Annotated in this window: 829 protein-coding genes, 21 tRNA genes, 3 rRNA genes, 2 other RNA genes, 10 pseudogenes and 1 riboswitch (1 of these 866 cut by a window edge); of the genes and pseudogenes, 483 read left to right on the top strand and 382 right to left on the bottom strand. The window is 66.2% G+C overall.

The window, feature by feature from the left end; all coding sequences use genetic code 11:
• Nucleotides 1–198: 198 nt before the first annotated feature.
• A complete protein-coding gene (locus tag BAMB_RS13005; protein ID WP_011657724.1) occupies nucleotides 199–777 on the bottom strand; it encodes a pseudouridine synthase in 579 nt (192 codons plus the stop codon).
• Nucleotides 778–1,051: 274 nt separating this feature from the next.
• Here BAMB_RS13005 and icd point away from each other — a divergent pair, with 274 nt between their 5' ends.
• Nucleotides 1,052–2,308 (top strand): NADP-dependent isocitrate dehydrogenase, encoded by a 1,257-nt coding sequence (gene icd, locus BAMB_RS13000; RefSeq protein ID WP_006754594.1) that lies wholly within the window; start codon nucleotides 1,052–1,054, stop codon nucleotides 2,306–2,308.
• Nucleotides 2,309–2,590: 282 nt separating this feature from the next.
• A complete protein-coding gene (locus BAMB_RS12995) occupies nucleotides 2,591–4,819 on the top strand; it encodes an NADP-dependent isocitrate dehydrogenase (RefSeq protein ID WP_011657723.1) in 2,229 nt (742 codons plus the stop codon).
• Between the two features lie 117 nt (nucleotides 4,820–4,936).
• On the opposite strand, the gene BAMB_RS12990 is transcribed toward BAMB_RS12995, so the two are convergent.
• Nucleotides 4,937–5,161, bottom strand: a complete 225-nt coding sequence (locus BAMB_RS12990) for a hypothetical protein (protein ID WP_011657722.1) — start codon at nucleotides 5,159–5,161, stop codon at nucleotides 4,937–4,939.
• A gap of 663 nt (nucleotides 5,162–5,824) precedes the next feature.
• On the opposite strand from BAMB_RS12990, the gene BAMB_RS12985 reads away from it, so the two are divergent.
• Nucleotides 5,825–7,420, top strand: a complete 1,596-nt coding sequence (locus tag BAMB_RS12985; RefSeq protein WP_011657721.1) for a multicopper oxidase family protein — start codon at nucleotides 5,825–5,827, stop codon at nucleotides 7,418–7,420.
• 176 nt (nucleotides 7,421–7,596) lie between these two features.
• Here BAMB_RS12985 and BAMB_RS12980 read toward each other — a convergent pair whose 3' ends face one another.
• Complete coding sequence (locus BAMB_RS12980; RefSeq protein WP_004196460.1) at nucleotides 7,597–7,800, bottom strand: cold-shock protein; 204 nt, start codon at nucleotides 7,798–7,800, stop codon at nucleotides 7,597–7,599.
• A gap of 548 nt (nucleotides 7,801–8,348) precedes the next feature.
• Between BAMB_RS12980 and clpS the strand changes: the two genes are divergently transcribed.
• From clpS to BAMB_RS12965, 3 genes are all read left to right on the top strand, one after another.
• Nucleotides 8,349–8,663: an ATP-dependent Clp protease adapter ClpS gene (gene clpS / locus BAMB_RS12975; RefSeq protein ID WP_006398529.1), complete on the top strand. Its 315-nt coding sequence runs from the start codon at nucleotides 8,349–8,351 to the stop codon at nucleotides 8,661–8,663.
• Nucleotides 8,660–10,960: an ATP-dependent Clp protease ATP-binding subunit ClpA gene (clpA, locus tag BAMB_RS12970; protein ID WP_011657720.1), complete on the top strand. Its 2,301-nt coding sequence runs from the start codon at nucleotides 8,660–8,662 to the stop codon at nucleotides 10,958–10,960. The genes clpS and clpA overlap by 4 nt, the downstream gene beginning before the upstream one ends.
• Nucleotides 10,961–11,062: 102 nt before the next feature.
• Nucleotides 11,063–12,442 carry an amino acid permease gene (locus BAMB_RS12965; protein WP_011657719.1) on the top strand — a complete coding sequence of 460 codons (1,380 nt, stop codon included), beginning with the start codon at nucleotides 11,063–11,065 and terminating at the stop codon, nucleotides 12,440–12,442.
• Nucleotides 12,443–12,602: 160 nt separating this feature from the next.
• Here the strand turns inward: BAMB_RS12965 and BAMB_RS34890 are convergent.
• The 6 genes from BAMB_RS34890 to BAMB_RS12930 all read right to left on the bottom strand — a co-directional run bounded on the left by BAMB_RS34890 (nucleotide 12,603) and on the right by BAMB_RS12930 (nucleotide 20,260).
• Nucleotides 12,603–13,963, bottom strand: a protein-coding gene (locus BAMB_RS34890; RefSeq protein WP_085963142.1) for an IS3 family transposase whose coding sequence is annotated in 2 segments (ribosomal slippage) — nucleotides 12,603–13,501 and nucleotides 13,501–13,963 — 1,362 coding nt in all. Because the reading frame shifts where the segments join, the coding sequence is not laid out codon by codon here.
• 80 nt (nucleotides 13,964–14,043) lie between these two features.
• A complete protein-coding gene (gene dut, locus BAMB_RS12950; protein ID WP_011657718.1) occupies nucleotides 14,044–14,490 on the bottom strand; it encodes a dUTP diphosphatase in 447 nt (148 codons plus the stop codon).
• Nucleotides 14,491–14,545: 55 nt separating this feature from the next.
• Nucleotides 14,546–15,757, bottom strand: a complete 1,212-nt coding sequence (coaBC, locus tag BAMB_RS12945) for a bifunctional phosphopantothenoylcysteine decarboxylase/phosphopantothenate--cysteine ligase CoaBC (RefSeq protein ID WP_011657717.1) — start codon at nucleotides 15,755–15,757, stop codon at nucleotides 14,546–14,548.
• Between the two features lie 67 nt (nucleotides 15,758–15,824).
• Nucleotides 15,825–16,325 (bottom strand): signal peptidase II, encoded by a 501-nt coding sequence (lspA, locus tag BAMB_RS12940; protein ID WP_011657716.1) that lies wholly within the window; start codon nucleotides 16,323–16,325, stop codon nucleotides 15,825–15,827.
• A 2-nt stretch (nucleotides 16,326–16,327) separates the two neighbouring features.
• Nucleotides 16,328–19,165 carry an isoleucine--tRNA ligase gene (ileS, locus tag BAMB_RS12935; RefSeq protein ID WP_011657715.1) on the bottom strand — a complete coding sequence of 946 codons (2,838 nt, stop codon included), beginning with the start codon at nucleotides 19,163–19,165 and terminating at the stop codon, nucleotides 16,328–16,330.
• Nucleotides 19,166–19,267: 102 nt separating this feature from the next.
• On the bottom strand, nucleotides 19,268–20,260 hold the full coding sequence (locus tag BAMB_RS12930) for a bifunctional riboflavin kinase/FAD synthetase (RefSeq protein ID WP_041491249.1): 993 nt from the start codon (nucleotides 20,258–20,260) through the stop codon (nucleotides 19,268–19,270).
• A gap of 123 nt (nucleotides 20,261–20,383) precedes the next feature.
• Between BAMB_RS12930 and purN the strand changes: the two genes are divergently transcribed.
• From purN to nadC, 6 genes are all read left to right on the top strand, one after another.
• A complete protein-coding gene (gene purN / locus BAMB_RS12925) occupies nucleotides 20,384–21,046 on the top strand; it encodes a phosphoribosylglycinamide formyltransferase (protein ID WP_011657713.1) in 663 nt (220 codons plus the stop codon).
• Nucleotides 21,043–22,305, top strand: coding sequence for an RsmB/NOP family class I SAM-dependent RNA methyltransferase (locus tag BAMB_RS12920; RefSeq protein WP_006750059.1), 1,263 nt, complete (start codon nucleotides 21,043–21,045; stop codon nucleotides 22,303–22,305). The genes purN and BAMB_RS12920 overlap by 4 nt, the downstream gene beginning before the upstream one ends.
• A gap of 18 nt (nucleotides 22,306–22,323) precedes the next feature.
• Nucleotides 22,324–23,706 carry a mechanosensitive ion channel family protein gene (locus tag BAMB_RS12915; RefSeq protein ID WP_011657712.1) on the top strand — a complete coding sequence of 461 codons (1,383 nt, stop codon included), beginning with the start codon at nucleotides 22,324–22,326 and terminating at the stop codon, nucleotides 23,704–23,706.
• A gap of 234 nt (nucleotides 23,707–23,940) precedes the next feature.
• Nucleotides 23,941–25,137, top strand: a complete 1,197-nt coding sequence (locus tag BAMB_RS12910) for a DesA family fatty acid desaturase (RefSeq protein WP_011657711.1) — start codon at nucleotides 23,941–23,943, stop codon at nucleotides 25,135–25,137.
• A 288-nt stretch (nucleotides 25,138–25,425) separates the two neighbouring features.
• On the top strand, nucleotides 25,426–26,562 hold the full coding sequence (gene nadA, locus BAMB_RS12905; RefSeq protein WP_011657710.1) for a quinolinate synthase NadA: 1,137 nt from the start codon (nucleotides 25,426–25,428) through the stop codon (nucleotides 26,560–26,562).
• A 131-nt stretch (nucleotides 26,563–26,693) separates the two neighbouring features.
• Entirely contained in the window at nucleotides 26,694–27,575 is an 882-nt protein-coding gene (gene nadC / locus BAMB_RS12900; protein ID WP_011657709.1) for a carboxylating nicotinate-nucleotide diphosphorylase, read from the top strand.
• Nucleotides 27,576–27,669: 94 nt separating this feature from the next.
• On the opposite strand, the gene nadB is transcribed toward nadC, so the two are convergent.
• The 4 genes from nadB to radC form a co-directional block, all read right to left on the bottom strand.
• A complete protein-coding gene (gene nadB, locus BAMB_RS12895; protein ID WP_011657708.1) occupies nucleotides 27,670–29,256 on the bottom strand; it encodes an L-aspartate oxidase in 1,587 nt (528 codons plus the stop codon).
• A gap of 160 nt (nucleotides 29,257–29,416) precedes the next feature.
• On the bottom strand, nucleotides 29,417–29,584 hold the full coding sequence (gene rpmG / locus BAMB_RS12890; RefSeq protein ID WP_006478046.1) for a 50S ribosomal protein L33: 168 nt from the start codon (nucleotides 29,582–29,584) through the stop codon (nucleotides 29,417–29,419).
• Nucleotides 29,585–29,601: 17 nt separating this feature from the next.
• Nucleotides 29,602–29,835: a 50S ribosomal protein L28 gene (gene rpmB, locus BAMB_RS12885; RefSeq protein ID WP_004186391.1), complete on the bottom strand. Its 234-nt coding sequence runs from the start codon at nucleotides 29,833–29,835 to the stop codon at nucleotides 29,602–29,604.
• Between the two features lie 237 nt (nucleotides 29,836–30,072).
• Nucleotides 30,073–30,849 (bottom strand): RadC family protein, encoded by a 777-nt coding sequence (radC, locus tag BAMB_RS12880; RefSeq protein ID WP_011657707.1) that lies wholly within the window; start codon nucleotides 30,847–30,849, stop codon nucleotides 30,073–30,075.
• A gap of 135 nt (nucleotides 30,850–30,984) precedes the next feature.
• On the opposite strand from radC, the gene BAMB_RS12875 reads away from it, so the two are divergent.
• From BAMB_RS12875 to BAMB_RS12840, 8 genes are all read left to right on the top strand, one after another.
• A complete protein-coding gene (locus BAMB_RS12875) occupies nucleotides 30,985–31,440 on the top strand; it encodes an FKBP-type peptidyl-prolyl cis-trans isomerase (protein ID WP_011657706.1) in 456 nt (151 codons plus the stop codon).
• A gap of 2 nt (nucleotides 31,441–31,442) precedes the next feature.
• Entirely contained in the window at nucleotides 31,443–32,423 is a 981-nt protein-coding gene (gene ispH / locus BAMB_RS12870; protein WP_006750051.1) for a 4-hydroxy-3-methylbut-2-enyl diphosphate reductase, read from the top strand.
• A gap of 271 nt (nucleotides 32,424–32,694) precedes the next feature.
• Nucleotides 32,695–33,525: a hypothetical protein gene (locus BAMB_RS12865; protein WP_011657705.1), complete on the top strand. Its 831-nt coding sequence runs from the start codon at nucleotides 32,695–32,697 to the stop codon at nucleotides 33,523–33,525.
• Between the two features lie 211 nt (nucleotides 33,526–33,736).
• Entirely contained in the window at nucleotides 33,737–34,687 is a 951-nt protein-coding gene (locus BAMB_RS12860) for a branched-chain amino acid ABC transporter permease (RefSeq protein WP_006757318.1), read from the top strand.
• 19 nt (nucleotides 34,688–34,706) lie between these two features.
• Nucleotides 34,707–35,876 (top strand): ABC transporter permease subunit, encoded by a 1,170-nt coding sequence (locus BAMB_RS12855; protein WP_011657704.1) that lies wholly within the window; start codon nucleotides 34,707–34,709, stop codon nucleotides 35,874–35,876.
• A 24-nt stretch (nucleotides 35,877–35,900) separates the two neighbouring features.
• Nucleotides 35,901–36,677 carry an ABC transporter ATP-binding protein gene (locus BAMB_RS12850; protein WP_006750047.1) on the top strand — a complete coding sequence of 259 codons (777 nt, stop codon included), beginning with the start codon at nucleotides 35,901–35,903 and terminating at the stop codon, nucleotides 36,675–36,677.
• Nucleotides 36,677–37,393: an ABC transporter ATP-binding protein gene (locus tag BAMB_RS12845; RefSeq protein WP_011657703.1), complete on the top strand. Its 717-nt coding sequence runs from the start codon at nucleotides 36,677–36,679 to the stop codon at nucleotides 37,391–37,393. The genes BAMB_RS12850 and BAMB_RS12845 overlap by 1 nt, the downstream gene beginning before the upstream one ends.
• 234 nt (nucleotides 37,394–37,627) lie before the next feature.
• Complete coding sequence (locus tag BAMB_RS12840) at nucleotides 37,628–38,299, top strand: DUF2278 family protein (protein WP_011657702.1); 672 nt, start codon at nucleotides 37,628–37,630, stop codon at nucleotides 38,297–38,299.
• 21 nt (nucleotides 38,300–38,320) lie between these two features.
• On the opposite strand, the gene BAMB_RS12835 is transcribed toward BAMB_RS12840, so the two are convergent.
• The 3 genes from BAMB_RS12835 to BAMB_RS12825 form a co-directional block, all read right to left on the bottom strand.
• Nucleotides 38,321–38,788: a GNAT family acetyltransferase gene (locus BAMB_RS12835; RefSeq protein WP_011657701.1), complete on the bottom strand. Its 468-nt coding sequence runs from the start codon at nucleotides 38,786–38,788 to the stop codon at nucleotides 38,321–38,323.
• Nucleotides 38,789–38,801: 13 nt separating this feature from the next.
• A complete protein-coding gene (locus BAMB_RS12830) occupies nucleotides 38,802–39,986 on the bottom strand; it encodes an acetylornithine transaminase (RefSeq protein WP_011657700.1) in 1,185 nt (394 codons plus the stop codon).
• Nucleotides 39,987–40,280: 294 nt separating this feature from the next.
• Nucleotides 40,281–41,312: a CDP-6-deoxy-delta-3,4-glucoseen reductase gene (locus BAMB_RS12825; protein WP_011657699.1), complete on the bottom strand. Its 1,032-nt coding sequence runs from the start codon at nucleotides 41,310–41,312 to the stop codon at nucleotides 40,281–40,283.
• A 106-nt stretch (nucleotides 41,313–41,418) separates the two neighbouring features.
• Here BAMB_RS12825 and BAMB_RS12820 point away from each other — a divergent pair, with 106 nt between their 5' ends.
• Nucleotides 41,419–42,456: an NAD-dependent epimerase/dehydratase family protein gene (locus tag BAMB_RS12820; RefSeq protein WP_011657698.1), complete on the top strand. Its 1,038-nt coding sequence runs from the start codon at nucleotides 41,419–41,421 to the stop codon at nucleotides 42,454–42,456.
• Here BAMB_RS12820 and BAMB_RS12815 read toward each other — a convergent pair.
• Together BAMB_RS12815 and BAMB_RS12810 are read right to left on the bottom strand one after the other, a co-directional pair.
• Nucleotides 42,439–42,627 carry a hypothetical protein gene (locus BAMB_RS12815; RefSeq protein WP_011657697.1) on the bottom strand — a complete coding sequence of 63 codons (189 nt, stop codon included), beginning with the start codon at nucleotides 42,625–42,627 and terminating at the stop codon, nucleotides 42,439–42,441. The two genes, BAMB_RS12820 and BAMB_RS12815, sit on opposite strands and share 18 nt — an antisense overlap.
• A gap of 108 nt (nucleotides 42,628–42,735) precedes the next feature.
• A complete protein-coding gene (locus BAMB_RS12810) occupies nucleotides 42,736–43,452 on the bottom strand; it encodes a pseudouridine synthase (RefSeq protein WP_011657696.1) in 717 nt (238 codons plus the stop codon).
• 314 nt (nucleotides 43,453–43,766) lie between these two features.
• On the opposite strand from BAMB_RS12810, the gene BAMB_RS12805 reads away from it, so the two are divergent.
• Both BAMB_RS12805 and BAMB_RS12800 read left to right on the top strand, forming a co-directional pair.
• Nucleotides 43,767–44,540, top strand: coding sequence for an SDR family oxidoreductase (locus BAMB_RS12805; RefSeq protein ID WP_011657695.1), 774 nt, complete (start codon nucleotides 43,767–43,769; stop codon nucleotides 44,538–44,540).
• A gap of 175 nt (nucleotides 44,541–44,715) precedes the next feature.
• Nucleotides 44,716–45,645 (top strand): LysR family transcriptional regulator, encoded by a 930-nt coding sequence (locus BAMB_RS12800; protein WP_011657694.1) that lies wholly within the window; start codon nucleotides 44,716–44,718, stop codon nucleotides 45,643–45,645.
• Between the two features lie 82 nt (nucleotides 45,646–45,727).
• On the opposite strand, the gene BAMB_RS12795 is transcribed toward BAMB_RS12800, so the two are convergent.
• On the bottom strand, nucleotides 45,728–46,621 hold the full coding sequence (locus BAMB_RS12795; protein WP_011657693.1) for a LysR family transcriptional regulator: 894 nt from the start codon (nucleotides 46,619–46,621) through the stop codon (nucleotides 45,728–45,730).
• Between the two features lie 104 nt (nucleotides 46,622–46,725).
• Here BAMB_RS12795 and BAMB_RS12790 point away from each other — a divergent pair, with 104 nt between their 5' ends.
• Complete coding sequence (locus BAMB_RS12790; protein WP_011657692.1) at nucleotides 46,726–47,616, top strand: alpha/beta fold hydrolase; 891 nt, start codon at nucleotides 46,726–46,728, stop codon at nucleotides 47,614–47,616.
• Between the two features lie 31 nt (nucleotides 47,617–47,647).
• On the opposite strand, the gene BAMB_RS12785 is transcribed toward BAMB_RS12790, so the two are convergent.
• Together BAMB_RS12785 and BAMB_RS12780 are read right to left on the bottom strand one after the other, a co-directional pair.
• Nucleotides 47,648–48,547, bottom strand: coding sequence for an SDR family oxidoreductase (locus BAMB_RS12785; protein ID WP_011657691.1), 900 nt, complete (start codon nucleotides 48,545–48,547; stop codon nucleotides 47,648–47,650).
• A gap of 74 nt (nucleotides 48,548–48,621) precedes the next feature.
• A complete protein-coding gene (locus BAMB_RS12780) occupies nucleotides 48,622–49,359 on the bottom strand; it encodes an SDR family oxidoreductase (protein ID WP_011657690.1) in 738 nt (245 codons plus the stop codon).
• A gap of 117 nt (nucleotides 49,360–49,476) precedes the next feature.
• Between BAMB_RS12780 and BAMB_RS12775 the strand changes: the two genes are divergently transcribed.
• Entirely contained in the window at nucleotides 49,477–50,379 is a 903-nt protein-coding gene (locus tag BAMB_RS12775; RefSeq protein WP_006750030.1) for a LysR family transcriptional regulator, read from the top strand.
• Between the two features lie 326 nt (nucleotides 50,380–50,705).
• On the opposite strand, the gene BAMB_RS12770 is transcribed toward BAMB_RS12775, so the two are convergent.
• The 3 genes from BAMB_RS12770 to BAMB_RS12760 all read right to left on the bottom strand — a co-directional run bounded on the left by BAMB_RS12770 (nucleotide 50,706) and on the right by BAMB_RS12760 (nucleotide 53,138).
• Nucleotides 50,706–50,790: transfer RNA gene (locus tag BAMB_RS12770), tRNA-Leu, on the bottom strand.
• Nucleotides 50,791–50,887: 97 nt separating this feature from the next.
• Nucleotides 50,888–52,045 (bottom strand): ABC transporter substrate-binding protein, encoded by a 1,158-nt coding sequence (locus BAMB_RS12765; protein WP_011657689.1) that lies wholly within the window; start codon nucleotides 52,043–52,045, stop codon nucleotides 50,888–50,890.
• Between the two features lie 151 nt (nucleotides 52,046–52,196).
• Complete coding sequence (locus tag BAMB_RS12760) at nucleotides 52,197–53,138, bottom strand: CysB family HTH-type transcriptional regulator (protein WP_006750027.1); 942 nt, start codon at nucleotides 53,136–53,138, stop codon at nucleotides 52,197–52,199.
• Nucleotides 53,139–53,357: 219 nt separating this feature from the next.
• Between BAMB_RS12760 and BAMB_RS12755 the strand changes: the two genes are divergently transcribed.
• The 6 genes from BAMB_RS12755 (at nucleotide 53,358) to cobA (ending at nucleotide 59,568) form a co-directional block, all read left to right on the top strand.
• Nucleotides 53,358–55,037, top strand: a complete 1,680-nt coding sequence (locus BAMB_RS12755) for a nitrite/sulfite reductase (protein ID WP_011657688.1) — start codon at nucleotides 53,358–53,360, stop codon at nucleotides 55,035–55,037.
• Between the two features lie 25 nt (nucleotides 55,038–55,062).
• Entirely contained in the window at nucleotides 55,063–55,617 is a 555-nt protein-coding gene (locus tag BAMB_RS12750; protein WP_011657687.1) for a DUF934 domain-containing protein, read from the top strand.
• Nucleotides 55,614–56,363, top strand: a complete 750-nt coding sequence (locus BAMB_RS12745) for a phosphoadenylyl-sulfate reductase (RefSeq protein ID WP_011657686.1) — start codon at nucleotides 55,614–55,616, stop codon at nucleotides 56,361–56,363. Before BAMB_RS12750 ends, BAMB_RS12745 begins: the two co-directional genes overlap by 4 nt.
• Nucleotides 56,364–56,438: 75 nt before the next feature.
• Nucleotides 56,439–57,401, top strand: coding sequence for a sulfate adenylyltransferase subunit CysD (gene cysD, locus BAMB_RS12740; protein WP_011657685.1), 963 nt, complete (start codon nucleotides 56,439–56,441; stop codon nucleotides 57,399–57,401).
• Between the two features lie 22 nt (nucleotides 57,402–57,423).
• Nucleotides 57,424–58,740 carry a sulfate adenylyltransferase subunit 1 gene (locus BAMB_RS12735; RefSeq protein ID WP_011657684.1) on the top strand — a complete coding sequence of 439 codons (1,317 nt, stop codon included), beginning with the start codon at nucleotides 57,424–57,426 and terminating at the stop codon, nucleotides 58,738–58,740.
• Between the two features lie 78 nt (nucleotides 58,741–58,818).
• A complete protein-coding gene (cobA, locus tag BAMB_RS12730) occupies nucleotides 58,819–59,568 on the top strand; it encodes a uroporphyrinogen-III C-methyltransferase (RefSeq protein WP_011657683.1) in 750 nt (249 codons plus the stop codon).
• Between the two features lie 104 nt (nucleotides 59,569–59,672).
• On the opposite strand, the gene BAMB_RS12725 is transcribed toward cobA, so the two are convergent.
• The 3 genes from BAMB_RS12725 to lptF are packed head-to-tail and all read right to left on the bottom strand — an operon-like array spanning nucleotide 59,673 to nucleotide 62,325.
• A complete protein-coding gene (locus tag BAMB_RS12725; protein WP_011657682.1) occupies nucleotides 59,673–60,056 on the bottom strand; it encodes a sirohydrochlorin chelatase in 384 nt (127 codons plus the stop codon).
• A 25-nt stretch (nucleotides 60,057–60,081) separates the two neighbouring features.
• Complete coding sequence (lptG, locus tag BAMB_RS12720) at nucleotides 60,082–61,230, bottom strand: LPS export ABC transporter permease LptG (protein WP_011657681.1); 1,149 nt, start codon at nucleotides 61,228–61,230, stop codon at nucleotides 60,082–60,084.
• Between the two features lie 3 nt (nucleotides 61,231–61,233).
• The gene (gene lptF / locus BAMB_RS12715; RefSeq protein WP_011657680.1) at nucleotides 61,234–62,325 is read right to left on the bottom strand and encodes an LPS export ABC transporter permease LptF; all 1,092 of its coding nucleotides are present in this window, start codon (nucleotides 62,323–62,325) and stop codon (nucleotides 61,234–61,236) included.
• A gap of 122 nt (nucleotides 62,326–62,447) precedes the next feature.
• Between lptF and BAMB_RS12710 the strand changes: the two genes are divergently transcribed.
• Genes BAMB_RS12710 through BAMB_RS12700 form a run of 3 tightly spaced genes read left to right on the top strand, consistent with a single transcriptional unit; the run spans nucleotide 62,448 to nucleotide 65,128 of the window.
• The gene (locus tag BAMB_RS12710) at nucleotides 62,448–63,959 is read left to right on the top strand and encodes a leucyl aminopeptidase (RefSeq protein WP_011657679.1); all 1,512 of its coding nucleotides are present in this window, start codon (nucleotides 62,448–62,450) and stop codon (nucleotides 63,957–63,959) included.
• 34 nt (nucleotides 63,960–63,993) lie between these two features.
• Nucleotides 63,994–64,410 carry a DNA polymerase III subunit chi gene (locus BAMB_RS12705; protein ID WP_011657678.1) on the top strand — a complete coding sequence of 139 codons (417 nt, stop codon included), beginning with the start codon at nucleotides 63,994–63,996 and terminating at the stop codon, nucleotides 64,408–64,410.
• A gap of 25 nt (nucleotides 64,411–64,435) precedes the next feature.
• Complete coding sequence (locus BAMB_RS12700; RefSeq protein WP_011657677.1) at nucleotides 64,436–65,128, top strand: DUF2486 family protein; 693 nt, start codon at nucleotides 64,436–64,438, stop codon at nucleotides 65,126–65,128.
• A gap of 110 nt (nucleotides 65,129–65,238) precedes the next feature.
• Here the strand turns inward: BAMB_RS12700 and BAMB_RS12695 are convergent, their stop codons facing one another.
• Nucleotides 65,239–65,568 carry a c-type cytochrome gene (locus BAMB_RS12695; protein WP_011657676.1) on the bottom strand — a complete coding sequence of 110 codons (330 nt, stop codon included), beginning with the start codon at nucleotides 65,566–65,568 and terminating at the stop codon, nucleotides 65,239–65,241.
• 125 nt (nucleotides 65,569–65,693) lie between these two features.
• A complete protein-coding gene (gene ilvD / locus BAMB_RS12690) occupies nucleotides 65,694–67,367 on the bottom strand; it encodes a dihydroxy-acid dehydratase (RefSeq protein WP_011657675.1) in 1,674 nt (557 codons plus the stop codon).
• Between the two features lie 134 nt (nucleotides 67,368–67,501).
• Between ilvD and BAMB_RS12685 the strand changes: the two genes are divergently transcribed.
• Nucleotides 67,502–68,419, top strand: a complete 918-nt coding sequence (locus BAMB_RS12685; RefSeq protein ID WP_011657674.1) for a LysR family transcriptional regulator — start codon at nucleotides 67,502–67,504, stop codon at nucleotides 68,417–68,419.
• A gap of 89 nt (nucleotides 68,420–68,508) precedes the next feature.
• Nucleotides 68,509–69,399: a prolipoprotein diacylglyceryl transferase gene (lgt, locus tag BAMB_RS12680; protein WP_011657673.1), complete on the top strand. Its 891-nt coding sequence runs from the start codon at nucleotides 68,509–68,511 to the stop codon at nucleotides 69,397–69,399.
• A gap of 168 nt (nucleotides 69,400–69,567) precedes the next feature.
• Here the strand turns inward: lgt and BAMB_RS12675 are convergent, their stop codons facing one another.
• From BAMB_RS12675 to BAMB_RS12660, 5 genes are all read right to left on the bottom strand, one after another.
• Entirely contained in the window at nucleotides 69,568–70,305 is a 738-nt protein-coding gene (locus BAMB_RS12675; protein WP_011657672.1) for an SIMPL domain-containing protein, read from the bottom strand.
• A gap of 223 nt (nucleotides 70,306–70,528) precedes the next feature.
• Nucleotides 70,529–70,990: an EVE domain-containing protein gene (locus tag BAMB_RS12670; protein ID WP_006750008.1), complete on the bottom strand. Its 462-nt coding sequence runs from the start codon at nucleotides 70,988–70,990 to the stop codon at nucleotides 70,529–70,531.
• A gap of 108 nt (nucleotides 70,991–71,098) precedes the next feature.
• Nucleotides 71,099–71,280: non-coding RNA, 6S RNA (gene ssrS, locus BAMB_RS33140), on the bottom strand.
• Nucleotides 71,281–71,360: 80 nt separating this feature from the next.
• Nucleotides 71,361–71,675, bottom strand: coding sequence for a cell division protein ZapA (locus BAMB_RS12665; RefSeq protein WP_006478091.1), 315 nt, complete (start codon nucleotides 71,673–71,675; stop codon nucleotides 71,361–71,363).
• A complete protein-coding gene (locus tag BAMB_RS12660) occupies nucleotides 71,672–72,022 on the bottom strand; it encodes a hypothetical protein (protein WP_006750007.1) in 351 nt (116 codons plus the stop codon). The genes BAMB_RS12665 and BAMB_RS12660 overlap by 4 nt, the downstream gene beginning before the upstream one ends.
• Before the next feature lie 165 nt (nucleotides 72,023–72,187).
• A riboswitch (cobalamin riboswitch) is annotated at nucleotides 72,188–72,440 on the top strand.
• Nucleotides 72,441–72,447: 7 nt separating this feature from the next.
• On the opposite strand from BAMB_RS12660, the gene BAMB_RS12655 reads away from it, so the two are divergent.
• From BAMB_RS12655 to cobC, 6 genes are all read left to right on the top strand, one after another.
• A complete protein-coding gene (locus tag BAMB_RS12655) occupies nucleotides 72,448–73,071 on the top strand; it encodes a hypothetical protein (RefSeq protein ID WP_127456312.1) in 624 nt (207 codons plus the stop codon).
• 219 nt (nucleotides 73,072–73,290) lie between these two features.
• On the top strand, nucleotides 73,291–74,289 hold the full coding sequence (locus BAMB_RS12650) for a FecCD family ABC transporter permease (protein WP_006761136.1): 999 nt from the start codon (nucleotides 73,291–73,293) through the stop codon (nucleotides 74,287–74,289).
• Nucleotides 74,286–75,098 (top strand): ABC transporter ATP-binding protein, encoded by an 813-nt coding sequence (locus BAMB_RS12645; RefSeq protein ID WP_011657670.1) that lies wholly within the window; start codon nucleotides 74,286–74,288, stop codon nucleotides 75,096–75,098. Before BAMB_RS12650 ends, BAMB_RS12645 begins: the two co-directional genes overlap by 4 nt.
• Before the next feature lie 53 nt (nucleotides 75,099–75,151).
• Nucleotides 75,152–76,207 (top strand): nicotinate-nucleotide--dimethylbenzimidazole phosphoribosyltransferase, encoded by a 1,056-nt coding sequence (gene cobT, locus BAMB_RS12640; protein WP_041491389.1) that lies wholly within the window; start codon nucleotides 75,152–75,154, stop codon nucleotides 76,205–76,207.
• On the top strand, nucleotides 76,197–76,976 hold the full coding sequence (locus BAMB_RS12635; protein WP_011657668.1) for an adenosylcobinamide-GDP ribazoletransferase: 780 nt from the start codon (nucleotides 76,197–76,199) through the stop codon (nucleotides 76,974–76,976). The genes cobT and BAMB_RS12635 overlap by 11 nt, the downstream gene beginning before the upstream one ends.
• Nucleotides 76,961–77,545 (top strand): alpha-ribazole phosphatase, encoded by a 585-nt coding sequence (gene cobC, locus BAMB_RS12630; RefSeq protein WP_011657667.1) that lies wholly within the window; start codon nucleotides 76,961–76,963, stop codon nucleotides 77,543–77,545. The genes BAMB_RS12635 and cobC overlap by 16 nt, the downstream gene beginning before the upstream one ends.
• A 54-nt stretch (nucleotides 77,546–77,599) precedes the next feature.
• Here cobC and BAMB_RS12625 read toward each other — a convergent pair whose 3' ends face one another.
• The 4 genes from BAMB_RS12625 to cobU are packed head-to-tail and all read right to left on the bottom strand — an operon-like array spanning nucleotide 77,600 to nucleotide 81,039.
• The gene (locus tag BAMB_RS12625) at nucleotides 77,600–78,532 is read right to left on the bottom strand and encodes a cobalamin-binding protein (protein WP_011657666.1); all 933 of its coding nucleotides are present in this window, start codon (nucleotides 78,530–78,532) and stop codon (nucleotides 77,600–77,602) included.
• Nucleotides 78,529–79,548, bottom strand: coding sequence for a threonine-phosphate decarboxylase CobD (gene cobD, locus BAMB_RS12620; RefSeq protein ID WP_011657665.1), 1,020 nt, complete (start codon nucleotides 79,546–79,548; stop codon nucleotides 78,529–78,531). Before cobD ends, BAMB_RS12625 begins: the two co-directional genes overlap by 4 nt.
• A complete protein-coding gene (gene cbiB / locus BAMB_RS12615) occupies nucleotides 79,541–80,485 on the bottom strand; it encodes an adenosylcobinamide-phosphate synthase CbiB (RefSeq protein WP_041491246.1) in 945 nt (314 codons plus the stop codon). The genes cobD and cbiB overlap by 8 nt, the downstream gene beginning before the upstream one ends.
• A complete protein-coding gene (gene cobU / locus BAMB_RS12610) occupies nucleotides 80,479–81,039 on the bottom strand; it encodes a bifunctional adenosylcobinamide kinase/adenosylcobinamide-phosphate guanylyltransferase (protein WP_011657663.1) in 561 nt (186 codons plus the stop codon). The genes cbiB and cobU overlap by 7 nt, the downstream gene beginning before the upstream one ends.
• 75 nt (nucleotides 81,040–81,114) lie before the next feature.
• On the opposite strand from cobU, the gene BAMB_RS12605 reads away from it, so the two are divergent.
• The 4 genes from BAMB_RS12605 (at nucleotide 81,115) to BAMB_RS12595 (ending at nucleotide 84,207) form a co-directional block, all read left to right on the top strand.
• Nucleotides 81,115–82,617 carry a cobyric acid synthase gene (locus BAMB_RS12605; protein WP_011657662.1) on the top strand — a complete coding sequence of 501 codons (1,503 nt, stop codon included), beginning with the start codon at nucleotides 81,115–81,117 and terminating at the stop codon, nucleotides 82,615–82,617.
• A gap of 87 nt (nucleotides 82,618–82,704) precedes the next feature.
• Nucleotides 82,705–82,845, top strand: a complete 141-nt coding sequence (locus BAMB_RS35325; RefSeq protein WP_166488180.1) for a hypothetical protein — start codon at nucleotides 82,705–82,707, stop codon at nucleotides 82,843–82,845.
• A 163-nt stretch (nucleotides 82,846–83,008) separates the two neighbouring features.
• Nucleotides 83,009–83,422 (top strand): DoxX family protein, encoded by a 414-nt coding sequence (locus BAMB_RS12600; protein ID WP_011657660.1) that lies wholly within the window; start codon nucleotides 83,009–83,011, stop codon nucleotides 83,420–83,422.
• Nucleotides 83,423–83,547: 125 nt separating this feature from the next.
• The gene (locus BAMB_RS12595; RefSeq protein WP_011657659.1) at nucleotides 83,548–84,207 is read left to right on the top strand and encodes a ParA family protein; all 660 of its coding nucleotides are present in this window, start codon (nucleotides 83,548–83,550) and stop codon (nucleotides 84,205–84,207) included.
• 194 nt (nucleotides 84,208–84,401) lie between these two features.
• On the opposite strand, the gene panD is transcribed toward BAMB_RS12595, so the two are convergent.
• From panD to BAMB_RS12575, 4 genes are all read right to left on the bottom strand, one after another.
• The gene (gene panD, locus BAMB_RS12590) at nucleotides 84,402–84,788 is read right to left on the bottom strand and encodes an aspartate 1-decarboxylase (protein WP_006754524.1); all 387 of its coding nucleotides are present in this window, start codon (nucleotides 84,786–84,788) and stop codon (nucleotides 84,402–84,404) included.
• 41 nt (nucleotides 84,789–84,829) lie between these two features.
• Nucleotides 84,830–85,669: a pantoate--beta-alanine ligase gene (gene panC / locus BAMB_RS12585; RefSeq protein WP_011657658.1), complete on the bottom strand. Its 840-nt coding sequence runs from the start codon at nucleotides 85,667–85,669 to the stop codon at nucleotides 84,830–84,832.
• A 269-nt stretch (nucleotides 85,670–85,938) separates the two neighbouring features.
• Nucleotides 85,939–86,811: a segregation and condensation protein A gene (locus tag BAMB_RS12580; RefSeq protein WP_011657657.1), complete on the bottom strand. Its 873-nt coding sequence runs from the start codon at nucleotides 86,809–86,811 to the stop codon at nucleotides 85,939–85,941.
• Nucleotides 86,812–86,815: 4 nt separating this feature from the next.
• Complete coding sequence (locus BAMB_RS12575) at nucleotides 86,816–87,004, bottom strand: DUF3460 family protein (RefSeq protein ID WP_006761252.1); 189 nt, start codon at nucleotides 87,002–87,004, stop codon at nucleotides 86,816–86,818.
• A 264-nt stretch (nucleotides 87,005–87,268) separates the two neighbouring features.
• Between BAMB_RS12575 and BAMB_RS12570 the strand changes: the two genes are divergently transcribed.
• The gene (locus tag BAMB_RS12570; protein WP_011657656.1) at nucleotides 87,269–89,104 is read left to right on the top strand and encodes an autotransporter assembly complex protein TamA; all 1,836 of its coding nucleotides are present in this window, start codon (nucleotides 87,269–87,271) and stop codon (nucleotides 89,102–89,104) included.
• A 28-nt stretch (nucleotides 89,105–89,132) separates the two neighbouring features.
• On the top strand, nucleotides 89,133–93,209 hold the full coding sequence (locus tag BAMB_RS12565) for a translocation/assembly module TamB domain-containing protein (RefSeq protein ID WP_011657655.1): 4,077 nt from the start codon (nucleotides 89,133–89,135) through the stop codon (nucleotides 93,207–93,209).
• A gap of 87 nt (nucleotides 93,210–93,296) precedes the next feature.
• Here the strand turns inward: BAMB_RS12565 and metG are convergent, their stop codons facing one another.
• The gene (metG, locus tag BAMB_RS12560) at nucleotides 93,297–95,459 is read right to left on the bottom strand and encodes a methionine--tRNA ligase (protein WP_011657654.1); all 2,163 of its coding nucleotides are present in this window, start codon (nucleotides 95,457–95,459) and stop codon (nucleotides 93,297–93,299) included.
• A gap of 376 nt (nucleotides 95,460–95,835) precedes the next feature.
• A complete protein-coding gene (locus BAMB_RS12555) occupies nucleotides 95,836–96,483 on the bottom strand; it encodes a YiaD family glycine zipper/OmpA-like lipoprotein (protein ID WP_012364456.1) in 648 nt (215 codons plus the stop codon).
• Nucleotides 96,484–96,838: 355 nt separating this feature from the next.
• Between BAMB_RS12555 and apbC the strand changes: the two genes are divergently transcribed.
• From apbC to BAMB_RS12530, 5 genes are all read left to right on the top strand, one after another.
• Nucleotides 96,839–97,930 carry an iron-sulfur cluster carrier protein ApbC gene (gene apbC / locus BAMB_RS12550; protein WP_011657652.1) on the top strand — a complete coding sequence of 364 codons (1,092 nt, stop codon included), beginning with the start codon at nucleotides 96,839–96,841 and terminating at the stop codon, nucleotides 97,928–97,930.
• Between the two features lie 132 nt (nucleotides 97,931–98,062).
• Entirely contained in the window at nucleotides 98,063–98,599 is a 537-nt protein-coding gene (sodC, locus tag BAMB_RS12545; RefSeq protein WP_011657651.1) for a superoxide dismutase [Cu-Zn], read from the top strand.
• A 195-nt stretch (nucleotides 98,600–98,794) separates the two neighbouring features.
• Nucleotides 98,795–99,364 (top strand): dCTP deaminase, encoded by a 570-nt coding sequence (gene dcd / locus BAMB_RS12540; protein WP_006398615.1) that lies wholly within the window; start codon nucleotides 98,795–98,797, stop codon nucleotides 99,362–99,364.
• Nucleotides 99,365–99,445: 81 nt separating this feature from the next.
• A complete protein-coding gene (locus tag BAMB_RS12535; protein WP_011657650.1) occupies nucleotides 99,446–101,725 on the top strand; it encodes an arginine/lysine/ornithine decarboxylase in 2,280 nt (759 codons plus the stop codon).
• The gene (locus BAMB_RS12530) at nucleotides 101,725–102,555 is read left to right on the top strand and encodes a lysozyme inhibitor LprI family protein (protein WP_041491245.1); all 831 of its coding nucleotides are present in this window, start codon (nucleotides 101,725–101,727) and stop codon (nucleotides 102,553–102,555) included. The genes BAMB_RS12535 and BAMB_RS12530 overlap by 1 nt, the downstream gene beginning before the upstream one ends.
• 88 nt (nucleotides 102,556–102,643) lie before the next feature.
• On the opposite strand, the gene BAMB_RS12525 is transcribed toward BAMB_RS12530, so the two are convergent.
• The 5 genes from BAMB_RS12525 to BAMB_RS12505 all read right to left on the bottom strand — a co-directional run bounded on the left by BAMB_RS12525 (nucleotide 102,644) and on the right by BAMB_RS12505 (nucleotide 108,747).
• Nucleotides 102,644–103,327 carry an HAD family hydrolase gene (locus tag BAMB_RS12525; RefSeq protein ID WP_011657648.1) on the bottom strand — a complete coding sequence of 228 codons (684 nt, stop codon included), beginning with the start codon at nucleotides 103,325–103,327 and terminating at the stop codon, nucleotides 102,644–102,646.
• A 94-nt stretch (nucleotides 103,328–103,421) separates the two neighbouring features.
• Nucleotides 103,422–104,831 (bottom strand): argininosuccinate lyase, encoded by a 1,410-nt coding sequence (gene argH, locus BAMB_RS12520; RefSeq protein WP_041491244.1) that lies wholly within the window; start codon nucleotides 104,829–104,831, stop codon nucleotides 103,422–103,424.
• Between the two features lie 99 nt (nucleotides 104,832–104,930).
• Entirely contained in the window at nucleotides 104,931–107,177 is a 2,247-nt protein-coding gene (locus tag BAMB_RS12515) for a fimbria/pilus outer membrane usher protein (protein ID WP_011657646.1), read from the bottom strand.
• A 313-nt stretch (nucleotides 107,178–107,490) separates the two neighbouring features.
• Nucleotides 107,491–108,204, bottom strand: coding sequence for a fimbrial biogenesis chaperone (locus BAMB_RS12510; RefSeq protein ID WP_011657645.1), 714 nt, complete (start codon nucleotides 108,202–108,204; stop codon nucleotides 107,491–107,493).
• A 6-nt stretch (nucleotides 108,205–108,210) separates the two neighbouring features.
• Nucleotides 108,211–108,747, bottom strand: a complete 537-nt coding sequence (locus BAMB_RS12505; RefSeq protein ID WP_011657644.1) for a Csu type fimbrial protein — start codon at nucleotides 108,745–108,747, stop codon at nucleotides 108,211–108,213.
• Nucleotides 108,748–109,042: 295 nt separating this feature from the next.
• Between BAMB_RS12505 and BAMB_RS12500 the strand changes: the two genes are divergently transcribed.
• Complete coding sequence (locus tag BAMB_RS12500) at nucleotides 109,043–110,038, top strand: Csu type fimbrial protein (protein ID WP_011657643.1); 996 nt, start codon at nucleotides 109,043–109,045, stop codon at nucleotides 110,036–110,038.
• Between the two features lie 6 nt (nucleotides 110,039–110,044).
• Here BAMB_RS12500 and BAMB_RS12495 read toward each other — a convergent pair whose 3' ends face one another.
• The gene (locus BAMB_RS12495; RefSeq protein WP_011657642.1) at nucleotides 110,045–110,854 is read right to left on the bottom strand and encodes a helix-turn-helix transcriptional regulator; all 810 of its coding nucleotides are present in this window, start codon (nucleotides 110,852–110,854) and stop codon (nucleotides 110,045–110,047) included.
• Between the two features lie 183 nt (nucleotides 110,855–111,037).
• On the opposite strand from BAMB_RS12495, the gene BAMB_RS12490 reads away from it, so the two are divergent.
• Entirely contained in the window at nucleotides 111,038–111,790 is a 753-nt protein-coding gene (locus BAMB_RS12490) for a class I SAM-dependent methyltransferase (RefSeq protein ID WP_011657641.1), read from the top strand.
• Nucleotides 111,791–111,949: 159 nt separating this feature from the next.
• Here the strand turns inward: BAMB_RS12490 and ppc are convergent, their stop codons facing one another.
• On the bottom strand, nucleotides 111,950–114,946 hold the full coding sequence (ppc, locus tag BAMB_RS12485) for a phosphoenolpyruvate carboxylase (RefSeq protein WP_011657640.1): 2,997 nt from the start codon (nucleotides 114,944–114,946) through the stop codon (nucleotides 111,950–111,952).
• A 217-nt stretch (nucleotides 114,947–115,163) separates the two neighbouring features.
• Here ppc and hemC point away from each other — a divergent pair, with 217 nt between their 5' ends.
• Genes hemC through BAMB_RS12470 form a run of 3 tightly spaced genes read left to right on the top strand, consistent with a single transcriptional unit; the run spans nucleotide 115,164 to nucleotide 119,307 of the window.
• Entirely contained in the window at nucleotides 115,164–116,150 is a 987-nt protein-coding gene (gene hemC / locus BAMB_RS12480; protein ID WP_011657639.1) for a hydroxymethylbilane synthase, read from the top strand.
• Nucleotides 116,150–118,117 (top strand): fused uroporphyrinogen-III synthase HemD/membrane protein HemX, encoded by a 1,968-nt coding sequence (gene hemDX, locus BAMB_RS12475; protein WP_011657638.1) that lies wholly within the window; start codon nucleotides 116,150–116,152, stop codon nucleotides 118,115–118,117. Before hemC ends, hemDX begins: the two co-directional genes overlap by 1 nt.
• 2 nt (nucleotides 118,118–118,119) lie before the next feature.
• Nucleotides 118,120–119,307, top strand: coding sequence for a heme biosynthesis protein HemY (locus tag BAMB_RS12470; RefSeq protein WP_011657637.1), 1,188 nt, complete (start codon nucleotides 118,120–118,122; stop codon nucleotides 119,305–119,307).
• Nucleotides 119,308–119,561: 254 nt separating this feature from the next.
• Here the strand turns inward: BAMB_RS12470 and BAMB_RS12465 are convergent, their stop codons facing one another.
• From BAMB_RS12465 to BAMB_RS12455, 3 genes are all read right to left on the bottom strand, one after another.
• Entirely contained in the window at nucleotides 119,562–120,866 is a 1,305-nt protein-coding gene (locus BAMB_RS12465) for an MFS transporter (RefSeq protein WP_011657636.1), read from the bottom strand.
• Nucleotides 120,867–121,011: 145 nt separating this feature from the next.
• Nucleotides 121,012–121,770, bottom strand: a complete 759-nt coding sequence (locus BAMB_RS12460) for an SDR family oxidoreductase (RefSeq protein ID WP_011657635.1) — start codon at nucleotides 121,768–121,770, stop codon at nucleotides 121,012–121,014.
• A 75-nt stretch (nucleotides 121,771–121,845) separates the two neighbouring features.
• Complete coding sequence (locus BAMB_RS12455; protein ID WP_011657634.1) at nucleotides 121,846–123,285, bottom strand: aldehyde dehydrogenase family protein; 1,440 nt, start codon at nucleotides 123,283–123,285, stop codon at nucleotides 121,846–121,848.
• Nucleotides 123,286–123,494: 209 nt separating this feature from the next.
• On the opposite strand from BAMB_RS12455, the gene ppa reads away from it, so the two are divergent.
• Entirely contained in the window at nucleotides 123,495–124,022 is a 528-nt protein-coding gene (ppa, locus tag BAMB_RS12450) for an inorganic diphosphatase (RefSeq protein WP_006753432.1), read from the top strand.
• Nucleotides 124,023–124,077: 55 nt separating this feature from the next.
• Here ppa and BAMB_RS12445 read toward each other — a convergent pair whose 3' ends face one another.
• Both BAMB_RS12445 and BAMB_RS12440 read right to left on the bottom strand, forming a co-directional pair.
• Nucleotides 124,078–124,968, bottom strand: coding sequence for a GIY-YIG nuclease family protein (locus BAMB_RS12445; protein WP_011657632.1), 891 nt, complete (start codon nucleotides 124,966–124,968; stop codon nucleotides 124,078–124,080).
• A 49-nt stretch (nucleotides 124,969–125,017) separates the two neighbouring features.
• Complete coding sequence (locus tag BAMB_RS12440; RefSeq protein WP_011657631.1) at nucleotides 125,018–126,052, bottom strand: helix-turn-helix transcriptional regulator; 1,035 nt, start codon at nucleotides 126,050–126,052, stop codon at nucleotides 125,018–125,020.
• A gap of 149 nt (nucleotides 126,053–126,201) precedes the next feature.
• Here BAMB_RS12440 and BAMB_RS12435 point away from each other — a divergent pair, with 149 nt between their 5' ends.
• Nucleotides 126,202–128,448 carry a glycoside hydrolase family 3 C-terminal domain-containing protein gene (locus tag BAMB_RS12435; RefSeq protein WP_041491242.1) on the top strand — a complete coding sequence of 749 codons (2,247 nt, stop codon included), beginning with the start codon at nucleotides 126,202–126,204 and terminating at the stop codon, nucleotides 128,446–128,448.
• Between the two features lie 71 nt (nucleotides 128,449–128,519).
• Here the strand turns inward: BAMB_RS12435 and BAMB_RS12430 are convergent, their stop codons facing one another.
• Nucleotides 128,520–129,698 (bottom strand): GNAT family N-acetyltransferase, encoded by a 1,179-nt coding sequence (locus tag BAMB_RS12430; protein WP_041491241.1) that lies wholly within the window; start codon nucleotides 129,696–129,698, stop codon nucleotides 128,520–128,522.
• A gap of 109 nt (nucleotides 129,699–129,807) precedes the next feature.
• Here BAMB_RS12430 and BAMB_RS12425 point away from each other — a divergent pair, with 109 nt between their 5' ends.
• Complete coding sequence (locus BAMB_RS12425; RefSeq protein WP_011657628.1) at nucleotides 129,808–131,538, top strand: NAD+ synthase; 1,731 nt, start codon at nucleotides 129,808–129,810, stop codon at nucleotides 131,536–131,538.
• Nucleotides 131,539–131,621: 83 nt separating this feature from the next.
• Nucleotides 131,622–131,960 (top strand): P-II family nitrogen regulator, encoded by a 339-nt coding sequence (locus BAMB_RS12420; RefSeq protein ID WP_006398637.1) that lies wholly within the window; start codon nucleotides 131,622–131,624, stop codon nucleotides 131,958–131,960.
• A 158-nt stretch (nucleotides 131,961–132,118) separates the two neighbouring features.
• Here BAMB_RS12420 and BAMB_RS12415 read toward each other — a convergent pair whose 3' ends face one another.
• Both BAMB_RS12415 and BAMB_RS12410 read right to left on the bottom strand, forming a co-directional pair.
• Nucleotides 132,119–133,204, bottom strand: a complete 1,086-nt coding sequence (locus BAMB_RS12415; RefSeq protein WP_011657627.1) for a porin — start codon at nucleotides 133,202–133,204, stop codon at nucleotides 132,119–132,121.
• Between the two features lie 571 nt (nucleotides 133,205–133,775).
• Nucleotides 133,776–134,702, bottom strand: a complete 927-nt coding sequence (locus tag BAMB_RS12410; protein ID WP_041491388.1) for a LysR family transcriptional regulator — start codon at nucleotides 134,700–134,702, stop codon at nucleotides 133,776–133,778.
• A gap of 139 nt (nucleotides 134,703–134,841) precedes the next feature.
• On the opposite strand from BAMB_RS12410, the gene BAMB_RS12405 reads away from it, so the two are divergent.
• A complete protein-coding gene (locus BAMB_RS12405; protein ID WP_011657625.1) occupies nucleotides 134,842–135,339 on the top strand; it encodes a GNAT family N-acetyltransferase in 498 nt (165 codons plus the stop codon).
• A gap of 55 nt (nucleotides 135,340–135,394) precedes the next feature.
• On the opposite strand, the gene BAMB_RS12400 is transcribed toward BAMB_RS12405, so the two are convergent.
• From BAMB_RS12400 to BAMB_RS12385, 4 genes are all read right to left on the bottom strand, one after another.
• Entirely contained in the window at nucleotides 135,395–136,174 is a 780-nt protein-coding gene (locus BAMB_RS12400; RefSeq protein WP_011657624.1) for an ABC transporter ATP-binding protein, read from the bottom strand.
• A 16-nt stretch (nucleotides 136,175–136,190) separates the two neighbouring features.
• Complete coding sequence (locus BAMB_RS12395) at nucleotides 136,191–136,904, bottom strand: ABC transporter permease (protein ID WP_011657623.1); 714 nt, start codon at nucleotides 136,902–136,904, stop codon at nucleotides 136,191–136,193.
• Nucleotides 136,901–137,590, bottom strand: coding sequence for an ABC transporter permease (locus tag BAMB_RS12390; protein WP_006755688.1), 690 nt, complete (start codon nucleotides 137,588–137,590; stop codon nucleotides 136,901–136,903). Before BAMB_RS12390 ends, BAMB_RS12395 begins: the two co-directional genes overlap by 4 nt.
• Before the next feature lie 229 nt (nucleotides 137,591–137,819).
• Nucleotides 137,820–138,596, bottom strand: coding sequence for an ABC transporter substrate-binding protein (locus BAMB_RS12385; protein ID WP_006755689.1), 777 nt, complete (start codon nucleotides 138,594–138,596; stop codon nucleotides 137,820–137,822).
• A gap of 363 nt (nucleotides 138,597–138,959) precedes the next feature.
• Here BAMB_RS12385 and BAMB_RS12380 point away from each other — a divergent pair, with 363 nt between their 5' ends.
• The gene (locus BAMB_RS12380; protein ID WP_011657622.1) at nucleotides 138,960–139,661 is read left to right on the top strand and encodes a pirin family protein; all 702 of its coding nucleotides are present in this window, start codon (nucleotides 138,960–138,962) and stop codon (nucleotides 139,659–139,661) included.
• 70 nt (nucleotides 139,662–139,731) lie between these two features.
• Here the strand turns inward: BAMB_RS12380 and BAMB_RS12375 are convergent, their stop codons facing one another.
• A complete protein-coding gene (locus BAMB_RS12375) occupies nucleotides 139,732–140,283 on the bottom strand; it encodes a Spy/CpxP family protein refolding chaperone (protein ID WP_006755679.1) in 552 nt (183 codons plus the stop codon).
• A 222-nt stretch (nucleotides 140,284–140,505) separates the two neighbouring features.
• Here BAMB_RS12375 and BAMB_RS12370 point away from each other — a divergent pair, with 222 nt between their 5' ends.
• Both BAMB_RS12370 and BAMB_RS12365 read left to right on the top strand, forming a co-directional pair.
• Nucleotides 140,506–141,231: a response regulator gene (locus BAMB_RS12370; protein ID WP_012364426.1), complete on the top strand. Its 726-nt coding sequence runs from the start codon at nucleotides 140,506–140,508 to the stop codon at nucleotides 141,229–141,231.
• Nucleotides 141,215–142,531, top strand: coding sequence for an ATP-binding protein (locus tag BAMB_RS12365; RefSeq protein WP_011657620.1), 1,317 nt, complete (start codon nucleotides 141,215–141,217; stop codon nucleotides 142,529–142,531). Before BAMB_RS12370 ends, BAMB_RS12365 begins: the two co-directional genes overlap by 17 nt.
• Before the next feature lie 34 nt (nucleotides 142,532–142,565).
• On the opposite strand, the gene BAMB_RS12360 is transcribed toward BAMB_RS12365, so the two are convergent.
• Nucleotides 142,566–142,832 (bottom strand): double-stranded DNA-specific endonuclease, encoded by a 267-nt coding sequence (locus BAMB_RS12360; protein ID WP_011657619.1) that lies wholly within the window; start codon nucleotides 142,830–142,832, stop codon nucleotides 142,566–142,568.
• Nucleotides 142,833–143,332: 500 nt separating this feature from the next.
• Here BAMB_RS12360 and BAMB_RS12355 point away from each other — a divergent pair, with 500 nt between their 5' ends.
• The gene (locus tag BAMB_RS12355) at nucleotides 143,333–145,090 is read left to right on the top strand and encodes an ABC transporter permease (RefSeq protein WP_011657618.1); all 1,758 of its coding nucleotides are present in this window, start codon (nucleotides 143,333–143,335) and stop codon (nucleotides 145,088–145,090) included.
• A 22-nt stretch (nucleotides 145,091–145,112) separates the two neighbouring features.
• A complete protein-coding gene (locus tag BAMB_RS12350; RefSeq protein WP_006755837.1) occupies nucleotides 145,113–146,450 on the top strand; it encodes an ABC transporter ATP-binding protein in 1,338 nt (445 codons plus the stop codon).
• 68 nt (nucleotides 146,451–146,518) lie between these two features.
• On the opposite strand, the gene BAMB_RS12345 is transcribed toward BAMB_RS12350, so the two are convergent.
• Nucleotides 146,519–147,013, bottom strand: a complete 495-nt coding sequence (locus BAMB_RS12345) for a hypothetical protein (protein WP_011657617.1) — start codon at nucleotides 147,011–147,013, stop codon at nucleotides 146,519–146,521.
• Nucleotides 147,010–147,561 carry a hypothetical protein gene (locus tag BAMB_RS12340; protein ID WP_041491240.1) on the bottom strand — a complete coding sequence of 184 codons (552 nt, stop codon included), beginning with the start codon at nucleotides 147,559–147,561 and terminating at the stop codon, nucleotides 147,010–147,012. The genes BAMB_RS12345 and BAMB_RS12340 overlap by 4 nt, the downstream gene beginning before the upstream one ends.
• 286 nt (nucleotides 147,562–147,847) lie before the next feature.
• On the opposite strand from BAMB_RS12340, the gene BAMB_RS12335 reads away from it, so the two are divergent.
• The 3 genes from BAMB_RS12335 (at nucleotide 147,848) to BAMB_RS12325 (ending at nucleotide 150,191) form a co-directional block, all read left to right on the top strand.
• On the top strand, nucleotides 147,848–148,045 hold the full coding sequence (locus tag BAMB_RS12335) for a hypothetical protein (protein ID WP_041491239.1): 198 nt from the start codon (nucleotides 147,848–147,850) through the stop codon (nucleotides 148,043–148,045).
• A 150-nt stretch (nucleotides 148,046–148,195) separates the two neighbouring features.
• On the top strand, nucleotides 148,196–149,617 hold the full coding sequence (gene otsA / locus BAMB_RS12330; protein ID WP_011657614.1) for an alpha,alpha-trehalose-phosphate synthase (UDP-forming): 1,422 nt from the start codon (nucleotides 148,196–148,198) through the stop codon (nucleotides 149,615–149,617).
• Nucleotides 149,610–150,191, top strand: coding sequence for an AAA family ATPase (locus BAMB_RS12325; protein ID WP_011657613.1), 582 nt, complete (start codon nucleotides 149,610–149,612; stop codon nucleotides 150,189–150,191). Before otsA ends, BAMB_RS12325 begins: the two co-directional genes overlap by 8 nt.
• A gap of 32 nt (nucleotides 150,192–150,223) precedes the next feature.
• On the opposite strand, the gene BAMB_RS12320 is transcribed toward BAMB_RS12325, so the two are convergent.
• On the bottom strand, nucleotides 150,224–151,591 hold the full coding sequence (locus BAMB_RS12320; RefSeq protein ID WP_011657612.1) for an MFS transporter: 1,368 nt from the start codon (nucleotides 151,589–151,591) through the stop codon (nucleotides 150,224–150,226).
• A gap of 194 nt (nucleotides 151,592–151,785) precedes the next feature.
• A complete protein-coding gene (locus BAMB_RS12315; protein ID WP_006755286.1) occupies nucleotides 151,786–152,166 on the bottom strand; it encodes a DUF5594 family protein in 381 nt (126 codons plus the stop codon).
• Between the two features lie 117 nt (nucleotides 152,167–152,283).
• Between BAMB_RS12315 and BAMB_RS12310 the strand changes: the two genes are divergently transcribed.
• On the top strand, nucleotides 152,284–152,685 hold the full coding sequence (locus BAMB_RS12310) for a hypothetical protein (RefSeq protein WP_041491238.1): 402 nt from the start codon (nucleotides 152,284–152,286) through the stop codon (nucleotides 152,683–152,685).
• A gap of 212 nt (nucleotides 152,686–152,897) precedes the next feature.
• Here the strand turns inward: BAMB_RS12310 and BAMB_RS12305 are convergent, their stop codons facing one another.
• Nucleotides 152,898–153,230 carry a hypothetical protein gene (locus tag BAMB_RS12305; protein ID WP_011657610.1) on the bottom strand — a complete coding sequence of 111 codons (333 nt, stop codon included), beginning with the start codon at nucleotides 153,228–153,230 and terminating at the stop codon, nucleotides 152,898–152,900.
• A 144-nt stretch (nucleotides 153,231–153,374) separates the two neighbouring features.
• On the opposite strand from BAMB_RS12305, the gene eco reads away from it, so the two are divergent.
• Nucleotides 153,375–153,875: a serine protease inhibitor ecotin gene (eco, locus tag BAMB_RS12300; protein WP_011657609.1), complete on the top strand. Its 501-nt coding sequence runs from the start codon at nucleotides 153,375–153,377 to the stop codon at nucleotides 153,873–153,875.
• Nucleotides 153,876–153,954: 79 nt separating this feature from the next.
• Here eco and BAMB_RS12295 read toward each other — a convergent pair whose 3' ends face one another.
• The gene (locus BAMB_RS12295; RefSeq protein WP_011657608.1) at nucleotides 153,955–154,569 is read right to left on the bottom strand and encodes a TetR/AcrR family transcriptional regulator; all 615 of its coding nucleotides are present in this window, start codon (nucleotides 154,567–154,569) and stop codon (nucleotides 153,955–153,957) included.
• A 115-nt stretch (nucleotides 154,570–154,684) separates the two neighbouring features.
• On the opposite strand from BAMB_RS12295, the gene BAMB_RS12290 reads away from it, so the two are divergent.
• Nucleotides 154,685–155,425, top strand: coding sequence for an SDR family NAD(P)-dependent oxidoreductase (locus BAMB_RS12290; RefSeq protein WP_011657607.1), 741 nt, complete (start codon nucleotides 154,685–154,687; stop codon nucleotides 155,423–155,425).
• A gap of 521 nt (nucleotides 155,426–155,946) precedes the next feature.
• On the top strand, nucleotides 155,947–157,065 hold the full coding sequence (locus tag BAMB_RS12285) for a right-handed parallel beta-helix repeat-containing protein (RefSeq protein ID WP_011657606.1): 1,119 nt from the start codon (nucleotides 155,947–155,949) through the stop codon (nucleotides 157,063–157,065).
• A gap of 75 nt (nucleotides 157,066–157,140) precedes the next feature.
• Here BAMB_RS12285 and BAMB_RS12280 read toward each other — a convergent pair.
• From BAMB_RS12280 to BAMB_RS12275, 3 genes are all read right to left on the bottom strand, one after another.
• A tRNA-Met gene (locus tag BAMB_RS12280) sits at nucleotides 157,141–157,217 on the bottom strand.
• An 858-nt stretch (nucleotides 157,218–158,075) separates the two neighbouring features.
• Entirely contained in the window at nucleotides 158,076–158,933 is an 858-nt protein-coding gene (locus BAMB_RS33765; RefSeq protein WP_011657605.1) for a DUF4393 domain-containing protein, read from the bottom strand.
• Between the two features lie 80 nt (nucleotides 158,934–159,013).
• Nucleotides 159,014–159,595 (bottom strand): recombinase family protein, encoded by a 582-nt coding sequence (locus BAMB_RS12275; RefSeq protein ID WP_011657604.1) that lies wholly within the window; start codon nucleotides 159,593–159,595, stop codon nucleotides 159,014–159,016.
• A gap of 288 nt (nucleotides 159,596–159,883) precedes the next feature.
• Here BAMB_RS12275 and BAMB_RS12270 point away from each other — a divergent pair, with 288 nt between their 5' ends.
• The 5 genes and pseudogenes from BAMB_RS12270 (at nucleotide 159,884) to BAMB_RS12255 (ending at nucleotide 164,213) form a co-directional block, all read left to right on the top strand.
• On the top strand, nucleotides 159,884–160,885 hold the full coding sequence (locus BAMB_RS12270) for a hypothetical protein (protein WP_041491237.1): 1,002 nt from the start codon (nucleotides 159,884–159,886) through the stop codon (nucleotides 160,883–160,885).
• 154 nt (nucleotides 160,886–161,039) lie between these two features.
• Entirely contained in the window at nucleotides 161,040–161,930 is an 891-nt protein-coding gene (locus tag BAMB_RS12265) for a hypothetical protein (protein ID WP_041491236.1), read from the top strand.
• Nucleotides 161,931–162,043: 113 nt separating this feature from the next.
• The gene (locus BAMB_RS33760) at nucleotides 162,044–162,307 is read left to right on the top strand and encodes a helix-turn-helix transcriptional regulator (protein WP_011657601.1); all 264 of its coding nucleotides are present in this window, start codon (nucleotides 162,044–162,046) and stop codon (nucleotides 162,305–162,307) included.
• A gap of 83 nt (nucleotides 162,308–162,390) precedes the next feature.
• Nucleotides 162,391–162,793, top strand: a pseudogene (locus BAMB_RS35010) (DUF927 domain-containing protein); the annotation flags it as partial.
• 616 nt (nucleotides 162,794–163,409) lie between these two features.
• Nucleotides 163,410–164,213: a hypothetical protein gene (locus BAMB_RS12255; RefSeq protein WP_011657599.1), complete on the top strand. Its 804-nt coding sequence runs from the start codon at nucleotides 163,410–163,412 to the stop codon at nucleotides 164,211–164,213.
• Between the two features lie 53 nt (nucleotides 164,214–164,266).
• On the opposite strand, the gene BAMB_RS12250 is transcribed toward BAMB_RS12255, so the two are convergent.
• The 3 genes from BAMB_RS12250 to BAMB_RS12240 all read right to left on the bottom strand — a co-directional run bounded on the left by BAMB_RS12250 (nucleotide 164,267) and on the right by BAMB_RS12240 (nucleotide 167,121).
• A complete protein-coding gene (locus BAMB_RS12250) occupies nucleotides 164,267–165,481 on the bottom strand; it encodes a tyrosine-type recombinase/integrase (protein WP_011657598.1) in 1,215 nt (404 codons plus the stop codon).
• Between the two features lie 307 nt (nucleotides 165,482–165,788).
• Nucleotides 165,789–166,313 (bottom strand): excisionase, encoded by a 525-nt coding sequence (locus BAMB_RS12245; RefSeq protein ID WP_011657597.1) that lies wholly within the window; start codon nucleotides 166,311–166,313, stop codon nucleotides 165,789–165,791.
• Nucleotides 166,314–166,566: 253 nt separating this feature from the next.
• Nucleotides 166,567–167,121, bottom strand: coding sequence for a hypothetical protein (locus BAMB_RS12240; protein ID WP_011657596.1), 555 nt, complete (start codon nucleotides 167,119–167,121; stop codon nucleotides 166,567–166,569).
• A 307-nt stretch (nucleotides 167,122–167,428) separates the two neighbouring features.
• On the opposite strand from BAMB_RS12240, the gene BAMB_RS33750 reads away from it, so the two are divergent.
• A complete protein-coding gene (locus BAMB_RS33750; protein WP_082089617.1) occupies nucleotides 167,429–167,707 on the top strand; it encodes a hypothetical protein in 279 nt (92 codons plus the stop codon).
• A gap of 62 nt (nucleotides 167,708–167,769) precedes the next feature.
• Here the strand turns inward: BAMB_RS33750 and BAMB_RS33745 are convergent, their stop codons facing one another.
• From BAMB_RS33745 to BAMB_RS12135, 25 genes are all read right to left on the bottom strand, one after another.
• Complete coding sequence (locus BAMB_RS33745; RefSeq protein WP_081085431.1) at nucleotides 167,770–168,060, bottom strand: STAS-like domain-containing protein; 291 nt, start codon at nucleotides 168,058–168,060, stop codon at nucleotides 167,770–167,772.
• Complete coding sequence (locus BAMB_RS12235; RefSeq protein WP_158380531.1) at nucleotides 168,054–168,926, bottom strand: STAS domain-containing protein; 873 nt, start codon at nucleotides 168,924–168,926, stop codon at nucleotides 168,054–168,056. Before BAMB_RS12235 ends, BAMB_RS33745 begins: the two co-directional genes overlap by 7 nt.
• A 274-nt stretch (nucleotides 168,927–169,200) precedes the next feature.
• Nucleotides 169,201–169,461: a pyocin activator PrtN family protein gene (locus BAMB_RS12230; RefSeq protein ID WP_011657594.1), complete on the bottom strand. Its 261-nt coding sequence runs from the start codon at nucleotides 169,459–169,461 to the stop codon at nucleotides 169,201–169,203.
• Between the two features lie 158 nt (nucleotides 169,462–169,619).
• A complete protein-coding gene (locus BAMB_RS12225; RefSeq protein WP_011657593.1) occupies nucleotides 169,620–169,880 on the bottom strand; it encodes a pyocin activator PrtN family protein in 261 nt (86 codons plus the stop codon).
• Nucleotides 169,881–170,000: 120 nt separating this feature from the next.
• A tRNA-Met gene (locus tag BAMB_RS12220) sits at nucleotides 170,001–170,077 on the bottom strand.
• Between the two features lie 39 nt (nucleotides 170,078–170,116).
• Nucleotides 170,117–170,683 (bottom strand): hypothetical protein, encoded by a 567-nt coding sequence (locus tag BAMB_RS12215; protein ID WP_011657592.1) that lies wholly within the window; start codon nucleotides 170,681–170,683, stop codon nucleotides 170,117–170,119.
• A 408-nt stretch (nucleotides 170,684–171,091) separates the two neighbouring features.
• Nucleotides 171,092–172,168, bottom strand: coding sequence for a tyrosine-type recombinase/integrase (locus BAMB_RS12210; RefSeq protein ID WP_011657591.1), 1,077 nt, complete (start codon nucleotides 172,166–172,168; stop codon nucleotides 171,092–171,094).
• Between the two features lie 45 nt (nucleotides 172,169–172,213).
• Nucleotides 172,214–173,395, bottom strand: a complete 1,182-nt coding sequence (locus BAMB_RS35320; protein ID WP_127456315.1) for a hypothetical protein — start codon at nucleotides 173,393–173,395, stop codon at nucleotides 172,214–172,216.
• Between the two features lie 8 nt (nucleotides 173,396–173,403).
• Nucleotides 173,404–175,056 carry a hypothetical protein gene (locus BAMB_RS12200; RefSeq protein ID WP_011657589.1) on the bottom strand — a complete coding sequence of 551 codons (1,653 nt, stop codon included), beginning with the start codon at nucleotides 175,054–175,056 and terminating at the stop codon, nucleotides 173,404–173,406.
• A 148-nt stretch (nucleotides 175,057–175,204) separates the two neighbouring features.
• A complete protein-coding gene (locus BAMB_RS12195; protein ID WP_011657588.1) occupies nucleotides 175,205–176,758 on the bottom strand; it encodes a phage tail tip lysozyme in 1,554 nt (517 codons plus the stop codon).
• A 119-nt stretch (nucleotides 176,759–176,877) separates the two neighbouring features.
• Nucleotides 176,878–177,831 carry a hypothetical protein gene (locus BAMB_RS12190; protein WP_011657587.1) on the bottom strand — a complete coding sequence of 318 codons (954 nt, stop codon included), beginning with the start codon at nucleotides 177,829–177,831 and terminating at the stop codon, nucleotides 176,878–176,880.
• Between the two features lie 141 nt (nucleotides 177,832–177,972).
• The gene (locus BAMB_RS12185; RefSeq protein WP_041491232.1) at nucleotides 177,973–178,659 is read right to left on the bottom strand and encodes a hypothetical protein; all 687 of its coding nucleotides are present in this window, start codon (nucleotides 178,657–178,659) and stop codon (nucleotides 177,973–177,975) included.
• 7 nt (nucleotides 178,660–178,666) lie between these two features.
• Entirely contained in the window at nucleotides 178,667–179,038 is a 372-nt protein-coding gene (locus BAMB_RS12180) for a single-stranded DNA-binding protein (RefSeq protein ID WP_041491387.1), read from the bottom strand.
• Between the two features lie 124 nt (nucleotides 179,039–179,162).
• The gene (locus BAMB_RS12175; protein WP_011657584.1) at nucleotides 179,163–179,651 is read right to left on the bottom strand and encodes a TubC N-terminal docking domain-related protein; all 489 of its coding nucleotides are present in this window, start codon (nucleotides 179,649–179,651) and stop codon (nucleotides 179,163–179,165) included.
• Entirely contained in the window at nucleotides 179,648–182,041 is a 2,394-nt protein-coding gene (locus BAMB_RS12170) for an AAA family ATPase (RefSeq protein WP_011657583.1), read from the bottom strand. The genes BAMB_RS12175 and BAMB_RS12170 overlap by 4 nt, the downstream gene beginning before the upstream one ends.
• Nucleotides 182,041–182,442: a hypothetical protein gene (locus BAMB_RS35315; RefSeq protein ID WP_127456317.1), complete on the bottom strand. Its 402-nt coding sequence runs from the start codon at nucleotides 182,440–182,442 to the stop codon at nucleotides 182,041–182,043. The genes BAMB_RS12170 and BAMB_RS35315 overlap by 1 nt, the downstream gene beginning before the upstream one ends.
• Entirely contained in the window at nucleotides 182,435–182,647 is a 213-nt protein-coding gene (locus tag BAMB_RS12165; RefSeq protein WP_011657582.1) for a hypothetical protein, read from the bottom strand. The genes BAMB_RS35315 and BAMB_RS12165 overlap by 8 nt, the downstream gene beginning before the upstream one ends.
• A complete protein-coding gene (locus tag BAMB_RS35310; RefSeq protein ID WP_127456319.1) occupies nucleotides 182,640–182,939 on the bottom strand; it encodes a hypothetical protein in 300 nt (99 codons plus the stop codon). Before BAMB_RS35310 ends, BAMB_RS12165 begins: the two co-directional genes overlap by 8 nt.
• 346 nt (nucleotides 182,940–183,285) lie before the next feature.
• The gene (locus BAMB_RS12160) at nucleotides 183,286–183,549 is read right to left on the bottom strand and encodes a hypothetical protein (protein ID WP_011657581.1); all 264 of its coding nucleotides are present in this window, start codon (nucleotides 183,547–183,549) and stop codon (nucleotides 183,286–183,288) included.
• Between the two features lie 150 nt (nucleotides 183,550–183,699).
• On the bottom strand, nucleotides 183,700–184,020 hold the full coding sequence (locus BAMB_RS12155; protein WP_011657580.1) for a transcriptional coactivator p15/PC4 family protein: 321 nt from the start codon (nucleotides 184,018–184,020) through the stop codon (nucleotides 183,700–183,702).
• Nucleotides 184,021–184,023: 3 nt separating this feature from the next.
• Complete coding sequence (locus BAMB_RS33740; protein WP_127456321.1) at nucleotides 184,024–184,248, bottom strand: helix-turn-helix transcriptional regulator; 225 nt, start codon at nucleotides 184,246–184,248, stop codon at nucleotides 184,024–184,026.
• A gap of 88 nt (nucleotides 184,249–184,336) precedes the next feature.
• The gene (locus tag BAMB_RS12150) at nucleotides 184,337–184,900 is read right to left on the bottom strand and encodes a helix-turn-helix domain-containing protein (protein ID WP_011657578.1); all 564 of its coding nucleotides are present in this window, start codon (nucleotides 184,898–184,900) and stop codon (nucleotides 184,337–184,339) included.
• Between the two features lie 47 nt (nucleotides 184,901–184,947).
• Nucleotides 184,948–186,162 carry a tyrosine-type recombinase/integrase gene (locus BAMB_RS12145; protein ID WP_011657577.1) on the bottom strand — a complete coding sequence of 405 codons (1,215 nt, stop codon included), beginning with the start codon at nucleotides 186,160–186,162 and terminating at the stop codon, nucleotides 184,948–184,950.
• A gap of 176 nt (nucleotides 186,163–186,338) precedes the next feature.
• A tRNA-Arg gene (locus BAMB_RS12140) sits at nucleotides 186,339–186,413 on the bottom strand.
• Between the two features lie 146 nt (nucleotides 186,414–186,559).
• Nucleotides 186,560–186,742 (bottom strand): rubredoxin, encoded by a 183-nt coding sequence (locus BAMB_RS12135; protein WP_041491231.1) that lies wholly within the window; start codon nucleotides 186,740–186,742, stop codon nucleotides 186,560–186,562.
• Between the two features lie 197 nt (nucleotides 186,743–186,939).
• On the opposite strand from BAMB_RS12135, the gene BAMB_RS12130 reads away from it, so the two are divergent.
• From BAMB_RS12130 to BAMB_RS12110, 5 genes are all read left to right on the top strand, one after another.
• Complete coding sequence (locus tag BAMB_RS12130) at nucleotides 186,940–187,344, top strand: DUF4399 domain-containing protein (protein WP_041491385.1); 405 nt, start codon at nucleotides 186,940–186,942, stop codon at nucleotides 187,342–187,344.
• Nucleotides 187,345–187,577: 233 nt separating this feature from the next.
• The gene (locus tag BAMB_RS12125) at nucleotides 187,578–189,527 is read left to right on the top strand and encodes an ATP-binding cassette domain-containing protein (protein ID WP_011657574.1); all 1,950 of its coding nucleotides are present in this window, start codon (nucleotides 187,578–187,580) and stop codon (nucleotides 189,525–189,527) included.
• Between the two features lie 272 nt (nucleotides 189,528–189,799).
• Complete coding sequence (locus BAMB_RS12120; RefSeq protein WP_011657573.1) at nucleotides 189,800–191,782, top strand: DNA topoisomerase IV subunit B; 1,983 nt, start codon at nucleotides 189,800–189,802, stop codon at nucleotides 191,780–191,782.
• 61 nt (nucleotides 191,783–191,843) lie between these two features.
• The gene (parC, locus tag BAMB_RS12115) at nucleotides 191,844–194,165 is read left to right on the top strand and encodes a DNA topoisomerase IV subunit A (protein WP_011657572.1); all 2,322 of its coding nucleotides are present in this window, start codon (nucleotides 191,844–191,846) and stop codon (nucleotides 194,163–194,165) included.
• Between the two features lie 245 nt (nucleotides 194,166–194,410).
• Nucleotides 194,411–194,869, top strand: coding sequence for a CopD family protein (locus BAMB_RS12110; RefSeq protein WP_006752878.1), 459 nt, complete (start codon nucleotides 194,411–194,413; stop codon nucleotides 194,867–194,869).
• Between the two features lie 55 nt (nucleotides 194,870–194,924).
• On the opposite strand, the gene BAMB_RS12105 is transcribed toward BAMB_RS12110, so the two are convergent.
• Nucleotides 194,925–195,809 (bottom strand): LysR family transcriptional regulator, encoded by an 885-nt coding sequence (locus tag BAMB_RS12105; protein WP_011657571.1) that lies wholly within the window; start codon nucleotides 195,807–195,809, stop codon nucleotides 194,925–194,927.
• 113 nt (nucleotides 195,810–195,922) lie between these two features.
• Between BAMB_RS12105 and BAMB_RS12100 the strand changes: the two genes are divergently transcribed.
• Nucleotides 195,923–196,369, top strand: coding sequence for a multidrug/biocide efflux PACE transporter (locus BAMB_RS12100; RefSeq protein WP_041491230.1), 447 nt, complete (start codon nucleotides 195,923–195,925; stop codon nucleotides 196,367–196,369).
• A gap of 40 nt (nucleotides 196,370–196,409) precedes the next feature.
• On the opposite strand, the gene BAMB_RS12095 is transcribed toward BAMB_RS12100, so the two are convergent.
• The 7 genes from BAMB_RS12095 to BAMB_RS12065 form a co-directional block, all read right to left on the bottom strand.
• Nucleotides 196,410–197,618, bottom strand: coding sequence for a chromate transporter (locus tag BAMB_RS12095; RefSeq protein WP_011657569.1), 1,209 nt, complete (start codon nucleotides 197,616–197,618; stop codon nucleotides 196,410–196,412).
• Between the two features lie 208 nt (nucleotides 197,619–197,826).
• Nucleotides 197,827–200,166, bottom strand: a complete 2,340-nt coding sequence (locus BAMB_RS12090; RefSeq protein ID WP_011657568.1) for a bifunctional diguanylate cyclase/phosphodiesterase — start codon at nucleotides 200,164–200,166, stop codon at nucleotides 197,827–197,829.
• A 221-nt stretch (nucleotides 200,167–200,387) separates the two neighbouring features.
• Nucleotides 200,388–201,269, bottom strand: coding sequence for a PhzF family phenazine biosynthesis protein (locus BAMB_RS12085; protein ID WP_011657567.1), 882 nt, complete (start codon nucleotides 201,267–201,269; stop codon nucleotides 200,388–200,390).
• A 22-nt stretch (nucleotides 201,270–201,291) separates the two neighbouring features.
• Nucleotides 201,292–201,750: a RidA family protein gene (locus BAMB_RS12080; RefSeq protein ID WP_006478174.1), complete on the bottom strand. Its 459-nt coding sequence runs from the start codon at nucleotides 201,748–201,750 to the stop codon at nucleotides 201,292–201,294.
• A 45-nt stretch (nucleotides 201,751–201,795) separates the two neighbouring features.
• On the bottom strand, nucleotides 201,796–202,977 hold the full coding sequence (locus tag BAMB_RS12075; protein ID WP_011657566.1) for an aminotransferase-like domain-containing protein: 1,182 nt from the start codon (nucleotides 202,975–202,977) through the stop codon (nucleotides 201,796–201,798).
• 151 nt (nucleotides 202,978–203,128) lie between these two features.
• Nucleotides 203,129–204,037, bottom strand: coding sequence for a DMT family transporter (locus BAMB_RS12070; protein WP_011657565.1), 909 nt, complete (start codon nucleotides 204,035–204,037; stop codon nucleotides 203,129–203,131).
• Between the two features lie 65 nt (nucleotides 204,038–204,102).
• On the bottom strand, nucleotides 204,103–204,795 hold the full coding sequence (locus BAMB_RS12065) for a VOC family protein (RefSeq protein ID WP_011657564.1): 693 nt from the start codon (nucleotides 204,793–204,795) through the stop codon (nucleotides 204,103–204,105).
• A gap of 219 nt (nucleotides 204,796–205,014) precedes the next feature.
• Here BAMB_RS12065 and BAMB_RS12060 point away from each other — a divergent pair, with 219 nt between their 5' ends.
• The 4 genes from BAMB_RS12060 to BAMB_RS12045 all read left to right on the top strand — a co-directional run bounded on the left by BAMB_RS12060 (nucleotide 205,015) and on the right by BAMB_RS12045 (nucleotide 209,596).
• A complete protein-coding gene (locus BAMB_RS12060; RefSeq protein WP_011657563.1) occupies nucleotides 205,015–206,475 on the top strand; it encodes an aminotransferase-like domain-containing protein in 1,461 nt (486 codons plus the stop codon).
• Between the two features lie 156 nt (nucleotides 206,476–206,631).
• A complete protein-coding gene (gene htpG, locus BAMB_RS12055) occupies nucleotides 206,632–208,530 on the top strand; it encodes a molecular chaperone HtpG (RefSeq protein WP_011657562.1) in 1,899 nt (632 codons plus the stop codon).
• A gap of 8 nt (nucleotides 208,531–208,538) precedes the next feature.
• Nucleotides 208,539–209,120, top strand: a complete 582-nt coding sequence (locus BAMB_RS12050) for a chorismate--pyruvate lyase family protein (RefSeq protein WP_041491384.1) — start codon at nucleotides 208,539–208,541, stop codon at nucleotides 209,118–209,120.
• Nucleotides 209,120–209,596, top strand: a complete 477-nt coding sequence (locus BAMB_RS12045; RefSeq protein ID WP_011657560.1) for a DNA-deoxyinosine glycosylase — start codon at nucleotides 209,120–209,122, stop codon at nucleotides 209,594–209,596. Before BAMB_RS12050 ends, BAMB_RS12045 begins: the two co-directional genes overlap by 1 nt.
• A 64-nt stretch (nucleotides 209,597–209,660) precedes the next feature.
• Here the strand turns inward: BAMB_RS12045 and BAMB_RS12040 are convergent, their stop codons facing one another.
• Both BAMB_RS12040 and BAMB_RS12035 read right to left on the bottom strand, forming a co-directional pair.
• Nucleotides 209,661–209,984: a helix-turn-helix domain-containing protein gene (locus tag BAMB_RS12040; RefSeq protein ID WP_011657559.1), complete on the bottom strand. Its 324-nt coding sequence runs from the start codon at nucleotides 209,982–209,984 to the stop codon at nucleotides 209,661–209,663.
• 286 nt (nucleotides 209,985–210,270) lie between these two features.
• The gene (locus tag BAMB_RS12035) at nucleotides 210,271–210,525 is read right to left on the bottom strand and encodes a hypothetical protein (protein ID WP_011657558.1); all 255 of its coding nucleotides are present in this window, start codon (nucleotides 210,523–210,525) and stop codon (nucleotides 210,271–210,273) included.
• A 145-nt stretch (nucleotides 210,526–210,670) separates the two neighbouring features.
• Between BAMB_RS12035 and BAMB_RS12030 the strand changes: the two genes are divergently transcribed.
• The 3 genes from BAMB_RS12030 to mctP all read left to right on the top strand — a co-directional run bounded on the left by BAMB_RS12030 (nucleotide 210,671) and on the right by mctP (nucleotide 213,576).
• Nucleotides 210,671–211,588, top strand: a complete 918-nt coding sequence (locus BAMB_RS12030; protein ID WP_011657557.1) for a class I SAM-dependent methyltransferase — start codon at nucleotides 210,671–210,673, stop codon at nucleotides 211,586–211,588.
• A gap of 198 nt (nucleotides 211,589–211,786) precedes the next feature.
• Nucleotides 211,787–212,029: a DUF3311 domain-containing protein gene (locus tag BAMB_RS12025; protein ID WP_011657556.1), complete on the top strand. Its 243-nt coding sequence runs from the start codon at nucleotides 211,787–211,789 to the stop codon at nucleotides 212,027–212,029.
• Nucleotides 212,026–213,576, top strand: coding sequence for a monocarboxylate uptake permease MctP (mctP, locus tag BAMB_RS12020; RefSeq protein ID WP_011657555.1), 1,551 nt, complete (start codon nucleotides 212,026–212,028; stop codon nucleotides 213,574–213,576). Before BAMB_RS12025 ends, mctP begins: the two co-directional genes overlap by 4 nt.
• 83 nt (nucleotides 213,577–213,659) lie before the next feature.
• On the opposite strand, the gene BAMB_RS12015 is transcribed toward mctP, so the two are convergent.
• The 5 genes from BAMB_RS12015 to BAMB_RS11995 all read right to left on the bottom strand — a co-directional run bounded on the left by BAMB_RS12015 (nucleotide 213,660) and on the right by BAMB_RS11995 (nucleotide 218,796).
• Complete coding sequence (locus tag BAMB_RS12015) at nucleotides 213,660–214,115, bottom strand: VOC family protein (RefSeq protein WP_011657554.1); 456 nt, start codon at nucleotides 214,113–214,115, stop codon at nucleotides 213,660–213,662.
• A gap of 245 nt (nucleotides 214,116–214,360) precedes the next feature.
• The gene (tal, locus tag BAMB_RS12010) at nucleotides 214,361–215,314 is read right to left on the bottom strand and encodes a transaldolase (protein ID WP_011657553.1); all 954 of its coding nucleotides are present in this window, start codon (nucleotides 215,312–215,314) and stop codon (nucleotides 214,361–214,363) included.
• A 171-nt stretch (nucleotides 215,315–215,485) separates the two neighbouring features.
• Entirely contained in the window at nucleotides 215,486–216,697 is a 1,212-nt protein-coding gene (locus BAMB_RS12005) for a benzoate/H(+) symporter BenE family transporter (RefSeq protein WP_011657552.1), read from the bottom strand.
• A 59-nt stretch (nucleotides 216,698–216,756) separates the two neighbouring features.
• Nucleotides 216,757–217,932: a vWA domain-containing protein gene (locus BAMB_RS12000; protein ID WP_011657551.1), complete on the bottom strand. Its 1,176-nt coding sequence runs from the start codon at nucleotides 217,930–217,932 to the stop codon at nucleotides 216,757–216,759.
• 21 nt (nucleotides 217,933–217,953) lie between these two features.
• Nucleotides 217,954–218,796, bottom strand: coding sequence for an AAA family ATPase (locus tag BAMB_RS11995; RefSeq protein WP_006754445.1), 843 nt, complete (start codon nucleotides 218,794–218,796; stop codon nucleotides 217,954–217,956).
• A 244-nt stretch (nucleotides 218,797–219,040) separates the two neighbouring features.
• On the opposite strand from BAMB_RS11995, the gene BAMB_RS11990 reads away from it, so the two are divergent.
• Nucleotides 219,041–219,400 (top strand): c-type cytochrome, encoded by a 360-nt coding sequence (locus tag BAMB_RS11990; protein ID WP_006754446.1) that lies wholly within the window; start codon nucleotides 219,041–219,043, stop codon nucleotides 219,398–219,400.
• Between the two features lie 40 nt (nucleotides 219,401–219,440).
• A complete protein-coding gene (locus BAMB_RS11985; RefSeq protein WP_006754447.1) occupies nucleotides 219,441–219,800 on the top strand; it encodes a c-type cytochrome in 360 nt (119 codons plus the stop codon).
• Between the two features lie 72 nt (nucleotides 219,801–219,872).
• On the opposite strand, the gene BAMB_RS11980 is transcribed toward BAMB_RS11985, so the two are convergent.
• On the bottom strand, nucleotides 219,873–220,340 hold the full coding sequence (locus tag BAMB_RS11980; RefSeq protein WP_408580313.1) for a DUF1841 family protein: 468 nt from the start codon (nucleotides 220,338–220,340) through the stop codon (nucleotides 219,873–219,875).
• Between the two features lie 259 nt (nucleotides 220,341–220,599).
• On the opposite strand from BAMB_RS11980, the gene BAMB_RS11975 reads away from it, so the two are divergent.
• Complete coding sequence (locus tag BAMB_RS11975; protein ID WP_011657549.1) at nucleotides 220,600–221,529, top strand: DMT family transporter; 930 nt, start codon at nucleotides 220,600–220,602, stop codon at nucleotides 221,527–221,529.
• A gap of 79 nt (nucleotides 221,530–221,608) precedes the next feature.
• On the opposite strand, the gene nth is transcribed toward BAMB_RS11975, so the two are convergent.
• Complete coding sequence (nth, locus tag BAMB_RS11970; RefSeq protein WP_011657548.1) at nucleotides 221,609–222,253, bottom strand: endonuclease III; 645 nt, start codon at nucleotides 222,251–222,253, stop codon at nucleotides 221,609–221,611.
• Nucleotides 222,250–223,269 (bottom strand): electron transport complex subunit RsxB, encoded by a 1,020-nt coding sequence (gene rsxB, locus BAMB_RS11965; RefSeq protein ID WP_011657547.1) that lies wholly within the window; start codon nucleotides 223,267–223,269, stop codon nucleotides 222,250–222,252. Before rsxB ends, nth begins: the two co-directional genes overlap by 4 nt.
• A gap of 155 nt (nucleotides 223,270–223,424) precedes the next feature.
• On the opposite strand from rsxB, the gene BAMB_RS11960 reads away from it, so the two are divergent.
• On the top strand, nucleotides 223,425–224,057 hold the full coding sequence (locus BAMB_RS11960) for a TetR/AcrR family transcriptional regulator (protein WP_011657546.1): 633 nt from the start codon (nucleotides 223,425–223,427) through the stop codon (nucleotides 224,055–224,057).
• A gap of 102 nt (nucleotides 224,058–224,159) precedes the next feature.
• Here the strand turns inward: BAMB_RS11960 and BAMB_RS11955 are convergent, their stop codons facing one another.
• A complete protein-coding gene (locus BAMB_RS11955; RefSeq protein WP_011657545.1) occupies nucleotides 224,160–225,641 on the bottom strand; it encodes a polyhydroxyalkanoate depolymerase in 1,482 nt (493 codons plus the stop codon).
• A gap of 211 nt (nucleotides 225,642–225,852) precedes the next feature.
• Nucleotides 225,853–227,688 (bottom strand): glycoside hydrolase family 15 protein, encoded by a 1,836-nt coding sequence (locus BAMB_RS11950; protein WP_011657544.1) that lies wholly within the window; start codon nucleotides 227,686–227,688, stop codon nucleotides 225,853–225,855.
• A 166-nt stretch (nucleotides 227,689–227,854) separates the two neighbouring features.
• On the opposite strand from BAMB_RS11950, the gene BAMB_RS11945 reads away from it, so the two are divergent.
• Nucleotides 227,855–229,102 carry a lactonase family protein gene (locus BAMB_RS11945; protein ID WP_011657543.1) on the top strand — a complete coding sequence of 416 codons (1,248 nt, stop codon included), beginning with the start codon at nucleotides 227,855–227,857 and terminating at the stop codon, nucleotides 229,100–229,102.
• 100 nt (nucleotides 229,103–229,202) lie between these two features.
• Here the strand turns inward: BAMB_RS11945 and BAMB_RS11940 are convergent, their stop codons facing one another.
• Both BAMB_RS11940 and BAMB_RS11935 read right to left on the bottom strand, forming a co-directional pair.
• Nucleotides 229,203–234,125, bottom strand: coding sequence for a DNA translocase FtsK (locus BAMB_RS11940; RefSeq protein ID WP_011657542.1), 4,923 nt, complete (start codon nucleotides 234,123–234,125; stop codon nucleotides 229,203–229,205).
• Nucleotides 234,126–234,305: 180 nt separating this feature from the next.
• On the bottom strand, nucleotides 234,306–234,851 hold the full coding sequence (locus tag BAMB_RS11935; RefSeq protein WP_011657541.1) for an META domain-containing protein: 546 nt from the start codon (nucleotides 234,849–234,851) through the stop codon (nucleotides 234,306–234,308).
• Between the two features lie 216 nt (nucleotides 234,852–235,067).
• Here BAMB_RS11935 and purT point away from each other — a divergent pair, with 216 nt between their 5' ends.
• The 4 genes from purT to BAMB_RS11915 all read left to right on the top strand — a co-directional run bounded on the left by purT (nucleotide 235,068) and on the right by BAMB_RS11915 (nucleotide 238,973).
• Complete coding sequence (gene purT, locus BAMB_RS11930) at nucleotides 235,068–236,282, top strand: formate-dependent phosphoribosylglycinamide formyltransferase (RefSeq protein ID WP_006753763.1); 1,215 nt, start codon at nucleotides 235,068–235,070, stop codon at nucleotides 236,280–236,282.
• 18 nt (nucleotides 236,283–236,300) lie between these two features.
• Entirely contained in the window at nucleotides 236,301–236,495 is a 195-nt protein-coding gene (locus BAMB_RS11925; RefSeq protein WP_011657540.1) for a DUF6726 family protein, read from the top strand.
• A 99-nt stretch (nucleotides 236,496–236,594) separates the two neighbouring features.
• Nucleotides 236,595–236,978: an MliC family protein gene (locus BAMB_RS11920; RefSeq protein WP_006753765.1), complete on the top strand. Its 384-nt coding sequence runs from the start codon at nucleotides 236,595–236,597 to the stop codon at nucleotides 236,976–236,978.
• 501 nt (nucleotides 236,979–237,479) lie between these two features.
• Entirely contained in the window at nucleotides 237,480–238,973 is a 1,494-nt protein-coding gene (locus BAMB_RS11915; RefSeq protein WP_011657539.1) for a DEAD/DEAH box helicase, read from the top strand.
• Between the two features lie 254 nt (nucleotides 238,974–239,227).
• Here the strand turns inward: BAMB_RS11915 and gluQRS are convergent, their stop codons facing one another.
• Together gluQRS and BAMB_RS11905 are read right to left on the bottom strand one after the other, a co-directional pair.
• Entirely contained in the window at nucleotides 239,228–240,121 is an 894-nt protein-coding gene (gene gluQRS / locus BAMB_RS11910) for a tRNA glutamyl-Q(34) synthetase GluQRS (protein WP_011657538.1), read from the bottom strand.
• 22 nt (nucleotides 240,122–240,143) lie between these two features.
• Nucleotides 240,144–240,998 carry a sulfurtransferase gene (locus BAMB_RS11905; RefSeq protein WP_011657537.1) on the bottom strand — a complete coding sequence of 285 codons (855 nt, stop codon included), beginning with the start codon at nucleotides 240,996–240,998 and terminating at the stop codon, nucleotides 240,144–240,146.
• A gap of 221 nt (nucleotides 240,999–241,219) precedes the next feature.
• On the opposite strand from BAMB_RS11905, the gene dnaE reads away from it, so the two are divergent.
• The 3 genes from dnaE (at nucleotide 241,220) to BAMB_RS11890 (ending at nucleotide 247,831) form a co-directional block, all read left to right on the top strand.
• Nucleotides 241,220–244,753 carry a DNA polymerase III subunit alpha gene (dnaE, locus tag BAMB_RS11900; RefSeq protein ID WP_011657536.1) on the top strand — a complete coding sequence of 1,178 codons (3,534 nt, stop codon included), beginning with the start codon at nucleotides 241,220–241,222 and terminating at the stop codon, nucleotides 244,751–244,753.
• A 324-nt stretch (nucleotides 244,754–245,077) separates the two neighbouring features.
• A complete protein-coding gene (locus BAMB_RS11895; RefSeq protein ID WP_011657535.1) occupies nucleotides 245,078–246,172 on the top strand; it encodes a glycosyltransferase family 9 protein in 1,095 nt (364 codons plus the stop codon).
• Nucleotides 246,173–246,652: 480 nt separating this feature from the next.
• Complete coding sequence (locus BAMB_RS11890) at nucleotides 246,653–247,831, top strand: glycosyltransferase family 9 protein (RefSeq protein WP_041491227.1); 1,179 nt, start codon at nucleotides 246,653–246,655, stop codon at nucleotides 247,829–247,831.
• Nucleotides 247,832–248,025: 194 nt separating this feature from the next.
• On the opposite strand, the gene BAMB_RS11885 is transcribed toward BAMB_RS11890, so the two are convergent.
• The 3 genes from BAMB_RS11885 to BAMB_RS11875 all read right to left on the bottom strand — a co-directional run bounded on the left by BAMB_RS11885 (nucleotide 248,026) and on the right by BAMB_RS11875 (nucleotide 251,183).
• Nucleotides 248,026–249,306 carry an O-antigen ligase family protein gene (locus BAMB_RS11885; RefSeq protein WP_011657533.1) on the bottom strand — a complete coding sequence of 427 codons (1,281 nt, stop codon included), beginning with the start codon at nucleotides 249,304–249,306 and terminating at the stop codon, nucleotides 248,026–248,028.
• Between the two features lie 136 nt (nucleotides 249,307–249,442).
• A complete protein-coding gene (locus BAMB_RS11880) occupies nucleotides 249,443–250,285 on the bottom strand; it encodes a glycosyltransferase family 2 protein (RefSeq protein ID WP_041491226.1) in 843 nt (280 codons plus the stop codon).
• Between the two features lie 145 nt (nucleotides 250,286–250,430).
• A complete protein-coding gene (locus tag BAMB_RS11875; protein ID WP_011657531.1) occupies nucleotides 250,431–251,183 on the bottom strand; it encodes a glycosyltransferase family 2 protein in 753 nt (250 codons plus the stop codon).
• 224 nt (nucleotides 251,184–251,407) lie between these two features.
• On the opposite strand from BAMB_RS11875, the gene msbA reads away from it, so the two are divergent.
• The gene (gene msbA, locus BAMB_RS11870; RefSeq protein ID WP_011657530.1) at nucleotides 251,408–253,159 is read left to right on the top strand and encodes a lipid A export permease/ATP-binding protein MsbA; all 1,752 of its coding nucleotides are present in this window, start codon (nucleotides 251,408–251,410) and stop codon (nucleotides 253,157–253,159) included.
• 96 nt (nucleotides 253,160–253,255) lie between these two features.
• Nucleotides 253,256–253,636, top strand: a complete 381-nt coding sequence (locus BAMB_RS11865; RefSeq protein WP_006752228.1) for an RcnB family protein — start codon at nucleotides 253,256–253,258, stop codon at nucleotides 253,634–253,636.
• A 52-nt stretch (nucleotides 253,637–253,688) separates the two neighbouring features.
• Here the strand turns inward: BAMB_RS11865 and BAMB_RS11860 are convergent, their stop codons facing one another.
• The 14 genes from BAMB_RS11860 to upp form a co-directional block, all read right to left on the bottom strand.
• A complete protein-coding gene (locus BAMB_RS11860) occupies nucleotides 253,689–254,255 on the bottom strand; it encodes an FUSC family protein (protein WP_011657529.1) in 567 nt (188 codons plus the stop codon).
• A 25-nt stretch (nucleotides 254,256–254,280) separates the two neighbouring features.
• Nucleotides 254,281–255,540 carry an MFS transporter gene (locus tag BAMB_RS11855; protein WP_011657528.1) on the bottom strand — a complete coding sequence of 420 codons (1,260 nt, stop codon included), beginning with the start codon at nucleotides 255,538–255,540 and terminating at the stop codon, nucleotides 254,281–254,283.
• On the bottom strand, nucleotides 255,537–256,502 hold the full coding sequence (locus BAMB_RS11850; RefSeq protein ID WP_011657527.1) for a PRC-barrel domain-containing protein: 966 nt from the start codon (nucleotides 256,500–256,502) through the stop codon (nucleotides 255,537–255,539). The genes BAMB_RS11855 and BAMB_RS11850 overlap by 4 nt, the downstream gene beginning before the upstream one ends.
• A 267-nt stretch (nucleotides 256,503–256,769) precedes the next feature.
• Complete coding sequence (locus tag BAMB_RS11845) at nucleotides 256,770–257,939, bottom strand: collagen-like triple helix repeat-containing protein (RefSeq protein ID WP_011657526.1); 1,170 nt, start codon at nucleotides 257,937–257,939, stop codon at nucleotides 256,770–256,772.
• Nucleotides 257,940–258,397: 458 nt separating this feature from the next.
• Nucleotides 258,398–258,733 (bottom strand): YggL 50S ribosome-binding family protein, encoded by a 336-nt coding sequence (locus BAMB_RS11840; protein WP_006752222.1) that lies wholly within the window; start codon nucleotides 258,731–258,733, stop codon nucleotides 258,398–258,400.
• Between the two features lie 121 nt (nucleotides 258,734–258,854).
• A complete protein-coding gene (rng, locus tag BAMB_RS11835) occupies nucleotides 258,855–260,324 on the bottom strand; it encodes a ribonuclease G (RefSeq protein WP_011657524.1) in 1,470 nt (489 codons plus the stop codon).
• Nucleotides 260,325–260,332: 8 nt separating this feature from the next.
• A complete protein-coding gene (locus BAMB_RS11830; protein WP_041491225.1) occupies nucleotides 260,333–260,965 on the bottom strand; it encodes a Maf family protein in 633 nt (210 codons plus the stop codon).
• Nucleotides 260,966–261,015: 50 nt separating this feature from the next.
• Nucleotides 261,016–261,486: a 23S rRNA (pseudouridine(1915)-N(3))-methyltransferase RlmH gene (gene rlmH / locus BAMB_RS11825; protein WP_011657522.1), complete on the bottom strand. Its 471-nt coding sequence runs from the start codon at nucleotides 261,484–261,486 to the stop codon at nucleotides 261,016–261,018.
• Between the two features lie 19 nt (nucleotides 261,487–261,505).
• Nucleotides 261,506–261,946, bottom strand: coding sequence for a ribosome silencing factor (rsfS, locus tag BAMB_RS11820; protein WP_006752218.1), 441 nt, complete (start codon nucleotides 261,944–261,946; stop codon nucleotides 261,506–261,508).
• Between the two features lie 4 nt (nucleotides 261,947–261,950).
• A complete protein-coding gene (locus tag BAMB_RS11815) occupies nucleotides 261,951–262,709 on the bottom strand; it encodes a nicotinate-nucleotide adenylyltransferase (RefSeq protein ID WP_095211901.1) in 759 nt (252 codons plus the stop codon).
• A complete protein-coding gene (gene hemF / locus BAMB_RS11810; protein WP_011657520.1) occupies nucleotides 262,706–263,626 on the bottom strand; it encodes an oxygen-dependent coproporphyrinogen oxidase in 921 nt (306 codons plus the stop codon). Before hemF ends, BAMB_RS11815 begins: the two co-directional genes overlap by 4 nt.
• Nucleotides 263,627–263,733: 107 nt before the next feature.
• Nucleotides 263,734–265,014: a phosphoribosylamine--glycine ligase gene (purD, locus tag BAMB_RS11805; protein ID WP_011657519.1), complete on the bottom strand. Its 1,281-nt coding sequence runs from the start codon at nucleotides 265,012–265,014 to the stop codon at nucleotides 263,734–263,736.
• 105 nt (nucleotides 265,015–265,119) lie between these two features.
• Nucleotides 265,120–265,848 (bottom strand): YebC/PmpR family DNA-binding transcriptional regulator, encoded by a 729-nt coding sequence (locus BAMB_RS11800; protein ID WP_011657518.1) that lies wholly within the window; start codon nucleotides 265,846–265,848, stop codon nucleotides 265,120–265,122.
• A gap of 216 nt (nucleotides 265,849–266,064) precedes the next feature.
• Nucleotides 266,065–266,715 carry a uracil phosphoribosyltransferase gene (gene upp, locus BAMB_RS11795; protein WP_011657517.1) on the bottom strand — a complete coding sequence of 217 codons (651 nt, stop codon included), beginning with the start codon at nucleotides 266,713–266,715 and terminating at the stop codon, nucleotides 266,065–266,067.
• 225 nt (nucleotides 266,716–266,940) lie between these two features.
• Here upp and BAMB_RS11790 point away from each other — a divergent pair, with 225 nt between their 5' ends.
• The 16 genes from BAMB_RS11790 (at nucleotide 266,941) to BAMB_RS11710 (ending at nucleotide 284,268) form a co-directional block, all read left to right on the top strand.
• A complete protein-coding gene (locus tag BAMB_RS11790; protein ID WP_011657516.1) occupies nucleotides 266,941–267,720 on the top strand; it encodes an SDR family oxidoreductase in 780 nt (259 codons plus the stop codon).
• Between the two features lie 55 nt (nucleotides 267,721–267,775).
• Nucleotides 267,776–268,168, top strand: a complete 393-nt coding sequence (locus tag BAMB_RS11785; protein ID WP_006752212.1) for a methylglyoxal synthase — start codon at nucleotides 267,776–267,778, stop codon at nucleotides 268,166–268,168.
• 182 nt (nucleotides 268,169–268,350) lie between these two features.
• A complete protein-coding gene (locus BAMB_RS11780) occupies nucleotides 268,351–269,325 on the top strand; it encodes a quinone oxidoreductase family protein (protein ID WP_011657515.1) in 975 nt (324 codons plus the stop codon).
• 321 nt (nucleotides 269,326–269,646) lie between these two features.
• Nucleotides 269,647–269,739, top strand: a complete 93-nt coding sequence (gene kdpF / locus BAMB_RS11770) for a K(+)-transporting ATPase subunit F (protein WP_006752209.1) — start codon at nucleotides 269,647–269,649, stop codon at nucleotides 269,737–269,739.
• A complete protein-coding gene (gene kdpA, locus BAMB_RS11765) occupies nucleotides 269,736–271,541 on the top strand; it encodes a potassium-transporting ATPase subunit KdpA (protein WP_011657514.1) in 1,806 nt (601 codons plus the stop codon). Before kdpF ends, kdpA begins: the two co-directional genes overlap by 4 nt.
• Nucleotides 271,542–271,595: 54 nt before the next feature.
• Nucleotides 271,596–273,707 carry a potassium-transporting ATPase subunit KdpB gene (gene kdpB / locus BAMB_RS11760; RefSeq protein ID WP_011657513.1) on the top strand — a complete coding sequence of 704 codons (2,112 nt, stop codon included), beginning with the start codon at nucleotides 271,596–271,598 and terminating at the stop codon, nucleotides 273,705–273,707.
• A 24-nt stretch (nucleotides 273,708–273,731) separates the two neighbouring features.
• Nucleotides 273,732–274,313, top strand: coding sequence for a potassium-transporting ATPase subunit KdpC (gene kdpC, locus BAMB_RS11755; protein WP_011657512.1), 582 nt, complete (start codon nucleotides 273,732–273,734; stop codon nucleotides 274,311–274,313).
• A 145-nt stretch (nucleotides 274,314–274,458) separates the two neighbouring features.
• Nucleotides 274,459–277,296 (top strand): DUF4118 domain-containing protein, encoded by a 2,838-nt coding sequence (locus BAMB_RS11750; protein WP_011657511.1) that lies wholly within the window; start codon nucleotides 274,459–274,461, stop codon nucleotides 277,294–277,296.
• Entirely contained in the window at nucleotides 277,289–277,987 is a 699-nt protein-coding gene (kdpE, locus tag BAMB_RS11745) for a two-component system response regulator KdpE (RefSeq protein ID WP_011657510.1), read from the top strand. Before BAMB_RS11750 ends, kdpE begins: the two co-directional genes overlap by 8 nt.
• Before the next feature lie 161 nt (nucleotides 277,988–278,148).
• Nucleotides 278,149–278,430, top strand: coding sequence for a putative hemolysin (locus BAMB_RS11740; protein WP_011657509.1), 282 nt, complete (start codon nucleotides 278,149–278,151; stop codon nucleotides 278,428–278,430).
• Between the two features lie 161 nt (nucleotides 278,431–278,591).
• Nucleotides 278,592–278,912 (top strand): quaternary ammonium compound efflux SMR transporter SugE, encoded by a 321-nt coding sequence (gene sugE / locus BAMB_RS11735; protein ID WP_011657508.1) that lies wholly within the window; start codon nucleotides 278,592–278,594, stop codon nucleotides 278,910–278,912.
• 222 nt (nucleotides 278,913–279,134) lie between these two features.
• Nucleotides 279,135–279,752, top strand: coding sequence for a DUF4126 domain-containing protein (locus tag BAMB_RS11730; RefSeq protein WP_011657507.1), 618 nt, complete (start codon nucleotides 279,135–279,137; stop codon nucleotides 279,750–279,752).
• Between the two features lie 107 nt (nucleotides 279,753–279,859).
• Nucleotides 279,860–282,364 (top strand): ABC transporter permease, encoded by a 2,505-nt coding sequence (locus BAMB_RS11725; protein ID WP_041491383.1) that lies wholly within the window; start codon nucleotides 279,860–279,862, stop codon nucleotides 282,362–282,364.
• A gap of 43 nt (nucleotides 282,365–282,407) precedes the next feature.
• The gene (locus tag BAMB_RS11720) at nucleotides 282,408–282,818 is read left to right on the top strand and encodes a group II truncated hemoglobin (protein ID WP_006754237.1); all 411 of its coding nucleotides are present in this window, start codon (nucleotides 282,408–282,410) and stop codon (nucleotides 282,816–282,818) included.
• A gap of 104 nt (nucleotides 282,819–282,922) precedes the next feature.
• Nucleotides 282,923–283,654 (top strand): alanyl-tRNA editing protein, encoded by a 732-nt coding sequence (locus BAMB_RS11715; RefSeq protein WP_011657505.1) that lies wholly within the window; start codon nucleotides 282,923–282,925, stop codon nucleotides 283,652–283,654.
• Nucleotides 283,651–284,268, top strand: a complete 618-nt coding sequence (locus tag BAMB_RS11710) for a DUF924 family protein (protein ID WP_011657504.1) — start codon at nucleotides 283,651–283,653, stop codon at nucleotides 284,266–284,268. The genes BAMB_RS11715 and BAMB_RS11710 overlap by 4 nt, the downstream gene beginning before the upstream one ends.
• Before the next feature lie 80 nt (nucleotides 284,269–284,348).
• On the opposite strand, the gene BAMB_RS11705 is transcribed toward BAMB_RS11710, so the two are convergent.
• From BAMB_RS11705 to BAMB_RS11655, 11 genes are all read right to left on the bottom strand, one after another.
• The gene (locus BAMB_RS11705) at nucleotides 284,349–286,247 is read right to left on the bottom strand and encodes an ArnT family glycosyltransferase (RefSeq protein WP_041491382.1); all 1,899 of its coding nucleotides are present in this window, start codon (nucleotides 286,245–286,247) and stop codon (nucleotides 284,349–284,351) included.
• 228 nt (nucleotides 286,248–286,475) lie between these two features.
• Entirely contained in the window at nucleotides 286,476–287,237 is a 762-nt protein-coding gene (locus BAMB_RS11700; RefSeq protein ID WP_011657502.1) for an SDR family oxidoreductase, read from the bottom strand.
• A 22-nt stretch (nucleotides 287,238–287,259) separates the two neighbouring features.
• Nucleotides 287,260–287,844, bottom strand: a complete 585-nt coding sequence (locus BAMB_RS11695; RefSeq protein WP_011657501.1) for an LOG family protein — start codon at nucleotides 287,842–287,844, stop codon at nucleotides 287,260–287,262.
• Entirely contained in the window at nucleotides 287,841–288,596 is a 756-nt protein-coding gene (locus tag BAMB_RS11690) for a TetR/AcrR family transcriptional regulator (protein WP_011657500.1), read from the bottom strand. Before BAMB_RS11690 ends, BAMB_RS11695 begins: the two co-directional genes overlap by 4 nt.
• Nucleotides 288,597–288,789: 193 nt before the next feature.
• Nucleotides 288,790–289,326: a diacylglycerol kinase gene (locus BAMB_RS11685; protein WP_011657499.1), complete on the bottom strand. Its 537-nt coding sequence runs from the start codon at nucleotides 289,324–289,326 to the stop codon at nucleotides 288,790–288,792.
• Complete coding sequence (locus BAMB_RS11680) at nucleotides 289,323–290,357, bottom strand: glycosyltransferase family 4 protein (protein ID WP_011657498.1); 1,035 nt, start codon at nucleotides 290,355–290,357, stop codon at nucleotides 289,323–289,325. The genes BAMB_RS11685 and BAMB_RS11680 overlap by 4 nt, the downstream gene beginning before the upstream one ends.
• 29 nt (nucleotides 290,358–290,386) lie before the next feature.
• Entirely contained in the window at nucleotides 290,387–291,325 is a 939-nt protein-coding gene (locus BAMB_RS11675) for a UDP-2,3-diacylglucosamine diphosphatase (protein WP_041491224.1), read from the bottom strand.
• 242 nt (nucleotides 291,326–291,567) lie between these two features.
• A complete protein-coding gene (locus tag BAMB_RS11670; RefSeq protein ID WP_011657496.1) occupies nucleotides 291,568–292,077 on the bottom strand; it encodes an RDD family protein in 510 nt (169 codons plus the stop codon).
• Nucleotides 292,078–292,083: 6 nt separating this feature from the next.
• Nucleotides 292,084–292,848 carry a DUF3106 domain-containing protein gene (locus BAMB_RS11665; RefSeq protein WP_011657495.1) on the bottom strand — a complete coding sequence of 255 codons (765 nt, stop codon included), beginning with the start codon at nucleotides 292,846–292,848 and terminating at the stop codon, nucleotides 292,084–292,086.
• 26 nt (nucleotides 292,849–292,874) lie between these two features.
• Nucleotides 292,875–293,315 (bottom strand): DUF3619 family protein, encoded by a 441-nt coding sequence (locus BAMB_RS11660; RefSeq protein ID WP_011657494.1) that lies wholly within the window; start codon nucleotides 293,313–293,315, stop codon nucleotides 292,875–292,877.
• Nucleotides 293,312–293,875: an RNA polymerase sigma factor gene (locus tag BAMB_RS11655; RefSeq protein WP_011657493.1), complete on the bottom strand. Its 564-nt coding sequence runs from the start codon at nucleotides 293,873–293,875 to the stop codon at nucleotides 293,312–293,314. The genes BAMB_RS11660 and BAMB_RS11655 overlap by 4 nt, the downstream gene beginning before the upstream one ends.
• A gap of 354 nt (nucleotides 293,876–294,229) precedes the next feature.
• Between BAMB_RS11655 and BAMB_RS11650 the strand changes: the two genes are divergently transcribed.
• The 6 genes from BAMB_RS11650 to BAMB_RS11625 all read left to right on the top strand — a co-directional run bounded on the left by BAMB_RS11650 (nucleotide 294,230) and on the right by BAMB_RS11625 (nucleotide 301,231).
• The gene (locus tag BAMB_RS11650; RefSeq protein ID WP_011657492.1) at nucleotides 294,230–295,993 is read left to right on the top strand and encodes an acetolactate synthase 3 catalytic subunit; all 1,764 of its coding nucleotides are present in this window, start codon (nucleotides 294,230–294,232) and stop codon (nucleotides 295,991–295,993) included.
• A 112-nt stretch (nucleotides 295,994–296,105) separates the two neighbouring features.
• The gene (gene ilvN / locus BAMB_RS11645; protein WP_006750445.1) at nucleotides 296,106–296,597 is read left to right on the top strand and encodes an acetolactate synthase small subunit; all 492 of its coding nucleotides are present in this window, start codon (nucleotides 296,106–296,108) and stop codon (nucleotides 296,595–296,597) included.
• A 96-nt stretch (nucleotides 296,598–296,693) separates the two neighbouring features.
• Nucleotides 296,694–297,710: a ketol-acid reductoisomerase gene (gene ilvC / locus BAMB_RS11640; RefSeq protein ID WP_006750446.1), complete on the top strand. Its 1,017-nt coding sequence runs from the start codon at nucleotides 296,694–296,696 to the stop codon at nucleotides 297,708–297,710.
• Between the two features lie 127 nt (nucleotides 297,711–297,837).
• The gene (locus tag BAMB_RS11635; RefSeq protein WP_006750447.1) at nucleotides 297,838–298,482 is read left to right on the top strand and encodes a phosphatidylserine decarboxylase; all 645 of its coding nucleotides are present in this window, start codon (nucleotides 297,838–297,840) and stop codon (nucleotides 298,480–298,482) included.
• A gap of 15 nt (nucleotides 298,483–298,497) precedes the next feature.
• Entirely contained in the window at nucleotides 298,498–299,367 is an 870-nt protein-coding gene (pssA, locus tag BAMB_RS11630) for a CDP-diacylglycerol--serine O-phosphatidyltransferase (protein WP_006750448.1), read from the top strand.
• A gap of 319 nt (nucleotides 299,368–299,686) precedes the next feature.
• Nucleotides 299,687–301,231 (top strand): 2-isopropylmalate synthase, encoded by a 1,545-nt coding sequence (locus BAMB_RS11625; protein WP_011657491.1) that lies wholly within the window; start codon nucleotides 299,687–299,689, stop codon nucleotides 301,229–301,231.
• Nucleotides 301,232–301,302: 71 nt separating this feature from the next.
• On the opposite strand, the gene BAMB_RS11620 is transcribed toward BAMB_RS11625, so the two are convergent.
• From BAMB_RS11620 to BAMB_RS11610, 3 genes are all read right to left on the bottom strand, one after another.
• Nucleotides 301,303–302,853: a SulP family inorganic anion transporter gene (locus BAMB_RS11620; RefSeq protein WP_011657490.1), complete on the bottom strand. Its 1,551-nt coding sequence runs from the start codon at nucleotides 302,851–302,853 to the stop codon at nucleotides 301,303–301,305.
• A gap of 37 nt (nucleotides 302,854–302,890) precedes the next feature.
• The gene (locus tag BAMB_RS11615) at nucleotides 302,891–303,532 is read right to left on the bottom strand and encodes a carbonic anhydrase (RefSeq protein WP_011657489.1); all 642 of its coding nucleotides are present in this window, start codon (nucleotides 303,530–303,532) and stop codon (nucleotides 302,891–302,893) included.
• Between the two features lie 393 nt (nucleotides 303,533–303,925).
• Nucleotides 303,926–304,438 (bottom strand): hypothetical protein, encoded by a 513-nt coding sequence (locus tag BAMB_RS11610; RefSeq protein ID WP_011657488.1) that lies wholly within the window; start codon nucleotides 304,436–304,438, stop codon nucleotides 303,926–303,928.
• A 188-nt stretch (nucleotides 304,439–304,626) separates the two neighbouring features.
• On the opposite strand from BAMB_RS11610, the gene BAMB_RS11605 reads away from it, so the two are divergent.
• The 28 genes from BAMB_RS11605 to BAMB_RS11470 all read left to right on the top strand — a co-directional run bounded on the left by BAMB_RS11605 (nucleotide 304,627) and on the right by BAMB_RS11470 (nucleotide 331,453).
• Nucleotides 304,627–305,886 (top strand): branched-chain amino acid ABC transporter substrate-binding protein, encoded by a 1,260-nt coding sequence (locus BAMB_RS11605; RefSeq protein ID WP_011657487.1) that lies wholly within the window; start codon nucleotides 304,627–304,629, stop codon nucleotides 305,884–305,886.
• A gap of 116 nt (nucleotides 305,887–306,002) precedes the next feature.
• A complete protein-coding gene (gene rpsO / locus BAMB_RS11600) occupies nucleotides 306,003–306,272 on the top strand; it encodes a 30S ribosomal protein S15 (protein ID WP_006398792.1) in 270 nt (89 codons plus the stop codon).
• A 291-nt stretch (nucleotides 306,273–306,563) separates the two neighbouring features.
• Nucleotides 306,564–308,708, top strand: a complete 2,145-nt coding sequence (gene pnp, locus BAMB_RS11595; RefSeq protein ID WP_011657486.1) for a polyribonucleotide nucleotidyltransferase — start codon at nucleotides 306,564–306,566, stop codon at nucleotides 308,706–308,708.
• Between the two features lie 143 nt (nucleotides 308,709–308,851).
• A complete protein-coding gene (locus BAMB_RS11590) occupies nucleotides 308,852–309,871 on the top strand; it encodes an NAD(P)H-quinone oxidoreductase (RefSeq protein ID WP_011657485.1) in 1,020 nt (339 codons plus the stop codon).
• A 141-nt stretch (nucleotides 309,872–310,012) separates the two neighbouring features.
• Entirely contained in the window at nucleotides 310,013–310,768 is a 756-nt protein-coding gene (gene tpiA, locus BAMB_RS11585) for a triose-phosphate isomerase (protein ID WP_011657484.1), read from the top strand.
• A 72-nt stretch (nucleotides 310,769–310,840) separates the two neighbouring features.
• Nucleotides 310,841–311,218 (top strand): preprotein translocase subunit SecG, encoded by a 378-nt coding sequence (gene secG / locus BAMB_RS11580; RefSeq protein WP_006750457.1) that lies wholly within the window; start codon nucleotides 310,841–310,843, stop codon nucleotides 311,216–311,218.
• Between the two features lie 110 nt (nucleotides 311,219–311,328).
• Nucleotides 311,329–311,413: transfer RNA gene (locus BAMB_RS11575), tRNA-Leu, on the top strand.
• A gap of 154 nt (nucleotides 311,414–311,567) precedes the next feature.
• Nucleotides 311,568–311,927, top strand: coding sequence for an NADH-quinone oxidoreductase subunit A (locus tag BAMB_RS11570; RefSeq protein WP_006398798.1), 360 nt, complete (start codon nucleotides 311,568–311,570; stop codon nucleotides 311,925–311,927).
• Between the two features lie 63 nt (nucleotides 311,928–311,990).
• Entirely contained in the window at nucleotides 311,991–312,470 is a 480-nt protein-coding gene (locus BAMB_RS11565; protein WP_006398799.1) for a NuoB/complex I 20 kDa subunit family protein, read from the top strand.
• Nucleotides 312,471–312,491: 21 nt separating this feature from the next.
• Entirely contained in the window at nucleotides 312,492–313,094 is a 603-nt protein-coding gene (locus tag BAMB_RS11560) for an NADH-quinone oxidoreductase subunit C (protein ID WP_011657483.1), read from the top strand.
• A 9-nt stretch (nucleotides 313,095–313,103) separates the two neighbouring features.
• Entirely contained in the window at nucleotides 313,104–314,357 is a 1,254-nt protein-coding gene (locus tag BAMB_RS11555; protein ID WP_011657482.1) for an NADH-quinone oxidoreductase subunit D, read from the top strand.
• 168 nt (nucleotides 314,358–314,525) lie between these two features.
• Nucleotides 314,526–315,011, top strand: a complete 486-nt coding sequence (nuoE, locus tag BAMB_RS11550) for an NADH-quinone oxidoreductase subunit NuoE (RefSeq protein ID WP_006756903.1) — start codon at nucleotides 314,526–314,528, stop codon at nucleotides 315,009–315,011.
• Nucleotides 315,008–316,318, top strand: a complete 1,311-nt coding sequence (nuoF, locus tag BAMB_RS11545) for an NADH-quinone oxidoreductase subunit NuoF (protein ID WP_011657481.1) — start codon at nucleotides 315,008–315,010, stop codon at nucleotides 316,316–316,318. Before nuoE ends, nuoF begins: the two co-directional genes overlap by 4 nt.
• A gap of 84 nt (nucleotides 316,319–316,402) precedes the next feature.
• A complete protein-coding gene (gene nuoG / locus BAMB_RS11540) occupies nucleotides 316,403–318,733 on the top strand; it encodes an NADH-quinone oxidoreductase subunit NuoG (RefSeq protein WP_011657480.1) in 2,331 nt (776 codons plus the stop codon).
• Complete coding sequence (gene nuoH, locus BAMB_RS11535) at nucleotides 318,734–319,801, top strand: NADH-quinone oxidoreductase subunit NuoH (RefSeq protein WP_006750463.1); 1,068 nt, start codon at nucleotides 318,734–318,736, stop codon at nucleotides 319,799–319,801. It abuts the gene before it with no gap.
• A 15-nt stretch (nucleotides 319,802–319,816) separates the two neighbouring features.
• Nucleotides 319,817–320,305 carry an NADH-quinone oxidoreductase subunit NuoI gene (gene nuoI / locus BAMB_RS11530; RefSeq protein ID WP_006398806.1) on the top strand — a complete coding sequence of 163 codons (489 nt, stop codon included), beginning with the start codon at nucleotides 319,817–319,819 and terminating at the stop codon, nucleotides 320,303–320,305.
• Nucleotides 320,306–320,419: 114 nt separating this feature from the next.
• Nucleotides 320,420–321,070, top strand: coding sequence for an NADH-quinone oxidoreductase subunit J (locus BAMB_RS11525; protein ID WP_006750464.1), 651 nt, complete (start codon nucleotides 320,420–320,422; stop codon nucleotides 321,068–321,070).
• Between the two features lie 17 nt (nucleotides 321,071–321,087).
• Entirely contained in the window at nucleotides 321,088–321,393 is a 306-nt protein-coding gene (gene nuoK, locus BAMB_RS11520) for an NADH-quinone oxidoreductase subunit NuoK (RefSeq protein ID WP_004185739.1), read from the top strand.
• A 17-nt stretch (nucleotides 321,394–321,410) separates the two neighbouring features.
• A complete protein-coding gene (gene nuoL, locus BAMB_RS11515; protein WP_011657479.1) occupies nucleotides 321,411–323,465 on the top strand; it encodes an NADH-quinone oxidoreductase subunit L in 2,055 nt (684 codons plus the stop codon).
• Between the two features lie 18 nt (nucleotides 323,466–323,483).
• Nucleotides 323,484–324,974, top strand: coding sequence for an NADH-quinone oxidoreductase subunit M (locus BAMB_RS11510; protein ID WP_011657478.1), 1,491 nt, complete (start codon nucleotides 323,484–323,486; stop codon nucleotides 324,972–324,974).
• Nucleotides 324,975–325,010: 36 nt separating this feature from the next.
• Nucleotides 325,011–326,465, top strand: a complete 1,455-nt coding sequence (gene nuoN, locus BAMB_RS11505) for an NADH-quinone oxidoreductase subunit NuoN (protein ID WP_175783437.1) — start codon at nucleotides 325,011–325,013, stop codon at nucleotides 326,463–326,465.
• Nucleotides 326,465–326,761 (top strand): DUF2818 family protein, encoded by a 297-nt coding sequence (locus BAMB_RS11500; RefSeq protein ID WP_006756909.1) that lies wholly within the window; start codon nucleotides 326,465–326,467, stop codon nucleotides 326,759–326,761. Before nuoN ends, BAMB_RS11500 begins: the two co-directional genes overlap by 1 nt.
• 167 nt (nucleotides 326,762–326,928) lie before the next feature.
• Nucleotides 326,929–327,519, top strand: coding sequence for an NUDIX domain-containing protein (locus tag BAMB_RS11495; RefSeq protein ID WP_011657476.1), 591 nt, complete (start codon nucleotides 326,929–326,931; stop codon nucleotides 327,517–327,519).
• 138 nt (nucleotides 327,520–327,657) lie between these two features.
• Entirely contained in the window at nucleotides 327,658–328,080 is a 423-nt protein-coding gene (locus tag BAMB_RS11490; protein WP_006750470.1) for a DUF1178 family protein, read from the top strand.
• Nucleotides 328,081–328,134: 54 nt separating this feature from the next.
• Complete coding sequence (locus BAMB_RS11485; RefSeq protein WP_011657475.1) at nucleotides 328,135–329,331, top strand: acyl-CoA dehydrogenase family protein; 1,197 nt, start codon at nucleotides 328,135–328,137, stop codon at nucleotides 329,329–329,331.
• A gap of 19 nt (nucleotides 329,332–329,350) precedes the next feature.
• On the top strand, nucleotides 329,351–330,484 hold the full coding sequence (locus BAMB_RS11480; RefSeq protein WP_011657474.1) for an acyl-CoA dehydrogenase family protein: 1,134 nt from the start codon (nucleotides 329,351–329,353) through the stop codon (nucleotides 330,482–330,484).
• 34 nt (nucleotides 330,485–330,518) lie between these two features.
• Nucleotides 330,519–330,980: a MaoC family dehydratase gene (locus BAMB_RS11475; protein WP_011657473.1), complete on the top strand. Its 462-nt coding sequence runs from the start codon at nucleotides 330,519–330,521 to the stop codon at nucleotides 330,978–330,980.
• Nucleotides 330,977–331,453 (top strand): MaoC family dehydratase, encoded by a 477-nt coding sequence (locus BAMB_RS11470; RefSeq protein WP_011657472.1) that lies wholly within the window; start codon nucleotides 330,977–330,979, stop codon nucleotides 331,451–331,453. The genes BAMB_RS11475 and BAMB_RS11470 overlap by 4 nt, the downstream gene beginning before the upstream one ends.
• 51 nt (nucleotides 331,454–331,504) lie before the next feature.
• Here the strand turns inward: BAMB_RS11470 and BAMB_RS11465 are convergent, their stop codons facing one another.
• Both BAMB_RS11465 and BAMB_RS11460 read right to left on the bottom strand, forming a co-directional pair.
• Nucleotides 331,505–332,197, bottom strand: coding sequence for a glutathione binding-like protein (locus BAMB_RS11465; protein ID WP_011657471.1), 693 nt, complete (start codon nucleotides 332,195–332,197; stop codon nucleotides 331,505–331,507).
• A gap of 173 nt (nucleotides 332,198–332,370) precedes the next feature.
• Nucleotides 332,371–333,162, bottom strand: a complete 792-nt coding sequence (locus BAMB_RS11460) for an oxepin-CoA hydrolase, alternative type (protein ID WP_011657470.1) — start codon at nucleotides 333,160–333,162, stop codon at nucleotides 332,371–332,373.
• A 211-nt stretch (nucleotides 333,163–333,373) separates the two neighbouring features.
• On the opposite strand from BAMB_RS11460, the gene BAMB_RS11455 reads away from it, so the two are divergent.
• Nucleotides 333,374–334,030, top strand: a complete 657-nt coding sequence (locus BAMB_RS11455; RefSeq protein ID WP_011657469.1) for a glutathione S-transferase — start codon at nucleotides 333,374–333,376, stop codon at nucleotides 334,028–334,030.
• 48 nt (nucleotides 334,031–334,078) lie between these two features.
• Here the strand turns inward: BAMB_RS11455 and BAMB_RS11450 are convergent, their stop codons facing one another.
• Nucleotides 334,079–335,251: a pyridoxal phosphate-dependent aminotransferase gene (locus BAMB_RS11450; protein WP_011657468.1), complete on the bottom strand. Its 1,173-nt coding sequence runs from the start codon at nucleotides 335,249–335,251 to the stop codon at nucleotides 334,079–334,081.
• A gap of 31 nt (nucleotides 335,252–335,282) precedes the next feature.
• A complete protein-coding gene (locus tag BAMB_RS11445; protein ID WP_011657467.1) occupies nucleotides 335,283–335,780 on the bottom strand; it encodes a putative toxin-antitoxin system toxin component, PIN family in 498 nt (165 codons plus the stop codon).
• A 57-nt stretch (nucleotides 335,781–335,837) separates the two neighbouring features.
• Here BAMB_RS11445 and yaaA point away from each other — a divergent pair, with 57 nt between their 5' ends.
• Nucleotides 335,838–336,620 carry a peroxide stress protein YaaA gene (gene yaaA / locus BAMB_RS11440; RefSeq protein WP_011657466.1) on the top strand — a complete coding sequence of 261 codons (783 nt, stop codon included), beginning with the start codon at nucleotides 335,838–335,840 and terminating at the stop codon, nucleotides 336,618–336,620.
• Between the two features lie 134 nt (nucleotides 336,621–336,754).
• A complete protein-coding gene (locus BAMB_RS11435) occupies nucleotides 336,755–337,909 on the top strand; it encodes a M14 family metallopeptidase (RefSeq protein ID WP_011657465.1) in 1,155 nt (384 codons plus the stop codon).
• A gap of 84 nt (nucleotides 337,910–337,993) precedes the next feature.
• Here BAMB_RS11435 and BAMB_RS11430 read toward each other — a convergent pair whose 3' ends face one another.
• The 4 genes from BAMB_RS11430 to BAMB_RS11415 all read right to left on the bottom strand — a co-directional run bounded on the left by BAMB_RS11430 (nucleotide 337,994) and on the right by BAMB_RS11415 (nucleotide 341,793).
• The gene (locus BAMB_RS11430) at nucleotides 337,994–338,641 is read right to left on the bottom strand and encodes a BspC domain-containing protein (protein WP_041491223.1); all 648 of its coding nucleotides are present in this window, start codon (nucleotides 338,639–338,641) and stop codon (nucleotides 337,994–337,996) included.
• 137 nt (nucleotides 338,642–338,778) lie between these two features.
• On the bottom strand, nucleotides 338,779–339,453 hold the full coding sequence (locus BAMB_RS11425; RefSeq protein ID WP_011657463.1) for an energy-coupling factor ABC transporter permease: 675 nt from the start codon (nucleotides 339,451–339,453) through the stop codon (nucleotides 338,779–338,781).
• 75 nt (nucleotides 339,454–339,528) lie between these two features.
• Nucleotides 339,529–340,359, bottom strand: coding sequence for a LuxR C-terminal-related transcriptional regulator (locus tag BAMB_RS11420; protein ID WP_011657462.1), 831 nt, complete (start codon nucleotides 340,357–340,359; stop codon nucleotides 339,529–339,531).
• Nucleotides 340,360–340,575: 216 nt separating this feature from the next.
• Nucleotides 340,576–341,793 carry a DUF2863 family protein gene (locus BAMB_RS11415; RefSeq protein ID WP_041491222.1) on the bottom strand — a complete coding sequence of 406 codons (1,218 nt, stop codon included), beginning with the start codon at nucleotides 341,791–341,793 and terminating at the stop codon, nucleotides 340,576–340,578.
• Between the two features lie 564 nt (nucleotides 341,794–342,357).
• Between BAMB_RS11415 and BAMB_RS11410 the strand changes: the two genes are divergently transcribed.
• The 7 genes from BAMB_RS11410 to BAMB_RS33690 all read left to right on the top strand — a co-directional run bounded on the left by BAMB_RS11410 (nucleotide 342,358) and on the right by BAMB_RS33690 (nucleotide 348,546).
• Nucleotides 342,358–343,890, top strand: a 16S ribosomal RNA gene (locus BAMB_RS11410).
• Between the two features lie 63 nt (nucleotides 343,891–343,953).
• Nucleotides 343,954–344,030 (top strand) — tRNA-Ile (locus BAMB_RS11405).
• A 42-nt stretch (nucleotides 344,031–344,072) separates the two neighbouring features.
• Nucleotides 344,073–344,148: transfer RNA gene (locus BAMB_RS11400), tRNA-Ala, on the top strand.
• Between the two features lie 290 nt (nucleotides 344,149–344,438).
• Nucleotides 344,439–347,320: ribosomal RNA gene (locus BAMB_RS11395) — 23S ribosomal RNA — on the top strand.
• Between the two features lie 130 nt (nucleotides 347,321–347,450).
• Nucleotides 347,451–347,563, top strand: a 5S ribosomal RNA gene (gene rrf / locus BAMB_RS11390).
• Together the 16S, 23S and 5S rRNA genes with 2 tRNA genes alongside form the textbook arrangement of a ribosomal RNA operon.
• A 217-nt stretch (nucleotides 347,564–347,780) precedes the next feature.
• Nucleotides 347,781–348,185 (top strand): Cu(I)-responsive transcriptional regulator, encoded by a 405-nt coding sequence (gene cueR / locus BAMB_RS11385; RefSeq protein ID WP_011657460.1) that lies wholly within the window; start codon nucleotides 347,781–347,783, stop codon nucleotides 348,183–348,185.
• Between the two features lie 214 nt (nucleotides 348,186–348,399).
• Nucleotides 348,400–348,546, top strand: a complete 147-nt coding sequence (locus BAMB_RS33690; protein WP_006478295.1) for a DUF3563 family protein — start codon at nucleotides 348,400–348,402, stop codon at nucleotides 348,544–348,546.
• A 96-nt stretch (nucleotides 348,547–348,642) separates the two neighbouring features.
• Here BAMB_RS33690 and BAMB_RS35865 read toward each other — a convergent pair whose 3' ends face one another.
• Nucleotides 348,643–348,858, bottom strand: a complete 216-nt coding sequence (locus BAMB_RS35865) for a hypothetical protein (protein ID WP_175783458.1) — start codon at nucleotides 348,856–348,858, stop codon at nucleotides 348,643–348,645.
• Between BAMB_RS35865 and BAMB_RS11380 the strand changes: the two genes are divergently transcribed.
• On the top strand, nucleotides 348,754–349,029 hold the full coding sequence (locus tag BAMB_RS11380) for a hypothetical protein (RefSeq protein ID WP_227739478.1): 276 nt from the start codon (nucleotides 348,754–348,756) through the stop codon (nucleotides 349,027–349,029). The genes BAMB_RS35865 and BAMB_RS11380 overlap by 105 nt on opposite strands.
• Before the next feature lie 15 nt (nucleotides 349,030–349,044).
• Here BAMB_RS11380 and BAMB_RS11375 read toward each other — a convergent pair whose 3' ends face one another.
• Complete coding sequence (locus tag BAMB_RS11375) at nucleotides 349,045–349,890, bottom strand: 23S rRNA (adenine(2030)-N(6))-methyltransferase RlmJ (protein ID WP_011657458.1); 846 nt, start codon at nucleotides 349,888–349,890, stop codon at nucleotides 349,045–349,047.
• Between the two features lie 110 nt (nucleotides 349,891–350,000).
• A complete protein-coding gene (locus BAMB_RS11370; protein WP_011657457.1) occupies nucleotides 350,001–350,972 on the bottom strand; it encodes a potassium channel beta subunit family protein in 972 nt (323 codons plus the stop codon).
• 164 nt (nucleotides 350,973–351,136) lie between these two features.
• On the opposite strand from BAMB_RS11370, the gene BAMB_RS11365 reads away from it, so the two are divergent.
• Nucleotides 351,137–351,925 (top strand): 3-hydroxybutyrate dehydrogenase, encoded by a 789-nt coding sequence (locus BAMB_RS11365; protein ID WP_011657456.1) that lies wholly within the window; start codon nucleotides 351,137–351,139, stop codon nucleotides 351,923–351,925.
• A gap of 149 nt (nucleotides 351,926–352,074) precedes the next feature.
• Here the strand turns inward: BAMB_RS11365 and BAMB_RS11360 are convergent, their stop codons facing one another.
• Complete coding sequence (locus tag BAMB_RS11360) at nucleotides 352,075–353,274, bottom strand: amino acid aminotransferase (RefSeq protein ID WP_011657455.1); 1,200 nt, start codon at nucleotides 353,272–353,274, stop codon at nucleotides 352,075–352,077.
• A 248-nt stretch (nucleotides 353,275–353,522) separates the two neighbouring features.
• On the opposite strand from BAMB_RS11360, the gene uvrB reads away from it, so the two are divergent.
• From uvrB to BAMB_RS11335, 5 genes are all read left to right on the top strand, one after another.
• Nucleotides 353,523–355,613, top strand: coding sequence for an excinuclease ABC subunit UvrB (gene uvrB, locus BAMB_RS11355; RefSeq protein WP_011657454.1), 2,091 nt, complete (start codon nucleotides 353,523–353,525; stop codon nucleotides 355,611–355,613).
• 219 nt (nucleotides 355,614–355,832) lie between these two features.
• Nucleotides 355,833–356,384 (top strand): iron transporter, encoded by a 552-nt coding sequence (locus BAMB_RS11350; RefSeq protein ID WP_011657453.1) that lies wholly within the window; start codon nucleotides 355,833–355,835, stop codon nucleotides 356,382–356,384.
• Between the two features lie 55 nt (nucleotides 356,385–356,439).
• Nucleotides 356,440–356,772 carry a cupredoxin domain-containing protein gene (locus tag BAMB_RS11345; protein ID WP_006760846.1) on the top strand — a complete coding sequence of 111 codons (333 nt, stop codon included), beginning with the start codon at nucleotides 356,440–356,442 and terminating at the stop codon, nucleotides 356,770–356,772.
• 58 nt (nucleotides 356,773–356,830) lie between these two features.
• Nucleotides 356,831–357,673, top strand: a complete 843-nt coding sequence (locus BAMB_RS11340; RefSeq protein ID WP_011657452.1) for an FTR1 family iron permease — start codon at nucleotides 356,831–356,833, stop codon at nucleotides 357,671–357,673.
• A complete protein-coding gene (locus tag BAMB_RS11335; RefSeq protein ID WP_011657451.1) occupies nucleotides 357,670–359,067 on the top strand; it encodes a 4Fe-4S binding protein in 1,398 nt (465 codons plus the stop codon). Before BAMB_RS11340 ends, BAMB_RS11335 begins: the two co-directional genes overlap by 4 nt.
• A gap of 318 nt (nucleotides 359,068–359,385) precedes the next feature.
• On the opposite strand, the gene hemP is transcribed toward BAMB_RS11335, so the two are convergent.
• The 3 genes from hemP to BAMB_RS11320 all read right to left on the bottom strand — a co-directional run bounded on the left by hemP (nucleotide 359,386) and on the right by BAMB_RS11320 (nucleotide 361,227).
• The gene (gene hemP / locus BAMB_RS11330) at nucleotides 359,386–359,631 is read right to left on the bottom strand and encodes a hemin uptake protein HemP (protein WP_006760849.1); all 246 of its coding nucleotides are present in this window, start codon (nucleotides 359,629–359,631) and stop codon (nucleotides 359,386–359,388) included.
• A gap of 138 nt (nucleotides 359,632–359,769) precedes the next feature.
• Entirely contained in the window at nucleotides 359,770–360,255 is a 486-nt protein-coding gene (locus tag BAMB_RS11325) for an SRPBCC family protein (protein WP_011657450.1), read from the bottom strand.
• Nucleotides 360,256–360,354: 99 nt separating this feature from the next.
• Nucleotides 360,355–361,227 carry a pirin family protein gene (locus BAMB_RS11320; RefSeq protein ID WP_011657449.1) on the bottom strand — a complete coding sequence of 291 codons (873 nt, stop codon included), beginning with the start codon at nucleotides 361,225–361,227 and terminating at the stop codon, nucleotides 360,355–360,357.
• A gap of 122 nt (nucleotides 361,228–361,349) precedes the next feature.
• On the opposite strand from BAMB_RS11320, the gene BAMB_RS11315 reads away from it, so the two are divergent.
• On the top strand, nucleotides 361,350–362,327 hold the full coding sequence (locus tag BAMB_RS11315; protein ID WP_011657448.1) for a LysR family transcriptional regulator: 978 nt from the start codon (nucleotides 361,350–361,352) through the stop codon (nucleotides 362,325–362,327).
• 365 nt (nucleotides 362,328–362,692) lie between these two features.
• Here the strand turns inward: BAMB_RS11315 and BAMB_RS11310 are convergent, their stop codons facing one another.
• The 9 genes from BAMB_RS11310 to BAMB_RS11270 all read right to left on the bottom strand — a co-directional run bounded on the left by BAMB_RS11310 (nucleotide 362,693) and on the right by BAMB_RS11270 (nucleotide 370,002).
• Nucleotides 362,693–363,121, bottom strand: coding sequence for an ExbD/TolR family protein (locus BAMB_RS11310; protein ID WP_041491221.1), 429 nt, complete (start codon nucleotides 363,119–363,121; stop codon nucleotides 362,693–362,695).
• 13 nt (nucleotides 363,122–363,134) lie between these two features.
• Nucleotides 363,135–363,866 (bottom strand): MotA/TolQ/ExbB proton channel family protein, encoded by a 732-nt coding sequence (locus BAMB_RS11305; protein WP_011657446.1) that lies wholly within the window; start codon nucleotides 363,864–363,866, stop codon nucleotides 363,135–363,137.
• Nucleotides 363,867–363,900: 34 nt separating this feature from the next.
• Nucleotides 363,901–364,632 carry an energy transducer TonB gene (locus BAMB_RS11300; RefSeq protein WP_011657445.1) on the bottom strand — a complete coding sequence of 244 codons (732 nt, stop codon included), beginning with the start codon at nucleotides 364,630–364,632 and terminating at the stop codon, nucleotides 363,901–363,903.
• A 217-nt stretch (nucleotides 364,633–364,849) separates the two neighbouring features.
• Nucleotides 364,850–365,086 carry a (2Fe-2S)-binding protein gene (locus tag BAMB_RS11295; RefSeq protein WP_006755389.1) on the bottom strand — a complete coding sequence of 79 codons (237 nt, stop codon included), beginning with the start codon at nucleotides 365,084–365,086 and terminating at the stop codon, nucleotides 364,850–364,852.
• A 149-nt stretch (nucleotides 365,087–365,235) separates the two neighbouring features.
• On the bottom strand, nucleotides 365,236–366,099 hold the full coding sequence (gene murI, locus BAMB_RS11290) for a glutamate racemase (protein ID WP_011657444.1): 864 nt from the start codon (nucleotides 366,097–366,099) through the stop codon (nucleotides 365,236–365,238).
• A 46-nt stretch (nucleotides 366,100–366,145) separates the two neighbouring features.
• Entirely contained in the window at nucleotides 366,146–366,622 is a 477-nt protein-coding gene (gene bfr, locus BAMB_RS11285; protein ID WP_011657443.1) for a bacterioferritin, read from the bottom strand.
• Nucleotides 366,623–366,815: 193 nt separating this feature from the next.
• Nucleotides 366,816–368,339: a fumarate hydratase gene (locus tag BAMB_RS11280; RefSeq protein WP_011657442.1), complete on the bottom strand. Its 1,524-nt coding sequence runs from the start codon at nucleotides 368,337–368,339 to the stop codon at nucleotides 366,816–366,818.
• 34 nt (nucleotides 368,340–368,373) lie between these two features.
• Nucleotides 368,374–368,979 (bottom strand): TIGR00645 family protein, encoded by a 606-nt coding sequence (locus tag BAMB_RS11275; RefSeq protein ID WP_011657441.1) that lies wholly within the window; start codon nucleotides 368,977–368,979, stop codon nucleotides 368,374–368,376.
• A 114-nt stretch (nucleotides 368,980–369,093) separates the two neighbouring features.
• Entirely contained in the window at nucleotides 369,094–370,002 is a 909-nt protein-coding gene (locus BAMB_RS11270) for a DMT family transporter (protein WP_011657440.1), read from the bottom strand.
• 322 nt (nucleotides 370,003–370,324) lie between these two features.
• Here BAMB_RS11270 and acs point away from each other — a divergent pair, with 322 nt between their 5' ends.
• The 3 genes from acs to BAMB_RS11255 all read left to right on the top strand — a co-directional run bounded on the left by acs (nucleotide 370,325) and on the right by BAMB_RS11255 (nucleotide 374,756).
• The gene (acs, locus tag BAMB_RS11265; RefSeq protein WP_011657439.1) at nucleotides 370,325–372,307 is read left to right on the top strand and encodes an acetate--CoA ligase; all 1,983 of its coding nucleotides are present in this window, start codon (nucleotides 370,325–370,327) and stop codon (nucleotides 372,305–372,307) included.
• 85 nt (nucleotides 372,308–372,392) lie between these two features.
• Nucleotides 372,393–372,737: a DUF4212 domain-containing protein gene (locus BAMB_RS11260; RefSeq protein WP_011657438.1), complete on the top strand. Its 345-nt coding sequence runs from the start codon at nucleotides 372,393–372,395 to the stop codon at nucleotides 372,735–372,737.
• A gap of 3 nt (nucleotides 372,738–372,740) precedes the next feature.
• Nucleotides 372,741–374,756, top strand: a complete 2,016-nt coding sequence (locus tag BAMB_RS11255) for a sodium:solute symporter family protein (protein WP_011657437.1) — start codon at nucleotides 372,741–372,743, stop codon at nucleotides 374,754–374,756.
• Nucleotides 374,757–374,902: 146 nt separating this feature from the next.
• Here BAMB_RS11255 and BAMB_RS11250 read toward each other — a convergent pair whose 3' ends face one another.
• The 5 genes from BAMB_RS11250 to BAMB_RS11235 all read right to left on the bottom strand — a co-directional run bounded on the left by BAMB_RS11250 (nucleotide 374,903) and on the right by BAMB_RS11235 (nucleotide 382,683).
• Entirely contained in the window at nucleotides 374,903–375,154 is a 252-nt protein-coding gene (locus BAMB_RS11250; RefSeq protein WP_011657436.1) for a PAAR domain-containing protein, read from the bottom strand.
• Nucleotides 375,155–375,314: 160 nt separating this feature from the next.
• The gene (locus tag BAMB_RS35300; RefSeq protein ID WP_127456326.1) at nucleotides 375,315–376,238 is read right to left on the bottom strand and encodes a hypothetical protein; all 924 of its coding nucleotides are present in this window, start codon (nucleotides 376,236–376,238) and stop codon (nucleotides 375,315–375,317) included.
• Nucleotides 376,235–379,204, bottom strand: coding sequence for a calcium-binding protein (locus BAMB_RS11245; protein ID WP_011657435.1), 2,970 nt, complete (start codon nucleotides 379,202–379,204; stop codon nucleotides 376,235–376,237). The genes BAMB_RS35300 and BAMB_RS11245 overlap by 4 nt, the downstream gene beginning before the upstream one ends.
• Before the next feature lie 51 nt (nucleotides 379,205–379,255).
• Nucleotides 379,256–381,763 (bottom strand): type VI secretion system Vgr family protein, encoded by a 2,508-nt coding sequence (locus tag BAMB_RS11240; protein ID WP_011657434.1) that lies wholly within the window; start codon nucleotides 381,761–381,763, stop codon nucleotides 379,256–379,258.
• Between the two features lie 829 nt (nucleotides 381,764–382,592).
• Nucleotides 382,593–382,683: transfer RNA gene (locus BAMB_RS11235), tRNA-Ser, on the bottom strand.
• A 217-nt stretch (nucleotides 382,684–382,900) separates the two neighbouring features.
• Between BAMB_RS11235 and BAMB_RS11230 the strand changes: the two genes are divergently transcribed.
• Nucleotides 382,901–383,521: an HAD family hydrolase gene (locus BAMB_RS11230; protein WP_041491220.1), complete on the top strand. Its 621-nt coding sequence runs from the start codon at nucleotides 382,901–382,903 to the stop codon at nucleotides 383,519–383,521.
• A gap of 34 nt (nucleotides 383,522–383,555) precedes the next feature.
• On the opposite strand, the gene BAMB_RS11225 is transcribed toward BAMB_RS11230, so the two are convergent.
• A complete protein-coding gene (locus BAMB_RS11225; protein ID WP_011657432.1) occupies nucleotides 383,556–384,668 on the bottom strand; it encodes a fatty acid desaturase in 1,113 nt (370 codons plus the stop codon).
• 226 nt (nucleotides 384,669–384,894) lie between these two features.
• On the opposite strand from BAMB_RS11225, the gene BAMB_RS11220 reads away from it, so the two are divergent.
• Nucleotides 384,895–385,932: an AraC family transcriptional regulator gene (locus BAMB_RS11220; RefSeq protein ID WP_011657431.1), complete on the top strand. Its 1,038-nt coding sequence runs from the start codon at nucleotides 384,895–384,897 to the stop codon at nucleotides 385,930–385,932.
• Nucleotides 385,933–386,006: 74 nt separating this feature from the next.
• Here BAMB_RS11220 and BAMB_RS11215 read toward each other — a convergent pair whose 3' ends face one another.
• Together BAMB_RS11215 and BAMB_RS11210 are read right to left on the bottom strand one after the other, a co-directional pair.
• On the bottom strand, nucleotides 386,007–387,056 hold the full coding sequence (locus BAMB_RS11215) for a lactonase family protein (RefSeq protein ID WP_011657430.1): 1,050 nt from the start codon (nucleotides 387,054–387,056) through the stop codon (nucleotides 386,007–386,009).
• Complete coding sequence (locus BAMB_RS11210; protein WP_011657429.1) at nucleotides 387,043–388,404, bottom strand: MFS transporter; 1,362 nt, start codon at nucleotides 388,402–388,404, stop codon at nucleotides 387,043–387,045. The genes BAMB_RS11215 and BAMB_RS11210 overlap by 14 nt, the downstream gene beginning before the upstream one ends.
• 311 nt (nucleotides 388,405–388,715) lie before the next feature.
• Here BAMB_RS11210 and BAMB_RS11205 point away from each other — a divergent pair, with 311 nt between their 5' ends.
• The 3 genes from BAMB_RS11205 (at nucleotide 388,716) to BAMB_RS11195 (ending at nucleotide 392,037) form a co-directional block, all read left to right on the top strand.
• Nucleotides 388,716–389,270, top strand: a complete 555-nt coding sequence (locus BAMB_RS11205) for an SDR family oxidoreductase (RefSeq protein ID WP_227739479.1) — start codon at nucleotides 388,716–388,718, stop codon at nucleotides 389,268–389,270.
• 17 nt (nucleotides 389,271–389,287) lie between these two features.
• Nucleotides 389,288–390,268 carry a hypothetical protein gene (locus BAMB_RS11200; RefSeq protein WP_011657427.1) on the top strand — a complete coding sequence of 327 codons (981 nt, stop codon included), beginning with the start codon at nucleotides 389,288–389,290 and terminating at the stop codon, nucleotides 390,266–390,268.
• Nucleotides 390,269–390,534: 266 nt separating this feature from the next.
• Nucleotides 390,535–392,037, top strand: coding sequence for a cryptochrome/photolyase family protein (locus BAMB_RS11195; protein ID WP_041491381.1), 1,503 nt, complete (start codon nucleotides 390,535–390,537; stop codon nucleotides 392,035–392,037).
• Between the two features lie 9 nt (nucleotides 392,038–392,046).
• Here BAMB_RS11195 and BAMB_RS36085 read toward each other — a convergent pair whose 3' ends face one another.
• The 3 genes from BAMB_RS36085 to BAMB_RS11180 all read right to left on the bottom strand — a co-directional run bounded on the left by BAMB_RS36085 (nucleotide 392,047) and on the right by BAMB_RS11180 (nucleotide 394,715).
• Complete coding sequence (locus BAMB_RS36085) at nucleotides 392,047–392,169, bottom strand: hypothetical protein (RefSeq protein WP_041491219.1); 123 nt, start codon at nucleotides 392,167–392,169, stop codon at nucleotides 392,047–392,049.
• The gene (locus tag BAMB_RS11185) at nucleotides 392,160–393,392 is read right to left on the bottom strand and encodes an MFS transporter (RefSeq protein WP_011657425.1); all 1,233 of its coding nucleotides are present in this window, start codon (nucleotides 393,390–393,392) and stop codon (nucleotides 392,160–392,162) included. Before BAMB_RS11185 ends, BAMB_RS36085 begins: the two co-directional genes overlap by 10 nt.
• Nucleotides 393,393–393,773: 381 nt before the next feature.
• Nucleotides 393,774–394,715, bottom strand: a complete 942-nt coding sequence (locus BAMB_RS11180; RefSeq protein WP_011657424.1) for a LysR substrate-binding domain-containing protein — start codon at nucleotides 394,713–394,715, stop codon at nucleotides 393,774–393,776.
• A 118-nt stretch (nucleotides 394,716–394,833) separates the two neighbouring features.
• Between BAMB_RS11180 and BAMB_RS11175 the strand changes: the two genes are divergently transcribed.
• Nucleotides 394,834–395,907, top strand: coding sequence for an alpha/beta hydrolase family protein (locus tag BAMB_RS11175; RefSeq protein WP_011657423.1), 1,074 nt, complete (start codon nucleotides 394,834–394,836; stop codon nucleotides 395,905–395,907).
• A gap of 142 nt (nucleotides 395,908–396,049) precedes the next feature.
• Complete coding sequence (locus BAMB_RS11170; protein WP_011657422.1) at nucleotides 396,050–396,805, top strand: 4'-phosphopantetheinyl transferase family protein; 756 nt, start codon at nucleotides 396,050–396,052, stop codon at nucleotides 396,803–396,805.
• A gap of 21 nt (nucleotides 396,806–396,826) precedes the next feature.
• Here the strand turns inward: BAMB_RS11170 and BAMB_RS11165 are convergent, their stop codons facing one another.
• On the bottom strand, nucleotides 396,827–397,747 hold the full coding sequence (locus BAMB_RS11165) for a glutamate/aspartate ABC transporter substrate-binding protein (RefSeq protein ID WP_041491218.1): 921 nt from the start codon (nucleotides 397,745–397,747) through the stop codon (nucleotides 396,827–396,829).
• Between the two features lie 226 nt (nucleotides 397,748–397,973).
• Here BAMB_RS11165 and hutH point away from each other — a divergent pair, with 226 nt between their 5' ends.
• The 10 genes from hutH to BAMB_RS11110 all read left to right on the top strand — a co-directional run bounded on the left by hutH (nucleotide 397,974) and on the right by BAMB_RS11110 (nucleotide 410,349).
• Nucleotides 397,974–399,497 (top strand): histidine ammonia-lyase, encoded by a 1,524-nt coding sequence (hutH, locus tag BAMB_RS11160; RefSeq protein ID WP_011657420.1) that lies wholly within the window; start codon nucleotides 397,974–397,976, stop codon nucleotides 399,495–399,497.
• Nucleotides 399,498–399,501: 4 nt separating this feature from the next.
• On the top strand, nucleotides 399,502–400,197 hold the full coding sequence (gene hutC, locus BAMB_RS11155) for a histidine utilization repressor (protein WP_011657419.1): 696 nt from the start codon (nucleotides 399,502–399,504) through the stop codon (nucleotides 400,195–400,197).
• A gap of 38 nt (nucleotides 400,198–400,235) precedes the next feature.
• Nucleotides 400,236–401,924 carry a urocanate hydratase gene (gene hutU / locus BAMB_RS11150; protein ID WP_011657418.1) on the top strand — a complete coding sequence of 563 codons (1,689 nt, stop codon included), beginning with the start codon at nucleotides 400,236–400,238 and terminating at the stop codon, nucleotides 401,922–401,924.
• 2 nt (nucleotides 401,925–401,926) lie between these two features.
• Nucleotides 401,927–402,565, top strand: coding sequence for a HutD/Ves family protein (locus BAMB_RS11145; protein WP_041491217.1), 639 nt, complete (start codon nucleotides 401,927–401,929; stop codon nucleotides 402,563–402,565).
• Nucleotides 402,566–402,569: 4 nt separating this feature from the next.
• A complete protein-coding gene (hutI, locus tag BAMB_RS11140; protein WP_011657416.1) occupies nucleotides 402,570–403,793 on the top strand; it encodes an imidazolonepropionase in 1,224 nt (407 codons plus the stop codon).
• A gap of 23 nt (nucleotides 403,794–403,816) precedes the next feature.
• Nucleotides 403,817–405,193 carry a formimidoylglutamate deiminase gene (locus BAMB_RS11135; RefSeq protein ID WP_011657415.1) on the top strand — a complete coding sequence of 459 codons (1,377 nt, stop codon included), beginning with the start codon at nucleotides 403,817–403,819 and terminating at the stop codon, nucleotides 405,191–405,193.
• Between the two features lie 59 nt (nucleotides 405,194–405,252).
• The gene (hutG, locus tag BAMB_RS11130; RefSeq protein WP_011657414.1) at nucleotides 405,253–406,050 is read left to right on the top strand and encodes an N-formylglutamate deformylase; all 798 of its coding nucleotides are present in this window, start codon (nucleotides 405,253–405,255) and stop codon (nucleotides 406,048–406,050) included.
• 728 nt (nucleotides 406,051–406,778) lie between these two features.
• Nucleotides 406,779–407,585 (top strand): gamma-glutamyl-gamma-aminobutyrate hydrolase family protein, encoded by an 807-nt coding sequence (locus BAMB_RS11120; RefSeq protein WP_011657411.1) that lies wholly within the window; start codon nucleotides 406,779–406,781, stop codon nucleotides 407,583–407,585.
• A 12-nt stretch (nucleotides 407,586–407,597) separates the two neighbouring features.
• Nucleotides 407,598–408,935, top strand: a complete 1,338-nt coding sequence (locus BAMB_RS11115) for a glutamine synthetase family protein (protein WP_011657410.1) — start codon at nucleotides 407,598–407,600, stop codon at nucleotides 408,933–408,935.
• A 28-nt stretch (nucleotides 408,936–408,963) separates the two neighbouring features.
• Nucleotides 408,964–410,349, top strand: a complete 1,386-nt coding sequence (locus BAMB_RS11110; RefSeq protein ID WP_011657409.1) for an aspartate aminotransferase family protein — start codon at nucleotides 408,964–408,966, stop codon at nucleotides 410,347–410,349.
• A 152-nt stretch (nucleotides 410,350–410,501) separates the two neighbouring features.
• Here BAMB_RS11110 and BAMB_RS11105 read toward each other — a convergent pair.
• Nucleotides 410,502–410,576: transfer RNA gene (locus tag BAMB_RS11105), tRNA-Val, on the bottom strand.
• A 114-nt stretch (nucleotides 410,577–410,690) separates the two neighbouring features.
• Between BAMB_RS11105 and BAMB_RS11100 the strand changes: the two are divergent.
• A pseudogene (locus BAMB_RS11100) lies at nucleotides 410,691–410,933 on the top strand (amino acid permease); the annotation flags it as partial.
• 10 nt (nucleotides 410,934–410,943) lie between these two features.
• Here the strand turns inward: BAMB_RS11100 and BAMB_RS11095 are convergent.
• Nucleotides 410,944–411,846 carry a LysR family transcriptional regulator gene (locus BAMB_RS11095; protein ID WP_011657407.1) on the bottom strand — a complete coding sequence of 301 codons (903 nt, stop codon included), beginning with the start codon at nucleotides 411,844–411,846 and terminating at the stop codon, nucleotides 410,944–410,946.
• Between the two features lie 172 nt (nucleotides 411,847–412,018).
• Here BAMB_RS11095 and BAMB_RS11090 point away from each other — a divergent pair, with 172 nt between their 5' ends.
• From BAMB_RS11090 to BAMB_RS11080, 3 genes are all read left to right on the top strand, one after another.
• Complete coding sequence (locus BAMB_RS11090) at nucleotides 412,019–413,773, top strand: acyl-CoA dehydrogenase family protein (protein ID WP_011657406.1); 1,755 nt, start codon at nucleotides 412,019–412,021, stop codon at nucleotides 413,771–413,773.
• Complete coding sequence (locus BAMB_RS11085) at nucleotides 413,770–415,074, top strand: CaiB/BaiF CoA transferase family protein (protein ID WP_011657405.1); 1,305 nt, start codon at nucleotides 413,770–413,772, stop codon at nucleotides 415,072–415,074. The genes BAMB_RS11090 and BAMB_RS11085 overlap by 4 nt, the downstream gene beginning before the upstream one ends.
• Before the next feature lie 87 nt (nucleotides 415,075–415,161).
• Nucleotides 415,162–416,607, top strand: coding sequence for an MFS transporter (locus tag BAMB_RS11080; protein ID WP_011657404.1), 1,446 nt, complete (start codon nucleotides 415,162–415,164; stop codon nucleotides 416,605–416,607).
• A gap of 157 nt (nucleotides 416,608–416,764) precedes the next feature.
• On the opposite strand, the gene BAMB_RS11075 is transcribed toward BAMB_RS11080, so the two are convergent.
• Complete coding sequence (locus tag BAMB_RS11075; protein ID WP_006755553.1) at nucleotides 416,765–417,040, bottom strand: oxidative damage protection protein; 276 nt, start codon at nucleotides 417,038–417,040, stop codon at nucleotides 416,765–416,767.
• A 49-nt stretch (nucleotides 417,041–417,089) separates the two neighbouring features.
• A complete protein-coding gene (argA, locus tag BAMB_RS11070; protein WP_011657403.1) occupies nucleotides 417,090–418,469 on the bottom strand; it encodes an amino-acid N-acetyltransferase in 1,380 nt (459 codons plus the stop codon).
• Between the two features lie 23 nt (nucleotides 418,470–418,492).
• Here argA and hrpA point away from each other — a divergent pair, with 23 nt between their 5' ends.
• From hrpA to BAMB_RS11045, 5 genes are all read left to right on the top strand, one after another.
• Complete coding sequence (hrpA, locus tag BAMB_RS11065; protein WP_041491215.1) at nucleotides 418,493–422,698, top strand: ATP-dependent RNA helicase HrpA; 4,206 nt, start codon at nucleotides 418,493–418,495, stop codon at nucleotides 422,696–422,698.
• A 180-nt stretch (nucleotides 422,699–422,878) separates the two neighbouring features.
• On the top strand, nucleotides 422,879–423,868 hold the full coding sequence (locus BAMB_RS11060) for a YVTN family beta-propeller repeat protein (protein WP_006755029.1): 990 nt from the start codon (nucleotides 422,879–422,881) through the stop codon (nucleotides 423,866–423,868).
• A gap of 16 nt (nucleotides 423,869–423,884) precedes the next feature.
• Complete coding sequence (locus BAMB_RS11055; protein ID WP_011657401.1) at nucleotides 423,885–424,859, top strand: sterol desaturase family protein; 975 nt, start codon at nucleotides 423,885–423,887, stop codon at nucleotides 424,857–424,859.
• Nucleotides 424,860–424,970: 111 nt separating this feature from the next.
• Nucleotides 424,971–425,798: an EI24 domain-containing protein gene (locus BAMB_RS11050; protein WP_011657400.1), complete on the top strand. Its 828-nt coding sequence runs from the start codon at nucleotides 424,971–424,973 to the stop codon at nucleotides 425,796–425,798.
• Nucleotides 425,795–426,610, top strand: a complete 816-nt coding sequence (locus BAMB_RS11045) for a competence/damage-inducible protein A (RefSeq protein WP_011657399.1) — start codon at nucleotides 425,795–425,797, stop codon at nucleotides 426,608–426,610. The genes BAMB_RS11050 and BAMB_RS11045 overlap by 4 nt, the downstream gene beginning before the upstream one ends.
• Before the next feature lie 127 nt (nucleotides 426,611–426,737).
• Here the strand turns inward: BAMB_RS11045 and BAMB_RS11040 are convergent, their stop codons facing one another.
• Entirely contained in the window at nucleotides 426,738–427,202 is a 465-nt protein-coding gene (locus BAMB_RS11040; protein WP_041491214.1) for a rhodanese-like domain-containing protein, read from the bottom strand.
• Between the two features lie 409 nt (nucleotides 427,203–427,611).
• Between BAMB_RS11040 and glnA the strand changes: the two genes are divergently transcribed.
• From glnA to BAMB_RS11020, 4 genes are all read left to right on the top strand, one after another.
• Nucleotides 427,612–429,027, top strand: coding sequence for a type I glutamate--ammonia ligase (gene glnA, locus BAMB_RS11035; RefSeq protein ID WP_006758924.1), 1,416 nt, complete (start codon nucleotides 427,612–427,614; stop codon nucleotides 429,025–429,027).
• A 161-nt stretch (nucleotides 429,028–429,188) separates the two neighbouring features.
• Nucleotides 429,189–430,331 (top strand): nitrogen regulation protein NR(II), encoded by a 1,143-nt coding sequence (gene glnL, locus BAMB_RS11030; protein ID WP_011657397.1) that lies wholly within the window; start codon nucleotides 429,189–429,191, stop codon nucleotides 430,329–430,331.
• A 45-nt stretch (nucleotides 430,332–430,376) separates the two neighbouring features.
• A complete protein-coding gene (ntrC, locus tag BAMB_RS11025; protein WP_011657396.1) occupies nucleotides 430,377–431,903 on the top strand; it encodes a nitrogen regulation protein NR(I) in 1,527 nt (508 codons plus the stop codon).
• 80 nt (nucleotides 431,904–431,983) lie between these two features.
• The gene (locus BAMB_RS11020) at nucleotides 431,984–434,107 is read left to right on the top strand and encodes a prolyl oligopeptidase family serine peptidase (protein WP_011657395.1); all 2,124 of its coding nucleotides are present in this window, start codon (nucleotides 431,984–431,986) and stop codon (nucleotides 434,105–434,107) included.
• A 26-nt stretch (nucleotides 434,108–434,133) separates the two neighbouring features.
• On the opposite strand, the gene xth is transcribed toward BAMB_RS11020, so the two are convergent.
• Nucleotides 434,134–434,910 (bottom strand): exodeoxyribonuclease III, encoded by a 777-nt coding sequence (gene xth / locus BAMB_RS11015; protein ID WP_193759171.1) that lies wholly within the window; start codon nucleotides 434,908–434,910, stop codon nucleotides 434,134–434,136.
• Between the two features lie 181 nt (nucleotides 434,911–435,091).
• Between xth and BAMB_RS11010 the strand changes: the two genes are divergently transcribed.
• A tRNA-Met gene (locus BAMB_RS11010) sits at nucleotides 435,092–435,168 on the top strand.
• A gap of 97 nt (nucleotides 435,169–435,265) precedes the next feature.
• Here the strand turns inward: BAMB_RS11010 and BAMB_RS11005 are convergent.
• The gene (locus BAMB_RS11005) at nucleotides 435,266–436,069 is read right to left on the bottom strand and encodes a DUF3472 domain-containing protein (RefSeq protein ID WP_011657393.1); all 804 of its coding nucleotides are present in this window, start codon (nucleotides 436,067–436,069) and stop codon (nucleotides 435,266–435,268) included.
• 327 nt (nucleotides 436,070–436,396) lie between these two features.
• On the bottom strand, nucleotides 436,397–437,089 hold the full coding sequence (locus BAMB_RS11000; RefSeq protein ID WP_011657392.1) for an aspartate/glutamate racemase family protein: 693 nt from the start codon (nucleotides 437,087–437,089) through the stop codon (nucleotides 436,397–436,399).
• 137 nt (nucleotides 437,090–437,226) lie between these two features.
• Between BAMB_RS11000 and dinB the strand changes: the two genes are divergently transcribed.
• A complete protein-coding gene (gene dinB / locus BAMB_RS10995; protein WP_011657391.1) occupies nucleotides 437,227–438,444 on the top strand; it encodes a DNA polymerase IV in 1,218 nt (405 codons plus the stop codon).
• Nucleotides 438,445–438,504: 60 nt separating this feature from the next.
• Here dinB and BAMB_RS10990 read toward each other — a convergent pair whose 3' ends face one another.
• The 4 genes from BAMB_RS10990 to fixL all read right to left on the bottom strand — a co-directional run bounded on the left by BAMB_RS10990 (nucleotide 438,505) and on the right by fixL (nucleotide 445,099).
• On the bottom strand, nucleotides 438,505–440,592 hold the full coding sequence (locus tag BAMB_RS10990) for a M3 family metallopeptidase (RefSeq protein ID WP_006755474.1): 2,088 nt from the start codon (nucleotides 440,590–440,592) through the stop codon (nucleotides 438,505–438,507).
• 256 nt (nucleotides 440,593–440,848) lie between these two features.
• Nucleotides 440,849–441,706, bottom strand: a complete 858-nt coding sequence (folD, locus tag BAMB_RS10985; protein WP_011657390.1) for a bifunctional methylenetetrahydrofolate dehydrogenase/methenyltetrahydrofolate cyclohydrolase FolD — start codon at nucleotides 441,704–441,706, stop codon at nucleotides 440,849–440,851.
• Nucleotides 441,707–441,947: 241 nt separating this feature from the next.
• The gene (fixJ, locus tag BAMB_RS10980) at nucleotides 441,948–442,586 is read right to left on the bottom strand and encodes an oxygen response regulator transcription factor FixJ (RefSeq protein ID WP_006493245.1); all 639 of its coding nucleotides are present in this window, start codon (nucleotides 442,584–442,586) and stop codon (nucleotides 441,948–441,950) included.
• Nucleotides 442,583–445,099: an oxygen sensor histidine kinase FixL gene (fixL, locus tag BAMB_RS10975; RefSeq protein WP_011657389.1), complete on the bottom strand. Its 2,517-nt coding sequence runs from the start codon at nucleotides 445,097–445,099 to the stop codon at nucleotides 442,583–442,585. The genes fixJ and fixL overlap by 4 nt, the downstream gene beginning before the upstream one ends.
• On the opposite strand from fixL, the pseudogene BAMB_RS36170 reads away from it, so the two are divergent.
• The 4 genes and pseudogenes from BAMB_RS36170 to lpdA form a co-directional block, all read left to right on the top strand.
• Nucleotides 445,019–445,236, top strand: a pseudogene (locus BAMB_RS36170) (hypothetical protein); the annotation flags it as partial. The gene fixL and the pseudogene BAMB_RS36170 sit on opposite strands and share 81 nt — an antisense overlap.
• A gap of 136 nt (nucleotides 445,237–445,372) precedes the next feature.
• Nucleotides 445,373–448,069: a pyruvate dehydrogenase (acetyl-transferring), homodimeric type gene (gene aceE, locus BAMB_RS10970; protein ID WP_011657388.1), complete on the top strand. Its 2,697-nt coding sequence runs from the start codon at nucleotides 445,373–445,375 to the stop codon at nucleotides 448,067–448,069.
• 70 nt (nucleotides 448,070–448,139) lie between these two features.
• Nucleotides 448,140–449,795 carry a dihydrolipoyllysine-residue acetyltransferase gene (aceF, locus tag BAMB_RS10965; protein WP_011657387.1) on the top strand — a complete coding sequence of 552 codons (1,656 nt, stop codon included), beginning with the start codon at nucleotides 448,140–448,142 and terminating at the stop codon, nucleotides 449,793–449,795.
• Nucleotides 449,796–450,065: 270 nt separating this feature from the next.
• On the top strand, nucleotides 450,066–451,832 hold the full coding sequence (gene lpdA, locus BAMB_RS10960) for a dihydrolipoyl dehydrogenase (protein WP_011657386.1): 1,767 nt from the start codon (nucleotides 450,066–450,068) through the stop codon (nucleotides 451,830–451,832).
• Between the two features lie 198 nt (nucleotides 451,833–452,030).
• Here lpdA and BAMB_RS10955 read toward each other — a convergent pair whose 3' ends face one another.
• Nucleotides 452,031–452,597: a phasin family protein gene (locus BAMB_RS10955; RefSeq protein WP_006755449.1), complete on the bottom strand. Its 567-nt coding sequence runs from the start codon at nucleotides 452,595–452,597 to the stop codon at nucleotides 452,031–452,033.
• Nucleotides 452,598–453,254: 657 nt separating this feature from the next.
• On the opposite strand from BAMB_RS10955, the gene pbpG reads away from it, so the two are divergent.
• Nucleotides 453,255–454,409 carry a D-alanyl-D-alanine endopeptidase gene (gene pbpG, locus BAMB_RS10950; protein WP_011657385.1) on the top strand — a complete coding sequence of 385 codons (1,155 nt, stop codon included), beginning with the start codon at nucleotides 453,255–453,257 and terminating at the stop codon, nucleotides 454,407–454,409.
• Nucleotides 454,410–454,511: 102 nt separating this feature from the next.
• Here pbpG and BAMB_RS10945 read toward each other — a convergent pair whose 3' ends face one another.
• On the bottom strand, nucleotides 454,512–455,321 hold the full coding sequence (locus tag BAMB_RS10945; RefSeq protein WP_011657384.1) for an IclR family transcriptional regulator: 810 nt from the start codon (nucleotides 455,319–455,321) through the stop codon (nucleotides 454,512–454,514).
• 182 nt (nucleotides 455,322–455,503) lie between these two features.
• Between BAMB_RS10945 and BAMB_RS10940 the strand changes: the two genes are divergently transcribed.
• The 12 genes from BAMB_RS10940 to iscX all read left to right on the top strand — a co-directional run bounded on the left by BAMB_RS10940 (nucleotide 455,504) and on the right by iscX (nucleotide 464,692).
• A complete protein-coding gene (locus tag BAMB_RS10940) occupies nucleotides 455,504–456,226 on the top strand; it encodes a (Fe-S)-binding protein (protein WP_011657383.1) in 723 nt (240 codons plus the stop codon).
• A gap of 34 nt (nucleotides 456,227–456,260) precedes the next feature.
• On the top strand, nucleotides 456,261–457,673 hold the full coding sequence (locus tag BAMB_RS10935; protein ID WP_011657382.1) for a lactate utilization protein B: 1,413 nt from the start codon (nucleotides 456,261–456,263) through the stop codon (nucleotides 457,671–457,673).
• 127 nt (nucleotides 457,674–457,800) lie between these two features.
• On the top strand, nucleotides 457,801–458,028 hold the full coding sequence (locus BAMB_RS10930; protein WP_041491213.1) for a hypothetical protein: 228 nt from the start codon (nucleotides 457,801–457,803) through the stop codon (nucleotides 458,026–458,028).
• Between the two features lie 101 nt (nucleotides 458,029–458,129).
• Entirely contained in the window at nucleotides 458,130–458,612 is a 483-nt protein-coding gene (locus BAMB_RS10925) for a low molecular weight protein-tyrosine-phosphatase (protein ID WP_011657380.1), read from the top strand.
• A 117-nt stretch (nucleotides 458,613–458,729) separates the two neighbouring features.
• Nucleotides 458,730–459,269, top strand: coding sequence for a Fe-S cluster assembly transcriptional regulator IscR (gene iscR, locus BAMB_RS10920; protein ID WP_009691731.1), 540 nt, complete (start codon nucleotides 458,730–458,732; stop codon nucleotides 459,267–459,269).
• A 73-nt stretch (nucleotides 459,270–459,342) separates the two neighbouring features.
• Nucleotides 459,343–460,566, top strand: coding sequence for an IscS subfamily cysteine desulfurase (locus tag BAMB_RS10915; protein ID WP_011657379.1), 1,224 nt, complete (start codon nucleotides 459,343–459,345; stop codon nucleotides 460,564–460,566).
• A gap of 68 nt (nucleotides 460,567–460,634) precedes the next feature.
• Nucleotides 460,635–461,042, top strand: a complete 408-nt coding sequence (gene iscU, locus BAMB_RS10910; protein WP_011657378.1) for a Fe-S cluster assembly scaffold IscU — start codon at nucleotides 460,635–460,637, stop codon at nucleotides 461,040–461,042.
• A gap of 62 nt (nucleotides 461,043–461,104) precedes the next feature.
• Nucleotides 461,105–461,428 carry an iron-sulfur cluster assembly protein IscA gene (gene iscA, locus BAMB_RS10905; RefSeq protein ID WP_006754132.1) on the top strand — a complete coding sequence of 108 codons (324 nt, stop codon included), beginning with the start codon at nucleotides 461,105–461,107 and terminating at the stop codon, nucleotides 461,426–461,428.
• A gap of 97 nt (nucleotides 461,429–461,525) precedes the next feature.
• Nucleotides 461,526–462,053, top strand: a complete 528-nt coding sequence (gene hscB, locus BAMB_RS10900) for a Fe-S protein assembly co-chaperone HscB (protein WP_041491378.1) — start codon at nucleotides 461,526–461,528, stop codon at nucleotides 462,051–462,053.
• A gap of 54 nt (nucleotides 462,054–462,107) precedes the next feature.
• Complete coding sequence (gene hscA, locus BAMB_RS10895) at nucleotides 462,108–463,976, top strand: Fe-S protein assembly chaperone HscA (protein WP_011657375.1); 1,869 nt, start codon at nucleotides 462,108–462,110, stop codon at nucleotides 463,974–463,976.
• A gap of 88 nt (nucleotides 463,977–464,064) precedes the next feature.
• Nucleotides 464,065–464,406 carry an ISC system 2Fe-2S type ferredoxin gene (gene fdx, locus BAMB_RS10890; RefSeq protein ID WP_011657374.1) on the top strand — a complete coding sequence of 114 codons (342 nt, stop codon included), beginning with the start codon at nucleotides 464,065–464,067 and terminating at the stop codon, nucleotides 464,404–464,406.
• 76 nt (nucleotides 464,407–464,482) lie between these two features.
• Nucleotides 464,483–464,692 (top strand): Fe-S cluster assembly protein IscX, encoded by a 210-nt coding sequence (gene iscX, locus BAMB_RS10885; RefSeq protein ID WP_006754136.1) that lies wholly within the window; start codon nucleotides 464,483–464,485, stop codon nucleotides 464,690–464,692.
• Nucleotides 464,693–464,824: 132 nt separating this feature from the next.
• On the opposite strand, the gene BAMB_RS10880 is transcribed toward iscX, so the two are convergent.
• The 5 genes from BAMB_RS10880 to BAMB_RS10860 all read right to left on the bottom strand — a co-directional run bounded on the left by BAMB_RS10880 (nucleotide 464,825) and on the right by BAMB_RS10860 (nucleotide 471,566).
• Nucleotides 464,825–465,580: a glycine zipper 2TM domain-containing protein gene (locus BAMB_RS10880; protein ID WP_011657373.1), complete on the bottom strand. Its 756-nt coding sequence runs from the start codon at nucleotides 465,578–465,580 to the stop codon at nucleotides 464,825–464,827.
• Nucleotides 465,581–465,923: 343 nt separating this feature from the next.
• The gene (gene lysS, locus BAMB_RS10875) at nucleotides 465,924–467,450 is read right to left on the bottom strand and encodes a lysine--tRNA ligase (protein WP_011657372.1); all 1,527 of its coding nucleotides are present in this window, start codon (nucleotides 467,448–467,450) and stop codon (nucleotides 465,924–465,926) included.
• Nucleotides 467,451–467,525: 75 nt separating this feature from the next.
• Nucleotides 467,526–468,630 (bottom strand): peptide chain release factor 2 gene (prfB, locus tag BAMB_RS33665; RefSeq protein ID WP_098143590.1). Its coding sequence is split into 2 segments (ribosomal slippage): nucleotides 467,526–468,548 and nucleotides 468,550–468,630, totalling 1,104 coding nucleotides; the frame shifts between segments, so codons are not numbered across the junction.
• A 151-nt stretch (nucleotides 468,631–468,781) separates the two neighbouring features.
• Entirely contained in the window at nucleotides 468,782–470,479 is a 1,698-nt protein-coding gene (gene recJ, locus BAMB_RS10865; protein WP_011657370.1) for a single-stranded-DNA-specific exonuclease RecJ, read from the bottom strand.
• Nucleotides 470,480–470,489: 10 nt separating this feature from the next.
• Nucleotides 470,490–471,566, bottom strand: coding sequence for a hypothetical protein (locus BAMB_RS10860; RefSeq protein WP_011657369.1), 1,077 nt, complete (start codon nucleotides 471,564–471,566; stop codon nucleotides 470,490–470,492).
• Between the two features lie 152 nt (nucleotides 471,567–471,718).
• Here BAMB_RS10860 and BAMB_RS10855 point away from each other — a divergent pair, with 152 nt between their 5' ends.
• From BAMB_RS10855 to ftsB, 9 genes are all read left to right on the top strand, one after another.
• Complete coding sequence (locus BAMB_RS10855) at nucleotides 471,719–472,972, top strand: lipoprotein-releasing ABC transporter permease subunit (RefSeq protein WP_011657368.1); 1,254 nt, start codon at nucleotides 471,719–471,721, stop codon at nucleotides 472,970–472,972.
• The gene (lolD, locus tag BAMB_RS10850; RefSeq protein ID WP_011657367.1) at nucleotides 472,965–473,723 is read left to right on the top strand and encodes a lipoprotein-releasing ABC transporter ATP-binding protein LolD; all 759 of its coding nucleotides are present in this window, start codon (nucleotides 472,965–472,967) and stop codon (nucleotides 473,721–473,723) included. The genes BAMB_RS10855 and lolD overlap by 8 nt, the downstream gene beginning before the upstream one ends.
• Nucleotides 473,724–473,787: 64 nt before the next feature.
• Nucleotides 473,788–474,576 (top strand): TatD family hydrolase, encoded by a 789-nt coding sequence (locus BAMB_RS10845; RefSeq protein ID WP_011657366.1) that lies wholly within the window; start codon nucleotides 473,788–473,790, stop codon nucleotides 474,574–474,576.
• A 57-nt stretch (nucleotides 474,577–474,633) separates the two neighbouring features.
• A complete protein-coding gene (locus tag BAMB_RS10840) occupies nucleotides 474,634–477,123 on the top strand; it encodes a DNA internalization-related competence protein ComEC/Rec2 (protein WP_011657365.1) in 2,490 nt (829 codons plus the stop codon).
• A 22-nt stretch (nucleotides 477,124–477,145) separates the two neighbouring features.
• Nucleotides 477,146–477,991, top strand: coding sequence for an alpha/beta fold hydrolase (locus tag BAMB_RS10835; protein WP_011657364.1), 846 nt, complete (start codon nucleotides 477,146–477,148; stop codon nucleotides 477,989–477,991).
• Nucleotides 477,992–478,163: 172 nt separating this feature from the next.
• Nucleotides 478,164–479,822 (top strand): CTP synthase, encoded by a 1,659-nt coding sequence (locus tag BAMB_RS10830; protein WP_011657363.1) that lies wholly within the window; start codon nucleotides 478,164–478,166, stop codon nucleotides 479,820–479,822.
• Nucleotides 479,819–480,673, top strand: coding sequence for a 3-deoxy-8-phosphooctulonate synthase (gene kdsA / locus BAMB_RS10825; RefSeq protein WP_006761902.1), 855 nt, complete (start codon nucleotides 479,819–479,821; stop codon nucleotides 480,671–480,673). The genes BAMB_RS10830 and kdsA overlap by 4 nt, the downstream gene beginning before the upstream one ends.
• Before the next feature lie 106 nt (nucleotides 480,674–480,779).
• Nucleotides 480,780–482,063, top strand: a complete 1,284-nt coding sequence (gene eno / locus BAMB_RS10820; protein ID WP_006751590.1) for a phosphopyruvate hydratase — start codon at nucleotides 480,780–480,782, stop codon at nucleotides 482,061–482,063.
• An 81-nt stretch (nucleotides 482,064–482,144) separates the two neighbouring features.
• Nucleotides 482,145–482,570: a cell division protein FtsB gene (gene ftsB, locus BAMB_RS10815; protein ID WP_006751591.1), complete on the top strand. Its 426-nt coding sequence runs from the start codon at nucleotides 482,145–482,147 to the stop codon at nucleotides 482,568–482,570.
• A 106-nt stretch (nucleotides 482,571–482,676) separates the two neighbouring features.
• Here ftsB and BAMB_RS10810 read toward each other — a convergent pair whose 3' ends face one another.
• The 3 genes from BAMB_RS10810 to BAMB_RS10800 form a co-directional block, all read right to left on the bottom strand.
• Complete coding sequence (locus BAMB_RS10810) at nucleotides 482,677–483,036, bottom strand: hypothetical protein (RefSeq protein WP_011657362.1); 360 nt, start codon at nucleotides 483,034–483,036, stop codon at nucleotides 482,677–482,679.
• A gap of 135 nt (nucleotides 483,037–483,171) precedes the next feature.
• Nucleotides 483,172–484,122, bottom strand: coding sequence for an Hsp33 family molecular chaperone HslO (gene hslO, locus BAMB_RS10805; protein ID WP_011657361.1), 951 nt, complete (start codon nucleotides 484,120–484,122; stop codon nucleotides 483,172–483,174).
• A gap of 24 nt (nucleotides 484,123–484,146) precedes the next feature.
• Entirely contained in the window at nucleotides 484,147–484,671 is a 525-nt protein-coding gene (locus BAMB_RS10800) for a gamma carbonic anhydrase family protein (RefSeq protein WP_006761906.1), read from the bottom strand.
• Nucleotides 484,672–484,827: 156 nt separating this feature from the next.
• Here BAMB_RS10800 and BAMB_RS10795 point away from each other — a divergent pair, with 156 nt between their 5' ends.
• From BAMB_RS10795 to BAMB_RS35295, 11 genes are all read left to right on the top strand, one after another.
• Nucleotides 484,828–485,679, top strand: coding sequence for a ferritin-like domain-containing protein (locus BAMB_RS10795; protein ID WP_011657360.1), 852 nt, complete (start codon nucleotides 484,828–484,830; stop codon nucleotides 485,677–485,679).
• 197 nt (nucleotides 485,680–485,876) lie between these two features.
• Nucleotides 485,877–486,767, top strand: a complete 891-nt coding sequence (locus BAMB_RS10790) for an alpha/beta fold hydrolase (protein WP_011657359.1) — start codon at nucleotides 485,877–485,879, stop codon at nucleotides 486,765–486,767.
• Nucleotides 486,768–486,849: 82 nt separating this feature from the next.
• On the top strand, nucleotides 486,850–487,680 hold the full coding sequence (locus BAMB_RS10785; RefSeq protein ID WP_011657358.1) for a 3',5'-nucleoside bisphosphate phosphatase: 831 nt from the start codon (nucleotides 486,850–486,852) through the stop codon (nucleotides 487,678–487,680).
• Nucleotides 487,681–487,753: 73 nt separating this feature from the next.
• The gene (locus tag BAMB_RS10780) at nucleotides 487,754–488,386 is read left to right on the top strand and encodes an L-threonylcarbamoyladenylate synthase (RefSeq protein WP_011657357.1); all 633 of its coding nucleotides are present in this window, start codon (nucleotides 487,754–487,756) and stop codon (nucleotides 488,384–488,386) included.
• A 49-nt stretch (nucleotides 488,387–488,435) separates the two neighbouring features.
• Nucleotides 488,436–489,098, top strand: coding sequence for a site-2 protease family protein (locus BAMB_RS10775; protein ID WP_011657356.1), 663 nt, complete (start codon nucleotides 488,436–488,438; stop codon nucleotides 489,096–489,098).
• A gap of 8 nt (nucleotides 489,099–489,106) precedes the next feature.
• Nucleotides 489,107–490,309, top strand: coding sequence for a tryptophan--tRNA ligase (locus BAMB_RS10770; RefSeq protein WP_011657355.1), 1,203 nt, complete (start codon nucleotides 489,107–489,109; stop codon nucleotides 490,307–490,309).
• A 9-nt stretch (nucleotides 490,310–490,318) separates the two neighbouring features.
• Complete coding sequence (locus BAMB_RS10765) at nucleotides 490,319–490,921, top strand: class I SAM-dependent methyltransferase (RefSeq protein WP_011657354.1); 603 nt, start codon at nucleotides 490,319–490,321, stop codon at nucleotides 490,919–490,921.
• A 46-nt stretch (nucleotides 490,922–490,967) separates the two neighbouring features.
• Nucleotides 490,968–491,873, top strand: a complete 906-nt coding sequence (dapA, locus tag BAMB_RS10760) for a 4-hydroxy-tetrahydrodipicolinate synthase (RefSeq protein ID WP_011657353.1) — start codon at nucleotides 490,968–490,970, stop codon at nucleotides 491,871–491,873.
• Between the two features lie 108 nt (nucleotides 491,874–491,981).
• On the top strand, nucleotides 491,982–493,124 hold the full coding sequence (bamC, locus tag BAMB_RS10755; protein ID WP_006751603.1) for an outer membrane protein assembly factor BamC: 1,143 nt from the start codon (nucleotides 491,982–491,984) through the stop codon (nucleotides 493,122–493,124).
• A 4-nt stretch (nucleotides 493,125–493,128) separates the two neighbouring features.
• Entirely contained in the window at nucleotides 493,129–493,905 is a 777-nt protein-coding gene (locus BAMB_RS10750; protein WP_011657352.1) for an MBL fold metallo-hydrolase, read from the top strand.
• A gap of 111 nt (nucleotides 493,906–494,016) precedes the next feature.
• On the top strand, nucleotides 494,017–494,199 hold the full coding sequence (locus tag BAMB_RS35295) for a hypothetical protein (RefSeq protein WP_011657351.1): 183 nt from the start codon (nucleotides 494,017–494,019) through the stop codon (nucleotides 494,197–494,199).
• A gap of 20 nt (nucleotides 494,200–494,219) precedes the next feature.
• On the opposite strand, the gene BAMB_RS36275 is transcribed toward BAMB_RS35295, so the two are convergent.
• Both BAMB_RS36275 and BAMB_RS10745 read right to left on the bottom strand, forming a co-directional pair.
• Nucleotides 494,220–494,465, bottom strand: a complete 246-nt coding sequence (locus tag BAMB_RS36275) for a hypothetical protein (RefSeq protein WP_011657350.1) — start codon at nucleotides 494,463–494,465, stop codon at nucleotides 494,220–494,222.
• Between the two features lie 54 nt (nucleotides 494,466–494,519).
• Entirely contained in the window at nucleotides 494,520–495,743 is a 1,224-nt protein-coding gene (locus tag BAMB_RS10745) for a cupin domain-containing protein (RefSeq protein ID WP_011657349.1), read from the bottom strand.
• A 32-nt stretch (nucleotides 495,744–495,775) separates the two neighbouring features.
• Between BAMB_RS10745 and BAMB_RS10740 the strand changes: the two genes are divergently transcribed.
• A complete protein-coding gene (locus tag BAMB_RS10740; protein WP_011657348.1) occupies nucleotides 495,776–496,318 on the top strand; it encodes an FKBP-type peptidyl-prolyl cis-trans isomerase in 543 nt (180 codons plus the stop codon).
• Between the two features lie 27 nt (nucleotides 496,319–496,345).
• On the opposite strand, the gene BAMB_RS10735 is transcribed toward BAMB_RS10740, so the two are convergent.
• Nucleotides 496,346–497,557 (bottom strand): membrane protein, encoded by a 1,212-nt coding sequence (locus tag BAMB_RS10735; RefSeq protein ID WP_011657347.1) that lies wholly within the window; start codon nucleotides 497,555–497,557, stop codon nucleotides 496,346–496,348.
• Nucleotides 497,538–500,198: a DNA mismatch repair protein MutS gene (gene mutS / locus BAMB_RS10730; protein WP_011657346.1), complete on the bottom strand. Its 2,661-nt coding sequence runs from the start codon at nucleotides 500,196–500,198 to the stop codon at nucleotides 497,538–497,540. Before mutS ends, BAMB_RS10735 begins: the two co-directional genes overlap by 20 nt.
• 694 nt (nucleotides 500,199–500,892) lie before the next feature.
• Here mutS and BAMB_RS10725 point away from each other — a divergent pair.
• Together BAMB_RS10725 and BAMB_RS10720 are read left to right on the top strand one after the other, a co-directional pair.
• Complete coding sequence (locus tag BAMB_RS10725) at nucleotides 500,893–502,014, top strand: sensor histidine kinase (protein ID WP_011657345.1); 1,122 nt, start codon at nucleotides 500,893–500,895, stop codon at nucleotides 502,012–502,014.
• Nucleotides 502,015–502,085: 71 nt separating this feature from the next.
• A complete protein-coding gene (locus BAMB_RS10720) occupies nucleotides 502,086–502,487 on the top strand; it encodes a hypothetical protein (RefSeq protein ID WP_011657344.1) in 402 nt (133 codons plus the stop codon).
• A 374-nt stretch (nucleotides 502,488–502,861) separates the two neighbouring features.
• Here BAMB_RS10720 and BAMB_RS10715 read toward each other — a convergent pair whose 3' ends face one another.
• Both BAMB_RS10715 and BAMB_RS10710 read right to left on the bottom strand, forming a co-directional pair.
• Nucleotides 502,862–504,484: an NAD(P)/FAD-dependent oxidoreductase gene (locus BAMB_RS10715; RefSeq protein ID WP_011657343.1), complete on the bottom strand. Its 1,623-nt coding sequence runs from the start codon at nucleotides 504,482–504,484 to the stop codon at nucleotides 502,862–502,864.
• Nucleotides 504,485–504,794: 310 nt separating this feature from the next.
• Nucleotides 504,795–505,598 (bottom strand): inositol monophosphatase family protein, encoded by an 804-nt coding sequence (locus BAMB_RS10710; RefSeq protein ID WP_006751612.1) that lies wholly within the window; start codon nucleotides 505,596–505,598, stop codon nucleotides 504,795–504,797.
• Between the two features lie 279 nt (nucleotides 505,599–505,877).
• Here BAMB_RS10710 and BAMB_RS10705 point away from each other — a divergent pair, with 279 nt between their 5' ends.
• A complete protein-coding gene (locus BAMB_RS10705) occupies nucleotides 505,878–506,699 on the top strand; it encodes an RNA methyltransferase (protein ID WP_011657342.1) in 822 nt (273 codons plus the stop codon).
• 295 nt (nucleotides 506,700–506,994) lie between these two features.
• Nucleotides 506,995–507,768 carry a serine O-acetyltransferase gene (gene cysE, locus BAMB_RS10700; RefSeq protein WP_006751614.1) on the top strand — a complete coding sequence of 258 codons (774 nt, stop codon included), beginning with the start codon at nucleotides 506,995–506,997 and terminating at the stop codon, nucleotides 507,766–507,768.
• Between the two features lie 57 nt (nucleotides 507,769–507,825).
• On the opposite strand, the gene BAMB_RS10695 is transcribed toward cysE, so the two are convergent.
• From BAMB_RS10695 to BAMB_RS10680, 4 genes are all read right to left on the bottom strand, one after another.
• A complete protein-coding gene (locus BAMB_RS10695) occupies nucleotides 507,826–508,626 on the bottom strand; it encodes a UDP-2,3-diacylglucosamine diphosphatase (RefSeq protein ID WP_011657341.1) in 801 nt (266 codons plus the stop codon).
• 26 nt (nucleotides 508,627–508,652) lie between these two features.
• Entirely contained in the window at nucleotides 508,653–509,144 is a 492-nt protein-coding gene (locus tag BAMB_RS10690; protein ID WP_006478428.1) for a peptidylprolyl isomerase, read from the bottom strand.
• Between the two features lie 88 nt (nucleotides 509,145–509,232).
• Entirely contained in the window at nucleotides 509,233–509,808 is a 576-nt protein-coding gene (locus BAMB_RS10685) for a peptidylprolyl isomerase (protein ID WP_011657340.1), read from the bottom strand.
• 39 nt (nucleotides 509,809–509,847) lie between these two features.
• Nucleotides 509,848–510,570 (bottom strand): tetratricopeptide repeat protein, encoded by a 723-nt coding sequence (locus tag BAMB_RS10680; protein WP_041491212.1) that lies wholly within the window; start codon nucleotides 510,568–510,570, stop codon nucleotides 509,848–509,850.
• 234 nt (nucleotides 510,571–510,804) lie between these two features.
• On the opposite strand from BAMB_RS10680, the gene cysS reads away from it, so the two are divergent.
• The 4 genes from cysS to tilS all read left to right on the top strand — a co-directional run bounded on the left by cysS (nucleotide 510,805) and on the right by tilS (nucleotide 515,645).
• Nucleotides 510,805–512,202 carry a cysteine--tRNA ligase gene (gene cysS / locus BAMB_RS10675; protein WP_011657338.1) on the top strand — a complete coding sequence of 466 codons (1,398 nt, stop codon included), beginning with the start codon at nucleotides 510,805–510,807 and terminating at the stop codon, nucleotides 512,200–512,202.
• 43 nt (nucleotides 512,203–512,245) lie between these two features.
• Complete coding sequence (locus BAMB_RS10670) at nucleotides 512,246–513,109, top strand: DNA-3-methyladenine glycosylase family protein (RefSeq protein WP_011657337.1); 864 nt, start codon at nucleotides 512,246–512,248, stop codon at nucleotides 513,107–513,109.
• 99 nt (nucleotides 513,110–513,208) lie between these two features.
• The gene (locus BAMB_RS10665; protein ID WP_006478433.1) at nucleotides 513,209–514,180 is read left to right on the top strand and encodes an acetyl-CoA carboxylase carboxyltransferase subunit alpha; all 972 of its coding nucleotides are present in this window, start codon (nucleotides 513,209–513,211) and stop codon (nucleotides 514,178–514,180) included.
• A 43-nt stretch (nucleotides 514,181–514,223) separates the two neighbouring features.
• Nucleotides 514,224–515,645, top strand: coding sequence for a tRNA lysidine(34) synthetase TilS (gene tilS, locus BAMB_RS10660; protein ID WP_011657336.1), 1,422 nt, complete (start codon nucleotides 514,224–514,226; stop codon nucleotides 515,643–515,645).
• Nucleotides 515,646–515,764: 119 nt separating this feature from the next.
• On the opposite strand, the pseudogene BAMB_RS36270 reads toward tilS, so the two are convergent.
• A pseudogene (locus BAMB_RS36270) lies at nucleotides 515,765–516,002 on the bottom strand (hypothetical protein); the annotation flags it as partial.
• Here BAMB_RS36270 and BAMB_RS10655 point away from each other — a divergent pair.
• From BAMB_RS10655 to cyoD, 7 genes are all read left to right on the top strand, one after another.
• Nucleotides 515,985–517,238, top strand: a complete 1,254-nt coding sequence (locus tag BAMB_RS10655) for an aspartate kinase (protein WP_011657335.1) — start codon at nucleotides 515,985–515,987, stop codon at nucleotides 517,236–517,238. The pseudogene BAMB_RS36270 and the gene BAMB_RS10655 overlap by 18 nt on opposite strands.
• 110 nt (nucleotides 517,239–517,348) lie before the next feature.
• A tRNA-Ser gene (locus BAMB_RS10650) sits at nucleotides 517,349–517,442 on the top strand.
• 581 nt (nucleotides 517,443–518,023) lie between these two features.
• Nucleotides 518,024–519,553 carry a complex I subunit 4 family protein gene (locus BAMB_RS10645; protein ID WP_011657334.1) on the top strand — a complete coding sequence of 510 codons (1,530 nt, stop codon included), beginning with the start codon at nucleotides 518,024–518,026 and terminating at the stop codon, nucleotides 519,551–519,553.
• Nucleotides 519,554–519,840: 287 nt separating this feature from the next.
• Nucleotides 519,841–520,728, top strand: a complete 888-nt coding sequence (gene cyoA / locus BAMB_RS10635) for a ubiquinol oxidase subunit II (RefSeq protein WP_011657333.1) — start codon at nucleotides 519,841–519,843, stop codon at nucleotides 520,726–520,728.
• 3 nt (nucleotides 520,729–520,731) lie between these two features.
• Nucleotides 520,732–522,738, top strand: coding sequence for a cytochrome o ubiquinol oxidase subunit I (gene cyoB, locus BAMB_RS10630; protein WP_011657332.1), 2,007 nt, complete (start codon nucleotides 520,732–520,734; stop codon nucleotides 522,736–522,738).
• Nucleotides 522,738–523,346 carry a cytochrome o ubiquinol oxidase subunit III gene (cyoC, locus tag BAMB_RS10625; RefSeq protein WP_011657331.1) on the top strand — a complete coding sequence of 203 codons (609 nt, stop codon included), beginning with the start codon at nucleotides 522,738–522,740 and terminating at the stop codon, nucleotides 523,344–523,346. Before cyoB ends, cyoC begins: the two co-directional genes overlap by 1 nt.
• Complete coding sequence (gene cyoD / locus BAMB_RS10620) at nucleotides 523,347–523,679, top strand: cytochrome o ubiquinol oxidase subunit IV (RefSeq protein WP_006759069.1); 333 nt, start codon at nucleotides 523,347–523,349, stop codon at nucleotides 523,677–523,679. It abuts the gene before it with no gap.
• A 100-nt stretch (nucleotides 523,680–523,779) separates the two neighbouring features.
• Here cyoD and BAMB_RS10615 read toward each other — a convergent pair whose 3' ends face one another.
• Complete coding sequence (locus BAMB_RS10615; RefSeq protein ID WP_011657330.1) at nucleotides 523,780–524,082, bottom strand: DUF4148 domain-containing protein; 303 nt, start codon at nucleotides 524,080–524,082, stop codon at nucleotides 523,780–523,782.
• A 215-nt stretch (nucleotides 524,083–524,297) separates the two neighbouring features.
• On the opposite strand from BAMB_RS10615, the gene BAMB_RS10610 reads away from it, so the two are divergent.
• Genes BAMB_RS10610 through BAMB_RS10600 form a run of 3 tightly spaced genes read left to right on the top strand, consistent with a single transcriptional unit; the run spans nucleotide 524,298 to nucleotide 527,060 of the window.
• Nucleotides 524,298–524,972, top strand: coding sequence for a response regulator transcription factor (locus BAMB_RS10610; protein ID WP_011657329.1), 675 nt, complete (start codon nucleotides 524,298–524,300; stop codon nucleotides 524,970–524,972).
• Nucleotides 524,973–524,983: 11 nt separating this feature from the next.
• Nucleotides 524,984–526,375, top strand: a complete 1,392-nt coding sequence (locus tag BAMB_RS10605; protein ID WP_011657328.1) for a sensor histidine kinase — start codon at nucleotides 524,984–524,986, stop codon at nucleotides 526,373–526,375.
• A 19-nt stretch (nucleotides 526,376–526,394) separates the two neighbouring features.
• Nucleotides 526,395–527,060, top strand: coding sequence for a response regulator transcription factor (locus tag BAMB_RS10600; protein ID WP_011657327.1), 666 nt, complete (start codon nucleotides 526,395–526,397; stop codon nucleotides 527,058–527,060).
• Between the two features lie 78 nt (nucleotides 527,061–527,138).
• Here the strand turns inward: BAMB_RS10600 and BAMB_RS10595 are convergent, their stop codons facing one another.
• From BAMB_RS10595 to BAMB_RS10580, 4 genes are all read right to left on the bottom strand, one after another.
• A complete protein-coding gene (locus BAMB_RS10595; RefSeq protein WP_006753718.1) occupies nucleotides 527,139–527,396 on the bottom strand; it encodes a DUF4148 domain-containing protein in 258 nt (85 codons plus the stop codon).
• A 110-nt stretch (nucleotides 527,397–527,506) separates the two neighbouring features.
• Nucleotides 527,507–528,922, bottom strand: a complete 1,416-nt coding sequence (locus BAMB_RS10590; RefSeq protein WP_011657325.1) for an efflux transporter outer membrane subunit — start codon at nucleotides 528,920–528,922, stop codon at nucleotides 527,507–527,509.
• Nucleotides 528,915–530,090, bottom strand: a complete 1,176-nt coding sequence (locus BAMB_RS10585) for an efflux RND transporter periplasmic adaptor subunit (protein ID WP_011657324.1) — start codon at nucleotides 530,088–530,090, stop codon at nucleotides 528,915–528,917. Before BAMB_RS10585 ends, BAMB_RS10590 begins: the two co-directional genes overlap by 8 nt.
• Nucleotides 530,080–533,298 carry an efflux RND transporter permease subunit gene (locus BAMB_RS10580; protein ID WP_011657323.1) on the bottom strand — a complete coding sequence of 1,073 codons (3,219 nt, stop codon included), beginning with the start codon at nucleotides 533,296–533,298 and terminating at the stop codon, nucleotides 530,080–530,082. Before BAMB_RS10580 ends, BAMB_RS10585 begins: the two co-directional genes overlap by 11 nt.
• Nucleotides 533,299–533,643: 345 nt before the next feature.
• Here BAMB_RS10580 and BAMB_RS10575 point away from each other — a divergent pair, with 345 nt between their 5' ends.
• The 6 genes from BAMB_RS10575 (at nucleotide 533,644) to BAMB_RS10550 (ending at nucleotide 540,780) form a co-directional block, all read left to right on the top strand.
• Complete coding sequence (locus BAMB_RS10575) at nucleotides 533,644–534,024, top strand: hypothetical protein (protein WP_011657322.1); 381 nt, start codon at nucleotides 533,644–533,646, stop codon at nucleotides 534,022–534,024.
• Between the two features lie 212 nt (nucleotides 534,025–534,236).
• A complete protein-coding gene (locus BAMB_RS10570) occupies nucleotides 534,237–536,120 on the top strand; it encodes an extracellular solute-binding protein (RefSeq protein WP_011657321.1) in 1,884 nt (627 codons plus the stop codon).
• A gap of 51 nt (nucleotides 536,121–536,171) precedes the next feature.
• Nucleotides 536,172–537,215 (top strand): microcin C ABC transporter permease YejB, encoded by a 1,044-nt coding sequence (locus BAMB_RS10565; protein WP_011657320.1) that lies wholly within the window; start codon nucleotides 536,172–536,174, stop codon nucleotides 537,213–537,215.
• Between the two features lie 48 nt (nucleotides 537,216–537,263).
• Nucleotides 537,264–538,361: an ABC transporter permease gene (locus BAMB_RS10560; RefSeq protein WP_011657319.1), complete on the top strand. Its 1,098-nt coding sequence runs from the start codon at nucleotides 537,264–537,266 to the stop codon at nucleotides 538,359–538,361.
• Nucleotides 538,358–539,980 (top strand): ABC transporter ATP-binding protein, encoded by a 1,623-nt coding sequence (locus tag BAMB_RS10555; protein WP_011657318.1) that lies wholly within the window; start codon nucleotides 538,358–538,360, stop codon nucleotides 539,978–539,980. Before BAMB_RS10560 ends, BAMB_RS10555 begins: the two co-directional genes overlap by 4 nt.
• A 128-nt stretch (nucleotides 539,981–540,108) precedes the next feature.
• Nucleotides 540,109–540,780, top strand: coding sequence for a C40 family peptidase (locus tag BAMB_RS10550; RefSeq protein WP_006754535.1), 672 nt, complete (start codon nucleotides 540,109–540,111; stop codon nucleotides 540,778–540,780).
• A gap of 127 nt (nucleotides 540,781–540,907) precedes the next feature.
• On the opposite strand, the gene BAMB_RS10545 is transcribed toward BAMB_RS10550, so the two are convergent.
• Nucleotides 540,908–541,816, bottom strand: coding sequence for a patatin-like phospholipase family protein (locus BAMB_RS10545; protein ID WP_011657317.1), 909 nt, complete (start codon nucleotides 541,814–541,816; stop codon nucleotides 540,908–540,910).
• A gap of 280 nt (nucleotides 541,817–542,096) precedes the next feature.
• Here BAMB_RS10545 and gltX point away from each other — a divergent pair, with 280 nt between their 5' ends.
• The 9 genes from gltX (at nucleotide 542,097) to BAMB_RS10500 (ending at nucleotide 545,278) form a co-directional block, all read left to right on the top strand.
• Entirely contained in the window at nucleotides 542,097–543,506 is a 1,410-nt protein-coding gene (gene gltX, locus BAMB_RS10540; RefSeq protein ID WP_011657316.1) for a glutamate--tRNA ligase, read from the top strand.
• Between the two features lie 128 nt (nucleotides 543,507–543,634).
• Nucleotides 543,635–543,710: transfer RNA gene (locus BAMB_RS10535), tRNA-Ala, on the top strand.
• Between the two features lie 139 nt (nucleotides 543,711–543,849).
• Nucleotides 543,850–543,925 (top strand) — tRNA-Glu (locus BAMB_RS10530).
• 79 nt (nucleotides 543,926–544,004) lie between these two features.
• A tRNA-Asp gene (locus tag BAMB_RS10525) sits at nucleotides 544,005–544,081 on the top strand.
• 63 nt (nucleotides 544,082–544,144) lie between these two features.
• Nucleotides 544,145–544,220 (top strand) — tRNA-Glu (locus BAMB_RS10520).
• A gap of 80 nt (nucleotides 544,221–544,300) precedes the next feature.
• Nucleotides 544,301–544,377: transfer RNA gene (locus BAMB_RS10515), tRNA-Asp, on the top strand.
• 65 nt (nucleotides 544,378–544,442) lie between these two features.
• Nucleotides 544,443–544,518 (top strand) — tRNA-Glu (locus BAMB_RS10510).
• 73 nt (nucleotides 544,519–544,591) lie between these two features.
• Nucleotides 544,592–544,668: transfer RNA gene (locus BAMB_RS10505), tRNA-Asp, on the top strand.
• A 145-nt stretch (nucleotides 544,669–544,813) separates the two neighbouring features.
• Entirely contained in the window at nucleotides 544,814–545,278 is a 465-nt protein-coding gene (locus BAMB_RS10500) for a GNAT family N-acetyltransferase (protein WP_006762691.1), read from the top strand.
• 27 nt (nucleotides 545,279–545,305) lie between these two features.
• On the opposite strand, the gene BAMB_RS10495 is transcribed toward BAMB_RS10500, so the two are convergent.
• On the bottom strand, nucleotides 545,306–546,187 hold the full coding sequence (locus tag BAMB_RS10495) for an AraC family transcriptional regulator (RefSeq protein ID WP_011657315.1): 882 nt from the start codon (nucleotides 546,185–546,187) through the stop codon (nucleotides 545,306–545,308).
• A gap of 308 nt (nucleotides 546,188–546,495) precedes the next feature.
• Here BAMB_RS10495 and BAMB_RS10490 point away from each other — a divergent pair, with 308 nt between their 5' ends.
• A complete protein-coding gene (locus tag BAMB_RS10490) occupies nucleotides 546,496–546,909 on the top strand; it encodes a gamma-glutamylcyclotransferase family protein (RefSeq protein WP_011657314.1) in 414 nt (137 codons plus the stop codon).
• 186 nt (nucleotides 546,910–547,095) lie between these two features.
• Here BAMB_RS10490 and aceB read toward each other — a convergent pair whose 3' ends face one another.
• Complete coding sequence (gene aceB, locus BAMB_RS10485) at nucleotides 547,096–548,688, bottom strand: malate synthase A (protein ID WP_011657313.1); 1,593 nt, start codon at nucleotides 548,686–548,688, stop codon at nucleotides 547,096–547,098.
• Nucleotides 548,689–548,755: 67 nt separating this feature from the next.
• Nucleotides 548,756–549,517 carry a haloacid dehalogenase type II gene (locus BAMB_RS10480; RefSeq protein WP_011657312.1) on the bottom strand — a complete coding sequence of 254 codons (762 nt, stop codon included), beginning with the start codon at nucleotides 549,515–549,517 and terminating at the stop codon, nucleotides 548,756–548,758.
• Nucleotides 549,518–549,671: 154 nt separating this feature from the next.
• Here BAMB_RS10480 and BAMB_RS10475 point away from each other — a divergent pair, with 154 nt between their 5' ends.
• Nucleotides 549,672–550,577, top strand: coding sequence for a LysR family transcriptional regulator (locus BAMB_RS10475; protein ID WP_006755352.1), 906 nt, complete (start codon nucleotides 549,672–549,674; stop codon nucleotides 550,575–550,577).
• Nucleotides 550,578–550,736: 159 nt separating this feature from the next.
• Nucleotides 550,737–551,171: a universal stress protein gene (locus BAMB_RS10470; protein ID WP_006755353.1), complete on the top strand. Its 435-nt coding sequence runs from the start codon at nucleotides 550,737–550,739 to the stop codon at nucleotides 551,169–551,171.
• 222 nt (nucleotides 551,172–551,393) lie between these two features.
• Here BAMB_RS10470 and aceA read toward each other — a convergent pair whose 3' ends face one another.
• From aceA to BAMB_RS10455, 3 genes are all read right to left on the bottom strand, one after another.
• A complete protein-coding gene (gene aceA, locus BAMB_RS10465) occupies nucleotides 551,394–552,701 on the bottom strand; it encodes an isocitrate lyase (RefSeq protein ID WP_011657311.1) in 1,308 nt (435 codons plus the stop codon).
• 388 nt (nucleotides 552,702–553,089) lie between these two features.
• Entirely contained in the window at nucleotides 553,090–554,628 is a 1,539-nt protein-coding gene (locus BAMB_RS10460) for a DEAD/DEAH box helicase (protein WP_011657310.1), read from the bottom strand.
• Between the two features lie 360 nt (nucleotides 554,629–554,988).
• Complete coding sequence (locus tag BAMB_RS10455) at nucleotides 554,989–555,258, bottom strand: acyl-CoA-binding protein (protein ID WP_011657309.1); 270 nt, start codon at nucleotides 555,256–555,258, stop codon at nucleotides 554,989–554,991.
• 147 nt (nucleotides 555,259–555,405) lie between these two features.
• Between BAMB_RS10455 and tsaB the strand changes: the two genes are divergently transcribed.
• The 4 genes from tsaB to BAMB_RS10435 are packed head-to-tail and all read left to right on the top strand — an operon-like array spanning nucleotide 555,406 to nucleotide 558,716.
• On the top strand, nucleotides 555,406–556,173 hold the full coding sequence (tsaB, locus tag BAMB_RS10450; protein ID WP_011657308.1) for a tRNA (adenosine(37)-N6)-threonylcarbamoyltransferase complex dimerization subunit type 1 TsaB: 768 nt from the start codon (nucleotides 555,406–555,408) through the stop codon (nucleotides 556,171–556,173).
• Nucleotides 556,170–556,670, top strand: a complete 501-nt coding sequence (gene rimI / locus BAMB_RS10445) for a ribosomal protein S18-alanine N-acetyltransferase (RefSeq protein WP_011657307.1) — start codon at nucleotides 556,170–556,172, stop codon at nucleotides 556,668–556,670. The genes tsaB and rimI overlap by 4 nt, the downstream gene beginning before the upstream one ends.
• Complete coding sequence (locus tag BAMB_RS10440; protein WP_011657306.1) at nucleotides 556,657–557,760, top strand: uracil-DNA glycosylase; 1,104 nt, start codon at nucleotides 556,657–556,659, stop codon at nucleotides 557,758–557,760. The genes rimI and BAMB_RS10440 overlap by 14 nt, the downstream gene beginning before the upstream one ends.
• On the top strand, nucleotides 557,757–558,716 hold the full coding sequence (locus BAMB_RS10435; RefSeq protein WP_011657305.1) for a DUF1853 family protein: 960 nt from the start codon (nucleotides 557,757–557,759) through the stop codon (nucleotides 558,714–558,716). Before BAMB_RS10440 ends, BAMB_RS10435 begins: the two co-directional genes overlap by 4 nt.
• Before the next feature lie 18 nt (nucleotides 558,717–558,734).
• Here the strand turns inward: BAMB_RS10435 and thiD are convergent, their stop codons facing one another.
• Nucleotides 558,735–559,544 (bottom strand): bifunctional hydroxymethylpyrimidine kinase/phosphomethylpyrimidine kinase, encoded by an 810-nt coding sequence (thiD, locus tag BAMB_RS10430; RefSeq protein ID WP_011657304.1) that lies wholly within the window; start codon nucleotides 559,542–559,544, stop codon nucleotides 558,735–558,737.
• A 58-nt stretch (nucleotides 559,545–559,602) separates the two neighbouring features.
• Entirely contained in the window at nucleotides 559,603–560,910 is a 1,308-nt protein-coding gene (gene lplT / locus BAMB_RS10425) for a lysophospholipid transporter LplT (RefSeq protein ID WP_011657303.1), read from the bottom strand.
• 218 nt (nucleotides 560,911–561,128) lie between these two features.
• Between lplT and alr the strand changes: the two genes are divergently transcribed.
• The 3 genes from alr (at nucleotide 561,129) to BAMB_RS10410 (ending at nucleotide 564,000) form a co-directional block, all read left to right on the top strand.
• Complete coding sequence (alr, locus tag BAMB_RS10420) at nucleotides 561,129–562,199, top strand: alanine racemase (RefSeq protein WP_011657302.1); 1,071 nt, start codon at nucleotides 561,129–561,131, stop codon at nucleotides 562,197–562,199.
• Between the two features lie 11 nt (nucleotides 562,200–562,210).
• Complete coding sequence (gene radA, locus BAMB_RS10415) at nucleotides 562,211–563,587, top strand: DNA repair protein RadA (protein WP_011657301.1); 1,377 nt, start codon at nucleotides 562,211–562,213, stop codon at nucleotides 563,585–563,587.
• A 146-nt stretch (nucleotides 563,588–563,733) separates the two neighbouring features.
• Entirely contained in the window at nucleotides 563,734–564,000 is a 267-nt protein-coding gene (locus BAMB_RS10410) for a DUF2866 domain-containing protein (protein WP_011657300.1), read from the top strand.
• Between the two features lie 180 nt (nucleotides 564,001–564,180).
• On the opposite strand, the gene BAMB_RS10405 is transcribed toward BAMB_RS10410, so the two are convergent.
• Nucleotides 564,181–566,112 (bottom strand): ATP-binding cassette domain-containing protein, encoded by a 1,932-nt coding sequence (locus BAMB_RS10405; protein WP_011657299.1) that lies wholly within the window; start codon nucleotides 566,110–566,112, stop codon nucleotides 564,181–564,183.
• Between the two features lie 136 nt (nucleotides 566,113–566,248).
• Here BAMB_RS10405 and BAMB_RS10400 point away from each other — a divergent pair, with 136 nt between their 5' ends.
• Entirely contained in the window at nucleotides 566,249–566,728 is a 480-nt protein-coding gene (locus tag BAMB_RS10400; RefSeq protein WP_011657298.1) for a glutathione peroxidase, read from the top strand.
• A gap of 120 nt (nucleotides 566,729–566,848) precedes the next feature.
• Here BAMB_RS10400 and cls read toward each other — a convergent pair whose 3' ends face one another.
• The 6 genes from cls to dapC all read right to left on the bottom strand — a co-directional run bounded on the left by cls (nucleotide 566,849) and on the right by dapC (nucleotide 573,041).
• Nucleotides 566,849–568,288 carry a cardiolipin synthase gene (gene cls / locus BAMB_RS10395; RefSeq protein ID WP_011657297.1) on the bottom strand — a complete coding sequence of 480 codons (1,440 nt, stop codon included), beginning with the start codon at nucleotides 568,286–568,288 and terminating at the stop codon, nucleotides 566,849–566,851.
• 114 nt (nucleotides 568,289–568,402) lie between these two features.
• Nucleotides 568,403–569,311 (bottom strand): 50S ribosomal protein L3 N(5)-glutamine methyltransferase, encoded by a 909-nt coding sequence (gene prmB, locus BAMB_RS10390; RefSeq protein ID WP_011657296.1) that lies wholly within the window; start codon nucleotides 569,309–569,311, stop codon nucleotides 568,403–568,405.
• Nucleotides 569,312–569,322: 11 nt separating this feature from the next.
• A complete protein-coding gene (gene dapE / locus BAMB_RS10385; RefSeq protein ID WP_011657295.1) occupies nucleotides 569,323–570,462 on the bottom strand; it encodes a succinyl-diaminopimelate desuccinylase in 1,140 nt (379 codons plus the stop codon).
• Between the two features lie 90 nt (nucleotides 570,463–570,552).
• Nucleotides 570,553–570,921: an ArsC family reductase gene (locus tag BAMB_RS10380; RefSeq protein ID WP_006755454.1), complete on the bottom strand. Its 369-nt coding sequence runs from the start codon at nucleotides 570,919–570,921 to the stop codon at nucleotides 570,553–570,555.
• The gene (dapD, locus tag BAMB_RS10375) at nucleotides 570,921–571,748 is read right to left on the bottom strand and encodes a 2,3,4,5-tetrahydropyridine-2,6-dicarboxylate N-succinyltransferase (RefSeq protein WP_011657294.1); all 828 of its coding nucleotides are present in this window, start codon (nucleotides 571,746–571,748) and stop codon (nucleotides 570,921–570,923) included. Before dapD ends, BAMB_RS10380 begins: the two co-directional genes overlap by 1 nt.
• Nucleotides 571,749–571,793: 45 nt before the next feature.
• Entirely contained in the window at nucleotides 571,794–573,041 is a 1,248-nt protein-coding gene (dapC, locus tag BAMB_RS10370) for a succinyldiaminopimelate transaminase (RefSeq protein WP_041491377.1), read from the bottom strand.
• A 175-nt stretch (nucleotides 573,042–573,216) separates the two neighbouring features.
• On the opposite strand from dapC, the gene BAMB_RS10365 reads away from it, so the two are divergent.
• From BAMB_RS10365 to def, 5 genes are all read left to right on the top strand, one after another.
• The gene (locus tag BAMB_RS10365; RefSeq protein WP_011657292.1) at nucleotides 573,217–574,158 is read left to right on the top strand and encodes a DMT family transporter; all 942 of its coding nucleotides are present in this window, start codon (nucleotides 573,217–573,219) and stop codon (nucleotides 574,156–574,158) included.
• 139 nt (nucleotides 574,159–574,297) lie between these two features.
• On the top strand, nucleotides 574,298–577,810 hold the full coding sequence (gene smc / locus BAMB_RS10360; protein WP_041491211.1) for a chromosome segregation protein SMC: 3,513 nt from the start codon (nucleotides 574,298–574,300) through the stop codon (nucleotides 577,808–577,810).
• A gap of 84 nt (nucleotides 577,811–577,894) precedes the next feature.
• Entirely contained in the window at nucleotides 577,895–579,190 is a 1,296-nt protein-coding gene (locus BAMB_RS10355) for a cell division protein ZipA C-terminal FtsZ-binding domain-containing protein (protein ID WP_011657290.1), read from the top strand.
• Between the two features lie 171 nt (nucleotides 579,191–579,361).
• Nucleotides 579,362–581,437, top strand: a complete 2,076-nt coding sequence (gene ligA / locus BAMB_RS10350; RefSeq protein ID WP_011657289.1) for an NAD-dependent DNA ligase LigA — start codon at nucleotides 579,362–579,364, stop codon at nucleotides 581,435–581,437.
• The gene (gene def / locus BAMB_RS10345; protein WP_011657288.1) at nucleotides 581,434–581,967 is read left to right on the top strand and encodes a peptide deformylase; all 534 of its coding nucleotides are present in this window, start codon (nucleotides 581,434–581,436) and stop codon (nucleotides 581,965–581,967) included. The genes ligA and def overlap by 4 nt, the downstream gene beginning before the upstream one ends.
• A 110-nt stretch (nucleotides 581,968–582,077) precedes the next feature.
• Here def and BAMB_RS33645 read toward each other — a convergent pair whose 3' ends face one another.
• The 3 genes from BAMB_RS33645 to map are packed head-to-tail and all read right to left on the bottom strand — an operon-like array spanning nucleotide 582,078 to nucleotide 587,610.
• Complete coding sequence (locus BAMB_RS33645; RefSeq protein WP_011657287.1) at nucleotides 582,078–584,150, bottom strand: pseudouridine synthase; 2,073 nt, start codon at nucleotides 584,148–584,150, stop codon at nucleotides 582,078–582,080.
• 16 nt (nucleotides 584,151–584,166) lie between these two features.
• Nucleotides 584,167–586,743, bottom strand: a complete 2,577-nt coding sequence (locus tag BAMB_RS10335; protein ID WP_011657286.1) for a [protein-PII] uridylyltransferase — start codon at nucleotides 586,741–586,743, stop codon at nucleotides 584,167–584,169.
• Nucleotides 586,744–586,794: 51 nt separating this feature from the next.
• Nucleotides 586,795–587,610 (bottom strand): type I methionyl aminopeptidase, encoded by an 816-nt coding sequence (gene map / locus BAMB_RS10330; protein WP_011657285.1) that lies wholly within the window; start codon nucleotides 587,608–587,610, stop codon nucleotides 586,795–586,797.
• Between the two features lie 382 nt (nucleotides 587,611–587,992).
• Here map and rpsB point away from each other — a divergent pair, with 382 nt between their 5' ends.
• The 16 genes from rpsB (at nucleotide 587,993) to BAMB_RS10250 (ending at nucleotide 603,968) form a co-directional block, all read left to right on the top strand.
• Nucleotides 587,993–588,733: a 30S ribosomal protein S2 gene (rpsB, locus tag BAMB_RS10325; RefSeq protein WP_006752149.1), complete on the top strand. Its 741-nt coding sequence runs from the start codon at nucleotides 587,993–587,995 to the stop codon at nucleotides 588,731–588,733.
• 162 nt (nucleotides 588,734–588,895) lie between these two features.
• Nucleotides 588,896–589,777 (top strand): translation elongation factor Ts, encoded by an 882-nt coding sequence (tsf, locus tag BAMB_RS10320; RefSeq protein ID WP_006752150.1) that lies wholly within the window; start codon nucleotides 588,896–588,898, stop codon nucleotides 589,775–589,777.
• Between the two features lie 156 nt (nucleotides 589,778–589,933).
• Complete coding sequence (gene pyrH, locus BAMB_RS10315) at nucleotides 589,934–590,647, top strand: UMP kinase (protein WP_006752151.1); 714 nt, start codon at nucleotides 589,934–589,936, stop codon at nucleotides 590,645–590,647.
• A 101-nt stretch (nucleotides 590,648–590,748) separates the two neighbouring features.
• Complete coding sequence (frr, locus tag BAMB_RS10310; RefSeq protein ID WP_006752152.1) at nucleotides 590,749–591,309, top strand: ribosome recycling factor; 561 nt, start codon at nucleotides 590,749–590,751, stop codon at nucleotides 591,307–591,309.
• Between the two features lie 49 nt (nucleotides 591,310–591,358).
• Nucleotides 591,359–592,141, top strand: coding sequence for a polyprenyl diphosphate synthase (gene uppS / locus BAMB_RS10305; RefSeq protein ID WP_006758563.1), 783 nt, complete (start codon nucleotides 591,359–591,361; stop codon nucleotides 592,139–592,141).
• Nucleotides 592,135–592,956, top strand: coding sequence for a phosphatidate cytidylyltransferase (locus BAMB_RS10300; protein ID WP_011657284.1), 822 nt, complete (start codon nucleotides 592,135–592,137; stop codon nucleotides 592,954–592,956). Before uppS ends, BAMB_RS10300 begins: the two co-directional genes overlap by 7 nt.
• Before the next feature lie 15 nt (nucleotides 592,957–592,971).
• Nucleotides 592,972–594,168: a 1-deoxy-D-xylulose-5-phosphate reductoisomerase gene (locus BAMB_RS10295; RefSeq protein ID WP_011657283.1), complete on the top strand. Its 1,197-nt coding sequence runs from the start codon at nucleotides 592,972–592,974 to the stop codon at nucleotides 594,166–594,168.
• Nucleotides 594,169–594,179: 11 nt separating this feature from the next.
• Nucleotides 594,180–595,568, top strand: a complete 1,389-nt coding sequence (rseP, locus tag BAMB_RS10290; RefSeq protein WP_011657282.1) for an RIP metalloprotease RseP — start codon at nucleotides 594,180–594,182, stop codon at nucleotides 595,566–595,568.
• Between the two features lie 64 nt (nucleotides 595,569–595,632).
• Complete coding sequence (gene bamA / locus BAMB_RS10285; RefSeq protein WP_011657281.1) at nucleotides 595,633–597,939, top strand: outer membrane protein assembly factor BamA; 2,307 nt, start codon at nucleotides 595,633–595,635, stop codon at nucleotides 597,937–597,939.
• A gap of 63 nt (nucleotides 597,940–598,002) precedes the next feature.
• The gene (locus BAMB_RS10280) at nucleotides 598,003–598,500 is read left to right on the top strand and encodes an OmpH/Skp family outer membrane protein (protein WP_041489826.1); all 498 of its coding nucleotides are present in this window, start codon (nucleotides 598,003–598,005) and stop codon (nucleotides 598,498–598,500) included.
• Nucleotides 598,501–598,516: 16 nt separating this feature from the next.
• The gene (gene lpxD, locus BAMB_RS10275; RefSeq protein ID WP_011657280.1) at nucleotides 598,517–599,611 is read left to right on the top strand and encodes a UDP-3-O-(3-hydroxymyristoyl)glucosamine N-acyltransferase; all 1,095 of its coding nucleotides are present in this window, start codon (nucleotides 598,517–598,519) and stop codon (nucleotides 599,609–599,611) included.
• A gap of 130 nt (nucleotides 599,612–599,741) precedes the next feature.
• Nucleotides 599,742–600,209 carry a 3-hydroxyacyl-ACP dehydratase FabZ gene (gene fabZ / locus BAMB_RS10270; protein WP_041491210.1) on the top strand — a complete coding sequence of 156 codons (468 nt, stop codon included), beginning with the start codon at nucleotides 599,742–599,744 and terminating at the stop codon, nucleotides 600,207–600,209.
• Between the two features lie 67 nt (nucleotides 600,210–600,276).
• The gene (lpxA, locus tag BAMB_RS10265) at nucleotides 600,277–601,065 is read left to right on the top strand and encodes an acyl-ACP--UDP-N-acetylglucosamine O-acyltransferase (RefSeq protein ID WP_011657278.1); all 789 of its coding nucleotides are present in this window, start codon (nucleotides 600,277–600,279) and stop codon (nucleotides 601,063–601,065) included.
• Between the two features lie 3 nt (nucleotides 601,066–601,068).
• On the top strand, nucleotides 601,069–602,238 hold the full coding sequence (gene lpxB, locus BAMB_RS10260) for a lipid-A-disaccharide synthase (RefSeq protein ID WP_011657277.1): 1,170 nt from the start codon (nucleotides 601,069–601,071) through the stop codon (nucleotides 602,236–602,238).
• Nucleotides 602,235–602,888, top strand: coding sequence for a ribonuclease HII (gene rnhB, locus BAMB_RS10255; RefSeq protein ID WP_011657276.1), 654 nt, complete (start codon nucleotides 602,235–602,237; stop codon nucleotides 602,886–602,888). Before lpxB ends, rnhB begins: the two co-directional genes overlap by 4 nt.
• 297 nt (nucleotides 602,889–603,185) lie before the next feature.
• Nucleotides 603,186–603,968 carry a TrmH family RNA methyltransferase gene (locus tag BAMB_RS10250; protein WP_011657275.1) on the top strand — a complete coding sequence of 261 codons (783 nt, stop codon included), beginning with the start codon at nucleotides 603,186–603,188 and terminating at the stop codon, nucleotides 603,966–603,968.
• A 116-nt stretch (nucleotides 603,969–604,084) separates the two neighbouring features.
• Here the strand turns inward: BAMB_RS10250 and ppsR are convergent, their stop codons facing one another.
• Nucleotides 604,085–604,900 carry a posphoenolpyruvate synthetase regulatory kinase/phosphorylase PpsR gene (ppsR, locus tag BAMB_RS10245; RefSeq protein ID WP_011657274.1) on the bottom strand — a complete coding sequence of 272 codons (816 nt, stop codon included), beginning with the start codon at nucleotides 604,898–604,900 and terminating at the stop codon, nucleotides 604,085–604,087.
• 387 nt (nucleotides 604,901–605,287) lie between these two features.
• On the opposite strand from ppsR, the gene ppsA reads away from it, so the two are divergent.
• From ppsA to BAMB_RS10230, 3 genes are all read left to right on the top strand, one after another.
• Complete coding sequence (gene ppsA / locus BAMB_RS10240) at nucleotides 605,288–607,687, top strand: phosphoenolpyruvate synthase (protein WP_006752165.1); 2,400 nt, start codon at nucleotides 605,288–605,290, stop codon at nucleotides 607,685–607,687.
• A gap of 165 nt (nucleotides 607,688–607,852) precedes the next feature.
• Complete coding sequence (locus BAMB_RS10235; protein WP_011657273.1) at nucleotides 607,853–608,287, top strand: NfeD family protein; 435 nt, start codon at nucleotides 607,853–607,855, stop codon at nucleotides 608,285–608,287.
• Nucleotides 608,288–608,320: 33 nt separating this feature from the next.
• Entirely contained in the window at nucleotides 608,321–609,256 is a 936-nt protein-coding gene (locus BAMB_RS10230) for an SPFH domain-containing protein (protein ID WP_011657272.1), read from the top strand.
• A 228-nt stretch (nucleotides 609,257–609,484) separates the two neighbouring features.
• Here the strand turns inward: BAMB_RS10230 and smpB are convergent, their stop codons facing one another.
• Entirely contained in the window at nucleotides 609,485–609,931 is a 447-nt protein-coding gene (smpB, locus tag BAMB_RS10225) for an SsrA-binding protein SmpB (protein WP_011657271.1), read from the bottom strand.
• A gap of 99 nt (nucleotides 609,932–610,030) precedes the next feature.
• Here smpB and BAMB_RS10220 point away from each other — a divergent pair, with 99 nt between their 5' ends.
• Together BAMB_RS10220 and BAMB_RS10215 are read left to right on the top strand one after the other, a co-directional pair.
• Nucleotides 610,031–610,468, top strand: coding sequence for a type II toxin-antitoxin system RatA family toxin (locus BAMB_RS10220; protein WP_011657270.1), 438 nt, complete (start codon nucleotides 610,031–610,033; stop codon nucleotides 610,466–610,468).
• A 4-nt stretch (nucleotides 610,469–610,472) separates the two neighbouring features.
• On the top strand, nucleotides 610,473–610,796 hold the full coding sequence (locus tag BAMB_RS10215; protein WP_006752170.1) for an RnfH family protein: 324 nt from the start codon (nucleotides 610,473–610,475) through the stop codon (nucleotides 610,794–610,796).
• Between the two features lie 63 nt (nucleotides 610,797–610,859).
• Here BAMB_RS10215 and BAMB_RS10210 read toward each other — a convergent pair whose 3' ends face one another.
• The 3 genes from BAMB_RS10210 to BAMB_RS10200 form a co-directional block, all read right to left on the bottom strand.
• Nucleotides 610,860–611,831, bottom strand: coding sequence for a DMT family transporter (locus BAMB_RS10210; protein WP_011657269.1), 972 nt, complete (start codon nucleotides 611,829–611,831; stop codon nucleotides 610,860–610,862).
• Between the two features lie 175 nt (nucleotides 611,832–612,006).
• Nucleotides 612,007–612,690, bottom strand: a complete 684-nt coding sequence (locus BAMB_RS10205; protein ID WP_011657268.1) for a Vgb family protein — start codon at nucleotides 612,688–612,690, stop codon at nucleotides 612,007–612,009.
• Nucleotides 612,691–612,720: 30 nt separating this feature from the next.
• Nucleotides 612,721–613,941, bottom strand: coding sequence for a hypothetical protein (locus BAMB_RS10200; RefSeq protein ID WP_011657267.1), 1,221 nt, complete (start codon nucleotides 613,939–613,941; stop codon nucleotides 612,721–612,723).
• Nucleotides 613,942–614,054: 113 nt separating this feature from the next.
• On the opposite strand from BAMB_RS10200, the gene BAMB_RS10195 reads away from it, so the two are divergent.
• The 8 genes from BAMB_RS10195 to BAMB_RS10165 all read left to right on the top strand — a co-directional run bounded on the left by BAMB_RS10195 (nucleotide 614,055) and on the right by BAMB_RS10165 (nucleotide 622,155).
• A complete protein-coding gene (locus tag BAMB_RS10195; RefSeq protein ID WP_011657266.1) occupies nucleotides 614,055–614,819 on the top strand; it encodes a DUF899 domain-containing protein in 765 nt (254 codons plus the stop codon).
• 30 nt (nucleotides 614,820–614,849) lie between these two features.
• Entirely contained in the window at nucleotides 614,850–615,671 is an 822-nt protein-coding gene (locus BAMB_RS10190; protein WP_011657265.1) for a DUF2182 domain-containing protein, read from the top strand.
• Nucleotides 615,672–615,936: 265 nt separating this feature from the next.
• Nucleotides 615,937–617,397: an IMP dehydrogenase gene (gene guaB, locus BAMB_RS10185; protein WP_006755813.1), complete on the top strand. Its 1,461-nt coding sequence runs from the start codon at nucleotides 615,937–615,939 to the stop codon at nucleotides 617,395–617,397.
• 6 nt (nucleotides 617,398–617,403) lie between these two features.
• Nucleotides 617,404–618,003 carry a hypothetical protein gene (locus BAMB_RS10180; protein WP_011657264.1) on the top strand — a complete coding sequence of 200 codons (600 nt, stop codon included), beginning with the start codon at nucleotides 617,404–617,406 and terminating at the stop codon, nucleotides 618,001–618,003.
• A gap of 107 nt (nucleotides 618,004–618,110) precedes the next feature.
• A complete protein-coding gene (guaA, locus tag BAMB_RS10175) occupies nucleotides 618,111–619,730 on the top strand; it encodes a glutamine-hydrolyzing GMP synthase (protein WP_011657263.1) in 1,620 nt (539 codons plus the stop codon).
• A gap of 301 nt (nucleotides 619,731–620,031) precedes the next feature.
• Complete coding sequence (locus BAMB_RS10170; protein ID WP_011657262.1) at nucleotides 620,032–621,288, top strand: tyrosine-type recombinase/integrase; 1,257 nt, start codon at nucleotides 620,032–620,034, stop codon at nucleotides 621,286–621,288.
• A gap of 63 nt (nucleotides 621,289–621,351) precedes the next feature.
• Nucleotides 621,352–621,627 carry a hypothetical protein gene (locus BAMB_RS33635; RefSeq protein WP_011657261.1) on the top strand — a complete coding sequence of 92 codons (276 nt, stop codon included), beginning with the start codon at nucleotides 621,352–621,354 and terminating at the stop codon, nucleotides 621,625–621,627.
• A gap of 3 nt (nucleotides 621,628–621,630) precedes the next feature.
• Nucleotides 621,631–622,155 carry a helix-turn-helix transcriptional regulator gene (locus BAMB_RS10165; protein ID WP_011657260.1) on the top strand — a complete coding sequence of 175 codons (525 nt, stop codon included), beginning with the start codon at nucleotides 621,631–621,633 and terminating at the stop codon, nucleotides 622,153–622,155.
• A gap of 8 nt (nucleotides 622,156–622,163) precedes the next feature.
• On the opposite strand, the gene BAMB_RS33630 is transcribed toward BAMB_RS10165, so the two are convergent.
• Nucleotides 622,164–622,550: a helix-turn-helix transcriptional regulator gene (locus BAMB_RS33630; RefSeq protein ID WP_011657259.1), complete on the bottom strand. Its 387-nt coding sequence runs from the start codon at nucleotides 622,548–622,550 to the stop codon at nucleotides 622,164–622,166.
• Nucleotides 622,551–622,569: 19 nt separating this feature from the next.
• Here BAMB_RS33630 and BAMB_RS10160 point away from each other — a divergent pair, with 19 nt between their 5' ends.
• The 3 genes from BAMB_RS10160 (at nucleotide 622,570) to BAMB_RS10150 (ending at nucleotide 624,909) form a co-directional block, all read left to right on the top strand.
• Nucleotides 622,570–623,157, top strand: coding sequence for a hypothetical protein (locus tag BAMB_RS10160; RefSeq protein WP_198488759.1), 588 nt, complete (start codon nucleotides 622,570–622,572; stop codon nucleotides 623,155–623,157).
• 49 nt (nucleotides 623,158–623,206) lie between these two features.
• Entirely contained in the window at nucleotides 623,207–624,199 is a 993-nt protein-coding gene (locus BAMB_RS10155; protein WP_011657257.1) for an IS5 family transposase, read from the top strand.
• A gap of 89 nt (nucleotides 624,200–624,288) precedes the next feature.
• Nucleotides 624,289–624,909: a hypothetical protein gene (locus BAMB_RS10150; RefSeq protein WP_011657256.1), complete on the top strand. Its 621-nt coding sequence runs from the start codon at nucleotides 624,289–624,291 to the stop codon at nucleotides 624,907–624,909.
• Here BAMB_RS10150 and BAMB_RS10145 read toward each other — a convergent pair.
• The 20 genes and pseudogenes from BAMB_RS10145 to BAMB_RS10050 form a co-directional block, all read right to left on the bottom strand.
• Nucleotides 624,898–625,152, bottom strand: a complete 255-nt coding sequence (locus BAMB_RS10145) for a DUF2274 domain-containing protein (protein ID WP_011657255.1) — start codon at nucleotides 625,150–625,152, stop codon at nucleotides 624,898–624,900. The genes BAMB_RS10150 and BAMB_RS10145 overlap by 12 nt on opposite strands.
• Nucleotides 625,149–626,432: a TraB/TrbI/VirB10 family type IV secretion system protein gene (locus BAMB_RS10140; RefSeq protein ID WP_011657254.1), complete on the bottom strand. Its 1,284-nt coding sequence runs from the start codon at nucleotides 626,430–626,432 to the stop codon at nucleotides 625,149–625,151. Before BAMB_RS10140 ends, BAMB_RS10145 begins: the two co-directional genes overlap by 4 nt.
• A 2-nt stretch (nucleotides 626,433–626,434) precedes the next feature.
• Complete coding sequence (gene trbG / locus BAMB_RS10135; RefSeq protein WP_011657253.1) at nucleotides 626,435–627,439, bottom strand: P-type conjugative transfer protein TrbG; 1,005 nt, start codon at nucleotides 627,437–627,439, stop codon at nucleotides 626,435–626,437.
• On the bottom strand, nucleotides 627,436–628,140 hold the full coding sequence (trbF, locus tag BAMB_RS10130) for a conjugal transfer protein TrbF (RefSeq protein ID WP_011657252.1): 705 nt from the start codon (nucleotides 628,138–628,140) through the stop codon (nucleotides 627,436–627,438). Before trbF ends, trbG begins: the two co-directional genes overlap by 4 nt.
• A 24-nt stretch (nucleotides 628,141–628,164) precedes the next feature.
• Nucleotides 628,165–629,559, bottom strand: coding sequence for a P-type conjugative transfer protein TrbL (trbL, locus tag BAMB_RS10125; RefSeq protein WP_011657251.1), 1,395 nt, complete (start codon nucleotides 629,557–629,559; stop codon nucleotides 628,165–628,167).
• Nucleotides 629,556–629,888, bottom strand: coding sequence for an EexN family lipoprotein (locus BAMB_RS10120; RefSeq protein ID WP_011657250.1), 333 nt, complete (start codon nucleotides 629,886–629,888; stop codon nucleotides 629,556–629,558). Before BAMB_RS10120 ends, trbL begins: the two co-directional genes overlap by 4 nt.
• 11 nt (nucleotides 629,889–629,899) lie before the next feature.
• Nucleotides 629,900–630,637, bottom strand: a complete 738-nt coding sequence (trbJ, locus tag BAMB_RS10115; protein WP_011657249.1) for a P-type conjugative transfer protein TrbJ — start codon at nucleotides 630,635–630,637, stop codon at nucleotides 629,900–629,902.
• A complete protein-coding gene (gene trbE / locus BAMB_RS10110; protein ID WP_011657248.1) occupies nucleotides 630,634–633,084 on the bottom strand; it encodes a conjugal transfer protein TrbE in 2,451 nt (816 codons plus the stop codon). Before trbE ends, trbJ begins: the two co-directional genes overlap by 4 nt.
• A 12-nt stretch (nucleotides 633,085–633,096) precedes the next feature.
• Nucleotides 633,097–633,381, bottom strand: coding sequence for a VirB3 family type IV secretion system protein (locus BAMB_RS10105; RefSeq protein ID WP_011657247.1), 285 nt, complete (start codon nucleotides 633,379–633,381; stop codon nucleotides 633,097–633,099).
• Nucleotides 633,378–633,761 (bottom strand): TrbC/VirB2 family type IV secretion system protein, encoded by a 384-nt coding sequence (locus tag BAMB_RS10100; protein ID WP_011657246.1) that lies wholly within the window; start codon nucleotides 633,759–633,761, stop codon nucleotides 633,378–633,380. Before BAMB_RS10100 ends, BAMB_RS10105 begins: the two co-directional genes overlap by 4 nt.
• Nucleotides 633,758–634,804: a P-type conjugative transfer ATPase TrbB gene (gene trbB, locus BAMB_RS10095; RefSeq protein WP_011657245.1), complete on the bottom strand. Its 1,047-nt coding sequence runs from the start codon at nucleotides 634,802–634,804 to the stop codon at nucleotides 633,758–633,760. Before trbB ends, BAMB_RS10100 begins: the two co-directional genes overlap by 4 nt.
• The gene (locus BAMB_RS10090) at nucleotides 634,801–635,277 is read right to left on the bottom strand and encodes a CopG family transcriptional regulator (RefSeq protein WP_011657244.1); all 477 of its coding nucleotides are present in this window, start codon (nucleotides 635,275–635,277) and stop codon (nucleotides 634,801–634,803) included. Before BAMB_RS10090 ends, trbB begins: the two co-directional genes overlap by 4 nt.
• Nucleotides 635,274–637,271 carry a conjugal transfer protein TraG gene (locus BAMB_RS10085; RefSeq protein WP_011657243.1) on the bottom strand — a complete coding sequence of 666 codons (1,998 nt, stop codon included), beginning with the start codon at nucleotides 637,269–637,271 and terminating at the stop codon, nucleotides 635,274–635,276. The genes BAMB_RS10090 and BAMB_RS10085 overlap by 4 nt, the downstream gene beginning before the upstream one ends.
• A 235-nt stretch (nucleotides 637,272–637,506) precedes the next feature.
• Nucleotides 637,507–637,770, bottom strand: coding sequence for an EexN family lipoprotein (locus BAMB_RS10080; RefSeq protein WP_041491375.1), 264 nt, complete (start codon nucleotides 637,768–637,770; stop codon nucleotides 637,507–637,509).
• Nucleotides 637,770–638,711, bottom strand: a complete 942-nt coding sequence (locus BAMB_RS10075; RefSeq protein ID WP_011657241.1) for a LysR family transcriptional regulator — start codon at nucleotides 638,709–638,711, stop codon at nucleotides 637,770–637,772. Before BAMB_RS10075 ends, BAMB_RS10080 begins: the two co-directional genes overlap by 1 nt.
• A gap of 8 nt (nucleotides 638,712–638,719) precedes the next feature.
• The gene (locus tag BAMB_RS10070) at nucleotides 638,720–641,005 is read right to left on the bottom strand and encodes an ATP-binding cassette domain-containing protein (protein ID WP_011657240.1); all 2,286 of its coding nucleotides are present in this window, start codon (nucleotides 641,003–641,005) and stop codon (nucleotides 638,720–638,722) included.
• Nucleotides 641,002–641,466 (bottom strand): MarR family winged helix-turn-helix transcriptional regulator, encoded by a 465-nt coding sequence (locus tag BAMB_RS10065; RefSeq protein WP_011657239.1) that lies wholly within the window; start codon nucleotides 641,464–641,466, stop codon nucleotides 641,002–641,004. The genes BAMB_RS10070 and BAMB_RS10065 overlap by 4 nt, the downstream gene beginning before the upstream one ends.
• A gap of 72 nt (nucleotides 641,467–641,538) precedes the next feature.
• A pseudogene (locus tag BAMB_RS10060) lies at nucleotides 641,539–641,806 on the bottom strand (DUF3363 domain-containing protein); the annotation flags it as partial.
• A gap of 756 nt (nucleotides 641,807–642,562) precedes the next feature.
• On the bottom strand, nucleotides 642,563–643,756 hold the full coding sequence (locus tag BAMB_RS10055) for an MFS transporter (protein WP_011657237.1): 1,194 nt from the start codon (nucleotides 643,754–643,756) through the stop codon (nucleotides 642,563–642,565).
• 3 nt (nucleotides 643,757–643,759) lie between these two features.
• Nucleotides 643,760–644,464: a type 1 glutamine amidotransferase domain-containing protein gene (locus tag BAMB_RS10050; RefSeq protein ID WP_011657236.1), complete on the bottom strand. Its 705-nt coding sequence runs from the start codon at nucleotides 644,462–644,464 to the stop codon at nucleotides 643,760–643,762.
• Nucleotides 644,465–644,619: 155 nt separating this feature from the next.
• On the opposite strand from BAMB_RS10050, the gene BAMB_RS10045 reads away from it, so the two are divergent.
• Nucleotides 644,620–645,528, top strand: coding sequence for a LysR family transcriptional regulator (locus BAMB_RS10045; RefSeq protein WP_175783426.1), 909 nt, complete (start codon nucleotides 644,620–644,622; stop codon nucleotides 645,526–645,528).
• A 45-nt stretch (nucleotides 645,529–645,573) separates the two neighbouring features.
• Here BAMB_RS10045 and BAMB_RS10040 read toward each other — a convergent pair whose 3' ends face one another.
• Genes BAMB_RS10040 through BAMB_RS10030 form a run of 3 tightly spaced genes read right to left on the bottom strand, consistent with a single transcriptional unit; the run spans nucleotide 645,574 to nucleotide 647,314 of the window.
• On the bottom strand, nucleotides 645,574–646,413 hold the full coding sequence (locus BAMB_RS10040; protein ID WP_011657234.1) for an MBL fold metallo-hydrolase: 840 nt from the start codon (nucleotides 646,411–646,413) through the stop codon (nucleotides 645,574–645,576).
• A gap of 21 nt (nucleotides 646,414–646,434) precedes the next feature.
• Nucleotides 646,435–646,761 (bottom strand): hypothetical protein, encoded by a 327-nt coding sequence (locus tag BAMB_RS10035; RefSeq protein WP_011657233.1) that lies wholly within the window; start codon nucleotides 646,759–646,761, stop codon nucleotides 646,435–646,437.
• Nucleotides 646,754–647,314, bottom strand: a complete 561-nt coding sequence (locus BAMB_RS10030; protein ID WP_011657232.1) for a hypothetical protein — start codon at nucleotides 647,312–647,314, stop codon at nucleotides 646,754–646,756. Before BAMB_RS10030 ends, BAMB_RS10035 begins: the two co-directional genes overlap by 8 nt.
• Nucleotides 647,315–647,472: 158 nt before the next feature.
• Between BAMB_RS10030 and BAMB_RS10025 the strand changes: the two genes are divergently transcribed.
• Entirely contained in the window at nucleotides 647,473–648,369 is an 897-nt protein-coding gene (locus BAMB_RS10025; protein WP_011657231.1) for a LysR substrate-binding domain-containing protein, read from the top strand.
• Nucleotides 648,370–648,399: 30 nt separating this feature from the next.
• On the opposite strand, the gene BAMB_RS10020 is transcribed toward BAMB_RS10025, so the two are convergent.
• The 9 genes from BAMB_RS10020 to BAMB_RS35860 all read right to left on the bottom strand — a co-directional run bounded on the left by BAMB_RS10020 (nucleotide 648,400) and on the right by BAMB_RS35860 (nucleotide 655,682).
• Complete coding sequence (locus tag BAMB_RS10020; RefSeq protein WP_011657230.1) at nucleotides 648,400–650,403, bottom strand: relaxase/mobilization nuclease and DUF3363 domain-containing protein; 2,004 nt, start codon at nucleotides 650,401–650,403, stop codon at nucleotides 648,400–648,402.
• Nucleotides 650,404–650,851: 448 nt separating this feature from the next.
• Nucleotides 650,852–651,439, bottom strand: coding sequence for a S26 family signal peptidase (locus tag BAMB_RS10015; protein ID WP_011657229.1), 588 nt, complete (start codon nucleotides 651,437–651,439; stop codon nucleotides 650,852–650,854).
• A complete protein-coding gene (locus BAMB_RS10010; RefSeq protein ID WP_011657228.1) occupies nucleotides 651,436–651,975 on the bottom strand; it encodes a DUF2840 domain-containing protein in 540 nt (179 codons plus the stop codon). The genes BAMB_RS10015 and BAMB_RS10010 overlap by 4 nt, the downstream gene beginning before the upstream one ends.
• Entirely contained in the window at nucleotides 651,972–652,241 is a 270-nt protein-coding gene (locus BAMB_RS10005; protein ID WP_041491373.1) for a hypothetical protein, read from the bottom strand. The genes BAMB_RS10010 and BAMB_RS10005 overlap by 4 nt, the downstream gene beginning before the upstream one ends.
• Nucleotides 652,238–652,876 carry a ParA family partition ATPase gene (parA, locus tag BAMB_RS10000; protein WP_011657227.1) on the bottom strand — a complete coding sequence of 213 codons (639 nt, stop codon included), beginning with the start codon at nucleotides 652,874–652,876 and terminating at the stop codon, nucleotides 652,238–652,240. The genes BAMB_RS10005 and parA overlap by 4 nt, the downstream gene beginning before the upstream one ends.
• 265 nt (nucleotides 652,877–653,141) lie before the next feature.
• Entirely contained in the window at nucleotides 653,142–653,975 is an 834-nt protein-coding gene (locus BAMB_RS09995) for a replication initiator protein A (protein ID WP_011657226.1), read from the bottom strand.
• Nucleotides 653,976–654,001: 26 nt separating this feature from the next.
• Nucleotides 654,002–654,286, bottom strand: coding sequence for a helix-turn-helix transcriptional regulator (locus BAMB_RS09990; protein WP_011657225.1), 285 nt, complete (start codon nucleotides 654,284–654,286; stop codon nucleotides 654,002–654,004).
• A 74-nt stretch (nucleotides 654,287–654,360) separates the two neighbouring features.
• Complete coding sequence (locus tag BAMB_RS09985) at nucleotides 654,361–655,179, bottom strand: DUF2285 domain-containing protein (protein WP_011657224.1); 819 nt, start codon at nucleotides 655,177–655,179, stop codon at nucleotides 654,361–654,363.
• 110 nt (nucleotides 655,180–655,289) lie between these two features.
• Nucleotides 655,290–655,682 carry a DUF2958 domain-containing protein gene (locus BAMB_RS35860; RefSeq protein ID WP_193759172.1) on the bottom strand — a complete coding sequence of 131 codons (393 nt, stop codon included), beginning with the start codon at nucleotides 655,680–655,682 and terminating at the stop codon, nucleotides 655,290–655,292.
• Nucleotides 655,683–656,529: 847 nt separating this feature from the next.
• Here BAMB_RS35860 and BAMB_RS09980 point away from each other — a divergent pair.
• From BAMB_RS09980 to BAMB_RS35855, 10 genes and pseudogenes are all read left to right on the top strand, one after another.
• Nucleotides 656,530–657,324 carry an SDR family NAD(P)-dependent oxidoreductase gene (locus BAMB_RS09980; protein WP_011657223.1) on the top strand — a complete coding sequence of 265 codons (795 nt, stop codon included), beginning with the start codon at nucleotides 656,530–656,532 and terminating at the stop codon, nucleotides 657,322–657,324.
• A gap of 28 nt (nucleotides 657,325–657,352) precedes the next feature.
• Nucleotides 657,353–657,694, top strand: a complete 342-nt coding sequence (locus BAMB_RS09975; protein ID WP_011657222.1) for a carboxymuconolactone decarboxylase family protein — start codon at nucleotides 657,353–657,355, stop codon at nucleotides 657,692–657,694.
• 94 nt (nucleotides 657,695–657,788) lie between these two features.
• Nucleotides 657,789–658,352 carry a TetR/AcrR family transcriptional regulator gene (locus BAMB_RS09970; RefSeq protein WP_011657221.1) on the top strand — a complete coding sequence of 188 codons (564 nt, stop codon included), beginning with the start codon at nucleotides 657,789–657,791 and terminating at the stop codon, nucleotides 658,350–658,352.
• Nucleotides 658,353–658,458: 106 nt separating this feature from the next.
• A complete protein-coding gene (locus BAMB_RS09965; protein WP_011657220.1) occupies nucleotides 658,459–659,133 on the top strand; it encodes a DsbA family oxidoreductase in 675 nt (224 codons plus the stop codon).
• 102 nt (nucleotides 659,134–659,235) lie between these two features.
• Nucleotides 659,236–659,796 (top strand): OsmC family protein, encoded by a 561-nt coding sequence (locus tag BAMB_RS09960; RefSeq protein WP_011657219.1) that lies wholly within the window; start codon nucleotides 659,236–659,238, stop codon nucleotides 659,794–659,796.
• A 77-nt stretch (nucleotides 659,797–659,873) separates the two neighbouring features.
• On the top strand, nucleotides 659,874–660,995 hold the full coding sequence (locus BAMB_RS09955; protein WP_011657218.1) for an alkene reductase: 1,122 nt from the start codon (nucleotides 659,874–659,876) through the stop codon (nucleotides 660,993–660,995).
• A 42-nt stretch (nucleotides 660,996–661,037) separates the two neighbouring features.
• Nucleotides 661,038–661,367, top strand: coding sequence for a thioredoxin (gene trxA / locus BAMB_RS09950; protein WP_011657217.1), 330 nt, complete (start codon nucleotides 661,038–661,040; stop codon nucleotides 661,365–661,367).
• A 58-nt stretch (nucleotides 661,368–661,425) separates the two neighbouring features.
• Nucleotides 661,426–661,791 carry a thioredoxin family protein gene (locus BAMB_RS33610; protein WP_198488760.1) on the top strand — a complete coding sequence of 122 codons (366 nt, stop codon included), beginning with the start codon at nucleotides 661,426–661,428 and terminating at the stop codon, nucleotides 661,789–661,791.
• Nucleotides 661,792–661,896: 105 nt separating this feature from the next.
• On the top strand, nucleotides 661,897–663,336 hold the full coding sequence (locus tag BAMB_RS09940) for a dihydrolipoyl dehydrogenase (RefSeq protein WP_011657215.1): 1,440 nt from the start codon (nucleotides 661,897–661,899) through the stop codon (nucleotides 663,334–663,336).
• Between the two features lie 38 nt (nucleotides 663,337–663,374).
• Nucleotides 663,375–663,485 (top strand): annotated as a pseudogene (locus BAMB_RS35855) (thioredoxin-disulfide reductase); the annotation flags it as partial.
• A gap of 212 nt (nucleotides 663,486–663,697) precedes the next feature.
• Here BAMB_RS35855 and BAMB_RS09935 read toward each other — a convergent pair.
• Complete coding sequence (locus BAMB_RS09935) at nucleotides 663,698–664,522, bottom strand: DUF932 domain-containing protein (RefSeq protein WP_011657214.1); 825 nt, start codon at nucleotides 664,520–664,522, stop codon at nucleotides 663,698–663,700.
• Between the two features lie 623 nt (nucleotides 664,523–665,145).
• On the opposite strand from BAMB_RS09935, the gene BAMB_RS09930 reads away from it, so the two are divergent.
• The 8 genes from BAMB_RS09930 to BAMB_RS09895 all read left to right on the top strand — a co-directional run bounded on the left by BAMB_RS09930 (nucleotide 665,146) and on the right by BAMB_RS09895 (nucleotide 673,850).
• Nucleotides 665,146–665,955: a hypothetical protein gene (locus tag BAMB_RS09930; protein ID WP_011657213.1), complete on the top strand. Its 810-nt coding sequence runs from the start codon at nucleotides 665,146–665,148 to the stop codon at nucleotides 665,953–665,955.
• Between the two features lie 410 nt (nucleotides 665,956–666,365).
• Nucleotides 666,366–667,532, top strand: a complete 1,167-nt coding sequence (locus tag BAMB_RS09925; RefSeq protein WP_127456329.1) for an AAA family ATPase — start codon at nucleotides 666,366–666,368, stop codon at nucleotides 667,530–667,532.
• Complete coding sequence (locus BAMB_RS09920; RefSeq protein WP_011657211.1) at nucleotides 667,529–669,745, top strand: S8 family peptidase; 2,217 nt, start codon at nucleotides 667,529–667,531, stop codon at nucleotides 669,743–669,745. Before BAMB_RS09925 ends, BAMB_RS09920 begins: the two co-directional genes overlap by 4 nt.
• A 68-nt stretch (nucleotides 669,746–669,813) precedes the next feature.
• A complete protein-coding gene (locus BAMB_RS09915; protein WP_011657210.1) occupies nucleotides 669,814–670,764 on the top strand; it encodes a CBASS oligonucleotide cyclase in 951 nt (316 codons plus the stop codon).
• Nucleotides 670,761–671,252: an HORMA-1 domain-containing protein gene (locus tag BAMB_RS09910; RefSeq protein ID WP_011657209.1), complete on the top strand. Its 492-nt coding sequence runs from the start codon at nucleotides 670,761–670,763 to the stop codon at nucleotides 671,250–671,252. The genes BAMB_RS09915 and BAMB_RS09910 overlap by 4 nt, the downstream gene beginning before the upstream one ends.
• Entirely contained in the window at nucleotides 671,252–672,148 is an 897-nt protein-coding gene (locus tag BAMB_RS09905; protein WP_011657208.1) for an AAA family ATPase, read from the top strand. The genes BAMB_RS09910 and BAMB_RS09905 overlap by 1 nt, the downstream gene beginning before the upstream one ends.
• Complete coding sequence (locus BAMB_RS09900; RefSeq protein ID WP_011657207.1) at nucleotides 672,148–673,311, top strand: hypothetical protein; 1,164 nt, start codon at nucleotides 672,148–672,150, stop codon at nucleotides 673,309–673,311. Before BAMB_RS09905 ends, BAMB_RS09900 begins: the two co-directional genes overlap by 1 nt.
• Nucleotides 673,308–673,850, top strand: a complete 543-nt coding sequence (locus tag BAMB_RS09895; protein WP_011657206.1) for a 3'-5' exonuclease — start codon at nucleotides 673,308–673,310, stop codon at nucleotides 673,848–673,850. The genes BAMB_RS09900 and BAMB_RS09895 overlap by 4 nt, the downstream gene beginning before the upstream one ends.
• 169 nt (nucleotides 673,851–674,019) lie before the next feature.
• On the opposite strand, the gene BAMB_RS35290 is transcribed toward BAMB_RS09895, so the two are convergent.
• From BAMB_RS35290 to BAMB_RS09870, 6 genes are all read right to left on the bottom strand, one after another.
• On the bottom strand, nucleotides 674,020–674,607 hold the full coding sequence (locus tag BAMB_RS35290; protein ID WP_011657205.1) for a hypothetical protein: 588 nt from the start codon (nucleotides 674,605–674,607) through the stop codon (nucleotides 674,020–674,022).
• Nucleotides 674,608–675,024: 417 nt separating this feature from the next.
• A complete protein-coding gene (locus BAMB_RS09890) occupies nucleotides 675,025–675,345 on the bottom strand; it encodes a gamma-butyrobetaine hydroxylase-like domain-containing protein (protein ID WP_011657204.1) in 321 nt (106 codons plus the stop codon).
• Complete coding sequence (locus BAMB_RS09885) at nucleotides 675,342–676,337, bottom strand: HEAT repeat domain-containing protein (protein WP_011657203.1); 996 nt, start codon at nucleotides 676,335–676,337, stop codon at nucleotides 675,342–675,344. The genes BAMB_RS09890 and BAMB_RS09885 overlap by 4 nt, the downstream gene beginning before the upstream one ends.
• Nucleotides 676,338–676,483: 146 nt before the next feature.
• On the bottom strand, nucleotides 676,484–676,729 hold the full coding sequence (locus tag BAMB_RS09880) for a 4Fe-4S dicluster domain-containing protein (protein WP_006755644.1): 246 nt from the start codon (nucleotides 676,727–676,729) through the stop codon (nucleotides 676,484–676,486).
• Nucleotides 676,730–676,740: 11 nt separating this feature from the next.
• Nucleotides 676,741–678,480 carry a fumarate reductase/succinate dehydrogenase flavoprotein subunit gene (locus BAMB_RS09875; protein WP_011657202.1) on the bottom strand — a complete coding sequence of 580 codons (1,740 nt, stop codon included), beginning with the start codon at nucleotides 678,478–678,480 and terminating at the stop codon, nucleotides 676,741–676,743.
• Nucleotides 678,477–679,247, bottom strand: coding sequence for a GntR family transcriptional regulator (locus BAMB_RS09870; RefSeq protein WP_011657201.1), 771 nt, complete (start codon nucleotides 679,245–679,247; stop codon nucleotides 678,477–678,479). Before BAMB_RS09870 ends, BAMB_RS09875 begins: the two co-directional genes overlap by 4 nt.
• 313 nt (nucleotides 679,248–679,560) lie before the next feature.
• On the opposite strand from BAMB_RS09870, the gene BAMB_RS09865 reads away from it, so the two are divergent.
• From BAMB_RS09865 to BAMB_RS09810, 12 genes are all read left to right on the top strand, one after another.
• A complete protein-coding gene (locus BAMB_RS09865; protein ID WP_011657200.1) occupies nucleotides 679,561–680,790 on the top strand; it encodes an MFS transporter in 1,230 nt (409 codons plus the stop codon).
• A 283-nt stretch (nucleotides 680,791–681,073) separates the two neighbouring features.
• Nucleotides 681,074–681,475 carry a DnaJ family domain-containing protein gene (locus tag BAMB_RS09860; protein ID WP_006760552.1) on the top strand — a complete coding sequence of 134 codons (402 nt, stop codon included), beginning with the start codon at nucleotides 681,074–681,076 and terminating at the stop codon, nucleotides 681,473–681,475.
• Nucleotides 681,472–682,053, top strand: a complete 582-nt coding sequence (tadA, locus tag BAMB_RS09855; RefSeq protein ID WP_011657199.1) for a tRNA adenosine(34) deaminase TadA — start codon at nucleotides 681,472–681,474, stop codon at nucleotides 682,051–682,053. The genes BAMB_RS09860 and tadA overlap by 4 nt, the downstream gene beginning before the upstream one ends.
• A gap of 109 nt (nucleotides 682,054–682,162) precedes the next feature.
• Nucleotides 682,163–683,101 carry a muramoyltetrapeptide carboxypeptidase gene (gene ldcA, locus BAMB_RS09850; RefSeq protein WP_011657198.1) on the top strand — a complete coding sequence of 313 codons (939 nt, stop codon included), beginning with the start codon at nucleotides 682,163–682,165 and terminating at the stop codon, nucleotides 683,099–683,101.
• 308 nt (nucleotides 683,102–683,409) lie between these two features.
• Nucleotides 683,410–684,114 (top strand): GntR family transcriptional regulator, encoded by a 705-nt coding sequence (locus BAMB_RS09845; RefSeq protein ID WP_011657197.1) that lies wholly within the window; start codon nucleotides 683,410–683,412, stop codon nucleotides 684,112–684,114.
• Between the two features lie 149 nt (nucleotides 684,115–684,263).
• Complete coding sequence (locus BAMB_RS09840; protein WP_011657196.1) at nucleotides 684,264–685,748, top strand: NCS1 family nucleobase:cation symporter-1; 1,485 nt, start codon at nucleotides 684,264–684,266, stop codon at nucleotides 685,746–685,748.
• Nucleotides 685,749–685,758: 10 nt separating this feature from the next.
• Complete coding sequence (locus tag BAMB_RS09835; RefSeq protein ID WP_011657195.1) at nucleotides 685,759–686,598, top strand: aspartate/glutamate racemase family protein; 840 nt, start codon at nucleotides 685,759–685,761, stop codon at nucleotides 686,596–686,598.
• 150 nt (nucleotides 686,599–686,748) lie between these two features.
• Entirely contained in the window at nucleotides 686,749–687,702 is a 954-nt protein-coding gene (gene puuE / locus BAMB_RS09830; protein ID WP_041491208.1) for an allantoinase PuuE, read from the top strand.
• Nucleotides 687,699–688,220, top strand: coding sequence for a 2-oxo-4-hydroxy-4-carboxy-5-ureidoimidazoline decarboxylase (gene uraD / locus BAMB_RS09825; protein WP_011657193.1), 522 nt, complete (start codon nucleotides 687,699–687,701; stop codon nucleotides 688,218–688,220). Before puuE ends, uraD begins: the two co-directional genes overlap by 4 nt.
• Nucleotides 688,221–688,289: 69 nt before the next feature.
• Nucleotides 688,290–689,303, top strand: coding sequence for an allantoicase (gene alc, locus BAMB_RS09820; protein WP_011657192.1), 1,014 nt, complete (start codon nucleotides 688,290–688,292; stop codon nucleotides 689,301–689,303).
• Complete coding sequence (locus BAMB_RS09815; RefSeq protein ID WP_011657191.1) at nucleotides 689,300–689,812, top strand: ureidoglycolate lyase; 513 nt, start codon at nucleotides 689,300–689,302, stop codon at nucleotides 689,810–689,812. The genes alc and BAMB_RS09815 overlap by 4 nt, the downstream gene beginning before the upstream one ends.
• A gap of 131 nt (nucleotides 689,813–689,943) precedes the next feature.
• Complete coding sequence (locus tag BAMB_RS09810) at nucleotides 689,944–690,354, top strand: ACT domain-containing protein (protein ID WP_041491207.1); 411 nt, start codon at nucleotides 689,944–689,946, stop codon at nucleotides 690,352–690,354.
• A 95-nt stretch (nucleotides 690,355–690,449) separates the two neighbouring features.
• On the opposite strand, the gene BAMB_RS09805 is transcribed toward BAMB_RS09810, so the two are convergent.
• A complete protein-coding gene (locus BAMB_RS09805) occupies nucleotides 690,450–691,643 on the bottom strand; it encodes a urate hydroxylase PuuD (protein ID WP_011657189.1) in 1,194 nt (397 codons plus the stop codon).
• Between the two features lie 53 nt (nucleotides 691,644–691,696).
• Nucleotides 691,697–692,050, bottom strand: coding sequence for a hydroxyisourate hydrolase (uraH, locus tag BAMB_RS09800; RefSeq protein ID WP_011657188.1), 354 nt, complete (start codon nucleotides 692,048–692,050; stop codon nucleotides 691,697–691,699).
• 510 nt (nucleotides 692,051–692,560) lie between these two features.
• Between uraH and BAMB_RS09790 the strand changes: the two genes are divergently transcribed.
• Nucleotides 692,561–693,973 carry an 8-oxoguanine deaminase gene (locus BAMB_RS09790; protein WP_011657186.1) on the top strand — a complete coding sequence of 471 codons (1,413 nt, stop codon included), beginning with the start codon at nucleotides 692,561–692,563 and terminating at the stop codon, nucleotides 693,971–693,973.
• Nucleotides 693,974–694,079: 106 nt separating this feature from the next.
• Here BAMB_RS09790 and BAMB_RS09785 read toward each other — a convergent pair whose 3' ends face one another.
• Nucleotides 694,080–695,009: a LysR substrate-binding domain-containing protein gene (locus BAMB_RS09785; protein ID WP_006762467.1), complete on the bottom strand. Its 930-nt coding sequence runs from the start codon at nucleotides 695,007–695,009 to the stop codon at nucleotides 694,080–694,082.
• Nucleotides 695,010–695,227: 218 nt separating this feature from the next.
• Nucleotides 695,228–695,437 (bottom strand): dodecin, encoded by a 210-nt coding sequence (locus tag BAMB_RS09780; RefSeq protein ID WP_006755984.1) that lies wholly within the window; start codon nucleotides 695,435–695,437, stop codon nucleotides 695,228–695,230.
• A gap of 141 nt (nucleotides 695,438–695,578) precedes the next feature.
• Here BAMB_RS09780 and BAMB_RS09775 point away from each other — a divergent pair, with 141 nt between their 5' ends.
• Nucleotides 695,579–696,472: an NAD(P)-dependent oxidoreductase gene (locus tag BAMB_RS09775; protein WP_011657185.1), complete on the top strand. Its 894-nt coding sequence runs from the start codon at nucleotides 695,579–695,581 to the stop codon at nucleotides 696,470–696,472.
• Nucleotides 696,473–696,549: 77 nt separating this feature from the next.
• On the opposite strand, the gene BAMB_RS09770 is transcribed toward BAMB_RS09775, so the two are convergent.
• From BAMB_RS09770 to BAMB_RS09755, 4 genes are all read right to left on the bottom strand, one after another.
• A complete protein-coding gene (locus tag BAMB_RS09770) occupies nucleotides 696,550–696,996 on the bottom strand; it encodes a hypothetical protein (protein ID WP_175656186.1) in 447 nt (148 codons plus the stop codon).
• Between the two features lie 356 nt (nucleotides 696,997–697,352).
• Nucleotides 697,353–697,784 (bottom strand): large conductance mechanosensitive channel protein MscL, encoded by a 432-nt coding sequence (mscL, locus tag BAMB_RS09765; protein ID WP_006760677.1) that lies wholly within the window; start codon nucleotides 697,782–697,784, stop codon nucleotides 697,353–697,355.
• Between the two features lie 264 nt (nucleotides 697,785–698,048).
• A complete protein-coding gene (locus BAMB_RS09760; RefSeq protein ID WP_011657183.1) occupies nucleotides 698,049–699,239 on the bottom strand; it encodes a tetratricopeptide repeat protein in 1,191 nt (396 codons plus the stop codon).
• A 78-nt stretch (nucleotides 699,240–699,317) separates the two neighbouring features.
• Nucleotides 699,318–699,998 (bottom strand): PspA/IM30 family protein, encoded by a 681-nt coding sequence (locus tag BAMB_RS09755; protein ID WP_006752024.1) that lies wholly within the window; start codon nucleotides 699,996–699,998, stop codon nucleotides 699,318–699,320.
• 440 nt (nucleotides 699,999–700,438) lie between these two features.
• On the opposite strand from BAMB_RS09755, the gene BAMB_RS09750 reads away from it, so the two are divergent.
• A complete protein-coding gene (locus tag BAMB_RS09750) occupies nucleotides 700,439–702,958 on the top strand; it encodes a penicillin-binding protein 1A (RefSeq protein ID WP_011657182.1) in 2,520 nt (839 codons plus the stop codon).
• Between the two features lie 227 nt (nucleotides 702,959–703,185).
• Here BAMB_RS09750 and BAMB_RS09745 read toward each other — a convergent pair whose 3' ends face one another.
• From BAMB_RS09745 to mfd, 3 genes are all read right to left on the bottom strand, one after another.
• The gene (locus BAMB_RS09745; protein ID WP_041491206.1) at nucleotides 703,186–704,205 is read right to left on the bottom strand and encodes a threonine/serine dehydratase family protein; all 1,020 of its coding nucleotides are present in this window, start codon (nucleotides 704,203–704,205) and stop codon (nucleotides 703,186–703,188) included.
• 62 nt (nucleotides 704,206–704,267) lie between these two features.
• The gene (gene argE / locus BAMB_RS09740; protein ID WP_011657180.1) at nucleotides 704,268–705,488 is read right to left on the bottom strand and encodes an acetylornithine deacetylase; all 1,221 of its coding nucleotides are present in this window, start codon (nucleotides 705,486–705,488) and stop codon (nucleotides 704,268–704,270) included.
• A gap of 96 nt (nucleotides 705,489–705,584) precedes the next feature.
• A complete protein-coding gene (gene mfd / locus BAMB_RS09735; protein WP_011657179.1) occupies nucleotides 705,585–709,142 on the bottom strand; it encodes a transcription-repair coupling factor in 3,558 nt (1,185 codons plus the stop codon).
• A 20-nt stretch (nucleotides 709,143–709,162) separates the two neighbouring features.
• Between mfd and ispD the strand changes: the two genes are divergently transcribed.
• Together ispD and ispF are read left to right on the top strand one after the other, a co-directional pair.
• Complete coding sequence (ispD, locus tag BAMB_RS09730; RefSeq protein WP_011657178.1) at nucleotides 709,163–709,873, top strand: 2-C-methyl-D-erythritol 4-phosphate cytidylyltransferase; 711 nt, start codon at nucleotides 709,163–709,165, stop codon at nucleotides 709,871–709,873.
• Between the two features lie 29 nt (nucleotides 709,874–709,902).
• Nucleotides 709,903–710,388: a 2-C-methyl-D-erythritol 2,4-cyclodiphosphate synthase gene (ispF, locus tag BAMB_RS09725; protein ID WP_011657177.1), complete on the top strand. Its 486-nt coding sequence runs from the start codon at nucleotides 709,903–709,905 to the stop codon at nucleotides 710,386–710,388.
• Nucleotides 710,389–710,554: 166 nt separating this feature from the next.
• Here ispF and BAMB_RS09720 read toward each other — a convergent pair whose 3' ends face one another.
• The 4 genes from BAMB_RS09720 to ompR form a co-directional block, all read right to left on the bottom strand.
• On the bottom strand, nucleotides 710,555–711,082 hold the full coding sequence (locus BAMB_RS09720; RefSeq protein WP_006752031.1) for a carboxymuconolactone decarboxylase family protein: 528 nt from the start codon (nucleotides 711,080–711,082) through the stop codon (nucleotides 710,555–710,557).
• A 76-nt stretch (nucleotides 711,083–711,158) separates the two neighbouring features.
• Nucleotides 711,159–711,707 (bottom strand): peroxiredoxin, encoded by a 549-nt coding sequence (locus BAMB_RS09715; RefSeq protein WP_006478563.1) that lies wholly within the window; start codon nucleotides 711,705–711,707, stop codon nucleotides 711,159–711,161.
• A 188-nt stretch (nucleotides 711,708–711,895) separates the two neighbouring features.
• On the bottom strand, nucleotides 711,896–713,257 hold the full coding sequence (locus BAMB_RS09710) for an ATP-binding protein (RefSeq protein ID WP_011657176.1): 1,362 nt from the start codon (nucleotides 713,255–713,257) through the stop codon (nucleotides 711,896–711,898).
• Nucleotides 713,258–713,297: 40 nt separating this feature from the next.
• Nucleotides 713,298–714,032 (bottom strand): osmolarity response regulator transcription factor OmpR, encoded by a 735-nt coding sequence (gene ompR, locus BAMB_RS09705; RefSeq protein WP_004192636.1) that lies wholly within the window; start codon nucleotides 714,030–714,032, stop codon nucleotides 713,298–713,300.
• 258 nt (nucleotides 714,033–714,290) lie between these two features.
• Between ompR and BAMB_RS09700 the strand changes: the two genes are divergently transcribed.
• The 3 genes from BAMB_RS09700 to BAMB_RS09690 all read left to right on the top strand — a co-directional run bounded on the left by BAMB_RS09700 (nucleotide 714,291) and on the right by BAMB_RS09690 (nucleotide 717,516).
• Nucleotides 714,291–714,569 (top strand): hypothetical protein, encoded by a 279-nt coding sequence (locus BAMB_RS09700; protein WP_011657175.1) that lies wholly within the window; start codon nucleotides 714,291–714,293, stop codon nucleotides 714,567–714,569.
• Nucleotides 714,570–714,689: 120 nt separating this feature from the next.
• Nucleotides 714,690–716,237 (top strand): DUF1800 domain-containing protein, encoded by a 1,548-nt coding sequence (locus BAMB_RS09695; RefSeq protein ID WP_011657174.1) that lies wholly within the window; start codon nucleotides 714,690–714,692, stop codon nucleotides 716,235–716,237.
• A gap of 67 nt (nucleotides 716,238–716,304) precedes the next feature.
• Nucleotides 716,305–717,516 carry a DUF1501 domain-containing protein gene (locus BAMB_RS09690; protein WP_011657173.1) on the top strand — a complete coding sequence of 404 codons (1,212 nt, stop codon included), beginning with the start codon at nucleotides 716,305–716,307 and terminating at the stop codon, nucleotides 717,514–717,516.
• 25 nt (nucleotides 717,517–717,541) lie between these two features.
• Here BAMB_RS09690 and hpnD read toward each other — a convergent pair whose 3' ends face one another.
• Complete coding sequence (hpnD, locus tag BAMB_RS09685) at nucleotides 717,542–718,375, bottom strand: presqualene diphosphate synthase HpnD (RefSeq protein WP_041491204.1); 834 nt, start codon at nucleotides 718,373–718,375, stop codon at nucleotides 717,542–717,544.
• 259 nt (nucleotides 718,376–718,634) lie between these two features.
• On the opposite strand from hpnD, the gene BAMB_RS09680 reads away from it, so the two are divergent.
• Both BAMB_RS09680 and BAMB_RS33600 read left to right on the top strand, forming a co-directional pair.
• Nucleotides 718,635–718,721 (top strand) — tRNA-Leu (locus BAMB_RS09680).
• Nucleotides 718,722–718,918: 197 nt separating this feature from the next.
• Entirely contained in the window at nucleotides 718,919–719,212 is a 294-nt protein-coding gene (locus tag BAMB_RS33600; protein ID WP_011657171.1) for a hypothetical protein, read from the top strand.
• 108 nt (nucleotides 719,213–719,320) lie between these two features.
• Here the strand turns inward: BAMB_RS33600 and BAMB_RS09675 are convergent, their stop codons facing one another.
• The 4 genes from BAMB_RS09675 to BAMB_RS09660 all read right to left on the bottom strand — a co-directional run bounded on the left by BAMB_RS09675 (nucleotide 719,321) and on the right by BAMB_RS09660 (nucleotide 723,065).
• The gene (locus tag BAMB_RS09675) at nucleotides 719,321–719,551 is read right to left on the bottom strand and encodes a hypothetical protein (protein WP_006752038.1); all 231 of its coding nucleotides are present in this window, start codon (nucleotides 719,549–719,551) and stop codon (nucleotides 719,321–719,323) included.
• A gap of 101 nt (nucleotides 719,552–719,652) precedes the next feature.
• Nucleotides 719,653–720,762, bottom strand: coding sequence for a class II histone deacetylase (locus BAMB_RS09670; RefSeq protein WP_011657169.1), 1,110 nt, complete (start codon nucleotides 720,760–720,762; stop codon nucleotides 719,653–719,655).
• A 16-nt stretch (nucleotides 720,763–720,778) separates the two neighbouring features.
• Complete coding sequence (locus BAMB_RS09665; protein WP_011657168.1) at nucleotides 720,779–721,999, bottom strand: MFS transporter; 1,221 nt, start codon at nucleotides 721,997–721,999, stop codon at nucleotides 720,779–720,781.
• A gap of 22 nt (nucleotides 722,000–722,021) precedes the next feature.
• Nucleotides 722,022–723,065: a porin gene (locus tag BAMB_RS09660; RefSeq protein WP_011657167.1), complete on the bottom strand. Its 1,044-nt coding sequence runs from the start codon at nucleotides 723,063–723,065 to the stop codon at nucleotides 722,022–722,024.
• A 299-nt stretch (nucleotides 723,066–723,364) separates the two neighbouring features.
• On the opposite strand from BAMB_RS09660, the gene BAMB_RS09655 reads away from it, so the two are divergent.
• Both BAMB_RS09655 and BAMB_RS09650 read left to right on the top strand, forming a co-directional pair.
• Nucleotides 723,365–724,510, top strand: coding sequence for a helix-turn-helix transcriptional regulator (locus BAMB_RS09655; protein WP_011657166.1), 1,146 nt, complete (start codon nucleotides 723,365–723,367; stop codon nucleotides 724,508–724,510).
• A 100-nt stretch (nucleotides 724,511–724,610) separates the two neighbouring features.
• Complete coding sequence (locus BAMB_RS09650; protein WP_011657165.1) at nucleotides 724,611–725,609, top strand: 2-dehydropantoate 2-reductase; 999 nt, start codon at nucleotides 724,611–724,613, stop codon at nucleotides 725,607–725,609.
• Between the two features lie 272 nt (nucleotides 725,610–725,881).
• Here BAMB_RS09650 and BAMB_RS09645 read toward each other — a convergent pair whose 3' ends face one another.
• Together BAMB_RS09645 and BAMB_RS09640 are read right to left on the bottom strand one after the other, a co-directional pair.
• Nucleotides 725,882–726,331: a MarR family winged helix-turn-helix transcriptional regulator gene (locus BAMB_RS09645; RefSeq protein ID WP_011657164.1), complete on the bottom strand. Its 450-nt coding sequence runs from the start codon at nucleotides 726,329–726,331 to the stop codon at nucleotides 725,882–725,884.
• A 62-nt stretch (nucleotides 726,332–726,393) separates the two neighbouring features.
• Nucleotides 726,394–727,539 carry a glycerate kinase gene (locus BAMB_RS09640; RefSeq protein WP_011657163.1) on the bottom strand — a complete coding sequence of 382 codons (1,146 nt, stop codon included), beginning with the start codon at nucleotides 727,537–727,539 and terminating at the stop codon, nucleotides 726,394–726,396.
• A gap of 384 nt (nucleotides 727,540–727,923) precedes the next feature.
• On the opposite strand from BAMB_RS09640, the gene tig reads away from it, so the two are divergent.
• From tig to BAMB_RS09605, 7 genes are all read left to right on the top strand, one after another.
• Complete coding sequence (gene tig, locus BAMB_RS09635; protein ID WP_011657162.1) at nucleotides 727,924–729,270, top strand: trigger factor; 1,347 nt, start codon at nucleotides 727,924–727,926, stop codon at nucleotides 729,268–729,270.
• A gap of 140 nt (nucleotides 729,271–729,410) precedes the next feature.
• The gene (gene clpP, locus BAMB_RS09630; protein ID WP_006496351.1) at nucleotides 729,411–730,064 is read left to right on the top strand and encodes an ATP-dependent Clp endopeptidase proteolytic subunit ClpP; all 654 of its coding nucleotides are present in this window, start codon (nucleotides 729,411–729,413) and stop codon (nucleotides 730,062–730,064) included.
• A 165-nt stretch (nucleotides 730,065–730,229) separates the two neighbouring features.
• Nucleotides 730,230–731,501, top strand: a complete 1,272-nt coding sequence (gene clpX, locus BAMB_RS09625) for an ATP-dependent Clp protease ATP-binding subunit ClpX (RefSeq protein ID WP_006754177.1) — start codon at nucleotides 730,230–730,232, stop codon at nucleotides 731,499–731,501.
• Nucleotides 731,502–731,698: 197 nt separating this feature from the next.
• Complete coding sequence (gene lon, locus BAMB_RS09620; RefSeq protein WP_011657161.1) at nucleotides 731,699–734,122, top strand: endopeptidase La; 2,424 nt, start codon at nucleotides 731,699–731,701, stop codon at nucleotides 734,120–734,122.
• 216 nt (nucleotides 734,123–734,338) lie between these two features.
• Nucleotides 734,339–734,414 (top strand) — tRNA-Val (locus BAMB_RS09615).
• A 23-nt stretch (nucleotides 734,415–734,437) separates the two neighbouring features.
• Nucleotides 734,438–734,514 (top strand) — tRNA-Asp (locus tag BAMB_RS09610).
• 322 nt (nucleotides 734,515–734,836) lie between these two features.
• Nucleotides 734,837–736,771 (top strand): SurA N-terminal domain-containing protein, encoded by a 1,935-nt coding sequence (locus tag BAMB_RS09605; RefSeq protein ID WP_011657160.1) that lies wholly within the window; start codon nucleotides 734,837–734,839, stop codon nucleotides 736,769–736,771.
• A gap of 90 nt (nucleotides 736,772–736,861) precedes the next feature.
• On the opposite strand, the gene BAMB_RS09600 is transcribed toward BAMB_RS09605, so the two are convergent.
• On the bottom strand, nucleotides 736,862–737,539 hold the full coding sequence (locus tag BAMB_RS09600; protein ID WP_011657159.1) for an arylesterase: 678 nt from the start codon (nucleotides 737,537–737,539) through the stop codon (nucleotides 736,862–736,864).
• On the opposite strand from BAMB_RS09600, the gene BAMB_RS09595 reads away from it, so the two are divergent.
• Nucleotides 737,538–738,239, top strand: a complete 702-nt coding sequence (locus BAMB_RS09595) for an ABC transporter ATP-binding protein (RefSeq protein WP_011657158.1) — start codon at nucleotides 737,538–737,540, stop codon at nucleotides 738,237–738,239. The two genes, BAMB_RS09600 and BAMB_RS09595, sit on opposite strands and share 2 nt — an antisense overlap.
• 75 nt (nucleotides 738,240–738,314) lie before the next feature.
• Here the strand turns inward: BAMB_RS09595 and pgi are convergent, their stop codons facing one another.
• The 3 genes from pgi to BAMB_RS09580 all read right to left on the bottom strand — a co-directional run bounded on the left by pgi (nucleotide 738,315) and on the right by BAMB_RS09580 (nucleotide 742,951).
• Nucleotides 738,315–739,937 (bottom strand): glucose-6-phosphate isomerase, encoded by a 1,623-nt coding sequence (gene pgi, locus BAMB_RS09590; protein WP_012364074.1) that lies wholly within the window; start codon nucleotides 739,935–739,937, stop codon nucleotides 738,315–738,317.
• A 111-nt stretch (nucleotides 739,938–740,048) separates the two neighbouring features.
• A complete protein-coding gene (locus BAMB_RS09585) occupies nucleotides 740,049–741,593 on the bottom strand; it encodes an NAD(P)H-hydrate dehydratase (protein WP_011657156.1) in 1,545 nt (514 codons plus the stop codon).
• 53 nt (nucleotides 741,594–741,646) lie between these two features.
• Nucleotides 741,647–742,951 carry an FAD-dependent oxidoreductase gene (locus BAMB_RS09580; protein WP_011657155.1) on the bottom strand — a complete coding sequence of 435 codons (1,305 nt, stop codon included), beginning with the start codon at nucleotides 742,949–742,951 and terminating at the stop codon, nucleotides 741,647–741,649.
• A gap of 351 nt (nucleotides 742,952–743,302) precedes the next feature.
• On the opposite strand from BAMB_RS09580, the gene purL reads away from it, so the two are divergent.
• A complete protein-coding gene (purL, locus tag BAMB_RS09575) occupies nucleotides 743,303–747,367 on the top strand; it encodes a phosphoribosylformylglycinamidine synthase (RefSeq protein ID WP_011657154.1) in 4,065 nt (1,354 codons plus the stop codon).
• Nucleotides 747,367–747,909, top strand: a complete 543-nt coding sequence (locus BAMB_RS09570) for a GNAT family N-acetyltransferase (RefSeq protein WP_011657153.1) — start codon at nucleotides 747,367–747,369, stop codon at nucleotides 747,907–747,909. The genes purL and BAMB_RS09570 overlap by 1 nt, the downstream gene beginning before the upstream one ends.
• Nucleotides 747,910–748,142: 233 nt before the next feature.
• On the opposite strand, the gene BAMB_RS09565 is transcribed toward BAMB_RS09570, so the two are convergent.
• The 5 genes from BAMB_RS09565 to BAMB_RS09545 form a co-directional block, all read right to left on the bottom strand.
• Nucleotides 748,143–748,925 (bottom strand): peptidylprolyl isomerase, encoded by a 783-nt coding sequence (locus tag BAMB_RS09565; protein WP_011657152.1) that lies wholly within the window; start codon nucleotides 748,923–748,925, stop codon nucleotides 748,143–748,145.
• An 18-nt stretch (nucleotides 748,926–748,943) separates the two neighbouring features.
• Entirely contained in the window at nucleotides 748,944–749,252 is a 309-nt protein-coding gene (locus BAMB_RS09560; protein WP_011657151.1) for a BolA family protein, read from the bottom strand.
• A 1-nt stretch (nucleotide 749,253) separates the two neighbouring features.
• Nucleotides 749,254–749,784, bottom strand: a complete 531-nt coding sequence (locus BAMB_RS09555; RefSeq protein WP_006753406.1) for a septation protein A — start codon at nucleotides 749,782–749,784, stop codon at nucleotides 749,254–749,256.
• Between the two features lie 124 nt (nucleotides 749,785–749,908).
• Complete coding sequence (gene msrB / locus BAMB_RS09550; RefSeq protein ID WP_011657150.1) at nucleotides 749,909–750,340, bottom strand: peptide-methionine (R)-S-oxide reductase MsrB; 432 nt, start codon at nucleotides 750,338–750,340, stop codon at nucleotides 749,909–749,911.
• Between the two features lie 38 nt (nucleotides 750,341–750,378).
• Entirely contained in the window at nucleotides 750,379–751,947 is a 1,569-nt protein-coding gene (locus BAMB_RS09545; RefSeq protein ID WP_011657149.1) for a protein adenylyltransferase SelO, read from the bottom strand.
• A 163-nt stretch (nucleotides 751,948–752,110) separates the two neighbouring features.
• Between BAMB_RS09545 and BAMB_RS09540 the strand changes: the two genes are divergently transcribed.
• From BAMB_RS09540 to BAMB_RS09520, 5 genes are all read left to right on the top strand, one after another.
• The gene (locus BAMB_RS09540; protein ID WP_011657148.1) at nucleotides 752,111–753,754 is read left to right on the top strand and encodes a 3-(methylthio)propionyl-CoA ligase; all 1,644 of its coding nucleotides are present in this window, start codon (nucleotides 752,111–752,113) and stop codon (nucleotides 753,752–753,754) included.
• 182 nt (nucleotides 753,755–753,936) lie between these two features.
• On the top strand, nucleotides 753,937–756,021 hold the full coding sequence (locus tag BAMB_RS09535; protein ID WP_011657147.1) for a 3-hydroxyacyl-CoA dehydrogenase NAD-binding domain-containing protein: 2,085 nt from the start codon (nucleotides 753,937–753,939) through the stop codon (nucleotides 756,019–756,021).
• A gap of 45 nt (nucleotides 756,022–756,066) precedes the next feature.
• Nucleotides 756,067–756,699 carry a bifunctional nicotinamidase/pyrazinamidase gene (gene pncA / locus BAMB_RS09530; protein ID WP_011657146.1) on the top strand — a complete coding sequence of 211 codons (633 nt, stop codon included), beginning with the start codon at nucleotides 756,067–756,069 and terminating at the stop codon, nucleotides 756,697–756,699.
• A gap of 49 nt (nucleotides 756,700–756,748) precedes the next feature.
• Entirely contained in the window at nucleotides 756,749–757,927 is a 1,179-nt protein-coding gene (locus BAMB_RS09525; RefSeq protein WP_011657145.1) for an acetyl-CoA C-acyltransferase, read from the top strand.
• A gap of 297 nt (nucleotides 757,928–758,224) precedes the next feature.
• A complete protein-coding gene (locus BAMB_RS09520; RefSeq protein ID WP_011657144.1) occupies nucleotides 758,225–759,625 on the top strand; it encodes a sensor domain-containing diguanylate cyclase in 1,401 nt (466 codons plus the stop codon).
• A 145-nt stretch (nucleotides 759,626–759,770) separates the two neighbouring features.
• Here BAMB_RS09520 and BAMB_RS09515 read toward each other — a convergent pair whose 3' ends face one another.
• On the bottom strand, nucleotides 759,771–761,912 hold the full coding sequence (locus BAMB_RS09515; RefSeq protein WP_011657143.1) for a glucosidase family protein: 2,142 nt from the start codon (nucleotides 761,910–761,912) through the stop codon (nucleotides 759,771–759,773).
• Nucleotides 761,913–762,674: 762 nt separating this feature from the next.
• On the opposite strand from BAMB_RS09515, the gene BAMB_RS09510 reads away from it, so the two are divergent.
• The gene (locus BAMB_RS09510) at nucleotides 762,675–763,205 is read left to right on the top strand and encodes an isochorismatase family protein (protein WP_011657142.1); all 531 of its coding nucleotides are present in this window, start codon (nucleotides 762,675–762,677) and stop codon (nucleotides 763,203–763,205) included.
• A gap of 104 nt (nucleotides 763,206–763,309) precedes the next feature.
• Here BAMB_RS09510 and BAMB_RS33595 read toward each other — a convergent pair.
• From BAMB_RS33595 to BAMB_RS34870, 3 genes and pseudogenes are all read right to left on the bottom strand, one after another.
• Nucleotides 763,310–763,438, bottom strand: a pseudogene (locus BAMB_RS33595) (LysR family transcriptional regulator); the annotation flags it as partial.
• Between the two features lie 211 nt (nucleotides 763,439–763,649).
• Nucleotides 763,650–764,579: a hypothetical protein gene (locus tag BAMB_RS09500; protein WP_011657141.1), complete on the bottom strand. Its 930-nt coding sequence runs from the start codon at nucleotides 764,577–764,579 to the stop codon at nucleotides 763,650–763,652.
• A gap of 145 nt (nucleotides 764,580–764,724) precedes the next feature.
• A pseudogene (locus BAMB_RS34870) lies at nucleotides 764,725–765,023 on the bottom strand (IS5/IS1182 family transposase); the annotation flags it as partial.
• 548 nt (nucleotides 765,024–765,571) lie between these two features.
• Between BAMB_RS34870 and BAMB_RS35285 the strand changes: the two are divergent.
• Together BAMB_RS35285 and BAMB_RS35280 are read left to right on the top strand one after the other, a co-directional pair.
• Nucleotides 765,572–767,086, top strand: a complete 1,515-nt coding sequence (locus BAMB_RS35285; protein WP_011657139.1) for a hypothetical protein — start codon at nucleotides 765,572–765,574, stop codon at nucleotides 767,084–767,086.
• A gap of 2 nt (nucleotides 767,087–767,088) precedes the next feature.
• Nucleotides 767,089–767,649 (top strand): hypothetical protein, encoded by a 561-nt coding sequence (locus BAMB_RS35280; RefSeq protein WP_127456330.1) that lies wholly within the window; start codon nucleotides 767,089–767,091, stop codon nucleotides 767,647–767,649.
• A gap of 392 nt (nucleotides 767,650–768,041) precedes the next feature.
• On the opposite strand, the gene BAMB_RS36265 is transcribed toward BAMB_RS35280, so the two are convergent.
• The 6 genes from BAMB_RS36265 to BAMB_RS09465 form a co-directional block, all read right to left on the bottom strand.
• Complete coding sequence (locus BAMB_RS36265) at nucleotides 768,042–768,197, bottom strand: helix-turn-helix transcriptional regulator (protein WP_414429451.1); 156 nt, start codon at nucleotides 768,195–768,197, stop codon at nucleotides 768,042–768,044.
• A gap of 298 nt (nucleotides 768,198–768,495) precedes the next feature.
• Complete coding sequence (locus BAMB_RS36165) at nucleotides 768,496–768,675, bottom strand: hypothetical protein (protein ID WP_321572864.1); 180 nt, start codon at nucleotides 768,673–768,675, stop codon at nucleotides 768,496–768,498.
• Nucleotides 768,672–770,270 (bottom strand): ParB/RepB/Spo0J family partition protein, encoded by a 1,599-nt coding sequence (locus BAMB_RS09485; protein WP_011657138.1) that lies wholly within the window; start codon nucleotides 770,268–770,270, stop codon nucleotides 768,672–768,674. Before BAMB_RS09485 ends, BAMB_RS36165 begins: the two co-directional genes overlap by 4 nt.
• On the bottom strand, nucleotides 770,270–770,632 hold the full coding sequence (locus tag BAMB_RS09480; RefSeq protein ID WP_011657137.1) for a hypothetical protein: 363 nt from the start codon (nucleotides 770,630–770,632) through the stop codon (nucleotides 770,270–770,272). Before BAMB_RS09480 ends, BAMB_RS09485 begins: the two co-directional genes overlap by 1 nt.
• Nucleotides 770,633–770,681: 49 nt before the next feature.
• A complete protein-coding gene (locus tag BAMB_RS09475) occupies nucleotides 770,682–770,900 on the bottom strand; it encodes a hypothetical protein (RefSeq protein ID WP_041491200.1) in 219 nt (72 codons plus the stop codon).
• Nucleotides 770,901–771,356: 456 nt separating this feature from the next.
• A complete protein-coding gene (locus BAMB_RS09465; protein WP_011657136.1) occupies nucleotides 771,357–771,788 on the bottom strand; it encodes a transcriptional regulator in 432 nt (143 codons plus the stop codon).
• A 388-nt stretch (nucleotides 771,789–772,176) separates the two neighbouring features.
• Between BAMB_RS09465 and BAMB_RS09460 the strand changes: the two genes are divergently transcribed.
• The 5 genes from BAMB_RS09460 (at nucleotide 772,177) to BAMB_RS09445 (ending at nucleotide 776,854) form a co-directional block, all read left to right on the top strand.
• Nucleotides 772,177–772,719 carry a phage regulatory CII family protein gene (locus BAMB_RS09460; RefSeq protein ID WP_085963129.1) on the top strand — a complete coding sequence of 181 codons (543 nt, stop codon included), beginning with the start codon at nucleotides 772,177–772,179 and terminating at the stop codon, nucleotides 772,717–772,719.
• Nucleotides 772,706–773,089 carry a hypothetical protein gene (locus tag BAMB_RS09455; RefSeq protein ID WP_011657134.1) on the top strand — a complete coding sequence of 128 codons (384 nt, stop codon included), beginning with the start codon at nucleotides 772,706–772,708 and terminating at the stop codon, nucleotides 773,087–773,089. Before BAMB_RS09460 ends, BAMB_RS09455 begins: the two co-directional genes overlap by 14 nt.
• A 12-nt stretch (nucleotides 773,090–773,101) precedes the next feature.
• The gene (locus BAMB_RS35275; RefSeq protein ID WP_166488179.1) at nucleotides 773,102–773,275 is read left to right on the top strand and encodes a hypothetical protein; all 174 of its coding nucleotides are present in this window, start codon (nucleotides 773,102–773,104) and stop codon (nucleotides 773,273–773,275) included.
• Nucleotides 773,276–773,350: 75 nt separating this feature from the next.
• Nucleotides 773,351–775,858 carry a virulence-associated E family protein gene (locus BAMB_RS09450; protein WP_011657133.1) on the top strand — a complete coding sequence of 836 codons (2,508 nt, stop codon included), beginning with the start codon at nucleotides 773,351–773,353 and terminating at the stop codon, nucleotides 775,856–775,858.
• Nucleotides 775,859–776,080: 222 nt separating this feature from the next.
• On the top strand, nucleotides 776,081–776,854 hold the full coding sequence (locus BAMB_RS09445) for a zinc finger-like domain-containing protein (RefSeq protein ID WP_041491198.1): 774 nt from the start codon (nucleotides 776,081–776,083) through the stop codon (nucleotides 776,852–776,854).
• Between the two features lie 244 nt (nucleotides 776,855–777,098).
• Here the strand turns inward: BAMB_RS09445 and BAMB_RS09440 are convergent, their stop codons facing one another.
• Entirely contained in the window at nucleotides 777,099–777,353 is a 255-nt protein-coding gene (locus BAMB_RS09440; RefSeq protein WP_041491197.1) for a hypothetical protein, read from the bottom strand.
• A gap of 316 nt (nucleotides 777,354–777,669) precedes the next feature.
• On the opposite strand from BAMB_RS09440, the gene BAMB_RS09435 reads away from it, so the two are divergent.
• The 12 genes from BAMB_RS09435 to BAMB_RS09385 all read left to right on the top strand — a co-directional run bounded on the left by BAMB_RS09435 (nucleotide 777,670) and on the right by BAMB_RS09385 (nucleotide 786,742).
• Complete coding sequence (locus tag BAMB_RS09435) at nucleotides 777,670–777,864, top strand: hypothetical protein (RefSeq protein ID WP_041491196.1); 195 nt, start codon at nucleotides 777,670–777,672, stop codon at nucleotides 777,862–777,864.
• Nucleotides 777,865–777,956: 92 nt separating this feature from the next.
• A complete protein-coding gene (locus tag BAMB_RS35850) occupies nucleotides 777,957–778,526 on the top strand; it encodes a helix-turn-helix domain-containing protein (RefSeq protein WP_175783424.1) in 570 nt (189 codons plus the stop codon).
• Complete coding sequence (locus tag BAMB_RS09430) at nucleotides 778,489–780,477, top strand: phage terminase large subunit family protein (RefSeq protein WP_011657130.1); 1,989 nt, start codon at nucleotides 778,489–778,491, stop codon at nucleotides 780,475–780,477. Before BAMB_RS35850 ends, BAMB_RS09430 begins: the two co-directional genes overlap by 38 nt.
• A 9-nt stretch (nucleotides 780,478–780,486) precedes the next feature.
• Nucleotides 780,487–780,693 carry a phage head-tail joining protein gene (locus BAMB_RS09425; RefSeq protein ID WP_011657129.1) on the top strand — a complete coding sequence of 69 codons (207 nt, stop codon included), beginning with the start codon at nucleotides 780,487–780,489 and terminating at the stop codon, nucleotides 780,691–780,693.
• The gene (locus BAMB_RS09420) at nucleotides 780,690–782,177 is read left to right on the top strand and encodes a phage portal protein (protein WP_011657128.1); all 1,488 of its coding nucleotides are present in this window, start codon (nucleotides 780,690–780,692) and stop codon (nucleotides 782,175–782,177) included. The genes BAMB_RS09425 and BAMB_RS09420 overlap by 4 nt, the downstream gene beginning before the upstream one ends.
• 1 nt (nucleotide 782,178) lies before the next feature.
• The gene (locus BAMB_RS09415; protein WP_011657127.1) at nucleotides 782,179–783,264 is read left to right on the top strand and encodes a head maturation protease, ClpP-related; all 1,086 of its coding nucleotides are present in this window, start codon (nucleotides 782,179–782,181) and stop codon (nucleotides 783,262–783,264) included.
• Between the two features lie 30 nt (nucleotides 783,265–783,294).
• Nucleotides 783,295–783,639, top strand: a complete 345-nt coding sequence (locus BAMB_RS09410) for a head decoration protein (RefSeq protein ID WP_011657126.1) — start codon at nucleotides 783,295–783,297, stop codon at nucleotides 783,637–783,639.
• An 84-nt stretch (nucleotides 783,640–783,723) separates the two neighbouring features.
• The gene (locus BAMB_RS09405) at nucleotides 783,724–784,719 is read left to right on the top strand and encodes a major capsid protein (protein WP_011657125.1); all 996 of its coding nucleotides are present in this window, start codon (nucleotides 783,724–783,726) and stop codon (nucleotides 784,717–784,719) included.
• 1 nt (nucleotide 784,720) lies between these two features.
• Nucleotides 784,721–785,011 carry a head-tail joining protein gene (locus BAMB_RS09400; RefSeq protein WP_011657124.1) on the top strand — a complete coding sequence of 97 codons (291 nt, stop codon included), beginning with the start codon at nucleotides 784,721–784,723 and terminating at the stop codon, nucleotides 785,009–785,011.
• Between the two features lie 2 nt (nucleotides 785,012–785,013).
• Nucleotides 785,014–785,544, top strand: a complete 531-nt coding sequence (locus BAMB_RS09395) for a phage tail protein (protein ID WP_011657123.1) — start codon at nucleotides 785,014–785,016, stop codon at nucleotides 785,542–785,544.
• Complete coding sequence (locus tag BAMB_RS09390) at nucleotides 785,534–786,058, top strand: hypothetical protein (RefSeq protein ID WP_011657122.1); 525 nt, start codon at nucleotides 785,534–785,536, stop codon at nucleotides 786,056–786,058. The genes BAMB_RS09395 and BAMB_RS09390 overlap by 11 nt, the downstream gene beginning before the upstream one ends.
• A gap of 3 nt (nucleotides 786,059–786,061) precedes the next feature.
• Nucleotides 786,062–786,742, top strand: a complete 681-nt coding sequence (locus tag BAMB_RS09385) for a phage baseplate assembly protein V (RefSeq protein WP_011657121.1) — start codon at nucleotides 786,062–786,064, stop codon at nucleotides 786,740–786,742.
• Here the strand turns inward: BAMB_RS09385 and BAMB_RS09380 are convergent.
• Nucleotides 786,726–787,562: a hypothetical protein gene (locus BAMB_RS09380; RefSeq protein WP_127456331.1), complete on the bottom strand. Its 837-nt coding sequence runs from the start codon at nucleotides 787,560–787,562 to the stop codon at nucleotides 786,726–786,728. The two genes, BAMB_RS09385 and BAMB_RS09380, sit on opposite strands and share 17 nt — an antisense overlap.
• Nucleotides 787,563–787,652: 90 nt before the next feature.
• Between BAMB_RS09380 and BAMB_RS09375 the strand changes: the two genes are divergently transcribed.
• The 17 genes from BAMB_RS09375 to BAMB_RS09295 all read left to right on the top strand — a co-directional run bounded on the left by BAMB_RS09375 (nucleotide 787,653) and on the right by BAMB_RS09295 (nucleotide 801,746).
• Complete coding sequence (locus BAMB_RS09375; protein WP_011657119.1) at nucleotides 787,653–787,853, top strand: hypothetical protein; 201 nt, start codon at nucleotides 787,653–787,655, stop codon at nucleotides 787,851–787,853.
• Nucleotides 787,854–787,870: 17 nt separating this feature from the next.
• The gene (locus BAMB_RS09370; RefSeq protein WP_041491366.1) at nucleotides 787,871–788,188 is read left to right on the top strand and encodes a GPW/gp25 family protein; all 318 of its coding nucleotides are present in this window, start codon (nucleotides 787,871–787,873) and stop codon (nucleotides 788,186–788,188) included.
• Complete coding sequence (locus BAMB_RS09365; protein ID WP_011657117.1) at nucleotides 788,185–789,081, top strand: baseplate assembly protein; 897 nt, start codon at nucleotides 788,185–788,187, stop codon at nucleotides 789,079–789,081. Before BAMB_RS09370 ends, BAMB_RS09365 begins: the two co-directional genes overlap by 4 nt.
• Entirely contained in the window at nucleotides 789,071–789,649 is a 579-nt protein-coding gene (locus BAMB_RS09360; RefSeq protein WP_011657116.1) for a phage tail protein I, read from the top strand. Before BAMB_RS09365 ends, BAMB_RS09360 begins: the two co-directional genes overlap by 11 nt.
• A complete protein-coding gene (locus tag BAMB_RS09355) occupies nucleotides 789,637–791,844 on the top strand; it encodes a phage tail protein (protein ID WP_011657115.1) in 2,208 nt (735 codons plus the stop codon). The genes BAMB_RS09360 and BAMB_RS09355 overlap by 13 nt, the downstream gene beginning before the upstream one ends.
• 13 nt (nucleotides 791,845–791,857) lie before the next feature.
• The gene (locus BAMB_RS09350) at nucleotides 791,858–792,619 is read left to right on the top strand and encodes a tail fiber assembly protein (protein ID WP_011657114.1); all 762 of its coding nucleotides are present in this window, start codon (nucleotides 791,858–791,860) and stop codon (nucleotides 792,617–792,619) included.
• A gap of 79 nt (nucleotides 792,620–792,698) precedes the next feature.
• On the top strand, nucleotides 792,699–793,868 hold the full coding sequence (locus BAMB_RS09345; protein ID WP_011657113.1) for a phage tail sheath subtilisin-like domain-containing protein: 1,170 nt from the start codon (nucleotides 792,699–792,701) through the stop codon (nucleotides 793,866–793,868).
• 10 nt (nucleotides 793,869–793,878) lie between these two features.
• On the top strand, nucleotides 793,879–794,382 hold the full coding sequence (locus BAMB_RS09340; RefSeq protein ID WP_011657112.1) for a phage major tail tube protein: 504 nt from the start codon (nucleotides 793,879–793,881) through the stop codon (nucleotides 794,380–794,382).
• Nucleotides 794,383–794,479: 97 nt separating this feature from the next.
• Entirely contained in the window at nucleotides 794,480–794,782 is a 303-nt protein-coding gene (locus BAMB_RS09335) for a phage tail assembly protein (RefSeq protein ID WP_011657111.1), read from the top strand.
• Nucleotides 794,783–794,862: 80 nt separating this feature from the next.
• Nucleotides 794,863–797,307 carry a phage tail tape measure protein gene (locus BAMB_RS09330; protein WP_011657110.1) on the top strand — a complete coding sequence of 815 codons (2,445 nt, stop codon included), beginning with the start codon at nucleotides 794,863–794,865 and terminating at the stop codon, nucleotides 797,305–797,307.
• Nucleotides 797,308–797,318: 11 nt separating this feature from the next.
• Complete coding sequence (locus BAMB_RS09325) at nucleotides 797,319–798,197, top strand: phage tail protein (protein ID WP_011657109.1); 879 nt, start codon at nucleotides 797,319–797,321, stop codon at nucleotides 798,195–798,197.
• Complete coding sequence (locus BAMB_RS09320; RefSeq protein ID WP_011657108.1) at nucleotides 798,172–798,378, top strand: tail protein X; 207 nt, start codon at nucleotides 798,172–798,174, stop codon at nucleotides 798,376–798,378. The genes BAMB_RS09325 and BAMB_RS09320 overlap by 26 nt, the downstream gene beginning before the upstream one ends.
• A gap of 9 nt (nucleotides 798,379–798,387) precedes the next feature.
• Nucleotides 798,388–799,437, top strand: coding sequence for a phage late control D family protein (locus tag BAMB_RS09315; RefSeq protein WP_011657107.1), 1,050 nt, complete (start codon nucleotides 798,388–798,390; stop codon nucleotides 799,435–799,437).
• Between the two features lie 78 nt (nucleotides 799,438–799,515).
• Complete coding sequence (locus BAMB_RS09310) at nucleotides 799,516–799,800, top strand: phage holin family protein (protein WP_011657106.1); 285 nt, start codon at nucleotides 799,516–799,518, stop codon at nucleotides 799,798–799,800.
• 2 nt (nucleotides 799,801–799,802) lie between these two features.
• Nucleotides 799,803–800,297, top strand: coding sequence for a glycoside hydrolase family 24 protein (locus BAMB_RS09305; protein WP_041491193.1), 495 nt, complete (start codon nucleotides 799,803–799,805; stop codon nucleotides 800,295–800,297).
• Nucleotides 800,294–800,788: a DUF2514 family protein gene (locus BAMB_RS33575; protein ID WP_082089628.1), complete on the top strand. Its 495-nt coding sequence runs from the start codon at nucleotides 800,294–800,296 to the stop codon at nucleotides 800,786–800,788. The genes BAMB_RS09305 and BAMB_RS33575 overlap by 4 nt, the downstream gene beginning before the upstream one ends.
• 169 nt (nucleotides 800,789–800,957) lie before the next feature.
• Nucleotides 800,958–801,746: a DNA adenine methylase gene (locus tag BAMB_RS09295; protein ID WP_011657103.1), complete on the top strand. Its 789-nt coding sequence runs from the start codon at nucleotides 800,958–800,960 to the stop codon at nucleotides 801,744–801,746.
• Between the two features lie 39 nt (nucleotides 801,747–801,785).
• Here the strand turns inward: BAMB_RS09295 and BAMB_RS09290 are convergent, their stop codons facing one another.
• From BAMB_RS09290 to BAMB_RS09270, 6 genes are all read right to left on the bottom strand, one after another.
• A complete protein-coding gene (locus BAMB_RS09290; protein ID WP_011657102.1) occupies nucleotides 801,786–802,520 on the bottom strand; it encodes an immunity 52 family protein in 735 nt (244 codons plus the stop codon).
• Nucleotides 802,521–802,525: 5 nt separating this feature from the next.
• Entirely contained in the window at nucleotides 802,526–803,104 is a 579-nt protein-coding gene (locus BAMB_RS09285; RefSeq protein WP_227739480.1) for a restriction endonuclease fold toxin 5 domain-containing protein, read from the bottom strand.
• The gene (locus BAMB_RS33570; RefSeq protein ID WP_011657100.1) at nucleotides 802,989–803,468 is read right to left on the bottom strand and encodes a hypothetical protein; all 480 of its coding nucleotides are present in this window, start codon (nucleotides 803,466–803,468) and stop codon (nucleotides 802,989–802,991) included. Before BAMB_RS33570 ends, BAMB_RS09285 begins: the two co-directional genes overlap by 116 nt.
• Nucleotides 803,461–803,964 carry a DUF4123 domain-containing protein gene (locus tag BAMB_RS09280; RefSeq protein WP_011657099.1) on the bottom strand — a complete coding sequence of 168 codons (504 nt, stop codon included), beginning with the start codon at nucleotides 803,962–803,964 and terminating at the stop codon, nucleotides 803,461–803,463. Before BAMB_RS09280 ends, BAMB_RS33570 begins: the two co-directional genes overlap by 8 nt.
• Nucleotides 803,965–803,968: 4 nt before the next feature.
• Nucleotides 803,969–804,376 carry a PAAR domain-containing protein gene (locus BAMB_RS09275; RefSeq protein ID WP_011657098.1) on the bottom strand — a complete coding sequence of 136 codons (408 nt, stop codon included), beginning with the start codon at nucleotides 804,374–804,376 and terminating at the stop codon, nucleotides 803,969–803,971.
• A gap of 198 nt (nucleotides 804,377–804,574) precedes the next feature.
• A complete protein-coding gene (locus tag BAMB_RS09270) occupies nucleotides 804,575–805,066 on the bottom strand; it encodes an aldose epimerase family protein (RefSeq protein ID WP_011657097.1) in 492 nt (163 codons plus the stop codon).
• Between the two features lie 53 nt (nucleotides 805,067–805,119).
• Here BAMB_RS09270 and BAMB_RS09265 point away from each other — a divergent pair, with 53 nt between their 5' ends.
• Complete coding sequence (locus BAMB_RS09265; protein ID WP_011657096.1) at nucleotides 805,120–805,824, top strand: SOS response-associated peptidase family protein; 705 nt, start codon at nucleotides 805,120–805,122, stop codon at nucleotides 805,822–805,824.
• A gap of 143 nt (nucleotides 805,825–805,967) precedes the next feature.
• Here the strand turns inward: BAMB_RS09265 and BAMB_RS33565 are convergent, their stop codons facing one another.
• The 4 genes from BAMB_RS33565 to BAMB_RS09255 form a co-directional block, all read right to left on the bottom strand.
• Nucleotides 805,968–807,134 (bottom strand): DNA adenine methylase, encoded by a 1,167-nt coding sequence (locus tag BAMB_RS33565; RefSeq protein ID WP_127456332.1) that lies wholly within the window; start codon nucleotides 807,132–807,134, stop codon nucleotides 805,968–805,970.
• Entirely contained in the window at nucleotides 807,131–808,423 is a 1,293-nt protein-coding gene (locus tag BAMB_RS35270) for a hypothetical protein (RefSeq protein ID WP_011657094.1), read from the bottom strand. The genes BAMB_RS33565 and BAMB_RS35270 overlap by 4 nt, the downstream gene beginning before the upstream one ends.
• Complete coding sequence (locus BAMB_RS33560; RefSeq protein ID WP_198488761.1) at nucleotides 808,420–809,895, bottom strand: DGQHR domain-containing protein; 1,476 nt, start codon at nucleotides 809,893–809,895, stop codon at nucleotides 808,420–808,422. The genes BAMB_RS35270 and BAMB_RS33560 overlap by 4 nt, the downstream gene beginning before the upstream one ends.
• A 258-nt stretch (nucleotides 809,896–810,153) precedes the next feature.
• Nucleotides 810,154–811,398 (bottom strand): tyrosine-type recombinase/integrase, encoded by a 1,245-nt coding sequence (locus tag BAMB_RS09255; RefSeq protein ID WP_011657092.1) that lies wholly within the window; start codon nucleotides 811,396–811,398, stop codon nucleotides 810,154–810,156.
• A 178-nt stretch (nucleotides 811,399–811,576) separates the two neighbouring features.
• Here BAMB_RS09255 and BAMB_RS09250 point away from each other — a divergent pair, with 178 nt between their 5' ends.
• The 5 genes and pseudogenes from BAMB_RS09250 (at nucleotide 811,577) to BAMB_RS09230 (ending at nucleotide 814,135) form a co-directional block, all read left to right on the top strand.
• Nucleotides 811,577–811,891, top strand: a complete 315-nt coding sequence (locus BAMB_RS09250; protein ID WP_006753419.1) for a Dabb family protein — start codon at nucleotides 811,577–811,579, stop codon at nucleotides 811,889–811,891.
• Complete coding sequence (locus BAMB_RS09245; RefSeq protein WP_011657091.1) at nucleotides 811,888–812,367, top strand: PaaI family thioesterase; 480 nt, start codon at nucleotides 811,888–811,890, stop codon at nucleotides 812,365–812,367. The genes BAMB_RS09250 and BAMB_RS09245 overlap by 4 nt, the downstream gene beginning before the upstream one ends.
• A gap of 38 nt (nucleotides 812,368–812,405) precedes the next feature.
• Nucleotides 812,406–812,639 (top strand): annotated as a pseudogene (locus BAMB_RS09240) (NADP-dependent oxidoreductase); the annotation flags it as partial.
• 61 nt (nucleotides 812,640–812,700) lie between these two features.
• Nucleotides 812,701–813,660, top strand: a complete 960-nt coding sequence (locus BAMB_RS09235) for an alpha/beta hydrolase (protein ID WP_011657089.1) — start codon at nucleotides 812,701–812,703, stop codon at nucleotides 813,658–813,660.
• A 34-nt stretch (nucleotides 813,661–813,694) separates the two neighbouring features.
• Nucleotides 813,695–814,135, top strand: coding sequence for a GNAT family N-acetyltransferase (locus BAMB_RS09230; RefSeq protein WP_011657088.1), 441 nt, complete (start codon nucleotides 813,695–813,697; stop codon nucleotides 814,133–814,135).
• Between the two features lie 46 nt (nucleotides 814,136–814,181).
• Here the strand turns inward: BAMB_RS09230 and BAMB_RS09225 are convergent, their stop codons facing one another.
• Both BAMB_RS09225 and ygfZ read right to left on the bottom strand, forming a co-directional pair.
• Entirely contained in the window at nucleotides 814,182–815,027 is an 846-nt protein-coding gene (locus BAMB_RS09225; protein ID WP_011657087.1) for an NRDE family protein, read from the bottom strand.
• Between the two features lie 75 nt (nucleotides 815,028–815,102).
• Complete coding sequence (gene ygfZ / locus BAMB_RS09220) at nucleotides 815,103–816,137, bottom strand: CAF17-like 4Fe-4S cluster assembly/insertion protein YgfZ (protein WP_011657086.1); 1,035 nt, start codon at nucleotides 816,135–816,137, stop codon at nucleotides 815,103–815,105.
• Nucleotides 816,138–816,214: 77 nt separating this feature from the next.
• Between ygfZ and mltG the strand changes: the two genes are divergently transcribed.
• The 9 genes from mltG to BAMB_RS09175 all read left to right on the top strand — a co-directional run bounded on the left by mltG (nucleotide 816,215) and on the right by BAMB_RS09175 (nucleotide 824,758).
• Complete coding sequence (gene mltG / locus BAMB_RS09215; protein WP_011657085.1) at nucleotides 816,215–817,234, top strand: endolytic transglycosylase MltG; 1,020 nt, start codon at nucleotides 816,215–816,217, stop codon at nucleotides 817,232–817,234.
• Nucleotides 817,234–817,854: a dTMP kinase gene (gene tmk / locus BAMB_RS09210; RefSeq protein ID WP_011657084.1), complete on the top strand. Its 621-nt coding sequence runs from the start codon at nucleotides 817,234–817,236 to the stop codon at nucleotides 817,852–817,854. Before mltG ends, tmk begins: the two co-directional genes overlap by 1 nt.
• 18 nt (nucleotides 817,855–817,872) lie before the next feature.
• The gene (locus BAMB_RS09205; RefSeq protein WP_011657083.1) at nucleotides 817,873–818,901 is read left to right on the top strand and encodes a DNA polymerase III subunit delta'; all 1,029 of its coding nucleotides are present in this window, start codon (nucleotides 817,873–817,875) and stop codon (nucleotides 818,899–818,901) included.
• Nucleotides 818,902–818,980: 79 nt separating this feature from the next.
• Nucleotides 818,981–819,763, top strand: coding sequence for a TatD family hydrolase (locus tag BAMB_RS09200; protein ID WP_011657082.1), 783 nt, complete (start codon nucleotides 818,981–818,983; stop codon nucleotides 819,761–819,763).
• A 40-nt stretch (nucleotides 819,764–819,803) separates the two neighbouring features.
• Entirely contained in the window at nucleotides 819,804–820,514 is a 711-nt protein-coding gene (locus BAMB_RS09195) for an ankyrin repeat domain-containing protein (protein ID WP_011657081.1), read from the top strand.
• A 119-nt stretch (nucleotides 820,515–820,633) separates the two neighbouring features.
• A complete protein-coding gene (locus BAMB_RS09190) occupies nucleotides 820,634–820,990 on the top strand; it encodes a Rap1a/Tai family immunity protein (RefSeq protein ID WP_006755340.1) in 357 nt (118 codons plus the stop codon).
• Between the two features lie 96 nt (nucleotides 820,991–821,086).
• Nucleotides 821,087–822,259 carry a mechanosensitive ion channel family protein gene (locus tag BAMB_RS09185; RefSeq protein WP_006755342.1) on the top strand — a complete coding sequence of 391 codons (1,173 nt, stop codon included), beginning with the start codon at nucleotides 821,087–821,089 and terminating at the stop codon, nucleotides 822,257–822,259.
• A gap of 22 nt (nucleotides 822,260–822,281) precedes the next feature.
• Nucleotides 822,282–823,457, top strand: a complete 1,176-nt coding sequence (locus BAMB_RS09180; RefSeq protein WP_011657080.1) for an AAA family ATPase — start codon at nucleotides 822,282–822,284, stop codon at nucleotides 823,455–823,457.
• A gap of 236 nt (nucleotides 823,458–823,693) precedes the next feature.
• On the top strand, nucleotides 823,694–824,758 hold the full coding sequence (locus tag BAMB_RS09175; protein ID WP_011657079.1) for a glycosyltransferase family 4 protein: 1,065 nt from the start codon (nucleotides 823,694–823,696) through the stop codon (nucleotides 824,756–824,758).
• A 96-nt stretch (nucleotides 824,759–824,854) separates the two neighbouring features.
• On the opposite strand, the gene BAMB_RS09170 is transcribed toward BAMB_RS09175, so the two are convergent.
• The 3 genes from BAMB_RS09170 to BAMB_RS09160 all read right to left on the bottom strand — a co-directional run bounded on the left by BAMB_RS09170 (nucleotide 824,855) and on the right by BAMB_RS09160 (nucleotide 826,742).
• The gene (locus tag BAMB_RS09170) at nucleotides 824,855–825,442 is read right to left on the bottom strand and encodes a BPSL1445 family SYLF domain-containing lipoprotein (RefSeq protein WP_011657078.1); all 588 of its coding nucleotides are present in this window, start codon (nucleotides 825,440–825,442) and stop codon (nucleotides 824,855–824,857) included.
• A gap of 231 nt (nucleotides 825,443–825,673) precedes the next feature.
• Complete coding sequence (locus BAMB_RS09165) at nucleotides 825,674–826,132, bottom strand: membrane protein (RefSeq protein WP_011657077.1); 459 nt, start codon at nucleotides 826,130–826,132, stop codon at nucleotides 825,674–825,676.
• Between the two features lie 319 nt (nucleotides 826,133–826,451).
• Entirely contained in the window at nucleotides 826,452–826,742 is a 291-nt protein-coding gene (locus BAMB_RS09160; RefSeq protein WP_012364040.1) for a PsiF family protein, read from the bottom strand.
• 274 nt (nucleotides 826,743–827,016) lie between these two features.
• Between BAMB_RS09160 and BAMB_RS09155 the strand changes: the two genes are divergently transcribed.
• The gene (locus BAMB_RS09155) at nucleotides 827,017–828,039 is read left to right on the top strand and encodes an asparaginase (protein ID WP_011657075.1); all 1,023 of its coding nucleotides are present in this window, start codon (nucleotides 827,017–827,019) and stop codon (nucleotides 828,037–828,039) included.
• A gap of 90 nt (nucleotides 828,040–828,129) precedes the next feature.
• Here BAMB_RS09155 and lysM read toward each other — a convergent pair whose 3' ends face one another.
• The 4 genes from lysM to gcl form a co-directional block, all read right to left on the bottom strand.
• Entirely contained in the window at nucleotides 828,130–828,600 is a 471-nt protein-coding gene (lysM, locus tag BAMB_RS09150; RefSeq protein WP_006755060.1) for a peptidoglycan-binding protein LysM, read from the bottom strand.
• A 500-nt stretch (nucleotides 828,601–829,100) separates the two neighbouring features.
• Complete coding sequence (locus BAMB_RS09145) at nucleotides 829,101–829,994, bottom strand: 2-hydroxy-3-oxopropionate reductase (RefSeq protein WP_011657074.1); 894 nt, start codon at nucleotides 829,992–829,994, stop codon at nucleotides 829,101–829,103.
• 41 nt (nucleotides 829,995–830,035) lie between these two features.
• On the bottom strand, nucleotides 830,036–830,845 hold the full coding sequence (gene hyi, locus BAMB_RS09140; RefSeq protein WP_011657073.1) for a hydroxypyruvate isomerase: 810 nt from the start codon (nucleotides 830,843–830,845) through the stop codon (nucleotides 830,036–830,038).
• Nucleotides 830,846–830,889: 44 nt separating this feature from the next.
• A complete protein-coding gene (gcl, locus tag BAMB_RS09135) occupies nucleotides 830,890–832,665 on the bottom strand; it encodes a glyoxylate carboligase (protein WP_011657072.1) in 1,776 nt (591 codons plus the stop codon).
• A 171-nt stretch (nucleotides 832,666–832,836) separates the two neighbouring features.
• Between gcl and BAMB_RS09130 the strand changes: the two genes are divergently transcribed.
• From BAMB_RS09130 to BAMB_RS09085, 10 genes are all read left to right on the top strand, one after another.
• A complete protein-coding gene (locus BAMB_RS09130; RefSeq protein ID WP_006761529.1) occupies nucleotides 832,837–833,748 on the top strand; it encodes a LysR family transcriptional regulator in 912 nt (303 codons plus the stop codon).
• 174 nt (nucleotides 833,749–833,922) lie between these two features.
• Nucleotides 833,923–834,564, top strand: coding sequence for an RNA polymerase sigma factor (locus BAMB_RS09125; RefSeq protein ID WP_011657071.1), 642 nt, complete (start codon nucleotides 833,923–833,925; stop codon nucleotides 834,562–834,564).
• Nucleotides 834,554–835,459: a zf-HC2 domain-containing protein gene (locus BAMB_RS09120; RefSeq protein WP_011657070.1), complete on the top strand. Its 906-nt coding sequence runs from the start codon at nucleotides 834,554–834,556 to the stop codon at nucleotides 835,457–835,459. The genes BAMB_RS09125 and BAMB_RS09120 overlap by 11 nt, the downstream gene beginning before the upstream one ends.
• A gap of 241 nt (nucleotides 835,460–835,700) precedes the next feature.
• Nucleotides 835,701–836,075, top strand: coding sequence for a 30S ribosomal protein S6 (rpsF, locus tag BAMB_RS09115; protein WP_006755436.1), 375 nt, complete (start codon nucleotides 835,701–835,703; stop codon nucleotides 836,073–836,075).
• Nucleotides 836,076–836,115: 40 nt separating this feature from the next.
• Complete coding sequence (priB, locus tag BAMB_RS09110; protein WP_011657069.1) at nucleotides 836,116–836,415, top strand: primosomal replication protein N; 300 nt, start codon at nucleotides 836,116–836,118, stop codon at nucleotides 836,413–836,415.
• 4 nt (nucleotides 836,416–836,419) lie between these two features.
• Nucleotides 836,420–836,695, top strand: coding sequence for a 30S ribosomal protein S18 (gene rpsR, locus BAMB_RS09105; RefSeq protein ID WP_011657068.1), 276 nt, complete (start codon nucleotides 836,420–836,422; stop codon nucleotides 836,693–836,695).
• A gap of 27 nt (nucleotides 836,696–836,722) precedes the next feature.
• Complete coding sequence (rplI, locus tag BAMB_RS09100) at nucleotides 836,723–837,175, top strand: 50S ribosomal protein L9 (RefSeq protein WP_006755438.1); 453 nt, start codon at nucleotides 836,723–836,725, stop codon at nucleotides 837,173–837,175.
• A 143-nt stretch (nucleotides 837,176–837,318) separates the two neighbouring features.
• Nucleotides 837,319–838,701, top strand: a complete 1,383-nt coding sequence (locus BAMB_RS09095; RefSeq protein ID WP_011657067.1) for a replicative DNA helicase — start codon at nucleotides 837,319–837,321, stop codon at nucleotides 838,699–838,701.
• A 138-nt stretch (nucleotides 838,702–838,839) separates the two neighbouring features.
• The gene (locus BAMB_RS09090) at nucleotides 838,840–839,466 is read left to right on the top strand and encodes a DUF47 domain-containing protein (RefSeq protein ID WP_006755440.1); all 627 of its coding nucleotides are present in this window, start codon (nucleotides 838,840–838,842) and stop codon (nucleotides 839,464–839,466) included.
• Nucleotides 839,467–839,476: 10 nt separating this feature from the next.
• Nucleotides 839,477–840,487 carry an inorganic phosphate transporter gene (locus BAMB_RS09085; RefSeq protein ID WP_011657066.1) on the top strand — a complete coding sequence of 337 codons (1,011 nt, stop codon included), beginning with the start codon at nucleotides 839,477–839,479 and terminating at the stop codon, nucleotides 840,485–840,487.
• Nucleotides 840,488–840,605: 118 nt separating this feature from the next.
• Here BAMB_RS09085 and BAMB_RS09080 read toward each other — a convergent pair whose 3' ends face one another.
• Both BAMB_RS09080 and BAMB_RS09075 read right to left on the bottom strand, forming a co-directional pair.
• Nucleotides 840,606–841,670, bottom strand: coding sequence for a C40 family peptidase (locus tag BAMB_RS09080; RefSeq protein ID WP_011657065.1), 1,065 nt, complete (start codon nucleotides 841,668–841,670; stop codon nucleotides 840,606–840,608).
• A gap of 236 nt (nucleotides 841,671–841,906) precedes the next feature.
• On the bottom strand, nucleotides 841,907–843,727 hold the full coding sequence (locus tag BAMB_RS09075) for a PhoH family protein (RefSeq protein ID WP_011657064.1): 1,821 nt from the start codon (nucleotides 843,725–843,727) through the stop codon (nucleotides 841,907–841,909).
• On the opposite strand from BAMB_RS09075, the pseudogene BAMB_RS36260 reads away from it, so the two are divergent.
• Nucleotides 843,623–843,867, top strand: a pseudogene (locus tag BAMB_RS36260) (hypothetical protein); the annotation flags it as partial. The gene BAMB_RS09075 and the pseudogene BAMB_RS36260 overlap by 105 nt on opposite strands.
• Nucleotides 843,868–844,059: 192 nt before the next feature.
• Here BAMB_RS36260 and BAMB_RS09070 read toward each other — a convergent pair.
• From BAMB_RS09070 to BAMB_RS09030, 9 genes are all read right to left on the bottom strand, one after another.
• Nucleotides 844,060–844,521 (bottom strand): peroxiredoxin, encoded by a 462-nt coding sequence (locus BAMB_RS09070; RefSeq protein ID WP_011657063.1) that lies wholly within the window; start codon nucleotides 844,519–844,521, stop codon nucleotides 844,060–844,062.
• Nucleotides 844,522–844,628: 107 nt separating this feature from the next.
• Nucleotides 844,629–845,525: a polysaccharide deacetylase family protein gene (locus BAMB_RS09065; RefSeq protein ID WP_011657062.1), complete on the bottom strand. Its 897-nt coding sequence runs from the start codon at nucleotides 845,523–845,525 to the stop codon at nucleotides 844,629–844,631.
• 12 nt (nucleotides 845,526–845,537) lie between these two features.
• Complete coding sequence (locus BAMB_RS09060; protein WP_011657061.1) at nucleotides 845,538–846,590, bottom strand: bifunctional UDP-4-keto-pentose/UDP-xylose synthase; 1,053 nt, start codon at nucleotides 846,588–846,590, stop codon at nucleotides 845,538–845,540.
• Nucleotides 846,587–847,534, bottom strand: a complete 948-nt coding sequence (locus tag BAMB_RS09055; RefSeq protein WP_011657060.1) for a formyltransferase — start codon at nucleotides 847,532–847,534, stop codon at nucleotides 846,587–846,589. The genes BAMB_RS09060 and BAMB_RS09055 overlap by 4 nt, the downstream gene beginning before the upstream one ends.
• Nucleotides 847,531–848,565 (bottom strand): glycosyltransferase, encoded by a 1,035-nt coding sequence (locus BAMB_RS09050; RefSeq protein WP_011657059.1) that lies wholly within the window; start codon nucleotides 848,563–848,565, stop codon nucleotides 847,531–847,533. Before BAMB_RS09050 ends, BAMB_RS09055 begins: the two co-directional genes overlap by 4 nt.
• 6 nt (nucleotides 848,566–848,571) lie before the next feature.
• Entirely contained in the window at nucleotides 848,572–849,723 is a 1,152-nt protein-coding gene (locus BAMB_RS09045; RefSeq protein WP_041491190.1) for a DegT/DnrJ/EryC1/StrS family aminotransferase, read from the bottom strand.
• A gap of 149 nt (nucleotides 849,724–849,872) precedes the next feature.
• Nucleotides 849,873–850,244 (bottom strand): SMR family transporter, encoded by a 372-nt coding sequence (locus tag BAMB_RS09040; RefSeq protein WP_011657057.1) that lies wholly within the window; start codon nucleotides 850,242–850,244, stop codon nucleotides 849,873–849,875.
• A 13-nt stretch (nucleotides 850,245–850,257) separates the two neighbouring features.
• Nucleotides 850,258–851,934, bottom strand: a complete 1,677-nt coding sequence (locus tag BAMB_RS09035) for a glycosyltransferase family 39 protein (RefSeq protein ID WP_011657056.1) — start codon at nucleotides 851,932–851,934, stop codon at nucleotides 850,258–850,260.
• A 135-nt stretch (nucleotides 851,935–852,069) separates the two neighbouring features.
• Nucleotides 852,070–852,444 carry an Mth938-like domain-containing protein gene (locus BAMB_RS09030; protein ID WP_041489817.1) on the bottom strand — a complete coding sequence of 125 codons (375 nt, stop codon included), beginning with the start codon at nucleotides 852,442–852,444 and terminating at the stop codon, nucleotides 852,070–852,072.
• Nucleotides 852,445–852,760: 316 nt separating this feature from the next.
• Here BAMB_RS09030 and BAMB_RS09025 point away from each other — a divergent pair, with 316 nt between their 5' ends.
• The 6 genes from BAMB_RS09025 to BAMB_RS09000 all read left to right on the top strand — a co-directional run bounded on the left by BAMB_RS09025 (nucleotide 852,761) and on the right by BAMB_RS09000 (nucleotide 859,111).
• Nucleotides 852,761–853,999 carry a pyridoxal phosphate-dependent aminotransferase gene (locus tag BAMB_RS09025; protein ID WP_011657054.1) on the top strand — a complete coding sequence of 413 codons (1,239 nt, stop codon included), beginning with the start codon at nucleotides 852,761–852,763 and terminating at the stop codon, nucleotides 853,997–853,999.
• Nucleotides 854,000–854,055: 56 nt separating this feature from the next.
• Nucleotides 854,056–855,384, top strand: a complete 1,329-nt coding sequence (locus BAMB_RS09020; RefSeq protein WP_011657053.1) for a homoserine dehydrogenase — start codon at nucleotides 854,056–854,058, stop codon at nucleotides 855,382–855,384.
• A gap of 14 nt (nucleotides 855,385–855,398) precedes the next feature.
• Nucleotides 855,399–856,850 (top strand): threonine synthase, encoded by a 1,452-nt coding sequence (gene thrC, locus BAMB_RS09015; RefSeq protein WP_011657052.1) that lies wholly within the window; start codon nucleotides 855,399–855,401, stop codon nucleotides 856,848–856,850.
• Nucleotides 856,851–857,100: 250 nt separating this feature from the next.
• Complete coding sequence (locus BAMB_RS09010) at nucleotides 857,101–858,348, top strand: molybdopterin molybdotransferase MoeA (RefSeq protein ID WP_011657051.1); 1,248 nt, start codon at nucleotides 857,101–857,103, stop codon at nucleotides 858,346–858,348.
• 19 nt (nucleotides 858,349–858,367) lie between these two features.
• Nucleotides 858,368–858,625 (top strand): molybdopterin converting factor subunit 1, encoded by a 258-nt coding sequence (gene moaD, locus BAMB_RS09005; RefSeq protein ID WP_006758354.1) that lies wholly within the window; start codon nucleotides 858,368–858,370, stop codon nucleotides 858,623–858,625.
• 9 nt (nucleotides 858,626–858,634) lie between these two features.
• Entirely contained in the window at nucleotides 858,635–859,111 is a 477-nt protein-coding gene (locus BAMB_RS09000) for a molybdenum cofactor biosynthesis protein MoaE (RefSeq protein WP_011657050.1), read from the top strand.
• A 77-nt stretch (nucleotides 859,112–859,188) separates the two neighbouring features.
• On the opposite strand, the gene BAMB_RS08995 is transcribed toward BAMB_RS09000, so the two are convergent.
• Nucleotides 859,189–859,749, bottom strand: a complete 561-nt coding sequence (locus tag BAMB_RS08995; RefSeq protein ID WP_011657049.1) for a group III truncated hemoglobin — start codon at nucleotides 859,747–859,749, stop codon at nucleotides 859,189–859,191.
• A 262-nt stretch (nucleotides 859,750–860,011) separates the two neighbouring features.
• Here BAMB_RS08995 and BAMB_RS08990 point away from each other — a divergent pair, with 262 nt between their 5' ends.
• Both BAMB_RS08990 and clpB read left to right on the top strand, forming a co-directional pair.
• Complete coding sequence (locus tag BAMB_RS08990) at nucleotides 860,012–860,530, top strand: Rrf2 family transcriptional regulator (RefSeq protein ID WP_006755403.1); 519 nt, start codon at nucleotides 860,012–860,014, stop codon at nucleotides 860,528–860,530.
• A gap of 145 nt (nucleotides 860,531–860,675) precedes the next feature.
• On the top strand, nucleotides 860,676–863,273 hold the full coding sequence (gene clpB, locus BAMB_RS08985) for an ATP-dependent chaperone ClpB (protein ID WP_011657048.1): 2,598 nt from the start codon (nucleotides 860,676–860,678) through the stop codon (nucleotides 863,271–863,273).
• A 135-nt stretch (nucleotides 863,274–863,408) separates the two neighbouring features.
• On the opposite strand, the gene BAMB_RS08980 is transcribed toward clpB, so the two are convergent.
• Nucleotides 863,409–863,840: a YidB family protein gene (locus tag BAMB_RS08980; protein ID WP_011657047.1), complete on the bottom strand. Its 432-nt coding sequence runs from the start codon at nucleotides 863,838–863,840 to the stop codon at nucleotides 863,409–863,411.
• 88 nt (nucleotides 863,841–863,928) lie between these two features.
• The gene (locus tag BAMB_RS08975; protein WP_011657046.1) at nucleotides 863,929–864,540 is read right to left on the bottom strand and encodes a ComEA family DNA-binding protein; all 612 of its coding nucleotides are present in this window, start codon (nucleotides 864,538–864,540) and stop codon (nucleotides 863,929–863,931) included.
• 300 nt (nucleotides 864,541–864,840) lie between these two features.
• Between BAMB_RS08975 and BAMB_RS08970 the strand changes: the two genes are divergently transcribed.
• Together BAMB_RS08970 and BAMB_RS08965 are read left to right on the top strand one after the other, a co-directional pair.
• Nucleotides 864,841–865,302 carry a MerR family transcriptional regulator gene (locus BAMB_RS08970; protein WP_011657045.1) on the top strand — a complete coding sequence of 154 codons (462 nt, stop codon included), beginning with the start codon at nucleotides 864,841–864,843 and terminating at the stop codon, nucleotides 865,300–865,302.
• Nucleotides 865,286–865,720 (top strand): carboxymuconolactone decarboxylase family protein, encoded by a 435-nt coding sequence (locus BAMB_RS08965; RefSeq protein ID WP_011657044.1) that lies wholly within the window; start codon nucleotides 865,286–865,288, stop codon nucleotides 865,718–865,720. Before BAMB_RS08970 ends, BAMB_RS08965 begins: the two co-directional genes overlap by 17 nt.
• A gap of 28 nt (nucleotides 865,721–865,748) precedes the next feature.
• On the opposite strand, the gene BAMB_RS08960 is transcribed toward BAMB_RS08965, so the two are convergent.
• On the bottom strand, nucleotides 865,749–867,680 hold the full coding sequence (locus BAMB_RS08960; protein ID WP_011657043.1) for a sigma-54-dependent Fis family transcriptional regulator: 1,932 nt from the start codon (nucleotides 867,678–867,680) through the stop codon (nucleotides 865,749–865,751).
• 523 nt (nucleotides 867,681–868,203) lie between these two features.
• On the opposite strand from BAMB_RS08960, the gene BAMB_RS08955 reads away from it, so the two are divergent.
• From BAMB_RS08955 to lipA, 5 genes are all read left to right on the top strand, one after another.
• Entirely contained in the window at nucleotides 868,204–869,262 is a 1,059-nt protein-coding gene (locus BAMB_RS08955) for an ATP-NAD kinase family protein (protein WP_011657042.1), read from the top strand.
• Nucleotides 869,263–869,360: 98 nt separating this feature from the next.
• Entirely contained in the window at nucleotides 869,361–870,344 is a 984-nt protein-coding gene (locus tag BAMB_RS08950) for a thiamine pyrophosphate-dependent dehydrogenase E1 component subunit alpha (protein WP_011657041.1), read from the top strand.
• Nucleotides 870,345–870,412: 68 nt separating this feature from the next.
• Nucleotides 870,413–871,417 carry an alpha-ketoacid dehydrogenase subunit beta gene (locus tag BAMB_RS08945; RefSeq protein ID WP_011657040.1) on the top strand — a complete coding sequence of 335 codons (1,005 nt, stop codon included), beginning with the start codon at nucleotides 870,413–870,415 and terminating at the stop codon, nucleotides 871,415–871,417.
• A 4-nt stretch (nucleotides 871,418–871,421) separates the two neighbouring features.
• A complete protein-coding gene (locus tag BAMB_RS08940; protein WP_011657039.1) occupies nucleotides 871,422–872,537 on the top strand; it encodes an acetoin dehydrogenase dihydrolipoyllysine-residue acetyltransferase subunit in 1,116 nt (371 codons plus the stop codon).
• A gap of 2 nt (nucleotides 872,538–872,539) precedes the next feature.
• Nucleotides 872,540–873,505, top strand: coding sequence for a lipoyl synthase (gene lipA, locus BAMB_RS08935; protein ID WP_011657038.1), 966 nt, complete (start codon nucleotides 872,540–872,542; stop codon nucleotides 873,503–873,505).
• 15 nt (nucleotides 873,506–873,520) lie between these two features.
• Here the strand turns inward: lipA and BAMB_RS08930 are convergent, their stop codons facing one another.
• From BAMB_RS08930 to trxA (BAMB_RS08895), 8 genes are all read right to left on the bottom strand, one after another.
• Nucleotides 873,521–874,876, bottom strand: coding sequence for an MATE family efflux transporter (locus BAMB_RS08930; RefSeq protein ID WP_011657037.1), 1,356 nt, complete (start codon nucleotides 874,874–874,876; stop codon nucleotides 873,521–873,523).
• A gap of 2 nt (nucleotides 874,877–874,878) precedes the next feature.
• Nucleotides 874,879–876,636 carry an ArnT family glycosyltransferase gene (locus tag BAMB_RS08925; RefSeq protein WP_011657036.1) on the bottom strand — a complete coding sequence of 586 codons (1,758 nt, stop codon included), beginning with the start codon at nucleotides 876,634–876,636 and terminating at the stop codon, nucleotides 874,879–874,881.
• Nucleotides 876,637–876,852: 216 nt separating this feature from the next.
• Nucleotides 876,853–877,116: a type B 50S ribosomal protein L31 gene (locus BAMB_RS08920; RefSeq protein ID WP_006761151.1), complete on the bottom strand. Its 264-nt coding sequence runs from the start codon at nucleotides 877,114–877,116 to the stop codon at nucleotides 876,853–876,855.
• Between the two features lie 158 nt (nucleotides 877,117–877,274).
• The gene (locus BAMB_RS08915; RefSeq protein ID WP_011657035.1) at nucleotides 877,275–878,105 is read right to left on the bottom strand and encodes a M90 family metallopeptidase; all 831 of its coding nucleotides are present in this window, start codon (nucleotides 878,103–878,105) and stop codon (nucleotides 877,275–877,277) included.
• Nucleotides 878,106–878,142: 37 nt separating this feature from the next.
• Nucleotides 878,143–879,699, bottom strand: a complete 1,557-nt coding sequence (locus BAMB_RS08910; RefSeq protein WP_011657034.1) for an MFS transporter — start codon at nucleotides 879,697–879,699, stop codon at nucleotides 878,143–878,145.
• Complete coding sequence (locus tag BAMB_RS08905; protein ID WP_011657033.1) at nucleotides 879,696–880,196, bottom strand: MerR family transcriptional regulator; 501 nt, start codon at nucleotides 880,194–880,196, stop codon at nucleotides 879,696–879,698. Before BAMB_RS08905 ends, BAMB_RS08910 begins: the two co-directional genes overlap by 4 nt.
• 129 nt (nucleotides 880,197–880,325) lie before the next feature.
• Nucleotides 880,326–881,588, bottom strand: coding sequence for a transcription termination factor Rho (rho, locus tag BAMB_RS08900; RefSeq protein ID WP_006753675.1), 1,263 nt, complete (start codon nucleotides 881,586–881,588; stop codon nucleotides 880,326–880,328).
• A gap of 195 nt (nucleotides 881,589–881,783) precedes the next feature.
• A complete protein-coding gene (gene trxA, locus BAMB_RS08895; protein WP_006402348.1) occupies nucleotides 881,784–882,110 on the bottom strand; it encodes a thioredoxin TrxA in 327 nt (108 codons plus the stop codon).
• 402 nt (nucleotides 882,111–882,512) lie between these two features.
• On the opposite strand from trxA (BAMB_RS08895), the gene ffs reads away from it, so the two are divergent.
• The 10 genes from ffs (at nucleotide 882,513) to BAMB_RS08850 (ending at nucleotide 892,197) form a co-directional block, all read left to right on the top strand.
• Nucleotides 882,513–882,611, top strand: an RNA gene (gene ffs, locus BAMB_RS33020) — signal recognition particle sRNA small type.
• Nucleotides 882,612–882,738: 127 nt separating this feature from the next.
• On the top strand, nucleotides 882,739–885,213 hold the full coding sequence (locus BAMB_RS08890; protein WP_011657032.1) for a DNA polymerase III subunit gamma/tau: 2,475 nt from the start codon (nucleotides 882,739–882,741) through the stop codon (nucleotides 885,211–885,213).
• A gap of 94 nt (nucleotides 885,214–885,307) precedes the next feature.
• Entirely contained in the window at nucleotides 885,308–885,634 is a 327-nt protein-coding gene (locus BAMB_RS08885) for a YbaB/EbfC family nucleoid-associated protein (RefSeq protein WP_006755698.1), read from the top strand.
• Nucleotides 885,635–885,674: 40 nt separating this feature from the next.
• Nucleotides 885,675–886,271, top strand: a complete 597-nt coding sequence (gene recR / locus BAMB_RS08880; protein ID WP_006755697.1) for a recombination mediator RecR — start codon at nucleotides 885,675–885,677, stop codon at nucleotides 886,269–886,271.
• 48 nt (nucleotides 886,272–886,319) lie between these two features.
• Nucleotides 886,320–887,525 carry a CaiB/BaiF CoA transferase family protein gene (locus tag BAMB_RS08875; RefSeq protein ID WP_011657031.1) on the top strand — a complete coding sequence of 402 codons (1,206 nt, stop codon included), beginning with the start codon at nucleotides 886,320–886,322 and terminating at the stop codon, nucleotides 887,523–887,525.
• Nucleotides 887,526–887,736: 211 nt separating this feature from the next.
• The gene (surE, locus tag BAMB_RS08870) at nucleotides 887,737–888,498 is read left to right on the top strand and encodes a 5'/3'-nucleotidase SurE (protein WP_011657030.1); all 762 of its coding nucleotides are present in this window, start codon (nucleotides 887,737–887,739) and stop codon (nucleotides 888,496–888,498) included.
• Nucleotides 888,495–889,427, top strand: a complete 933-nt coding sequence (locus tag BAMB_RS08865; protein WP_011657029.1) for a protein-L-isoaspartate(D-aspartate) O-methyltransferase — start codon at nucleotides 888,495–888,497, stop codon at nucleotides 889,425–889,427. Before surE ends, BAMB_RS08865 begins: the two co-directional genes overlap by 4 nt.
• Nucleotides 889,428–889,432: 5 nt before the next feature.
• Nucleotides 889,433–890,320 (top strand): peptidoglycan DD-metalloendopeptidase family protein, encoded by an 888-nt coding sequence (locus BAMB_RS08860; protein WP_011657028.1) that lies wholly within the window; start codon nucleotides 889,433–889,435, stop codon nucleotides 890,318–890,320.
• A gap of 11 nt (nucleotides 890,321–890,331) precedes the next feature.
• Nucleotides 890,332–891,417, top strand: a complete 1,086-nt coding sequence (gene rpoS, locus BAMB_RS08855; protein WP_011657027.1) for an RNA polymerase sigma factor RpoS — start codon at nucleotides 890,332–890,334, stop codon at nucleotides 891,415–891,417.
• Between the two features lie 3 nt (nucleotides 891,418–891,420).
• Complete coding sequence (locus BAMB_RS08850; RefSeq protein ID WP_011657026.1) at nucleotides 891,421–892,197, top strand: 3'-5' exonuclease; 777 nt, start codon at nucleotides 891,421–891,423, stop codon at nucleotides 892,195–892,197.
• A gap of 27 nt (nucleotides 892,198–892,224) precedes the next feature.
• Here the strand turns inward: BAMB_RS08850 and BAMB_RS08845 are convergent, their stop codons facing one another.
• Nucleotides 892,225–893,085: an endonuclease/exonuclease/phosphatase family protein gene (locus tag BAMB_RS08845; RefSeq protein ID WP_011657025.1), complete on the bottom strand. Its 861-nt coding sequence runs from the start codon at nucleotides 893,083–893,085 to the stop codon at nucleotides 892,225–892,227.
• A gap of 146 nt (nucleotides 893,086–893,231) precedes the next feature.
• Between BAMB_RS08845 and rlmD the strand changes: the two genes are divergently transcribed.
• Nucleotides 893,232–894,686: a 23S rRNA (uracil(1939)-C(5))-methyltransferase RlmD gene (rlmD, locus tag BAMB_RS08840; RefSeq protein WP_011657024.1), complete on the top strand. Its 1,455-nt coding sequence runs from the start codon at nucleotides 893,232–893,234 to the stop codon at nucleotides 894,684–894,686.
• Between the two features lie 65 nt (nucleotides 894,687–894,751).
• On the opposite strand, the gene BAMB_RS08835 is transcribed toward rlmD, so the two are convergent.
• A complete protein-coding gene (locus tag BAMB_RS08835) occupies nucleotides 894,752–895,450 on the bottom strand; it encodes a Bax inhibitor-1/YccA family protein (RefSeq protein WP_006755774.1) in 699 nt (232 codons plus the stop codon).
• 249 nt (nucleotides 895,451–895,699) lie between these two features.
• Here BAMB_RS08835 and ndk point away from each other — a divergent pair, with 249 nt between their 5' ends.
• The 4 genes from ndk to ispG all read left to right on the top strand — a co-directional run.
• A complete protein-coding gene (gene ndk / locus BAMB_RS08830) occupies nucleotides 895,700–896,125 on the top strand; it encodes a nucleoside-diphosphate kinase (RefSeq protein WP_006755775.1) in 426 nt (141 codons plus the stop codon).
• 55 nt (nucleotides 896,126–896,180) lie between these two features.
• Complete coding sequence (rlmN, locus tag BAMB_RS08825; protein WP_011657023.1) at nucleotides 896,181–897,320, top strand: dual-specificity RNA methyltransferase RlmN; 1,140 nt, start codon at nucleotides 896,181–896,183, stop codon at nucleotides 897,318–897,320.
• A 176-nt stretch (nucleotides 897,321–897,496) separates the two neighbouring features.
• Nucleotides 897,497–898,516: a helix-turn-helix domain-containing protein gene (locus tag BAMB_RS08820; protein ID WP_011657022.1), complete on the top strand. Its 1,020-nt coding sequence runs from the start codon at nucleotides 897,497–897,499 to the stop codon at nucleotides 898,514–898,516.
• A 106-nt stretch (nucleotides 898,517–898,622) separates the two neighbouring features.
• Nucleotides 898,623–899,139 carry the beginning of a flavodoxin-dependent (E)-4-hydroxy-3-methylbut-2-enyl-diphosphate synthase gene (ispG, locus tag BAMB_RS08815; RefSeq protein WP_012363994.1) on the top strand. The gene runs 788 nt beyond the window's last position, so 517 of the gene's 1,305 nt are visible here — the first part of the coding sequence; its start codon is at nucleotides 898,623–898,625; its stop codon lies beyond the right edge, outside the window.

Here is an 899,139-nt window from a genome sequence, read left to right as displayed (position 1 = left end):
CTTCGAGAAATTTCTCATTGCGCTGCGGGCGCCGAATCGTATTCGAAGAAAACGTCGCTTTCGTGACGCAAACACGGAAATACCGGTTCGGCTGCCAATGCCGGATAGCTCAGGATGGCATCTGCGTGATTTAACGCGCGATCTTCGCCGGCGGTTGACGAAAAAGATGACGAAAAAATCGAAAGTTGCCCGGCGCACTCATGCGTCGCGGGCAAAACCGTCCCACGGGGCGCGCGGCGGCAGCGCGATTGTTTCGCCCGGCGCAATGCCGAGCGCGAATATGTCCAGCGCGCCGATGCCCACGCGCACGAGACGCAACGTCGGGAAGCCGATCGCGGCCGTCATCCGGCGCACCTGCCGATTCTTGCCTTCGGTGATCGCCAGTTCGATCCACGTGGTCGGGATCGCGGCGCGGTAGCGGATCGGCGGGTTGCGCGGCCACAGCGCGTCGGGCGGCTCGATGAATTCGGCGCGGCACGGGCGCGTCACGTAGTCGCCGAGATCGACGCCGCGCGCGAGCGCCTTCAGGTCGGCCGGGCCCGGCGCGCCGTCGACCTGCGCCCAGTAGCGCTTGACGAGCTTGTGGCGCGGCTCCGCGATGCGCGCCTGCAGCGCGCCGTCGTCGGTGAGCAGCAGCAGGCCCTCGCTGTCCGCGTCGAGCCGGCCGGCCGGGTAGACGCCGGGCGTTTTTACCCAGTCGCCGAGCGACGGCCGCGTCTCGTGCGCGGAAAACTGGCAAATCGTGCCGAACGGCTTGTTGAGGGCGATCAGGGTCATGGCGGGGCGCCCGCGCGGCGTGCCGCGGGAAGGCGGGCCGGCGGTCTATGGCAAATGGCGGAATCTTAATGCATAATACGGAACGGCAAGTCATCTGTCTTATATAAGACATAAGGGAAGACTTGATACGCAGCGTCGCGCTTCGTGCCGCCGGCCCCGATTGGGGCGCTAGAATAGCGGCTCGCTGTTGCCGTCACGAAGGGGGCAAGGCCACCTCGCCACGCGCGCAGTTTCGACCAGCATCACCTGCTCAGCCACGTCACTGGAGTCGATCATGCCGTATCAGCACATCAAGGTTCCGGAGGGCGGTGACAAGATCACCGTCAACAAGGACTACTCGCTCAACGTTTCCGATCAGCCGATCATTCCCTATATCGAAGGCGACGGTACGGGCTTCGATATCACGCCGGTCATGATCAAGGTCGTCGACGCGGCGGTGGCCCATGCCTACAAGGGCAAGCGCAAGATCCACTGGATGGAGATCTTCGCGGGCGAGAAGGCGACGAAGGTGTACGGTCCGGACGTGTGGCTGCCGGACGAAACGCTGCAGGTGCTGAAGGAATACGTGGTGTCGATCAAGGGGCCGCTCACGACCCCGGTCGGCGGCGGCATCCGTTCGCTGAACGTCGCGCTGCGCCAGGAACTCGACCTGTACGTGTGCCTGCGCCCGGTCCAGTATTTCAAGGGCGTGCCGTCGCCGGTGCGCGAGCCGCAAAAGATCGACATGGTGATCTTCCGCGAGAACTCGGAAGACATCTACGCGGGCATCGAGTGGGCCGCGGGCTCCGAGCAGGCGAAGAAGGTGATCAAGTTCCTGCAGGACGAGATGGGCGTGAAGAAGATCCGCTTCCCGGAAACTTCGGGGATCGGCGTCAAGCCCGTGTCGACCGAAGGCACCGAGCGTCTCGTGCGCAAGGCGATCCAATACGCGATCGACAACGATCGCAAGTCGGTCACGCTGGTGCACAAGGGCAACATCATGAAGTTCACGGAAGGCCTGTTCCGTGACGCCGGCTACGCGCTCGCGCAGAAGGAATTCGGCGGCGAGCTGATCGACGGCGGCCCGTGGATGCGCGTGAAGAACCCGAAGACGGGCAACGAGATCGTCATCAAGGATTCGATCGCCGATGCATTCCTGCAGCAGATCCTGCTGCGTCCGGCCGAATACGACGTGATCGCGACGCTGAACCTGAACGGCGACTACATCTCCGACGCACTGGCCGCGCAGGTCGGCGGCATCGGGATCGCGCCGGGCGCGAACCTGTCGGATTCGGTCGCGATGTTCGAGGCGACGCACGGCACGGCGCCCAAGTACGCGGGCAAGGATTACGTGAACCCCGGTTCCGAGATCCTGTCGGCGGAAATGATGCTGCGCCACCTCGGCTGGACGGAAGCGGCCGACACGATCATCGCCGCGATGGAAAAGTCGATCCTGCAGAAGCGCGTCACGTACGACTTCGCGCGCCTGATGGAAGGCGCGACGCAGGTGTCGTGCTCCGGCTTCGGCGAAGTGCTGATCGAGAACATGTAAGACCCCTTCCGGGGTGGGCCGGCGGATCGCCGGCCGCCCCGGCGCCTACTGCCGGCGCCGGGGCGTTTCGTGGATGGCAGGTTTGTTGGCAGGGCGGTCCGGCGTGCGGGCCGCGGCGCCGCGCTGCGGCCCGCATGCCCTGCAAGGTAGAACATGACGGCCCTCGCAACACCACCGCCCGGCTGAGCCGGCGCGCTCCTTTCGTGACCCACCCGGTCGCTCCCCGCCGGTTATCGCCGGCGCTTCTCAGTCCAACATTCACGTAGCAACGCTTTGACCACCATGTCCACTTCGCCCAAGATCATCTACACCCTCACCGACGAAGCGCCCGCGCTCGCGACCTATTCGCTGCTGCCGATCGTCAAGGCCTTCACGCGCTCGTCCGGCGTCGCCGTCGAAACGCGCGACATCTCGCTTGCCGGCCGCATCATCGCGGCATTCGCCGACGTCCTGCCGCCGGAGCAGAAGGGTTCCGACGATCTGGCCGAACTGGGCCAGCTCACGCTGAAGTCGGAAGCGAACATCATCAAGCTGCCGAACATCAGCGCGTCGGTGCCGCAGCTCAAGGCCGCGATCGCCGAACTGCAGGCGCAGGGCTACAAGCTGCCGGCGTATCCGGAAGATCCGACGACCGACGAAGAAAAGGCGGTCAAGGCCCGCTACGACAAGATCAAGGGCAGCGCGGTGAACCCGGTGCTGCGCGAAGGCAACTCCGATCGCCGCGCGCCGCTGTCGGTGAAGAACTACGCCCGCAAGCACCCGCACAAGATGGGCGCATGGAAGGCCACGTCGAAGGCGCACGTCGCGCACATGAGCGAAGGCGACTTCTACGGCAGCGAAAAGTCGGCGCTGATCGCCGCGGCCGGCAGCGTGAAGATCGAACTCACGACGACCGACGGCGTGAAGAAGGTGCTGAAGGAAAAGACGGCCGTGAAGGCCGATGAAATCATCGACGCATCGGTGATGAGCCGCAAGGCGCTGCGCAGCTTCATCGAAGCGCAGATCGCCGACGCGAAGGCGCAGGACGTGCTGTTCTCGGTGCACCTGAAGGCGACCATGATGAAGGTCTCGGACCCGATCCTGTTCGGTCACTTCGTGTCGGTGTTCTACAGCGACGCGCTCACCAAGCACGCGGACGTGCTCGCGAAACTCGGCTTCAACCCGAACAACGGGATCGGCGACCTGTACGCGCGCCTGAAGGACCTGCCGGCCGACACGCGCGAAGCGATCGAAGCCGACGTCAAGGCTGAATACGCGGTGCGCCCGCGTCTCGCGATGGTCAACTCGGACAAGGGCATCACGAACCTGCACGTGCCGAGCGACGTGATCGTCGACGCATCGATGCCGGCGATGATTCGCGACTCGGGCGGCATGTGGGGCCCGGACGGCGAACTGTCCGACGCGAAGGCCGTGATTCCGGACCGCTGCTACGCGGGCGTCTACCAGGCCGTGATCGAAGACTGCAAGCAGCACGGCGCATTCGACCCGGTCACGATGGGCAGCGTGCCGAACGTCGGCCTGATGGCGCAGGCGGCCGAGGAATACGGTTCGCACGACAAGACGTTCCTGATCCCGACCGATGGCGTCGTGCGCGTCACGGACGAAGCCGGCAACGTGCTGCTCGAGCACGCGGTCGAGTCGGGCGACATCTGGCGCATGTGCCAGACGAAGGACGCACCGGTGCAGGACTGGGTCAAGCTCGCGGTGAACCGTGCCCGCGCGACCGGCGCGCCGGCCGTGTTCTGGCTCGATCCGGCCCGTGCGCACGACGCGCAGATCATCGCGAAGGTCGAACGCTATCTGAAGGATCACGACACGAACGGCCTCGACATCCGCATCATGACGCCGGTCGACGCGACGCGTTTCTCGCTCGAGCGCATCCGCGCGGGCAAGGACACGATCTCGGTCACGGGCAACGTGCTGCGCGACTACCTGACCGACCTGTTCCCGATCATGGAACTCGGCACCAGCGCGAAGATGCTGTCGATCGTGCCGCTGATGGCCGGCGGCGGGATGTTCGAAACGGGCGCGGGCGGCTCGGCACCGAAGCACGTGCAGCAGTTCGTCGAGGAAGGCTTCCTGCGCTGGGATTCGCTCGGCGAATTCCTCGCGCTGGCCGCGTCGCTCGAACACCTCGGCCACGCTTACCAGAACCCGAAGGCGCTCGTGCTCGCGAAGACGCTCGACCAGGCGACCGGCAAGTTCCTGGAGGAGAACAAGTCGCCCGCACGCAAGGTCGGCGGCCTCGACAACCGCGGCAGCCACTTCTACCTGTGCCTGTACTGGGCGCAGGCGCTGGCCGAGCAGACCGATGATGCCGCGCTGAAGGCGCAGTTCGAAGGCGTCGCGAAGTCGCTGGCCGACAGCGAAGCGCGCATCCTGGAAGAACTGTCGGCCGCGCAGGGCACCGCGCAGGCGATCGGCGGCTACTACCGTCCGAACGTCGAGCTGACGAGCCAGGCGATGCGCCCGAGCGCAACGCTGAACGCCATCGTCGACGCAGTCGCCTGACGCCGGCCGCGCCCACGCGCGCGTGACGGCAACGGCGTCGAGCTTCACGGCTCGCCGCTTCGCCGACAATAAAAACGCCCCGGTCGCCCGGGGCGTTTTTCGTTGCACGCGTGCCATTCAGACGTGCACGATCTCCCATTCGCTGATTTCGGGCGGCACTTCGAGCGTGGCCGTATCGAGTTCGGTCGGTTGCTCGCAGTCGCCGCGGGAGATGTGGTCGGCGGCGACTTCCGGGCACGAGAACGCGCCGAGCAGAGCGTTGCCGAACGTCGCTTCCCAGCCGCCGTTACCCGGCAGGATGTAGAACGACCCGAGCGCTGAACCAAAGCGAAATCCCTTCATTTCCGTTCTCCCTTTCTGATTACAAGCGATTCTGTGGTGCCGCTCGCCGGTTGGGTTTCGTATCGACCGTCGTGGCGAAGCGTCGGTGCATGGAACCCAGTCTACGTCCGCGGCCGCGACCGATGGTGCGCGTAGAACGCTTTCTCGAAACAAAAATTCCTTTTTAAAAACAGTCATTTATTTTGTCCGTTTTGTATTGCGGAACGATTTTTGGCATCGCGAAACAGCGAATTTGTGCCGTGCACCACGAATTTTTATAACGCAGGGACTTGTTCCACATCGTGAAAAATCGAGGGGGTCCGTGCATCGAAGGCGGACGGTGTGACGCTGGCGGGATGAACGGGTGGGGCGAACTGCGCGCGATGGGGCGGGGCGAACGCGGGCAGCATGTGCGATCGACTGGGCAGCTGGCACGAATGCAGTGGGGGCGTCGCGGCGTCGGCCGATGATCCAAAACGCCGCACGAACGGCGCCCGGGTCGCGAGGTCAGGGCACGCACTGCGGCGTATCGCCGCTCGCGCGGTGCCGCGGTGCTTCGGCCGCGACCCGCGGTTATGATGACGCGGGCATCAGGTTTCGCGTCGCGCATGGGCGCTTTGCGCACCGGCCGGCGCGGGTGTCGCGACGGTCGCGCGACGCAGCACGAATAACGAGGAACGATTGATGATACGGAGAACCTTCCTGTCGCATGCCATTGGCGTGGCGGCCGCATCGCTGTTTGCGCGCACCGCGTGGGCGCAGCATGCCGCACACGCGGGCATGGCCGGCATGGATCAGATGGACGACATGCCCGGCATGTCAGGGATGGCGGGCCACACGCAGCACGCGAAGCCGGCGGCCGCGCTCGCGGCGGCCGATGCGCTGCCGGCCGGCGCGCCGCTCGCGTCACTGCGCACGCTCGCCAACGAAAGTCGCGAGCCCGGCACGTTCCGCGCGACGCTGGTTGCGCAGCCGGTCGCGCGTCCGCTGCTGCACGGCGCGCGTCCGACGACGTTCTGGCAGTTCGGCATGGGCACGCAGGGCCCGGTGGTCGGCCCGCTGATCGACGTACGCGAGGGCGATACGGTCGAAATCCGCTTCGTGAACAAGCTGCCGCAACCGTCGACGATCCACTGGCATGGCCTGCCAGTTCCGCCCGACCAGGACGGCAACCCGTCCGACCCGGTCGCGCCCGGTGCGTCGCACGTGTACCGCTTCACGCTGCCGAAGGGCAGTGCGGGCACCTACTGGTATCACCCGCATCCGCACATGATGACCGCCGAGCAGGTGTTCCGCGGGCTGGCCGGCCCGTTCGTCGTGCGCGCCGCCGACGATCCGCTCGCCGGCTGGCCCGAACGCAACCTGTTCGTGTCCGACCTGAAGCTTGCGCGCGACGGCACCATTGCACCGAACGACATGATGGACTGGATGAACGGCCGCGAAGGCCAGTTCGTGCTGGTCAACGGTGCGCGCCGGCCGCGGATCGACGTTGCGAGCGACGAGCGCTGGCGCGTGTGGAACGCGTGCAGCGCACGCTACCTGCGCGTGGCGTTCGACGACGGCCGCGCGTTCGAGCATGCCGGCACGGACGGCGGGCTCTTCGATGCGCCGCGCCGCGTGACGTCGCTGCTGCTTGCACCGGGCGAGCGCGCTGAACTGCTGGTGCGCGCCGGCGACCGCGCGTCACGCGCGGTGCTGCAGGCGGCCGAATACGACCGCCGCAAGATGGCGATGTCGCACGACGACGGCCACGGCAGCCTGCCGCCCGATCCGGCGCTGCCGCTGGCCGACGTCGCGTTCGCACCGGCGGCCGCCCGTGCGGTGCCGGCGACGCTGCGCGCGGTGCCGGCGCTCGGCGAGCCGGTCGCGCACAAGGAAGTCGCGTTCGGCGAAGAGATGGACATGGACGCGATGATGAACAGCCCGATGCATGGCCGCCCGGCCGGGATGCGCTTCACGATCAACGGCGCGACCTATGCACCGCATCGCGCGACGCTGACGAGCCGCCGCGGCGACGTCGAGCGCTGGACGATCCGCAATGGCACAGACATGGATCACCCGTTCCATTTGCACGGCACGCAATTCCAGGTGATCGAGCGCGCATCGGACGGCACGCGCACGAGCGAACCGTTCCGCGCGTGGCGCGATACCGTGAACGTGCGCAGCGGCGAGACCGTGACGATTCTCGTTACGCAAGACATGCCCGGCGAGCGCATGTTCCACTGCCATATTCTCGAACACGAGGATCTCGGCATGATGGGCACGCTGAAGGTCGTGTAACGAGATCGATTATGTTTCACACGTATGACGGCATTCGATCTGCGTGTGCGACAAGACAATACGTGTTCAATAATCGGGATTGAACGTAAAGGCCGGCCAATCGAATTAACGAATGGCCGGCCTGAAAAAAAGAAACCCGGCGCAATGCCGGGTTTCTTCGTCCAATATCCGGTGCCTTACGCGGCCTGGATGTTCGACGCTTGCTTGCCCTTCGGCCCTTGAACGACCTCGAAGCTCACCTTCTGGCCTTCCTTCAGGGTCTTGAAGCCCTGCATGTTGATGGCCGAGAAGTGCGCAAACAGATCCTCACCGCCCTCGTCGGGAGTGATGAAACCGAAGCCCTTCGCGTCGTTGAACCACTTAACGATACCAGTTGCCATTTTCCTACTTCCCCTGTCACACAGTCGCTGCTACTTACCACGAGCACGCTCGAAAAGCTAAACGACCGGAAAATACAGCCGTTCCCCCCTCACAAGCTCACCTTCGGCCTCATTCATTTCGCCAACCGGCAAATGAAAAAGAGTGCCAGCTTGATTGTTGGCGCTCTTTATTTGAGTGTCAAGGGGAATTTTTAGACGGTTAGAGGGCCGTTGTAAAGAACCCATTTTCAGGGTTTTTCCGGCTTTGCTTCGGAGCATGCCGCCAAGCGCGCGGACTTGAAAAGTCGCATAATCGGCTCATATACCAGGCTCGAGTGACACGCGATCGAGTCGTCCCGGCTTGTGGGATACTGGATGCGGATGCGACGGTCCGGTGCAGTCTCCACCTGACGGTTCGTGTTCCGCGCCACGCGTGAAAGCCGGCACCGCAGCCGGCTTTCGTATGGTGCGAAGACGATCGCATGTCGTCGGGAACCAGGGAGGGCGCCGGCCGGTCGGTCGGGTAATGGCAGGATTGCGGGCCTGTCCGAGTTGTTTAGAATGGGTGTATGGCGATTATCCCGGACAAGCAGGACAGCACCGTCCTGGAACGCAAGCAGCAGAAGCTCAAGCCGCCTTCGATGTACAAGGTGGTGCTGCTCAACGACGACTTCACGCCGATGGAGTTCGTCGTGATGGTCGTACAGGAGTATTTCAAGAAGGATCGCGAGACGGCCACGCAGATCATGCTGAAGGTCCATCGTGAAGGGCGAGGGGTATGTGGGGTCTATACGCGGGACATCGCGTCGACCAAGGTTGAGCAAGTCGTTACCCATGCGCGGCAGGCCGGGCATCCGCTGCAGTGCGTGATGGAGGAAGCATGATTGCCCAGGAATTGGAAGTCAGCCTGCACATGGCGTTCATGGAAGCACGCCAGGCGCGCCATGAGTTCATTACGGTCGAGCATCTGCTGCTGGCCCTGCTGGATAATCCGACGGCAGCCGAGGTGTTGCGCGCGTGTGCGGCCAACATCGAGGACTTGCGTCAGAACCTGCGCAATTTCATCCACGACAACACACCGACCGTTCCGGGTACCGACGATGTCGATACCCAGCCGACGCTCGGTTTCCAGCGCGTGATCCAGCGCGCGATCATGCACGTCCAGTCGACATCGAACGGCAAGAAGGAAGTCACCGGCGCGAACGTGCTGGTCGCGATCTTCGGCGAGAAGGATTCGCACGCCGTCTACTACCTGCAGCAGCAGGGCGTCACGCGCCTGGACGTCGTGAACTTCATTTCGCACGGCATCGCGAAGACGAACGGCGGCGAAGCCGCGAAGTCGACCGACGCGAATGCGGAAAGCGAAGACGCGAACGCGCAGAAGGAAACGCCGCTCGCGCAGTTCACGCAGAACCTGAACCAGATGGCGAAGGACGGCCGCATCGATCCGCTGATCGGCCGCGAGCCGGAGGTCGAGCGCGTCGTGCAGGTGCTGTGCCGGCGCCGCAAGAACAATCCGCTGCTCGTGGGCGAAGCGGGCGTGGGCAAGACCGCGATCGCGGAAGGGCTCGCCTATCGCATCACGCGCGGCGAAGTGCCGGACATCCTCGCGAACGCGCAGGTGTATTCGCTCGACATGGGCGCGCTTCTCGCGGGCACCAAGTATCGCGGCGACTTCGAGCAGCGTCTGAAGACGGTGCTGAAGGAGCTGAAGGAGCGTCCGCACGCGATCCTGTTCATCGACGAGATCCACACGCTGATCGGCGCGGGCGCGGCATCGGGCGGCACGCTCGACGCGTCGAACCTGCTGAAGCCGGCGCTGTCGTCGGGCACGCTCAAGTGCATCGGCGCGACCACGTTCACCGAGTATCGCGGCATCTTCGAGAAGGACGCGGCGCTGTCGCGGCGCTTCCAGAAGGTCGACGTGACGGAGCCGACCGTCGAGCAGACGGTCGCGATCCTGCGCGGGCTGAAGTCGCGCTTCGAGGAGCATCACGGCGTCAAGTATTCGTCGGGCGCACTGTCGGCCGCGGCCGAACTGTCGGCACGCTTCATCACCGATCGCCACCTGCCGGACAAGGCGATCGACGTGATCGACGAAGCGGGCGCCGCGCAGCGCATCCTGCCGAAGTCGAAGCAGAAGAAGACGATCGGCAAGAGCGAGATCGAGGAAATCATCTCGAAGATCGCGCGCGTGCCGGCGCAAAGCGTGTCGCAGGACGATCGCAGCAAGCTGCAGACGCTCGATCGCGACCTGAAGAGCGTCGTGTTCGGTCAGGATCCGGCGATCGATGCGCTCGCCGCATCGATCAAGATGGCGCGCGCGGGCCTCGGCAAGATGGACAAGCCGATCGGCTCGTTCCTGTTCTCCGGCCCGACGGGCGTCGGCAAGACCGAAGTGGCGCGCCAGCTCGCGTTCACGCTCGGCATCGAGCTGATCCGTTTCGACATGTCGGAATACATGGAGCGTCACGCGGTGAGCCGCCTGATCGGCGCGCCGCCGGGCTACGTCGGGTTCGACCAGGGCGGCCTGCTGACCGAAGCCGTCACGAAGAAGCCGCATTGCGTGCTGTTGCTCGACGAAATCGAGAAGGCGCATCCGGACATCTTCAACGTGCTGCTGCAGGTGATGGACCACGGCACGCTGACGGACAACAACGGCCGCAAGGCGGATTTCCGCAACGTCATCATCATCATGACGACGAACGCGGGCGCCGAGTCGATGCAGAAGGCAACCATCGGCTTCACGACACGCCGCGAGACGGGCGACGAGATGACCGACATCAAGCGTCTGTTCACGCCGGAGTTCCGCAACCGCCTGGATTCGATCATCAGCTTCCGCTCGCTCGATGAGGAAATCATCATGCGCGTGGTCGACAAGTTCCTGATCCAGCTCGAGGAGCAGCTGCACGAGAAGAAGGTCGACGCGTTGTTCACCGATGCGTTGCGCAAGCATCTCGCGAAGCACGGCTTCGACCCGCTGATGGGCGCGCGGCCGATGCAGCGGCTGATCCAGGACACGATCCGTCGTGCGCTGGCCGACGAACTGCTGTTCGGCAAGCTCGTCAACGGCGGGCACGTGACGGTCGACGTCGACGAAAACGACAAGGTGCAGTTGTCGTTCGACAAGCTGGCGAATCCGCCGCACAAGCCGAACGAAGAGACGGTCGAAGTCGAGTAAGCGATAATTCGTTGTTCATGCGAACGGCGCGGGAAGTTCTCCGCGCCGTTTCGTTTTATCTGGCGCCGGTGGCGCAATGGTGGGGCAGGGAGTAGCAACGCAGTGACACAACAACAACGGTCGTTCGACAACATCGTCGCGCGCGAACAAGGATTGCGCCACGCGCTGACGTCGGGGCAGATGGCGATGATCGCGATCGGCGGCGCGATCGGCACGGGGCTGTTCCTCGGCAGCGGGTTCGCGATCGGGCTCGCCGGCCCGAGCGTGCTGATCTCGTATGCGATTGGCGCACTGATTGCGCTGCTGCTGATGGGCGCGCTCGCGGAAATGACGGTCGCGCATCCGACGGCCGGTTCGTTCGGCGCATACGCCGAGCACTACGTCGGCCCGCTCGCGGGCTTTCTCGTGCGCTATGCGTACTGGTTCGCGGTGGTGTTCGCGATCGGCACCGAGATCAGCGCGATCGCCGTGTTCATGAAGTACTGGTTCCCGGCCGTGCCCGGCTGGTACTGGGTGATCGGCTTCTCCGCGCTGCTGATCGCGGTGAACCTCGCGAGCGTCACGCTGTACGGGTCGGTCGAATACGCGTTTTCGTTGCTGAAGATCGCGGCGATCGTCGTGTTCATCGTGCTCGGCGCGTATCTCGTGTGGTCGGCGCCGGCGGCGTCGGGCATCGGCTTCGCGAACTACACCGCGCACGACGGCTTCATGCCGAAAGGGCCGTGGGGCACCTGGGTCGCGGTGATCGTCGCGATCTTCAGCTACATGAGCATCGAGGCGGTCGCGATCGCGGCCGGCGAGGCGCGCGATCCGCAGCACGCGGTCACGCGTGCGTTCCGCTCGACGGTGTTCCGGCTCGTGCTGTTCTACCTGCTGACGCTGTCGCTGATGCTCGCGATCGTGCCCTGGACGCAGGCCGGCACCGACGAAAGCCCGTTCGTGAAGGTGATGGCCGCCACGCACGTGCCGTATGCGGCCGGCGTGATCAACTTCGTGCTGCTGATCGCGGCGCTGTCGGCGATGAACAGCCAGCTCTACGTGACGACGCGGATGATGTTCAGCCTGTCGCGTGCGCGGCTCGCGCCGGCGGTGTTCGGCCGGCTCGGCAACAACGGCGTGCCGCGTGCGGCGCTGTGGATCTCGACCAGCGGCGTCGCGGTCGCGGCCGTGCTGGTCGCGCTGTCGCCCGACACCGCATTTACCGTGATGATGGCGATCGCGATGTTCGGCGCGCTGTTCACGTGGCTGATGATCTTCGTCACGCATCTGCGCTTTCGCGCGCGGTATCGCGGCCCGGCGCTCGCGTTCCGGATGTGGGGCCACCCGTTCGGCAGCCTGGTCGGTGCGGGGCTCGTCGGCGCAGTCCTGCTCACGACCGCGTTCACGCGCGAATTCCGGATGACGATGGTGGTCGGCGTCGTGTTCGTCGTGCTGCTGACGCTCGCGTACGCGATCCACTATCGGCACCAGCACGCGCGTTGACGCGTGAGCGTGCGCGGCGGGCGATGGCCTGCGCGGCGACGGTGAGGCGCGGCCGCCGGCTCGGGCCCGCGCGGATCGCACAGACGGCCGATCGGCGAATGGAAACGGAAAAAGCAAAGGGGGCCGCTGAACTGACCCCGCAAAGTTGGACAGTTGAAGGCTAGGCGCTCAAGGGCTGAGTTCTGTATTGCACGGGACTCAGCCCTTTCAATTTGAGCTTGATGCGTTCGTGGTTGTAGTAGTGGATGTAGTGATTGAGCGTGTCGCGCAAATGCTCCACGCAAGTGAAGCGATGTCCCTTGTAGCACTCGGACTTGAGCGTGCCGAAGAAGCTTTCCATCGCAGCATTATCGAGGCAGTTCCCCTTGCGGGACATGCTTTGAGTCAGTTTGCGCCGCTTCAGTTGCCGGCGAAACGCCGGCATTCGGTATTGCCAGCCTTGGTCCGAATGCAATAGCGGTCTGTCCGTGCGTTTGAGTTTGGTCAGCGCCTTCTTGAGCATGCCGCTGACCAACTCGAAGCTTGGGCGTCGATCCATCTGGTAAGCCACGATCTCGCCGTTGTACAGATCCATCACCGGCGACAGGTACAGCTTCTGACCGCCGACGTTGAATTCCGTCACATCCGTCACCCACTTCTGATTGGCCTGTGCGGCACTAAACTGACGTTGCAGCAGGTTGGGTGCGGCTTTGCCGACTTCGCCTCGCCAGGAGCGGTATTTCTTCGGGCGCAGCAGGGATTTCAACTGCAATTGCTGCATCAGCCTCTGCACGGCCTTGTGGTTGACGAGATGCCCGGTTTGCCGAATCGCAGCCGTGACGCGTCGATAGCCGTAGCGGCCCTTGTGATGGTCGAACACCGCCCGGATCTTCGCCTTGAGATCGGCACGGCGATCGTCGACGCTCAGCGTCCCAAGCTGGTAATAGAACGTGCTACGCGCCAAGCCGGCCGCCTTCAGAAGTGCCGCTACCGGATGGTGCTGCCTAAGCTCGTGCACTATTTGCGCTTTTTCTTTTGCGCTGCCTGCTTCTTCGCCAGCAGCGCATCGAGCTTTTTTAGGTAGGCCACCTCCGCACGCAAATACTCGTTTTCCTTGAGCAATTCTTCGCGCGAGCGTTCATCCGGTGTGCCGGGTTCGGTGGGTTTGGGCGGAAGTGAAGTGGCCATCTTTCGGGGGCGCCCTCGTCGGCGAGGGGACAGTGCATCGATACCGCCCTCATGATACAGGCGCTCCCAGCCGGCTACGCAGCCCGCGCCGCGAATATCGAACAAGGCCGATACCTGGCCGTATGACAACTCGTCTCGCCACATGCGCTGCAGTACCGATAGCTTGAACTCAGCGTCGTAGCAAACGTGTTTCTTGCGTAACCCCGCGCTGCCATGCTCCCGATAGCTCGCCACCCAGCGCCCCACGACCGAGCGGCCCACTCTGTACCGATGCGCCAGCGATTCGATGCCGATTCCGCCGGCCAGATACTCGTCAACGATGCGTTGCTTGAACTGCTCGTTGTACTTCGTCATGAAAAACACCCCAAAGGTTGGACGGGTGTCCAACTTTTGGGGTGCAGTTCACGCGAGGCCCCCGTTTCGCATCACGCCGTTCAGTGACGTCCGGTGCTGCCGAAGCCGCCTTCGCCGCGATCGCTTTGCGCGAAATCGTCGACGATGTTGAACTGCGCCTGCACGACCGGCACGATCACGAGTTGCGCGAGCCGCTCGAACGGGTTCAGCACGAATTCGGTCTGGCCGCGGTTCCACGTCGACACCATCAGCTGGCCCTGGTAGTCGGAATCGATCAGGCCGACGAGGTTGCCGAGCACGATCCCGTGCTTGTGGCCGAGGCCCGAGCGCGGCAGGATCAGCGCCGCATAGCCGGGATCCGCGAGATGAATCGCGAGGCCCGTCGGCACCAGCGTCGTTTCGCCCGGCTGCAGCGTGACGGGTGCGTCGAGGCACGCGCGCAGGTCGAGGCCCGCGCTGCCGGTGGTGGCGTAGGCGGGCATGTAGTCGCGCATGCGCGCGTCGAGAATCTTCAGGTCGAGTTTCATGCGGTCGTCGAATCGGTCGGGAAGGGCGCGGCGGCGCGTGCCGCCGGGCAATGGATCAGATCAGGTGATTGTCGGGCAGGCGCTTCGCGATTTCGGCGACGAGCGCGTGCGCGAGCTCGTCCTTCGGCGCGCGCGGCAGGCGCGTGAGCCCGGCTGCCTCGAACAGCACGACTTCGTTGTCGTCGCGGCCGAACGTCAGCGGGCCGAGGTTGCCGACCAGCAGCGGCACGTTCTTGCGCTTGCGCTTTTCGTCGCCGTGCACGTCGAGGTCGCCGCTTTCGGCGGCGAAACCGACGCAGAACGGCGGATCGGGCAGCGCCGCGACCGATGCGAGGATGTCGGGGTTCTCGACGAACGCGAGCGCCGGCATCTTGCGATCGGCCGTCTTCTTCATCTTGTGCTCGGCCGGCTGGTCGACGCGCCAGTCGGCGACCGCGGCCACCGCGATGAAGATGTCCGCGTCGGTTACCGCATGCATGACCGCGTCGTACATCTGCTGCGCGGTCTGCACGTCCTGGCGCGTCACGCCCCACGGCGTGTCGAGCGCGACCGGCCCCGCGACGAGATGCACGTCGGCGCCGGCCTGCTGCGCGGCGCGCGCGAGCGCGAAGCCCATCTTGCCGCTCGAGCGGTTCGTGAGGCCGCGCACCGGGTCGAGCGGCTCGAACGTCGGTCCGGCCGTGATCAGCACGCGACGATGCGCGAGCACCTTCGGTGCGAAGTGCGCGACGATCGCTTCATAGATCGCGTCGGGTTCGAGCATGCGGCCGTCGCCGACTTCGCCGCAGGCCTGCGCGCCCGAATCGGGGCCGAGCACCGACACGCCGTCGGCGCGCAGTTGCGCGGCATTGCGTTGCGTGGCCGGGTTCTGCCACATCTGGCGATTCATCGCGGGCACGACGAGCAGCGGACAGTCGCGCGCGACGCACAGCGTCGACAGCAGGTCGTCCGCGAAACCGTGCGCGAGCTTCGCGAGGAAATCCGTCGACGCGGGCGCGATCACGATCGCGTCGGCTTCGCGCGACAGGTCGATGTGCGCCATGTTGTTGTCGACGCGCGCGTCCCACTGGCTCGTATAGACGGGCCGGCCGGACAGCGCCTGCATCGTGACGGGCGTGATGAACTGCGCGGCGGCTTCGGTCATCACGACCTGCACGGTCGCACCTGCCTTCGTCAGCAGCCGGGTGAGCTCGGCGATCTTGTAGCAGGCGATGCCGCCCGTCAGGCCGAGAACGAGGTGTTTTCCAGCGAGTTCTGCGTGTGCCAACTCAGGCCTCCAAGGGTCAAACGGAACGGCCGGCGCGAAGCCGGCCGTCGACACCGAGTATGCGCGCTCAGCGCGAGCCGCGCACGCGACGCAGTTCGTCGTAGACCAGCAGCACCGCGCCGATCGTGATCGCGGAATCGGCGAGGTTGAACGCCGGGAAGTGCCAGCCGCCGACGTGGAAATCGAGAAAGTCGATCACATGGCCGTAGACCAGCCGGTCGATCACGTTGCCGAGCGCGCCGCCGAGGATCAGCGCGAGCGACAGGCTGAACAGCCGCTGCTGGCCATGGCGGCGCAGCAGGAAGCAGATCACGAGCGTCGCGCCGATGCCGAGCGCGGTGAACGCCCAGCGCTGCCAGCCGCTCGCGGTGGACAGGAAGCCGAACGCGGCGCCGCGGTTGTACACCAGCACGAGGCTGAAGAACGACGTCAGCGCATGCTGCGCGCCGTACGCGAACGTTTTCAGGATCGCGATTTTCGACAGCTGGTCGAACAGGATCACGATCAGCGAAATGCCGAGCCAGGGTGCGAGCGCGCCGCTGGCCGGTTTCGACAGGGTTTTTGCCATAGTTAAGCCGCGCTCCGGATTTCGCCGTTTTCAAACAGGTTCGAGAAGCAGCGTCCGCACAGCGTCGGATGATCGGCGTGCGCGCCGACGTCCTCGCGGTAGTGCCAGCAGCGTTCGCACTTCTGGTACTTCGACGCCGCGACGTCGACGCTTTCCTGCGCCTCGTCGTCGACCTTCACGACCGTCGCCGCCGACGTGATCAGCACGAACTTCAGATCGTCGCCGAGGCTCGTGAGCGCATCGTAGCGCGCGCCGCTCGCGTGCACGGCCACTTCGGCCTGCAGCGACGAACCGATGCGGTTCGCGGTGCGTGCTTCCTCGAGCGCCTTCGTCACGTTGCCGCGCACGTCGCGCAGCAGCGCCCACTTCTCGATCAGTGCGGCCGAGCCGGCCACTTCCGGATACGCGTAGTAGGTTTCGGTGAACACGGTGTCGCTGGCCGGCTGGAACACCTTCCACGCTTCTTCCGCGGTGAACGACAGGAACGGTGCGAGCACGCGCAGCAGCCCGTGCGTCAGGTGGTACAGCGCGGTCTGCGCGGAGCGGCGCGCGCGCGAATCGGCCGCGCTGGTGTACAGGCGGTCCTTCAGCACGTCGAGGTAGAAGCCGCCGAGATCTTCCGAGCAGTACGTCTGCAGCTTCGCGACGACCGGGTGGAACTCGTACTTCTCGTAGTGGCCGAGCAATTCCGTCTGCAGTTGCGCGGAGAACGCGACCGCATAACGGTCGATCTCGAGCCATTCGTCGACCGGCACCGCGTGCTGCGCGAAGTCGAAGTCCGACAGGTTCGCGAGCAGGAAGCGCAGCGTGTTGCGGATGCGGCGATAGCCTTCCGTCACACGCTTCAGGATTTCCTCGGAGATCGCGAGCTCGCCCGAATAGTCGGTCGACGCGATCCACAGGCGGATGATTTCCGCGCCGAGGCGGTTCGCGACTTCATGCGGGTCGACACCGTTGCCGAGCGACTTGCTCATCTTGCGGCCTTCGCCGTCGACCGTGAAGCCGTGCGTGAGCAGGCCCTTGTACGGCGCGCGGCCGTCGATCATCGACGCGGTCAGCAGCGACGAGTGGAACCAGCCGCGGTGCTGGTCCGAGCCTTCGAGGTATAGATCGGCCGGGAACTGCAGCTGATCCTTGTGCGAGCCGCGCAGCACGTGCCAGTGCGTCGTGCCCGAGTCGAACCACACGTCGAGCGTGTCGCGGTTCTTTTCGTACATGTTCGCGTCGTCGCCGATCAGCTCGCGCGGATCGAGCGACTGCCACGCCTCGATGCCCGACTGCTCGACGCGCTTGGCGACTTCCTCGAGCAGCTCGAGCGTGCGCGGGTGCAGCTCGCCGGTTTCCTTGTGCACGAAGAACGCCATCGGCACGCCCCATTGGCGCTGACGCGACAGCGTCCAGTCGGGACGGTTCGCGATCATGCTGAACAGGCGCTGCTTGCCCCACGACGGGTAGAACGCGGTCGCCTCGACGCCTTCGAGCGCCGCTTCGCGCAGCGTCTTGCCGTCGTCGCGCGGCGTCACGTCCATGCCGGCGAACCATTGCGACGTCGCGCGGTAGATGATCGGCGTCTTGTGGCGCCAGCAGTGCATGTAGCTGTGCGTGTACTTCTCGCTGCGCAGCAGCGAGCCGGCCGCGTTCAGCGCGTCGACGATCTTCGGGTTCGCGTCCCAGATCGACAGGCCGCCGAACAGCGGCAGCGATTCGATGTAGCGGCCGTCGCCCATCACCGGGTTGATGAAGTCCGAATCGGTCATCCCGTGCGCCTTGCACGACATGAAGTCTTCGATGCCGTAGGCGGGCGACGAGTGCACGACGCCGGTACCCGTGTCGGTCGTCACGTAGTCGCCGAGGTAGACGGGCGCGGTGCGCTTGTAGCCGGGATGGGCCGACGCGAGCGGATGGTGGAAGCGCAGGTTCGCGAGCTTCACGCCGGGCGCGGTCGCGACGACGCGGCCGGTCAGCTTGAAGTCGGCCATGCAGGCCGCGACGCGTTCTTCCGCGATGATCAGCAGCCCGCGCTCGGTGTCGACCAGCGCGTAGACGATTTCCGGATGGAGGTTCAGCGCCTGGTTGGCCGGGATCGTCCACGGCGTGGTGGTCCAGATCACGATGCCGCCCTCGGCGCGCGGCAGCGCCGGCAGGCCGAACGCCTGCGCGGTCTTTTCCGGCTCGGCGAACGCGAACATCACGTCGATCGTCGGGTCGGTGCGGTCCTTGTACTCGACTTCCGCCTCGGCGAGCGCCGAGCCGCAGTCGAAGCACCAGTTCACCGGCTTCAGCCCGCGGTACACGTAGCCCTTCTCGATGATCTTGCCGAGCGCGCGGATCTCTTCCGCCTCGTTGACGAAGTTCATCGTCTTGTACGGATTCGCCCAGTCGCCGAGCACGCCGAGGCGCTTGAAGCCGACCTTCTGCTTCTCGATCTGCTCGGTCGCATACGCGCGCGCCTTGCTCATCACTTCGGCCGCCGGCAGCGACTTGCCGAACTGCTTCTCGATCTGGATCTCGATCGGCATCCCGTGGCAATCCCAGCCCGGCACGTACGGTGCGTCGAAGCCGGCCATGTTGCGCGACTTGACGACGATGTCCTTCAGGATCTTGTTGACCGCGTGACCGAGGTGGATGTCACCGTTCGCATACGGCGGGCCGTCGTGCAGGATGAACTTCGGGCGGCCCTTGCTGGCCGCGCGGATCTTTTCGTAGATGCCGCGCTCTTCCCATTCCTTGACCCACTGCGGCTCACGCTTGGGCAGGTCGCCGCGCATCGGGAACGGCGTGTCGAGCAGGTTGACCGGATACTTGGCCTGCGGTTTCGAATCGGCTTTCTTGTTGCTCATGATGGGATCGCTATCTAAATCGGTGGACGCTCGTGCGTCGTGAATCGGGGATGCGCGCGTGTGGGCGGCGCGAGGGCGCGGCGCGTGGCGCCGCCGGCCGGATCAGCTAATTCGGTCGGTTGCCGACGTCGAGAAGCCGGTCGCGCGGCTGCCCGGCGCGCGCTCGCGCTCGACGAAGTACGCACGCGCATTCGCGACGTCCAAAGCGATCGCGCGCGACAGCGCCTCGAGATCGTCGAACTTCGCCTCGTCGCGCAGCTTCTTCAGGAATTCGACGCGGATCAGCTTGCCATACGCATCGCCGTGCCAGTCGAGCAGGTGGACTTCGAGCAGCACGCGGCCGGAATCGTCGACGGTCGGGCGCAGCCCGAGGCTCGCGACGCCCGGCAGCGGGGCAGGGCCCAGCCCGTGCACCTGCACGACGAAGATGCCCGCGAGCGCCGGCCGCTTGTGCGCGATCGGCAGGTTCAGGGTCGGGAAGCCGAGGTCGCGGCCGAGCTTCAGCCCGTGTGCGACGTGGCCGCTGATCGCGTAGCCGTGGCCGAGCGCCTGCGCGGCCGCGTCGAGATCGCCCGCGGCGAGCGCGGCGCGCACGCCGGAGCTGGAGATGCGCGTGCCGTCGCTGCCGGAGACCGTGCCCATCTGCTCGACTTCGAAACCGTACTGTTCGCCGGCCGCCTTCAGCGTGTCGAAGGTGCCCGCGCGCTTCGCGCCGTAGCAGAAATCGTCGCCGACCATCATCCAGCGCGTGTGCAGCCCGCCGACCAGCGTGCGTTCGACGAACGCCTGCGGCGACTGGCTCGCGAACGTGTGGTTGAAGTGCTCGACGACGACGCGGTCGACCCCGTGCTCGCGCAGCGCTTCCAGCTTGTCGCGCAGCATCGCGATGCGCGGCGGCGCGCCGGCCGGATTGAAGAATTCGCGCGGGTGCGGCTCGAACGTCATCACGCACACGGGCAGGCCGCGCGCGTCCGCTGCCGCGCGCACGCGTGCGAGCAGGGCCTGGTGCCCGCGATGGACACCGTCGAAGTTGCCGATCGTCAGCGCGCACGGCGCGCGGCTCTCGGCGTTGGGCAGGCCGCGGAAGACTTTCACGATAGCGGAAGCAGCGTCGGGGGAATGGGCGGTGGAATGCCGCAAAGCAGAAGATTATAAACGTTCGGGCGGCCCGGCGGCCGAGAAGGAGGGAAACGCGGGGGCGAATGGTAAAATTCGCGGATGAAAAAACTCGTGATCCTGATTTCCGGTCGCGGCAGCAACATGGAGGCCATCGTCCGCGCGTGCGCGCAGGAACGCTGGCCGGCCCAGGTCGCCGCCGTGATCGCCAACCGGCCTGACGCAGCCGGCCTGGTTTTTGCCGCGTCGCACGGGGTGGCGACCGCGGTGGTCGACCACCGGTCGTTCGACGGCCGCGACAGCTTCGACGCGGCGCTCGCCGCCGAGATCGACCGCTTCGCGCCCGATCTCGTCGTGCTCGCCGGCTTCATGCGCATCCTCACGCCCGATTTCGTCAGACGATACGAAGGCCGGCTGCTGAACATCCATCCGTCGCTGCTGCCGAGCTTCAAGGGCATCCACACGCACCAGCAGGCGCTGGATGCCGGCGTCGCGCTGCATGGCGCGAGCGTGCATTTCGTGATTCCCGAACTCGACAGCGGCGCCATCGTCGCGCAGGGCGCGGTGCCCGTGCGCGCGGGCGACGACGCGGCCGCGCTCGCACGGCGCGTGCTGACGGTCGAGCACGTGCTGTATCCGCGTGCGGTGCGCTGGTTCGTCGAGGGGCGCCTGCGCCTCGAGAACGGCCGGGCAGTGGTGGCGCCGGAAGAGGCGCGCTGGATTTTCGCGGATCAACCGCATACCGAAACGAGCGAGGGCGTATGAAGCTGCACGGATTCCTGATTGGCCAGACCGAGACCTTGCTGGCGGAGGTGCTGAAGTTCACCGGCCCCGCCGACGCGACGACGAGCCGGTTCTTCCGCGCGCACCCGAAGCTCGGCCACGCCGAGCGCGGCGTGATCGCCGAGGCGGTGTTCGCGGTGCTGCGCCGGAAGATGGAGTTTTCGCACCTCGCCGAGAGCGGCACGGGCAGCCCCGCACGGCGCCTCACGCTGCTGGGCCTGATGCAGACGCTCGGCCGCAATGCGCTGAAGCCGTTCGTGTCCGACACCGAGGCCGCATGGCTCGAGCACGTGTCGAAGATCGACCCGGCGAGCCTGCCGGTGCGCGTGCGCACGAACCTGCCGGACTGGATCTACCAGGCGCTGTCGGCCCGTTTCGACGCCGAGGAGCTCGCGCAGCTCGCCGCCGCGCTGAATTACCCGGCGCCGCTCGACCTGCGCGCCAACGCGCAGAAGGCGACGCGCGACCAGGTGATCGACGCGCTGCGCGCGGAGGGCATCGACGCGGGCGAGACGCCGTTCGCGCCGCAGGGCGTGCGCGTCGTCGGCAAGCCGGCGCTCACGCGCCTGCAGGTGTTCCAGGAAGGGCAGATCGAGGTGCAGGACGAGGGCAGCCAGCTGCTGTGCTCGCTGGTCGCGCCGCGCCGCGGCGAGATGATCGTCGATTTCTGCGCGGGCGCCGGCGGCAAGACGCTCGCGCTCGGCGCGATGATGCGCTCGACCGGGCGCCTTTACGCGTTCGACGTGTCGGAAAAGCGCCTGACCAAGCTCAAGCCGCGCCTCGCGCGCAGCGGGCTGTCGAACGTGAACCCGGTGCTGATCGACAGCGAGCACGATGCGAAGATCAAGCGGCTCGCCGGCAAGATCGACCGCGTGCTGGTCGACGCGCCGTGCAGCGGCCTCGGCACGCTGCGCCGCAATCCCGACCTGAAGTGGCGCCAGACGCGCACGTCGATCGAGGAACTCACGCCGAAGCAGGCGTCGATCCTCGCGAGCGCCGCGCGTCTCGTGAAGAAGGGCGGCCGGCTCGTGTACGCGACCTGCAGCGTGCTCCACGCGGAGAACGAAGCGATCGTCGAGCAGTTCCTGGCCGACCATCCGGAGTTCGTGCTGGTGCCCGCGCAGCAGGTGCTGGCCGACCAGCGCATCGCGATCGAGACCGGCGACTACCTGTCGCTGTGGCCGCACCGCCACGCGACCGACGGCTTCTTCGCCGCGGTGCTCGAGCGGCGCGCGCAGTAACGGCGGCACGGACGGACGATGGAGAGTCTGCAAAGCCGCCTGCTGTCGCGCCGGCTGGCCTTGGTGATTCGCGATTTCCACCAGCCGGTGATGATCTGGCAGGCGGCGATCCTCGTCGGCGCACTCTGTTTTGCGTGGCTGGCCGCGCGCTTCGTGCACGGCCGGATCGATGCGCGCCGCACGGCGTCCGGACGCGCGCCCGGTGCGGGCTCGGATAGCCTGAAGCGCGCGCTGTTCCCCTTGTTCGGCGGCATTTTCGTCGGCGTCGCGCAGCTCGCGTTCGAGCCGTTCATGTCGACGTCGCTGCTGTCGCTCGCCCTCGTGCCGCTGTTCGGCATCGGGCTGATCTACGTGCTGTTCTTCTGCGCGCGGCGCGTGTTCGCGCGCGACGGCCACACGCATGCGTGGCTGTCGATCGTCGAGAAGATCGTGTCGACCATCGTGTGGGCCGCGATGGTGCTGACCGTGCTCGGCATCCAGCGCGACGTGCTCGGCTGGCTCGACAGCGTGCAGTTCCGCGTGGCCAATGCGCATCTCACGCTGCTGTCGGTGATCTCCGGCGCGCTGTGGGTGTGCGTGACGCTGATGGTCGCGATGTGGCTCGGGTCGGTGCTCGAGGATCGCCTCGCACGCGCGAGCACGCTCGACGCGAACCTGAAGGTCGTGCTGTCGCGGGTCGGCCGCGCGCTGCTGGTGTTCGCGGCGGTCCTGATCGGGCTGTCGCTCGTCGGCATCGACGTGACGGTGCTCGGCGTGTTCGGTGGCGCGTTGGGCGTCGGCCTCGGCTTCGGCCTGCAGAAGGTCGCCAGCAATTACGTGTCGGGCTTCATCATCCTGCTCGATCGCTCGCTGCGGCTCGGCGACGCGATCAGCGTCGGCGGGCTGCAGGGCGTCGTCACGCAGATCCGCACGCGCTATACGGTCGTGCGCGGCCTCGACGGCAACGAGACGCTGATCCCGAACGAGAAGCTGATCACCGACGTCGTGCAGAACCAGTCGTCGTACCTGACGCGCGGCTACGCGAAGGTCGCCGTGCAGATCGCCTATACGAACGACGTCGAGCAGGCACTGGCGGTGCTGGCGGAAGCCGCGAAGGGCGTGCCGCGCGTGCTCGCGGAGCCGGCGCCGGCCCCGTACCTGGTCGGCTTCGGCGCGGACGGGATCGATCTGGAGCTCGGTTTCTGGATCGAGGATGCGGCGACGGGCACGTCGGGCGTGCGTTCGGCCGTGAACCGCAACATCTGGCGGCTGTTCGGCGAGCACGGGATTTCGATCCCGTTCCCGCAACGAGAAGTGCGCGTGGTCGGCCTGCCGGACGGTCTAGCGGCGACCGGCGTGGTGGCGAAGGGCTTGCCCGTGGCGGGCGTCGGGACGGTGGACGGGCAGGCGTCGGCGGCCTAGCTGGCCCTGGCCGCGTCGCGTCGCCCCGAATCGGGTAAATCTGACCGGCCAGAACGGGATCGCGGGGCGTTCCAGGTCCGGAGATGGACTGTCCGCCTTGCGTCAACACAAGAAAATATTCATTTTTTACAAAGACTTGGAACGGTTGAAGTAAAATTCCGGTCTACACGCGGTATGCTTTCATTTTTATGACGTCGGCCGGCGCCGGCGTCGCTCTCACCACAGGTAACTGCCTTGTTGAATTCCCTGCTCGATTTTCTTTCCCACGGGCTCCTGCGTTTTTCGTGGTGGCAGGTCGCGCTGTTCGCGCTTGCCGTCACGCACGTCACGATCATCGGCGTGACGGTCTACCTGCATCGCTGCCAGGCGCACCGCGCGCTGGAGCTGCATCCGATCGCGAGCCATTTCTTCCGCATGTGGCTGTGGATGACGACCGGCATGCTGACGGGCCAGTGGGCCGCGATCCATCGCAAGCACCACGCGAAGTGTGAAACCGAGGAAGATCCGCACAGCCCGCAGACGCGCGGGATCTGGAAGGTGTTCCTCGAGGGCGCCGAGCTGTATCGCGCGGAAGCGAAGAACGAAGAAACGATGCGCAAGTTCAGCCACGGCACGCCGAACGACTGGATCGAGCGCAATCTGTACTCGAAGTACCCGATCCTCGGCGTGAGCCTGATGATGGTGCTCGACGTCGCGCTGTTCGGCGTGCTCGGCCTGACCGTATGGGCCGTGCAGATGGTCTGGATTCCGTTCTGGGCCGCCGGTGTCGTGAACGGCTTCGGCCACTTCTGGGGCTACCGCAACTTCAACTCGGCCGATGCGAGCACGAACCTGTTCCCGTGGGGCATCGTGATCGGCGGCGAAGAGCTGCACAACAACCACCACACGTTCGCGACGTCGGCGAAGCTGTCGAACAAGTGGTACGAGTTCGACATCGGCTGGATGTACATCCGCATCATGTCGGCATTCGGTCTCGCGAAGGTGAAGAAGGTCGCACCGACGCCGCGCCTGAACAAGCCGAAGACGGTGCTCGACCAGGAAACGCTGCAGGCCGTGTTGTCGAACCGCTACGAAGTGATGGCGAGCTACGGCAAGGCCGTCAAGCGTGCATATCGCCAGGAGCTCGCGCACCTGAAGGAGCTTGGTGCGAGCGACAAGTACCAGCTGATGCGCAGCGCGCGCAAGTGGTTCCACAAGGACGCCGACGGCCTCGACGAGCCGCAGAAGAAGCTGCTGCCGGAAATCTTCGCGAACAGCCAGAAGCTGCAGACGTACTTCCAGCTGCGCCAGGATCTGGCCGCGATCTGGGATCGCTCGACCGCGTCGCGCGAACAGCTGCTCGCGCAATTGCAGGATTGGTGCCATCGCGCAGAACAAAGCGGCATCAAGGCGCTGCAGGAATTCGCGACACGTCTGCGTCGCTACGCCTGATTCGAAATCGATTAGAATCTAAGGACGTCACAAACCCCGCGTTGGCGGGGTTTTTTCATTTGGGCCGCCGGTTTTTGATGGCCGATCGGCAGGGTGGATTGGTATGAGGCTTGGGGCAGTGGATTCGATGCCCCATGGGGCCATGAGTAAGCGCTAAAGCGCCAACTCTGGTCGACCGCGAAGCATGGGACCAGAGTAAGTGCTAAAGCGCCAACTCTGGGTCGACCGCGAAGCATGGGGCCAGAGTAAGCGCTAAAGCGCCAACTCTGGCCGACAGGAGATATGGAGATGCAATCGACGATCAAACCCGTCGAGTACGACCGGCCCGTCGCAGCAGGGACCGTGTGCGGCGTGGGACAAGCATGGGCCAAGGTGCCCGACGCGCCGTCCGCCGAGGAACGCGCTGCACTGAAGGCGCGCATCAAGGCGCTGCTCGCACGTGAAAAGGCCGTGCTCGTCGCCCACTACTACGTGGATGCTGAGCTGCAGGAGCTGGCCGACGAAACAGGCGGCTGCGTCGCCGATTCGCTCGAAATGGCTCGCTTCGGCCGTGACCACGACGCGCAGACGCTCGTCGTCGCCGGCGTGCGCTTCATGGGCGAAACCGCGAAGATCCTGAGCCCCGGCAAACGCGTGCTGATGCCCGATCTCGATGCGACCTGCTCGCTCGATCTCGGCTGTCCGGCCGACGAATTCTCCGCGTTCTGCGATGCACATCCCGATCGCACGGTCGTCGTCTACGCGAACACCAGCGCCGCCGTGAAGGCGCGCGCGGACTGGATGGTCACGTCATCGATCGGCCTCGAGATCGTCGCCGACCTGCACGCGCGGGGCGAGAAGATCATCTGGGCACCCGATCGCCATCTCGGCAGCTACATCCAGAAGAAAACCGGCGCGGACATGCTGCTGTGGCAGGGTTCGTGCCTCGTCCACGACGAATTCAAGGGCATCGAGCTCGACCTGCTGCGCGCCGAATATCCGGACGCGAAGGTGCTCGTGCACCCCGAGTCGCCGGAAAACGTCGTCGCGCAGGCGGACGTCGTCGGCTCGACCACGCAACTGATCGACGCAGCCGTGAAGCTCGACGCGACGCACTTCATCGTCGCGACCGATCTCGGCATCCTTCACAAGATGCAGCTCGCGGCGCCCGGCAAGACCTTCATCGCCGCGCCGACGGCCGGCAACAGCGCGACCTGCAAGAGCTGCGCGCATTGCCCGTGGATGGCGATGAACGGCCTCGCGAACCTCGCCGACGTGCTCGAGCGCGGTCACAACGAGATCTTCGTCGATCCCGCGATCGGCGTGCGTGCGCGTCTGCCGATCGACCGGATGCTCGATTTCGCAGCGGCGCACAAGAAGCGCGTGCAGGCGAGCGGCGATCTGCAGCGCGACCAGCAACTGTTCGCGAACGTAGGGGCTGCGTAATGAGCGACTCCCGCGCCCACATTCGTTCGCTGTCACCCGAAGCTGGCGCTGCGGCGCTCACGCTGGTCCCAGGCACGGCGCCTTCCGAAGGGAAGGCCGCATTGCTTGAGAGTGGCGCGCCGGAAGGCGCCGTGACGACCGCAGTCTCCCCGCTGTTCGACGCCGTACGCGCACAATACGGCGCGGCATTCGACGAAGCGATCGCGCGCAACGTGGCCGATGCGATCGCCGAAGACGTCGGCACCGGCGACCAGACCGGGCGGCTCGTGCCGGCCGGCGAGCGGCGCCGTGCGCGCATCATCGTGCGCGAGGAAGCGGTGCTGTGCGGCGTGCCGTGGTTCGAGGCCGTCATCGCGCGGATCGATCCGTCGATCGTCGTGCAGTGGCGCTATCGCGAAGGCGACCGGATGACGCCGGATTCGACCGTCTGCGAGCTCGAAGGGCCGGCGCGTGCACTGTTGACGGCCGAGCGCAACGGGCTGAACTTCCTGCAACTGCTGTCGGGCGTCGCGAGCGCGACGCGTCGTTACGTCGATCGCGTCGAAGGCACGCGCGCGAAGATCCTCGATACGCGCAAGACGCTGCCGGGCCTGCGGCTCGCGGAGAAGTACGCGGTGCGGGTCGGCGGCGGCGAGAACCAGCGTCTCGCGCTGTACGACGGCATCCTGATCAAGGAAAACCACATCGCGGCGGCCGGCGGCGTCGGCGAAGCCCTCGATGCGGCGTTCGCGCTGGATTCGGGCGTGCCGGTGCAGATCGAAGTCGAGACGCTCGCGCAGCTCGACACGGCGCTCGCGCATGGCGCGCAATCGGTGCTGCTCGACAACTTTACGCTCGACATGATGCGCGAAGCGGTGCGCGTCGCGGCCGGCAAGGCCGTGCTCGAAGTGTCGGGCGGCGTCAATTTCGATACGGTGCGCACGTTCGCGGAAACGGGTGTCGACCGCATCTCGATCGGCGCGCTGACGAAGGACGTGCGCGCGACCGACTATTCGATGCGGATCGTCGACTGACCTCGCGGGATGTCGTCTGACGAAAAAGGCCGTTGGCGTGCAAGCGCCAACGGCCTTTTTCTGTATGGTGGCCGCCCCGGGAAGGGCGTGCCGGTCAGCGGCGCGAGCGCGGCGTGAGCACGCTCGGCAGCGCCTTCGGCAGCGTGTGCGGCCAGTCGCGGCTGTAGTGCAGGCCGCGGCTTTCGCGGCGCGAGTAGGCGCTCTTCACGATCAGCGTCGCGACGTCGACCAGATTGCGCAGTTCGAGCAGGTCGCGCGTCACGCGGAAATTCGCGTAGTACTCGTGGATCTCGTCGCGCAGCAGCGACAAGCGGTGCTTCGCGCGTTCCAGACGCTTGTCGGTACGCACGATGCCGACGTAGTTCCACATCAGCCGGCGCAGCTCGTCCCAGTTGTGCGCCACGACGACTTCCTCATCCGCATCCGACACGCGGCTTTCGTCCCATGCGGGCAGCGTGGCCGGCGTTTGGGCGTCGAAGCCGGCCGCCTCGATCGCCTCCGCCGCCGCGCGGCCGATCACGAGGCATTCGAGCAGCGAGTTGCTCGCGAGCCGGTTCGCGCCGTGCAGCCCCGTGTACGACGTTTCGCCGACCGCATACAGGCCCGCGAGATCGGTGCGCCCCGCGAGGTCGGTGACGACACCGCCGCACGTGTAGTGCGCGGCCGGCACGACCGGAATGGGCTGCCGGGCAATGTCGATGCCGAATTCGAGGCAGCGCGCGTGGATCGTCGGGAAGTGTTCGCGCAGGAACGCTTCCGGCTGATGGCTGATGTCGAGATACACGCAGTCGATCCCGCGCTTCTTGATCTCGAAGTCGATCGCGCGCGCGACGATGTCGCGCGGCGCGAGTTCCGCGCGCGGATCGTGCGCGGGCATGAAGCGCGTGCCGTCCGGCAGCTTCAGCAAGCCGCCTTCGCCGCGCACGGCTTCCGAGATCAGGAACGATTTCGCATACGGATGGAACAGGCAGGTCGGGTGGAACTGGATGAATTCCATGTTCGACACGCGGCAGCCCGCGCGCCACGCCATCGCGATGCCGTCGCCGGTCGCGGTGTCGGGGTTCGTGGTGTACAGGTAGACCTTGCCGGCGCCGCCGGTCGCAAGCACCGTGTGCGGCGCCTCGATCGTGATCGTGCGGTCGTTGTCGACGTCGAGCGCATACAGCCCGTGACAGCGGCGGCCGGGCAGGCCGAGCCGGTCCGACGTGATCAGGTCGATCGCATGGTGGTTTTCGAAGAACGTGATGTTCGGATGCTGGCGCGCGCGGTCGGACAGCGTCGCGAGCACCGCGTGGCCGGTCGCGTCGGCCGCGTGGATGATCCGGCGGTGGCTGTGGCCGCCTTCGCGCGTCAGATGGAAGCCGAGTTCGGCCGCATCGTCCTTCGTGAACGGCACGCCTTGCGAGATCAGCCATTCAATCGCTTCGCGGCCGTGCTCGACGATGTAGCGCGTCGCGCCTTCGTCGCACAGCCCGCCGCCGGCGACCAGCGTGTCGTCGACGTGGTTCTGGATGCTGTCCGCCGAGTCGAGGACGGCCGCGATGCCGCCTTGCGCGTTATCGCTCGCCCCCTCCATCATCGAACGTTTCGCGATCAGCGCGACACGTCGCGTGCTGGCCAGGTTGAGTGCGACCGACAGCCCTGCCAGGCCGCTGCCGACGATCGCCACGTCGAATTTCATGCTGCATCTCCATCGTTACGCTTTAGACTTGTGCGTTCCGTCGGCTGTGGCCGCGGAAAGGGGAGAGCATACCGCGTCGGGCCCGCGCGCGTATGCGCAAAACAAAAAGCCCCGCATGTGCGGGGCTTTTTGGTCGCCGTCAGGCTACAGAAACCGGAGATTACTTGATCTTGGTTTCTTTGTATTCCACATGCTTGCGGACGACGGGATCGAACTTCTTGATCGCCATCTTTTCCGGCATGTTGCGCTTGTTCTTCGTGGTCGTGTAGAAGTGACCCGTACCAGCGGTCGACTCGAGCTTGATCTTGTCGCGTGCGCCTTTTGCCATGATTGTGCTCCTTGGGCTTAGGCTTCGCCGCGTGCGCGCAGGTCAGCGAGCACGGAATCGATGCCGTTCTTGTCGATCAGGCGCAGGCCGGCGTTCGAGACGCGCAGGCGCACCCAGCGGTTTTCGCTCTCTACCCAGAACCGGCGGTTTTGCAGGTTCGGCAGGAAGCGACGCTTGGTCTTGTTGTTGGCGTGGGAAACGTTGTTGCCGCTCATCGGCGCTTTCCCAGTTACTTGGCATACGCGTGCCATGAGAGCACTCCTAATACGCTAAATTCGGGGTTCGATCGCCGATGAAGGTTCCATCGTACCGCCACGTGATCCATGGCTGCACTCAGAACGCCGAAGCCCTTACAGACAAGGCCCTTCGATGGCTAGAACTGGTTGGAAAAAAGACAGACGATGATTCTAGCAGAAAAAGTTCAGAAAAATCAAACCCAATTTCGCTTCATCGTCGCGGCGCCCCAGGGCGGGTCGCCGGGCCACAGTCTACAGCCAACCGGCACGCGCGAACGAAAATGTATCGGCGGTGCCGACGACCACGTGATCGAGCAGCTTCGCGTCGATGAGCGCGAGCGCCTCGTGCAGCACGCGCGTCAGGCGCCGGTCTTCGGCGCTCGGCTGCACCGCGCCGGACGGGTGGTTGTGCGCGATGATCAGCGCCGCGGCATTCAGCACGAGCGCGCGTCGCACAATCTCGCGCGGATAGACGGCCATCCGCGTGAGCGAGCCGCGGGCGCTTTCTTCCACGTCGATGAGGCCGTGACGGGCGTCGAGGTACAGCGTGACGAACACCTCGTGCGGACGCGTGCCGATCCTGAGCCGCAGATAGTCCTCGACCGCGCCCGGCGAATCGATCTGCAGCCGCTCGCGCGCTTTTTCGACCAGCGCGCGCCGCACGATCTCGGTCACGGCGATCAGCACCGCCGAGCGCGCCGTGCCGATGCCCGGGTGCGTGGCGAACACGTCCGGCTCGGCATCGAGCATGTCGCGCAGCGAGTCGCCGAACCGCGCGAGCAGCGCGCGGGCGCTGGCGAATACATCGCGGCCGCCGCCGCCGGTGCCGAGCAGCAGCGCGATCAGCTCCGCGTCGGTCAGCGCGGCCGGCCCGCGTTCCAGCAACCGCTCGCGCGGCAGATGCGGCTTCCAGTTTCGCGGGCGGCGCTTGCGCGGCCGGGCCGGGCCCGTGTGGCGGGCCGGAGCGGCCGGCGCATCGGCGGGGTCGCGACATTCGGTCGCCGGGGCGGCGAGGCAAGGTGACAGCATGAGCGAAACTCCATTGGCGGCGGGCGTGGATGCGACGTCGTCGCACTTTCAGCCTTGCGCGCTCAGGTGACTTACAATATTGGCTTTGCGCCGGGCCTTTCGGCCAGTTCGGGCGCCGACGAACACGAGTAATCCATGAGCCTCATCGATCTATCCGAAGTGAAGCCCGGTTCCCATGTCACGCTGCATTACCGGCTTGCACTTGCCGACGGCGCCGACATCGTCAACACCTTCTCCGACAAGCCCGCCACGCTGCTGCTCGGCGCGGGCCAACTGGCGCCCTCGCTGGAACAGATTCTGCTCGGGCTCCGGGTCGGCGACCATTCGACTTATCAGCTAACGCCCGAGCAGGCGTTCGGTCCCCGCAATCCCGACATGCTCCAGCGCGTGACGCTGTCGACGCTGCGCGAGAACGGGATGGTCGGCGACGATTTCACGCCGGGCGAGCTGATCGAGTTCAACGCGCCGGACGGCGGCCGCTATGCAGGGGTGCTGAAGGAAGTCAGCGAAACCTCGGCGCTGTTCGACTTCAATCATCCGCTCGCGGGCCAGGCGCTCACGTTCGAAGTGAAAATCATCGGAATCCTGTAATCATGAGTACCACCGATACGCTGTCCGGGCAGACCGTCGCCGCCGATGCCGAAATCCTGCTGGCCCAGCCGCGCGGCTTCTGCGCAGGGGTCGACCGCGCCATCGAGATCGTCGAGCGCGCGATCGCGATGCACGGCGCGCCCATCTACGTGCGTCACGAGATCGTCCACAACAAGTACGTGGTCGAGGATCTGAAGAAGAAAGGCGCGATCTTCGTCGAGGAACTCGAGGAAGTGCCGGCCGGCAACACCGTGATCTTCAGCGCGCACGGCGTGTCGAAGGCCGTGCGCGACGAGGCGGACGTGCGCGGGCTGCGCATTTACGACGCAACCTGCCCGCTCGTCACGAAGGTGCACGTCGAAGTGGCGAAGATGCGCCAGGACGGCGTCGACATCGTGATGATCGGCCACAAGGGCCATCCGGAAGTCGAGGGCACGATGGGGCAGGTCGAGCGCGGCATGCATCTCGTCGAAAGCGTGGAAGACGTCCAGAAGCTCGAGCTCGCCGATCCCGAGCGCATCGCGCTCGTCACGCAGACGACGCTGTCCGTCGACGACGCGGCCGAGATCATCGGCGCGCTGAAGTCGAAGTACCCGAAGATCCGCGAGCCGAAGAAGCAGGACATCTGCTACGCGACACAGAATCGCCAGGATGCGGTGAAGTTCATGGCGCCGCAGTGCGACGTCGTGATCGTCGTCGGCAGCCCGAACAGCTCGAATTCGAGCCGCCTGCGCGAAGTGGCCGAGAAGCGCGGCGTGGCCGCGTACATGGTCGACGCGCCCGACCAGATCGATCCCGCGTGGGTCGCCGGCAAGCGCCGCATCGGCGTGACGGCCGGCGCATCGGCGCCCGAAGTGCTCGCCCAGGCCGTGATCGCGCGGCTGCGCGAGCTCGGCGTGCGCAACGTCCGCGCACTCGACGGCATCGAGGAAAACGTGTCGTTTCCGCTGCCGCGCGGCCTGAATCTGCCGCCTGCCGTCTGATTGCCGCATCGCACCCGCGGTACTCCAAAAGCGCGCCTCCGGGCGCGCTTTTTTTGCGTCGTGAAAAACGACATCGCAACCATTATTCACATTAATAGTGCAACCCGGTTGCTATCCCCGCGCTTAACCGTCTCTCAAAATTGGTTGCAATGCAGGAAAACCCCATCGAATCAGGAATATTGGCGTCCTGTAAATGGAGTTACAATGCGCCCGTTTTCAAGCCGGAATGGCTTTGAAATCGGGTTTTGGGAAGGCGCGGGAGACCTATTCGATGCATGTGAAGTTGGCTTACGCCAAGTTCGTCGCCGCACCGGTTGCAATGCTTGCCGGTCGCAGCAAAAAGAGCGACGACAGGGCGGGTGGGGAGGCTGCGGCATACGCAGTACCGGCGGGCAGCGACGTGCACGCTGCCGGAACCGGTCGTGCGACGCCGGCGGCGTGCCGCATGGCGCAATCGGACGGTGACAAGGATAACGGGGCACGTTTGGCGATCGAGGATTTCAACGCGCAGGGCCCGAAGATCGGCATGCATTCGGCACGGCGGGCAGCATGCGCCGGTAACGCTGCGGCCAACCGGGCGACGGGCACGCGGGTCGCCCGACAACGAGCCGCCGATGCGGCAGCAGCAGGGCGCGTCATCCGACGGACGCCCGGGTCTCGGGGCAACACAGGCAGCGTGCAGATGTCGGTGATCCCCTTTCATTTCGATTCGACGAAACGGCATGTCGCCGCGACGCGCGGCGCGGCGGGCGGCGTGCTTCGTTTCACGAATTCCGATGCAGTCCTGACGAAAGTCGGACGCCACCTTCGCGATGCCCGTTCGGGCGCCGCGCGGGCGGCAGCGGACGGCTGGCTTGCCAACGAGGCGCCGGCGTCCTGCATCGGAGCGCAAATCCCTGGCGGCAATGGCATGTGCGCCGTCAAGGTGGTCGAGCACGCGGGCGACGCGGCGCGGAACCTGATCTGCCCGGACGCGGGGTTCGCCCCGACCCGGACGGAAAAAGGCGTGGACTTCGGGAAACCGGAGGCCGGCCGTTTCGGCACGCTGCCCTACGACTTCAAGGAGGCCAAGTACACCGTCCTCGATGTCGTGACGATTTAGCGACAGGACCCTCGATGGCACCGGAACAGTGCGGTGCCGTTTTTGTATCCGCTCCGGCGGCAGGTCCGGCCGTACAGGCCGGGCGGCGCGCGCCGGGACGATCCACCCTTACCGGTATCGACTAGTACCCGCAGTGTCGCCGAGAAGGCGCGATTCCTCGCTTACCCGCGGGGCGCAACGTCCTCCGGCAGCATGGGCCAAGGAGCTTTAAATGGATATTTTCGTCCAGCAGGTTCTCAACGGGCTGGTGCTCGGCAGTGTGTACGCCATCATCGCGTTGGGCTACACGATGGTGTACGGCATTCTCGGCATCATCAACTTCGCGCACGGCGACGTGCTGATGATCGGCGCGATGGTTGCGCTGTCGGCCATCACCGTGCTGCAGAACCACTTCCCCGGACTCGGCAACGTCGCGACGCTGACGATCGGCCTGGGCATTGCGGCGGTCGTATGTGCGTTCGTCGGTTTCGCGATCGAGCGCGTCGCGTACCGGCCGCTGCGTCGCGCGCCGCGCCTCGCGCCGCTGATCACCGCGATCGGCGTGTCGATCCTGCTGCAGACGGCCGCGATGATCATCTGGTCGCGCAACCCGCTGCCGTTCCCGCAATTGCTGCCGACCGATCCGATCAACGTGATCAAGGCGACCGACACGACGCCGGGCGCCGTGATCTCGGTCACTGAAATCGTGATCATCGCGGTGGCGTTCATCGTGATGGGCGGCCTGCTGCTGCTCGTGCACAAGACCAAGCTCGGCCGCGCGATGCGCGCGATCGCCGAAAGCCCGAACACGGCAAGCCTGATGGGCGTGAACCCCAACTTCGTGATTTCCGCGACGTTCATGATCGGCTCCGCTCTCGCCGCGCTGGCCGGCGTGATGATCGCGTCCGAATACGGCAACGTGCACTTCTACATGGGCTTCATCCCCGGCATGAAGGCGTTCACGGCGGCGGTGCTCGGCGGGATCGGCAACCTCGGCGGCGCGATGGTGGGCGGCGTGCTGCTCGGCCTGATCGAGCAGCTCGGTGCCGGCTACATCGGCAACCTCACGGGCGGCGTATTCGGCAGTAACTACCAGGACGTGTTCGCCTTCATCGTGCTGATCATCGTGCTGGTGTTCCGTCCGTCGGGCCTGCTGGGCGAACGTGTCGCGGATCGCGCGTAACGGAAGGGGAGCAAACAACATGACATCCATTCAACCGATCGAATCCTCGACGTCGCTCGTCGAAGAACGCAACATCACCAAGACGGTCATCATCGGCCTCCTGACCGCGGTCTTCGTGATCGCGGCGCCGATCATCATCGGCTCGGCCGGCGGCAACTACTGGGTCCGCGTGCTCGACTTCGCGATGCTGTACGTGATGCTCGCGCTGGGTCTTAACGTGGTGGTCGGCTTCGCCGGCCTGCTCGACCTCGGCTACATCGCGTTCTACGCGGTGGGCGCGTACACGGCGGCATTGCTGAGCTCGCCGCACCTCACCTCGCAGTTCGAGTGGATCGCGGCGCTCGCGCCGAACGGGCTGCACATCCCGTTCCTGCTGATCGTGCCGATCGCGATGGCGCTGGCGGCCACCTTCGGGATCCTGCTCGGTGCGCCGACGCTGCGCCTGCGCGGCGACTACCTGGCGATCGTGACGCTCGGCTTCGGTGAAATCGTCCGGATCTTCATGAACAACCTCGACCGTCCGGTGAACATCACCAACGGCCCGAAGGGGATCACGGGCATCGATCCGGTGCACGTCGCCGGCTTCAACCTGTCGCAGACGCACTCGCTGTTCGGCTTCCAGCTGCCGTCGGTGTACATGTACTACTACCTGTTCGTGCTGTGCTCGCTGCTGGTGATCTGGGTCTGTACGCGCCTGCAGCACTCGCGTATCGGCCGCGCGTGGGCGGCAATCCGCGAAGACGAGATCGCGGCGAAGGCGATGGGCATCAACACCCGTAACGTGAAACTGCTCGCGTTCGCGATGGGCGCATCGTTCGGCGGCCTGTCGGGCGCGATGTTCGGTTCGTTCCAGGGCTTCGTGTCGCCGGAATCGTTCACGTTCTGGGAATCGATCGTCGTGCTGGCCTGCGTGGTGCTCGGCGGCATGGGCCACATCCCGGGCGTGATCCTGGGCGCAGTGCTGCTCGCGATCTTCCCGGAATTCCTGCGCTCGACGATGAGCCCGCTGCAGCATGCGCTGTTCGGTCATGACATCGTCGATACGGAAGTGATCCGTCAGGCGCTGTACGGCCTCGCGATGGTGATCATCATGCTGTACCGCTCGGAAGGCCTGTGGCCCGCGCCGAAGCATGAGGACAGGATCGCGAAACTGGCGAAGCGCGCCAGCAAGAAGCCGGTGCGCGCTTAATCGACGGACACAGGGGATACACACATGAGCGACAAGCAAATCCGACTGTCCGTGCAGGGCGTGAACAAACGCTTCGGCGGGCTGCAGGCACTGTCCGACGTCGGCCTCGAGATCAAGGAAGGCGAGATCTACGGGCTGATCGGCCCGAACGGCGCCGGCAAGACGACGTTCTTCAACGTGATCACGGGCCTCTACACGCCGGACTCCGGCGAGTTCAAGCTCGATGGCACGGAATACAAGCCAACCGCGGTGCACCAGGTCGCGAAGACGGGCATCGCGCGCACGTTCCAGAACATTCGCCTGTTCGGCGGGATGACCGCACTCGAGAACGTGATGGTGGGTCGCCACGTGCGCACCAAGCACGGGCTGCTGGGCGCGGTGTTCCAGACGCCGGCCGAGCGCAAGGAAGAGCGCGAGATCAAGGAGCGTGCGATCGAGCTGCTCGAATACGTCGGCGTGCTGCAGTACGCCGACTACACGTCGCGCAACCTGTCGTACGGCCACCAGCGCCGGCTGGAAATCGCCCGCGCGCTCGCCACCGACCCGAAGCTGCTCGCGCTCGACGAGCCGGCGGCCGGAATGAACGCGACCGAGAAGGTCGAACTCACGCGCCTGCTCGACAAGATCCGCTCGGACGGTCGCACGATCCTGCTGATCGAGCACGACGTGAAGCTCGTGATGGGTCTGTGCAACCGGATGACGGTGCTCGATTACGGCAAGGTGATCGCCGAGGGTCTGCCGCAGGACGTGCAGAAGAATCCGAAGGTGATTGAGGCATATCTCGGCGCAGGGGTGCACTGATGGCAGCGGCAATGTTGAAAATCAAGGGCTTGCAGGTCAACTACGGCGGCATCCAGGCCGTCAAGGGCGTTGACATGGAAGTCCGTCAGGGTGAGCTCGTGACGCTGATCGGCGCGAACGGCGCAGGCAAGACCACGACGATGAAGGCGATCACGGGTCTGAAGCCGTATTCGGCGGGCGATATCGAGTACGACGGCAAGTCGATCAAGGGCGTGCCGTCGCACGAGTTGCTCAAGCGCGGCCTCGCGATGGTGCCGGAAGGCCGCGGGATCTTCGCGCGGATGTCGATCATCGAGAACATGCAGATGGGCGCGTACCTGCGCAACGACAACGAGCAGATCAAGAAGGACGTCGACCGGATGTTCGGCTTCTTCCCGCGTCTGAAGGAGCGTGCGACGCAGCTGGCCGGCACGCTGTCGGGCGGCGAGCAGCAGATGCTGGCGATGTCGCGCGCGATTCTCTCGAAGCCGAAGCTGCTGCTGCTCGACGAGCCGTCGATGGGGCTGTCGCCGATCATGGTCGAGAAGATCTTCGAAGTGGTGCGCGAGATCTCGAAGGAGGGCATCACGGTGCTGCTGGTCGAGCAGAACGCGCGCCTCGCGCTGCAGGCGGCCGACCGCGGCTACGTGATGGACTCGGGCACGGTCACGATGGAAGGTGATGCGAAGAAGATGCTCGACGATCCGAAGGTGCGGGCCGCGTATCTGGGTGAATGAGCGGGCCCGGGGCGGCACGCGGGCGGATGCCGGCGTGTCGCGCCAGGGCTTTCGAAAGGCTGTCACGGGGTTCCGTGACAGCCTTTTTTCATGCGGCGCGCCCGACGGCGAACTGTGCGCGCGGATGCGACTCCATTGATTCGATAGTTGCACCGGCCGTCCGCTACCGGCCCTCCGCAAACCGACTCGCGGGCTGCGTAGCATGGTCGATCCATCGGGACACGGAGAGCACGCATGAGTCTGGACTACGGTTTCGTGAAGGCGAAGGTGACGTCGGTGGCGAAGCTCAAGGGCTCGCCGCACGGCAGCGAGATCCAGTATCACATTCACCTGACGCTCGCGTTGCCGACGGGCGACTGGGACGTCGCGATCAACGTCGGCACCAACGACGCGGACGACCTTTTGAACTACAAGCTCGTCTACGATTTCCATCATCCGGTCACGGCGACGCTCGCGGCCGCGGCCGAAGGCTATACGGATCTCACCGGGCAAACGGCGCTGCCGGCGCTCGACTATCTGCGCAGCGACATCCTGAACGAGACGGGCGCATGGCGTGCCAGCGCCGTCATGGACGGCACCGAGAGCGCGGAGCCGATTCCGTCGCTGCTGCGGCTCGTCAACGCCGCGCAGTCGCAGGAGCTCGACGTCGTCGTGTTCGGCCGCACGTATGCGCAAGGCAACGGCATCCACGACACGCACATGAACCAGGGTTCGACGGGCTCGAACTACCTGCACCGCGCGGGCAACGACCACAACGATCACAACGACGTGTGGCAGGACGGCGCGTTGATCGTGCGCGTGAGCGACACGCAATGGGCCGCGTATTTCGCGGCGTTCGAGAAGCAGGCCGTGCCGACCGACGCGCTCGGCAATCCGCTGCCGGACGCGGGGCCGATCACGCGCTGAGGCGGGCGGCTGCCGGCGTCGTCAGGCGGCCGGCAGCGTCTTGCCGAACGAGATGCGTTCCTCGACGCGATAGCCGAGCGCCGCATAGAAGCGGCACGCATCGTCGTTGCCGGGCAGCACCTGCAGATTGATCTTCAGGCAGCCGCGCGCGGCGAGCGCGCGTTCCGCATGCGCGATCAGCGCGCGGCCGATGCCGAGTCGCCGCGCGTCGTTCGACACACCGAACGAGTAGAGCCAGCCGCGATGTCCGTCGAAACCCGCCATCAGCGTGCCGACCACCCGCGCGCCGCAGGTCGCGACGAAGAACAGCTCCGGCTGCGTCGCGAGCTTCAGCTCGATCGATCGCAGCGGATCGCGGTGCGGCGGCGCGCCGGCTTCGTCGTACTGCGGGAAGGCGTCGCGCCAGACGGCCAGCACGGCATCGGTGTCGGCGCGTTCGAACGGGCGGATGGCAATAGCATCGGCGACAGTATCGGCGGCGGCATCCATCGCGGCAGTCTCCTTAGAGCGTGTCGAGGATCGACCGCAGCATCGCCATCATCTGGTCGATTTCCTCGGTCGTCACGGTCAGCGCGGGCATGAAGCGCAGCAGGTTCGGGCGCGCCGCGTTCAGCAGCAGGCCGTCGGGCTGCATGTCGCGCGCCTTCTCGACGATCTGCGGGCCGATGTCCTTGCCGAGCAGCAGCGCGCGCAGCAGCCCTTCGCCGCGCTCGCCCTCGAAGCCGCGCTCCTCCGACAGTTCGAGCAGCTTGCGCTTCAGGTATTCGCCGCGCGCCCGCACGCCTTCGAGGAAGCCGGGTGCGACGAGTTGCGAGATCACCGAATAGCCGGCCGCCGTCATCAGCGGGTTGCCGTTGTACGTGCCGCCCTGATCGCCGGCCTCGAATACCGCGACGTCGGCCTTCGACAGCAGCGCCGCGAGCGGCACGCCGCTGCCGATGCCCTTGCCGAGCGTCATGATGTCCGGCTCGATGTCGGACAGCTCATACGCGAACAGCGTGCCCGCGCGGCCGCAGCCGCTCTGCACTTCGTCGACGATCAGCAGCAGGTTGTGCTGCTTCGTCAGCGCGCGCAGCTCGCGCATGAACTCGGGCGTCGCCGGAATCACGCCGCCTTCGCCCTGGATCGGCTCGAGCATCACCGCGACGGTCTTGTCGGTGATCAGCTTCTCGACCGAGTTGATGTTGTTCAGTTCGGCCTTCGGGAAGCCCGGCACCTGCGGCGCGTAGATGGTGTCCCAGCCCGGCTTGCCGCTGGCCGACATCGTCGCGAGCGTGCGGCCGTGGAAGCTGTGGTCGAACGTGATGATCTCGTACGCGCCGTTGCGGAACTTGCGGCCCCACTTGCGCGCGAGCTTGATCGCGCCTTCATTGGCCTCGGCGCCGCTGTTCGTGAAGAACACCTTGTCGAATACGCTGTGCTGCGTGAGCAGCCCCGCGAGCTTCGCCATCGGCTCGTTGTAGAACGCCGGTGACGGGTTCAGCAGCTTTTCCGCCTGGGTCTTCAGCGCTTCGACGACGCCGTCGTTGCAGTGGCCGAGGCTGTTGACGGCCCAACCCTGGATGAAGTCCAGATAGCGCTTGCCCGTGTGATCGTAGAGCCACGAACCCTTGCCGTGCGTAAACACGATGTCGGGGCGGTTCGTGATGTACATCAGCGAGTCGATCGGGTAATCGTTCAGGGGCATGGCAGCAGACTCCAGCGGGCGTTGAAAGGGAAACGGGCAATAAAAAAGCCACGGAAGGCCGTGGCTGGTGGATCGAACAGCTTGTGCGTAACCGGTGAAGCGGAGGAGGGTTACGCGCGAGTCCGTGACGAGCCGGCGGCATCCGGGCGGAGCGGCGAGCGGCGACGTCGGAGAGCGGACAGGAAGCGGTTCATGTGCGCAAGCATAAGGCATCCCGCGCCCCACTGTAAACCGCCGCGATGCCACGGATGTGACACGGCGGCGCGCAGCGGCAGGCGCGGGCGCGCCCGGTGCTCAGACCGGATGCGCGAGATCGGCGGCGCTCGTGAACGAGTCCGCGTAGAACTCGTCGGCCGGCAGCGCGTGGTGTTGCGTGAAGTCGCGCTGCGCGGATTCGACCATCACCGGCGCGCCGCATGCGTACACCTGGTAGCCCGACAGATCGGGCAGATCCTCGATCACCGCGCGGTGGACGAAGCCGGTGCGGCCGGTCCACTGGTCAGCGTCGTCCGGCTCGGACAGCACCGGCACGTACTTGAAGTTCGGGATCTCGCGCGCCCATTGCTCGGCGAGCTCGCCGAGGTAGAGATCCTTCTTGCGGCGCGCGCCCCAGTAGAGCGTCATCGGGCGCGTGATGCCCGTGTGCTTCACGTGCTCGATGATCGCCTTGATCGGCGCGAAGCCGGTGCCCGACGCGAGCAGCACGATCGGCTTGTCGGAATCCTCGCGCAGGAAGAACGTGCCGAGCGGGCCTTCGAAGCGCAGGATGTCGCGCTCTTTCATCGCGCCGAACACGTGATCGGTGAACTTCCCCCCCGGCATGTGGCGGATGTGCAGCTCGACCGGGCCTTCCTCGTGCGGCGCGTTCGCCATCGAGTAGCTGCGGCGCGAGCCGTCCTTCAGGATGAACTCGACGTACTGGCCCGCGAGGTATTGCAGGCGCTCGTTGGCGGGCAGCTGCAGCTTCACGACCATCACGTCGTCGGCGCGGCGCTCGAGCGCGGCGATCCGGCACGGCAGCTTCTTCACCTGCACGCCGTCGACGCCGGCGATCTCACGCACGTCGATCTCGAGGTCGCATTGCGCCTTCGAGCAGCACAGCAGCGCGAGGCCGCGCGTGCGCTCGTCGTTGGACAGCGCGGACGCGGCGTGCGGGCCCTGTTCGATCTGGCCCGACACGATCTGACCCTTGCAGGAGCCGCACGCGCCGTTCTTGCACCCGTACGGCAGATGGACGTTCTGGCGCAGCGCCGCCGCCAGCACGGTTTCGTCCGACTCGACCTGGAACTGCCGGCCGCTTTGCTTGAGAGTAACGTTGAATGCCATAGAACCAAATAGAACAAAATGTGGGGACCGTGCATGTCGCGCACGGCAGCTACAATGCAAACCCGTTGCGCGCCGCGCAACGGTGGCTACTGATTTCGCAACCAACATGATCGCGACTCGAATCCTGCGCCGCCCGCGCGCACTGATCGTCGGCTGCGGCGACGTCGGCCTGCGCTGCGTCGCGCAATGGCGCGCCGCGCGCCGCGACCTGCGCATCGTCGCGCTGACGAGCCATCCGGGCCGCTGCGACGAATTGCGCGCGGCAGGCGCGACGCCGATCGTCGGCGACCTCGATCGCCGGCCGACGCTCCGACGGATCGCCGGGCTCGCCCGCACGATCCTGCATCTGGCGCCGCCGCAGTCCGACGGCAGCGACGATCGCCGCACCCGTGCGCTGATCGCCGCATTGTCCGTGCCTGCGCGGCGACCCGCCGCACCGTCGGTGTCCGCGGTCGGCCGGCTTCGCACGCTGCGCGGGGCGACCCGACAGGCCGGCGCGCCCGGTCGGGCAGCGCGTATTGTACCCGACGCCCTTCGCGCGCCGACGCTCGTCTACGCCAGCACGACGGGCGTCTACGGCGATTGCGGCGGGGCGCGAATCGACGAAACGCAGCCGCTGCGCCCCGCGAATCCGCGCGCGTTCCGGCGCGTGTCGGCCGAGCGTCAGTTGCGGGCGGCGACGGTGCGCGGCGCGTTGTCCGCGCGCATCGTGCGCATTCCCGGCATCTATGCGGCGAACCGGCTGCCGCTCGCACGGCTCGAGCGCGGCACGCCGGCGCTGGATGCGGCCGACGACGTCTACACGAATCACATCCACGCGGACGATCTCGCGACGATCCTGCGCCGCGCGGCCGTGCGCGGCAAGCCGGCGCGCGCCGTGCACGCGTCGGACGACAGCGAACTGCGAATGGGAGAGTATTTCGACCGGGTCGCGCGGGTGTTCGGCCTGCCGCCGCCGCCGCGCATCAGCCGCGCGGACGCCGAGCATCAGCTCGAGCCGACGTTGCTGTCATTCATGCGCGAATCGCGGCGCCTGTCCAATGCCCGGCTCAAGACCGAATTGTGCGTGACGTTGCGCTACCCGACCGTAGACGAATTCCTTCAAACGCTCGCGCCGCGCGGCGCGTCAGGTCAGCGCCGGTAGCGCCTCGATCAGCAGGAAGCACAGCAACGCGCCGATCAGCGCGCCGATCAGGTTCGGACTGTATTTGTGCTTCCTGTGCATCATGGCCAGCAGTGCGCCGATCACGATGACGCCCATGACCGCGAACGCGATCATCACGTACGACAGTTCCAACGAATGATTGATGTTCATGATGTGTCTCCCCCTGCATCGCTGCTCATACAGCTTGTGATTTCAGTATAGCGGGGGATCGTGCGGCCGAGATGCGGCCAGACACCGAACGGTCGTGCGGATTTTCCCTTAGAGGGTTTTGACGGGATCGCGCAGCGCCGACAGCTCGCGTTCCCCGAGCCAGCGCCACGCGCCGGGCGCGAGATCCTCCGGCAGCGTGAAGCCGCCGATGCTTTCGCGGTGCAGCGCCTCGACGCGGTTGCTGGCCGCCGCGACCATGCGTTTCACCTGATGGTATTTGCCTTCGAGGACGGTCAGCGCGAGCGCGTGCGTGTCGCGCGCGTGGGCGGCGACCGCCGCGATCGGCTTCGGCTCGCCGTGGAGCTGCACGCCGGCGCGCAGCGCGTTCAGCTGGGTGTCGTCGAGCGGATGGCGCACGGTCGCGACGTAGGTCTTCGGCACCTTGCGCTTGGGCGACGTGTACGCGTGCACGAACTGGCCGTCGTCGGACAGCAGCAGCAAGCCCGTCGTGTCCTGGTCCAGACGGCCGACACACTGCACGCCGCGTGCGACGAGCGGCGCGGGCAGCAGGCTGAACACGCTCGCGTGGTGTTGCGGGTCGCGCGAACACTCGTAGCCGGCCGGCTTGTTGAGCGCCAGATACGCGCGGGCGTGGAACGGCCAGGCGGTGTCGTCGACCGTGAAGACGAGGCCGTCGGTGTCGAACGACGCGTCGGGGTCGGTCGCGCTCGCGCCCGCGACGGTGACGCGGCCCGTTTCGATCAGGCCGCGGCACTGGCGGCGCGAGCCGAAGCCCTGCGTGTAGAGAATGCTTTCGAGATCCATAGCGCGCGCATTCTATCAAGCGGCGGGGCGGCACCGGCACGAACGCGCTCGCACCGGGAAGCTCCCGGTGCTCTGTGCGCGGTCATTCTTCACGGAAAGTCATGCCATTCGATTCGCTGCTGTTGAGCCGGCAGGCCGCCGCCGCTAGCGTGTCGCGTCGGACAGATCGACCGGACGCCGTCTTTGCGGCAGCCCACCATTCCGGCCGAATGATTGGATCGTTTTTCTGGATAATTCATCCAGCCGTGCCCGGCTGACCGTCGCGTCGTGCGTGCCTACACTCCTAGCTCATTCAACGCTGAAAGGAGTCAACCGTGGCCACTCACACGCTCGCAGACAAGGTCGTCCTGATCGCAGGCGGCGCCAAGAATCTCGGTGGCCTGATCGCCCGGGACCTGGCCGGCCACGGCGCGAAGGCGGTGGCGATTCACTACAACAGCGCGGCGTCGCAGGCGCAGGCCGAAGAGACGGCTGCCGCCGTGCGGGCGGCCGGCGCGCAGGCCGCGACGTTCCAGGCCGACCTCACGACGGCCGCTGCAGTCGAGAAGCTGTTCGACGACGCGAAGCAGCGCTTCGGCAAGATCGACATCGCGATCAATACCGTCGGCAAGGTGCTGAAGAAGCCGTTCACCGACATCTCCGAGGCCGAATACGACGAGATGTTCGCGGTGAACAGCAAGTCGGCGTTCTTCTTCATCAAGGAGGCGGGGCGGCACCTCGAGGATCACGGCAAGCTCGTCACGCTCGTGACGTCGCTGCTCGGCGCGTTCACGCCGTTCTATGCGGCCTACGAAGGGTCGAAGGCGCCGGTCGAGCACTTCACGCGCGCCGCGTCGAAGGAGTACGGCGCGCGCGGCATCTCGGTGACGGCGGTCGGGCCGGGTCCGATGGACACGCCGTTCTTCTATCCGGCCGAAGGCGCCGACGCGGTCGCGTATCACAAGACGGCGGCCGCGCTGTCGCCGTTCAGCAAGACGGGCCTCACCGACATCGAGGACGTCGTGCCGTTCATCCGTCATCTCGTGACCGACGGCTGGTGGATAACCGGCCAGACGATCCTGATCAACGGCGGCTATACGACCAAGTAACGGGCCGTGCCGGCGGGCGCCGCGTGCGCGCGGCCGCCCGCAATGGACCGTTTGCATGGACAATGGACGGGCGCGCGGCCACCAAGCCGCGCGCCCTCTTTTCCTGTGCCCTCGAACTCGGCCGCGCCATGCGGCGGGTGCCGGCGACGGTCGTCCGAACCTACGTTTTGCTCCGATGGACAAGCTGGACCAGGTCAGAATCTTCCTTCAGGTTGCCGAGATGGGCAGCTTCATCAAGGCCGCGCATGCGCTCGACGTGCCGCGCGCGACCGTATCGGCCGCTGTCCAGCAACTCGAGACGGCGCTCGGCACGCGCCTGTTGCACCGCACGACGCGACAGGTTCAGCTGACCGCCGACGGCGCGCTGCTGCTCGAGCGCGGTCGGCGCCTGCTCGCGGAAGCCGACGAACTCGACCGGCTGTTCCGGCGTCGCGATCGCGACGTGGTCGGGCGGCTGAACGTCGATGCGCCGAGCCGGATCGCGCGCCGCGTGATCGCGCCGGCACTGCCGTCGCTGTTTCGCCGCCACCCGAAGCTACAGCTGTCGCTCGGCTCGACGGACCGCACGATCGATCTCGTGCAGGAGGGTGTCGACTGCGCGATCCGGGTCGGACGGCTCGCGGACAGCAGCCTCGTCGTGCGGCCGCTCGGGCAGTTCGTGCTGATCAACTGCGCGAGCCCCGACTACCTGCGCGAATGCGGCGTGCCCGAGCATCCGGATGCGCTCGCGCACGGACACTGGGCGATCGGCTATGCGTCGCCGACGACCGGGCGCGAACTCGGCTGGGAATACTGCGCGGACGGCGGGCAGCACACGCTGACGCTGCCGAGCCGCGTGATCGTCAACAACGCCGAAACCTATATCGCGAGCTGCATCGCCGGGATGGGGCTGATCCAGATTCCGCGCTTCGACGTCGCGCACCTGCTCGACAGCGGCGCGCTGGTCGAGGTGATGCCCGGCCATCGCGCCGCGCCGATGGACGTATCGGCCGTGTATCCGCATCGCCGGCACCGGTCGCGGCGGCTCAATGCGTTCATCGAGTGGTTCGGGGAGTTGATGGCGAATGCGCTGAACGACACGGGCGCGGCCGCGCGCGGCGCCTGAAAAGGGCGCCGCGTTTGCCTGCGCCGACCGAAATCGGCAGGGGCGAGCTTGTCGACGGGTGTCGCGGTCGCAGCGTGCATGTTCAGCCGGACCGCACGGCGAACTGCCGGCTGCGCCCGGTGGCCCGCACCGCGTCGATCAGCGCGGCTGCCGCACCGTCGGGCTTCGACGCGAACGCATGAAAGCGCGCGGCCGGCAGCGTCGGCAGGCCGTCGTCGGGCCCGCATGCGCGCAGCCCGTCGCGCAACTGGCTGCGCGCGAGCGCCGTGACCGCGAAGCCGGCGAGCGCGGCCGATACGCACCCGGCCATGCTGCCGCTTTCGAACAGCACGCGAAACGGCCGCAGCGCGGCGGCGAGCGCGGACACCGCGGCTTCCCGGTACACGCACGGCTCCGGAAACAGCGCGAGCGGCACGTCGCCCTCGGCATCGAGCGCCGTATCCGACGCGAACGCCCACACGAGCGGCTCTTCCCATAGCAGTTCGCCCGGTGCGTCGACCTGCCGGCATTGCTTGCCGAACACGACGTCGAGCCGGCCCAGCGCTTGCTCGCGCAGCAGCGACGCGGTGATCCCGACCTTCAGTTCGATCGACGTGCGCGGATGGTTGTCGCGGAACGTGCGCAACACCTGCGGCAGCCACGTGCCCGCGAAGTCCTCCGACGCGCCGACGCGCAGCCGGCCATGCGCGGGCGCGCCGCGCAGCCGGGCACGCACTTCGCGCTCCATGTCGACGATGTTGCGCGCGTACGCGTACAGCGTGTCGCCGGCCGGCGTGAGCGCGACGCGGCGCGTGGTGCGCGCGAGCAGCACCGTGCCGGCTGCCTGCTCGAGCCGCTTGATGTGGCCGCTGACCGCGGACGGCGTCAGCGCGAGGCGCTCAGCGGCCGGCGCGAAGCCGCGGCTGTCGACGACTTCGAGGAAGGTGCGCAACAGCGCGATGTCGAGCGCGGTCGATGCGCGATCGGTTGGTTCCATGGGTCGATTCAACGCGATATTCGAAGAATGGATCATGATACGCCGCGAATCGTGATGAGAGGCGGGTCTACCATCGACCTTCAGACGACTCACCGGAGTGCACGATGACTGCTTATCGATTCGCGACGACCGCGTCGCTCGAACTCGCCTATCTCGAATGGAATCCGCGCGGCGAACGCGTGGCCGTGTTGCTGCACGGCTGGCCGGACAGCCCGGTCGGCTGGGAGACGGTCGCGCAGGCGCTGGCTGTCCGCGGCTACCGCGTGCTCGCGCCCGCGCTGCGCGGCTTCGCGCCGACCCGTTTTCGCGATACGACGGCGCCGCGCAGCGGCCAGCTCGCGGCGCTCGGGCGCGACGTGCTGGAATTCGTCGACGTGCTCGGCCTCGAGCGGCCCGTGCTGGTCGGACACGACTGGGGCGCCCGCGCGGTCGCGAACGCATGCGGGCTGCGCGACGGCGTCGCGTCGCACCTGGTGATGCTGTCGGTCGGCTACGGCACCAACGATCCCGCGCAGCCGCTGTCGCTGCTGCAGGCGCGCAATTACTGGTATCACTGGTTCATGGCGACGCCGCGCGGCGAGCAGGCGTTGCGCGACGACCGGCGCGCGTTCGCGCGCCTGATGTGGGATACGTGGTCGCCGCCGGGCTGGTACCGCGATGCGGAATTCGACGCAGCTGCCACCGCGTTCGACGGGCCCGACTGGATCGACGTCGTGCTGCATTCGTACCGGCAGCGGTGGGGCTTCGCGCCCGGCACGCCGGCCTATGCGGAGGACGACGCGCGGCTGAACCCGGCGCCGCGGCTGTCGGTGCCGACGCTGGTGCTGCATGGCGGCGCGGATGCCTGCAATCACCCGGACAGCTCGGCCGGGCGCGAGCGGTTCTTCACGGGACGCTACGCGCGACAGGTGCTGGACGGCGTGGGGCACTTTCCACAGCGGGAGGCGCCGGCCGCGGTCGCGGAGGCAATCCTCGGATTCTGCGAGCGAGACTGATGCGCGCCGGCCGGCCCGGCGCGCGGCGCGATCAGTTGCCGACGCGGGGCGCGAGCAGGTCGGCGAGTCCGATGTTGCGGAACATCTCGCGGCGAATGCGATCGCCAATACGGAACACTTCCTCCGCGCCGTCCTGCGACGGATCGACGAATACGCGGTACGGGCGCTTGCCTGACGGCGCGGCGACGATGTCGACGATCGCCGTCGCGACGGTGGCGGCATCGGCGTCCGCGGGCTCGAGTGCGGTGAGGCCTTGCAACGCCTGCTCGGCGACCCTCGCGTAGGGGCCGTCGTCGTACGCGGCCTGCACCGCCGCATCGGCCGGCTTGCCCGCGTGGGCGAAGTGATTCGTGCCGTGGGTGAACGCGCCCGGTACGACGATCGATGTTTCGATGCCCCAGCGCGCGAGCTCGGCCGCATAGGACACCGCGAGCGAATCCATCGCGGCCTTCGCGGCGAAGTAGGGTGCGAGGAACGGCGGCGTGCCGCCGCGCGCCGACGAGGACGACACCCACACGAGCAGGCCGCGGCCCCGGCTGCGCAGGTGCGGCAGCACGGCCCGGTTCACGCGCTGCGTGGACACGACGTTGATGTCGTAGAGCCGCGCCAGCTGATCGGGCGTGAACGCTTCCGCCGGGCCGAACACCATGTGGCCGGCATTGTGGACGACGATGTCGAGGCGGCCGTTGTCCGCGATCACGCGCTCGATCGCGGCGGCGACGGATGCGTCGTCGCCGACGTCGAGTTCGACGGTGCGCAGGTCGACGCCGTGCTCGCGTGCGTAGTCGGCGATGGCGGCGACGCGCGGCGCATTGCGCCCGGCGCTCTCGCGCATCGACGCATAGACCGTATGGCCGGCGCGGGCGAGCGCCTGGGCCGTCAGCAGGCCGAAGCCGCTGGACGCGCCGGTGACGAGAATGACTTCCTTCATGATCGATCTCCTGCAAGCGGGTGGGGCGGCCCCGGCGGGCGGCCCTAGTCTGGTGTGCGCGGTTCCTGCGTCGGTCAGCACATGCCGCCGTTGGCGCGCAGGATCTGGCCGTTGACCCACGCGCCGTCGGGGCCGGCGAGGAACGCGACGACGCCGGCGATGTCCGCGGGCTGGCCCAGCCGCTCGAGCGGGTTCATCTTCGCCAGGCGATCGACCTGCTCGGGGCTCTTGCCCTCCAGGAACAGCTCGGTCGCGACCGGCCCCGGCGCGACGGCGTTCACGCTGATGCCGCGGCCGCGCATTTCCTGCGCGAGGACCTGCGTCAGTCCCTCGACGGCTGCCTTGGTCGCAACGTACACGCCGTAGGTGGGCAGACGCACGCCCACCATCGTCGACGACAGGTTGACGATGCGGCCGCCGTGGCGCACGCGCTTTGCCGCCTCGCGGCTGACGTTGAAGGTGCCTTTGAGGTTGATCGCGACGGTCTGGTCGAACGTGGTGTCGTCGTAGTCGGCGATCGCGCCGAGCTTCATCACACCCGCGCTGTTGACGACCACATCGATGTGTCCGAATGCCTGCTCGGCCGCATCGAACAGCGCGGCCACCGCCGCCGGGTCGGCGATGTCCGCCTGTACCGCGATGGCCTCGCCGCCGTTCGCGGCGATCGCGTCGACCACTTCGCGCGCCGGGCCGGCGCCGCCCGCGTAGTTCACGACGACCCGGAAGCCGTCCCGGGCGAGGCGGCGGGCGATTTCCGCGCCGATGCCGCGCGACGAGCCCGTGACGAGGGCGACCTGTTTCGATGCGTTCATGTCCTGCTCCTTGGTTCGTGAGTGCCGTGCGATCCGGCGACAGGACTAATGTAGGCTTCCTCGGTCAATAAAAATAATGAATAATGATCAGATCAAGAATGACTAAAAGTATGTCTCATGGCATTCGACAGCAGGCTCCTCAGCGGTATCGGTGTGCTCTCGGCGGTGATCGAGGCCGGTACCTTCGCGCGCGCGGGCGAGGCGATGGGGTTGACGCAGCCGGCGGTGAGCCGCGCGGTCGCGCGGCTGGAAGAGCGCGTCGGCATCCGGATCTTCAACCGGACGGCGCGCGCGATCACGTTGACCGACGAGGGGCGGCGCTTCTACGAGGCGGTCGCGCCGCTGCTGGCCGGCATCGAGGAGGCGGCGGTTGACGCCGGCCGTTCCCGGGCGCGTGTCAGGGGACGGCTGCGGGTCAACGTGGACGGCACCTTCGGCCACTACGTGCTGGCGCCGAGGATGGCCGAATTCCTCGACCGCTTCCCCGAGCTGTCCGTCGAGATCAGCGTGCGCGACCGGATGGGCGACCTCGTCGCCGACGGGTTCGACGTGGCGGTGCGTTTCGGCATTCCGGAGCCGTCGTCATACCGTGCGCGGCTGCTGCTGGAGACGCACGTGCTGACCTGCGCGTCGGCGGCCTATGTCGCGCGTCACGGCGAGCCGCGGCACCCGCGGGATCTCGCGGACGGGCACCGCTGCGTGCTGATTCGCGATCCGGTGACGGGCCGTCCGTACGGATGGGAATTCCATCGCGGCGACGAGGTGGTGCCGTTCGACGCCACCGGGCGGCTGACGGTCAACGATACGGGGGCGCTGTTGGGCGCATGCGTCGGCGGTGAGGGCGTCGCGCAGCTGCTGGAGCTCTATGCGAGGGACATCCTTGCGGAAGGGCGGCTGGTGCAACTGCTGCCGGAATGGGCGGACGAGACATTCCCGCTCTACGCGTATCACCATGCGTCGAATCTCGTTTCCGCAAAGGTGCGCGTGTTTCTCGATTTCGTGCGGGAGCTGACGGGCTGAACGTGTACCGCGCAAGGCGGCCGGTCATTCGGTGCGATGAGGGATGTTGTCGGGGAAGGGATAAGGCGCATGCGGCCCCGGTCAGTTGGGCACGGGCGGCGCGGTCAGCACGGCGCATCTGCCCAGCGCGAGGGCGAGCACCACCGCGAGCGCGCCGCGGCAGAGCGCGGATGACATCGTGCGCATCGACATGGCCTGCCTCCGTGCCGCGCGTTCATCACGATGCTTGGACCTCGGAAACGGCGGCACACGGCCGAAAAACAAAAAACCCGCGAAGCAGCGAGCTTGCGCGGGTTTCGAGTGCAGCGCATGACGCTGCGAAATGCTGGTGCCCAGGGCCGGAATCGAACCGGCACGCCTTGCGGCGGGGGATTTTGAGTCCCCTGCGTCTACCAATTTCACCACCTGGGCTTTTTGATCCTGGCCGCGCTGCAGTTGCGCGCGGCGAACTGCGGATTATGGCGGAAAACGGGGCGGGGGGCAAGCCGCGCGGCGCCCCGTTCGCGCGTTACTGGCTGAGATAGACGAACCGGCCCTGCTTGACGATTCCCATCACGCTCGCGCGCTGATCGAGCCCGACGTGATCCTTGTCGCTGGTATTGACGACGCCGTTCGGCACGACGAGCTCGTTCGCGCGTTCGAGTTCGCGTCGCAGCGCCGCGCGGAAGGCCGGCGTGCCCGGCTGCGCGGTCTTCAGCGCGCGGCCGACCGCGTCCGCCAGGCGCGGGTACACGCCGGCCGCGTCGCCCGCGAACTGCGTGACGGTGCCGGCGCCGTATTTCGCTTCATAGGCGTCGACGAACGCGAGCGCCGCCTTGCGCGCCGGATGGTCGGCGGGCAACGTGCGTGCGACGACGACCGGCTGCGTCGGGAACAGCGTCCCGTCGACGTCCTTGCCGCCGAGCTTGATGAACTCGGGCGTCGCGATCCCGTGCGTCTGATAGATCGCGCCCTTGTAGCCGCGCTCGATCAACGTGCGTTGCGGCAGCACGGCCGGCGTGCCCGAGCCGGCGACCAGGATCGCGTCGGGCTTCGCCGCGATCAGCTTCAGCGCCTGGCCGGTCACGCTCGCGTCGGTGCGGTTGAAGCGCTCGGTCGCGATCACGCGAATCTTGCGCACTTGCGCGAAGCGCGTGAATTCGTTCAGCCAGCTGTCGCCGTAGCTGTCCGCGAAGCCGATGAAGCCGACCGTCTTCACGCCGTGATTGGCCATGTAGCGCGTCATTACGTCAGCCATCGCGCTGTCGCTCTGCGCCATCTTGAACGCCCAGGTCCGCGCGCCTTCCTGCGGCTCGACGATCGCGCCGGAGCCGACCAGCGTGATCATCGGCGTCTGGGCGGCCGCCACCGCGTCGAGCGCCGCGAGCGCGGCCGGCGTGATGTTCGGCCCGACCACGACGTCGACGTGATCCTCGTCGACCAGCTTGCGGATGTTGCGCACGGCGGTGCCCGGGTCCGACGCGTCGTCGAGCACCGTCACCTGCACCGGCTGCCCGGCGATCGTCTTCGGCCACATCAGGATCGCGTTCTTGCTGGTGATGCCGATCGCGGCGGCCGGCCCGGTGGACGACAGGTCGACGCCGACCTTCAGGTCGGCATGCGCGGCCGTGCACGCGAGCACGAAGGCGGCGCCGGCGGCGCGGCGCAACAGGGCGGGAAGCGTCATGCGGGAATCTCCGTCGGGCAACGAAAAGGGGCGCGATATGCGCCCCTGTGGTTATACACGTACACGCCGCTTCGAGAAAACGCCGGCCGCCCCAAGGTGTTCTTGATCCCGCGAGGCATCTGGCGCGAAGCGACCGACCTTAGGGCGCTGGTCAAAGCTCGTACGATTCGGCTTCGCCCTTGAGCGCCTGCTCGATCAGCTTGCGGTTCAGCGTCGGCGACAGCAGCTCGACGAGCGTATACACATAGCTGCGCAGATAGGCGCCCTGCTTGAGCGCGACGCGCGTCACGTTGCTGCCGAACAGGTGGCCGACCGGAATCAGCCGGAGGTTGCGGTCGCGCTCCGGGTTGAACGCGATGTCGGCCATGATCCCGACGCCGAGGCCGAGTTCGACATAGGTCTTGATCACGTCGGCGTCGATTGCCTCGAGCACGATGTCCGGCGACAGCCCGCGCAGCGCGAACGCATGGTTGATCTTCTTGCGGCCCGCGAACGCATCGTCGTACGTGATCAGCGGGTATTGCGCGAGATCGTCCAGCGTGACGGGCTTGCGTTCGAGCAGCGGGTGGTCGGCCGGCACCACGGCCGCGTGATGCCACTGGAAGCAGGGCAGCGACACGAGTTCCTTATAGTCGGCGATCGCCTCGGTCGCGATCGCGAGATCGGCCTGGTCGTGGATCACCATCTCGGCGACCTGCGTCGGGCTGCCCTGCAGGATCGACAGGTGCACCTTCGGGAAGCGCTTCTTGAACTCGGCGATCGCGGCCGGCAGCGAGTAGCGCGCCTGCGTGTGGGTGGCGGCGATCGTCAGGTTGCCCTGATCCTGCGCCGCATAATCTTTTCCGACCCTTTTAAGGCTTTCCACTTCCTGCAGGATCCGCTCGACCGACGCGAGGATGATCCTGCCGGGCTCGGTGAGCGAGCGCACGCGCTTGCCGTGCCGCGTGAAGATTTCGACCCCGAGCTCGTCCTCGAGCTCGATGATCGCCTTCGAAACCCCCGGCTGCGACGTGTAGAGCGCCTTGGCGGCCTCGGTGAGGTTGAAATTCTGCCGGACGGCCTCGCGCACGAAGCGAAATTGGTGCAGGTTCATTTATAACCCTTCCGCATATCAACAGAATTTTTTAGTCGTTTGAAATATAAGGCGAGTTTATTACGATTCACCGGAGTTTTTCAAATATGGATATCTGTTTTCGTCATTAGCAATCCAGCCGGGCAGCGGAAGGCCGCCGGCGGTGGCGACGGAACGGAGATCCGGGCGCGACGTGGCTAGGACGTCGCGCGGTCACCACGAAAACCCTGGGGTCCCCGAATGTATCAGTACGACCAGTACGACCAGACGATCGTCGACGAACGCGTCGCACAGTACCGCGATCAGGTGCGCCGCCGCCTGTCGGGCGAGCTGAGCGAAGACGAGTTCCGTCCGCTGCGCCTGCAGAACGGCCTGTACATGCAGCGCCACGCGTACATGCACCGCATCGCGATTCCGTACGGCAACCTGCGCAGCGACCAGCTCCGCATGCTGGCGCGCATCGCCCGCGAACACGACCGCGGCTACGGCCACTTCTCGACCCGCTCGAACATCCAGTTCAACTGGGTCGAGCTGGAACAAACGCCGGAGATTCTCGCGAAGCTCGCATCGGTGCAGATGCACGCGATCCAGACGTCGGGCAACTGCATCCGCAACATCACGGCCGACCAGTTCGCCGGCGTCGCGCAGGACGAGGAGATCGATCCGCGTCCGTGGGCCGAGATCCTGCGCCAGTGGTCGACGTTCCATCCCGAATTCGCATGGCTGCCGCGCAAGTTCAAGATCGCGGTGTCCGGCTCGAAGGACGACCGCGCGGCCGTGCAGATCCACGACCTCGGCGTGTACCTGAAGAAGAACGCGCAGGGCGAAGTGGTCGCGAGCATCCTCGCGGGCGGCGGCCTCGGCCGCACGCCGATCGTTGGTGCGGTGATCAAGGAAGACCTGCCGTGGCAGCACCTGCTCACCTACTGCGAAGCCGTGCTGCGCGTATACAACCGCTACGGCCGCCGCGACAACCTGTACAAGGCGCGGATCAAGATCCTCGTGAAGGCGCTGTCGCCCGCGAAGTTCGCGCAGCAGGTCGAGGAAGAGTGGCAGCACCTGAAGGACGGCCCGTCGACGCTCACGCAGGCCGAGCTCGACCGCGTGTCGCAGTCCTTCTTGCCGCCCGTCTACGAGAAGCTCGCCGACACCGACGCATCGTTCGAACAGCACCTGCTCGAGAACAAGGCGTTCGCACGCTGGGTCGAGCGTAACGTCGCGCCGCACAAGGTGCCGGGCTATGCCGCCGTCACGCTGTCGCTGAAGGACCACCGCGTGGCCCCGGGCGACGCGACCGATGCGCAGATGGACCTGGTGGCCGACTGGGCCGACGCGTACTCGTTCGGCGAACTGCGCGTGTCGCACGAGCAGAACCTGATTCTCGCGAACGTGAAGAAGCGCGACCTGTTCGCGCTGTGGGAAAAGGCGAAGGCGGCCGGTTTCGCGACGCCGAACGTCGGCCTGCTGACCGACATCATCGCGTGCCCGGGCGGCGACTTCTGCTCGCTCGCGAACGCGAAGTCGATCCCGATCGCGCTGGCGATCCAGCAGCGTTTCGACGATCTGGACTACGTGTACGACCTCGGCGACCTGTCGCTGAATATTTCCGGTTGCATGAACTCGTGCGGTCATCATCACGTGGGCAACATCGGCATCCTCGGCGTCGACAAGGACGGTGCCGAGTGGTACCAGGTGTCGCTCGGCGGCGAGCAGGGTACGGGCCGCAACGGCGCGCGCCTCGGCCGCGTGATCGGGCCGTCGTTCTCGGCGGAAGAAGTGCCGGGCGTGATCGCGAAGCTGATCGACACGTTCGTCGAGGCGCGCATCGACGGCGAGCGCTTCATCGACACGTACGACCGCATCGGCATCGCGCCGTTCAAGGAGCGCGTGTATGCGGCGCGCCAGGCAGTGAACGCGTAACCAACCGGCTAGAAGGAATTTGCAGATGGCTTCGATTATCAAGAACCGCGCAGTGATCGACGACGCATGGCAGGTCGTGCGCGCGGCGGAAGACGGTGCGCTGCCCGCGGTCGACGCGTTGCCGGCCGGCAAGGTGCTGGTGCCGTTCACCCTGTGGCAGGCCGAGCGCGCGGCGCTCCTCGCCGCGAAGACGAAGGACGAACTCGGCGTGTGGCTCGCGCCCGACAGCGAGCCGGCCGAGCTCGTGGCCGACTTCGGCGCGATCTCGCTGATCGCCGTCGAATTCCCGCGCTTCGCGGACGGCCGCGGCTACAGCATCGGCCGCCTGCTGCGCGAGCGCCACGGCTGGACCGGCGAGCTGCGCGCGATCGGTGACGTGCTGCGCGATCAGCTGCTGTACATGTCGCGTTGCGGCTTCGACGCGTTCGCGGTGCGTGCCGACAAGGACATCCACGACGCGCTGAACGCGTTCGGCGAATTCACGCAGCGTTACCAGGGCGCGTTCGACGAGCCGGCGCCGCTGTTCCGCCGCCGCGCCGCCGCCGACGTAGCGACGCCCGACGCGAAGGTGAGCGCATGAGCACCGCGACCGCCGCCGCACTGACGCCGGAACTCGCCGCGAAGGTCGAGCGCCTCGATGCGCTGCTCGCGCAGATCGGCGCCCGGCACGAGAAGGTGAAGTTCGCGAGCAGCCTTGCCGCGGAAGACATGCTGCTCACGCACGCGATCCTGTCGAAGGGCGCGTCGATCGGCATTTTCTCGCTGAACACCGGCCGGCTGCACGCGGAAACGCTGGGCATGATCGACCGCGTGCGCGAGCGCTACGGCTACGAGATCGAGCAGTTTCACCCGCAGCAGGACGCGGTCGACCAGTACGTCGCCGAGCACGGCCTGAACGCGTTCTACGAAAGCGTCGAGCTGCGCAAGTCGTGCTGCCACATCCGCAAGGTCGAGCCGCTGAACCGTGCGCTGGCCGACGTCGGCGCGTGGGTCACGGGCCAGCGTCGCGAGCAGTCGGTCACGCGTGCGGAGCTGCACGAGGAAGAACAGGACGAAGGGCGCGGGATCGCGAAGTACAACCCGCTCGCCGACTGGACGGAAGCCGACGTGTGGGCGTACCTGAAGGCGTTCGACGTGCCGGTCAACCCGCTGCATGCGCGCGGCTACCCGAGCATCGGCTGCGAGCCGTGTACCCGCGCGATCCGTCCCGGCGAGGACAGCCGGGCGGGCCGCTGGTGGTGGGAGTCGCGCGACACGAAGGAATGCGGGCTGCACATCACGATCACGCCGATTCCCGCGAACGCCGAAGCCGGCGCCGCGCACTGACAGCCGACCAGAAACCGAATATTGCGCCGCCTGCGACAGCGGGCGGCACGAACCCAGAAGAGAAGGACTGAAATCATGAGCACGACGCTCGAGCAATCCGCCTTTGCCCCGCCCACCGGTGCCGACAACCGCATGGGCCACCTCGACTGGCTCGAAGCCGAGTCGATCCACATCCTGCGCGAGCTGGTCGCCGAGTGCAGCAAGCCGGCGCTGTTGTTCTCGGGCGGCAAGGATTCGGTCGTCGTGCTGCACCTCGCGCTGAAGGCCTTCGGCCTCGGCGCGAACCGCAAGACGACGCTGCCGTTCCCGCTCGTGCACATCGACACGGGCCATAACTACGAGGAAGTGATCGACTTCCGCGACCGCCGTGCGCAGGAGCTCGGCGCCGAGCTGGTGGTCGGCCACGTCGAGGATTCGATCAAGCGCGGCACGGTCGTGCTGCGCCGCGAAACCGATTCGCGCAACGCCGCGCAGGCCGTCACGCTGCTCGAGACGATCGAGCAGCACGGCTACACCGCGCTGATCGGCGGCGCGCGCCGCGACGAAGAGAAGGCGCGTGCGAAGGAGCGGATCTTCTCGTTCCGCGACGAATTCGGCCAGTGGGATCCGAAGGCGCAGCGCCCGGAACTGTGGAGCCTGTACAACGCCCGCCTGCACAAGGGCGAGCACCTGCGTGTGTTCCCGATCTCCAACTGGACCGAACTCGACGTGTGGCAGTACATCGCACGCGAGAACCTCGAACTGCCGTCGATCTACTACGCGCACGAGCGCGAGATCGTGCGCCGCAACGGGCTGCTCGTGCCCGTCACGCCGCTCACGCCGATGCGTGAAGGCGAGACGAGCGAGATCGCGCAGGTGCGCTTCCGCACGGTCGGCGACATCAGCTGCACGTGCCCGGTGGCGAGCGATGCGGACGACGTCGAGAAGATCATCGCCGAGACGGCCGTGACCGAGATCACCGAACGCGGCGCGACCCGGATGGACGACCAGGCCTCCGAAGCCGCGATGGAACAGCGCAAGAAGCAAGGTTATTTCTGAAGCACACGAGGACATTCACATCATGAGCATCATCGAGAACACCGAAGACCTCGGCGTGCTGCGCTTCATCACCGCAGGCAGCGTCGACGACGGCAAGAGCACGCTGATCGGCCGCCTGCTGTACGACAGCAAGGCCGTGCTGTCCGACCAGCTGTCCGCGCTGTCGCGCGCGAAGAACAAGCGCACCGTCGGCGACGAGCTCGACCTCGCGCTGCTGACGGACGGGCTCGAGGCCGAGCGCGAGCAGGGCATCACGATCGACGTCGCGTACCGCTATTTCGCGACTGCGAAGCGCAAGTTCATCATCGCCGACACGCCGGGCCACGAGCAGTACACGCGCAACATGGTGACGGGCGCATCGACCGCGCATGCGGCGATCATCCTGGTCGACGCGACGCGCGTGACGCTCGAGAACGGCGTCGCGCAACTGCTGCCGCAAACGAAGCGCCACAGCGCGATCGTGAAGCTGCTCGCGCTGCAGCACGTGATCGTCGCGATCAACAAGATGGACCTCGTCGACTACAGCGAAGCGCGCTTCAACGAGATCCGCGACGCGTACATCACGCTCGCGAAGCAGCTCGGCCTGACCGACGTGCGCTTCGTGCCGGTGTCGGCGCTGAAGGGCGACAACATCGTCGGTGCGAGCGAACGCATGCCGTGGTACGCGGGCGAGCCGCTGCTCGACGTGCTCGAGTCGCTGCCGGTCGAGACGCAGGCGCATGACGCGCTGCGCTTCCCGGTGCAGTGGGTCGCACGCCAGGACGGCAGCTCGGCCGACGATTTCCGCGGCTACATGGGCCGGATCGAATCGGGTGAGGTGAAGGTCGGCGACGAAATCGTCGTGCTGCCGTCGAACCGCACCGCGACGGTCGCCGAGATTGTCGCGCCGGTGCCGGGCGGCACCGCGTCCGTCGCGCACGCATTCGCGGGCCAGACGGTGACGATTCGCCTCGAGCAGGATGTCGACGTATCGCGCGGCGACATGTTCGTCACGACCGCCGAGCCGGTCGAGCCGGCGAAGAAGCTCGAGGCCGACCTGTGCTGGTTCGACGAGACGCCGCTGTCGCCGCAGCGCAAGTATCTGCTGAAGCAGACCACGAGCACGGTGTTCGCGAAGATCGGCGCGGTCAAGGAAGTGCTCGACGTGCATACGCTGTCGCAAGCGACCGACCGCCAGGAACTGAAGATGAACGACATCGGCCGCGTTGCGCTGACGCTGCAGAAGCCGATCGTCTGCGACACGTACGATGCACATCCGGGCACGGGCGCATTCGTGCTGATCGACGAGGCGACGCACCACACGGTGGCCGCCGGCATGATCCGGGCGTTCTCGGCGTAACCGGCGTTGCGCGCCGCCCTCGTGGCGGCGCGGGCCGGCCGCCGTCCGCACGGGCAGAACCGAAGCGAAGCGACAAACATGGGCAAGGTGTATCTGATCGGAGCAGGGCCGGGCGCGGCGGACCTCATCACGGTGCGCGGCGCGCGGCTGCTCGAGCAAGCCGACGTCGTGCTGCACGACGCGCTCGTCGAGCAGGCGATGCTCGACTACGCGCCGAACGCGCGCAAGATCGCGGTCGGCAAGCGCTGCGGGCAGCGTTCGACCGCGCAGCACTTCATCAACAAGCAGATCGTCGACGCGGCGCGCGAGCATGCATGCGTCGTGCGGCTGAAGGGCGGCGACCCGATGCTGTTCGGTCGCGCCGAAGAGGAAATGCGTGCGCTCGAGGCGGCCGGCATCGACTTCGAGGTCGTGCCGGGCATCACCGCGGCGCTGGCCGGCGCGGCGACGCTTAAGCGCTCGCTGACGTTGCGCGGCGTGTCGCGCAGCGTCGCGTTCGCGACGCACAGCCGCGCACCCGGCAGCGACGAGATTCGCGAGGCGGCGCGCGCCGATTCGATCGTCTACTACATGGGCCGCGACAGCGCGCCGGGAATCGCGCAGGAGCTGATCGACGCGGGCCGTGCGCCCGCGACGCCGGTGGCGATCGTCGAGGCGTGCAGCACCGCGCGCGAACGCACGCTGACGCTGACGCTCGCGCAGATGGCGGCGGGCGACGCGCAGGCGTGGCTCGATCCGGCGGAGCCGAGCCTCTTGATGATCGGCGATGCATTCGCCGAACGCGTGCGACCCGCGAAAGCGGGCGATGCGTTGCGCAATGCGGCTTGAGTCGACGTAGCGGTTCCCGAGCGGCAGCCGCTCGGCTTCGCGGTGGGTGATTCGAATGAGCGCTGGCGGAAGCCGGCGCTTTTTTGTTGGTGCCGCTGATCCGGCTACGCGTTGCGGCCGAGCTGGTCGATGCAGTAGCGTGCGATGGCATCGAGCACGCCGTCGTCTTCGCCGACCGCCGTCGCGCAACGGATCTCGACATTCGGATGGGCGGCCCGGCAGGCGTCGACGAGCTGCGGCAGGTCGCGACGGACATGGCCCCCTTGGCCGAAGAACACGGGCACCACGGTGATGCGCGTGCAGCCGGCCGCGACCTGCGCGGCGACGGCCGTGTCGAGCGAAGGCGTCATCAGTTCGAGGAACGCGAGCGACACGTGCGGCGCGGGTGCGCCGCTGCCGCGCAGCCGCGCGGCCAGCCGCTCGAACGGCTCGGCCCAGCGCGGATCGCGTGCGCCGTGGCCGAACAGGACGATGCCGTGCGAACTCATGTCGAAGCCTCCGTCGTGACGGCGCTCAGTGCCGGTCGACCCACTTGAGCGCGAACAGGCCGAGCGCGAGATAGATGAGGCCCGGCGTCGCCGCGGTGAGCGGCGCGGGCCACGTGTTCAGCGTGCCGATGTGCGAGAACAGCGTGTTGAGCAGCTGGAAGCTCATGCCGAGCATGATGCCGCCGAACACCTTCACGCCGACCACGCCGGCGCGCGTATGCAGGTACGCGAACGGCAGCGACAGCACGAGCATCACGAACACCGCGAACGGGTAGAGCAGCTTGCGCCACAGCGCGATGTCGTAGCGCTGCGTGTCCTGCTGATTCTCGCGCAAGTGCTGGATGTAGCGGAACAGGTTGATGAGCGACATCCGCTCCGGCGACACGAGCAACACCGACAGGATCTGCGGGGTCAGGTCCGAGCGCAGCCGGTATTCCGGCAGCGTGACCTGCTGCGACCGGTACACGGGGTTCAGCGCGTCGGCCGGTGCGCCGCTGATCGGCTTGATCGGCGTCAGTTCGGTTTCCGTCACGCCGGTGAGCAGCCAGTGGCCGGGCGGCTCGTAGCGGCCCGTCTGCGCGATCCGCACGTTCTGCAGCTGGAATTTCGAGTCGAACTCGTAGATGCGCACGTTGCTGATCGTCGAATCGGGCGACAGGTTGCCGACGTTGACGAAGCGCGTGACCTGCTCGCCGTTCTCGCGGGCCGCGAGCGTGTCCTTCACCCACACGCCCGACTGGAAGTTCGACGACACCGACGCGCCGAGCGCCTGCAGCCGCACGCGTTCGGACAGCTGGTCGGCGTACGGGCCGACGAATTCGCCGATCAGGTAGGTGATGATCACGAGCGGAATGCCGATCTTCAGCAGCGAGCGCAGCGCCTGGTTGGTCGCAAGGCCCGACACGCGGAAGATCGTGAATTCCGAGTTCGCTGCCATTTGCGCGAACACGTAGATCGCGCTGATCAACGCGGCGACCGGGATGATCTCGTAGAAGCGCGACGGCGTTTGCAGCGCGACGCGCAGCACCGCGTAGCCGAACTTGTAGTTGCCGTGCCCGACCGAGTTCAGTTCGCTGATCAGGTCGAAGAAGAAGAACAGGCCCGAGAACGCGAACAGGATGAAGATGAACGTGACGTAGATCTGCCGCGCGAAGTATTTTTCATAGAGCCGCATCGATCATGCTCCCGAGCGGCCGAACAGCGCGCGTGTCAACAGCGGACGGTTGCGCACGCGCAACCAGAAGATGAGCGCGACGATCGCCGCGACAACCACATGCAGGCCGACCAGGCCGACGCCGAACGACATCTTGCCCTGCTCGATCTGCGCCTGCACGACGTTCAGCAGGTTCGAGTACGTGAGGTAGATCAGCACGGCCATCACGAGGTTGATCGTGCGGCTGCGGCGCGGGTTCTGGTACGACAGCGGGATGCCGAGCACCATCAGGTTGATCGCGATCAGCGGCAAGCCCGCGCGCCACGCGAATTCCGCGAGGTTGTCGCGCGTCGGGTTGCGCAGCAGGTCCGGCGTGGGCGTGCTGTTGGTGGTCGGCACGTTGGTGACCGGGGTGCTCGTGATCTTCACGCCGTAGCGCTGGAACTCCATGATCTTGAAGTTCGGCTGGCCGGGCGTGCCGTCGTAGCGGCGGCCATCTTCCAGCACGACGAAACGATCGCCGTCCTTCGTTTCTGTGTGGCCCGTGTGCGATACGACGATATTGACCTTGCCGTTCTCGGTCGACGTGACGAACACGTTCTGCACCTTGCTCTGGTCAGGCGACATCTTCTCGATGAAGAACACGCGATGGTTCGACGCCGATTCGCGGAACTGGCCGGGCGCGAGCAGCGAGATCTCGTCGCGCTGCTGGAAGCGCGCCTTGATCATCTTGCTCTGCTGGTTCGACCACGGCCAGCCGACGAACGCGAAGAACGCGATCAGCAGGATGAGCGGCGTGGCGAACACGCCGATCGGCTTGATCAGGCGCGTGAGGCTGACGCCGGACGCGAGCCAGACGACCATTTCGGAGTCCCGGTACCACCGGGTCAGCACGAACAGGATCGACACGAACAGCGTGACGACGAGCATCACGGCGAGATAGCCGATCACGGTCAGGCCGATCAGCACGAGCACGTCCCGCGGATCGATTTCGCCGGACGCGGCATAGCCGACGATGCGGATCATCATCGTCGTGAGCATGATCGTGAGCAGCACCATGAACACGGCGCCAGCCGTATACGCAAGCTCGCGCTGGAGGGAGCGTTCGAAGATCATTCTTGATGAGAAGAGGGCGGGAGGCTGCGCACGCGTGGTGGAGCGCTCGCGCCGCCACGGGAAAAATAGCGGATAATTGCGGCTTTCATCCTTAGCCCAGATTTTATCCGAGGACAAGCGCGATGGACTTTAGCATAAAAGGCTGTGATTGGAGCAAAGGCGAGGCCAAGGGGTTCCTGACGGGGAAGTCCGATTGCATCGTGCTGGGCATCTTCGAGGCGCAAACCCTTTCGGGCGCGGCGCTCGACATCGACACGGCCACCAAGGGGCTGATCTCGCGCGTGGTGAAGGCCGGCGACATGGACGGCAAGCGCGGCAAGACGCTGTTCCTGCATGAAGTATCGGGCATCGGTGCGTCGCGCGTGCTGCTCGTCGGCCTCGGCAAGCAGGACGCTTTCAATCAGAAAGCCTACACCGACGCGGTGACGGCCGCATGGCGCGCGCTGCTGTCGACCAAGATCGTCCAGGTCACGTTCACGCTCGCGCAGCTGCCGGTCGACGAGCGCAGCTCCGACTGGGGCGTGCGCGCGGCGATTCTCGCGCTGCGCAACGAGACCTACCGCTTCACGCAGATGAAGAGCAAGCCGGAACCGGCGTCGCACACGCTCAAGCGCGTCGTGTTCAGCGTCGATCCGGTCGATGAAAAGGCGGCGAAGCTGGCGGTCAAGCAGGCCGTCGCGCTGGCGAACGGGATGGATCTCACGCGCGACCTGGGCAACCTGCCGGGCAACGTGTGCACGCCCACCTATCTCGGCAACACCGCGAAGAAGATCGCGAAGGATTGGGGTCTGAAGGCCGAGGTGCTCGGCCTGAAGCAGATCCAGGCGCTCAACATGGGGTCGTTCCTGTCGGTCGCGCGCGCGTCGGTCGAGCCGCCGCAGTTCATCGTGCTGCACTACCAGGGCGCCGCCGCGAAGGCCGCGCCGGTCGTGCTGGTCGGCAAGGGCATCACGTTCGACACGGGCGGCATCTCGCTGAAGCCGGGCGAGGCCATGGACGAGATGAAGTACGACATGTGCGGCGCCGGTTCGGTGCTCGGCACGATGCGTGCGGTCGCCGAAATGGGCCTGAAGATCAACGTCGTCGCGATCGTGCCGACCTGCGAGAACATGCCGGGCGGCAACGCGACGAAGCCGGGCGACATCGTCACCAGCATGAAGGGGCTGACGATCGAGGTGCTGAACACCGACGCCGAGGGCCGCCTGATCCTGTGCGACGCGCTGACCTATGCAGAACGCTTCAAGCCGGCCGCGGTGATCGACGTGGCGACGCTGACAGGCGCGTGCGTGATCGCGCTCGGCACCCACAACAGCGGCCTGTTCTCGAAGGACGACGCGCTGGCGGGCGAACTGCTCGACGCATCGCGCGAAGCGAACGATCCGGCGTGGCGCATGCCGCTCGACGACGAGTACCAGGATCAGCTGAAGTCGAACTTCGCGGACATCGCGAACATCGGCGGGCGTCCGGCCGGTGCCGTGACGGCCGCGTGCTTCCTGTCGCGCTTCACCGACAGCTATCCGTGGGCGCATCTGGACATCGCCGGCACCGCCTGGAAGGGCGGCGCGGCGAAGGGCGCGACCGGCCGTCCGGTGCCGCTGCTCGCGCAGTTCCTGATCGACCGCGCCGGCCAGTGATGGCAGGTCTCACGACGATGCGGGTGCGCGGGCAATGACGCGAATCGATTTCCATTCGAACGTCGGCGATTCGCTCGCGTACGCATGCCGGCTGCTGCGCAAGGCCTATCAGGCCGGGCAGCCGGTCGTCGTGGTCGCGGAACCCGCGCGCCTGCGCGCGCTCGACGAGCGGCTCTGGACGTTCTCGCCGCTCGATTTCATTCCGCATTGCGGCGTCGACAGCGCGCACGCGGCCGGCACGCCGATCGTGCTGGCCGCCGATCTCGACCAGGCGCCGCATTATCATGTGCTGCTGAACCTCGGCGCGGCCGTGCCCGCGCAGTTCGCCCGCTTCGAGCGCTTGCTCGAGGTGGTCGGCAACGCGCCGGACGAGCTGGCCGCGGGCCGCGACCGCTATCGCTTCTACCGCGATCGCGGCTACGCGCTGAACAACTACAAGCAGGGCAGTTAGCCGCAACCGTCGACGGAGCCTTCCCGTGACACAAGCCGAATCCTCTTCGATCCCGACGCTGACCGACGTGCTGGTGCCGGGCAAGCCGGTGCCGGCGCGTTCTTCCGCGGCCGATATGCCGCCGCGCGACGATGCCGCCGTGCCGGAACACACAGGAACCGACCCCGAATTCGTGGTGGTCGAGCCGGTGCCGACGCCGCACGTCCCGACCGTCGAACTGCCGGGCGACAGCGACGCGCCGGCGCTACCGGGTGCCGCCGGGCGTGTGGTGGCCGAGGAAGCGGCCGGGATGCAGGCGCCGCTGCGCTCCGCGCTGGCCGCCGACGACGCGCAGCAGCCCGGCTTTGCCGCGGTGCCGGCGCAGGCCGGCGAAGCGATGCTGCCGCACGGGGTCGCGCCGGGTGCCGACGAGCTGGCTACCGATCATCTCGCCGCCGCGGTGGTGCAGCCGGACACGCATCCGGCCGCCGCGTTGACGCCGGAGGACGCGCAGCATATCGCCGAGCGTCTGCGCAATCGGCTGACGAATTATCTGACCGGGGAAGGCCGCGAGGCCATCGAGGCCCGCTGCCGCGACGCGCTGCACGACCATACGGCGTGGCTGGTCGGCCAGATCACGCGCGAGGTGGCGCTGGCGCTCGAAACGGAAGTGATGGAGTGGGTCCGCGACGCGGTCGACGAAGAGATCGCTCGCCGCGGGACCGGTCGTTCAGGCTGAGTGCACGATCGTTTCGTGCAGGGGAACGCGAGTGTGGTTCCGTTCCTTGTCGATGGCGATCTACGGGCCGGTCGTGTCGAAGAGAGCCGGGCGGTGCCCGTTCATCCGGCTCAATGCAGCGACATCACCCACTGCGCGAGCGTGTGCGCCTCGGCGCTCGTCAGCTGCGTATTGGCGGGCATCGGCACGCTGCCCCATACCCCGATACTGCCCTTTACGATCGATTGCGCGAGGTAATCGACCGCGTCGGCGCGCGTCGCGTACTTGCCCGCGATGTCGTGGAACGGCGGGCCCATCAGCGGCTTGCTGACTGCATGGCAGGCCACGCAGTTCTTGCGCTGCGCGAGCGCGAGCCCGTCGCCGGCCAGGTCGGCGTGCGCGGCCGCCGCGCTGCCGGTCAGCAGCGCCGCGAGCAGCGCGCGCGATATCGTTTGTTTCATGCGGTTCTCCGCCGGCGGGGACGGCCGGCTTCACGGTCCGCGCATTATAAAAGCAAAGGGGAAACGCGTTTTGCGCGTTTCCTGGGCGGCCGCGTGAAGTGGGGTCGCATGACTCGCGCGCCGCATCAACCGGTGACGGCGCCCTGGTTCGCCGGGCGGGCGAGGGCCGCATACTTGGCCAGCACGCCGCGCGTGTAGCGCGGCGCCGGCTGCTTCCACGCGGCGCGGCGGCGCGCGAGCTCCGCGTCGTCGACGTTCAGTTGCAGCACCCGCCGGTGCGCATCGATCGTGATCGAATCGCCTTCCTGCACGAGCGCGATCGTGCCGCCGACGAACGCCTCCGGCGCGACGTGGCCGACCACCATCCCCCAGGTGCCGCCCGAGAAGCGGCCGTCCGTGATGAAGCCGACCGATTCGCCGAGCCCCTTGCCGATGATCGCCGACGTCGGCGCGAGCATTTCCGGCATGCCGGGGCCGCCCTGTGGGCCGAGATAGCGCAGCACCAGCACGTCGCCCGCGCGGATCCGGTCGGCGAGGATCGCGTCCATCGCGCTTTGCTCGTCGTCGAACACGCGGGCCGGGCCCGTGATCACCGGGTTCTTCAGGCCGGTGATCTTCGCGACCGCGCCGTGTTCCGCGAGGTTGCCCTTCAGGATCGCGAGATGCCCTTCCTTGTACAGCGCGCGATCGATCGGGAAGATCACCTTCTGGTCCGCGCGCGGCACGCCCGGCACGTCCTTCAATTCCTCGGCGATCGTGCGGCCGGTGATCGTCATGCAGTCGCCGTGCAGCAGCCCCGCATCGAGCAGGATGCGCAGCACCTGCGGGATGCCGCCCGCCTGGTGAAGATCGGTCGCGACGTACTGACCCGACGGCTTCAGGTCGCAGAGCACCGGCACGCGCTTGCGGATGCGCTCGAAGTCGTCGATCGTCCAGTCGATCTCGGCCGCGTGCGCGATCGCGAGATAGTGCAGCACCGCGTTGGTCGAGCCGCCGGTGGCCATGATCAGCGACACCGCGTTCTCGATCGATGCCTTCGTGATGATGTCGCGCGGCTTAAGGTCGCGCTTCACGGCCTCGACCAGCACACGCGCCGATTCGGCGGCCGAATCGACCTTCTCCTGATCGGGGTTCGCCATCGTCGACGAGTACAGCAGCGACATGCCGAGCGCCTCGAACGACGAGCTCATCGTGTTCGCCGTGTACATCCCGCCGCACGACCCCGAGGTCGGGCACGCGTTCTTCTCGACCCCTTCGAAATCCTCCTGCGACATCCGGCCCGCGGTGAATTCGCCGACCGCCTCGAACGACGACACGATCGTCAGGTCGCGGCCCTTCCAGTGGCCGGGGCGGATCGTGCCGCCGTACACGTAGATACCCGGCACGTTCAGGCGCGCGAGCGCGATCATCCCGCCCGGCATGTTCTTGTCGCAGCCGCCGACCACCACCACGCCGTCCATCCACTGGCCCTGTACGCAGGTCTCGATGCAATCGGCGATCACTTCACGCGACACGAGCGAGTACTTCATCCCCTCGGTGCCCATCGACATGCCGTCCGAGATCGTCGGCGTGCCGAAGATCTGCGGGTTCGCGTCGGCCGCCTTGACCGCCGCGACGGCCGCGTCCGACAGCCGCTGCAGGCCCGAGTTGCACGGCGTGATCGTCGAGTGGCCGTTCGCGATGCCGATCATCGGCTTGTCGAAATCGTCCTTCTGGTAGCCGAGGGCGTAATACATCGAGCGGTTCGGCGAACGGGCCACGCCTTGCGTGATGTGCTTCGAGCGACGGTTGTACGGCATGGGGGACTCCATCGTTGTATGGTGGCGCGCGCGAACGGCGCGCCGGTTCGGATCGATCAAGAATGGAGTGTCCGGTTTGGGATGTCCAATATATTATTTGTCGCTTATTAAGTCGTTTTGCGAATGAGTGAAGCATGGCTGAGCCCACGCCCGACCTGCGCCAGTGGCGCTATTTCGTGACCGTTGCCGACGAGCGCCACTTCGGCCGCGCGGCCGAGCGCCTGTCGATGACGCAGCCGCCGCTGTCGCAGGCGATCCGGGCGCTCGAGGAGGCGCTCGGCGTCGCGCTGTTCGTGCGTACCAAGCGCTCGGTCGCGCTGACGGCGGTCGGCGCGGCGCTGCTGCCCGACGTGCGCCGGCTGCTCGCGTCGGCCGACGCGCTGCCGCCGCTTGCGCGGCGCCTCGCGCGCGGCGAAGCCGGTTCGCTGTCGCTCGCGTTCGTGTCGACCGCCGATTACGGGCTGCTGCCGTCGCTGCTGCGCGCGTTCGGCGCGCGCTATCCGCAGGTGCGGCTGCAGCTCGCGGAGGCGACGAGCGACGTGCAGATCGACGAACTCGTCGCGGGACGCATCGACGCGGGGCTCGTGATTCCGCCGGTGCCGCCGCGCCACGCGGCCGGGCTGTCGTACCTGCCGGTCGTGCGCGAGCCGCTGGTGGTCGCGATGCCGGCGGCCGCGGCGCCCGATGGGCCAGAGGACGAGCCCGTGCATCTGGCCGACCTGGCCGCGCTGCCGCTCGTGATCTTCCCGCGTCGTTTGGCGCCCGGCTTTTATGACATCATTACGGGCTGCTACGGCGCGGCGGGGGAAACCCCGCACATCGGCCAGGAGGCGATCCAGATGCAGACGATCGTCAGCCTCGTGTCGGCCGGCATGGGCGTCGCACTGGTGCCGCAATCGCTGCGTAACCTCCGGCGCACCGGCGTGGTCTACCGGCCGCTCGCCGGCGACGCGCCGGTCGTCGAGACGGGCCTCGTGTGGCGCACGGGCGATGTCAGTCCCGTGCTTGCCGGCTTCATCGACGTCGTGCGCGCGCACGGTCTCGCCACGTGATGCGAACGATGGCGTGCCGGCGCCGTCCAATGCGCGGAGCGGCGCCGGTGCGAGCGCCGTACCGCATTCGAAAACTTCATCGCTAATCCATGATCATTCACCCGAATTTCGACCCCGTAGCGATCCATCTCGGGCCGCTGGCCGTGCGCTGGTACGGCCTCATGTATCTCGTCGGCTTCATCGCGGCGATCGTCGTCGGCCGGATCCGCCTGAAGCTGCCGCATGTCGCGGCGCAGGGCTGGACCGCGAAGGACATCGACGACATGATGTTCTACGGCGTGCTCGGCACCGTGCTCGGCGGCCGGCTCGGCTACGTGCTGTTCTACAAGGCCGACTTCTACTTCTCGCATCCGCTCGACGTGTTCAAGGTGTGGGAGGGCGGGATGTCGTTCCACGGCGGCTTCCTCGGCGTGACGCTCGCGATGGTGCTGTTCGCATGGCAGCGCAAGCGCCACTGGCTGCAGGTCACCGATTTCGTCGCGCCGATGGTGCCGGCGGGGCTTGCGGCCGGGCGGCTCGGCAACTTCATCAACGGCGAGCTGTGGGGCCGCGTGACCGATCCGAATGCGCCGTGGGCGATGCTGTTCCCGGGCGCGATGCGCGACGACGCGGCGTGGCTGTCGAAGCATCCGGCGCTCGTCGAGAAGTGGCATCTCGCCGACGTGTTCATGCAGTACCAGATGCTGCCGCGCCATCCTTCGCAGCTCTATGAAATCGCGCTCGAAGGCATCGCGCTGTTCTTCGTGCTGTTCTTCTTCTCGCGCAAGCCGCGGCCGTTGGGTGCGGTGTCCGCGCTGTTCCTGATCGGCTATGGCCTCGCGCGCTTCACGGTCGAATTCGCGCGCGAACCGGACGACTTCCTCGGCCTGCTCGCGCTCGGCCTGTCGATGGGGCAGTGGCTGTCGCTGCCGATGATCCTCGCGGGCATCGCGCTGCTGGTGTGGGGCTACCGTCGACGTCCGGTGAATGCGGCTGCGTGATGGGGTTGCGTGATGTGATTGCGTCGTGCGCGTGCGGTGTGACGCATGACGCTTGATGCGATGCCGATGCAGACGATCGGCATGCGCATCGATCGCAGGAGCGCGAACGAAAAAACGCCGGCCCTCGGGCCGGCGTTTTTGCATCTGCGGAGTGCGGCGCGATGTGCGTTACTTCATCTGCACCGAGCCGTTGACCGTGACCGACACGGTCGCCTTGCCGCCTTCGACCGCGATCGGTGCGCTCATCTTCGCGTCCATCGGCGCCGCGGCCATCGCCATCATGCGCGGATACGGCTGCACGTTGCGCCCGCCGCCGACGTTCACGTCGCGGATCGAGTAGCTGCCGTAGCCGAACGCCTTCGCGGCTTCGTCCGCGCGTGCGCGGAACGACTTGATCGCTTCGGTCGTGAGCTTCTGCTCGGCCGCGCGCTGCGCTTCGGGCGACAGCGAGAACTCGACGTTCGCGATCTGCATCTGGTTCGACAACTGGCCCGCGAGCTTCGACGCCGCCGCGAAATCGCGCGATTCGAGCACGACTTCGGTACGGCCGCGCCATGCGGAAATCTTGCCGTCGCGATCGGTGCTCGGATACACGGAGAACGCACCGGTGTGCGCGGTGACGCCCGACACGCCCTTCGCCTGCGCGAGCGCGGCATCGGCGCGCTGGTTCAGCGCGGACGTGAGGCTGCCCGGGTCCTTCGCCTGCTGTTCGTAGAACAGCGTGATGTGGATGATGTCCTGCGGCACGTCGGCGCTGGCCTGCGACGACAGCGACAGCACGCCCGCCGGCTCGGGGAAGTGCGGGTTCGCGGCCTGCGCATGCGCGGCCGGCGACGCGAGCGTCAGCGCGACGGGCACGGCGGCGGCGAGGGCGAGCGACAGCGCGAGTGCGGTTTTCTTGGTCATTGTTGGACTCCTTGTGCGAGGGCGCGCACGCGGATCACGCGTGCGCGACGCGGGCGTGCCGCGCGACGAAAATACGGCCGTCGGCCAGATCGGGCGACAGCGGTTGCTTAGGCCGCGCGAACGCGCCGCGAGTTCCGTGGCGGTGGCGCGTGTTGACGGGATTTGACGTTTGGCTTGCGTGCGCCTGCTGCGCGGGCCTACTGCGTGCGCCTGCTGCGCGTGCCTACTTCATCAGCTTTTCGGTGATGAAGCGCCATTCGGCGCGCGTGACCGGCGTGATCGACAGCCGGTTGCCGCGTGCGAGCACGCGCATGTCGGCGAGTTCGTCGTGTTCGCGCAGCGCGGCGAGCGGCACGAGCGGCGACTTTTTCACGAAGCGCACGTCGACGAGCAGCCAGCGCGGTGCTTCCTGCGTCGACTTCGGATCGTAATACGGGCTTTTCGGATCGAACTGGGTGGGATCGGGGTAGGGCGTCGACGACACTTCGGCAAGGCCCGCGATGCCCGGCTCGGGGCAGCTCGAGTGATAGAACAGTACGCCGTCGCCGATCTTCATCGTGTCGCGCATGAAATTGCGCGCCTGATAGTTGCGCACGCCGGTCCATGGCAGCGAGTGCTGCGGCGCGTGGGCGAGATCGTCGATGCTTGCTTCGTCCGGTTCGGACTTCATCAGCCAGTATTGCACGGATCGTGATCGATGCAGAAAGGGCGTGACGGTCTGGCTGCATACGCGTTCGGCATGCAGACAGACCTTAAAAAGGAAACGGCATCGGGATGGCCCGATGCCGTTGAATAGGTCCCCACCTTGGCCGCTAGGCCGGCATCCTGAACCTGAGGTTCAGAATTGGTCGCAGTTAGCAGCACTTCGGGTACATCAGACAGAGTGACGCGCGCGCCCGTGCTACAAATTTCCGCAACCGTGCACATGGCATTGGTTCAAGGAATATATGACCTTGGCGAACCAGGCAGGGAAGCTGATTGAACTGTGTTTCGTTGCGCCAATTTGACCACCGTTGATCGCCGAGATCAAGGGGAATCGACACATCGATCAAACGTTACTGCGTCTCGTGCTGTGCGAGCACCGCGCCGAGCTGTTCGTTCATCTGGTGCATTGTACGACGGATTTCTTCCGCCGGAAATGCTTCACCGTGCCGCACGCTCGTTTGCAGGCGCAGCAATTCGGATGCGAGCGACAGGGCCGCCATCACCGCGATGCGATCGGTGCCGCGCACCGAGCTGTTCGAGCGGATTTTCGACATTTCGGCATCGACGCGCGCGACGGCCTCGAGCAGCGCGGCTTCGGTCTCGGCCGAGCAGGCGAGCCGATAGGGCTGACCGAGAATCGAGACTTCGATCTGCTTGGTGCTCATGCATGTTCTCCGTGGCTGGCCGCGTCGTCGCTATCCGGGCGCGCCTGCGCATCCAGCAGATCGAGCTGGTTGTCGGCCTGCTCGGCGCTCTTCGTGCGCGGCAGCTTTTCGAGAATCGCGTTCAGTTTGACCTGAGCGTCGTCGATCTTTGCCGACAGCGTGTCGCGCTCCGCCGCGAGTGCATTGCGTTCGTCGCGCAGCTGCGCGAGTTCCGCGCGGACGGTGTCCGCTTCCGCGCGCATTTGCGCGACCTGCTCCTCGAGCGCGAGCCGTTCCGAGTGATAGCGCTTGTTCAGCGAGATCAGACGGCCAATATTTTGAGATAAAGTTTCGAGTTCGTTGAGCATCTGCTGCGTCCTCTAAAGACCCAGCATTTTAGCGCGGAATAACGCGCATTCCGACATCTGTAACGTTTCCAGTCGTAACACCCCCGCTTCTTGCCGCGAATATGCGCGTCCGACGCGCTCCCGGCATGCGTCCGGGCGCTTTCTTGACGCTCGTGCGGCCCGCTCCTAAACTGGCGCCGCCTCGGTGCTCGCGCGTGCGTCGCGCGGTTAAACGGGAAGCAGGGCGCGTGCTCCGCACGGGGATCGCCAACCTGCGCTGCCCCCGCAACGGTAAGCGGCCGCGTCCCATGACGCAGGCCGGCTCGGGCGCGTTTCGCGTGCAGGTCGCACGCGGGCGCGGGCCACTGCGCGTGAAACGCGCGGGAAGGCGAGCCGGTACGCCGCCAGCCCGGATACCGGCCGAGGCGAGGAGCCTGCATGGCTTCATGACGCGCGGCCTGCGGGGAAGCGGGGCGCGCAGTGCTTCACGGGACTTGTCTTCGATGCTGACCCCAATCGTTCGCCCGCTGCCCGGTGCGCGTCGCGGTGTGCCGCTCGCCGCCGTCGCGCGGGCTGCGGCATACGCCGATCCGTCCGGAGCGGCGACGTCGCAGGTCGCGCGTCACGCGGTGCCGCGATCCGTCGCGCGGCGTGCTGACGCGTCGTTGCCGCCGCAAGTCGCCGTTGCCGAGCCGATCGTACTCGACGGTGACGCCAGCGCGACGCCGGTCGACCCGATGGGGCGGCTTCCACTATATTGCGCAGAACGTCGGCCGCGCGAACGTGCGGCTCGCCGGATCGCGGCCGTGTGCGCGGCCATCTGCGCGGTGGTGTCGCGTCGGCTCGACCGACGCGCGACCTGCCGCCACGTCGCGCGACGCGCGCGGCGAAACGCGGATTCGGGGGGCGATCGCCGCACGCGGTATCGCGCGTCGATGGCGGCGAGTCGCGCGTTCGGCTGCGCGTGGCGCCTGAGCCGTGCGCACAATGACTCGGGCGGCACGCGGCGTTGCGACGACGGTGTCGTCAATCCTGCGGCGCGCGATGACGACGCCTCGTGCACCGTATGAGCGCCGCGCGTGCCGCGTCGATCTGGGCCGCGCTCGTGGCCGTGGTCGCGCTGCTGTTCGGGATCACCGGTCGTCCGTGCACGCATCAACAACCTGCTCAACAAGGATGACGAGCTTGCGTATGCCTACAACACGCCGCGGCGCGACGCCCGCGCCGCGCACGGCCGGCAACGGCGACAAGCGACGCCATCGTGCGTCGTGCACGATGTCGTGGCCCGCATGAGCGCCGCGCGTGCCGCGTCGATCTGGGCCGCGCTCGCGGCCGTGGTCGCGCTGCTGTTCGTCGCATCGCTGTCGATCGGCAGCGTGCCGATGTCGCCGTGGCAGGCGCTCGCGTCGCTCGTGCCGCACGGCGGCGACGCGCTGTTCGCCGACATCGTGCGCACGCTGCGACTGCCGCGTGCGCTCGCGGGCTTCGCCTGCGGCGCGCTACTCGCGCTGGCCGGTGCGCTGCTGCAGGTGCTGCTGCGCAATCCGCTCGCGGAGCCGTACGTGCTCGGCGTATCCGGCGGGGCGGCCGGCTTCGCGCTCGTCGCGATGATCGCGGGCGCCGCATGGTGGCTCGTCGATGCGTCCGCGTTCGCCGGCGCGCTCGTGTCGGTCGCGCTCGTGCTCGGGCTGGCTCGCCGCGAGCTGGGGCGCGGTGATTCGCGCGATGCGTCGCCGCGGCTGCTGCTCACGGGTGTGGTGATCGCGGCCGGGTGGGGCGCGCTCGTCACGCTGCTGCTGTCGCTCGCGCCCGATGCACGGCTGCGCGGCATCATCTTCTGGCTGACGGGCGATCTGAACGGCGTGACGGCACCCTGGTTCGCGTGGGGCGCGCTGCTGCTGGCCGCATGCGTCGCGCTGCCGGCCGCGCCGCAACTCAACGTGCTGCTGCGCGGCGACGCGACCGCGCTCGCGCTCGGCGTGCCGGTCGCGCGGTTGCGCATGCGGATCTACCTCGTCGCGTCGCTGGCCGCGGCGGCCGCGGTGACGACGGCCGGCACGATCGGTTTCGTTGGCCTCGTCGTGCCGCACGCGCTGCGGCTCGCATTCGGCAACGACCAGCGCATGCTGCTGCCCGCCGCGATGCTCGCGGGCGGCGGCGGCGTGATGGCGGCCGACCTGCTCGCGCGCACCGCGATCGCACCCGCGCAATTGCCGGTCGGCGTGATGACCGCGTTGATCGGCGTGCCGGTGTTCCTGTGGATGTTGCTGAGGAGACCGATGCGATGACGCACGCCGCACCACACACCGCCGACGACATGAGCTGCGCGGCAGTCGACCTGACGCTGAAGGCCGGCGAGCGCACGCTGCTCGACGGCTTCACGCAGGCGTTCCGGCCCGGCGAGATCTGGTGCGTCGCGGGGCCGAACGGCGCCGGCAAGACGACGCTGCTCGCGACGCTCGCGGGCCTGCGGCAGCCGGCCGGCGGCCACGTCGAGATCGACCGCCTGCCACTCGCTGTGTGGCCGCCCGAACAGCTCGCACGGCGCCGCGCGCTGATGCCGCAGCAACTGCACGACGCGTTCAGCGCGACGGTATTCGACACGGTGCTGCTCAACCGCTTTCCGTATCTCGGCGGCTGGGGCTGGGAGCGCGACGGCGACCGCGCGGCCGCACGCGATGCGCTCGCGACGTTCGGGCTGAGCGCGCTCGCGTCGCGCGACGTGCTGTCGCTGTCGGGCGGCGAGCGCCAGCGCGTCGCGCTGGCCGCGACGCTGTGCCAGGATGCGCCGCTGATGCTGCTCGACGAGCCGCTCGCCCATCTCGACCTGCATCACCAGATCGATGGCCTCACCGCGCTGTGCACATGGCTCGACGCGGGCCCGCGCACGGTGCTGTTCTCGTGTCACGACCTGAATCTCGCGCGGCGTTTCGCGACGCACGCGCTGTTGCTCGACGGCCGCGGCCATGCATGGGCGGGCCCCGTGCACGACGTGCTGACGCCGACGCGAGCGAGCGACGCGTTCGGCTACCCGCTCGTGCTGATCCGCGAGAACGGCCGCGACGCGCTGCTGCCCGCGTGGCCCGAGCGGCGATGAACTCTCTTCTTTCGATGCGCGGCACCGGCCGCGCCAACGAGGCAAACCTTCCGATGACGAATCCGACCGACTTCCCGCCCGCGATCGCGCCGCTCGACGACGCGCTGCGCAAGCGCCTGCAGCATGTGATCGATCACAAGACCAAGCCGCCCGGCAGTCTCGGCCAGCTCGAGGCGATCGCGTTGCAGATCGGCCTGATCCAGCGCACCGAGCGGCCGCACGTGCAGCGTCCCGTGACGATCGTGTTCGCCGGCGACCACGGGATCGCGGCCGAGGGCGTGAGCCCGTATCCGCAGGCGGTCACCGCGCAGATGGTTGCGAACTTCCTGGCCGGCGGCGCGGCGATCAATGCGTTCTCGGGTGTCGCGCAGTGCGTGCTCGAGATCGTCGACGCGGGCGTCGCGTCGCCGCTGCCGGTATCCGACCGGCTCGTGTCGCTGCCGGTTGCGCGCGGCACGCGCAACTTCGCAGCCGAACCGGCGATGACGCGCGACGAGGCGACGACGGCGCTCGCGGCCGGTGCCGCGCGGGTGCGCCTGCACGCGTCGCTCGGCACGAACGTGATCGGCTTCGGCGAAATGGGGATCGCGAACACGTCGTCGGCCGCATGCCTGATGAGCCGTTTGCTCGACGTGCCGATCGACGCGTGCGTGGGGCGCGGCACGGGCCTCGACGACCAGGGGCTCGCGCACAAGCGCGCGGTGCTCGGCCGCGCGCTCGTCCGGCATTCGCACGCGATCGCGCCGCTCGACGTACTCGCGACGTTCGGCGGCTTCGAGATCGCGATGATGACGGGCGCGTATCTCGCGGCCGCGAGCGAGCGAATGACGATCCTCGTCGACGGCTTCATCGCGACGGCCGCGCTGCTCGTCGCCGAGCGCATCGCGCCCGGCGTGCGCGATTACTGCGTGTTCTCGCATGCGTCCCACGAGGCCGGCCACCGGCGCATGCTCGAGCATTTCGGCGCGAAGCCGCTGCTCGCGCTCGACCTGCGGCTCGGCGAAGGCACGGGCGCCGCGCTCGCGCTGCCGCTGGTGCGCGCGGCGGCCGCGTTCCTCACCGAGATGGCGAGCTTCGAATCCGCCGGCGTCGACAATCGTGACGCCTGAGCGCGCGCGCGGCGGCGTACGCGCCGAACTGCGCTACTTCTTCGTCGCGCTCGGCTATTTCACGCGCGTGCCGGTGCCGCGCGCGATCGGCTATGCGGCCGGCGATCTCGACCAGGCCGCGCGTTACTTCCCGCTGGTCGGCGCATGCGTCGGCGCGTGGGGCGCGCTCGTCTATCTCGCGGCGCTGCGCGTGCTGCCCGCGTCGATCGCGGTCGGCCTGTCGATGGCCGCGACGCTGCTCGCGACCGGCGCGTTCCATGAGGATGGCCTCGCCGACAGCTGCGATGCATTCGGCGGCGGCTATACGCGCGAAGACGTGCTGCGGATCATGCACGACTCGCGCATCGGCACGTTCGGCGCGGCCGCGCTCGTGATCACGCTCGGCCTGAAATGGCAGGCGCTCGCGGCCATGCCGCCGCTGCGCGCCGCGTGGACGATGGTCGCCGCGCATGCGGCGAGCCGGGCGGCGGCCGTGAGCCTGCTGATGTCGCTCGACTACGTTCGGCCGGAGGGCAAGGCGAAGCCGGTCGCGCAGCGCATGGGCGTGCGCGCGGCGTGGGTCGCGGCCGCATTCGGGCTGCCGTGGCTGTTGTGGCCGGACTGGCGCGCGGGCGTCGCGGCCTTCGTCGCGCTCATGCTCGTGCGGGCATGGGCGGCCCGCTATTTCGTGAAGCGGATCGGCGGTTATACCGGCGACTGTCTCGGCTTCGCGCAGCAACTGAGTGAACTCGCGATCTATCTGGTGGTGCTCGGATGGATCTCGTCCTGATTCGTCATCCGGCCGTCGATGTCGAGCCGGGCGTGTGCTACGGACGCAGCGACGTGCCGCTCGCCGCCTCGGCCGACGTGGGCGCGCGGGCCGTGCGCGAGCGCCTGGCGGCGCTCGGGGCGCCGTTGCCCGAGCAGCTCTGGACGAGCCCGCTGATACGCTGCGCGTCGGTCGCCGAACGGCTCGCGCAGGCGTTGGGCGTGCCGCTGCGGCGCGACGCGGGCTGGCAGGAAATGGACTTCGGCGTGTGGGAGCTGCAGCGTTGGGACGATATCGACCGCGCCGCGCTCGATGCGTGGGCGGCCGACCTGATGCATGCGTGCGCGCATGGCGGCGAAAGCGTTGCACGATTCGCCGCGCGTGTCGCACGGATCGCGGACGCCGTCGCGCAGACCGACGCGCCGCAATGGGTAGTCACGCATGCAGGCGTGATTCGCGTGCTCGCCGCGCACGCGTTGCGTGTGCCGCTCGATACGCTGCTGTCGCGGCCGGTGCCGACGGCCGGCGTCGTGTGGTTGCGCAGGGATGATGCCGCGCGCACGTGGGAACTCGTCCACTGGGACGCGTAGGCGACGCGCATGCTCGCCTGAAGCGCATACGCGGAAGCGCTTCGAAGCCCGAAATCAGCGCGCCGGCCGCCGCGCCCGCGCCGCGTCGAGATCCTCGCACAGCGCGGCCGCGCCTTGCGCGATCCGCGGTGACGGCCGGGTCAGCAGATCGCCGTCGATCGCGAACAGGTTGTTGCGCGCCACGGCCGTCAGCGCGGGCCATGCACGCCAGCGCGCGAGGCTCGGCAGCGGCGCGTCCGAGCGCGTCGCGCCGGCGCTCGTCGTCACGATCGCTTCCGGATTGGCCGCGAGCACGGCCTCGTCGGTGACGCTCGGCGCGAGCGGCTTCAGCGCCGCGAACACGTTGCGGCCGCCGCATAGCGCAATGACTTCGTTGAACAGGTGCGCGCCGTTGAGCGTCGTCAGCGGCCGGTCCCATACCTGGAAGAACATCGTGACGGGCGCGCGCGCCGCGTAGCGTGCGCGCAGCGCCGCGATGTCGCGCGAGAACGATGCCGCGGCCGCGTCGGCGACGGGTGCCGTGCCGAGCAGCGTACCGAGCTGGCGCAGGGACGTCGCCACGTCGTGGAGATGTTTCGGTTCGCTGAAGAACAGCGGGATGTGCAGCGCCCGCAGCGCATCGGTCTGCCGTTCGGCGTTGCCGTGCCGCCAGACGACGATCAGGTCCGGCTTCAGCGCGGCGATCCGCTCGAGGTCGAGGGCCTTGTTGTCGCCGACGCGCGGCACGGCCTGCGCGGCGGGCGGGTAGTCGCTGTACGTGACCGTGCCGACCAGCTTCGCGCCGCCGCCGGCCGCGTAGACCAGCTCGGTCGCATGCGGCGCGAGACTGATCACGCGCTGGGCCGGGGCGGGCAGCGTGACGGTATTGCCGGCATCGTCGCGGGCCGTGACGTCGGCGTGAGCGACGGGCGCGTGCGCGAGCGCGAGCGCGACCAGCATCGCGAGCGGCGGCAGCGGTCGCAACAGGCGCGACAAGCGAGCGTTCATGCGGATACCTGTTGCAGCATCGGGACGCACTCCGCGAGCGCACCGGCGAGCCGCCGCCATTCGGCTTCGCAGCCCGGCAGGCCGACGCGCACGCTCGACGGTTGCGCGAAGTACCGCGTCCAGATTCCGCGCGCGGCGAGCGCCGCATGCAACGGGCTGGCGCGCGGGTCGTCGGTCCAGCTGAAGAGCGGTGTCGCGTGCACCGCGAAGCCGTGCATGCGCAACAGCGTGGCGAGTCGTTCGCCGTCGGTCGCGAGCCGTTCGCGCGCGGCCGCCTGCCATGCGCGATCGGCGAACGCGGCGGTCACTGCATGACGCGCAGGGCCGCTGACGGTCCATGCGCCGAGCACGTCGCGCAGCGCGGCGATCAGGTCGGGATGCGCGAGCACGAAGCCCGCGCGAATGCCGGCGAGCCCGAAGAACTTGCCGACCGAGCGCAGCACGACGAGACCCTGGCGATCGGTGTACTGCGCGAGCGAGGGCGTAGCGCCCGTATCCGCGAAGGCCTCGTCGACGATCAGCGTGCCGCCGCGTGCCGACAGCTGCGCATGCCAGCCGAGCAGCCGCTCGACCGGCACGCATTCGGCGGTCGGATTATTCGGATTCCCGACGATGACGTGACGCACCGTTGCAGGCAACACGTTCGCGTCGATGTCGAGCGGCACGACGCGATGGCCGTGGCGGGCGAAGGCCGGCGCGTATTCGCCATACGCGAGCGCCGCGACGCCGGCGTCGCCGATTGGCAGCAGCGCGGGCAACGCGCGGATCGCGGCCTGGCTGCCGGCGACCGGCAGCACGTGCGCGGCATCGGGTGCGTGATAGTAGCCGGCCGCGCACGCGGCGAGCGCATCGCCGTCGTCGGGCAGCCGGCGCCAGGCGTCGGCCGGGACCGGCGGCACCGGATACCCGATCGGATTGATGCCGGTCGACAGGTCGAGCCAGTCGTCGTGCGGAATGCCGTGGCGGCGCGCGGCTTCGTGCAGGTTGCCGCCGTGCGGGATGCGTGCGTCAGACATGATGGGTAGCGAGGATGAGTGCGCCGCTCGCGACGAGCAGCGCGAGCCACAGCGCGAGCGTGCGCGTGACGAGCGACAGCGCGGCGACCACGTGCACGGCCGTCGCGCTCGCGCCGGTGCCGAGCGCGGGACGGTCTTCGATTTGGCCGTGATAGACGGCCGGGCCGCCGAGCTGCACGTTCAGGCTGCCGGCGCCCGCGGCCATCACGGGGCCCGCGTTCGGGCTGTCCCAGTGGCGTGCCTGCGTGCGCCAGCAGCGCCACGCGGCGGCCGTGTCGCCGAGCAGCGCGTAGCTCGCGGCGGTGAGGCGCGCGGGAATCCAGTTGAGCGCGTCGTCGAGGCGCGCGGCAGCCCAGCCGAAGGTCAGGAAGCGCGGCGTGCGGTAGCCCCACATCGCGTCGAGCGTGTTCGCGAGCCGGAACAGCAGCGCGCCGGGGCCGCCGGCGACCACGAACCAGAACAGCGCGCCGAAGATCGCGTCGTTGCCGTTCTCGAGCGCCGATTCGACGGCCGCGCGCGACAGCGCGCCTTCGTCGGCTTCGCTGGTGTCGCGCGACACGATGCGCGCGGTCAGCGCGCGTGCGGCGTCGAGATCGTGCCGCAGCAGCGCGGCGGCGATCGGGGCGACGTGATCGGCGAGGCTCTTCGCGCCGAGCGCGAACCACAGCAGCGCGACGTGCAGCGCGGCCGCGAGCGGCCAGGGCAGCACGGCCGCGAGCCACGCGGCGATGGCAACCGGCGGCACCACCGCCGCGACCCATGCGGCGACGCCGACCACGCGGCCGCGCCGGCCCGTGTTCAGCGCGGCTTCGATGCGGCCGGCGAGCCGGCCGAACGCGACGAGCGGATGCCAGCCGGCCGGTTCGCCGACGATGCGATCGACGATCGCGGCCGCGACCGCGAGCATCGCGACGACGGGCAGCGACAGCATCAGCATGACGGCGCTCCGGCCTTGAGCTCGAGCGGCAGCCCGGCCACCAGCAGCGTCACGCGGGTCGCGAGTGCGGCGATGCGCTGGTTCAGGCGCCCGAGCTCGTCGACGTAGCGGCGCGTGACCGACCCGAGCGGCACGACGCCGAGCCCGATTTCATTGCTGACGACGATCACCTTCGCGCGCGCGTGGCGCAACGCGTGTTCGAGCCGCTCCACCTGCGCCGCGTACTGCGCGTCGTCGAGCGGTTCGCCGTCGAGCGGGCACAGCAGGTTCGTGAGCCACAGCGTGAGGCAGTCGACGAGCAGGCACGCGCGCGGATCGTCGAGCCGCGCGAGCGTGCCGGCGAGGTCGACGGGCGCGTCGGCGAAGCCCCAGGCGGCCGGCCGGCGCGCGCGGTGATGCGCGATGCGTTGCTCGAACTCGGCATCGGCGGCGCTCGCGGTTGCGGTCGCGATATAGGTGACGGAGCGGCCGCTGTCGGCGGCGAGACGCTCGGCGTGCGCGCTCTTGCCCGAACGCGCGCCGCCGAGGACGAAGGTGAGGTCGTGCGGAATCATCGCGTGATTGTAACGGCGCGCGCGCGGCGGCGCGGGCGATAATGCGGCCTTTGCTTCGCCACCACCTTGCACACGATGAACGCACCCGAAGCGCCGCCGCGCGGCACGTTGATGATCCAGGGCACGACGTCCGACGCGGGCAAGAGCACGCTCGTCGCGGGCCTGTGCCGCCTCGCGCGCCGCGCGGGCGCGCGCGTCGCGCCGTTCAAGCCGCAGAACATGGCGCTGAACAGCGCGGTGACGGCCGACGGCGGCGAGATCGGCCGCGCGCAGGCGCTGCAGGCGCTCGCTGCGGGCGTGGCGCCCCATACTGATTTCAACCCGGTGCTGCTGAAGCCGACGAGCGATCGCGGCGCGCAGGTGATCATTCACGGCAAGGCGCGCATGAACCTCGATGCGCGTGCGTACCACGACTACAAGCCGGTCGCGTTCGATGCGGTGCTCGAATCGTACGCGCGGCTGCGCGCCGGCTACGACACGGTGCTCGTCGAAGGGGCGGGCAGCCCGGCCGAGATCAACCTGCGCGAAGGCGACATCGCGAACATGGGCTTCGCCGAACGCGTGGACTGCCCGGTCGTGCTCGTGGCCGACATCGATCGCGGCGGCGTATTCGCGCACCTGGTCGGCACGCTCGCGTGCCTGTCGGACAGCGAGCGTGCGCGCGTGCGCGGTTTCGTCATCAACCGCTTTCGCGGCGACATCAAGCTGCTCGAACCGGGCCTCGACTGGCTGCGCGCGCAGACGGGCAAGCCGGTGTTCGGCGTGCTGCCGTACCTGCACGGGCTGCTGCTCGACGCCGAGGACATGCTGCCGTCGCAGGCACGCAGCGCCGCCGCGCGCGGCGACGCCGGCGTGCTGCGGGTGGTGGTGCCCGCGCTGCCGCGGATCAGCAACCACACCGATTTCGATCCGCTGCGCGCGCATCCGCAGGTCGAGTTCACGTACTGGAAGAGCGGCCCGGTGCCGGACGCCGACCTGCTGATCCTGCCCGGCTCGAAGAGCGTGCAGCGCGATCTCGCGTGGCTGCGCGACGCGGGCTGGGACGCGGTGATCCGCCGGCACCTGCGCTATGGCGGCAAGGTGATCGGCATCTGCGGCGGGATGCAGATGCTCGGCCGCACGCTCGACGATCCGCTCGGCCTCGAGGGTGCGCCGGCCAGCGTGCCGGGGCTCGGGCTGCTCGACTTCGACACGACGCTGCAGCCGGACAAGACGCTGAAGAACGTGACCGGGCATCTCGCGCTGCCCGGCGCGGCCGCCGTGCACGGCTACGAGATCCACATGGGCGACACGCGCGGGCCGGCGCTCGCGGCGCCCGCGCTGACGCTGGCGGCGGGCGACGCATCGGGTGGCGTGCGCCCGGACGGCGCGGTGTCGGCGGACGGGCAGATCCTCGCGACCTACGTGCACGGGCTGTTCGACGCGCCTGACGCGTGCGCGGTACTGCTCGCGTGGGCGGGGCTCGACGGCGCGGAACGCATCGACTACCCGGCGCTGCGCGAAGCGTCGCTGGAGCGGCTGGCCGATTCGTTCGCCGAGCATCTCGACCTGCGCGCGCTGTACGCCGAATTCCGCTGACGCACGGCGCGGCGCCGTCGGCCTGGCATTTTGCGCAGGATCGCGTACAACTCAGGTGGGCGGAGGTCCGCCCGAAGGAGCGCGACGATGAAGGCTCGATGGTGGTTGAGCGTGCTGCTCGCGGCGCTGCTGGGCGCGTCGGCGCTTGCGCACGCGTGCGACTCGTACACACCGGGCGGCGGTTCGACCGGCTCGGGCGACGCCGCACAAGGCAAGAGCGGCGGCTGACAGGCGTATCGGAGACAGGACGTCAGGGCATGATCGGTCATGCCCTTTTTTATGGCCTGATTCGTTCTCATTGGGAATCAATTAAAGCGTTGGTGCGTGTTTATCGGCCGAATCGATTCGAATAGAGTGCATCCGTTCTCAGCCACTCACGAAGGAATTCGCCATGAACCCCAATCGCCTGAACGATCTCGGCGCGACGCTGCTGCGTGTCGCACTCGGCGTGCTGTACCTCGCGCACGTCGCGCAGAAGGTGTTCGTCTTCACGCTGCCCGGCACCGCGCAGTTCTTCGCGTCGATCGGCCTGCCGGGCTGGCTCGCCTACGTGACGACGTTCGTCGAACTGGCCGGCGGCCTCGCGCTGCTGGCGGGCTTCCGCGTGCGCGTCGTCGCGCTCGTGCTGCTGCCGTTCATGCTCGGCGCGGTGTCCGCGCATCTGCCGAACGGCTGGAGCTTTGGGTCGCCGCACGGCGGCTGGGAATACCCGGCGTTCTGGGCCGTCACGCTGGCCGTGCAGGCGCTGCTGGGCGGCGGCGCGTTCGCGCTCGGCGCACCGCGCACCGCGACGCGGACCGCATAAACGGGGCGGGCATCGGCGCGACCCGTTCCGGTGATACCCCGTTTGCCGATATCATCGCTCCCTGTATCCGCAATCGAGCGGCGCCTGCGAGGCGGCAGGCGCCGCGCGGCTTTTTGGGGGAATTCATGACGGTCATCGTGGTGGCGAATCCGAAGGGCGGCGTGGGGAAGAGCACGCTGTCCACCAATCTTGCCGGCTATTTCGCGGCGCAGGGCGCATGGGTCGCGCTCGCCGATCTCGATCGGCAGCAGTCCGCGCATGCGTGGCTCGACCTGCGGCCGGCCGGCCTGCCGGCGATCGAGGCGTGGGAACTCGATCCGGACGCGCCGTCGAAGCCGCCGCGCGGCCTCGAATATGCGGTGATCGACACGCCGGCCGGCCTGCACGGCAACCGGCTCAGCGTCGCGCTGCAGCTCGCCGACAAGGTGATCGTGCCGCTGCAGCCGTCGATGTTCGATATCCTCGCGACCCAGCAGTTTCTGGAGCGCCTCGCCGGCGAGAAGGCCGTGCGCAAGGGCAGCGTCGAGGTCGGGATCGTCGGGATGCGGGTCGACGCGCGCACGCGCTCGTCCGACCAGCTGCATCGTTTCGTCGAGGGGCTCGGGCTGCCGGTGCTCGGCTACGTGCGCGACACGCAGAACTACGTGCAGATCGCCGCGCACGGGCTGACGCTGTGGGACGTCGCGAAGAGCCGCGTCGAGAAGGATCTCGAGCAGTGGCGGCCGATCGTCGAATGGGCCGAGCGCCGCGCGCCGAAAGCGGAGAAGGTCGGCAAGGCGTCCTGACCGGGCCGGGCGAACCCGGGCGAACCGGCGGCGGCGAAGCGGCGAACCCGGTCGAATGAAGAAGGGCCTGATCCGGCATCGCGCCGGACCAGGCCCTTCGTACGTCTACGGCTGCACGACACCGGCAGCAACGGCGCGCGGGGCGCCGCGATACAACAACCCAGCGTGTCGCGACACGCCGGCGGCCGCGTGGCTCAGGTCCAGTTCTGCGTCGGCACGTGATCGCGGTGGCCCTTGATCTTGTTGCCTTCGTCGATGAACACGAGTTTCGGCTTCCAGCCGGCCTGCAGCTCGGCTTCGTCGACCATCGCGAACGCCGCGATGATCACGAGGTCGCCGAGTTGGGCGCGGCGTGCGGCCGAGCCGTTCAGCGAGATCATCCCGCTGCCGCGCTCGCCCTTGATTGCGTACGTCGAGAAGCGCTCGCCGTTGTTGATGTTCCAGATGTCGATCCGTTCGTTTTCGACGAGGTTCGCCGCTTCGAGCAGATCTTCGTCGATCGCGCACGAGCCTTCGTAATGCAGCTCGCAGTGCGTGACGGCCGCGCGGTGGATCTTCGATTTGAGCATGTGGCGCTGCATGGTATCTCCGTGATGCGTGAGAGGCGAGGGCGGGCGGCCCGTCAGATTTCCAGGTTGTCGATCAGGCGCGTCGCGCCGAGCTTCGCGGCCGCGAGCACGACGAGCGGCTCGCCGGCTTCGAGCTCGGCGGCGCTCGGCGCGATCAGGTTCGCGCGGCGGCGGATCGAGATGTAGTCGGGCGCCCAGCCGCGCTCGGCCAGGTGCGCGCGCGCGGTCTGCTCGAGCTTGCCGAGGTCGCGTTCGCCGCCGAGCACGCCGTCGCGCACGCGCTGCAGTGTTTTCGCGAGTTCGGGCGCTTCCTTGCGCTCGTCGGTCGTCAGGTAGCGGTTGCGCGACGACAGCGCGAGGCCGTCCTCGTCGCGCACGGTCTCGGCCGCGATGATGTCGACCGGCAGCGCGAGCTGCTGGCACATCCGGCGCACGATCATCAGCTGCTGGTAGTCCTTCTTGCCGAACACGGCGACGCGCGGCTGCACGCAGGACATCAGCTTCGTGACGACCGTGCACACGCCGGCGAAGAAGCCGGGGCGGAACTCGCCCTCGAGGATCCCGCCGAGGTCGTCCGGCGGCAGCACGCGGTACTCCTGCGGCTCCGGGTACATGTCGCGCTCGGTCGGCGCGAACAGCACGTAGACGTTTTCCTTCTGCAGCTTCTCGATGTCGTCCTGCAGCGTGCGCGGATATTTGTCGAAATCCTCGTTCGGGCCGAACTGCAGCCGGTTGACGAAGATGCTCGCCACGACCGGGTCGCCGTGCTGGCGCGCGAGGCGCATCAGCGACAGGTGACCTTCGTGCAGGTTGCCCATCGTCGGCACGAACGCCGTGCGGTTCTGGCCGCGCAACTGGTCGCGCAGTTCCTGGATCGAGCTGATGACTTTCATGATCGGGTAGCGGGTTCCTCGCGCATGCGCGCGTTGGCGCCGCAACAGCGGCGTCGGGGTCGAAGCGGAGAACGCCGGCGCGCGGGCGGCGCATCGGGCGTCGGCGGATTGTAGAGGATTTGGCCGCCGGGCGCATCGAAAAAAGAACGATCGTTCACTTTTTAACCGGGCATGCCGTGGGCCGGCCGCGCGGGCGGGCCCGGCGGCGCAATGCGGTGCGTAGAGGTGTATGGCGGTGTGCGGGGACGCCCCGGCCGCGGCGGCGCGCGTTATGCGGGCAGGTAGGCGAGGCGCACGTAGATCGGCGCGAACGGTTCGGCCTGCGTGATCTCGAGCAGCGATTCGCGCGCGAGCTCGAGCATCGCGATGAAGTTCACGACGACGACCGGCACGCCGCGCGACGTGTCGAACAGGTCGGCGAACTCCATGAAGCGTGCATTCTGCAGCCGGCGCAGGATCAGGCTCATGTGTTCGCGCACCGACAGCTCCTCGCGGGAGATCTTGTGGTGCTGGACGAGCTTCGCGCGCTTGAGCACGTCGGCCCACGCGGCGCGCAGGTCGTTCGAATCGACGTCCGGGAAGCGCGGCGTGGTGCTCTGCTCGATGTAGACCTCGGCGCGCAGGAAGTCGCGGCCGAGCTGCGGCAGCTGGTCGAGGCGCTGCGCGGCAAGTTTCATCTGCTCGTACTCGAGCAGGCGGCGCACGAGCTCCGCGCGCGGATCCTCGGCTTCCTCGCCGGTGTCGGCCTTCTTGACCGGCAGCAGCATCCGCGACTTGATTTCGATCAGCATCGCGGCCATCAGCAGGTATTCGGCGGCCAGCTCGAGGTTCGACGTGCGGATCTGGTCGACATAACCGAGATATTGCGCGGTGACCTGCGCCATCGGGATGTCGAGCACGTTGAAGTTCTGCTTGCGGATCAGGTACAGCAGCAGGTCGAGCGGGCCTTCGAACGTCTCGAGGAAGATCTCGAGCGCATCGGGCGGGATGTAGAGATCCTGCGGCAGCTTGAAGAGCGGCTCGCCGTACAGGCGCGCGAACGCCGCGACGCCGTCGACCGTGTCGGGCGTCGAATCGGCGCCCGCGGGCGCGGCGATCGCGTCGTCCTGCCGGGCGGCGCTGGCCTCGTCGGCGGCGCTCACGTGCTTAGAAGTTCTGGTAGTAGACGTAGGACGTTTGCTTCACGCGCGATTCCTGCTGCTCGGCGCGCTCGTCGAGGTCGATCGGCTGCTTGTCCCACAGCAGCGAGCGGCCCTTGCGTTGCTCGGCTTCGAGCGTCGGCTTCTGTTGCTTGAGCTGATTCAGGAATTGCGTGACGTCGGACTGGTACGGCATGGCTTGGCTTTCCGTTTCAGGGGGCGCACGATGCGCCGGATTCTCGATGGCGGGATTTTACCGCATCGCGGGGAACAGCCGGCGGCAATCGCGCGTCGAATCCGCTGGCCGGCGCGTGCGGCGTGACTGCCCACGCGTGACCGGCCGGTCACGCGCGTCGTTGCGCGCAAGCGTCAAAGCGGCGCCGGCGCGGGCAGGGATGCCGCCCTGTGGTCAAATACAGGGCTTTCCACGAAACCATGACAACCGAGGGCGAGGTCATATTTGGCGGGTCAGGCGAACCAGCAAGCATATCCGGCGCATGAGGCGGCGCCGCGCGAACCGTGCGCGGCCCGGCACGCGGGTGATCGCGCGCGGCGCGGCGTCGCTGGCGCGGCCCGGGCCGCCCTCGTGGGCTGTCTCGCCGCGTGCGTCGTATTGCCGGCCTACGCGAAGTACGACGTCGACATCGACGCGCCGCGCTCGATCCGCAAGCTCCTGAAGGCCCATCTCGATATTGCGCGCTTCGCGAAGCGCGACGACATCAGCGACGATCAGTTCGACTTCCTCGTGACCGCCACGCCGCAGCAGGTTCGCGACCTGGCCGCGACGGCCGGCTATTTTTCGCCGGTCGTGCGCACCGACGTGCGCACGCGCGACGGCAAGCGCGACGTGCGCGTCGCCGTCGATCCGGGGCCGCAGACCGTCGTGTCGACGGTCGACCTGACGTTCAAGGGGCCCGTCGACACCGAGGATCCGAAGCAGGAGACCGCGACCCGCTTCGCGTTCTCGCTGAAGCCCGGCGATCCGTTCACGCAGTCCGGCTGGGACACCGCAAAGGGCGAGGCGCTCAAGCAATTGCAGTCGCGCCGCTACCTGGGCGCGAAGATCACGTCGTCGGAGGCGCGCATCGACCCGCGCACGCAGCGCGCGACGCTGGCCGTCGCGTTCGACAGCGGCCCGACATTTACGATTGGCAAGGTTGATGTCGACGGCGTGCGCCGCTATCCGGAGAAGATCGTCACGAACGTCAACCCGCTGTCCGAAGGCGAGATCTACGACGCGCGGCGGATCACCGAGCTGCAGCGGCAACTGCAGAACACGCCGTACTACGCGAGCGTCGCGATCGACGTCGGCGACGATACGTCGAAGCCCGCGCTCACGCCCGTGCACGTAAAGGTCAGCGAATTCCCGTACAACAACATTCGCGGCGGCGTCGGCTACGCGACCGACACGGGCCCGCACGTGCAGGGCTCGTACACGTACCTCGACACGTTCGGCGCCGCGTGGCCGTTCACCGTGTCGGGCCGGGTCGACCAGATTCAGCAGTACGGCCAGGTGCAGCTGTCGATGCCGCCCGGCGAGAAAGGGTGGACCAACAGCGTGCTCGCGTCGTACACGAACACCAACGTGTCGGACACGCGCATCTACAGCGCGCGGATCGGCGCGCAGCGCACGCGCACGGGCCAGTTCATCGACTACGCGTACTCGCTGATGTACTACCAGGACCGGCTCGACCAGAACGGTGCTGGCCCGACCACGAGCCGCGCGCTGGTGCCGCAGTGGTCGTGGACGCGCCGCAACGTCGACGATCCGCTGTTCCCGCGCTCGGGCAACCTGATCCACGCGGAGGCCGGCTTCGCGATCAAGGGCGTGCTGACCGACCAGACCTTCATCCGCGGTTACGCGCGCGGCCAGCAGTACGTGCCGATCGGCAAGCGCGACCTGTTCGTGTTCCGCGCGGAGCTCGGCGGCGTGTTCACGAGCGGCAGCTCGACCGGCGTGCCGGCGTCGCTGCTGTTCCGCGCGGGCGGCTCGAACTCGGTGCGCGGCTACGGCTACCAGAGCATCGGCAACAGCGTCGCCGGCTCCGTGCTGCCGACCAAGTACCTGATGACGGGCACCGCCGAATACCAGCACTGGTTCAACCGCGACTGGGGCGCCGCGACGTTCTTCGACATCGGCACCGCGACCGATGCGTGGGGCGAGAAGGTGTTCTACCCGGGCGTCGGCGTCGGCGCGCGCTGGCGCAGCCCGGTCGGCCCGATCAACGTCGACGTCGCGTACGGGCTGCGTAACCACAGCGTGCGCCCGTACCTGACGCTCGGCATCGCTTTCTGACCTTATTGCCCGATCCACGACGAACCGCATGACGAAGGACCCGAACGACACGCCGCCGCCTCACGATCCGGATTCGCCCGAGCGCGCGCCCGACGGGCCGCCGCGCGCACCGCGCCGCGGGCGGGCGGTCCGGGTCGTCGCGTGGACGCTCGCGACGGTCGTGCTGCTCGTCGTGCTGGCGGTCGGGCTCGTGCTGGCCGCCGCGACGACCGAGCGCGGCACGCGGCTCGCCTGGCAGACGGCCGTGCGCGTGCTGGGCGCTCGGCTGACGGGCACGCTGGACGGCGGCGCGCTCGCGACCGGCGTGCGGCTGCGCGGCTTCGCGTGGACGAGCCCCGGCGGCGCCGGCACCGAAGTGCGGATCGACCGGCTCGAGGGCCGCTGGGCGCTGACCCGCGCGCCGTGGCGGCTGTCGGTCGCGTACCTGCGCGCGGGCACGATCGACGTGCGGATCGTGCCGGGGCCGTCGAAACCGGCCACGACACCGCAGGACCTGAGCCTGCCGCTGCAGGTGCGGATCGACGACCTGCGCGTCGATCACCTGGCGATCCACGAAGGCAGCTCGACGACGCAGCTCGACCATCTCGCGCTGAACGGCCGCAGCGACGGCCGTCACCATGAACTCGCGCTCGACGGCGTCGACACGCCGTACGGCGCGCTGACCGCGCGCGCGAAGCTCGACGGCGTGAAGCCGTTCGCGCTGACGGGCAACGCGACCTACGTGGGCAAGCTCGCCGACGAAGCGGTCAACGCGAGCGCGAACGTGTCGGGTTCGCTCGAGGCGCTGGTCGCCGACGTCGCCGCGAGCGGGATGAAGCTGCACGGGCGCGCGCACGTCGAGGCCGCGCCGTTCGGCGCGGTGCCGCTCACACGGGCGTCGATCGCGTTCGAGCACGTGAACCCGCAGGCGATTTCGCCGGGCGCGCCGGCCGCCGATCTCGCGGTGCGCGCGGAGCTGGCGCCCGTGACCGCGCCGGCCGGCGCGGCCCCGGCGAAGGGCTTCGCGGTGACGGGCCCCGTGTCGATCGTCAACGCGAAGCCCGGCTTGCTCGGCGAGCATCTGCTGCCGGTCGTCGACGCGCATGCGACCGTGAATCTCGACGCGCATGCGCAGCGGATCGACGGCCTCGCGCTGAAGCTGATCCGCGACGGCAGCGTGACCGGCGGCGGCACGCTGACGGGCGGCAAGGGCCGCTTCGACCTGCAGGTCGCGAATCTCGACCTCAATGCATTCGTCGCGCAATTGCGGCCGATGCGCCTCGGCGGCCCGCTCGGCGTGACGCTCGCGGGCGACGTGACGACCGTCGACTTCAATCTGAACGATCCGAAGCTCGCGCTCGGCGCGCGTGCGAAGGTCGCGCTGACGGCGCAGCAGACGGTGCTGACCGATGCGCGCGTGACGGCCGGCAAGGGCCGTATCGACCTGACCGGCGTGTTCCGCCACGACGCGCATTCGAGCTACGACGCGAAGGCGACGCTGACGGCGTTCGATCCGCTGCTGCTCGCCGCGATGAATGCGCCGAGTGCGGCTGGCGGCAAGCCGGGTGCAAAAACGACGGCAAAGACGGCGAACACGGCCAAAGCGACAACCAAGGCGCCGGTGAAGCACGGCGAGACGCGCGTGTCGGGCACGCTGACGGCCTCCGGCGCGTTCGCGCCGCAGGTGTCGACGAAGGCGACCTTCAAGCTCGGCGACAGCCTGTACGACGGCGTGCCGCTGACCGGCGCCGGCGTCGTGCAGCTGGCCGGCGCGCGGATCCTGCCGAGCAACGCGACCCTGTCGATCGCGGGCAACCACGTCGACCTGCGCGGCAGCTTCGGCGCGCCGGGCGACCGGCTGCGCTTCGTCGTCGATGCGCCGCAGCTCGACCGGCTCGGCTTCGGCATGCAGGGCCTGGTGCAGGCGCAGGGCGAGCTGACCGGCAGCTTCGCGCATCCGAACGTGATGGGCACCTACAAGGCTCAGCACGTCGTGGTCGGCTCGAACCGGATCGGCGCCGCGCAGGGCCGCGCCGACATCCGCGACGGCGCGCACGGCGCGCTCGTGTTCACCGCCGACGCGACCGACCTCGCGCTCGGCTCGCTGCAATTGAAATCGCTGCGCGCGAACCTCGACGGCACGCGCGCGAAGCACACGCTCGATGCGTCGGCGATGGGGATCGCCGACGGCCGCGTGATCAACCTGACGCTCGCGGCGAACGGCGGCGTGGTCGAGAACCGCGACGGGATGCGCTGGGACGGCACCGTCACGCGCCTGGCGAACCGCGGCACGCCGGCGCTCGCGCTGCAGGCGCCGCTCACCATATCGGCCGGTGCCGGCCGCGTGACGCTCGGCGCGACGCGGCTCACGCTCGAAGGCGCGTCGATCGACCTGAAGTCCTTCGTGTTCGATCGCGGCCAGATGCGCTCCGCAGGCTCCGTGCGCGATGCCTCGGTCGCGCGTTTCTTCGAAGTCCGCCAGGCGCTGACGGGCCAGCGGCCGCCGGTGCGTACCGACGTCGTGCTCGATGCCGACTGGGACTTCTCGCTCGGCGCGAATGCGACCGGCCATGTGCAGATGAAACGGCGCGGTGGCGACGTGACGATCGAGAGCGGCCGCGGCATCGCGTCGCTCGGGCTGACCGACCTGTCCGCGCGCGCGACCTTCGCACCCGGCAACCGGCTCAACGTGGTGGCGCTCGCGAAGGCGAACCGGATCGGCACGCTCGACGCGAACGTCACCGTCCCGTTCGCGCTGCGCGACGGCGTGTTCGGCGTCGTCGACGATGGTCCGCTGTCGGGCCGCATCGATGCCGACATCCCGTCGCTGAAGGCGACCGGCAACCTGTTCGGGCCGAGCTACCTGCTCGGCGGGCGCGCGGCGCTGCACCTGACGGTCGCGGGCACGCCGGTGAAGCCGAACGTGTCGGGGAGCCTGACGGGCGACGACCTGTCCGCGACGCTCGTCGACCAGGGCGTGCAGCTGAAGGACGGCATCGTGCGCGTGAAGCTCGCGGAGAACCTCGTCGAATTCCAGCAGGTCGAGTTCCACGGCGGCGACGGCACGCTGCGCGCGATCGGCCGCGTGCGTCTCGACGGCGCGGCGCCCGATCTAACCGCGAGCATCGTCGCGGACAAGCTCGAGCTGTTCGCGGCGCCCGACCGCAAGCTGTCGCTGTCGGGCAAGGCGACCGTCGCGAACGACGGGCCGCGCGGCGCGCTGGCGATCAACGGCAAGTTCGTCGTCGACCGCGCGCTGTTCGACCTGCCGGAGGACGGCGCGCCGCATCTGTCCGACGACGTCGTGATCGTGCGCCCGGACGGCACGGTGCGCGGCGACGTCCAGACGGGCACCGCGGTCGCGAAGCCGCAGAAGGTCGACGAAAAGCCGGCGCCGTCGCTCGCGCCGCGCGCCAACATCGACATCGGCCTCGGCAACAACTTCCGCTTCCGGGGCCACGGCGCGGACCTCGGGCTGCGCGGCACGATCACCGTGATGAGCGCGCCGGGCGTGCCGCTGCGCGCGGTCGGCAACGTGCGCGTGACGGAGGGGTCGACCTATACGTCGTTCGGCCGCAAGCTCGCGGTCGAGAACGGTTTCTTCACGTTCAACGGCCCGGTGTCGAATCCGGGCATCAACATCCTCGCGATGCGGCGCAACCAGGAGGTCGAGGCCGGCGTGCAGGTCATCGGCACGATCCAGTCGCCGACGGTCAAGCTCGTGTCCGAGCCGAACGTCACCGACAACGAGAAGCTGTCGTGGCTGCTGTTCGGACACGGCACCGACCAGGGCAACAACGTCGGCCAGCAGAACGCGATGACCGCCGCGCTTGCACTGCTCGGCAGCGCGACCGGCAAGCGGGTCGCGCAGAGCATCGGTCTCGACGAATTCTCGATCGGCCGCAGCGATGTCGGCCTGACCGATGCGCAGGTCGTGCAGATCTCGAAGGCGATCAACGAGCGCTTCGTGCTCGGTTACGAGCAGGGGCTGCAATCGGCGAGCAACGCGTTCAAGGCGACCATCAACCTGACGCGCTTCTGGTCGGTGTCCGCGTATGGCGGCACGTTCCAGGGCGTCGACCTGAACTACACGCGGCGCTTCGATCGCTGGTTCAGCCAGCGGTGATCAAGGGGCGCAGTCCGGCCGCGCCATAAAAAAAAGCCCCGCACATCTCGTGCGAGGCTTCCTTGCTCAGCCAGCGGCGTGTGCTGCTTACTTCACGCGCATGCCGGGCTTCGCGCCGCTGTGCGGCTCGAGGATGTAGAGGCCCGGTTCGGCCTTCTCGTCGGCCGCCGACGCGGCGAGCACCATCCCTTCGGACAGCCCGAACTTCATCTTGCGCGGCGCGAGGTTCGCGACCATCACCGTCAGCTTGCCGACGAGCTGCTCGGGCTGGTAAGCCGACTTGATGCCCGAGAACACGTTGCGGGTCTTTTCCTCGCCGATGTCGAGCGTGAGCTGCAGCAGCTTGTCCGAGCCTTCGACGGCCTGGCACGCGACGATCTTCGCGATGCGCAGGTCGACCTTCGCGAAATCGTCGATCGAGATCGGAGCGTCGTCGGCACCGTTCGCGGCAACCGCCTTCGCGTTCGCCTTGGCGTTCTTCGCATCCTTCGCGGCGTTGGCGGCGGTCGCGCCGGCGGCAGCGGCGCCCGCCGCGTCGGCCTGCAGCGAATCGCGGTTCGCGGCGAGCAGCGCGTCGATCTGCTTCGGATCGACACGCGTCATCAGGTGCTGGTACGCCTTGATCGGCTGCGCCGACGACAGCGGCTTCGCGGCATCGGCCCACGCGAGCGGCGCGACGCCGAAGAACGCCTCGACCGCTTCGGCCACGCGCGGCATCACCGGCTTCAGCGCGAGCGACAGCAGGCGGAACGCCTCGAGGCTCACGCTGCAGGTTTCGTGCAGCGCGACCGCGTTGGCCGGATCCTTCGCGAGTTCCCACGGCTTCGCACCGTCGACGTACGCGTTTACTTCGTCCGCGAGTTCCATCGTGTGGCGCAGCGCGCGGCTGTATTCGCGGCCTTCGTAGTGCGCGGCGATCGATGCAATCGCATCGCGCAGCTTCGCGACGAGCGGATGGTTCATCGCGCTGTCCTGCACGCGGCCGTCGAAACGCTTGATCAGGAAGCCGGCCGCGCGGCTCGCGATGTTCACGTACTTGCCGACAAGGTCGCTGTTCACGCGCGCCTGGAAGTCGTCGAGGTTCAGGTCGATGTCTTCCATCGTCGCGTTCAGCTTCGCGGCGAAGTAGTAGCGCAGCCATTCGGGGTTCAGGCCGGTGTCGATGTAGCTCTGCGCGGTGATGAAGGTGCCGCGCGACTTCGACATCTTCGCGCCGTCGACCGTCAGGAAGCCGTGCGCGAACACGTTGGTCGGCGTGCGATGGCCCGAGAACTCGAGCATCGCCGGCCAGAACAGCGTGTGGAAATACAGGATGTCCTTGCCGATGAAGTGATACTGCTCGGCCGTCGAACCCGCGCGGATCCACGCGTCGAAGTCGATGCCCTCGCGGTCGCACAGGTTCTTGAAGCTCGCGTAGTAGCCGACCGGCGCGTCGAGCCACACGTAGAAGTACTTGCCGGGCGCGCCCGGGATCTCGAAGCCGAAGTACGGCGCGTCGCGCGAGATGTCCCAGTCGGCGAGCTTGGCTTCACCGGCGTCGCCGAGCCATTCGCGCATCTTGTTGGTGGCTTCGGGCTGCGCGAGGCCGCTGACCCATTCGCGCAGGAACGACTCGCAGCGCGGGTCGGACAGGCGGAAGAAGTAGTGCGTCGACGTCTTGCGCACCGGCGTCGCACCCGACACCACCGAATACGGGTTCAGCAGTTCGGTCGGCAGGTAGGTCGAGCCGCACACTTCGCAGTTGTCGCCGTACTGGTCCTTCGCGTGGCACTTCGGGCACTCGCCCTTGATGAAGCGGTCCGGCAGGAACATTTCCTTGACTGGGTCGTACGCCTGCTCGATCGCGCGCTCGGCGATCAGGCCGTTTTCCTTCAGCGCGAGATAAATGCTCTCGCTCAGCACGCGGTTCTCGTCCGAGTCGGTCGAGTAGAAGTTGTCGAACGACACGCCGAAGCTGTCGAAGTCGCGCTTGTGCTCGGTCCACACGCGGTCGATCAGCTGCTTCGGCGTGAGGCCTTCCTTCTCGGCGCGCAGCATGACCGGCGTGCCGTGCGTGTCGTCGGCGCCGATGTAGTAGACCTCGTGGCCGTGCATTCGCAGCGTCCGCACCCAGATGTCGGTCTGGATGTACTCGACCAGGTGGCCGATGTGGATCTGGCCGTTGGCATAGGGCAGTGCGGACGTAACGAGGATCTGGCGGCGGCCTTGCGGCGCCGTAGCCTGCACGGAAGTCAGGTCGGATGCGGACATAGGGTCTGTAGAAGAACGGCGAAAACGACGGAAACTGCGATTCTAGCAGGGGCGCGCGCCGGTCAGCCGGGGCGGGTGTTCGACAGGGGGTGCCGCGACGGACGAGCGGGCGGGGGACGCGTGCCCGGCAGTGAAATGCTGCGGTGCAGCACACGATTTTCGGGCAAAAAAAACCGGGGCGGATACGGCCCCGGAGCAACAACGACAAGAGGAGAATGGTGACGGGCCGGCAGCGCCAGCCGCGTACCGTAAAGACAGACCGCAGGCCGCGACGGAAGTTCGAAATTTTTTTCGATTTGTTACGGACCCTGCTGGAAGCCTTGTGTGGCGGGGCTGTGCGCGTGGCGCACGGCCCCATTCCCTCTCGTGGCGATGCTTACTGATGCTGCTGCGGCGCGCGCAGGTAGATCTCGACGCGGCGGTTTTGCGCACGGCCGGCTTCGGTCGCGTTGTCCGCGATCGGGTTCGACGGGCCCATGCCCTGGGCCGACAGACGGCCGCCCGCGACGCCGCGCTGCGCCAGCGCGTTCACGACGCTTTGCGCACGGTTCTGCGACAGCGTCTGGTTCAGCTGTGCCGAACCCGTGCTGTCCGTGTAGCCGATGACCGATCCCGTCAGTTGCGGGTTCTGGTTCAGCGTCGTCGCCAGGTCGTTCAGCAGCGGCGTGAAGGCCGGCGTGATCGCGTACTGGTTCGTCGCGAAGGTCACCGAGCTCGGCACGTTCAGCTTCAGCGAGCCGTCCGGCTGCTCGGTCACTTGCGTGCCGGTCTGCGCTGCCGACGGTGCGAGCTTGTTCTTGATCGCCTGCCAGTTGTAGCCGGTCACGCCGCCGACCAGTGCGCCGACGCCTGCGCCGATCGCCGCGCCCTTGCCGCCACCGGCCAGCGCGCCGATGCCCGCACCCAGCGCCGCACCGGTGCCGGTGCCGACGGCCGCGTTGTTGCCTTGCTGCGTGGCGCAGCCTGCCAGCAATGCGCCGGCCAATGCGAAGACGGACAAGCGGGTCGCGATTTTCATGTTCATCTTGGATTCCTCTCTTTCTTGGTTGAACGAGTCGACAACGACGACAAACAACAGTGACGGCTCCCACCACGGGCGCCCGACAAAGGCGGGCGGGCCCGGGCTCGCGGCAGCCGCCGAGGCGGCTGCATGCCCTGTTCGCCAGCGTGGCTGTTCCGGACAGGTGATGCGTCAGCCTCTACAATATAGGCGGTTGGCGGCCGATTTGGCCCCATAGCATGCCGCACGCGAAGATTGCGCCGCCGCGCGCGTTCGCGCAATGGCGTGCAACAGATTCTTTCACTTTTCCCGATTTTGGCAGCGTAATTTGATATTTTTTGACGTTTGCGCGGGAGAAAAACGTTTTCACGGAGTTTCGATGAGCATTGACCGGGCACAAGTCGACGCCGCGCTGGCGGCGGTCGTCGACCCCAATACCGACCGTCCGTACGCGGCACACAAGGGCGTGCGCAACGTCGCGATCGACGGCGACGCCGTGGCGGTCGACGTGGTGCTCGGCTATCCCGCGCGCAGCCAGCACGATGACGTGCGCGCGCGCATCGCCGCTGCGCTGAAGGCGGTGCCGGGCGTGCGCGACGCCCGTGTCGCCGTGTCGCAGGAGATCGTCGCGCACACGGTGCAGCGCGGCGTGAAGCTGCTGCCGAACGTGAAGAACATCGTCGCGGTCGCGTCGGGCAAGGGCGGCGTCGGCAAGAGCACGACGGCCGTCAACCTCGCGCTCGCGCTCGCCGCGGAAGGCGCATCGGTCGGCATTCTCGACGCCGACATCTACGGTCCGTCGCTGCCGACGATGCTCGGCATTCACGGCCAGCGCCCCGAGTCGCCGGACAACCAGTCGATGAACCCGCTCATCGGCCACGGGCTGCAGGCGAACTCGATCGGCTTCCTGATCGAGGAAGACAATCCGATGGTGTGGCGCGGCCCGATGGCGACGTCGGCGCTCGAGCAACTGCTGCGCCAGACCAACTGGCGCGAGCTCGACTACCTGATCGTCGACATGCCGCCGGGCACCGGCGACATCCAGCTCACGCTCGCGCAGCGCGTGCCTGTGACGGGCGCCGTGATCGTGACGACGCCCCAGGACATCGCGCTGCTCGACGCGAAGAAGGGCCTCAAGATGTTCGAGAAGGTCGGCATTCCGATCCTCGGCATCGTCGAGAACATGAGCATCCACATCTGCTCGAACTGCGGCCACGAGGAGCACATCTTCGGTGCGGGCGGCGCCGAGCGGATGGCGCAGGAATACGGCGTGAACGTGCTCGGCAGCCTGCCGCTCGACATCGCGATCCGCGAGCGCGCCGACAGCGGCACGCCGACGGTCGCGGCCGAGCCGGACGGCGCGCTGGCGCGGCGCTACCGCGACATCGCGCGCGGCGTCGCGCTGGCGATCGCCGAGCGCGCGCGCGACATGACGTCGAAGTTCCCGTCGATCGTTGTTCAAAATACGTAAAACCCTTGCGGGGCGGGGGCTCAGGCTGTTTACGGCGCCGCGAGGCGCGGTATCATGGCGACTTTTCCCGGGTCCCTTTACCCACCCGGCACGGCGGCCGCATCAACAGCCGCCAGCCGGCATGAGGATCGAATGAACCAACGACATCACGGCGTGCGCGCCGGCCGCGCGCGGCGCGCGCTGCTGGCCGCCGCCGCGCTGGGCCTGCTGGCCGGCTGTACCTCCTTTTCCTCGTCGCACGAAAAACGCGCCGACGCGCAGTTGCAGCCGACGGTCGGCTCGCAGGCGCGCGGCGCGGTGACGTTCGTCGAACGCCCGGACGGCGTCCAGGTCACGTACAACCTGGTCGGCCTGCCGCCGAACAGCGATCACGCGCTGCAGGTGCACGAGCGCGGCGACTGCAACGCGGGCGACGGCTCGAGCGCCGGCCCGGTGTTCGCACCGGCCGCCGAGCGGCTGCGCGCGGGCGCGCGGGTCGCCGGCGATCTCGGCAATATCCATGCGGATGCGAACGGCGTCGCGGCCGGTTTCATCGTCGCGCCCGATCTGGCCCTCGATGGCGTGCGCTCCGCGATGAACCGCGCGGCGCTGGTGCACCGCGACCCGAGCGATCCGATCTTTTCGCAGCATGGCGCGGGCGCCGCGCTCGCGTGCGGCGTGATCCGTTGACGGCCGCCGCGTGCGCGAGCCGATGATCGCGTAAAATGTGCGCCTTTCCCGGCCGCCGCCTCGCGGGTACGGCCGTCACCGACTGTCACGCAGCGTTTCCAGGCGCCCCGATATGAAACGACCCCAACGCTCACTTTGTTCGCTGCCCTCCGACGGGGCGGTCAGCCTCTTTGGGACAGCCCGGCGGAGGCTCGCATGAGCATCAAGTCCGACAAGTGGATTCGGCGCATGGCCGAAGAACACAAGATGATCGAGCCGTTCGTGCCCGATCAGGTTCGCGCGTCCGAGGATGGCCGCCGGATCGTCAGCTACGGCACGTCGAGCTACGGCTACGACATCCGCTGCGCGGACGAATTCAAGATCTTCACCAACATCAATTCGACGATCGTCGATCCGAAGAACTTCGACGAGGGTTCGTTTGTCGATTTCAAGGGCGACGTGTGCATCATCCCGCCGAACTCGTTCGCGCTGGCCCGCACCGTCGAATATTTCCGCATCCCGCGCACCGTGCTGACGGTCTGCCTCGGCAAGTCGACGTACGCGCGCTGCGGGATCATCGTCAACGTGACGCCGTTCGAGCCCGAGTGGGAAGGCTACGTCACGCTGGAATTCTCGAATACCACGCCGCTGCCGGCGAAGATCTACGCGAACGAAGGCGTCGCGCAGGTGCTGTTCTTCGAAAGCGACGAGGTGTGCGACGTGTCGTACGCCGATCGCGGCGGCAAGTATCAGGGTCAGCGTGGTGTCACGCTGCCGAAAACCTGATCTGGTTGCATATCGTCTCACCGGTTTCCGGGTGACCGCTGCGCGTGACGCGCCGCGGTCGTTCTTTTTGGAGAATCGCCCATGAAGTTTCGTTTTCCCGTCGTCATCATCGACGAAGATTTCCGCTCCGAGAACATCTCGGGCTCCGGCATCCGGGCGTTGGCCGAAGCGATCGAGAAGGAGGGCGTCGAAGTCCTCGGCCTCACGAGCTACGGCGATCTGACGTCGTTCGCGCAGCAGTCGAGCCGCGCGTCGTGCTTCATCCTGTCGATCGACGACGACGAACTCATGCTCGGCGAAACGGGCGCGGACGGCGAGCTGCCCGAGCTGGCGACCGCGATCATCGAGCTGCGCGCGTTCGTCACCGAAGTGCGCCGCCGCAATGCGGACATCCCGATCTTCCTGTACGGCGAGACGCGCACGTCGCGGCATCTGCCGAACGACATCCTGCGCGAGCTGCACGGCTTCATCCACATGTTCGAGGACACGCCGGAGTTCGTCGCGCGCCACATCATTCGCGAGGCGAAGGTCTATCTCGACTCGCTCGCGCCGCCGTTCTTCAAGGAGCTGGTCAAGTACGCGGACGAAGGCTCGTACTCGTGGCACTGCCCGGGCCACTCGGGCGGTGTCGCGTTCCTGAAGAACCCGCTCGGTCAGATGTTCCACCAGTTCTTCGGCGAGAACATGCTGCGCGCGGACGTCTGCAACGCGGTCGACGAACTCGGCCAGCTGCTCGACCACACGGGCCCGGTCGCGGCATCCGAGCGCAACGCGGCGCGCATCTTCAGCGCGGATCACCTGTTCTTCGTAACCAACGGCACGTCGACGTCGAACAAGATCGTCTGGCACGCGACGGTCGCGCCCGGCGATATCGTGCTGGTCGACCGCAACTGCCACAAGTCGATCCTGCACGCGATCACGATGACGGGTGCGATTCCGGTGTTCCTCACGCCGACGCGCAACCATTTCGGGATCATCGGGCCGATTCCGCGCGACGAATTCAAGCCGGAGAACATTCGCAAGAAGATCGAGGCGAACCCGTTCGCACGCGAAGCGCTGCGCGAGAACCCTGACCTCAAGCCGCGCATCCTGACGATCACGCAGAGCACGTACGACGGCGTCGTCTACAACGTCGAGATGATCAAGGACCTGCTCGGCGACCTGCTCGACACGCTGCACTTCGACGAAGCGTGGCTGCCGCATGCGACGTTCCACGACTTCTACCGCGACATGCATGCGATCGGCGACGGCCGTCCGCGCACGGGCGCGCTTGTGTTCGCGACGCACTCGACGCACAAGCTGCTCGCGGGCATCTCGCAGGCGTCGCAGATCGTCGTGCAGGATTCCGAGAACCGCACGTTCGACAAGCACCGCTTCAACGAGGCGTACCTGATGCACACGTCGACGAGCCCGCAGTACGCGATCATCGCGTCGTGCGACGTCGCGGCCGCGATGATGGAGCCGCCGGGCGGCACCGCGCTCGTCGAGGAGTCGATCGCTGAGGCGATCGACTTCCGCCGCGCGATGCGCAAGGTCGACGCCGAATACGGCGACGACTGGTTCTTCAGCGTGTGGGGCCCGGACGACCTGTCGGAAGAAGGCATCGGTTCGCGCGAGGACTGGATGCTGAAGCCGAACGACCACTGGCACGGCTTCGGCCCGCTGGCGGAAGGCTTCAACATGCTCGACCCGATCAAGGCGACGATCATCACGCCGGGGCTCGACGTCGACGGCGAGTTCGGCGAGACGGGCATTCCGGCCGCGATCGTCACGAAGTACCTGGCCGAGCACGGGATCATCGTCGAGAAGACCGGCCTGTACTCGTTCTTCATCATGTTCACGATCGGCATCACGAAGGGCCGCTGGAACTCGATGGTGACCGAGCTGCAGCAGTTCAAGGACGACTACGACAACAACCAGCCGCTGTGGCGCGTGCTGCCGGAATTCGTCGCGCAGCATCCGCGCTACGAGCGCGTCGGCCTGCGCGACCTGTGCACGCAGATCCACGACGTGTACCGTGCGAACGACATCGCGCGCCTGACGACGGAGATGTACCTGTCGGACATGGAGCCGGCGCTGAAGCCGTCGGACGCGTTCGCGAAGCTCGCGCACCGCAAGATCGATCGCGTGCCGCTCGACGAGCTCGAAGGCCGCGTGACGAGCATCCTGCTGACGCCGTACCCGCCGGGCATTCCGCTGCTGATTCCGGGCGAGCGCTTCAACAAGACGATCGTGAACTACCTGCGGTTCGCGCGCGACTTCAACGAACGCTTCCCGGGCTTCCATACCGACATCCACGGCCTCGTCGCGGAAGAAATGAACGGTCGCGTCGAGTACTTCGTCGACTGCGTGCGCGACTGATGGCGGCGCAGGGACGAATCCGGACGATGCGCGCGGCGCTGGCCGCGCTCGTCGTCTGGGCCGCGTGGTCGGCAGGGCCGGCGGGGTTGAATGTCGCGCAGGCGGAAGTGGCGGCGGCCGACCCGATCGACGTCGCGATGCGGCAGTGTCTCGCGCGGCGCGACCGGTCGTCGACGGCCGGCCAGATCCAGTGCATGGGCGAGGCGCAGCAGCAGTGGCAGACGGTGATGGACCGCGCATACCAGCGCCTGTCGGACGATGCGCCGGCCGACGTGAAGCGCGGCTGGCAGGACAGCCAGCGCCACTGGGTCACGTGGCGCAAGGATGAAATTCAGCTGCTGAAGGCCGTGTACGACACGACGCGCGGCACCGCATACGCGATGTCGAGTGCCGACATGCAGCTGCAGCCGGTGCGCGATCGCGCGCTCGCGCTGCGCGCGGCGGCCGACCGCTATGCGCCGCCGCCCGCCGCCGTGCCTGTGGCCGCGACGAGCGGTGCGCAGGGCGGCGTGAGTGCGGCGCCGGGCGCCGCCGCGGCAGTCGGCGGCAAGCCGGCAAACGTGCCGCGCGATCCGGCGATCGGCCGCGTGCGGCCGTGCGTGCAGGATGCCGCGTGCGAGCATGCGCTGTTCGATCTGAACCGCTATTACCAGAAGCTGCGTCGCAAGATGCCCGCGCATTCGGCCGCGACGCTCGTGCGCGCGCAACGCGCATGGGTCACGTTCCGCGATGCGACGGCGCCGCTCGTCGGCGAGGACGGGCGCGTCGATCTGATCGGCGCGCGCATCGCGACGATGAAGCGGCTGTCGGAGACGGCCGGCAACAAGTAGGAGATGCCGCTCTGCCGGCATCCGGCGCGGCAACGCAAAACGGGCACCCGAGGGTGCCCGTTTGTATGTGGGGTGCCGCGTGCGGCGCTTAGGCCGATTGCTGCGTGTCGAGGCCGCCGAACCACGACGGCACGAGCGCGAGCGCATCGTCGAGCGACGTGAGCACGTGCAGGCTCAGCGCGACGATCTCGGGTGTGGGCGCCTTCAGATCGGGCACGGTGACGACCGATGCGCCGGCGCCGGCGGCCGACAGCGCGCCGAAGTCGCTGTCCTCGAATGCGACGCACGCGTGCGCCGGCACGCCGAGGCGCTCGGCCGCGAGCCGGTACACGGCCGGGTCGGGCTTGCCGCGTGCGACTTCGTCGCCGCCCGCGATCGCGTGGAAGAACGGCAGCACGCCGACCGCGTCGAGCCGTGCACGGATCACGTCGCGCGCGGACGATGACGCGACCGCGCACGGGATGCCGGCCTGTGCGAGCGCCTCGAGCAGCGCAAGCGCGCCCGCTTTCAGCGGAAACTTCGGATGCGGTTCGGGTGCGGCGAGCTGTTCGCGCACGAGCAGGCGCACGGTGTCGAACGTGTTGGTGTCGCCGATCAGCCGCGCGAGGATCACCTGGCCTTCGGCGAACGAGCGCCCGACGATCTGCAGGTAGTCGATCTCGGTCAACGTAACGCCGTGCGCGGTCGACACGTCGATCCACGTGTTCATGATGGTCCGCTCGGAATCGACGAGCAGGCCGTCCATGTCGAAGAGCGCGGCGGAGAAGGTCATCGGCGGTATCCGGGAAGCGGGGCAGGCAATGGGCGGCGCGGCGGCCGCCCGAATGAAAGACGGACGCCGGAGGCGTCCGTCCGGGACGACGGGCTTACGTGCCGAGCGCGGCGCGGGCAGCCTTGACCGCCGCACGCACCTGGTCGGGCGCGGTGCCGCCCGCGTGGTTGCGGCTTGCGACCGAACCTTCGAGCGTCAGGTAGCCGAACACGTCGTCGCCGATCAGGTGCGCGACGTTCGGCAGCTCCTGCTTCATTTCGTCGAGCGTCAGGTCGGCGAGGTCGATCCCGCGGTCGTCGCAGATCCGCACCGCGTGCGCGACCGCTTCGTGCGCGTCGCGGAACGGCAGCCCGCGCTTCACGAGGTAGTCGGCGAGGTCGGTGGCGGTCGAGAAGCCCTGCAGCGCGGCCGCGCGCATCGCGTCCGGCTTCACGGTGATGCCCGCGACCATCTCGGCGAAGATCCGCAGCGTGTCGGCGACGGTGTCGACCGTGTCGAACAGCGGTTCCTTGTCTTCCTGGTTGTCCTTGTTGTACGCGAGCGGCTGGCCCTTCATCAGCGTGAGGAGCGCCATCAGGTGGCCGTTCACGCGGCCCGTCTTGCCGCGCGCGAGCTCGGGCACGTCCGGGTTCTTCTTCTGCGGCATGATCGAGCTGCCGGTGCAGAAGCGATCGGCGATGTCGATGAAGCCGACGCGCGGGCTCATCCACAGCACGAGTTCCTCGGAGAAGCGCGACACGTGCGTCATCACGAGCGCGGATGCCGCCGCGAATTCGATCGCGAAGTCGCGATCCGACACCGCGTCGAGCGAGTTCGCGCAGATGCCGTCGAAGCCGAGCGTCTTCGCGACGGCGTGACGGTCGATCGGGTAGCTGGTGCCCGCGAGCGCGGCCGCGCCGAGCGGCAGGCGGTTCACGCGGGTGCGGCAGTCGCGCATGCGTTCCGCGTCGCGCGTGAACATCTCGACGTACGCGAGCAGGTGATGGCCGAACGTGACCGGCTGCGCGACCTGCAGGTGCGTGAAGCCCGGCATGATCGTGTCGGCGTTCTTCTCCGCGAGGTCGATCAGCGCGCCGCGCAGGTCGTTCAGCAGGCCGCCGATGCGGTCGATCTCGCCGCGCAGCCACAGACGGATGTCGGTCGCGACCTGGTCGTTGCGCGAGCGGCCCGTGTGCAGACGCTTGCCCGCATCGCCGATCAGCGCGGTCAGGCGCGCCTCGATGTTCAGGTGGACGTCCTCGAGATCCAGCTGCCATTCGAATTCGCCGCGCTCGATCTCGCCCTTGATCTGCGTCATCCCGCGTTCGATCGCGGCGAGGTCGTCGGTGCTGATGATCTTCTGCGCCGCGAGCATGCTCGCGTGCGCGAGCGAGCCGGCGATGTCGACGAGCGCGAGGCGCTTGTCGAAAAACACCGACGACGTGTAGCGCTTGACCAGCTCCGACATCGGTTCCGAGAAGCGGGCCGACCAGGCCTCGCCCTTTTTGTGCAGTTGGGACGTCATGGCGATTCTTCGAAGGGGAGTTGGGCGGCGTGCGCCGCCGAGGGAATCCTGCAATTCTAACATTCGCGGGGCTGACGGCCGGCGCGCGCCGGCCGCGGATCACCGCGGGCCGCAGGTCAGCGGGCCGATCCGCGGCAGCGTGCCGTCGTCGGGGCGCTGGTACGCGAACGCGACCGCGCAATCGCGGCCGCCGCCGGTGATTTCCAGGTGGTTGTTCGCGACGAGGCCGTCGACGAAGGTCAGGCCGTCGTAGCCGACGATCGTGCGCTGGCCGGTTTCGACGTGGCGCACCTCGAGCCCGGGCGGCAGCGGCGTGCCGTCCGGCGCGCGCAGCGCGATCGACGCGGCGCTGTAGCGTGTCACGGCGAAGTGCGCGAGCACGCCGGAGCGCGCCTGCGGCACGACATCGAGCGTCGTGTCGGCGATCCGGGCGTCGGCGGGCAGCGCGGTGCCGTCGATCGCGACGCGATTGCTCTGGTACGCATTTAGGTCTGGTACGAGCAGGTAGCCGGCCCGGTCCGTCTCGCCGATCATCCGGTTCTGGTGCAGCACGGGCACGCGCCCGGTGTCGGTCGAGACGAGCGCGAAGCCGTCGTCGACGCGGCGTGCCGTCATCAGCTGGCCGTTCATCAGCACGATCGCGCCCGTGACGTCGACCGACGCGTTGCGGTGCCCGTCGAACGACTGCGCGAGCAGCGTGACCTCGCCCGCACGGCCGAGATACTGCAGCTGCCCCTGCGCGTAGCGCATGCCTGCGTTGGCGCCCGCCTGCACGTTCCAGCCGACGCCGCCGCCATAGTCGGGCGGCCGTGTCGCGCTCAGCGTGTAGGTCGAGTCGCCGTTCTGCCGCCCGGCGTTCAACGACACGGACGTGTTGCCGCCGAGCCCGATGCTCAGGCTCACGAAGAAGCCGCGCGTGTCGCGCTGCCGGAGGTCCTGGAAGCCGCTGAACGTGATCGAGGTCAGCCCGCCGAGATTGACCAGGTAGGCGACCGAGCCGATGCGCGAGGCGGCGACGCCCGGATACTTGAGGCCGAGATAGCTGAACGACAGCGTCTGCCTGCGCAGGAACGGGAATGACACCGTGACGCGGTCGGTGGCGCGCGATACCGGCACGCCTTCGCGGCTGCCGAGGTCGCTGTAGTCGCCGAAGGCGCGCAGCGTCTGCGCATCGATGGAGAAGCGCGGCGTCACGTACTGGTAGCCGATGCCGGCCTGCACGCCGGTGCGGCCCGGCGCGCTGAGCGCCAGCGACGCGTTCGCCACGCCGCGTTCGCCCAGACGTGCAAGCGCGCCGGCGCCTGCGTTGTAGACGCCGGCCGTCGCTTCCGCATGCGCCTCGACGGTCAGGCGCTCGCTGATGCCGTAGCGCAGCGAGCCGCTCGCGGCCGGCGTGCGCGCGTAGTCGAAGGAATCGATGCCATAGGCGCGGCGCAGGAACCCGGCTTCCGCCGAATAGCTGGCGAGGCCGGGGGCGAGCAGGCGCGTGTCGACGTACAGCGGAATGGACGTCGCGATCGAGCGGCCGAGCGCGTCGCGCGTGATGACCGTTGCGTTGCCCGCGCCGGTGATGCCGGGCACGCTGTTGATCACGAACGGCCCGCTCGCCACGTTGCCGCTGAACTGGCGCACGTTGTTCACGTACAGGTCGACCGAGGTCGGCACGACCGCGCTGCCGGACAGCGCGGGTACCGGAAACGTGACCAGATCGGGACGCAGGCCGAAATTGCTGCGCCACTGCACGCCGCCGATGCGCAGCGAGCGGGTCCACGACAACGACGACGAAATCGTGTCGCCGATCTGGGTCGTCGTGAGCGTGCCGGGGTTCGAATGACTCCACGACGTGTCGTAGCGCACGTAGCGCCGGCGGTCGTCGTACAGATACGCGACGCCGGTGCTGCTGAATACGCCGTACGGGTCGAAATAGCGCGCCTCGCTCCAGACCGCGAGCGGCGCATGGGCGATGGTCTGCGCGTAGGCGTCGTAGTTCAGCACGAAGCCGCGGCCGGACGTGGCGGGCGGCGCGGCCGCGAGGGCGCGCGTATCGAACGTGTGCGGGATGCGCAGCGCATCGGGCACGCGCAGGTCGAGCGTCTGCCGGCCCGCGTCGTAGTCGTAGCGCAGCCCGGCGAGCGTGTCGAGCGCGACGAGCACGTTCGACGGCTCCTGCGTGCGGTCGTTCGTCCGGTCGTTCGTCGCGATACCCAGGTCGTTCAGGTCGGCGGAGGCCGCGTACAGGCGTCCGTCGATTTGCTGGAAGCGTGCGATCCGGTGCGTCGGTTCGCCATTGAGCGAGACGTCGAGAAACAGTGCGTCGGAGGCGGGCGCGGGCGTGGGCGTGGGCATGGGCATGGGCGCAGGCACTGGCGCAGGCACGGGCGTAGGCACCGGCACGGGCACAGGCACGGGCACAGGCGCAGGCACGGACGCAGGCACGGAAGTAGGCACGGACGCAGGCACGGGCGCAGGCACGGGCACCAGCACCGGCGCGGCTGCCACCTGCACCGGCGCCGTTTGCGCGCAGCCGGTGCCTGCATGCAGCGCCAGCGCCATTGCAAGCACCGCTGCGGCGGGCCGCGCGTATCGTGCGGGGCCGGCTGCCTGGAGGGCCATGCGCGTCGTCGGAACGGGCAACGTCGTGCGATCCTTCCGAGCCGGATCAGGGCGGTGTCAGCCGCGCTTCGACCGGCTGCGCGTTGACGGTCGCCTGGATCCTGACGAATGTCGCCGGGCCCGCATCCAGCTTGAGCGGCCAGCGCCGCGTGCTGCCCGCGAGCGCATAGCCGAGCAGGCCGCGCGTGACGTCATGCACGGTGCCGCGCGCGTCGATGAGCCGAACCGCGGAAATCTGCGCGCGCCGTCCACCGCGGTTGTCGACCGCAAGTCGTGTGCCCGCGCCGTCACGCTCGACGCGCCAGTCAAGTTTTGGCGACGCCGGTGCGCCGTCGGGCTCGACGAATACCGGGACCGAGTAGCGCAGCCGGATCGTGACGCCGTTCGCGACCGGCGTGCCGGGCGCGGGCAGTTCATCGATCAGCACGCGATAGCTTTCCTCGGCGAGCGGCGCGCCGCGGCCCGTGCGCACGAGCCGGATCAGCTGCTCGGCGTTCGCGCCGATCTGCAGCAGCGGCGGCGACGCGGCGAGCGTGTCGGTCGGCGTCATCACGTCGTCACCGTTTTGCTGCGTCCAGCGATAGGTGCGGACCTGGCCGTAGATCGGCTGTCCGCCGGGATTGCTGAGCGTCATGCTCGCGGCGGCCGCCGACGGCGCCAGCTCGATCGTCACGGGCGTGATCTGCAGCGTGGCGGCGGATGCGGCCGCGCACGCGGACGCGACGCACAGCGCGGCCAATGCGCGCGGGAGCCATGCCATGGCGCGTCAGAAGTACACGGTGGCGGTGACGGAGGCCTGGTAGGTGTCGGGCGTCGGCGTCGCTTGCGCGGGCACCTGACCGTACACGTTCAGCACTTGCGCGGAACCGGTGCCGGTGCCGCCGACCGTGTCGGTGCCCTGCGTGTTGCCCCAGATCGTCGTGTGGCCCGAGTCCTGGTAGAGCTGATAGCCGACCGTCGTGCTGGTATTGCCGGTCGTCGTGCCACCCATCAGCCGGCTGGCGACCGTCGAGCCGCTTACCGTGCCGCCGTCGAGTCCGACGTTGTACGGCGTCGAGTTCGTGCAGGTGACGGAGACCGTGGTCTGCTGGTTGACTGCCGACGCCAGCACGCCGGCCGTGCCGAACGCGAGCGGGTTCGCGGCGATCGTGCAGTTGGCCTGGATCGTGAGCGTGACGGTGAATTGCGCGGTAGCGGTGCCGTTCGAATAGACTGCCGCAATGGCGACGGGCTGCAGCGCGGGCGCGAATGCGACGCTGGCCGCGAGCATGGCCGAAAGAACACGACGTCGGGAATCGTTCATTATGATTGTCTCCTGCCGTTCAAGGGGGCGTCCGGACGCGGAGTGCCTGCCGCGTGGTCTGTTGCCGGTCGCCGTAACCGCTCTGTCGTTGTTGGAAGACTACTCCACGGATTCAGGCGCGCGCAATCGAGAAAACGCCGACCGGAACACATTGTTTTGGGTTGCGAACCGATTGGCAGCGGCCGATTTGACATGGATCAAAACAGTGCGAACGATTGATGCGCAGCCGGATACGATGGGGCGCCGAACGGGCCGCAAGCCTGGTCGAACGGACGAGCATGTTCGGGGGGAACGCATGGCGGATGACGAATTCGACACGACGCGACGCTGGATCCGCGCGCTAGCGTGCGTGCTGCTGGCCGCGCTGCTCGGCATGCCGTGGATGCCGGCTCGAGCGGACACGTGTTCCGTGACGCCGCCGGCGCCGAGCTTCGGCTCGGTCAGTCCGATCACGCTGCAGGCTTATACGACGAACAGCACGATGACGGTCAGTTGCACGTGGGACGCACTGAGTCTGAACACCGGCGTGCTCGTTTGCGTGAACCTCGGCGGCACGAGCCCGCGCTACCTGACTAACGGGACGAACCAGATGCAGTACGACCTGTATCAGGACGCCGGCTATTCGCAACCGTGGGGCGCCGTCAGTGCCGGCACGACGCCGATCTCCGTGTCGTTGACGAAACCTGTGCTCGGCACGACCGCGAGTACCAACGTGACCATCTATGGCCGCATCGCGTCGAACCAGCCGACCGTGCCGACCGTGAACAATGCCAGCACCGTCTATACGCAAAGTTTCGCCGGCAACCAGGCCGCCTACAGCTTCAGTTTTTCGCTGCTCGGCGTGCAGCCCACGCCGTGCGTGTCGCAGTCGACGGCCGGCACGATGAGCTTTGCCGCTACCGCCACCGTCATCAACAACTGCATCATCAGCGCGACCGGCGTCGCGTTTCCGGCGGCGGGCGTGCTGACGTCGGCGCTGAGCGCGAGCGGCTCGATCAGTGCGCGCTGCACGAACGGCGATGCGTTCCAGATCGCGTTGAACGGCGGGGTCAGCGGCAGTGTCGTCGCACGCACGATGCAGCGCACGGGCGGCGGCTCGGTCAGCTATCAGCTCTATCAGGACAGCGGCCACACGCAGCCGTGGGGCGACGGCACCGGCGGCACGTCGATGGCGACGGGCACCGGCAGCGGGTTCGCGCAGGCGATCACCGTGTATGGCCGCGTCCCCGCGCAGGCGACGCCGGCGCCCGGCAACTACAGCGACACCATCACCGCGACGATCAGCTTCTGAGTCGCGTCAATCGCGCACCAGCACGACGAGCTTCAGATCCTCGCGGTGCGCGGGCTTCAGCGTGATCTGCTGATACACGAGCCGGCCGTCGGCCGGATGGTCGAACTCGCGCAGGCCGCCTTCGCGCTCGAACACGTCCTGCGACGCCCAGTACTGCGCGAACGCGTCGCTGCCGGCCATCAGCGCGTCGATCAGTGCGCGCGTCGGCGCGTCGGCGAGGTGGCGGATCGAGTCGGCGCGGAATTCGGCCGCGAGCCGGCGCGCGCGGGTTTCCCAGTCGACGATCAGCGTGCGCGCGGCCGGCGCCATGAACGTGAAGCGCAGCAGGTTGCGGTCGTGCTCGCCGTCGAGCCAGCCCGTGAACAGCGCGGCGGCCGGCGCGTTCCACGCGAGGGCGTTCCATTGCCGGTCGAGCACGTAGGCGGGCGTGGCGATCGCGGCGACGGTCGCCGCGAGCGTCGGCGGCAGGTCGCCGGCCGCGACGTCGGGCTCGGCCGGATCGCGCTGCGCGGCCAGCTCGAACAGGTACGCGCGTTCGGCCTTCGACAACTGCAGCGCGACGGCGATCCGCGCGAGCGCGTCGGCCGACGCCGACACCGGGCGGCCCTGCTCGATCCACGTGTACCAGGTCGGGCTGACGCCGCACAGCTGCGCGACTTCCTCGCGCCGCAGCCCCGGCGTGCGGCGGCGCGGGCCGGGCGGCAGGCCGACGGCCTGCGGCGACAGCCGTTCGCGGTGCGCGCGGATGAATTCGCCGAGCGCGCGGGCGGGCGTCGCGTCGAGCGGCGGGGTGGGGGCGGAGGACGGCTGGTTCATGCGGAAAACGGCTGAAACGACAAAAAAGGGCGCGGGATGCGCGGCGAAGATCGGGCCGGAAATCAGGCAGGTGTAACAAATACCAGAATAACCGCTTAACTTGTACTGGTACAAGCGCGGCCCTATTGTAGCGATTCGCGCGCTGACAGGCAGCGGGCGCCCCACCCAACGAAGGAGCGAACGATGAAACACCACGACCAGGTCGCCGACGCATTCGGCACGACGGCCGCCGCCTACCTGACGAGCACGGTCCACGCGACGGGCGCCGATCTGCAGGCACTGGCGGACGCCGTGCGCGCGACGCCCGACGGCGCGGTGCTCGATCTCGGCTGCGGCGCGGGCCACGCGAGCTTCGCGGTCGCGCCGCACGTGCGCGACGTGGTCGCCTACGATCTCGCCGCGCCGATGCTCGCGACCGTCGACGCCGCCGCGCGCGAGCGCGGGCTCGTGAACATCCGAACGCAGCAGGGGCCGGCCGAGCGGCTGCCGTTCGACGCGGGCACCTTCGACTGGGTGGTCAGCCGGATGAGTGCGCACCACTGGCACGACGTGCGCGCGGCGCTCGCCGAGGTGCGCCGTGTGCTGAAGCCGGGCGGTCGCGTGCTGATGATCGACATCGCGGGCAACGACCATCCGCTGCTCGACACGTATTTGCAGGCCGCGGAAGTGCTGCGCGACGCATCCCACGTGCGCGACTACCGTGCCGACGAATGGCTCGCGATGTTCCGCGGCGCCGGTTTCGATGCACAGGTGCAGAGCCGCTGGCGCCTGCCGATCGATTTCGACACGTGGGTCGAGCGGATTCGCACGCCGGCCGACAGCGTCGCGGGCATCCGCGCGCTGTGGGCGCATGCGCCCGACGAGGTGCGCGGCTACTACGCGGTGCAGCCGGACGGATCGTTCGAGCACGACGCGTTGCTGATCGACGCGCGATGAATCGGCGGCACGGCGGCGCGTCGTCGTACGGCCGTGCCGTCGTGCCGCTGTGCCGTAGCGCCGGCCGATGAAAAAAGCCGCGATACGCGTGACGCGCGTATCGCGGCTTTCGTATCGCGATGCCGGCGCGGCTCGGGACGGACCCGTGCCGCGCGCGGATCAGCCCGTGTTGCGCAGGCCGGCCGCGATCCCGTTGATGGTCAGGTGAATCCCCCGGCGCAGCCGCGCGTTCGTGTCGCCCGCGCGGTGACGCTTGATCAGCTCGACCTGCAGGTGGTTCAGCGGATCGAGATACGGGAAGCGGTTCTTGATCGAGCGTGCGAGCAGCGGGTTGGTCGCGAGGCGGCCTTCGTGCCCGGTGATTTCCGCGAGCGCCTGCGACGTGCGCTCCCATTCCGCGACGATCCGCTCGAACACGTGCTTGCGCAGCTTGCGGTCGGCGACCAGCTGCGCATAGCGCGACGCGACCGCGAGATCGGTCTTCGCGAGCACCATGTCCATGTTCGACAGCAGGTTCGCGAAGAACGGCCAGGTCTTGTTCATCTTCTTGAGCAGCGTCAGGCGCTTGGTGCGTTCGGCCTCGTCCGGCGCGCCGTCGAGATACGCGCTCACCGCGCTGCCGAAGCCGTACCAGCCCGTCAGCAGCAGCCGGCACTGACCCCACGAGAAGCCCCACGGAATCGCGCGGAGATCCTCGATCTTGCGGTTCTTCGGATCCTGCAGCTTGCGCGAGGCCGGGCGGCTGCCGATGTTCAGCTCCGCGATCTCGGTGATCGGCGTCGACGAGAAGAAGTAGTCGGTGAAGCCGGGCGTTTCATAGACGAGCGCGCGATACGACGCCATCGCGGCGTCCGACAGCGTCTGCATCGCGGCTTCGAACGCGGGCAGTTGCGCGGGCGCGTTCGACTGCGGCAGCAGCGACGCCTCGAGCGTCGCGGCGACTACCGTCTCGAGGTTGCGCCGGCCGATTTCGGGGTTCGCGAACTTGCTCGCGATCACCTCGCCCTGTTCGGTCAGGCGGATCTGGCCGTTCACGGTACCCGGCGGCTGCGACAGGATCGCCTGGTAGGTCGGGCCGCCCCCGCGGCCGACCGTGCCGCCGCGGCCGTGGAACAGCCGCAGCGTGATCTTGCGTTCGCGGAACACGTCGACGAGCGCGAGTTCGGCGCGATACAGCTCCCAGTTCGACGTCAGGAAGCCGCCGTCCTTGTTGCTGTCCGAGTAGCCGAGCATCACCTCCTGCTCGGCGCCCTGATGCGCGATCAGCGCGTCGATGCCCGGCAGCGCGAAGTACTCGCGCATGATCCGCGCGGCGTCGCGCAGGTCGGGGATCGTCTCGAACAGCGGGATCACCATCAGGCCGTTCTTCGCATGGCTGCCGAGCGGGCCTTCGAGCAGCCCCGTTTCCTTCTGCAGCAGCAGCACCTCGACGAGGTCGCTGACGGTTTCCGTATGCGAGATGATGTAGTTGCGCACCGCACGCGCGCCGAACTGCGCGCGCACCTCGCGGGCCTTCTCGAACACGCCGAGCTCGCTCTGCGCGAGCGCCGAGTATTCGAGGTACGGCGAGCGCAGCGGGCGCGGATCGGCGAGCGCGGCCAGCAGCACGCGCAGCTTGTCTTCCTCGGCGAGCGCCGCGTAGTCGGCTTCGACGCCGGCACGCGCGAACAGCTCGGCAACCACGGCTTCGTGGATGTCGGAGCTCTGGCGCAGGTCGATGCTCGCGAGATGGAAGCCGAACACTTCGGCCGCGCGCACCAGCGGAGTCAGGCGCGGCGCGGCGAGCGACGCGCCGTGGTGTTCTTCGAGCGACGCGGTCAGCACCTTCAGGTCGGCGACGAACGCTTCGGAATCCGCATACGGAATCGCGCGCACCGGCGGCGCGCCGCGGCCCGCGCTGCGCACCGGCACCGTGCCTTCGCCAAGGCGCACGCGCGCGCTGGCGGCGAGCCGCGTGTAGATGCCGATCAGCGCACGGCGATACGGTTCGTCGACGCGGTGCGGCGACTGGTCGGGGGAGGCGGCCGCGAGCGCCTTCACCGCGTCGTTCGCGCCGACCAGCAGATTGGACACCGACAGCTCGGCGCCGAGCTTGTGCACCTGTTCCAGATAATGTTCGAGGATCACCGCGGCCTGGCGGTTGATCGCTTCGTCGAGCGTCGGGCCGGTGACGTTCGGGTTGCCGTCGCGATCGCCGCCGATCCAGCTGCCCATCTGCAAGAACGCGGGCACGCGCGCAGGCAGGCCGTGCTCGGCGAGCGCGGCTTCGATGTCGCCGTACAGCGCGGGCAGCTCGTCGAGGAACGTCGCGCGGTAGTACGACAGCGCGTTCTCGATCTCGTCGCCGACCGTCAGGCGCGAGTCGCGCAGCATGCGGGTCTGCCACAGCGCGGTCACGCGCGCGCGCAGCATCGATTCGTTGTACGAGCGTTCGCGCGCGGTGAGCGGCTGGTCGCGCTCGGCGAGCAGCCGCGCGATGTCGTGCTGCGCGTCGAGGATGCTCTTGCGCTGCACTTCGGTCGGGTGCGCGGTCAGCACCGGCACGATCAGCGCATCGTCGAAGAAGCGCTGCAGCAGGCGCTTCGACGCGTTGCCGGTCGTCTTCAGCTGTTCGAGCGCGTACGCGACGGTGCCCGGCTGCGGCGCGGAGCCGGCCAGCGCGTGGATGCGGCGGCGGCGGTTGTGGTGGCGGTCTTCCGCGATGTTCGCGAGGTGCGAGAAATAGCTGAACGCGCGCACGACGCTCACCGTCTGCTCCGGGGTCAGCTTGCGCAGCTTCTTTTCCAAAGTCTGCGCGGCTTCGCTGTCGTCTTCGCGACGGAACTTCACCGCGGTCTGGCGGATCGTTTCGACGACGTCGAACACGGTGTCGCCTTCCTGTTCGCGCACCACGTCGCCGAGCAGGCGGCCGAGGAAGCGGATGTCCTCGAACAGCGGGCCGTCCTTGTCCTCGCGCGTGCGCACGCCGGGCTTCGCGGTGCGGGCGGCCGGGCCGGAAGCCTTGATCGTGCGTTTTGTCCGAGGTATCGGGTCTTTCGGTTTCGTTGCCGTTTTCGCACGGCCGTTCGCGGCGGTAGCGATGGTACCCGTCTGGGCATCGGAGGAGGGCAGGGCAGCATTGCGGCGCGTCGTACGCGCCGATCCGGAAGACTTCACGATGGGTTTCCTTGGGAAAGCTCGAGTCAAAAGGGACTGCGGGTACTGCGGAAACTACGGGAACTGCGGTCAAGCAACCAGCTACGTGCGGCACATCCGCGCATCGGTGTCGCCGCCCGCGCCGAAGCGCGGCGGGCGTGGGCTCCGGGCCCGGGCGGGCCGAAGCGTGCGTGCTACCATTGTTCGATCTTCCATCCCGTCCTTCGATGTTCCAGCAATGAATTCCGAGACTATTTCGGCACAAGCCCCTGCGACGCTGACGATTGCTTCGCGCGAGAGTCGCCTGGCGATGTGGCAAGCCGAACATGTGCGTGATGCGCTGCGCAAATTATATCCAGCTTGCGACGTGAAAATCCTCGGGATGACGACCCGTGGCGACCAGATTCTCGATCGTACGCTGTCGAAGGTCGGCGGCAAGGGCCTGTTCGTGAAGGAGCTGGAGAACGCGCTCGCCGACGGTCGCGCCGATTTGGCCGTGCATTCGCTGAAGGACGTGCCGATGGCGCTGCCCGACGGCTTCGCGCTCACCGCGATCATGGAGCGCGAGGATCCGCGCGATGCGTTCGTGTCGAACGACTACGCGTCGCTCGACGCGCTGCCGGCCGGCGCCGTCGTCGGCACGTCGAGCCTGCGCCGCGAGGCGATGCTGCGCGCGCGCTATCCGCACCTCGACGTGCTGCCGCTGCGCGGCAACCTCGACACGCGCCTGGCGAAGCTCGATCGCGGCGACTATGCGGCGATCATTCTCGCGGCCGCGGGCCTGAAGCGCCTCGGCCTCGAAGCGCGAATCCGTACACTGATCGACGTCGAGGACAGCCCGCCCGCCGCCGGTCAGGGCGCGCTCGGCATCGAAATCGCCACGCACCGCACGGACGTCGCCGCATGGCTCGCGCCGCTGCACGACCCGCGGACCGCGCTCGCGGTCGAGGCCGAGCGGATGGTGTCGCGCGCACTCGGCGGCAGCTGCGAGGTGCCGCTCGCCGCGCACGCGGTGTGGCGCGCCGGCGAGCTGTACCTGACGGGCCGCGTGTCGACGACCGACGGCCAGCGCGTGCTGACGGCCGAGGAGTGCGGCGCGGTCATGACCGTCGCCGATGCGCTCGCGCTCGGCCGCGCGGTGTCCGACGAGCTCGAGGCGCAGGGCGCGCTCGACATCGTCAACGCACTGCTCGCCGCGTCGCAGGCCGGCAAGGGCGACGCCTGATGGCGGGCGGCGCGCGCGCGTTCACCGCCGTCCTGACGCGTCCGGACGGCCAGTCGGCCGGACTCTCGGCCCAGCTGGCCGAGGCCGGCTGCGACGTGCTCGAATTCCCGCTGATCGACATCGCGCCGGTGGACGATCCGGCGCCGCTCGACGCCGCGTTCGCGGCGCTCGACCGTTACGCGCTGGTGATCTTCGTGTCGCCGAACGCGATCGACCGCGCGCTCGCGCAGTACGACGCGATCTGGCCGAATGCGCTGCCGGTCGGCGTCGTCGGCCCGGGCAGCGTCGCGGCGCTCGAGCGCCACGGAATCGCCGCGCCCGCGCATCGCGTGATCGCGCCGCAGGCGCCCGCCGACGGCGGTGTCCCGCATTACGATTCGGAAAACCTGTTCGCGAGCATCGAGGCCGCGTTCGGCGGCGCGCAGGCGCTCGCCGGCAAGCACGTGCTGATCGTGCGCGGCGACGGCGGGCGCGAATGGCTCGCCGAGCGGCTGCGCGAAGCCGGCGCGGACGTCACGCTGGTCGCCGCGTACCGGCGCGTCGTGCCCGAGCCGCGCGTCGGCGCGTGGGAACGCGTGCATGTGCTGCTCGCCGGCGCGCCGCACGCGTGGCTCGTCACGAGCTCCGAAGGCGTGCGCAACCTGCACGAACTCGCGCGCACCCACCTGAACGACGCCGAGATCGAAGCGCTGAAGCATGCGCCGCTCGTGACGCCGCACCCGCGCATCGAGCAGACCGCCCGCGCACTGGGTTTTGATAGGATTACGCTGACCGGCGCGGGCGATGAGCGCATCGTCCGCGCGTTTCGAACGATGGCCGACGAGGCCGTCCAACCGGCGACAGCCGCACCGGTGACTAAACGCATGACAGATACCAACGATTCCAAAAGCGTCGCTTCCCAGCCGGCCGCTGCATCCGCGCCGCCGTCCAGTCCCCCTTATCTCGCGCAATCGCCTGCGCGCCGCGGCAGCAGCGCGGCGCTGTGGTTCGTCGTCGTCGTGCTCGGCTGCGCCGCGGGCGTGGGCGCCTACGCGCTGAACCGCAAGGTCGACCGGCTCGACGCGACGTTCGTCGCGCGCCAGAAGGCGCTCGACGCGCAAACGGCCGAGACGCGCATGAAGACCGAGCAGGCGCTCGCGGGCACGCACCAGGTCGATACGCAGCTCGCGCAGCTCGACGGCAAGCTCGCCGACGCGCAGAGCGCGCAGCAGGCGCTGCAGCAGCAGTACCAGGACCTGTCGCGCAACCGCGACGCGTGGATGCTGGAAGAAGTCGACCAGATGCTGTCGAGCGCGAGCCAGCAGCTGCAGCTCACGGGCAACACGCAGCTCGCGCTGATCGCGCTGCAGAATGCCGACGCGCGCCTCGCGACGTCGCAGAGCGCGCAGGCCGTCACGGTGCGCAAGGCGCTCGCGCAGGACATCGAGAAGCTGAAGGCTGCCCCGTCGGCCGACCTCACGGGCCTCGCGATCAAGCTCGACGACGCGATCGCGAAGATCGACGCGCTGCCGCTGTCGGGCGAGGCGATCGTTCCGCACGCGGCGCCGAAGGCCGCGCCGGCCGATGCCGCATCGTCGGTCGCGGCCGACACGCCGCGCTGGAAGGTGTGGTGGCATGACTTCTCGGCGGGCCTCGGCGAGCAACTGAAGGGCCTCGTGCAGGTGCGCCGGATCGACAATGCGGACGCGATGCTCGCGTCGCCCGACCAGGGCTACTTCGTGCGCGAGAACGTGAAGCTGCGCCTGCTCACCGCGCGGCTGTCGCTGCTCTCGCGCAACGACACCGCGATGAAGGCCGACCTGCATGCGGCGCAGGCGTCGCTCGGCAAGTATTTCGACCAGGCATCGAAGGACACGCAAACCGTCCAGGATCTGCTCCGGCAGGTCGACGGCGCATCGCTGACGGTCGCGGTGCCGAACCTGAACACGAGCCTGAACGCCGTTCAGCAGTTCAAGAGCCGGGGGTAACGATGACGCTTCGAGGAATCGTCTGGCTCGCGATCCTGTTCGGGATCGCCGCGGCGCTCGCCACCGTCGGCCGTTTCGACGCGGGGCAGGTGCTGCTCGTCTATCCGCCGTACCGGATCGACGTGTCGCTGAACCTGTTCGTGATCGGCATCGTCGTGCTGTTCATCGTCGTGTACGCGCTGCTGCGCATCGTGCGCAACATCTGGCGCATGCCGCAGCGGGTCGCCGCGTATCGTGCGCGTTCGCGCAACGAGAAGGCGCAGGCGTCGCTGCGCGATGCGATCGCGAACCTGTATGCGGGCCGCTTCTCGCGCGCCGAGAAGGCCGCGCGCGACGCGCTCGCGGTCGATGCGAACCAGGGCGCCGCGAGTCTCGTCGCGGCCACCGCCGCGCACCGGATGCACGAGTACACGCGCCGCGACGACTGGCTGTCGAAGGTCGACGCGCCCGAATGGCAGGACGCGAGGCTGCTCGCCGCGGCCGACATGCGCGCGGATGCACGCGATGCCGACGGCGCGCTCGCCGCGCTGGCCGACCTGCAGGCGGGCGGCAAGCGTATCCATGCGCAGCAGGTCGCGCTGCGCGCGCAGCAGCAATTGAAGAACTGGGCCGAGGTGCTGAAGCTCGCGAAGGCGCTCGAGAAGCGCGAGGCGCTGCATCCGGCCGCGGCCGTGCGGCTGCGCCAGCAGGCGGCGGAGAACCTGCTGCGCGAACGCCGGCACGATCCGGACGCGCTGCTCGAAGTGTGGCAGTCGCTGTCGCCGCTCGAGCGTCAGTCGCCGCGCCTCGCCGATCTCGCGGCCGAACTGCTGGTGCCGCTCGAGCGTCGCCCCGAAGCGCGCCGCATCGTCGAGGAAGCGCTCGCGCACAACTGGGATGCGCGGCTGCTGCGCCGCTATCCGGATACGGCAGGCGCCGATGCGCTGCCGCTGATCCAGAAGGCCGAAGGGTGGAAGAAGGATCACCCGGACGATGCCGACCTGCTGTTCGCGCTCGGCCGTCTCTGCCAGCAGCAGCAGCTGTGGGGCAAGGCGCAGTCATTCCTCGAGGCCGCGCTGAAGCAGGCCGACAACGAGGCGCTGAAAGTGCGTGCGCACCGTGCGCTCGCACGCCTGTTCGAGCATCTCGGCGAAACCGACAAGGCGGCGAAGCACTACCGCGAAAGCGCGCTCGCGATCACCGTGGTCTGACGCGGCGGCGGTCCTCTGCCGCACGTGAATATGCCCCGAACGCCGATTGGCCTTCGGGGCATTTTTTATTCGGCGCCGCGTTGCAGGCCGGTCCGGACGCCGTGGTTCGGGCGCTTTTGCGGCACGGCGCCCGCGAGCCGGCTGTCGAGCCCGCCGTTGAGCCGGTAGACGTCGTCGTGCGGCGTAGCGGCAGGGGGCGCGACCCGGTCGGCTTCATGCTCGCGTGCGAATGCGACAAGCTCCGGCCTACCGCATCACTTGTCGACGAGCCGCTTCGGCACCGACAGCGCGAGCAACCCGCCGAGCACGAGGAACCCGGCGAGCATGTACATGCCCGCGTCGTTGGCGCCCGTCGCCTGCTTGAGCCAGCCCATCAGGTACGGGCTCAGGAAACCCGCGAGGTTGCCGATCGAGTTGATCATCGCGATGCCGGCCGCGGCCGCCGCACCGCCGAGGAATGCGGTCGGCAGGCTCCAGAACAGCGGCAGCGTCGTCAGGATGCCCATCGTCGCGAGCGTGAGGCCGAGCATCGCGAGCGCCGTCTGGTGCGCCCAGACCACCGACAACACGAGCCCGAGCGCGCCGAACGCGGCCGGAATCGCCAGGTGCCAGCGTCGTTCGCGCCGCTTGTCCGCGCTGTGCGCGATCAGGATCATCGCGACCACCGCCGCCGCATACGGAATCGCCGACAGCAGGCCGATCATGAACGTGTCGACCACGCCGGTCGCCTTGATGATCGTCGGCAGCCAGAAGCCGACGCCGTACAGCCCCATCACGAACGAGAAGTAGATGAGCGCCATCAGCCACACGCGCGGGCTCGCCATCACCGCGCCGAGCGGCAGGTCCTGCTTGGTCGCTTCCTCCGCGTCGACGTTGCGCGCGAGCAGCGCCTTTTCGTCGTCGGTGAGCCATTTGGCCTTCGCGATCCGGTCGTCGAGCGCGAAGAATACGAGCACGCCGGCCAGCACCGACGGGATCCCTTCGAGCAGGAACAGCCATTGCCAGCCGTGCCAGCCGCTCACGCCATTGAACGCCTTCAGGATGAAGCCGGAGATCGGTCCGCCGATCACGCCGGACAGTGCGACCGCGGTCATGAAGAACGTCGTCATCCGGCCGCGCCGGTGCGCGGGATACCAGTAGGTGAGATACAGGATCACGCCGGGGAAGAAGCCGGCTTCCGCGACGCCGAGCAGGAAGCGCATCACGTAGAACATCGCGGGCGTCGTGACGAACATCGTCAGGATCGAGATCACGCCCCAGGTCGCCATGATCCGCGCGATCCACACGCGCGCGCCGACCTTGTGCAGGATGATGTTGCTCGGGACTTCGAACAGGAAGTAGCCGAAGAAGAAGATCCCGGCGCCGAGCCCGTAGACGGTGTCGCTGAGATTCAGGTCGCTCGCCATCTGCAGCTTCGCGAAGCCGACGTTCACGCGATCGAGATACGCGACCACGTAGCACAGCAGCAGCAACGGCGTGAGCCGCCACGACACCTTGCGGTAGGTTGCTTCCTCGAATGCGCCGGACGAGCCCGGCAGCGACTGCATCGATGTAGCCATGTTGTCTCCTGTCCTTGTCTTGTCATGTGCCGGAGCCGGCGCGTCGGCGCCCGATCCGGTGTCTTGCGAAGCAATGCCGATGCGTGGATGCACCCTGCGCGGATGCGCGCGCCGGTGCCGGCGCGGCGTAATCGCGGTCGTGCGGCTAGATGCAGCGTCCGCCGTCGACTTCGAGACAGACGCCGGTGATGAACTCGGCTTCGTCGGATGCGAGGTACAGGGCCGCGTTCGCGATGTCCTGCGGCGTCGAGAAGCGGCCGAGCGGAATCGTCGCGAGGAACCGGCGGCGATTCTCCGGCGTGTCCTCGCAGCCCATGAACTCGGTCATCAGGCCCGTCTCGCCGAGCACCGGGTTGATGCAGTTCACGCGGATGCGGTCGGCGCCGAGCTCGGCCGCGAGCGACTTGCTCGCGGTGATCATCGCGCCCTTCGTGCTGTTGTACCAGACGAGGCCCGGGCGCGGCCGCACGCCGGCCGTCGATGCGACGTTCACGAACACGCCGCCGCCCTGCGCGCGGAAATACGGCACCAGGGTCTGTACGCTCCAGAACAGGCTCTTCATGTTGACGGCGTACACGCGATCGAACTCGGCTTCCGTCACGTCGAGCACCGGCTTGTTGCGGTGCGTGGTGCCGGCGTTGTTCACGACGATCTGCACCGAATGGAAATCGTCGAGCGCGGCCTGCAGCAGCGCGCGCCAGTCGGCGTCTTGGGACACGTCGCCCGCGACCGCGATCGCCTTGCCGCCCGCCAGCGCGATCTCGCTCGCGACGCGCTCGGCCGCCGCGCCGTTCAGGTCGTTGACGACGACATTCGCGCCTTCGCGCGCATAGGTCTTCGCGATGCCCTCGCCGAAGCCCGAGCCGCCGCCGGTGACGATGGCCGTCTTGCCGCTCAACCGCATGGTGTGTCTCCTCTGTTGGATGCGTGCGTGGTGTGTCGGTGCGCGGCCGGTCGTTGCCGGCCGCGTGCTGCGGGTTCAGCCGTGCCGGATCGCGATCGTCTTCAGTGCGGTGAAGCCATACAGCGCCTCGAAGCCTTTCTCGCGGCCATGGCCCGAATGGCCGACGCCGCCGAACGGCAGTTCGACGCCGCCGCCCGCACCGTAGTTGTTGATGAACACCTGACCGGCGCGCAGGCGCCGCGCGAGGCGCAGCTGGCGCGCGCCGTCGCGGGTCCAGATGCCTGCGACGAGGCCGTACGGCGTGCCGTTCGCGAGCGCGACCGCTTCCTCCTCGTCGACGAAACGCATCGCGGCGAGCACCGGGCCGAATACTTCCTCCTGCGCGAGCCGGTGCGACGCCGGCACGTCGCGCAGCAGCGCGGGGGCCTGGTAGAAGCCGCTTTCGGGCGCGTCGGCGACGACCTGGCCGTGCCCGGCCATCGGAATGCCGTCATGCTGCGCGTCGGACAGGAAATCCCACACGCGCTGCTGCTGCTTCGCGTTGATCAGCGGGCCGCAGTCGAGATCCGCGCGGCTCGGGCCGACCCGCAGCGCGTTGAACGCGGTGGCGAGCCGATCGACGAGCGGCTCGTAGACCGCGTGCTCGATCAGCACGCGGCTGCCGGCCGAGCAGGTCTGCCCGCCGTTCTGCACGATCGCCGACACGAGCACGGGCAGCGCCGCTTCGAGATCGGCGTCGGCGAACACGATCTGCGGCGACTTGCCGCCGAGCTCGAGCGTGACGGGCACGTGGTTCTCGGCGGCCATCTGCGTGACGAGCTTGCCGGTCGCGGGCGAGCCGGTGAACGAGATGTGGTCGATGCCCGGGTGGCGCGCGAGCGCGGCGCCCGCCTCATGGCCATAGCCGGTGACGATATTGAGCGCACCGGCCGGCAGCCCGGCTTCGGCGGCCAGCTCGGCGACGCGCAGCACCGACAGGCACGCGTCCTCGGCCGGCTTCACGACGCACGCGTTGCCGGCCGCGAGCGCCGCGCCGACGCTGCGCCCGAAGATCTGCATCGGGTAGTTCCACGGCACGATGTGGCCGGTGACGCCGTGCGGCTCGCGCACGGTCAGCACCGTATAGCCGGCCTGATAGGGGAGGGTCTCGCCGTGCAGCTTGTCGGCAGCGCCCGCGTAGAACTCGAAATAGCGCACGAGCGCGGCGGCATCGGCACGCGCCTGCTTCAGCGGCTTGCCGGTGTCGCGCGCCTCGATCGTCGCGAGTTCCTCGAGATGGTCGGCGACGCGCGCCGACAGCCGCATCAGCACGCGGCCGCGCTCGGCGGCGCTCGCCGCGCCCCACGGGCCCACGAACGCTTCGCGGGCCGCGGCGACCGCGCGCTCGATGTCGGGGGCGGTGCCGCGCGCGATCGTCGCGAACGGCTGGCCGTCGGAGGGATCGACGACCGGGATTGTCTCCAGCTGCGCGGGCAACGTCCATTCGCCCGCGATGAAGTGCTTCGCTTCTTCCATGCCTGCTCCTCGGGTCCGATGCTTCGCGGCGACGGACGACGTCGCCCGTGGTTCGGTGGCCGGACATCCGGAACGATTATCGCGCCGATCGTCATCCGGACGCCACCGGTCGATTGGCTATAATGGCGCATTCCCTGCGGGGACGCCCGCGGCGGTGCAGCGCCCCGCGGCGCCCCTGTCCCGAATTCCATCGACCAACAGAGAGCGCTATGAGCTTTAATCATGTTCCGGCCGGCAAGGACCTGCCGCACGATTTCAACGTGATCATCGAGATCCCCGCGCAGAGCGATCCGGTGAAGTACGAGGCGGACAAGGAACTGGGTCTCCTCGTCGTCGACCGCTTCATCGGTACCGGCATGCGTTACCCGGTGAACTACGGCTACATCCCGCAGACGCTGTCGGGCGACGGCGATCCGGTCGACGTGCTGGTGATCACGCCGTTCCCGCTGCTGGCCGGCTCGATCGTGCGTTCGCGCGTGCTCGGCATGCTGCAGATGACCGACGAGTCGGGCGTCGACGCGAAGCTGGTCGCCGTGCCGCACGACAAGGTCTGCCCGATGACGGCGAACCTGAAGTCGATCGACGACGTGCCCGAGTACCTGAAGGATCAGATCAAGCACTTCTTCGAGCAGTACAAGGCGCTCGAGAAGGGCAAGTGGGTGAAGGTCGAAGGCTGGGCCGGCATCGACGCCGCGCACAAGGAAATCACCGACGGCGCCGCGAACTACAAGAAGTAAGCCCGTTGGTCGGCCTCGCGCCGGTTCGTTCGGAACGCAAACCGCGCGTGTCTCCTCAGGAGGCCGCGCGGTTTTGTTTTGTGCGCACGGTTTTCCGGCGGGCGGGCGCGGACGCCTGCGGGCGTGGGGTACCCGGCGCCTGCTTCGTGCGTTTCGCGCGGGGCGGGGCAGCGGGTGACGTGGGTGCCTGGGTCGCCTTGGTTGCTTCGGTCGCTCCGGCGGGTCGCGCGGTCGATGGACGGCGCCGCGTCGGTGCGCAAGCGGCGTCTTCGCGTGCGTTCGCTGCCGGTTTGCCGACGGCGGCCGATGCCTTCCTTTTTGGCGACGCGGCTAGAGGCGGGCCGGCCTTCTTTACCGGCGTACCACGCAACGACGTCTTTTTTGCGGCGGCGTGGCCGTCGGCTTTCGCCCGTTTCGCGTCCGGTGCGGCCGGGTTCGATTGCGTCGACTTCGACGCTTGTTTGCCTTTCGCAGGCTTCGCCGTCTCCACTGTCTTCACCGTCTTCGCGGCCGTTGCAGGCCCGGCGACTTTCCCCGCCTTCGCCTTTTTCCCGGCAACCGGTTCGGTATCAGCCGCGTTGGCCGCATCGTCGAGGTCTTTCGCGCGCCCCTTCTTGGGCCCGCGCGCCATCGCCTTCGGCCCGGCCGCATCGTTGCGCTCGTCGAGCGCCACCACCGCCGGCAACACCGATTCGAGCGTGCGCAAGCCGGCCGCCAACTCGCGCTTTTTCGCGGGCGTGAGCCGCTTCACCCAGTATTCGGCGCGCGACGCGCTGGACCGGTCGGGCAGAGGAAACGCCGCGAGCACCGCGCGCGGCTTGCGCGAGCGTGTATAGCGCGCGCCCTTGCCGGACGCGTGTTCGTCGAAGCGCGCTGCGACATCGGTCGTGATGCCCGTGTAGACGCTGTCGTCCGCGCATTCGATCAGATACAGAAACCAGGACATGGGAGGGCGGCGGGATGCGAAGCCGCCAGTGTCTCAGAAAAAGCGTGCGTCAACGCCACCGGTCGCCGTGCCCGTCGCGAAAGCGGCTCGGCGCCGCGCCGAGTTCGCGCGTGAAGAAGCGCGTGAATGCGCTCGTCGAACGGAAGCCGACGCGCACGCCGATCTCGCCGATCGGCAACTGCGTATTGAGCAGCAGGTCGCGCGCCTCGCCGAGCCGCGCCTGCGCGACGAGCGCATGGAAACCGACCGCTTCGCGATGCAGCCGCCGGCGCAGCGTCCAGCGCGACATCGCGAAGCGCGTGCACACGTGCTGCATCAGCGTATCGGTCGGCACGTCGGTATCGTCGGAGGTACGCAGCCAGTCGCGCACGCATTGTTCGACCGACGCGCCGAACGTCGAGCGTGCGCGCACGCGCTCGCGCGCGGCGTCGGCCGCATGACGCTGGATGCCGGCGAGCGGCGCGTTGTAGCGCTCGAACGGCGTGTCGAGGTGCGCGGAGCGCAGCACGATGCGGTTGTGCGCGGCCTCGAACGCCACCGGTGCGCCGAGCATGTCGCGCAGCGCGGCAACGGGCGCGAACGCGCGGCCGGCGAATTCGGCGTCGTCGATGCGCACGTGCGGATCGTACAGGCCCGCAAGCGCCGCGAGGATCGCGAGATTGACGAACGCGCTGCCCGCGTTCCGGCCTTCTCCTTCGTTCACGTACTCGAGCGCGATCGCGTCGCCTCTCTCGTGTGCGAAGACCCAGTCGACGTTGCCGATCAGCTCGCGATAGCGCAGGTAGCCGTGCAGCGCGCCGCGCAGCGTCGCCGCGTTGCACGTGACGCCCGCGAGCTCGGGAAACGGCACGAGCCACGGCACGACCTGCGGCGGCGGGCGATGCCACGACAGCGGCCAGCCGCTCGTCAGCTGCATCGCGGCCACGTGCCGGTCGCCGGCGATGCGGCGCGTGTCGTCGGCGAGCTCGGCCGGCCCGATGCCGAGCGTCTCGTAAAGCGCGGCGGGATCGATGCCGTTTGTGCGCGCGTCCTCGCACAGCCAGCGGTAGATCCGCACGGATACCGATTTCTGTCTCAACTCCATGTCTGCCCCCTGTCGTCATGCCGTTCGGGTTTGTCCCCGCTGCGAGAGGTCAACGCATGCTCCTGCCGGTCAAGCGTGGTGACCGGTCGATTTTTAGACTCGACGCTGGAGTTTGGCGACCAGTACAACAGATCGATTCTGGAGGATCAATGAAAACTTCGCTGTTCCGGTGTTCGACGATTGCGTCCGCATGTGCGCTCACGATGCTGCTCGCGTCGTGCGGCGGCGACGACATCCATGCGCCGGCCGACCCCGACGCGGCGGCCGACCTGCGCGCGGCCGCCCTCGTCGCGCAACTGACGACCGACGAGAAACTGCAGCTCGTGCACGGGACCGGCATGCCCGCGCTCAACTTCGGCGGCCCGTTTCCGGCCGACGCGCTGAACGGCGCAAGCTACATCCCGGGCGTGCCGCGGCTCGGCATTCCGGCGCTCAGCAGCGCCGATTCGGCGGGCGGCGTGAACGTGAAGAATGCGCGCGTGACCGCGCTGCCCGCGCCGGTCGCGCTCGCGGCGACGTGGGATCCGGCGCTCGCGGGCACCTACGGCACGCGCATCGCGCTCGAATTGCGCGCGCTCGGGTTCGCGGAAGGGCTCGGCGGCGGCGTGAACCTCGCGCGCGAGCCGCGCAACGGCCGCACCTTCGAATACATGGGCGAGGATCCGGTGCTCGCGGGCACGCTGAGCGCCGCGCGCACGCAGGCCACGCAGGCGCAGAAGGTGATCGCGACGATCAAGCATTTCGCGTTCAACGACCAGGAAACCAACCGGATGACGGTCGATTCGGTCGTCGACGAGCGGACCATGCGCGAGGCCGAGCTGCTCGCGTTCGAGATCGGCGTGAAGGACGGCCAGCCGGGCAACGTGATGTGCTCGTACAACAAGCTGAACGGCGTGTATGCGTGCGAGAACCCGTATCTGCTGACGACCGTGCTGAAGAACGAGTGGGGCTTCAAGGGCGTCGTGCAGTCGGACTGGGGCGCGACGCATTCGACGGTCGCGGCCGTGCAGGCCGGGCTCGACGAGGAACAGCCCGGCGCGGCCGACGACGGCAACGCGCCGCTCGGCTCGTACTTCAATTCGAAGCTGCGCGCGGCGCTGCAGGCCGGCAGCGTGTCGGCCGCGCGGCTGAACGACATGGTGCAGCGCAAGCTGCGCACGCTGATCCGCATCGGCGTGATGGACGCGCCGCCGAAGCCGGGCGGCGCGATCGACGAAGCCGCCGGTAATGCCGACGCGCTCGCGATCGCCCGGCAAGCGGCGGTGCTGCTGAAGAACGCGGCCGCGCCGGGCGATACGCAGCCGGTGCTGCCGCTGGCCGCCGGCACGCTCAGGTCGGTCGTCGTGATCGGCGGGCACGCGGATGCGGGCGTGCTGTCGGGCGGCGGCTCGGGTGCGGTGCCGGCGATCGACGGCAACGCGGTGACGTCCTGTCAGCAACCGGCCGGCATGCTGTTCGGCGGGTGCGCGACCTGGTACAAGTCCGCGCCGCTCGCGGCGATCCGCGCGAAGGCGCCGAACGCGTCGGTCAGCTATCGCGACGGGACCGACGCGAACGCGGCGGCCACCGCGGCCGCGCAGGCCGATGTCGCGATCGTGTTCGCCACGCAGTGGCAGACCGAAGGCCTCGACCTCGCGAGCCTGTCGCTGCCCGATGCGAAGGCCGACCTGTACAACCAGCAATACGACCAGAACGCGCTGATCGCCGCGGTCGCCGCGAAGGCGAAGCGTGTGATCGTCGTGCTCGAGAACGGCAGCCCCGTGCTGATGCCGTGGCTTGCCAACGTGCACGGCGTGCTCGACGCATGGTACCCGGGCGCACAGGGCGGCCAGGCGATCGCCGACCTGCTGTTCGGCGACGCGAATCCGTCGGGCCGGCTGCCGTTGACGTTCCCGAAGCAGGAGGCCGACCTGCCGCAGCCGACGATCGACCCGTCGAATACGCAGAACGTCTATGCCGAAGGGCTCGCGTACGGCTATCGCTGGTTCGACGCGAAGGCGATCGAGCCGCTGTTTCCGTTCGGCTACGGGCTGTCGTACACGACGTATGCGTTGTCGGCGATGTCGGCGCGGGCGGACGCAGCGGGCAACGTGACGGTCGGCGTGACGGTGACGAACACGGGCACGCGTGCCGGTACGCACACGGTGCAAATCTACGCGGCGCTGCCCGCGTCGCTCGGCGAGCCGCCGAAGCGGCTCGTCGGCTGGACCCGGGTCGCGCTGCAGCCGGGCGAGGCGCGCACGGTCAGTGTCGCGGTGCCGGCGCAGCGCTTCGCGGTGTGGGATGCGAATGCGCACGCATGGCGGATCGGCGCGGGCCGCTACGGGCTGTTGGCGGCCGCGTCGTCGCGTGACCCGCAGGCGCTGTCGCAGACGGTGACGCTCGCCGCGCACTGAGCCGGCCGCGGTCGTGCGGCATGCGGCGAGGCCATGCGCGGCCTCGCCGCATGCCGGTATGCAGAATGACGCTAGCCGGTGCTGCGCCGGAACGGATCGTGTTCGCGGAGTTCGTCGACGTACGCGTGGATATGCTCGGTCTCGCGTGCGAGAAAATGCGCGACCGCATCGGAGAATGCCGGATGCGCGAGCCAGTGCGCGGAATGCGTGACGGTCGGCAGGAAGCCGCGCGCGAGCTTGTGCTCGCCCTGCGCGCCGCCCTCGAACGTGTCGAGCCCGGCCTCGATGCAGAATTCGAGCAGCTGGTAGTACGCCGTTTCGAAATGCAGGCAGGGCACGTGCTCGAGCGCGCCCCAGTAGCGGCCGTACAGCGTGCCGCCGCCGTTCGCGCCGCGCCGGTAGACGGCGAGCGAGCTCGCGATCGGGTGGCCGTCGGCTTCGGCGATCACGAGCAGCAGGTTCTCCGGCATCGTCGCGCCGATCGCGCGGAAGAAGTCGAGATTCAGGTACGGGCTCGAGTAGTGTTCGCGGTAGGTCTGCCGGTAGCAGCGCGAGAAGAAGCGCCAGTCGGCATCGGTGATCCGATCGCCGGTCATCCGCCGGAACGTGACGCCGGCATCGCGCACCTTGCGCCGTTCGGCGCGGATGTTCTTGCGCTTCTTCTGCTCGAGCGTGCCGAGGAAGTCGTCGAAGTCGCGGTAGCCGTCGTTGAGCCAGTGGAACTGCACGCCTTCGCGCAGCATCATCCCCAGCGATTCGAGCAGCCGCGCTTCGTCGCCGGTCGGAAACAGCACGTGCAGCGACGACACGTCGCTCTGCTCGGCGAACGCGAGCAGCGTGGCCGCGAGCCGGCGACGTGCGTCGTCGTCGGCCGCGAGCAGGCGCGTGCCCTGCACGGGCGTGAACGGCACCGCGCACAGCAGCTTCGGGTAGTAGGACAGGCCGTTACGCTGGTACGCGTCGGCCCATGCCCAGTCGAACACGTATTCGCCGTACGAATGCTGCTTCGCATAGACGGGCGCGGCGGCCGCGAGCCGCCCCGTGCGTGGATCGGTCAGCGTGACGAAGTGCGGCGACCAGCCGGTGTCGTCGACCGCGCAGCGCGCGACGTGCAGCGCGTCGAGGAATTCGTGGCGCAGGAACGGCGTCGGCTGCGCGTCGCGTTCGAGCAGCGCGTTCCATTCGTCGGCCGGCACTTCCGCGGGGGACGACAGGATGCCCGTGCGATAATCGATGCGTTCGTGTTTCAAGCGTGAACCCGTACTGTTGGATGCCGCCGGATGCGTGCCGCCATGGCCCGCGTCCGGGACGTTTTCGTCAGCCGTTCAGGGCGCGCCGCCGGGCTGCGCCGATCCCGTCATGAAGACCCGACTCGCTCTCGCCCAGATCAACGTCACCGTCGGCGATTTCGCCGGCAACGTCGCGCGGATCGTCGCGGCCGCCCGCGCCGCGCACAACGATGGTGCGCAACTGATGGTCGCACCCGAACTCGCGCTGTCCGGCTATCCGCCGGAAGACCTGCTGCTGCGGCCTGCGTTCTACGCGGCGGCCGCTGCCGCGCTCGACACGCTCGCCGACGCGCTGCGTCCGTTCGACGGGCTCGCGGTGCTGGTCGGTCATCCGTTGCGGGGACCGGGCAGCGGTGCGGGCAGCGACTCGGGCGACGATGCACGCGCGCCAGCCGTCGATGGTAATGCAAACCGCCCGATCGAGCGCGGCGTGCCGCCGGCCGATACCTACAACGCGGTGTCGCTGATCGTCGGCGGCGAGATCGCCGGCACCTATCGCAAGCAGGATCTGCCGAACGCCGACGTGTTCGACGAAAAGCGCTATTTCGCGACGGACGCCGAGCCGCTCGTGTTCGAGCTGAACGGCGTCAAGTTCGGCGTGATCATCTGCGAGGACGCATGGCATGCGTCCGCCGCGCAGATCGCGAAGGCCGCCGGCGCGCAGGTGCTGCTGGTCCCGAACGGTTCGCCGTACCACATGAACAAGGACGCGTTGCGCATCGACATCCTGCGCGCGCGCATTCGCGAGACCGGGCTGCCGATGGTGTACGTGAACCTCGTCGGCGGCCAGGACGAGCTCGTGTTCGACGGCGGCTCGTTCGTGCTCGACGCGCAGGGCGCGCTCGTCGCGAAGATGCCGCAGTTCGACGAAGGGCACGCGATCGTCGAATTCGACGGTGCGCGCCCGCTGCCGGGCGCGATCGCCCCAGCGCTGCCGATCGACGCGCAGGTCTATCGCGCGCTCGTGACCGGCGTGCGCGACTACATCGGCAAGAACGGCTTTCCCGGCGTGCTGATCGGGCTGTCGGGCGGCGTCGACTCCGCGTTGGTGCTCGCGGTCGCATGCGACGCGCTCGGCCTCGAGCGCGTGCGTGCGGTGATGATGCCGTCGCGCTACACGGCCGACATCTCGACCACCGACGCGGCGGAGATGGCGCGGCGCGTCGGCGTGCGCTACGACGAGATCGCGATCGCGCCGATGTTCGATGCGTTCCGGGCGGCGCTCGCGGACGAATTCGCGGGCCGCGCGGAAGATGCGACCGAAGAGAACATCCAGGCGCGCATCCGCGGCACGCTATTGATGGCGCTGTCGAACAAGTTCGGCTCGATCGTGCTGACGACCGGCAACAAGAGCGAGATGGCGGTCGGCTACTGCACGCTGTACGGCGACATGGCCGGCGGCTTCGCGGTGATCAAGGACATCGCGAAAACGCTGGTCTACCGGCTGTGCCGCTATCGCAACGCGACCGCCGACTACGGGCAGCGCGACGTGATCCCCGAGCGGATCCTCACGCGCGCGCCGTCGGCCGAGCTGCGCGAGAACCAGACGGACCAGGACAGCCTGCCGCCGTACGACGTGCTCGACGCGATCATGCGGATGTACATGGAGGAGGACCGTCCGCTCGCGGAGATCGTCGCGGCCGGTTATGCGGAGGCCGACGTCGCACGCGTGACGCGGCTCATCAAGATCAACGAATACAAGCGCCGCCAGGCGCCGATCGGCATTCGCGTCACGCATCGCGCGTTCGGGCGCGACTGGCGCTATCCGATCACGTCACGCTTTACCGAACGTCTCGACTGAGCGCCGCTGGGCCGTACGCGGCCGGCCGGCTTACAATCGGGATCGCGATTGTGCATCCAAACGAGCATTGAGGGACAACCATCATGAAACGCATCACCGCCATCATCAAGCCGTTCAAGCTGGACGAAGTCCGCGAAGCGCTCGCCGAAGTCGGCCTCACGGGGCTGACCGTGACGGAAGTGAAGGGCTTCGGCCGCCAGAAGGGTCACACCGAGCTGTATCGCGGTGCCGAATACGTCGTCGACTTCCTGCCGAAGATGAAGATCGAGGTGGTCGTCGCGGAAGCGCAGGTCGACCAGGTGATCGACGCGGTGATCGGCGCGGCGCGCACGGGCAAGATCGGCGACGGCAAGATCTTCGTGTCGGACGTCGAGCGCGTGATCCGCATCCGCACCGGCGAAGAGAACGAAGCGGCGGTCTGAGCGCCGCACTCGGCCGATCCGGTCGATCGGGCCGCGGATCGCACGATTCCGGCCCGCCAATAAAAAACGGTGCGATACCCGGGTGGGTACCGCACCGATACGCGCCTCTCGCAGCAGCGTGGAAAGTGTTGTCGAATCGTTCTCTGGAGGGCGCCTGATCAGAACAGGTGCTGGATGCCGGCGTAGACGCCGGTCTGGCTGCCGCCCGGATGCGGGTTGCCCGTCGATACGGCGGTGCCCGCACCGTTCGCGTTCAGGCCGAAGTTGGCCGTCGAGCTGTTGCGCACCGTCGCGACCTGCAGGTCGAACAGCGTGCGCTTCGAGATGTTGTACGAACCGCCGACCGTGTAGATGTTCGCGTTGCCGCCGCCGTGGTTCGCATTCACGTGGTACACGGCTGCGATCAGCGCCGCCGCCGGCGTGGCTTGCCACGTCACGCCGCCCCAGACCTGCTGGGTGCCGGTGATGCCGTTGTTGACGGCCGGGCCGCCGCTGCCGTCCGCGTGCGACGACTGATAAGCCGCTTGCAGCTTGAACTGGCCGAGGAACACGTTCAGGCCCGCGAAGTATTCACGCGAGTAGTTGAACACGTCGGAGAAGCGGCCGTTGCTGTCGCGCGTTTCGTCGTAGATGCCGCGCACCTGGAACAGCGAGTTCGTGTACGTGACCTGCGCGCCGGCCGCACGGCCCGGCTGCCCGGCCGTCGTGTTGCCGTTGAAGCTGGTCGAGTTCGAGAACGCGAACTGGCCGTAGAAGTCGAGGCCGTAGAACTGCGGCGACTGGTACGACACGTTGTTGCTGGTCTTGTTCCAGTTGCGGCCGCGCACGAGCGATGCCGACGACCAGCTCGACTGGCCCAGCGGATCGAAGTCCCACACGCCGTTCGCGATCGCGAGTTCGCGACCCAGCAGCAGCGTACCGTAGCGGTCGTTGGAGATGCCGACGGTCGCGAAACGATCCCAGATCGAGCCGCTCGTGCCGAGCCCGCCGTTCATCGTGTTGAACGCGCCTTCGAGGTGGAACAGGACCTTGTTGCCGCCGCCGATGTCCTCGCTACCCTTCAAGCCCCACAGGCTCGTGCCCCAGTCGCCGCTTTCCGCGCGCACTTGGTGGCCGTTCTGCAGGCCGTTCAGGTACTCAAGGCCGGCATCCAGGCGACCGTACAGCGTGACGCTGCTCTGCGCGTGCGCCGTAACCACCCCAGCAGCCATCAGCGCGGCCGCGACCAAAGCTTTCTTCATCATCTCCTCCATACCCTGTCAAAAAGTCAACCCAGACTGCACGAGATGCCCGGCGCGGCGAGCGTCGGGCAAAAGCGAAAAGCGGGATAACCAGGGAGACCTCGTGCAGGCCGGTAAGCGCGGCACGCGGGCAAGCGGACGGAAAAACCGTTGAGCGGTCCCGCGCGGCCGGGTCGGCTTGCGGGGTCTCCTTGTTGTGTCGTGAAGCTAAACTACATTTCACGAACTTCGTTTTGCTACTTTGGTTACTAATTTAGCAAAAATACAATTTTGTGGCGACCGAAATCGTTGTTTGACTAACACGTGTCGCCAATTTGCCATGCAACAGAGTGCGCGGCGGTCGCGCGGACGCGCGCCGGTTGCCGTAAACCCTTGTCCGGCAAGGAAGACACGGATTCGGCGGGGTGGGGTCAAGGATTGCCACTATTGACGTTGCAGAGGCGCGGGCGTAAGCGTCGGAGCGGCGAAATTGGTAAGTATTTCGTAATAAATTCGGCATGGCCCAACGGCGCCGGGCCGCCTCTGCAATGGCTCTGACACTGGGGCCATCGACCGCCGGACAAGCGCGCCCGGCTCAACCCTGCGCGGGTCGGGCATCGAGCAATTGCGCGCGGATCCATCGGTGCGCATCGGTGCGTGCGTGCTTCGCGTGCGAGTAGACCTTCACCGTATAGCGCGGGATCTCGAACGGCGCGGGGAAGATGCGGATCGGCGCCGCGTGACGCAGCGCCTGGGCGGCGCGGTTCGGCACCGTCATCAGCAGCGTCGATTCCGCGATCGCGAACGGTGCGGCCAGCACGCTCGGCAGCCGCACGGCGACCTGCCGCGCGAGGCCGAGCCGGTCGAGCACGTAGTCGACGACGCCGCGCGACTCGTTCCACGGCGTGACGACCACGTGGCGTGCCGCGAGATACTGGTCCAGCGTCAGCCGCCGGCGGATGTCCGGATGCGCGGCGCTCGCAATCACCACGTAGTCGTCCGAGAACCAGTCGAAATCCTCGATGCCCGGCGAGTCGGCGGTCGACTCCTCGTGATAGCCGAGCGCGAAATCGATGCGGCCGGCCGCGAGCTCGTCGATCGAAATCTTGCGCTCGGAATGGACGACGCGGATCCGCAGCCGCGGCGCGACCCGCTCGATGCGCGCGAGCAAGGCCGGCAGCACGGCGAACGCCGTGTAGTCGCTCGCGGCGAACACGAACGTGCGGTCGCTTTGCGCGGGATCGAAGCGGCGCGCGCGGGCGAGCCCCTTCGACATCGTGTCGAGCGCGTCGCCGGCCCAGGTGGCGATGTCGTCGGCGCGCACGGTCGGCTGCATCTCGTTGCCGAGCCGCACGAACAGCGCGTCGCCGATCGCGTCGCGCAGCCGCGCGAGCGCGTGACTCAGCGCGGACGGGCTCATCGCCAGTTCGTGCGCGGCCGCGGCCACCGACCGGTGGCGGTACAGCGCGTCGAACGCGAGCAGCAGGTTCAGGTCGAGACGGCGCAAATCGGGATGCATCATGTTCATGTCCAGATGAAGAAACTGCACTTCCTGCAGTTGAGACGGGAACGTAGCATGTGGATCTGACCGCCGCCACGCGCATGTGCGCGGGCCGCGCCGCATTCCGTTTCCCGTCCGGGCCGAAGGAGGGCTCCCCGCCGTGCAAATCGACATCCGTTGCGCCACCGTCGCCGACGTCCCGCAAATCCTGCGCTTCATCACCGAGCTGGCCGTCTACGAGAAGGCCGAGCATGAAGTGGTCGCGACGCCCGCGTCGCTCGAGCGCAGCCTGTTCGGCGAAGGCTCGCCCGCGCGTGCGCTGATCTGCGAGGTCGACGGCGAGCCGGCCGGCTTCGCCGTGTATTTCTTCTCGTATTCGACGTGGCTCGGCCGCCAGGGGCTGTATCTCGAGGATCTGTACGTATCGCCGCGCTTTCGCGGCGCGGGCGCCGGGCTGCGGCTGCTGAAGGCGCTCGCGCGCATCGCCGTGGACACTGGCTGCGGGCGGTTCGAATGGAGCGTGCTCGACTGGAACGAGCCGGCGATCCGCTTCTACGAAAGCGTCGGCGCGGCGCCGCAGAGCGAATGGGTGCGCTACCGGCTCGCGGGCGATGCGCTGCGCGCGTTCGCGGACGGCGCGCCGGTGGACGCCGCGTAAACGCGAAACGGGCGCCGCCTGGCGCCCGCTCGTGTGTCGTACCGCGACGCGCGCGTTACTTGAGGCTGCCCGACAGGAACCCGCGCAGGCGCTCGCTCTTCGGATTCGCGAACACTTCGGACGGCACGCCTTCTTCCTCGACACGCCCCTGGTGCAGGAACATCACGTGATTCGACACGTTGCGCGCGAAGCCCATCTCGTGCGTGACGACGATCATCGTGCGGCCTTCCTCGGCGAGCTTCTGCATCACCTTCAGCACTTCGCCGACGAGTTCCGGGTCGAGCGCCGACGTCGGCTCGTCGAACAGCATCACGTCGGGATGCATCGCGAGCGCGCGCGCGATCGCGACGCGCTGCTGCTGGCCGCCCGACAGGTGCGACGGATACTGCTTCTCGACGCGCGGCGCGAGGCCGACCTTCTCGAGATACGTGCGGGCGCGATCCTCGGCTTCCTTCTTCGGGATGCCGAGCACGTTGACGGGCGCTTCCATCACGTTCTCGATCACGTTCATGTGCGACCAGAGATTGAAGTGCTGGAACACCATCGACAGCTTGGTGCGCACGCGTTGCAGCTGCTTCGAATCGGCGGCGCGCAGCGCGCCCGTCTTGTCGGCGGTGGTGCGCACTTCCTCGCCGTCGACGACGATGCGGCCCGCGTTCGGCTGTTCGAGGAAGTTGATACAGCGCAGCATCGTGCTCTTGCCGGAACCGGACGAGCCGATCACGCTGATCACGTCGCCCGAGTTCGCCTTCAGCGACACGCCCTTGAGCACCTCGTTGTCGCCGTACCGCTTGTGCAGATCGTCGACGAAAAGCTTCTGAGTCTGGGAATTCATATAGTCCTGCGAAAACTTACTTGCCTTGCGGGCGCAGATACGCGAGCCAGCGACGCTCGGCCTGGCGGAACAGCCACACGAGCATGAACGAGATCACGAGATAGAGCAGCGCGGCGATGCCGAATGCATGGAACGACATGTAGGTCGCCGAGTTCACGTCGCGGGCGATCTTCAGGATGTCCGGCACGGTCGCGGTGAACGCGACGGTGGTCGCGTGCAGCATCAGGATCACTTCGTTGCTGTAGAGCGGCAGCGCGCGGCGCAGCGCGGACGGCAGGATCACGCGGCGATACATCGTGAAGGTGGACATCCCGTATGCGCGCGCGGCTTCGATCTCGCCGTACGAGGTCGCCTTGATCGCGCCCGCGAAGATCTCGGTGGTGTACGCGCAGGTGTTCAGCGTGAACGCGAGCAGCGTGCAGCGCATCCCGTCGCGGAAGAACGAATCGAGCAGCGGCGTGCCGCGTATGAACTGCAGGCTGTAGAGGCCGGTGTAGCAGAGCAGCAGCTGCACGTAGAGCGGCGTGCCGCGGAACACGTACGTGTAGAGCCACACGGCGCCCGACAGCCACTTCCTCTTCGACACGCGGGCCACCGCGAGCGGCACCGACAGGCAGAAGCCCAGGCCGATCGACACGACGAGCAGCCACAGCGTGATCGCGACGCCGGTGATCCGGAAGCCGTCGGTATAGAGGTAGTTGCGCCAGTATTCTTGGATGAGTTCGATCATAGGTCAGCCTTGCGGACACCGGTCGAGTAGCGCTTTTCGAGCCACATCAGCACGAAGTTCGAGATCGTCGTGATGGCGAGGTAGACGGCACCCGCGATCAGCGTGAAGAAGAAGAACCGCAGCGTGCCCTTGCCGGCGTCCTGCGACGCCTTGACGACGTCCGCGAGACCGATGATCGACACCAGCGCGGTCGACTTCACGAGCACCTGCCAGTTGTTGCCGATGCCGGGCAGCGCGAAGCGCATCATCTGCGGGAACATGATTCGCGCGAACACCTGCCAGCTGGTCATCCCGTACGCGCTGCCGGCTTCGAGCTGGCCGCGCGGCACCGACAGGAACGCGCCGCGGAAGGTCTCGGTGAAGTACGCGCCGTAGATGAAGCCGAGCACGAGCACGCCGGCGAGGAACGGGTCGATGTCGATCTGGTCCCAGCCGAGCGCGTCGGTCGCGGAGTTCAGCCAGATCTGCAGGCTGTAGAACAGCAGCAGCATCAGCACGAGGTCGGGTACGCCGCGGATCAGCGTCGTGTAGACGGTGCCGATGCCGTTCGTCACGCGGTTGCGCGACAGCTTCGCGCCCGCGCCGAGCAGGCCCAGCAGGAACGACAACGCGAGCGACAGCACCGCCAGTTTGACGGTTTGCCAGGTGCCTGCGAGGATCAGCGGGCCGTAACCTTGTAGAAACATAGAGTGGTCCCTGGTGTGGTCCCTGAGGGCGCATGCGGAGCGCCGCGAAATACGCGCCCGCCAAGCTGCGCGGAACGCCCCGTGCGTATCATGACCGTCCGCCCTGGCAACGATGCCGGGCCCGCCCGTCGCGCGAGCGGCGGGCAAGGGGGCGGGCGGCGCGTGGTTGACTGCCTGTACCGCCGGACGCGGGGCCGCCCCCGCATCCGCTTCCCGTCATTGTCGGCGCTCAGCGAGCCGAGTAGACGCTGAACGAGAAATACTTGTGCGACAGCCGGTCGTACGTGCCGTCCTTGTGCATGTCGGCCAGCGCCTTGTTGATCCTGAGCTTCAGGTCCGTGTCTTCCTTGCGCAGACCGATCGCGGTGCCGTCGCCGATCGTCTTCGGATCCTTCACTTCCGGCCCGGCGAACGCGAAGCCCTTGCCGCGCGGCGTGCGCAGGAAGCCGTAGTCAGCCTGCAGTTCATCCTGCAGCGTCGCGTCGAGGCGGCCCGAGCCGAGATCGGCATAGACCTGGTCCTGGTTCTGGTAAGGAATGACCGTCACGCCCTGCGGTTCCCAGTACGCCTTCGCGTAGGTTTCCTGCGTCGAGCCCTGCTCGACGCCGACGTGCTTGCCCTTGAGCGACGCGACCGTCGGCAGCAGCGGCGAGCCGGCCTTCGCGATCATGCGTGCCGGTGCGTCGTACACCTTGTCGGAGAAGTCGATCTGCTCGCGGCGCTTGTCCGTGACGGTCAGCGACGACACGATGACGTCGTACTTCTTCGCCTTCAGCGCGGGGATGATCCCGTCGAGATCCTGCGCGACCCACACGCACTTCACGTTGATCCGCTTGCAGATTTCCTTGGTGAGATCGACGTCGAAACCGACGATCTCGCCGCTCGGCGCGGTCGACTCGAACGGCGGGTAGCTGGCATCGACGCCGATCCGAACGGTCTTCCACTCCTTCGCGAAGGCGCTGCCCGCCACGAGGGCGAGGGCGGCGCACAGGGCGGCCTTCTTCATTTCCATCCTTTTGTCGCTCACTTCCGGGGGGCGCTCGCGGCCGGTCGGGCCGGGCGCCGCGGCGTATTCTAGACGGCCAAAATTCGTGTTTCGGCGCGCTGGCAACGGCGCTCGCCGGACGGGCGAACGCCAAAAGGGCGGTATTTTACCCGAACGCGATATCCGGAAAACGGCAATCCGGCGCGACCGATCGATTCTTCGAATCGGCTGTTGCGACAATCGTGGTATTTGCAACGAGTATTGCGCCCATTGGGTTCGTGAGCGCAACGATGCGGTGCGCGGGCGGCGGATTGTGGCCGGATGGGGGCGCGCCTACAGTACAGGTAAACCCGCAAAAGAATCGCCGCCTGCCGGAGTACCCCCATGTTCCAGATCCGCCGCGCCGCCGACCGTTGCCACACGCGTCAAGGCTGGCTCGAATCGAGCAGCAGCTTCCCGCTCGCCGGCCACGCCGGGGCCACGCATCCGCCGTTCGGCGCGCTGCGCTTGCTGAGCGAGGACCGGATCGCCCCCACGCGCGGCTTCGGAATGCAGCCGCGCCGTGACCTCGAGATCGTCACCTACGTGCTGGACGGCGCGCTCGCGCATCGCGACAGCCTCGGCAACGGCGCGATCGTGCGGGCCGGCGGCATCCAGCGAATGAGCGCCGGCACGGGGCTCATGCATAGCGAAACCAACGCATGGTGCGACCGGCCGCTGCATCTGCTGCAGATCTGGCTGCAGCCGGCCGAGCGGGGCGGACGGCCCGGCTATGCGCAGCGGCGCTTTGCCGACGACGAGAAGCGCGGCCGGCTGCGGCTCGTCGCGTCGCCCGACGGCGACGACGACGGCGCATTGTCGGTACGTGCGGACGCGCGGATTTTCGCGGGGCTGATCGACGGCGACGAGGAGACGGCTTTCGGCGTGCCGGCCGGGCGCAGCACCTACGTGCACGTGGCGCGCGGCGACGTGGAGGTCAACGGCCACACGCTGGCCGAGGGCGACGGCGCGCGGATCGCCGGCGTGGACACGGTCGCGTTCGCCCGCGGCCGGGCGGCCGAGGTGCTGCTGTTCGACGTCGCCTGAAATGAAACGGGGGACGGGGCGCTGAGCGCCCGCGTCCCCCGCGGTGCCGCCCGGGAGGCGGCCTGCCGGCTTACTGCGCCGGCGCCGACGCGCCCTTGGCCGCGCGGTGCTGCTGCCAGCGTTCCTTCATCGTCTCGTGGCGCTGCTCCATCCGCGCGAACTGCTGCTTGAGCGCCGTGCTGACCGTGGTCTTCTGCTGGTCGTTCAGCCCGTTGTAGAACGCGAGCCACGCGGCCGAGCTCTGCTCGCGCAGTTGCGCATTCTGCTGCTCAGCCTGCTGGCGGGCGGCGTGCATCGCATTCAGGTCGAGGATCGGCTGGTTCTGCTGCGCCTTGAATTGCTCGCGCATCTGCTCGTGGCTCTTGCGCATCGCTTCATGGTTCTGCTTCATCGTGTTGACGGCCGTCTGCCACTGCTGTTCCTGCGACGCATTGAGCTTCAGCTGGTCGTGCAGCTTCATGATCACGCCGAACGGGCCGCCGTCATGGCCGCCGTGCATCTGGTGCATGCCGGGGCCGCCAGGCGGCGGCATGTCGTTGGGTTGAGCCGCATGCGCGGTGCCGAATGCGAGAGCGAGCACGGTGGCGGCCGCGATGGCCACGCGGGAAGTCTTCTTATACATTTCAGAAACTCCTTGTATCAAAGGGTCCGGCGATGCGGTGCGCGGTGATTCGTGTCCGCATCCGGTAAGACGCAGGTTAGCGGCGCGGGTCCCGGCCGGTGTTACGCGGGGTGGCCGGCGGGTTACGGCGCATTACAGTTCCCTTGCGCCGTAACCCGCAGTAACCCTTTCGTCCCTTTGTTTCGTTCTTCGATGCCGCACTCGCGCGGTAAACTTCAAGCCATGACTACCCAGATCCTCATCGTCGACGACGACCAAGAACTCCGAGACCTGCTGCGCGACTATCTCGTGCGCCAGGGGATGGAAGTGTCCGTGCTGCACGACGCGGCGACGCTCGAGAAGCGCCTCGAGCGCGAGCGGCCCGACCTGATCGTGCTGGACTTGATGATGCCGGGCGTGGACGGCCTGACCGCGTTGCGCCAGTTGCGCGCGGCCGGCGACGACATCCCCGTGATCATGCTGACCGCGCGCGCGGACGACGTCGACCGCATCGTCGGGCTCGAACTCGGCGCGGACGACTACCTCGGCAAGCCGTTCAACCCGCGCGAGCTGCTGGCGCGCGTGCAGGCCGTGCTGCGCCGCCGCCGCGCGACGCCGTCGGCCGCGGCGCCCGAGCAGCGCGAGCCGTTCGCGTTCGGCCGCTTCGTGCTCGACTTCCAGGCGCGCACGCTGTCGGTCGACGGCAAGCCGGCGACGCTGTCGAGCAGCGAATTCGCGCTGCTGAAGATCTTCGTGAACCATGCGCTGCGCACGCTCACGCGCGAGCGGCTGCTCGAGCTGCTGCACGGGCCCGAGTACGACGGCACCGACCGTGGCATCGACGTCCAGGTATGGCGCCTGCGCCGCATCCTGGAAACGGATCCGTCCGCGCCGCGCTTCATCCAGACGGTCCGCGGGCGCGGCTACGTGTTCGTGCCCGACGGCGAGGCCCATGCGCAAGCCCATTGATTCACTGTTCGGGCGGCTCGCGCTGCTGGTCATCGGCGTGCTGCTCCTGTCGCACTTCGCGTGGTTCTTCGCGATGCGCATCGAGCGCAACCAGATGCAGACGCGCTACGCGGTCGAGGAGGCCGCGTTCCTCGTCGACGCGGTGCGCCAGCACGTCGAGCGCACGCCCGATCAGCCGCTGCCGTCGCGCGTGCGGCTCGTGGCGCCGGACAGTCCCGACGTGCCGAAGGTGGCCGACACGAACCTGCCGGCGCCGCTCAAGCGCTTTCGCGACGACGTGAGCGAGCGGATGCCGCACGGCACCCAGGTCGAGGTCGGCGCGCCCGGTCATCCGCCGGTGCTGTGGGTCAAGGAGCCGACCGACCCTAACTGGATCGTGGTGCCGGTGCAGCCGCTGCGGCCGCCGCGCTCGCTCGACCGGATGCTGCTGTGGCTCGGCACGATCTTCTCGGCCGGCGTGATCGCCGCGCTGTTCGCGGCCTGGCAGCTGCAGCAGCCGCTGCGCTCGCTGGCGCGCGCGGTCGCGCGCTTCGGCCGCGGCCAGCCGGTGCCGCCGCTGCGCGAGCGCGGCCCGCGCGAGCTGCGCCAGCTCACGCGCGGCTTCAACCAGATGGTGGAACAGGTGTCGCAGGCCGACAGCGACCGCGCGGTGATGCTGGCCGGCGTCGCGCACGACCTGCGCACGCCGCTCGCGCGGATGCGCCTGCGTGCCGAAATGATGGACGACGCGCGGCTGCGCGACGGCGTCGTGCGCGACGTCGACTCGATGTCGCACATCGTCGACCAGTTCCTCGCGTTCGCGCACGGCGGGGCGGACCGCAGCGAGCCCGTGCCGGTCGACCAGACCTGCGAGCGGATCGCGCGCAGCTATCGTGCGGTCGCGCCGAACGCGCCGCCGGTCCAGACGCGTCTCACGGCCGACGCGGGCTTCCGCCTGCCGACCGCGACGCTCGACCGGATCCTGTCGAACCTGCTGGACAATGCACATGCGTACGGTGCGCCGCCCGTGCTGGTCGAGACGGCGCGCACGCCGACGGGGTATGTACTGTCGGTCAGTGACAGCGGCGGCGGGATTGCGCCGCGCGACCTGGCGGCCGCGACGCGGCCGTTCGTGCGGCTCGACCCCGCGCGCGGCGGGAACGGTCACAGCGGGCTGGGGCTCGCGATCGTCGAGCGGCTCGTGCTGAGGCAGGGCGGGACGTGCGAGATCGGCAACCGTCCCGAGGGCGGCCTGCGCGTGGCGATGACGTTCCCGTTCGACGCGGTGCCGAAGGACGAACTTCACGCACAGGCTGCGTGAGAAGCGGCGCCTGCCGGGCAGGCGCCGCGCGGCATCATTCGCCGAACAGCGAGCCGAGCGTCTCGGCGGCGTTGCTGTCGATGGTGTTGTAGGTCACGCTCGTGGCCTCGAAGATATAGACGGTCGTATAGCGGCCGAGGCGCTCCAGGATTTCCTCCTGCAGTGATTCGGGCACGACGTTCATGTTCAGGTACCACGCCGTCGACGACAGCCGGGTCTGGAACGACCCGTATTCCTGCATCAGCTCGTAGAACGCCTCGGCGTCCTGATCGCGGCAGACGATCACCAAATTTCCTGCCATTCCCTTCCTCCAGCTGGTCGGTCAATCCCCGGGGCCGCGGGTCGGCACACCCCGGGGGCTAGCCCCGATCATACCTGCTTCGCCGCGATCGTCCGATGACGTCCGGCATGGTTTGCGCCCGTGTGTGGCTGGCGGGTTCCCGGCCGGCCCGGATCACGGCATAATTCGGGGCCTGCACGCCGGCCGCACGACTGCGGCCGGGCTGCACCGCCCCGCGCGCCCGCCGTCCGCCCGCGCGCCGGGCACGATCCACGCACCGCCCACGCGTCGCGCGGCGCCACACTGGCCCCGGACGGTTGTACCTGAAATACAGGTTGGTGTAGTGTCGTGCCGTCGCGGCCGCTTGCCGCGCCGGGGCGCAGCTTGCACGCACGGCGCGTCGCGCCGGCGTGAGATCGTGAATCCATCGAATTACCGCGTCGAATTACCGCGCCCGTGCGCTTTGCCATGAATCAACATCGTCTGCCGGCTTCGTTCGGCCTTACCGGGGAGGGCGCCTGATGGACGTCGGATTCTTCAATCCGAACCGGACCGCCAACGCGTCCGCGTGGCGCGTTCTGCCGAACCGGTGGGACTTCATCGCATTCCCGCTGATCATCTGCCTGATCGCGATGGCGGTCGTCGGCTTTCATGAAACGATGGCGCCGATCGGGACCCTTCAGACCCAGAAGATCTCGCTCGATCCGTCGAACCTGCCCGAATACGCGTTGCGCACGACGCTGCGGATGCTTGCCGCGATGGTCGCGTCGCTCGCGTTCACGCTGATCTACGGCACGCTCGCCGCGAAAAGCCGCCGCGCGGGGATGGTGCTGATCCCGATCCTCGACATCCTGCAGTCGGTGCCGGTGCTCGGCTTCATCTCGTTTACGGTCACGTTCTTCCTCGCGCTGTTCCCGAGCCGCGTGCTCGGCGCGGAGCTCGCGGCGATCTTCGCGATCTTCACGAGCCAGGCGTGGAACATGACGTTCAGCTTCTACCAGTCGCTGCGCACGGTCCCGCGCGATCTCGACGAAGTGTCGCGCGGCTTCCACCTGACGTCGTGGCAGCGCTTCTGGAAGCTCGAGGTGCCGTTCTCGATGCCCGGGCTGATCTGGAACATGATGATGTCGATGTCGGGCGGCTGGTTCTTCGTCGTCGCATCGGAGGCCATTACCGTCGGCAACCAGACGATCACGCTGCCGGGGATCGGCGCGTATCTCGCGCAGGCGATCTCGGACAAGAACTTCGGCGCGATCGGCTGGGTCATCCTCACGATGACGGTCGTGATCCTCGCGTACGACCAGTTCCTGTTCCGCCCGCTGATCGCGTGGGCCGACAAGTTCCGGATGGAGAACACCGCGTCGGGCGATGCGCCGCAATCGTGGCTGCTCGACCTCGTGCGCCGCACGCGCCTGATCCATCAGCTGCTGGTGCCGGCCGGCTGGTTCTTCGCGAAGGCCGCGCGGATTCCGCTGCGCCTGCCGCTGTCGGGCGCGATGCGCTTCACGCTGCCGAAAGTCGAGAAGAAGGCGTCGCGCACGGTCGATATCGCATGGTCGGGCTTCGTGCTGATCTGCACGGCCTATATCGTGTGGCGCGTCGTCAGCTTCGTCGCGACCGGCGTGACGATGGCCGACGTCGGCCACGTGCTGGTGCTCGGGCTCATCACGCTGCTGCGCGTGGTCGTGCTGATCACGATCGCGTCCGTGATCTGGGTGCCGATCGGCGTGCTGATCGGGCTGCGTCCGCGGCTCGCGGAGAAACTGCAGCCGCTCGCGCAGTTCCTCGCCGCGTTCCCGGCCAACCTGCTGTTCCCGGTGTTCGTGATCGTGATCGCGCGCTTCCACCTGAACCCCGACATCTGGCTGTCGCCGCTGATCGTGCTCGGTACGCAGTGGTATATCCTGTTCAACGTGATCGCCGGCGCGACGTCCTATCCGAACGACTATCGCGAAGCGGCGACGAACTTCCGGATCCGCGGCTGGCAGTGGTGGCGCCAGGCGATCCTGCCCGGCATCTTCCCGTACTACGTGACCGGCGCGATCACCGCGTCGGGCGGCGCGTGGAACGCGAGCATCGTGTCGGAAGCGGTGCAGTGGGGCACGACCAAGATCGAGGCGCACGGCCTCGGCGCGTATATCGCGCAGACCACCGCCGCCGGCGACTTTCCGAAGATCATCCTGGGCATCGCCGTGATGTCCCTGTTCGTTACCCTGTTCAACCGCCTGCTGTGGCGCCCGCTGTATGCCTTCGCCGAAGCGAAGCTGCGGCTCGACTGAGACCGATTGAGAGCGAAACGCGATGCACAATCCGAATGCTGTAAACGCCCCCGTCCAGACGTCCCAGCCGCCGCGCCTCGGCGAGGAAATCCTGCGTGTCGATCACGTCTGCCGCGGCTTCAACAAGACGCAGGGTGAGTTGCTCGTGCTCGACGATGCGAACCTGTCGCTGCGCGAAGGCGAGATCGTCGGGCTGCTCGGCCGTTCGGGCTCGGGCAAGTCGACGCTGCTGCGGATCATCGCCGGGCTGATCGAGCCGACCGGCGGTGAAGTGACCTATCTCGGCAAGCCGCTGCGCGGCCCGGCCGAAGGCGTCGCGATGGTGTTCCAGACCTTCGCGTTGTTCCCGTGGCTGACCGTGCTGCAGAACGTCGAAGCCGGGCTGGAGGCGCTCGGCGTCGGCGCGCGCGAGCGACGCGAGCGCGCACTCGCCGCGATCGACCTGATCGGTCTCGACGGCTTCGAGAACGCGTATCCGCGCGAGTTGTCGGGCGGCATGCGCCAGCGCGTGGGCTTCGCGCGCGCGCTCGTCGTCGACCCGACGATCCTGCTGATGGACGAGCCGTTTTCCGCGCTCGACGTGCTGACGGCCGAAACGCTGCGTACCGACCTGCTGGATCTCTGGACGCAAGGCCGGATGCCGATCAAGTCGGTGCTGATCGTCACGCACAACATCGAGGAAGCGGTGTTCATGTGCGACCGGATCCTGGTGCTGTCGTCGAACCCGGGCCGCGTGATCGCCGAGATCAAGGTGCCGTTCAAGCATCCGCGCAACCGGCTCGACCCGGCCTTCCGCAAGCTGGTCGACGACATCTACGCGAAGATGACCGCGCGCCAGACCGGCGAGGCGACGAAAAAGGGGCTGGAGCTCGGCAGCTGGCTGCCGCAGGTGTCGACCAACCTGATGGCCGGCCTGATCGAGACGCTCGCGATGGCGCCGTACCACGGCCGCGCGGACATGCCGGAAATCGCGCGTACGCTGCATCTGGAAGTGGATGACCTGTTCCCGATCGCGGAAGTGCTGCAGTACCTCGGTTTCGCCGACGTGCGGGAAGGGGACGTGTTCCTGACGCCGCCGGGGCGCGTGTTCGCGGAATTCGGCACGCAGGAGCGCAAGCTGATGTTCGCCGATCATCTGCTCAAGCACGTGCCGCTCGCCGCACGGATCAAGAAAGTGCTGAACGAGCGCCCGGGCCATCGTGCGCCGCGCGTGCGCTTCGAGCAGGAGCTGGAGGATTTTCTGTCGGACGGCGCGGCCGAGGAAACGCTCGACGCGGTGATCGACTGGGGCCGTTACGGCGAGATCTTCTCGTACAACGACCAGACCGAAATCTTCAGTCTCGAGGACGTCGAGTCCTGAAGCCAACGGGCCGGGCCGTGCGGCCCGGCATTCGCCTGCGCGGCGCTTGGGTCATGCGCCGCGCATCGTTACTGCAAATTGCCCCACCGGTCGACGGCCGGTTCGGCCGACGCCCACTTCCAGTGCGTCCCTTGCTGGCACGCATTCGCGAAATACCAGTCGGCCTTGTCGCCGTCCTTCACCGAGAACGCGAATTCCTTGCACAGCGCCAGCGCCGTCGAGTACGCACGCGTGACGCGCACCTCGCCTTCGCCGTTTTCCAGCGGCAGCGTGTTCTTCACCTTCCACGGCTTGACTTCGCCGACGGCCAGGCTGCCGGCCGCCTTCGCGATCGCGTCCTGCTGATTCTGATGGAGCTGCTTCATCGTGCGATTGACGGCTTCGTCCGTCGCCGCCTGCACGGCGATGCCGACACCGACGCCGACGGCCGGATTCGCGGTGACGAGGCCCGTCGCCGCGCCGGCCAGCGCGCCGCTCGCCGCGCCGACCGACCCGCAGCCCGACAGCGCGGCGCTGGCCGCGCACAGCGCGCCGATCGTCGCGATACGGATCGCGATGCTCATTGCAGCGCGCCCCAGCGTTCGGTTGCGGGCTCCGCCGACGCCCATTTCCACACCGGACCGTCGCGGCAGATCGTGGCGACGTAGAACGCCGACTGCGCGGCCTTGTCGGCCTTCGCGGGCGTGTCGACCGCGAACACGATCTCCTTGCAGTCGAGCGGACCGACGCTGATCATCCGGCTGACCGTCACGCGGCCCTGTTCGTCGTCCTCGATCGGGAACGAATGGTGCGTCGACCACGGCGCAACGCCGCCGACGTCGAGCGGGGCCGCCGCCTTCGCGATCTGTTCCTGGGTGTAACGGTGTGCGACGCGCTGCGAGTACTGGACGCCCGCACGCGCGCCGGCCACGGCGCCGAGGCCGATGCCCGTCGCGACGGCGGCGTTGTTGGTGACCTTGGAGGCAATCGCGGCGCCCGCGATACCGGCGCCGGCGGTCGCGCCTTCGCTGTACAGCGAGTTGCAGCCGGACAGCAGCGTGGCCGTCGCAAGCGTGGCCAGCGCGATGCGCGCCGTCATGGCCCGGCGCGGCGGTTCGAAACGTGTGTTCATCCCTGAGTGCAAGTCCTGTCTGGGTGAGCGGCGACGCATGCGCGCCCCCTTGCCGCGTCATTGTTTCGCAATTGTCATAGGAAAACTGCAAAGCTTTGACAAATCGCGGCGGCGGCACGCGCGCGTACGCGCGGCGTTATTGTCGGACAGACGATTAGAGAGGGGTCGAAACGTTACAAATTGAAGGTAATTGTTACCTTCGCATGCGAGGAAGCGACCTAGACTGTTTTGTTATGGAATGTTTCTACGACGGCTCCGAGCCGCGCTGCCTATGAGACACCCAGCCATGCGCCGTTCGAAACGATCTTCTCCCCGGTCGCCCGATGCGGGCGCCGAGCGTCAGCGTCCGCAGACCGACGCGCCGGCCGCACCGCCTGCCGGCGCGCCCGGCGAGACGCCGGTCGACGGCGATCACAACCAGGGCGGCGCACGCCCGGAAGGGCTCGACTATCAACGCGACCTCGGCCAGGAGCAGGACGCTTGATCCTGTCGCCGTTGCATTCCGCCGCCGCATTTCGTTGCGCTCTTTGTTGCATCGCTCACATCTGAATCGCCGCGCGACTGCCTCCGGGTCGTCGCGTCCGCCTTGGCGCGCGCCGCGCGCCAACCAATCGAATCGAGGAGGGGAAGCCGCATGAGCAGATTGATCGTGGTATCGAACCGTGTCGCCGCCGGCGAGGACACACGCCCGAGTGCAGGGGGTCTCGCGGTCGGCGTGATGGACGCGTTGAAGGACACCGGCGGTGTCTGGTTCGGCTGGAACGGCGAGATCGTCGGTACGCCCGACGCCGAACCCGCGATCCAGCGGGACGGCAACGTCACGTATGCGACGGTCGGGCTGACCCGGCGCGACTACGATCAGTACTACCGCGGCTTCTCGAACGCGACGCTGTGGCCGGTGTTCCACTACCGCAGCGATCTCACGCGCTTCGACCGGCAGGAGTACGCGGGCTATCTGCGCGTGAACGCGATGCTGGCGAAGCAGCTCGCCGCGCTGCTGCAGCCAGACGACCTGATCTGGGTGCACGACTATCACCTGCTGCCGTTCGCGCATTGCCTGCGCGAGCTCGGCGTGAAGAACCCGATCGGCTTCTTCCTGCACATTCCGTTTCCGTCGCCCGACATGCTGCGCGTCGTGCCGCCGCACGAGGAGCTCGTGAAGTTCATGTGCGCATACGACATCGCGGGTTTCCAGACCGATGCCGACAAGCAGGCGTTCACCGACTACATCGAGCGGCGCGGCATCGGCGCGGCGAGCGACGACGGGATGCTGCATGCGCACGGCCGCGTCGTGAAGGTTGCCGCCTATCCGATCGGCGTGCATCCGGATGCGATCGCCGAGGCGGCCGTCCAGTACGGCTCGCGCAAGCCGGTGAAGATGCTGCGCGACGCGCTCGACGGGCGCAAGCTCGTGATGAGTGTCGACCGGCTCGACTATTCGAAGGGGCTCGTCGAGCGCTTCCAGTCGTTCGAGCGGATGCTCGCCAACGCGCCGGGCTGGCAGGGGCGCGTATCGCTCGTGCAGATCGCGCCGCCGACTCGTTCCGACGTGAAGACCTATCAGAACATTCGCGAAACGCTCGAAGGCGAGGCCGGCCGCATCAACGGCCGCTTCTCGCAACTCGACTGGACGCCGATCCAGTACCTGAACCGCAAATATGAGCGCAATCTGCTGATGGCGTTCTTCCGGATGTCGCAGGTCGGCTACGTGACGCCGCTGCGCGACGGAATGAATCTGGTCGCGAAGGAATACGTCGCGTCGCAGGACCCGGCCGATCCGGGCGTGCTCGTGCTGTCGGAGTTCGCCGGTGCGGCGGCCGAGCTGACCGGTGCGCTGCTCGTCAATCCGTACGACCTGTCGCAGATGGCCGACGCGCTCGAGCGCGCGCTGTCGATGCCGCTCGCGGAGCGCCAGGCGCGACATGAAGAGAACCTCGCGCGACTGCGCGAAAACAACCTGTCGGTCTGGCGCGACACGTTCGTCGCCGACTTGCGCAGCGTCGCGGCGGCCGCGTCGGTCACGCAGCGCGCGGGCCGGCGGGCCGCGCATGTCTGAGCGGGTGGAGGAGGGCAGCGCGGCGGACGAAGCGTCGGCCCGCTTCTTCGTCGTTACGGGCGGCCCGGGTTCGGGCAAGAGCACGTTGCTCGATGCGCTCGAACGCACCGGTTTCGCGCGCTCGCACGAGGCCGGGCGCGGCGTGATCCGCGACCAGATGGCGATCGACGGCCCGGCGCTGCCGTGGCGCGACCGGGCCGCGTTCGCCGAGCAGATGCTGAACTGGGAGATGCGTTCGTACCGTCTTGCGCATGGTGCGCGCGGGCCCGTGTTCTTCGATCGCGGCGTGCCGGACGTGATCGGCTACCTGCGACTGACGGGCCTCGCCGTGCCCGCGCATGCGGAGGCCGCGGCGCGGCGCTTTCGCTATCACCGGCGGGTGTTCATCGCGCCGCCGTGGCCCGAGATCTACACGCAGGACGCCGAACGGCGGCAGGATTTCGACGAGGCGGTGCGGACCTACGACGCGATGGTCGACTGCTATACGGCGTACGGGTATCGGCTGATCGAACTACCGCGAGTGAGTGTGAAGGCGCGCGTGCGCTTCGTGATGGACGCGCTCGACGCCGCATGACGCGCGCACGCGGCGCGCGGCGCGCGGCGGCGTCAGGTCGCCGCGTCCGGGCGTGGCGACGTGATGCGCAGCATGCTGACCACCGCGGCGATCGCCGCGAACCCCGTGGCGACATAGAGCGCGATCGTCGGACCGTGGTCGGGCGCGAGCCCGAAAATCAGCGCGACGAGCGCGGCGCCGAGGGTCTGGCCGGTCAGGCGCGCCGTGCTCAGCATCCCGCCCGCGCCGCCGCTGCGCTCGCGCGGCGCCGACGACAGCATCGCGCGATTGTTCGGCGACTGGAACAGCCCGAAGCCCGCGCCGCACAGCGCCATCCGCCACACGATGTCGACCGTGCCCGGATGCGCGCCGATCGTCGCGAGCGACAGCAGGCCGGCCGCGAACAGCGCAAGCCCGATTCCGCCGAGGATGCCGGCCGAGTAGCGGTCCGACAGCACGCCCGCGAGCGGCGCGGCGAACACGATCACGAGCGGCCACGGCGTCATGTAGAGGCCGGTTTCGACTTGGGAGAAGCCGAGCGAATTCTGCAGCCAGAACGGCAGCGCGACGAATGCGAGCATCTGCGACGTGAACGACGCCATCGACGTATAGATCGACAGCGCGAACATCGGGATGCGCATCAGATCGACCGGCAGCAGCGGCGCCGGCTGCGACAACTGGCGCTTCACGAAGAAGTAGCCGACGACGAACGCGACGGCCAGCTCTGCCGCGACGTAAGCGTGGCGTTCGCCGTGGCCGAGCCCGTCGACGGCCGTGATCAGCAGCCCGAACACGCACGCGTTCATCAGCGCGCTCGCGAAATCGTACGGCGCGTCGTGCAGCGGGTTGGCCGGCAGCGCGCGCACGCTGCCGAGTACCGCGGCGATGCCGATCGGCACATTGACCGCGAACAGCCAAGGCCACGACGCAAACGACAGGATCGCCGACGCGACCGTCGGCCCGATCGCCGACGACAGCGCGACCACCATCGCGTTGATCGACAGCCCGCGCCCGAGCATCGACGACGGGTAGATCATCCGCACCAGCGCCGCATTGACGCTCATGATGCCGGCCGCGCCGAATCCCTGGATCACACGCATCACGGCCAGCATCGGCAGCGAGCCGGCGAGCGCGCAGCCGAGCGACGCCGCGGTGAAGAGCGCCAGCCCCGCGATATAGATGCGGCGATAGCCGACGCGTTCGCCGAGCGACGCGAGCGGCAGCAGCGTGATCGTGACCGCGAGCTGATACGCGTTGACGATCCAGATCGATGCGGCATCGGACGCGTGCAGGTCGCGCGCGATCGTCGGCAGCGCGACGTTCGCGATCGCGCCGTCGAGCACGGCGAGCGTGATGCCCAGTGCGACGCAGACGATCGCCCAGTAGCGTTGCGGAAGCGGCAGGCCGGTATCGGCGTTCATGACGGAGCGAAGGCGTGGGTTGTCCGCGCGCCCGGGCACCGGTTGTGTGCGCAACCATGCTCGCGGGTGGAGGCGGCGGTGAGTGGCCCGGCCGGCCGGGCGGCGCCGGCGCGGGACCGGTCGAGTGTATCACCGGGCCGCATCGCGCGACGTCGACGCACCCGGGGCCGCCGGCCACCGGCCGGCGCGCGCATTCAGCCTTCGAAATCGAGGCCGCCGAGCCGCACGAGCGGGTCGGCCTGCGTGCGCGACGCGAGATCGATGTCGCGCGCGCCCTGCCACGCGCCCAGTTTCTTCGGCAGCGCGGCCAGGTAGTGCTCGAAGCGCTGCGGACCGTCCGGCTCCATCAGCCGCTCGATCTCGTCGGTGTCCCAGGTCAACTCGAGGTTCAGCGGATGCACGAAGCCGCTCACGTGCTCGTGTGGCGCGCTGCGGATCCGCACGCGCGTCGGTTGCCCGTGGCCGCCGTACGGGGCGACGTCGGCCTGGACGTGATCGGCGAAGAAGGCGGCGATCGCCCGCGCAATGCGCGGCGCGAATTCGGTATCGAAACGGCGGGCGGTTTCGGGCTGCATGAACGCGTCTCCTGTGGGCCGAAAATCGTAGCACGGCCGTACCGCGTTTCGGTGTGCGTGATACCCGTAATGGCGCGTTACCACTTGCTGCATCTATTACGACCGCGTGCCGCCACAATGCATCGCATCCAGTACCACTTCGCGTGGGAGTCCATGATGAAAAAAATTGCCGCTGTATGTGTCCTCGCCGGTTCGCTCGCCGTGGCGGGCCCGGCGTCCGCGCATGGCCGCGACGGGGGCGCCGTCATCGGCGCGCTGATCGGCGGCGCGGTGCTCGGCGCGATCGTGACGTCCGCGATGAATCCGCCCGTCGCGTACCAGGCGCCCGTGTATCAGGCACCGGCCTATCAGCCGCCGACGTACTACCAGGCGCCGGCCTACCAGCAGCCGGCTTATCCGAGCTACCAGCAGGCGCAGTACCAGGACGGCGGCCCGAACTATTGCTACGACCGCTATCAGCGCGCGTATGTGTGCGGCGCGCCCGTGTCGGGCGGCTATGCACAGCCGGCCGGCTGGTGAATGGGCGCGTGACCGGGCTCGGCGCCGCATGATCGGCGGCGACTGAGTCGCCGATACGCAGGATGACAAAAGGAAAGGCCCTCGCGTGATGCGAGGGCCTTTGTCATGTCGGGGGAGCCGGTTTCGGCAGCCTTTTTATCCGTCACCCAGCGCCCGTGCGGAACCGTGTGCGGATACAAACGGTTGCAATTGCATCCGCTGGATCGGCCGAATCAGTGGCGATGGCCACCCTCACCGCGCCCGCCGCCGCCTCCGCCTTCGTTCCAGTCGCCGCGGCGTCCGCCGCCGCGTCCCCAGCCGCCATGGTCACCGCGATCGCGATCCCAGCGGCGGTAGTCGCGATGGCCGCGATCCCAGTCGCGCCCGCCACCGCCGCCGCCCCATATATTGACCGTGCCGTAGACCGGCGCCGCGCCGTAGGCCGGCCCGTACGCGTAGCCGGGATCGGAATAGTAGGGCTGTCCGTAGCCGTATCCGGCGTCCGGGCCGACGACGCAACCGGCCAGCAGCGTGGCGACGCCGGCGGCAGCAATGAGCTTCAGCATGATGTTCTCCGTGGGTTCTCCTATAAGTACCGCGCGCGGGGATTGCCGGCTGTTTGCAATTGTGTCGTCAAATTACAGCCCCGTAAGGTCTTGCGACGAAAGTGTTAGCATCCGGGGCCCATTTTGTTTATCAGGAGCACATCGATGAAATTCGCGATCCGGGCCGTCCTGGCCGCCTTTTGCGTGACGACCGCCGCCGCCTGCGCGGCCGGGCCCGCATCGGCGCCCGCCGTGCCGGCCGAGTCGATCAAGATGTTCCCGCAGCCGGCGGCCGGCCAGCAGCGCGCGGTGATCGCGCTGCCCGCGCTCGAGAACGAAGGCGATGCGCGCGTCGAACTGATGATCGGCAAGACGCTGCAGACCGACTGCAACCAGCAATGGTTCGGTGGCGAACTGACCGCCGAGGACGTGAAGGGCTGGGGCTATACGTACTATCGGCTGACCGACGTGAAGGGGCCGGCGTCGACGCTGATGGCGTGCCCGGGCCAGGCGCCGCAGCAGCGGTTCGTGCAGGTGCGTAGTGACGGCCAACTGCTGCGCTACAACAGCCGCCTGCCGCTCGTCGTGTACGTGCCGGACGGTTTCGACGTGCGCTATCGTGTGTGGCATGCGTCGAAGGACGTGCAGCACGCCGTTACGCAGTAAGGTACCCGCGCGGCCATGCCGGGCGCTTGCCGCCGGCCGGCCGCGCGCGGTTTCGTGGGTTGCTTTTCGGGGCCCGCCGTCAGCCGGCGCGCGCGCCCGCGAGCGCCGGCCATGCGGCCAGCGCGGCTTGCGCGACCGCTTCCAGATCGCGACGGCTCGCGCCGTCGCGCGCCTGAATCGACATTCCCTGTTGCACCGTCACGTAGTAGCGCGCGATCGCGTCGAGATCCGCGTGCGCGGAAATCTCGCCCGCTGCAACGCCTTCGCCGAGCCGCGTGCGTAACGCGGCGACCGTCTGCTCGCGCATGGCGATCAACATTTGCCGGACCGTGTCCGAGCGCTCGGCCGGATGCAGCGCCGACAGGACGATCAGGCAGCCGGCCGGCTTCGACAGGCGCGTGAACACGCGCGCGGTCTGCATCAGATAGTTCTCGATCGCGTCGTGTGCGCTGCCGGCCTGTTCGACGCCGTCCCAGATCTCACGGCCCTCCGTTTCCCGATAGTGCTCGATCGCTTGCCGGAACAACGCCTCCTTGCTGCCGAACGCCGCGTACAGGCTCGGTGACGCAATGCCCATCGCGGCCGTCAGGTCCGTCATCGACGCACCCTCGTAGCCGAGGCGCCAGAACACCTCCATCGCGCGATCCAGCGCCGCTTCCTTGTCGAAGCTTCTCGGTCGGCCCCGTTCAGCCATGACATTCGTTCCTTCGTCGATATCTGTATCGATCGATAAAATAATTCAATTGACAGCGCCGCGCAACCTGCCACATTCTGTGTCAGTCGTTACATAAATGACCACAGGAGCTTTCATGAATCGACTTCAGGGCAAGCGTGCACTCGTCACGGGCGGCAGTCGCGGCATCGGCGCGGCCATTGCGAAACGGCTGGCGGCCGACGGTGCGGACGTCGCGATCACTTACGAGAAATCGGCGGAGCGGGCGCGGGCCGTCGTTGCCGACATCGAGGCGCTCGGCCGCCGGGCCGTCGCGATCCAGGCCGACAGCGCCGATCCGGTGGCCGTGCGCGGCGCGGTCGATCATGCCGCGCAGACGCTTGGCGGCCTCGACATCCTCGTCAACAACGCGGGCATCTTCCGCGCGGGCGCGCTGGACGACCTCACGCTCGACGATATCGACGCGACGCTGAACGTGAACGTGCGCGCGGTGATCGTCGCGTCGCAGGCGGCTGCGCGGCACCTCGGGGAGGGTGGGCGCATCGTGTCGACCGGCAGTTGCCTCGCGACGCGCGTTCCCGATGCGGGGATGAGCCTCTATGCGGCGAGCAAGGCCGCGCTGATCGGCTGGACGCAGGGGCTCGCGCGCGATCTCGGTGCGCGCGGCATCACGGTCAATCTCGTGCATCCGGGGTCGACCGATACGGACATGAATCCGGCCGACGGTGAGCATGCCGGCGCGCAACGTTCGCGGATGGCGACTCCGCAGTACGGCAAGGCGGAGGACGTGGCGGCACTCGTCGCGTTCGTCGTCGGGCCGGAAGGGCGGTCGATTAACGGTACCGGGTTGACAATCGATGGCGGTGCGAATGCATAAACGTAGAGGTGCGATGTAATTTGCTCCTGCGCTGGCGGTAATCGCTGCACCGATGCCGCGCGCGATTTCGAGGTCGCGCGCGGTCGAACCAGTCCTGACGTTCGCGTGTTGAAGAAGGTTCGGGATTCTATGCAATGTCGGATGCGTGTCAGTTGCGTTGAATCACGGAGTATTGCGAACGGTGGCCTCCGCACGGAATTCATTTACAAAGTGCGCTGGCGTACTTACGATGACGCCAATCTGGGCTAGCGGAACATCGTATGCGTACAGTCGATCAAGCGATGCTTGCCGCGCTCTGCCTTTGTCTTGCCGCATGCGGCGGTGGTGACGACAACCCTGCGGCGGCACCGCAGACCGTTGCGGGTACATCGACATCTGCCGGCGCCGCATCCGGTGCATCGACTTCATCGACTTCATCGACGAATTCCGGAAGTTCTGGCTCGACCGCCGGGGCGACCGGCATCACTCCCGGCGCGACGCTTCAGCCGTCCAGCGGCTCCAATCCAGTTCTCGTCGCCGATGTGACGGTCTCCCCGGCCGCCGACGGCAGCGACCAGTCCGACGCGTTGCAGAAAGCATTCGACAGCCTGCAGGCCGGCCAGCGCCTGGTGATCGCGCCGGGCCGCTACGTCGTCGGGCATTCGCTTGCCGTGACCGTGCCGCAGGTGGTGATCTCCGGATATGGCGCGACGCTCGCCGCCACGAATCCGGCCGACCAGACGATCGTGATGCGCGGCGCCGGTTCGACGCTCGTCGGCGTGACACTCGCCGGCACCGGCACGACGCGGCTCACGACACCCGAGTCGACCAAGGTCGAGGTGACGGGCGCGGACGTTCAGGTGCTCGGCGTGACGATCCAAGGAGGCGCGAGCGCGGGGATTTTCGTGTTCGGCGGCAGCGGTATCGCGATCGTGGGCAACACCGTGCGCGCGACGCTGGCCGATGGCATCCATACGACCTACGGGTCGACCAACGTGCTGGTGCAGAACAATACGGTGACGGGCACCGGCGACGATCTGATCGCCGTGGTCAGTTATCTCGGCGACGGCCGGCTCAGCAGCAACGTGCTGATCGACCACAATTCAGTGTCGGGTAACGCGTGGGGGCGCGGTATTACCGTTGTCGGCGGGCAGGGCGTGACGATCTCGAACAACACGGTCGACGGCGTCGAGAAGGCGGCGGGTATCCTGGTCGCGCAGGAAGACAGCTGGAAGACTTATGGGTCGTCGAACGTCGTCATCACCGGCAATACCGTGACCAACATCCAGAACTCGAACGTGAACAACGGCCTGCAGCCCACGCAACAGGGCGCGATCGAGCTGGATACGTGGACGGGAACGGTGTCGGGCGTGGCGGTGACGGATAACCGCGTGTCGGGATCCGGCTATGCGGGGTTCCGGGCGTATGGGAACGTGTGTTCGTTCAGCGTGACGGGCAATACGTTTTCGTCCATCGCCGGGTTGCCGGTCGGGCTGTTGACGAACGGGTGCGCGGTGAGCCAGATCGTCGTCGACGCGAATCGGCTCGCGGATGGCAGTGTGCTGGCGCTGCCGGCCGGGGCGTCGTCGACGGGGACGTTGGCCGTGACGGGGGTGAATGCGAGTTTGATGCCGAAGGTCAGGACTGGGTTAATGCGGTGAGCACGGGGGGCGGCCGTGCTGGTACAGCATGCAAATCAAAAAGCCCGCTTGCTTTCGCATAGCGGGCTTCGATGTTGGTTGCGGGGATAGGATTTGAACCTATGACCTTCGGGTTATGAGCCCGACGAGCTGCCAGACTGCTCCACCCCGCGGCGCGAAGTGTACCCCGGACTGTTGCGGTGCGTCAAATGATCAGTGATCCCCCCGCGTCTCCCATCAAAATCCGCTTGCTTACATTGCCTGGGTTCTCTCGGATATCGGAGTGTTACCTTGGTTCCGATCAAGTAACCGATCCATGTTTGTTACCCTTCGGCGGTTGGATAACACTTTGGGTAACAGTCGAACACTTGATCGAAAAAACGCTGTGCGCAGTGCCCGCGCATTCGGAAGGGCGTCGGAGGACTCGCGGGGAATCGGTGGTTGTTTCCACCGCTGATCGCTGCTGGAAGTCCGCAACAATGAAACCCCGCACAGCCAAGCGTGACGGGGTTCTTGCGGCGAAGCTGGTGAAACTTTGGAGGCTCTCTGGTCCCCGACAGAATTCATATCTCTAGGCTGCCAGGGAGCTTCTGGCATCGACTGCGCATAGATACCAACAGAAATACCAACAGGCAACAGTGCATAGTGCGAAGGAGTTCTGTACGTAACTTCGCTTGCCGTCGAAAGCGAAAAATTCTAGAGATTTGGAGATTAGTGCGCCTTTTCGGTTGTTAGCCTTGTCCGGCAAGCCTTTGACTATCTCCAAATCTATCTCCAGAACACACGCTTACTTGGAGACAACTTTGGAGATAGTCGATCCTCGGGGTAGCCTCTGCTTAGCCGCATTGCAATCTGCCCATCGATCTGGAACGCTGCGCGCAAAGAATGCCCAGCGCCGCCGCCCTCCCAGCGCCGCAGACGAACGCGAGCGATACGGTTCCCGAAAAGTCACTTTGAGCAGATTTAATAGTTACATTGGCGGTCGCGGTAGTAACAGAGACGAGCGATAAGGTGGAGATCGGCAGCCGTTGTTACGTCCTCACGCCAATAGCCGCACCGAACTGCCTTCCAAACGCCGTGACGTCAAGCCGCCCGCTCGCAATTTCCAACGTCCTCTGCGGCGGTGCGTTTTGAGGTACCCAATACCTATACTCGGGTCGCGATTTCGCCCATTCGTAGATATTCTCTCCGGCAATCGAAGTTTCGTAGCTCACTGTCACTAGACCAAGACGAATCCAATTGTCGACCAACGCCGGCAATTCTCGGGACGCCCACGGTACACCATCACGATGAAGGCCCAATACATGAGTTTCCACGGTCTGGTAGCTTTCCGGAAAAGAAAACTTCAGTGCCGCGTGTTCATCTCGATAGGTGTTGAAGCGAACTTGTACGATAGGATGGGTGTTGACTTTAAGAATGAAATTTAATACTTGAGCTTCAGGTGCGCTGAGTTGTCGAATAATCTCTGCAAATGCAGGGTGTGCATTTTTAGCATGCCGATCGTCCATGGCAGTCGCTATTAGCTTGAGATACATGTTTCTCAAACTATCGTATCCATGGGTGAATGCCAGGCCCTGAAGAGCTGGGCCAATGACCGCGGCTTCGGGTTCACATAGATTGTCGGGAGGGATGGCCTCTGCGGCCTCAGCGACATCTGACGCAAATCGATGTTCGAAGTACTCTTTTGCTTTCCCATAGCCGTAGTTAATGGCGGCTAGAGGAAGTAGCCCCACGTTGATGAATTGGGTAATCGTCTTGGCTGATTTTGCCAAATTAGATCCGGCCGCCTTCACATCTGGATGATCACCCGCAACCTTAACGATCGCCCCGACTAACTCGACCGTGCTCTTTGCGTCCTCAATCGCATTCTTTACCCCGTCGTCTGACATGGCATCCTCACTTTAAATTATAGAAAAAGTACGCCGGCACTATTAAATCAACCCACCACAGCCGTACCGATTTCCATTCCTTAGTCGTTTGTACTGGAGCGTACGCGCATGATCGTCTGCCGACTCGTACCATACTGCTTCGCAAGCCCCGCCACAGTTGCCCCTTCGGCGAGCCGCTGTCGGACCTCTCCGCGCTGTTGTTTCGAAAGGGCGCTTGGTCGCCCCATCGCTTTGCCCTCCGCCCGAGCACGTGTTATTCCGGCATGCGTCCGCTCAATCATCAAATCTCGTTCAAACTCGGCAACGGCATTCAGCACCTGCATCGTCATCCGACCCGCTGCACTGGTAAGATCAACACCACCGAGTGCGAGGCAATGGATCCTAATACCACGACTCGCCAAATCCTCAACGGTTGCGCGCACGTCCATTGCGTTCCGGCCAAGGCGATCCAGCTTAGTCACGATCAGGACATCACCCTCTTCCATCTTAAGCAGTAGCTCAGCAAATCCCGGACGCTGATCCGCGCTTACGCTACCAGAAATACTCTCCGCCACAACCCGACGTTTGTCGACCGTAAAGCCAGCCGCTTTGATCTCGCGGAGCTGGTTAGTCGCCGTCTGGTCGGCTGTACTGACTCGGGCGTATGCAAAAGTCCGGGACATGTCACTCGTAATGTGTTCAAAATGGATGTCCGAATGATACCCTATGTACGTAACTGTGAATGCCTCAGTTTCGGACATGGCTGCGTACCGCGTCCGAAAGGGTTCGGTTTTGGACATGCCGGGTCGACCGGGCACAGATGGTTTTTTGGTCCCGATGTAGAGCGGCGGATCGTCAGATGCCACAATTCATGCGATAGCAGCCGCGCCAAAACGGAACCAGCTAGCACGCCATCCGTTATGACAATCCGGCCATCGCGCTGCAGTTTGCGCACTTCATCGGGGAACCACATGCCGCTGCCGCTCAAGGACCTTGCCAAGCTGAATCAAATCATTGAACGCATTCAAGCCGGTCGATTTGATGCGAATGATGTCGACAATCTGCTCATGAAGCTTCGTCCATACGCAGGGAGAGAGACCGTTTTCTTTGAGGTGGCGAACTTCGTTGCACACTCCGATGCTCGGGACCGTGGCCTTGCGCAGCAGTCCATCACGTCGTTCGTTGACTCGATCCAGTACTTTCGAGAATACGTGTCTGAGAATCGTCCGCTAGATCTTGGAGCGCCTTTCCCAGCGTACCTTTATCGGCTATTTCTTTCTCAAACCCGTCTTGCGGACGAGCGCCACTTGAAGGACGAGCATAAGATGAGCCGTACAACGCTCATTAAGAAGATTGAAGCCAATTTTTCGATCGACAAGAAAACTGGAACATGCAGCCTAAGGAACAATAAGGGCGGTGTCGAACTGTTCGAAGCCCTTCGGTTCGTTACCGGCTTCATCCATTCGAGGGCGGCGTTCCATGTAAACGATTTTCACAAGGATCTAAAGGATGTCCTGCGTGTGCAGAGAGTCAGCTTCGACGAGGCATCGTGGGACGCACAGACCGATCGCATATCCTTGGCAGTCTTGTGCCTCATATCCAATACGGAGTTCCAACTGGCGGATGGAAGTCAAGCAAGCTGCAAGCTGGAGACCGAAAACTACTTTCGGCTTCTTAGTGGCCAGCGTCGATTGCCGACGGGGAAAATGAGTTCGGACCCGTCTACCTTTGGTCAGTTGGTGGTCTTAGGTGAGGCAACGGTCGGTAGCACGAATATGGTTCCGCTTAGGATCAGTTTCCCCCTCATTGATACCAATCTCGATCCGCATGAACACTGCCATCCCACTTTGTTTTTACGGGATCATGGCCCGGATGCCTTCGCCGGCTGCAAGGTCGAGATTATCAATTTCGCGCCGGATATGTCGCTGTCGGCCGACTTCAAGCTTGTGCGAACCGACTCGATAGTCGGGTAACGGGGGCACGTTTCGAATTCGGCGGCCAAGAGAGTTGGCGTTGCGACCCGTGAGAAAATAGCGGAAGTCGAGCCTAGGTCGGCCACCCGAAAAAACCGGACACCTTCATCGGCTGGCTCGGCGTTTTTCGTGAAGGTCCACACGAAGGGTGGACATGAGAAAGTCACGCAACCTCGGACATGAGGAAATAGATTCCGACGAAGAGCGGGTATCAGCGGACGAACTAGCCGTGTTTGTCGATCGCGGCCCGTCAGCGAAAATCAATCAAGTCTCCGACCATTTTCTGCATCTTGATCCGGCTGACAGCGTTGGTCCTGCGGTAGAGGCTGCCACTTTTCAGCTAATCAAGGCGGAGTATGAGCGGTGGGAGCGCGATCATTTTCAGATGGAGCGCCTCGATTTGATTCGGGCGCGACGGCTTGCGCTGAGCGATTCATTGCCGTATCCGCTGGTACAGAATGTGAGGCGCATTGCAGGCCTCGGCGGCGGGAAGTACGACTGGGCGGAATGGATGTATGCCTTGTATTTGCGCGGAGTGGCGGACGCTAGGCGGCGAGCGCGCGCCGGCGGCGACTTATCCGACCTGCCGAAGCCGGATAAGGCCGTCGCTGCGCAGATTCGAAAGTTGTGGCCCGATATGGAGCGTGCGATTGAGTTTGCTGTTTCCGCTGATGTCAGCAGCATCCAGCGTGAGCGACGGATCTACGCTTTCGCCTATTGCGGCATCACTCATGCCTTTAATGCTGCGCTCGAACTTTTGCATCGGCGGTCGAAGAACGTAACAGAGGCACTGAAGGCAGAAGCGCTGCGCCGTGAGAAGCGCAAGCGAGATGGCTCTGTTGGCAGGGACGCCACTGTCGCAAAGGGCGCTGCAACGCTTACCTTGGTGAAGGCGGAAGTTGAGCGCTATCGCAATCGAGGAGTCCGGGTTGGAATCGACGAGCGAAGAGCTATCGCGACAAAGTTGAAAATCTCTGAGCGTCACGTGCGGCGCTTGATTGAACAACTTCCCGACGGCGATACAACTGCGGACATTTCGGCGTGAAATTGCAGGACATTCCTGCAATCGGGACATTCAACTTTAAAACGTGCTGATCGCGCGGCGATAGTTGCTCCCGTCTATGTCAATGGTGACGTAGGCATGCTTAGGGAGTACATATGCCCGTAAAGAACACCGCCACACTGCCTAGCCCGACCGCACTGCTGCTTGACGGTCTTTCTCGCTGGGAAAGTCTTCGTTCGTCCATCCAGTTGTCCCGTGAAACTGTCCGTCAGCGCGAGCGTGAGGGGCGGTTTCCGCCATCGATTCGCCTTACTCAGCGCCGCACCGTCCGGAGCAATCGCGAAATCCATCGCTATCTTGCTGATCCGCTGAACTATCGCGTAGTCGACTTTGCGAATGAAGTGACGGAGTACGTGTGATGACGAAGCGCATGGACGTAACGGACGCGCGCGCAACGGCGCGTGATGCAAAGAAACAAGCGGATGCGGCTTTCTATGAAGGCGAGTTGGAGCGGCAATGGGTGCCGGACGGCTCGCATTCGCAGGTCGCGCGCGTCGCTAAGCGGTTCTGCCTCGTTGCGGTGGCTGGCGAGCTGGCGACAGCGAACGGACTGACCGGCTGGACGCAGGGCGAAGCGGTCGAGGCTGCGCGTCGCTGCTTCGAAGGCTGGCTCGAACTGCGCGGTGGCACCGGCAACTCGGACAAGGCGGAAGCCGTGCGGCAGGTACAGCATTTCCTCGCCGCACACGGTGACAACCGTTTTCGTGTGGATGAAGATCGTCGCCAAGGCACTGATGAAGCTGGGCGTGCTGATGCCGCGTAGCGACGGCTATCCGTACCGCCAGGAATACATCCCCGGTCACGGCAAGTTCATGGTCTACCGCGTGCTGCCGTCCATCTTCACGCATGACTGTGAAAGACGCCGCCGCCGTCCGGTAGGGCGGTGGCGGGCATTCCTTTGCGTGGCATTTTTGGCCCGCGCGTCAAAGTTACTTTGAGCGATACGCGCCAGATGGAACCGGGCCGGCGATTGCCGTGAATCTTGCCGTAACCGTAACAATCCAGCCCGATTTGTCTCCAGTATATCCAGCGTTCTCCAAATCGTTTGGAGACACGCGAAGCCTTACCCCACAAGGCTTTTCGGCCGATTCAGACGTTTATCTCCAAATGTCCAACTCGTTTTAGCTAGACGGGGCGCGGCTCTCCCGGATTTGACGGGCATCAGAGGCGTGTTTGGGACGGGGTGTCCGCTATGCGCACCGATCGGGCATTGTTGCGCCGGCCGCTAGTGTCAGGGCGGCCAGAAAGCGGGGGACCCTGCGTCTAGGGCCAAGACGCGGGGGTTCACACCCGCGTGTTTTTCCTACTCCCGGCCCACTTAAGGGGGGGCATATCCATACCGAAATGCAGGGGACCGGTAGTGCGGTGCTGAGTCTGAAAAATCGGTGGGAGGCGCGAGGCAAGGGGGGCATAAGCATGCAAGGAGGCATGGTGGATTGCCACTCTTCCCGATGACGACACGTGTGCCACAACGGTTCAACCTTTGCTGTCGGCAAGACTCAGTCGAGCTGTGTAGCGGCCGTACAATCGCGTTTTGTACGAAACGGGCTTTCTTCAAAAATGAGTCTTACGCAAGATCAGCATCGCCGCTGGGTCGCTAGCTTCTTCAAGTCGAAGGTAAAAGAGTTCGACTTCTGCTTGCGCTCAGTCGTGGAATGCTGCGATCAATCAATGCTTCGATTTCGCACTGGGCAGCAGGGAGACGAACAAACGGAAGGCAGGATCGTTTACGCATTCTCTGCGTTCAGCAACACCGTCCAAACTCTCAAAGATGCTGGCTCAACATTCCTGAAACCGAAGATCACGTGGAGCGACATCGAAGGCCTTCGTCACGGAAAGTTTATTTGGCTCAGCAGGAATGCCGCTACCCATGATGGCCATCCGGTCATAAGCGCATGGGCGGACGGGCGCTACTTCGTACCAAATGACATTCACCGGTTTGGTCCTGGCGGTGATCTGATTGAGATTTCAGCCCCGACCGTCGACGCGGCCCAATTTTGTCTTGAATTTGCGAAAGATTTCAGCGCTTTTCTCGCAGCGCGTCTCAGTTCCGCCGGCCCAATAGAGGGCGCGACACCGAACATTGCCGAGATCCAGCATTTTCTGAAGTCGCCTGCGGTACCGAGTTTCGCGCGTGAGATGTTCGAGACAAATCGAGTGGAGATCGAGCGTGCGCTTACGCAAGTGAAAATTGATCCGGTCCGGGACGCGGTTGCTTATTTGCTCGCGACCGAAGCGTTCTGCGACGCTCGCCTTGGCAACTGAAAAAGCGCCCAATCCCGTTCTTAGCGGGTAAGAGCGCGGGCGACACGGGACCGCTATCGGACTGACACAGTGGGGATGACGTCCGCCCCTGCCTTGAGACGGTCGAGGTGATCGCCCCACACCTGCATCATTCGCCTGCGCTCCGGCAGATACTCGGCGTGGACGTAGGCGGCCGTTACTTGATTGCGTTCGGCGTGTGCCATCTGGCGCTCCACAACGTCCCGGCCGAAGCCGAGTTCACGCAGAGCCGTAGCTGTCGGTCCGCGAAAGCCGTGCCCCGTCATTCGCGACTTGTAGCCCATATGATAGAGCGTATAGAGCATGGTGTTGTTCGAAATGTGGCTTCGGCCTTGCACGCTGTAGAACACGAAGCGATGCTGGCCGTTGAGCGCGCGGAGCTGGGCGAGTACGTCGAGTGCCTGCCGCGATAGCGGCACGATGTGTGGGTCGCGCATCTTCATGCGTTCAGGCGGAACGCGCCATTCTGCTGCGGCCTCATCAAACTCCGACCACTCTGCACGGATCATTTCCGTTGTCCGCACGAAGGTCAGTGCCATCAGGCGGAGCGCGAGCCGGGTAACTAGGTCCCCTTGGTAGGCGTCAATGTCGCGCATGAGCTGCGGAATCTCCGTCGCCTTGACGCGGGCCATGTGCTGCACGCCGGGACCCTTCTTCAGGACCGTCTGCGCATCGATGTCGGCTGCCGGATTCCTGGAGCATCGGCCGGTCATGATCCCGTACTGGAAGACCGCGCGTGAGCGCTGGAGAATCCGCTTCGCTGTCTCCCGCACCCCACGCGCCTCGACTTCGCGAACGATGCTGAGCATCTGCGGCGAGTCGATCTCCGCCATCGGGCGAGCACCGATCTTGGGGAACACGTCGACCTCAAGCGAATTCAGCACCTTCTCTGCGTAGCCGTCGCTCCAGCCCGGGCGCTGAGAGTCGAACCACTCGCGCGCTACCGCTTCGAACGAGTTGGCCGCCGCGATTTCGGCGGCCCGTTTCGCATCCTTCTTCGCCTCGCCCGGATCGATGCCGGCCGCGATCTGCTCGCGGGCCTCGTCGCGCTTCTTCCGTGCCGTCGCAAGCGTGACGGCCGGATAGACGCCGAGGGCGAGCGTCTTCTGCTTGCCAAGGAAGCGGTAGGACAAGCGCCAGTACTTCGCGCCGTTCGGTTGGACGAGCAAGAACATCCCGTTGCCGTCCGTCAGTTTGTATGGTGCCGCGCTGGCCTTCGCGTTGCGCACCTGTATGTCAGTGAGAGGCATTGTTGGTATCTGTGTTGTTGGTATCTTCTGATACCAACAAAAATACCAACACTTTCTCTGGCTGTCACTGAGCAACCTTGGGTAACGATAGGAGCTAGAGCGCCGCCAGACGGGCTTGAGCGGGGAGTTTCTTGGGAATCTTGGGGGAGGTTTGGGGCTTGGCTGGTCCCCCGACAGAATTCATGTCTATATGATCATGCTGGGATCGATCGGTATCTCACGCAAAAAGACCCCCAAAACAACCCCCGGATGATCGAGGCGAGGAGGGGGAAGCGGCTAATGGGCGAGCGGCCGCAATGCGGATTGGCTAGAACGAATCCCCATAGATCAGATCGAGCCGCTCGGCTTCATAGTCGTAATAGCGCGCCGTCGGGCTGCAGAAGTAGGTCGCGCCGACTTTTCTCGGCGCCGGCCGGATCTTTCCACTTTTGCACCATGCGCGAAGCGTTGCTATGCCCGGGGCGTATTCCCCAAACACCATCTCAGCCCATACACGAAGAGGAATGAGCTTTTGAACTTCCTTGCTTTGCTTGGCAGGAACAGTGGGCGATCGCGTCGATGCAAGCTGATTCATCGCTGCACGCTCACGGTCCTCACCTCTGCCAATGCGCTCGACCAGCGGTAGTCTGCGGTCGGTGTTCTCGAGGGCTAGCAACTCAACGTAGGCCCGGATGTCGATCTCAATATCACCTTGCTCGGGAACGCGGAAATGGACGTTGCGAATGAGCCGACCGTCCCTGATCTTTATGCGGATGGGGTTCGGTGCTCGCTTCATCTTACGTGCGGCTTCCTCTAGCGGCAGCCACTCTTGATGCTCTTGGGTATCGGCCATATCGATGCAGGCTCGCGAGGGTTCGTACGAGCGATAATCCTACGCCTACATGACCAGATTCACGACCGCTCATCTTGTCGTCGTCCGCGTGCCAGGCGCAGAAGGAATTGGATGCGGAAGTACGCGATCGAGCGTCGGCGCCGGCATTGTGCGGCAAATGAGGGAGCGCCAGCCTTAGACATAATGATGGTGTGCATTTCTGGGTTGTTAAGTGAGACTACCTACAAAACAACCCACCCGGTGAACAAGCCGGTCAGGCGTGGCTATTGGCCGCGTAAATCGGCGTTCCGCTAACGGTAATCGTTGATGTCTTGTTCTCGCTTATCGACTTGTGCAGTGCGGCTTCATGCCATTTTCTGATTGCTTCGTCTGAAACGTAACTGGCGACATTTGTGCGCCACTCGTCTCCGGCTTTGATGAACACTGCGGAACGCCTCGGAATGTCCGCAATCATTTGCCGCGGTGTCTCTTTCATCCGCTCTGCGTCGGGGTGGTCTTCAAAGTGGTCGAGTAGCCATTGATTGCTGGCAAGTGCCTCGTCCCAGTTCTTTTGCGTGCATACCCCGTCGATCATCGTAAATCGGATATGTTCGCGCGCGAGCAACGTCTTGGTGAGCGCCCCAAGGTTTCCGCTAGGTGAGTTCTTCAGCCATGCGAGAAACGCTTTGTCAGGGGCATTCCCGAGTTGATACTCTTTGTCGCCGATGAGATCGGCGATTCCCACATACATCAAAAATCCTGCATGCGTCTGTACTTCTTCCGGCAGTGCCTCGAACCACTCAGCCATCACTTGCATCGGTGTCTTCATTGCATTTCCCCGTAGTTTGGTGAGCCGTTAATAGAACGTAAACTTCGCATCCACGCAAGCAGGTCGATGGGTTCATTGCAGTCATCGACCCGTGGTCGTCGCCACCGGCTCATCCGCCTCGTAAGGCTTGGATGCGATCAACGACCTCCAGGCATCAGAAGGCTTATCGAATGTGACGCCTCCATTGAGGCGCGAAGCCATCGTATGGACTTATCCAATGCTTGCTTCACTCCGCGGTTTGCGAGAGAGTTAATCGCCCAACTTCATCTGGGTTGTCGGGAAAATAAATTGCTAGGAGATCAGCGAAATGACAACGATTCTTATCGGTTACGATCTGGTTGGCAAGGACGGTATCGATTACGCGCAGCTCGAGGATGCGATTAAGGGACTGGGGGGCTGGTGGCATTGCCTCGATTCGACATGGCTTGTCACGACCACACTAACGGAAGCGCAAGTCCGAGATCGCCTCCTAAATTACATCGGCAAGAATGATCGGTTGCTCGTGCTAACGCCGGGGCGACCGACGGGAGCATGGTACGGAATGAGCGAAGTCTGCGGGGATTGGCTTAAGAAAAATCTATCATAGTCTTGTAGGTATGAAAACGCCCGCAGATGCGGGCGTTTTCTTCCGCCGAAACTAATGCCGAATCAAGTTGCTTTCCGCGTAGCTTCAAATGCAAAACGAGTTCGGATCATTTGATTAATCTGAGGGGTGGTGTTTACAAATGAAAGGGTTTCCCGAATGCGCTGAAACGGGAATTGCTCCAACAGAGCGATGAACGCTGAGTTAACAAATGAAGAAGGGAGTGCGTCGACTCCATCAAATGAAACAACGACTCCCTCGCCGCGCTTAATGGGCGCGTAGATAGCCTCATACAGCTTATGCCCATCTGCATTACTGTAGCACTGCTTTACTATATCAAGGGCGCGAATCACCATTCGAACTCCTCGTCAATCTCGTCAGAAACAAAAGTGTTGGTGTGGAGCGCCAACTGGATCAGTGTCCCAGGGTAGAACCCCTTTGCTGGACGCGGCGTTCGCTTCACTCCATCCCTCCCCCTGACACAAGTGAGGATACCACGGCGGGAGTGGATCATCACTGCCCCGTCATTCCTGGCGGCGACGTTTTGTACCAAAACGTGAAGGCCGGCTCCTCGATTTCGAACGGTCGTTTGGGTGGTAAACCCCTGCTCCGAGGCTCGAGCGATAGCTTGCTGATCAGACAGATTGCCCTCGAGCTGCTGCACCCTGTAAGGGATGCCGACGCCGAAATCCGATACCGTGATTTGGATCAGGTCCTTGTTCGGATAGTGCTGTGCAAAGATGCAGCCGATGTTGACCTGCGAATGGTCGTTGATATTGTTGAAAATTTCTTGAAAGCAGACCTTAACGGTCGAAAGCGCCCGCTCCTCGGTCTCAAGGGCATTCGCCAACCACGGCACCAGTCGATTTTCCATGTAGCCATAGCTGCGGGAGTATTCGACCAACTGCAGCGGGAGAGTTGTGGCGCGGACGGCCGCCCCTTGTTGGAGATCGTACCCTAAATACTGACGGAAGAAGCCGGAATCGTCCAAGAATCGGACGGGCGTATGGAGAGTCTTGTGACCTTTGAAATAGGTCTTGGCTCCGATCTTCTTCAAGAACTCGATGAGATTGCTAAGAACCGTGACGCCGGCCGAGTCGATGAACTTCAAGGGGGCGAAATCAAGGTAAATGACTTTGCATCGTGCGTTGTGCCCCTCGTCCAGCACTTGAGAGACCAATCCGTACATGGTCTCCTTGTTGAAGTAGGTCGGCAGAGGCACGGTGAGCTCCTGCGATGGAGCAAGAATTTGCCAGATCATATAGGTAGCGCGAGCCAGGGGTGGCGTCCTGATTGCGCCGCCTCTCAATTCTCGAAATCGTAACAGATTGTGTCCGGCTCGACATGATTGCATGTGCGCTCAACAGTGATCGCACATCAGGGTCGATGCCTTCGGCATTGGCGCTACTGGCAATTCGGGTGCACCGGGGTGTGATCGGGGTCGCCGTGCTGGACTCTGCTGCCCTCAATAGGATGGGCAACACGCATCAGCATGGTCAGGCACGCAGCTGTGCGCATTCCTGCAATGCGGCCGCACGGCGCTCATCAATGTAGTTCGCTAGATCCTGAACGTGGATGCCCTTGGCGCACTTCTGGGACTTTCCCATCCGAATGAGCGGAAGCGGAATTTCGCCGGAGCCGATCTTTCTGATAAGCGTCGCGACCGTCATCGGCGCGAAGTAGTCTCGGCACACGACGTCGATCGGTATGATCGCTGTCGCGTTGTACTGAGCCATCAGCAGGAAGACAGTGTTCATGATCGGTGGGCCGCAATTGCTTGATACATGAGAGGGATCCGCCGGTCATGCGGTCGACGTCAAGGCTGCGCGAGCAGTATTGCACCAACTGCCTGGGGCACATGCAAACGGCAGCGGCCTTGTCGGGTGATTCGGCCGCTACATCGGACGCCAGCGCGCTACGAGCGCAGCTGCTCGCATTCCTTTATTGCTGCAGCACGCCGCTCGTCGATGTAGTTTGCGAGATCCTGAATGTGGACGCCCTTGGCGGACTTCTTGGACCCTTCGATGCGCACGAGAGGTAACGCGATCTCGCCGAGACTGACCTTTATCACCAGCTGCGCCGGCGTCAGGTGCGAGAAATAGTCACGGCAGACAAGCTCGACCGGAACGACAGCAGTTGCCCCGTACTGTGCCATCAGTAAGAAGACTGTATTCATGAGGCGTCTCTCACGAGATACGGTATTTTCGATTTGACCGCGCTACGGCGGTGGAGCTCAATTCGTGGTCTGGCATGCATAGAAAAAGCCCGCTTGCTTTCGCAGAGCGGGCTTCGATGTTGGTTGCGGGGATAGGATTTGAACCTATGACCTTCGGGTTATGAGCCCGACGAGCTGCCAGACTGCTCCACCCCGCGGCGCGAAGTGTACGCGGACTGCTGCAGTGCGTCAAACGATCAGCGTTCCTCGCTGAACTGAACCTCCGGCTCCCCCAGTTGTGCAATCTGCTTGTGGACATGGGCGACCAGCACCGAGGTGATCTTGTCGGCCTCGATGCCGAGTTCGGAGGCAATCAGTGGCCCGACCTTCGCTGGCCAGTTGAGCCACGCATCGCGCTGAGCCCGGAACTCCTCGAACAGGACTGTGCTCGCCGTGTCGAGCTCCACTAGGGCGCCAGACTTCTTTTCGAAATCGAGGCGGTGCAGTAGGGCGAGATAGACCTCCTTAATGCGCCTGGCTTCGTCAAAACTTGTGCTGTCGACGTCGATCTCGCCAGCAAGGCGTTCTGCTGCCTGGTCGAGTGATTCGCCGGGCTGGATCTCGATGTCGACGACTGCCTCCTTGCCCGCGTCGAGCTGAACGGGCGAGCCGTCGCGCCGAACCCGGCTGAGCCGAGCCAGGGACGCATCGACATCGACGCGCGCGCCCTGCATCACGAGCTTGCCCTCGCGCTTCCAGTTGAGCACGGCCTGTCGTGACACGCCGCACAGGTCCGCAAATTCCGACTGCTTCATGAATGCCATATTGATTTCCTCTGGCAAGGTGCGGCCGGAACGGCCGCGAAATTGGATGCTCGAGCTCGTTCGCCCGTCAATTTGTCAACCTGCTGTCAACCAACTTGACAGAATTTCGCCGGTCAACGTGCGAATGAAATTTCTTTCGTTTCATGGGCTTAAGGCCATTTTGTCAAGCAATAGAATTTCTCTATCGATGATTCTGTCAACCAACTCCAGAAGTTTGTAGCTGGTCGGAATCCGCGGTGCGCAGTGCCCGCCCGTTCGGAAGGGGGGTGGAAGGACCCGGGGCGGTTTCGAGGGCTGGCGTGGTCGTCCGAAGGGCCGAATTCCGTGTCGCCGGTGGCCGTTTTGCGAGCGAGATCCGATCGACCGGCGCACGAATTCACGATGACCATTTGGGATCACGATTCCTTGTCATTGCTGGGGTTGCGGGTCACAGTTCGCCACTGGCGCGCCACTGGTTTCCGTGTGTAATCCGAGACCGATCTTCTCTGCGATGCGTTGCTGGCCGGCGGCCACGGTGCCCATGTCGACCTCGAGATAGGCCGCTGTCGTCGTCAGGTTCTTGTGGCGAAGGGCTCGTTGGATCGATTGCACCGGGACACCGGCTTCAGAGAGCAACGTTGCGAACGTGCCGCGTAGTCGATGCGCGGTGATGTGGGGGGCACCGACTGCCCGGTTGGCCGCCAACATCGCCGAACGCGTGAAGCCAGCCGGATACGGGCAACCGTTCGCTTTCTGCAGGATTGGGCCGGCCGCCTTCCAGTCTGCCATCAGGTAGTCGATCAACCAGGCCGGAACGGGGATCGGATCAGCCTCGCGGCCCTTCGTCCGACCCGGCGTGTAGGTCTGGCGCCCGACGTCGAGCCATTCCCATCGTGCCGTAATGGTCTCCGATTCGCGCAGGCCCAGGCCGAGCATCAGGCGCACTGCAGTGCGGACCCCGGCGCGATTGCCTTCGCCCGCGTCGATGGCATCTAGCCATGCCCGGGCCATTGCGACGGGCAGGATCGCCCGCGGCTTCTTCTGGACCTTCAGCGCGCGGACACGGAACGGGACGGCCGCCAGGATGCCGCGCCGTACGGCCCAATTGCAGAGCAGGCGCAGCACCTTGAGCCACTGATTCGCCGATACCGGCGCATGCGATTCAAGGTGCCGCACGCGCGCGAACTCGACGCGATCGGTCGACAGCTCGTCGATCAGCACGTCGGCCAGATCGTAGAGGTGAAGTCGCCCGAACGTCTCCACGACCTTGACGTGTGCGCGACTGGCTGTCGACTCGTGGACAACGAGCCATTGGCGTACGAGCTCACGTAAGGTCGGCAACTCCTTGCTGTCGCGTGTCCAAAGCTTTGCCTGGCGAACAGCCGCCTCCGCAACTTGCTCGGCGCGCTGTCGATCGGTTTCACGTGTTGAACGTTGCTGGCGTGTGCCGTTGATTTGGAAGCGGCAGTGCCAGACCTTGCCGACGCGAAAAAGTTGATAGCTCATCGATATAGATATGGCGATCGCCCAGCAGGCGACTCATCCGTTTCGCTACTGGTACTCGTAGAAAATCACGATGCCAGGGCTTGCAGTAAAGCCCGTGGCTCCGGTTGCGCTGATACCGATAGACGCTCCGCTCGCGCCTGAACCGTATCCGGGCGGTGTCCCATAGCTGGCCGAGCCGAGGTATCCGGATCCGCCTGTTGGCACATCGGCGGCGGATGTCGACAGTGCGTGGGCAAACTGCCCGCGCCCACCCCCAATCGAGAGAACCGCGGTTGCCCCAGAAATCGTGCAGGAAGAGGGCGACGCTGCAGGCGCAACCACAAACGGTGGCGTACTGGCTGCACCCGCGCTGCCACCAATGCCGCCCGGACACGAAATGATCGATCCCACGCTGGTGGTGCCGCCCGTTCCACCGGCACCCGCGGCTGCACCACCTGTTCCAGGGGAGCCGATGGTTACGGTCTGAGATGCCGGCGCACTCCACCAAGCTTCCGCAAATGAGCCGGCAGAACCGGGCGCACTGATGCTGATGGTCGACGACGTCGTGGTCGATGTGCCGCCCGATCCGCCGCCCGGTGCCTGGACTCGAAGCAGTGCGTGGGTTGTTCCCGTAGTCGGCGTATAGGTGCCGCTCGTGCTGAAAACCTGCACATTCAGCAGGCGTCCAGTTGCAGCCGTGATCGAGTTGTTGACGAACGCCGTCGTCGCGAGCTGCGTCGTATTTGTGCCGGTGGTCGCAGTCGGCGCCGTCGGCGTGCCGGTGAGCGACGGCGAGGCGAGCAGAGCATAGGATGCGGCCGCGGTGCCACCGAGGCTTGCCGCATTGATGCTCGAGTTGCATGCAAATCCGCTTCCGCTCGTCCATTGCAGCGCGTTTACAGAGCTGCTGCAGCTCGGCATCGTGAATGCGGTCACGTTGCCCATCGAGCTCGTCGCATTTGCAAGCACGGAGTTCGCGGCCTGCTGCGCGATCTGGCCGAGCGCAATACCATTCGTCGCAACCGATACGGTGACGTTGCCGGTGGCGCCGCTGACAGCGACTCCGGAGCCTGCAACGACCGAATCGACGATCGAGGACCAGGCCGGCCCACTCGACGGGCCGTTCGAAATGATGGCCTGTCCTGTCGTCGATCCGGCCGGATTCAGCAGAGTGACTGGAACGTACGTCGCTGCGCCAGACGCGATCGAGATTGCGCTAGCGATGAGCGCGATGAGGAGACGTTTCATGGTGAGAGTCACGAAAGAAGGTTGTTGTTGACGGACTTAGAACTGCCTGTTCCGTTGTCGAGCAGCGATCCGGTGGAGTTGCCAGCGAAAAGGCTATTGGCGATCGCGTATGCGTTACTGGCACCGGTCACGACCTGGCATCCATAGCCACCGTTGGGGCCGCGACCCGAGCAGGGACCTCCCGTAACACCGTTCAACTGGAACTTCGACGTTCCATTCGTGAAGCGGTAGCCGTCCTGGGAATTCCCTGCAGCCCATCCGCCGTTGACGATCACGTTGGAAACGTTGGCTCCCGAGACATTCAGGCCGCATCCGCCATTACCGGGAAATTCACAGTTCGAGAGCCCTACGCCGTCGACGGTGCCTCCGCCGGCGCCAGAGATCAGCAGCCCGTCCTGAGTCGACAGTCCGAACCAGACGTTGTTGAACTTGGCACCCCAGACTGCCCCGCCAAGCGGAGCGATCTGCGCGGACGATTGACCGACTGCACTATCGAAATCGCTGTCGGAGAAAACGCAGGAATACAAATTCTGGACGGGGGAGGGATTCATCAGCAGGCCCGCGCCATGGCGGGTCATGTTGACCGCCTTGACGAAGGCAGTGTCGCCATTCAGCAATCGAAGGCCCGAATACGGCTGCGGCCCACTGGCTGGGCCGCTACCGACGACACCCTCTACGACGAGATTGCCGAAGTTCGCGCCGATGATTGCATTGCCGCCCGATACCAGCGAGGGGGAGAACATGTTGCCCTCCGCCACGCGGGCATTGATCACCTCCAGTGCTGCGCTCCCGGCCTGTACGCCGGTGTAGTAGTTCGTCATCTGGTAATCGCTGACCTCCGCCAGATTGCCGAGCAGGAGTACCAGGATGCCGCCGGTCATAGGTGTCGCGGCCGTTAGCGAAAGCCCTCGGAGCATCGACGAATTGCCCAACTGGATGACGCCGCCATTCGCGGTGCCGCTGCCGGACACGTTCGTCGTGACCAGGCCGGACCTATATCGACCTCGGCCGTAGATGCGCACTCCGTCCGGGACAATCAAATTCTTGAATGCGAAAAAGCCGTTGTTACCGAGGTCGATCTCGCCGCCCCCGATCGCAGCAATGTCATTGACGAGCCGCTGAAAATTCAGCGTGTTATCGCTCCCGGTCACACCGTTCCAATCCGCAACGCACTCGTAGTAGTCCGGCGTAAGTTGCGTGTTCTTGTTGATGTAGAAGATGCGCGATCCGTTTGCGAGCTGCGCATCACCCACTGCGCCGGTGCCGATAGCACCAACAGGCACCGTCAGCGCGCCCTTGACGGTGATCTTCGAAACGTTCGGGATGCCTCCATTCGGAAAGCCGAGCACATTCCCGGTTAGCGCACAGTCGAGCTGCGGCGCCCCGTCGGCGAAGACATCAATGTTGTTGATCGACCCGTAATTGTTCGCAAGGGTGATCGAGGATCCACCAGGAAGGAACGTCCCGGGGGTCACCCCGTTCCCCGAAATGAACGTCTCGACGTTCTTGTTCTGAATGACCTTGGCCTGCATGTACGCCGCCAACTGCACAGCGGTCATTTTCTTCTCAACCCCGGACTGCGCCGAGAAGAAGATGTCGGAATCCGATGCGGCCGCCGCCGGGCCGAAATCTTTGAGCTGTTTGCCAACACCCGTCGTCATTGAACCTCCAAATCTCAGGGCACGTTAAGTGAAGTACTGCCGCCCGCCGCGGGGTTGGCCGGCCGAAAGGCCCGGAAGGGTGCCCGCTTCCATGAACGTCAGCAGTTGCCGGTGTTTTTACCCACCGCCGGCTGGGGCGAGCATGTGTTTAGAAGTTGCCCGGCGAATATGCGTACTGGTCGCCAAGCGGCGCTTGTTGTCGGTCGGTCTTCATCTCCGTCTCAACGTTCGGAGACGAAGTCACGTTCGCGCTCGTGCCGGCGGGCGGGTTCTTGTGCACGATCTCGATGCGCACCTTCCCCGGCTCCCCGACCGCCGGTCCCAGTTCAGCGTCAAGCCCGCGAGCGATTGACGCACGATGAGCGTCTTCCGCAGGATTGCCGTGGCGTTCATACAGAGACGAAATGAGTGCTGCCGCGGTGCCGGCGTCCTTTGTCGACATAAGAGCCTTTCCGGCTCTCGATTCAGTGTTTTGCATTTCCCAGAGCGAGTACCTCATCTGCTCTTCGGGCCGCGCCAGAGCGAGCGGTCTCCCGAATGTCTGCTCGTAGATTCGCTGCCGGTCGCGACTCCACTGAAAATAGCCGACGTGCCCAGTTGCATTTGTCTCGCGGTCGTTGAAGCGGCTTTCGCCGAACGCATTCGCCGCCATGCCGATTGCAAATGCGCGGTCGGTTCCGTGATTCATGTACCACTCGACTATCGAGCGCGCCTGCTCGAGCTGCGCACCATTGCCGACGGATGTCTTCGTGTTCAGCTGGGACATCGTGTACGGCCCACGGCCGCGGAGCGAATTCCCGAAGCGCTCGAACCCGTCCCAGATGCGCTGTTCGGTACCACCCGATCCGTTCGGCTGCGCCTGCGGACGACCGCGGCCGCTCGACGCATCGAAGAAAAACTGAATTCCGTTGAGGACCGAATTGAGAGCAGGTTCGAGGTCGCTCAGAACCGTCGTCTTCAGACGGTCATAGGTGATGCTCAGCTTTGCCGATGCGTCCGCATATTCGCGGGCGCGCTGAATATCCTGCTCCGTCGGAACGTAGGCTTTCGCAGCCTGCAGATCTGCCGCAACCTGCCTGGGCCCGCGATTCAGGAAATCGATCAGCGACCCGGCTCCGGCAGCATTGAGGAAGTTCTGCGCACCTCCATACTTGCCCTGCTTTCTCAGCGTTTCCGAGTAGGCCGCAAGCTTCGTCAGCACGGTCTCGATGGAGTCGAGACGCGCCGGATTCGTCGAGATGCCGGCCGCCTGGAAACGCTTGAGCGCCTCCGGGTTACGGTTGTTGAGCGCGTCACTGTACGACTGCCGAACTTGCTCGATTCCTGAATTCGCCTGCTCGGGCGACAACCCAGCCAGGCGCCCGGCGTACTGCACGCCGTAGGCGGTCGTCGTCGGCAACCCAGTTCGAATCCCGAGGTTATTCATCGAGCGCACCGACGACGCCCATTGCGACTCCATCTGTGCAATTTTCATCGTCAGCGCTGTCACGCCACCGATGATTCCAGCCTTGCCGACAAAGCTCGCGATCTCGGAGATCGCGCCACTGTTCGAGGAGAACCCGAGCGAAATCGAGCGCCCGATATTGCTGAGACCACCCTTACTTGCTTGCGCCTGGAGCTTTGCCAGACTGTTCTGGACCTTCCCGATCGGGCCGGATGCCTGGTTATTCGCGGTAATCGCGATCGAAATTTTGCTCGCCATGGTTAACCGCCCCCGCGTTACTCGTAGCGGCTCATGTCGAGCTCGTGGAAGTTGCCTGCATACTCACTCCGGTTATCGCAGAGATCGAATTTGAAGTTCCCCTGTTCATTGCTTGATCCTTACTGCTCGGCAGACTGCTGCGCGTCGGTGATCGCCGCAGTCATGTTCATTTCTTGAGCTTGCTTCCACGTCCGGAAGCCGCTGGAATCGCCCTTGATTTCGTACGGCTCGGCGAGGGCCTCGTCGATCGTTTTCATACGCACCGGCGGTTCCTCGGGTTCCTCCGGGCGATCGACGCGACCTCCAGGGCCATCCCATGCCCCCTTGCGGACATACGGAGCCGGGCGTTTAGCGAGCGGCACATACGGACGATGATTCCGCGCGAGCGCCAACACTTCTGTGATTGGTCGCATTACTTCGGAGATCTCCGCCTCGGCCGCCGCGGTGTCGTCGGTTCTGATTTCCAACAGATTGGTTGATTGCTCGTATGTCCCGGTCTGCGTGATGACGCGCATGCAGTGATCGAGATCGGGAACAAGCGCACTCAGCAGGAAATCCGCCGTGCGATCGTTCCGCACAAGGCCGTTCAGTGCCCGAACTTTCGCGTAGATCTGTTGCAGCTCATGGACTTTGCCGCGCAGTTCTTCGGCGATGTCGGATCGCAGCGACTGCGATGCGATACCGGCCTCGACTCGGACGAAGCCAATTGCAATTTCGATTTTTTCGTCGAGGTCCGGCGCACGGGCCTCAAGTGTTTCGAGGAGCACCTTCTTACGACGGACGGCGAGCTCCTTCTCCGCGAGAACTTCGTTCAGCGCCTTGATTTGCTTCTGCTTGGCGGGCAGCTGCGTTTCATCGATGAAAACGACATCGGCTTCGAGAGCGCCCATTTGTTGGCGAAGGCTCGAGAGTTCGGCCTCGAGCGAGCTGATTTCCGCCGGAGCTGCGTTGACGGCATCATCGAGTTTTTTACGCTGATCGAGCAGTTCGCGCAGATTGCTGATCGTCTCTGCGTCGATGGTCAAATTGGGCTTTGCCTGAACTGCGGCGGTGAGCTGTTGGGTGCGTGCCATAGAGTCCTCTCGGTCTGGGCGCCAGCGCGATGCGGGCGCGAGATGTCGAGAGCACTTTAGCTACGGTAGTCAGCCAGTGCGACCGTACGGTGACCGTATGGTCACCGCAGGATGTAATGCGGGGATGAGCGAATGCGGCGGTTAATCGTGCGTAGTGGGAAACCATTGGGCTGGCGCCTTCTCCTCACGCTGCCCAAGACCGTCGAGCACGCCCAGCGAATCTGGATAGTGCTTCTCTAGCGCAGCTTTCGCGCCCTTCCAGGTCAACTCTTTCAACGCGATCAGGTAGACGGTCACACCGCCGGCGTTCCATCTGGCGACAGGCCTTCTTCCTTCTTTCCGCCTGTACTTCAGAAGATCGGCATATCGATCCGCATCATTTAACCGTCGCTTCAGCCATTCGCCGTCGCGACCATCAACCAGATAGGGCCCGAGGGCATCCGCTAATTGAGCGCTCGTCGGCCAGTCGGGCTCTACCACGCCCGCCTCTTGGGTCGTGTCGGCAGATTCATCCATGTGGTCGGAATCGCTCGAGACGGATGGCACCTGAACGCCGATGCCTTTCGCCTGCAGCCATGCGTTGAGATCTGCAACGCTGACGACGCACCAGTGAGAGGTCATGAAAGCCGCAATGCCGTCTTGATGAATAGGCAGCTTGCTACCCGGATCCCGATAGACGATTTCGTCTTCGCAGACAGCGTGCTGAAGCGCAGCGAGATAGCTGCGCTCCGCATCTTGCCGTGGACCTTCGCTCTCTTCGCCAGAGTTTGCAGGGTAGAGCACCGCAGCGATTGCCGTGGCGGCCTCCTTGAGCTTGTAGAAGTTCATGTGCTCCTCAAAGATCATCGTCCGTGCCGGCCGCCGCGTGCCCGTCCGACGTTGGTGGATGAACTGCCTTCCGCTTGCGCTGCACGTGGTACGCCGTCAAAAGCCCGTGAGCAACCATATCGAGCGCCGGCTTCACGACGCCATTCTTGTCAGCCCAGACCTTCGGCGTGAGCGCGCCTGAGAGCGATACGCTATCCGTGTCTCCGAGGGCGAGCAACGCGGTCTGTACTTCGTCGTTGAACGCGATTACATTGACGAACATCGTTTCACCATCGCCAGCAGTCGCGCGCACCTTGCATGTCACGAATCGCTTTCCATTCTGTCCTGTCCCGATCTGGGCTTCGCCGTAGAGGCGCCCGCTTACTAAGCCATCGATCATCATTTACCCCTTTGGTCGTGTGTTGCACCGAGCGGTGCTCTGCTGCATCCGCTCATGATCCCATGCCGTCAAGCTGACGAGGTCCGCTTTCATCGCCGACTCGCGCAGCGTGTGCCGATGGCAATCATCGATCGAACTTCCATGCTCGCCTGCTTGCCGTCTGCCTCGCTTCAGCTTGGATTCGAGCAACCCGAAGCTGCTCACGGAAGTGTGCAAGATCCGGGCGCAACGTCGAGGGAGGTTGGCGCTCGATAGCCCCGATGACGATGTCGTAATCATCGTCGGGCCAGCGCTCAAGCCGCGCGAGCTCGTCGACGACATCGAATAGCTCCCGCTGCATCGATTGCAGCTGTTCCGGCCCGAGGACCGGCATCCACGGCAAGTACAGGCCGCCATCCGAAGAGCACAGCGCGCCAATGCAGTCAGCCGGGATTTGTTGACAACCGTCCCTAGCGGCGAGCAGGTACGCCATGATCTCCGGCTTGCGCGCAGCGATTTCCGGCTTGATTGCTGCGATCGCATCGGGCGGCCCCTTCATTTTCACAACGTCTCCCGCGACGCTCAGACGTATGCCCAGCGATCTGGCTTTGCTCAAAATCGCAACAATGCTCATACGTCGTCCTCCAGTTCGGCCGCCGCCGCGACATCACCGTCAAGTCCGCAGTCTGAGACGGGATGCGGACGTGATTGCGGAGTTGACTCCCTTGATGGGTAAGGGTTTGCCGTCAAGTCCGCAACTCCGCAATGATTTCCTGAGTGTACGGAGTTGACGGGGGATTGCGGACATGTGTGGGCAATGCCGGCAACCCCGCCAACCGACTGCGGACTTGCGGACTTGGCTTCTGATCCTTGCTGGATAATGGATTCAACTCCGCAATCGCCTTTGCGGACTTGAATTTCTTGCGGACTTGAGACGATCTGCGAGTGCGGAGTTGAATCGCCGTACTTGGCGTCGTGATTATCCCAAATCCATCCCCAATCCTTGCCATGCTTCACGGCTCGGATTTTGTTGCCGGCCTTCACCTCGGCGGCCTTGGCAGCTTCCACCATACGCCAGCTCACGCCTTCGGCCTGGGCCGCTGCTTTCATCTCCTTGGTGCTCATGAAAGGAGTTAGCCATTCGTAAAGCATGCAACGTGCACGCTCGAACTTCGATTCGCGCTCGTTCTGCTCGTCGGTGTCCTGGTCATCGGCCTCCAGTTCGCGGAGGATCTCGCGCGCCGAGCCGTCGAGAGGTTCGCCCCATGCGATCCGGCTTGATGCGAGACCGTCCTGAGCGTCGAGCGTTTCGATCGCATACTCGAACCCCCCGGAATCGCCGGCGATATTGCATTTCGACTTGGCGAAGATCCGGCGGTCTGACGCGTCATCCTTGCCGGCGACCAGAATCATCCGCGCAGCGGCGCCGAACGCCTGCGAGCCAAGAATGCGCTCGGTCGGCGATGAGCCCTTCGAGCCCTTCGAGAAGTGCGTGATGCCGAGGATTGCGCACCCGTGGGCAGCCCCGAGGTCGATCAGCGGCTGAAGCGATTTCCGAACGTCGCCGGACTTGTGAGAGTCGCCGTTCACCACACTGATGATTGGATCGACGACAAGCATGCTCGCACCGCCGATCTGCTCGACGCGCTCGGCCAGAATGGGAACATCGCGGCTTGGATCGAATGGCTGGAGCCCGCCCGCCTCATTCGTGATCGACTCCACGAAGAAAACGCGCCTGAGATCAGCGCCGGCTGCCATAAGGCGAGGGACAAGCGTATCGGCGAGCCCGTCTTCTCCGGTCCAGATCAAAACGTTTCCCGGCGCTTTGCAGCGTGCACCGTCCGGCCACTCTGCGCCGTTCGAGATGGCAGACGACAGCGAAATGGCAATGGTCGTTTTTCCGCACCCAGGTTGCCCGGCGAGGATCGAGAGCTTGCCGGCAGGCAGCCAGCCAGGCCAGAGCCAGTGAATCGGCTCCGGCACGATGTCGGCCGCGCAGGAGAGGTTGACGGTCGGCGCCGGGCGCTTCTTAGGGGCGGTGGCGTCGACCGCCGCAGTCGCCGCGTCGACGCAGCGTCGTACCACCTCGAGCCCATCGAGGCAGTGCAGGTCATTGAAATCCGATACTTGTGCGGGGCGGTCTTTACCGAAGTCAGGCACCGCTAGAAATGCAGCGACCGCGCGCGCTGCCTCGGTTGCCTTGTTCATGCCCGGATTACCGGCAGTTTCCGCGTCGTCGTCCGCACAGAGCACAATACGCAGCTCAGGATGCTTTTGGCGCCAGGCGCGCGCGACGTTCAGAAGGTTACCGGCATTCATAGCCGCAGCGACGGGATAACCCGTTGCTTCGTGAAGCGAACAGGCCGTCGCGTAACCCTCGCAGATTAGCAGCGGTGTCTTGCCATTCGGCTTGACTCCGGCACTGACCACGACGAAGCACCCGCTGATTCGGCCACCGGTCTGGAAGGTTTTGTGACCATCTGCCTGGATGTATTGTGCGGAATGGTGCTCGCCGTCAATGTCCTGCAGCTTGACGACGAGCTGGTCACGCAGTTGCTTCGCTCCGTAGGGCTTGATTCGCTTCGCGCGGACGTAGGCGTGGTCCGCATGAACGGTACCGGCCTTCTCCCAGAGATTGCGTGCCCTGGTGGCCGCGGCCGCCTGCGTGCGTTGGTGGATCTCTGCGGCGGCGGCCGCTTCACGATCACGTTCAACTCGGCGGCGTTCGCGCTCGTCGGCCGACAGCGCGGTCATGGGCTCGCTTTCACGGTAGCCATGCTCGATCGCTCGCTTGAACAGACTGGCGATCGTGATACCGCCCGAGCGAAACGACTTCCAGACCGATTTCGCATCGGCCTCGCTGTAGTTCGAGGCAGAACGCGACCAGTCGTCCCAGAAGTCGAACCCGGCTTCGCCGAACTCGGCCTTGATAGCCATACCCATCTGAACCCACGTATCGCGGTCGTCTGCCGGTACGTGGCTCAGTGCCGCGCGCATGCGTTCTTGTTCTACATTAACGCTCATCAAACCACCTCGAGCGTTGAGGACTGCTCAGGGATCCGTACACGACGAGATTTTCCGGCCGCGAGCTTCTCAGCCGTCCGAGCGCGGAGCACAGAATCCGACTCGCTTCCGATGTAGGCGAGATGGCCAATTGCCTCGAGCTCGCTGGCGATGCGATACAGCAGTGCTGCTTGATCGGCATCCTGGAGCTCGCCGCATTGCGGTTTACCTTCGAAGCCACGGTCGCGCTCGATCAGACCACCAATCCCTGATATGTGTGAGCTGAGTGTCCACGCCGCGTGCGCAACTTCGCCTGAAGCACTGGACAGATACTCCAGCTCCTCATCAGTTGCTGCGGTCGCATCGAAGCGGTCCCAAAAGAAGGCGAGCAGGCCGGCTGCATCAGGTTGTCTCTTAGACATGGTGAACCTCCATCTGAACGACCTTATCCATTGCGGCCACGTAGCTGCTCGCGATCTCTTGCCCGAGATTGGCCAGGTGATAGGCGTAGCAATCCGACTCCAGCTCGCTGCGGATCGCATGGAACATCGCTTCGAGTTGCTCAAGTTGCTGGAGGGTCGTCGACGCGAATGGTGCTGCCGGATGAATTGCTGCAACGTTAAACATGGGCCACCTCACCGTGAACGATTGCAGTAGCAATGCGACGTGCGAATGCGACATTGAAGGCCGTCCGGCGATCCTCATCAGACGGGGCCGGCGCCGAGGCGCCTAGCAGGTTCGCGAAGCGGTGATCACGGAAGTCAGCCATGCTCCGCGCGGACTGCCCGAGCCAAAGCTCAGCTGCCCGAGATCCGGCGCGAACGAAAAGCGGAAATTTCAGGCTGACGGTAAGGGACTGTTCAAAGCCAGCCGAATCGCGCAGCGATGCGCGGACAATTTCGAGAATTGACGAGCTCATGCGCGCACCTCCGCAGTTTTACGTTCGGTGCGGGAGGCAGCTTCGATGCGACGCTTGAACGCACGTTCGAAAGCCGCGAGGCAATCTGCGTAGGAGGGGATGCGGCCGAGGCCGGCGATGAGATTGTCGAACGTCGACCGACACCATTGGTTCGGGCGCGCAGTGGGACGAGCCGCCAGCCAGTTTTCAGCCGCACGGGTGCCGGCAATCGCAAACAGATCCGGGCTGATGGTCAGCGTCGGTTTTGCTTGCCGACCGGTGCGCCAGGCGCTCGGGATAAGGTCGAACGGATCGGGCGACCGGGTGAGGGCATTCGGGAGGGAGGCAGTGAATGCGCCAGCGGCGATTACTCGCCGTCCAACTCGATCGTCGCGCCGACGTCGCGCATTCGATTCAAGATTCGGTCGAGCGTCTTCGCATCCAGCTCGAGCCGAGCCATCGCGAAGAACAGAATGTGCGGACTGATTTCGCGCGGAGTCTCTCCGCCCGTGTACTTCCGCCATTGCCGCCCACCCTGCACGCCGAACAGATCCGCCATCTGCGCACTGCTGAGCTGCAGGGTTTGCTTCAACTGCTCCAGATCGCTGGGAGTCGGTGGGGTATATCGCATGGGAGATAGGGCGGCCCAAGGCCTCCCTGAACGGGTACGTCATTTGTCGGATCCTCTCGGCTGTGGTGGGCCGCGCGAGAGCGCAGCCGCTGATGCACAAGATAGGCCCAAAAGCCCTATCCGTCAAGATCGATTTCTTTTGATTTGCCATCAGCGTATCCCCGCCGGGTCCGCCGCTTGCGCAGCCAAGCGAAGTGCCTGCATGACTTCGCCGACCTGGTCAGGACGCAGCGAGACGCCGGCACGGCCCGGCTTCCATTCGCCGTGTTCAGCGGCGAACCAGATCCGAAGGTCGACGAGTACGCGGCCGCGGTATTCGCTCACGGTCACGCGCAGACGTTCCGAGTCGGATCTGCGTATATCGAGAAAGGATGTGCCAGCTGCCGAGGGCGCGGTATCATTGCCTCGGGTCGTCTGGGTCGCGCTCTTGCCGGAGTCGCGGCCCTTTTGCATTTCTGGGGTCGTCACCATCGCTCAGCCCTCCGAGCGATAGTTCAGCGGATCCGCGAACCAACGGTGAATCTCTCGATTCGACCAGACCGCACAACGTTTCGTGAGGTGTTGCCGTTTCGGAAATCTGCCCGCCAGTTCGCGCTGGCGCACACTCTCCCGGCTCAAGGGAACGAACCTGTGCAAGTCGTTCCAGCGCGAGAACCCATCAATCGGTAGGGTGTCTGCTCGATTTTGTTGCGTCGACATACATTGCACTCCTTGTGCGTTGTTAGAGGAGTGCATTTGGCGGTCGCAAGCCCCCCTTTCGGCTAGGGGGGAGCAAGAAATAACGGTGCTACTTGGCTTTGGGCGCCACACCGAAAGGGTCATGCGGCACAACCGCAAGGCCCTTGCGCTCAATTGATTGGGCAGATCCCTGTTGGATTATCTGGGCGAGGCGCTGACGGCTGATGCCGAACTCGGTAGCCGTCTTTGTCTTGTTTCCGCCGTTGCGCTCTAGCGCTTCCATCATTTGGGTGCGCCGATCAACAGACATCGGTTTCTCGATTTTGACGTGCGCCACCATCGTATCGACGAGTGGTTTTGCAGCCTCGATGTTCTTCTCTACGAACCAATGGAGTACATCATTGATTCGTGCGACCCAGTCTGCTGTAACCGGGCTCGGCTCGTCCTCAAACCCTGCGTTATGAGCATCGTAGGGCAGTAGCGTCTTTGGGTGAAAGACAGCTAACTCGCCTTTCGTGCCAGCAATAATCAGCGCGTTCGTGAGTCGTGCAAGGCCGTCCGCAAAGATTTGCCGGTCCTCGATTTGCATGTACGGATAAGCGGCCATGATAAAAAGCGGGCATAGGTGGGGCGGCAGATCGTCACCCGGTTCTGCAAAGGTCGTTTCTGTCATGTCACCAGTCCTTTAGGCGTGGAAGTGTGTTGTTGTACACGCATTCGCTATGCAAGAGACGGAAATGAAAGGATTGCTGCACCCGCACGTAATTCATCGAGACGATCTGCCCAGTGCTGCATCATCTCGCGCCGCTCAGGCAGATACTCTGCGTGAACGTAGGCGGCAGTGACCTGGTTGCGTTCAGCATGCGCCATCTGACGCTCGACGACGTCGCGGCTGTATCCCAGTTCGCGCAGGGCTGTCGCAGCGAGGCCGCGGAACCCGTGCCCAGTCATACGTGACTTGTAGCCCATCCGATACAGGGCGTACAGCATCGTGTTATTCGAAATGTGGCTTCGGCCTTGCACGCTGTAGAAAACGAAGCGTTGCTGGCCGTTGATCTCGCGGAGCTGGGCGAGCACCCCGAGAGCCTGCCGAGAAAGGGGCACAATGTGTGGATCGCGCATTTTCATGCGCTCTGCTGGCACTCGCCACTCTGCAGCATCGACATCGATCTCTGGCCATTCGGCCTGGATCATTTCCTTTGTTCGCACGAACGTCAATGCCATGAACCGCAACGCGAGTCGCGTGACTAGATCGCCGGAATATTCGTCGATGTCGCGCATGAGTCGCGGGATCTCGGTCGCTTTCACTCGCGCCATATGCTGTACGCCGGTGCTCTTCTTCAATACCGTTTCCGCGTCGATGTCGGCGGCCGGGTTTCGAGCACAGCGGCCGGTCATGATGCCGTACTGAAACACGGCACGCGAACGCTGCAGCACCCGCTTGGCAGTCTCGCGAACGCCGCGAGATTCGACGGTGCGGATGATCGCCAGCAGCTCGGGGGCATCGATGCTCGCGATAGGGCGAGCGCCGAGCCGAGGGAACACGTCGACTTCGAGGCAGCTGATGACCTTGCCTGCGTACACCTCAGACCATCCACCACGCTGAGTGTCAAACCATTCACGCGCGACGATTTCGAACGAACTGGCGGCGGCCAATTGCGCAGCGCGCTTGTCGGCTTTCTTGGCTTCGCTTGGGTCGACACCTGCGGCGAGTTTTTCGCGCGCATTATCGCGGCGAGCGCGTGCCTCGGCGAGCGAGACATCCGGATACGTGCCGAGCGCCAAGCTTTTTTCTTTACTGTCGACGCGGTACTTGAGAACCCATCGCTTGCCGCCGGCCGGCGTTATCAATAGCAGCAGTCCGCCGCCGTCATAGAGCTTCTGCTGCTTCTCCGCTGGCTTGGCTGTGCGGACCTTGAGGTCTGTGAGCGCCATGTGCTGGTGCCTCGGGGGTTGTCTGAAGGGGGGTGTTTTGCGAAGCCCCCAAAACAACCCCTAGTCGGGGGTTGTTTCCACTGGTGGTCGCTGGTGGAAGTTTGCAACAAAAAACCCCGCACAGCCAAGCGTGACGGGGTTTTTGTGTCGAAGCTGGTGAAACTTTGGAGGCTCTCTGGTCCCCCCGACAGGAATCGAACCTGTATCTAGCGCTTAGGAGGCGCTTGTTCTATCCATTGAACTACGGGGAGAGCCGGGTCCGCGATATCGCGTGCAGAAAACGCGACCGGGACGGCGATGTGGACAGCGCGCAGAGTATAGCAAACGCGTGGCGCATCGGCGGACGGAATGCGTGCCGATGCGCCGCGCGCGTACTCAGTGTTTCCGGAAACCGAAATCAGAAATCCACGACGACGAAATCTTCCTTGCCCACGTCGCACAGCGGGCACCGCCAGTCGGCGGGAATGTCGGCGAAACGGGTGCCGGCGGGGATCCCCTCGTCGGGCAGGCCTTCCGCTTCGTTATAGACCCACCCGCAAATCAGGCAGACCCAGCTCTGGTATTCGATTACGTCGCTCATAGGGCGTTCGGGATGAAGAAAGTCGGTCATGCCGTCCGCGGCGCGGCCAACGGACGAAAGGCGCAATAGTACCGTAATTTCGCCGAACACCTGCGCAACGTCCTTTTAAACGTACGCATCGCGAACAACGCCCGACATCGCACGGGCCGGGCACGCAGTGTATGCTTCGTGAGCCTTTCAATCTGAAGGAGGAAACGATGCTCAACAAGAAATGGATCGCAGGTGCGGTATGTGTCGCGGCACTGGCCGTGTCGACGCTCGCGCGTGCCGAGGCGCGCGTGTTTTTCGTCGAGCCGAAGGATGGCGCGACGGTGTCGAGCCCCGTGCACGTTCAGTTCGGCCTCGAAGGGATGGCGCTCAAGCCGGCCGGCGACATGACGCCGGACACGGGCCACCATCACCTGCTGATCGACGGCAAGCCGGTGCCCAAGGGCGACGTGATTCCCGCCTCCGAACATTCGCTGCACTTCGGCAAGGCCCAGACCGAAACCGACGTGAAGCTGCCGCCCGGCAAGCACACGCTGACGCTGCAACTCGGCGACGGCGCACACCGCTCGTATGGTCCCGAGCTGAGCTCGACGATCACGGTCAACGTGAAGTAATCGCACCTCCCGCGTGCGGGCGCCCGGCCGGGAAGCTACGGCGGGATGCCCGCCGCGCCGGCCCCGCGCGGCGCCGAAGCGCGCCATGCCGGCGCCGTCCGCCGAGCGCACGCCTGCAAGCAGTCACAGCACGAAAAGCACCACGCACCGGCATAGTCCGTCCGGCCATCCCGGCGCAGGCCTCCGCCACCGGTACAATGGGCGCTTCCGATTTCTCTCTTCGCCGTCTCCCCATGTCGCTTTATTCCATTACCGGCGCGCAACTCGCGTTCGGTCACGTCGCGTTGCTCGATCACGCGGACTTCTCGCTGGAAGCCGGCGAGCGCGTCGGCCTGATCGGCCGCAACGGCGCGGGCAAGTCGTCGCTGCTGAAGATCGTCGCCGGGCTCGCGAAGCCCGATGACGGGCTGATCACGCGCCAGCAGGAGCTCGTGACCGTCTACGTGCCGCAGGAGCCCGAATTCGAACCCGGCGCGACGGTGTTCGAGGCCGTGGCTTCGGGGCTCACGCACGCGCGCGAAGTGCTCGAAGAATACGATTCGATCGCGCACCGGCTCGCCGAGACACCCGAAGGCGCTGAGCACGATGCGCTGCTCGCGCGGATGAACGCGCTGCAGTCGTCGCTCGACATGCACGACGCGTGGAACTGGCGCACGCGCGTGTCGATGACGCTCGCGCAGATCGGCCTGACGGACGGCGATGCCAGCGTCGACGCGCTGTCGGGCGGGATGCAGAAGCGCGTCGCGCTGGCGCGCGCGCTGGTGCTGCAACCCGACGTGCTGCTGCTCGACGAGCCGACCAACCACCTCGACTTCGACGGCATCCGCTGGCTGGAAGAACTGCTGGTCTCGCAGCGCGCGGGCCTGCTGTTCATCACCCACGATCGCGCGTTCCTCGACCGCGTCGCGACACGCATCGTCGAGCTCGATCGCGGCGGGCTGCTGTCGTATCCGGGCAATTTCTCCGCGTACCAGACGCGCAAGGCGCAGCAGCTCGAAGTCGAGCGCGTGGAAAACGAGAAATTCGACAAGCTGCTCGCGCAGGAAGAAGTGTGGATCCGCAAGGGCGTCGAGGCGCGCCGTACGCGCAGCGTCGGGCGCATCGCGCGGCTCGTGCAGATGCGCAACGAGCGCGCGGAGCGCCGCAATTCGCAGGGCAACGTGAGGCTCGACGTCGCGCAGGGCGAGAAGTCGGGCAAGATCGTCGCGGAACTGAAGGACGTGACGAAGCGCTACGGCGATCGAACGGTGGTCGATACGTTTTCGACGTCGGTCATGCGCGGCGACAAGATCGGTTTCGTCGGCCCGAACGGCGCGGGCAAGACCACGCTGCTCAAGCTGATCCTCGGCGAGCTGAAGCCCGACACGGGCACGGTGCGCACGGGCACGAACCTGCAGGTCGCGTATTTCGACCAGATGCGCGCGCAGCTCGACCAGGACAAGAGCCTGGCCGATACGATCAGCCCCGGTAGCGAATGGGTCGAGATCGGCGGCGTGCGCAAGCACGTGATGAGCTATCTCGGCGACTTCCTGTTCGCGCCGGAACGCGCGCGCTCGCCGGTGAAGTCGTTGTCGGGCGGCGAGCGCAACCGGCTGCTGCTCGCGCGCCTGTTCGCGCGTCCGGCCAACGTGCTGGTGCTCGACGAACCGACCAACGACCTCGACATCCCGACGCTCGAACTGCTCGAAGAGCTGCTGGCCGACTATGACGGCACGGTGCTGCTCGTCAGCCACGATCGCGCGTTCCTCGACAACGTCGTGACGTCGGTGATCGCGGCGGAGGGCGACGGCAAGTGGCGCGAATACGTCGGCGGCTTCACCGACTGGCAGATCCAGAGCGAGCGTTCACAGCAGCTCGCGCAGCAGGAAGCGGCGAAGCGCGCGGTGAAGGAAGCGGCGCCGGTCAAGGAAGACCCGGCGAAAAGCGCGGCCGGCCGCAACGCGCAGCGCACGGTCAAGCTGTCGTTCAACGAGCAGCGCGAACTCGATGCGCTGCCGCAGAAGATCGCGGCGCTCGAGGAAGAACAGAAGACGATCAACGCGCAGCTCGAGGACGGCGCGATCTTCGCGAAGGATCCGCAGGAAGGCAGGCGCCTGACCGAACGGTTCGCGGCGATCGACGACGAACTGCTCGCCGCGCTCGAGCGGTGGGAAACGCTCGAGGCGAAGCGCAAACCGGTCTGACGCACGGCGCGCGGCGCGTCGCGGGCCGGCGCGTCGTACGCCCGCCGCATGGCCGCCCGCACCGCGCGATGATCTTGCGATGGCGCGCCACGCGGAACCAGTAAAATACCGCGCGTCCCGGGTCGCGCAGCGCATGCCGCGCGCCCGCTTTCGAAGCAGTCCAAGCACAGCGTTGTTTCGATTCGCTTTTTTACGGAACTCAACGTTTTGTCCACGACGTTATCCACACCAGGTGTGGACAACGTCCCGATGAATGACGAAATTCAGCGCCTATGTCAACGAAGAAGCCCAGCGCGGCCTATAGCGAAGCATCGATCAAGGTGCTCAAGGGTCTCGAGCCGGTCAAGCAGCGGCCCGGCATGTACACCCGTACCGAAAATCCGCTGCACATCATTCAGGAAGTCATCGACAACGCGTCCGACGAGGCGCTCGGCGGCTACGGCAAGCAGATCATCGTCACGCTGCACACCGACCAGTCGGTATCGGTCGAGGACGACGGCCGCGGCATCCCGTTCGGCATGCACCCCGAGGAAGGCGTGCCGGTCGTCGAGATCGTGTTCACGCGCCTGCACGCGGGCGGCAAGTTCGACAAGGCCGCCGGCGGCGCGTACACGTTCTCGGGCGGCCTGCACGGCGTCGGCGTGTCGGTCACGAACGCACTGGCGACGCGCCTCGACGTGACGGTCTGGCGCGACGGCAAGATCGCCGAACTCGGCTTCGCCGACGGCGATGTCGTGAAGCCGCTCGCGACGCAAGGCGCGGGCCGCGGCGAGAAGAAATCCGGCACGCGCGTGCAGGTATGGCCGAATCCGAAGTACTTCGATTCGCCGAACCTGCCGCTCGGCGAGCTGCAGCGCCTGCTGCGCTCGAAGGCCGTGCTGCTGCCGGGCGTCGAGGTCGTGCTCGTCAACGAGAAGACCGGCGAACGCCAGACCTGGAAATACGAGGACGGCCTGCGCGGCTACCTGCTCGACGAGATGAACGGCAGCGAGCTGCTGATCCCGCTGTTCGAGGGCGAGCGCTTCGCCGATGCGCGTTCGACCGACGAAACCTTCGCCGAAGGCGAGGGCGCGTCGTGGGTCGTCGCATGGAGCGAGGAAGGTTCGCTGGTGCGCGAGTCGTACGTGAACCTGATCCCGACGCCGGCCGGCGGCACGCACGAGTCGGGCCTGCGCGACGGTCTCTACCAGGCGGTGAAAAGCTTCGTCGAACTGCACAACCTGCAGCCGAAGGGCGTGAAGCTGCTCGCGGAAGACGTGTTCGCACGCGTGTCGTTCGTGCTGTCCGCGAAGGTGCTCGACCCGCAGTTTCAAGGGCAGATCAAGGAGCGCCTGAACAGCCGCGACGCGGTGAAGCTCGTGTCGTCGTTCTCGCGGCCGGCGCTCGAGCTGTGGCTGAACCAGCACGTCGAGCACGGCAAGAAGCTCGCCGAACTCGTGATCAAGCAGGCGCAGGCGCGCACGCGCGCGGGCCAGAAGGTCGAGAAGCGCAAGAGCTCGGGCGTCGCGGTGCTGCCCGGCAAGCTGACCGATTGCGAGACGGAAGATATCGCGCGCAACGAATTGTTCCTCGTCGAGGGCGACTCGGCGGGCGGTTCCGCCAAGATGGGCCGCGACAAGGAATACCAGGCGATCCTGCCGCTGCGCGGCAAGGTGCTGAATACGTGGGAAACCGAGCGCGACCGCCTCTTCGCGAACAACGAGGTGCATGACATCTCGGTCGCGATCGGCGTCGATCCGCACAGCCCGGACGAAACCGTCGATCTGTCGAACCTGCGCTACGGCAAGATCTGCATCCTGTCGGACGCGGACGTCGACGGCTCGCACATCCAGGTGCTGCTGCTCACGCTGTTCTTCAAGCACTTCCCGCAGCTGATCGAACGCGGCCACGTGCATGTCGCGCGGCCGCCGCTGTTCCGCGTCGATGCGCCCGCGCGCGGCAAGAAGCCCGCGCAGAAGCTCTATGCGCTCGACGAAGGCGAACTCGAGGCGACGCTCGACAAGCTGCGCAAGGACGGCGTGCGTGAAACCCAATGGAGCATCAGCCGCTTCAAGGGGCTCGGCGAAATGAGCGCGGAGCAGCTGTGGGACACCACGATGAACCCCGACACGCGCCGCCTGATGCCGGTGAAGCTCGGCGAGCTCGACTACGAGTCGACCGTCGCGCGGATGACGATGCTGATGGGCAAGGGCGAGGCAGCCGCGCGGCGCGGCTGGCTCGAGGAAAAGGGCAACGACGTCGAAGCGGACATCTAACCCGCGCGGCCGGGCATGACGCCCGGCCCGGCCTCACGCCATTTACGAATACGGAATTCAGATGGACGACAATACTTCCGATCTCTTCGCCGGGTCCGACGCACCGGACGCCGATGCGCTGACGCTCGGCAATTACGCGGAGCAGGCGTACCTCAGCTACGCGGTCAGCGTCGTGAAGAGCCGCGCGCTGCCCGACGTGTGCGACGGCCAGAAGCCGGTGCAGCGCCGGATCCTGTTCGCGATGAACGAAATGGGCCTCGGCCCCGACGCGAAGCCGGTGAAGTCGGCGCGCGTGGTCGGCGACGTGCTCGGTAAATACCACCCGCACGGCGACCAGTCGGCGTACGACGCGCTCGTGCGTCTCGCACAGGATTTCTCGCTGCGCTATCCGCTGATCGACGGGCAGGGCAACTTCGGCTCGCGCGACGGCGACGGCGCGGCGGCGATGCGATACACCGAAGCGCGGCTCACGCCGATCTCGAAGCTGCTGCTCGACGAGATCGACCAGGGCACGGTCGACTTCATGCCGAACTACGACGGCTCGTTCGAGGAACCGAAGACGCTGCCGAGCCGCATGCCGTTCGTGCTGCTGAACGGCGCATCGGGCATCGCGGTCGGCCTCGCCACCGAAATCCCGTCGCACAACCTGCGCGAGGTCGCGGCGGCGGCGGTCGCATTGATCCGCAATCCGAAGCTCACGCACGCGGAGCTGATGAACCTGATCCCCGGCCCGGACTTCCCGGGCGGCGGCCAGATCATCTCGAGCGACACCGAGATCGCGGCGGCCTATGAAACCGGCCGCGGCAGCCTGAAGGTGCGCGCGCGCTGGAAGATCGAGGATCTCGCGCGCGGCCAGTGGCAACTCGTCGTCACCGAGCTGCCGCCGAGCACGTCGGGCCAGAAGGTGCTCGAGGAAATCGAGGAGCTGACCAACCCGAAGCTCAAGCTCGGCAAGAAGACGCTCACGCCCGAACAGCTCAACACGAAGAAGGCAATGCTCGACCTGCTCGACGCGGTGCGCGACGAGTCGGGCAAGGAAGCGGCGGTGCGGCTCGTGTTCGAGCCGAAGTCGCGCACGATTGACCAGACGGAATTCGTGAACACGCTGCTCGCGTACACGAGCCTCGAGTCGAACGCGACGCTGAACCTCGTGATGATCGGCGCCGACGGCCGGCCGGGCCAGAAGGGGCTGCTGACGATCCTCGACGAATGGGTGAAGTTCCGCCAGCTGACGATGACGCGCCGGTCCCGCCATCGTCTCGCGAAGGTCGACGACCGCATCCACATCCTCGAAGGACGGATGATCGTCTTCCTGAACATCGACGAGGTGATTCGCATCATCCGCGAGGCGGACGAGCCGAAGGCCGCGCTGATGAGCGCGTTCGGCCTCACCGACCGCCAGGCGGAAGACATCCTCGAAATCCGGCTGCGTCAGCTCGCGCGGCTCGAGAAGATCAAGATCGAGAAGGAGCTCGAGACGCTGCGCGACGAGAAGGCGAAGCTCGAGGAGCTGCTCGCGAACGAAAGCGCGATGAAGCGGCTGATGATCAAGGAGATCGAGACCGACGCGAAGCAGTACGGCGACGATCGCCGCACGCTGATCCAGCAGGAAAAGCGCGCGACGTTCGAGGCGAAGGTGGTGGACGAGCCGGTGACGGTCGTCGTGTCGCAGAAGGGCTGGGTGCGCGCGCTGAAGGGTCACGGGCTCGACCCGGCCGGCTTCACGTTCAAGGCGGGCGACCACCTGTACGCGGCATTCCAGTGCCGCACGCCCGACCGCCTGATCGCGTGGGGCAGCAGCGGGCGCGTGTACTCGGTCGACGTGTCGGTGCTGCCGGGCGGCCGCGGCGACGGCGTGCCGGTGACGTCGCTGATCGAGCTCGAATCGGGCTCGCACCTGATGCACTACTTCGCGGCGCCGGTCGACCAGCAACTGCTGCTCGCGTCGAGCAACGGGTTCGGCTTCCTCGCGAAGGTCGGCGACATGGTGAGCCGCGTGAAGGCCGGCAAGGCATTCATGACGATCGATGCGGGCGCGGTGCCGCTCGCGCCGATGCCGGTGCTGCCGAACGCGACGCAGGTCGCGTGCCTGTCGAGCGGCGGCCGGCTGCTGGTGTTCGGGATGGACGAGATGAAGACGCTGTCCGGCGGCGGCCGCGGCGTGATCCTGATGGCGCTCGACGACAAGGAAACGCTCGTGCAGGCGCTCGCGATCGATCCGGCCGGCGTCGTGCTGATCGGCACCGGCCGCGGCGGCAAGGCGCAGGACGAGACGCTGTCGTACGCGGGGCTCGCGCCGCACATCGGCAAGCGCGCACGCAAGGGCCGCGCGCCGGAGACGAAGCTCAAGGTCGTCAACGAACTGCGTCCGCTGCTCGGCTGACGCCGCATCCGCGCGCCGGCTCGACCGGCATCGCAGGCCGCACCTCCGCTTCGGCGGGCGTGCGGCCTGTTCTTTTGGGCGGCGTATTCAGGTAAGCGACAGTGGCGGCGTCACGCGGAATTTGCAAAATAGTGTGAAATGCCGCCCGGGGTCCGAACCGAGCGGCGGCCCGCCGGTCGAACGTCGCTCGAGACCGCGCATGACGCGGCTGTTCGTTGCACCCAACCCCTATCAGGATTGTCGCCATGTCCCACGCTGTTGCCGTCGCGCTGTTTCTTCACCTGCTGGCCGTCGCCGTGTGGGTGGGCGGGATGGTCTTCGCGAATTTCTGCCTGCGCCCGGCGCTGTCCGACCTGACGCCGCAGCTCAGGCTGCCGCTGATCGAAGGCGTGTTCGGCCGCTTCTTCAACTGGGTGTCGGGCTCGGTGATCGTGATTCTGCTGTCCGGCGGATTCCTGCTGATGGCATTCGGCGGCGCGCACGCGACGTGGACGCTGCATGCGATGGCGGGGCTGGGCGTCGTGATGATGCTGATCTTCGGCCACATCCGCTTCGCGCTGTTCCCGCGTATCCGCCGCGCGGTGCAGGCGCAGAACTGGCCCGATGGCGCGCGTGCCGTGAACACGGTGCGCCTGCTCGTCGTCGTCAATCTCGTGCTCGGCGTCGTGACGATCGGCGCCGCCGTGCTGTCGCGCGGCTTCTGACCTCCGATTCCGCGGCGCCGTTCGGCGTTCGCCGCCGGCGCGGTGCCGCGCGCCGCTACGCGGCCAGCATCGCGTCGAGCAGCCACGCGCCGGCCGGGCCGAGCGGCCGGTTGCGCGACCACACCGCATCGACCCGCACGCGGCGCGGCCAGCCGCGCGAGCGCAACTCGCACAGCCGGTCGCGCGCGAAGTGCTCGACCATCCAGCGCGGCAGCTCGGCCCAGCCGAACCCCAGCACCGCCATCTCCAGCAGCATCAGATAGCTCGGCGCGAGCCAGCGCTGTGTGCCGACGACGATCCGGTCGTCGGCGCCGCGATCCTCCGGTTTCACGTAGGTGTTCAGGCGCAGCTCGCGCGCGTCGCGCAGCGCCGCATGCGGCACGTCGGCGTCGCCGTGGGCGGCCAGCGCGTGCGTGCGCCCGACGAACAGACCGATCTCGGATTCCTCCGCCACCGTCGCCGCGCCGATATTGGGCGGGTAGACGGCGCGTGCGGCCATCAGCCCGAGCTGCGCGCGGCCCTGCTGGATCAGGTCGAGCACGTCCTCGTGCTCGGCGATCTGGCATTCGAGCTCGAGCACCGGAAAGCGCCGCTCGAGCGCCATCAAGGTCTCCTCGTAACGCTTCGACTGGTACGTATCGGACACGACGAGCGTGAGCCGCGCTTCCTCGCCCTGCGCAAGCCGCGCGGCGGTGCGGTCGATCGCCGCGCCGGCTTCCAGCGTGCGCTGCACCTGCGGCAGCAGCGCGCGGCCGGCATCGGTCAGCGTCGGCGTGCGCGTCGAGCGGTCGAACAGCTGCACGCCGAGATCGATCTCGAGGTTCGCGATCGCTTCGGACACCGTCGACTGGCGCTTGCCCAGCTTGCGCGCGGCGGCCGTGAACGAGCCGAGCAGCGCGGCTTCGGCGAAGGCGAGCAGGGCTTCGGGTGCGTGGCGCATGTGGCGGATCTCATCGCGTTGTATCGGTAAAACCGATGATATCAAACTGGATTCATACGGTCGTGCCGATTAGAATGCCACACATGATCTGAGCAAACGAATCGGAGGGAAGCATGAAACAGATGAATAAAACGGTGACGGAACGCCTCGTTCACGCGCTGACGTTCGAGCTGGTGGCGATCGCGCTATGCGCGCCGATCGGCGCATGGCTGCTCGACATGCCGGTGTCGCACGTCGGCGTGCTGACGGTGATGGTGTCGCTGATCGCGATGGCCTGGAACATGACGTTCAACACGCTGTTCGACCGCTTCGAGCGGCGCGCCGGCCTCACGCGCACGGTGGGGATGCGGGTCGCGCATGCGGTCGCGTTCGAGCTCGGCCTCGTCGCGATGGTGGTGCCGGTCGCCGCGTGGTGGCTGAATGTGAGCCTCGTCGAGGCGCTGCTGCTCGACCTCGGCATAGTGCTGTTCTTCCTGCCTTACACGTTCTGCTTCAACCTCGCGTACGACGCGCTGCGGGCGCGCTGGGTCGCACGCCGCGTCGCGGTGCAGGCAGGCTGAGCGGGAAGGGGCGAGCGGTGGCGGTGACTGCCGCCGGCCGTCAATGCGCGACGGCCCACAGCCATGCGCCGCACGCGATCGCGACCGCACCGTAGACGGCATACACGGGCAGCTTGAAGCGCGCGAAGCACAGCATCGCAAAGGCGCCCGTGAGCCAATAGACGGGATCGGCCGGTTCGCGATGCAGGATCTTCACGACGGCGACGACCAGAAAACCCGTCGTCGCCGCGCGCATCAGGTGCATCCCGTGCTCGAAGCGCGAGTGGCGCTTGAGCCGGAACAGATGGTTCTGCGCGAACACGACGAGACACCCCGACGGAATGAACAGCGCGGCGGTCGCGAGCAGCGCGCCGGTCCAGCCGTCGGTCAGGTAGCCGAGAAACGGCACGACGTTCAGCAGCGGGCCGGGCGACACGGGTGACAGCGCAAACGCCAGCGTGAAGTCGTGATCGGAAATGCCGGTCGCCGGCGACACGAACAGCGTCTTGAGCACGGGCAGCGCGGAGAAGCCGCCGCCGAACAGCGTCATCCCGGCGCCGGCGAGCCGCGGCCACAGCAGCGTCATTTGGTAGTCGCCGGACAGCGGCAGCGCGAACAGCGCGACGAGGATGGCGAGCAGCACGAGCAGGTTGCGGTCGCGCTTCGATAGCGTGAAGTCGACCGCGTCGTCTTGCGGCGGCCCGGTCAGCCAGCCGGCTGCAAACGCGGCGAAAAGAATCCCGACGAACGCGGCCGGACTATGCGCGAAAGCGAGCAGAATTGTCGATAGCGCGGCAATCAACTGTTCGAGCCGCGTGCGCGCGAGCGTACGCAACTGCTTGATCCACGTGACGCCGATCAGCGCGGCGAGCACCATCCCGAAGTGATTGATCAGCATCGGCGCGGCGAGCGAGCGCACGATCGGCGTGCGGTAGAAGATCGCGAACAGCGTCATCAGCAGGAAGAACGGCAGCACGCTCGCGATGCCGGCGATCCACGCGCCGACGCGGCCGTGCAGCGTCTGCCCGACCTGCACCGCGACATTGCAGCCGACCGGGCCCGGCACGAGCCATGCGAGGGCGATGAAATCGGCGAACACGTGCGGCTCGATGCGCTGCAACCGGTCGACGTAGTGGCGTTCGAGCTGGGCCATCATCGACAGCCCGCCCCACGATACGGCGGAAATGCCGGCGACGACCTTGAACAAGGTCCATAGGGAGGCCTGTGCCGGTTCGACACGTTCGGCCGCTTCGACTTCGACGGTTGTCATGACTATGCTGTTGGCGCTGGGCCTGGTCTCGCGCTTGAAATCGTGCCGGCGGCCCGCCGACACGGTGGCCCTCCCGATTGTCCGCCGCGCATCGTGACACTGCCATGCGCGAAAACGCTAGTAAATGGACTAAACAATCGGATCGGAAAACGAAACGATCGGTGGTCCGCGCAACGGGTGCCGCGCAGGCGCCGCGCGGGTGGCGGGCTCAGGCGCTCGTGCTGCCGGTCGCGCGGTGCGTGAGGACGTCCGGCCGGGCGCCGCGCACGCCGAAGCGTGCGATCAGCGCGGGAATCGCGTCGGCCGGCACGGGGCGCGAGAACAGGAAGCCCTGCGCCTCGATCTCGCCGAGCGCGGACAGCCACGCGATCTGCTCCTCGGTCTCGGTGCCCTCGACGACGACCGTCAGGCCGAGCGAGCGCGCGAGATGCACGATCGACGACACCATCACGCACACGCTGCGATCGTTCGGGATGGCCTGCACGAACGAGCGGTCGACCTTCAGCGTGTCGACGGAGAAGCGGTGCAGGTACGACAGCGATGAATAGCCGGTGCCGAAATCGTCGAGCGCGATCCGGATGCCGAGCTTCTTCAGCGCGACGATCTTCTCGGACACGAGCTCCGGGTATTCCATCATCGCGGTCTCGGTGATCTCGATCTCGAGCCGGTTCGCGTCGATGCCGGTGTCCTGCAGCGCCTGGGAAATCGTCTCGATCAGGTCGCCGCGCCAGAATTGCACCGGCGAGATGTTGATCGCGAGCGTCAGCGTGTCGTGGCCGTCGTCGCGCCAGCGCGCGATCTGCTCGCACGCGGTGCGGATCACGAAGTCGCCGATCGGCACGATCAGGCCCGTCGATTCGGCGATCGAAATGAATTCGTTCGCGGAAATGATCCCGTGCTCGGGGTGATCCCAGCGCGCGAGCGCCTCGAAGCCGGTGATCGTGCGGTGCGTCAGGTCGATCTTCGGCTGGTAGGCGAGGAACAGCTGCCCTTCGGCGAGCGCGACGCGCAACTGCTGTTCCCAGCGCATCAGGTGGTCCGCGCGGTGCGACAGGTGCGGCGCGTAGAACTGATAGCAGTTCTTGCCGGCGTCCTTCGCGCTGTACATCGCGAGGTCGGCCTTCTTCAGCAGGTCGATCTCGCTTTCGTTCGCGACGCTGTGCAGCGCGATGCCGATGCTGGCGTGCAGCACGAACGAACTGCCGCGCACGTCGAACGGCTCGCCGAACATCCGGATGATCGCCTCCGCGAGCCGCACCGCGCGCCGTTCGATGTCGTCGCCCTTCATCACGACCACGAACTCGTCGCCGCCGATCCGCGCGAGCGAGCCTTCGTCGCCGACCGCATCCGACAGGCGCGACGCGGTCATCTGCAGCACGATGTCGCCGGCGTTGTGGCCGAGCGTGTCGTTGACGGTCTTGAAGTTGTCGAGGTCGATGAACAGCAGGCCGAGCCGCGACAGGCTGGCCGGCATCGACACGTCGTTGCGCAGCCCGCGCAGCGTCGCGTAGCGGTTCGCGAGGCCGGTGAGCAGGTCGTATTCGGCGAGCTGGGTCATCTCGCGCTCGCGCCCCAGCAGCTTGCCGATCAGCCCCGTCGCGACGCTGAAGAACGCGAGCATCGCGAGCGTGATGAAGCTCGTCATCAGCAGGTAGACGTTGCGCGTGTGGGAGTAGTCCGCGAATTCCTCGGTCTGCGACAGCCCGACCATCACCGCGAGCGGGTAGCCGTCGAGGTGGCGGTACGACACGATGCGCGTCACGCCGTCGATCGGGTCGATGATCGTGCCCGTCACGCGCTCGGCGATCGGGTACACGCCCGACGCGGAGAACGCACCCGGTGCGTTGCTGACCGAGCCGGTGCGCCGCGCGAGCACCGCGCCCGTGTCGGACACCACGGCGATCACGCCTTCCTTGCCGATCGCCGCGTTGTTGTAGAAGTCGTTCGTGAAGTAGCTCGGGTCTTCCGACACCACGACGATGCCCGCGAAGCTGCCGTCCGGGTTGTTCAGCCGCCGCGTCATCTGCAGCGTCCAGTGGCTCGACACGCGGCCGAACACCGGCTTGCTGATGTACAGGCGGTCGTCGTTGTGCGCGAGATGGACCTTGAAATGTTCGCGGTCCGACAGGTTGATCGGCTGCGGATGAATGTCGGCCGTGTTCGCGAACAGGATACCCTTCGCGTTCACGAGCGAGACCTGGATCAGCGTGTCGCTCGGCACGACGCCTTTTTCGACCGCGCTCGCGAGGTTGAAGTGCGCGGGCGATTTCTCGAACTCGAACTTGACGAAGCGGGTGATCTGGTCGACCTGGTGGATCGCCTTGACGGTGTGCTGCTCGAGCGCGGACGACAGGATCGCGGCGGATGCCGCCGCTTCCTTGTACGCGCTGTCCTTTTCGACCGACAGTCGCGCGATGATCACCGCCCACAGCAGCGCAAGCGCCAGCATCCCGAGCAACGGGATCGCGAACAGCGCACGCCGGCGCGATTTGCGCGGCGCGCGCAGCGGCCGGGTCGGCGGCGTGTGGTTGGACCGGGCGGAGCTCATTGAAGAAGGGCGGCGTCCTGCTCGCTTGCGCCATCCTCGTCGGGATGGCCGGCTATGGTTGGGGTCGCCCCGGCGTCTGTTCGTTCGCGGGATGCGCAACCATGGACAGACCCGCCGAAGCGACGGATTAGGCCCGATATTACTGGCTGGAACGTTTTTGCGATAGACGGGCAACCTCAGGGCGTCGGCCGGGCCATCGCACGTGGCGAAACGACGAAACGTCAGGCGGGCATCTGGAACGTGCCGTCCACGACCGTCACGACGTTGCCGCCGATCCAGATCGTGCCGTCGTCGTCATAGCGAACGGCAATGCGGCCGGCGCGGCCGATCGCCGTGCCCTGGCGGGCCGTATACGACGTGCCGGGGCGGCGCTGCTGGCGGCTCAGCAGCTCGGCCAGCGCGGCGTTTGCGCTGCCGGTGGCGGGATCCTCGCCGGTGCCGAAACCGTCGCCCGTCATCAGGCAGCGGATTTCGAACGTCGCGGGGCCGTCGTCGGGGTGGGGCGCGTACGCCGCGAGCCCGTGCGCGCCGTAGCGGTGGATGAGGGCGCCGAGCGCGGCCGGATCGGGCGCGAGGCCGATGCAGGCTTCGACCGACGTGAGCCGCACGACGAGCCACGGCGCGCCGTTGTCGACCGCGCACGGTTCGGCGTCCGGATCGATCGCATTGCTGCGCAACGCGGCCGCCAGCACCGGATAGTCGGCCCGGTCGAGCGGCGTGAACCGAGCCGGCGGCGCGGCAAATGCCCAGCCGTCGGCCAGTTCGCGCAGCTCAACCCGGCCGACGCCGCATTGCTGGATCAGCACGCCCGGCGTGCGCGGTCGCGCGCCGCTTTCCAGGAACGCGTGCGCGGTGCCGAGCGTCGGGTGGCCGGCGAACGGCAGTTCGCCGCCCGGCGTGAAGATCCGGACGCGGTAATCGGCGTCCAGATCGGTCGGCGTGCACACGAACGCCGTTTCCGACAGGTTCGTCCAGCGGGCGATCGCGAGCATGTCGTCGTCGCCGAGCGAATCGGCGTCGAACACGACCGCGAGCGGGTTGCCCTTGAACGGTACCGACGTGAAGACGTCGACCTGCTTGAAACGGACGCCGTGGCTAGTCATCGTGACGATCGCGTGACGTGAGTTACGCGACTTCGGCGATCAGCTCGATCTCGACGCATGCGCCGAGCGGAATCTGCGCGACGCCGAACGCCGAACGCGCGTGCTTGCCCGCGTCGCCGAACACTTCCGCGATCAGTTCCGACGCACCGTTCGTGACGACGTGCTGTTCGGTGAAGTCGAGCGTCGAGTTGACGAGGCTCATCAGCTTCACGATGCGCGTGACCTTGTTCAGGTCGCCGGTGTGCGCGTGCAGCGTCGCGAGCAGGTCGATCGCGATCGAGCGTGCGGCCGCCTTGCCGTCTTCCGTCTGCAGATCCGCGCCGAGCTTGCCGGCCCAGACCTTGCCGTCCTTTTTCGCGATGTGGCCCGACAGGTAGACCGTGTTGCCGCTTTGCGCGCTCATCACGTAGGCGGCGGCCGGTGCGCCGGCGGTCGGGAGCTCGATGCCGAGCGACTTCAGTTTGTCGTAGACGTTAGCCATGCGTTCGATTCCTCGTAGAGAGTCGTGACAGGAAAAAGCGGGGGATTAGAGGCGCTCGCGCAGCAGCTTGCCGAGCCGCGCCACGCCTTCCTCGATCTTCTCGGGCGGCACCGTCACGAACGACAGGCGCAGCGTGTTCTGTTGAGCATCGTCCGCGAAGAACGGCGCGCCCGGCACGAAGGCGACGTGGTTGTCCACGGCCGTGGCGAGCAGCTTCATGCTGTCGATCTGCGCGGGCAGGTTCACCCAGATGAACATCCCGCCTTCCGGACGGTTCCACGTGACGCCTTCCGGCATGTGCCGCGCGAGCGACGCGAGCATCGCTTCGCACTGCGCGCCGTACAACTGGCGGATCGTCGGGATGTGCTCGTCGAGGAAGCCGTCCTTGATCACTTCGTGCGCGATGCGCTGCGTGAGCGTCGGCGTGTGCAGGTCGGTGGCCTGCTTGGCCTGCACGAGCTTGAAGTGGAGTTCTTCGGGGGCAATGATGTAGCCGATCCGCAGGCCCGGCGCGAGCACCTTCGAGAACGTGCCGAGGTGCACGATGTGGTCGGGCGCCATCGACAGCATCGTCGGCAGCGGCTCGCCCTGGTAGTTCAGCGCGCCGTACGGGTCGTCTTCCAGCACCGGGAACGGGCTCGACTGCGCGAACGCGGCGAGCGCGCGGCGGCGCTCGACGGGCAGGCGGCGGCCGGTCGGGTTCTGGAAGTTCGGCTGCGCGTACAGCAGGCGCGCGCCTTGGGTCAGCTCGGGCGTGAGGCCTTCGGGCAACAGGCCCTGCTCGTCGGTCGGCACCTGCACGTAGCGCGGCTCGTACAGCGAGAACGATTGCAGCGCGCCGAGGTAAGTCGGGGTTTCGACGAGGATCGGGCTGTTCGGATCGATCAGCGCCTTGCCGAGCAGGTCGAGTGCCTGCTGCGAGCCGGTCGTGATCAGCACCTGCGACACGCGCACGCTGTAGCGCTCGGCGATCCATTCGCGCAGCGGCAGGTAGCCTTCGGTCGCGCTGTACTGGAGTGCGGCGGCGGGCGCGTCGCGCAGCACGCGGTCGGCCGCGGCGCGCATGCGTTCGGCCGGGAACGTCGCCGGAGCCGGCAGGCCGCCTGCGAACGAGATGACCTCGGGGCGTTCCGTGACCTTCAGGATCTCGCGGATCGCAGAGCTCGTCAGCTTGCGGGCGCGTTCGGAAAGCTGCCAATGCGGCGGATGCAGGTCGGTCGGATTCATAGTCTCCTCGTTCGGATATCGGGTCAGTCAAGAAAGGTCGATCAGGCAGATTGCGTCGACGCGGCCGGGTAGGCTTGCGGGAGCGCGATCGGGCCGTCGCGGCCGGGTGGGCAAAACCGTTCTGGCAAAACAAACATTATGGCGCACCTCATCAACCGGCGCGAGCAGCACGCGGGGCCGTGGCCACGGCCGAGCGCCGGCCGAGCATCACGGTCGCGATCACGGCGGCCGCGAACAGCCAGGTGGACGGCGTCACCGTCTCGCCGAACAGCAGCGCGGAGAAGGCGATCGTGAAGAAGATCTGCAGCAGTTGGACCTGGCCGACGCGCGCGATGCCGCCCATCGCGAGCCCCGCGTACCACGCGAAAAAGCCGATGAATTGCGAAAAAAGGGTCACGTAGCCAAACGCGAGCCACGTGCGCAACGCAAGCGGGGCCGGATGGGCGACGTGCTGCGTCCATGCGAGCCAGCCGACCGGCAGCACGAGGAACGGCGCGGACACGACGAGCGCCCAGCAGATCACCTGCCAGCCGCCGATCTGGCGCGCGAGCCGCGCGCCTTCCGCATAGCCGAGCGCGCCGATGCCGACCGCGACGAGCATCAGCGCGTCGCCCGCCTGCACGGTGCCGCCGCCGTCGCGCAGCGCGAACGCGATCACGAGCGCGCTGCCCGCCAGCGCGCTGGCCCAGAACGCCTTCGACGGGCGCTCGTGCGACAGCGACGCCGCGTACAGCGCGACGAACAGCGGCTGCAGGCCGTTGACGACCGCGCCGTGCGACGCCGGCACGCTTTTCATCGCCCACGCGGAGAACACCGGATACGCGATGATCACGCCGGCCGAGACGACGGCCAGGCTTTTCAGCTGCGCGCGGGTCGGCAGCCTCTCGCGGCGCCACCACAGCAGCAGGCCGGCCGGCACCGACGCGGCGAGCGCGCGGCCGAGCCCGTTGAGCAGCGGGTTGAGTTCGGAGACGACGATACGCGTCATCGGCAGCGTCAGGCTGAAGATCATCACGCCGATGAGGCCGAGCAGCATGCCCCGGGTTTCGCGCGAATTCATGTACTGGGTGTCTCCGGATTGCTGGGTTTGGCTAGGTTCGTGTAATCGAAGGGGTGGCCGGGCCGTCAGCGCAGCGTGCGGGCGCCTTGCGGCGTGTCGAACTCCGCGACGAGCGCGGGCGGGCCGTCGCCGGTTTCGACGTCGAGCAGATGGCCGGCGCCGAGCCAGTCGAGCTGCTCGCGGATCGTGTCCGCACGCGGGTGGACGCCCTTGAGCGACTTCAGCGCGACGCCGTTGTCCGGCAGCGATTCGGCCGGATGACGCGGGCTGTCCCACTGGATCAGCGACGGCGCGAGGCCGTCGCCGGCGCCTTGCCACGCGGGGAACGCGCCGTCGTCGGGCACCGTGAGGCCCCAGCTCAGGTCGCCGCGGCGCATCGTGACGACCGGCGCGATGCGCGCCGGGTACTGGCTCTGCCATAGCGCGAGCTGGCGCGGGCGGTCGACGCGCGCGACCCAGTGCGCGAGGAACGGGCCGTGCGCGAGCCGGGCGTGCATCGCCGGATCGTCGAGGCCGAACAGCCGCGCGCGCGGCGGCGTGGCGTCGTCGCCCGCGGTCGGTGCGTCGGGATCGATCGCGATCACTTCGAGGTATAGCCCGCCCCACGCGCCGAACAGCGCGTTATGGGTGCGCATCAGCGGGTGGCGGCCGCCGCCGGCCGGTTCGATGCCGAGCGTGTTAGTGACGTGGCGTACGCCGTCGTCGAGCGTGCGCGCGGCGATCACGAGATGGTCGAGGGTCAGGGAGCGGGCTGGCATGAACGTCGGTCGGGAAGCGAAAGTGTCATGGTGGGCGGACGGTAGCGCGACCGGCCGATGCCCGGGCCGCGCTGCAAGCCGGGCGGTGCCGACCCGCGTGCGGGCGGCCCGGAACGGCGGCCGCACGTCGCCATTTGAGGTCAACTGTAATCGTCCGCACCGGCACAGTAACGGTACAATCGGCGCGATAGCCTTCGGTACAGTTGGAGTTGCCCGCCCGTGTCCACCGTCCCTCTCGCCCAGATCCCCGCGCCGCACGATACGGCCACGCTCACGCTCGTCGACCAGCTTGTCCAGTGGGCGCGGCGGCGCATCGACGAGCGTGTGTTCCGGCCCGGCATGCGCATGCCGTCGATCCGCAAGCTCGCGCTCGACAAGAGCGTGTCGCGTTTCACCGTCGTCGAGGCGTACGAGCGGCTCGTCGCGCAGGGGTATCTCGATTCGCGGCGCGGCTCCGGTTTCTACGTGCGCGAGCGCACGGCCGTCGGTCCGCAGCCGGTCGACAACGTGGCGCGCGTGGCGGAGGCCGCGCCCGTGCACAACACCATCGACGTCGTCTGGCTGCTGCGCAACATGCTGCACACCGCCAGCCCGGAAAAGGGGCCGGGTCTCGGCTACCTGCCGGGCCGTTGGCTCGACGGCGAGCTGATCACCGGCTCGCTGCGCGCGCTCGGGCGCCAGTCCGGCGCCCAGATGCTCGGCTTCGGCACACCGCAGGGCTTTCTGCCGCTGCGCCAGCAACTGCAGACGCGGCTCGCGGAAGTCGAGATCGGCGCGAAGCCCGAGCAGCTCGTGATGGTGTCGGGCATCACGCAGGCGATCGACCTGATCTCGCGCATCTACGTGCAGCCGGGCGACGCGGTGATCGTCGGCGATCCCGCATGGTTCCAGATGTTCGGCCGCTTTGCGTCGCAGGGTGCGCAGCTCGTCGGCATGCCGTATACGCCCGACGGCCCCGATCTCGACGCGCTGGAAACGCTCGTGCAGATGTGGCGGCCGAAGATGCTCGTGATCAATTCGGTGCTGCAGAACCCGACCGGCACGTCGCTGTCGGCCGCGCAGGCGTTCCGGATCCTGAAGCTCGCGGAGGCGTACGACTTTCTCGTCGTCGAGGACGACGTGTACGGCGACCTGTGCCCGCCGAGCTACCCGGCGACGCGACTCGCGAGCCTCGACCAGTTGAAGCGCGTGATCTACCTCGGCAGCTATTCGAAAACGCTCGCGGCGAATCTGCGGGTCGGCTATGTCGCCTGCGCGCCGGAGATCGCGAAGGCGATCACCGACCAGAAGATGCTGGTCGGGATGACGACGCCGGAGCTCAACGAGCGCGTGCTCTACAAGATCCTGACCGAAGGGCATTACCGGCGCCACGTCGAGCGCTTGCGCGCGCGGCTCGACGGCGTGCGCGACAAGACCGCGCGGATGCTCGAGCGCACCGGGCTGCGGCTGTTCGCGATGCCGGCCGCCGGGATGTTCCTGTGGGCCGACACGGGCGTCGATTCGGACGCGCTCGCGGCCGCCGCGCACGAGGAAGGATTCCTGCTGACGCCGGGCAGCCTGTTCTCCCCGCAGCAGTCGCCGTCGACGTGGACGCGCTTCAACGTCGCGAACTGCGGGGATCCGGCGCTGCCGGGCTTTCTCGCGCGCTATATCGAGTCGGCGGCGCGGCGCGCGTCGTGACGGGGCGGCACGCCGCCCCTTGAAATCCGGTCGCCCGGCCCCAGATACCCGCGCAAACCGCTTGCGCCAGGCGGTCGTCCTTGACGGGCCCTCCGGCATCGCGCGCCGGGCGCCCGCGTCACACCATTCAAGTTCAAGTAAGAGGAAACAGCATCCATGGCACACGAAACGATGAGCTTTCAGGCAGAGGTCAAGCAACTCCTCCACCTGATGATTCATTCGCTCTACAGCAACAAGGAAATCTTCCTGCGCGAACTGGTGTCGAACGCGTCCGACGCGGCCGACAAGCTGCGTTTCGAAGGACTCGCGGACAACGCGCTGTACGAGAACGATCCGAACCTGCGCATCCGCATCGGCTTCGACAAGGCCGCCCGCACGATCACGATCGACGACAACGGCATCGGCATGAGCCGCGACGAGGCGATCGCGAACCTAGGCACGATCGCGCGCTCGGGCACCAAGGAATTCTTCACGAAGCTGTCCGGCGACCAGCAGAAGGACGCGGCGCTGATCGGCCAGTTCGGCGTCGGCTTCTACTCGGGCTTCATCGTCGCGGACAAGATCACCGTCGAGACGCGCCGCGCCGGCCTGCCGGCGAACGAAGCCGTGCGCTGGGAAAGCGCGGGCGAGGGCGATTTCACGATCGACGCGATCGAGCGCGCGCAGCGCGGCACGACGATCACGCTGCACCTGCGCGAAGGCGAGGACGAGCTGCTGTCGTCGCACCGCCTGAAGTCGATCATCCAGAAGTATTCCGATCATATCGCGCTGCCGATCCTGATGCAGAAGGAAGAGTGGGATCAGGAAAAGGGCGAGATGGTCCTGAAGGACGAGGACGAGACCGTCAACCAGGCGAGCGCGCTGTGGACGCGTTCGAAGAGCGACATCACCGACGAGCAGTACACGCAGTTCTACCAGCACGTCGCGCACGACCACCAGGATCCGCTCACGTGGACGCACAACCGCGTCGAGGGCCGCAGCGAATACACGCAACTGCTGTTCGTGCCGGCGCACGCGCCGTTCGATCTGTGGAACCGCGACTATCGCGGCGGCCTGAAGCTGTACGTGAAGCGCGTGTTCATCATGGACGACGCCGAGCAGCTGCTGCCGCAATACCTGCGCTTCGTGAAGGGCGTGGTCGATTCGGCCGACCTGCCGCTGAACGTGTCGCGTGAAATCCTGCAGGAAAGCCGCGACGTGAAGGCGATCCGCGAAGGCGTGACGAAGCGCGCGCTGTCGATGCTCGAGGAGCTCGCGAACGCGGAAGAGGAGGCCGGCAAGGAGAAGTACAAGACGTTCTGGAGCGCGTTCGGCCAGGTGCTGAAGGAAGGCCTCGGCGAGGATCACGCGAACCGCGAGCGCATCGCGAAGCTGCTGCGCTTCGCGTCGACGCACGGCGACACCGATGCGCAGGACGTGTCGCTCGCCGACTACGTGTCGCGCATGAAGCCGGAGCAGAGCAAGATCTACTACGTGACCGCCGATACGTGGCAGGCCGCGAAGAACAGCCCGCATCTGGAAGTGTTCCGCAAGAAGGGCGTCGAGGTGCTGCTGCTGACCGATCGCGTCGACGAATGGATGCTGTCGTTCCTGCATGAATTCGACGGCAAGCCGCTCGCGAGCGTTGCCCGCGGCGATCTCGACCTCGGCGAGCTGAACGACGAGGAAAAGAAGGCGCAGGAGCAGGCGGGCGAGGCGATCAAGCCGGTCGTCGAGAAGATGAAGGAAGCGCTCGGCGACAAGGTGAAGGAAGTGCGCGTCACGTTCCGCCTGACCGATTCGCCGTCGTGCCTCGTCGCGGACGACAACGACATGAGCGGCTACCTGCAGCGGATGCTGAAGGCGGCCGGTCAGAACGCGCCGGCGATGCAGCCGATCCTCGAGATCAACCCGGAGCACGCGCTCGTGAAGCAGCTGAACGCCGACAGCGCCAGTTTCGGCGACTGGTGCCATCTGCTGTTCGACCAGGCATTGCTGGCCGAAGGCGGGATGCTCGACGATCCGGCGAGCTTCGTGAAGCGAACCAACGCGCTGCTGCTGTCGCGCGCTGCGTGAGCAAGCGGATTCGATTCGACGGCGCACAGGCGGGCTGGCGCGCAACGCCCCGGCCCGGCTGCACGCTCGACCAGCGCGACTGGCTGACGCGCGGCGGTTCGCTGACCGCGCATCTCGCGCGGCTCGGCAGCGTGAGCGTGCGCGTGACGCGCGAGGCCGTCGACTGTCCGTGGTTCGACGAGCCTGACGCGCTCGACAGTGCGCCGCGCGCGCCGATGTGGGTGCGCGAGGTGATCCTGTCGGTCGACGGCACGCCGTACGTCGCCGCGCACAGCATCGCGCCGCTCGCGGCCAGCAAGGGGGGCTGGCAGGCGATGCGGCGGTTGCGCACGCGGCCGCTCGCGGAGCTGCTGTACAGCGATCCGCAGGTCGAGCGCTCGGCGCTCGTCAGCCGGCGCGTGATCGCCGGTCATCCGCTGTATGCGCTCGCAAGCCATGCGTTGCAGGGGGCGCGGGCGCCGCACGCGTTCGTCGCGCGGCGCTCGGTGTTCCAGCGGCACGGCACGCCGTTGATGGTCACCGAGTGCATGCTGCCCGCGCTGTGGCGCCATCTCGATGCGCATGGCGACGGGCCGCGGGGGGCCGCGTGATGCTGCAAGGTTTTGCACCGGTCGTCGGGCCGAATACGCACACGATGATCCTCGGCAGCTTTCCGGGCGAGGCGTCGCTCGATGCCGCGCAGTACTACGCGCATCCGCGCAATCAGTTCTGGCGGTTGCTCGGTGCGGTGCTCGGCGAGCCCGGGCTGCACGAGCTTGTGTACGACGCGCGGCTCGAACGCGTGCTTTCGCACGGGATCGGCATCTGGGATGTCCTCGATGCATGCCATCGGCAAGGCAGTCTCGATTCTGCGATCCGGAATGCGAAGCCGAACGACTTTGCGTCGTTGCGCGAGCATGCGCCGTTGCTGAAGAAGGTCTGTTTCAACGGGAAGACGGCGGGGCGCTTTGCCGACGTGATCGGGCAGGCCGGGTATGAAACGCTGGTGCTGCCGTCGTCGAGCCCGGCGAATGCGATGCTGTCGTTCGAGCAGAAGCTGGAGCAGTGGCGGCACATTGCGCGCTGAGCGGCCGAGCGTTGCCGCCGCACTTCACGGCCAGCACTGCGAAGGCGTTGGCGTGGCGTGATCGTCAGGCGGCGAATACGACCTCGATATGCCCTTCAACGTCCGACTGACGATCCGGTCCGACGACAATTTGCACGTCGCGTCCGAGCTTCGCCAGACATTCGAGTATCTTCGTTTCGCTGACGCCGCGAAACTGCCCGCGCAGCATGTTCGACAGCTTCGGCTGCGTCATGCCGAGCAACCGGGCCGCGTGCTGCTGCGTCCATTTGCGCGCCTTGATGATCTCCGCGATCTTCGCGGCGAGTTGGGCCTTCACTCGCATTTCGTCGGCATCGCGCATGCCCAGGTCAGCATAGACGTTCGTGCTGCCCTGTTCGATTTCGATCATCGCCTTTCTCCTTTTGCGTGAGCCTCGGCCGCTTTCAGACGTTCGCAGACCAGATCGCCGTCCGGCCTGGGTGTCGCGATGCCGCTCGATGATTTCTTCTGGAAGCAAGGGAGCAGTAAATGCTGTGCCTGAGCTTCACCGTGGGACGGTTTGGTGTCCGGATCCGCCGATGAATTTATCCCTATTTGGGTATATTTTCAAGGTGCGCGCGGGAACACGATGTCGCCGTCCGATAGAGCGATGGTGGAGGGAGGGCGGTGTTGCGGGCGTGTATCGCGCCTGGTGATCACTCGTCCTTGCCCCATCTCCACCGGGGCCTCTCTCCCTTGATCCAGCAAACGGCTGTCAGCACTGCGACCAACACAACGATGCAGGCGCCGTACGCAAGCGGCGAACGTTTCGGCGGCAGAAGCCACGCAGTGACGCCGATCCCGATCGCGAACAGCAGCAACACGACCCAACCTTGCCACGCGACCGGCAAACCCCATCCCCATCCGTAGCGCTTGGCCGGAAACCAGATCTTTTTGTCGTTCGAGGTCATATGACGCCCTGTCGTCAGTGGTAGTCCAAGGATCGTCACCGTTCGGCACGTCCTGCGCTTGCCGTGCGGCCGACCCCCTCCCACCAATGCTATCCTCTCGTCCGCTCATCCGGCATCACCCAGCATCACCCTGCGAGATTCAATCATGTCCCGACTCATCAAGCGCGCGTCCGCCGAGGCGCGTGCGTTCAAGCAACGCAAGGCGTCCGCCTACAACGGCTCCGACAAGCTCCAGCCGCCGCGCATGAAGCGCCGCCCGGAAATCGACGAACACGACGACGTGCCCGTGCTCGAAGCGCCGCGCAAGCCGCGCTTCGCGCCCGTCACGTTCTCGGAAGAGCGCGGCGTGCGCTTCCTGCACTTCGGCACCGAATGGGTGCAGGGTGCGATGCGGATCTCGAAGCCGCTGCACATCGAGCTCGAATACGCGCAGCAGATGATGGCGTGGCTGCTGTTCCTCGAAACGCCCGAACGGATCGTCCAGCTCGGGCTCGGCACCGGCGCGCTGACCAAGTTCTCGCACCGCTTCCTGCCGCACGCGAAGGTCGAGGCAGTCGAACTGAACCCGGCCGTGATCGTCGCGGCCCGCACGATGTTCGCGCTGCCGCCCGACGACGAACGCCTCGTCGTGCACGAAGCCGACGCATGGGACTTCGTCAACGATCCGGCCAACCGCGGCACGACCGGCGCGCTGCAGATCGACCTGTACGACGCGACCGCGCGCGGGCCGGTGCTCGACAGCGTCGCGTTCTACCGGGCGGTGCGCGGCTGCCTCGCCGACGCCGGCATCGCGACGATCAACCTGTTCGGCGACCATCCGAGCTTCGTGCGCAACATGAAGCACCTGAACGCAGCGTTCGACCATCGCGTGATCGCGCTGCCGGAAGTGCACGACGGCAACCGGATCGCGATCGCGTTCTCGGGCCCCGTGCTCGACGTGTCGTTCGCGCAGCTGGAAGCACGCGCGAAGCTGATCGAGGACACGCTGAAGCTGCCCGCGCGCAAGTGGGTGAAAGCTTTGAAAGAAACGACCGGCGCACGCGAATCCTCGTTCGCGATCTGACGCTCGTGCACCGGCCGCATGCCGGTGCAACCGCGCGACTGGGGGCGGATCACCTCGGGTTCGCCCCTGCTTGACCGCGTGCCCGCGGCTCCTATACTGGCGCGAAGCCAGGGGAGCCGCAGCCTACCCGTTTCGCCGCTCCTCCCGGCGCCGTACCCGCTCAACAAGATCGATAACCGGGAAACAAGAGGAGACGTCATGGCTCACGATGCCGACGCCAATCGGGCCGCCAAGCGCTGGCTCTGGCTGCTGGTGCTGCCGCTGATCGCGATGGTCTGGGTACCGTCGTACAGCAAGATCGAACCGCAATGGTTCGGCTTTCCGTTTTTCTACTGGTACCAGCTGCTGTGGGTCTTCATTAGCGCGGTGATTACCGCGTTCGTCTATTTCAAGACCAAGAACGCGTGGAAGGCGAGCGGCCCGCAGGGAGGTGCGCGATGAACCTCGGCGCAACCTTCGTCTTCGTGCTGCTGTTCATCGGCGTCACGATCATCGGTTTCCTGGCCGCGAACTGGCGGCGCGGCGATCTCGCCCATCTCGACGAATGGGGCCTGGGCGGCCGCCGCTTCGGCACGATCGTCACGTGGTTCCTGCTCGGCGGCGATCTCTATACGGCCTATACGTTCGTCGCGGTGCCCGCGCTGGTGTTCGGCGCCGGTGCGATGGGCTTCTTCGCGCTGCCCTATACGATCCTGATCTATCCGTTCGCGTTCGTCGTGTTTCCGAAGCTGTGGAGCATCGCGAAGCGCTACGGCTACGTGACGGCCGCCGACTTCGTGAACGCACGCTACGGCAGCCGGATGCTCGCGCTCGCGATCGCGGTGACGGGCATCCTCGCGACGATGCCGTACATCGCGCTGCAGCTCGTCGGCATCGAAGTCGTGATCGGCGCGCTCGGTTTCGACACGACCGGCTTCGTCGGCGACCTGCCGCTCATCATCGCGTTCGCGATCCTCGCCGCGTACACGTACACGTCGGGCCTGCGCGCGCCCGCGATGATCGCGATCGTGAAGGACGTGCTGATCTACATCACGATCGCGGCAGCGGTCATCGTGATCCCAGCGAAGCTCGGCGGCTTCGGGCACATCTTCGCGTCGGTGCCGCCGGCCAAGCTGCTGCTGAAGGCGCCCGACGCGACGAGCCTGAACGGCTACAGCGCGTACGCGACACTCGCGATCGGTTCCGCGCTCGCGCTGTTCCTGTATCCGCACTCGGTCACGGCGATCCTGTCGTCGTCGTCGGGCAACTCGATCCGCCGCAACATGGCGATGCTGCCCGCGTACTCGTTCGTGCTCGGCCTGCTCGCGCTGCTCGGCTACATGGCGCTCGCGGCGGGCGTGAAGGACATGCCGCAGTACGCGCCGTACTTCAAGGCGTTCGGCCCGAACTTCGCGGTGCCCGCGCTGTTCCTCGAGTATTTCCCGTCGTGGTTCGTCGGCGTCGCGTTCGCGGCGATCGGCATCGGCGCGCTGGTGCCGGCGGCGATCATGTCGATCGCGGCCTCGAACCTGTACACGCGCAACATCCACCGCGAGTTCGTGAACCGCAACATGACGCACGCGCAGGAGACGCACGTCGCGAAGCTCGTGTCGCTGATCGTGAAGGTCGGCGCGGTCGCGTTCATCCTCGGCTTGCCGCTGACGTATGCGATCCAGCTGCAGCTGCTCGGCGGGATCTGGATCATCCAGACGCTGCCGGCGATCGTGCTCGGCCTCTACACGCGCATGCTCGACCATCGCGGCCTGCTGGCCGGCTGGGCGGCTGGCATCGTGTGCGGCACGTGGATGGCGATCTCGCTGAAGCTGGCCGGATCGATCTTCACGATCCACCTGTTCGGTCTCGCGATTCCCGGCTACGCGGCCGTGTGGTCGCTGATCGTGAACCTGGTGGTGTCGGTGGCGGTGAGCGTGCTGGTGCGCGTGATGGGCATGACGCACGCGGAGGACCGCACGCGGCCGGAGGATTATCTCGACGTGGTCGAGAGCTGACACGGGCGGCGCGGCCGCGCGCCGCGCATCGCGCCGCAACGACGACGCCCGTCACTGCGAAGTGGCGGGCGTTTTCGCTGGCGTCAGCCCTGCGCGCGTTTCGCGAGATCCCCGCGCTGCGACAGATCCTCGACGTTGACCATCCAGTGCACGCCGAAACGATCCTTCGCCATCCCGAAGCCGAGCGCCCAGAACGTCTTGCCGAACGGCATCGTCACTTCGCCGCCGTCGGCGAGCGCATTGAACAGCTTCTGGCCTTCCTCGACCGTCGCCGGGTTCAGCGACAACGAATAGCCGGCGTGCGTGCCGCCGCCCGGCTGGCTGCAGTCGCCGTCCGAGCACATGATCATCGAGTCGCCGATCGTGAAGCTCGCATGCATCACCTTGTCGGCCATCTCCGGCGTCATCGGGTAATCGGGATTGGGCGGCGCATCCTTGAAATGCATCTTGAACATCGTCTTCGCGCCGAGCGCCTTTTCGTAGAACTGAAGGGCTTCTTCCGCGCGGCCGTAGAACGTCAGGTACGGTTGGACTTGCATCGTTGTCTCCTGTTGGCCGGGCTGGCATGTCGGGGCCGGCCCGGGTACTTCGACGATTGACCGGGAAGAGCGCGTCGGGATGCGGCCGGCGCACTCGTGACGTGGATTGTAGTGCGCGCGCTTGACGATGGAATGAAAAATAAAACGGCCGCGAACACGAGGTTCGCGGCCGTTCGCGGCGCGTGCTGACGGCTGTTGTCAGCGTTGCTGACAGTTCAACTGACAGCAGTGATGTGTGGCGCGGATCAGCGCAGCGAGTCGATCAGCTTTTCGAGCTTCACCGCGTCGGCGGCGAACACGCGGATGCCTTCGGCGAGCTTTTCCGTCGCCATCGCTTCGTCGTTCAGCTGGAAGCGGAACGAGGCCTCGTCGATCGCGACGCGCTCGGTCGGCTTGTCGTGCAGCGCGTCCGGCGACAGCTTGCGCTCGACCGTGTCGTTGCTGTCCTGCAGCTTCTGCAGCAAGTCGGGGCTGATCGTCAGCAGGTCGCAGCCCGCGAGCTCGGTGATCTGGCTCGTCGTGCGGAAGCTCGCGCCCATCACTTCGGTGTTGTAGCCGAACGTCTTGTAGTACGTGTAGATGCGGCGCACCGACTGCACGCCCGGATCGTTCGCGCCGCCGTTCTTCGCTTCATCCCAGTCGGCGCCGGCCTGCTTCTTGTACCAGTCGTAGATGCGGCCGACGAACGGCGAGATCAGCTGCGCGCCGGCTTCCGCGCTGGCGGCGGCCTGCACGAGCGAGAAAAGCAGGGTCATGTTGCACTTGATCCCTTCCTTCTGCAGCACTTCGGCCGCGCGGATGCCTTCCCACGTCGACGCGAGCTTGATCAGGATGCGCTCGCGGCCGATGCCGGCGTCTTCGTACAGCTTGATGAGTTCGCGACCCTTGTCGATCGAGCGCGGGGTGTCGAACGACAGGCGCGCGTCGACCTCGGTCGACACGCGGCCCGGGATCAGCTTCAGGATCTCGGTGCCGAATGCGATCAGCAGGCGGTCGATGATGAAATCGGCGGACTCGTCGCGGTGATCGCGGACGGTTTTCTCGAGGATCGGCTTGTACGCGTCCTTCTGGACGGCCTTCAGGATCAGCGACGGGTTCGTGGTCGCGTCCTGCGGCTTGTATTGCGCAAGCTGCTGGAAATCGCCCGTGTCGGCGACGACGGTCGTGTACTGCTTCAGCTGGTCGAGTGCGGTAGTCATGGCGATTCGGGAGGAGGGCGCGGGGCGCCGGGGTTCTCACGGGCCGCGCGAGCGCGGCGGCGAAGCGAAGCGGCGCCGGGCGCCGCCTCCGATTCATCATTTTAGGCCCGATTCGTGTCGCGCACGTTTTGGCGTGCCGTTTGCAGGGCGGGCCCCCGCCGTGGGGCGGCGCTACGCGGGGCGCCGCGCGTTCAGGATCACCTGCGTGACGATTCCCGCGACGAGCCCCCAGAACGCCGAGCCGATCGACAGCAGCGTGAGTCCCGACGCGGTGACCATGAACGTGACGAGCGCGGCCTCGCGCTGCTTCACGTCCTGCATCGCGTTCGCGAGCCCGCTCATGATCGAGCCGAACAGCGCGAGCGCGGCGACCGACACGACGAGCGCCTTCGGCAGCGCCGCGAACAGCGCGGCGATCGTCGCGCCGAAGATCCCGGCGATCAGGTAGAACGTGCCGCACCACACGGCGGCCGTGTAGCGCTTCGCGTGGTCCTCGTGCGCTTCGGGGCCGGTGCAGATCGCTGCGGTGATCGCCGCGAGGTTCACGCCGTGCGAGCCGAACGGCGCGAGCAGCAGCGATGCGAGGCCGGTGGTCGCGATCAGCGGCGACGAAGGCGTCGCGTAGCCGTCCGCGCGCAGCACCGCGATGCCCGGCACGTTCTGCGACGCCATCGCGACGACGAACAGCGGAATGCCGATGCTGACGATCGAAGCGAGCGAGAACGCGGGCATGGTGAACACGGGCTGCGCGAGCGCGATGTGGAAGCGGCTGAAGTCGAGCAGGCCGAGGCCGCCGGCCACCGCGGTGCCGACGATCAGCGTCGTGACGATCGCGTAGCGCGGCGCGAGCCGCTTGACGATCAGGTACGTGAAGAACATCGCGAGCACGAGCGCGGTCTGGAACTGCGCGGCGCGGAAGATCTCGATGCCGATCTCGAACAGGATGCCCGCGAGCAACGCGGCCGCGATCCCGGCCGGAATGCGCCGCATCAGCGTGTCGAACAGCCCGCTCACGCCGATCGCGGTCAGCAGCAGCGCGCACACGACGAACGCGCCGATCGCCTCGGGATACGGCACGCCGGGCAGCGACGCGATCAGCAGCGCGGCGCCGGGCGTCGACCAGGCGACCACGATGGGCGCGCGAAAGCGCAGCGACAGCCCGATCGTCGTCAGCGCCATGCCGATCGACAGCGCCCAGATCCACGACGAGATCTGCGCGTCGCTCAGGTGCGCGGCGCGACCGGCCTGGAACATCAGCACGAGCGAGCTCGTGTAGCCCGTCATCATCGCGACGAAGCCGGCGACGAGCGCGGAGACGGACGTATCGGTGAAAAAGCGGCGGCCGCCGGCGCGCGCTGCGCTCGCGGTGGGCGAAGGATTCATGCTATCTCCGGGGGGGAGGGCCGCTCGGACGCGGCCTTCGTGTCTGCGGGTTGGGTTCGTTACTTGCTGAGCGCGCGCATCGCGGTTTCGAGGCCCGCGAGCGTGAGCGGATACATGCGCTGGCCGAGCAGGTCGCGGATCACCGCGACCGATTGCCGGTATTCCCATAGCCGCTCGGGCTCGGGGTTCAGCCATGCATGGTGGGGGAACTGGTCGGCGAGGCGGCGCAACCAGACGGCGCCGGCTTCCGGGTTGTTGTATTCGACCGAGCCGCCGGGCTGCAGCACTTCGTACGGGCTCATCGTCGCGTCGCCGACGAAGATCAGCTTGTAGTCGGGCGTGAACTTGTGCAGCACGTCCCACGTCGCGGTGCGCTCCGAATGACGGCGGCGGTTGTTCTTCCACAGGTGGTCGTACACGCAGTTGTGGAAGTAGTAGAACTCCAGGTGCTTGAACTCGGCCTTCGCGGCGGAGAACAGCTCCTCGGTGCGCTTGATGTGGTCGTCCATCGAGCCGCCGACGTCGAGCAGCATCAGCACCTTCACGTTGTTGTGACGCTCGGGCACCATCCGCAGGTCGAGCCAGCCGGCATTCGCGGCCGTGCTGCGGATCGTGCCGGGCAGGTCGAGCTCCTCGGCCGCGCCTTCGCGCGCGAAGCGGCGCAGGCGCCGCAGCGCGACCTTGATGTTGCGCGTGCCGATCTCGACCGAATCGTCGTAGTCGCGGTACGCGCGCGCCTCCCACACCTTGACCGCCGTGCGGTTGCCGTTCGACGGGCCGCCGATGCGCATGCCTTCGGGGTTGTAGCCGCCGTGCCCGAACGGCGACGTGCCGCCCGTGCCGATCCACTTGTTGCCGCCTTCGTGGCGTTCCTTCTGCTCGTCGAGCAGTTCCTTCAGGCGCTCCATCAGCTTGTCGAGCCCGCCCATCGCGTCGATCTGCGCCTTTTCCTCCGGCGACAGCTCGCGTTCGAGACGCTTCTCGAGCCAGTCGAGCGGCAGGTCGAATGCTTCGGACGGCAACGCGGACACGCCGTGGAAATACGCGCCGAACGCCTGGTCGAACTTGTCGAAGTACTGCTCGTCCTTGACGAGCGTCATGCGCGCGAGGAAGTAGAACGCGTCGATCGACGGCGAGATCAGCCCGGCCTTCAGCGATTCGAGCAGCGTCAGGTATTCCTTCACCGAGACGGGCAGCTTGGCTGCGCGCAGCGCGTAGAAGAAATTGAGCAGCATGGCCGGGCCTTCGCGGGTGGGTTACCGGTTGTGCCGGTTCATGTAGACGAGCCGCTCGAGCAGGCTCAGATCCTGCTCGTTCTTCAGCAGCGCGCCCGCGAGCGGCGGCACGATCTGCTTCGCGTCGGCGCCGCGCAGCGCGTCGGCCGGGATGTTCTCGGCGAGCAGCAGCTTCAGCCAGTCGAGCAACTCGGACGTCGACGGCTTCTTCTTCAGCCCCGAGACGGTGCGCAATTCGAAGAAGCTCTCGAGCGCCGCGCGCAGCAGCTCCTCGCGGATGTTCGGGAAGTGGACCGCGACGATCTTCTGCATCGTCGACGCGTCGGGAAACTGGATGTAGTGGAAGAAGCAGCGGCGCAGGAACGCGTCGGGCAGCTCCTTCTCGTTGTTGGACGTGATGATCACGAGCGGGCGGTGCTTCGCGCGCACGGTCTCGCGCGTCTCGTACACATGGAATTCCATCCGGTCGAGCTCGCGCAGCAGGTCGTTCGGGAATTCGATGTCGGCCTTGTCGATCTCGTCGATCAGCAGCACGCTCGGGCGCTCGGCGTCGAACGCCTGCCACAGCACCCCCTTCACGATGTAGTTCGAGATATCCTTCACGCGCTCGTCGCCGAGCTGCGAGTCGCGCAGCCGCGATACCGCGTCGTATTCGTACAGGCCCTGCTGCGCTTTGGTCGTCGACTTGATGTGCCACTGCAGCAGCGGCATGTCGAGCGCGGCCGCCACTTCCTCGGCGAGCATGGTCTTGCCGGTGCCGGGCTCGCCCTTGATCAGCAGCGGGCGTTGCAGCGTCAGCGCGGCGTTGACCGCGAGTTTCAGGTCGTCGGTGGCGACGTAGTGCGAGGATCCTTCGAAACGCATGGTGGCGCTCTTCTTAATCGCAAAAAAACCCAGTATAAGTCAGAAGGGCTGTCCAGTCGGGCCGGGGGCGCGTATCGTTGCGGAGCTGCGGCGGGGCGGGCCGGGGCGCCTGGTGGACGCGTTCCCCGCCGACGCGGTACAATCTGGCCGTTTTTTTTGGCCTGCGTGGCGATCCGATAAGCAAAACGGCGCGGGCCGTTGCCGCTTCGGCGCCAGTTTCCCCTCAAGCTAGGTTACAAGAGCTATGAACAAATTCGTCGGCAAACACGTCGTTGTCGCGGCGCTCGTGGCGCTCGCGGGCAGCGCGCAGGCGGCCGGTGTGGTCGGCAACCCGAAGGACGGGGCGGGCAAGGCCGCCATGTGCATCGGTTGCCACGGCATCCAGGATTACCGCGCGGCGTACCCGGAGGTCTACCGGGTGCCCGTCCTTGGCGGCCAGAACCAGCAATACCTCGAGAACGCGCTGAAGGCGTACCGCAAGAAGGATCGTCACTTCCCGTCGATGAACGCGATCGCCGGTTCGCTGACGGACCAGGACATCGCGGATCTGGCGGCCTACTACGCCGCCCAGAAGGCCGACACGAAGGACAATCCCTACAAGTAAAGCGCGCGCCGCCGATCTGACCGGCGGGACAGGAGCATTCATGAACAACGCATTCAAGACGGCGGCGGTTGCACTGGTGGCCGGCCTCGCGATCGGTACCGCGCACGCGGCGGACACCGCGAAGGGCAAGGAACTGGTCGAGTCGCACAACTGCGCGGCCTGCCACGGCGCGCAACTGAACAAGCCGATCAACGCCGAGTATCCGCGCCTCGCGGGCCAGCACGCCGATTACCTCGTGTGGTCGATGCGCCAGTACCAGATGGGGCTGACGAACCCGCTGCTCGGTCGCAACAACGCGATCATGCAGGCGCAGGTCCAGAACCTGTCGGTCAGCGACATGAAGGACATCGCGGCCTACATCGAGTCGCTGAAAGAGACCGATCTCGTCTTCAAGAAGTAAGCGCGCCGGGCCTTGCCGGTCCGTGCAGCCGAAATACCCCGCCATGGCGGGGTATTTTTTTGTCCGCGGCGCTCAGTCGCGCGACGCGCGGCGCAGGATGCGCTGCAGGTACGCGTCCGTATCGGGCGGCGTGCCGGTGCGCTGCGCTTCCCAGATCGTCTCGCCGAGACATTCCATGATCGTGTGCTGCGCTTCGTGCGTCGAGTCGAGCTTCGCGGCCAGCTTGTCGTGCGCGGCGCGGATGCCGGGCGGCTGGTCGATCGACAGCTGCTCGCTGATCGCGAGGTGCATCGACAGGTGCAGGAACGGGTTCGTGCGGCCTTCCTCGGGCGTGTAGTCGCGCGCGGCGGCGCCGTCGGCGTCCGCGAGGTCGGCATGGTATTCGGGGTGCTCGACGATCCAGTCGGCTGCCATCGCTTCCAGCGGCGTCAGGATCTCGCCGGCGCGCTGCTTGCGCCAGGTCTCGGTGAAAAAGCGACGGACTTCGTCGCGACTCGGATTGAACATGGTGGGGAAACGTCGTGATTCGGGCGGCGTCATGCCGCGTCGGGCATTGTACGCCGGGTCGGCGCGCGGTGCTGGCGGCGGTGGGCGCGGGGGCGGGGCGCGATCGTCGCGGTCCGTGGGGGGGGCGTGGGCGGCAGGGGCGGCATGGGCGGCGGGCGCTGCGTGCGCGGCAGCCAGCCTGCGCGGGCCGCCGCGCCGCGCAACGGGTAAGCGCGGGCTAGGCTGCCGGCCGCCGCGCCGCTACACTCCGACGATTCCCGTCGTCGCGCTTGCACCGCTCAACCCGCTCACCATGTCCGCCACCGCCCGCTCATCGTCCCCCGCGCTGCAGGGCGCGCTCTATGTCGCGCTGTCCGCCGCCGCATTCGGCGCGATGGCGATCTTCGGCCGCTATGCGTATGCGGCCGGCGTCGACGTGCTCGGGCTGCTGATCGTGCGCTTCGCGATCGGCGGCGCGATTCTCGCCGCGATCGCCCGGCATCGCCGCGTCGCATGGCCGCGCGGCCGCACGCTCGTGCCGCTCGTGGCGATGGGCGCGCTCGGCTACGTCGGACAGTCGTTCTGCTATTTCAGCGCGCTCCAGCATGCGCAGGCGAGCCTCGTCGCGTTGCTGCTGTACCTGTATCCGGCTTTCGTCACGCTGCTCGCCGCGTGGTGGCTCGGCGAGCGCCTGACGCGCGCGAAGGCGGTCGCGCTCGTGCTCTGTGTCGCGGGCTCCGCGCTGATGGTCGGCGGCGGCCACGGCGAGCCGCTCGGCATCGCGCTCGCGCTGGCCTCCGCGGTGATCTATTCGCTGTACATCGTCGGCGGCACGAAGGCGACGCGCGGCGTCGATCCGCTCGCGACCACCGCGATCATCTGCCTGTCGGCGACCGCGACGCTCGTCGCGATCGCGATCGTGCGGACCGCGGCGTTCGGCGTGCCGCCGCGCTGGCCGGCGACCACTGCCGGCTGGGCGTCGATGCTCGCGATCGCGCTGGTGTCGACGGTCGCCGCGATGCTCGCGTTCTTCGCCGGGCTCGAGCGGCTGGGGGCCGCGCGTACGTCGATGCTGTCGACGCTCGAACCGGTCGTGACGGTCGCGCTCGCGGCGCTGCTGTTCGGCGAGGCGCTGTCGCCGCTGCAGTGGGTCGGCGGCGTCGCGATCCTCGCGGCCGTGCTGGCGCTCGTGCGCGCGGGCGGCGCGGCGGCTGACGACGCAACGGCGACGTCCAACGCATAGCAGGAAAGGGGAAGGCCGCCGGCGCGGCAATGGGGCCGGCGGGTTGCAACGCGCGCGGCCCGTCAGCCGCGGCTCGCGCTCACTCGTTCGGCGGCGGCGTCTTCGGCCGGAATTCGCACAGCGGCTCGATCGCGCAGTGCCAGCATTCGGGCTTGCGGGCCTTGCACACATAGCGCCCGTGCAGGATCAGCCAGTGATGCGCGTCCTGCAGGAATTCCTTCGGCGTGAACTTCTCGAGCGCGGCCTCGACGGCCCGCACGTCCTTGCCGGGCGCGAGCCCCGTGCGGTTCGCGACGCGGAAGATATGCGTGTCGACCGCGATCGTCGGCTGGCCGAACGCGGTGTTCAGGACGACGTTCGCGGTCTTGCGGCCGACGCCCGGCAGGCTCTCGAGCGCTTCGCGATCGGCCGGCACCTCGCCGTCGTAGCGCTCGAGCAGGATGTTGCACGCGGCGACCACGTTCTTCGCCTTGGTGCGGTACAGGCCGATCGTCTTGATGTAGTCGGCGACGCCTTCTTCACCGAGCGCGACGATTTGTCGCGGGGTGTTCGCGACCGGAAACATCTTGCGCATCGCCTTGTTGACCGACACGTCGGTCGCCTGCGCGGACAGCATCACCGCGATCAGCAACTCGAACGGCGTCGTGTATTCGAGCTCGGTGGTCGGATGCGGATTGAGGCTTTGCAGCGTTTCGTAGATCGCGCGTCGTTTGGTGGCGTTCATGGACGGTTCTTGGGCGGCGCGGACGGACTGGCCCGGTCGTCGTTGTTGTCTGGATCGTCGTTGTCGCTTTCGTTTTCGTCGCCGGCTGCCGCGGCTTGCGCGTCGCGCTGCGCCTGCTGCTCGGCGAGCCGCTTGCGGCGGGCTTCGGCCGCGTCGATCTGCGCCTGCACGGCCGCGCTCACGCGTTCGGTGTTCCTGGGCCCGGTGCCTTGCTCGGACAGTTCTTCCTTCTTCTTGCGCGCGCGTTCGAGCGCGGCGGCGATGATCGCGCGTTTCTTCGCGTCGGCGTCGTCGGCCGGGGCGGCGCTCGGTGCGTCAGGCTGTTTGCCGGGCTCTGCCGCCTCCGGCGCCGCCTTGGCCGCACTGGCGCTGGCCGCGCGGCGGGCGGCGGCGCGCGCTTCGGCGGCCTCGCGTTCGCGGCGCTGGCGGGCGAGCCGGCGGTCGTGGCGCTCGCGCGCGGCGTCCGCCTGTTGCTGCGACCACGCGTCCCAGCCGGTGCGCTCGCCGGTCACGGGGACCATCGCGATGCAGTCGACCGGGCAGGGCGGCACGCACAGGTCGCAGCCCGTGCACAGCGATTCGACGATCGTGTGCATCTGTTTCGGTGCGCCGACGATCGCGTCGACCGGGCACGCCTGCATGCACAGCGTGCAGCCGATGCACAGGCTTTCGTCGATGAACGCGACGGCGCGCGGATGCTCGGTGCCGTTGACGGGGTTCAGCGGGATCACGGGCTTGCCGAGCAGGCTCGCGAGGCGCGCGATGCCTTCGGCGCCGCCGGGCGGGCACTGGTTGTAGTTCGCGTCGCCGGCGGCGATCGCGTCGGCGTACGGACGGCAGCCGTTATAGCCGCACTTCGTGCATTGCGTCTGGGGAAGCAGATCTTCGATGCGATCCGCGAGGGTCTTGGAATCAGTCACGGTGACAACGGGCGCTGTGGCGCCGAATGGCTCTCGGCCGCGTGTGGCGCGGCCGGAAAGGTTTGCCAAACCTTGATTATCGCCGATTTCCCGCATTGCGCTGGACGCCGTCTGTGCGCATAATCGAACCGCTTTTTTGCAGGGGCTCAGCAGGAGGGCGGCCGCACGTGGTGCGCCCGTTCCAGGGCGGCCGGCGCCGAGGCGGTGGGGGTGCCGGTCCGGATCACGCGGCTCACATAGCAAAACGCCACATGAATCAGCCAAAAATCAAAAGAGATCCTGAAGGTACGCGCCGTCGCATCCTGATGGCGGCAGCCGAAGAGTTCGCGAGTGGAGGGCTGTTCGGCGCACGCGTCGATCAGATCGCACGCCGGGCCGAAACCAACGAGCGCATGCTCTATTACTACTTCGGCAGCAAGGAACAGCTGTTTACGGCCGTGCTCGAGCACGCGTTCTCCGCGCTGACCGAGGCGGAGCGCGTGCTGGATCTCGATGGCGTCGCACCCGTCGAAGCCGTCACGCGGCTCGCGCATTTCATCTGGGATTACTACCGCGATCATCCTGAGCTGCTGCGGCTCATCAACAACGAGAACCTGCACGAAGCGCGCTACCTGCACAAGTCGACGCGGATCCGCGAGATGATGTCGCCGATCGTCGCGAAGCTCGGCAACGTGCTGATGCGCGGCCAGAAGGCCGGGCTGTTCCGCGGCGACGTCGATCCGCTGCACTTCTACGTGACGCTGTCGGGGCTCGGCTACTACATCGTGTCGAACCGCTTCACGCTCGCCGCGACGCTCGGGCGCGACTTCAGCGACGCCGACGAACGTGCGGAGATGGTCAGGATGAACACCGAGGTGCTGCTCGCGTATCTGCTGCGACGCTGAGCCGTGCGCCGATGCGCGGCCCGCTCGCGGCCGCCCGCTGCATAAGAAAACGCCGCCGTGCATACAAGCCACGGCGGCGTTTTTGCGTCGGAATGCGGCGTGTCAGGCCGCCTTGCGCGCGCGAAGGGATTTCGCCCGTGTGCTGCCCGCGCTTTTCGCGGCGGGCGCGGCCTTCGCGGCTGGCGTCCGGGCGGGAGCAACGGTGGCGGCCGGTGCCTTCGCGCGCACGCGTTTCGCGACGGTGGCGCGGGTCGTTTCGGGCTGCTTGCTGGACGGCACGGCGGCGAGCGTCGTCGTGACCGGTGCCTCGGTGGGCTTCTTCGCCATGCCGTTCTTCGGTTCCGGCGCATGCTCGCGGATGAAGTCGCGCAGTTGCGGGTAGATGATCGTGCGCCAGCGGCGGCCCGAGAAGATCCCGTAGTGACCGCACTTCTCCGCGGTCAGGCTGCGGCGATCGTCCTGCGGGATGCCCGTGCACAGCTCGTGCGCGACGTGCGTCTGGCCGCTGCCCGAGATATCGTCGAGCTCGCCTTCGATCGTCATCAGCGCGGTGTGCTTGATGTCCTGCGGACGCACGCGCTCGCCTTCGACATCCCACGTGCCTTCCGCGAGCCGGAATTCCTGGAACACGACGCGGATCGTCTCGAGGTAGTACTCGGCGGCCATGTCGAGCACCGCGTTGTATTCGTCGTAGAACTGGCGGTGCGCTTCGGCGTCTTCCTCGTCGCCGCGCAGCAGGCTCTGGTAGAAATCCCAGTGCGATTGCGCGTGGCGTTCCGGGTTCATCGCGACGAAGCCCGTGTGTTGCAGGAAGCCCGGATACACGTGACGGCCTTCGCCCGGATAATTCGCGGGCACCGTGTGGATCACGTTGTTTTCGAACCACGAGGTCGAGTGCTGCGTCGCGAGCGAGTTCACCGAGGTCGGGCTGCGGCGCGCGTCGATCGGGCCGCCCATCATCGTCATCGTGAGCGGGGTGTCCTCGCCGCGGCTCGCCATCAGCGAGATCGCCGCGAGCACCGGCACCGTCGGCTGGCACACGGAGATCACGTGCAGGTTGCGCGCGCCGATATGACGAATGAATTCCTGGATGTACGCGACGTAGTCGTGCAGGTGGAACGGGCCGACCTCGACCGGCACCATCCGCGCGTCGATCCAGTCGGTGATGTACACCTTGTGATCCTGCAGCAGCGTGCGCACGGTATCGCGCAGCAGCGTCGAATGGTGGCCCGACAGCGGCGCGCAGACCAGCACGACCGGCTCGTCCTTCAGTTGCGTGACGGCGTCGGCGTCATCCGAATAGCGCTTGAAGCGCAGCAGCCGGCAGAACGGCTTCTCGACGATCGTCTGCTCGACGATCGGGATGTTGTGGCCGTCCTTGACGATCTGGTGCAGGTTGAATTCGGGCTTCTCGTAATCCTTGCCGAGCCGGTACATCAGCTCGTAAGCGGCGGCCATCCGCGTCGCGCCGGGCATCAGCGAGAACGGGCTGGACGGATTGGCGAACGACTTGGAGGCGGCCTGGGCCCAGGCCGTAAGCGGGCTCAACATGGCCCGCTGGAATTCGTGCAGTTGGTAAAGCATGCAGACTACTCCCGCTTGGGGGACGGTGCGCAGGGGCGGTGTGGTGCGTCGCGGCGTGCCGTGTGGGTCAGCGACCGGCCATATTGCAGTGCGGCCGGACAATCGAGTTGATCATATCGGACAACGATCAATGTTGCAATGCAACATTTCCCCGTTTTTTCATCAAATTTTTGCGAATTGACGATCTCTGAAGAAGCCGCGCCGCCGCCGGTCAGCGCCCCGTCGCCATGGCCGGGGCGGGGGCCGGCTGGCCCGCCGCGCGCGCCATTGCATCTTCGTGGTGCATGAGGTTCATCGCGGTATGCACCAGCGCCACGTGCGAGAACGCCTGCGGGAAATTGCCGACGAGCCGCCCTTCGACCGGGTCGTACTCCTCGGCAAGCAGCCCGAGGTCGTTGGACAGCGCGAGCAGCCGGCTGAACAGCCGGTGCGCGTCGTCGATTCGGCCGAGCAGCGCGTAATTGTCGACCAGCCAGAAGCTGCATGCGAGAAACGTGCCTTCGCCGGGCGGCAGGCCGTCGTCGTATTCGGTCGTGCGGTAGCGCATCACGAGCCCGTCGTGCAGCAATTCCCGCTCGATCGCCTCGACCGTGCCGACGATGCGCGGGTCTTCCGGCGGCAAGAAGCCGAGCAGCGGCATCAGCAGCACGCTCGCGTCGAGCTCGTCGCTGCCGTAGCTTTGTGCAAACGACTGCTTGCCTTCATGCCACGCGTTGTCGCATACATCAGCATGAATCCGGTCGCGCAGCGCGCGCCAGCGGTCGAGCGAGCCGGGCAGCCGGAACATCTCCGCCGACTTGATCGCGCGGTCGAACGCGACCCACGCCATCACCTTCGAGAACGTGAAATGACGGCGTCCGCCGCGCGTTTCCCAGATGCCTTCATCCGGCTCCTGCCAGATCTTCTCGAGATGATCGAGCAGCGCGCATTGCACGGACCAGACCGTGTCGTCGGCCTGCAGGCCGCCCACGCGCGCGAGATGCAGCGCGGCCATGATCTCGCCGAACACGTCGAGCTGCAGCTGGTTGGCGGCGCCGTTGCCGACGCGCACCGGTTTCGAATCCTGGTAGCCGGGCAGCCAGTCGAGTTCCATTTCCGGCAGCCGGCGCTCGCCGGCGATCCCGTACATGATCTGGATCTGCTCGGGCGAGCCGGCCATCACGCGGCCGAGCCACGTGCGCCACGCGCGCGCCTCGTCGTAGTAGCCGCCGCGCATCAGCGCGAGCAGCGTGATCGTCGCATCGCGCAGCCAGCAGTAGCGATAGTCCCAGTTGCGGTTGCCGCCGATCTTCTCGGGCAGCGACGTGGTGGGCGCCGCGACGATGCCGCCGGTCGGCTCGTACGCGAGCGCCTTCAGCGTGATCAGCGAGCGGCGCACGGCGGCCGCGTAGCGGCCCTGCACCTGGCAGCGCCCCGACCATTCAAGCCAGTAGTTCTCGGTGCGCGCGAGCATCGACAGCGGATCGCGCGCGGGCGGCAGCCGCAGGTGGGACGCCGCGTAGCCGAGCGAAAACGGGATGCGCTCGTCGGCGCTCACCGTGAATTCGGCGAGCGTGTGCAGGTTCTTGCCGGTGAGCTCGACCGGCGTGCGCAGCACGACCGTATCGGGTCCGGCGATTGCTTTCACCCCGTTCTCGCGTGACAGCTGCGTGACCCACGGGATCGAGAAACCGTAGTCGAAGCGCAACACCAGCTCCATGCGCATCTTCATCGTGCCGTGCCGGCCGACGACGATCCGCACGAGTTCCGACCAGCCATTGCCGGGCGGCATGAAGTCGATCACGGTGACGGCGCCGTCGGCGCTTTCGTAGTCGGTTTCGAGAATCAGCGTGTCGCCGCGGTAGCGGCGTGACGTGTGCGTGATCGCGGCGTCGGCAGCCGGCGCGAGCAGCCAGCGGCCGTGCTCGGGGGTGCCGACCAGCGCCGCGAAACAGGCGCCCGAATCGAAGCGGGGCCAGCACAGCCAGTCGACGGAGCCTTCTTTCGAAATCAGCGCGGCGGTGTGTCCGTCGCCGACGAGGGCGTAGTCTTCGATCAAGGCGGGCATGGGCAAGCGGTCCTTGGGTTATTCGAGTTCACAATGCAGGCTGCGGCGCCCGGGCTTCACGTGTCGGCGTCGCGCCCCGTATACTCGGCCGGGCGGCGGAGCGCAGGAACGGCCGGCGTTTCGTCCTATCTCAACACTTGAAGCGACTCGATGCAAGGAGGATTCAATGCCCAACCGTTTACGCGAGCATGACGCACGCGCTTCGACACGAGGGTTCCCGCTTAGGCTCGCTCACTGGATGAAAGGTTTCGCGCTCGTGCTTTCCTTGTCCGCGACCTCCAGCTTTGCACAACAATCGCCGGCACCGGCCGACGGCGCCTTCCACCTGCTCGTCGGCACCTATACGGGGCGCGGCAGCGACGGCATCTATGTGTACCGCTTCGATACGAAAACAGGCAGCGTCGCGCCCGTGTCGTCGGCGAAGACGGTAAATCCGTCCTATCTGTTGCCAAGCCGCGACGGTCGCACCGTCTACGCGGTCAACGAACTGCCCGGCGACAACGGACCGGCCACACAGCGCGGCGGCATCAGCGCGTTCGGCTTCGATCCGAAAACGGGTGCGCTCACATTCATCGACCGCGTGTCGTCGGAAGGGAACGACCCGTGCTATCTCGCGCTGTCGCCGGACGGCAAGTACCTCGTCACGGCGAACTACTCGGTCGCGGCCGATCCGGGCGGCAGCTTCGCGGTGTTCCCGACCCGCGACGGCGGCTCGGTCGGTCCGGCCGTGCTGACCGTGCACCACGAAGGCACGGGGCCCGTGAAGGGCCGCCAGGACGGCGCGCACGTGCACTCGACGGTGTTCTCGCCCGATGGCCGCTACCTGTTCGTGCAGGATCTCGGTGCGGACAAGCTCTACGGCTACCGCTACACGGTGGACGGCAGCCGCGGGCTGATCAGCCCGACCGACACGCGCTACACGCCCGTGAAGACCGGCTCCGGCCCGCGTCACATGGTGTTCGGCGCCGACGGCCGGTTCGCATACGTGACGAGCGAACTCAACGCATCGGTCGAGGTGTTCGGCTACCACGACGGCAAGCTGACGCCGGTCCAGACGCTGCCGATGACGGTGCCGGGCTTCAAGGGCAAGGTCGGCGGCGGCGCGATCCACCTGTCGCCGGACGGCCGCTTCCTGTACGTGACCAACCGCGGCGACGTGAACGAGATCGTGATCTACGCGGTGAACCAGACGGATGGACGACTGAAGACCGTCGGCCGTCAGTCGAGCCTCGGCAAGACGCCGCGTGAATTCCTGATCGATCCGACCGGCAAGTGGCTGATCGTCGGCAACCAGGACAGCGACACGTTCTACGTGTTCAGCCGCGATGTCGAAACGGGGCAGCTCGGCGCGAATCCGCAGAAGGTGGCGCTCGGCAGCCCGGTCGACTTCAAGCTGGTGCCGGTGGCGCAGTAAATGCACGAAGGGCGCTGCCGAGGCAGCGCCCTTTCCGTGTCGGGCGGCCGCTTGCGCGGGGCGCCCGTAACGATCGTCTGCGGCCATGCGGCCGCCATGCTCAGTCGGCCGCGGCCGGCACGAGCACCTCGCGGCTGCCATTGATGCCCATCGCCGACACGAGTCCGGCCGCTTCCATCTGCTCGACGAGGCGTGCGGCACGGTTGTAGCCGATGCGCAGCTGACGCTGCACCGACGAGATCGAAGCGCGCCGCGTGCGCACGACGAACGCGACCGCTTCGTCGTACAGCGGATCGGCTTCCGCTTCCGGCGCGTCGCCGAACAGGTCCTGCGTCGCACCGTCGGCAGCGGGGCCGTCGAGAATCCCTTCCTCGTACTGCGGCTCGCCGAACTGCTTCAGGTATTCGACGATCCGGTGCACTTCCTCGTCGGCGACGAACGCGCCGTGCACGCGCTGCGGGTAGCCGGTGCCCGGCGGCAGGAACAGCATGTCGCCCTGGCCGAGCAGCGATTCGGCGCCCATCTGGTCGAGGATCGTGCGCGAGTCGATCTTCGACGACACCTGGAACGCGACGCGCGTCGGGATGTTGGCCTTGATGAGGCCGGTGATCACGTCGACGGACGGGCGCTGCGTCGCGAGGATCAGGTGGATGCCGGCCGCGCGCGCCTTTTGCGCGAGACGGGCGATCAGCTCCTCGATCTTCTTGCCGGCGACCATCATCAGGTCGGCCAGCTCGTCGATCACGACGACGATCAGCGGCAGCTTCGACAGCGGCTCGGGATCTTCGGGCGTCAGCGAGAACGGGTTGCCGATCTTCTTTTCCTTCGCTTCCGCGTCGCGGATCTTCTGGTTGAAGCCCGCGAGGTTGCGCACGCCGACGGCCGACATCAGCCGGTAGCGCTTCTCCATTTCGCCGACGCACCAGTTCAGCGCGTTCGCCGCGAGCTTCATGTCCGTGACGACCGGCGCGAGCAGGTGCGGGATGCCTTCGTAGACCGACAGCTCGAGCATCTTCGGGTCGATCATGATCAGCCGCACGTCCTCGGGCGTCGCCTTGTACAGCAGCGACAGGATCATCGCGTTGATCGCGACCGACTTGCCGGAGCCCGTCGTGCCGGCGACCAGCATGTGCGGCGCCTTCGCGAGATCGGTGACGACCGGGTGGCCGGTGATGTCCTTGCCCATCGCGATCGTCAGCTGCGACGTCGAATGCTGGTACTGGCGCGATTCGAGGATTTCCGACAGGCGGATCATCTGGCGTTTCGCGTTCGGCAGTTCGAGGCCCATGCAGGTCTTGCCGGGAATCGTCTCGACGACGCGGATCGACGTGAGACCGAGGCCGCGCGACAGGTCCTTCATCAGGCCGACGATCTGGCTGCCGCGCACGCCGAGCGCGGGTTCGATCTCGAAGCGGGTGATCACCGGACCCGCCGATGCGCCGACCACCGTCACCGGCACCTTGAATTCCTGCAGGCGCTGTTCGATCACCTGCGCCGTCTGCGCGAGATGTTCCTCGGTGATCGGTTCGACGTCGAAGGACGCGGGCTCGAGAAGATCGAGCGTCGGCAGCTCGACGTTGAACGATGCGGGCGCGTGGAATTCGAATGCGTTCGGACGCGGCGGGCGTTCGGGTGCGGCTGGCGCGTCGGGCGCCGGGGTGCTCGGTTCTGCGAGTGCGGTGGGTTCGGCTGCAGGCGGCAGGGTGGCCGCGGGAAGCGTTGCGGTCGGGAGCGGCGCGGTCGTGGCGGTCGGGATCGTGGTGCCGGTCGTTGTGGGCGTTGCGGCTGCGCCGGGCATGGTCCAGCTCGACGGCGCAGCAGCGGGAGCCGGCTGGGCGGTGAACGGCTGGGCCTGCGGCGCCGGGGTGGGCGCGATCGGTGGCGTCGATGTCGACGCGTCGATGGAGGCGGCGCCCGGAACGGAGACGATCGGCGATGCCGACGCCGACGGGTTCGCGGAAGTCGGGGGCGTGGTCGGTGCCGTCGCGGTGGGGGTTGCGGCGACGGAGGCAAGCGCGCTGCTTGGCGAGGTTGGCGTGCCACCGAAGGCGGTGGGCGAAGCGGCCGCGATCGGGGTCGTCGGGGCGAGCGTGCCGGACGACGATGCCGCGAAGGCGGCAACGCCAGCGGCAGCGGCGGGCGCGGTGCCGCCGGTTGCCGTCTGCGCTGCGGCAGTCGACATGGACGGTTGACCGATCGCCGAAGCGTCAGGCACGCGGCTCGACAGTGCTGCCGAAGGCGTGGCCGACGCGCTCGACGTTGCGGTAAATGCGCTACCCGACGCGCCGGACGACACGGCGGCAGGCGACACCGGCGTGCTTGCCGCCGGTTGCGAGGCGGCTGCGTTGAAGGACGCGCCGGTCGATGCAGGTGCCGAGGAGGCCGTCACGGTCGATGCAGTTTGCGAGGACGCCGTCACGGTCGGCGCTGTCGCAGCAGGTTGCGCGGCGGGCATGCCCGAGGCGCCCGTCGAGGAGGTCGCGGTCGCAGAGGTCGCGGGGGGCGCAGAGGTCGCAGAGGTCGCAGAGGGCGCAGAGGGCGCAGAGGGCGCGGCCGCTGCGAACGGTGCGGATACGGAAGACGGCGCCGTGGTCGGGCCGGAAGCGCCCACTGCGGACGCCGCGGCCGATGCGGCCGGTTGCGATAGCGAACCGGATGCCGTGTTCGTCATGCCGGCAAACGAAGGCGTGGCGGCGAGCGGCGTGCTGTTCGACGTGTTCGCCGGTGTCGGCGCTGCGGAACCGGACGTGGTGCCGATGTGCGACGGCGTGCCAGCTACCGGGGCTGTCTGCGCGGCAGCGAAGGGTTCAGCGGACAGCGGTTTCGACCACGACGTGGGCGCAGCGGAATTGACGGACGCGGGTTCAGCGCTTGCAAAGGTCGACGCAGAAGACGCAGACGCAGGTGTTGCGCGTTGCGTGTCTGCGGGCAACGGCGCGGTGTCGCCTGCGTGCTTTTCCGGTGCCTTCCAGACCGTTCCCGTCACGGCGTCCGCCAGTGCGGTATTCGACGCGGCAAAGGGCGCCGTCGTCGCTGCCGCGACGGGCATTGCGTCGGCGGTCTGACGCGTTGGCGTTGCCGCGATCGACGAAGCGGGGAGGGGAGTGCCCGGCGCGACCTGCTGGGCGGACTTCACGTCGTCTAGGGTTGCGTGTGTGTGTTGTTTCGCCTCGACCGCTACGCCGGTATTGGCAGGAGGCGCGGATTGCGGCTGGAACCGGCCGACGATCTCGCCGGCCGTGGCCGCGTCCTTCGCCTCGACGGTGCGACTCGTATCGTTTGCCGTCGGTGTAACGGCGGCCGCAGGCGCTTCGACAGCCGCATGTGCCGCCAACGGCTCACGCGTGGCCGACAACGGCGTGGCAACCGGGCTCTGGTGTGCTTCGCCGAGTCCGGAAACCGGTGAGCTGACGATGTCTTCCCACGGCGCAAAGTCGATCGGCGCATCGAATGCCGGCGCGGCAGGGACATCGACACCGTGCGGATGCTCGCTGTCCGCATGACGCGTCGGCGCGTCGGTCTCGACGGCGGAATCCGACATGGCATATCGCGCGGCGTCACTGAACGTCGAGGTGCCGGTATCAATAACATCAACCGCATCAACAGCAGGCGCGCGCACGGTCGGCTCGGCCGGCATGAACGCATCCAGCACGATCGGGGCGTTGTCGTCGTATGCCGACGCAGCTTCGTGCGCATCCGGACGGCCTGCGTCGTGAGGTGCGAACTGACGCGCATCCTGAACGACGCCAGCCGGTACGGCCGTCGATGCCATCGATGCGGTCGATCCAGCCGATGCAGCCGATGCAGCCGATGCAGCCGATGCCGAGGATGCCACCGCGGCCGCACTGCCCGCAGCAGCAACCGTGCCGACCACGGTCGCTACGGTCGCTACGGTCGCTCCGGCGGCCGTCGCCGGCGACGCATCGGTCGGACGCACGCCATCCAGCGCCGCCCACTGCGCGGTGCTGGCTTCGATGGAGCGCAGCGTGTCGTGAACGCTCGGCGCGGGCGTGATCGGCTCCGCGGGCTGCTGCACCCATGCATAGAGCGGCGCGCGTGCCGGCGCCGGTGGCGCGGGGCGGCGGCGCGCAGCATCCTGCGACTGGCCGCTGGCACCGCCGCCGGCTCCCGTCACCGGTCGCGCCGGCGCGCGCGGCGGCGTCGCGCCAACCGGACGCGGCGTGACTGCGGTGCGCGGTGCGGCCGGCTGCTTCAGCGCGGCCGTGGCCGGTCGCGCGGCGGTCGGTTGCGGCCGAACGGGCTCGAACCCGGCCGGCAGCGGGGCCGGACTGGGGCGCAGGACTTGCGCGTTCGCGGCGGCGCGCGCGAGGCTGGCGGTGCTGCCGGTCGTCGGGGGCGGCATGGCGCTCGCCGTGCCCGGTGCGGGCGGTGCCGGCATCCGGCTGGCCGGCGTCGGCTTCAGCCAGCCCGACGGCGCGACCGGCTCCGCGAGCGGACGCGGCGCTGGCTTGCTGCGCGGCTTCGGCCGGGCCTGCGGATCGGGTTTCCACACCGTCGGGCGCGAATACCGGCCGTTCTGCCGCGGCGCCATCGAGTTGACGGTATGGGCGGTCGTCGGCTGCACGAGGTCGTCGTCGCGGTGCAGCGCGCTGCGCGGCAGATCGGCGACGCCGCGCACATCGTCGTCGTCGACGTCGCGCGCGAGTTTCACACCGAACGACGTGTCGACCCACGCGGCGAACTGCCGCCAGCCGATGCCGGTCAGCCACGGCAGGCCCGCGAAGAACAGCACGACCATCGCGACCGGCGTGCCGATCGGGCCGAGCACGTGCGCGAAGCCGTTCGAGAACGCGTGGCCGAGGGCATTCGTGTCGGGGCCCGACAACGGGCTCGTCAGCGCGCAGCTCGCGACGAACACGGCCGCGAAGCCCAGCCACAGGCGAATCGAGCCGCGGCCGGCGAGGCCGCCACCACCGGGCAGCATCGCCTGAACGAGACGCCAGAACAGAAGGAGGAACCAGACGGCGGAGATGCCGAACCAGCCGAAGACAACCGTGTGCATGCTTTGATGAAACAGGAAGAGGGCGGGGAGCGCGGTGCGCGACCCGCCGAGTTTAACCGGCCGACGAACAGGACTCTAATGCAGCATGAAGGCAGCGGTGCGCTTCCACGCTGCGGGACGGATGCGTCCGGGTTCCGCGCGTGGCGAAGGCGGCCGGCCGGCCTTCGCCCGCGCGCTGCATCAGGGGCTCCGGCGCGTGAAGGTCAGCGTCGCGCCGGCTTCGGTCACGATCTGCAGTTGCTGCGGCTCGCGCATCTGCACGCCGGTCTTTGCGATGTGCGCGAGCGCATCGAGGTACGCGTGCTCGAGCTGGCCGCCGAGCGCGTTCGGGCACGCCATGCGCGTGCCGGCGAGCGGCCCGAAGCTCAACAGACCGTTCTTCAGCGCATAGGTGCCCATGTAACGGTTGCAGCCGGAAAAGCCGCTGGCGCGCCGGATGCCCGATTCGGTGGACAGCGCGAGCTTGATCGGCTCGCCGTTGTCGCCGTGCGGAATCGTGCGCGACGTGCCGTCGGCGTTCAGCCAGCTCGTGAGCTCCCAGCTCGTGTCGTCGAGCAGCTGGACGGCGGCCGGGTTGTACGGATCGGGTGCGGGGGCGGCGGAATCGGGGTGGGTCGGCATCGCGCAGGCGGCGAGAAGCGTGGCAAGCGTCAACGCGCAGAGCGGCGCGCGCAACGGGCGAAGCAGACCGGTGCGCGCGCGTGCGGCGGCGGACAAGTGGGACATGAGCCTCGTTCCTCATCGGATTCTGAACAAGGCGTAAGAGTAACGCACCCGCCCCGCGCGAGGCGAGCCGACACTTCGCGCATGAAAACGTTCGCATCCCGCCTGAGGGCCGCGCGCGGCGGGGCGGCGGCGAGACGAAACCGGCCAAACGGGCACGGGTGCGCGTGTTAACATCGAAGCCGTTTTCGTCCTCCAACAGAACCAGCGGGAAATCACATGCAGATCGGTCAGCGGCTCGGTACGCCGCTTTCTCCCTCGGCCACGCGCGTCATGCTGCTCGGCGCGGGCGAACTCGGCAAGGAAGTCATCATCGCGTTGCAGCGGCTCGGCGTCGAAGTCGTCGCGGTCGACCGCTACCCGGACGCGCCGGGCCACCAGGTCGCGCATCGCGCGCACGTGATCGACATGACCGACGCCGCCGCGCTGCGCGCGGTCGTCGAGGCCGAGCGTCCGCACCTGATCGTGCCGGAGATCGAGGCGATCGCGACCGACGCGCTCGCCGCGATCGAGGCAGCCGGCCTGGCCGAGGTGATTCCGACCGCGCGCGCGACGCAGCTCACGATGAACCGCGAAGGCATCCGCCGGCTCGCGGCCGAGGAGCTCGGGCTCGCGACGTCGCCGTACGCGTTCGCGGATTCGTTCGACGCATTCAGCGCGGCCGTCGCGAAGATCGGCATGCCGTGCGTCGTGAAGCCCGTGATGTCGTCGTCGGGCAAGGGGCAGTCGGTCGTGCGGACCGAAGCCGACGTGAAGCCCGCGTGGGACTACGCGATGGCGGGCGGCCGCGTGAACCACGGCCGCGTGATCGTCGAGGGCTTCATCGATTTCGAATACGAGATCACGCAGCTGACCGTGCGCGCGATCGACCCGGCGACGCTCGAGACGCGCACCTACTTCTGCGAGCCGGTCGGCCACGTGCAGGTGGCGGGCGACTACGTCGAATCGTGGCAGCCGCAGCCGATGAGCGCGCTCGCGCTGGAAAAGTCGCGCGAAATCGCGCACAAGGTGACCGAGGCGCTCGGCGGGCGCGGATTGTTCGGCGTCGAGCTGTTCGTGCGCGGCGACGACGTCTGGTTCTCCGAGGTGAGCCCGCGGCCGCACGACACCGGCCTCGTCACGCTCGCGTCGCAGCGTCAGTCGGAGTTCGAGCTGCACGCTCGTGCGATTCTCGGGCTGCCGGTCGATCCGACGCTCGGTTCGCCGGCCGCGTCGGCGGTGATCTACGGCGGGCTCGACGAGCGCGGCATCGCGTTCGAGGGCGTGCGCGACGCGCTGGCCGTGCCGGGCGCCGACCTGCGCCTGTTCGGCAAACCGGAAAGCTTTGCGAAGCGGCGCATGGGCGTCGCACTCGCGACCGGCGCGAGCGTCGACGAAGCCCGCGAACGCGCGAAGCGCGCCGCGGCGGCCGTGCGGCCCGTGTCGGCGCGCTGACGGGACGAGGCACGCGCGATGACATCGACATGGCGGTGGATCGGACGAATCGGCAGGCTGGGCGCCGCGCTGGCGCTGGTCGCGAGTCTCACGGGGTGCGGCCTCGCGGCCGCACCGTGCCGGGTCGCATCGGCCGGGCTGAAGATCGTGCCGCTCGTCGGCCATGTCGCGGCCGCGCCGACCGACGCGTGCGCCGACGTCATCGATCCCTGAGCGCCGAATTCTCGTCCCCTCTCGGCCCCTTGATCAATCATCAACGATAACCGCGCGTGCCGCGAGGCGCGCTTCCACCCGTCTCGTGAAAGGATCTGCATGATTCGCCAAACCTTCGCCGCGCTCGCGCTGGCAGGCTCCGCCGTTTCCGTCGCGCATGCCGCGCAACTGACCGTCGAGGAAATCGACGCCGATGCACGCGAGCAGACCATCTATCAGTGCGCGAACCTGAAGCAGCCGGTACGCGTGTCGTACTGGCGCGCGGCCAACGGCCAGAGCTTCGCGCTGGTGCCGGTCAACGGACAGCAGTTGCTGTTCGTCGATACCGTATCGGCGTCGGGCGCGCGCTACCAGGCCGGACGCTATACGTGGTGGACGAAGGGCAGGGAAGGGACGCTGCGCGACGAGATCGCCGACCAGAATGCGGCCCCGCTGCTGGGCGACTGCATGCAGGTCGAGAAGAAGAAAAAGAAGAAGGGCTGAGTGCCGCGCGCGATCGGATATGCGATGCGGGTGAGCCGATCGCGCTGCGACGGGGGCGGCCAACCGGGGTGCGTCCTGAACCGGACGGTGGCTCGGGCGGCCTGCGGGCTCGCCGGCCCCGCTGCTTTTTCCGATCAATACGCGCCCACGATCCGGCCCCGAATGGCAACCATCGGCCGCTCGGGATAGCCCGATCGCCCGCCACATCGCCCGCGCCCGGCCTCCCGGCGCACGCCGCGAACCGCCGCGCAGAGCCGTTCTCGGTGTTGTCACGGACAGATGGCCGCGCAGTGCTACAATACGGCCCTTTCCGCCGGCATTCGCGCCGAACGGAGTCCGCACGGCCTGTGGTGCCCGTTGTTCGAATCGAACCGGTCCCGAGCGCCAGAGCGGCGCCGCGCGGCGCGCCGCGGCTCCGTCTACTTCCGAATTGTGATGAGCGCAGGCCCGGCGGGCCTGACGCACGATGTCCCCGCCGCGCCTTTTGAGCGAAACGCCACCATGTCCGATTCTGTCGCCAAGCCAGTCGACGCAACCTTCGATCAATTCGGCCTTGCCGCCGATATCCTGAAAGCCATTGCGGAGCAGGGTTATACGACGCCGACGCCGATCCAGGCACAGGCCATTCCGGTCGTGCTCGCCGGCCGCGACGTCATGGGCGCCGCGCAAACGGGTACCGGCAAGACCGCGAGCTTCTCGCTGCCGATCATCCAGCGGCTGCTGCCGCAGGCCAGCACGAGCGCGTCCCCGGCGCGCCACCCGGTGCGCGCGCTGATCCTCACGCCGACCCGCGAACTCGCCGACCAGGTCGCCGCGAACGTGCACGCGTATGCGAAGCACACGTCGCTGCGCAGCGCGGTCGTGTTCGGCGGCGTCGACATGAATCCGCAGATGGCCGAGCTGCGCCGCGGCGTCGAGATCCTGATCGCGACGCCGGGCCGCCTGCTCGACCACGTGCAGCAAAAGACGGCGAACCTCGGTCAGGTCCAGATCCTCGTGCTCGACGAAGCCGACCGGATGCTTGACATGGGCTTCCTGCCCGACCTGCAGCGCATCCTGAACCTGCTGCCGAAGGAGCGCCAGACGCTGCTGTTCTCGGCCACCTTCTCGCCGGAAATCAAGAAGCTCGCATCGACCTACCTGCGCAACCCGCAGACGATCGAGGTCGCGCGCAGCAACTCGACCAACGCGAACGTCACGCAGATCGTCTACGACGTCGCCGAAGGCGACAAGCACGGGGCCGTCGTGCAGCTGTTGCGCGATCGCGGGCTCAAGCAGGTGCTCGTGTTCTGCAACAGCAAGATCGGCGCGAGCCGGCTGGCGCGCAATCTCGAGCGCGACGGCGTGGTCGCGTCGGCGATCCACGGCGACAAGTCGCAGCTCGAGCGGATGCAGGCGCTCGACGCGTTCAAGCGTGGCGAGATCGAGGCGCTGGTCGCGACCGACGTGGCCGCGCGCGGTCTCGACATCGCCGAACTGCCGGCCGTGATCAACTTCGACCTGCCGTTCAACGCGGAAGACTACGTGCACCGGATCGGCCGCACGGGCCGCGCGGGCGCGACGGGCGATGCGCTGTCGCTGTGCAGCCCGAACGAGCGCAAGCAGCTGGCCGATATCGAAAAGCTGATCAAGCGTCCGCTCGAGGTGCAGACGCTCGCGCTCGACAAGCCGTCGCGTCATCGTCACGACGAGCGCGGCGGCGAGCGCGGCGGCGAGCGTGCAGGGGAGCGCAGCGGTGAACGCGGCGGCCGTCGCGAGCGCGACGAGCATCGCGGTGCGTCGGCGCGTCGTTCGGGTGGGTCCGAGCGTGGCGGCCATCATCGTCGCCACGAGGCGCCGGTCGACGATTTCTTCCTGAAGCCGTACGAACCGTCGGTGCCGGCGACGCAGCCGGACGAGACGCAGTCCGCGCAGCAGCACGAGAAGAAGGGGCCGAAGCGTCAGGTCGCCGCGCTGCTTGGCGGCTTCGGGATGCCACGCAAGCCGTCGGCGTAAGCGGGCGGTTCAAGCGGTTGGTGCGGCGCGCGAGCGCCGCCGCGGAAACGGGTGCATGCGATGAGCATGTGCCCGTTTTTCATTGGGCGAGTGGATTGCGGGGAGGCGGGGCCGTGACGTGCCGCGCGGGGCGGGCGTAGTCCGGGGGACGCTCCGGTGCGTTGTGGTCAGCGGGCGTGCTGCTTCGTGCCACCGGATTCGGCGCTGACGAATGCAGGAACACGGTCGGCACGGACCGGTGTCCTGCGCGCGATTCAATCGGCGCGCTGTCCGTAGCGGCGCGCCCACGCGTCGGTCGCGGCCGCGTAGAACGCATCCATCGTATCGCCCGACGGATCGCCATCGACCGCCAGGCCGAGATGCGCGGCGGCGGCCCGCAGCGCCGGCAGCGGATCGTCGCGTTCGAGCGCGATCGCGCCCGTCTGCTTGCTGAGCTTTTCGCCGTTCGCATCGACGACGACGGGCACGTGCAGATAGGCAGGTGTCGGCACGCCGAGACAGCGCTGCAGGTAGATCTGGCGCGCGGTCGAATCGAGCAGGTCGGCGCCGCGCACGACGTGCGTGATGGCCGCGTCGGCATCGTCGACCACGACCGCGAGCTGATACGCCCATTGGCCGTCCGCGCGCTTCAGCACGAAATCGCCGACTTCGGTCGCGAGGTTCTGCGTTTGCGTGTGCTGCCAGCGGTCGTCGAAGGTGACGATCGCATCGTCGCCGTCCGGCACGCGCAGCCGCCACGCGCGCGCGGGCTTGCCGTGCAGGCCGGTGCGGCACGTGCCCGGGTACGCGAGCGTCGTGTGGCGCTCGTGCGCGGCACGCAGCGAATCGGCGATTTCCTTGCGCGTGCAGCCGCACGGATAGACGCGCCCCGCGGCGACGAGCCGTTCGAGCGCGGCCGCATACTCGGCATCGCGCGTGCTTTGCCACACGGGCGGCTCGTCGGGCGTCATGCCGAAATGCGCGAGCGTCGCGAGGATGTCGTCGGCGGCACCGGGCACCGTGCGCGGGCCATCGATGTCCTCGATGCGCACGAGCCACGCGCCGCCGTGCGCGCGCGCGTCGAGCCAGCTCGCGAGCGCACCGACCAGCGAGCCGAAATGCAGCGGGCCGGTGGGCGACGGCGCGAAGCGGCCGCGGTAGCCGTTCATCGGGGCACGGCGCAACGCGCGCTTACGCGGCGCTGGCTGCCTGCGCGCAGGCCGGGCACGACTTGCCGGGCACGTAGCTCGGCGATTGTTGCGCTTCCGGCGTGACGACCGCGCGGCACGCGAAGCACGTGACGTTCTCGGTCGGCTGCAGTTGCGGGTTCAGCGCGGTGCGGTAGTCGAACACGAAGCAGTCGCCGTGATAGTGCGCGCCGCCGACTTCCTCGAAATACTTCAGGATCCCGCCCTCGAGCTGGTACACGTTGTCGATGCCGATTTCCTTCATGTGGATCGCCGCCTTCTCGCAACGGATCCCGCCGGTGCAGAACGACACGACCGTCCGGCCCTCGAGATCGGCGCGGTTCGCGTCGATCACTTCCGGGAACTCGCTGAACTTGTCGATCCGGTAGTCGAGCGCGCCGTCGAACGTGCCGACGTCCACTTCGAACGCATTGCGCGTGTCGAGCATCACGACCGGGCGGCCGGCGTCGTCGTGGCCGCGGTCGAGCCACGCCTTCAGCGTGCGTGCGTCGACCGACGGCGCGCGGCCGAGCTCGGGCTTGATCGCGGGCTTCTTCATCGTGATGATCTCGCGCTTCAGGCGCACGAGCATCCGGCGGAACGGCTGCGAGTCGGACAGGCTCTCCTTGAACTGCAGCGTCGCGAACTTGCCTTCGAACAGCGGATCGTGGCGGATGTAGTCGATGAACGCGTCGGTCGCTTCGCGCGGGCCGGCGATGAACAGGTTGATGCCTTCCGGCGCGAGCAGGATCGTGCCGCGCAGGCCGAGTTCATTGCAGCGGGCGGTGACGAGGGGGCGCCATTGCTCGGTCGCGTCGATCGACACGAAGTGGTAGGCGGCGAGGTTGACGATGGTCATGATGGTCCGACGGGAAACGGCCGCGGCCGTGCGGCAGGCGCACGGCGGCCCCGCAAAAAAGGGTGCGAAGCCGGGGCGAAGATTCGAAAACCCGTATTATCCCGCAAACTGCGCATGCGCCGGCACCCGACCGTTCGGCCAGCATCGCATGCATCGGCCGAACGGCTAGGCGCGGGGATTTTTTGGGCAGCCTGCGCGACGACGCGGCTACAATAACGCCCATGTCAGATCCTCGCTTCGTCCATCTTCGCGTTCACTCCGAATTCTCGATTGCCGACGGCATCGTGCGTCTCGACGACATCGTCAAGGCGGCGGCCGCGGACGGCCAGGGCGCGCTCGCCCTCACCGATCTCGGCAACGCATTCGGCCTCGTCCGTTTCTACCAGGAAGCCCGCGGCAAGGGCATCAAGCCGATCGCCGGCTGCGACGTCTGGATCACCAATCCGGACGATCGCGACAAACCGTCGCGCCTGCTGCTGCTGGTGAAGGACAAGGTCGGCTACCTGAACCTGTGCGAGCTGCTGTCGAAGGCATGGCTCACGAACCAGTACCGCGGCCGCGCGGAGCTCGACGCGAGCTGGCTCGACGGCGAGCTGTCGCAAGGGCTGCTGGCGCTGTCGGGCGCGCAGCAGGGCGATATCGGGCTCGCGTTCGCGGCCGATAACGAGGAAGCCGCGCGCCGTCATGCCGAGCGCTGGGCGAAGGTGTTCCCGGGCGGCTTCTACATCGAGCTGCAGCGTTACGGCCAGCCGGGCGCCGAGGCGTACATCCAGCAGGCCGCGACGCTCGCCGCGTCGCTCGGTCTGCCGGTCGTCGCGACGCATCCGACGCAGTTCATGACCGACGACGATTTCACCGCGCACGAAGCGCGCGTGTGCATCTCGGAAGGCGACATGCTCGCGAATCCGCGGCGCCAGAAGCGCTTCACGACCGATCAGTACTTCCGCACGCAGGACGAGATGGTCGCGCTGTTCGCCGATCTGCCGTCGGCGGTCGCGAACACGGTCGAGATCGCGAAGCGCTGCAACCTGAAGCTCGAGCTCGGCAAGCCGAAGCTGCCGCTGTTCCCGACGCCGGACGGCATGTCGCTCGACGATTACCTGGTCCAGCTGTCGAAGGAGGGGCTCGAGAAGCGCCTCGAACAGCTGTATCCGGATACGGCCGAGCGTGACGCGCAGCGCGACACGTACTACAAGCGGCTCGAATTCGAGTGCGGGACCATCACGAAGATGGGCTTCCCGGGCTACTTCCTGATCGTTGCCGATTTCATCAACTGGGCGAAGAACAACGGCGTGCCGGTCGGCCCGGGCCGCGGCTCGGGCGCCGGCTCGCTGGTCGCATACGCGCTCGGCATCACCGATCTGGATCCGCTGCGCTACAACCTGCTGTTCGAGCGATTCCTGAATCCGGAACGCGTATCGATGCCCGACTTCGACATCGACTTCTGCCAGCACGGCCGCGATCGCGTGATCCAGTACGTGAAGGAAAAATACGGCGCGGACGCCGTGTCGCAGATCGCCACCTTCGGCACGATGGCCGCGAAGGCGGCCGTGCGCGACATCGGCCGCGTGCTCGATCTCGGCTACATGTTCACCGATGGCATCGCGAAGCTGATCCCGTTCAAGCCGGGCAAGCACGTGACGATCGCCGACGCGATGAAGGAAGAGCCGCAACTGCAGGAGCGCTACGACCACGAGGACGAAGTGCACCAGCTGCTCGACCTCGCGCAGCGCGTCGAGGGGCTGACGCGTAACGTCGGGATGCACGCGGGCGGCGTGCTGATCGCGCCCGGCAAGCTGACCGATTTCTGCCCGCTGTACACGCAGGGCGACGACGGCGGCGTCGTCAGCCAGTATGACAAGGACGACGTCGAAGCCGTCGGCCTCGTGAAGTTCGACTTTCTGGGTCTCACGACACTGACGATCCTCGACTGGGCCGAGCGCTACATCCGCCGCCTCGATGCGTCGAAGGCCGACTGGTCGCTCGCGCAGGTGCCGCTCGACGATCCCGCGTCGTTCCAGATCCTGAAGAAGGCCAACACGGTCGCCGTGTTCCAGCTGGAAAGCCGCGGGATGCAGGGCATGCTGAAGGACGCGCAGCCCGACCGCTTCGAGGACATCATCGCGCTCGTGTCGCTGTACCGTCCGGGCCCGATGGACCTGATCCCGAGCTTTTGCGCACGTAAGCACGGTCGCGAGAAAGTCGAGTATCCGGATCCGCGCGTCGAACCCGTCCTGAAAGAGACCTACGGCATCATGGTCTATCAGGAGCAGGTGATGCAGATGGCGCAGATCATCGGCGGCTACTCGCTCGGCGGCGCCGACTTGCTGCGTCGCGCGATGGGCAAGAAGAAGCCCGAGGAGATGGTCAAGCATCGCGAGATCTTCGCCGAGGGTGCGGCGAAGAACGGCCTCACGCGCGAGAAGTCCGACGAGATCTTCGACTTGATGGAGAAGTTCGCGGGCTACGGCTTCAACAAGTCGCACGCGGCGGCCTACGCATTGCTCGCGTATTACACCGCGTGGCTGAAGGCGCACCATCCGGCCGAATTCATGGCGGCCAACATGACGCTCGCGATGGACGACACCGACAAGGTGAAGATCCTGTTCGACGATTGCATCGTGAACAACCTCGTCGTGCTGCCGCCGGACATCAACCAGTCGCATTACCGCTTCGAGCCGGTCGGCGAAGCCGACGGCAAGCGCTCGCGCACGATCCGCTACGGCCTCGGCGCGGTGAAGGGCAGCGGCCAGAACGCGATCGAGGAAATCCTGCGCGCGCGCGAGGAAAAGCCGTTCACCGACCTGTTCGACTTCTGCGAGCGGATCGACCGGCGCGTCGTCAATCGCCGCACGGTCGAGGCCCTGATCCGCGCCGGCGCATTCGATTCGCTGAACGCGAACCGCGCGCAGATGCTCGCGTCGGTGCCGCTCGCGATGGAAGCGGCCGAGCAGGCCGCGGCGAACGCGATGCAGGCCGGCCTGTTCGACATGGGCGCCGAGTCGCCGCACGCGCATGCGCTCGTCGACGAACCCGCTTGGGACGACAAGCGCCGCCTGCAGGAAGAGAAGGGCGCGCTCGGCTTCTACCTTTCCGGCCACCTATTCGACGCGTATCGCGACGAAGTGCGCCGGTTCGTGAGGCAGAAGATCGGCGATCTGAAGGAGGGGCGCGATAAGCTCGTCGCGGGCATCATCGCGTCGCTGCGCACGCAGATGACCCAGCGCGGCAAGATGCTGATCGCGTTGCTCGACGACGGTTCGGGCCAGTGCGAGATCACGATCTTCAACGAGCAGTTCGAGGCGAACAAGGCGCTGTTCAAGGAAGACGAACTGCTGATCGTGCAGGGGCAGGCGCGCAACGACGCGTTCACCGGCGGTCTGCGCTTCACGGCCGACACGGTGATGGATCTCGAGCGTGCGCGCAGCCGCTACGCGCAGGCGGTGCGGCTCACGATGAACGGCAATGCGGATGCGGCGGCGCTGCGCCGCGTGCTCGAACCGCACGTGTCGAAGGACGATTCGGCGGCCGCGCCCGCGTTCGAGGCGCCCGTGCCGCGTGGCGGCGGGCGCGACGGCGGCCGTCGCCCGCAGGCGCCGTTGCCGAACGGGCTCGCGGTGCAGGTTCACTACAGCAACGCGCGCGCGCAGGGCGAAATGCGTCTTGGCGACGCGTGGCGCGTGAAGCCGAGCGACACGCTGCTCGCGGAGCTGCGCGCGACCTTCGACGGCAGCGTCGTCGAAATCACGTACTGAGCGCGGCCCCGCCGGACGGTCGGCACTTCCGCGGCCCGTCGCATCGCCTTCGTGCGGTGCGGCGGGCCGTTTTCATTTTGGCGGGTGCTTGGGGCTGTCATCAGGACGCTATACAATCCGTCGCGCGCGATGCAGATCCGCCGCCGGCCGTGGTCCCGTCCACCGGCTGGCATGCGATCACGCGCTTGAAAACGGGGGCGGTTGCGCGCGGCACACGATGCGGCGCGGTGCCGTGAGCGACCACGCGAGAAGGCCGGCACGGCACTGGACGTCAGGATGCCGGTCGGTGCGCGACGATAAGAAATCGACAGTTACGCGATAACAATGGCCAACGAGACACCGAAGCGGCGGATCCTCGTGATCCGGATTGATTTCCTGGGCGACATGCTGTGCACGACCGCTTTCCTCGGCGCGCTGAAACGCCGCTGGCCGGACGCGGAACTGCACGTGGTCGCGAACCGCTACAACGCGAGCGCGCTGGACGGCAACCCGGACGTGCATGCGGTCCATACCTATGTGTACAGCCGTCAGTGCGAGCGCAACGACCGCCCCGGACGGATGCGCGCGTTCTTCGACCGGCTGCGGCTCGTGCGCCGGCTGCGCCGCCTGCGGTTCGACCTCGTGGTCGTGCCGAACGGCGGCATGCATCGCAGCAGCATCCAGTTGGCACGGCAGCTCGGCGTGAAGGATTGCCGCTGGCACGATGCCGATTCCGAATTCGACGATCGCAAGCCCGCACACGTCGCGACGCGGCCGATGTGCCATGAAGCGCTGTCGGGATTCCGGCTCGTGCCCGAACTCGGTCGTACCGATCTCGACGGTCTCGCGCTGTCCGTCCATCCGGATCGCGCGCTGCAGGACACCTGGTATCGACTGCTCGGGCCGCGCGCGAAGCCGCGCGTCGGGCTGTTCGTCTCGAACAAGGCGGTGGAGCGGCGCTGGCCGGCCGATCGATGGTGCGATCTCGGCCGGCGGCTCGCGCCGTTCGCCGACGTGATCGTGTTCCGCGATCCCGCGGTGTCGGCCGGCGCCGGCGCCGACGGCGACGCGTGGCGGGATGTGAACGCGCGGCATGTCGCGCCGTCGTCGGTGGCCGAACTGGTGGCCGCCGCGAGCCTGCTCGACGCGATCGTGTCGGCCGACAGCGCGCCCGTGCATCTCGCGTCGGCGCTCGGCGTGCCGGTGGCCGCGCTGTTCGAGGACCGTCCCGAGAAATACCGGCGCTGGCATCCGCTCGGCGTGCCGCACATGATCCTGCGGGCCGGCGCGACGGTCGACGCGATCGGCGTCGACGCGGTTGAGCGCGCGGTGCTGCATCTGTTGGAGAAGCCGGGGCAGGCCGACGACGCGATCGGCGGCGCGCTGCCGCTTCCGGACGTTACGCTAGCCGTGCCCGAGGTCGGTGCGATCGTTTCGTAGCGTGCCCGGCCGGCGCTGACAAGGGGCAGGCTAGCGGCAGGAAACGGGGAGCAAAGGGGCGAAACGGGACGCGGTGGTCGCAGGTCCCGCTGCGCGCCACCCGCCACCCGCCACCCGCCACCCGCCACCCGCCGTTGCCGCGTCGCCAGAAACGGCAGCACCGGCTACCAGCCGCCGCCGGAACGTGCCGCCCCCGCTCGAAGCGCGCCACCCGCTGCCCGCTGCCCGCCGTTGCCGCGTTGCCGCGTCGCCGGAAACGGCGTCACCGGCTACCTACCGCCGCCGGGACCTGACGCCCGCGCTCGACTTCCGCCACCCGCCACCCGCCATTACCGCGTCGCCAGAAACGGCGGCACCGGCTACCACCCGCCGCCGGCACCTGCCGCCCACACTCGAAGCCCGCCACCCGACGCCACGCCTGCCGCCGCAAAATCCTGTACATTGCGAGCCTTGTCCAGCCTGCTAGACGGAACGATCGTCGTGTCCCTGTTTTCTTCCGCCCGCCCGCCCAGAACCATCCTTGTCGCCGCACCGCGCCGCATCGGCGACGTGCTGCTGACGACGCCGCTCGTGCGTTCGCTGAAGGCGCGCTGGCCCGACGCGCAGATCGACATGCTGGTGTTTCGCGGCACCGAAGGCGTGCTGGAGCACAACCCCGACGTGCGGCGCGTGATCGTCGTCGCGCAGCGCGCGGGGTTCCGGGAGCGGCTGCGCGATGCACTGTCGATGTGGCGCCGCTACGATCTCGCGTGCGCGGCACTGAGCTCCGACCGGCCGCGCTTTTATAGCTGGTTCGCCGGCCGCAAGCGCGTCGGCCTCGTCGATCCGAACCGCGTCACGTGGCTCACGCGGATGATGCTGAACGGCATCGCGATCAATCACCACGAGTCCGCGCACACGGTCGTCAGCACGCTCGCGCTCGCGCCGGTGATCGGCATCGAGCCGGTGTCCGAGGTCGTCGCGCCGGGGATCGGCGACGATCCCGCGCGGCGCGCGCGTTTCGACGCGTGGCTCGCGGAGTCGCCGGCCATCCGCGACGGCAAGCCGCTCGTCGTGCTGCATCCGTATCCGATGTTTCGCTACAAGCAATGGCGGCTCGAAGGCTGGATCGAGATGATCGAATGGCTGCGCGGGCAGGGGTTCGCGATCGCGTTGTCGGGCGGCCCGGCCGATCGCGAGCGCGAGTACGCGGAACAGGTCGCGGCCGGGGCTGGCGGCGACGTGCTGAACTTGGTGGGCCGCCTCACGTTCGGCGAAAGCGCGGAGCTGGTGCGGCGCGCGCGGCTGTTCATCGGGCCCGATACGGGCGCGACGCACGTTGCGGCCGCGACGGGTGTCGACACGATCGCGCTGTTCGGTCCGTCCGACCCGGTGCGCTGGGGGCCGTGGCCGCAGCACTGGCCGCCGACCGAAAACCCGTGGGCGCTGCGCGGCTCCGCGCGGCACGGCAACGTATGGCTGCTGCAGGGTGAGGGCGATTGCGTGCCGTGCCGGCACGAGGGCTGCGAGCGCCATGTGGACAGCCACAGTGACTGCCTCGTCAATCTCGGCACGCAGCGTGTGAAGATGGCGGCGGCCGAGATGCTCGGGCTGAATCCGCCGGACGCCGCCGATGCGGTCATCGACACGTCGCGGCTGCATCGCGCGCGCTCGGACTGACGCGCGAACCCCGGACGTTTTCCTGATTTGGAGGGCAGAGCGTGGCACCGCGGCGCCACGCGTCGAAGGCTTGCGGCCGCGCATCCGGCAGCGGCGCGCGGCGCCATCATCGAAGACGAGCCGAGGTGAGCGGCAACATCCGCCGCTCGCCAGCTCGCCAGCCCGGCTAGCCCACCAGCCCCGCGCGTGACGCGTTACGCGCTGCGCCGGATCGCCGACGTCTCGCGCGGCAGCGCTTCGCCGCGCTCGGCGCAGCCGAGCAGGATGCCCGCGAGCAGCACCAGCAGGTGGCCTTCGGCGAAATCGAGCAGCAGCGAATTCGCGAGGCTGCCGATCGCGAAGATCGCGAGCCATCCGAGCAGCAGGTGCTGCGAACGCGGGTCGAGCGCGCGGCTGCCGCGCGCGATCTGCACGATCAGGTTCACGAACAGCAGGACCCCGAGCGTGCCGAGCTGCACGGCCATCAGCAGATATTCGTTATGCGGGTTCGACGTGAGCTGGCCTTCGGCGGCCGTCTTGCCCGCCGTGAGCTTCTCGAACTCGAACTCGAGACCGCCCGCGCCGTAGCCGATCACGGGGCGCATGCGATACAGCTCGAGCCCCTTCTTGTACCACTCGAGACGCAGCCCGGTCGACGTGGCCGCATCGGTCTGCCGATACTGCTGCACTTCCGTCACGACCTTCACGAGGCGGCCGTTGTGCATCGTGCACGCGGCAGCGACCAGCGCGACGCCGGCCAGCACCAGCGTTCCGGCGGCGAGGGTGGCGCGCAACGCCGACTGGCGGCGCAGCAGCAACACGAAACGCACCGCGACGACGAGGATCAGCAGCAGCGCGATGACCTGCCCGGTGCGCCCCTGCAGCATCACGAACACGTTGATCAACGACCAGGCGGCGACGGCGCCATACGCGGCGCGCGACAGCGCGGTGCGGGCCGACAGCGCGAGGTCGGCGGCCTGATAGAACAGCAGCGCGCCGAACATGCCGGCCGCGATGTGGTTCTTGAACACCCACGCGCGCGACAGCGGCAGGTCGCTCGCATGCGCGGGCCCGATCGCGGTCAGGCCGAGATAGTTGGTGGTCGACAGCAACAGGATCACGCACAGCGTGCCGAACCACGCGCGCCGCACGATCGGCGCCCAGTTCGAATGGCGGAACGCGAGCACCGCAAACGGCAGCAGCAGCAGCTTGTCGTACTTGCCGATCCAGTTCCACGCCTTCGGGTGCGGCGCGACGGTATAGGTGATGCTCGCGGTCAGCGCCGCGAGGATGAGGAGCGCGGAGAGCGACGCCGGGTCGGTGACGAACGAGCGCAGGTCGCGCCAGAATTCGGGGGAGATCACGAGCGCGGCCGCGAACAGCCCGCAGAACACGTTGGTCAGCGCGGTCGAGACGGGCACCATGCAGAGCGCGATGACGGCGAAGGCGCGGGCGGCGGTCAGGCGCCGCGTGGCGGGAGCGGAAAACGAAAGCATCGGAACCTGTCGAATGGACGAATGCGGCATGCGGGCACCGTGCTGCGCGCCGCGCGCCCCGCGGCGGCAGTGCCCGGGACGAAGCGCGCAGTATACGCGAAGCGGCGCGCGTTTCCGCGAGGTTTCCGGGGCCGGATCAGCTGAACGCGCGCTTGATCCGCGAGCGCAGCAGCGCGCGCTTGAGGCGCCCGTCGACAGTCGGCGTGTCGAGCGCGATACGCGAGCCGGCCGGCTCGCCGCGATGCAGGTAATAGCGGTCGAACGTGGCCTGCGTCATGCCCCATTTGTTGAGGAACTGGCGGCGGCCGTCGTTCTTGACGATCTTGCCGGTGCTCTTCTGCTGGAAGTGATAGACGAGGCTGTCGCCGACGCCGAGGAAGATCCGGCAGCCGGCGTCCCAGAATTTCATCGAGAAGTCGTTGTCGCTGCTCATCCCCGGCGACAGCTCGCTGCTGTAGCCGCCGATGCGGTTCCACCAGTCGCGGTGCACGAGCGTCGGCGGCCAGGTCGAGCCGAGCCAGTCCGCGCGCGCGAGCCGCGGCGTGGCCGCGACGAGGCCGGCCGCGTCGAACTGCTCGGCGTCGCGGCCGAAATTACTGACGACGACGCACGGGTTGCGCGTGTCGACCGGCTCGACCATCGTGCCGGACAGCATGAACAGGTCGGTCGGCATCTGCTCGATGCGCCGCACGAGCGCCGCATCCCAGCCGGGGCAGCAGTACATGTCGTCGTTCATGTAGACGACGTAGTCGCGGGTCGCGCGCGCGGCGGCCAGATTCACCGCGTGGCAGATGCCGATGTTGGTCGGCGACGCGGTGTGCTCGATGCCTTCGCCGCGCACCCAGTCGAGCGTGCCGTCCGAGCCGTCGTTCACGTGCACGATGATCTGGTGGTCGTACGCCGAATGACGGCGCAGGCTGTCGACGACGAGCTTGAGGTACGGCAGGTTGTTCCAGGTCGGGATGATGATGGAGAACATGGCGGTCGGATTCGGTGGTCGTCGTGTCGGCGGCGCGTGGCGCGGCGCCGCGCTTGGGGCGCGCATCGCATGCGGGCAGCCCGGCATTGTAACGCCGGGCCGGCCGCATGCCGGCGGCGTCGGGGTGGGGCGGGGCGGCCCGCGCTCAGCGGGCCGGCTCGTGGCCGAGCTTCAGGAACCGGTAGTACACCGTTTCCGCGTTGAACACGGCGATCATGAAGCCCGCGCGTCCGTCGAGAAATCCGCGCCGCAGCACGTAGGTCCGCACGAACGCCCATGCGCCGCGCGCGAGCGCCTTGCCGAAGCCGCCGCGCTGGCCGGCCGCGCGGCGCTGGCGCGCGCCGGCCGTCGAATACGCATCGAGCTTACGCACGACGGTTTCGAAATCCTCGTATGAATAGTGCATCAGCTTGCCCGCCAGCCGCTGCGCGGGCGTGTCGAACACGAGCCGCTCGTGCACCAGGTCGTCGGAGAAGCGTGCGGCGCCGCGCCGGAACAGGCGCGGCACCCAGTCCGGATACCAGCCGCTGTGGCGGATCCACTGGCCGCAGAAGCTCGACAGCCGGTCGAGCGCGTAGACTTGCGCGGCCGGCGCGCGGATGGCCGCACGGATCGACTGCGCAAGTTCGGGGCTGACCACCTCGTCGGTGTCGAGCGACAGGATCCAGTCGGTGTCGAGCGCGGCGAGCGCGCGGTTCTTCTGCGGGCCGAAGCCCGGCCAGTCGCGCTCGACGATCACGCGCGCGCCATGTGCACGAGCGATCGCGACGGTATCGTCGGTGCTGCCGCCGTCGATCACGACGACGTCGTCGGCGAAGGCCAGCGCGTCGAGGCACTGCGCGAGCCGCGCGGCCGCGTTGAGGGCGATGAGGGCGACGCCGAGGGTGGGTTCTGCCATGAAATCGTCGAAAAAGGCGGAGAAAACGGTGAGCGGCAGTATACCCGCGCACCGGCCGGCGGCCGCTTCGGCAACGGCCGTGCCGGCGCGGGCGGTACAGCTATAATGTTGGGCCTTTTTCGGCAACCGCCGGACTGGGCGAATCCCGGGCAGCCATGCCCCGGGCGCCGCGTCGCGGCTCAAGAAGGATTGCCTTGGAAACCCAGAACACTCTTCGCAAACCGATGGACGGCACGGGCACGTCGCCGTTCACGGTTCTCAAGCGCCTGTGGCCGTACATCCGGCCGCTGATCGGCATCGTGGTGCTCGCCGTCGTCACGATGGGCGTCGTCGCGGCCACCGAAGCCGGGATTCCGGCGCTGCTCAAGCCGCTGCTCGACCACGGCTTCGGCTCGCACGGCAGCGATCGCGCGAAATGGTACGTGCCGATGGCCGTGATCGGCCTCGCGCTCGTGCGCGGCGTGTCGCAGTACACATCGAATTACCTGCTCAACTACGTATCGAACCGCATCCTGCTGCAGCTGCGGCTCGAAATGTTCCAGCGGATGCTGCACACGGGCGCGTCGTTCTTCCAGCGCGAGACGGCGAGCACGGTGATCAACGCGATCGTGTTCGAGGTCAACCAGATCCTCGCGGTGCTGACCGGCGTGATGGTCACGCTCGTGCGCGACTCGCTGACGGTGATGTTCCTGCTCGGCTACCTGTTCTACCTGAACTGGCGGCTCACGCTGATCGTCGCGGTGATCCTGCCGGGCATCGGCTGGCTCGTCAGCAAGATCAACCGCCGCCTGCGCCGCCTGAACCGCGAGCACCAGACGCTGACCAACGAGCTGTCGTACATCGTCGAGGAGACGGTCGGCGGCTACAAGGTCGTCAAGGTGCACAACGGCGAGACGTACGAGATGGACCGCTTCACCGCGATGAGCAAGCGCCTGCGCGGCTACGCGATGCGCATGACGATCTCGGGCGGCCTCGCGCAGCCGCTGACGCAGTTCCTCGCGTCGATCGCGCTCGCGGTCGTGATCACGATCGCGGTCGTGCAGTCGACCAACGATCAGACGACGGTCGGCGGCTTCGTCGCGTTCGTCACGTCGATGCTGCTGGTGATTTCGCCGCTCAAGCACCTGATCGACGTGAACCAGCCGCTGCAGCGCGGGATGACGGCCGCCGAGCTGATCTTCGGGCTGATCGACGAGCCGGGCGAGCCGCAGGGCGGCGGCCGTGCGCTGCCGCACGCGCGCGGCGAGATCGAATTCCGCGGCGTGTCGTTCGACTACGGCGCCTCCGAGCGGCCGACGCTCGACCGCATTTCGTTCAAGGTCGCGCCGGGCGAGATGATCGCGCTCGCGGGGCCGTCGGGCAGCGGCAAGACGACCCTCGTGAACCTGCTGCCGCGCTTCTTCGACCCCACGGGCGGCGCGATCCTGGTCGACGGCGTGCCGGTGGCCGACTACGACCTGCACGCGCTGCGCGGCCAGATGGCGATGGTCAGCCAGGACGTCGTGCTGTTCAACGACACGATCGCCGCGAACGTCGCGTATGGCCAGACGCCCGATCGTGCGCGCGTGCAGGCGGCACTCGAGGCCGCGAACCTTGCCGACGCGGTCGCCGCGATGCCCGACGGGCTCGACACGCTGGTCGGCGGCAACGGGATGCGTCTGTCGGGCGGCCAGCGGCAGCGGCTCGCGATCGCGCGCGCGATCTACAAGGACGCGCCGATCCTGATCCTCGACGAGGCGACCTCCGCGCTCGATTCGGAGTCCGAGCGCCACGTGCAGGCCGCGCTCGAGCGGCTGATGGAAGGGCGCACGACGCTCGTGATCGCGCACCGGCTGTCGACGATCGAGCGTGCGGACCGGATCCTCGTGCTCGAAGCCGGCAAGATCGTCGAAGAGGGCAGCCACGAAGAACTGCTGCGCCACGGCGGGCTGTACGCGCACCTCCACCGGATCCAGTACCAGCAGCAGGCGGCGTGACGCCGGGGCATGCCGCCGGGTCATGCCGGTGTGCTAGTCTTGATCGGGCAGGCACCGTTGTTTCCGGTTCGACGTGACAACTCGGAGGGAAGAACAATGAAGAAGATGCACGGGACGATGCTGGCCGCGCTGATCGTGGCGGGTTTCGCGGCACCCGCGGCCATGGCGCAGGGTCATGGCAACGACGACAACCACGGCAATCATGGCATGCACCGCGGGCATGGCCCGAAGCACATGCCACCCGGCCAGATGCGCCACGAGGACGACGTGCCGCCGCGCTGGGCCGACCAGCCGCATCGCGAGTGGCACAAGGGCGACCGGCTTCCCGGCGAATTCCGCGATCGCCAGTACGTGGTCGAGGACTGGCGCGGCTATCACCTGAGTGCGCCGCCGCGCGGCTATCAGTGGGTGGGCGTCGGTGGCGACTACCTGCTCGTGCAGATCGGTTCGGGCATCGTGCTGCGGGTCGGTCCGTAACGTTTCTTTCCGATGGTTCATCCGGCTGCCGGGCGCGTTGCCCGGCGCCGCGTCACTTTGCCGCCGCCCGGCGGAACCAGCGTCGCTCGATCAGCGACATCGCCCAGCACACGGCCAGCGCGCACACGGTGCCGAGCGCCACTTCCCCGAGTCGCATCAGCGGAATATCCCATAGCGGGCCGTTGCCCGGAAACAGCAGCACGATCGTCGCGGTCACGCCGCCGAGCCGCGCCGCGCTGCCGACGTTCAGGCACCAGCAGCTGACGATCGTGAGCGCGACCGCGAGCGCATAGGCGACGAGGCGGTCGCCGCCGAGCGCCGCGCCCGCGAAGCCGAGCAGGCCGCCGATCATCGCGCCGATGAACTGGTCGCGCGACAGCGACATCGTGTCCGAGTAGTTGTGCTGCGTGACGGCGATCGCGGTGACCGCCGCCCACACGGCCTGTTCGGTGTGCAGCGCGCGGCCGATCGTGTACGCGAGGCACGCGCCGCACACCGCCTGCAGCGCCATCAGCGCACCCTGCGTGAGCCGTTCGCCGAAGGTCAACCCCTTGAACAGATCGAAGATCGACTGCTGGATCTGCTGGCGGGCTTCGTTGAGTGTCCTGATCGTATCCATCGTGTCGTGCCGGGAAGCGGGGGCGTCAGTGCGCCTGTTCGGGCGACGCGTCGGCCGGCTCGCCGGCGGTCACGTCGCCGTTGTCGACGCGCGTTTCGGGCATCGCGAGCCAGACCAGCAGCGCCGCGAGCGCGCCGGCCGCGGCCAGCCCGAAGAAACTGGTCGTGTTGCCGAAGTGATCGGCGACATAGCCGGCCACGGCCGTGCTGAGCGTCGCGCCGATGCCGGCCGCAAGTCCGAACAGCCCGATGCACAGGTTGTAGCGGCCCTTGCCGCCCGCGACGTCGGCCGCGATCAGCGGCAGCATCACGCCGAACACGGCCGCGCTGATGCCGTCGAGCATCTGCACCGGCACGAGCAGGTACGGGCTGCTCACGCCGGCGAACAGCAGCGCGCGCACCGGCAGCGCGGAGAAGCCGAGCAGCAGGATCGGCCTTCGACCCCAGCGTTGCGACGAGCGGCCGACCCACGGCGACAGCATCGCGACGATCGCCTGCGGCACGATGATGCACGCGGCGATCACGAGCTGCACGTTCTCGCCCATCCCGGCCGTGACTTCGCCGGCCGCGAGGTTGAGCATCGCCGCGTTCGACAGGTGGAACAGCACGACGCACGACGCGAAGATCAGCATCCGGCGATCGCGCAGCAGCTCGAGCAGCGTCTCGCGGTGCTCGCCTTCGTCGTCATCGTCGGGTTTCGACGATTGCGGAATCACTTCGTGCGTCGGCTGGATCATCGCGAGCGCGAACAGTGCGGGCAAGGCCAGCACGGCGGTCAGCCAGAACACCGCGCGCGCGGAGAAATACTCGCCGGTGAGCCCCATCAGGCCCGCCGCGACCGCGCTGCCGATCGACGCCCAGCGCGCGTTGCGGCCGAGCCGGTCGCCGAGATCGGCGCGACCGACCAGCGAGAACGAGATCGCGGCCATCGCCGGCACGAGCATGCAGCTCGCGAAGCCGTGGAACACTTCGGCCGCGATCACCGGCACGATCGTCGGGCTCGACGCGAGCAGCACCGCGGACAGGATGATGGCCACGATCGCCCAGGCGGCCGCGCCTTTCTTGTTCTTCAGCGCGTCGACGGCGGCGCCGCCCGGCACCTGGCTGACCATCGCGCTGATCGTGCCGATCGACAGCACCATGCCGATCTCGCCCTGCGTCCACTTGTGCGACGCGAGGTAGGACGCGATGAACGGACCGAACCCGGTTTGAACGTTTGCAACGAAAAAGTTGAGCCAGTCGAGGGACCGCAGACTACGTACGGTGACGGAATGCTTGATCGTCATCGGGTCGCACTCGCAGAGGAAGCCTGCGCCGGTGCCGGGGCAACGGGCGGGTAGACCGCGACGATCGGCTTGTCGGCCGCGTAGGGCGGCGCCGCCTTGATCTGTGCGTCGTTGAGGTCGAGCTGCGGGCGCAGCGCCTTGTCACGCGTGACGAAGCGCAGCGCGCCCCAGCTCGCGGCGATCGAACGGCGGTCGGTATTGACGAGGCCGCCGAGGTCGAGCACGACGGCCTGCGGCTGCGCGGCGCGGTCGATCAGCACGTCGACGACGCGGCCGATCTTCGTGCCGTTCGGGCGCTCGACGTCGCTGTCGAGCAGCGGCAGCCGCGTGGCGGGCGACGCCGCGGCCGAACCCGACAGCGGCACGGCCTTGGGCCTCGCGGCAGGCGGCAGGTCGCCCGACGGCACGTCGAGCACGATCGGCTCCTGCTTGCCGCCCGGCGTAAAGCGGAACACGTTCCACGGGAAGATGACCTTGCGGTCGCCGATGCCCATGAAACCCTGCAGGTTGACGATCATCTCGCGCGGCTTGCCGCTCGTGTCGATCACCATGTCGACCGCGCGGCCGATCACCTTGCCGTTGCGGCGCGCGACTTCGCTGTCGAGCAGCGCATGGATCTGGGTGCGGTCGAGCGGGCGGGTCGCGACGAGCGGGGGCGGCGGCGGAGGCGGCGGGGCCGGCGGTTCGGCACGTTGCACCGGCTTCGGCCGCGGCACCTCGCGGTGCGGCTTTTTCGGCGCTTCCGGTTCCTCCGGGTGCGTCGGCGCGGGCACGGGCGGCATCGTCAGCGGCTCGCCGGCGGTTTCCCGGACGGGCTCGATGAGCGCCTCGCTGATCGGCGCGGGCGGATTCTGGGTCGGCAGCAAGCTGCAGCCGGACAGCAGCGCGGCGGCGAGCACCAGGAAGACCGTCGAGGACGGGAACGACATTCGGGATGCGGGAAACGGGAGTCCGCCGCTCATTGACACTCACTCCATGGGTCGGGGGCCGGGCCTGCAGGCGCGCGGCTGGCGATGGATGGCGGGTGCGGGCGGCGCACCTCGCGAGGTGAGAGTTTAACGTGTCTTCCTTTCAGGACCGATTTCTGCGCAGGATCGGGCGCGCAATGGCGGGGAAAGGGTAGCGATCGATTGCCGGGCGGGCGGCATCGGACGCATAAGGGGCCATAACGCACGCGGCGCCCGACCGTCGACGACGGTACGGGCGCCGCAGGGGCTGCCGGCGTGACGTTACTTTTTGACCAGCGTGCCCAGCGTCGTCGTGACCGGGGCGAGCAGGCCGCCGCCGGTATTCGACAGCACGCCGGTGCCGCTGCCGCCCGTCAGGCCGCCGACCGCCGACGTGAGCGTGCCGGCCGGTTTGCTGCCGCCCGTCGTGCCACCGAGTGCGCCGGTCGACAGGAGCCCCGTCACCGGGGCGAGCGGATTCGTCGCGGCCGCGCCGCCGCCCAGCAGCGCGGTGCCTGCGGTGGCGACCGTGTTGCCGGTCGCGGTCACGACGTTGCCGACGCCGGTCGTGACCGGATTGTTGCCCGTCTTCGCGATCGTCGTGCCGGCGTTCGCGACACCGTTGCCGACGGTCGTGACGAGGTTCGTCAGCGGCGCGCCGAGCGGCGTGCTGGCGGCGGCCGTCTGCGTGAGCGAGCCGACCGTCGTCGTGATCGGCGTGATCGCCGAGCTGGCCGCGCCCGTCACTTGCGCGACCGGGCCGGTCGACAGCTGCGTGCCGAGCGTCGCGCCGCCGCCCGCGATCGTGTTGCCGAGCATCGTCACCGCACCGCCGACGGGCGACGTGACGGGCGCAAGCGGCGCCAGTGCGGAACCGCTGGCCCCCAGGCTCGACACGACCCCGCCCGTCGCGGCGACGGCCTGGCCGAGATCCGTGACCACGCCGCCCGTGCTCGCGACCGTCGTGCCGACCGGATTCGACGACGCGCCGAGCTGGCCGAGGCCCGAGCCGAGGCCGGTGCCGAGCGTCGTGACGGCCGCGCCGACATCCTGCACGACCGCGCCGAGCCCCTGCGTGGTCGCGGGGTTCGTGCCCGGCAGCGTTTGGGCCCCGATCGCCGTGCCGACGCCCGAGATGGCGCCGCCGCCGGCCGTCACGATGTTGCTCGACGCCGCGAGCGTCTGGCCGACGCCGTTGGCCGACGAGCCGCTCGCGCCGTTGCCGGTGCTGCCGGTGCTGCCGGTACCGCCGGTCGATGCCGACGTGCCGCTCGTACCGTTGCCGGTGCCGCCGGTCGACGCCGTCGTGTCGCCGGACCCCGACCCGGAGCCGCCGGTGCCCTTGCTCAGCGAGCCGGAGCCGCCGCACGCGGCCAGCGACATCAGCGCCGCAACGCCTGCCGCGATCATGATCATTCGGAGTCCTGCTTGATGGGTGGTGGGCGCGTTCATGTCTTCCTCGTCTCGATTATGGAAATGGATCAGGCGGCCTTCGTGTGCGCCGGCGTGCGGTCGCTGCGGAAGTGAAGCGGCGCGCGCGTCGTTGTTGTCTCCCTGATTGACCTGTCGCCGTGTCGCGTCTTCGCCTGAGTCGGAATCCGGAGCGCTTGCAGGACGAGTCGTTTGCATTCTTTCGTCTTGCTTGCCGATCGTGCCGGAAATCACCGGATTCGTACGATCAGGGTAGGACCGTCTGCGCGAGCCGTCTTTTAATGATCGTTAAATTGAAGTAAGCGTCCGATTCACTGCCGGAATCGGGCTAATCACGATCGACACGGGGCGCGTCGTGTGATGGGTAGGCGAGAAGCAGGGAGGAAGGGGAGACGTGCGGGTGAAGCGGCGGCGCCGGCCCGGTCCGCCCTGACGGGGGCAGGCGCGGGCGCCGCGCGACGAACGAAGCAAGCGGCGCGTCAGGCGTCCGGATACCACGCGTCGCTGAATTCGCTGACCTGGACGTCGGTCAGCTCCGGCCGTGCGGCCAGCCATGCACGCACGCTCTCGCGGTCGGCGTCGGTGGTCGTGCCGCGCGGCGCGCCGGAGATCACGTAGGCGCCGATCCCTTCGTCGGCGGACGCGACGGTGAGCAGCCCGTTCGCTTCGACGAAATCGATGAACGAATCGATCAGCTGGCCGCGCTCGAGATCGGACAGCTCGTTGCGGTATTGCGCGGTCGCGTTGAACGCGAGTTCCTGGAATTCGGCGATGTGGAGTTTCTTGCGCTGGCGGCGGTTGTGGCGTTGGCTCATGGTGTGGGATGTACGTGAAAAGAAAAAGGGCGGCGGCGGGCGCTGGCGCGACATGCGCAAGCGGCCCGGGCGGCCGCATCGGGGCGCCGCGCGGCAAAGCCGGCGGCGGGCAGGCAGGAGGTTACATCAGCACGATATCGTACTGCTCCTGGCTCAGGTTCGACTCGACCTGCAGCGACACCGGCTTGCCGATGAAGTCGATCAGCATCGCGAGATGCTGCGACTCCTCGTCGAGGAACAGGTCGATCACCTGCTGCGCGGCGATCACGCGGAATTCGCGCGGATTGAACTGGCGCGACTCGCGCAGGATCTCGCGCAGGATGTCGTAGCACACGGTGCGCGACGTCTTCACCTGGCCCTTGCCCTGGCAGGTCGGGCACGGCTCGCACAGCACGTGCGCGAGCGATTCGCGCGTGCGCTTGCGCGTCATCTCGACGAGCCCGAGCTGCGAGAAGCCGTTGACCGTCACGCGCGTGCGGTCGCGCGACAGCGCCTTCTTCAGCTCCGACAGCACCGCGTCGCGATGCTCGGCGTTCTCCATGTCGATGAAGTCGATGATGATGATCCCGCCGAGATTGCGCAGCCGCAATTGCCGCGCGATCGTGTGCGCGGCCTCGAGGTTGGTCTTGAAGATCGTGTCGTCGAAGTTGCGTGCGCCGACGTAGCCGCCGGTGTTCACGTCGATCGTCGTCATCGCCTCGGTCTGGTCGATCATCAGGTAGCCGCCCGACTTCAGGTCGACGCGGCGCGACAGCGCGCGCTGGATCTCCGTCTCGATGTTGTACAGGTCGAACAGCGGCCGCTCGCCGGTGTAGTGATGCAGCTTCGGACTCACCGCCGGCGTGAACTCGTCCGCGAATTCCGCGAGGCGCTGGTACGTCTCGCGAGAATCGACCTGGATACGCGTCGTGTCGTCGTTCGAGAAATCGCGCAGCACGCGCTGCGCGAGGTCGAGATCCTGGTACAGCAGGCTCGTCGCCGGCAGCCGCTGCGCCTGCGCGACGATCGTCGCCCAGGTCTTGCGCAGGTACGTGACGTCGCCGGCCAGCTCCTCGGAGGTCGCATCCTCGGCGATCGTGCGCACGATGTAGCCGCCTTTCTCGTCCGGCGGGATCACGGCGGTCAGGCGCGCGCGCACGGCCTCGCGCTCGGCCTCGCTCTCGATTTTCTGCGAGATGCCGATGTGCGGCTCCTGCGGCAGATACACGAGCGTGCGGCCCGCGATGCTGACTTGCGTCGACAGTCGCGCGCCCTTCGTGCCGATCGGATCCTTGATCACCTGGACCATCAGCGTCTGGCCTTCGAACACGATCTTCTCGATCGGCTGGTGCGGCGTGCCCGACTGCGGCTCGCCGGCGAGGCGCGGATGCCAGATGTCCGCGACGTGCAGGAACGCCGCGCGTTCCAGGCCGATGTCGATGAACGCCGACTGCATGCCGGGTAGCACGCGCACGACCTTGCCGAGGTAGATGTTGCCGACCCGCCCGCGCGACAGCGTGCGCTCGACGTGAAGCTCCTGCACCGCGCCTTGCTGGACGAGTGCGACCCGTGTTTCCTGGGGCGTGAGGTTGATCAGGATTTCTTCGTTCATGGTGGGATTCAGAAGGCGACGCGCGCGGTGCGGAGCAACGCGGCAGTCTCAAAAAGGGGCAGACCCATGATACCCGAATGGGAACCGTCGATTCGCTCGATGAATTCGGCGGCGCGCCCCTGGATCGCATACGCGCCCGCCTTGCCGAACGGCTCGCCGGTTTCGACGTAGCGCGCGAAGGCGTCGCGCGGTGCAGCCGAAAAGCGCACCGACGAGCGCGACAGCGCGGGCGGCAGCAGTTCGCCGTCGGCGCCGATCACGGCAACCGCGGTCAGCACCTCGTGTTCGCGGCCCGCGAGGCGGGTCAGCATCGCGAGCGCGTCGTCGGCATCGGCCGGCTTGCCGAGGATCGCGCCGTCGATCGTCACCGTGGTATCGGCGACGAGCACCGGCGCGGCCGGCTTGCCGCTCGCAACCAGGCGCGCACGCGCGGCCTCGGCCTTCGCGACGGTGACGCGCCGCACGTACGTGTCGGGGGCTTCGCCGGGCAGTTCGGCTTCGAGCGCCTCGGCGTCCTCGTCGGCGCGCGGCAGCAGCAGCTCGAAGCGCACGCCGATCTGCTGCAGCAATTCCTGGCGGCGTGGGCTTTGTGAAGCGAGGTAAAGGAGCGGGAAAAGGGCGGAGGACGTGCTGGACGGCATGGTGTCGTTATCTCGGTGAGCGCGCGCGGCGCGCGTCCGAGGACGGCACGTCATGCGCGATGATAGGGATGATTCTGCGTGATGCTCCACGCCCGGTAAAGCTGTTCGGCAAGCAGCACGCGTACCATCCCGTGCGGCAGCGTCATGCTGGAGATGCGCAGCAGCACGTCGGCGCGCGCTTTCAGTTCCGGATCGAGCCCGTCGGCGCCGCCGATCACGAACGCGACGTCACGGCCGTCTTGCTGCCAGCCGGGCAGCGCCTGCGCGAGCTGCATGGTGGTCCAGTCGCGGCCGCGCTCGTCGAGCGCGACGATGCGCGCACCCTTCGGCAGCGCGGCCTCGATCTTCTGCCGCTCGGCCGCCATCACGCTGTCCGCGCTGCGGCCGCCCGAACGCAGTTCGGGCTTGATCTCGCGCAGCTCGATGCGCAGCTCGGGCGGCATCCGCTTCGTGTATTCGTCGAAGCCGGACGCGATCCAGCCGGGCATCTTGTGGCCGACCGCGAGGATGAAAAGCTTCATCGGGACGACTCGCTGCGACTCAGCGGCGGCGGGCCGCCGTCTTGCGCGCCGGGCGTGCGGGCGCTTCTTCCTCGTCGTCCTCGCCTTCGCTGGCCGTCGCGAAACCGTCCTTGCCGCCGCCGAGCTTCATCCGCACGGGCTTGTCGCCCCAGATTTCCTCGAGGTTGTAATACTGGCGCAGCGCCGGTTGCAGGATGTGCACGACGGCGTCGCCGCAGTCGACCAGCACCCATTCGCCGGTGTCTTCGCCCTCGGAGCTGACGATGTCGCCGCCGGCTTCCTTGACCTTGTCGCGCACGCTCGACGCGAGTGCCTTGGTCTGGCGGTTCGACGTGCCCGACGCGACGATCACGCGGTCGAACAGTTCGGTCAGATGGCTGGTGTTGAACACCTTGATGTCTTGCGCCTTGATGTCTTCGAGTGCGTCGACGATCACGCGCTGCAGTTTGCGGATATCCATGGAATCAGGAATGGTAGAGACGATGTTGAAGAATATAGGCCCAGACGGCGGCCGGCACATGCTCGGCCGACGCATCGGGCATTTGCGCGTGACGCGCGATGCATTCGCGCAGATGCGCGCGGATGTCGGTTGCGGCGATATCGAACGCCAGCGTCGTATCGATCAGCAGGTGGCCGGCCGGCGTGGTTTTCAGCACGTCGGCGCCGGCCTGCCGCCGCGCGATTTCCTGCGTGACGGCAGGTGACGCCGCGCCAAGGTCGAAACCCGGGCGCGTCGACGCGCACACGTGCGCGTAGTCGAACAGCTTGCGCCAGTCGCGCCAGGTGTCGAGCCGAACCAGCTGGTCGGCGCCGATCAGCAGCGACAGCGATGCGTCGGGGCCGATCCGCTCGCGCCAGCGCGCGAGCGTCTCGACCGTATAGGTCGGGCCGGCGTGCTCGATCTCGTCGGTCGCGACGGTGACGGTCACGCCGGGCAGATGCAGCGAGCCGGCGGCGGCGCGCGTCATCGCGAGCCGATGCTCGGCGGCCGACACGTCGCGCTTCTGGTACGGCTGCCCGGCCGGCAGCAGCGCGAGCTCGGTCAGGCCGAGCACGTCGGCGAACCGGCGCGCGAGCGCGAGGTGACCGTCGTGGATCGGGTCGAACGTGCCGCCCAGCAGGCCGATGCGACGTAACGGCGGGTGCGGCTGCGGGGTGGGGCGGGCGGTGGTGTCCAGAAAAACGTGTCCTGTTCTTGGGGCGGCGGGGCGCGGCGGGCTCAGACCCAGTCGCGCGGCACGAGAAACTCGCTCAGGCGCGCTTCCGGCGAACCCGGCTCGGGTTGCCAGTTGTAGCGCCAGTTCGCGACCGGCGGCATCGACATCAGGATCGATTCGGTCCGGCCGCCGCTTTGCAGGCCGAACAGCGTGCCGCGGTCGAACACGAGGTTGAATTCGACGTAGCGGCCGCGCCGGTAAGCCTGGAAGTCGCGCTCGCGCTCGCCATACGGCAGCGCGGCACGGCGCTCGACGATCGGCAGGTACGCGTTCAGGAACGCGTCGCCGACGCTTTGCATCATCTCAAACGAGCGTTCGAATCCGGGCTCGGAGAAATCGTCGAAGAAGATCCCGCCGATGCCGCGCGTCTCGTTGCGGTGCTTCAGGAAGAAATACTCGTCGCACCAGGTCTTGAAGCGCGGGTAGAGCTCGGCGCCGAACGGATCGAGCGCGTCCTTGCAGACCTGGTGGAAATGCCGCGCGTCGTCCTCGAACGGATAAACCGGTGTCAGATCCATGCCGCCGCCGAACCAGAAGATCGGCGCCTCGCCCGGCTTCGTCGCGATCAGCATCCGCACGTTCATGTGTACGGTCGGGCAGTACGGGTTGCGCGGGTGCAGCACGAGCGACACACCGAGCGCCTCGAAACCGCGGCCGGCCAGCTGCGGGCGCGCGGCGCTCGCCGACGGCGGCAGCGCGTCGCCCGCCACGTCGGAAAAACCGATCCCCGCGCGCTCGAACACGCGGCCGCCTTCGAGAATCCGCGTACAGCCGCCGCCGCGCAGCCGCTCTTCAGGGCCGCGCTGCCATGCGTCGGTCGCGAGCGGCGTGCCGTCGAGCGCGCCGAGCGCGTCGGCGATGCGAGCTTGCAGGCCCTGGAGGTACGTGCGCACGCGGGGCACGTCGTAGGTGGAATCGGTCATGTCTGGACTGGATGCCCCCGCGCGAAGCGGGGGCCGTAAAAAAGGCCACTGCCGGGCATTCTATCGAACCCCGGCAGAGGGGCCTGCGCGGGCAGGCGGTCAGTGCGTCACGCGCTCTTCCGGTTCAGTGCACGGAAGCCGATGTCGCGCCGGTACTGCATGCCTTCGAAATTGATCTGGTTGATCGTGTCGTATGCATGCTGCTGCGCTTCGCGCACCGAATCGGCGAGGCCGACCACGCACAGCACGCGGCCGCCCGAGGTAATGAGCTTGTCGCCTTCGGCGAGCGTCGTGCCTGCATGGAACGTCACGGCCTGGGCCGTCTCGGCCGGGATCCCGTTGATGCGGTCGCCCTTGCGCGGCGCGTCCGGATAGCCGTGCGCGGCCAGCACGACGCCGAGCGCGGTGCGGCGATCCCAGTCGAGCTCGACCGAATCGAGCGTGCCCGCGATCGCCTGTTCGACGACCTTCGAAAAATCGCTCTTCAGGCGCGCCATGATCGGCTGCGTCTCGGGGTCGCCCATCCGGCAGTTGAACTCGAGCGTGCGCGGATTGCCTTCCTTGTCGATCATCAGGCCCGCATACAGGAAGCCCGTGAAGCGGATGCCGTCCTTTTCCATCCCGCGGACCGTCGGCATGATGATTTCGCGCATCACGCGTGCGTGCATCTGCGGCGTGACGATCGGCGCGGGCGAATAGGCGCCCATGCCGCCCGTGTTCGGGCCGCGGTCCTCGTCGAGCAGGCGCTTGTGGTCCTGGCTCGATGCCAGTGCCAGCGCGTGCTTGCCGTCGACCATCACGATGAAGCTCGCTTCCTCGCCGTCGAGGAATTCCTCGATCACGACGCGCGCGCCGGCGTCGCCCAGCTTGTTGCCCGACAGCATCATGTCGACCGCGGCGTGCGCTTCTTCCAGCGTCATCGCGACGACGACACCCTTGCCGGCCGCGAGGCCGTCTGCCTTCACGACGATCGGCGCACCCTTCGCGTCGATGTACGCGTGCGCGGCGGCGGCGTCGGAGAAGGTTTCGTAGTCGGCGGTCGGAATGCCGTGACGCTTCATGAACGCCTTCGCGAAATCCTTCGAGCTTTCGAGCTGCGCGGCTTCGCGGGTCGGGCCGAACACCTTCAGGCCGCGGGCGCGGAACAGGTTGACGATGCCGGCCGCGAGCGGCGCTTCCGGCCCGACGAGCGTGAACGCGACGCCTTCGCTTTCCGCGAAATCGGCCAGCGCGTCGAGCGACGTGATGTCGACGTTTTTCAGACGCGCGTCTTGCGCCGTGCCGCCATTGCCCGGCGCGACGTAGACCATCTGGACGCGCGGCGATTGCGCGAGCTTCCACGCGAGCGCATGTTCGCGGCCGCCTGAACCGACGACGAGTAGTTTCATGGGATTCCCCGCAGACTAGAAAACAGGGCGGCCGGCACGCTCAGGCGCGCCGGCCGCGAAATCGGTCGAGCCGCCGCCGTGATCGTGTGCACGGCGGCCGGCATCTCATTCCTCGACGATGACGGCGTTCGTATACACCTCCTGCACGTCGTCGAGGTTCTCGAGCGCGTCCAGGAGCTTCTGCATCTTTGCCGCATCGTCGCCGGTGAATTCGACTTCGTTCTGCGGCTTCATCGTCACTTCGGCGAGTTCGGCCTTGAAGCCCGCGGCTTCGAGCGCGTCCTTCACCGCCGAGAACGCCTGCCAGTCGCACAGCACCTCGATCGAGCCGTCGTCGTTCGTGCTGACGTCGTCCGCGCCGGCTTCGAGCGCCGCTTCCATCAGCGCGTCTTCCGACGTGCCGGGCGCGAACAGGAACTGGCCGACGTGATCGAACATGAACGCGACCGAACCGTCGGTGCCCATGTTGCCGCCGAACTTCGAGAACGCGTGGCGGACTTCCGCGACCGTGCGGATGCGGTTGTCGGTCAGCGTGTCGACGATGATGGCCGCGCCGCTGATGCCGTAGCCTTCGTAACGGATTTCTTCGTAGTTCGCGCCGTCCGCGCCGCCGACGCCGCGGTCGATCGCGCGCTTGACGTTGTCCTTCGGCATGTTCGCGTCGGCCGCCTTGTCGACCGCGAGACGCAGACGCGGGTTCGAGTTCGCGTCACCGCCGCCGAGGCGCGCCGCGACCTGGATTTCCTTGATCAGGCGAGTCCAGATCTTGCCGCGCTTCGCGTCGGCCGCTGCCTTCTTATGCTTGATGTTGGCCCATTTCGAATGACCAGCCATACCTTTCTCCGTGCCCGGGCGCGCTGCGCGGGCGATTGTGCCAATGTGTCGTTGAATCGGCGGCCGTGTCGGCGGGCGTGATGCCGCGGGGCCGCGCGTGTCGAGTAGAACGTGATTTTATCACGCGGCGACCGTCGCTTCGGGGCCGCCGCGCATGGCCGAACGGCCGGTGCGGGCCGTCGCCGCGCACCGGCCGGTCGGTCCGGCCGCGGCGCGTCAGTTCTTGGTGCCGAACAGGCGGTCGCCCGCGTCGCCCAGGCCCGGCACGATGTACGCGTGCTCGTTCAGGTGCGAGTCGAGCGACGCGACGAACAGCTTCACGTCCGGGTGGGCGTCCTGGAACACCTGCACGCCTTCGGGCGCGGCGACCAGCGCGACGAACGTGATGTTCGCGGCCGGCACGTTGCGGCGCTTGAGCACGTCGACCGCGTGCACGGCCGAGTAGCCGGTCGCGACCATCGGGTCGCACAGGATGAAGATGCGGTCTTCGAGGTCCGGCAGGCGCACCAGGTATTCGACCGGGCGGTGATCTTCCGCGCGGTACACGCCGATGTGGCCGACCCGCGCGGACGGGACCAGGTCGAGCAGGCCGTCCGACATCCCGATGCCCGCGCGCAGCACGGGCACGATCGCCAGCTTCTTGCCCGCGATCACCGGTGCGTCGACCGCGACGAGCGGGGTTTCGACCCGCTTGGTCGTGATCGGCAGGTTGCGGGTGATCTCATAGCCCATCAGCAGCGTGATTTCGCGCAGCAGCTCGCGGAACGTGCGCGTCGACGTGTCCTTGTCGCGCATGTGCGTGAGCTTGTGCTGGATCAGCGGGTGATCGGTGATGAAGAGATTCGGGAAACGGCTGTCCTGTTTCATGACGGGGGCGCCTTGAACGGCAAAAGGGGATCGGGGGCGGCGGCGGGCGCAAGCCGGCTGCCGCTTATGGCCGCAATTTTACCAAGGCGCGCCGCGCGATCCGGATATTATCGACGTCTCACGACAATCCGCGCGTCGTGCCAGCCCGTTCGCGACCGTTCGCCCGTCCGGCGATGCGGCCGGGGCCGGGCCGCGCCGGCGCGCGTCGCCATAAAGGAATCGACGATGGATCTCGGCATCGCAGGAAAGACCGCCCTCGTGTGCGCGGCGAGCAAGGGCCTCGGGCGCGGCTGCGCGGAAGCGCTGGCCGCCGAGGGCGTGAATCTCGTGATCGTCGCGCGCACGCGCGACACGCTGGAGGAAACAGCCGAGGAGATCCGCGCCGCGTCGAATGTGTCGGTCACTGCCGTCGCATGCGACATCACGACGCCCGACGGGCGCGCGGCCGCGCTCGCCGCCTGCCCGCAGCCGGATATTCTCGTGAACAATGCGGGCGGCCCGCCGCCCGGCGACTTCCGCGATTTCTCGCATGACGACTGGATCCGCGCGCTCGAGGCGAACATGCTGACGCCGATCGAGCTGATCCGCGCGACCGTCGACGGGATGATCGGGCGCGGCTTCGGCCGGATCGTCAATATCACGAGTTCGGCCGTGAAGGCGCCGATCGACGTGCTTGCGCTGTCGAACGGCGCGCGCTCGGGGCTGACCGGCTTCGTCGCGGGGCTGTCGCGCAAGGTCGCCGGCCAGGGCGTGACGATCAACAACCTGCTGCCGGGGCTGTTCGACACCGACCGGATCGCGACGACGCTTGCCGCGTCGGCGAAGGCGCAGGGCGTGACGGTCGACGAGCTGCGCGCGCGGCGCGCGAAGGAGATCCCGGCCGGGCGCCTCGGCACGCGTGCCGAATTCGGCGCCGCGTGCGCGTTTCTCTGCAGCGTGCATGCCGGCTATATCACCGGGCAGAACTGGCTGCTCGACGGCGGCGCGTATCCGGGCACGTTCTGACGCGCGCACCGCCATTCACGAAGACGACAACCATCGAACCACGAAGGAACCGGAGATGAGCAAACCCCGCATCGCACTGATTGCGCACGACGCGAAGAAGGACGACATCGTCGCGCTCACGGGCCAGTTCCGCGAGACGCTCGCGCAATGCCGGCTGGTCGCGACGGGCACGACGGGCGGCCGCATCGCCGCCGCGCACGGGCTCGAGGTCGAGCGCAAGCTGTCGGGGCCGCTCGGCGGCGACCTGCAGATCGGTGCGGAGCTGGCCGACGGCCGCGTCGACATCGTCGTGTTCCTGCGCGACCCGATGACCGCGCAGCCGCACGATCCGGACATCACCGCGCTGGTGCGCGCGTGCGACGTGCACGACGTGCCGGTCGCGACCAACGTCGCGACCGCGCGGATGCTGCTCGACGATCTGGCGCGGAACATGCAGGACGTCTGCTAGCGCGCGTGCCGGCCCGATTGCCCCTGCTTGCGTCAGGGCCATGCCCACGCCCGACGGTTGCGCGCGAGAATCGGGCGTCGCGACGCGCAACTGCCGCCGGCGCCCGTCTGCACGGTGGGCGACGGCCCGCGCGTCGGCGACCCGAATATCCCCTGACCGATTCAGAAACGAGGAGCGAAACGATGCCGAAAGCAATCCGATACGACCAGCCGGGCGGCCCGGACGTGATGAAGTGGGTCGATGTCGAGGTCGGCGCGCCGAAGGCCGGCGAAGTCCGCATCCGGCAGCAGGCGGTCGGGCTCAATTACATCGACGTGTATTTCCGTACGGGCCTCTATCCGCAGCCGCTGCCCGGCGGGCTCGGGATGGAGGCGGCGGGCGAGGTGACGGCCGTCGGCGACGGCGTGACCGCCTTCAAGGCGGGCGATCGCGTCGCGTACGTCGGGCAGCCGCCGGGCGCGTATGCGCAGGAGCGCGTGATGCCGGCCGAGCGGCTCGTGAAGCTGCCCGACGGGATCAGCGATGACGACGCGGCCTCGGTGATGCTGCAAGGGCTGACCGCGCACTACCTGCTGCGCCGCACGTACCCGGTGAAGGCCGGCGACACGATCCTGATCCATGCGGCGGCCGGCGGCGTCGGCCTGCTCGTGTGCCAGTGGGCGAAGGCGCTTGGCGCGACCGTGATCGGGACGGTGGGCTCCGACGAGAAGGCCGCGCTCGCGAAGGCGCACGGCTGCGATCATCCGATCGTCTATACGCGCGAGAACTTCACGCAGCGCGTGAAGGAGATCACGAACGGCGCGGGCGTGCCGGTGGTCTACGATTCGATCGGCAAGGACACCTACATCGGTTCGCTCGACTGCCTCGCGCCGCTCGGCTACTTCGTCAGCTTCGGCAATGCATCGGGCCCGCTGCCGGCGATCGACTCGAAGGAGTTCTCGTCGCGCGGCTCGCTGTTCTTCACGCGGCCGACGCTGTTCTCGTACATCGCGAAGCGCGCCGATCTCGAAGCCGCGGCCGCCGAGCTGTTCGACGTGATCCTGACGGGCAAGGTGAAGACGAGCATCAACCAGCGCTATCCGCTCGCGGAAGTCGGCCGCGCGCATGCCGACCTCGAGTCGCGCAAGACGACCGGCTCGACGATCCTCATTCCCTGACCCTTCCGTCGTGCCGGCACCCCGCCGGCACGCGCCCTTGCGGGCGGCGCCGGCCGCCGCCCGTCCTGTCTGCTCTCCCGCACGCCGCAACCGCCCGCCGTCCTCCGCCGCACGCGTTTACGCGTTTTTTACACCCGCCCGATCACCTTTGACCCGTCCTTTACGCGCGTTCCCATAAGGTTCGAGTCGTCAGATTTCGACGACGGAGAACACAAAAATGGATGGGGTTTTCATCGGTGCACTGGTGCTGTTCACCGCGCTGATCCTCGGTTTGCTTGCCGGTTGCGAGAAGCTCGTGCAATACGGTCGCGGGGGGCGGGCATGACGTGGATGCTTTGGCTGGCGGGCGCGTCGACGGCCCTGCTGTTCGCGTATCTCGTCTTTGCGCTGCTGCGCGCGGAGGACATCGAATGAACGCGAACAACCTGTTGCAGATACTGCTGTTCATCGTCGTGCTGCTCGCGGCGGCCGTACCCGTCGCGCGCTACCTGAGCGGCGTGATGGACGGCAGCTCGCGCGTCGTGCGCGTGTTCGGGCCGCTCGAGCGAGTGCTGTACCGCATTGCCGGCGTCGACGCCGGCACCGAAATGAACTGGAAGCAATACGCGATCGCGACGATCGCGTTCAACGCGCTCGGCGTGCTGTTCCTTTACGGGCTGCTGCGCCTGCAGGGCTTGCTGCCCGGCAACCCGCAGCAGTTCGGCGCGATGACGCCCGACGGTGCGTTCAACACGGCCGTCAGCTTCGTCACCAACACGAACTGGCAGGACTACACGCCCGAGCAGACGGTCGGCTACCTGACGCAGATGCTTGGCCTGACCGTGCAGAACTTCCTGTCCGCGGCGACCGGCATCGTCGTCGTGATCGCGCTGATCCGCGGCTTCGCGCGCCACACCGCGCAGACGATCGGCAACTTCTGGGTCGACCTCACGCGCGTGACGCTGTACGTGCTCGTGCCGATGGCCGCGCTCGTCGCCGCGCTGCTGATGAGCCAGGGCGTGATCCAGAACATGAAGGCGTATCAGGACGTGCCGGTGCTGCAGGCGAGCACCTACGCGGCGCCGAAGCTCGACGCGCAGGGCAGCCCGGTGAAGGACGACAAGGGCAACCCGGTGACGGTGCCGACGCCGCTCGTCAAGCAGACGCTCGCGATGGGCCCGGTCGCGTCGCAGGAAGCGATCAAGATGCTCGGCACCAATGGCGGCGGCTTCTTCAATGCGAACTCCGCCCATCCGTACGAGAACCCGACGCCGTTCGCGAACTTCCTGCAGATCTTCTCGATCCTGATCATCCCGGCCGCGCTGTGCCTGGTGTTCGGCCGCATGATCGGCGACCGCCGGCAGGGCATCGCGGTGCTCGCGGCGATGACGGTCGCGTTCGCGGTCGCGGTCGGCGTCGAGGTGAGCGCCGAGCAGGGCGGCAACCCGACGTTCGCCGCGCTTCACGTCGACCAGGCGGCCGGCGCGCTGCAGTCGGGCGGCAACATGGAAGGCAAGGAAACGCGCTTCGGGATCGCGCAGACCGGCATCTTCACGGTCGCGACGACGGCCGCGTCGTGCGGCGCGGTCGACACGATGCACGATTCGCTGACGCCGCTCGGCGGCCTCGTGCCGATGCTGCTGATGCAGCTCGGCGAGGTGGTCTTCGGCGGTGTCGGTTCGGGCCTCTACGGGATGCTCGTGTTCGCGCTGCTCGCGGTGTTCGTCGCCGGCCTGATGATCGGCCGCACGCCCGAATACGTCGGCAAGAAGATCGAGTCGTACGAGATGAAGATGGTGTCGATCGTCGTGCTGCTCACGCCGCTGCTCGTGCTGGTCGGCACGTCGATCGCCGTGCTGGCCGACGCAGGCAAGGCCGGCATCGCGAATCCGGGCCCGCACGGCTTCTCGGAAATCCTGTACGCGTTCAGCTCGGCCGCGAACAACAACGGCAGCGCGTTCGCGGGCCTGACGGTCGGCACGCCGTTCTACAACTGGATGACCGCGATCGCGATGTGGTTCGGCCGTTTCGGCACGATCGTGCCGGTGCTGGCGATCGCCGGCTCGCTCGCCGCGAAGAAGCGCATCGCGGTGACGAGCGGCACGCTGCCGACGCACGGCCCGCTGTTCGTCGTGCTGCTGCTCGGCACCGTGCTGCTGGTGGGCGCGCTGACCTACGTGCCGGCGCTCGCGCTCGGCCCGGGCGTCGAGCATCTGATGATGTGGCTGGGCGCGTAACGCGCGAGCGCATCGCGACACGTTGAAACGACTGAAGAGATTGAAGAGATCGCAATGACTCAACATTCCGCAACACGGTCCATGTTCGATCCGGCGCTGCTGCGTCCGGCGATCGTGGACTCGTTCAAGAAACTCACGCCGCGCACGCAGTTCCGCAATCCGGTGATGTTCTGCGTGTACGTCGGCAGCATCCTGACCACGATCCTGTGGATCGCGGCGCTCGCCGGCCAGGCCGAGGCGCCGGCCGGCTTCATCCTCGCGATCGCGCTGTGGCTGTGGTTCACCGTGCTGTTCGCGAACTTCGCCGAAGCGCTCGCCGAAGGGCGGTCGAAGGCGCAGGCCGCATCGCTGCGCAGCGCGAAGAAGGATGTGCTGGCGAAGAAGCTGAACGAGCCGCATCCGAAGTCGCCGATCCGCATCACGACCGCGTCCGACCTGCGCCGCGGCGACGTCGTGCTGGTCGAGGCCGGCGACGTGATCCCGGCCGACGGCGAGGTGATCGACGGCGTCGCCTCCGTCGACGAATCGGCGATCACCGGCGAATCCGCACCGGTGATCCGCGAGTCGGGCGGCGACTTCTCGTCGGTGACGGGCGGCACGCGCGTGCTGTCCGACTGGATCGTCGTGACGGTCACCGCGAACCCCGGCGAGGCGTTCCTCGACCGGATGATCGCGATGGTCGAAGGCGCGAAGCGCAAGAAGACGCCGAACGAGGTCGCGCTGACGATCCTGCTCGTCGCGCTGACGATCGTGATGCTGCTCGCGACCGCGACGCTGCTGCCGTTCTCGATGTTCTCGGTCGAAGCGATGAAGGCCGGTCACGTGGTGACGATCACCGCGCTCGTCGCGCTGCTGGTGTGCCTGATCCCGACGACGATCGGCGGCCTGCTGTCCGCGATCGGCGTGGCGGGGATGAGCCGGATGATGCAGGCGAACGTGATCGCGACGTCGGGCCGCGCGGTGGAAGCGGCCGGCGACGTCGACGTGCTGCTGCTCGACAAGACCGGCACGATCACGCTGGGCAATCGCCAGGCGTCGATGTTCGTGCCCGCGCCGGGCGTCACCGAGGAAGCGCTGGCCGACGCCGCGCAGCTGTCGTCGCTCGCCGACGAAACGCCGGAAGGGCGCAGCATCGTCGTGCTGGCCAAGGAGCGCTTCAACATCCGCCAGCGCGACATGGCGCAACTGCACGCGACGTTCCTCGGCTTTTCCGCGCAGACGCGCATGAGCGGCGTCGATCTGTTCCCCGAGGGGACGCCCGCCGGCACGCCCGGCCGCGAGATCCGCAAGGGCGCGGCCGACGCGATTCGCCGCTACGTCGAGACGCACGGCGGCCGCTTCCCGGAAGAAGTGCGCCGCGCGGTCGACGACGTCGCGCGCCGCGGCAGCACGCCGCTCGTCGTGGCCGACCTGCATGACGGCGTGGCGCGCGTGCTCGGCGTGATCGAGCTGAAGGACATCGTGAAGGGCGGCATCAAGGAGCGCTTCGCGGAACTGCGCAAGATGGGCATCAAGACCGTGATGGTGACGGGCGACAACCGGTTGACGGCCGCGGCGATCGCGGCGGAGGCGGGCGTCGACGATTTCCTCGCGGAAGCGACGCCGGAAACCAAGCTCGCGACGATCCGCGAGCACCAGACGGCCGGCCGGCTCGTCGCGATGACGGGCGACGGCACCAACGACGCGCCGGCGCTCGCGCAGGCCGACGTGGCCGTGGCGATGAACACCGGCACGCAGGCGGCGAAGGAAGCCGGCAACATGGTCGACCTCGATTCGAACCCGACGAAGTTGATCGAGATCGTCGAGATCGGCAAGCAGATGCTGATGACGCGCGGCTCGCTGACCACGTTCTCGATCGCGAACGACATCGCGAAGTACTTCGCGATCATCCCGGCCGCGTTCGTGACGACGTACCCGCAGCTGCGCGTGCTCGACATCATGCACCTGAGCTCGCCGGCATCCGCGATCCTGTCGGCGGTGATCTTCAACGCGCTGATCATCGTCGCGCTGATCCCGCTCGCGCTGAAGGGCGTCCCTTACCGGCCGCTCGGCGCCGCGTCGCTGCTGCGCCGCAACCTGCTGGTGTACGGCCTCGGCGGCCTGCTGCTGCCGTTCCCGTTCATCAAGCTGATCGACATGACGCTCGCCGCGCTCGGCTGGGCCTGATGCGCCGTACCTGAAGGAACCATCATGAAAACGTTGATTCGCCCGCTCGTCGTGATCTTTGTCGTACTGACCGCCGTGACGGGGCTCGCTTACCCGGCCGTGATGACCGTGTTCGGCCAGGCCGTGTTCCCGTCGCAGGCGAACGGCAGCCTGATCGAGAAGGACGGCCGTGCGGTCGGCTCCGCGCTGATCGGCCAGCCGTTCGATGCGCCGAAATACTTCTGGGGCCGGCTGTCGGCCACGTCGCCGATGCCGTACAACGCGAGCGGCTCCGGCGGCTCGAACCTCGGCCCGCTGAATCCGTCGCTCGCCGAGCAGGTGAAGGCGCGCATCGCCGCGCTGCGCGACGCGGGGACCGATATGTCGACGCCCGTGCCGGTCGACCTCGTGACGGCGTCGGCGAGCGGCCTCGATCCGGAGATCACGCCGGCCGCCGCCGCGTACCAGGTCGAGCGCGTCGCGAAGGCGCGCAACCTGAGCGCCGACGCGGTCGCGCAGCTCGTCGCCGCGAACACGGCGGGCCGCCAGTTCGGCGTGCTCGGCGAGCCGCGCGTGAACGTGCTGAAGCTGAACCTCGCGCTCGACGCAGCGCAGGCCGCGCACTGAAAGTGGACGCGGGCTTCCCGGCGCGGCTTGCGGCGCGCCGGGTCCGATTTTTCCGACGGCGCTTGCGCCGTCTTTGCCTTTTGCGGCGATTTGGAACAACAATGCCGATACTCGCGCGCCATCCGGCGCTTCGCCTTCGTCACGCATGAACCGCCCCGATCCCGACCAACTCCTCGACAAGCTGCAGCGCGACGAAGAAAAGCAGCGGCGCGGCCAGCTGAAGATCTTCTTCGGCGCGTCCGCGGGCGTCGGCAAGACCTACGCGATGCTGCAGGCCGCGCGCCAGCGGCTGCAGGACGGCGTCGACGTCGTGGTCGGCATCGTCGAGACCCACGGCCGCGGCGAAACCGCCGCGCTGCTCGACGGCCTCGACGTGCTGCCGCTCGCGCGCATCGAGTATCGCGGCCGCACGCTCGCCGAATTCGATCTCGACGGCGCGCTCGCGCGCGCCCCGCAACTGATCCTCGTCGACGAGCTCGCGCATTCGAACGTGCAGGGCGCGCGTCACCTGAAGCGCTGGCAGGACGTCTACGAACTGCTCGATGCGGGCATCGACGTGTACACCACCGTCAACGTCCAGCACCTCGAAAGCCTGAACGACGTGGTCGGCGCGATCACCGGCATTCGCGTGTGGGAGACCGTGCCCGACCGCGTGTTCGACGCGGCCGACGAGGTCACGCTGGTCGACCTGCCGGCCGAGGAGCTGCTCGAGCGGATGCGCGACGGCAAGGTGTATCTCGCGCAGCAGGCCGAGCGCGCGGTGCGCAACTTCTTCCGCAAAGGCAACCTGATCGCGCTGCGCGAACTGGCACTGCGGCGCACGGCCGACCGCGTCGACGCGCAGATGCGCGAGTACCGCGCCGACCGTTCGATCCAGCGCATCTGGCAGGCGCGCGAGCGGTTGCTCGTGTGCGTCGGGCCCGGCCCCGAGGCGCCCACGCTGGTGCGCGCGGCCGCGCGGCTCGCGGCGAGCGTGAGGGCCGACTGGATCGCCGTGTACGTCGAGACGCCGCGGCTGCAGCGGCTGCCGGACGCGCGGCGGCAGCGCACGCTCGATGCGCTGAAGCTCGCGGCCGAGCTCGGCGCGGAGACGGCCACGCTCGCCGGCGACGACGCGGTTGCCGCGCTGATCGGCTATGCGAAGGTGCGCAACGTGTCGAAGATCGTCGCGGGCGGCTCGTCGAAGGTCGGGCTCGCGCGCCGCTTCGCGCGGCCGTTCGGCGAAAAGCTCGCCGAACGCGCGGGCGACGTCGACCTGATGCTGATCCGTGCGTCGGCGAGCGACGAAGTGCGCGCGGTGCCGCTCGACGCGGGCGCACGCGACTGGCGCGATGCGTTTGCGCACCTCGGCACGCGGCGTTCGCCGCTGCAACACTATCTGTACGCCGCCGCGATCTGCGCGGCGATCACCGGTGTCGCGAGCGTCGTGTCCGCGCGGCTCGACCTGACGAACCTCGTGATGCTGTACCTGCTCGGCGTCGTGTTCTCGGCCGTGCGGCTCGGGCGCGGCCCGGGCGTGCTGCAGTCGTTCCTGTCGGTCGCGGCGTTCGACTTCTTCTTCGTGCCGCCGCGCATGTCGTTCTCGGTCAGCGACACGCAATACCTGCTGACCTTCTTCGGGATGCTGCTCACGTCGCTCGTGATCAGCCACCTGACGTCGACGCTGACGCGGCAGGCGAGCATCGCGCAGCGCCGCGAGCGCCGGACCGGCGCGATCTACGCGATGGCGCGCGAACTCGGCGCGGCGCTGACGACCGAGCAGATCGTCGAGATCGGCAGCCGCCACGTGGGCGAGGTGTTCCGCGCGCGTGTCGCGTTCCTGCTGCCCGACAGCGCGGACCAGGTGCGGCAGAAGATCGAGGAACCCGACGCGGTCGTCACGCTGACGGGCGCGGATCTCGACTGCGACGTCGGCCAGTGGGTGTACGACCAGCAGAAGCCGGCCGGGCGCGGCACCGACACGCTGCCCGCGACCACCGCGCTGTATCTGCCGCTGAAGGCGCCGATGCGCACGCGCGGCGTGCTCGCGGTGGCGTCGCGCGATCCGCGCGAGCTCGAGGTGCCCGAGCAGCTGCGCATGCTCGATGCGTTCGCCGCGCAGATCGCGCTTGCGCTCGAACGCGTGCACTACGTCGAGATCGCGCGCGATGCGCTCGTCAACATGGAGTCCGAGCGGCTGCGCAACTCGCTGCTGTCGGCGATCTCGCACGACCTGCGCACGCCGCTCACGACGATCGTCGGCTTTTCGTCGATGCTCGCGAACGCGCGCGCGGCCGCGCCGCACACGCCGGCGGCCGAACGCTCCGCGCAGCGCGAAGGCGAACTCGTCGACGCGATCCACGACGAGGCGCTGCGGATGATGGGCATCGTCACGAACCTGCTCGACATGGCGCGGCTGCAGGCCGGCAGCGTGCAGCTCAAGCGCGAGTGGTCGCTGCTCGAGGAAACCGTCGGCGCCGCGCTCGCCGCGTGCAAGCGCGTGCTCGCGCAGCATCCCGCGCGCGTGTCGCTGCCGGCCGACCTGCCGCTGCTGCAGATGGACGCCGTGCTGATGGAGCGGCTGTTCACCAACCTGTTCGAGAACGCGGCGAAGTACACGCCGGCCGACACGCCGATCGACATCGGCGCGGAGCGCGTGACCGACGACGGCCACCCGTTCGTGCGCGTGCACGTCGACGATCACGGCCCGGGCTTGCCGAGCGGGATGGAAACGCGCATCTTCGACAAGTTCACGCGCGGCGAGAAGGAATCGGCGACGCCGGGCATCGGGCTCGGCCTCGCGATCTGCCGCGCGATCGTCGAGGCGCACGGCGGTAGAATCGGCGCGCTCAACCGGACCGGGCCGGACGGCCGCGTGACGGGCGCGCGCTTCTGGTTCACGCTGCCGGTCGACACGCCGCCGGCCGTGCCTGCCGTACCCGACGACGACCTCGACGTGCCCGGCGCATCGTCACCCTCCGAGCCCTTGCCAGACCATGAGTGAACCGAGCCTGACCGTCGTCCTGATCGAGGACGAAAAACAGATCCGCCGTTTCGTGCGCGCCGCGCTCGAAGAGGAGGACATCGCCGTGTTCGAGGCGGAGACGGGCAAGCAGGGGCTGATCGACGCGGCGACCCGCAAGCCCGATCTCGTGATCGTCGACCTCGGCCTGCCCGATACCGACGGCCTCGACGTGATCCGCGAGCTGCGCGGCTGGTCGGAAGTGCCGGTGATCGTGCTGTCCGCGCGCACGCAGGAAGACGAGAAGGTCGCCGCGCTCGACGCGGGCGCCGACGACTACCTGACCAAGCCGTTCGGCGTGTCCGAACTGCGCGCGCGGATCCGCGCGCAACTGCGCCGGCGCAACCAGGGCGGCGCGAACGAATCGCCGAAGGTCAGCTTCGGCGGCGTGAGCGTCGATCTCGCGATGCGCCAGGTGTGGCGCGACGGCGAGATCGTGCATCTGACGCCGCTCGAGTACCGGCTGCTCGCGACGCTCGTGCGGCACGCGGGACGCGTGCTCACGCATCGCCAGCTGCTGCGCGACGTGTGGGGCCCGTCGCATGTCGAGAGCCACCACTATCTGCGCATCTACATGGCGCATCTGCGCCAGAAACTCGAGCGCGATCCCGCGCAGCCCGAGCACATCGTCACCGAGACGGGTGTCGGCTACCGGCTCGTCGGCGCTACATGATCGCGGCATGACGCCCGCCGCGTGATGCGGCCGGAATGCAAGGCCGCGCGCCGGTGAAGTTGCGTCGGCGCGACATCGTCGCCGCACGCGCAGGCCGCGCCCACCGGCCACGCATTCCCCGCTATGCTGACCGTTACGCGAACGAAACCGAGGAGGGTGCAATGTCCGTCCGTCTGGTCGTCATGTGTACGCTGGCGCTTGCCGCATCCGGCGCGTTCGCACAGCCGCTGCCGCCCGGGCAGCAGCCTTCGGCGCCGCAAGCGGCGCTTGCCAATCCCGCGTCGGTCAACTGCGTGAAGCTCGGCGGCCGCCACATGATCCGCAACCTGCCGAGCGGTCAGGTCGGGATGTGCGTGTTCAAGGATGGCCGCGTGTGCGACGAATGGGCGCTGTACCGCGACGACCGCTGCGTCGGCGGCGGCGCCAAGCGCGCGGCGAACTGAGCGCGGCGCGCCCGCCGCGGCCGGACCCTGCTCCGGCCCGATTCTCAATGTGGGCATCCTGCATACCTGTAAGCCTCTTGTTATACTCGGCGCCGCCCGGGGACGACCCCGGGTCATTCGATTCAACGGGGACGGCCCCATCCGAGACGGAGTAGGTCGAGATGGCGTGGGTATTGTTGTTGATCGCCGGTTTGCTGGAAGTGGCCTGGGCGGCCGGCATGAAATCGTCAGAGGGTTTCACGAAACTCTGGCCGTCGGTGTTTACGATCGTCACGTCGCTCGCCAGCTTCGGGCTGCTCGCGGTCGCGATGCGCCAGCTGCCGCTCGGCACCGCGTATGCGGTGTGGACGGGGATCGGCGCGGTCGGCGCGTTCATATTCGGGATTGTCATGATGGGCGAGGCGCTGACCGTCGCCCGCGTCGCGAGCGCGTCGCTGATCGTGCTCGGGCTGGTCGGCCTCAAACTGTCGTCGTCCGCCTGATACCGGCCTGCCGGGCGCCGGCTGGCGCCCGCGCCCGGCCGTGACGCAGCGCGGAATTGCGTCGGCCCTCCTGACAGCCTGTCTATAATGGAACGCATTCGGGCCTGAATGCCGTTGCGCCGTTCGCGGCAGGCGGGGCCGGTCGCCAAGCGCCGCGCGGCCGGTCATACCGACTCGATCCGATCAATCGGCAAATCGCACGGCACGTGCAAGGAGAGGGCCATGATCGAAGCCATTTCGCTCGGCGCGGGGCTCGCGTGGGCGAGCGGGCTGCGCCTTTACCTGACGGTACTGATCGCCGGCGCGCTCGCGCGGGTCGGCTGGCTTCATCTGCCCGATACGCTCGCGGTCCTCACGTCTCCGTGGGTCATCGGCGCCGCCGCCGTGCTCGCCGTCACCGAATTCCTCGCCGACAAGATCCCCGCGTTCGATTCCCTGTGGGACGCCGTGCACACGTTCATCCGCATTCCGGCCGGCGCGGTGCTGGCCGCCGGTGCGCTCGGCCATGCCGACCCGACCGTGCTCGCGGTCGCCGGCCTGGCCGGCGGTTCGCTCGCCGGCGCCGCGCACGTCGCGAAGGCCGGCACGCGCGCGCTGATCAATCTCTCTCCGGAACCGATCTCCAACTGGGTCGCGTCGTCCACCGAGGACGGGCTCGTGTTCGGCGGCCTCGCGCTCGCGTTCTTCGTTCCCCTCGCGTTCCTCGTGCTGCTCGCCGCGTTCATCGCGGCGTCGGCGTGGGCGCTGCCGCGTCTGTGGCGCGGCGTGTCCGGCGGGTTCCGCGGGATGGCGAACCACATGGTGACGCGGCTCAACTCGATCGGGGGCAAGCGCGATTGAAGGCGCCGTCACCCGCCGAGCGGCAGCACGCTGACCCTTCGCCGGCCGGGCGGCCCGGCCATGCCGGCCGCTTCGGCTGGCACGACCTGATCCATCAGGCCGCGCGGATGACCGCACGCGACTGGCGCGCCGGCGAGCTGACGCTGCTGGTGCTCGCGCTGGTGCTTGCGGTCGCGGCGCTCACGAGCGTCGGGTTTCTCGCCGATCGGCTGCGCCAGGGGCTCGAGCGCGACGCGCGCCAGATGCTCGGCGCCGATTTCGTCGTGCGTGCCGACCATCCGGTCGATCCGTCGTTTGACCGCGAGGCGCGCGCACTCGGGCTGCGCACCGCGACGACCGCCATCTTCCCGAGCATGATCGCGTCGGCCGCCGGCGGTCACGCGAGCGGCGCGGCACCCGCGCGACTCGCGGCCGTGAAGGCCGTGTCGCCCGGCTATCCGCTGCGCGGCGCGGTCGAGATCGTGCCGGCCGGCGCGAGCGCCGCGCACAAGGCGACCGCGATTCCCGCGCCTGGCACCGTGTGGGCCGATCCCGCGCTGCTCGATGCGTTGCATCTGAAGGCGGGCGACACCGTGCGCGTCGGGCTGCGCACGTTCACGGTCGCCGCGTCGATTTCCCGCGAGCTCGATCGCGGTTTCTCGTTCGTCAATTTCTCGCCGCGGCTGATGATGCGCGCGGACGAACTCGCCGCGACCGGGCTCACGGGCTACGGCAGCCGCGTCACGTACCGGCTGCTGATTGCCGGCGACACGCCGGCCGTCGCGCGCTTCGAGGCCTACGCGCACGGGCGCGTCGACGGCGGCAAGCTGCGCGGCGTCGGCCTCGAATCGCTGCAGGAAGGTCAGCCGCAGGTGCGCCAGACGCTCGATCGCGCGCGCCATTTCCTGACGCTCGTCGCGCTGCTGACCGCGCTGCTCGCGGCGGTCGCGATCGCGATGGCCGCGCAGCGCTACATGCGGCGCCATCTGGACGGCTGCGCGACGATGCGTTGCCTCGGCGTGAGCCGCCGCACGCTCGGCGCGCTGTTCGCGCTCGAATTCGCCGGCATCGGCATCGTCGCGGGCATCGCGGGCGCGGTGCTCGGCTACGTCGGCCACTGGGCGCTGCTGGCCGCGCTCGGCGGCCTGATCGAGGTCGCGCTGCCGGCGCCGACCCTCTGGCCCGCGCTCGTCGGGGTGGGCGCCGCGCTCGTGCTGCTGCTCGGTTTCGCGCTGCCGCCGCTCGCGCCGCTCACGCGCGTGCCGCCGGTGCGCGTGCTGCGGCGGGATTGGGGCGACGCGTCGCGTATCGCGTGGGCCGCGTATGCGATCGGCGTCGTGCTGTTCGCAGGGCTGCTGATCGTCGCGGCGGGCAACCTGAAGCTCGGGCTGATCGTCGCGGGCGGGTTCGCCGGCGCGCTGGTCGGTTTCTCGCTGATCGCGCGGCTCGTGCTGTACGCGGCGGCGCGCGCGGTGCGCAATGCGCGCGTGGCTGCGGGCATCGGCTGGCGCTACGCGCTCGCGTCGCTGCACCGGCGCGGCACGGCGAGCGCGCTGCAGATCACCGCGCTCGCGCTCGGCCTGATGTGCCTGCTGCTGATCGCGATCACGCGCAACGACCTCGTCGCCGGCTGGCGGCAGTCGACGCCGCCCGATGCGCCGAACCAGTTCCTGATCGACATCCAGCCCGACCAGCGCGACGACGTCGCGGCGTGGCTCGCCGCGCACGGCGTGCGCGACGCGGTGCCCGCGCCGATGGTGCGCGGCCGGCTCGTCGCGATCAACGGCAAGCCGGTGAACCCGGACGCGTATCCGTCGGACGAAGCGCGCCGGCTCGTCGACCGCGAATTCAACCTGTCGTATACGACCGAGCTCCCGTCCGACAACCGGATCGTCGCGGGCCACTGGTTCGGTCACTCGGCGAGGCCCGAGATCTCGATCGAGGACGGGCTCGCGAAGATCCTGAACGTGAAACCGGGCGACACACTGCGCTTCGACGTGACGGGGCTGACGGTCGATGCGCCGGTCACCAGCGTGCGCAAGCTCGACTGGGGCTCGTTCCGCGTCAACTTCTTCGTGCTGATGCCGCCGCCCGTGCTGAAGGATTTCCCGGCCGTCTATCTGACGAGCTTCCACCTGCCGGCCGAGCAGGCGGCGCTGCTCGATCCGCTGATCGCGCGCTACCCGAACCTCACCGCGATCGACGTCGCGCCGATCCTCGCGCAGCTGCAGCGGATGATGCTGCAGGTGGTCGGCGCGGTGCAGTTCCTGTTCGGGTTCACGCTCGCGGCCGGCGTGCTCGTGCTGTACACGGCGCTCGCCGGCTCGCGCGACGAGCGTGTGCACGAGGCCGCGCTGCTGCGTGCGCTCGGCGCGTCGCGCGCGCAGGTCAACGCGGTGCAGCGCGCGGAATTCATCGTCGTCGGCGCGCTCGCCGGTGCGCTGGCGTCGGCGGGTGCGATCGCGGTCGGCTGGGTGCTCGCCTCGCGCGTGTTCGACTTCCAGCTCGCCGTCGATCCGTGGCTCGTGCCGGCCGGCATCGCGGCCGGCGTCGCGTGCGCCGGTGCGGCCGGCTGGCTGAGCCTGCATAATGTGTTGCGGCGCCCCGCGCTGCAGTCGCTGCGCGACGCCTGAGCGTCGCCGGCGGCCCCGAATATCCCGTTTCCGATTATCCGTAATGACCGATGTGAATGATGATGCGCCGTCGCAGCCGACGGCGTTCGAGCTCGTGGGCGGCGAAGCCCGCGTGCGCGAGATGGTGGACCGTTTCTACGACCTGATGGACCTCGAGCCCGAGTTCGCGGAGATTCGCGCGTTGCATCCGGCGTCGCTCGACGGTTCGCGCGACAAGTTGTTCTGGTTCCTGTGCGGCTGGCTCGGCGGCCCCGACCACTACATCAGCCGGTTCGGCCACCCGCGCTTGCGCGCACGGCACCTGCCGTTCCCGATCGCGTCGGTCGAGCGCGACCAGTGGCTGCGCTGCATGGCGTGGGCGATGGAGGACACCGGCTTGCCCGAGCCGCTGCGCGAGCGGCTCATGCATTCGTTCTACGACACGGCCGACTGGATGCGCAACCGGCCCGGTTGATCGACCGGTACGCCACTGTCCGGACGCCGGACGATCTGCGTCTGGGCGCCGCGCCGGTGCGGCGCGACACTGACCGTTTCCCCGCTCGATACGAGGTTCCCCCGATGACGACCCAGGCCCTGTTTCGCGAGGATGCCTATCTGACGCAATGCGACGCCGTCGTCGCGGCCGTCGGCGATGACGGCATCCGGCTCGATCGCACGGTGTTCTATCCGCTCGGCGGCGGCCAGGCCGGCGACACCGGCATGCTGACGCTGCCCGACGGCGGCACGATCGCGATCGCCGACACGCGCAAGGCGAAGTTCGACGGCGCAACGCCCGACGACGCCGTGCACGTGCCCGCGCCGGGCCAGGAAGCACGTGTCGCGGCGCTCGCGCCCGGCGCGCGCGTGGTCGCGGGCATCGACTGGCAGCGCCGCTACCGGCACATGCGGCTGCATACGGCCGCGCACCTGATGTGCGCGGTGCTGCCGTACCCGGTCGACGGCTGCAGCGTGACGTCCGACTACGTCCGGCTCGATTTCGCGACGTCCGACGCGATCGACCGCGCCGACGTCGAGCGCCGTCTCGCGGAGCTGGTCAGCGGCGCGCATGCGGTCACGACCGAATGGATCACCGACGCGGAGATGACCGAGCGGCCCGAGCTCGTGCGCACGATGAGCGTGAAGCCGCCGATGGGGCTGGGCCGCGTGCGGCTGCTGCGCATCGCCGGCGTCGACCTGCAGCCGTGCGGCGGCACGCACGTGCGCAACACGTCGGAAATCGGCGATCTGCGGGTCGCCAAACTTGAAAAGAAGAGCGCGCGGACACGCCGCGTCGTACTGGAGTTTGCATGACGATCGACAACCTGACCGACACCGCCGCGGCGCTCGATCCGCAAGCGCGCGAGATTCTCGATTTCTGGTTCGGCGAGCCGGGTTCGGCCGAGTTCGGCCACGCGCGCAAGGTGTGGTTCAACGGCGGCGCGGCGTTCGACGACGTGCTGCGCACACGCTACGGCGCGTTGCTCGACGCCGCGTGCGACGGCGCGTGCGATCACTGGGCCGCCACGCCGCTTGGTGCGCTCGCGCTGATCGTGGTCCTCGACCAGTTCTCGCGCAACATTCATCGTGGCACGCCGCGCGCATTCGCCGCCGATTCGAAGGCATTGGCGCTCGCACGGCGCGTCGTCGCGGCCGGGTGGGACGCGCAACTGCCGAGCGGTCATCACCGCGCGTTTGCGTACCTGCCGTTCGAACATGACGAGTCGCATGAGAGCCAGCGCGAGGCCGTGCGGCTGTGCGCGGGCATTCGCGACGAAGCCGGGTGCGAGAGCTATCACGACTTCGCGCTGCGCCATGCGGCGGTGGTCGAGCGCTTCGGGCGGTTCCCGCACCGGAACGCGATTCTCGGTCGCGCGTCGACCGACGAAGAGGCGGCCTTCCTGCGCGAGCCCGGTTCGTCGTTTTGACGTGCGCAGCGGTGGCGCGCGGGGCGTGACGCCGGGCCGGGGATCACTACGACGGCGCCGTTGCGCGGCGCCGCCTTGCATCACGGCGCGTCGTGTGCTTCAGGCGTGCGCACGTAGACGCGCAGCAGTTCCGCGTTGTCGCCCGGGCGCGCGCCGCTCCAGAACAGTTTCCATTCGCTGCCCGGCGCCGGATCGACGGCCCGCACGCCCTGGACGATCATCCACGTGCAGCGCGTCGTCTTCGCGTCGTCGATCGGCGTGTGCTGGATCCCGGAGAAGTAGTACAGCATCGGCGCTTCCGACTCGCCGAGCCCGTGCAGGCTTGCCATGCAGTCGTCGTCGCGCCATTCGAGCGCGAGATGCGCGTCCAGGTCGTCGAATACCGACCGGTAGCTCTTCGCGACGTCGAGCCACGGCAGCAGCAGCGTATACACGAGGCCCCACGCCACCAGCGCGCCCGCGCCCCACGACAGCGCGCCGCGCCACGGGCCGGTCGTGCGCAGCTTCGGCAGCAGCGACAGCCAGCCGACGGTCAGCACCAGCGCGCCGATCACGAACCCGGGCACGATCGGCATCGTCCAGTCGAGCGGCAGCCAGCGGCCGAGCGGGGCGAGGCTCGCCCGCGATGCGCGCGGATCGGCCATCACCGCCCAGATCACCCATGCGAGCGCGACGGCGCTACCGAACAGCAGGCGGCTCAGATAATCCCACGCGAGATGCAGCCCGCGCGGCAGGCGTTCGATCGCCTGCGCGGCGATCAGCGCGAGCGGCGCGAAGAACGGCAGGATGTAGAGCTGACGCGAGGTCGCGGACACTTGCAGCACCGCGAGGCCGATGCCGGCGAACAGCACGGGCAGCGCGACGCGCGGCGCGTGCCAGTCACGCCATGCGCCGCGCGCCAGCGCGACGATCGCGAGCGGTGCGACCGGGAAGCCGACGAGCAGGAACGCACGCAGGATGAAGAACGGCTTGTCGTTTTCCGCGCCGAGCTCCGGCACGGAGAAGCCGAAGAAGCGGCCGACGTTGTTGTCCCAGAACCAGGTCATGAACAGCGTCTCGGAGCGCAGGAACAGCGCGATCGGCCAGATCAGCGCGAACGGTGCGAACACGAGCGCGGCGACCGCGAGCGAGCGCGCGAACGCGCGCGTGCGGCAGGCCGGGTAGAGCACCAGCGCGCCCATGAGCGTGGCGGCGAACACGAGCGGCACGAACAGCCCCTTCGCCATCAGCGCGATGCCGACGCCCGCGCCGAACATCGGCGCGGCCCAGCGGCCCGACGGCTGCATCGGCAGCGCATGCCGCATCTGCTGCGCACGCGCGACGTGCTGCATCACGAGCTCGAGCAGGCCGCAGAAGGCCATCGCGGTGCCGGCGAACAGCGCGACGTCCGTCATCATGTCGTGAACGTGCTTGATGACGACGAGCGTGCCCGCGCTCAGCACGACGGGGCCGATCACGCGCAGGTCGAGCCAGCCGTGGGCGCGGCTGGCACTGCGTGCCGCGCGTGCGATGAAGCCGAACGCAAGCGCGGCGAACAGCGCGCTCGCGAGCCGTGCCGCGTCGTGCAGCGGCATCACGCGCTGCAGCAGCCACGCGAGGCTCGTCGCGACCCACGCGTAGAGCGGCGGCTTTTCCATGAAGGGCAGGCCGGCGTTGGTGGGCACGACGAAGTCGCCCGTCTCGAGCATGTGCTGGATGATGCCGAACGTATAGGTTTCGTCCTGCTTCCACGGATCGTGGCCGAGCACGCCCGGCAGCGTATACGCGCAGACCAGCGCGGCGACCAGCAGCCAGACGCGCCAGCCGAGCCGCAGCACGCGATCGCCGGGGCCCTTCGTCGCGGTGGCGCCTGCCACGGCGGGCGTGCCGGCGGCATTGAGCGTCGCGTTGGGGGCGGGATCGGCGGCTGATCGGGCGTGCGTGGCCGAAGCGGGCACGGAGGACGTGCGTCGCCGGCCGGGTGCTGCGGTTCCGGGCATGGAAAAGATCTCGGTCGGGTCAAGCCGGTCCGGCGACATGGGCCGGAACCAATAAGGGGCGCATCAATGCGAGAAAGACAGCCGGATGACCGACCGTTTTCAGGCTTGGCGCTAGTAGAGCATGGAAGTGTTACGAATGTTTACTGAAATGGTCACGATATTGTGGAGATTTGTGGTGTCGTGACCAGAAGAATGTTCAGTCGGCGCGTCGGGGCGCCTGCGGGGCGATTATCGTCCGCCGCCGATGTCGAGCAGCGCGCCCGTCGTGTATGACGCCGCGTCGCCAAGCAACCAGACGATCGCCTCGGCGATCTCCTGCGCTTCGCCCGCACGGCCGAGCGGAGTCTGCGCGCCGAGGCGCGCGGCGCGCCCCGGCTGGCCGCCGCTGGCATGAATTTCGGTCTCGATCAGGCCCGGGCGCACCGCGTTGACGCGCACGCCGTGCGGGCCGAGCTCCTTCGCCAGGCCGATCGTCAGCGAATCGACCGCGCCTTTCGAGCCCGCGTAGTCGACGTATTCGTTCGGCGAACCGAGCCGGGACGCGATCGACGACACGTTGACGATCGCGCCGCCGCGCCCGCCGCGGTCGGTGGACAGCCGGCGCGCGGCTTCGCGCGCGCATAGATAAGCGCCGAGCACGTTGGTGTCGAACATCCGCCGCAGCCGGTCGGCCGGCATGTCGGCGAGCGGCATCGACGGCGCGACGATCCCCGCATTATTGACGAGCGCGTCGAGGCGGCCGAACGCCGCCGTGACTGCGTCGAACATCGCGACGACGTCCGCCTCGTTCGCGACGTCGCCGGCGACGACGCACGCGCGTGCGCCGGCGTCGCGAACGGCTCGCGCGGTGAGTTCGGCGGCGGCCGCGTCGCGCGCGTAGTTGATGCCGACGTCCCAGCCGCGCTTGGCCGCGAGCACGGCGGTCGCGCGGCCGATGCCGCGGCTCGCGCCGGTGATCAGGACGGCCTTGCGATCGGACAGTGCGGGCATCGCGCGTGGCTCTCCGTAAGCGTTACTTGGCCGCGTCGTCGGACGCCCACTTGTCGCGGACGGGCGGCTGGTAGCGGCGCAGCTGATCGATCAGCGCGACCGGTTCGGCGTCGATGCACAGCGCGTCGAAGTAGGTCGGACGCATGAAGCCTTCGTCGACCGTATGACGCAGCAGCGCGATCAGCGGATCGTAGAACGAATCGATGTTGTACAGCGCGACGGGCTTGCGGTGATAGCCGAGCTGCGCCCACGTATAGACCTCGAACAGTTCCTCGAGCGTGCCGGCGCCGCCGGGCATCGCGACGAACGCGTCGGCGAGGTCGGCCATCATCTTCTTGCGGTGGTGCATGTCGGGCACGACGTGCAGCTCCGACAGCCCGGTATGACCGACTTCCTTGTCGACGAGCAGCTCGGGGATCACGCCGACCGCACGGCCGCCGGCCGCCATCACTTCATCGGCGATCACGCCCATCAGGCCGACCCGGCCGCCGCCGTAGACAAGCGTCAGGTCCGCATCGACGAGCGCGCGGCCGAACGCGCGCGCGGCGTCCGCATAGACGGGCCGCACGCCGGACGACGAGCCGCAGTAAACGCACACTGCCTTCATTGTTTCGTATCCTTCGCGGCGGGTCTGGCGGTGACCGGGCTGCCGGCGGGGCGCGGCGAACCGTCGCGCGGCGGCAGGTAGTCGGTGAACTGGCGCTTGGGCAGCTTGCCGGAGACGAGATCGTCGAACAGCTGGCGCGAACGGCCGCGCAGGTACGGGGCCATCACCGAGATCACGTGCATGCTCACCTGGTGCAGCTCTTCGCGGATCGCGTCCTGATCGTTGTACTTGCGCGGATGCATCACGTATTGATACGACAGCCAGTACGTCGAGATCACGGCCATGTTGGTGGCGATGACTTCGATCTCGGCCGGCGTCGCGACCATTTCGGCGTCCGACACGAGCAGTTCGCACATGTCGTGCGCGAAGCGCACCTTGTGGCTGATGATCTGCTTGAAGTGCGTCTCGAGCGTGCGGTTGCGCGCGAGCAGGTCGTTGAGGTCGCGATACAGGAACCGGTAGGTCCACATGAAGTCGGCCATGTACTGCAGGTACGACCAGGTCTCGTCGATCGTCGGACGGTGATCTTCGGGGAAGCGCAGCCGCCGTTCGATCTGCTGCTCGAACTGCGCGAAGATGCTGTTGATGATGTCGTCCTTGTTGCGGAAATGGTAGTACAGGTTGCCTGGACTGATTTCCATTTCCTCGGCGATCGTCGTGGTCGTGACGTTCGGCTCGCCGATCTCGTTGAAGAGTTTCAACGACAACTCGAGAATCCGTTCGCGGGTGCGGCGGGGAGGTTTCGCTTCCATGTCGTCCGGCCCTGTGTGTGCCGGACTGGCGGGCGCTGCAATCGATGCTGCGAGATTCGTCCGGCGCGGGTTGCTGTTCTAAGTCTAGCGGACGATTATAAACCGCTGTTTCCTGCCAACGGCGCATTTCGTGATCGCCGCGCGTTCCCGCCGCATGGTGCACCGCCGCACGGCGGTGCTGCCGCGGATGCCGCTAGAAGCCGAGCCAGCGCGCGACGACCGGGCCGAGCACGAAGCCCCACGTCGTCACGCACGCGAACAGCGCGACCGTGACCGCCGCGCTGCCCAGGTCCTTCGCGCGCTTCGACAGTTCGTGGCGTTCGAGCGAGATGCGATCGATCGCGGCCTCGACGCTCGAGTTCAGCAGCTCGACGATCAGCACGAGCAGCACCGACGCGATCAGCAGCGCGCGCGACGCGGCCGGGACCGGTGAGAACGCACCGATCGGCAGCATCAGCGCGGCGAGCGTGAGTTCCTGGCGAAATGCGCTCTCCTCGCGGATCGCGACGCGAAACCCGTTCAGCGAATGCTTGAGCGCGTACCACGCGCGCGTGATGCCGCGGTGGCGTTTGTACGGATTCGGCGGCAGCGGCGCCAGACGATCGTCGGGGCCGAGCGGTTCGTGCGTGTGCACGTCCGCATCGGCGTGCGGCTCTTCTTCATCGAACGGATGATGCAGTTGCGCTGTCGCGGCAGCGTCGGGGGTCTTGTCGTTCAGGTCTCGTTTCAAACGGCGGCACCTTCGGCGGGCGAGTACGCGGTCTTTGGCAGCGGCTTCAGATGCGATGCGAACTGCTCGGACGCCGCGCGCCACGAGAAGCGCTCGGCCCACGCGCGGGCAGTGTCGCGTTCGATCTTCAGCGCCTCGAGGCAGGCTTCCTGCAGGTCTTCGTGCATCGCGCCGGCAGCGCCCCCGCCGAGCACGTCGATCGGGCCCGTCACGGGGTAAGCGGCGACCGGCGTGCCGCACGCGAGCGCCTCCAGCAGCACGAGGCCGAACGTGTCGGTGCGACTCGGGAATACGAACACGTCGGCCGCAGCATACACCTTGGCGAGCTCGGCTTGCGACAGTACGCCGAGATAGTTCGCTTCCGGATAGCGCGATTTCAGCTCGGCGAGCGCCGGGCCTTCGCCCGCGACCCACTTCGAGCCGGGCAGGTCGAGACGCAGGAACGCCTCGACATTCTTCTCGATCGCGACGCGGCCCACGTACAGGAAAATCGGCCGCGCGGTGTTGAGCACCTTCGACTCCATCGGCCGGAAGATCTCGAGATCGACGCCGCGCGTCCACAGCACGACGTTCGTGAATCCGAACTTCTCGAGATCCTGCTTCACGACCGGGGTCGGCGCCATCACCGCGAGCGACGGCCCGTGGAACCAGTGCAGGAACTTGTAGGTCGCCGACAGCGGGATGCCGAAGCGCGCCTGCACGTATTCCGGAAAGCGCGTGTGATACGCGGTCGTGTACGGCAGCTTGCGCGAGCGTGCATAGCGTCGCGCGGCGAGGCCGAGCGGGCCTTCGGTCGCGATGTGCAGCGCGTCGGGTGCGAACGCATCGATGCGCGCGCGCAGCTTGCGGTACGGCAGGATCGACAGGCGGATCTCGGGGTAGGTCGGGCAGGGCACCGTGCGGAATTCCAGCGGCGTCAGCATTTCGACCCGGTGGCCGAGCGCGGTGAGTTCGCGGGAGGTGCTCTTGAGCGTGCGCACGACGCCGTTGACCTGCGGTTCCCATGCATCGGTGACGATCATGATCTTCATCGCGGCTGTGTCCTGTAAGTGGAGTTGTGTCAGGCGGTGGCCTTGGCCTTGCGCGACGGGGCTGCGGACGGCGCGGTGCGCATCGCCGTCCAGTAGACGATCTTCAGTTCGCCTTCCATCGTTTCGACGAGGGCGGACAGGCTCTCGACCCAGTCGCCGTCGTTGCAGTACAGCACGCCGTCGATGTCGCGGATCTCGGCCTTGTGGATGTGCCCGCACACGACGCCGTCGCAGCCGCGGCGGCGCGCTTCGTCGGTCATCACGGTCTCGAACTGCGAGATGAAGTTCACCGCGTTCTTCACCTGGTGCTTCAGGTACTGCGACAGCGACCAGTACTGGAAGCCGAGCCGGCTGCGGATCCGGTTGAACCAGCGGTTCAGCACGAGGATCAGCGTGTAGAGCGTGTCGCCGAGATATGCGAGCCATTTCGCGTGCTGGATCACGCCGTCGAACAGGTCGCCGTGCACGATCCACAGACGCTTGCCCGCGAGCGTCGTGTGAAATGCCTCGCCGCGCACCTGGATGTCGCCGAACGCGAGGTCGCAGAACTGCCGCGCGCCTTCGTCGTGGTTGCCCGGGATGTAGACCACCTGCGTGCCCTTGCGTGCCTTGCGCAGGACCTTCTGCACCACGTCGTTGTGCGCCTGCGGCCAGTACCAGCCCTTCTTCAGCTGCCAGCCGTCGATGATGTCGCCGACGAGGTACAGGTACTCCGAATCGTTGTGGCGCAGGAAGTCGAGCAGGTACGGCGCCTGGCAGCCGCTGGAGCCGAGATGGATGTCGGACAGCCAGATCGTGCGATAACGATGCGCGGACGGTTCGGGGTCGTCGTGCTGCGTCGCGTGCGCGGTCGGCGGCTCGTGCGCCGACAGGGCATCGGTTGCGGCCGAGCCGGACACGAAGGCGGTGACGGCGCGGGCGCCGAGCGGTTGACGGAACAGGGAGGTCGCGGACGTTTTCTGGCCCATGCATGACTCGCGCCGATTGACATTACCGGCATTGCGCCATGTGGGCGTGACCATGCCGTGACAGTCACGAGACGTTCTTATTACTGTCGTCGCGGCGTGTTTAGCGGTGAATGGGGCGGGGTTGTGCAACCTGCCGAACCGACGGGCCTGTCGCTATCGGGAAAGGCGCGCGGGGCGGTGCTGCGGGCGGTTTCGACGGGTTTCGTCTGACGGATGCACGAACCGCGCGGGGCGTCAGCTCGTCAGCGCGGAATCGCGACGACGCGCGTGCGCGCGAGGCGGTCGTGCGGGAACTGGCGATCGGCGTGCAGGCGGGCGGCGCCGGCCCACGCGACGATCCATGCGGCGGCGAGCGCGAGCGTGACGGGCACCGACAGGTCGAGCAGCGGATGCAGCGCGAGCGGCGGCAGGAACCACAGCCAGCCGAGCGCATAGCGGACGAGCGCATGCGCGGCGCTCAGCGGCCGGCCGCTCGACGATTCGAGCCGCAGCCGCCAGGTCTTCATTGGCAGCGTCTGGCCGCCGTGGGTCCAGAACCAGACGAAATACGCGCCGACGACGAGCGCGATCCACGCGGCGAGGAGGTCGTGATGGACGAGCCCGTTGCGCTGCTGCATCGCGAGACTGAACGCGAGGCCCGCGAAGAACACGACGCCGAACAGCAGCACGGCTTCGTACAGCATCGCCGCGAGGCGCCGCCGCACGGACGGCGCGGCAACGGCCGGGGCCTGGGGTGCGGAGGCGTTCGCCACGGCCGATCAGGAACCCTTGAACATCGACGGCGCGTCGGCCGGCGACACCGGCGTGACGACGGCCGGTGCGGGGGCAGGCGCGGTACCGGACGTGGAGGACGCCGCGGGCGGCAAGCCGGCACTGGCCGAGGCGGGCACCGGCACGGCGGCGACGTTGCTCGCCGGATGGTCGTGCGAATTGACGAGGCGGCGCACATCGCGGTCGGCGACGGTCGGCGGCGCGCTGACGACGCTCGGCCGGCGGCGGCGCTCGGTCGCCGCGAGCCGTTGCTTCTGTTCTTCAGGCAATTGCTGGTAGGCCTTCCACGCGCGCTCGCGCGCCTGCGCGGACAGCTCCTTCGCGCTCTGGTAATTCTCGCGTGCGACGCGCCGCTGCTCGGGCGTCATCCGCGCCCATTCGGACATTCGGTCCTGCAGGTGTTTTTGCTCATCCGGCGTCAATTTCGCGAAACGCGATGCGATCTTCAGCCATTTCCGCTTGCGCGCATCGCTGAAGCCGTCCCACTGATCGGCGAACGGCGCGAGCGCCGCATGTTGTGCGGGCGTCAGCCGCGCCCACGACAGCGGGCCGTTGGCGGCCGGCAGCGGCAGGGGCAGCGGGGCGAGTTCGGTGGACAGCGCGGCGGCGGCCGAGGTCGGCGCGGGTGCGCTGCTGGCCGCGGCGGAGACCGTCGCGGGGGGCGGGTTGAATCGGGAGTAGGTGGCGACGTAGGAAACGGCGATCGCGATCACGCATCCGAAAAATACGGCCAGGCCGCGTTTCTGATTCACCCGTGCGATCCCCTCGTTATTGTCTGTTAGCGTGCGTGCGAAAGATACGCGTTGAACCCGTGATCGAGATACGCGTTGAGCGGCAGGTCGTCACTGAGCATCGCCGCGTCGATGTCGGCGAGCTCGGCGGTGCGCTGCATGTCTTCCCAGTAGGCGATGCCGACGAGCCCCGCCAGCAGCAGCGCGAGCGGCCACGCGCGCAGCAGGCGGCGCGCGAGCGACGCGGACGGGCGGCTGGCCTGCGGATGGCTCGCGGGCGGCATGCCGTATGCGCCGGCCGCACCGGCGAAGGCGGGCACGAACACCGGCGCGCTCGCGGGTTCCGGCTTCTTGCGCGCGAGCGCGGCCCGGCGCGCGACGGCCAGACGGTCGGTGGTCGCGGCAGGCAGCGCCGCGGCACGTTCGTCCAGCGCGCGGCGGACCTTCAGCGCGAATTCGTATTCTCGATTTACGGGAGCGGAGCTCATAGCGTGATTCCTTTGGCCTTGAGCGCGTGTGCCAGGGTATGAGTGGCTCGCGAGCAGTGCGTCTTGACGCTGCCTTCGGAGCACCCCATTGCGGCGGCAGTCTCGGCGACATCCATATCTTCCCAATAACGCATCAGGAACGCTTCCCGTTGACGCGCCGGAAGTTTCTGGATTTCTTCGTCGATCAGGGCCAGAACCTGTTCCCGCTCGAGGCGGTGCTCCGTGCTCTCGACTCCCGCATTGTCGTCCGCCGATTCGAGTGTTTCCAGCGGATCGAAGTCGTCGTCGTCCGTATTGTTGAGCGACGAGAAGAGCGTGACCCACGTATTGCGGACCTTCTGCCGGCGGAACCAGTCGTGGATGGCGTTCTGCAGGATCCGCTGGAACAGCAGCGGCAGCTCGGCCGCCGGCCGGTCGCCGTATTTCTCCGCCAGCTTGATCATCGCGTCCTGCACGATGTCGAGCGACGCATCGTCGTCGCGCACGGCGTAGGCAGCCTGCTTGAACGCGCGCCTTTCGACGCCCGCCAGAAAGTCGGCGAGTTCCTTGTCTGATGCCATTCCGTAAAGGTATGCGCTGCGGACTGCGGCGTGTGAAAAGGGTCGAAAAATTTCGTAAAACCCGCGGATGCTAACAAATTTTCGCGCGACTTGGCACCGGTTGCGGCGCGCCACGTTGTGCGCGAGCCGCGTCCGCGGGCCGGCGGGCGGCGGCCATGATGCGCTGCGGGATATTTTGCTTGACGGCCCAATCGTGACCGGCTATCGTCAGCGATTCGCAACATGAAGTGATGGTCTCATTTGAGGCTGGCCCAAGAAGCCCGCCCTTCAAACTGGACGCGCCGCTTGAACCCGAGCCACAAGCCCGGCAGAGAGCACCCGATCAATTTTTTGCCGAAAATTCGAAAGGTCAAAATGAACATGCCCAGCGCGGAATTCTCCACGTCGGAACCCCTTTCCCTTCCCGATAGCGACTCCATCGGCGCCACCGTGCTCATGAAGGCACTGGCCGACGAGAACGTCGAATTCATCTGGGGCTACCCCGGCGGCTCGGTACTCTACATCTACGACGAGCTTTACAAGCAGGACAAGATTCAGCACGTGCTGGTGCGCCACGAACAGGCGGCCGTGCATGCAGCCGATGCGTATGCGCGTTCCACCGGCAACGTCGGCGTCTGTCTCGTGACGTCCGGCCCCGGTGTCACCAATGCGGTGACCGGCATCGCGACGGCCTACATGGATTCGATCCCGATGGTCGTGATCAGCGGCCAGGTGCCGACTGCCGCGATCGGCCAGGACGCGTTCCAGGAGTGCGACACCGTCGGCATCACGCGTCCGTGCGTGAAGCACAACTTCCTCGTGAAGGACGTGCGCGACCTCGCGGAAACCGTCAAGAAGGCGTTCTACATCGCCCGCACCGGCCGTCCGGGCCCGGTGCTGATCGACATTCCGAAAGACATCTCCAAGACCCCGTGCCAGTACGAGCCGGTCAAGAGCGTGTCGCTGCGCTCGTACAACCCCGTCACGAAAGGCCATTCGGGCCAGATCCGCAAGGCCGTGTCGTTGCTGCTGTCGGCGAAGCGTCCGTACATCTACACGGGCGGCGGCATCATCCTCGCCGACGCGGCGCGCGAACTGAACCAGTTCGCCGACCTGCTCGGCTACCCGGTCACGAACACGCTGATGGGCCTCGGCGGCTATCGCGCGTCGGACAAGAAATTCCTCGGCATGCTCGGCATGCACGGCACCTACGAAGCGAACATGGCGATGCAGCACTGTGACGTGCTGATCGCGATCGGCGCGCGCTTCGACGACCGCGTGATCGGCGATCCGGCGCACTTCGCGTCGCGTCCGCGCAAGATCATCCACATCGACATCGACCCGTCGTCGATCTCGAAGCGCGTGAAGGTCGACATCCCGATCGTCGGCGACGTCAAGGAAGTGCTGAAGGAGCTGATCGAGCAGTTGCAGACGGCCGAGCATGGCCCCGATACCGACGCGCTCGCGCAATGGTGGAAGGACATCGAGGGCTGGCGCTCGAAGGACTGCCTGAAGTTCGACCGCGAAAGCGAGATCATCAAGCCGCAGTACGTGGTCGAGAAGGCGTGGGAGCTGACGGACGGCAACGCGTTCGTGTGCTCGGACGTCGGCCAGCACCAGATGTGGGCCGCGCAGTTCTACCGTTTCAACAAGCCGCGTCGCTGGATCAACTCCGGCGGCCTCGGCACGATGGGCTTCGGCCTGCCGGCAGCGATGGGCGTCAAGATGGCGCACCCGGACGACGACGTGCTGTGCATCACGGGCGAAGGCTCGATCCAGATGTGCATCCAGGAACTGTCGACCTGCCTGCAGTACGACACGCCCGTGAAGATCATTTCGCTGAACAACCGCTATCTCGGCATGGTCCGCCAGTGGCAGCAGATCGAATACAGCAAGCGCTATTCGCATTCGTACATGGATGCGCTGCCCGATTTCGTGAAGCTCGCCGAAGCGTACGGCCATGTCGGCATGCGGATCGAAAAGACCTCGGATGTGGAGCCGGCGCTGAAGGAAGCGCTGCGCCTGAAGGACCGCACCGTGTTTCTCGATTTCCAGACCGATCCGACCGAAAACGTCTGGCCGATGGTACAGGCCGGCAAGGGCATCACCGAGATGCTGCTCGGATCGGAAGATCTGTAACGGCGCGACGCGCGCTTGGCGCCGGCGCGGCCGCCTTCACGAAGGGCGGTGCGGCACCGGGCGGCGCGCGGCGCGAGTGAATCGACACGGACACATTCTGGAAGAAGCGAACATGAGACACATCATTTCCGTCCTGCTGGAGAACGAACCGGGCGCGCTGTCGCGCGTGGTCGGTCTGTTTTCCGCACGCGGCTACAACATCGAAACCTTGACGGTGGCGCCGACCGAAGACCAATCGCTGTCGCGGCTGACCATCGTTTCCATTGGCTCGGACGACGTGATCGAACAGATCACGAAGCATCTGAACCGCCTGATCGAGGTGGTGAAAGTGGTGGACCTGACCGACGGTGCACACATCGAACGCGAGCTGATGCTGATCAAGGTACGTGCAGTGGGCAAGGAGCGCGAAGAAATGAAGCGGATGTCGGACATTTTCCGCGGCCGCATCATCGACGTGACCGAAAAGACCTACACGATCGAATTGACGGGCGCGAGCGACAAGCTCGACGCATTCATCCAGGGGCTGGACGCCAGCGCGATCCTAGAGACCGTGCGTACCGGCAGCTCCGGCATCGGACGCGGCGAGCGCATCCTGAAGGTGTAATGCCGAAGAGGCACGCCGGGTGCGCCGTCATGTCCCGGCCCGCAGTACCCAATCCGAACGAATTGTTGAATTTTTGAATTAGCGAAGGAACCCATCATGAACGTTTTCTACGACAAAGACGCCGACCTCTCCCTCATCAAGGGCAAGCAAGTCACGATCATCGGCTACGGCTCGCAAGGCCATGCGCACGCACTGAACCTGAAGGACAGCGGCGTGAACGTGACGGTCGGCCTTCGCAAGGACGGCGCGTCGTGGAGCAAGGCCGAAAACGCAGGCCTGTCGGTCAAGGAAGTCGCTGAAGCGGTGAAGGGCGCGGACGTCGTCATGATGCTGCTGCCGGACGAGCAGATCGCCGACGTGTACGCGAAGGAAGTGCACGCGAACATCAAGCAGGGCGCGGCGCTGGCGTTCGCGCACGGCTTCAACGTCCACTACGGCCAGGTGATCCCGCGTGCCGACCTCGACGTGATCATGATCGCGCCGAAGGCACCGGGCCACACCGTGCGCGGCACGTACTCGCAGGGTGGCGGCGTGCCGCACCTGATCGCGGTTGCGCAGAACAAGTCGGGCGCGGCACGCGACATCGCGCTGTCGTACGCGGCAGCGAACGGCGGCGGCCGTGCCGGCATCATCGAGACGAACTTCCGTGAAGAGACCGAAACCGACCTGTTCGGCGAGCAAGCCGTGCTGTGCGGCGGTACCGTCGAGCTGATCAAGGCAGGCTTCGAGACGCTGGTCGAAGCCGGCTATGCGCCGGAAATGGCGTACTTCGAGTGCCTGCACGAGCTGAAGCTGATCGTCGACCTGATCTACGAAGGCGGCATCGCGAACATGAACTACTCGATCTCGAACAACGCCGAGTACGGCGAGTACGTGACGGGCCCGCGCGTCGTCACGGAAGAGACGAAGAAGGCGATGAAGCAGTGCCTGACCGACATCCAGACGGGCGAGTACGCGAAGAGCTTCATCCTCGAGAACAAGGCAGGCGCCCCGACGCTGCAGTCGCGTCGCCGCCTGACGGCCGAGCACCAGATCGAGCAGGTCGGCGCGAAGCTGCGTGCGATGATGCCGTGGATCGCGAAGAACAAGCTCGTCGACCAGACGAAGAACTAAGCATTGCGCGCCGTTCCGGCCCTTCGAGTGGAGGGTCGGCATCAAAAAGCCGCCCGAAGGCAGTAGTGCCCCGGGCGGCTTTTGCTATCCTACGGGCTTTGCAATTCACCGAACACAGAACGAATCCATGAACTATCCTCATCCGATCATCGCGCGCGAAGGCTGGCCGTTCATCGCGATTGCTGCCGTCATCGCGCTGTTGATCCACGCCGTCGGGGGCTTCGGCTTCGCGTGGCCGTTCTGGCTGCTGCTCGTCTTCGTCGTCCAGTTCTTCCGCGACCCGCAGCGCCCGATTCCGGCGCAGCCGAACGCGGTGCTGTGTCCGGCGGACGGCCGCATCGTCGCGGTCGAGACCACGCAGGATCCGTACGCGAACCGCGAAGCGCTGAAGATCAGCGTGTTCATGAATGTCTTCAATGTCCATTCGCAGCGTTCGCCGGTCGACGGCGCGGTCACCAAGGTCGAGTATTTCCCGGGCGCGTTCCTGAACGCGGCAATCGACAAGGCGTCGACCGAGAACGAGCGCAATGCGCTCGTGATCCAGACGGCGAGCGGCAAGACCGTCACCGCCGTGCAGATCGCCGGCCTCGTCGCCCGCCGGATCCTCTGCTACGTGCGCGCCGGCGAACCGCTGTCGCGCGGCCAGCGCTACGGTTTCATCCGCTTCGGTTCGCGCGTCGACGTGTACCTGCCGCTCGGCAGCCGCGCGAAGGTCTCGATCGGCGAGAAGGTCTACGCGTCGTCGACGATCCTCGCCGAGCTCGAACAGTAACCGGCGGAGCCCACGATGGCCGCATTCAAACCCCGCCGGCCGCGCAACGGGTCCAGCCAGACGCCACGCCCGTTCCGCCGCAACAAGATAATGGCGCCCGATCCGGTGCCGGAAAGCCGCCGTGCCGCGCGCCAGCGGTTCCTGAAGACGCGCGGCATCTACCTGCTGCCGAACGCGTTCACGACCGCCGCGCTGTTCTGCGGTTTCTTCGCGGTCGTGCAGGCGATGAACGTGCGCTTCGAGATCGCCGCGATCGCGATCTTCGTCGCGATGGTGCTCGACGGGATGGACGGGCGCGTCGCACGGATGACGCATACGCAAAGCGCGTTCGGCGAACAGTTCGACAGCCTGTCGGACATGGTGTCGTTCGGCGTCGCGCCCGCGCTCGTGATGTACGAGTGGGTGCTGAAGGATCTCGGCCGCTGGGGCTGGCTCGCCGCGTTCGTCTACTGCTCGGGCGCCGCGCTGCGCCTTGCGCGCTTCAACACCAACATCGGCGTCGTCGACAAGCGCTTCTTCCAGGGGCTGCCGAGCCCGGCCGCCGCCGCGCTGATCGCCGGCTTCGTGTGGCTCGCGACCGACAACCGCGTGCCGATGAAGCTCGGCTGGCTGCCGTGGGTCGCGTTCGTGCTGACGATCTACGCGGGCGTGACGATGGTATCGAACGCGCCGTTCTACAGCGGCAAGGCGCTCGACGTGCGGCACCGCGTGCCGTTCGCGGCGATCCTGCTGGTGGTCGTCGCGTTCGTGCTCGTGTCGTCCGACCCGCCGCTGATGCTGTTTTGCCTGTTCGTGCTGTACGGGCTGTCCGGCTACGTGTTCTGGGCCTACATGGCCATCCGCGGGCGGGCGAATCCCGCGCGCTCGTCGCAGCGCGATCACTGACGCGCAACCTGCGCGAAAACGGAAACGGCGGCCTCGGGGCCGCCGTTTTCATGTGCCCCTCTTTCGCGTCGCGCCGCCGGGCTTCACGGGTGCCGTCCGATTGCGCGCCTTGCGGAATGTCGCTATAGTCTTTGGCATGACTGCATTTTCCCGCCTCTCCCTCCTTCTAGCCGGTGCGCCGCTACGCGCGCTAGCTTTGGCGCGCCTGCCGCGCTGACCGTTCTCGCCCCCCGTCAAGCCTCGTCTGTTGTTGAGCGTCGCCAGCGGTGGCGCGATCTCATTACGTTTGATTCCCGTATAAAGAGCCCTGGAGCCCCCCATGACAGACAAGCTGATCATTTTCGATACGACGTTGCGTGACGGTGAACAATCGCCCGGCGCGTCGATGACGAAGGAAGAGAAAATCCGCATCGCGAAGCATCTCGAGCGGATGAAGGTCGACGTGATCGAGGCCGGCTTCGCGGCCAGCTCGAACGGTGACTTCGACGCGATCCACACGATCGCCGGTCTCGTGAAGGACAGCACGATCTGCTCGCTGGCGCGCGCCAACGACAAGGACATCCAGCGTGCGGCCGACGCGTTGAAGCCGGCCAACAGCGCGCGGATCCACACGTTCATCGCGACGTCGCCGCTGCACATGGAGAAGAAGCTGCGGATGACGCCGGATCAGGTGTTCGAGCAGGCGCGCCTCGCCGTGCGCTTCGCGCGCAAGTTCACCGACAACGTCGAATTCTCGCCGGAAGACGGCAGCCGCTCGGATCTCGACTTCCTGTGCCGGGTGCTGGAAGCCGTGATCGCCGAAGGGGCGACGACGATCAACATCGCCGACACGGTCGGCTACGGCGTGCCGGAACTCTACGGCAACCTCGTGAAGACGCTGCGCGAACGCATTCCGAACTCGGACAAGGCGATCTTCTCCGTGCATTGCCACAACGACCTCGGGATGGCGGTGGCGAACTCGCTCGCCGGCGTGAAGATCGGCGGTGCGCGGCAGGTGGAGTGCACGATCAACGGTCTCGGTGAGCGCGCGGGCAACACGTCGCTCGAGGAAATCGTGATGGCCGTGAAGACCCGCAAGGACTATTTCGGCCTCGACGTGGGCCTCGACACCACGCAGATCGTCCCGACGTCGAAGCTCGTGTCGCAGATCACCGGTTTCGTCGTGCAGCCGAACAAGGCCGTGGTCGGCGCGAACGCGTTCGCGCACGCGTCGGGCATCCATCAGGACGGCGTGCTGAAGGCGCGCGACACGTACGAGATCATGCGCGCGGAAGACGTGGGCTGGACCGCGAACAAGATCGTGCTGGGCAAGCTGTCGGGCCGCAACGCGTTCAAGCAGCGTCTGCAGGAGCTCGGCGTGTCGCTCGACAGCGAAACCGAACTGAACGCCGCGTTCATGCGCTTCAAGGATCTGGCCGACCGCAAGTCGGATATTTTCGACGAAGACATCATCGCGATCGTCTCCGAGGAGTCGGCGTTCGCGCAGGAGCAGGAGCACTACAAGTTCGTGTCGCTGTCGCAGCGCTCGGAAACCGGCGAGCAGCCGCAGGCCAAGGTCGTGTTGGCGCTCGATGGTAAGGAAGTGACCGGCGAGGCACGTGGCAACGGCCCGGTCGACGCGACGTTCAACGCGATCGAGGGCGAAGTCGGCAGCGGCTCGGAACTGCTGCTGTACTCGGTGAACGCGATCACGACCGGTACGCAGGCGCAGGGTGAAGTGACGGTGCGGCTGTCGAAGAGCGGGCGGATCGTCAACGGCGTCGGCACCGACCCCGATATCGTCGCGGCTTCCGCGAAGGCGTACATCGCCGCGCTGAACAAGCTGCACTCGAAGGACGATAAGCTCAACCCGCAGCGCTCGTAAGCGCTGCGCGCCGAGCGCCCTAAACGCCCCGTGCGGCCCTGCGCCGCCCGGGGCGTTTTTTCATGCGCCGCTCATTCGGCGGCCGGTGCGCGGAACAGCCAGCGGCGCGTGGCCGGGCGGGGCGCCGGGTTGCGGCGGCGGAATTCCACCGTGATCCCGCGCCGCGGCGCATCGGCGACGAATGCATCGAGCAGTTCGAGCACGTCGTGATCGATGTAGTCGGCGCGCGTCGCGTCGATGATCACGGCCGCGCGGTCCGGGATGTGCCGCAGGTGATGCTTGACCTGCACCTTGCCGAGGAACGACACGTCCTTGCGGAACGACAGCAGGTAGTGATCGTCGTGCTGCGCGAGCGTGACGGGGCTCTTCAGGTTCGCCACCGCGACCGCCAGCACGCTGCACGCGAGGCCGACCGCGATGCCGAACAGCAGGTCGACCGCCAGCACGCCCGCGATCGTCGCGGCGAACGGCACGAACGCGGCCGGACCCTGCTTCAGCACCGAGCGGAACAGCGCCGGTTTCGCGAGCTTGAAGCCGGTGTGGATCAGGATGGCCGCGAGGCTCGCGAGCGGGATCAGGTTGATCAGCCCGGTGAGCGCGAACACGCTGGCGAGCAGCAGGATCCCGTGCACGATCGCCGACATCCGGCTCTGCGCGCCCGCGTTCACGTTGACCGAGCTGCGCACGATCACCGACGTGATCGGCAGCCCGCCGACCGCGCCCGCGACGAGATTGCCGACGCCCTGCGCCTTCAGTTCGCGGTCCGGCTGGGTCGGACGGCGCTTCGGATCGATCTGTTCGACCGCCTCCAGGCTCAGCAGCGTTTCGAGGCTCGCGACGACCGCGAGCGTGATCGCGACGCGCCATACGTCCGGATTGACGAGCTGCGCGAAGTTCGGGCCGAGCTCGGCGTGCTTCAGCGAGGCCGCGAGCGCCGCGAACGATTCGAGCTCGGGCAACGTCACGCGATGCGCGGCGCCCAGCGCGACCGACGGCACGAACGCGCCGAGCAGCAGCGTGGCGCCGATGCCGAACACGACGACCGCGAGCGGCGCGGGCACCGAGCGCACCCAGGCAAAGCGCTTGAGCGCCGGCGTATCCCACGCGACCAGCAACCCGAGCGACGCGAGCGCGATGGCCGTGGCGGCCCAGGCAGTCGGCTGGCCCGCCCATGATGCAAACGATTGCGCGGCCGAGCCGCCAAGGCCGAAGGCGAACGGAATCTGCTTCAGGATCAGCAGCAGGCCGATCGCCGCGAGCATGCCCTTGATGACGGGCGACGGCACATAGGCGGCGAAGCGGCCGGCGCGCAGCATGCCGAAGCCGAACTGCAGCACGCCGGACAGCAGCACCGCGAGCAGGAACGCGGAGAAGCTGCCGAGTTGCGCGATCCCTTCGACGACGATCACGACGAGGCCGGCGGCAGGCCCGCTGACCGACAGCGACGAGCCGCTCAGCAGCGCGACGACGAGGCCGCCGACGATGCCGGACACGAGCCCGGCGAACGGTTCGACACCGGATGCATTGGCGATGCCGAGACACAGTGGCAGCGCGACGAGGAAAACGACGATGCCGGCGACGATGTCGCGCGGCAGGGTGGACAGGCGCTCGTTCAGTTTCATGGTTGGGCGATTTCGTAGCGTTGGGGAAGGGCGCGGGTCAGGCGGCTGCGGCGGCCGTGGCGGCATGCTCCGGTTCGGGTTCGGCCGGCGGCGCCGCATAGCCGGAGTCGAGTTCCTTCAGGAGGCCGTCGGCGAGAGAGAAGATCCAGCCGTGCACGAGCGGCGGCCGCTTCCGGCCTTGCACGATCGGCGACGCGCGCAGCAGCCGCACCTGTTCGAGCACGTTCAGCTCGGCCAGGCGGTCGGCGGCGGCCGTGTCGTCGAGTCCGTCGAGCGCGTCGCGATGGCGTCGCGCGAGCGCGCAAAGCGGCGCGATGCGGCGCGCGACGTGCGGCAGGTCGGCGGGCGGCGGCAGCAGCGACGCGCGCACGCCGCCGCACCCGTAGTGGCCGCACACGATCACGTGGTCGACTTCGAGCACGCGCACCGCGTATTCGAGCACGCTGGCCGAATTGTCATCGTCGGGATGGAACAGGTTGGCGATGTTGCGATGGACGAACAGCTCGCCGGGCACGCTGTGCGTGATGGTTTCGGCCGGCACCCGGCTGTCGGCGCAGCCGATCCACAGCACGCGCGGGTTCTGGCCGCGTGCAAGCGCGTCGAAGAAGCCGGGCGTGTGATCGCGCGTCTCGCGGGCCCAGGCGATGTTGGCAACCAGCATGCTCTTGGGGCGGTTCATAAGGACTCCTTTCCGATAAAGGAAAACAAATGGCAAACAAAGACGGGACGATGTGGAGCAATAGGATCCTTTCTGAACTGAAAGGTTCAATTTCGACTGATATTAGGGGTATGCCCTAACGCCGGGTGCCACTGATACAAATTGTTTCAACTCGATCGGGTAAGGTGCATTGAATGCACCACTGCGACGCATGAGATGCATCGTATATACCTGTTTCCCGCCCGCGCCCGTGTGGGGCGGCGTTGCGCGGGATTGCGTACCGAATGCCGTCAATCGGAAAGGATTGCCGCGCGATTGGGGAGTTAATCGAATATGACGGAAAAAATGAAATGGCCATTCACGCAATAATGCGTGAATGGCCATTGCGAAAATTGCAGATAAATGCGTAATCGGTCAGAACAGATTGCGGCGATCGGGATCGTGGAGTGGATCCGGTGTTTTCTGCGTCGTGCGCAGGATGCCCTGCGGATCGAAGTAGAAGCTGTACATCATGTACCAGACGTTGTCTTCGAGATAGCGGTAGGTCCACACCTCGCGCTTCATCAGCGGGAAGTAGGACGTCTCGACCGGGCGCCCGAAATTTACGAGCACGTCGGTCTTGGTCCACTTGCCGATTTCCGCGCGATAGAACTCGCTCGGCTGCAACACCTGGCGCACGTTGATGATGCGGTGGGCCGCGTCGACATCGGCCGCGACGGTGATCTCGCCCATCGGCTGGGTCGGCCACATCAGGCGCTTGCCGCCGCCCGGCAGGTCATAGATTTCGCGCGGCGGGCCCATGCGCGCCACGATCGCCGACTCGTCCTGGCCGGCCTGGTATTGCTGCCACGGTTGCGCGCAGCCGGCGAGCAGTGCCGCCGCGCAGGCGACCAGTACCGGCAGGCGCACGGGAATGCGAATTCGCATCGGATTCTCCAGAACACTCTGACCGTTCAGTTGTATCACGGACGGCGCGCGCCGGCGCGTCGGGCCGAAAAAATCGGTGCGCATCGCGGGCAGGGTGCTCGGGGCGCGGTGTCGCACCGCGCTTGCGGCCGGCAGCGCCCGCGGCCTATGATCCGCGCTTCTCGGACAGATTGAAGGGCAGGTAGCCGATGCAGCAGTGGAAACGGTGCGCGCTCGCATTGAGTGCGGGGTGGATGCTGGCGTCGTCCGCGTTCGCGGCAGGCGAGCCGGTGCGGATCGCGCTGATCGAAGGAATGTCGGGCCCGTTCGCGAATGCGGGCGCGGCGGTCGAGCGTAACCTGCGCTTCGGCGTCGAGCAGGTCAATGCGGCGGGCGGCGTGAAGCTGCGCGATGGCGCGCATCCGCTCGAGCTCGTCGTGCTCGACAGCAAGGGCAGCCCGGAAGAGGCGCTCGTGCAGTTGCGCGCCGCGGCGGACCGGCACATCGGCTTCGTCGCGCAGGGCAACAGCTCGGCGGTCGCGGCCGCGCTCGTCGCGGCGCTCGACAAGCTGAACGCGCGTAATCCGGACAGCCGGATGCTGTTCGTGAACTATTCGGCCGACGATCCGGCGCTGACCGGCGCGCGCTGCAGCTTCTGGCATTTCCGTTTCGATGCGCACGCGGGGATGCGGATGGCGGCGCTGGCGGACGTGATGGCGCGCGATCGCGCGCTGCGCAAGGTCTATCTGCTGAACCAGGACTACAGCTTCGGCCACGACGTCAGCACGCTCGCGCGGCAGGCGCTGGCCGAACGACGCCCCGACGTGACGATCGCCGGCGACGAATTCCACCCGATCGGCCGCATCAAGGATTTCTCGCCGTACATCGCGAAGATCCGCGCGAGCGGCGCGGACGCCGTCGTGACCGGCAACTGGGGCAACGATCTCACGCTGCTCGTGAAGGCGGCGCGCGAGCAGGGGCTGAACGCGAAGTTCTATACGTTCTACGGTAACAGCCTCGGCGCGCCGGCCGCGCTCGGCGACGCCGGCGTCGGGCGGGTGATCGCCGTCGCGGACTGGCATCCGAACGCCGGCGGCGCGAAGTCGGACGCGTTCTACCGCGCGTTCCGGGCCCGTTTCCCCGCGGCGCAGGACGACTATCCGGTACGGCGCATGAGCCTGATGATCGACATGCTCGCGGCGGCGATGACTCGGGCCGGCTCGGCCGACCCGGTCGCGGTGGCGCGCGCGCTGGAGGGGCTGTCGTTCGACGACGGCTTCCACGCGTCGACGATGCGCGCACAGGATCACCAGTTGATCCAGCCCCTTTACGTGATGGAGATGGACAAGGCCGGCACGCCGGGCGTGCGCTTTGACAACGAGGGCTCGGGCTATGGGTTCCGGACGGTCCTCGCGGTGCCCGCCCAGCGTACGGCGATGCCGTCGACCTGCTCGATGACGCGCCCGTGACAGGAGGCGATGGAACGGCGTGCAGTTGTGTTACAATGCCCGCCGGTTGTAAGTCACGGCACGGCCATTCTTCCGTGTCCGCCTGTTCAGTTAGCAAGTAGGAAAAAGGAAATCACATGTCTGTTGCAGATATCAAGAAGTCGGAAGTCGTTGCTCAGTTCGCGCGTGGTACCAACGACACGGGCTCGCCCGAAGTCCAGGTCGCACTGCTGACCGCACGTATCGTCGAACTGACGGGTCACTTCAAGACCCACGCGAAGGATCACCACAGCCGTCGCGGCCTGCTGCGCATGGTGAGCCGCCGCCGCAAGCTGCTCGACTACCTCAAGGGCAAGGATGCCGACCGTTACCGCGCGCTGATCGAGAAGCTGGGTCTGCGTAAGTAATCGAGGCGATTGCCGCCAGCAAGATGCCTGTGTCAGTCCGCTGATGCAGGCATTTTGTTTTTGCGCGGTGCGTAGCGTCACGCGCACCGCAGGTTGTTCGGCACGCGCTTGCCGGACTGCCGGAACGGCTGATACCGGGGTTGGGATTTGTGTCATTCCATCGCGTTGCTCGTCGAGCGTTGCGCTGGAATGGCATAAAAAACACACCTTGCTCCGGGTGATTCGGTCGGGACGCCGCCGCGCGGGATGGCCCGCACGGCGAATGAAATGAATGAATTCAAAGGAGCAACCATGTCCATGTTCAACAAGGTCGTGAAGGAATTCCAGTGGGGCCAGCACAAGGTGCGCCTCGAAACCGGTGAAGTCGCGCGTCAGGCGAGCGGTGCCGTGATCGTCGACGTGGAAGACACCGTCGTGCTGGCAACCGTCGTCGGCGCGAAGTCGGCGAAGCCGGGCCAGGATTTCTTCCCGCTGACCGTCGACTACCTCGAAAAGACCTACTCGGCCGGCAAGATCCCGGGCGGCTTCTTCCGTCGCGAAGGCCGTCCGTCGGAACACGAGACGCTGACGTCGCGCCTGATCGACCGTCCGCTGCGTCCGCTGTTCCCGGAAGGCTTCTACAACGAAGTGCAGGTCGTGATCCACGTGCTGTCCGTGAACCCGGAAATTCCGGCGGACATCCCCGCGCTGATCGGCGCATCGGCCGCGCTCGCCGTGTCGGGTCTGCCGTTCAACGGTCCGGTCGGTGCCGCGCGCGTGGCGTACATCGACAACGCATACGTGCTGAACCCGACGCGTGACCAGCTCAAGGCATCGAGCCTCGACCTCGTCGTCGCCGGTACGGAGCGCGCGGTGCTGATGGTCGAATCGGAAGCCGATCAACTGCCGGAAGACGTGATGCTGGGCGCGGTCGTGTTCGGTCACGAGCAGATGCAGACGGCGATCGACGCGATCCACGAACTCGTGCGCGAAGGCGGCAAGCCCGAGTGGGACTGGCAGCCGGCCCCGAAGAACGAGGCGCTGATCGCGCGCGTGACGGAACTGGCGCACGGCGACCTGCTCGCCGCCTACCAGCTGCGCGACAAGCAAGCGCGTTCGACGAAGCTGAAGGAAGTCTACGCGGCGACCTCGGCGAAGCTCGAGGAAGATGCACAGGCGGCCGGCACGGTCGCGGCCGACAAGGCCACCGTCGGCAACGTCCTGTTCGACATCGAAGCGAAGATCGTCCGTTCGCAGATCCTGAACGGCGAGCCGCGCATCGACGGTCGTGACACGCGCACCGTGCGTCCGATCGAGATCCGCACCGGCGTGCTGCCGCGCACCCACGGTTCGGCGCTGTTCACGCGTGGCGAAACGCAGGCGCTCGTCGTCGCGACGCTCGGCACGAAGGGTGACGAGCAGATCATCGACGCGCTGGAAGGCGAATACCGCGAGCGCTTCATGCTCCACTACAACATGCCCCCGTTCGCGACCGGCGAAACGGGCCGCGTCGGCTCGCCGAAGCGCCGCGAAATCGGCCACGGCCGCCTCGCGAAGCGTGCGCTGGTCAAGTGCCTGCCGAGCGCCGACGAATTCGGCTACTCGATCCGCGTCGTGTCGGAAATCACCGAATCGAACGGTTCGTCGTCGATGGCGTCGGTGTGCGGCGGCTGCCTCGCGCTGATGGACGCCGGCGTGCCGATGAAGGCGCACGTCGCGGGTATCGCGATGGGCCTGATCCTCGAAGGCAACAAGTTCGCGGTGCTGACCGACATCCTCGGCGACGAAGATCACCTCGGCGACATGGACTTCAAGGTGGCCGGCACGGAGCAAGGCGTGACGGCGCTGCAGATGGACATCAAGATCCAGGGCATCACGAAGGAAATCATGCAGGTCGCGCTCGCGCAGGCGAAGGAAGGCCGCATGCACATCCTCGGCAAGATGACGTCGGCGGTCTCGGGTGCGAACACGCAGCTGTCGGAATTCGCGCCGCGCATGATCACGATCAAGATCAATCCGGAAAAGATCCGCGACGTGATCGGCAAGGGCGGTTCGGTGATCCGCGCGCTGACGGAAGAAACGGGCACGACCATCGACATCTCGGATGACGGCGTCGTGACGATCGCGAGCACGAGCAGCGAAGGCATGGCCGAAGCGAAGAAGCGCATCGAGAACATCACGGTCGAGATCGAAGTCGGCCAGGTGTACGAAGGCACGGTGCTCAAGCTGCTCGATTTCGGTGCGATCGTGAACCTGCTGCCGGGCAAGGATGGCCTGCTGCACATCTCGGAAATCGTCAACGAGCGCGTGAAGGACATCAACGACTACCTGAAGGAAGGCCAGCAGGTTAAGGTCAAGGTGATCCAGACGGACGAGAAGGGTCGCGTGCGTCTGTCGGCGAAGGCGCTGCTGAACGAAGCAGCGGCGTCGCAGTCGGATACGCCGCCGCAGCAGTAAGCGCAAAGGCGTGAGAACGGCCGGCCGTGCGAAAGCGCGCCGGCCGTTTTTTCTGTAGCATCGTTGCGCGGCGCAGCAGCGCCGGCGACGCGCCCGTGCCGCGCACGGATGCGCCCCCGATTCCGATCCTGGAGCGACCACCCATGAAAGCCATCGAAATCACCGAATTCGGCGCCCCCGACGTGCTGAAGCTCGCGGAGCGTCCGCGCCCCGAACCGAAGCGCGGCGAAGTGCTGATCAAGGTGGCGGCTTCCGGCGTGAATCGGCCGGACGTCTTCCAGCGCAAGGGCGCATACGCGCCGCCGCCGGGCGCCTCCGATCTGCCGGGCCTCGAGGTCGCGGGCGAGATCGTCGGCGGCGACCTGTCGGATGCCGCGCTGAACCCGTTCGGCCTGAAGCTCGGTGACCGCGTCTGCGCGCTGCTCGCGGGCGGCGGCTACGCCGAGTATGCGGTCGCGCCGTTGCCGCAATGTCTGCCGGTGCCTGACGGGCTGACCGACATCGAAGCCGCGTCGTTGCCCGAAACGTTCTTCACCGTGTGGAGCAATGTGTTCGACCGTGCGTTGCTGGGCGCGGGCGAAGGCGGCGAACAGGAAACGCTGCTCGTGCAGGGCGGCTCGAGCGGCATCGGCGTGACGGCGATCCAGATCGCGCATGCGCTCGGCTTTCGCGTGTTCGCGACGGCCGGCAACGCCGACAAATGTCGTGCGTGCGAGGCGCTTGGTGCCGAACGCGCGATCAACTACAAGACCGAGGACTTCGTCGAAGTCGTGAAGTCGCTGACGCACGATCGCGGCGTCGACGTGATTCTCGACATGGTGGCCGGTTCGTACGTGCCGCGCGAGCTGTCCGCGCTCGCGGATGGCGGCCGCCTCGTGCTGATCGCGCTGCTCGGCGGCGCGAAGGCCGAGGTCAACCTGAACGAGATCCTGCGTCGCCGGCTGACGGTGACGGGCTCGACGCTGCGTCCGCGTCCGGTCGAGTTCAAGGCGCGCATCGCCGCACAGCTGAAGGCGCGTGTCTGGCCGTTGCTCGCGGACGGTCGCATCAAGCCTGTCATCTACCGTGTGCTGCCGGCCGGCGAGGCCGCGCAGGCGCATGCGCTGATGGAGAGCGGCGAGCATATCGGCAAGATCGTGCTCGATTGGGGTACGACCGCCTGAAGCCTTCGGCGGCCGCACTTGACATACGCGGTTTGACCGGTTCAAGTCGCGCGCAGTAAAATCGCGGGTTTGCTTCGCCAGATCCAGCCTGACGGCCGGTTTCCGGTACGTTAATGACACGATAGTGACGAGACAGACACGATGTCGAAACAACGAACAAAGCGAGTGATCGGCAACTGGAAGATGCACGGCCGGCTGGCCGGCAACCAGGCGTTGCTCAATGAAGTGGTGCAGGGCGCGGGCGCGGTGGCGGCTGAAACGTCGATCGGCGTGTGCGTGCCGTTCCCGTACCTCGCGCAGGTTCAGGCGCAGCTCGGCGCTGGCCGTGTCGTGTTCGGCGCGCAGGACGTGTCCGCGCACGAGCAGGGCGCGTTCACCGGCGAAGTCGCTGCGGCGATGGTGGCGGAGTTCGGTGCGCATTATGCGATCGTCGGTCACTCGGAACGTCGCGCGTATCACGGCGAGCGCAACGAGACCGTCGCGGCGAAGACGCAGCGCGCGCTCGCGGCGGGCCTCACGCCCGTCGTGTGCGTCGGCGAAACGCTCGACGAGCGTGAAGCGGGCGCGACCGAGCAGGTGGTCGGTGCGCAGCTCGACGCGGTGCTGGCCGTGCTGACGGCTGACGAAGCAGCCCGCATCGTCGTCGCGTACGAGCCGGTGTGGGCAATCGGCACCGGCAAGAGCGCGACGTCGGCGCAGGCGCAGGATGTGCACGCGTTCCTGCGTGCGCGTCTCGCGGCGAAGGGTGCGGCGCACGTGTCGGTGCTGTACGGCGGCAGCGTGAAGCCGGACAACGCGGAAGAGCTGTTCGCGCAGCCGGACATCGACGGCGGCCTGATCGGCGGCGCGTCGCTGAAGGCGCAAGATTTCCTGGCGATCTGCCGGGCCGCACGTTGAGCGGTCCGGGGTCGAATTGAAACATGATGGTGGCCGGTTGGTCCGGTCGCCTGATCCAATCGGGTGGGTGTGATGCTGTTATTCAAGACGCTGATTATTGTCGTGCAGGTGCTGTCTGCACTCGGTGTGATTGGGCTCGTGCTGCTGCAGCACGGCAAGGGTGCCGACATGGGCGCCGCGTTCGGCAGCGGCGCGTCGGGCAGCCTGTTCGGTGCGACGGGCTCGGCGAACTTCCTGTCGCGCACGACGGGCGTGCTGGCCACGATCTTCTTTGTCGCGACGCTCGCGCTGACGTACCTCGGCTCATACAAGTCGACGCCGTCGGCAGGCGTGCTGGGCGCGGCTGCGACCGCACCGGCATCGGCGCCCGCAGCGTCGGCACCGGCCGTCGCGGCGTCCGCTGCAGCGGCTTCGGCCGCGAGCGCGCCGGGCCAGGATGTCCCGAAATAAAAAGCCAAATTTTTTGCGGTTGTGCGTTGAACAAATCTGGAACTCGGGTTAGAATTTAATTCTTGAAGCGATTCGCGGGAACAAGCAGCACAACCCGAGTTGCATGCAGTGCCGACGTGGTGAAATTGGTAGACACGCTATCTTGAGGGGGTAGTGGCGAAAGCTGTGCGAGTTCGAGTCTCGCCGTCGGCACCAAAGTTACTCAATGCCAGCCGCTTCTAGTGGCTGGCATTTTTCATTTGTGGGGTATGTCTTGCGATTGTCTTGTGATCGCACGCACTCCGAAATGATTCCTTCCGCCGGAAGTGGTATTCTCCGGACGCTCAGAACCAACCGATAGAGGATTGCCTTGAACCTCGCAGCCTATTACCCCGTCTTGTTGTTCCTCCTCGTGGGCACTGGTTTAGGTATAGCGCTGGTCAGCATCGGCAAGCTCCTTGGTCCCAACAAGCCGGACGTCGAGAAGAACGCACCATACGAGTGCGGCTTCGAAGCCTTTGAAGACGCCCGGATGAAATTCGACGTCCGGTACTACCTCGTCGCCATCCTGTTCATCATCTTCGATCTCGAAACCGCGTTCCTGTTTCCGTGGGGCGTCGCGCTGCGGGACATCGGCTGGCCCGGTTTCATCGCAATGATGATTTTTCTGCTCGAATTCCTGCTGGGCTTTGCCTATATCTGGAAGAAAGGCGGTCTCGACTGGGAGTGATGGGGTTAATCGCCGGTTTGCATGGGCGGCCACGCTGGGTCGCTCGTCTGGAGTGGAAAGCAAATGAGTATCGAAGGGGTCTTGAAGGAAGGGTTTGTCACCACGACGGCTGACAAGCTGATCAACTGGACGCGTACCGGCTCGCTGTGGCCGATGACGTTCGGGCTCGCATGTTGCGCCGTCGAGATGATGCATGCGGGCGCGGCCCGTTACGATCTGGACCGGTTCGGGGTCGTGTTCCGTCCGAGCCCGCGTCAGTCGGACGTGATGATCGTCGCCGGCACGCTGTGCAACAAGATGGCGCCCGCACTGCGCCGCGTGTATGACCAGATGGCCGAGCCGCGCTGGGTGATCTCGATGGGGTCGTGCGCGAACGGCGGTGGCTACTACCACTACTCGTACTCGGTGGTCCGCGGTTGCGACCGGATCGTGCCGGTCGACGTCTACGTGCCGGGCTGCCCGCCCACGGCCGAGGCGCTGGTCTACGGCGTGATCCAGCTTCAGGCGAAGATCCGCCGCACCAACACCATCGCCCGTCAATAAAGCCCCGAGCGTCCCCTCAATATGGCAAGCAAAATCGAGATCCTGAAGGCAAACCTCGAAGCCGCGCTCGGCGCGCGCGTGGTGAGCCTCACCGAAGCGATCGGTGAACTGACGCTCGTCGTGAAGGCGAGCGATTACCTCGAAGTCGCAAAGACGCTGCGCGACGATCCGAAGCTCTGTTTCGAGCAGCTGATCGACCTCTGCGGCGTCGACTACCAGACTTACGGCGACGGTGCGTACGACGGCCCGCGTTTCGCGGCCGTGTCGCAGCTGCTGTCGGTCACGAACAACTGGCGCCTGCGCCTGCGCGTGTTCGCGCCGGACGACGATCTGCCGATCGTCGCGTCGCTCGTCGACATCTGGACCTCCGCAAACTGGTACGAGCGCGAAGCGTTCGACCTGTACGGCCTCGTGTTCGAGGGACACCCCGACCTGCGCCGCATCCTCACCGACTACGGCTTCATCGGCCACCCGTTCCGCAAGGACTTCCCGGTGTCGGGCTATGTCGAAATGCGTTACGACCCGGAAGAGAAGCGGGTCGTGTACCAGCCGGTGACGATCGAGCCGCGCGAAATCACGCCGCGCGTGATCCGCGAGGATCGCTATGGCGGTCTGAAACATTAAGGGGGCGTCATGGCAGAAATCAAGAACTACACCCTCAACTTCGGCCCGCAGCACCCGGCAGCGCACGGCGTGCTGCGCCTGGTGCTCGAGCTCGACGGCGAAGTCATCCAGCGCGCCGATCCGCACATCGGCCTGCTGCATCGCGCGACTGAAAAGCTCGCGGAAAGCAAGACCTTCATCCAGTCCGTGCCGTACATGGACCGTCTCGACTACGTGTCGATGATGGTCAACGAGCACGGCTACGTGCTCGCGATCGAGCGTCTGCTCGGCATCGACGTGCCGGAGCGCGCGCAGTACATCCGCGTGCTGTTCGACGAAATCACGCGCGTGCTGAACCACCTGATGTGGATCGGCGCGCACGCACTCGACGTCGGCGCGATGGCGGTGTTCCTGTACGCATTCCGCGAGCGCGAAGACCTGATGGACGTGTACGAAGCGGTGTCCGGCGCACGGATGCACGCGGCGTACTACCGTCCGGGCGGCGTCTACCGCGACCTGCCTGACGCAATGCCGCAATACAAGGCGTCGAAGATTCGCAACGAGAAGGCGCTCGCGAGGATGAACGAAGCGCGCAGCGGCTCGGTGCTCGACTTCATCGACGACTTCTTCACGCGCTTCCCGAAGTGCGTCGACGAATACGAAACGCTGCTGACCGACAACCGGATCTGGAAGCAGCGCCTGGTCGGGATCGGTGTCGTCAGCCCGGAGCGCGCGCTGCAGATGGGCCTGACGGGCCCGATGCTGCGCGGTTCGGGTATCGCATGGGATCTGCGCAAGAAGCAGCCGTACGAAGTGTACGACCGCATGGATTTCGACGTGCCGGTCGGCGTGAACGGCGATTGCTACGACCGCTATCTGGTGCGCGTCGAAGAAATGCGCCAATCGATCCGCATCGCGAAACAGTGTATTGAGTGGCTCCGCAAGAATCCGGGCCCGGTGATGACGGACAATCACAAGGTTGCACCGCCGTCGCGCGTCGGCATGAAGACCAACATGGAAGACTTGATTCACCACTTCAAGCTCTTCACCGAAGGTTTTCACGTGCCGGAAGGCGAGGCGTACGCAGCAGTCGAGCATCCGAAGGGCGAATTCGGCATCTACCTCGTGTCGGACGGTGCCAACAAGCCGTACCGCCTCAAGATTCGCGCCCCGGGCTTCGCGCATCTCGCGTCGCTCGACGAAATGGCGCGCGGCCACATGATTGCCGACGCCGTCACGATCATCGGTACGCAGGACATCGTGTTCGGCGAAATCGATCGCTAATGGTTGCGCCGCCTGCGCGTGCGGGCGGCGAGCAGTAAGTCACATGCGATGCGCGCTGAGCCGGCGCGGCTTCGCAAGCTGTCAACAGTGAGCGCCAGGTCTGCCGTCCATGCACAGCAGTGCGGCAGGTTGTTCGTTCGGTAGGAATTGAAAGAGTCGTGTCTGAAAATGATCTCAGCTGAAGGCCTGAAGGAAATCGATCGAGCGTTGACGAAGTATCCCGCCGATCAGAAACAGTCCGCCGTGATGTCGGCGTTGGCCGTTGCTCAGGAAGAGCACGGCTGGCTGTCGCCCGAACTGATGCAGTTCGTCGCGGACTATCTCGGCATGCCGGCAGTCGCCGTGCAGGAAGTCGCGACGTTCTACACGATGTACGAGCTCAACCCGGTCGGCAAGCACAAGATCACGCTCTGCACGAACCTCCCGTGCCAGCTTGGTCCGCACGGCGGCGCCGAGGCGACGGCCGACTACCTGAAACAGAAGCTGGGCATCGGCTTCGGCGAGACCACGCCCGACGGCAAGTTCACGCTGAAGGAAGGCGAATGCATGGGCTCGTGCGGCGATGCGCCGGTGCTGCTGGTGAACAATCACAGAATGTGCAGCTTCATGAGCCGCGAGAAGATCGACCAGCTGCTTGAGGAGCTTTCGAAATGACGTCCCTTCACGACCGTCACATCAAACCGCTGATCCTTGCTGGTCTGAACGGCGAGAACTGGCATCTCGAAGATTACGTTGCGCGCGGCGGCTACAAGCAGCTGCGCCGCATTCTCGAGGAAAAGATTCCGCCGGAGCAGGTGATCGCCGACGTGAAGGCGTCGGGCCTGCGCGGCCGTGGCGGTGCGGGCTTCCCGACCGGCCTGAAGTGGAGCTTCATGCCGCGCCAGTTCCCCGGGCAGAAGTACCTCGTCTGCAACTCGGACGAAGGCGAGCCGGGCACGTTCAAGGATCGCGACATCCTGCGCTGGAACCCGCATGCGCTGATCGAAGGCATGGCCATCGGCGCGTACGCGATGGGCATCACCGTCGGCTACAACTACATCCACGGCGAAATCTTCGAAGTGTATCGACGCTTCGAGGCCGCGCTCGATGAAGCGCGTGCCGCGGGTTTCCTCGGCGACAACATCATGGGCTCGGAATTCTCGTTCCAGTTGCACGCGCACCACGGTTACGGCGCGTACATCTGCGGCGAGGAAACGGCGCTGCTCGAGTCGCTCGAAGGCAAGAAGGGCCAGCCGCGCTTCAAGCCGCCGTTCCCGGCGAGCTTCGGCGTGTACGGCAAGCCGACCACGATCAACAACACCGAGACGTTCGCCGCGGTGCCGTTCCTGCTGTCCATCGGGCCGCAGAATTACCTCGAGATCGGCAAGCCGAACAACGGCGGCACGAAGATCTTCTCGGTGTCGGGCGACGTCGAGCGTCCGGGCAACTACGAAGTGCCGCTCGGCACGCCGTTCGCGACGCTGATGGAGCTCGCCGGCGGGATGCGCGGCGCTCGCAAGATCAAGGCCGTGATTCCGGGCGGTTCGTCGGCGCCGGTGATCCCGGGCGACATCATGATGCAGACCGATCTCGATTACGACTCGATCGCGAAGGCGGGCTCGATGCTCGGCTCTGGCGCGGTGATCGTGATGGACGAGACGCGCTGCATGGTGCGTTCGCTGCTGCGCCTGTCGTACTTCTACTACGAGGAATCGTGCGGCCAGTGCACGCCGTGCCGTGAGGGCACCGGCTGGCTGTATCGCGTCGTGAATCGTATCGAGCACGGCGAAGGGCGCCAGGAAGATCTGGACCTGCTGAACTCGGTTGCCGAGAACATCATGGGCCGCACGATCTGCGCGCTCGGCGATGCGGCGGCGATGCCGGTGCGCGGGATGCTCAAGCATTACTGGGACGAATTCGCGTACCACGTCGAGCACAAGCACTGCATGGTCGGCGGCCACGCGCACGCTGCGGCAGCCTGAAGCGAAGCACCGGTTGCGGAATTTGAGCGCACGGTCGGGCGAAGGCGCGAACGGGCGGAAATAGGTTAAGGACCATTCACCATCATGGTTGAACTTGAAATAGACGGCAAGAAGGTCGAGGTGCCCGAAGGCAGCATGGTGATCCAGGCTGCGCACAAGGCGGATACGTACATTCCTCACTTCTGCTATCACAAGAAACTGTCGGTTGCGGCCAACTGCCGGATGTGTCTCGTCGAAGTCGAGAAGATGCCGAAGGCCGTGCCTGCCTGCGCGACGCCCGTGTCGGCCGGCATGATCGTGCACACGCAGTCCGACAAGGCCGTGAAGGCGCAGCAGTCGGTGATGGAATTCCTCCTCATCAATCACCCGCTCGACTGCCCGATCTGCGATCAGGGCGGCGAATGCCAGCTGCAGGATCTGGCGGTCGGCTACGGCAAGTCGTCGTCGCGCTACTCGGAAGAAAAGCGTGTGGTGTTCCACAAGAACGTGGGCCCGCTGATCTCGATGGAAGAGATGTCGCGCTGCATCCACTGCACGCGCTGCGTCCGCTTCGGCCAGGAAATCGCCGGCGTGATGGAGCTCGGCATGCTGGGTCGCGGCGAGCACTCGGAAATCACGACGTTCGTCGGCAAGACGGTCGACTCCGAGCTGTCGGGCAACATGATCGACCTGTGCCCGGTCGGCGCGCTGACCAGCAAGCCGTTCCGCTACAGCGCCCGTACGTGGGAACTGTCGCGCCGCAAGTCGGTGAGCCCGCACGATTCCGTCGGCGCGAACCTCGTCGTGCAGGTGAAGAACAACCGCGTGATGCGCGTGCTGCCGTTCGAGAACGAAGCGATCAACGAATGCTGGATCTCGGACAAGGATCGTTTCTCGTACGAAGGTCTGAACAGCGAAGAGCGCCTGACGAAGCCGATGCTGAAGCAGGGCGGCCAGTGGATCGAAACCGACTGGCAGACCGCGCTCGAGTATGTCGCGAAGGGCCTGAAGGGCATCGCCGCGGATCACGGCGCGAACGCGCTGGCGATGCTCGCGAGCGCGCACAGCACCGCTGAAGAGCTGTTCCTCGTGAAGCAGCTCGCCAACGAACTGAAGACGCCGAACGTCGACTTCCGTCTGCGTCAGCAGGATTTCTCGGCGCCGGTCCAGGGCGCACCGTGGCTCGGCATGCCGATCGCCGACCTGTCGAACGTGGATGCTGCATTCGTCGTCGGTTCGTTCCTGCGCCGCGACCACCCGCTGTTCGCCGCACGCCTGCGTCAGGCCGCGAAGAACGGCGCGAAGCTGCACTTCCTGCACGCGACCGCCGACGACTCGCTGATCCCGACCGCGAAGCGCATCGTCGCTGCGCCGTCGGCATGGCTCGACGAACTGGCCGGCGTCGCCGCGGCCGTCGCGCAACTGCGCGGCGTCGCACTGCCGGACACGCTCGCGGGCGTCACTGCGTCGCCGGCCGCGCAAGCGGTCGCCCAGTCGCTCGCGAACGGCGAGCGCCGTGCGGTGCTGCTCGGCAACGTGGCCGTCCGTCATCCGCAATTCGCACAGCTGCACGCCGTCGCACAGTGGATCGCCGACAACACCGGCGCCACGTTCGGCTTCCTGACCGAAGCGGCGAACACGGTTGGCGCGCACGTCGTCGGTGCGCTGCCGGGCGAAGGCGGCCTGAACGCGCGCGAAGCGTTCGCGCAGCCGCGCAAGGGCTACGTGCTGCTGAACGTCGAACCGGAATTCGACACCGCCGATCCGGCGCAGGCGCTTGCCGCGCTGAACCAGGCTGAAATGGTCGTCGTGATGTCGCCGTTCAAGCACGGCCTCGATTACGCCGACGTGCTGCTGCCGGTCGCGCCGTTCACGGAAACGGCCGGTACGTACGTGAACGCGGAAGGCTCGGTGCAGAGCTTCAACGGCGTCGTGCGCCCGCTCGGCGACACGCGTCCGGCGTGGAAGGTGCTGCGCGTGCTCGGCAGCCTGCTCGGCTTGCCGAACTTCGAATACGAGACCGCCGAAGAAGTGCGTCTTGCGGCGCTCGGGGACGCAGGTGTCGCGAGCCGTCTGTCGAACCAGGCGTCGGTCGCGCCGGCACGCGTCGCGGCGACTGCCGCGAACGGCGGTTTCGAGCGCCTCGCCGATGTGCCGATCTATCACGCCGACGCACTCGTGCGCCGCGCAGGTGCGCTGCACCTGACGGCCGCCGCGAAGGTGGCGAACGCCGCAGCCCTGCCGGCCGCGCTGTTCGACAAGCTGGGCTTGAAGGAAGGCGACGCGGTGCGCGTGCGCCAGGGCGAGCGTGCGGTGCAGTTGCCGGCCGTGCGCGACGCGAATCTTGCGGAGACGGTCGTTCGCGTGTCGGCGGCGACGCCTGCCGGCGCAGCGCTCGGCAGCCTGTCCGGTGAACTGGTGGTGGAGAAGGCGTAAATGAGCTTGTTCGATACGATCAACGCGGGCGGAGCCCAGCTTCTCGGCATCGCATGGCCGACGGTGTGGGCCATCGTGCGCATCCTCGTCGTCGCCGTCGTGATCCTGCTGTGCGTCGCGTACCTGATTCTGTGGGAACGCAAGCTGATCGGCTGGATGCACGTGCGTCTCGGCCCGAACCGCGTCGGCCCCGCCGGCCTGCTGCAGCCGATCGCCGACGTGCTGAAGCTGCTGCTGAAGGAAGTCATTCAGCCGAGCGCCGCCAGCCGCTGGCTGTACCTGATCGCGCCGGTCATGACCGTCGTGCCGGCGTTCGCCGTCTGGGCGGTGATCCCGTTCCAGGCCGAAGCCGTGCTCGCGAACGTGAACGCCGGCCTGCTGTATGCGATGGCGATCTCGTCGATCGGCGTGTACGCGGTGATTCTCGCCGGCTGGGCGTCGAACTCGAAGTACGCGTTCCTCGGCGCGATGCGCGCGGCGGCCCAGATGGTGTCGTATGAAATCTCGATGGGCTTCGCGCTGGTGCTCGTGCTGATGACGGCCGGCAGCCTGAACCTGTCGGAAATCGTCGGCTCGCAGCAGCACGGCTTCTTCGCCGGCCACGGCGTGAATTTCCTGTCGTGGAACTGGCTGCCGCTCCTGCCGGCGTTCGTCGTCTACTTCGTGTCCGGCATCGCCGAAACGAACCGCCACCCGTTCGACGTGGTGGAAGGGGAGTCGGAGATCGTCGCGGGTCACATGATCGATTACTCGGGCATGGCGTTCGCGCTGTTCTTCCTCGCCGAGTACATCAACATGATCGTGATCTCGGCGCTCGCCGCGACGCTGTTCCTCGGCGGCTGGGATGCACCGTTCGAATTCCTGTCGTTCATTCCGGGCGTCTTCTGGCTGGTGCTGAAGGTGTTCGCGCTGCTGTCGGTGTTCATCTGGGTTCGCGCGACGTTCCCGCGCTACCGTTACGACCAGATCATGCGTCTGGGCTGGAAGGTGTTCCTGCCCGTCACGGTGATCTGGGTGGTCGTGGTCGGCTTCTGGATGATGTCGCCGCTCAACATCTGGGTGAAGTAAAGATCGGACGAAATCATGACGGCAATCCAACACTTCTTTAAGACCTTCTTCCTGACGGAGCTGCTGAAGGGGCTCGCGCTGACCGGTCGCTACACGTTCCGGCGCAAGTTCACCGTGCAGTTCCCGGAAGAGAAGACTCCGATTTCACCGCGCTTTCGCGGGCTGCATGCGCTGCGCCGCTACGAGAACGGCGAAGAGCGCTGCATCGCGTGCAAGCTCTGCGAGGCCGTGTGCCCCGCACTGGCGATCACGATCGAATCGGAAACGCGTGCGGACAACACGCGCCGCACGACGCGCTATGACATCGACCTGACGAAGTGCATCTTCTGCGGTTTCTGCGAAGAGAGCTGCCCGGTCGATTCGATCGTCGAGACGCAGATTCTCGAGTATCACGGCGAAAAGCGCGGCGACCTGTATTTCACGAAGGAAATGCTGCTCGCGGTGGGCGATCGCTACGAGAAGGACATCGCTGCGGCGAAGGCCGCCGACGCGCCGTATCGTTGATTGTGTTTGCAGTGCCGGCCCGGCATGAACGGGTCGAGCCGCCGCGACGGGTGCGGCACGCGAGAGCGTCCCGCAAGCCGCGCCTGACTATGGCCTAACGATGAACCGGTAATCATGGAATTCACGACCGTACTGTTCTACATCTTCGCGCTGCTCCTGGTGGTATCAGGGCTGAAGGTGATCACTTCGCGCAACCCGGTGGCGTCTGCGCTTTTCCTTGTGCTGGCGTTCTTCAACGCCGCCGCGATCTGGATGCTGCTGGAAGCGGAGTTCCTCGCGATCCTGCTGGTGCTGGTGTACGTGGGCGCCGTGATGGTGCTGTTCCTGTTCGTCGTGATGATGCTGGACATCAACATCGATTACCTGCGCCGCGACTTCAAGCGCTTCGTGCCGATGGCAACGGTGGTCGGCGCGATCATCGTGGTCGAGACCGCGCTGATCCTGTGGCGCGGCTACGGCGACACGCATACGGTGCACGCGATGGCGACGGGCGCGATGGCCGACTGGTCGAACACGCGACTGATCGGCAAGGTGATCTACACCGACTACATCTTCGCGTTCGAAATCGCCGGCCTGGTGCTGCTGGTCGCGATCATCGCCGCGATCGGGCTGACCGAGCGCAAGGGCAAGGACAGCAAGCGCCAGCGCGTGTCGGATCAGGTCAAGGTGCGCCGCAACGACCGCGTGCGCCTCGTGAAGATGGAAGCGGAAAAGCCGCAGCCGGAAACGGCGCAGAGCGAAGCCGGTACGAGCACCAACGGCTAAGCGGAGGAAAAGAAACCATGCTGACTCTTGCTCACTACCTCGTACTCGGCGCGATCCTCTTTGCGATCGCGATCGTCGGGATTTTCCTGAACCGCCGCAACATCATCATCATCCTGATGGCGATCGAACTGATGCTGCTGGCGGTGAACACCAACTTCGTCGCGTTCTCGCACTACCTCGGCGATGTGCACGGCCAGATCTTCGTGTTCTTCGTGCTGACCGTCGCCGCAGCGGAAGCCGCGATCGGTCTCGCGATTCTGGTGACCCTGTTCCGTAAGCTCGACACGATCAATGTCGAGGATCTCGATCAGCTCAAAGGTTAATTTCAGGCAACGCTGTTATGTCAATGACACTCAATGAAAACCTGCTGCTGGCGATTCCGCTCGCTCCGCTGGCCGGCTCGCTGATTGCGGGGCTGTTCGGGAACGCAGTGGGGCGCAAGGGCGCACACCGGATCACGATCCTCGGCGTATTGATCGCGTTCCTCCTGTCGGCGAAAGTCTTCCTCGACGTGATGGGCGGCGCGAGCTTCAACGCGACCGTCTATGAATGGATGAACGTCGGCTCGCTGAAACTCGAAGTCGGCTTCCTCGTCGATTCGCTGACCGCGATGATGATGGTCGTCGTGACCTTCGTCTCGCTGATGGTGCACGTGTACACGATCGGCTACATGTCGGAGGAGGACGGCTACCAGCGCTTCTTCTCGTACATCTCGCTGTTCACGTTCTCGATGCTGATGCTCGTGATGAGCAACAACTTCCTGCAGCTTTTCTTCGGCTGGGAAGCGGTGGGTCTGGTGTCGTACCTGCTGATCGGCTTCTACTTCACGCGTGAGAGCGCGATCTACGCGAACATGAAGGCGTTCCTCGTGAACCGCGTGGGCGACTTCGGCTTCCTGCTGGGCATCGGCCTGCTGCTCGCGTTCGCGGGTTCGATGAACTACGGCGAAGTGTTCGCGAAGCGTGCCGAGCTCGCGAGCCTGCACTTCCCGGGCACCGACTGGGGCCTGCTGACCGTTGCCTGTATCTGCCTGTTCATCGGCGCGATGGGTAAGTCGGCGCAGTTCCCGCTGCACGTGTGGCTGCCTGACTCGATGGAAGGCCCGACGCCGATCTCCGCGCTGATTCACGCGGCGACGATGGTGACCGCCGGCATCTTCATGGTGTCGCGCATGTCGCCGCTGTTCGAGCTGTCGGATACCGCGCTGTCGTTCATCACGGTGATCGGCGCGATCACGGCACTGTTCATGGGCTTCCTCGGGATCGTCCAGAACGACATCAAGCGGGTGGTCGCGTACTCGACGCTGTCGCAGCTCGGCTACATGACCGTCGCGCTCGGCGTGTCCGCTTACCCGGTCGCCGTGTTCCACCTGATGACGCACGCGTTCTTCAAGGCGCTGCTGTTCCTTGGCGCCGGTTCGGTGATCATGGGCATGCACCACGACCAGGACATGCGCAACATGGGCGGCCTGCGCAAGTACATGCCGATCACGTGGATCACGTCGCTCGTCGGTTCGCTGGCGCTGATCGGTACGCCGTTCTTCTCGGGCTTCTACTCGAAGGACTCGATCATCGACGCGGTGAAGCTGTCGCACCTGCCGGGCTCGGGCTTCGCGTACTTCGCGGTCGTCGCGAGCGTGTTCGTCACGGCGCTGTACTCGTTCCGCATGTACTTCCTGGTGTTCCACGGCGAAGAGCGCTTCCGCAAGCCGAAGCATCCGGAATCGCCGATGGGCATGGCGGCCGCGCACGGCCACGACGATCACGGCCATGGCCACGGTCATGACGACCACGCGCACGAGCCGCACGAGACCCCGTGGGTCGTGTGGGTGCCGCTGGTCCTGCTGGCGATTCCGTCGGTGATCATCGGCGCGATTGCGATCGGCCCGATGCTGTTCGGCGACTTCTTCCAGCACGGCGTCGCATTCGACAAGGTGATCTTCATCGGCGCGAACCATCCGGCACTGACCGAGATGGCCGAAGAGTTCCACGGCTGGGTCGGCATGGGCCTGCACTCGGTGTCGGGCCTGCCGGTGTGGCTGGCGCTTGCCGGTGTCGTCGTCGCATGGTTCCTGTACCTGAAGCGTCCGGAGCTGCCGGCGTCGATCCGCCGCGCGTTCGGCCCGATCTACACGCTGCTGGACAACAAGTACTACATGGACAAGATCAACGAAGTGGTGTTCGCCCGTGGTTCGGTGGCGATCGGCCGCGGCCTCTGGAAGGAAGGTGACGTCGTCGTGATCGACGGCCTCGTCAACGGCAGCGCCCGGTTCATCGGCTGGTTCGCCGGCGTGATCCGCTTCCTCCAATCCGGTTACATCTATCACTACGCGTTCGCCATGATCATCGGCATGCTGGGGCTCCTGACCCTGTTTGTAACGCTCGGCGGCAAATAAGGCGGGGAGACAACACTAATGCACGCTTTTCCGATTCTCAGTACCGCGATCTGGCTGCCGATCGTTTTCGGCCTCCTCGTGCTCGCGGTGGGTAACGACAAAAATCCGGGCACGGCCCGCTGGGTCGCGCTGATCGGTTCGCTGCTCGGTCTCGCGGTCACGATCCCGCTGATCACGGGCTTCGATTCGAGCACGGCTGCGCTGCAGTTCGTCGAGAAGTCGACCTGGATCGAACGCTTCGACATCGCGTACCACCTCGGCGTCGACGGCATTTCGATGTGGTTCGTCGTGCTGACCGCGCTGATCACGGTGATCGTCGTGATCGCCGCGTGGGAAGTGATCACCGAGAACGTCGCGCAGTACCTCGCGGCCTTCCTGATCCTGTCCGGGATCATGATCGGCGTGTTCTCGGCGGCCGACGGCCTGCTGTTCTACGTGTTCTTCGAGGCGACCCTGATCCCGATGTACATCATCATCGGCGTGTGGGGCGGCCCGAACCGCGTGTATGCGGCATTCAAGTTCTTCCTGTACACGCTGGCCGGCTCGCTGCTGATGCTGGTCGCGCTGATCTACCTGTACACGCAGACGCATTCGTTCGACCTCGCGACGTGGCAGAACGCCAAGATCGCGATGACGCCGCAGATCCTGTTGTTCATTGCATTCTTCCTCGCGTTCGCGGTGAAGGTGCCGATGTGGCCGGTGCATACCTGGCTGCCGGACGCGCACGTGGAAGCGCCGACGGGCGGCTCTGTCGTGCTGGCGGCGATCATGCTGAAGCTCGGCGCGTACGGTTTCCTGCGTTTCTCGCTGCCGATCACGCCTGACGCAAGCCACTTCCTCGCACCGGTCGTGATCACGCTGTCGCTGATCGCGGTGATCTACATCGGCCTCGTCGCGATGGTGCAGGCCGACATGAAGAAGCTGGTCGCGTATTCGTCGATCGCGCACATGGGCTTCGTGACGCTCGGCTTCTTCATCTTCAACCAGCTCGGCGTCGAAGGCGCGATCATCCAGATGATCTCGCACGGCTTCGTGTCGGGTGCGATGTTCCTGTGCATCGGCGTGCTGTACGACCGTTTGCACTCGCGCCAGATCGCCGACTACGGCGGCGTCGTGAACGTGATGCCGAAGTTCGCGGCATTCGCGATGCTGTTCTCGATGGCCAACTGCGGCCTGCCGGGCACGTCGGGTTTCGTCGGCGAGTTCATGGTGATTCTCGCCGCCGTCCAGTACAACTTCTGGATCGCATTCGGCGCGGCATTCACGCTGATCCTCGGCGCCGCCTACACGCTGTGGATGTACAAGCGCGTGTACTTCGGCGCGGTCGCGAATGATCACGTTGCCAAGCTGAAGGACATCGGCCGTCGCGAATTCCTGATGCTGGCCGTGCTGGCCGCGTTCACGATGCTGATGGGCCTGTATCCGAAGCCTTTCACCGACGTGATGCACGTTTCCGTGGAAAACCTCCTCTCCCATGTCGGGCAGTCCAAACTGCCGCTGGCCCAGTAATCGCGAGCGGAGGAAATCAAGATCATGAACGCACCTATGAATGTCCTGTTGCCTGACGCGCTGGTGATGGTCGCCATCGTCGTCGCATGGCTGAACGACACCTTTACCGGTGCCGCTGGCCGCCGCCTGACCTATCTGATCGCGGTGGTTTCGTCGGTCGTCGCCGGCGTGTGGTTCGCGGTGCAGGCGCTCGACCCGCACCCGTACTACTTCTTCTCGCGGATGGTCGTCGTCGACTCGTTCGCGAGCATGATGAAGGCCGTCGTGTCGATCGGCTTCGCGGTCTCGCTCGTCTATTCGCGCAAGTACCTCGAAGACCGCGACATGTTCCGCGGCGACGTCTTCCTGCTGGGCATGTTCTCGCTGCTCGGTCAATTGGTGATGGTGTCGGGCAACAACTTCCTGACGCTGTACCTCGGCCTCGAACTGATGTCGCTGTCGCTGTACGCGGTCATCGCGCTGCGCCGCGACGCGCCGCAGTCGAGCGAAGCCGCGATGAAGTACTACGTGCTGGGCGCGCTCGCGTCGGGCTTCGTGCTGTACGGCATCTCGATGCTCTACGGCGCGACCGGCTCGCTCGAGCTGGGCGAGGTGTACAAGGCAGTCGGCGGCAACACCGACGCAGCCGTGCTGATGTTCGGCGTGGTCTTCATCGTCGCCGGTATCGCGTTCAAGCTTGGCGCCGTGCCGTTCCACATGTGGGTGCCGGACGTCTACCAGGGCGCACCGACCGCGATGACGTTGTTCGTCGGCGGTGGCCCGAAGGTTGCCGCGTTCGCGTGGGGTCTGCGCTTCCTGGTGATGGGCCTGCTGCCGCTCGCCCAGAACTGGCAGACCGCGCTCGTGATCCTCGCCGCGCTGTCGCTGATCGTCGGTAACATCACCGGTATCGTCCAGCGCAACATCAAGCGGATGCTCGCGTATTCGGCGATCTCGAACATGGGCTTCGTGCTGCTCGGCCTGCTGGCCGGCATCGTGAAGGGCGACGCGGCCGCACCGGCGAACGCGTACAGCTCGGCGATGTTCTACGCGATCGTCTACCTGATCACGACGCTCGGCTCGTTCGGCGTGGTGATGCTGCTCGCGCGCCGCGATTTCGAAGCGGAGACGATCGACGACTTCAAGGGCCTCAACAAGCGCAGCCCGGTGTTCGCGTTCGTGATGATGGTCATGATGTTCTCGCTGGCCGGTATCCCGCCGACCGTCGGCTTCTACGCGAAGCTCGCGGTGCTCGAGGCGACCGTCAACGCGGGTCTCACGTGGTTGGCCGTGCTGGCGGTGATCACGTCGCTGTTCGGCGCGTTCTACTACCTGCGCATCGTCAAGCTGATGTACTTCGATGCGCCGCAGGACACGGCCCCGATCACCGGCGATTTCTGCAAGCGCTCGATCCTCGTGCTGAACGGCGTCGCGGTCGTCGTGCTCGGCCTGATCCCGAGCCCGCTGCTGACGGCCTGCCTGCAGGCGATCCGTCATACGCTGCCGCTGTAATGTCGGCAGCCGGCTGGTTCATCGTGCTGTTGGCGCTCGTCTGCGCCAACGTGCCGTTCCTGAACCAACGCCTCTTCGCCGTCGTGCCGTTCGGCGCGACGAAGAAGAACGCGTGGGTTCGGATCGGCGAGCTGATCGTGCTGTATTTCGTCGTCGGCGCCCTCGGCTTCTGGCTCGAGTCGCGTGCCGGCAACCGCTTCGAACAGGGCTGGCAGTTTTACGCGATCACCTTCAGTCTTTTTGTCGTGTTCGCGTTTCCCGGCTTCACGTTCCAGTATCTCGTCAAACGACGCTGACAAGGGCCTGTCCGCCAGAAGGGCCGATCGCGGCGTCATGCTCCTCGTGAATACGTCGAGTATTCGCTTCGTCGCATTCCTTGCGCTCGGCCCTTCTGGCGGCCAGCGCAAGCTTGTTATTAGCGCGGACAGGCCCTTGGCCGTCGCGCTCATCCACGGAGCCGCCGATGGCCGAACTACCCAATCATGACGCCGCACTGACCGAAACCTGCCTCGAGAGCGAGGCGATTTTCGAAGGCTCGTTCCTCAAGCTCAAGCGCGATACCGTCCGTTTGCCGGACGGCAAGCGCGCCACGCGCGAATACGTTCAGCACCCGGGCGCGGTGATGGTGATCCCGCTGTTCGACGACGGCCGCGTGCTGATGGAAAGCCAGTATCGCTATCCGATCGGCAAGGTCATGGCCGAATTCCCGGCCGGCAAGCTCGATCCGGACGAAGGCGCGCTCGCCTGCGCGGTGCGCGAGTTGCGCGAGGAAACCGGCTACACGGCCCGCGAATACGTGTTCTTGGCCCGCATTCATCCGATCATTTCCTACTCGACCGAATTCATCGACCTGTATCTCGCGCGCGGGCTGACGGCCGGCGAGCGCAAGCTCGACGAAGGCGAATTCCTCGAAACTTTCACGGCGACGCAGGCCGACCTGCAGGAATGGGTGCGCACGGGCCAGATCACCGACGTGAAGACGATCATCGGCATGATGTGGCTCGACAAGGTGCTGTCCGGCACCTGGCCGCTCGGCCCGGTCCTGAACCCCTGACCGCGCGTCAGCGGCGGGTAGGGCGCCGCGTTACAATCCGGTGACGCGGACGCTTTCCGGCCGCGCGATCCTGATTTAGCACGATCGTTCACAAAAGCGCGTTTTGCGCTACACTCGTCACACGCCCTGATTCACAGCATGAAGGTCCTCGATTTACAGTGCCCGCACGGTCATCGGTTCGAAGGCTGGTTCGCTTCCGCCGATGAGTTCGAAGCGCAGTTGTCCCGCAAGCTGGTCGAATGTCCGGTGTGCGGGACGACCGAGATCAACCGGATGCCGTCGGCGCCGCGCCTGAACCTGTCGGGTGCGACGCAGGCGCAGCCGGCCGATCCGCGTGCGCTGCAGGCGCAGGTGATGCGCGCGCTGCGCGAGGTGCTGGAGAAGACCGAGAATGTGGGCGAGCGCTTCGCCGAGGAAGCGCGGCGCATCCATTACAACGAGGCGCCGGCACGCAGCATTCGCGGCGTCACGACGCCGGAGGATGCGCAATCCTTGGTTGAAGAAGGCATCGACGTGATGCCGCTGCCGATTCCCGCCGCGCTGAAAGAACCGCTGCAATGACGTACGCAGTGGGTCCTGGCCGGGCCGGATGGCCGCGGTCAGGAGACACTGCGCATGGATCTGGACTATTCCCCCGCCGACGACGCGTTCCGCGTTGACGTCCGCGCCTGGCTCGAGGCCAATCTGCCTCACGCCCTGCGCGCCAAGGTACTCGATCACAAACGACTCGACCGCGAGGATTTCGCGAGCTGGCACCGGATTCTCGGCCAGCGCGGCTGGTCCGCGCCCGCGTGGCCGGCTGAATACGGCGGCCCGGGCTGGAACGCGACGCAGCGCCACATCTGGGACGAGGAGTGCGCCCGCATCGGCGCGCCGACCGTGCTGCCGTTCGGCGTGTCGATGGTCGCGCCGGTGCTGATGAAATACGGCAGCGAAGCGCAGAAGCGCCACTATCTGCCGCGCATCCTCGACGGCACCGACTGGTGGTGTCAGGGCTATTCGGAGCCCGGCTCCGGGTCGGACCTCGCGTCGCTGCGCACCCGCGCCGAACGCCATGGCGATCACTACGTCGTCAACGGCCAGAAGACCTGGACCACGCTCGGCCAGTTCGCGGACATGATGTTCTGCCTCGTGCGCACCGATCCAGCGGCGAAGAAGCAGGAGGGCATCTCGTTCCTGCTGATCGACATGGCGACGCCCGGCATCACCGTGCGTCCGATCATCACGCTCGACGAGGATCACGAGGTCAACGAGGTGTTCTTCGAGGACGTGAAGGTGCCGGTCGAGAACCTCGTCGGCGACGAAAACCGCGGCTGGACCTACGCGAAATACCTGCTGGGCCACGAGCGCACCGGTATCGCGCGCGTCGGCGCGTCGAAGCGCGAGCTCGTGTTCCTGAAGCGCGTGGCGTCGCACCAGCAGAAGAACGGCAAGCCGTTGCTCGCGGATCCCGTGTTTGCCGCGAAGGTCGCCGCGCTCGAGGTCGAGCTGATGGCGCTCGAGGTGACGGTGCTGCGCGTCGTGAGCCGCGAGACGAGCGGCAAGGGGCCGGGCCCCGAGGCGTCGATGCTGAAGATCAAGGGGACCGAGGTGCAGCAGGCGCTCACCGAGCTGATGTTCGAGGCGATCGGGCCGCTCGCGGCGCCGTTCGACGTGCCGTTCCTCGAGGGCGAGCGCGAACACAGCATCGCCGGCGACGACGATGCCGCGCCGCTCGCCGCGTACTACTTCAATTATCGGAAGACGTCGATCTACGGCGGCTCGAACGAGATTCAGAAGAACATCATCGCGCAGATGATCCTCGGGCTGTGATCAGGGAACGGAGACAACCATGGATTTCAGCTTTACCGATGAGCAGCAACAGTTCGCCGACGCGCTGCGCCGCTATCTCGGCGAGCAGTACGGTTTCGACGCGCGCCAGGCGATCGTGCGCAGCGATGCGGGCGTGTCGGACACGCAATGGAGCGCATTCGCGGAGCTGGGCCTGACCGCGCTGCCCGTGCCGGAGGCTCAGGGCGGATTCGGCGGCGGCCCCGTCGACATGCTGGTCGCGATGCAGGAGCTCGGCCGCGCACTCGTGGTCGAGCCGTACTGGGCGACGGCGGTCGGCATCGAGGCGCTGCGGATTGCCGGTTCCGGCACGGGCGACGATGCCGCGCTGCTGGAAGCGGTCGCACAGGGGCAGAAGCGCCTGGCGGTCGCGTTTCACGAACCGCGGGCGCGCTACGACCTGTACGAACTCGGCACGCAGGCGCGCGAGCAGGGCGGCGCTTGCCGGTTGACCGGCATCAAGTCGGTCGTTCAGCACGGCGCACAGGCACACGCGTGGATCGTGCCCGCGCGGGTCGACGGCGGCGGCATCGGTCTGTTCGTCGTCGAGCGCGACGCCGCGGGAGTGAAGCTCGTCGACTATCGGACGATCGACGGCCAGCGCGCCGCAACCATCGAGCTGCATGAAACGCCCGCGCGGCAACTGACCGGCGGCGCACGCGATGCGGCCGCGCTCGAGCAGATTGCCGATTACGCGACCTTCCTGCTCTGCGCGGAAGCGGTCGGCGCACTCGACGAACTGAACCGCGCGACGGTCGAGTACACGAAGACGCGCGAACAGTTCGGCGTGCCGATCGCGCGTTTTCAGGCGCTGCAGCACCGGATGGTCGACATGCTGATTCACGCGGAGCAGGCGCGTTCGCTGACCTACCTGGCCGCGGTGCGTTACGCGGGCGGCGATGCCGATGCGCGGCGCAAGGCGGTGTCGGCCGCGAAGGCGCGGGTCGGCGCGGCAGCGCGCTTCGTCGGCCAGCAGGCCGTGCAACTGCACGGCGGCATGGGCGTGACCAACGAGGTGGCCGCCGCGCACCTGTTCAAGCGGCTGTCGATCATCGAGACGACCCTCGGCGACACCGATCACCACCTTGCGCGCATCGCGGCCCTGCCGGATTTCGCACAGGCCGACGCGGTATGACGGCGACGCGCGAGCGCGCCACAGGAGACACACAGTGGGTATCAGTTACGAAGACCTTGAAGTCGGCAGTACGACCGAAATCGGCCGCTACACGTTCGAGCCGGACGACATCAAGGCGTTCGCGCAACGCTACGATCCACAGCCGTTCCATCTGGACGAGGAAGCCGGCAAGGCATCGCCGTTCGGCGGACTGGTCGCGAGCGGCTGGCATACGTGTTCGGTATTCATGAGCCTCCTCGTCAAGAAGCTCGGGCCGGATTCGACCAGCATGGGTTCGCCCGGCATCGATTCGATCCGCTGGCTCAAGCCCGTGCGTGCCGGCGACACGATCACGATGCTCCAGAAGATCCACGACAAGCGCGTGTCGGCGAGCAAGCCTGACCGCGGCATCGTGTCGTCGGAGTGGATCGGCATCAACGGCGCCGGCGACACGGTGATCTCCGTGCATACCAAGGTGATCTTCGGGCTGCGCCATCCGCAAGGGGCGGGCGCATGACGGACGTGACATTGCCGCTGATCGCGTCGCCGCAGGCGCTCCATGCACAGATCGGCGCGGAACCGCTGGCAAGCGGCTGGGTCGAGATCGACCAGCGTCGGGTCGACGGTTTCGCCGACGCGACCGGCGATCGCCAGTGGATCCACGTCGATCCCGAGCGCGCGCGGCGCGAGTCGCCGTTCGGCGGTCCGATCGCGCACGGATTCCTCACGCTGTCGCTGATTCCCGTGCTGATGGCCGAGGCGATGCGCTTCGAGCAGAAGATGGGCGTGAACTACGGATTGAATCGCGTGCGGTTCCTGAAGCCGGTGCCGGTCGGCACGCGTGTGCGCGCGCTGTTCGCGGTGAAGGAAACCGCGGAGGCCGCGCGGGGCGGCGTGCAGGTCACATGGTCGGTATCGGTGCAGGCCGAGCGTCGCGACACGCCGTTGCTGGTTTGCGCGGCGGAATTCATTACGCTGCACTACTTCTGATGCGCGCGGCGGCATCGGCGGATGCCGCCCGCGTTGCCCACGCGTGCTGCTTCAGTGCTTCGCGTATTGCGTCGCGCCGAACAGCATCTCGCGCGCCTTGTCGTCCTGCAGTGCCTTGCGCATCGACGCGAGGACTTCGACGCCGCGCTGCACGGCCGGACGCGCGGCAATCGCTTCCTGCCAGCGCTTCACGTTCGGCAGCTCATCGAGCACGATGCCCTGGTTCTGCCACGAACGCGTCCACGGGAACGTCGCGATGTCCGCGATCGTGTACGTGTCGCCCGCGAGATATTCGGATTCGCCGAGGCGTTTTTCCATCACGTTGTACAGGCGCTTCGCTTCGTTCGTGTAGCGATTGACCGCGTATTCGATCTGCTCCGGCGCGTACAGGCGGAAGTGATGCGCCTGCCCGAGCATCGGGCCGACGCCGCCCATCTGGAACATCAGCCATTCGAGCGTCGCATAGCGCGCGGCCGGGTCGGTCGGCAGGAACTTGCCGGTCTTTTCCGCGAGGTACACGAGGATCGCGCCCGATTCGAACAGCGAGATCGGCTTGCCGCCTGGGCCGTCCGCGTCGACGATCGCGGGGATCTTGTTGTTCGGGCTGATCTTCAGGAATTCGGGCTTGAACTGGTCGCCCGCACCGATATCGACCGGATGCACGCGATACGCGAGGCCTGTTTCCTCGAGCATGATGTGGACCTTGTGGCCGTTCGGGGTCGCCCAGCTGTAGACGTCGATCATCGTCAACTCCTTCGTTGCATGCACGAAAACGGCGCCGGCAGGACGCCGCGACAGGCGGTCATTAGAGCATGGATCGACGTGCGCTGCAGGCGGCGGGAAGGCGCGGCCGCGCGCCGGCGCACGGCGTGTCGATGCGGCGCGGCGAGGCCGTTAGAACAGCGGGATTGCGCGGATCAGCGCTTGTAGCGCGGCTGGCGTTTCTCGAGAAACGCGGTAATGCCTTCGAACGCGTCCGCATGATGCAGCGACGCGACGAAGTGATCGCGCTCGGTGCCGAGATGGGTTTCGAGCGGCTGTGCGGGCGCATCGTCGAGCAGCGACTTGATGCGCGTGAGTGCGTTCGGCGAGATGCCGGCAAGCGAATCGGCCCACGCGAGCGCATCGGACAATGCGGCGCCGGGCACGGCGAGCCGATTGACGACGCCGAGCGCGTGCAGGCGTTCGGCCGCGACGGGCTTGCCTTCGAACAGGATTTCGGCGGCCAGCGCACGCGGCAGCGCGCGGGCGAGGAACCACGAGCCGCCGCCGTCGGGCGTGAGGCCGACGCGCGCATACGACATCACGAACTTCGCGTCGTGTGCGGCGACGATCAGGTCGCACGCGAGCGCGAGCGAGAAGCCCGCGCCGGCCGCCGCACCTTCGACCGCCGCGATCACGGGTTTCGTCGATGCGCGGATCGCCGTGATCCACGCGCCGAGCTGATCGATGCCGTCGGCCTGGTAGGACGGATCCTTCGAGCGGTTCTCGAGCAGCCGGTTCAGGTTGCCGCCCGCGCAAAAGAAACGATCGGCGCCCGTGAGCACGACCGCGCGAATCGCGGGATCACGCTCGGCGGTGGCGAGCGCTTCGACGCCGGCCGCATACATGTCGGGATGCAGCGCATTGCGCGCGCCGGGATTGGACAGCGTGAGGACGAGCGTCGATTCGCTCTCGGGCGGACGCGAGGCCAGCAGTTCAGCACTCATGCGAGGGTGTCTCCATCGGATGGCGAGGCTGCGGCGCCGCGCGTTGCGCGGGCTCGTGCGCATACCCGCGAGGGCGCTGCCGCAGCGGATGCATTGTTGTCGTGACGGACATCAAACTGCTTTAGACTAGCACGAACGTGCTTTTCAGCGCGACGAATCCTGGTGCGGCCGGCGTCGCTGCGGCCGCGCTCCCGCAACGAAGGAGACTCCGATGCTACAGCTGTGCGGTATTCCGTTGTCCAACTATTACAACAAGGTGAAGTTCGTCCTGCTCGAACATGACATCCCGTTCGAGGAAGCGACATGCACGTTGCCGGTCAGCGATCCTGCATTGCTCGCCGATTCGCCGCTCGGCAAGATTCCGTTCCTGAAGACGGAAGAGGGTGCGCTGTTCGAGTCGCAGGTGATCATCGAGTATCTGGCCGCGCGTTATCCCGACAAGGTCATTTTCCCGGCGGGGCTGTTCGCGGCCGCGAAGGTGCGCGAACTGATCGAGACGCTCGAGCTGTATCTCGAATGGCCCGCGCGTGAGGTCTATACGGAAGCGTTTTTCGGCGGCAAGGTCAGCGACGGGACCAAGGCGCATGTCGAGAAGCGGCTGCCGCGTGCGATCGATGCATTCAAGCGGATGACGCAGTTCTCGCCCTACGTGCTCGGCGACACGTTCGGTCTTGCGGACATCGCCGCATCGGTCCACCTGCCGGTGATCGGGATGGCGACGAAGGCCATCTTCGGCCGCGATTTCCTGCTCGACGCCGGCATCGACTGGAAGGCGCACGCGAAGCTGGTCGGCGAGCGGCCGGCCGCGCAGCGCGTGGCGGCCGATCGCAAGGCCTATGTCGAGGCGACAGCCGCCGCGCGTTCGTAAGCACTAGCCGGATACAGAGCGGGCAGCGCCTTGCTGCCCGTGCCGGACTTACAGGCGCGCGAGCCGCTCGAGTGCGGACGCGAGCGTGCTTTCCTGTTTCGCGAAGCAGAAGCGCACGACGCCCGATTCGTGCGGCTCGTGATAGAACGCCGACACCGGAATCGCCGCCACGCCGATCTCCGACGTGAGCCACTTCGAGAATTCCGCTTCGGGCAGGTCGCTGATCGCCGAATAGTCGACGCACTGGAAGTACGTGCCCGTGCACGGCAGCAGCTTGAAGCGCGTGCGTTCGAGGCCGGCGCGGAAGAAGTCGCGCTTCTTCTGGTAGAAGTCGGGCAGCGTCAGGTACGGTGCCGGGTCGCGCAGGTAGTCGGCGAGCCCGATCTGCGTCGGCGTGTTCACCGTGAACACGTTGAACTGATGGACCTTGCGGAATTCGGCCATCAGTGCGGCAGGCGCCGCGACATAGCCGATCTTCCAGCCCGTCACGTGGTAAGTCTTCCCGAAGCTCGACACGATGAAACTGCGCTCGGCCAATTCCGGGTAGCGCGCGACGCTCTCGTGCCGGGCGCCGTCGTAGACCATGTGCTCATACACTTCATCGGACAGGGTCAGCACGTTGGTGCCGCGCACGATCTCCTCGAGCTTGCGCATGTCGGCCTCGCGCCACACGGTGCCGGTCGGATTGTGCGGCGTGTTGATCATGATCATCCGCGTCTTCGGCGTGATCGCGGCGGCGAGACGATCGAACGGGATCGCATAGTCGGGCGCCTCCAGCGTGACGAACACCGGCTTGCCGCCGGCGAGCTCGATCGACGGCAGGTAGCTGTCGTAGGTCGGCTCGACGACGATCACCTCGTCGCCCGGATGCACCGCGCACAGGATCGCCGTCAGCAGTGCCTGCGTCGCGCCGGCCGTCACCGTGATCTCGGTGGCCGGGTCGTAGCGCCGGCCGTAGACCTGCGCGATCTTGTCGGCGATCGCGTCGCGCAGCGGGGCGACGCCCGCCATCGGCGGATACTGGTTGTGGCCGTTGCGCATCGCGGCCGCGACCGCGTCGACGATGCGCGGGTCACAGTCGAAATCCGGGAAGCCCTGGCCGAGATTCACGGCGCCTTTCTCGGCGGCGAGCGCGCTCATGACCGTGAAGATCGTGGTGCCGACGGTCGGCAGGCGCGATGGGAAAACGGGATTCGTAGGCATGTCGGAAGGAGCGTTCATCGATACGGTCGCAGCGTGTTGCGTCGGCCCGTCAGGCCGGCGTGGTGGGGATGGCCGACGCGGCATCGAGCGCGCAGGCTTCGGTAAACGGCGCGGGCTGCGCGATCCGGAAGCCGAAGTCGCGTGCGGTGCGCTTCGCGAGCTTGAGCAGCGCACGGTCCTTCGACACGAGCCAATCGGCCTGCGCGGCGCGCGCGAGTTCGAGAAACTTCTGATCGTCGCGGTCCTTGCACTTCGGCAACGGCGGCGCGTCGGCGTCGACGGGCGGCGGCTCGACGCGGCTCGTCAGGCGTGCGACGGTCGCGAGCGCTTCGGCCTTGTCGATCGCGCGCTCGCGGAACTGCGGGTAGTCGAGCACGAGCTCGAGTTCGTTCAGGCAGCGGCCGTCGATCACGGCGGCCAGCGTGCCGCGTTCGAGCGCAGCCCGGATCGGGCGTGTGGCAGGGTCGTCGAATACGAGTATGTCGATCCAGACGTTCGAGTCGAGCACGACGCGATGTGCGGCATGCGGGGCGGAGGAGCGGGTCATTCGTTACAATCGGTGGTTTTCGTCTGACCGCAAGGCACGGCGTGCCAGCGAGCCTCTATGATAATCGTTCTCTCTCCTGCCAAATCCCTCGACTACGATACGCCCGCCCACGTTCCGTCTTACACGAAGCCTGCATTCGTCGACGATGCGTCGGAACTGATCGACGGCCTGCGCAAGCTGTCGCCGCAGGACATCGCGACGCTGATGGACATCTCCGACCCGCTCGCGCGCCTGAACTTTCAGCGCTACGCGGACTGGTCGCCGACCTTCTCGCCGGCCAATGCGAAGCAGGCGGTGCTCGCGTTCAACGGTGACGTGTACGAAGGGTTCGATGCCAAATCGCTGTCGGCTGCCGATCTCGACTACGCGCAGCAGCACGTGCGCGTGCTGTCGGGCCTGTACGGGCTGCTGCGCCCGCTCGACCTGCTGCAGCCGTACCGGCTCGAGATGGGCACCCGTTTCGCGAACGCGCGCGGCAAGGATCTGTACGCGTTCTGGGGCGACCGGATCACGCGTGCGCTGAACGAGCAGCTCGAGACGCGCAGCGGCGTGGCGCGCGTGCTGGTCAACTGCGCGTCGACCGAATACTTCAAGTCGGTCAAGCCGAAACTGCTGGCCGCACCGGTCGTCACGCCGGTGTTCGAGGACTGGAAGGGCGGCCGCTACAAGATCATCAGCTTCCACGCGAAGCGCGCCCGTGGCCTGATGGCGCGCTATATCGTCGAGAACCGCATCGCCGAACCGGCGGCGCTGAAGGATTTCGCGCTGGAAGACTACGCGTTCGACGCCGCTGCATCGAACGATTCGACTTACGTATATCGCCGGCGAATCGGCGAGTGACCTGGCGGCCGTTCACGAGACGGCCGGCGCATGCATGCGGCCGGGCAGGCGGCAACTCCCGTTGCGCTCGACAGCTTTGCATGGGCCCGGAGTAAGTGCTGAAGCACCAACTCCGGTCGACAGTGGAGAGACAGATGACCCTTTCGATCACCAGCAATTTCGACGCGGGCGCCATCGACGTCGTGTCGTGCGACAGCCCGGACGCGATCCGGCTGCGCGTGCGCGGCGACAACCGCTCGGAATTCGCCCAATGGTTCTACTACCGCCTCACGGGCGCGCGCGGCGAGCGTTGCGTGATGTCGTTCGAGAATGCGGCCGAATGCGCGTATCCGTCGGGATGGCGTAACTACAGCGCGGTCGCGAGCTACGACCGCGTCGACTGGTTTCGCGTGCCGACGACCTTCGACGGCAAGACGATGACCATCGACCATACGCCCGAGTTCGACAGCATCTACTACGCGTATTTCGAGCCGTATTCGGAAGAACGCCACGCGGCGTTTCTCGGCGCGGTCCAGCAGTTGCCGCAGGCGCGCGTCGTCGAGCTTGGCCGCACGGTCGAAGGCCGGCCGATGTCGTTGCTGACGCTGGGTACGCCCGAAGTCGACGGCGCACCGAAGAAGAAGGTGTGGGTCATCGCGCGTCAGCACCCCGGCGAGACGATGGCCGAATGGTTCATCGAAGGGCTCGTCAAGCGGCTGGCCGGATGGGGCGATTGGGCGGGCGATCCGGTCGCGCGCAAGCTTTACGATCGCGCGACGTTCTACATCGTCCCGAACATGAACCCGGACGGGAGCGTGCACGGCAACCTGCGCACCAACGCGGCGGGCGCGAACCTGAACCGCGAGTGGATGGAGCCCGATGCCGAGCGCAGCCCCGAGGTGCTGGCCGTGCGCGATGCGATCCACGCGATCGGCTGCGACATGTTCTTCGACATTCACGGCGACGAGGATCTGCCGTACGTGTTCGTCGCGGGTTCGGAGATGCTGCCGAGCTTCACCGAGCAGCAGCGCAAGGAGCAGACCGCGTTCATCGATGCGTTCAAGGTCGCGAGCCCGGATTTCCAGACCGAGCACGGCTACGCGGCGAGCAAGTACAAGGAAGACGCGCTCAAGCTCGCATCGAAGTACATCGGCCACCAGTTCGGGTGCCTGTCGCTGACGCTCGAGATGCCGTTCAAGGACAACGCGAACCTGCCCGACGAGCGGGTCGGCTGGAACGGCGAACGCAGTGCGGCGCTGGGTGCCGCGATGCTGGCGGCAATCCTGGTGCACGTCGACACGTTCGCGTAAGCGCATCGCCGTCGACATGAAGAAAGCCGGCGCATCGTGCGATGCGCCGGCTTTTTCGCTTCTGTCGTTGCCGCTACCGTCCGATCAGGACTTCTTCGCGGTTTTCTTCTTCACGACTTTCTTCTGGCCGCTTGATTTCTTCGTTGCGGCGGCTTTCTTGCCGGTGCGGCTCGTTGCCTTGACCTTGCCGCGGTGCGACTTGCCCGTGAACTTCTTCGTCGACGACGACGGGCGCTCGACGCGCGGCTTCAGCGGCGGCACCGGATCGTTCCAGCTGAACGCAAGCATTTGCTGACCGACATAGCCGCAGCGGAATTTCAGCGGCGTCGGGTCGCTGCCGTCGCTATGGATGCCGAGGCCGTCGACGGTGACGATGTTGTCCACCTTTACGCGCTGCTTGCCCTGATCGAACGAATCGTTCCACGGCGTGATCGCCGCGTTGCCGCTTTCGAACGCCTTCGGCGCGAAGTCGACGCGATCGAAGGCCGACGACGTGCTGGCGATGAAGCTACCGTGCGCCGCACAATCGGCGACGATCGGATCGGCATGCATCTCGTTGACGAATTTGTTGATTAGTTCGGAGCGCTGGTCGAGGAGGTCGGCGAATACCGGTGCCGGAAGCGCAAGCGACAGGCCGGCGACACAGGCTGCCAGCTTGCCGAGCGCCCGGAAAATCCGGAGCGAGGCAGGAGAGCTGTCCATCTGGTTATTGGTGAGGAGCGAATGAGGCATCGGGCAGGTATAGATGCCCGATGAAGAACAGGAGTTCAATCTTAGCGTAAAAAAGTTGGGCGGCAGTAGGTGCCGCACTCTCCCGCGCTGTGCCAAGCGGATCGGTGCGTGTGCCGATCGCATCGGAACCGGCGCACTCAGGCGCGCGGGCCGCCGAGACGATAGCGCCGCACGTCGAACGTCGTGACCCACGCCGGACGATAGACGGCGATGAGCGCGGTGGCCATGCCGGTGAACCACGCTTCGCCGAGCGCGAGCAGCGCGGTATTGAGCAGATAGCCGGCGGGAATCACGACGGGCACGCCGTCCGCGAGCGCGAGCTGGACGCCGGCCGCGGCCGCGGCGACCGCGACGATCGCGATAGCCGGGGACAAGAACCCCTGACCGGTGATGAACGATGCGAGGTTATGCGGGAGCCACGCGATCACGGCGCGCTGCAGCAACGCGGATACGGCCACCGGTAGCGCGCCGTAGATCAGATAGGTGAGGCCGATGCCGTGCCACGGCGCATCGAAGACGATCGCGGCGATGCCCGTGACGGCACCCATCGCGATCAGCGCAAGCGTCCAGTCGAACAGCGTGACGAGCAGCGTCGCGCCGAGCAGGTGCATGACGATGCCGTCCTCGAGCCATGCATTCGAGGCCCACAGAACCGTAATTGCAGTGACGAGCGCGAGCCACACGTGCTGGAGCGTTGCGTCCTGCAAGCGGACGAACGGGCGATTCCAGAGCGCGAGCGCGAGCAGAGCCACGGCGCCGATCCAGCCGCCGATGCCAACCCAGAGCGGAAGCGGTGTGAAAAGAAAACCCATGCGTCCATATTACTCGTTGAGCATCAAAGGTGGGAATCCGCACTTGCTGACCGTCGCAATATCGATACTGTCCGACTAGCGTTCGCGCCGAAACCGTGCCGGCGGTTCGGCCGCGAGCGGCAGGTCCGCGGTGTTTGCGTCCGGCAGCGGATACGGACGGTTCTTCCGTTGCCTGCGCAGCGGAACCGGGCCGCGTTCGCCGATGGTCGGCTTGTCTGCACGCTCACGGTTTGCCAGCAGCACCTCGAGATGCGGCGACAGCCAGCCGTTGTAGATCGCGACGGCCGCGGCCCGGTTTGCCGCGCCAAGCTGCTGGAAGATGCTGGCGAGGTGGATCTTTACGGTGCCTTCGCTGATGCCTAGCGTGCGGGCGATCATCTTGTTGGTGTTGCCCATGTGGACGAAGCGCATGATTTGCGCCTGTCTCGGCGACAGGAGGCGGCTTGCCGGGCGGCGCGGCAGCGATCCGGCGAGCGTCTGGAAATGGGCGTCGTGGCGGGCCGCGGCGGCGGAGGGCAGCAGGCTCAGCGCAATGGGCGGAATGTAGTGGCCGCCCAGCAGCACCATTTCGAGAGCCCGCACGATCAGGTGCGGCCGCATGGAGTGCGGGATCACGCCCGCGACGCCATAGTTGTAAAAGCGCTGGATGGCTTCCGGCGTGGATTCGTCGATCAATACCGCGGCGGGCGTCGGCGAGCAGGCGCTGCAGAGTGCCTGCAGTTCGCTGAGCCGGCCGACGTCCGGCCAGTTGATTGCGACGAGGTCGAAACGCTGGGCGCGCAGCAATCGACGCGCCTGGAAACCGTCGGGCGCATCGTTGATGCTGGCGTGACGGTCGATCTGCCGCAGCAGGGCCTTCAGTCCGTCACGCCGTTCGGCGTCTGAGTTCAACACCAGGAACCGCATATTCAACCTCCGTAAGGTGAGTCATTGATTTGCCGTCGGCATGTCTTGGCGTGGATCCGATCATGACAAAGACCTTACACGATGTCTGCTTGGCTGAAAGGCTTAGGAAAAGTCCGAAATTTTGAGCGGAGGGAAAATGCGGGCGAAAAAAAGCCGCTCCGGCAGGAACCGGGAGCGGCTTGGTCGGGCAGGCTCGACGAGCCTGCGGTGCGCGGATCAGTGAAAGTGCGGCTGGGCCGGCGATGCGTCTTCCGGCATTTCGGCGTGGACGATCTCGCCGAGGGGGTCCGCATAGAGCGGCACGCCGCAGTCGTCGCAGTACTCGGGCTCGAAGCGGCCTGCGTGCCGCCGGACGTCGGTTACGCCGCATTCCTTCAGCAGACTCACGATTTCCTCCATCGGCCCTTCCATCGGCGCTTCGCCTTCGAGCGTCGCGTTGTCGGTCGACACGTCGCCGTTCTCGCGGCCGTACAGAGGCCACACGACGCCATAGATCACGTCGTTGCTGGCACGTCGCGTGAAGCCGACGCGATACTCGTCGATCCGGCGCTCGCCGAAGCCCGCGACCACGGCGCGAAGTTCTTGCGGTGCCGCACCAAGTGTGTCGAAAAGATAACGGATGGCCGTTCGGACCGTGTGCGGACGGATCCTCTCGTCCGCATCGCGGCAGGCCGAGTAGTACGCGTCCGGAAGCAGGCATTCGAACTCGCAGCCGGGGAGGGCGACCGACAGGCTCGGGCCGCCCTGGGCGGTCCACTGCTCGAGACACTGGCCGCGTTCGATCCGGTTGCCGTGCTCTTCTTCCTGCCAGCGGAACAGCGGTGCACCGGCCGGCGCGGCCACCACGGCGAGCAGGAAGCGCGGGTCGGCGAGGATCGGCGAAGTTTCGGGCAGGTCGCCGAAGCTCAGCTTGGCGGCGTGCTGGCCGATTGCTGCATGCGCGAGTTGCTGGACGAGCCGGTAGGTCTCGACGTGGTGGCGCGGCAGCTGGTCGATGCTGTACAGGAACGGGGCCAGTCCGACGAGCGTGCCGCTCGCGAGCACGTGCGCCTGCAGTTGCGTGCGCAGTGCGTCGGCGACATCGCCTTTCAGCGAGCCTGACGGAATCATGTAGCGCGTCCACGCAAGAACGGGGACGGCAACCAGCAGTGCATCGTACGGCTGGCCGTCGTGCTCGATCACCATCGATTCACTGTGCGTCTCGGCCATGTCGGCGAGCGCGCCATAGGCATCGGGGTGGTTCTGCTGCAGATGGTCGAGTGCCGCGTCGAGCGTGGTCTGGTTGCCATTGCGAACGATCTTGGCGAGCAGTGCGTCGAGCTTCGCTTCCCAGAAGCGATCCTCGATGCGGCTGCCCGAGGCGAAGAGCGCAAGCGACAGGCCGACCAGTTTGTCGGCGTCGGGGGGGAGGCGTTTGGCGATTCGCTGGCGCATATTAAATACGTATAGAAAGGGGCGAAGAGCCTCACATTCTAGTCCGTTCTTTGCACCATAAGCGGCCTTGTGCTTCGGCATGGCCGGAAGGCCGTCTCGACGGGGGTGAAGAAAAATCCATCAAACCCCTTGCGCAGTTCGAGGCGGGTGCTTAGAATCACGCCTCTTTCGCGCTAACGGAAACGCGGCGCGGGAGGAAGGGAAGCGGTGCTGACGGGGAAGGTTGTAGAAGCCCCGGCGCACACGAAGTTGAACCCCCGCCGTCGCAGCGAAGCAGTTCAGAAAGTTGTTGACGAGCGAAGAAAGACGGTTCATAATCTCGCTTCTCTGCTGCTGAAAACGCAGCGCTGCCGGGAAACAGAAGGTTTCTCGCAGAAATGCTCTTTAAAAATTAACAGCCGATAAGTGTGGGCGCTTGATGGAAGCGAGCTGATCCTCGGATCAGATAGCGAAAGTATCAAGAGTCTCACACTAAAGTAAGTCAGGTTTATGAAGTGATTCATATTCCTGTCAGCTTTGAGTGAGCGACCGGTTCTTAACCGAACCGAAAACAGTAACAGGTTTAAACTGAAGAGTTTGATCCTGGCTCAGATTGAACGCTGGCGGCATGCCTTACACATGCAAGTCGAACGGCAGCACGGGTGCTTGCACCTGGTGGCGAGTGGCGAACGGGTGAGTAATACATCGGAACATGTCCTGTAGTGGGGGATAGCCCGGCGAAAGCCGGATTAATACCGCATACGATCCATGGATGAAAGCGGGGGACCTTCGGGCCTCGCGCTATAGGGTTGGCCGATGGCTGATTAGCTAGTTGGTGGGGTAAAGGCCTACCAAGGCGACGATCAGTAGCTGGTCTGAGAGGACGACCAGCCACACTGGGACTGAGACACGGCCCAGACTCCTACGGGAGGCAGCAGTGGGGAATTTTGGACAATGGGCGAAAGCCTGATCCAGCAATGCCGCGTGTGTGAAGAAGGCCTTCGGGTTGTAAAGCACTTTTGTCCGGAAAGAAATCCTTGGTTCTAATACAGCCGGGGGATGACGGTACCGGAAGAATAAGCACCGGCTAACTACGTGCCAGCAGCCGCGGTAATACGTAGGGTGCGAGCGTTAATCGGAATTACTGGGCGTAAAGCGTGCGCAGGCGGTTTGTTAAGACCGATGTGAAATCCCCGGGCTCAACCTGGGAACTGCATTGGTGACTGGCAGGCTAGAGTATGGCAGAGGGGGGTAGAATTCCACGTGTAGCAGTGAAATGCGTAGAGATGTGGAGGAATACCGATGGCGAAGGCAGCCCCCTGGGCCAATACTGACGCTCATGCACGAAAGCGTGGGGAGCAAACAGGATTAGATACCCTGGTAGTCCACGCCCTAAACGATGTCAACTAGTTGTTGGGGATTCATTTCCTTAGTAACGTAGCTAACGCGTGAAGTTGACCGCCTGGGGAGTACGGTCGCAAGATTAAAACTCAAAGGAATTGACGGGGACCCGCACAAGCGGTGGATGATGTGGATTAATTCGATGCAACGCGAAAAACCTTACCTACCCTTGACATGGTCGGAATCCCGCTGAGAGGTGGGAGTGCTCGAAAGAGAACCGGCGCACAGGTGCTGCATGGCTGTCGTCAGCTCGTGTCGTGAGATGTTGGGTTAAGTCCCGCAACGAGCGCAACCCTTGTCCTTAGTTGCTACGCAAGAGCACTCTAAGGAGACTGCCGGTGACAAACCGGAGGAAGGTGGGGATGACGTCAAGTCCTCATGGCCCTTATGGGTAGGGCTTCACACGTCATACAATGGTCGGAACAGAGGGTTGCCAACCCGCGAGGGGGAGCTAATCCCAGAAAACCGATCGTAGTCCGGATTGCACTCTGCAACTCGAGTGCATGAAGCTGGAATCGCTAGTAATCGCGGATCAGCATGCCGCGGTGAATACGTTCCCGGGTCTTGTACACACCGCCCGTCACACCATGGGAGTGGGTTTTACCAGAAGTGGCTAGTCTAACCGCAAGGAGGACGGTCACCACGGTAGGATTCATGACTGGGGTGAAGTCGTAACAAGGTAGCCGTATCGGAAGGTGCGGCTGGATCACCTCCTTTCCAGAGCTATCTCGCAAAGTTGAGCGCTCACGCTTATCGGCTGTAAATTAAAGACAGACTCAGGGGTCTGTAGCTCAGTCGGTTAGAGCACCGTCTTGATAAGGCGGGGGTCGTTGGTTCGAATCCAACCAGACCCACCATTGTCTTGTCTGCGGTAGGTACCTGAGGAAATCTGTACTCATGGGGGCATAGCTCAGCTGGGAGAGCACCTGCTTTGCAAGCAGGGGGTCGTCGGTTCGATCCCGTCTGCCTCCACCAATCCTCAATGACAAGTGTTCGACGTCGTCGAATCTTTGTCATTGGCGATTGAGCCAGTCAGAGTGATATCAACAGATATCGGCTGTCGTTCTTTAACAATCTGGAAGAAGTAAGTAATTTGGATAGCGGAAGCGTCTTGAGATGGACGTGAAAACTATCCGGGTTGTGATTGTATCGATGTATCTCAAGATGATTCGAACTCTATGTTTGACTCAATTGGAATACGGCACAACGCGAGAACTCAACCTGTAGCGACTGTCGCGTCGAAAGATGAGACAGACTCGTTATAGGGTCAAGCGAACAAGTGCATGTGGTGGATGCCTTGGCGATCACAGGCGATGAAGGACGCGGTAGCCTGCGAAAAGCTACGGGGAGCTGGCAAACGAGCTTTGATCCGTAGATGTCCGAATGGGGAAACCCACTCCTTTTGGAGTATCCATGGCTGAATACATAGGCCATGTGAAGCGAACGCGGTGAACTGAAACATCTAAGTAACCGCAGGAAAAGAAATCAACCGAGATTCCCAAAGTAGTGGCGAGCGAAATGGGATGAGCCTTGTACTCTTTATTTGTATTGTTAGCCGAACGCTCTGGAAAGTGCGGCCATAGCAGGTGATAGCCCTGTAGGCGAAAACAGTATGAAAGAACTAAGTGTACGACAAGTAGGGCGGGACACGTGAAATCCTGTCTGAAGATGGGGGGACCATCCTCCAAGGCTAAATACTCGTGATCGACCGATAGTGAACCAGTACCGTGAGGGAAAGGCGAAAAGAACCCCGGGAGGGGAGTGAAATAGATCCTGAAACCGCATGCATACAAACAGTCGGAGCCTCGTAAGGGGTGACGGCGTACCTTTTGTATAATGGGTCAGCGACTTACGTTCAGTAGCAAGCTTAACCGTATAGGGCAGGCGTAGCGAAAGCGAGTCCGAATAGGGCGTTCAGTTGCTGGGCATAGACCCGAAACCAAGTGATCTATCCATGGCCAGGATGAAGGTGCGGTAACACGTACTGGAGGTCCGAACCCACTAACGTTGAAAAGTTAGGGGATGAGCTGTGGATAGGGGTGAAAGGCTAAACAAACTTGGAAATAGCTGGTTCTCTCCGAAAACTATTTAGGTAGTGCCTCGTGTCTCACCTTCGGGGGTAGAGCACTGTCATGGTTGGGGGGTCTATTGCAGATTACCCCGCCATAGCAAACTCCGAATACCGAAGAGTGCAATCACGGGAGACAGACATCGGGTGCTAACGTCCGGTGTCAAGAGGGAAACAACCCAGACCGCCAGCTAAGGTCCCCAAATATAGCTAAGTGGGAAACGAAGTGGGAAGGCTAAAACAGTCAGGAGGTTGGCTTAGAAGCAGCCACCCTTTAAAGAAAGCGTAATAGCTCACTGATCGAGTCGTCCTGCGCGGAAGATGTAACGGGGCTAAGCTATATACCGAAGCTGCGGATGCGAGCTATGCTCGCATGGTAGGAGAGCGTTCCGTAAGCCTGCGAAGGTGCGTTGAAAAGCGTGCTGGAGGTATCGGAAGTGCGAATGCTGACATGAGTAGCGATAAAGGGGGTGAAAGGCCCCCTCGCCGTAAGCCCAAGGTTTCCTACGCAACGTTCATCGGCGTAGGGTGAGTCGGCCCCTAAGGCGAGGCAGAAATGCGTAGCTGATGGGAAGCAGGTCAATATTCCTGCACCATTGTTAGATGCGATGGGGGGACGGATCGCGGAAGGTTGTCCGGGTGTTGGAAGTCCCGGTCGCTGCATTGGAGAAGGCACTTAGGCAAATCCGGGTGCGTAATTCAAGGGTGTGGCGCGAGCTCCTTAGGGAGCGAAGCAATTGGAAGTGGTTCCAAGAAAAGCCTCTAAGCTTCAGTCTAATGATGACCGTACCGCAAACCGACACAGGTGGGCGAGATGAGTATTCTAAGGCGCTTGAGAGAACTCGGGAGAAGGAACTCGGCAAATTGGTACCGTAACTTCGGGATAAGGTACGCCCTTGTAGCTTGATGCGCCTGCGCGCAGAGGGTGAAGGGGTTGCAATAAACTGGTGGCTGCGACTGTTTAATAAAAACACAGCACTCTGCAAACACGAAAGTGGACGTATAGGGTGTGACGCCTGCCCGGTGCCGGAAGATTAAATGATGGGGTGCAAGCTCTTGATTGAAGTCCCGGTAAACGGCGGCCGTAACTATAACGGTCCTAAGGTAGCGAAATTCCTTGTCGGGTAAGTTCCGACCTGCACGAATGGCGTAACGATGGCCACACTGTCTCCTCCCGAGACTCAGCGAAGTTGAAGTGTTTGTGATGATGCAATCTACCCGCGGCTAGACGGAAAGACCCCATGAACCTTTACTGTAGCTTTGCATTGGACTTTGAACCGATCTGTGTAGGATAGGTGGGAGGCTATGAAACCGGAACGCTAGTTTCGGTGGAGCCGTCCTTGAAATACCACCCTGGTTTGTTTGAGGTTCTAACCTTGGCCCGTGATCCGGGTCGGGGACAGTGCATGGTAGGCAGTTTGACTGGGGCGGTCTCCTCCCAAAGCGTAACGGAGGAGTACGAAGGTACGCTAGGTACGGTCGGAAATCGTGCTGATAGTGCAATGGCATAAGCGTGCTTAACTGCGAGACCGACAAGTCGAGCAGGTGCGAAAGCAGGTCATAGTGATCCGGTGGTTCTGTATGGAAGGGCCATCGCTCAACGGATAAAAGGTACTCTGGGGATAACAGGCTGATACCGCCCAAGAGTTCATATCGACGGCGGTGTTTGGCACCTCGATGTCGGCTCATCTCATCCTGGGGCTGTAGCCGGTCCCAAGGGTATGGCTGTTCGCCATTTAAAGAGGTACGTGAGCTGGGTTTAAAACGTCGTGAGACAGTTTGGTCCCTATCTGCCGTGGGCGTTGGATATTTGAAGGGGGCTGCTCCTAGTACGAGAGGACCGGAGTGGACGAACCTCTGGTGTACCGGTTGTCACGCCAGTGGCATCGCCGGGTAGCTATGTTCGGAAGAGATAACCGCTGAAAGCATCTAAGCGGGAAACTCGCCTTAAGATGAGATATCCCTGGGGACTAGATCCCCTTGAAGGGTCGTTCGAGACCAGGACGTTGATAGGTCAGGTGTGTAAGCGCAGTAATGCGTTCAGCTAACTGATACTAATTGCCCGTAAGGCTTGATCCTATAACAAGTCTGTTTCGCGCTGACAGAGCGCGTCGGACCGGTTGGATTCTCGTGTGTGATACACACAACCCAAAATTACTGCTTCTTCCCGGATTGGTCGCGTTGCGAAGCAGCGCGACAACCCTCTTTGCCTGATGACCATAGCGAGTCGGTCCCACCCCTTCCCATCCCGAACAGGACCGTGAAACGACTCTACGCCGATGATAGTGCGGATTCCCGTGTGAAAGTAGGTAATCGTCAGGCTCCCCAAGCCAAGAACCCCCGCCCAAAAGGCGGGGGTTTTTGCATTGGCGCGGCGGAAAGGGCCAAGGCAGCACGACAAGGATCTCATCGCCGTTGATCCTGCCGTCATCGCCCACGCCGGAACGAAATCACGCGATTTGATACGATCGAAGTGTCGTCGGCCGCTTCGTGCGTCGACGTTCGTGTTCGACCAGAGCTTGATGGAGAGGGGCAGGGAATGAATATCGGCGACGCGTCGCGCGAATCCGGCGTCAGCGCAAAAATGATCCGGTACTACGAACAGGTCGGCCTCCTTGCGCCGAGCAAGCGTAGCGACGCCGGATACCGGATCTACGGTTCGGATGAACTCCATATCCTGCGTTTCATCCGCCAGGCGCGGCGGCTCGGCTTTCTCGTCGAGGATATCCGCAAATTGCTGATGCTCTGGCGAGACCGCTCCCGCGCCAGCGCGGAAGTGAAGTCGATCGCCCTCGAACACGTGGCCGAACTCGACAAGCGGATCGCGGAATTGAGCGACATGCGCAATACGCTCGCCGATCTCGCCGCGCACTGCCATGGTGACGGACGCCCGGAATGCCCGATCTTGGCGCGTCTTGCCGACCCCGTCGGTGAACCAGATTAGTGCACGCCCTCCAGGGCGAAGAGGAGCCTCAATTCAATATCCTTATAAATCAATGTGTTGACGAAGATGGTTCACGAACCATTCCGAATTGGAATGGTTTTCATGCAAGCATTTCACTAGCATCTTGGTGCGACATCGCTATAATTCGGGATAACCCTTACGGGAAATCCCCGAATCTCGAATTCGCCAGGGTTCCCCTTCCTTGGAGAAAGTCATGATCGCCTACATCGTCGAAAAGCTGAGCAACTGGTTCGAATCCGCAGAGCGCGAGCGCCGTGAGGCTTACCTCGCTACGTCGTCGGATATCGTCCAGCTCGAGAGCCGCATCCGTTCGCTCGAAACCAACGGCTACTCGCTGTAAGCGGAGTACCGTCAGGTGCCGTGTGGCACCGAGCGAAAAAGCAAGCCCCGTATTGACGGGGCTTTGTTTTTTTGTGCGCCGGATCTGGCGAAATCGTCAGCGTGGCGCTATGGTATGCACCTGCTTTTCCATAGGAAGATTACGACCATGCGCTTGCGTCTCGATGTGCGTCACGCTTCCGGTGCGCGTCTCGTTCTGGGCGCTGCGGTGCTCGTTCACGGCATCGCGGCGGGTGCGGCGACTTCGTCCAAGCCGCTGATTCTCGATACGCAACGCGGGATCCAGGATGGCCAGGGCGGCCTTGTGTTGCAAACGGCGCCGTTATCGTCCGAGCCGATTGTCGAACCCGCGGGCATGCGAACGCCGGCCGGGCAGGGACCGAATTCGTCGGTCCCGTTGTTCGTCGCGCCGTATATCAATGTGCCGGGCTGGGGTGCGTCGCGTGCGAATCAGCCGAGGCCCGCCCCGAGACTGCAACCGTAACGGCCCGCCGCCCGCTCAGTTCCCGCGGTGCTCGATCTCGCATCGGGCGCCGCTGTCCTGTCCCAGACGTTCGACGAGATAGGGCAGCGCTTCGTTCATGCTCTGTGCGAGCGTGTACGGCGGATTCAGGATGAACATTCCGCTGCCGTAAAGTCCTAGGCCATCTGCCGGCGGATTCGATACCGTCAACGTCAGGTGCAGCCAGTTGTTCGGCTGCAGGCGCTTGAGCTGTTCAGGAAAACGCTGCGACTCCACCCGCGCAACCTGCGGATACCAGATCGCGTAACACCCGGTGGCGAAACGCTTCAGGCATTCCGTTACGCAGGTCACCGTGCGCGCGTAATCTTTCTTGTCCTCATAGGACGGATCGATCAGCACCAGCGCGCGTCGCGGCGGCGGCGGCAGCAGCGCCTTGATCCCTTCGAAGCCGTCACCGGCGTAAATCATCGCGCGTCGCCCGGCATCGCGGAAGTTGTGACGCAGCACGTCGATTTCCGTCGTATGCATCTCGAACAGGCGCATCCGGTCCTGCTCGCGCATCGCGCGCCATGCAAGATACGGCGAGCCCGGATAGTAGTGCAGCTCGCCGTCATCGTTCAGCGCGCGCACCTCGTCGATGTAATCGCCGAGCGCCTCCGGCAGATTCTTGTCGTTCCACAGCGGGCCGATGCCGGTGTCGAATTCCCCCGTCTTGGCCGCATAACCCTCGCGCAGCGAATACACGCCGGCGCCTGCGTGCGTGTCGATGTACCAGTACGACTTGTCTTTCTTGTTCAGGTAGCGTAGCAGTTGGACGACGACGGCGTGCTTGAGCACGTCCGCGTGGTTGCCTGCGTGAAAACCGTGACGATAACTGAGCATGGCTGGCTGCCTGAAACGAAGGATGAATCGATGAAAACGGACGATCGCGCGCGGCCGTCGGGCCGCGTCCACTGCGGCCGCGTATTGTACGCGAGTGGACGTGACTCGCCTTACTCGTATGCGTCGCCGACGGCCTCCTCGATGCGTTGCCTGACCTCCGGCGTCAGCTTGGCGGCGACGTCGAGCGCGCGCATGTTGTCGCCGATCTGCTCGATCCGGGAGGCGCCCGTAATGACCGAACTCACGCGCGGATTCGCGAGTACCCACGCGATCGCGAGCTGGGCGGTGCTGCAACCGAGTTCGGCCGCGATTCCGCCGAGCCGTTCGACCACATCGTTGCTGGTCGGGTCCGTCAGCCGATCGCGGAGCCAATCGTAGCCCTGCAGTTCCGCGCGGCTGCCCGGCGGTACGCCATTACGGTACTTGCCGGTGAGCAGCCCCGATGCAAGCGGGCTCCAGGTCGTCAGGCCGAGGCCGTAGTCGTCGTAGAGCCGCGCGTATTCGCGTTCGACCCGGGTACGGTGGAACAGGTTGTACTGCGGCTGCTCGACGACCGGTTTGTGCAGATGGTGCCGCTCGGCAATTTCATACGCCGCGCGGATCTCGTCGGCACTCCATTCGGACGTGCCCCAGTACAGCGCCTTGCCGCGCACGATCATGTCGCTCATCGCCCACACCGTTTCCTCGATCGGCGTGTTCGGATCCGGGCGATGGCAGTAGACGAGGTCGACATAGTCGAGCTGCAGCCGGCGCAGCGAGCCGTCGATCGCGTTCAGCAGATATTTCCGGTTCAGCGTGTGGTACTGATTCGGCGCTTCCGCGAGCCCCCAGAAGAACTTCGTCGACACGAGATAGCTGATGCGCGGCCAGCCGAGCGACTTGAGCGCCTGGCCCATGATTTCCTCGGATTTGCCGCCCGCGTAGACCTCGGCGTTGTCGAAGAAATTGACGCCCGCATCGCGGGCCGCCGCGAGGCATTCGCGGGCGGCCCGGTGATCGACCTGGTTGCCGTAGGTGACCCACGAGCCGAGCGAAAGCTCGCTGATCTGGAGGCCGGAGCGGCCTAGCCGTCGATAGTGCATGAAAATCTCCCGCGACTCGGAACCGACCTTAAGCTTAGACGTTTTGCGCGCGAACGGCGGGGCCGATCGTGCACAATAGCGGCTGGCCCGCCGGCACGAGCCCGCGACGAAAGCGGATGCGGCGGGGGCGCGCTTTTTCGATCCGATAACGGAAGGAGACGGACATGGCAGCAGATCTGAGCGGCAAGACCGCAGTCGTCACGGGCGCCGCAAGCGGCATCGGCAAGGAAATCGCACTGGAGCTCGCCAAGGCGGGTGCGGCCGTCGCGATCGCCGACCTGAACCAGGACGGCGCGAACGCGGTTGCCGACGAGATCAACAAGGCAGGCGGCAAGGCGATCGGCGTCGCGATGGACGTGACCAACGAGGAGGCCGTGAACAGCGGCATCGACAAGGTCGCCGAAGCGTTCGGCTCGGTCGACATCCTCGTGTCGAACGCCGGCATCCAGATCGTCAATCCGATCGAGAACTACGCGTTCTCCGACTGGAAGAAGATGCAGGCGATCCACGTCGACGGCGCATTCCTGACGACGAAGGCCGCGCTCAAGCACATGTACAAGGATGATCGCGGCGGCGTCGTGATCTACATGGGCTCGGTGCATTCGCACGAAGCGTCGCCGCTGAAGTCGGCCTACGTGACGGCCAAGCATGGGCTGCTGGGCCTCGCGCGCGTGCTGGCGAAGGAAGGCGCGAAGCACAACGTGCGCTCGCACGTCGTGTGTCCGGGTTTCGTGCGCACGCCGTTGGTCGACAAGCAGATTCCGGAGCAGGCGAAGGAGCTCGGCGTCAGCGAAGAGGAAGTGATCAAGAAGGTGATGCTCGGCAACACGGTCGACGGGGTGTTCACGACGGTGCAGGACGTCGCGCAGACGGTGCTGTTCCTGTCGGCGTTCCCGAGCGCCGCGCTCACGGGGCAGTCGGTCGTCGTCAGCCACGGCTGGTTCATGAAGTAACGGAGTCCGGCACGGGCAGTCGCCACGCGTACCGTTCGTGGCGAGCCCTCGCCGGCAATGCACGAAGCCATAAAAAAACGCGCTCCGGAGAGCGCGTTTTTTGTTTCGGCGGGGCGGGCCGGTGACGGCTGCCGCCCGCGGATGCCGACTTACTTCAGGACTGCTGCGACTGCATTGGCGACCGCGTCGAGGTTGCGCGTGTTCAGCGCTGCCACGCAGATGCGGCCCGTGCCGACTGCATAGATGCCGAACTCTTCGCGCAGGCGATCGACTTGCGCCGAGGTCAGGCCCGAATACGAGAACATCCCGCGCTGCGCGTTGATGAAGCTGAAGTCGCGATCCACGCCGCTCGCCTTCAGGCGCTCGACGAGGCCATTGCGCATCGCACGGATGCGGTCGCGCATTTCGCCGAGTTCCTGCACCCATGCAGCGTGCAGTTCCGGCGACGCGAGCACGGCCGCGACGACGGCGCCGCCATGGGTCGGCGGGTTCGAGTAGTTCGTGCGGATCACGCGCTTCAGTTGCGACAGCACGCGCGTCGCTTCTTCCTTGCTCGACGTGATGATCGACAGCGCGCCGACGCGCTCGCCGTACAGCGAGAACGACTTCGAGAACGACGACGACACGAATGCATTCAGGTCGGCCGCGGCAAACAGGCGCACCGCCGCTGCATCTGCCTCGATGTTCTCGCCGAAGCCCTGGTAGGCCATGTCGAGGAACGGCACGAGGTTGCGCGCCTTGACGACGTCGACGACCTGCTGCCATTGCGCTTCGGTCAGGTCCACGCCGGTCGGGTTGTGGCAGCACGCGTGCAGCACGACGATCGTGCCTGCCGCATAGCCGTTCAGCGCCGACAGCATGCCGTCGAAGTTCACGCCGTTGGTGGCGGCGTCGTAGTACGGATACGCGACGACTTCGAAGCCGGCGGCTTCGAACAGCGCGCGGTGGTTTTCCCAGCTCGGATCGCTGATCGCGACCTTCGCGTTCGGGTTCACGGTGCGCAGGAAATCGGCGCCGATCTTCAGCGCGCCCGTGCCGCCCAGAGCCTGCGCGGTGACCACGCGGCCTGCGGCGATCAGCGGCGAATCGTTGCCGAGCAGCAGCTTCTGCACCGCTGCGTCGTAGGCGGCGATCCCGTCGATCGGCAGGTAGCCGCGCGGCAGGCCGGCGTCGACACGCGCCTTTTCCGCTTCGCGAACGGCGCGCAGCAGCGGAATCTTGCCTTCTTCGTTCGTGTACACACCGACGCCGAGGTTGACCTTGGTCGGACGCGCATCGGCGTTGAAGGCTTCGTTCAGGCCCAGGATCGGGTCGCGGGGAGCAAGCTGGACAGCGGAGAAGAGCGACATGATGATTCGGCAGTTGTGAAAAGAGGGTCAGGCTTTCAGCCGGCGGGGCGGGCGCAGCGGACCGCGCGCCAACGGGCACGGCGCCGGAAAGCGCAGCAGCCTGACATTGTAGCGAATTCACGCTGCCGGAGGCGGCGATCGCGCGGCGAATTGCGATTTCGGCCGGTGCCGCGCGTCAGGAGCCGTCAGCGGTCCGCGACGCCGCGAAGCGCTAGAATAGTCTTTTGCCCTCGCTCCGGCCGCACTCCATGTCCGAACATCACGCCGAAGTCGGCGACGCGCTCGACGAATCGAAATTCGTGACCTTCGAAGGGTCGCCATTTCAGCTATACCAGCCGTATCCGCCCGCAGGCGACCAGCCGACCGCGATCGAAACGCTCGTTGAAGGTGTCGGCGACGGCCTCGCATTCCAGACGCTGCTCGGCGTGACGGGGTCGGGCAAGACCTTCACGATGGCGAACACGATCGCGCGGCTCGGCCGCCCGGCGATCGTATTCGCGCCGAACAAGACGCTCGCGGCGCAGCTCTACGCGGAGTTCCGCGAGTTCTTCCCGCGCAACGCGGTCGAGTATTTCGTCTCGTACTACGACTATTACCAGCCGGAAGCGTACGTGCCGCAGCGCGACCTGTTCATCGAGAAGGACTCGTCGATCAACGAGCATATCGAGCAGATGCGGCTGTCGGCGACGAAGAGCCTGATGGAGCGCCGCGACGTGGTGATCGTCGCGACGGTGTCGGCAATCTACGGTATCGGCAACCCGTCCGAGTACCACAAGATGATCCTGACGCTGCGCGCCGGTGACAAGCTCGGCCAGCGCGACGTGATCGCGCGATTGATCGCGATGCAGTACTCGCGCAACGATCAGGACTTCCAGCGCGGCACGTTCCGCGTGCGCGGCGACACGATCGACATCTTCCCGGCCGAGCATGCGGAGATGGCCGTGCGCGTCGAGCTGTTCGACGACGAGGTCGAGACGCTGCAGCTGTTCGACCCGCTGACGGGCCGCGTGCGGCAGAAGATTCCGCGCTTCACGGTGTATCCGTCGTCGCACTACGTGACGCCGCGCGACACCGTGATGCGTGCGGTCGAGACGATCAAGGAGGAATTGCGCGAGCGCCTCGAGTTCTTCCACCGCGACGGCAAGCTCGTCGAGGCGCAGCGCCTCGAGCAGCGCACGCGCTTCGATCTCGAGATGCTGCAGGAACTCGGCTTCTGCAAGGGCATCGAGAACTACTCGCGGCATTTTTCGGGCGCCGCGCCCGGCGAGCCGCCGCCGACGCTCGTCGACTACCTGCCGCCCGACGCGCTGATGCTGCTCGACGAATCGCACGTGCTGATCGGCCAGCTGAACGGCATGTACAACGGCGACCGCGCGCGCAAGGAGAATCTCGTCAACTACGGATTCCGGTTGCCGTCGGCGCTGGACAACCGGCCGCTCAAGTTCCCGGAGTTCGAACGCAAGATGCGCCAGGTGGTGTTCGTGTCGGCTACGCCTGCCGACTACGAGAAGCGCGTGACGGGGCAGATCGCCGAGCAGGTGGTGCGGCCGACGGGCCTCGTCGATCCGGAAATCGAAGTGCGCCCGGCCAGCTCGCAGGTCGACGACGTGCTGACCGAGATCAACGCGCGCGTGAACGCCGGCGAGCGCGTGCTGATCACCGTGCTGACGAAGCGGATGGCCGAGCAGCTCACCGAGTTTCTCGCCGACCACGGCGTCAAGGTGCGCTACCTGCACAGCGACATCGACACGGTGGAGCGGGTCGAGATCATCCGCGACCTGCGACTCGGCACGTTCGACGTGCTGGTCGGGATCAACCTGCTGCGCGAAGGCCTGGACATTCCGGAAGTGTCGCTCGTCGCGATTCTGGACGCGGACAAGGAAGGCTTCCTGCGCGCCGAGCGCTCGCTGATCCAGACGATCGGCCGCGCGGCGCGCAACGTGAACGGCAAGGCGATCCTCTACGCCGACACGATGACCGAATCGATGAAGCGCGCGATCGGCGAGACCGAGCGGCGCCGTGCGAAGCAGATCGCGCACAACGAGAAGATGGGCATCACGCCGCGCGGCGTCGTGAAGCGCATCAAGGACATCATCGACGGCGTCTACAACGCCGACGACGCACGCGCCGAGCTGAAGGAAGCGCAGCAACGCGCGAAGTTCGAGGACATGTCGGAAAAGCAGATCGCGAAAGAAATCAAGCGACTCGAAAAGCAGATGGCCGACTACGCGAAGAACCTCGAGTTCGAAAAGGCCGCGGCCACCCGCGACCAGCTGGCGCTGCTACGCGAACGCGTGTTCGGCGCGAATGTGGGCGACCACGTCAACGGCGGCCGGTAAATCTTTCCAAACGTCACTGAAACCTCCCGGTAACTCGGCTGTAAGCCTTGTCGCATCAGGGGTTTACCGGGGGTCTCGTTTGTTCCGGCGCCGGTTCGGTGCTACACTTCGCAAGTATTGAGAATAGTTCGCATTAACGTTCTTCATTGCGTTAGTGTTTCCGGCGAGCCGTCCAGGAGGGCGGTTGGCAGCGTGTCAGACAAATAACAAGGAGTGTCCATGTTGGGTTCTTCGTTCATCCGCACGTCGGTTGCGGTAGCGGCGGCGCTGGCCGCGATGTCGGCCTCGGCGGCCGAATATCCGATCGGCAAGCAGCAGATCCAGGGCGGCATGGAAATCGGCGCGGTGTACCTGCAGCCGATCACGATGGATCCGGAAGGGATGATGCGCAAGGCGTCGGATTCGGACATCCACCTCGAGGCGGACATCCATGCGGTCAAGAACAACCCGACGGGTTTCGCGGAAGGCGACTGGATGCCGTACCTGCAGGTCACGTACAAGCTGACGAAGCAGGGTGACACGAAGTGGAAGGCCGAAGGCGACCTGATGGGCATGGTCGCGAGCGACGGCCCGCACTATGGCGACAACGTGAAGCTGGCCGGCCCGGGCAAGTACCACCTGACGATGATCGTCAAGCCGCCGATGCAGTCGGGCCACATGGCGTTCGGCCGTCACGTCGACAAGGAAACCGGTGTGGGTCCGTGGTTCAAGCCCGTCACCCTCGAATACGACTTCCCGTTCGCCGGCATCGGCAAGAAGGGCGGGTACTGATCGGTGGCATCACGGACGGCGCGCTTCGGCGCGCCGTCAGCGTAGAGAACCCAGAATGAAATTTCCCCAGAAAATCGTCGCCGCGGCCGCCGCGCTGTGGCTCGCCGGCGCGGCGCATGCCGCCGATCTGCCGACGTTCAAGCTCGAGATGACGGACGGCAAGCTGAACCCCGCCCGCATCGAAGTGCCGGCCGGTCAGCGCTTCAAGATCGAGATCAGGAATACCGGCAAGGGCGCCGCCGAATTCGAGAGCGTGCAGTTGCGCAAGGAGAAGGTGCTCGCGCCGGGCGCCGATTCGTTCGTGGTTGTCGCCCCGCTGTCGCCGGGCGAGTACAAGTTTTTCGACGATTTCCACCAGCAGGCACAGGGCGTGATCGTCGCGAAGTAATGCGTTTTATCTGCGTACGGGCGCACGAATGCCGCGCCCCGCACGTCAGGAGGATTCAATGGGTCAGATCTTGTTCATCGTCTGGCGGGAGAGCGTCGAAGCGCTGCTCGTCGTCGGCATCCTCTATGCATGGCTGAAGAACGGCGACGACGACGCGCGCCGCGGCTTGCCCTTTCTGTGGACGGGTGTGGCGGTCGGCCTGCTGATGGCCATCGGTCTCGGCGCCGCACTCGTCGGCTTCACCGAAGTGCTGTCCGGCGACGCACAGGACTATTTCCAGACCGCGATGGTGCTGATCGCCTGCGTGCTGATCGTGCAGATGGTGTTGTGGATGCGCCGGCACGGCCGCACGCTGAAGCGCGACATGGAGCAGTCGCTGCAGCAGAGCACGCGCGATTCGAACTGGTGGGGCGTTGCCGTGCTGGTCGCGCTCGCGATCGCCCGCGAAGGCAGCGAGACGGTGATCTTCCTGTACGGCCTCGGTTTCGGCCAGTCGGGGCACGTGGACGCCAGCCAGATGCTCGCGGTCGTGATCGGCCTCGGCCTCGCGTTCCTCACGTTCTATCTGCTGCAGCTCGGCGGCAAGTACTTCTCGTGGCGGCATTTCTTCCGCGTGACCGAAGTGATGCTGTTGTTCCTCGGCGCGGGCCTGTTCCAGACCGGCGTCGACAAGCTGATCGACAAGGAAATCCTGCCGCTCGGCATCTCGCAGCTGTGGGACACGTCCGCGATCCTCGATGATTCCGGCACGTTCGGTTCGCTCGTCGCGACGCTGACCGGTTATCGCGCGCATCCGGCACTGACCAACCTGGTCGCCTATGCGGTGTACTGGGCGGTCGTCTGGCTGCTGATGAAGCGCGCGAGCCGCCGCCCGGCCGTCACAGCGGGCCGCACGGCATGAGCATTGCCGCCGCAGCCAAGCCGGGCTGGCTCGCACAGGCCGGCCAGTGGATGCAGCGCCACGGCGCTGTGATCCGCGGCATCCAGTGGGTCGTCGTCGCCGTCTATGCATTCCTGATCATCGTGCCGGCGGTGTTGCCGCTGCCGGACGATTCCGCGCACCTGTGGAACAACCTCACGCTGATCGCGCAGTTCGTGTTCTGGGGCATCTGGTGGCCGTTCGTGCTGCTGTCGATGGTGATGCTCGGCCGCGTCTGGTGCGGCGTGCTGTGCCCGGAAGGCGCGCTCACCGAATACGCGAGCCGGTTCGGCCGCGGCGGCGCGATTCCGCGCTGGATGCGGTGGGGCGGCTGGCCGTTCGTCGCGTTCGGGCTCACGACGATCTATGGGCAGATGGTCAGCGTGTACCAGTACCCGCTCGCCGTGCTGTTCGTGCTCGGCGGCTCGACCGTCGGCGCGATCGTGATCGGGCTGCTGTACGGCCGCGAGAAGCGCGTGTGGTGCAAGTACCTGTGCCCGGTCAACGGCGTGTTCGGATTGCTGTCGCGGCTCGCGCCGATGCGCTACAAGGTCGACGAGGATGCGTGGCGCCGCTCGTACAAGAACGGCGAGCACGGACATCGCGTGATTCCGATCAACTGCGCGCCGCTCGTGCCGTTGCGCAACATGAAGGGCGCCGCCGCGTGCCACATGTGCGGTCGCTGCAGCGGGCACCGCGATGCGATCGAACTGTCGTGGCGCTCGCCGTCCGACGAGGTCGTGAATCTCGGCGCGCAACAGGCGAACCCGTGGGACACGGCGCTGATCCTGTACGGCCTGCTCGGCGTCGCGATCGGCGCGTTCCACTGGACCGTGAGCCCGTGGTTCGTGCAGATCAAGCAATTCCTCGCGGGCTGGCTTATCGACCGCGACATCACGTGGCCGCTCGAGACCAACGCACCGTGGTTCCTGCTCACGCATTACCCGGATCGCAACGACGTGTTCTCGTGGCTCGACGGCGGTCTGGTCGTTAGCTATATCGTCGGCACGGGGCTCGTGTACGGCACCGCGCTGCTCGTGCTGCTGGCCGGCGCGACGCTGATGCTCGGCCGTTTCGATCGCGTGCGTCTTCATCATCTCGCGCAGGCGCTGATCCCGATCGCGGGTGCGGGCGTGTTTCTCGGGCTGTCGGCGACGACATTGTCGCTGCTGCGTGCCGAGCATGTGCCGCTCGGCTGGGCGACCGACGTGCGCATCGCGATTCTGATTTGCGCGAACGCGTGGAGCGCGTGGCTGGCCTGGAAGGTGACGGGGCGCTATGCGGCGTGGCCGCGCCGGCTGGCTGCATTCGCGTGGTTCGCGGCCGGCCTGGCCGTGATCGACAGCGCGTGGTGGTTGATGTTCTGGGGTTTCTGATGCGGGATTGAAGGCCTGGCGGCCACGCGCCGGAGTAGCAGGCGAGGTGTCCGCCGCCGGGCTCCGGAGTCTGCTGAAACCAGCAGCGCCGATAGCCGCGATGCCTTTTTTTTGTCTGCGGACGCCCAAACAAAAAGCGACACGTCTTTCGACGTGTCGCTTTTTTCTTCCATGTGTGAGAACCAAAAAAGTGGCTTGGCTTGCTGCAACGGCTGCTTGAGTGTATTTGCACGAAGGGGTCTAGATCTCGCGTGCAAGCCGTTACGCTGGCTACTGCCCAACACCTCTCAGGGAGGTGGTCCCCACAATACTCTGTCGTTACTTCGTCAGGATCAGTTTGCCGAGCCGCGTGGCACGCAACTGATAAGTCTCTCCGTTATGCGCGATGCTGATGTGGCTGTGACCTTGCAGCAGCGCATCGCTGCTGAGGGTCCGTGTGCCGGCATCGCGGCTTCCGGCGGGTTTCGCCGGCGTCGTGACCGCTGCCGTCTTCTGACGGTTGCCGCTTGCGGTGCCGGTCGTGCGGCGCAAGGTCAGCGTGGTCGGGCGCGTGGTGTCGGTCATTCGGTTGATCGGTAACAGTCGATGCGATGGAATGAATTCTAAATGATAACTATTCCCATTTACAAAAACTCTTTATCGATCGATGCAACAACCCCGATAGCGTGAGTCAAAGAGGCGGCCCGCAGGCCGCCGCCGCAATCAGTGGAGCGGATCGGGGTCCTTGCGACCTTGTGCGTATTCGCGGATCAGGCGCACCGTGTCGATGTCCGACGTGCGATACGCTTCCTTGACGATACCGTGCGTGTGACGCGCTTCCTCGCTGTCGTCCGTGACGGTCAGTGTCGTGCGGTATTCGAAGCGCAGGAACAGCTCGTGGTCGTCGTCGCGCTCCTCGATCGTCATCGTCAGCGAGCCGCCGATTTCACCGCCGGCCGCATGGATGTCGTAGCGCACTTGCTGGTTCGGGATGAACGTCACGCGATCGCGCACGATCGCATGCCCGTAGTGCAGCTCGCGTTCGAGCGTCGTGTCCGTTCGTTCGAGGACGACACAGCTGTCGAGACCGATCAGGAACAGCTGCGGCTGTTCGGCGCGCAGCACGAGGCCTTCCCAGAGCTGGTCGCGGGTCAGGGACGGCACGGCCGGATCGTCGGAGTTGATCTGGATCAGATGTTCGAAGTTCAAGGGGACGGATTCCTTCTGGTGGCGGGCAGCCACATGGATCAAGAAGTTATTGTGACGCAAAACAAGCGGTTTCGCGGCAGCTGCGGCCCCGATTGCACGTCACGCTTCGATGCGGCCCATGCGGCCCGTCTGGTAGTCGACGACGGCCTGCCGGATCTCTTCCTCGGTATTCATCACGAACGGGCCATAGCGGACGATCGGCTCGTTGAGCGGCACGCCGCCGATCAGCAGCAGGTCGAGCGGCGTATCGCCGGCTTCGAACGTCACCGCGTCGCCATCGTCACCGTAGACGACCATCTGCCGTGCGTCGACGAGCTGCCTGTCGGGCCCGTAGCGGCCCGCTCCGTCGAGCGGGTACGCGAACACGCGATAACCTGGCGGCACCGGCTGCGTGACCGTTGCACCCGGTTGCAGCGTGAAATGCTGGTACAGGATCGGCGTGCGCGTCTCGATCGCGGCACGCACACCGAACGCTTCGCCGGCAATCACGCGGACCCGCGCACGACCGTCCGGCGACGTGGCGCTGGGGATGCGGTCGGCCGGGATTTCCTGGTAGCGCGGTGCGATCAGCTTGTCGCGGCGCGGCAGGTTCACCCACAGCTGGAAGCCGTGCGAGCGGCCGCCCGCCTGCGCGAATTCGGGGTCCGGCATTTCGCTGTGCACGACCCCCGCGCCGGCCGTCATCCACTGCACGTCGCCGGGCCCGAGCGTGCCGGCATGGCCGGCCGAGTCGCGATGGCGAAAGCGGCCGTCGAGCACGTAGGTCACCGTCTCGAAGCCGCGATGCGGATGGTCCGGCGCGCCCTTGGCTTCGCCGGGCGCATAGTCGACGGGGCCCATTTCATCGAGCAACAGGAACGGATCGAAATCCATCAGCAGTCGGGTCGGGAACGGGCGGTGAACCACGAAGCCGCCGCCTTCGGTGGTGCGAAGCGCGGGGTAGGTGCGGTCAAGCGAGCGAGCGGTCGTCATGCAGAAGCCCTCGAAATCATCGGAATAGCGTTATTTTTGAAACATAGCGCTATTATATTGGGCGTTTTGCGGTCCGATTTGCGGCGGTTCGCAATGGATTGTTCTGAAATTGGAACGATGAAATGAACATCGATGCACACAACCTGAACGACCTGATGTACTTTTCGCAGGTCGTCGAACACGGCGGGTTCTCGGCTGCGGAGCGCGTGCTGGGTATCTCGAAATCGCGCCTGTCGCGGCGCCTGACGGAACTCGAAGCGGCGCTCGGCGTGCGGCTGCTGCAGCGTTCGACGCGCAAGCTCGCGCTGACCGAGGCGGGGGAGCTGTTCTACCAGCATTGTCAGGCGATGCTCGCCGAAGCCCAGGCCGCGATGAACGCCGTGCAGCAGTTGCGCTCGTCGCCGCGCGGCTCGGTGCGCGTGAGCGTCCCGGTCACGCTGTCGCAGACGATGCTGTCGCGCATCCTGCCCGAATTCCTGCACCGCTATCCCGAGGTGAAGGTGCACATTCGGGTGACGAACCGCGTGATCGACCTGTTCGAGGATTCGGTCGATGTCGCGTTGCGCGTGCGCTCGGAGCCGCCGCAGAACGCGAACATCGTCGTGCGGCCATTGTGGCGGACCGAGCAGATGCTGGTCGGCGCGCCGAGCCTGCTGAGCCAGAATGCGCCGCCGCTCGTGCCGGACGATCTGGCGCGCTTCGAGACGCTCGATACGCCGAGCGTCGACGGACGGCACGTGTTCAACCTGATCGCGCCGGACGGCACGCGTCACTTGCACGAGCACGATCCGAGGCTCGTGACGGCGGACCTGATGACGATCCGCGAGGCCGTGCTCGACGGCCTCGGCATCGCGGCGCTGCCGGAGATGATGTACGGCAATGCATTGCGCGCCGGACAGTTGTCGCCCGTGATGCCGGGCTGGACGCTGCCGGTGCCGCAACTCTATGCGGCGTTCGTGTCGCGGCAGGGGATGCCGCCCGCGGTCCGCGCGTTCGTCGACTATTTGGTCGAGAAGCTCGATCACGGCGATTACAAGCAGCCGAGCTGCCCGGAGCGCGACAAGAAGGAAGCCGCGGCGGCCGATGTTTCGTCCACCTGAATGCAAACTGCGCGTCGTGGCAAATTTGTTTTGTCATTGAAGTGCCGCCGGCAATCGCAAGTTTCAATCGCAGGGGCCTTGAATGCGTTCGCGCGCGGGCCTATATTGAAATCCCATTTCGCGAAGGAAGTTCTGAGCGGAATCAGGTGGCCGCATATATTGCGAGCCAGATAGGGCAGAACGCGCAGTCCGTGCAGACCACGGTAGCCGCATTGCGTTGCTCGAGGCGCAACCGATACCGCCGAAGAGCCCGCCGCCCGAAGGCGCCCGCGTGCGCATGAAAAAAGGCCTTCATCTGGCGATGAAGGCCTTTTACTTTGTGGGGCCGGTCAGGTGCCGCCGCCGACCCGCCAAACGCGCGTGCGTTACTTCGCCTTCGCGCTCGGCTCGGTCACGAAGCCGAGCTTCGTCAGGCCGCCGGCCTGTGCATCGGACATCACTTCCGCCACACGCTCATAGGCAACCTTGCGATCGGCGCGCAGGTGCAACTCCGGTTGCGGCTGATGCTGTGCCGCTTCCGCGATGTGTGCCTGCAGCTGCTCGCGCGTGACCGTCTGGTCGTTCCACAGGATCGTGCCGTTGCCCTGGATCGCGACGTCGACCGTTTGCGGCTTTTCGTCGACGGGCTGGCTGCTCGCGTGCGGCAAGTCGATCTTCACCGCGTGCTGCATCGCCGGGATCGTCACGAGGAAGATGATCAGGAGTACGAGCATGACGTCGACGAGCGGCGTCATGTTGATCTCGCTCATCACGCCATCGTCGTCGTCATCGCTGAAGCCGGTGTTCATTGCCATGGTTCACCTCGTCTCAGCTGGCGCGCGTCGCAAGACGCAGGCCGTCGCGGGGCGACGACGACGCGAGGCGCGCGCCCGTCACGAAGTAGGCGTGCAGACCGTGTGCGAAGCGGCGCAGCTTGCTGACGACACCCTTGTTCGCGCGGGTCAGCGCGTTGTAGCCGAGCACGGCGGGAATCGCGACGAACAGGCCGAAGGCCGTCATGATCAGCGATTCGCCGACCGGGCCCGCGACCTGGTCGATCGACGTCTGGCCGGTTGCGCCGATCACGAGCAGCGCGTGGTAGATGCCCCAGACCGTGCCGAACAGGCCGACGAACGGCGCCGTGCTGCCGATCGACGCGAGAATCGCGAGGCCGGCCTGCATGCGCGAGATGCCTTCGTCCATCGTGTCCTTCAGGCAGCGGGTGACCCAGTCGGACACGTCCATGCGGTCGTGCAGGTGCGGCTGCGTCTGATGGTGGTGATCGGCGGCTTCCTTGCCCGACAGCGCGAGCGCGAGGAACGGGTTGTCGCTCGGCGTCGATGCGGTGAGACCGAGCTTCTTGATGCCGTCGTCGAAGTCATCCGAATGCCAGAACGCCTGTTCCGCGTTCTTCGTGAGGCGGTTCAGGCGAATCACGTTCCAGCCCTTGACGATGATCACGATCCACGACAGGACCGACATCACGAGCAGCGTGATCGCAATGGCGCGCGTGACGAAATCACCTTGCGCCCAGACGTGCGCGATACCGTAGCTTTGCATTTTTGTTTCCTTTGAATCTTCCGGATGAGGCAGGTTAGTCGGTGAGCCCGAAGTTGTAGGGCTGTGTGCGGGCGGCGCGGATCGCCTGGCCGTTCTCGATATACGGACGGCAGGTGGTCGAGCGCATCGCGTCGAGTGCGGCATCGTCGAGGCGCGGATAACCGCTGCTCTTCTGCAGCTCGACGCTTTCGATCTTGCCGGTCACGCCGACGACGAAGTGAACATAGGCGGTGCCCGATTCGCCGCGGCGACGCGACATCGACGGGTAGTCGGGTTTCACGAAGTTGCATTGAAGCGTCGGCACGTTCTTGGGCGCGCTGACCTGCATCGTTTCGCGAGCCGGGCTGGGCGTTGCGGCCGGCGCAGCAGCGGCGGGCGCGGCGGGCGCCGGCGTCGGATCGGCAGCCGGCGCGGGTGTCGGCGACGGAGCAGGCGATTGCGCCACCGGCTGAGGCGCGGGCTTCGCCGCCTTCTGCACCGGCTTCGGCTCGACCTTCGGTTTGACGCGCGGGGTGGGCTTCGGCGGCGCGGGTTGCGGGATCGATTCGGCCGCGACCTGCTGGGCGATCGGCGCAGGCGTGATGAGCTGCGCGGTGATCGACTGGACTTCGACCGATTTCGGCGGCGGCGCGTTGCGATGGAGCCACGCGGCCGTCAGCATGATCGCGTGTGCGGCAAGCACACCGACCGCGACCGTGATGACCCGGGGATTCATACGTGGAGCAGCCGGCAGGATGCCGGCAGGAGCGGATTGCGAAGCCTGCATGTTAGCTTGAAAGAACGACGTCGCACCCGGGGCGCGGCGGGTGAATCGGCACTACTTGCGGAAGATCAGCAGCGAGATGCAAACGGTGGTCACAAATCCGATCAGCAATTCCATGACAGGCTCCTTGGCAGGTAAGCCGCTGGCTCGCGCGGAAAATGGCTTGCTGACGGTCGGACATAAAATGCGGCGGCGGCCGCATGCGCACGCTCGGCGCCGCTCAGGCGGCCTTGCGGTCGTAGAACGTGACCGGGATCGGATGAGCGTGGTGCTCGACGCCGCACCGGCTCGCGCAGACGCCTTGCTCGGCCATGAGGTCGCGTACGGACTCCTCGCACTTGCCGCAGCACGTGGCCACGCCGAGCTCGAACTGGAGTTCGTCGAAGGAACCCACGCCCTCGGCGAGGGACGCGCGAATCTTGCGATCCGAAACTGACTTGCACACGCAGACGATCATGATGAGTTGCGATAGCTAACGGTAATGCGAATTATTATCATTAAATTTGCGGAGGTTGACAAGCCTGGGTTCGGCTTTTTTTAAGGTCATCGGACCCTTCAAACGGCGGGATAGCAGGAGAGGGCGTGCCGGCGGTGCGCCGGCGCGCGTCAGGCGGTCGCGCAGGCGCGCGCGTTCGGCGAGGAAATGGTGACGGATTCGACGGGCGCGTCGAGGCCAAGCAGCGTCGACGCGAGTGCGTGCAATTGCCGGCCGTCGCCCGTCGAGCAAAAGCGCGGCGGCGCGGCACGCGTGCCGGCCGGCGCGCGCAGGCCGCGTTCGTCGAGCACCCGCGCGAGCTGGCGGGCGATGGCATCGCTCGTGTCGACGATCGTCAGGCGGTCGCCAACAATGTCACGAATCGTTTCTGTGAAGAACGGATAGTGCGTGCAGCCGAGCACCAGCGTATCGGCACCGTCGTCGAGCATTGGCTGCAGATAACGCTCGAGCAACGTGCGCAATGCGGGGGAGTTCGTGTCGCCGCGTTCGATCGCTTCGACGAGCCCGTGGCCCGGCTGGCAGATGAAGCGGCGGCCGGCGCCGTAGCGGTCGAGCAGCGCCTGGAAGCGCGGACTGTTCAGCGTCGATTGCGTCGCGAGGACGCCCGCGACGCCGGTCGTGGACAGCGCGGCGGCCGGTTTGATGCCCGGTTCGACACCGACCAGAGGTATCGACAGGCGTTCGCGGATCGCCGCGATCGCTCGCGCCGTTGCCGTGTTGCACGCGATCACGAGCGCTTTCGCCCCTTCGCGGGCGAGCCACTCGCCGATGGCCAGCGTGCGTTCCGTAATGAACGCCTCGTCGCGCGGCCCGTACGGCGCGTGCTGCGAATCGGCGACGTAGACGAACGACTCGCCGGGCAGGTGCGCGCGCACGGCGCGCAGCACCGACAGGCCGCCGAGCCCCGAATCGAAGAGCCCGACGGGGCCGGCGGGGCGGGCCCCGGAAGCGGCTGGCTGGTGCGTCATCGTCATGCGGACGGCGAGGTGGCGGGCGTGGCGGTGGTGGCCGTGATGGCGCTTACTCGGGCGAACCCATCATCGTCTGCTGGTAGTTCTGCAGGCCGACCTTGCCGATCAGGTCGATCTGCGTTTCCAGCCAGTCGATGTGCTCTTCGGTGTCGTCGAGAATCTTTTCGAAGATCTCGCGCGACACGTAGTCACGCACCGATTCGCAGTAGGCGATCGCTTCCTTGCAGGTGTTCTGCGAGATCTGCTCGAGCTTCAGGTCGCACTTCAGGATCTCTTCGGTTTCCTCGCCGACGAGCAGCTTGTGCAGGTCCTGCAGGTTCGGCAGGCCGTCGAGCATGAACACGCGCTCGATCAGCCAGTCGGCGTGCTTCATTTCGCCGATCGATTCGTCGTATTCATGCTTGCCGAGCTTGTCGAGGCCCCAGTGCTTGTACATGCGCGCATGCAGGAAGTACTGGTTGATTGCCGTGAGTTCGTTCTTCAGTTGGGCGTTCAGATATTCGATGACTTTCTTGTCGCCTTGCATGGCTGTTCCTTGTTCAGTGGGGCTTCAGAAACCGAACGATAATCGCTCGACCGAGAAAAGCCAAGCCTCGAAGCCTTGCCGGGCCTGCCTTTTGCGTGTAATGAGAATCAGCCTTGCGTAACCGGCCGCGCGCGAGAATGAGAATGGGAAGTAAAAAGGCCGGACGCTTGTCCGGCCTTTCGTTCGATCGCGCTTAAGCGGTTGCGACCGGGATCTTGCCGATCTTTGCCTGCCACTCCTTCGGACCGGTCTGGTGCACCGACGTGCCCGACGAATCGACGGCCACCGTCACCGGCATGTCCTGCACGTCGAACTCGTAGATCGCTTCCATGCCGAGATCTTCGAATGCGAGCACCTTCGCGCCGCGGATCGCCTTCGACACGAGGTACGCCGCACCGCCGACCGCCATCAGGTAGGCCGCCTTGTGCTTCTTGATCGCATCGATCGCGACCGGGCCGCGTTCGGCCTTGCCGACCATCGAGATCAGACCCGTCTGAGCGAGCATCGTCTCGGTGAACTTGTCCATCCGCGTGGCCGTCGTCGGGCCTGCCGGGCCGACCACCTCGTCACGCACCGGATCGACCGGACCCACGTAGTAGATCACGCGGTTCGTGAAGTCGACCGGCAGCTTCTCGCCCTTCGCGAGCATGTCGGCGATGCGCTTGTGCGCGGCGTCGCGGCCCGTGAGCATCTTGCCCGACAGCAGCAGCGTCTGGCCCGGCGCCCAGCTCGCGACTTCTTCCGGCGTCAGCGTGTTCAGGTCGACGCGCTTGCTGGTTTCGGTGTTCGGTTCCCACTGGACCTTCGGCCAGGCGTCGAGCGACGGCGCTTCAAGCTTGGCCGGACCCGAGCCGTCGAGCACGAAGTGCGCGTGGCGCGTGGCCGCGCAGTTCGGGATCAGCGCGACCGGCTTCGACGCCGCGTGCGTCGGAGCGGCCATGATCTTCACGTCGAGCACGGTCGCGAGGCCGCCGAGGCCTTGCGCGCCGATGCCGAGCGCGTTGACTTTCTCGTGCAGCTCGACGCGCAGTTCCTCGACCCAGTCCTTCGGACCGCGCGCGATGATTTCCTGAATGTCGATCGGCTCCATCAGCGATTCCTTCGCCATCAGCATCGCCTTTTCAGCGGTGCCGCCGATGCCGATCCCGAGCATGCCCGGCGGGCACCAGCCGGCGCCCATCGTCGGGACCGTCTTCAGCACCCAGTCGACGATCGAATCCGACGGGTTCAGCATCACGAACTTCGACTTGTTCTCCGAGCCGCCGCCCTTCGCCGCGACCTGCACGTCGACCTTGTCGCCCGGCACGATCTCGTAGTGGATCACGGCCGGGGTGTTGTCCTTCGTGTTCTTGCGCGCGCCTTCCGGCGGGTTGACGATCGATGCGCGCAGCACGTTGTCCGGGTGCGTGTAACCGCGGCGCACGCCTTCGTTGATCATGTCTGTGAGGCCCATTGTCGCGCCGTCCCAGCGCACGTCCATGCCGACCTTCACGAAGATCGTGACGATGCCGGTGTCCTGGCAGATCGGGCGGCGGCCTTCCGCGCACATGCGGCTGTTCGTGAGGATCTGCGCGATCGCGTCCTTCGCGGCCGGGCTCTCTTCCAGCTCGTACGCGCGGCCGAGGGCCTGGATGTAGTCGAGCGGGTGGTAGTAGCTGATGTACTGCAGCGAATCCGCGATGCTCTGGATCAGGTCTTCCTGTTTGATGACGGTCATGGCTGAGACTCTGTGGGGACAGTGGGGAATGCGTTTATGCGTTGACGGCTGCTTCGGCCGGCTTGCGGGACTCGTTCGCTGCCGGCGCGTGCGTCTCGTGGAAATGGGCCGGGTGCGTATGGGTCGTCAGGCGGTCGACCCACGCCATCACGAGCGCCGATACGAGGAACGACACGTGGATGATCACCTGCCACATGATCGCGTGCGTCGTGTGCTGGTCCGGGTTGATGAAGGTCTTCAGCAGGTGGATCGACGAAATGCTGATCAGCGCCATCGACAGCTTGACCTTCAGCACGCCCGCGTTCACGTGGTCGAGCCACTCGGGCTCGTCGGGATGGCCCTCGATGCCGAGGCGCGACACGAACGTTTCGTAGCCGCCGACGATCACCATGATCAGCAGATTCGAGATCATCACGACGTCGATCAGGCCGAGCACCGCGAGCATCACGCTGATCTCGTCGAGGCTGGTCGCGTGCGACAGCAGATGCCAGACTTCTTTCAGGAACAGGAATACATAGACGGCCTGCGCGACGATCAGGCCCAGATAAAGCGGCACCTGGAGCCAGCGGCTCATGAAGATCAGCGCGGGAAGGGGGCGTAGCGAGCGACGGGTGTGGCCGGGCGAATGCGAGGCAGACATGATGGAGGTACGGGGCGCTGTGCGCAGGTATCGGGGGTAATCTTGAAAAGGCGCGCTATTGTAACGCGTCGGCCGGCGCGACTGCAGCGACGCGCCCGGAGAGCCGGGGACGGATCAGGCAGCCGCGGCCGGCGCGCGTTTCACGCGCAGGCTCGCGAGCACGATGCCGGTGACGACGCACGCGAGCGCGATGCCGTGCGCGGGCGTCGGGCGTTCGCCGAGGAACGCGATGCCGTATGCGGCGGCCGCGACCGGCAGCACCGCGCTGAACACGCCGGCGAGGCTGCCCGGCACGTGCCGGATGCCCTTCATCCATAGCCAGAACGAGAAGATGCTGGCCGACAGCCCGTACCAGACGACGAGCGCCCACGTACCGGCCGGCACGCTCGCGTAATCGAACTGCCACAGCGCCGTCGCGCCGAGCGGCAGCATCAGGCACAGGCCGAACAGGTGGGTGTACGCGCAGATGTCGATCGGCGCGAGCGTCTGCGTGAGCCGGCGCGACAGGATCACGTAGATCGATTCGCAGCAGACGGCGCCGAGGATCAGCAGGTTGCCGGTCAGCGAGCCGGACGAGGCGGCGCCGGCGTCGTGCGCGGACGCGCCGCCGTTCGCGAGATTGATCGTCACGACGCCGGCGATCGCGAGCGCGATCGACACGAGCGCACGGCCGTTCGGTTTTTCACGCAGGATCAGCCACGCGAACAGCGCGACGATGGCGGGGATCGTGCTGGTGATCACGCCGGCCGCGACCGCGCTCGTGCGCTGCACGCCGTTGAGCATCAGCAACGTGAACATGAAGGTGCCGAAGAACGCCTGCAGGAACAGGTTCAGCCATTCCGCGCGCCGGACCGCGCGCATCTTCACCGGGCTGAACAGCGGCCACAGGACGGCGATCGCGATCACGAAGCGCAGCGTGGCGAGGATGGCGACCGGGACGAAGACGACGATGGATTTACCGATACCGACGTTGCTGCCGACGAACAGCATCGACAGAATGAGGAAGAGGGCGTAGCGATTCAAGCTGGAGTCCGGGGGGCGAGTTCAGTTACGATTGTAGGGTCGCAGTTGTAACAGCGTAAAGCCGACGGCCAAGCGCCGACCGTGGCGCGGCGGCGTGCGAAACGGCGAGGCCGCGTAAGTGATGGGTAAGTTCGAGCGCTTATCGTGGAAATCGCCGGGCCATACGTTCACCGTCGCGTGACGTGGTGCGGCGCAGCATCGTGCGGGCCTTCGAGGCGCGCGCAGGTGGTGGGAGACAGCGGCGCACGCGTGCGCCGGCCAAGACGCGGTGCGCACGATCGCGCCGCCATGCAGAGGATTCATGTTCACCAAGGGGTAGTCGATGTCTGCGATTGAATCGGTTCTTCACGAAACCCGTCAGTTTGCGCCGCCCGAGGCGCTTGCGAAGGCGGCAACCATTTCCGGCATGCCGGCCTATCAGGCGCTGGCCGCCGAAGCCGAGCGCGATTACGAGGGCTTCTGGGCGCGTCTCGCCCGCGAAGGCCTTTCGTGGCACAAGCCGTTCACGAAGGTGCTCGACGAGAGTGACGCGCCGTTCTACAAGTGGTTCGACGACGGCGAACTCAACGCGTCGTACAACTGCCTCGACCGTCACGTCGAAGCCGGCAACGGCGAGCGCGTCGCGGTGATCTTCGAGGCCGACGACGGCACCGTCACGCGCGTCACCTATGCCGATCTGCTCGCACGCGTGTCGCGCTTCGCGAATGCGCTGAAGAAACGCGGAATCGCGAAGGGCGACCGCGTCGTCATCTACATGCCGATGTCGATCGAAGGCATCGTCGCGATGCAAGCCTGCGCACGCATTGGCGCGACGCACTCGGTCGTGTTCGGCGGCTTCTCCGCGAAATCGCTGAATGAGCGGCTCGTCGACGTCGGCGCGGTCGCGCTGATCACCGCCGACGAGCAGGCCCGCGGCGGCAAGACGCTGCCGCTCAAGAGCATCGCCGATGAAGCGATCGCGATGGGCGGCTGCGAAGCGGTGAAGAGCGTGATCGTCTATCGCCGCACCGGCGGCAAGGTCGACTGGCACGCCGGGCGCGACCTGTGGATGCATGAACTCGCGGACGCCGAGTCCGACACGTGCGCGCCGGAGTGGGTCGGCGCCGAGCATCCGCTGTTCATCCTGTATACGTCCGGCTCGACCGGCAAGCCGAAGGGCGTGCAGCACAGCACCGGCGGCTACCTGCTGTGGGCCGCGCAGACGATGAAGTGGACCTTCGACTGGAAGCCCACCGACGTGTTCTGGTGCACGGCCGACATCGGCTGGGTCACGGGTCACACGTACATCACGTACGGGCCGCTTGCGTGCGGCGGCACGCAGGTCGTGTTCGAGGGCGTGCCGACCTATCCGGACGCCGGGCGCTTCTGGAAGATGATCGGCGATCACAAGGTCACCGTGTTCTACACCGCGCCGACCGCGATCCGCTCGCTGATCAAGGCCGCCGAAGCCGACGACAAGGTCCACCCGAAGAGCTACGACCTGTCGAGCCTGCGCATCATCGGCACCGTCGGCGAGCCGATCAATCCGGAAGCGTGGATGTGGTACCACAAGCACGTCGGTCAGGAGCGCTGCCCGATCGTCGACACGTGGTGGCAGACCGAAACCGGCGGCCACATGATCACGCCGCTGCCGGGCGCGACGCCGACGGTGCCGGGTTCGTGCACGCTGCCGCTGCCGGGCATCATGGCCGCGGTGGTCGACGAGACCGGCCAGGACGTGCCGAACGGGCAAGGCGGGATCCTGGTCGTCAAGCGGCCGTGGCCGGCGATGATCCGCACGATCTGGGGCGACCCGGAGCGGTTCAAGAAAAGCTATTACCCGGAGGAACTCGGCGGCCGGCTGTACCTGGCCGGCGACGGCACGGTGCGCGACAAGGACACCGGCTACTTCACGATCATGGGCCGCATCGACGACGTGCTGAACGTGTCGGGCCACCGGCTCGGCACGATGGAGATCGAGTCGGCGCTGGTCTCGCATGAGCTGGTGGCGGAAGCGGCGGTGGTCGGCCGTCCGGACGACACGACGGGCGAGGCGGTGGTCGCGTTCGTGGTGCTGAAGCGTTCGCGCCCGGAAGGCGAGGAAGCGGCGGCGCTCGCGAAGACTTTGCGCGACTGGGTCGGCAAGCAGATCGGGCCGATCGCGAAGCCGAAGGACATCCGCTTCGGCGACAACCTGCCGAAGACGCGCTCGGGGAAGATCATGCGGCGCCTGCTGCGCTCGCTCGCGAAGGGCGAGGCGATCACGCAGGACACGTCCACGCTCGAGAACCCGGCGATCCTCGATCAGCTCGCCGAAGTGCGCTGATCGCACCTGTTGCGCACGTCGTGCGCACGAGCCCCCGCGCGGCAATCCCGATTGTCCGCGCAGGGGCTTTTGGCTAAATAACGGCATGACCGTTCCGTCCCGTCCGGCGCGTGCCGCGCCGCCGCCCGTTCCCGAGCCGCTCGCGCGCGCTCATGCGCGCTATTGGCGCTTCAACGTCGCGCTGATCCTCGTGCTGATGGCGATCGGTTTCACGGTGTCGTTCGTCGTGCCGTTCTTCGCGCCCGCGCTCGCGGGCATCCGCTTCGCCGGTTTCAGCCTGCCGTTCTACGTCGGCGCGCAGGGCGCGATTCTCGTGTATCTGGTGCTGATCGTCGTCTACATCGGCCTGATGCAGCGCGCGGACCGTGCGCTGCGGCGTGCGTACGACGAGCATGCCGCGCACGCGGGCAATCCGCACCATGCCCGCTGATCCATGCTGACGCATCGACTGATTCGCGCGTACGCGCTCTACACGCTCGGCTTTCTGGGCTTCGTGCTGCTGCTGTGGCGGATCGAGCGCGCGGCCGGCTCCGGCGTCTGGATCGGCTACGTGTTCCTGTTCGTGCCGATCGCCGTGTATGCGGTGATCGGGCTGCTGTCGCGCACGTCCGATCTCGTCGAATACTACGTGGCCGGGCGGCGCGTGCCGTCCGCGTTCAACGGGATGGCGACCGCGGCTGACTGGCTGTCGGCGGCGTCGTTCATCGGTCTCGCCGGCTCGCTTTACGCAACCGGCTACGATGCGCTCGCCTACGTGATGGGGTGGACGGGCGGGTTCTGCCTCGTCGCGTTCCTGCTCGCGCCGTACGTGCGCAAGCTCGCGCGCTACACGATTCCCGATTTTCTCGGCACGCGCTTTTCGAGTACGGCCGTGCGCGCGCTGGCGGCCGGTGCGGCGATCCTGTGCTCGTTCGTTTATCTGGTCGCGCAGATCCAGGGGATCGGGCTGATCGCGACGCGCTTCATCGGCGTCGACTTCGCGATCGGCATCTTCTGCGGGCTCGCGGGCATTCTCGTGTGCTCGTTTCTCGGCGGCATGCGCGCGGTCACGTGGACGCAGGTCGCGCAGTACATCATCCTGATCAGCGCGATCCTGATCCCCGTGTCGCTGATCGCGATGAAGAACGGGCTCGGGCCGGTGCCGCAGTTCAATTACGGCAAGCTAATGGAGCGTGTGGCGGCGCGCGAGGCGCAAGTGCGCGACGCGGCCGAGGAGCAGCAGGTGCGCGATGCGTATCGCGGGCAGGCCGCGCTCGTCCAGGCGCAGCTCGATCGCTTGCCCGGATCGTATGCGGACGCACGCCGGCAACTCGTCGACCAGCTTGCGGACCTGCGGCGCCATAACGGGCCGCTGCGCGAGATTAACCAGCGCGAGCGCGAGCTGGCCGACTTCCCGCGCGACCCGACGGGCGCGCGCGTGATCTGGACCCAGGCGCGCGACGACCTGCTGGCGCGCGCCGAGCCGCCCGTGCCGATGCACGAGCCGTTTCCTGCCGCGAGCGACGACGAGCGCAAGCCGCGCGAGCGGAATTTCCTGGCGCTGCTGCTGTGCCTGTCGCTCGGCACCGCGAGCCTGCCGCACATCCTCACGCGCTACAACACGACGACGTCGGTGGCGTCCGCGCGGCGCTCGGTCGGCTGGACGCTGTTCTTCATCGCGCTGTTCTACCTGAGCGTGCCGGTGCTCGCGGTGATGATCAAGTACGAGATTCTCACCAGCCTTGTCGGGCGGCCGATCGCCGAGCTGCCTGCGTGGGTCACGCAGTGGCATCACTTCGAACCGGACCTGATCAGCGTCGTCGAGGTGATTCGCGACGGCATCGTCCACTGGTCGGAAATCCAGATGCAGCCGGACATGGTCGTGCTGGCCGCGCCGGAGATCGCGGGGCTGCCGTATGTCGTGTCGGGGTTGATCGCGGCCGGTGCGCTGGCCGCGGCGCTGTCGACCGCGGACGGATTGCTGCTGACGATCGCGAATGCGTTGTCGCACGACGTCTATTACTGCATGGTCGCGCCCGATGCATCGAGCCAGCGGCGCGTGACCGTCTCGAAGGTGCTGCTGCTCGGCGTTGCGCTGTTCGCGTCGTATGTCGCGTCGCTCAATACGGGGAAGATTCTGTTTCTCGTCGGTGCGGCGTTTTCGCTCGCGGCGTCCAGTTTCTTTCCGGTGCTCGTGCTGGGGGTGTTCTGGAAACGGACGACGACGCGCGGCGCGATCGCCGGGATGGTGACGGGGCTTGCGGTGTGCGTGTACTACATCGTGTCGACGTATCCCTATTTCACGCAGTTGACGGGGTTTGCGGGGCGGACGTGGTTCGGGATCGAGCCGATCAGTTCAGGCGTGTTCGGGGTGCCGGCGGGGTTTGTGGTGGCGATCGCGGTCAGTCTGGTCGATCGGGAGCCGGATGAGTATACGCGGGCGTTGGTGGATTATATTCGGCATCCGTGAGGGGGGAGTGTGTCGGCGGATCAACGGAAAAGCCGCTTGATTTCTGGAGAATCAAGCGGCTTCACGTTTTCGTCTGTGACCCAAGACAATCTCAACGCGGCGAGCGGTGATGACCGCTTTTACATCGGTCGGGCAATGGGTGTCAGTCAGAGGAGACTCGAAATCAGGTGACAGCCACACGTCGCGCGATGGCCGTGCCGTGCGATCGGTATTCCGTCATCAGTCATCGATGGATCGCCTTCCTCGATGAGGTTAGGTGACACGTCAGGATGTCGCGGGCACGACACGCGGTCGCCCTTGCGGGCGACATAGCGGCCGTCGAAGCGCATGGTCGTGGAGGCGGTTTCGACCTTGCCGTCGTGGTCCGTGTCGTCACCGATGCGGATCAGGTTGATCATGACTCAGTCTAGAAAAATGGCTCTCAAGTAATGCCGGCGGCTATCTGGATGACTCTAACGGAGCGGGCCGGCGCCCATTAACGATTCTCCGGGGGATCGGCAACGGTGGCTTACCATCATCGTCGTGCGTCCGGATTGTCTAATCAGGCAAGTGAGCGGATCAAATACCATCCGGGACTGCGAAGAAGTGAAGTTGCCGACCCTGAGGCTGAGCAACCCAGACTCCGTCAAGCTGATTTCCTTGCCTCGTTGCCGAAAATTTACCGGTTATCCTTTTTTGTGAATCTTCCGTGTATTCACTCAGGCTAATTTTTCCTTCAGTATTGTTGCCAATCAAATTGAGGTCGCCACCTTTGTTCTGATATCGATATGTCCCGCGAATCGATGTTCCACTCTCGGTAATCGACATCTCAATTGGGTAGCTCCCTATGCCGCCCCGAAATTCCATTGTAGAGCCAGGCAGCTTGGGAACGCATGATTTGTAGCAAACCAAACTTTCTGGTGTGGCTCCCAGTTTGTTGGGGTAAATGTAGGTGCGATTTCCAATTGCTCTGCCGTCGAGGTTGTGAATGGTCAGTTCTGCAAGTCGAAATCCATCTTGAATCTTGCTCTTGGAGTCGGGTGACCTTGCTGGTTTGAAGTTGTTCTGCCATTGTGACGCGGCGCTCCATGAGAACTTCGATAATTCTCTTGGCTCGCTTAAGGAAATTTCGTCGCCGGACCAGACTGCGTATCCGCGCTTGGACGATTCCTGTGCCTCGATCGAGAAATATATGACTCGATCAAATGATGCGCCGTTTTTTGATTTTATAATTGGCACAATTACAAACGACTTGTCGGCGGAATCGCTCTCCTTTACCAAATAATATTCCCCGCTGCGCAACATGACATATGTGCCCTGCATGGATATGTTGTTAACCTCTTTCCCTGCGAGGCTAATTTTTTTGCCGTCACTTGTGTGTATTAAATTCCATTGATCATCGATGCGAAATTCGCACGACGTTTCGCTTGAACATTCTTTGGCCGCCACAATTGATGTTGGAATCAACAGCGAAATTAGAGCGATGCGGGCTATCTTCATCATGATTTTGATTCCTTCAGGATTTCCTCGAATTTCTTGGCGTATCCGGCAATGATGTCTGCCTTGTCAAATCCATTAATTATTTGCCGGGCATCATGATAATTTGTTGTTGACTCATTTATGAAATCCTTTAATGAGGATCCAGTGAATGTTCCTTGCGTCATGCCTATAACCATAATTCTTAATGCTACATCCCATTCGCACGCCATTTCTGGGTGATCAACGAGAGGGACGTTTAGCAGGCTTTCAAATGTTGAATATTTTCCTTTCCATGTGATTTGCACGAGGCCGCGGCCACGGTACTTAAAGCCGTCGCCGTCAGCAGCATTACCCATTTTTCGTGCGTAATCCGCTCGTCTGGCAGTTTGGCCAACTCCGTAGTCAATTTCCGCCTTCTCGTAGCTGATTCCTTCAGCTCTTGGGCCAAAGAAAACTCCGTTAATCCAGTCGTAGCACTCCACTCTCGCTGTTGCCAGCATATAGGAGATTTTCGGGATATCACAGCCGCCGCTGCCATCAATGAAATATTTTCTTATTCCATTTATAAGTTGTCGCAAATTTTGCTCGGATTCTGAATTCAGTGGTTTAAGGGTTGATTTTTTCGAACCCGGGTTATCATACCAGCCGAAATCTTCAGAGTGTTGCTTCTTGTATTCTTCAATGAATTTGTCGGTATCGATGCAATTGCACGATTGTTTGAAATTCCCAATCAGCCCAATCGGATGGAAATGCCATGGCTTCGGCTCTTTAGGAAGAATCTTCGCGTCGATGCTCTGAACTTCCTCCCACCACTGAAGCTTCTTGATCCGGTCCATCTCGTTCTGCCATTTCCACGGCACGAGCTTCATATGGGGCAAGATGTCCTCCCACTTCCCCATGTTGCCGCCCCATTCGCTCTCGCTCTTCACGACCATATGCGAGATTGCCTCGGCCAACCACTTCGTTTTTTGCGCATCCGCCAGTTCTGCCGCCGTTACCTTGCCATCGTGATTGACATCAATGGCCTGTTCGAGCTTCTGGATGAGGTCACTGGTGGCCAACGCATCCGCACTCGGTTTGAAGTTGTCCTGATCCTCTCCCATGGCGAGTCCGGCGACGAACAGATAACGCTTGAACATATCGACCATTGTGGTCGAACTGTTGTCGACGAGTTCGAACCCCGGCCAGTCCCACGGGCTGCACAGTTTCACCTTGGGATGGTCCTGCTCGCGCACCCATCCTTGACGAGTTCCACCGTCTTTCGTGCCAACGGTCACGTTCCACCAGCGCTTGGCTTTTCCACTCGCGTCCTTGTCTTCTCGTGCCAAGCTCTGCGGACCCTCCTTGTCGAGATCGATTATCCGCAACACATTGCTAAAGTCCGTGCCTGGCCCCTCTGCCTGACTTACTTTTAGCGGAAAGTCTTTCCAGCCCTTGACAGGGGCTGTTGTCATTTGATTGATCAGACCCAGGCTGCTGTCGACCCAGAACGGGCTACCGGTCGACGTCTCGATGGGCTCCGGCTTTTTCGCTGGCTTTGGCTTGTGCTTCCCTTTGCCAGCAGGAGCAGGCGGCTCCGGCTGCTCGGCGGGCATTTTCACGGTCTTGGGCTGCACCTTGACCCATCGCGATTTCGGATCGCTGACCGGTACCAGCTTCAAACCCGTCTGCTCGAGGGTGTAATCCGGATCGGGCGCTTTCGTCACGAGTTTCGCGCCCTTCAAAATTTCCAGAAATGGCTTGTCCGTCTCTGGCAACTCCTGCGCGCGTGCCTGACTCTTGGTGATGAACGCAGGAAGATCGGGGCCTGCAAAGATTTCGAGATGGAGCAACGGCCGAGTGGGTAGCGGAGGGGTAGGCTTGGCTTCCCTATAGCGCTGGTATTGGCCGATATGCGCGACGACGTCTCCCGCCTTGACGGGATACGGCTTCTTGAGCACGACCACCTTATCGACGGGGCCGGACTGAGGGATCGGCGCCAATTCGGAAACGAAAACGTAACCCCACTTCAACTGCACATCGGGCGACTGACCGACGACCGGACCCACCGGATCACCTTTAATGATCTTCGTGATTTTTGCCCAGCCCTTGCGCCCACCGTTATCGGCCTCGTTCACGGTAAGTTCCGTTCCCTCGGGCAGCAAACCGAGCAGTTTCCCGTTCGGAATAATCCGAACCCGCACACCCGCTACAGGCTCCGGCAATACATCGTCCGGGCCTTGTTGCTGCGGCGACGAATCGTCGCCGAGCGCACCGGGATCGATCGGCTTGCGTTTGGGAAGATCCTGCTTGTTCGGTTTCAATGCGCGATACGAACGGTCGACTTCCCAGTAGGGCGCAGGCTTAAGTTGCGGTGCCTTGGGATCCGCATTGGCCGTTTTTGGCTGATCGAGCGCCGCCTTATACGTTTTCCAGTCGAGCGTATGCATGTACAGACTGAAGAACGTCAGTGTTTCACCGGGCGGCGGACCGGAGGACGCGGGTGCTGGTGTCGGGGCTGGCGCCGGAGGCGTTGCATTGCCCCCTGAGGGGGGGGATCCGGCTGGTGCATTTGCGGGGGCGGGTGCTGGTTCCGTCTTTTTCGGTGCGGGTGGCAATTGCAAAGTATGGCGGATCAGCACAAAGCCCCGCGAGTACAAGGCATGACGCTGGTCCTGATAGGTCAGCGTAGGGTATTCGCTATCGAGCCGGTACGCGACGACCTCCCCGGTGGCAATCGCGCGTACACCGTCGTCCTGTTTCAGCGCCTCGCCGGTCTTCTGGCCGAAGTGAATGCCGCCGTGCCAGATGCCACTGGCCCCCAGCGGATAAAAACCATCCTCCGCGGTCGCAAGTACCTTCATGTAGGTCATGGGATCCGTGGTATCCGGAGTTGCACCTTCCTTGGTCGCAGGCGAAAACGGATAGCTCCATGCAAGCGGCGTGTACGCCGGCTTGGCGTCCGGCTCGGGCTTTTTCGGTGGTTGTTTGGGAGGGTGCTTGTCCGTCATGGCAATTTGAATCGCAAGTCGTTATCGTGCTTCAGAAATGGGGTGTCCCGATCAACCGGAAAAATCGTCCGCGTAACCGCCGTGCTTTGACACCGGCGTGCCGTTCAACGGGTCTCGCAACGTCATGGTGGATGCCCCGGGTTTGTCCCACGACGCGCATTTCTCGAGAATCTGGCCCGACGTCCCGTTCTCGATCATGTCAGGCGTGATCTTGATATACGAACCACCGACGTTAAGAATCAGTTCCTTTTCCGCGCGCAAGATCATCCGTCCCGACGCGCTCTCGATCTTGACGTCCTGCTGCGCCAGCATCGTCAGCGCATCGTTCTGAGCCTGGATTTCGATGGGACCTTTGGTCGCGAAGATTTTGATCCCGAGGTTTTGCGCGTACAGGCTGATCTTGTCCATCACGCTCGCGAGAAGCGACTTCCCGCCCGCAAGGTTGACGTTCTTCCCCGCCACGAGGTTGACCTGTTGATTCGCCGACGCGTGAATCGATTGCTGGCTGGAAAGTCCGACGCCCGCCGGGCTCGACAGCAGCAGCGCCGGCTTCGCAAACCCACTGGCGCTCCCCGTTCCGCCGCCGGCCGTGCGCCCGCCTTGTGTTGCGCCCGGCACACTATGCTGCGTCATCTCGGTAAAGGCTTTCAGCGCATCGCTGCCGTCCTGCAGGCTTTCGGCCCGATTCGTTTCGCTCGCCTGCGAGACCGTCTCGAATACCGCTTCCGAAGCCGCGAGCTGATCGGTCGCAGCCGACACGTTCATTGGCTGCACGGCGGCTGGATGGGTTGAGATAGACAGCCCCTGAACCGCCCGGATCGCGCCGTGTGCCTCCGATTTGAGATCGAAGCCACTGCCCACGAACGAGCCGCGCGTGTTATCGGACTGTTCGATCAGGTAGCCAAGGTGGAGGTGCGACGCATAACTCGTCGTGGAAAGCTGGACCCGATTCTGGCCGCTTGCGTCATCCAGCACGAGCTGGTTGAAGCCGTCTCCACCGTATTCGCGGGACCGAAATCCGGACAGCAGGCCGTGCGTATGCCATACCGGCATCGTCGCGCCACCATGCAATCTCGAGATGATCACCGGCCGGTCGCAATCGCCATTTACGAATCCGAGGAGCACCTGGTCATCTTTGCGCAACGGGAAATAGCCGCCGCGCCTAGAGCCGGCGTCCGGCATCGCCGCACGAATCCACGACGTCGACTTCGTATTGCGATCGTTTCGACTGTTCGATGTCCGGACCCGCACACGGTTGCCGTCGTCCGTAAGGATTTCTTCATCGCTGTCCGTCACGACAATCGCCGTCTGCAAATGCATCTCCGGCTTCTCGTGCTCGAACGGGCTGCGGAACGGCGTCTTGCGACGTTGCGCTTCGATCTCGACGTGGAAAAATCCGACGCCGCCATCGCGGTGACTCACGGTCGCACCCGTCCCAGCCGCCTGGACCTGTTCGATCTCGCTGCGCAGGCTGCGCGGAAACCGCGTCAGCGCATCCAGGCCGGGCAGATTGTTTTGAATCAGCCAGTCACTCGCGATAATCGACAATTCGCGCTCTTCCTCCGGCAGGGCATCGAGAACCGGATGCCCCGACACCTTGAACCAGTAGCCGGGTAGTGCATAGCGCGGGCTGCCGATCGCGAAATAGCGCTTTGCTCGCGACGCCCATTCCTCGGTGCGGATGCGGGCCTGCTGTTGTCCGGCATCGGATTCGGCCCAGGTCTGTGAGCCGGTATAGAGATAGTCTTCACCTTGGCCGGGCAGATCCTCCAGATCGGCCGCCGGCGTACTGACCTGTTTGTCGAGGTCCGGACGCTTGTAGTCGGCGGTGCCGAGCGTCAGCGTCGCGCTTTGGGCGTCCTGCTGTTCGCTTAACTGGGTGAGTCCGTCGAAATCCTCGTCGGTACCTGCGTGGCTGAACTTCATCTCCGAATTCGGCAGCGACGGCCCGAAATACAGGTCGTCCATCATGACGACCTTGTGCGACTTGCCGTCCTTTGCGAAATCGAAGCGCGGAAACACGCCGACTTCCTCCAGACTCCGGTGCACGAAATTCCAGTCAGTCTCCCACTGCACGCGGTGCGAATACGAGCGCATCGCCGCGCGTAGTTCCTGCCCATAGTTGCCGGACGCCTGCGGATGCTTGTCGAATACGTCGGTGAGAATCTGCCAGCCGCTGGCTTCCTGCCAATCGCGCCGATCGCTGCTGAGCTTCAAAAAGCTCAGCCACGAAGAGAACTGAAGCTGAAAATACGAGACGGTTCCATCATTTCCAAGGCGGCGCGCCCGCTGCACATAGCCATGGATCGGCAGATAACCGCCGTCGGTCTGGCGAATCCAGAGCGTGACGGGTTGCAGCATGAGAGCGCTAAGCTTGATCTTGTCGCCCATGACGGATGAGGCGTCAACGGTCACCTCGAAATTGCGCCCGAGCCGCGCGTTGATCTTGACGTACAGCGGCGTGAGCCAATCGTCGCCAAGCGGCGTGTCAAGTTTCACGATGCGATCGAACTGCGCGTAGCCTCCGCGCAGCACCTTCAGCAAGACTTCCCCGCTCATGCGATTACCCCGTTTCGTGCAGAACGCGTCCGACTATCGCTCGACATCCAAATGCCGGAATGCGTACGCGTTGCAATTAAATCTTTCAAATAAATAACAATATATTTCAATAATATTTCGACTGAACATCGCAATTCGCCAGAAGGGAGCCTGGATTGATTGCGCGAAAGATCATACCAAAGGCAGTTCGGTACGATAACTCTGCGGTAACGATCTTTGAAGGTTTACTCCAAGCTGTCGCTAGCGTCTTTTTGTGACTTTTCGTTGCTTATCGAAATGCGTTTGGTTTCAATTCGAAAATGACTGGGATATGGAAAGCCGGATCATCGTTTTTTCAGGGAGCGCGCCATGTATTGGCGATTCGGCTAGGACACGTCCTGATGTTCATCAGGGCGCCACGAGTTGCCGGAGGATGGATGTCCCGAGGCGATGAAGTGCGCACACCACGAAGGCTAGAGAGAGATCAAATTCCGGGACCTGCCGAATTGATACGCGAATTGCTTTCGATCGAGACAGCAGTGGTGGGGCCTGGCGTCCGATTGCCGGAAAGGTACGCGATGGGTCTCGGAGAGCGACGCCACGGATATGGAGAATGTGTCGGCCGGCGAGACAAGGCAGTCGGACTAAAACGTACAAGTGTGGGCGACTCTAGGCGCCTTCGAGCACGAAGCATGCACGACGGGGCGGACCCGACACCTTGCGACGAGTGGACCATTCCCATAGCGGTCGCGAAAGCATCGGCGAGGCGCCGACACGATTTGACGTCACGCCGCATGTTGCAAAAAAGCCCCGCAAATCGTTTGATCTTGCGGGGCTTTCGCACTGATTCTGGCGGAGAGAGGGGGATTCGAACCCCCGATAGGCGATTAACCTATACACGCTTTCCAGGCGTGCGACTTAAACCACTCATCCATCTCTCCGGAAGACCGAGAGTATAGCAAACTCCCGCGGCCTCCCGCCACCCCCTTTGACGAGCGGCTGTAAGCTGCCGGAAATCCGGTTTCCGTGGCCGGCGCGTCCGTGCCGCAGTATGCGACCTCGCGGCGATCATCGACGCGCTCGACGTGACCGGGGATGACCGCCCCCGCCCCCGAGTCTGCTATCTTCCCCCGCATCTCATCGCTTCCCCACCTCTCCATGACTGACCGTATCGTCGCCGCGTTCGATTTCGACGGCACCATCACGACCACCGACAGCTTCCGCCATTTCGTCCGCTACGCGGTCGGCACGCCGCGCTTCGCGTGGGCCGGGCTGCGCGCGCTGCCGTGGATCGCCGCGATGAAAGCCGGGCTGCTGTCGCGCGGCGATGCGAAGGCGAAGTTCGCGTGGTTTGCATTCGGCCCGATGGGCGACGACGCGCTCGATGCGCTCGCGCGCCGGTTCGTCGACGGCTATCTGCCGAACCTCGTGCGTCCGGACATGCTGGAACGGGTGCGCGAGCATCGCGCGCGCGGGCACGAAGTCGTGCTGGTCAGCGCGTCGCCGTCGCTGTATCTGGAGAAGTGGGCGAAGACGGCGGGCATCGACACGGTGCTCGCGACGCACCTCGCGTTCGAGCGCGGCAGGTTCACCGGGCGGCTGAACGGCGAGAACTGCTGGGGCCCGCAGAAAGTCGTGCGGTTGCGCGGCTGGTGGGGAAATCGGACGCCCGCGAAACTGTTCGCCTACGGCGACAGCCGCGGCGACAAGGAAATGGCCGAACTCGCGAACTGGGCATGGATCCGCGGGCACGGACCGATGCCGCCGATCGGCGATTGATGGACTAACGCGGGCGCCGCGCCGCGCGCCGCCGTTACGCGTCGGCCCGCTGCACGCTGCGCATCCCCCGATCTGGACGATACGCGCCCCAGCGATTCGCCCGCCTGAACGTGCCGACATCGTTGAACCGCACGCCGACTTCACGCAGCGCCGCATGCGCGCTGCGCGCGGTCAACTGCCTGATGTAGAACGGATCGCGCACCACGAAGTGATGGATCGCGTGCGTGCTGCCGAAGTTGAAGCAGAACAGCTGGAACGGCAGCATCCACCTCGGGTTGAGCACCTGAGTCTGCTGGATCACGTTGCGCGAATCGATGTCGCCGAAGTAATGCATGTTCGAGCTGACGAAGTTGATGCAGAAGCTGCGCACGAAATTCGGCCCGAGCCACACGACCGCAAGGAAATCGACGACGTGCATCACCCGCTCGACGGCGGCCGGCACGGTGATCGGATGGCCGAACGCACGCAGCGCGAACAGCCCGACGTGATAGACGATGAACGCATGCCACAGCGCGTAGTACGCGTGACCGATCGGCATGTAGGACGACACCTGCTCGACACGCAATTGCATACGTTCGGACGCATCCTGAGCCAACTGCGCGGCGACGTACTGCCTGACCTTGCGGCGCATCGCATCCGGCCGCAACACGACGGCGAGCATGCCGTCCGCGATCATCAGCAGCCGCTTCACGCCCCAGCGTTCACCGTTGGTGATGCCGAATTCCTCGAGATCCGATTCGCCGCCCGATACCTTGTGGTGATGCAGGTGCATGCGCCGGCGCGTCCACGGGTTGATCGTGCCCGGCCGCGTGAGCCAACAGAGCGCCATCATCAGGTGATAGGCCCACGGCGTCTTCTTGAAGTACATCAGGTGGATCAGGTCGTGCTCGAGTTCGTGGATCAGCGACGTGACGAACGCGGCGAGCGGCAGCGCGACGTACCACGCGATTGCGCCGTGCGCATACAGCCACGCGATCGCGAGCATCGCGCTGACCGACACGGCCATCACGGTCGCGCCGACGAGGTTCTGGTTGTCCAGCAGCGGAAAGCGCGCGCGGAGCGCGTCGCTCGCGGCGTTCACCTCGCGGCGGACATACGCGACCTTGTCGGCGTCGTGTCGAAAGGCGGTTCGTGCGGGTTGGCTCATCGACCGGAATCCGTGCGGAAAGAGTGGGGCGCAATGCCGATGTGACAAGCATAGGCGCACCGCGTCGCGCACACGAGGGCCGCCGGTGCCAATGATGGTGTCATTTCGGGCCACGATCGCCGGCGCGACGGCGACCGCTGCGGCCCCGCGCGGCTAGAGTGCCGCCGTGGTGTCATTGCGGGCCAGCGACGCTACAATCCGCCGAAACCGCACCGGAGTCCGCCGCATGGCCCTGTCCGCCCGGGATGCCGCGCGCCAGCTGAACAAGGCGACGGTATCGTCCGCGTATGCGCTGTTCATGCTGATGCTCGCCGAGGAGCGCGGCATCGAGGGCGAGCGCATTCTCGCCGGCTCGGGCGTCGAGCGCGACCGGCTCGCGCAGCCGGACGCACGTATCACGCCGCTGCAGCAGGCGGCGATCGTGTTCAACCTGCTCGACGCGACGGACGACCCATCGATCGCGATCGAGATCGGCCTGCGCAGCAGCCTGACGAAATCCGGGCTGATCGGCTTCGGGCTGATGAGTTGCGCGACGCTCGGCGAAGCGATCGCGCTCGGCATCCGCTACCTGCCGACACGCGTGCCGTTCTTTTCGGTGCGGCTCACGCAGCTCGACGGGATCGTCGACATCGACGTGCTCGAGGCGTTTGCGCTCGGCCGGCTGCGTCAGTTCGCGGTTGAAAACTTCCTGGTCGAGACGGCGATCCTGTTCAACTCGCTGCTCGATCCCGCGCCGGGGCGCACGCTGCAGTCGCGTGCCGAGCTGCATTTCGAATGGCCGGAGCCGCCGTGGTTCGAGCGCTATCGCGCGCGGCTGCCGCGCTGTCATTTCGACGCGAGCGCGAACCGCATCCGCTGCGACGCCGCGCTGCTCGACGAGCCGATCGGCACCGCGAACGCGCAGACCGCGCAGATGATCGTCCAGCAATGCGAGGCCGAGCTCGCGCGGCTCGGCTATGCGGAAAGCATCGTCGAGCGCGTGCGCAACCTGCTGATCTGCGGTGACGCCGGCTATCCGTCGGTGGACGACGTCGCGCGCGAACTGCACGTATCGGCGCGGACGTTGAAACGCAAGCTCGCGGAATTCGGTGCGACGTATTCGGCGCTGCTCGACGAGATCCGGCTGCGCGATGCGCTGCGGTTGCTGGAGGGCACGCGCCTGCCGGTCGACGAGATCGCGGCGCGGGTCGGCTATACCGACCGCGCGAATTTCACGCGCGCGTTCAAGCGCTGGACCGGCGTCGCGCCGAGCGAGCGGCGCTGACGGCGCGCGGGCCGCTGTCGGCCGATGCCGGCCATGCGCACGGCGTCGATCCATCGGTCATTCGACAATCAGAATCAGACGATCGCAACCCAGTTCGCGCCGCGCCCACCCGGCACGCGCGCATGCAACGCCAGCGTGCCGTCGTCCGGCGCGATCGCGTAGACCGACGCGTATTCCGACTGTTCGCCGCACGCGACGAGCCAGCGTCCCGACGGGTCGATCGCGAAGCCGCGTGGCTGCGTTTCGGTGAGCGTCGCGTGCACCGGTTCGAAGCTGCCGTCCGCAGCGCGCCGATAGCAGAGCAACTGGCTCGACGTGCGTTCGCTGACATACGCGAAGCGCTCGTCGGGCGTGAGGTGCAGATCGGCGGCCCACACGGCGGGCACGGTCGGCGCGGGCGGGCGCGCGTGGCCTTGCGGGAGGTCGGCGACGGCCGCGTGCCGCCCGCTGACCTGCGCGTCGCCGAGGCGGCCGCTGTCGGTGTCGCGTGCGAAGGTCGCGAGCGTGGCCTGGAATTCGCTGACCGCGACGAGCGCGCGGCCGTCGCGCGCGAAGCGCAGGTGACGCGGCCCGAAGCCGCCCGGCACGCGCGTTTCGCCGTGTTCGAGCGCACGCAGGCCGCCGGCATCCTCGACCAGCGCGAACGTGAAGATCCGGTCCGAGCCGAGCGAACTCACATACGCGAAGCGGTTGTCCGGCGACACGACGACGGCATGCGCGTTCGCGATGCCGTGTACGACCTGCAGCGGCGCGCCGTCGCCGTCACGTACGTGTGCGGCGTCGTAGAGGCTCAGCGAATTGCCGCCGTACGACGCGCCGAGCAGCCAGCGGCCGCTGCGGTCGAGCGACAGGTACGCAAGGCTCGCGTCGATCGCGGTCGCGCCGATGCGGGCGAACGCGCCGGTGCCGGTCGCGACGCGGAACGCGACGATCGTCGGCTGCTCGCCGCGCGTCGCGACGTACAGCCGCGCGCGATCGGGCTGCACGGCGACGGGCATCGCGGCGTCGCCGGCCGGGTAGCGGGCGAGCGGCGCGAGCGCGCCGTCGGACGTGAGCGAGAACGTGGCGAGGTCGCCGTCGACGGCATTCGAGACGACGACGGTCAGGCGATCAGTGTTCGGCATGGCGGAGCATCGCGGTGTTCGTGAAGGACTCGTCGGCCGGCAGGCCGCGCGGCGGATCGCTGCGCCGGTGCGTGCGCGCGAACAGCGCGGCGACCGCCGCGACGAGGGACGCGATCGCGAGCGCATACAGGCCGCCCGTGATCGAACCCGTATGTTGCTTCAGATAGCCGAATGCCGTCGGCGCGACGAAGCCGCCAAGGTTGCCGATCGAGTTGATCAGTGCGATCACGGCCGCGGCCACGCGCGTGTCGAGGTAGCCCTGCGGGATCGGCCAGAACAACGACGACGCGGCCTTGAAGCCGAGCGCGGCGAAGCAGATCGACGCGAACGACCAGACGGGATCGTGCGACGTCGACGCGAACAGCCCGCACGCGGCCAGCACCAGCGCGAACGACAGCCAGCGCTGCGGATGCTTCCACTTCGCGGAGAGCACCGCGAAGCCGTACATCGCGCCGATCGCGATCATCCACGGAATCGTGTTGTAGAGGCCGACCTGGAAGTCGGTGAGGCCGCCCATCTTGCGGATGATCGTCGGCAGCCAGAAGGTGGCCGCGTAGATCGTCAGCTGGATCGCGAAATACAGGAAGCAGAACAGCATGATCTGCGGGTCGCGCAGCAGCGTGGTGGCCGACACGTGCACCTTCGAGCGCACGTCGCGGGTCGCGCGCTCTTCATCGAGGGCGTTCTGGAGTGCCGCGCGTTCGTCGGCGGTGAGCCACGTCGCGTCGCGGATGTGCGATTTCAGCAGCAGCCAGCTCGCGCCGCACAGCGCGACCGAGAACATCCCTTCGATCAGGAACATCCACTGCCAGCCCTGCAGGCCGAAGCCGTGGATCGACAGCAGCGCGCCGGTGACGGGCCCGGACAGGATCGAAGCGAACGCGGAACCGCCGAGGAAGATCGCCATCGCCTTGCCGCGTTCCTGCGGCGGCAGCCATTGCGACAGGTACAGCACGACGCCGGGGAAGAAGCCGGCCTCGGCCGCGCCGAGCAGGAAGCGCAGCGCATAGAACGACGTGTCGTTCCACACGAACGCCATCGCGGCCGCGACGACGCCCCACGTCGCCATGATCCGCGCAAGCCAGATGCGTGCGCCGTAGCGCTGCATCAGCAGGTTCGACGGCACTTCGAACAGCGCGTAGCCGACGAAGAACAGGCCGGCGCCGAGCCCGTAAGCGGCCGCGCCGATTCCGATCGACGCTTCGAGGTGGCGGTCGACGAAGCCGACGTTCACGCGGTCGATGTAGTTCGCGATGAACATGATCAGCACGAGCGGCAGCACGTGCCACTTCACTTTCGAAACGGCGGACGCGAGCGGGTCGCGGCCGGGCAGGGCGGGTGAGGTCAAGGGTGTCTCCGGTCGGGCGGCGAAACGGGCGGCGGCCCGTGTCGGCGTCGGGATGGTGATTTAAGTAGTATGTCGTCGTATGACATGGTACGCCTGAGCTTTAGGCGTGGCGTCGCGGGTTTACCCGGAATATGCCCAAATATTGGGGAATATGAGGAGGGTGGCGCGCCGTTCGACCACATCCGATGACGTATGACGTGGGATCGCGAGCGAGCGCCGGCTGACCACTGGCGGCGTCGCAAGCGACGTGCTGAAGCTGCGCACCGACATCGCCGAGCGCGCGCCAATGCCGGCAGCTCGCGACGCAGGCGATCGAGCGCTTCGGCCGGATCGACGCGCTCGTGAACAGCGCGTTTGTGCACGGCACGTTTCCGGAGGCAGTCGAGGACGCCGATCTCGACGGCTGGCGCGCGGTGTTCGACACCAACGTGTTCGGCACGATGACGCTCACGCAGGAAATCGTGCCGCACATGAAGCGGCAGAAGCGCGGCGCGATCGTGATGATCAACACGCAGGCGACGCGCAAGCCATTTGCAGGGGAATCGGGCTACGCTGTATCGAAGGGCGCGCTCGCGGTTGCGGCAAAATATCTGGCGCGCGAACTCGGCGTGCACGGGATCTGCGCGAACAGCATCCACATGGGGTGGATGTGGAGCGTGCCGACGCAGACGTATTTCCGGCAGGCGGCAGCCGAGTACGGGATGACGGAGGAGCAGATCATCGCGCCGATCGCGTCGAACATCGCGCTCGCGAAGCTGCCGACCGACGACGACTGCGCGCGCGCGGCGCTGTTCCTTGCGTCGGATTATGCGAACGCAGTGACCGGCGCGACGCTGGATGCGAACGGCGGCGATTTCATGCCCTGAGGAGGGAGCGGCGAATCATGCAGGAAACTCGGCAGGCACGGCACTTCTTCGCGTTCAACGGCGACGCGGACGGCCTCTGCGCGCTGCAGCAGCTACGGCTCGCGGAGGGCGCGGGCGGCACGCTCGTGACCGGCGTGAAGCGCGACATCAAGCTGCTCGAGCGAATCGATGCGCGGGCCGGCGATCGCGTGACCGTGCTCGACGTGTCGCACGACCAGAACCGCGACGCATGCGCGCGGCTGCTGCGCGACGGCGCGGTGGTTCGCTACTTCGATCATCACTTCGCGGGCGCGTTGCCCGGCGATCCGCGTTTCGATGCGTATATCGACACGGCCGCCGACATCTGCACGAGCGCGCTCGTGAACCGCTATCTCGGCGGGCGGCACGTGCGCTGGGCGATCGTCGCGGCGTTCGGCGACGAACTGCCGGCGCTCGGCGACGCGCTCGCGCACGAATACGGAATCGATGAAGCCGAGCGCTGCACGCTGGCCGAGCTCGGGCTCTACCTGAACTACAACGCATACGGCGACTGCGTCGGCGATCTGCATTTCGATCCGGCGGTGCTGGCCGATGCGATGCTGCCGTGCGCCGATCCGCTCGACTTCGTGCGCGACACGCCGGTGTTCGCCGCGCTGCGCGACGGCTATCGCGACGACATGGCGCGGGCATGCGCGCTCGTGCCGCTGCGCGACGTGCCGGGCGCGACGTTGATCAGGATGCCGGATCAACCGTGGGCGCGGCGCGTGTCGGGGATGCTCGCGAACGAGCGGATGCGCAACGCGCCGCATGCGGCGCTCGCGGTGCTGTCGCCGCGTGCGCAGGGCGGGTTCGTGGTCAGCGTGCGTGTGCCCGACGGCAGGCCGCTTTGCGCCGACGAGTTCTGCCGCGGTTTCCCGACCGGTGGCGGACGCAAGCGCGCGGGCGGTATCAACCATCTGCCGGAAGCCGAGTTCGACGCATTCGCCGAGCGGTTCGAAGCGGCGTTCCGTCTGGACTGAGCCGCGGCCCGTGCGCCGCGCGCGCCGCGCCGCTCGGGCCGGTTGCATCGGCGAGCCCGGCACGCGCGAGTCGATCGCTGTGTCACGCGTGAACCTCGACGAAGAATCGTCGGAATGGACTAAGGCGTTTCACCGGGCCGGCGATCCGGCGATCCGGCGTCGGCCCCCGATGCGCGCGCACGCGCCGCTGCGTGGCGAGCGTCGACATCGCGCGAGCCTGCCGCGACAATACGCATCACTTTTCCGTTTCCTGCCGCGAGGTGCCCGTGTCCGCCAAGTCGTCCGTTGCTCCTGCCGTCGTGTGGTTCCGCGACGATCTGCGCGTGACCGACCAGCCCGCGCTGACGCGCGCAGTCGCGTCGGGCCGGCCGCTCGTGTGCGTGTATGTCGACGACACGGGCGACGGGGCGGGGCGTGCGCTCGGCGGCGCGGCGCGCTGGTGGCTGCACGGCGCGCTCGCCGCCCTCGACGCGGCGCTCGCGCGTCATGGCGGACACCTGCTGCTATTGCGCGGCGATGCGCAGCGCGAGATCGAGCGCATCGTGCACGACACGGGCGCGGCGGCCGTGTACTGGAACCGCCGCTATGCGCAGCCGCAGCGCGACGCCGATGCGGCGTTGAAGGCGTCGCTGAAGGCGCGCGGTCTCGAGGTCGAGAGTAGCAACGGCAGCCTGCTGAACGAACCGTGGGAAGTGATGACGGGCGCCGGTACGCCGTTCCAGGTGTTCACCGCATACTGGCGCGCGGTGCGGCGCGATCGCACGGTGATGGCGCCGCTGCCGGAACCGGAGCGGATCGCGTTTCATCCGTGGCCGGCCGCCGTGCGCGAACGCGCGCTGGCGCTCGACGCGCTCGCGTTGCGCCCGCACGCGCCGGACTGGGCGGGCGGTCTGCGCGACGAGTGGCCGGCGCCCGACGAAGCCGGCGCGCATGCGCGGCTCGACGCGTTCGTGCACGCGTCGCTCGCCGGCTACGCCGACACACGCGATCGACCCGGTGAGCCCGCGACGAGTCGTCTGTCGCCGTTCCTGCGCTTCGGCAACGTGTCGCCGCGACAGGTGTGGCATGCGGTGCAGGGTGCGACACAGGCGGGCGGCGCGGCGTGCGCGGCCGGTGCGGAGAAATTCCTGAGCGAGCTCGGCTGGCGCGAATTCAGCCACGTGCTGCTGTATCACTTCCCGGCGCTCGCGACCGACAACTTCCGCGCGCAGTTCGACGCGATGCCGTGGCGCGACGATCCCGCCGCGCTGCGCGCATGGCAGCGCGGGCTGACCGGCTATCCGCTCGTCGACGCGGGAATGCGCGAGCTGTGGACGACCGGCTGGATGCACAACCGCGTGCGGATGGTCGTCGCGTCGTTCCTCGTCAAGCATCTGTTGATCGACTGGCGGGCGGGCGAGCGCTGGTTCCACGACACGCTCGTCGATGCGGACGCCGCGAACAACCCGGCGAACTGGCAATGGGTGGCTGGCTGCGGGGCCGACGCCGCGCCGTATTTCCGCATCTTCAATCCGGTGACGCAGGGCCGGAAGTTCGACCCGCAGGGTGAGTACGTGCGCCGCTGGGTGCCGGAACTCGCGGGCCTCGACGCGGCGGCGATCCATGCGCCGTGGGAGGCGTCCGCGGCGCAGCTGGCGGCGGCCGGGGTGCGGCTCGGGCTCGACTATCCGGCGCCGATCGTCGATCACGACGGCGCGCGCCGTCGTGCGCTCGATGCGCTGGCCACGTTGCCGAAGCCGGGCGCCGCCGGCCGTTCGCGCGCGGTGTAACTTGCCGCGTCAGTTGCAGAACGCCGCATGCTCGAGCAGCGCGAGCGCGAGGCCCGAATCGAAGTAGGTCGCGCCACACCACGCGACGAACGCGAGCACGGCGGCGGCCAGCGCCGCACGGATCATGCCCATGCGGCTTTGGCCGACCCGGGGCGCACGATGCGCGCGTCGTCGATCGGCAGGTGCAGCAGCGCGGCCAGCACGCCGAGCGCGATCGAGCCGATCCACAGCGGCAGATACGAATGCGTCGCGTCGTACACGAGCGCGCCGAGCCATACGCCGAAGAAGCTGCCGAGCTGGTGCCCGAAGAAGACGAAGCCGAACAGTGTCGCGATGTAGCGCACGCCGAATACCTGCGAGATCACGCCGTTGGTCAGCGGCACCGTGCCGAGCCACGTGAAGCCCATCACGGCCGCGAACACGTAGACGCTCACGGGCGACAACGGCGCGGCAACGAACGCGGCCATCGCGAGCGCGCGCACGAGGTACAGCACGGACAGCACGTACTTGCGCCGCAGCACGCCGCCGAGATGGCCGCACGCGTAGGTGCCGGCCACGTTGGTCAGCGCGATCAGCGCGAGCGCGACGCTGGCATGGCGCGCGGGCAGCCCGTGATCGAGCAGGTAGGCCGGCAGGTGGGTCGCGATGAACGCCAGCTGGAACCCGCATGCGAAGAACCCGGCGTTCAGCAGCCAGAAGCCGCGGTGCGTGAACGCTTCGCGCACGGCCGCCGCGATCGACTGATCGGTGCCGTCGGCTTGGCTCGCGGCCTGCGCGGGCCGGTCGCGCACCAGTACCGCGAGCGGCGCGAGCAGCGCGGCGACGAGCGCGAGCGCGACGAATGCATGCTGCCAGCCGATGCCGCCGATCAGCACCTGCGCGACCGGCACCATGCAGAACTGGCCGAGCCCGCCGATCGCGCCGGCGACGCCGAGCGCCCAGCCGCGCCGGTCGGGCGGAAACAGCCGGCTCAGCGCGCCGTAGATCGACGCGAACGCTGACCCCGACAGCGCGATGCCGATCACGAGCCCCGCACCGGCCGTGAACACGCCGATCGACGCCGCCAGCGCCATCGTGACGAGCCCGGCCGCGTACAGCAGCATGCCGGCGACGATCACGCGCACCGACCCGAAGCGGTCGGCGATCATCCCGGTCAACGGCTGCGCGATGCCCCAGACCAGGTTCTGCAGCGCGAGCGCGAGACCGAACGCTTCGCGCGACCAGCCGTGGTCGAGCGTGACCGGCGCGAGGAACAAGCCCTGCACGTGGCGGATACCGAGCGCGGCGCCCATGATCAGGCCGCCTGCGAGTACCGGCAGCCAGCGGCGCCGGGCGTCTCGTTCGATCGGGGTCATGCATGTCTCCGGATGAATGCGTGCGGCGCGACGGCCGCGTTCGATCCGATTAGACGATCCGGTCGCGGTGTCGCTCAAGCGATCATTCGGTCGGGTTCGCATGCGTGCAGGGAATGCGACGTGAGGTCGGACGCGATGTCGGCGAGAACGGCGAGAACGGCGAAAAGGGCGAAAAGGGCGAAAAGGGCGAGGACGGCGAGGACGGGCGAGGACGGCGGCGCGAGCCGGGTGCGTGGAGCCGCTGCCGCGCAGGCGGCCGGCGTGGCACGCGGCCGATGCGCTGTTACGGCGTCGGTCCATCGCCTGCAGGCGCGATCCGTCGCGCAACGATCGCCGCTGCGCGCAGGCACCGGCATCGGCTCAACGCGAAAAATCGCGCGCCTACCGCTGCTCCACGTCGTACGCGCGCATCGCCGCGTCGCACTCGGCTGCTTCGGCGAGAATCCAGTCGCGCACGTCGGCGACTTCGCGGCGCGGTGCCGGATCGTGCCGGAACAGCCAGTAGCCATAGGCATCGGACGACGCCTGCGAGCGCGGGCCGAGCACCGCGAGCCGGCCGTCGGCGAGCATCGGCGCGACGAGCGCGAGCCGTCCGAGCGCGACGCCCTGGCCGGCGATCGCGGCGTGGATCACCTGGTCGTACTGGTTGAAGCGCAGCACGCCCTTGGGGCGCGCGTCGCCGAGGCCGGCTGCGTGCAGGTGCGCACGCCATTGCAGCTGCGTTTGCGGCGGTCCGTCGAATTCGAGCAGCACGTGGTCCGCGATCGCAGCCGTGTCGGTGACGGGCCGGGCGGCCAGCGCGGGGTGAGCGACCGGCACGACGATCTCGTCGAACAGGCGTACCGCGCCGGCCGGCGCGCGCTCGCGCGGGCAGTAGCGGATCCCGAGGTCGATGCCTTCCGCGCGCAAATCGAGTACCTTGTCGTTCGCGGCGACGCGCAAGTCGACCTCGGGCAGGCGCGCCTGCAGGCGCCCGAGTCGCGGCAGCAGCCACAAGGCGGTCACGCCGATGCTCGCGGTAATCGTGACGGGCTGGCGCTCGCGCGCGGCGGCGAGCGACGCGACGGTGTCCTGCAGGCTGAGCAGCGCCGCATCCGCTGCGCGGAACAGCCGCTCGCCTTCGGGCGTGAACGCGATCTTCCGATAGCCGCGCTGCAGCAGCGCGACGCCGAGATGCGCTTCGAGCGCATGCACCTGGCGGCTGACGGCCGACTGCGTGACGCACAAGTCCTGCGCGGCGAGCGTGATGCTCATGCGGCGGCCGACGGCGACGAAGCCGCGCACGAGGTCCAGCGACGGGAGACGGACGAGCGGCGTTGACATGCGTAGGGCTCATGCGAACGGAGCAGCAAGATTGGTTGAGAACGCCGGACGCGTCAAGTTCAATGGAGGCTGGCCGACGGGCAGGCGCCGGCGCAGGTCATGCCGCACAGGAGACAGGATGACGATTTCGAATGAAGCAGGCGGGACGGCGCACGCGGCCGGGCAAGCGGCCGAGTACGCGCCCGGGCGGGCGGCGGACGCATTGCCGCCGCAGCCCGTGACGCTGACCGCGGCCGACGGCTACGCGTTGCGCGGCTACGTGTGGCGCCATCGCGGCGGCGGCGGTGGTGCCCCGCGGCCCGTGACGGTCATCAATTGCGCGACGTCGGTGCGCTGCGACTATTACTTCCGATTCGCCGCGTGGCTGTTCGCGCAGGGGCGCGACGTGCTCGTCTACGACTATCGCGGGATCGGCGGATCGCGCCCCGCGCGGCTCGCGACGCTGCGCGCGAACTGGCTCGACTGGGGGCGGCTCGATTGCGAGGCCGCGCTGCAGTACGCGCGCGACGCGTTTGCGGGCCAGCCGCTCGACGTCGTCGCGCACAGCATCGGCGGCTGCCTGCTCGGGCTCGCGGCGTCGAGCGCGTGCGTGCGTCATGTGGTGACCGTCGGCGCGCAGTATGCGTACTGGCGCGACTATCGGCCGCAAGAGCGGCGGCGCATGTGGTTGAAGTGGCACGTCGCGATGCCGGCGCTCGCGGCCGTGTTCGGCTATGTGCCCGCTAAACGTCTCGGCTGGATGGAAGACACGCCGCGCGGCGTCGCGCTGTCGTGGGTGCGCGCGCAACCGCGCTTCGAGGATGCGTACACGCACGGCCTGCTCGCCGAACCCGAGGCGAGCCGCGTCGCGTTGCCGGGCCGCTTCGCGCGGCTGTCGGCGCCGATGCTCGCGATCGGCCTCGAGGACGACGGTTTCGGCACGGTCGACGCGATCGAACGGCTGGTCGGCTACTACACGGGCAGCGACGTCACGCATCTGCGGATCGCGCCGCGCGACATCGGCATCGATGCGATCGGCCACTTCGCGTTCTTCCACAGCCGCTTCACCGACACGCTGTGGCCCGTCGCGTTGTACTGGCTGCAACACGGCGCGCTGCCGGCCGATGCGCCGGGCCATGTCCACGCGCGCCATCCGGCGCAGCGTGCGGGGCAGGCGGAAAGCGGCGTGCCGGGCGCCGTCGCGCAAGGCTGACCGCGCCTGCAACCAAGCCGTTGCGTCGATCAGGCGGCCGGGCCGGTTGCCGCTGCCGACGATGCCCGTCGCGACGCATCGTTCCGCGTCCCGCGCGATCGATTAACATCGGACGTTTGATCCGACTGCCTGCTGCGCGCCGATGTCCGTTCCGCCCGATTCCGAGATTTCCGCCGACCTGTCGCGCGCATGGCGCGTGCACCTGCTCGACTTGCCGCCTGCTGCGTCGCGTGCCGGCGTGCAGGTCGCGCGCATCGATTTCGACTGGCGCGTGCCGCTCGCGTCGCCGGCCTATGCGGCATTGAGCGACGCCGAGCGCGCGCGTGCCGGGCGCTATCTTCGACACGAGGATGCGGTGCGTAGCGCCGCGACGCGCGCCGCGCTGCGCGACGTGCTCGGCGCGGCGCTCGACCTGGCGCCGAACGATATCGCGATCGTCGTCGATGCATCGGGACGGCCGTCGCTGGATCCCGCGCATCGCGCATCGCTCGATTTCAACGTGTCGCACGCGGGCGATCACGCGCTCATCGCATGGGCAGGGACGGGGCGCGTCGGCGTCGATATCGAAAGCTGCAACCGCACGACCGACTGGCGCGCGCTGACGGCCGAAGTGTGCGCGACTGCCGAAGCCGCGTATCTCGACGGCCTGCCGCCCGGCGCGCGTGCCGACGCGTTCATGCGCGTGTGGTCCGCGAAGGAGGCGCTGCTCAAGGCGCTCGGCATCGGCATCGGCGGTGGGCTGCGCGCGTTCGCCGTCGTGCCGCCGCGCGATGCGGCGACGCCCGCGACGATGATCGTCGAGCCGGCCGCGCCGGCGGCCGGCGTGGCCGCGTTCGACGCGCGCTGGCTCGACGCGGCGCCCGGCTACGCGGCGTGCGTCGCGTGGACGCGCGCGTGAGCCGATGTCACCGCGCGGCGCTCACTCGAGCGGTGCGTCGTTCGGCGCCGCGTAGCGCGTCCTGATCACGTCGCTCATCGGGAAGTCGAACGCGAGCCCCTTCGGCGGCACCGGCTTCATGAACCACTTGTCGTACAGCGCATTGATCTCGCCGCTCTTCATCAGCTGCACGAGCACGCCGTCGACGAGCGCCTTGAACTGCGGATCGTCCTTGCGCAGCATGAATCCGTACGCTTCCGACGACTGCGGCGTGCCGACGATTGCCCAGTCGGCCGGTTTCGCCGCGAGCTGGCGCACGCCGGCGAGCAGCACGTCGTCCATCATGTAGGCGGCCGCGCGGCCCGATTCGAGCGTGAGGCGTCCTTCGCCGTAGTCCTTCGCGCTGATGATCTGCATGTTCATCTTCTTTTCCTCGTTCATCTTGCGCAGCAGGCGTTCGGACGTCGTGCCCTGGTTCGTCACGACCGTCTTGCCGGCGAGATCGGGGAAGTCGCGGATGCCCGAGCTCGTGCGCGTGAGCAGGCGCGTCGTCGCGACGAAGAAGGTGGTCGAGAACGCGACCTGCGCGTGGCGCGCGGCGAGATTGGTGGTCACCCCGCATTCGAGATCGACGGTGCCGTTCTGCACGAGCGGGATGCGGTTCTGCGACGTGACCGGGATGAAGCGCACCTGCAGGTCGGGCTTGCCGGTGCGCGCCTTCACGGCGGCGATCACGCGATCGCACAGGTCCTGCGAGAAGCCGATCACCTTGCCGCTCGCGTCGACGTAGGAGAACGGCACCGACGTTTCGCGGTGGCCGATCGAGATCAGGCCGGCCTGCCGGATCTTCTCGAGCGTGCCGGACAGCGGCTCCGCGGCGAGCGACGCGCCGCACGCGAGTGCGCAGGCGGCGACGAGCAGGCTGCGGCCGAAAAGGGCGGTCAACCGGGGCGGGATGGTCATGGGAGGTCTCCGAAGGCGGATGGCGGGAAAGTGCGGATTCGTATGTTGCCAAATAAAAAATAATTGCAACATATGTTAATTCCCGGGCCTGGCCGGCTACTCCCGCCGGGCGCACCCGGCATCAGGGAAACTCCCGAGTCGAAATCATTAAAAACGGGGTTGTCTAGACAAGTTCCGATGGCTACACTGCAATCCATCCCGAACTTGTCTAGACAGGATTGCTCACATGATTACGTTGACCCCCGGCCACCTGACCCTCCCGCAACTGCGCAAGATCGCTCGCGAATCCGTGCAGCTCACGCTCGACCCGGCGAGCTTCGCGAAGATCGACGCCGGCGCGAAGGCCGTCGCCGACATCGCGGCGAAAGGCGAGCCGGCGTACGGCATCAACACGGGCTTCGGCCGCCTGGCCAGCACGCACATCCCGCACGACCAGCTCGAGCTGCTGCAGAAGAACCTGGTGCTGTCGCACGCGGTCGGCGTGGGCGAGCCGATGGCGCGCTCGTCGGTGCGCCTGCTGATGGCGCTGAAGCTGTCGAGCCTCGGGCGCGGCCACTCGGGCATCCGCCGCGAGGTGATGGACGCGCTGATCACGTTGTTCAACGCCGACGTGCTGCCGCTGATCCCGGTGAAGGGCTCGGTCGGCGCATCGGGCGACCTCGCGCCGCTCGCGCACATGTCGGCCGTGCTGCTCGGCGTCGGTGAAGTGTTCATCCGCGGCGAGCGCGCGAGCGCGCTGGACGGTCTGCGCGTCGCGGGCCTCGCGCCGCTCACGCTGCAGGCGAAGGAAGGCCTCGCGCTGCTGAATGGCACGCAGGCCTCGACGGCGCTGGCGCTCGACAACATGTTCTCGATCGAAGACCTGTACCGCACCGCGCTCGTCGCGGGTGCGCTGTCGGTCGACGCGGCGGCCGGCTCGGTGAAGCCGTTCGACGCACGCATCCACGAGCTGCGCGGCCATCGCGGCCAGATCGACGCGGCCGCGGCGTACCGCGACCTGCTCGACGGCTCGCCGATCAACCAGTCGCACCGCGACTGCGACAAGGTGCAGGATCCGTACAGCCTGCGCTGCCAGCCGCAGGTGATGGGCGCGTGCCTGGACCAGATGCGCCACGCGGCCGACGTGCTGCTGATCGAAGCGAACGCCGTGTCGGACAACCCGCTGATCTTCCCGGATACCGGCGAAGTGCTGTCGGGCGGCAACTTCCACGCTGAACCCGTCGCGTTCGCGGCCGACAACCTCGCGCTCGCCGCCGCCGAAATCGGCGCGCTGGCGGAGCGCCGCATCGCGCTGCTGATCGACGCGACGCTGTCGGGCCTGCCCCCGTTCCTCGTGAAGGACGGCGGCGTGAACTCGGGCTTCATGATCGCCCACGTGACGGCTGCCGCGCTGGCCTCGGAAAACAAGACGCTCGCGCACCCGGCATCGGTCGACTCGCTGCCGACCTCGGCGAACCAGGAAGACCACGTGTCGATGGCGACGTTCGCCGCGCGCAAGCTCGCCGACATCGCGGACAACACGAAGTACATCCTCGCGATCGAACTGCTGGCCGCCGCGCAGGGCGTCGACCTGCGCGCGCCGTACCACACGAGCCCGAAGCTCGCGCCCGTGATGGAAACGATCCGCGGCCATGTTGCGCACTACGAGCTCGACCACTACTTCGCACCGGATATCGCGGTGATCGCGAAGCTCGTCAGCGAGCGCGCGTTCGCGAAGGTCGCGCCGTTCTCGTTCGCGTCGGAACAGTAAGCCCATGAGCGCGCCGGTCTACCAGGAGATCAAGGATTTCATCCTGGGCCGCATTCACGCCGGCGAGTGGGCGGAGGGCGACCAGGTGCCCTCCGAGAACGAACTGGCCCGCGAATTCAAGGTCGCGCGCATGACCGTCAACCGCGCGTTGCGCGAGTTGACGGCCGAGCAGGTGCTCACCCGCATGAAGGGCGCGGGAACCTACGTCGCGCGGCCGAAGTACGAGTCGACGCTCGTCGCGATCCGCAGCATTTCGGAAGAGGTCGACGCGCGCGGGCATGCGTACCGCGCGAGCGTGCTCGGCCTCGACACGATCCGCGCCGACGAGGCGCTCGCCGACGAGATGCAGATGGCCGTGCGCGCAACGCTGTTTTATTCGCAGGTGTTGCACTTCGAGAATGACGAACCCGTCCAGCTCGAAGAACGATGGGTGAATCCGGCGGTCGCGCCGGATTATGCCGAGCAGGATTTCACGAACACGACGCCGAACCTGTACTTGATGCGCGCGGCCCCGCTGCAGCGCGTCGAGTATCGGATCGAAGCGGCGGCTCCGGCGCCCGAGCGGCGCGAGCAGTTGCGGATGGACGACGTCGAGCCGTGTCTGGTTTTACATCGGCGTACCTGGTCGCAGGGCGTCGTCGCCTCGGTGGCGAACTTGTGGCACCCGGGCAGTCGTTATCGCTTCACCGGGCATTTCTGATTCCAATTGATCTTCACTTTCCTTCGGGAGCAGTTGTCATGAACCATCCGAAACACATCGATCCCCGTCTCGATCCGACGCGCACGATCCGCGCACCGCGCGGCAGCGAGAAGGTCTGCAAGACCTGGCTGGCCGAAGCGGCCTACCGGATGATCCAGAACAACCTGGATCCGGAAGTCGCCGAGCATCCGCACGCGCTCGTCGTGTACGGCGGCATCGGCCGCGCGGCGCGCAACTGGGAATGCTACGACCAGATCCTCGCGTCGCTGAAGGATCTCGAGGACAACGAAACGCTGCTGATCCAGTCGGGCAAGCCGGTCGGCGTGTTCCGCACGCACCCGGATGCGCCGCGCGTGCTGCTCGCGAACTCGAACCTCGTGCCGCACTGGGCGAACTGGGATCACTTCCACGAGCTCGACCGCAAGGGCCTGATGATGTACGGCCAGATGACGGCCGGCAGCTGGATCTACATCGGCAGCCAGGGTATCGTGCAGGGCACCTATGAGACGTTCTTCTCGGTCGCGAACCAGCACTTCAACGGCGACCCGTCGGGCCGCTGGATCCTGACGGGCGGCCTGGGCGGCATGGGCGGCGCGCAGCCGCTGGCCGCGACGATGGCAGGTTTCTCGATGATCGCGGTCGAATGCGACGAGACGCGCATCGACTTCCGCCTGAAGACCCGCTACGTCGACAAGAAGGCGACGACGCTCGACGAAGCGCTCGGCATGATCGACGAAGCGAAGCGCACCGGCAAGCCGGTCTCGGTCGGCCTGCTCGGCAACGCGGCCGACGTGTTCGCGGAACTCGTCAAGCGCGGCGTCACGCCGGATTGCGTGACCGACCAGACGAGCGCGCACGACCCGATCAACGGCTACCTGCCGCAAGGCTGGACCGTCGCGCAATGGCGCGAGGCGCAGAAGGTCGATCCGCAAAGCATCGTGAAGGTCGCGAAGCAGTCGATGGCCGAGCAGGTGCGCGCGATGCTGACGCTGCAGGAACGCGGCGCGGCCACGCTCGACTACGGCAACAACATCCGCCAGATGGCGCTGGAAATGGGCGTCGAGAACGCATTCGACTTCCCGGGCTTCGTGCCGGCCTATATCCGCCCGCTGTTCTGCGAAGGCAAGGGTCCGTTCCGCTGGGTCGCGCTGTCGGGCGATCCGGAAGACATCTACAAGACCGACCAGAAGGTGAAGGAGCTGATCCCCGACGATGCGCACCTGCACAACTGGCTCGACATGGCACGTGAGCGCATCGCGTTCCAGGGCCTGCCGGCACGGATCTGCTGGGTCGGCGTGAAGGATCGCTATCGCCTCGGCCAGGCGTTCAACGAGATGGTGAAGAACGGCGAACTGAAGGCCCCGATCGTGATCGGCCGCGACCACCTCGACACCGGTTCGGTCGCGAGCCCGAACCGCGAGACGGAATCGATGAAGGACGGTTCGGACGCCGTGAGCGACTGGCCGCTGCTGAACGCACTGCTGAACACCGCGGGCGGCGCATCGTGGGTGTCGCTGCACCACGGCGGTGGCGTCGGGATGGGCTTCTCGCAGCACTCGGGCGTCGTGATCGTCGCCGACGGTACCGCCGAAGCGCACGAGCGTCTCGGCCGCGTGCTGCTGAACGATCCGGCGACGGGCGTGATGCGCCATGCGGATGCCGGCTACGAACTCGCGCAGCAGACGGCCCGCGAAGTCGGCCTGAAGCTGCCGATGCTCGGCCGCTGAGCATGACGGCGCTCGACCAGGCGCCGGTGCACGCAGCGATGATTCGCGCAGCGGATCTCGTTGCGTCGCCGTGGAAGAACGGCGGCGGCGTGACGCGCGAAATCGCGGCATTTTCGTCGCGCGGAACGTCCGGCGGTGCGGTGCCGGGCGCCGCGCTCGATGCGTTCGCGTGGCGCGTGAGCGTCGCGGACGTCGACGCGGCCGGGCCGTTCTCGCGTTTCGACGGCGTCGACCGCACGCTCGTGCTGCTGTCCGGCGCGGGCATGACGCTCACGGAAGCGGGCGGCGCACGCCATGTGCTCGACGTGCCGCTCGCCCGTGCGGATTTCGCCGGCGAAACGGCGATCGACGCGACGCTGCACGACGGCCCGACCCGCGACTTCAACCTGATGACGCGCCGCTCGGCCGCGCGCGGGACCGTCGACGTGTGGCGCGCAGGCACGCACCGCGTCGAGCGCGCCGATACCGTGCTGCTGTTCTGCGCGAGCGGCGCGGTCGGCGTCGAGATCGACGGCGCGCATTACGCGCTGCAGGAAATGGACACGCTGCGGCTCGACGGGCCGCGGCGTGCGTTTGACGTCGTCGTGAGCGGAGGCGGCGCGCTGCTCGCCGTGTCGCTCGCCGTCGGCGCACGAGACTGAACGCATGAAACCGACTGTCTGGCATCACCTGAGGCTGTGTCCGCACGGCCACCCCGACGAAACCCTCGACGACGCGGCGATCGCCGTCGACGAAACCGGCACGATCGTGTGGCTCGGCGCGTTCTCCGCGCTGCCGCACGGTTACGCGCACTGGCAGCGGGAAGACCTGCACGGCGCGTGGGTGACGCCGGGCCTCGTCGACTGCCACACGCACCTCGTGTACGGCGGCACGCGCGCCGACGAGTTCGCGCAGCGCCTCGCCGGCGTCAGCTACGAGGAGATCGCGCGGCAGGGTGGCGGGATCGTGTCGACGGTGCGCGCGACGCGCGCGGCCGACGAGACGACGCTGTTCGTGCAGGCCGCCGCACGTCTGCAGCCGCTGCTCGCGGAAGGCGTGAGCGCGATCGAGATCAAGTCGGGTTACGGGCTCGACCTCGCGAGCGAGCGCAAGATGCTGCGCGTCGCGCGCCAGCTCGGCGAGCGCTTCCCGGTCAGCGTCTACACGACGTTCCTCGGCGCGCACGCACTGCCGCCGGAATATGCGGGCCGCGCGGACGAATACATCGATGAGGTATGCGAACGGATGCTGCCGACGCTGGCCGACGAAGGCCTCGTCGATGCGGTCGACGTGTTCTGCGAGCGCATCGGCTTTTCGCTCGCGCAGACCGAGCGCGTGTTCGAGGCCGCGACGCGGCGCGGCCTGCCGGTGAAGCTGCACGCGGAGCAGTTGTCGAACGCGGGCGGCACCGCGCTGGCCGCGCGGTATCGCGCGCTGTCCGCCGACCACCTCGAATTTCTCGACGAAGCCGGCATCGAGGCGATGAAGGCGGCCGGCACGGTCGCCGTGCTGCTGCCGGGCGCGTACTACTTCATCCGCGAAACGCAATTGCCGCCGATCGAGCTGCTGCGCAAGCATGGCGTGCCGATCGCGCTCGCGACCGATCACAACCCCGGCACGTCGCCGCTCGAATCGCTGCTGCTGACGCTGAACATGGGCTGCACGCTGTTCCGGATGACGGTGCCCGAGGTGCTGCAGGGCGTGACGCGCCATGCGGCCGCGGCGCTCGGCCGAGCTGATCGGCACGGTGCGCTCGAGATCGGTCGCCAGGCAGATTTCGCGGTCTGGTCGGTCGGCTCGCTGGCGGAGCTCGCTTACTGGATCGGCCGCCCGCTGTGCGAGCAGGTCGTGCGCGGTGGTGCGACGGTGTTTCGCCGGATGAACGGCTAGCCTTGCAATAGACGAGACTCACCATGACCGAAATGACGTTGTTCGCGGACCATGCCTACCTGCCCGACGGCTGGCGCCGCAACGTGCTGCTGCGCTGGGACGCGGCCGGCACGCTGACCGACGTGACGCCCGACACCGATGCGCCGGCAGGCGTCGCGCGCGCGGCCGGGCCCGTGCTGCCCGGCATGCCGAACCTGCATTCGCACGCGTTCCAGCGCGCGATGGCGGGGCTCACCGAATACCGTGCGAATCCCGCCGACAGCTTCTGGAGCTGGCGCGACCTGATGTACCGCTTCGCGCTGAAGATCACGCCCGACGCGCTCGCGGCGATCGCGCGCTGGCTGTACGTCGAGATGCTCAAGTGCGGCTATACGTCGGTGTGCGAATTTCACTACGTGCATCACGCGCAGGACGGCTCGCGCTATCCGCAGCTCGCGGAGCTCGGCACGCGCGTGATCGACGCGGCGCGCTCGGCCGGCATCGGCATCACGATGCTGCCCGTGTCGTACCAGTTCGCCGGCTTCGGCAACAAGCCGCCGCGCGACGACCAGCGCCGCTTCATCAACACGCCGGACGGCCTGCTCGAACTGCTCGACGCGATGCGCCGCGTCGCGCCCGAGCATGGCGGGCTGCGCTACGGCGTCGCGCCGCACTCGCTGCGCGCGGTGTCCGAGAACGGGCTGCGCGTGCTGCTCGACGGCCTGCCCGACGACGCGCCGGTGCATATCCACATCGCCGAGCAGACGGCCGAAGTCGACGATTGCGTGCGTGCGTACGGCGCGCGGCCTGTGCAATGGCTGCTCGATCGCTTCGACGTCAATGCGCGCTGGTGCCTCGTGCACGCGACGCACGTCGATGCGGCCGAAACGGCGGCGCTCGCGAAGCGTCGTGCGGTGGCGGGCCTGTGCCTGACCACCGAAGCGAACCTCGGCGACGGCGTGTTTCCGGCCGTCGACTATCTCGCGCAGGGCGGCGTGATCGGTGTCGGCTCGGACAGCCATGCGTCGGTCGACTGGCGCTCGGAGCTGCGCCTGCTCGAATACGGGCAGCGGCTCGTGCATCGCGCGCGCAACGTGCTCGCGAGCGACACGCAGGCGCATGTCGCCGACCGGCTGTTCGACGCGTCGCTCATGGGCGGCGCGCAGGCAAGCGGGCGGCGCATCGGTGCGCTGCGCGAAGGCTGCCGCGCCGACTGGCTCGTGCTCGATCCCGATCATCCCGCGATCGCCGAACACGGCAGCGCGGCGTGGCTGTCGGGCGCGGTGTTCGCCGAGCATGGCGATACGCCGGTGCTCGACGTGTACACCGGCGGCGAACGCGTCGTGAGCGGCCGCCGTCATCGCGACGAAACCGCTGCTTATGCCGACTACCGCGCCGCGCTGGCGCAACTGCTGCGCTGACGCGCGGCGTCCGGCGCACGCCGCGCGCGTGCGCCGGCAGACTTTTACGGTGAGGCGACATGACTGAACAACCGGCTGTATTCACGCTGAAGCAGGGCGCGCTGCCGCTGCTGATCTCGATCCCGCACGCAGGCACCCACATCCCCGACGACATCGCCGCGACGATGACGCCCGACGCGCGCTTCGTCGACGATTGCGACTGGCATCTCGAGCGGCTGTACGGGTTTGCGGCGACGCTCGGCGCATCGATCCTCGTGCCGTCGCACGCGCGTTACGTCGTCGACCTGAACCGTCCGCCCGACAACGAGAACCTGTACCCGGGGCAGGATACGACCGGGCTCGTGCCGGTCGACACGTTCGACAAGGCGCCGCTGTATCCGCCGAACGCGCTGCCCGGCAACGACGAGATCATGCGCCGCCGCGACCGCTACTGGCGCCCGTATCACGACGCGCTGCAAGGCGAGATCGCGCGCCTGAAGCGCGAGCATGGCCGCGTGCTCGTGTGGGAAGCGCACTCGATCCGCTCGCACGTGCCGCGTTTCTTCGAAGGCCGCCTGCCGGACTTCAACTTCGGCACGTCGAGCGGCGCGAGCGCCGCGCCCGGCCTCGCCGAGGCGCTGGCCGCATGCGTGAACGCGCACGGTGGTTATACGGCGGTCGCGAACGGGCGGTTCAAGGGCGGCTACATCACGCGTCACTACGGCGTGCCGGCCACCGGCGTCGAAGCCGTGCAGCTCGAACTGTCGCAGATCACCTACATGGAAGAGACGCGTCCGTACGCATACGACGAAGCGCGCGCCGCGCGGATCGTGCCGCTGCTGCAGACGCTCGTCGAAACCGCGCTCGCGCATCGCTGATCCGTCGGCACGCTGCATGCGGCGGTGCGGTGGTACTTTCCGCGCCGGCTTGACGGCAGGCGGTGCGGGCAAGCTGACGCAGCGCACAAAAACGGCATCGATCCGAACGGTCGATGCCGTTTTTTTGTCTGATCGATGTCGGGGATCGGTACCTGGAAATTTGACGCAATTTTTAGGTGATATAAGCTGAATGTCAGGAAGTCGTCACGCGCGCACCGGCGACGACGGTGTCGATTGGCGCCGTACCAAGCCAGAATCCGTCGCGAGACACCTTCCCGACGTGTCGCCGCACGGCGTTGCCGCCTGCGCGTCACCGCGACACGTGTCCTGTCTTCATCAGTCAGTCGAGTACGATCGTGAAAGCCGCCAGCCCTTCGATACGCCGGACCCGAAGTCCGTCGGCGGGCGCGCCGCCTCAGGCCGGGCCGATCCGGCATGCTGATCGCGGCACGCGCGCCGTCCTCATACGCGAGCCTGGTTTCTTCGCTGTGTCCCATCGCGGCCTGCGCCGCTTCAACCTCGTGACCGCGCACCTGTTCAGCGCGGTGCAGCGCGACGGCAGCGCTTCATTGTTGCCCTAGTGTCCTTTTCCGTTTTTGCATCGGGTCACACTGCCGGTTGCCGCATCGTGCGCGCGGCATGATCGTGCACGCGCGCATGCCAGGCGGCGGCGGACTTCCATCGTCCTGCGCGTCCGGACGCGTCGCGCGCTTATCGCGGAGGCGATCATGCGCGCGCGCCCGATCGTAGCCGTTACCGCCGACCGCATCCTGCGCGGCGCCCATCCGAACCACACGGCCGGCGAGAAGTATCTCGTCGCGCTGGTCGACGGCGCCGGCGCGCTGGCGTTCGTGCTGCCCGCGCTGGGTGCGCGGCAGCCGGTCGACGCGATCGTCGCATCCGTCGACGGGCTGCTGCTGACGGGCAGCTATTCGAACGTCGAGCCGCATCACTACGGCGGCCCGGCGAGTACGCCCGACACGCTGCACGACCCCGCGCGCGATGCGACCGCGCTGCCGCTGATCCGCGCGGCGATCGATGCCGGCGTGCCGGTGCTCGCGATCTGCCGCGGCATGCAGGAGCTGAACGTCGCGTACGGCGGCACGCTGCATCAGCGGCTGCATGCGAGCCCCGGTTTCCATGACCATCGCGAGCGCGACGGCGATCCGCTCGAGCGACAGTACGGCCCCGCCCATCGCATCCAGCTTGCGCCGGGCGGCCTGCTGCAACGGATCGCGCGCGGCGCGCACGACGCGATGGTCAATTCGCTGCACGACCAGGGCATCGCGCGGCTTGGCGCGGGGCTCGCGGTCGAAGCGAGCGCGCCCGACGGGCTGATCGAGGCCGTCAGCGTGCGCGGCGCGCGCGCGTTCGCGCTCGGCGTGCAGTGGCATCCCGAATGGCGCTTCGCGGAACAGCCGCTGTCGCGCGACATCTTCGCGGCATTCGGCGCGGCGTGCCGCGCGCGCATGACCCACCGCATTCGTGCGGCCGGCGGCACCATGCCGTCGCCGGCCGCATCCGACATCGACTGAACGAGGCCGATCATGCAACCCGAACTGAGCGAATTCCTGCGTCAGCACCGCATCACGGAAGTCGAGGCGATCATTCCCGACATGGCCGGTATCGCGCGCGGCAAGATCATTCCGCGCAACAAATTCGAATCCGGCGAATCGATGCGCCTGCCTCAGGCCGTGATGGTGCAGACCGTCACCGGCGACTATCCGGAGGACGGCACGCTGACCGGCGTGACTGATCCCGACATGGTGTGCGTGCCCGATCCATCGACGATCTGCCTGGTTCCGTGGGCCGTCGATCCGACCGCGCAGGTGATCCACGATTGCGTGCATTTCGATGGCTCGCCGGTCGAGATCTCGCCGCGCTACGTGCTGCGCCGCGTGCTCGACCTGTACAAGGCGAAGGGCTGGCAGCCCGTCGTCGCGCCCGAGCTCGAGTTCTACCTGGTCGACATGAACGCGGATCCCGACCTGCCGCTGCGTCCGCCGATCGGGCGCACCGGCCGCGCGGAAACCGGCCGGCAGTCGTATTCGATCGAGGCGGTCAACGAGTTCGATCCGCTGTTCGAGGACATCTACGAATACTGCGAGATGCAGGGGCTCGACATCGAGACGCTGATCCACGAAGTCGGCGCCGCGCAGATGGAGATCAACTTCGTGCACGGCGACGCGCTGTCGCTGGCCGACCAGGTGTTCCTGTTCAAGCGCACGGTGCGCGAGGCGGCGCTGCGGCACAACATGTACGCGACGTTCATGGCCAAGCCGATGGAAGGCGAGCCCGGCTCCGCGATGCACATCCACCAGAGCCTCGCCGATGTGCACACCGGTCGCAACCTGTTCGCCGAAGAGGGCGGGGTCGTGTCGCCGATGTTCCACAGCTATCTCGCGGGACTGCAGAAGTACACGCCCGCGCTGATGCCGATCTTCGCGCCGTACATCAACTCGTATCGCCGGCTGTCGCGCTTCATGGCCGCGCCGATCAACGTGCAGTGGGGCTACGACAACCGCACGGTCGGCTTCCGCATCCCGCAGTCGACGCCGGTCGCGCGGCGCATCGAGAACCGGATTCCGGGCGTCGACTGCAACCCGTACCTCGCGTTCGCGGCGACGCTCGCGGCCGGCTATCTCGGCCTCACCCAGCAGCTCGCGCCGACCGAACCGATCGCGTCCGACGGCTACGACCTGCCGTACCAGTTGCCGCGCAATCTCGAGGAGGGCATCTCGCTGATGGCCGCGTGCACGCCGCTCGCCGGCATTCTCGGCGACAAGTTCGTGAAGGCGTACCTGGCGCTGAAGGAAACCGAATACGAAGCGTTCTTCCGCGTGATCAGCTCGTGGGAACGCCGCCATCTGCTGCTGCACGTGTGAGTGTGCGGCGCTGTTTTACGGAGGAAACATGACCGATCGAAACGAAGCCTTCCCGCCGCACTCGACCGCCGAATACCGCGCGCTCGACGCCGCGCACCACATTCACCCGTTCTCGGACATGGGCGCGCTCAATCGCGCGGGCAGCCGCGTGATCGTGAAGGCCGACGGCGTCTACCTGTGGGACTCTGACGGCAACAAGGTGATCGACGGAATGGCCGGCCTCTGGTGCGTAAACGTCGGCTACGGCCGCAAGGAACTCGCCGACGCCGCGTATCGCCAGCTGCAGGAACTGCCGTTCTACAACACGTTCTTCAAGACCACGCACCCGCCGGTGATCGAGCTGTCGACGCTGCTCGCCGAGCTCACGCCCGCGGGCTTCAATCACTTCTTCTATTGCAACAGCGGCTCGGAAGGCAACGACACCGTGCTGCGCGTCGTGCATCAGTACTGGCGCGTGCAGGGCAAGCCGCAGAAGAAATACGTGATCTCGCGCAAGAACGGTTACCACGGCTCGACGATCGCGGGCGGCACGCTCGGCGGCATGGGCTATATGCACGAGCAGATGCCGTCGAAGGTCGAGCACATCGTGCACATCGACCAGCCGTATTTCTTCGGCGAAGCGCAAGCCGGCGAGACGCCCGAAGCGTTCGGCCTCGCCCGCGCGCAGCAGCTCGAGGCGAAGATCCTCGAGCTCGGTGCGGAGAACGTCGCCGCGTTCATCGGCGAGCCGTTCCAGGGCGCGGGCGGCGTGATCTTCCCCCCGTCGACGTACTGGCCGGAAATCCAGCGGATCTGCCGCAAGTACGACATCCTGCTCGTCGCCGACGAAGTGATCGGTGGCTTCGGGCGCACCGGCGAATGGTTCGCGCACCAGCACTTCGGCTTCGAGCCGGACCTGATCACGATGGCCAAGGGCCTCACGTCGGGTTATGTGCCGATGGGTGCGGTCGGCATTCACGAGCGCATCGCGCGCCCGATCATCGACAACGGCGAATTCAATCACGGCCTCACCTACTCGGGGCATCCGGTGGCGGCAGCCGTCGCGGTCGCGAACCTGAAGTTGCTGCGCGACGAAGGGATCGTCGAGCGCGTGAAGCGCGACATCGGGCCGTATTTCCAGCGCCGGCTGCGGGAAGCGCTCGGCGATCATCCGATCGTCGGCGAGATCGCGGGAGCGGGGCTGGTCGCGGGCGTTCAGCTGGCGCGTGACCGGAGCCGGCGCGAGCGATTCGGCGCCGATGTCGGTATCGGCACGATCTGCCGCGACTTCTGTTTCAACGGCAACCTGATCATGCGCGCGACCGGTGATCGGATGCTGCTGTCGCCGCCGCTCGTGATCCGGGAGGCGGAAGTCGACGAGATCGTCGACAAGGCGCGGCGTGCGTTTGATGCGACGGCGGAGCGGGTGAAGTGAGCGGTCGAGGCGCTTCGATCAGATGCCGTCGAAGCGCCGACTCGTGAACGCGCTGGGCGAGCCCGAAGCATTCGGCAGCAGAGGAGGGGCGCAGAAAAGCGACCGCAAAACGAAAAGGGCCTGCGTCGTGAGACGCAGGCCCTTGAATTCTTTGGTGGGCGGTACTGGGATCGAACCAGTGACCCCTGCCGTGTGAAGGCAGTGCTCTACCGCTGAGCTAACCGCCCAAAGAAGCTGAAATTATGTCAGAGCTTTTGGGGTTCGTAAAGCCCTTTCTGCAAATTTTTTCAGGAGCATGCACAAGTCGATCAGCCGGCCGTCGACGGCTCGACGAGATCGACTACTGCTTCCGGCGGCGTCGCGCGGCGCTCGGCCTGCCGGCGCCGGCGTTCCGGATGCGCGGCTTTCCGCTGCTGACGCTGCTCGGCGCGGCGCTGATGCTCGCGGTGATGGTGACGAACTACTTCACCGCCGAATTCCACATGACGGTGATCTTCGGCATTCCGTTCCTGATCGCGCTGTCGGTCGTGTACGCGGTGTGGTACCGGCGCGCGCAACCAGTGCTGCAACCTGACGCGAAGTAGCGGTGCCTGCTCAGCCCGCGAGCGCCGGCAGCGCGTCGATCGACGCGCGCACGTAGTCGGCGAAGCGCAGCGCGACCGGTTCGGCGGTGCCGCTGCGCTTCAGTTCCAGCGTGCGCGATTCGAGCGACGCATCCTTCAGCGGCCGGAACGCGAGCCGGTCGCTCTTCACCTGCTGCAGCACGCGCGGCACCAGCGCGATGCCCATCCCGAACTCGATCATCGACAGGATCGTCTGCCACAGCCGCGCCTCGTGACGGATCAGCGGGCTGAATCCCGCGTTCACGCATTGCGCGATGATCAGGTCGTGATAGTGCGGCGCCGCGTCGCGCGGAAACAGGATGAACGGTTCCGCGGCCAGCGCGGCGAGCGCGACCTGCCGCCGCCGCGCGAGCGGATGCGCGGCCGGCAGGCAGCACACGAACGGTTCCGTGTAGACGGGCGTCGATTCGACCTCGGGCGGGCAGTGGCCCCAGTGCGCGTAACCGAGATCGATCTGGCCGCGCTGGACCGCCTGCACCTGCGCGTGCGTGTTCATCTCGCTCAGCACGATTTCCACGCCCGGATAGTCGGCCTCGAAGCGCTGCACCGCATCGGGCAGCCCGCGATACAGCATCGAATGGACGAAGCCGATCCGCAGGCGACCCGCGAGACCGGACGCCGAGCGCACCGTGAGACGCTCGGCCTCGCTCGCCTGCAGCAGCAGCCGGCGCGCTTCGCCGAGCAGCACCGCGCCCGCGTTGGTCAGCGCCACTGTCTTGTTGGTGCGTGAAAAGAGCTGCACGCCGAGCGCTTCCTCGAACTTGCGGATGTCGAAGCTCAGCGCCGGCTGCGAGATGAACAGGCGCTTCGCCGCGCGCCCGAAATGCAGTTCCTCGGCGACCGCCACGAAGTAGCGCAACTGCCGCAGTTCCATGCTGTCTCCTCCCGGCTTCGGCATCGATAAGTGCCGTCTATCGTACCGGACAAATCCTGTATTGGACGCTTATCGATCACGCGCCTAGGCTCTGCGTAACGCCTGGCATCGGCCGCCGCGCCGCCACGGTGCGGGCGCCGGCCGGCAGCCGGGCCACCATGGAGACGCATGCATGAACGACACCGCTCGCACGCCGGACGCCGGCGCATCCGGCAACATCCCCGACAGCCGGGGCATCAATTTCTTCACGGCCGATCCCGATCTCGGCGCATTGCTGAAGCTGCATCTCGGCGCCGCCCAATACGCACGACTCGAACCGCAACTGCATGCACTCGGCGCGCGCGTGTCGGGCGAGCTCGACGAATGGGCGTCGCGCGCGGACAAGCATCCGCCCGTGCTCGAACATCGCAACCGGCGCGGCGAGGCCGTGCAGCGGATCGACAAGGACCCCGCGTATGTCGCGCTCGAACGCGTCGCGTATGCGGAACTCGGGCTCGCGGCGCTGAGCCACCAGCCCGACGCGGTGGCGCCGCTCGTCAAGTACGCGCTGACGTTCCTGTTCGTGCAGGCGGAATTCGGGCTGTGCTGCCCGGTCAGCATGACCGACTCGCTCACGCGCACGCTGCGCCGTTTCGGCGAACCGGCGCTCGTCGAGCACTACCTGCCGAGGCTCGCGTCACGCGATTTCGACACGCTGTTCCAGGGCGCGATGTTCATGACCGAGCAGGCGGCCGGCTCCGACGTCGGACGCATCGCGACGCGCGCGGTGCGCGACACGCACACGTCGGGCGAAGCGGTGTGGCGCCTGTACGGCGACAAGTGGTTCTGCTCGAACGCCGACGCCGATCTGGCGATGGTGCTCGCGCGACCCGACGGCGCGCCGGACGGCATCAAGGGGCTCGCGCTGTTCCTGCTGCCGAAGACGCTGCCGGACGGCACGCGCAACCGCTACGGGATCGTGCGGCTGAAGGACAAGCTCGGCAGCCGGTCGATGGCGAGCGGCGAGATCGCGCTCGAAGGCGCGCAGGCCTACCTGATCGGCGAGATCGGCCGCGGTTTTCACCAGATGGCCGACATGATCAACATGTCGCGGCTGTCGAACGGCGTGCGCGCGGCCGGGCTGATGCGGCGCGCGCTGAACGAGTCGCTGCACGTGGCCGCGCACCGCACGGCGTTCGGCCGGACGCTGATCGAGATGCCGCTGATGCAGCGCCAGTTGATGAAGATGCTGCTGCCCGCCGAGGCCGCGCGTGCGATGTTCATGCAGATCGCGCTGTTGCTGCCTGAGGCGGATGCGGGCGACGAGCAGGCCGCGCGCTGCGTGCGCATCCTGACGCCGCTGATCAAGTTCCGCGCGTGCCGCGATGCGCGCCGCGTGACGGGCGACGCGATGGAGGTGCGCGGCGGCACCGGTTACATCGAGGAATGGAGCGATGCGCGCCTTGTGCGCGACGCGCATCTCGGCTCGATCTGGGAAGGCACCAGCAACATCGTCGCGCTCGACGTCGCGCGTGCCGCGCAGCGCGAGCAGGCGCTGGACGCGCTGCGCACGTTCCTCGGCGATCGGCTCGGCGCGGCGGCGCTGCCCGACGCAAGTCGCGCGGCGCTGCGGCGCATTCTCGCGCGCGCCTGCGATGCGCTCGCCCGGGTTGCGGCGGCAGGCGACGACGCGTGCGTGCGGCAGGCCGCGTCGGCGCTGTACTACGCGAGCGCGGCCGTGCTGATGGCGTGCGAGGGCGTGCGGCTCGCGCCCGATTACCGGCGCCTCGCGCTCGCGCACCTGATCGTGCGTCACAAGCTGCTGCCGGTCGACCCGTTCGCGCCGGCGTCGCGCGACGACGAGGCGATGGCGTTCGACGCGCTGGTGCGCGGCACGCCGGTGCCGCTCGACATGGCGCTCGACCTGCTGCCGGAGGTCGAACGATGAACGTGACGAACGTGACTAACCCGACGAAAGCGACACGCGGCGCCCTGGACGGCTTGAAGGTCGTCGACCTGAGCCGTGTGCTCGGCGGCCCGTACTGCACGCAGGCGCTCGCCGACCACGGCGCGACGGTGATCAAGATCGAGCCGCCGGACGGCGACGAGACGCGGGGCTGGGGGCCGCCGTTCCTCGGCGACACCGCGTGGTATTTCATGGGCGTGAACCGCAACAAGGAAGGGCTCGCGCTCGATCTGTCGCGCGACGAAGGGCGCGCGATCCTGTGGCGTCTGCTCGACGACGCCGACGTGCTCGTCGAGAACTTCAAGCCCGGCACGCTCGCGCGCTGGGGGATGGACTACGCGCGCGATCTGCGGCCGCGCTTCCCGCGCCTGATCCACTGCGCGGTGACCGGCTTCGGCGAAGACGGTCCGCTCGGCGGGCTGCCCGGCTACGACGCGGTGATCCAGGCGATGGCCGGCCTGATGAGCGTCAACGGCGAGCGCGACGGCGACGCGATGCGCATCGGGTTGCCGATCGTCGACATGGTCACGGGGCTCAACGCGCTGGCCGGCATCCTGCTCGCGCTCGCGGAGCGCGAGAAGAGCGGGCAGGGCCAGTCGATCGACATCGCGCTGTACGACTGCGGCGTGTCGCTGCTGCATCCGCACCTGCCGAACTTCTTCGGCTCGGGGCGCGTGCCGGAGCGCAGCGGCAACGCGCATCCGAACATCGCGCCGTACGACAGCTACCGCACGGCGACGGTGCCGATCTTCCTCGCCGTCGGCAACGACCGGCAGTTCGCACGGCTCGTCGCGCATCTCGGCGCGCCGGCGCTCGCCGGCGATCCGCGCTTCGTCGACAACCGCAGCCGCTGCGCGCACCGCCCCGAGCTGAAGGCCGAGCTCGAGGCGCGGCTCGCCGCCCATCCGTGCGAGCCGCTCGCGCGCGACCTGATGGCGGCGGGCGTGCCGTGCGGGCCGGTGCGCACGGTCGCCGATGTCGCGCGCGACCCGCATGCGCTGCACCGCGAGCTGTTCGTCGAGATCGGCGCGTATCGCGGCACCGCATCGCCGGTGAAGCTGTCGCGCACGCCCGCAACCTATCGCACGCCGCCACCGGCGCTCGGCCGCGACACGCGCGCGGTGCTCGATCGCCTCGGCGTCGATCCCGCGCTCCTGCGGCAACTGCTCGACGCCGGCGTGCTGAAAGTCGCGCCCGATGAGACGGACCGGCCGACGAGGCACGCGGGTGGGCATCCGCGGCCGAGGAAGCGGAACGCAAAGCAGCAGAACGCAAAGCCGTAAAGCAACACCGCCAGCCGGCGGCGCAAGGCCGGCCATCCGGCAAGGCGCGCGACAGTCGCGCCGCCGATCACGAACATGGAGACATCGATGAGCCGTCCGCAATCCCCGTCAGCCGTGCCGCCAAGGCCCGGCCGCGCCGCCCTCGCGGCCTTCGTCGGCACCACGATCGAGTGGTACGACTTCTACATCTACGGCACCGCCGCCGCGCTCGTGTTCGGCAAGGTGTTCTTTTCCAGCACGATGGATCCCGGCGTCGCGACGCTGCTCGCGTTCGTCACGTTCTGGGCCGGTTTCGCTGCGCGGCCGCTCGGCGGGATCGTGTTCGGGCATCTCGGCGATCGCGTCGGCCGCAAGACCGCGCTCGTGATCACGCTGATCATGATGGGGCTTGCCACGACCGGCATCGGCCTGTTGCCCGGCTATGCGTCGATCGGCGTGTGGGCGCCCGCGGGCCTCGTCGTGCTGCGCGTGCTGCAGGGCATCGCGGTCGGCGGCGAGTGGGGCGGGGCGGTGCTGATCGCGAGCGAGAACGCGCCGAAGCATCGCAGCATCCTGTATGCGGCCTTCGCGCAGCAGGGCTCGCCCACCGGCAACCTGCTCGCGACGATCGCGTTCTTCGCGTTGAGCGCGTTGCCGACGCCGTCGTTCCTGATGTGGGGCTGGCGCATTCCGTTCCTGCTGTCGGCGGTGCTCGTGATCATCGGGATGGTGATCCGGCTGCGGCTCGAGGAATCGCTCGACATGCAGCGCGTGCTCGCACGCAAGCGGACGGTGAAGCTGCCGCTGCGCGACGTCGTGCGCGACCACTGGCCCGTCGTGCTGCTCGCGGCCGGCACGCTGCCGGTGATCAACGTCACGTATTTCCGCAGCACGTTCGCGCTGTCATGGGCGACCAAGGAGCTCGGCTACGCGCAGGGCACGTTCCTCGGCATCCTGTCGATCTCGCTCGTCGTGCAGTTCCTGATGCAGCCGATCGGCGCGTGGTTCGTGTCGAAGATCGACATGCGCCGCGCGATGTGCTGGATCCTGATTCCGGAGATCGTGCTGATGCCGGTGATGTTCCATGCGCTCGCGACGCGCTCGTACTGGGTCGCCGTCGTGGGGATGTGCATCTCGACGATCCCGTCGGCGATGTTCTACGGTGCGGTCGGCGGCGTGCTCGCGCGCGTGTTTCCGGCCAACATCCGCTATACGGGCCTGTCGCTCGCGTATCAGTTGAGCGCGCTCGTCGTCGGCGGCGGCACGCCGGTGCTCGCGCAGGCGATCCTGAACGCGACCGGCAGCATCGTCGGCGTCGCGATCGCGTCGGGGTTGTATGCGCTCGTGTCGCTCGCCTGCATGCTCGCGCTGCTCAATCGCACCGGCTACCGTGCGGATGAGCTGTCGAGCGCCGAGCGCAGCGATGCGGCCGAATGGGGCACCGCAAGCGCGAGCGCAAGCACAAGCGCCGACGCTGCGGCTGCGGCCGGCGCGTCCGCGCAACCGGACGAGCGCGGCACGTTGAAACCGGCGGGGCAGGCCGGCGCGACCTGACCTGACCTGACCTGGCGGCATCGAACGCGCCGGGCCGATTCGCATCGGCTCGATTTGCCCGCCCCCAAAAACAAACGGCACCGTGCGATGCACGGTGCCGTTTGCGTTGCGTTGCTTCCACGAGGCCGCTACAGCCGGCCCGCGCGATCCGCGATACTCAGCCTTCCGTCGGCGGCACGAAGCCGGACGCCTGGTCCGCGCCGTCGCCGAAGAAGTACTTCTCGGTCTGCTTCATCAGGTACTGGCGCGCGCGCGGGTCGGCCATGTTCAGGCGGTTCTCGTTGATCAGCATCGTCTGCTGCTTGAGCCAGCCTTGCCACGCTTCCTTCGACACGCTTTCGTAAATGCGCTTGCCGAGTTCGCCCGGCAGCGGCGGGAAATCGAGAGCCTCGGCTTCCTTGCCGAGCTTCGCGCATTGAATCATTCGAGCCATCGTGTACTTCTCCTGTAATCGGACTGGGGGAGGGCAGTCGTGCCTGCGCTCAGAGCTGCTTCATCAGCACGAGCGACTTGCGCTGCCAGTTATAGAGTTTGCGGCGGTCTTCCGGCAGGTCGTCGACGCTGACCTTGACGAAGCCGCGCTTGAGGAACCAGTGCTCGGTGCGCGTCGTGAGCACGAAGATATGCGTGAGGCCGCGCGCGCGGGCGCGCTGCTCGATGCGCTTGAGCAGGCGTTCGCCGTCGCCCGAGCCCTGCGCTTCCGGCGCGACCGTCAGGCACGCCATCTCGCCGATCTTTTCCTGCTGGTACGGATACAGCGCCGCGCAGCCGAACAGCACGCCATCGTGCTCGATCACCGAGAAGTGGTCGATGTCGCGTTCGATCTGGTGGCGGCCGCGTCGCACCAGCGTGCCGTCCGACTCGAGCGGCTCGATCAGCGACAGGATGCCGCCGACGTCGTCCGGCGTCGCTTCGCGCAGGCTCTCGAGATTCTCGTACGAGATCATCGTGCCGACGCCGTCGTGCAGGAACAGTTCGAGCAGCATGCTGCCGTCGAGCGATTGCGGGATCAGGTGGGCACGGGTCACGCCGCCGCGGCACGCGCGGATCGAATGCTTCAGGAAGAACGCGTCGTCGCCCTGGACGTTGCCGGAATCGAGCAGCTCGGCGGCCGCGTCGAGCGACATTTCACGGACCAGCTCGCCTTCGTCGCCGACGATGCCGGGCGCCTCGGTCAGGAAGATGATCTTGTCGGCGCGCAGCGCGATCGCGGCCGCCGACGCGACGTCTTCCATCGACAGGTTGAACGCTTCGCCGGTCGGCGAGAAACCGAGCGGCGACAGCAGCACGAGCTTGCGGCTCGCGAGCGAATGACGGATCGATTCGGCGTCGATCTTGCGCACGATGCCCGTGTGCGCGAAATCGACCCCGTCGAGAATCCCCACCGGTCGTGCGGTCACGAAGTTGCCGGACACGACGCTGATGTGCGCGTGCGCCATCGGCGAGTTCGGCAGACCCTGGCTGATCGCGGCCTCGATGTCGAGACGCACTTCGCCGGCCGCTTCCTTCGCGGATTCGAGCGCGCGCGCATCGGTGATGCGCAGCCCGTGCGAAAACTCGGATTCGACACCATGCAGGCTCAGCTGCTCCTCGACCTGCGGGCGCGAGCCGTGCACCAGCACGATCTGGATGCCCATCGCCTGCAGCAGCGCGATGTCGGACACGAGCGCGTTCAGGAGTCCCTGCTGCACCACCTCGCCGCCGAACCCCACGACGAACGTGCTGTTGCGGAACTTGTGGATATAGGGCGCGACGGAGCGCATCCAGTCGACGAACTGCGCGTGGCTGGCGGCCGAATCGTCGGCAGCCGGCGGCGTCGCGGCGCCGGTCTGGGCGGGAGGGAGGTCGGTTTGGGAATTCATGGGCGGGATTATAATGCGCCCCCATGTCGAATGTACCTAAAAGTCCCGCGCCGACGCGGGCCAAAGCGCCGTCGGCGCGGCACCCGGATGGTGCGGCCGATGCGCGCGAGCAGCAAGGCCAGCCGCCGCGCCAGCCGCAGCAACAGCAGGCGGGCAAGCCGCCGCGCGGGCCGCGCGGTGAAGAGCGGCGCGGCGACGCGCGCCAGCCGGCCGCGGCGACGGACGCACCGCGGGCGGATGCGCGCACCCCGCGCCGCGAGCGTGCGCCGCGCGCGGTCGTCGCACCGAATCCCGTTCCGCCGATCACGTATCCCGAAAGCCTGCCCGTATCGGGCAAGCGCGACGAAATCGCGCGCGCGATCGCCGATCACCAGGTCGTCATCGTCTGCGGCGAAACGGGGTCGGGCAAGACCACCCAGCTGCCGAAGATCTGTCTCGATCTCGGCCGCGGCCTCGGCGCCGGCGGCACGGGCCTGATCGGCCACACGCAGCCGCGGCGTCTGGCCGCGTCGTCGACCGGCCGGCGGATCGCCGAGGAACTCGGCACGCCGTTCGGCGAGGTGGTCGGCTACAAGGTGCGCTTCACCGACAATCTCGCACCGGGCGCGTCCGTGAAGCTGATGACGGACGGCATCCTGCTCGCCGAGACGCAGACCGACCCGCTGCTGAAGGCGTACGACACGCTGATCATCGACGAGGCGCACGAGCGCAGCCTGAACATCGACTTCCTGCTCGGCTACCTGAAGGAGATCCTGCCGAGGCGGCCGGACCTGAAGCTGATCGTCACGTCCGCGACGATCGACGCCGACCGCTTCGCGCGCCATTTCGGCAGCGACGAGCGTCCGGCGCCGGTGATCGAGGTGAGCGGGCGGCTGTATCCGGTCGAGATGCGCTACCGCCCGGTGGCCGAGGATCGCCCGGCCGTGAAGCACGCCGAGGGCACGGGCGGGCGCGACCGCGTGAAGACCGCGCGCGAGGCCGAACGCGACCTGATGGACGCGATCGTCGACGCGGTCGACGAACTGTGCCGCGAAGGCCCCGGCGACGTGCTGGTGTTCCTGCCCGGCGAGCGCGAGATTCGCGAGGCGGCCGAGGCGCTGCGCAAGCACCATCCGCCGCATACCGAGATCCTGCCGCTGTTCGCGCGACTCTCGGCGGCCGACCAGGACAAGGTGTTCAAGGCGTCGAACGCGCGCCGCATCGTGCTCGCGACCAACGTGGCCGAAACGTCGCTGACGGTGCCGGGTATCCGCTACGTCGTCGACACCGGTCTCGCGCGCGTGAAGCGCTATTCGTACCGGAACAAGGTCGAGCAGCTGCAGGTCGAGTCGATCTCGCAGGCCGCCGCGAATCAGCGCGCGGGTCGCTGCGGCCGGGTGGCCGATGGCGTGTGCATCCGCTTGTACGAGGAAAGCGACTACCAGGCGCGCGCACGCTTCACCGATCCGGAAATCCTGCGCTCGTCGCTCGCGTCGGTGATTCTGCGGATGAAGTCGCTGCACCTGACCGAGATCGAATCGTTCCCGTTCCTCGAGCCGCCGCCCGGCCGCGCGATCGCGGACGGCTACCAGTTGCTCAACGAACTCGGCGCGGTCGACGACGACAACGCGCTGACGCCGCTCGGCCGCGAGCTCGCGCGGCTGCCGCTCGATCCGCGCGTCGGCCGGATGATCCTCGCCGCGCGCGACCAGCAGTCGCTGCGCGAGGTGCTGATCATCGCGAGCGCGCTGTCCGTGCAGGACCCGCGCGACCGTCCGATCGAAGCGCAGGAGCAGGCCGACCAGGCGCACCGCCGGTTCGCCGACGAGCGCTCCGAATTCCTGCAGTGGCTGAAGATCTGGGCGTGGTTCGAAGAGGCCGTCGCGCACAAGAAATCGAACCGTCAGCTGATCGACGCGTGCCGGCAGAACTTCCTGTCGCACCTGCGGCTGCGCGAATGGCGCGACGTCCATTCGCAACTGCTGACGGTCGTGCGCGAGCATGGCTGGCGGCTCAACGAAGCCGAGGCGACCTACGAGCAGATCCATCTGGCCCTGTTGACGGGCCTGCTCGGCAACCTCGGCATGAAGGCCGATGACGATCCGCACTATCTCGGCGCGCGCGGGATCAAGTTCTACCTGTGGCCGGGCTCCGCGCTCGCGAAGAAGGCCGGCCGCTGGGTGATGGCGGCCGAACTCGTCGAGACGAGCCGGCTGTACGCGCGCTGCCTCGCGAAGATCGAGCCGGAGTGGATCGAGAAGGTCGGCGCGCACCTGCTGAAGAAGTCGCTGTCGGAGCCGCACTGGGAAAAGCGCCCCGCGCAGGTCAGCGCGTTCGAGCGCGCGACGCTGTACGGGCTGCCGATCTACCACCGCCGGCGCGTCGCGTTCGGCCGGCAGGATCCGGCGCGCGCGCGCGAGCTGTTCATCCGCGGCGCGCTGGTCGAGGGCGAGTTCGACACGAAGCTGCCGTTCTTCGCGCACAACCGCAAGCTGCTCGCCGACATCGAGCAGCTCGAGCACAAGTCGCGCCGGCAGGACGTGCTGGTCGACGACGAACTGATCTACGCGTACTACGACCAGGCGATTCCGGAGGGCATCCATACCGGCGCCGCGTTCGAGCGCTGGTATCGCGACGAGGTGAGCAAGGGCGGCCGCGCGGAGGACAAGCAGCGGCTGCTGTACCTGTCGCGCGACGACCTGATGCGCCACGAGGCGGCCGGCGTGACGACCGAGCTGTTCCCGAAGCGCGCGACGATGGCCGGCGTCGAGATGGCGCTCACGTACCACTTCGAGCCCGGCACGCCGCGCGACGGCGTGACGCTCGCGGTGCCGCTGTATGCGCTGAACCAGGTCGACGCGCGCCGCTGCGAATGGCTCGTGCCGGGGATGCTGAAGGAGAAGGTGCAGTTGCTGCTGAAGTCGCTGCCGCAGAAGCTGCGCCGGCACTGCGTGCCGCTGCCCGAGTACGCGGCCGGCTTCGTCGAACGCATGGGGCGCGAGCGCTTCGGCGCGGGCGGCCTCGTCGAGGCGCTGATCGCCGACGTGCGCAGCGAGACGCAGGTCGCGATGAAGACGGCCGACTTCAAGCTCGAGACGCTGCCCGCGCACCTGTTCATGAACTTCAAGGTGATCGACGAGCACGGCCGCCAGCTCGCGATGGGGCGCAATCTCGCGCAGCTTCGACAGGAACTGGGCGCGCAGGCGCAGCAGCAGTTCCAGAAGATCGCGGCGGCGTCGACGATCGCGCCCGGCGGCGAGGCTGGCGCGGGCGACGCGGGCAATGCTGGCGACGCGCCGGCGCCCGCTGCCGCACCGGGTTCGGCGGCGAAGGGCGGCAAGGCCGGCAAGGGCGCGGCGCCGAACACGGCCGCCGCGGCGGAAGCCGGCGTGACCGCGCTGTACGAGAACCTGACGACGTGGAACTTCGGCAAGCTCCCCGAGTTGCTGGAGATCCGCCGGCGCGGCCAGACGCTGTACGGCTATCCGGCGCTCGTCGATCGCGGCACGCATTGCGACGTCGAGGTGTTCGACTCGCCGGAGGAGGCCGCGCGGATTCACCGGGCCGGCTTGCGGCGGCTGTTCGCGCTGCAACTGAAGGAGCCGATCAAGTTCCTCGAGAAGAACCTGCCGGGGCTGCGCGAGATGGCGATGCAGTACATGTCGCTCGGCACGCAGGACGAGCTGCGCGACCAGCTGATCGACACGGCGCTCGACCGCGCGTGCCTGCAGGATCCGCTGCCCGACGACGACGCGAGCTTCCATGCGCGCCGCGACGAGGGCCGCAGCCGCCTGAACCTGCTCGCGCAGGAGATCGCGCGGCTGGTCGGCCAGATCCTCGCCGAATACGCGGGGCTCGTGAAGAAGCTCGCGCAGGCGAAGCCGTTCGCGCAGGCCCACGCGGATCTCCAGCAGCAGCTCGCGGCGCTGGTCGGCAAGCGCTTCGTGATCGACACGCCTTACACGCAGCTTGCGCACTTCCCACGCTATCTGAAGGGCATCGCGTTGCGGATCGACAAGCTGAAGGCCGACCCGGCGCGCGACGCGAAGCAGTCCGGCGAGCTGCTGCCGCTCGTGCAGCAGTACCAGCGCGCGGTGTCGCAGCGCGGCGGCGTCGCCGATCCGCGGCTCGCGGAATTCCGCTGGCTGCTGGAAGAATTGCGAATTTCGCTGTTCGCGCAGGAACTGCGCACGCCGATGCCTGTCTCTGTCAAGCGTCTGCACAAGGTGTGGGAGTCGATGCAGCGCTAGCGCAACGGCGGCCCGCCGGCCCCCGCGCCGGCGGTCGGCCGCTGCCGCCCCGCGACGCCTGCCGCAGTCGGCCGCCCGGCCGCCGCGGCGTGCGTCAATGTGGCGCAATCCGGGCTTGCGTCAACCGGCGGGGCCGGTCGAACGTTCTACAATGACTGCTGTTCCACGACGTGAGTCTTCATGCGCACTTTCCTTTCCCTCGGCCGCGCACTCGCGCTGGCCGCCGCCGTGCTGGCGCCGGCCGCACACGCGAATAACGTGATCATCCTCAACTCGGCCGAAGCGACGCTTTCCCTGATCGATCAGCAGACCCGCGAGGTCGTCTCCACGCTGCCGACCGGCAAGGAGCCGCACCATCTGATGGCGACGCCCGACAATTCGTCGCTGATCGTCGCAAATTCGATCTCGAACAGCCTGATGTTCCTCGATCCGAAGACGGGCAAGCTGCAGCGCACCGTCGAAGGGATCGACGATCCGTACCAGCTCGGCTTCTCGCCCGACCGCAAGTGGTTCGCGGCGGCAGGGCTGCGGCTCGATCGCGTCGACATCTACAGCTATGACGGCCACGACGTGCACCTCGCGAAGCGCGTGCCGCTCGCGGTGATGCCGAGCCACCTCGCGTTCACGAAGGACAGCAAGACGCTGCTCGTGTCGCTGCAGGTGTCCGGCGAGATCGCGGCGATCGACCTGCCGACGCAGACGGTCAAGTGGAAGATGAAGGTCGGCAAGGTGCCGGCCGGCCTGTGGCTCACGCCGGACGACAAGTTCCTGCTGGTCGGCATGACCGGCGCGGATTACGTCGCGGTCGTCGACTGGCGCAACCAGAAGGTCGTCAAGCAGATCTACACGGGCAAGGGCGCGCACAACTTCCGCTCGCTCGCCGACGGCACGCACGTCGCCGTCACGAACCGGGTCGCGAACACGATCAGCATCCTCGACGAGAACACGCTCACCAACGTCGGCGACATCACCGGCCTGCTGCCGGGGCCGGACGACATGGAGCTGTCGGCCGACAAGAAGACGCTGTGGGTGACGTTCCGCTTCGCGAAGAAGGTCGGTATCATCGATCTGGCATCGCGCAAGCTGGTGCAGACGATCGCCGTCGGCCGTTCGCCGCACGGGATCTACTTCTACGACCGCGCGCCGTGGAAGGCTGCGAACGGCGCGTGACGGGCGGAGGCGAACGATGCTGCACCTGATCGATGCGTTCGTGTCGGACATCCAGACCTGGCTGTACGTCGACGTCGTGCAGCCGCTCCTCTTCAAGTTCAACCTGATGGACTATGACGAGGACACCTACGACGCACTGTACTGGGTGATCATCGGCGCGCTGCAGATGGTGCTGATGTTCGCGCTGCTGCGCCCGCTCGAGGCGCTCGCGCCCGTCGAGCGCTGGAAGAACCGCCGCGCGGTGCGGGTCGACGTGATCTACACGGCGATCTCGAAGCTCGGCATCTATGCGCTGTTCTTCTTCTTCGCGCTGCAGCCGGTGTTCGACAAGTTCCAGTCGTGGCTGCGCCTGCACGGCGTCGCGAACTTCAACCTCGACTATCTGTGGCCCGGCGTGACCTCGCAGCCGATCGTCGCGTTCGCGATCTACCTCGTCGTGCTCGACTTCGCCGGCTACTGGTATCACCGCTGGCAGCACAAGTTCGGGATCTGGTGGGAGCTGCACGCGGTCCATCACAGCCAGCGGCAGATGTCGCTGTGGTGCGACGACCGCAACCACCTGCTCGACGACGTGCTCCAGTCGTGCTTCTTCGCGGCGATCGCGCTCGTGATCGGCGTGACGCCGTCGCAGTTCGTCGTGCTGACCGCGGTCACCAACTTCCTGCAGAGCATCCAGCATACGAATGCGCGACTGTCGTTCGGCCGGCTCGGCGAGCGCCTGCTCGTGAGCCCGACCTTCCACCGGCGCCACCACGCGGTCGGCTACGGCCATGAAGGCACCAAGTACGGCTGCAACTTCGGCGTGCTGTTCCCGTGGTGGGACGTGATGTTCGGCACCGCGTCGTGGAACCGCACGGTCGAGCCGACCGGCATTCGCGAGCAGGTCGACGGCGTGTCCTACGGCGACGGCTTCTGGGCGCAGCACGGCCTCGCGTTCGTGCGGATCTTCCGGCGCCTCGTTCCCGCGAAGCGCGGCGCGGCGTCGGCCTGAGCTCGTCACCGTCCCGTTGAACCGCTTTCCCACACGGCCCGCATGCGCTTTGGCGCATGCGGGCCGTGTGGTTTATCCTTTCCCCGTTTTTCTCCGTCGATACAGGTTCGCATGAACGACTTGCTGCGCTCCTTCATCCGGGCGCTCGCCAGCGCGCTGCACCCGCGCATGCTGTGGCTGACCCTGATGCCGTTCGTCGTCTCGGCGCTGCTGTGGGGCGTGTTGCTGTGGTTCTCGTGGCAGACGCTGATCGATGCCGCGCGCGGCGCGCTCGACGGCTTCGTGCTGACCGCCGCGCTGTACCGCGCGTTCGACGCGATCGGGATGTCGCAGCTGCATGCGGTCGTCGCGCCGTTCGTCGTCGTGTCGCTCGCGATTCCGCTGATCGTGCTGACCGTGCTGCTGCTGATCGCGACGATCTCGATGCCCGTCGTGATCAAGCACCTGTCGAACCGCCAGTTCGCCGCGCTCGAGGCGAAGCGGGGCGGCACCTTCGTCGGCAGCGTGGTCAATTCGCTCGGCGCGGCGCTCGTCGGCGTCGTGCTGCTCGTCGTCACGATTCCCCTGTGGCTGATTCCGCCGTTCTTCGCGCTGCTGCCACCCGTGATCTGGGGCTGGCTCACGTACCGCGTGATGACCTACGACGCGCTCGCCCAGCACGCGAGCCGCGACGAGCGCCGCGCGCTCGTGCGACAGCATCGCTGGCCGCTGATCGGCATCGGCGTCGCGACCGGGCTGCTCGGCACCGTGCCGACCTTCGTGTGGGTGTCGTCGGTCTGGATGATGGTGCTGTTTCCGTTCGTGGCGGCGGCCATGATCTGGGTTTACGCTTTCATCCTGGTCTTCTCGGCGCTGTGGTTCGGGCACTATTGCCTGCGCGCGCTGGACGACCTGCGCGCAAGCTCGCGCGCCACCGCAATCGACATGGGGCAGGCATGAGCATCGGCATCATCATCATCGGCGACGAAATCCTTTCGGGCCGCCGACAAGACAAGCATCTGGCGAAGGTCATCGAGCTGCTCGGCGCGCGCGGCCTCGCGCTCGACTGGGCCGAATACGTCGGCGACGATCCGGCGCGGATCACCGCGACGCTCGCCCGCGCGATCGCGTCCGGCGACATCGTGTTTTGCACGGGCGGGATCGGCGCGACGCCGGACGACCATACGCGCCAGTGCGCCGCCGCCGCGCTCGGCGTGCCGCTCGCGCTGCATCCGGAAGCGAAGGCGCTGATTTCGGAGCGCATCCGCGAGACGCATACCGATCCGGCCACGCCGGTCGACTTCGATTCGCCGGAAAACCGGCACCGCTTCAACATGGGCGTGTTTCCGGTGGGCGCGACGATCATCCCGAACGGCTATAACCGGATTCCCGGTTTCTCGGTCGGCGAGCTCCATTTCGTGCCCGGCTTCCCGGTGATGGCGTGGCCGATGATCGAATGGGTGCTCGATACGAAGTACCAGCATCTCCATCATGTGACGCCGCACGCGGAGCGCTCGCTGTTCGTGTTCGAACTGCCCGAATCGACGTTGACGCCGCTGATGGAGAGCATCGAGCGCGATTTCCCCGGCGTGCGCGTCTTCAGCCTGCCGAGCGTGGGCGACGCGGAGCGCGGCGGGATCTACGCGCGCCGGCATATCGATCTCGGCGTGAAGGGCGAGCCGGAAGCGGTCGCGGCCGCGTTCGTGAAGCTGCGCGAAGGCGTGCACCTGCTCGGCGGCGATGTTGTCGAACCGGATGCGCCGCGCGCCTGAGCGGCCCGCGATCCTTCACGCAAACGGGCCGCGCAAAAACCACGGGCCGCGCAACGCGGCCCGTCATCGGGATGTCATCGCCCGGCTCGACGATGTGGCAGTCGGGCGTGCCTGAACGGATGCGCGCTCAGGCGCCGATCCACGGCAGTTTCCGGAAGCACCAGCCGTCGACCGTCTTGCGGTGGCCTTCGCCGTCCTTGCCGCCTTCGAAGCCTTCGAGCAGGTCGAACGCCTTCGTGAAGCCGGCGTGCGCCGACGCGACCGCGGCGAGCTTCGAGCGCGCGGCGCTGCGGCACAGGAACAGGATGGGCGTATCGGCCGGGAGGGCTGCCTTCAGTTCGTTGACGAATTCGGCGTTCGGTACGCCGCCCGGATAGCGCGTCCATTCGACGTGCAGGTACTGGCCGTCGCCGACGAGCGGGCGGCCGACCCAGTCGAGCTCGGCGCGGGTGCGCACGTCGACAAGGCGCGCCGACGGGTCGAGCTGCAGCAGTTCGAATGCCTCGACCGGCAGCAGCGCGCCGGCATAGTTGAGCGCGCCTTGGGTGCGGCGTTCTTCGGCCTTCGCGTAAAGCTGATCGAGCGTACTCATGGCAGGAGGTCTCCGTATGGTTCGGTCAAACGAACATTCTAGCGCGCCGCCGCCGCGCCGATGTGCGCGTAGCCTGCCCCGCATGCACCGCCCCGTGCTCACCAAAAGAGTGCAGAATGGTACGCATGCACCACAATGATTCAGCCGCGCATGGGCCCTCCGGAGATTGCACCATTTCAGTGCGATCGTCCGGCCCCCGGTGCGGCGCCCGGCCCCGGAATCGCGCAGCAGGGCCCCGTGGTGGCGCGGGCTGGCGCGATTCATGTCGCATCTGTGCATGGCTGGCACGGTTGCTGCTATATAGAATTCGGTCGACCCGGGGCGCGCTGCGCCAAAGCCAGACTCCGGGCAGCTCGGTAAACGAGGCGGTTCCCAGTCCGCCGGAATTGTTCAATCAGGAGAAGAGGTTATGAGTAAAACCGTCGCCGACGTCATGCAGCTCGTGAAGGACGAGGACGTCAAGTTTGTCGATTTCCGCTTCACGGATACGCGCGGCAAGGAACAGCACGTGTCGGTACCGGTTTCGGCGTTTGACGAAGACAAGTTCGAAAGCGGCCATGCATTCGACGGCTCGTCGATCGCCGGCTGGAAGGGCATCGAGGCGTCGGACATGCTGCTCATGCCGGACCCGAGCGCTGCCTTCGTCGACCCGTTCTATGAAGAGTCGACCCTCGTGCTGACCTGCGACGTGGTCGAACCGGCCGACGGCAAGGGCTACGAGCGCGATCCGCGTTCGCTCGCGAAGCGCGGCGAAGCGTACCTGAAGAGCACGGGCATCGGCGACACGGCCTACTTCGGTCCGGAGCCGGAATTCTTCATTTTCGACTCGGTCCAGTGGAACACGGACATGTCGGGCTGCTTCGTGAAGATCAACTCCGAAGAAGCACCGTGGTCGGCAGGCAAGGAATTCGAAGGCGGCAACACGGGCCACCGTCCGGGCACGAAGGGCGGCTACTTCCCGGTCGCGCCGGTCGACACGTTCCAGGACATGCGTTCGGAAATGTGCCTGCTGCTCGAACAGCTCGGCATCCCGGTCGAAGTGCACCACCACGAAGTGGCGGGCCAGGGCCAGAACGAAATCGGCACGAAGTTCTCGACGCTGGTTCAGCGCGCCGACTGGACGCAATGGTCGAAGTACATCATCCATAACGTCGCGCACTCGTACGGCAAGACGGCGACGTTCATGCCGAAGCCGGTCGTCGGCGACAACGGTTCGGGCATGCACGTTCACCAGTCGATCTGGAAGGACGGCCAGAACCTGTTCGCGGGCAACGGCTATGCCGGCCTGTCGGAACTGGCGCTGTTCTACATCGGCGGCATCATCAAGCACGCCCGTGCGCTGAACGCGATCACGAACCCGACGACGAACTCGTACAAGCGTCTGGTCCCGCACTTCGAAGCCCCGGTCAAGCTCGCTTACTCGGCGCGTAACCGTTCGGCATCGATCCGCATTCCGCACGTGTCGAACCCGAAGGGTCGCCGTATCGAAACGCGCTTCCCGGATCCGATGGCGAACCCGTACCTGTGCTTCACGGCGCTGATGATGGCCGGCCTCGACGGGATCCAGAACAAGATTCATCCGGGCGAAGCCGCGGACAAGAACCTGTACGACCTGCCGCCGGAAGAGGATGCAAAGATCCCGACCGTCTGCGCGGGCCTCGACCAGGCACTGGAAGCGCTCGACAAGGATCGCGAGTTCCTGACGCGCGGCGGCGTGTTCACCGACAGCATGCTCGATGCGTACCTCGCGCTGAAGGAGCAGGAGCTGGCGAAGTTCCGCATGACGACGCATCCGATCGAGTTCGAGATGTACTACTCGCTGTAATCGGCGATGGCGCTTCGAGTGAGCGCCGTCATGCCGGTTCGTTCCCGTCGCGCGGCCTGCGGCGGGAACCGCGGAGTCTGAAAGGGGACGGCGTCCAGCCGTCCCTTTTTTGTTCCGCAAATTTTCATGTTCCCCCCCGGTGAGGCGCGACGATACGCAAGATGGCTCTGAAAAATCTGATCAAGGCGAAGACGGGGCAGCCCGAGCGACTGACGGAAGACGAGCGGCTCGCGCGCTCGGGCCTGCTTGCGGGGCTGGAAGCACTGCCGACGGTCGTGATCGTGCTCGACCGCAAGACGCTCAGGGTCGCGTTCGCGAACCCGTCCGCGGAGGCGATGCTCGACATCTCGCGGCGGCAGCTCGCGCAGCGGCCGTGGGGCGAGATTTTTCCGAACGCGAACGAGCTCGCGGCAACGATCACCGCGATCGGCCAGGAGCGCTTTCACGCGACGCATCTCGACACGGTGCTCGACCGGCCCGGCCACGAGGCGCTGCACGTGCATGCGATCGTCGGCTTCCTCGAGACCGCGCCCGATTTCGTGCTCGTCGAACTGTTCGAGAACGAACGGCAGTCGCGCACGGATCGCGAGGAGCGGATCCACGACCTGACCGCGGTCAACAAGCAACTGATCCGCAATCTCGCGCACGAGATCAAGAACCCGCTCGGCGGCATTCGCGGCGCAGCCCAGCTGCTCGAATTCGAGCTGAGCGAGCGTGAGCGCGGCGAGCTGCGCGAATACACGCAGGTGATCATCAAGGAGTCCGACCGCCTGCAGACGCTCGTCGACCGCTTGCTGGAGCCGCACCGGCATCCGCACATCGTCGGCGACGTGAACATTCATGAAGTGTGCGAACGCGTGCGCGCGGTGATGCTCGCGGAATTTCCGCGCGGGCTCACGATCGAGCGCGACTACGACGTCAGCGTGCCCGACCTGCGCGGCGACAAGGAGCAGCTGATCCAGGCGCTGCTGAACATCGTGCGCAACGCGGCGCAGGCGCTGCGCGAGCGGATCGCGCAGGGCGACGCGAAGATCGAGCTGCGCACGCGCGTCGCGCGCAAGGTGACGGTCGCGAAGCGCCTGTACAAACTGGCACTGGACTTGCATGTAGTCGACAACGGGCCCGGCATTCCGGAAGAGATCCGCGACCGGATCTTCTATCCGCTCGTGTCCGGGCGCGACGACGGCAGCGGCCTCGGCCTCACGCTCGCGCAGACTTTCGTGCAGCAGCACGACGGGATGATCGAGGTCGAGAGCCGGCCGGGACGTACCGAATTTCAGATCCTGCTGCCGCTCGACCATTGAGCGGCGGTATGGCGATTCACCGGATTCACCAATACTGACCGACCTATGAAGCCGATCTGGATAGTAGACGACGACCAATCGATCCGCTGGGTGCTCGAAAAGGCACTCGCCCGGGACAGCTTCGCGACGAAGAGTTTCGCGAACGTGCGCGACGCGCTGGCCGCGCTCGACCACGAGACGCCGCAGGTGCTCGTATCCGACATCCGGATGCCGGGCGGCTCCGGCCTCGAGTTGTTGCAGGCGGTGCACGAGCGTCTGCCGGACCTGCCCGTCATCATCATGACGGCGTTCTCCGATCTCGACAGCGCCGTCGCGGCGTTCCAGGGCGGCGCGTTCGAATATCTCGCGAAGCCGTTCGACGTCGACAAGGCGGTGGAGCTGATCCGCCGCGCGGTCGAGGAAAGCCTGCGCGGCGGCGCGCCGCAGGACGAGCGCGTGGCCGAGGCGCCCGAGATGCTCGGCCAGGCGCCCGCGATGCAGGACATGTTCCGCGCGATCGGCCGCCTGTCGCATTCGGCCGCGACCGTGCTGATCACCGGCGAATCGGGCACCGGCAAGGAGCTCGTCGCACGGGCGCTCCACCGGCACAGCCCGCGCGCGAACGGACCGTTCATCGCGCTGAACACCGCGGCGATCCCGAAGGACCTGCTCGAATCCGAACTGTTCGGCCATGAGCGCGGCGCGTTCACCGGCGCGCAGACGACGCGCCAGGGCCGCTTCGAACAGGCCGAGAACGGCACGCTGTTCCTCGACGAAATCGGCGACATGCCGTTCGACCTGCAGACGCGCTTGTTGCGCGTGCTGTCGGACGGGCAGTTCTACCGCGTCGGCGGCCACAACCCGCTGCGCGCGAACGTGCGCGTGATCGCCGCGACGCATCAGAATCTCGAGGCGCGCGTGCGGCAGGGGCTGTTCCGCGAGGACCTTTACCACCGGCTCAACGTGATCCGGCTGCGGCTGCCGCCGCTGCGCGAACGCAGCGAGGATATCGCGCTGCTCACGCGCCACTTCCTGCAGAAGAGCGCGCGCGATCTCGGCGTCGAGCCCAAGCGCGTGTCCGACGACGCGCTGGCGTACCTGACGTCGTTGTCGTTCCCCGGCAACGTGCGGCAGCTCGAGAATCTCGCGAACTGGCTGACCGTGATGGCGCCAGCGCAGACGGTCGAGATCAAGGATCTGCCGCCCGACCTCGTGCCGGCAGGCGCGCCGGTGACTGCGACGGCCGATGGCATCGATGCGCACGGCGGCGCGAGCATCGGCGGTGGCGACGCGCTGCGCGTACAGCCGGCGGCCGGTGCGGCGCCGTTGACGGCGGCGCCCGTCGCGGCCGCGCCGAACGGTGCGCCGGCCGGCTATCCGATGTGGGAAAACGGGCTGCGCACCGAAGTCGCACGGCTGTTGCGCGAGAACTCGGCCGACGTGATGGACGAGCTCGCGCGCCGCTTCGAGGCGGCCGTGATCCGCGAGGCGCTCGACTTCACGCGCGGCCGCAAGGTCGAGGCGGCGGAGCGGCTCGGCATCGGCCGCAACACGATCACGCGCAAGATCCAGGAACTGCATCTGGAGCCTTGAGTTGCCGTCGCGGCATGCGCGGGCATCGCGCATGCCGCGATCGGACATAATCTCGGTTTGCCGTCACGTGCGCACCCGTCATGTCCGATTCCTTCCGCTGGCCCGCCGGGGCCGATCCCTTCCGTTTTCTCGAATCGCTCGACAGCAAGCGCGCCCGCGCGTGGGTCGACGAGCAGAACGCGCGCACGCGTGTCGCGCTGCGCGACGACGATGCGTATCGCGCGCTCACCGCGCGGCTCGCACAGGCGTATCTGCCGCGCGAACGCCCGGTGATTCCGACCCGCTGGCGCGAGTGGGCGTACGACCTGTGGCAGGACGATCTCCACCCGAAGGGACTGTGGCGCCGCGCGCGCTGGGACGACTGGCGCGCGGGCCGGCCCGAGTGGGAAACGCTGCTCGACGTCGACGCGCTCGGCGCGCAAGAGGGCGAGTCGTGGGTGTTCGAGCAGGACGCGATCCTGTATCCGGACGGCGACCGCGCGCTGCTGTCGCTGTCGCCGGGCGGCGCCGACGCGGTCGTCGTGCGCGAGTTCGATCTCGTGCAGCGCCGCTTCGTCGACGACGGGTTCACGATCGACGAGCCCGGGCATCACACGGTCGGCTGGATCGACCGCGATACCGTCTACGTGAGCTGGGATCGCGGCGAAGCGCATGCGACCGCGGCCGGCTATCCGTACGACGCGCGCCGCTGGGTACGCGGCACGCCGCTCGCCGATGCGCCGGTCGTGTTTCGCGGCGAACCCGACGACATCAGCGCCGGCGCGGCGTTCGATCCGATCGACGGCCGCCACGTCGCGTGGCGCAGCGTCGATTTCTTCGACGCACACGCGTACTGGCTGAACGGCGCGGGCGAGTGGGTGCGCTACGACGTGCCGACGCATGTCGAGGTCGGCTTCTGGGAGGGCTGGCTCGTGCTGGAGCCGCGGCTCGACTGGGACTGCGGCGGCGTGCGTCACGCGGGCGGCTCGCTGCTCGCGATCCGCGAGCAGGCGTTCCTCGCCGGCGCGCGTGAACTCACGACGCTGTTCGAGCCGCGGCCGTCGACGTCCGCGTGCACGTGGACGCATACGCGCACGATGCTGATCGCGAGCTGGCTCGACGACGTGCAGAACCGCACGATGCTGTGGCAGCCGCGCCAGGGAGATGACGGCGCGTGGACGTGGCACGCGCGGCCGTTCGAGTGGCCGGGCGACGCGCAAGTCGACCTCGAGCCGGTCGAGTCGACGCTGAACGACGACGTGTACGTGGACGTCGACACCTATCTCGATCCGCCCGAATGCTGGCTTGCCGATCTGGCCGATCGTGCGGACGATGCCGCGTCGCGCCGCGTGCTGCTCGACCGCCCGCCGGTGCGCTTCGACGCGGCCGGGCTCGTCGTGCGGCGTGCCAATGCCCGCTCGCGCGACGGCACGGCGGTGCCGTACACGCTGATCGGGCCGCGTGACGCACTCGATGGGCTCGATCACCCCGATGGCGTCACCCGCGTCGCGCGACCCTGCCTGCTGTCAGGCTATGGCGGCTTCGCGATTCCGAACCTGCCGGGCTATAGCGATGCGTTGGGCATCGCATGGCTCGAACGCGGCGGCGTCGCAGTGTTCGCGCACATCCGCGGCGGCGGCGAATTCGGGCCGGGCTGGCACGTCGACGCGCAGCGCGAGCATCGGCAGCGTGCGTTCGACGACTTCATCGCGGTGGCCGAGGATCTGATCCGCAGCGGCGTGACGACGGCCGCGCAGCTCGGCATCGAGGGCGGCAGCAACGGCGGGCTGCTGGTCGGCGCGTGCATGGTGCAGCGTCCGGAACTGTTCGGTGCGGTGCTGTGCCGCGTGCCGCTGCTCGACATGCGGCGCTATCCGAAGCTGCATGCGGGCGCCGCGTGGCTCGACGAATACGGCGATCCGGACGATTCGCGCGAAGGCGCGGCACTGGCCGCCTATTCGCCGTATCACCGCGTGCGTGAAGGGGTCGTGTATCCGCCGCTGCTGCTGACGACGTCGACGCGCGACGACCGCGTGCATCCCGCGCATGCGCGCAAGATGGCCGCGCGCATGCATGCGCTCGGACACGAACGGGTGTGGTACTGGGAGAACACGGACGGCGGCCATGGCAGCGCCGACGATCTGGAGCGTGCCGAAGCGGATGCGGCAGAATTCGGCTTCCTGTGGGCCCATCTCGGGCCCGCGCCCGCGCCCGCACGCGGTTGAGCGCGGGCACGAGCGGGAAGGGGGGCTCAGCAGACGACCGCGACGACGGGCGTGTGGTCGGACGGCTGTTCCCACGTGCGCGGCAGGCGGTCGACTTCGCACGACGTGCAGTTGGCGGCGAGCGCCGGCGACAGCAGGATGTGATCGATGCGCAGCCCCGCGTTGCGGCGGAACGCGAGCATCCGGTAGTCCCACCACGTGAAGGTCTTCTCGGGCTGCTCGAAACGGCGGAACGCGTCGACGAAGCCGAGCTCGAGCAGCTTCGCGAAGTGCGCGCGCTCCTGCGGCGACACGAGGTTCTGGCCTTCCCATTTCGCGGGATCGTGCACGTCGCGGTCTTCCGGCGCGATGTTGTAGTCGCCGAGCAGCGCGAGCTTCGGATAGCGCTGCATCTCGGCGCTCAGCCACGCATGCAGTGCGTCGAGCCACTGCATCTTGTAGACGAACTTGTCGGACTCGGGCGACTGGCCGTTCGGGAAATAGGCGGACACGATCCGCACGCCTTCGACCGTCACGGCGATCACGCGCTGCTGCGGATCGTCGAAGCCGGGGATGTTGCGCACGATGTCCGATTCGTCGACGGCGAGCGTGTCGCGCGCGAGGATCGCGACGCCGTTGTAGGTCCGCTGGCCGGTGAACCAGCTGCGGTAGCCGATGGCCTCGAGATCGGCGCGCGGATACTTCTCATCCGGCAGCTTCAGTTCCTGCAGGCACAGCACGTCGGTTCCGCTGTGCGCGATCCAGTCGAGCACGTGCTGCTTGCGGACGTTGAGCGAGTTGACGTTCCAGGTGGCGATTTTCATGAACGGGAATGCGTGCGGGGTGAATGCGAAGGCCGCCATCTTACCGCGAGCACGGGGCGCGAACGCGCGCGACACGCGATGCGAAGCACGCACCGCGCATCGCGATATCGACGGCCCGCGAAGAAATTGTGACAAAGGTGTTGACGTGAGTACTTCCTCACCCTATAATTTATTTCTCTGACGCGGGGTGGAGCAGTCTGGCAGCTCGTCGGGCTCATAACCCGAAGGTCGTAGGTTCAAATCCTACCCCCGCAACCAAGCACACCAGGCGATGTGCAGCGCATATGACCGATGCGCGCTTTCGTCGACAAGAACCCGGCCTCGTGCCGGGTTTTTTGTTTTCAGCGTCCGAATGTCATTTCGGCGCGCCCGGGCTCCCCGGCAGGAAGCCGTTCTCGATCAGGTAAGTCGACGTGTTGACGAGCGTGGCGCGCGCGTTCGGCGTGCCGGTCAGCGCCGCGCATTTGTCCTTACCCGTATTCAGCCGGATCGACCGTTCGGTCGTCGGGTAATCGACGTCCTTCAGATAGAAATGCGGCAGCGACGTCGTGTGCCGTGCGTACGGCACGCACGGCCGCTGCATCGGGTCGCTCGACGCGCTGTTGAACGGGAGGAACTCGTCGAACACGGAAGCGCTGTTCGACAGTCCACCCCAGTCTGCCGGCACCGCGATGCTGCCGGTCGGCGTCGTGACGCCGGTTGCGACGTCCGTGATGAAGCCTTCGATGGTCGAGCGTCCGTCGGCGCGATTGCCCTGCGCATGGACCATTTGCAGCCGGTAGGCATGGCCCGTTTTCCACGCATAGCCGATCGAGCACGAGGTGCCCGAGCCGCCGTCGGCACCGCCGCGGCAATTCGCCGACAGCGGCGTCGTGCCCGGGCCGAACGCGCTGAAGATCACGACGTTGGTGCTTTGGGTGCGCGGCTGGATGCCGGTATAGATCGGGTGGCTGCCATGTTCGGACGACACCTGGGTGGCCCAGTAGTAACTGGCGTTGATATTGGTCGGCACCACCTCCGGTGTAATGTCCCACGTCATGCGATCGAAACCGCCGTTGGGCGTCGTCGAGGCCGAGGCGTTGATGGTGGGGTCGGCGTGTGCGCCGAGCATGGTCGACATGGCGAGCATCGCAGCGACCGTGGACTTGAGTCGTTTCATGTTCCGGTTTCCCGTTGGTGGAAAAGAGAGCGCACGAGCAGCACCGATTGAAGCGATGCGGCGCGAATACTAATTTGCGCCCACTTTATTACCAATGGATAACCAGTTGAAGCGGCGAGACCGTGCGCCGCGCGCCGCCCGATTCGCGGACCATTCCCCTCGGCCCCCATGGCGCGGGGGAGAGCGGGGCGTAGAGCGCGACGCGATGTGACGGGCAAGATAACGATTCCTGCCGGGTGGAATAATCCGGCCTTCAAATCGCGGTGAGGGTGGCCGGAGAGCGCACCGGCCTCGGGCCAATGTCCACCCCGCGGCGGCGCGCGATGGTCAGCCCGCCGCCCACTCGACCGCCGCCTTCGCATGCAGCGCGGTCGTATCGAATACCGGCAGCGGCGAATCGTCCGCGCCGATCAGCAGCGTGATTTCCGTGCAGCCGAGAATCACGGCTTGCGCGCCGCGTTTCGCCAGTTCGTCGATGATCGCCACGTAGGTTGCGCGCGACGCCGCATCGATCACGCCGTGACACAGCTCGTCGTAGATGATCCGGTGCACGTCGCCGCGCGCGGCTTCGTCCGGCACCAGCACGTCGAGGCCGAACTTGTCGCGCAAACGCTCCGCATAGAACGGCAATTCCATCGTGTAGCGCGTGCCGAGCAGCGCGACGCGCTCGACGCCCGCGGCGCGCAGCGCGGCGCCGGTCGGATCGGCGATGTGCAGGAACGGCAGCGCGACCGCAGCTTCGATCGCGCCATATACGCGGTGCATCGTGTTGGTCGTCAGCACGACGAGATCGGCGCCGGCCGCTTCGAGTTGCCGCGCGGCGTCGGCCATCCGTTCGCCGAGCGCGACCCAGTCCTGCGCGCGCTGCAGCGCTTCGATCTCGGCGAAATCGACCGTGACCAGCACGCTCTTCGCGTTGTGATGGCCGCCGTGCAGCGCCTTCGAATGGCGATTGATCATCCGGTAGTACTCCGCCGACGATTCCCAGCTCATCCCGCCGATCAGTCCGATCGTCTTCATCCGTCACCTGTGCATTTCGTATGTCGTGGCAGACGAGTATAGGGGCCGGCCCGTGCGCGCGGGCGGCACGATCGGCGCGAAGTGCGCCGGTACGGGGCGACCGAACGCGGCAGTACGCGACAGTTGAAACCGGCACTGTGTTTTTGTACAGTATCGGCACCGTGAATCCGACCATCATCCCGCCTGCCGATCCTCCCCGCGAGCCGCCGCCTGGCGATGCGCCGCCGCGCGTGCGCAAGATCATCCATTGCGACTGCGACTGCTTTTACGCGTCGGTGGAGATGCGCGACGACCCGTCGCTGCGCAACCGGCCGCTCGCGGTCGGCGGCCGGCCCGACCAGCGCGGCGTGATCGCGACCTGCAACTACGAGGCGCGGCGCTACGGCGTGCATTCGGCGATGTCGTCGGCGCTGGCGATGCGCAAGTGTCCGGACCTGCTGATCCTGCCGTCCGCGATGGACAAGTACCGCGCGGCGTCGCGGCAGATCATGGCGATCTATCGCGACTACACGCACGACGTCGAGCCGCTGTCGCTCGACGAGGCTTATCTCGACGTCAGCGGCTCCGAACTGTGCCAGGGCAGCGCGACGCTGATCGCGCGGGAGATCCGCCAGCGTGTGTACGACACGGTGGGCGTGACGGTGTCGGCGGGCGTCGCGCCGAACAAGTTCATCGCGAAGATCGCGTCCGACTGGAACAAGCCCGACGGCCTGTTCGTCGTGCGCCCACATGAAGTCGATGCGTTCGTCGCCGCGCTGCCCGTGCGCAAGCTGCACGGTGTCGGCAAGGTGACGGCCGCGCGGCTCGAGCGGCTCGGCATCCAGACCTGCGCGCAGTTGCGCGACTGGTCGCTGATCGACCTGCATCGCGACTTCGGCGCGTTCGGTCGACGGCTGTACCAGCTGGCGCGCGGGATCGACGAGCGGCCGGTGCAGGCCGACCAGGAGCGCAAGTCGGTCAGCGTCGAGACGACCTATGTGACAGACCTGACGACGCTCGAACAATGCGCGGACGAGATCCGCCGCCTCGTCGTGCAGCTCGACGCGCGGATCGCGCGTGCGGGTGCTGTGCGGGCGATCCGCAAGCTGTACGTGAAGATTCGCTTCGCCGATTTCCAGCGCACGACGGTCGAATGCGTGGCCGACGCGACGAATGCGCAGACGGCGGTCACGCTGCTCGCGAAGGGGCTGCAGCGGCGCGCGCAGGCCGTGCGGCTGCTGGGCGTCGGCGTGCGCATCGACGAGGACACGGCCGAGCGGCGCGGGCAGTTCTCGTTGTTCGACGATGAAGTCGACCAAGTTGACCACGCCGACGATGCTGCCAACGCCGCCAACGCCAAACCCCCCGCACCATGAAAAAAGGCACCGCCGAAGCGGTGCCTTCCAAAGCAGCGGGCCGAACCGGCCAGCGCGTGCTCAGTGCGCGGCGGAGGTCATCCCGTTGTGGCGCAGCAGCGCGTCGATTTCCGGCTCGCGGCCGCGGAACGCCTTGAACGAATCCATCGCCGGGCGGCTGCCGCCGACTTCGAGGATCTCGCGGCGATAGCGCGTGCCGGTCGCCGCGTCGAGCACGCTGCCGCCTGCGGCGGCCGCTTCCTCGAACGCCGCGTACGCGTCGGCCGACAGCACCTCGGCCCACTTGTAGCTGTAGTAGCCGGCCGCATAGCCGCCCGCGAAGATGTGGCTGAACGTGTTCGGCCAGCGCGAGAACGCTGCCTGCGGGATCACGTGGTAGCGCTCGTTGATCTCGCGCGCGAACGCATTCACGCCGGTCGCGCCGGCCGGGTCGAAGTCGACGTGCAGCAGCATGTCGAACATCGAGAACACGATCTGGCGCAGCGTGCCGAGGCCGCTCTGGAAGTTCTTCGCGGCGATCATCTTGTCGAACAGCTCGCGCGGCAGCGACGCGCCGGTATCGATGTGCGACGACATCGACGACAGCACGTCCCATTCCCAGCAGAAGTTTTCCATGAACTGCGACGGCAGCTCGACCGCATCCCATTCGACGCCGTTGATGCCCGACACGCCGAGCTCGTCGACGCGCGTGAGCATGTGATGCAGCCCGTGGCCGAATTCATGGAACAGCGTGATGACTTCGTCGTGCGTGAAGCACGCGGGCTTGCCGCCGACCGGCGCCGAGAAGTTGCAGGTCAGGTACGCGACCGGCGTCTGCACGGTGCCGCCGCGCTTCGCGCGCGCACGCGCATCGTCCATCCACGCGCCGCCGCGCTTGCCTTCGCGTGCATACAGGTCGAGATAGAACTGCGCGACGAGCGAGCCGTCGCGGTTCTCGACGCGGAAAAAGCGCACGTCCCGGTGCCAGACCGGCGCGTCGTCCGGCTTGATCCGCACGCCGAACAGCGTTTCGGTGACGGTGAAGAGGCCCTTCAGCACGGCCGGTTCCGGGAAGTACTGCTTGACCTCGTTTTCCGAGAACGCGTAGCGCTGCTGGCGCAGCCGCTCGGCCGCGAACGCGACGTCCCACGGCGCGAGTTCGGTCAGGCCGAGTTCCTTCGCGGCGAACGCGCGCAGTTCGTCCCAGTCCTTGTCGGCGTGCGGGCGCGCGCGCGTCGCGAGATCCTCGAGGAACGCGATGACCTGCTGCGGCGACTCGGCCATCTTCGGCGCGAGCGACACTTCGGCGAAGTTGCGGTAGCCGAGCATCTGTGCCTCTTCACGGCGCAGCTTCAGCTCGTCGGCGACGATCGCCGTGTTGTCCCATTCGGCCTTGCCGCCGCCGTACTGCGGCCCGAGTTCGGAGGCGCGCGTCGCATACGCGCGATACAGCGTCTCGCGCATCGCGCGGTTCTCCGCGTATTGCAGCACCGGGAAGTAGGACGGGAAGTGCAGCGTGAATTTCCAGCCTTCCTTGCCTTCCTTCTGCGCGGCTTCGCGGGCCGCTTCGATCGCGTCGCCCGGCAGGCCGGCGAGTTCGGCCTCGTCCTGCGCGAAGTACGCATACGCGTTGGTCGCGTCGAGCACGTGGTCGGAGAACGCCTTCGACAGCGCGGCCTGCTGCTCCTGCAGTTCCGCGAAGCGCGGCTTCTGGTCTTCCGGCAGCTCGGCGCCCGACAGGCGGAAATCGCGCAGCGCGTTGTCGAGGATCTTCTTGCGCTCGGCGGACAGCGTCGCGTATTCGGCGCTCGCGGCGATCGCCTTGTACTTCTCGTACAGCGCGAGGTTCTGGCCGACGCTCGACCAGAATTCGGTCACGCGTGGCAGGTTTTCGCCGTAGGCGGCCCGCAGTTCCGGCGTATCGGCGACCGCGTTCAGATGGCCGACGACGCCCCATGCGCGCCCGAGCGGCTCCGTCGCCTGCTCGACCGTCTCGACGATCGTGGCCCAGGTCGCCGGCGTCGCGGGTGCGCTCGCGGTGTCGACCGCGCGGTTGGCGGTGTCGAGCAGCGTGTCGAGCGCGGGCGTCACATGTTCCGGACGAATCTCGCCGAAGCGGGGCAGGCCGGAGAAATCGAGGAGCGGATTGGTATTGGCGCTGGCGGACATTAAGACTCCCTGTCTGTTGCCGGATGAACCGGGGTGAAAAGGGTGAGGCGCGAAGCAGCGGCGCCCGATACCGACATTATTGGGGCGCATCGCGCGCTTTCCAATCGTTAGTTTCTAACGACGCGATTGGATACGCGCGACGCGGGGTCGGATTCGGGCGAAACGCGGCGGGATGTGACAGTGTGACGCGCGGCCGCAATGGCGACCGGCGAGATGCCGGCGCGCGAATGCGCGCCGGCTGTGCAGGCAAGGGCGATCAGGCGGCCGCGGCGGCGCGCTCGGCGGCTTCGATCGTGTTGATCAGCAGCATCGTGATCGTCATCGGGCCGACGCCGCCGGGCACCGGCGTGATGTGGCCGGCGACTTCCTTCACGCCGGCGAAGTCGACATCGCCGCACAGCTTGCCCGCGTCGTCGCGGTTCATGCCGACGTCGATCACCGTCGCGCCGGGCTTGACCATGTCGGCCGTCAGGATGTTGCGCTTGCCGACCGCGGCGACCACGATGTCGGCCTGGCGCGTGTGCGCGGCGAGGTCGCGCGTCTTGCTGTGGCAGATCGTCACGGTCGCGCCGGCTTCGAGCAGCATCATCGCCATCGGCTTGCCGACGATGTTCGAGCGGCCGATCACGACCGCGTTCGCGCCTTGCAGCGGGATGTCATGCGCTTCGAACATCTTCATCACGCCGTACGGCGTGCACGGGCGGAACAGCGGCTTGCCCGTCATCAGCGCGCCGGCGTTCGCGACGTGGAAGCCGTCGACGTCCTTCTCCGGAGCGATTGCCTCGAGCACCTTGTGGCTGTCGATGTGCGCGGGCAGCGGCAGCTGGACCAGGATGCCGTGGATCTTCGGATCGCGGTTCAGTTCGTCGATGCGCGCGAGCAGGTCGGCTTCCGACAGCGTGTCCGGGTACGCATCCTTGTGCGAGAAGAAGCCGTTGTCCTCGCACGCCTTGATCTTGTTGCGCACATAGACTTCGCTCGCCGGGTTGGCGCCGACGAGGACCACCGCGAGACCAGGCTGGTGGCCGCGGGCGGTGAGGGCGGCGGCGCGTTGGGCGGCCTGCGTGCGCAAGGTCTTCGAGAGGGCGTTGCCGTCGATGAGGAGGGCTGTCATGGTGGTGGTCCTGCCGGGAAGTTGGAATGCGGGTGTGCGGCGCACGAAACGCCGCAGCAAAGCACGCAATTATACCGGTCGCCTGCTGTCGTCCGACAGCGAATGCAAGGAAAGCGTCATGGCGGCGATGCCGGCGCCCGGGAGCAAGCGCCGGGCCGCGCCGCGCGAGTGGGCCGCATTGCGCGGCCCGCGGGTGCGTGGGTGCGGCCGGCCGGGCGGGGCCCGCGGCCGCACGCGACGTTCAGGCCTGCTTCTTCGACAGCGCGAGGCGCAGCAGATCGGCCACCGTGTTGACGTTGAGCTTTTCCATGATGTTCGCGCGGTGCGCCTCGACCGTCTTGATGCTGATCCCGAGATCGTCGGCGATTTGCTTGTTCAGGCGGCCGGCAATGATCCGCTCGAGCACCTGCTGCTCGCGCGCGGTCAGCTTCGACAGACGCTCGCTCGCGGCGCGCTGCTCCTGGACGCTCTTGCTTTCGCTTCGGGCCTTGTCGAGCATCCGCTCGACGAGCTTGCGCAGCTCGGCCTCGTCGAACGGTTTCTCGATAAAGTCCATCGCACCCTTTTTCATCGTCGACACCGCCATCGGCACGTCGCCGTGGCCCGTGACGAAGATGATCGGCAGCGCGGCGTTGTCGGCGATCAGGCGCTCCTGCAGCTCGAGGCCGCTCATGCCCGACATCCGGACGTCGAGGATCAGGCAGGCGATCTGGCCGGCCTGCTGCGCCGGCTGGTACGCATCGAGGAACTGCTCCGCGCTCGAGAAGCATTGCACGCGATAGCCGTTCGCCTCCAGCAGCCAGCGCAGCGAGTCCCGTACGGCCTCGTCGTCGTCGACGACGAAGACGGTTTCCTGAGTGGTGGTGACAGGGCTATTCATAGTTCTCCCGTAACGGTATGTGATGCCGATGCCTCGCGCCCCCCTTGGCCGAGATCAGCGGGTTCCCCAATGGGCAGGCTGCAGTGGAATGTCGCGCCGGAAATGCGGCCATCCGGTTCGACATTGTTGACCACCCACAGACGCCCCCGATGCGATTCGATGATCGAACGGCAGATGTTCAGCCCCATGCCCATGCCGTCGGACTTGGTGCTGTAAAACGGTTCGAACAGGCGTTCGGCGGTTGCCTCGTCGACGCCCGGACCCTGGTCGATCACGCGGATGTCGACGAAACCGGCGTCGATGTCGGCGACGACGCGGATCACGCCGTCCACCGTCGCCGGCTTCACGTCGGCCATCGCCTCGGCCGCGTTCTTCATCAGGTTCATCAGTACCTGCTCGATCAACACGGGGTCGACATAAATAATAGGCATTCTTGCGAGGATTTCCGTGACGATCCGGATCCTGCGCTTCCTGGCCTCGATTTCGGCGAGCCCGACCGCGTCGGCGACGATGTCCGCGACCCGCGCCGGCTGGCGCTTCGGCTCGCTGCGCTTCACGAATTCGCGGATCCGCTTGACGATCATCCCGGCGCGCAGCGCCTGCTGCGCGGTCTTTTCCAGCGCGGGCTGCAGCGTCTCGGGCGTGCCGCGGCCGCTCTTCACGAGCGCGAGCGTGCCCGAGCAGTAGTTGTTGATCGCGGCGAGCGGCTGATTCAATTCGTGAGCAATCGACGACGCCATTTCACCCATCGTCATCAATCGGCTCGTGAACTGCAGCTTCTCTTCCTGCTGGTGCGCGAGTTCCTGCGCCTTCTTGCGGGTCGTGATGTCGGTCGCGATCTGCATCTGCGCGAGGTGGCCGTCCACCCACTGGATGTACTGGCGGCGCACCTCGAACCATTTCTGGATGCTCTCGACGTATACCTCCTGCGCGTCGGCCGTGCTGCTCGTCAGCGCGGCGGCCGGCAGGCCCGCGAACGTGTCGACCATGTCGATCGAGTCGGACGACGCCTGCGCGCGGTCGAAGCCGCCGCCCGACAGCTCGAGATGGCCGTCGGGGCGAATCCCGAACAGGTGGCGGTAGTAGCGGTTCGCGAACAGCAGCTCGGCTTCGTCGGCGGCGAGCACCGACACCGCGGCGTCGAGGCTTTCGAGCACCGTCGTGAAGCGCTCGTGCGCGGCCGCGAGTTCCTCGCGGGCGCGCTTTGGCTCGGTGATGTCGGTCATCGACGACATCCAGCCGGTCTGGCGGCCCGAGCTGTCGATCAGCGGCGACACGTAGAGGCGCGCATGGAACAGCGTGCCGTTCTTGCGCCGCACGCGCAGCTCGAAGCCCGAGCTCGGCGCCTTGCCGCGCAGCGTCATGTCGAGCTGGCGCTGCATTTCCGGATACGCGTCGCGCGGCCAGTACGGGAACGGCGCGACCTTGCCGACCAGGTCGGTTTCATCCCAGCCCGTCATCCGGCAGAACGCGGGGTTCACGTGTGTGATGCGGCCGTGCATGTCGAGCACGCGCATGCCGATCAGCACCGAATTTTCCATCGCGCGGCGGAAGAATGCCTCCGCGTACAGCGCCTGCTGCGCCTCGAAGCGCTGGCGCGTGTGCTTCCACAGGCTCCAGAGGCTCCACAGCACGAAGCACGACAGCCCGGCGACGAGCCACACGAGCGTGTTGTTGGTCAGGTTCGTGAGCTGCGGGAACGCGTACACGCGCACGGTCAGCCCCTGGCCGGGCGGATCGAGCGGCAGGTCGTAATGGGAGTCGCGCGGCAGGCGCGGGCGCGTCGACGTGGACGACAGCTCGCGGTTGTTCGAGTCGGTGATCGAGATCTTGTACTTCGACGACAACTCCTGCGGGATGTCGTGCTTCAGGATCCCTTCGACCGAGAACACCGCGGCGATCGAGCCGAGATATTCGCGGTCGCCGCGCATCACGGGCGTCTGCAGCGTGATGAAGCCGTTGCCGAAGTCGTCGTAGATCAGCGGCGAATAGGCCTGGCGGCGCGTGCTGCGCGCTTCGTCGTACGCGCCGCGCACGGCGTCCTGCATCTGGGCGTCGCCGGGCTTCGCGAGCCGCTGGCCGAGCAGCGGCGGGTGCACGGCCGGCCAGCGCTGCACGCCGGGCGCGGTGTACCAGTTCAGATAGAGGATTTCCGGATGCGTCTGCATCACGTCCGCCACGGCCATCTGGAACGCGTTCTGGTCGAGGCGGCCCGACGCGAGATCGCGCGACAGCGCCTGCAGCTGTTCCTGCGCACCCGTCATCGACAGGCGGATCTGCTGCTGCGCCCACGCGACGTTACGGAACAGCGTGTCTTCCTGCTGCTGCTGTTCGCGGCGATTGAGGCTCCATAGAATCAGGCTCATCACCACGAGGAACACGAGGATCGACAGCAGCGGCGTCAGCAAATAGGAATTGGACCACCACGGTCCGTGGTGCCAACGGGACGGCTGCGACTCCGCCGGCGGGCCCGACGGTCGCGCCGAGCGTGCGAAAAGCCGATCGGTCAACATGGCAGGATTGTAGCGCAGCGCAATACATGGAAAACCGATACCGGATATGTTGAACGGAAACGGATTTGTGCCCGCGGCGCGCGCCGCGGAGCCCCAGCCGATGGGTGCAGCGCAGCAATATTTCGCATTACGAGAAAAGATCTCATAATTCGAAAATTCAGTTGCGCGGGCCCGTCCACGCTCATTACAATCCGTCGGAGCTTGCCCGCAGCCGGTCGCGTCGCGTCGTCTGCATGAGAGCGATCCTCACATTCCAGGACCCAGGAGACGAGAATGTCCGCTGTACCGAACGAAGTGATGAAGTATGTCGCCGCCGAACGTGACGACGACCCGCAAGAAACCGTCGAGTGGCTCGAGTCGCTCGATGGCGTGATCTCCTCCGTGGGCACCGGCCGCGCGCACTACCTGATCGAAAAGCAGATCGAGTTCGCCCGCATGCACGGCGAACACCTGCCGTTCTCCGCCAACACCCCGTACATCAACACGATTCCCGTCGCCGCGCAGGCGAAGATCCCGGGCGACCAGGACATCGAGCACCGCATTCGTTCGTACACGCGCTGGAACGCGCTGGCGATGGTGCTGCGCGCAGGCAAGGACACGAACGTCGGCGGCCACATCGCATCGTTCGCGTCGGCCGCGACGCTCTATGACGTCGGCTACAACCACTTCTGGCACGCGGCGTCCGACCAGCACGGCGGCGATCTCGTGTTCGTGCAGGGTCACTCGTCGCCGGGCGTGTACTCGCGCGCGTTCCTGCTCGGCCGCCTGTCGGAAGAGCAGCTCGACAACTTCCGCCAGGAAGTCGACGGCAAGGGCATCTCGTCGTACCCGCACCCGTGGCTGATGCCGGACTTCTGGCAGTTCCCGACGGTGTCGATGGGTCTCGGCCCGATCATGGCGATCTACCAGGCCCGCTTCATGAAGTACCTGGAATCGCGCGGCATCGCGAAGACGGCCGGCCGCAAGGTCTGGGCGTTCCTCGGCGACGGCGAGACCGACGAGCCGGAATCGCTCGGCGCGATCGGCATGGCGAGCCGCGAGAAGCTCGACAACCTGGTGTTCGTGATCAACTGCAACCTGCAGCGTCTCGACGGTCCGGTGCGCGGCAACGGCAAGATCATCCAGGAACTGGAATCGGAATTCCGCGGTGCCGGCTGGAACGTGATCAAGGTCATCTGGGGCAGCCGCTGGGATGCGCTGTTCGCACGCGACCAGACGGGCGCGCTGATGCGCCGCATGATGGAAGCCGTCGACGGCGAATACCAGACGTACAAGTCGGAGTCGGGCGCGTTCGTTCGCGAACACTTCTTCAACACGCCTGAACTGAAGGCGCTCGTCGCCGACTGGTCGGACGACGACATCTGGGCGCTGAACCGTGGCGGCCACGATCCGCACAAGATCTACGCGGCATTCCACGAAGCGACCAACACGAAGGGCGCGCCGACCGTCATCCTCGCGAAGACCATCAAGGGCTACGGGATGGGCGAGTCGGGCCAGGCGATGAACATCACGCACCAGCAGAAGAAGCTGCCGGTCGAGCAACTGAAGAAGTTCCGTGACCAGTTCCGCCTGCCGATCGCCGACGAGCAGATCGCCGACGTGCCGTACCTGAAGTTCGAGGAAGGCTCGAAGGAACTCGAATACATGCGCCAGAAGCGCATGGACCTCGGCGGCTACCTGCCGCATCGCCGCGAAAAGGCGACCTCGCTGCCGGTGCCGGCGCTCGACGCATTCGAGCCGCTGCTGAAGGGCACGGGCGAAGGCCGCGAGATCTCGACGACGATGGCGTTCGTGCGGGTCCTGAACATCCTGTTGAAGGACAAGGCGCTCGGCAAGCGCGTCGTGCCGATCGTCCCGGACGAATCGCGTACGTTCGGCATGGAAGGCCTGTTCCGCCAGATCGGTATCTGGAACCAGGAAGGCCAGAAGTACGTGCCGGAAGATTCCGACCAGCTGATGTTCTACAAGGAATCGGAAACCGGCCAGATCCTGCAGGAAGGCATCAACGAAGCGGGCGGCATGTGCGACTGGATCGCGGCGGCGACGTCGTATTCGACGCACGGCGAGATCATGGTGCCGTTCTACATCTTCTATTCGATGTTCGGCTTCCAGCGGATCGGCGACCTCGCATGGGCGGCGGGCGACATGCGCTCGCGCGGCTTCCTGCTCGGCGGCACCGCGGGCCGCACGACGCTGAACGGCGAAGGCCTGCAGCACGAAGACGGTCACTCGCTCCTGTGGGCGGCATCGGTGCCGAACTGCGTGAGCTACGACCCGACGTTCGGCTACGAACTTGCGGTGATCATCCAGGACGGTCTGCGCCGCATGGTGCAGGAGCAGGAAGACGTGTACTACTACGTCACGGTGATGAACGAGAACTACGAGCACCCGGCGATTCCGCAGGGCGAGCACGTGGCGGCCGACATCATCAAGGGCATGTACGCGTTCAAGAAGGCCGACGCCGACCAGAAGGCGCCGCGCGTGCAGCTGCTCGGCGCGGGCACGATCTTCAACGAAGTGATCGCCGCCGCCGACCTGCTGAAGAACGACTGGGGCGTCGCGGCCGATCTGTGGAGCGTGCCGAGCTTCACCGAACTCGCGCGTGAAGGCCACGATGTCGAGCGCTGGAACCTGCTCCATCCGACCGAGGAGCGTCGCCTGTCGCACGTGCAGAAGTGCCTGAAGGACACGCAGGGTCCGGTCATCGCATCGACCGACTACGTGCGCGCGCTGGTCGACCAGATCCGTGGTCAGATCGATCGCCGCTTCGTCGTGCTGGGCACGGACGGCTTCGGTCGTTCGGACACCCGCGAAAAGCTGCGTCACTTCTTCGAAGTCGACCGTCACTGGGTCACCGTCGCCGCGCTCAACGCGCTGGCCGACGAAGGCACGATCGAGCGCAAGGTGGTCGCGGACGCGATCGCCAAGTACAACCTCGATCCGTCCAAGCCCAACCCGATGACCGTTTAACGCACACGCGCCGTGTGATGCCGCGCGCCGCTTCCGGGAGGGGCGGGCGCGGCCATGGAGACACAAAAAGATGAGTCAAGCGATCGAAGTGAAGGTGCCGGATATCGGCGATTACAAGGACGTGCCCGTCATCGAGGTGCTGGTGAAGGCGGGTGACACGGTCGAGCCCGAGCAGTCGCTCGTCACGCTCGAGTCGGACAAGGCGACGATGGACGTGCCGAGCCCGGCTGGCGGCACGGTCAAGGAAGTGAAGGTCAAGGTGGGCGATTCCGTGTCGGAAGGCTCGCTGATCATCCTGCTCGAAGGCGGCGCCGCGGCGCAGGTGAACGGCGCGGCAGCGCCGGCGGCGGCCCCGGCTCCGGCGGCAGCCCCGGCACCGGCAGCACCGGCCGCAGCGGCACCGGCCGCCGCGCCGGCAGCGTCGGGCGGCACGCTCGAGGTGAAGGTACCCGACATCGGCGACTACAAGGATGTCCCGGTGATCGAGATCGGCGTGAAGGTCGGCGACACGGTCGAGAAGGAGCAGTCGCTCGTCACGCTCGAGTCGGACAAGGCGACGATGGACGTGCCGAGCCCGGCCGCCGGCGTCGTGAAGGAAATCAAGGTCAAGGTGGGCGATTCGGTGTCGGAAGGCACGCTGATCGTGCTGCTCGACGCCGCCGGCGCACCGGCTGCCGCCGCGCCGCAGGCGAGCGCACCGGCTCCGGCTCCGGCCGCGCCGGCACCTGCCGCAGCACCGGCACCCGCGAAGGCCGCGCCGGCACCGGCCGCAGCTGCACCGGCCGCCGCACCGTCGGGCGAGTATCGTGCAAGCCACGCGTCGCCGTCGGTGCGCAAGTTCGCGCGCGAACTCGGCGTCGAAGTCGCACGCGTGCAGGGTAGCGGTCCGAAGGGCCGCATCACCAAGGAAGACATCACGGGCTTCGTGAAGGGCGTGATGACGGGCCAGCGCGCGGCACCGGCTGCTGCAGCCGCGCCGGCAGGCGGCGGCGAGCTGAACCTGCTGCCGTGGCCGAAGGTCGACTTCTCGAAGTTCGGCCCGTTCGAAGCGAAGCCGCTGTCGCGCATCAAGAAGATCTCCGGCGCGAACCTGCATCGCAACTGGGTGATGATCCCGCACGTCACGAACAACGACGAAGCGGACATCACCGAGCTCGAAGCGCTGCGCGTCCAGCTGAACAAGGAGCACGAGAAGGCGGGCGTGAAGTTCACGATGCTCGCGTTCGTGATCAAGGCGGTCGTCGCCGCGCTGAAGAAGTTCCCGACCTTCAACGCGAGCCTCGACGGCGACAACCTGGTGTTCAAGCAGTACTACCACGTCGGTTTCGCTGCCGATACGCCGAACGGCCTCGTCGTGCCGGTGATCCGCGATGCGGACAAGAAGGGCCTCGTCGACATCGCGAAGGAAATGGCCGAGCTGTCGAAGGCCGCGCGCGACGGCAAGCTGAAGCCGGACCAGATGCAAGGCGGCTGCTTCTCGATCTCGTCGCTCGGCGGGATCGGCGGCACCAACTTCACGCCGATCATCAACGCGCCGGAAGTCGCGATCCTCGGCTTGTCGCGCGGGCAGATGAAGCCGGTGTGGGACGGCAAGCAGTTCGTGCCGCGTCTGACGCTGCCGCTGTCGCTGTCGTATGACCATCGCGTGATCGATGGCGCGGAAGCCGCGCGGTTCAATGCGTATCTCGGAGCGTTGCTCGGGGATTTCCGTCGCATCATTCTTTGATGAGTGGAGGGGCTCGCGGGGGCGTGGGGTTTATGTCGGTCATCCATGCCTCGTCGTTGAACCTGTTTCGCTAACGGTCTGCTGGCGTCGCCCCTGCGCGGGGCGGCGGTCACTTTTCTTTGTCTTCCAAAGAAAAGTAACCAAAAGAAAGGCGCGTCCTTGGGCGGACAGCAAAGGTGGTCCTGCCCAGCATCGCGTTCTCCAGTCAGGCCGTCGTTCAGCGGTTGAGCCCTCTGCCTCTGTCAGCAGCTAATCAAGAAGGGGACAGTAATGAGTCTCATCGAAGTCAAAGTTCCGGATATCGGCGATTTCAGCGGCGTCGATGTCATCGAAGTCAACGTGAAACCCGGCGACGTGATCGAAAAAGAGCAAACGCTCATCACGCTCGAATCCGATAAAGCCTCCATGGAAGTGCCCAGCGACGTCGCCGGCACCGTCAAGGAAGTCAAGGTCAAAGCCGGCGAGAAAGTCTCGCAAGGCACCATCATCGCCATCGTCGAAGCAGCAGCAACCGACGCCGCACCCGTGAAAGCTCCGGAACCGGCCAAGCCGGCAGCCGCTGCGCCGGCACCGGCCGCAGCCGCTCCCGCAGCCGCGCCGCAAGCCGGCAGCTACAGCGGCACCGCCGACATCGAGTGCGACATGCTCGTGCTCGGCGCCGGCCCCGGCGGCTATTCGGCCGCGTTCCGCTCGGCCGACCTCGGCATGAAGACGGTGCTGGTCGAACGCTATTCGACGCTCGGCGGCGTGTGCCTGAACGTCGGTTGCATCCCGTCGAAGGCACTGCTGCACACGGCGCTCGTCATCGACGAAGCCGCGGCGCTCGCGTCGCACGGCATCACGTTCGGCAAGCCGGAAGTCGATCTCGACAAGCTGCGCGACTTCAAGGGCGGCGTCGTCAAGAAACTGACGACGGGCCTCGCCGGCATGGCGAAGGCGCGCAAGGTCGAAGTCGTCACCGGCGTCGGCGCATTCGTCGATCCGTATCACATGGAAGTGCAGGGCGAAAACGGCAAGAAGGTCGTCAAGTTCAAGCAGGCAATCATCGCCGCGGGCTCGCAAGCGGTGAAGCTGCCGTTCATGCCGGAAGACCCGCGCGTCGTCGATTCGACGGGCGCACTGGAACTGCGCCAACTGCCGAAGCGGATGCTGGTGATCGGCGGCGGCATCATCGGCCTCGAAATGGCCACGGTGTACGCAACGCTCGGCGCCGAGATCGACGTGGTCGAAATGATGGACGGCCTGATGATGGGCGCGGACCGCGATCTCGTGAAGGTCTGGGAAAAGTACAACGCGAAGCGCTTCGGCAACGTGATGCTGAAGACCAAGACGGTCGGCGCGGAAGCGAAGGAAGACGGCATCTACGTGAAGTTCGAGGGCGAGAAGGCGCCGGCGGAAGCGCAGCGCTACGACCTCGTGCTCGTCGCGGTGGGCCGCAGCCCGAACGGCAAGACGATCGGCGCCGACAAGGCGGGCGTGGCCGTCACCGACCGCGGCTTCATCGACGTCGACAAGCAGATGCGCACGAACGTCCCGCACATCTTCGCGATCGGCGACGTCGTCGGCCAGCCGATGCTCGCGCACAAGGCCGTGCACGAAGGGCACGTCGCAGCGGAAGCCGCGCACGGCGAGAAGGCATACTTCGACGCGCTGCAGATCCCGTCGGTGGCCTATACCGATCCGGAAGTGGCGTGGGCCGGCAAGACGGAAGACCAGTGCAAGGCCGAAGGCATCAAGTACGGCAAGGCGGTGTTCCCGTGGGCCGCATCGGGCCGCGCGATCGCGAACGGCCGCGACGAAGGCTTCACGAAGCTGATCTTCGACGAGGAAACCCATCGCGTGATCGGCGGCGGCATCGTCGGCCTGAACGCGGGCGACCTAATCAGCGAAGTATGTCTCGCCGTCGAGATGGGCGCGGACGCGGAAGACATCGGCAAGACGATCCATCCGCACCCGACGCTCGGCGAATCGATCGGCATGGCCGCCGAACTGTACGAAGGCGTGTGTACGGACCTGCCGCCGCAACGCAAGAAGTAACTCGACCGGCATGGCCGGCCTCGCGCCGGCCATGAAAAACGCCGCCGCCCGGAACATCCGGACGGCGGCGTTTTCTTTTGTCCAAGGCCGACGGCAGAGCGCCGTCCGTGTCGCATCGACGCTGGCGGGCCGACCGGTGCGTCGGCGCCACAAACGAAAAAGCCGCGCAGTGCGCGGCTTTTTCAGCAGCAGGGACGCTTACGCGGCCGGCTTGGTCGAACGGCGCGATGCAGCAGCGCTTGCAGCCTTCGTCGCGACAGCGGCAGCCGCGTTGAAGTTCGTTTCGGCGATCTCGACGGCTTGCTTCGCAGCCTTCTGGACCGTTTCGTACGTGGTGTTCGCTGCGTTCAGCGCCGACTTCAGTGCGGCGACAGCCGTTTCCGAACCGGCCGGTGCGTTCTTCGCGACGTTGTCGACGAGCGCCTGGACCTTCTTGTTCTGCTCTTCGAATTGCGCTTCCGCAACCTTCGCGAACTCGGCTTGCGTCGACGACGCGATTTCATACAGGTGACGCGTGTACGACAGCACCTTTTCCGCGACCGGCTGCGACAGGCTCGCTTGAAGTGCGATCAGTTCCTGTGCGTCCTTCACCGACAGCAGGCGCTGTGCGTTTTCCTGGCTTTCCGTCAGCGTCGACTTCACGACCTGCAGGTTGAGTTCGATCAGCTTTTCGACGCCTTCGAACGCCTTGGTCGTCAGACCGAACAGGCTTTCGAGGTTGGCTTTCTGGGCGGCGGCGATTTGCTCGGGGGTCAGCAAGGACATGTCAAGCTCCTGAAAAGCGATCGCGTCGATCGCAGGGATATAAAGGGCACTACGCTGGGGAACCTCGGCGCCGCGTGCTTTGTGCATCGCAGCAATGAGTCATATTTTAGGGCACAGAAAAGTCTTGTCAAGCATTTTTTGTGCATTGCACAATTGCGACAAATTATCGATAAAACAATGAGTTATCGCCCGCGTGTGGAATCGGTTTCAGCCGTTTTTTCCCACATGGTGCGCACCCGGGCAGGGCAGGCGCGGCGCACCATGATCATGCACAGGTAAACCTGACAGGCATGTGGAACGTTATGCTTCTGTTCCTGTCGAAAAGCGCGCCGTTTCAATGCGCGTGCCGTGATGACGTGCCGCCCGCGGCCGAGAGCCGTGCTGGAGGCCCATCAAGCGCCGGATACGTACTTTCCCCGCTTTAATTTCCCGTCAAAGTGACGTTATCTCAATTAACCGCGTGGTAATCGGGAGGCGGGTAGTGGCGGGCAGCGCGTCTCATGAATTTTTTCGATGGGAGCGGGAGGGTCGATCGATGGATCGTCGGGCGACCCTTACATTCCGGTTTAACGACGATCGGTAAGTGCCTAATATTGCTCTTTTTTTAAGCTTTAACTACACTTGCGGAAACCTCCCGCCCGCTTTGTCCAGACCCCAATGAAAGCCGAATCGTTTTCACCCCGCAGATTGTTGCAGAGCATGACGCTCGGCACGGCTGTGTCGGTCGCTGTCGCCTTGCTGGCGACCACCGCGTCCGTCACGCCGGTTGACGCCTTTGCCGCCACTGCGAAGACCCACCAGGCCGCCAAGAAAGCCGCTTCCTCTTCGTCCGCGAAGAAGTCGGTGAAGGCCGCCTCCGCCAAATCCGCCGACGTCGCGTCGGCCGACGCGCCGCGCGCGAAGGCATCGCGCAAGCGCATGACGCTCGCGGCGAACGTGCACGGCCACCGCGGCGCGGTGCGCAAGGTCGCGTTCCAGCCGCGCCGCCCGACGGTCGGCCAGGCGTTCGGCCTGCACGACACGCCGGACGCGCTCGCGCTGCGCTCGAGTGTCGCGTACGTCGTCGACCAGAACACCGGCGAGCCGCTGTTCGACAAGAATTCGCACGCGGTCGTACCGATCGCGTCGATCTCGAAGCTGATGACGGCGATGGTCGTGCTCGACGCGAAGTCGCCGATGACCGACCAGCTCGAAGTCACCGACGAAGATCGCGACTACGAAAAGGGCACGGGCTCGCGCCTGTCGGTCGGCTCGGTCCTGTCGCGCGAGGACATGCTCCACATCGCGCTGATGGCATCGGAAAACCGCGCGGCCGCCGCGCTGTCGCGCTACTACCCGGGCGGCCGTCCGGCCTTCATCGCCGCGATGAACGCGAAGGCGAAGTCGCTCGGCATGAACGACACGCACTTCGAGAATTCGACGGGCCTGTCGAGCTCGAACGTGTCGAGCGCGCGCGACCTCGTGAAGATGGTCAATGCGGCGTACCAGTACCCGATGATTCGTCAGTTCTCGACCGATCGGACGTATGACGTCTATACGGGCAAGCGCAACCTGGTCTACAACAGCACGAACGCGCTGATCCGCGGCAATGGCTCGTGGGACATCGGCCTGCAGAAGACGGGCTTCATCAACGAGGCGGGCGAATGTCTGGTAATGCAGGCGACGATCCATGGCCGGCCGATGGTGATGGTGCTGCTCGATTCGTTCGGCAAGTATTCGCGCTTCGCCGATGCCTCGCGCCTGCGCAACTGGCTCGACGCCGGCGGCGGCGAGCGCCTGACGGCGGCCAACACGGCGAACGGCGGCACCTGATCGCGTCGCGGCGGTTTGCCGCCGCACCGGTTGCCGCAAACAAAAAGCCCCGCAATCGCGGGGCTTTTTTTCGTCCGGCCGCCGTGCGGCGGGTAGTGCGGCTCATGCGTGCCGCTGCAGTCCTTCCGTCTCCTTCGCGGGCGCGGGGCGGTAGCCGAGCGATTCCGAGATGGTCAGCGCGGTGCGGCTCAACTGGCCGAGCCACGCGTCCTGCAGGCGGTCGGCCGGTGCCGACAGCGACAGGCCCGCGACGAGCTTGCCCGAGTCGTCGTAGATGCCGGCCGCGATGCAGCGCACGCCCAGCTCCAGTTCCTCGTTGTCGCGCGCGCACGATTGCTGGCGCACGAGCGTTAATTCGCGCTCGAGCTTCGCGATGTCGGTAATGCTGTTCTGCGTATGGCCGGACAGCCCGGTGCGCGTCGCGTAGGCGCGCACGCGCGACGTTTCGTCGACCGCGAGGAATAGCTTGCCGACCGACGTCAGATGCAGCGGCGCACGGCCGCCGATCGCGCGGACGACCTGCATCCCCGAGCGTTCCGAATACGCGCGCTCGATGTAGACGATTTCGTCGCCCTGGCGTACCGACAGGTTCACGGTCTGGCCCGTCAGGCGGTGCAGCTCGCGCATCGGCATCAGCGCCGCGTCACGGACCGACAGGCGCGCCTTCACGAGATTGCCGAGCTCGAGCAGCCGCATGCCGAGCCGGTACGTGCCGGGATCGGAGCGGTCGACGAGGCGACAGGTCACCATGTCGTTGAGGATGCGGTGCGCGGTCGACGGATGCAGCTCCGTACGTTGCGCAAGCTCCTTCAGGCTGACGGGGTCGCTGTGCGCGGCGAGCGCGTCCAGCAGCCGCATCATGCGTTCGATCACTTGGATCGACGTTTTGGAATCCGGGGTGGGTTGGCTCATGTCGGGGGAGAATCGGTTGACGCGTCAAGCGGTGTTGCGTCGATTGTATCTCGTATTGTGAAAAAAGCGAACGCCGTTCGAGGAAGTCCTCGTTTCCTGACATGCATGCTTGCGCATGCGCCGGCGTTGGTCTTGCCGGCCAAACGGCGGATAATGAGAGCCGTTTTCTCGAAGGAGCGCGTATGCGAGTCGGTTTGTTCGTGACCTGCCTGGTCGACCTGATGCGTCCGGAAATCGGCTTTTCGGCGCTGAAACTGATTCGCGACGCCGGCTACGAGGTGTTCGTGCCGCCCGCGCAAACCTGCTGCGGCCAGCCGGCCTACAACTCGGGCGACCGCGCGCTCGCGCGCGACCTCGCTGAAAAGACGCTGCGCGAGTTCGAGCAGTTCGATTACGTCGTCGCGCCGTCGGGCTCGTGCGGCGGCATGATCCGCGCGCACTACGGCGATCTGTTCCGCGACGACCCCGAACTGATGGGGCGCTTCGCGCGGTTCCAGCAGAAAGTCTACGAACTGACCGATTTCCTCACGAACGTCGCGAAGGTCACGCTCGCGCCCGGCGAATTCGCGGGGCCGGTCACCTACCACGATTCCTGCTCGGGCCTGCGCGAACTCGGTGTGAAGGCGCAACCGCGCGCGCTGCTCGCGCAGCGCGGCGTGGCCGTTACCGAGATGAAGGACTGCGAGCACTGCTGCGGCTTCGGTGGCACGTTCGCGGTCAAGTACGGCGACATTTCGGCAGCCATCGCGGACGAGAAATGCGCGAACGTGCGCGCGTCCGGCGCGGGCGCCGTCGTGTTGGGCGACCTCGGCTGCATGCTGAACATCGAAGGGCGGTTGCGCCGCACGGGCGACCGCGACACGCGCGTGCTGCACGTCGCGCAGGTGCTGGCGGGCGACGTCTGACGCCCGGTTCCGCTCACTTTTCCCCGATACCGCGATGCAAGTCCAATCGATGCATTTCAAGGCGCGTGCCGGCCAGAAGCTGGCCGATCAGCGCCTGCAGCAGAACCTGAAGAAGCTGTCGACGAAGTTCGTGTCCGCGCGCGCCGACGCGATGACCGCGATCGACTTCCCGGCGACGCGCGCCGCGCTGAAGGCGCGCCGCAATCGTGCGCTGGAGAACCTCGACGTGTGGCTCGAGGCGTTCGAGCGCGAGGCGACGCGGCGCGGCACCACGGTGCTGTTCGCGGAAACGACCGAGGATGCCGCGCGGCTCGTCGCCGACATCGCGCGGCGCCACGACGTGAAGAAGGTCATCAAGACGAAGTCGATGGTGTCCGAGGAAATGCGCCTGAACGCGGTGCTCGCCGAGATGGGCGTGCAGTCGATCGAGACGGACCTCGGCGAATACATCCTGCAGATCAACGACAACGAGCCGCCGAGCCACATCATTGCGCCCGTCGTGCACAAGGACAAGGACGAGATCGCCGACCTGTTCGCGCGCACGCACCACCGCGAGCGGCTGACCGAGATTCCCGACATGACGCGCGAGGCGCGCGAGGTGCTGCGCCCGCATTTCCTGTCGGCCGACATGGGCGTGACGGGCGGCAACTTCGTGATCGCCGAGACCGGTTCGGTCGCGATCGTCACGAACGAAGGCAACGAAGGCATGTGCACGGTGATGCCGCGCGTGCATGTCGCCGTGACGGGCATCGAGAAGGTGCTGCCGACGCTCGAGGATCTCGCCACAGCAATGCGTCTGCTGCCGCGTTCGGCCACCGGGCAGAAGACGTCGAACTACTTCTCCCTGCTCACCGGGCCCCGCGGCCCGGGCGACGAGGACGGCCCGGAACACAACTACGTGGTGCTCGTCGACGGCGGCCGCACGGGCCTGATCGGCGGCGAATTCCAGGAGATGCTGCGCTGCATCCGCTGCGGCGCATGCATGAACCATTGCCCGGTGTACCAGAAGGTCGGCGGGCACGCGTACGGCTGGGTCTATCCGGGCCCGATGGGGTCGGTGCTGACGCCGAGCTACGTCGGAATCGACCGTGCGCTCGACCTGCCGCAGGCCGCGACGCTGTGCGGCGAATGCGACAGCGTCTGCCCGGTGGGGATCCCGCTGTCGCACCTGCTGCGCACGCTGCGCGAGAAACAGGTCGAGCGGCACCTGCGGCCGTGGCGCGAGCGCGCCGGACTCGCCGTGTGGGGCTTTTTCGCGCGCCGGCCATTGCTTTACGCGTTGACGACCAAGCTCGCGGTGCGCGTGCTCGAGCGGCTCGGCGGCAGCGGCGGCATGCTGCGGCGCCTGCCAATGATGGGCGGCTGGATGGACACGCGCGACATGCCGACCCCGACCGGCCGCACGTTCCGCGAACTGTACGCGGCATCGCAAAGCCACCTCGGCTGACGACTGTTCACGGGGCGACAACAGTGCGTTCGCTATTTATGTATTTATCTCGATAGATGCGGTCTATAGAATCTCGTCTGTAGTCCCCGGAATTGGGTTTCGGGGAATGAGGTCAAGGAGCCGCATCATGAAAAAGACAATATCGATGTACTGGCCGCTGGCAATCGTCGTCCCGCTCGCCGCGCTCGCCTATCTGCACGCGATGGCCGACGCGCCGTCGCGTGGTCCGCTCGCCGTGCATCAGGCATCGGCCGAACTGGCGCGCGCGGTGTCGTTCGGGCTCGTCGACGACGCGGTGCAACCGTTGCCGGCCGCGTCCGGCAACGTCGGGCTCGCCGCGCCCAAGGCGCTGTAAGGCACGCCGCCGTCGCTTTGCGCGGCGGCGCGGTTTCGGGCGCCTTTGTATAATGGCGCGTTCTTCTCCGACGCGGTTCGCCGCGGCTTTCCGATAGTGCGATGACCCGCGTTGCGATCTGTTTCGTCTGTCTCGGCAATATCTGCCGTTCGCCCACCGCGGAAGGCGTGATGCGCCACCAGGTGGACGCGGCCGGGCTGGCCGAGCACATCGCGATCGATTCGGCCGGCACCGGCGACTGGCACGTCGGCGAACCGCCCGACACGCGCGCGCAGGCGGCGGCTCGTATCCGCGGCTACGACCTGTCGGCGCTGCGCGCGCGGCAGGTGAGCGCGGCGGATTTCGAGCGGTTCGACCTGCTGCTGGCGATGGACGAAGCCAATCTCGCGGAATTGCGCCGGCGCTGTCCGCCCGAGCATCGCGACAAGGTGCGCCTCCTGATGGAATTCGCGGCGGGCGCGGCCGAGACCGAAGTGGCCGATCCTTATTTCGGCGGCGCGCAGGGTTTCGACCAGGTGCTCGATCAAGTCGAGCGCGCGTGCGCGGGCCTGCTGGACACCCTCCGGAGCCGTACCGGACGCTGATCGCGGCCGGGTATTCAGCGTGCTGCGAATACCCTGTCGCAGACATGGATACTTGACTAAAATCGTCAAATATTTATACTTGACCAAAATCGTCAAGATTGCAGTCCCCTAGACACCATGAGACTCACCACCAAAGGCCGTTTCGCCGTCACGGCGATGATTGACTTGGCACTGCGCCAGGAGCAGGGCCCGGTGACGCTTGCAGGCATCAGCCAGCGCCAGCGGATTTCGCTCTCGTATCTCGAACAGCTGTTCGGGAAGCTGCGCAGGCATGAAATCGTCGAATCCGTGCGCGGCCCGGGCGGCGGCTACAACCTCGCGCGCCGCGCGCAGGACGTCACCGTCGCCGACATCATCATCGCGGTCGATGAACCGCTCGACGCCACGCAGTGCGGCGGCAAAGGCACGTGCGACGGCTCGAAGCAGCCCGACGGCCATTGCATGACGCACGAGCTGTGGTCGACCCTGAACCAGAAAATGGTCGAATACCTCGATTCGGTGTCGCTGCAGGATCTCGTCGATCAGCAGCGCGCACGCGAGGGCGCCCCCGCGGTGCTGCGCGACCGGCGCACGCCGGAGCCCGTCGCGGCGCCGGCCGAACCGGTGCGCACGATGCCGCTCGGTCCCAATTCGGTGTTCAACATCGCGAGTTCGTGAGCGCCTACGCGCCGCACACCCCCGCACACCCTATAACGCACATAGTCCCTGCACAGAATACCCGGAGCGACAGATGACCCAAGAGACTCTCCACCTGCCCATCTACATGGATTACAGCGCGACGACGCCGGTCGACCCGCGCGTGGTCGACAAGATGGTGCCGTACCTGCGCGAGCAGTTCGGCAACCCGGCATCGCGCAGCCACGCATACGGCTGGGATGCGGAGCGCGCGGTCGAGGAAGCGCGCGAGCAGGTGGCCGCGCTGGTGAACGCGGATCCGCGCGAGATCATCTGGACGTCCGGCGCCACGGAGTCGGACAACCTCGCGATCAAGGGTGCCGCGAACTTCTACAAGGGCAAGGGCAAGCACATCATCACGGTGAAGACCGAGCACAAGGCCGTGCTCGATACCTGCCGCGAGCTTGAGCGCGACGGCTTCGAAGTCACCTATCTCGACGTGAAGGAAGACGGCCTGATCGACCTCGACGTGTTCAAGGCCGCGCTGCGCCCGGACACGATCCTCGTGTCGGTGATGCACGTGAACAACGAGATCGGCGTGATCCAGGATATCGAGACGATCGGCGAGATCTGCCGCGAGAAGGGCATCGTGTTCCACGTCGACGCCGCGCAGTCGACCGGCAAGGTCGAGATCGACCTCGCGAAGCTGAAGGTCGACCTGATGTCGTTCTCGGCACACAAGACCTACGGCCCGAAGGGCATCGGCGCGCTGTACGTGCGCCGCAAGCCGCGCGTGCGCATCGAAGCGCAGATGCACGGCGGCGGTCACGAGCGCGGGATGCGTTCGGGCACGCTGGCGACGCACCAGATCGTCGGCATGGGCGAAGCGTTCCGCATCGCGCGCGAAGAAATGGCGACCGAGAACGAGCGCGTGCGCATGCTGCGCGACAAGCTGCTGCGCGGCCTGTCGCAGATCGAGGAAACCTACGTGAACGGCGACATGGAGCATCGTGTCCCGCACAACCTGAACATCAGTTTCAACTTCGTCGAAGGCGAGTCGCTGATCATGGCGATCAAGGATGTCGCGGTGTCGTCGGGTTCGGCCTGCACGTCGGCGTCGCTGGAGCCTTCGTACGTGCTGCGCGCGCTCGGCCGCAACGACGAACTCGCGCACAGCTCGATCCGCTTCACGGTCGGCCGTTTCACGACGGAGCAGGACGTCGACTTCGTGATCAACCTGCTGAACAGCAAGATCGCGAAGCTGCGCGAACTGTCGCCGCTCTGGGAAATGCACCAGGAAGGCATCGATCTGTCGACGATCGAATGGGCTGCGCACTGAACATCGCATTGAGTACATTCGCGGGCGAATTTGCGCACGCAGACGTAACGAGTCAAGGAGTCTGAGTCATGTCATACAGCAACAAGGTTCTGGATCACTACGAAAACCCGCGTAACGTCGGTTCGTTCGCGAAGGACGACGACGCGGTCGGTACGGGCATGGTCGGCGCGCCGGCCTGCGGCGACGTGATGAAGCTGCAGATCCGCGTCAGCGCGGACGGCGTGATCGAAGACGCGAAGTTCAAGACGTACGGCTGCGGTTCGGCCATCGCGTCGAGCTCGCTCGTGACCGAATGGGTGAAGGGCAAGACGCTCGACGAGGCGCTGTCGATCAAGAACACGCAGATCGCCGAAGAACTTGCACTGCCGCCGGTGAAGATTCACTGCTCGATTCTCGCGGAAGACGCGATCAAGGCAGCCGTGGCCGACTACAAGAAGCGCCACGACACCACGGAAGGCGATCAGGCAGCAGCCTGAGCGGCATCGAGCGGCTTGTGAAGGATCGCGGCGCGCCCCAGGTGTGCCGCGGCAAGGACATCATGGCAATTACACTGACCGAAAAAGCAGCACAGCACGTCCAGAAATACCTCGTCCGTCGCGGCAAGGGTGTGGGCCTGCGGCTTGGCGTTCGCACGACCGGGTGCTCGGGGCTCGCGTACAAGCTCGAGTATGTCGACGAGCTCGCTCCCGAGGATCAGGTATTCGAGAGCCATGGCGTGAAGGTCATCGTCGACCCGAAGAGCCTCGCGTACATCGACGGCACCCAACTCGACTTCGCGCGCGAGGGCCTGAACGAAGGGTTCAAGTTCAACAACCCGAACGTGAAGGACGAGTGCGGCTGCGGGGAATCGTTCCGCGTCTGACGCGCGGTCTTTCCGCGCGATGCGGGCAAGAGGCGGCACGGGCCGCCTTTTTAATGTGCGGCGTTTGCCGCGCGACGAACCGGAATTGAACGCGACGATGGTTTCGCTGAAAGACAGCCACTTCGATCTGTTTCACCTGCCGGCGCAATTCGCGCTCGATCAGGCGGCGCTCGACAGCGCGTATCGCACGGTGCAGACGCAGGTGCACCCGGACCGCTTCGCGGCGGCCGGCGATGCGCAAAAACGCATCGCGATGCAATGGGCGACGCGCGCGAACGAGGCCTACCGCACGCTGCGCGATCCGCTGAAGCGTGCGACCTATCTGCTGTCGCTGCGCGGCGTCGACATCGGTGCCGAAAACAACACCGCGATGGAGCCCGCGTTCCTGATGCAGCAGATGGAGTGGCGCGAAGGCATCGAGGATGCCGCGGCCGCCCGCAACGTCGACGCGCTCGATGCGCTGCTCGCCGAACTGCGCGACGAGAAGCGCGTGCGCCTGGAGCGCCTCGGCACGCTGCTCGACAGCGCGGCCGACCAGGCCGCCGCCGAGGCCGTGCGCCAGCTGATGTTCATCGAACGCGTCGCGTCGGAAGTGGGCGCGCAGATCGAGCGCCTCGAAACTTAACCGCGTGCCTCGCGGCACGCGCAGCAAACGGGCCGAGCGCCCGAACGAACCAAGATGGCATTACTGCAAATTTCCGAACCGGGCATGGCGCCGGCGCCGCACCAGCGGCGACTCGCTGTCGGGATCGATCTCGGCACGACGAACTCGCTCGTCGCGGCCGTGCGCAACAGCGTGCCCGAAGTGCTGCCGGACGAGGCGGGCCGCGCGCTGCTGCCGTCGGTGGTCCGTTATCTGGAGAAGGGCGGCCGCCGCATCGGCCACGAAGCGAAGGAGCAGGCCGCGACCGATCCGCGCAACACGATCGTGTCGGTCAAGCGCTTCATGGGTCGCGGCAAGGCCGAGGTCGAAGGCGCGGCGAACGCACCTTACGAATTCATCGATGCGCCGGGCATGGTGCAGATCCGCACGATCGACGGCGTGAAGAGCCCGGTCGAAGTGTCGGCCGAGATTCTCGCGACGCTGCGTTACCGCGCGGAAGACACGCTTGGCGACGAGCTGGTCGGCGCGGTGATCACGGTGCCCGCGTATTTCGACGAGGCGCAACGTCAGGCGACGAAGGACGCCGCGCGTCTCGCGGGCCTCAACGTGCTGCGCCTGCTGAACGAACCGACCGCGGCCGCGATCGCCTATGGGCTCGACAACGCGGCCGAAGGCCTCTACGCGGTGTACGACCTCGGCGGCGGCACGTTCGACCTGTCGATCCTGAAGCTGACGAAGGGCGTGTTCGAAGTGCTGGCCGCGGGCGGCGATTCCGCACTCGGCGGCGACGATTTCGATCACCTGCTGTTCGGTCACGTGCTCGCACAGGCCGGCATCGACGCGAAGGCGCTCGCGCCCGAGGACGTGCGCCTGCTGCTCGATCGCGTGCGCGTGCTGAAGGAAGCGCTGTCGTCGGCGCCGCAGGCGTCGCTCGATGTGACGCTGTCGAACGGCACGCGGCTCGTGCAGACGATCTCGCACGACACGTTCGCGTCGCTCGTCGAGCCGCTCGTGCAGCGTACGCTGACGCCCACCCGCAAGGCATTGCGCGACGCGCAGGTGACGCCGGCCGACATCAAGGGTGTCGTGCTGGTCGGCGGCGCGACGCGCATGCCGGTGATCCGCGATGCGGTCGCGAAGTATTTCGGCCAGCCGCCGCTCGTCAATCTCGATCCGGACCAGGTCGTCGCGCTCGGCGCTGCGATCCAGGCCGACCTGCTCGCCGGCAATCGCGGCGGCGGCGACGACTGGCTGCTGCTCGACGTGATTCCGCTGTCGCTCGGGGTCGAGACGATGGGTGGTCTCGTCGAGAAGATCATTCCGCGCAATTCGACGATTCCGATCGCGCGTGCGCAGGAGTTCACGACCTTCAAGGACGGTCAGACCGCGATGGCGATCCACGTCGTGCAGGGCGAGCGCGAGCTCGTCGCCGACTGCCGGTCGCTCGCACGCTTCGAGCTGCGCGGCATCCCGCCGATGACGGCCGGTGCGGCGCGCATCCGCGTGACCTATCAGGTCGATGCGGATGGGTTGCTGTCGGTGTTCGCACGTGAGCAGCATTCGGGCGTCGAGGCATCGGTCGTCGTGAAGCCGTCGTACGGCCTCGCCGACGACGACATCGCGAAGATGCTCGAGGACAGCTTCAAGACCGCCGAGATCGACATGCGCGCACGCGCGCTGCGCGAAGCTCAGGTCGAAGCCCAGCGGATGATCGAGGCGACGCAGGCGGCACTTGCAGCCGACGGCGAATTGCTCGACGACGCCGAACGCACGCAGGTCGACGCGCTCGTCGCGGCGCTGCGCACGATCGCTCAGGGCGACGACGCGGACGCGATCGAAACCGCGACCAAGGCATTGGCCGACGGCACCGACGAATTCGCGGCGCGCCGGATGGACAAGAGCATCAAGCGCGCACTGTCGGGCCGACGGCTCGACGAGATCTGAACGAACGACCTGCGCGCGGGCCGGCGACGGCCCGTGCGTTATTGAACCGTGCGGCGCCAGCCGCCGCACCCTGACTGACGGAACGGACATGCCTCAACTGGTAGTGCTGCCTCACGTCGAACTGTGTCCGGACGGCGCAGTAATCGACGCGACGCCCGGCAAGAGTATTTGCGACAACCTGCTCGACCACGGGATCGAGATCGAGCATGCATGCGAGAAGTCGTGCGCATGCACGACCTGCCACGTGGTGATCCGCGAGGGCTTCAACGATCTCGAGCCGTCCGAAGAGGACGAAGACGACCTGCTCGACAAGGCGTGGGGCCTCGAGCCGACGTCGCGCCTGTCGTGCCAGGCGATCGTGCAGGAAGATTCGGACCTGGTGGTCGAGATCCCGAAGTACTCGATCAACCACGCGAAGGAAAATCACTGACGGTTCGGCGGGGCGGGCGGCGCGCATCATGTGCGTTCCGCCTAGCGAACTCGCTACGTACACGGGAGAGCAGGCCATGAAATGGACCGATTCGCGCGAAATCGCCATCGCGCTGGCAGACAAGCATCCGGACGTCGATCCGCAGCGGATCAATTTCGTCGACCTGCGCCAATGGGTCATCGAGCTCGATGGCTTCTCCGACGATCCCAGCCATTCGGGCGAGAAAATCCTCGAAGCGATCCAGGCTCACTGGATCGACGAATCCGACTTCGACGACGAAGACTGAGGTTCGCGCCCGGCGCCCGGTATTCGCCCGACGCCGCTCCCGCAAAAAGAAAAGGCTCGTGATGCTGTCACGAGCCTTTTTCATTTCCGGCGCGGCACAACGGCCGCGCGGCGATTCGTCATGCGTTACGCATTACGCGCCGACCAGCGTGCCGTTCTCGATCCGCACGCGCTGACCCTGGCCGAACGGCGGCGGGCTGTGGTACGTGAACGTACGCGTCGCGCCGCTTTCCATCTGGACCTGCACCTGGTAGTCGGTTTCCGCGCGCACCTGCTTCTCGACCTGGTTGCCGGCAAGACCGCCGCCGAGCGCGCCGATGATGGTCATCGCGGTGCGGCCATTGCCGTGACCGAACTGGTTGCCGAGCAGGCCGCCGGCTGCTGCGCCGCCGACCGCGCCGATCCCCGAGCTCTGGCCCGGCGTGCGCGATTGCGTGATCGAGACGATCGTGCCGCAGCTCTGGCAATAGGCCGCTTGAGCGGGCGCGGACTGCTGTTGCGCATATTGCGGCGGTTGCGGTGCCGGCGTATGGCGGCGGTGCGTGGCTGCCGGGCGCGGCGCGGGCTTCGGTTCGGCTTGTGCCGCCGCGGCCTTCTCGGCCGCCGCCTTTTGCTCAGCCTTCTGCTGCGCGGCCTGTTCGGCTGCCTGCTGCTGCGCTTGCGCGGCCAGCGCGGCACTGGCTGCCGCGGCCGTATCGACGGCCGGCTGCGACGCGATCAGCGCGGCCTGGGTCTGGCCGTTCTGCGCGTTGTTGCTGCTGGCCTTCGGGAAGATGCCCGTGATCGCCGCGGTGGCGGCGAGGCTGGCGACGATGACGGCGCCTGCCGCGGTCGCGATCAGCGGGTGGAGGCGTTGTTTTTGCGGCGTGGTCTGATTCTGGTTGTCCATGTTTTTCTCCGGTGTCGATCCGGCTCCGCACATTGGCGCTGGCCGGATCCCACGCTTCGGGAGCGAGCAGACTTGGCGTTCCGGCGCCGCGTTCTGGTCCCCTGGTCATGCGTGGTGACGCAACAGGAGTGTCGTCTACCGGCGAGCGGCGCACCGTATCAAGGTGTAACGAATTGCAGCGGGGGACCGGCGCGCGTAACCGGGAAAACCCGGAGAAGGCCGTGGCGGCGAGGGGATAAAACGGGGGAGGATCGAAAGGCGGCGGACGCCAGCAGGCGGGATTTACGCGTGGTTACAAACCGCACGCGTGCGCGCCGCGGGGCGCGGCGCACACGCAGGCACGTCAGTCTTCGCGGCGCAGGTGCGGGAACAGCAGCACGTCGCGGATCGTCGGGCTGTCGGTCAGCAGCATCACGAGACGGTCGATGCCGATCCCGCAGCCACCCGTCGGCGGCATCCCGTGTTCGAGCGCGCGGATGTAGTCGGCGTCGAAGAACATCGCTTCCTCGTCGCCGGCATCCTTCTGCTCGACCTGCTTCTTGAAGCGCGCGGCCTGGTCTTCCGGATCGTTCAGCTCCGAGAAGCCGTTCGCGATCTCGCGGCCCGTCATGAACAGCTCGAAACGCTCGGTGATGCCCGGCGTCGTGTCCGACGCGCGTGCGAGCGGCGACACTTCGACCGGGTAGTCGATGATGTAGGTCGGCTCCCACAGCTGCGATTCGGCGGTTTCCTCGAACAGTGCGAGCTGCAGCGCGCCGATGCCGGCGTTCAGGAAGGCCGGCTGCGACACGTCGACGCCGAAGCGCTTCAGTTCGGTACGCAGGAACGCGTCGTCCGACAGCTGGCCGTCGGTGTACTGCGGCGCGTACTTCTGGATCGCCTGCGTGATCGTCAGGCGGTGGAACGGCTTCGCGAGGTCGAGTTCGCGGCCCTGGTACTGGATCGTCGCGGTGCCGAGCGCATCGATCGCCGCCTGGCGGATCAGCTGCTCGGTGAAGTCCATCAGCCAGCGGTAATCGGTGTACGCGGCGTAGAACTCCATCATCGTGAATTCCGGGTTGTGGCGCGGCGACACGCCTTCATTCCGGAAGTTGCGGTTGATTTCGAACACGCGCTCGAAGCCGCCGACGATCAGGCGCTTCAGGTACAGCTCCGGCGCGATGCGCAGGAACATCTGCATGTCGAGCGCGTTGTGATGCGTGACGAACGGCTTGGCCGCGGCGCCGCCCGGGATCGGGTGCAGCATCGGCGTTTCGACTTCCATGAAGTCGGCGTTGTCCATGAACTTGCGGATCGACGCGATGGTGCGGGTGCGCGCGCGGAACGTGTCGCGCGTTTCCGGCGTGACGATCAGGTCGACGTAGCGCTGGCGATAGCGCATTTCCTGGTCGGCGAGGCCGTGGAACTTGTCCGGCAGCGGGCGCAGCGCCTTCGACAGCAGGCGCAGCTCCTTGCACTGGACCGACAGCTCGCCCTTGTTGGTGCGGAACAGCACGCCGCGGGCGGCGACGATGTCGCCGAGGTCCCACTTCTTGAATGCGTCGTAGGTTTCCGCGCCGACGTCGTTCGGCGTCACGAAGAACTGGATCTGGCCCGAACCGTCCTGCACCGTCGCGAAGCTCGCCTTGCCCATCACGCGCTTGAGCATCATGCGGCCGGCGACCGACACCTCGACCGGGTTCGCTTCGAGCGCGGCCTTGTCCGAGTCGGCGAAGGTTGCCTGGAGATCGGCGGCGTGATGCGTCGGCCGGAAATCGTTCGGATAGGCGACGCCTTGCTCGCGCAAGGCGCGCAGCTTCTCGCGGCGCTCGGCGATGATCTGGTTTTCGTCCGCCGCGACGGCGGGCTGCGTTTGGGTCGGTTCGGTCATGATGGTCGGAATTCGGAATGGGTGCGGCAACGCAACGGGAAGGGCGGCGCGACCGGAGAGGCCGCGCCGCGGCGCTTACACGCCCTGTTTGAGGCTCGCGCTGATGAAGTCGTCGAGATCGCCGTCGAGCACGGCTCGCGTGTTGCTCATTTCGACGTTCGTGCGCAGGTCCTTCACGCGGCTCTGGTCGAGCACGTACGAACGGATCTGGTGGCCCCAGCCCACATCGGTCTTGCTCGATTCGAGCTTGTCCTGCTCGGCCTGGCGCTTACGCATCTCGGCTTCGTACAGGCGCGACTTCAGCATCGCCATCGCTTCGGCACGGTTGCGGTGCTGCGAGCGGTCGTTCTGGCACTGCACGACGATGCCGGTCGGCATGTGCGTGATCCGCACGGCCGAGTCGGTCTTGTTGATGTGCTGGCCGCCCGCGCCCGACGCGCGGTACGTGTCGATGCGCAGGTCGGCCGGATTGACCTCGACTTCGATCGAGTCGTCGATTTCCGGATACACGAACACCGACGAGAACGACGTGTGGCGGCCGCCGGACGAGTCGAACGGCGACTTGCGCACGAGGCGGTGGATGCCCGTTTCGGTGCGCAGGAAGCCGTATGCGTATTCGCCCGTGACCTTGACCGTCGCGTTCTTGATGCCGGCGACGTCGCCGTCCGACTCTTCGAGCACTTCGGCCTTGAAGCCCTTGCGCTCGCAGTAGCGCAGGTATTGGCGCAGCAGCATCGACGCCCAGTCGCACGCCTCGGTGCCGCCGGCGCCGGCCTGGATGTCGATGAAGCAGTTGTTCGGGTCGGCCGGGTTCGAGAACATCCGGCGGAATTCGATGTCGCCGACGCGCGCTTCGAGCTTCTTCGCGTCGTCTTCGGATGCGACGAGGGTGTCTTCGTCGCCTTCCTCGCGTGCGAGCTCGAACAGGTCGAGCGCATCGCGCAGGTCGCTATCGAGCGCGGTGAGCGTCGTGACGACACCTTCGAGCAGCTTCTTCTCGCGGCCGAGTGCCTGGGCGTTCTTCGAATCGTTCCAGACGTTCGGGTCTTCGAGTTCCTTGTTGACTTCGGTCAGACGCGCAGATTTGGCGTCGTAGTCAAAGATACCCCCGAAGCTCGCCCGCGCGGGTGCGCAGGTCGAGCAGGGAGCTTTCGATCGCGTTGAGACGTTCCGCTTCCATGATCGTTCGCTGTTCTTGCTTCGTAAAAAAGCGGAATTATAGCCGATCGGCGGGGTTTCCCGGTGACGCGGAGTGTGCTTGCATGCGCGCCGTGGCCCGTTCGGCGCGGCGCGCATGCGGCCCGCGAGCGCGCGGGCCGGGTGGCCGGTGCTCAGCCGGCCGCGTGCTCGACGATCAGCTGGACGCGCGTCACGCCGTTCCACGTGTCGGCGACGAGGCGATACGCGATCAGCGCGCTCGCCGGCAGCGGCTCGGTGTGGTTGAACCAGATCGCGTTGAAGCGCTGGCGGCCGCGCGCCAGCTGCAGCTTCAGGTGCTTTTCCTTCACGAGCGACTGCGACACGACGTCGAACTCGCCGGAGAAAAGCGGGGCCGGAAAGCCCTGGCCCCAGACGGCTTCGTCGAGCAGCCCGACGAACTGCGGCGTGAAATACGCGTCTTCCAGTTCGCCGTCGGTCTCGATCACGCGCGCGAGCGCGTCGTCGGACAGCCACTCGCGCGCCACCGCCTCGAACGCGGCCGCGAAGCGCGGCACGTCGTCGGTGCCGAGCGTGAGGCCGGCCGCCATCGCGTGGCCGCCGAACGCGACGATCAGGTCGGGTTCGCGCTTCGACACCAGGTCGAGCGCGTCGCGCAGGTGGAAGCCGGGAATCGAGCGGCCCGACCCCTTGACCCGCGTGCCGGCTTCGTCCGCATGCGCGAACGTGAACGACGGGCGGTGGAATTTCTCCTTGAGCCGCCCGGCGACGATCCCGATCACGCCCTGGTGCCATTCGGGATTGAACAGCGTGATCGTGCACGCGTCGGCCGGATCGACGTCGGCGAGGTCGGCGAGCGCCTGTTGCTGCATGCCGGCCTCGATCTCGCGGCGCTCGCGGTTCATCACGTCGAGTTGCTGCGCGAGGTCCCACGCGCGGCCGATGTCGTCGGTGATCAGGCATTCGATGCCGAGCGACATGTCCGAGAGCCGCCCGGCGGCATTCAGGCGCGGGCCGAGGCCGAAGCCGAGGTCGAAGCCTGAGGCGGTGCGCGCCTCGCGGCCGGCGGCGCGGAACAGCGCGGCGATGCCCGGCTGCATGCGGCCGTTGCGGATGCGCTGCAGCCCCTGCGCGACGAGCACGCGGTTGTTGCCGTCGAGCCGCACCACGTCGGCGACGGTGCCGAGCGCGACGAGGTCGAGCAGGCCGTCGAGGCGCGGCTCGGCTTCCTTGCTCGCGAACGCGCCGCGGCGGCGCAGCTCGGCGCGCAGCGCGAGCAGCACGTAGAACATCACGCCGACACCGGCGATGTGCTTGCTCGGGAACGCGCAGCCGGGCTGGTTCGGGTTGACGATCGCGCGCGCGGCGGGCAGCGCGTCGCCGGGCAGGTGGTGGTCGGTCACGAGCACGTCGATGCCGCGTGCATTTGCCGCTTCGACGCCTGCGACGCTCGCGATCCCGTTGTCGACGGTGATCAGCAGGTCGGGCTTGCGTGCGGCCGCGAGTTCGACGATCTCGGGCGTGAGCCCGTAGCCGTATTCGAAGCGGTTCGGCACCAGGTAGTCGATCTGCGCGCCGAACATTCGCAGGCCGCGCACCGCGACCGCACAGGCGGTCGCGCCGTCGCAATCGTAGTCGGCGACGACCAGCAGGCGCCGCTTGTCGGCGATCGCGTCGGCGAGCAGCGCCGCGGCGTCCGCGCAGCCTTTCAGTTCGGTGGGCGGCACGAGGCGCGCGAGCGCGGTCTCGATGTCGGTCGGGGACTGCACGCCGCGCGACGCATACAGCCGCGCGAGGACAGGGTGCAGGCCGTGGCGCGCGAGCGCTTCTGCGTCGGCGGGCGCGACGGGGCGGGTAACGATCCGGGTCATACGAGTGGGGTCATTCGAACAGGGACGCCAGCGCGCGGCGGCGCCAGAACTTGCGCAGGTCGCCGCGCGTCGCGTGCAGCGTCACGGAGCTGGTGTCGCCGCACAGCGTGAAATCGACGCTGGCCAGCTCGCCGTTCCGCAGCGCGGCGAGGGTCGGCGCGAACCAGTCGCGCTCGAGCGTGGCGAGCGCGTCGTGCCAGCGTGCCCAGTCCTGTTCGATGAACGGGGCGGACAGCGCCGGCAGCTCGACGAGTGTCGCGCCGGCGGCGGCGGGCAGCGCACCGAAGGCGGCCGGCGCGGCACCGGCCTCGGCCTGTGCCGCGCGCGCGAGGCCGAGCGCCGCGGGGGAGGCGGACAGTACGCGCTCGAACGGCTTGCCGACCGGCTTCAGCGTGCCTTGCGCGTGGAACCAGATCGAATTGACGGCGGGCAACCCGCGCGCTTCGCGCGCTTCGTTGACCGGGTGCTGGAACCACGCCATCTGCACTTCGTTCTGCAGCTTCATCCACATCCGCGAACGTTCGCCGGTGTGCGCCTCGTGCGGCAGCCAGATTTCGATGTTGCGGCCGCTCGCGCGCAGCGGCGCGGCGCCGGCGAGGCGGGCGAGCTGTTCGCTGGACAAGTACCAGCGGGTCGGCCGCGGCGCTTCCAGCCGCACGCCGAGCTCCTCGATCAGCGGGCGCGCGACCGCCAGCAGCGCGGCCGCGTCGCCGTCGTCGAGCGCGAGGCTGGCCGGGTCGACGAGCACGAGGTGATCGTGCGCGATCTGGACGTGCACCGGCTCGACGCACGCCCAGGCCTGCGTGCCCGGGTCGCCGCCGTCCGCCAGCAACATGTAGGGCGCGAGCGGCGCCTCGTCGGCGGCGTTGCCCCGGCTCGCGCCGAACTGGCGGGCCAGCCAGCGCTCGTGCGGCAGCGTGCGCTGGAAGTCCTCGCCGGCCACGCGCTCGACGAGGCTCGCGCGGGCCAGCAACTTTTCGAGCGCGGGGCTGTCCAGCGTGTGCAGGGACGAGGCCGCATCGGCTGCGGACGGCAGCGCGAACGGAACGAGGAAATGGAGGCGTCGGTCGTGCATGATGGTGCGCATTGTATGGCAAACTGCGCGCGTGATCGGGCCGGCGGACGGCCCGATTGCGTCCGGCGACCGTTTTTCGACCGCGCCCGGGCGGCCGGCCTCCGCCGGATGGCGCTCCCGGGCGCGGGCCGTCATCCCCGCCGTAACCAGCAGAAAGGATTCGCTTGAAACTTCCGTACGAATGGCAGATCGGCTGGCGCTACACGCGCGCCGGCAAACGCACGACCGGCAACGGCTTCATTTCCTTCATCGCGCTCGTGTCGATGCTCGGCATCGCGCTCGGCGTCGCGGCGCTGATCGTCGTGCTGTCCGTGATGAACGGCTTCCAGAAGGAAGTGCGCGACCGCATGCTGTCGGTGCTCGCGCACGTCGAGGTGTTCTCGCCGACCGGCTCGATGCCCAACTGGCAACTGACCGCGCAAGAGGCGCGCCGCAATCCGTCGGTGACGGGCGCGGCGCCTTACGTCGACGCGCAGGCGCTGCTCACGCGCCAGGACGCGGTGAGCGGCGTGATGCTGCGCGGCATCGAGCCGTCGCTCGAACCGCAGGTGTCGGACATCGGCAAGGACATGAAGGCGGGCCAGCTGACCGCGCTCGTGCCCGGCCAGTTCGGCATCGTGCTCGGCGATGCGCTCGCCGGCAACCTCGGCGTGACGGTCGGCGACAAGATCACGCTGGTCGCGCCCGAAGGCACGATCACGCCGGCCGGGATGATGCCGCGGCTCAAGCAGTTCACGGTCGTCGGCGTGTTCGAATCGGGCCACTACGAATACGACAGCACGCTCGCGATGGTCAACATCCGCGACGCGGAGGCGCTATTCCGGATGTCCGCGCCGACCGGCGTGCGGCTGCGGCTCACCGACATGCAGAAGGCGCCGCAGGTCGCGGTCGAGCTGTCGCACACGCTGTCGGGCAGCCTGTATATCCGCGACTGGACCCAGCAGAACAAGACCTGGTTCTCGGCCGTGCAGATCGAGAAGCGGATGATGTTCATCATCCTCACGCTGATCATCGCGGTCGCGGCGTTCAACCTCGTGTCGTCGCTCGTGATGACGGTGACCAACAAGCAGGCCGACATCGCGATCCTGCGCACGCTCGGCGCGCAGCCGGGGTCGATCATGAAGATCTTCGTCGTGCAGGGCGTGACGATCGGCTTCGTCGGCACCGCGTCGGGCGTCGCGCTCGGGTGCCTGATCGCGTGGAGCATTCCGTGGCTGATCCCGATGATCGAGCATCTGTTCGGCGTGCAGTTCCTGCCGCCGTCGGTGTACTTCATCAGCGAGCTGCCGTCCGAGCTCGTCGCGGGCGACGTGATCAAGATCGGCCTGATCGCGTTCGTGCTGTCGGCCGTCGCGACGCTCTATCCGAGCTGGCGCGGCGCGAATGTGAAGCCGGCGGAGGCGCTGCGCTATGAATGATCGCGCGACCGCATTCGCGGATTCACGACAACCCATCAGACAGGATTCGGCAGGTATGCAGGAATACGTGCTTCAGGCGCGCGGGATCACGAAGGCGTTCGTGCAGGGCGGCTTCAATGTGCAGGTGCTCAACGACACCGAGCTGACGGTGCGGCGCGGCGAGAAGCTCGCGGTCGTCGGCGCGTCGGGCTCCGGCAAGAGCACGCTGCTGCACGTGCTGGGCGGCCTCGACGAACCGAGCGCGGGCGAAGTGTCGCTGCTCGGCAAGCCGTTTACGCAGCTCGCCGAGCGCGAGCGCAACGAGTTGCGCAACCGCGCGCTCGGGTTCGTCTATCAGTTCCATCACCTGCTGCCGGAATTCACCGCGCTCGACAACGTCGCGATGCCGCTGCGCATTCGCCGGATGACGACCGAGGATGCGCGCGAGCAGGCACAGGCGATGCTCGAGCGGGTCGGGCTCGGCCCGCGTGCGAAGCATCGGCCGGGCGAACTGTCGGGTGGCGAACGGCAGCGCGTCGCGATCGCGCGCGCGCTGGTGACGAAGCCGGCCTGCGTGCTCGCCGACGAGCCGACTGGCAACCTCGACGGCACGACGGCCGATACGGTGTTCAACCTGATGCTCGAATTGTCCGAGACGCTCGAAACGAGTTTCGTGATCGTCACGCACGACCCCGAGCTCGCCGCGCGCTGCGACCGCATCATGCGCCTGCGCGACGGCGTGCTGCACGAGGAGCCGGCGCTGCCGGTGTGAACGAGCGCTCCCGCTGCGCTGCCGGGTGAGCCCGGCGGCGCGGCGAGGGCGCAGGAAAACCGCCATGTGGATCGATACGCACTGCCATCTCGACGCCGGCGAATTCGACGCCGACCGCGACGCGGTCGCCGAGGCGGCGCGCGCGGCCGGCGTGTCGCGCATCGTGATTCCGAGCGTCGGGCGCGACAATTTCACGACGGTGCGCGAACTCGCGCAGCGCACGCCGGGCGCGGTCTATGCGCTCGGCATCCATCCGATCTTTACACCGCACGCGCACGACGCGGATCTCGACCGGCTGCGCATGGAGATCGAGGCGAGCCTCGACGATCCGCGCTTCGTCGCGATCGGCGAGATCGGCCTCGACTACTTCGTGCCGGGGCTCGACGAAGAGCGGCAGCAATTCTTCTATCAGGGGCAATTGAAGCTAGCGCGCGAATTCGATCTGCCCGTCTTGTGCCACGTACGCAAGTCGCAGGACCGCGTGCTCGCCGGGTTGCGCCGCTTCGGCGTGCGGCGCGGCATCGCGCATGCGTTCAACGGCAGCTTCCAGCAGGCCGATGCGTATCTCGCGCAGGGGCTGCACCTCGGCTTCGGCGGCAACGTGACGTTCGGACGCGCGTTGCAGATCCGCCGGCTCGCCACGCAGTTGCCGCTCGACGCGATCGTCGTCGAGACAGATGCGCCCGACATCGCGCCCGAGTGGGCGTACAAGTCCCGCAACACGCCCGACCAGGTGCCGCGCATCGGTGCCGTGCTCGCCGAACTGCGCGGCGTCGACGCTCACTCTTTATGCCTATCCACAACGGCTAACGCGCTCGCCGCGCTGCCGCGCCTCGCACTTTCGTCCGCATAATCGTTGCCGGAAGGCGCCGCATCGATATCGGCGGCGCCGGGTCGACGAGGAGGCGCGATGCGGGTGGGGTGGATCGCGTTCGCGCTCGGCGTCGTCGTGCTGCAGCGGCAGGCGGCGTTGCCGGGCGCGAGCGGCTGGATAATCGGGGCGGCGGTGCTGGCCGGTTGCGGCGCGCTGCTCGCATGGTGTGCGCGGCGCCGTCGAACCCGTGAGATCGTCGCGCTCCGGTGGATGCTGTGCGCAAGCGCCGCCTGTGCGATCGGATTCGGCTATGCGGCCGCGCGCGCCGAATGGCGGCTGCGTGACAGCCTGCCCGTCGAATGGGAAGGGCGCGACATCGCCGTCACCGGTGTGATCTGCGGGTTGCCGGTGATCGACGACACCGGCGCGCGACTGCTGCTGGCCGTCGAATCGAACGACGCGGGCCTGGCCCGTTTCCCGCCGGTGATCAGATTGTCATGGCGCACGTACGGCGCGCCCGCCGCACGCGCTGCGATTCCCGATTTGCGCGCGGCGCAGCGCTGGCGTCTCGTCGTGCGGCTGAAGCGCCCGCACGCCGAGGCGAACCCCGGCGTGCGCGACAGCGAGGCGGCGTGGCTCGCCGCGGGCATTCGTGCGATCGGCTATGTCGTCGCGCCCGAGCGCGCGGAATTGCTCGACGCACGCGCAGCGGGATGGCGCGCATCGATCGATCGGCTGCGCGACGCGCTGCGCACGCGTATCGGCGACGGGCTCGGCGACGCGCGCCATCGCGGCATCGTCACCGCGCTCGCGGTCGGTGATCAATCCGGTATCGGCGACGACGACTGGCGCGTGCTGCGCAATACGGGCACGAGCCATCTGGTCGCGATTTCGGGGCTGCACGTCGGGCTCGTCGGCGCGATCGCGGGCGGGATCGTATCGATGGTCTGGCGGCGTCTGCGCTGGCGCGGACGTGCCGCGGCGCTCGTGATGCCGGCGCCCTACGTCGCTTCCCTGGCGGCGCTGACGGCCGCCGCCGGCTATGCGGCGCTTGCCGGCTTCAACGTGCCGGCGCAGCGCGCGTGGTGGATGATCGCGGCCGGCGCGGCCGCCTATCTGGCCGGCCGCAGCGTGCCGACTTCCGCGGTGTTGTGCGCGGCGCTCGGCGGCGTGCTGCTTGCCGATCCGTGGGCGGTGCTGTCGGCCGGGTTCTGGCTGTCGTTCGGCGCGGTCGCCGTGATCCTGATGGCGGTGGCGGGCTGGCGCGCGGTGCGTGAATTCGACGGCGGCGACGACAGTGCGCCCGACGGCGCCGCCGCGGTCGACCGCCGGCGCCGGCTGCGCGCAGGGTGCACGCGTGCCGGGCGCCGGATCGCGGAGGCGACGCGCGTGCAGTACGCGGTGACGCTCGGCCTCGCGCCGCTCACGGCCGCGTGGTTCGCGCAGATCTCGGTATCGGGCCCGCTCGGCAATGCGTTTGCGATTCCGTGGGTCAGTTCCGTCGTGACGCCGATCGTGCTCGCCGGTATCGGGTTGCCCGCGCCGTTGGACGCATATGCATTCCGGCTCGCGCATGCGGCGCTCGAACCGATGATGGCGTTGCTCCGGCACCTCGCCGACTGGCCGGCCGGCGTGTTCTGGCTGCCCATGCCGGACTGGCCGGTGCTGGTGCTGGCATGCGTGGGTGTCGGGTGGGCGTTGATGCCGCGCGGCTGGCCGTTGCGCTGGGCGGCGCCGCTCACATGGCTGCCACTGGTCGCACCGGCGCCCGATGCGCCGCCGCCGGGCGGCTTCCGGCTGACCGTGCTCGACGTCGGGCAGGGCGCGTCGGTGCTGGTCGAGACCGCGCGCCGGACCCTGCTGTTCGACGCGGGGCCGGGGGCGGAGTCGACCCATGCCGGCACGCGGATCGTTGCGCCGGCGTTGCGCGCACGCGGAATCCGGACCATCGATTCGCTCGTGCTCAGCCATGCGGATGCCGATCACGCGGGCGGCGCGGCGGCCGTCTATGCGGCGGCCGAGGTGCGCCAACTGCTCGCCGGCATTGCGCCGCGGCACCGGCTGTGGCGCGACGCGCAGGCGGCCGGCGTGGCCGATCGGCTGCCGTGCGCGGCCGGGCAGCGGTGGACCTGGGACGGTGTCGTCTTCACGATGCTGTGGCCGCCCGGCGTGGCGGGCGCCGGCCCGTCGAACGAGCAATCGTGTGTGTTGCGCATCGACGCGGGCGGCACGTCGGCACTGCTGACGGGCGACATCGAGGCGCGCGCCGAACGGCGATTGGTGGCCGACGCGCGCGACGCACTGGCCGCGCAGATCCTCGTCGTTCCGCATCACGGCAGCCGCACGTCGTCGGTCGAGCCTTTCCTCGATTCGGTCGAGCCGCGCGTCGCGGTATTTCCTGTAGGCTATCGCAATCGCTTCGGGCATCCGCACCGGACGGTCCTCGCGCGCTACGAGGCGCGCGGGATTCCGCTGCCGCGCACCGATCGCGACGGGGCCGTGCGGTTCGACGTCGCGCCGGCGGGCGGCGGGTTCGCGTTCGAGTGTTATCGAGATGCGCAGCGACGGTACTGGATGGACCGGTGACCGACACAGGAGACATTGGCGTTTGAAGGACATCATCCACTTCTCGCATGCGAACGGGTTTCCGGCGTCGACGTACCGGACGATCTTCGCCGAGCTGGCAGACGACTACGAGCTGCGCTACATCGAGCGCATCGGTCACGATCGCCGCTACCCGGTGACGCGCGACTGGCCGCATCTCGTCGAACAGCTGCTCGACGACATCGGCGGCCGCTACGAGCGCCCGGTCTGGCTCGTCGGCCATTCGCTCGGCGGCTACCTGTCGCTGATGGCCGCGCTGAAAAAGCCGCATTGGGTGCGCGGCGTGGTGATGATCGATTCGCCGATCATCGCGGGCTGGCGCGCCGGCGCGCTGCGTGCGAGCCAGTGGGCCGGGCTCGACGAGCGGCTGTCGCCGGCGGCCGCGACCCGCAACCGGCGCACGCGCTGGACGAGCCGCGACGAAGTCTGGCGCCACTTCCACGAGAAACCGGCGTTCGCCCGCTGGGACGAACGGATGCTGTCCGACTACATCGACTACGGCATTCCGCAGGCGGGCGCCGACGGCGAACGCGCGCTCGCGTTCGACCGGCAGGTCGAATACCTGATCTACCGGACCTTGCCGCATACGCTCGGCCCGCGGCTCGCGCACGGCGCGCCGGTGCCGCTTGGCTTTCTCGCCGGCACGCGCTCGCGCGAAGTGCGGCAGGTCGGGCTCGATGCGACGCGCCGCGCGGCGCGCGGGCGCATCGAATGGCTCGAAGGCAGCCACCTGTTCCCGATGGAGCGGCCGATCGAAACGGCCCGCGCATTGCAGCGGATGCTGAATTCGCTGAAGGCGGCGGAAGGCGGCGTGCCGCGCGACAGCGTGGCGCTCGCGAAACGCGCCTGACGCGGGGTCCGGCGCACGCGGTGCACATGCGCGGTGCACCGACCGGCCGGTCGGTTCGCGTCGGCCCGCACGGCCGGTGCGGCACTGCGCGAAGGGGCGCGATCATCGCGCCAATTGCTGAGAGAAGGGCGGGCTTTACGGTATAATCCGTTTTTCCCGCGAGCATCCAGCGATGACCAAATATGTTTTCGTCACCGGCGGCGTAGTTTCTTCCCTCGGCAAGGGTATTGCCGCCGCCTCTCTCGCCGCGATCCTTGAATCGCGCGGTCTGAAAGTCACCCTCCTCAAACTCGATCCCTACATCAACGTCGACCCCGGCACGATGAGCCCGTTCCAGCACGGCGAAGTGTTCGTGACGGAAGACGGAGCGGAGACCGACCTCGACCTCGGCCACTATGAGCGCTTCATCAGCACGAAGATGCGCAAGGCCAACAACTTCACGACCGGCCAGATCTACGAATCGGTGATCCGCAAGGAACGCCGCGGCGACTATCTCGGCAAGACCGTGCAGGTGATCCCGCACATTACGAACGAAATCCAGGCATTCATCGAGCGCGGGGCGGCATCGGCCACCTGCGGCGAGCCGGACGTCGCGATCGTCGAGATCGGCGGTACCGTCGGCGACATCGAGTCGCTGCCGTTCCTGGAAGCCGCGCGCCAGATGAGCCTGCGCCTCGGCCGCAACAGCGCGTGCTTCGTGCACCTGACGCTCGTGCCGTACGTCGCGACGGCCGGCGAGTTGAAGACGAAGCCGACCCAGCACAGCGTGCAGAAGCTGCGCGAGATCGGCATCCTGCCGCACGTGCTGCTGTGCCGTGCGGATCGCCGCATCCCCGACGACGAATCGAAGAAGATCTCGATGTTCTCGAACGTGCCGGAAGACGCCGTGATTTCGGTGTGGGACGCCGACAGCATCTACAAGATTCCGCAGATGCTGCATGACCAGGGCCTCGACCGGATCATCTGCGAGGAGCTGAAGCTGTCGCCGAAGGACGCAGACCTGAGCATGTGGTCGGAGCTCGTCGAGAAGCTGGAAAACCCGAAGCACGAAGTCACGATCGGCATGGTCGGCAAGTATGTCGATCTGACCGAGTCGTACAAGTCGCTGATCGAGGCGCTGCGTCACGCATCGCTGCATACGTCGACCAGGGTCAACATCGAGTACATCGACTCGGAAGAAATCGAGGCGAACGGTGTCGACAGCCTGAAGCACCTGGATGCGGTGCTCGTTCCGGGCGGTTTCGGCCGTCGCGGCACGGAAGGCAAGATCGCGGCGATCCGCTATGCGCGCGAGTCGAAGGTGCCGTACCTCGGCATCTGTCTCGGCATGCAGCTCGCGGTGATCGAATTCGCACGCGACGTCGTCGGCCTGAAACAGGCGAACAGCACGGAATTCGATTCGGAAACGCCGGAACGCGTGGTCGCGCTGATCACCGAGTGGTACGACCGCGACGGCAAGGTCGAGACGCGCACCGAAGAGTCGGATCTCGGCGGCACGATGCGCCTCGGCTCGCAGCGCTGCCCGATCAAGCCGGGCACGATGGCCGAAGAGATCTACGGCAAGGACGTGAACGAGCGCCATCGCCACCGTTATGAAGTCAATAACCGCTTCGTGCCCCAGCTCGAAGCCGGCGGCCTTATCATCAGCGCCCGTACCCCGAGCGAGGATCTGCCGGAAATGATGGAGCTGCCGCGTTCGATGCACCCGTGGTTCGTCGGCGTCCAGTTCCACCCGGAATTCACGTCGACGCCGCGTGACGGCCATCCGCTGTTCAAATCGTTCGTCGAAGCCGCGTTTGCCAACAAGCAAGCGCGCGGAGTGAAAGCATGAAGCTGTGCGATTTCGAGGTCGGTCTCGACCAGCCTTTCTTCCTGATCGCGGGTACCTGCGTCGTCGAATCGGAGCAAATGACGATCGACACGGCGGGCCGCCTGAAGGAGATCTGCGAGAAGCTGAACGTGCCGTTCATCTACAAGTCGTCGTATGACAAGGCGAACCGCAGCTCGGGCAAGTCGTTTCGCGGCCTCGGAATGGACGAGGGCCTGCGGATCCTCGGCGAGGTGAAGCGCCAGCTCGGCCTGCCGGTGCTGACCGACGTGCATTCGATCGACGAGATCGAGCAGGTCGCGTCGGTCGTCGACGTCCTCCAGACGCCCGCGTTCCTGTGCCGTCAGACCGATTTCATCCACGCGTGCGCGCGCTCGGGCAAGCCCGTCAACATCAAGAAGGGCCAGTTCCTCGCGCCGCACGACATGAAGAACGTGATCGACAAGGCGCGCGAAGCGGCGCGTGAAGCCGGTCTGTCGGAAGACCGATTCATGGCGTGCGAGCGCGGCGTCTCGTTCGGCTACAACAACCTCGTGTCCGACATGCGTTCGCTCGCGATCATGCGCGAGACGAGCGCGCCGGTCGTGTTCGACGCGACCCACTCGGTGCAGCTGCCGGGCGGGCAGGGCACGAGCTCGGGCGGCCAGCGCGAATTCGTGCCGGTGCTCGCGCGTGCCGCGGTCGCGACGGGCGTCGCGGGCCTGTTCATGGAAACGCACCCGAATCCGGCCGAAGCGAAGTCGGACGGCCCGAACGCGGTGCCGCTGAACCGGATGGGCGCGTTGCTGGAGACCCTCGTCACGCTCGACCAGGCGGTGAAGCGCCATCCGTTCCTGGAAAACGATTTCAACTAAAGATCGAATGAACCTTGCGGCGGCTTCGCGCGTCTGTAGCGAAAGCGGTTTCGGCACGCGTGTCGTCGCAGTTTGAAGAATCCATCGTCATTCTCAGAGGAAACCCATGAGTGCAATCGTAGATATCATCGGCCGCGAGATTCTGGATTCGCGCGGCAACCCCACCGTCGAATGCGACGTGCTGCTCGAATCGGGCACGATGGGCCGCGCGGCGGTGCCGTCGGGCGCGTCCACCGGCTCGCGTGAAGCGATCGAACTGCGTGACGGCGAAGCCGGCCGCTACAACGGCAAGGGCGTGCTGAAGGCGGTCGAGCACATCAACACCGAAATCTCCGAAGCCATCATGGGCCTCGACGCGTCGGAACAGGCGTTCCTCGACAAGACCCTGCTCGAGCTGGACGGCACCGACAACAAGTCGCGCCTCGGCGCGAACGCGATGCTGGCCGTGTCGATGGCCGTCGCGAAGGCGGCGGCCGAAGAAGCCGGCCTGCCGCTGTACCGCTACTTCGGCGGCTCGGGCGCGATGCAGCTGCCGGTCCCGATGATGAACATCGTCAACGGCGGCGCGCACGCGAACAACAGCCTCGACATCCAGGAATTCATGATCGTCCCGGTCAGCCAGCCGACGTTCCGTGAAGCCCTGCGTTGCGGCGCGGAAGTATTCCACGCGCTGAAGAAGATCCTGAGCGACCGCGGCATGAGCACGGCAGTCGGCGACGAAGGCGGCTTCGCACCGAACTTCGGCAGCAACGACGAATGCCTGTCGACGATCCTGCAGGCAATCGAGAAGGCCGGCTACCGTGCGGGCGAAGACGTCCTCCTCGCGCTCGACTGCGCGGCCTCCGAGTTCTACCACGACGGCAAGTACCAGCTCGCCGGCGAAGGCCTGCAACTGTCGTCGGCCGAATTCACCGACTACCTCGCGACGCTCGCCGACAAGTTCCCGATCGTGTCGATCGAGGACGGCATGCACGAAAGCGACTGGGAAGGCTGGAAGCTGCTGACCGAGCGCCTCGGCAAGAAGGTGCAGCTCGTCGGCGACGACCTGTTCGTCACGAACACGCGCATCCTGAAGGAAGGCATCGAGAAGGGCATCGCGAACTCGATCCTGATCAAGATCAACCAGATCGGTACGCTGACCGAAACGTTCGCGGCAATCGAAATGGCGAAGCGCGCAGGCTACACGGCCGTGATCTCGCACCGCTCGGGCGAAACGGAAGATTCGACGATCGCGGACATCGCGGTCGGCCTGAACGCCGGTCAGATCAAGACGGGTTCGCTGTCGCGCAGCGACCGCATCTCGAAGTACAACCAGCTGCTGCGTATCGAGGAAGATCTCGGCGATATCGCAAGCTACCCGGGCAAATCGGCTTTCTATAACCTGCGCTAACGCGCTACTATCGGGTTCGTCACCTCGACGCCGCTCTGCGCATTCGCGCGAAGCGGCGCTTCTTATATCTGCGTCTCTTACATGCGGCTTGTCACTGTCGTCCTGATTGCCTTGCTGGCGCTCATTCAGTACCCCCTATGGTGGGGACACGGCGGCTGGTTGCGGGTGCACGAATTGCGTCAGCAACTCGGCGATCAGCTGCAGAAGAACGCGGACGAGAAGCTGCGCAATGAACGGATCGCGGGGGAAGTGCAGGATCTGCAAAGCGGCACCGCGGCCATCGAGGAGCGTGGGCGCTACGAGATGGGCATGGTGAAGGACGGCGAAGTATTCGTGCAGTTCGTGTCGCCGAACACGCCGGCCGGGCCGCTGAACACCACGCCGTCCAACACGTCGACGCGTGGCGCCGTGTCCGCGGCGCCCGTGCGTGTCGTGCCGAACCCGCAGTCGATTGCAAAGCCGTCGCGGCATCACGGCGGCGAGAAGGGCAAGCCCGCGCATCACTGAGCACATCACTGAGCACGGCAGTCCGAACCATTGAAAAAGCGCGGGAAATGCCGCGCTTTTTTATTTCCTGCCGGTTTTCAATCGGGTCGATCGGCGCGTTCGCGCATCACCACCACCAGCCCGGATAGCCATAGCCGATGCCGGTGCCCCAGCGGTTTCCCCAACCGCCGTAACCGCCGTAATAGCCGCCGTAGACCGTCACGGGCGGCGGCGAGTAATACGCCCACGCGCGCGCGGCTGCCTCGGCTGCCATGGCATCGTTCTGCTCGCGCAGCACCTGCCGGTCGATTTCGTCGTAGCGTTTGCGTTCCGCACTCGACAGCGCGGGCGGCTGGCCGCCCGATGCGCCCGGTTCGGGCAGGCGGCTGAGGATCGTCGACGAAGGCGGCTGCACCGCGCAGCCGGCGAGGGCCAGCGTGCCGGCGGCGACGCTGGTCAGGACGAGGATGCGGAACGGGCGATTCATGTGTCTCTCCAGCAGCGCGCCGACAGCGAAAAGCGGCTTGCACCGAAGGCCGGGCCTGCGGCGACCGAGCCGCGCATGCGACGCTCATGCGTTCATTATGCGCCCGCGCCCGCATCGCGGGCACGGGCGCGCGGCTCAGTGACGCTGGCCGGCCGCGGGCGTGATGCCGGTCGCGAGTTCCGGCGCGGCGAACAACTGCGCGACATCGACGGGGTCGAACTCGTAGCGCTGGTTGCAGAACTCGCAGTGAATCTCGACGTGACCGCGCTCGACGATCACGCTGTCGACTTCATCGCGACCGAGCATGCGCAGCATCGCGCCGACCTTCTCGCGCGAGCACGAGCACTGGAAGCGCGTACCGGCCGGTTCGAAGTGCTGCACGTTTTCCTGCCAGAAGAGCCGGCGGAACACGACTTCCGGTTCGACCTCGAGCAGTTCCTTCGCGGACAGCGTGCCGCCGAGCGTGCACACCCGCTCCCAGGTATCGATGTCCGTCTCGGCGTTGCGCGGCACGATGCCGCCGTCGCCCGGCAGCTTCTGCAGCAGCATGCCGACCGCGCGGTCGCGATCGGCCGCGAGCCACAGCCGCGTGTCGAGCTGCTCCGAGTGATGCATGTAGTGCTCGAGCACCTGCGACACCGATTCGAGCGGACCGTCGACGCCGTTCAGCGGCACGATGCCCTGGTACGGCTGCTGGCCCGGCAGCTTCTCGGCCGGGTCGAGCGTGATCACGCAGCGGCCGTGGCCGCTCGCGTTGACGAGCGACGCAAAGCTCGTGTCGTCGCCGATCGTCTGCGCCGCGTCGCCGGCGAACTTGGCCGTGGCGCGCATCGACAGGTCCGAGCTGCACTGGACGACCAGCATCTGGACCGGGCCGTCGCCGAAGATCTGCATGATCAGGGTGCCGTGAAATTTCAGGTTCGCGGACAGCAGCGCACACGCGGCCATCATCTCGCCGAGCACCGTGCGCACCGGAGCAGGGTAGTCACGGCGGGAAAGCACCTCTTGCCACGTGTTGCGCAGCGACACGATCTCGCCGCGCACGGGTGCCGAATTGAACATGAATTTCTGTAACTGGTCGCTCACTCTTCTTCCTTGAAATCGCGCGAATCACCCGATCCGCACGAGTTGCTCCTTGAAATGCGCACGTCGCTCGACGTACGTCTTCGCATTGGCGCGCAGTCGCGCGATATCGTCCGCCGACAGCTCGCGCACGACTTTCGCCGGGGCGCCGAGAATCAGCGAATTGTCCGGGAACACCTTGCCTTCCGTCACGACCGCGCCGGCACCAACCAGACAGTTGCGGCCGATGACCGCACCATTCAAGACCACCGCCTGAATCCCGATCAGCGAACCTTCGCCGATCGTGCAGCCGTGCAGCATCGCCTGGTGCCCGATCGTCACGTTTTCCGCAATCGTCAGCGGAAAACCGGGGTCGGTGTGCAGGACCGCGCCTTCCTGGACATTGCTTCCGGTGCCGACCGTGATCGTCTCGTTGTCGCCGCGAATCGTCGCGCCGAACCAGACGCTCGCGTTTTCCTCCAGCACGACCTTGCCGATGATGGCCGCCGTATCGGCGACGAATACGCTTTCGTGGATCGTCGGGGCCGTCTCGCCCAGTTTGTAGATCGTCACGGAGTCTCCTGGTCTCTTCGATGATGGGCGCCGGTAGAATGGCGCGTCTGGCGTGCCGGGCGCATTGCATTGCGTCGCGGCACAAACGCATATTGTAAACCGTCGCGTGCTTGCGCTCCCCCGACGCGCACGGATGGTGCCCCCGTTTTGACGAGCATGGAGCCTTCTTCTTTCACCGCCGCGCCGCGCTGTGTGCGCCGCGCCGCGCTCGACGCGCTGCGAATGTCCGAGCCGGCCGCGAAGGCCGCGCAGGTCCGCGCGCTGTACGACGCACTGCTGGCCGGGCAGGCCGCGATCGCGCCGGCGCTCGAGCTGGACGAACCGGCCGACCTGCCGGGCCGTCCGGCGCGCCCGCCGCTCGTCGAGCCGCGCCAGCTCGAGCGTCGCAGCATGCGCTCGCCCGCGGGGCGCGCGGTGCTGCTGCACGCGCTCGCGCATATCGAATTCAATGCGATCAACCTCGCGCTCGACGCCGTGTGGCGCTTCGCCCGGATGCCGGACGCGTTCTATGCGGACTGGCTGAAGGTCGCGGCCGAGGAGGCTTATCACTTCACGCTGCTGTCCGAGCGGCTGGCCGGGTTCGGGCATGCGTACGGCGATTTTCCCGCACACAACGGGCTGTGGGAGATGTGCGAGCGGACCAAGGCCGACGTGCTCGCGCGTATGGCGCTCGTGCCGCGCACGCTCGAGGCGCGCGGGCTCGACGCGTCGCCGCCGATCCGCGCGCGGCTCGTGCAAGCGGGCGACGACGCCTCCGCGGCGATCCTCGACGTGATCCTGCGCGATGAGATCGGCCATGTCGCGATCGGGAACCGCTGGTTCCGGCATTTGTGCGACGCGGCGGGCCGCGATCCGGTGTCTGCCTACCGTGAGCTCGCCGAGCAGTACCATGCGCCGCGGCTGCGCGGTCCGTTCAATTTCGACGCGCGCCGCACCGCGGGATTCGAGCAGGCGGAGCTGGACGAATTGGCCGCGCAGGACGCGGCGGACAGCAAGGCGGCGGGTTAGGGCGGCTGCGGGCGGCCGGCTGCCGCGGTGCGAAAGCTGCCGCAGGCCGGCCGTAACGTCATGCCCGTGCCTCCGGTGCACCGGAGGCGCGCGTCATCGGCCCCCCCTGTCGCTAGAGAGCGGCCTCGACTGCCAGCCGCCGGAACGCAAGCGCCACCGCTATAATCGAACGATCATTCTTTTTTCTGGCGACTGCAATGAGTGCGTCGAGTTCTGTTTCCGATTTCGTCACGGTGCGCGGCGTCAAGCTGCATGTGCGGCGCTGGGGCCGGCCCGATGCGCCGACGCTGTTCATGCTGCACGGCTGGATGGACGTCGCGGCGTCGTTCCAGTTCGTCGTCGACGCGCTCGCGGGTGACTGGCAGGTGATCGCGCCCGATGCGCGCGGCTTCGGCCTGTCCGACTGGCCGGTCGCAAGGCACGGCGGCGGTCATTACTGGTTCCACGAATATCTGGGCGATCTCGATGCGCTCGTCGATCACTATGCGCCGACCGGCGAGGTCAACCTGGTCGGGCACAGCATGGGCGCGAACGTCGTGTGCCTGTACGCGGGCGCGCGGCCGGAGCGCGTGCGGCGCGTGGTCGATCTCGAAGGGTTCGGGCTCGCCCCCGCGCGGGCCGAGCAGGCGCCACGCCGGCTGCGCGGCTGGCTCGACGAGCTGCGCGAGCCGCCGGTGCTGCGCCCGTACGCGTCGCTCGACGACGTGGCAGCCCGGCTGATCAAGACCAATCCGCGGCTCGAGCCGCGCCGCGCCGCGTTTCTTGCCGCCCACTGGTCGAAGCGCGGCGACGACGGCCTCTACCACCTGCTGGCCGACCCCGCGCACAAGATGGCGGGCCCGACGTTGTACCGGCTCGACGAGGTGATGGCTATCTGGAAGCAGGTGCGTGCGAAGGTGCTGCACGTCGAGGCCGTCGCTTCGCCGACCCTCGCGTACCTCGCGGGCGACATCCCGCTGCCGGAATTCAAGGCGCGCTTCGGCGCGTTCCCGGACTGGCGCGAAAAGCTCGTCGAGGATGCCGGCCACATGGTCCATCACGACCAGCCGGAGCAGATCGCGGCACTGATCGAGGCCTTCTGCGCGTAGGGCGGCAGCGGTATCGGCAGGGCAGGCGGGCGGCGGAATTGCCGCATTGCAGTAGAATGAAGCTTCACCTGCCATACCGACAATGAACGCCGATCTCCACTGCCATTCGAATGTTTCCGACGGGTTGCTGTCGCCTGCCGACGTCGCGCGCCGCGCTCATGCCGGCGGCGTGACCCTGTGGGCGCTGACCGACCACGACGAGATCGGCGGCCAGGCGGCGGCGCGCAGCGAGGCCGAGGCGCTCGGCATGCGCTACCTGAGCGGCGTCGAGATTTCGGTCACGTGGGCGTCGCGCACCGTGCACATCGTCGGGCTGCACATCGATCCGTCGAACCCGACGCTCGTCGACGGCCTCTATCGCACGCGCCACGGCCGTGCCGCCCGCGCACAGGCGATCGCCGCGCAACTCGAGACGCTCGGCATTCCCGGCGCTTACGAAGGCGCGCTGAAGTACGTATCGAATCCCGACCTGATCTCCCGCACCCACTTCGCGCGCTTTCTGGTCGAGCACGGCCATGCCGAATCCACTTCCGACGTGTTCGACCGCCTGCTCGGCGACGGCAAGCCCGGATTCGTGCCGCACCGCTGGGCGACGTTGTCCGATGCGGTTTCGTGGATTCGCGCGGCGGGCGGCGAGGCCGTGGTCGCGCACCCGGGCCGCTATCGCTATACGCCGGTCGAATTCGATGCGTTCTTCGGCGAATTCATCGATCTCGGCGGCCGCGCGATCGAAGTCATCACGGGCAGCCACACGCCCGATCAGTACCGCGAATACGCGGACGTCGCCCGCCGCTTCGGCTTCGAGGTGTCGCGCGGTTCGGATTTCCACGCGCCGGGCGAGGGCCGCGTCGAGCTCGGCGGCCTGCCGCCGTTGCCGCCCGACCTCAAACCGGTCTGGGAACGCTGGCTCTGACGCGCGGCGGCCGCTTGCCGCACGCGGCGCCCGTCGCGCCCGCATCCGACTTTTCCCCCCTTTACGTGCCCCCATGTCCCAGTTCTTCAGGATTCACCCGGATAATCCGCAGCCGCGCCTGATCAAGCAGGCCGCGGACATCGTCAGCAAGGGCGGCGTGATCGCGATGCCGACCGATTCGAGCTACGCGCTCGCATGCCACCTCGACGACAAGGGCGCGGTCGAGCGCGTGCGCCGCATCCGCGGCCTCGACGACAAGCAGCACCTGTCGCTGCTCGTGCGCGACCTGTCGGAGCTGGCGAACTTCGCGATGGTGGACAACCGCCAGTACCGGCAGATCAAGTCGGTGACGCCGGGCCCGTACGTGTTCATCCTGCAGGCGACGAAGGAAGTGCCGCGCCGGCTGTCGCACCCGTCGCGCAAGACGATCGGGCTGCGCGTGCCCGATCATGCGATCACGCTCGCGCTGCTCGAATCGCTCGGGCAGCCGCTGCTCGGCACGACGCTGATCCTGCCGCCGGACGACGAACCGCTCAACGATCCGGAGGATATTCGCGCGCGGCTCGAGAAGCAGGTCGATCTCGTGATCGACGGCGGTGCGTGTCCGCGCGAGCCGTCGACGGTGATCGACCTGACGGGCGACGAGCCACAGCTCGTGCGCGCGGGGCGCGGCGCGCTCGAACCGTTCGGGCTCGTGGCCGCGTAAGCGCACGCCGTTCATTTTTGCGCGAGTGCGCTTGTTACAATAACGCGATATGGATGCTTCCCTGATACAGACCATCGCCGTCTACGCGCTGCCCGTGATCTTCGCGATCACGCTGCACGAGGCCGCGCATGGCTATGCCGCGCGCCTGCTCGGCGACAACACCGCCTACATGATGGGGCGCGTGTCCTTCAATCCGATGCGCCACATCGATCCGCTCGGCACGATCGCGATCCCGCTCGCGATGTATTTCCTGACCGGCGGTGCGTTCCTGTTCGGCTATGCGAAGCCGGTGCCGGTCTCGTTCGGCAACCTGCGCAATCCGCGCTGGGGCAGCCTGTGGGTCGCGCTCGCGGGCCCGGCCTGCAACTTCGTACAGGCGTTGATCTGGGGCGTGCTGACCATCGTGCTGCCCGCAGCCGGCGTCGACGAACCGTTCTTCACGCGGATGGCCTACGCGGGCGTCAGCGCGAACCTGGTGCTCGGCGTGCTGAACCTGTTTCCGCTGCCGCCGCTCGACGGCGGCCGCATCCTGGCGGCGCTGCTGCCGCCGAAGCAATCGATCGCGCTGTCGCGCATCGAGCCGTACGGTTTCATCATCGTCCTCGCGCTGGTCGCGACGGGCGTGCTGACGAATTTCTGGCTGCGTCCGCTCGTGAACGCCGCGGCCGGCGTGCTGAGCGCCATCCTGTCTCCCTTCGCCTCGCTTTTCTAACGACAATCATGTTCCCAGATCGTATTTTCTCCGGCATGCGACCCACCGGGTCGCTGCACCTCGGCCACTACCACGGCGTGCTGAAAAACTGGGTGAAGCTGCAGTCCGAGTACCCGTGTTTCTTCTGCGTGGTCGACTGGCATGCGCTGACGACGCACTACGAGACGCCCGAGGTCATCGAGAAGAACGTGTGGGACGTGCTGATCGACTGGCTCGCGTCCGGCATCGATCCGGCGCAGGCGACGCTGTTCATCCAGAGCAAGGTGCCCGAGCACGCGGAACTCGCGCTGCTGCTCGGCATGAGCACGCCGCTCGGCTGGCTCGAGCGCGTGCCGACCTACAAGGAGCAGATGGAGAAGCTGAAGGACAAGGATCTGTCGACCTACGGCTTCCTCGGCTACCCGGTGCTGATGGCGGCCGACATCCTGCTGTATCGCGGCTCGCTCGTGCCGGTCGGCGAAGACCAGGTGCCGCACGTCGAGATGACGCGCGAGATCGCGCGCCGCTTCAACTACCTGTACGGCCGCGAGCCGGGCTTCGAGGAGAAGGCGCTCGAAGCCGCGAAGAAGCTCGGCGGCAAGCGCGCGAAGCTCTATCACGAGCTGCGCAATGCATACCAGCAGGAGGGCGATGACGAGGCGCTCGAACAGGCGCGCGCGATGCTGCAGGAGTCGCAGAGCCTGTCGATGAGCGACCGCGAGCGCCTGTTCGGCTATCTCGAAGGCGCGCGCAAGATCATCCTGGTCGAGCCGCAGGCGCTGCTGACCGAAGCGTCGCGGATGCCGGGCCTCGACGGCCAGAAGATGTCGAAGTCGTACGGCAATACGATCGGCCTGCGCGAAGACGCGGAGACGATCACGAAGAAGGTCCGCACGATGCCGACCGATCCGGCGCGCGTGCGCCGCACCGATCCGGGCGATCCCGACAAGTGCCCGGTGTGGCAGCTGCACCAGGTCTATACGGACGCAACGACGCACGAGTGGGTGCAGCACGGCTGCCGTTCGGCGGGCATCGGTTGCCTCGACTGCAAGCAGCCGGTCGTCGAAGGGATCCTGCGCGAACAGCAGCCGATGCTCGAGCGCGCGCAGAAGTACATGGATGATCCGTCGCTGCTGCGCGCGATCGTCGCGGACGGTTGCGACAAGGCGCGCAAGCACGCGGTCGAGACGATGCGCGACGTGCGCGAGGCGATGGGCCTGTCGTACACCTGAGCTGACGGCATGCGCGAATCCGTCATTGTCGCCGCGGGCGGCCACATCGCCCAGACCGAGCCGTCGCGCTGGGTCGCCCGGTGGTCGCGGCTCGTTCCGGCGGGCGGTGCGGTGCTCGACGTCGCCGCGGGCGGCGGCCGCCATGCGCGCTGGTTCGCGTCGCACGGGCATCCGGTCGTCGCGCTCGACCGCGATCCGGCCTCGCTGGCCGCGTTGCGGGCGATCGCAGGCGTCGACGCGCGCGACGCCGATCTCGAGGGCGCACCCTGGCCGCTACCGGCCGGAGCGTCGTTCGCAGCCGTGATCGTTACCCATTATCTTCATCGTCCGCTCTGGCCCCATCTGCTCGATGCGGTGGCGCCCGGCGGCGTGCTCATCTACGAAACCTTCGCGCAAGGAAACGAAACGGTCGGCAAACCGTCCAACCCCGCGTTCCTGCTCGCTCCGGGCGAGTTGCTGGACGCGGTGCGCGGCCGCCTGCGGGTGATCGCTTACGAGGACGGATTCGTCGCCGGGCCGCGCGAGGCGTTCGTGCAGCGTATCTGCGCGGTACATGAGGGCGCGACCCCGAAGGCGGGGGCGGGAATTCCACGTTACGAACTGCCCGGCTAATCCGCTACAATCCAACGTTTACCGGTACATCAATCAATCGCGTTTCATGGCTAACGGCACCCAAGACGGCATTCAAATCCGCGGCAGCATCCCCGCGATCGTCACTCCGATGCTCGAAGACGGCAGTCTCGATCTGCCGGCGTTTCGCAAACTGATCGACTGGCACATCGCGGAAGGCACCGACGCCATCGTCGTGGTCGGCACGAGTGGCGAGTCGGCAACGCTCAACGTCGAAGAGCACATCCTGATGATCCGCACGGCGGTCGAGCATGCGGCGATGCGCATCCCGATCATCGCGGGCGCGGGCGGCAATTCGACCGCGGAGGCGATCGAACTGACGAAGCACGCGAAGGCCGTCGGCGCCGACGCGACGCTGCAGGTCGTGCCGTACTACAACAAGCCCACGCAGGAAGGGATGTACCGGCACTTCAAGTCGATCGCGGAAGCGGTCGACCTGCCGGTGATCCTCTACAACGTGCCGGGCCGCACGGTCGCGGACATGGCGCACGAGACGACGCTGCGCCTCGCACAGGTGCCGGGCATCATCGGCGTGAAGGAAGCGACGGGCAACATCGACCGCGCCGCGCATCTGATCAAGGCCGCGCCCAAGCATTTCGCGATCTACAGCGGCGACGATCCGACCGCGATCGCGCTGATGCTGCTCGGCGGCCACGGCAACATCTCGGTGACGGCGAACGTCGCACCGCGCGCGATGAGCGACCTGTGTCGCGCGGCGCTGGCCGGCGACGTCGCCACGGCGCGGGCGCTGCACATGAAGCTGCTGTCGTTGCACAAGAACCTGTTCATCGAGGCGAACCCGATTCCGGTGAAGTGGGCGCTGCAGGCGATGGGCAAGATGCAGGGCGGCATCCGCCTGCCGCTTACGCCGCTCGACGAGCGCTGTCACGATGTCGTGCGTTCGGCTCTCGTCGAGGCCGGCGTCCTCGCCTGATGCACAGGCGGCCGCGTCCTGCGGCCGCCGGCACTCCTCATCAACCCGCACCGGCCGGCTCCGTCCGGCGCCGCTCCTGACGAGCGCTCTAGCAAGACGAAGGATTTCATGAAACGTTTCGCCTTTTCATCTCGCGCCATCCAGGTTTCGGTGGTGGCGCTGGCGCTGGGCGCGCTCGCCGGCTGCGATACGCTGAACGACTATCTGGCTCCTGACCGCGTCAACTACAAGAACACGGGTTCGGCGCCGCCGCTCGCCGTGCCGAGCGACCTGAAGCCGGTGCCGACGACCCAGCAGTTCGTCGCGCCGCCGAGCAACGCAGGTCTCGGCACGCTGCCGCCGCGGGCGACGACGGCCGCCGGTAACGCGACCGACGGCGTCCCGAGCGCGCAGGATCCGCTCGGCATGCATATCGAGCGCGACGGCGATCGCCGCTGGCTCGTCGTCGACGGGCGCACGCCCGAGCAGCTGTGGCCGATCCTGAAGGAATTCTGGCAGGAGAACGGCTTCTCGCTGAAGACCGACGCGCCGTCGACCGGCATCATGGCCACCGACTGGGCCGAGAACCGCGCGAACATTCCCGACGACTGGTTCCGCCGCACGATCGGCAAGGTCATCGATTTCGCATACTCGTCCGGCACGCGCGACCGTTTCCGTACGCTCGTGAACCGCACGTCGAACGGCAACACCGACATCTCGATCACGCACAGCGCGATGGAGGAAATGATGGTCGGTCCGCAGGGCGGCACGTCGTCGCGCTGGGAAGAGCGTCCGCGCAACCCGGTGCTCGAGGCCGTGTTCCTGTCGAAGCTGATGCAGAAGTTCGGCCTGAGCGACGCGCAGGCGAAGCAGTTGCTGACGGACGCGCGTCCGGCGACGGCGCCGGCGCAGGTCGGCGACGCGAGCAGCGGCGCCGCGACGCTGCAGCTGGCTGAATCGTTCGACCGCGCATGGCTGCGCGTCGGTCTCGCGCTCGACCGCACCAATTTCGCGGTCGACAATCGCGATCGCGAGAAGGGCCTGTACACGGTCCGCTACGCGAACACGATGGAAGAGCTCAAGCGCGACGGGCTGTTCGGCAAGCTGTTCTACGGCGGCCCGGCGGCGGCCAAGCCCGGCAAGGAATACCTGGTCAACGTGCGCGCCCAGGGCAGCGGCACGCAGGTCGCGGTGGTCGACGCCAGCGGCAAGGTCGACAACTCGTCGGACGCACAGCGGATCATTTCGCTGCTGCACGCCGAACTGAACTGAACGCGTGCGCTTCGCCAGCCTCGGTAGCGGCAGCGAAGGCAACGCACTGGTCGTCGAGGTCGCGAGCGGCACGACGACCACCCGCGTGCTGCTCGACTGCGGTTTTTCAGCGAAGGAGGTCGAGCGCCGCCTCGGCCGCCTGAATCTCGGCATCGACGATCTCGATGCAATCCTCGTTACCCATGAACACAGCGACCACGTCGGCAGCGCGCTGACGCTCGCGCGGCGCGGGTCGCTGCCGCTCTACATGAGCTGGGGCACGGCGCGCGCGGTGGGCGCGGACGAGGCCGATGTCGATCTCCACGTGTTGTGGGGCGACGAGACGGCCGCGATACGCGATCTGGCCGTGATGCCCTATACGGTGCCCCACGACGCGCGGGAGCCGCTCCAGTTCGTCTTCATGGATGGTTGCCGCCGGCTCGGCGTGCTGACCGACGTCGGAATGGCCACGCCGCACATCACGACCGTCCTGAGCGGCTGTGACGCGCTGGTGCTCGAATCCAACCACGATACCGCGATGCTGGCCGGCAGCCGCTATCCGCAGTCCCTGAAGGCGCGGATCGGCGGCAATCATGGCCACCTGAGCAACGATGCCGCCGCCGGCATCCTCGCGTCGCTCGAACGCAGCCGTCTCCAGCATCTGGTCGCGGCGCACCTGAGCCAGCAGAACAATCGGCCCGAGCTGGCCCGCCAGGCGTTTGCCGGCGTGCTGGGAACGGACGGGGAAGAGGTGGTCGTCGCCACGCAGGACGCGGGCTTCGACTGGCTGACGCTCGGCTGAGCGGCCGCAAGAGGGCGGAGCGGCGTCTTGGCCGTCCTGGCTGCCGGGCGCGCGATGCGGAACCGACGGACATAAAAAAACCGGCCCAGAGGGCCGGTTTTTTTTCAGCTGATGCTGAGGCTTACTGGCTTGCGCCCGAAGCCGGAGCAGCCGTCGCTGCCGAAGCAGCCGACGCCACAGCAGCAGCTGCATCGCTCGCAGCAGCCGAAGCCGACGAAGCAGCAGCCGAAGCGTCGCTCGCAGCACCAGCAACTGCCGAAGCAGCCGACGAAGCAGCAGCCGATGCGTCGCTAGCAGCCGACGAAGCAGCTTGATCAGCGCTCTTGTTGCAAGCAGCCAGTGCAACAGCAGCCAACAGGGAAGCTACGAGGAGGGATTTCTTCATGATCACGTCCTTTTATGGTTAAAGGTAAGCAACAGCGCGAAACAATACCGGTAATGTGCTCCAACACCGACCTGGGCCGCTGGTGGAGACGCACTTCTAGAGCGTGAATCTTCCCTACGGCTTGGGCGGAAATTATATGCACTTTCCTATCGACCGTCGACAAATGCGGGGTCAATACGTTGTCTTTCCCATACAGAATTTGATCTGCATGGGCATACGGGGCAACTCACTAAATCCGGTTTCCGACCCGTATCCAGCCCGCACAATACCACTCGTGCAGCAAGGCTGTCATGGAGGGAGCCCGGGAGAGTGTTACAAACCGTTTCGCCTCCATATAGCGCAGATTGGCCAGTTCGGGCAGCCATTCGCCGGCTTGCTCGAGCGGTTCTTCTTCACCATTAATGAAGTACGATCGCGCGTTATACATCAATGCGGCCCTTCTGTCGAGATATACGCCTCGGCGAGAAGCTTGCGTGACGAACGCCGCCTCGGACAGCGGGCGTGCCGGCGGCTCGAATACCACGCTCGATTTCGGCTCGCTCAGATAGCAGCCGAGGAATTCGGCGACGTCGCGCTTGCGCCAGCGGATCGCATCGACGATCTCGGCGACGCGCTCGACCATCGCTGGCGGCAGTTGTGCCGGCGTGTCGACCGCCGGCTGCTTCGGGTCGCGGTAGAGCGCGTCGCCGCGCCCATCACGCAGGCCGCCGCGTTCCGCGAGGTAGTACAGGAATTGCGCGCCCAGCTCGCCGGCGGACGGTGCCCGAAAGCCGATCGAGCAGGTCATGCATTCGTCGCCTTCGGCCACGCCGTCGTGCGCGATGTGCGGCGGCAGGTACAACATGTCGCCCGGCTCCAGTACCCACTCGTCGCTCGGCTCGAAATGCTCGAGGATCTTCAGCGGCACGTCCGGCTGCAGCGACAGATCCTTCTGCGCGCCGATGCGCCAGCGGCGCCGGCCTTCGACCTGCAGCAGGAACACGTCATACGAGTCGAAGTGCGGGCCGACGCCGCCGCCGTCCGTCGCGTACGAAATCATCAGGTCGTCGAGGCGCGCGTCCGGGATGAAGCGGAAGCGGTCGAGCAGCGCGCGGGCCGCGTCGACGTGCAGGTCGAGCCCCTGCACGAGCAGGGACCAGGACTTGCGCGACACGGCGGGCAGCGCGCCGGGCTCGAATGGGCCGTGCGCGAGTTGCCACTTGTTACGAAAATGGGTGATCAGTCGCGATTCGGCGTCATAGTCGGCTGCCAGTTCGAACAGCGCGTCGCGCGTGACCGGCGGCTTCACGCCGGGGATCGCCTGACGGATCAACAGCGGCTTTTTCTGCCAGTAGCGGCGCATGAATTGCGCCGGCGAGAGACCGCCGAGCAGCGGTGTGGGAAGATCGGAAGGAGGCGCGCCGAGCGGGGCGGCAGCGGCATCCCGCGGTTCGGCTTGAGACCGGTTGCGCATCGTATAATGAGACTTGTATTTGGGAGAATTGGATGAAAATCGCAAAAAACACCGTCGTGTCTGTCACTTACAAGTTGTCGGATGCACAAGGCAACCTGATCGAGGAAAGCGACGAGCCGATGGTCTATCTGCACGGCGGCTATGATGGCACGTTCCCCAAGATCGAGGAACAGCTCGACGGCCACGAGCCCGGTTATCAGGCGCAGGTTCAGCTCGAGCCGCAGGACGCGTTCGGCGACTACGATCCCGAACTCGTGAAGATCGAGCCGCGCGATCGTTTTCCCGAGCCGCTCGAAGTGGGCATGCAGTTCGAAGGCACGCCGGAAGACGGCGACGAGGAAGTGGATTCGCTGATCTACACGGTCACCGACGTCGCCGAAGACAAGGTCGTGCTCGACGGCAACCACCCGCTCGCGGGCATGGCGCTGCGTTTTGCGCTCACGGTCAAGGACGTTCGCGAGGCGACCGAGGACGAGATCGAGCATGAGCACGCGCACGGCGCGGAAGGCCCCGAAATCGTCGACGAGGACGAAGACGAGGACGGCGACACGCCCTCAGGGCGGACTCTGCACTGAGCTGGCGGGGAAGCCGGGCGCCGGCCCTCAAGGAGAGGGCGGCGCACCCGGCGTCGTGCCGTCGCCTTGCAGCGGCGGCGCGACCGACGATGAGTCGGGCAATGCCGGCAACGCCGGAATTTCCGGCATCTGCGGCAGCGGCACATCGTCGCGCGGCGCGGCCGGCAGCGCGGGCGGGATCGGCAGGTTCTTCGGCACGTCCTGCAGGCTCACGTTGAAGATCGTCTGCCGTGCCGGCGACACGCTCACCTTCACCCACTGATTCGCAGGATGACGCGGTCCGATCGCGACGCGCGTCACATTTCCCACCAGCACACCGTCGTCCGCATGCAGCGGGCGGTCAATCAGGAAGCCATTCGCAAGCGGCTCGCTGCTCGCGTGCATCACCAGGATCGGCCCGCGGAACGTCGCCGCCGCCTTCACCAGCGTTCGTTTCAGCTCGCGGAAGCCATCGCGGATGCGCGGCCGGTTGAAGCGCAACCACGCGAAGCGTTCGGCTCGCTCATAGCGATCGAACTGCGGATCGCCTTCGAAAATCACCACCATCGCGCGCGCTTCGCGCCGCTTCGCATATTCGGCCGCATGGTCGATCCAGAAGCCGTTCGCGATGATGCGGTCCTCGAATTCACCATTGCGGCCGCCGGCGGTCAGGTAATGGTTGTTCGGCGCCGGTGCGTTCACCGCGACGTAGACGACGTCGTCATGCATCCAGCGCGCGTTTTCGCGATATGGCCGGAACCGGGCGACTTCGCTTTCGCGTGTGATCTGCAGCGCGCCGGGGTCGGGCAGTGCCGCGTCGGCAAGCAGCGTCTGCCGCAGGAAGTCCAGACGTTCGACCGGATCGTAGCCGCCGCCGGCCGCAGTGTTGCACGTTACCCAGTCGTCGTGGCCGGGAATGAACACGAGCGGCACGCGCGACGCGTCGAGGATCGCGCCGCGCTGTGTATACAGCGCGTCGCGGCACGCTTCCTTCGTGCCCTTGATGTCGCCCGCATAGACGACGAAAGCCAGATTGCGCTCGCGCGCGATCGATTCGAGCAGTCGCTGTGCGGCCGGTTCGTCGGCCGGCGCGGCGATCACGCCCGATACGATCGCGAACGAGTAGGGTGCGGCGGAACGCTTGGGTGGCGCGGCCAGCGCACCGGCCTGCGCCAGGGCGAGCACCGCCGCGATCAGCGCGGCGGCTGCGGCGCGGGCCGGCCGGCCCGACGGGAGGCGTTTATGCGTGCCCGTCGGCATCGTGCGAGCGGACGAGCGTGCGCAGTTCGTACAGCAGGTCGAGCGCGTCGCGCGGCTTGAGGTCGTCGGGATCGATGTCGCGCAGCTTTTCGAGCGCCGGATGCGGGAGGGCGGAGACCGCCGGCGCATCCGCGCATTCGAGTTCGTCGGCCGCCGCGGCGGGCGGCGCGCTGAAGAGATCGAGCTGCGGCGTGTTCTGCGTGGCCGACTGCTGCTCGAGATACGCGAGATGCTTGCGTGCGGCACGGATCACCGGCGCCGGTACGCCCGCGAGCTGCGCAACCTGCAGCCCGTAGCTCTGGTTCGCCGGACCTTCGTTGACTGCGTGCAGGAACACGATGCCGTGGCCGTGCTCGACGGCCGACAGGTGGACGTTCGCCGCTTGCGGGAATTCGGCCGGCAGTTGCGTCAGCTCGAAGTAGTGCGTCGCGAACAGCGTGTAGCAGCCGTTTTGCGCGAGCAGGTGACGCGCGATGGCCCATGCAAGCGCGAGGCCGTCGAACGTCGACGTGCCGCGGCCGATTTCGTCCATCAGCACGAGGCTTTGCGGCGTCGCGTCGTTGAGGATCGCGGCGGCTTCGGTCATCTCGACCATGAACGTCGAGCGGCCGCCGGCGAGGTCGTCGGCCGCGCCGATCCGCGTGAAGATGCGGTCGATCGGGCCGAAGCAGGCCGACTTCGCGGGCACGTAGCTGCCGACATACGCCATCAGTGCGATCAGCGCCGTCTGGCGCATGAACGTCGACTTACCGCCCATGTTCGGGCCGGTGATCAGCAACAGCTTGCGCTCGGCGCCGAACCGGCAGTCGTTCGCGATGAACTGCTCGACCTGCGCTTCGACGACCGGATGGCGCCCCTGTTCGATCTCGATGCCGATTTCGTCGGTGAAGGTCGGTGCGACCCAGTCGAGCGTGCGTGCACGCTCGGCGAACGCGGCGAGCACGTCAAGCTCCGCGAGCGCCGATGCGACGCGCTGGCATTCGGGAATGAACGGCAGCAGCGCCTGCAGCACGCCGTCGTACAGCGCGCGCTCGCGGGCCAGTGCGCGTTCCTGCGCGGAAAGCGCCTTGTCCTCGAAGGTCTTCAGTTCGGGCGTGATGTAGCGCTCGGCATTCTTCAGCGTCTGGCGGCGGCGATAGTCGTCGGGCACCTTGTCGGTCTGGCCGCGCGTGACCTCGATGTAGAAGCCGTGCACCTTGTTGTATTCGACGCGCAGGTTCGCGATGCCCGTGCGGGTGCGCTCGCGCGCTTCGAGATCGATCAGGAACTGGCCGCAGTTCTCGGAGATGTCGCGCAGCTCGTCGAGCTCCGCGTCGTAGCCGCGTGCGATCACGCCGCCGTCGCGCACCATCGCGGCCGGCTCGGGGGCGATCGCGCTCGTCAGCAGGTCGAGGCATTCGGCGGGCGGTGCGAGCGCCGCGTCGACGCGCGTGAGCGCATCCGCGTTCGCGACGATCGCGCTGATGCGCTCACGCAGCGCCGGCAGCGCGGCGAACGTATCGCGCAGGCTCGACAGGTCGCGCGGCCGCGCGGACAGCAGCGCGAGACGCCCGGTGATCCGTTCGACGTCGGCGATCTGGCGCAGCGCGCTGCGCAGTGCGTCGAGGCTCGCGTCCGCGGGCGCATCGAGCAGTGCGCCGATCGCTTGCTGGCGCGATTGCGCGGCGACCGACGCGCGCGGCGGGTGATGCAGCCAGTGACGCAGCAGGCGGCTGCCCATCGTCGTGCAGCACGTGTCGAGCAGCGAGTACAGCGTCGGCGATTCGGTGCCGCGCAGCGTTTCGGTCAGCTCGAGGTTGCGGCGCGTCGCCGGATCGAGCCCGATGTATTCCGTTTCGTTCTCGACCTTCAGGCTGCGCACGTGACGCAGTTGCTGGCCCTGCGTGGCCGCCGCGTACAGCAGCAGCGCGCCCGCGGCGCCGCATGCGCTCGTCAGCGAATGCGCGCCGAAGCCGTCGAGGCCCGCGACGTCGAGCTGGTCGCACAGGCGCTGCGTGCCCGATGCGATGTCGAAGTGCCATGCCGGTACGCGCTTGATCGCGCCGGCGCCGGCGGGCACCGCGTCGGTTGCGCCGTCCGCCGTCAGGATCTCGGCAGGGCGGATGCGTTCGAGCGCGGTGCCGAGCTGGTCGGGTTCGATTTCGGCGAGCCGCAGTGCGCCGCTCGCGAGGTTCAGCCATGCGAGGCCGATGTTGACCGCGACGCCGCGCTTGTTGTGGCCCGTGCACATTGCAAGCAGGTAGACGTCGTTCTTGTCGGACAGCAGGGCGGCATCGGTCAGCGTGCCGGGCGTGACGACGCGCACGACCTTGCGCTCGACCGGCCCTTTCGATGTGGCCGGGTCGCCGATCTGCTCGCAGATCGCGACCGATTCGCCCATCTTCACGAGTTTCGCCAGATACTGTTCGACCGCGTGATGCGGGACGCCGGCCATCTTGATCGGCGTGCCGGCCGATGCGCCGCGCTGCGTGAGGGTCAGGTCGAGCAGGCGCGCGGCCTTCTCCGCGTCTTCGAAGAACAGCTCGTAGAAGTCGCCCATCCGATAGAAGACGAGCGTGTCGGGGTGATCGGCCTTGATGCGCAGGTACTGCTGCATCATCGGGGTGTGGCCAGCGAAGGCCTCGGGCGACAGCGTGGTCATAGATCCGGCGTAAAGTTGTTGCTTGAGTTGCCCGAGTTTACCAGTGGCCCGGACGGGGACGCGGGAAGTTCGCCGTTTGGCCAGTTGCGAATTGGGGAATCGGCCGGGACGAGGGGCCTGCCATCAGATATCGGCTAACCTGGTTCATTCTGTCGGCGATCGATCGGGATCCGCTGTACCCGTGCGTCGAGGTTCGATTCCGACGATAAATCGTCATCTCTTGCGCACGGTCAAGGTTTTGATTCGTCGAAGCGATTGCTCGGAGCCATCTTTGTAAGGAAGAATCACGCCGCATAAACTTGAAAGCCGATCATCTCAATCAAAAGAGAAGTGACGGCAGAGGGTAACGTCAGGAATGCGGCGTGGCTTACCGCGTAGCTTTTGAGTTAACGCCTTAACTATTAAGGCGCAGGTACGCCGCGAAAAATTGCTTCGGCGGGCGAGTTTATCCCTGCTTTGACGGGTAACCACGAAGTTCGCTTTGACATTGGTTCCGGCACATTGGCAGTAGCAGCTGCGCGCGAGTCCGCCCGTCCGCTGGAGAGACAATGTTCTGCTGAGTTCACAGGATTGCGGGCATTCGACGGCCGGATTATGCGTCGCTTTCGATGTAATTGCGCCAGTCCCCGGTATTCACTTAATATCGCGCAAGTACGACAGAAGCATCCGTCGGTCATTCTGTTATGAGGGCGACATGCGTCTAGCTGATTTCATTGTTAGGAACATAGAGCCGATCCTGGTGCAGTGGGAAGCGTTTGCCGCCACGCTGCTACCAGCCGCCAGGAGCATGGACTCGCTCGCGCTGCGGGACCACGCGCGCCAGATCCTGGAGGCCGTAGCGAAGGACATAACGACCCCGCAAACAAGGGAAGCGCAACATGACAAATCGTTGGGGCGCGCGCCCCAGCCGGTGAAGGCCACGGAGACGGCCGCGCAGACGCATGCCGTTCTGCGCGCCCGGCGAGGCTTCAACATCAACCAGTTGGCGGCCGAGTATCGGGCGCTGCGTGCCAGTGTGCTGCGCTTGTGGATCGACGAGTGCAAGCCGAGCCCGCCTGATCTGGACGACATGATTCGCTTCAATGAAGCGATAGATCAGGCGCTGGCGGAATCGCTTGCTTTCTTCGCCGAACAGGTCGAGCAGTCTCGCAACTTGTTGCTCGGTATGCTGGGTCACGACATGCGGACGCCGCTGCAGACCATTCACGTAACAGCGTCCTATCTTGCCGCGCTCAATGCGGGGGAGGCGGTATCGGACGCTGCCGCGCGGTTGATCAGAAGCGGCAGCCGCATGCAGGGCCTCCTTGACGATCTCTGCGATTACAACCGGACCCAGCTCGGGGTAGGCATCAACGTCGTTCCACGCAATATCGATCTCGCCCGTGTGCTCGCCAATGTGGTCGATGAATTGCAGGTGGCTCATCCCGATCGCGAGATCAATCTCGATGTAAGCGGCGATCTCCGAGGGGACTGGGACGATCAGCGAATGCAGCGGTTGCTGAGCAATCTCGTGGGCAACGCCGTCAAGTACGGAACGCCCGAGACACCGGTATGGGTGATGGCAGCATCGGCTGATGCGGAAGTGCTCATCGAGATCAGGAACAGTGGACCGGCGATGGATCGGTGCACGCTGGACCGCATCTTCGACCCGCTTCAGCGCGGAGCGCATCAACCAGACGTGCCCAGTGACGATGTTGGCTTGGGGCTTGGCTTGTTCATCGCCAGCGAAATCGCAAAGGCACACCACGGCAGTATTGACGCGCGGTCCGATCAGACCGAAACGATATTCGCGGTACGCCTGCCGAAAGGCGTGTGAGGGCAGGGTGCTGCTGACCGAAGGCGATTGCGGGGCGTAGGCCGTGGCGACGGCATTGACGGGAATGCATCATGTCAATCGAGTGGAAGCACCGCGTCGGACTGTTTGTCCAGCGTTTCTGGCAGCCCACCAGTGCGTGCATGACCTGCATGCCGGGGAGCTGGGGCAATATCATGAGCTTTGCCCACTGGACTATTGCATTTCAAACCGGTCTGCTTACTGGACTCCTGGCGGTGCTTTTGACGTTCACGCCCGCAGCGAAACTCTATGGGCATCGATACGGCAATGCGCTGCTGGTTGGCATCCTGACAACGTTGGGCGACGCCTACTCGCACACGAGTCACTACCGTATCCCCTATGTCGAGCACATCGTGACGGGTGCAATTTCAGGTCTGTTGACGCTGGCAGCCTCATATCTCTTCGAAGATCGCGCACGACGCCTTCGGGTGGTATGGGCTCGGGTGTTCGGATAGCTTATCTGCTGGCTTTCTGAACCCCGGGCCAAACGGAAAGAGGCTCCCGGGTGTAGCTGCGCTTCATGATTGGGCGGCTGCGCATGGACAACGGGGACTCGCGGCTGTTACATGCGTCAGCGTCAACCAGCGCCGCGCTGGACCGCTCGAAGCTCGCCATCCGGCCAGTGGTCGGCGATGGCGCGCGGCGGCGATCGGCCGGCAGCGGCCGTGTGGCTTCCGCGCACAAGCGCGACGTTCCCCATTCAGCCAGTAGCCGAAGATCGCGATCGGTAGCCGCCGGCCCAACCCAGCGATCTGCTTCTCAACCAGGAATTGAAAAGCTGGCTTCACCCGGCGCACGCGACCCGCCTGCGCCGAGTCTCCCCAACCAATCAGGACCCGCGCGCCGACACCAGATCGAGCGCCACCGCCTGCGCGACTTCGATCCCGTCGATCGCCGCCGAATAGATGCCACCCGCATACCCCGCGCCTTCGCCGGCCGGATACAGCCCTTCGACGTTCACGCTCTGGTAATCGTCCTTGCGACGGATCCGGATCGGCGACGACGTGCGCGTCTCCACGCCGGTGAGCACCGCATCGTGCATCGCGAAGCCGGCGATCTTTTTGTCGATCTGCGGCAACGCTTCACGAATCGCTTCGATCACGTAGTCGGGCAGGGCGGTGCTGAGATCGGTCGGGCGCACGCCAGGCTTGTACGACGGCACCACGGAGCCCAGCGACGTCGACGGCCGGCCCGCGATGAAGTCGCCGACCAGCTGGCCCGGCGCGCTGTAATCGCCGCCGCCGAGTTCGAACGCACGCTCTTCCCACTTGCGCTGGAACGCGATGCCCGCGAGCGGGCCGCCCGGATAGTCTTCCGGCGTGATGCCGACGACGATGCCCGCGTTCGCGTTGCGCTCGGCGCGCGAATACTGGCTCATGCCGTTGGTGACCACGCGGCCCGGCTCGGAAGTCGCCGCGACCACCGTGCCGCCCGGGCACATGCAGAAGCTGTAGACCGCGCGTCCGTTGCTGCAGTGGTGGACCACCTTGTAGTCGGCCGCGCCGAGTTGCTTGTGACCCGCGAACTTGCCGAAACGGCTGCGATCGATCAGCCCCTGCGGATGCTCGATCCGGAAGCCCAGCGAGAACGGCTTCGCTTCGACGTAGACGCCGCGATCGTGCAGCATCTGGAACGTGTCGCGCGCGCTGTGGCCCACGGCCAGCACGACGTGGTCGCAGCGCAGCGTTTCGCCGTTCGACAGCTTCAGCGAGCGCACCTTGCCCTGATCGATCTCGATATCCTCGACCCGGCTTTCGAAGCGCACTTCGCCGCCCAGTTCGTGGATGGTCGCGCGCATCTTTTCCACCATGCTGACGAGGCGGAACGTGCCGATGTGCGGCCGGCTCAGATACAGGATGTCCTCCGGCGCGCCGGCCTTGACGAATTCGTCGAGCACCTTGCGGCCGTAGTGGTGCGGATCCTTGATCTGGCTGTACAGCTTGCCGTCGGAGAACGTCCCGGCCCCGCCTTCGCCGAACTGCACGTTGGACTCGGGATTGAGGACGCTCTTGCGCCACAGTCCGAAGGTGTCCTTGGTGCGCTCGCGCACGGCCTTGCCGCGTTCGAGGATGATCGGACGGAACCCCATCTGCGCGAGGATCAATCCCGCAAACAGGCCGCACGGCCCCATGCCGATGACGACGGGGCGCAGGAAGTTGCCGTGCTCGGGCGCCTTCGCGACGAAGTGGTACGCCATGTCGGGCGTCACGCCGCAATGCGGCGTGGCGGCGAGGCGCGGAAGCACGGACGCTTCGTCCTTGACCTCGACATCGACGATATACGTGAGCTTGATGTCGGAGCGCTTGCGCGCATCGTGCGCACGGCGGAACACCGTGTAACGGAGGAGCCCGTCAGCCGCCACGCCAAGCTCCTCGAGGCGCGCGCGAATCGCGGCTTCGAGGGCGCTCTCGGGGTGATCGAGCGGGAGTTTCAGTTCGCTTAGCCGTAACATGAGTATTCGGATACGGTCGCCACGCAGTCGTGGCGGTGTTGAGACAGGCGGGGGCCGGCGCGCCGGCGGCGGCATGCGCTGCCGGGGCATTCCCGAAGCCGATCATCCGGCATCGGAAAGCGCGGCACGCGCGGCGGTACACCGGTCAGGCCGGGCCACTCTGGCAAGGTCGGGACGGCCGCCCGAAGCGTCCGCTCCGTCAAGAAGATTACTTCGCTCCCCGGACAACGGAAAGGCAACGAGCGCTCCATCATGACGCTGCCAGCGCGTGGTTGATGCGCAAGCCGTGCCGCGCGGGCGCGGCCCGGGCTTATTCCGCTGCCGGATGCACGCGGCTGTAGCGGTTCAGGATCGGAATCATCTGCGCATAGATCTTCGGGTTCGCCGCGACGATCTCATGGCGATGCAGGAAGTCGGCGTCGCCCGTGTAGTTGCCGACGAGGCCGCCGGCTTCGGTGATCAGCAGGCTGCCTGCCGCCATGTCCCACACGTTGATGCCTTGCTCGAAGAATGCGTCGAGACGGCCGGCCGCGACGTTCGCGAGGTCGAGCGCGGCCGCGCCCGGACGACGCAGGCCCGTGCAGGCCTGGGTCATTTCGGTGAACAGGCGCGCGTAGGCGTCCAGGCCGTCCTTCTCGCGGAACGGGAAGCCGGTGCCGACCAGCGCGTCCGCCAGGCGGTCGCGGCGGCCGACGCGGATGCGGCGGTCGTTCAGGTACGCGCCGCGGCCGCGGGTTGCCGTGAACAGGTCGTTCTTGTTCGGATCGTAGACGACGGCCTGCGTGACGACGCCCTTGTGCTCGAGCGCGATCGACACGCAGTAGTACGGGAAGCCGTGGATGAAGTTGGTCGTGCCGTCGAGCGGATCGATGATCCACTTGAATTCGGATTCGTTCTCGGATTCGCCCGATTCTTCCGCGAGGATCGCGTGGTCGGGGTAGGCGGTCTTCAGCGTCTCGATGATCGCCTCTTCGGCGGCCTTGTCCACTTCGGTGACGAAGTCGTTCTGCTGCTTCTTGCGGATCTCGATCAGGTCGAGGTCGAGGGAGGCGCGGTTGATGATCTGTCCGGCGCGGCGCGCAGCCTTGACAGCAATATTGAGCATGGGATGCATGAGCTGGATCCTGTAGCCGGCGGCACGGGCCGCCACGAAGTGGAACACACCGCCTGGAACGGCGCAAAACGTGCCGGGCGAGATGAGACGCGAATTGACAAAGAGCGGGGTACGACCCGCGTCGCACGAGATGCGACGCGTAAGCGCATGATTTTACCCGATTTTCGAGCGTTTCAGGTGACCGGGATGCGGGGAAACCCCACTGGCCGTCCGGACGGGTGGGTTTGCCGGGGCGATGGCGCTACCATACGGCCATTCCGATGAACCGAGTCATATGTAGTGGAAACTCCGCTGAACCCCGCCGCGCCGTCCGAATCCGGCGCGGCTTCGTCCCCGCCGCCGTCCGGCGGTTTCACGTCCACCCGTTTCGTGCTCGTCGAGCCGAGCCATCCCGGCAATGTCGGGGCGGCCGCCCGCGCGTTGAAGACGATGGGTTTCTCCAGGCTGGTGCTGGTCGCGCCGCGCGTGCCGAACGTGCAGGACGACCCCGAGGCGATCGCGATGGCGAGCGGCGCCGACGACGTCCTGGCGTCCGCGCATGTCGTGCCCACGCTCGGCGACGCGCTGTCCGGCGTCCACTGGTCGATCGCGCTGACCGCCCGCACGCGCGAATACGGGCCGCCGCGGCTGGCGCCGCGCGCGGCCGCCGAGCAGGCGTGCATGCAGGTCGGCGCCGGCGACATCGCGCTCGTGTTCGGCAACGAGCGCACGGGCCTCGCGAACGAGCACGTCGAGCAATGCAGCGCGCTCGCGCACATCCCGGCGAATCCGGCCTACAGCTCGCTGAACCTCGCGCAGGCCATCCAGGTGCTCGCGTACGAGCTGCGCGTCGCGTTCCTGGAGCGGGGGAGCGAGCTGCACCACGCGCAGGCCGAAGTCGGCACGCTCGCGCAGAGTGACGAGATCGAGCGGATGTACGCGCACCTCGAGAACGCGCTGGTCGCACTGGATTTCCTCGATCCGCGCAACCCAAAGAAGCTGATGCCGCGGCTGCGGCGCCTGTTCGCGCGCACGGGCCTCGAGCGCGAGGAAGTCAACATCCTGCGCGGCATCGCGAAGCACATCCTGCTGAAGTCCGGTACGCCTGCCGGCGACGCGTAAGCGGCCGGTAGGCTGGCGGCCGGGCCGCTCAGGCGTTCGGTGGCTGCGTTTCGCCTGCCGCGGCCGCGCTGCGCCGGCCGTCCGCCCGATGCCTGCCTCCCGGTCCGCCCGAATCCACCGGCAGGTCGTGTCGGCCGGCGACAACAGGCGCACCCCGCGTGAATACCCGCGCCGCCGACGGGGTGAACGCGCGACGTTGTGCGGCCTTACCCGACTGGCCCTACAATCGCCGGACATCATAAGCAAATGACCCGGCGCGATAACGCCCGGCCTTTTCCCCAGCCCAGATCAGATCATGTTCACTAGACTGCGCGAAGACGTTGCGACGATTCGCGAGCGGGATCCCGCCGCTCGCAGTGCCTGGGAAGTACTGACCTGTTATCCGGGGCTGCACGCGCTCGTGCTCCATCGTTTCGCCCATGCGTGCTGGCGCGCGAAACGCTACTGGCTCGCACGCTTCGCGTCGCAGGCCGGGCGCTTCCTGACGGGGATCGAGATTCACCCGGGCGCGACGATCGGCCGGCGCGTATTCATCGATCACGGGATGGGGGTGGTGATCGGCGAAACCGCGATCATCGGCGACGACTGCACGATCTATCAGGGCGTGACGCTCGGCGGCACGTCGCTCACGCGTGGCGCGAAGCGCCATCCGACGCTCGAGGCCGGCGTGATCGTCGGCGCGGGCGCGAAGGTGCTCGGCGGTTTCACGGTCGGCGCGGGCGCGAAGATCGGTTCGAACGCGGTTGTCGTGAAGCCGGTGCCGGCAGGCGGCACCGCGGTCGGCAATCCGGCGCGCATCGTGATGCCGGCGCAACCGAAGCCGCAGCCCGAGCGCGCCGCGTTCTGCGCATACGGGATCACGCCGAACGCGGACGACCCGATGTCGCTCGCGATTCACGGGCTGATCGATCACGCGGCGAAGGAAAGCCGGCGCGTCGACGAGATCGTCGCGGCGCTCGAGCAACTCGGCACGCATCTGGAAACGCTGCAGGGCGCGGACGCGGCGCGTCTCGATTTGCGCAGGCTGTCGGCGGTGCTGGAAGGCAAGGCGGTCGAGCGCCAGTCGTAACGCGGCGCGTGCCGGCGCCTGCCGGCAGCGATAATCGCGCCGATCGTACCAATCGCGTCAGTCGAGCGGCATCGCGTGGATGCCCTCGGCATCGACGCGCAGATAACCGCCGCGCCGCGGGCCGTGGTCGAGATCCCAGTCGGGCAGTACCCAGCGAATCCCGCCCGGTTCGAGGTGGCGCGCGGGGCGATGCGTGTGGCCGTGAATGATCACGCTCGCGCGGCTCTTCTTGAACAGCGCGGCAACGCCTTCACGCGTGACATCGTAGATCGCCGAAACGGGACGCATCCGGCCCGCTTCGCTGTTCGAGCGCATCCGCTGGGCGAGCGCGCGGCGCCAACGGAACGGCCATACGAGAAATAGCGCCTGCGCGACGCGATTGCGCGCGAACCGCCGGAACACCTGATAGCCGCGATCGGCCGTGCATTGCGCGTCGCCGTGCGCGAGCACGATGCGCTGGCCGAACGCCATGATCAGCGCCGGGTCGGGCAGCAGCATCGCGCCGGCCGCCTTCATGAAGCGCCGGCCGAGCAGGAAATCGCGATTGCCGTGCATCACGTAGAGCGCGATGCCGCGCTCCGAGAACGTATGCATCAGCGCGGCCATGCGTGCCGCGAACGGATCGTCGTCGAGCACGTCGTCGCCGATCCAGTATTCGAACAGGTCGCCGAGGATGAACACCGAGTCGGCGCTGTCGGCCGTGTATTTCACGAAATGCTCGAACGCGGCGACCGTCTTCGGAATCGCCTCGCTCAGGTGCAGATCGGACAGAAACAGGAACGGGCGTGCGGCTTGCGCGTATTCGCGCTCGCCCGGCACGCCCGCGGAGACGCTTCGCGGCGGACTCTCCTGCAACATCGAAGTGCCTCCGTAACAACCGTGCGTCAGACCACCACGGCCTTTTCGATCACGACGTCGTCGGTCGGCACGTCTTGGTGGAAGCCCGCGTTGCCCGTCTTGACGCCCTTGATCTTGTCGACCACGTCCTGGCCTTCGACGACCTTGCCGAACACGGCGTAGCCCCAGCCCTGCGGCGTCGGCGACGAGTGGTTCAGGAAGTCGTTGTCGTTCACGTTGATGAAGAATTGTGCGGTCGCCGAGTGCGGATCGTTCGTGCGCGCCATCGCGACCGTGTAGTTGTCGTTCTTCAGGCCGTTGTTCGCTTCGTTGTCGATCGGCGCGTCGGTCGGCTTCTGCTTCAGGCCCGGCTCGAAGCCGCCGCCTTGAATCATGAAGCCGTTGATCACGCGGTGGAACACCGTACCGTCATAGTGGCCCTTCTTCACGTAGTTGAGGAAGTTCTCGACCGTCTTCGGTGCCTTCGCGGCGTCCAGCTCGAGCTTGATCACGCCGTGGTTCGTGTGCAGTTCAACCATGATGAATTCCTTCGGTAAGGCGGTTTAAATGGCACGCGGCCGGTCGTGCGACGCGGCCGCGTGTGGCGCCGGACGTGCCGGCAAGTGCTTATTTCGAGACGATGCTGGCCGATTCGATCAGGATCGGCTGAGCCGGCACGTCCTGCATCGGGCCGCGCGAGGTCGTCGCCACGCCTTCGATCTTCTTCACGACGTCGAGGCCCGACACGACCTTGCCGAACACCGCATAGCCGTTGCCGTCCGGGTTCGGGTAGTCGAGGCCGTTGTTGTCGACCGTGTTGATGAAGAACTGCGCGGTGGCCGAGTTCGGATCGCTGGTACGCGCCATCGCGATCGTGCCCGTCAGGTTCTTCAGACCATTGCGGCTTTCCAGCGGGATCGGCGCGCGGGTCGGCTTCTCCTCGAAGTTGGTCTTGTAGCCGCCGCCCTGGATCATGAAGCCCTTGATCACGCGATGGAAGATCGTGCCGTTGTACTGGCCGGCCTTCACGTAATCGAGGAAGTTGGCGACCGTCTTCGGCGCCTTCTCCGGGTAGAGCTCGACGCGGATGTCGCCCTGCGAGGTCTTCAGCTGCACGACGGGGTGCGTGGTAGCCGATTGCGCGAAAGCAGGCGCGGTCGCGAGAAGGGCGGCGCCGCCAAGCGCCAGCAACAGACGTTTCATTGCGATCCTCAGGTTGGGAGGGAAAGAAGGCCGCGCCGCTTATTTCGACGGCGCGACGTACGGCGCCGCCAGTGCGCCCGACGGACCGCTGAACTGGAACGTCGGCGACATAGGCAGCGTGGTGGTGCTCACGTTCGCGGCGGCGCGATCGGTGTACTCGCGCGTGGCGGGCTTCTCCGCGCGGGCGTTCGGCGCGGCCTTCGGCGGCGACACGATCTTCTGCAGATCGGCGAGGCGCTGCGCGGTCGCGCCGCTCGTGCGGCCGAGCGATTGCGCACGCTTGTACGATTCGGCCGCGAGGCGCAGGTAGAGATCGCCGAGGTTCTCGTATGCAAGCGAGTAGCTCGGGTTCGATTGCGTCGCGGTGACGAGCGCGCTGCGCGCTTCGTCATAGCGGCCGTGCTTCGCGTAGAGCGCCGCGAGGTTGTTGTACGGCTCGGGCAGTTCGGGGTAGGCCTGCGTGATCGCGACGAACTGCTGGATCGCGTCGTCGTCGCGGTTCAGGCGGGCGAGCACGGTGCCGCGCTTGAACTGCGCCTGCACGTCGTGCGGATTCGCCGCGATGCGCGCGTCGAGTTGCGCGAGCGCCTGCTTCCACTGCTTGCCGGTGATCGACGCGTCGATTTCGGGCGTGCCGTCGGCGGTGGCCGGGGCCTTCTGCGCATGTGCCGCGGGGGCCGCGAAAAGCGTCAGTGCGACGCCCATGACGGCGGTCGCAACGAGGGTCGCAGCGCTCGGCGCGCGGCCGCGATGAGGTTTCATAGGCGTAAATCGGAATGTTATACTCCGAGCCATTCTAACAAAACGTCTGCGCGTTCCGGCGAGCCGTAGACAGTCTTTCTTTGCCTCTCGTGGCCGTCACCGCTGTGCTTGCAGCCTGACCGCCCCATGTGATACCGAGGACACCCGGCGTCGTGCCGCAGCAGGTGGTGCTTCCGTTTCGCATGCTGGGCGAGCTTCGCCAGGGCGGTTTCCTTCGGCTCACGGTTCATCTCTATGGAATCACTGCGCATCTACAACACGCTCGCGCGTGACAAGCAAGTCTTCGTGCCGCGCCAGTCCGGCGAAGTGCGGATGTACGTATGCGGGATCACCGTCTACGACTATTGTCACGTGGGCCACGCGCGCATGCTGGTCGTGTTCGACCTCGTCCAGCGCTGGCTGCGTGCGATCGGCTATCGGGTCACGTACGTGCGCAACATCACCGACATCGAGGACAAGATCATCCGCCGCGCAGTCGAGAACGGCGAGACGATCAAGTCGCTGACCGATCGTTTCATCGGCGCGATGCACGAGGATGAAGCCGCGCTCGGCATCCAGCGGCCCGACCTCGAGCCGCGCGCGACGCAGTTCATTCCGCAGATGCTCGGGATGATCGAGAAGCTCGAGACGAACGGCTACGCGTACCAGGCGGCCGACGGCGACGTCAATTATTCCGTGCGCAAGTTCGCGAACTACGGGAAGCTCTCGGGCAAGTCGCTCGACGACCTGCGCGCGGGCGAGCGCGTCGCCGCGAACGACGCGAAGGAAGATCCGCTCGATTTCGTGTTGTGGAAGCGCGCGAAAGCGGACGATCCGCCAGGCGCGACGTGGGCATCGAAGTACGGGATGGGCCGGCCGGGCTGGCACATCGAGTGCTCCGCGATGGGCTGCACGCTGCTCGGCGAGCATTTCGACATCCACGGCGGCGGGCAGGATCTGCAATTCCCGCACCACGAGAACGAAATCGCGCAGAGCGAAGGCGCGACCGGCCAGACGTTCGTCAATTACTGGATGCACAACGGCTTCGTGCAGGTCGACAACGAGAAGATGTCGAAATCGCTCGGCAACTTCTTCACGATCCGCGAAGTGCTTGAGCGGTACGACGCCGAGGTCATGCGCTTCTTCATCGTGCGCACGCACTACCGGTCGCCGCTCAATTACAGCGACGTGCATCTCGACGATGCGCGCGCGTCGCTCACGCGCCTGTACACGGCGCTGAAGGATGTCGAGCCCGACGCGCTCGCGCTCGACTGGAACGAGCCGCACGCGCAGCGTTTCGCGGCCGCGATGAACGACGACATCAACACGCCGGTCGCGGTGGCGACGCTGTTCGAGCTGGCGGGCGAGATCAACCGCACGCGCGATGCATCGCTCGCGCGGCAGCTGAAACAACTGGCGGGCCTGCTGGGCCTGCTCGGCCGCGAACCGCGCGCGTTCCTGCAGCAGGCCACTGGTGCCGCGCAGGCGGGCGGGCTCGCAGCCGACGAGATCGAAGCGAAGATCGCCGCGCGTGTCGCGGCGAAACAAGCGAAGGACTATGCCGAAGCGGACCGGATTCGGGCGGAACTGCTCGACGCCGGCATCGCTCTTGAAGACAAACCGGGCGGATCGACCGAATGGCGTCGCGTATGAGCGCGGCGCGTTCCACTGACCGATCCGTCAGGTAGGAGGCAAGATGGCAACGGCAAGAAAAGCGCCGGTCAGGCGCGCGACCCCGGTCGCCGCGCGTCCGGCAGCCAGGCGCGCGCCGGCGGCGAAAACGGACGCGACGCGCGCCGTGCCGAACGGCGCGCTCAACGGTCATGCGAGGCCTGCGCGCGCGAAGGGCGCGGACGCTGCACAGCCGGAGGCCGCGATGGCGGCCGGCGACGCGGCGCGCAAGGTGCGTGCATCCGAGGCGGCGGCCGACGGCGCCGATGGCGTCGTGCGTCCCGCGTACTGGGACAAGGCGTGCGCCGATCTCGTCAAGCGCGACCGCATCCTGAAGAAACTGATCCCGAAGTTCGGTCCCGCGCATCTCGTGAAGCGTGGCGACCCGTTCGTCACGCTCGCGCGTTCGGTGGTCGGCCAGCAGATCTCGGTGCCGTCCGCGCAGGCGCTGTGGGCACGCATCGAGGATGCGTGTCCGAAACTCGCGCCGCAGCCGGTCATCCGGCTCGGCGCGGACAAGCTGATCGCATGCGGGCTGTCGAAGCGCAAGACGGAATACATTCTCGATCTCGCGCAGCACTTCGTGTCCGGCGCGCTGCACGTCGACAAATGGACGTCGATGGACGACGAGGACGTGATCGCGGAACTCACGCAGATCCGCGGCATCAGTCGCTGGACGGCCGAGATGTTCCTGATCTTCAACCTGTCGCGGCCGGACGTGCTGCCGCTCGACGATCCGGGTCTGATCCGCGCGATCAGCGTCAATTACTTCAGCGGGGAGCCCGTGACGCGCAGCGAGGCGCGCGAGGTGGCCGCCAACTGGGAGCCGTGGCGTACCGTCGCGACCTGGTACATGTGGCGCAGCCTCGACGCGCCCGACGCCGATTGATGGCTATCGGGTTTTAAACATCAATAGTTGAGAGCCGGTTTTGCACATCGCCCGCGCGGGTAGAATACGCGCTGCCGCAAGACCCAAGGATTCGAACACATGAAGACCACGTTTCTGGATTTCGAACAGCCGATCGCCGAACTCGAGGCCAAGATCGAGGAGTTGCGATTCGTGCAGGACGACTCGGCTGTCGATATTTCGGAAGAAATCGAGCGGCTGTCGAAGAAGAGCCAGCAACTGACGAAGGACCTCTACGCGAACCTGTCGCCGTGGCAGGTCTCGCAGATCGCGCGTCATCCGCAGCGTCCGTACACGCTCGATTACGTTGCGGAACTGTTTACCGATTTTCACGAACTGCATGGCGACCGCGCATTCGCGGACGACCTGTCGATCGTCGGCGGTCTCGCGCGCTTCGGCGGCCATCCGTGCATGGTGATCGGCCATCAGAAGGGCCGCGACACGAAGGAGCGCGCGGCGCGCAACTTCGGGATGCCGCGTCCGGAAGGCTATCGCAAGGCCGAGCGCCTGATGCGTCTCGCCGAGAAGTTCGGGCTGCCGATCTTCACGTTCGTCGATACGCCGGGCGCCTATCCGGGCATCGGCGCGGAAGAGCGCGGCCAGTCGGAAGCGATCGGCCGCAATCTGTACGTGATGGCCGAACTGAAGACGCCGATCATCACGACCGTGATCGGCGAGGGCGGTTCGGGCGGTGCGCTCGCGATCGCCGTGGCCGACACCGTGATGATGCTGCAGTTCTCGACCTACTCGGTGATCTCGCCGGAAGGCTGCGCGTCGATCCTGTGGAAGAGTGCCGCGAAGGCGCCCGAGGCCGCGGAAGCACTGGGCCTGACCGCCCATCGCCTGAAGGCGCTCGGCCTGATCGACAAGATCATCAACGAGCCGCTCGGCGGCGCGCACCGTGATCCGAAGGGCATGGCCGCGCTGTTGCGCCGCGCGCTTGCCGATTCGCTGCGCCAGTTCCAGGGTATGAGCATCGATGCGCTGCGCGAGCGCCGCTTCGAGCGCCTGATGGCCTACGGCAAGTTCAAGGAAACCACGCCCGGCGCATGACCGGCGTGTTCACATCGCGCGCCGTCCGGCGCGCGTCCGTCTCGTGATCCCCCCGACCGAACTTTTCGCCGACCGCGTCGTACTCGATGCGGTCGGCGTTGCGCTTGCCGATCTGCCGGCCGATGCGCGCATCGCGATCGCGTACAGCGGCGGCCTCGACTCGACCGTGCTGCTCGATGCGGCCGTGCGCGTGGCCGGCGCATCGCGCTGCGTGGCGCTGCACGTGCATCACGGCCTGAGCGCGAACGCCGACGCGTGGGTCGCGCATGCACAAGCGACGGCCGAGCGGCTCGGTGTCACGTTCGAATCGGAGCGCGTCGACGTGCCGCGCGATAGCGGCCTCGGCATCGAGGCGAGCGCCCGCGAGCGTCGCTATGCGGCGCTCGATGCGATGTGCGAGCGTCACGGCGTGGCGGCGCTGTGGGTCGCGCAGCACGCGGACGACCAGGCCGAGACCGTGCTGCTGCAACTGTTGCGCGGGGCGGGCATCGCGGGCCTGGCCGCGATGGCGCCGCGCTATCGCCCCGACGGCGCGAGCGTCGAGCGCGTGCGGCCGTTCCTGCGATTGTTGCGTGCCCAACTGGAGCGCTACGCGGCGCAGCGTGAGCTCGCGTGGATCGACGACGAATCGAACGCCGACACGCGCTACGCGCGCAATGCATTGCGCATCGACGTGCTGCCGACGCTCGCCATGCACTTCCCGGGCTTTCGCGATGCGCTGGGCCGTGCGGCCCAGCATGCGGCCGCCGCGCAGCGGCTGCTCGACGACCTGGCCGAACTGGATTTCGCCGGCGCCGCGCGCGACGACGGCCGCGCGTTGTCGCGCGATGCGCTGGTCGCGTTCGACGACACGCGCGGCGCGAACCTGCTGCGTTTCTGGATGCGGCGGCTCGGCTTGCCCGGTGCGTCGGCAGGCCGGCTCGCGAACATGATGCGGCAACTGCGCGATGCGCACGACGCGCATGCGCTGCGGGTCGATCACGCGGGGCAGTGCCTGCGACTTTATCGCGATGTCGTGTACTGGGAGGCCGGCGACAGTGCCGACCCGGCCGACGATGGCACCGGGATGCCGCGTCCCGAATCCTCGCTCGCATGGGACGGCCAGGAAGTCTGGCACGTGCCGGCGTGGCGCGGCACGTTCGTGTTCGCGCCGGCCGAGGCCGGCAGCGACGGGGCGGTGCCGGATGCGCTGCTGCGCGGTGCGACGCTCGTCGTGCGCGCCCGGGCGGGCGGCGAGCGGCTGCGTACGTCGCCCGGCGGCCCGGGACGCACGCTGAAGAACCTGTTCCAGGAGCGCGGCGTGCCGGCCTGGCAGCGCGACGTGCCGCTGCTGTTCGCGGGCGACCGGCTCGTCTACGTGCCGCGGCTTGGCGTGAATCACGGGGACGGGCTTGCCGGCGACGGGCTCTCCGGCGAAGGCGGGTGGCGCCGGATCGAGTGGCGTCCCGACCTGCTGATCGCGTAGCGGCGGCACGCTGGCTGCGCGATCGCGCGCCGGTTTTCACCATTTGGTAAACAGCGCCGGAACGCCTGCCAAACGGGCGGGCGGCTTGTCAAGCGAGCCTCTATCGGGTACGCTCGGACGTTTGCTCGGCTCGATTTTTGAGCGTTTTGTGCAGGTTTTCCGCGTGACGTACCCGGTTTGCGCGGCCTGATCGGCCTTCCGGGCAAAATCCGTCACGCTTGCGTGTTGCGTCCCAGCCGTCCCCCTCGTCGTCCGTCCACAGCCACAAGCCGCGTGACCGAACGGCAACGCGGCCTGCCCAGCGCGCCCGTGCGGCTTCTCCTCCAGTTCAGAACGACAATGGCACTCATCGTACACAAATACGGCGGCACTTCGATGGGCTCGGTCGAGCGCATCAAGAACGTCGCGAAACGCGTCGCAAAATGGCATCAGGCCGGGCACCAGATGGTGGTCGTGCCGTCCGCGATGTCCGGCGAAACCAACCGTCTGCTCGGTCTCGCGAAAGAGATTTCGAGCCAGCCGAGCCCGCGTGAGCTCGACATGATCGCGTCGACCGGCGAGCAGGTCAGCGTCGGCCTGCTGTCGATCGCGCTGCAGGAAATCGGCGTCGAAGCCGTGAGCTACGCCGGCTGGCAAGTGCCGATCAAGACGGACAACGCGTACACGAAGGCGCGTATCCACTCGATCGACGACGAGCGGGTGAAGGCCGATCTGAACGCCGGCAAGGTCGTGATCATCACGGGTTTCCAGGGCGTCGATCCGGACGGCCACATCACGACGCTGGGCCGCGGCGGCTCGGACACGTCGGCGGTGGCGGTCGCGGCCGCGCTGGATGCCGCAGAGTGCCTGATCTACACGGACGTCGACGGCGTCTACACGACCGACCCGCGCGTGGTCGAAGAGGCGCGACGCCTCGACCGCGTGACGTTCGAGGAAATGCTGGAAATGGCCAGCCTCGGCTCGAAGGTCCTGCAGATCCGCTCGGTCGAATTCGCCGGCAAATACCAGGTGAAGACGCGTGTGCTGTCGAGCCTGACCGATCCGCTGATTGCGCTCGACGAAGAAATGCGCTCGGGCACCCTGATTACTTTTGAAGAAGACGAGACCATGGAAAAGGCAGTCATTTCCGGCATCGCGTTCCAGCGCGACGAAGCACGCATTGCGGTGATGGGCGTGCCCGACAAGCCGGGCATCGCGTATCAGATCCTCGGCCCGGTCGCCGACGCGAACGTCGACGTCGACATGATCATCCAGAACCAGAGCGTCGAGGGCAAGACCGACTTCACGTTCACGGTCGGTCGCGGCGACTACCAGAAGGCGATGGACATCCTCACCAACCAGGTGAAGGGCCATGTGAGCGCCGAGCGCGTGCAGGGCGACCCGAAGGTGTCGAAGGTGTCGGTCGTCGGCGTCGGCATGCGTTCGCACGTGGGCGTCGCGAGCAAGATGTTCCGCACGCTGTCGGAAGAGGGCATCAACATCCAGATGATCTCGACGTCCGAAATCAAGATTTCGGTGCTGATCGACGAGAAGTACATGGAACTGGCCGTCCGCGCGCTGCACAAGGCATTCGAACTCGAGCAGGCGGCGTGAATTATTTGTGATGCATTGAAGAAAATGCATCACGGAAATTGACGAGCGGTTCGAAACCCTATATTATTTCGTTCTCGTCGCACTGCCTCCCTGGTGCGAGCGAAAGTTTGGGAGACGTGGCCGAGAGGTCGAAGGCACTCCCCTGCTAAGGGAGCATCTGGGCCAAAACCTGGATCGAGGGTTCGAATCCCTCCGTCTCCGCCAAAAGCGGTGACAAAGCCCCGCAAGTTCTCGGACTTGCGGGGCTTTTTCTTTTTCGGCTTCCTTCCCGAACGTGCCGTTTGGGCATTCCGTACTGACCATCCTTTCGGATCGACCCCTGTTGATCGGTTCGCCGACGTACGCGGCGACCTCGGAGGTCGCGAATCACTGCGACCGGGTGCTCACTGAAATAAAAATGAAAGTGACCGTGTAAGGATCGAGTCGCTCTCATCCATCGCTCCCCACATTCTCTCCTTGCGCACCGGCGCGTAGCGTGTGCGAAAAAAATGCGGCGTCGCACCCATTCGGGCCGTCGACACTGCTCCGCACTACAAAAAATTACTCATAAAAATCAGTAGCCTATCTGGGAAGCACAAAACAAAGCTCTGTTGCGCTGCAAAAAATAATCAACCGCCTTATGCTGGTTAACCCGATAGCGTTTGAGCGGCATCAAGCTTCGCCCTGATTCCGCTTTACATTTTGCCAACATTGGCGATCCACGAAATCTAGCTGTCGATTTGATTTCGTTCCCATCGTCACGTCTGTTCCCACTACAGCGCGCGACCCTCTCAAGGCCTGTTGACATGCATGATTTCCCCTTTCTGAGCCTGGCGATCTGGGTTCCGATCCTGTTCGGCGCGTGCCTGCTGCGTGCCGGCTCCGACCATCATCCGCATCGCACGAGACTGATCGCGCTCGTCGGCGCACTCGCGGGGCTGGCCGCCGTCGTGCCGCTCGTCACCGGTTTCGATTCGCACTCGGCCGCGATGCAGTTCACCGAAACCCGCGACTGGCTGGCGGCATTCAACGCCGGCTGGCGTGTCGGGATCGACGGCGCGTCGCTGTGGCTCGTCGTGCTGACCGCCTTCACGACGCTCGTCGTCGTGATCGCGTCGTGGGAATCGGTCACGATGCGCGTCGCGCAGTACTACGCGTCGTTCCTGATCCTGTCGGGGCTGATGGTCGGCGTGTTCGTCGCGCAGGACGGGCTGCTGTTCTTCATCTTCTTCGAGGCGACGCTGATTCCGCTGTACCTGCTGATCGGCACGTGGGGCAGGGAGCATCGCGTCTACGCGGCCGTGAAATTCTTCTTCATCTCGTTCGCGGGTTCGCTGCTGCTGTTGATGGCGATGCTGTACCTGTTCGCGAAGTCGCACACGTTCGACATGAACGCATGGCGCACGCTGCAACTCGGCTTTGCGCCGCAGCTGCTGGTGTTTCTCGGCTTCTTCGCCGCGTTCGCGGTCAAGGTGCCGATGTGGCCGGTGCATACGTGGCTGCGCGACGTCTACACGGACGGCCCGACGGGCGCCGCGCTGATGCTCGCGATGCTCAAGCTCGGCGGTTACGGCTTCCTGCGCTTCGCGCTGCCGATCACGCCGGACGCGAGCCACTTCTTCGCGCCGGCCGTGATCGCGCTGTCGCTGTTCGCGATCGTCTACGCGAGCCTGATCGCGCTCGCGCAGACCGACCTCGGCAAGCTGCTCGCGTATTCGACGGTCGCGCACATGGGGATCGTCACGCTCGGGCTGTTCCTGTTCAACCAGATCGGCGTCGAAGGCGCGATCGTGCAGCTCGTGTCGTACGGCTTCGTCGCGGGCGCGATGCTGCTCTGCGTAAGCGTGCTGGTCGATCGCACGAAGCAGCGCGAGATCGGCGCATACGGCGGCGTGGCGGGCGTGATGCCGCGCTTCGCGACGTTCGCGCTGCTGTTCGCGATGGCCAACGTCGGCCTGCCGGGCACGTCGGGTTTCGTCGGCGAGTTCATGGTCATCATGGGCGCGATCCGCGTCAACTTCTGGATCGGCGCAATCGCGGCACTCACGCTGATTCTCAGCGCGTCGTACACGCTGTGGATGGTCAAGCGCGTCGTGTTCGGCAAGATCGCCAGCCAGCGCATCGCGAAGCTCGCCGACTTGAGCCGCCGCGAGATCGTGATGTTCGCATCGCTCGCACTGATCGTGCTGATGGTCGGCGTCGATCCGAAGCCGTTCACCGACGCGATCGATCCGACCGTCGCACGGCTGATCGAAGACGCCAGCCGTTCGAAGCTGCCGGCCGGGGACGGCGTTGCACCGGCGCAGCCGGCGTTCATGGCATCGGCGCACGGCTGAATCGCGTGACATCGCGCACGACGGCTGCATCGCACGACGATGCGGTCGTTGTGCGCGCATCCATCTGTGCGGGCGCGAACGCTCGAACGTTGTCGCCCGGTCTTCGGCCGGCTTCCGGCTGCGTGAAATTGCCCCGCGACAATCTGTCTCACAACAGATTCTGCAATGATGATTTGCCGCATCCACCGGTTTTTCATCGCACTCGCGCGACGTATGATTCGGCCACTTTCGTGGATCGAATGCGCATCGGGCATACGCAACGGATTCAATGACCCTCGGGCTGTGTGATGAAAAGAAGAGCTTCAAAAGGCTGGACGGCGCTGATATCGATCGGCGCGGCGCTGAGCCTGTCAGGTTGTAATTTAGATGTACTAAATCCGAAAGGAAGCGTCGGCGCCGCCGAAAAGGCGCTGATCGCCACCTCGACATGGGCGATGCTGGTCGTCGTCGTGCCGGTGATCCTGCTCACGCTGTGGTTCGCGTGGCGTTACCGCGCATCGAACCGCAACGCCACCTACGCGCCGAACTGGTCGCACTCGACCGCGATCGAGGTCGTGATCTGGACGGTGCCGACGCTGATCATCCTGTTCCTCGGCGTGCTCACGTGGAAAACCACGCACGAGCTCGATCCGTACAAGCCGCTCGAGTCGTCGGTGAAGCCGATCGACGTCGAGGTCGTCGCGCTCGACTGGAAGTGGCTGTTCATCTATCCGGAGCTCGGCATCGCGTCGGTGAACCAGCTCGCGATTCCGGTCGGCACGCCGGTGAATTTCCGCATCACGTCGGATTCGGTGATGAACTCGTTCTTCATTCCGCAGCTCGGCGGCCAGGTCTACGCGATGGCCGGCATGCAGACGCGCCTGCACCTGATCGCCGACGAAGCCGGCGACTACGCGGGCACGTCCGCCAACTTCAGCGGCCGCGGCTTCTCCGACATGAAGTTCCGCACGCTCGCCGAGCCGCGCGAGCAGTTCGACGCATGGGTGCAGAAGGTGAAGGCCTCGCCCGAGCGGCTCGACGCGACCGTGTACGGCACCGTCGCGCAGCCGAGCGAGAAGGCGCCCGTGCGCTACTTCTCGTCGGTCGATCCGCGGCTCTTCCACAACATCATCGCGAAGTACAACGATGGCCACGTTCTCGACCTGAAGGACGCCGCCTGCGGCACGAAGGGGTAACGCATGTTCGGAAAACTCACACTATCGGCGATCCCGTTCGATCAGCCCATCATCATGGTGGCCGGCGCCTTCATGGGGCTGGTCGTGCTGGGCATCCTCGCCGCGCTGACGATCACCGGCCGCTGGAAGTGGCTGTGGACGGAGTGGCTGACGACGGTCGACCACAAGAAACTCGGCGTGATGTACATCATCGTCGCGCTGATCATGCTGCTGCGCGGCTTCGCCGACGCGATCATGATGCGCATGCAGCTCGCGCTCGCGTACAACGCGCCCGGCTACCTGCCGCCGCACCACTATGACCAGATCTTCACGGCACATGGCGTGATCATGATCTTCTTCATGGCGATGGTGTTCATGGTCGGCCTGATGAACCTGATCGTGCCGCTGCAGATCGGCGCGCGCGACGTCGCGTTCCCGTTCATCAACTCGCTGTCGTTCTGGATGACGGCGGTCAGCGCGATCCTGATCAACGTGTCGCTCGTGATCGGCGAGTTCGCGCAGACGGGCTGGCTCGCGTATCCGCCGCTGTCGGAGCTGCAGTACAGCCCGGGGGTAGGGGTCGACTACTACCTGTGGGCGTTGCAGATCTCGGGCGTCGGCACGCTGCTGACCGGCGTGAACTTCTTCGTGACGATCATCAAGATGCGCGCGCCCGGCATGACGCTGATGAAGATGCCGGTGTTCACGTGGACGGCCCTCTGCACGAACGTGCTGATCATGGCGTCGTTCCCGATCCTGACCGCGACGCTCGCGCTGCTCGGCCTGGACCGTTATCTCGGCATGCACTTCTTCACGAACGAAGCCGGCGGCAACGCGATGCTGTACCTGAACCTGATCTGGGCGTGGGGCCATCCGGAGGTGTACATCCTGATCCTGCCGGCGTTCGGCATCTTCTCGGAAGTGATCGCGACGTTCTCGAAGAAGCCGCTGTTCGGCTACAAGACGATGGTGTACGCGACCTGCGCGATCATGGTGCTGTCGTTCCTCGTGTGGCTGCATCACTTCTTCACGATGGGGTCCGGTGCGAACGTGAACGCGTTCTTCGGCATCATGACGATGATCATCGCGATCCCGACCGGCGTGAAGGTGTTCAATTGGCTGTTCACGATGTACCGCGGCCGGATCGAATTCACGACGCCCGTGCTGTGGACGATCGGCTTCATGGTCACGTTCACGCTCGGCGGCATGACCGGCGTGATGATGGCGATCCCGGGCGCGGACTTCGTGCTGCACAACAGCCTGTTCCTGATCGCGCACTTCCACAACGTGATCATCGGCGGCGTGCTGTTCGGTTATCTCGCCGGCTTCAACTACTGGTTCCCGAAGGCGTTCGGCTTCAAGCTGAACGAGAAGCTCGGCAAGGCCGCGTTCTGGTTCTGGCAGGTCGGCTTCTACGTCGCGTTCGTGCCGCTCTACGTGCTCGGCTTCATGGGCATGACGCGTCGCCTGAACCACTACGACAACCCGGCGTGGCATCCGTGGCTGCTGGTCGCCGCGTTCGGCGCCGTGCTGATCGCGATCGGCATCGCATGCCAGCTGCTGCAACTGGTCGTCAGCATCCGCAACCGCAACTTGCCCGCGTATCGCGACACGACGGGCGATCCGTGGGGCGGCCGCACGCTGGAATGGGCGACCTCGTCGCCGCCGGCCGACTACAACTTCGCGGTGCTTCCGCACGTGCGCACGCTGGACGCGTATGCCGACATGAAGGCACGCGGCGACGGCCGGCCGAACCCGGCGACGATCCGCGACATCCACATGCCGTCGAACACATGTGCGGGTCTCGTCATCGCGGTCTTCAGCCTGGTGCTCGGCTTCGCGCTGGTATGGCACATCTGGTGGATGGCGATCGGCGGACTGGTCGGCATCATCGCGACGCTCGTGATCTATAGCTCGCGTGACAACGACGGCTATTACATCCCGGCGTCGAAAGTGCGCAAGATCGAAGAGAAGCAACCGGCGGCGCGCGTGGCCACGCGTGTCGACGACGTGGAACTGGAGGCCAACTGATGCTGCAGAAAACCTTGAGCGCAACCCTGCTCGAGCACGACGACCATCCGCCGTCGCACTCGGTGTTCGGCTTCTGGCTGTACCTGATGACCGACTGCGTGATCTTCGCGGCGCTGTTCGCGACGTTCGCGGTGCTCGGCAACCAGCACGCGGGCGGTCCGACCGCTAAGGACCTGTTCGACATTCCGGGCGTCGCGGTCGAAACCGCCGCGCTGCTGCTGTCAAGCATCACCTACGGCTTCGCGATGCTGGCCGCGTACAAGCAGCGGCGCGGCGCGCTGCTCGCGTGGCTCGCGGTGACGTTCGTGCTCGGCGCGGCGTTCCTCGCGATGGAACTGCGCGAGTTCTCGCACCTGATCGCGGACGGCGCAGGCCCGCAGCGCAGCGCGTTCCTGTCCGCGTTCTTCACGCTGGTGGGCACGCACGGGCTGCACGTGACGGCCGGCCTGCTGTGGATGATCGTGCTCGCGGCGCAGATCGTAATGCGCGGCGGTGACCTGACCGACCGCGACCTGCGGCGCCTGACGTGCCTGAGCCTCTTCTGGCACTTCCTCGACATCGTGTGGATCTGCGTGTTTTCCTTTGTCTATCTCGCGAGCGTGATCTAAATGGCCCATTCGCATTCGTCTCAACTCGAAGAAGGGCACGGCAGCGTCGGCGGCTATGTCGCCGGGTTCATCCTGTCGGTGCTGCTCACGGCCGCGTCGTTCGGCCTCGTGATGGGCGGCGTGCTGTCGCCGCATGCATCGCTGATCGCGCTGGCCGCGCTCGCGTTCGTGCAGATCGTCGTGCACCTCGTGTACTTCCTGCACATGAACGGCTCCTCCGGCCAGCGCTGGAACGTGATGGCGTTCAGCTACACCGTGCTGACCGCGGCGATCCTGATCGTCGGCACGCTGTGGGTGATGCACAACGTCAGCATGAACATGATGTCGCGCTGAGCGGTGTCGCTGCGCAACGGACGATCTCCATGCGCATTCATGCAGGAAAGGCGGCACGCGAGTGCCGCCTTTTTTCATTTCGGCGCGCCGCGCACGCCGGTCAGTGCGTGTCCGTGTGCGCGTCCGCCGTCAGTGCATGCGTGCAGTCCGCGCGATATTCGGCGGCGAGCCGCTGCTGCGCGCCGTCGAGATCGTCGGGATAGTAGGGGCTGTTGTGCGACGGATCGTAGCCGACCTGCTCGAGTTCGGTCAGCTCGCGCACGAGATCCGCATGCGTGACTTCGTGCCGCGTGTGAACGAACGGGTAGGCGTTGCATTCCTGCGGCGTCAGGTGAGGCGCCGCGAACGCGGCGGTGCTGACGCATGCGCTCAGCATGCAGGCGACGGTAATCGACAGTTTCATCCGGTGGCTCCTGAATTCGCGGCCCGATGCCGCATGACGTCAGCGTAGGCAGTGCGCGGAGCCAGGCGGGCGACGCACGGATGAAACATGTTTCACCCGCATGCGCCGATGCCGAATGAAGCTATTTTCATCTAACGCCGGACGGCGATCGACATCGCTAAGATAGTTGCGTGCGCATCGATACGCGCGTCGTGACAGCCATTGCGAGGACGGACATGCGAGTACTGACGGTCGAAGACGATGCGGTGACCGCGAACGAGATCGTTGGCGAACTGACCGCGCGCGGATTCGAGGTCGACTGGATCGACAACGGCCGCGAAGGAATGATGCGCGCGATGAGCGCGTCCTACGATGCGATCACGCTCGACCGGATGCTGCCCGGCGCTGACGGGCTCGCGATCCTGACCGCGATGCGCACGGTCGGCATCGACACGCCGGTGCTGATGCTGAGCGCGCTCGGCGACGTCGACGAGCGCATCCGCGGGCTGCGTGCGGGCGGCGACGACTACCTGACCAAGCCGTTCGATTCCGGCGAACTGAGCGCGCGCATCGAGGTGCTGTTGCGCCGCCGGCAGGCCTCGGGCGTGCCGCAGCAGACGCTGTTGACGGTCGGCCCGCTCGAACTCGACCTCATTTCGCGCTGTGCGCGCCGCGGCGTCGACGAGATTCCGTTGCTGCCCACCGAGTTTCGCGTCCTCGAATTCATGATGCGCAACGCGGGGCAGACGATCACGCGCACGATGCTGTTCGAGGCCGTGTGGGGCTATCACTTCGACCCGGGCACCAACCTGATCGATGTCCACATGGGGCGGCTGCGCAAGAAGATCGACCCGCCGGGCGCCGTGCCGATGATCCAGACCGTGCGCGGCTCGGGCTACATGCTCCGATGACGGAGGCACGGATGGATGCGGACCGTGCGGCGAACTTCACGCGTCGCTGGCATACGACGACGTTTCGCTGGCTGTGCGCATACGCGGCGATCTTCTCCGTTTCGCTGCTGCTGCTCGCGGGCGTGATCAACGTCGCCGCGACGCACACGATGGCGCGCGACACCGACGAGGTGCTCGCGTGGCAACTGATCTACTTCGATTCGATCCCCGACGCCGAGCTGCCGCTTGCGATTCACCGGCGGCTCGAGCACGAGCACATGCATACGAACTTCTACGGACTGTTCGACGCGAGCGGGCGCCGCGTGGCCGGCGACATCGCGACGCCGCCCGTGCTGCGCACGGATCGCCGCGGACGCACGCTCGACCGTACGCTCGTGCCGCTCGACGGCCAGCCCGCGCCGATCACGCGCGCGATGGCCGTGCACCGCGACGACGGGATGACGCTGGTGGTCGCGCGCGACCTGTCGCATTTCATCCAGATTCGCGAAGTCGCGATCCGCGGACTCGTGATCGGCGGTGTACTGATCCTGATCGCGGGCATCGCGGGCGGCAGCATGCTCGGCATGCGGCAGATCCGCCGCGTCGCCGCGATCCGGCGCGTCACGCGACAGATCGCCGAGGGCGATCTCGGCAAGCGGTTGCCGGTGGGCCGCTACGACGAGCTCGACCTGCTCGCGCATCTCGTGAACCACATGCTCGACGAAGTCGAGCGGCTGATGGGCGAGGTGCGTCACACCTGCGACGGCATCGCGCACGATCTGCGCACGCCGCTCGCACGCGTGCATACGATGCTGGCGCGGCTCGCCGAACAGCCGCATTGCGCGCACGATCCGGCGTCGGCGCAACTGCTGGCGTCGGCGCGCGATGAAACCGACCGGCTGCTCGAGCGCTTTCGCGCGATGCTGCGCATCTCCGAGATCGGGACGCTGAGCCGGCGCGGCGGGTTCGCCGCGGTGGACGTCGCGGCATTGCTGCGCGACGTGTGCGAGCTGTACGAGCCGCTCGCCGAAGCGGGAGGTGTCGCATTCGGGCTCGACGCGATGCCGGTCGACGGCATTCATGGCGACCGCGCGTTGCTGTTCGAGGCGTTCAGCAATCTCGCGGACAACGCGATCAAGTTCACGCCGCTCGGCGGTCGCGTGCGCGTCGCGCTTCACGCGACGCCGAACGGCCCGCTCGTGCGGTTCGAGGACACCGGGCCCGGGATCGCGCCGGGTGAGCGCGACGCGGTGCTCGAGCGCTTCTATCGCGGCGAGCGCACGCGTCACGTGAACGGTTCGGGACTCGGGCTGAGCATCGTGTCGGCGGTGATGCACGTGCACGGCTTCGCGCTGCGGATCGGCGATGCGCAGCCGGCCGGTGCGGCGATCACGGTCGAATGCTGGCCGCGCTCGCTCGGATGAGCGCGCGGGAAAACGGTCGATGCGCATCCTGCTGATTTCCCCGCCGACGCCGGAGGCGGCGCGGCTCGACAAGGCGTTCCGCGAAAGCACGCATGGCGTGGAGCGTGTCGACGAGTGGCGCGACGGCTGCTTCGCGGCGACGCAGGACCGCTTCGACGCGATCGTGCTGGTCGAACCCGATGCGGCTGCCGGGGCCGTGCTGCTCGACATGTTGCCGCGGCTTGCCGCGTCGGCCGGCGGCGCGACGATCGCAGTACTCGTCGTCGGTGCGACGCCCGCACGGCGTGCGCGGATGCTGCAAGCCGGCTGCGACGTGTGTCTTTCCCAGCCGTGTTCGTTCGTGGAACTGCACGAACGCCTGCGCGCGCTGTGGCGTCGCGCGGGCGTCATCGCGTTGCGCGAGTCGGTGCGGCTTGATGCGGCCACGCGCGCGCTCGAGGAGCGCGGCCGCAGGCTCGCACTCAGCGCACGCGAATTCCGTGTCGTCGAATGCCTGCTGCGCGAAGCCGGGCGGCCGGTCGGGCGCGATGCCGTGCTGCGTTACGCATGGGGCGAAGCCGACATCGAACCGGAAACCGTCAATGCGCTGGTCGTGCGGCTGCGGCGCAAGCTCGTCGCGCACGCGTTTTCCGCGCGCATCGAGACGGTTGCGCGATTCGGATTCAGGTTCGATGCCGGCGGTTGACGACGCGGTATCGGTCGGGCTTGAGAACGGCGAACGGACGCCGGCGGCATGGCGCGCGGCGTCGCCGTTGCGGCGCAATCAGTGGGAATAAAGCTCGCGGTTGAGCTGCGCGAGCTGGCCATCGCGTTGGGCGCGAACGAGCTCGCGATAGACCTGGGCGCGCGTGAGCGGCGTCACCGGCGGCGCATGCCACGCATCGCGCGATGACGCCCGCGCGGGGGCAGTCGATGCAAGCGTCTGCGGCGCGGTCGCGGCAGCGGATTGCGATGCGGCGGCACGGCCGGGCAGCGCGACACAGAGGGCGCAGAGCAGGGTGGCGAACAGCAGTGTCTTCATGGCGTGATCCTTTGCGAAGGGCGGAGACCGGCGCCGCGAATGCGTAGCCGGCAGGTCACACGTTATCGGGCGCGCTGCGTCGAGCACCGGGCGCGCCGATGAAGAAACGTTCATGAACGCGCGTCGCGCCAGCCGCCGCCGAGCGCGCGTACGAGCGCGACGGACGCCTGCAGGCGTCGGGCATCGACGTCGAGCGACGCGATCTGCGTATCGAGCTCGGTGGTCTGCGCGGTGACCACGTCGAGATAGCTGACGGCGCCGTCGCGATAGCGCGACATTGCAAGCGCAAGCGACTGCTGCGCCGCGACGAGCGCCGCGTCGTCCTGGGCCGATTCGTCTCCGAGCCGGTGCAGCAGCGCGAGATCGTCCTCGACTTCGCGGAACGCCGCCAGTACGACGCTTCGGTAACGTGCGCCCTGTTCGGCGAACTGCGCGCGCGCGTGGCGTACACCCGCCGCACGCAGGCCGCCGTCGAACAGTGTCGTCGCGAGGCGCGGCCCGATCGACCAGATTTCGTTCGGTGCGGCGAGCCACGGCGAGAACGTGTCGCTCTGGAAGCCCGCGTCGAGGCCGAGCGACAGGTCAGGGAAGTACGCGGCGCGCGCGACGCCGATCCGTGCGTTCGCGGCCGCGACGCGGCGTTCGGCGGCGGCGATGTCCGGACGGCGTTCGAGCAGCGTCGACGCGAGCCCGGTCGGAATCGACGGCACGGCGGGCAGCGCGGCGGCGGCCGGCAGCGAGAACGTCGACGCGGATACGCCGACGAGCACGGCGATCGCATGCTCGTCGAGCGCACGGCGCGCGGCGATGTCGGATGCGCGCGCCTGCGCGAGCGCGAGCTGCGTTTGCGCGCGCGACACGTCGAGCCCCGATGCGAGGCCGCCGCGATGGCGGCTGACCGTCAGTTGCCACGCACGGCGATACGCATCGATCGTCTGCGCGAGCGAGTCCGCTTCGCGATCGAGTCCCGCGAGGTCGAAGTAGGTGCTGGCGACGCGGGCCTGCAGGCTGAGCCGCACGGATGCGAGATCATCGGCCGCGGCTTGCGCGTTGTCGCGGCCGGCAGCGACCGTGTTGCGGACCTTGCCCCACAGATCGATGTCGTAACCGAGGCCGGCGTCGAGCGTGTTCGATTCGTAGACGTCGGGCTGTCCGCTGCCGCGCAGCGGCCGGCGCGCGGACTGCCGGTCGCGGTCGGTCTCGGCGCCGATGCCGATGGTCGGCAGCAACGCGGCGTGCGCCTCGTCGAACAATGCGGCCGCTTCGTCGTGCCGTGCGACGGCGGCGGCGAGGTCCGGATTCGCGCGTGCGACGAGCGGCTCGAGCCGGTCGAGTGTCGCGTCGCCGTACACGCGCCACCAGCCGTCGCGCGGCAGGCGATCGGCCGGGGCGGCATCGACCCACGGGCCGGTTTCGCGAAACGCGGCCGGCACCGGCACGGCCGGCGCGTGATACGTCGGCGCGAACGAACAGCCGGCGAGCAGCGCGACGCTGCCGAGCCATGCAGCGAGCGTACGGTCAGCCATGCGCAGGCTCCTTCGTCGCGGTGCCGGCGATGCGCACCGGGTCGCCGTCCGCGAGCGAATCGGGCGGATTGTCGATCACGCGGTCGCTCGCCGCGAGCCCCGACGCGATCTCGACGCGCGTGCCGAGATCGGTCGCGATCGACACGTGGCGCAAGCGCGCATGCCCGGTCGCGTCGAGCACGGCGACCTGCAACCCGTCGTGGCGGAAGATCAGTGTGCTCGCCGGAATCGTCAGCGCGTGCGCGGCGTTGGCCACCGCGATCCGCACCTGCGCGTATTCGCCCGGGAACAGCGTGCCTGCCGGGTTCGCGATCGAGAACTGCGCGAGCAGCGTGCCGGAAGCCGGATCGATCGCCTGGGCGGAATCGGCGAGCGTCGCATCGAACGTCATGCCGGGACGCTCGGGCACGGTCAGCGCGACATGCATGCCCGCACGGATCGCGCCCGCGTCGTCCTGCGGAATATGGACGTAGAGCCGCAGCCGCCGTGCATCCGAGACGGTGAAGAGTTCGGCGCCGTTGCCGCTGCCCGCGTCGATCAGCGCGCCGACATCGGTCTTGCGCGCGGTCACGACGCCGTCGAACGGTGCGGTGAGGCGCTTGAACGATTCGAGCGCCTCGAGCCGACGCACGTTCGCGGTGCTGGCGGCCACGGCCGCGCGTTTCGCATCGAGATCGCTGCGCTTCTCGTCGGCTTCCTGCCGCGACACCGAATCCTGCGCGAGCATCTCGGACCAGCGCGCGGCGGTGACGGCCGCGAGCCGTTCGTTCGCCGTCGCGCTTTGCAGGTCGGCGCGCGCCTGCTGCAGCTGCTGGTCGAGGTCGGGCGTGTCGATCGACGCGAGCAACTGGCCGGCCTTCACGTGCGCGCCGATGTCGACGTACCACGCATGCAGGTAGCCGGGCACGCGCGCGTAGATCGGCGCGTCGACATACGCGTCGAGGCGGCCTGGCAGCACCAGCGCATCGGCCGCGGCCGGCTGCGGCGCGACCGTCGCGACGGTCGGGATCGCCTGGCTGGCGGTCCACGCGGCGACTTCACGCGCATCGTGCGCGCGTTCGACGACGCCGGCCGCGGCGGCGGCGAGTGCCGCGATCACGCCGGCGATCGCGAGCGGTTTCAGGTAACGCGGCGTGGCGGGGGGACGGACGTCGAATTCAGTGGACATGCTGTTCTCCCGGAGTGAGGGACGGGGATTCGGAGTGGGGCGCGCGGTCGCGCCGATGGACGAGGCTGAACACGACGGGCACGAACACGAGCGTCGCGACGGTCGCGCAGAGCAGGCCGCCGATCACCGCGCGGCCGAGCGGCGCGTTCTGTTCGCCGCCGTCGCCGAGGCCGAGTGCCATCGGCGCCATGCCGATGATCATCGCGAGCGCGGTCATCATCACCGGCCTGAAGCGCGTGAAGCCGGCCTCGAGCGCGGCGACGGTCGCGTCGGCCGTATGCGCGAGCCGCTCGCGCGCGAACGTGACGACCAGGATGCTGTTCGCGGTCGCGACGCCCATGCACAGGATCGCGCCCGTCAGCGCCGGCACCGACAGCGGCGTGCGCGTGACGAACAGCATCCACACGATGCCGGCGAGCGCCGCGGGCAGCGCGCTCACGATCACGAACGCGTCGCGCCACGAATGGAAGTTCACGACGATCAGCAGATAGATCAGCAGCACCGCGCCGGCGAGGCCCGCGAGCAGCCCGCCGAACGCGCTGCTCATCGTCTGCACCTGGCCGCGCACGGTCACGCGCGACCCTTTCGGCAGGTCGGCCGCGCTTGCGTGGAGCACGCGCGCGATGTCGGCGCTGACCGCGCCGAGATCGCGGTCCTGGGTCGTCGCGAAGATGTCGTCCAGCGGCGCGATGTCGTAGTGCGACACGACCGCGTCGGTCTGGCTGCGTACGATCGTCGCGAGACCGCCGAGCAATTGCGGCGCGCCCGAGCGGCCCGTGACGGGCAGCGCGCGCAGGTCCGACAGCGACGTCATCCGGTATTGGGGTGTCTGCGCGACGATCGGGTAGGACACGCCGTTGTGCGGATCGAGCCAGTAGGTCGGCGATACCTGGCTCGTGCCGGACAGGCTCGCGACGACGGCATTGGTGACGTCCTGCTCGGTGATGCCGAGCTGCGCGGCGAGCGCGCGGTCGACCGACACCGTGAACTGCGGATAGGTCGACGCCTGCTGCACGCGCGCGTCGGCGACGCCCGGCACCGTGCGGATGCGCCGCAGCAGCTCGGTCGCATACGCGCGGTTCGCCGCGAGATCGGGGCCCGTCACCTGGACGTCGATCGGCGCGGGCGCGCCGAAGTTGAGGATCTGGCTGACGATGTCGGCAGGCAGGAACGAGAACGTGACGCCGGGGAACGCGCGCGGCAGCACGGTGCGCAGCTGCTTCACGTAGTCGGCGGTCGGCGCGTGCTCGCCGGTGAGCGACACGAGGATGTCGCCGTCCTGCGGGCCGATCGTGCCGCTGTTGCTGTACGTTAGGTTGATCCCGCTGTTCGGCAGCCCCATGTTGTCGACGATGCTCGCGAGCGCGCGCGGCGGCACGACGCCGCGCACCGTGCGCTCGACGCGATCGAACAGCGCGGCCGTCTCCTCGATGCGCGTACCGATCGGCGCGCGCACGTGCAGCGCGATTTCGCCCGCGTCGACCGACGGGAAGAAGTTGCGGCCGAGCCCCGGCACCAGGGCGAACGACAGCGCGACCGCCGTGAGGAACAGCACGACGAAGCGCGCGCGGTGCGCGAGCGCGAGGCCGAGCACGGCACGGTAGCCGGTGCGCAAGGCCGCGAAGCGGCGCTCGAAACCCTGCTGGAACGCGACGAGCGGATTGCGCGATCGCGGCGTCGGGAACGGCGCGCCGTGCGGCGCGAGCACGGCCGCCGGATGGGCGGCATGCGGGCGCAGCAGGTAGCGCGCCATCATCGGCACGAACGTGCGCGACAGCACGAACGACGCGATCATCGCGAAGATCACGGCTTCGGCCATCGGCACGAACAGGAAGCGCGCGACGCCGTCGAGCAGCAGCATCGGCACGAACACGATGCAGATGCACAGCAGCGACACGAACGCGGGCGCGACGATCTGCGACGCGCCGTCGAGGATCGCGCTGCGCACGTCCTTGCCCTGTTCGAGATGCCAGTTCACGTTCTCGATCGTGACGGTCGCGTCGTCGACGAGAATGCCGACCGCGAGCGCGAGCCCGCCGAGCGTCATCACGTTGAGCGTCTCGCCCGCGGCGGCGAGCGCGGCGATCGCCGCCAGCACCGCGAGCGGAATGGACGCGGCGATGATCAGCGTCGAGCGCCAACTGCCGAGGAACAGCAGGATCATCGCGGACGTGAGCGCGGCGGCGATCAGCCCTTCGCGCGCGACGCCGCTCACCGCGCCCTTGACGAACACCGACTGGTCGCCCATCACGACGAGCCTGAGCGACGGCGGCAGCGTCGCCTCGATGCGCGGCAGTTGCGCCTTCACGCCGGCGATGATGTCGAGCGTCGACGCCGAGCCGCTTTTCAGTACGCTCATCAGCACCGCGCGGCGGCCGTCGACGCGCACGATGTTGCCTTGCGGCGGAAAGCCGTCGCGCACGTGCGCGACGTCGCGCATGAAGATCACCGCGCCGTTGACGGTCCGGATCGGCAGCGCGTTGAGCTGGTCGATGGTGAGCGGGCTGTCGTTGAGGCGGATGTTGTACTCGAAGCGGCCGATCTTCTGCGTGCCGGCCGGGATGATCTGGTTCTGCTGCGCGAGCGCGGTCGCGACGTCCTGCGCGGACAGCCCCTTCGCCTGCAGCGCTTGCGGATCGAGGTCGATCTGCACCTGGCGCACCTTGCCGCCATACGGCGACGGAATCGCGACGCCGGCGACCGACAGCAGCTGCGGCCGGATCACGTTGGTCGCGTAGTCGCCGAGCTGCTGCTCGTTGAGCGTGTCGCTCGTCAGCGCCAGCTGCAGCACGGGCACGGTCGACGCGTTGTAGTTGAGGATCTGCGGCGGCGTGGTGCCGGGCGGCATCTGCTTGAGCACCGTCTGCGAGATCGAAGTGACCTGTGCGGTCGCGGTGCGGATGTCGACGCTCGGCTGGAAGAAGATCTTGACGATCCCGTAGCTGCGGAACGACTGCGACTCGATGTGCGCGACGTCGTTGACCGTCGTGCCGAGCGTGCGTTCGTAGTACGTGACGATGCGTCCGGCCATGTCGGCAGGCTGCAGGCCCGCGTAATTCCACACGACGCTGATGACCGGAATCCGGATGTCGGGGAAAATGTCGGTCGGCGTGCGCAGCGCCGCGAGCGGTCCCGCGATCAGGATCAGCAGCGCAAGGACGATGAACGTATAGGGGCGCGCGAGCGCGAGTCGGACGAGTTTCAGCATCGGCGAGGTCTCCGCCGGCGCGGGGCGCCGGCCTGTCAGCGAGGTGTCGAAGCGCGGCGTGAACCCGCATCGGCTCGCGCAGTGTGCGTGGCGCCGCTTAACGCCGGGCGCGGGCCAGGATGAAAGATGTTTTAGGAACGGGCGGAAAGGATGAAGAGGGCGGGCGGCCGGCGCGGCAAGAACGCCCGGTCAGGCGGGTACGGCGGCGCGTCGTCAATTGTTACAAGACGTTAGCCGCGCTTCCGGTTGCCATCCCGCGCATCAGTTCTTACAAACTTGAAATATGCGGGCACGGCGCTTGCCGCTATAGTCGAATCACACATGAAACAACTCGAAGAGGAATCCATGAAGACTTTGCGTGTTGCCTCGCTCTTGACCGGTATGACGGCCTTGCTCGTGTCGGGCGCAGCAATGGCGGGAGTCAATGTCGGGATCAACGTCGGCGTGCCGGCTCCGGTCTACGTCGCGCCTGCGCCCGTGTATGCGCCGCCGCCTCCGCCGGTCGTCTACCAGCCGGCGCCCGTGTATGCACCGGCGCCTGTGTATGCACCGGCGCCCGTTTATGCGCCGGCACCGGCGATCGTGATCGGCTGGCACGGCGATCGCTACTGGGACGGCCGCCGCTACTGGGGGCGCGACGAGTGGTATCGCCATCACGGCCGCGGCTGGGGCGACGAGCGTCGTCACGGTCACTGGGACAACGGCCGCCACAACGGCTGGCGCTGATCGACAAACAGTGCACATGGCGCAGGCCTGACGCATGCGCCGCATCAACAGAAAACCGCCCGCGTGGCGGTTTTCTTTTGCCCGCGCCGGCCGCACGCGGAGGCCGCGGCGCGGTGACGTCACGCACGCGCGCGAGCAAGTTGGCTCGGCGTCGAATTGAATGGGTAGAATCGACCTACATTACATCCCCCCAATCGACCGACAGGGCCTCTATGACGAAGGGTTCGCCCCGGACCACCGCCGCGCGCCTCCGATCCGGCGCCGCGCAGGCGGTCCGCGCCGCCGGCCGCACCGCGGCCGTATGGACAATACAGGCGGTACTGGCCGCGACGGCCGCGCATGCGGCATATGCGATCGCGCAGTACGGGGAGCCGAAATATCCGCCGGGCTTCAAGCATTTCGACTACGTGAACCCGGATGCGCCGAAGGGCGGCACGCTCGTGCTAGCTAATCCGAGCCGGCTGACGTCGTTCGACAAGTTCAATCCGTTCACGATGCGCGGCAATGCCGCGCCGGGCATCGACATGCTGTTCGAGAGCCTCACGACCGGCAGCTCGGACGAACCGGCGTCCGCCTACGGGCTGCTCGCCGACGACATCGAGATCGCGCCGGACCGCCGCTCGGTCACGTTCCACCTGAACCCGCGCGCGCGCTTCTCGAACGGCGACCCGGTCACGGCCGACGACGTCAGGTTTTCGTTCGAGACGCTGAAGAGCAAGCAGGCCGCGCCACAGTTCGGCGCGTATTTCGCTGAAATCGCGAAGGCCGTCGTGATCGACCGCGCGACCGTGCGGTTCGAATTCCGCAGCCCGAACCGCGAACTGCCGCTGATCGCCGGCGGCGTGCCGGTGTTCTCGCGCAAGTGGGGGCTGCGCGCGGACGGTTCGCGGATTCCGTTCGACCAGCTCGCGTTCGAGCAGCCGATCGGCAGCGGCCCGTATCTGATCGAGCGCCACGACAACGGCCGCACCATTACGTACCGGCGCAATCCCGCGTACTGGGGCGCCGACCTGCCGGTGCGGGTCGGCACCCACAACTTCGAGCGGATCGTCTACAAGCTGTACGGCGACGGCGTCGCGCGGCTCGAGGCGTTCAAGGCCGGCGAGTACGACGTGCTGGTCGAATACATCGCGCGCAACTGGGCGCGGCGCGACGTCGGCAAGCGCTTCGACAGCGGCGAGCTCGTCAAGCGCGAATTCCGCCAGCACAACGGCGCGGGCATGCAGGGTTTCTTCATGAACCTGCGCCGGCCGTTGTTTCGCGACGTGCGCGTGCGCCAGGCGCTCGATCTCGCGTTCGACTTCGAATGGCTGAACCGCCAGTTGTTCTATGGCGCGTACACGCGCCTCGACAGCTATTTCGCCGACACCGACCTGCAGGCAACCGGCACGCCGGGCCCGGGCGAGTTGAAGCTGCTGGAACCGTTGCGCGCGCAACTCGATCCGGCCGTGTTTGGCCCGATGGTCTCGCAACCGAGCACGAACCCGCCGGGCTCGCTGCGCGCGAACCTGCTGAAGGCGCGCGCGCTGCTCGCGGAGGCCGGCTGGACCTACCGCGACGGCGCGCTGCGCAACGCGCAGGGCGAGCCGTTCGAGTTCGAGATCCTCGACGATTCGGGCGCTGCGATGGAAGGCATCGTGACGGCCTTTCGGCGCAACCTCGCGAAGCTCGGCATCGAAGCGCGCTTTCGCACGGCCGATTACGCGCTGCTGCAAAAGCGGCTCGACGCGTTCGACTACGACATGACGACGGTCCGCCTGCCGGGCGTGCAGGTGCCGGGTGCCGAGCAGTTCTCGCGCTACGGCAGCAAGTTCGCCGACGAGCCGGGCTCGGACAACCTCATCGGCCTGAAGTCGCCGGCCGTCGACGCGCTGCTGCATGCACTCGGCACCGCGCAGACGCGCGACGAGCTGCTCGACGCGACCCACGCGCTCGACCGCGTGCTGATGCACGGCTATTACGCGGTGCCTCAGTGGTACAGCACGACGCACCGGATCGCCTACAAGCGCACGCTCGGCTATCCGCAAACGCTGCCGCTGTACTATTCGGCCGAGGGCTGGGTCGTGTCGACCTGGTGGGCCAAGCCCGGCCAGTGAAGCACGCCGGCCCTTCGTTCAACCCAGCCTATCGATCGCGAGTCGCCACCTATGTGGAGCTACATCCTCAAACGCCTGCTGCTGATGATCCCGACGCTCATCGGCGTGCTCACGCTCACGTTCGCCGTGATCCAGTTCGTGCCGGGCGGCCCGGTCGAACAGGCCGTGCAGGAATTGCGCAAGGGCGCGACGGAGCAGGGCGCGACGCCGTTCGGGATGCGTGCGCATACCGGCGTCGATGCGCAGCAGCTCGCGCAGCTCAAGGCGCTGTACGGCTTCGACAAGCCGCCGCTCGAGCGCTACTGGCTGATGCTCGAGCGCTTCGCGCGCTTCGACCTCGGCGACAGCTACTTCCGCCACCAGAGCGTGTGGTCGCTGATCGTGCAGAAGCTGCCGGTGTCGATCAGCATCGGGTTGTGGACGTTCTTCGTCACCTACCTGATCTCCGTGCCGCTCGGCATCGCGAAGGCCGTGCGCAACGGCTCGCCGTTCGACGTCGCGACGAGCCTCGTCGTGCTGATCGGCTATGCGATCCCGGGCTTCGTGCTCGGCGTGCTGCTGCTCGTGCTGTTCGGCGGCGGCTCGTTCTGGCAGCTGTTTCCGCTGCGCGGGCTCACGTCGGACAACTTCGCGCAGCTGTCGGTCGCCGGCAAGGTGCTCGACTATCTGTGGCACATCGCGCTGCCGATCACGGCGTCGGTCGTCGGCAGCTTCGCGGTCATCACGATGCTCACGAAGAATGCGTTTCTCGACGAGATCCGCAAGCAGTACGTGCTGACCGCGCGCGCGAAAGGGCTCGCCGAGCGCACCGTGCTGTGGAAGCACGTGTTCCGCAACGCGATGCTGCCGCTGATCGTCGGCTTCCCGGCCGCGTTCATCGGTGCGTTCTTCACGGGCAGCCTGCTGATCGAGACGCTGTTCTCGCTCGACGGCCTCGGGCTGCTGTCGTACGAGTCGGTCGTGCGGCGCGACTACCCGGTCGTGCTCGGCACGCTGTACCTGTTCACGCTGATCGGGCTCGCGACCAAGCTGGTCTCCGACCTCTGCTACGTGTGGGTCGACCCGCGCATTCAATTCGACAACCTGGAGCGCTGACATGAAACGAGCCATCCGCATGCCTGGGGCGATCGGGCGAGGATCGCGATGAACCGGGCCGTCGTGTCGTCCCGCGTCGACGCCGCGCGTGCGCGCGTGTCGCCGTCGCCCGCGCGCCGCGTCTGGCAGCGCTTTCGCCAGCAGCGCCTCGGCTACTGGAGCTTCGTGATCTTCTTCGTCGCGTTCGCCGCGAGCCTCGCGGCGCCGCTGTGGTCGAACGACAAGCCGCTCGTCGTGCGCTACGACGATCACTACTATTTCCCGATGTTCCATGCGTACCCGGAGACGACCTTCGGCGGCGACTTCCCGGCGCAGGCCGATTATCTCGATCCGTACGTGCGCAAGCGGCTCGAGGCGCCGGGCAACTTCGTCGTCTATCCGCCGAACCGTTACTACTACGACACGCTGAACTACTTCTCGAGCGTGCCGAACCCGGCGCCGCCGTCGCGCGAGAACTGGCTCGGCACCGATGCGCAGGGGCGCGACCTGCTCGCGCGGCTCGTGTACGGGTTCCGTGTATCGGTCGAGTTCGGGCTGATCCTGACCGTGATCGGCACGCTGCTCGGGATCGCCGCGGGCGCGGTGCAGGGTTTCTTCGGCGGGCGCATCGACATCGTCGGACAGCGGCTGATCGAGATCTGGAGTTCGCTGCCGGAGCTGTACCTGCTAATCATCTTCGCGTCGATCTTCGAGCCGAGCTTCCTGCTGCTGATCGTGCTGCTGTCGCTGTTCGGCTGGATCGGCCTGGCCGACTACGTGCGCGCCGAATTCCTGCGCAACCGGACCCAGGACTATGTGCGCGCGGCTCGCGCGATGGGGCTCACGAACTGGCAGATCATCTGGCGTCACGTGCTGCCCAACAGCCTGACGCCCGTGATCACGTTCCTGCCGTTCCGGATGAGCGGCGCGATCCTCGCGCTCACGAGCCTCGACTTCCTCGGACTCGGCGTGCCGCCGCCGACACCGAGCCTCGGCGAGCTGCTCGCGCAGGGCAAGGGCAACCTCGACGCGTGGTGGATCTCGCTGTCGACGTTCGGCGTGCTGGTCACGACGCTGCTGCTGCTGACCTTCATGGGCGACGCGCTGCGCAACGCGCTCGACACGCGCATCGCCGACTCGGTGCGCGCCGCGGGAGGCCAGCGATGAGCGACACGGTCGTAGCGAAATCGGGTGAACCGCTGCTGTCGCTCGAGCATCTGCATGTGCGCTTCGGCGACACGGTAGCCGTCGACGACGTGACGCTCGCGATCGGTCGCGGCGAGCGCGTCGCGCTCGTCGGCGAGTCGGGCTCGGGCAAGAGCGTGACCGCGCTGGCGATCCTGCGGCTGCTGCGCGATGCCGACGTGAGCGGCACGATCCGCCTGGCCGGACAAGACCTCGCGGCCAAGAGCGAGCGCGAGATGCGCGGGCTGCGCGGCTCGGACATCGCGATGATCTTCCAGGAGCCGATGACGGCGCTCAACCCGCTGTATACGATCGGCGCGCAGATCGGCGAGACGATCGTGCTGCACGACGGCGTGACGGCGGCCGAGGCGCGCAAGCGCGCGATCGCGCTGCTCGCGCGCACGGGCATCGCGGAGCCGGAGAAGCGCGTCGACAGCTACCCGCACCAGCTGTCGGGCGGCCAGCGGCAGCGCGCGATGATCGCGATGGCGCTCGCGTGCCGGCCGCGCCTGCTGCTCGCGGACGAGCCGACCACCGCGCTCGACGTGACGATCCGCGCGCAGATCGTCGACCTGCTGCTCGAACTGCAGCGCGAGGAGGCGGAAAAGCGCGGGATGGCGATCCTGCTGATCACGCACGACCTGAACCTCGTGCGGCACTTCGCCGATCGGGTCGCGGTGATGGAGCGCGGCAAGCTGGTCGAAACCGGGCCGGTCGAGCGGATCTTCGCGCAGCCCGAGCATCCGTATACGCAGCGGCTGCTGAACAGCCGCCCGCAGCGCGCGGTCGTGCCGGTGATGCCGATTGCGCCCGTCGTGCTCGACGCGCGCCATGTCAGCGTGCAGTTCGCGCGCAAGCGGCCGGGCTTCGCGGGCTGGTTCGGCACGGTGCCCGTGACGGCGGTCGCGGATGTATCAGTGTCGGTGCGGCAGGGCGAGACGCTCGGCATCGTCGGCGAATCGGGGTCCGGCAAGTCGACGCTCGCGATGGCGCTGCTCGGGCTGCAGAAGACGACGCACGGCGAAATCGAATTCCAGGGGCGCGCGCTGTCGACCTATCGCGGCCGGGAGCAGACCGCGCTGCGCTCGAACATGCAGGTCGTCTTCCAGGATCCCTTCAGTTCACTTTCTCCCCGTCACACGATCGAGCGGATCGTCGGCGAGGGGCTCGAACTGCATCGTCCGGAACTGACGCCGGACGCGCGCCGCGCGAAGTCGCTGGCCGTGCTGCGCGAAGTGGGGCTCGACCGCACGGTGCTGCACCGTTATCCGCATGAATTCTCGGGCGGCCAGCGCCAGCGGATCGCGATCGCGCGCGCGCTCGTGCTTGAGCCCCGCATCCTGATCCTCGACGAACCGACGTCCGCGCTCGACGTGTCGATCCAGCAGCAGGTGCTGAAACTGCTCGCCAATTTGCAACAGAAATACAACCTGGGCTACGTGTTCATCAGCCACGACCTGGAGGTGATCGGCGCGATGGCGCACCGCGTCGCGGTGATGCAGGAGGGGGTCGTCGTGGAGTCGGGAGAGGTCGCCGAGATCTTCGAAAGACCGTCACATCCTTACACACAAAAGCTGTTGAAAGCGGTCTGGAAAGCGTGATAGGCCGCCAATGGTCTGATCATCTCGATTGTATTTATTAATTTGTTTTGACAAACGATTACGCGCTGGCTAGTATCGACCGAAATTTTCCGCCAATCAGCTGATTTTTAAGCAAATTCCATCGCCCAATGCAGCATCGATCCTTGACCCAGGCATGCGCGCGCACCATCGCCGGGCTCTTCATCGGCGCCCTGTTCGCAGCAGCTCCCGGCGCGTTCGCCGACGAAGTCAGCAGTTTTAGCCAGAATGCCAGCAATTCGACTCAGATCGGGTCGGGTTCCTCCCTCCAGCAGACCAGCGCGCAGCCGTCCAGCGGCGGTGCGAAGTCGTTCCTCGCCGGCATGGCCGGCAAGGCAGGCGACGTGGTCGTCGGCGCGCTCAACATGATCGGCGTGCGCTATCGCTGGGGCGGCAACTCGCCGGATTCGGGCCTCGACTGCAGCGGCTTCGTGCGCTACGTGTTCCAGGACACGCTCGGCATGTCGCTGCCGCGCCGTGCGGAAGAAATGAGCCGCGTGGGCGAGAAGGTCAGCATGAGCAACCTCAAGCCGGGCGACCTCGTGTTCTTCAACACGATGCGCCGTACGTTCTCGCACGTCGGCATCTATATCGGCGACAACAAGTTCGTGCATTCGCCGTCGACGGGCAGCACCATTCGCGTCGACGATCTCGACAACGGCTACTGGGAAAAGCGGTTCACCGGCGCGCGCCGGCTCGAATCGGAGTTTCCGATGAAGGCCGACGACCTGCGCCAGCGCGTGCGCGCGACGATCGGCGACGACGCGAACGGCAGCAACTGACGCTCGCCGGCGCGCCGCCGAATCGAAAAAACCCTGTCACCGAAAGGCGGCAGGGTTTTTTGTTTTGAGGTGCGCGGAACCGGCGGGGCGGCGCGCCGTCATGCGTCGCGCACCGCGCTGCGTCCGATTACGCCGCCGCGACGCCGCGGGCCGCCGCGAGCTTGCGCTGCAGCTCGGGCATGATACGCGCGACGGCTTCCTCGCCCGCGAGGATTGCCGCGTTGCGCTGGTTGAAGTCGCTGCCGCCCATCGCCGCGAGGTTCGGGCGGATCACGACGTCCGCGTACTTGTCGAGCTCGTAGGACTTGATCGTCTGGCCCATGATCGTGAAGGTCTGCAGCAGCATCTCGATCGGGTTGTTGGTCGCCGCGCCGTCCGGCCGCGCCGAGATGTCGACCGCGATCACGAAGCTCGCGCCCATCTTGCGTGCGAACGACGCGGGCACCGGACTCACGAGGCCGCCGTCGACGTACTCGCGGTTGCCGATCCTCACCGGTTCGAACACCGACGGCACGCTGCACGACGCGCGCACCGCGAGCCCCGTATTGCCCTGCTGGAACAGGATCGGCTGGCCGCTCTGCAGATCTGTCGCGACGATGCCGAGCGGCTTCGCCATCTTCTCGATCGGCCGGTTGTTGAGCGTCTTGTTCAGGAAGTTCTGCAGCGCGACGCCCTGCAGCAAGCCGCGCGAGCGGAACGGCAGCGCCCAGTCGCTGATCGCCGCCTGATCCATGTCGAGTGCGATCTTGTTGATCTGCAGCGCGCTCATCCCGGACGCGTACAGCGCGGCGACCACCGAGCCGGCGCTCGTGCCCGCGACGAGCTCGACCGGGATGCCGCGTGCCTCCAGCGCCTTCAGCACGCCGATGTGCGAGAAGCCGCGGGCGGCGCCGCCGCCGAGCGCGATGCCGATCTTCACGGGTTTTTCCTGCGACTGCGCGGGACGGGATTTGTCGCCGATCGACGTACAGGCGGCGAGGCTGGCGGACGCGCACGCGATCGTGAAGTGACGGCGCGACAGGCGAGGGGACGACATCGATTGATTCTCCGGCGGCTTGGCGGCGGGCCGTGTGGCCCGCGGCGGCGATAGGTTCCGAGCGGCCGTGCGGCGGAATCCGGGCGGCCGGCGCGGCGCCGGCTGGCGGCCGCGGCGCGCACATCATAAAGCAAGCGGCGCGCTTGGCGCGAAGACCGGCGCGAGTATAATTCCGGCTTCTTTCCCGTTCCGGGCGCGGCCGGCCCCATTGCTGTCCGGGCTGCCGCCGTCGATCCCGCGTCGAATCATTCATGCGCCCCAGGCGTTCGAGTTACCGTTTATGACCCGTCCTGTCCGTACCCGCTTCGCGCCGAGTCCCACCGGCTTCATCCACCTCGGCAACATCCGCTCCGCGCTCTATCCGTGGGCGTTCGCCCGCAAGATGAAGGGCACGTTCGTGCTGCGTATCGAGGATACCGACGTCGAGCGTTCGTCGCAGGAAGCCGTCGACGCGATCCTCGAAGGGATGCAGTGGCTCGGCCTCGATTTCGACGAAGGCCCGATCTACCAGATGCAGCGGATGGACCGCTATCGCGAGGTGCTCGCGCAGATGCTCGAGCAGGGCCTCGCGTACCCGTGCTACATGTCGGCCGAGGAGCTCGACGCGCTGCGCGAACGCCAGCGCGAGGCCGGCCTGAAGCCGCGCTACGACGGCACGTGGCGTCCGGAGCCGGGCAAGGTGCTGCCCGAGCCGCCGGCCGGCGTGAAGCCGGTGCTGCGTTTCCGCAACCCGCTGACCGGCACGGTCGTGTGGGACGACGCGGTGAAGGGCCGTGTCGAGATCTCGAACGAGGAACTCGACGACCTCGTGATTGCGCGCCCGGACGGCACGCCGATCTACAACTTCTGCGTCGTCGTGGACGACATGGACATGAACATCACGCACGTGATCCGTGGCGACGACCACGTGAACAACACGCCGCGCCAGATCAACATCCTGCGCGCGCTCGGCGGCGAGCCGCCCGTCTATGCGCACCTGCCGACCGTGCTGAACGAGCAGGGCGAGAAGATGAGCAAGCGGCATGGCGCGATGAGCGTGATGGCTTACCGTGACGCCGGCTTCCTGCCGGAGGCCGTCGTCAACTATCTCGCGCGTCTGGGCTGGTCGCACGGCGACGCTGAAATCTTCACGCGCGAACAGTTCGTCGAATGGTTCGACCTCGAGCATCTCGGCAAGTCGCCCGCGCAGTACGACCACAGCAAGCTGAGCTGGCTGAACGCCCACTACATCAAGGAAGCCGACAACGCGCGCCTCGCCGCGCTGGCGAAGCCGTTCCTCGACGCGCTCGGCATCGAGGAGGCGGCGATCGCGACGGGCCCCGCGCTCGACGCGGTGGTCGGCCTGATGAAGGATCGCGCGACGACGGTCAAGGAGATCGCCGAAGGCGCCGCGATGTTCTACCGTGTGCCGGCGCCGGACGCCGACGCACTCGCGCAGCACGTGACCGATGCGGTGCGTCCGGCGCTGGCCGACCTCGTCGCCGCACTGAAGGCGGCCGACTGGACGAAGGAAGCCGTGTCCGCGGCGCTGAAGGCGACGCTCGGCACGCACAAGCTAAAGATGCCGCAGCTCGCGATGCCGGTGCGCCTGCTGGTGGCGGGCACGACGCATACGCCGTCGATCGACGCGGTGCTCGTGCTGTTCGGTCGCGACGTCGTGGTGTCGCGTATCGAGGCCGCGCTGGCCTGAGGTTGGGGCGCGAGCGAGGCCGTCCGCGCGTGAGGGCGGCGCGGCTTCGCAAAAAATTTCGCTCCAATCGCAAAAAGGGTATTTACAAGTTCAAAATCGGTCCATATAATCTCATTTCTGTTCTGCAAGGGGGTATAGCTCAGCTGGGAGAGCGCTTGCATGGCATGCAAGAGGTCAGCGGTTCGATCCCGCTTACCTCCACCATCAGAGCAGAATGGATTGAGTTGTGAAGCGGTGGCAGTAGTAATAAATGCTTCACAAAATGATTTAAAGCAGTTAGAATTTCGGCCTTCGCTGTTGCGGTGAGTGAATAGCGAAAGTCAGACAGATCTGAAAAGATCATGTCCCCTTCGTCTAGAGGCCTAGGACATCACCCTTTCACGGTGAGTACAGGGGTTCGAATCCCCTAGGGGACGCCAGATTCAGCGGCGTTTCGTAGAAGTGTCGCGAGGCTTGCAGAACGTAACCGACGTCCTGCAGGTAACGGTGCAGAAAGTTGGAGCGGTAGTTCAGTCGGTTAGAATACCGGCCTGTCACGCCGGGGGTCGCGGGTTCGAGTCCCGTCCGCTCCGCCAGAACGAAGCCCGTTCAAGACGTTTTTGAGCGGGCTTTTGTATTAAAGATGTAAGCAGTACGCTGTCCCCTTCGTCTAGAGGCCTAGGACATCACCCTTTCACGGTGAGTACAGGGGTTCGAATCCCCTAGGGGACGCCAGGATTCAGCGGCGTTTCGTAGAAGTGTCGCAACGCTGGCAGGACGTGAACGTGGTCCTGCGGGTGGTGGTGCAGAAAGCTGGAGCGGTAGTTCAGTTGGTTAGAATACCGGCCTGTCACGCCGGGGGTCGCGGGTTCGAGCCCCGTCCGCTCCGCCAGAACCAAGCCCGTTCAAATGAACGTTTTGAACGGGCTTTTGTATTAAAGATGTAAGCAGTACGTTGTCCCCTTCGTCTAGAGGCCTAGGACATCACCCTTTCACGGTGAGTACAGGGGTTCGAATCCCCTAGGGGACGCCAGATTTCGGCGTCGTTCGAACAAACGATGCGCCGGCAGGAAGTGACCGACGCCTGCCAGGCAAGAAGCAAAACTGGAGCGGTAGTTCAGTTGGTTAGAATACCGGCCTGTCACGCCGGGGGTCGCGGGTTCGAGTCCCGTCCGCTCCGCCAGAAAATGAGAAAGCCCGCCTTGTGCGGGCTTTTTCATTTGTATTTCTGGTCGTGCCCGCTTGCGGGCACCCGCTACGAGAAATTCGCGATTGCATCCGCCCGCGACTGCGCTATCGTGGCGGGATGCGTTCTTGACCCCCGCGCGATGCTCGATCCGACCGACCTGCGATTGCTGTATCAGCTCCGGCCCGCGGAGCCTGGCGATTTTCCGTTTGCCGAGGCGCTCACGCACGGCAACATGGGCGGCTATTACAAGCGCCATGGACTCGTCTGGCGCAGCGACCTGTTCTATGCGAGCTGGCGCGAATCCGAAAACTTCATCCTGGAAGCCGACGGCGAACGCATCGGCGTGCTGCGCGTGACCGAGGAGGGCGATTCGCTGCACATTCGCGATGTGCAGATTGCAGCCGGTCATCGCGGCCAGGGCGCCGGCACCTACATGCTCGACATGTCGCTGCGCTGGGCGCGCGCCCGCGGGCTGCACGAACTGCAGTTGCGCGTGTTCGTCGACAATCCGGCCGCGCGGCTCTACCAGCGAATGGGCTACCGCGTCACCGGGCCGAGGCTCGCGCAGCTCGGCTCGATCCGCCACATGGTGCGTACGGTCTGAGCGAATAACGGTGCAGCGCGGAGACCGTCAGCGGGCGGTGCCGAACGCGTCGTCGTCGTCGAGGGCGTCGTCCGTCGCGATGCCGTCCTCCGCGCCGCGGTGCTCGTAGCCGCGCAGCATGAACGCGCGCGGGCTTTCGCCGAACGCGCGCCGGAACATCGCCGAAAACGCACTCTGGCTCTGGTAGCCGAGCTCGCGCGCGATATGCGACAGCGGACGCCCCTGGTTCAACAGCGGAATCGCGCGCGCGAGCAGCGCCTGCTGCCGCCACTGCGAAAAGCTCACGCCCAGTTCCTGCTTGAAGAGCCGCGAAATCGTGCGCGTGCTCGCGCCGACCTCGCTTGCCCAGTGCTCGAGCGATTCCGCATGCGCCGGTTGCGCGAGCACCGACTCGCACAGCATGCGCAGGCGTTTCTCGTCGGGCATCGGCACCGCGAGCGGCAGCGGTTCGGCGCGGCTCAGCTCGTCGAGCACGAGCCCGCACAGCAGCCGCTCGCGCGCATCGCTCAGGTCGCGCGCGTCGAGCGCGACGATCAGTTCGCGCAGCAAGCCCGTCACCTCGACCACCCGGCATGCATCGAGCCCGTCCGGCACGATCGACTCGTCGATATACAGCGTGCGCAGATACGCGTCCTCGACGATCACGACTTCGTGCGTGACGTGCGGCGGTACCCAGATCGCGCGGGACGGCGGCACCATCCACGTCGTCCCGGTCGTCGCGACGCGCAGCACCCCGCGCGACGCGTACGCGAGCTGCGCCCACGCATGCGTGTGCAGCGGGATCCGGCGGCCGGCATCCACCTGCCGCGCCCGCACGCGCATCGGGTGGACGCGGGTCGGCGCGAACTCGGGCGGGATGTCGATGACGTCGTAGGGGTTCGATGTGTCGGCTTGGGCAGGCGGATTCATGGACGACTCGGTCGGCGCGGCGGCGATGCCGTTATTTTAGAAGGCGCCGCGCAGGCGCATGCGGCGGTTTTTCGGCCGATAATGCACCGTTCAAATGAACTTTGTATGGGGCCGCGCGCATTCCGGCCGCGGGCAAGTTTGGGCCTGCAGACGCGCGGGGCCAAAAAACATCGGGCCGCGATCGCGGTCTACCGATGCGGGCGCGTTGTCGCGCGAGCGGCGCCCCGAACGCCCTGAACACGCCGGTGCCCGCGGCGCGGCCGCGACGGCCCGGCATGGCAACACCTGAATCGAAGAGGAGAACCAAGATGCGCTACGTATTCGTCTACGGCACGTTGAGAGCGGGAGAAGCCAACGACATCGGCCATGCGGCCGCGCGGCACGGGATCGCCGCGCCGACGCTGCTCGGTGCGGCCGCGCTGCCGGGCGAACTGTACGATTTCGGCACGTACCCGGGCATGATCGCCGGGCCGGCCGGCCAGTCGCTCGTATGGGGCGACGTCTACGAGATCGACGAGCAGTTGATGCCCGTGCTCGACGAGATCGAGCGCGTCTATCCGGGCGTCGACACGCTGTTCCGGCAGGAGCCGGTGACCGTCCAGCTCGGCGGCCGTACGTACGCGTGCATCTACTATCCGGTCGCCGCGCATGCGGCAGCCGACCGTCCGCGCATCGCATCGGGCGACTGGGTTCAGCACCGGCGCGAGCGGGAAGCCGCCTGAGCGCTCGCGCGGCCAACTGCTGCGCCGCAAAGAAAAAGCGCCCTGGCTGAACTGCACCTCAAAAGTTGGATGCGAATCCAACCTTTGGGGTGTTTTTCATGGCGGGCGCTTTTCATGCCGCCGGCCGGTGCGACCGGCGGCGGGCAGGTCGGGCACGACCGGGCCGGCAGGACCCGGCCCGCATCGTCAGATTTCCTCGTACAGCGGCAGCGTCAGGAATTCGGTGAAGCCTTCCGACGTCGACATCTGTTCGAAGATCGCCGCCGCACGCTCGTAGGGCTGCGTGTTGCCGCCGACGGAACGCTTCACGTTGTCGAGCTCGGCCTTCGCGAATTCGCGCACGAGTTCCGCCGTGACCTTGCGGCCGTCGTCGAGCACGCCCTTCGGCGAGCGGATCCACTGCCACACCTGCGAGCGGGAGATTTCGGCGGTGGCCGCGTCTTCCATCAGGTTGTGGATCGGCACGCAGCCGTTGCCGTCGAGCCACGCGCCGAGATAGTGAATGCCGACGTTGATGTTGTTGCGCAGGCCGGCTTCGGTGATCGGCGCTTCAGGCTGGAAGTCGAGCAGATTCTTGCCTTCGATCTGCACGTCGTCGCGCTGCTTGGCGATCTGGTTCGGCTTGTCGCCGAGCACCTTGACGAATTCCTCCATCGCGATCGGCACGAGGCCCGGGTGCGCGACCCAGCCGCCGTCGTAGCCGTCGGTCGCGTCGCGCTGCTTGTCCGAGCGCACGCCGCCCATCGCCTTCTCGTTCGCCTGCGGATCGTTCTTGATCGGAATCAGCGCGCTCATCCCGCCGATTGCCGGTGCGTTGCGCTTGTGGCAGGTCTTCAGCAGCAGCAACGCGTACGCGCGCATGAACGGCACCGTCATCGTGATCTTCGCGCGGTCGGCCAGGCAGAAGTCGCGGTCGTTCTTGAACTTTTTGATCGCCGAGAAGATGTAGTCCCAGCGGCCGGCATTCAGGCCCGAGCTGTGTTCGCGCAGTTCGTACAGGATCTCGTCCATCTCGAACGCGGCGAGGATCGTCTCGATCAGCACCGTCGCGCGGATCGTGCCGCGCGGCACGCCGACCGCTTCCTGTGCCGCGACGAAGATGTCGTTCCACAGGCGCGCTTCGAGATGGCTTTCCATCTTCGGCAGGTAGAAGTACGGGCCCGAGCCGCGCGCGATCAATTCCTTCGCGTTGTGGAACAGGAACAGCGCGAAATCGAAGATGCCGCCGGACACGCGCTGGCCGTCGACCGTCACGTGCTTCTCGTCGAGATGCCAGCCGCGCGGACGCACGATCAGCGTCGCGACCTTGTCGTTCAGCCGGTACGACTTGCCGTTCTGCTCGAGCGAGATCGTGCGGCGCACCGCGTCCTTCAGGTTGATCTGGCCGTCGATCTGGTTCGTCCAGCTCGGCGCGTTCGAGTCCTCGAAGTCCGTCATGTACGAATCGGCGCCGGAGTTCAGCGCGTTGATGATCATCTTGCGCTCGACGGGGCCCGTGATCTCGACACGGCGGCATTGCAGGTCGGCCGGCAGCGGCGCGACCTTCCAGTCGCCTTCGCGGATCGCCTTCGTGTCGGCCAGGAAATCGGGGCGTTCGCCGGCGTCGAGGCGCTTGGTGCGTTCGACGCGGGCCTGCAGCAGCGCCTGGCGACGCGGCTCGAACGTGCGGTGCAGCGCCGCGACGAGTGCGAGCGCGTCAGGCGTCAGGATTGCTTCGTAACCCGGCTTGATTTCGCCGGTGATCGCCATGCCTTGCGGCAGCGTGATCGGGGTGCTCATGAGTCTCATCTCCTTGGTCGGTCAGTTGCGGTTTCGGTGAAGGGGGAAGGCGGCAGCGCCGCGACCCTCATGCGCCCGGGCCGGGGCGCGCGCGGTTCGCGGGTCTGCCGGATGGAGCCGGGGTGGCGAGGAAGGCGAGCAGGTCGGCCATGCCGCTGCCGGTGCCGTCGGGCGGCGCGCCGAGTTCCTCGGCGGGCGCGCCCGTGCGATTGAGCCAGAACGTCGTGTAGCCGAACCAGGCGGCCCCCGCGACGTCCCACGCGTTCGACGACACGAACACGATGTCGCGCGCGTTCGCGCCGAACGCCGCGGTGCCGAGTGCGTAGACGGCCGGGCTCGGCTTGTACGCGCGCACGGTGTCGGCCGACAGCACGCGATCGAACAGGCCGGTCATGCCGGCGCTCTTGATCGCGATGTCGAGCATTTCCGGGTTGCCGTTGGACAGGATCGCGAGCGGCGGGCGCGGGTCGAGCGCGCGCAGCTTGCGCAGCGCGGGCAGCGTGTCGGGGTAGGTGGATAGGCACGCGTATTCGTCCATCAGCCGTTTCTCGGCCGCGCTGTTCAGCGTGAGGCCGAGCACGCGCGCGGCGAAGCGCAGCGCGTCGAGCGTGATGTCGCGAAACGGGCGATAGCGGGCGCCGGCCGGATCGGCGAGCGTGCGCAACTGCGAGTATTCGATTTGCTTGCGTCGCCACAGCTGCGACAACCGCTCCCCGTGACCGGGAAACATCTGCTCCGCCGCGGCCACGACCGCATGCACGTCGAACAACGTGCCGAATGCGTCGAAGAGGATTGCGTCGGGAGAGGAGAGTGTCGTTGTGGCCGACATAGCCTTGCGCTCCAGTTTCAGAGGTCGAGTCGATTCTATTTGTGATCACATGTACTAAAAAAGACGCTAATCATCACTTGATCTTTTACTTTCATATACATAATCTTGACCGGCTTAAGCTATTTGAAGGGCGGGATGGCCGTCCTTTCGAGTCATGGACCGGTTCAAACAGATCGAAACGTTCGCCGCGGTCGCGGCGAAGGGCAGCCTGTCGGCGGCCGCGCACGCGGAAGGCGTCGCGCCGGCGATCATCGGCCGCCGCCTCGACGCGCTCGAGGAGCGGCTCGGCGTCAAGCTGCTGGTGCGGACGACCCGCAAGCTCACGCTGACTTTCGAGGGGTCGGCCTTCCTCGAGGATTGCCAGCGGATCATCAACGACATGCAGAACGCGGAGGCGAGCGTGTCCGCCGGCGGCGTGAAGGCGAGCGGCCACCTGCGTATTTCCGCGCCGGCCGGCTTCGGGCGGCGCCACGTCGCGCCGCTCGTGCCCGAGTTCAGCGGCGCGCATCCGGACGTGTCGGTCACGCTCGACCTGTCCGACCGGATGGTCGACCTCGTCAACGAAGGGTTCGATTGCGCGGTACGGCTCGGCGAGTTGCCCGATTCGTCGCTGGTGTCGCTGAAGCTCGGCGAGAACCGGCGCGTGTGCGTCGCGTCTCCGGCGTATCTCGCGCGGCGCGGCACGCCCGCCACGCTCGCCGAACTCGCGCGCCACAACTGCCTCGCGCTGGCCGCGAACGCGAACCAGCAGCGCGGCTGGGCGTTCCAGGAGGACGACAAGGTCGTGTCGATCCGCGTGAACGGTACGATGGAATGCTCGGACGGCGCTGTGCTGCACGAGTGGTGCCTCGCCGGCTACGGCCTGGCCTGGCGATCGTGGTGGGAGGTCGGCGGCGACATCGCGGCCGGCCGGCTCGTCAGCGTGCTCGATGCGTTCGCGGCGCCGCCGATCGGCATCCACGCGGTGTTTCCGCAGCGCCGCCACCTGCCGCTGCGCGTGCGGCTGTTTCTCGATTACCTGAAACACACGTACGAGCGGCCCGGGTATTGGGGCGAGTAGCGCGCGGCCGCCCGCGCGTTTCCGATATGAGGGCGAACCCGCTGACGGCGCCGGCCGCCCGGTTTCGCGCACTACAATCGAAACTGGCATGCGCGACACGCCGGGGCCGGCTCGCATGGGTTCGCGGCGCGCGCGGTGCGTCTGACGAAGGAGGGCGCGATGTTCCGGCACATCCTCGTTCCAACCGACGGTTCCGAACTGTCGCAGAAGGCGATCGACGGCGCGATCGACCTGGCGCGCGCGGTCGGCGCGCAGGTCACGGCCTACGCGTGTCTGCCGCAGTATCCGTACTCGCCGTTTTCCGAAGTGATCATCGAGCCGCCCGCCGATTTCCGCGCGCGCAGCGAGCGCGAGGCGCGCGCGCACCTCGACGAGGTGCAGGCGGCCGCGAAGGCGGCCGGCGTCGTCTGTGACAGCTGGACGAGCGTGCATCCGTCTCCGTATCTCGGCATCATCGAGGCGGCCGAACGCGGCGGTTGCGACGTGATCTTCATGGCGTCCCACGGGCGCCGCGGGCTCGGCAGCCTGCTGATCGGCAGCGAGACGCAGCGCGTGCTGACCCATACGAAAATTCCGGTGATTGTCTATCGGTAGCGGCGACGTCGTCCGTGGCCGCGCGGGCGGCGGCACGGCAGCGCCGCTGAAAAAGGGCGCGCCGGACGAAGCCGGCGCGCGTCGTTGCAGGCGGCCGAGGGCCGCGCGCGGCGGGTCGCGCGGGTCACCGCGCGCCTGCCGTCTCCTCCCTGATTTTTGTTCGGTGCCGCCGATGCCGCGCCGTCGCGTGACGGGCGGGCATCGGCGTGACGCTTGCGCGCGTTACGCGACCTTCTTGCCGTCGAAGAACTGTTCGTCCTCGGTCGAGCCGTGCAGCGCGGTCGTCGAGGCTTCGCGCTCGACCGTCTGCGTCACCGCGTCGAAGTATCCGGTGCCGACTTCGCGCTGGTGCTTGACGGCCGTGAAGCCCTTGTCGGCCGCCGCGAACTCGGCCTGCTGCAGTTCGACGAACGCGCTCATCTGCGTGCGGGCATAGCCGTGCGCGAGGTTGAACATCGAGTAGTTCAGCGCATGGAAGCCGGCCAGCGTGATGAACTGGAACTTGTAGCCCATCGCGCCCAGTTCCTTCTGGAACTTCGCGATCGTCGCGTCGTCGAGGTTCTTCTTCCAGTTGAACGACGGCGAGCAGTTGTACGACAGCATCTTGCCCGGGAACTGCTTGTGGATCGCTTCCGCGAACTTCTTCGCGTACTCGAGATCCGGCTTGCCCGTTTCGCACCAGACCAGATCGGCGTACGGCGCATACGCGAGGCCGCGCGAGATCGCCTGCTCGATGCCCGGCTTCGTGCGGAAGAAGCCTTCGACCGTGCGCTCGCCCGTCAGGAACGGCTTGTCGTTGTCGTCGATGTCGGACGTGATCAGGTCCGCTGCTTCCGCGTCGGTGCGCGCGACCAGCACGGTCGGCGTGCCCATCACGTCAGCGGCGAGACGCGCCGCCGACAGCTTCGCGACGGCCTCGCGCGTCGGCACGAGCACCTTGCCGCCCATGTGGCCGCACTTCTTCACCGATGCAAGCTGGTCCTCGAAGTGGACGCCCGATGCGCCTGCCTCGATCATCGCCTTCATCAGCTCGAACGCGTTCAGCACGCCGCCGAAGCCGGCTTCCGCATCCGCGACGATCGGCGCGAAGTAGTCGACGTAACCTTCGTCGCCCGGGTTCTTGCCTTCGGACCACTGGATCTGGTCGGCGCGCGTCAGCGTGTTGTTGATGCGCTTGACGACGAGCGGCACCGAGTTCGCCGGGTACAGCGACTGGTCCGGGTACATTTCGCCCGCGACGTTCGCGTCGCCGGCCACTTGCCAGCCCGACAGGTAGATCGCCTTGAGACCGGCCTTCACCTGCTGCATTGCCTGGTTGCCGGTCAGCGCGCCGAGCGCGTTGACGAACGGCTCTTCGTTCATGAGGCTCCACAGCTTTTGCGCGCCGCGCTTGGCCAGCGTGTGCTCGACGGCGATCGAGCCGCGCAGGCGAACCACGTCGTCAGCGGTGTAGCTGCGCTTGATGCCTTTCCAGCGCGGATCGGTTTCCCATTGCTGTTGCAGTTCCTGCGCCTGTTGGTGTCGCGACATGATGAGCTCCTTGATACGGTGCGTTGCCTGATGAGTCGAATCGGACGGTGAGGATGCTGTTCGCGAAGCGGAGCGGGGTGCTGCCGTTTCGCGAAGTCTTGTATAAGAGTCTAGGCAAACCGACCGACATGAAACAGGGGCTATCTCCGGAAGCTCGAAATTTTTTAATCGTTATGAATCAAAAGGTTGCCAGTAACGTTTCGCAATGAGAAACGATTTTTCCCATCTCGCAATCGTAAGGTTGTGCCGCGCAGCATGACTTTTTACGACGCAAAAAAATTTTCCGCATCGTGAAATGTGGGGCGGGACGAAAAAAAACCGGCGCGGGTGCGCCGGTCTGCCGGATGGGGTGGCCCTCCGTCGGGCGGCCGGAGCCGCCCGGGCGTGCTTACGACGCCGAGTTGCTGCGACGCGGGCCGCTGCTGCGTTGGCCGTCGCGACGCGGGCCGCCGTCACGGCTGCCGCTCGGCTTGCCGCTCCAGCCGCCGCCATTGCCGCCGCCGTAGCTACGGCCGGCGCCGGCATGACCGCCGCCCGGCTTACCGCCGAAACGACGACCGCCGTTACCGCCGCCCGGACGGCCGCGGCCACCGGTGCTGCCGGTGCGCGCGGGTGCCTTGCGCGGCTCGAAGCCTTCGATCACGTTGACCGGCAGCGGCGAGCGCACGAAGCGCTCGATGCGCTTGAGCGCGCCCTGTTCGGCGTGGTGCACGAGGCTCACCGCGGTGCCCGAACGGCCGGCGCGGCCCGTACGGCCGATACGGTGCACGTAGTCTTCCGCGAACTTCGGCAGGTCGTAGTTGAATACGTGCGTGATGCCCGGGATGTCGATGCCGCGGGCCGCGACGTCGGTCGCAACCAGCACGCGCACACGGCGCTCGCGCAGCGCACGGATCGTGCGGTTACGCGCGCCCTGCGGCAGGTCGCCGTGCAGTGCGGCCGATTCGAAGCCTGCGTCGGCGAGACGGCCGGCGAGCTGGTCGGCGTCGATCTTGGTCGCCGTGAAGATGATCGCCTGGTCGAGCGCGTCGTCGCGCAGCAGGTGATCGAGCAGACGATCCTTGTGGTCGCGGTCGTCGACGTAGTGCACGGTCTGCGCGATGTTCGTGCGCGACTCGAGGCGCTGCTGGATCTCGATGCGCTCCGGGTCCTTCAGCAGGCGGCCCGTCAGCGAACCGATCTTGCCGTCGAGCGTGGCCGAGAACAGCATGGTCTGGCGCGACGCGGGCGTTGCCGCGACGATCGTCTCGATGTCGTCGATGAAGCCCATGTCGAGCATGCGGTCGGCTTCGTCGAGCACGAGCATCTTCAGTTCCGACAGGTCAATGCGGCCGCGCTCGAGGTGATCGAGCAGGCGGCCCGGCGTGGCAACCAGGATTTCCGGGTTCTTCGCGAGCAGCATCAGCTGCTGGCCATAGGCGACGCCGCCGAGGATGCTGACGGTGCGCAGGCGCTTCAGGTGCTTGCCGTAGGTCGATGCGGCCGTCGTGACCTGCATCGCGAGTTCGCGGGTCGGCGTCAGCACGAGCAGGCCCGGGCGCGCGACGGGTTGCGGGCGGCGCACGCGGCGGTCGCCCTGGCTCGGTTCGCGCGGCGTGCGCGGTTGCTGCGCCAGCGTCTTCTGAAGCTGCGCGAAACGTTCGATCGCGGGCAGCATGAAGGCGGCCGTCTTGCCCGAACCGGTCGGGCTCGACACCAGCAGGTCACGGCCGGCGATGCCGGCCGGAATCGCGCGCTGTTGGACCGGCGTCGGCTTCACATAGCCGGCGGCCTCCAGCGCGGAGACGATCTCCGGCGACAGCCCGAGCGACGCGAAGCTGGGCTCGTCCGACGCCGGTTCGATCGCGGCCGGTACGGCGGCGTCGTCGAGACCGAGCGCCTGGTCGGCGATCGCGTTGAGCGGGCTGGAGTTAATGCTCGAAGTCATAACAATCCTTGAAACACAGTGGGTGAAACGTCGGCGCCAATCGCGCATACCCAAGTCGTCGGATTCAGCGAGCAAATCAGGAAACGGGGGTGCAATCCGCCGAACCTTCGGCGGATGAGGCATTAGAAGCTGTTTTGGGTGCGGCGCGCTTCAGGAGCGGGGCCGCCAGCCTGAGAGTGACGACCGCGAGGGTCGAAGCAGGAGGGGACAGGTTCTAAACCGGATTGGAGCATAACGCTACGAGGCGTCTGGCCGGAACGGCTTTCGAGCCGAGCGCGGGGGTGACGCAGGCCGCATTATAAAGAAATTTGCTGCGCTGCGCCACTGATTTGATTGCCGATTGCGGGGAGGGCGATCCGGTCAGGATGCCGTGCCGTTCTTCAGCGATTCGACGAGTTCGACATACTGCTGCTTGGCGGCGTCCTGCGACGTGCCTTTCAGCGCTTCCCACGCGTCGTACTTGTACTTGCCGACGATATCGGTGAAGCCCGGCTTGTCGCCGTGCGCGTCGCCGTCGGTCGCTTGCTTGAAGAGCGCGTACAGGCGCAGCAGCGTCAGGTTGCCCGGACGCTCGGGCAGTTGCTTGACGTCGACCTGGGCCTGGTCGAATTGGGCGGTGAGATCGCTCATCGTGTGTCTCCGTAAGGGTTTCGAGTCGGCCGATCTTAACAAGCGCCGCGCCGCGCGGGGTCGAGCGATCCTTCCAAACCGCCGGCCGCGCGGCGCACGCATCTGGATCGGGTCCGATCGCCCGTGGGAGCGGGGCGCCGCATTACAATGTCGGCCATGACGCAAACAGTGCTCCTCGCCATCGATACGTCGACCGAATTCTGCTCGGTCGCGCTGCTGCGCTCGGCTTCGGCCGATGACGCCGTTTCCACCCCGCAAACCTGGGTCCGCCACGAACCGACGGGCGCCGTGTCGAGCACGCGCGTGCTGCCGGCCATCCAGGAACTCTTCGCCGAATCGGGCCTGTCGTTCGCCGACTGCGACGCGATCGCGTTCGGCGCGGGCCCCGGCTCGTTCACCGGCCTGCGTACCGCGACCGGCATTACCCAGGGGCTCGCGTTCGGGCGCGGGCTGCCGGTCGTGCCGGTGAGCACGCTGCTGGCATGCGCCGAGCACGCGCGGCTGCGCGCGCCCGGCACGACGCGCGTGCTGGCCGCGCTCGACGCGCGGATGGACCAAGCATACTGGGCCGATTTCGCGTGGGACGACCAGGCGGGCGACTGGCGCACGCTGCATCCGGCGTCGCTCGACGCGCCCGGCGCCGTCGGCGTGCCCGACGTGCCGTTCACGCTCGCGGGCAACGCGGCGGCCGCGTTCGGCGCGCAGTTGCCGGCCGCCGCCGCGGCAGCCGTGATCGACGGCGATGCGCTGCCGCATGCGTTGGCGGTCGCGCATGCCGCGCTGCGCGCGTTTCGCGCCGGCCGTACGGTGCCGGCCGACCAGGCCGCGCCGGAATACGTGCGCGACAAGGTCGCGCAGACCACCGCCGAGCGCATCGCGGCGCGCGCCGCGCAGACGGGCGGAGTGAAAGGATGACGGGTGTACTGCTGAGCGACCGCTATTTGTCGCCGATGACCGACACCGATCTCGACGAGGTCGTCGCGATCGAGCAGGTCGCGTACGAATTCCCGTGGAGCCGCGGCAACTTCGAGGATTCGCTGCGCAACGGCTATTTCGGCGTGTGCCTGCGGCATGTGACGGGCGCGCTCGTCGGCTATTGCGTGCTGATGCCGGTGATCGACGAGATGCACCTGCTGAACCTGTGCGTCGCCCCGGCCGCCCAGCACTCGGGCGCGGGCCTCGCGCTGCTGCGCGAAGCGGTGCGCATCTCGCGCGCGGAGCGGCTCGACGGCGTGCTGCTCGAGGTGCGGCCGTCGAATCTGCGCGCGATCCATCTGTACGAGCGCTTCGGCTTCGTGACGATCGGCCGGCGCAAGAACTACTATCCGGCGCGGCATCGCGGCCGGGAGGACGCGATCGTAATGCGTCTGACGCTGAACAAGGACGAAGGGGACACGCATGGCGTGGGCTGAAGCAGCGCTCGAGGAAATGGGTCTCGCGCAGATCTGGGTGCGGCGCGGGCAGCGCGCGCAAAGCGCGGAAGCGGGCGAAACACCGGCTGCGGCATCCGGCGGAGGGGGCGACGCGTCCGCCGTTGCGGCCGCAACCGGTGCATCCAGTGCATCCGGTGCATCCGGCGTATCCGGCGTATCCGGCGTATCCGGCGCGGCCAAACCGCGGGCGGCGACGCAGCAGCCGCATGCCACGCAGCCGACTGCGCGGGTGGTCCCGCGTGACGATACGCCGCCGGTGGGCGGCGCGGCTCGCAATGCGGCCCTGCGCGACGAAGCGGGTACGGGTACGGCCACGCGCGCCGCGCTCGATGACGACCGTGCGTCCGCCGAGCCCGCACCGTTTGCCGCCGCGGACGACATGCCGCCGGCCACCGAAGACGATTTCGCGTGGTTCGACGCGACGCCGCCCGGCGATCCGCTGCCGCCGGACGAAGCGCGTCCCGCCGCAACGCCGGTGGCGATGCTCGACTGGGACACGCTCGCCGCACGCGTCGCCGACTGCACGAGCTGCCGCCTGTGCGAGAAGCGCACCAATACCGTGTTCGGCGTCGGCGATCGTGAAGCGGACTGGATGCTGATCGGCGAAGCGCCGGGCGAGAACGAGGACAAGCAGGGCGAGCCGTTCGTCGGCCAGGCCGGCAAGCTGCTCGACAACATGCTGCAGTCGCTGGCGCTCAAGCGCGGCGAGAACGTCTACATCGCGAACGTGATCAAGTGCCGGCCGCCCGGCAATCGCAACCCCGAACCCGACGAGGTCGCGCGCTGCGAGCCGTACCTGCAGCGCCAGGTCGCGCTCGTGAAGCCGAAGCTGATCGTCGCGCTCGGCCGCTTCGCCGCGCAGACGCTGCTGAAGACGGACGCGAGCATCGCGTCGCTGCGCGGCCGCGTGCACACGTACGAAGGCGTGCCGGTGATCGTCACCTACCACCCGGCGTACCTGCTGCGCAGCCTGCAGGACAAGTCGAAGGCGTGGGCCGACTTGTGCCTTGCGCGCGATACCTTCCAGCAGACGGGGGACGCCGACACGACCGGGCCGGCCGCACAATGACGCACGACGCGGCGTTCGCGTTCGTCGATACGCTGCGCGATGTCGCGGTCCGCGATCTGGGCTGGCTCCTCGCGAGCCCGAGCCTGCTCACCGCGGCGCCCGGCGCGCCGCTCGCGCATCCGTGGTCGGATGGGCCCGAACGGGTGGCCGTCGAAGCGTGGCTCGTCGCGCTCGACGCCGCGCCCGAGCCGCTGCACCGTGCGCTCGACGGGCTGCGGCCGGTGCGGCTCGGACGCTATGCCGAATGCCTGCTCGAATATTTCCTCACGCACGGGCCGTCGCTGCGGCTCGTCGCCGCCAATCTGCCGTTGCGCAGCAACGGCAAGACGCTCGGCGAGGTCGATTTCCTCGTCGATGCGCCGGGCGGGCAGCGCCTGCACTGGGAGCTCGCCGTGAAGTGCTACCTGTGCGCGCCGGTGGCGGGCGACGCATCGCTCGCGGATTTCGTCGGTCCGAATCTCGTCGACCGCCTCGACCGCAAGCGCAGCCGGCTGCTCGAGCATCAGTTGCGGTTGAGCGATCGCCACGGGTTTGCGCTGCTCGGCTACGGCGCGCCGTCCGATGCGCAGATGTTCATCAAGGGCTGGCTGTTCTATCCGCATGGCGTGCCGCTGCCGCCGGTCGCCGCGGAAATCGCGGCCGATCATCCGCGCGGCTTCTGGCTGACGCACGCGCAGTGGCCGGCGTGGGCGGCCGCGCAACCCGACGGCGCGGCGTGGAACGTGCTGGCGCGGCTGGCCTGGCTCGCGCCGCGGCGGGTGGCGGCCGACGCCGCGCCCGAACCGCTGGCGAATTCGCTTGCGCTGCCATCCGTATTGACGGCGCGCCAGGCGCCCGCGCTGATCGCCGTTCATCGACAGGACGGCGACGGTGTGTGGCGGGAGACGGCGCGCGGCTTCATCGTGCCGGACGACTGGCCGGCGCGCGCGCAGGCGTTCGCCGCGCTGGACGACTGACGCCGCGTCAGCCGGCGCTTACCACCAGCGATGGAAGTGATGGACCGGGCCGACGCCGTGGCCGACGTCGAGCTGGCCGCTCGCGGCGATCGCGCCGGTCAGGTAGACCTTCGCGTCGCGCACCGCGCTCTCGAGATCCGGCCGCTGCGGCAGCAGCGCGGCAATCGCCGACGACAGCGTGCAGCCGGTGCCGTGCGTGTTGCTGACCGGCACGCGCGTGCCGCCGAGCCGCACGGCATGCGCCGCATCGACGAGCCAGTCGGGGCTCGCGGCCGCGTCGGGCAAGTGGCCGCCTTTCATCAGCACGGCGTTCGCGCCTGCCTGCAGCAGCGCGTGGCCTTGCCGGACCATGTCGTCTTCGGTCGTCGCGGGCGTGTCGCCGAGCAGGGCGGCCGCTTCGGGCAGGTTCGGCGTGACGACGGTCGCGAGCGGCAGCAGCGCGTCGCGCAACGCGTCGACCGCGTCGGGCGCGAGCAGCGCGTGCGAACTCTTCGAAATCATCACCGTATCGAGCACGACGAAGCGCGGCGCGTAACGCCGCAGCGCGTCGGCCACGGCATGCACGATCGCGGCGTTCGCGAGCATGCCGATCTTGACCGCGTCGATGCGGATGTCGTCGAACACCGCGTCGAGCTGCGCGGTCACGAACGCCGCGTCCGGCGCGTGCACGCCGCTCACGCCGCGCGTGTTCTGAGCGGTCAGCGCGGTGATCACGCTCGCGCCGTACGCGCCGAGCGCGGAGAAGGTCTTGAGGTCGGCCTGGATGCCTGCGCCGCCGCCCGAGTCGGAGCCGGCGATCGTCAGGACGTTGGGTATCGGGTGCGTCATGATGGCAAGGCGCCGGTGCGAAGACCGGCGCCGACGGACGGAAACGGACAGTGTAGCGTCAGTGCCGCGATTCGCCGATCAGCGCGACCGAGTCGAACTGGCGCTGGTTCGCCTGGTGGCGGCGCATCACGAGCCACATCGTCAGGCAGACGAACGTGCCGAACAGCACGATCACGACGCCGACCGGCACGTCGAGCCAGACCAGCACCGCATACAGGCACAGCATCACGAGCACCGACAGGTTCTCGTTGAAGTTCTGCACCGCGATCGAGTGGCCGGCCGACAGCAGCACATGGCCGCGATGCTGCAGCAGCGCGTTCATCGGAACCACGAAATAGCCGGACAGCGCGCCGACGCCGATCAGGAAGATGTACGCGACGATCAGGTACACCGGCAGGCGCAGGTGGCCGAAGTGCACGGCCCAGTGCGCGGGGAACAGGTCGCGCGTGTAGAACGCCATCAGCATGACCGCGATGCCCATCATGATGCCGACGGGCAGCACGGACAGCGACTTCTTCAACGGGATGCGCGCGGCGGCGGCGATCGCGCCGCCCGCGACGCCCACCGCGACCACGGCCTGCAGAAGCGCGCCTTCGGACAGCGACATGTTGAGCGAGACTTCGGCCCACTTCAGCACGATGAACTGCAGCGTCGCGCCCGCGCCCCAGAACAGCGTCGTGACCGCGAGCGAGATCTGGCCGAGCTTGTCGCGCCAGAGCACCGTGAAACAGTCGGCGAAATCGGTGAGGAGCTTGACCGGGCCGCGCTCCTGCTTCGGGTAGCGCGCACCGGTATCGGGGATCCGCAGGTTGAACATCGCGGCGATCACGTAGATCGCCATGATGATCGCCATCGCCGCTTCGGCGGGCGTGCTGATCCAAGCGGGCGTGTGCGCGATCACGTGCGATGCGATGTGCGGGCTGATCAGCGCGCCGCCGAGCACGGTGCCGAGAATGATCGAACTGACGGTCGTGCCTTCGATCCAGCCATTCGCGGCGACGAGCCGGTCGGCCGGCAGCAGCTCGGTCAGGATCCCGTATTTGGCGGGCGAGTAGGCCGCGGCGCCGAACCCGACGATCCCGTACGCGATCAGCGGGTGGGCGCCGAACAGCATGATCAGGCAGCCGACCACCTTGATCGAGTTGGTGATGAACATCACGCGCCCCTTCGGACGCGAATCGGCGAACGCACCAACATAAGCCGCCAGCACCACATAGGACAACACGAAGAACAGCTTGAGCAGCGGTGTCATCCAGTTGGGGGCGTGGAGGTCTTTCAGCAGGGCGATGGCGGCGATGAGAAGCGCATTGTCGGCCAACGACGAGAAAAACTGCGCGGCCATGATGGTGTAAAAACCTTTTTTCATCTGATGCGATGCTTTCGTCGCTGCGGCAGGGCCGCGTAGGCCGCCTGGTATGCGATCGGCTTATTCCGTTCGAAATGGGTTGTGCGCACGGCTTTATAACACGAAAATACGGCAATTCGGACTAGCAAGATTCCCCGATCGTTCCGCAAATTGTCGGCTTCGGTGCTCAAAAGGCGCGGTAAGCTGATGATTCGCAAGCGTCTTTACGTAAATTTCCCATGCCGCGCCCGATCTCCGCCACCATCCATACCGCCGCTCTCGCGAACAATCTCTCCGTCGTCCGCCGCTTTGCCGGCCCGTCCAAGGTCTGGACGGTCGTCAAGGCCAACGCGTACGGCCACGGTCTCGCGCGCGTGTTTCCCGGCCTGCGCGGCACCGACGGCTTCGGCCTGCTCGACCTCGACGAGGCCGTGAAGCTGCGCGAGCTCGGGTGGGCCGGTCCGATCCTGCTGCTCGAAGGGTTCTTCCGCTCGACCGACATCGACGTGATCGACCGCTACAGCCTGACGACCACCGTCCACAACGACGAGCAGATGCGGATGCTGGAGACGGCCCGGCTGTCGAAGCCCGTCAACGTGCAGCTCAAGATGAACAGCGGCATGAACCGACTCGGCTACGCGCCGGAGAAATACCGCGCCGCGTGGGAGCGCGCCCGTGCGTGCCCCGGCATCGGCCAGATCACGTTGATGACCCATTTTTCGGATGCCGACAACGAGCGCGGCGTCGCCGAGCAGCTCGCGACGTTCGAGCGCGGCGCGGAAAACATCGCCGGCGCGCGCAGCCTCGCGAATTCGGCGGCCGTGCTGTGGCATCCGGATACGCACTTCGACTGGGTGCGGCCGGGGATCATCCTGTACGGCGCGTCGCCGTCGGGACTGTCGGCCGACATCGCCGACACCGGGCTGAAGCCCGCGATGACGCTCGCGTCCGAGCTGATCGCGGTGCAGACGATCGCGAAGGGGCAGGCGATCGGCTATGGCTCGACGTTCTCCGCGCCGGCCCAGATGCGCATCGGCGTCGTCGCGTGCGGTTACGCGGACGGCTATCCGCGCGTCGCGCCGGAAGGCACGCCGGTGATCGTCGACGGCATCCGCACGCGGATCGTCGGCCGCGTGTCGATGGACATGATCACCGTCGACCTCACGCCGTGCCCGCAGGCCGGAGTCGGCGCGCGCGTCGAGCTGTGGGGCAACACGCTGCCGATCGACGACGTCGCGCGCCATTGCGGGACCATCGGCTATGAACTGATGTGCGCGGTCGCCGGCCGCGTACCGGTGCGCGCGGAATAAGGGCGACACGCGTGGCGAAACAGAAAACCGTCTATGTCTGCAGCGAGTGCGGCGGACAAACCCCGAAGTGGCAGGGGCAATGCCCGTCGTGTCAGGCCTGGAACACCCTCGTCGAATCGGTCGCCGAGTCGCCGGCCGCCCATCGCTTCCAGTCGCTCGCGAAGCGGGCGCCGGTGCAGCGGCTCGTCGACATCGAGGCGGCCGACGTGCCGCGCTTCTCCACCGGCATCGGCGAATTCGACCGCGTGCTGGGTGGCGGGCTGGTGCCGGGCGGCGTCGTGCTGATCGGCGGCGATCCGGGCATCGGCAAGTCGACACTGCTGCTGCAGTCGCTCGCGGACATCGCGAACGAGCGGCGCGCGCTCTATATCAGCGGTGAGGAATCGGCCGCGCAGATCGCGTTGCGCGCGCAACGGCTCGCGCTGCTCGACGGCGGCGCGCCGGCGGCCGAGCTGAAGCTGCTCGCCGAGATCCAGCTCGAGAAGATTCAGGCCGCGATCGACGCGGAACGGCCGGACGTCGCTGTCATCGATTCGATCCAGACCGTCTATTCCGAAGCGCTGACGTCGGCGCCGGGCTCGGTCGCGCAGGTGCGCGAATGCGCGGCGCAGCTCACGCGCATCGCGAAGCAGTCCGGCACCGCGATCATCATGGTCGGGCACGTGACGAAGGAGGGCAACCTCGCGGGCCCGCGCGTGCTCGAGCACATCGTCGACACGGTGCTGTACTTCGAGGGCGACACCCATTCGTCGTTCCGGCTCGTGCGCGCGTTCAAGAACCGCTTCGGCGCGGTCAACGAGCTCGGCGTGTTCGCGATGACCGAGCGCGGGCTGCGCGGCGTCGCGAACCCGTCCGCGCTGTTCCTGTCGCAGCACGAGCAGGTCGTGCCGGGTTCGTGCGTGCTCGTCACGCAGGAGGGCACGCGCCCGCTGCTCGTCGAAGTCCAGGCGCTCGTCGATACGGCGCACGTGCCGAATCCGCGCCGGCTCGCGGTCGGCCTCGAGCAGAACCGGCTCGCGATGCTGCTCGCGGTGCTGCACCGGCACGCGGGCATCGCGTGTTTCGACCAGGACGTGTTCCTGAACGCGGTGGGCGGCGTGAAGATCACCGAGCCGGCCGCTGACGTCGCCGTGCTGCTCGCAATCCATTCGTCGATGCGCAACAAGGCGCTGCCGAAGGGCCTGATCGTATTCGGCGAGGTGGGGCTGGCGGGCGAGATCCGGCCGTCCCCGCGTGGCCAGGAACGGCTGCGCGAAGCGGCGAAGCTCGGGTTCACGTCTGCGCTGATCCCGAAGGCGAATGCGCCGAAGCAGCCGATCGAAGGGCTAAACGTGATGGCCGTCGAGCGGATCGAGCAGGCGATCGACCGCGTGCGCGATCTCGAATGACCGCGCGTGGCCGGCACCCGTGCGGGGCGGCCGGCCACGATCTGTCGCGTAATTGGTTGTAAAGAATATGTAGGCTCCTGTAACCCGGCGGACATCGCTTTTCCCTATCCTTTGGCGGATTGTCGAACCGCAATGGAAGGGAACCTATGTTCAAACAGTATGGGGATGCGGCCAGCGGACGCCTTTACAACCTGCGCGGCTGCCGCGTATCGGAGCCCATCGTTCACCCGTGGGGCGGCGGATGCCGGATCGTCGAGTGGATCGACGAAGAAGGGCGCCTCGCACGCCGGGTCGTGTCCGAGGACGTGACGGAAGCGGAAGTCGCCGCGGCGATCCGCCAGCCGACCGAAGGGCGGCGTTACCTGATGGACGATGACGAGCAACTGCCGCGCGATACGTTGCCGCGGCGTTGAGCGGGCGGCGTACGGCTGACCCGACAACGACAGCCGTAGTCACGATGAAGAGGCCGGGCCAGCGCGCCCGGCTTTGTCGTTTTCGGGCCGGATGCAGCCGGCCCGGTTCGTCGGGTATTGACGCCACCGTGGATGCCGCGCCACCGGTCAAGCGACCGGCGGATGGCACCCCGGCCGCGTTCAGCCGATCTGCTCGAGCTCTTCGTGCACGGCGAGCCAGTCGGCCTCGACCGTTTCGAGCCGGCTATTGACCTCGCCGAGCTTGCGGATCGCGTCGGTCAGCTCCGTCTTGCGCGCGGCCTCGTAGCTCGCCGGATCGGCGACGAACGCATCGAGGCGCGCCTTCTCGGCGTGCAGCGTTTCCATTTCCTTTTCGAGCTTCGTGATGCGGTTCTGCAGCGGCTTTTTCAGCTGCGACAGGCGCTGGCGCTCCTCGGCCGCCTGGCGCTTCTGGTCCTTGCGGTTGACGCCCGGATCGGCGCCCGTCGCCGCCGCGCCGTCGGCCTTCGCGGCCGCGCGCTGCTCGGCCGCGTGCTGCAGCAGCCAGTCGCGGTAATCGTCGAGGTCGCCGTCGAACGGCTGCAGGCGATGCTTCGCGACGAGCATGAACTGATCGGTGGTCGCGCGCAGCAGGTGGCGGTCGTGCGAGACGAGGATCAGCGTGCCTTCGAACTGCGCGAGCGCCATCGTCAGCGCGTGACGCGTTTCGAGGTCGAGGTGGTTGGTCGGCTCGTCGAGCAGCAGCAGGTTCGGCTTCTGCCAAATGATCAGCGCTAGCGCGAGCCGCGCTTTCTCGCCGCCGGAGAACGGGCCGACCGGGCTCGTCGCCATCTCGCCGGAGAAATTGAAGCCGCCGAGAAAGTCGCGCAGTTCCTGCTCGCGCGTGTCGGGCGCGAGCCGTGCGAGATGCGCGAGCGGCGAATCGTCCTCGCGCAGCGTTTCGAGCTGATGCTGCGCGAAATAGCCGATCGTCAGGCCCTTGCCGTCGCGCACGTGGCCCGACAGCGGCGCGAGCGTGCCGGCCAGCGTCTTGATCAGCGTCGATTTCCCCTGGCCGTTCGCGCCAAGCAGGCCGATGCGCTGGCCATTCTGGATCGACAGCGCCACGCGTTCGACGATCGGGATGTCCGTGCCGTCGTCGGCATGGTAGCCGCAGCGGACGTCTTCCATCACCATCATCGGGTTCGGCGCGGCGTCGGGCGTGCGGAACTCGAACGTGAACGGCGACGCGATGTGCGCGGGCGCGATCAGCTCCATCTTCTCGAGCGCCTTCATCCGGCTCTGCGCCTGCTTGGCCTTGCTGGCCTTGGCCTTGAAGCGGTCGACGAAGCTCTGCAGGTGCTCGATCGTCTTCTGCTGCTTTTCGTATGCGTTTTGCTGCAGCGCAAGCTGCTGCGCGCGCAGCACTTCGAATTGCGAGTAGTTGCCGCCGTAGCGCTTCACCTGGCGATTTTCCAGATGCAGCGTGACGTTGCAGATCGAGTCGAGGAATTCGCGGTCGTGCGAGATCACGACGAGCGTGCCGGCGTAGCGGTGCAGCCAGTCTTCGAGCCAGACGATCGCGTCGAGGTCGAGGTGGTTCGTCGGTTCGTCGAGCAGCAGCAGGTCGGAGCGGCACATCAGCGCCTGCGCGAGGTTCAGGCGCATGCGCCAGCCGCCGGAGAAGCTGGCGACCGACTCGCGCGTCTGCGCAAGCGTGAAGCCGAGGCCGAGCAACAGCGCCTCGGCGCGCGCCGGCGCGGTATAGCCGTCGGCATCGGCGAACGCCGCGTGCGCGTCGGCTTCGGCCGCGCCGTCATGCGCGGCCGACGCGGCGGCGATGCGCGCCTCGATCTCGCGCAGCGCGGTGTCGCCGTCGAGCGTGTAGTCGAGCGCCGAGCGGTCGACCGCGGGCGTTTCCTGCGACACGTGGGCGATCCGCCACGACGGCGGCATCGAGAAATCGCCGGCGTCGGAATGCAGCTCGCCGCGCAGGACCGAGAACAGTGTCGACTTACCGGCGCCGTTCGCGCCGATCAGGCCGGCCTTTTCACCGGGATTGAGCACGAACGAGGCCGACTCGAACAGCGGTTTGGTGCCTCGAGCAAGGCTGAACTGATTGAAACGGATCACGGCGGGAATGACTGACGAAAACCGCTATTCTAGACTGCGCGCGCGTCGCTCCGGATATCGGCCGAACGGCAGATGCCGCAACGGCGCGATTTCGCCTAGACTCCACGTCGTTCCGGTCTCATCAAAGGAGTGCCCGATGTCCACCCTCTATTCGTTCAGCGCGGAGACGCTCGCCGGCGAGCCGGCGTCGCTCGACGCGTATCGCGGCAAGGTGCTGCTGATCGTCAATACCGCGAGCGAGTGCGGTTTCACGCCGCAGTATGCGGGCCTGCAGAAACTGTACGAGCAGTACGCGGCGCGCGGCTTTTTCGTGCTCGGCTTTCCGTGCAACCAGTTCGGCAAGCAGGAGCCGGGCGACGCCGCGCAGATCGGCGCGTTCTGCGAGCGCAACTACGGCGTCACGTTCCCGATGTTCGCGAAGGTCGACGTGAAGGGCGACCATGCGCATCCGCTGTATCGCTATCTGACCGACGAGGCGCCCGGCATTCTCGGCCTGAAGGCGATCAAGTGGAATTTCACGAAATTCCTGGTCGACCGCGACGGGCGGATCGTCAAGCGCTATGCGCCGTCGACGAAGCCCGAGGAAATCGCCGCGGATATCGACAAGCTGCTGTAACGCCGTGGAGCCGCGAGCGGGGCGTCTGGCCCGCGACCGCGGTGTCGGGCCGGATGGGGCGAAAGCGGGCGGCGCCATCCGGGCGACGGCGGCCCGGCGCTCGCGCGGGCGCCACGGACGCTACAGGATGGGTGCGAACAGGCGCGCGACGTGCATGGCGATGCGCCGCCACGCGGGCGAGTGCCGATACTCGTTCGCATCGACCTCGTAGGACTGCGCGAAATCGGCGTCGAGCATGGCCCCGACTTCATCGGCGAACGCGCGATCGACGGTCAGCACCATGATTTCGAAGTTCAGCCGGAACGAGCGGTTGTCGAGATTCGCGCTGCCGACCGCGGCCGCGATGCGATCGATCAGCACGACTTTCTGGTGCAGGAAGCCCGGGCGGTAGCGGAACACCTTGACGCCTGCGTCGATGAGATCGCGCGCATAGAGCTTCGACGCCTCGAACACGACGTAGTGGTCGCGCCGGCACGGGATCAGGATGCGCACATCGACGCCGCGCATCACCGCGAGCTTCAGCGCGGCGATCACCGCTTCGTCGGGTATGAGATACGGCGTCGTGATCCACACCCGTTCGTGCGCGGCGTTGATCGCGCCGACGAAGAACAGCGAGCCGGTTTCCTGCTTGTCGGCCGGGCCCATCGGTACGGCGAGGCAATGCATCGCGTCGCCGGGCAGCGCCTCCGGCGGCGCGGCGAGCGGCGGAAGCGTCTGCGTGGCCCAGTGCCAGTCTTCGGCGAACACGTACTGAATGCTGGCCACCACCGGGCCGCGGATTTCGATATGGGTGTCGCGCCACGGCGACAGACGCCGGTTCGCGCCGAGATATTCGACGCCGACGTTGTGTCCGCCGACGAACGCGCGATTGCCGTCGACGACGACGATCTTGCGATGATTGCGGAAGTTGAGCTGGAAGCGGTTGACGAACTTGCGGTGGGTCGCGAACGGGTGGACCTCGACGCCGCCGCGGCGCAGCGTGTCGACGTAGCTGTGCGGCAGGTCGAAGCAGCCGATGCTGTCATACAGCAGGTAGCAGCGCACGCCGGCTGCCGCGCGGGCGAGCAGCGCGTCGCGCAGCATCAGGCCGAGCGCGTCGACGCGCACGATGAAGAACTGGACGAACACGTATTCGCGCGCCGAGTCGATCGCCGACAGGATCGCCTCGAACGTCGCATCGCCGTTGACGAGCGTGCGCACCGAATTGCCGCCGACGAACGGCATCCCGCCGAGCCGGGTGAGCGCGAGCACCGCAGCGCGGCCGATCGCGTCGGCCGCCGGCCCGTTGGTTGCGTCCGCATCGAGCCACGGCACGCGCGGCGTATGCGTGCGCAACGCTTCCATTTCGTGGCGCCGCGCGTCGACGTAGCCGGAGAACTTGCTGCGACCGAGGAACAGGTAGGGGACGAGCGTCAGGTACGGCATCGCGGCGAGCGACACGGCCCACGCGATCGCGCCTTGCGACGTGCGCGTGTTCATGAGCGCGTGACACGCCGCGACGATCCCGAGCACGTGAACGGCCAGGATCAGGGTGCCGAGATGTAGCCAGTCGAGGGTCATGGGCGCGTGACGGACTCCTGAAGTCGTGCGGCGCGACGGCCGCTTACGCGCATCTTACCCAACCGTGCGGGACAGCGGTTTGCCGTGCCGCACGGTTGGGGCCGCGGCGTGCCGTCAGGCCTTGCGCGGCAGGTCGGACGCCTGGATCAGGAACACCGTGTCGTCGCCCGCGCTGGTGGGCAGCCACGTGAGTTCGAGGCCGCCGAACGCGGCTTCGACGTGCTCGCGCTCGTTGCCGATCTCGACGACGAGCACGCCGTCGTCGTGCAGCCACTTGTGCGCTTCCGAGATGATGCGCCGCACGATGTCCATGCCGTCCTCGCCGCCCGCGAGCGCCATCTCCGGCTCGTGCCGGTACTCGGGCGGCAGCGCTGCCATCGACGTCGCGTTCACGTACGGCGGGTTCGTCAGGATCACGTCGTAGCGCGCGTCGGGTTCGGCGCGGAACGCGGGCAGCGGCGCGTAGAGATCGCCACGATGCAGCGTGATGCGATCGTCGAGGCTATAGTCGCTCACGTTGATCCGGGCGACTTCGAGTGCCTTGTCGGACAGGTCGACCGCGTCGATCTCGGCATTCGGGAACGCGCTGGCGGCGAGGATCGCGAGGCAGCCGGAGCCGGTGCACAGCTCCAGCACCGCGCCGACCTGCTCGGGGTCGGCGACATACGGCTGCAGCCCGTCGTCGAGCAGCTCGCCGATGAACGAGCGCGGCACGATCACGCGCTCGTCGACGTAGAAGCGGTGGCCGTGCATCCACGCTTCATGCGTGAGGTACGCGGCCGGCACGCGTTCGGTCGCGCGCCGTTCGATCACCGCGAGCACGGCCGCGATTTCATCGGGCAGCAGGCGCGCATCGAGGAACGGCTCGAGCGTGTCGAGCGGCAGGTCGAGCGTGTGCAGCACGAGGTACGCGGCTTCGTCGTACGCGTTGTCCGAGCCGTGGCCGAATGCGAGCTTGGCCTTCGAGAAGCGCGTGACCGCGTAGCGCAGCAGGTCGCGAATAGTTGCAAATGGTGTCGTCATGCGAGGCTCCGTCAGGCGATCAGTTGTTCGAGCACGCGTCGGTACACGTTCTTCAGCGGGTCGACGAAGCGCACGTCGATGTGCTCGTCGATCTTGTGGATGCTGCCGTTCGGCGGGCCGAACTCGATCACCTGCGGGCAGATGCGCGCGATGAAGCGTCCGTCGGACGTGCCGCCCGTCGTCGACAGCTCGGTCGTGAGGCCGGTCTCGGCGCGGATCGCGTTCTCCAGCGCGTTCGACAGGTCGCCGCGCGGCGTGAGGAACGGCAGGCCGCTCACCGACCACTTCAGCGTGTATTCGAGGCCGTGCTTGCCGAGGATCGCATGCACGCGTGCCTGCAGGCCCTCGACCGTGCTCGCCGTCGAAAAGCGGAAGTTGAACATCAGGTCCGCATGGCCGGGGATCACGTTGGTCGCGCCGGTGCCGGCATGCAGGTTCGACACCTGCCAGGTGGTCGGCGGGAAGTATTCGTTGCCTGCGTCCCACTGTTCGGCGGCGAGCTCGGCGAGCGCCGGCGCGAGCAGGTGGATCGGGTTCTTCGCGAGGTGCGGGTATGCGATGTGGCCCTGCACGCCCTTGACGACCAGCTCGCCCGACATCGAGCCGCGGCGGCCGTTCTTCACGACGTCGCCGAGCTCCGCGCTCGAGGTCGGCTCGCCGACGATGCAGTAGTCGACGCGTTCGCCGCGCGTTTCGAGCAGTTCGACGACCTTCACGGTGCCGTCGGTGGCCGGGCCTTCCTCGTCGCTCGTGATCAGGAACGCGATCGCGCCGCGGTGGCCGGGGTGGGCCGCGACGAATTCCTCGGACGCGACGACGAACGCCGCGAGCGACGTCTTCATGTCGGCCGCGCCGCGGCCGTACAGCTTGCCGTCGCGATGCGTGGGGACGAACGGCGGCGAGGTCCACTGCTCGAGCGGGCCGGTCGGCACGACGTCGGTGTGGCCCGCGAACGCGAGCAGCTTGCCGTCGCGGCCGTCGGCGCCGCGCTTGACGGCCCACAGGTTGGTCACGCCGTGCGACGCGATGGTCTCGCATTCGAAGCCGAGCGCGGCGAGGCGCTCGGTCATGAGCTGCTGGCAATGCTGGTCGTCGGGCGTGACGGACGCGCGGGCGATCAGCTGTTCGGTAAGGGCTAGGGTGGCGGACATGGTTCGGACCACTTTCGATAAAAAATGCCGGCGCGGTGGCCGGCAGTGACGAGACGTCGGGCTGCACCCGCGGGCGCAGCGGGGGCGGCCCTAGGCGGCAAACAGCGCCGCGTACTGATCGGCCACGAAGCCGAGCGATTTCACGCGGCCGTTGACGACGAGCACGGGACGCTTGATGACCGACGGCTTGTGGATCATCAGCGCGACCGCGCCGGAGCGCGTTTCCGCGGCCGCCTTCATCGCATCGTCCAGGCCGCGCCACGTCGTGCCGCGCTTGTTCACGAGCGCGTCGAGCGACACGTCCTTCAGCCAGTCCTCGACGAGCGGCGCGCTGACGCCGAGCTTCTTGAAGTCATGAAACTCGAACTCGACGCCGTGATCGTCGAGCCACACGCGGGCCTTCTTCACGGTGTCGCAGTTCGGAATGCCGTAGACGACCACGGTGTGCGGCTTGGCCATCAGTCGCCTCGCAGCAGCTCGTTCAGGCCGACCTTCGCGCGGGTCTTCGCGTCGACTTTCTTCACGATCACCGCGCAGTACAGGCTGTGCGAGCCGTCCTTCGACGGCAGGTTGCCGGCCACGACGACCGAGCCGGCCGGGATGCGGCCGTAGCTGACTTCGCCCGTTTCGCGATCGTAGATCTTGGTGCTCTGGCCGAGGTACACGCCCATCGAGATCACCGAGTTCTCCTCGACGATCACGCCTTCGACGACTTCCGAGCGCGCGCCGATGAAGCAGTTGTCTTCGATGATGACGGGGTTCGCCTGCAGCGGTTCGAGCACGCCGCCGATGCCGACGCCGCCCGACAGGTGCACGTTCTTGCCGATCTGCGCGCACGAACCGACCGTGGCCCACGTGTCGACCATCGTGCCTTCGTCGACGTACGCGCCGATGTTGGTGTACGACGGCATCAGCACGACGTTCTTCGCGATGAACGAGCCGCGGCGCGCGATGGCCGGCGGCACGACGCGGAAGCCGCCCGCGGCGAAGTCTTCAGCGGTGTAGTTCGCGAACTTCGACGGCACCTTGTCGTAGAACTGCGAGTAGCCGCCGGCAGGCATCGGCGCGTTGTCCTCCAGGCGGAACGACAGCAGCACGGCCTTCTTCAGCCACTGGTGCACGGTCCAGTTGCCGTCGATCTTCTCGGCGACGCGCAGTGCGCCCTTATCGAGTTGCTCGAGCGCATGAGCGACGGCTTCGCGGACGTCGGCGGGCGCGGCCTTCGGCGACAGCTCGGCGCGGTTTTCCCAGGCGGTATCGATGATTTGCTGAAGTTGTTGCGACATGTTCGTTTTCGCAGGAGAGGAATGGAATTGATCGGGATGGACGTCTTACCGCGCGAGAGCTTGGCAGAAATCGACGATGCGTTGCGCGCCCTCGACGCATTCGGGGGTGCCCGCGACGAGCGCGATCCGGATGAAATCGCGGCCTGGATTCGTGCCGTGCGCGTCGCGCGCCAGGTACGAGCCGGGCAGAACCGTCACATTATAGTCGGCGTACAGGCGGCGGGCGAACTCGGTGTCCGACAGCCCGGTGCGCGCGACGTTGGCCCACAGGTAGAACGCGGCGTCGGGCAGCTTCACGTCGATCACGTCGGCCAGCATCGGCGTGACCGTGTTGAACTTCTGCAGGTACAGCGCGCGGTTCTCGCGCACGTGCGCCTCGTCGTTCCACGCGGCGATGCTCGCGTGCTGCCAGACCGGCGACAGCGCCGCACCGTGGTACGTGCGATACAGCAGGAATTTCTTGAGCAGCGCGGCGTCGCCGGCGACGAAACCCGAGCGCATGCCCGGCACGTTCGAGCGCTTGGACAGGCTCGACAGCATCACGAGCCGTTCGAAGCCGCGGCCGAGGCGGTGCGCGGCCTCGAGGCCGCCGAGCGGCGGCGCCGCTTCGTCGAAATAGATTTCCGAATAGCACTCGTCGGACGCGATCACGAAACCGTGGCGGTCGGACAGCGCGAACAGCTCGCGCCAGTCGTCGAGCGTCAGCACGGCGCCCGTCGGGTTGCCCGGCGAGCACACGTACAGCAGCTGGGTGCGCGCCCACACCTCGTCGGGCACGGCCGCATAGTCACAAGCGAAGTTGCGCGCCGGGTCGCTGTTCGCGAAATAGGGTTCGGCACCGGCCAGCAGCGCCGCGCCTTCGTAAATTTGATAGAACGGATTCGGACAGAGTACGATCGCCTTCTTGCCGTCCGCGCTCGCGCGCGAGTCGATCACCGTCTGCGCGAGCGAGAACAGCGCCTCGCGCGACCCCGACACGGGCAGCACTTGCGTGGCCGGATCGAGCGCCGGCAGCCCGTAGCGGCGTTCGAGCCAGTGCGCGATCGACGTGCGCAGCGCGTCCGAGCCGGCCGTGGCCGGGTACGACGCGAGACCGTCGAGCGCGGCCACCACGGCGTCGCGGATCAGCGCCGGCGTCGGGTGCTTGGGCTCGCCGATGCCGAAGCTGATCGGTTTGAGGCTGGCAGCGGGTGTACCGGCACCGGGCATACCGGCACCGGGCGTCACGTCCTTGAACAGGGCGCGCAGCTTTTCGAAGGGATAGGGCTGGAGCGAGTCGAGTCGAGGGTTCACGGGCGAAGCGGCCGTCGCGGCCGGTTGGAGCAAAAAGGGGCGGCGCAGGTGCCGCACGGCTGCGAACGGGCGCCGACGGCGCGCGGCTCGCAGCGGACGATTATAGCGTGACGCAATGCGGTCACGGCCCGCCGGAACGGCGGCCGGGCCGGTCGAATAAAGGGTATCGAACCAAATGAATAACGCGGTACGCGGCAGCCTGCCGACGCTGGCCATCCTGATCGGCGCTTCGGTATGGGGCCTGATCTGGTATCCGCTGCGCATCCTTGCGTCGCTCGGCCTCACCGGCACGCTGGCAAGCGCGCTGACGAGCCTCGTCGCGTTCCTGTTCGTGATCGTCGTGCGCCACCGCACGATCGCGACGCTGCGCTGGCACTGGGTGCTGCCGGGCATCGCGATCACGGCCGGCGTGACCAACCTCGGCTTCGTGTGGGGCACGATCCACGGCGAAGTGCTGCGCGTGATGCTGCTGTTCTACCTGACGCCGGCGTGGACCGCGATCTACGCGCATTTCCTGCTGCGCGAGCGCCTGACCTGGGCCGGCGCGGGGCTCGCGGCGCTGTCGATCGGCGGCGCGATGCTGATGCTGTGGTCGCCGACGCTCGGCGTGCCGCTGCCGGCCAACCCGGCCGAATGGGCGGGGCTCGCGGCCGGCCTGAGTTTCGCGATGAGCAACGTGCTCGTGATCAAGGCGAGCCGCGAGCTGCCGGAGATGCGCGCCGAGATGCGCACCGCGACGCTGTTCGGCGGCGCGGCGGTGTTCGGCGCGATCGCGTCGCTGTTCGAGGGGCTGCCGGCCGCGCCGGCCGGCGCCCAGCTCGGCACCGCCGCGCTGATCGTCGTCGCGATCGGCGTGACGGTCGCGGTGAACAACCTGCTCGTGCAGTACGGGCTTGCGCGCGTGCCGGCCAACCGCGCGGCGATCATCATGCTGTTCGAGATCGTGATCACCGCGCTGTCCGCATGGGTGTTCGCGAGCGAACTGCCGAGCGCGCGCGAGTGGGCGGGCGGCGCATGCATCGTGCTGGCGACGCTGCTGTCGAGCCGGGTCCATCGTGCCGCGCCGGCACGGGGCAAACCCGGCGACGGGCGGGATGGCGCACGCGCGATGGTATGATGGAAGCCGTTTGCGGGGCCCAACGCTGGATGCGCGCGGCCCCGCTTTTGAATTCCGGGGCGCATCGCGCACACGGGCCGTCCGGCCCCGCGCGTCGCGGCCCGTTCCGTTTCACACCTTCTTCACATCCGATACCGCCGTGCGTCTGAGCTCGATCAAACTCGCTGGCTTCAAATCCTTTGTCGATCCCACGCATTTCCAGGTTCCGGGCCAGCTCGTCGGCGTGGTGGGCCCGAACGGGTGCGGCAAGTCCAACATCATCGATGCCGTGCGCTGGGTGCTCGGCGAGTCGCGCGCGTCCGAGCTGCGCGGCGAGTCGATGCAGGACGTGATCTTCAACGGCTCGACCGCCCGCAAGCCCGGCAGCCGGGCAAGCGTGGAGCTGATCTTCGACAACTCCGACGGCCGTGCGGCCGGGCAGTGGGGCCAGTACGGCGAGATCGCGGTGAAGCGCGTGCTGACGCGCGACGGCACGTCGAGCTACTACATCAACAACCTGCCGGCGCGCCGCCGCGACATCCAGGACATCTTCCTCGGCACGGGCCTCGGCCCGCGTGCGTACGCGATCATCGGCCAGGGCATGATCGCGCGGATCATCGAGGCGAAGCCGGAAGAGCTGCGCGTGTTCCTCGAGGAAGCCGCGGGCGTGTCCAAGTACAAGGAACGGCGCCGCGAGACCGAGAACCGCCTGCACGACACGCGCGAGAACCTGACGCGCGTCGAGGACATCGTCCGCGAGCTCGGCGCGAACCTCGAGAAGCTCGAGGCGCAGGCCGTCGTCGCCAACAAGTACAAGGAACTCGTCGCCGACGGCGAGGAGAAGCAGCGCCTGTTGTGGCTGCTGCGCAAGAACGAGGCTGCGGGCGAGCAGCAGAAGCAGCAGCGCGCGATCGAGCAGGCGCAGATCGACCTCGAGGCCCAGACGGCCCGGCTGCGCGAGGTCGAGTCGCAACTCGAGACGCTGCGGGTCGCGCATTACTCGGCGAGCGACGCGATGCAGGGCGCGCAGGGCGCGCTCTACGAGGCGAACGCCGAAGTGAGCCGCCTCGAGGCCGAGATCAAGTTCATCGTCGAATCGCGCAACCGCGTGCAGGCGCAGATCGCCGCGTTGAACGCGCAGCGCGAGCAATGGCGCGCGCAGGCCGAGAAGGCGCAGGACGAGCTCGAGGAAGCCGAGGAAGCGCGCGCGATGGCCGACGAGAAGGCCGCGCTCGCCGAAGACAACGCGGCCGCGAAGCACGACGCGCTGCCGGCGCTCGAAGCGAAGTGGCGCGATGCGCAGGCGCAGCTCAACGACGAGCGCGCGCGCATTGCGCAGACCGAGCAGTCGCTGAAGCTCGAGGCCGCGCACCAGCGCAATGCCGACCAGCAGCTCCAGCAGCTTCAGCAGCGCCATGAGCGGCTGAAGTCCGAGGCGGGCGGGCTCGATGCGCCGGACGAAACGCAGCTCGAAGAATTGCGCATGCAGCTCGCCGAGCAGGAAGAGATCCTCGCCGAGGCGCAGGCGCGTCTTGCCGATGCACAGGAAGCGCTGCCGCGCCTCGACGGCGAACGCCGTGCCGCGCAGGAGCGCGTGCAGGCCGAAAGCACGCAGATCCACCAGCTCGAGGCGCGGCTCGCCGCACTCAAGCAGCTGCAGGAGAACGTGCAGACCGAAGGCAAGATCCAGCCGTGGCTCGACAAGCACGAACTCGGCGCGCTGCCGCGCCTGTGGAAGAAGCTGCACGTCGAAGCGGGCTGGGAAGCGGCACTCGAGGCCGTGCTGCGCGAGCGCCTCGCCGCGCTCGAAGTGTCGAATCTCGACTGGGTGAAGGCGTTCGCGACCGATGCGCCGCCCGCCAAGCTCGCGTTCTATGCGCCGCCGGCCGCCGGTGAACCGCCGGCCGCCGCGGCCGGGCTGCGCCCGGTGCTGTCGCTCGTGCGAATCGACGATGCAGGCATTCGCGCGGTGCTGAACGACTGGCTCGGCAACGTGTACGTCGCCGACGACATCACACAGGCGCTCGCGACGCGCACGCAGCTGCCGGCGGGCGGCGCGTTCGTCGTCAAGGCCGGCCACATCGTCACGCGCGTCGGCGTGCAGCTGTACGCGGCCGATTCGGAGCAGGCCGGGATGCTGGCCCGCCAGCAGGAGATCGAGAACCTGGGCCGCCAGGTGCGGGCACAGGCGCTGCTCGCCGACGAGGCCCGCACGGCCGCGGTGCGGGCGGAAGCCGCGCACACGCAGGCCGCGCAGGCGCTCGGCGACGTGCGCGCGCAGGCCGAACGCGCGACGCAGCGCGTGCACGCGCTGCAGATGGACGTGCTGAAGCTCGCGCAGGCGCATGAACGCTACACGCAGCGCAGCACGCAGATCCGCGAGGAACTCGAGGAAATCGGCGCGCAGATCGACGAGCAGCGCGCATTGCGTGCCGAATCGGAAGCGAACTTCGAGCGTTTCGACGGCGAACTCGCGGAACTGCAGGCGCGCTTCGAGGACAACCAGCTCGCGTTCGAAGCGCTCGACGAATCGCTGACGCACGCGCGCCAGGAAGCGCGCGATCTCGAGCGCGGCGCGAACGACGCGCGCTTCGCCGCGCGCAACGCGGTCACGCGGATCGACGAGCTCAAGCGCAGCATCCAGGTCGCGCACGAGCAGAGCGAGCGCGTCGCCGCGTCGCTGGAGGACGCGCGCGCCGAACTCGAAACGATCAACGAGCAGACCGCGCACACGGGGCTGCAGGACGCGCTCGAAATTCGCGCGGTGAAGGAAGAAGCGCTGCAGGCCGCGCGGATCGAACTCGACGACCTCACCGCGAAGCTGCGCGCGTCGGACGAGCAGCGTCTCGTCGCCGAGCGTTCGCTGCAGCCGCTGCGCGACCGCATCACCGAGCTGCAGTTGAAGGAGCAGGCCGCGCGCCTGTCCGTCGAGCAGTTTGCCGAGCAGCTCACCACAGCCGAGGTCGACGAGGAAGCGCTGCGCGAGAAGCTGACGCCGGACCTGAAACCGTCGTACCTGCAGGGCGAGGTCACGCGCCTGAACAACGCGATCAACGCGCTCGGCCCGGTGAACATGGCCGCGCTCGACGAGCTGAAGGCCGCGAGCGAGCGCAAGGTGTTCCTCGATGCGCAGTCGGCCGACCTGACCGATGCGATCACGACGCTCGAGGACGCGATCCACAAGATCGATCAGGAAACCCGCACGCTGCTGCAGGGCACCTTCGACGAGGTCAATCGTCACTTCAGCGACCTGTTCCCGCGCCTGTTCGGCGGCGGCCAGGCGAAGCTGATCATGACGGGCGACGAAATCCTCGATGCGGGCGTGCAGGTGATGGCGCAGCCGCCGGGCAAGAAGAACGCGACCATCCACCTGCTGTCGGGCGGCGAGAAGGCGCTGACCGCCACCGCACTGGTGTTCGCGATGTTCCAGCTGAACCCGGCGCCGTTCTGTCTGCTCGACGAGGTCGACGCGCCGCTCGACGACGCGAACACCGAGCGTTTCGCGAATCTCGTGCGCGCGATGTCCGACAAGACGCAGTTCCTCTTCATCTCGCACAACAAGATCGCGATGGAGATGGCGCAGCAACTGATCGGCGTGACGATGCAGGAGCAGGGCGTGTCGCGGATCGTCGCGGTGGACATGGAAACCGCCGCGGGTTTTGCCCAGAATTGACGTTTGACGAAACCGGACCGCGTTCGCGCGGCGCATGGGCGCCCGTTCGCGGTCCGACGAAAAAGAATTGCTGATGGAGCGTGCATGGACGAGTTGACACTCGGTTTGATCGGCGCCGGCGCCGTCGTGGTGGGCGGCGTCGTGGTCTACAACGCGTGGCAGGGCGCGAAGGTGCGGCGCAGGATGCCGCGCCCGATGCCGGAAGAGGCGGCCGAGGCGATGAATCGCCCCGAGCGCGACGAGGAGCTGCCGTTCATCGAGCCTGTGCGCCAGCCCGCGCGCCGCGAACCCGCGGCACCGGCGCCGGCGGCTGCCGCCGCGAGCACGCCAGCTGAAGCGGCGCGCGTCGAGCCGACCTTCGGCGGCGCGGCGCCTGCCGACATGCCGGCCGATCTGCAGGCCGAGGCCACCGGCGGCGACACGCCGTCGGAATCGACCGAGCCGGCCAGGCAGTCTGTCGACGCAGGTTCGGTCGCCGCCGCACATGAAGCGCCGGCCGCCGACGCATCGAACGAACCGGCCGAACCCGTGCTGCCGGCCGCGACGACGGTCTCGTCGGCACCGCCCGCGATCGTCGACCGCCGGATCGACTGCATCGTGCCGATTCGCCTCGGCGGGCCGCTGCCGGGCGACAAGATCCTGCCGGCCGCGCAGCGGCTGCGCCGCGCGGGCAGCAAGCCCGTGCATATCGAGGGCAAGCCGGAAGGCGGCCAGTGGGAGCTGCTGCAGAACGGCGTGCGCTATGAAGAACTGCGCGCGGCCGCGCAGCTCGCGAACCGCAGCGGCGCGCTGAACGAGCTCGAATTCTCCGAGTTCGTGACGGGCGTCCAGCAGTTCGCCGATGCGATCGACGGCGCACCGGAATTCCCGGACATGATGGAGACGGTCGCGATGGCGCGCGAGCTCGATGGCTTTGCCGCGCAGTGCGACGCGCAGCTGTCGATCAACGTGATGTCGGACGGCGCGCCGTGGTCGGCGAACTACGTGCAGGCCGTCGCATCGCAGGACGGGCTGCTGCTGTCGCGCGACGGCACGCGTTTCGTGAAGCTCGACGCGAAGCAGAACCCCGTGTTCATGCTGCAGTTCGGCGATACGAACTTCCTGCGCGACGACTTGACGTACAAGGGCGGCAACATGATCACGCTGGTGCTCGACGTGCCGGTCGCCGAAGAAGACATCCTGCCGTTCCGGCTGATGTGCGACTACGCGAAGTCGCTGTCCGAGCGAATCGGTGCGCGGGTCGTCGACGATTCGCGCCGGCCGCTGCCGGAATCGACGCTCGTCGCGATCGACCAGCAACTGATGAAGCTGTACGCGAAGCTCGAGGAAGCGGGTATCCCGGCCGGTTCGCCGGTCACGCGACGCCTGTTCAGCCAGTAACGCGTTGCACGGGCGGTGGCCATCCGCGCCGCCGTCCGTCGCTGCGCTGCCGCACGCACGCCGCCTGTGTGCGCTGCGGCCGGCTTGCGCGCCACGCATCGCGTGCCCCCGTCGCGGCGTCAAACTGAGATAATCGAACATCCGATTTTTCAGAACGAAACTGCCGCCAGCATGGCCCGAACCCAAGCCGAACCGCCAGCCAGCCAGCCCGACGCGCGTGCCGCGTGGCTGCGCGACCAACTCGAGCGGGCGAATTACGCCTATTACGTGCTCGACCAGCCGGATCTGCCCGACGCCGAATACGATCGACTGTTCGGCGAGCTGCAGCAACTCGAAACCGATCATCCCGACCTCGTGACGCCCGACTCGCCGACGCAGCGCGTCGGCGGCGAAGTGGCGGGCGGTTTCACGCCGGTCGTCCATGATGCGCCGATGCTGTCGCTGAACAACGGCTTCGCCGACGAGGACATCGCCGCGTTCGACAAGCGCGTCGCCGATGCGCTCGGCAAGACGACCGATCTCGCCGGCTCGGTGACGGACCCGGTCGAATATGCGTGCGAGCTGAAGTTCGACGGGCTGGCAATCTCGCTGCGCTACGAGCACGGCGTGTTCGTGCAGGCGTCGACGCGCGGCGACGGCACGACCGGCGAGGACGTGACGGAGAACGTCCGCACGATCCGCTCGATCCCGCTGAAGCTGAAGGGCGCGCACGTGCCGGCCCTGCTCGACGTGCGCGGCGAGGTGCTGATGTTCAAGCGCGATTTCGCACGCCTGAACGAACGCCAGCGCGCGGCCGAGCAGCGTGAATTCGCGAACCCGCGCAACGCGGCGGCCGGCAGCCTGCGCCAGCTCGATCCGAAGATCACCGCGCAGCGGCCGCTGTCGTTCTTCGCGTACGGGATCGGCGTGCTCGACGGGATGCCGATGCCGGACACGCACAGCGCACTGCTCGACTGGTACGAGTCGTTCGGCCTGCCGGTGAACCGCGAGCGCGCGGTCGTGTACGGCGCCGACGGCCTGCTCGGCTTCTTCCGCAAGGTCGGCGAGAAGCGCGAGTCGCTGCCGTACGACATCGACGGCGTCGTCTACAAGGTGAACCGGCGCGACGAACAGGATCGCCTCGGCTTCGTGTCGCGCGCACCGCGCTTCGCGCTCGCGCACAAGTTTCCCGCACAGGAAGCGCTGACCAGGCTCGTCGCGATCGACGTGCAGGTCGGCCGCACGGGTGCGATCACGCCGGTCGCGCGGCTCGAACCCGTGTTCGTCGGCGGCGCGACGGTGACCAACGCGACGCTGCACAACGAGGACGAAGTGCGCCGCAAGGACATCCGGATCGGCGATACCGTGATCGTGCGGCGCGCGGGCGACGTGATCCCCGAGGTCGTCGGCGCGCTGCTCGATCGCCGGCCGGACGATGCGGCCGAATTCGTGATGCCGACCGAATGCCCGGTGTGCGGTTCGAAGATCGAGCGGTTGCCGGACGAGGCGATCGCGCGCTGCACCGGCGGCCTGTTCTGCCCGGCGCAGCGCAAGCAGGCGCTGTGGCACTTCGCGCAGCGTCGCGCGCTCGACATCGACGGGCTCGGCGAGAAGATCATCGATCAGCTCGTCGAACTGAATCTCGTGCGCACGCCGGCCGACTTGTTCAATCTCGGTTTCGCGACGCTCGCGGAACTCGACCGGTTCGCCGAGAAGTCCGCACAGAATTTGCTCGACTCGCTCGAGAAGGCGAAGCACACGACGCTCGCGCGCTTCATCTACGGGCTCGGGATCCGCCATGTCGGTGAATCGACCGCGAAGGATCTCGCGAAGCACTTCGGGTCGCTGACCCCGATCATGGACGCGTCGATCGAGGAACTGCTCGAAGTCAACGACGTCGGGCCGATCGTCGCCGAGTCGATCCACCAGTTCTTCGCGGAAGAACACAACCGCACCGTGATCGAGCAACTGCGCGCGCCCGGCAAGGTCACGTGGGCCGAAGGCCCGCCCGCGCCGAGGGCGCCGCAGGGCGTGCTGGCCGGCAAGACGGTCGTGCTGACGGGCACGCTGCCGAATCTCACCCGCGACGCGGCGAAGGAGATGCTCGAAGCGGCGGGCGCGAAAGTCGCGGGCTCGGTATCGAAGAAGACGGATTACGTGGTCGCGGGCGCCGACGCCGGCAGCAAGCTCGCGAAGGCCGAGGAACTCGGCATCCCCGTACTGGACGAAGACGGACTGCACCAACTCCTGGAGGGCAACACCCCATGATTCGCGAGATCCTGAAGATGGGCGATCCGCGCCTGCTCGAAGTCGCCAAGCCGGTCGCGCAGTTCGACACGCCGGAGCTGCACGAGATCGTCGCGGACATGTTCGAGACGATGCATCACGCGAACGGCGCGGGCCTCGCCGCGCCGCAGATCGGCATCGGGCTGCAGCTCATTATCTTCGGCTTCGGCAGCAACAACCGCTATCCGGACGCGCCGCCCGTGCCCGAGACCGTGCTGATCAACCCGAAGCTCGAGTACATGCCGCCGGACATGGAAGAGGGATGGGAAGGCTGCCTGTCGGTGCCGGGCATGCGCGGCGTCGTCAGCCGCTATGCGAAGGTGCGCTACAGCGGTTACGACCAGTTCGGCGCGAAGATCGACCGCGTCGCGGAAGGCTTCCACGCGCGGGTCGTCCAGCACGAATACGACCACCTGATCGGCAAGCTGTATCCGATGCGGATCACCGACTTTACGCGCTTCGGCTTCACCGAGGTGCTGTTCCCGGGGCTCGATCCGACCGACGACGACTGATCGGTACGCGGCGGTGCGCGATGTTGCGTGCCGTCGTCGTGACGGAAACGACAAAGCCCGCTTGCGCGGGCTTTGTCATTGCGTGGCACGCCGTGTGTGCCTGCCTGCCGTCAGAACGACTCGTCGGGCGACAGGTAGCGCCATTGCCCTTGCGGCAGCGCGCCGAGCATCACGCGGCCCATCCGCACGCGCTTCAGGCCGATCACTTCGAGACCGACCAGTTCGCACATCCGGCGGATCTGGCGCTTCTTGCCTTCACGCAGCACGAAACGCAGCTGTTCGCCGTTCTGCCAGCTCACCATCGCGGGCTTCAGTGCGACACCGTCGAGTTCGAGGCCGTGGCGCAGCTTCGCGAGCGATTCGGCGGGGAAGTGCTGGTCGATGTCGAGCAGCCGTTCGCCGAAGCGCACGCGCACCAGGTACTCCTTGTCGATGTCCGACTGCTCGCCGATCAGTTGCTTCGCGATCCGGCCGTTCTGCGTCAACACGAGCATGCCGGTCGAATCGATGTCGAGCCGGCCGGCCGGAGCGAGCGCGTGCAGATGCTGCGGCGAGAAGCGCAGCGGCGAGCGGTCGCCGCTCCACTGGTTCGCGCGCGTGATCAGCACCGACGCGGGCTCGTAGCCGTCTTCCGCCTGACCGGACACATAGCCGACCGGCTTGTGCAGCAGGATCGTCACCTGTGCGGCCTGCGCGGCGCTCGCGCGTTCGTCGATCTCGATTTTCTGGTCGGGACGGACCTTGGTGCCGAGCGTGTCGATGCGTTCGCCGTCGACGAGCACCCAGCCCTTTTCGATCCATTCGTCGGCTTCGCGGCGCGAGCACAGGCCGAGCTCGGACATGCGCTTCGACAGGCGCATCAGGCCGGTTTCGTCGCCGTGATCGATGTCGGGGGCGCGGTGCTTGACCGGTTGTGCGGCTTTCGGCGCGGCGGCCGTCGAGCGGCGCTCGGTGTTGCCGCGTTCGCCGAAGCTGCGCTTTTCGCCGTAGCCGGTTGCCTTGTCGCGATAGGGGGCGCGTGCGCCGCCTTCGGCGCCTGCGCGGCGCGGCCGTGCATCGTCGTCGCTGCGGCGAGCCGGTCGGTCGGTCGATGTACTGCGTTCACCGAAGCTGCGCTTCGGTGCATCGCCGGTTGCCTTGTCACGATACGGTGCGCGTGCGCCGCCTTCGGCGCCTGCGCGGCGCGGCCGCGTATCGTCATCGCTGCGGCGAGCTGGGCGGTCGGACGGCGCACGGCGTTCGCCGAAGCTGCGCTTCGGCGCATCGCCGGTTGCCTTGTCGCGATACGGTGCGCGAGCGCCGCCTTCGGCGCCTGCGCGACGCGGCCGCGTATCGTCGTCGCGGCGTGCCGGTCGGTCGGACGATGTACTGCGTTCACCGAAGCTGCGCTTCGGCGCATCGCCGGTTGCCTTGTCGCGATACGGTGCGCGTGCACCGCCTTCGGCACCTGCGCGGCGCGGCCGTGCATCGTCGTCGCGGCGTGCCGGACGGTCGGACGACGTACGGCGTTCACCGAAGCTGCGCTTCGGCGCATCGCCGGTTGCCTTGTCGCGATACGGCGCGCGTGCACCGCCTTCGGCGCCTGCGCGGCGCGGCCGCGTATCGTCGTCGCTGCGGCGAGCCGGGCGGTCGGACGACGTACGGCGATCGTCGAAACTGCGCTTCGCGCCTTCGCCGGTTGCCTTGTCACGATACGGTGCGCGTGCGCCGCCTTCCGCGCCTGCACGGCGCGGCCGCGTATCGTCATCGCTGCGGCGAGCCGGGCGGTCGGACGACGTACGGCGTTCGCCGAAGCTGCGCTTCTCGCCGTAGCCCTCCGCCTTGTCGCGATACGGCGCGCGGGCACCGCCTTCGGCGCCCGCGCGGCGCGGCCGCGCATCGGGCTGACCTTCGGCGCTGCGATACGGACGCGCGGGACGCGCGTCGCCGCGCTCGGCACCGCCGTCACGCGGTGCGCGCTTCGCCGGCGCGCGATCCGCACCCGGGCGTTCCGCGCCGCGCGGCTTGAACGCGCGTTCGCCGGCGGCTGCCGGCGCGGCGGCCTTCTTCGGGCGCGGCGGCTTGTCGGCCGCGGGCGGCCCGGCGGGGCGCACCGCCTTGCGAGCGACGAGGCTGCCGGAGCGGACGGGTGCGCGGGTCGGCGACGCCGGACGCGGATTCTTGACGGTTAATTTGGTGCGCATAAACGCTGGGATTCATTCAGACTGCGATCGCGCGCAGCAATTCGGTTTCGAGCTGGATCTGCAGGCGGTTGTCGGACAGGCCGGCACCATCGAGCAGGAAGATGTCCTCGACGCGTTCGCCGAGCGTATTGATCCGCGCCGCGTGGACGCCGACCTGATGCTCGGCCAGTACGCGCGCGATCGAATAGAGAAGGCCCGGCCGGTCGTTGGCGGACACGGACAGGATGTAGTACTGACCGCGCTCGTCGGCCCGGAGGTCGACGCGCGGCGTGATCGGAAACGTCCGGGACAGCCGCGACAGGCGGCCCTTGGACGGCTCCGGCAGCGGCGCGGTCTCGGCAAGGCGCGTCGCGAGCTGCTGTTCGACGAGATTCGCGATGTCGCGATAGCGCACGTCGCGTTCGGTCTGCGTGACGATGAAATTGTCGAGCGCATAGCCATGCCGCGTGGTGCTGACGCGCGCATCGAGCACGGAGAGTCCGTTGCGGTCGAAGTACGCGCAGATGCCCGCGAACAGGTCGGGGCGGTCCTTCACGTACACGAGCACCTGCAGCGCGTCGCCGATCGGCGACGGCCGCGCGCGGACGATCGCCGTCTCGGCGTTCACGTGCCGGTACAGCACGCGCGTCTGCCATGCGATGTCGGCCGCGTCGTGACGCAGGAAGAAGCCGACGTCGAGCTGATCCCACAGCGCGCGGTGCGCGTCGTCGGGCACGGTCTCGAGGCGCAGCAGCGCGAGCGCCTGCTCCTGGCGCGACTTCAGTTCCGAATGCGCATCGGGGTTGGCGCCGCCGAGCACCGCGAGCGTGATGCGGTAGAGATCCTCGAGCAGCTTGCCCTTCCACGTGTTCCACACCTTCGGGCTCGTGCCGCGGATATCGGCGACGGTCAGCAGGTAGAGCGCGGTGAGGTAGCGTTCGTTGCCGACGACTTCCGCGAAGCGCTTGATGACCTCCGGGTCGCTCGTGTCCTGCTTCTGCGCGACCTGGCTCATCGTCAGGTGATGCTGGACGAGCCATACGATCAGCGCCGCGTCGTCGCCGGTGATGCCGTGCTCGCGGCAGAAGCGCCGCGCGTCGGCCATCCCGAGCGTCGAATGGTCGCCGCCGCGGCCTTTCGCGATGTCGTGGAACAGCGCGGCGACATACAGCACCCACGGGCGCTCGAAATTGCCGATCAGCTGGCTGCAGAACGGGTATTCGTGCGCATGCTCGGCCACCGCGAAGCGGCGGAGGTTGCGCAACACCATCAGGATATGCTGGTCGACCGTATACACGTGGTACAGGTCGTGCTGCATCTGGCCGACGATGCGGCGGAAATTCAGCAGATAGCGGCCGAGCACGCTCGTCTGGTTCATCAGCCGGAATGCATGCGTGATGCCTTCGGGCTGCTGCAGGATCTGCATGAACGTGCGGCGGTTCTGCGGATCGCGCCGCCACGTGTTGTTCATGATCTCGCGCGAGTTGTAAAGCGCGCGCAGCGTGCGGGCGGACAGGCCCTTCACGCCGCGGGTCACCTCGTACAGCAGGAAGGCTTCGAGGATCGCGTCGGGATGGCGTTCGAACACGCCGTCGTCGACGATCTCGAGCATGCCCTGCTTCTCGACGAAACGATCGGGCGACAGCACGCGCGTGATGCCGCTCGTCGCGGGGAACAGCTGCGCCTCGATGTTCTGGATCAGGATCGTCGCGAGCTGCGTGACCGCCTTCGCGGCCCAGTAGTAGCGGCGCATCAGCTGCTCGCTCGCGCGCTTGGCCTGCGTCGGCCGGTAGCCGAAGCTCTCGGCGGCCTGCGTCTGCAGGTCGAACACGAGCATGTCCTGGCGACGGCCGGCGATCACGTGCAGCCGCGCGCGCAGCGTCTTCAGGAATCCTTCGTTGCGGCGCAGCTCGCGCGCCTCGCGCTCGGTGATGAGCCCGCGTGTGTCGAGCTCGCGCCAGCTGCTGCCGAAGGCCGCCGCGCGCGCGATCCACAGGATCGTCTGCAGGTCGCGCAGGCCGCCTGGGCTTTCCTTCACGTTCGGCTCGAGGCTGTACGGCGTGTCCTGGAACTTCGCGTGGCGCTGGCGCATCTCGAGCACCTTCGCGGTGAAGAACGCGCGGGCGTCGAGCGCCTCGTGATACCGTACCGTGAAGCGCTCGAACAGCGCGGTGCTGCCGACGATGCGGCGCGCCTCGAGCAGCGAGGTCTGCACGGTGACGTCCTGCGATGCTTCCTCGATGCATTGCGCGACCGTGCGCACGCTGCTGCCGATCTCGAGGCCGAGATCCCACGCCATCCCGATGAAGCGCTCGATGCGCGCGTCGAGCGCCGGGTCGTGCGCGTCGGGCAGCAGCACGAGGATGTCGACGTCGGAGTAGGGCGCGAGCTCGCCGCGTCCGTAGCCGCCCACGGCGATGAGCGCGAGCGTCGCGGGCAATCCGCAGTCGTCCCATACACGCTTGAGCGCGTCGTCGGTGAGCTTCGACAGCGCGTGCATCAGCGACGCGACGTTCGCCGCGCTGCGAAAGCGCTCGAGCATGTCGACCTTGGCGGCCTTGAATTCGGCGCGCCGCGACAGCGCTTCGGGCGAGGGGGCGGCGTGAGCGCTCATGGGTGGCCGTTCAGGTCGGGGGCGGGGGCAGGCGGGCGGGCGCGACGGCGCTCAGACCGCGGCGGCCGGTTGCGCGAACACCGGGCGTGCCGGCGTGCCGGCCGACACGGTCAGCACCTCGTAGCCCGTCTCGGTGACGAGCACGGTGTGCTCCCATTGCGCGGACAGGCTGCGGTCGCGCGTCTTGACCGTCCACTGGTCGGGCATCGTGCGGATGTCGCGCTTGCCGGCGTTGATCATCGGCTCGATGGTGAAGATCATCCCGGCCTTCAGCTCGATGCCGGTGCCCGGACGGCCGTAGTGGACGACCTGCGGATCTTCGTGGAACACCGTGCCGATGCCGTGGCCGCAGTATTCGCGCACGACGCTGTAGCCCTGGGCTTCCGCGTGCTTCTGGATCGCGTAGCCGATGTCGCCGAGGTGCGCGCCGGGCTTGACCTGGTCGATGCCGAGCCACATGCACTCGTAGGTGGTCTGCACGAGGCGCTTCGCGAGGATCGAGCCCTCGCCGACGATGAACATCCGGCTGGTGTCGCCGAAGTAGCCGTTCTTGATCACGGTGACGTCGATGTTCAGCGCGTCGCCGTTCTTGATCACCTTCTCGCCCGGAATGCCGTGGCAGATCACGTCGTTGACCGAGATGCAGGTGGCCTTCGGGTACGGCGGATAGCCGGGCGGCTGATAATTCAGCGGCGCGGGGATCGTGCCCTGCTCGTTGAGCATGAATTCGTGACAGAGCCGGTCGAGTTCGCCGGTCGTGACGCCCGCGACGACGTGCGGCGTGATGAAGTCGAGCACTTCGCTCGCGAGACGGCAGGCGACGCGCATCTCGGCGATGTCGTGTTCGTTTTTGAGCGTAATAGCCATCGAGGTATGCCTGGAATGCGGTGAATTGACGGATTATCGCACCTTATGGCTGGCCTCGCAGCCCCTGCCGGCGGTGCCGATGCGGGTTTCCGGGGATTGTCCGGCCCGCTGCCGCGCGGCAAGCGAAAGTGGCGGGCGACTTGAGAGCCGACAAATCGGCGTGCTATACTCTTTGGCTAAGTCGACATCCAAATGCCGAACCTGCCTCGTTTTTGGGGCGGCATGGCGATGAAAGGCTTGTGGCACGCGCATTTTTCGCACGTGCCGAATCGCAAGCCGGCGCAACCAAGGGTGCCGGCCGCGCGGAACGAAGGTCCTTCGGGGCGCGTTCGCGCGGCGGTACGGCAGCCGGCTTAAGACCCAACCCTCGTGGAGAATTTACATGGCAGTTACGATGCGCCAAATGCTGGAAGCGGGTGTCCACTTCGGTCACCAGACGCGCTTCTGGAACCCGAAGATGGCTCCGTTCATTTTCGGTCACCGCAACAAGATTCACATCATCAACCTCGAAAAGACGCTGCCGATGTTCACGGACGCACAGAAGTACGTGCGCCAGCTGGCAGCGAACCGCGGCACGATCCTGTTCGTCGGCACGAAGCGCCAGTCGCGTGACACGATCGCCCAGGAAGCACAGCGCGCGGGCATGCCGTTCGTCAACGCACGCTGGCTCGGCGGCATGATGACCAACTTCAAGACGCTGAAGGTATCGATCAAGCGCCTGAAGGACATGGAAGCGGCAGTCGAGGCAGGCGAGCTCGAGAAGATGAGCAAGAAGGAAGCGCTGCTGTTCGAACGCGAAATCGCCAAGCTGCAGAAGTCGATCGGCGGCGTGAAGGACATGGGCGGCATTCCGGACGCAATCTTCGTCGTCGACGTCGGCTACCACAAGATCGCCGTCACGGAAGCGAACAAGCTGGGCGTGCCGGTCATCGCCGTGGTCGACACGAACCACTCGCCGGAAGGTGTGGATTACGTGATCCCGGGCAACGACGACTCGAGCAAGGCAGTCGCGCTGTACGCTGAAGGCGTGGCCGACGCGATCCTCGAAGGCCGTGCGAACGCGGTCAACGAAGTGGTCCAGGCAGCGCGCGGCGACGACGAGTACGTCGAGGAAAACGCGTAACTGGCCCCGAGCCGGCGCAAAAAGGGGGCTCTCAACAGGCCCCCTTTTTTTAAGCTTGTGCGCCGGACCTGATCGCGCTGAATCGGCGCGGGTCCGGAAACGATTTTCGGCCGTTCGCGTCCAAGCGGGCGGCGTGGTGAATACAGACTCAAGGAGCGAATGATGGCGGCAATTACCGCAAGCATGGTGGCAGAACTGCGCGCAAAGACCGACGCACCGATGATGGAGTGCAAGAAGGCGCTGACGGAAGCCGACGGCGACCTGGCCAAGGCTGAAGAGCTGCTGCGCGTCAAGCTCGGCAACAAGGCGAGCAAGGCGGCATCGCGCGTGACGGCCGAAGGCGTCGTCGCATCGTTCGTCGGCGGCAATGCAGGCGCGCTGGTCGAACTGAACTGCGAAACCGACTTCGTCGCGAAGAACGACGACTTCCTCGCATTCTCGAAGACGGTTGCAGAACTCGTCGCGACGCAGAACCCGGCCGACGTGGCCGCGCTGTCGGCGCTGCCGCTCGAAGGCTCGACGGTCGACGCAGTGCGTCTGGCACTGATCGGCAAGATCGGCGAGAACGTCTCGATCCGCCGTTTCGTGCGCTTCGAAACCGCGAACAAGATCGCGACGTACCTGCACGGCGCACGTATCGGCGTGATCGTCGAGTACACGGGTGCGGACGAGCAGGTCGGCAAGGACGTCGCGATGCACATCGCCGCGATGAAGCCGGTCGCGCTGTCGTCGGCCGACGTGCCGGCAGAGCTGATCGACACGGAACGCCGCGTGGCCGAGCAGAAGGCTGCGGAATCGGGCAAGCCGGCTGAAATCGTCGCGAAGATGGTCGACGGCAGCGTCCAGAAGTACCTGAAGGAAGTGTCGCTGCTGAACCAGACGTTCGTGAAGAACGACAAGCAGACGATCGAGCAGATGCTGAAGGCGGCGAATTCCACGGTGCAGAAGTTCGCGCTGTTCGTCGTCGGCGAAGGCATCGAGAAGCGCCAGGACGACTTCGCCGCCGAAGTGGCCGCGCAAGTCGCAGCAGCAAAGCAGCAGTAAGCAGTCAGGCAGTATCCGCGGCGGGCGTCCGCTCCGCCGCGGCCGGCGGCGCCGCCGGCCGGCCGGGAACCCCGGTCCGACCGTCGGCGCTTGCCCGAATCAGTATTTCGCCCCTACAGTTCGTGGTTGTCATCCTCTCGTCGCTCGGAAGCCCCTATGTCCAATGCCTATAAACGCGTCCTCCTCAAACTCTCCGGCGAAGCGCTGATGGGCGACGATGCCTTCGGCATCAATCGCGCGACGATCGAACGGATGGTGGCGGACATTGCCGAAGTCGTGGGTCTCGGTACGCAGCTTGCGGTCGTGATCGGCGGCGGTAACATTTTCCGCGGTGTCGCGGGCGGTGCGGCCGGCATGGACCGCGCGACGGCCGACTACATGGGGATGCTGGCGACGATGATGAACGCGCTGGCGCTGCAGGACGCGATGCGCCACGCCGGTATCGTCGCGCGCGTGCAGTCCGCGCTGCGCATGGACCAGGTCGTGGAGCCGTACATCCGGCCCCGCGCGATCCGCCAGCTCGAGGAAGGCAAGGTCGTGATCTTCGCGGCCGGCACGGGCAACCCGTTCTTCACGACGGACACGGCCGCCGCGCTGCGCGGTTCGGAAGTGGGCGCCGAGGTCGTGCTGAAGGCGACCAAGGTCGATGGCGTATATTCTGCCGATCCGAAGAAGGATCCGTCGGCCACGCGCTACGCGACGATCAGCTTCGACGAGGCGATCAGCCGGAATCTGCAGGTGATGGACGCGACGGCCTTCGCGCTGTGCCGCGACCAGAAGCTGCCGATTCGCGTGTTTTCGATCAACAAGCCGGGCGCGCTCAAGCGTATCGTGCTGGGCGAGGACGAAGGTACGCTCGTCCACGTGTAAACTCCCGCGGATGCGGGCAAGCGGCGTGGGTCGCCGGCCGTGGTGCGTCGCGCGCCGGGCGGGGCCCGCGTTCTTTGAAGGTTGAAGGTTTGGAGGTTGAAATGAGTGTCGCTGATGTCAAGAAGGGCGTAGAGCAGAAGATGCAGCGCTCGATCGAAGCGTTCAAGAACGATCTGGCGAAGATCCGCACGGGCCGTGCGCATACCGGTCTGCTCGATCACGTGCAGGTCGACTACTACGGTTCGATGGTGCCGATCTCGCAGGTTGCGAACCTGACGCTCGTCGACGCACGCACGATCGGCGTGCAGCCGTGGGAAAAGAACATGGTCGCGAAGGTCGAGAAGGCCATCCGCGAAGCCGATCTCGGCCTGAACCCGGCGACGGCCGGCGACCTGATCCGCGTGCCGATGCCGGCGCTGACGGAAGAGCGCCGCCGCGAGCTGACCAAGGTGGTCAAGAGCGAAGGCGAAACGGCGAAGGTCGCGATCCGCAACCTGCGCCGCGACGCGAACGAAGCGCTCAAGAAGCTCGTGAAGGACAAGGAAATCTCGGAAGACGACGAGCGCCGTGCGAGCGACGACGTGCAGAAGCTGACGGACAAGCACGTTGCCGAAGTCGACAAGCTCGTGCAGAGCAAGGAAGCCGAGATCATGACGGTCTGACGACCGTCCTCGCGCGCCGCCTTCTTTCCGCATTACTGTCTCAACGGCCATGACCTATACAAGCTCTACTGTTCGCGTGCCTGACGTCGGCGCCGTGCCGCGTCATATCGCGATCATCATGGACGGCAACGGCCGTTGGGCGACCGAACGCCGCCTGCCGCGCGTCGCGGGGCACACCCGCGGCGTGGATGCCGTGCGGGCGGTGGTCGAAGGCTGCGCGCGCGCCGGCGTCGAATACCTGACGCTGTTCGCGTTCAGTTCGGAAAACTGGCGCCGGCCGAACGACGAAGTGTCGTTCCTGATGCGGCTGTTCATCACCGCGCTCGAGCGCGAGATCGGCAAGCTGCATGCGAACGGGATCCGCCTGCGGGTGGTCGGCGATCTCGAACGCTTCGAGCCGCGCATCCGTGAACTGATCCGTCGCGCCGAGACCAAGACGGCGCGCAACACCCGCCTGACCCTGACGATCGCCGCGAACTACGGCGGCCGCTGGGACATCCTGCAAGCGACGAAGAAGCTCGTCGAGCAGGCCGTGCGCGAGGGCCGCGAGGTCGACGTGACCGAAGACGCGTTCGCGCCGCACCTGGCGATGGCCTATGCGCCGGAGCCCGATCTCTTCATCCGTACCGGCGGCGAGCAGCGCGTCAGCAATTTCCTGCTGTGGCAGCTCGCATACGCGGAATTCTATTTCACCGACAAATACTGGCCGGACTTCGACGGCGCGGCGCTTGCCGACGCGATCGCGTCGTATACCGAGCGCGAGCGCCGTTTCGGGCGCACCAGCGCGCAGCTCGAACCGCAATCGCAGAACGCCGATTCCCTTTCATGCTGAAGACCCGTGTGATCACGGCGGTCGTGATGCTGGCAGTGTTGCTGCCGGTGACGCTGTTCGCGCCGCTCACCGCGTTCGGCGCGCTGATCGGCGTCGTGCTCGTGTTCGCCGCGTGGGAATGGGCGCGCCTGCTGAAGCTCGGCGCGACCGGCGCCATCGTCTATGCGATCGTCGCCGCGGCCGCGCTCGCGGCGACCGCGCCGCTCGGCGTCGGTGCGGCTTCGTCCCGTCCCCTTTTCATGGCGGCCGGCGTGTTCTGGCTGCTGGTCGGCCCGTTCTCGCTGCGGCGCAAGCCGGAACTCGCGGGCGGCGTGTGGCGGGCGTTCCTGCTCGCGGCCGGGCTCGTCGTGTTCGCGGCCTGCTGGCATGCGCTCGTCGCGGCGCGTGCCGAGGGCGTTCCGTTCGTGTTGTCGCTGCTTCTGGTCGTCTGGCTGGCCGATATCGGCGCATACTTCGCGGGCAAGGCCTTCGGAAAGCGTAAACTGGCCATCACGATCAGTCCCGGGAAGAGCTGGGAAGGTGCGATCGGCGGCTGGTTCGCCGTGATGGTCGTCGCGGGTGTCGCAATGGCGGCGCACTGGTTCGAGCCGACCCTGTTTTCCGCATTCGCCACCCGCTACGGGATGCCCGGTGCGTGGGCCGCGCTGACGCTGCTGGTCGCCTATAGCGTGATCGGCGACCTGTTCGAGTCGTTGCTCAAGCGTCAGGCGGGCGTGAAGGATTCCAGCGGCCTGCTGCCCGGGCACGGCGGCGTGCTCGACCGTGTCGACGCACTGCTGCCCGTGCTGCCGCTCGCAATGCTGCTGCTTGGTTAAACCACTATTTCTGTTATGCAAAAACGTCTGACACTGCTCGGTTCCACGGGCTCGATCGGAGACAGCACGCTCGACGTGGTCGCCCGCCATCCCGAGCGTTTCTCGGTCTATGCGTTGACCGCGCACCGCAACGGCGACAAGCTCGTCGAGCAGTGCCTGCGCTTCGCGCCCGAAGTCGCGGTGGTCGGCGATGCGAACACGGCGGCGCACGTCGAGGCAAAGCTGCGCGCGGCGGGCAGCAAGACCATCGTGCTGTACGGGCCGCAAGCGCTCGTCGACGTGTCGAAGAGCGACGGCTGCGACACCGTCGTCGCGGCGATCGTCGGCGCGGCCGGCCTGGCGCCGAGCCTCGCGGCCGCGCGCGCCGGCAAGCGCATCCTGTTGGCGAACAAGGAATCGCTCGTGATGTCGGGCGCGATCTTCATGGACGCCGTGCGCGACCATGGCGCGATCCTGCTGCCGGTCGACAGCGAACACAACGCGATCTTCCAGTGCATGCCGCGCGACGAGAACGAGCACGGCGGGATCTCGAAGATCATCCTGACCGCGTCGGGCGGCCCGTTCCGCACGCGCGAGCCGGCCACGCTCGCCGACGTGACGCCGGACGAAGCCTGCAAGCACCCGAACTGGGTGATGGGCCGCAAGATCTCGGTCGATTCCGCGACGATGATGAACAAGGGCCTCGAGGTGATCGAGGCGCACTGGATCTTCGGTTTGGCCGGCGACCGGATCGACGTGCTGATTCACCCGCAGAGCGTGATCCATTCGCTCGTGTCGTACCGCGACGGCTCGGTGCTCGCCCAGCTCGGCAACCCCGACATGCGCACGCCGATCGCGCACGCGCTGGCGTTCCCGGAGCGCGTCGACGCGGGCGTCGACCAGCTCGACCTCGCGCAGATCGTGCAGCTGTCGTTCGAAAAACCCGATTACACGCGCTTCCCGTGCCTCGCGCTCGCGCTGAAGGCGCTTGAAGAGGGCGGTATCGCGAGCGCCGCGTTGAACGCGGCGAACGAAATCGCGGTCGAAGCGTTTCTCGAGCGCCGGATCGGCTTCATGGCGATCGCGGCCACCGTCGACGCGGTGCTCAACGCGCTGCCGAACCGCAGCCCGAACGGGCTCGACGACGTCCTTGCGGCGGATGCCGAGGCACGCCGCCTCGCCGCCGAGATCATTGCGAAAGCGCCTGCGCCCCGCGTGGAGCGTACTGTCTGAATGAGGTGCTCATGAACGTGCTGGTCGAACTGATCGCGTTTGCGGTGGCGATCGGGGTGCTGGTCGTCGTGCATGAGTACGGACATTATCGCGTCGCGCGCTGGTGCGGCGTGAAGGTGCTGCGTTTCTCGATCGGTTTCGGCCAGCCCGTCGCGCGCTGGGTCAGCCGCCGGACGGGCACCGAATGGACGCTCTCCGCACTGCCGCTCGGCGGCTACGTGAAGATGCTCGACGAGCGCGAGCCGGGGGCGGACATCAAGCCCGAGGAGCTCGCCCAGGCGTTCAACCGGCAATCGGTGTTCAAGCGCATCGCGATCGTCGCCGCCGGCCCGATCGCGAACTTCCTGTTGGCAATCGTCCTGTTTTCCGTCGTATTCGCCACCGGGGTGACCGAGCCGGCCGCGGTGCTCGCGCCGCCGGCCGCCGGCACGGTGGCAGCTCGCGCGGGCTTCGACGGCAACGAGACGATCGTCTCGATCCGTGACGTGCACGCAGGCGACGCGCAGGGCAGCGAGGCCGTGCCGGTGCGTTCGTGGTCGGATCTGCGCTGGAAGCTGCTGGCCGCCGCGTTCGATCATCGCGAGGTCGTGCTCGGTGCGCGCGACGGCGGCGCGTCGACGTTCGACTTCCGCGTCGACCTGCGCAACGTTCCCGAAAGCGCGCTCGACGACGATTTCATGACGCACCTGGGCTTCGAGACCGGCGGCGGCACGTTGTCGGTAGCATCGGTGCAGCCCGGCAGCGCGGCCGAGCGCGCGGGCCTGAAGGCCGGCGACAAGCTGCTCGCGCTCGACGGCAAGCCCATCGGCGGCGCCTCGCGCTTCATCGACGCGGTGAAGCACCACGCAGGGCAGCCGGTCGACTTGCGCGTGGAGCGCGGCGGTGCCACGCAGACGGTGTCGATCGTGCCGCAGGCGCAGCGCGACGACGAGACGGGCCAGCAGGTCGGCCGCATCGGCGCGGCGCTGTCGATGCACACGCCGTCGGTCGACGTGCGCTACGGTCCGATCGAGAGCCTGCGGCTCGGTGCGCACCGCACGTGGGACATCGCCGTCTATTCGCTGAAGATGTTCGGGCGCATGATCACGGGCAACGCGTCGCTGAAGAACCTGTCCGGTCCGGTGACGATTGCGGACTACGCGGGCAAGAGCGCGCGGCTCGGTCCGTCGGCCTTCCTGTCGTTCCTCGCCCTTGTCAGCATTAGCCTCGGGGTGTTGAACTTGCTGCCGATTCCCGTTTTGGACGGGGGGCATCTGTTATATTATCTGGTTGAAGCCGCGACCGGGAAAGCCGTTTCGGAGCGCTGGCAGCTGATTCTGCAAAGAGCCGGGTTGATCTGCATCGTCGCATTGTCGGCGATCGCGCTGTTCAACGACCTGGCTCGGTTAATCCATTTCTGAAGCGTCAGGCGGCGGCCAGTCGGCCGCCGCCTGATTTGATGCAGCTAAATATTGGGGATGCACGTTGTTCAAACCTCATCGCTTTGTACCTAAGACAGTTGCAGCGGCCGCGCTCGCCGCGCACGGCCTCGCGGCGCATGCAGCGGCACCGTTCGTGGTGCAAGACATCAAGATCGAGGGGTTGCAGCGCGTCGAAGCGGGTTCGGTGTTTGCCTACCTGCCGATCAAGCAGGGCGATACCTTCACCGACGACAAGGCATCCGAAGCAATTCGCGCGCTGTACGCGACGGGCTTCTTCAACGACGTGCGCATCGCGACCCAGGGCAACGTCGTGATCGTGCAGGTGCAGGAGCGTCCGGCCATCGCGTCGATCGACTTCACCGGCACGAAGGAATTCGACAAGGACAACCTGACGAAGGCGCTGCGCGCGGTGGGTCTGGCCGACGGCCGCTACTACGACAAGGCGCTCGTCGACAAGGCGGAGCAGGAGCTCAAGCGTCAGTACCTGACGCGCGGCTTCTACGCGGCCGAGGTCAAGACGACGATCACGCCGGTCGACGCGAACCGCGTGTCGATCCTGTTCGCGGTCGCCGAAGGCCCGAGCGCGAAGATCCGCCAGATCAACTTCATCGGCAACAAGGCGTTCAGCACCAGCAAGCTGCGCGACGAGATGCAGCTGTCCACGCCGAACTGGTTCTCCTGGTACACGAAGAACGACCTGTACTCGAAGGAAAAGCTCACGGGCGACCTCGAGGCCGTGCGCTCGTACTACCTGAACCGAGGCTACCTCGAGTTCAACATCGAGTCGACCCAGGTGTCGATCTCGCCCGACAAGAAGGACATGTACCTGACGGTCACGCTGCACGAAGGCGAGCCGTACACGGTGTCGGGCATCAAGCTGTCGGGCAACCTGCTCGATCGCGAAGCCGAATTGACCAAGCTGATCAAGATCAAGCCGGGCGATCGCTTCTCGGCCGAAAAGCTGCAGCAAACGACGAAGTCGATCGTCGACAAGCTCGGCGAATACGGCTACGCATTCGCGACCGTCAACGCGCAGCCGGACATCGACCAGGCGAACCACAAGGTGAACCTGAACCTCGTCGTCGATCCGAGCCGTCGTGTGTATGTGCGCCGTATCAACGTGGTCGGCAACACGCGTACGCGCGACGAAGTCGTGCGCCGCGAAATGCGCCAGCTCGAAAGCTCGTGGTTCGATTCGAACCGCCTCGCGCTGTCGAAGGATCGCGTGAACCGTCTCGGCTACTTCACCAACGTCGACGTGACGACGGTGCCGGTCGAAGGCACGAACGACCAGGTCGACGTGACCGTGAAGGTCGATGAAAAGCCGACCGGCGCGATCACGCTGGGCGCGGGCTTCTCGTCGACGGACAAGGTGGTGCTGTCGGCCGGCGTGTCGCAGGACAACGTGTTCGGCTCGGGCACGAGCCTGTCGGTGAACGTCAACACCGCGAAGAGCTACCGCACGCTGACCGTCACGCAGGTCGACCCGTACTTCACGGTCGACGGCATCAAGCGGATCACGGACGTCTACTACCGCACGTACCAGCCGCTCTACTATTCGACGAGCTCGAGCTTCCGGATCATCAGCGCGGGCGGCAACCTGAAGTTCGGCATTCCGTTCTCGGAAGTCGACACCGTCTACTTCGGCGCGGGCTTCGAGCAGAACCGTCTCGATGTCGACTCGAACACGCCGCAGAGCTACCAGGATTACGTGAACCAGTTCGGCCGCGTGTCGAACACGGTGCCGCTGACCGTCGCGTGGTCGCGCGACGCGCGTGACAGCGCGCTGATCCCGAGCCGCGGCTACTTCACGCAAGCGAACGTCGAGTACGGCGTGCCGGTCGGCAAGATCCAGTACTACAAGGCCGACCTGCAGGCGCAGTACTACTATTCGTTCTCGCGCGGCTTCATCCTGGGCATGAACCTGCAAGGCGGCTACGGTAACGGTATCGGCAACCCGTACCCGATCTTCAAGAACTACTACGCGGGCGGTATCGGCTCGGTGCGTGGCTACGAGCCGAGCTCGCTGGGCCCGCGCGACACGAAGACGAACGACCCGATCGGCGGTTCGAAGATGCTGGTCGGCAACATCGAGCTGACGTTCCCGCTGCCGGGCACCGGCTACGACCGCACGCTGCGCGTGTTCACGTTCCTCGACGGCGGTAACGTGTGGGGTAACGCGCCGGGCGGCACGAGTACCGGCGCGAACGGCCTGCGTTACGGCTACGGCGTGGGTCTCGCGTGGATCTCGCCGATCGGCCCGCTGAAGCTGAGCCTCGGCTTCCCGCTGCAGAAGCATGAAGGCGACCAGTACCAGAAATTCCAGTTCCAGATCGGGACGGCGTTCTGATCGAACGCATACAACAGCAACGAGAGGGTAATTTTGCTAACCGGTAAGTTTTCGAAACGAGTGATGTGTGCGCTGACCGTTGCGCTGGCCTTGGGCGCGGCGACGGCGCATGCTCAGGACGTCGCCCGCATCGCGGCGGTCAATTCGGATCGGATCCTGCGCGAGTCGGCGCCCGCCAAGGTGGCGCAGACGAAGCTCGAAGCCGAGTTCGCGAAGCGCGACAAGGAACTGCAGGACCTCGCGGCGCGCCTGAAGTCGATGTCCGACTCGCTGGACAAGAACGGTGCGTCGCTGTCGGCGGCCGATCGTGCGCAGAAGCAGCGCGATCTCGCGCAGCTCGACACCGACTTCCAGCGCAAGCAGCGCGAGTTTCGCGAGGACCTGAACCAGCGCCGCAACGAGGAGCTCGCGGCGGTGCTGGAGCGCGCGAACAAGGTCATCAAGCAGATCGCCGAGCAGCAGAATTACGACCTGATCGTGCAGGAAGCCGTATACGTCAGTCCGCGCATCGACATCACCGACAAGGTGCTCAAGGCGCTCGCGTCCGGCTCGACGAACTGAACGGAGCAGACGACGAATGGCATTGACGCTCGAGGAACTCGTAAAGCGGTTCGGCGGCGAGATCGCCGGCGACGCCCAGTGCAAGGTGAGCGGCCTCGCGCCGCTCGACCAGGCAGGCCCTCAGCAACTCGCGTTTCTCGCGAATCCGAAGTACCTGTCGCAGGTCGAGACGACCCGCGCCGGCGCGGTGCTGATCGCGCCGAAGGATCTCGAAAAGCTGCGCGCGGCTACTGGCGGCCAGGCGGCCGGCCCCCTCAATTTCATCGTGACGCCGAATCCGTACGCGTATTTCGCGCGCGTCGCGCAGATGTTCATCGATCTCGCCACGCCGCCGCGCGCGCCGGGCGTGCATCCGAGCGCGACGATCGATCCGGCCGCACAGGTTGCCGCGAGCGCGGTGATCGGCCCGCACGTGACGGTCGAGGCCGGCGCGGTGATCGAGGACGGCGTGCAGCTCGACGCGAACGTGTTCATCGGCCGCGGCACGACGATCGGCGCGGGTTCGCACCTGTATCCGAATGCATCGGTGTACCACGGCTGCAAGATCGGCCCGCGCGCGATCATCCATGCGGGTGCCGTGATCGGATCCGACGGGTTCGGCTTCGCGCCGGATTTCGTCGGCGACGGCGATGCGCGCACCGGCAGCTGGGTCAAGATCCCGCAGGTCGGCGGTGTGACCATCGGCCCGGATGTCGAGATCGGCGCGAATACGACGATCGATCGCGGCGCGATGGCGGACACCGTCATCGACGAATGCGTGAAGATCGACAATCAGGTCCAGATCGGCCACAACTGCCGGATCGGCGCCTATACGGTGATCGCGGGCAGCGCCGGCATCGCCGGCAGCACGACGATCGGCCGCCACTGCATGATCGGCGGCGCGGCGGGCATTGCCGGCCACGTGACGCTCGGCGACTATGTCATCATCACCGCGAAGTCGGGCGTGTCGAAGTCGCTGCCGAAGGCCGGCATCTACACGAGCGCATTCCCGGCCGTCGACCACGGCGAATGGAACCGGAGCGCCGCGCTCGTGCGCAACCTCGACAAGCTGCGCGAGCGCATCAAGGCGCTCGAAACCGCACTGGCCGCCCAGGGCGGCACGGACGCCTGACCGACGCCATGCGAGACCAGCAACCGGGCACGGCCAGCGCTACCGGCCCGGTTTGTCAGACTGGGCCGCGCGGCGGCCCGCTTCAGCCTTTGCATCACCACCGCGCAGCCTCTGCGTGAGACGAACCATCATGAGCACTGAAAAAATCAATCTCGACATCCACAAGATCCTCACGCTGCTGCCGCATCGCTACCCGATTCTGCTCGTCGACCGCGTGCTCGAACTCGAGCCGCACAAAGGGATCAAAGCGCTGAAGAACGTGTCGATCAACGAGCCGTTCTTCCAGGGACACTTCCCGAAGCGGCCGGTGATGCCGGGTGTGCTGATCCTCGAGGCGCTCGCGCAGGCAGCCGCGCTGCTGACGTTCGCGGAAGAGCAGCCGAAGGATCCGGAAAACACGCTGTACTACTTCGTCGGCATCGACGGCGCGCGCTTCAAGCGCGTGGTCGAACCGGGCGACCAGCTGATTCTGAACGTGACGTTCGTGCGTTACATCCGCGGCATCTGGAAGTTCAAGGCGGTGGCGGAAGTGGACGGCAAGGTGGCGGCGGAGGCCGAACTGATGTGCACGGTCAAGACGGCCGACGCGGCGCCCTGAGCGACGCGGCACGCATGGATATCGTAACGCGAGCAACGCGACACATCATATCGAGAGGCAACGGCGCATGACCAGGATTCATCCCACCGCGATTGTCGAACCGGGCGCGCAGATCGACGAGTCCGTCGAGATCGGGCCGTATGCGATCGTCGGGCCGCACGTCACGATCGGCGCGCGTACGACGATCGGCTCGCACAGCGTGATCGAAGGTCACACGACGCTCGGCGAGGACAACCGCATCGGCCATTACGCGTCGGTCGGCGGCCGTCCGCAGGACATGAAGTACAAGGCCGAGCCGACGAAGCTCGTGATCGGTAACCGCAACACGATCCGCGAATTCACGACGATCCACACCGGCACCGTGCAGGACGTCGGCGTGACGACGCTCGGCGACGACAACTGGATCATGGCCTATGTGCACATCGGTCATGACTGCCGCGTCGGCAACAACGTGATCCTGTCGAGCAACGCGCAGATGGCCGGTCACGTCGAGATCGGCGACTACGCGATCATCGGCGGCATGTCGGGCGTGCACCAGTTCGTGCGCATCGGCGCGCATTCGATGCTGGGCGGCGCGTCGGCGCTCGTGCAGGACGTGCCGCCGTTCGTGATCGCGGCCGGCAACAAGGCCGAGCCGCACGGCATCAACGTCGAAGGGCTGCGCCGGCGCGGTTTCTCTCCCGACGCGATCTCGGCGCTGCGCAGCGCGTACCGCCTGCTGTACAAGAACGGCCTGTCGCTCGAGGAAGCGAAGGTGCAGTTGCGCGAGCTGGCGGTCGCGGGCGGCGAAGGCGATGCAGCGGTCACCGCGTTCGTCGAGTTCATCGACGCGTCCCAACGCGGCATCATCCGCTAAGCGATGTCGCTCCCGACCAATCAGCTCCGGCTCGCAATGGTGGCCGGCGAGCCGTCGGGCGATCTGCTCGCGGCGTCGCTGCTCGGCGGGCTTCAAGAGCGGCTGCCCGCGTCGACCCGCTACTACGGGATCGGCGGGCAGCGGATGCTCGCGCACGGCTTCGACTCGCACTGGCAGATGGACAAGCTCACGGTGCGCGGCTACGTCGAGGCGCTGGGCCAGATTCCCGAGATCCTGCGGATTCGCGGCGAGTTGAAGCGCCAGCTGCTCGCGGAGCGGCCCGACGCGTTCATCGGCGTCGACGCGCCCGACTTCAACTTCAGCGTCGAGCAGGCCGCGCGCGATGCGGGCATCCCGTCGATCCACTTCGTGTGCCCGTCGATCTGGGCGTGGCGCGGCGGGCGGATCAAGAAGATCGCGAAGTCCGTCGACCACATGCTGTGCCTGTTCCCGTTCGAACCGGCGATCCTCGACAAGGCGGGTGTCGCATCGACGTATGTCGGTCATCCGCTCGCCGACGAGATTCCGCTCGAGCCCGACACGCACGGCGCGCGCATCGCGCTCGGCTTGCCCGCAGACGGCCCGGTGATCGCGGTGCTGCCGGGCAGCCGGCGCTCGGAGATCGGACTGATCGGCCCGACGTTCTTCGCGGCGATGGCGCTGATGCAGCAGCGTGAGCCCGGCGTGCGGTTCGTGATGCCGGCGGCGACGCCTGCGCTGCGCGAACTGCTGCAGCCGCTCGTCGACGCCCATCCGCAACTCGCGCTGACGATCACCGACGGCCGCTCGCAGGTCGCGATGACAGCCGCCGACGCGATCCTCGTGAAGAGCGGCACCGTCACGCTGGAAGCCGCGCTGCTGAAGAAGCCGATGGTGATCTCGTACAAGGTGCCCTGGCTGACCGGGCAGATCATGCGCCGGCAGGGTTATCTGCCATACGTCGGCTTGCCGAACATCCTGGCGGGGCGCTTCGTCGTGCCCGAGTTGCTGCAGCATTTCGCGACGCCCGAGGCGCTCGCCGATGCGACGCTTACGCAGCTGCGCGACGACGCGAACCGCCGCACGCTGACCGAAGTCTTTACCGAAATGCATCTTTCGCTGCGTCAGAACACGGCCGCGAAGGCCGCCGAAGCGGTCGTGCGCGTGCTCGAGCAACGCAGGGGGCGCGCATGACGGCCATCCGTGTGCCACGCCGCCGCGCGTCGGCCGATCTGCAGGGCGGTTTCGACTTCAGTCGGCCCGACGAGATCGTCTGCGGCGTCGACGAAGCGGGCCGCGGCCCGCTCGCGGGGCCGGTCGTGGCCGCCGCGGTGATCCTCGATCCCGCACGGCCGATCGACGGGCTCGACGATTCGAAGGCGCTGTCCGCGAAGAAGCGCGACGCGCTGTACGACCTGATCGTCGCGCGCGCGAGCGCGTTTTGCGTCGCGTCGGCCAGCGTCGACGAAATCGACACGCTGAACATCCTGCACGCGACGATGCTGGCGATGAAGCGGGCCGTCGAGGGCCTGTCGGTGCTGCCGACGCTTGCCCAGATCGACGGCAACCGCTGTCCGACGTTGACGGTGCGTGCGGAGGCGATCGTCAGCGGCGACGCGCTCGTGCCGAGCATCTCGGCCGCGTCGATTCTCGCGAAGGTCACGCGCGACCGCATGCTCGTCGATCTGCATGAACGCTTCCCGGTGTACGGCTTCAACATGCACGTGGGTTACAGCACCCCGCAACACCTTGCCGCGCTGCGCGAGCACGGCCCGTGCGAAGTGCATCGGCGCTCGTTCGCGCCCGTGCGCGAGGCGCTCGACCTGATGGCCGGTTCCCGCTGAGAACGGGCTTGCGCCGGCCGCCAGAAGGGGCGAGCGCGACGGAAGGGGCACGGCGAATACCTCGCGTATTCGCCGCGAGCATGACGCCACGATCGGCCTTTCCGGCGGCCCCGCCGGAAAGGGATTTTTTTAGTTTCGTGAACGTGCGTTGCCGGCCGCATGGCGACGTCGCGCGTCGCGGGTTCGGCGCGGCCCGACGGCGCGCCGTGCTTCTCGCACGCGCCCGAAGGCACTCCCCGTCGGGGACAGCCGGCAACGCACGTTCGCACGCCCGCGATGAGCGGGAACAGGCCCCTGATGAAGAGCATTACATCCCGCGACAACCCGCTGTACAAGCGCCTGAAGGCGCTCGCGGGCTCGACGTCTCACCAGCGGCGCGGCGGCCAGGCGCTGCTCGAAGGTTTCCATCTCGCCGGCGCGTATCTCGATACGGGCGCGACACCGGAGCTGTGCGTCGCGACCGAAGGCGCGCTCGCGCACGCCGAAGCGCAGGCGATCATCGCGCGCATCGACGCGCAGCGGGTCGTCACGCTGCCGGACGCGCTGTTCGGCCAGTTGTCGAACGTGGTCAGCGGCGTCGGTTTCCTGCTGCTCGTCGACCGGCCCGTGCAGCCGCTGCCCGAGCGCGTCACGCACACGTCGGTCGTGCTCGACGGCGTGCAGGACGCCGGCAACGTCGGCTCGATCCTGCGCAGCGCGGCGGCGGCCGGCGTGCGGCACGTGTTCTGCGCGCCGGGCACCGCGTATGCGTGGTCGTCGAAGGTGCTGCGTTCGGGGATGGGCGCGCACTTCCTGCTGTCGATCCACGAGGATGTCGAGCCGGATGCGCTCGCCGCGCGGCTCGACGTGCCGGTCGCGCTGACGGATTCGCACGGCGCGCAAGCGGTCTACGACTGCGACCTGGCCGGCCCCGTCGCATGGGTGTTCGGCAACGAGGGCGCCGGCGTGTCGGCGTTCTGGCGCGATGCGGCCACGCATCGCGTGACGATCCCGCAGCCCGGTGGCATGGAGTCGCTGAATGTCGCGGCCGCCGCGGCGGTATGTCTGTTCGAGCAGGTGCGGCAGCAGCGGCGCGCATGACATGACGACGTGACGCACGGCGTTGCCCGCGCGTATCCCGCATCACGAAAAAAAGGCCGCGTATGCGGCCTTTTTTGCTGTTGGCGGCGGCCTGACGGCGGCCGGCGCGCCGGTCGTCAGTACGACTGCCGGTCGAGACGGATTTCCTGCAGGATCGTCGTCGCGATTTCCTCGATCGACTTGTGCGTCGACGACAGCCACTTGATCCCTTCGCGGCGCATCATCGCCTCGGCCTCGTTGATCTCGTAGCGGCAGTTTTCCGGCGCCGCGTACTTGCTGCCGGGGCGGCGCTCGTTGCGGATCTCCGACAGGCGCTGCGGATCGATCGACAGTCCGAACAGCTTGTCGCGATGCGGTGTCAGCGCCGACGGCAGCTTGCCGCGCTCGAAGTCTTCCGGAATCAGCGGATAGTTGGCCGCCTTCACGCCGTACTGCATCGCGAGATACAGGCTCGTCGGCGTCTTGCCGCTGCGCGACACGCCGACCAGGATCACGTCGGCTTCGGACAGGTTTCGGTTCGACTGACCGTCGTCGTGTGCGAGCGAGAAGTTGATCGCCTCGATCCGCGTCTTGTATTCCTCGGTATCGGCGTTCTGGTGGCCGCGGCCCATCGCGTGGCTCGACTTCAGCTCCAGTTCCTGCTCGAGCGGCTCGACGAAGCGCTGGAACATGTCCAGCACGAGCGCGTTCGAGCGCTTGACGATGTCGTTCGACTCGCTGTCGACGAGCGTCGTGAAGACGATCGCGCGGCGGCCGTCGTGCACCGCGGCGTCGTTGATCTTCTCGACGGTCGCATAGGCCTTCTCGAGCGAGTCGACGAACGGCAGACGCACGAGACGGAATTTCTGGTCGAACTGGGAGAGGATCGAATGCGCGAAGGTTTCGGCAGTGATCCCGGTGCCGTCGGAGACGATGAAAACGGTAGGCAGCATGAATCTGGGCGTCGAGCGTGAAGGGCGGTTGCGCGGGCGGCTGGAGGTTCGCCTCCAGACGCGGAGACAAGGTCGCGCCACATCCGGCAGCCGGCACGGTAGAATAGCGGCAACCTGTTGGATAAGCAATTGCAGGGGCAGGATACGAACGGCGCCCCAGGCTTGGCCGCTCGATTCGAAAACTCCCGGCAAGTTCGGCGATTCGTCTGAATATATCGCCCTTCTGCCGGGATTTTTGCAAATCGGGTCGGACGATTTTTCGCTGATTTTTCGCCCACGCGATTGTTTCTCCAACAGGTTGCGCAAGACGCGCCGCGCCTTTTTGCAGGCGCCCGCGTCCGAGCCCACTTGCGCAATCGAGCATTTTTTTCACACTTAGGGGCTTGTATGACTAACGCAGCAAACGTCGCAAAGGACCAGGCGTATGTAATCCCGTTCGAGCAGTTGCGGATGACCGATGTGGAGATCGTGGGCGGCAAGAATGCGTCGCTCGGCGAGATGATCAGCCAGCTTTCCGAAGCAGGCGTTCGCGTACCCACCGGTTTCGCCACGACCGCGCTCGCCTTCCGTGATTTCCTCAAGCACAACGATCTGACCGATCGCATCGCCAAGCGTCTCGAGTCGCTCGACATCGACGACGTGAAGGCGCTCGCCGAAGCCGGTGCCGAAATCCGTAAATGGATCGTCGATGCGCCGATGCAGGCACGTCTCGAAGAGGAAATTCGCGCCCAGTTCGAAATCCTGAAGAGCGGCTCGCCGGCCGAGCTGTCGTTCGCCGTGCGTTCGTCCGCCACCGCGGAAGACTTGCCCGACGCATCGTTCGCCGGCCAGCAGGAGTCGTATCTGAACGTCGTCGGCATCGACGACGTCCTCGATCGCATGAAGCACGTGTTCGCGTCGCTCTACAACGACCGCGCGATCTCGTATCGCGTGCACAAGGGCTTCACGCACGCCGAGGTCGCACTGTCGGCCGGCGTGCAGCGCATGGTCCGCTCGGACGTCGGCGCGGCCGGCGTGATGTTCACGATCGACACCGAATCGGGCTTCAAGGACGCCGTGTTCATCACGTCGAGCTACGGCCTGGGCGAAACCGTCGTGCAGGGCGCCGTGAACCCGGACGAGTTCTACGTGTTCAAGACGACGCTCGCGCAGGACAAGTACCCGATCATCCGCCGCTCGATCGGCTCGAAGCTGATCAAGATGGAATTCACGCAGCCGGGCGAGCCGGGCCGCGTGAAGACGGTCGACGTGCCGCACGAGCAGCGCAACCGCTACTCGATCACCGACGAAGACGTGATCGAGCTCGCGAAGTACGCGGTCATCATCGAGAAGCACTACCAGCGTCCGATGGACATCGAGTGGGGCAAGGACGGCCGCGACGGCAAGATCTTCATCCTGCAGGCACGTCCGGAAACGGTGAAGAGCCAGGCAAGCGGCAAGGCCGAGCAGCGCTTCAAGCTGAAGGGCCAGTCGCAGGTGCTGGCGACGGGCCGCGCGATCGGCCAGAAGATCGGCGCGGGCCCCGTGCGCGTGATCCAGGATCCGTCGGAAATGGAACGCGTGCAGCCGGGCGACGTGCTGGTGGCGGACATGACCGACCCGAACTGGGAGCCGGTGATGAAGCGTGCGGCGGCGATCGTCACGAACCGTGGCGGCCGCACCTGCCACGCGGCGATCATCGCGCGTGAGCTCGGCGTGCCGGCAGTCGTCGGCTGCGGCGATGCGACCGACGTGCTGAAGGACGGCGCGCTCGTCACCGTGTCGTGCGCGGAAGGCGACGAAGGCAAGATCTACGACGGGCTGCTCGAGACGGAAGTCACGGAAGTGCAGCGCGGCGAGCTGCCGGAAATCCCGGTCAAGATCATGATGAACGTCGGCAACCCGCAGCTCGCGTTCGACTTCTCGCAACTGCCGAACGCGGGTGTTGGCCTCGCGCGTCTCGAGTTCATCATCAACAACAACATCGGCGTGCACCCGAAGGCGATCCTCGAGTACCCGAACATCGACCAGGACCTGAAGAAGGCGGTCGAGAGCGTCGCGCGTGGTCACGCGTCGCCGCGCCAGTTCTACGTCGACAAGCTGACGGAAGGCGTCGCGACGATCGCCGCGGCGTTCTATCCGAAGCCCGTGATCGTGCGTCTGTCCGACTTCAAGTCGAACGAGTACAAGAAGCTGATCGGCGGTTCGCGTTACGAGCCGGACGAGGAAAACCCGATGCTGGGTTTCCGCGGCGCGTCGCGCTACATCGCGGAAGACTTCGCGCAGGCGTTCGAGATGGAGTGCCGTGCACTGAAGCGCGTGCGCGACGAGATGGGCCTGACCAACGTCGAGATCATGGTGCCGTTCGTGCGTACCGTGAAGCAGGCGGAGCGCGTCGTCGGCCTGCTCGAGAAGTTCGGCCTGAAGCGCGGCGAGAACGGCCTGCGCCTCGTGATGATGTGTGAAGTCCCGACCAACGCGATTCTTGCCGAAGAGTTCCTGCAACACTTCGACGGTTTCTCGATCGGTTCGAACGACCTCACGCAGCTCACGCTCGGCCTCGATCGCGACTCGGGCATGGAACTGCTGGCCGTCGACTTCGACGAACGCGACCCGGCCGTCAAGTTCCTGTTGAAGCGTGCAATCGATACCTGCCTGCGGATGGGCAAGTACGTCGGCATCTGCGGCCAGGGCCCGTCCGATCACCCGGACTTCGCGCAGTGGCTGACCGACGAAGGCATCGTGTCGATCTCGCTGAACCCGGACACGATCATCGATACGTGGCAGGCGCTCGCCAACCGGAAGTAACGGTCGGTCATGCAGCCTTGACGAAAGGGCGGCTCGCCGCTCTTTCGATGAAGGCAGAATGCAAGGTTCATGCTATAAACACCCCGGTAGGCACCGGGGTGTTTTTGTTTGTACTCACCGAACCGCGAACATGGCGAGCGTGAGGGCGTTTTTCGGGGGACCACAATGATGTCGGGGCATCTGTTCTGGTGGGTCGGAGTCGGCGTGCTGGTCGTCGCCGAATTGCTGACCGGCACGTTCTATCTGCTGATGATCGCGCTCGGCTTTCTCGCGGGCGCGCTGCTGCAGCTCGCCGGTTTCGCGCCGCACGTGCAGGTCGCGGCGGCCGCCGCGGTCGCGATCATCGCGATGATCGTGCTGCGTCGCTCGGGGCTCGGGCGCAAGCAGAAACGCGACACGTCGGCGAATCCGGACGTCAATCTCGATATTGGCTCGACCGTGACGGTCGACGCGTGGCATGACGGCCGCGCGCGCGTGCAGTATCGCGGCGCCGACTGGGACGTCGAGCTCGCGACCGGCGAGCGTGACGATGCACACGAGTATCAGGTGAGCGCCGTGCGCGGCAACAGTCTCGTCGTCGTCGCGAAACCCGCGCGCTGATCATCCACGGATAAAACAAGGAGAGAACATTTCATGGATTCGCTGATCATTTGGGTCGTCCTGCTCGTCATCGCCATCGTGATCGTGTCGAAAACGGTGAAGATCGTGCCGCAGCAGCATGCGTGGGTGCTCGAACGATTCGGGCGCTATCACGCGACGCTGTCGCCCGGTCTCAACATCGTGCTGCCGTTCGTCGATCGGATCGCCTACCGGCACGTGCTGAAGGAAATTCCGCTCGACGTGCCGAGCCAGGTCTGCATCACGCGCGACAACACGCAGCTGCAGGTCGACGGTGTGCTGTACTTCCAGGTCACCGATCCGATGAAGGCTTCGTACGGGTCGAGCAACTTCGTGCTCGCGATCACGCAGCTCGCGCAGACGACGCTGCGCTCGGTGGTCGGCAAGCTCGAACTCGACAAGACCTTCGAGGAGCGCGACTTCATCAACCACAACATCGTGTCGGCGCTCGACCAGGCCGCCGCGAACTGGGGCGTGAAAGTGCTGCGCTACGAGATCAAGGACCTGACGCCGCCGAAGGAGATACTGCACGCGATGCAGGCGCAGATCACCGCCGAGCGGGAAAAGCGCGCGCTGATCGCCGCATCCGAAGGCCGCAAGCAGGAGCAGATCAACCTCGCGTCGGGCGCGCGCGAGGCCGCGATCCAGAAGTCCGAAGGCGAGCGGCAGGCCGCGATCAACCGGGCGCAGGGCGAGGCGTCCGCGATTCTCGCGGTGGCCGAGGCGAACGCGCAGGCAATCCAGAAGATCGCGGGCGCGATCCAGTCGCAGGGCGGGATGGATGCCGTGAACCTGAAGGTCGCCGAACAATATGTCGGCGCGTTCTCGAACCTCGCGAAACAGGGCAATACGCTGATCGTGCCGGCGAACCTGTCGGATCTCGGCACCGCGATCGCGTCGGCGCTGACGATCGTCAAGAACGCCGTGCCGGCCGAGGGCGGGAAGGGCTGAGCATACGCGCGGTTCCCGGCGCCGGCGGCCGTGGCATGCGCCGCGCATGCGGCGAATCGTCGCACGGTGGAATCGCGATCACGATCGCATTTGCACGGCGACGGGCGGCGCAGCGCTTCATCCGGGGCGCTGATCGACTGCCCGATCGCCACCCGCCCGAATCACGCGATACAAAGCAACACGGCCCGCTTCGAGCGGGCCGTGTCGTTTGCGATGCGGATCGGGTGGTCAGGTACCGGCGCGCATGATGCGGGCCTTTTCGCGTTCCCAGTGGCGCTTCTTCTCGGTTTCGCGCTTGTCGTGCAGCTTCTTGCCCTTCGCGAGCGCGATGTCGCATTTCACGCGGCCGCCCTTGTAGTGGAAGTTCAGCGGCACGAGCGTGTAGCCGCGCTGCTCGACCTTGCCGATCAGTTTCTTGATTTCCTCGCGGTGCAGCAGCAGCTTGCGCGTGCGGACCGGATCGGGGTGGATGTGCGTCGAGGCTTCGGGCAGCGGGCTGATATGGGTGCCGATCAGGAAGATCTCGGCGTTCTTGACGACGACGTAGCCTTCCTTGATCTGGCCGCGCCCGGCGCGCAGCGCCTTGACTTCCCAGCCCTCCAGCACGAGCCCCGCCTCGTAGCGTTCCTCGATGTGATAATCGAAGTGCGCTTTCCTGTTGTCGATGATGCTCATGAAAGGATTGGGCCAACTCGTTTAAAATCACGATTTTAGCAAAGCGGGGCGAGAATCGCCCGGCCTTGCGTTCTCACTTCGAGCGATGCCGCGCGATTTATGGCAGATGTCCAGAAAACAGTATTGATCCGTCATTCGGCGGAACAGATGTTCGACCTCGTCACCGACGTGGCCGATTACCCCAATTTCCTGCCCTGGTGCGGCGGCGTCGAGATTCGCCGTCAGGACGACCGCGGGATGGAAGCGCGCATCGACATCAACTTCAAGGGTATCAAGCAGCATTTCGCGACGCGCAACACGCAGCAGCGCCCGACGCGGATCGACATGGAGTTCGCGGACGGCCCGTTCAAGAAGTTCACGGGCTCGTGGCGCTTCATTCCGCTGCGCGCCGATGCGTGCAAGATCGAATTCGCGCTGCACTACGAGTTCTCGAGCATCCTGCTCGAGAAGATCATCGGGCCGGTGTTCAGCCATATCGCGAACACGTTCGTCGATTCGTTCGTGAAGCGCGCCGACCAGCGCTACGGGAAGGGGTGACGCAATGCTGTCGATCGAAGTCTGCTATGCGCTGCCGGATCGCCAGACGCTGATTCCGGTGTCGCTGCCCGAAGGCGCGACCGTGCGCGCGGCGATCGACGCGAGCGGGGTGCTCGCGCTGCACCCGGAGATCGATCTCGCCCACGCGAAAACCGGCGTGTTCGGCAAGCTCGCGCCCCTCGACGCGCCGCTCGCCGACCACGATCGCGTCGAGATCTACCGACCGTTGATCGTCGATCCGAAGCTCGCGCGCCAGCGGCGCGTCGACAAGACCCGCCGTGAGGGCTCTGTCGAGGGCCGCAAGTGGATGCACAAGGACGCGCGCTGACGCATTGCTGCAGCGTCGCCCCCGTACTTTCGTTCCGATTCGTCAGGCCAGCCGCGGCCGCGCTCAGTGGGCCGCAACGTTCGCGCGGCCGGCCGTATCGCCTCCCGCGTGCGTGTCGCCGTGCCGGCGCACCGACGCATAGACGCCCGCCAGCAGCAGCGCGAGCGCCGCGATCTCGAGCGTGCGCGGCATCCGGTGGTCGTAGACGAACGCGTAGAGCATCGCGAACACGGTTTCGAACACGATCAGCTGGCCCGACAGCGTGAGCGGCAGCCGCTTTGACGCCGCGTTCCACAGTCCGTTGCCGAGCCACGACGCGCCGATCGCCAGCGCGAGGTTCAGCAGCCAGAACAGCTGCCAGCGCGATGTCGGGACGGCCGCCTGCGCCATGCCGGCCGGCAGCGCGAGGATCGCGAGCCAGCAGAGACCGCCGATCAGGCCCGTCACGACACCCCACAGCACCGACCACTCGTTGCCGCCGAAATGATGGTGGCGCTGCAGGTAGCGCGCGTTCGCAACCGCGTACCAGGTCCAGCTTGCCAGCGCGCCGCATGCGCACGCGATGCCGGCGAGCTTTTGGCCGAGCGTCGTCGCCTGCGCGGCTTCCGATGTGAAGAGGTCGACGTTGATGCAGACGATGCCGGCGATCACCAGCGCGAGCGGCGCGGCGAGCCGCCGCAGCGGCACCGCGCCATGGTCGCCGAGGCCCGCGAGCGTGACGGTCACGGGCAGCACGCCGACGATCAGCGAGCTGGGCGCGATGCCGATCAGGTGCACCGCGCCGGACAGCAGCATGTAGTACGCGACGTTGCCGACGAGCGCGAGCTTCACGAGCGCGACGAGATCCTCGCGGGTCAGCCGCGCGAGCAGCGAGCGGGCGGCCGGCAACGCCGCCGCCAGCGACACGAGGCCGTACATCGCATAGCGGCCCGCGCTCAGCAGCAGCGGCGAGAAGTCGGTCATCAGCCGCGGCACGAGAAACACCATGCCCCACAACGCGCCTGCCAGGACGCCATACACCACACCGCGCTGCATCGACTGCTCCGAACGAAAGACTGACGAGCGCGCATCTTAGCGATGGCGACGCGAGCGCGTCTTGTTCATTCCTGCACTCGGAAGCGGGTGAGGTTCGGGATCGGCCGCGATCCGGTCCTCTTTGTCGCGGATCGCGGATCGCGGCGCGTAGGCACGCCCTGCGACGACCGGCGGATCAGCCCTCGGCCGGTTCGGCCGCCGCCGCACTGTCGCCCGCCGCGGATGACCGCGCGGGGCGGCGTACGGCGCGCAGCTTGCCGCTGTTGCCGCCGCCGCAGTAGAACGTGTCGCGACCGTCGGACTCCAGCCCCGACACGCCGACGCCAGGCGGCATGTCGACCTGCTCGAGCACCTGCCCGGTGCGCGGGTCGATCCGCCGCAGCTCGCTCTCGTCCGCCTCCCAGGTGCCGTGCCACAGCTCGCCGTCGACCCACGTCACGCCGGTGACGAAGCGGTTCGATTCGATCGTGCGCAGCACGGCGCCCGATTGCGGATCCACCTGATGAATCTTTCGCTCGCGGTATTGGCCGACCCACAGCGTGCCTTCGGCCCACGCGAGCCCGGAATCGGCACCGCCGCCGGGCGCGGGTATCGTCGCGAGCACGCGGCCCGAATCGGGATCGATCTTCTCGATGCGGTCCTCGACGATCTGGAACAGATGGCGCCCGTCGAACGCGGTGCCCGCGTGCGCGGCGACGTCGAGTGTGCGCACGGTCGTGCCGCGTTCCGGGTCGAGCGCGTTCAGCTTGTCGCCGGATGCGAACCACACGTGCTGCCCATCGAACGTGACGCCGTGCACGCCGTCGCCGCCCGGAAACGGGCCGTATTCGCGGAGGATGTTTGCGGTGGAGCGTTTCATGTCTGTCGCCTCGTCGTTGGTGTACCCATCCTAGTCGCCCGGCAGCGGTGCGGGGAGTAACAAGGTCGTCGCGAATCCGGGCAGCGGCGGCGTCATCCAGCGACGCGCGCGACCGCGGCCGAGCGCCTGCACCTTGTCCGCTTCGGCGAGCGCGTCGAGCGCACGCTGGACGGTGCGCTGGCTCGCACCGAGCGCGAGGGCCAGGGCGGAACTCGACCACGCCTCGCCGTCCGCGAGCAGCGCGAGCACGGCCGCGTGGCGGTCTTCGACGGGGCGCGCGAGCACGACGGTCTCGCGCCGGCCGAGCGGTTCGAGCGCGAAGCCGTGCGGCGTCGCGGTGACGTTCGCGAGCGGCCGCAGCATTGCGCGCAGGCGGCCGATCTCGACGCGCAGGCGGACACGATGCGATTCGTCCGCGTGTTTCGCGCGAAACGCCGCGGCGACGAGTGCGTTTCTCGACACGTCGCCGGGCCATGCCTCGCCGAGCAGGCGGGCGAGCACGAACAGCACCGGGCGGCGCGCGAGCGACACGGTCGTGCGCGCGTCGCGTACCGCGTGGCGACATGCATCGACGACGAGTGTGTTCGATTCCAGCAGCGCCTCGACCTCGTCGAGCAGCACGAGCCGCGACGCACCGCGCACGATGAGCCGCGCGGCCGGTGTATCGAGCACGCGCGCGGCCGTGTCGACTTCGGCGGTCAGCGCGGCGATGCCGGCGTCCCGTGCGGCCGCGCGCGCACGGGCGAGGGCCAGGCGCGCCGCGTGCGGGCGGATGCGGCGCATCGCGATGCCGGCCGCGATCAGTTCGTGCGCCGCGCGTGAGGCGGCCGGCAGCGGTGCGGGATCGAGGCTCGCGAGCCGGCGTTCGGCGTCGTCGACGTGCCCGATCAGCAGCAGCCGGCGCACGACGAGATAGCGCGCATGCGCGGCGTTCGCGTGGTCGCCGTGCGCGTCGAGCGTCGCGCAGGCAGCGTCGAGCGACCGCGACGGCCAGCCGAGATCCCGCGACGCCAGCGCGATCTCGGCTTCCGCGACGACGCAGCGCGCCCGCGCGACGGCCTCTTTCGCGCCGAATGCGCGGGCCGCGCCGCGCACGAGCGCCCGCGCACGCTCGAAGTCGCCGAGTTGCGCCATCGCGATGCCGCGCAACGCGAGCGCCGGCGCGTCGTCGCGCAGCGCGACGCGGTTCAGCGCGCCGAGCGGGTCGCCCGCCGCGAGCGCGCGTGCCGCGGCCGTGATCAGCGAATCCATCCGAATCCCGACACAGTTGTCACTCCCTGCCGTCCGATGCCCGGCCCTAATCTAGCACCACGCACACGGCAGATGCGCCGTGCCCGGATCCCTGTCCCAAGGAGGAACCCGCAATGACGACCCATCTCACCGGAACACGCGCCGAATGGCTGGCCGCGCGCCGCGCGCTGCTCGACGCGGAAAAGACACTGACACGGCAGAGCGACGAGCTCGCGCGGCGGCGCCAGGCGCTGCCGTGGGTGCGCGTCGACAAGACCTACCGGTTCGATACCGAGCACGGCCCGGCGACGCTCGACGATCTGTTCGGCGGCCGCTCGCAACTGCTCGTCTATCACTTCATGTTCGGCCCCGACTACAAGGCCGGCTGCCCGTCGTGCTCGGCGCTGGCCGATGGCTTCGACGGCTTTGCGGTCCACCTCGCGAACCACGACGTGACGCTCGCCGCGGTGTCGCGGGCGCCGCTCGCGAAGCTGCTCGCGTACCGGCAGCGGATGGGCTGGCGCTTTCCGTGGGCATCGTCGGACGGCGGTGAGTTCAATTTCGACTTCAACGTGTCGTTCACCGAAGCGCAGCAGCGCGCGGGCGACGTCGAATACAACTACGCGCGGGCCGGCCACGCGATGGACATGGACCCCCCGCCTGCCGCCGTCGCGCAGTTCGCGGCGACGTGCGGTACCGACGCCGCCACGTACTCGCTCGACCGGCCGGGGATGAGCGCGTTCGTGCGCGAGGACGGCGTCGTCTATCATACGTATTCGACCTACGCGCGCGGGCTCGACGGACTGTGGGGCATGTACCAGTGGCTCGATCGCGCGCCGCTCGGGCGCAACGAGACCGGCGTGTGGTGGCGTCGTCATGACGAATACGCACGCGGTTGAGCGCGGGCCGAACCGCAACGGGAGCGAGTGATGGACATCGCGACGAAACCGGCTGCGACCGGCGCTGCGGGCGGCGGCCGGCTCGCGTTCGGTGCCGCGCTCGCCGCGGTGTTCGCCGCCGCCGTGTGGGCGACGCTCGCGCAGCACGCAGCGATGGACGCGATCGGCGGCATGCCGATGGCGGGCGGCTGGACGCTGTCGGCCGGGTGGCTCAGGCCGTGCGGATGGCGGGCAGGGGACGCGTTCGCCGGGTTCGCCGGCATGTGGGGCGCGATGACGGTGACGATGATGCTGCCGGTGCTGGCGCCGGTGCTCTGGCGATACCGGCAAAGCCTCGGCCCGGTGGGCGACGCGCGTGCGGCATGGTTCGTCGCGATTGCGGGCGCCGGGTATTTCTCGGTGTGGATGGCGGTCGGTGCGGTGGTGTTTCCCGTCGGTGCCGCGTTGGCGGCGGCCGCCACGCGGCTGTCCGCACTTGCTGCCGCAATGCCGTTTGCTGCCGGCGCGGTCATGCTTGGCGCCGGCGTGCTGCAGTTTTCCGGCTGGAAGCTGCGCCGGCTTGCCTGCTGCCGGCGTGCACCGGACGACGAAGGTGCGCGGCGGGCAGGTGCCGGCGCCGCGTGGCGGCACGGCGTGCGGGCCGCCCTGCGGTGCGGCGCCTGCTGCGGGAACCTGATGGCCGTTGCGCTGGCGGCCGGCATGATGGATCTACGCGTGATGGCGGTCGTGACGGTGGCCATCGCGGCCGAGCGGCTGGTTCCGGCCGGCGAGCGCATCGCGCGGATCGTCGGAGGCGTCGCCACCGGCGCCGGCGCAATGATGATCGCGTGCGCCGCGGCGGGGCTCGCCTAGCGGTGCTCGCGGCCGCCAACGCGCATCGAGCGGGGGCGCCGTCGGTTGCCGCGTCGTACGGCAACGACGCTCCATCGGCCCGAATTCCGGCCGGCTGCGCGAATGGGTCGATGCCCGGGTGAAACGAAAAGCGATCGAAAACGAACCGAACGGCGATCCGAACGATTCGGCCCCCGAACGCTCGGCGACGGCTAACCCGTTGTTCGTGTTGTGAAAATTCGCAGCGCTTCGCGTATAATTCGCTTTTGCGCCCATAGGATTTGCCATGCGTCTGATCCAAAAAGCACTCACTTTCGATGACGTGCTCCTCGTTCCCGCCTTCTCCGACGTTCTCCCGCGTGACACCAGCCTGAAGACCAAGCTGACCCGCAACATCTCCCTGAACATGCCGCTCGTGTCCGCCGCGATGGACACGGTCACCGAAGGTCGCCTTGCGATCGCGATGGCGCAGCAGGGTGGTGTGGGTATCGTCCACAAGAACCTCACGCCGGCCGAGCAGGCCCGCGAGGTCGCGAAAGTCAAGCGTTTCGAATCGGGCGTCGTGCGCGACCCGATCACGGTCCCGCCGCAGATGAAGGTGCGCGACGTGATCGCGCTGTCGCGTCAGCATGGCATCTCGGGCTTCCCGGTCGTCGAAGGCCCGCAACTCGTCGGCATCGTCACGAACCGCGACCTGCGTTTCGAATCGCGCCTCGACGAACCGGTCAAGTCCATCATGACGCCGCGCGAGCGTCTCGTCACGGTCAAGGAAGGCACGCCGCTCGCCGAAGCGAAGGCGCTGATGCACAGCCACCGCCTCGAGCGCGTGCTGGTCGTCAACGACGCGTTCGAACTGCGCGGCCTGATGACCGTCAAGGACATCACGAAGCAGACCGAACACCCGGATGCGTGCAAGGACGAACACGGCAAGCTGCGCGCAGGCGCGGCGGTCGGCGTCGGCCCCGACAACGAAGAGCGTGTCGAGCTGCTGGTGCAGGCCGGCGTCGACGTGATCGTCGTCGATACCGCGCACGGTCACAGCAAGGGCGTGCTGGAGCGCGTGCGCTGGGTCAAGCAGAACTTCCCGCACGTCGAGGTGATCGGCGGCAACATCGCGACGGCCGCTGCCGCGAAGGCGCTCGTCGAATACGGCGCGGACGCGGTCAAGGTCGGTATCGGCCCGGGCTCGATCTGCACGACGCGGATCGTCGCGGGCGTCGGCGTGCCGCAGATCAGCGCGATCGCGAACGTGTCGGACGCGCTGAAGGGCACCGGCGTGCCGTGCATCGCCGACGGCGGCGTGCGTTTCTCGGGCGACGTGTCGAAGGCCCTCGCGGCCGGCGCGAACGCGGTGATGATGGGCAGCATGTTCGCGGGCACCGAAGAGGCGCCGGGCGACGTGTTCCTGTATCAGGGCCGCCAGTACAAGTCGTATCGCGGCATGGGTTCGGTCGGCGCGATGAAGGACGGCGCGGCGGACCGCTACTTCCAGGACAACTCCGCGAACATCGACAAGCTCGTGCCGGAAGGCATCGAAGGCCGCGTCGCGTACAAGGGCTCGGTCAACGCGATCCTCTTCCAGCTGGTCGGCGGCGTGCGCGCGAGCATGGGCTACTGCGGCTGCCGCACGATCGACGAGCTGCACGACAAGGCCGAATTCGTCCAGATCACTGCGGCCGGCATGCGCGAGTCGCACGTGCACGACGTGCAGATCACGAAGGAAGCACCGAACTACCACGTGGACTGATCGCCGATGAAACCGCTGCTGCGAGCCGTGCTGATCGTCGATGCCATGCTGCTGCTGGGGTTCGGCGTGCTGTTCGTGCTGACACCCTGGCAGGCGCTGTTCAATGCGCTGCAACTCGCGAACATCCAGCCGGCGATGCTCGGCCAGGCGTTCGGCATCGCGCTGCTCGGGCTCGCGTGGCTCGCGTTCCATGCGGCGGTCAACGGCGAACTCACGACGCCCGTCGCGCGCGTGGTCGGCCATGTGAACTGGCTGATCGGCGTGCTGACGGTCGTGTGGTCGTTCGGCACCGGAAACGGTCCCGCGCTCGCGGCGGCCGGCCGCGTGCTGTCGGCGCTGGCCGGTGTTGCGCTGATCGTGCTTGGCCTCGGCGGCGTGCGGCTCGCATCGGCCGTGCGGCGGCGCGAGAAGGCGCTGGTGCTCGAGGCCCGGGACGCGAAGCGTCCGGCCGAACCGGCGCCGGCGTCCGCACCGCAGCAGCGGGTCGAACCGGTCGTCGGCCGTCCGGTCGCGCCTGCGGCGCCGGCCGCGGCAGCCACGCCGGCCGCATCCGACCGATTGTCAGGCAGCGTCGCATTCGACGCGCGCCCGCCGTCGCGGGATTGACCGGCGATGCGTCGCGCGAGCCGCCTGCCGCCCGACGCCGTTGTCCATGTTATTGACGCAGCGCTTCATGCGCTGCTTTTCTTATTCTCTTCATCCCGTCCGCAGCCATGCACGACAAAATCCTGATTCTCGACTTCGGTTCGCAAGTCACCCAACTGATCGCGCGCCGCGTGCGCGAAGCGCACGTCTACTGCGAAATCCACCCGAACGACGTGTCCGACGAGTTCGTCCGCGAGTTCGCGCCGAAGGCGGTGATCCTGTCGGGCAGCCACGCGAGCACGTACGAAGACCATCAACTGCGCGCGCCGCAGGCCGTTTGGGATCTCGGCGTGCCGGTGCTCGGCATCTGCTACGGCATGCAGACGATGGCCGTGCAGCTCGGCGGCAAGGTCGAGTGGAGCGACCACCGCGAATTCGGCTACGCGGAAATGCGCGCGCACGGCCATACGCGCCTGCTCGACGGCATCGAGGATTTCACGACGGCCGAAGGCCACGGCATGCTGAAGGTCTGGATGAGCCACGGCGACAAGGTGGCCGAGCTGCCGCCGGGCTTCGCGCTGATGGCGTCGACGCCGAGCTGCCCGATCGCCGGCATGGCCGACGAGGCGCGCGGCTACTACGCGGTGCAGTTCCACCCGGAAGTCACGCACACGGTGAAGGGCCGCCAGATCATCGAACGCTTCGTGCTGCAGATCGCCGGCGCGAAGCCCGACTGGATCATGAGCAACCACATCGAGGAAGCCGTCGCGAAGATTCGCGAGCAGGTCGGTGACGAGGAAGTGATTCTCGGCCTGTCGGGCGGCGTCGATTCGAGCGTCGCGGCTGCGCTGATCCACCGCGCGATCGGTGACCAGCTGACCTGCGTGTTCGTCGACCACGGCCTGCTGCGCCTGAACGAGGGCAAGATGGTGCTCGACATGTTCGAGGGCCGCCTGCATGCGAAGGTCGTGCACGTCGACGCATCCGAGCAGTTCCTCGGCCACCTGACCGGTGTGACCGATCCGGAAGCGAAGCGCAAGATCATCGGCCGCGAATTCGTCGAGGTGTTCCAGGCCGAAGCGCAGAAGCTGTCGAAGGCGAAGTGGCTCGCACAGGGCACGATCTATCCGGACGTGGTCGAGTCGGGCGGCACGAAGACGAAGAAGGCGACGACGATCAAGAGTCACCACAACGTCGGCGGCCTGCCGGAAACGCTCGGCCTGAAGCTGCTCGAACCGCTGCGCGACCTGTTCAAGGACGAAGTGCGCGAACTGGGCGTCGCGCTCGGTCTGCCGCCGGAGATGGTGTACCGCCATCCGTTCCCGGGCCCGGGCCTCGGCGTGCGGATTCTCGGCGAAGTGAAGCGCGAATACGCGGACTTGCTGCGTCGCGCGGATGCGATCTTCATCGAAGAACTGCGCGGCACGACCGCGACGGCGCAGGACGCGGCAGCCGGCCTGTGCGGCGAGGCCGACGTCGGCAAGACGTGGTACGACCTGACGAGCCAGGCGTTCGCGGTGTTCCTGCCGGTGAAGTCGGTCGGCGTGATGGGCGATGGCCGCACGTACGACTACGTGACGTCGCTGCGCGCGGTGCAGACCACCGATTTCATGACCGCGCACTGGGCGCACCTGCCGTACGCGTTGCTCGGCCGTGCGTCGAACCGGATCATCAACGAGGTGCGCGGGATCAACCGGGTGGTGTACGACATCTCGGGCAAGCCGCCGGCGACGATCGAGTGGGAGTGAAATCGGGTCCTTCGGGGACTATCGCCAGCTATCGAAAAACTGACGTAACGTATTGAGTTAGAAAGAAATACGTCGCGGTAGCTATCGGTGACTATCGCCGGCCAGCAAAACGTGTTGGCGGTAGAACTGACGGTAAGAACTGGAGGTCGGATTATGACCCTCCCGTTTACTATTGAGACCAAACCGGTCTTTGACGGTAAATGTCTCCTCTGGAAAGCTTGTTTCATGCGGCTTTCCAGGCATCAGCAGGTCTCCTGACCCCTGACGGCAAAAGCCGTCAAGAACAGGAGGAAAAACCTCGATGCTTACCGACACCGCACTGCGCAACCTCAAGCCTAAGTCCCTGACTTACAAGGCTTCCGACCGTGACGGCATGTACGTGACGGTATCGCCCACCGGTACCGTCACCTTCCGCTACGATTACCGTCTCAACGGCCGGCGTGAAACGCTAACCATCGGCCGTTACGGGCCGGCCGGCATCTCACTGGCCTTGGCTCGCGAAAAGCTGCTCGACGCCAAGAAAGCTGTTGCCGAGGGCAGATCCCCGGCGCACGAGAAGCAGCGCGAGAAGCGCCGGCTGACCGCTGCCAAGAATTTCGGCGACATGACTGCCCGATGGCTTGCCGACGCCAAGATGGCCGACAGCACGCGTGCGATGCGCAAGAGCATCGTTGATCGGGACATCCTGCCGGCGTTCAAGAACCGGCTGCTAAACGAAGTCAGCTCCGACGACCTGCGCGCCTTGTGCAACAAGGTGAAGGCTCGCGGCGCCCCCGCCACAGCCGTCCACGTGCGCGATATCGTGAAGCAGGTCTACGCCTTCGCCATCCTGCACGGCGAGAAGGTCGACAACCCGGCCGATGGCGTGGGCGCGGCTTCGATCGCGACCTTCGTGCCCAAGGATCGAGCGCTGTCACCGATGGAAATCCGTTTGATGTACCGGCAGATGGAATCGGTGGCCACCTATCCGACCATTCGCCTGGCGTTGCGCATGATTCTGTTGACGCTGGTACGCAAGAGCGAATTGATCGAGGCGACATGGGCCGAGGTTGATTTCGAGAACGCGACCTGGACGATTCCAAAATCACGAATGAAGGGTCGCAACCCGCACGTCGTCTATCTGTCCCGCCAGGCCGTGGACATCTTCGTTGCGCTGCACACTTGCGCAGCGGGGTCGAAGTTCGTCCTGCCGTCGCGCTACGACGCCGACCGCTGTATGTCCAAGGCGACGCTCAACCGCGTGACCCAGATCGTGTCCGAGCGCGCCAAAGCTGCCGGTTTGCCGCTAGAACCTTTCACGGTGCACGACCTGCGCCGCACCGGCTCGACGCTGCTCAACGAGGTCGGCTTCAACGGCGACTGGATCGAGAAGTGCCTGGCGCATGAAGACGGCCGTTCCTCGCGCTCGGTCTACAACAAGGCCGAATACGCCGAGCCGCGCCGTCACATGCTGCAGGAGTGGGCCAACATGGTCGATGCCTGGGTGGAGGGTGGCGCATACGCGCCCACGTTGTTGCCGAGCAATACGGTCGTGCCGGTGCTGAGCGCATCGGTCTGAGTCACTTCACGTCAGGTTGTCAGTTGACAACCTGACGATTCATCCCCATACTGGAAACCTTGAATGGCCCGTTCCGCTCATCCAAAGAAGGAGGTCGAAGATGCGCTCAAGCATGCGGAAAGGCAGGGCTGGCGCGTCACGGTCGGCGGCAGTCATGCCTGGGGCAAGATTTACTGCCCTTACAACGACGATGAGTGCCGCTGCGGCGAGTTCTGCATTACGAGCGTGTGGAGCACGCCGAAGAACCCTGGCAATCATGCCCGAGCGCTGCGGCGGGTCGTGGACAACTGCACGATCCATCAGCAACGAAACGAAGCTGAATCGTCATCTGAGGACTGATCCATGGAATACACCTTCATTCTGAAGTACCAGCTCGCCGAGCACGACAGTGATCCGGATGTGCTGGTCGAGCGTCTCGGCAGTGCCGGCTGTGATGACGCCTTGGTGGGTATCGGGCAGCCGGGTCGCTTGGCGCTTGAGTTCACCCGCGAAGCTGAGAACGCGCAGGCCGCGGTGCGCAGTGCGCTGGCCGACGTGAGGCGTGCTGTCCCCTTGGCGAAGCTCGTGGAGGCGGCACCGGATTTCGTTGGGCTGACCGATGTCGCCGAATTGGTGGGCGTGTCGCGCCAAGCAATGCGTAAGGTGATGCTTTCTCATGCTGCGACTTTTCCAGCACCGGTGCACGAGGGCAGCGCCTCGATCTGGCACTTGGCCGAAGTGCTGGGCTGGCTGGAAGAGAAGGGGGGCTATGCCGTTGAGCGAAAGATGCTGGAAACCGCGCGTGCAGCGTTGGAAGTTAATCTGACCAAGGAAATTCACCGACTGCCCGTGGCAGCGGTGCGAGAGCTCAAACTGCTGATCGCCTAGCCACGTTGCTACGTCGAAGCTACATCGCGCACGGGTCGGCGCTTACGTAGCCTGACATCAGGTCCGTTGGACCTGGTGATAGCACCGGATCGAGAGGACTGCTTGCGAGCTTCGATCCAAGCTTCGACTTCCTCCAGATCCCAGACAACGCAGCGCGAGGTCAGATTGAATCGGCGTGGAAACTCGCCACGTTGCTCCATTCCATAGATCGTCGTGTCCGCCAAAGGGACGATCTGGTGCAAATCTTGGCGGCGAATGGTGCGGCGGAAGGGGAGGGGAAGTTTGGCCGAAAACTGCGGAAGGTCTTCGTACCCATCCGTACCCGGATAAGGAATGGATGCTTTCGGCGGCAAGGCGGTATCGCCTGCATCGGTGCAATGAACGTGAGCGGGCATCGAAGGTTCCTAAGGCACTGTGTTCGTATGGATCTATGGTGACTATCGTCAGCAATCGGAACAACTCGCTGGGGCGAAGCGGGGAGGGTGCCATCCAACTTGGCTCACAAAAATTGCCCATGAATTGTTCGGTCAGAGCATGGTCGTTTTAGATAATTCACGAAACAAAGTTCATGAGGCCACCTGCACTGTGATGGAGCAACCACTCAAAGCGCCGCTCAATGGGATTGCCATGGAGTTCGGTTACTACCCCAAGCCCTGCGACATCGCGACCGGCCGCTTCTCCGTCCAGACGCTTCCTGATCACGAAAGTAGCGTGGCCACCGTTACCGGGGACCCCAACGCCCTCAAGGACTGGATCTATCCGGGTGCGCAGCAGCAGCGGGACTTCATGAGCGGAAACGTTCGCTCGATGCCGTACAACGCCCGGGTCTTCGGCCTGCCCAAGACCCATGTCCTGACGCTGCATGAAGGCAGGAGCCGAGAAGAGCTCGATTTCGTGGTGTGGTGTTTCTCTTTCTTTTTCGGTATGCGGCTGACGACAACGGAGGCGGGCTTTCTTGATGCGACGCCCATTAAGGAAACGCTGATCAATCTGCCGCACTAGGCATGCCGCATGCATGCGTGAAGGCATCGGGAACCGCAGCAGGAACGACATGAGTCAACGCAGCTTTGCCAGCGCCGAGTACGCGATGAAGAAGAAGCGCACGCGGCGCGAGAAGTTTCTTGCCGAAATGGAACGCGTCGTGCCTTGGGCGCGCTTGATCGCCGTGATCGAGCCGCTGTATCCCACGAGTGGACGCGTGGGCCGCCAGCCGGTGGGCGTACCTCGCATGCTGCGCATGTACTGCCTGCAGCAGTGGTACGGCCTGGCCGACGAGGCGCTGGAAGACGCGCTGTACGACAGCCAGGCCCTGCGCGACTTCGTGGGCATCGACCTGTCGCGCGAGTCGGTGCCTGACGCCACCACGCTGCTCAAGTTCAGGCGACTGCTGCTGGTCAACGACCTGACCAAGGCGCTATTCGATGAGATCAACGCTCATCTGGCCGAGCAGGGCCTGCTCATGCGTGCGGGCACCATCGTGGACGCCACCATCATTGCGGCGCCGAGTTCGACGAAGAACGAAGGTAATGCGCGAGACCCCGAGATGCACCAGACCAGGAAGGGCACCCAGTGGCACTTCGGGATGAAGGCGCACATCGGCGTGGATGCCGAGTCGGGCCTGGTACACACGGTGGTCGGCACGGCGGCCAACGTCAACGATGTGACGCAGGCCGGTGCGCTGCTGCATGGCGATGAGATGGCCGCCCATGGGGATGCCGGCTACCGCGGCGTGCACAAGCGCGAGGAAGCGCAAAGGCCGCACTGGCACGTGGCGATGCAACCGGGCAAGCGAAGGCAGTTGGACCTGACCCGCCAATGGGCACAGCTGCTCGAGCAGGCAGAACAACTGAAGGCGAGCATCCGAGCCAAGGTCGAGCATCCGTTCCACGTGATCAAGAACCTGTTCCGACACAAGAAGGTCCGCTACAGGGGCCTGGCCAAGAACACGGCGCAGTTGTTCAGCCTGTTCGGCCTGGCCAACCTGGTGATCGCCAAGAGGTCGCTGTTGGCCCTCTATGCCCGAGGTGCGTCTCGAGCGTGCTGAGCGGCCTCGGACAGGTGCAAAGCACCCGAAAAAGCTGCTGCGCAACCTGCGCAGCGATCAACTGACGGGCTTCGCCTTGACTTCGCGCTATGCGTCGTTCAGCACGCCCGGCAGCGGGCATTGATCAGCGCATCCTTAAATCTGGGGTGCTTGTTGATTTCGCCCTGATTCGCTGCACTGTGGCTGACGTCATCGAGTTAGCGCTGGACTACCTGGACTCGGAAGGCGGCGATCCACGTGCGCCCAAGCGCGTTGCGGCTGTCATCCATGCCTTGTTCCTGGCGCAGTATCCGCATAGCCTTCCCTTCGAGCAGTTCCAATACCTTTACATGGCACTGGACGCCTGCTTCAAGCTCGTCGTAGTCAAGGAGGCACAGAAGCTTTCTGTGCCACATGCGGGGCGCGTCCAGTGGATGTGCGAAAAATTCGATATGCCCGTACCCGATTGGGCCAAGAGCGACAAGGCGACTCCCTCGTCGCTATCCGTCATCCGAAACGACACCGTTCATGAAGCCTTGTTCTTCGATGGACCGCTGGGCTTTTCGATCTACGGTGGCAACCAGCCCGCAGCAGATCCGGGCAACACCACACTGCAAATGCAGGCGATGGTGTGCCGGTTGCTGGTGGCAGTTCTTGGAAATCCGGGAATCAGCTACGTGAAGACGCCCGTCGACACTCGGCAGCGACACGCGCTTGAACTACGGGGGTGAGTTCCGCAGCGGCGGCTTCGGGATAGCAGGGGGCGAGTCTTTCCTGAATCCCCGATCGCCCGCGATGAACGCCTCAAGCATGTGCGGGATCAGTGTCACGGCATCGACCGCCTCGCCATACGCCTGCGCGTGTACTGCGGCGTAGCGGTCGAGGTCGGCTTTCAGGCTGGCCGGGCAGGCAAAGGTCAGCTTCGTGGATTCCGTTTTCGGTAGCGGCCCGAGCCGCAGCTTGCGCGTCGTCATCGCGAAGTCCCTTTGTTGAAGAACAATGGCTGGTAGGGCCGCAGTACCAAGTCGCGGTTGGCGATGACGCGAACCGGTAGGCCCGGCCGCTCGGTCAGCGTCGGCTGGATGTTCATGTTGCGCCGGGTCAGCTCCTGGCCGACCTGGTTGATGCTGTCCTGCGCGCTGTCGCGCCCGGCGATGATGATGCGGTCGCCGTCCTGGCGGTTCTCGGGCGCGGCCAGCTCGGCGCCGACGCCCAGCAGCGTGGTCAGCGCCGCGCCGGCGAAGATGCGGCCCCAGTGGTAGTCCACGTCATCTTCCAGCCCGGCATAGCCAGCCGGGTCGGCTCCGACCAAGTTGTCGAGCGTCAGCGAAGACGTGTCGGGCAGGATGATCCGGTTCCAGACGACTTGAACGCGGCTTTGTCCGTAGCTGACCTGGCTGTTGTAGCGGCCCAGGATGCGTGAACCCTGCGGGATCAGCAGAAAGCGCCCGGTGGCCGTGTCATAGACCGGCTCCGTCACCGTGGCGATCACATCGCCCGGCAAATCCGACTTGATGCCCGTCACCAGCGCACCGGCGATGACCGTCCCGGCCATCACCTGATACGGCGAAGCCGGCAGGGCCAGGTTGCCGGAATTACGGGTTTCCGTGGTTCCGGCTTTCTGGAATGCCTCTTTCTGGTCTTGCCGGTTCTGTACCGCCGTCAGGTCGGCGGGCTGCGCCGCTGTGGAGGCTGGCCCGGCCGCCATCGGGTCGAACGCCGCATTGGCAGCGAAGCCCGGCGCGGCGGTAGCCTGCGACTGCGCCACCGGCGCGGCCTTCTGCGTGCCAGAGCGAAAGAACACCGATGAACCCGCGGCCGCTTCGGCTTCCTTGCGCAGCGCATCGTTCGGGTCGTTGCCAGGGGCCGCATAGGCGGCCGTCACCGGCTGCTGCGACTTGACGATGGCCGGGCCAAGATCGCCCGGCAGCGGCGGCCCCAGCTCGGGTACCGTGGGTGGCAAGGCCGACGGCAGCTTGGAGTAATCCGCCGGCAGCGCGTCCAATCCTTCGGACTTGGAGACGCGATCCACGTTGTAAAGCTCGGCCTGCTCGTTGGCCCCGCGCCGCTGTGGTTGCAGCGACCACATCAGCGCGCCGAGTACGGCGACCGACAGGCCGCCGGTGAGGATGGCCAGCGTGCGCCGATTCAGGCGCGTGACCGGGCGCGGCAGGGCGCGCAGCGCCACCGCCTCGGGCGCGATCTTGCCCGCCGCCTGCGGCGCGGCGAGGTCGGGAGTGTCGTCCTGGCTCATGGTCAGTTCCTCCGCGCCACGCCGTCTGTGCGCTCGATCCGCACCACGTCACTACCATCGCCGCCCAAGCGCAGTTCAGCCGCACCAAAGAGGCGATCCACGATGTAGTACGGCGAACGGAAACGGTAGTTGACGAGCTGACCATCACCCTGCGCGCCAATGACGAACAGCGGCGGCAGTTCGCCTTGGGCGATACCCGGCGGGAACTGGATATAGACTTTCTCGCCATCATCGAAGGCCCGCTGCGGCTTCCACGGCGGATTGCTGCCGCTGATCGCGTAGCGGAAGCGGATCTTCTCCAGTGCCAGGCCGGTATCGACCGGCGCGGCGGCGCTGGCCGCCTGCGATTGACGCTGCAAGGCCAGCATCCGGTCTTTTGGGTAGTCCCATGACGCCGACGCCATCCATGCCTTTTCCGTTGAGGTCAGTTCCAGCAAGTACGTCCGCCGGCTGGTGGTGATGACCAGATTGGTCTTCAGGCCCGAGCGGGTGGGCTTGACCAGCACATTGACGCGCAGCGCCTCGCCGCTGCCGCTGGACGTGTCGCCGACGATCCAGCGCACGGTATCGCCAGCGGCGACGGTGACAAGTTCCTCGCCGGGCTGGAGCGAAACCACGGTGACGCGCCCCGGCGCGGCATAGACCTGATACAACGCGCCGTCGCTATACGGCCACACCTGAATCGCGTTGACGTAGCCCTCGCGGGTCGGCGCGATGCGCGCCTCGGCATTGGCGCGCGAGACGCGCACCTTCTCGTCGGCCGGCTCGGGCACGGGCGCTGCCTCGCCCACCTCCGGCAGCGGCTTCAACTGCGCCGGCAGCGCCAGCGGCTCGGGCACGGCGACGACTTCGACCGGCTTGGGCAGTTCGGGCAACGGCTGGGCCTGCACCGGCTCATCGAGCGAGATGGACGGCGGCGGCTTGCCCTGCGAGGCGCAGCCCAGCAATGACGACGTGATGGCCGCGAACATCAGCACGAAAGCGTAAAAGCGGAAAGGCAAGTTCATGGCTTGGCTCCTTCGGAAGAATCCAGTTCGCGACTCCACGACAGGCCGTTGACGTAGATCCCCAGCGGGTTCTTGCGCAGGCGCTGTTCGGTACGCGGGGTTTGCAGGACGATGGAAAGCACGGCATTCCAGCGTTCGGTGCCAGCGGGTACGCCATTGACGAACCGCTGCTCCGTCCAGCGGACGTTGAACGAGGCATCGCTCGCGCGCGTGACGCTGGTGATCTGCACCGTCACCGACTCGCGGCCGACGCGGGCGAACGGATCGTTCTTGCTCGCGTAGTCGTTGAGCACGGCCGCGCCCTTGTCGGTGGTGTAGTCATAGGCATCGAGCCAGTTCTGCCGCACGACGATGGGGTCGATGGACAGCGAACGCACCAGCGTCACGAAGCGCGCCAGGTGATGCGCGATCTGCGCATCGGCGGGCCGGTACGGCGTAGCGGCTTCGCCCACGGTACGCACCTGGCCGGACTGATCGACTTCAATGACGTAGGGCGTCACGATGGACTGCGCCGAACGCCACACCAGGCCGCCGGCCATCAGCAAGGCCAGCACTAGGCAGCCAAAGGCCATCAGCCGCCAGTTCTTCGCCTGTACGCGGGCCGAGCCGATGCGCTCGTCCCACACTTGGGCGGCAGCTTGATATGGGGTGGCAGGCTGCGGCGTATCGGCATAGCGCACCTGCGGTCGTTTAAATCGCATGGTCAGTTCTCCTTGTGAATCGCTTTAGTCGTCGGAGCCGCGCAGGCTCGGGCCTTGCCCGGAGCCGCCGCCATCGCCACCGCGCAACGTGTGTGCGGCAGTGGTCGCGGCATGGGTGATCTGCTGGCGGCGGTGCATCCGCTTGGCCCAGGCGGGCTGCTCTTGCTTCTGCGAGCTGGCGGCGCTGTCTGTGGCTTCGCCTGCGGCCGCCTGACCGGAGCCAGCCGCACCGGACGCAGCGCCGCCACCGGCCTCTGTACCGTTCCATCCAGCACGGAAAGAGCCGGTCATCTTCTGCGCAGCGCCGGAAGCCCCGGATGCAGCGCTGCGCCCGAAAGACTGCGCGCCGGTCTTGGCGACATTGCTCGAGCCGGCCATTGCGCCCCTGGCGCCGCCGCCCGCAGCGGCGGAACCGGCCTGGAACGCCAAGCGTGCGCTGCCGGCCGCCGAGGTGGCGGCACGCGCACCGGCACCAGCCAGCTTGGCGGCAGCAGGCGCCATGCGTGCCCCGGCCACGACCGCACCGCCCAAGCCAGTCGCGGCGGCGCCGATGGCAACGGCCGTGCCGGCGGCACCAACGGCGGCACCCGCCATCGCGCCTGCGCCAAGCTGCGGCGCACCGGACACCAGACCCGTGGCGATGCCGGGGCCGAAGATGCCCAGCGCCAGCAACGCGAGCGAGGCCAGCATCACGACAAGGGCGTGGTCGATGGAAGGCTCGTCGGGATGAACCTGGAACTCCGCGAACAGGCCCGAGCCGATGCCGACGATGACGGCCAGCACCAAGACCTTGATGCCCGACGACACCACATTGCCGAGAACCTTTTCGGCGAGAAACGAGGTCTTGTTCCAAAGCGCGAACGGCACCAGCACGAAGCCCGCGAGCGTGGTCAGCTTGAACTCGATCAGCGTGATGAAAAGCTGGATCGCCAGCACGAAGAAACACAGGATGACGGTGAGCCAGGCGAGGAACATCACCACGATGGGGTCGATGTTCACGAAGACTTCGGGGAAGCCCGCCATGTCGCCGATCTGCTCCAGAATCGGTGCGCCCGCGTCGATACCGGTCTTGGCCAGCCGGCCCGGCTGAAGAAAGTTCTCCATCGTCATGGCCGAGCCGGTGGCCGTCAGGCCCAGGCCGGCGAACGAGCGGAAAACGATCCCGGCCAGCCAGTTGAAGTTGCCGATGATGTAGGCGAAGGCACCGACGTAGAGCACCTTGCGCAGCAGCTTGGCGATCACGTCCTCGCCCTGGCCGGTGGCGTGGCTCATGGCCCAATAAAGGCCGGCGATGGTCATGTCGATGACGATCAGCGTGGCTGTCAGGAACGCCACTTCGCCTTGCAGCAGCCCGAACCCGGAGTCGATGTAGCGCGAGAACGTATCGAGGAATCGGTCGATGATGGTCACGTCGTTCATGGCGCGTCCTCCAAGGCAGGCAAAGCCGCCGTCTCGTCGCGGTCGTCGGGTTCATCGAAGCTCGCTGGAATCGGCGGCAGCTCGGCTAGCGTCCGGTATTCATCCGGCCCGGCCTGGCCGGAGAAGAAGCGCCGCCGGAAGGCTTCGGCGGCGGCGCGGCAGTCGTCTTCGCCCACGGCCTGCCGGCCGTCCGCGCACTGCGCACGCAACGCCTTGAGCCGCACGGGATCGGCGGTCAAGGCGTCGACCAGGCTCTCGGCCGACTGCTGGCCGCAAGCGGTCAGCAGCACGGCCAGCAGCGAAACCGACAAGACGGGAGCGCATCGCATGGCCGCCTCCGTCAGTTGTTGTAGAAATTGATGGACTGCGGCGTGTACGGCGTGCCGCTGCGAAGGAAGCGCCGCCGCACTTCGCGGGCGCGCTCGGTGGCCGCCGCCTGCCGCGCCAGTTCCAGCGAGGCCGCGCGGTCTTGCGTGATCTGGAGTTGCTGGGACTGGATGGACTGCTTGGCCTGCAAGGCAAGAAGCTGGTTGGTCGCCTGCTGCGCCTGCAAGGCGCCGGTGGCGGACTGGCTCTGGCTGACCAGATCGGCCAGTGCGCTTTCGTCTTGTGCCAGGTTCTGCGACACCTGTGCCTGCATCCGCATCGCGGTATGCAGGCCATCGAGCGTGTTCTTCCAGCGTTCGCGGGCGTCCTGCGCCATGCGGTCGCCGCTGATGGTCGCGGCGTACTGCTCCGGGTACAGACGGGCGAACGTGGCATCCATGCTCTGCACGTCGTAGGCCAGTCCCTGCGCCTCGACGATCAGGCGTTCGGTGCTGGCGAGCGTGGAGCGCAGGCGGTTGACGATGTTGAAATCGAGATTCGCCAAGTTGCGCGCCTGGTTCATCAACATCTGCGCTTCGTTCTGAAGCTGATTGATCTGATTGTTGATCTGCTCAAGGGTGCGGATGGCGGTCAGCGTGTTCTGCACCAAGTTGACGGGATCAACGAAGGTCAGCGCCGCCGCCGGCTGAGCGAGCATCAGCGAGCCGGCCAGCGCGGCGGCGAGCGAAGCGGAAAGCACACGGATCTTCATGGCGAAACCTCCAGTGGTTGGGAGTTGAGGAACGAAGCGGCCGCCGGTGAGGACGGCAACAGGTCGGAGGCCCAGTCGAGGCCGCGATGGCGCAGCCACGCACCGGCGAAGCCGGGAGCGCCGGCCTGCGTCAGCACGCGATCCATGTCGCGTTGGTCTTGCGGAGTAGATGCACCCGCGAAGGCGAGTGCGGCTGGACCCAGATCAAGGTCGAACAGGCGATTGCCGAGGCGCGATTGGTAGTAGTAGTCGCGCTTGGGCTGGGCGGTAGCGACGATTTCGATTTGCCGGCTGTTGAGGCCGAAGCCCTCGTAGATCGTGCGAATCTGCGGCTCGGTGGCCTGCGGATTGGGGAGAAAAATCCGACTCGGGCAGCTCTCGATGATCGCGGGCGCAATGCTCGAATCCTTGATATCGGCGAGCGACTGCGTGGCGAAGATCACCGACACGTTTTTCTTGCGCAGCGTCTTCAACCATTGGCGAATGCGCGCGGCGAAAGACGGCTCATCGAGGAACAGCCACGCCTCATCCAGAATCAGCAGCGTGGGCGCACCGTCGAAACGCTCATCGAAGCGGGCGAACAGGTAGCGCAGCACCGCTTGCACGGCGGCGGGGCTGTGCATCAGTTCTTCCATCTCGAAGCCCTGTACGTCACCGAAGCCGAGACGATCGGTGTCCGCGTCCAGTAGCTTGCCGTGCGCGCCACCGAGCACATAAGGCGCGAGTGCCTGCCGTAGCGCGTTCGATTGCAGCAGTACTGATAACCCGGTCAACGTGCGTTGCTCGACCGGCGCACCGGTCAAGCTGCCCAGCGCCGACCAGATGACCGCCTTCTCGTCCGGGCCGACCGTCACGCCCTCATGCAGCAGGCGGCCTTCCACCCATTCCCCCGCCCAGGAGCGATAGCTTTCCCGGTCGATACGCGCGAGCGGCTGGAAGGCAATGCCGCCATCGGCACCCAGGTCGTAGTGCTCGCCGCCCAGGCCCAGGATGGTGGCGCGCATCGAGCGGCCCATATCGAAAGCGAACACGCGAGAGCCGCGATAGCGGCGGAATTGCTGCACCAGAATGGCAAGCAACACCGACTTGCCCATGCCGGTCGGCCCGGCGACCAGCGTGTGGCCGACGTCGCCGATGTGTGTCACCAGCCGGAACGGCGTCGCACCATCGGTGCGGGTGACGATCAGCGGCGGGCCGTCGAGGTGGTCGTTCTTCTCCGGCCCGGCCCACACCGCAGACAGCGGCATCATGTGCGCCAAGTTCAGCGTCGAGACGATGGGCTGGCGGACATTCGCGTAGGCATTGCCGGGGATGGACGACAGCCACGCATCCACGACATTCAACGTCTCGGGGATGGTCACGAAACCCCGGCCCTGGATGACGCGCTCCACCATGCGCAGCTTTTCGTCGGCCGCGGCTGAATCGGCATCGAGCACCGTCACCGTGGCAGTGAAGTAACCGAAGGCGACCTGATCGCCACCCAGCTCCTGCATCGCGGCATCCGCGTCGGCCGCCTTGTTGCTCGCGTCGGTATCGACCAGCGGGCTTTCCTGCTGGAAGATGGTTTCGCGCAGCAGCGCGACGACGTTCTTGCGCTTGGCAAACCACTGGCGGCGCAGGCGGCCGAGTTCCTTTTCTGCTTCGGCTTTGTCCAGGCAGAGAAAGCGCGTGCTCCAGCGATAGGCAAAGCCCAGGCGGTTGAGGTCGTCCAGCAGGCCCGGCCAGGTCGAGGTCGGAAAGCCCCGCACCGACACCACGCGCAGGTGCTGGTCGCCCAGCGTGGGCGCCAGGCCGCCGACCAGCGCGGAGTCGGCCAGCAGCGCGTCGATATGGAACGGCACTTCAGGTACGCCCACGCGGTAGCGCCGCGTGGACACCGTGGCGTGCAGGTAGGTCAGCGTCTGGGCGTCATCGAGCCGGGCGATCTCCGGCATCACGCCATCGAGCAAGTCGAAAACACGATCGGTTTCCGCCACGAAGGCATCGAGCCGGCCATGCCAATCCACGCCATCGCCGGGCGCGTTCTCGTAGAGCAGCTTGGCCGCGCGGGCGCGTGATTCCTCGGGCGGCAGGTGCGCCAGCGTCAGGTGATAGCCGCTCTCGAAGTGATGCCCCGATTCCTCGAAGGCGGCGCGGCGTTCCTCGTCCACGAGCCAGGACAGCGGCTCGGGGAAATCGGAATGCGGGTAGTCCGCCGCCGGGCGGCGTTCGGCCTCAATGAACAGGGCCCAGCCCGAACCCAGGCGGCGAAGCGCGTTGTTGAGACGCGCCGATGTGGCGATCAGTTCGCCTTGCGTGGCGCTGTCCAGATCAGGCCCGCGAAAGCGCGCTGTACGCTGGAAACTGCCATCCTTGTTCAGCACCACGCCCGGCGCGATCAAGCCGGCCCACGGAAGCCAGTCGGCGAGCAAGGCCGGGCGCTGGCGGTATTCGGCAAGGTTCAGCATGGCGGCGTCCCCCTACACGTCCAGCAGCGGCTTGTGCTTGATGTGCCGGGCGAAGACCTGCATGAACTGCGGATCGACGCGCGCGCCCCACACCGCCAGCGAATGGCCGACGATCCACAGCACCACACCGGGAATCCACAATTGCAGGCCCAGCCCGACGGCGGCGGCCAGCGTGCCGTTGGCAATCGCCACGGTGCGCGGCGCACCGCCCAGCAGGATCGGCTCGGTCAGTGAGCGATGCAGCGGGATCTCGAAACCGGACGCGAAGGCCGGCGCTCCTTCGTTGGCGGCGGTCATACGACGGCCCCGCCGGAGAAGCTGAAGAACGACAGGAAGAAGCTCGAAGCTGCGAACGCGATGGACAGGCCGAAGACGATCTGGATCAGCTTGCGGAAGCCGCCGCTGGTATCGCCGAAGGCCAGCGCCAGGCCGGTGGAAATAATGATGATGACCGCGACGATGCGTGCCACCGGCCCCTGGATGGATTCGAGGATGGAGGTTAGTGGCCCTTCCCAGGGCATCGAGGAACCGGCGGCCTGCGCGGTGCCAGCCGTCATCAGCATGACGGCGGCCAGCATCAGGCCGTGCTGCGCCGGCGCGGCCAGGCGACGCAGGCGTGCGAAGGCCGAAGCCGGATTTACGGAAATGCGGAAAGCATGAATGTGCATCTGCGTCATGGCAGTTCTCCAGAGGGTTCAGGGGACGGGGAAGGAACTGGCGGCAGCTCGGGAAACGGCATTTCCAGCGCATCCGCCATGCGATAGCCCGCGCCGTCGAAACCGACGACGCGTGCGATGCTTTCGACGTGGCGCTTGCGGCCACGCCCGGCGATGTGGATGACGACGTTGATGGCCTCGGCGATCAACGCGCGCGGCGGATTCACCGCCACTTCGAGAATCAGTTGCTCCAGGCGCAGCAGCGCGCCCAAGGCGGAACCGGCGTGAATCGTGGCGATGCCGCCGGGGTGGCCGGTGCCCCACACCTTGATGAGATCAAGCGCCTCGCCGCCGCGCACCTCGCCGACGATCACGCGGTCGGGGCGCAGGCGCATCGTGGCGCGCACCAGCTCCTGCATCGACACCACGCCCGCGCGCGTGCGCAGCGGCACATGGTCGCGGGCGGCGCATTGCAGCTCGATGGTGTCTTCGAGCACCAGCACGCGGTCACCGGTGGCGGCGATCTCGGCCAGCAGCGCGTTGGCGAGCGTGGTCTTGCCGGTACTGGTGCCGCCGGCGATCAGGATGTTCTGGCGCTCGCGCACGGCGCGGCGCAGGAAGTCGGCCTGGCCGGCAGTCAGGATGCCGTCGGCGACGTAGCGATCCAGGCCGATGATGCTCACGGCGCGCTTGCGCAGCGCGAAGGCCGGGCCGGGTGCGGCCGGGGGCAGGATGCCCTCGAACCGCTCGCCGGTTTCGGGCAGCTCGGCGGTCAGCAATGGTCGGCCGCGATGCACCTCTGCACCGACGTGGGCGGCCACCAGGCGAATGATGCGTTCGCCATCGGCCTCGGGCAGTTCGACGCCCAGCGGCGCACGGCCCGACGACAGCCGATCGACCCATAGGCTGCGGTCGGGGTTGAGCATGATTTCCACCACGTCCGGGTCTTCGAGCGCGGCGGCGATCAGCGGCCCCATTGCCGTGCGCAGCATCTGGATGCGGCGATTCTGTGAAGTGGTGGCCGACGAGCGTGGTTCTGGCGGGATCTGTGGAACGGCGCTCATGAGGCACGCTCCGCAGCACGTTCATGGGCTTCGGCCACCGCCGCCGCGTCATCCATCCGCATCGGGTCCGGGTGCAGTTCTTCCACCACGTCGCGCACCAGACTGCGGCCGCGCAGCAGGTGCCTGCCGAGCTGTTCGATGAACTGCTCGAAACGCGCCTTGCCCTGGGCACGGGCTGCGTCCTGATGCGCCTCGGGAACCGGCGTGCTGACAGTCAGGAAGTAGCGGATGAACAGCGCCAGCGTTTCGATCTGGATGTTCTGGTCGCGCTCCAGTCGTTCGGTCTGCCGCGACAGGCGATCCAGTCGCTTGGCGATGGCGGCCTCGCGCTGGTCGCCCGCGTCCGGCGACAGCCAGGACGCCAGCGCTGCCGCGACGATGGACGACTTGGACACGCCTTTCTTGGCGGCCAGTTCTTCCAGCCGCTTGGCGTGCTCGTGTTGGATGAACAGGTTGAGGCGGTATTGGCTCATAAGTCGATTCCGTCGTTGGGGTCGAGGGAGGCCAGCCGCGCCGTGCGCTGCATGGCCAGGTCAAGCTGGCCGGGAAGCGGCAGCGGCAAGTCGTCGTCGTCATCGAGCAGCGCCAGGTCATCGGGCGGATCCAGCTCGGGGTCGTAAGCGACGGATTCGGAGAGTTCGGGTTGGCGGCGCGGACCGCCGTCATCGGTGCCGCCCAGGTCATCGGCGGATGCCGTGGCCGATGCGGCGGGCACGGCCGGAATCGCCAGGCCGCTCCAGTCGTCGGCGCGGGTCGGTGGCACGTCGGCGTACCGCCCGGCCGCAAGCGCAGGCGGTGGTAGTACCCGCTGTTTGAAATTGGTGTCGGCGTAGTAGCGCAGCTTCTTGGCCTTGATCGGCGCCACGCTGGACACCATCACCACGGATTCATCGGGCGGGAGCTGCATCACTTCGCCAGGGGTGAGCAGCGGGCGGGCCGTCTCCTGCCGCGACACCATGAGATGCCCGAGCCACGGCGCGAGCCGGTGGCCGGCGTAGTTGCGCTGCGCGCGCAGTTCGGTCGCCGTACCCAAGGTCTCTGAAATGCGTTTGGCCGTGCGTTCATCGTTCGTGGCGAACGTCACCCGGACATGGCAGTTGTCCAGAATCGAATGGTTCTGGCCGTAGGCTTTGTCGATCTGGTTGAGCGACTGTGCGATGAGGAAGCTGCGGATGCCGTAGCCGGCCATGAAGGCAAGCGCCGTCTCGAAGAAGTCGAGCCGGCCCAGCGCCGGAAACTCATCGAGCATCAGCAACAGCTTGTGGCGGCGTTCGATGCCGTCTCTGCCATCGAGCGATTCGGTGAGGCGTCGCCCGATCTGGTTCAAGATGAGCCGGATCAACGGCTTGGTGCGGCTGATGTCCGAAGGCGGCACCACCAGGTACAGCGACACGGGTGACTCGGACGCGATCAGGTCGGCGATGCGCCAGTCGCAGCGTGAGGTGACCTCGGCCACCGTGGGGTCGCGGTACAAGCCCAAGAAGCTCATCGCAGTCGAGAGCACGCCCGACCGCTCGTTGTCCGACTTGTTGAGCACTTCACGCGCGGCGGACGCGACAACCGTGTGCGGTGCATCGCCCAGGTGCTTCGTCGTCATCATCCGATGCAGCGTCAGCTCGAACGGGCACGCAGGATCGGAGAGGAAGTTGGCGACGCCGCGCAGCGTCTTGTCTTCGCCGGCGTAGAGCACATGCAGGATGGCGCCGACCAGCAGCGCATGGCTGGTCTTCTCCCAGTGATTGCGCTTCTCCAGCGCCCCTTCGGGATCGACAAGGATGTCCGCGATGTTCTGTACGTCGCGCACTTCATGAGCGCCTCGCCGTACCTCCAGCAGCGGGTTGTACGCGGCTGACTTCGCATCGGTGGGGTTGAACAGCAGGCAATGCGAGAAGCGCGAACGCCAGCCGGCGGTGATCTGCCAGTTCTCGCCCTTGATGTCGTGGATGACGGCCGAGGCAGGCCATGACAGCAGCGTCGGCACCACCAGGCCCACGCCTTTGCCAGAGCGCGTGGGCGCGAAGGTCAGGACGTGTTCCGGGCCTTCATGGCGCAGGTACTGTCCGTCATGGAGGCCGAGAAGGACGCCGGCAGGCTGCATCAACCCGGCTTTGCGAATGTCGGCGGTGTTGGCCCAACGTGCTGAGCCATAGGTCGTGACCAGGCGCGATTGCCGCGAGCGCCACACCGACATGGCGATGGCGACCACCACGGCCACCAGGCCGCTGCCGCCCGCAATGGCGCCGCCTATATCGAAGACGTGCGGCGCGTAGGCATCGAAGAAGAACCACCACTCGAACAGCCGCCAGGGGTGATAGACCGGCATTCCGAAGAAATCGAACCAGGGCGAGCCAAGGCGTAGTTGGTAGGCCAGAGCGGCGGCTGTCCATTGCGTTGCACTCCACACACCGGCGATCACGATGCTGAAAACAACCGCGATCTGCCCGAACAACACGCCCTGAGCTTGCATTGACTGGCCTCCGATTTCCTCTGCGCTGATTCCTCGTTCACACGCGGCACAAGGACGTGCCGCATGACGCGAGAATCGGTGCAGGGTCGGTGCCGGTCAAAGACCGTTATCGGGAGAAAGGTCTAGAAAAAAGGAAGAATTCGCGCAGCGTCGAGCCAAAGAAAAACGCCGCAAGCGAAGGCGCATTGCGGCGTGTATAGCGAGAAAACAGAATATTTTTTGGAATCGCCCGCGATCAGAACTTAGGCTGTTCCTTCGGCGGCGTATACGGGGTCTTTCCATCGCCGTAGAACCGCTTGCGCGTAGCCTCGGCAACTCGATTGCACAGCACGTCGCCAAGCCTGGCGCGATCAGTCTTGCACTGCTGGCGCAGCTCCTTCAGCAGTGCCGGATCGGCGGCCAGTTCCTCCACGGTCGACACCTCGGCCTGCTTGGGCGTTTCCGATTGGCCGCAAGCGGTTAATGCCACGGCCAGCAGGAACGGAATGGAGTTTCTCATCATGCGGGTTCCTCCAGAGAGTCGGCATCAAGACCCGGCGTGGGCCTGCTACCTTCGGGTGATTCGATGGCCTGCACACGGTCGATGAAGCGGGCGAGCATTTCCGAAGGCTCGCCTTCCGGACGCAGCAAGTAGGTCGTCAGCAACGGTGAGCGGCCTGTCAGTGGCCGTGCCACTACGCCAGGTTCCTGGCTGGCCAAGATGTGCGCGCAGCCCGTCAGCCCCAGAGCGATGCCTGCGGACACCAGCGCCATCATCAGGTCGCAGGACGCCACCCGTTCAGCCACCAGCGGTTCCATGTCCACACGGCGCAGCACACGATCCACCTGCCGGGCATGGCCCTCGCACGCTTGCGGATCGCACAGCACCAGGGGATAGCGCAGCAATTCTTCCAAAGGGATGCGCTTGTGGGCCAGCAGGGGATGCCGTGCCGGCACGGCCACCATCAGAGGATCACTCCATACCGGCTCGGCAATGAGGCCATCGCCGACTTCATCGGCGCGGGCGAAGCCTACGTCGTACAGATCGCCGTACAGCCCTTTGATCTGTTGCGCCAGCGGCACCTCAAAGAAACGGATTTCGACTTCGGGCTCCTCCTGCCGACAGAGCGCCAGCAAAGCCGGCAGACGTGAGGGCGTCATGCCGTCGGACAGCGCAACGCGCAATTGGCTGTGGAAGCCGTTGGCCGCTGCCTTCACGCTGTCGCGGGCCTGCTGCAAGGCAGAGAAGACGCGCGGCACATGCTCTAAAAACAGCTTGCCCGCACGGGTCAACCGAGTGCTGCGCGTAGTTCGCGCAAACAGCACCACGCCCAGTTCTTCTTCCAGTTCCTTGATGGCCCGCGATAAAGGCGATTGCTCGACATGCAATTTCTCCGCCGCACGGGCGAAATGCAGCTCTTCGGCGACGGCAAGGAAGCAACGCAGGTGCCGAAGTTCCATGCGTCACCTCACAGTTGCCCATTCAAATGGCGCCAAAGGAATGGCCCCGTTACAGATTCCGGGGCGCTGATCATTGCCGTAGGCAAACCCTCGAAGATGACTTTTCCGCCTTTCTTGCCTGCGCCTGGGCCCATCTCGATCAACCAGTCAGCATGGGCCATGACATCCAGGTTGTGTTCGACCACGATGACGGTGGCACCCCGCTGCGTGAGGTCATCAAGGATGGCAAGCAACCGATCAACATCGGACATATGCAGACCAGACGTCGGCTCGTCAAGAACATACAAGCTGCTTACTTCAGCCAATCGGGATGCCAGTTTCAGACGTTGGCGCTCACCGCCTGACAGAGTGTTTAGTCGCTGTCCCAACGCTAGATAGCCCAATCCGACATTGGAGAGTCGGTGCAATGGCTCAACGATGTCTTGGCAGGATTGGAAATGCCGCAGCGCCTGTTCCGCAGAGAATGCGAGCACTTGGGCAATATTGCAGCCCATCCAGGTAATCGCCCGTGCCGCCTCGTTGAATCCTGTAGTACTGCAGGCATCACAAGGCGTTTCCACGCTGTCCATGAAAGCCAAGTCGGTCTGGACTAAGCCCAGCCCTTTGCAGGCTGGGCAAGCCCCCTGGGCGTTATTGCTGAACAAGCTGGCGGGCTGGTCGCTGGCTTGCGCGAAGCCTGAGCGAATCTTGTCAAGCACACCGATATAGCTTGAGACAGACGAGCGCCGCGTTCCTCCCAAACCTCTCTGATCGATCAGGATGGCATCCGGGCAATGGCGGAGCAGTAGGCGGTTGACAAGCGTGCTCTTGCCGGAGCCAGCGACACCCGTCACTACCGTCAGAACACCGGTAGGTATGGATACGCTGACATCTCGCAGGTTGTGCAGCGAAAGGCGTTGCAAGGCGATCTGTCCCGTAGCAGAGCGCGGCTCGCGTTTCATCGGCGCAACCCGTTGCAGGCAACGCCCCGTCAGGGTATCGGCCTGCTGCAAACCTGCGTAATCGCCTTGGTACACCACATGGCCGCCATCCTTCCCGGCGCCCGGCCCCATATCCACCACATGATCGGCAATGGCGATGACATCTGGATCGTGCTCCACCACCAGGACTGTATTACCTTTGTCACGCAGGCTACGCAACAACGTGTTGAGTTGGTGAACATCGCTTGGATGCAGTCCAACGCTGGGTTCATCGAAGATGTAGGCGATGTCGGCCAGACTGCTGCCAAGATGGCGAACCATCTTCACGCGCTGGGACTCGCCGCCCGATAGGCTCGCGGTTTCACGGCCCAGACTGAGATAGTCCAGGCCGATAGCGCGCATCTGCTCCAGCCTCTCAACAATGGCTGTCAGCACCGTAGCGATGGCTTCCGAATCTATCGTCCGGATGAAGATCAGCAGATCGGATATCTCCAGACTGGTGCAGTCCGCGATGGATTTTCCCTTAATCTTGCAAGAGAGGATGGTCGGATTGAGGCGGGTGCCACCACAAGCTTGGCACCGTTGGCGAGTGATGACATGAGCGAGCCCTTCACGTTCTGCCTGGGTCAGGCGACTGGGCTCATGATCCAGATAGGCTCGACGAAAGCGCGGAACGACGCCCTGAAATCGCGCCGATGATGGCCATCCGGGCAGCGGATTGCTCACGGCAAGATCGTCTGCATACAGCAAAATTTGCCATTCGTCCGAGGTGTAGTCGGCGAGTGGTTTGTCGCAATCAAACAAGCCTGAGTAAGCGTAGCGCTTCCAGCGGAATGTGCCGCGGGCGAACGTAGGAAACCGGATTGCTCCTTGGTTCAGGGACCTGTTGCGGTCGAACAGGAGATCGAGGTCAAGCTCGTCGACCATGCCCAGCCCCTGGCAGGTCGGGCACATCCCCTGCGGGTGATTGAACGAAAACACATTGGAATAGCCCACGAATGGCTCGCCCAGGCGCGAGAATAATAGCCGCAGCAAAGGTTGTATGTCGGTGGCCGTCCCCACTGTCGAGCGCGCATTGCCGCCCAGCGGCTTCTGATCAACCACGATGGATGCGGGCAAATTGCGCAAGGCATCGGCCTGCGGTTGGCCGTAGTGCGGCAGACGATGTCGCACGAACGCACTGTGGCTTTCGTTGAGCTGACGCTGGGATTCAGCCGCGATCGTGTCAAACACCAATGAGGACTTTCCTGAGCCGGACACACCGGTGAACACTGTGATGCAGTGCTTGGGAACCTTCACGGTAACGCTGCGTAGGTTGTTGTTGCGCGCGCCGATGATCTCCATGTCCTGGTACGGGGTGTGTACGGGGCTCATGCGCGTGTCCCCTGTTCGGAGGCATGGGAGGTCAATGCAGCGCTGGCTTTCTCGCAAAGCTCCGTGAACATGGCCTGCTCACCAGGCGTCAGTGCCGCCATGACGCACTGTGCAGCGTCACGCCTGCCCGTGGCGGCACGCACGAGGAAATCGCGTCCTTGCCGCGTCAGCGTGGTGACCTGCTCGCGACGATCCCCGTCTCCCTGCATTTGCTCCACCAGATTGAGATCCTTGAGCACACGCAAAGACTTGGATATGCCGGTACGAGCTGAACCCAGCTTGTCGCCCAGCAGCGAAGGTGTCATGGGGCCTTGCAGGCGCAGAAGTTCAAGAATGTCGTACTGAGCCCAACTGACAGCCTCGGGCGTATAGCGGGTGCGGCGCGCAACAAGAATACATTGGAGATGCGAGAGCGCGTTCTCCAAAACGCCAGGGTCTTCGTTGGCTGGAATAGTGGTCATGAAATTCCTACAAGTTTCTCAAATACAACTTGATACGAGTGAAGTCACGGCGATTGTACCCAATATGGTTTCCTAATGGAAATCATGTGGTTTTCCGAACTGCCGCCCAATCTTTTTCATGACGCTCCCCCCGCGCACCGTCGCGGCGATCTTCTGTCCCAACCACTGTTCAATAACTGGCCGCCACGGCATCAAACTGAATCCCATGCCGTCATCGAACATCGCGTAGCGTCCGCTCGCCAGCATGTTCGAGCGCCGGTAGATGCCCGACCACGCGCTGCCCGTCTGCCACTGGGCGATGCTCCAGGCCCGTGATAGCAGCAATGTCCTTCGCTGCTTTCAAGCGCAAAAACGCGACACCTGCGCATCACTGCGGAGGGCCTCGCCTTCACCGAGCGCGCCCGCCCGGCCCTGGCGTTGCTGGACGAGGCCAACGACGTGGCCCGGCAGGCCGCCTCGACGGAGACGGGCGTGTTGCGCGTGACGGCTCGCGGTGCGTTACCTGGCGCCGGTCATCGCTGCATTCCGCGAGCGTGATCCGCGGCAGTGCTTCGACTTACAGTTGAGCGACCGTGTGGTCGATCTGCACGGCGGTGATATTGACCTGGCCGACAGTCGGCGAATTCTGGTGGAGCCACCGGACGATCTGCGAAAAGCGGGCGCGCCCTCACCCCCCCGCGAGTTGCACCAGCCATGCCTGCTGTTTGCCCATTCCGGCCTACGGTTGAACCGTTGGACGGTCAAGCACAGCGGCCGAGGCGGCAGAAACGAAGTGATGGACGTCATGGGGATCTGCGCAGCGACAATGGCGATGCTCTGTGGGCATGGAGCGTAGCCGGGATGGGGAATTTTCTGCGCGAGACCTAGGACGTCGCCGACGAACTGCGCGGCGGCGCACTCGTGCGCGTCCTGCGCGACCCGGTGCATCTTCGGATCGGCGCTTTTGTTGATTTCCTGGCCAAACAATGGTTGGAAGCGCCGTGGGATGCGGGACAGTGACGGTTGGAACCAACGCTGGGCGGCCGCGTGCGCGAAGTGAAGTTCCTCGCCTACAGTCCGAAAGAAACGAAATTGACGAAGCTGCATCGCTATACCCTCATCCAGGGACTTCGGTGCGTCGAGCGCAGTTTCCTCGCATCTGCCAGAGCATCCAGACGATCCCCAGGCCCACGGCCACCGCACCGACCCAGGCCGTGCTGGTCAGCCCCATCGCCTCCAGGCTGGCCCCGCCCAGCAGCGAACCCAGCGCGATACCGCCATTGAAGCCGGCGATGTTCAGCCCAGCCGCCACCGCCGGCGCCTGCGGCGCGTGGATGTGCGACAGCCCGATCACCCGCGCCTGCAAGGCCGGCACCGCCGCATAGGTCAGCGCACCCAGCAGGCCCGTCAGCAACACCATCAATGGCAACGACGGTGCCGATGCCCAGATCGCCGACAGCACCACAGCCAGGCCGACCAGTACGGTCATCACCGCGAAGTCCGCGCCCTTGCGGTCGGTCAGACGTCCGCCCCAGATGTTGCCGATGGCGGCCATCACGCCGTAGCCCAGCATCAGCAGGCTGGCCGTGCTCTCGCTGACGTTCGTCACCTGCAGCAGGATCGGCGAAATGTAGGTGTAAAGCGCGAACGACCCCGCATACGCCAGCACGGTAATGCCGGCCCCGGCCAGCAGACGCGGATTGAACATGGCTTTCAGGCCATCCATCGCGTTGGCCTGCGCCGAGGCGTCGTCCCGATCCGTCGGCATCAGGGCCAGCAGGCCCAGGAAGCCAACCGCGCCGCTCGCGGCTACTGCCATGAAGATGACCTGCCAGCTCAACACGCTGCCCAGGTAGGTGCCGAGCGGAACGCCCAGCGCCAGGGCCAGCGTCAGGCCGCCAAATACCACGGCCACTGCCGCCCCGGCCCGATGCCGGCCCGCCAGTTGCGTGGCGACGCTGGACGCCACCGCGAGGAACACCCCATGCCCCAGGCCCGAGGCAAAGCGGGCGACCAGCATCGGCGTCAGCGCATCGGACAGGCTGACCACCGCGTTGCCCAGCGTGAACAGTCCCATCGCCACCAGCAGCAACCGCTTGCGCGGCCAGCGTGTGGCCAGCGCGGTCAGGCCCGGCGCACCAATCACCGCGCCCAGCGCATAGGCCGTGACCGCCGTGCCGACCTGGGCGACGCTGGCATGCAGATCGGCGGAAATAGTGGACACCAAGCCGATGGTCACGAACTCGGTGAAACCCAGGGCGAACGCGCACAGCGCGAAGACGTAGATGACGAAAGGCATGCGCTCGTTCATGGCTTAGGCCCGCTCCACGGATGCCGCTTCCAGCAGCGACAGCATCGCTTCGGCCACGCCCTTGGCCGAAGCGGGGTTCTGGCCCGTCACCAGTCTGTCGCTTACCACGACCTGCGCCTGGAAGTTCGGCGCGGGCACATGCCGCGCACCGCGTTCCTGCAGGGCATCGGCCAGCAGGAACGGCACGGTGTCGTACAGGCCGACCGCGCGTTCCTCGTCGTTGGTGAAGGCCGACACGTCCTTGCCCGCGACAAGATAACGACCATCGGACAGCTTGAGGTTCACCAGCCCGGCCGGGCCGTGGCAGACCGCAGCGACCACGCCGCCACGTTCGTAGATACGCGCCGCGATGGCCGACAGTTCGGCGTTGTCGGGGAAGTCCCACATCGTCGCGTGGCCGCCGGCGTAGAAGATTGCGGCGTAAGCGTCGGGATCGACCTGCGCGGGTGCCAAGGCGTTCTCGGTGGCACCGCGTAGCGCCGCATTGTTCCAGAACGCGGCATTGATCGGATCGTCCAGGTCGAGTCCATCGACGTGCGTCTTGCCGCCCTTGGGGCTGACGAAATCGACCGCATGGCCGGCGTCGGCCAACACCCGATGCGGATGCGTGACCTCGGACAGATAGAAACCGCTGGGCGCGGCGTCGGCGGCGCCGGCCGGTCCCTTGCGGTCGTGGCTGGTCAGGACGAAAAGAATGCGTTGGGTCATCGAAAGGCTCCTGCAAGCGAGTCGAGCACACCGCCGAGCGCCTCCGGCGGAGGCGTGCGCGTTGCGGCATGCGAAGTAAGGAACCTCATTCTGGTGAATCCGGTATATCCTTTAAATGACCAAAATAGACAAACACTTTCCCCGGAATGAACCAAATGGCCCTGCGCAACCTCGATGACCTGGCGGTGTTCGTGCATGTGGTGGAGCGCCAAAGCTTTTCCGCCGCCGCACGCGACCTGCACCTCGCACCCAAGACGGTCAGCAAGCAGATCGCCCGGCTGGAGCAGGCCTTGGGCACCACGCTGTTCGAGCGCAACACCCGCAACCTGCGCATCACCGGCGAAGGCCGCGCCATCGCCGAACGGGCGCGGGTCGCCCTGGCGGTGCTGGAAGAAGTCCAGGAACTGGCGACCGGCGGCAGCCAGGAACTGAGCGGCACCATCCGCCTGACCGCGCCCACGCCGTTCGGGCGCAAGTTCGTGGCCCCGGCTATCCACGATTTCTGCCGCCTGCATCCCAGGGTCGGTTTCGACCTGCGCCTGTCTGATCAGGTGCAGGATCTGTACAGCGGCGACCTCGACCTGGCGATCCGCATGGGCGAGTTGGCCGATTCGCGTTTGGTGGCGCGTCGCGTGGCCGACAACCGGCGCATCCTGGCGGCGTCTCCCGACTACCTGAAAGCGCATGGCCGCCCCACGCAGCCGGAAGAACTGGAGCGGCATAACTGTCTGGTGTTCGCCTATCCGGGGCTGCTGCAAAGCATCTGGCCGCTGCGCAGGGGCCGGCGCGAAAAGCCGATCGCGGTCAGCGGCACGCTTTGCAGCGACAACGGCGACGTGCTGCATGCGTGGTGTCTGGCCGGGCTGGGTATCTCGCTGCGCGAAACCTGGGACATCCACGAGGAGTTGCGCGACGGACGGCTGGTGCGCGTGTTGCCGGACTGGGAAGCCACGCCCTCCAAGATCAGCATCGTGCGGGCGCGACGTGAACCCGTGCCGCGCCGGCTGACGGCGTTCAGTGATTTTTTGTTTGATCGCTGGCAGCAAGCACCATGGGATCATTAATCTCATTCCCCGCTGCTGGCTGATCCCAGACATCTCTACCGGCCGCTAAGCTTCATAGAAAATCTCGTAGAGCGTACCTTTGCGCTTGATGTGCCCGAATCCAAGCTCGCCAAGGTGCATGCCAGCAATAAGGATTTTGTCCGAGCTAACAACACCCAACAGTTTTGATCGTGTTTCGGCGGAGAGAATCGGATCTTGGTCGAATGCAATGGATACCTCGGGACGAGCAATCTGGATCTGGGGGAAATGAACGATATCCCCCCAAACCAGCAGACTACGATCATCGGATTCGATGCGATAACCGGAATGCCCTGCGGTATGTCCCAGAAGGGGCATCGCACTAATGCCAGGGAGAACTTCGCTATCAGTGAACGTGCGCGTCTTCTCCCGATACTGATCGAACACCTTCCGGGCCAACAGAAAGTTGCCACGAGCCCGCTCACTCGCTCGGCTGAGGTTGCCATCATCCTTCCAAAAAGAAACCTCACGCTGGTGGACGACTAACTCTGCATCGGGAAAGGCAGCTTCCCCTGACGAGTCAAGCAGCCCCCCAACATGGTCGGGATGTGCATGGGTCAGAAGAATGGTGTCAATGTCAGAGGGCTGCACACCAGCAAGTGCGAGATTCGCCATCAACTTTCCACCCCATTGCTTGAACCCACCAGCTCCCGCGTCGATGAGGATCGTGCGACCCCTTCCACGCACCAGGTAACAGTTGATGTGAATCGAGGATGGGTCGCTCACGCCTGCGTCCTGCTGCAACTTGGACGCCTCCATAGGATCGATATTGGAGAGAAGATCTAGACTTGCGGAAAGGTATCCGTCACTGATGGCCGTGATCGAAAACTCGCCGATCCGCTGACCTGGAAATTTCATTTTGTTCATTGCGGCGCTCCTTGCGCGTAATCAGTTCCGCGCATAGATGGCGGGGGCCGGATAGCCGAAGCAACGGATGCGCGCCGTTAGCCCCGTATGGCGCTTTATGGCCTCATCCAGTCGCGCCATGAAGGCGTCCATGACCGATGGCGTTCTGAGCGGTTCGAGGCGGAACTTGATTTCCGCGTAAGCAGGATGCCCGCGTCCCTGGCGAGCAGCGACATAGATGACATGCACGTTGTCCAGCGCAGCCTGGAGGACGTCCGTGCAAAGCCGAGTGCATCGTTCGGTGAGTTCCGCCAGATTCGCTTCGGGCGGCATCTTTTCCGCCTGGATGAAGATCGTCAGGTTAGGCATGTCGGTTCTGTCCCTGCGTCTGGGGCACTGCGTCATTGCCACTCGTCAATTGCGCGGTCATCGGGGCATAGAGGTGCACGTCCTTCGGAAGGGTTTCCACACTGAGACTGATGGAGCTATCCAGCTTCGCCAGCCACCTGTTTTCAGGAAATTTCTCCAATGCGACGGCCCGCATCAGATCAGGCTTGAGCCCCATCTCGATGAGCGGCTCGGGACCGACTGCGCTCACGATCAGATGGTCTCCTTCACCGATGGCAGGCGCGCGTTCAAGGCCGCCATAAAGATTGCGGTGCCAATCGGTGATGTGCTGCTGCCAACGAGCGAAATTGCCGCCACCCTTCTGGCGGTACTCATCGCTCTCAAGCACGGCCAGACCGTCGATCGAGTGCATGGCCAGGTAGACGGGGCAGCCAGGGCTCAACGCCTTGAAGCGTTGCGAAGTATGGAATCCGCTCACTGAAATGAGGGCGGGCAGCTTTTCCAAGCTGTAGAAATCACTCCACTCTGCTTCGCTGGCTGGGTCGGAAAAGCTGCATTCGACGGTATAGATCATGGATCACTCGCTACCGGACTTCTTGTGCATCCGGCCCTCTTTGTTGATGTTCCATCACGATATGTCCCAGATATCGACGCATAAAACGATTTTTCGGTATGCTTCAGTGATAAAAAATCAAGCTGCACCGATCACTAGCTCCAGTATCAGGAACGCTCATGCGAAGGAAGATCCCCAGCAGCACGACACTGATGGCATTCGAAGTGGCTGCGCGCCACGGCAGCTTCGCGCGCGCGGCAGAAGAACTGTCTCTGACTGAAGGAGCCATCAGTCGCCAGATTGGCAGGCTGGAAGCCTTCCTCGGGGTCACGCTGTTCGAGCGGGTCGGCAATCGTGTGCGCCTCCTGCCCAACGGAGAGCGTTACGCGGCCCAAGTCCGCGAATCGCTTGACCGCCTGGATCGGGACAGCCAGTACTTGATGGGGCAGCCGAGCGATGGCGCGAGCCTGGACATTGCCACTATCCCGACGTTCGCGATGCGATGGCTCATTCCTCGCTTGTCAAGATTCCAGCAGAAGCATCCGAACATCACTGTGCATCTTGCCGAGCGCATGGACCCCTTCGTCCTAGCCGGGAGCGGATTTGATGCCGCCATCCATTTCGAGCACCCAGCGTGGACGGGAATGCGGACTCACCAGCTTTTGCATGAAGTGCTGGTTCCGGTTTGCCATCCTGAACTTCTGACAGGACGCAAACGAAAAACCGCACTGGACGAATTACCGCGCCTGCACCGACGACAGAACCCGGAAGCTTGGCTTCAGTACTCCCAGGAGACGGGAACCCCGCTGACCAATCCTGCAATTGGTGCACGCTATGACCTCCATGGAATGTTGATAGAAGCCGCATTGGCCGGCCTCGGTGTCGCGCTAGTACCGCGCCTCTACGTTGAAACCGAACTTGCGCTAGGAAATCTGGTAGCCCCGTGGCCAGAGGGGAAAACCATTTCCAAAACCTTCTGCCTCATCCTCCCCGAGCCCATCGGATTGAGCAGAGAGCCAATACAAGCGTTTGCTCAATGGCTGCTCGACGAAGCGAAAAAAGGGAACAGCGGTTGACTCGTAGGAAATATTTTTCCTCCATTGTTATCAGATAGACGGGCCACGTTGCCGCCCAATCTCCCAAGACACACCGCCGCCGCGCACCGTGGCGGCAAGCTGCTGCCCCAGCCGCTGCTCGATCACCGGGTGCCACGGCACCAGGCTGAATCCCATGCCGTCATCAAGCATCGCGTAGCGCCCGCTCGCCAGCATGACGGAGCGCCGGTAGATGCCGGCCAAGCGTTGCCCGTCCGTGGCAGGCCGATGCTCCAGGCCGGTTTCGGCGGCAATGTCCTGTGCGGCCTTCGCCAGATCGCGCCCGCGCAGCGTCGCCAGCAGGTTGCGGGCGAGGATCACGCGCTGCCCGCGTCGTTCGGCTAACCCCTGTTCGGCCAAGAAGTCGGCGCGCTGCAGCAAAGCGTCCTTGGCCTCCCCGCCAAAGCCCAGGTCGCCCAGTCCCTTGCCGCCGCTGATTAGCTGCTGATCCAGCCAGGTCGCGCCGATCACCCGCGCCTGCCGCTCGATCGGCAGGGGTGATTTCAGCTCCACGGCGACACCACCCAGTCGTTGCGCGTCGTACTGGCGGCCACGCTCGGGCAGGTCGTCCGGCACCTTCCATAGCCCTTCGGCCACGCGCTCGACGATGCCAGCCCGCCGCAGGGCTTCCAGCCGCCGAACATGGGCGGCGACCACTTCCTGCGGGTCACGTCCGGGCTTTGCTCGGCCTTGCTCGATCGCCAGGTGATGATCGGTGCGGTACAGGCCATCGCTGGTCAGCGCGGCGATGTTCTTGTCGGCCGCCCGCACCTCGGCGGAGCCGCGTACCTCCACCACGGCTCCGGTGGGATAGTTCGCCAACTCGTCGCGGGCGTTGAGCGCAACGTAGTGGGCCTTGCCGTCCACGCCGTCGATGACCAGATAACCCCGGTCGTGCAGCTCGTCGGCCAGCCCCTTGGCAGCCACGCGACCGACGATGCTGCGGCCGCTTCCATCTGCATCTTGGCCCGGTTCGAACACCGCCAGCTCACGCGGCCGGCCGCTCATGGCCCGCTGCATGGTGCGGATGATGTCGCCACGCTCGCCCAGAGCGCGCAAGGTCTTCTCGACATCTGCGTGGACGGCCCAGGCGCCCGGCTCCATCTCGTCAGCCAGGCCCAGGCGCTGCAAGCGTTGAAGGCGACCGATCAGCAGCAGGCGCTGGCGTTGCAGCCGGGGTTCATTGAAGCGTTCGATCTGCACCCGGCCATCCTCGCCGGCCTCTCGTTGCAGGGTGCGGTCGAGGCTCGTCCACCGCTCTTGCTCCACCTCGCGCTGCAAGGTCTGCTGGATCTCCAGTTCGGTGCGTGGCCCCAGCCATTCCGTCGCCAGTTCGGCGGCGCGATGGCGAAAGCCGTGGGCGATGTAGTCGCCCGCGATGATGAGATCTTTGCCGGTGTCGTCGCGCCCGCGCACGATGAGGTGCGTATGCGGGTTGTCGGTGTTCCAGTGATCGACCGCCACCCAATCCAGCCGCGTCCCCAAGTCGGCTTCCATCCGGTTCACCAGATGCCGGGTATAGGTGCGCAGGTCGTCCAGCTCGGCGCCGTCTTCCGGTGAGACGATGAAGCGGAAATGATGCCGGTCGTCGGCGGCCCTCTCCTTGAAAGCGTCAAGGTCGGCTTCGTCGGTCTGGGGCCCGTAGGCCCGCCCAGGTTCGCCATCGCGGCTGGCGCCGTCGCGCTCGATGTAGCGCAGATGCTTGGCGAGCGATTGCGGGCTGGCATTGCGTTGATTGACCAGCAGGGTCTTGATCGTGACGCGCCGAGACATGGGCGTCAGCTTCGCCCCGGCGAAGCGCGCCGCCGTATGGCCGCGCCCCAGGCGCGAGCCGGGACGCTGGCCAGCGCGTGCGCCGCTGCCACCGGCTACGGAATGGCGTATCGAGGACTTGCCGCCGCTGGCCTTGCCAGCCTGCTTGAGCACCTTGGAAGCGAAGCTCTGGCCCTGGCCTTTACCCCGGTTCTTCGGGGCGCTGGGGCGCACCCGGAAATCGTCGTCGCGGCGGTCGGTCATGGCTGCGCTCCCCGCAAGCTCTGGCGTGTCCTGTCGTGCGAAGCACGCGGGCATGCCTGCATTGGCGCGGGCCTCGCGCCCCACGCGGCACGACGGCGAAGCCGCTCCGTGCCGCGCCACCCCCATGTGCAGACTGGCTTTGCGGGCGGCAGAGTGCCGAACCCTTTTGTCTTGCCTTCCGCCTTTGCCCTTCGCCGTCGCTCCGGGCGTCGACGGCCCGGTGGCGCTGTTGCACCCGCAGCCAGCCCGCCGGCGAACGCGGCGACGGCCATAGGCCGGGCGCGTTCGAGCCAAGACGCCTGCACGTTGAACGGCTGCGCCGGATGTTGCGCGAAGTGCGGCGCGGATGCGCTCGCACTGCACGCGCGACGACACGGCAGCCGCAGCCGGAACGACATGCCCGATGGCACGATGAGATGCGCGGCAACGGGCAGCGAATCGGCGGCCATCACGGGCGTGCCTCCAGCCAAACGGGGTGCGCAACGCCGATCACGGTAGCAGCGTTGACCGGGCCGAAATACCGGCTGTCGAAAGACGCCGGATTCGTTGCGCTCAACAAGAACAGTTCGCCAGGCGCGAGGCGCCGGCAAAGCTGCAAGGATGGCAGCGGCCGGCCCAGCTGGTCGGCAGGCAGTGCGGCGGCCGAAGGCACGCCGTCGATGCGAACCTGACCAGCGAAGTTGCAAACGTGTTGCGGTGCGACCGCGCCCACACGTTTGAGCAGCGGAACGTGCGTCGGCAGATAGCCGCGCTGCGCAGCGAGTGCCGCGACGTCGGCTGGCAGGGGCATCAACACGATGCTGTCCACGGACAACGGACGTGGCAGCGTGGCGGTGCGCGGGTCGAACGGTTCGATGCGATACCAGCCGACCGCCACGCTGTCGGATGGGTTGTACGTCAGGCGAGGTAGCGGCGACACGAAAGCCGCCCAGGCCAGCGCAGCGAGGCCGCAGGCGGTCAGGGCCGCCAGCACGAGACGAGCGCGCAGGCGTGAGCGAGGACGCGGCGAGGCGGATGAAGTGGAAACGATCGTCATGGCAGAACCTTCCCAGCGAGCCAGGCGGCGTGCCGCTCGGCGGTGTATTCGGGCAGCGGCAAGCGCGCCGCGATACGGTTGCCCAGCGTGCGCCAGTACGCGGGCGAGACGGCAGACGGGGCAATGCCCAGCGCCTCGATGGCGTCGATGCGTTCCAGCACGGCGCGCACGTTGGTGTCGCCTTCGGCATGCAGCAGTAGCCGCGCGCCGGGCCGCACACCAGGGATGCGCTGCAAGGCATCCAGCGGCGTGCCGGCCTGCATCACTATCAACTGCCAACGGATCGTGCCGTAGTCGTTGGCCTGCCAGCGCACGCGGCAGAACATTGCGTGCGGAAGGAACACCGCACAGCGCCGCCAGCGGTCGAGCTGAATCGTGCGCGCCGGTTCGCCGAAGCGCAGGTAGAGCTTGAAGCGCGGTTCGATGTAGGCCAGCGATACGCGCGTCAGCAGCACGTTGCCGGTCTGGCCGGCGAGTACCGCGAGCGATGGCGCAGCCGTGGCCGCGTTCGCGGCGGGTGCAGTGGATACGTTCATGGCATGTTCTCCGTGCGGTTTTCGGGAAACTCCCGTTCCAGCAAAGCGCGCAGAAGTTCGGCCACGGTCGCGCCTCGCGTGAAGGCCGAAACCTTGATGCGAGCACGCATCGCGGGCGTAACATCGAGCGTGAGGCGTGCGGTGTAGAGGTCGCCCTTGTTGAGCGCATCGGCATCGCCCTGGCGAATCCACGCCTCAGCGTGCGGATTCGCAGGCGGCCGCGCACCGATGTCGACGCGCTTGCTGCGTGGTGGCTTCGCGGTCATGTCGGCCACCGCAGCAGCTCGTCCACCAGTGCTGTGATCTCGCGCGCAGCGGCGCTGTCGGGCGCCATCTCGCGTGCGAGCCGACCGGCGGCCACGCTGTCGGCGAAGACGATGCGCTGGCGAACCTCGGCGCGCAGCGCTGGCAGCGGTTGTTCGGCCAGCGACTGCCGCGCCTCCCGACCGATCACCGTGGTGCTGACGCGCCGGTTGATGACGAAGGCCGCGCGCAGCGCAGGCCGGAACACCTGGGCCTCGCGGATCAGTGCCACCATCTCGGCGCTGGCCCACAGGTCGTAGGGGCTGGGCTGTACCGGGATCAGCACGCGCTCGGCCGCCAGCAACGCGGAGCGCGCCATGGCGGCGATGCGCGGCGGCCCGTCAATGATGACGTGATCTGCGCGGCGGGCGAGTTCTGGCGCTTCCTGGTGCAGCGTCTCGCGGGCGAGGCCCACAGCGCTGAACAGCCGGGGCAAGCCTTGCTGGCTTCGGCGTTGCGTCCAGTCCAGTGATGACCCCTGCGGGTCGGCATCCAGCAGGATGACCGACTGCCCGCGCATCGCCAATTCGCCAGCGACGTGCGTGGCGAGCGTGGTCTTGCCCACGCCGCCTTTCTGGTTGAGCAAGGCGACGATCATTGCGTGGCCCTCCATGCTGGAAAGCCAGGCTTTGCCTGCCGTGCGAAACGCTGTTCGCCGTGCCGTTCGGTGGTTGTCCACTGAATCGTCGCGCTTCTACTAAAAGTTAGAGATTTATAGTTAGGTAAGTTAGAGAGGACGCAAACCCGCGCCGTTATTGGCTTTGCGGCGTTTTCGTACTCCTGATAGCACGATAGGCGTACTCCCGATAGCACGATACCCGGTACTCCTGATAGCACGAGGCCGTCCACACGTTGTCCCGCAGTTATCCCCGTGCCGCGAACGACACGGGCCGAAAGGTCAGCAGTTCGATGTTGTCGCCGGGCATGTGCTCGATGCCGAGGACGTAGCCGGGCAGCGACTGCCGTGCGACCAGCACGCGCAGGTCGTAAGCGAAGTCCGAGAAGCGCGCCGCGCTGCCGGACTTGCGGTGCAGGTGCCGGAAGTCGAATTGCCAGCCGTGCTCCTGCCGCCCGCCGTGCTTGCGCACCAGGCGGTACAGCCAGCGCTCGATGCCGCCCTTCAAGCGGAAATAGGCTGGGTCGATGGTCAGCACCAGGACGGCGTCGAGCACGCCGGCATAGAACCAGTCCGGCAGGATCAGCTCGATGCCCAGCGGCGCGCCGCTGGCGTCGGCCAGCTCGCGCCATTCGTTCACCCATGAAAAGCGATGCAGCCGCCTTCCCGTGGTTTCGCGGATGGAAGTCGCCACGCTGGTCGATTGCAGCCGGTCGAGCGCGGCTTTCAGGCGCAGGTAATCGTTGAGCGACGTGCCGCGTCCGATGAAGCGCAGGATCTCGTAGGGCGTGGCGCGTATCCAGCGCGACGGGCGAATGCCTGCGTCGCGCGCCTCCACGATCTGCGAGGCCGCCCAAATCAAAACGTCGGCATCCCATATCGTGGCGATGCCGTGCTCGGCCGTGCCTTCCACGCGGATGGTGACGTTGCCGCTGCGAAAGTCGATCGGCGCCGTGCGCCGCGACTTCGCCAGCGAGAAGAACGGAAAGGCCATCAAGTCCTGGCTGTCGCGCGGCGCCATGTCGCCGGGCAAGGCATGGAACAGATCGAGCTGTTCGCGCTCCTGCCGTGGGCTGGACATGACGGCAGCTACCGGCAAACCAACGATCAGCGGCCATCACGGTAGTCACCCGCGTGACGCTCGGCGTATTCCGGGTCGGACGTGGCCTCGTAGCTGCGCTGGTCGGCCCAGGCATCAAGGTCGCTCACCGCGTACATGACGCGGCGGCCGAACTTGCGGAACTTCGGGCCGCCGCCGATGACGCGCTGCTTTTCGAGCGTGCGCGGCGACAGGCGCAGATACTCGGCGGCTTCGTCGTTGGTCAGGTAGCGTTGGGGCTGTACGGGCGCAGCGACAGCAGCGGCGGCAGGCCGCAAGGGAGCGGGTCGCATGGGATGTACCTCCATCAAGCCCGGCCACACTACGCGGCCGGATAGAGGCACTTTCAAGAAAGCAAGGCTTCTTGCTAAGGGACGACTTGCAGGGGATGCGAAACGTCCCCCCTCTTATCTCCGCTAGTGCAGGGGAATGACGGAAGCTGTGCCAGGCGGCGATAGCCGGCGCGCATCAGCGCATCGCCACGGCGTACCAGCCGCCGCACGCGGGCACGCAAGGCGCTGTCCTTGTGCCAGTCAGCCGCGACGGCATCCGCGCCGAACAGTCCCTCGGCCACTTCGCGCAGAGACGCGCCCGTCAGGGTCGCGTCGAGCGCCTGAAGCGTGTGTAGTTCCAGCAGCGCGGCGGGCGTGGGCCGGGAACGGGCCGCCGCCGCAGGCGCGGCAGCCGTCGCCAAGGCCAAGGCGTCCAGCTCGGCCGCGAACGTGCGATAGCGCGCGCAAGGCGTGGCGCAGGCGCGGGTCGCGTAGAGGTAGGCCATGCCGTCTTCCAGCCCCGGCGCCAGCGCAAGCCGCAGGCAGCAGCCTGGCCAGTGCGACACCAGCACCAGACGCTTGCCGTCATGGACCAGTTGCTTGCGGCCTGGGACGCGCCAGAAGTCGAAGGCATAGGCGTCGGGTGGCGGATCGGCATCGGGGTAAAGCTGCACCACGGCATCGTGGTCGGGGAACCAGGTCGGATGCGCGTCGCGCGCATCCAGGGCCGGGTCCTCAAGCAGGCGCAAGCCCCAGGCGTGCGCCACCTCCGGCCTGCGGCGACGGCGCAGCCAGTCGCGGCGATAGTCGAGATTCCTGCGCAGGTACTCCCAAGCCAGCGCGGGACCATCGAGATGCAGCGCGTAGAGATACGCGGCGGTCGGATACCAGTGTGCGGCGCTCGAATCAGCCATGACGCAACCTCCTGTCGATCAGCAGGAACGTCGCTGTGAATTTGGGCTTGCGGGAGCTACCGCTTCAACATCAAACGGCCATCAAAATCGGGAAGCTGCAACTTGTGGTGTCAAGACTGATTCGCTCCGGTACATTGCCAAAATCGTCTGAATGCGACGGCTGCACCGCCGGAAAATGGTGCGCAGCACTGGACACCGTGCCGCAGCTCGCGCCAAAGATCGTGACTGTTTCCAACACAGTCGCACCGCTTCGGTGCAAGAGTGCGGAATAGGACCTGCAGGGTCTCGACTAAGACCGAAATAGCCACAATGCGACCCGGCTGGACGGGCTGTGCAGATCTGCCGTTGAGATTCACTTGGTCCGTGATCGAGCCGTTTTCCTGGGCCCGCTGGACGTACTCCAACATGGGGCGTACCGCCCGGAAATACTGATCCTGCCGTACTCGTAGCTTGCGTGGGCCGATGATGCCGGCCAGTGTCCGGGCGGTGAATAGCCGCACCATGGGCAGTAGGTCGAGGGGCTAGCAGCGGCGCGTGCCACGCGGTGGGCAAGCAACTGGATATTCTTATCGGCAGGGGCAGGGGCAGGGGCAGGGGCAGGGGCAGGGGCAGGGGCAGGGGCAGGGGCAGGGGCAGGGGCAGGGCAGGGGACACAGGGTGGTCAGAGTCCCACGACACCAGAGATTCAGGGATGCGCTTTCTGGCCGAAAAGTCGGATTACCGAGCCGTATCCGCGCATCCGTGAGCAAGCACCGAGATGCAAACCATCGCATCCGTAGAACAACGTAAGTGCCCAAGCGGAATTGTAGAAAGCCGATAGACACGGGTGAGATTCCCTGATTCTGTCGGGATCCGCATGTGCGGATCTCAGTCAAAGCACGGAAGCGTAGCTTGAGCCAGGAAGAGTTCTCCGACGCGTCCAGTTGCACGTACATGAGTTCGCTGGGCCGCGGCTTGAAAGTTCGACCCCGCGCAAGCTGGCGGGAACATGCGAGGCCATGAAGTGCGTCTGCTTACGCTCGCGACAGCATGCGCAAGCCTTCACAGCTTCTGGCGCAGGTGCGGAAGAAGCTGGACGCGATGCTGAGGCAGTGTGGCACGCGCGGCGGCACTTGCGGCGTGCTCGCTTTTTCTTGGCGGTTAACTCAGCCAGCCAGGTTTGGTGTGCCGGGCTCCACCAGCACGCGGATGAAAGGGCTTGGCGTCCTCACATGTCCTGTTCAGTTAACGGCCTCTGATTGTCGCCCGTGTTCCTGAGCGCTTCATGAGCACCCGCTTGACAACCGCATAGATTGCGCTTAGCATACATACCTACTAGATGGTAGGTAATTTAATCGATAGGATATTTTTATGAACACCAAACAATTTGAAGGCCGCAAGCTCTTGGTTGTCGGCGGCACGAGTGGGATCGGTCTTGAAGTCGCCCGTATGGTGGCCGAGCAAGGTGGCGCCGTCGTTGTAATCGGCAATCGTGCTGAGAAGGCCGAGGTTGCTCGTCAGGAGCTGGCCGCGATCGCCGGCGAACGGAAGGCTGCGGCCTACGCGTCCGACCTGTCTGACGCAGCGAGCGTGAAATCGCTGCTGGGCAGGCTCGCTGCTGAGCAGGGCGACATCGATCTGCTGGTCAACACCGCTGGCATCTACTACCCAAAGGCGTTCCTGGAGCACTCCGTCGAGGACTACAACAACTTCCTCGACCTTAACCGCTCGCTGTTCTTCATTACCCAGCAGGTGGCTGCCTCGTTGGTCGCACGGAAGAAGCCAGGCTCGATCGTCAATGTGACCGCCGTCGCCGCTCGCCAAGCGATCGAGACCGTCCCGGCATCGGCCTACTCGATGGCCAAGATCGGTCTGGACGCCATGACCAGGCATGTGGCAGCAGAACTCGCAGAGCAAGGTATCCGCGTCAACTCGGTCAGCCCAGCGATGGTGGAAACCAAGATCTTCGAGCGCTTCATCCCTGGCGAACATCTGGGCAGTGCGCTGGATGGATTCAATGCCTTCCATCCGCTGGGCCGTAATGGCACACCGCGGGATGTAGCCGAAACCGTCATTTTCCTTCTGTCGGACAAGGCCTCGTGGGTCACTGGCGCGGTTTGGGACGTCGATGGCGGCGTCATGGCTGCCCGCAAGCTCGGCAAATAGCTCTCTCAATCAAGAAAGGTGAATTGAAATGGAAAAGAAGTGGACTGAAGAACTGAAGTCACTGGTCAAGCGGGTCAGTGGTTTCAACAAGACGAATGCGCCGGTGGCTAGGGCATTCCACGCTTTGGAGACTGCCACGCGAGAGGGCAGTGTGCTTGACGCGAAGACGCATGAGCTGATTTCCCTGGCGGTGGCGGTAACGACCCGCTGCGATGGCTGCATCGCGGCGCACGCTGGCGCAGCCAAAAAGGCCGGGGCGACCAAGGAAGAAATCGCCGCCGCCCTGGGCACAGCTATCGCGCTCAATGCCGGAGCTGCATACGTCTATTCTTCGCGAGCCTTGGAAGCCTACGAAGAACTCGGTGCCTAAGCCCGGGCAATTTGGAAGCCGACTTCCGCGTTGACAATCTACCATGTGGTAGGTAGTATTTGCCCAGAAGCTATTCAAACGTTGGGGAAGAGACATGGCTGTAGGCACACGCGACGCCTTGATTCAGACTGCTGAGAACCTGATGCGTACACGCGGCTACACCGCGTTCAGCTACGCGGATCTGTCTGAGGCGGTAGGCATCCGGAAGGCAAGTATCCACCATCACTTTCCGACCAAGGAAGACTTGGGCGCGGCAATCGTTGAGGAGTACATCGACCGTGTTCGAACCGAATTCGGCCGGATCGAGATGCAGCATGAGCATGTTATCGGCCGCCTCGAAGCCTTCCTCCAGATCTTCAGGTCGAGCGCCGACGGCGGCCTGCTGCCGCTGTGCGGAGCACTCGCAGCCGAAATGTCGGCACTGCCGCTGAGTCTGCAGCAGCTGACGCAACGCTTCTTCGACATGCAGCTGAGTTGGCTCTCCAGAGCGCTTGAGCAAGGCATCAAGCGGAAGGAGATTCCGGAAGGCAGCGGAGCCAAACATAAGGCGTTCCTGCTGTTGAGCATTCTGGAGGGGTCCTGCTTTATCAACTGGGCTACCAGGGACGAAGATCCGCTGAGTCCGAGCGTTGTACGGCTCATCGTAGAACACGCCTGATACGCCTGCAGCTCTTCTCCCGCAGAGCCGGCTGCAGGCTTATTTTTAACTCTTCACCCTACCTACTACAAGGTATGTTGATGCAGATGTGCTGATGGAGATGGCAATGAAAACAGTGACGGTGGAAGTCTGGTCGGACTTCGTTTGCCCATGGTGCTGGATTGCAAAGAAGCGATTCGAGAAGGCAGTCCATTCGGTGGCCGGCCAGGTTCAGGTCGTAGTGACCAACAAGGCCTATCGCCTCGCCAAGGGAATGCGGCCGATGGACTACAAGAACGCCCTGCATCAGAAGTTGGGCGGTGCAGCCGGCGCTGATCGGATGATGACTGCGGTGAGCACCAACGGGCTCCTTGAAGGCTTGGTCTACAACTTCGACACCATGCGTTTCGGCGACACCACTGCCGCGCATGCACTGGTCAAGAGCATCAGTTCGCCGGTTCTCGCTCAGATGATGAGTGAGCGGCTTTACAAGGCCGTAACAACCGACGGCCTCGACATTTTTGACCAGGCCGTCCTCGCCTCGTTGGCGAAGGAAGTCGGCGTGACCGACATGCTCGAATTCGACCGCGTACGGGTCGCTTCCGAAATCGCTCGCGACGAGGCGGAGGCGAACAGCATCGCCAACGGCGTGCCACTGTTCCTCCTCAACGGCAAGACATTCCTGTCTGGAGCGCGTGAGGCCGTCGTGTTCGAAAGGGCGCTTCGTGACGCAGCAGTCGATGTTCCGGGGGCTCTGGACGAAACCGAAGGCGAGAGCTGCGGCATCGACGGCTGCCACTGAGCCCAACCAAACCAAATTCCAATCCGGATCTGAGGCAGCGGCCCCATCGCCCCTCCGCAGGTCTTCCACGCGCCGAAAGCGCATTTAGAAAGGACCATTCAAATGACCAACAAACTCAACGGCATCGACGTCGCTGCTCTGCAGACGTTTGCACAGGAAGTCGCCGCGACCACCGAGCCCGCAAAGCGCAGTGCCCGTTTCAACGTCAGGACGAAGTGGGAGAACCAGACCCGCACTGTGGCGACCGTGAGCCGCTACGCGATCCGCGGCGAGGAATACCAGCGCCACTTTGAAATTGCAGCGGATGAACCGCTGGAATTCCTTGGCCAGAACACCGCGCCCAACCCCCAGGAACTGCTGATGGCCGCCCTCAACGCGTGCTTGTCGGTGGGCTATGCGGTCAATGCTGCCGCAATGGGCATCACCATCCACAGCCTGGAAATCGAGACGGATGGCGAGCTCGACCTGCGCGGTGTCCTGGGCCTCGATGAGAGCGTCAACCCGGGCTACGACGAGGTGAGCTACGTGGTGCGACTGCACACCGATGGAACTCGTGAGCAGGTGGAAGAGCTGCACCGCAATGTGACCAAGACCTCGGTGAACTACGCCAACTTCTCCAAGGCAATCCGCATGGTTCCCAAGCTGGAAGTCCTGGAAGGCTAAGCCCGAAACCGTTCCTGCCACTGCATTTGTAACAGCGGCCCTGTATCGGGGCCGCGCCCCCAATCGAGAGACCCATCATGAGCAAGCTGTTTACCCCCTTCGATCTGTCTGGCCTGCAGTTGGCCAACCGCGTCGTCATGGCCCCGATGACCCGTACCCGCACGCCCGAGAACATCCCCAGCGATCTGACTGCGCTGTATTACGCCCAGCGCGCATCGGCAGGGCTGATCATCACCGAGGGCCTGCCCGTCTCCGACGAAGGTCGTGGCTACCTTTACACCCCCGGCCTCTATACCGATGAGCAGACAGAGGGCTGGCGTGAGGTCACCGATGCGGTCCACGCCAAGGGCGGCAAGATTTTCGCTCAGCTCTGGCACGTCGGCCGGTTGTCCCATGTCTCGTTGCAGCCGGGCAATGCCGCGCCGGTGTCTTCGGGCGAAGTCCCGGCGACCACCACGATGGTCTACGCATGGGTCGAGCCCGGCAAGGAAGGCCCGGTGCTGCCGAGCAAGCCGCGCGCCCTGACCACCGATGAGGTCAAGCGAGTTATCCAGGACTTCGTCTCGTCGGCACGCCGGGCGATGGATGCAGGTTTCGACGGTGTCGAACTGATGGCCGCCAACGCGTTCCTGTTCGACCAGTTCCTGAGCAGCAAGCTCAACACCCGCACCGACCAGTACGGTGGGTCGATCGAGAACCGTCAGCGCCTGCTGCTGGAGACCATCGATGCGCTGGCTGCGGAAATCGGTGGCGACAAGGTTGGCGTGCGTGTTTCGCCGTTCGGCCGCATCTACGACATGGAAGCCTTCGAAGGCGAAGCCGAGACCTGGGTGAGCGTTGCAGCGGCCCTGAACGAACGGGAGTTGGCCTTCGTACACCTGAACTACCAGACCACGATTTCGGCCGCCGGTACGCCAGCTGGCTTCGGCGCCGCGTTCCGCAAGGCATACCAAGGCACGCTGATCGGCGCGGGCGGTTTCACCCAGGAGCTGGCCGAGACCGAGCTTGCCAAGGGCGAACTCGACCTGATCGCGTTCGGCACCAACTTCATCTCCAACCCCGATCTGGTGGAGCGGATGAAGAATGGCTGGCCATTGGCCGAGCCGGACCGCTCGACCTTCTACGGCGTCATTGGCGCCAAGGGCTATACGGACTACCCGACCTACGATGCCGGCGGCAGTCGCGCCGCAATCGGTTGACCAATCATCGGCGCATACGCGCCCCAAAGATGAGGTTTTGACATGGCTACTCGCAGCACAACGACCTTCGATTTCGAGGACGACGTTATCCAGAGCAAAACACCGGTCCTGGTGGACTTCTGGGCACCGTGGTGCCCGCCCTGCCGGGCCATTGCTCCCTCCCTAGAGGAGATCTCCAACGAGCTCGAAGGCAAGCTCCAGGTGATCAAGGTCGATATCGACCAGAACCCGGAATTGGCTCAGCGTTTTGGGGTCCGATCCATCCCCACGTTGAAGGTTTTTGTGGACGGAAAAGTCGCCAAGGAGATTGTTGGCGCCATGCCCAAGCAGGCGCTGCAGGCGCAGATCGCGCCGTTCGTAAAGGGCGAGTAGGTCACAGCCAAGCGGCCGGCCTCAATGGGGTCGGCCGCCCAACCGAAGGGATACAGCGATGAACATGTCCGTGCCTGCTTGGGTCGGGAAAGTGGAAGAGCTGGACGCCACCGAGTTCAATCGCCTGGCCCGCTCCACCACAGATCCGCTCCTGCTTTACATCGGTGCTCGCTGGTGCCCTCCATGCAAAACCATGGAGCCGGCCTTTGATGCTGCAGCTGCGGCCATGGGCGACCAGGTTCGATTTCTTAAGGTGAATGCAGCGACCGACCCACAGCTGCTGAATTCACTGAAAGTCGCAGGTGTGCCGACGCTCCTGCTCTACGACGAGCACGGCCAGGAACTGGGTAGGTTCTTGGGAGCGTTAACCGCATCCGGCATCTCGCGTTGGGTTCAGACACGGCTCGTTGAATCACGCCAGTAGGCGTCAACGCCAATCACATCCTCGCACCGGCCCTGTGGACCGGTTCAATCTCGGCCGCACAGCCCCACCCGCTACCGGGTATGGGCTGACGCCAAGGAGTTTCAGATGACTCGTATGAAGGTTGATGTGGCGATCATTGGCGCTGGCAGCGCCGGCATGACCGCCTACCGTGCAGCCAAGGCTCACACTGACAGCGTGGTTGTCATTGAGGGTGGCGTCTACGGCACCACGTGCGCTCGGGTTGGTTGCATGCCGAGCAAACTACTGATCAGCGCCGCCAATGCCGCCCACGCGTTGAAGATGGCACCGAGCTTCGGTGTCAATCCGGGCATGATCGAGGTCAATGGCCGGAAAGTAATGCATCGGGTTCGCAGCGAACGGGACCGCTTCGTGGGTTTCGTCGTGGAAACGGTCGAGGGTTGGCCGGAAGCGCATCGCTTGCGTGGCACGGCAAAGTTCCTGTCGCCCCACGAACTACTTGTGGGATCTACGATTGTCGAGGCTGATCGCATTGTCGTTGCCACCGGTTCCAGTCCCTATGTTCCTGAGGGCTGGCATGAAGCCTTGGGCGACAGGCAGCTGATCAACGACGACGTTTTCGACTGGGCCGATCTGCCCGGCTCGGTGGCTGTCGTCGGAACCGGAGTTATCGGACTTGAGTTGGGACAGGCGTTGCATCGACTGGGCGTGAGAGTGCGCCTGTACGGCCGCAGTCGATCTATCGGCCCGCTGACCGACCCTGCGGTTGCGGCGGAGGCTACCCGCATTTTTTCCGATGAGGTTCCTGTGAGCCTGGGGGCCACGATTTCGCCCAAGCTGACTACAGATAGGCGCGTATCGATCACGTCAATCGATGAGCACGGTGTTCATTCGACCGAAATCTACGACTACCTGATCGTTGCGACAGGTCGCCGGCCAAATACGTCCGGGCTTGATCTGGAACTTGCTGGCGTTAGGCTGGACAGTTCCGGCCAGCCTGTGTTCGATCGTGCCACCGGGCAGAGCGCTCCCTCGCACATTTTCATAGCCGGCGACGTCAACGGCATGACGGAGATTCTTCACGAAGCGGCCGACGATGGCCGTATCGCAGGTGACAACGCCGGGCGATTCCCGCTCGTCAGGCCTCGCCCCCGCAGAGCGCCGCTCGGCATCGTGTTCTCAGATCCGCAGATCGCGATGATCGGGTCCACATTCCAGCAGTTGACGGCGAGCGGCGCGGCCTTTGAGATCGGTGAATCCTCGTTCGCCGACCAAGGGCGAAGCCGGGTGATGCTGGAGAACCGCGGTATGATTCGCGTTTACGCAGACACGGCGACCGGGGTCTTCCTGGGCGCGGAGATGGTGGGGCCAGCTTCCGAACATATCGGCCACCTGCTGTCGTGGAGCGTCCAGCGGGGCGATACCGTACAGCAAATGATCGACAGTCCGTTCTACCACCCGGTCGTGGAGGAAGGCGTCCGCACCGCGTTGCGACATCTGCAGCGAAAGCTTGCCCTTGTACCTCAGGCGCCCGAGAGCTGCCTGGACTGCGTACCCGGCGCTTGAGCCAATGCACTTATACGAAGTTCAGAGTAGGACCAGCAATGAATGCCTCTATAAAGAACCATCAGAAGCTCATCGTCTTGGGCTCCGGCCCCGCCGGCTGGACCGTAGCGGTCTACGCCGCCCGCGCCAATCTCAAGCTCTGGTTATTACTGGCCTGTAGCCTGTGACCACCAGCCGCTGCAGCAGAGCCACAATCATGTCTTGCGCTCGTTCGGTGGCTTGCAGTGCGGGGGGCTGGGTGGCGCGAGCTTCGGTTTGGGAAACTTGGGCATTGGCGTTCATAGTGATAACGCCTATCTATTCAGGGATGCAGCAGCGAGAGAAGCGGTAAGGGCTGCTGCCTGCCCCTGCCGCGTGGGGTTCAGGCTTTCAACTGGCGCAGGCCATCGGCCAGCAGCCACAGGGCGCGATTCAGGCGGATGCCGTTGTCGATGCCCTGCACGGGTCGGGTGGTCTGGCGGCGACCGTTCGCAGCGCGGGCGGGCAGTCCGCCTTTGACGAGGTTTTCCTGCGTGCGGTTGAATACGCTCCACAGGTCGCGGCGGCTGTCGTCCGTGCGGCGCGGCATCAGGATTTGGCTTTCCGTGATGGGCGCGGGCTTGTCCTCGTCGTACTTCAACGCCAGCGCGGCGCGGGCGAACACTTCCGATTCACCCGTGTCGAGTGCGATGGCCTGCATGGCGTCGCGGGATTCCTGCGCCCGGTCGAAGCCGTGCAGGACTTCGTAAGCGCCTTCGATAACATGCGCGGCCACGTCGCCCTTGTGGGGTATGCGCACGTCCGCCACGGTGTCGCCGCAGACCAGGCCGTTTTGGCACACGAAGCGGAACATTCCAGCGAGCATCTGATAGCTGCTGGTGCCGTCATGCGAGTTCAGCAGGATGATTTCGTTGGCCTCACGGCCGTTGATCTGGCTGGCATGGCGCAGCCGGATCATGTGCTTGGTGTAGTCGCGGCGGTCGTCGTTGCGCACGCGGGTCTGGCACACCATGAAAGGCTCGAAGCCTTCCCCTCGCAGCTCTTGCAGCACGGTGGCGGTGGGGATGTAGCTGTAACGGTCCGATCGGCTTTCGTGCGGGGCGTCCGCAAAGATGGACGGAGCCACGGCGCGGATTTGGTCATCCGACAAAGGACGTTCTGAGCGCAGCACCGGCGAACGGGAAGCGAAGCGGGAAGCAAGTTGCATGGTCTTTCTCCTGACAAAGTTGGCTGTTGAAGAAACCTCACCGGATTCCTAGATTCGGAGCCCAGCCTTTCGGCTGTTCGGTGCGGTCGGCACGAAGAACCCGGTTGGCCTCGTTGCCACCGTCTTTCCTGAGTTCATCGCCCGCGACGGAAGGGAGCCCGTGGACGGGGGCCGTCAAGGAGGCAAGCGCAGGGTTGGTGCGGCCCGCAGGCGCAGCCGAGGACACGGCCCTGCGCGCCTTGACGGCACATGGCCGCGGGCTACAGTCGCGAAGAAGGTGATGAGTTCAGGGAAGACGGCTGGACAGGCAACGGCCATCCCTTTGTGCCGACCGCACGCAAGCGAAGCGCGCAGGCCCGAAGCTGGAAGCCGGGCCGAAGGCGTCAGCCGAGCGGAGCGAGGGAACGATGGAAGCCCGAAGGGGGCGAGACGCCAGGACCGCAGGGCAGGGTGGCTCGATGCGCAGCACGACAGCGCGCCCGGCCGCCTTCTTGGCCGGGGACGTCCAGACTTAGGTCGGTATCCGGGTACCTGAGCATCCGTTCGATGACGCGCACTGGGGTACCGACAGAAGTGGCTTGGTCAAATACGCTACCAGCCATGTTCACTATCAAAGACAGGCCATGAGCGCACCCCAATCCGATAATCCGAAGCAGATCTGCGAAAACATCCTCATCGAGGGGAAGCGCTACAACGTCGAGCACCGCATCCTGCCCAGTGAAAATGCCGTTGCCGATCGACTGCTTGCTCGTGGCATCGAGCTGACTGAGGCCTATGAGGAACTGCACGGCAAGCTCCACGCACATCCGCATGCGCTGCAGGTCTTTCTAGGGCTTGTCCTCAGCACCGCCGCGTTCTGGAGCCCGGAGAAGATCGCGCAGGCGCGTACCGCACGAGGCGATCTCGGCAACGTCAACCAGCAGATTGCGAGGAAGGCGGCAGAACTGGCTGGTCTGCTGCAGCAGCGCTCGGATCTGCACAACACCTCCGGCTTCAGCACCGACACCCACTACCACGTGTGCGATGTGATCGAGGCGGCGGCCAAGAGCAACTACCTTTTCACGTCGTACGTCCAGGAGCGCCTCGATGCTCTTCACGGCCAGTTCGATTTGAAGTATTGGCCGTCGCTGAGCGACTTCCTGCAAGAGCTGGCCTCCGATGCCGAGGACGCGGTCATTGAAGCCACAGACCCCTTGACCGCGGCCGCCACCATGGCGTCGCGTCCGTCCCGCGCGGATTTCATCAAGGCGCTGCTCGAAGCCATCGACGAGAACAGGGGGCGCAACCACGGCCAACTGCCCAACGATTTCAAGGTCACCGACAACACGCTCGCTACCTTGGCGAGCTGTGTGTTGGACCTGGGCGCCGACGATCTGGTCGATGGCCCCTACGTGAAGCGGCTCCGTCAGCGTGAACGCGACGGAGCCAAGTAGCCACCGACGAGGCCCTTCGGTGACTTGGTTTCGGACCGATCAGGCGCAGCCTGGTCGGAGGTCTTCCAGGGGCGCCAAGTGACGCGCGGCGGGGATGGGCTGCCAGCCGATCCCCTGGAGGCGAGCGCAGCGCGCAGGCCCGTCGGTGCCGCAGGCATCAGCGATCGGAGCCGGATGGCCGTGATTCGGCACAAGGCACCGGGGGTGGCGCCCCGCAAACCCGATAGCGATATGCCAGGACGCTAGTTCCCCGCCGAACCGAGGACCTTGACCGCGTGGCGCATCAGCCGTGGCAGGCATCTGCGCTCTTCCTTCAATCCGCTGCCTTCACAACCAGATGAAAACGCTATACAATGGAGTCGTCCGTTTGAAAGATTAAAAGAATCGTGGAAAATCAATGAGTTATGCGAATGTTGGACGAAATGAACGAATCACAGTCTGATTTAGCCCAGGTGGTCCGGCTGGCTCTCGCTGAGCAGACCGAGGACGTGCGCCTGTTCGTGGCCAGGCTCGTCCGGAAGTACCGCAACACCGACCCCGAGCTGGCGGAGCAGATGGACCTTTACCTGCGCGCGAAGATGCCTCGAACGAGCGCGCCCATGCGCAAGGCCACGCCGCCTGCGACGCCCGCGCATGCTTTGCCGGTGGACGACGAATCGCGGCTGTCCTTGCTGAAAGTTTTCAAGGACACGCCCGATAGAGAGCAGCCCTTGCTGTCGGTCGACCTTGAGGAGACGTTGAGCCAATTGATTCAGGAGCGACGCCAGACGGAACGCCTGGCATCGATGGGATTGAGCCCGACGCGCTCCGCCATCTTTGTGGGGCCACCCGGCGTCGGCAAAACGTTGACTGCGCGCTGGCTCGCCTCGCAACTGGGTGTGCCGCTGTACGTGTTGGATCTGACCGCTGTCATGAGCAGTCTGCTCGGCCGGAGCGGGACCAATCTCCGCGCCGCACTCGACTTCGCGAAACGCAGTCCGTGCGTGTTGCTGCTGGATGAGATCGATGCCATCGCCAAGCGCCGCAGCGACGATACCGATGTCGGCGAGCTGAAGCGCCTGGTCACCGTCATCCTGCAGGAGGTCGATGAATGGCCAGCTACCGGACTGTTGCTTGCCGCCACCAACCACTCTGAACTTATCGACCCTGCGTTGTGGCGCCGCTTCGATCTGGTGATTACGTTCAAAGCGCCAGAAATGTCGGCTGTCAAAGCGGCGATCAAACGTTTCCTCGGTCCAGACTACGCGTTGTTCGGTCGCTGGATCGACATCCTGACATTCGCATTTAACGGCGAGTCGTTCAGCGACATCGAACGGGACCTTCAGCGTTTCCGCCGTGCGGTAGCGCTGGGCACCGCATCGGATGCCGATCTCATTGAAGAGTTCATCAAATCGCGTGCGCTCGTCCTGGATCGGCAGGCTCGCATCGATCTGGCCGTGCTGCTGGCAAAGCAGACCCGTCTGTCCCAGCACACCGTCTCCGATATCACTGGGGTGAGTCGCGACACCATCCGGAAGTACACGAACGAGCCATCGCCTGCAGCGAAAAAGATCTCGAAGGGAAAACCTGACGCATGAGCCAAACCAATTTCCTTATCGGGCGCGGCGAGCTGCTGACCCACGATATCAAGGGACCAAAGCGCAAGCCTGGCAAGGCTGAGGTCTACTCCTTGCAAGAAGCCGCAGGACGACTCAGGCCGCAGTTCTCCGAAACCGCGACTGCGCTGGATACCTTGCCACCAGAGGCTTGTCCTGGCGACTTCGGCGTTGCGCGGCTGACGATGAACCCGAGCTACATCGCGCGATCGTTCTTCCCGGTGGCGATGCTGCGCACCGTGGGTCTGGAATCGGTCGGCAGCCGCACGGTGAAGGTGATTCCTGACGGCTGGACCAAGAAGGGCACGCCACAGGAATGCACAACCACCGAACTGTTCGTCGCCGGCAAGCGTCAGGCCTTCCGCAATCTCAAGGGCTGGACACTCGAGATCGACGCCGAATCCGATGAGGCGCTGGATCTTGCGCATATAGAAAAATTCTCCGTCTTCGCACCCGAAGAACGAATCGCGAACTACGGCGGCAAGAAAGATCGATTTTTCGAAGTGGGCATCCATTTGCTGCCCGATGAAGACCGCTTGTTCGTCCAGCGGGCCTTCGTGCGCTACGCCAAGGATGTGGATGTCAAAGTGCACAGCGATCTCGGCTTCACAGCCGGCAACCTCTGGTTCGTGCCGGTCGAAGGCAAGCATGGTGATATCGAGAGACTCGCCAAGTTCGTGTTCGTGCGCGTCATCCGACCCGTGCCGAAGCTCCGCGGCGTGCGGCCAGTGCATCGGAGCGGAGGGGTTTCGGTCGGCTGCAGCCTCCCAACGGAGCAACCATTGTCCTCAGAACCGAAGGTCGCCATTCTCGACGGCGGCTTGCCGAAGCAGCACGCGATCGGCCCGTGGCTCCGTTCGTATCGCGTTCTCGACGAAGATGCTGACGACGATACAGAAGGTCTCGAACATGGTCTGGCAGTCACGTCGGCATTCTTGTTTGGACCGATCCAGCCGAATGGAGCTGCTGCCCGCCCGTTCGCCTACGTCGATCATCTGCGCGTACTCGACAAAGATGCCGAGACTGAAGACCCGTTGGAACTGTATCGAACGCTGGGCTTCGTTGAGCAAGTGTTGCTGTCGCGTCAGTACCAATTCGTGAACCTCAGCCTCGGCCCGGACTTACCGATCGAGGACACAGATGTTCATGCCTGGACCTCGGTCATCGACGATCTGCTGAGCGACGGCGACACTTTGATGACGGTCGCGATCGGCAACAACGGCGAAAGAGACCGGCCGTCGGGCAACGCCCGTGTGCAGGTGCCCTCGGACTGCGTGAATGCGTTGGCGGTGGGTGCCTCGAACGATACCGAAGCGGGCTGGGCCCGTGCTCCTTATAGCGCAATCGGTCCGGGCCGCAGCCCTGGCGTCGTCAAGCCGGATTTGATGGCCTTCGGTGGCGATGCGGCCAAGTACTTCCATGTGCTGGCATCAGGCAAGAAGCCCTCGCTTTTGCCGCAACTTGGGACCAGCTTTGCATCGCCCTATCTGCTGCGCAGCGCAGTCGGCATTCGCGCCATCCTAGGCACGGAGCTGACCCCGCTGGCGATCAAGGCGCTCTTGGTCCATGCCGCCGAGCCCCTGGAGCACGACAAGCTGGAGGTGGGTTGGGGCAAGGTGCCTGAAGACCTGATGAGCATCATCACCTGTCCGGAAGGGGTGGCGCGCGTGGTCTATCAAGGGGAACTGAAGCCCGGCAAATACCTGCGCGCCTCGCTACCGCTGCCGGCTGGCGGTCTCAACGGCAACATCCGCCTAAAGGCGACCTTTTGCTACGCCTCGCCGACCGATCCGCAGGACGCTGCCGCTTACACCCGCGCCGGGTTGGAGACGGTGTTCCGTCCCAACGACGAGAAGATCAAGGATGGCAAGGCCAACGCCGATACGAAAGGCTTCTTCGACATGAAGAAGTACGCGACCGAGGAAGAACGGCGTTCCGACATGGGCAAGTGGGAAACCGTGTTGCACGGCGCTAAAAGCATGCGTGGCACTAGTCTCAAGAATCCGGTCTTCGACATCCACTACAACGCACGTGAAGCAGGTGGTCGTGCCACGGGCGCTGAAAAGATTCGCTACGCGCTGATCATCACTGTTGAAGCGCCGAAGCATGTCGACCTCTACAACGAAATCTTGCGTGCCTACGCGAAAACGCTGGTGCCGATTCAGCCGCAGGTGTCGCTGCCGATCCGCGTCTAGCACCCAAGCCAGGCAACGTCGAAGCGCAATCACTCAGTAACTTGTGAGCTTGGAAGCCGGAGAAGAAAATGTCCCTGAACAACACGGAAATTCGATACTACGACAGCAACGTTCTGCGTTTGCCTGCCGACAAACGCAAGGAGTACCACGAGCAGGTAGACAGGCTCGTGACCGAACTCAGCAAGCGCCTGAAGGATCAGAGCGAGATCAAGATCACGAAGGTGGTCAAGGCTGGTTCGTTCGCGAAGTACACGATCTTACGCAAGACGTCAGAAGATCCGGTGGACGTCGACGTGGTGTTCTATATCTCCGGACGCAGCGTTGACAAGGAAACTCTCGCGAGCCTGAGTCAGCTGATCTACGACGCATTGATCAAGCTGTATCCGAACAAGGCCGTCGAAGACTTTGAAATCCAGCGCAAGGCCGCAACCGTGACCTTCGTTGGTTCGGGGCTGAGTGTGGACATCGTGCCGGTCATCGAAGACCCCGCGCGACCGGGCTACGGCTGGCAGTTCGACATTCACGACAACACCAAGGTTCAGACCTGCGCGCCTTGCCAGATCAAGTTCGTTCGCGATCGCAAGGATGTAGATGGCGACTTTCGAACCCTCGTTCGGCTTGCTAAGAAGTGGCGCAATCGAGTTGAGCTGAAGCCGCTGAAATCGTTCGCCATCGAGCTCATCATGGCGCATCTCCTGGCCAAGAATGGCAAGGACGGATCAATCGAGAAGCGCTTCCGCGATTTCCTGCTCTATATCGCGCAGTCAGGGCTCAAGGAGGTCATCACGTTCCCAGAGAACGGCAAGGTTTCTCCTGCGTTCGCCGATCCCGTGGTGATCCTCGATCCGGTTTGCAATACCAACAACGTGACCAGTCGCATCTCCGAAGACGAGCGCCTGGAAATCGTCGCGGCTGCCACGGAGGCTTGGGAGACAGCCAACTTTGCTTCGACCGAAGACGACATTGAGATCTGGAAGGAACTGTTTGGACCACGATTCAAAGTCAAGGAGGAAGCATGAGTCAAACCTATAGCGCCACTGAAACCTATTCCGTCGCCGATGTCGAAGTCGTCATGCGCCGCGTGACGGCGGATCTGGTGATGATTGCAAGCAGCTCTGGTGCCGTAACGGAGGACAAGGCGCGCGATTGGGGCCATGACATCGAAGCGCTGGCCAAGAATGGCTACTTGCGGATGGTTGACCTCACGCTGATGAGTAATGGAGTCGAGCAAAAGGCCACCCGCTTCGAGGTGAACACCGAGGCGGGCGACTTCACGATGAGCCGTCCTGGTGGGGTGCTGTGGCCGAAGGTGCCAAATCCCGACTTGCGAATTGTTCTGTACTACACCGCTGCGTACGACTCGGCGGCGAAAGAGAAGATGGGTGGCAAGCTGCGCATCGGTTGGGTGCCGACCAGTGCTGATACCAGCCACGCCACCCTGACATCCAGTGCTAGTCGTGATTACGCCAGCAATGGTTACGGCATGCAGCGAAGGGACTTCAGTTAATGAGCCAACAGAATATTTTCGACGGCAAGATTCCACTGCCGGACGCTCGCTTGGCGGCGCGTGAGAAGACGCTGCTGGGTTTCGACGCGCGCTATCAGAAAATTCACGATCAGTTGCGGCTCCTGCTCAACCTTGGCGAACTCGCGACATGGAGCAAGAAGCACCATCGTCAGAAGCTTGCAATCTGTGATTTGGTGGCCGAGCAGTATCCACTTGTGATCTTCCACGGGGATGTCGGTACCGGCAAGACAGCGACGGCCGAGTGCATCGCCAATCGCCTGGCGAAAGAATCACGCACCGAAGATTCCTTGCTGTTCAAGCTCAGCAACCGTGTGCGCGGGAGTGGCAAAGTCGGAGAAATGGGTACCTTGTTGACCCAAGCGTTCCATGAAGTCACGCAGTCGGCAGGCAAGACGCGTCGCGCTGTCCTTGTGATCGATGAAGGTGACTCACTTGCAGCGTCCCGCTCGCAAGAGCACAGCCACCATGAGGATAAGGTTGCGGTCAACACTTTGATCCAATGCGTAGATGACCTGCGGCATTTCGGGGGCAGGGTTGTCGTGTTCCTGTGCACAAATCGTCTGTCGGTGCTGGATGCCGCCCTGCAGCGCCGGGCCGCAGTCGTGGAAGAGTTTCAGCGCCCAAGTGACGAAGAGAGGCGCGCATTGTTCAAGATGGATCTGGACGGCCTCGCGCTTACCGAGCGCCAGATCGACGAACTCGTCGCGACCACCGGCGCGCACAGCAAACGCCCGGGGTGGACTTTCTCGGACATTCGAACCAGGCTTTATCCAGCCGCCATGGCGCAGGCGTTTCCCGACCATCCGCTGACCTTTAAACATCTCCACGACGCGGCAGCGGCACTGCGTCCATCACCTGTCATGGAGGACAAGTAATGGCGCGGTCATCTCTGTTTGGGCGTCGTATCCATATCACCGGCAGCATTGCGGCCGACGCCTCAGTGGCGACCACGGAGGAAGTAGCCCGTGCACGTGAGGTTGTGGAAGTGCTGGTCAAAGATCTGCTTCGCAAGGGGGCCAGCTTCGTTGTCCCGGTGGATGCAGAGAAGACGCGATCGGATGGCTTGCCCATCTGCTTCGACTGGCTGATCTGGGACACGATTCAAAAGAATCTGCATACACGTCCTGAGGGTGCTCCAAATCCATTGGTGGTCGCGGTCAAGCACCACAAGAACGAAGATCAGATTCCCGACCAGTTCGCTGGGGTCTGGGGTGCGCTGCGGGGTTCGGCACTGGTCCAGATCGAAAGCGCTGCGCACTGGAACATGAACAGCAAGCGGATGGAAGCGCAGGCGCGGCACGGCGACATCCTCATCGCACTTGGCGGTGGAGAAGGGGTGCTGTTCCTGGCCAATCTCTACCACGACGCCGGCAAGCCCGTGATCCCGTTAAACCTGAAGCTGGGACCAGCGAACGCCGGTGCGCTTCGGTTGTTTGAGTACGGCCTCACCGGCAGCAATGCGCAGCGCCTGTTTCAGACGGAAGGTGGCACGTCTGCGCATAGTTGGCTCAATCGCATCGAGATTCCTGCGAGGAAAGGTGTAGCAGATGGTGTGCGTGATCTGTTGGACTTGTTGGAGGCTCTGGTTCCGCCCAAGGCATTCGTCGTGCGGCTGCTGAATCCGACACACGCCGACTACAACGATGTTCAGGAATTCTTCGACACTGTTGTGCAGCCGGTTATGGAGGGCGAGTTGGGGTACAAGCTGACGGTCGTTGACGGCAACCAAGCGTACGACCATGCCCGTATCGATCAGGAGATCTTCACGAAGCTGCATCGCAGTCGCGTCGTCCTTGCTGACATCACCGGCCTACGTCCCAATTGCTTTTTGGAGCTGGGCTATGCGCTGGGCCGAGGGCTGCCGACCATGGTGCTGGCGAAGGCTGGAACGGAACATCCTTTCGACATCTATTCGCTATCGGGGCACCACTGGAAGACAACTGGTAGTGCGGAGGACCGGCGCCGCGAATTTCGTACGCATTGGAATGCTATCAAGAGCCGTCCACCCCTCGTGCCCACGGAGCCCCTTATCCCATGAAAAGCAATCGCGAAGTCTTTTTGTCGGTCGACGTTGAAACGTCAGGGCCCATCCCGGGCGAGTTCAGTCTCCTCACGATTGGCGCCTGCGATGTCTTTGACCCGCAGCAGACGTTCTCATGCGAGCTGAAGCCGACCACGCGCAACGCCGATCCAAAAGCATTGGAAGTCACGGGCCTGTCTTTGGACAGACTGGAGCGCGATGGACTTGATCCTGTGGTGGGCATGCAGAAGTTCAGAGACTGGGTGATCAGCACCGCAGGACCTGATGCCACGCCGGTCTTTGTTGGATTCAATGCACCGTTCGACTGGTCTTTCGTAAACTACTACTTCCATCGCTACTTGGGCGAGAACCCCTTCGGGTTTGCCGCGCTTGACATCAAATCGATGTACATGGGAGCTGCGCGTAGCAGTTGGGCGCAAACGCGATCCAGTCAAATTGCTGCCGCGCTGAATCCTACGCTGAAGGGGGATCACGACGCTCTCCACGATGCACAGTATCAAGCCGAACTGTTTCGGCTGATTCAACAACGGAAGTAGCGCGTGCTCTCGCTTTCAAGCGCCCTGCGGTGGCTTCTGAGGAAGAAGTAGCGAAGTGCCATCTGGAGTCGTGAATCTGCCTATCTCACCGAACTCGCCTGAGCACCGTACGTAGCAGTGGCGGGGGAGGGAGCGGGCATGCCGTTGACGGATGCGCCTGTTGGTCAGCTTAGCCGTGAGGGAGCCACCCGAGTTCCCGTTCGATCGCTTGCCTGTAGAGCGTGTCTATCTGGGTCGGGGCTTGGCGGACATATCGCTCTGCAGGTGCGCGATTGGTGCCATCCAGAGCCCGTAGGAACGCTATGACTTCGGCTTCGCTGGGCATCACCTGCTGACCATTGAACTTGCAGGGTAGGTTTGTCCAGACGACGCCGGCTAGACCGATGGCCGATCCCCAGGTTGTGATCGTGTCGGCTTCCAGTCCATGCGCGTGGCCACTGGCACAATCGGCAAAGCCGATATCGGTTTCCCAGTTCTTAGGAATGCCTTCGCGTGCGGCCAGGCACCTTCGTGCGGCTGTGAGGTCAGGTACATCAAGCAAGATCCAGTAGGTCCTAACACGCGCGCTCTCGGGACAGACGACCAGCGTAATCTTGTCGCCTCGCTGATTCTTCTTCGCGCCTGACTCGCGCGCAAACTCGACCGGCAGTGAGGGCCCGTCGTTGTGCCAGCTTCCACGGCAGGGTAAGTCGCGGGGATCCCAGACGAGGGAACCCCATCCGAGGCAGGCAATCGCGTTGGCGGTTAAATCTGTCATGCTTTGATCTCTGTCTTATCGCGAAGCTTCAGTGGCCCAGTGTCGCCCGCCGTCGATGCAGGCTGGACGGAGCCGTGGCACCGATCCCGACATGATGCCTTGGGAACGGGTTCGTCTTTAGGTATCCTTCTACCTGATTGATGATGGCGCCGAAAACGTCGCTCCCTCAAGAATCGCTCCATCTCCCGCGCCAGCAAAAGATCTGCGCTTCTGACGGTAAAAACGACGGTAAAGACCCATGTCGATCACAGCCAAGTCCTTTAACCACGCGGGTTTGGGTGGCCTGTTGATGATGGAGTGGGAGTGATCCGGCGCCGAGGCGTGCCTCGGTAGCCAATCACGGCATCGGATGATGCGAACGCCCGGCAGGGGAACCTGCCGGGCGTTTTTTTGTGCCGTGCGGGCCGTGCTGGCATCTCAGGGCTGCTTCGACAAGCAGGCGGTCGCATCCGCCGGGTCTTTGCCGAGTTCCGCCAGATACGGCCACGGATAGATGCCGCGCGCATGACCGTCGCCGAACAGCAGGCGGATGCCGTAGCCGGCCGCTTCCACGCCGTCCAGCGTCAGGCCGGGTTGCGCATCAACCCGGCCGCCACCGAGACGGATCTTCCGGCATGCGGCGCACGGGCAATCGCTGCGCAACCGCGCATAGCCGATGCGTTGCGTGTCGCCGTCCGGCCAGCGCAGCACCAACGCACGCGCCGCATGATCGATGCGGATCTCGGTCGGCGGCATCATCGTGCGGCATCTCCGACCTGCGCGATCGCGATCCGCACGGCTTTGCGCACCTCGGGATCGCGATCGTCAAGGGCGCCGCGCAGCGCGGGCAGCGTCGCCGGATCGCGCAGTTCGCCAAGCGCGAGTGCCGCCTCCTTGCGCAGGTTGCTGATCGCATGCGACAGCAATCCGACGATGGCCGGCGCCGCAGCCGCGTCGCGCAATTGCCCCAGTGCGCGCACCGCACGCAAGCGCACCTGCCAGTAATCGTCGTCGAGCGCGGCGACGAGCGGTGCGCGTACGGCCGCGACACGCAGCTTGCCGAGCGTCGCGGCGGCTTCCTCGCGTACCTGCCACGCGGCGTCGCGCAGCGCCGCCAGCAACGCGGTGACGACGACCGCGTCGTCGGGCGCCGCGAATCCGACCGCTCCGATCGCGATGCGCCGCACGTCCGCATGCGTGTCGGTCGTTGCGATGCGCGCGAGCGGCGGCAGTGCGCGCGCGTCCTTGAGCCAGCCGAGCACGGCGACGGCCTCGGCGCGCACGGCCGACACCGGCGCGTCGAGCGCGCGCAGCGCCGGCACGAATGCGTCGGGATCGCGCAGTTCGCGCAGCCCGCGCAGCACGGCGACGCGCACGAACGCTTCGGCGTGTTCGGCCCAGCGGCACAGCACGGCGCCGGATGCGACGTCCTTCAGTTCGGACAGGCCTTGCGCGGCGATCGCGCGCACGCCGTCGTCGGGGTCGAGCAGCGCACGGCACAGTGCGTCGACGACATCGGGTTGTTCCCACGCGGCAAGCACACATGCGGCTTCGCCGCGCACGTCCGCGGACGGATCGTCGCGCAGCGCGGCAACGAAGGTCGGCAAAAGCTCGGGATCCTCGAGATCGGCGAGTTCGAGCAGCGCAATGCGGCGCACCGATGCGTCGGCTGCGGCAACGCGTGAGACGAGCGCGGCATGGTCGGAATCGTGCGCGCCGGGCAGCGGGAAAGCAGGGGAAGAAGCGGTCATGGTCGAAAACTCGTAGCGGTCAGGCGCGTGAGGTCAAGCAGTGCCAGGCAGCGGCGCTTGATGTCGACGCACGCGCAGCGCAGGTTTCAGGTTTCATGTGTCGTGAGCACGGTAGTGGGAAAGCGCCGCGCCGGCGGCGCGCGGCATCAGCGCAGCAGGTATGGAATGTCCACCTTGACCGCGCCGGTCGGGCAATCGCGTTCGCATGGCATGCAGTACCAGCATTCGTCGAACTGCATGTACGCCTTGCCCTTGGTCACGTCGATCGCGAGCAGGTCGAGCGGGCACACGTCGACGCAGACGGTGCAGCCCTTGTCGGCGATGCAGCGGTCCTCGTCGATCGTCACGGGCGCGCTGCTGCGCAGGAAGATGTCGTGCGGGGTATGGGGCATGGCAAGGTTCCTCAAAGGGCGGCCGCGCGTGCGGCCGGTTCGCGGATGCGCAACTGCGCGTAGGCGCTGCGTTCGTCGTCGGCGAGCGGCACGACGTACGGTTCGACCGGCCGCTTCTCGCTGCGCATCGTGCCGTCGACGCCTTTGCGCAGCCAGGTGTGGCAGAACCATTCGGCGTCGTTGCGATGCGGGAAGTCGACGCGATGGTGATACAGTCCCCAGCGGCTCTCGGTGCGGAACAGCGACGCCCGCGCGGCCATCTCGGCGCAGTCGCGAATCGCGCGCACTTCGGCCGCGCGCATCAGTTCATGCGGGTGATTCGCCTTGATTTCTTCGATATCCTCTGTAATTCCGTCAAAACGTTGCAAGCCGATTTCCATCTTGCGCGTCACCTTCGGTGGTTGAAGATAGTCGTTCACCATGCGGCGCAGCTTGTATTCGACCTGCGCCGGCGCGAGGCCGCGCTCGCGCGTGAGCGGCGCGAGCACGCGGGTGCGTTCGGCGGCGACCTGTTCGTCGTCCACCGCCGCGTGATCGCGGCCGGCCACGTAGTCGGCGGCGTTCTGCCCGGCGAACCAGCCGTAGGTGAACGCGCCGAGCATGTAGTTGTGCGGGACGGCCGCCATGTCGCCGGCCGCGTAGAGCCCCGGCACGGTCGTTTCCGCGCGCGCGTTCACGTACACGCCGGACGCGCTGTGGCCGCTGCAGAAACCGATCTCGGAGATGTGCATCTCGACCATCTGGCGCCGGTAGTCGGTGCCGCGTCCCGCATGGAAGCGGCCGCGGCTCGGCCGCTCGTTCGTGTGCAGGATCTGCTCGATGGTCTGGATCGTTTCCTCGGCGAGGTGGTCGAGCTTCAGGAACACCGGACCGTTGCCGCTTTGCAGTTCCTGGTAGAACTCCCACATCATCTGGCCGCTCCAGTAGTCGCACTCGATGAAGCGCTCGCCCTTGCCGTTCGCGGTGAAGCCGCCGAGCGGGCCCGTCACGTACGCGCAGGCCGGGCCGTTGTAGTCCTTGATCAGCGGGTTGATCTGGAAGCACTCGAGGTTCGCGAGCGCCGCGCCTGCGTGGTACGCCATCGCGTAGCCGTCGCCCGCGTTGGTCGGGTTCTCGTACGTGCCCATCAGGTAGCCGGACGCGGGCAGCCCGAGACGGCCGGCCGCGCCGCAGCACAGGATCACGGCCTTCGCGCGGATCACGTGAAAATCGGCGGTGCGGCAGTCGAAGCCGAGCACGCCGCTCGCGCGGCCCTGCGCGTCGGTCAGCACGCGCGTCGCGACGATCCGGTTCGTGATCGCGATGCGCGCGCGCTTCAACTGCCGGTACAGCACCTTCTTGATGTCGTGTCCTTCCGGCATCGGCAGCACGTACGAACCCATGTGGTGGACCTTCTTCACCGCGTAGTCGCCGGTGCCGTCCTTTTCGAACTTCACGCCCCAGCGGTCGAGCTGCTCGATCGTCGCGAAGCTGTGCGTCGCATACGCGTAGACGGCTTCCTGGTCGACGATCCCGTCGTTGGCAATCGTGATCTCGCGCGTGTACTGCTCGGGTGTCGCATGGCCGGGGATCACCGCGTTGTTCAGGCCGTCCATCCCCATCGAGATCGCGCCGCTGCGTTTCACGTTGGCCTTCTCCAGCAGCAGCACGCGCAGCGACGGGTCGCGCTCCTTGGCCTTGATCGCGGCCATCGGGCCGGCCGTGCCGCCGCCGACCACGACGATGTCGTATTCGAGTACATGGGTATTCATTGCGGGTTCCTTGCAGGTTGGAGCGCCTTCTGCCGATCGATGCGCAACCGGTACTGGAAGGCGTCGCCGCGGAAGTACAGGTGTTCGTAGTCGATCGGTGTGCCCGACGCGTCGTGCGTCAGGCGCTCGATACGCAGCACGGGGCTGCTTTCCTCGACGCGCAGCGCATCGACGATTTCATCGTCGGCGAGGATCGCGTCGATCGACACGTCGGCGTGGCCGAGCGGCACGCCGCAGTCGTTCTCGAGGATCAGGAAGATGTCGCGGGTCGCGAGATCCGCGCCCGCGAGCCGCTTGCCGAGCGCCTCGGGCACCCACGTCTGCTCGAGCGACACGGGCTCGCGGTTGAGCAGCCGCACGCGGTGGATCTCGACGAGCGGCGCGCCTTCCGGCACGTTCAGCTTCGTCGCGAGATGGCGGTCGGCCTTCACGGTGCGAACGCTGCGCAGCTGGTTGACGATCTCGTAGCCCATCGACGACATCGCCTCGGCGAAGCCCTGCAGCGACGTCACATTCTGGAACGCCTTCGGCTTCGACACGAAGGTGCCCTTGCCGTGCAACTTGAACAGCAGGCCTTCCTTCTGCAGGTCGCCGAGCGCCTGGCGCACGGTGATGCGGCTCACGTCGAACATCGCGCACAGTTCGTGCTCGGACGGCATCCGGCTGTGCGGCGCATAGGTGCCGTCGAGGATCCGTGCGCGCAGCGTGTCCTTGATCTGCACGTAGAGCGGGGCCGCCGACAGCGGCACGACGTTGGGTTGGGTCATCGGTCAACTTGTTATGACAAGATGGCTCGAGTGTAGTGAGCGCGCTCGCGCGTCCAAACCAACGATTTCTGATTTCGACTTTCCGATTCCGGAAAAGCGGGGCGGCGGCGTGGCTGACGCTTGTCGGGATCTGCCCGTTGTCGGTCGCTCGAATTCGAATATCGGCCGACGATCGGACATTCGCGCTGCCCGGCGTCGTGCGTGTCGATTTTCCGGTACGCCATTCGTCGTGTTGATATCGACCGGGCTGGCCGGGCGGCCGCGGTCCGGTTCCTGATCGATGCCTGTACGACGGAGAGAAAGGAGAGACCAGATGCCTGATTCCCGCTATCGCTGGGTGATCGTCGCCGCGGGCGGCCTGATGGGCTGCATCGCGATCGGCGCGATGTTCTCGCTGCCCGTGTTCTTGCGGGCCATTGCACGCGACACCGGCTGGTCGATGACCGGCATTTCCGGCGCGATGACGCTCGGCTTCCTCGCGATGGCCTTCGCGAGCATCGGTTGGGGCAGCCTGTCGGATCGCATCGGCACGCGCGCGGTGGTCGTGACGGGCGCTGTGCTGCTGTCGGCGAGCGTCGCGCTCGCGAGCCGTGCGCCGTCGCTGCTCGCGTTCCAGCTGATTTTCGGGCTGGCCGTCGGCAGTGCGACGGCCGCGGTGTTCGCGCCGATGATGGCCTGCGTGACCGGCTGGTTCGACACGCACCGCAGCCTCGCGGTATCGCTGGTGTCGGCCGGCATGGGCATGGCGCCGATGACGATGTCGCCGCTCGCGGCCTGGCTCGTGTCGGGCCACGGCTGGCGCACGTCGATGCTGGCGATCGCCGCGCTGGCCGCCGTCGTGATGATCCCGGCGTCGCTGCTCGTGCGCCGTGCGCCCGCGCTCGATGTGACGCACGCCGGGCCACTCGACGGGCCGACGCCGGCAGGCGGGTCCGCGACCGCGCCGCTGTCGGTCGGCGGCGCGCTGCGCTCTCCGCAGTTCCTCGTGCTGCTGCTGACCAACTTCTTCTGCTGCGCGACGCACTCCGGCCCGATCTTCCATACGGTCAGCTACGCGGTGACCTGCGGGATCCCGCTGATCGCCGCAGTGTCGATCTACAGCGTCGAGGGGCTCGCGGGCATGGGCGGACGCATCGCGTTCGGGCTGCTGGGCGACCGCCTCGGCGCGAAGCGCATGCTGGTGGCGGGGCTGCTCGCGCAGGCGCTGGGCGCGCTCGGCTATTACTTCGTGCGCACGCTGGACGGGTTCTACGTTGTCGCGACACTGTTCGGCTTCATCTATGCGGGCGTGATGCCGCTCTATGCGGTGCTCGCGCGCGAGAACTTCCCGCTGCGGATGATGGGCACCGTGATCGGCGGCTGCGCGATGGCCGGCAGCCTCGGGATGGCGGCGGGGCCGGTCGCCGGCGGCCTCATCGTCGATGCGCTGGGCAGCTACGGCTGGCTGTACCTCGGATCGTTCGCGATCGGCATCGGCGCGTTCCTCGTGGCGATGATGTTCCGGCCGTTTCCCAAGGAGCGGTCGCAGCCGATCGCCGCATGACCCGGCTGCCCTGAAGCGGCGATTTCGGCGGAATGACGACTGCTGGTTCGCGCCGACGAAAATAAAAAAAGCGGGGGCGGCGGCGCATGCACAAATCAGGCCAGACTGGCGCCAAATCCCCGCGAAGCCTGCTGCGGCGCAGCACAGCGGCAAGTCGCGGCGATCGGCATGCATGCGCGCCGATTCCGCCCCTAAAACCACAATATCGAGCATCCGTTCGAATGGCCTGTCACACGCGCGTCACCCTGCTAGAATTCGGCTGCCGCATTGTTCCGAATGACTGATGAGACTGCTTGACGCACTGGTCGAACAACGAATCGCCGCCGCCGCCGCGCGGGGCGAGTTCGACGATTTGCCGGGTACCGGCGCGCCGCAGGCGCTGGATGACGACCTGCTCGTACCCGAGGAGGTGCGGGTGGCCAACCGTATCCTGAAGAACGCGGGCTTCGTGCCGCCGGCTGTCGAGCAATTGCGCGCGCTGCGCAACCTGCAGGACGAACTGCAGGCGGTCAGCGACCGCGCCGCGCGTTGCCGGTTGCAGGCGAAGATCCTCGCGCTCGACATGGCGCTCGAATCGCTGCGCGGCGGCCCGATGGTGATGCCGCGCGACTATTGCCGGCGCATCGCGGAGCGTCTCTGCGAACGCGGGCTCGACGACATGCCCGCCGAAGCGGGGCCGATGTGAGCACCGACGCGCTGCACGACGCGGCAGCCGGATCCGCAGCCTCTACCGATTCTCCCGTTCCCGAAGCCGCACCCGTGTCGGCGCGCGACCTGCATTTCATGCGTCTCGCGCAGGCCGCCGCCGAAGAGGCGCGCGCGGCCGGCGAAGTGCCGGTCGGCGCCGTGCTGGTGTGCGGCGACGAGGTAATCGCGCGCGGCTTCAACCATCCGATCGGCGGGCACGACCCGTCGGCCCATGCGGAAATGGCCGCGCTGCGCATGGCCGCGCAGCATCTGCAGAATTACCGAATGCCCGGCTGCGAGCTGTACGTGACGCTCGAGCCATGCCTGATGTGCGCGGGCGCGATCATGCACGCCCGCATCGCACGGGTCGTCTACGGCGCCGCCGATCCGAAGACGGGTGCCTGCGGCAGCGTGATCGACGCGTTCGCAAATCCGCAGCTCAACCACCATACCGAGGTGACCGGCGGCGTGCTCGCCGACGAGTGCGGCGCCGCGCTGAAGTCGTTCTTCGCGGAACGCCGCCGCGCGCTGCGTGAAGCGCGGCTCGCTCGCGACGCCGAAGCCGGCGCGTCATAAGCGCCCCCGAACGCGCCCGTCTCCCGAAGCGGGGCGGGCCGCCCGGTTTCGTGAACCCGAGACGGTTCGGACCCTCTAAGCAGGTTTGACGACCCTGAACCCTTCCGCCATGTCCTTCCAGCCCGCCGCGTCCTACACCATCCGCCTGCTGGCGCCGTCCGGTTATCCGCATGATCCCGACGCGATCAATCGCGCGCTCGAACGCCTGAGCGGCGCGCAGCAGCGCATCGAGAACATCGAGGCGACGCAGCGCCGCTTTCAGCGTTTCGGCGGGACCGACGGCGAGCGAGCAGGCGACCTGAATCGCCTGGCGGATCCGGAGCGCGCGCTGCCGGACATCGGGCTCGCGGTGCGCGGCGGCTACGGCGCCGCCCGCATCCTGCACGGGCTCGACTATCGCGGGCTCGAGCGCCGTTTGCGCGACCAGCCGATCGCGCTGGTGGGCCACAGCGACTTCACCGCGATCCAGCTCGCGCTGTACGCGAAGGCGCGCATCAAGACCTTCGGCGGCCCGATGCTGTCGGCCGACTTCGGCGCGGAAACACTGAGCGACTTCACGATGCAACACTTCTGGCAGACGCTGTCGCAGCCGACCACGACGATCATCGCCGAAGCGCCGCAGGTGCAGACCGTGAACGTGACGGGCACGCTGTGGGGCGGCAATCTCGCGATCCTGACGTCGCTCGTCGGCACGCCGTACATGCCCGATATCGAAGGCGGCATCCTGTTCATCGAGGACGTCAACGAGCAGCCGTTCCGGATCGAACGGATGATCTATCAGCTGCATCTGTCGGGGCTGCTCGCGCGCCAGCAGGCGCTCGTGCTCGGGCAGTTCACGGGCGCGCGGCCGTTCGACTACGACAACGGCTACGACATGCAGGCGATGATCGACCAGGTGCGCTCGGTGATCGGCATCCCGGTCGTCACGGGGCTGCAGTTCGGTCACGTGCCCGACCTGCTGACGCTGCCGTTCGGCGCGCACGCGCAGCTCGTCGCGAATGCGCACGGTTTCCGGCTTACGCTGTCGGACTATCCGCATCTCGGCTGAGCCGGACAGGCACCATCGAAAGGCGGGGGTTCCCCGCCTTTTCTTTGGGGATAGGCGCAACTAACGGTCGCAAATTTTCATCGCTGTCGATTGGGCTTGTCTTATGGCGTGCACCATTTTTGTCAACAAAATAACCGGAAGGGTATACGCCGTGATCCGCCTTGAATAAGCCTGAAATGCTTGCCGTGCCTGGCTTTCGTGCGCCGCGCACGGATCTGGCGCGACGGCATGCACATGGATTGTGCGCATTTCGAGAAAAGAATTGTTGACAATCTTTATGTCCATCCTAGGATGAGGACCATCACACGATGCAGGTCATGAACGAGCCCGATTCCCATGCGTCCGGTACAGCCGGCCCCGAAGCGATCGCCGAGCGGATCCGCACCGCGATCCTCGAGCATCGGCTCGCGCCCGGCGCGAAGCTGACGGAGGCGCAGCTCTGCGACGTGTTCAGCGTGAAGCGCGGGACGATCCGGCAGGCGCTCGCGCTGCTCGCGGCCGACAAGCTGGTCGATCTCGAGCCGAACCGCGGTGCGTTCGTCGCGAGTCCGACGCTGCAGGACGTGCACGAGGTGTTCGAGATGCGCCGGATCATCGAGCTGGCCGTCGTCGAGCGGCTCGCGACGGGGCCGGGCGCAAAGCGGCTGAAGGGCGTCGCCGCGCTGATCGACAAGGAGCGCAAGGCGTTCGAGCGGCACGATTTCGCGGCGTGGATCCGCCTGTCGGGCGAATTCCATACGGCGCTCGCGGCGCTGACGGGCAATGCGACGCTCTGCGAGTGCCTCGACGGGCTCGTCGCACGCTCGACGCTGATGTCGGCGCTGTACGAGTCGCACGGGCGCAGCCCGTGCTCGTGCGACGACCACGACGAGATCCTGAGCGCGCTGGAAGCAGGGGATCCGAAGCGGGCGGTGACGCTGATGGCGCACCACCTGCAGCATGTCGAACTGAAGATGCTGGACCGGCCCGCACAAGGGCAGGTCGATTTGCGCGAAGTGTTCGGCGGCGCCTGAGCGGCGACGCGAACCGGCCCGCGCGCCACACGACGAGAGCAATGCAGGCCGGCGGTTTGCGCCGCCGGCCGCCAGTCCGACTCCGGGCGACGAGCCGGAGCGATATCGATGACGGTGGAGCGGCCGGGCGGCCGCGTCAAGGAGAAGTCATGGCTCAGTTCAGTGTGGCGCACGACAGCGCGTATCCGGCGGAAGAAGGCGGCGAGGGCGGCGGTTCCCCGTTGCCGGATGGTTACAGTCGACGTTTGTACAACGAAGATTTGGCACCCCTAAAGAATCAGACATGGGGTTCGTACAACATCTTCGCGTTCTGGATGTCGGACGTGCACAGCGTCGGCGGCTACGTGTTCGCGGGCAGCCTGTTCGCGCTCGGGCTGACGAGCTGGCAGGTGCTGATCGCACTGATCGTCGGCATCACGATCGTGAACCGGCTGTGCAACCTGATCGCGCGCCCGAGCCAGCAGATCGGCGTGCCGTATCCGGTCGCGTGCCGTGCGACGTTCGGCGTGCTCGGCGCGAACGTGCCGGCCGTGATCCGCGGGCTGATCGCGATCGCGTGGTACGGCATCCAGACCTATCTCGCGTCCAGCGCGCTCGTGATCGTCGTGCTGAAGTTCTTCCCGCAATGGCTGCCGTACGCGGACGTCCATCGTTACGGCTTCCTCGGGCTGTCCGCGGTCGGCTGGGCCGGCTTCATGCTGCTGTGGGTGCTGCAGGCGTTCGTGTTCTGGAACGGGATGGAGACGATCAAGAAGTTCATCGACTTCGCGGGCCCGGCCGTCTACGTCGTGATGTTCATTCTGGCCGGCTACATGGTGTGGCGCGCGGGCTGGCGCAACATCGGCCTGAACCTCGGCGGCGTCAAGTATCACGGCGCGGAAGTGATTCCGGTGATGATCACGGCCGTGTCGCTCGTCGTGTCGTACTTCTCCGGGCCGATGCTGAACTTCGGCGACTTCTCGCGCTACTGCCGCTCGTTCGGCGACGTGAAGCGCGGCAACTTCTGGGGGCTGCCGGTCAACTTCCTCGCGTTCTCGCTCGTCACGGTGATCACGACGGCCGCGACGCTGCCGGTGTTCGGCGAACTCATCACCGACCCCGTCGCGACGGTCGGCCGCATCGATCATCCGACCGCGGTGATCCTCGGCGCGCTGACCTTCACGATCGCGACGATCGGGATCAACATCGTCGCGAACTTCGTGTCGCCCGCGTTCGACTTCTCGAACGTCGCGCCGCGGCTGATCAGCTGGCGCGCGGGCGGGATGCTCGCCGCCGTCGCGTCGATCTTCATCACGCCGTGGAACCTGTTCAACAACCCGGCCGTGATCCACTACACGCTCGACGTGCTCGGCGCCTTCATCGGCCCGCTGTACGGCGTGCTGATCGCCGACTTCTACCTCGTCAAGCGCGGCCGCCTCGTGCGCGACGACCTCTACACGATGTCGGAGAGCGGCACCTACTGGTACACGGGCGGCGTGAACCGCCGCGCGCTCGCCGCGCTGCTGCCGGCCGCGGTGATCGCGGTCGTCTGCGTGATGGCGCCGGGCTGGGAGGCCGCCGCGAACTTCTCGTGGTTCATCGGCGCGGGGCTCGGCTTCGTGTTCTACCGGCTGCTCGTCAGCACGACGGCGTGAGGAGCGTGCGATGAAGATCAAGCTGATCAATCCGAATACGACGCAGCGGATGACGGATGCGATGGGCCGCTGCGCGCGTGAAGTCGCGGCCGCGGGCACCGAGATCGTCGCGGTGAGCCCGCCAATGGGGCCGCCGTCGATCGAAGGCTATTACGACGAGGCGCTCGCGACGCCCGGGCTCCTCGCCGAGATCGCGCAAGGCGAGCGCGACGGCTGCGACGCGTACGTGATCGCGTGTTTCGGCGATCCGGGCCTGTATGCGGCGCGCGAGGTCGCGCGCGGGCCGGTGATCGGGATCGCCGAGGCGGCGATGCACGCGGCGAGCGTGCTCGCGCCGGGCTTCTCGGTCGTCACGACGCTCGCGCGCACCTGCGGGATGGCCTGGCATCTCGCCGAGCGCTACGGGATGAAGCGCTTCTGCCGCAACGTGCGCGCGACCGACGTCGCGGTGCTCGAGCTCGACCGGCCAGGTTCGGCCGCGCGGCGGATCATCGTCGACGAATGCCGGCGCGCGCTCGACGAGGACGGCGCCGACGCGATCGTGCTCGGCTGCGCAGGGATGGCCGAATTCGCGCACGAGATCGAGCAGCAGATCGGCGCGCCGGTCGTGGAAGGCGTGACGGCGGCCGTCAAGTGGGCCGAGGCGCTCGTCGCGCTGCGCCTCGCGACCGCGAAGCGGGGCGACTATGCGCGGCCGCTGCCGAAGCGCTATGACGGCGAATTCGCGCGCTTCAGCCCGGCGGAGGACGCGTCGCCGGCCGCGGCGGCCGCCACCAGCAAGGCGCGCAGCGGGACCGCCGAGCCGCAACCGATGCCGGATTTGCCGCACCCGCACATACACACCGTCTGACCTGTACTATCTGCGCCGCTGTATGGGCGCGTCTGCACCTTTTCGCTACACTGGGCCGTCATCGCATCGGCCCGCGCGGCCGGCCTCCGGCACACGCGCGGGTCGATGCGAACCCATTACTCCGGCAGGCTTTCGTCGCACTTCGAACCGATGTCACTCGATCCCAACTATCCTCGCGACCTGATCGGCTACGGCCGCCATCCCGTGCAGGCGAACTGGCCCGGGCGTGCCCGCGTCGCCGTGCAATTCGTCCTGAACTACGAGGAGGGCGGCGAGAACTGCGTGCTGCACGGCGATCCGGCCTCCGAGCAGTTCCTGTCCGAAATCGTCGGCGCGGCCGCGTATCCGGACCGCCACATGAGCATGGAGTCGATCTACGAATACGGTTCGCGTGCCGGCGTATGGCGCATCCTGCGCGAATTCGAGAAGCGCGGGCTGCCGCTGACGGTGTTCGGCGTCGGCATGGCGATCGAGCGCCATCCGGAACTCGCGCGCGCATTCGTCGAGCTCGGTCATGAGATCGCGTGCCACGGCTGGCGCTGGATCCACTACCAGAGCATGACGCCCGAACTCGAGGCCGAGCACATGCGCCTCGGGATGGAAGCGATCGAGCGCGTGACGGGCGAGCGTCCGCTCGGCTGGTATACCGGCCGCGACAGCCCGAACACGCACCGCCTCGTCGCGGAATACGGCGGTTTCCTGTACGACTCCGACAACTATGGCGACGACCTGCCGTTCTGGATGGACGTCGCCGTGTCGGGCGGCGGCACGTCGCCGCAGCTGATCGTCCCGTACACGCTCGATACGAACGACATGCGCTTCGCGACGCCGCAGGGCTTCAACACCGGCGAGCACTTCTTCGACTACCTGCGCGACGCATTCGACGTGCTGTACGCCGAGGGCGACGAAGCGCCGAAGATGCTGTCGATCGGGATGCACTGCCGGCTGCTGGGCCGGCCGGGGCGTTTTCGCGGGCTGCAGCGTTTCCTCGACCACATCGAGCAGCACGATCGCGTATGGGTGACGCGCCGTGTCGATATCGCGCGTCATTGGCGTGAACATCATCCGTATCAGCCCAATCATCGAAACGAAGGGAAAGCATGAAGGCGATGCGTTACACGTTGGATCAACTCAACACGATGGCGCCGAGCGCATTCGTCGCGGCGCTGTCGGGGATCTTCGAACATTCGCCGTGGGTGGCCGAGGTCGCCGCGGCCGAGCGGCCGTTCGCAAGCATCGACGCGCTGCACAAGACGATGTCGGATGCGGTCGAGACGGGCGGCGAAGCGCGCCAGCTCGCCCTGATCAACGCTCACCCGGAGCTGGCCGGCAAGGCCGCCGTGCGCGGCGAGTTGACGGCCGAGTCGACGCGCGAGCAGAGCGGCGCGGGTCTCGATCAATGCACGCAGGAAGAGTTCGACAAGCTGCTGACGCTGAACCGCACGTATCGCGAGAAATTCGGTTTCCCGTTCATCCTCGCGGTGCGCGGCTATGACCGGCACGGCATCATCGCGAACTTCGAGTCGCGCGTGAATCATTCGCGCGCCGAGGAACTGCGCGCGAGCCTCGACCAGATCTACCGGATCGCGCGCTTTCGCCTCGACGACCTGATCGACGCCTGACACAACACGGCCTGCTGCGTCGCAGCGGCCTGACACCGCCTCACCGCCTCACTGAAACAAGGAAACCTCATGGCTGTTCCGCTTCTCGATCCCGACGCACCCGATTTCACGCGGCGCTACGTGAACCTTGCCGACCCGCGTCTCGGTGCGCAGGCGCTCGAGGCCAGCGACGACTTCTTCGCGCCGAAGGAGCGGATGCTGAACCCCGAGCCGGCGGTGTTCATCCCCGGCAAGTACGACGATCACGGCAAGTGGATGGATGGCTGGGAGACACGCCGCAAGCGCACGACGGGCTATGACTGGTGCATCGTCAAGCTCGCGCGGCCGGGCGTGATCAAGGGTGTCGACATCGACACGAGCCACTTCACCGGCAACTTCCCGCCGGCCGCGTCGATCGAGGCCGCGTACGTGGCCGATGGCGCGCCGACGCATGCGACCGAGTGGGTCGAGATCGTGCCGTCGACGACGCTGCAGGGCAACAGCCATCACTACGTCGAAGCGAGCGACGCGCGTGCGTTCACGCACCTGCGCGTGAACATCTATCCGGACGGCGGCATCGCGCGCCTGCGCGTGTACGGCCAGCCGCAGCTCGACTGGGCCGGCGCGAGTGCGACCGAGCAGTTCGACCTCGCGGCGATGGAAAACGGCGGCTACGTGGTGGCCGCGAACAACCAGCACTTCGGCGTCGCGTCGAACCTGCTGCTGCCGGGCCGCGGCGTGAACATGGGCGATGGCTGGGAAACGCGGCGTCGCCGCGAACCGGGTAACGACTGGGCGATCATCGCGCTCGCGCAGCCGGGCGTGATCCGCAAGATCGAAGTCGATACCGCGTTCTTCAAGGGCAACTACCCGGACCGCTGCTCGATCCAGGCCGCGTACGTGTCGGGCGGCACCGACAGCTCGTTGATCACGCAGTCGATGTTCTGGCCGGTGCTGCTCGGCGAACAGAAGCTGCAGATGGACAAGCAGCATTACTTCGAACACGAAATCGCGTCGCTGGGCCCGGTGACGCACGTCCGCCTGAACATCATTCCCGACGGTGGCGTATCGCGCGTGCGTCTGTGGGGGACGCTCGACAAATGAAGACGCTTGCCATCGAACCGCTGACCAGGGAAGCGTTCGCCCCGTTCGGCGACGTGATCGAAACGGAGGGCGCGAAGCAGATTCCGATCAACCTCGGCACGACGATCCGCTTTCACGATCTCGCGAAAGTCGACGTGGCTGACGAAGGAGGCCGCACGCTCATCAACCTGTTCCGCGGTCAGCCGCGCACGCTGCCGTTCGAGGTGAAGATGCTCGAGCGCCATCCGCTCGGCAGCCAGGCGTTCGTGCCGCTGAACGACCAGCCGTATCTCGTCGTCGTCGCGCCGGCGGGCGATCTCGATCCGTCGAAGATCCGCGCGTTCGTGACGAGCGGGTGGCAGGGCGTCAACTATGCGAAGGGCGTGTGGCATCACCCGCTGATCGCACTCGGCGGCGTCAGCGATTTCATCGTCGTCGATCGCGGCGGTGAAGGCTTGAACCTGAATGAGCAGGACCTGCAGGAATCGCTGTGGCTCACCGAGGACGCGCTCGATGCGCTGACGGCCTGAGAGCCGGATTGCTGCCGTTGCCGTTCGAAGCAACCAAGAAACCCGCGCTCCGCGCGGGTTTTTTTATGCGTGCCGCGTGCTATCGTGCCCGCATCGCCACCGCCCGAAGTCCGGTTCCGGACCCGATCCCGATGAGTCAACCTGAAAACGACCTCGCCGTCCTGCTGCGCACGATGCAGCCCGAGCTGCATCGCGGTGCCTTCGCATTCGTCGCGTTGCCGGCCGATGCGGAAATATCGTTATCCGAAGCGATCGCGACGTTCCGCGAAGCGGAAGGCATGACGGTCGTGGTCGACGAGGAGACTGCGGCACGCCGCGGCTGGCCCGTGCTGTTTCGCGCCGCGTGGATCACGCTGACCGTGCATTCGGATCTCGCGGCGGTTGGCCTGACGGCCGCGTTCGCGCGGGCATTGGGCGCGGCCGGCATCAGCTGCAACGTGATGGCCGCTGCGTATCATGATCACATCTTCGTGCCGTTCGACGACGGCCCGCGCGCGCTCGATGCGCTCGTCGCACTGCAGCGCGACGCGATGCGCGGCTAGCGGGCGACGCATTTCGTACAGGCAAAAAAACGGGCCCGTTTCCGGGCCCGCGAACGGAGAGGTGTGCCGGCAACCAACCGCCGGCGCCCGGCGGCTTACTTGACCGCGCCGCCCTCGAACCAGGCGGCGAGCTTCACGCGCTCGTCGTCGGTCATATGCGTGACGTTGCCGATCGGCATCGCCTTCAGGCGCACGGCCTGTTCGTAGATGCGCTGCGCGTTCTTCGACACTTCATCGGGCGTGTCGAACATCACGCCGGCGGGCGCGCTGCCCATCAGCGTCGGCTTGGCCGAGTGGCACTCGACGCAGCGCTGCTGCAGGATCGGCATGATGTCGTTGATCGCGATCTTCGGGGCGTTCGCGGCCTGCGCTTCCGGTGCGACCGGCTTCGGCATCGTCCACACGAGCGCGCCCGACAGCAGGGCGACGCCGCCGATCGGCAGGTACCACAGCTGCTGGCCGCGGTGACGCATCACAAAGAACTGACGGATCAGCGCGCCGGCCAGCATGATCAGCACGAGCACGACCCAGTTGAACTTGTTCGTGTACGTCATCGCATAGTGGTTCGACAGCATCGCGAACACGACCGGCAGCGTGAAATACGTGTTGTGCACCGAGCGCTGCTTGCCGCGCTTGCCGTAGATCGGGTTCGGCTCTTCGCCCTTGAGCATCTTGTCGACCATCTTGCGCTGGCCCGGGATGATCACGAAGAACACGTTCGCCGACATGATCGTCGCGAGCATCGCGCCGACGATCAGGTACGCCGCACGGCCCGCGAAGATGTGGCACGCAAGATACGCGGCGACGACGACGTAGAGGCCCACGCAGATGCCCAGCACGCGATCGTTGGTGCCGAGGATGCGGCACAGCGAGTCGTAGACGATCCAGCCGGCCGCGAGGAAGCCGAGCGCGGATGCGACGGCGACGACCGGGCCCATGTCGAGCACGCTCTTGTCGATCAGGTAGGTGTTCGGTGCGAGCAGGTACAGCACGAAGAACAACGAGAAGCCCGACAGCCAGGTCGTGTACGACGGCCACTTCGACCAGTGCAGGTCATCCGGCATTTCCGGCGGGGCGACCGTGTACTTCTGCATGTTGTAGAAACCGCCGCCGTGGACGTGCCACAGCTCGCCGAACACGCCGCGCTTGCGCTGGTTCGCGTCGGTCGGCGGTTTCAGGCTGTTGTCGAGCGCGACGAAATAGAACGACTCGCCGATCCACGCAATGGCGACGATGACGTGCAGCCATCGCAGCGCGAGGTTCAGCCAGTCGGTGATGAAGCCTTCCATGAAACTCCTCCAGACTCAGATCGTTATCTTTGATGCGGGCGCCGATGCGTGTGTCAGCTGCCGCGATAGGTGCTGTACGACCACGGCGACACGAGCAGCGGCACGTGGTAGTGCGACGCGGTGTCGGCGATGCCGAAGCGCAGCACGACGCGGTCGACGAAACGGGGTTCGGGCACCTTCACGCCGAGCGACGCGAAGTAGTCGCCGGCATGGAATACGAGTTCGTATTCGCCGGCGGCGAGCGCGGCGCCTTCGAGCAGCGGCTCGTCGCAGCGGCCGTCGCTATTGGTCAGCACGGTCTTGATCGCGCGGCGCGATTCGCCGTCCAGCGCGTAGAGGTCCACCTTGATGGCGGCGCCGGGACGACCGTGCGCCGTATCGAGTACGTGGGTAGTGAGCTTTCCCATTCGTTGTGTCCTTGTGTGAATGCGAGGTTCGGCGGCGACTCGATCCATTGACTATGCGGCGGATCGAGGCTCCACGTCACGTGGCTACATACCCGTCGGCGAGAGTGAAGCGAGCGCCGTGCAGGCATTGTAAAAAGGTTCCCCGCGCAAATACGGGCGCGATATCGAAGATAATGCGCCGCGCATGAACCGCTGTCGACGGCACGCCGGAAGCGGCCCGCAGCCTGCGATTCCGGGGCTTGGCGCCCCCTGCGCGGCGTACCATATCGAAACCGTGAAGCGCGGTATTCGGGTTCGCGCATTGTGCGCCGCGCGCGCTTGGGCGATGCTGCCGCCGTGCGCGTCGGGCCGTGAGCCCGCGCGCACCCCGAAGACGGCGTGCACGCCGGGTAACCGGGCCAGCGCGTTCGAACGGACGCAGGCACCGGGGCGTGCCGCGAATCAGCGTTCGAACGGCTTTGTGAACGTCACCGGGAGCGGCTCCCGGCGGCAGAACGACGCGGAGAACGCATGAACCTCGAGCAGCACGCCGGCGCACGCGCGCCACAGCCATCCTCATCCCGCCCGAAAACCCTGCTGGTCAAGCACGCCGACGTGCTCGTGACCATGGACGACACGCGCCGCGAGCTGCGCGACGCGGGGCTCTATATCGAAGACAACCGGATCGTCGCGGTCGGCCCGAGCGCCGAGCTGCCCGAGAGCGCCGACGAAGTGCTCGACCTGCGTGGCCACCTGGTGATCCCGGGGCTCGTGAACACGCACCATCACATGTACCAGAGCCTCACGCGCGCGGTGCCGGCCGCGCAGAACGCGGAGCTGTTCGGCTGGCTCACGAACCTGTACCGGATCTGGGCGCACCTGACGCCCGAGATGATCGAGGTGTCGACGCTGACCGCGATGGCCGAGCTGCTGCAGTCGGGCTGCACGACGTCGAGCGACCACCTGTACATCTATCCGAACGGCAGCCGGCTCGACGACAGCATCGGCGCCGCGCAGCGGATCGGCATGCGGTTTCACGCGAGCCGCGGCGCGATGAGCGTCGGCCAGCGCGACGGCGGGCTGCCGCCCGACTCGGTCGTCGAGCGCGAGCCCGACATCCTGCGCGACGCGCAGCGCCTGATCGAGACCTATCACGACGAAGGCCGCTACGCGATGCTGCGCGTGGTCGTCGCGCCGTGCTCGCCGTTCTCGGTGAGCCGCGGCCTGATGCGCGACGCGGCCGTGCTGGCCCGCGACTACGGCGTGTCGTTGCACACGCACCTGGCCGAGAACGTCAACGACATCGCGTACAGCCGCGAGAAGTTCGGGATGACGCCGGCCGAATACGCGGAAGATCTCGGCTGGGTCGGCCACGACGTCTGGCATGCGCACTGTGTGCAGCTCGACGATGCGGGCATCGGCCTGTTCGCGCGCACCGGCACCGGCGTCGCGCACTGTCCGTGTTCGAACATGCGGCTCGCGTCGGGTATCGCTCCGGTGAAGAAGATGCGTCTCGCGGGCGTGCCGGTCGGGATCGGCGTCGACGGTTCCGCGTCGAACGACGGCGCGCAGATGGTCGCGGAAGTGCGGCAGGCGCTGCTGCTGCAGCGGGTCGGCTTCGGGCCCGATGCGATGACCGCGCGGGAAGCGCTCGAGATCGCGACGCTCGGTGGCGCGAAGGTGCTGAATCGCGACGATATCGGCGCGCTGAAGCCCGGCATGGCCGCGGACTTCGCCGCGTTCGACCTGCGCCAGCCGCTGTTCGCGGGCGCGCTGCACGATCCGGTCGCGGCGCTCGTGTTCTGCGCGCCGTCGCAGACGGCGTACACGGTGGTGAACGGGAAGGTGGTGGTGCGGGAAGGGCGGCTCGCGACGCTCGACCTGCCGCCCGTCATCGAGCGCCACAACGCCCTCGCGCGCGCCCTCGTGGAGGCGTCGCGCTGACGCACGGGCGCGGGGCGCGCGCCGCGCGCGGCGGATCAGGCGCGCGGCGGCGGTTGCGGCTGCCAGACCGTACCGCGACGGCTTGACCGGCGCGCGCCGTGCGCGATCAAGCCTCGATCAGCGTGCGGGTCGCTTCGGCGACGAGGCTGCGCAGCCAGCGCACTTCGTCGGAATAGTGACAGCGTTCGTGCCACAGCTGGTAGTACTGCATCGGCGGGAAGTCGAGCGGCGCCGGCACGACCGACAGCGGCAGGAACTTCGCGTAATGATCGGCGAACAGGCGCGTCGTCGTGAAGATCAGGTCGGACTTCACCAGCACGTACGGTGCGAGGTTGAAGTACGGCAGCGTGACGACCACGTGGCGCTTGAGCCGCTCGCGCGCGAGGTGCACGTCGATCGCGCCGCGCTGGCCGACCGAGTACGGCGTCGGCGCGAGATGCGGCGCGTTCAGATACTGGTCGAGCGTGAGCCCGCCGCGCTTCGCGAACGGATGCGTGTTGCTCATCAGGCAGACGATTTCGTCGACGAACAGGTTCGACAGATGCAGCTGTTCGGGCGGCTCGGGCCAGTTGCCGACGACGATGTCGAGCTTGCCGTCTTCCAGCGCGAGCTCGTAGTCGAACGCGGGGCCGAGCGAGTGGAACTCGAGCGTCGCATTCGGCGCGGCCTGGCGGAAGCGCTCGACGACGGTCGGCACGAACAGCACGTTCAGGTAGTCGGGGCAGCCGATCCGGTAGCAGCGGATCGACGTGGCCGGGTCGAAATTGTGCTGCTGGAACTTGATGCGCTCGATTTCACGCAGGGCGTTCTGCACCGGTTCGAGCAGGCGCAGCCCGTATTCGGTCGGGACCATGCCGGACTTGCCGCGCACGAGGAGCGGGTCGCCGGTGATGTCGCGCAGGCGCCGCAGCGCGGCACTGATCGCCGGTTGCGACTGGTTCAGTTTGACGGCCGCGCGCGTGACGCTGCGCTCCATCAACAAGGTGTGCAAGACGCGCAAGAGGTACGTGTCGATCGCCTCGCGTTGCTGACTCATGATATCTCCGTTTATATGTACGGGCTGATCGAGGGGGCGGGGGTGTATATGGTTTTTAATATGAACGAAAACCAGCGTCAAGAGATGGATACCCGCAGACGCCCGCCGGCCGGGCCTCGACACGGGGCCCGAACGGGGCGTCATGCAGGCGGGCGCGGCGCCGCGCGGATGCGCATTGCACGCATCCGGCGGTCGGGGCACCGCGCGCGCGCGGTGCGTCAGTCGTCGATGCGCATGCCGACTTTCAGCGTGACCTGCCAGTGGATGACCTGATCGCCTTCGATGTGGCCGCGTGTTTCGGTCACCTGGAACCAGTGCAGGTTGTGCAGCGTCTTGCCGGCTTTCGAGATCGCGTTGCGGATGGCGTCGTCGCACGATTGGCGCGACGAGCCGGTCAGTTCGATCAGCTTGTAGACGTGGTCGCTCATGATGCGCTCCCTGGTATGTCGGTATGTGGTCGGTATGGCCGGCGGCAGCGGCGGGCCCGAAGCAGCGCCGCGCGTGTCCGGCTTCTTGAGTGATAGGTATGATGGGCGGCAAGTGCAACCTCAATTGGAGACGGGAATATCGTGGAAGTCGGATTTTGCGGACCGGGGTTGATGGGCGCGCCGATGATTCGGCATTTGCTGGCGGCAGGCCACCGGGTCAGCGTATGGAACCGGACGCGCGGCAAGGCCGAGGCGCTTGAAAAGGATGGCGCGCTGGTGGTCGACACGCCGCGCGAACTGGCCGAGCGCGTCGACACGGTGTTCATGTGCGTGCTCGATGGCCGTGCGGTCGGCGACGTCGCGTTCGGCGAGCACGGGCTGCTTGCCGGCGATGCGAACGCGCGCCGCTTGAAGCGCATCGTCGATCATTCGAGCATTCCGCCTGCGACGACGCGCGACTACGCGGCGCGCGCGGCCGCGCTCGGCGTCGGCTGGATCGACGCGCCCGTGTCGGGCGGCGTGCCCGGCGCGCAGGCCGGTACGCTCGCGGTGATGGCGGGCGGCGGCGCGGCCGACCTCGACGCGGTGCGGCCGCTGATCGACGCTTACGCGTCGCGCATCACGCACATGGGCGACGCCGGCGCGGGCCAGACCGCGAAGCTGTGCAACCAGGCGATCGTCACCGCGACGGTGACCGCGATCGCGGAAGCGGTCGGCCTGGCTCAGGCGAGCGGCATCGACGCCGCGCGTCTCGCCGACGCACTGGCGGGCGGGTGGGCCGACTCGGTGCTGCTGCAGACCTTCGTGCCGCGCATGACGTCAGGTGGGCACCCATCAATGGGTGCGCTGAGCACGTTCCAGAAGGATGTCGATGCGATCGCCGACGCCGCGCGCGACACGGGCGCGGTGATGCCCGTGTCGGCCACGGTGCAGCAGGTGCTGCGGCTGGGTGCCGCGCAGGGCCTCGCCGGCGCCGATTTCGCCGCGTTCATCGACATCGTCCGGCCCGGCAACGGGCGCGGGACGGCGCAGTGAGCGCGTGGCGGCGGTGAAGCGGGAAGCCTGAATGGCCGATGGGCCGCCCGGAGGCGGCCCATCGTGTCGGTGTCGGTTCAGCCGAGGGAGCGCGGTGTCGTGTCGCCGGCGTTCTGGCGTCCGAGGCCGCCGCGCAGGCTTGCCTTCGTGCCTGCACCAAATTCGGGCAGGATGCGCGCGCGGGCGCGGCTCGCGAACACGAGGAAGCCGAAGCCATTTGCCTCGTACCAATAGCCGCCGTTCTCGAGGCCGTCGAGCGGCTGTTCGAGCGCGTTGGCGATCGATTCCATGCAGCGCTTGCGCAGTTCGGCGATGGCCGGATAGGGCGGCTGTGCGCCGCGCACGCTGCACAGGAGCACGTCGAGGCCGGGCAGCACATGCGCATAGAGGACGGGTTCGTCCTGCGCACGGGCGCGGGCAATCTTGGTGTCGAGCTGCGCAAACGGTTTCGAATGGCGCAATACCGCGAGGAATGACTCCTGGCCATCCTGCTGCGCGCGTCGACGTTTTTTCGGGAAGGACATAAACACTCGCCTCAAAAACAATTGCAAGAAATGCGGCACTTTCATGCGACCCACTCCCGGCTATGTACGCCGCATGTCGATCCTTTATAGCACACGAAAATGCTGCACTCGTGCGGTACGACGATCAATGTCTCCCGTCGACCCGCTTGCCACGATGATCGACACAGCCAGCGTCTCGGCGCCCGTACTGTCGTTTAGTCTCCATCATAGACCTGCTTTTCCCGCGCGTGCATTCGTGCGTCACAAAAAAGTGAGATAAGCGTCGCGCGGCGGCGCGCGGCGCACGCATGCGCGCGGCACGCGCATGAAAAAGGCCCGCATTGTGCGGGCCCGGCAGATGCAGCGTGGCGCGGTGCTCAGCGTTGCTTGAGCGAATCGCGGATCTCGCGCAGCAGCACGATGTCTTCCGGCGTCGCGGCCGGCGCGGCTTCTTCCGGCTTGCGCAGCTTGTTGATGAATTTCACCATCAGGAAAATGATGAACGCAAGGATCACGAAGTTGATCGCCACGGTGATGAACGAGCCGTAGCCGAACGCGGCGACGCCCGCGGCCTGCAGGTCCTTGAACGAATCGGGATTACCCTTGAACGTCGGGGGGATGGTGCCGAGCAGAACGAACTTGTTCGAGAAATCCAGACCGCCGGTCAGCACGCCGATCACCGGCATGATGAGGTCTTTCACGACCGAGTCGACGATCTTCGAGAACGCGCCGCCGATGATCACGCCGACGGCGAGATCCATCACGTTGCCTTTGACGGCGAACTCCTTGAATTCCTTGATTATGCTCATGAGCGGCTTTCTCCTGATTGAGGCTAGGGGAAGGCGTGCCGCGACGCGCAGGGCTGCGAAACGTCGGATGGGATCGGAGGCACGCCGATGGCCGCATGATAGCGAACGTGCCCCATTGCCGGTAGCCCATCTTGAAATGATTGACAAATTCGCGGCCGGCGATCCGGCGGCCGGCGATCCGGCGGCCGGCGCGAGTGGGAATGAAAGGGGGCGCGGCGGGAGAGGCGGGCGTCGCGCGATGCGTCGACGCCCGCGTGCGAATGCTCAGGTGTTGTCGTCGGTCCAGCCGTCGTCGTTGCTGCCGAGATCGACACCGCCGCCGCCGTTGCCGTCGCTCCAGTTCGAATCGTCGCCGCGACCGAAGTCGAAGCCCGGATCGTTGTTCTCCTGACGCCGGCGCTGGTCGTCGACGATCACGTCGCGCTCGACCACACGCTCGCGCCCGCCCGACATCGCTTCACCGAGCAGCACGCCGGTCAGCAGCCCGCCCATCCCGCCGGCGAAACCGCCGCCTTGCTGGACCACGACGGGCGGCTGCTGTTGCGGATACGGTTGCGGCGGATACGGCTGTTGCGGGTATGGCGGTTGCTGATACGGCTGGCCTTGCGTGCCGGTCATGCGATCGGCTTCCTGCGCATACACGGAGCCGTTGCCGTTCGGCGGCGCGGCGGGCTGCGCGGCCGGATCGGGGCGGCCTTCGACGCGTGCCTTCACGCTCGCATGCCGCTGCTCGAGCTCGTCGATGCGATACGGCGGCACCGGGTTCTTGCCGTTCGACAGCGCTTCGACGAGCGTGCGTGCATCGGTCTCGATGCCTTCGAGCTCGCCGGTGAGCGCGGCGGCGCCGGGCGCCGTCGACAGCTTCGCGTCGAGTTTCAGCGGACGAATGTCGTTCAGCACGTCGGTCGCGCGCTTCAATTGCGTGCGGCGTTCGTCGTCGGCGCGGCCGTCGTCGGCCGAGCGCGCGCGCCGCAGCGTCCAGCGCAGCACCAGCGCGATGAGTGCGACGATCAGCGCGATGCCGATCCACATGCCGGTCGACGGACCGTGTTTCGCGACCGGCGCGGCCGGTGCGAGCGACGACTGCAACGAGCCGGCCTGCGTGGCCGACGGGGTGTTGCCGCTCACGCGCGCGGCGTCCGCGCGAATGCGCGACTCGGTCTGCGCGAAGCGCGACGCATCGGTGAAGCGCAGTTGCGGATCGAGCGACTTCGCCCGCTGCAGTTGCGCGAGCGCGTCCGACGCGCGGCCTTCGCGGTCCAGCACCTGCGCGTACAGGTAGCGCGCATGCGCGTTGTTCGGGTGGGCGTCGATGACTTGCGACAGCTGCGTGTCGGCGCGCTGCCAATCGCGTTGTGCGATCGACTGCTCGACTTGCTGCAGCGACGGGACTGCGAATGCCGCGGACGACAGCAGCATCAGCGAGAAGCCGAGTGCGGCGAGAGATTTCTTCATGGTCGAACCGGGCGCGAACGCCCGTCTCCTGACGATCGATGCGCGCCGCGAGCCGGGCGGGCCGCGGCGCGGTTGCCGTTACTGCGCGGGCGTGTCGAGCTGCTTCTTCAGCGCGGCGAGGCGGTCTTCCACCGACGGGCCCTTGTTCAGCGCGGCGAGCTTGTCCTCGAGCGCCTTGCCGCTCGACGTGTCGGCCGAGTTCAGGCGGGCGTCCGAGCGCGCGTTCTGCAGCGCGACCTTGTCCTCGAGCTTCTGGAAATCCTCGGACAGGTTCTTGCCGCCGATGCCGCCGAGCGCGCTTGCCGCGACGTCCTTTGCCTGCGCGATTTCATGCTTCGCCTGCAGGATGTTCGAGCGCGAGTTCAGGTCGTTGCGGCGCTGGCGCATGTCGGCGATCTGCCCCTTCAGCTTGTCGACCGACGGTTCGAGCGTGGTCAGCTCGGCCGCGAGTGCATCGCGCTCGGCTTCCGCGTTCGACTGCGCGGCGAGCGCCTCGCGTGCGAGTGCTTCGTCGCCGGCCTGCAGCGCGCGCTTCGCGCCGTCTTCGTACTTCTTCACCTTGTCGTCGGCCGCATCGCGCTTGCTGCGCTGGGTCGCGACTTGTGCCTCGATCTCGATCAGCGAATTCTCGGCACGGCCGATGCTGTCGTCGAGCTCCCGCACGATCTGCCGTGCGTCGCGCGACGGATCCTGTACCGAGTCGGCCGCATCGTTCAGCAGGCCTTTGATCGTGCGCGAAATAGAGTCGAAAAGCGACATGAAATCCTCCGTGGTTGAAAGGTGCCGCGTGAGCGGCAGTACCCGTCGCGAATCGGTTCCGACCCGCGTGAGCCGGCGGATATTACACCGCCGGCTCCTTAAATACGGCTTAAGCGCCGGAGTTCAAGCGCCATGCGTGTGCCGTATTCGAACCTTTCGCGTTTGAAAGCAACACCGCGGCACACGCGCCGGGCCGCGTGTCCATGATAGGCGGAGCATGCGGCCAATACGTTCCGCAAATCACGGCCGTGCGGGAATTTTTACAAAAAATCGCGAAGTCAACCGGTCGATTTCATTAAAATGCGCTGTCACGTCGCGGGAACGGATCGCCGCGCGGCGGGGTCTGTCGACGTGACAGTTGCCACGATGCACCACACTCTGATTCATCCGCTTGCATTTCCGCATGCGTCCGAGGGCGCCACGCCGCCTGCCATTCCGACATGCCAATTATCAAACGACCGTCTTCTTCTTCCGACCGGAACGAACCTCACTACACATTGCGCCGTTCGCCGTCGGGAGCCTACTACCCCGATGACGACAACGGCGACGACGATCGCCGTACGCAGCGCCGTGGAGGCGGGGGCGGCGGTGGCCGCTCGTTCGGCTCGCGCGTCGCGCTGTGGTTCGTCGGACTGTTCGCGACGCTCGCGGTCGTCGGCGCGCTGATCGTCGGCTACGCACTCGTCGTGATGGCACCGCAACTGCCGTCGCTCGATGCGCTGACCAACTATCAGCCGAAGGTGCCGTTGCGCGTGTTCACCGCCGATCACGTGCTGATCGGCGAGTTCGGCGAGGAGCGCCGCAGCCTCGTGCGCTTCCAGGACATTCCCGACGTGATGAAGAAGGCCGTGCTCGCGATCGAGGACTACCGCTTCTACGAACACGGCGGCGTCGACTTCCTCGGCATCCTGCGCGCGGGCGTGGCCGATCTGATGCACGGCGGCGCGCGCCAGGGCGCGAGCACGATCACGATGCAGGTCGCGCGCAACTTCTTCCTGTCGAGTGAAAAGACCTACACGCGCAAGATCTACGAGATGCTGCTCGCATACAAGATCGAGAAGGCGCTGACGAAGGACCAGATTCTCGAGCTGTACATGAACCAGATCTACCTGGGCCAGCGCTCGTACGGCTTCGCGGCCGCCGCGCGCGTGTATTTCGGCAAGGACCTGAAGGACATCACGCTCGCCGAAGCGGCGATGCTCGCGGGGCTGCCGAAGGCGCCGTCCGCGTACAACCCGGTCGTCAATCCGAAGCGCGCGAAGGTGCGTCAGGAATACATCCTGAAGCGCATGCTCGAGATCGGCTACATCACGCAGCCGCAGTACGACCAGGCGGTGAAGGAGGAGATCCGCGTGCGCACGCCGGGCAATCAGTATGCGGTGCACGGCGAATACGTGTCCGAGATGGTGCGGCAGATGATGTACCAGCAGTACAAGGACGAAACCTATACGCGCGGGCTCACCGTCACGACGACGATCAACTCGGCCGACCAGGAAGCGGCGTACCAGGCCGTGCGCCGCGGCATTCTCGATTACGAGCGCCGCCACGGCTATCGCGGGCCGGAAGGCTCGATCAACCTGCCGGCGGCCGGCGACGAGCGCGACGAGGCGATTGACGATGCGCTCGCCGATCATCCGGACAATGGCGATCTGCAATCGGCGGTGGTGCTGGCGGCGTCGCCGAATGCGGTCGAGGTGCAGTTCGTCGGCGGCGCGACGACGACGATCGGCCCGGCCGGGCTGCGCTTCGTGTCGGGCGCGCTGACTCAGCGCGCGAATGCCACGTTGAAGATCAAGCCCGGTTCGATCGTGCGCGTGCTGAAGGATGGCAAGACGGGCTGGCAGGTCGTGCAGCTGCCGCAGGTCGAAGGCGCGCTCGTCGCGATCGCGCCGCAGGACGGGGCGATCCGCTCGCTCGTCGGCGGCTTCGACTTCAACAAGAGCAAGTTCAACCACGTGACGCAGGCGTGGCGCCAGCCGGGTTCGTCGTTCAAGCCGTTCATTTATTCGGCGTCGCTCGACAAGGGCCTCGGACCGGCGACGATCATCAACGATGCACCGCTGTACTTCCCGCCGAGCGTGCCGGGCGGCACCGCTTGGGAGCCGAAGGACGACGACCAGCCGGATGGCCCGATGTCGATGCGTACCGGCCTGCAGCGTTCGAAGAACCTCGTGTCGATCCGGATCCTCGCGTCGATCGGCACGCAGTACGCGCAGCAGTACGTGACGCAGCGCTTCGGCTTCGATCCGGCGAAGACGCCGCCGTACCTGCCGATGGCGCTCGGTGCGGGGCTCGTCACGCCGCTGCAGCTCGCGACCGGCTATGCGGTGTTCGCGAACGGCGGCTACAAGGTCGATCCGTACCTGATCGCCGAAGTCGACGATGCGCACGGGCAGGCGCTGCAGCGGTCGCAGCCGGTGGTCGCCGGCAGCACGGCGCCGCGCACGATCGAAGGTCGCAACGCGTACGTGATGAACAGCCTGCTGCATACGGTCGCGACGGCCGGCACGGGCGCGGGCACCAACGCGCTCGGCCGCGGCGACCTGCAGGGCAAGACGGGTACGACGAACGATGCGAAGGACGGCTGGTTCGCCGGCTACCAGCAGTCGCTCGTCGCGGTCGCGTGGATGGGCTTCGATCAGCCGAAGAGCCTCGGCAGCCGCGAATTCGGCGCGCAGCTCGCGCTGCCGATCTGGGTGAACTACATGCGCACCGCGCTGAACGGCGTGCCCGAGCAGCAGATGCCGATGCCGGACGGCCTGACGACGGTCGACGGCGAGCTGTACTACGCCGATCGCACGCCGGGCAACGGCTTCGTCGGGAGCGTGGACATCAACCCGGCCGAGAACGCAATCAGCGCGAACGACGCACTCGGCTCGGCCGGCGCGGCCGGGCTTGCGCCGCCGCCCGTCACGCAGCAGGAGAAGCAGCAGATCATGGACATGTTCGAGAACAAGTAAGTACTACGCGGATGTTTCGCATGCGACGGGCGCCTTCGGCGCCCGTTTTTTTGCGTGTCGCCGTGCGTCAGCTCATGTGCGTCGGCGGCGTCATCTGCCTATTTCGCGTCCGGCACGCTTCGCGCTTGTAAAACGCTGCGCGCTCAACCACTTGCGTGCTTGCCCGGCGGGTTATCAACAGGGCTGTCAACATAAACTGGGGATAACCCGCAGCGCCATGCGCAGGTTCAGTGCTGCAGTTTCGCGTGCGCGAGATGCATGCCGAGTGTCGCGGGGTCGGTATTCGTGCCCGACAGCAGCACGCCGACGCGCTTGCCCTGCAGCGTCTCGCGCAGCGGCCCGAGCAGCGCCGCGAGCGCCGCCGCGCACGCCGGTTCGACCGCCAGCTTCAGGTGCGAGAACAGGAACAGCATCGCCGCGCGCAGCGCGTCGTCGGACACCGTGACGATGCGGTCGATGTGGCGCCGGCACAGCTGGTAGCTGTATTCCTCGGTGTGCGGCGCCATCAGCGAATCGGCGATGGTCTGCATCGCGCTCATCTTGATCGTGTGATTCGCCGCGAAGCTGCGGCACATCGCGTCGGCGCCTTCCGGCTCGACCCCGTACACGTGCACGCGCGGATTCGCGAGCCGCAGCGCGGTCGCCATGCCGGCCGCGAGCCCGCCGCCGCCGATCGGCACGATCACCGCGTCGAGATCGGGCGTCTGCGTCGCCCATTCGTAGCCGAGCGTCGCGGTGCCGAGAATCGTGTGGTAACCGTTGAACGGGTGGATGAAGAAGCGGCCTTCCTCGGCTTCGATCCGCCGCACGACGTCGAACGCCTGCGACGCGCTGCCGGCGAGCACGACTTCCGCGCGGTACTGCTTGCACTGCGCGATGCGCGTCGGGCTCGCGGTATGGAACATCACGACCTTCGCGCTGCTGCCGAGCCGCATCGCCGCATACGCGACCGCCGCCGCATGATTGCCGGCCGACACGCACGTGACGCCGGCGTTCTTGCGCGCTTCGTCGAGTGCCAGCAGGTGCGTGAACGCACCGCGCGCCTTGAAGCTGCCGCTCGCCTGCAGCAGCTCGAACTTGAAGTTGACGTGCGTGCCCTCGAGGGATGGGAGATCGGCGCGCTCGAACACCGGCGTGCGTGCGACCCACGGCGACAACGCGAAATGCTGCGCGGCGATTTCGTCGAGCGTCGGAATCGGCTCGCCGTCGATCGTCGTATGGGCGGTGCCCTGTTGTTCAGTCGACATGACGTGGCGGGTAGCGGGGGTGGGGCCGGCCCGCACACGCAGGCCGGCGTGGCGGGGGGCAGTCAGTGTGCGTCGACCGACATGCTGCGGATGAACTTGCGCAGGAACTGCTCGCAGGCGGCGAGCTGCGCGAGCTCGACATATTCGTTCGGCTTGTGCGCCTGCTCGATGTTGCCGGGCCCGCATACGACGCTCGGGATGCCCGCGCGTTCGAACAGGCCGGCCTCGGTGCCGTATGCGACCTTGCGCTTGTCCTGGTCGGCCGTCAGCGCGCGCACGAGCTGCGTGATCGCGGCCTGTTCCGTCGCGTCGAGGCCGGGTGCCGCCGCGATCTTCGAGAACTCGATCGCCGCGTTCGGATGTTCGCGCAGCATCTGCGGCAGCAGCGTTTCCTGCGCATACGCTTCGATGCGCGTGAAGATCTGCTCGGGATCGAGCGTCGGCAGGTTGCGAAACTCGAAGTCGAACCGGCATTCGGCCGGCACCGTGTTGATCGCGTTGCCGCCCTGGATCGTGCTCGTCTGCGCGGTCGTGAACGGTACGTCGTACAGCTCGTCGAACGGGCCTTCGGCACGGAAGCGCTCGGCGATGTCGCGGATGTGGCAGATGAGGCGCGCCGCGTATTCGATCGCGTTCAGGCCCTTCGGCGTCAGCGACGAGTGCGCGGCGTGACCGCGCACGCAGCAGCGGTACGCGTTGATGCCCTTGTGCGCGATGATCGGCCGCATGCTGGTCGGCTCGCCGACGATGCAGCCGGACGGCTTCACGCCGCGCTTGACGAGATCGGCGATCAGCAGCGGTGCGCCCGCGCAGCCGATTTCCTCGTCGTAGGACAGCGCGAAATGAATCGGCTTCGCGAGCTTCGTCGCCTGCATCTCGGGCAGCAGCGCGAGCGCCGTGCCGATGAAGCCCTTCATGTCGCAGGTGCCGCGGCCGTACAGGCGGCCATCGCGGATTTCCGGCGCGAACGGGTTGCTGTCCCACTGCTGGCCGTCGACCGGCACGACGTCGGTGTGCCCCGACAGCACGATGCCGCCGTCGGTCGAGCCGTCGTGCGCGGGCACGGTCGCGAACAGGTTGGCCCAGCCTTCGCGCGGATCGTGCGTGAGCGTCGACACGATGCCCTTCGCGGCCAGCGCGTCGCGCACCGCTTCGATCAGGCCGAGGTTCGGCACGCGGCTCGTCGTGTCCATCGACACCAGCTGCTTGATCCAGGGCAGGCTGACGAGCGAAGCGTCGCCTTGGTCGGCGGCGGACGGCGCCGGCGCGTCGAGAGTGGACATGGCAAAACTCCGTCTGAGGAATGGGAAAATCATACTCAAAAACGCGCCGGCCCGCCTTTGCCGGCCGCGATGCGGTGCAGCATCGCGGCCGCGCGGTCAGCGGGCCGCGCTCGCGGCGTCGGCGCGCGGCGCCAGCGCGCGCAGCGTTTCCTTGATCGTCGACACGCGGATCGCGAGATCGGGCGAGCGCGTCTCGATGCGCAGCTTGTCCTGGCCCGCGAGCTTGATGTGCCGGTGCTTCTGCACCATGTCGATGATGCGCATCGGATCGATCGGCGGGTTCGGCTCGAACTGCAGCCCGATCGCGGCCTCGCTCGCGTCGATCTTGACGATGCCGAGCGGCTTCGCGGCCAGCCGCAGCCGGTGCGTCTCGACGAGCGCGTGCGCCTGCGGCGGCAGCTTGCCGAAGCGGTCGATCAGCTCTTCCTGGATGCCGTCGATCGCGTCGCCATGCTCGCAGTTCGCGAGACGCTTGTACAGCGACAGCCGCTCCTGCACGTCCGCGCAGTAGTCGGCCGGCAGGATCGCGGGCGCATGCAGGTTGATTTCCGTCGTGGCGGCGAGCGGTGCGGTGAGGTCGGGCTCCTTGCCGTTCTTCAGCGCCTTCACCGCGTCGTTCAGCATGTCGGTATACAGCTGGAAGCCGATCTCGTGGATCTCGCCCGACTGCTTGTCGCCGAGCACCTCGCCGGTGCCGCGGATCTCGAGGTCGTGCATCGCAAGATAGAAGCCCGAACCGAGCTCCTCCATCTGCTGGATCGCCTCGAGCCGGCGCTGCGCCTGCTTGGTCAGCGACTGCGGATCGTGGACCAGCAGGTACGCATACGCCTGGTGGTGCGAACGGCCGACGCGGCCGCGCAGCTGGTGAAGCTGCGCGAGGCCGAACTTGTCCGCGCGGTGCATGATGATCGTGTTCGCGCTCGGCACGTCGATGCCGGTCTCGATGATGGTCGTGCACAGCAGCACGTTCGCGCGCTGCGCGACGAAATCGCGCATCACGCGTTCGAGTTCGCGCTCGTGCATCTGGCCGTGCGCGATCACGATGCGCGCCTCGGGCACGAGTTCCTCGAGCATCGCCCTGCGGTTCTCGATCGTCTCGACCTCGTTGTGCAGGAAGTACACCTGGCCGCCGCGTTTCAGCTCGCGCAGCATCGCCTCGCGGATCACGCTTTCTTCCTCGCGGCGCACGAAGGTCTTGATCGCGAGCCGCTTCTGCGGCGCGGTCGCGATCACCGAGAAGTCGCGCAGCCCCTCGAGCGCCATCCCGAGCGTACGCGGGATCGGCGTGGCGGTCAGCGTCAGCACGTCGACTTCCGCGCGCAGCGCCTTCAGCGCTTCCTTCTGGCGCACGCCGAAGCGGTGTTCCTCGTCGATGATCACGAGGCCGAGGCGCTTGAACTGCACGTCCGACGACAGCAGCTTGTGCGTGCCGATCACGATGTCGACAGTGCCTTCGTTGATCTGCGCGATCGCCGCATTCACTTCCTTCGTGGTCTTGAAGCGCGACAGCTCGACGATGCGCACCGGCCAGTCCGCGAAGCGGTCGACGAAGGTCTGCGTGTGCTGCTCGGCGAGCAGCGTGGTCGGCGACAGCAGCGCGACCTGCTTGCCGCCCATCACCGCGATGAACGCGGCGCGCAGCGCGACCTCGGTCTTGCCGAAGCCGACGTCGCCGCACACGAGGCGGTCCATCGGCTTGCCGCTCGTCATGTCGCCGATCACGGCCGCGATGGCCGCGGCCTGGTCGGGCGTCTCCTCGAAGCCGAAGCTCTCCGCGAACTTCACGTAGTCGCGCGGATCGAGCGCGAACGCATGGCCTTCGCGGGCCGCGCGGCGCGCGTACAGGTTCAGCAGCTCGGCCGCCGTGTCGCGAATCTGCTGCGCGGCCTTGCGCTTCGCGCGCTCCCACTGGCCCGAGCCGAGCGCGTGCAGCGGTGCGCTGTCGGGATCGGCGCCGCTGTAGCGCGAGATCACGTGCAATTGGGCGACCGGCACGTAGAGCTTGCTGTCGCCCGCGTATTCGAGGTGCAGGAATTCGGTCTCGCCTTCGCCGAGATCCATCGACACGAGGCCCATGTAGCGGCCGATGCCGTGCTGCGCATGGACGACCGGGTCGCCGACCTTCAGCTCCGACAGGTCGCGCACCATCGCGTCGACGTTGCTTGCCTGTTCCTGGCGGCGCCGGCCCGCGCGCCGGCCGAGCGCGCCGTACAGCTCGGTTTCGGTGACGATCGCGTAGCCTTCGCCCGGCACCGCGAAGCCGCTCGCGAGCGGCGCGACACCGAGCGCGAACGGCGCATCGCTTTCGAGCCAGCCCGCGAAGTGGTCGTTCGACGCGGGGCGCAGGTGATGCTCGGCGAGCAGTTGCAGGATCGTTTCGCGGCGGCCGGCCGATTCGACCGTCAGCAGCACGCGCTTGCCCGACGATTCGACGAACGTGCGCAACGCGGCGAGCGGATCGTCGGCATGGCGATCGACCGTGAGCTCGGGCAGGCCCGTCGCCCAGCCGCCGGCCGGCTGCGCGGGCAGCACGACGCGCGCGAACGGCTTCGCGAACGCGAAGAAATCCTCGTCGGACAGGAACAGGCGCTGCGGCTCGAGGATCGGCCGCTCGCGGTCGTGCGAGAGGAACGCGTGGCGCTGCTTCGTATCGGCCGTGAAGCGGCGGATCGACGCCTCGAGATCGCCGGTGAACACGAGGTGCGCGTCCTGCGGCAGGTAGTGGAACAGCGTGGCCGTCTCGTCGAAGAACAGCGGCAGGTAGTACTCGATGCCGGCCGACGGCACGCCGTTGCCGATGTCCTTGTAGATCGGCGCGCGGCTCGGGTCGCCTTCGAAGGTCTCGCGCCAGCGGCTGCGAAAGGCCGTGCGCGCGGCTTCGTCGAACGGAAACTCGCGGCCGGGCAACAGGCGCACTTCGCGAACCGGGTAGAGGCTGCGCTGCGTATCGGGATCGAACGCGCGGATCGAGTCGACCTGGTCGTCGAACAGGTCGATCCGGTACGGCAGCGGCGAGCCCATCGGGTACAGGTCGATCAGCGAGCCGCGCACGCAGTATTCGCCGGGCCGCACGACCTGGCTCACGTGTTCGTAGCCGGCCAGCGTGAGCTGCGCCTTCAGCTTCGCCTCGTCGAGCCGCTCGCCCTGCGCGAACGCGAAGGTGTACGCGGCCATGAACGACGCGGGCGGCATCCGGTACAGCGCGGTGGTCGCGGGCACCAGCAGGATGTCGCAGCGGCCCTCGCCGAGGTCGTGCAGCGTCGCGAGCCGCTCGGAGACGAGATCCTGGTGCGGCGAGAACGTGTCGTACGGCAGCGTTTCCCAGTCCGGCAGCAGGCGCACGCGCGCATCGGGCGAGAAGTAGCGGAGTTCCTGCGACAGCCGCTGCGCGTCGACCGCGTTCGCGCAGATCACCGCGAGGAGCGGCACCGCGGCGCGGTTCTCGGCGAGATAGCGGGCGATGGCGAGTGCGTCGGCGGAGCCGTGCGTGCCGTCGAAGGCGAACCGCTGGCCCGGTTTGACGCGGGCGACGGGCGAGGCGAACGGGATGGAAGCGTTGTCTGGCATAGGGACGGCAGGGGTGGCGGGCACGGCGCGGCGCGGCGCGCCGGTCGAGACGAAAGACCTATTATAAAATCCGCTTCTCGATTTCATCTTTCCGGCGTTTCCACTTCGTGACTCCCCGACTTTTCGCCCTGATTCCTTGCGCCGGCACGGGCAGCCGCTCCGGTTCGGCCGTGCCGAAGCAATACCGCACGCTGGCCGGCCGCGCGCTCCTGCATTACACGCTCGCCGCGTTCGACGCGTGCAGCGAATTCGCGCAGACGCTCGTCGTCCTCGCGCCCGACGACACGCACTTCGACGCGCGCCGCTTCGCGGGCCTGCGCTTCGCGGTGCGCCGCTGCGGCGGCGGCTCGCGGCAGGCGTCGGTGCTGAACGGGCTGCTGGGGCTGGGCGAATTCGGCGCGACCGACCAGGACTGGGTGCTCGTGCACGACGCCGCGCGCCCCGGCATCACGCCGGAGCTGATCCGCACGCTGGTCGCGGCGCTGAAGGACGATCCGGTCGGCGGCATCGTCGCGCTGCCCGTGGCCGATACGCTCAAGCGCGTGCCGGCCGGCGGCGACGCGATCGCCCGCACCGAGTCGCGCGACGCGCTGTGGCAGGCGCAGACGCCGCAGATGTTCCGCATCGGCATGCTGCGCGACGCGATCCTGCGCGCGCAGCGGGAAGGGCACGACCTGACCGACGAGGCCAGCGCGATCGAATGGGCCGGCCATACCCCGCGCGTCGTGCAGGGCAGCCTGCGCAACTTCAAGGTCACATACCCCGAAGATTTCGCGCTCGCCGAAGCGATCCTCGCGCGCGGCACGAACGCTTCCTGACTTTCACCTCATCTCACACCGGAATACGCATGGATTTCAGAATCGGACAAGGCTACGACGTGCACCAGCTCGTCCCGGGGCGCCCCCTCATCATCGGCGGCGTGACGATTCCGTACGAGCGCGGGCTGCTCGGCCATTCGGACGCGGACGTGCTGCTGCACGCGATCACCGACGCGCTGTTCGGCGCGGCGGCGCTCGGCGACATCGGCCGCCATTTCTCCGACACCGACGCCGCGTTCAAGGGAGCGGACAGCCGCGTGCTGCTGCGCGAGTGCGCCGCCCGCGTGAAGGCGGCCGGCTTCACGATCCAGAACGTCGACAGCACCGTGATCGCGCAGGCGCCGAAGCTCGCGCCGCATATCGACGGGATGCGCGCGAACATCGCGGCCGATCTCGGGCTGCCGCTCGATCGCGTGAACGTGAAGGCGAAGACCAACGAGAAGCTCGGCTACCTCGGCCGCGGCGACGGCATCGAGGCGCAGGCGGCCGCGCTGCTGGTGAAAGAGGGCGCGTGAGCGCCTGATGCCGGGTCGACGCCGGCCCGAAGCGGCGCGCGGGTTGCGGGTTGCGCCGCCGCAATGAAAAATGCCACGCGCTTGCGTGGCATTTTCGTTTGTGGCCCGGTACAGCGGATGCGGCGTCGAAGGACCGCCGCACCGCGCTGCCGGCCGAGCGGTGCGCTTACTCGCCTTCGGCGGCGATCACCTGCGCGGCGGCGTTGATCACCGACGCGATGCGGCCGACGTCGCGCAGCTGCGTCGTCGTCATCCCTTGCTCGTTCTTCAGCAGCGCATAGTGCGACTTCACGCAGAAGTGGCACTTGCCGACGATCGACGCGGCGAGCGCGTACATCTCGAACCGGCGCTTGTCGACGCCGCCGTGCGACGCATACGCGCCCATCCGCAGCTCGGCGCGCTGCGTCTTCAGGTCGGCATCGTCGGCCATCTCGACATACGGATACCAGGTGTTGTTCATCCCCATCAGCGCGGCCGCCGTCAGCACGGCGTTCGTCTCTTCGGGCGACAGCACGCCGGCTTCACGGATCGTCTTCACGAGCACGGTGCTCTTCGCCGCGACCGCCGCCGCCAGCGCCACGCCGACCGCATCGTTGCCTTCGAGCGACGAGCGCGAGATCGTGCCATCGAGGTTCAGGCGAATGTCCTTCGCGTAGTCGGGGATACGTGCCTTAATCGAGTCGATGAATTCCATTGATATCTCCTATGGGTTGGCCGTTAAAAAAGCCCGCAGGCAGGACGTGCGCCGCGGGCTTCGTGCATCGATGCGCTTACAGCGTTGCGCCGCCGACTGCACGGTTGCACGGGCACAGTTCGTCCGTTTGCAGGCCGTCCAGAATGCGCAGGACTTCTTCCGGGCTACGGCCGACGTTCAGGTTGTTCACCGAAACGTGCTGGATCGTGTTGTCCGGATCGACGATGAACGTCGCGCGCAGGGCCACGCCGGCTTCCTTGTCGCGCACGCCGAGCTGGTCGATCAGCTCGCCCTTGACGTCGCCGAACGAGTAGTGGTTCAGCTTGTCGAGATCCTTGTGCTCACGCCGCCATGCGAGCTTCACGAATTCGTTGTCCGAGCTGCCGCCGAGCAGGACGGCGTCGCGCTCTTCGAACTGCTTCGTCAGCTTCGCGAACTCGACGATTTCCGTCGGGCACACGAACGTGAAATCCTTCGGATAGAAGTAGATGATCTTCCACTTGCCCGGGAACGACGCTTCGGTGACGGTCTCGAACGCCGACTGGCCGTTTTCCTCGTGATTGTTGAAGCCCGGCTTCGCGGCTACGACGGTGAATGCTTCGAGTTTATCGCCCACGGTTTTCATGCGGATACTCCTGTGTGAGTTGGGAAGAAGACTGAGTCAAGCTACCTCGGTGCTGCAACGTTGATGTGACAGCATGCGAAGACTGTAACACTATTAACCAAGCGATTCAATAGATTTTGACTAACGATTCCCATAGTTTTTTTCAACCGCAGCGATAGTGTGACGCGCAAGCGGCATGCGCGAACGCGTCACGCCGTCGCACGCGCCTTGCCGGCGCCGGGGAATTCGAGCGTGACTTCGAGGCCCGCGTCGGGGCTGCGGTTGCGCAGGCGCAGTGCGCCGCGGTAGCGGCCGACGAGGCGCAGCACGATCGCCATCCCGAGCCCCGTGCCGTCCGCCTTGGTGCGCGCCGTGTCGACGCGGTAGAACGGCCGCATCACGAGCGGCAGCTGATCCTCGGGGATGCCGGGGCCTTCGTCGGTCACCGACAGCTCGACCCGCGCATGCGTCACGCGCGTCTCGAGCGTGATGCGCGACACGCCGTCCTGCCGGCTCTGGCCGTATTTGCGCGCGTTCTCGACGAGGTTGCCGATCACGCGGCGCATGTCGGTCTCGTCGGCTTCGATCACGGCGCTCGGCGCAAGCCGCGTGCGGATCTCGACGCCGTCCTCGCCCGACACGCGCGCGGCGACTTCGTGCGCGATCGACGACAGGTCGACCGGCTCCGGCTTGCGCTGGGACGGGCGCGCGTAGTCGATGAAGGCGGCGATGATGCGGTCCATCTGCTCGATGTCGTCGACCATCGCATCCTTGGTCGCCTGGTCGGACGGGCTCATCTCGGTCTCGAGCCGCAGCCGCGCGAGCGGCGTGCGCAGGTCGTGCGAGATGCCCGCGAGCATCAGCGCGCGATCGGCCTCGAGCTGTTCGAGGTCGCGCACCATCTGGTTGAAGCTGCGGTTGGTCTCGGCCGCGACGCCCATCCCGCGCTCGGGCAGCAGCTCGGGCGTCTGGCCCGAGCCGATCTGGCGCGCGGCGAGCGCGAGCCGCGAGAACGGCCGGTTCACGAGGCTCGTGATGAACGCGGAGCCGAACAGCGACAGCGCGAGCGCGAACAGGCCCCAGCCCGCCCACTGAAGGCCCGTGACGCTGTCGAGCTGGTCGCGGTCGAGCGCGACCCAGTAGTCGTCGTCGTCGATCTTGAAGCTGATCCACACGCCAGGGATGTCGTTGACCGACTGCGCGATCACGGTCTCGTCGCCGAGCCGGCTGCGGATATCGTGTTCGATCAGACGGTTCAGCGATTCGTCGGGCTGCAGCTTGAACTTGTCGGTTTTTTCGCGCGGGTAGACGCGCACGCCCTCGTTGCTCTCGAGATCCTGCAGCAGCGCGCGCCGCAAATCGGGATCGGAATAGAGCAGGGCGGTGCGCGTGAGCTTCACGATCGCGACGAGCTGGAGCGCGACGCGCTGCGCGCGCGGCTCGCGCTCGATCACGCGAAAGCTCTGGAACCACGCGGCGAGACTGACCGAGATCAGCAGCGCGATCAGCAGGAAGGTGCGCCAGAACAGCCCGCCGAACGCGAGCTGCAGGAGGCGCCGGTCGATACGCATGGGACGGGCCGAGGACAGGCGAAACCGGAAAGGAAAAAGATCAGGCGGCGCCGTCCGGAATGAACACGTAGCCGAGGCCCCAGACAGTCTGGATGAAACGCGGGCTGCCCGGATCCGGCTCGATCAGCTTGCGCAGGCGCGAGATCTGCACGTCGAGGCTGCGGTCGAACACTTCGTATTCACGGCCGCGCGCGAGCTCCATCAGCTTCTCGCGCGACAGCGGCTGGCGCGGATGGCGTGCGAACACCTTCAGCACCGAGAATTCGCCGGTCGTCAGCGGGATTTCCTGGCCCGACTTCGTGAGCGTGCGCGTCGCGAGGTTCAGCGAGAACTCGCCGAACTCGAACACCTCGGTGGTTTCCGACGGCGCGCCCGGCAGTTCGGCCGGCGCCTGGCGGCGCAGCACCGCGTGAATGCGCGCGACCAGTTCGCGCGGGTTGAACGGCTTCGGCAGGTAGTCGTCGGCGCCCATCTCGAGGCCGACGATGCGATCGACATCCTCGCCCTTCGCGGTGAGCATGATGATCGGCGTGCGATCGTTGCTGCCGCGCAGGCGGCGGCAGATCGACAGGCCGTCCTCGCCCGGCAGCATCAGGTCGAGCACGAGCAGGTCGAAGCGCTCGCGCACCCAGAGCTTGTTCATCGCAGTCGCGTTCTCCGCGACGTATACGTTGAAACCCTGCTCGCCGAGATATCGGCGCAGCAGATCGCGCAGGCGCGGGTCGTCGTCGACGACGAGAATCTTGGAGGGGTTTTTCGTTTCCATGAGCGGCATCTTATCGCGAATGGGAAATCACGCACGGTCGCGTAATTTCGCGCGTTACAGTCCGTTACAAAATTTACCCGTAGTGTCGTGCGGAGTAAAGGCACGCTATAGAGATTCCTTTACTCGAAGCCGGAGTTCGGTAGATACTCCCCAGCACTCCATCTTTCATCTTTGTACACCCGAATTCCGCAGGGTTTTTCAAGTACCAGAGGTAACCGGTTGCCGCGTGACGAAGCGAACAAATCGACCAGAGAAGCGAGGACGGTCATGCGATCTGCGCGGATTGCAGTGATGCTGACGATCGCACTTGCCGGTCCATATGCGTCGAACTTCGCGTATGCGCAGCGCCCCGAGGCGGGCGCATCGTCGCGCAAGCTGCAGCGCGGCAAGGCGCCGCAGTCCGAGCGCGCCGCCGACACGGCGGTCCGGTCCGCTGTGCCTCCCGATCTCGAACAGCACCGCCGCGACGGGCACATGACGCCCGAAGAGCGCCACCTGCTGCGCCAGCACATCGAGGACGCCGTTCGCGAGCTGTACAAGCGCTGACACGCGCGCGTGCCCGCACGGCAACGAAAGATTCCGTAGCAATTTTCCCGTCAACTTTCCCATGCGTGCCGCCGTTGAACCTGAATCCGCACCGCCGGTGCGTTCCGGGAGTCCACGACGATGAAAGCGAACGCTGCCGCCCCGGCATCGCCCGCGATGCAGGCGCCGCTCGACGCCGACGATGCGCTGTTCTTTCTGAGCCGTACCGGCTTTTCTCCCGCACCGGCCGAGGTCGCCCGCATCGTCGGCATGACGCGCGCGCAGGTCGTCGCCGATACGCTCGGCAACGTGCGCCGCGAGCCCGTGACGCGCTGGCCCGACTGGGTCGCCGAGTTGCCGCCGACCCGCGCGCAGCGCCAGGCGCTGACCCTCGACATGCGGCGCGACGAGCAGCGCGAACGCAATCGCCGCTACGATGCGTTGCGTGCGGCGTGGGTCAACGAGATGGTCGCGACGCCGTCGCCGCTCACCGAGCGCATGACGCTGTTCTGGCATGGGCACTTCACGTCCGGGCAGGACAAGGTCCCGTATCCGCAGACGATGGCCGCGCAGCATGCGCTGTTTCGCCGCGAGGCGCTCGGCAGCTTCGACACGCTGCTGCACGCGGTCGCGAAGGATCCAGCGATGCTCCAGTATCTCGACGGCGCGAGCAACCGCAAGGGACGCCCGAACGAGAATTTCGCGCGCGAGGTGATGGAGCTGTTCACGCTCGGCGAAGGGCATTACACGCAGCACGACGTGACCGAAGCCGCGCGCGCGATGACCGGCTGGAGCGTCGATCCCGATACGCTGCGCTTCGTGGCGCGGCCCGAGTGGCACGACACGGGCGAGAAGACGATACTCGGCGAGACCGGTGCGTTCGACGGCGACGGGTTTCTCGACATCCTGCTGAAGCGGCCCGACACTGCGCGCTTCATCGCGGGCAAGCTGTGGCGCGAGTTCGTGTCCGATACGCCGGACGCCGGCGCGCTCGAGGTCGTGGCCGAACGGTTTCGCGCGAGCGGCTACGACATCCGCACGGCGCTCGCCGCGCTCTGGTCGACCGACGCGTTCTGGGATCCGGGCAATCGCGGCGTGCTCGTCAAGTCGCCGGCCGAGTTCGTCGTCGGGTCGGTGCGGCTGTTCGACGTCGCGTACGGCGATCCGCAGATGCTCGCGAACACCGTGCGCACGCTCGGGCAGAACCTGTTCTATCCGCCGAACGTGAAGGGCTGGCCGGGCGGCGCGATGTGGATCAACAGCACCACGCTGCTCGCGCGCAAGCAGTTCGTCGAACAGCTGTTCCGCGCGACCGAGGCGGCCGGCATGCGGGCACCCGCGCACGCGATGGCGCAGCCGGTGCCGAATGCGCGTGCGCATGCGATGCCGGTTGCGGACACCGCCTCCGGTGCCAGCATGCCCGGTGCCGGTACGCCCGCTGCCGGTACGCCCGGTGCCGGCATGCCCGGCGCGCCGGTCAAGCCCGCACGCGGCGGCCTGCGGTTCGACCTCGAACGCTGGCTCGCGCAGTATCGTGTGCGGCCGCAGGCGCGCGCCGGCTTGTCCACCGAGCTTCAACTGCAGCACGCGGTGGTGCCGGTGTCGCCGGTCGCGGCGATCGATACGGACTCGACCGGCAGCGCGTATCTCGAGGCATTGCTGATGGATCCGGCTTATCAACTGAAATGACCGAAACGACGACGAACAGGCGCGCTGCGGCGGTGGCCATGCCGCGCGGCGAACCGAAGGATGCACGATGAACCGACGTGATTTTCTGACGCTCACGGGCGCCGCGGCCGCGGCGGGCGTGTCGTTGTGGCAGCCGGCCGCGCAGGCGGCTTCGATGCCCGCGGCGGGGCGGGCCGGCTATGGGAACGTGCTGATCCTCGTCGAGCTGAAGGGCGGCAACGACGGCCTCAACACGGTGGTGCCGTATGCGGATCCGCTCTACTACCAGTTCCGCCGCGGCATCGGCATCAAGCGCGACCAGGTGCTGCAGCTCGATGCGCATACGGGGCTGCACCCGGCGCTCGCGCCGCTGATGCCGCTGTGGCGCGACGGGCAGGTCGCGATCGTGCAGGGCGTCGGCTATCCGCAGCCGAACCTGTCGCATTTCCGTTCGATCGAGATCTGGGACACCGCGTCGCGCTCGGACCAGTACCTGCACGAAGGCTGGCTCACGCGGACGTTCGCGCAGGCGCCGGTGCCGCCGGGCTTCGCGGCGGACGGCGTCGTGCTCGGCAGCGCCGAGATGGGACCGCTCGCGAACGGCGCGCGCGCGATCGCGCTCGTCAATCCCGCACAGTTCATCCGCGCGGCGCGGCTGGCCGAGCCGTCGTCGCTGCGTGAACGGAACCCGGCGCTCGCACACATCATCGACGTCGAGAACGACATCGTGAAGGCGGCGGACCGGCTGCGCCCGCGTGGCGGGATGCGCGAGTTCAGGACGGCCTTTCCGGCCGGTACGTTCGGCACGTCGGTGAAGACCGCCATGCAGGTGCTCGCGGCGTGCGAAGCGTCCGGGCCAGGTGCGCAGGACGGGGTCGCGGTGCTGCGGCTCACGCTCAACGGATTCGACACGCACCAGAACCAGCCGGGACAGCACGCCGCGCTGCTCAAGCAGTTCGCGGAAGGGATGGGTGCGATGCGTGACGCGCTGATCGAGCTTGGGCGCTGGAATCAGACGCTCGTGATGACGTATGCGGAATTCGGGCGGCGCGTGCGCGAGAACCAGAGCAACGGCACCGATCACGGTACCGCCGCGCCGCATTTCGTGATGGGCGGCCGCGTGGCCGGCGGGCTGTACGGTGCGGCGCCCGCCCTCGGGCGCCTCGACGCCAACGGCAACCTGCCGGTCGCGGTCGATTTCCGTCAGCTGTATGCGACCGTGCTGGGGCCGTGGTGGGGACTCGATGCGACGCGCGTGCTGCAGCAGCGCTTCGACACGCTGCCGCTGCTGAAGGTGTGATGAGGGTCGTGCGTTGCGGCGCGGGTCAGCGGCGGCGCGCGGCGCGCCATGCGATCCACAGCTTGCGGATCGGCGTCAGCGCGATGCGCTGGTGCAGCACCTGGTAGCCGTCGCGCTCGATTTCGTCGAGCAGCGCGCCGGCCAGTGCGATCTGCGCACGGAGCGTGCGTTGCGCGCGGCGTTCGGACGCGGGGATCGCTGCGTCGGCGGCGGCGAGCGCTTCGCGCGCGCGGGCCGTCTGAAACTGCAGCAGCTCGGTGAAGGCCGGGCTGTAGCGACGGTTCAGCAGGTCGGCCGCGGTCACGTTGTAGCGTTGCAGTTCGTCGATCGGCAGATAGATGCGGCCATGGCGCGCATCGTTGCCGAGCTCCTGCACGAATTGCGCGAGCATCAGCGCGCGGCCGGCGTCCGCGGCCCACGGCTGCGGGTCGGCCGGATTCGCGGCGCTGGCGCGCGCGACCAGCGATGCGAAGGTGCCGCCGACCTGCGCGATGTAGCGTTGCAGGTTCGCGAAATCCAGGTAGCGCGCTTGTTCGAGATCCATCCCGTAACCGTTGACCAGCGTGCGCAGTGCGTCGGCTTCGGCCGCGATCGCCGGGTGGTGCTGCGCGAGCGCCTTCGTGACCGGGTGCGACGGTTCGCCGGCGGCGAGCGCCGCGAGCTCCTTGTGCCACCACGCGAGCTTCGTGTGTCCGACGGTCGGGTCGCTGGTTTCCTTGACGGTTTCCTCGAGCTCGCGGCGCAGCGCGAACAGGGCGGTCAGGCGCGGTTCGGCGGCGAGCGGCGCCTGGCGCAGCGCGTAGTAGACGCTGGAGCCCGCGGGGGCGGCCTTTTGCTGACAGTAGTCGTCGAAGTTCACGGGTGGGATCGTGGCGGAGGCGGGTTCGGGGGCGCGCGCCGGCGCGGGGCCGGCACGTCGAGCGCGGCATTCTAGCACCGCTGTCAGGCGGCCGCCGGCGGGGCGAGACAATGCCGCACAGATCGGGTAAAATCTCGCGCTCGCCTGATCGGGCGTGCCGGCGCTCGCCTGATCGGGCGTGCCGGTTTTCGGGCCGGCATGAAGCCCCGGCGCGTGGAGAACGCATCTTGCGTGCCGCGCGGTCAGGCAGCAGGAATGCGCGTGAGTGGCGAAATTGGTAGACGCACCAGGTTTAGGTCCTGACGCCCGCAAGGGTGTGCCGGTTCGAGTCCGGCCTCACGCACCACGAAGTCGAACGTGCCCCGCCAAGGGCCGTTCCTGAAAAGCGCTGCCGGTCGGCTGACCCGCAGCGCTTTTTTCTTGATGCCTGTGTTTTTCTCCGCCGGGGACTCGTCGACGCGCGCGCACGGAAAATCGTGCCTGGGGAGTGTAATATCGTGCTCACTTTACCTATAAGAAGCACAACTACACCGAGGGCAATCGATGAAGACCACCGTGTGCGCGCCGATTTCCGTTCTGGCGCTGATGCTCGTCGCGCCGGCATGTGCATCAACGCCCGCCGACAACATCGCATGGAGCACCAGGCCGGCACAGACGGTTGCATCGTCGTCGGTGTGCTCTGCCTATTCGGGGCGCGAGATTTCGAGCGGTGACCGGATGACGACGGAAACCGTGCTGAAAACGGTCGGCAGGGCGCTGGCTGGCACAGCACCGCCCCTCGTCATTGCCGAGCACCGGGGCGCAGCCCCCAATCCATGCGCGCAGCCCGGCTTGTGATGGGCGCGCAAGCGAACCTCAGCGATCATCGCTTCACCCTGAATCAAGCCCGATAACCCGCGTCGCGCGTCGCGTGACCGCAGCGCTTTGTCGTTTTGAGCGACGCGTCTAATCCCAGAAACTCCGCACCGCGACCGCCACGATCACCGGCACCGAAAACACCAGCGGAATCGCGAAATACTGCGCTTCGCGATCGACGATCCAGCTATAGATCAGCCACGCCACGCCGATCGCGAACGTGATGAGGCCGACCAGCACGGCGGCGATATTCAGAGCCAGCTTCGAAGGCTGGCGGCGCGCTTTGTCGTTGGTGTCGGGTTCGCGCGGAGACGATTTCATCTGACGAGGGGCCTGGCAGGTGTAAAAGCACAGGAAACCCCATCCGCACCGATCGCGCAAGGGCCGGCGCATGCCGGCCCCGTATCTTGTGTGAAGGCCCGTTACAAGCCGAACGACGCCGCCAGTTCGTCGAGCAGCTCGCGCTGGAACGCGACGAACCGCTCGCCGGGCTGCTGCGCGATCGCGAGCTCGAGCATCGGATCGGCGACCTCGGTACGGATGCCGGCCAGTTCCTCGACGATCGCGAGCCCGCAGAACGGCACATACGCCTCCGAATACCCGCCTTCATGGACGATCACGAGCCGCCCGCCGCAGTGGCGCTGTGCCGCGTCCTTCACCGCCCGCGTCATGAACCGGTAGCTGTCGGTATGCAGCAGCATGCGCGCGAGCGGATCGACCGCGCTCGCATCGAGGCCGCTCGCGACGACGATCAGTTCCGGCCGGAACCGTTCGAGCGCCGGCAGCACGATCCGCTCGAACGCATACCGATACGCGTCATCTCCGCTGCCTGCCAGCAACGGCACGTTCAGGTTCGCTCCGACGCCCGCGCCTTCGCCGCGGTCGCTGCCGCCGCTGTAGCCGGGCGGAAAGCAGCGGTCCTGATGCAGCGAGATCGTCAGCGTGTTGGGATCGTCGTAGTAGATCGACTGCGTGCCGTTGCCGTGATGCACGTCCCAGTCGATCACCGCGACGCGGTCGATGCCGTGCTTCGCGCGCGCGGCCTCGATCGCGATCGGAATGTTCGCGAGCAGGCAGAAGCCCATCGGGCGATCGCGCAGGCAGTGATGGCCGGGCGGCCGCGACAGCGAGAATGCGCTGGCCGCATGCTCGGCGACGACGGTGTCGATCGCCGCGATCGCGAGGCCCGCGGACAGCGTGGCGATCTCGTAGCTGCCCTTGCCGAACGGCGCGAGATCGCCGAGGTCGCCGCCGTGCGCATCGCTGAGCGCGCGGAACGCGTCGAGATAGCTGGCCGGATGGATGCGCAGCAGATCGTCGGCGGTGGCCGGCGCGGCGCCGCGCATGTCGAGGTGAGCGGCAAGGCCCGACGCCTGCACGAGCGACAGGAAGCGGCGCTTCGAATCGGGAGACTCCGCGTAGCCGGCGCTCGATGGCGGCTGGACCCAGCCGCCGACCGGGAAGAACAGCGCGTGCGTGCCGCCGGTGTGCCAGAAGGTGCGTTCGTCGGTGAAGAAGGCAGTGCGATTCATGGATGTGCTCGACCTGTCACGGTTGGGAAGAAACGGAAGTCATGGGCGTGCGCGCGCGGCGATCGAGATGGCGCAGCGCGGCGAACGACGCGATCGCGCCGGCGGTGGCGACCGCGAACAGTGCATGCATCGTGCCGCCGGCATCGAGCAACAGCCCGGCGAGCAGCGGGCCGGCCGCGAGGCCCGCACCGATCACGAAATTGAGCGTCGCGACGAGGCGCCCCGACGTATCGATCTGCGCGACGGTCGCGAGCATGAACGGCAGCACGAACGTCCATGCGAACTTGAACGCGAAGATCGCGGCGCTGTAGCCGCTCGCATGCGGCAGCGCGGCGAGTGCGACGAGCGATGCCGCGAGCAGCGCGTAACCGGCGGCCAGCATCGCGCGCCTGGCAAACCGGCCGCCTGCGCACGACGCGAGCGCCGCGCCGGCAATCCCCATCACGCTCGCGATCGCGAGCACGTTGCCGGTCGACTGCGGATCGAGGCCGGCCTGCGCCGCCGCGCGGCTCGCGAACGTCCACACGCTGCCGATCGCGAGATAGAACATCAGCACCGCGCCGATCGCGAGCACGACGAAACGTCGTGACGCATCGGCATCGGCGCCGCCGCGCGCGGCCTGTGCCGACGCGGTCCGTACACCGAGCGTCGCTGGAAAGCCGCGCGACAGCGGCGCCGCGAACAGCGCGAGCACGGCCAGCGCGACATATAGCGCGCGCAGCCCGAACGCGGCGAACACGTGCGGCAGCACGAACAGGCCGACGGCGCCGGCGGTCAATTGCCCGACGACCCACAGCCCATACACGCGATCGCTGTTCTCGCTCGTGGCCGCGCTGGTCATGCAGAGCACCATCAGCGAGCCGCCGCCGAGCGCGGTGACGGCACGCAGCGCGAGCAGCGCGCCGAAGCCCGGCATCCACAGCGCGGTCAGCAGGTTGCCCATACCGAACAGGGCGATCGCGTACGCAGCGACGCGGCGCGCATCGATGCGGCCGAGCCACAGATACGACGGTACGGTCGCGAGGCTGAACGCGCCGAGTTCGACGAAGAAGTAGGTGCCGATCTGCGATGCGGACAGCCCGAGCTGCGTCGCCAGCTGAGCGGCGACGGCCGGCGCGACGAGCAGCAGCAGCGGCGTGATGGCCGCGAACACGACGAGCGCGACGAGTGTCGAGCGCGCGAAAGTCGCCGTGCGGCCGTCGGACGGCAGCGCGGCATCGGAGCAAAGGGTTTTCATGGCGGGATCTCGCTGGACGGAATCAGAACAGGTGGTACATGCCGACCATCGCGCCGAACTGCGATGCGCCGGCAAGCGGCGTCGGGTCGTATTCGTAGACGGTCTGCGAGCTCTGGCCGCTATTGCGCGCATAGCCGAGGTTCACGTAGGCGACGGTGCGTTTCGACAGCGCGTAGGTGGTGCTCGCGATGAACAGCGTCGGGTGGCCGATCGCCGGCGTGCGCGAATCGGTGTGGTAGAAGCCCGCGTTCAGTCCGACTCCGCTCGCGGTCAGGTAGCGCGCGCCGCCCCAGACGATCGTGCGCGCCGCATCGAGATCGCCGCTCAGGCGTTCGACGCCCGCATAGACGGTGAGCGGCAGTGACGCGAATGCATACCGTGCGGCGAGCGTGCCGAGGTCGCGGCGGCGCGCGGAAGCATCGTCCGCGGCGGATGCGTCGCCGTGCGCCTGATGCAGCACCGCACTGACCGACAACCCGTTGCTCGTGTACTGGCCGCCGAGTTCGAGCACGCGCCCGGCGCGCGTATTGCCCGCGACGCCGGCCGTCGCCGCGAGGGCCTCGACATCGAAGCCGGCGAACGTGGGCGACTGATACTTGATCGAGTGGTCGATGAAGTTCGCCGTCATCGGCACGATCACGCCCTGGCCGCTGTACGACGCGTACCACAGCGGGTCGTAGAGCAGCGTCTTGTCGAACAGCACGCTGAATTGCCGCCCGAGCGTGACGGTGCCGGCCGGGCCCGCGACACCCACGTACGCGCCGCGGAAGAACGCATAGCCGGGGGCGGTCGCGGTGCCGTCGTTGAGGTTGAGGCCCTGTTCGAGCTTGAACAGCGCGCGCCAGCCGCCGCCGAGATCCTCGTGGCCCTTCAGCCCGATCTGCGAAGGCAGGATCCCGTAGTTCTGCAACTGCACGGCCGCGTGTCGTCCGTCGGCATGCGTCAGGTACTGCACGCCGGCGTCGAGCGCGCCGTACAGCGTGAGGGTCGACTGCGCATGCGCGGCAACGCTGCATGCGGCGAGCGCCGCGGCGGCCGGGGCCGTGCGGATGAAGCGGAGTGTCATCACGTCGGGTTCTCCATACCGTCCTGCATCGTGTGTTGTTGTCGCGACGCAGTGTCCGCAGCGGGAAATCGGGCGAACAGTCGTGCAGATGAACGGTGTGGAAAACCCGCGGTGCACGGCGTGGCCGTGCCGCGACGCCGCGCTGCGGCGTGCCGCGCGCCAGCAACGGGTGGCGTACCGTTCAAATGGATGGGGCTGGCGTGCGTTCCGGCAGCGACGCCCGCCAAAAATGCCGGTCGCTATAATCGGCCGGTCTGCGTTGCGCGCATCAGCGGCCCGGTCGGGCAGGGGAGCGGAAAGTGAGGATCACGACGGATATCGGGCAGGATCTCGACGCGCTGCGCGACGTGCCGGCCGCGATCGTGCTCGACGAATCCGCATGGCCGCCGTTGCCGCCACGGCGGGCCGATTTCGACGGCGTGACGCGCGGCGATGCAGCGCAGCGCGAACTCGGCTTGATGTTGCTCGACCTGTACGCGGTCGCCGCGCGGTCGAGCATCGGCGAATTCGAGTGCCGCTTCTTTTCGCTGCTGCAGGCGCTCATTCCCTTCGACGCCGCGTGGACCGGCGTCGCCACGCACGTGCCGACCGGCCCCGTGATGCACAACAGCTTCCTGTATCGCCTTCCGAACGCGTTCTTCAGCGACTGGAAACGCGTGCGCGACTGCGATCCGCTCGCGCAACGCACGCTGCTCGGCGCGCACGGTCGAGCGGTGCGCCTGTCGGTCGTCGAACCGGGGTTCGACGCGCGGTTTCGCGACTGGTGCGTGAAGTACGGGCTGGCGCAGTTGATGTGCGTGTGCACGCTCGATCGCCGCTTCGGATTGACGACCTTCATGTCGATCTATCGCCAGGGCCTGAATCGTCCGTTCAGCGAGGACGACGCGAGCCGCTTCGAGGAAGTGATCCCGCATCTGGCTGCCGCGCTGACGATCAACCGCGCAGCGCAGCTCACGCGCGAGCGCGACGACGCGGTTGCGCCGGCGGCACGCGCGCTGTGCGACAACTTCGGCGTGCTGCATCACGCCGATCACGGCTTCGACGACGTGCTGCGCACCGAATGGCCGACGTGGACGGGCCCGCGCATCCCGGAGCCGCTGGTCGCGCATGGGCGGCGTCAGTCGGGCCAGCCGTTCATCGGCGACGCGTTGCGCATCCAGTGCGTGCCCGTCGCGGGGCTGTTCCAGATCGAGGCGCGGCCTCGCTCGCTGCTCGACCGGCTGAGTCCGCGCGAACTGGCGGCGATCCGCTATTACGGCACCGGACGCTCGCATAAGGAGGTCGCCCAGCAGATGGCGATTTCGCCGACGACCGTGCGTCACTACCTGCGCTGCGCGTACCGCAAGCTCGGCATGCACGACAAGAGCCAGATCGCCGGCGTGCTCGGCGCGGCCGGCGGCCCGAGCGTCGATGAGCCGCCGGAGGCGGGCGGTGCGGCGCGCTGAATCGCCCGTGCGAACCCACGCCGCGGGCGCTTGCGTAAATGGTTGTGCCCGCAACCATTGAGCGTTATGCTCGTCAGCTTCCCGAAGACGGAATTTCATCATGAACGACACGAATTCAGGGTCGGTGCGCGCGGCGGTGGTCGGTGTCGGCGCGATCGGCGGATTGCTCGCGGCGGCGCTGTCGCGCGCCGGCATGACGGTGAGCGCCTACGCGCGCGGCGCGACGCTCGATGCGCTGAACGCACACGGCGTGCGCGTGATCGACGAGGCGGGCGCGGTGTCGTCGGTCCCGGTGCGCGCGAGCGACGACGCGGCCGCGCTCGGCGTGCAGGACTACGTGGTGATCGCGCTGAAGGCGCAGGCGTTGCCGGCGCTAGCCGCGCGCATCGCGCCGCTGATCGGGCCCGGCACGGTGATCGTCGCCGCGATGAACGGGCTGCCGTGGTGGTTCACGCACGGGCTCGCGGGCCCGCTCGACGGCGTGCCGCTCGACGCGGTCGACCCGGCCGGTGCGGTCTCGGCGGCGCTGCCGCCCGAGCAGGCGATCGGCTGCGTCGTGCACCTGTCGTCGAGTACCGATGCGCCGGGTCTCGTGCGCCGCGGTCGCGGCAACCGCCTGATCATTGGCTCGCCCGATGCGCGGCTCGACGCGCCGACCGCGCGATTCGCGGCGGCGCTCGCCGCGGGCGGCTTCGACGTCGAATCGACGCCGGCGATCCGCACCGAGATCTGGACGAAGCTGTGGGGCAACATGAACATGAATCCGTTGAGCGCGCTCACGGGTTCGACCGCCGAGCAACTGCTCGACGATCCGTTCACGCGGGATCTTGCGTTGCGGATGATGGAGGAGGCGGCCGCGATCGGCGCGAAACTCGGTCTCGATACGGGGATGGCCGGACCCGAGCGGATCGCCTTGACGCGCAAGCTGGGCGCGTTCAAGACGTCGATGCTGCAGGATTTCGAGGCAGGGCGACCGCTCGAGACCGGGCCGATCCTCGGCGTGTTTCCTGAACTGGGGCGCAAGCTCGACGTGCCGACGCCGTATTGCGATGCGGTGCTGGGGCTGCTGCGTCAGCGCGCGGCGAACAGCGGGCTATAGCGCAAGGGGATCGCTGCGGAGATGGCCAGGTTTGATGAAGAATGACGAGCAGTCGTTCGATACGTGCACGGCGGGGAAAACCGGGCCGCCGCCCGTGCGCTTGCGCGATTCACCCGACGGGAGCGATTCGGGTGATCTGAAGGATCCATCTGAATAAAGCGGCGCGCGCTGAATCGCTCGTGTCCCATCTGCGCGGGGCCAGCGTACAGCGCGCCGATTCCGGTACATGTGTCGCACGTCGCAACGCGCACGGATCGCCCCGCCCGCGACACTCACTCGTCGCCGTCGACCGCGTGCGCGACCACCTTGTCGAGCAGCCGCTCGAACGTCTGGCGCTCGCTGTCGGACAGGCATGCGAGCAAGCCTTCATTCCACTTGCGCACGATCGGCATGATCCGGCGATGCAGCGCGCGGCCGTCGGCCGTCAGCGCGATCAGCACGATCCGGCCGTCGTCCTCGCTCGCGCTGCGCTCGAGCAGCCCCTGGCGCAGCAGCGCTTCCGCCGCGCGGCTCGCCTGGCTCTTGTCGAGATTGGTATGACGTGCGAGATCCATGATCGAGAACGGACCGAACGCGCCGACGGCGGCGATCACGCGCGCCTCGGGCAGCGAGATGTCCAGCTTGTGCCGGTACACGTCGGCGATCCCGCGGTCGGATCGCTTCGTGAGCGCATGGAGGCGATAGGTCAGAAACTGATCGAGCCCGGCTTGACGGCCTTTCATGTCGAATCCTGAAGAAAAAGGGCGGGCCCGATTGTTCCTGTATCGCGCGCTCGGGTCAACGGTCAGTGTGCGCCGTACTTCAGCCGTGTCAACTGCTCCGCTTCGTTCGCGAGCAGATTCGCCGCGTCGCGGATCGCGACGTCGAGCGTGATCGGCCCCGGTGCGGGCGAGAAGCAGCCGGCGAAGTGTTCGGACAGGCGCGGCAGCGCGGCCGGGTCGACGGCGCCGGACAACAGCGACGCGGGCACGCCGGCGGCCTGCGCGTGACGGCACGCGATGAACGGCGCCTTGCCGTGCAGCGTCTGCACGTCGGAGCGGCCTTCGCCGGTGATCAGCCAGTCGGCGCCGGCGAGCGCCGCGTCGAGCCCGACCTGCCGCGCGACGACTTCCGCGCCGGCTTCGAACCGCGCGCCCAGCATGTGCAGCGCAAAACCCAGGCCGCCCGCGGCGCCGGCACCGGCCAGGTCGCGGCCGCGCCGGTCGAGCGCCGCCTCGAGCAGGTCGGCGAAGTGGCCGAGCGCGGCATCGAGGGTCGCGACTTGCTCGGGCACCACGCCCTTTTGCGGACCGAACACCGCGGTCGCGCCGTGCGCGCCCGTCAGCGGATTGTCGACGTCGGACATGCCGATGAATTCCGCTTCCTTCAGGCGCGGATCGAGCGCCGACGCGTCGATCCGCGCAATGTTTGCGAGCCGCGCGGGGACGGGCTCGACCGGCTGGCCGGCCGCGTCGAAGCATTGCAGGCCGAGGCCCGCGAGCAACCCTGCGCCCGCGTCGTTGGTGCTGCTGCCGCCGAGCGCGACGAAGAAGCGGCGCACGCCTTCGTCGAGCAGCGTGCGGATCGCTTCGCCCATCCCGCGCGTGCTGCGCGCGTCGACCGGCACGCTCATGCCGACCGCATCGGTGATGCCGACGATCTCGGCCGTCTCGACGATCGCGGTGCGCGCATCGATCACGCCCACCGCCGCATCGCGTGCCGCGAGCGACGCGCCGGCCACCCGCAGCGCACGCCGCGTGCCGCCGCCTGCCAGCATCGCGTCGAGCGTGCCTTCGCCGCCGTCGGCCATCGGGCAGCAGCGCACGACCGCGTCGGGCCGGGCGCGGCGGATGCCGGTGGCGATCGCGTCCGCGACCTGCTCGGCGGAAAGCGAGCCTTTGAACGAATCGGGCGCGATGACGACGACAGGCGCGGACGGGTGGTGCGGCATGGTGTCTCCGGGAAGCGTAATTGGTGTGAAAAATGGGGGCGCGACGGCGGCGCACCCTCATTCGGAGCTTACAGGATGGTGGGCGCGCGGTGGATACGTCGTTCGGCATAGCGACAATCCGCGCGCATTGCCGTGCACGGGCGCGGGCGGCACGCGGGAGCGCACCCTGTCATGCGGATCTGGCGGTACGAGGAAAATTGTTTGCTAGAATAGTCGATTCTTCCGGCCAAAGCCGTGCTCCGAGCCGCTTGCGCTAGCCATTCGGCGCGTGCAGGGATGGCGTGGCGCTCCGGCGCGGCATGTGGATGTGATGCACATCTCGCCGCAGGCAGGCACGGCAAGGAAAACCCGATTCGCTCGAATAATTTTAGGACGATTGAAGCCATGGCTAACGTTGTTGAGAACCTCGGCAAGCTTGAACGCCGCGTGACGATTTCCCTGCCGAAAGACACCGTGCAGAAGGAAATCGACGCCCGTATCCAGAAACTCGCGAAGAACGTTCGCATGCCGGGTTTCCGCCCGGGCAAGGTGCCGCTGAAGATGGTCGCCCAGCAGTACTCGGGTCAGGTCGAAGCGGAAGTGCTGAGCGACAAGATCGGCCAGGAATTCTTCACGATCAGCCGCGCGGAAAACCTGCGCGTGGCCGGCCAGCCGAGCTTCGAGCCGAAGCAGGAGCAGGCCGAGGACGCCTACGCGTTCGACGCGACGTTCGAGGTCTACCCGGAAGTGAAGATCGGCGACCTGGCGACGGCTGAAGTCGAGCGCTCGACCACGTCGATCGGCGACGCCGAAATCGACCGCACGCTGGACATCCTGCGCAAGCAGCGCGTGCACTACCACGCTCGCGGCGAAGCCGGCGAGCACGGCGACGGCGGCGCGGACACCGCGGCGAAGGACGGCGACCGCGTGACGGTCGACTTCGTCGGCAAGATCGACGACGTCGCGTTCCAGGGCGGCACGGCCGAAGACTTCCCGTTCGTGCTCGGCGAAGGCCGCATGCTGCCGGAATTCGAAACGGCGGCGCTCGGCCTGAAGGTCGGCGAACAACGTACGTTCGATCTGAAGTTCCCGGACGACTACCACGGCAAGGACGTGGCCGGCAAGACGGCGCAATTCACGGTCACGATGAAGAAGATCGAGTGGCCGCACCTGCCGGAAATCGACGCCGAATTCGCGAAGTCGCTCGGCATCGAAGACGGCGACCTGACGAAGATGCGCGCCGAGATCAAGGAAAATCTCGAGCGCGAAGCGAAGCGCCGCACGCAGTCGATCGTCAAGAACCAGGTGATGGACGCGCTGCTGAAGATTTCCGAACTCGACGTGCCGAAGGCGCTGATCGAGCAGGATCAGCAACGCCTCGTCGAAATGGCTCGCCAGGACCTGGCGCAGCGCGGCGTGCCGAACGCGAAGGACGCACCGATCCCGGCCGAGATGTTCGCCGAGCAGGCAGAGCGTCGCGTGAAACTGGGCCTCGTGCTGGCTGAACTCGTGAAGGCGAACGGCCTCGAAGCGAAGCCGGAACAGATCCGCGCGGAAGTCGACGAGTTCGCGAAGAGCTACGAAGACCCGAAGGAAGTGGTCCGCTGGTATTATTCCAACCAGCAGCGCCTCGCCGAGATGGAAGCGTTCGTCGTTGAAAGCAACGTCGTCGACTTCGTGCTGGGCAAGGCAAAGGTGACGGACAAGGAAGTGAGCTTCGAGGCACTCGCGAGCGCATCGTCGCAAGCGTAAGTGTCGCTCTAGCGGCGTGCCGGCTGTCGGAGCGACGGCCTGCACGCCGTTTTTACGTCAAGCGCACGGTTGCCATTAATATGGCGATTGAGCGGGCGGCTTCCTTCCGTTCAATTTTCCATTCGAACAAGGTTCATTGAATGATCACTCGCGCTGAATTGCTGGACATGCTTGCTTCGAACGCGCCGCAGGGTTTCGAGGCGCAAGCGCTGGGGCTGGTGCCGATCGTCGTCGAAACGAGCGGCCGCGGCGAGCGTTCGTACGATATTTATTCGCGTCTCCTGAAGGAGCGCCTGGTGTTCATGGTCGGCGAAGTGAACGACCAGACCGCCAACCTCGTGGTCGCGCAATTGCTGTTCCTCGAGAGCGAGAATCCCGACAAGGACATCAGCCTCTACATCAACAGCCCGGGCGGCTCGGTGTCGGCCGGCATGGCGATCTACGACACGATGCAGTTCATCAAGCCGGACGTGTCGACCCTCTGCATGGGCCTCGCGGCCAGCATGGGCGCATTCCTGCTCGCATCGGGCGCGAAGGGCAAGCGTTTCGCGCTGCCGAACTCGCGCGTGATGATTCACCAGCCGCTCGGCGGCGCACGCGGCCAGGCGTCCGACATCGAGATCCAGGCACGCGAAATCCTCTACCTGAAGGAACGGCTGAACAACCTGCTCGCGCAACATACGGGCCAGGACGTCGAGCGCATCGCGCGCGACACCGACCGTGATAACTTCATGTCGAGCGAGGACGCGAAGGCGTACGGGCTGATCGACCAGGTGCTGCTGAAGCGCCCGTGAATTTAAGTGGGGTGCCGCCCCGATTCGGGCGGCGCCCGCTGCAACGTCCCGAGTGCCTTGAGCATCTGCGGCAAGCGCATCCAGCCGGCTCCGGTCGCGCCCTAGGCGCGGCGTCCGGAGCATTCGGCGTATCATGTCATTTACCTGTCCGGAGGCTCTACATTCATGGCGGACAAAAAAGGTTCGAACAGCGAGAAGCTGTTGTATTGCTCGTTCTGCGGAAAGAGCCAGCATGAGGTGAAGAAACTCATTGCCGGCCCGTCGGTATTCATCTGCGATGAATGCATCGACCTCTGCAACGAGATCATTCGCGACGAGGCGGCTGCCGCCGGCGTCGAGGCCAGCCTGTCCCGGTCGGATCTGCCGAGCCCGCAGGAAATTCGCGACATCCTCGATCAGTACGTGATCGGGCAGGAGCGCGCGAAGAAGATCCTCGCGGTGGCCGTGTACAACCACTACAAGCGCCTGAAGCATCTCGACAAGAAGGACGACGTCGAGCTGTCGAAGAGCAACATCCTGCTGATCGGCCCGACGGGCTCCGGCAAGACGCTGCTCGCGCAGACGCTCGCGCGGTTGCTGAACGTGCCGTTCGTGATCGCCGATGCGACGACGCTGACCGAAGCCGGCTACGTCGGCGAGGACGTCGAGAACATCATCCAGAAGCTGTTGCAGAACTGCAACTACGAGGTCGACAAGGCCCAGCGCGGGATCGTCTACATCGACGAAATCGACAAGATCAGCCGCAAGTCGGACAACCCGTCGATCACGCGCGACGTGTCGGGCGAGGGCGTCCAGCAGGCACTGCTGAAGCTCGTCGAAGGCACGATGGCGTCGGTGCCGCCGCAGGGTGGCCGCAAGCATCCGAACCAGGATTTCATTCAGGTCGACACGACCAACATCCTGTTCATTTGCGGCGGCGCGTTCGACGGTCTCGAGAAGGTGATCACCGATCGCACCGAAAAGACGGGCATCGGCTTTGGCGCGACGGTCAAGAGCAAGCAGGAACGCGACGCGGGCGAAGTGCTGCGCGAGACGGAACCGGAAGACCTGATCAAATTCGGTCTGATCCCCGAATTGATCGGCCGCCTGCCGGTGGTCGCGACGCTCGGCAAGCTCGATGAAGCCGCGCTGATGAAGATCCTCGTCGAGCCGAAGAATGCGCTCGTCAAGCAGTATCACAAGCTGTTCGCGATGGAGCGCGTCGAGCTGGAAATCCGGCCGGGCGCGTTGCAGGCAGTCGCCCGCAAGGCGATCCGCCGCAAGACCGGCGCGCGCGGCTTGCGTTCGATCATCGAACAGGCATTACTCGACGTGATGTACGAGTTGCCGGCGATGAAAGGGGTCAGCAAGGTCATCATCGATGAAAACGTGATCGATGGCGACGGCAAACCCCTGCTGATCTATGAGGACACGCCGAAAGTGGCGGGTTCGAACTGACCGGCTTGCCGACGATGTTCTGCGAAAAAGGCCGTTCATGAGTCCGTGGGCGGCTTTTTTTCGTTTATCTTGTGGGTAACTCTGACTCGACACGCGGTGGTTACTTTCTTACCGAATATTTCCCGCACTTGAAGGCTTGCAATTCGTTGTGGCGGCCTCAATTACCGAACAATTGATTCCACTCATGGGGAAATGAAATGTCAGGCACCCAACTTCTTCCGCCGGAACGCATCACGCTCCCGCTGCTGCCGCTGCGGGACGTCGTCGTTTTCCCGCACATGGTGATTCCGCTCTTCGTGGGCCGGCCGAAATCGATCAAGGCCCTCGAAGCAGCGATGGAAGGCGGCAAGCACATCATGCTCGTCGCCCAGAAAACCGCGGCCAAGGACGAACCGACCGAAAAGGACATGTACGAGGTCGGTTGTATCGCCAACATCCTGCAGATGCTGAAGCTGCCGGACGGCACCGTGAAGGTGCTCGTCGAGGGCCTGCAGCGCGCGAAGGCGTTGTCGATCGAAGAGCAGGAGACGCAGTTCTCCTGCGACGTGATGCCGCTCGAGCCCGATCACGCCGACAGCGCGGAAACGGAAGCGCTGCGCCGCGCGATCGTGTCGCAGTTCGACCAGTACGTGAAGCTGAACAAGAAGATCCCGCCGGAGATTCTCACGTCGCTGTCGGGCATCGATGAAGCCGGTCGCCTCGCGGACATGATCGCCGAGCGTCTGCCGCTGAAGCTCGACCAGAAGCAGCACATCCTCGAGATGTTCCCGGTCATCGAGCGCCTCGAGCACCTGCTCGCGCAGCTCGAAGCCGAGATCGACATCCTGCAGGTCGAAAAGCGCATCCGCGGGCGCGTGAAGCGCCAGATGGAAAAGAGCCAGCGCGAGTACTACCTGAACGAACAGGTCAAGGCGATCCAGAAGGAACTGGGCGAAGGCGAGGAGGGTGCGGATCTCGAGGAACTCGAGAAGCGCATCAACGCCGCGCGCATGCCGAAGGAAGCGAAGAAGAAGGCCGACGCCGAGCTCAAGAAGCTGAAGCTGATGTCGCCGATGTCGGCGGAAGCGACCGTCGTGCGCAACTACATCGACACGCTGATCGGCCTGCCGTGGCGCAAGAAGAGCAAGGTCAACAACGATCTGTCGAACGCCGAGCAGGTGCTCGACGAGGATCACTTCGGCCTCGAGAAGGTGAAGGAACGCATTCTCGAGTACCTCGCGGTGCAACAGCGCGTGGACAAGGTCAAGGCGCCGATCCTGTGCCTCGTCGGGCCCCCGGGCGTCGGCAAGACCTCGCTCGGCCAGTCGATCGCGCGTGCGACGAACCGCAAGTTCGTCCGGATGGCGCTCGGCGGCGTGCGTGACGAAGCCGAGATCCGCGGTCACCGCCGGACGTACATCGGCTCGATGCCGGGCAAGATCCTGCAAAGCCTCGCGAAGGTCGGCGTGCGCAATCCGCTTTTCCTGCTCGACGAAGTCGACAAGATGGGCATGGATTTCCGCGGCGATCCGTCGTCGGCGCTGCTCGAAGTGCTCGATCCGGAACAGAACCACACGTTCGCCGATCACTACATCGAAGTCGACTTCGACCTGTCGGACGTGATGTTCGTCGCGACGTCGAACTCGCTGAACATCCCGCCGCCGCTGCTCGACCGGATGGAAGTGATCCGTCTGTCGGGCTACACGGAAGACGAGAAGGTCAGCATCGCGCAGCGTTACCTGCTGCCGAAGCAGAAGAAGAACAACGGGCTGAAGGACGGCGAGGTCGACGTCACCGAACAGGCGATCCGCGACATCATCCGCTACTACACGCGCGAAGCCGGTGTGCGTTCGCTCGAGCGGGAAGTGTCGAAGATCTGCCGCAAGGTCGTGAAGATGCTGCTGCTGAAGAAGGCATCGGGCGCGATCAAGGTCGATGGCGAGAACCTCGATACGTTCCTCGGCGTGCGCAAGTACGACTTCGGCCTCGCGGCGAAGGAAAACCAGGTCGGTCAGGTGACGGGCCTCGCGTGGACTGAAGTCGGCGGCGATCTGCTGACGATCGAAGCCGCGGTGATGCCGGGCAAGGGCAACGTGATTCGCACGGGTTCGCTCGGCGACGTGATGAAGGAGTCGGTCGAGGCTGCGCGTTCGGTCGTGCGCTCGCGTTCGCGGCGTCTGGGCATCAAGGACGAAGCGTTCGAGAAGCAGGACATCCACATCCACGTGCCGGAAGGCGCGACGCCGAAGGACGGTCCGTCGGCGGGCGGTGCGATGACGACCGCGCTGGTGTCGGTGCTGACGGGCATTCCCGTGCGTGCCGATGTCGCGATGACGGGCGAGATCACGCTGCGTGGCGAAGTGCTGCCGATCGGCGGGCTGAAGGAAAAGCTGCTGGCTGCGCATCGCGGCGGCATCAAGCTCGTGCTGATTCCGGAAGAGAACGTGAAGGATCTCGCGGACATTCCGGACAACGTGAAGAACGCGATCGAGATCGTGCCGGTCCGCTGGATCGACAAGGTGCTCGAGCTCGCGCTCGAACGTACGCCGACCCCGCTGCCGCCGGAAGAAGAGGCGAAGGCTGCGGCACCGGTTGGCGACGCGGCGAAGGATGCCGGCTCGACGGAAGTCGTCAAGCACTGAGAAGCTGAATACCGTCACTGACGGTTGTTCACGAAACCCGCGGCGTGTCCGCGGGTTTTTTTATGCGCATCGGCATCGCGTGCGTGAGTGTTGAACGATGCGCGTTGAAAAAAATTCACGTGCGGGCTTGGCAAAATGATTGGAGATGAATTAAACTTGCGGGCTCGCTGGTTGTTGATGCCGAAATGCAGATCGCGGCCAGAACGAATCGGAAACGGGTGCTTAGCTCAGCTGGTAGAGCGGCGCCCTTACAAGGCGTAGGTCGGGGGTTCGAACCCCTCAGCACCCACCAGTTTCCCGATTCAGCCAGACCAAGGAGCGGTAGTTCAGTTGGTTAGAATACCGGCCTGTCACGCCGGGGGTCGCGGGTTCGAGTCCCGTCCGCTCCGCCAGAAAATGAGAAAGCCCGCCTTGTGCGGGCTTTTTCATTTGTATTTCCGTTCGTGCCCGCTTGCGGGCGCGTGACTAGCGGAGTGGAGGAAGCCGCCTGCGCGGCTTCCGGCGGGACTCGAAGGGCTGCGCGTGCACGCGCAGCCGCGGCCTGCGGGATGTAGGCGAGTCCCGTCCGCTCCGCCAGAAAATGAAGAAGCCCGCCTCGTGCGGGCTTTTTCATTTGCATCGCCGGCCGCGCCCCGTTCGTTACGCACCTGCTTTTCTCCCGTGCCACCCCGTATGTTGTAATATCGGACGTTTTGTCCAATTTTCCCGTCACGCATGCTCGATTTCTTCCGTAATCACCAGCGCCTGATGATGGCGCTCCTGCTCCTTATCGTGTTGCCGGGGCTGGGTTTCGTCGGGATCCAAGGTTTCCGCGGCTTCTTCGACGACAGCGCGAACGTCGCTGCGATCAACGGGCACAAGATCACGCGGGTCGAATTCGACGGCGCGTTCCGTCAGCAGATCGACCAGGCGCGCCAGGCGCTCGGTGGGCAGTTCGACATCAAGGCATTCGACACGCCGGAACATCGCAAGCAGGTCCTCGACGGCCTGATCCAGCAACGCGTGCTGGCCGATGAGACGCAACGCCTGCACCTGACCGCATCCGACAACGCCGTGCGCGACGCGCTGATGAGCGACCCGATGATCGCGTCGCTGAAGAAACCCGACGGTTCGATCGACGTCGAGCGCTATGCCCAGCTGCTGTCGTTCCAGGGAATGACGCCCGAGCAGTACCAGGAGCGCGTGCGCTACAGCCTCGCGCTGCAGCAGATTCCGGCCAGCATCGTGGCGAGCGCATTCACGCCGAAGGGCCCGGCGCAACGCCTGTCGGAGCTGGCCGCGCAGCAGCGCGAAGTGCAGGCGCTCGTGCAGAAGACGAGCGACTACGCGGCGAAGGTGCAGCCGACCGACGCGCAGCTCACCGCGTACTATGACGCGCACAAGCAGAGCTTCGCGACGCCGGAAACCGCGACGATCCAGTATCTCGTCTATTCGCCGGCCGCGGCCGCCGCGAGCGCACAGCCGAACGATGCGGACATCAAGAAGTTCTACGACGACAACCCGACGCACTTCCGCTCGGAAGCGCAGGTACGCGTGAGCCACATCTTCATCGCCGCAGCGAGCGACGCGAGCGCCGCCGACAAGGCAGCCGCGAAGGCGAAGGCCGAGCAGCTGCTGGCCGACGTGAAGGCGCATCCGGACCAGTTCGCGCAGATCGCGCAGAAGAACTCGCAGGATGCACCGTCGGCAGCGAAGGGCGGCGATCTCGGCTTCATCACGCGCGGCTCGACCGCGGGTGGCAAGGCGTTCGACGATGCCGCGTTCGCGCTGAAGCAGGGCGACGTCAGCGGTGTCGTGCAGTCGGATCTTGGCTTCCACATCCTGAAGGCGACGGAAGTGAAGCCGTCGGTGGTCAAGCCGTTCGCCGACGTGAAGGATCAGATCGCGGTGCAGCTGAAGCAGCAGTATGCAGCGAAGGCGTTCACGGACAACGCGGAAGGCTTCACGTCGACCGTGTATGAAAAGGCGAAGACGCTGCAGCCGGCCGCCGACAAGTACAAGCTGACGATCCAGACGGCCACGGTCATGCCGACGCCGAATCCGCAGCTGCCGCCGACGAGCCCGCTGAACAATCCGAAGTTCCTCGCTGCCGTGTTCGCGAGCGACTCGGTGAAGAGCCAGAACAACACGCAGGCGATCGACGTGGGCAACAACACGCTGATCTCGGCGCGCGTGACCGACTACAAGCCGGCTGCCGTGCCGGCGCTCGACACGATCAAGGACGCGGTGCGTCAGAAGGTCGTCGCCGAGCAAGCCACGGAACTCGCGAAGAAGGACGGCGCGGCGAAGCTGGCCGAGCTGCAGAAGTCGAAATCGGCCGATGGCTTCACGCCCGTCCAGAAGGTGTCGCGCATGCAATCGCAAGGCCTGACGCCGGCCGCGCTGAGCGCCGTCTACAAGGTCGATGCGAAGACGCTGCCGGCCTACGTCGGTGTCGATCTCGGTGCGGACGGCTACGCGATCTATCGCGTGAACGCGGTGATCCCGGGCACGGCCGTCGATCCGCAGCAACTCGCGGCCGCGCAGCAGCAGATGGCGCAGGTCGAAGCGCAAAGCGAAGGCGAAGCGTATCTCGCCGCGCTGCGCGACCGCTCGAAGGTGAAGCTGTACGGCACCACGCCGAGCCAGTCGCAGGACAGCGGCAACTGAGCGTAGCGCCGTTCACGGTTTCGCACGCAACAACAGAAAGCCCCGCTGCGAGCGGGGCTTTTTGCTTTCCGGCGACGGTGAATAGTCGGGTCAGCCGCGCGGTTTACCGAGCAGCGGTTTCAGCGCGGGCCAGACGTTGTCGAGCAGGACGCCCTGCGCCTGCTGCGTGGGATGCATCTGGTCCGACTGGAACATCTCCGGCTTGTTTTCGATGCCGGCCAGCAGGAACGGCACGAGCGGGACGCCGAGCTCCTTCGACAGCCGCGTATAGAGCGCATGGAATTTCTGCGTGTAATCGGGCCCGTAGTTGGGCGGCACGTACATGCCGACCAGCACGACCTTCGCACGCGCTTGCCGCGCATCGGCGATGATGTCACGCAGGTTCTGCTCGGTCGTCGCGAGCGGCACGCCGCGCAGCGCGTCGTTCGACCCGAGCTCGACGACGACGATCGACGGCTTGAGCCGTTGCAGCACCGCGGGCAGCCGTGCGCGGCCGCCGCTCGTGGTGTCGCCGCTGATGCTTGCGTTCGCGACGCTATAATCGATTCGCTCGGTCGCGAGCCGTTGCCGCAGCAGCGCAACCCAGCCGGTGTCGCGCGGCAGCCCGTATTCGGCCGACAGGCTGTCGCCCAGCACGACGAGCGCGGGCCGGCCCTGGCCCGATGTCGGGGCCGCCGTTGCGGCGCGTGCGGGCACGGTTGCTGCGAGCAACGTACCCAGCAGCGCGGCGAGCGCCGCGCGTCTCTTCCAGTGGAATGTCGTGTCCATGTTCAAGATTACCGATCCGATCATCGAAGTCCAAGACGTATGCAAGCGGGTCGCCGATGCAACGGGCGAGCTGACGATCCTCGACGGCATCACGCTCAGTGTGCGATCCGGCAGCAGCCTCGCGATCGTCGGTGCGTCGGGGTCCGGCAAATCGACGCTGCTCGGCCTGCTTGCGGGGTTGGACAGCGCGACGAGCGGCACGGTTCGCCTGCTCGGGCGCGCGCTCGACCAGCTCGACGAGGACGAGCGCGCCGCGCTGCGCAACGGCGCCGTCGGATTCGTGTTCCAGTCATTCCAGTTGATGCCGCACCTCACGGCGCTCGAGAACGTGATGCTGCCGCTCGAGCTGCGGGGCGGCATCGGTGCGCGCGAAGCGGCCGAGCGGGCCCGCGCGCTGCTCGTGCAGGTCGGTCTCGGCGAGCGCACCGCGCATTATCCGAAGCTGCTGTCCGGTGGCGAACAGCAGCGCGTCGCGCTCGCGCGCGCGTTCGTCACGCACCCGGCGATCCTGTTCGCCGACGAACCCACCGGCAGCCTCGATGCGGCCACGGGCCACGCGGTCATCGACCTGATGTTCGAACTGAATCGCGCGCACGGCGCGACGCTCGTGCTCGTCACGCACGATGCCGAACTCGCGCGCCGCTGCGCGACGACGGTCACGATCGACGCCGGACGCATCGTCGCGCCGCAGGCCGCGTAGCACGGCGCTGAATGCTTGCGCCGGTCGCACACGGTCAATTGCCGGTGCGACCGGCATGCGCAAGACGCTGTCGCGTCAGCGCTTGAGCGCCGCACGCGCGCGCTCGATCAGCGCGGTCGTCGACGAATCGTGCTTCGCGGGATCGACCGACTCGGCCGACAGGTCGGCTTCGACGACCTTGCCGAGAATCTTGCCGAGCTCGACGCCCCACTGGTCGAACGGATTGATGTCCCACACCGTCGCCTGCACCAGCACCTTGTGCTCGTAGAGCGCGATCAGCGCGCCGAGCGTGCGCGGCGTCAGCGCATCCACCAGCAGCGTCGTCGTCGGCCGGTTGCCGGGGAACGTCAGGTGCGGCGCGAGCGCTTCCTTGCCGGGGCCGGCGACCTTGCGCGCTTCGTCGAGCGTGCGGCCGAGCATCAGCGCTTCGCTCTGCGCGAAGCAGTTCGCGAGCAGCTTCGGATGATGGCTCGCGAGCGGATGCTCGGGCGTCAGCACCGCGATGAAGTCGATCGGCACGATCGTCGGGCCCTGGTGCAGCATCTGGAAGAACGCGTGCTGGCCGTTGGTGCCCGGCTCGCCCCACGTGACGGCCGACGTCGGGTAGTCGACGAACGTGCCGTCCAGGCGTGCGGACTTGCCGTTGCTTTCCATCTCGAGCTGCTGCAGGTACGACGGCAGGTAGTGCAGCGCTTCCGAATACGGCGCGACGAGATAGCTCTGCGAGCCGAAGAAGTTGCGGTACCAGATGCCGATCAGGCCGAGCAGCACCGGCAGGTTGCGTTCGAGCGGCGCCTGGCGGAAATGGCGGTCCATGTCGTTCGCGCCGGCGAGCAGTTCGTCGAACTGCTCGGGCCCGATCGCGATCATGATCGACAGGCCGACCGCCGACCACAGCGAATAGCGGCCGCCGACCCAGTCCCACATTTCGAACACGTTGTCCGCGTCGATGCCGAACTTCACGACTTCGGCCGGGTTCGCCGACACGCCGACGAAGTGCTTCGCGAGGGCGGCCTCGGGGCAGCCGCGCGCGACGAACCAATCGCGCAGCGAGCGTGCGTTCGTCATCGTCTCGAGCGTCGTGAAAGTCTTCGACACGATGATCGCGAGCGTTTCCTCCGGATCGACCTGTTCGAGCACGCGCGCGAGATCGGCGCCGTCGACGTTCGACACGAAGTGAGTCGAGATGTCCGGGCTCGCGACGTGATGCAGCGCATGCGTGACCATCTTCGGGCCGAGATCCGAACCGCCGATGCCGATGTTGATCACGTGGCGGATGCGCTTGCCGGTGTAGCCGGTCCACGCGCCGCTGCGCACGGCGCGCGCGAAGGTCGCCATCTTCGCGCGCTCGGCGCTGATCTGCGCATGGAACGGCGCGTGCGGGTCGGTCGCGCGCAATGCCGTATGCAACGCGGCGCGGCCTTCGGTCGGGTTGACGATCTCGCCGGCGAACATCGCGTCGCGGCGCGCTTCGACGCCCGCTTCGCGGGCCAGTTGCACGAGCAGGCGCAGCGTGTCGTCGTTGATGCGGTTCTTCGACAAGTCGGCCGCAAGGCCGCCGCCGGGAATCGTGAAGCGTTCGGCACGGGTCGGCGCGCGGTCGTTTTCCGGCGCGAACCAGTCGCGCAGCCGCGCATGGCGGATTTGTTCGAAGTGGGATTGAAGGGCAGTCCAGGCGGGGAGCGAATTCAGCGTCATGGCGGTTCGAGTGAAGCGTGAATCGGGAGGAATGCCGCGCCGGCTCATCGGGATCGGAAGGCCGGCGGACGAGAGGGCCCGCCGTGCGGCGGGGCACTCAGTATAGCGGCGTTATATGTCGGCGCGCGGCGACGGGTAAAAAAGGCGATTGATCAGCGTGCGCACCATCGGCGCGAGTTCGCCCGCGACGAGGCCGGCCGGGCCGTTGCCGTTCGCGGTCAATGTGTCGGCCGCGAGGCCGTGCAGATACACGCCCGCGAGCGCGGCTTCGTACGGCGCGACGCGCTGCGCGAGCAGCGCGCCGATCAGGCCGCCGAGCACGTCGCCGGTGCCGCCGGTCGCGAGCGCGGCATTGCCGGTCGGGTTCACCGTCAGGCGGCCGTCGGGCGCGGCAATCACCGTGCCCGAGCCCTTCAGCACGACGATGCTCGCGTAGCGCGCGGCCAGCGCCTGGGCCGCGGCCAGCCGATCCTGCTGCACCGTCGCGGTATCGCTGCCGAGCAGCCGTGCCGCCTCGAGCGGATGCGGCGTCAGCACGCACGCGAGGCCGCGCGCGCCGCGGGCGGCAACGGCGGTCGCGAGCTCGGCGTGGGTCGCGACGAGGTTCAGCGCGTCGGCGTCGAGCAGCGTCACGGCGTCGTGCGCGAGCACGTCACGCACGAGGGTTGCCGCGGCCTCGCGCGGGCCGAGGCCGCAGCCTGCCGCGATCGCGGACATCGCATCGAGATCGAGGCCGTCCGCCGGATGCAGCATCAGCTCCGGAAAAGGCGGGTCGTACGGCGGCGCGCCGGCGCCGAGGAAGCCGACATGCACCTTGCCGGCCCCCGCGAACAGCGCGGCGCGCGCGGCGAGGATCGGCGCGCCGCACATGCCGGTGTCGCCGCCGAGCACCGCCAGGCTGCCGAACGTGCCCTTGTGCGATGCGAACGCGCGGGCGGGCAGCGCGGCGGCGAACCGGGCCGGCGCATTCAGCACGACGGCCGGCGTGGCGGGCGGTGCGACGTCGAGCGACGCGATGTGAATCTCGCCGGCGAGATCGCGGCCGTCGCCCGTGTAAAGGCCCGGCTTCGCGCCGATGAAGGTGAGCGTATGGGTCGCGGCGACGGCGACGCCCGCGCCGACGATCCGGCCTGTGTCGCTGTCCAGTCCGCTCGGCACGTCGAGCGCGAGCACGCGGCCGCCGTTTCGTGTGTGCGCGGCGATGCGCGCGGCCTGGGCGGCGAACGGGCCGTCGAGCGCGCGGCCGAGGCCGATGCCGAACAATCCGTCGACGACCCACGCGTAATCGTCCAGCGACGCGGGTGGTTCGGTCGACAGCGGCACGCCGGCCGCGCGCGCGAGGCCGAGCGCCCATTGCGCATCGTCCGGCTTGACCGCCAGCGGCATCCACGCCTGCGTGGCGACGCCAAGCTGCTGCAGCTGCGCGGCGGCCACCAGCGCGTCGCCACCGTTGTTGCCGGGGCCGACCGCGAACCAGACCGGGCGTTCGTTGCCAGCGACCCGTTCGGACAGCCAGCGCGCGGCGGCCGTGCCCGCGCGGCCCATCAGCGTGTGCGGCGGCAGTTCGGCGGTTGCGGCGGCCTCGGCCGCGCGCAGGTCGGCGACGCGCAGCAGCGCGAGCGGGGCGGAGTCGGGAAGCGGGCGGGTGTTCGTCATCGCGGAGTCATGGCGGCGAAGAGGAAGCCGCCCCGGGGGCGAGCCCGCGGCGGTCAGGTCGTGAAGCGCGCGGCGCTCAGCGCGGCGAGCGTGTCGGCCGGCCACTGCTGCGCGGCGCCGCCCACGCAGTCGGTCACCACTTTAGCAGACCCGCACGCGAGGCCCCAGCCGGCCGGGCCGTGGCCGAAATTGACGAACACGCGCGGATGCGGGGTCGGACCGACGACCGGCAGGCCGTCCGGCGACAGCAGCTGCGTGCCTTGCCACGACAGCGCGGCGGAAATCTTTGCGGCGCCGGGCACCCAGTCGTGGACGGCCTGCCCGAGCAGCGCGAGCGCGGCCTCGGACAACGGCTCGGGAAGCGGCTTCGCGGTGTCGGCGAGGCTCTGCAGCACGCCGCCGCCGCCGACGCGCAACCGCTGGTGGGTGCGCGTGATCGAGATCCGCTTGATCGAATCGACGACGCTCAGGTGCGGCGCATGTTCTTCGTACGCGACCGGCGCGGTCAGCGTGTGGGCGCGCACCGGATGCAGCGGCAGCCGCCAGCCGAGCCGCTCCAGCAGCGGCAGGCTGCCGGCGCCGGCGGCGACCACGATCGCGTCGGCCGAAATCACGTCGACCTCGTGTGCCTTCGTCGCATGCCGCCCGCCGGCCGGCGGCGCGAGCTCGACCGCGGCGCGGCCGGTGTCGACGCGGATCGCGGCGACGTCCGCGCCGAAGCGAAACTGCACGCCGTGCTCGTCGAGCGTCTGCTTGACCAGCTTCGCGAACAGCGGGCAGTTGCCGGTGCGCTCGGCCTCGAGCAGCACGCCGCCGGCGAAGCCGGGCTCGGCCGGCACCGACGGCTCGAGTGCCGCGCATTCGTCGGCGGTGAGCACCCGGTACGGCTGGTCGAGCGTGCGCAGCAGGTCGAGCGCCGGCTGCAGCGCGTCCCAGTCGCGCGTGTCGCGCACGACGTGGAGGATCCCCGGTTTCTGCTCGAATTCGAGCTGGAAGCGCGCCTCGATGTCGGCGAGCGACTCGCGCGACGCGTCGATCAGCGGGCGCAGCCGTGCGTACTGCGCGACGAATGCGTCGGGCTCGCGCAGCGCCGCGAGCTGCTTGACGAAGCGGCGCACGCCGCCGTTCAAGCCCGGCTTGTACACGATGCCGGTGTCGCGCGGCTGGCGCTGGTGCATGAAGGTGGGGCCGAACCAGACGTCGAGCGGGCTCGGCAGCAGTGCGCCGCCGTCGCCGTAGGTCGCACCCTGCGCGACGGTCGCGTGGCGCTCGACCACGCACACGCGATGGCCGGCCGCACGCAATTGGTAGGCGGTGGCGACGCCGCTGAGTCCGCCGCCGATGACGATGACATCCATGGATTGCTTCGATGACGGGCGGCGCGCACGCCGCCCGGTGAGAATTCGCTGACGGGCCCCCGGCCCGGTGAACCGGGAATGATAGCGCCAAAAGCGCGCGAACCGGCGCCACGCGAGTCCATCCGATTCCGCCATCGTGCGGCCGCCGGCTGCCGCGGCCGGGCACGCCGGGCCGGCGGGCGGATGGGCGGGCGGCTCGGCGAGGCGGGTGCGGCGGATTGCGGTGCACCGTCGCGGTGCGCGACCGGTCCCGATCGGCCGGTCTGGGACGACCGACTTCCGGGTATAATTACGGCCTTCCTTTCGCCCCACGTCGCCACCTCGCGCGACTCATCGACGTCAGTCCAGCCCATGGCTCACTTCTCGTGTTTTCCCGGCGCTTCGGCCCTCTCCGATTTCCGTCAAACCCGTCTGCTCGACACGCTCAGGCAAATCGACGCCAACATCGTCGCGGTGCGCGGCCAGTTCCTGCACTTCGTCAATGCGGCCGAGCCGCTGTCGGCCGACGACAGCGCCCGCATCGACGCGCTGATGCACTACGGCGCGCCGTTCGAGCCGGCGGCCGAGAAGGGCGCGACCGAGACCTTCGTCGTGCTGCCGCGCTTCGGCACGGTTTCGCCGTGGGCCAGCAAGGCGACCGACATCGCGCAGCACTGCGGCCTCACGCAGGTGCGTCGCATCGAGCGCGGCGTCGAATTCACGGTCACGCTGAAGTCGGGCCTGCTCGGCGGCAAGAAGGCGCTGTCCGACGACGCGCGCGCGGCGGTCGCGGCCGCGCTGCATGACCGGATGACCGAAAGCGTGGTCGCCGCGCGCGACGACGCGAAGCACCTGTTCGACGAACTGCCGGCCAAGCCGCTCGCGACCGTCGACGTGCTGGGCGTCGGCCGCGCCGCGCTCGAGCGCGCGAACGTCGAGCTGGGCCTCGCGCTCGCCGATGACGAAATCGACTACCTGGTCGACGCGTTCCGCAAGCTCGAACGCAACCCGACCGACGTCGAGCTGATGATGTTCGCGCAGGCGAACAGCGAGCACTGCCGCCACAAGATCTTCAACGCGCAGTGGACGATCGACGGCGAGCCGCAGGACATGTCGCTGTTCGCGATGATCCGCAACACCGAGAAGCTGAGCCCGCAGGGCACGATCGTCGCGTATTCGGACAACTCGTCGATCATGGTCGGCGCCGAAGCCGAGCGCTGGTTCCCGCGCAACGCGGGCGCGGCCGGCGAGCCGGGTGAGCGCTATGGGCGCCACACCGAGCTCACGCACACGCTGATGAAGGTCGAGACGCACAATCACCCGACGGCGATCTCGCCGTTCCCGGGCGCGGCGACCGGCGCGGGCGGCGAGATCCGCGACGAAGGCGCGACGGGCCGTGGTGCGCGTCCGAAGGCCGGCCTCACCGGTTTCACCGTGTCGAACCTCGACCTGCCCGGCGCACGCCAGTCGTGGGAAAACGCCCGCGACGCGGCGCAGCCGCTCGGCGAGCGCAACCCGAACGACGTGCACGGCCCGTACGGCCGTCCGGACCGCATCGCGTCGCCGCTGCAGATCATGATCGACGGCCCGCTCGGCGGCGCCGCGTTCAACAACGAATTCGGCCGTCCGAACCTCGGCGGCTACTTCCGCGTGTACGAGCAGAACGTCGACGGTCAGGTGCGCGGCTATCACAAGCCGATCATGATCGCGGGCGGCCTCGGCAACATCGCGGATCAGCATACGCACAAGCACGACGTGCCGGCAGGCTCCCTGCTGATCCAGATCGGCGGCCCCGGCATGCGGATCGGCATGGGCGGCGGCGCGGCGAGCTCGATGGCGACCGGCGCGAACACGGCCGAACTCGACTTCGACTCGGTGCAGCGCGGCAACCCGGAAATCGAGCGGCGCGCGCAGGAAGTGATCAACGGCTGCTGGCAGCTCGGCGCGGAAAACCCGATCCTGAGCATCCACGACGTCGGCGCGGGCGGCCTGTCGAACGCGTTCCCCGAGATCGTCGACGGCGCGGGCAAGGGTGCGCGCTTCGAACTGCGCAAGGTCGCGCTCGAGGAATCGGGCCTGTCGCCGCGCGAAATCTGGTCGAACGAGGCGCAGGAGCGCTACGTGCTGGCAATCGCGCCGGCCGACCTGCCGCGCTTCGAGGCGATCTGCGCACGCGAGCGCTGCCCGTTCGCGGTGGTCGGTGTCGCGACCGACGAACGCCAGCTGAAGCTCGTCGACGACGAAGCGACGGGCGCCGACGAATACCCGGTCGACATGCCGATGGAAGTGTTGCTCGGCAAACCGCCGCGCATGCATCGCGACGTCACGCGCGTCGCCACCGAGCGCGCGCCGGTCGACGTGACGGGCATCGCGCTGTCGGAAGTCGCGGTCGACGTGCTGAAGCACCCGACGGTCGGCAGCAAGTCGTTCCTGATCACGATCGGCGACCGTTCGGTCGGCGGCACGTCGGTGCGCGACCAGATGGTCGGCCCGTGGCAGGTGCCGGTGGCCGACTGCGCGGTGACCGCACTCGACTACGCGGGCTTCAAGGGCGAGGCGATGACGATGGCCGAGCGCACGCCGCTCGCGGTGATCGACGCGCCGGCATCGGGCCGCATGGCCGTCGGCGAGGCGATCACGAACATCGCGAGCGCGCCGATCGCGTCGCTCGACAAGCTGAAGCTGTCGGCGAACTGGATGGCGGCGTGCGGCACGGCCGGCGAGGACGCCGCGCTGTTCGATACGGTCCGGGCGATCGGCATGGAGCTGTGCCCGGCGCTCGGGATCGGCATTCCGGTCGGCAAGGACTCGCTGTCGATGAAGACCAAGTGGGACGAGCAGGGCGTCGCGAAGGAAGTGGTGTCGCCGGTGTCGCTGATCATCTCCGCGTTCGCACCGGTCGAGGACGTGCGCCGCCACCTGACGCCGCAACTGCGCCGCATCGCCGACGCGGGCGACAGCGTGCTGATCGCGATCGATCTCGGCCGCGGCAAGCACCGGATGGGCGGCAGCATCTTCGCGCAGGTCACGCAGCAGGTCGGTGACGCGACGCCGGACGTCGACGATCCGGAAGACCTGAAGCGTTTCTTCAACGCGATCCAGTCGCTCAACGCGCAAGACAAGCTGCTCGCGTACCACGACCGCTCGGACGGCGGCCTGTGGGCGACCGTGTGCGAAATGGCGTTCGCGGGTCACGCGGGCGTGTCGCTGAACGTCGACATGCTGACGCTCGACCCGAATCACGAATCCGACTACGGCGACGCGAAGGACTGGGCGAAGCAGACGAGCGGCCGTCGCGAGGATCGCACGCTGCGCGCGCTGTTCTCGGAAGAACTCGGCGCCGTCGTGCAGGTGCGCGCGGCCGATCGCGACGCGGTGCTCGGCGCGCTGCGCGAGTTCGGCCTGTCGGCGTGCTCGCACGTGATCGGCACGGTCAACGACCGCGACGTGATCGAGGTGTACCGCGATGCGAAGAAGATCTTCGACGCGCCGCGCGCCGAGCTTCATCGTGCGTGGGGCGAAGTGAGCTGGCGCATCGCGCGCCTGCGCGACAACCCGGCTTGCGCGGACGCCGAATACGACGCGCTGCTCGATGCGGCGGACCCGGGCATCTCGCCGGTGCTGACGTTCGATCCGGCCGACGACATCGCCGCGCCGTTCATCGCGACGGGCGCACGCCCGCGCGTCGCGATCCTGCGCGAGCAGGGTGTGAACTCGCACCTCGAAACGGCGTACGCGTTCGACCGCGCGGGCTTCGACGCGCACGACGTGCACATGAGCGACCTGCTCGCGGGCCGCGCGACGCTCGCCGATTTCGCGGGCGCGGTGGCGTGCGGCGGTTTCTCGTACGGCGACGTGCTGGGCGCCGGCGAAGGCTGGGCGAAGACGATCCGCTTCAACGCGAACCTCGCCGACATGTTCTCGGCGTTCTTCGCGCGCCCCGACACGTTCGCGCTCGGCATCTGCAACGGTTGCCAGATGCTGTCGAGCCTCGCGTCGATGATTCCGGGCGCCGAGGCGTGGCCGAAGTTCACGCGCAACAAGTCGGAGCAGTTCGAGGCGCGCTTCTCGTTCGTCGAAGTCGAGAAGTCGCCGTCGATCTTCTTCGCGGGGATGGAAGGCTCGCGGATTCCGGTGGCGGTCGCACACGGCGAAGGCTATGCGGACTTCTCGCAGCAGGGCGACATCGATCGCGTCGCGGTCGCGATGCGCTACATCGACCACCGCGGCGAAGCGACCGAGCGCTATCCGTTCAACCCGAACGGGTCGCCGGCCGGCATCACGTCGGTCACGACGGCCGACGGCCGCTTCTCGGTGCTGATGCCGCACATGGAGCGCGTGCACCGCACGGTCACGATGAGCTGGCATCCGGAAGACTGGGACGAAGCGAGCCCGTGGATGCGCGTGTTCCGTAACGCACGCCGCTGGATCGGCTGATGTTCGATCCGCACGCACCGGTCGAGATCGTCACGCTGCGCGATGAACGCGCGAGCGACGTCGATGCGATCGGTCGCGTGATCGTGGCCGCATTCGCGGACGAACCGCAGCACGGGCAGCTCGAGCGGCAGATTGTCGACGCGCTGCGCGCGGATGGTGCGCTTGGCGTATCGCTCGTCGCGGAGCGCGACGAGCGCGTGGTCGGTCACGTCGCGTTCTCGCCGGTGTCGATCGGCGGCGCGCCGGCCGGCAGCCACGCTTGGTACGGGCTCGCACCGCTCGCGGTGCGGCCCGAATGCCGGCGCCGGAGCATCGGTGCGGGGCTCGTGCGCACAGGGCTCGACGCATTGCGCCGGCTCGGTGCGCGCGGCTGCGTCGTGCTCGGCGATCCCGCGTACTACGCGCGTTTCGGCTTCGTGCCGTCCGGCGATCTCGTGTTCGCGGATGCGCCGCGCGAGTATTTCCTCGCGCTGGCGTTCGACGAAGCCGCACTGCGGCCGTCGGGTGAGGTCCGCTATCACGCTGCGTTCTATCCGGCATAGCGGTTCGCCGCGCTGGCCGTACAGGATACCGGATCCCGCCGTTCCGAAAAGAAGCCGCTTAGAAGCGGCTTTTTCTTTGCGCGGCCGGGCAGGGCCGCGAGCCGTATCCATGCGCATCCCGGCCGCAACGCGCGGGTCGACCGCAGCCGGCGCGGCGCGTGCCGCAGCCGCACGCACGCATGAAAAAGGCCGCTCACAGGGAGCGGCCTTGGCGTGGGCGAGTGTCGCCGACGTTACTGGATCTTCGCCTGCTGGCGCAGACCTTCCTCGAACGCCTGCAGCTTTTGCTGCACGATCTGCTGCGCGATCTGCGCCTTCACCTGGTCGAACGGCGGCGGGGCGACGTCGCGGATGTCGTCGGCACGGATGATGTGCCAGCCGAACTGCGTCTTCACCGGCGTGTCGGTCATCTGGCCTTTCTGCAGCTTCTGCGCGGCCGCCGCGAATTCCGGCACGTACGCCTTCGGATCGGACCAGTCGAGGTCGCCGCCATTCTTGCCCGAACCCGGATCCTTCGAGTACTGCTTCGCGAGATCCTCGAACTTCGCGCCGCCCTTGATCTTCGCGATCAGGTCCTTCGCTTGTTGCTCGCTTTCGACGAGGATGTGATGCAGGTGGTACTCGCGGTTGCCGCCGGCACCCTTCACGAGCTCGTCATAGCGCGCCTTCACTTCCGCGTCGGTCGGCTGGTTCTTCTTCAGGAAGCTCTCGATCATCGAGCGCAGCACGACCGTCTGCTGCGCGACGGCGACCTGCGCCTTCACGTCCGGACGGTTCGGGATGCCTTCGCGGATCGCTTCCTGCATCAGGATTTCGCGGTTCACGAGTTCCTGGCGCACGGCCTGCTGCAGTTGCGGGCTGTCGGTCTGACCTTGCTGGACGAGCTGCGCGACCATCGCGTCGGCGCGCGACTTCGGAATCGGCGTGCCGTTCACGACGGCGATGTTCTGGGCGAATGCCGGTGCCGCTGCAAAAGCAGCCGCCGCGACCCACAGGCGGGGGGATTTCAGGATCATCGGGAATTCCTGTTGAGACTAGATTGAAGATTCGTTGAATTCTTCGGGCGTATAAGCCACGATCGCGAGCGCGTGAATGCCGCGCTGCATCGCATCAGCGAGCGCATCATACACCAGCCGGTGCCGCGCCACGCGTGGCTTGCCCGCGAATGCGGCCGACACGATCGTGACCGTGTAGTGGCCGCCGGCGGCCGCGCCGGCGTGGCCCGCATGCTGCGCGCTGTCGTCGCGCACCGTGAGCGACAGCGGGGCGAGCGAGGCGGTCAGGCGCGCTTCGATCAGCGCGATGCGCTCGTCGGGCGAGGCGTCGAGAAAGGCGTCGGTCATGTCACTCGTCCTTCAGGTACTTCGTGAGCCACAGGCTCTGCAGGATGATGAACACGACCATCGCGCCCGTCGTCCCGAACAGCTTGAAGTTCACCCACTGCGATTCGGTGTAGTTGTGCACCACGTACAGGTTCGCGACGCCGAGCACCGCGAAGAACAGCGCCCACGCGACGTTCAGCTTGTCCCACACGGGATGCGGCAGCGTGAGCTGCTTGCCCATCATCTTCTCGATCAGGTTGTTGCCGAACGCATAGCGTGCGGCGAGCAGCCCGATCGCAAACAACCAGTACAGCACTGTCGGTTTCCATTGAATGAATTTTTCGTCATGTAGGACGAGGGTGGCGCCGCCGAAGACGACGATCACGCCGAGACTGACCCACAGCATCGTGTCGACCTTCCGGTGCCGGAAGGCGACCCACGCGACCTGGGCCAGTGTCGCGACGATCGCGACGGCGGTGGCGGTAAAGATGCCCCAGACCTTGAAGGCGGCGAAAAACAGGATGATCGGAAACAGATCGAACAGGAATTTCATGGCGCTCGCAGCTGCGTGAAAGACCGCATCGCGCGGCCTTTCACCGTTGTGGGGACCCGCCAGGCGACACCGTCCGGGATCGGCGCAGCCGGCAAGGCTGTCCGACCGATCCGTCCGGCGCCGCTCATTCGTTTTCGGGTCGGGACTCGAAGTTTAACGCAGCCGAATTGATGCAGTACCGCAAACCGGTCTTGTCGCGCGGGCCGTCCTCGAACACGTGGCCGAGATGCGCGCCGCAATGGTTGCAGCGGACCTCGACGCGCACCATCCCGTGCGTGCGGTCGATCTTCTCGTCGATCACCTCGCCGTTCAGCGGCTTGAAATAGCTGGGCCAGCCGCAGCCCGAATGGAATTTCGCGCCGGATTCGAACAGCGGCGTGCTGCAGACGACGCATTTGTAGATGCCGGCGTCTTCGGTGTCGGTGTATTCGCCGGTGAACGCGCGCTCGGTCGCCGCATGCTGCGTGACCTCGTACTGCATCGGCGTGAGCCGGCGGCGCAGCTCGGCGTCATCCTTCTGGTACGGGTAGGTTTTATCGTCGGTATCGTGTGACATGTGGGAGTTCTCCTGATCGGTCGGTCGGGTCGTGCGGGTCACGACGAACAGCTCACTTCGAGCGACCCGGCCCAGTCGGGCGGCAATGCCGCATACGCTTCATGTTCCGGTTGTTCGTCGAACGGCCGGCGCAGCACCTGCGCGAGTCGCTCGACTTCGGAAAAGTCCTTTTCCTTCGCGCGCCGGATCGCGACTTCGGCCAGATGATTGCGCAGCACGTATTTCGGGTTCACGCGGTTCATCGCGGCCGCACGGGCCGCGTCGTCGCGCGTCTCCTCGGACAGCCGCTCGCGGTAGAGGTTCGCCCACGCATCGAACGCGTCGCGATCGATGAACAGGTCGCGCACCGGCGCGTCGCGGCTCGCGTCGTGCTTCGACAGCTGCGCGAGGCGGCGGAACGTCAGCGTGAAGTCCGCATGGCTCGCGTGCATCGTTTCGAGCAGCTTGTTCGCAAGTTCGGCGTCGTTCTCGCGTTCGAGCTCGAGGCCGAGCTTCGCACGCATCGCGCGTTCGAGCGCGGGGCCGAAGCGCTCCGGAAACTTCGCGAGCACGGCCTGCGCGTCGTCGACCGCGCGCTCGGCGCGCGCATCGTCGTCGGCGATGCCGTGCTGCAGCCCGATCAGTGGCAGCAGCGCCTGCGCGAGGCAGTAGCAGTTCCAGTGCGCGATGCGCGGCTGCATCCGGTACGCGTAGCGGCCGCTCGTGTCGGAGTGGTTGCAGATGTGATTCGCGTCGAACGCGTCGACGAAGCCGAACGGGCCGTAGTCGATCGTCAGGCCGAGGATCGACATGTTGTCGGTGTTCATCACGCCGTGGCAGAAGCCGACGGCCTGCCATTGCGCGACGAGGTCGGCCGTGCGCAGCGTCGCGGCTTCGAGCAGCGCGAGGTACGGATCGTCGGCCTCGCGGCACGCGGGATAGAAGCGGTCGATCACGTGATCGGCGAGCTGGCGCAACAGGTCCGGGCGATCGTTCGAGAAGAAGTGCTCGAAGTGGCCGAAGCGCACGAAGCTCTCCGACACGCGCGTGACCACGGCCGACGTCTCGATCTCCTCGCGCACCACCGGCTGGTCGGAGCCGATCACTGTGAGCGCGCGCGTGGTCGGGATGCCGAGGTGATGCATCGCTTCGGAACACAGGAATTCGCGGATCGACGAACGCAGCACCGCGCGGCCGTCGCCCATCCGCGAATACGGCGTGCGGCCGCCGCCCTTGATCTGCAGCTCGTAGCGTCGGCCGTCGGTGCCGGGGAGTTCGCCGATCGTCAGCGCGCGGCCGTCGCCGAGCTGGCCGGCCCACACGCCGAACTGGTGACCGGAATACACCGACGCGTACGGCAGTGCGTGCGCGGGCCAGTCGCGCGTCGGGTTGCCGGCGAACAGCTCGGCGAAGCCGGGCTGGGTGGCGAACGATGCCGGCAGGCCGAGCAGCTGCGCGACTTCGTCGGAACAGCCGACGACGTACGGCGCGGGCAGCGGCGCGGCCGGCAGCCGCGTATGAAACGCGTCGCCGAGCGTGACGAACGCGCCAAGGGCCGGCGCGCCGAGCGTGGCGGCGAGGTCGGGGAGAGTGTCAGCCGCATCGGCTGCGCTTCGGGAAAACGACATGTTGAGCGCCTCTGGGTAAGCCGATATTGTAAGGCGGCGCCGCGCCGCCCGCATGGCGGCCCGCATGCGTTGCGCGACGCCCGTCCCGCCGTGGACGGGCCGCACGCCGGCGCACCGCTTCAAGGCTGGTCACCGATTCGCGTCCTTCCGGGAGAACAAGACGATGGGTAAGCCGTTGCTGGGCCAGATGATGGACATGCCGTTGCTGGTGTCGTCGCTGATCGCGCATGCCGCGCGTTATGCGGGCGACACGGAGATCGTGTCGAAGCGCGTGGAAGGCGACCTGCATCGCTACACGTACCGCGACTGCGAGCAACGCGCGAAGCGCCTCGCGCAGGCGCTCGCCCGGCTCGGCGTCGAATCGGGCGACCGCGTCGGCACGCTGGCCTGGAACGGCTACCGGCACCTGGAGGCGTATTACGGGATCGGCGGAATGGGCGCCGTGTGCCACACGATCAACCCGCGCCTCTTTCCGGAGCAGATCGCCTACATCGTCAATCACGCGGAAGACCGCTACGTTTTCTTCGACATCAATTTCGCGCCGCTCGTCGATTCGATCGCGCCGCAGTGCCCGCACGTGAAGGGCTGGATCGCGATGACCGACGCCGCGCACGTGCCGTCCGGCGCGCTGCCGTACCTGTGCTACGAAACGCTCGTCGACGCCGAAGACGGCCACTATGACTGGCCGCGCCTCGACGAGCTGCAGGCGTCGGGCCTGTGCTACACGTCGGGCACGACCGGCAATCCGAAGGGCGTGCTGTATTCGCATCGCTCGACGGTGCTGCACGCATACGGCGCCGCACTGCCCGACGCGATGAACCTGTCGGCGCTGGACGCCGTGCTGCCCGTCGTGCCGATGTTCCATGTGAACGCGTGGGGGCTGCCGTACGCGGTGCCGCTCACGGGCGGCAAGCTCGTGCTGCCCGGCAAGGACCTCGACGGCAAGTCGCTGTACGAACTGATGGAGGCCGAGCGCGTGACGTTTTCCGCGGGCGTGCCGACCGTGTGGCTCGGGCTGCTGAACTACATGCGCGAGGCCGGCGTGCGCTTCTCGACGCTGAACCGCACGGTGATCGGCGGCTCCGCGTGCCCGCCCGCGATGCTGCGCACGTTCGAGGACGAATACGGCGTGCGCGTGATCCATGCGTGGGGGATGACCGAGCTGTCGCCGCTCGGCACGCTCGCGAAGCTGAACTGGGCGCAGTCGCAGCGGCCGCTCGACACGCAGCGCCGGTTGCTGGAAAAGCAGGGGCGCGTGATCTGCGGCGTCGACATGCGGATCGTCGGCGACGACGGCCGCGAACTGCCGTGGGATGGCGTCGCGTTCGGCGAACTGCAGGTGCGCGGGCCCTGGGTGATCGATCACTACTTCAGGAGCGACACGTCGCCGCTGTCGGACGGTTGGTTCCCCACCGGCGACGTCGCGACGATCGACCCCGACGGCTTCCTGCAGATCACCGACCGCAGCAAGGACGTGATCAAGTCCGGCGGCGAGTGGATCAGCTCGATCGACATCGAGAACGTCGCGATCGCGCACCCGGGCGTCGCCGAAGCCGCCTGCATCGCCTGTGCGCACCCGAAATGGACCGAGCGTCCGCTGCTCGTCGTGGTGCCGCGCGAGGGGGCGAACCTGACCCGCGACGCGCTGCTCGCGTTCTACGAAGGCAAGGTCGCGAAGTGGTGGGTGCCCGACGACGTCGTGTTCGTCGAATCGCTGCCGCACACCGCGACCGGCAAGCTGCAGAAGCTGAAGCTGCGCGAGACGTTCCGCGGCTACGTGCTGCCGACGGCGGTCGGCGAGCCGTAAGCCAGGGCCGGCCACGGTCCGCCACGCGGTCGCCCGATCCGGCCCCCGGATCGGGAAAAATTCAAATTGAACGACCGTGCTTTTTCGTTGTATGCTGCCTCCGTTCGATCCGGACATGCGGCCGTTCGACCGCGCACAATGAAGCGCAGCCACCCCGGCGCGCGATGCATGGAGGCAGGCAGATGGCAGTGGACTATTCGACTCGCGACGGCGTGGCCGTCATCACGCTCAACAATCCGCCCGTCAACGGGCTCGGCCTGTCGACGCGCCAGGGCGTCATGGACGCGCTCGATCGCGCCCTGCAGGATCCGTCGGTCACGGCGATCGTGCTGACGGGCGCGGGCCGCGCGTTCTCGGGCGGCGCCGACATCACCGAATTCAATACCCCGAAGGCCCTGCAGGAGCCGACGCTGCACACCGTGATTCGCGCGGTGGAGGCGAGCGCGAAGCCGGTCGTCGCGGCGCTGCACAGCGTCGTGATGGGCGGCGGGCTGGAGCTCGCGCTCGGCGCGCACTATCGCGTCGCGGCGCCCGGCGCGCAGGTCGCGCTGCCGGAAGTGAAGCTCGGCCTGCTGCCGGGCGCGGGCGGCACGCAGCGGCTGCCGCGTGCGGTGGGCCTCGAAACCGCGCTGAACATGATCGTGTCGGGCGCCCCGGTGCCGTCGGAGCAACTCGCGAACAGCGGGCTGTTCGACGCGATGGCCGACGGCGACCTGCTCGACGCGGCCGTCGCGTTCGCGCGCAAGGTCGGTGCGCAGAAGGGGCCGCACCCGCGCGTGCGCGATCGCAAGATCGTCCACGAGAACGCCGCGGGTTTCATCCAGTTCGCGCGCAATTCGGCGCGGGCCGCCGCGCCGAATTTCCCCGCGCCGCACAAGTGCATCGACGCGATCGAAGCCGGCGTGCTGAACGGCTTCGACAAGGGCAGCGTCGCCGAGCGCGAGGGCTTCGTCGCGCTGATGATGACGCCGGAAAGCCGTGCGCTGCGGCATGCATTCTTCGGCGAGCGCGCGGCGAGCAAGATTCCCGACGTGCCGGCCGATACGCCGGTGCGCGAGATTCGCCGCGTCGGCGTGATCGGCGCGGGCACGATGGGCGGCGGGATCGCGATGAACTTCATCAACGCGGGCCTGCCCGTCACGCTGCTCGAGACGAAGCAGGACGCACTCGAGCGCGGGCTGGCCACGATCCGCAAGAACTACGACGCGCAGGTGAAGAAGGGCAAGCTCACGCAGCAGAAGCTCGACGCGCGCATGGCGCTGATCACGCCGACGCTGTCCTATGACGACCTGAAGGACGCGGACCTGATCGTCGAGGCCGTGTTCGAGGAGCTCGGCGTGAAGGAGCAGGTGTTCGGCCAGCTCGACGCGGTGGCGAAGCCGGGCGCGATCCTCGCGTCGAACACGTCGACGCTCGACGTCGACAAGATCGCCGCGTTCACGAAGCGTCCGCAGGACGTGGTCGGCATGCACTTCTTCAGCCCCGCGAACGTGATGAAGCTGCTCGAGGTCGTGCGCGGCGCGCAGACCGCGAAGGACGTGCTCGCGACCGTGATGGCGGTCGCCAAGAAGATCCGCAAGACGGCGGTCGTGTCGGGCGTGTGCGACGGCTTCATCGGCAACCGGATGATCGAGCAGTACATCCGCCAGGCGCTCTTCATGCTCGAGGAGGGCGCGCTGCCCGCGCAGGTCGATCGTGCGATCGAGAAGTTCGGTTTCGCGATGGGCCCGTTCCGGATGAGCGATCTTGCCGGCAACGACATCGGCTGGGCGATCCGCAAGCGCCGCTACGTCGAGAAGCCCGATCTGCAGTATTCGAAGATCGCCGACCGCCTGTGCGAACTGGGCCGCTTCGGCCAGAAGACGGGCGGCGGCTGGTACGACTACGTGCCGGGCGATCGCAAGGCGAAGCCGTCGGCACTCGTCGACGAAATGGTCGTCGCGTATTCGAAGGAGCGCGGCGTCGAGCGGCGCAAGATTGGCGACGACGAGATCGTCGAGCGGCTCGTGTTCGCGCTCGTCAACGAAGGCGCGAAGATTCTCGAGGAGAAGATCGCGTCGAAGGCGTCCGACATCGACATGGTCTACCTGACCGGCTACGGCTTCCCGCTCTGGCGCGGCGGCCCGATGCTGTACGCGGACATGGTCGGCCTCTACAACGTCGAGCGGGCGATTCGCCGCTACGCGGCCGCGCCGAACGGCGACGCGTGGCAGCTCGCGCCGTCGATCGTCGAGCGGGCGGCGGCCGGACGCGGATTCAACGACTGACGAGCCGCGCGTGACGGCACGGCCAAGCCCGCAAGGAGAAACGCAATGAAACGCACCGACGACGTATTGCTCGTGATCGACGTGCAGTACGACTTCATGCCGGGCGGCGCACTCGCGGTGCCGGACGGCGATGCGGTCGTGCCGGTGATCAACGCGCTCGCGCAGCGCTTCGACCAGGTCGTGCTGACGCAGGACTGGCACCCGCGCGAACACGTGTCGTTCGCCGCGAACCACCCGGGGCACGAACCGTTCTCGCCGCTCGCGCTGCCGTACGGCGAGCAGGTGCTATGGCCCGTGCACTGCGTGCAGGATACCGAAGGCGCGGCGCTGCATCGCGATCTCGACATTCCGCACGCGAGGCTCGTGATCCGCAAGGGCGGCGACGCCCAGCTCGACAGCTATTCCGCGTTCGTCGAAGCCGACCGCACGACGCGCACGGGGCTCGCCGGCTATCTGCGCGAGCTCGGCGCGAAGCGCGTGTGGTGTTGCGGGCTCGCGACCGACTATTGCGTCGCATGGTCCGCGCTCGATGCGCGCGCGGCGGGCTTCGAGGCCGCGGTGATCAACGATGCGTGCCGTGCGATCGACCTGAACGGGTCGCTCGCGCACGCATGGCAACAGATGCAGGCGGCGGGCGTCGCACATGTGACGTCCGCGGGCGCACGCCCGACGGCGTAGCGCATTCCCATCCGATTCAGGACATGAAGCAGGACCGAAGGAGACTCGCATGACCGAAGCCGTAATCGTATCGACCGCACGCACGCCGCTCGCGAAATCGTGGCGCGGCGCATTCAACATGACGCACGGCGCGACGCTCGGCGGCCACGTGGTCGCGGCCGCGCTCGAACGCGCGAAGCTCGACCCCGCGCGCATCGAGGACGTGATCATGGGTTGCGCGAACCCCGAAGGCGCGACCGGCGCCAACATCGCGCGGCAGATCGCGCTGCGCGCCGGGCTGCCGGTGAGCGTGCCGGGGATGACGGTGAACCGTTTCTGCTCGTCCGGCCTGCAGACGATCGCGCTCGCCGCGCAGCGGATCATCGCGGGCGAGGGCGACGTGTACATCGCAGGCGGCGTCGAATCGATCTCGTGCGTGCAGAACGAGATGAACCGGCACATGGTCCAGGAAGGCTGGCTCGTCGAGCACAAGCCGGAGATCTACTGGAACATGCTGCAGACGGCGGAGAACGTCGCGAAGCGCTACGGGATTTCGAAGGAGCGGCAGGACGCGTACGGCGTGCAGTCGCAACTGCGGGCCGCGGCCGCGCAGGAAGCCGGGCGCTTCAACGACGAGATCGTGCCGATCACCGTACGCGCGGGCATTGCCGACAAGGCGACGGGCCGGCTGTTCACGCAGGACGTGACGGTGTCGGCCGACGAAGGCATCCGGCCCGACACGACGCTCGAAGGCGTGTCGAAGATCCGTTCGGCCGTGCCGGGCGGCGTGATCACCGCGGGCAATGCGAGCCAGTTCTCGGACGGCGCGTCGGCATGCGTGGTGATGAACGCGGATGTCGCGCAGCGCGAAGGGCTGCGTCCGCTCGGCGTGTTCCGCGGTTTCGCGGTGGCCGGTTGCGAGCCGGACGAGATGGGCATCGGGCCGGTGTTCGCGGTGCCGAAGCTGCTGAAGCAGGCCGGGCTGAAGGTCGACGACATCGGCCTGTGGGAACTGAACGAAGCGTTCGCGGTGCAGGTGCTGTACTGTCGCGATACGCTCGGGATTCCTGAGGACCGCCTGAACGTGAACGGGGGCGCGATCGCGGTCGGCCATCCGTACGGTGTGTCGGGTGCGCGCCTGACCGGTCATGCGCTGATCGAAGGCAAGCGGCGCGGCGTGAAATACGTGGTCGTCACGATGTGCATCGGCGGCGGGCAGGGGGCGGCCGGGCTGTTCGAAATCGTTTGATTTCGACTGACCGACTCGCGGCTTCTCGAGTGGAAGCCGCGAACGCCGGCCTTCGCAGGCCATTCGAAAGGAACCGGAAGTAAAACGCATTCATTCGATGCTGCCGTTTCCCCTTACTTGTCAAACGAATTGACGCATCTATACTTGCTCTGACATTTGCCTTTCGGCGGGATGGGCCAGCGCGTGCGTTGCACCGACGCTCGCGACGCGTTTCCGGTAGCCGGCGAAGACGATGCAGCACGCGTTTCCGGCACCGTGGACGTTCGAACCACGCAGCAGACCGAAACGGGGTTCAAATTGAGCACGACCTATGCATCCGGGGAACCGCCGCGTGTCGTCAGCGCGGCCGCGAGGCTCTACGCGAAATGCCTGCTGGTCGGATTCGCGCTCTTGCCGGCCTATCTGATTGCCTATTTGTGGTTTTTCGGCGACCCCCACGTCGTGTTCGAGAGCCACGCATTCCATGAAATCGCGATCGCGGCCGCCACACTCGAAGGCGCGTTCGTCACCTACGTGACGTGGGTGTGCTACCGGTCGTCCGGCGAGCCGCTGCTGCGCTGGCTGACACTCGGCTTTCTCGGCTTCGCGATGATCTACGCGCTGCACGGGGCGTTCACCGGGATGGCGCACCACAATATCTGGCTGTTCCTGCTGTACGGGCCCGCGTCGCGGCTCGTGATGTCGATCCTGCTGCTGACGGGCATGCTGTCGTATTCGAATCCGCCCGACCGGCCGGAGAAGCGCACGCGTGCGCTAACGTGGCTGCCGTGGATCGCGTTCTTCCTGATCATCAATGTCGCGGTCGCCTATATCGCGTATTCGCCGGTCGCCGGCGCGCTGGGCACGCGGCTGTCGATGGAAGGCGGCGCGCTGATTTTTTCGCTGCTGAACGTTGGCGTGCTGCTCGCCAGGCGGATCCGTTCGCCGCTGATGGTGATCTACGGGATGTCGATCATGGCGTTCGCGCTATCGTCGGTCGCGTTCATCCTCGGCAAGCCGTGGAATCACATGTGGTGGCTCGCGCATGCGATCTTCGCGGGCGGGTTCTTCCTGCTCAGCTATGGCGTCGTGCAGGCGCTGCAGACGACGCGCTCGTTCTCGGCGATCTACCGCCAGGAAGACCTGATGAGCCGGCTGTCGGAATCGATGGCGCGCACCGATAGCGCGCTGCAGGAGTTGCGGCGCACGAACCAGAAGCTCGAGTACATGGCCGCGACCGATCCGATGACGGGTGCATCGAACCGCCGCCAGTTCATCGGGCAGGTCGAGCGCGAGATCGTGCGTGCGGAACGCGACGGCACGCCGTTTTGCCTGCTGGCGCTCGATCTCGACAACTTCAAGAACATCAACGACGCATACGGGCACCAGATCGGCGACGAGGTGCTGCGCGGCGTCGTGCGCCAGTGTCTCGAGGCGATTCGTCCGGCGGGTGCGCTCGCGCGGGTCGGCGGCGAGGAGTTCATGGCGCTGTTGCCCGAGATGCCGCTCGAAGGCGCGCGCATGACGGCCGAGCGCGTGCGTTCGTCGATCGCGAGTTCGCCGTTCGGGCTGGATTTCAAGCGCGTGCAGGTGACGGTCAGCGTCGGCGTCGCGCAGTACGGGGTCGACGGGAGTACGGTCGACGCGTTGCTGCGCGCGGTCGACGAACGGCTGTACCAGGCGAAGCGCGACGGGCGCAATCGCGTGGTCGCGCACTGACGAGAGATCGCCGCACATCTGGCGACGTGGCGCGCATTGATGTGGGGCAGTGGCGCGATGCCGCGTACCGCCGTTTTGCATGCAACCCGAACGAAGCCCCGCCCGCGGATATGCGCGCGGGGCTTTCGTTTAACCGGCGGCCCGACTATCGCGACGCAATCGCCGCCGTGTTCGCCGGCTGCGCGTCCTGCAACCGCTGTGATGCCTGCCACCAGTACTTGCCCGTGCGCAGTTGCGGATCACGGATCGCGAGATACGTCGTGCTCCACAGCTGCGCCGCGTTGGCCTCGGTCGCATCCGCGCTGCGCGTGCCGAATGCGTCTGGCCGGTACTGGCCGTTGACGTACGACCAGGTCCACATCTCCGACGTGCGCATGTCGCGCCCGTTCGAGATCACCTGCCAGATCGTCTGCCGTGCCTGCGTCAGCAGCGTGCGCGTCGTGTCCGACAGGTCCTGGCGCGCGAGCTGGCGATCGAGCCCGGCGACCCACATCGCCTGCTGCCAGGACCAGATCACCGTGCCGTGATACGCGGAACTCGTGAACTTCGGCCACAGCGTCTGGCTCGCATACGCGGGGTTCGCGATCAGCATCCCGACATCGGTGACGAGCCCGGTCGGGAAGGGCCGCGTCACGTCGGCGACGATGCGCCGCAGTTCGTCGTCCGGCGGCGTGCCGAACAGCAGCGCGAAGCCGCCGTCGGAATTCATGACCGGAATCGGGGCGCCTTGCTGGTCGAGCGACAGCGCGTAGAACGACAGCGGCGCGCTCGGCGCGGTGCCGGCCGGCACGCCGGCGGACGGCGCATAGGTCGACACGTCGGTCGCCGCCTGCGCGGCCGGCACGCTCACCTGGAACAGCGGCGGCGCCTGCTGCTCCCAGGTGGCCGCTTCGGTCGCCGTGTTCGCGAGCGCCGCGCGTTGGCCGGCGTCCAGGTACGGATCGAGCAAGCCGCGCGCGAGGAACGCGTTCGCCGCGCGCAGCGCGGCCGGCACGAGCACGGCATTCACGTCATACGGGTAGACGCCGCCGCCGAGCCCGTCGGTGCTGTCGCGCCAGTTGCCGACGATCTCGCCGGGCCGCAGGCGAATCAGGTTCGCGACCGACGGCTGCTGCGCGAATGGCTGCGCGGTCGCCGCGACGTGCAGCAGGTTGACGACGAGCCGGCTGCCGTTGGTCTGGCCGTCGCTGCCGCGTTGCGCGAGATAGGCGGCCGCGCGCGCCTGGCCGCGCGTGTCGTCGATCAGCCAGGCCGCCGCGATCGGCGCGAGCAGGTAGTCGCTGTCGATCATCTTGTAGTCGTAGGCCGGCGTCGCATCGTTCGGCCGGCCCTTCTTCGCGTTGTCGACCAGCGCGAATTCGCCGATGCCTTCCTCGTGCGCGACCTTGCCGTCGTTCGACAGGCGGCTCAGCACCGACGTCAGGCCGGCCTCGATCGCCGCCGGCGCCAGCACCGGCATCAGCATGCGCACCGAGATCAGCGTGTCGCGGCCGAAGTAGGTGTCGTACTGCCACGAGCCGGCCAGCAGCTTGTCGTGGAAGCTCAGGAATTCGAGCACGTTCTGGCTGACCGGGTCGGGGTTCACGGACGGCGCGAGCAGGTCGGCGCGCGTGATCGGCGACAACGGCGTCTCGCCAGACAGCGCGTCGACGTGCAGTTTCAGCGTGCGGGAGCCGGGCGCCGCGCGCAGCACGAGCTTGCCGCCCGCGGCCGGCGCGATGCTGCCGCCGTCGCGCAGCGTGATGCGCAGCGCGTAGCCGGGGGCGCCGTCGATCCGGTCGCGCTGCCATTGCGCGGCGCTGCCCTGGATCGTCGGGGCGGTGACGATCTCCGGCGGAATCGTCGCACCGCCGTTGAAGTCGCGCAGGAAGCGCACGTTGCTGAGCACGCCTTGGCGGATCGTCAGCGTATCGGTGTCGACCGACACGTCGGCACCGATGCCGTGCAGCGGACGACCGTGCGTGTCGGGTGCCGACAGCGCGGCGGGCGGCGTGTCGAGGCTCCAGTTCACCGGCTGCGCGGTATCGTCGAACCACAGCCCGGTGCCGCTGTTGCCGGCCGGAAACACCACGAGCAGGCGCGGTTTCGTCGACGAACGCACCAGCAGATGCGCGGCGACCTGGTCCTGCCGGTAGAACGCATTGATCTGTCCGCCGGCGTCCATGCGGAACGACAGGGCGGCCTGGTTCGACGGCGGATTGGCCGGCTTGACGTCGTCGTCGTTACAGGCCGCGAGCAGGCCGGCGCAGACGAATCCCATACACAGCGACTTCGCGAAACGATGCATGTGATGTCCCTCCTGGTGAATGGTGATTTTTTTTATGAGGATGATTGAAACAGCGGGCGCTCGGCCTGCTTTCCTCCGGTGCGACGGCATTCGGATGAATGCGTGATTTAATCCGGGCGTGATGCGGGTGAATTGGACGGAATAACCGGCAGGCGGTTAATGCCCGAATTGAAAAAACGAAAAGAGGCTTCACCCCTGTGAGGCATGAATGACTTCTTCCGCAGGCATCCCCGCATGGCGCTGGAAGCGCCGCGCGTGCTGCAGGGGGATGAAACGTAAGCTGTCGTGGGGGATTCTAAAGTTCGAATAAAGATGGAGTCAATAATGATTTTGAATACTCTTGGCTGATCGCTTCAAAGCTGGATGCAATTATTGCCAGATGGGTCGGTAAAATGTTCGAATCGGGATGAATTTGAGATAATCGAATTTGAAATTTGGCGAAAATCGATCGGCAATGGATGTCGGTATAGGTCATTTGCCGGTGCTTGACGGGTGGTTGAGCCGACGACGTCGGATTCTGCGAATTCGGCGCGGCCGCCGCTTCAGCAATCGGTGTTCCCGGCATGGGGCCGAGTGCGGTCGCGCTATGCCGCTTCCGAGTTCTGCGCGGACCGCAGCGTTCGAGATCATCCGTCGTTATCGATAAATTTGGTAGGCTTGGAGGCTTCCTCCGCTGTCGATTTCGGCCCTTCACTGAGCGGGGCGTTGCATCTGGTCGGCGAACGGAGGAGGTTGTCTTTACATCATTTTGGAGAATGCGCGGTGCTGCACGTACCCGACGATTCAGTGCTCGTATTGGTCGATTTTCAGACACGACTGATGCCGGCGATCCACGACGGCGCGTCCGTCGTGGCGCAGGCCGTTCGACTCGGCCGTATTGCACGGATATTCGAGGTGCCGGTCGTCGGGACCGAACAAAGCCCGCTACGGCTCGGCGAGAGCGTGTCGGAGATCAAAGGGTTGTGCTCGGACATCGTGGCCAAGGACCATTTCGACGCGTGCACGGATGGTCTGGCCGATGCGCTTCCGGCCGAACGCAACCGCGTCATCGTTGCCGGTTGCGAGGCACACGTCTGCGTGTTGCAAACGGCCTTCGGCTTATTGCGGAGCGGCCGTAAAGTCACGGTGGTCAGCGACGCCGTGGGTTCCCGCAAAACGGTCGATCGGGAAGCGGCAATCGGCAGGCTCAGGGCGAACGGCGTGGAGATCGCGACCGTCGAGATGATCGCGTTCGAATGGCTCGGATCCAGTCGGCATCCGCGCTTTCGCGAGGTGCTGCAATTGATCAAGTGAAGCGCAACGACCGGATCATCTGTAGCGGGGAGGACGCGGCGCAGCCTGTGGGGCTGTTCTAACCGACGATGCCGGCGCGCGGATTATCGCGCCGGCATGGTCGGTTACAGATCCTTGAAGGCGGGGAGGAGATCCTGCTCGACGAGCCGGATCTCTATTCGGTTTGCCGTCTCGATGTGCTCGGGGTTCTTCATCGAGAATGGTGCGTCGGTCGTGCTGACGATGATGGTGCCGCGGCGAGCGGTTCGCCCCCGGAATTGTGAGCAACCGGGATCGTGGAGATTGGCAAGCTCGTCATCGACGATGAATTGCCGACACTGATCGAGTCGCTACTACCGTCACCAAGCCGCAGCGCGAGAAGAACCCGCGCCACGTGCCTGTTTCGAATCGCGCTGCGGCGGGCGGGCCCCCACGTGTGGTTACCTTACCTGCCCGTGAGCCGACTTACGGAATCGGAACGGCTTGATCTTCCGGTCTGAAATGAAAATCGTAGTCGTCACTCATCGACTGCGGTGGAGTGATACGGACGATCGGGACGAAGTCGCCGTTGGTGACGTCGTAATAATCCTTCTGATCCTTTTGCGCATTCGCGAGCGCTTGGCCACCGGCCTCCGAACCGCTCGCCACATAGAAGAACGATTGAATCGGTAGCTCTGCGGGATTGAGGTTTGCCGGCCACGCGTCGATCACGAGCTCATTGTGGTCGTGGAACTCGGTCTCGCCCAGTAGTTGCATTGCCCTGATCAACTGGTTAAATGCACCGGTTGTATCACCAAAGGGTGAACCGTGCCGCACATCGAAACCGCATTGATAAAGGTTTCTATTACTTCCAGCAGGCGCCGCGTTCCAATGGTTCAACCATGCTTCAGCGGTAACGATCCCTTGCTGCTGACAAAGGACGCTCTGCGCAGGGAACGTTTGCGTCGGTCCGCACCCATGGTCCGTCGATCGGCGGTCGGTCCAGCCGTCCATGGGAAAAGCGCACAGTACCTCAAGCTTCGTTTTGTCCGCCGGCCCTTTGTACGGTCCCAGAACCGGAAACAGCGTGAAGCCGTTCGAGCCACCGTTCTTGAATCCGCCGAATTTTGCGTCTTTACGAAGATAGGAAAACGAGACGCGACCGGTTGCCACGTCTTCAGGAGAAGGTTGCCACGAATAATAGCCTGGCCCCGGTACGGTTTCGCGAATGATGATGCCGGTGCATAAAAATACGGGAGCGGTATTGCTGCCGCAGTCTCCGTGCGTATCCATGTATTGATGCCACATGTCGCGCGCTGTGTGGGCGGTGGCGGTGCTTAGCACCTCGGCTGCGTTGACCGAAGCGGCCCAGATAAATGTCGCGACGAACGCAAACCGATACAGCATCTTGCTCATCTATCTCCTCCACCGACCAAGCACCGGCTCTTTATGTTTGTCGTATCCATACGCCGGCATTTAATGGATGAACGGACGTTATTCCCAATCACTAAAATGGGTAACTGTCATTTACGACAGTTGGGCACGATAAGTATTTGTGTCATTAGAGACGGTCTCGTAAAGATCGGCCGGCCCGGTGAACCGTATTCCAGCATCAGATCGCAGCCGCGGTCGAGGAACGCGCCGTGAATGCCGGTACGGTACCTCGCGATCGCCGGCTCTATACCACGATTGAGCGACGCTCGTCGATGTCACTCGAAGTCTTGGCCGCGATCGGCATAGGCCAAACGCGGTTCCGTGCAGCGGGTGGCCGCGCAATCCGCGAATTGGCGGAATCGCGTCGATCCGCGGCAGCAACTGTGTGACGTCGTTGACGTTCGCGCTGTCAGGAACTGTTCCGATGCCTGAGGCGAATAACCCGACGCGAAAGCTGACGGCCTTACGTGGTCTTTTTGAAACCGTCCGGCCGAAGCACTGTATAAAAACAACAGCGTAGCGCGGGGTATGATGTGACGAACTACCACGAACTGGAGCGAACGAAGTGATCAGACATATCGTCATGTGGAAGTTGCATTGACATTTGTGATCATAAGTTGCTGAGTAGTAAAGGATTTTTACAAGACGTTGTCGTTTGATACCCCCTCAAATACCCCCTTTTTCGCGTGCTGGAACGAATTGCCACAGCGTCGCCGCGAACGTTGAGCCGGTCGACAGCGCTTGAGTTCGCGCGTCACCATCGAGGTTGCGCACGCGAGCATCCGCGCGATCGCCGCCGCACTTTTCGAATGTTAATCACGATCGCCGCGCGTTCCTCGGCGCTCAGATGCCAGTAGCTCCCCTTCATCGCAACACCCTACGTCATTCTAGGCATGGCACTTGAAACTAGAGACTAAGCTTCCTAACATTAAAGACAATGTCGCGAGCTTAAGAAAACAACAGAGGAGACTAAAATGCGCATAGTTCACCTGGTCGCCGTGACTTTCTCATTAATCAATTGTGCGGTTTTCGCTGCTCCGCTGCTGAGCAAGGGGACATCGATAGCAGGGGCAATCGCATATCAAGATGATGGGGATCCAGCTCAGTTTTGGTATTTGCCGTTGTCAACAACAGATACCTTGGGTGACCGTCTCAAATCTTTCGAGGTCAAGTACTTTGGTATTGGAAAGCCATTTTTGGTAAAGCAAGCTGATGGCTCTATCAAAAGCAAAGCCGGTTCGATTGTCAGTGGAGTATTCTCGATCGATCTTTCACAATCCCAGCGTGAAAAATTGACCAAGCAAATATCGAAGGATTTCGGTTTGGTGGCGCCAAAATTACTTCCATTGAGGTTAACCGATTCAAAAATAGAATCGATCTTACTGAACAATATTGATGGTTTTGGAGACCCGGTCGAGCAAAAATGGGCGTCAACATTTTCTATCGGAAGTGATTCTGCATTTTCGGTTGGAAGTTTAAATTCAGGATTTGCGCAGATTGTCGCAAATCTGTCGATTGGTGGGTCTCCGACCGATATACCGGCAAATCCTGCGATCGGCGTGAACATAACAGGAAAATCGGAGTTCGTTGGTGACCCGTGGACTGCCATCGTTGATTGCGATCTCAGCCAAGTTTGGAGTCAGGTTCGGACGTCAGTGGGGGCGTCTGCATCTTTTGGGTGGTTTCGCATAGGTGGAGCAAGCTACAATCGTATCGCCCAAGACTTGCAGAAATCCGGTGCGTGCACTTTTAATATGAAAGAAGGGACGCTCGATAATGAAAAATATGGCCGGCAAGTGATGGAAATGACTAAATCATTGTTCGAAGAGATAAACAAATATGCGATTTCTGGTGATAAGTATTTTAAGTTCGAGCCAAATCCAGAAGCCCCAGCGGTCGCTGGAGGTGGCGGTGGAGGATTGAGCCTATTTGGTTTTTCGGTGTCCGTTAATGGTGGGTATAGCAGTGCAAGCTTCTCTCAAGGAATACGTTGGAATACCACAGTTTCTTATACGGGGCGCACCTTGATCACGGTAAATCTTGGAACGGCCTTGGCAGTGTCCTGTAACGCGGCGACGCAGAAGTACTTCGTCGATTTAACAGATGCGGCGCAGCCTTGCATAACCCAGCAAAAGATCGACGCGTTCTTGCAGCGAACAAAAAATGAAGCGAAGGAAAAGGCTTCGGCTTACAAAGCATTGAACGACAAGTTGCTCAATGGATCGATCACCATGGAGCAGTACGCGACCTTAAGGGCAGCGATCAACGATTTGGTCTATGTAGACGATATGTACGCACTCTCCGACGCGCGAATCCCAAATCTGCCGACAAAGCCGGTATTTGCCGCTCGGGCCGTGCGAGGCCCGATTTATGGCGTTGCGAAGACTTCGTCGGGCGTGAGAGTGCTTAATTCCGACGAATTGTTGAATTTCAAACTGATAAATCCGGAAAAGACATTTGAACGCGCGACGCAAACCGTGGTGCAATAAAGATGCCGAAGGTAACCTTGTCTGAACGACTCGCACTCGCCTGGGAGCATAGGGTGGTAGTCGGACTCTCGTGCACTGCGTTCGTCGCGCTGTTAGTAGCCGTTGTTGCGATTACGACATCGGGCTCGGAATGGCGGTGCGGCCTTCGCGCCAAGCGTTATGGAACCGTCTCAAATTCCATCCAACGATACGTGATTGTGGGGTATGGTGATAAACCGGCCTGCCCACTCCCGGGGGAGGCTCCCGCGTATGAAGTAAAAATCGGTCAACCAATAACTGTCTGGGTTCGTTCGATTTACTATGACAACGTAACCATGCCCGCATCTGATACGGCAGTGACCTTGGAACTGGTCAATGCCTTTGGGAAAGCCGTCGCCGCGCAGCCTCCGGATTTCATGTTAAATCCAACATCAATTTCTACTAACGCGTCCGTCGCCAAAGGATTCTATGGTGGTTCAATTGTTTTTGTTGCGCAAAAGCCAGACGTGTATCGCATAAAAGCCTCGTACAAAGATAGGGAATTAGATGCTTACTCTCTGGGGCCATTAATAATCGTCCATTAGCGATGGAGTTCTAAGCGGGGAAGAATACCACCGCTGTTTCATTTGCAGCACTCCTCGCCGCTTTCGCAGCTTCTAGTGTGTTGCATCGCCCGACGGGAATCGAGCGGACGAACGTTTCGGGCACGCGATTGAAGTCGAGGACTTGCAAGCTGTCGGGCGGTGCGTGCGACTGGCACAACCATCCGGGTGTCTCGATTGACGCAGAAACCAAAGAAGTTGAGGACCGCGAGCCGTTAGCTGCTTCCGGCAGTCGCAGTACGGATTATTCTGCGTGAGATGTCGGTTACACGATATCCGCTATGGGTCGATCATGGCCGTTGATGAGGTCACATCCAAGTAATTTCAGACCTGATCAGATGCTGACTGAGGGATCAGGTCTAGACTTAGACATGTTATTGGGTGGTGGACGTTTCGCGCGATGTGATGGAACGAATCCATGCTTGTACTTCTGTCTCTGCCCATAGTGAGAGATTGCGAACTCGTCGTGGTCTCGGGAAACTTCCTTCCTTCATCATGTCGTATATCGTCGTCTTGCCCAAGCCGACCATGTCCAGAACGGTCGGAAGTCGTAACAGTCGTTCAGTCGTGGTGCTCAATTCACTATTCCTCGTTATTCGGTAACGGGCTGAGTTGCACGGGTGAGTTGCATTAACCCCGTTTCAAGCGTAATCGCAGCGGTCGCGGCCCAGATGCGCGCATCCAGCGCCGCCTTGTGCCGGGAGAATGATCCGATCTCGTCGCGTGCGAGATGTCGGCGATCAGCGAGCGGATCATGGTGCGCAGGTCGTCAATCTGTATGAGCCTGTCTTGGCCGGCATCCGCCAATGCTTCGTTCGTCCGGATTGGTTAGCGCCGCGTGAGCGGCGCTTCATCGTTCTGGATTGCTTTTGCGGGCGGCAGCCCGCCGCTGTTCGACTGCATCGAATTGCCGTTGACGCTCGCCAGTGCAATGGCCGAGCGCTTCTTCGCGTGTTCCCGCTTTCGCGGCAGCGGACGTGGGGTAGAAAGGGCCGGGCGCGGGGTCATTTCGCACCTCCAGTCGGGAGCGCCCATGCCGACGCAGGGTCGAGACCGGGCGTTACCTTCTGCGCCGGAAATGCAGCGGCCAGCAGCGCCGTGTTCGACTTGATCCGCCGCTTGTGCTCGATGGCCGTTAACACGTCCGTCAGGTCGGGGCGCTCGCCTTTGGCGGTGGCTGCCGAGAATTCGACAGTCATATCGGGATCAGGCATAGCGATGATCTCGTGCGCCCACGCGAGAATCTTCTTAAACGCCGCCTGCTCTACCTTCGTCTGCCCGTGGATCGGTGACTTGATGGTCTCGATGAGCCGCGCGGCGCCCGAACGAATCGCCTGAACGCGCGTCCACACTGCGCGCGTCTGCGGAGATACCTTCAAAGGGTCGCTCGCAAAGCTGGTGCCGGTGTTGTACTCGATCGCGTAAATCCATGCCCCCGGTCTCGGTTGTGCGATGCGAATGTGCGCGAGCGGCCCCTTGATCCGACCGGTTCGCTCGGGACCGCGCAAGGTCTCGACGGCTTGGCAGCCGCCGCTCTCGTCCGGTTCCGTGACCGGCCACACTTTCCCGGCGGGCTTCGCATCAAGCAGATCGCTGATCGGCAACAGCGCCGTGTGAACAGCGTGGATTGTGTCCGGCGCGAGCTTACCGAACCCTTCATCGCGCAAGACAGCCTGCAGCGCCAGCAAAAGTTGCTTTGACTGCTTCTCGCTGAACTTGGCGGGAGACGTGTGGCGCGGGGCTGCTTGTGCCGCCGCGTGCGTCTCGACAGTAACGTCTGCAGCCGTCGACGTGGCGACAGGTTCGGGGCTAGCGGTGGCGCTTGCGGATGTTGTCTGCTCTGCCAGTGATGCCGTGTCCTGAAGCGGATCGAGTAGGGGCACGGCTTCGAGATACTTCTTCGTCACCTTCGACTTGCCGGCTTCCGCTGCTTTGGAGATCCCGACAACGATGCGTTCGAGCGCCTTTTCACCCCCATGCCGGCGGATCTCTTCGATCGCCAGTGTGCCGGTGCATTGCCCGTCGCGTACGAGCTGATGCAGTTCAGCCGGTGCCCGTTCGAGCAGGCCGACGTCGCGGATTGTTTGATCAGTGACATTCAGGCGCTTGCAGATGGCCGCGAGGGTCATGCCGTGAATGTCGCGCAGCTCGGCGACAACGCCTGCCAAATCGAGCGGCGACGACCGTTTGCTGTCGTTGCTGAGATAGCCGTCGATCACCATTTCGGCGCGGTTCACGTTTTTGGCGTCGCGGACGACGACCGGGATCTTCCCCAGATCCTTCCCGGTTGCGATCACGTGTCCCGCCGCGAGATAGCGGTGCTGCCCCTTGTAAACGTAGAGCAGATCTTTACCGTCAACCTTCCGGGCGTAGCAATGGAGGGGCGAGCCCTTGTCGTACCCGTTCTCGCGCATCAGCGCGGCCAGGTGTGCAACCCATTCGGTATCAACCGCCCGGATGTTGTCAGCCGGATCGTAGTGCAGCTGTTCGTAGGGGACCATCCACAGGTCCGCCGACGTTGCGCCGGCCGCCGCGGCTGCGGCCTTGATGTTTCCGGTTGGGATCGGAGCGGTCAGGTCGAGCTGTTGCGTGCGGTCGTCCATTACGCAACCTCCCGCGTCGCCGCAATGCGAGCCTTGCGAGGCTTCTTCGCTTTGTGGATCGCGTTTGATGCTTCGATGCCCGCTGCGCGCTTCGCGTCACGCAGGCGCTTGACCGCGCTCGCGCAGTCGCCTTCGCTCGGCATGGAGATTTGCGTGCCCGCGATCTCTGTCCCGTCGAGGATCATGTAAAGCGTGTGAAGGCTATCGGCCAGCGGTCGGCGACCGACGACGTATTTGCCGACGAGGATTGGTGTTGTCGGGCGCTTCGCGTTGCGGTCGTAACGCGCAATGGTACGAAGCGAGAGGGTGTCTCGACGTTCGACGTCGACGAGGGGAAGGGTTCGGGCTTTGATTCGCGGCATGGTGGTCTCCATGACGCCGGGGCGCATGCCCCGGCACGGTCGGGGCGGATTAGACGGCGACGTGGTAAGCGGTCGTCGGTGCGACAACCGGATCGTCTTGGAACACGTTCACGGCGACGAACAGCAGCGCGGCAACAACGGTCCACCGGAAGATCGCAGACTTCTCAAAGTTGCTTTGGCGGGCCGGTTCGGACGGCGTGACACGATGCTGTTGTTCTTCGCGAAGCCACTCATGGCGGGCATGCGATTGATGGTCGAACAGTTTCATAGGTTTCTCCGAAAACTGCGCTGGCGGCAGCAATGGAGATGTATGTTAGGCATTCCTTCCTCGTATTGCAATAGGAATGCCTAACTTTTTGCTCGATACATTCGCCCACTCGCTACTCACCGGTAGAAGCGGGAATGGAGAATGTCTTTGAAAGGTCTTGAATTCGTCCGATGAAATACTGTATGTTTATACAGTGCTATGCGTAAATATTACCGAGGGGAGGTTGGTACGGGGCTATGTCAACAGGGGAATTGCGCTGCAAACCGGGCGATGTGGCGATTGTCAGTCGATGCCTGAACCGGTCGCGCATCGGTGTACTGGTGCGGGTGATTGGTCCGCACGACACCAAAGATTTTGATTGGGATGTGGAACTTCTCGGTGGCCCGATTAGAGGCCGCGGCATTCGGTCAGGACGAGTCGCAACGCATCATCGGGCCGCACTCTTCGACTGGAACCTTACTCCACTTGCGGGTCTGGGGCATTCAGATCAAGAAGATCTCCAGACTGTCGCTGGCCGCGTAGATCTTCAAACACCTTAAGTGTCTCGAGTAGGGCGACGAACGCGCTCGACGGCATTCCGACTCTGTCCGCTTTGGCGAGCGCGTCGACAAGAGCCTGAGCGTGCGCGCCCAAGGTCTCCTGTTTGTGGGGTGCCGGCGCATTGGCACGACGCATCATTTGCCCTTCGCCGGTCGCAAGCCACCAAGGATCGACGTTCAGGAACTCCGCTGCGAGCAGCAGGTTCGCCCCCTCCATCTTTTTTGTTTTGCCACTCAGCCAGTCACTGACTGACGGGGCGCGAACGCGGCAAGCGCGCGCCAAATCCGCAGCCTTCTTTTCGGGCGGCAATTTCATTGCCTGTTCCAGGCGTTCGGCTAGTGTCGTCATTAGGAAAGCCTAACTGATTGGGCGTTAGGAATGCCTTGCGTTTTGTGTAAGGAGCGCCTAACATTGCGGCATGAATACGCTACAGAACCGAGACCCGTACGCGTGTGCCGTAATCGACGCCTTCGGAGGTACGGCGGCCACCGCTCAGCTTTGCGAAGTTCGCATGCCATCCGTATCGGAGTGGCGCCGAAATGGCATTCCGCGCGCACGTCTATTGTTCCTGAAGCTCGCACGCCCCGATCTGTTTGCGTCTCTGGATTCACACGACGAATCGAGGTGAAGCCGGCGCAGTTGCGTTGCCCAGCTGTTACGCAACTCATGGACCGAATCTTAGTTGCGCGCGCAAATGCGCGACAGGATGAAAGCCAGTGTCTACCAAATCCCACCTATGACCTGCCGATACGACAGCACTGAATGGCTGGACGTCCTCTATACGTCCGTTCGCAACACGCCCGGCGGCGTCGCCGACGCGGCGAACTACCTCACGATCCGACGCGGCAAGAACATCACGCCGGAATCTCTGCGCCTGCGTTTGCGAGGCGTCGGTGACAGCCGATTGTCCATGGAGATGTTCGAGCTGCTCGTTGAGTGGATGCAGGAAAAGTCTGAGGCTGAGGTACATGCGCTCGACGCTTTGCACGCGCTGAATGCCCGGTTCGGATTGGTTGCGGAACAGGTTGACGATCACACGGCTGACGAGTCCGGGGAGCCGGGCACGCTGCGTCTCGTTTCAACGGCGCTGCACCTGCAGGCACACGTCGGTCTCGTCGCTGACGATGTGACACGTGCTTTGGCAGATCAGCGAATCGACGACCACGAAGCGGAGCGGATCATCGCGACCGGCCGCAAGGGCCAGCGTCTGTTCCAGCGTTTGATTCACGCTGCTCGCAACCTCGCCGCACGTCGTCGTCGTCGTCATGGATCGGTTTAAACACGGCATGGCGTGCTGCCGGCCCGAGCGTGAACAGATCGGCCTCTGCTGCTCGCCCGAGCAGCAATTGGCGTGCGCTGCAACGACGCTCGCAGCCCGATTCGAGGGCGCCCCTGCAGAAGCGGGGCGCCTGCTGTCCGAACTGATTGCCACGTTCCCCGATCGTCTCGCTCCGATTCTCGCGGAAGCGAGCGCGGCGGGGAGCGTGCGCTTGTTCGTCGAGCGCGCCGCGCGAGCATGCGCCGCGCTCGCAACCAAGGCGGAACGCCACGCGTTCCGCGACCAGCTTACTGATCGTCTCTGCGCGCTGGACCTTGCCGCGTTCGACGATTCCATGTCGGCGGAATGGCGTCGACTACGCGGCAAATAACCGGAGACCCCTATGAACGTGAACGGAATCAGTAGCGCGTTGCGACGCGGCGCATCGCAGTACAGCCGCTCGCCGAGTGGGCGGCAGTCCTATGCGGCCGGGCGAGGCGTATGGCGCAGCTTTGCGCACAAGGTCGAACGCGACCGCCGGCTCGTCGAGCTGGATGCGGCTCGTCGTGCGATTTAGCCGGCCGCCGCTTATCGAATCGTGATCTGGCCGCGACACGCGGCCAAAGTGACTTTTTGCAGAGGGATTTTCTATATGGCGACACTGGACCAGATCATTCAGCAATTGCGTGCGGCGGGGCATCCTGACCTACCCGCCGGCCATCCGGTCGCGGACGGGAAACATCATCGGTACGGGCCGCGCAAGAAATACTGGTATCAGCTTCGCGAGGTCGTCAGCAAGGGCTCAGTGATCGGCTATGGCGGTACGTTCGGCCACTTCTCGGGCGACGATCCGGGCACCGAGCGATTCGAGTGGGGCGGCGCACCGTTGAGCGAAGAAGCGCTCGCGGAAACGCGTCGCCGGCAAGAGGCTGCCGACCGCGAACAGGTCGAGCGCGACGCACGGCAGGCGAAGCTCGCCGCGAACCGTGCACGCGACCAGTGGAACCGTGCTGCAGAGCATGGCGAGTCCGCCTATCTCGACCGCAAACACATCACGGCAGAAGGCGTACGTTTCGACGCGGACGGCACGATCTTCGTGCCGATGTATCAGTACGGCGACGGCGCCCGTCTCGTCGGCCTGCAAAAGATCACGCCGGACGGCGCGAAGCGCTTCAACAAGGGCATGGAGAAGAAGGGCGCTTCGTATCTGCTCGGTGAGGTCGGTCCAGATGACCAGGTCGTGCTGGTCGCCGAAGGCTATGCAACCGCGCGTGCGATCCGCATGGCGATCGACGACGCGTTCGCGGTCAATATCTGTTTTGACGCGGGTGGCATCCTTCCGGCCGTGCGCTACCTGCGTATGACGTATCCGGATGTGCATGTGCTGGTCTGCGCCGACGACGACTGGAAGATCGAGCAGCGCATGCGCGACTGGCTCGCCGATGAGTTTGCTTTCCGGGGCGAACTGGTGTTTGGTGCAGACCCGGTGCGGATAGAAGCGAAGAACACGTGGTACATGGTTGCCGTGTCACGCCGTCGTGACGACAACGGCGTGCCGTATGTCGAGGTCAGCTATGGCAACGACGTTATGCCGCTGCGTCGCAAGCGCTTCGAGAACACGGGCCTGAAGCGCGCGTATGAGGCGGCAGCGACAGTCGACGACGTCAGCGTTATCTATCCGGTATTCGCTAATCGCGGCGAGCGCAAGCTGACCGATTTCAACGACCTGCACGTCGAAGAGGGCTTCGAGGCTGTCGAGGCACAGCTGCAGGCGGCAATCTTGCGCGTCATCGCCCCAGCGAACGAAGAGATCCGGCCGGCAACGGTTGCAGTGTCGACCGCGGACGAGACGCCGACGAAGCCCGCCGCGACGTCCGCTGCCGCGAAACAGCCGGAATGGGATGGCCGTGAGGCAGAGAACGGCGCGCACACGTGGGAGCAGGATCTGGCGCGTTCGGACAAGGGCACGCTGCTGCCGACGCTCGGCAACGTGCACATGATCCTGTCGAACCACAAGGCATGGCAGGGCGTCATCGAGCAGGACGACTTCGGTGGACGCGTGATGAAGCGCAAGGCGCCGCCGTTCCCGCAAGGCGTGACAGGTGAATGGACCGACATGGACGATCAGCGCTGCGCGCTCTGGTTGTCGCAGCGGTACGGCCTCTCGGTGCGTACCGATATCGTGATGAACGCGGTCCTGTTGGTGGCGGACGCTACACACTTCCATGACGTGCGCGAATACCTTGAAGGGCTGAAATGGGACGGCGTACCGCGTGTCCGTTCGATGCCGTCGACATACCTGCGCGTGGCTGACAGCGAGTATGTACAGCTCGCGTTCATGAAATGGATGATCGCGGCCGTCGCTCGCGTGATGGAGCCGGGCTGCAAGGTGGACAACGTCTTGATCCTCGAAGGCAAGCAGGGGCATCGCAAATCGACAGCGCTGAAGGTGCTGGCCGGCGCTCCGTGGTTCACCGATACGCCGATCCAGATTGGCAACAAAGACACGTACGCGGTGCTGGCCGGTAAGTGGGTGATCGAACTCGCCGAACTGGACTCGTTGAACAAGGCCGACTCGTCGGCAGTGAAAAGCTTCTTCGCGACGGCCGTCGACCGGTTCCGCAACTTCTACGGTAAGCGTGCGACCGACGTCCCGCGTCAGTGCGTCTTCGCTGGCTCGGTCAACTTCGATACGTACCTGAAGGACGAGTCGGGCAACCGACGCTACTGGCCGCTGCGTGTCGGTGGTCTGGTCGATATCGACGGCATCGTGGCCGTGCGTGATCAGCTTTGGGCCGAAGCCGTGCACCTGTACCGCACGGGCGTCGTGTGGCACGTGGAAGAGCATGAACGCCCGCTGTTCGAGATCGAGCAGGCGGAGCGCTACGAAGGCGACGTGTACGAGGACAAGATCGCAAAGGCCCTGGAATTCGTGTCGCGCACGACGATGGAAGAGATCCTCGCGGACATCCTGAAGCTCGATACGTCGAAGTGGACGCTGGCGGAGCAGCGCCGCATCGGCAAGGCGTTGAAGTCGCTCGGGTGGGTACGCAAGCGCGAGTCGACAGGGTCGCGCGGTTGGTATTACGTGAGCGAGCAGCAAGAGCCGGAAGTGGAACGTGAACTGGTCGCAGCGGGTGATGACGACAGTCCGCTGTGATGACGTGGCGCGCTGTGCCTGCACGGTAGGCGCGCCGCTTGCCCCGTCTTGGCGCGCTGTCGACGTCCCATGTCCCAATGTCCCAAGGCGCGGTCTCGGGCGCGGGTGCAGGGGCGCGACATGCGCGACGTGAGCGGCGCATGTCGCGCATGTCGCAGGCGCGCACCCCTGCAAGCCTTCTCACTTGGGACATTGGGACATTAGGACGAATAGGAGAGAGTGATGATCGATTTGAAAGAGCGGGTGGGCGTTGCGATGAGCGTTCGTGGTCAGTTCACCGACCCGATTGCCGATCCTAAAGTTACTTTGGGCGCGCTCGCCTTTGCGAACGATCTCGGTAGCGCGCTAGCCCGAATCAAGGCCGGGCCGCTGCCGACGCCTGCGATGATTCGACGTGCAACGTTGCTGTTGGCGCAGATGATCCGGACGTCGGGTCGATTCAAGCGTGCACGGTTCACGGGCCTCTCGCGCGACGAGCGTCGCGATCAACGTGCGGGGCATGCTGTCGAGCGATCGAAGGTCGACATCGTCGAGCGGTTCGCCCTGCGGTTGCTGGACGAGTGGGTGAACGACCAGTGTGTCGAGTGCGAGGGGCGTGGCGTCGTGCGCCGCACGCGTGCCGTCACGACGTCAACGCACACGTGTGATGTATGCGGAGGAAGTGGGAAGGTGTGCGTGTCGGAGGAACGTATCCCGTTCTTCGAAGGGCGTAACGGGCCGCTCGTCTTTCGGGAATACGAACCATGCGAGGACTGCGGTGGGATGGGGCGGATCGCGGCGTCGCCCGCTCCGGATGCGAAGGGCCGGCACATTTGCCCGGACTGTTTCGGTACCGGCAAGCGGCAGGTCGACGACGCTGGCCGGGCGCACGCGCTCGGCGTATCGCTCGACGAGTATCGGCGGAACTGGTCGTGGCGCTTTCACGACATGCTCGCGCTGTTGGATACGGTAGATGGATCGGTGTACGACACATTGCGTCGTCAATTGCGAGGATGAAACGTATTCCATTTCAAGAGCGGATCGCGTAAACTTTGCACATCCTTTACCGCGTCACTGGATACGTGAGCGACCGCACACTCGTGTCGCAACAATTGCCCGACAGGCGTACTGAATCGCGGGAGCGCCGCGACCAACAACGATAACTGTCAGTCGGGATCTGTTGGGAGGGCGTTCGCCCTTACGAAATGAATATCGAAGCCCTGAGTGCGCAAGCCCTCAGGGCTTTTGCTTGTTGTGCAAATCACGAGATGTCGAAGTTGCAGCCAGTCTTGTCCACCGTCAGTTCGATGAGAGAATCGGTTTCCCTGATCTCAATGGACCCGGTGGCCGTCGCACCTTTAACTTTCGTGATGGTGATGGTGTATGTGCCGACAGCTATGTCTAGTGCAGTGCCGACCTTTTCACCGTTGTCACCCCATCGGCAATTGGCGATGGTCGCTGCTTTGAAGTTTTCTTTGTCGTCGCCGTCTGTGATATCGAGTTTGATCCGTGGCATGGTGGTTCCTCAAGTTGGTCAAATATTGACAAGTCGGAATGCGCGTTGATGCACATGCGACCAGTTGCAAGTTAATTGAGTGACGGCGAATCGGAAATATGCCGTTGGTTATGCGGCGCGGAACGTGACGGATGGCACGGGTTCCGGGGAAACGTGTGGACGCGGCCAAATCGCCCGATACTGTCGTGATACAGAATTACTGAAACGCCACAACTGGAGCGACGATAATCGCGTGTCAGGGCTGTTGCCCTGACAAAATGAATTCCAAAGCCCTGAGTGCGAAAGCCCTCAGGGCTTTTTGTATTGGGGCGCTGAAATGCGAATCGAGTCGACGAGCGCCGGGCCGAGCGAGGTCTGGTCGACGTGGGATGAAGATCGAAGCATGGGGCGCGTTACCGCGCGGTGCTTCGTGTTTGACGACGCGATGGACCGTGTCGTGTGGGCGATGGACCGGGCGGGCGACGGCGCGAGCGTCGATGTCGCGATCGGTGTGGGTCTGCCTACTTTTTGAGCAGGCGGGGACCCTACGGGCATCGCCATACGCGGGGGCTCGCACCCGCGTTTTTTCTCTACTGTCGAATTCCTATAGGGGGGCACATTCACATGCTGACTCAGCAACAAATCGCTGATCACCTCGATCTGGAGCGCTCGACGGTATCGCGCCTTGTCGACCGTCTCAATATCGACTATCGGACGGCGTCGCTTGATGAAATCCGCGTTGCGTATCTTCGCCACTTGCGAGAATCGGCTGCCGGCCGCGCAAGCGAGACCGGGATCGATCTCGTCGCCGAACGCGCGATGACCGAGCGCGTCGATCGCGAAATCAAGCTGCTGACGTTGGCCGAGAAGAAAGGCCAACTGGTCAATGCGGCGCAGCTCGAACAGGCGTACGGCCAGATGGTCGGCGCATTTCAAACGGAATTGCTGGCGCTGCCCGACAAACTGGTGCAGGAGCTACGCACCCTGTACGGCGTCGAGGTCGACGTCGAATGGTTGAACGAGCACATGTATGGATGCCTTCAGCAGCTTTCTGAATACGACGCAGACAGTCCGGGCGGTGATTCGCCGGATTGCGAAGCTTCTCCGTCCGCCCGAGCGGATCGGGACGACGGAGTGGGCGCGCAAGCATCGCAGGATGAGCGCGAAAGCGACGGCGACGCCGGGCCGCTATAACCCGAACATCACGCCGTGGGTGTTCGGCATGCATGACGCGCTCGACGATCCGACCGTGCAAAAGATCGTGTGCATGAAATCGGCGCAGGTCGCGTGGACGGATGGTGTGCTGCTGAACTACATCGGCAAGCGGATCGACGTCGATCCGTGTCCGATGATCGTCATGTTTGCGAAAGAGAAGTCGGCGAAGAAGTTCAATCTCGAGAAGTTCGAACCGATGGTCGAGGTGACGCCTCGCCTGTCGGCAAAATTGCCGGTGCATGCTGCGCGCGACAAGAACAACCTGTGGGATCACAAGACGTTCCCGCGCGGGTTCCTGAAGTTCATTACGTCGAACGCGCCGGACGATGTGAAGTCGACGCCGGCCCCGGTCGTCGCGGTCGAGGAGCCGGACGATGCGAACACGAACGTGCGCGATCAGGGCGATTCGATCACGCTGCTGGAGGAACGCAACAAGAGCTATTCGGACAGCCGCCGCAAGGTAATTTTCGGTGGCACGCCCACCGTTGACGGCTTCTCGCGCATCCAGCAAGCGTATCTGACTTCGGATCAACGCATCTATCTGGTGCCGTGCCCCGATTGCGGCGAGGAGCATGAGCTGGCGTGGGAGAACGTGACCTGGAGCGAGGACGCCGAAGTCGCACATGAGGTGTTCGGCCGGGCACGGCCGGACTCGGCACGCTATACGTGCCCGCACTGCGGCTCGTTGTGGGACGACTCGGCGCGTGTGTGTGCGGTCCGGCATGGGCGATGGGTTGCGACGGCGCCGTTTCACGGCGTCGCGGGCTTTCGTCTGAACGAGTTGGTATCGCCGTTCCCCGGCTCGCGCATGGCGGAGCTGGTCAAGAAGTGGCTGACGGCCGAGAAGGCGCTGCGCGAGGGCGACGACACGAAAATGCGTGCGTTCGTGAACAACTCGCAGGGTCGGCCGTACAAGTACAAGAGCGACCTGCCGGAGCTGGACGTGCTGGCCGCGCGTGCGATGCCGTACGCGGCATTCATGGTGCCGGCCGGCGGTCTGTTGCTGACGCTCGGTGTCGACGTGCAGCACGACCGGCTCGCAATCATCCTGCGCGCGTGGGGACGTGGTGAGGAAAGCTGGCTCGTTGCGTGGGACGAGATTCACGGCAACGTGCTGCATCAGGAAGCCGACCCGCTGTCGGGCGGCGTATGGGGCGCGTTGACCGCGCTGGTGACGCACGGCTACCGGCACGAAAGCGGCGGCGTATTGCGTGTTCGCGCGACATCGATCGATTCGTCGGACGGCTCGACATCGGACGCGGTATACAAATATGTGCGTGCTGCGCAGCGGGTAGGGCTGAACGTGCTGGCGATCAAGGGCAGCACCGAGGCCAACTCGGAGATTTTCAGCGTACCGAAGGCGTCGGTCGATTCGACGCGCAACAACAGCAAGGCCGCGAAATACGGCCTGCGCCCGTACATGGTCGGGGTCAGCAAGGCGAAAGACCTGATCCTCGACAACCGGCTGAAGCTCGATGGCGATGGGCCGGGGCGCATGCACTGGTATGTGGGCGTGCGTTCCGACTATCTCGCGCAGGTGACAGCCGAGGTCAAGGTGCCGGGCCGGATCGGCACCAAGCGTGTCTGGCAGAAGAAGGCCAGCGCCCGTAACGAAGCGCTCGACTGCGAAGTCTATGCGCTGCACGCGGCACGCAGCGCCAAAACCCACCTGATGACCGAAGCGCATTGGCGCGTCGAACAGGTGCGCATCTCGCAGGTTTCTCTGTTCGATGCTGTTCCGATATTGGAATCGCTACCGTCTGCATTGCCGGTCGAGACACTGCCGACCGTGCAGACGGATGCCGATCCACCGCCACCGATCGAGCCGGTTCAGCCGGTCGCTAAACCACCCGAAACCCCGCCACCGAGCGGGGTTTCGCGCATTCAGGGCCGGCGTGTCGCTCGCTCGACGTACCTGAAGCGCCGCTAGGAGAAACACATGGCATACACGATGGCGGACCTGCAGCGCATCCAGTCGGCAATCGCGAAGGGCGAGCTGGAGGTCCAGTACGCGGATCGCAAGGTGCGCTACCGGTCGATCGCCGAACTGCGTGACGCGCAGACCGAGATCATCCGGGCGCTGGATGGCGCGACCGGCCGCTCGCGGCTGATTCGCTTGCGGCACGCCGGCAAGGGGGTGCGATGAGCCGCGCATATCCGGTTCTCGCGCAGCGCGGCTTTGTCGTGCCCACGCGCCTGAACGCGGCGGCGTACGAATCGGCTGGCACGCGCGGGGCGCGGGCGAAGTCATGGCAGGCGTCGAGCGCGGGACCGAACGCATCGGTCGTGCAGAACCTGCCGCTGATGCGCCACCGCGCCCGTGACGCGATCCGTAATGACCCATGGGCGAAGACCGCAATCGCGCGGCTGGTGTCGAACACGATCGGCACGGGTATTCAGGCGCATCCGCAGCATCCGGACGCGGACGTGCGCCGCGAACAAAAGCAACTTTGGGACGACAGCTCGGGCGAGCTGGATGCGGATGGTGTGCACGACCTGTACGGCTTGCAGACGCTCGCCGCGCGGGCGTTCTTCAGCGACGGCGAGGTGCTGGTGCGCCGCCGCCTGCGTCCGCCGCATGCCGGGCTGGCAGTGCCGATGCAGATCCAGCTGCTCGAAGGCGACCTGTTGCCAGTCACGAAGAACGAGCCGATTCCAGGCGGGGAGATCATCAACGGCGTCGAGTTCAACGAAGACGGCGAGCGCGTCGCGTATCACCTGCTGCGCCGCCATCCGGGTGAGTACAACCGCTTTGCCGGTGACGCGACGCAGACGGTGCGCGTACCGGCCGACGAGATCGCGCACGTCTTCCACGGGCTGCGGCCCGGTCAGGTGCGCGGTGTGCCCGAGCTGTCGACGGTGCTGCTGCGGCTGCATTCGCTCGACAACTTCGACGACGCGGTGCTGTTCCGTCAGGAGGTGAGCAACCTCTTTGCCGGGTTCATCGTGAAACCACAGGCGGAGGTCGGCCCGCTCGGCGATCCCGTTTCCGGTGCGCCGATCGAGTTCGACGTTGACGGCTTTTCGCCGGTCGTGTCGCTGGAGCCGGGCGCGATGCAGGAACTGGCGCCCGGCGAAGACGTGAAGTTCGCAACGCCACCCGGTGCCGGGGCCGATTACGCGCCGTTCATGCGCCAGCAGCTGATGGCGGCAGCCGCGTCGGTCGGCATGCCGTACGAAGTGCTGACGGGTGATCTGCGCGACGTCAGCGACCGCGTGCTGCGCGTGTTGCTCAACGAGTTCCGACGCTCGATCGAGCAGCTGCAGCAGAACGTGTTCATCCACCAGTTCTGCCGGCGAATCTGGCGCTGGTGGGTAGACGCGTGCGCGCTGTCCGGCGCGTTGTCGATGCCGAACTATCACCGCGCCCGGCGCGAATACGTGCGGGTGCGGTGGGTGCCGCAGGGCTGGCCGTATATCCACCCGGTGCAGGACGTGTCGGCCAAGCGCGCGGAGATTCGCGCGGGCCTGACGAGCCGCACCGGCGCGATTCTGGCGAAGGGCGAGGATCCGGAGCAGGTCGACGACGAGAACGCCGCTGATCAGCAGCGCGCGCAACGGTTGGGGTTGCAGTACGACACGCATGCGACGGACGACGCCGATCCGCTCGCGCATACGAATGGGGAGTGAGATGAAACGCAATCATAAGTGGTGGGATATCCGGGCGCAGGCGAACGCGGCCGGCGAGGTCGAGATCCGGATCTATAACGAGATCGGCTTTTGGGGCACGGACGCGCAGACCTTCGTGACCCAGCTCGATGCGGCAGCGGCCAACGCTTCCACGATCGTGGTGGCGATCAACTCGATGGGTGGCGACGTGTTCGATGCGTTCGCGATCTACAACGCACTGCGCCGGCACGCTGGCAAGGTGAAGGTGCGCGTCGACGGCGTCGCGGCATCGGCCGCATCGCTGATTGCGATGGCCGGCGACGAGATCGTGATGCCGGAGAACGCGCTGCTGATGATCCACAACGCGCACACGGTGACGGCGGGCGAGGCGAAAGACCTGCGACGTATTGCCGACCTGCTCGATAACGCAGGCGACGGGATTCTCGCGGCGTACGCGGCCAAGAGCGGTCAGTCGATCGACGAGATCCGGGGCATGATGGACGCCGAGACGTGGCTCACGGCCGCGCAGGCAAAGGAGAAGGGTTTCTGCGACACGATCGAGGCGGCAGTGAAGCTGTCGGCGTCGGCCAGCTCGACGGCGCTGCTCGCGCGCTTTTCGGCGGTGCCCGATGTCGTGCGGGCGCTGGTCGACGAGACGGAGCCGACCGACCCGCCGCAGCCTGACACGCAACCCAATACACCGCCCGAACCCAATCCCGATCCGCAGCCGGTGCCGCCAGCGCCCGACGTGTCGGCGCTCGCATCGCACGTGTTCGCGGCATGCCGTGACGCGCGCCTGTCGCATTGCGTCGAGGCGATCGTGACGGCGACCGGCCTGAAGGATCGGGCAACCGTTGACGCGGCGCTTCAGCAGGCCGCGGACATCGCCGGGATCTGCCTTGCGGCGAATGTGCCGGAGCTGACCGCGCAGTTCGTCGCCGACGGGCTGACCCCCGATCACGTACGCGCGCGACTGTTCGAGCGCGTGACGGCGTCGCAATCGCGCATCAATCCCCGCGCTCAATCGACGGCGCAAAACGAGCCGGCCGTGGTCGCGAACGCGCCGCGCGCGGCGTCCATCTACGCGGCTCGCAAGAGCGGCAAGTAACTTTGACGATACCCGAGGAGGGGAACACTCATGTCGAATGTGAAGGTACAGGGCAGCCAGACGGCGGAATTTCTGGTGTCGGAGGGCAACGGGCAGATTTCGCGCGAACACATCATCGTTAAGGCGGGACCGGCGCTGCCGTCCGGCCAGGTGCTCGGCGTGACGAGCACCGGCGAGTATGCGCCGTACGACAACGCGGCGAACGACGGGTCGGAGGTTGCTGCAGCGGTGCTGTACGCGCCGTTGCCGGCGTCCGAGGCACCGCGTTCGGCGACGGGCATCGTGCGGCTCGCCGAAATCGCCGCCGCGCGCCTGACCGGTCTGGATGCCGCCGGCCGCACCGATCTCGCCGAGCGCCACGTGATCGTTCGCTGATCGCAGCGCACGCTACCTGAAGCCCATCCAAGGCCACGCACCGCGCGTGGCCTTTTTTGTATCCATTTCCCTGTTGGAGGTTGTATGGCGGACATCGCCCTGTTTCAAGATGACGCGTTCTCGCTGTCGTCGCTCACGGCCGCGATCAACGAGCAGCCGCACGTACCCGGCCGCGTCGGCGCACTCGGTCTGTTCGAAGAGGACGGCATCACCACGACGACGATCCAGATCGAGCGCGACGGTGACACGCTGTCGCTGGTTTCGGCAGGCGAGCGCGGCTCGCCGTCGGCGATCGTGGTCGGCAGCAAGCGCACCATGATCCCGTTCAACACCGTGCACCTGCCGCAGCGGGCGTTCGTGAAGGCCGACGAGATCCAGAATCTCCGCGCGTTCGGTTCCGAAACGGAGCTGGAGGCGCTGCAGACGGTCGTGAACCGGCGGCTCGCCAAGCTGCGCCGCCAGCTCGACGCGACGCACGAGTTCCACCGTATCGGCGCGATCAAGGGTGCGGTGCTCGACGCCGACGGCAAGACGGTGCTGATCGATCTGCTCCAGTACTTCGGCATCGAGCAGACGGTGATTCCGTTCGAGCTGGGCAAGGCGGACACCGAGATCCGCGTGAAGTGCCTCGAGGTGCAGGACGCGATCGAGGATGCGCTGGGTGCGACGACATACACCGGTGTGCGCGTGCTTTGCGGCCGGGCGTTCTGGAACAAGCTGATCGTCGCGAAGACGGTGAAGGAGACGTATCTCGCGACCGCGATGGCCGCGTCTCTGCGCGGCGATGCGCGCGAGGCGCTCGACTTCGGCGGTTGCACGTTCGAGCGCTATCGCGGTCGCGTCGGCGACATCGGCTATGTTGCCGACGACGAAGCATATGCGGTGCCCGAAGGCGTGCCGGAGCTGTTTGTCACGCGCTTCGCGCCGGCCGACTATGTCGAGGCCGTCAACACGACGGGTCTGCCGTATTACGCGAAGCAGGAACTGGCGCAATTCGGCAAGGGTGTGGACATCGAGGCGCAGTCGAACCCGGTGCACCTGTGCACGCGCCCGAAGGCGATCGTCAAGCTGAAGGCGTGACATGGCGTTCCGGGATCTGATCGCGGACGTCGACGCTGCAGTGCTGCGCGATCTCGGCGACGTGGATATCACGATCGACGGTCGGCCCGTCGACGGGATGTTCACGTCGCCGTGGCTGGGTCCGGATCTTGGAACGCAGCGCACGCAGCTCGTGGCGCCTGTCCTGCATATCACCGACGCCGACGCAGTCGACGTCACCGAGGGCAGCATTGTCGTGACGCCGAGCGGGCGTTACCGCGTGTTCGAGCTGCATCCCGATGGCACGGGCTGGACGATCCTGATTCTGAGGTGACGATGGATCTGCTGAAGGTTGAGATCGACGTGAAGGGGGCGCTCGAAGCACTCGCGGGTCTACCGCCTGCAGCGATGCAGGCGGCATGGCGGCGCACGCTGCGCAAGACGGGCGCGTGGATCCGAAACCAGACCGCGAAGGAGGTCGGCAACGCGACGGGGATCCAGCAGAAGCTGCTGCGGCAACGGATGTATTTCTTCATGCGATCGGCCGATACGGGCAAGGTATGGCTTGGGTTGAACCCGATCGAGGCGCACCGGCTCGGCTCTGTCCGGCGCACGAAGAAGGGGATGCGGGCCGGCAAAACGCTGTTCGAGAGCGCATGGCGCAAGAGGAACCGGCAGCCGGACGGGCCGATCTATCGGCGCATCGGCAAGGCGCGCACCCCGTTCGAGGTCGTCAAGGTCGAATGGTCGCAGACCGGCGATCCGGCGTTTCGCCGGGCGGCGCAGACATGTGGGGCCCGACTGATGACGGTGCTACGGCAGGAGGTCAACTATGAACTGCAGAAGGCGATAAACCGTGCTCGATAACCTGAAGCAATTGCACGACGGCGTCGAGTTCGGCCTGCGCGCGAAGCTGCCGGATCTCGAGCGCATTCACGCGTATCCGAAGATCGGCAAGGCGATCGAGACGCCGTTTATCGCAATCGAACTGTCGGAGCTGGAGCCGGGGCACGACGACGGAACGGGCCGCGTGCCGCTGGTAGGCCGATTGCAGGCGCGTGTGATCGTCGACCCGATCGTGCCCGGTGCCGAGCTGCTGGTGCGCGAGCTGTCCGCGCGTGTGCTGCAGGCGGTGCACGGTACGACGTGGGATTTGCCCGTGACGCCCGGCAGGCAGGTCGGCTCGGCGGGCGAGGATCCGTTTCGCCCGGAGCTCGATACGTATCTCGTCTGGCTCGTCGAATGGGAACATGAATTCGACCTGGGCGACGAATTCGAGCCGCCGGCGAAGGGTCGCACGGTGTTGTGGGGCGTTGATCCCGATACTGGGCCGGGGCACGAAGATCGTTACTGTAATGCGGCGGATCACGGAGCGGGGTGACATGTGAGCGATTTCGAGCTTGGCGAGATGGATCGCCGCATGGCGTGCCTGACGCAGTCGGCGGTGGTTGAGGCGGTCACATACGATCCGCCGCGCGTGAAGGTGCGCATCGGCGATTGGGTCAGCGATTGGCTCAAATGGCAGGCGGGTGCGGCCGGCAAGGTCCGGCAGTGGCGTCCGCCGTCTGTCGACGAAGAGGTCGCGCTGTGGGCACCGTCTGGCGATCTCGCGGGCGCGTTCGTAGCGCCCGGTTACTACACGGAGCAGCACGGCGGGTCAGGCCGGTCGAGTCCGGACGAGACGGCGACCGATTACCCGGACGGCGCATTCGAACAGTACAACCATGCGAGCCACGAATACGTACTGTCGGTGCCGGTAGGCGGTCGGATCGTATTTCGCATCGGCGAAACCGAGTTCGAGCTGAAAGCGGACGGCGCGATGCTGCGTAGCGAGAAGCTGCTCGCCGACGTGCCCGATTCGACGTTCACCGGCAATACGACGACCGAGCGCTTGCTGACGTTCAACGGCGGTATGCAGGGCAAGTCGGGCGAAGGTGGCGGCGTTGCGGTGAGGGTCGCGGGCGGCGCTGAGTTTACCGACGACGTTGTCGCGGCCGGTAAGTCGGTCAGCAAGCACAAACACCGCGAGCAGGGCGACGGCGAGCTGGTTAGCCCTCCCGTTTAGGACTTGGTTGAACCTTGCGCGGTAGGTCGCGCAGCGGCATTTTGAGACCTACCAATCGTTCTGGCGAACATACAGCATCGATTCCGTCGAGTCGAATTGCTGTTACGGCATTTCGCGCATCGTCGCCTTTCAGATCGAAGAGAGGATGGAGCCTGATGTCTCTCGCGAACGAATCCATGCATTGGCGCAGCGATATCAATCTCGATCCGATGGTAAACGGCAACTGAGGCGGTTCAACCCCGCAGGAAAGGTCGATGCGCTCATTATCCCGAGGTGTTACCGCCTTGTTGAAGTACGACTGGAAGCAGTTGTCCAACTGCTCCGTCCCAAGCTTCATCAGGCTGCCAATTTTGTTGATCGTGCTCGCGGTGTCGCCGTGTATGAAGCGTTGGTTAATAGAGACGTAGTCAAACGAGTGGCGCTGAACCCAAGTGGCATAGGCAGCCAGATAGTCCTTGTACGCTTGAAGCCGAATCGGCTCGGCCGGGTCAGATTGGAGTGCGAGCATCGCATGTTTGGACGCTGCTGCATATAGTTCGAACGATGAGAGCAGGTCATCGATAGAGGACCGGAGTTGATCGTAGTCGTGGATTGTCGCTTCTCGCTGTCGGCGGTCGTCATTAATCTTCTCGGTCAGGTGCGTCGCGAGTAGACCGGTAAGGACGAATCCTACTGCGACGAGCACAAATTGATGCTTTAGGAATGCGTTGATATACGGCCAAATCGCCGAGAGCACTGCACCAAATCTACGAGAAATTGAGTTGCTTGGTGAAGGCTTCATCGTATGCCGCTTAATTGTCGTTCGTCGCTGCGTACTCATGCTGTGGCTCCGTGCGGATGTGCATGGCAATTCTAAACAAAAGTAACTTTGCCCCGCCTTGTGCGGGGTTTTTCATTTGTGGGGGCGTTTATGGCGAAAGACGCACAGCAAGTACAGGCGACGGCAACTGTCACCTTCATCGATACCGAGTTCCGCAGTCGCGTGATTGTGTTTCCGGACGGCTCGCACGTCGTCGTGCTGGCGGGCAAGACGCAAGTCACGCAGCCGGAGCACATCGCGTATCTCGAATCGCGCGGGTGCTTCAAGCGCGTGCCGACGAAGGTGCAGTAGTGGTCGCGCTGGTCGGAATGTGCCGTCGCACGGGCCGGCTGATCGGTGGTGTCGACCATCTCGTCCAGAGCATTGGGGACATTCTGAGCACGCGCAAGGGCACGCGCCGCGAGCGGCCTGATTACGGTTCCGATCTGCCGCTGATGGTCGACCTGCCGATCACGCGCGGCTGGATATCGGCCGCGCAGGCGGAAGCGGCGCGTGCGATCGGTCGATGGGAGCCGCGCATTGCGCTCGATCGTGTCCAGGCGCTGTCGGTCGTCGACGGCAAAGTAACTTTTCGGATCGCCGGGCGTTACGACGGCGACGATGTTGTATTCGAGGTGACGATATGACAGTGATCGATCTGTCGGCACTCGATCCGCCGGATCTCGTCGAGACGCTCGATTTCGAGGCCGCGTATCAGTACAAGCTGCAGCACTTCAAGAGCATCTATCCTGATTGGACAGCAGCGCTCGAATCCGATCCGGTCGTGAAATTGATTGAGCTGGCGGCATACGATGAAGTTCGGTTTCGCGCGCGTGTGAACGATGCAGGGCGTGCGGTGTTGCTGGCCTACTCGACAGGGGCGGATCTCGAACACCTCGCGGTGCTCTGGAATTTGCAGCGCGAGACGGTCGACCCCGGCGACCCCGAGGCGCATCCGCCAGTTCCTGCAACACGTGAGCGCGACGAGCGCTTGCGATTGCGTACACAGATGGGCATCGAGCGCTCGTCGACGGCAGGTCCGTTCGGCGCGTACCGGTCCCTCGCGATGGACGCATCGCCGGATGTCGCGGACGTGCGCGTCGATCGGCCCGAGGCCGGTGTGGTGCGCGTGGTCGTGAAGTCGTATTCGAACGGTGGCGTGGCGAGCGCGGCACTGCTCGACACAGTGCGCCGCGCACTTTCGCCGGAAGACCGTCGACCGCTGAACGACTCGCTGCTGGTGGTCGCGGCTCGGCCCGTCAATTACGCGATCGTCGCCGACGTGTACATCGGGCGCGGGCCGGATCCGGGCGTCGTGCTTGCCGCGCGACGGCAGGATCTCGATATCGCGGTGGCGGCAGGGGAGGCGCTACGCGTTGGCATGCCGCGCTCGGCCGTGACCGGAGCGCTGCATCCGAAAGCGTCGGGTGTGGTGCGCGTCGACCTGAAGTTACCGGCAGCCGACGTCGTGTGTGCGATTGATCAGTTCGCGCGCTGCACGTCGATCGTGCTCAATCCAAAGGTGGCCGATGACGACTGAAGCACTGCTGCCAACCAACCAGACGAGTCTCGAGGCGGCGCTTGCGCAGGTCCTGCGCCCGAGTGTCGATCCGGACGTGATCCGCACGCTGTGGGATGCGGATCGCTGCCCGGCAGCGTTCTTGCCGTGGCTCGCATGGTCGCTCGCGGTCGACGGATGGGAGCTGGCGGAGTCCGAAGACGCCCGCCGCGCGCTGATCAAGTCGTCGCTAGCGATCTACCAGAAGAAGGGCACGCCATGGGCGATTCGCGAGATCGTGCGGCGGCTCGGCTTTGGCGAGGTCGATCTTCAGGAAGGGCGACAGGTCAAGCGGCGTGACGGTTCGGTCAAACGCAACGGCCGGTATCTGTACGGTGGCTCCTCCGCGTGGGCCGAGTACATCGTCACGCTGAAGCAGCCCGTGACGCGAGACCAAGGTGAAAACCTGAAGCGTGCCATCGAGCGCTACGCGCCGGCTCGCAGCTTGCTGGCATGGCTCGATTTTTCTGAGGTTGCGATCCGGCACAACGGCGTCGCGACGCGCAACGGTCAATATACGCGAGGGGTAATCGGAACATGGCCGATTTGAAGGAAGAGAGTAAGTGGGAGCCGGGGATTCGTCAGTTCGAGACGTCGGATCCCGTGCAGGGCGGCCCGGACGGCGTCGACAACATCGCACTCAAGCAACTTGGCAATCGCACCCGCTACCTGAAAGATCGTGCGGACGCGGCCGACAAGGCTATTACCGGGCTCGGTAATCGGGCGGATGCGATGGACAAGCGGGTCGCTGATCTCGGCACCGACAAGGTCGCGCGATCGGGCGACGCGATGAAGGGGAAGTTGCTTGGCAAGGTCGGCGCAATGACGCCGAACAACACGAACAACGCTGGATTTGCGTTTGACGGCGACCCGGACTCTGGCATGTTTTCTCCAGGAGACGGACATGTCCAACTCGGCGCGCAAGGTGTTCCCTACGTTGTCATGCTCAGCAACAACCTGACGCTTGGCGCTGCAGGATGGCTCTCGCTGATTGCGGGTGGGACGGAACGTGGCCGTATCACCCCGGAAGGCCGATGGTTGATCGGCGGGGCTGGGGATAATGGTCAGGACACCGTGCGCGTACAAGGCTCGGTTGGCGTGATCGGTGGAATCCGCAGCTCCGGGTATGACGCGAATGGAGCAGGTGGTCAGTTTCGTGCGGTGGGCACCGACTACGGCGTGATGCTGCGCAATGACAACAAGAGCGCGTGGCTGCTGTCGACGAACAAGGGGGATCCGAACGGCACGTACAACGATTATCGGCCGTTCGCGTGGTCGCTCGATACCGGCGCTGTTCGTATCGACGGTACTGGTTGTGGCACGATCTTCGGCGGTTACGCCCGCTTCGCCGGCAACGTGGAATCCGCGGGCGTCGGCTATTTCGGCGGCGGTGCCGGCAAGGCGAAGGATTACGGCTCCGGCGTCACGCTTGGGGCCAATACCGGCGGCGATATCGTCCTGAAGGCTGCAGGCGCCGACAAGGACATGAAGCTGTGGGACATCCAGTCGAACACCGACAGCATGAGCATCCGTGCGGTCGATGACGACTGGACGATCGGCATCCCCGCCGTGCGCATCACGCGCGCCAATCTGAGCACGTCGATCAAGACGCTTGAACTGGTCCCGAACACCGGACGCGTGCTGTCCGCGGGCGCGTGGGATGACGGACGTTCGTCATTCCAGAACAAGGGTTCGCTCAAGAGTAGCAACTCGTCGGGCGCACTCGTCGCATCGAACGGGGGTGGTGCCGGGCAGACGTCGATTCAACTGACGCGGGAAGGTGCACCGACTGATCAAAAGACGTGGGAAGTGATCCAGGGTGCAGACGGCTCATTCGCTGTTCGCACGGTCAACGACACGTACACCAACTCGCAAGCCGCAATTAACGTGACCCGTGGTTCGACCTATGCGCTCGGCACGTTGCAATTGATGCCGCAGGGTGGCCGCGTCGTGGTCGGGAAGGTGGGCGACGACGGTTCTACGCAATTGCAGGTCGGGGGCATGGTCACGGCCGTGTCGCCGCCGGCCGGCGACAACTCGAACAAGTTGATCACGTCGGCATGGTTTGCGGCAGCGGTCGCCGACGTGCAGATCGGGCAGATCGTTTGGGAGGCTCGAACTGCGCCGCGTGCTGGTTTTCTGAAGCTGAACGGCACCGAGCTGAAGCGGGCCGACTATCCGCTGCTGTGGGCGTACGCGCAGGGCAGCGGTGCGCTGGTCGCAGACGCTGATTGGGGTAAGGGCCGTCACGGTTGCTTTTCCAGTGGAGACGGCAACACGACGTTCCGACTGCCGGACCTTCGCGGCGAGTTTATCCGCTGTTGGGATGATGCGCGCGGTACGGATGCGCAGCGCCAGATCGGGAGCTGGCAGGACAGCTTGAACCGCTTGCACGCGCACGGTGCGTCTGCCGCTGCTGTTGGCGACCACTCTCACGGCGCATGGACAGATTCGCAAGGATGGCACGGTCACAGCATCAATGATCCTGGGCATGACCACGGCATTCCGGTCGCGTCTGGCGGCGGCTACATCGGCGAAATAAACCTGAACGGCGGTGGCCGAGGGGATAAGCGCACCACGGGCAGCGGAACGGGCATTTCGATTAACGGTGACGGGGCCCACGGGCACAACGTCGGAATCGGCGGGGCCGGTGCGCACTCGCACACGATCAGTATCGGGGCGGATGGCGGCAACGAGAGTCGCCCGCGAAACGTTGCGCTGCTCGTCATGATCCGCGCTTACTAAATCGAGGTAGAACATGCTTTGCAATCAGTACGACAACCTGACGGGGCGCTACGTGGTGAGCTTTCTCGCCGAGCGCGATCCCATGAGCGCGGAGCGATATCTCGTTCCGGCCTTCTGCACGCTCACACCGCTTCCCGAAGTGCCGACGCGTTCCTGGCCCTTCTGGATTGATGGGAAGTGGGTGCTGCGTCCTGACTATCGTGGCGTGCGCCTGTATCGAACCGATACGGGCGAACCCGGCGAGCTCACGGTCGCAGGTATCAGCCCGGACGGTGAAGGGCTCACCGAATTGCCGCGCCCCTCCGACGAGTACGTCTGGCGAGATGGCGCGTGGGTCGTCGACGAGGCGATTGTCGCCGAGCGAGTGCGAGCCGCTGCGATGTCGGATTTCTACGCGCGAATGGAGAAAGCGCGTCAGCAGAATCTCGGCAAGATGGACGCGCGAGCAGCGGGCCTGCTGTCCGACGTCGAGGAGGCGATGTTTGACGCATGGGCCGCGTATCAGGTCGCACTTGTGCGCGTGGTGGATCTGCCTACCTTCCCGAATGACATCGTGTGGCCTGACGAACCTGATCCGGCCGTCGTGCTGGCCACGGTCGAGGCCGAACGGGCGGAGAAAGCCGCTCGCGAAGCCGAGGAAGCTGCTCGGCAGGAAGAGGAGGCTGCCCGCGCTGATGGTGAGGACGAAATGGCCACCGATGCTGCAACTACGACGCCCGCCGACAGCGCAAGCGTGAGCGATACCGCGCCGGACGTTGAGATCGACACAAAGTAACTTTCCCGGCGCGATAACGCGCCGTCCCGTTTTCTTAAGCCGCTCAATCGAGCGGCTTTTTTCATTTCTGGAGATCCGCATGGCAGCGACTTCATTTTTTCACGGCATCACGACGGCGATCGTCGAAAGCGGCCCGCGCACGATCGCGGTGCCGTCGTCGTCGATCGTTGGCATGACCGATACCTACACGCCCGGCGCCGATCTGGCGCAACCGAATGTGCCCGTGCAGCTCACGAGCTATCGCGAAGCCGTGCAGGCGTTCGGTGAAAAAAGCGCGATTGCACGCGCGGCCCGTGCGATTTACGCGCAGAGCAGCGCGGTGGTAATCGCGGTTGGTGTGCCGGCGGCGGCGGACGCCGCGCAGCTCACGTCGGCAATCATCGGTGGCGTTTCGGCGGGTGGTGCGCGCACCGGCATGCAGGCTTTGCTCGACGCAAAGTCGCGCTACAACGCGCAGCCGCGTTTGCTCATTGCCCCGGGCCACACGTCGAAGCAGCCGGTCGCAACGGCGGCCGATTCGCTCGCCGGCAAGCTGCGTGCCGTCGCCGTGATCGATGGTCCGAACACCGACGACGAGGCCGCGATCGCGTACGCGAAGAACTTCGGCAGCAAGCGCCTGTACATGGTCGACCCCGGTGCGAAGGCATGGGACAACGCGACGAACGGTGAGATCGCGATGTCGGCGTCGTCGTATGCGGCGGGTCTCTTCTGCCAGACCGACGCGAAGATCGGGTTCTGGGCATCGCCGTCGAACAAGGAGATCGTGGAGATCACGGGCACGGCACGACCGATCGAATACCTCGACGGCGACGAGACGTGTCGCGCGAATCTGCTCAACAACGCGAACGTCACGACGATCATTCGCGACGGCGGGTTCCGCCTGTGGGGGAACCGCACCCTGTCGGCCGATCCGAAGTGGAAGTTCGTCACGCGGGTGCGCACGCTCGACATCGTGATGGACGCGGTGCAGGCCGGGCACAAGTGGGCGGTTGACCGCGGCATCACGGCGACGTACGTCAGTGACGTGACCGAAGGGTTGCAGGCGTTCATGCGCGACCTGAAGCGTCAGGGCGCCCTAATCAATTTCGAGGTCTACCCGGATCCGGAGTTGAACACGGCGAGCCAGCTCGAAGACGGCAAGGTGTATTGGAATATCCGATTCACGGATGTCCCGCCGGCCGAAAACCCGATTTTCCGCTTCGAGGTCACGAATCAGTGGCTGACCGAAGTGCTCGACAACCAGATCTAAGGGAGGGGCGATGATTCCGGAAACGCTATACAACTGCAACACGTTCGTGGATGGACGGAGCTACGCGGGGCGCGCGACGAGCATGACGCCACCGAAGCTGAAGATCAAGACGGACGATTTTCGCGCGGGCGGGATGGACGCGGCAGTCAAGGTCGATCAGGGCATGGAGCCGCTCGACGCGTCGTTCGCGATGGCGACGATGGAGTACGAGGTGCTGCGCTTTTTCGGACTGGTGGATCAAGGCGCTTTCAACGGCGTGTTCCGCGCGGTGTTCATGGACCGTAGCGGCAAGACGAAGAATGCCGCCGTCTATCTGCGCGGCATGCTGTATGAAGTCGATCCGGGCGACTGGAAGCCCGGCGACAAGGTCGAGGCGAAATTCAGCGTGTCGTGCGACTACTACAAGCTGGAGGTCGCGGGTGTGATCGTGCACGAGATCGACATTTTCGCGTGCAAGCGCGTGATCAACGGCGTCGATCAGCTCGCGGAAGTCCGTAAGGGGCTCGGCATGTAAGTGCAACGTGCCGGTCATTCGACGAACACGTTGCAAAGCTACTTTGTTCAATCAATGGCGAGCCGACGGCTCGCCATTTTTCATTTCAGGAATCGCAATGGAACAGGTCACGATCAAGCTCGACTATCCGATCAATCTCAACGGCGTTGAGTGCGACACCTTCACGATGCGCCGGCCGAAGGTGCGCGACATGCGCGGTGCGCAAAAGCTTGCACCGAACGATGCGGAGGAACAGGAGCTGATCCTGTTCGCGTCGCTCGCCGAAGTCGCACCTACCGATCTCGACGCGATGGATATGGCCGACTACGAACGCGTGCAGGACGCGTACTACTCCTTTCGACGCGTACGCAAAGCTGGACCGAAAGACGCTCAAGGCGCTGGCGAATCGGCTGGTGCGTGAATACGGCATGTCGCCGACGTCGATCGACGAGATGACGGTCGACGACATGCTCTGGTGGTTGACCGACTGAGAGGGCCGGGATGGCGAAAGACTTAGCGCTTGGCATCGTGATCGGCGGGGCTGTGTCGGCGACGTTCGGCAAGGCGATTACCGACACGTCGTCGAAGATCGATGCGATGAAAAAGCGGGCGAACGACTCGCGGCTCTGGCAGCGCCAGATCGGCGAGACGATGCGTCTGCAGGACGAGTTCCGCCGATTGCACCTGGCGGGCGATAGCGCGGCGGACGGCATCCGTCGCAAGCTCGACAGCAATCTGAAATCGTTGCGGGACGCCGGCATCGAGGTCGACCGGCTCGATCGAGCGTACGCGCGGCTCGGCCGGACGACGCGCGGGCTGGATCTGAAGGCGTCCGGTTACGAGCGGCTGACCGCTGGTCGGGAGGCGGGACGCGGCGTGATCGGTGATGCCGTGAAGCTGACCGCCTCGGTCGCGGTGCCGGCGACGATCGCGGCGAACTATCAGGCGATCATTCGCGACATCGCGATCAAGGCCGGCATAGCGCGCACGCAGGAAGAAGCGGCGATGGGCTCGCGTATTCGACGCGACGCCGGGGCGAACGGCATCGGCCGCAATGACCTGGCTGATGCCGTCAACCAGATGGTTGCGGGCGGGATGGATCTCAATCGCGCGCTCAACTTCGCGCCGCTGGTTGCGAAGTTTTCGATCGGCCAAGGTGCGACGACGGTCGAGACCGCGAAGATGATCCAAGCGCTGCAGCAGAACGCGGAGATCGTCGACCCGCGTCAGATGGCGAAGGCGCTCGAAGCGATCGCCTATCTCGGCAAGGAAGGGTCGTTCGAGTCCGTCGACATGGCGCGGTGGTTCCCGGTGCTACTCGCCGAAATGAAGAAGATCGGCATCACGGGGCAGGACTCGGTGACGCAGCTCGGGGCCATGCTCCAGGTGCAGATGAAGACCGCCGGTAGTTCGGACGAAGCCGCGAACAACCTGAAAAACTGGTTCTCGAAGATCGGCTCCGGCGAAACCGAACGCAACTATGCGAAGGCCGGCGTCGACTATCAGGCCAAGATGCGCGAGGCGATCGGCAAAGGCTGGTCAACGCTGGAAGCGTCGTTCGTACTTGCCCGCGCTTACATCGAGCGCGTCGATCCCGCCAAGGCGAAGCAGCTCGCGTCGGCGGCGAAGCAGTTCAATTCGGAGATGGACCCGGCCAAGCGTCAGGCGCAGATGGCCGCGTTCGCCGAGACGATGAAGACCGGCGACCTGTTCAACGACATGCAGGTCAAGGCGGCGCTGACGGCATACATGCAAAACGCCGAGCTGTACACGAACCTGAAGCGCAACGCGCAGGACGCGAGCGGCGAGATCCAGAAGGATCTCGAAGCACGTCGCGAGACGTCAAAGCAGATCTGGAGTGAGGTCGGGCAGCGGTGGGACGACGCGATGCGCAGCATTGGCGACGCCCTGCGTCCGATCACGGATCGTATCGGCGAGGGGGCGAAAGGTCTCGGCAGCGGTATCCAGTCCGTTGCGGATGCTGCGCCGAAGGCGACGGCAGCCGTCGTCGGCATCGCGGGCGCGGCGCTTGCGTTTCGTGGGGCGAGGGCACTTTGGAGCATTGGACGCGGCGCATTCGACATCGCGCGCGGCACCGTGCTTGCGCGCGGCGGTCGAGCTGCAGCGGGTGGGTCACGTGCCGCCGGTGGCGTCGTCGGCCGGGCACTCGATGCGCTCGGCGGAGCTGCAGCGGCAAGCGGCGGGGTCCAGCGCGTGTTCGTCGTGAACCTGCCGGGAGCTGGCGTCGGTGGTGGCGGGCTTGGCGATCTGGCTGGGGGTGAGCGAGCCGGGCGCGCTGCGCGTCGTGCAGCAGCTCGGGGTGGTCGGTTCGGCAGGCTCGGGCAGATCTTCAATACGGGGCGTGCGTTGTTCGGTCGCGTTGCGCCGTATGCCGGCAAGCTCGCCGTGGCAGGCACGGTGTTGAAGCTCGGCCTCGCGGCGCGTGAAGCGTACGCCGTCGCGTCGAGCACCGACACCAGCACGCAGAAGGCGAACCGCTTTGCGGGGATTGCCGGGAGCCTTGCCGGTGGCGTGATGGGCGCGAAGGTCGGCGCAATGATCGGAGCGCTCGGCGGGCCGATCGGCTCGGCGGTGCTCGGTGTGATTGGCGGTGCGGTCGGCACGTTTGCCGGCGACAAGCTGTTCAGCGCTGTTTCGCGCAGGGTGCTGGATCGTAAGCCTGACGATTCGCCTGCGAACGTCGCAGCGGTCGCGAAAGTGAAGGCGCTCGTGCCGGATGCGGCCGGCATCGGCGCTCGATCGGGGCCGCGTATCGAACAGCAGAACACCTTCGCGCCGGTCTTTCACGTGAAGGTCGAAGCGAGCGATGCCGACATGGCTAACAAGTTCCTCGCGCAGGTCAGTCCGATGCTGACACGCATGATGGACGAGCATCAACGCAAAGCGAACAGCCGCACGGCGATGTTCGATGCGCCGCATATGTAAAGGAGGAAACCATGGATGTGATTCGGCAGATCACGGGAGCGGCGACGCAGGCCGGTATCGCAACCGAGCGCGTGCGGCAGATGGTTCGGATATTCGACCGAAACCGCGCGGCGAGCATGTCGACGGTCTACGCGCTGCAGCGTCTCGCGACGGGCAATCTGAGCAGCGCGGCCGAGCTGCTGACGGGTGCGTCGGGTGCGCTGTCGGTTGCCGGCGACCTGTTTCCGCAAGTCGGCACGGTGTTGCGCAGCTTCAACGCGGCACAGGCGTCGGTCGGCTCGATCCTGACGGCGATCGACGGATCGAATTTCCCCCTTGTGCGAGCTGCCGCCGATAGCGTCAAGTCGGCGCTCGGTGGGGCGTGGAATCAATTCAACGCGGCGGTCGGTATCAAGGATTCGGCGGTGATCGACGTGATCAAGTCGACGGGCGTCGGCTCGATGCTGTCGGGGCTGGCCAACGGGGCGACGTCGAGCACGCCGCACATGATGTCGATGACGAGCGAAGCGGGCGACGCGTTCCACTTCAACCTGTCGACCGCTGCGTACGACAAGCTGCGGCGCGCGACGCGGTATCGCGTGGCGTCTCAGGAGCGTCTGAACCGTCAAGAGGCGCTGCAGCCGGTGAGCGTTGGGGGCGAGACGATCGCGCTGTCGGGCGTCGTATTCCCGGCGCTCGGGGCCGGTACGAAGCAGATCGACCGGCTACGCGAGATCGGCGGGCGCATGAAGCCCGTGCAGCTCACGACGGGCGACGGCGACGTGCTTGGCCGCTGGTTGTTGCAGTCGATCGAAGAGGAGCAGGACGCGCTGCTCTCGGACGGCTTGCCGCGCAAGCAAACATTCTCGGTGGAGTTCGGCCGCTATGGCGAAGACTTTAAGAACGTCTGATGGCGACGTGCTCGACACGCTTTGCTACCGCTTCTACGGAACGCTGCAGGGCACTGTCGAGGCAGTGTACGAAGCGAATCCGGGACTGGCGAATCGAGCGCAGCCGTTCCCGGCCGGGGTCGAGATCCTGATGCCGGATCTCGATGCGCCGCGCGTTGAATCGGTGCAGCTCTGGACATAGGGAGACGCGATGGAAGCAGTGTTTCAGGTCATCGCGAACGGCGCGGACGTGACCAAGGTGATTCAGGATCGGGTGCTGGAGATCCGGGCGATCGACAAACCGGGTCTAGACGCAGACGAGTGCACGATCACGCTGGACGATCGCGATGGCCGCATCGAGTTTCCGCCGAAGGGCGCGACGTTGAAGGTGTCGATCGGATGGGAGGGGCAGGGACTATCGATGCTCGGCGAGTATGCCGTTGACGAGGTCGGCGTGCGCGGCCCACCGGCGAGCGTTGTGATCCGTGGCAAGCCGGCGAACATGCGTGCGACGTCGAAGACGCAGCGATACGGGAGCTGGTCGAACGCGAAGCTGGCCGATATCGTCGGCGACGTCGCGCGTCGTAACAAGTGGTCGGCCGCGTGCGACGTCGATGTCGTCGTGCCGCGTATCGACCAGTTCGGCGAGAGCGACCTGCATTTCATTACGCGCGTGGCTCGCCAGTACGGTGCAACTGCGACGGTCAAGGCCGGCAAGCTGATCGTCCTGCCGCGCGGTGGCGGTAAGAGCGCGAACGGCAAGCCGCTGCCGATCGTGACGCTCACGCCCGACGATCTGATCGACTACGACATCAATTTCCCGGACCGCGCGAGCTTCGCGGCCGTTCGCACCAAGGTACACGACCGCAAGACGGGCAAGAAGATCGACCTGACGATCCCGAATCCGGATGCGCCACCAGGTGCGTCCGCGGTGCATACCGAGCGCCATGCATTTGCGAGTCCGGAGGCCGCGAAGGCGGGCGCGACGTCGCGCTTGGCGACGCTCAATCGGCATACGTCGACGAGTCGCCTCACGATGCGCGGCCGGGCAGATTTGTCGGCCGAGAAGACGATCGCGCTGAAGGGGTTCAAGAAGGGCGTGGACGGCGAGTTTCTGATCGAGTCGGTCGAGCATGCATACGCATCACGCGGATGGAATACGGTCGTGACATTGAATGGAGGGAACAAGGGGAAAGCGAAGGTCGGGCACGGGAAGAAGAAGGGCAAGAAGATCGATCTGGTGGTGCCGGCGCCGAAGTAACGCGTCGCGCATCGTAACTGAAGGCCGCTCACGGGCAACCGGGGCGGCCTTTGTTTTTTATCGGGCGAAGGGGAGCCGATGCAAGAGCATGAAAGGACGATTCTGGAGCTGGTCATCATGGGTGGATTGATTGGGATCGCGAAGGTGTTGGTGGGCAGCGAGCATTTGACGTTTCGGCTCGTTGCAGGCCGCGCCGTGTTGGGGTCTGCAACGTCGATGGTGGCGGGGCTCGCGCTGTTGCAGATTCCGGATCTGCCGCCGATCGCGCTCCTCGGGCTGGGGAGCGCGCTTGGCATTGTCGGGTCGCAGTACCTCGAAGTGCTGCTGCGCCGGAATGCGAAGCGTCTGTTCGGGGAGAAGTGACGATGGCGCGAATCAGTATTGCGGCCGCTGGCGGAAAAAACCGCGTGGCGTTTCTCGACACGATCGCGGTGAGCGAGATCGGCTCGGCGCTGCTGGCGAAGTCGGACGACGGTTACAACGTGCTGGTCGGCTCGACCGCGTCGCGGCCGCTGTTGTTCTCCAGCTACGCGGCGCACCCGAACGCGCTCAATCGACAGATCCCGGTGCCGTCGACGGCCGCCGGCCGCTATCAGATCCTCACGCGGTGGTGGCGGATCTATCAGGCGCAGATGAAGCTGGCGGACTTCGGGCCGATCTCGCAGGACCGGTATGCGCTGCAGCAGCTGCGCGAGCACGGTGCGTTGGCGTTGATCGACGCAGGCCGGTTCCGCGAGGCGGTCGCAAAAGTCTCGAACGTATGGGCCAGTCTGCCGGGGGCCGGCTACGGTCAGCACGAAAACAAGATCGAACATTTGCTGGCTGCGTACCGCGCGGCCGGCGGGGAGGTGGTCGCATGACATGGATCGACCCGCGCATCTGGCTGCTCGTTGTTGCCGGCGTTATTGCAGGTGCGGCGTGCGGGTATTCCAAGGGACATCGTGATGCCGACCAATCCGCGAAAGTCGCGGATCAGGCGAAGCAGATAAATGATCTGACGACAGAGCGTCGTGAAATTCGCCGCCAACTGGCGGCTCAACAGGAGATCGCAACCGATGCTGCGAAAGAACGTGATCAGGCACGCCGCGAAGCTGCTGCTGCCGATGGCGCTGCTGACGGCCTGCGCAAGCAAGTCGCCGCACTCGTCGCCGACGTCCGACGTGCCGGCGCTTCGGCCGGAAGCCCGGCAACCGGCGACGCCCTCGATCTGCTCGCCGACGTGCTCGGCCGGACTGACGAAGCTGCGGGAGAGTTGGCAAAGATCGCTGACGAGCGCGGTATTGCCGGCCGGCAGTGCGAGCGCAGCTACGACGCGTTGATCGGCGACATGCAATTCAATCAGCCGCGATAACGCGGCACCGAGACCGAGCGGTCTCGAGAGAAACAGGGCGACCGAGCTGCGTGCAGCAACACGCTCCCCGGTCGCCTTTCCACTGTCTACGCCAGTGAATCGGCCAAGGCCCTGCTACCTACCGGTAGGCGGGCCGGATTCTACACCAAGTTTTAAAACGGCTTTCACAATGGCAAATCCCATCATTCCTTGGATCGGCGGCAAGCGCCGACTCGCAGATCACATCATCCCGCGTTTCCCGTCGCACGACTGCTACGTGGAAGTATTCGCGGGCGGCGCAGCGCTGTACTTTCTGCGCCCGCCGGCAAAGGTTGAAGTAATCAACGACGTCAACGGTGAACTGATCAACCTGTACCGTGTTGTGCAGCACCATCTGGAAGAGTTCGTGCGTCAGTTCAAATGGGCGCTGACGAGCCGGCAGGTATTCGAATGGCTCAAACAAACAGTCCCGGAAACGCTCACCGATATCCAGCGTGCGGCAAGGTTCTACTACCTTCAGAAAAGTTGCTTTGGGGCGAAGCTGGAGGGGCAGTCGTTCGGCACGGCGACAACAACGCCGCCTGGTCTGAACCTGCTGCGCATTGAGGAGGAGCTGTCAGCGGCCCACCTGCGGCTCGCGAACACGTTCATCGAGCGTCTGGATTGGGCTGCGTGCATCGATCGCTACGATCGGCCGCACACGCTGTTCTATCTAGATCCGCCGTATTACGAGACCGAGGGATATGGCGTCGCATTCCCGTTCGGCGAATACGAGAAGATGGCGCATCGCCTGAGGTCGTTGAAGGGCCGGGCGATCGTGAGCCTGAATGATCATCCCGACATTCGGCGAGCGTTCAACGGGTTCTACATCGAAACCGTCCCGATTCAATATACGGTCGGTGGCGGCAAGGGCGTGGAGCGCAACGAGCTGATTATTTATAGCTGGGACGACGCTGCGCAGCCTGTGGGGCTATTCTAACTGAGAATGCCGGCGCGGATTATCGCGCCGGCATCGTGCTTACAGGTCAGCGAACGCGGGCAGAAGGTCCTGGTCGACGAGTCGAATCTCGATACGGTTGGCAATCTCGACGTGTTCTGGGTTGTCCACTGAAAAAACGGCATCTGGGACGCTCACAATGATCGTCCCGGTCTGCTTCCGACCGGCTTCGGGAACTGGAATCAATTCGCGTGCTTCCGGAACTTGCTGAGCCGTGAGCGGCTTCGGGAGATATAGCATCCAGCCAACGCCCGGCTTGTCATCAAACACCTGCCGCGGAAAATATTCTCGTGGTGAAACAGAGACATACATCGGGTCATAAACCGTGACCATCGCGGACACTATCTTAGCCATGCCCTCATAGCTGCGCTCGTCCGTCGAGACTGCGCTCTGTGCAGGTAGCCCAATTTCTACCTCGCTGGGCCGTCTCTTCGCATCGATGGCCAACTTCAGCCTCGCGCTGTTGGCCGCGTCCATTTGACCATTCCAGAAGCCAAATACTTTAGGAAGGTCCATCTTTTTTGCGTACCGTTGCGCCAACACTGCCAAAACGGCTGTCGAAGGTATGCCGGGCGCTTCATACATGGGATACAGACGGGCTTCTTCCTCTGTATCCGCCTTCAGCCACCACTGGCCTAGACGCTCGTCCTCGCGTGACATGGCCTCAACCACCGGCCATAGACGGACCAGATGAGCAGCAAAATCGCCAAGCGGAGCGAAATCGGCAGGGCTACGAAATTGCGCAACTATTTCCATGTTTGTCAGGGCACCCATTCTGATTCAACGCTAAGACGGGCAAGCGGCGTTCTCATGTACTTCCAAGTCCGCTCCGTCTGAAAATACCATTTCAACCTCGCCGGAGGATGATCATCGACAACCGCAGCCTGAGCTCCAGCCTGCTCTTCCATGTCATCAAAGGCCTTGGTGTACGGTACATCGTCCTTCTTCAAGAACTGATCGTACTTTCCCTTTGCTTCTATCAACAAACAGCTTTCCGGTCGAAAGCCGTCGAAGTCGCGCTGCCAGACCCACTCCATGCTCCAGGCCTCTTCAACGCTATAGGGGAACCCGGTAATTCGGCCTTGATACTCTCGGGAGTTGTCACTCATGCTCCAGTTGCGGCGCTGCATACTCCCCGTCTCAGGCGGGCACTTCTTGCAGCTCTCACCGGTGCGCGGAATCGCCCGGACGTCCGGCTTTGCCTTGCTTTCGTCCTTTTGGGTGTCACCCGACAGGCTCCCCGTTCCCGCGACTGCCGCCCCGCCCAATAAGGCGACGCCAGCGCGCGCCAAGACTGGGCCGAGTTCCACTATCGCCGCTTCTATTGCCGGCACCACCAATCCCGCCATGCTCAGCCCCTCCCTGGACATTTTGATGTTCGATGCGCCATTTGATGACGCGTAGGTAATCGTGAAAGCGTTCGTCGGCAGAGCGTCCGGGGCGCATTATCCATGCGCGCGTCGCCGGCTTCTCGTAGAAGCTCGGGGCGTATGCCTCGATCCGGAGGAACGCCGCGACATTCTCATCGGAGTGGATGCCAAGCCGTCGAGCAGCGATGTACGCGTTCCAGAGGCGCGTGGGTAGCGTGCCGTCGTCGGCCAGCTTCGGATCCGCTTTGACGAGATCCTGCCGTGTGCGTTCGACGTATCCGCGTGCGTCGATCTCGGCAAGGCCGGCGACCTGTTCGCTTGTCAGCTCAAGCATGCGGGTGCACTCCCTTCAGTTTTCCATTCACTTCAACGAGCCAGTTAAATGTCGGGACGAAGAACTGCATGCGCTGCGTGAATTCCATCAGCGATGTCACGTCGGCCATGATGCGGGCGTCGTAGAAGCGGAAAAGGGCTGTACGGCCGTCCGGCAAACGCACGTCGAGTCGACGGCGCAGCTCATCGGTCAATGACTCGATTGGATATGCGCTGATCAGCCACGACACGCCTGTCGGGCTGCCGGCCATCGCGGAGAGCGAACGTCGTACGTTGCCGCCCGCACGCTCGTAGTCGAGCAGCCACGGGCCCGCATCGGCAAGTGATGCGTCCGGTGTGCCGTCGAACAGCGCCAAGGCTGCTTGCGATCGCTGAGGCGGGGACCCGTCGGCCACATCCGCGAACAGGAGACCGTCGACCAGCGCGTACAAGTGCACCTGCATGGTCAACTGCTGTTGCCGCGTGAAGTAGAACGCTTCGATCGAATTGCCGGTCATGGTTCTACCCGCGCGCGATCATCGTTGCAGCATTTTCGGCCGCGGACTTCAGGCATTCGAGGCAGAGCGTAGGTGAAGGGGCCAGCGCTGCTGCAGCGTTGGCGACTGCAGCGCCCGTCGTCGCTTCACCGGCTCCGACGTCGTCGAGTGTCGCGGACGATTGCGAGGCGATCAGCGTCGCCCCGCAAGCGGTCTTCATGCCTTCGATGGCGGTTTCCCGGCCGGCGATTTGATGCGGGTAGCGCCGTCCCGTCGCGGGCAGGATCGGAAAGACGCCTTTGCATTGTGGGCAAAGTACCTTGTGTCCGACGCCGGCGATGGGTTTCCCGTCAATGGTGGCGGTCGCGGTGCCCTCCAGCACGCGGCCCCCGTGCGTCGTCGTGTCGCCGACGCAGATCATGGCTCGGGCCATATGTTCTCTCGTAGGTGTGGTTTTCGTATGAATTTACCATTTCCGGAAGAGGGGGAGCAGCCGCTGGCCGTCGCGCAGTCGGTCAACGATTGTTAATCGAGTAGGGAAGCATTGGGGTTTGAGCATCCCGGCCCGACCCTTCTCGGCGCGCAGCAGATGGTGCAGCGAGCAGACTACTAGCCAGCAATTGACTTAGCCTTACCTCATTCCCGCGCGCCTCATTTCCTCGCGCAGTAGATGCATCAACCGATGCAACTGCCCTTGCGCTCCGGCGAGGTCACCTTTGTTCGCAACGTTCTTGTCGGTGTACGCGTACCACTCCTCGACGCGCTCGAGCGATTTCCGAAGGGCGCGGATCTCCAGGATCAACCATCGGACTTGAAGGTCGGTGTACTCGCGCCACAGCGCGCGAAGTTCGTCCTCGGTGGGCGCATCAAATTCCGGCACCACCGGCCGCAACTTGAATCGCGGGTCCGTGAGCGGGACGCGGTTGCGGTCAATTCTGGTCGACTCGACCGGCGCGCATGTGCCGAGGAACGCCGACCGCGGGTCCTTGTCGACCCACGACTCAAATTCACGTTTCGTGAGCTCGATCGGCGTCCTCAGGCGCGCATTGTCGCCCTGGAATCCGTACTCCCAGATGTAGGCCCACTGTGGTTTGATCACGGCTGAAATACTGTATAAAAACACAGTGTAGCGCGGGGTATGATGGTTCGGTCAAGAACGAAAAACAGGGGGCGGCGATGTGCACGAACTACGTAGCGCCCGGCGAGGATCCCGGTCTCAGCGAGCTGCGGATCGACAGCTTCACGGACCTGTACCGCTGGACGCCTTGGAAGCCCGAGATCTACCAAGACTACGACGCACCGATAGTCGCCAGCATCGACGGACAATTCAAGCCATTGATCGCCGGCTTCGGGTTTTGGCCGCGTGCGCTGCAGAAGGCGAACGTCGAACGGGCGAAAGAGCAGGGGCGTAAGCCGCCCGTCATGCGCAGCACGATGAACGTCCGCGACGACAACCTCGGGAAGTCCCCGCTATATGGGCCAACGTGGAAGTCGGGTGGCCGGTGCTTGATTCCGGCGCGGTACGTGGTCGAGCCGTCCTACCCGGATGCGCGGCAGGACGGCGACGGAAACTGGGAACTCGGTCCCTGCGTTTGGCAAAAGATCGGCGTGGCCAGCCGCCCGACGATGTGCGTGGCCGGCATCTGGCGCACCGTGAAGGGGACGGACGGCGCCGTGAGCCGTGCTATGGCCATGATCACTGTCAATGCGGACCACCATCCAATCATGTCGCGTATGCACAAGCCGGCCGACGAGAAACGGTCGGTTGTGATCCTGCAGCCGGATGATTGGGAGGAGTGGCTGACGACCCCGAATACCGAGGCTGCCCGTGCGATGCTTCAGCTGTACCCGGCTGAAGAGATGGTTGCAGAGCCAAAGTAACGTGCTCAATGGAGACGCGACAGACAGCAAAAGGCCCGCTCGCAACGGGCGCTTTGCGGAATTCAGGTTGACAACAGCGGCGTGCGTGAATGTGTCGGATAAGCGTCACGCTCGTCATCGATCTATAGAACTATTGCGCGGATTCAGACGCGAAAGCAAACAATGCTTTCGGAACATTCTATTCTTCCACCGCGATTTGAAGATTTTCCTCCGAGTGTGCTAAACGTAGAGTTAACTTGCTCGGTCTCGATTGATCGAAATTTCCCTCGACCCATCGCAACAAAGTCGCGCGTGCTTAATCCATTGCTCGCTTTGTTCGATGGGAATGTTAATACTAAATTGACCTCTTTACTCATGCATACGTCAATAAGCCGTTGCGCGGCTGCGAAGGCTTGGCCTTTCTGGCTAAAATTAGAAGAAGGGCGTTGCGCAATGGGAGGGTAGCGCCCGACGCCCGTCACGGAAACTTGCTTCCCTCGAGTGAGCGTTTCCAATACATGGTAGAAGCGGCTGTAATGCACGTCAGAATACGGCGGATCAGCAAAGACTAGATCCCCTGGTTCCAATTGACTGATGCATTTATGGTAGTCGCCGAGACATGTGCCTCCCTTCACTGTAGCGTGGGTTGACGCAATTGTCTCTAGTGCTTGGGAAACTAGTAGCCAAACGTTGCGATTCCATGCCTCAGCGATAAATTTGGCGGCTGTTTTTGTCGGTTGAAACGGCTGGGCTGTGTGACCTGGAGCAGCCGCACAGCGGCTCGCGGCTTCCACAAGTGCCGCGAGACAGGCTTTTCTTGTCTCTGCGGATTTCGGAAGTGTCTGCCGAAGTGCGTCAATCTCGATGGCTTGCAGCGGAGAGAAATAGTGCCCGCCATACGCGTGAGTCATCGGAAAGTCGCCGCTCATTCGCGAGAGTAGGGGTGGTAAAACTTCATCGCAGAATGTCCTCGACCGGATTACTATATTCTGAATTTCGGGTACGGAAATTTCAGGGTGAATCGATCTGGCCGCATTGGGAAATTGACTGACGATACTATCGACGACGGATCGAGCGGATTCGAACCAACGTTTGGTAACGCGGTTCGAATCAATTGCTCGTGTGCGCTCAACGACCGCAGCGGCGCGAGTTACAGCAAACGACTGGAGGTCACCCGATAAGACGCCCTTATCGGTTTCCTGAGCCATATACCAAGAAACTGCGCCAGATCCGCAAAAAGGATCTGCGATTTTTGAGGCGTTCACTGCTTCCGCTTTCAAGATTTCTCCAAGTAGCGGCAGTAGTTTTCCTTTGTGCCCCATGTACTTCATGCAACAAGACTCCAGGCAATGCACGCATCGGGGCGTGAAAGTTTCGCTAACCGCGATGAGTTTTCACCATCCCACAGCGAGTTTGGCAGGGGAGGTGGGAATGAAAAATCTGTCACTGCGTCGCGATAATCGACCTCGATATCTATCGGATCGATGTCAAAAGAGCGCGACCACAAGCCGGCGTGCTCGAGCCAGCTTTCGAGCCACTTGCGTGCAACTGGTGAGACGCCCGGCACGCTAAGTGATCTTTTGAGAGCGAGCATAGCGATCCGGAGAAGTAGAAACGCACGACAGAGTACATTGTCGGTGTTTGTCTTTTCTTCGGATGCCAATACAAACGGCTTCGAAACGTAAGAATCTACGGTAATCCGCCGTGAAATTTCTTCCGTAGGGGCGCCGCAATTATCTGCGATGTGCTTTGCTACTTTTTCGACAAAGGCCTTTCTTCCTGCCTCATCGTCCTCCGGTGCTCGCTTTGAGATAAAGTGGTTACACAGAGCTGCGTCAAAGCCAAGCGATCCGCCGTCCGGAAGGAACAATTTCCAAAGATCGCGAACCAACTCTGCTTCTTTTGTTTCCATTCGTGTCAGTTCAGCGCTAGCCCAGATAGCCTCATAGCTCGCGGTATTTCTTGCCGTATGGTCTTCGGACACTTTTACAAGATCCGATCCCCATTGACTCAGCGCTTGTTGAGGAATGGTGAAGTTGATGGCCTTGACTACATTCTTCAACGTCGCGACTGGATGTAAATGGATGCTATTCGCCAGAAGCAATTCTACGTCTGGTCTCTTTGTCCATTGATTCCAAATATCCCAAATCCCTGTATGGGTTGGTGGGTTTTTGGTAGTTATCTTTTTGTTGCCATCCTTATCGAGATAAAAATATCCGTTCCATTTCGCTCGAATTCCACTCCATGCGAAGAGCGACATTGCCGCCCGAAGTTCGGCGTAATACGCAAAATGCGTGGCGGCCGCGTTCGAATGAGCCAAGAACGCTGATGTCGCAGCGGCTGCATATCTCCATCCATCTACAAGATGAATGATCTGTTCCGCGGCAAGCAAACACTGTGGGTTGTTGCTTAAAGCGGCCGTGATGAGCAAATTCTGAGGATTGCTGGCTGGGCCAAGTTGCTGTAATCCAAGCAAAGTGCCTTTGCCATCGGCCGCAGCGCAAATGGATTCACTCCATTCCTGCCCTTTATTGACGGGGCCTCCACCGCTCCCCAAGGCCTTATTCCCACCTACGCTTTTATTGGCCCCGACTTTCCCCTTGTTTTTTGTTTTGCTCATCGCTTCATAAGCCCCGCAGCAGTATTTGCGGAACTCGCCACGAGTTCGTCGGGGGAGTTTTTCAACGCATCAAAGCATCGTTGCTGCAACAGTACATAGCCGCTGCTGCCACGATAAACGCTCTGCTCGGTACGTTGATTTTGGTCCAAGCCCGGAGCGCTTGATGTCCGCCAGTCGACCCCATCGACAAGCGCTCGCGATATCGCGCTCAGAAACGTATTGGGTCTCTTGTACTGAGAAAACTCGGTGAGTGCTTCCGTTACTTCATCTTCGTCTGGCTCGTCTGATACTCGTTCAGATTCCCAAGATTCCAAGTCGAGTTCAGCGTAAGCTACTTGATTTAGCGCATTGAATATAACAAGAACGGCGCGCACCCCTTGGTCCGTGCCAAGAAGGGTGTTAGGGCCAGAGAATGCGTCTTCCGGTGATGTATGCTTGGTCAATTCGCGAACCCACTTTGCGTTGGACGTGCAAGTCGCCTCATGGAGGTGTTGCCAGCATCGGATCAAAAATGCTGCCTGCTGTGAACGCTTCCAGGGCAATACTCGATCGGCTCCTTGGGAGCGAAGGGAGCCAAACAATCCGCCAATTTTATCTTCGTTGCCCCAGCTTCGAACGAAACTCACCATTAGCGATCGAATAAATGCCGCGTTTGATACATGCCCGTCGACTCGATTGCCATGTAGCTCGATTCGGCCTTTCCATGGACTCAAATCATGGCGCCACAGAACTTCCGTAAGCTCTTGGGCGCGATGTTCTTGATAAACGCGAATGCCTTCCCCACCTTGGAGCCAACTTTGATTTCGCAGTTCCGGATACAAGTCATATGCTAGGCTCGGGTTAATCTTTTTGGGTTCTACGTTAATAACCCAAAAAAGATAGGCCTGCCAAGATGGGCTCAAATTGTTAAAAATTACGACTGGGACTTCGTAATTTTCGATATCGGGTTCGCCATTAATCTCGTCGATTGCATAAAGTCGATGCTGACCGTCAATGATCTCAAGTGGTTCGAGGCTTGATGCGGGAATTTTGAACCCTTGTGCAAGAGCCTCCTGAGGTATTTTGAGAAACGCACCGTCTTCGCCTTCACTGACAGACACGCGACAATTGTCATCGACGACACGGTCCTTCCCGCCGCGCCGACGCGACTCGTCGGCACCCACCACGTTTACGAGAATGGACGTGGGGAGCCAGCCCGGATGAATAAGGTTTCGGTGCGTTTCAACATCGAGACCAGACTGCCCCGATAGCGGATACCCGAACTGGAGATATCGCGCAATGTTGCGCGACCGTGCCGGTTGGTGAGCACGTTGGTAGCCGGCGCCCACCTTCCTATCTCGCCGCTCATGCACATTGCGTGTGCTAACGCCAGCCAAGCGGCGCAACGTGGCGAGGCTGATCGAGGCAATGAAAAAGTAGGGTGAAGGCTCCGGAAGGTGCTCACTCCATTCGGCATTGTTCCAGCTTTGCATCCACTGATTGACCCGGACAAGCGGTATGCGAGTTGTTTTTGTCATTGTGAAAATTGATGGTCTCGTTGACTTTGCGCCCGTTGCCGGGTGCGGTTTCGGAGAATGGTACTACGAGCGGCCCCAATCGATAGCGCTTGCGAAGACGTTGCTCCGAGGGCGTGCGGCCGCTCGATGACGTGTCGCCCCATGCTGGCCCTCGGTCGCCAGTAGCGGACTATCCGGGCGGGCGGGGTAGAAGGCCGAGTCCAAAGGCGGAGATCATTCTTCACGTCGTTGGTCAGGCGTGACGGTGCTTGCCGCCGACGCGTCGGTGAGCGCGTCATTCTCGACGTCGCTGAGCCAATCGGCCCATGACTGCATCATTTCTCGTCGCTCTGGAAGATACTTTGCGTGATTGTACGTTGAGCGGGTTCTGTCTTTGTCCTTGTGCGATAGCTGCATTTCAACGACTTCATCCTTCCAGCCCATCTCGTGGAGGTTCGTCGACGCGGTTGCTCGGAAGTCATGGCCCGTTATCGGTTCGGGGTTGTTCGGCATCATGGAGTCGAGCGCCCGATTGATTGTTGCTCGACTCATGTGGGGCCGTTTTCGATTGCTATGAAGGATCGGCAGGATATATCCGCGATTGCCGTGGATCTCCTGCAACTCGCGCAGCAGACTGATCGCCTGCGTGGGAAGCGGAACGATGTGCAGCCGTCGCGATTTGATCTTCTCCGGCGGGACTCGCCACTCAGCGGCGGCCAGATCGATTTCCTCCCAGCGCGCTCGACAAAGCTCAACCGTTCTCGGAAACAGCATCATCAGCAGGCGGATCGCAATCGTGGTTCTCTTGCTCTTGTACAGGGGCAATTGCCGAAACAGCGCCTTCAGTTCTTCACGGCTTAGCGGCCGAGCATGCTCGGTCGGCGGCTTGAGAACTGCTCCGCGCAACACCGAGGCTGGATCGGTATCGGCCCGAAGCGTGATCACCGCGTACTGGAACACGTTGGACACGTACTGACGTAGTTTGATCGCTACGGAAGGGGAGCCGCGCTTTTCGACCCGGCGCATCAGCGCAAGCACATCGTGGGCGGTAATAGAGCGCATCGGGCGGTTCCCGATGTACGGGTATGCGTCTGCTTCGAGCATGCGCAGAATCTCGCCGAAGTGCCGCTCCGTCCACGTCTTGCGCTTCTTCTCCAGCCACTCGTCGCTGACGGCACGAAAAGTGGCTTTGCCTTCGTTAATGCGCGCAGACAGGACCTCCTGTCGTGCATGGGATGGGTGTAGCCCCTTTTTGACAAGCTCACGCGCATCGTCGCGTGCTACGCGCGCGGCTTGAAGGCTGGTGGTGGGATACTCGCCGATCGCGAAGACATTTTCCTTCCCGGCAATTCGGTACTTGTATCGCCAAAGCTTGGAGCCGGACGGCTTCACCAACAGATACAGTCCATTGCCGTCGGTAAGTTTGGTAGGCTTGTTGCCTGCCTTCGCTTGTCGGATCTTGATGTCGGTAAGTGGCACGGTGAAAAAGGGGGTATCGTCTCTGGATGGTCGAAATGATACCCCCTTTTGTACCCCCCTTTTTCTCGACTGGACACGATTTCCGGCGAACGTAAGTGAACAATGGAAGGGCGTAGAGCGCCCAACTGGTAAGGGCTTGCGGAAAATTCCCGAACCAACACGAACTGGAGCGAACGAAGTGATCAGACATATCGTCATGTGGAAGTTGAAGGAATCGGCGGAAGGCGGCACGCGTGCGCAGAACGCGCTGAAGCTGAAGGAAAAGCTCGAAGGCTGCCGCGATCTCGTGCCGGGCATCCTGCAGCTCGACGTCGGCGTGGCGACGCCCGGCCTCGACGCGACGTCGGACGTCGTGCTCGTGTCCGATTTCACGGACCAGGCCGCGCTCGATGCGTACCAGGTGCACCCGGTTCACCAGGAAGTGAAAAAATTCGTCGTTGCGGTGGCCGAATCGCGCCAGTGCGTCGACTATTTCTCCGAAAGCGCACGATGAGCGACGCGGCATCCCTGACGGACGGCCCGTCGATCGAAAGCCCGTTCGTCGATCTGCTCGGCGTGCGGCTCGTGTCCGCGAAGGACGGCGCGAGCGAGATCGTGCTGCCGCTCGACGAGCGGCACATGAACACGTGGAGCATCGCGCACGGCGGCGTGACGATGACGCTGTCGGACATCGCGCTCGCGATGGCCGCGCGCAGCCTGACCGACGACGGCGTCGGCGTCGTCACGGTCGAGATGAAGGTGAACTTCATGCAGCCGGGGCGCGGCGAGCTGCGCGCGTACGGACGCGTGATGCATCGTTCGACGACGATGGCGTACTGCGAAGGCGAAGTGCGCGACAGCGACGGCAACTTCGTCGCGAAGGCGCTCGGCACGTTCAAGTACATGCGGCGGCTCGCGGTGGGCCGCGACATCAAGCGGCAACGCACGCGCACGGCGCCGGATGCGCAGCCCGGCCCGAGCGACGCGTAAGCGCCGCAACGAGCGGCCCTGCCTGATCGAAGGCAGGGCCGTTTTGTTTTGCGGCCCTGATCCTGCGCTCGCGGCTGACGATGCAGGGTTTCATCGTGTTCGAGCATCCGGACGCGTGGCCGCCCGCGCTGGCCGAGCTGAGCGAACTCGTCGCGACGAAGCAGCTGCATTACCGCGAGTCGATCGCACACGGGCTCGAGCGGGCGCCGGATGCGTTCCTGGGGCTCCTGAAGGGCCGCAATTTCGGCAAGCAGCTGGTGCAGCTCGTCTGACCCGCGCGTGGCATCATGTGACGCTTGTTCGTTCACGGCGCCGCACGCGCCGTCCTCACCGATGCCGCTGAATCCGAAGATCGCCCAGGTGCTCGACATGGTCGAGCGCGCGAAACGTCCGTCCTATCACCACCAGACGCCGCAGCAGGCGCGCGCCGCGTACGAGAAGAGCGCGCCGATCCTCGACGTCGCACCCGCGCCGATGCATTCGGTCGAGGCCTGCGTCGTGCCGACGCGCGACGGCCGCTCGATCGGCGCGCGGCTGTACCTGCCGGTCGAGCCGAGCCTCGCCGAACCGCTGCCGGCGCTGGTCTATTACCACGGCGGCGGCTTCACGGTCGGCAGCGTCGACACGCACGACGCGCTGTGCCGGATGTTCGCGCGCGACGCGCAGTGCGCGGTGCTGTCGGTCGACTACCGGCTCGCGCCCGAACACCGGTTCCCGACCGCGGTGAACGACGCGGACGACGCATTGCGCTGGCTGCATCGCGAAGCCGCCGCATTCGGCATCGACGCGACGCGGCTCGCGCTCGGCGGCGACAGCGCGGGCGGCACGCTCGCGACGGTCTGCGCGGTGCTTGCGCGCGACGCGGGCATCGACCTTGCGCTGCAGATGCTGATCTATCCGGGCGTGACGGGCTACCAGGACACCGGATCGCACGCGCGGCTCGCGAACGGCTACTTGCTGACGCAGGACACGATCCAGTGGTTCTTCACGCAATACGTGCGCGATCGGTCCGATCGCGACGACTGGCGGTTCGCGCCGCTCGACGGCAAGCGCGGTGCGCCGTCGTTCGCCGGCGTCGCACCGGCCTGGATCGCGACGGCCGAATACGATCCGCTGCACGACGAGGGCGCCGCGTATGCAGACAAACTGCGCGCGGCCGGCAATTCGGTCACGCTGGTCTGCTATCCGGGGATGATCCACGAGTTCTTCAAGATGGGCGGCTACGTACCCGAGGTGCGGGCCGCGCATGCCGACGCGGTGGCGGCGCTCAAGGCGGCATTCGACGACGTTTGACGGCGGCGGCGCTCGACGCCGCGCGGAGGAAGCGATGACCGAGGACTGGGTGGAAACGGGCGACTGGACGGTGCTGGGCGGCGATGCCGCCCGCATTCGCGATGCGGTGTTCGTGCGCGAGCAGCGCATTCCGCCGGAATGGGAGCTCGACGACGAGGATCCGCTGTCGCTGCACGCGGTTGCCTACCGGGTCGATGCGGCGACCGGCACCCGCCGCGCGGTCGGGACCGGACGGCTGCTGCGGTCCGGCACGATCGGCCGCGTCGCGGTGCTGGCCGATGCGCGCGGGCAGGGTGCCGGATCGGCCGTGCTGCACGCGCTGCTGGACGCGGCACGGCATCGCGGCGAACCGGTCGTGCGGCTCTACGCGCAGGATGCCGCGGTCGCGTTCTACGTACGGCACGGTTTCACGACGATCGGCGACCGGTTTGTCGAAGTGGGCGTGCCGCACGTCGAGATGGCGCGCGCGCCCTAGAGCACGCTATTCGTATGAACAGGCTCCGGGCGCCGCTCGCACAGGCTCAGCGCGGCTGCGTCGCGTCGATGTCGAACGTGAACGCGCGCTCGAACGTGCCTGGTCGAACGGTGCGGTGCGAGCCGTCGTCGTCGCAGCGTTCCTTGATGTCGACCGTCAGCCGCACGCCTTCCTTCATCGTCACGCGCAGCGCGGTCGTGCCGCGCGTACCGTATTCGGGCGTCTCGATGAACGCGGCCGACAGTGCACGCTCGCGCTCGATCGGAATGCCCGTGTGCGGCAGCGCGTCGTCGTCCGCGACGCGCGGATCGCGCATCAGCTCGATCAGTTCGTCGAGCGACGGGGTCGGGTTGTCGGTGAGCAGCGTGCCGAGTTCCGCGCGCTTGCGCACGATTTTCGGCCAGGGCGTATCGAGCCGCGCGTTCGACAGCGCATGCACGCCGGCGCTGACCGCGACCGGCGGCGCGACAGCGGTTTCGCCTTCGGCCGCGCGGTTGCAGAACCACGCGAGTTCGCGCCGCTTCCAGTCGCCGACCAGCAGGTTGAAGCCGTTGTACACGGCCGAGTGCTCGGCCAGCGCGCCGAGATAATCGAGCGGCGCGACCGGCGGGCCGCCGAGGAAATCGGATACGAGCTTGCCGCGGGTTGGTGCGCCCGCGCGAATGTCGAACGGCGCGCGGTAATTGGTCAGCGCCGCGAAGCGGCCGTCGCGGGACACGCCGAGCCACGTGCCGCCCGCTTCGAGATCGCGGCCGGCCAGCACGCCCGGCACGTCCTCCCACCACGACAGCGGCGCACTCGTACGGCGAAAGAATTCGTCGCGATTGGCGATGAGGGTAAAGACAGGACCGGCGGCGGCATCAGGCTGCCAGTCGAAGGCAATCAGGCACATCGGGCGAATCTCTCGCAGGAAACATCGCGCGCCGGCCGCAACGTGCGAACCGGCGTGCAATAGGTTGTCAGTGCGTCACGCTTCCGTCGGCCATGCGTACGGGAGCGCGTCGAACGCGAGCGTCGGGCCGTCGGCCGCACCGAGGTGCACCGTGCCGCTGTCGAGCGCGGCCAGCTTGATCTCGACGAGCGCATCGACGCCGCCCGCGGGTGCGGCGGCCGCATTGACGATCATTCCGCACGGCTGGCCGGGGTCGTCGCTGTGGAACAGCTCGACGCCGGCATGCACGGTGTCGGTCTCGCCGGCGACATGCGCGAGCGCGGTGCGGCGCTTGATCGTGCCGCGGTACTGGCTGCGCGCGACGACTTCCTGGCCCGGGTAGCACCCCTTCCTGAAGTTAACGGCGCCGATCACGTCGAAGTTGACCATCTGCGGGACGAACTGTTCGACGGCCGGTTGCGTGATGCGCGGCTCGCCCGCGCGCACGTCGAGCCAGTCCCATACGGCCGGCGACACGACCGGCAGCTTGCCGCCGAGCGCGGCGAGGCGCGCGTCGACTTCCGCGCGCGGCCCGATCCACAGATAGCGCTTGCGGCCTGCCGCGTCCGGCACGCGGATCAGCGCCCCGGCCGGGCCGTCGACTTTCACGTGCATGCCGTCCGGCAGCGCGTCGAAGATGCCCGACAGCGCCTCGCGCACGTCGCCCGCGAAGCCGACCACCGCGAGCGTGTCGCTCGCGTCCGTCAGTTTCGCCTTCGCGCGCAGCACGAACATGGACAAGCGTTTCTGAACGGCGGCCTGGACGTCCTTCGAGACCAGCAGCTGCACGCCGTGACCGGCGCGCCAGGCGAGGAACGACGCGAGCAGGCGGCCCTTCGCCGAGCAATAGCCGGACAGGCGCGCACTCGCGGCATCGAGATGCTCGATGTCGTTGGTGAGCTGGCTGTGCAGGAACGTCGCGGCGTCGTCGCCGGCCACGTCGATCACGCCGAACTGCGGGAGCGGCATGCAGGCGCCCGGTGCGTCGAAATCGGCAGCGGACGGGCGGGGGAAAACGGGGAGCGAGGCAGTTGCGGCCTGGGCAGCCGGTGAAGCGGACGGTGTGCTCATGGAATGAGGGAACAGTCAACCCTGACTTTGACGGAGGCGAGCAAGTATTATATGGGTCTTACCTGAGTCACGTTTCCATGTCCCTACTGAAGAAATGCGCCGCGACGCTCGTGGCGCTGGCCGTCGTTGTGGCCGCTGCCGGCGCGGGCGGCGGGTATTACTGGGCGACCCGGCCGTTGTTGCTGGGCTCGGCATCGCTCGACGTCACGATCAAGCCGCGCAGCAGCGTGAAGAGCGTCGCGCTGCAGCTCAAGCGCGGCGGCGTGCCGGTCGAGCCGCTCGGCTTCGTCGCGATGACGCGCGTGCTCGGGCTGTCGAGCCGGCTCAAGTCCGGCAACTACGAATTCAAGACCGGCATCACGCCGTACGACGTCCTGCAGAAGATCGCGCGCGGCGACGTGAACGAGTACGTCGCGACCGTGATCGAGGGCTGGACCTTCAAGCGGATGCGCGCGGAGCTCGACGGCAATCCCGATCTCGCGCACGCCACGGCCGGCATGAGCGATGCCGAGCTGCTGCGCGCGATCGGGGCGCCGGACGCCGCGATCCAGCGCGGCAGCGGCGAGGGGCTGTTCTTCCCCGACACCTACCTGTTCGACAAGGGCACGAGCGACCTGAACATCTACCGGCGCGCGTACCACCTGATGCAGACGCGTCTCGACGAAGCATGGGCCGCGCGCGCGCCGGGGCTGCCGTACAAGACGCCTTACGAAGCGCTGACGATCGCGTCGATCGTCGAAAAGGAAACGGGCCACGCGGCTGACCGCACGTTCGTCGCGGCGGTGTTCGCGAACCGGCTGCGCATCGGGATGCCGCTGCAGACCGATCCGTCGGTGATCTACGGCCTCGGCGACGCGTACGACGGCCGCCTGCGCAAGCGCGACCTGCAGGCCGACACTCCTTACAATACCTATACGCGCCGCGGGCTGCCGCCGACGCCGATCGCCCTGCCGGGCGTCGCCTCGCTGCAGGCGGCGATCAATCCGGCCCAGACGGGCGCGCTCTATTTCGTTGCGAAGGGCGACGGCACGAGCGTGTTCTCGGATACGCTCGGCGATCACAACAAGGCCGTGGACAAGTACATACGAGGTCAATAATGGCGAGCGGTAAATTCATCACGTTCGAAGGCATCGACGGGGCGGGGAAGACCACCCACCTGCAATGGTTCTGCGAACGACTCCAGGCGAAGCTGGCCGCGGGCGGCCGGCAGGTCGTCGTTACCCGCGAGCCGGGCGGCACGCAGCTCGGCGAGAAGCTGCGCGAGATCCTGCTGAACCAGCCGATGGATCTGGAGACCGAAGCACTGCTGATGTTCGCGGCCCGGCGCGAGCACCTCGCGCTCGTGATCGAGCCCGCGCTCGCGCGCGGCGACTGGGTCGTGTCCGATCGCTTCACCGACGCGACGTTCGCGTACCAGGGCGGCGGCCGCGGGTTGCCGCGCGACAAGCTCGAGACGCTCGAGCGCTGGGTGCAGGGCGGCTTCCAACCCGACCTGACGGTGCTGTTCGACGTCGCGCCGCAGGTGGCGAGCGAGCGCCGCGGCGCCGTGCGCATGCCCGATAAGTTCGAAAGCGAGTCGGATGCGTTTTTCTCGCGCACCCGCGGCGAATACCTGCGGCGCGCGGAAGAGGCGCCGCACCGCTTCGCGATCGTCGACGCGACGCAGTCGATTCCCGAGATCCGCCAGCAGCTCGAACGCGTGCTCGCCGCGCTGTAACCCGAAGGAACGCACCACATGATCTATCCGTGGCAGACCGACGACTGGAACCGCCTGCAGCAACTGCGCCCGCAATGGCCGCATGCGCTGCTGCTGCACGGCCAGGCCGGAATCGGCAAGCTGCAGTTCGCGCAGCATCTCGCGCAGGGCTTCCTGTGCGAAGCGCCGCAGCCGAACGGCGAGCCGTGCGGCAGCTGCGCGGCCTGCACGTGGTTCGCGCAGGGCAACCATCCGGACTACCGGATCGTGCTGCCCGAGGTGCTCGCGGGCGAAGCGCCGGGCGCGGTCGACGACGCGAAGGCTGCCGACGCCGATGAAGGCGGCAAGAAGACGCGCGCGCCGAGCAAGGAGATCAAGATCGAGCAGGTGCGTGCGTTGCTCGATTTCTGCGGGGTCGGCTCGCACCGCGGCGGCGCGCGCGTGGTCGTGCTGTATCCGGCCGAGGCGCTGAACGTCGCCGCGTCGAACGCGCTGCTGAAGACACTCGAGGAGCCGCCGTCGGGCGTCGTGTTCCTGCTGGTGTCGGCGCGCATCGACCGGTTGCTGCCGACCATCATCAGCCGCTGCCGGCAGTGGCCGATGACCGTGCCGGCGCCCGACGCGGCCGCCGCATGGCTCGAGGCGCGCGGCGTCGACGACGCGCGTGCGCTGCTCGCCGAAGCGGGCGGCGCGCCGCTCGCCGCATTGGCGCTCGCGAGCGACGAGAACCGCCCGCTGCGCGATTTCACGCTCGGCCAGCTCGCGGCCGGCGCCGCGTGCGATCCGTTCGCGTGCGGCGAGACGCTGCAGAAGCTGCCGGTGCCGCTGGTGCTCGGCTGGCTGCAGCGCTGGCTGTACGATCTGCTCGCGCAGCGCATGGCGGGCACGCCGCGCTACTTCCCGATGCAGGCGACCGCGCTCGCGCGTTGCGCGGAGGCGGTCGACGCGAACGCGTTCGCGCGCTTCATGAAGGCCGTGACGCGCCAGCGGACGGTCGAGAACCATCCGCTCAACGCCCGGCTCGTCTTCGAGGAACTGTTTCTCGGTTATCGGGAAATGTTCGCGTGAGCGCGTATTGTTTCCTTCGGGTGGGGAAACGATTGCCGGCGAGCGCCTGAGCGCCCGTCTTACGTATTCAGGAAACACCATGTTCGTCGATTCTCACTGCCACATCAATTTCAAGGGTCTCGCCGACCGCCTGCCGGCCGTGCTGGAGAACATGCGCGAGCACGACGTCACGCACGCGCTGTGCGTGTCGGTCGACTTCGAGACGCTGCCCGACGTGCTCGCGATCGCGCAGGCGCACGACAACGTCTATGCGTCGGTCGGCGTGCATCCCGATCACGAGGACGCACGCGAGCCGACGCTCGCGGAACTGATCGAGCTCGCCGCGCACCCGAAGGTCGTCGCGATCGGCGAGACGGGCCTCGACTACTACCGCCTCGAAGGCCGCTCGATCGCCGACATGGAGTGGCAGCGCGAACGCTTTCGCACGCATATCCGCGCGGCGACCGCGACGATGAAGCCGCTGATCATCCATACGCGCGCGTCGTCGGAAGACACGCTGCGGATCATGGCCGAGGAGCACGCGGACGTGCCGGGCGGCGTGATGCACTGCTTCACCGAGCCGTGGCCCGTCGCCGAGCAGGCGCTCGCGCAGAACTTCCATATCTCGCTGTCGGGCATCGTCACGTTCAAGAATGCGACCGACGTGCAGGACGTCGCGCGGCGCGTGCCGCTCGAGCGGCTGCTGATCGAAACCGACTCGCCGTACCTCGCGCCGGTGCCGTATCGCGGCAAGCCGAATGAACCTGCGTACGTCAGCCATGTCGGACGTTTTATCGCATCCGAGCGCGGGATCGCCGTCGAGGCGCTGGCCGATGCGACGACGCAGAACTTTTTCCGGCTGTTCAAGATCGCCCGCTCATGACGCGCGGCCAGCCGACAACCCAGGGAAGGAGCCCACAACAATGATGAAGCCGACCACATACCTGCCCAAGCGCGCCCTCGTCACCGCCGCGCTCGTCGCGAGCGGCCTGTTTGCCGTCGCCGGCGCGCATGCCGAGTCGCTCGACGCGATCGTCAAGGCGGTCAAGTTCGACGACATCGACGACATCGGCAAGCAGCTGAAGAGCGGCAAGCTCGATCCGAACACGCTCGCGCCGAACGGCGACCCGATCCTCGTGATCGCCGCGCGCGAGAAATCCGACAAGGTCGCCGCCGCGATCGCGACGACGCCGAACGTCGACCTCGAGAAGGAAGACAAGGCCGGCGAGAACGCGCTGATGCTCGCGTCGCTGAACGGTGATGTCGGCCTCGTCAAGCTGCTGATCGACAAGGGCGCGGAAGTCAGCAAGAAGGGCTGGGCGCCGCTGCACTACGCGGCCACCAACGGCCAGGACGCGGTCGTCAAGATCCTGCTCGACCACGATGCATATATCGACACGGCGTCGCCGAACGGCACGACGCCGCTGATGATGGCCGCGCGCGGCAACCATGCGACGACGGTCAATCTGCTGCTCGACCAGGGCGCCGATCCGCAGGTGAAGAACCAGCTCGGCATCACCGCGCTCGAGTTCGCGAAGCACTACAAGGCGCCGGACGCGATCGACATCCTGAGCAAGCGGACGGTGCGCGTCGGCGCATCGGCGCCGGCCGATGCCCAAAAGAGTGCAAAATGACGGTTTCGGCGCGGCGGCTAAGCGCCCGCCCGGCCGGCATCCGGCCGGCAGCGGGTGCGCGGCCGTCGCGCCGGTCAGTGCAGTGAGCGGCCTGGGGCCGCATTGACATAAGGAACACCATGTTGCGGGCTATGTTTTGTGCCGCGGCGTTTGCCGTGCCGTTGTCGGCGGCGGCTTTCACGGGCGCGGATCTCGACCGGCTGTGCGCGAAGACGGACGTCAAGTCGCGGGCGTCGTGCGCGGCCTACATCGAAGGCGCCGCCGATGGCGTCTACAACACCATCGACGCGATCGGCGGCACCACCGGGCCGCGCGTCGGGCAGTATTTCTGCCTGCCGCCCGACATCCGGGCGCAGCAAATGACCGACGCGGTGCGCAAGTACATCGCGGAGAACCCGAAGCTGGCCGACTACAACGCAAGCACCGCGGTGTCGCTCGGCCTCGGCAAGGCGTTCCCCTGCAGGGGCGGCAGTTGATCTGACGCCGGATCCGGGCGCGCATGCGGCCCGGACGTCGCCGACGCATCCAGGACGAGGCCGCCGCGCCTCATAACCGAAGCATCCCGGGCGCCGATGATTTCAATCGAGGAACTGCAGCGCATCGCCGATGCGCCGTTGCATTCATGGCTCGGCACGCTGATCGTGTCGGTCATCGTCGTGCTTGTCGTGTTGATCGTGCATCGTCTCGGCGCACGCATCGTCAAGCGCATCGCGCAGCCGTATCCGCTGATGAGCGTGATCCTGCGCTACATCGACAAACCGTCGCTCGTCACGCTCGCGTTGCTCGCGCTCGAATTCGTGTGGCTCCAGGCGGACGAGAGCATGTCGTTCGTGCGCGGCATGCGCACCGCGGCCGCGGTCGGCTCGATCGTGTCGCTGACCTGGCTGCTGGTGCGGCTCGCGGCCGGCGTCGGCGACGCGATCATCCAGGCCCATCCGATGGATACGGCCGACAACCTCCACGCGCGGCGCGTCCACACACAGGCCAAGGTGCTCGTGCGGACCGTCATGGTGCTGATCGTGATCATCGGCACGGGCGCCGCGTTGATGACGTTCCCGAACGTGCGCCAGATCGGCGCGAGCCTGCTGGCGTCGGCCGGCGTCGCGGGCCTGGTCGCCGGTATCGCCGCGCGGCCGGTGCTCGGCAACCTGATCGCCGGGCTGCAGATCGCGCTCACGCAGCCGATCCGGCTCGACGACGTCGTCGTGATCCAGGGCGAGTGGGGGCGCATCGAGGAAATCACCGGTTCGTTCGTGTCGGTGCGGCTGTGGGACCAGCGGCGCCTCGTCGTGCCGCTGCAGTGGATCATCGAGAATCCGTTCACGAACTGGACGCGCAGCAGCGCGGAAATCATCGGCACGGTGTACCTGTCGGTCGACTACCGCACGCCGCTCGCGCCGCTGCGCGAGGAGCTCGCGCGGCTGGTTCATGCGGCCCCCGAGTGGGACGGGCGCGTCCAGGTACTGCAGGTGACCGACGCGACCGAGCGCGCGATGCAGTTGCGCGCGCTCGTCAGCGCCGTCGATTCGTCGTCGTGCTGGGACCTGCGCTGCCGCGTGCGCGAAGGGTTGATCGCGTACCTGCAGGCGCGTTTTCCGCAATGCCTGCCGCGCAGCCGGATGGAGCTGTATCCGCACGATTCCGCACCGGACGCGCCGAATCCCGTTCGCCCGCATGCGCGCCAGCCCGCCGCCAGCACGGCGGCCAACACCGCCGCCGATCCGCAGGCCGTCGACGGCCGCTGAACGTGGCCCGCCCTCCGTCACCATGACCGCGCTGAACACGCTTGCCATCGCCAATTACCGCTCGCTGCGTGAGCTGATCGTGCCGCTCGCGGCGCTCAACGTCGTCACCGGGCCGAACGGCAGCGGCAAGTCGAGCGTGTACCGCGCGCTGCGCCTGCTCGCCGACACCGCGCAAGGCCGCGTGATCCCGTCGCTCGCGCGCGAGGGCGGATTGCCGTCGACGCTGTGGGCCGGCCCCGAGCGCTTCTCGCGCGCGATGCTGGCCGGCGACGTGCCGGTGACGGGCACGGTGCGCACGGGCCCCGTGAGCCTGAGGCTCGGCTTCGCGTGCGACGATTTCGGCTATGCGATCGATCTCGGCCTGCCGGTGCCGAGCCGTTCGCAGTTCGCGCTCGATCCGGTGGTCAAGCGCGAATGCATCTGGGGCGGCGCGCTGCCGCGCCCGTCGACGCTGCTGGTCGACCGGCAGGGTGCGCAGATCCGCACGCGCACCGCGTCGGGCGACTGGCGGACGATTCCGCAGCCGGTCGCGAGCTTCGACAGCATGATGACCGAGTTCGCCGATCCGACCGGCGCGCCGGAGATGATCGCGGTGCGCGAGCGGATCCGCTCGTGGCGCTTCTACGACCATTTCCGGACCGACGCGCAGGCGCCGGCCCGGCAGTCGCATATCGGCACCCATACGCCGGTGCTGGCGGACGACGGCGCCGATCTGGCCGCCGCGCTGCAGACGATTCGCGAAATCGGCGACGGCGCGGCACTCGATGCGGCGATCGACGACGCGTTTCCCGGCGCGTCGGTCGAGATCGACAATCCGGGCGGCCGCGGCCGCTTCGACGTGCTGATGCGCCAGCCGGGGCTGTTGCGGCCGCTCGCCGCCGCCGAACTGTCCGACGGCACGCTGCGCTACCTGCTGCTCGCGGCCGCGCTGCTGACGCCGCGGCCGCCGGCGCTGATGGTGCTGAACGAACCGGAGACGAGCCTGCATCCCGATCTGCTGCCGGCGCTTGGCCGCCTGATCGCGCAGGCCGCGCGGCGTTCGCAGGTGCTGGTCGTGTCGCATGCGGCGCCGCTCATCGCGACGCTCGAGCGCGAGGCCGGCTGCGAATCGCTGGTGCTCGACAAGCAGCTGGGCGCGACCGCGCTCGTCGATGCCGACACGCGCGACCTGCCGGCATGGAAGTGGCCGTCGCGTTGACCGGCACGGCGGCGTGCGTTCGAGAACGACCTGGCGCGCCGCGCGGAATGTATCCGGTCTGTAACAACACCCATAAAATGAAAGGCTGACGGTTCCCTGTACGGCGATCGCGAATAATAATGGGATATTCGGCTGGCGCCATGCCGGCCGGCGCCGCATGAAAGCGGGGCGGGGCGCAAACCGCGCACACGCCCGCCGGCCGTGCGGCAACGGACAGGACACAGGAGACGTGGACCATGAGAATTGCCCAGATCGCCCCGCTGACCGAATCGGTGCCGCCGAAGCTGTACGGCGGTACGGAGCGCGTCGTGTCCTACATCACCGAGGCGCTCGTCGATCTCGGCCATGATGTGACGCTGTTCGCCAGCGGCGATTCGACGACCCGGGCGAAGCTCGAACCCGTGTGGCCGCGCGCGCTGCGGCTCGATTCGTCGATCCGCGACCGGGTCGCCCCGCACATGCTGCTGATGGAGACGGTCGCGCGCCGCGCGAAGGACTTCGACGTGCTCCATTTCCACATGGACTACTACTCGTTCTCGGTCTTCAACCGGCAGCAAACGCCGTACGTGACGACGCTGCACGGCCGGCTCGACCTGCCCGAGCAGCAGCCGGTGTTCGACACGTTCAACACGGCGCCCGTGATCTCGATTTCCAATTCGCAGCGCCAGCCGCTGCCGCAGGCGAAGTGGCTCACGACCGTCTACCACGGGCTGCCCGAGACGATGTACATGCCGCAGCCTGTCGAGCCGCGCTATCTCGCGTTCCTGGGCCGTATCTCGCCGGAGAAGCGCGTCGACACGGCGATCCGGATCGCCGGCCAGTGCGGGCTGCCGATCCGGATCGCCGCGAAGATCGATGCGGCCGACGAGGAATACTTCGACCGCGAGATCAAGCCGCTTTTCGCGTTGCCGCACGTCGAATTCATCGGCGAGATCGCCGATCATCAGAAGGCCGAATTCCTGTCGGGCGCGCATGCGCTGCTGTTTCCGATCGACTGGCCGGAACCGTTCGGGCTGGTGATGATCGAGGCGATGTCGTGCGGCACGCCGGTAATCGCATTCAATCGCGGCGCGGTGCCGGAAGTGATCGACGAGGGCGTGTCGGGTTTCATCGTCGAGGATGAAATCAGCGCGGTGGCCGCCGTGAACCGGCTGCACCTGCTGCCGCGCGCGCGCGTGCGGCAGCGCTTCGAGCAGCGCTTCACATCGCGCCGGATGGCGCAGCAGTACGTCGATGTCTACCAGTCACTGATTCGCGCACAGAAGCGCTCGCGCTTCAAGGTGATCGACTCGACGACCTGACGCGCGACGCGGGCAAATAAAAAAACGGCGATGCCCGCCAGGACATCGCCGTTTGCGCATGGCCCGCGCACGCTGTGCACGGTCATGGCGTCAGCGTCAGATCTTGAGCTTCGTGACCTTCGTGCCGTTGATCGACACGTCGCCCATCAGGCCCGCGTTCGTGAGCACGATGACCTGGACCGGTGCGGTGGCCGTGTTGGAATCGACCGCGCCGTTCGCGCCCATCTTCACCAGCGCGACCGACGCGCCGGCGCCGGCTGCCCAGCCGTCCGAGCCGCGGAATTCGTCGAGCGCTTCCTGCGTCATGAACAGGAACACGATCGCCTTCGACTGCGCACCGGCCTGCAGGCCGACCGACAGCGACGACGTGTTGTAGTAGCCGACCGTGCTGCCGCCGACGCGCAGCGCGCCGTTGCCGGACTGGCCGCCGACGATCAGGCCGGCCTGCAGCACGTTCGGGAACACCAGCACGCCGCGCGACTTCGCGACGAGCTCACGCGAACCCTTGACCGTGGAATACATGCGCGACAGCGTGGCGTCGACGCTCGAGTCGATCGCTTGACGCTTCGACGCGTTGGTCGCGGCGTTGTCCGGCTTGTCCGGGGTGGTGGTGCAACCGGTGAGCGCGAGGCTACCGACGATGAGCGCAGCGGCAGCTTTCAGCACAAGATTCCGTTTTTGCATCGTTATTCTCCATCGGATGACGTTCGGAGTGAGTCTCGCTCAGGGAGCGGATCACGTCGGCAGTTATATCACAGTGGATTACAGCCTCTTTTCATTGCGATGTGAAAAAGCGTCAAATCGTCCGGGGATGTCGCGGCGCGCCAACGGACGGCGCGGCGCGCGTGGGGCGACGCATCGCACGCCCGAAGGGTGGCAGGCGGTTAGCGGAAAAAGGAAAGGATAAGCTGCGCGTCAATGCGTGACGGGCGGCGCCGGCGGAGCGGGCGGCTTGATCGGCGGGCGGCGCAGCGCACGGCGGATCAGCGCGATCACGACCCCGCAGGCGAACAGGAACGCGGCCGGTACGACCCAATAGCCGACGAACGCATGCCACAGATAACCGGCGAGCGTATTGCGGCGCACCACGTATTCGTCGCGGGCCGCTTGCTGGCGCGCCGCGTTGGCGCTCAGCACGTCAGCCGGGCAGCCGGCCGCCCGCGCCGCATCAGGATCCCCGTGGCACTTCGCGGCCGCGCCGGCGGCTTGCTGCGCGTCGGTGAGCTGCCAGGTGGTCAGCGCGAGTTCCAGGTCGGCCTTGTTGTACGCCATTTCCTCGCGGATCTCGCGCACGGCGACGATCGCGACGGGCACGGCCCAGAACACGATCACGATCAGCCAGCGGCGGAACCAGCGGTGTTGTCTCCATGCCATCCATGCCTCCGTTTGACGCGGCGTGCGCGTCCGTCTCGAGGGCGGCCCGATGGCGCTTCTTGTACTTGGGTGGGCCGCGTTGCAGCCATCATAGAAGAAATCGCGGCGAATTGCCGCACCATGTGGCGGCATTCGAACGGCGCGCCCGGAAAGCGGGGCGGGAGGGCGGCGCAACGTATCGCGGCGTCGGCGTGGCGATGCCGCCGGACGGTGCGCCGGCGCATCGGGCGGCGTCGCGCGCGTCGATGCGCGTGCAACGAAAACAAAAAAGCCGCGCCCGCCGAAGCGGTGCGCGGCATTCGTGCGGGAGCGCCGGAACTCAGGCGGCCGGCTGGCTGCTCAGGCAGCTCTTCATGAACGCCTTGCGGTCGTCGCCTTTCTTGCCGGTGGCCTGCGTGTTGCAGGCCTTCATCTTTTCCTGCTGCGTCATTGCCTTCGCGGGCTTGGCCGACAGGCATTCCTTCATGAACGCCTTGCGTTCGTCGCCCGTCTTGCCGGTGGCCTGGGTGTTGCAGGCCTTCATCTTGTCCTGCTGGCTGTTCGCCGCGAAAGCGGGGGAAGCCAGCATGCCGCCGAGAAGCACTGCGGCTACGAGCGATTGAATTTTCATTTCGACACTCCCATGGGGTGAATTGCGCTTTATATCGACGCCGTCACGAAGCCCGGCGCAACGGGAACAGGGTCGCATCGCGCCGCGCGCTCCGATTATGGCAAATCAATGTGAAAACACCAAAACGGCATTCGTATAACGCGGCCGGCCGCATAGCCGTTGACGGTGCGTGCGCGCACCGGTGATCGGGACAAACCATGACGCGGGTGCGTCGGCCCCGGCCGTACACGCGGATCCTGCCGGATGCCGGCCGCGAGCCATTACAATCGCGGCCATGAATACTCCGAACTCCGCATCCCCTTCGTCGGCGGCGGCGCTGCCGCGCATCGCCGTACTCGCCACCGGCGGCACGATCGCCGGCGCCGCGCCGGACGCCGCCAGCACGGCCGGCTATCAGGCCGGCGCGCTCGGCGTCAATTTCCTGCTCGACGCGGTGCCGGCGCTCGCATCGGTCGCGCGCATCGCCGCCGAGCAGGTCGCCAGCATCGACAGCAAGGATCTCGCGCTGCCGCTGTGGAATACGCTTGCCGCGCGCATCGACGCGCTGATGGCCGATCCGGCGATCGACGGCCTTGTGATCACCCACGGTACCGACACGCTCGAGGAAACCGCGTACGCGCTGCATCTGGTCGTGACCGGCGACAAGCCGGTCGTGCTGACGGCCGCGATGCGGCCGGCCACCGCGCTGTCGTCCGACGGCCCGCTGAACCTGCTGAACGCAGTGACGGTCGCCGCCCATCCGGCCGCGCGCGGGCAGGGCGTGCTCGTCGCGTTCAACAACCGGATTCACGGCGCGCGCGACGTCGTGAAGACGAGCACCTATGCGGTCGACGCATTCCAGTCGCCGGAACTGGGCGCGCTCGGCTGGGTGCAGGACGGCCGCGTCGAATTCGCGCGCCGCGTGACGCGTGCGCGCGATGCGCAACTGGCGATCGCCGCGGCGTGGCCGCCGGTCGAAATCGTCGCGAGCTATGCGGGCGTGACGCGCACGGCCGTCGATGCGCTCGTCGCGGCCGGCGTGCGCGGCCTCGTCGTCGCGGGCACCGGCAACGGGTCGATCCATGCGACGCTGCAGGCGGCGCTCGTCGATGCGGTGAACGCCGGCGTCGCGGTGGTGCGCGCGTCGCGGGTCGGCTCGGGGCACGTGATGCGCAACGGCGCGGCGAACGACGATGCGCTCGGTTTCGTGAGCGCCGGGTCGCTGAGCCCGTTCAAGGCACGCGTGCTGCTGATGTTGGCGCTCGCGAATGGCATTCATGAGCGCGACGCGCTGCAACGCGCATTCGACACGCTGTGACCGGTGGCCGCCGATCGGGCGGCGGGCGGCGCGCATGAAAAAAAGGCAGGCCAATGGCCTGCCTTTTTTGCGTCAGTGCTGGGCGATTGCTCAGGACTGCGGCGGAATCACGAGCTTCTGGCCCGGATAGATCCGGTCCGGACTCGACAGCATCGGCTTGTTCGCCTCGAAGATCGCCGGGTACTTGTTCGCGTCGCCGTACACTTCCTTCGCGATCGCCGACAGCGTATCGCCCGGCTTCACGTCATGGTACTGAACTTCCTGATCGTCCGGCTGCAGATCGTCGTCGTTGACGCCCGCGACGCCTTGCACGTTGCCGGCCGCGACCTTGACCTTCGCCTTCGTGTCGAGATCGGCGACGCTGCCCGACAGCGTGACGGTGCGCGACGCGCCGTCGAACGCGACGGTCAGATTCGACGTATCGAGACCCTGCGTGCTGATGTAGTTCTTGATCGCATCGGCCGCGGTCTGGTTCGCCGCATTCGGATCTTCCGCTGCTTGCGCGTCAGCGTGACCCAGCAGTTTTTCACCCGCCTCTTTAATAAACGAAAGAAGACCCATCGCTGCACTCCCTAGGTGGTTGAAAAGAAAACGCGCCGTGAAGTGGCGAAAAAAACACCGCGCTGAGCGCGCTCACCGGAGTGAGCGCAAGGCGCGGCGGATTTCTCGAAAGGCGTGGCGAAAGTGTAGGCGTTCATCGCGACGATTGCATGAAAAATCGCACGCCTGAACGTAAAGAAATGTAATACGCGAAATCCGACAGGCGGACACCCGACGACGACGTCTGACCGACCAAGGCTTCCCCGGCGTCGCCGGGTGCCGCTGCGGACCCCACCACGCCGCTCTCAGCCCAGAGCGGCGTTTTTCGCCCCGTCGCGCACGCGGTTAGCGATGCGCGGCGGGGCGCCCCACCGTGATGCGCGCGTGTTCGCGCACCGATACGACCGGCCGCGGCCGGATCGCGAGTATGCGTCGCGCAGCGCCCGCGCTGCACTCGCGCTGCGCCCGCGCGCGTTCGCCGTTGTAGCGAAACGCGCGCCGCTGCATCCGCTACATCCGCGTTACGCGGCCGGCGTCTGGCCGATTTCGAAGTTCGACATGATCTCGAGCGCACGCACGAGTGCCGAGTGATCCCATGCCTTGCCGCCGTGCGACGCGCACACGCTGAACAGTTGCTGCGCGCTCGCCGTGTGCGGCAGCGCGAGGCCAAGCTTGCGTGCGCCGTCGAGCGCGAGGTTCAGGTCCTTCTGATGCAGCTCGATGCGAAAGCCCGGATCGAACGTGCGCTTCGTCATGCGCGCGCCATGCACTTCGAGGATCCGCGACGCGGCGAAGCCGCCCATCAGCGCCTGGCGCACGCGCTCCGGATCGGCCCCCGAGCGCGCGGCGAACAGCAGCGCTTCGCCGACCGCCTCGATGTTCAGCGCGACGATGATCTGGTTCGCGACCTTGCAGGTCTGGCCCGCGCCGTTGTCGCCGACGAGCGTGATGTTCTTGCCCATTTTCTCGAACAGCGGCTTCGCGCGCTCGAAGGCCTGCTCCGGGCCGCCGACCATGATCGTGAGCGTCGCTTCGCGGGCGCCGACTTCGCCGCCGGACACCGGCGCGTCGAGGTAGTCGCAGCCGAGCGTATTGATCTGCTTCGCGAATTGCTGCGTGTCGAGCGGCGAGATCGAACTCATGTCGATCACGAGCTTGCCGGCCGTCAGGCCCTTCGCGACGCCGTCGTCGGCGAACAGCACGTTACGCACGTCGGGCGTATCCGGCACCATCGAGATGATGATGTCCGCGTTCTGCGCGACTTCGGTCGAGTTCGCGACGACCTTCGCGCTCGCGCGCAGGTCGTCCGGCACCGGGAACGCACCGTTCACGACGAGCTGATGATCGCCCTTGAGCAGGTTGCGCGCCATGTGCGCGCCCATGATGCCGAGGCCGATGAATCCGATGGTTGCCATGTGAAAGTCTCCTATAGGGGCGTAGGTGGGAAGGGCGGATCTCAGGCGGCGCGTCGCGCCGAGCCCGGTGCGCAGCCGGCGACGCTTTGCAGCCAGCCGAGGCCTTCCGTCGTGGTGGTGCGGGGCTTGTATTCGCAGCCGACGTAGCCGGCATAGCCGAGCCGGTCGAGCAGCGCGAACAGGAACGCGTAGTTGATCTCGCCCGTACCCGGCTCGTTGCGGCCCGGGTTGTCCGCGAGCTGGACGTGGCCGATCGACGCGAGGTTGCGTTCGATGGTCGCGGCCAGTTCGCCTTCCATGCGCTGCATGTGATAGATGTCGTACTGCAGGAACAGGTTGTCCGAGCCGACCGCGCGGATCACGTCGAGCCCTTCGGATGAGCGGTTCAGCGCGAAGCCCGGGATGTCGAAGCTGTTGCACGGCTCCACCAGCAGGCGGATGCCTTCGCGCTTGAGCGCATCGGCCGCGAAGCGCAGGTTGTCGACGATCGTGACGAAGGTCTTGTCGCGCGCCGTGCTCGCCGACGGGATGCCGACGAGGCAGTTCAACTGCGGCACCTTCAGCGCCTTCGCATACTCGATCGCACGGCCGACCCCTTCCTGGAATTCACCGACGCGATCGGGCAGGCACGCGATGCCGCGCTCGCCCTGGTCCCAGTTGCCGGCGGGCAGGTTGTGCAGCACGAGGCGCAGGCGGTGCGTCTCGAGCCGCTCGGCGAGTTCCTCTTTCGCGTACGGATACGGGAACAGGAACTCGACGGCGTCGAAGCCCGCGTCCGCGGCCGCCTTGAAGCGATCGAGGAACGGCACTTCGTTGAACAGCATGGTCAGGTTTGCAGCAAACTTCGGCATGAGCTAAGCCTCTTCGGTCGGTCAGTCAAAAAATGGCGTGCGGATCAGTCGAGCATCGAGATCGCGGTCGGCGCGTGCTCGGCCTTCTCGGCGAGTTCCTCGAACTCGTTGATCGCATCGATTTCAGTGCCCATCGAAATGTTCGTCACGCGCTCGAGGATCACTTCGACGACCACCGGCACGCTGAACTCCTGCGCGAGCGCCTGCGCCTGCTTCAGCGCCGGCTCGATCTCTTCCGGCTTGGACACGCGCAGCGCCTTGCAGCCGAGGCCTTCTGCCACCGCCACGTGATCGACGCCATAACCGTTCAGCTCCGGTGCGTTGACGTTGTCGAACGCGAGCTGCACGCAGTAGTCCATGTCGAACGCGCGCTGGGCCTGGCGGATCAGGCCGAGGTACGAGTTGTTCACCACCACGTGCACGTACGGCAGCTTGAATTGCGCGCCGGCGGCCAGCTCTTCGATCATGAACTGGAAGTCGTAGTCGCCGGACAGCGCGACGATCGGGCGGGTCGGATCGGCCGCGCGCACGCCGAGCGCGGCGGGGATCGTCCAGCCGAGCGGGCCGGCCTGGCCGCAGTTGATCCAGTTGCGTGCCTTGAACACGTGCAGGAACTGCGCGGCGGCGATCTGCGACAGGCCGATCGTGCTGACGTAGCACGTATCGCGGCCGAACACCTTGTTCATCTCTTCGTACACGCGCTGCGGCTTGACCGGCACGTTGTCGAAGTGGGTCTTGCGCTGCAGCGTGCGCTTGCGCGCCTGGCACTCGGACACCCACGCGCTGCGATCCTTCAGCTTGCCGGCGGCCTTCCATTCCTGCGCCACCGCGACGAACAGCTCGAGCGCGGCCTTCGCGTCGGACACGATGCCGAGATCCGGGCCGAACACGCGGCCGATCTGCGTCGGCTCGATGTCGACGTGCACGAACTTGCGGCCCTTCGTATAAACCTCGACGCTGCCGGTGTGGCGGTTCGCCCAGCGGTTGCCGATGCCGAGCACGAAGTCGGACGCGAGCATCGTCGCGTTGCCGTAGCGGTGCGACGTCTGCAGGCCGACCATGCCGGCCATCAGCGGGTGGTCGTCGGGAATCGCGCCCCACGACATCAGCGTCGGGATCACCGGCACGCCGATCGTTTCGGCGAACTGCACGAGCAAGTCTTCGGCCGCCGCGTTGAGCACGCCGCCGCCCGACACGATCAGCGGCTTGTCCGCGTCGTTGAGCATCGCGAGCGCCTTCTCGATCTGCGCGCGGCTCGCCGCGGGCTTGTAGACCGGCAGCGGTTCATACGTGTCGATGTCGAATTCGATTTCGGCGAGCTGCACGTCGATCGGCAGGTCGACCAGCACCGGGCCCGGCCGGCCCGAGCGCATCAGGTGGAACGCCTGCTGGAACACGCGTGGCACCAGCGCGGGTTCGCGCACGGTGACGGCCCACTTGGTGACGGGCTTCGCGATCGACTCGATGTCGACGGCCTGGAAGTCTTCCTTGTACAGGCGGGCACGCGGTGCCTGGCCCGTGATCGCGAGGATCGGAATCGAGTCGGCCGATGCGGAGTACAGGCCGGTGATCATGTCGGTGCCGGCGGGGCCCGACGTGCCGATGCACACGCCGATGTTGCCGGGCGCGGCACGCGTGAAGCCTTCGGCCATGTGCGAAGCACCTTCGACGTGGCGGGCCAGCACGTGGCTGATGCCGCCCGACTTGCGCATCGCGGAATAGAACGGGTTGATCGCTGCGCCCGGCACGCCGAACGCGGTCTGGATGCCTTCCTTCTCGAGCACGAGTACGGCTGCGTCGACGGCTCTCATCTTGGCCATGCATGTCTCCTTGAATGTGTGGATCTTGCGAATCGCTCTGTTGGGAACACTTTAAGGATGCAGGAAAGGTTTGATAAGATCAGCCGAAGTCGCTTATTTCGAAACTAAAAGTATGGAATGACGGCCGGACGGGGCTTCCCGCCGGCGTCGACGCCGGGACGGAGACAGGAGATGGATCGTTTCAAGCAGATCGAGACGTTCGTGCGGGTCGCGGACGCGGGCAGCCTCGCGGCGGCGGCCCTCGAGGAGGGCGTGTCGCCGGTGGTGCTCGGGCGGCGCATCGACGCGCTCGAGAAACGCCTCGGCGTGAAGCTGATGTACCGCTCGACGCGGCGGCTGGTGGTCAGCGAGGAGGGCGCCGCGTTCCTCGAGCGCTGCCGCGGGCTGCTGTCCGAATGGGATCAGGCCGAGAACGAGCTGGCCGCCGGGCGCCGCGCGGTCAGCGGGCACCTGATCGTGTCCGCGCCGGCCGCGTTCGGCCGCAAGCACGTCGCGCCGCACGCACCCGGCTTCCTCGTCGACAAGCCGGAAATGCAGCTGTCGTTCAACCTGACCGATCGCGTCGTCGATCTGGTGCGCGAAGGCTACGACCTGTCGATCCGGATCGGCGGCTCGGTCGATCCGAACTTCGTCGCGGTGAAGCTCGCGTCGAACCGGCGCGTCGTGTGCGGCACGCCCGAGTATTTCCGTCGCCACGGTCGGCCGAAGTCGCTGGACGACCTGCTCAAGCACAACTGTCTGGCATTCAACCTGCAGGGCGGCCAGAACCGCGGCTGGTATTTCCAGCGCCACGGCAAGATCGTCACGATGCGGGTGACCGGCAATCTCGATTGCAACGACGGCGAGCTGCTGCATCGGTGGGTGGCGGAGAGCCTCGGGCTCGGCTGGCGCTCGACCTGGGAAATCGCCGCGCAGCTCGAGACCGGCGAACTCGAGACGGTGCTCGACGAATACGCGCTGCCGGATTACGACATCCTCGCGGTCTATCCGCAGCAGCGCTACGTGCCCGCGCGCGTGCGCTACTTCATCGACTACCTGCGCGAAGCGTATGCGCGGCCCGGCTACTGGAGCAGCACGCCGTAACGGGCGCGGCGCGTCCGGGCATTTTTCTGCGCTTCACCGGCTTCATGCGGGAATAAACTCGATGCAGCGGCGGTAAGGTGATCGAGTGCGCGCGCTGCCGGTCTGTCCGGGCATCGGACGCGAGAACGGACGCAAGACGGGCGCGGCTTCGGCCGCCGGGACCAGGGAGGCCATGTGGGGCAAGCCGGACAGGCGGTCGACGAGCGGGCAGAGGATGACGCGATCGCGCGCGGCGAGCGGTTTCGCGCGCTCGTGCTGCCGCATCTCGACGCCGCGTACAACCTCGCCCGCTGGCTGAGCGGCAATCCGGGCGATGCGGACGACGTCGTCCAGGACGCGTGCATGCGCGCGCTGCGCTTCGTCGACTCGTGCCGCGGCGACAACGCCCGGCCGTGGCTGCTGACGATCGTGCGCCACACCTGGTACACGGAGTGGCGGCGCCGCACCCACGCGCACGAGGTTGCGCTGCCCGACACGCTCGACGACACGGAGGTGCCGGACGACTGGCAGCCGGCGCCCGGCGATCCGCTCGCGCAGCTGCTGCGCGGCGAGAACGTGCGGCTCGTGAACGCGGCGCTCGCGAAGCTGCCGCCCGAATACCGCGAGGTGCTGGTGCTGCGCGAGATGGAGGATTTGAGCTACCGCGAGATCGCGGCGATCGCCGACGTGCCGGTGGGCACGGTGATGTCGCGGCTCTCGCGCGGCCGGCGCCGGCTTGCCGCGCTGCTGGACGGCACGCAGGTGCCGCCGTCCGGCCCCGCGTCGGGGCGTGCGTCGGCGAGCGGAACCGCATCGGAGGCGATCGATGGACTGTAACGAAGCGCGAGCCTTGCTGGACGCGGACGTCGACCGCGAGCTGTCGGCGCCCGATGCGTTGCGCGTCCAGCGGCATGTCGACGGGTGCGACGCGTGCCGCCGCGAACGCGAGCGGATCGTCGTGCTGGGGCGGGCCGTGCGGCAGGCCGATTATCACCGCGCGCCCGATGCGCTGCGGGCGAGCCTCCTCGCGGCGCTGCCGGCGCCAGGCGGCGCGCGCGAGCGCGGGCCGGCCGCGGCGGCGCCGGAGCCTGATGCGGCGCCGCGGCCTCGGCCTCGGCCTCGCTCAAGCGGGCGCCGCTGGTTCTCCTGGCCGGCCGGACGCGGCGTATCGGCTCGCCCGGGTTCTGCCGGCCCGGGGCCGCGTGTCACGGCGGTGCCCGGGCTCGGCTGGGGCGTGGCGCTGGTGGTCGCGCTCGCCGCGGCGGCCGGGATGACGCTGTCCGCCCGTCACGCCGAAACCGGCCAGACGGTCGACGAGCTGGTCGCGAGCCACGTGCGGGCCGGCCTGTCGGCGCGCGACATCGATGTGATCTCGACCGACCGGCATACGGTCAAGCCGTGGTTCAACGGCCGGCTCGACTATGCGCCGCCGGTCGAGGACCTGTCGGCGAGCGGCTTCCCGCTCGTGGGTGGCCGGCTCGACTACGTCGGGCGGCGCCGCGTCGCGGTGCTCGTGTACCGATATCGGCAGCACGTGATCGACGTGTACGTGCGGCCGGCGGGCGGCGGCGGAGAGGCGGGGCCGTACGCGACCGTGTCGCAGGGCTTTGCGCTCGACCGGTGGGACGCGGCCGGGATGACCTGGTGGGCCGTGACCGACGCCGAGCCGTCGGCGCTGGCCGCCTTCAGGACGGCGCTCGACGCGCGGCTTGGCGGGGCGCGCAGCGAGTGACGGCGGGCCGCGGCGCCGGCCCCGTCACCCGCGCGTGATGCTCCGCCCCCGATTCCCGAGGGGCACGCGAGCCGCCATTCGACCGCCAGCGCGGGTTCAAGTCTTTGAAAACATGGCCGAATCCGGTCCGAAATCGTCGATCGGTGTTGCATGTGCCCTGTATCCGGGTTAGAATCTTCGGCTTCTCACTTGCCACACCGGTTCAGACGCCCGGGTGGCTTCAATCCACAAGGAGTGTGTAATGCGTCATTACGAAATCGTATTCATCGTGCACCCCGATCAAAGCGAGCAAGTGCCCGCGATGATCGAGCGTTACAAGACCACGATCACGACGCACGGCGGCCAGATCCACCGTGTCGAAGACTGGGGCCGTCGCCAACTGGCCTACATGATCGAGAAACTCGCGAAGGCTCACTACGTCTGCATGAACATCGAGTGCGACCAGACGACGCTCGACGAACTCGAACACGCGTTCAAGTTCAACGACGCCGTGCTGCGCCACCTCATCGTCAAGATGAAGAAGGCCGAGACCGGCCCGTCGCCGATGATGAAGGAAGTTCAGCGCGAAGAAGCCAAGAAGGCGGCTGCTGCTCAGCCGACCGAAGCGCAGGCTTAAGTTCGTCATTCATTAAGCCATCAAGGAGCGCGCTACTCACGTGAACAGGTTGCAATTGACGGCGAGCGTCGTCGAACGCGCACCGGTGCGATATACGCCGGCAGGTGTTCCGATCGCAAGCGCCACGTTGCACCACCGCACGGAAGTCGTCGAAGCAGGCATTCCCCGTCAGGTCGAAATGACGATCGAGGCGGTGGCGGCCGGTGAGGCGAGCGGCAGGCTGGAAAGTCGTGAAATGGGCGTCGAAACGCTGTTCACGGGCTTCCTGGCAAAGAAAAGCCGCAACGCGAGAACCTTGGTGTTTCACATCACAGCATTGCAGGACATTGGAAAGGACTGAAATCATGCCCCGCCCGACTGGTAAGAAATTCGACAAGCGTCGTCAGCAACAAAACCCGCTCTTCAAGCGCAAGAAGTTCTGCCGTTTCACGGCAGCCGGCGTCGACCAGATCGACTACAAGGACACGGAAACGCTGAAGGACTTCATCGGCGAAAACGGCAAGATCACGCCGGCTCGTCTGACGGGTACGAAGGCGCACTATCAGCGTCAGCTGGATACGGCCATCAAGCGTGCGCGTTTCCTCGCGCTGCTGCCGTACACCGATCAGCACAAGGCGTAATCAGGCGACGCAATAAGGAGAATTCGAATGCAAATCATTCTGTTGGAAAAAGTCGCCAATCTGGGTAACCTCGGCGACATCGTCAAGGTCAAGGACGGTTACGCTCGCAACTTCCTGATCCCGAACCGCAAGGCTCGCCGTGCAACGAAGGAAGCGATCGCCGAATTCGAAGTTCGCCGCGCTGAACTCGAAAAGGTCGCCGCCGAGAAGCTGGCAGCATCGCAGGCAGTCGGCGAGAAGCTGAACGGCCAGTCGTTCGAAATCACGCAGAAGTCGGGCGTCGACGGCCGTCTGTTCGGCTCGGTCACGAACGGCGACATCGCGGAACTGCTGAAGAAGGCAGGCTACGAAGTCGAGAAGCTGCAAGTTCGCATGCCGGAAGGCCCGCTGAAGATGATCGGCGAGCACACGGTTCAGGTCGCGCTGCATACGGACGTCGTCGTCGACGTCACGATCAACGTGATCGGCGACCACGCGTAAGCGTCGTACGCAAGCTTCCCGGGCGGCTTCCGCTGTCCGGACAAGGGCAGGCGCCCGGGCAACCGGGGCCTGCCTTTTTTATTGCCTGTTCGTCGGGGCCCGTCTCTAGCAACGTCGTAGGTTATTCGCGATAATCCCAACCCATGAACGCGCCGCAAGATCCTCAAATCGAATCGCTGAAAGTCCCGCCGCACTCGGTCGAAGCCGAGCAGTCGGTGCTCGGCGGCCTGTTGCTCGACAACGCGGCATGGGACCGGATAGCCGACTTCCTGTCGCAGGGCGACTTCTATCGCTACGACCACCGGATCATCTACGAGCACATCGGCCGGCTGATCGCGTCGACGCGCCCGGCCGACGTGGTGACCGTGTACGAAGCGCTGACCACGTCCGGCAAGGCCGACGACGTCGGCGGCCTCGCGTACCTGAACGCACTCGCGCAGAACACGCCAAGTGCGGCCAACATCCGCCGCTATGCGGAAATCGTGCGTGACCGTGCGGTGCTGCGCCGGCTCGTGTCGGTCGCCGACGAAATCTCGGCCGACGCGTTCAATCCGCAGGGCAAGGAAGTCCGCCAGCTGCTCGACGAAGCCGAATCGAAGGTGTTCTCGATCGCGGAAGAAGGCGCGCGCGGCAACCAGGGCTTCCTCGAGATCGGCCCGCTGCTCACGCAGGTCGTCGAGCGTATCGACACGCTGTACCACACCGCGAATCCGAGCGACGTCACGGGCACGCCGACGGGTTTCGTCGACCTCGACCGGATGACGTCCGGGATGCACGGCGGTGAGTTGATCATCGTGGCCGGAAGACCGTCAATGGGCAAAACGGCCTTTTCGATGAACATCGGCGAATACGTCGCCGTCGAGTACGGATTGCCCGTCGCGGTGTTCTCGATGGAAATGCCGGGCACCCAGCTCGTGATGCGTATGCTCGGCTCGATCGGCCGGCTCGACCAGCACCGGATGCGTACCGGCCGCCTGACCGACGAAGATTGGCCGAAACTGACGCACGCGGTGCAGAAGATGAGCGAGGCACAGCTCTTCATCGACGAGACGGGCGGTCTGAACCCGATGGAATTGCGCTCGCGCGCGCGGCGTCTCTCACGGCAATGCGGCAAGCTCGGCCTGATCATCGTCGACTACCTGCAGCTGATGTCGGGTTCGTCGCAGGGCGAGAACCGCGCGACCGAAATCTCGGAAATCTCGCGATCGCTGAAGAGTCTGGCAAAGGAGCTGGACGTGCCGGTGATCGCACTGTCGCAGCTGAACCGCGGCCTCGAACAGCGTCCGAACAAGCGTCCGGTGATGTCCGATTTGCGCGAATCAGGCGCAATCGAACAGGATGCGGACGTGATCCTGTTCATTTATCGCGATGAAGTCTACAACCCGGACAGCCCCGACAAGGGCACGGCCGAAATCATCATCGGCAAGCAGCGTAACGGTCCGATCGGCCCCGTTCGGCTCACGTTCCTGGGGCAATTCACGAAGTTCGACAACTTTGCAGGGGCGCAGACCTTCTACGGCGAGTGACGCCGGATGTAAAGCCCTAAATCGCCAAACGTTGTATCCAATCCCGCCGTGCGCATATGCGCGCGGCGCGGCCCGACCGGAAACGGTACAATGTCGCCCGTTTTCGTGACAGTAGTTTGACAATCTCTCAGGAATCCCATGTTCGGTCGATTCATGCCCACCGAGGGCAAGTTCTTTGAACTCTTCAACGCGCACGCGAAGCACATCGTTTCCGGTGGCCGCGAGCTCGAACTGCTGATCGACAATCTCGCCGACGCCGAGATTCACAAGCAAAACGTGCAAATTGCCGAGAAGGCCGCTGACAAGCTGACGCACGAAGCGATCGATCTGCTGCACAAGACCTTCATCACGCCGCTCGATCGCGACGAGATCCACAAGCTGATCACGACGATGGACGACATCCTCGACCTGATGGAAGACGTCGCGACGGCCGTGTCGCTGTACGACGTGCGCTCCGTCACCTCCGAGGCGAGCCAGCTCGCGCACATCGTCACCCAGTCGGCCCAGCACGTGCAGCAGGCCGTCGGCATGCTGTCCGACATGAAGCAGTCGGCGCAGATCCTCAAGCAATGCGAAGAGATCGACCGCTGGGAGTCGGAGGCCGATCGCGTGCTGCGCTCGGCGATGTCGAAGCTGTTCCGCGAGGAAGACGACGTGAAGACGCTCATCAAGCTGAAGGCGATCTACGAGCTGCTCGAGGAGATCACCGACAAGTGCGAAGACGTCGCGAACATCATCGAAGGCATCGTGCTGGAAAACGCCTGAGCGGACCACGATGCATTCGATACAACTTGCCCTATGGATGGTCGCGACGCTGGTGCTCGTCGCGCTCGTATTCGACTTCATGAACGGCTTCCACGATGCGGCGAACTCGATCGCCACCGTGGTGTCCACCGGGGTGCTGAAGCCCCAGCAGGCCGTCGTGTTCGCGGCCGCGTTCAACGTCATCGCGTATTTCATCTTCCACCTGAAGGTGGCGCAGACGGTCGGCAAAGGCACGATCGATCCGGAGATCGTTGACCACTACGTCGTGTTCGGCGCGCTGATCGGCGCGATCGGCTGGAACGTGATCACGTGGTACTACGGGATCCCGTCGAGTTCGTCGCACGCGCTGATCGGCGGCCTCGTCGGCTCGGCGCTCGCGAAGTCGGGCTGGAGCGCGCTGAACATCGACGGCCTGATGAAGACCGTCGCGTTCATCTTCATTTCGCCGCTGCTCGGCTTCATCCTCGGTTCGCTGTTCATGCTCGGCGTGTCGTGGCTGTATTTCCGCACCGCGCCAAGCAAGGTCGACCGGCGCTTCCGGCGGTTCCAGCTGCTGTCGGCCGGCCTGTACAGCCTGGGTCACGGCGGCAACGACGCGCAAAAGACGATCGGTATCATCTGGATGCTGCTGATCGCGTCGGGCTATGCGTCGGCGACGGCCGATGCGCCGCCTGCGTGGGTGATCGGCGCGTGCTACCTGTCGATGGGCCTCGGCACGCTGTTCGGCGGCTGGCGCATCGTGCGTACGATGGGCCAGAAGATCACGAAGCTCAAGCCGGTCGGCGGTTTCTGTGCCGAAAGCGGCGGGGCGATCACGCTGTTCATCGCGTCGTTCCTCGGTATTCCGGTGTCGACCACGCACACGATCACCGGTGCGATCGTCGGTGTCGGCGCGACGCAGAAGCTGTCGGCCGTGCGCTGGGGCGTTGCCGGCAACATCGTGTGGGCATGGGTGCTGACGATTCCGGCATCCGCGCTGATCGCGGCCGGCGGATGGTGGGTCGGGCACCAGATCTTCTGATTCCGACGCTGTCGCCTCGACACGAAATGCGCCGCCAACCGAAAGGTTGCGGCGCATTTTCTTTGGTGGTCGGGAAAAGTGCGGCGAACGACGCGGTTGCCGTCGACGATGAACCGCGTCAGTAACTGCCGTTCGCGAAGCGGGCGATCGGATCGTCCGCGGTGCCGGTGCGCGCGCTGACGGGCGCGGATTGCGTCGACGCACGCCACACCTGCGCGGGCTCGATGGCGCGCGGCGACGGCGCGGCGGCGGGCGGCGGTTCGTCGTCGAACGCGGCCGCCTGGGCGGCGGTCAGCGCCGTCGTCGGAATCTGCGTGCCGACCTCTGCCGGGCCGGCAGGCGCTGCATTCGCGGTCGGGGCGATCATGTCGCCGTTCGTGGAGCTTGCCTGCTGCCGGGCGGCCTGCATGCGCGACGGCGGCGGTTCGTACGGATCGGCGGCAGGCGCGGCTGCCGGCGCCACCGCAGCGGTCGATACGACCGCCGGGGCTGGCGCGACCGGAGCGGGAGCTGGGGCCGCGCTGGCTTGCGCAGCGGCATAGGCGGGCTGCCGTGGCGCGGCGGCGGTCACGACAGCGGCTGGTGCGGCCGGCGGCGCGTCGCGCCGGGCCTCGTAGGTCGGCGTATCGAACGGTGCCGGTGTGCCGCGCGGCGGCGCGACACGGCGAATGCCGTCGAAGCGCTTGGCCCAGTACGGGTTCGTCAAATAATCGAGCCGCACGGTGCCGCCGGTCGACGGCGCATTGACGAAGCGCAGCTTGCCGACATAGATGCCGACGTGCGAGTGCGGGCGTCCGGTCGTATTGAAGAAGATCAGGTCGCCCGGCGCTACCTCTTCGGGGTCGATCGACACGCCGCGGCTGCTCATGTCGGCGGTCGTGCGCGGCAGGTTCACGTCGGCCGCGCGGCCGATCACGTAGCGCACGAGCCCGCTGCAGTCGAAGCCGCTCGTGGGCGTGTTGCCGCCCCAGCGATACGGCACGCCGACGAGGCTCATCGCCTGGATCGAGATTTCTTCCTGGCCGACGCTGTGATCGACGAATTTCGGGAAATTGGCGGGCGGCGGGAACGCGCGCGGGGTCGTGATCTTCATGCCGGAGGTGCGCGATGCCGACTGCGGCGGCACGCTGGAGCAGGCCGCGAGCAGTGAAACGACGGCGACGGGAACCCAGATTCGAAGCATGGCAAGGCGGACGAGCGCGGCGCGCTCGCCAATCGTATGACAACAGACAGACCCGATGGTAGACGTTCCGGCGGGGCTTAGGCAACCATTCCTGAGAATTTACTTGAAGTTTCGCGCGTAAGTGACGTCGCTGCGTTACGAAGTATGACCAACGTTTCCGACCCCAAAAATAAAAACGGCGCTCCGGAAACGGAGCGCCGCGTGGCGTCGAAGGCCGGCGAGGAGCCGGTCGCGCGTTACAGGATGTCCGACGCGTAGTCGGCGAGCCGCGAGCGTTCGCCGCGCGCGAGCGTCACGTGGCCGCTGTGGCCCCAGCCCTTGAAGCGGTCGACGACGTAGGTCAGGCCCGAGCTGCCTTCGGTCAGGTAAGGCGTGTCGATCTGCGCGATGTTGCCGAGGCACACGATCTTCGTGCCGGGGCCCGCGCGCGTCACGAGCGTCTTCATCTGCTTCGGCGTCAGGTTCTGCGCTTCGTCGATGATCAGGTACTTGTCGACGAACGTGCGGCCGCGCATGAAGTTCATGCTCTTCACCTTCAGGCGCGAACGGATCAGCTCCTGCGTCGCCGCACGGCCCCATTCGCCGGCCGCGTCGTCGGTTTTCTGCAGCACCTCGAGGTTGTCGTCGAATGCACCCATCCACGGCTGCATCTTCTCTTCCTCGGTGCCGGGCAGGAAACCGATGTCCTCGCCGACGGGCACGGTCGCGCGCGTCACGATGATCTCGTTGTAGCGCTTGTCGTCGAGCACCTGCGCGAGGCCGGCCGCGAGCGCGACGAGCGTCTTGCCGGTGCCGGCCTGGCCAAGCAGCGTGACGAAGTCGATCTCGGGGTTCATCAGCAGGTTCAGCGCGAAATTCTGCTCGCGGTTGCGCGCGGTGATGCCCCACACGTTGTTCTTGTGGTGGCTGTAGTCGCGCAGCGTCTGCAGCAGCGCCGTCTTGCCGTTCAGTTCGCGGACGATCGCGTGGAACGTCGGCTCGCCGTTCTGTGGCTCGAGATAGACGAACTCGTTGACGAGCATCGACGCGACGAGCGGGCCGGTCACGCGGTAGTACGTGGTGCCCGTCTTCGTGTCCTGCCAACTCTCCATGCCCTTCGCATGCTTGGTCCAGAAATCCTGCGGCAGCTCGCGCACGCCGTTGTAGAGGAGATCCTTGTCCTCGAGTACCTGGTCGTTGAAGTAGTCTTCAGCGGGCAGGCCGAGCGCGTGCGCCTTGATCCGCATGTTGATGTCTTTCGACACCAGCACGACCTGGCGGTCCGGCCGGTCGCGCTGCAGCGCGCGCACGACGCCGAGGATCTGGTTGTCGGCCTTGCCTTCGGGCAGGCCTTCGATCGGCGCGATGTCCGCGAGCTTCGTCTGGAAGTAGAGGCGGCCGAGCGCCTCGCGGCTGCCGAGGCGCGACAGCGGAATGCCGGCCGAGATCGGGCCGCCGTCGGCGACCAGCGAGTCGAGCGTGCGGCTCACCTGGCGCGCGTTGCGCGCGACTTCGGACATCCCCTTCTTGTGATTGTCGAGTTCCTCGAGCGTCATCATCGGCAGATAGACGTCGTGTTCCTCGAAGCGGAAGAGGCTGCTCGGGTCGTGCATCAGCACGTTGGTGTCGAGCACGAACAGCTTCTGCAGTTCGGCTTCGGCCGGCTTGCGGCTGCGCGACTTCGTCCCGGCGCCGGTATCGCGCGCGGGCGCCGCGGACGGTTTGCCGGCGGCCGGCTTGTCGTTGCGTGCAACGACCGGCGCGGCGGGGGCCGCGGGTGCCGCCGGTACGGCCGGCGCCGGCATCGGCTGCAGCAACGCGGCCGTCTGCCGGGACTTGCGGCCGCGTGCGGGCGTGCTTGCGGTGTCGTGCTCCGACGACGCGACGGCGCGCAGCGGTGCGGTCGTGTTCGCGGCTTCGGTCATCGGTTGGGCCACGCTGGCCGGACCGTAGTCACCGGCTGTGGATGCGTCCCCTTCGGCGGATTTCTTCGCGGCTTTCGCGGGCCGCGCTTTCGCCTTGTATTCGTCGGGCGGCAGCAGGCTGCCGAGCTTGCTGGGGGGGGTAGGCAAAGGCATGGTGTCCCTCGGGAGGAATCGTGTCGCATGAAGTGCGCCGCTGATCGCATCCTGCGTGACGTAGACGCATGCAGTTTGCGCGCGGTGGCGCACAGGAATTTCGTCGAGCCGGTTCGCCTAAGTGTCGGTCAACTCCTTGACGAGATGACGGCCGGACCGAGAGCCGGCACGCAGTCCATAAAAAAAGCCGCTGCCCCGTGGACCGGGACATGCGGCTCGGCTGATACCGTCGTGATGCGCGTCAGGTGCCGGCAAGCAACGCAACGGGCACCGGCGCAGCTACGAGAAATATGGGGCGAACTGGCATTCATTGCGGCCCAATATAGCGCGGCTCAAAGCGCTTGTACAGCACTTAGCACGTCGTCCACGTGGCCGGGCACCTTGATGCCGCGCCATGCCTGGCGGAGCACGCCGTCGGCGTCGATCAGGAACGTCGAGCGCTCGATTCCGCGCACTTCCTTGCCATACATTTTCTTCATCTTGATGACGTCGAACAGCGCGCACAGCGCTTCGTCGGCATCGGAGATCAGCGGGAACGGCAGCTCGAGCTTTGCCTTGAAATTGTCATGCGAGCGCAGGCTGTCGCGCGACACGCCGATGACTTCGGCGCCAGCCTTCTTGAACTTCGGATAGAGATCGCGGAACTGCAGGCCTTCGGTCGTGCAGCCCGGCGTGTTGTCCTTCGGATAGAAATACAGGACGAGCTTCTTGCCCTTCAGGCCGGACAGCGAAATGTCGCCGCCCGTAGCCGGTGCGGTGAAATCGGGAACTTGACGGTCAACTTCGACGGACACGTGTTTCTCCTGTTGTTATGGAAAGCGCCGCTCGGGCGGCGCGGTTCGGCGGGGGCGCTGCGGCACGCCGCGAGGGCGGGGCGGGCGGTGCCGGCGCGCACGCACGCTCAGTCGGGCTGGACGATCAGTTCGCCGGAGCGGCCGGGGATTTCGCCCCACGTGACAGGGTACGATGGCAGCGAGTCGCGGTCCAGCGTCGCGTGGTAGTCGCCCATCGTCGCAAACGTATGGCCCTGCGCGCGCCAGCCGGCGAGCAGCTGTTCGAACACCGGCGCGAGCTTCTGGCCTTCCAGTTCCGCATGCAGCGTGAACACCTGGTCGTGCGGATTGGCTTGCGTGAACTTCAGGATGTGCGCGGCGACGTTGTGCGTGTCGATGCCGTCGATGCCGAGCACTTCGTCGAGCGTCGGCAGCGTGGTCGGCATCTGCACGTGCGACAGCGTGCGGCCGCCGACCACGGGCAGGTACGGCGAATGGCCGCGACCGTCGGATGCGTAGCGCATCCCCCATGCGTCGATCTGCTCGAATGCGGCGTCGTTCATCTGCCAGCCGGCCGCGCCATGCGTGACGGGCGGTGCGCCGAAGATGTCGATGAAGCGCGCGTGGCTCTTCTGCATTTCACGCGCGGTCCAGTCGCGATCGCGCACGCGCACGTTGTCCTGCCAGTACACGTGATCCCACGTATGGATCCCGCATTCGAAGCCGGCCTCGTGGATCGCGCGCATGTCGGCGATCGCACGGCGGCCGATGTCGGGGCCCGGCAGCAGCACGCCGTACATCAGCTGCTTCACGCCGTAATGCTCGACCACCGACGTGCGCGACACCTTCTTCAGGAAGCCGGGGCGGAACACGCGCCGCAGCGCCCAGCCGGTGTGATCGGGCCCGAGGCTGAAGAGGAAGGTCGCGCGCGCACTGAAGCGGTCGAAGATGCGCGCGAGGTTCGGCACGCCTTCGCGCGTGCCGCGCAGCGTGTCGACGTCGATCTTGAGGACGATACGAGCCAAGCGAGCGTCCCGTCAGTTCTGCTCGACCAGCGCGCGCGCGTCGGCGACATGGCCGCGATACGCTTCGAAGATCTTGCGCAGTGCGTCGTCGAACGTCGATTGCGGCGCCCATGCGAGTTCCTGCATCGTGTTGTCGATCTTCGGCACGCGGTTCTGCACGTCTTGATAGCCGTTGCCGTAGTAGGCGCCCGACGTCGTTTCGACGAGCTGCACCTGCTTCGCGGAGCCGGCGTATTCCGGGTATTCGGCGGCCAGTTCGAGCATCTTGTGCGCGAGCTCGCGAACCGAGAAGTTATTCTTCGGATTCCCGATGTTGTAGATCTTGCCCGACGCGACGCCGTTCTTGTTGTCGATGATCTTCATCAGCGCGCTGATGCCGTCGTCGATGTCGGTGAACGCGCGCTTCTGCGAGCCGCCGTCGACGAGGCTGATGTTCTCGCCGCGCACGATGTGGCCGAGGAACTGCGTGACGACGCGCGAGCTGCCTTCCTTCGGCGTGTAGATCGAGTCGAGGCCCGGGCCGATCCAGTTGAACGGGCGGAACAGCGTGAAGTTCAGGCCTTCCATCCCGTAGCCCCAGATCACGCGGTCCATCAGCTGCTTCGAGCACGCGTAGATCCAGCGCGGCTTGTTGATCGGGCCGTAGGTGAGCGCCGATGCGTCCGGATCGAACTCCTCGTCCGAGCACATGCCGTAGACCTCGGAGGTCGACGGGAACACGAGGTGCTTGCCGTACTTGACAGCCGAACGCACGATCGGCAGGTTCGCCTCGAAGTCGAGCTCGAACACGCGCAGCGGCTGCTTGACGTAGGTCGCGGGCGTCGCGATCGCCACGAGCGGCAGGATCACGTCGCACTTCTTCACGTGATACTCGACCCACTCCTTGTTGATCGTGATGTCGCCTTCGAAGAAGTGCATCCGCTCGTGGTTGACGAGGTCGCCCAGCCGATCGGTCTGCATGTCCATGCCGAACACTTCCCAATCGGTGGTTTCAAGAATGCGCTTCGACAGGTGATGGCCGATGAAGCCGTTCACACCCAGGATCAGGACTTTTTTTGCTTTCATGAATGACGGGAAGAATGAATGAACTGCGCGAATTCCGCGGGCGTCACGACGGTTTCGCTACCGTCGCGCTGCTGCCACAGCTCGAGAATGGATAGGGCGCGACTGTCGCCGCAGACGCCGAATAGCGCATTATCGCTTACGTGCAGGCCGGGCGGCAAATCTGCCGCCGCCGCGGCGGCGGCGCTGCCGGGCGCCGCAAGGCGCGCGCGGGCGATCACGAAGCGCGTGCCGCCGACGTCGGTGAATGCGCCCGGATACGGGGGCGCGACCGCGCGCACCAGGTTGTAGACCTGCGCGGCCGGCTTCGACCAGTCGATGCGGCCGTCTTCCGGCTTGCGGCCGCCGTAGTAGCTGCCGTTCGCGAGCTCGTTCGGCAGGTGCGGCGCCTCGCCCGCGAGCAGCGCGGGCAGCACGCGCCAGAGCGTCTGCTCGGCGGCCACCGTCACCTTGTCGAACACCTGCGCGGCCGTGTCGTCGGGCAGGATCGGCACCGCGGTCTGGCCGATGATCGCGCCGGCGTCCGGCTTCGCGGCCATCTCGTGCAGCGTCGCGCCGGTTTCCGTTTCGCCGTTCAGCACGGCCCAGTTGGTCGGTACCCGACCCCGGTATTTCGGCAGCAGCGAACCGTGCATGTTGTACGCGCCGCGCGGCGCGATCGCGAGCAGGTCCACCGGCAGCATGTGGCGGTAATAGAACGAGAAGATGAAGTCCGGCTGCGCGTCGGACACCGCGCGGCGCAGTGCCGGGTCGGTGGGGTCGGCTGGCGTGGCGACGGGAATCCCGTGCTCGGCGGCAACCGATGCGACGCTGCCGAACCAGATGTTCTCGTTCGGGTTGTCCTCGTGCGTGACGACGAGCGCGACGTCGACACCGCGTGCCAGCAGCACCTGCAGGCAGCGCACGCCGACGTTGTGATACGCGAAGACGACGGCGCGCGGCTTCATTGCGCGGCCTCCGAGCGGTTCATGCCCGGCACCGCCGGGATGCCGTCGTGCTGTTCGAGCACGGCCTGGATCAGGTAGCGCGGCCGCGCACGCACCTGCTGGTAGATGCGGCCGACGTATTCGCCGAGCAGGCCGAGCGCGAAGATGATCACGCCGAGCAGGAAGAACGTGATCGCGAACAGCGTGAACACGCCTTGCACTTCCGCGCCGACGATGAAGCGGCGCACGAGCAGCAGCACGAACAGCGCGGCGGAGCCGAGCGACAGGATCACGCCGATGAACGACAGCCACTGCAGCGGCACGACCGAGAAGCCCGTCACGAGGTCGAAGTTCAGCCGGATCAGGCTGTACAGCGAGTACTTCGACTCGCCCGCGAAGCGCTCCTCGTGCGCGACCTCGATTTCGGTCGGGTTCTGCGCGAACGTGTACGCGAGCGCGGGGATGAACGTGTTGACCTCGCCGCACACGTTGATCGTGTCGATGATGCGGCGGCTGTACGCGCGCAGCATGCAGCCCTGGTCGGTCATCTTGATCCGCGTGATGCGCTCGCGCAGCCGGTTCATCATCTGCGACGCCTTGCGCCGCCACAGGCTGTCCTGACGCTGCTTGCGGATCGAGCCGACGTAGTCGTAGCCCTCGCGCATCTTCTCGATCAGCTTGCCGATTTCCTCCGGCGGGTTCTGCAGGTCGGCATCGAGCGTGATGACGATGTCGCCGTGCGACTGCGCGAAGCCGGCGAGGATCGCCATGTGCTGACCGTAGTTGCCGTTGAGCAGCACGACGCGCGTCGTGTCGGGACGCACGTGGAACTGGTCCGCGAGCATCGCGGCCGAGCGGTCGCGGCTGCCGTCGTTGATCAGGATCACTTCGTACGACGTGCCGAGTGCGTCGAGTGCCGGGTAGAGCCGCGCGAACAGCGCAGCCAGGCCCTCTTCCTCGTTGTACACGGGGATGATGACCGATACCTCCGGGTTCGCGGCGCCCGGATGCCCGGCGCCCGGATGCCCGGCGCGTGCTTCAAGGTGATTCATGTACGCTTATTTTCCGTATTGATCGCAAATCTGGTTGATGGCGTCGGCCACGCGACGCACGTCGTCTTCGGTCATCTGCGTGAAGAGCGGCAGCGTGACGGTCGACGCGCCGTATCGTTCGGCGTGGGGGAACATGCCCTCCTTGAAGCCGCGCGCACGATACAGCGTGAAAAGATGGACGGCCGGGTAGTGGACGCCCGTGCCGATCCCGCGTTCCTTCATCTGCGCCATGAAATCGGCGCGCGAGATCGACAACCGCTCGAGCGGCAGCGTGACCTGGAACATGTGCCAGTTGCTGTTCTCGAAATCGGCGACGGGCAGGCCGAGGCCGAGCTTCACGGCAGGGCCGTCGCCGAGCGCGGCGAAATACGCGCGCGCGAGCGCGCGGCGCTGCGTGGTGAAGCGCTCGAGGTGCGGCAACTGGCCGAGGCCGACGCGCGCGGCGACGTCGGTCAGGTTGTACTTGCCGCCGAGCACGTCGCAGTCCATCCCGTCCAGGCCGGTGCGCGTGATGCCCTGCAGCCGGTACTTCTGCGCGAGCGTCGCCTCGTCCTCGTTGTTCAGCACGAGCGCGCCGCCTTCGATCGTCGTCAGGTTCTTGTTCGCGTGGAAGCTGAACGACACGATGTCGCCGAACGCGCCGATGCGCTTGCCTTGCCACGTCGAGCCGAGCGCCTGCGCGGCGTCCTCGATCACGCGCAGGCTGTGCGCGCGCGCGATCGCGTACAGGCGGTCCATGTCGACCGGCAGGCCGGCCAGGTAGACCGGGATGATCGCCTTGGTGCGCGGCGTGATCGCCTGCTCGAGCTTGTCGAGGTCGATGTTGCGCGTGACCGGGTCGATGTCGGCGAACACGGGCGTCGCGCCGGTCTCGAGAATCACGTTGCTGGTCGACACCCACGTGGCCGGCGTCGTGATCACCTCGTCGCCGGGGCCGACGCCTGCGATGCGCAGGCCGATCTCGAGCGTGCAGGTGCCCGAATTGAACGCGCGGACCGGACGGCCGCCGCAATACTCGGACAGCGCGGCTTCGAATTTCTGGCTTTGCGGGCCGGTGGTGATCCAGCCCGAGCGCAGCACTTCGACGACGCCCTGGATGGTTTCCTCATCGATCTCGGGGCGGGTGAACGGCAGAAACGGAGCGGTAGTCTGGCTCATGAACACGTTAGCCTGTAATGGCGTGTAATAAAGGGGTCGGGCGGTCCGGCCCGAAACCGGCATTAAACACCGGTTGGCGGATTCGTACCGTGATTTTTTGTAGGCGGACGCTTAATGCGTGTGGGTGCACCCGGGCCCGCCGGGCACGCTCAACTGCGCGCGAGCACGAGCACGCCGATCAGGATGATGCCGATCCCGACGAGCCGCTGGACCGACAGCACTTCGCCGAACAGGTACCACGCTGCGAACGCGTTGACCACGTAGCCGAGCGACAGCATCGGATACGCGATCGACACGTCGACCCGCGACAGCCCGACAATCCACACGACGACGCTCAGCACGTAGCAGGCGAGGCCGCCGATGATCGGCAACTGGGTCGCGATCTTCAGGCCGACCGGGATGATGTTCGCGCGGCTGAATTCGAAGTGTCCAACTGCGTTGACGCCGGCTTTCAGCAGAAGTTGCGCACAGGCGTTGAGCATCACGCCGGTGACGATGCAGACGAGCGAAACGGGATTCATGCGGTGGACGTCCTTACGATTGCGGTTTCTCGACGATCACGCGGCGGTTGTCGCGCGCGATCACGCGCATCGGCACGCCTTGCTTGACCAGCGTGTCGTACTGGCCGGTCGGCATGATCGCGAGCGCATGGGTTTCCTGCTTCCAGCGTTCGATCCATTGGCCGACGGTCGGGATCCATTTGTTCGGCTCGACCGAGATGCCGAAGGCGAGCTCGTCCTGGCGCTGGACCATGATCGTCGTGTGGCCCATATAGAACGGGAACGTGTGATCGAGCATCTCGATCGAGTAGAACGGCGTGTCGGGCGGCAGCTTCGCCAGTTCGGCGCGCACGGTGGGCGCGAGCAGCGCGCCCGAGCTGTAGCGGCCGAACTCGTCGTGACCGGTGCCGCCGATCGTGCCGAACGCGAGCCACGCGGCGCCGAACGCGGCGATCGCGGCCGCGACGCCCACGCGGCGATTCAGCCACGCGGCGGCGAGCGTCAGCGCGGCCGCGACCGCGAGGCCCGCGTACAGCCACATCTGGAACGCGCGATACAGCGCGTTCGGCGTGCGGGCGTCGCCCTGGTACGCGAGGAAGATGATCCCGAACGCCGCGACGACGAAGAACACGAGGTAGCCGAGCAGGTGGCGGCGGAACCGCTCCGCGGTCATCAGCGGCAGGTACGCGCCGATCATCAGCGCGAGCGCCGGCGCGACCGGCAGCACATACGAGATCAGCTTCGAGTGCGACACGCTGAAGAACACGAAGATGAACGCGCTCCAGATCAGCAGCACGAGCATCGGGGAGAAGCCGTTCGGCTGGCGCGGCATGCGCAGCGCGTGACGGATGCTCTGCCACGTGACCGACAGCCACGGCAGGAAGCCGACCAGCAGCACCGGCACGAAGTAGTAGAGCGGGCCCGGGCGGTTCTGTTCCGGGGTAAGGTAGCGGCGGAACTGCTGGACGATGAAGAAGAAGTTGAAGAACTCGGGATTGCGCTGCTGGACGAGCACGAACCACGGCGTGACGATCGCGAAGAAGATCACGAGGCCGCTCACCAGATAGAGCCGCTTCCACAGCGCCCAGTCGCGGGCGACCAGCGTATAGAGCACCAGCACGGCGCCGGGCAGGATCAGGCCGACGAGGCCTTTCGACAGCACCGCGAACGCCATCGCGGCCCAGCACGCCCACATCCAGCCGCGCACCGCGCCCGCGCGCAGCCCGGGGCGCTGCGCGAGCAGCAGCGAGCAGAGCGACAGCGCCATCCAGAACGCGAGCCCCATGTCGAGCGCGTTGAAGTGGCCCATCAGGTTCCAGTATGGCGAGCACGCGAGCACGACGGCCGCGAGGAAGCCCGACAACGGGTTGAACAGGCGCGCGCCGGTGAAGCCGACCAGCAGCACGCCGGCGAAGCTGGCGAGGCCCGTGTAGAGGCGCGCCTGCCATTCGCCGATGCCGAACCACGCGAACGTCAGCGCGTTCAGCCAGGTCTGCAGCGGCGGCTTCTCGAAGTACTTGTAGCCGTTGTAGCGCGGCGTGATCCAGTCGCCGGTGACGAACATTTCCCGGGCCATCTCCGCGTAGCGGCCTTCGTCGCTCGGGATCAGGTGCCGCAGCCCGAGCGGCGCGAACCAGACGATCGCGAGCGCGAGGAACAGAAGGGCGAGCGTGATGCGATTGAGCGGTAGCCTCGACGGCGTATCGTTCATGGATGTTGAGCCTGTTGGTTGTTGTGATGGGCCGCCGGCGGGTTACGCCGGCGGCGGGCGGCCTGCCGGGTATCGATCCGGTGATGATCCGGGGATCGACCCGGTGCGCCGGCCCGTGTTTTACCGCATCGGGGATTAACGTTCAATTAAGAGCGCGGCGGCGACTTTGCGGCCCTCGGCCATCAGGATGTTGTAGGTGCGGCAGGCGGCCTGGAAATCCATCGTCTCGACGCCGATTCGCTTGGCCGTGAGCGCGGCCACGAGCCGCGGGTGCGGGAAGCGCAGCCGTGCGCCGCTGCCGAAGATCACGAGTTCGGGCGCCGGGTCGAGCAGCATCGCGAAATGCTCGGGCGCGAGTGCGTCGAACGACGACACCGGCCATTCCCGCACCGGTGCGCCGGGCAGTACGATGACGCTCCCTTCGTGGCGTTGGAGGTTGACGTCGACATAATCGGGGCCGTAGCCGGTGACGGTGTTGAGCGCGCCGCTCGTGTCCTGGTGCAGTTTCAAATCGTTAATCCGCGGTTTCCGTAGGGGAGTGTCTGGCACGGGCCGCACGGGCCCGGGCGGCCGATTTCGCGAGCCGGCGCATACGGGACGCCTGACGGCGCGGGCCCGCAGCGGCCATGGTGCATTGCGAAAGTCGGCCAAAATCCGCTAAATTATAACTTTTTGGTCGCCCCCGGGCGCCACTTGCGTCGTGCGTCGTCACAAGCGCCGTCCGACCGCCCGCTTTTTCCCAGTCTAGACAGCGCGCACACACCGTCCGCTCTCCAGTTTTGATCCCGTCCCCCGGCCGCAAGGCCAACCCAGGAACCGTGTCGTCGTGAAACCGATTCAGAAGTCGAACAAGCTGCTCAACGTCTGCTACGACATCCGTGGCCCGGTGCTCGAGCACGCGAAGCGCCTCGAGGAAGAAGGCCACCGCATCATCAAGCTGAACATCGGCAACCTCGCGCCGTTCGGGTTCGACGCGCCGGACGAGATCATCCAGGACATGATCCGCAACCTGCCGGCGTCGTCCGGCTATTCGGATTCGAAAGGGGTGTTCTCGGCCCGCAAGGCCGTGATGCACTACACGCAGCAAAAGGGCGTGGTCGGCGTCGGCCTCGACGACATCTACATCGGCAACGGCGCGTCCGAGCTGATCGTGATGGCGACCCAGGCGCTGCTGAACGACGGCGACGAGGTGCTGCTGCCGGCGCCCGACTATCCGCTGTGGACGGCCGCCGTGAGCCTGTCGGGCGGTACGCCCGTGCATTACGTGTGCGACGAGCAGAACGCGTGGATGCCCGACCTCGACGACATCCGCCGCAAGATCACGCCGAACACCAAGGCGATCGTCGTGATCAACCCGAACAACCCGACGGGCGCCCTTTATTCCGACGAATTGCTGCTCGAGCTGCTCGCGATCGCGCGCGAGCACGGGCTGATCGTGTTCGCCGACGAGGTCTACGACAAGATCGTCTACGACGGGCTCGAGCACACCGCGCTCGGTTCGCTGTCGGAAGACGTGATCACCGTCACGTTCAACAGCCTGTCGAAGAGCTATCGCTCGTGCGGCTACCGCGCGGGCTGGATGGCCGTGTCGGGCCTGGGCGGCGACAATCGCCGGCGCGCGAAGGATTACCTGGAAGGCCTCGGGATCCTGTCGTCGATGCGCCTGTGCGCGAACGTGCCCGGGCAGTTCGCGATCCAGACCGCGCTGGGCGGCTACCAGAGCATCAACGAGCTGATCGTGCCGAGCGGGCGCCTGTACAAGCAGCGCGAGCTCGCGTATGACATGCTCACGTCGATTCCCGGCGTGACCTGCGTGAAGCCGCAGGCCGCGCTGTACATGTTCCCGCGCCTCGATCCCAAGCTCTATCCGATCCAGAACGACCAGCAGTTCATCCTCGACCTGTTGCTCGAGGAGCGTGTGCTGCTCGTGCAGGGAACGGGCTTCAACTGGGCGGCCCCGGATCACTTCCGCGTGGTGTTCCTGCCGAACCTCGACGACCTGACCGATTCGATCAACCGGATCGCGCGCTTCCTCGACGGCTACCGCAAGCGCCATTCCGTCTGAGCGGACGGGTCCCCCGGCATTCAATCATTCATTCTTACTCATCGACCACACGCAGCATGGAACCGATCAAAGTTGGCCTGTTGGGCTTCGGCACCGTCGGCAGCGGCACCTTCACGGTGCTGAACCGCAACCAGGAAGAAATCAAGCGCCGCGCGGGGCGCGGCATCGAGGTCGCGCGCATTGCCGTGCGCAACCCGGCCAAGGCGCAGGCCGCGCTCGGCGGCGACACCGGCGGCGCGCAGATCACCGATGATTTCAACGCGGTGGTGGACGACCCGTCGATCGCGATCATCGCCGAGATGATCGGCGGCACGGGCATCGCGCGCGAGCTCGTGCTGCGCGCGATCGCGAACGGCAAGCACGTCGTCACGGCAAACAAGGCGCTGCTCGCGGTGCACGGCACCGAGATCTTCGAAGCGGCGCGCGCGAAGGGCGTGATGGTCGCGTTCGAGGCGGCCGTGGCCGGCGGCATTCCGATCATCAAGGCGCTGCGCGAAGGCCTGACCGCCAACCGCATCCAGTACATCGCGGGCATCATCAACGGCACGACGAACTACATCCTGTCGGAAATGCGCGACCGCGGGCTCGACTTCGCGACCGCGCTGAAGGCCGCGCAGGAGCTCGGCTACGCGGAAGCCGATCCGACCTTCGACATCGAAGGCGTCGACGCCGCGCACAAGGCGACCATCATGAGCGCGATCGCGTTCGGCGTGCCGGTCCAGTTCGACCGCGCGTACGTCGAAGGCATCAGCAAGCTCGACGCGACCGACATCCGCTACGCGGAAGAGCTCGGCTACCGGATCAAGCTGCTCGGCATCACGCGCCGCGCCGAAAACGGCATCGAGCTGCGCGTGCATCCGACGCTGATTCCCGAGAAGCGCCTGCTCGCAAACGTCGAAGGCGCGATGAACGCAGTCGTCGTGCACGGCGACGCGGTCGGCACGACGCTGTACTACGGCAAGGGCGCGGGCGCGGAACCGACCGCGTCGGCGGTCGTCGCGGATCTCGTCGACGTCACGCGCCTGCATACGGCCGACCCCGAGCATCGCGTGCCGCATCTCGCGTTCCAGCCGGACCGCCTGTCGAACACGCCGATCCTGCCGATCGACGAAGTGACGAGCGGCTACTACCTGCGCCTGCGCGTGGCCGACCAGACGGGCGTGCTCGCGGACATCACGCGCCTGCTCGCCGAGACGGGCATCTCGATCGACGCGCTGCTGCAGAAGGAATCGGAGCAGGTCGACGACGCGAACGGCGAAACCGACATCGTCCTGATCACGCACGAGACGCTCGAGAAGCACGTCAACAAGGCGATCGCGCAGATCGAAAGCCTCGCGACGGTGGTCTCGAAGGTGACGAAGCTGCGCATGGAAGCGCTGAACTGAGGACCAGGAACGACATGAACTACATCTCCACGCGCGGCGCCGGCATCGGCGAGCGCCATACGTTCTCCGACATCCTGCTCGGCGGTCTCGCGAAGGACGGCGGGCTGTACCTGCCGGCCGAGTATCCGAAGGTGTCGGCCGACGAACTCGCGCGCTGGCGCGCGCTGCCGTACGCGGATCTCGCATTCGAGATCCTGTCGAAGTTCTGCGACGACGTGCCGGCCGACGACCTGCGCGCGATCACGCGCCGCACGTATACGGCCGCCGTGTACAGCAACACGCGCCATGGCGAGAACGCGTCCGACATCACGCCGCTGAAGACGCTCGGCACCGAGAACGGCACCGCGCTGTCGCTGCTCGAACTGTCGAACGGCCCGACGCTCGCGTTCAAGGACATGGCGATGCAGCTGCTCGGCAACCTGTTCGAGTACACGCTCGCGAAGCACGGCGACGCGCTGAACATTCTCGGCGCGACGTCGGGCGACACGGGCAGCGCGGCCGAATACGCGATGCGCGGCAAGGCCGGCGTGCGCGTGTTCATGCTGTCGCCGCACAAGAAGATGAGCGCGTTCCAGACGGCCCAGATGTTCAGCCTGCAGGATCCGAACATCTTCAACCTCGCGGTCGAAGGCGTGTTCGACGACTGCCAGGACATCGTGAAGGCCGTATCGAACGATCACGCGTTCAAGGCGCAGCAGAAGATCGGCACGGTCAACTCGATCAACTGGGCGCGCGTCGTCGCGCAGGTCGTGTACTACTTCAAGGGCTATTTCGCGGCGACGCAGTCCAATGAAGAGCGCGTGTCGTTCACGGTGCCGTCGGGCAACTTCGGCAATGTCTGCGCGGGCCACATCGCGCGGATGATGGGCCTGCCGATCGCGAAGCTCGTGGTCGCGACCAACGAGAACGACGTGCTCGACGAGTTCTTCCGCACCGGCGCCTATCGCGTGCGCAGCGCGGAGAACACGTATCACACGAGCAGCCCGAGCATGGACATCTCGAAGGCGTCGAACTTCGAACGCTTCGTGTTCGACCTGCTCGGCCGCGATCCGGCGCGCGTGATGCAGCTGTTCCGCGACGTCGAGGAGAAGGGCGGTTTCGACCTCGCGGCGAGCGGCGATTTCGCGCGCGTGGCCGAGTTCGGCTTCGTGTCGGGCCGCAGCAGCCACACCGACCGCATCGCGACGATCCGCGACGTGTTCTCGCGCTACGACACGATGATCGATACGCACACGGCCGACGGCGTGAAGGTCGCGCGCGAGCATCTCGACGCGGGCGTGCCGATGGTCGTGCTCGAGACGGCCCAGCCGATCAAGTTCGGCGAGACGATCCGCGAAGCGCTCGATCGCGAAGCCGAGCGGCCGGCCGCATTCGACGGGCTCGAGGCGCTGCCGCAGCGTTTCGAGGTCGTGAAGGCCGACGCGCAACAGGTGAAGGACTTCATCGCCGCGCATACGGGCGCGTAACGCAGCGCCGGGCTGCCGGGCTCACACCCGGCGGCACAGGACGGCCGGAATGCCGATTCGTCGCACGGATCGGGGTTCCGGCCGTTTCATTTGGTGGCGGCCGCGCGGAGGTCGTCCGATGCCGCGTGAAACCAGTGTCAGTGCCGCGCGTTCGCGCCGATCACAGTTGTCGCATGTCCGCCATATCGCACGTGCGCGCGACGGCGTCGCTACAATGACGTATTGACTCCAACGATCCCCGATTCCCTCGATGTCGAACCCGAATTCCGTGGCGCCGCGCGCGCCGATGCTGTCGACCGCGGAAGCGCTCGCCGCGCTGCTCGATGCCGCGAAGCCGCTGCCCGGCGCCGAAGCCGTCGCCGCGCTCGATGCGCTCGGCCGCGTGCTGGCAGCCGACGTGAGCTCGCCGCTCGACGTGCCGCCGATGCATACGAGCGCGATGGACGGCTATGCGGTGCGGGTCGCCGACCTGATGCACGGCGATCGGCGCCTGCCGGTGTCGCAGCGGATCCCGGCCGGCCATCCGGCCGCGCCGCTCGCGGCGGGCACGGCCGCCCGGATCTTCACCGGTGCGACGGTGCCGCCCGGCGCCGACGCCGTCGTGATGCAGGAACAGGCGTCGGCCGACGGCGACGCGGTCGAGATCCTGCATACGCCGAAGGCCGGTGAATGGATCACCGCACAGGGCGCGGACATCCGCCAGGGTTCGGTGATCCTGCCGGCCGGCACGCGACTCACGCCGCAGGCGCTCGGCCTGGCCGCGTCGGTCGGCTGCGCGCGGCTGTCGGTCGCGCGGCGGCCGCGGGTCGCGGTGTTCTTCACCGGCGACGAACTGACGATGCCGGGCGAGCCGCTGAAGCCCGGCGCGATCTACAACTCGAACCGCTTCACGCTGCGCGGGCTGCTGGAGCGGCTCGGCTGCCACGTGACCGACTACGGGATCGTGCCCGACTCGCTCGCCGCGACCCGCGACACGCTGCGCGAGGCCGCGCGCGATCACGACGTGATCCTGACGAGCGGCGGCGTATCGGTCGGCGATGAGGATCACGTGAAGCCGGCCGTCGAGGCTGAAGGGCGGCTCTCGCTGTGGCAGATCGCGATGAAGCCCGGCAAGCCGCTCGCGTTCGGCGCGGTGCGCCGCGGCGACGAGCGTCCCGACGCACACTTCATCGGGCTGCCGGGCAACCCCGTGTCGAGCTTCGTCACGTTCCTGCTGTTCGTGCGGCCGTTCCTGCTGCGCCTGTCCGGCGTGCGCGACGTCGCGCCGCGCGCGCTGTCGCTGCGGGCGGATTTCTCGCAAAGCAAGGGCGACCGGCGCAACGAATTCCTGCGCGCGCGCGTCAATGCGGCCGGCGGCCTCGATCTGTTCCCGAACCAGAGTTCGGCGGTGCTGACGTCGACGGTCTGGGGCGATGGCCTGATCGACAATCCGCCGCAGCACGCGATCAGCGCGGGCGAGACCGTGCGTTTCATTCCGTTTTCCGAACTGCTGTCGTAACGCGACGGCTTCCCGACCTATGAAGATTCAGCTGAAATTCTTTGCAAGCGTGCGCGAGGCGCTGGGCGTATCCGACGAGCAGGCCGACGTGCCCGACGGCGTGACGACCGTCGGCGACGTGCGCGCATGGCTGCGCCTGCGCGGCGGCGCGTGGGCCGAGACGCTCGCCGAAGGGCGCGCGTTGCGCATGGCGTGCAATCACGAAATGACCGACCCCGACACGCGGCTCACCGACGGCTGCGAGGTCGCGTTTTTTCCGCCGGTGACGGGCGGTTGAGGGTGTGTCATGGCAACGATCCGAATCCAGACCGACGATTTCGACCTGAACGCCGAAGTGGCGGCATTGCGCGCGCGTAACCCGAAAATCGGCGCGGTCGCGTGTTTCGTCGGCACCGTGCGTGACCTGAACGAAGGCGATTCGGTCGCCGCGATGGAGCTCGAGCACTATCCGGGGATGACCGAGAAGGCGCTCGAGAAGATCGCCGCCGAGGCCGGCCGGCGCTGGCCCGGCATCGACGTCGCGATCGTGCATCGCGTCGGCCGGCTGCTGCCGCTCGACCAGATCGTGATGGTCGCCACCGTCGCGTCGCACCGCGGCGACGCGTTCGCGTCGTGCGAGTTCGTGATGGATTACCTGAAGACCGAGGCGCCGTTCTGGAAAAAGGAAACGACGCCGGACGGCGAACGCTGGGTCGATGCGCGCAGCGCCGACGATGCGGCGCTCGCGCGCTGGGGCGTCGAATCGGGTAACACGCGGCGCTGAGTGCGGCATTCGCGTCGTGCGGCATTGTGTCGCGGGCGCTCCAGCGCTCCGGCGTTCAAGCGCCGCGAATCGCCGTATCAGGCGTCCGGATCGACGCCGCGCCCGATGATCTTCGTCGGAAACGGCTCGCCGCGGGGGCGCGACGGTAGCGCGTGAGGATCATCGCCCGCGTCCCGGCGGCGCGGCGCGACCGCATCGAGCAGCGCCTGCTGCTCGGGCGGAATCTGATAGTCCCAGCCGAAGCGGCTCAGCTGCAGGCTCTGCGCGATCCGCAGCGCGGGTTCCATGAAGCGGATCGCCGCGGGCGGCGTGTAGCGCCCCTCGACGGTCTTCAGGAACAGCGACAGCCAGCGGCTGAAATGCGCGGGCTCGATCCCGTCGAGCGGCTGGTGCGCCTGCTGCACGTTGCCGCGATAGCCTTTGGTGCCGAGCACGAGGCTCGACCAGAAGCTGACCATCTTCGGCAGATGGTCGTCCCAGCGGCCCTCCAGCTTCGCGTCGAACACGGGCCCGAGCAGCGGATCGGCGCGCACGCGGTCGTAGAACGCGTACACGAGGTCGCGGATATTGTCTTCGGTCGGTTCGGCGTCGCGGGGGCGGGCCGGCGCGGTATCGGGCGAGGCGGGCAGGGCAGTCATCGCAAAAAGGGCCGGAAAAATCGGGGCGTTGGCGGAGCCCGTTGGCGCGGCAGCGCAGGGAATGCGCAGGACGCCGGGCGGATTTTGACGCAAAATAGCGTCGACCATTGCCTGAAAAATGCGTGGATTCCATGCATCTTATTGCGCGCAGGCCATCCCGGCAACCCGGCGCCTTCAGGCGCGCCCGCCGGCCGGTCCGGCGCGCGCCGATCGACCTGGTCCGCATGATCGGGGCACGATCGATCATTTTCCGTATCCGCTCATGAGACTCACCGACTACACCGACTACTCGCTGCGCGTCATGCTGTATCTTGCCGTGCGTGGCGAGGGGCTCGCGACGATCCAGGAGATCTCGGACGCCTACGGCATCTCCAAGAACCATCTGATGAAGGTCGTCCAGCAGCTCGGCGAGCTCGGCTGGGTCGATACCGTCCGCGGCCGCAACGGCGGGCTGCGACTGTTCCCCGACTCGCTGAAGCTGACGGTCGGGCAGGTGGTGCGCGCGACCGAGAACGATTTCGCGCTGGTCGGCTGCTTTTCGGCCGACGGCGGCGAGTCGCGCGGCTGCGTGATCGAGCCGCAGTGCCGCCTGAAGGGCGTGCTGGCGGCCGCGCGCGATGCGTTCTTCGCCGAACTCGACGGCCACACGCTCGGCGAACTGGCCGAACCCGCGTCGCCGCTCGCCACTCTGCTGGGCATTCGCCCGATTGCGCTCGTGCGTGCCGAGCCGTCCGGGGATGACGCGCTGGCGTCCGTGGTGGCGCCGTCGAAGGCCGGCTGACACGCCGGCGTTACCCCGCATCCCGCTGCCCTGTGCCCGCAGGCCGCTCCATGTGTTTTTTGCGCTGAATCAACCCGAATTTCGCTTGAAACCCGCATAACCATCCTCATCTTGGTGTTAATCGAAAATTGGAGGTCTCGACTAAATGAGAATCGACAAGCTCACCACCAAGTTCCAGGAAGCACTGGCAGACGCGCAAAGCCTCGCGGCAGGCCGCGACAATCAATACATCGAACCCGTTCACGTGCTGGCGGCGCTGGTCGCGCAGCACGACGGCTCCGCCCGCTCGCTGATGTCGCGCGCGGGCGTTCACGTGCAGGCGCTGCAAGGCGCGCTGAACGAGGCCATTTCGCGCCTGCCGCAAGTGACGGGCACGGGCGGCGACATCCAGATCGGCCGTGAGTTGGCCGGGCTGCTGAACCAGGCCGACAAGGAAGCGCAGAAGCTCAACGACACGTTCATCGCGAGCGAGATGTTCCTGCTCGCCGTGTCCGACGACAAGGGCGAAGCCGGCAAGCTCGCGCGCCAGCACGGCCTGTCGCGCAAGTCGCTCGAAGCCGCGATCGCCGCGGTGCGCGGCGGCTCGCAGGTGCACAGCCAGGATGCCGAAAGCCAGCGCGAGGCGCTGAAGAAATACACGGTCGACCTGACCGAGCGCGCCCGTGCGGGCAAGCTCGACCCGGTGATCGGCCGCGACGACGAAATCCGCCGCTCGATCCAGATCCTGCAGCGCCGCACCAAGAACAACCCGGTGCTGATCGGCGAGCCGGGCGTGGGCAAGACCGCGATCGTCGAAGGGCTCGCGCAGCGGATCGTCAACGGCGAAGTGCCCGAGACGCTGAAGGGCAAGCGCGTGCTGTCGCTCGACATGGCCGCGCTGCTCGCCGGCGCGAAGTATCGCGGCGAGTTCGAGGAGCGCCTGAAGGCCGTGCTCAACGACATCGCGAAGGACGAAGGCCAGACGATCGTGTTCATCGACGAGATCCACACGATGGTCGGCGCCGGCAAGGCCGAAGGCGCGATGGACGCGGGCAACATGCTGAAGCCGGCACTGTCGCGCGGCGAGCTGCACTGCATCGGCGCGACCACGCTCGACGAATACCGCAAGTACATCGAGAAGGACGCCGCGCTCGAGCGCCGCTTCCAGAAGGTGCTCGTCGACGAGCCGAGCGTCGAGGCGACGATCGCGATCCTGCGCGGGCTGCAGGAGAAGTACGAACTGCACCACGGCGTCGACATCACCGACCCGGCGATCGTCGCCGCGGCCGAGCTGTCGCACCGCTACATCACCGACCGTTTCCTGCCGGACAAGGCGATCGACCTGATCGACGAGGCTGCGTCGAAGATCAAGATGGAAATCGATTCGAAGCCCGAAGAGATGGACAAGCTCGACCGTCGTCTGATCCAGCTGAAGATCGAGCGCGAGGCCGTGAAGAAGGAGCAGGACGAAGCGTCGCAGAAGCGCCTGCAGCTGATCGAGGAAGAGATCGATCGTCTCGGCCGCGAATATGCGGACCTCGAAGAGATCTGGACCGCCGAGAAGGCCGCGGTGCAGGGCAGCGCGCAGCTCAAGGAAGAGATCGAGAAGGTGCGCGCCGACATCGTGCGCCTGCAGCGTGAAGGCAAGCTGGAGAAGGTCGCCGAACTGCAGTACGGCAAGCTGCCGCAACTCGAGTCGCAGCTGAAGCAGGTCACGCAGGCCGAAGAGCAGGAGCAGCACAACCCGACGCGTCCGCGTCTGCTGCGCACGCAGGTCGGCGCGGAAGAAATCGCGGAAGTCGTGTCGCGCGCAACCGGGATTCCGGTGTCGCGGATGATGCAGGGCGAACGCGAGAAGCTGCTGCACATCGAGGAAAAGCTGCACGAGCGCGTGGTCGGCCAGGACGAGGCGATCAGCGCGGTCGCGGATGCGATCCGTCGTTCGCGCGCGGGTCTCGCCGATCCGAACCGTCCGTACGGCTCGTTCCTGTTCCTCGGCCCGACGGGTGTCGGCAAGACCGAGCTGTGCAAGGCGCTGGCGTCGTTCCTGTTCGATTCTGAAGAGCACCTGATCCGCATCGACATGAGCGAGTTCATGGAGAAGCACAGCGTCGCGCGGCTGATCGGCGCGCCGCCGGGCTATGTCGGCTACGAGGAAGGCGGCTACCTGACGGAAGCCGTGCGCCGCAAGCCGTACAGCGTGATCCTGCTCGACGAGATCGAGAAGGCGCATCCGGATGTGTTCAACGTGCTGCTGCAGGTGCTCGACGACGGTCGCATGACCGACGGGCAGGGGCGTACGGTCGACTTCAAGAACACGGTGATCGTGATGACGTCGAACCTCGGCTCGCAGGTGATCCAGGCGATGACGGGCGCGCCGCAGGAAGAGATCAAGGACGCCGTGTGGATCGAGGTGAAACAGCACTTCCGTCCGGAGTTCCTGAACCGGATCGACGACGTCGTCGTGTTCCACGCGCTCGATCGCAGCAACATCGAATCGATCGCGAAGATCCAGCTCGCACGCCTGCACGACCGGCTCGCGAAGCTCGACATGGCGCTCGACGTGTCGCCGGCGGCGCTCGAACAGATCGCGAAGGTCGGCTACGACCCGGTGTTCGGTGCGCGGCCGCTGAAGCGCGCGATTCAGCAGGAGATCGAGAACCCGGTCGCGAAGCTGATCCTCGCGGGCCGCTTCGGCCCGAAGGACGTGATCCCGGTCGACGTCCACGACGGCGAGTTCATGTTCGACCGCGTCGTGCACTGAGCGTCGCTGATCGGCCGCCCGCCCCCCGCCCGGTTCGCGCCGGGCGCGCAAAAACAAACACCCCGCTCAGGCGGGGTGTTTGCATATGGAGCGGCCGAAACCGCTGCCGGGGCCGTCAACCGGTGCGGTGCGGGCTCAGGCCGGCTTGTTGCCGCCGAACATGCCGGCGAGCTGCGTGAGCGTGCCGAGCACGTTCGACGTATCGACCTGGCCGCCGGCCGGCACTTCGCCGTTCGGCGTCGCGCCGTTGACGATGTGCGGCAGCACCTGCGCGAGGATCGACGAGGCTTGCGACGGATCGATGCCGACCTTGGTCGCGAGCGCGCCGACGACGTCGGAGCCGAGCACGTTCTGCAGCGTATCGCCCGAGATCGGCTGGTTTTCGCCGGTGCCGACCCACGAGCCGATGATCTCGCCGGCGCCGCCGGCCTTGAACTTCTCGATCAGGCCGTTCAGGCCGCCCGGCTGGTTGTTGATGAATTCGAGCGCGGTCGTGATGAGCGCGCTTTGCGAGTTGCCGCCGGCCTGGCCGCCGATCAGACCGCCAACGATGTCGAGGAGACCCATGGTTCTTCACCTTCACTGAAAAGGGCGCCGCAGCAACGGCGCCCGTTGATCGAAAGCCGCGCGCACGCCGTCGCGCGCGCGACGCACATCAGGCGCCCGACGCCGCGGCGGCGGAGGCTGCCTTGTCCTTCTTGCTCTTCTTCTTCGAACCCTTGGTCGCCTTCGTGGACGACGCCGCGGCCGGCGCGCTCGCGCCCGCGCCTGCATCGGCGGATGCCGCCGCGGCTGCGGCCGCCTTCTCCTTCTTCGATGCGCGCTTGCTCTTGGCCGGCTTGGCCGCCGCTTCCGGCGCGCTGGCGGCCGGTGCGGTTGCCGTCGTGCCGGTCGTCGTGGTCGTCGGCGTCGATGCGGTGCCTGCCGACGTCGTGGCCGACGTGGTTGCCGACGTCGTCGCGGCCGGCTTCGACAGCTTCACGCCCTTCGGCGGCGTCGACGAGCCGCCGATCGTCAGGCCGTTTTCCTCGAGATGCCCGACCGACTTCGTGCCGAGACCCTTCACGCGGTTCGCGAGATCGTCCGCGTCCTTGAACGGGCCGTTCTTGGTGCGTTCGTCGATGATCGCCTTCGACTTCACGGGCCCGAGCCCCTTCACCGCTTCGAGCGCGGCCTGATCGGCCGTGTTGACTTCGACGGCCGCGGCGAGGCCGGCGGCAAGCGACAGCGACAGCGCGACGAACAGCATCAGCAGCTTTTTCAGCATGGCAAGGGCTCCCTGGTTCTGACGGATGAATGGGCGTTGCAACGGACGACTGGACGAGGCCCGGCCGGGCGTCGCCGTTAAGCATAGGACAAATGCGTGCCCTTTTTAAGACAGGCTATGACCGAATCTTGCTGAAGGCTTGCGCCGCTGTAAAGACGGAAAGCGGCGCCGGGCAGCGGTTTTGACCATTCTTTACGGTGTCCGAGATGTTGTCCGCGGCGCGGACTGCAAATTATTTGATATGGCCGTGCGACGATGCTTGACTTAGAGTGAACTCTAACTCCTAACCTTGTTCCTGCCATGTCGAAAACCGTATCCAAACCTTCCGCCGCCGGTCCGCTGACGATCGGGCAAGTCGCCGAACTGACCGGCGTGTCGACGCATACGTTGCGGTATTACGAGCAGGCCGGCCTGCTGCGCGCGATTTCGCGCACGGCGGCCGGGCACCGGCTCTATGCGCCGGCCGACCTTGACTGGCTCGCCTTCGTGATGCGCCTGAAGGCGACCGGCATGCCGATCGCACAGATGCAGCAGTTCGCGGCGTTGCGGGCCCAAGGCGAGTCGACGTTCGGTGAGCGGCGGCGGTTGCTGTCCGCGCATCGCGATGCGGTGCGCGCGCACATTGCCGAGCTGCAGGCGAGCCTCGACGCGATCGGCGACAAGATCGCGTACTACGAGACTCAGGAACGCGAGACGGAACGACGGGCGAAACCTACTCATTCACTCTCTGAACAGGACGGACACCATGGAACGACTCGTTGAAGACCGCTATACGCGTGGCTGGAACAAGCTGAAGGAAATCGACGGCGAAGCGGGCGAACGCGTGGTCGCGGCGCTCGCGCCGATCGCGCCCGACTTCGGGCGGCTGCTCGTCGAGTTCAGCTTCGGCGACATCTACAGCCGGCCGCAGCTCGACCTGAAAGCGCGCGAGATTGCGACGATCGCCGCGCTGGCTGCGCTCGGCAATGCGCAGCCGCAACTGAAGGTGCATATCGAGGGCGCGCTGAACGTCGGCTGCACGCGCGAAGAGATCGTCGAGGTGTTCATGCAGATGGCCGTCTACGCAGGATTCCCGGCCGCCCTGAACGCATTGTTCGCCGCGCACGAGGTGTTCACGCGGCGTGATGAAGCGCTCGGCCGGGACGGCGCCGAAACCGAAGCGGCCGCGCACACGGCGTGATGCAAAGCGTGCCGATGCGTCGCAGGCATCAGATGCGGTGCGGCGCGACGATCCGGTGCTTGGCGATTCGCCGGTACAGCGTCGCGCGCGAGATGCCGAGCGCCTTCGCGGCCGCATCGGGCCGCCAGCGATGCGCGGTGAGTGCCGCGACGATGCGGCCGCGTTCGTCGTCCGGCAGTGCGCCGGCCGGACCGGCACCGAGCTGCGCGGCGAGATCGGCCGGCAGGTCGCGCCGCGTCACGCACGCGGCGTCGCATACCGCGCACGCATAGCGCAGCACGTTGCGCAGCTGGCGCACGTTGCCGGGCCACGGATACGCGGCGAGCTGCGCGGCGAGCGTCGGGTCGAGCGTGAGCACGTGGCCGGTCGCCTGCGCCTCCTCGGCGAACACGGTGGCGATCACGTCGCCCACGTCCGCGCGCTCGCGCAGCGGCGGCAGCTCGAACGTCGCGCCGCTCAACCGGTAATACAGGTCCTCGCGGAACGTGCCGTCGGCCACCATCCGCGCGAGATCGCGGTGGGTCGCGCAGATCACGTCGAGATCCACGCGCACGGGTGTGTCGCTGCCGAGCGGCACGACTTCGCCGTCGGCGAGCACGCGCAGCAGGCGCGTTTGCAACGTGAGCGGCATGTCGCCGATTTCGTCGAGGAACAGCGTGCCGCCGTCGGCGAGCGCGATCTTGCCGCGCGCGCCGTGCTTGCGCGCGCCGGTGAACGCACCGGCCGCGTAGCCGAACAGCTCGCTTTCGATCAGTGTCTCGGGCAGTGCGCCGCAGTTGACCGCGACGAACGGCCGCGCACGCCGCGCGCCGGCGTCGTGGATCGCGCGGGCGAACACTTCCTTTCCCGCGCCGGTTTCGCCGAGCACGAGGATCGGCAGCCGCTTGCTTGCGACCCGCAGCGCGAGTTCGGCCTGCTGCGCGACGCGCGTGTCGCTGCTGTGCAGGAACGGTGTCAGCGCGCCGACGTGGCGCTGCGCGGTGCCGGGTCGGCGGGAGGCCGGGGCGGCCCGTGCCGTGCCGGTTTCGCGGCCCGCACGCCGTAACGGGGCACGCAGTCGCGCATAGAGCGGCGCGCCGGTCGCGCGCAGCCGCAGCGCGACGATCGCATCGAGCCGCGCGGCGTCGCGCAGCGGCATCTCGGTCGCATCGAAGATCTCGTCGATATGGCGCGGTTCGCGCAGCGCCGGCAGCGCGTCGCGCGCGTGCCGGTTCGCGGCGACGATATTGCCGCATTCGTCGAACGCGATCAGCCATTCGGGCTGTGCCTCGACGTAGTGACGGTTCGGATGCCCGAACAATATCCAGTGCTGCGCGGTGCTGTGCACGAAATAGCCGTCCTCGATCAGCGCCGCGCTCTGCCGCACGAGCTGGTACACGAGGCGCTGGCTGTCGCGGCCGTCGGGCGACTGGACGGCCGACGCGTCGAGCACGCCGATCAGTTCGCCGCCCGGCGAGAAGATCGGCGCTGCGCTGCAGGTGAGCGTGGTGAACGCCGCGCGGAAGTGGTCGGTCTTGTGTACGGTGATCGGCGCGAGATCGGTCAGCACGCTCGCGACGCCGCACGTGCCTTCCTCGCTTTCCGACCAGCACGAGCCGATGTGCAGCCCCGCATGGCGGAAGTCGTTGCGGCGCTCCCGGTCGATCCGGTAGTCGATCGTCACGCCATGCGCGTCGGTCAGCATCACGCAATAGTCGGCGACCCGAATCATCTCGTGCAGGCGCGTCAGGCACTGGCCCGAGGCGCGCAGGAACGCCTCCTCCTTGTCGCGCACCTCGCGCAGCTCGGCCGCGGTCAGCACGCGCGGGCCGATCGACGACGCGGGGTCGAGCGCGTAGCGCTCGAGCGAGCGCTGCCACGACGACACGAGACGCGCGGAATCGGCCGGTGCGGGCAGGCGCCCGGCGAGCGCGCCGAGCACACGGTCGGCGTGCTGGGCCTGGGGGACGGCATAGGGCATGGTCGGCTCCGGTTCCGTACGGCGGGGATTTCGATGCTCTTGTAGCACATCCGCGGCGGCGGATCACATTGCATCGCAGCACGCGCGCGGCCTGAGACGTTCGTCTCACCGGCATCTCAGCCCGTCTCGCGTAGCTGAGACGGGCAGACCCACACGGCAACACGGTGGCCCGGAGCGCGGCGATGCGTGCCACGCCGCGATGTGCGTGGCTTGCCGGCCCAACGGCAATGACGATCACGGCGCCGAAGTCGCCGTGTCGACAGATACACCACGTGAGACGCACGGCTTGTTTCGCTCCGCTTCGAGCGGGCCGGCCGCAGGTTCGGGTGACCTGCACACCCCGCGGAGCCAGTCTCCACGCGGGTTTCGCGGGCGTTGCACACGCGATGGCACGCCGCTTGCAGATAGGACGGGCAATGCCGGCGCAATCGCGTCGGCGACGACGATCCGCCGCCCTCGATGACGGCGGACGACACATGAAGGCCGGTGCGCGAGCGCCGGTCCACTGGATGGAGACAAGCCCGTGACGACGCCCGTGACCGTCGGCGTGATCGCGAACCCCGCATCGGGGCGCGACATTCGCCGTCTGACGACGCATGCATCCGTGTTCCCGACCGCGGAAAAAGCCAACATGGTCGTGCGCCTGCTTGCTGGCCTCGGCGCGATGGGCGTCGAGCGCGTGCTGACCCTGCGCGACAAGACGGGCATCGCGACGCTGCTGATGCGGGCGCTCGACACGCATCGTGCGCTCGCGCCGCACGAACGCTGGCCCGACGTCGAATTCGTCGACCTGCCGATCTCCGACACGGTTGCCGACACGCACGCCGGCGCGGCCTACATGCGCCGGAGGGAAGTCGCGCTGATCGTCGTGCTCGGCGGCGACGGCACCCATCGCGCGGTCGCCGCGCACTGCGGCGCGACACCGCTCGTCGCGCTGTCCACCGGCACCAACAACGCGTTTCCCGAACATCGCGAGGCGACCGTCGCGGGCATCGCGGCAGGACTGGCCGCGACCGGCGCCGTGCCGGCCGAGATCGCGTTCGTGCGCAACAAGCGGCTCGTCGTGCGCGGCGTGGCGGGCGCGAACGCGGGGCGCGAGGAGATCGCGCTCGTCGACGTGTGCGCGGCACGCCAGCGCTTCATCGGCGCGCGGGCGATCTCAGGGCCCGACGACATCGACACCCTGTACCTGACCTTCGCGGAGCCGGACGGCATCGGCCTGTCCGCGCTCGGCGGCGCGTGGGCGCCGCTCGAGCGCAGCGCGCCGTACGGGCTCGCGATGCGCTTCGCCGCCGACGGCAACGCTGCCGGCACGCCGCTCGTCGCGCCGATCGCCCCCGGCCGCGTCGATCGCGTCGTGATGCGCAGCTGCGAGCGGCTCGAACAGGGGGCGTGGCAGACGATCCCGTTCCAGCGCGGCACGCTCGCGTTCGACGGCGAGCGCGAGCTCGAGGTCGCGCGCGGCGATCGCTACGAGATCGCGCTCGACTGGCGCGGGCCGCTGACCGTCGATGTGGGCCGCACGCTGCGGTACGCGTCGTCGCGTCAGGTGTTGCGCGCCGCCGGCGCATGGCGCGACTGACGGCAGCTTCACGTTTCACCGACGGCCGCAGGCCGTGCAATCCGTCGCCGGGGCGTTGCCGCGGCGGCATTCGCAGTCAGACCTACCAGGAGACACACATGACCGTTTCGACACAGCTCAGCAGGGACAAGCTGCTGGACGCCTACCGGCTGATGCGCACGATCCGCGAATTCGAGGAACGTCTGCACGTCGAGTTCGCGACCGGCGAAATCCCCGGCTTCGTCCACCTCTATGCGGGCGAGGAGGCATCCGCGGTCGGCACGATGCTGCACCTCGGTCTCGAGGACTACGTCGCGACCACGCACCGCGGGCACGGCCACTGCATCGCGAAAGGCGTCGACGTGCACGGGATGATGGCCGAGATCTACGGCAAGAAGACGGGCGTCTGCCGCGGCAAGGGCGGCTCGATGCATATCGCCGACCTGTCGATGGGGATGCTCGGCGCGAACGGGATCGTCGGCGCGGGCGGCCCGCTCGTGTGCGGCGCGGCGCTCGCGGCCAAGCACAAGAAGACCGGCGGGGTCGGCGTGTGCTTCTTCGGCGACGGCGCGTCGAACCAGGGCGTGATCTTCGAATCGATGAACCTCGCGTCGGTGTGGCGGCTGCCGGCGATCTTCGTGGCCGAAAACAACGGCTATGCGGAGGCGACGGCGTCGAGCTGGTCGGTCGCGACCGACAACATCGCCGATCGCGCGAACGGCTTCGGGATGCCCGGCGTGATCGTCGACGGCTTCGACTTCTTCGCGGTGCACGAGGCGCTCGGCGAGGCGGTCGCACGCGCGCGCAGCGGCGGCGGCCCGACGCTCGTCGAGGTGAAGTTCACGCGCTACTTCGGCCACTTCGAAGGCGATGCGCAGACCTATCGCGCGCCGGGCGAAGTGCAGAAGCTGCGCGACGAGAAGGACTGCCTGAAGCATTTCGAAACGCGCGTCGTGCGCGCCGAAGCGCTGACGACCGACGAGTTGCGTGCCGTCGATGCCCAGGTGAAGACGCTGATCGACGATGCGGTCGCGCAGGCGAAGGCCGCGCCGCTGCCCGATGCGGCCGACCTGCTGGCCGACGTGTACGTGTCGTACCCGTGAATGCGATGTGACACGGCAGCCCTCGGCTGGCGGCCGGCACGGCGAACCGAATATCCCAGGAGACAGACATGGCAAGGAAGATCACTTATTCGCAGGCGATCAACGAGGCGCTCGCGCAGGAAATGGCGCGCGACGACAGCGTGATCGTGATGGGCGAGGACAATGCAGGCGGCGCGGGCGCGCCGGGCGAGGACGACGCGTGGGGCGGCGTGCTCGGCGTGACGAAGGGGCTGTTCCACAAGTTTCCGGGGCGCGTCCTCGACACGCCGCTGTCGGAGGGCGGCTACATCGGCACGGCGGTCGGTGCGGCCGCATGCGGGATGCGGCCCGTCGCGGAACTGATGTTCATCGATTTCATGGGCGTGTGCTTCGACCAGATCTTCAACCAGGCCGCGAAATTCCGCTACATGTTCGGCGGCAAGGCCGTGACGCCGGTCGTGATCCGCGCGATGTACGGCGCCGGTCTGCGCGCGGCCGCGCAGCATTCGCAGATGCTCACGTCGCTGTTTACGCACATCCCGGGGCTGAAGGTCGTGTGCCCGGCGACGCCGTATGACGCGAAGGGGCTGCTGATCCAGGCGATCCGCGACGACGATCCCGTGATCTTCCTCGAACACAAGCTGCTCTATACGCGGGAAGGCGACGTGCCTGAGGAATCCTATGCGATTCCGTTCGGCGAGGCGAGCGTCGTGCGCGAAGGCGACGACGCGACGATCGTCACGTACGGCCGGATGGTGCATCTCGCGACCGACGCGGCCGCGAAGCTCGCGAAGGACGGCATCCACGTCGACGTGATCGACCTGCGCACGACGTCGCCGCTCGACGAGGAAACGATCCTCGAAAGCGCGGCGCGCACCGGCCGCGTGGTGGTCGTCGACGAGGCGAACCCGCGCTGCTCGATCGCGACCGACATCGCCGCGCTCGTCGCGCAGCGCGCGTTCCGGACGCTCAAGGCGCCGATCGAGCTCGTGACCGCGCCGCACACGCCCACGCCATTCGCCGGCGTGCTGGAAGACCTGTATATCCCGTCCGCCGATGCGATCGCGCAGGCGGTACTGAAGACGAGGAGCTGACACGATGTCGATTCACATGATCACGATGCCCAAGTGGGGGCTGTCGATGGAGCAGGGGCAGGTCAACGGCTGGCTGAAGGCAATCGGCGAGCGCGTGACGAAGGGCGACGAAGTGCTCGACGTCGAGACCGACAAGATCTCGTCGGGCGTCGAGTGCGCGTTCGACGGCACGCTGCGCCGGCAGGTCGCGCAGGAAGGCGAGACGCTGCCGGTCGGTGCGCTGCTCGGCGTGGTGGCGGCGGCCGACGCGAGCGATGCCGACATCGATGCGGCGATCGCCGAATTCCAGCGCGATTTCACGCCGAGCGCGGCCGCTGACGACGCCGGCGGCCCGCAGCCCGAGAAGGCGCAGATCGGCGGGCGCACGATCCGGTTCCTGAAGCTGGGCGACGGCACGGGCACGCCTGCCGTGCTGATCCACGGCTTCGGCGGCGATCTGAACAACTGGCTGTTCAACCATGCGGAACTCGCCGCGCACCGACCCGTGTGGGCGCTCGATCTGCCCGGGCACGGCGAGTCGGCCAAGGCGGTCGACACCGGCAGCCTCGACGAATTGGCCGACGCGGTGCTCGCGCTGCTCGACGCGCAGCATATCGACCGCGCGCACCTGATCGGCCATTCGATGGGCGGCGCGGTCGCGATGGCGGCAGCCGAGCGTGCGCCGCAACGCGTGGCGTCGCTGACGCTAATCGCGAGCGCCGGGCTCGGCGCCGACATCAACCGCGGCTACATCGACGGCTTCGTCGCCGGCAACAGCCGCAATACGCTGAAGCCGCACCTCGGTGCGCTGTTCGCGGATCACGCGCTCGTCACGCGGCAACTGGTCGAGGATCTCGTCAAGTACAAGCGCCTCGAAGGCGTGCAGGCCGCGCTGGAGAAGATCGCGAACGCTGCGTTCGACGGCGCGGCCCAGCGGCGCGTGTTCCGCGATCGCGTCGCGTCGCTCGCGCCGCGCACGCTCGTGATCTGGGGCGAGCGCGACGAGGTGATTCCCGCGCAGCATGCGCAGGGCTTGCCGGATGGCGTGCGGGCCGAGGTGATCGCGGGCAGCGGTCACATGGTGCAGATGGAGGCGGCTGCCGACGTGAACCGCCTGATCGTCGCGTTTCTCGGAGACTGACGATGGCCGCCGCGCTCGAACGACCCAGCCTCACCGCGCTCGGCCAGCCGGGCGCGAGGAGCCGCGACAAGCTCGCGCGCATTCCGGTGCGCGTCGAGCCCGCGGCCGGCGCGGCGCTGCCGAAGCCGCCGTGGCTGCGGGCGCGGCCGATGATGAGCGGGGCGGTCGCCGACATGGCGGCCGTGCTGCGCGATCACCGGCTGCATTCCGTCTGCGAGGAGGCCATGTGCCCGAACATCGGCGAATGCTTCGCGCAGCGCACCGCGACCTTCATGATCATGGGCGGGCTGTGCACGCGGCGCTGCCCGTTCTGCGATGTCGCGCACGGCCGTCCCGAGCCGCTCGATTCCGACGAGCCCGCGCGGCTCGCCGCCGCGGTCGCGGCGCTCGGGCTGCGCTACGTCGTGATCACGTCGGTCGATCGCGACGACCTGCGCGACGGCGGCGCCGCGCATTTTGCGGCCTGCATCGCGGCGGTGCGCGCGAGCGTGCCGGGCATCGGCGTCGAGGTGCTGACGCCCGATTTCCGGGGCCGCGTTCCCCGTGCGCTCGACGCGTTGTCGTCGGCGTGGCCGGACGTGTTCAATCACAACATCGAGACGGTGCCGTCGCTGTATCGGGCGGCGCGGCCCGGCGCCGACTATCGCGGCTCGCTCGAACTGCTCGCGCAGGCGAAGGCCGCGCGGCCGACGCTCGTGACGAAATCGGGATTGATGCTCGGGCTCGGCGAGCGCGACGACGAGGTGCGCGACACACTGCACGACCTGCGTGCGCACGAGGTCGACGTATTGACGCTCGGCCAGTATCTCGCGCCGTCCGCGCACCATCTGCCGGTGCGGCGCTACGTGAGTCCCGACGCGTTCGACGAATGGCGCGCCGAGGGGCTGGCGCTCGGTTTCAGGGAAGTCGTGGCCGGCCCGCTCGTGCGGTCGTCGTATCACGCGGCCGACGTGCTGGAGGACGCGTAGGCTGCTGACAGCGGGTCAGGCGCCGACGGACAGCGCCGCGCGGCTGACGCGGCGCAGGTAGAGGGCGAGTCCTGCACCGGCGAGCATCAGGCTGATCGTGTTCGCGAACCAGAAGCCGCGCGCGCCGGTCAGCCATGCCGGCGCGATGCCGCCGATGTCGAAGCCGAGCACGTAGCCACCGCCGAGCCCGACGCCCCACAGCGCGACCGCGTAGATCACGGTCGGCACGACGGCAACCTTGTACGCGCGCAGCACGAATGCCGACGTGATCTGCAGCGCATCGAAGAAGTGATAGCAGGTGACGATCGCGACCAGCGGCAGCGCCGCGGCCACCACGGCCGGGTTCGGCGTGTAGCCGCTGACGATCAGCGGACGCAGCGTGAACACCAGCACGCCATACGCGGCCGCGATCCCGCACGCGAGCATCACGCTGTGCCGGCCGAGCAGGCGCGCCTCGTCCGGACGGCCGGCACCGAGCGCGCGCGCGACGAGCGTCGATGCCGCGACGCCGATCGACAGCGGCGTCATGTACAGCACCGCGCTGATGTTGCCGGCGATCTGGTGGCCGGCGAGCGTCGTCGTGCCGAACTGCGCGATGAAGAGCGCCATGCACGTGAACGACGTGACCTCGATCAGGTACGACAGGCCCATCGGCACGCCGAGCTTGAGAATCGCCTTCTGGCGCCACCAGACGGGCCAGCAAAAGCGCGAGAAGATCGCGAGCGGCGTGAACACGTCGAGCTTCGCGAGGAGCGTGAAGCCGATCAGCGCGAGCGCCCAGTTGATCAGCGTGCTCGCGAGCCCGCAACCGGGGCCGCCGAGCGCCGGCATGCCGAACCCGCCGAAGATGAACCACACGTTGAGCGGAAATTTGAGCAGCAGCGCGCCGATCTGCAGGATCATCGCGAGGCGCGGCTTGCCGGCCGCATTGGTCAGCGCGTTGTAGATCCGGAACACGAGGCTCGCAGGCAGCCCGTACGACAGGATGCGCAGGTAATCGACGGTGCGCTCGTGCAGCGCGGGCGGCGCGTGGGCGATGTGCAGCAGCGGTTCGGGAAAATGCAGCAGCAGGAAGCCGGGCACCGCGAGCATCAGCGCGAGCCACAGCGCCTGGCGGACTTCCTCGCCGATCTCGGCGTAGCGCCGGGCGCCGTACAGCTGCCCGGTGATCGGCTGCAGCGCGGACAGGATGCCCGTCATCCCGATGTAGATCGACACGTAGATCGACGAACCGAGCCCGAGCGCGGCCAGGTCGATGGCCGAGTAGCGGCCGACCATCGCCGTGTCGATCACGCCGAACGCGATGATCGCGAGCTGGCCGACGAGCACCGGCCACGCGAGACCGACGATCCGGCGGATGTCGGCGAACATCGTCAATCGACCGTCCGGCGGCGCGGGCCACGGCGCTTGACGGGCGTCGTCGGCCGCTCGATGCGCTCGTACAGGCGGAAGCGCTCGTCGCGGTCGGCCACGCGGCGGCCTTCCCACACGAGACGCCACACGTATCGCGACATCGCGCTCGGCTCGCCGAAGTCCGCGCGGTCCTGGCGCAGGATCACGTCGCACTCGCCCGAGAATTCGAAGTGCATGTCGCCGAAGTACGCGAACGTCGCAATCTGCGCATCACCGAGGCGCACCGGCGAGATGCATTCGTAGTCTTTCGGCAGATGCGATGCGATCTGCTGCGCGACGTCGCTGTAGGTCCGGCCGTAGTTGACGATCGGCAGCCACAGCGTCATCAGCAGCACCCACATCAGCGTGGTGCCCGCGCTCGACAGCACGACGCTGCGCCACAGCACCTTCGGCTGGCGCGAGATGCGCCAGCGCGCGAGCAGGCACCAGCACACGGTGACGATCACCGCGCAGATGAACGACAGGATCTTGAAGTGCGGCTCGTAGCCCGGCACGAGGCGCGCGAGGTTGCGCGCGAGCGGATGCGGGAAGCCGGTGAGCGACGCGAGCCATACGAGCCACACGAAGGTGCCGAGGATCGTGAAGCTCAGCACCGCGAACCAGTCGATCGCGTTGATCGCGCCGCGTTTGAGCGTGGGCAGCGCGAAGGTGGCGAGCACCGCGAGCGGCGGCAGCAGCAGCATGTACATGCGGTTCGACTGCTGGCTCTGCAGGATCACGAGCGCGACGAGCGGCACGACGACCGACAGCGGAATCGCGATGTGCGCGCGGCGGCGCATGCCGGCCCAGCTCCACCAGGCCCAGATCGCGAGCGGCCACGCGGGCCACGTGAAGAGCGGCAGGTTCTTCGCCGCATAGCCGAGCACCGCGGTCGGCGGGCCCGAGAAGCGCATCAGGCTGCCGTGGATCCACTGGTTGAAGAACCACGCGGCGTCGTCGGGCGCCGCGTTGAAGGCGGCGAGCGGCCACAGCGCGGAGATCGCGGCCGCGAGCGGCACGCCGATCAGCGGCAGGCGCAGGTTGCGCATCTCCGGCGTGATGAGCCACAGCGCGGCCGTGCCGGCGAGCAGCGCGACCACGAGCACCGGGTTGCCGGACAGGCCGACGAGGCCCATCGCGACGCCCCACCACAGCGCGCCCTGCATCGGCTTGTCGATGCCGCGCACGATGCCGTACACGAGCATCGCGATCCACGCGAACTGCGCGAGCTGCGGCGTCGTTTCGTGGCCGCGCTCCGCGAGCCCGAAGCATGCGACGAGGATCAGCAGCGCGCCGTCGGCGAGCGTGCGGCCGTAGTCGCGCGGCTCCGGCTCGCCGCCGAATGCGTATTTGAACGGCTGGACCTCGGCGCGCCGGCCGAGCAGGTAGGCGGCGTACCAGACGAACGCGCATGCGACGCAGAACAGCACGCCCGTGTCGACGCGCGACGCGTTGCTGGCGTCGACCCACGGCGCCAGCGCGCGGATCGACAGCGCGCCGAGCCAGTAGCCGAGCGGCCCGTCGGTAGTGATGAACTTGCCGACGAGATTCGGCAGCAGCCAGTCGTGCCAGCTGCCGGTGGCCATCGTCCACATCACGCCGAAGCCCGCCGCGTCTTCGTTCTTCCACGGGTCCCGGCCGAACAGGCCGAACGCCGCGTAGACGAGGCAGAGCGTAAGCAGCAGCCAGCGCGGCAGCGCACGCGTGGCGGAGGCGGTGAGACGGACGACAGGCTTCATGCAGATGAGCGTTTTGTTATGGGCGGCCGGCGCGGGCGCGCGCGGTCGAGCCGGTTTCTAGCATCCGGCATTGTAGACGTGCCGGATGGTGCGCGTCAGGGGGTTCCTCGGGGTGCCGGCCGGCCGTTGCCGGGCGAGCAGAGACAAAAAAGGGCAGCCTGGGCTGCCCTTTTGTGCGATACCGGTGCGTTGCAACCACCGGATGCGGCGCGAAGCTTACTTCGCGAGTTTGCCGCTGGCGCGTGCGCCGAACTTGTTCTTGAACTTCTCGACACGGCCTGCCGTGTCCATGATCTTTTGCTGGCCGGTGTAGAACGAGTGCGATTCCGACGACACTTCGATCTTGGCGAGCGGGTAGGTCTTGCCGTCGAGTTCGATGTTTTCACGCGTCTGGATCGTCGAGCGCGTGATGAACTTGAAGCCGTTCGACATGTCTTGGAAGACGACTTCGCGGTAGTTCGGGTGGATGCCTTCTTTCATGGTCTTTCCTTGGTGAGAGCGGTAGCCAACCCGCCGCTTGCCGTATCGGAGCGCAAAATTGCGCTGCCAGACGACGCCAAGCCCGGCGCGAGCCACTTGCCTAAGGTCGAAAAACGGCGATTATGCCAGAAAATCAGATGGTTGACGAATAATTTTCATCACGCGCCGAGGGCGCCCGTGCGGGCCGGATCCTGCCGGTAGTAACGCGCCAGCAGCCGGTACAGCTCCGGAAATTCGGACTCGAACGCGCGTGGCCGCACGAACAGCGCTTCGCTGCACACCGCGAAGAATTCCGACGGGTGGTCGGCCGCATACGGATCGATCAGCGATTCCCGCTCGAAGCGCGCCCACGCACGGTCCGGCACCGCATCGACGCGTGCGCAGAACTGGTCGTACGCATGCTCGAACACGTCGGCCCAGGCCTGCGCGTCGAGGTGCGGCGCGTGCCACCGGCGAAAAAGGGGCGGATAGCCGTCGGCCTCGCCGTTGACCATGTCGATCTTGTGCGCGAACTCGTGGATCACGACGTTGTACGCGTCGCGGCCGTCCGTCATCTGCGCGTCTTCCCACGACAGGATCACGGGGCCGCCTTCCCACGCCTCGCCGCTCGCGTCCTGCTCGACTTCATGCACGACGCCGTCCTCGTCCTGCACGGTCTTGCGGATCACGAATTCGCCCGGATACACGACGACGCCGACCCAGCCGTCGTACAGCGACAAATCCAGATTCAGCACGGGCAGGCATGCCTGCGCGGCGATCGCGACGATCATCTCGTCGGTCAGCTCGAGCCCGTGCGCGGTCGAAAACGACTTCTTCGCGATGAACAGGCTCGTGAGTTCGCGCAACCGGCCCAGGTCGCTGGGCAGCAGCGCGTCGAGAAACGGCAGGCGCGCCACGGTGTCCTGCCACAACGCATCGGCAATCGGATGGCTGCGCAGCGCGCGGTCGCGGCGGCGGTCGTCGAACCAGCGGGTCAGTTTCGAAAGCATGGAGGCAGCGCGGAAGATCCAAAGCCTGTCTTTTAACTCAATCGATCTCTTTTTGCCATGCCGCGAAGAGGCCGCCGACGAGCGCGACGCCCGCGAGGAAATAGAAACCGTCGAGCGACGCGAGGAACGACGCCTGTTGCGCGACCATCCGCGCGACCGACGCGATCGCAAGGGCGTGCGCGTCGTTCAGCGCATGGCCGGCTGCCGCATAGCTGCGCGCGAGCGCGTCGACGGTCTGCTGGAACAGCGGATCGAACACGTTCGCGCGCTCGACGAGCCGCGTCTGATGCACGGCCAGCCGGTGCTGCTCGACGATGATCACCGATGACGTCGCGAACGAGATCGTGAGTTGCCGCACGATGTTCTTCAGCCGGTAGCCGTGCGTGTATTCGTCGATCGCGAAGATGCGGAACGTCAGGTTCGCGACCGGCAGCACGATGAACAGCAGCAAGAGCCCGCGCAACAGCAGCGGGCCGATCAGCGCGGCCTCGCCGACCTGCGGCGTCATCCGCGTCATCCACAGCGCGGCGGCGATCGCGATCGCGAAACCCGGTACCACGAACCATTTCTTGTGCGTGACGTGCTTCGCGTAGCGCAGGTAAGCGAACAGCGCGGTCGCCGAGATCAGCGACATCGTGCCGACCAGGCGTCCGGCGTTCTCGACCGGATAGCCGAGCCCGCCCTCGAGCAGGCGGGAAGTCAGGTAGCTGAAGCCGGTCGACTCGTAGTAATAGAACATGTACAGCAGCAATCCGACCTGGAACGTGCGCTCGCGAAACGCATGCAGCCGCACGAGGGGCGTCGGATGGTGCCACTGGTGATAGGCGAACCACGCGAGCGCGGCCACGCCGACGAACGTCAGCATGATCAGCATCGGCGAGCCGCTGTAGAGCTGGTAGTGCACCTGCTGCAGCACGATCTGCAGCGCGCCTTGCGCGAGCGCGAACACGATGTACGGCCAGAAATGTCCGGAGCCGCGTACGTCGTCGGGCGTCCTGCCCGAATCGGGCAGCGTGAGGAGGGCGAGGATCGCGAACGCGATGCCGGCAGGCGCCGTGCACGCGAACAGCGCGCGCCACGTCGAATGCGCGACGAGCAGCCCGCCGACGATCGGCGCGAGCGCGCTGCCGAGCAGGATCATGATCAGGAACGCGCGCGTGGCGGGCGGCCGCGCCTGCGGCTTGAAGCTGATCTGGATCAGGATCCGGCACGCACCCATCATCGGGCCGATGAAGTAGCCCTGGAAGGCGCGCGCGAACGCGAGCTCGAGCGACGTGTCGGCGAATGCCGCCGCGATCGCGCCGAACGAGAACATCAGCATGCAGCCGGCGACGTAGCGGCGATGTCCGAGCCGGTCGACCCACCATTGCTGCTGCAGGATGCCGAGCACCGCCGTGACCGCATAGGCGCTGGATGACCACACGAGTTCGTCGGGCGACGCGTTGATGCCGCCTGCGATGTAGCTCGCGAAGAACGAGAAGACTGCGTTGTCGAAGTAGTCGATGCCGGTGACGAGCGCGAGCGCCCATGGGAAGAGATCCGCGCGCAGGTTCGCGCGGCTCCACAGCGGCGAGCGACCGCGCGCGACGTTCATTCCCGGTCCTTGCGCGCGCGGCGCGTGCGGGCTTCGGCCTGCCGCTGCGCGATCAGCGCGTCGGGATTTTCGCCCGCGAGCCGCCGCTCGATGTAGTCGATGTCGTGCTGCAGTTCCTTGCGCAGCGCGACGGCTTCCTTCAGTTCGCGCTGGACGGCCGCGATCCGCTGGTCGAGCGTGTCGATCTGCTCGGCGAGGCCCGTGCGGATGTCGCGCAGCGACGCGTCCGAATAGCGGCGCCGGCCGTCGCCCGTTTCTTCCAGCGGACGCTTGAGCATCTCGGTGATGCCGTGCAGCGAAAAGCCGAGCGCGCGCAGCCGCAGGATGCGGGCAAAGCGTTCGAGATCGGCCTCATCGTAAAGGCGATAGCGGCCGCCGCTGCGCGACGGCGTGACGAGTCCGCGCTCCTCGTAATACTTCAGCGTGCGCGGCGTGACGCCGAGCCGCGACGCGGCGTCACTCACGGTCAGCAACGGGGCGGAGGCATCGTTCGGCATGGGGAGGGGCGGGCTTCGGTCGGTGCGATGGCGCGATTATAGATCAACCTGTACGTTCACGTACAGGTTGGGTCGAAAAAACGGCCGCCGGGCAAAAGCGCGGGCGGCCGTTCGTGCGGGCGAGGGCGATCAGCCGCCGCGGCGCATCAGGTCGAAGAACTCGGAGTTGCTCTTCGTCTGACGGATCTTGTCGAGCAGGAATTCCATGGCCTCGACTTCGTCCATGTCGTGGATGAACTTGCGCAGCACCCAGATCTTTTGAAGGATCTCGGGCTTGATCAGCATTTCTTCGCGACGCGTGCCCGACTTGTTCAGGTTGATCGAAGGATAGACGCGCTTTTCCGCGAGGCGGCGCTCGAGGTGCACTTCCATGTTGCCGGTGCCCTTGAACTCTTCGTAGATCACGTCATCCATGCGGCTACCGGTTTCGATCAGCGCGGTGCCGATGATCGTCAGCGAGCCGCCTTCCTCGATGTTGCGCGCCGCGCCGAAGAAGCGCTTCGGACGCTGCAGTGCGTTCGCGTCGACACCGCCCGTCAGCACCTTGCCCGACGCCGGGATCACGGTGTTGTAAGCGCGTGCGAGACGCGTGATCGAGTCGAGCAGAATCACGACGTCGTGCTTCATTTCGACGAGGCGCTTGGCCTTCTCGATCACCATTTCGGCGACCTGCACGTGACGCGTGGCCGGTTCGTCGAACGTCGATGCGATCACTTCGCCGGCGACCGAGCGCTGCATTTCGGTCACTTCTTCGGGGCGCTCGTCGATCAGCAGCACGAACAGGACGACGTCCGGGTGGTTCTGCTTGATCGCGTGTGCGATGTGCTGGAGCATCACGGTCTTGCCCGACTTCGGCGACGCGACGAGCAGGCCGCGCTGGCCCTTGCCGATCGGCGCGATCATGTCGATGATGCGGCCCGTGACGTTCTCTTCGCCGCGCATCTCGCGTTCGAGCGCCAGCGGCTTGTTCGGGTGCAGCGGCGTGAGGTTCTCGAACATGATCTTGTGTTTCGAGGCCTCGGGCGGCTGCCCGTTGACTTTGTCGACCTTCACCAGCGCGAAGTAGCGCTCGCCGTCCTTCGGCGTGCGGACTTCACCTTCGATCGTGTCGCCGGTGTGCAGATTGAAGCGGCGAATCTGCGACGGGCTGATATAGATGTCGTCGGTACTTGCGAGGTACGACATTTCCGGCGAGCGCAGGAAGCCGAAGCCGTCCGGGAGTACTTCGAGCGTGCCGTCGCCGAAGATCGTCTCTCCCGTCTTGGCGCGCTTTTTGAGAATGGCGAACATCAGCTCCTGCTTGCGCAGGCGGTTCGCGTTTTCGATCTCCAGGCCATTGGCCATTTCGATCAGTTCGGACACGTGCAGAGACTTGAGCTCGGATAAATGCATACGGAGAACCCGCCAGGGAGGAGAAGCGACGAAAAGAAATAAGGGAGGAGGGGCGAGCTGAGGCGCTCTGAGACTTAATGCGTCTTGTAGACGTTTTTTGATTCTAGCATATGCTGATTCGTGCCTGAGCGGCCGATCGGCGGCTTGGCGGCGGACGTGTTGTCGGTTGACAACACGTCCGAGGAACGGCCCGTATTACAGGTGGCTGTCCAGGAATGCGGTGAGCTGCGACTTCGACAGCGCGCCGACCTTCTGCGCGGCGGCCGCGCCGTTCTTGAACAGGATCAGCGTCGGAATGCCGCGCACGCCGAACTTCGCGGGCGTCGCCTGGTTGTCGTCGACGTTGATCTTCGCGATCTGCAGCTTGTCGCCGTAGTCCTTCGCGACTTCGTCGAGGATCGGGGCGATCATCTTGCACGGGCCGCACCATTCGGCCCAGAAGTCGACGAGCACGGGCTTGTCGGATTTGACGACGTCCTGTTCGAACGATGCGTCGCTGATGTGTTTGATCTGTTCGCTCATTGGGTCAATACCTCTTACGGTTCGGGGACTGCCTGCTTGGCGCGTTGCGGCGCTCCGGCGGCCTGACGGCTGCCGGCCGCTGCGGCAGGTCACTCCGCTCTCCGGAAGGAAGGGCGCAGGCGCTGCATGGCGCGGCTCGCGGGTCGTTCGGGCGTCATATTAGCCTAAATTGCTATCTGCTGCGGGCGGCGATAGTAGCCGCTACGCGAGTAGGGGTACGACGCGCCGTTCGACCGTTGTGTTCCGAAGGTGGAGGCCCGCATGCAAAATACAAGAGCCGCGGTTATTTGGTGCGTCGCGCCCCGGCTTCATGCGCCCATGCGCGCGCCGGTTTGCTCGATCCCTCGCATTGTTGCGAACAAACGGTCGCATTCGACCGGAAGCGGTGATAGAATATGCCGTGACGGGCCTCCTCGCATGGTGGGGCGGTGAACCTGGTCAGGTCGGGAACGAAGCAGCCACAATCGTTTTCTGCCAGTGCCGAGGGTTGGGCTCGTCACCTCTCCTCTCGCCCCGTTCGTTGGGCGTTTTTTATTTCTGCGTCATTCTCCGTTTTTCCTGCGCGTTGCCCGTTCTCCGCACCGTTTCGCGTGTCGGCGCGACGCAGCGTTACTGATACAATTTCCCGATGACCTATCAAGTTCTCGCACGCAAGTGGCGTCCGAAGGATTTCGCTTCGCTCGTCGGCCAGGAGCACGTCGTCAGGGCGCTCACGCACGCGCTCGACGGCGGGCGTCTCCATCACGCCTATCTGTTTACCGGAACCCGCGGCGTCGGCAAGACGACGCTGTCGCGGATTTTCGCGAAGGCGCTCAACTGTGAAACCGGCGTCACGTCGCAGCCGTGCGGCGTGTGCCGCGCATGCCGCGAGATCGACGAAGGCCGCTTCGTCGACTACGTCGAGATGGACGCGGCGAGCAACCGCGGCGTCGACGAGATGGCCGCGCTGCTCGAGCGCGCGGTGTACGCGCCCGTCGATGCGCGCTTCAAGGTCTACATGATCGACGAAGTGCACATGCTGACGAACCACGCGTTCAACGCAATGCTGAAGACGCTCGAGGAGCCGCCGCCGCACGTCAAGTTCATCCTCGCGACGACCGACCCGCAGAAGATTCCCGTCACCGTGCTGTCGCGCTGCCTGCAGTTCAACCTGAAGCAGATGCCGGCCGGGCACATCGTGTCGCATCTCGAGCGGATTCTCGGCGAAGAGCAGATTTCGTTCGAGCTGCAGGCGCTGCGTCTGCTCGCGCGCGCCGCGCAGGGCAGCATGCGCGATGCGCTGTCGCTGACCGACCAGGCGATCGCCTATTCGGCGAACGAAGTGACCGAAGCGGCGGTGTCCGGCATGCTCGGCGCGCTCGACCAGACCTACATGGTGCGCTTGCTCGATGCGCTCGCGGCCGGCAACGGCCCGGAGATCCTCACGATCGCCGACGAGATGTCGCTGCGCAGCCTGTCGTTTTCCACCGCGCTGCAGGATCTCGCGAGCTTGCTGCACCGGATCGCATGGGCGCAGTTCGCGCCGGGCTCGGTGCTCGACGAATGGCCGGAAGCGGCCGACCTGCGCCGCTTCGCGGACGCGCTGAGCCCCGAGCAGGTTCAGTTGTTCTATCAGATCGCGACGGTCGGACGCGCGGAGCTCGGCCTCGCGCCGGACGAATACGCCGGCTTCACGATGACGCTGCTGCGGATGCTCGCGTTCGAGCCGGCCGTCGGCGCCGGCAGTGCGCCGGGTGGCCAGCCGGCCGTGCCGCGTGCCGTCCCCGCGCCCGCGCCGCGTGCGACCGCTGCCGCTGTGTCGGCTGCGGCGCCCAAGTCGGCTGCGGTACCCGTAGCGGCACCGGCACCCAAGGCGCCAGCGGTAGCCGCACCGGCCGCCGCCGCGGAGGCCGTACGCCCGCAGGCTGCCGCTCCAGTCGCGCCCGCCGCGCGGCCGTCGCCGGTCCAGTCCGGCGATGCAGTGACTTCGTCGGCCGTGAAGCCTGTCGCGACGCCGGCTGCGGCTTCGGCCGAAGCGCCGGCCGCACCGCAGCCGCAAGCGAACCCGGCACCTCAGGTGGCACCAGCGAGCGACGCGCCGCCGGCCGTGCGCAACGAACCTGAACCGTCTGCCGCCGCCAAGCGTGTCGACGAACCTGCGGCGCCTGCTGTCGCCAAGCGCGTCGACGAACCTGCGGCGCCTGCTGTCGCCAAGCGCATCGACGAACCTGCAGCGCCTGCCGAACCGGCGCCGCGTGCCACGCCGGCCGCGCCTGCAGCACCTGCAGCGCGCCCGTCGGCCCGCGGTGGCGCAGCCGCCGCACTCGACGTGCTGCGCAATGCCGGCATGCGCGTGTCGTCCGACCGCTCGCGAGCGGACGCCGCGCCGAAATCGGCCGCGGCCCAGCCGGCCGCCGACAAACCGGCGCCGTCGCGTCCCGCCGTGCAGGTGCCGACGCCGCGTGCGGCAGCTCGCGCGCCGCAGGCTGCCGACACGCGTCAGGCGCCGCCGCCGTGGGAAGACATCCCGCCGGACGAATACGTGCCGCTCAGCGCCGACGAGATGTTCGGCGGTGGGGCCGACGACGGCTTCGTCCCGGTATTCGACAGCGGCCCCGACGACGTGCGCATTGCGCCGAAGCCGGCGGAGGCCCGTCCGTCCGCACCGGTCGACACGCGCCCGCTGCCGCCCGCGATCGCGCTCGATCCGATCGGCTTCGACGGCGAATGGCCGGCGCTGGCCGCACGGTTGCCGCTGAAGGGCGTCGCGTATCAGCTTGCGTTCAACAGCGAGCTGACGGCCGTCGACGCGACGACGTTGAAACTGTCCGTGCCGGTGCCGCAGTATGCGGACGCCGCCCAGGTCGCGAAGCTGAAGGCTGCGCTGGCCGACGCGCTCGGCAAGCCGGTCGAGGTCGCGGTCGAGGTCGGGCCCGCGCGGCGCACCGCGGCGGCGCTCGATGCGGCCGCGCGTGCGGCCCGCCAGCGCGAGGCCGAGCAGGAGATCCACGGCGATCCGTTCGTCCAGCAGCTCGTCCGTGATTTCGGCGCGCGTATCGTCGAAGGCTCGGTGCGGCCGCTCGCCGATTCGGCGCCGGACGGCGCGCCGCCCACGTTGCATTGAACGAATCGCACCGCGACAGGCACAATCACGCCCGCACACATTGACCGGCATGCGCCGCGTGCCGGTTTTCACACGATCAAGAAGGAGTATTCCCATGTTGAAAGGCAACCTCGCCGGACTGATGAAGCAAGCGCAGCAAATGCAGGAAAACATGAAGAAGATGCAGGAGCAGCTTGCGCAGATCGAAGTCGAAGGGCAGTCGGGCGCCGGCCTCGTCAAGGTGACGATGACGTGCCGCAACGAAGTGCGTCGCGTGGCGATCGACCCGAGCCTGCTCGCGGACGACAAGGACATGCTCGAGGATCTGGTCGCGGCCGCGTTCAACGATGCCGTCCGCAAGGCCGAAGCGACGTCGCAGGAGAAGATGAGCGGCATGACGTCGGGCCTGCCGCTGCCCCCGGGCTTCAAGCTGCCGTTCTGAGCGCAGCGTCCGTTCAGCCCGTTCAGCCTCCAGCCGCCGTATGAAACAGCCGTCCGCCCTGTCCGCGCTCGTCGAGGCGCTGCGTGTCCTGCCCGGCGTCGGGCCGAAATCCGCGCAGCGCATGGCGTACCACCTGATGCAGCACGATCGGGAGGGCGCGGAGCGGCTCGGCCGGTCGCTGCTGTTCGCGACCGAGCACCTGCAGCACTGCGAGAAGTGCAACACGTTCACGGAAGCGCAGATCTGCGAGGTGTGCAGCGACGACGAGCGTGATCCGACGCTGCTGTGCGTCGTTGAGACGCCGGCCGACCAGATCATGCTCGAGCAGACGATGACGTACCGCGGGCTGTATTTCGTGCTGATGGGGCGGCTGAGCCCGCTCGACGGGATCGGCCCGAAGGAAATCCATTTCGACCGCCTCGTGCGGCGCGCGTCCGACGGCGTCGTCAAGGAGGTCGTGCTCGCGACCAACTTCACGAACGAGGGCGAAGCCACCGCGCACTACCTCGGCCAGACGCTGAAGGCGCGCGGGCTCGCGGTCACGCGCCTCGCGCGCGGCGTGCCGGTCGGCGGCGAGCTCGAATACGTCGACGCGGGCACCATCGCCCGCGCGATGCTCGACCGCCGCACGATGTAAGCCGGGCGCCGCCGGCGAGCGGCGCCGTTCCTCATGTCAGGGAGACACATGAGCACCAGTCAGGGCCCGCTCGCGGGCGTCAAAGTGCTCGAATTCGGGACGCTGATCGCGGGGCCGTTCGCGTCGCGCCTCTTGGCCGAATTCGGCGCGGAAGTGATCAAGATCGAGGATCCGAACGGCGGCGACCCGCTGCGCAAGTGGCGCAAGCTGCATCCGGAGCAGGGCGGCACGTCGCTGTGGTGGTCGGTCCAGGCGCGCAACAAGAAATCGGTCACCCTCAACCTGAAATCCGATGCCGGCAAGGCGATCGCGCGGCAGCTCGCGCGCGAGGCCGACATCGTGGTCGAAAACTTTCGCCCGGGCCTGCTCGAGAAGCTCGGCCTCGGCTACGACATCCTGTCGGCCGACAACCCCGGTCTCGTGATGGTGCGCCTGTCCGGCTACGGGCAGACGGGCCCGTACCGCGACCGGCCCGGCTTCGGCGCGATCGCCGAATCGATGGGCGGATTGCGTCACATCACCGGCTATCCGGAGTTGCCGCCGCCGCGCATCGGCATCTCGATCGGCGACTCGATCGCCGCGCTGCACGGCGTGATCGGCGCGCTGATGGCGCTCCACCACCGCAACGTGAATGGCGGCGCGGGGCAGGTGGTCGACGTTGCGCTGTATGAAGCGGTATTCAACATGATGGAAAGCGTGGTGCCCGAATACGGCGTGTACGGGATGGTGCGCGAGCGCACCGGCGCGTCGCTGCCGGGCATCGTGCCGTCGAACACCTACGCGTGTCGCGACGGCAGCATCGTGATCGGCGGCAACAGCGACCCGATCTTCAAGCGGCTGATGAAGGCGATCGAGCGCGACGACCTCGCGGACGATCCCGCACTCGCACGCAACGACGGACGCGTGCCGCGCACGCAGGAAATCGACGACGCGATCGCCGCGTGGCTCGCGCCGCGCACGATCGACGACGCGCTGGCCGTGCTCAACGCGGCCGACGTGCCGGCCGGGCGCATCTACAGCGCCGCCGACATGTTCACCGATCCCCAGTTCGTCGCGCGACAGATGATCCAGCGTTTCAAGCTCGCCGACGGCACCGACATTCCGCTGCCGAACGTCACGCCGAAGCTGTCCGGCACGCCGGGCGAAACGCGCTGGCTCGGGCCCGAACTCGGCGAGCACACGGAAGAGGTGCTGCGCGGCCTCGGCTACGACGCGCAGGCGATCGCCGCGCTGCGCGAGGCCGGCGCGATCTGAGCGTCGTCCCCAGCGCCGGCGAAGCGCGCGGGGTTTCCCGGACGGGACTTCCTTCCGGGTCGATGACTGCGGGCAGCCGAGTGTTTTCCCGAGTGGGTGGAACGCCGCCGCGCAGTGCGGCGGCGCACCGCATGCGCGAGCTGCGCGCGGGCCCGTCAGACGCCGCCGGACTGTCGCTCTCGCGCCATCTTTCCTCGGTTACAATCGCCGGATGCGAATCCTACTCAGCAACGACGACGGCTATCTCGCCCCCGGTCTCGCCGCGCTCAGCGACGCGCTGCGGCCGTTGGCCGACCTCACCGTGATCGCACCCGAGCAGAACTGCAGCGGCGCGTCGAATTCCCTCACGCTGTCGCGGCCGCTGTCGGTGCAGCGCGCGACGAATACGGGTTTCTTCTACGTGAACGGCACGCCGACCGACTCGGTGCACGTCGCGTTGACGGGGATGGCCGACGAGCGTCCGGACCTCGTCGTGTCGGGGATCAACAACGGCCAGAACATGGGCGAAGACACCCTCTATTCAGGGACAGTTGCGGCCGCCACCGAAGGCATCATGTTCGGCGTGCCGGCCATCGCGTTCTCGCTGGCCGACAAGGGCTGGGCGCATCTGGCCGACGCCGCGCGCGTCGCCGCGGAAATCGTCGAGCATTACCTCGCGCATCCGCTGCCCGGTCAGCCGTTGCTGAACGTCAATATTCCGAATCTGCCGTACGACGAGCTGAGGGGCTGGAAGGTCACGCGCCTCGGCAAGCGCCACCCGTCGCAGCCGGTGATTCGCCAGACCGACCCGCGCGGCGAGCCGGTCTACTGGATCGGTGCAGCGGGTGCCGCGCTGGACGCGAGCGAAGGTACCGATTTCCACGCCGTCGCAAACGGTTTCGTGTCGATCACGCCGCTGCAGCTCGATCTCACGCATACGCAAATGCTGCCTGCAACGCGCGAATGGGCGCGTGCAGGCGGGCGGGCTTCATGAGCGGCGAGCGCGCGAAGCGGTTCCCGCTCGCGCTCGAAGATCTCAAGCGAGCGCCACGCAAATCGGAAGTCCGGTCCGGGTCCGGCGAACGCCATGCGGCGAGCGCGGTGCCGAAGGCCGCCGACAAGCCCGCCGCCGTGCTCAAGCCGGTGGCGAAGACGGGCGCCGCTCGCGCGCTGCCCGGCACGGCCGCCGCGAAGCCTGCGACCGCACCGAAGCCGACCGTGCTGAAGCCCGCGATGCCGAAGCCGGCCGCGCCGACGATCGCGCCGGCCGGCGCGTTCGCGCTGACCTCGGAACGTGTGCGCGAGCGCATGGTCGAACGCCTGCGCGCGAACGGCGTGACCGACGCGCGCGTGCTGGATGCGATGGCCGCGGTGCCGCGCCACATGTTCGTGGATCCGGGGCTCGCGACGCAGGCCTACGAGGATGCCGCGTTGCCGATCGGCCACCAGCAAACGATCTCAAAGCCGTCGGTCGTCGCGCGCATGATCGAGCTCGCGATGGCCGGCCGCACACTCGAGCGCGTGCTCGAGATCGGCACCGGTTGCGGCTACCAGGCCGCGGTGCTGAGTCACGTAGCGCGCGACGTGTATTCGATTGAACGCATCAAGCCGCTCTACGAGCGCGCGAAGCTGAACCTGCGGCCGCTGCGCGTGCCGAACATCCGTTTGCATTATGGCGACGGGCGTGTCGGCCTGCCGTCCGCCGCGCCGTTCGACGCGATCGTGATCGCGGCGGCGGGGCTCGACGTGCCGCAGGCGCTGCTCGAGCAGCTCGCGATCGGCGGGCGGCTCGTCGCGCCGGTCGGCGCGCAGAGCGGGCAGCACCAGGTGCTCACGCTGGTCGAGCGCGTCGCGCCCGCGCAATGGCGAGAGTCCCGGCTTGATCGTGTTTTCTTTGTCCCTTTAAAATCCGGAGTGATTTGAAACCGATGAGTATGTTGCGCGCGATGCAAAACAACCGAACCAGGGAACCGCTCACGTTCGCCCAGCGCGCGATCTGTGTGGCTGCATTCTCCACGCTACTGGCCGCCTGTGCGACGCGCCTCGACAACGCGCCCGTCGTCGACCGCTCCGGAACGCTCGGCACGACCGCTGCCGCGCAGCCGGCAGTGCCGCTCGGCCCGCCGCCGCCCGGCTTCTACCGGGTGAAACCGGGTGACACGCTGTACCGGATCGCACTCGAGAACGGGCAGAACTATCGCGACATCGCCGCGTGGAACAACCTGACCAACCCGAACCAGATCGAAGTCGACCAACTGCTGCGCGTGGCGCCGCCGGGTGGCGCCGCGGTTGCCGGCTCGCAGGTTGCCGCGCCGATCGGCGGCACCGCCGTCGCGACCGCGCCGCTCAGCAGTGGTCCCGCGACGCCGGCCGCAGGCGCGTCGTCGTCCGCGGTCGCGCCGCCGGCTGCCGCCGCCGCATCGAGCGATACGGCAGCAGCGCCGAGCGGCCCCGTGACGTTTGCATGGCCCGTGCGCGGCCCGCTGCTGAACGGTTTCGACGACGCGAAGAACAAGGGCGTCAATATCGGCGGCACGTCGGGTGAACCCGTGAAGGCGGCGGCCGACGGCCGCGTCGTCTACTCGGGCAATGGCCTGCGTGGCTACGGCAACCTCATTATCATCAAACACGATGCAACTTACCTCACGGCGTATGCACATAATCGCGCTTTGATGGTAAAAGAGGGGGACGCGGTGACGAAGGGGCAGAAGATCGCCGAGATGGGTAACAGCGATGCCGACCGCGTGATGCTGCATTTCGAGGTTCGCCGGCAGGGTAAACCTGTCGATCCGCTGAAGTATTTGCCGCCTCAATAACCGAGACGACCATGCCGAAATCGAAGCGCCACGAGCCGCAAGCCGAGTCTGAGAAGATCAGTCGTGCCACGCAAGCATCGGTGGGGCGAGCTGGCGCTTCGAAGGACGACGAAGACGACGTCGCGGAAAACGAACGTGATCTCGAGGCAAGCGACGCCGAAGCGGACGGCGACGGCGAGCGCGAAGGCCGTGCGGAAGCAGCGCCCGACGTCGACGATTTCCGCGCATTGCTGCAGGCCGAGCTCACGGCCGACACGATCCAGCATTACCTGAACCGCATCAGCGTGAAGCCGCTCCTGACCGTCGAGGAGGAGCAGCGCTATTCGCGTCTCGCGAAGGCCGGCGAATTCGAGGCGCGGCAGGTGATGATCGAGCGCAACCTGCGCCTCGTCGTCAGTATCGCGAAGGGTTACCTGAACCGCGGCGTGCCGCTGCTCGACCTGATCGAGGAAGGCAACCTCGGCCTGATGCACGCGATCGAGAAATTCGACCCGACGCGCGGCTTTCGCTTCTCGACCTATGCGACGTGGTGGATCCGCCAGAGCATCGAGCGGGCGATCATGAACCAGGCGCGCACCGTGCGCCTGCCCGTGCACGTGATCCGCGAGCTGAACCAGGTGCTGCGCGCGAAGCGCCACCTCGAAAAGAATTCGATGTCGACGGGCGAGGCGGCCGAGCGCCGCGAAGCCAGCATCGACGACATCGCCTATCTCACCGGCAAGACCGCCGAGGAAGTCACCGACATCCTCGCGCTCAACGAGCACACCGCATCGCTCGACGCACCGCTCGACCTCGATCCCGCGAGCAGCCTGCTCGATCTGCTGCCCGACGACCAGAGCCAGTCGCCCGACGCCGAGGTGCAGCACCGCGAGCTCGAGACGCTCACGCGCGCGTGGCTGTCACGTCTGTCCGACAAGCACCGCCACGTGATCGAGCGCCGCTTCGGCCTGAACCACATCGAACCGGCCACGCTCGAGGAGCTGGCGGACGAGATGGGGCTCACGCGCGAGCGCGTGCGGCAGATCCAGCAGGAAGCGCTGGTGCGCCTCAAGCGGTTCTTTGCCTCCAATGGCGTTCGCAAGGACGCCGTTCTGTAACTGATGACTCCGATTCTCGTTTTTGACATCGAGACCATTCCCGATGTCGACGGCATTCGCCGTCTGGAAGATCTGCCCGCGACGCTCGACGATGCCGCGGTGGCCGAACATGCGTTCGCCGCGCGCCGCGAGAAGACCGGCGGCGATTTCCTGCCGCATCACCTGCAGCGCATCGCGGCGATTTCCTGCGTGTTCCGCGACAACAACGGCTTCCGTGTGCGCTCGCTGGGCACCCCCCAGGACAACGAGGCGACGCTGATCCAGTCGTTCTACCGCGTGATCGAGAAATACACGCCGCAGCTCGTGTCGTGGAACGGCGGCGGCTTCGACCTGCCGGTGCTCCATTACCGTGCGCTCGTGCACGGGATTCCCGCGACGCGCTACTGGGATCTGGGCGAGGACGACCGCGAATTCAAGTGGAACAACTACATCGCGCGCTATCACTCGCGGCATACCGATCTGATGGACGTGCTCGCGATGTATCAGGCGCGCGCGAACGCGCCGCTCGACGCGCTCGCGAAGCTGTGCGGCTTTCCGGGCAAGCTGGGGATGGACGGCAGCCAGGTGTGGCCGGCGTTCCAGGACGGACGGCTCGAGGAAATCCGCAACTACTGCGAAACCGACGTCGTTAACACCTACCTGCTGTATTGCCGGTTCCAGCTGATGCGCGGCGGCCTCACGCCGAGCGAATATGCGGACGAGATCCTGCTCGTGAAGAATTCGCTTGCGCAGGAGCCTGCGTCGCATTGGGCCGAATACCTGGCCGGCTTCGACGCGTGACGCGGGCGGCCCGCGTCGCGGCCGCGATCAATCGACCTCGACCTCGAGCACGACCGGCTGGTGATCCGACGCGCGCACGTCGCCGTCGATCTCGCAGCGCGTGACGCGCGGCAGCAGCGTATCGGTCACGAACACGAAGTCGCACGCGAGCGGCCCGTCCGACCATTGCGCGGTGTCGTAGACGCCGGCGGTCGGCGGCGGCGTATGGCCCGCGTGCCGGGCAACCCACGCATCGACGAACGACGGCGCGTCCGCGATCGGCTCCAGCAGGCGCCGGTATGCATCGCTGTCGAACGCGCTGTTGAAATCGCCGCAGATGATCGCGTCGCGCGCCTGGCCGGTCGCGGTGAACGGTCCGGTGGCGTTCTCCGCCGGGGCGGGCTGGTCGGCGTGGGCGCACGCTTCGCGGTGCCGGGCGCGCATCGCATCCACCTGTGCGAGCCGCTGGCGCGCGGAATAGAATTCGAGGTGCGTCGTGATGATACGCAGCGCGCCCGACGGCGTCGTCAGCTCGACCTCCAGCGCGACACGCGGCATCGACGGCCCGCTGGCGTCGGCCGGCCACGGCAGCAACTGGCGCAGCACGCGTCCGACCGGCAGCCGGGTCGCGATCGCATTGCCGAACTGCCGGCGCGCCGCGTCGGGTTCGAGCGGCGGCAGGTCGGCGCCGATCGCCTCGAAGATCGTATAGCCGGGCAGCAACGCCGCCAGTTCGGTGAACTGATCAGGGCCCGGCTGGCCGGGCAGCGCGCCGAAGCCGCGCGTGACTTCCTGCATGCACAGCACGTCGAAGTCGCCGAGGCGGCGGGCGGCGGCGATGGTGCGCGCGAGGTCGACGACGCCGTCCGCGTCCCGACCCCATTGAACGTTCCAGTCGATCAGTCGCATGGTCGATTCTCCTGCAAGCAGAGAGCCAACCTGCGAGCAGAACTTGTGCCGCCGGTGGGTCGGCAAGACACTGCGCCTGCGGGCCCTTGTGCATTACGTGGCCCGTGGATGCATCCGTATGGGCACATGCGCGATGAAAGCGGGCGATGCGGGCTGGCGTCGTCTACAATCTCGCCTTCTTCAACGTTTGTCAGGAAAAGCTGGTGTCCGAAGCCGTCCCCACTTCTGCGCGCAAATCGAAAAATGCGCCCGTCGCGCCCGGGCCCGCCCCGGTTCTCGAGATCGAATCGCTCGACATGGAAGCGCGCGGTGTCGGCCGCACGGTGACCGAGGACGGCACGCCGGGCAAGGTCATCTTCGTCGAAGGCGCGCTGCCCGGCGAGCGTGTGACCTATTCGAGCTACCGTCGCAAGCCGAGCTACGAGCAGGCGACCGTGGTCGACATCCTGCGCCCGAGCGTGCTGCGCACGCAGCCGAAATGCGCGTTCTTCGGCACCTGCGGCGGCTGCTCGATGCAGCACCTCGACATGCGCGCGCAAGTGGCGATCAAGCAGCGCGTGCTCGAGGACAACCTGTGGCACCTGGCGAAGCTGCGCGCCGAGACGGTGTTCGCGCCGATCCATGGCCCGTCGTGGGGCTACCGCTACCGTGCGCGCCTGACCGTGCGCAACGTCGCGAAGAAGGGCGGCGTGCTGGTCGGCTTCCACGAAAAGAAGAGCAGCTATGTCGCCGACATGACGAGCTGCGAAGTGCTGCCGCCGCACGTGTCGGCAATGCTCGTGCCGCTGCGCCGGCTGGTCGAGGGGCTGTCGATTCGCGATCGCATGCCGCAGATCGAACTCGCGGTCGGTTCGCAAGTCACGGCGCTGGTGCTGCGCGTGCTGGAGCCGATCAATGCGGACGACGAAGCGCTGCTGCGCGCGTTCGCGGACGAGCACAAGGTGCAGTTCTGGCTGCAGCCGAAGGGCCCGGACACGGTGACGCCGTTCTATCCGCTCGACGTGCCGCTCGACTACACGCTGCCGGAGTTCGGCATCCGCATGCCGTTCAAGCCGACCGACTTCACGCAGGTCAACCATCAGATCAACCGCGTGCTGGTGGGCCGTGCGCTGCGCCTGCTCGCGCCGTCGCGCGACGATCGCGTGCTCGACCTGTTCTGCGGGATCGGCAACTTCACGCTGCCGCTCGCGCGACTGTCGCGCGAGGTGATGGGCATCGAAGGCAGCGACACGCTGACGACGCGCGCGCTGGCGAATGCGCGCGAAAACGGCGTCGATGGGCACACGACGTTCGCGTGCCGGAACCTGTTCGAAGTGACGGGCGACGATCTCCGTGCGCTCGGCGCGTTCGACAAGTTCCTGATCGACCCGCCGCGCGAAGGCGCGCTCGCGGTGTCGAAGGCGCTGGCCGAAATCGCGCAGAGCGGCGAAGGCCCGCTGCCGAAGCGGATCGTCTACGTGTCGTGTAACCCGTCGACGCTCGCGCGCGACGCGGGCCTCCTCGTACACGAGGCGGGTTACCGCCTGAAGGGCGCCGGGGTCGTGAACATGTTCCCGAATACGTCGCACGTCGAATCGATCGCGCTGTTCGAGCGCGGCTGAGCGGGCGGGCGTCGGACGTAAAAAAACCGGCCCGCGGGCCGGTTTTTCATGGGGTGGTGCGAACGTCAGTTGCGGTTGCCGCCGAAGATGCCGAGCAGCGCGAGCAGGTTCGTGAACACGTTGTACAGGTCGAGGTAGATCGCGAGCGTGGCCGAGATGTAGTTCGTCTCGCCGCCGTTCACGACGCGCTGCACGTCGAACAGCATGTAGGCCGAGAAGATCGCGATCGCGAGCACCGAGACGGTGAGCATCAGCGCCGGCAGCTGCAGGAAGATGTTCGCGACCGACGCCAGCAGGATCACGATCACGCCCATGAACAGCCACTTGCCGAGCCCCGAGAAGTCGCGCTTGCTGACGGTGGCGATCGTCGCCATCGAGGCGAAGATGATGCCGGTGCCGCCGAACGCGAGCATGATCAGCGACGGGCCGTTCGAGAAGCCGAGGATGAAGCTGAGCAGCCGCGACAGCATCAGGCCCATGAAGAACGTGAAGCCGAGCAGCACGAACACGCCGGCCGCGCTGTTTTTCGTCCGCTCGATCGCGAACATGAAGCCGAACGCGATCGCGAAGAACGCGAGCAGGCTCATCATCGGGCTCGTGGCCGCGAACAGCGAGAAGCCCGTCGCGACGCCGACCCAGGCGCCCAGCACGGTCGGCACCATCGACAGCGCGAGCAGCCAGTACGTGTTCCGCAGCACGCGGTTACGAACTTCGGCGGTGCTGACGGAACCGCCGCGGCCGAAATTGTACGGATAGTCGTTCATGGTTTCTCCTAACATTGAACGCGTGGGCGTCCGGGGCCGGTTCGGCGCGCGCGATGTGCGGCGCAGCAAACCGGGGCAGCTATGGCTAAGATACGTTCCGCGCCGCCAGGTTTCAATGCGGACGGCGCAAAAAACATATGGATTCGAAACCTTTCATTCGTGTAAGGGTTCAATCGCAATGATACACGGGATCGTGCTACAATAGCGGATTCATTTGAACCTGTAACTTCTTAATTTTTTGGAGTTTTTATGGCAATCGAGCGCACCCTGTCGATCATCAAGCCGGATGCGGTGGCAAAGAACGTGATCGGTCAGATCTACAGCCGTTTCGAAGGCGCCGGCCTGAAGATCGTCGCATCGCGCATGGCTCACCTGTCGCGTGGCGACGCAGAGAAGTTCTATGCGGTTCACGCAGCACGTCCGTTCTTCAAGGACCTCGTCGATTTCATGATCTCGGGCCCGGTGATGATCCAGGTTCTGGAAGGTGAAGGCGCGATCCTGAAGAACCGCGACCTGATGGGCGCGACGGATCCGAAGAAGGCGGAAAAGGGCACGATCCGCGCCGACTTCGCCGACAGCATCGACGCGAACGCCGTGCACGGCTCGGACGCTGCCGAAACGGCCGCGGTCGAAATCGCGTTCTTCTTCCCGGAAATGAACGTCTACTCGCGCTAAGCCCTGGCTGGCAACAAGTAGGCAGGATTCAGCGCAAGCGGCAAGGCAGCACATCATGACGAGCGAAACTTCCGTCAATCTTCTCGACTTCGATGCCGAGGGTCTTGTCGCGTACTGCGGCAGCCTTGGCGAGAAGCCGTTCCGCGCCAAGCAGTTGCAGCGCTGGATCCACCAGTACAACGCCGGCGATTTCGACGGCATGACCGATCTCGCGAAGTCCCTGAGAGAAAAGCTCAAGGGCCGTGCGTCGATCGTGATGCCCGAGATCGCCAGCGATCACGTTTCCACCGACGGCACGCGCAAGTGGCTGATCGACGTCGGAAACGGCAATGCGGTCGAAACCGTGTTCATCCCGGAAGAGACGCGCGGCACGCTGTGCGTGTCGTCGCAGGCCGGGTGCGCGGTCAACTGCCGCTTCTGCTCGACGGGCAAGCAGGGCTTCTCCCGCAACCTGTCGACAGCCGAAATCATCGGTCAGCTCCGGATGGCCGAATTTGCACTGCGTGCGTCGCTCGGTCGCGCGCCCGGTCCGAACGGCAAGGCCGAACGGGTCGTCACCAACGTGGTGATGATGGGCATGGGCGAGCCGCTGCTAAACTACAACGCGGTCGTGCCCGCGATGCGGCTGATGCTCGACGACAACGCGTACGGCCTGTCGCGCCGCCGCGTCACGCTGTCGACGTCCGGCGTGGTGCCGATGATGGACCGCCTCGGCGCCGAATTGCCGGTCGCGCTCGCCGTTTCGCTGCACGCGCCGAACGATGCGCTGCGCGACGAGCTGGTGCCGCTCAACAAGAAGCATCCGCTTCGCGAGCTCATGGCCGCGTGCCAGCGCTATCTGAAAGTCGCGCCGCGCGACTTCATTACTTTCGAATACTGCATGCTCGACGGCGTCAACGACACCGAAGCGCATGCGCGCGAACTGCTGGCCGTCACGCGTGACGTTCCGTGCAAGTTCAATCTGATCCCGTTCAATCCGTTTCCGGAATCGGGCCTCATCCGCTCGAAGCCGGAGCAGATCAAGCGCTTTGCACAGGTCCTCATCGACGCGGGTGTCGTCACGACCGTGCGCAAGACGCGCGGCGACGACATCGACGCCGCGTGCGGCCAGCTGGCCGGCGCCGTGAAGGATCGCACGCGCCTGGCGGAGCGAACGGGCGCAGCAGCAAAAATCATCGAAGTTCGGGCAATTTGACGGGGCGCGAGGTCGGGGCGGCCTGGCCCGGATGCCCGAGCCTCTTGGCGGTACAACACGCGAATAGCGATCGGTCGCGGCGCCCCGGCGCCGCGCATGATATGGACAGTTGCGGGTGCCGGCCGGCGCAAGCCGGCGGCGCTCGCCAGTGAAGAAGAATCGACGCGAGGACAAGGATGAGTGAGCCGCAGCCGACAAACGGCGCAGAGACGGATGCCGCGAAGCCGGCACCGGCGGGGTTGGAAACGCTGACGGCCGTCGGCAGCCGGCTGGCGCATCTCCGGGAGGCGAAGGGCTGGACGGTCGACGACGTGTCGGCGCGGCTCAAGGTCGCCCCGCAGAAGCTGCGTGCGCTCGAGGCCGGCGACATCAGCCATCTGCCCGGTGTGACGTTCGCGCTCGGCGTCGTGCGCAGCTACGCGAAGATGCTCGGCGTCGATCCGGAGCCGTTTGCGCAGGCGTTGCGCCGCGAGCGCGGCGTGCCGGAAGTCGATCTGTCGATGCCCGCGTCGTCGGGCACGGATCTGCCGCGCGGCCGCGTGTCGATTCCGCTCGGCGGCTCGTCGCGCCACCATCCGTGGCTGTGGGGGACGGCGATCGTCGTCGTCGCGGTGGTCGCGGTGCTCATGTGGCACACTGGCGGCGATTCGTCGAGCTGGCTCGCGCGTTTCAAGGGCGGCGACACTGACCATGCGTCGGCGGCCAGCGCGCCGGCGGCGTCTTCGGTCGAAGAGGCCGCCGCGGGCGGCGCGTCGGCGGTAGCCGGCAGCGATGCGCCGGCGCAGGTCGCGGCATCCGCCGTGGCGCCGCAGGTCGTCGCATCGGCAGCCCCAGCTGCACCGGCGCCGGCCCCAGCGGTCGCGGCGCCTGCGTCGCAACCGGTGGTGACGGCCGCGGCGAGCGGTGCGGCCGTGTCGGCCCAGCCCGCGAGCGTCGTGGTGGCGGCAGGCCAGTCGATGATCGAACTGAAGGTCAAGCAGGATTGCTGGTTCAGCGTGCGCGACAAGAACGGCAAGGAGCTGTTCTCGGCGCTGGTGCGGGCCGGCGAGACGAAGCAGGTCGCCGGCGACGGGCCGTTCAAGGTCACGATCGGCAACAAGGCAGGCATGGACGCGGTCGCGTTCGACGGAAAACCTGTCGATCCGGCAAAATATTCGGCAGCGCGGGGTAACGTGGCGCGGTTCACGTTGCCCTGATGTCAAGCGCCGTGGCGCGGGCCTGTCCAGCACAGGCCGCGAGGGCACGGCGCTTTTTCAATTCATGCGCCGCTTCGCGGCGCATTCCGCGTAAATGGATCTATCGATGCAATCCGAAGCTCAATCCCCACGCAGCAGTCAGATTTGTTCAACCGAGCCGGTGTTCGGCGGGCATCAGCCGCGTCGCGTGTCGCATGCGGTGGATGTTCGTTGGGGCGGGCAGCTCGTGACGATCGGCGGCGATGCGCCGGTGCGCGTCCAGTCGATGACGAATACCGACACGGCCGATGCGATCGGCACGGCGATCCAGATCAAGGAACTCGCGAACGCGGGCTCCGAACTGGTCCGCATCACCGTGAACACGCCGGAGGCCGCGGCCGCCGTGCCGGCGATCCGCGAGCAGCTCGACCGGATGGGCGTGACCGTGCCGCTCGTCGGCGATTTTCACTACAACGGCCACCTGCTGCTGCGCGACTACCCGGGCTGCGCGGAGGCGCTGTCGAAGTACCGGATCAATCCCGGCAACGTCGGCCAGGGTGCGAAGCGCGACACGCAGTTCGCGCTGATGATCGAAGCCGCGGCCAAGTACGACAAGGCGGTGCGGATCGGCGTGAACTGGGGCA

The sequence above is a fragment of the Burkholderia ambifaria AMMD genome (genome assembly GCF_000203915.1).
GTDB classification, from domain to species: Bacteria; Pseudomonadota; Gammaproteobacteria; order Burkholderiales; family Burkholderiaceae; genus Burkholderia; species Burkholderia ambifaria.
This window is presented reverse-complemented; position numbering and strand designations above follow the sequence as displayed.

Excerpts from the sequence above, each read along its gene's own strand:
- rpmG (WP_006478046.1), bottom strand. The coding sequence starts at position 29,584 with ATGGCAAAAGGCGCACGCGACAAGATCAAGCTCGAGTCGACCGCTGGT.
- BAMB_RS12385 (WP_006755689.1), bottom strand. The coding sequence starts at position 138,596 with ATGAAGAAGGCCGCCCTGTGCGCCGCCCTCGCCCTCGTGGCGGGCAGC.
- BAMB_RS09155 (WP_011657075.1), top strand. The coding sequence starts at position 827,017 with ATGAATACTCCGAACTCCGCATCCCCTTCGTCGGCGGCGGCGCTGCCG.
- BAMB_RS11245 (WP_011657435.1), bottom strand. The coding sequence starts at position 379,204 with ATGACGGACAAGCACCCTCCCAAACAACCACCGAAAAAGCCCGAGCCG.
- BAMB_RS09010 (WP_011657051.1), top strand. The coding sequence starts at position 857,101 with ATGTCGAACCCGAATTCCGTGGCGCCGCGCGCGCCGATGCTGTCGACC.
- BAMB_RS11980 (WP_408580313.1), bottom strand. The coding sequence starts at position 220,340 with ATGACGCCGCCCGAATCACGACGTTTCCCCACCATGTTCAATCCGAGT.
- BAMB_RS12045 (WP_011657560.1), top strand. The coding sequence starts at position 209,120 with ATGCTGCAAGGTTTTGCACCGGTCGTCGGGCCGAATACGCACACGATG.
- BAMB_RS09895 (WP_011657206.1), top strand. The coding sequence starts at position 673,308 with ATGAAAAGCAATCGCGAAGTCTTTTTGTCGGTCGACGTTGAAACGTCA.
- BAMB_RS12500 (WP_011657643.1), top strand. The coding sequence starts at position 109,043 with ATGGCGGATGACGAATTCGACACGACGCGACGCTGGATCCGCGCGCTA.
- glnA (WP_006758924.1), top strand. The coding sequence starts at position 427,612 with ATGAGTAAAACCGTCGCCGACGTCATGCAGCTCGTGAAGGACGAGGAC.
- uvrB (WP_011657454.1), top strand. The coding sequence starts at position 353,523 with ATGTCCGAACATCACGCCGAAGTCGGCGACGCGCTCGACGAATCGAAA.
- BAMB_RS09360 (WP_011657116.1), top strand. The coding sequence starts at position 789,071 with ATGACGACTGAAGCACTGCTGCCAACCAACCAGACGAGTCTCGAGGCG.
- BAMB_RS11565 (WP_006398799.1), top strand. The coding sequence starts at position 311,991 with ATGAGTATCGAAGGGGTCTTGAAGGAAGGGTTTGTCACCACGACGGCT.
- gcl (WP_011657072.1), bottom strand. The coding sequence starts at position 832,665 with ATGGCCAAGATGAGAGCCGTCGACGCAGCCGTACTCGTGCTCGAGAAG.
- lpxA (WP_011657278.1), top strand. The coding sequence starts at position 600,277 with ATGACCAGGATTCATCCCACCGCGATTGTCGAACCGGGCGCGCAGATC.
- fixJ (WP_006493245.1), bottom strand. The coding sequence starts at position 442,586 with ATGAATAGCCCTGTCACCACCACTCAGGAAACCGTCTTCGTCGTCGAC.
- BAMB_RS09835 (WP_011657195.1), top strand. The coding sequence starts at position 685,759 with ATGAAGATCAAGCTGATCAATCCGAATACGACGCAGCGGATGACGGAT.
- ilvD (WP_011657675.1), bottom strand. The coding sequence starts at position 67,367 with ATGCCGTACAACCGTCGCTCGAAGCACATCACGCAAGGCGTGGCCCGT.
- BAMB_RS12420 (WP_006398637.1), top strand. The coding sequence starts at position 131,622 with ATGAAACGCATCACCGCCATCATCAAGCCGTTCAAGCTGGACGAAGTC.
- rpsR (WP_011657068.1), top strand. The coding sequence starts at position 836,420 with ATGCCCCGCCCGACTGGTAAGAAATTCGACAAGCGTCGTCAGCAACAA.
- frr (WP_006752152.1), top strand. The coding sequence starts at position 590,749 with ATGAGTGTCGCTGATGTCAAGAAGGGCGTAGAGCAGAAGATGCAGCGC.
- BAMB_RS10645 (WP_011657334.1), top strand. The coding sequence starts at position 518,024 with ATGCATGATTTCCCCTTTCTGAGCCTGGCGATCTGGGTTCCGATCCTG.
- BAMB_RS09075 (WP_011657064.1), bottom strand. The coding sequence starts at position 843,727 with ATGCCTTTGCCTACCCCCCCCAGCAAGCTCGGCAGCCTGCTGCCGCCC.
- folD (WP_011657390.1), bottom strand. The coding sequence starts at position 441,706 with ATGACAGCCCTCCTCATCGACGGCAACGCCCTCTCGAAGACCTTGCGC.
- BAMB_RS12380 (WP_011657622.1), top strand. The coding sequence starts at position 138,960 with ATGTTCCAGATCCGCCGCGCCGCCGACCGTTGCCACACGCGTCAAGGC.
- BAMB_RS09055 (WP_011657060.1), bottom strand. The coding sequence starts at position 847,534 with ATGAAGCCGCGCGCCGTCGTCTTCGCGTATCACAACGTCGGCGTGCGC.
- BAMB_RS36265 (WP_414429451.1), bottom strand. The coding sequence starts at position 768,197 with ATGGTCGGCTTGGGCAAGACGACGATATACGACATGATGAAGGAAGGA.
- argE (WP_011657180.1), bottom strand. The coding sequence starts at position 705,488 with ATGTCCACTCTCGACGCGCCGGCGCCGTCCGCCGCCGACCAAGGCGAC.
- BAMB_RS11750 (WP_011657511.1), top strand. The coding sequence starts at position 274,459 with ATGAACCGCCCCGATCCCGACCAACTCCTCGACAAGCTGCAGCGCGAC.
- BAMB_RS12525 (WP_011657648.1), bottom strand. The coding sequence starts at position 103,327 with ATGACCTTCTCCGCCGCGCTCTTCGACATGGACGGCCTGCTCGTCGAT.
- BAMB_RS09915 (WP_011657210.1), top strand. The coding sequence starts at position 669,814 with ATGTCCCTGAACAACACGGAAATTCGATACTACGACAGCAACGTTCTG.
- lspA (WP_011657716.1), bottom strand. The coding sequence starts at position 16,325 with ATGGCAAAAACCCTGTCGAAACCGGCCAGCGGCGCGCTCGCACCCTGG.
- mfd (WP_011657179.1), bottom strand. The coding sequence starts at position 709,142 with ATGAAATCGAGAAGCGGATTTTATAATAGGTCTTTCGTCTCGACCGGC.
- BAMB_RS11280 (WP_011657442.1), bottom strand. The coding sequence starts at position 368,339 with ATGACCGTCATCAAACAGGAAGACCTGATCCAGAGCATCGCGGATTCG.
- BAMB_RS11615 (WP_011657489.1), bottom strand. The coding sequence starts at position 303,532 with ATGAACCGCCCCAAGAGCATGCTGGTTGCCAACATCGCCTGGGCCCGC.
- ispF (WP_011657177.1), top strand. The coding sequence starts at position 709,903 with ATGGATTTCAGAATCGGACAAGGCTACGACGTGCACCAGCTCGTCCCG.
- BAMB_RS12015 (WP_011657554.1), bottom strand. The coding sequence starts at position 214,115 with ATGCAAGTCCAACCGTACCTGACGTTCTACGGCCGCGCGGAAGAAGCC.
- hutG (WP_011657414.1), top strand. The coding sequence starts at position 405,253 with ATGACTGAACAACCGGCTGTATTCACGCTGAAGCAGGGCGCGCTGCCG.
- BAMB_RS12325 (WP_011657613.1), top strand. The coding sequence starts at position 149,610 with ATGTCTGAGCGGGTGGAGGAGGGCAGCGCGGCGGACGAAGCGTCGGCC.
- BAMB_RS10015 (WP_011657229.1), bottom strand. The coding sequence starts at position 651,439 with ATGACGATCGTTTCCACTTCATCCGCCTCGCCGCGTCCTCGCTCACGC.
- BAMB_RS09435 (WP_041491196.1), top strand. The coding sequence starts at position 777,670 with ATGCGAATCGAGTCGACGAGCGCCGGGCCGAGCGAGGTCTGGTCGACG.
- BAMB_RS12835 (WP_011657701.1), bottom strand. The coding sequence starts at position 38,788 with ATGGATGCCGCCGCCGATACTGTCGCCGATGCTATTGCCATCCGCCCG.
- nadA (WP_011657710.1), top strand. The coding sequence starts at position 25,426 with ATGCAATCGACGATCAAACCCGTCGAGTACGACCGGCCCGTCGCAGCA.
- BAMB_RS12445 (WP_011657632.1), bottom strand. The coding sequence starts at position 124,968 with ATGTCCTGGTTTCTGTATCTGATCGAATGCGCGGACGACAGCGTCTAC.
- hyi (WP_011657073.1), bottom strand. The coding sequence starts at position 830,845 with ATGCCGAAGTTTGCTGCAAACCTGACCATGCTGTTCAACGAAGTGCCG.
- BAMB_RS11240 (WP_011657434.1), bottom strand. The coding sequence starts at position 381,763 with ATGAGCGGGGAAGTCTTGCTGAAGGTGCTGCGCGGAGGCTACGCGCAG.
- BAMB_RS12575 (WP_006761252.1), bottom strand. The coding sequence starts at position 87,004 with ATGCCGTACCAGTCCGACGTCACGCAATTCCTGAATCAGCTCAAGCAA.
- BAMB_RS10925 (WP_011657380.1), top strand. The coding sequence starts at position 458,130 with ATGACCCGCGTTGCGATCTGTTTCGTCTGTCTCGGCAATATCTGCCGT.
- BAMB_RS09920 (WP_011657211.1), top strand. The coding sequence starts at position 667,529 with ATGAGCCAAACCAATTTCCTTATCGGGCGCGGCGAGCTGCTGACCCAC.
- BAMB_RS12335 (WP_041491239.1), top strand. The coding sequence starts at position 147,848 with ATGCGCCGTTCGAAACGATCTTCTCCCCGGTCGCCCGATGCGGGCGCC.
- BAMB_RS12840 (WP_011657702.1), top strand. The coding sequence starts at position 37,628 with ATGAGTCTGGACTACGGTTTCGTGAAGGCGAAGGTGACGTCGGTGGCG.
- parA (WP_011657227.1), bottom strand. The coding sequence starts at position 652,876 with ATGATCGTCGCCTTGCTCAACCAGAAAGGCGGCGTGGGCAAGACCACG.
- BAMB_RS35285 (WP_011657139.1), top strand. The coding sequence starts at position 765,572 with ATGCGCATAGTTCACCTGGTCGCCGTGACTTTCTCATTAATCAATTGT.
- BAMB_RS10105 (WP_011657247.1), bottom strand. The coding sequence starts at position 633,381 with ATGACCGCCGCCAACGAAGGAGCGCCGGCCTTCGCGTCCGGTTTCGAG.
- BAMB_RS35280 (WP_127456330.1), top strand. The coding sequence starts at position 767,089 with ATGCCGAAGGTAACCTTGTCTGAACGACTCGCACTCGCCTGGGAGCAT.
- BAMB_RS11895 (WP_011657535.1), top strand. The coding sequence starts at position 245,078 with ATGGCCAACGAGACACCGAAGCGGCGGATCCTCGTGATCCGGATTGAT.
- guaB (WP_006755813.1), top strand. The coding sequence starts at position 615,937 with ATGCGTCTGATCCAAAAAGCACTCACTTTCGATGACGTGCTCCTCGTT.
- BAMB_RS11225 (WP_011657432.1), bottom strand. The coding sequence starts at position 384,668 with ATGAGCCAACCCGCACGAACCGCCTTTCGACACGACGCCGACAAGGTC.
- BAMB_RS35320 (WP_127456315.1), bottom strand. The coding sequence starts at position 173,395 with ATGAAACGTCTCCTCATCGCGCTCATCGCTAGCGCAATCTCGATCGCG.
- BAMB_RS09805 (WP_011657189.1), bottom strand. The coding sequence starts at position 691,643 with ATGGAAGGCTTCATCACCGACTGGCTGAACCTCGCGCTGCGATGGCTG.
- BAMB_RS12625 (WP_011657666.1), bottom strand. The coding sequence starts at position 78,532 with ATGAACGCTCGCTTGTCGCGCCTGTTGCGACCGCTGCCGCCGCTCGCG.
- BAMB_RS09345 (WP_011657113.1), top strand. The coding sequence starts at position 792,699 with ATGGCAGCGACTTCATTTTTTCACGGCATCACGACGGCGATCGTCGAA.
- BAMB_RS09095 (WP_011657067.1), top strand. The coding sequence starts at position 837,319 with ATGAACGCGCCGCAAGATCCTCAAATCGAATCGCTGAAAGTCCCGCCG.
- BAMB_RS11480 (WP_011657474.1), top strand. The coding sequence starts at position 329,351 with ATGGATTTCAGCTTTACCGATGAGCAGCAACAGTTCGCCGACGCGCTG.
- BAMB_RS09050 (WP_011657059.1), bottom strand. The coding sequence starts at position 848,565 with ATGAATCACCTTGAAGCACGCGCCGGGCATCCGGGCGCCGGGCATCCG.
- BAMB_RS09990 (WP_011657225.1), bottom strand. The coding sequence starts at position 654,286 with ATGCGACCCGCTCCCTTGCGGCCTGCCGCCGCTGCTGTCGCTGCGCCC.
- surE (WP_011657030.1), top strand. The coding sequence starts at position 887,737 with ATGCGAATCCTACTCAGCAACGACGACGGCTATCTCGCCCCCGGTCTC.
- BAMB_RS10555 (WP_011657318.1), top strand. The coding sequence starts at position 538,358 with ATGAGCGACACGGTCGTAGCGAAATCGGGTGAACCGCTGCTGTCGCTC.
- nuoL (WP_011657479.1), top strand. The coding sequence starts at position 321,411 with ATGTCAATGACACTCAATGAAAACCTGCTGCTGGCGATTCCGCTCGCT.
- BAMB_RS10250 (WP_011657275.1), top strand. The coding sequence starts at position 603,186 with ATGAAGAGCATTACATCCCGCGACAACCCGCTGTACAAGCGCCTGAAG.
- BAMB_RS12850 (WP_006750047.1), top strand. The coding sequence starts at position 35,901 with ATGAGCGACAAGCAAATCCGACTGTCCGTGCAGGGCGTGAACAAACGC.
- BAMB_RS11230 (WP_041491220.1), top strand. The coding sequence starts at position 382,901 with ATGACTGACCGTATCGTCGCCGCGTTCGATTTCGACGGCACCATCACG.
- BAMB_RS12295 (WP_011657608.1), bottom strand. The coding sequence starts at position 154,569 with ATGGCTGAACGGGGCCGACCGAGAAGCTTCGACAAGGAAGCGGCGCTG.
- ompR (WP_004192636.1), bottom strand. The coding sequence starts at position 714,032 with ATGCCGCTCATGGAAACGAAAAACCCCTCCAAGATTCTCGTCGTCGAC.
- BAMB_RS10435 (WP_011657305.1), top strand. The coding sequence starts at position 557,757 with ATGACGCACGACGCGGCGTTCGCGTTCGTCGATACGCTGCGCGATGTC.
- BAMB_RS09330 (WP_011657110.1), top strand. The coding sequence starts at position 794,863 with ATGGCGAAAGACTTAGCGCTTGGCATCGTGATCGGCGGGGCTGTGTCG.
- rpmB (WP_004186391.1), bottom strand. The coding sequence starts at position 29,835 with ATGGCACGCGTATGCCAAGTAACTGGGAAAGCGCCGATGAGCGGCAAC.
- BAMB_RS09715 (WP_006478563.1), bottom strand. The coding sequence starts at position 711,707 with ATGAAAACCGTGGGCGATAAACTCGAAGCATTCACCGTCGTAGCCGCG.
- BAMB_RS12305 (WP_011657610.1), bottom strand. The coding sequence starts at position 153,230 with ATGCTGAAGCTCATTGCTGCCGCCGGCGTCGCCACGCTGCTGGCCGGT.
- BAMB_RS09585 (WP_011657156.1), bottom strand. The coding sequence starts at position 741,593 with ATGACGAACACCCGCCCGCTTCCCGACTCCGCCCCGCTCGCGCTGCTG.
- BAMB_RS10050 (WP_011657236.1), bottom strand. The coding sequence starts at position 644,464 with ATGACCCAACGCATTCTTTTCGTCCTGACCAGCCACGACCGCAAGGGA.
- aceA (WP_011657311.1), bottom strand. The coding sequence starts at position 552,701 with ATGTCGCGACACCAACAGGCGCAGGAACTGCAACAGCAATGGGAAACC.
- BAMB_RS09405 (WP_011657125.1), top strand. The coding sequence starts at position 783,724 with ATGGCGGACATCGCCCTGTTTCAAGATGACGCGTTCTCGCTGTCGTCG.
- BAMB_RS10745 (WP_011657349.1), bottom strand. The coding sequence starts at position 495,743 with ATGCGCAACCGGTCTCAAGCCGAACCGCGGGATGCCGCTGCCGCCCCG.
- kdpC (WP_011657512.1), top strand. The coding sequence starts at position 273,732 with ATGAAAACGTTGATTCGCCCGCTCGTCGTGATCTTTGTCGTACTGACC.
- hutC (WP_011657419.1), top strand. The coding sequence starts at position 399,502 with ATGAGCGCGCCGGTCTACCAGGAGATCAAGGATTTCATCCTGGGCCGC.
- BAMB_RS11635 (WP_006750447.1), top strand. The coding sequence starts at position 297,838 with ATGAACTATCCTCATCCGATCATCGCGCGCGAAGGCTGGCCGTTCATC.
- BAMB_RS11365 (WP_011657456.1), top strand. The coding sequence starts at position 351,137 with ATGGCAGCAGATCTGAGCGGCAAGACCGCAGTCGTCACGGGCGCCGCA.
- BAMB_RS10035 (WP_011657233.1), bottom strand. The coding sequence starts at position 646,761 with ATGCCTAACCTGACGATCTTCATCCAGGCGGAAAAGATGCCGCCCGAA.
- dapD (WP_011657294.1), bottom strand. The coding sequence starts at position 571,748 with ATGTCGCAACAACTTCAGCAAATCATCGATACCGCCTGGGAAAACCGC.
- rseP (WP_011657282.1), top strand. The coding sequence starts at position 594,180 with ATGAACGTGCTGGTCGAACTGATCGCGTTTGCGGTGGCGATCGGGGTG.
- BAMB_RS12240 (WP_011657596.1), bottom strand. The coding sequence starts at position 167,121 with ATGAAGACACCGATGCAAGTGATGGCTGAGTGGTTCGAGGCACTGCCG.
- BAMB_RS12130 (WP_041491385.1), top strand. The coding sequence starts at position 186,940 with ATGCTCAACAAGAAATGGATCGCAGGTGCGGTATGTGTCGCGGCACTG.
- rsfS (WP_006752218.1), bottom strand. The coding sequence starts at position 261,946 with ATGGATATCCGCAAACTGCAGCGCGTGATCGTCGACGCACTCGAAGAC.
- trbE (WP_011657248.1), bottom strand. The coding sequence starts at position 633,084 with ATGCTGAACCTTGCCGAATACCGCCAGCGCCCGGCCTTGCTCGCCGAC.
- BAMB_RS10610 (WP_011657329.1), top strand. The coding sequence starts at position 524,298 with ATGCGAGTACTGACGGTCGAAGACGATGCGGTGACCGCGAACGAGATC.
- BAMB_RS11350 (WP_011657453.1), top strand. The coding sequence starts at position 355,833 with ATGTTGGGTTCTTCGTTCATCCGCACGTCGGTTGCGGTAGCGGCGGCG.
- BAMB_RS11220 (WP_011657431.1), top strand. The coding sequence starts at position 384,895 with ATGGCCCTGTCCGCCCGGGATGCCGCGCGCCAGCTGAACAAGGCGACG.
- BAMB_RS10880 (WP_011657373.1), bottom strand. The coding sequence starts at position 465,580 with ATGGACAACCAGAATCAGACCACGCCGCAAAAACAACGCCTCCACCCG.
- nuoH (WP_006750463.1), top strand. The coding sequence starts at position 318,734 with ATGAGCTTGTTCGATACGATCAACGCGGGCGGAGCCCAGCTTCTCGGC.
- cobC (WP_011657667.1), top strand. The coding sequence starts at position 76,961 with ATGGATCTCGTCCTGATTCGTCATCCGGCCGTCGATGTCGAGCCGGGC.
- BAMB_RS12980 (WP_004196460.1), bottom strand. The coding sequence starts at position 7,800 with ATGGCAACTGGTATCGTTAAGTGGTTCAACGACGCGAAGGGCTTCGGT.
- BAMB_RS12165 (WP_011657582.1), bottom strand. The coding sequence starts at position 182,647 with ATGTTTAACGTTGCAGCAATTCATCCGGCAGCACCATTCGCGTCGACG.
- BAMB_RS12000 (WP_011657551.1), bottom strand. The coding sequence starts at position 217,932 with ATGCTGCTCAATTTCTTCTACGCGCTGCGCGCAGCCAAGCTGCCCGTC.
- BAMB_RS10400 (WP_011657298.1), top strand. The coding sequence starts at position 566,249 with ATGTCCACCCTCTATTCGTTCAGCGCGGAGACGCTCGCCGGCGAGCCG.
- cobT (WP_041491389.1), top strand. The coding sequence starts at position 75,152 with ATGACGAATCCGACCGACTTCCCGCCCGCGATCGCGCCGCTCGACGAC.
- BAMB_RS12465 (WP_011657636.1), bottom strand. The coding sequence starts at position 120,866 with ATGGCTACATCGATGCAGTCGCTGCCGGGCTCGTCCGGCGCATTCGAG.
- thrC (WP_011657052.1), top strand. The coding sequence starts at position 855,399 with ATGAACTACATCTCCACGCGCGGCGCCGGCATCGGCGAGCGCCATACG.
- BAMB_RS10100 (WP_011657246.1), bottom strand. The coding sequence starts at position 633,761 with ATGACGCAGATGCACATTCATGCTTTCCGCATTTCCGTAAATCCGGCT.
- fabZ (WP_041491210.1), top strand. The coding sequence starts at position 599,742 with ATGAGCACTGAAAAAATCAATCTCGACATCCACAAGATCCTCACGCTG.
- BAMB_RS09450 (WP_011657133.1), top strand. The coding sequence starts at position 773,351 with ATGGCGACACTGGACCAGATCATTCAGCAATTGCGTGCGGCGGGGCAT.
- BAMB_RS09605 (WP_011657160.1), top strand. The coding sequence starts at position 734,837 with ATGCTCGATTTCTTCCGTAATCACCAGCGCCTGATGATGGCGCTCCTG.
- purN (WP_011657713.1), top strand. The coding sequence starts at position 20,384 with ATGAAAAAACTCGTGATCCTGATTTCCGGTCGCGGCAGCAACATGGAG.
- BAMB_RS12795 (WP_011657693.1), bottom strand. The coding sequence starts at position 46,621 with ATGGAACCAACCGATCGCGCATCGACCGCGCTCGACATCGCGCTGTTG.
- BAMB_RS12865 (WP_011657705.1), top strand. The coding sequence starts at position 32,695 with ATGCATGTGAAGTTGGCTTACGCCAAGTTCGTCGCCGCACCGGTTGCA.
- def (WP_011657288.1), top strand. The coding sequence starts at position 581,434 with ATGATTCGCGAGATCCTGAAGATGGGCGATCCGCGCCTGCTCGAAGTC.
- BAMB_RS35300 (WP_127456326.1), bottom strand. The coding sequence starts at position 376,238 with ATGATGAAGATAGCCCGCATCGCTCTAATTTCGCTGTTGATTCCAACA.
- BAMB_RS12505 (WP_011657644.1), bottom strand. The coding sequence starts at position 108,747 with ATGAACGATTCCCGACGTCGTGTTCTTTCGGCCATGCTCGCGGCCAGC.
- BAMB_RS09195 (WP_011657081.1), top strand. The coding sequence starts at position 819,804 with ATGATGAAGCCGACCACATACCTGCCCAAGCGCGCCCTCGTCACCGCC.
- BAMB_RS35270 (WP_011657094.1), bottom strand. The coding sequence starts at position 808,423 with ATGAGCAAAACAAAAAACAAGGGGAAAGTCGGGGCCAATAAAAGCGTA.
- BAMB_RS10025 (WP_011657231.1), top strand. The coding sequence starts at position 647,473 with ATGCGAAGGAAGATCCCCAGCAGCACGACACTGATGGCATTCGAAGTG.
- BAMB_RS33565 (WP_127456332.1), bottom strand. The coding sequence starts at position 807,134 with ATGAAGTACATGGGGCACAAAGGAAAACTACTGCCGCTACTTGGAGAA.
- BAMB_RS11255 (WP_011657437.1), top strand. The coding sequence starts at position 372,741 with ATGCTGACGCATCGACTGATTCGCGCGTACGCGCTCTACACGCTCGGC.
- BAMB_RS11590 (WP_011657485.1), top strand. The coding sequence starts at position 308,852 with ATGAAAGCCATCGAAATCACCGAATTCGGCGCCCCCGACGTGCTGAAG.
- BAMB_RS12470 (WP_011657637.1), top strand. The coding sequence starts at position 118,120 with ATGACGCTTCGAGGAATCGTCTGGCTCGCGATCCTGTTCGGGATCGCC.
- BAMB_RS08875 (WP_011657031.1), top strand. The coding sequence starts at position 886,320 with ATGAGCACCAGTCAGGGCCCGCTCGCGGGCGTCAAAGTGCTCGAATTC.
- ndk (WP_006755775.1), top strand. The coding sequence starts at position 895,700 with ATGGCAATCGAGCGCACCCTGTCGATCATCAAGCCGGATGCGGTGGCA.
- BAMB_RS11260 (WP_011657438.1), top strand. The coding sequence starts at position 372,393 with ATGACCGTTCCGTCCCGTCCGGCGCGTGCCGCGCCGCCGCCCGTTCCC.
- BAMB_RS12705 (WP_011657678.1), top strand. The coding sequence starts at position 63,994 with ATGACGCGAATCGATTTCCATTCGAACGTCGGCGATTCGCTCGCGTAC.
- trbG (WP_011657253.1), bottom strand. The coding sequence starts at position 627,439 with ATGAACTTGCCTTTCCGCTTTTACGCTTTCGTGCTGATGTTCGCGGCC.
- BAMB_RS09460 (WP_085963129.1), top strand. The coding sequence starts at position 772,177 with ATGACCTGCCGATACGACAGCACTGAATGGCTGGACGTCCTCTATACG.
- BAMB_RS09960 (WP_011657219.1), top strand. The coding sequence starts at position 659,236 with ATGACCAACAAACTCAACGGCATCGACGTCGCTGCTCTGCAGACGTTT.
- BAMB_RS09185 (WP_006755342.1), top strand. The coding sequence starts at position 821,087 with ATGATTTCAATCGAGGAACTGCAGCGCATCGCCGATGCGCCGTTGCAT.
- BAMB_RS11785 (WP_006752212.1), top strand. The coding sequence starts at position 267,776 with ATGAGCAAACCCCGCATCGCACTGATTGCGCACGACGCGAAGAAGGAC.
- BAMB_RS10655 (WP_011657335.1), top strand. The coding sequence starts at position 515,985 with ATGGCACTCATCGTACACAAATACGGCGGCACTTCGATGGGCTCGGTC.
- lplT (WP_011657303.1), bottom strand. The coding sequence starts at position 560,910 with ATGAAAAAAGGTTTTTACACCATCATGGCCGCGCAGTTTTTCTCGTCG.
- nuoF (WP_011657481.1), top strand. The coding sequence starts at position 315,008 with ATGACGTCCCTTCACGACCGTCACATCAAACCGCTGATCCTTGCTGGT.
- BAMB_RS10010 (WP_011657228.1), bottom strand. The coding sequence starts at position 651,975 with ATGAACGTATCCACTGCACCCGCCGCGAACGCGGCCACGGCTGCGCCA.
- BAMB_RS09430 (WP_011657130.1), top strand. The coding sequence starts at position 778,489 with ATGAGCGCGAAAGCGACGGCGACGCCGGGCCGCTATAACCCGAACATC.
- hutI (WP_011657416.1), top strand. The coding sequence starts at position 402,570 with ATGAAACCGACTGTCTGGCATCACCTGAGGCTGTGTCCGCACGGCCAC.
- BAMB_RS12915 (WP_011657712.1), top strand. The coding sequence starts at position 22,324 with ATGGAGAGTCTGCAAAGCCGCCTGCTGTCGCGCCGGCTGGCCTTGGTG.
- BAMB_RS12350 (WP_006755837.1), top strand. The coding sequence starts at position 145,113 with ATGCACAATCCGAATGCTGTAAACGCCCCCGTCCAGACGTCCCAGCCG.
- BAMB_RS10170 (WP_011657262.1), top strand. The coding sequence starts at position 620,032 with ATGCTTACCGACACCGCACTGCGCAACCTCAAGCCTAAGTCCCTGACT.
- BAMB_RS12415 (WP_011657627.1), bottom strand. The coding sequence starts at position 133,204 with ATGATGAAGAAAGCTTTGGTCGCGGCCGCGCTGATGGCTGCTGGGGTG.
- BAMB_RS10235 (WP_011657273.1), top strand. The coding sequence starts at position 607,853 with ATGATGTCGGGGCATCTGTTCTGGTGGGTCGGAGTCGGCGTGCTGGTC.
- BAMB_RS09810 (WP_041491207.1), top strand. The coding sequence starts at position 689,944 with ATGAGTCAACCTGAAAACGACCTCGCCGTCCTGCTGCGCACGATGCAG.
- BAMB_RS09975 (WP_011657222.1), top strand. The coding sequence starts at position 657,353 with ATGGAAAAGAAGTGGACTGAAGAACTGAAGTCACTGGTCAAGCGGGTC.
- BAMB_RS09925 (WP_127456329.1), top strand. The coding sequence starts at position 666,366 with ATGTTGGACGAAATGAACGAATCACAGTCTGATTTAGCCCAGGTGGTC.
- BAMB_RS10355 (WP_011657290.1), top strand. The coding sequence starts at position 577,895 with ATGGACGAGTTGACACTCGGTTTGATCGGCGCCGGCGCCGTCGTGGTG.
- lysS (WP_011657372.1), bottom strand. The coding sequence starts at position 467,450 with ATGACCGAACCGACCCAAACGCAGCCCGCCGTCGCGGCGGACGAAAAC.
- BAMB_RS11320 (WP_011657449.1), bottom strand. The coding sequence starts at position 361,227 with ATGACGACCGCTCGCTCGCTTGACCGCACCTACCCCGCGCTTCGCACC.
- kdpB (WP_011657513.1), top strand. The coding sequence starts at position 271,596 with ATGACTCAACATTCCGCAACACGGTCCATGTTCGATCCGGCGCTGCTG.
- BAMB_RS11620 (WP_011657490.1), bottom strand. The coding sequence starts at position 302,853 with ATGAAACTGAACGAGCGCCTGTCCACCCTGCCGCGCGACATCGTCGCC.
- BAMB_RS11300 (WP_011657445.1), bottom strand. The coding sequence starts at position 364,632 with ATGCAGGCTTCGCAATCCGCTCCTGCCGGCATCCTGCCGGCTGCTCCA.
- moaD (WP_006758354.1), top strand. The coding sequence starts at position 858,368 with ATGAAGATTCAGCTGAAATTCTTTGCAAGCGTGCGCGAGGCGCTGGGC.
- tpiA (WP_011657484.1), top strand. The coding sequence starts at position 310,013 with ATGTCGAAACAACGAACAAAGCGAGTGATCGGCAACTGGAAGATGCAC.
- BAMB_RS08940 (WP_011657039.1), top strand. The coding sequence starts at position 871,422 with ATGTCGATTCACATGATCACGATGCCCAAGTGGGGGCTGTCGATGGAG.
- BAMB_RS12790 (WP_011657692.1), top strand. The coding sequence starts at position 46,726 with ATGACTGCTTATCGATTCGCGACGACCGCGTCGCTCGAACTCGCCTAT.
- BAMB_RS11780 (WP_011657515.1), top strand. The coding sequence starts at position 268,351 with ATGCCGAAAGCAATCCGATACGACCAGCCGGGCGGCCCGGACGTGATG.
- BAMB_RS09455 (WP_011657134.1), top strand. The coding sequence starts at position 772,706 with ATGGATCGGTTTAAACACGGCATGGCGTGCTGCCGGCCCGAGCGTGAA.
- BAMB_RS12810 (WP_011657696.1), bottom strand. The coding sequence starts at position 43,452 with ATGGATCTCGAAAGCATTCTCTACACGCAGGGCTTCGGCTCGCGCCGC.
- clpS (WP_006398529.1), top strand. The coding sequence starts at position 8,349 with ATGGCGATTATCCCGGACAAGCAGGACAGCACCGTCCTGGAACGCAAG.
- pyrH (WP_006752151.1), top strand. The coding sequence starts at position 589,934 with ATGTCCAATGCCTATAAACGCGTCCTCCTCAAACTCTCCGGCGAAGCG.
- BAMB_RS09695 (WP_011657174.1), top strand. The coding sequence starts at position 714,690 with ATGAAAGCGAACGCTGCCGCCCCGGCATCGCCCGCGATGCAGGCGCCG.
- BAMB_RS11690 (WP_011657500.1), bottom strand. The coding sequence starts at position 288,596 with ATGGAAGCGAAACCTCCCCGCCGCACCCGCGAACGGATTCTCGAGTTG.
- BAMB_RS09480 (WP_011657137.1), bottom strand. The coding sequence starts at position 770,632 with ATGCCGCGAATCAAAGCCCGAACCCTTCCCCTCGTCGACGTCGAACGT.
- BAMB_RS12195 (WP_011657588.1), bottom strand. The coding sequence starts at position 176,758 with ATGGCGAGCAAAATTTCGATCGCGATTACCGCGAATAACCAGGCATCC.
- hutU (WP_011657418.1), top strand. The coding sequence starts at position 400,236 with ATGAACCATCCGAAACACATCGATCCCCGTCTCGATCCGACGCGCACG.
- BAMB_RS12290 (WP_011657607.1), top strand. The coding sequence starts at position 154,685 with ATGAATCGACTTCAGGGCAAGCGTGCACTCGTCACGGGCGGCAGTCGC.
- BAMB_RS10695 (WP_011657341.1), bottom strand. The coding sequence starts at position 508,626 with ATGTTGCAGGAGAGTCCGCCGCGAAGCGTCTCCGCGGGCGTGCCGGGC.
- BAMB_RS09525 (WP_011657145.1), top strand. The coding sequence starts at position 756,749 with ATGACCGAAGCCGTAATCGTATCGACCGCACGCACGCCGCTCGCGAAA.
- BAMB_RS11420 (WP_011657462.1), bottom strand. The coding sequence starts at position 340,359 with ATGCGGTTCCTGGTGTTGAACTCAGACGCCGAACGGCGTGACGGACTG.
- BAMB_RS33765 (WP_011657605.1), bottom strand. The coding sequence starts at position 158,933 with ATGTCAGACGACGGGGTAAAGAATGCGATTGAGGACGCAAAGAGCACG.
- BAMB_RS10685 (WP_011657340.1), bottom strand. The coding sequence starts at position 509,808 with ATGAAACGTCTGTTGCTGGCGCTTGGCGGCGCCGCCCTTCTCGCGACC.
- BAMB_RS10770 (WP_011657355.1), top strand. The coding sequence starts at position 489,107 with ATGTTCCCAGATCGTATTTTCTCCGGCATGCGACCCACCGGGTCGCTG.
- tal (WP_011657553.1), bottom strand. The coding sequence starts at position 215,314 with ATGACTACCGCACTCGACCAGCTGAAGCAGTACACGACCGTCGTCGCC.
- BAMB_RS10295 (WP_011657283.1), top strand. The coding sequence starts at position 592,972 with ATGCAAAAACGTCTGACACTGCTCGGTTCCACGGGCTCGATCGGAGAC.
- BAMB_RS12310 (WP_041491238.1), top strand. The coding sequence starts at position 152,284 with ATGCATCGCATCCAGTACCACTTCGCGTGGGAGTCCATGATGAAAAAA.
- BAMB_RS08885 (WP_006755698.1), top strand. The coding sequence starts at position 885,308 with ATGTTGAAAGGCAACCTCGCCGGACTGATGAAGCAAGCGCAGCAAATG.
- puuE (WP_041491208.1), top strand. The coding sequence starts at position 686,749 with ATGTCACTCGATCCCAACTATCCTCGCGACCTGATCGGCTACGGCCGC.
- BAMB_RS09965 (WP_011657220.1), top strand. The coding sequence starts at position 658,459 with ATGAAAACAGTGACGGTGGAAGTCTGGTCGGACTTCGTTTGCCCATGG.
- argA (WP_011657403.1), bottom strand. The coding sequence starts at position 418,469 with ATGAATTCCCAAACCGACCTCCCTCCCGCCCAGACCGGCGCCGCGACG.
- BAMB_RS12645 (WP_011657670.1), top strand. The coding sequence starts at position 74,286 with ATGACGCACGCCGCACCACACACCGCCGACGACATGAGCTGCGCGGCA.
- BAMB_RS10860 (WP_011657369.1), bottom strand. The coding sequence starts at position 471,566 with ATGCGCACCATCATGCACGACCGACGCCTCCATTTCCTCGTTCCGTTC.
- BAMB_RS09720 (WP_006752031.1), bottom strand. The coding sequence starts at position 711,082 with ATGGAATTCATCGACTCGATTAAGGCACGTATCCCCGACTACGCGAAG.
- hscA (WP_011657375.1), top strand. The coding sequence starts at position 462,108 with ATGGCATTACTGCAAATTTCCGAACCGGGCATGGCGCCGGCGCCGCAC.
- BAMB_RS12815 (WP_011657697.1), bottom strand. The coding sequence starts at position 42,627 with ATGAACATCAATCATTCGTTGGAACTGTCGTACGTGATGATCGCGTTC.
- BAMB_RS09040 (WP_011657057.1), bottom strand. The coding sequence starts at position 850,244 with ATGAATCCCGTTTCGCTCGTCTGCATCGTCACCGGCGTGATGCTCAAC.
- BAMB_RS12355 (WP_011657618.1), top strand. The coding sequence starts at position 143,333 with ATGGACGTCGGATTCTTCAATCCGAACCGGACCGCCAACGCGTCCGCG.
- BAMB_RS10165 (WP_011657260.1), top strand. The coding sequence starts at position 621,631 with ATGGAATACACCTTCATTCTGAAGTACCAGCTCGCCGAGCACGACAGT.
- BAMB_RS11175 (WP_011657423.1), top strand. The coding sequence starts at position 394,834 with ATGACGATTTCGAATGAAGCAGGCGGGACGGCGCACGCGGCCGGGCAA.
- sugE (WP_011657508.1), top strand. The coding sequence starts at position 278,592 with ATGGCGTGGGTATTGTTGTTGATCGCCGGTTTGCTGGAAGTGGCCTGG.
- BAMB_RS10080 (WP_041491375.1), bottom strand. The coding sequence starts at position 637,770 with ATGAGAAACTCCATTCCGTTCCTGCTGGCCGTGGCATTAACCGCTTGC.
- BAMB_RS09515 (WP_011657143.1), bottom strand. The coding sequence starts at position 761,912 with ATGCATCGTTTCGCGAAGTCGCTGTGTATGGGATTCGTCTGCGCCGGC.
- BAMB_RS09350 (WP_011657114.1), top strand. The coding sequence starts at position 791,858 with ATGCTTTGCAATCAGTACGACAACCTGACGGGGCGCTACGTGGTGAGC.
- BAMB_RS12820 (WP_011657698.1), top strand. The coding sequence starts at position 41,419 with ATGATCGCGACTCGAATCCTGCGCCGCCCGCGCGCACTGATCGTCGGC.
- BAMB_RS12695 (WP_011657676.1), bottom strand. The coding sequence starts at position 65,568 with ATGAAACAAACGATATCGCGCGCGCTGCTCGCGGCGCTGCTGACCGGC.
- BAMB_RS08995 (WP_011657049.1), bottom strand. The coding sequence starts at position 859,749 with ATGACTGCCCTGCCCGCCTCGCCCGATACCGCGCCGGCCCGCCCCCGC.
- BAMB_RS10740 (WP_011657348.1), top strand. The coding sequence starts at position 495,776 with ATGAAAATCGCAAAAAACACCGTCGTGTCTGTCACTTACAAGTTGTCG.
- BAMB_RS11905 (WP_011657537.1), bottom strand. The coding sequence starts at position 240,998 with ATGACCATCGTCAACCTCGCCGCCTACCACTTCGTGTCGATCGACGCG.
- cobA (WP_011657683.1), top strand. The coding sequence starts at position 58,819 with ATGGGCAAGGTGTATCTGATCGGAGCAGGGCCGGGCGCGGCGGACCTC.
- BAMB_RS33760 (WP_011657601.1), top strand. The coding sequence starts at position 162,044 with ATGCCCGTAAAGAACACCGCCACACTGCCTAGCCCGACCGCACTGCTG.
- kdpA (WP_011657514.1), top strand. The coding sequence starts at position 269,736 with ATGAACGCGAACAACCTGTTGCAGATACTGCTGTTCATCGTCGTGCTG.
- secG (WP_006750457.1), top strand. The coding sequence starts at position 310,841 with ATGCTGTTATTCAAGACGCTGATTATTGTCGTGCAGGTGCTGTCTGCA.
- BAMB_RS09280 (WP_011657099.1), bottom strand. The coding sequence starts at position 803,964 with ATGACCGGCAATTCGATCGAAGCGTTCTACTTCACGCGGCAACAGCAG.
- BAMB_RS11075 (WP_006755553.1), bottom strand. The coding sequence starts at position 417,040 with ATGGCTCGAATGATTCAATGCGCGAAGCTCGGCAAGGAAGCCGAGGCT.
- BAMB_RS12145 (WP_011657577.1), bottom strand. The coding sequence starts at position 186,162 with ATGGCGCTCACAGACCTCAAGGTCCGCACAGCCAAGCCAGCGGAGAAG.
- BAMB_RS35860 (WP_193759172.1), bottom strand. The coding sequence starts at position 655,682 with ATGGTGCGGCTATTCACCGCCCGGACACTGGCCGGCATCATCGGCCCA.
- BAMB_RS10365 (WP_011657292.1), top strand. The coding sequence starts at position 573,217 with ATGAATAACGCGGTACGCGGCAGCCTGCCGACGCTGGCCATCCTGATC.
- gltX (WP_011657316.1), top strand. The coding sequence starts at position 542,097 with ATGACCCGTCCTGTCCGTACCCGCTTCGCGCCGAGTCCCACCGGCTTC.
- BAMB_RS10575 (WP_011657322.1), top strand. The coding sequence starts at position 533,644 with ATGAAGACTTTGCGTGTTGCCTCGCTCTTGACCGGTATGACGGCCTTG.
- BAMB_RS11315 (WP_011657448.1), top strand. The coding sequence starts at position 361,350 with ATGAACATCGATGCACACAACCTGAACGACCTGATGTACTTTTCGCAG.
- BAMB_RS09645 (WP_011657164.1), bottom strand. The coding sequence starts at position 726,331 with ATGAAAGGCCGTCAAGCCGGGCTCGATCAGTTTCTGACCTATCGCCTC.
- BAMB_RS11605 (WP_011657487.1), top strand. The coding sequence starts at position 304,627 with ATGCAGCAGTGGAAACGGTGCGCGCTCGCATTGAGTGCGGGGTGGATG.
- BAMB_RS11830 (WP_041491225.1), bottom strand. The coding sequence starts at position 260,965 with ATGCCGTCCAGCACGTCCTCCGCCCTTTTCCCGCTCCTTTACCTCGCT.
- yaaA (WP_011657466.1), top strand. The coding sequence starts at position 335,838 with ATGATAATCGTTCTCTCTCCTGCCAAATCCCTCGACTACGATACGCCC.
- glnL (WP_011657397.1), top strand. The coding sequence starts at position 429,189 with ATGGCTCTGAAAAATCTGATCAAGGCGAAGACGGGGCAGCCCGAGCGA.
- BAMB_RS12395 (WP_011657623.1), bottom strand. The coding sequence starts at position 136,904 with ATGATCGAACTCATCCAAGAATACTGGCGCAACTACCTCTATACCGAC.
- BAMB_RS10595 (WP_006753718.1), bottom strand. The coding sequence starts at position 527,396 with ATGAAGACACTGCTGTTCGCCACCCTGCTCTGCGCCCTCTGTGTCGCG.
- BAMB_RS09600 (WP_011657159.1), bottom strand. The coding sequence starts at position 737,539 with ATGGACACGACATTCCACTGGAAGAGACGCGCGGCGCTCGCCGCGCTG.
- BAMB_RS11510 (WP_011657478.1), top strand. The coding sequence starts at position 323,484 with ATGCACGCTTTTCCGATTCTCAGTACCGCGATCTGGCTGCCGATCGTT.
- map (WP_011657285.1), bottom strand. The coding sequence starts at position 587,610 with ATGGCTATTACGCTCAAAAACGAACACGACATCGCCGAGATGCGCGTC.
- dut (WP_011657718.1), bottom strand. The coding sequence starts at position 14,490 with ATGAAACTCGACCTGAAGATTCTCGACGCGCGCATGCGCGACTACATG.
- BAMB_RS11525 (WP_006750464.1), top strand. The coding sequence starts at position 320,420 with ATGGAATTCACGACCGTACTGTTCTACATCTTCGCGCTGCTCCTGGTG.
- BAMB_RS08925 (WP_011657036.1), bottom strand. The coding sequence starts at position 876,636 with ATGAAGCCTGTCGTCCGTCTCACCGCCTCCGCCACGCGTGCGCTGCCG.
- BAMB_RS08980 (WP_011657047.1), bottom strand. The coding sequence starts at position 863,840 with ATGGGTCTCCTCGACATCGTTGGCGGTCTGATCGGCGGCCAGGCCGGC.
- BAMB_RS11415 (WP_041491222.1), bottom strand. The coding sequence starts at position 341,793 with ATGCGCCAGCGAATCGCCAAACGCCTCCCCCCCGACGCCGACAAACTG.
- BAMB_RS11460 (WP_011657470.1), bottom strand. The coding sequence starts at position 333,162 with ATGAGTGCTGAACTGCTGGCCTCGCGTCCGCCCGAGAGCGAATCGACG.
- BAMB_RS11850 (WP_011657527.1), bottom strand. The coding sequence starts at position 256,502 with ATGAGCGGCGGACTCCCGTTTCCCGCATCCCGAATGTCGTTCCCGTCC.
- uraH (WP_011657188.1), bottom strand. The coding sequence starts at position 692,050 with ATGGGAAAGCTCACTACCCACGTACTCGATACGGCGCACGGTCGTCCC.
- BAMB_RS08850 (WP_011657026.1), top strand. The coding sequence starts at position 891,421 with ATGACTCCGATTCTCGTTTTTGACATCGAGACCATTCCCGATGTCGAC.
- BAMB_RS11275 (WP_011657441.1), bottom strand. The coding sequence starts at position 368,979 with ATGTCTGCCTCGCATTCGCCCGGCCACACCCGTCGCTCGCTACGCCCC.
- BAMB_RS36085 (WP_041491219.1), bottom strand. The coding sequence starts at position 392,169 with ATGGGCATGATCCGTGCGGCGCTGGCCGCCGCCGTGCTCGCGTTCGTC.
- thiD (WP_011657304.1), bottom strand. The coding sequence starts at position 559,544 with ATGACGCACCCGATACCCAACGTCCTGACGATCGCCGGCTCCGACTCG.
- BAMB_RS09130 (WP_006761529.1), top strand. The coding sequence starts at position 832,837 with ATGGATCGTTTCAAGCAGATCGAGACGTTCGTGCGGGTCGCGGACGCG.
- BAMB_RS09165 (WP_011657077.1), bottom strand. The coding sequence starts at position 826,132 with ATGGCATGGAGACAACACCGCTGGTTCCGCCGCTGGCTGATCGTGATC.
- BAMB_RS11855 (WP_011657528.1), bottom strand. The coding sequence starts at position 255,540 with ATGACGATCAAGCATTCCGTCACCGTACGTAGTCTGCGGTCCCTCGAC.
- nuoN (WP_175783437.1), top strand. The coding sequence starts at position 325,011 with ATGAATGTCCTGTTGCCTGACGCGCTGGTGATGGTCGCCATCGTCGTC.
- BAMB_RS10935 (WP_011657382.1), top strand. The coding sequence starts at position 456,261 with ATGCAAGTCCAATCGATGCATTTCAAGGCGCGTGCCGGCCAGAAGCTG.
- BAMB_RS09580 (WP_011657155.1), bottom strand. The coding sequence starts at position 742,951 with ATGGATGTCATCGTCATCGGCGGCGGACTCAGCGGCGTCGCCACCGCC.
- rlmH (WP_011657522.1), bottom strand. The coding sequence starts at position 261,486 with ATGAAGCTTTTCATCCTCGCGGTCGGCCACAAGATGCCCGGCTGGATC.
- BAMB_RS11095 (WP_011657407.1), bottom strand. The coding sequence starts at position 411,846 with ATGGAACTGCGGCAGTTGCGCTACTTCGTGGCGGTCGCCGAGGAACTG.
- bfr (WP_011657443.1), bottom strand. The coding sequence starts at position 366,622 with ATGCAAGGCGACAAGAAAGTCATCGAATATCTGAACGCCCAACTGAAG.
- BAMB_RS12320 (WP_011657612.1), bottom strand. The coding sequence starts at position 151,591 with ATGAACGCCGATACCGGCCTGCCGCTTCCGCAACGCTACTGGGCGATC.
- cbiB (WP_041491246.1), bottom strand. The coding sequence starts at position 80,485 with ATGCTGATGCTGTCGCTGCCCGTCGTCGCGATGCTCGCGGTCGCGGCC.
- BAMB_RS10190 (WP_011657265.1), top strand. The coding sequence starts at position 614,850 with ATGGACATCGCGACGAAACCGGCTGCGACCGGCGCTGCGGGCGGCGGC.
- BAMB_RS12455 (WP_011657634.1), bottom strand. The coding sequence starts at position 123,285 with ATGGAAGAAGCGAAGCACTTCATCGCGGGCGAATGGACGTTGCCCGCG.
- BAMB_RS12090 (WP_011657568.1), bottom strand. The coding sequence starts at position 200,166 with ATGAGCTCCGCCCGGTCCAACCACACGCCGCCGACCCGGCCGCTGCGC.
- BAMB_RS10205 (WP_011657268.1), bottom strand. The coding sequence starts at position 612,690 with ATGAAACGCTCCACCGCAAACATCCTCCGCGAATACGGCCCGTTTCCG.
- BAMB_RS09790 (WP_011657186.1), top strand. The coding sequence starts at position 692,561 with ATGAACCTCGAGCAGCACGCCGGCGCACGCGCGCCACAGCCATCCTCA.
- BAMB_RS09560 (WP_011657151.1), bottom strand. The coding sequence starts at position 749,252 with ATGACCGACGCCTTTCTCGACGCCTCGCCCGACGAGCGCATCGCGCTG.
- hscB (WP_041491378.1), top strand. The coding sequence starts at position 461,526 with ATGGTTTCGCTGAAAGACAGCCACTTCGATCTGTTTCACCTGCCGGCG.
- BAMB_RS10775 (WP_011657356.1), top strand. The coding sequence starts at position 488,436 with ATGGATGCTTCCCTGATACAGACCATCGCCGTCTACGCGCTGCCCGTG.
- BAMB_RS09355 (WP_011657115.1), top strand. The coding sequence starts at position 789,637 with ATGGCCGATTTGAAGGAAGAGAGTAAGTGGGAGCCGGGGATTCGTCAG.
- BAMB_RS11675 (WP_041491224.1), bottom strand. The coding sequence starts at position 291,325 with ATGGGCCAGAAAACGTCCGCGACCTCCCTGTTCCGTCAACCGCTCGGC.
- sodC (WP_011657651.1), top strand. The coding sequence starts at position 98,063 with ATGAACCAACGACATCACGGCGTGCGCGCCGGCCGCGCGCGGCGCGCG.
- trxA (WP_011657217.1), top strand. The coding sequence starts at position 661,038 with ATGGCTACTCGCAGCACAACGACCTTCGATTTCGAGGACGACGTTATC.
- BAMB_RS10460 (WP_011657310.1), bottom strand. The coding sequence starts at position 554,628 with ATGACTTCGAGCATTAACTCCAGCCCGCTCAACGCGATCGCCGACCAG.
- BAMB_RS12075 (WP_011657566.1), bottom strand. The coding sequence starts at position 202,977 with ATGAATCCGACCGACCTGCATCCGCCGCATTGGCAGCTTTCCGAACGC.
- BAMB_RS09295 (WP_011657103.1), top strand. The coding sequence starts at position 800,958 with ATGGCAAATCCCATCATTCCTTGGATCGGCGGCAAGCGCCGACTCGCA.
- BAMB_RS09325 (WP_011657109.1), top strand. The coding sequence starts at position 797,319 with ATGGATGTGATTCGGCAGATCACGGGAGCGGCGACGCAGGCCGGTATC.
- dcd (WP_006398615.1), top strand. The coding sequence starts at position 98,795 with ATGAGCATCAAGTCCGACAAGTGGATTCGGCGCATGGCCGAAGAACAC.
- BAMB_RS10550 (WP_006754535.1), top strand. The coding sequence starts at position 540,109 with ATGCAGCATCGATCCTTGACCCAGGCATGCGCGCGCACCATCGCCGGG.
- BAMB_RS11500 (WP_006756909.1), top strand. The coding sequence starts at position 326,465 with ATGTCGGCAGCCGGCTGGTTCATCGTGCTGTTGGCGCTCGTCTGCGCC.
- BAMB_RS10955 (WP_006755449.1), bottom strand. The coding sequence starts at position 452,597 with ATGTCCTTGCTGACCCCCGAGCAAATCGCCGCCGCCCAGAAAGCCAAC.
- BAMB_RS09045 (WP_041491190.1), bottom strand. The coding sequence starts at position 849,723 with ATGAGCCAGACTACCGCTCCGTTTCTGCCGTTCACCCGCCCCGAGATC.
- BAMB_RS09315 (WP_011657107.1), top strand. The coding sequence starts at position 798,388 with ATGGAAGCAGTGTTTCAGGTCATCGCGAACGGCGCGGACGTGACCAAG.
- BAMB_RS10470 (WP_006755353.1), top strand. The coding sequence starts at position 550,737 with ATGTTCCGGCACATCCTCGTTCCAACCGACGGTTCCGAACTGTCGCAG.
- BAMB_RS10455 (WP_011657309.1), bottom strand. The coding sequence starts at position 555,258 with ATGAGCGATCTCACCGCCCAATTCGACCAGGCCCAGGTCGACGTCAAG.
- BAMB_RS09425 (WP_011657129.1), top strand. The coding sequence starts at position 780,487 with ATGGCATACACGATGGCGGACCTGCAGCGCATCCAGTCGGCAATCGCG.
- BAMB_RS11450 (WP_011657468.1), bottom strand. The coding sequence starts at position 335,251 with ATGAACGCTCCTTCCGACATGCCTACGAATCCCGTTTTCCCATCGCGC.
- BAMB_RS09845 (WP_011657197.1), top strand. The coding sequence starts at position 683,410 with ATGCAGGTCATGAACGAGCCCGATTCCCATGCGTCCGGTACAGCCGGC.
- BAMB_RS09840 (WP_011657196.1), top strand. The coding sequence starts at position 684,264 with ATGGCTCAGTTCAGTGTGGCGCACGACAGCGCGTATCCGGCGGAAGAA.
- BAMB_RS11080 (WP_011657404.1), top strand. The coding sequence starts at position 415,162 with ATGAGCCGTCCGCAATCCCCGTCAGCCGTGCCGCCAAGGCCCGGCCGC.
- recJ (WP_011657370.1), bottom strand. The coding sequence starts at position 470,479 with ATGACCCGGATCGTTACCCGCCCCGTCGCGCCCGCCGACGCAGAAGCG.
- BAMB_RS11950 (WP_011657544.1), bottom strand. The coding sequence starts at position 227,688 with ATGCCCGCCTTGATCGAAGACTACGCCCTCGTCGGCGACGGACACACC.
- BAMB_RS11740 (WP_011657509.1), top strand. The coding sequence starts at position 278,149 with ATGTCCGTCCGTCTGGTCGTCATGTGTACGCTGGCGCTTGCCGCATCC.
- BAMB_RS11435 (WP_011657465.1), top strand. The coding sequence starts at position 336,755 with ATGACCCTTTCGATCACCAGCAATTTCGACGCGGGCGCCATCGACGTC.
- BAMB_RS10915 (WP_011657379.1), top strand. The coding sequence starts at position 459,343 with ATGACCCAAGAGACTCTCCACCTGCCCATCTACATGGATTACAGCGCG.
- BAMB_RS12750 (WP_011657687.1), top strand. The coding sequence starts at position 55,063 with ATGGCTTCGATTATCAAGAACCGCGCAGTGATCGACGACGCATGGCAG.
- kdpE (WP_011657510.1), top strand. The coding sequence starts at position 277,289 with ATGAGTGAACCGAGCCTGACCGTCGTCCTGATCGAGGACGAAAAACAG.
- BAMB_RS09570 (WP_011657153.1), top strand. The coding sequence starts at position 747,367 with ATGTTCGATCCGCACGCACCGGTCGAGATCGTCACGCTGCGCGATGAA.
- BAMB_RS11085 (WP_011657405.1), top strand. The coding sequence starts at position 413,770 with ATGAACGTGACGAACGTGACTAACCCGACGAAAGCGACACGCGGCGCC.
- BAMB_RS12135 (WP_041491231.1), bottom strand. The coding sequence starts at position 186,742 with ATGAGCGACGTAATCGAATACCAGAGCTGGGTCTGCCTGATTTGCGGG.
- BAMB_RS09755 (WP_006752024.1), bottom strand. The coding sequence starts at position 699,998 with ATGTCGCTTTTCGACTCTATTTCGCGCACGATCAAAGGCCTGCTGAAC.
- BAMB_RS09080 (WP_011657065.1), bottom strand. The coding sequence starts at position 841,670 with ATGCTTCGAATCTGGGTTCCCGTCGCCGTCGTTTCACTGCTCGCGGCC.
- upp (WP_011657517.1), bottom strand. The coding sequence starts at position 266,715 with ATGAAACAGGACAGCCGTTTCCCGAATCTCTTCATCACCGATCACCCG.
- BAMB_RS09675 (WP_006752038.1), bottom strand. The coding sequence starts at position 719,551 with ATGAAATCGTCTCCGCGCGAACCCGACACCAACGACAAAGCGCGCCGC.
- purD (WP_011657519.1), bottom strand. The coding sequence starts at position 265,014 with ATGAAACTACTCGTCGTCGGTTCAGGCGGCCGCGAACATGCGCTCGCG.
- BAMB_RS11865 (WP_006752228.1), top strand. The coding sequence starts at position 253,256 with ATGAAGAAGATGCACGGGACGATGCTGGCCGCGCTGATCGTGGCGGGT.
- bamC (WP_006751603.1), top strand. The coding sequence starts at position 491,982 with ATGAAACGTTTCGCCTTTTCATCTCGCGCCATCCAGGTTTCGGTGGTG.
- BAMB_RS12410 (WP_041491388.1), bottom strand. The coding sequence starts at position 134,702 with ATGATGCATCCCGATTTGCGCCGTCTCGACCTGAACCTGCTGCTCGCG.
- BAMB_RS12230 (WP_011657594.1), bottom strand. The coding sequence starts at position 169,461 with ATGAACACTGTCTTCCTGCTGATGGCTCAGTACAACGCGACAGCGATC.
- BAMB_RS12920 (WP_006750059.1), top strand. The coding sequence starts at position 21,043 with ATGAAGCTGCACGGATTCCTGATTGGCCAGACCGAGACCTTGCTGGCG.
- rimI (WP_011657307.1), top strand. The coding sequence starts at position 556,170 with ATGACGGGTGTACTGCTGAGCGACCGCTATTTGTCGCCGATGACCGAC.
- BAMB_RS12650 (WP_006761136.1), top strand. The coding sequence starts at position 73,291 with ATGAGCGCCGCGCGTGCCGCGTCGATCTGGGCCGCGCTCGCGGCCGTG.
- rnhB (WP_011657276.1), top strand. The coding sequence starts at position 602,235 with ATGACGGCCATCCGTGTGCCACGCCGCCGCGCGTCGGCCGATCTGCAG.
- BAMB_RS12225 (WP_011657593.1), bottom strand. The coding sequence starts at position 169,880 with ATGAATACAGTCTTCTTACTGATGGCACAGTACGGGGCAACTGCTGTC.
- BAMB_RS09780 (WP_006755984.1), bottom strand. The coding sequence starts at position 695,437 with ATGAGCGACCACGTCTACAAGCTGATCGAACTGACCGGCTCGTCGCGC.
- BAMB_RS10145 (WP_011657255.1), bottom strand. The coding sequence starts at position 625,152 with ATGACGACGCGCAAGCTGCGGCTCGGGCCGCTACCGAAAACGGAATCC.
- BAMB_RS10570 (WP_011657321.1), top strand. The coding sequence starts at position 534,237 with ATGACGAAGGGTTCGCCCCGGACCACCGCCGCGCGCCTCCGATCCGGC.
- BAMB_RS09540 (WP_011657148.1), top strand. The coding sequence starts at position 752,111 with ATGGGTAAGCCGTTGCTGGGCCAGATGATGGACATGCCGTTGCTGGTG.
- BAMB_RS11090 (WP_011657406.1), top strand. The coding sequence starts at position 412,019 with ATGAACGACACCGCTCGCACGCCGGACGCCGGCGCATCCGGCAACATC.
- BAMB_RS09875 (WP_011657202.1), bottom strand. The coding sequence starts at position 678,480 with ATGAATACCCATGTACTCGAATACGACATCGTCGTGGTCGGCGGCGGC.
- BAMB_RS10150 (WP_011657256.1), top strand. The coding sequence starts at position 624,289 with ATGCGTCGTTCAGCACGCCCGGCAGCGGGCATTGATCAGCGCATCCTT.
- BAMB_RS10720 (WP_011657344.1), top strand. The coding sequence starts at position 502,086 with ATGTCAATCGAGTGGAAGCACCGCGTCGGACTGTTTGTCCAGCGTTTC.
- tsaB (WP_011657308.1), top strand. The coding sequence starts at position 555,406 with ATGTCGGCCATGACGCAAACAGTGCTCCTCGCCATCGATACGTCGACC.
- lptF (WP_011657680.1), bottom strand. The coding sequence starts at position 62,325 with ATGATCTTCGAACGCTCCCTCCAGCGCGAGCTTGCGTATACGGCTGGC.
- pgi (WP_012364074.1), bottom strand. The coding sequence starts at position 739,937 with ATGACGCTGAATTCGCTCCCCGCCTGGACTGCCCTTCAATCCCACTTC.
- guaA (WP_011657263.1), top strand. The coding sequence starts at position 618,111 with ATGCACGACAAAATCCTGATTCTCGACTTCGGTTCGCAAGTCACCCAA.
- BAMB_RS12360 (WP_011657619.1), bottom strand. The coding sequence starts at position 142,832 with ATGGCAGGAAATTTGGTGATCGTCTGCCGCGATCAGGACGCCGAGGCG.
- BAMB_RS10030 (WP_011657232.1), bottom strand. The coding sequence starts at position 647,314 with ATGATCTATACCGTCGAATGCAGCTTTTCCGACCCAGCCAGCGAAGCA.
- BAMB_RS11490 (WP_006750470.1), top strand. The coding sequence starts at position 327,658 with ATGAAGGTCCTCGATTTACAGTGCCCGCACGGTCATCGGTTCGAAGGC.
- BAMB_RS09235 (WP_011657089.1), top strand. The coding sequence starts at position 812,701 with ATGCCGCTGAATCCGAAGATCGCCCAGGTGCTCGACATGGTCGAGCGC.
- BAMB_RS12800 (WP_011657694.1), top strand. The coding sequence starts at position 44,716 with ATGGACAAGCTGGACCAGGTCAGAATCTTCCTTCAGGTTGCCGAGATG.
- murI (WP_011657444.1), bottom strand. The coding sequence starts at position 366,099 with ATGACGATGACGCACCAGCCAGCCGCTTCCGGGGCCCGCCCCGCCGGC.
- BAMB_RS09410 (WP_011657126.1), top strand. The coding sequence starts at position 783,295 with ATGTCGAATGTGAAGGTACAGGGCAGCCAGACGGCGGAATTTCTGGTG.
- BAMB_RS09170 (WP_011657078.1), bottom strand. The coding sequence starts at position 825,442 with ATGCAAAAACGGAATCTTGTGCTGAAAGCTGCCGCTGCGCTCATCGTC.
- BAMB_RS12745 (WP_011657686.1), top strand. The coding sequence starts at position 55,614 with ATGAGCACCGCGACCGCCGCCGCACTGACGCCGGAACTCGCCGCGAAG.
- ilvN (WP_006750445.1), top strand. The coding sequence starts at position 296,106 with ATGAGACACATCATTTCCGTCCTGCTGGAGAACGAACCGGGCGCGCTG.
- BAMB_RS09145 (WP_011657074.1), bottom strand. The coding sequence starts at position 829,994 with ATGGCAACCATCGGATTCATCGGCCTCGGCATCATGGGCGCGCACATG.
- BAMB_RS12775 (WP_006750030.1), top strand. The coding sequence starts at position 49,477 with ATGGCATTCGACAGCAGGCTCCTCAGCGGTATCGGTGTGCTCTCGGCG.
- BAMB_RS11860 (WP_011657529.1), bottom strand. The coding sequence starts at position 254,255 with ATGGATACGATCAGGACACTCAACGAAGCCCGCCAGCAGATCCAGCAG.
- kdpF (WP_006752209.1), top strand. The coding sequence starts at position 269,647 with ATGACGTGGATGCTTTGGCTGGCGGGCGCGTCGACGGCCCTGCTGTTC.
- BAMB_RS12460 (WP_011657635.1), bottom strand. The coding sequence starts at position 121,770 with ATGCGGTTGAGCGGCAAGACGGCCATCGTCACCGGCGGCGGCTCGGGC.
- mutS (WP_011657346.1), bottom strand. The coding sequence starts at position 500,198 with ATGACCACGCTGTCGCCCGAGGCCTTCGCTGGCCACACCCCGATGATG.
- BAMB_RS09860 (WP_006760552.1), top strand. The coding sequence starts at position 681,074 with ATGAGACTGCTTGACGCACTGGTCGAACAACGAATCGCCGCCGCCGCC.
- BAMB_RS12875 (WP_011657706.1), top strand. The coding sequence starts at position 30,985 with ATGAGCCTCATCGATCTATCCGAAGTGAAGCCCGGTTCCCATGTCACG.
- BAMB_RS12765 (WP_011657689.1), bottom strand. The coding sequence starts at position 52,045 with ATGACGCTTCCCGCCCTGTTGCGCCGCGCCGCCGGCGCCGCCTTCGTG.
- BAMB_RS10335 (WP_011657286.1), bottom strand. The coding sequence starts at position 586,743 with ATGAGCGCTCACGCCGCCCCCTCGCCCGAAGCGCTGTCGCGGCGCGCC.
- BAMB_RS11000 (WP_011657392.1), bottom strand. The coding sequence starts at position 437,089 with ATGAAGACGATCGGACTGATCGGCGGGATGAGCTGGGAATCGTCGGCG.
- BAMB_RS09555 (WP_006753406.1), bottom strand. The coding sequence starts at position 749,784 with ATGAAATTCCTGTTCGATCTGTTTCCGATCATCCTGTTTTTCGCCGCC.
- BAMB_RS11730 (WP_011657507.1), top strand. The coding sequence starts at position 279,135 with ATGATCGAAGCCATTTCGCTCGGCGCGGGGCTCGCGTGGGCGAGCGGG.
- ppsR (WP_011657274.1), bottom strand. The coding sequence starts at position 604,900 with ATGCTGCCTACCGTTTTCATCGTCTCCGACGGCACCGGGATCACTGCC.
- BAMB_RS35315 (WP_127456317.1), bottom strand. The coding sequence starts at position 182,442 with ATGTCTAAGAGACAACCTGATGCAGCCGGCCTGCTCGCCTTCTTTTGG.
- rng (WP_011657524.1), bottom strand. The coding sequence starts at position 260,324 with ATGAACGAAGAAATCCTGATCAACCTCACGCCCCAGGAAACACGGGTC.
- lptG (WP_011657681.1), bottom strand. The coding sequence starts at position 61,230 with ATGCGGCTCTATGAAAAATACTTCGCGCGGCAGATCTACGTCACGTTC.
- BAMB_RS10495 (WP_011657315.1), bottom strand. The coding sequence starts at position 546,187 with ATGAATCCGCCTGCCCAAGCCGACACATCGAACCCCTACGACGTCATC.
- BAMB_RS09595 (WP_011657158.1), top strand. The coding sequence starts at position 737,538 with ATGTTCAAGATTACCGATCCGATCATCGAAGTCCAAGACGTATGCAAG.
- BAMB_RS09905 (WP_011657208.1), top strand. The coding sequence starts at position 671,252 with ATGAGCCAACAGAATATTTTCGACGGCAAGATTCCACTGCCGGACGCT.
- nuoK (WP_004185739.1), top strand. The coding sequence starts at position 321,088 with ATGCTGACTCTTGCTCACTACCTCGTACTCGGCGCGATCCTCTTTGCG.
- eco (WP_011657609.1), top strand. The coding sequence starts at position 153,375 with ATGAAATTCGCGATCCGGGCCGTCCTGGCCGCCTTTTGCGTGACGACC.
- msbA (WP_011657530.1), top strand. The coding sequence starts at position 251,408 with ATGGACGGCACGGGCACGTCGCCGTTCACGGTTCTCAAGCGCCTGTGG.
- BAMB_RS11005 (WP_011657393.1), bottom strand. The coding sequence starts at position 436,069 with ATGAAACGACTCAAGTCCACGGTCGCTGCGATGCTCGCCATGTCGACC.
- BAMB_RS09785 (WP_006762467.1), bottom strand. The coding sequence starts at position 695,009 with ATGAGTCAGCAACGCGAGGCGATCGACACGTACCTCTTGCGCGTCTTG.
- BAMB_RS12665 (WP_006478091.1), bottom strand. The coding sequence starts at position 71,675 with ATGAGCACCAAGCAGATCGAAGTCTCGATTCTCGGTCAGCCCTATCGG.
- BAMB_RS09935 (WP_011657214.1), bottom strand. The coding sequence starts at position 664,522 with ATGCAACTTGCTTCCCGCTTCGCTTCCCGTTCGCCGGTGCTGCGCTCA.
- BAMB_RS33645 (WP_011657287.1), bottom strand. The coding sequence starts at position 584,150 with ATGCGCACCAAATTAACCGTCAAGAATCCGCGTCCGGCGTCGCCGACC.
- BAMB_RS10055 (WP_011657237.1), bottom strand. The coding sequence starts at position 643,756 with ATGAACGAGCGCATGCCTTTCGTCATCTACGTCTTCGCGCTGTGCGCG.
- BAMB_RS12095 (WP_011657569.1), bottom strand. The coding sequence starts at position 197,618 with ATGACAACCGTCGAAGTCGAAGCGGCCGAACGTGTCGAACCGGCACAG.
- apbC (WP_011657652.1), top strand. The coding sequence starts at position 96,839 with ATGAGCATTGACCGGGCACAAGTCGACGCCGCGCTGGCGGCGGTCGTC.
- BAMB_RS11055 (WP_011657401.1), top strand. The coding sequence starts at position 423,885 with ATGCTGCACCTGATCGATGCGTTCGTGTCGGACATCCAGACCTGGCTG.
- BAMB_RS09535 (WP_011657147.1), top strand. The coding sequence starts at position 753,937 with ATGGCAGTGGACTATTCGACTCGCGACGGCGTGGCCGTCATCACGCTC.
- BAMB_RS12440 (WP_011657631.1), bottom strand. The coding sequence starts at position 126,052 with ATGGAGTTGAGACAGAAATCGGTATCCGTGCGGATCTACCGCTGGCTG.
- BAMB_RS11555 (WP_011657482.1), top strand. The coding sequence starts at position 313,104 with ATGGCAGAAATCAAGAACTACACCCTCAACTTCGGCCCGCAGCACCCG.
- BAMB_RS11885 (WP_011657533.1), bottom strand. The coding sequence starts at position 249,306 with ATGCTTTCGTTTTCCGCTCCCGCCACGCGGCGCCTGACCGCCGCCCGC.
- kdsA (WP_006761902.1), top strand. The coding sequence starts at position 479,819 with ATGAAGCTGTGCGATTTCGAGGTCGGTCTCGACCAGCCTTTCTTCCTG.
- eno (WP_006751590.1), top strand. The coding sequence starts at position 480,780 with ATGAGTGCAATCGTAGATATCATCGGCCGCGAGATTCTGGATTCGCGC.
- BAMB_RS11625 (WP_011657491.1), top strand. The coding sequence starts at position 299,687 with ATGACAGACAAGCTGATCATTTTCGATACGACGTTGCGTGACGGTGAA.
- BAMB_RS09930 (WP_011657213.1), top strand. The coding sequence starts at position 665,146 with ATGAGCGCACCCCAATCCGATAATCCGAAGCAGATCTGCGAAAACATC.
- BAMB_RS12855 (WP_011657704.1), top strand. The coding sequence starts at position 34,707 with ATGACATCCATTCAACCGATCGAATCCTCGACGTCGCTCGTCGAAGAA.
- BAMB_RS12365 (WP_011657620.1), top strand. The coding sequence starts at position 141,215 with ATGCGCAAGCCCATTGATTCACTGTTCGGGCGGCTCGCGCTGCTGGTC.
- BAMB_RS12120 (WP_011657573.1), top strand. The coding sequence starts at position 189,800 with ATGTCAACGAAGAAGCCCAGCGCGGCCTATAGCGAAGCATCGATCAAG.
- BAMB_RS09955 (WP_011657218.1), top strand. The coding sequence starts at position 659,874 with ATGAGCAAGCTGTTTACCCCCTTCGATCTGTCTGGCCTGCAGTTGGCC.
- rpsF (WP_006755436.1), top strand. The coding sequence starts at position 835,701 with ATGCGTCATTACGAAATCGTATTCATCGTGCACCCCGATCAAAGCGAG.
- BAMB_RS11935 (WP_011657541.1), bottom strand. The coding sequence starts at position 234,851 with ATGTCCCACTTGTCCGCCGCCGCACGCGCGCGCACCGGTCTGCTTCGC.
- hemF (WP_011657520.1), bottom strand. The coding sequence starts at position 263,626 with ATGACCGATTCCACCTACGACGTGCCCCGCGTGCGCACGTACCTCCAG.
- smpB (WP_011657271.1), bottom strand. The coding sequence starts at position 609,931 with ATGAGCATCATCGACAACAGGAAAGCGCACTTCGATTATCACATCGAG.
- ligA (WP_011657289.1), top strand. The coding sequence starts at position 579,362 with ATGGCCCGAACCCAAGCCGAACCGCCAGCCAGCCAGCCCGACGCGCGT.
- BAMB_RS12005 (WP_011657552.1), bottom strand. The coding sequence starts at position 216,697 with ATGAATCCTTCGCCCACCGCGAGCGCAGCGCGCGCCGGCGGCCGCCGC.
- BAMB_RS11955 (WP_011657545.1), bottom strand. The coding sequence starts at position 225,641 with ATGCTTTACCAACTGCACGAATTCCAGCGGGCCATGTTGAGCCCGCTT.
- BAMB_RS10210 (WP_011657269.1), bottom strand. The coding sequence starts at position 611,831 with ATGCAGCGCGGTGTGGTGTATGGCGTCCTGGCAGGCGCGTTGTGGGGC.
- BAMB_RS09120 (WP_011657070.1), top strand. The coding sequence starts at position 834,554 with ATGGACTGTAACGAAGCGCGAGCCTTGCTGGACGCGGACGTCGACCGC.
- cyoB (WP_011657332.1), top strand. The coding sequence starts at position 520,732 with ATGTTCGGAAAACTCACACTATCGGCGATCCCGTTCGATCAGCCCATC.
- BAMB_RS09980 (WP_011657223.1), top strand. The coding sequence starts at position 656,530 with ATGAACACCAAACAATTTGAAGGCCGCAAGCTCTTGGTTGTCGGCGGC.
- BAMB_RS12190 (WP_011657587.1), bottom strand. The coding sequence starts at position 177,831 with ATGGCACGCACCCAACAGCTCACCGCCGCAGTTCAGGCAAAGCCCAAT.
- clpA (WP_011657720.1), top strand. The coding sequence starts at position 8,660 with ATGATTGCCCAGGAATTGGAAGTCAGCCTGCACATGGCGTTCATGGAA.
- BAMB_RS08910 (WP_011657034.1), bottom strand. The coding sequence starts at position 879,699 with ATGAACGTCGCGCGCGGTCGCTCGCCGCTGTGGAGCCGCGCGAACCTG.
- BAMB_RS12200 (WP_011657589.1), bottom strand. The coding sequence starts at position 175,056 with ATGACGACGGGTGTTGGCAAACAGCTCAAAGATTTCGGCCCGGCGGCG.
- BAMB_RS11985 (WP_006754447.1), top strand. The coding sequence starts at position 219,441 with ATGAACAACGCATTCAAGACGGCGGCGGTTGCACTGGTGGCCGGCCTC.
- hemP (WP_006760849.1), bottom strand. The coding sequence starts at position 359,631 with ATGACCGACACCACGCGCCCGACCACGCTGACCTTGCGCCGCACGACC.
- BAMB_RS09320 (WP_011657108.1), top strand. The coding sequence starts at position 798,172 with ATGGCGAAGACTTTAAGAACGTCTGATGGCGACGTGCTCGACACGCTT.
- nuoI (WP_006398806.1), top strand. The coding sequence starts at position 319,817 with ATGACGGCAATCCAACACTTCTTTAAGACCTTCTTCCTGACGGAGCTG.
- BAMB_RS12345 (WP_011657617.1), bottom strand. The coding sequence starts at position 147,013 with ATGAGCATCGCGATCCGTATCGCGACGATCGGCGCGCTGTGCGCGGCC.
- BAMB_RS10180 (WP_011657264.1), top strand. The coding sequence starts at position 617,404 with ATGAAACCGCTGCTGCGAGCCGTGCTGATCGTCGATGCCATGCTGCTG.
- BAMB_RS12370 (WP_012364426.1), top strand. The coding sequence starts at position 140,506 with ATGACTACCCAGATCCTCATCGTCGACGACGACCAAGAACTCCGAGAC.
- BAMB_RS10230 (WP_011657272.1), top strand. The coding sequence starts at position 608,321 with ATGGATTCGCTGATCATTTGGGTCGTCCTGCTCGTCATCGCCATCGTG.
- BAMB_RS12185 (WP_041491232.1), bottom strand. The coding sequence starts at position 178,659 with ATGAACTTCTACAAGCTCAAGGAGGCCGCCACGGCAATCGCTGCGGTG.
- BAMB_RS10300 (WP_011657284.1), top strand. The coding sequence starts at position 592,135 with ATGCTGAAGACCCGTGTGATCACGGCGGTCGTGATGCTGGCAGTGTTG.
- BAMB_RS11170 (WP_011657422.1), top strand. The coding sequence starts at position 396,050 with ATGTCCGTTCCGCCCGATTCCGAGATTTCCGCCGACCTGTCGCGCGCA.
- BAMB_RS10990 (WP_006755474.1), bottom strand. The coding sequence starts at position 440,592 with ATGTCCGCCAGCGCCAATACCAATCCGCTCCTCGATTTCTCCGGCCTG.
- BAMB_RS12150 (WP_011657578.1), bottom strand. The coding sequence starts at position 184,900 with ATGACAGAAACGACCTTTGCAGAACCGGGTGACGATCTGCCGCCCCAC.
- BAMB_RS08960 (WP_011657043.1), bottom strand. The coding sequence starts at position 867,680 with ATGCCCTATGCCGTCCCCCAGGCCCAGCACGCCGACCGTGTGCTCGGC.
- BAMB_RS11110 (WP_011657409.1), top strand. The coding sequence starts at position 408,964 with ATGACCGATCGAAACGAAGCCTTCCCGCCGCACTCGACCGCCGAATAC.
- msrB (WP_011657150.1), bottom strand. The coding sequence starts at position 750,340 with ATGTCACACGATACCGACGATAAAACCTACCCGTACCAGAAGGATGAC.
- BAMB_RS09310 (WP_011657106.1), top strand. The coding sequence starts at position 799,516 with ATGCAAGAGCATGAAAGGACGATTCTGGAGCTGGTCATCATGGGTGGA.
- BAMB_RS10765 (WP_011657354.1), top strand. The coding sequence starts at position 490,319 with ATGCGCGAATCCGTCATTGTCGCCGCGGGCGGCCACATCGCCCAGACC.
- BAMB_RS12760 (WP_006750027.1), bottom strand. The coding sequence starts at position 53,138 with ATGAACCTGCACCAATTTCGCTTCGTGCGCGAGGCCGTCCGGCAGAAT.
- BAMB_RS09640 (WP_011657163.1), bottom strand. The coding sequence starts at position 727,539 with ATGCCGCACCACCCGTCCGCGCCTGTCGTCGTCATCGCGCCCGATTCG.
- BAMB_RS11310 (WP_041491221.1), bottom strand. The coding sequence starts at position 363,121 with ATGGCAATGAACACCGGCTTCAGCGATGACGACGACGATGGCGTGATG.
- BAMB_RS33560 (WP_198488761.1), bottom strand. The coding sequence starts at position 809,895 with ATGCAAAGCTGGAACAATGCCGAATGGAGTGAGCACCTTCCGGAGCCT.
- BAMB_RS12845 (WP_011657703.1), top strand. The coding sequence starts at position 36,677 with ATGGCAGCGGCAATGTTGAAAATCAAGGGCTTGCAGGTCAACTACGGC.
- BAMB_RS10930 (WP_041491213.1), top strand. The coding sequence starts at position 457,801 with ATGAAAAAGACAATATCGATGTACTGGCCGCTGGCAATCGTCGTCCCG.
- BAMB_RS11295 (WP_006755389.1), bottom strand. The coding sequence starts at position 365,086 with ATGATCGTCTGCGTGTGCAAGTCAGTTTCGGATCGCAAGATTCGCGCG.
- iscU (WP_011657378.1), top strand. The coding sequence starts at position 460,635 with ATGTCATACAGCAACAAGGTTCTGGATCACTACGAAAACCCGCGTAAC.
- acs (WP_011657439.1), top strand. The coding sequence starts at position 370,325 with ATGTCTGCGATTGAATCGGTTCTTCACGAAACCCGTCAGTTTGCGCCG.
- BAMB_RS12180 (WP_041491387.1), bottom strand. The coding sequence starts at position 179,038 with ATGATCGATGGCTTAGTAAGCGGGCGCCTCTACGGCGAAGCCCAGATC.
- BAMB_RS10785 (WP_011657358.1), top strand. The coding sequence starts at position 486,850 with ATGAACGCCGATCTCCACTGCCATTCGAATGTTTCCGACGGGTTGCTG.
- BAMB_RS12985 (WP_011657721.1), top strand. The coding sequence starts at position 5,825 with ATGATACGGAGAACCTTCCTGTCGCATGCCATTGGCGTGGCGGCCGCA.
- BAMB_RS11710 (WP_011657504.1), top strand. The coding sequence starts at position 283,651 with ATGACGATCGACAACCTGACCGACACCGCCGCGGCGCTCGATCCGCAA.
- BAMB_RS12725 (WP_011657682.1), bottom strand. The coding sequence starts at position 60,056 with ATGAGTTCGCACGGCATCGTCCTGTTCGGCCACGGCGCACGCGATCCG.
- BAMB_RS09370 (WP_041491366.1), top strand. The coding sequence starts at position 787,871 with ATGTGCCGTCGCACGGGCCGGCTGATCGGTGGTGTCGACCATCTCGTC.
- BAMB_RS12495 (WP_011657642.1), bottom strand. The coding sequence starts at position 110,854 with ATGAACCAGCCGTCCTCCGCCCCCACCCCGCCGCTCGACGCGACGCCC.
- BAMB_RS12035 (WP_011657558.1), bottom strand. The coding sequence starts at position 210,525 with ATGACCTCGAACGACAAAAAGATCTGGTTTCCGGCCAAGCGCTACGGA.
- BAMB_RS09750 (WP_011657182.1), top strand. The coding sequence starts at position 700,439 with ATGCCAATTATCAAACGACCGTCTTCTTCTTCCGACCGGAACGAACCT.
- lolD (WP_011657367.1), top strand. The coding sequence starts at position 472,965 with ATGAATGATCGCGCGACCGCATTCGCGGATTCACGACAACCCATCAGA.
- aceE (WP_011657388.1), top strand. The coding sequence starts at position 445,373 with ATGTCCGCTGTACCGAACGAAGTGATGAAGTATGTCGCCGCCGAACGT.
- BAMB_RS09650 (WP_011657165.1), top strand. The coding sequence starts at position 724,611 with ATGAACGACACGAATTCAGGGTCGGTGCGCGCGGCGGTGGTCGGTGTC.
- rpoS (WP_011657027.1), top strand. The coding sequence starts at position 890,332 with ATGCCGAAATCGAAGCGCCACGAGCCGCAAGCCGAGTCTGAGAAGATC.
- trbJ (WP_011657249.1), bottom strand. The coding sequence starts at position 630,637 with ATGAAGATCCGTGTGCTTTCCGCTTCGCTCGCCGCCGCGCTGGCCGGC.
- BAMB_RS09375 (WP_011657119.1), top strand. The coding sequence starts at position 787,653 with ATGGCGAAAGACGCACAGCAAGTACAGGCGACGGCAACTGTCACCTTC.
- BAMB_RS09400 (WP_011657124.1), top strand. The coding sequence starts at position 784,721 with ATGGCGTTCCGGGATCTGATCGCGGACGTCGACGCTGCAGTGCTGCGC.
- BAMB_RS09870 (WP_011657201.1), bottom strand. The coding sequence starts at position 679,247 with ATGACCCAACCCAACGTCGTGCCGCTGTCGGCGGCCCCGCTCTACGTG.
- gluQRS (WP_011657538.1), bottom strand. The coding sequence starts at position 240,121 with ATGAACGGCTACCGCGGCCGCTTCGCGCCGTCGCCCACCGGCCCGCTG.
- cls (WP_011657297.1), bottom strand. The coding sequence starts at position 568,288 with ATGACCCTCGACTGGCTACATCTCGGCACCCTGATCCTGGCCGTTCAC.
- BAMB_RS12510 (WP_011657645.1), bottom strand. The coding sequence starts at position 108,204 with ATGGCATGGCTCCCGCGCGCATTGGCCGCGCTGTGCGTCGCGTCCGCG.
- mscL (WP_006760677.1), bottom strand. The coding sequence starts at position 697,784 with ATGAGCATAATCAAGGAATTCAAGGAGTTCGCCGTCAAAGGCAACGTG.
- BAMB_RS11990 (WP_006754446.1), top strand. The coding sequence starts at position 219,041 with ATGAACAAATTCGTCGGCAAACACGTCGTTGTCGCGGCGCTCGTGGCG.
- BAMB_RS09335 (WP_011657111.1), top strand. The coding sequence starts at position 794,480 with ATGGAACAGGTCACGATCAAGCTCGACTATCCGATCAATCTCAACGGC.
- BAMB_RS09475 (WP_041491200.1), bottom strand. The coding sequence starts at position 770,900 with ATGAAACTGTTCGACCATCAATCGCATGCCCGCCATGAGTGGCTTCGC.
- BAMB_RS35310 (WP_127456319.1), bottom strand. The coding sequence starts at position 182,939 with ATGAGCTCGTCAATTCTCGAAATTGTCCGCGCATCGCTGCGCGATTCG.
- BAMB_RS10475 (WP_006755352.1), top strand. The coding sequence starts at position 549,672 with ATGGACCGGTTCAAACAGATCGAAACGTTCGCCGCGGTCGCGGCGAAG.
- BAMB_RS08930 (WP_011657037.1), bottom strand. The coding sequence starts at position 874,876 with ATGTTCGCCGACATCCGCCGGATCGTCGGTCTCGCGTGGCCGGTGCTC.
- BAMB_RS08915 (WP_011657035.1), bottom strand. The coding sequence starts at position 878,105 with ATGCTTTCGAAACTGACCCGCTGGTTCGACGACCGCCGCCGCGACCGC.
- clpB (WP_011657048.1), top strand. The coding sequence starts at position 860,676 with ATGAGAATCGACAAGCTCACCACCAAGTTCCAGGAAGCACTGGCAGAC.
- lipA (WP_011657038.1), top strand. The coding sequence starts at position 872,540 with ATGGCCGCCGCGCTCGAACGACCCAGCCTCACCGCGCTCGGCCAGCCG.
- BAMB_RS10940 (WP_011657383.1), top strand. The coding sequence starts at position 455,504 with ATGCGAGTCGGTTTGTTCGTGACCTGCCTGGTCGACCTGATGCGTCCG.
- BAMB_RS10220 (WP_011657270.1), top strand. The coding sequence starts at position 610,031 with ATGGCAGATGTCCAGAAAACAGTATTGATCCGTCATTCGGCGGAACAG.
- BAMB_RS09565 (WP_011657152.1), bottom strand. The coding sequence starts at position 748,925 with ATGATCCTGAAATCCCCCCGCCTGTGGGTCGCGGCGGCTGCTTTTGCA.
- BAMB_RS11465 (WP_011657471.1), bottom strand. The coding sequence starts at position 332,197 with ATGATCGACGTCTACAGCTGGGCGACCCCGAACGGCCACAAGGTCCAC.
- rsxB (WP_011657547.1), bottom strand. The coding sequence starts at position 223,269 with ATGCGGGAAATCGGCGATAATCAAGGTTTGGCAAACCTTTCCGGCCGC.
- BAMB_RS12125 (WP_011657574.1), top strand. The coding sequence starts at position 187,578 with ATGTCGCTTTATTCCATTACCGGCGCGCAACTCGCGTTCGGTCACGTC.
- lysM (WP_006755060.1), bottom strand. The coding sequence starts at position 828,600 with ATGGGTCTTCTTTCGTTTATTAAAGAGGCGGGTGAAAAACTGCTGGGT.
- BAMB_RS10040 (WP_011657234.1), bottom strand. The coding sequence starts at position 646,413 with ATGAACAAAATGAAATTTCCAGGTCAGCGGATCGGCGAGTTTTCGATC.
- BAMB_RS12780 (WP_011657690.1), bottom strand. The coding sequence starts at position 49,359 with ATGAACGCATCGAAACAGGTCGCCCTCGTCACGGGCTCGTCGCGCGGC.
- BAMB_RS12565 (WP_011657655.1), top strand. The coding sequence starts at position 89,133 with ATGACGAAGGACCCGAACGACACGCCGCCGCCTCACGATCCGGATTCG.
- BAMB_RS11425 (WP_011657463.1), bottom strand. The coding sequence starts at position 339,453 with ATGGGTTTTCTTTTCACACCGCTTCCGCTCTGGGTTGGCATCGGCGGC.
- BAMB_RS12170 (WP_011657583.1), bottom strand. The coding sequence starts at position 182,041 with ATGAGCGTTAATGTAGAACAAGAACGCATGCGCGCGGCACTGAGCCAC.
- BAMB_RS10120 (WP_011657250.1), bottom strand. The coding sequence starts at position 629,888 with ATGCGATGCGCTCCCGTCTTGTCGGTTTCGCTGCTGGCCGTGCTGCTG.
- BAMB_RS35295 (WP_011657351.1), top strand. The coding sequence starts at position 494,017 with ATGCTGAGGCTTACTGGCTTGCGCCCGAAGCCGGAGCAGCCGTCGCTG.
- BAMB_RS10795 (WP_011657360.1), top strand. The coding sequence starts at position 484,828 with ATGGAGCCTTCTTCTTTCACCGCCGCGCCGCGCTGTGTGCGCCGCGCC.
- BAMB_RS09670 (WP_011657169.1), bottom strand. The coding sequence starts at position 720,762 with ATGAATCGCACTGCCTTCTTCACCGACGAACGCACCTTCTGGCACACC.
- BAMB_RS09265 (WP_011657096.1), top strand. The coding sequence starts at position 805,120 with ATGTGCACGAACTACGTAGCGCCCGGCGAGGATCCCGGTCTCAGCGAG.
- BAMB_RS12710 (WP_011657679.1), top strand. The coding sequence starts at position 62,448 with ATGGACTTTAGCATAAAAGGCTGTGATTGGAGCAAAGGCGAGGCCAAG.
- dapE (WP_011657295.1), bottom strand. The coding sequence starts at position 570,462 with ATGTCCGCCACCCTAGCCCTTACCGAACAGCTGATCGCCCGCGCGTCC.
- nth (WP_011657548.1), bottom strand. The coding sequence starts at position 222,253 with ATGAACGCCACCAAACGACGCGCGATCTACGAAACGCTGCAAAGCCTC.
- BAMB_RS09710 (WP_011657176.1), bottom strand. The coding sequence starts at position 713,257 with ATGCGTATCGACCGGCGCCTCCTGCAGCTCGCGTTCGGCGGGCTGTTC.
- BAMB_RS33610 (WP_198488760.1), top strand. The coding sequence starts at position 661,426 with ATGAACATGTCCGTGCCTGCTTGGGTCGGGAAAGTGGAAGAGCTGGAC.
- BAMB_RS12400 (WP_011657624.1), bottom strand. The coding sequence starts at position 136,174 with ATGAATTCCCAGACTCAGAAGCTTTTCGTCGACGATCTGCACAAGCGG.
- nadB (WP_011657708.1), bottom strand. The coding sequence starts at position 29,256 with ATGAAATTCGACGTGGCGATCGTCGGCAGCGGCCTGGCAGGGCTGTCG.
- BAMB_RS11485 (WP_011657475.1), top strand. The coding sequence starts at position 328,135 with ATGGATCTGGACTATTCCCCCGCCGACGACGCGTTCCGCGTTGACGTC.
- BAMB_RS09305 (WP_041491193.1), top strand. The coding sequence starts at position 799,803 with ATGGCGCGAATCAGTATTGCGGCCGCTGGCGGAAAAAACCGCGTGGCG.
- ppsA (WP_006752165.1), top strand. The coding sequence starts at position 605,288 with ATGACTAACGCAGCAAACGTCGCAAAGGACCAGGCGTATGTAATCCCG.
- trbF (WP_011657252.1), bottom strand. The coding sequence starts at position 628,140 with ATGCGATTTAAACGACCGCAGGTGCGCTATGCCGATACGCCGCAGCCT.
- BAMB_RS09660 (WP_011657167.1), bottom strand. The coding sequence starts at position 723,065 with ATGACACTCCGCTTCATCCGCACGGCCCCGGCCGCCGCGGCGCTCGCC.
- BAMB_RS11445 (WP_011657467.1), bottom strand. The coding sequence starts at position 335,780 with ATGACCCGCTCCTCCGCCCCGCATGCCGCACATCGCGTCGTGCTCGAC.
- BAMB_RS08990 (WP_006755403.1), top strand. The coding sequence starts at position 860,012 with ATGAGACTCACCGACTACACCGACTACTCGCTGCGCGTCATGCTGTAT.
- BAMB_RS09180 (WP_011657080.1), top strand. The coding sequence starts at position 822,282 with ATGACCGCGCTGAACACGCTTGCCATCGCCAATTACCGCTCGCTGCGT.
- BAMB_RS10410 (WP_011657300.1), top strand. The coding sequence starts at position 563,734 with ATGTTCAAACAGTATGGGGATGCGGCCAGCGGACGCCTTTACAACCTG.
- BAMB_RS33690 (WP_006478295.1), top strand. The coding sequence starts at position 348,400 with ATGATCGCCTACATCGTCGAAAAGCTGAGCAACTGGTTCGAATCCGCA.
- BAMB_RS11430 (WP_041491223.1), bottom strand. The coding sequence starts at position 338,641 with ATGCCTCATTCGCTCCTCACCAATAACCAGATGGACAGCTCTCCTGCC.
- BAMB_RS11975 (WP_011657549.1), top strand. The coding sequence starts at position 220,600 with ATGTCCGCCACCGCCCGCTCATCGTCCCCCGCGCTGCAGGGCGCGCTC.
- BAMB_RS09970 (WP_011657221.1), top strand. The coding sequence starts at position 657,789 with ATGGCTGTAGGCACACGCGACGCCTTGATTCAGACTGCTGAGAACCTG.
- BAMB_RS11120 (WP_011657411.1), top strand. The coding sequence starts at position 406,779 with ATGCGCGCGCGCCCGATCGTAGCCGTTACCGCCGACCGCATCCTGCGC.
- BAMB_RS10085 (WP_011657243.1), bottom strand. The coding sequence starts at position 637,271 with ATGCAAGCTCAGGGCGTGTTGTTCGGGCAGATCGCGGTTGTTTTCAGC.
- cyoA (WP_011657333.1), top strand. The coding sequence starts at position 519,841 with ATGAAAAGAAGAGCTTCAAAAGGCTGGACGGCGCTGATATCGATCGGC.
- BAMB_RS12340 (WP_041491240.1), bottom strand. The coding sequence starts at position 147,561 with ATGAACACACGTTTCGAACCGCCGCGCCGGGCCATGACGGCGCGCATC.
- BAMB_RS10065 (WP_011657239.1), bottom strand. The coding sequence starts at position 641,466 with ATGACCACTATTCCAGCCAACGAAGACCCTGGCGTTTTGGAGAACGCG.
- trxA (WP_006402348.1), bottom strand. The coding sequence starts at position 882,110 with ATGAGCGAACAGATCAAACACATCAGCGACGCATCGTTCGAACAGGAC.
- BAMB_RS12655 (WP_127456312.1), top strand. The coding sequence starts at position 72,448 with ATGACGCGCGGCCTGCGGGGAAGCGGGGCGCGCAGTGCTTCACGGGAC.
- cobU (WP_011657663.1), bottom strand. The coding sequence starts at position 81,039 with ATGATTCCGCACGACCTCACCTTCGTCCTCGGCGGCGCGCGTTCGGGC.
- BAMB_RS09760 (WP_011657183.1), bottom strand. The coding sequence starts at position 699,239 with ATGAAGAAATCTCTCGCCGCACTCGGCTTCTCGCTGATGCTGCTGTCG.
- BAMB_RS09545 (WP_011657149.1), bottom strand. The coding sequence starts at position 751,947 with ATGTCGTTTTCCCGAAGCGCAGCCGATGCGGCTGACACTCTCCCCGAC.
- cyoD (WP_006759069.1), top strand. The coding sequence starts at position 523,347 with ATGGCCCATTCGCATTCGTCTCAACTCGAAGAAGGGCACGGCAGCGTC.
- BAMB_RS09440 (WP_041491197.1), bottom strand. The coding sequence starts at position 777,353 with ATGCCACGGATCAAACTCGATATCACAGACGGCGACGACAAAGAAAAC.
- BAMB_RS10615 (WP_011657330.1), bottom strand. The coding sequence starts at position 524,082 with ATGAAACTGTCGATTACCGTCGCCTGCATGCTGAGCGCATGCGTCAGC.
- BAMB_RS12825 (WP_011657699.1), bottom strand. The coding sequence starts at position 41,312 with ATGGCATTCAACGTTACTCTCAAGCAAAGCGGCCGGCAGTTCCAGGTC.
- trbB (WP_011657245.1), bottom strand. The coding sequence starts at position 634,804 with ATGAGCGCCGTTCCACAGATCCCGCCAGAACCACGCTCGTCGGCCACC.
- ppa (WP_006753432.1), top strand. The coding sequence starts at position 123,495 with ATGAGCTTTAATCATGTTCCGGCCGGCAAGGACCTGCCGCACGATTTC.
- BAMB_RS11660 (WP_011657494.1), bottom strand. The coding sequence starts at position 293,315 with ATGAGCTCCGCTCCCGTAAATCGAGAATACGAATTCGCGCTGAAGGTC.
- BAMB_RS08920 (WP_006761151.1), bottom strand. The coding sequence starts at position 877,116 with ATGAAAGAAGGCATCCACCCGAACTACCGCGAAGTCGTCTTCCAAGAC.
- BAMB_RS08965 (WP_011657044.1), top strand. The coding sequence starts at position 865,286 with ATGGAACGACTCGTTGAAGACCGCTATACGCGTGGCTGGAACAAGCTG.
- BAMB_RS12030 (WP_011657557.1), top strand. The coding sequence starts at position 210,671 with ATGTCCCGACTCATCAAGCGCGCGTCCGCCGAGGCGCGTGCGTTCAAG.
- BAMB_RS10665 (WP_006478433.1), top strand. The coding sequence starts at position 513,209 with ATGAAGACCACGTTTCTGGATTTCGAACAGCCGATCGCCGAACTCGAG.
- BAMB_RS10480 (WP_011657312.1), bottom strand. The coding sequence starts at position 549,517 with ATGTCGGCCACAACGACACTCTCCTCTCCCGACGCAATCCTCTTCGAC.
- BAMB_RS12155 (WP_011657580.1), bottom strand. The coding sequence starts at position 184,020 with ATGGTGACGACCCCAGAAATGCAAAAGGGCCGCGACTCCGGCAAGAGC.
- BAMB_RS11800 (WP_011657518.1), bottom strand. The coding sequence starts at position 265,848 with ATGGCTGGTCATTCGAAATGGGCCAACATCAAGCATAAGAAGGCAGCG.
- BAMB_RS10590 (WP_011657325.1), bottom strand. The coding sequence starts at position 528,922 with ATGGCTGACCGTACGCTCGCTGCATGGCTCGGCAGCGTCGCGCTGCTC.
- BAMB_RS11370 (WP_011657457.1), bottom strand. The coding sequence starts at position 350,972 with ATGCACTATCGACGGCTAGGCCGCTCCGGCCTCCAGATCAGCGAGCTT.
- BAMB_RS12425 (WP_011657628.1), top strand. The coding sequence starts at position 129,808 with ATGAAGACCCGACTCGCTCTCGCCCAGATCAACGTCACCGTCGGCGAT.
- BAMB_RS09020 (WP_011657053.1), top strand. The coding sequence starts at position 854,056 with ATGGAACCGATCAAAGTTGGCCTGTTGGGCTTCGGCACCGTCGGCAGC.
- BAMB_RS09770 (WP_175656186.1), bottom strand. The coding sequence starts at position 696,996 with ATGTCCTTCCCGAAAAAACGTCGACGCGCGCAGCAGGATGGCCAGGAG.
- BAMB_RS10200 (WP_011657267.1), bottom strand. The coding sequence starts at position 613,941 with ATGGATTCGCTGATCACGGCCGCGGCACGCGCGCTCGCGGCGGGCGAC.
- BAMB_RS11700 (WP_011657502.1), bottom strand. The coding sequence starts at position 287,237 with ATGCCCGCACTGTCCGATCGCAAGGCCGTCCTGATCACCGGCGCGAGC.
- BAMB_RS11960 (WP_011657546.1), top strand. The coding sequence starts at position 223,425 with ATGAATCAGCCAAAAATCAAAAGAGATCCTGAAGGTACGCGCCGTCGC.
- BAMB_RS10670 (WP_011657337.1), top strand. The coding sequence starts at position 512,246 with ATGGCAACGGCAAGAAAAGCGCCGGTCAGGCGCGCGACCCCGGTCGCC.
- BAMB_RS10490 (WP_011657314.1), top strand. The coding sequence starts at position 546,496 with ATGCGCTACGTATTCGTCTACGGCACGTTGAGAGCGGGAGAAGCCAAC.
- iscX (WP_006754136.1), top strand. The coding sequence starts at position 464,483 with ATGAAATGGACCGATTCGCGCGAAATCGCCATCGCGCTGGCAGACAAG.
- BAMB_RS08860 (WP_011657028.1), top strand. The coding sequence starts at position 889,433 with ATGAGTATGTTGCGCGCGATGCAAAACAACCGAACCAGGGAACCGCTC.
- BAMB_RS11470 (WP_011657472.1), top strand. The coding sequence starts at position 330,977 with ATGACGGACGTGACATTGCCGCTGATCGCGTCGCCGCAGGCGCTCCAT.
- BAMB_RS08820 (WP_011657022.1), top strand. The coding sequence starts at position 897,497 with ATGAGTGAGCCGCAGCCGACAAACGGCGCAGAGACGGATGCCGCGAAG.
- lpdA (WP_011657386.1), top strand. The coding sequence starts at position 450,066 with ATGAGTCTCATCGAAGTCAAAGTTCCGGATATCGGCGATTTCAGCGGC.
- ftsB (WP_006751591.1), top strand. The coding sequence starts at position 482,145 with ATGCGGCTTGTCACTGTCGTCCTGATTGCCTTGCTGGCGCTCATTCAG.
- BAMB_RS09190 (WP_006755340.1), top strand. The coding sequence starts at position 820,634 with ATGTTGCGGGCTATGTTTTGTGCCGCGGCGTTTGCCGTGCCGTTGTCG.
- BAMB_RS33630 (WP_011657259.1), bottom strand. The coding sequence starts at position 622,550 with ATGCCCGCTCACGTTCATTGCACCGATGCAGGCGATACCGCCTTGCCG.
- BAMB_RS10725 (WP_011657345.1), top strand. The coding sequence starts at position 500,893 with ATGCGTCTAGCTGATTTCATTGTTAGGAACATAGAGCCGATCCTGGTG.
- cysD (WP_011657685.1), top strand. The coding sequence starts at position 56,439 with ATGAGCACGACGCTCGAGCAATCCGCCTTTGCCCCGCCCACCGGTGCC.
- BAMB_RS12175 (WP_011657584.1), bottom strand. The coding sequence starts at position 179,651 with ATGAGCATTGTTGCGATTTTGAGCAAAGCCAGATCGCTGGGCATACGT.
- parC (WP_011657572.1), top strand. The coding sequence starts at position 191,844 with ATGGACGACAATACTTCCGATCTCTTCGCCGGGTCCGACGCACCGGAC.
- BAMB_RS10215 (WP_006752170.1), top strand. The coding sequence starts at position 610,473 with ATGCTGTCGATCGAAGTCTGCTATGCGCTGCCGGATCGCCAGACGCTG.
- BAMB_RS12275 (WP_011657604.1), bottom strand. The coding sequence starts at position 159,595 with ATGTCCCGGACTTTTGCATACGCCCGAGTCAGTACAGCCGACCAGACG.
- BAMB_RS11135 (WP_011657415.1), top strand. The coding sequence starts at position 403,817 with ATGACCGAAATGACGTTGTTCGCGGACCATGCCTACCTGCCCGACGGC.
- BAMB_RS09415 (WP_011657127.1), top strand. The coding sequence starts at position 782,179 with ATGAAACGCAATCATAAGTGGTGGGATATCCGGGCGCAGGCGAACGCG.
- BAMB_RS11495 (WP_011657476.1), top strand. The coding sequence starts at position 326,929 with ATGGCCGAACTACCCAATCATGACGCCGCACTGACCGAAACCTGCCTC.
- BAMB_RS12245 (WP_011657597.1), bottom strand. The coding sequence starts at position 166,313 with ATGGCCGATACCCAAGAGCATCAAGAGTGGCTGCCGCTAGAGGAAGCC.
- BAMB_RS10830 (WP_011657363.1), top strand. The coding sequence starts at position 478,164 with ATGACCAAATATGTTTTCGTCACCGGCGGCGTAGTTTCTTCCCTCGGC.
- rpsO (WP_006398792.1), top strand. The coding sequence starts at position 306,003 with ATGTCTGTTGCAGATATCAAGAAGTCGGAAGTCGTTGCTCAGTTCGCG.
- BAMB_RS12250 (WP_011657598.1), bottom strand. The coding sequence starts at position 165,481 with ATGCCTCTCACTGACATACAGGTGCGCAACGCGAAGGCCAGCGCGGCA.
- BAMB_RS12675 (WP_011657672.1), bottom strand. The coding sequence starts at position 70,305 with ATGACCAAGAAAACCGCACTCGCGCTGTCGCTCGCCCTCGCCGCCGCC.
- BAMB_RS10440 (WP_011657306.1), top strand. The coding sequence starts at position 556,657 with ATGGCGTGGGCTGAAGCAGCGCTCGAGGAAATGGGTCTCGCGCAGATC.
- BAMB_RS08845 (WP_011657025.1), bottom strand. The coding sequence starts at position 893,085 with ATGCGACTGATCGACTGGAACGTTCAATGGGGTCGGGACGCGGACGGC.
- dapA (WP_011657353.1), top strand. The coding sequence starts at position 490,968 with ATGGCTAACGGCACCCAAGACGGCATTCAAATCCGCGGCAGCATCCCC.
- BAMB_RS12210 (WP_011657591.1), bottom strand. The coding sequence starts at position 172,168 with ATGAGCTATCAACTTTTTCGCGTCGGCAAGGTCTGGCACTGCCGCTTC.
- lpxD (WP_011657280.1), top strand. The coding sequence starts at position 598,517 with ATGGCATTGACGCTCGAGGAACTCGTAAAGCGGTTCGGCGGCGAGATC.
- BAMB_RS09995 (WP_011657226.1), bottom strand. The coding sequence starts at position 653,975 with ATGTCCAGCCCACGGCAGGAGCGCGAACAGCTCGATCTGTTCCATGCC.
- BAMB_RS10045 (WP_175783426.1), top strand. The coding sequence starts at position 644,620 with ATGGCCCTGCGCAACCTCGATGACCTGGCGGTGTTCGTGCATGTGGTG.
- BAMB_RS09745 (WP_041491206.1), bottom strand. The coding sequence starts at position 704,205 with ATGTCGACTGAACAACAGGGCACCGCCCATACGACGATCGACGGCGAG.
- BAMB_RS09340 (WP_011657112.1), top strand. The coding sequence starts at position 793,879 with ATGATTCCGGAAACGCTATACAACTGCAACACGTTCGTGGATGGACGG.
- lon (WP_011657161.1), top strand. The coding sequence starts at position 731,699 with ATGTCAGGCACCCAACTTCTTCCGCCGGAACGCATCACGCTCCCGCTG.
- BAMB_RS12600 (WP_011657660.1), top strand. The coding sequence starts at position 83,009 with ATGAACCCCAATCGCCTGAACGATCTCGGCGCGACGCTGCTGCGTGTC.
- BAMB_RS10140 (WP_011657254.1), bottom strand. The coding sequence starts at position 626,432 with ATGAGCCAGGACGACACTCCCGACCTCGCCGCGCCGCAGGCGGCGGGC.
- trbL (WP_011657251.1), bottom strand. The coding sequence starts at position 629,559 with ATGAACGACGTGACCATCATCGACCGATTCCTCGATACGTTCTCGCGC.
- rlmN (WP_011657023.1), top strand. The coding sequence starts at position 896,181 with ATGACGAGCGAAACTTCCGTCAATCTTCTCGACTTCGATGCCGAGGGT.
- alc (WP_011657192.1), top strand. The coding sequence starts at position 688,290 with ATGGCTGTTCCGCTTCTCGATCCCGACGCACCCGATTTCACGCGGCGC.
- lgt (WP_011657673.1), top strand. The coding sequence starts at position 68,509 with ATGATCATTCACCCGAATTTCGACCCCGTAGCGATCCATCTCGGGCCG.
- BAMB_RS08865 (WP_011657029.1), top strand. The coding sequence starts at position 888,495 with ATGAGCGGCGAGCGCGCGAAGCGGTTCCCGCTCGCGCTCGAAGATCTC.
- BAMB_RS33575 (WP_082089628.1), top strand. The coding sequence starts at position 800,294 with ATGACATGGATCGACCCGCGCATCTGGCTGCTCGTTGTTGCCGGCGTT.
- uraD (WP_011657193.1), top strand. The coding sequence starts at position 687,699 with ATGAAGGCGATGCGTTACACGTTGGATCAACTCAACACGATGGCGCCG.
- BAMB_RS11655 (WP_011657493.1), bottom strand. The coding sequence starts at position 293,875 with ATGGCATCAGACAAGGAACTCGCCGACTTTCTGGCGGGCGTCGAAAGG.
- BAMB_RS11920 (WP_006753765.1), top strand. The coding sequence starts at position 236,595 with ATGATTCGCCAAACCTTCGCCGCGCTCGCGCTGGCAGGCTCCGCCGTT.
- BAMB_RS11925 (WP_011657540.1), top strand. The coding sequence starts at position 236,301 with ATGACATCGACATGGCGGTGGATCGGACGAATCGGCAGGCTGGGCGCC.
- BAMB_RS10585 (WP_011657324.1), bottom strand. The coding sequence starts at position 530,090 with ATGTCCACTGAATTCGACGTCCGTCCCCCCGCCACGCCGCGTTACCTG.
- htpG (WP_011657562.1), top strand. The coding sequence starts at position 206,632 with ATGGCACACGAAACGATGAGCTTTCAGGCAGAGGTCAAGCAACTCCTC.
- BAMB_RS11250 (WP_011657436.1), bottom strand. The coding sequence starts at position 375,154 with ATGATCAACCTGATCCGCATCGGTGACGACACGGACCACGACGGCAAG.
- BAMB_RS12265 (WP_041491236.1), top strand. The coding sequence starts at position 161,040 with ATGAGAAAGTCACGCAACCTCGGACATGAGGAAATAGATTCCGACGAA.
- BAMB_RS12860 (WP_006757318.1), top strand. The coding sequence starts at position 33,737 with ATGGATATTTTCGTCCAGCAGGTTCTCAACGGGCTGGTGCTCGGCAGT.
- BAMB_RS35290 (WP_011657205.1), bottom strand. The coding sequence starts at position 674,607 with ATGACAGATTTAACCGCCAACGCGATTGCCTGCCTCGGATGGGGTTCC.
- BAMB_RS10020 (WP_011657230.1), bottom strand. The coding sequence starts at position 650,403 with ATGACCGACCGCCGCGACGACGATTTCCGGGTGCGCCCCAGCGCCCCG.
- BAMB_RS09395 (WP_011657123.1), top strand. The coding sequence starts at position 785,014 with ATGGATCTGCTGAAGGTTGAGATCGACGTGAAGGGGGCGCTCGAAGCA.
- iscR (WP_009691731.1), top strand. The coding sequence starts at position 458,730 with ATGAGACTCACCACCAAAGGCCGTTTCGCCGTCACGGCGATGATTGAC.
- BAMB_RS10840 (WP_011657365.1), top strand. The coding sequence starts at position 474,634 with ATGCGGGTGGGGTGGATCGCGTTCGCGCTCGGCGTCGTCGTGCTGCAG.
- BAMB_RS11945 (WP_011657543.1), top strand. The coding sequence starts at position 227,855 with ATGCCCAACCGTTTACGCGAGCATGACGCACGCGCTTCGACACGAGGG.
- recR (WP_006755697.1), top strand. The coding sequence starts at position 885,675 with ATGAAACAGCCGTCCGCCCTGTCCGCGCTCGTCGAGGCGCTGCGTGTC.
- purL (WP_011657154.1), top strand. The coding sequence starts at position 743,303 with ATGGCTCACTTCTCGTGTTTTCCCGGCGCTTCGGCCCTCTCCGATTTC.
- fixL (WP_011657389.1), bottom strand. The coding sequence starts at position 445,099 with ATGTTGACCGATCGGCTTTTCGCACGCTCGGCGCGACCGTCGGGCCCG.
- BAMB_RS11875 (WP_011657531.1), bottom strand. The coding sequence starts at position 251,183 with ATGGCAGAACCCACCCTCGGCGTCGCCCTCATCGCCCTCAACGCGGCC.
- cysS (WP_011657338.1), top strand. The coding sequence starts at position 510,805 with ATGGAATCACTGCGCATCTACAACACGCTCGCGCGTGACAAGCAAGTC.
- clpX (WP_006754177.1), top strand. The coding sequence starts at position 730,230 with ATGGCGGACAAAAAAGGTTCGAACAGCGAGAAGCTGTTGTATTGCTCG.
- BAMB_RS11335 (WP_011657451.1), top strand. The coding sequence starts at position 357,670 with ATGAGCATTGCCGCCGCAGCCAAGCCGGGCTGGCTCGCACAGGCCGGC.
- BAMB_RS10155 (WP_011657257.1), top strand. The coding sequence starts at position 623,207 with ATGAGTCAACGCAGCTTTGCCAGCGCCGAGTACGCGATGAAGAAGAAG.
- BAMB_RS33570 (WP_011657100.1), bottom strand. The coding sequence starts at position 803,468 with ATGCTTGAGCTGACAAGCGAACAGGTCGCCGGCCTTGCCGAGATCGAC.
- cyoC (WP_011657331.1), top strand. The coding sequence starts at position 522,738 with ATGCTGCAGAAAACCTTGAGCGCAACCCTGCTCGAGCACGACGACCAT.
- ispH (WP_006750051.1), top strand. The coding sequence starts at position 31,443 with ATGAGTACCACCGATACGCTGTCCGGGCAGACCGTCGCCGCCGATGCC.
- BAMB_RS12435 (WP_041491242.1), top strand. The coding sequence starts at position 126,202 with ATGAAAACTTCGCTGTTCCGGTGTTCGACGATTGCGTCCGCATGTGCG.
- BAMB_RS08835 (WP_006755774.1), bottom strand. The coding sequence starts at position 895,450 with ATGAACGACTATCCGTACAATTTCGGCCGCGGCGGTTCCGTCAGCACC.
- BAMB_RS11720 (WP_006754237.1), top strand. The coding sequence starts at position 282,408 with ATGACCGATGTGAATGATGATGCGCCGTCGCAGCCGACGGCGTTCGAG.
- ntrC (WP_011657396.1), top strand. The coding sequence starts at position 430,377 with ATGAAGCCGATCTGGATAGTAGACGACGACCAATCGATCCGCTGGGTG.
- BAMB_RS10070 (WP_011657240.1), bottom strand. The coding sequence starts at position 641,005 with ATGAGCCCCGTACACACCCCGTACCAGGACATGGAGATCATCGGCGCG.
- BAMB_RS10710 (WP_006751612.1), bottom strand. The coding sequence starts at position 505,598 with ATGCATCCCATGCTCAATATTGCTGTCAAGGCTGCGCGCCGCGCCGGA.
- BAMB_RS09985 (WP_011657224.1), bottom strand. The coding sequence starts at position 655,179 with ATGGCTGATTCGAGCGCCGCACACTGGTATCCGACCGCCGCGTATCTC.
- BAMB_RS12555 (WP_012364456.1), bottom strand. The coding sequence starts at position 96,483 with ATGAACATGAAAATCGCGACCCGCTTGTCCGTCTTCGCATTGGCCGGC.
- BAMB_RS09200 (WP_011657082.1), top strand. The coding sequence starts at position 818,981 with ATGTTCGTCGATTCTCACTGCCACATCAATTTCAAGGGTCTCGCCGAC.
- BAMB_RS09500 (WP_011657141.1), bottom strand. The coding sequence starts at position 764,579 with ATGAGCAAGATGCTGTATCGGTTTGCGTTCGTCGCGACATTTATCTGG.
- BAMB_RS08890 (WP_011657032.1), top strand. The coding sequence starts at position 882,739 with ATGACCTATCAAGTTCTCGCACGCAAGTGGCGTCCGAAGGATTTCGCT.
- BAMB_RS12535 (WP_011657650.1), top strand. The coding sequence starts at position 99,446 with ATGAAGTTTCGTTTTCCCGTCGTCATCATCGACGAAGATTTCCGCTCC.
- BAMB_RS12270 (WP_041491237.1), top strand. The coding sequence starts at position 159,884 with ATGCCGCTGCCGCTCAAGGACCTTGCCAAGCTGAATCAAATCATTGAA.
- pnp (WP_011657486.1), top strand. The coding sequence starts at position 306,564 with ATGTCCATGTTCAACAAGGTCGTGAAGGAATTCCAGTGGGGCCAGCAC.
- BAMB_RS11340 (WP_011657452.1), top strand. The coding sequence starts at position 356,831 with ATGGGTCAGATCTTGTTCATCGTCTGGCGGGAGAGCGTCGAAGCGCTG.
- BAMB_RS12080 (WP_006478174.1), bottom strand. The coding sequence starts at position 201,750 with ATGGCTAACGTCTACGACAAACTGAAGTCGCTCGGCATCGAGCTCCCG.
- cueR (WP_011657460.1), top strand. The coding sequence starts at position 347,781 with ATGAATATCGGCGACGCGTCGCGCGAATCCGGCGTCAGCGCAAAAATG.
- argH (WP_041491244.1), bottom strand. The coding sequence starts at position 104,831 with ATGACGTCCCAACTGCACAAAAAGGGCGAGGCCTGGTCGGCCCGCTTC.
- BAMB_RS12215 (WP_011657592.1), bottom strand. The coding sequence starts at position 170,683 with ATGGCATTCATGAAGCAGTCGGAATTTGCGGACCTGTGCGGCGTGTCA.
- BAMB_RS11880 (WP_041491226.1), bottom strand. The coding sequence starts at position 250,285 with ATGTTCTCCATCATCATCCCGACCTGGAACAACCTGCCGTACCTCAAG.
- alr (WP_011657302.1), top strand. The coding sequence starts at position 561,129 with ATGCCGCGCCCGATCTCCGCCACCATCCATACCGCCGCTCTCGCGAAC.
- BAMB_RS10565 (WP_011657320.1), top strand. The coding sequence starts at position 536,172 with ATGTGGAGCTACATCCTCAAACGCCTGCTGCTGATGATCCCGACGCTC.
- BAMB_RS11845 (WP_011657526.1), bottom strand. The coding sequence starts at position 257,939 with ATGAACGCGCCCACCACCCATCAAGCAGGACTCCGAATGATCATGATC.
- BAMB_RS09245 (WP_011657091.1), top strand. The coding sequence starts at position 811,888 with ATGAGCGACGCGGCATCCCTGACGGACGGCCCGTCGATCGAAAGCCCG.
- BAMB_RS09230 (WP_011657088.1), top strand. The coding sequence starts at position 813,695 with ATGACCGAGGACTGGGTGGAAACGGGCGACTGGACGGTGCTGGGCGGC.
- BAMB_RS11360 (WP_011657455.1), bottom strand. The coding sequence starts at position 353,274 with ATGTCGCTCTTCTCCGCTGTCCAGCTTGCTCCCCGCGACCCGATCCTG.
- BAMB_RS36165 (WP_321572864.1), bottom strand. The coding sequence starts at position 768,675 with ATGACCCCGCGCCCGGCCCTTTCTACCCCACGTCCGCTGCCGCGAAAG.
- BAMB_RS09465 (WP_011657136.1), bottom strand. The coding sequence starts at position 771,788 with ATGACGACACTAGCCGAACGCCTGGAACAGGCAATGAAATTGCCGCCC.
- BAMB_RS11045 (WP_011657399.1), top strand. The coding sequence starts at position 425,795 with ATGAGCATCGGCATCATCATCATCGGCGACGAAATCCTTTCGGGCCGC.
- BAMB_RS12660 (WP_006750007.1), bottom strand. The coding sequence starts at position 72,022 with ATGCTCAACGAACTCGAAACTTTATCTCAAAATATTGGCCGTCTGATC.
- BAMB_RS10560 (WP_011657319.1), top strand. The coding sequence starts at position 537,264 with ATGAACCGGGCCGTCGTGTCGTCCCGCGTCGACGCCGCGCGTGCGCGC.
- BAMB_RS09690 (WP_011657173.1), top strand. The coding sequence starts at position 716,305 with ATGAACCGACGTGATTTTCTGACGCTCACGGGCGCCGCGGCCGCGGCG.
- BAMB_RS10690 (WP_006478428.1), bottom strand. The coding sequence starts at position 509,144 with ATGGTTGAACTGCACACGAACCACGGCGTGATCAAGCTCGAGCTGGAC.
- BAMB_RS10500 (WP_006762691.1), top strand. The coding sequence starts at position 544,814 with ATGCTCGATCCGACCGACCTGCGATTGCTGTATCAGCTCCGGCCCGCG.
- BAMB_RS08970 (WP_011657045.1), top strand. The coding sequence starts at position 864,841 with ATGTCGAAAACCGTATCCAAACCTTCCGCCGCCGGTCCGCTGACGATC.
- metG (WP_011657654.1), bottom strand. The coding sequence starts at position 95,459 with ATGTCCGCATCCGACCTGACTTCCGTGCAGGCTACGGCGCCGCAAGGC.
- BAMB_RS11180 (WP_011657424.1), bottom strand. The coding sequence starts at position 394,715 with ATGTCAACGCCGCTCGTCCGTCTCCCGTCGCTGGACCTCGTGCGCGGC.
- BAMB_RS10380 (WP_006755454.1), bottom strand. The coding sequence starts at position 570,921 with ATGGCCAAGCCGCACACCGTGGTCGTCTACGGCATTCCGAACTGCGAC.
- rpsB (WP_006752149.1), top strand. The coding sequence starts at position 587,993 with ATGGCAGTTACGATGCGCCAAATGCTGGAAGCGGGTGTCCACTTCGGT.
- BAMB_RS33600 (WP_011657171.1), top strand. The coding sequence starts at position 718,919 with ATGAAGACCACCGTGTGCGCGCCGATTTCCGTTCTGGCGCTGATGCTC.
- BAMB_RS08975 (WP_011657046.1), bottom strand. The coding sequence starts at position 864,540 with ATGCTGAAAAAGCTGCTGATGCTGTTCGTCGCGCTGTCGCTGTCGCTT.
- BAMB_RS11455 (WP_011657469.1), top strand. The coding sequence starts at position 333,374 with ATGCTACAGCTGTGCGGTATTCCGTTGTCCAACTATTACAACAAGGTG.
- BAMB_RS11185 (WP_011657425.1), bottom strand. The coding sequence starts at position 393,392 with ATGACCCCGATCGAACGAGACGCCCGGCGCCGCTGGCTGCCGGTACTC.
- hutH (WP_011657420.1), top strand. The coding sequence starts at position 397,974 with ATGATTACGTTGACCCCCGGCCACCTGACCCTCCCGCAACTGCGCAAG.
- BAMB_RS11060 (WP_006755029.1), top strand. The coding sequence starts at position 422,879 with ATGCGCACTTTCCTTTCCCTCGGCCGCGCACTCGCGCTGGCCGCCGCC.
- BAMB_RS12315 (WP_006755286.1), bottom strand. The coding sequence starts at position 152,166 with ATGCAGCCCGAAACCGCCCGCCGTTTCGATACCGAATTCGCGCCGCGC.
- BAMB_RS11725 (WP_041491383.1), top strand. The coding sequence starts at position 279,860 with ATGACCGCACGCGACTGGCGCGCCGGCGAGCTGACGCTGCTGGTGCTC.
- BAMB_RS09445 (WP_041491198.1), top strand. The coding sequence starts at position 776,081 with ATGATCGATTTGAAAGAGCGGGTGGGCGTTGCGATGAGCGTTCGTGGT.
- BAMB_RS12100 (WP_041491230.1), top strand. The coding sequence starts at position 195,923 with ATGAAACAGATGAATAAAACGGTGACGGAACGCCTCGTTCACGCGCTG.
- BAMB_RS11305 (WP_011657446.1), bottom strand. The coding sequence starts at position 363,866 with ATGCAAAGCTACGGTATCGCGCACGTCTGGGCGCAAGGTGATTTCGTC.
- BAMB_RS35850 (WP_175783424.1), top strand. The coding sequence starts at position 777,957 with ATGCTGACTCAGCAACAAATCGCTGATCACCTCGATCTGGAGCGCTCG.
- BAMB_RS11200 (WP_011657427.1), top strand. The coding sequence starts at position 389,288 with ATGCAGGAAACTCGGCAGGCACGGCACTTCTTCGCGTTCAACGGCGAC.
- BAMB_RS09060 (WP_011657061.1), bottom strand. The coding sequence starts at position 846,590 with ATGAAAGCAAAAAAAGTCCTGATCCTGGGTGTGAACGGCTTCATCGGC.
- BAMB_RS09205 (WP_011657083.1), top strand. The coding sequence starts at position 817,873 with ATGATCTATCCGTGGCAGACCGACGACTGGAACCGCCTGCAGCAACTG.
- BAMB_RS11145 (WP_041491217.1), top strand. The coding sequence starts at position 401,927 with ATGACGGCGCTCGACCAGGCGCCGGTGCACGCAGCGATGATTCGCGCA.
- BAMB_RS12995 (WP_011657723.1), top strand. The coding sequence starts at position 2,591 with ATGTCCACTTCGCCCAAGATCATCTACACCCTCACCGACGAAGCGCCC.
- ilvC (WP_006750446.1), top strand. The coding sequence starts at position 296,694 with ATGAACGTTTTCTACGACAAAGACGCCGACCTCTCCCTCATCAAGGGC.
- BAMB_RS12065 (WP_011657564.1), bottom strand. The coding sequence starts at position 204,795 with ATGCCAGCCCGCTCCCTGACCCTCGACCATCTCGTGATCGCCGCGCGC.
- BAMB_RS35275 (WP_166488179.1), top strand. The coding sequence starts at position 773,102 with ATGAACGTGAACGGAATCAGTAGCGCGTTGCGACGCGGCGCATCGCAG.
- BAMB_RS09365 (WP_011657117.1), top strand. The coding sequence starts at position 788,185 with ATGACAGTGATCGATCTGTCGGCACTCGATCCGCCGGATCTCGTCGAG.
- BAMB_RS35325 (WP_166488180.1), top strand. The coding sequence starts at position 82,705 with ATGAAGGCTCGATGGTGGTTGAGCGTGCTGCTCGCGGCGCTGCTGGGC.
- nuoG (WP_011657480.1), top strand. The coding sequence starts at position 316,403 with ATGGTTGAACTTGAAATAGACGGCAAGAAGGTCGAGGTGCCCGAAGGC.
- BAMB_RS09225 (WP_011657087.1), bottom strand. The coding sequence starts at position 815,027 with ATGTGCCTGATTGCCTTCGACTGGCAGCCTGATGCCGCCGCCGGTCCT.
- BAMB_RS12105 (WP_011657571.1), bottom strand. The coding sequence starts at position 195,809 with ATGCGCCACGCACCCGAAGCCCTGCTCGCCTTCGCCGAAGCCGCGCTG.
- BAMB_RS12605 (WP_011657662.1), top strand. The coding sequence starts at position 81,115 with ATGAACGCACCCGAAGCGCCGCCGCGCGGCACGTTGATGATCCAGGGC.
- BAMB_RS10545 (WP_011657317.1), bottom strand. The coding sequence starts at position 541,816 with ATGTCGTCCCCTCGCCTGTCGCGCCGTCACTTCACGATCGCGTGCGCG.
- BAMB_RS11215 (WP_011657430.1), bottom strand. The coding sequence starts at position 387,056 with ATGCCGAACACTGATCGCCTGACCGTCGTCGTCTCGAATGCCGTCGAC.
- BAMB_RS33750 (WP_082089617.1), top strand. The coding sequence starts at position 167,429 with ATGACAACGATTCTTATCGGTTACGATCTGGTTGGCAAGGACGGTATC.
- BAMB_RS12040 (WP_011657559.1), bottom strand. The coding sequence starts at position 209,984 with ATGATCGAAATCGAACAGGGCAGCACGAACGTCTATGCTGACCTGGGC.
- BAMB_RS10680 (WP_041491212.1), bottom strand. The coding sequence starts at position 510,570 with ATGAAACCTCATCGCGGCCGCGCGCCGAGCGCTGCGACCCTCGTTGCG.
- tmk (WP_011657084.1), top strand. The coding sequence starts at position 817,234 with ATGGCGAGCGGTAAATTCATCACGTTCGAAGGCATCGACGGGGCGGGG.
- BAMB_RS09885 (WP_011657203.1), bottom strand. The coding sequence starts at position 676,337 with ATGACCGCTTCTTCCCCTGCTTTCCCGCTGCCCGGCGCGCACGATTCC.
- BAMB_RS11715 (WP_011657505.1), top strand. The coding sequence starts at position 282,923 with ATGACGACCCAGGCCCTGTTTCGCGAGGATGCCTATCTGACGCAATGC.
- BAMB_RS09890 (WP_011657204.1), bottom strand. The coding sequence starts at position 675,345 with ATGATGCCGCCGACCGAGATCCGCATCGATCATGCGGCGCGTGCGTTG.
- BAMB_RS09085 (WP_011657066.1), top strand. The coding sequence starts at position 839,477 with ATGCATTCGATACAACTTGCCCTATGGATGGTCGCGACGCTGGTGCTC.
- BAMB_RS11040 (WP_041491214.1), bottom strand. The coding sequence starts at position 427,202 with ATGAGTACGCTCGATCAGCTTTACGCGAAGGCCGAAGAACGCCGCACC.
- BAMB_RS09160 (WP_012364040.1), bottom strand. The coding sequence starts at position 826,742 with ATGAAAATTCAATCGCTCGTAGCCGCAGTGCTTCTCGGCGGCATGCTG.
- BAMB_RS12685 (WP_011657674.1), top strand. The coding sequence starts at position 67,502 with ATGGCTGAGCCCACGCCCGACCTGCGCCAGTGGCGCTATTTCGTGACC.
- BAMB_RS11680 (WP_011657498.1), bottom strand. The coding sequence starts at position 290,357 with ATGAAGATCATGATCGTCACCGATGCATGGGAACCGCAGGTCAACGGC.
- icd (WP_006754594.1), top strand. The coding sequence starts at position 1,052 with ATGCCGTATCAGCACATCAAGGTTCCGGAGGGCGGTGACAAGATCACC.
- BAMB_RS09900 (WP_011657207.1), top strand. The coding sequence starts at position 672,148 with ATGGCGCGGTCATCTCTGTTTGGGCGTCGTATCCATATCACCGGCAGC.
- BAMB_RS12990 (WP_011657722.1), bottom strand. The coding sequence starts at position 5,161 with ATGAAGGGATTTCGCTTTGGTTCAGCGCTCGGGTCGTTCTACATCCTG.
- BAMB_RS10735 (WP_011657347.1), bottom strand. The coding sequence starts at position 497,557 with ATGCCGACGGGCACGCATAAACGCCTCCCGTCGGGCCGGCCGGCCCGC.
- BAMB_RS12025 (WP_011657556.1), top strand. The coding sequence starts at position 211,787 with ATGGCTCACGATGCCGACGCCAATCGGGCCGCCAAGCGCTGGCTCTGG.
- BAMB_RS11610 (WP_011657488.1), bottom strand. The coding sequence starts at position 304,438 with ATGCGAATTCGCATTCCCGTGCGCCTGCCGGTACTGGTCGCCTGCGCG.
- BAMB_RS10715 (WP_011657343.1), bottom strand. The coding sequence starts at position 504,484 with ATGTTACGGCTAAGCGAACTGAAACTCCCGCTCGATCACCCCGAGAGC.
- BAMB_RS12785 (WP_011657691.1), bottom strand. The coding sequence starts at position 48,547 with ATGAAGGAAGTCATTCTCGTCACCGGCGCGTCCAGCGGCTTCGGCCTG.
- BAMB_RS09175 (WP_011657079.1), top strand. The coding sequence starts at position 823,694 with ATGAGAATTGCCCAGATCGCCCCGCTGACCGAATCGGTGCCGCCGAAG.
- clpP (WP_006496351.1), top strand. The coding sequence starts at position 729,411 with ATGATCACTCGCGCTGAATTGCTGGACATGCTTGCTTCGAACGCGCCG.
- BAMB_RS12110 (WP_006752878.1), top strand. The coding sequence starts at position 194,411 with ATGTCCCACGCTGTTGCCGTCGCGCTGTTTCTTCACCTGCTGGCCGTC.
- BAMB_RS11840 (WP_006752222.1), bottom strand. The coding sequence starts at position 258,733 with ATGAGCCAACGCCACAACCGCCGCCAGCGCAAGAAACTCCACATCGCC.
- BAMB_RS08945 (WP_011657040.1), top strand. The coding sequence starts at position 870,413 with ATGGCAAGGAAGATCACTTATTCGCAGGCGATCAACGAGGCGCTCGCG.
- BAMB_RS33745 (WP_081085431.1), bottom strand. The coding sequence starts at position 168,060 with ATGGTGATTCGCGCCCTTGATATAGTAAAGCAGTGCTACAGTAATGCA.
- BAMB_RS09865 (WP_011657200.1), top strand. The coding sequence starts at position 679,561 with ATGCCTGATTCCCGCTATCGCTGGGTGATCGTCGCCGCGGGCGGCCTG.
- BAMB_RS11375 (WP_011657458.1), bottom strand. The coding sequence starts at position 349,890 with ATGCTCAGTTATCGTCACGGTTTTCACGCAGGCAACCACGCGGACGTG.
- BAMB_RS10195 (WP_011657266.1), top strand. The coding sequence starts at position 614,055 with ATGACGACCCATCTCACCGGAACACGCGCCGAATGGCTGGCCGCGCGC.
- BAMB_RS33635 (WP_011657261.1), top strand. The coding sequence starts at position 621,352 with ATGGCCCGTTCCGCTCATCCAAAGAAGGAGGTCGAAGATGCGCTCAAG.
- BAMB_RS10280 (WP_041489826.1), top strand. The coding sequence starts at position 598,003 with ATGTGTGCGCTGACCGTTGCGCTGGCCTTGGGCGCGGCGACGGCGCAT.
- BAMB_RS11560 (WP_011657483.1), top strand. The coding sequence starts at position 312,492 with ATGGCAAGCAAAATCGAGATCCTGAAGGCAAACCTCGAAGCCGCGCTC.
- BAMB_RS12375 (WP_006755679.1), bottom strand. The coding sequence starts at position 140,283 with ATGTATAAGAAGACTTCCCGCGTGGCCATCGCGGCCGCCACCGTGCTC.
- BAMB_RS09665 (WP_011657168.1), bottom strand. The coding sequence starts at position 721,999 with ATGAAAACCCTTTGCTCCGATGCCGCGCTGCCGTCCGACGGCCGCACG.
- BAMB_RS11165 (WP_041491218.1), bottom strand. The coding sequence starts at position 397,747 with ATGACCATCCCGCCCCGGTTGACCGCCCTTTTCGGCCGCAGCCTGCTC.
- BAMB_RS09380 (WP_127456331.1), bottom strand. The coding sequence starts at position 787,562 with ATGAGTACGCAGCGACGAACGACAATTAAGCGGCATACGATGAAGCCT.
- ldcA (WP_011657198.1), top strand. The coding sequence starts at position 682,163 with ATGTCCTTCCAGCCCGCCGCGTCCTACACCATCCGCCTGCTGGCGCCG.
- BAMB_RS12830 (WP_011657700.1), bottom strand. The coding sequence starts at position 39,986 with ATGCCCCTGAACGATTACCCGATCGACTCGCTGATGTACATCACGAAC.
- BAMB_RS10790 (WP_011657359.1), top strand. The coding sequence starts at position 485,877 with ATGAGTGCGTCGAGTTCTGTTTCCGATTTCGTCACGGTGCGCGGCGTC.
- BAMB_RS10600 (WP_011657327.1), top strand. The coding sequence starts at position 526,395 with ATGCGCATCCTGCTGATTTCCCCGCCGACGCCGGAGGCGGCGCGGCTC.
- BAMB_RS09000 (WP_011657050.1), top strand. The coding sequence starts at position 858,635 with ATGGCAACGATCCGAATCCAGACCGACGATTTCGACCTGAACGCCGAA.
- aceF (WP_011657387.1), top strand. The coding sequence starts at position 448,140 with ATGAGTCAAGCGATCGAAGTGAAGGTGCCGGATATCGGCGATTACAAG.
- BAMB_RS11790 (WP_011657516.1), top strand. The coding sequence starts at position 266,941 with ATGGATCTCGGCATCGCAGGAAAGACCGCCCTCGTGTGCGCGGCGAGC.
- BAMB_RS11695 (WP_011657501.1), bottom strand. The coding sequence starts at position 287,844 with ATGAAGGCAGTGTGCGTTTACTGCGGCTCGTCGTCCGGCGTGCGGCCC.
- nuoE (WP_006756903.1), top strand. The coding sequence starts at position 314,526 with ATGATCTCAGCTGAAGGCCTGAAGGAAATCGATCGAGCGTTGACGAAG.
- BAMB_RS09090 (WP_006755440.1), top strand. The coding sequence starts at position 838,840 with ATGTTCGGTCGATTCATGCCCACCGAGGGCAAGTTCTTTGAACTCTTC.
- mctP (WP_011657555.1), top strand. The coding sequence starts at position 212,026 with ATGAACCTCGGCGCAACCTTCGTCTTCGTGCTGCTGTTCATCGGCGTC.
- iscA (WP_006754132.1), top strand. The coding sequence starts at position 461,105 with ATGGCAATTACACTGACCGAAAAAGCAGCACAGCACGTCCAGAAATAC.
- BAMB_RS11940 (WP_011657542.1), bottom strand. The coding sequence starts at position 234,125 with ATGCACACGGTTGTCTTCGGCTGGTTCGGCATCTCCGCCGTCTGGTTC.
- BAMB_RS09275 (WP_011657098.1), bottom strand. The coding sequence starts at position 804,376 with ATGGCCCGAGCCATGATCTGCGTCGGCGACACGACGACGCACGGGGGC.
- BAMB_RS11050 (WP_011657400.1), top strand. The coding sequence starts at position 424,971 with ATGAACGACTTGCTGCGCTCCTTCATCCGGGCGCTCGCCAGCGCGCTG.
- BAMB_RS10780 (WP_011657357.1), top strand. The coding sequence starts at position 487,754 with ATGTCCCAGTTCTTCAGGATTCACCCGGATAATCCGCAGCCGCGCCTG.
- xth (WP_193759171.1), bottom strand. The coding sequence starts at position 434,910 with ATGAAAATCGCCACCTGGAACGTCAACTCGCTCAACGTCCGCAAGCAG.
- BAMB_RS11345 (WP_006760846.1), top strand. The coding sequence starts at position 356,440 with ATGAAATTTCCCCAGAAAATCGTCGCCGCGGCCGCCGCGCTGTGGCTC.
- BAMB_RS10810 (WP_011657362.1), bottom strand. The coding sequence starts at position 483,036 with ATGAATCGCCCGTTCCGCATCCTCGTCCTGACCAGCGTCGCCGCCGGC.
- cobD (WP_011657665.1), bottom strand. The coding sequence starts at position 79,548 with ATGTCTGACGCACGCATCCCGCACGGCGGCAACCTGCACGAAGCCGCG.
- BAMB_RS09815 (WP_011657191.1), top strand. The coding sequence starts at position 689,300 with ATGAAGACGCTTGCCATCGAACCGCTGACCAGGGAAGCGTTCGCCCCG.
- BAMB_RS09910 (WP_011657209.1), top strand. The coding sequence starts at position 670,761 with ATGAGTCAAACCTATAGCGCCACTGAAACCTATTCCGTCGCCGATGTC.
- BAMB_RS09940 (WP_011657215.1), top strand. The coding sequence starts at position 661,897 with ATGACTCGTATGAAGGTTGATGTGGCGATCATTGGCGCTGGCAGCGCC.
- BAMB_RS10845 (WP_011657366.1), top strand. The coding sequence starts at position 473,788 with ATGTGGATCGATACGCACTGCCATCTCGACGCCGGCGAATTCGACGCC.
- purT (WP_006753763.1), top strand. The coding sequence starts at position 235,068 with ATGCAGATCGGTCAGCGGCTCGGTACGCCGCTTTCTCCCTCGGCCACG.
- cysE (WP_006751614.1), top strand. The coding sequence starts at position 506,995 with ATGTTCACTAGACTGCGCGAAGACGTTGCGACGATTCGCGAGCGGGAT.
- BAMB_RS12160 (WP_011657581.1), bottom strand. The coding sequence starts at position 183,549 with ATGCGATATACCCCACCGACTCCCAGCGATCTGGAGCAGTTGAAGCAA.
- BAMB_RS10090 (WP_011657244.1), bottom strand. The coding sequence starts at position 635,277 with ATGAGCCAATACCGCCTCAACCTGTTCATCCAACACGAGCACGCCAAG.
- BAMB_RS10580 (WP_011657323.1), bottom strand. The coding sequence starts at position 533,298 with ATGCTGAAACTCGTCCGACTCGCGCTCGCGCGCCCCTATACGTTCATC.
- ileS (WP_011657715.1), bottom strand. The coding sequence starts at position 19,165 with ATGAGCAACAAGAAAGCCGATTCGAAACCGCAGGCCAAGTATCCGGTC.
- dnaE (WP_011657536.1), top strand. The coding sequence starts at position 241,220 with ATGTCAGATCCTCGCTTCGTCCATCTTCGCGTTCACTCCGAATTCTCG.
- BAMB_RS12595 (WP_011657659.1), top strand. The coding sequence starts at position 83,548 with ATGACGGTCATCGTGGTGGCGAATCCGAAGGGCGGCGTGGGGAAGAGC.
- pncA (WP_011657146.1), top strand. The coding sequence starts at position 756,067 with ATGAAACGCACCGACGACGTATTGCTCGTGATCGACGTGCAGTACGAC.
- pbpG (WP_011657385.1), top strand. The coding sequence starts at position 453,255 with ATGAAAGCCGAATCGTTTTCACCCCGCAGATTGTTGCAGAGCATGACG.
- BAMB_RS09485 (WP_011657138.1), bottom strand. The coding sequence starts at position 770,270 with ATGGACGACCGCACGCAACAGCTCGACCTGACCGCTCCGATCCCAACC.
- BAMB_RS11020 (WP_011657395.1), top strand. The coding sequence starts at position 431,984 with ATGTCCGATTCCTTCCGCTGGCCCGCCGGGGCCGATCCCTTCCGTTTT.
- BAMB_RS11915 (WP_011657539.1), top strand. The coding sequence starts at position 237,480 with ATGTCCGATTCTGTCGCCAAGCCAGTCGACGCAACCTTCGATCAATTC.
- BAMB_RS12515 (WP_011657646.1), bottom strand. The coding sequence starts at position 107,177 with ATGCCCACGCCCACGCCCGCGCCCGCCTCCGACGCACTGTTTCTCGAC.
- BAMB_RS12070 (WP_011657565.1), bottom strand. The coding sequence starts at position 204,037 with ATGAATTCGCGCGAAACCCGGGGCATGCTGCTCGGCCTCATCGGCGTG.
- BAMB_RS13005 (WP_011657724.1), bottom strand. The coding sequence starts at position 777 with ATGACCCTGATCGCCCTCAACAAGCCGTTCGGCACGATTTGCCAGTTT.
- BAMB_RS11705 (WP_041491382.1), bottom strand. The coding sequence starts at position 286,247 with ATGCCCGGAACCGCAGCACCCGGCCGGCGACGCACGTCCTCCGTGCCC.
- BAMB_RS12735 (WP_011657684.1), top strand. The coding sequence starts at position 57,424 with ATGAGCATCATCGAGAACACCGAAGACCTCGGCGTGCTGCGCTTCATC.
- ygfZ (WP_011657086.1), bottom strand. The coding sequence starts at position 816,137 with ATGAGCACACCGTCCGCTTCACCGGCTGCCCAGGCCGCAACTGCCTCG.
- BAMB_RS10605 (WP_011657328.1), top strand. The coding sequence starts at position 524,984 with ATGGATGCGGACCGTGCGGCGAACTTCACGCGTCGCTGGCATACGACG.
- BAMB_RS12530 (WP_041491245.1), top strand. The coding sequence starts at position 101,725 with ATGGCGGCGCAGGGACGAATCCGGACGATGCGCGCGGCGCTGGCCGCG.
- uppS (WP_006758563.1), top strand. The coding sequence starts at position 591,359 with ATGACCTATACAAGCTCTACTGTTCGCGTGCCTGACGTCGGCGCCGTG.
- tsf (WP_006752150.1), top strand. The coding sequence starts at position 588,896 with ATGGCGGCAATTACCGCAAGCATGGTGGCAGAACTGCGCGCAAAGACC.
- BAMB_RS09290 (WP_011657102.1), bottom strand. The coding sequence starts at position 802,520 with ATGGAAATAGTTGCGCAATTTCGTAGCCCTGCCGATTTCGCTCCGCTT.
- lpxB (WP_011657277.1), top strand. The coding sequence starts at position 601,069 with ATGTCGCTCCCGACCAATCAGCTCCGGCTCGCAATGGTGGCCGGCGAG.
- hrpA (WP_041491215.1), top strand. The coding sequence starts at position 418,493 with ATGTCGAATGTACCTAAAAGTCCCGCGCCGACGCGGGCCAAAGCGCCG.
- radC (WP_011657707.1), bottom strand. The coding sequence starts at position 30,849 with ATGCTGTCACCTTGCCTCGCCGCCCCGGCGACCGAATGTCGCGACCCC.
- BAMB_RS10005 (WP_041491373.1), bottom strand. The coding sequence starts at position 652,241 with ATGACCGCGAAGCCACCACGCAGCAAGCGCGTCGACATCGGTGCGCGG.
- BAMB_RS11115 (WP_011657410.1), top strand. The coding sequence starts at position 407,598 with ATGCAACCCGAACTGAGCGAATTCCTGCGTCAGCACCGCATCACGGAA.
- tig (WP_011657162.1), top strand. The coding sequence starts at position 727,924 with ATGGCTAACGTTGTTGAGAACCTCGGCAAGCTTGAACGCCGCGTGACG.
- BAMB_RS09700 (WP_011657175.1), top strand. The coding sequence starts at position 714,291 with ATGCGATCTGCGCGGATTGCAGTGATGCTGACGATCGCACTTGCCGGT.
- BAMB_RS11650 (WP_011657492.1), top strand. The coding sequence starts at position 294,230 with ATGAACATGCCCAGCGCGGAATTCTCCACGTCGGAACCCCTTTCCCTT.
- BAMB_RS09420 (WP_011657128.1), top strand. The coding sequence starts at position 780,690 with ATGAGCCGCGCATATCCGGTTCTCGCGCAGCGCGGCTTTGTCGTGCCC.
- rlmD (WP_011657024.1), top strand. The coding sequence starts at position 893,232 with ATGCGGGCTGGCGTCGTCTACAATCTCGCCTTCTTCAACGTTTGTCAG.
- BAMB_RS12085 (WP_011657567.1), bottom strand. The coding sequence starts at position 201,269 with ATGACTAGCCACGGCGTCCGTTTCAAGCAGGTCGACGTCTTCACGTCG.
- BAMB_RS12490 (WP_011657641.1), top strand. The coding sequence starts at position 111,038 with ATGAAACACCACGACCAGGTCGCCGACGCATTCGGCACGACGGCCGCC.
- rplI (WP_006755438.1), top strand. The coding sequence starts at position 836,723 with ATGCAAATCATTCTGTTGGAAAAAGTCGCCAATCTGGGTAACCTCGGC.
- hemDX (WP_011657638.1), top strand. The coding sequence starts at position 116,150 with ATGGCGGGCGGCGCGCGCGCGTTCACCGCCGTCCTGACGCGTCCGGAC.
- aceB (WP_011657313.1), bottom strand. The coding sequence starts at position 548,688 with ATGAGCACCCCGATCACGCTGCCGCAAGGCATGGCGATCACCGGCGAA.
- hemC (WP_011657639.1), top strand. The coding sequence starts at position 115,164 with ATGAATTCCGAGACTATTTCGGCACAAGCCCCTGCGACGCTGACGATT.
- panC (WP_011657658.1), bottom strand. The coding sequence starts at position 85,669 with ATGAAAGTCATCAGCTCGATCCAGGAACTGCGCGACCAGTTGCGCGGC.
- mltG (WP_011657085.1), top strand. The coding sequence starts at position 816,215 with ATGTCCCTACTGAAGAAATGCGCCGCGACGCTCGTGGCGCTGGCCGTC.
- prmB (WP_011657296.1), bottom strand. The coding sequence starts at position 569,311 with ATGACGACACCATTTGCAACTATTCGCGACCTGCTGCGCTACGCGGTC.
- fdx (WP_011657374.1), top strand. The coding sequence starts at position 464,065 with ATGCCTCAACTGGTAGTGCTGCCTCACGTCGAACTGTGTCCGGACGGC.
- BAMB_RS11995 (WP_006754445.1), bottom strand. The coding sequence starts at position 218,796 with ATGCGTTTCGAAGGATCCTCGCACTACGTCGCCACCGACGACCTGAAA.
- BAMB_RS08950 (WP_011657041.1), top strand. The coding sequence starts at position 869,361 with ATGACCGTTTCGACACAGCTCAGCAGGGACAAGCTGCTGGACGCCTAC.
- pssA (WP_006750448.1), top strand. The coding sequence starts at position 298,498 with ATGGCCGCATTCAAACCCCGCCGGCCGCGCAACGGGTCCAGCCAGACG.
- BAMB_RS12390 (WP_006755688.1), bottom strand. The coding sequence starts at position 137,590 with ATGTTTCTACAAGGTTACGGCCCGCTGATCCTCGCAGGCACCTGGCAA.
- rho (WP_006753675.1), bottom strand. The coding sequence starts at position 881,588 with ATGCATTTATCCGAGCTCAAGTCTCTGCACGTGTCCGAACTGATCGAA.
- BAMB_RS10075 (WP_011657241.1), bottom strand. The coding sequence starts at position 638,711 with ATGGAACTTCGGCACCTGCGTTGCTTCCTTGCCGTCGCCGAAGAGCTG.
- otsA (WP_011657614.1), top strand. The coding sequence starts at position 148,196 with ATGAGCAGATTGATCGTGGTATCGAACCGTGTCGCCGCCGGCGAGGAC.
- BAMB_RS09035 (WP_011657056.1), bottom strand. The coding sequence starts at position 851,934 with ATGAACGATACGCCGTCGAGGCTACCGCTCAATCGCATCACGCTCGCC.
- BAMB_RS09880 (WP_006755644.1), bottom strand. The coding sequence starts at position 676,729 with ATGCCCCATACCCCGCACGACATCTTCCTGCGCAGCAGCGCGCCCGTG.
- BAMB_RS08905 (WP_011657033.1), bottom strand. The coding sequence starts at position 880,196 with ATGCCGAACGATGCCTCCGCCCCGTTGCTGACCGTGAGTGACGCCGCG.
- BAMB_RS33740 (WP_127456321.1), bottom strand. The coding sequence starts at position 184,248 with ATGTCGACGCAACAAAATCGAGCAGACACCCTACCGATTGATGGGTTC.
- BAMB_RS10945 (WP_011657384.1), bottom strand. The coding sequence starts at position 455,321 with ATGAGCCAACCCACCCCGGATTCCAAAACGTCGATCCAAGTGATCGAA.
- panD (WP_006754524.1), bottom strand. The coding sequence starts at position 84,788 with ATGCAGCGCCACATGCTCAAATCGAAGATCCACCGCGCGGCCGTCACG.
- BAMB_RS12755 (WP_011657688.1), top strand. The coding sequence starts at position 53,358 with ATGTATCAGTACGACCAGTACGACCAGACGATCGTCGACGAACGCGTC.